The sequence below is a fragment of the Lysinibacillus sp. FSL W8-0992 genome (genome assembly GCF_038008685.1).
In the GTDB taxonomy this organism is placed as follows: Bacteria; Bacillota; Bacilli; order Bacillales_A; family Planococcaceae; genus Lysinibacillus.
This window is the reverse complement of record NZ_JBBOZQ010000001.1, coordinates 2,823,354-3,746,099: the sequence shown is the minus strand read 5'-3', so window position 1 is coordinate 3,746,099 and position 922,746 is coordinate 2,823,354. Positions and strand designations below refer to the sequence as shown.

940 protein-coding genes, 1 other RNA gene, 11 pseudogenes, 8 riboswitches and 2 other annotated features (2 of these 962 running past the window's edge) are annotated in these 922,746 nt (G+C 35.7%); of the genes and pseudogenes, 464 read left to right on the top strand and 488 right to left on the bottom strand.

The window, feature by feature from the left end:
* Window positions 1–881, top strand: the 3' portion of a protein-coding gene (locus tag NSQ74_RS18805) for a CamS family sex pheromone protein (protein WP_340825355.1). It extends 247 nt beyond the left edge of the window; the window shows 881 of its 1,128 coding nt (coding positions 248–1,128); its start codon lies off the left edge, out of view; its stop codon occupies window positions 879–881.
* A gap of 121 nt (window positions 882–1,002) precedes the next feature.
* Entirely contained in the window at window positions 1,003–1,293 is a 291-nt protein-coding gene (locus tag NSQ74_RS18800; RefSeq protein WP_340825353.1) for a hypothetical protein, read from the top strand.
* 48 nt (window positions 1,294–1,341) lie between these two features.
* On the opposite strand, the gene NSQ74_RS18795 is transcribed toward NSQ74_RS18800, so the two are convergent.
* The 3 genes from NSQ74_RS18795 to fdhF are packed head-to-tail and all read right to left on the bottom strand — an operon-like array spanning window position 1,342 to window position 5,821.
* Window positions 1,342–2,388, bottom strand: coding sequence for an Mrp/NBP35 family ATP-binding protein (locus NSQ74_RS18795; protein WP_340825351.1), 1,047 nt, complete (start codon window positions 2,386–2,388; stop codon window positions 1,342–1,344).
* Window positions 2,389–2,400: 12 nt separating this feature from the next.
* Window positions 2,401–2,880, bottom strand: coding sequence for a DUF1641 domain-containing protein (locus tag NSQ74_RS18790; RefSeq protein WP_340825349.1), 480 nt, complete (start codon window positions 2,878–2,880; stop codon window positions 2,401–2,403).
* A 4-nt stretch (window positions 2,881–2,884) separates the two neighbouring features.
* Window positions 2,885–5,821 (bottom strand): formate dehydrogenase subunit alpha, encoded by a 2,937-nt coding sequence (gene fdhF / locus NSQ74_RS18785; protein ID WP_340825348.1) that lies wholly within the window; start codon window positions 5,819–5,821, stop codon window positions 2,885–2,887.
* Between the two features lie 575 nt (window positions 5,822–6,396).
* On the opposite strand from fdhF, the gene NSQ74_RS18780 reads away from it, so the two are divergent.
* From NSQ74_RS18780 to moaA, 3 genes are read left to right on the top strand one after another with little or no spacing between them, the layout of a single operon-like run.
* Complete coding sequence (locus NSQ74_RS18780) at window positions 6,397–6,744, top strand: DUF2294 domain-containing protein (protein ID WP_173478387.1); 348 nt, start codon at window positions 6,397–6,399, stop codon at window positions 6,742–6,744.
* 12 nt (window positions 6,745–6,756) lie between these two features.
* Window positions 6,757–7,575, top strand: coding sequence for a formate dehydrogenase accessory sulfurtransferase FdhD (gene fdhD, locus NSQ74_RS18775; protein ID WP_340825345.1), 819 nt, complete (start codon window positions 6,757–6,759; stop codon window positions 7,573–7,575).
* Window positions 7,576–8,592: a GTP 3',8-cyclase MoaA gene (gene moaA / locus NSQ74_RS18770; RefSeq protein WP_340825343.1), complete on the top strand. Its 1,017-nt coding sequence runs from the start codon at window positions 7,576–7,578 to the stop codon at window positions 8,590–8,592.
* A 49-nt stretch (window positions 8,593–8,641) separates the two neighbouring features.
* On the opposite strand, the gene moaC is transcribed toward moaA, so the two are convergent.
* The 3 genes from moaC to NSQ74_RS18755 are packed head-to-tail and all read right to left on the bottom strand — an operon-like array spanning window position 8,642 to window position 10,204.
* Entirely contained in the window at window positions 8,642–9,124 is a 483-nt protein-coding gene (gene moaC, locus NSQ74_RS18765) for a cyclic pyranopterin monophosphate synthase MoaC (protein ID WP_173478390.1), read from the bottom strand.
* Window positions 9,117–9,713: a molybdenum cofactor guanylyltransferase gene (gene mobA / locus NSQ74_RS18760; protein ID WP_340825340.1), complete on the bottom strand. Its 597-nt coding sequence runs from the start codon at window positions 9,711–9,713 to the stop codon at window positions 9,117–9,119. The genes moaC and mobA overlap by 8 nt, the downstream gene beginning before the upstream one ends.
* On the bottom strand, window positions 9,710–10,204 hold the full coding sequence (locus NSQ74_RS18755; protein WP_340825338.1) for a MogA/MoaB family molybdenum cofactor biosynthesis protein: 495 nt from the start codon (window positions 10,202–10,204) through the stop codon (window positions 9,710–9,712). Before NSQ74_RS18755 ends, mobA begins: the two co-directional genes overlap by 4 nt.
* Before the next feature lie 107 nt (window positions 10,205–10,311).
* Between NSQ74_RS18755 and NSQ74_RS18750 the strand changes: the two genes are divergently transcribed.
* The 5 genes from NSQ74_RS18750 to moaD are packed head-to-tail and all read left to right on the top strand — an operon-like array spanning window position 10,312 to window position 13,824.
* On the top strand, window positions 10,312–11,328 hold the full coding sequence (locus tag NSQ74_RS18750) for a thiazole biosynthesis adenylyltransferase ThiF (RefSeq protein WP_340825336.1): 1,017 nt from the start codon (window positions 10,312–10,314) through the stop codon (window positions 11,326–11,328).
* Window positions 11,329–11,341: 13 nt separating this feature from the next.
* Window positions 11,342–12,631: a molybdopterin molybdotransferase MoeA gene (locus tag NSQ74_RS18745; protein WP_340825334.1), complete on the top strand. Its 1,290-nt coding sequence runs from the start codon at window positions 11,342–11,344 to the stop codon at window positions 12,629–12,631.
* Window positions 12,595–13,116 (top strand): molybdopterin-guanine dinucleotide biosynthesis protein B, encoded by a 522-nt coding sequence (gene mobB / locus NSQ74_RS18740; protein WP_340825332.1) that lies wholly within the window; start codon window positions 12,595–12,597, stop codon window positions 13,114–13,116. The genes NSQ74_RS18745 and mobB overlap by 37 nt, the downstream gene beginning before the upstream one ends.
* Entirely contained in the window at window positions 13,116–13,598 is a 483-nt protein-coding gene (locus NSQ74_RS18735) for a molybdenum cofactor biosynthesis protein MoaE (RefSeq protein WP_340826501.1), read from the top strand. The genes mobB and NSQ74_RS18735 overlap by 1 nt, the downstream gene beginning before the upstream one ends.
* Window positions 13,591–13,824, top strand: a complete 234-nt coding sequence (gene moaD, locus NSQ74_RS18730) for a molybdopterin converting factor subunit 1 (protein ID WP_340825331.1) — start codon at window positions 13,591–13,593, stop codon at window positions 13,822–13,824. The genes NSQ74_RS18735 and moaD overlap by 8 nt, the downstream gene beginning before the upstream one ends.
* Before the next feature lie 197 nt (window positions 13,825–14,021).
* On the opposite strand, the gene modB is transcribed toward moaD, so the two are convergent.
* Together modB and modA are read right to left on the bottom strand one after the other, a co-directional pair.
* Window positions 14,022–14,678 carry a molybdate ABC transporter permease subunit gene (modB, locus tag NSQ74_RS18725; RefSeq protein WP_340825329.1) on the bottom strand — a complete coding sequence of 219 codons (657 nt, stop codon included), beginning with the start codon at window positions 14,676–14,678 and terminating at the stop codon, window positions 14,022–14,024.
* Window positions 14,679–14,680: 2 nt separating this feature from the next.
* Window positions 14,681–15,466 (bottom strand): molybdate ABC transporter substrate-binding protein, encoded by a 786-nt coding sequence (modA, locus tag NSQ74_RS18720; protein ID WP_340825327.1) that lies wholly within the window; start codon window positions 15,464–15,466, stop codon window positions 14,681–14,683.
* Between the two features lie 160 nt (window positions 15,467–15,626).
* On the opposite strand from modA, the gene NSQ74_RS18715 reads away from it, so the two are divergent.
* Window positions 15,627–16,547 carry a helix-turn-helix transcriptional regulator gene (locus NSQ74_RS18715; protein ID WP_340825326.1) on the top strand — a complete coding sequence of 307 codons (921 nt, stop codon included), beginning with the start codon at window positions 15,627–15,629 and terminating at the stop codon, window positions 16,545–16,547.
* A gap of 238 nt (window positions 16,548–16,785) precedes the next feature.
* Window positions 16,786–17,364, top strand: coding sequence for a trimeric intracellular cation channel family protein (locus NSQ74_RS18710; protein WP_340825324.1), 579 nt, complete (start codon window positions 16,786–16,788; stop codon window positions 17,362–17,364).
* Window positions 17,365–17,437: 73 nt separating this feature from the next.
* Here the strand turns inward: NSQ74_RS18710 and NSQ74_RS18705 are convergent, their stop codons facing one another.
* The 4 genes from NSQ74_RS18705 to NSQ74_RS18690 all read right to left on the bottom strand — a co-directional run bounded on the left by NSQ74_RS18705 (window position 17,438) and on the right by NSQ74_RS18690 (window position 20,629).
* A complete protein-coding gene (locus NSQ74_RS18705; RefSeq protein ID WP_340825323.1) occupies window positions 17,438–18,706 on the bottom strand; it encodes a PTS ascorbate transporter subunit IIC in 1,269 nt (422 codons plus the stop codon).
* Between the two features lie 84 nt (window positions 18,707–18,790).
* Entirely contained in the window at window positions 18,791–19,054 is a 264-nt protein-coding gene (locus NSQ74_RS18700) for a PTS sugar transporter subunit IIB (RefSeq protein ID WP_340825322.1), read from the bottom strand.
* Window positions 19,055–19,056: 2 nt separating this feature from the next.
* Window positions 19,057–19,509: a PTS sugar transporter subunit IIA gene (locus NSQ74_RS18695; RefSeq protein WP_340825321.1), complete on the bottom strand. Its 453-nt coding sequence runs from the start codon at window positions 19,507–19,509 to the stop codon at window positions 19,057–19,059.
* Between the two features lie 223 nt (window positions 19,510–19,732).
* Window positions 19,733–20,629 (bottom strand): LysR family transcriptional regulator, encoded by an 897-nt coding sequence (locus NSQ74_RS18690; RefSeq protein WP_340825320.1) that lies wholly within the window; start codon window positions 20,627–20,629, stop codon window positions 19,733–19,735.
* A gap of 137 nt (window positions 20,630–20,766) precedes the next feature.
* On the opposite strand from NSQ74_RS18690, the gene NSQ74_RS18685 reads away from it, so the two are divergent.
* From NSQ74_RS18685 to NSQ74_RS18650, 8 genes are all read left to right on the top strand, one after another.
* Complete coding sequence (locus tag NSQ74_RS18685) at window positions 20,767–21,732, top strand: ABC transporter ATP-binding protein (RefSeq protein ID WP_340825319.1); 966 nt, start codon at window positions 20,767–20,769, stop codon at window positions 21,730–21,732.
* Window positions 21,729–22,760, top strand: a complete 1,032-nt coding sequence (locus NSQ74_RS18680; protein WP_340825317.1) for an ABC transporter substrate-binding protein — start codon at window positions 21,729–21,731, stop codon at window positions 22,758–22,760. The genes NSQ74_RS18685 and NSQ74_RS18680 overlap by 4 nt, the downstream gene beginning before the upstream one ends.
* 193 nt (window positions 22,761–22,953) lie before the next feature.
* Window positions 22,954–24,615 carry an ABC transporter permease gene (locus NSQ74_RS18675; RefSeq protein WP_340825316.1) on the top strand — a complete coding sequence of 554 codons (1,662 nt, stop codon included), beginning with the start codon at window positions 22,954–22,956 and terminating at the stop codon, window positions 24,613–24,615.
* Window positions 24,608–25,699, top strand: a complete 1,092-nt coding sequence (locus NSQ74_RS18670) for an MBL fold metallo-hydrolase (RefSeq protein ID WP_340825315.1) — start codon at window positions 24,608–24,610, stop codon at window positions 25,697–25,699. Before NSQ74_RS18675 ends, NSQ74_RS18670 begins: the two co-directional genes overlap by 8 nt.
* Entirely contained in the window at window positions 25,696–26,505 is an 810-nt protein-coding gene (locus NSQ74_RS18665; protein ID WP_340825313.1) for a hypothetical protein, read from the top strand. Before NSQ74_RS18670 ends, NSQ74_RS18665 begins: the two co-directional genes overlap by 4 nt.
* 324 nt (window positions 26,506–26,829) lie before the next feature.
* Window positions 26,830–28,131 carry a M48 family metallopeptidase gene (locus NSQ74_RS18660; protein ID WP_340826500.1) on the top strand — a complete coding sequence of 434 codons (1,302 nt, stop codon included), beginning with the start codon at window positions 26,830–26,832 and terminating at the stop codon, window positions 28,129–28,131.
* Window positions 28,132–28,245: 114 nt separating this feature from the next.
* On the top strand, window positions 28,246–29,061 hold the full coding sequence (locus NSQ74_RS18655; RefSeq protein WP_340825312.1) for a YitT family protein: 816 nt from the start codon (window positions 28,246–28,248) through the stop codon (window positions 29,059–29,061).
* Window positions 29,062–29,194: 133 nt separating this feature from the next.
* The gene (locus NSQ74_RS18650; RefSeq protein ID WP_340825311.1) at window positions 29,195–29,572 is read left to right on the top strand and encodes an MmcQ/YjbR family DNA-binding protein; all 378 of its coding nucleotides are present in this window, start codon (window positions 29,195–29,197) and stop codon (window positions 29,570–29,572) included.
* 135 nt (window positions 29,573–29,707) lie between these two features.
* On the opposite strand, the gene NSQ74_RS18645 is transcribed toward NSQ74_RS18650, so the two are convergent.
* The 6 genes from NSQ74_RS18645 to NSQ74_RS18620 form a co-directional block, all read right to left on the bottom strand.
* Window positions 29,708–30,052, bottom strand: coding sequence for a GIY-YIG nuclease family protein (locus tag NSQ74_RS18645; RefSeq protein ID WP_340825310.1), 345 nt, complete (start codon window positions 30,050–30,052; stop codon window positions 29,708–29,710).
* A 16-nt stretch (window positions 30,053–30,068) separates the two neighbouring features.
* On the bottom strand, window positions 30,069–30,824 hold the full coding sequence (locus NSQ74_RS18640; protein ID WP_340825308.1) for a DUF2087 domain-containing protein: 756 nt from the start codon (window positions 30,822–30,824) through the stop codon (window positions 30,069–30,071).
* 128 nt (window positions 30,825–30,952) lie between these two features.
* The gene (locus NSQ74_RS18635; protein WP_340825307.1) at window positions 30,953–31,828 is read right to left on the bottom strand and encodes an ABC transporter permease; all 876 of its coding nucleotides are present in this window, start codon (window positions 31,826–31,828) and stop codon (window positions 30,953–30,955) included.
* Window positions 31,828–32,748: an ABC transporter ATP-binding protein gene (locus NSQ74_RS18630; RefSeq protein ID WP_340825306.1), complete on the bottom strand. Its 921-nt coding sequence runs from the start codon at window positions 32,746–32,748 to the stop codon at window positions 31,828–31,830. Before NSQ74_RS18630 ends, NSQ74_RS18635 begins: the two co-directional genes overlap by 1 nt.
* A 6-nt stretch (window positions 32,749–32,754) precedes the next feature.
* Entirely contained in the window at window positions 32,755–33,159 is a 405-nt protein-coding gene (locus NSQ74_RS18625) for a DUF3021 domain-containing protein (RefSeq protein WP_340825304.1), read from the bottom strand.
* A 1-nt stretch (window position 33,160) separates the two neighbouring features.
* Window positions 33,161–33,610 (bottom strand): LytTR family DNA-binding domain-containing protein, encoded by a 450-nt coding sequence (locus tag NSQ74_RS18620; RefSeq protein ID WP_340825302.1) that lies wholly within the window; start codon window positions 33,608–33,610, stop codon window positions 33,161–33,163.
* Between the two features lie 324 nt (window positions 33,611–33,934).
* Between NSQ74_RS18620 and NSQ74_RS18615 the strand changes: the two genes are divergently transcribed.
* Entirely contained in the window at window positions 33,935–34,963 is a 1,029-nt protein-coding gene (locus tag NSQ74_RS18615) for an AbrB family transcriptional regulator (RefSeq protein ID WP_340825300.1), read from the top strand.
* 43 nt (window positions 34,964–35,006) lie between these two features.
* Here NSQ74_RS18615 and NSQ74_RS18610 read toward each other — a convergent pair whose 3' ends face one another.
* A complete protein-coding gene (locus NSQ74_RS18610) occupies window positions 35,007–36,701 on the bottom strand; it encodes a methyl-accepting chemotaxis protein (protein ID WP_340825299.1) in 1,695 nt (564 codons plus the stop codon).
* 363 nt (window positions 36,702–37,064) lie between these two features.
* Here NSQ74_RS18610 and NSQ74_RS18605 point away from each other — a divergent pair, with 363 nt between their 5' ends.
* The 4 genes from NSQ74_RS18605 (at window position 37,065) to NSQ74_RS18590 (ending at window position 40,736) form a co-directional block, all read left to right on the top strand.
* The gene (locus NSQ74_RS18605; protein ID WP_340825298.1) at window positions 37,065–37,205 is read left to right on the top strand and encodes an RAxF-45 family protein; all 141 of its coding nucleotides are present in this window, start codon (window positions 37,065–37,067) and stop codon (window positions 37,203–37,205) included.
* A 103-nt stretch (window positions 37,206–37,308) separates the two neighbouring features.
* Window positions 37,309–39,108 carry a ribosomal protection-like ABC-F family protein gene (gene abc-f / locus NSQ74_RS18600; RefSeq protein WP_340825296.1) on the top strand — a complete coding sequence of 600 codons (1,800 nt, stop codon included), beginning with the start codon at window positions 37,309–37,311 and terminating at the stop codon, window positions 39,106–39,108.
* Window positions 39,101–39,892, top strand: a complete 792-nt coding sequence (locus NSQ74_RS18595) for a GNAT family N-acetyltransferase (RefSeq protein WP_340825295.1) — start codon at window positions 39,101–39,103, stop codon at window positions 39,890–39,892. Before abc-f ends, NSQ74_RS18595 begins: the two co-directional genes overlap by 8 nt.
* Before the next feature lie 109 nt (window positions 39,893–40,001).
* Window positions 40,002–40,736 (top strand): hypothetical protein, encoded by a 735-nt coding sequence (locus NSQ74_RS18590; protein WP_340825293.1) that lies wholly within the window; start codon window positions 40,002–40,004, stop codon window positions 40,734–40,736.
* Window positions 40,737–40,793: 57 nt separating this feature from the next.
* Here the strand turns inward: NSQ74_RS18590 and NSQ74_RS18585 are convergent, their stop codons facing one another.
* The 27 genes and pseudogenes from NSQ74_RS18585 to NSQ74_RS18455 form a co-directional block, all read right to left on the bottom strand.
* Window positions 40,794–41,174, bottom strand: a complete 381-nt coding sequence (locus tag NSQ74_RS18585; protein WP_340825292.1) for a hypothetical protein — start codon at window positions 41,172–41,174, stop codon at window positions 40,794–40,796.
* 378 nt (window positions 41,175–41,552) lie between these two features.
* A pseudogene (locus tag NSQ74_RS18580) lies at window positions 41,553–42,053 on the bottom strand (peptidoglycan recognition protein family protein); the annotation flags it as partial.
* The gene (locus NSQ74_RS18575) at window positions 42,037–42,333 is read right to left on the bottom strand and encodes a phage holin (RefSeq protein ID WP_340825291.1); all 297 of its coding nucleotides are present in this window, start codon (window positions 42,331–42,333) and stop codon (window positions 42,037–42,039) included. The pseudogene NSQ74_RS18580 and the gene NSQ74_RS18575, both read right to left, overlap by 17 nt.
* 21 nt (window positions 42,334–42,354) lie before the next feature.
* A complete protein-coding gene (locus NSQ74_RS18570; RefSeq protein WP_340825290.1) occupies window positions 42,355–42,765 on the bottom strand; it encodes a hypothetical protein in 411 nt (136 codons plus the stop codon).
* Between the two features lie 78 nt (window positions 42,766–42,843).
* On the bottom strand, window positions 42,844–43,290 hold the full coding sequence (locus NSQ74_RS18565) for a hypothetical protein (RefSeq protein WP_340825288.1): 447 nt from the start codon (window positions 43,288–43,290) through the stop codon (window positions 42,844–42,846).
* A 26-nt stretch (window positions 43,291–43,316) separates the two neighbouring features.
* Window positions 43,317–45,239 carry a DNRLRE domain-containing protein gene (locus NSQ74_RS18560; protein ID WP_340825287.1) on the bottom strand — a complete coding sequence of 641 codons (1,923 nt, stop codon included), beginning with the start codon at window positions 45,237–45,239 and terminating at the stop codon, window positions 43,317–43,319.
* A 31-nt stretch (window positions 45,240–45,270) separates the two neighbouring features.
* The gene (locus NSQ74_RS18555; protein ID WP_340825286.1) at window positions 45,271–47,583 is read right to left on the bottom strand and encodes a LamG domain-containing protein; all 2,313 of its coding nucleotides are present in this window, start codon (window positions 47,581–47,583) and stop codon (window positions 45,271–45,273) included.
* Window positions 47,584–48,777: a discoidin domain-containing protein gene (locus tag NSQ74_RS18550; protein ID WP_340825285.1), complete on the bottom strand. Its 1,194-nt coding sequence runs from the start codon at window positions 48,775–48,777 to the stop codon at window positions 47,584–47,586.
* Between the two features lie 72 nt (window positions 48,778–48,849).
* Window positions 48,850–50,298: a discoidin domain-containing protein gene (locus NSQ74_RS18545; RefSeq protein WP_340825283.1), complete on the bottom strand. Its 1,449-nt coding sequence runs from the start codon at window positions 50,296–50,298 to the stop codon at window positions 48,850–48,852.
* On the bottom strand, window positions 50,299–51,444 hold the full coding sequence (locus NSQ74_RS18540; protein WP_340825281.1) for a discoidin domain-containing protein: 1,146 nt from the start codon (window positions 51,442–51,444) through the stop codon (window positions 50,299–50,301). It abuts the gene before it with no gap.
* A complete protein-coding gene (locus tag NSQ74_RS18535; RefSeq protein ID WP_340825279.1) occupies window positions 51,445–52,512 on the bottom strand; it encodes a hypothetical protein in 1,068 nt (355 codons plus the stop codon).
* A gap of 16 nt (window positions 52,513–52,528) precedes the next feature.
* Entirely contained in the window at window positions 52,529–52,858 is a 330-nt protein-coding gene (locus tag NSQ74_RS18530) for a hypothetical protein (RefSeq protein WP_340825277.1), read from the bottom strand.
* A 20-nt stretch (window positions 52,859–52,878) separates the two neighbouring features.
* Window positions 52,879–53,475: a hypothetical protein gene (locus NSQ74_RS18525; RefSeq protein ID WP_340825276.1), complete on the bottom strand. Its 597-nt coding sequence runs from the start codon at window positions 53,473–53,475 to the stop codon at window positions 52,879–52,881.
* A 94-nt stretch (window positions 53,476–53,569) separates the two neighbouring features.
* The gene (locus NSQ74_RS18520; RefSeq protein ID WP_340825274.1) at window positions 53,570–54,316 is read right to left on the bottom strand and encodes a hypothetical protein; all 747 of its coding nucleotides are present in this window, start codon (window positions 54,314–54,316) and stop codon (window positions 53,570–53,572) included.
* A 62-nt stretch (window positions 54,317–54,378) separates the two neighbouring features.
* Window positions 54,379–55,542: a hypothetical protein gene (locus tag NSQ74_RS18515; RefSeq protein WP_340825273.1), complete on the bottom strand. Its 1,164-nt coding sequence runs from the start codon at window positions 55,540–55,542 to the stop codon at window positions 54,379–54,381.
* Window positions 55,543–55,568: 26 nt separating this feature from the next.
* Window positions 55,569–55,982 carry a PAAR domain-containing protein gene (locus tag NSQ74_RS18510; RefSeq protein WP_340825271.1) on the bottom strand — a complete coding sequence of 138 codons (414 nt, stop codon included), beginning with the start codon at window positions 55,980–55,982 and terminating at the stop codon, window positions 55,569–55,571.
* 12 nt (window positions 55,983–55,994) lie between these two features.
* Window positions 55,995–59,759, bottom strand: coding sequence for a phage tail spike protein (locus tag NSQ74_RS18505; RefSeq protein ID WP_340825270.1), 3,765 nt, complete (start codon window positions 59,757–59,759; stop codon window positions 55,995–55,997).
* A gap of 23 nt (window positions 59,760–59,782) precedes the next feature.
* Window positions 59,783–60,424, bottom strand: a complete 642-nt coding sequence (locus NSQ74_RS18500; RefSeq protein ID WP_340825269.1) for a phage distal tail protein — start codon at window positions 60,422–60,424, stop codon at window positions 59,783–59,785.
* 10 nt (window positions 60,425–60,434) lie between these two features.
* The gene (locus tag NSQ74_RS18495; protein ID WP_340825267.1) at window positions 60,435–61,091 is read right to left on the bottom strand and encodes a hypothetical protein; all 657 of its coding nucleotides are present in this window, start codon (window positions 61,089–61,091) and stop codon (window positions 60,435–60,437) included.
* Window position 61,092: 1 nt separating this feature from the next.
* The gene (locus tag NSQ74_RS18490) at window positions 61,093–61,689 is read right to left on the bottom strand and encodes a distal tail protein Dit (RefSeq protein ID WP_340825266.1); all 597 of its coding nucleotides are present in this window, start codon (window positions 61,687–61,689) and stop codon (window positions 61,093–61,095) included.
* Complete coding sequence (locus tag NSQ74_RS18485) at window positions 61,689–68,048, bottom strand: peptidoglycan DD-metalloendopeptidase family protein (protein ID WP_340825265.1); 6,360 nt, start codon at window positions 68,046–68,048, stop codon at window positions 61,689–61,691. Before NSQ74_RS18485 ends, NSQ74_RS18490 begins: the two co-directional genes overlap by 1 nt.
* Window positions 68,049–68,211: 163 nt before the next feature.
* Window positions 68,212–68,703, bottom strand: a complete 492-nt coding sequence (locus NSQ74_RS18480; RefSeq protein WP_340825264.1) for a hypothetical protein — start codon at window positions 68,701–68,703, stop codon at window positions 68,212–68,214.
* A 67-nt stretch (window positions 68,704–68,770) separates the two neighbouring features.
* Complete coding sequence (locus tag NSQ74_RS18475; protein ID WP_340825263.1) at window positions 68,771–69,769, bottom strand: hypothetical protein; 999 nt, start codon at window positions 69,767–69,769, stop codon at window positions 68,771–68,773.
* Between the two features lie 22 nt (window positions 69,770–69,791).
* Entirely contained in the window at window positions 69,792–70,565 is a 774-nt protein-coding gene (locus tag NSQ74_RS18470; protein ID WP_340825262.1) for a hypothetical protein, read from the bottom strand.
* Entirely contained in the window at window positions 70,562–71,101 is a 540-nt protein-coding gene (locus tag NSQ74_RS18465; RefSeq protein ID WP_340825261.1) for a hypothetical protein, read from the bottom strand. The genes NSQ74_RS18470 and NSQ74_RS18465 overlap by 4 nt, the downstream gene beginning before the upstream one ends.
* A gap of 231 nt (window positions 71,102–71,332) precedes the next feature.
* Window positions 71,333–71,803, bottom strand: a complete 471-nt coding sequence (locus NSQ74_RS18460; protein ID WP_340825260.1) for a hypothetical protein — start codon at window positions 71,801–71,803, stop codon at window positions 71,333–71,335.
* Between the two features lie 75 nt (window positions 71,804–71,878).
* Window positions 71,879–72,388, bottom strand: a complete 510-nt coding sequence (locus NSQ74_RS18455; RefSeq protein WP_340825258.1) for a hypothetical protein — start codon at window positions 72,386–72,388, stop codon at window positions 71,879–71,881.
* A 285-nt stretch (window positions 72,389–72,673) separates the two neighbouring features.
* Here NSQ74_RS18455 and NSQ74_RS18450 point away from each other — a divergent pair, with 285 nt between their 5' ends.
* The 8 genes from NSQ74_RS18450 to NSQ74_RS18415 all read left to right on the top strand — a co-directional run bounded on the left by NSQ74_RS18450 (window position 72,674) and on the right by NSQ74_RS18415 (window position 79,350).
* On the top strand, window positions 72,674–73,987 hold the full coding sequence (locus tag NSQ74_RS18450; RefSeq protein WP_340825257.1) for a hypothetical protein: 1,314 nt from the start codon (window positions 72,674–72,676) through the stop codon (window positions 73,985–73,987).
* 15 nt (window positions 73,988–74,002) lie between these two features.
* Window positions 74,003–74,986 (top strand): phage lytic cycle repressor MrpR family protein, encoded by a 984-nt coding sequence (locus NSQ74_RS18445; RefSeq protein WP_340825256.1) that lies wholly within the window; start codon window positions 74,003–74,005, stop codon window positions 74,984–74,986.
* 290 nt (window positions 74,987–75,276) lie between these two features.
* Window positions 75,277–75,741 carry a hypothetical protein gene (locus NSQ74_RS18440; protein WP_340825255.1) on the top strand — a complete coding sequence of 155 codons (465 nt, stop codon included), beginning with the start codon at window positions 75,277–75,279 and terminating at the stop codon, window positions 75,739–75,741.
* Between the two features lie 76 nt (window positions 75,742–75,817).
* The gene (locus NSQ74_RS18435; protein ID WP_340825254.1) at window positions 75,818–76,096 is read left to right on the top strand and encodes a hypothetical protein; all 279 of its coding nucleotides are present in this window, start codon (window positions 75,818–75,820) and stop codon (window positions 76,094–76,096) included.
* A gap of 35 nt (window positions 76,097–76,131) precedes the next feature.
* Window positions 76,132–76,320, top strand: coding sequence for a hypothetical protein (locus NSQ74_RS18430; protein WP_340825253.1), 189 nt, complete (start codon window positions 76,132–76,134; stop codon window positions 76,318–76,320).
* A gap of 102 nt (window positions 76,321–76,422) precedes the next feature.
* Window positions 76,423–77,094 (top strand): 3D domain-containing protein, encoded by a 672-nt coding sequence (locus tag NSQ74_RS18425; RefSeq protein WP_340825252.1) that lies wholly within the window; start codon window positions 76,423–76,425, stop codon window positions 77,092–77,094.
* Between the two features lie 156 nt (window positions 77,095–77,250).
* Window positions 77,251–77,781 carry an NfeD family protein gene (locus NSQ74_RS18420; RefSeq protein ID WP_340825251.1) on the top strand — a complete coding sequence of 177 codons (531 nt, stop codon included), beginning with the start codon at window positions 77,251–77,253 and terminating at the stop codon, window positions 77,779–77,781.
* 15 nt (window positions 77,782–77,796) lie between these two features.
* On the top strand, window positions 77,797–79,350 hold the full coding sequence (locus NSQ74_RS18415) for a flotillin family protein (protein WP_340825250.1): 1,554 nt from the start codon (window positions 77,797–77,799) through the stop codon (window positions 79,348–79,350).
* Between the two features lie 257 nt (window positions 79,351–79,607).
* Here NSQ74_RS18415 and NSQ74_RS18410 read toward each other — a convergent pair whose 3' ends face one another.
* A complete protein-coding gene (locus tag NSQ74_RS18410; protein ID WP_340825249.1) occupies window positions 79,608–80,144 on the bottom strand; it encodes a GNAT family N-acetyltransferase in 537 nt (178 codons plus the stop codon).
* Window positions 80,145–80,169: 25 nt separating this feature from the next.
* The gene (locus NSQ74_RS18405) at window positions 80,170–80,994 is read right to left on the bottom strand and encodes a methyl-accepting chemotaxis protein (protein ID WP_340825248.1); all 825 of its coding nucleotides are present in this window, start codon (window positions 80,992–80,994) and stop codon (window positions 80,170–80,172) included.
* Between the two features lie 311 nt (window positions 80,995–81,305).
* Here NSQ74_RS18405 and NSQ74_RS18400 point away from each other — a divergent pair, with 311 nt between their 5' ends.
* From NSQ74_RS18400 to NSQ74_RS18385, 4 genes are all read left to right on the top strand, one after another.
* A complete protein-coding gene (locus NSQ74_RS18400; RefSeq protein ID WP_340825246.1) occupies window positions 81,306–82,517 on the top strand; it encodes an MFS transporter in 1,212 nt (403 codons plus the stop codon).
* Window positions 82,518–82,711: 194 nt separating this feature from the next.
* Window positions 82,712–83,347, top strand: coding sequence for a TetR/AcrR family transcriptional regulator (locus NSQ74_RS18395; RefSeq protein ID WP_340825245.1), 636 nt, complete (start codon window positions 82,712–82,714; stop codon window positions 83,345–83,347).
* 122 nt (window positions 83,348–83,469) lie between these two features.
* Window positions 83,470–85,788 (top strand): ABC transporter permease, encoded by a 2,319-nt coding sequence (locus tag NSQ74_RS18390; protein WP_340825243.1) that lies wholly within the window; start codon window positions 83,470–83,472, stop codon window positions 85,786–85,788.
* 3 nt (window positions 85,789–85,791) lie between these two features.
* Window positions 85,792–86,550: an ABC transporter ATP-binding protein gene (locus NSQ74_RS18385; RefSeq protein WP_340825242.1), complete on the top strand. Its 759-nt coding sequence runs from the start codon at window positions 85,792–85,794 to the stop codon at window positions 86,548–86,550.
* 464 nt (window positions 86,551–87,014) lie between these two features.
* Here the strand turns inward: NSQ74_RS18385 and NSQ74_RS18380 are convergent, their stop codons facing one another.
* Both NSQ74_RS18380 and NSQ74_RS18375 read right to left on the bottom strand, forming a co-directional pair.
* Complete coding sequence (locus tag NSQ74_RS18380; protein WP_340825241.1) at window positions 87,015–87,797, bottom strand: enoyl-ACP reductase FabI; 783 nt, start codon at window positions 87,795–87,797, stop codon at window positions 87,015–87,017.
* A gap of 216 nt (window positions 87,798–88,013) precedes the next feature.
* The gene (locus tag NSQ74_RS18375; protein WP_173478432.1) at window positions 88,014–88,262 is read right to left on the bottom strand and encodes a ferredoxin; all 249 of its coding nucleotides are present in this window, start codon (window positions 88,260–88,262) and stop codon (window positions 88,014–88,016) included.
* Between the two features lie 105 nt (window positions 88,263–88,367).
* Between NSQ74_RS18375 and NSQ74_RS18370 the strand changes: the two genes are divergently transcribed.
* From NSQ74_RS18370 to NSQ74_RS18340, 7 genes are all read left to right on the top strand, one after another.
* The gene (locus NSQ74_RS18370) at window positions 88,368–89,396 is read left to right on the top strand and encodes a helix-turn-helix domain-containing protein (protein WP_340825239.1); all 1,029 of its coding nucleotides are present in this window, start codon (window positions 88,368–88,370) and stop codon (window positions 89,394–89,396) included.
* The gene (locus tag NSQ74_RS18365; protein WP_340825237.1) at window positions 89,397–90,839 is read left to right on the top strand and encodes a RecQ family ATP-dependent DNA helicase; all 1,443 of its coding nucleotides are present in this window, start codon (window positions 89,397–89,399) and stop codon (window positions 90,837–90,839) included.
* Window positions 90,840–90,927: 88 nt separating this feature from the next.
* Window positions 90,928–91,644, top strand: a complete 717-nt coding sequence (locus NSQ74_RS18360; RefSeq protein WP_340825236.1) for a LysM peptidoglycan-binding domain-containing protein — start codon at window positions 90,928–90,930, stop codon at window positions 91,642–91,644.
* A gap of 159 nt (window positions 91,645–91,803) precedes the next feature.
* Complete coding sequence (locus tag NSQ74_RS18355; RefSeq protein ID WP_340825235.1) at window positions 91,804–92,559, top strand: metallophosphoesterase; 756 nt, start codon at window positions 91,804–91,806, stop codon at window positions 92,557–92,559.
* Window positions 92,560–92,704: 145 nt separating this feature from the next.
* Window positions 92,705–93,667 (top strand): YpdA family putative bacillithiol disulfide reductase, encoded by a 963-nt coding sequence (locus NSQ74_RS18350; protein ID WP_340825234.1) that lies wholly within the window; start codon window positions 92,705–92,707, stop codon window positions 93,665–93,667.
* Window positions 93,668–93,739: 72 nt separating this feature from the next.
* Window positions 93,740–94,300, top strand: coding sequence for a glycerol-3-phosphate acyltransferase (locus NSQ74_RS18345; RefSeq protein ID WP_340825232.1), 561 nt, complete (start codon window positions 93,740–93,742; stop codon window positions 94,298–94,300).
* Between the two features lie 4 nt (window positions 94,301–94,304).
* A complete protein-coding gene (locus NSQ74_RS18340) occupies window positions 94,305–95,846 on the top strand; it encodes an aminotransferase class V-fold PLP-dependent enzyme (RefSeq protein WP_340825231.1) in 1,542 nt (513 codons plus the stop codon).
* 141 nt (window positions 95,847–95,987) lie between these two features.
* On the opposite strand, the gene NSQ74_RS18335 is transcribed toward NSQ74_RS18340, so the two are convergent.
* Window positions 95,988–96,956, bottom strand: coding sequence for an asparaginase (locus NSQ74_RS18335; RefSeq protein WP_340825230.1), 969 nt, complete (start codon window positions 96,954–96,956; stop codon window positions 95,988–95,990).
* A gap of 81 nt (window positions 96,957–97,037) precedes the next feature.
* On the opposite strand from NSQ74_RS18335, the gene prsW reads away from it, so the two are divergent.
* The 37 genes from prsW to NSQ74_RS18150 all read left to right on the top strand — a co-directional run bounded on the left by prsW (window position 97,038) and on the right by NSQ74_RS18150 (window position 131,858).
* Complete coding sequence (gene prsW, locus NSQ74_RS18330) at window positions 97,038–97,712, top strand: glutamic-type intramembrane protease PrsW (protein WP_173478441.1); 675 nt, start codon at window positions 97,038–97,040, stop codon at window positions 97,710–97,712.
* A 98-nt stretch (window positions 97,713–97,810) separates the two neighbouring features.
* Window positions 97,811–98,662: a spore cortex-lytic enzyme gene (sleB, locus tag NSQ74_RS18325; protein ID WP_340825227.1), complete on the top strand. Its 852-nt coding sequence runs from the start codon at window positions 97,811–97,813 to the stop codon at window positions 98,660–98,662.
* 16 nt (window positions 98,663–98,678) lie between these two features.
* The gene (locus tag NSQ74_RS18320) at window positions 98,679–99,962 is read left to right on the top strand and encodes a PepSY1/2 domain-containing protein (RefSeq protein WP_340825226.1); all 1,284 of its coding nucleotides are present in this window, start codon (window positions 98,679–98,681) and stop codon (window positions 99,960–99,962) included.
* Window positions 99,963–100,047: 85 nt separating this feature from the next.
* A complete protein-coding gene (locus tag NSQ74_RS18315) occupies window positions 100,048–100,707 on the top strand; it encodes a flagellar brake protein (protein WP_340825225.1) in 660 nt (219 codons plus the stop codon).
* An 82-nt stretch (window positions 100,708–100,789) separates the two neighbouring features.
* Window positions 100,790–101,464 carry a (d)CMP kinase gene (cmk, locus tag NSQ74_RS18310; RefSeq protein WP_340825223.1) on the top strand — a complete coding sequence of 225 codons (675 nt, stop codon included), beginning with the start codon at window positions 100,790–100,792 and terminating at the stop codon, window positions 101,462–101,464.
* 102 nt (window positions 101,465–101,566) lie between these two features.
* The gene (gene rpsA, locus NSQ74_RS18305; RefSeq protein WP_340825221.1) at window positions 101,567–102,703 is read left to right on the top strand and encodes a 30S ribosomal protein S1; all 1,137 of its coding nucleotides are present in this window, start codon (window positions 101,567–101,569) and stop codon (window positions 102,701–102,703) included.
* A 291-nt stretch (window positions 102,704–102,994) separates the two neighbouring features.
* The gene (der, locus tag NSQ74_RS18300; protein ID WP_340825219.1) at window positions 102,995–104,305 is read left to right on the top strand and encodes a ribosome biogenesis GTPase Der; all 1,311 of its coding nucleotides are present in this window, start codon (window positions 102,995–102,997) and stop codon (window positions 104,303–104,305) included.
* Window positions 104,306–104,465: 160 nt separating this feature from the next.
* A complete protein-coding gene (locus tag NSQ74_RS18295) occupies window positions 104,466–105,482 on the top strand; it encodes an NAD(P)H-dependent glycerol-3-phosphate dehydrogenase (RefSeq protein WP_340825218.1) in 1,017 nt (338 codons plus the stop codon).
* Between the two features lie 401 nt (window positions 105,483–105,883).
* Window positions 105,884–106,096, top strand: coding sequence for a DUF2768 domain-containing protein (locus NSQ74_RS18290; protein ID WP_340825217.1), 213 nt, complete (start codon window positions 105,884–105,886; stop codon window positions 106,094–106,096).
* 18 nt (window positions 106,097–106,114) lie between these two features.
* Window positions 106,115–106,903, top strand: coding sequence for a hypothetical protein (locus NSQ74_RS18285; RefSeq protein WP_340825216.1), 789 nt, complete (start codon window positions 106,115–106,117; stop codon window positions 106,901–106,903).
* 333 nt (window positions 106,904–107,236) lie between these two features.
* Complete coding sequence (gene spoIVA / locus NSQ74_RS18280; protein ID WP_340825215.1) at window positions 107,237–108,715, top strand: stage IV sporulation protein A; 1,479 nt, start codon at window positions 107,237–107,239, stop codon at window positions 108,713–108,715.
* A gap of 199 nt (window positions 108,716–108,914) precedes the next feature.
* On the top strand, window positions 108,915–109,187 hold the full coding sequence (locus NSQ74_RS18275; RefSeq protein ID WP_004232618.1) for an HU family DNA-binding protein: 273 nt from the start codon (window positions 108,915–108,917) through the stop codon (window positions 109,185–109,187).
* Between the two features lie 289 nt (window positions 109,188–109,476).
* Window positions 109,477–110,046: a GTP cyclohydrolase I FolE gene (folE, locus tag NSQ74_RS18270; protein ID WP_173478452.1), complete on the top strand. Its 570-nt coding sequence runs from the start codon at window positions 109,477–109,479 to the stop codon at window positions 110,044–110,046.
* 63 nt (window positions 110,047–110,109) lie between these two features.
* Window positions 110,110–110,328, top strand: a complete 219-nt coding sequence (gene mtrB / locus NSQ74_RS18265) for a trp RNA-binding attenuation protein MtrB (protein WP_010858802.1) — start codon at window positions 110,110–110,112, stop codon at window positions 110,326–110,328.
* Between the two features lie 313 nt (window positions 110,329–110,641).
* Window positions 110,642–111,409: a heptaprenyl diphosphate synthase component 1 gene (locus NSQ74_RS18260; RefSeq protein ID WP_340825214.1), complete on the top strand. Its 768-nt coding sequence runs from the start codon at window positions 110,642–110,644 to the stop codon at window positions 111,407–111,409.
* 16 nt (window positions 111,410–111,425) lie between these two features.
* The gene (locus NSQ74_RS18255) at window positions 111,426–112,130 is read left to right on the top strand and encodes a demethylmenaquinone methyltransferase (RefSeq protein WP_340825212.1); all 705 of its coding nucleotides are present in this window, start codon (window positions 111,426–111,428) and stop codon (window positions 112,128–112,130) included.
* Between the two features lie 19 nt (window positions 112,131–112,149).
* Window positions 112,150–113,124, top strand: coding sequence for a heptaprenyl diphosphate synthase component II (gene hepT, locus NSQ74_RS18250; protein WP_340825211.1), 975 nt, complete (start codon window positions 112,150–112,152; stop codon window positions 113,122–113,124).
* 86 nt (window positions 113,125–113,210) lie between these two features.
* Entirely contained in the window at window positions 113,211–113,627 is a 417-nt protein-coding gene (gene ndk, locus NSQ74_RS18245) for a nucleoside-diphosphate kinase (protein WP_340825209.1), read from the top strand.
* 355 nt (window positions 113,628–113,982) lie between these two features.
* Window positions 113,983–115,131, top strand: coding sequence for a thiolase family protein (locus NSQ74_RS18240; RefSeq protein WP_340825208.1), 1,149 nt, complete (start codon window positions 113,983–113,985; stop codon window positions 115,129–115,131).
* Between the two features lie 14 nt (window positions 115,132–115,145).
* Window positions 115,146–115,913 (top strand): 3-hydroxyacyl-CoA dehydrogenase, encoded by a 768-nt coding sequence (locus tag NSQ74_RS18235; protein WP_340825207.1) that lies wholly within the window; start codon window positions 115,146–115,148, stop codon window positions 115,911–115,913.
* Between the two features lie 127 nt (window positions 115,914–116,040).
* Entirely contained in the window at window positions 116,041–117,666 is a 1,626-nt protein-coding gene (locus tag NSQ74_RS18230; protein ID WP_340825206.1) for a long-chain fatty acid--CoA ligase, read from the top strand.
* A 230-nt stretch (window positions 117,667–117,896) separates the two neighbouring features.
* Window positions 117,897–118,127 carry a hypothetical protein gene (locus NSQ74_RS18225; RefSeq protein ID WP_340825205.1) on the top strand — a complete coding sequence of 77 codons (231 nt, stop codon included), beginning with the start codon at window positions 117,897–117,899 and terminating at the stop codon, window positions 118,125–118,127.
* Between the two features lie 83 nt (window positions 118,128–118,210).
* Window positions 118,211–118,981, top strand: coding sequence for a CheR family methyltransferase (locus NSQ74_RS18220; RefSeq protein ID WP_340825204.1), 771 nt, complete (start codon window positions 118,211–118,213; stop codon window positions 118,979–118,981).
* 363 nt (window positions 118,982–119,344) lie between these two features.
* Entirely contained in the window at window positions 119,345–120,526 is a 1,182-nt protein-coding gene (gene aroC, locus NSQ74_RS18215) for a chorismate synthase (protein ID WP_340825203.1), read from the top strand.
* 3 nt (window positions 120,527–120,529) lie between these two features.
* Complete coding sequence (aroB, locus tag NSQ74_RS18210; protein WP_340825202.1) at window positions 120,530–121,621, top strand: 3-dehydroquinate synthase; 1,092 nt, start codon at window positions 120,530–120,532, stop codon at window positions 121,619–121,621.
* A complete protein-coding gene (gene aroH / locus NSQ74_RS18205; protein ID WP_340825201.1) occupies window positions 121,618–121,986 on the top strand; it encodes a chorismate mutase in 369 nt (122 codons plus the stop codon). Before aroB ends, aroH begins: the two co-directional genes overlap by 4 nt.
* Window positions 121,987–122,004: 18 nt before the next feature.
* Window positions 122,005–123,105 (top strand): histidinol-phosphate transaminase, encoded by a 1,101-nt coding sequence (hisC, locus tag NSQ74_RS18200; protein ID WP_340825200.1) that lies wholly within the window; start codon window positions 122,005–122,007, stop codon window positions 123,103–123,105.
* On the top strand, window positions 123,102–124,199 hold the full coding sequence (locus NSQ74_RS18195; protein ID WP_340825198.1) for a prephenate dehydrogenase: 1,098 nt from the start codon (window positions 123,102–123,104) through the stop codon (window positions 124,197–124,199). The genes hisC and NSQ74_RS18195 overlap by 4 nt, the downstream gene beginning before the upstream one ends.
* A gap of 105 nt (window positions 124,200–124,304) precedes the next feature.
* Complete coding sequence (aroA, locus tag NSQ74_RS18190; protein WP_340825196.1) at window positions 124,305–125,594, top strand: 3-phosphoshikimate 1-carboxyvinyltransferase; 1,290 nt, start codon at window positions 124,305–124,307, stop codon at window positions 125,592–125,594.
* 94 nt (window positions 125,595–125,688) lie between these two features.
* Complete coding sequence (locus tag NSQ74_RS18185) at window positions 125,689–126,957, top strand: tetratricopeptide repeat protein (RefSeq protein ID WP_340825194.1); 1,269 nt, start codon at window positions 125,689–125,691, stop codon at window positions 126,955–126,957.
* A gap of 14 nt (window positions 126,958–126,971) precedes the next feature.
* Window positions 126,972–127,529 (top strand): ReoY family proteolytic degradation factor, encoded by a 558-nt coding sequence (locus NSQ74_RS18180; protein WP_024364265.1) that lies wholly within the window; start codon window positions 126,972–126,974, stop codon window positions 127,527–127,529.
* Between the two features lie 150 nt (window positions 127,530–127,679).
* On the top strand, window positions 127,680–128,129 hold the full coding sequence (locus tag NSQ74_RS18175) for a DUF2487 family protein (RefSeq protein WP_340825193.1): 450 nt from the start codon (window positions 127,680–127,682) through the stop codon (window positions 128,127–128,129).
* Between the two features lie 155 nt (window positions 128,130–128,284).
* Window positions 128,285–128,788, top strand: coding sequence for a ubiquinol-cytochrome c reductase iron-sulfur subunit (locus NSQ74_RS18170; protein ID WP_340825192.1), 504 nt, complete (start codon window positions 128,285–128,287; stop codon window positions 128,786–128,788).
* Between the two features lie 22 nt (window positions 128,789–128,810).
* A complete protein-coding gene (gene qcrB / locus NSQ74_RS18165; RefSeq protein WP_024364262.1) occupies window positions 128,811–129,485 on the top strand; it encodes a menaquinol-cytochrome c reductase cytochrome b subunit in 675 nt (224 codons plus the stop codon).
* Between the two features lie 42 nt (window positions 129,486–129,527).
* Window positions 129,528–130,301: a menaquinol-cytochrome c reductase cytochrome b/c subunit gene (locus tag NSQ74_RS18160; RefSeq protein ID WP_340825191.1), complete on the top strand. Its 774-nt coding sequence runs from the start codon at window positions 129,528–129,530 to the stop codon at window positions 130,299–130,301.
* Window positions 130,302–130,526: 225 nt separating this feature from the next.
* The gene (locus NSQ74_RS18155) at window positions 130,527–131,123 is read left to right on the top strand and encodes a DUF1405 domain-containing protein (RefSeq protein ID WP_340825189.1); all 597 of its coding nucleotides are present in this window, start codon (window positions 130,527–130,529) and stop codon (window positions 131,121–131,123) included.
* Window positions 131,124–131,183: 60 nt separating this feature from the next.
* Window positions 131,184–131,858 carry a zinc metallopeptidase gene (locus tag NSQ74_RS18150; protein WP_340826499.1) on the top strand — a complete coding sequence of 225 codons (675 nt, stop codon included), beginning with the start codon at window positions 131,184–131,186 and terminating at the stop codon, window positions 131,856–131,858.
* Window positions 131,859–132,102: 244 nt separating this feature from the next.
* Here the strand turns inward: NSQ74_RS18150 and NSQ74_RS18145 are convergent, their stop codons facing one another.
* On the bottom strand, window positions 132,103–132,972 hold the full coding sequence (locus NSQ74_RS18145; protein WP_340825188.1) for a YitT family protein: 870 nt from the start codon (window positions 132,970–132,972) through the stop codon (window positions 132,103–132,105).
* A 114-nt stretch (window positions 132,973–133,086) separates the two neighbouring features.
* Between NSQ74_RS18145 and NSQ74_RS18140 the strand changes: the two genes are divergently transcribed.
* The 7 genes from NSQ74_RS18140 (at window position 133,087) to NSQ74_RS18110 (ending at window position 138,765) form a co-directional block, all read left to right on the top strand.
* Window positions 133,087–133,422, top strand: a complete 336-nt coding sequence (locus NSQ74_RS18140) for a nucleotide pyrophosphohydrolase (protein ID WP_024364257.1) — start codon at window positions 133,087–133,089, stop codon at window positions 133,420–133,422.
* The gene (gene dapB, locus NSQ74_RS18135; RefSeq protein ID WP_340825187.1) at window positions 133,422–134,219 is read left to right on the top strand and encodes a 4-hydroxy-tetrahydrodipicolinate reductase; all 798 of its coding nucleotides are present in this window, start codon (window positions 133,422–133,424) and stop codon (window positions 134,217–134,219) included. The genes NSQ74_RS18140 and dapB overlap by 1 nt, the downstream gene beginning before the upstream one ends.
* Before the next feature lie 18 nt (window positions 134,220–134,237).
* Window positions 134,238–134,642, top strand: a complete 405-nt coding sequence (gene mgsA, locus NSQ74_RS18130; RefSeq protein WP_340825186.1) for a methylglyoxal synthase — start codon at window positions 134,238–134,240, stop codon at window positions 134,640–134,642.
* Between the two features lie 31 nt (window positions 134,643–134,673).
* The gene (gene bshA, locus NSQ74_RS18125) at window positions 134,674–135,819 is read left to right on the top strand and encodes an N-acetyl-alpha-D-glucosaminyl L-malate synthase BshA (protein ID WP_340825185.1); all 1,146 of its coding nucleotides are present in this window, start codon (window positions 134,674–134,676) and stop codon (window positions 135,817–135,819) included.
* A complete protein-coding gene (locus tag NSQ74_RS18120) occupies window positions 135,806–136,981 on the top strand; it encodes a CCA tRNA nucleotidyltransferase (RefSeq protein ID WP_340825183.1) in 1,176 nt (391 codons plus the stop codon). Before bshA ends, NSQ74_RS18120 begins: the two co-directional genes overlap by 14 nt.
* A gap of 158 nt (window positions 136,982–137,139) precedes the next feature.
* Complete coding sequence (locus NSQ74_RS18115) at window positions 137,140–137,670, top strand: GNAT family N-acetyltransferase (protein ID WP_340826498.1); 531 nt, start codon at window positions 137,140–137,142, stop codon at window positions 137,668–137,670.
* Between the two features lie 111 nt (window positions 137,671–137,781).
* Complete coding sequence (locus tag NSQ74_RS18110; RefSeq protein WP_340825182.1) at window positions 137,782–138,765, top strand: biotin--[acetyl-CoA-carboxylase] ligase; 984 nt, start codon at window positions 137,782–137,784, stop codon at window positions 138,763–138,765.
* Window positions 138,766–138,927: 162 nt separating this feature from the next.
* Here the strand turns inward: NSQ74_RS18110 and NSQ74_RS18105 are convergent, their stop codons facing one another.
* Genes NSQ74_RS18105 through NSQ74_RS18095 form a run of 3 tightly spaced genes read right to left on the bottom strand, consistent with a single transcriptional unit; the run spans window position 138,928 to window position 140,674 of the window.
* On the bottom strand, window positions 138,928–139,761 hold the full coding sequence (locus NSQ74_RS18105) for a DUF4097 family beta strand repeat-containing protein (RefSeq protein ID WP_340825180.1): 834 nt from the start codon (window positions 139,759–139,761) through the stop codon (window positions 138,928–138,930).
* A complete protein-coding gene (locus NSQ74_RS18100; protein ID WP_340825178.1) occupies window positions 139,762–140,361 on the bottom strand; it encodes a DUF1700 domain-containing protein in 600 nt (199 codons plus the stop codon).
* Entirely contained in the window at window positions 140,354–140,674 is a 321-nt protein-coding gene (locus tag NSQ74_RS18095) for a PadR family transcriptional regulator (protein ID WP_173478483.1), read from the bottom strand. The genes NSQ74_RS18100 and NSQ74_RS18095 overlap by 8 nt, the downstream gene beginning before the upstream one ends.
* 544 nt (window positions 140,675–141,218) lie before the next feature.
* Here NSQ74_RS18095 and panB point away from each other — a divergent pair.
* The 9 genes from panB to NSQ74_RS18050 all read left to right on the top strand — a co-directional run bounded on the left by panB (window position 141,219) and on the right by NSQ74_RS18050 (window position 150,263).
* Window positions 141,219–142,055, top strand: a complete 837-nt coding sequence (panB, locus tag NSQ74_RS18090; protein ID WP_340825175.1) for a 3-methyl-2-oxobutanoate hydroxymethyltransferase — start codon at window positions 141,219–141,221, stop codon at window positions 142,053–142,055.
* Window positions 142,056–142,910, top strand: a complete 855-nt coding sequence (gene panC, locus NSQ74_RS18085; protein ID WP_340825173.1) for a pantoate--beta-alanine ligase — start codon at window positions 142,056–142,058, stop codon at window positions 142,908–142,910.
* 1 nt (window position 142,911) lies between these two features.
* Window positions 142,912–143,295 (top strand): aspartate 1-decarboxylase, encoded by a 384-nt coding sequence (gene panD / locus NSQ74_RS18080; protein WP_340825172.1) that lies wholly within the window; start codon window positions 142,912–142,914, stop codon window positions 143,293–143,295.
* 673 nt (window positions 143,296–143,968) lie between these two features.
* Window positions 143,969–146,740, top strand: a complete 2,772-nt coding sequence (gene dinG / locus NSQ74_RS18075; protein WP_340825171.1) for an ATP-dependent DNA helicase DinG — start codon at window positions 143,969–143,971, stop codon at window positions 146,738–146,740.
* A 172-nt stretch (window positions 146,741–146,912) separates the two neighbouring features.
* A complete protein-coding gene (locus NSQ74_RS18070; protein ID WP_340825170.1) occupies window positions 146,913–147,683 on the top strand; it encodes an isocitrate lyase/PEP mutase family protein in 771 nt (256 codons plus the stop codon).
* A 20-nt stretch (window positions 147,684–147,703) separates the two neighbouring features.
* On the top strand, window positions 147,704–148,273 hold the full coding sequence (locus tag NSQ74_RS18065) for a bifunctional transcriptional activator/DNA repair enzyme AdaA (protein WP_340825169.1): 570 nt from the start codon (window positions 147,704–147,706) through the stop codon (window positions 148,271–148,273).
* 2 nt (window positions 148,274–148,275) lie between these two features.
* Entirely contained in the window at window positions 148,276–149,190 is a 915-nt protein-coding gene (locus NSQ74_RS18060; RefSeq protein WP_340825168.1) for a DNA-3-methyladenine glycosylase family protein, read from the top strand.
* Window positions 149,177–149,659 carry a methylated-DNA--[protein]-cysteine S-methyltransferase gene (locus NSQ74_RS18055; protein WP_340825167.1) on the top strand — a complete coding sequence of 161 codons (483 nt, stop codon included), beginning with the start codon at window positions 149,177–149,179 and terminating at the stop codon, window positions 149,657–149,659. Before NSQ74_RS18060 ends, NSQ74_RS18055 begins: the two co-directional genes overlap by 14 nt.
* Window positions 149,660–149,936: 277 nt before the next feature.
* Window positions 149,937–150,263 carry a DUF378 domain-containing protein gene (locus NSQ74_RS18050; RefSeq protein WP_340825165.1) on the top strand — a complete coding sequence of 109 codons (327 nt, stop codon included), beginning with the start codon at window positions 149,937–149,939 and terminating at the stop codon, window positions 150,261–150,263.
* Between the two features lie 87 nt (window positions 150,264–150,350).
* On the opposite strand, the gene NSQ74_RS18045 is transcribed toward NSQ74_RS18050, so the two are convergent.
* On the bottom strand, window positions 150,351–151,871 hold the full coding sequence (locus NSQ74_RS18045; protein ID WP_340825164.1) for a CoA-acylating methylmalonate-semialdehyde dehydrogenase: 1,521 nt from the start codon (window positions 151,869–151,871) through the stop codon (window positions 150,351–150,353).
* A 220-nt stretch (window positions 151,872–152,091) separates the two neighbouring features.
* On the bottom strand, window positions 152,092–153,261 hold the full coding sequence (locus NSQ74_RS18040) for a PucR family transcriptional regulator (RefSeq protein ID WP_340825163.1): 1,170 nt from the start codon (window positions 153,259–153,261) through the stop codon (window positions 152,092–152,094).
* Window positions 153,262–153,400: 139 nt separating this feature from the next.
* Here NSQ74_RS18040 and NSQ74_RS18035 point away from each other — a divergent pair, with 139 nt between their 5' ends.
* From NSQ74_RS18035 to NSQ74_RS18010, 6 genes are all read left to right on the top strand, one after another.
* The gene (locus NSQ74_RS18035; RefSeq protein ID WP_340825161.1) at window positions 153,401–154,645 is read left to right on the top strand and encodes a Zn-dependent hydrolase; all 1,245 of its coding nucleotides are present in this window, start codon (window positions 153,401–153,403) and stop codon (window positions 154,643–154,645) included.
* 156 nt (window positions 154,646–154,801) lie between these two features.
* Complete coding sequence (gene hydA, locus NSQ74_RS18030) at window positions 154,802–156,205, top strand: dihydropyrimidinase (protein ID WP_340825160.1); 1,404 nt, start codon at window positions 154,802–154,804, stop codon at window positions 156,203–156,205.
* 206 nt (window positions 156,206–156,411) lie between these two features.
* Complete coding sequence (locus tag NSQ74_RS18025; protein ID WP_340825158.1) at window positions 156,412–157,779, top strand: NAD(P)-dependent oxidoreductase; 1,368 nt, start codon at window positions 156,412–156,414, stop codon at window positions 157,777–157,779.
* A gap of 13 nt (window positions 157,780–157,792) precedes the next feature.
* Window positions 157,793–159,055 (top strand): NAD-dependent dihydropyrimidine dehydrogenase subunit PreA, encoded by a 1,263-nt coding sequence (gene preA, locus NSQ74_RS18020; RefSeq protein WP_340825157.1) that lies wholly within the window; start codon window positions 157,793–157,795, stop codon window positions 159,053–159,055.
* 245 nt (window positions 159,056–159,300) lie between these two features.
* Window positions 159,301–160,821 (top strand): NCS1 family transporter, encoded by a 1,521-nt coding sequence (locus NSQ74_RS18015; RefSeq protein WP_340825155.1) that lies wholly within the window; start codon window positions 159,301–159,303, stop codon window positions 160,819–160,821.
* Between the two features lie 22 nt (window positions 160,822–160,843).
* Window positions 160,844–161,053, top strand: a complete 210-nt coding sequence (locus NSQ74_RS18010) for a hypothetical protein (RefSeq protein ID WP_340825154.1) — start codon at window positions 160,844–160,846, stop codon at window positions 161,051–161,053.
* Between the two features lie 217 nt (window positions 161,054–161,270).
* Here the strand turns inward: NSQ74_RS18010 and NSQ74_RS18005 are convergent, their stop codons facing one another.
* Complete coding sequence (locus NSQ74_RS18005; RefSeq protein WP_340825153.1) at window positions 161,271–162,656, bottom strand: APC family permease; 1,386 nt, start codon at window positions 162,654–162,656, stop codon at window positions 161,271–161,273.
* 502 nt (window positions 162,657–163,158) lie between these two features.
* On the opposite strand from NSQ74_RS18005, the gene NSQ74_RS18000 reads away from it, so the two are divergent.
* The 4 genes from NSQ74_RS18000 (at window position 163,159) to NSQ74_RS17985 (ending at window position 168,347) form a co-directional block, all read left to right on the top strand.
* On the top strand, window positions 163,159–164,532 hold the full coding sequence (locus tag NSQ74_RS18000; protein WP_340825152.1) for an amino acid permease: 1,374 nt from the start codon (window positions 163,159–163,161) through the stop codon (window positions 164,530–164,532).
* A 189-nt stretch (window positions 164,533–164,721) separates the two neighbouring features.
* Entirely contained in the window at window positions 164,722–166,116 is a 1,395-nt protein-coding gene (locus NSQ74_RS17995) for a spore germination protein (RefSeq protein WP_340825151.1), read from the top strand.
* Between the two features lie 30 nt (window positions 166,117–166,146).
* The gene (locus NSQ74_RS17990) at window positions 166,147–167,238 is read left to right on the top strand and encodes a GerAB/ArcD/ProY family transporter (protein WP_340825150.1); all 1,092 of its coding nucleotides are present in this window, start codon (window positions 166,147–166,149) and stop codon (window positions 167,236–167,238) included.
* Window positions 167,235–168,347: a Ger(x)C family spore germination protein gene (locus NSQ74_RS17985; RefSeq protein WP_340825148.1), complete on the top strand. Its 1,113-nt coding sequence runs from the start codon at window positions 167,235–167,237 to the stop codon at window positions 168,345–168,347. Before NSQ74_RS17990 ends, NSQ74_RS17985 begins: the two co-directional genes overlap by 4 nt.
* 30 nt (window positions 168,348–168,377) lie before the next feature.
* Here NSQ74_RS17985 and NSQ74_RS23455 read toward each other — a convergent pair whose 3' ends face one another.
* Together NSQ74_RS23455 and pgeF are read right to left on the bottom strand one after the other, a co-directional pair.
* Window positions 168,378–168,743, bottom strand: coding sequence for a DUF5658 family protein (locus tag NSQ74_RS23455; RefSeq protein WP_401019082.1), 366 nt, complete (start codon window positions 168,741–168,743; stop codon window positions 168,378–168,380).
* A 133-nt stretch (window positions 168,744–168,876) separates the two neighbouring features.
* On the bottom strand, window positions 168,877–169,638 hold the full coding sequence (gene pgeF / locus NSQ74_RS17980) for a peptidoglycan editing factor PgeF (RefSeq protein WP_340825146.1): 762 nt from the start codon (window positions 169,636–169,638) through the stop codon (window positions 168,877–168,879).
* 211 nt (window positions 169,639–169,849) lie between these two features.
* Between pgeF and NSQ74_RS17975 the strand changes: the two genes are divergently transcribed.
* The 5 genes from NSQ74_RS17975 (at window position 169,850) to NSQ74_RS17955 (ending at window position 175,131) form a co-directional block, all read left to right on the top strand.
* Entirely contained in the window at window positions 169,850–170,464 is a 615-nt protein-coding gene (locus tag NSQ74_RS17975; RefSeq protein WP_340825145.1) for a transmembrane-type terpene cyclase, read from the top strand.
* Window positions 170,465–170,685: 221 nt separating this feature from the next.
* Window positions 170,686–171,168, top strand: a complete 483-nt coding sequence (locus NSQ74_RS17970) for a DUF4358 domain-containing protein (protein ID WP_340825144.1) — start codon at window positions 170,686–170,688, stop codon at window positions 171,166–171,168.
* Between the two features lie 3 nt (window positions 171,169–171,171).
* Complete coding sequence (locus NSQ74_RS17965; RefSeq protein ID WP_340825143.1) at window positions 171,172–172,557, top strand: MBOAT family O-acyltransferase; 1,386 nt, start codon at window positions 171,172–171,174, stop codon at window positions 172,555–172,557.
* 14 nt (window positions 172,558–172,571) lie between these two features.
* Window positions 172,572–173,714, top strand: a complete 1,143-nt coding sequence (locus NSQ74_RS17960) for a DHHW family protein (RefSeq protein ID WP_340825141.1) — start codon at window positions 172,572–172,574, stop codon at window positions 173,712–173,714.
* An 808-nt stretch (window positions 173,715–174,522) separates the two neighbouring features.
* Window positions 174,523–175,131 carry a CAP domain-containing protein gene (locus tag NSQ74_RS17955; RefSeq protein WP_340825139.1) on the top strand — a complete coding sequence of 203 codons (609 nt, stop codon included), beginning with the start codon at window positions 174,523–174,525 and terminating at the stop codon, window positions 175,129–175,131.
* A gap of 306 nt (window positions 175,132–175,437) precedes the next feature.
* Here the strand turns inward: NSQ74_RS17955 and NSQ74_RS17950 are convergent, their stop codons facing one another.
* Entirely contained in the window at window positions 175,438–177,933 is a 2,496-nt protein-coding gene (locus NSQ74_RS17950) for a LuxR C-terminal-related transcriptional regulator (protein ID WP_340825138.1), read from the bottom strand.
* 431 nt (window positions 177,934–178,364) lie between these two features.
* On the opposite strand from NSQ74_RS17950, the gene NSQ74_RS17945 reads away from it, so the two are divergent.
* On the top strand, window positions 178,365–179,330 hold the full coding sequence (locus NSQ74_RS17945; protein ID WP_340826497.1) for a VanW family protein: 966 nt from the start codon (window positions 178,365–178,367) through the stop codon (window positions 179,328–179,330).
* A gap of 248 nt (window positions 179,331–179,578) precedes the next feature.
* Here the strand turns inward: NSQ74_RS17945 and NSQ74_RS17940 are convergent, their stop codons facing one another.
* Entirely contained in the window at window positions 179,579–180,196 is a 618-nt protein-coding gene (locus NSQ74_RS17940) for an HAD-IA family hydrolase (RefSeq protein WP_340825136.1), read from the bottom strand.
* Between the two features lie 199 nt (window positions 180,197–180,395).
* Window positions 180,396–180,776 carry a GntR family transcriptional regulator gene (locus NSQ74_RS17935; RefSeq protein WP_340825134.1) on the bottom strand — a complete coding sequence of 127 codons (381 nt, stop codon included), beginning with the start codon at window positions 180,774–180,776 and terminating at the stop codon, window positions 180,396–180,398.
* 234 nt (window positions 180,777–181,010) lie between these two features.
* Between NSQ74_RS17935 and NSQ74_RS17930 the strand changes: the two genes are divergently transcribed.
* The 3 genes from NSQ74_RS17930 to NSQ74_RS17920 are packed head-to-tail and all read left to right on the top strand — an operon-like array spanning window position 181,011 to window position 182,939.
* Complete coding sequence (locus tag NSQ74_RS17930; RefSeq protein ID WP_340825133.1) at window positions 181,011–181,262, top strand: PLD nuclease N-terminal domain-containing protein; 252 nt, start codon at window positions 181,011–181,013, stop codon at window positions 181,260–181,262.
* Window positions 181,246–182,154 (top strand): ABC transporter ATP-binding protein, encoded by a 909-nt coding sequence (locus NSQ74_RS17925; RefSeq protein ID WP_340825132.1) that lies wholly within the window; start codon window positions 181,246–181,248, stop codon window positions 182,152–182,154. The genes NSQ74_RS17930 and NSQ74_RS17925 overlap by 17 nt, the downstream gene beginning before the upstream one ends.
* The gene (locus NSQ74_RS17920) at window positions 182,151–182,939 is read left to right on the top strand and encodes an ABC transporter permease subunit (RefSeq protein ID WP_340825131.1); all 789 of its coding nucleotides are present in this window, start codon (window positions 182,151–182,153) and stop codon (window positions 182,937–182,939) included. Before NSQ74_RS17925 ends, NSQ74_RS17920 begins: the two co-directional genes overlap by 4 nt.
* A 107-nt stretch (window positions 182,940–183,046) precedes the next feature.
* Here the strand turns inward: NSQ74_RS17920 and NSQ74_RS17915 are convergent, their stop codons facing one another.
* The 3 genes from NSQ74_RS17915 to NSQ74_RS17905 all read right to left on the bottom strand — a co-directional run bounded on the left by NSQ74_RS17915 (window position 183,047) and on the right by NSQ74_RS17905 (window position 185,981).
* A complete protein-coding gene (locus tag NSQ74_RS17915) occupies window positions 183,047–183,841 on the bottom strand; it encodes a YibE/F family protein (RefSeq protein ID WP_340825130.1) in 795 nt (264 codons plus the stop codon).
* 1 nt (window position 183,842) lies between these two features.
* Window positions 183,843–184,964: a YibE/F family protein gene (locus tag NSQ74_RS17910; protein WP_340825127.1), complete on the bottom strand. Its 1,122-nt coding sequence runs from the start codon at window positions 184,962–184,964 to the stop codon at window positions 183,843–183,845.
* A gap of 534 nt (window positions 184,965–185,498) precedes the next feature.
* Window positions 185,499–185,981 carry a MarR family winged helix-turn-helix transcriptional regulator gene (locus NSQ74_RS17905; RefSeq protein ID WP_340826494.1) on the bottom strand — a complete coding sequence of 161 codons (483 nt, stop codon included), beginning with the start codon at window positions 185,979–185,981 and terminating at the stop codon, window positions 185,499–185,501.
* A 157-nt stretch (window positions 185,982–186,138) separates the two neighbouring features.
* On the opposite strand from NSQ74_RS17905, the gene NSQ74_RS17900 reads away from it, so the two are divergent.
* From NSQ74_RS17900 to NSQ74_RS17825, 16 genes are all read left to right on the top strand, one after another.
* Complete coding sequence (locus NSQ74_RS17900) at window positions 186,139–187,671, top strand: MDR family MFS transporter (RefSeq protein WP_340825126.1); 1,533 nt, start codon at window positions 186,139–186,141, stop codon at window positions 187,669–187,671.
* A 68-nt stretch (window positions 187,672–187,739) separates the two neighbouring features.
* On the top strand, window positions 187,740–190,244 hold the full coding sequence (gene uvrA / locus NSQ74_RS17895; RefSeq protein ID WP_340825124.1) for an excinuclease ABC subunit UvrA: 2,505 nt from the start codon (window positions 187,740–187,742) through the stop codon (window positions 190,242–190,244).
* Window positions 190,245–190,575: 331 nt separating this feature from the next.
* Window positions 190,576–190,701: riboswitch (FMN riboswitch) on the top strand.
* Between the two features lie 121 nt (window positions 190,702–190,822).
* Window positions 190,823–190,948, top strand: a riboswitch (FMN riboswitch).
* Between the two features lie 158 nt (window positions 190,949–191,106).
* Window positions 191,107–191,745, top strand: a complete 639-nt coding sequence (ribE, locus tag NSQ74_RS17890) for a riboflavin synthase (RefSeq protein WP_340825123.1) — start codon at window positions 191,107–191,109, stop codon at window positions 191,743–191,745.
* A 57-nt stretch (window positions 191,746–191,802) separates the two neighbouring features.
* Window positions 191,803–192,432, top strand: a complete 630-nt coding sequence (gene ribB, locus NSQ74_RS17885; protein WP_340825122.1) for a 3,4-dihydroxy-2-butanone-4-phosphate synthase — start codon at window positions 191,803–191,805, stop codon at window positions 192,430–192,432.
* Window positions 192,433–192,449: 17 nt separating this feature from the next.
* Window positions 192,450–192,917 (top strand): 6,7-dimethyl-8-ribityllumazine synthase, encoded by a 468-nt coding sequence (ribH, locus tag NSQ74_RS17880; protein ID WP_340825121.1) that lies wholly within the window; start codon window positions 192,450–192,452, stop codon window positions 192,915–192,917.
* A gap of 135 nt (window positions 192,918–193,052) precedes the next feature.
* Window positions 193,053–194,495 carry a spore germination protein gene (locus NSQ74_RS17875; RefSeq protein WP_340825120.1) on the top strand — a complete coding sequence of 481 codons (1,443 nt, stop codon included), beginning with the start codon at window positions 193,053–193,055 and terminating at the stop codon, window positions 194,493–194,495.
* A 140-nt stretch (window positions 194,496–194,635) separates the two neighbouring features.
* Window positions 194,636–194,863: a DUF1540 domain-containing protein gene (locus NSQ74_RS17870; RefSeq protein ID WP_340825119.1), complete on the top strand. Its 228-nt coding sequence runs from the start codon at window positions 194,636–194,638 to the stop codon at window positions 194,861–194,863.
* Between the two features lie 225 nt (window positions 194,864–195,088).
* Window positions 195,089–196,123, top strand: coding sequence for a C45 family peptidase (locus NSQ74_RS17865; protein WP_340825118.1), 1,035 nt, complete (start codon window positions 195,089–195,091; stop codon window positions 196,121–196,123).
* A gap of 321 nt (window positions 196,124–196,444) precedes the next feature.
* A complete protein-coding gene (locus tag NSQ74_RS17860; protein ID WP_340825116.1) occupies window positions 196,445–197,752 on the top strand; it encodes a Spo0B domain-containing protein in 1,308 nt (435 codons plus the stop codon).
* Window positions 197,753–198,017: 265 nt separating this feature from the next.
* The gene (locus NSQ74_RS17855; protein ID WP_340825114.1) at window positions 198,018–198,575 is read left to right on the top strand and encodes a histidine phosphatase family protein; all 558 of its coding nucleotides are present in this window, start codon (window positions 198,018–198,020) and stop codon (window positions 198,573–198,575) included.
* A 138-nt stretch (window positions 198,576–198,713) separates the two neighbouring features.
* Entirely contained in the window at window positions 198,714–198,959 is a 246-nt protein-coding gene (locus NSQ74_RS17850; protein WP_340825112.1) for a cold-shock protein, read from the top strand.
* A gap of 208 nt (window positions 198,960–199,167) precedes the next feature.
* The gene (locus NSQ74_RS17845; protein ID WP_340825111.1) at window positions 199,168–199,320 is read left to right on the top strand and encodes a hypothetical protein; all 153 of its coding nucleotides are present in this window, start codon (window positions 199,168–199,170) and stop codon (window positions 199,318–199,320) included.
* A 1,104-nt stretch (window positions 199,321–200,424) separates the two neighbouring features.
* A complete protein-coding gene (locus tag NSQ74_RS17840; protein ID WP_340825110.1) occupies window positions 200,425–201,912 on the top strand; it encodes a malate:quinone oxidoreductase in 1,488 nt (495 codons plus the stop codon).
* Between the two features lie 259 nt (window positions 201,913–202,171).
* The gene (locus NSQ74_RS17835; protein ID WP_340825109.1) at window positions 202,172–202,393 is read left to right on the top strand and encodes a DUF2829 domain-containing protein; all 222 of its coding nucleotides are present in this window, start codon (window positions 202,172–202,174) and stop codon (window positions 202,391–202,393) included.
* A 152-nt stretch (window positions 202,394–202,545) separates the two neighbouring features.
* Complete coding sequence (locus NSQ74_RS17830; protein ID WP_340825108.1) at window positions 202,546–203,301, top strand: 3-oxoacyl-ACP reductase; 756 nt, start codon at window positions 202,546–202,548, stop codon at window positions 203,299–203,301.
* Between the two features lie 152 nt (window positions 203,302–203,453).
* On the top strand, window positions 203,454–203,963 hold the full coding sequence (locus NSQ74_RS17825; RefSeq protein ID WP_340825106.1) for a QueT transporter family protein: 510 nt from the start codon (window positions 203,454–203,456) through the stop codon (window positions 203,961–203,963).
* Window positions 203,964–204,143: 180 nt separating this feature from the next.
* Here the strand turns inward: NSQ74_RS17825 and NSQ74_RS17820 are convergent, their stop codons facing one another.
* On the bottom strand, window positions 204,144–204,677 hold the full coding sequence (locus tag NSQ74_RS17820) for an ECF transporter S component (protein ID WP_340825105.1): 534 nt from the start codon (window positions 204,675–204,677) through the stop codon (window positions 204,144–204,146).
* Between the two features lie 586 nt (window positions 204,678–205,263).
* Between NSQ74_RS17820 and NSQ74_RS17815 the strand changes: the two genes are divergently transcribed.
* From NSQ74_RS17815 to NSQ74_RS17800, 4 genes are all read left to right on the top strand, one after another.
* Window positions 205,264–205,485 carry a transcriptional regulator SplA domain-containing protein gene (locus NSQ74_RS17815; protein WP_340825104.1) on the top strand — a complete coding sequence of 74 codons (222 nt, stop codon included), beginning with the start codon at window positions 205,264–205,266 and terminating at the stop codon, window positions 205,483–205,485.
* A 10-nt stretch (window positions 205,486–205,495) separates the two neighbouring features.
* Complete coding sequence (gene splB / locus NSQ74_RS17810) at window positions 205,496–206,524, top strand: spore photoproduct lyase (protein ID WP_340825103.1); 1,029 nt, start codon at window positions 205,496–205,498, stop codon at window positions 206,522–206,524.
* A 154-nt stretch (window positions 206,525–206,678) separates the two neighbouring features.
* Window positions 206,679–207,617 carry an arginine deiminase family protein gene (locus NSQ74_RS17805; RefSeq protein WP_340825101.1) on the top strand — a complete coding sequence of 313 codons (939 nt, stop codon included), beginning with the start codon at window positions 206,679–206,681 and terminating at the stop codon, window positions 207,615–207,617.
* Between the two features lie 14 nt (window positions 207,618–207,631).
* Window positions 207,632–208,957, top strand: a complete 1,326-nt coding sequence (locus tag NSQ74_RS17800) for an amino acid permease (RefSeq protein WP_340825099.1) — start codon at window positions 207,632–207,634, stop codon at window positions 208,955–208,957.
* Here the strand turns inward: NSQ74_RS17800 and NSQ74_RS17795 are convergent.
* The gene (locus NSQ74_RS17795) at window positions 208,954–209,727 is read right to left on the bottom strand and encodes a YqcI/YcgG family protein (protein ID WP_340825098.1); all 774 of its coding nucleotides are present in this window, start codon (window positions 209,725–209,727) and stop codon (window positions 208,954–208,956) included. The two genes, NSQ74_RS17800 and NSQ74_RS17795, sit on opposite strands and share 4 nt — an antisense overlap.
* A 465-nt stretch (window positions 209,728–210,192) precedes the next feature.
* On the opposite strand from NSQ74_RS17795, the gene NSQ74_RS17790 reads away from it, so the two are divergent.
* A complete protein-coding gene (locus NSQ74_RS17790) occupies window positions 210,193–210,321 on the top strand; it encodes a hypothetical protein (protein WP_340825097.1) in 129 nt (42 codons plus the stop codon).
* A gap of 72 nt (window positions 210,322–210,393) precedes the next feature.
* Here NSQ74_RS17790 and NSQ74_RS17785 read toward each other — a convergent pair whose 3' ends face one another.
* Window positions 210,394–210,837: a MarR family winged helix-turn-helix transcriptional regulator gene (locus tag NSQ74_RS17785; protein WP_340825095.1), complete on the bottom strand. Its 444-nt coding sequence runs from the start codon at window positions 210,835–210,837 to the stop codon at window positions 210,394–210,396.
* Window positions 210,838–210,955: 118 nt separating this feature from the next.
* Here NSQ74_RS17785 and NSQ74_RS17780 point away from each other — a divergent pair, with 118 nt between their 5' ends.
* On the top strand, window positions 210,956–211,543 hold the full coding sequence (locus tag NSQ74_RS17780; protein ID WP_340825094.1) for an NAD(P)H-dependent oxidoreductase: 588 nt from the start codon (window positions 210,956–210,958) through the stop codon (window positions 211,541–211,543).
* Window positions 211,544–211,590: 47 nt separating this feature from the next.
* On the opposite strand, the gene NSQ74_RS17775 is transcribed toward NSQ74_RS17780, so the two are convergent.
* The 3 genes from NSQ74_RS17775 to NSQ74_RS17765 are packed head-to-tail and all read right to left on the bottom strand — an operon-like array spanning window position 211,591 to window position 215,107.
* Window positions 211,591–212,661 carry a HAMP domain-containing sensor histidine kinase gene (locus tag NSQ74_RS17775; protein ID WP_340825092.1) on the bottom strand — a complete coding sequence of 357 codons (1,071 nt, stop codon included), beginning with the start codon at window positions 212,659–212,661 and terminating at the stop codon, window positions 211,591–211,593.
* Complete coding sequence (locus NSQ74_RS17770; RefSeq protein ID WP_340826492.1) at window positions 212,658–213,338, bottom strand: response regulator transcription factor; 681 nt, start codon at window positions 213,336–213,338, stop codon at window positions 212,658–212,660. The genes NSQ74_RS17775 and NSQ74_RS17770 overlap by 4 nt, the downstream gene beginning before the upstream one ends.
* Window positions 213,339–213,355: 17 nt before the next feature.
* On the bottom strand, window positions 213,356–215,107 hold the full coding sequence (locus NSQ74_RS17765) for an ABC transporter ATP-binding protein (RefSeq protein WP_340825090.1): 1,752 nt from the start codon (window positions 215,105–215,107) through the stop codon (window positions 213,356–213,358).
* Window positions 215,108–215,305: 198 nt separating this feature from the next.
* Between NSQ74_RS17765 and NSQ74_RS17760 the strand changes: the two genes are divergently transcribed.
* On the top strand, window positions 215,306–216,082 hold the full coding sequence (locus tag NSQ74_RS17760; RefSeq protein ID WP_340825088.1) for a MerR family transcriptional regulator: 777 nt from the start codon (window positions 215,306–215,308) through the stop codon (window positions 216,080–216,082).
* Between the two features lie 109 nt (window positions 216,083–216,191).
* Here NSQ74_RS17760 and NSQ74_RS17755 read toward each other — a convergent pair whose 3' ends face one another.
* The gene (locus tag NSQ74_RS17755) at window positions 216,192–218,060 is read right to left on the bottom strand and encodes a multicopper oxidase family protein (protein ID WP_340825087.1); all 1,869 of its coding nucleotides are present in this window, start codon (window positions 218,058–218,060) and stop codon (window positions 216,192–216,194) included.
* A 456-nt stretch (window positions 218,061–218,516) separates the two neighbouring features.
* On the opposite strand from NSQ74_RS17755, the gene NSQ74_RS17750 reads away from it, so the two are divergent.
* From NSQ74_RS17750 to NSQ74_RS17720, 7 genes are all read left to right on the top strand, one after another.
* Complete coding sequence (locus tag NSQ74_RS17750) at window positions 218,517–219,938, top strand: tetratricopeptide repeat-containing diguanylate cyclase (RefSeq protein WP_340825086.1); 1,422 nt, start codon at window positions 218,517–218,519, stop codon at window positions 219,936–219,938.
* 421 nt (window positions 219,939–220,359) lie between these two features.
* Window positions 220,360–220,842 carry a cell wall elongation regulator TseB-like domain-containing protein gene (locus NSQ74_RS17745; protein WP_340825084.1) on the top strand — a complete coding sequence of 161 codons (483 nt, stop codon included), beginning with the start codon at window positions 220,360–220,362 and terminating at the stop codon, window positions 220,840–220,842.
* Between the two features lie 16 nt (window positions 220,843–220,858).
* On the top strand, window positions 220,859–222,052 hold the full coding sequence (locus NSQ74_RS17740; RefSeq protein WP_340825083.1) for a pyridoxal phosphate-dependent aminotransferase: 1,194 nt from the start codon (window positions 220,859–220,861) through the stop codon (window positions 222,050–222,052).
* A gap of 28 nt (window positions 222,053–222,080) precedes the next feature.
* Window positions 222,081–223,376 carry an asparagine--tRNA ligase gene (gene asnS / locus NSQ74_RS17735; RefSeq protein WP_340825082.1) on the top strand — a complete coding sequence of 432 codons (1,296 nt, stop codon included), beginning with the start codon at window positions 222,081–222,083 and terminating at the stop codon, window positions 223,374–223,376.
* Between the two features lie 91 nt (window positions 223,377–223,467).
* A complete protein-coding gene (locus tag NSQ74_RS17730; protein ID WP_340825080.1) occupies window positions 223,468–224,196 on the top strand; it encodes a DnaD domain-containing protein in 729 nt (242 codons plus the stop codon).
* A gap of 14 nt (window positions 224,197–224,210) precedes the next feature.
* Window positions 224,211–224,873, top strand: coding sequence for an endonuclease III (gene nth / locus NSQ74_RS17725; protein WP_340825079.1), 663 nt, complete (start codon window positions 224,211–224,213; stop codon window positions 224,871–224,873).
* Window positions 224,870–225,184, top strand: a complete 315-nt coding sequence (locus NSQ74_RS17720; protein ID WP_340825077.1) for a YpoC family protein — start codon at window positions 224,870–224,872, stop codon at window positions 225,182–225,184. Before nth ends, NSQ74_RS17720 begins: the two co-directional genes overlap by 4 nt.
* Before the next feature lie 170 nt (window positions 225,185–225,354).
* Here the strand turns inward: NSQ74_RS17720 and NSQ74_RS17715 are convergent, their stop codons facing one another.
* Together NSQ74_RS17715 and recU are read right to left on the bottom strand one after the other, a co-directional pair.
* Window positions 225,355–228,015 (bottom strand): PBP1A family penicillin-binding protein, encoded by a 2,661-nt coding sequence (locus tag NSQ74_RS17715; RefSeq protein ID WP_340825076.1) that lies wholly within the window; start codon window positions 228,013–228,015, stop codon window positions 225,355–225,357.
* The gene (recU, locus tag NSQ74_RS17710) at window positions 228,012–228,662 is read right to left on the bottom strand and encodes a Holliday junction resolvase RecU (protein WP_340825074.1); all 651 of its coding nucleotides are present in this window, start codon (window positions 228,660–228,662) and stop codon (window positions 228,012–228,014) included. Before recU ends, NSQ74_RS17715 begins: the two co-directional genes overlap by 4 nt.
* Before the next feature lie 382 nt (window positions 228,663–229,044).
* Between recU and NSQ74_RS17705 the strand changes: the two genes are divergently transcribed.
* The 26 genes from NSQ74_RS17705 to NSQ74_RS17580 all read left to right on the top strand — a co-directional run bounded on the left by NSQ74_RS17705 (window position 229,045) and on the right by NSQ74_RS17580 (window position 256,206).
* On the top strand, window positions 229,045–229,242 hold the full coding sequence (locus tag NSQ74_RS17705; protein WP_340825073.1) for an endonuclease: 198 nt from the start codon (window positions 229,045–229,047) through the stop codon (window positions 229,240–229,242).
* A gap of 242 nt (window positions 229,243–229,484) precedes the next feature.
* The gene (locus NSQ74_RS17700) at window positions 229,485–229,868 is read left to right on the top strand and encodes a YppE family protein (RefSeq protein WP_340825072.1); all 384 of its coding nucleotides are present in this window, start codon (window positions 229,485–229,487) and stop codon (window positions 229,866–229,868) included.
* The gene (locus NSQ74_RS17695; protein WP_340825070.1) at window positions 229,843–232,116 is read left to right on the top strand and encodes a DEAD/DEAH box helicase; all 2,274 of its coding nucleotides are present in this window, start codon (window positions 229,843–229,845) and stop codon (window positions 232,114–232,116) included. The genes NSQ74_RS17700 and NSQ74_RS17695 overlap by 26 nt, the downstream gene beginning before the upstream one ends.
* A gap of 704 nt (window positions 232,117–232,820) precedes the next feature.
* Window positions 232,821–234,068, top strand: coding sequence for a ribonuclease H-like domain-containing protein (locus NSQ74_RS17690; RefSeq protein WP_340825068.1), 1,248 nt, complete (start codon window positions 232,821–232,823; stop codon window positions 234,066–234,068).
* A gap of 121 nt (window positions 234,069–234,189) precedes the next feature.
* On the top strand, window positions 234,190–234,489 hold the full coding sequence (gene gpsB / locus NSQ74_RS17685) for a cell division regulator GpsB (RefSeq protein ID WP_340825066.1): 300 nt from the start codon (window positions 234,190–234,192) through the stop codon (window positions 234,487–234,489).
* 59 nt (window positions 234,490–234,548) lie between these two features.
* An RNA gene (gene rnpB, locus NSQ74_RS17680) (RNase P RNA component class B) lies at window positions 234,549–234,927 on the top strand.
* A 281-nt stretch (window positions 234,928–235,208) separates the two neighbouring features.
* Window positions 235,209–236,948, top strand: a complete 1,740-nt coding sequence (locus tag NSQ74_RS17675; protein ID WP_340825064.1) for a sensor domain-containing protein — start codon at window positions 235,209–235,211, stop codon at window positions 236,946–236,948.
* Window positions 236,949–236,951: 3 nt separating this feature from the next.
* Window positions 236,952–238,088 carry a THUMP domain-containing class I SAM-dependent RNA methyltransferase gene (locus NSQ74_RS17670; protein WP_340825063.1) on the top strand — a complete coding sequence of 379 codons (1,137 nt, stop codon included), beginning with the start codon at window positions 236,952–236,954 and terminating at the stop codon, window positions 238,086–238,088.
* Between the two features lie 84 nt (window positions 238,089–238,172).
* A complete protein-coding gene (locus tag NSQ74_RS17665; RefSeq protein WP_340825062.1) occupies window positions 238,173–240,080 on the top strand; it encodes an ATP-dependent DNA helicase in 1,908 nt (635 codons plus the stop codon).
* Window positions 240,081–240,335: 255 nt separating this feature from the next.
* The gene (locus NSQ74_RS17660; protein ID WP_340825061.1) at window positions 240,336–241,766 is read left to right on the top strand and encodes a histidine kinase N-terminal domain-containing protein; all 1,431 of its coding nucleotides are present in this window, start codon (window positions 240,336–240,338) and stop codon (window positions 241,764–241,766) included.
* Window positions 241,759–242,337, top strand: a complete 579-nt coding sequence (locus NSQ74_RS17655) for an ANTAR domain-containing response regulator (RefSeq protein WP_340825060.1) — start codon at window positions 241,759–241,761, stop codon at window positions 242,335–242,337. Before NSQ74_RS17660 ends, NSQ74_RS17655 begins: the two co-directional genes overlap by 8 nt.
* An 83-nt stretch (window positions 242,338–242,420) precedes the next feature.
* Window positions 242,421–243,665, top strand: coding sequence for an ethanolamine utilization protein EutH (gene eutH / locus NSQ74_RS17650; RefSeq protein ID WP_340825058.1), 1,245 nt, complete (start codon window positions 242,421–242,423; stop codon window positions 243,663–243,665).
* A 19-nt stretch (window positions 243,666–243,684) separates the two neighbouring features.
* The gene (locus NSQ74_RS17645) at window positions 243,685–244,026 is read left to right on the top strand and encodes a BMC domain-containing protein (RefSeq protein WP_340825057.1); all 342 of its coding nucleotides are present in this window, start codon (window positions 243,685–243,687) and stop codon (window positions 244,024–244,026) included.
* A gap of 10 nt (window positions 244,027–244,036) precedes the next feature.
* Window positions 244,037–244,534: a EutP/PduV family microcompartment system protein gene (locus NSQ74_RS17640; protein ID WP_340825055.1), complete on the top strand. Its 498-nt coding sequence runs from the start codon at window positions 244,037–244,039 to the stop codon at window positions 244,532–244,534.
* Between the two features lie 21 nt (window positions 244,535–244,555).
* On the top strand, window positions 244,556–245,980 hold the full coding sequence (locus tag NSQ74_RS17635; protein ID WP_340825053.1) for an ethanolamine ammonia-lyase reactivating factor EutA: 1,425 nt from the start codon (window positions 244,556–244,558) through the stop codon (window positions 245,978–245,980).
* A gap of 5 nt (window positions 245,981–245,985) precedes the next feature.
* On the top strand, window positions 245,986–247,356 hold the full coding sequence (locus tag NSQ74_RS17630) for an ethanolamine ammonia-lyase subunit EutB (RefSeq protein ID WP_340825051.1): 1,371 nt from the start codon (window positions 245,986–245,988) through the stop codon (window positions 247,354–247,356).
* A gap of 9 nt (window positions 247,357–247,365) precedes the next feature.
* Window positions 247,366–248,382: an ethanolamine ammonia-lyase subunit EutC gene (gene eutC / locus NSQ74_RS17625; protein WP_340825050.1), complete on the top strand. Its 1,017-nt coding sequence runs from the start codon at window positions 247,366–247,368 to the stop codon at window positions 248,380–248,382.
* A 10-nt stretch (window positions 248,383–248,392) separates the two neighbouring features.
* A complete protein-coding gene (eutL, locus tag NSQ74_RS17620) occupies window positions 248,393–249,043 on the top strand; it encodes an ethanolamine utilization microcompartment protein EutL (protein WP_340825048.1) in 651 nt (216 codons plus the stop codon).
* A gap of 15 nt (window positions 249,044–249,058) precedes the next feature.
* Complete coding sequence (locus tag NSQ74_RS17615) at window positions 249,059–250,549, top strand: aldehyde dehydrogenase family protein (protein WP_340825046.1); 1,491 nt, start codon at window positions 249,059–249,061, stop codon at window positions 250,547–250,549.
* A gap of 16 nt (window positions 250,550–250,565) precedes the next feature.
* Window positions 250,566–250,844 carry a BMC domain-containing protein gene (locus NSQ74_RS17610; protein ID WP_024363388.1) on the top strand — a complete coding sequence of 93 codons (279 nt, stop codon included), beginning with the start codon at window positions 250,566–250,568 and terminating at the stop codon, window positions 250,842–250,844.
* Window positions 250,845–250,944: 100 nt separating this feature from the next.
* Window positions 250,945–251,532, top strand: coding sequence for a phosphate propanoyltransferase (locus tag NSQ74_RS17605; protein WP_402760019.1), 588 nt, complete (start codon window positions 250,945–250,947; stop codon window positions 251,530–251,532).
* Between the two features lie 15 nt (window positions 251,533–251,547).
* A complete protein-coding gene (gene pduL, locus NSQ74_RS17600) occupies window positions 251,548–252,417 on the top strand; it encodes a phosphate propanoyltransferase (RefSeq protein WP_340825039.1) in 870 nt (289 codons plus the stop codon).
* Window positions 252,418–252,453: 36 nt separating this feature from the next.
* Complete coding sequence (locus NSQ74_RS17595; protein ID WP_340825038.1) at window positions 252,454–252,738, top strand: EutN/CcmL family microcompartment protein; 285 nt, start codon at window positions 252,454–252,456, stop codon at window positions 252,736–252,738.
* Window positions 252,731–253,072 (top strand): BMC domain-containing protein, encoded by a 342-nt coding sequence (locus tag NSQ74_RS17590; RefSeq protein ID WP_340825036.1) that lies wholly within the window; start codon window positions 252,731–252,733, stop codon window positions 253,070–253,072. Before NSQ74_RS17595 ends, NSQ74_RS17590 begins: the two co-directional genes overlap by 8 nt.
* 11 nt (window positions 253,073–253,083) lie before the next feature.
* Entirely contained in the window at window positions 253,084–254,028 is a 945-nt protein-coding gene (mdh, locus tag NSQ74_RS17585) for a malate dehydrogenase (protein WP_340825035.1), read from the top strand.
* A gap of 681 nt (window positions 254,029–254,709) precedes the next feature.
* Window positions 254,710–256,206 (top strand): carboxypeptidase M32, encoded by a 1,497-nt coding sequence (locus tag NSQ74_RS17580; RefSeq protein ID WP_340825034.1) that lies wholly within the window; start codon window positions 254,710–254,712, stop codon window positions 256,204–256,206.
* 149 nt (window positions 256,207–256,355) lie between these two features.
* Here NSQ74_RS17580 and NSQ74_RS17575 read toward each other — a convergent pair whose 3' ends face one another.
* A complete protein-coding gene (locus NSQ74_RS17575) occupies window positions 256,356–256,892 on the bottom strand; it encodes a DUF4238 domain-containing protein (protein ID WP_340825033.1) in 537 nt (178 codons plus the stop codon).
* A 457-nt stretch (window positions 256,893–257,349) separates the two neighbouring features.
* On the opposite strand from NSQ74_RS17575, the gene NSQ74_RS17570 reads away from it, so the two are divergent.
* On the top strand, window positions 257,350–258,591 hold the full coding sequence (locus NSQ74_RS17570; RefSeq protein ID WP_340825032.1) for an S-layer homology domain-containing protein: 1,242 nt from the start codon (window positions 257,350–257,352) through the stop codon (window positions 258,589–258,591).
* 470 nt (window positions 258,592–259,061) lie between these two features.
* Here NSQ74_RS17570 and NSQ74_RS17565 read toward each other — a convergent pair whose 3' ends face one another.
* Complete coding sequence (locus tag NSQ74_RS17565) at window positions 259,062–259,598, bottom strand: hypothetical protein (RefSeq protein WP_340825030.1); 537 nt, start codon at window positions 259,596–259,598, stop codon at window positions 259,062–259,064.
* Window positions 259,599–260,200: 602 nt separating this feature from the next.
* Between NSQ74_RS17565 and NSQ74_RS17560 the strand changes: the two genes are divergently transcribed.
* Entirely contained in the window at window positions 260,201–261,148 is a 948-nt protein-coding gene (locus NSQ74_RS17560) for a hypothetical protein (RefSeq protein ID WP_340825028.1), read from the top strand.
* 267 nt (window positions 261,149–261,415) lie between these two features.
* Here NSQ74_RS17560 and NSQ74_RS17555 read toward each other — a convergent pair.
* The 3 genes and pseudogenes from NSQ74_RS17555 to NSQ74_RS17545 all read right to left on the bottom strand — a co-directional run.
* Window positions 261,416–261,685: pseudogene (locus NSQ74_RS17555) on the bottom strand (transposase); the annotation flags it as partial.
* 261 nt (window positions 261,686–261,946) lie between these two features.
* The gene (locus tag NSQ74_RS17550; protein WP_340825027.1) at window positions 261,947–263,437 is read right to left on the bottom strand and encodes a DUF6883 domain-containing protein; all 1,491 of its coding nucleotides are present in this window, start codon (window positions 263,435–263,437) and stop codon (window positions 261,947–261,949) included.
* 590 nt (window positions 263,438–264,027) lie between these two features.
* Window positions 264,028–264,381, bottom strand: a complete 354-nt coding sequence (locus NSQ74_RS17545) for a helix-turn-helix domain-containing protein (RefSeq protein WP_340825026.1) — start codon at window positions 264,379–264,381, stop codon at window positions 264,028–264,030.
* Window positions 264,382–264,846: 465 nt separating this feature from the next.
* Here NSQ74_RS17545 and NSQ74_RS17540 point away from each other — a divergent pair, with 465 nt between their 5' ends.
* Entirely contained in the window at window positions 264,847–264,996 is a 150-nt protein-coding gene (locus NSQ74_RS17540) for a hypothetical protein (RefSeq protein ID WP_340825025.1), read from the top strand.
* A gap of 104 nt (window positions 264,997–265,100) precedes the next feature.
* A pseudogene (locus NSQ74_RS17535) lies at window positions 265,101–265,919 on the top strand (carboxypeptidase M32); the annotation flags it as partial.
* A 312-nt stretch (window positions 265,920–266,231) separates the two neighbouring features.
* Here the strand turns inward: NSQ74_RS17535 and NSQ74_RS23450 are convergent.
* The 3 genes from NSQ74_RS23450 to NSQ74_RS17525 all read right to left on the bottom strand — a co-directional run bounded on the left by NSQ74_RS23450 (window position 266,232) and on the right by NSQ74_RS17525 (window position 268,268).
* On the bottom strand, window positions 266,232–266,327 hold the full coding sequence (locus NSQ74_RS23450) for a putative holin-like toxin (RefSeq protein WP_219818977.1): 96 nt from the start codon (window positions 266,325–266,327) through the stop codon (window positions 266,232–266,234).
* 148 nt (window positions 266,328–266,475) lie between these two features.
* The gene (locus NSQ74_RS17530) at window positions 266,476–267,306 is read right to left on the bottom strand and encodes an endonuclease I family protein (RefSeq protein ID WP_340825024.1); all 831 of its coding nucleotides are present in this window, start codon (window positions 267,304–267,306) and stop codon (window positions 266,476–266,478) included.
* Entirely contained in the window at window positions 267,306–268,268 is a 963-nt protein-coding gene (locus NSQ74_RS17525) for a S8 family peptidase (protein ID WP_340825023.1), read from the bottom strand. The genes NSQ74_RS17530 and NSQ74_RS17525 overlap by 1 nt, the downstream gene beginning before the upstream one ends.
* Window positions 268,269–268,456: 188 nt before the next feature.
* Here NSQ74_RS17525 and NSQ74_RS17520 point away from each other — a divergent pair, with 188 nt between their 5' ends.
* From NSQ74_RS17520 to NSQ74_RS17510, 3 genes are all read left to right on the top strand, one after another.
* A complete protein-coding gene (locus tag NSQ74_RS17520) occupies window positions 268,457–268,690 on the top strand; it encodes a hypothetical protein (RefSeq protein ID WP_340825022.1) in 234 nt (77 codons plus the stop codon).
* Window positions 268,691–268,966: 276 nt separating this feature from the next.
* Window positions 268,967–269,347 (top strand): iron chaperone, encoded by a 381-nt coding sequence (locus NSQ74_RS17515; protein WP_340825021.1) that lies wholly within the window; start codon window positions 268,967–268,969, stop codon window positions 269,345–269,347.
* A 223-nt stretch (window positions 269,348–269,570) separates the two neighbouring features.
* Complete coding sequence (locus tag NSQ74_RS17510; protein ID WP_167395904.1) at window positions 269,571–269,729, top strand: hypothetical protein; 159 nt, start codon at window positions 269,571–269,573, stop codon at window positions 269,727–269,729.
* Window positions 269,730–270,208: 479 nt separating this feature from the next.
* Here NSQ74_RS17510 and NSQ74_RS17505 read toward each other — a convergent pair whose 3' ends face one another.
* Window positions 270,209–270,697 carry a magnesium transporter gene (locus NSQ74_RS17505; protein ID WP_340825018.1) on the bottom strand — a complete coding sequence of 163 codons (489 nt, stop codon included), beginning with the start codon at window positions 270,695–270,697 and terminating at the stop codon, window positions 270,209–270,211.
* Between the two features lie 528 nt (window positions 270,698–271,225).
* Here NSQ74_RS17505 and NSQ74_RS17500 point away from each other — a divergent pair.
* Window positions 271,226–271,939: a UDP-N-acetylmuramyl pentapeptide phosphotransferase gene (locus tag NSQ74_RS17500; RefSeq protein WP_340825016.1), complete on the top strand. Its 714-nt coding sequence runs from the start codon at window positions 271,226–271,228 to the stop codon at window positions 271,937–271,939.
* A gap of 140 nt (window positions 271,940–272,079) precedes the next feature.
* Here NSQ74_RS17500 and NSQ74_RS17495 read toward each other — a convergent pair whose 3' ends face one another.
* The 4 genes from NSQ74_RS17495 to NSQ74_RS17480 all read right to left on the bottom strand — a co-directional run bounded on the left by NSQ74_RS17495 (window position 272,080) and on the right by NSQ74_RS17480 (window position 275,117).
* Entirely contained in the window at window positions 272,080–273,735 is a 1,656-nt protein-coding gene (locus tag NSQ74_RS17495; protein ID WP_340825015.1) for a b(o/a)3-type cytochrome-c oxidase subunit 1, read from the bottom strand.
* Window positions 273,722–274,213, bottom strand: a complete 492-nt coding sequence (locus tag NSQ74_RS17490; protein WP_172770986.1) for a cytochrome B5 — start codon at window positions 274,211–274,213, stop codon at window positions 273,722–273,724. Before NSQ74_RS17490 ends, NSQ74_RS17495 begins: the two co-directional genes overlap by 14 nt.
* A 70-nt stretch (window positions 274,214–274,283) precedes the next feature.
* Window positions 274,284–274,406, bottom strand: coding sequence for a hypothetical protein (locus NSQ74_RS17485; protein WP_340825014.1), 123 nt, complete (start codon window positions 274,404–274,406; stop codon window positions 274,284–274,286).
* Between the two features lie 243 nt (window positions 274,407–274,649).
* Window positions 274,650–275,117, bottom strand: coding sequence for a chemotaxis protein CheX (locus NSQ74_RS17480; RefSeq protein ID WP_340825013.1), 468 nt, complete (start codon window positions 275,115–275,117; stop codon window positions 274,650–274,652).
* 398 nt (window positions 275,118–275,515) lie between these two features.
* On the opposite strand from NSQ74_RS17480, the gene NSQ74_RS17475 reads away from it, so the two are divergent.
* The 6 genes from NSQ74_RS17475 to NSQ74_RS17450 all read left to right on the top strand — a co-directional run bounded on the left by NSQ74_RS17475 (window position 275,516) and on the right by NSQ74_RS17450 (window position 279,598).
* Window positions 275,516–275,845, top strand: a complete 330-nt coding sequence (locus tag NSQ74_RS17475) for a hypothetical protein (RefSeq protein ID WP_340825012.1) — start codon at window positions 275,516–275,518, stop codon at window positions 275,843–275,845.
* Between the two features lie 19 nt (window positions 275,846–275,864).
* Window positions 275,865–276,395, top strand: a complete 531-nt coding sequence (locus tag NSQ74_RS17470; protein WP_340825010.1) for a hypothetical protein — start codon at window positions 275,865–275,867, stop codon at window positions 276,393–276,395.
* Window positions 276,396–276,703: 308 nt separating this feature from the next.
* Window positions 276,704–277,321, top strand: coding sequence for a pyroglutamyl-peptidase I (locus tag NSQ74_RS17465; RefSeq protein ID WP_340825008.1), 618 nt, complete (start codon window positions 276,704–276,706; stop codon window positions 277,319–277,321).
* A complete protein-coding gene (gene pxpB, locus NSQ74_RS17460) occupies window positions 277,302–278,000 on the top strand; it encodes a 5-oxoprolinase subunit PxpB (RefSeq protein WP_340825007.1) in 699 nt (232 codons plus the stop codon). The genes NSQ74_RS17465 and pxpB overlap by 20 nt, the downstream gene beginning before the upstream one ends.
* Window positions 278,001–278,003: 3 nt before the next feature.
* The gene (locus tag NSQ74_RS17455) at window positions 278,004–278,861 is read left to right on the top strand and encodes a 5-oxoprolinase subunit C family protein (RefSeq protein WP_340825005.1); all 858 of its coding nucleotides are present in this window, start codon (window positions 278,004–278,006) and stop codon (window positions 278,859–278,861) included.
* A gap of 2 nt (window positions 278,862–278,863) precedes the next feature.
* On the top strand, window positions 278,864–279,598 hold the full coding sequence (locus NSQ74_RS17450; RefSeq protein WP_340825003.1) for a 5-oxoprolinase subunit PxpA: 735 nt from the start codon (window positions 278,864–278,866) through the stop codon (window positions 279,596–279,598).
* A 141-nt stretch (window positions 279,599–279,739) separates the two neighbouring features.
* Here NSQ74_RS17450 and NSQ74_RS17445 read toward each other — a convergent pair whose 3' ends face one another.
* Window positions 279,740–280,060, bottom strand: a complete 321-nt coding sequence (locus NSQ74_RS17445) for a DUF4183 domain-containing protein (protein ID WP_340825001.1) — start codon at window positions 280,058–280,060, stop codon at window positions 279,740–279,742.
* A 25-nt stretch (window positions 280,061–280,085) separates the two neighbouring features.
* Entirely contained in the window at window positions 280,086–280,511 is a 426-nt protein-coding gene (locus NSQ74_RS17440) for a DUF4183 domain-containing protein (protein ID WP_340825000.1), read from the bottom strand.
* A gap of 374 nt (window positions 280,512–280,885) precedes the next feature.
* Between NSQ74_RS17440 and NSQ74_RS17435 the strand changes: the two genes are divergently transcribed.
* The 4 genes from NSQ74_RS17435 to NSQ74_RS17420 all read left to right on the top strand — a co-directional run bounded on the left by NSQ74_RS17435 (window position 280,886) and on the right by NSQ74_RS17420 (window position 288,182).
* Window positions 280,886–284,497, top strand: coding sequence for a dynamin family protein (locus NSQ74_RS17435; RefSeq protein ID WP_340824999.1), 3,612 nt, complete (start codon window positions 280,886–280,888; stop codon window positions 284,495–284,497).
* 10 nt (window positions 284,498–284,507) lie between these two features.
* A complete protein-coding gene (locus NSQ74_RS17430; protein WP_340824997.1) occupies window positions 284,508–285,317 on the top strand; it encodes a sulfurtransferase in 810 nt (269 codons plus the stop codon).
* Window positions 285,318–285,472: 155 nt separating this feature from the next.
* Entirely contained in the window at window positions 285,473–286,303 is an 831-nt protein-coding gene (locus NSQ74_RS17425) for an MBL fold metallo-hydrolase (RefSeq protein WP_340824995.1), read from the top strand.
* Between the two features lie 676 nt (window positions 286,304–286,979).
* Window positions 286,980–288,182: an NAD(P)-dependent malic enzyme gene (locus NSQ74_RS17420; protein ID WP_340824993.1), complete on the top strand. Its 1,203-nt coding sequence runs from the start codon at window positions 286,980–286,982 to the stop codon at window positions 288,180–288,182.
* A gap of 61 nt (window positions 288,183–288,243) precedes the next feature.
* On the opposite strand, the gene NSQ74_RS17415 is transcribed toward NSQ74_RS17420, so the two are convergent.
* The 3 genes from NSQ74_RS17415 to gdhA form a co-directional block, all read right to left on the bottom strand.
* Window positions 288,244–288,897 (bottom strand): Yip1 family protein, encoded by a 654-nt coding sequence (locus tag NSQ74_RS17415; protein WP_340824992.1) that lies wholly within the window; start codon window positions 288,895–288,897, stop codon window positions 288,244–288,246.
* Between the two features lie 234 nt (window positions 288,898–289,131).
* Window positions 289,132–289,818, bottom strand: coding sequence for a phosphoribosylaminoimidazolesuccinocarboxamide synthase (locus NSQ74_RS17410; RefSeq protein ID WP_340824991.1), 687 nt, complete (start codon window positions 289,816–289,818; stop codon window positions 289,132–289,134).
* Window positions 289,819–290,061: 243 nt separating this feature from the next.
* Window positions 290,062–291,435, bottom strand: coding sequence for an NADP-specific glutamate dehydrogenase (gene gdhA / locus NSQ74_RS17405; RefSeq protein ID WP_340824989.1), 1,374 nt, complete (start codon window positions 291,433–291,435; stop codon window positions 290,062–290,064).
* A 187-nt stretch (window positions 291,436–291,622) separates the two neighbouring features.
* On the opposite strand from gdhA, the gene NSQ74_RS17400 reads away from it, so the two are divergent.
* Window positions 291,623–292,096 (top strand): YaiI/YqxD family protein, encoded by a 474-nt coding sequence (locus NSQ74_RS17400; protein WP_340824987.1) that lies wholly within the window; start codon window positions 291,623–291,625, stop codon window positions 292,094–292,096.
* Window positions 292,086–293,408: a D-serine ammonia-lyase gene (locus tag NSQ74_RS17395; protein ID WP_340824985.1), complete on the top strand. Its 1,323-nt coding sequence runs from the start codon at window positions 292,086–292,088 to the stop codon at window positions 293,406–293,408. Before NSQ74_RS17400 ends, NSQ74_RS17395 begins: the two co-directional genes overlap by 11 nt.
* A gap of 69 nt (window positions 293,409–293,477) precedes the next feature.
* Here NSQ74_RS17395 and NSQ74_RS17390 read toward each other — a convergent pair whose 3' ends face one another.
* On the bottom strand, window positions 293,478–294,635 hold the full coding sequence (locus NSQ74_RS17390) for a pyridoxal-phosphate-dependent aminotransferase family protein (protein WP_340824983.1): 1,158 nt from the start codon (window positions 294,633–294,635) through the stop codon (window positions 293,478–293,480).
* A 224-nt stretch (window positions 294,636–294,859) separates the two neighbouring features.
* Complete coding sequence (locus NSQ74_RS17385; protein ID WP_340824981.1) at window positions 294,860–295,348, bottom strand: hypothetical protein; 489 nt, start codon at window positions 295,346–295,348, stop codon at window positions 294,860–294,862.
* Window positions 295,349–295,800: 452 nt separating this feature from the next.
* Between NSQ74_RS17385 and NSQ74_RS17380 the strand changes: the two are divergent.
* Window positions 295,801–296,349 (top strand): annotated as a pseudogene (locus NSQ74_RS17380) (nuclease-related domain-containing protein); the annotation flags it as partial.
* A 256-nt stretch (window positions 296,350–296,605) separates the two neighbouring features.
* The gene (locus NSQ74_RS17375; protein ID WP_340824979.1) at window positions 296,606–297,811 is read left to right on the top strand and encodes an MFS transporter; all 1,206 of its coding nucleotides are present in this window, start codon (window positions 296,606–296,608) and stop codon (window positions 297,809–297,811) included.
* A 61-nt stretch (window positions 297,812–297,872) separates the two neighbouring features.
* On the opposite strand, the gene NSQ74_RS17370 is transcribed toward NSQ74_RS17375, so the two are convergent.
* Window positions 297,873–299,117, bottom strand: a complete 1,245-nt coding sequence (locus NSQ74_RS17370; protein ID WP_340824977.1) for a ferredoxin reductase family protein — start codon at window positions 299,115–299,117, stop codon at window positions 297,873–297,875.
* A gap of 205 nt (window positions 299,118–299,322) precedes the next feature.
* On the opposite strand from NSQ74_RS17370, the gene NSQ74_RS17365 reads away from it, so the two are divergent.
* Entirely contained in the window at window positions 299,323–299,811 is a 489-nt protein-coding gene (locus tag NSQ74_RS17365) for a metal-dependent hydrolase (RefSeq protein WP_340824976.1), read from the top strand.
* An 87-nt stretch (window positions 299,812–299,898) separates the two neighbouring features.
* Here NSQ74_RS17365 and NSQ74_RS17360 read toward each other — a convergent pair whose 3' ends face one another.
* Window positions 299,899–300,684: a squalene/phytoene synthase family protein gene (locus NSQ74_RS17360; RefSeq protein WP_401019080.1), complete on the bottom strand. Its 786-nt coding sequence runs from the start codon at window positions 300,682–300,684 to the stop codon at window positions 299,899–299,901.
* Window positions 300,685–300,984: 300 nt separating this feature from the next.
* On the opposite strand from NSQ74_RS17360, the gene NSQ74_RS17355 reads away from it, so the two are divergent.
* The 5 genes from NSQ74_RS17355 to NSQ74_RS17335 all read left to right on the top strand — a co-directional run bounded on the left by NSQ74_RS17355 (window position 300,985) and on the right by NSQ74_RS17335 (window position 304,067).
* The gene (locus NSQ74_RS17355) at window positions 300,985–301,719 is read left to right on the top strand and encodes an SDR family NAD(P)-dependent oxidoreductase (protein ID WP_172771011.1); all 735 of its coding nucleotides are present in this window, start codon (window positions 300,985–300,987) and stop codon (window positions 301,717–301,719) included.
* A 432-nt stretch (window positions 301,720–302,151) separates the two neighbouring features.
* Window positions 302,152–302,988 carry a type II pantothenate kinase gene (coaW, locus tag NSQ74_RS17350; protein WP_340824973.1) on the top strand — a complete coding sequence of 279 codons (837 nt, stop codon included), beginning with the start codon at window positions 302,152–302,154 and terminating at the stop codon, window positions 302,986–302,988.
* A 203-nt stretch (window positions 302,989–303,191) separates the two neighbouring features.
* Window positions 303,192–303,416 carry a hypothetical protein gene (locus NSQ74_RS17345; RefSeq protein ID WP_172771013.1) on the top strand — a complete coding sequence of 75 codons (225 nt, stop codon included), beginning with the start codon at window positions 303,192–303,194 and terminating at the stop codon, window positions 303,414–303,416.
* A gap of 17 nt (window positions 303,417–303,433) precedes the next feature.
* Complete coding sequence (locus NSQ74_RS17340; protein ID WP_340824972.1) at window positions 303,434–303,574, top strand: hypothetical protein; 141 nt, start codon at window positions 303,434–303,436, stop codon at window positions 303,572–303,574.
* 169 nt (window positions 303,575–303,743) lie between these two features.
* Window positions 303,744–304,067, top strand: coding sequence for a DUF3889 domain-containing protein (locus tag NSQ74_RS17335; RefSeq protein WP_340824971.1), 324 nt, complete (start codon window positions 303,744–303,746; stop codon window positions 304,065–304,067).
* A 30-nt stretch (window positions 304,068–304,097) separates the two neighbouring features.
* Here the strand turns inward: NSQ74_RS17335 and NSQ74_RS17330 are convergent, their stop codons facing one another.
* On the bottom strand, window positions 304,098–304,652 hold the full coding sequence (locus NSQ74_RS17330; protein WP_340824969.1) for a DJ-1/PfpI family protein: 555 nt from the start codon (window positions 304,650–304,652) through the stop codon (window positions 304,098–304,100).
* Between the two features lie 263 nt (window positions 304,653–304,915).
* Here NSQ74_RS17330 and NSQ74_RS17325 point away from each other — a divergent pair, with 263 nt between their 5' ends.
* Together NSQ74_RS17325 and NSQ74_RS17320 are read left to right on the top strand one after the other, a co-directional pair.
* Window positions 304,916–305,314 carry a MarR family winged helix-turn-helix transcriptional regulator gene (locus NSQ74_RS17325; RefSeq protein WP_340824968.1) on the top strand — a complete coding sequence of 133 codons (399 nt, stop codon included), beginning with the start codon at window positions 304,916–304,918 and terminating at the stop codon, window positions 305,312–305,314.
* Window positions 305,314–306,513: an MFS transporter gene (locus NSQ74_RS17320; RefSeq protein ID WP_340826490.1), complete on the top strand. Its 1,200-nt coding sequence runs from the start codon at window positions 305,314–305,316 to the stop codon at window positions 306,511–306,513. The genes NSQ74_RS17325 and NSQ74_RS17320 overlap by 1 nt, the downstream gene beginning before the upstream one ends.
* A 132-nt stretch (window positions 306,514–306,645) precedes the next feature.
* Here NSQ74_RS17320 and NSQ74_RS17315 read toward each other — a convergent pair whose 3' ends face one another.
* On the bottom strand, window positions 306,646–307,272 hold the full coding sequence (locus NSQ74_RS17315) for a C40 family peptidase (protein WP_340824967.1): 627 nt from the start codon (window positions 307,270–307,272) through the stop codon (window positions 306,646–306,648).
* Between the two features lie 194 nt (window positions 307,273–307,466).
* On the bottom strand, window positions 307,467–308,675 hold the full coding sequence (hmpA, locus tag NSQ74_RS17310; protein ID WP_340824966.1) for an NO-inducible flavohemoprotein: 1,209 nt from the start codon (window positions 308,673–308,675) through the stop codon (window positions 307,467–307,469).
* Between the two features lie 539 nt (window positions 308,676–309,214).
* On the opposite strand from hmpA, the gene NSQ74_RS17305 reads away from it, so the two are divergent.
* The 21 genes from NSQ74_RS17305 to tyrS all read left to right on the top strand — a co-directional run bounded on the left by NSQ74_RS17305 (window position 309,215) and on the right by tyrS (window position 327,929).
* Window positions 309,215–309,418, top strand: a complete 204-nt coding sequence (locus NSQ74_RS17305; protein WP_340824964.1) for a transcription initiation factor TFIIIB — start codon at window positions 309,215–309,217, stop codon at window positions 309,416–309,418.
* A gap of 204 nt (window positions 309,419–309,622) precedes the next feature.
* The gene (locus tag NSQ74_RS17300) at window positions 309,623–310,342 is read left to right on the top strand and encodes a metallophosphoesterase family protein (protein WP_340824962.1); all 720 of its coding nucleotides are present in this window, start codon (window positions 309,623–309,625) and stop codon (window positions 310,340–310,342) included.
* Window positions 310,343–310,632: 290 nt separating this feature from the next.
* Complete coding sequence (locus NSQ74_RS17295) at window positions 310,633–311,280, top strand: GntR family transcriptional regulator (protein ID WP_340824960.1); 648 nt, start codon at window positions 310,633–310,635, stop codon at window positions 311,278–311,280.
* 195 nt (window positions 311,281–311,475) lie between these two features.
* Window positions 311,476–312,588, top strand: a complete 1,113-nt coding sequence (locus tag NSQ74_RS17290) for a M20 metallopeptidase family protein (RefSeq protein ID WP_340824958.1) — start codon at window positions 311,476–311,478, stop codon at window positions 312,586–312,588.
* 29 nt (window positions 312,589–312,617) lie between these two features.
* Window positions 312,618–314,030, top strand: a complete 1,413-nt coding sequence (locus NSQ74_RS17285; protein WP_340824956.1) for a YfcC family protein — start codon at window positions 312,618–312,620, stop codon at window positions 314,028–314,030.
* Between the two features lie 64 nt (window positions 314,031–314,094).
* Window positions 314,095–315,318 carry a M20 metallopeptidase family protein gene (locus tag NSQ74_RS17280; RefSeq protein WP_340824954.1) on the top strand — a complete coding sequence of 408 codons (1,224 nt, stop codon included), beginning with the start codon at window positions 314,095–314,097 and terminating at the stop codon, window positions 315,316–315,318.
* Window positions 315,319–315,555: 237 nt separating this feature from the next.
* Window positions 315,556–316,362, top strand: coding sequence for an amino acid ABC transporter substrate-binding protein (locus NSQ74_RS17275; protein WP_340824952.1), 807 nt, complete (start codon window positions 315,556–315,558; stop codon window positions 316,360–316,362).
* A gap of 143 nt (window positions 316,363–316,505) precedes the next feature.
* A complete protein-coding gene (locus NSQ74_RS17270) occupies window positions 316,506–317,162 on the top strand; it encodes an amino acid ABC transporter permease (protein ID WP_340824951.1) in 657 nt (218 codons plus the stop codon).
* An 11-nt stretch (window positions 317,163–317,173) separates the two neighbouring features.
* A complete protein-coding gene (locus NSQ74_RS17265; protein WP_340824950.1) occupies window positions 317,174–317,920 on the top strand; it encodes an amino acid ABC transporter ATP-binding protein in 747 nt (248 codons plus the stop codon).
* A gap of 1,111 nt (window positions 317,921–319,031) precedes the next feature.
* The gene (locus NSQ74_RS17260; protein WP_340824948.1) at window positions 319,032–319,826 is read left to right on the top strand and encodes a S8 family peptidase; all 795 of its coding nucleotides are present in this window, start codon (window positions 319,032–319,034) and stop codon (window positions 319,824–319,826) included.
* Between the two features lie 18 nt (window positions 319,827–319,844).
* Window positions 319,845–320,798 (top strand): SAR2788 family putative toxin, encoded by a 954-nt coding sequence (locus NSQ74_RS17255; protein ID WP_340824947.1) that lies wholly within the window; start codon window positions 319,845–319,847, stop codon window positions 320,796–320,798.
* A gap of 21 nt (window positions 320,799–320,819) precedes the next feature.
* The gene (locus tag NSQ74_RS17250) at window positions 320,820–321,350 is read left to right on the top strand and encodes a hypothetical protein (RefSeq protein WP_340824945.1); all 531 of its coding nucleotides are present in this window, start codon (window positions 320,820–320,822) and stop codon (window positions 321,348–321,350) included.
* Between the two features lie 231 nt (window positions 321,351–321,581).
* On the top strand, window positions 321,582–322,154 hold the full coding sequence (locus tag NSQ74_RS17245; protein ID WP_340824943.1) for an SAR2788 family putative toxin: 573 nt from the start codon (window positions 321,582–321,584) through the stop codon (window positions 322,152–322,154).
* 77 nt (window positions 322,155–322,231) lie between these two features.
* A complete protein-coding gene (locus tag NSQ74_RS17240) occupies window positions 322,232–322,534 on the top strand; it encodes an EndoU domain-containing protein (protein ID WP_340824941.1) in 303 nt (100 codons plus the stop codon).
* Between the two features lie 20 nt (window positions 322,535–322,554).
* Window positions 322,555–323,076 carry a hypothetical protein gene (locus tag NSQ74_RS17235; RefSeq protein WP_340824940.1) on the top strand — a complete coding sequence of 174 codons (522 nt, stop codon included), beginning with the start codon at window positions 322,555–322,557 and terminating at the stop codon, window positions 323,074–323,076.
* A 111-nt stretch (window positions 323,077–323,187) separates the two neighbouring features.
* Complete coding sequence (locus NSQ74_RS17230; RefSeq protein ID WP_340824939.1) at window positions 323,188–323,712, top strand: hypothetical protein; 525 nt, start codon at window positions 323,188–323,190, stop codon at window positions 323,710–323,712.
* Window positions 323,713–323,801: 89 nt separating this feature from the next.
* Window positions 323,802–324,326 carry a hypothetical protein gene (locus NSQ74_RS17225; RefSeq protein ID WP_340824937.1) on the top strand — a complete coding sequence of 175 codons (525 nt, stop codon included), beginning with the start codon at window positions 323,802–323,804 and terminating at the stop codon, window positions 324,324–324,326.
* Entirely contained in the window at window positions 324,323–324,946 is a 624-nt protein-coding gene (locus NSQ74_RS17220) for a hypothetical protein (protein WP_340824935.1), read from the top strand. The genes NSQ74_RS17225 and NSQ74_RS17220 overlap by 4 nt, the downstream gene beginning before the upstream one ends.
* Before the next feature lie 89 nt (window positions 324,947–325,035).
* Window positions 325,036–325,557, top strand: coding sequence for a hypothetical protein (locus tag NSQ74_RS17215; protein WP_340824933.1), 522 nt, complete (start codon window positions 325,036–325,038; stop codon window positions 325,555–325,557).
* 111 nt (window positions 325,558–325,668) lie between these two features.
* Window positions 325,669–326,184, top strand: coding sequence for a hypothetical protein (locus NSQ74_RS17210; protein ID WP_340824932.1), 516 nt, complete (start codon window positions 325,669–325,671; stop codon window positions 326,182–326,184).
* A gap of 200 nt (window positions 326,185–326,384) precedes the next feature.
* Window positions 326,385–326,633: a binding site (T-box leader), on the top strand.
* 81 nt (window positions 326,634–326,714) lie between these two features.
* The gene (tyrS, locus tag NSQ74_RS17205; protein ID WP_340824931.1) at window positions 326,715–327,929 is read left to right on the top strand and encodes a tyrosine--tRNA ligase; all 1,215 of its coding nucleotides are present in this window, start codon (window positions 326,715–326,717) and stop codon (window positions 327,927–327,929) included.
* A 116-nt stretch (window positions 327,930–328,045) separates the two neighbouring features.
* Here the strand turns inward: tyrS and NSQ74_RS17200 are convergent, their stop codons facing one another.
* Window positions 328,046–328,438 carry a ribonuclease HI family protein gene (locus tag NSQ74_RS17200; RefSeq protein WP_340824929.1) on the bottom strand — a complete coding sequence of 131 codons (393 nt, stop codon included), beginning with the start codon at window positions 328,436–328,438 and terminating at the stop codon, window positions 328,046–328,048.
* A 184-nt stretch (window positions 328,439–328,622) separates the two neighbouring features.
* Between NSQ74_RS17200 and NSQ74_RS17195 the strand changes: the two genes are divergently transcribed.
* Window positions 328,623–328,814, top strand: a complete 192-nt coding sequence (locus NSQ74_RS17195; protein WP_340824928.1) for a zinc-finger domain-containing protein — start codon at window positions 328,623–328,625, stop codon at window positions 328,812–328,814.
* A gap of 403 nt (window positions 328,815–329,217) precedes the next feature.
* Here NSQ74_RS17195 and NSQ74_RS17190 read toward each other — a convergent pair whose 3' ends face one another.
* On the bottom strand, window positions 329,218–330,201 hold the full coding sequence (locus NSQ74_RS17190) for an SEC-C domain-containing protein (protein WP_340824926.1): 984 nt from the start codon (window positions 330,199–330,201) through the stop codon (window positions 329,218–329,220).
* 255 nt (window positions 330,202–330,456) lie between these two features.
* The gene (pepF, locus tag NSQ74_RS17185; RefSeq protein WP_340824924.1) at window positions 330,457–332,262 is read right to left on the bottom strand and encodes an oligoendopeptidase F; all 1,806 of its coding nucleotides are present in this window, start codon (window positions 332,260–332,262) and stop codon (window positions 330,457–330,459) included.
* Between the two features lie 261 nt (window positions 332,263–332,523).
* Between pepF and NSQ74_RS17180 the strand changes: the two genes are divergently transcribed.
* From NSQ74_RS17180 to NSQ74_RS17140, 9 genes are all read left to right on the top strand, one after another.
* Window positions 332,524–332,964, top strand: coding sequence for a Dps family protein (locus tag NSQ74_RS17180; protein WP_340824923.1), 441 nt, complete (start codon window positions 332,524–332,526; stop codon window positions 332,962–332,964).
* Window positions 332,965–333,070: 106 nt separating this feature from the next.
* Window positions 333,071–333,598 (top strand): general stress protein, encoded by a 528-nt coding sequence (locus tag NSQ74_RS17175; RefSeq protein ID WP_340824922.1) that lies wholly within the window; start codon window positions 333,071–333,073, stop codon window positions 333,596–333,598.
* Between the two features lie 129 nt (window positions 333,599–333,727).
* Window positions 333,728–334,054 (top strand): helix-turn-helix domain-containing protein, encoded by a 327-nt coding sequence (locus NSQ74_RS17170; protein ID WP_340824921.1) that lies wholly within the window; start codon window positions 333,728–333,730, stop codon window positions 334,052–334,054.
* Between the two features lie 8 nt (window positions 334,055–334,062).
* Entirely contained in the window at window positions 334,063–334,413 is a 351-nt protein-coding gene (locus NSQ74_RS17165) for an IS3 family transposase (RefSeq protein ID WP_340824919.1), read from the top strand.
* A gap of 324 nt (window positions 334,414–334,737) precedes the next feature.
* A complete protein-coding gene (locus NSQ74_RS17160; RefSeq protein WP_340824917.1) occupies window positions 334,738–335,646 on the top strand; it encodes a S8 family peptidase in 909 nt (302 codons plus the stop codon).
* Entirely contained in the window at window positions 335,643–336,518 is an 876-nt protein-coding gene (locus NSQ74_RS17155; RefSeq protein WP_172771044.1) for an SAR2788 family putative toxin, read from the top strand. Before NSQ74_RS17160 ends, NSQ74_RS17155 begins: the two co-directional genes overlap by 4 nt.
* A complete protein-coding gene (locus tag NSQ74_RS17150; RefSeq protein WP_172771045.1) occupies window positions 336,494–336,988 on the top strand; it encodes a DUF7878 domain-containing protein in 495 nt (164 codons plus the stop codon). Before NSQ74_RS17155 ends, NSQ74_RS17150 begins: the two co-directional genes overlap by 25 nt.
* A 408-nt stretch (window positions 336,989–337,396) precedes the next feature.
* Complete coding sequence (locus NSQ74_RS17145; RefSeq protein WP_340824915.1) at window positions 337,397–337,846, top strand: Dps family protein; 450 nt, start codon at window positions 337,397–337,399, stop codon at window positions 337,844–337,846.
* 198 nt (window positions 337,847–338,044) lie between these two features.
* Entirely contained in the window at window positions 338,045–338,551 is a 507-nt protein-coding gene (locus NSQ74_RS17140) for a general stress protein (protein WP_340824913.1), read from the top strand.
* A 142-nt stretch (window positions 338,552–338,693) separates the two neighbouring features.
* On the opposite strand, the gene NSQ74_RS17135 is transcribed toward NSQ74_RS17140, so the two are convergent.
* Window positions 338,694–339,593: a DMT family transporter gene (locus NSQ74_RS17135; protein ID WP_340824912.1), complete on the bottom strand. Its 900-nt coding sequence runs from the start codon at window positions 339,591–339,593 to the stop codon at window positions 338,694–338,696.
* Window positions 339,594–339,727: 134 nt separating this feature from the next.
* Between NSQ74_RS17135 and NSQ74_RS17130 the strand changes: the two genes are divergently transcribed.
* The 3 genes from NSQ74_RS17130 to NSQ74_RS17120 all read left to right on the top strand — a co-directional run bounded on the left by NSQ74_RS17130 (window position 339,728) and on the right by NSQ74_RS17120 (window position 341,916).
* Complete coding sequence (locus tag NSQ74_RS17130; RefSeq protein WP_340824911.1) at window positions 339,728–340,603, top strand: LysR family transcriptional regulator; 876 nt, start codon at window positions 339,728–339,730, stop codon at window positions 340,601–340,603.
* 97 nt (window positions 340,604–340,700) lie between these two features.
* A complete protein-coding gene (locus NSQ74_RS17125) occupies window positions 340,701–341,375 on the top strand; it encodes a phosphopantothenoylcysteine decarboxylase domain-containing protein (protein WP_340824910.1) in 675 nt (224 codons plus the stop codon).
* Window positions 341,376–341,589: 214 nt separating this feature from the next.
* A riboswitch (SAM riboswitch) is annotated at window positions 341,590–341,687 on the top strand.
* A 73-nt stretch (window positions 341,688–341,760) separates the two neighbouring features.
* Window positions 341,761–341,916 (top strand): YezD family protein, encoded by a 156-nt coding sequence (locus NSQ74_RS17120; protein ID WP_080653350.1) that lies wholly within the window; start codon window positions 341,761–341,763, stop codon window positions 341,914–341,916.
* A 213-nt stretch (window positions 341,917–342,129) separates the two neighbouring features.
* Here the strand turns inward: NSQ74_RS17120 and NSQ74_RS17115 are convergent, their stop codons facing one another.
* Window positions 342,130–342,618: a flavin reductase family protein gene (locus tag NSQ74_RS17115; RefSeq protein ID WP_340824909.1), complete on the bottom strand. Its 489-nt coding sequence runs from the start codon at window positions 342,616–342,618 to the stop codon at window positions 342,130–342,132.
* Between the two features lie 642 nt (window positions 342,619–343,260).
* On the opposite strand from NSQ74_RS17115, the gene NSQ74_RS17110 reads away from it, so the two are divergent.
* Window positions 343,261–343,800: a hypothetical protein gene (locus tag NSQ74_RS17110; RefSeq protein ID WP_340824908.1), complete on the top strand. Its 540-nt coding sequence runs from the start codon at window positions 343,261–343,263 to the stop codon at window positions 343,798–343,800.
* 199 nt (window positions 343,801–343,999) lie between these two features.
* Here the strand turns inward: NSQ74_RS17110 and NSQ74_RS17105 are convergent, their stop codons facing one another.
* The gene (locus NSQ74_RS17105; protein WP_340824907.1) at window positions 344,000–345,157 is read right to left on the bottom strand and encodes an ABC transporter ATP-binding protein; all 1,158 of its coding nucleotides are present in this window, start codon (window positions 345,155–345,157) and stop codon (window positions 344,000–344,002) included.
* A gap of 104 nt (window positions 345,158–345,261) precedes the next feature.
* Window positions 345,262–346,164 carry a PucR family transcriptional regulator gene (locus NSQ74_RS17100; RefSeq protein ID WP_340824906.1) on the bottom strand — a complete coding sequence of 301 codons (903 nt, stop codon included), beginning with the start codon at window positions 346,162–346,164 and terminating at the stop codon, window positions 345,262–345,264.
* Between the two features lie 359 nt (window positions 346,165–346,523).
* On the opposite strand from NSQ74_RS17100, the gene NSQ74_RS17095 reads away from it, so the two are divergent.
* From NSQ74_RS17095 to NSQ74_RS17055, 9 genes are all read left to right on the top strand, one after another.
* Entirely contained in the window at window positions 346,524–347,438 is a 915-nt protein-coding gene (locus tag NSQ74_RS17095) for a dihydrodipicolinate synthase family protein (RefSeq protein ID WP_340824905.1), read from the top strand.
* Between the two features lie 142 nt (window positions 347,439–347,580).
* A complete protein-coding gene (locus NSQ74_RS17090; RefSeq protein ID WP_340824904.1) occupies window positions 347,581–348,972 on the top strand; it encodes an ABC transporter substrate-binding protein in 1,392 nt (463 codons plus the stop codon).
* 78 nt (window positions 348,973–349,050) lie between these two features.
* A complete protein-coding gene (locus tag NSQ74_RS17085; protein WP_340824902.1) occupies window positions 349,051–349,923 on the top strand; it encodes a carbohydrate ABC transporter permease in 873 nt (290 codons plus the stop codon).
* 12 nt (window positions 349,924–349,935) lie between these two features.
* The gene (locus NSQ74_RS17080) at window positions 349,936–350,775 is read left to right on the top strand and encodes a carbohydrate ABC transporter permease (RefSeq protein WP_340824901.1); all 840 of its coding nucleotides are present in this window, start codon (window positions 349,936–349,938) and stop codon (window positions 350,773–350,775) included.
* A gap of 27 nt (window positions 350,776–350,802) precedes the next feature.
* The gene (locus tag NSQ74_RS17075; RefSeq protein ID WP_340824900.1) at window positions 350,803–351,498 is read left to right on the top strand and encodes an N-acetylmannosamine-6-phosphate 2-epimerase; all 696 of its coding nucleotides are present in this window, start codon (window positions 350,803–350,805) and stop codon (window positions 351,496–351,498) included.
* Window positions 351,499–351,527: 29 nt separating this feature from the next.
* Window positions 351,528–352,421 (top strand): ROK family protein, encoded by an 894-nt coding sequence (locus tag NSQ74_RS17070; RefSeq protein WP_340824899.1) that lies wholly within the window; start codon window positions 351,528–351,530, stop codon window positions 352,419–352,421.
* A gap of 16 nt (window positions 352,422–352,437) precedes the next feature.
* On the top strand, window positions 352,438–353,292 hold the full coding sequence (locus NSQ74_RS17065) for a MurR/RpiR family transcriptional regulator (protein WP_340824897.1): 855 nt from the start codon (window positions 352,438–352,440) through the stop codon (window positions 353,290–353,292).
* Between the two features lie 74 nt (window positions 353,293–353,366).
* Window positions 353,367–354,560 carry an N-acetylglucosamine-6-phosphate deacetylase gene (gene nagA / locus NSQ74_RS17060; RefSeq protein WP_340824896.1) on the top strand — a complete coding sequence of 398 codons (1,194 nt, stop codon included), beginning with the start codon at window positions 353,367–353,369 and terminating at the stop codon, window positions 354,558–354,560.
* Window positions 354,561–355,021: 461 nt separating this feature from the next.
* Window positions 355,022–356,167, top strand: coding sequence for a cyclically-permuted mutarotase family protein (locus NSQ74_RS17055; RefSeq protein ID WP_340824895.1), 1,146 nt, complete (start codon window positions 355,022–355,024; stop codon window positions 356,165–356,167).
* Window positions 356,168–356,345: 178 nt separating this feature from the next.
* Here NSQ74_RS17055 and NSQ74_RS17050 read toward each other — a convergent pair whose 3' ends face one another.
* Window positions 356,346–358,310, bottom strand: a complete 1,965-nt coding sequence (locus tag NSQ74_RS17050; RefSeq protein ID WP_340824893.1) for an alkaline phosphatase family protein — start codon at window positions 358,308–358,310, stop codon at window positions 356,346–356,348.
* Window positions 358,311–358,784: 474 nt separating this feature from the next.
* Here NSQ74_RS17050 and NSQ74_RS17045 point away from each other — a divergent pair, with 474 nt between their 5' ends.
* Window positions 358,785–359,210: a hypothetical protein gene (locus NSQ74_RS17045; protein ID WP_340824891.1), complete on the top strand. Its 426-nt coding sequence runs from the start codon at window positions 358,785–358,787 to the stop codon at window positions 359,208–359,210.
* Between the two features lie 154 nt (window positions 359,211–359,364).
* On the top strand, window positions 359,365–360,150 hold the full coding sequence (locus tag NSQ74_RS17040) for a VOC family protein (RefSeq protein ID WP_340824890.1): 786 nt from the start codon (window positions 359,365–359,367) through the stop codon (window positions 360,148–360,150).
* 52 nt (window positions 360,151–360,202) lie between these two features.
* On the opposite strand, the gene NSQ74_RS17035 is transcribed toward NSQ74_RS17040, so the two are convergent.
* A complete protein-coding gene (locus NSQ74_RS17035; RefSeq protein ID WP_004269397.1) occupies window positions 360,203–360,403 on the bottom strand; it encodes a cold-shock protein in 201 nt (66 codons plus the stop codon).
* A 212-nt stretch (window positions 360,404–360,615) separates the two neighbouring features.
* On the opposite strand from NSQ74_RS17035, the gene NSQ74_RS17030 reads away from it, so the two are divergent.
* The 10 genes from NSQ74_RS17030 to NSQ74_RS16985 all read left to right on the top strand — a co-directional run bounded on the left by NSQ74_RS17030 (window position 360,616) and on the right by NSQ74_RS16985 (window position 374,473).
* Window positions 360,616–362,295 carry a formate--tetrahydrofolate ligase gene (locus NSQ74_RS17030; RefSeq protein ID WP_340824889.1) on the top strand — a complete coding sequence of 560 codons (1,680 nt, stop codon included), beginning with the start codon at window positions 360,616–360,618 and terminating at the stop codon, window positions 362,293–362,295.
* Between the two features lie 410 nt (window positions 362,296–362,705).
* Window positions 362,706–364,742: a hydantoinase/oxoprolinase family protein gene (locus NSQ74_RS17025; protein WP_340824888.1), complete on the top strand. Its 2,037-nt coding sequence runs from the start codon at window positions 362,706–362,708 to the stop codon at window positions 364,740–364,742.
* Between the two features lie 3 nt (window positions 364,743–364,745).
* A complete protein-coding gene (locus NSQ74_RS17020) occupies window positions 364,746–366,425 on the top strand; it encodes a hydantoinase B/oxoprolinase family protein (protein ID WP_340824887.1) in 1,680 nt (559 codons plus the stop codon).
* A 16-nt stretch (window positions 366,426–366,441) separates the two neighbouring features.
* Window positions 366,442–367,194, top strand: coding sequence for an IclR family transcriptional regulator (locus NSQ74_RS17015; protein ID WP_340824885.1), 753 nt, complete (start codon window positions 366,442–366,444; stop codon window positions 367,192–367,194).
* A gap of 22 nt (window positions 367,195–367,216) precedes the next feature.
* The gene (locus tag NSQ74_RS17010; protein WP_340824883.1) at window positions 367,217–368,791 is read left to right on the top strand and encodes an OPT/YSL family transporter; all 1,575 of its coding nucleotides are present in this window, start codon (window positions 367,217–367,219) and stop codon (window positions 368,789–368,791) included.
* A 16-nt stretch (window positions 368,792–368,807) separates the two neighbouring features.
* On the top strand, window positions 368,808–369,851 hold the full coding sequence (locus NSQ74_RS17005) for an S-methyl thiohydantoin desulfurase domain-containing protein (protein ID WP_340824882.1): 1,044 nt from the start codon (window positions 368,808–368,810) through the stop codon (window positions 369,849–369,851).
* Between the two features lie 759 nt (window positions 369,852–370,610).
* Window positions 370,611–371,231 carry an HD domain-containing protein gene (locus NSQ74_RS17000; RefSeq protein ID WP_340824881.1) on the top strand — a complete coding sequence of 207 codons (621 nt, stop codon included), beginning with the start codon at window positions 370,611–370,613 and terminating at the stop codon, window positions 371,229–371,231.
* Entirely contained in the window at window positions 371,231–373,117 is a 1,887-nt protein-coding gene (locus tag NSQ74_RS16995; protein WP_340824880.1) for an ABC-F family ATP-binding cassette domain-containing protein, read from the top strand. Before NSQ74_RS17000 ends, NSQ74_RS16995 begins: the two co-directional genes overlap by 1 nt.
* 12 nt (window positions 373,118–373,129) lie before the next feature.
* Window positions 373,130–374,254, top strand: a complete 1,125-nt coding sequence (locus NSQ74_RS16990; RefSeq protein ID WP_340824879.1) for a conserved virulence factor C family protein — start codon at window positions 373,130–373,132, stop codon at window positions 374,252–374,254.
* 9 nt (window positions 374,255–374,263) lie between these two features.
* The gene (locus tag NSQ74_RS16985) at window positions 374,264–374,473 is read left to right on the top strand and encodes a hypothetical protein (RefSeq protein WP_340824878.1); all 210 of its coding nucleotides are present in this window, start codon (window positions 374,264–374,266) and stop codon (window positions 374,471–374,473) included.
* A 19-nt stretch (window positions 374,474–374,492) separates the two neighbouring features.
* Here the strand turns inward: NSQ74_RS16985 and NSQ74_RS16980 are convergent, their stop codons facing one another.
* Window positions 374,493–375,452, bottom strand: coding sequence for an alpha/beta hydrolase (locus NSQ74_RS16980; protein ID WP_340824876.1), 960 nt, complete (start codon window positions 375,450–375,452; stop codon window positions 374,493–374,495).
* Between the two features lie 126 nt (window positions 375,453–375,578).
* Between NSQ74_RS16980 and NSQ74_RS16975 the strand changes: the two genes are divergently transcribed.
* Both NSQ74_RS16975 and NSQ74_RS16970 read left to right on the top strand, forming a co-directional pair.
* Window positions 375,579–376,001: an RrF2 family transcriptional regulator gene (locus NSQ74_RS16975; protein ID WP_340824875.1), complete on the top strand. Its 423-nt coding sequence runs from the start codon at window positions 375,579–375,581 to the stop codon at window positions 375,999–376,001.
* A 297-nt stretch (window positions 376,002–376,298) separates the two neighbouring features.
* Complete coding sequence (locus tag NSQ74_RS16970; RefSeq protein ID WP_340824874.1) at window positions 376,299–376,760, top strand: DUF5626 family protein; 462 nt, start codon at window positions 376,299–376,301, stop codon at window positions 376,758–376,760.
* 1 nt (window position 376,761) lies between these two features.
* Here NSQ74_RS16970 and NSQ74_RS16965 read toward each other — a convergent pair whose 3' ends face one another.
* A complete protein-coding gene (locus tag NSQ74_RS16965) occupies window positions 376,762–377,229 on the bottom strand; it encodes a helix-turn-helix domain-containing protein (protein ID WP_340824873.1) in 468 nt (155 codons plus the stop codon).
* 308 nt (window positions 377,230–377,537) lie between these two features.
* Here NSQ74_RS16965 and NSQ74_RS16960 point away from each other — a divergent pair, with 308 nt between their 5' ends.
* From NSQ74_RS16960 to NSQ74_RS16890, 15 genes are all read left to right on the top strand, one after another.
* Complete coding sequence (locus NSQ74_RS16960) at window positions 377,538–378,236, top strand: S8 family serine peptidase (protein ID WP_340824872.1); 699 nt, start codon at window positions 377,538–377,540, stop codon at window positions 378,234–378,236.
* 16 nt (window positions 378,237–378,252) lie between these two features.
* Window positions 378,253–379,017 (top strand): SAR2788 family putative toxin, encoded by a 765-nt coding sequence (locus NSQ74_RS16955; RefSeq protein WP_340824871.1) that lies wholly within the window; start codon window positions 378,253–378,255, stop codon window positions 379,015–379,017.
* Between the two features lie 49 nt (window positions 379,018–379,066).
* Entirely contained in the window at window positions 379,067–379,834 is a 768-nt protein-coding gene (locus NSQ74_RS16950; protein ID WP_340824869.1) for a DUF7683 domain-containing protein, read from the top strand.
* A 209-nt stretch (window positions 379,835–380,043) separates the two neighbouring features.
* Window positions 380,044–380,691 carry a DUF3885 domain-containing protein gene (locus tag NSQ74_RS16945; RefSeq protein ID WP_340824868.1) on the top strand — a complete coding sequence of 216 codons (648 nt, stop codon included), beginning with the start codon at window positions 380,044–380,046 and terminating at the stop codon, window positions 380,689–380,691.
* Between the two features lie 264 nt (window positions 380,692–380,955).
* A complete protein-coding gene (locus NSQ74_RS16940; protein ID WP_340824867.1) occupies window positions 380,956–382,185 on the top strand; it encodes a M20 family metallopeptidase in 1,230 nt (409 codons plus the stop codon).
* Window positions 382,185–383,267 (top strand): tartrate dehydrogenase, encoded by a 1,083-nt coding sequence (locus NSQ74_RS16935; RefSeq protein WP_340824865.1) that lies wholly within the window; start codon window positions 382,185–382,187, stop codon window positions 383,265–383,267. Before NSQ74_RS16940 ends, NSQ74_RS16935 begins: the two co-directional genes overlap by 1 nt.
* Window position 383,268: 1 nt before the next feature.
* Window positions 383,269–384,015 (top strand): SDR family NAD(P)-dependent oxidoreductase, encoded by a 747-nt coding sequence (locus NSQ74_RS16930; RefSeq protein WP_340824863.1) that lies wholly within the window; start codon window positions 383,269–383,271, stop codon window positions 384,013–384,015.
* Window positions 384,016–384,025: 10 nt separating this feature from the next.
* Window positions 384,026–385,486 carry an aldehyde dehydrogenase family protein gene (locus tag NSQ74_RS16925; protein ID WP_340824862.1) on the top strand — a complete coding sequence of 487 codons (1,461 nt, stop codon included), beginning with the start codon at window positions 384,026–384,028 and terminating at the stop codon, window positions 385,484–385,486.
* Between the two features lie 11 nt (window positions 385,487–385,497).
* Complete coding sequence (locus NSQ74_RS16920) at window positions 385,498–386,526, top strand: ABC transporter ATP-binding protein (protein WP_340824861.1); 1,029 nt, start codon at window positions 385,498–385,500, stop codon at window positions 386,524–386,526.
* On the top strand, window positions 386,501–387,475 hold the full coding sequence (locus tag NSQ74_RS16915; protein ID WP_340824860.1) for an ABC transporter ATP-binding protein: 975 nt from the start codon (window positions 386,501–386,503) through the stop codon (window positions 387,473–387,475). Before NSQ74_RS16920 ends, NSQ74_RS16915 begins: the two co-directional genes overlap by 26 nt.
* A 68-nt stretch (window positions 387,476–387,543) precedes the next feature.
* Window positions 387,544–388,548 carry a P1 family peptidase gene (locus NSQ74_RS16910; RefSeq protein ID WP_340824859.1) on the top strand — a complete coding sequence of 335 codons (1,005 nt, stop codon included), beginning with the start codon at window positions 387,544–387,546 and terminating at the stop codon, window positions 388,546–388,548.
* Between the two features lie 16 nt (window positions 388,549–388,564).
* Entirely contained in the window at window positions 388,565–390,094 is a 1,530-nt protein-coding gene (locus tag NSQ74_RS16905) for an ABC transporter substrate-binding protein (RefSeq protein WP_340826489.1), read from the top strand.
* A 16-nt stretch (window positions 390,095–390,110) separates the two neighbouring features.
* A complete protein-coding gene (locus NSQ74_RS16900) occupies window positions 390,111–391,052 on the top strand; it encodes an ABC transporter permease (RefSeq protein ID WP_340824858.1) in 942 nt (313 codons plus the stop codon).
* A gap of 12 nt (window positions 391,053–391,064) precedes the next feature.
* Window positions 391,065–391,892, top strand: a complete 828-nt coding sequence (locus NSQ74_RS16895) for an ABC transporter permease (protein WP_340824857.1) — start codon at window positions 391,065–391,067, stop codon at window positions 391,890–391,892.
* Window positions 391,893–391,971: 79 nt separating this feature from the next.
* Window positions 391,972–392,412: a GNAT family N-acetyltransferase gene (locus NSQ74_RS16890; protein WP_340824855.1), complete on the top strand. Its 441-nt coding sequence runs from the start codon at window positions 391,972–391,974 to the stop codon at window positions 392,410–392,412.
* 292 nt (window positions 392,413–392,704) lie between these two features.
* On the opposite strand, the gene NSQ74_RS16885 is transcribed toward NSQ74_RS16890, so the two are convergent.
* Window positions 392,705–392,845 (bottom strand): RNA polymerase sigma factor, encoded by a 141-nt coding sequence (locus NSQ74_RS16885; protein WP_340824854.1) that lies wholly within the window; start codon window positions 392,843–392,845, stop codon window positions 392,705–392,707.
* Window positions 392,846–392,997: 152 nt separating this feature from the next.
* Here NSQ74_RS16885 and NSQ74_RS16880 point away from each other — a divergent pair, with 152 nt between their 5' ends.
* A complete protein-coding gene (locus NSQ74_RS16880) occupies window positions 392,998–393,303 on the top strand; it encodes a Dabb family protein (protein WP_340824853.1) in 306 nt (101 codons plus the stop codon).
* 42 nt (window positions 393,304–393,345) lie between these two features.
* On the opposite strand, the gene NSQ74_RS16875 is transcribed toward NSQ74_RS16880, so the two are convergent.
* From NSQ74_RS16875 to NSQ74_RS16855, 5 genes are all read right to left on the bottom strand, one after another.
* Window positions 393,346–394,308, bottom strand: coding sequence for a carbohydrate kinase family protein (locus tag NSQ74_RS16875; protein WP_340824852.1), 963 nt, complete (start codon window positions 394,306–394,308; stop codon window positions 393,346–393,348).
* A 27-nt stretch (window positions 394,309–394,335) separates the two neighbouring features.
* Entirely contained in the window at window positions 394,336–395,214 is an 879-nt protein-coding gene (locus NSQ74_RS16870) for a DMT family transporter (protein ID WP_340824850.1), read from the bottom strand.
* A 115-nt stretch (window positions 395,215–395,329) separates the two neighbouring features.
* A complete protein-coding gene (locus tag NSQ74_RS16865; protein ID WP_340824849.1) occupies window positions 395,330–396,580 on the bottom strand; it encodes a glutamate-5-semialdehyde dehydrogenase in 1,251 nt (416 codons plus the stop codon).
* Window positions 396,581–396,592: 12 nt separating this feature from the next.
* Complete coding sequence (gene proB, locus NSQ74_RS16860) at window positions 396,593–397,687, bottom strand: glutamate 5-kinase (protein WP_340824847.1); 1,095 nt, start codon at window positions 397,685–397,687, stop codon at window positions 396,593–396,595.
* Window positions 397,688–398,208: 521 nt separating this feature from the next.
* Window positions 398,209–398,592 carry a sodium:proton antiporter gene (locus NSQ74_RS16855; RefSeq protein ID WP_340824845.1) on the bottom strand — a complete coding sequence of 128 codons (384 nt, stop codon included), beginning with the start codon at window positions 398,590–398,592 and terminating at the stop codon, window positions 398,209–398,211.
* 242 nt (window positions 398,593–398,834) lie between these two features.
* Here NSQ74_RS16855 and NSQ74_RS16850 point away from each other — a divergent pair, with 242 nt between their 5' ends.
* Window positions 398,835–399,455 carry a LysE family translocator gene (locus NSQ74_RS16850; protein ID WP_340824844.1) on the top strand — a complete coding sequence of 207 codons (621 nt, stop codon included), beginning with the start codon at window positions 398,835–398,837 and terminating at the stop codon, window positions 399,453–399,455.
* Window positions 399,456–399,469: 14 nt separating this feature from the next.
* Window positions 399,470–400,267: a DUF1835 domain-containing protein gene (locus tag NSQ74_RS16845; protein ID WP_340824842.1), complete on the top strand. Its 798-nt coding sequence runs from the start codon at window positions 399,470–399,472 to the stop codon at window positions 400,265–400,267.
* A gap of 71 nt (window positions 400,268–400,338) precedes the next feature.
* Here the strand turns inward: NSQ74_RS16845 and NSQ74_RS16840 are convergent, their stop codons facing one another.
* Window positions 400,339–401,241, bottom strand: coding sequence for a LysR family transcriptional regulator (locus tag NSQ74_RS16840; RefSeq protein WP_340824840.1), 903 nt, complete (start codon window positions 401,239–401,241; stop codon window positions 400,339–400,341).
* Window positions 401,242–401,541: 300 nt separating this feature from the next.
* Between NSQ74_RS16840 and NSQ74_RS16835 the strand changes: the two genes are divergently transcribed.
* The 3 genes from NSQ74_RS16835 to NSQ74_RS16825 all read left to right on the top strand — a co-directional run bounded on the left by NSQ74_RS16835 (window position 401,542) and on the right by NSQ74_RS16825 (window position 404,763).
* Complete coding sequence (locus NSQ74_RS16835) at window positions 401,542–402,294, top strand: alpha/beta hydrolase (RefSeq protein WP_172771105.1); 753 nt, start codon at window positions 401,542–401,544, stop codon at window positions 402,292–402,294.
* Window positions 402,295–402,653: 359 nt separating this feature from the next.
* A complete protein-coding gene (gene brnQ / locus NSQ74_RS16830) occupies window positions 402,654–404,003 on the top strand; it encodes a branched-chain amino acid transport system II carrier protein (protein ID WP_340824839.1) in 1,350 nt (449 codons plus the stop codon).
* A 127-nt stretch (window positions 404,004–404,130) separates the two neighbouring features.
* Complete coding sequence (locus NSQ74_RS16825; protein WP_340824838.1) at window positions 404,131–404,763, top strand: LysE family translocator; 633 nt, start codon at window positions 404,131–404,133, stop codon at window positions 404,761–404,763.
* 53 nt (window positions 404,764–404,816) lie between these two features.
* On the opposite strand, the gene NSQ74_RS16820 is transcribed toward NSQ74_RS16825, so the two are convergent.
* Window positions 404,817–405,575 (bottom strand): SDR family oxidoreductase, encoded by a 759-nt coding sequence (locus NSQ74_RS16820; protein WP_340824837.1) that lies wholly within the window; start codon window positions 405,573–405,575, stop codon window positions 404,817–404,819.
* A 229-nt stretch (window positions 405,576–405,804) separates the two neighbouring features.
* Here NSQ74_RS16820 and NSQ74_RS16815 point away from each other — a divergent pair, with 229 nt between their 5' ends.
* Window positions 405,805–406,383: a TetR/AcrR family transcriptional regulator gene (locus NSQ74_RS16815; protein ID WP_340824836.1), complete on the top strand. Its 579-nt coding sequence runs from the start codon at window positions 405,805–405,807 to the stop codon at window positions 406,381–406,383.
* A gap of 154 nt (window positions 406,384–406,537) precedes the next feature.
* On the opposite strand, the gene NSQ74_RS16810 is transcribed toward NSQ74_RS16815, so the two are convergent.
* Together NSQ74_RS16810 and NSQ74_RS16805 are read right to left on the bottom strand one after the other, a co-directional pair.
* Window positions 406,538–407,737 carry a YhgE/Pip domain-containing protein gene (locus tag NSQ74_RS16810; RefSeq protein WP_340824834.1) on the bottom strand — a complete coding sequence of 400 codons (1,200 nt, stop codon included), beginning with the start codon at window positions 407,735–407,737 and terminating at the stop codon, window positions 406,538–406,540.
* A gap of 52 nt (window positions 407,738–407,789) precedes the next feature.
* The gene (locus NSQ74_RS16805) at window positions 407,790–408,371 is read right to left on the bottom strand and encodes a TetR/AcrR family transcriptional regulator (RefSeq protein ID WP_340824832.1); all 582 of its coding nucleotides are present in this window, start codon (window positions 408,369–408,371) and stop codon (window positions 407,790–407,792) included.
* 180 nt (window positions 408,372–408,551) lie between these two features.
* Between NSQ74_RS16805 and NSQ74_RS16800 the strand changes: the two genes are divergently transcribed.
* The 8 genes from NSQ74_RS16800 to NSQ74_RS16765 all read left to right on the top strand — a co-directional run bounded on the left by NSQ74_RS16800 (window position 408,552) and on the right by NSQ74_RS16765 (window position 417,524).
* Window positions 408,552–408,872: a PadR family transcriptional regulator gene (locus NSQ74_RS16800; protein WP_340824830.1), complete on the top strand. Its 321-nt coding sequence runs from the start codon at window positions 408,552–408,554 to the stop codon at window positions 408,870–408,872.
* Window positions 408,873–408,899: 27 nt separating this feature from the next.
* Window positions 408,900–409,430 carry a DUF2812 domain-containing protein gene (locus tag NSQ74_RS16795; protein ID WP_340824828.1) on the top strand — a complete coding sequence of 177 codons (531 nt, stop codon included), beginning with the start codon at window positions 408,900–408,902 and terminating at the stop codon, window positions 409,428–409,430.
* Window positions 409,431–409,441: 11 nt separating this feature from the next.
* On the top strand, window positions 409,442–410,347 hold the full coding sequence (locus tag NSQ74_RS16790) for an ABC transporter ATP-binding protein (protein WP_340824826.1): 906 nt from the start codon (window positions 409,442–409,444) through the stop codon (window positions 410,345–410,347).
* A complete protein-coding gene (locus tag NSQ74_RS16785) occupies window positions 410,334–411,575 on the top strand; it encodes an ABC transporter permease (protein WP_340824824.1) in 1,242 nt (413 codons plus the stop codon). The genes NSQ74_RS16790 and NSQ74_RS16785 overlap by 14 nt, the downstream gene beginning before the upstream one ends.
* 550 nt (window positions 411,576–412,125) lie before the next feature.
* A complete protein-coding gene (locus NSQ74_RS16780; RefSeq protein WP_340824823.1) occupies window positions 412,126–413,295 on the top strand; it encodes a toxic anion resistance protein in 1,170 nt (389 codons plus the stop codon).
* Window positions 413,296–413,635: 340 nt separating this feature from the next.
* Window positions 413,636–414,613: a LacI family DNA-binding transcriptional regulator gene (locus tag NSQ74_RS16775; protein ID WP_340824822.1), complete on the top strand. Its 978-nt coding sequence runs from the start codon at window positions 413,636–413,638 to the stop codon at window positions 414,611–414,613.
* A gap of 300 nt (window positions 414,614–414,913) precedes the next feature.
* Window positions 414,914–416,641 (top strand): amidohydrolase family protein, encoded by a 1,728-nt coding sequence (locus NSQ74_RS16770; RefSeq protein ID WP_340824821.1) that lies wholly within the window; start codon window positions 414,914–414,916, stop codon window positions 416,639–416,641.
* 184 nt (window positions 416,642–416,825) lie between these two features.
* Window positions 416,826–417,524 carry a YczE/YyaS/YitT family protein gene (locus NSQ74_RS16765; RefSeq protein ID WP_340824820.1) on the top strand — a complete coding sequence of 233 codons (699 nt, stop codon included), beginning with the start codon at window positions 416,826–416,828 and terminating at the stop codon, window positions 417,522–417,524.
* Window positions 417,525–417,720: 196 nt separating this feature from the next.
* Here the strand turns inward: NSQ74_RS16765 and NSQ74_RS16760 are convergent, their stop codons facing one another.
* Window positions 417,721–418,320 (bottom strand): TetR/AcrR family transcriptional regulator, encoded by a 600-nt coding sequence (locus NSQ74_RS16760; protein ID WP_340824818.1) that lies wholly within the window; start codon window positions 418,318–418,320, stop codon window positions 417,721–417,723.
* Window positions 418,321–418,425: 105 nt separating this feature from the next.
* Here NSQ74_RS16760 and NSQ74_RS16755 point away from each other — a divergent pair, with 105 nt between their 5' ends.
* From NSQ74_RS16755 to opp4C, 14 genes are all read left to right on the top strand, one after another.
* Window positions 418,426–419,112 (top strand): CoA transferase subunit A, encoded by a 687-nt coding sequence (locus NSQ74_RS16755; RefSeq protein WP_340824816.1) that lies wholly within the window; start codon window positions 418,426–418,428, stop codon window positions 419,110–419,112.
* Window positions 419,096–419,740, top strand: a complete 645-nt coding sequence (locus NSQ74_RS16750) for a CoA-transferase (RefSeq protein WP_340824815.1) — start codon at window positions 419,096–419,098, stop codon at window positions 419,738–419,740. The genes NSQ74_RS16755 and NSQ74_RS16750 overlap by 17 nt, the downstream gene beginning before the upstream one ends.
* A gap of 16 nt (window positions 419,741–419,756) precedes the next feature.
* On the top strand, window positions 419,757–421,067 hold the full coding sequence (locus NSQ74_RS16745; protein ID WP_340824814.1) for a GntP family permease: 1,311 nt from the start codon (window positions 419,757–419,759) through the stop codon (window positions 421,065–421,067).
* Window positions 421,068–421,086: 19 nt separating this feature from the next.
* Window positions 421,087–422,043: a 3-hydroxyacyl-CoA dehydrogenase family protein gene (locus NSQ74_RS16740; protein ID WP_340824813.1), complete on the top strand. Its 957-nt coding sequence runs from the start codon at window positions 421,087–421,089 to the stop codon at window positions 422,041–422,043.
* Window positions 422,036–422,782 (top strand): 3-hydroxybutyrate dehydrogenase, encoded by a 747-nt coding sequence (locus NSQ74_RS16735; protein ID WP_340824811.1) that lies wholly within the window; start codon window positions 422,036–422,038, stop codon window positions 422,780–422,782. The genes NSQ74_RS16740 and NSQ74_RS16735 overlap by 8 nt, the downstream gene beginning before the upstream one ends.
* A 19-nt stretch (window positions 422,783–422,801) precedes the next feature.
* Window positions 422,802–423,983, top strand: a complete 1,182-nt coding sequence (locus NSQ74_RS16730; RefSeq protein ID WP_340824809.1) for a thiolase family protein — start codon at window positions 422,802–422,804, stop codon at window positions 423,981–423,983.
* A gap of 519 nt (window positions 423,984–424,502) precedes the next feature.
* Window positions 424,503–425,468, top strand: a complete 966-nt coding sequence (locus NSQ74_RS16725; RefSeq protein ID WP_340824808.1) for an Rpn family recombination-promoting nuclease/putative transposase — start codon at window positions 424,503–424,505, stop codon at window positions 425,466–425,468.
* 361 nt (window positions 425,469–425,829) lie between these two features.
* Entirely contained in the window at window positions 425,830–426,687 is an 858-nt protein-coding gene (locus tag NSQ74_RS16720) for an alpha/beta fold hydrolase (RefSeq protein WP_340824806.1), read from the top strand.
* Window positions 426,688–426,693: 6 nt separating this feature from the next.
* Window positions 426,694–427,470, top strand: a complete 777-nt coding sequence (locus NSQ74_RS16715; RefSeq protein ID WP_340824805.1) for a DUF1684 domain-containing protein — start codon at window positions 426,694–426,696, stop codon at window positions 427,468–427,470.
* Between the two features lie 36 nt (window positions 427,471–427,506).
* The gene (locus NSQ74_RS16710) at window positions 427,507–429,117 is read left to right on the top strand and encodes an ABC transporter substrate-binding protein (RefSeq protein WP_340824804.1); all 1,611 of its coding nucleotides are present in this window, start codon (window positions 427,507–427,509) and stop codon (window positions 429,115–429,117) included.
* Window positions 429,118–429,140: 23 nt separating this feature from the next.
* Window positions 429,141–430,130 carry an ABC transporter ATP-binding protein gene (locus NSQ74_RS16705; protein WP_172771129.1) on the top strand — a complete coding sequence of 330 codons (990 nt, stop codon included), beginning with the start codon at window positions 429,141–429,143 and terminating at the stop codon, window positions 430,128–430,130.
* Entirely contained in the window at window positions 430,127–430,981 is an 855-nt protein-coding gene (locus NSQ74_RS16700) for an ABC transporter ATP-binding protein (protein ID WP_340824802.1), read from the top strand. The genes NSQ74_RS16705 and NSQ74_RS16700 overlap by 4 nt, the downstream gene beginning before the upstream one ends.
* On the top strand, window positions 430,975–431,949 hold the full coding sequence (locus tag NSQ74_RS16695; RefSeq protein ID WP_337981527.1) for an ABC transporter permease: 975 nt from the start codon (window positions 430,975–430,977) through the stop codon (window positions 431,947–431,949). The genes NSQ74_RS16700 and NSQ74_RS16695 overlap by 7 nt, the downstream gene beginning before the upstream one ends.
* Entirely contained in the window at window positions 431,946–432,869 is a 924-nt protein-coding gene (gene opp4C, locus NSQ74_RS16690; protein ID WP_340824801.1) for an oligopeptide ABC transporter permease, read from the top strand. Before NSQ74_RS16695 ends, opp4C begins: the two co-directional genes overlap by 4 nt.
* Window positions 432,870–433,035: 166 nt before the next feature.
* Here opp4C and NSQ74_RS16685 read toward each other — a convergent pair whose 3' ends face one another.
* The 5 genes and pseudogenes from NSQ74_RS16685 to NSQ74_RS16665 all read right to left on the bottom strand — a co-directional run.
* The gene (locus tag NSQ74_RS16685; protein ID WP_340824800.1) at window positions 433,036–434,217 is read right to left on the bottom strand and encodes a M20 metallopeptidase family protein; all 1,182 of its coding nucleotides are present in this window, start codon (window positions 434,215–434,217) and stop codon (window positions 433,036–433,038) included.
* 470 nt (window positions 434,218–434,687) lie between these two features.
* Window positions 434,688–435,218, bottom strand: coding sequence for a hypothetical protein (locus NSQ74_RS16680; RefSeq protein WP_340824799.1), 531 nt, complete (start codon window positions 435,216–435,218; stop codon window positions 434,688–434,690).
* Between the two features lie 295 nt (window positions 435,219–435,513).
* Entirely contained in the window at window positions 435,514–436,188 is a 675-nt protein-coding gene (locus tag NSQ74_RS16675; RefSeq protein ID WP_340824798.1) for a hypothetical protein, read from the bottom strand.
* On the bottom strand, window positions 436,182–436,490 hold the full coding sequence (locus NSQ74_RS16670) for a hypothetical protein (RefSeq protein ID WP_172771135.1): 309 nt from the start codon (window positions 436,488–436,490) through the stop codon (window positions 436,182–436,184). Before NSQ74_RS16670 ends, NSQ74_RS16675 begins: the two co-directional genes overlap by 7 nt.
* Window positions 436,491–437,274: 784 nt before the next feature.
* Window positions 437,275–437,568 (bottom strand): annotated as a pseudogene (locus tag NSQ74_RS16665) (PLP-dependent aminotransferase family protein); the annotation flags it as partial.
* 158 nt (window positions 437,569–437,726) lie between these two features.
* Here NSQ74_RS16665 and NSQ74_RS23445 point away from each other — a divergent pair.
* Window positions 437,727–437,948 carry a hypothetical protein gene (locus NSQ74_RS23445; protein ID WP_445669078.1) on the top strand — a complete coding sequence of 74 codons (222 nt, stop codon included), beginning with the start codon at window positions 437,727–437,729 and terminating at the stop codon, window positions 437,946–437,948.
* 61 nt (window positions 437,949–438,009) lie between these two features.
* Here the strand turns inward: NSQ74_RS23445 and NSQ74_RS16660 are convergent, their stop codons facing one another.
* Complete coding sequence (locus NSQ74_RS16660) at window positions 438,010–439,359, bottom strand: DUF3238 domain-containing protein (protein ID WP_340824793.1); 1,350 nt, start codon at window positions 439,357–439,359, stop codon at window positions 438,010–438,012.
* Window positions 439,360–439,619: 260 nt separating this feature from the next.
* On the opposite strand from NSQ74_RS16660, the gene NSQ74_RS16655 reads away from it, so the two are divergent.
* Together NSQ74_RS16655 and NSQ74_RS16650 are read left to right on the top strand one after the other, a co-directional pair.
* Entirely contained in the window at window positions 439,620–439,976 is a 357-nt protein-coding gene (locus tag NSQ74_RS16655) for a hypothetical protein (protein ID WP_340824791.1), read from the top strand.
* A 599-nt stretch (window positions 439,977–440,575) separates the two neighbouring features.
* The gene (locus tag NSQ74_RS16650) at window positions 440,576–441,250 is read left to right on the top strand and encodes an MBL fold metallo-hydrolase (protein ID WP_340824789.1); all 675 of its coding nucleotides are present in this window, start codon (window positions 440,576–440,578) and stop codon (window positions 441,248–441,250) included.
* A gap of 349 nt (window positions 441,251–441,599) precedes the next feature.
* Here the strand turns inward: NSQ74_RS16650 and NSQ74_RS16645 are convergent, their stop codons facing one another.
* The 7 genes from NSQ74_RS16645 to NSQ74_RS16620 all read right to left on the bottom strand — a co-directional run bounded on the left by NSQ74_RS16645 (window position 441,600) and on the right by NSQ74_RS16620 (window position 449,207).
* Window positions 441,600–443,405 (bottom strand): ABC transporter ATP-binding protein, encoded by a 1,806-nt coding sequence (locus NSQ74_RS16645; RefSeq protein ID WP_340824788.1) that lies wholly within the window; start codon window positions 443,403–443,405, stop codon window positions 441,600–441,602.
* Complete coding sequence (locus NSQ74_RS16640) at window positions 443,399–445,351, bottom strand: ABC transporter ATP-binding protein (protein ID WP_340824787.1); 1,953 nt, start codon at window positions 445,349–445,351, stop codon at window positions 443,399–443,401. Before NSQ74_RS16640 ends, NSQ74_RS16645 begins: the two co-directional genes overlap by 7 nt.
* 49 nt (window positions 445,352–445,400) lie before the next feature.
* Window positions 445,401–447,392, bottom strand: coding sequence for an asparagine synthetase B family protein (locus tag NSQ74_RS16635; protein WP_340824785.1), 1,992 nt, complete (start codon window positions 447,390–447,392; stop codon window positions 445,401–445,403).
* A complete protein-coding gene (locus NSQ74_RS16630) occupies window positions 447,389–447,832 on the bottom strand; it encodes a lasso peptide biosynthesis B2 protein (protein WP_340824784.1) in 444 nt (147 codons plus the stop codon). Before NSQ74_RS16630 ends, NSQ74_RS16635 begins: the two co-directional genes overlap by 4 nt.
* Before the next feature lie 17 nt (window positions 447,833–447,849).
* The gene (locus tag NSQ74_RS16625) at window positions 447,850–448,119 is read right to left on the bottom strand and encodes a hypothetical protein (RefSeq protein ID WP_340824783.1); all 270 of its coding nucleotides are present in this window, start codon (window positions 448,117–448,119) and stop codon (window positions 447,850–447,852) included.
* 88 nt (window positions 448,120–448,207) lie between these two features.
* Window positions 448,208–448,321 carry a lariocidin family lasso peptide gene (locus tag NSQ74_RS23440; protein ID WP_445669067.1) on the bottom strand — a complete coding sequence of 38 codons (114 nt, stop codon included), beginning with the start codon at window positions 448,319–448,321 and terminating at the stop codon, window positions 448,208–448,210.
* A gap of 238 nt (window positions 448,322–448,559) precedes the next feature.
* Entirely contained in the window at window positions 448,560–449,207 is a 648-nt protein-coding gene (locus NSQ74_RS16620; RefSeq protein ID WP_340824781.1) for a response regulator transcription factor, read from the bottom strand.
* A gap of 573 nt (window positions 449,208–449,780) precedes the next feature.
* Here NSQ74_RS16620 and NSQ74_RS16615 point away from each other — a divergent pair.
* Window positions 449,781–450,317, top strand: coding sequence for a hypothetical protein (locus NSQ74_RS16615; protein WP_340824780.1), 537 nt, complete (start codon window positions 449,781–449,783; stop codon window positions 450,315–450,317).
* A 170-nt stretch (window positions 450,318–450,487) separates the two neighbouring features.
* Window positions 450,488–451,393, top strand: a complete 906-nt coding sequence (gene rarD / locus NSQ74_RS16610) for an EamA family transporter RarD (protein WP_340824779.1) — start codon at window positions 450,488–450,490, stop codon at window positions 451,391–451,393.
* A 262-nt stretch (window positions 451,394–451,655) separates the two neighbouring features.
* Here the strand turns inward: rarD and NSQ74_RS16605 are convergent, their stop codons facing one another.
* Window positions 451,656–452,894 carry a helix-turn-helix domain-containing protein gene (locus NSQ74_RS16605; RefSeq protein ID WP_340824778.1) on the bottom strand — a complete coding sequence of 413 codons (1,239 nt, stop codon included), beginning with the start codon at window positions 452,892–452,894 and terminating at the stop codon, window positions 451,656–451,658.
* A 217-nt stretch (window positions 452,895–453,111) separates the two neighbouring features.
* Here NSQ74_RS16605 and NSQ74_RS16600 point away from each other — a divergent pair, with 217 nt between their 5' ends.
* A complete protein-coding gene (locus NSQ74_RS16600) occupies window positions 453,112–454,398 on the top strand; it encodes an MFS transporter (RefSeq protein WP_340824777.1) in 1,287 nt (428 codons plus the stop codon).
* 216 nt (window positions 454,399–454,614) lie between these two features.
* Here NSQ74_RS16600 and NSQ74_RS16595 read toward each other — a convergent pair whose 3' ends face one another.
* From NSQ74_RS16595 to NSQ74_RS16580, 4 genes are all read right to left on the bottom strand, one after another.
* The gene (locus NSQ74_RS16595) at window positions 454,615–455,331 is read right to left on the bottom strand and encodes a LutC/YkgG family protein (protein ID WP_340824776.1); all 717 of its coding nucleotides are present in this window, start codon (window positions 455,329–455,331) and stop codon (window positions 454,615–454,617) included.
* Window positions 455,331–456,758 (bottom strand): LutB/LldF family L-lactate oxidation iron-sulfur protein, encoded by a 1,428-nt coding sequence (locus tag NSQ74_RS16590; protein WP_340824775.1) that lies wholly within the window; start codon window positions 456,756–456,758, stop codon window positions 455,331–455,333. Before NSQ74_RS16590 ends, NSQ74_RS16595 begins: the two co-directional genes overlap by 1 nt.
* Window positions 456,759–456,783: 25 nt before the next feature.
* The gene (locus NSQ74_RS16585; RefSeq protein ID WP_340824774.1) at window positions 456,784–457,500 is read right to left on the bottom strand and encodes a (Fe-S)-binding protein; all 717 of its coding nucleotides are present in this window, start codon (window positions 457,498–457,500) and stop codon (window positions 456,784–456,786) included.
* A 180-nt stretch (window positions 457,501–457,680) separates the two neighbouring features.
* The gene (locus NSQ74_RS16580; RefSeq protein ID WP_340824773.1) at window positions 457,681–458,400 is read right to left on the bottom strand and encodes a FadR/GntR family transcriptional regulator; all 720 of its coding nucleotides are present in this window, start codon (window positions 458,398–458,400) and stop codon (window positions 457,681–457,683) included.
* A 445-nt stretch (window positions 458,401–458,845) separates the two neighbouring features.
* On the opposite strand from NSQ74_RS16580, the gene NSQ74_RS16575 reads away from it, so the two are divergent.
* The 5 genes from NSQ74_RS16575 to NSQ74_RS16555 all read left to right on the top strand — a co-directional run bounded on the left by NSQ74_RS16575 (window position 458,846) and on the right by NSQ74_RS16555 (window position 462,839).
* On the top strand, window positions 458,846–460,525 hold the full coding sequence (locus NSQ74_RS16575) for an L-lactate permease (RefSeq protein WP_340824772.1): 1,680 nt from the start codon (window positions 458,846–458,848) through the stop codon (window positions 460,523–460,525).
* A 327-nt stretch (window positions 460,526–460,852) separates the two neighbouring features.
* Window positions 460,853–461,563: a cytochrome c biogenesis CcdA family protein gene (locus NSQ74_RS16570; RefSeq protein WP_340824771.1), complete on the top strand. Its 711-nt coding sequence runs from the start codon at window positions 460,853–460,855 to the stop codon at window positions 461,561–461,563.
* A 33-nt stretch (window positions 461,564–461,596) separates the two neighbouring features.
* A complete protein-coding gene (locus tag NSQ74_RS16565) occupies window positions 461,597–461,983 on the top strand; it encodes a response regulator (protein ID WP_401007733.1) in 387 nt (128 codons plus the stop codon).
* Between the two features lie 24 nt (window positions 461,984–462,007).
* The gene (locus tag NSQ74_RS16560; protein WP_340824769.1) at window positions 462,008–462,505 is read left to right on the top strand and encodes a CcdC family protein; all 498 of its coding nucleotides are present in this window, start codon (window positions 462,008–462,010) and stop codon (window positions 462,503–462,505) included.
* Window positions 462,506–462,647: 142 nt separating this feature from the next.
* Window positions 462,648–462,839 carry a hypothetical protein gene (locus tag NSQ74_RS16555; protein WP_340824768.1) on the top strand — a complete coding sequence of 64 codons (192 nt, stop codon included), beginning with the start codon at window positions 462,648–462,650 and terminating at the stop codon, window positions 462,837–462,839.
* Window positions 462,840–463,099: 260 nt separating this feature from the next.
* Here the strand turns inward: NSQ74_RS16555 and NSQ74_RS16550 are convergent, their stop codons facing one another.
* Window positions 463,100–463,528, bottom strand: coding sequence for a DUF2621 domain-containing protein (locus tag NSQ74_RS16550; protein ID WP_172771918.1), 429 nt, complete (start codon window positions 463,526–463,528; stop codon window positions 463,100–463,102).
* Between the two features lie 326 nt (window positions 463,529–463,854).
* On the opposite strand from NSQ74_RS16550, the gene NSQ74_RS16545 reads away from it, so the two are divergent.
* A complete protein-coding gene (locus NSQ74_RS16545; RefSeq protein WP_340824767.1) occupies window positions 463,855–464,331 on the top strand; it encodes a hypothetical protein in 477 nt (158 codons plus the stop codon).
* A 141-nt stretch (window positions 464,332–464,472) separates the two neighbouring features.
* Here the strand turns inward: NSQ74_RS16545 and NSQ74_RS16540 are convergent, their stop codons facing one another.
* The 3 genes from NSQ74_RS16540 to NSQ74_RS16530 form a co-directional block, all read right to left on the bottom strand.
* Window positions 464,473–465,738 (bottom strand): MFS transporter, encoded by a 1,266-nt coding sequence (locus NSQ74_RS16540; protein ID WP_340824765.1) that lies wholly within the window; start codon window positions 465,736–465,738, stop codon window positions 464,473–464,475.
* Between the two features lie 87 nt (window positions 465,739–465,825).
* A complete protein-coding gene (locus NSQ74_RS16535) occupies window positions 465,826–466,968 on the bottom strand; it encodes a winged helix-turn-helix domain-containing protein (protein WP_340824763.1) in 1,143 nt (380 codons plus the stop codon).
* Between the two features lie 150 nt (window positions 466,969–467,118).
* On the bottom strand, window positions 467,119–467,739 hold the full coding sequence (locus NSQ74_RS16530; protein WP_340824762.1) for a YczE/YyaS/YitT family protein: 621 nt from the start codon (window positions 467,737–467,739) through the stop codon (window positions 467,119–467,121).
* A gap of 114 nt (window positions 467,740–467,853) precedes the next feature.
* On the opposite strand from NSQ74_RS16530, the gene NSQ74_RS16525 reads away from it, so the two are divergent.
* The 4 genes from NSQ74_RS16525 to NSQ74_RS16510 all read left to right on the top strand — a co-directional run bounded on the left by NSQ74_RS16525 (window position 467,854) and on the right by NSQ74_RS16510 (window position 469,925).
* Window positions 467,854–468,306, top strand: coding sequence for a MarR family winged helix-turn-helix transcriptional regulator (locus tag NSQ74_RS16525; protein ID WP_340824760.1), 453 nt, complete (start codon window positions 467,854–467,856; stop codon window positions 468,304–468,306).
* Between the two features lie 25 nt (window positions 468,307–468,331).
* Window positions 468,332–468,850, top strand: coding sequence for a GNAT family N-acetyltransferase (locus NSQ74_RS16520; protein WP_340824759.1), 519 nt, complete (start codon window positions 468,332–468,334; stop codon window positions 468,848–468,850).
* A gap of 19 nt (window positions 468,851–468,869) precedes the next feature.
* Window positions 468,870–469,493: an FMN-binding negative transcriptional regulator gene (locus tag NSQ74_RS16515; protein ID WP_340824757.1), complete on the top strand. Its 624-nt coding sequence runs from the start codon at window positions 468,870–468,872 to the stop codon at window positions 469,491–469,493.
* Window positions 469,494–469,607: 114 nt separating this feature from the next.
* Complete coding sequence (locus tag NSQ74_RS16510; protein ID WP_340824756.1) at window positions 469,608–469,925, top strand: thioredoxin family protein; 318 nt, start codon at window positions 469,608–469,610, stop codon at window positions 469,923–469,925.
* A gap of 117 nt (window positions 469,926–470,042) precedes the next feature.
* Here the strand turns inward: NSQ74_RS16510 and NSQ74_RS16505 are convergent, their stop codons facing one another.
* A complete protein-coding gene (locus tag NSQ74_RS16505) occupies window positions 470,043–470,768 on the bottom strand; it encodes a MerR family transcriptional regulator (protein WP_340824754.1) in 726 nt (241 codons plus the stop codon).
* 87 nt (window positions 470,769–470,855) lie between these two features.
* Here NSQ74_RS16505 and NSQ74_RS16500 point away from each other — a divergent pair, with 87 nt between their 5' ends.
* Both NSQ74_RS16500 and NSQ74_RS16495 read left to right on the top strand, forming a co-directional pair.
* A complete protein-coding gene (locus NSQ74_RS16500) occupies window positions 470,856–471,560 on the top strand; it encodes a CPBP family intramembrane glutamic endopeptidase (protein WP_340824753.1) in 705 nt (234 codons plus the stop codon).
* Window positions 471,561–471,609: 49 nt separating this feature from the next.
* Window positions 471,610–472,059 (top strand): annotated as a pseudogene (locus NSQ74_RS16495) (DUF1569 domain-containing protein).
* Between the two features lie 76 nt (window positions 472,060–472,135).
* Here the strand turns inward: NSQ74_RS16495 and NSQ74_RS16490 are convergent.
* Both NSQ74_RS16490 and NSQ74_RS16485 read right to left on the bottom strand, forming a co-directional pair.
* Window positions 472,136–473,038, bottom strand: coding sequence for a cation diffusion facilitator family transporter (locus NSQ74_RS16490; protein WP_340824751.1), 903 nt, complete (start codon window positions 473,036–473,038; stop codon window positions 472,136–472,138).
* A 380-nt stretch (window positions 473,039–473,418) separates the two neighbouring features.
* Complete coding sequence (locus tag NSQ74_RS16485; protein WP_340826488.1) at window positions 473,419–474,621, bottom strand: MFS transporter; 1,203 nt, start codon at window positions 474,619–474,621, stop codon at window positions 473,419–473,421.
* 441 nt (window positions 474,622–475,062) lie between these two features.
* On the opposite strand from NSQ74_RS16485, the gene NSQ74_RS16480 reads away from it, so the two are divergent.
* The gene (locus tag NSQ74_RS16480) at window positions 475,063–475,761 is read left to right on the top strand and encodes a Type 1 glutamine amidotransferase-like domain-containing protein (RefSeq protein ID WP_340824750.1); all 699 of its coding nucleotides are present in this window, start codon (window positions 475,063–475,065) and stop codon (window positions 475,759–475,761) included.
* Between the two features lie 157 nt (window positions 475,762–475,918).
* On the opposite strand, the gene NSQ74_RS16475 is transcribed toward NSQ74_RS16480, so the two are convergent.
* Genes NSQ74_RS16475 through NSQ74_RS16465 form a run of 3 tightly spaced genes read right to left on the bottom strand, consistent with a single transcriptional unit; the run spans window position 475,919 to window position 478,774 of the window.
* The gene (locus tag NSQ74_RS16475; protein WP_340824748.1) at window positions 475,919–477,397 is read right to left on the bottom strand and encodes a sodium:solute symporter family protein; all 1,479 of its coding nucleotides are present in this window, start codon (window positions 477,395–477,397) and stop codon (window positions 475,919–475,921) included.
* Window positions 477,394–477,591 (bottom strand): DUF3311 domain-containing protein, encoded by a 198-nt coding sequence (locus tag NSQ74_RS16470; protein WP_340824746.1) that lies wholly within the window; start codon window positions 477,589–477,591, stop codon window positions 477,394–477,396. The genes NSQ74_RS16475 and NSQ74_RS16470 overlap by 4 nt, the downstream gene beginning before the upstream one ends.
* A gap of 1 nt (window position 477,592) precedes the next feature.
* On the bottom strand, window positions 477,593–478,774 hold the full coding sequence (locus tag NSQ74_RS16465) for an aminotransferase A (protein ID WP_340824745.1): 1,182 nt from the start codon (window positions 478,772–478,774) through the stop codon (window positions 477,593–477,595).
* A 366-nt stretch (window positions 478,775–479,140) separates the two neighbouring features.
* Here NSQ74_RS16465 and NSQ74_RS16460 point away from each other — a divergent pair, with 366 nt between their 5' ends.
* From NSQ74_RS16460 to NSQ74_RS16440, 5 genes are all read left to right on the top strand, one after another.
* Window positions 479,141–480,580 (top strand): sigma-54 interaction domain-containing protein, encoded by a 1,440-nt coding sequence (locus NSQ74_RS16460; protein WP_340824744.1) that lies wholly within the window; start codon window positions 479,141–479,143, stop codon window positions 480,578–480,580.
* A gap of 310 nt (window positions 480,581–480,890) precedes the next feature.
* Window positions 480,891–481,319 (top strand): NUDIX hydrolase, encoded by a 429-nt coding sequence (locus NSQ74_RS16455; RefSeq protein WP_340824743.1) that lies wholly within the window; start codon window positions 480,891–480,893, stop codon window positions 481,317–481,319.
* 215 nt (window positions 481,320–481,534) lie between these two features.
* Window positions 481,535–481,750, top strand: a complete 216-nt coding sequence (locus NSQ74_RS16450; RefSeq protein WP_340824742.1) for a DUF1659 domain-containing protein — start codon at window positions 481,535–481,537, stop codon at window positions 481,748–481,750.
* A gap of 27 nt (window positions 481,751–481,777) precedes the next feature.
* Window positions 481,778–482,002, top strand: coding sequence for a DUF2922 domain-containing protein (locus NSQ74_RS16445; RefSeq protein WP_340824741.1), 225 nt, complete (start codon window positions 481,778–481,780; stop codon window positions 482,000–482,002).
* 74 nt (window positions 482,003–482,076) lie between these two features.
* Window positions 482,077–482,205 (top strand): YvrJ family protein, encoded by a 129-nt coding sequence (locus tag NSQ74_RS16440; protein WP_340824740.1) that lies wholly within the window; start codon window positions 482,077–482,079, stop codon window positions 482,203–482,205.
* A 231-nt stretch (window positions 482,206–482,436) separates the two neighbouring features.
* Here NSQ74_RS16440 and NSQ74_RS16435 read toward each other — a convergent pair whose 3' ends face one another.
* Both NSQ74_RS16435 and NSQ74_RS16430 read right to left on the bottom strand, forming a co-directional pair.
* The gene (locus NSQ74_RS16435; protein WP_340824739.1) at window positions 482,437–482,811 is read right to left on the bottom strand and encodes a type II toxin-antitoxin system RelE/ParE family toxin; all 375 of its coding nucleotides are present in this window, start codon (window positions 482,809–482,811) and stop codon (window positions 482,437–482,439) included.
* 2 nt (window positions 482,812–482,813) lie between these two features.
* Window positions 482,814–482,978 carry a hypothetical protein gene (locus NSQ74_RS16430; protein ID WP_340824738.1) on the bottom strand — a complete coding sequence of 55 codons (165 nt, stop codon included), beginning with the start codon at window positions 482,976–482,978 and terminating at the stop codon, window positions 482,814–482,816.
* Between the two features lie 419 nt (window positions 482,979–483,397).
* On the opposite strand from NSQ74_RS16430, the gene NSQ74_RS16425 reads away from it, so the two are divergent.
* Window positions 483,398–484,006, top strand: a complete 609-nt coding sequence (locus NSQ74_RS16425; protein ID WP_340824736.1) for an SCO family protein — start codon at window positions 483,398–483,400, stop codon at window positions 484,004–484,006.
* 51 nt (window positions 484,007–484,057) lie between these two features.
* Here NSQ74_RS16425 and NSQ74_RS16420 read toward each other — a convergent pair whose 3' ends face one another.
* On the bottom strand, window positions 484,058–485,818 hold the full coding sequence (locus NSQ74_RS16420) for a sensor histidine kinase (protein WP_340824734.1): 1,761 nt from the start codon (window positions 485,816–485,818) through the stop codon (window positions 484,058–484,060).
* The gene (locus tag NSQ74_RS16415) at window positions 485,811–486,548 is read right to left on the bottom strand and encodes a response regulator transcription factor (protein ID WP_340824733.1); all 738 of its coding nucleotides are present in this window, start codon (window positions 486,546–486,548) and stop codon (window positions 485,811–485,813) included. Before NSQ74_RS16415 ends, NSQ74_RS16420 begins: the two co-directional genes overlap by 8 nt.
* 401 nt (window positions 486,549–486,949) lie before the next feature.
* Between NSQ74_RS16415 and NSQ74_RS16410 the strand changes: the two genes are divergently transcribed.
* From NSQ74_RS16410 to NSQ74_RS16395, 4 genes are all read left to right on the top strand, one after another.
* Window positions 486,950–487,708 (top strand): amino acid ABC transporter ATP-binding protein, encoded by a 759-nt coding sequence (locus NSQ74_RS16410; RefSeq protein ID WP_340824731.1) that lies wholly within the window; start codon window positions 486,950–486,952, stop codon window positions 487,706–487,708.
* Window positions 487,689–488,498, top strand: a complete 810-nt coding sequence (locus tag NSQ74_RS16405) for a transporter substrate-binding domain-containing protein (protein WP_340824730.1) — start codon at window positions 487,689–487,691, stop codon at window positions 488,496–488,498. The genes NSQ74_RS16410 and NSQ74_RS16405 overlap by 20 nt, the downstream gene beginning before the upstream one ends.
* 62 nt (window positions 488,499–488,560) lie before the next feature.
* Window positions 488,561–489,211: an amino acid ABC transporter permease gene (locus NSQ74_RS16400; RefSeq protein WP_340824729.1), complete on the top strand. Its 651-nt coding sequence runs from the start codon at window positions 488,561–488,563 to the stop codon at window positions 489,209–489,211.
* 153 nt (window positions 489,212–489,364) lie between these two features.
* Window positions 489,365–489,895, top strand: coding sequence for a DUF1572 family protein (locus NSQ74_RS16395; protein WP_340824727.1), 531 nt, complete (start codon window positions 489,365–489,367; stop codon window positions 489,893–489,895).
* A 136-nt stretch (window positions 489,896–490,031) separates the two neighbouring features.
* Here NSQ74_RS16395 and NSQ74_RS16390 read toward each other — a convergent pair whose 3' ends face one another.
* Entirely contained in the window at window positions 490,032–491,429 is a 1,398-nt protein-coding gene (locus NSQ74_RS16390; RefSeq protein WP_340824725.1) for an alanine/glycine:cation symporter family protein, read from the bottom strand.
* A 402-nt stretch (window positions 491,430–491,831) separates the two neighbouring features.
* Here NSQ74_RS16390 and NSQ74_RS16385 point away from each other — a divergent pair, with 402 nt between their 5' ends.
* Window positions 491,832–492,521: an aspartate/glutamate racemase family protein gene (locus tag NSQ74_RS16385; RefSeq protein ID WP_340824724.1), complete on the top strand. Its 690-nt coding sequence runs from the start codon at window positions 491,832–491,834 to the stop codon at window positions 492,519–492,521.
* Between the two features lie 28 nt (window positions 492,522–492,549).
* Entirely contained in the window at window positions 492,550–493,608 is a 1,059-nt protein-coding gene (locus NSQ74_RS16380; RefSeq protein ID WP_340824722.1) for a DmpA family aminopeptidase, read from the top strand.
* A gap of 45 nt (window positions 493,609–493,653) precedes the next feature.
* On the opposite strand, the gene NSQ74_RS16375 is transcribed toward NSQ74_RS16380, so the two are convergent.
* Entirely contained in the window at window positions 493,654–494,109 is a 456-nt protein-coding gene (locus tag NSQ74_RS16375; protein ID WP_340824721.1) for a hypothetical protein, read from the bottom strand.
* Window positions 494,110–494,414: 305 nt separating this feature from the next.
* On the opposite strand from NSQ74_RS16375, the gene NSQ74_RS16370 reads away from it, so the two are divergent.
* From NSQ74_RS16370 to NSQ74_RS16320, 11 genes are all read left to right on the top strand, one after another.
* Window positions 494,415–495,158 carry a M15 family metallopeptidase gene (locus tag NSQ74_RS16370; protein WP_340824720.1) on the top strand — a complete coding sequence of 248 codons (744 nt, stop codon included), beginning with the start codon at window positions 494,415–494,417 and terminating at the stop codon, window positions 495,156–495,158.
* Window positions 495,155–495,949 carry a M55 family metallopeptidase gene (locus tag NSQ74_RS16365; RefSeq protein ID WP_340824719.1) on the top strand — a complete coding sequence of 265 codons (795 nt, stop codon included), beginning with the start codon at window positions 495,155–495,157 and terminating at the stop codon, window positions 495,947–495,949. Before NSQ74_RS16370 ends, NSQ74_RS16365 begins: the two co-directional genes overlap by 4 nt.
* Window positions 495,950–495,970: 21 nt before the next feature.
* Window positions 495,971–497,035 carry a dipeptide epimerase gene (locus NSQ74_RS16360; RefSeq protein WP_340824717.1) on the top strand — a complete coding sequence of 355 codons (1,065 nt, stop codon included), beginning with the start codon at window positions 495,971–495,973 and terminating at the stop codon, window positions 497,033–497,035.
* Window positions 497,036–497,058: 23 nt separating this feature from the next.
* Window positions 497,059–498,885: a peptide ABC transporter substrate-binding protein gene (locus NSQ74_RS16355; protein ID WP_402760258.1), complete on the top strand. Its 1,827-nt coding sequence runs from the start codon at window positions 497,059–497,061 to the stop codon at window positions 498,883–498,885.
* Window positions 498,886–499,026: 141 nt separating this feature from the next.
* Window positions 499,027–499,971: an ABC transporter permease gene (locus NSQ74_RS16350; protein WP_340824715.1), complete on the top strand. Its 945-nt coding sequence runs from the start codon at window positions 499,027–499,029 to the stop codon at window positions 499,969–499,971.
* Window positions 499,971–500,945: an ABC transporter permease gene (locus NSQ74_RS16345; RefSeq protein ID WP_340824713.1), complete on the top strand. Its 975-nt coding sequence runs from the start codon at window positions 499,971–499,973 to the stop codon at window positions 500,943–500,945. The genes NSQ74_RS16350 and NSQ74_RS16345 overlap by 1 nt, the downstream gene beginning before the upstream one ends.
* Window positions 500,946–500,956: 11 nt before the next feature.
* Window positions 500,957–502,018 carry an ABC transporter ATP-binding protein gene (locus NSQ74_RS16340; protein WP_340824712.1) on the top strand — a complete coding sequence of 354 codons (1,062 nt, stop codon included), beginning with the start codon at window positions 500,957–500,959 and terminating at the stop codon, window positions 502,016–502,018.
* Complete coding sequence (locus tag NSQ74_RS16335) at window positions 502,008–502,955, top strand: ATP-binding cassette domain-containing protein (RefSeq protein ID WP_340824711.1); 948 nt, start codon at window positions 502,008–502,010, stop codon at window positions 502,953–502,955. Before NSQ74_RS16340 ends, NSQ74_RS16335 begins: the two co-directional genes overlap by 11 nt.
* Window positions 502,952–503,881: a S66 peptidase family protein gene (locus NSQ74_RS16330; protein WP_340824710.1), complete on the top strand. Its 930-nt coding sequence runs from the start codon at window positions 502,952–502,954 to the stop codon at window positions 503,879–503,881. Before NSQ74_RS16335 ends, NSQ74_RS16330 begins: the two co-directional genes overlap by 4 nt.
* Before the next feature lie 7 nt (window positions 503,882–503,888).
* Window positions 503,889–504,674, top strand: coding sequence for a serine hydrolase (locus tag NSQ74_RS16325; RefSeq protein ID WP_340824709.1), 786 nt, complete (start codon window positions 503,889–503,891; stop codon window positions 504,672–504,674).
* A complete protein-coding gene (locus NSQ74_RS16320) occupies window positions 504,671–505,495 on the top strand; it encodes an SH3 domain-containing C40 family peptidase (protein ID WP_340824708.1) in 825 nt (274 codons plus the stop codon). Before NSQ74_RS16325 ends, NSQ74_RS16320 begins: the two co-directional genes overlap by 4 nt.
* Window positions 505,496–505,575: 80 nt before the next feature.
* Here the strand turns inward: NSQ74_RS16320 and NSQ74_RS16315 are convergent, their stop codons facing one another.
* A complete protein-coding gene (locus NSQ74_RS16315; RefSeq protein WP_340824706.1) occupies window positions 505,576–506,334 on the bottom strand; it encodes a glucosaminidase domain-containing protein in 759 nt (252 codons plus the stop codon).
* Window positions 506,335–506,764: 430 nt separating this feature from the next.
* On the opposite strand from NSQ74_RS16315, the gene NSQ74_RS16310 reads away from it, so the two are divergent.
* The 7 genes from NSQ74_RS16310 to NSQ74_RS16280 all read left to right on the top strand — a co-directional run bounded on the left by NSQ74_RS16310 (window position 506,765) and on the right by NSQ74_RS16280 (window position 513,722).
* Window positions 506,765–507,721: an ABC transporter ATP-binding protein gene (locus tag NSQ74_RS16310; RefSeq protein WP_340824705.1), complete on the top strand. Its 957-nt coding sequence runs from the start codon at window positions 506,765–506,767 to the stop codon at window positions 507,719–507,721.
* Window positions 507,714–509,228: an osmoprotectant update ABC transporter permease/substrate-binding subunit OpuFB gene (gene opuFB / locus NSQ74_RS16305; RefSeq protein ID WP_340824704.1), complete on the top strand. Its 1,515-nt coding sequence runs from the start codon at window positions 507,714–507,716 to the stop codon at window positions 509,226–509,228. Before NSQ74_RS16310 ends, opuFB begins: the two co-directional genes overlap by 8 nt.
* A gap of 136 nt (window positions 509,229–509,364) precedes the next feature.
* The gene (locus NSQ74_RS16300; RefSeq protein WP_340824703.1) at window positions 509,365–509,904 is read left to right on the top strand and encodes a TetR/AcrR family transcriptional regulator; all 540 of its coding nucleotides are present in this window, start codon (window positions 509,365–509,367) and stop codon (window positions 509,902–509,904) included.
* Window positions 509,901–510,227 carry a DMT family transporter gene (locus NSQ74_RS16295; RefSeq protein ID WP_340824701.1) on the top strand — a complete coding sequence of 109 codons (327 nt, stop codon included), beginning with the start codon at window positions 509,901–509,903 and terminating at the stop codon, window positions 510,225–510,227. Before NSQ74_RS16300 ends, NSQ74_RS16295 begins: the two co-directional genes overlap by 4 nt.
* A 12-nt stretch (window positions 510,228–510,239) precedes the next feature.
* Window positions 510,240–510,572, top strand: coding sequence for a DMT family transporter (locus tag NSQ74_RS16290; protein ID WP_340824700.1), 333 nt, complete (start codon window positions 510,240–510,242; stop codon window positions 510,570–510,572).
* A 345-nt stretch (window positions 510,573–510,917) separates the two neighbouring features.
* Window positions 510,918–511,349, top strand: coding sequence for a hypothetical protein (locus NSQ74_RS16285; RefSeq protein WP_340824698.1), 432 nt, complete (start codon window positions 510,918–510,920; stop codon window positions 511,347–511,349).
* A gap of 114 nt (window positions 511,350–511,463) precedes the next feature.
* Window positions 511,464–513,722, top strand: coding sequence for a YheC/YheD family protein (locus tag NSQ74_RS16280; RefSeq protein ID WP_340824696.1), 2,259 nt, complete (start codon window positions 511,464–511,466; stop codon window positions 513,720–513,722).
* A gap of 191 nt (window positions 513,723–513,913) precedes the next feature.
* Here NSQ74_RS16280 and NSQ74_RS16275 read toward each other — a convergent pair whose 3' ends face one another.
* A complete protein-coding gene (locus NSQ74_RS16275; protein ID WP_340826484.1) occupies window positions 513,914–515,119 on the bottom strand; it encodes an ATP-grasp domain-containing protein in 1,206 nt (401 codons plus the stop codon).
* 151 nt (window positions 515,120–515,270) lie between these two features.
* On the opposite strand from NSQ74_RS16275, the gene NSQ74_RS16270 reads away from it, so the two are divergent.
* Window positions 515,271–516,668, top strand: a complete 1,398-nt coding sequence (locus NSQ74_RS16270) for a Mur ligase family protein (RefSeq protein ID WP_340824695.1) — start codon at window positions 515,271–515,273, stop codon at window positions 516,666–516,668.
* A 213-nt stretch (window positions 516,669–516,881) separates the two neighbouring features.
* Entirely contained in the window at window positions 516,882–518,267 is a 1,386-nt protein-coding gene (locus tag NSQ74_RS16265; RefSeq protein ID WP_340824693.1) for a UDP-N-acetylmuramoyl-tripeptide--D-alanyl-D-alanine ligase, read from the top strand.
* 195 nt (window positions 518,268–518,462) lie between these two features.
* On the opposite strand, the gene NSQ74_RS16260 is transcribed toward NSQ74_RS16265, so the two are convergent.
* Both NSQ74_RS16260 and NSQ74_RS16255 read right to left on the bottom strand, forming a co-directional pair.
* Window positions 518,463–519,395 (bottom strand): C40 family peptidase, encoded by a 933-nt coding sequence (locus tag NSQ74_RS16260; RefSeq protein ID WP_340824691.1) that lies wholly within the window; start codon window positions 519,393–519,395, stop codon window positions 518,463–518,465.
* A gap of 441 nt (window positions 519,396–519,836) precedes the next feature.
* Window positions 519,837–520,199: a VOC family protein gene (locus tag NSQ74_RS16255; protein ID WP_340824690.1), complete on the bottom strand. Its 363-nt coding sequence runs from the start codon at window positions 520,197–520,199 to the stop codon at window positions 519,837–519,839.
* Between the two features lie 210 nt (window positions 520,200–520,409).
* A riboswitch (cobalamin riboswitch) is annotated at window positions 520,410–520,588 on the top strand.
* 185 nt (window positions 520,589–520,773) lie between these two features.
* Between NSQ74_RS16255 and metE the strand changes: the two genes are divergently transcribed.
* From metE to NSQ74_RS16235, 4 genes are all read left to right on the top strand, one after another.
* A complete protein-coding gene (metE, locus tag NSQ74_RS16250; RefSeq protein ID WP_340824688.1) occupies window positions 520,774–523,068 on the top strand; it encodes a 5-methyltetrahydropteroyltriglutamate--homocysteine S-methyltransferase in 2,295 nt (764 codons plus the stop codon).
* 356 nt (window positions 523,069–523,424) lie between these two features.
* On the top strand, window positions 523,425–523,574 hold the full coding sequence (locus tag NSQ74_RS16245) for a hypothetical protein (RefSeq protein WP_340824686.1): 150 nt from the start codon (window positions 523,425–523,427) through the stop codon (window positions 523,572–523,574).
* A 601-nt stretch (window positions 523,575–524,175) separates the two neighbouring features.
* Window positions 524,176–525,102: an alpha/beta hydrolase gene (locus tag NSQ74_RS16240; protein WP_340824685.1), complete on the top strand. Its 927-nt coding sequence runs from the start codon at window positions 524,176–524,178 to the stop codon at window positions 525,100–525,102.
* Between the two features lie 404 nt (window positions 525,103–525,506).
* Entirely contained in the window at window positions 525,507–526,400 is an 894-nt protein-coding gene (locus NSQ74_RS16235; protein WP_340824683.1) for an SDR family oxidoreductase, read from the top strand.
* Window positions 526,401–526,738: 338 nt separating this feature from the next.
* Here the strand turns inward: NSQ74_RS16235 and NSQ74_RS16230 are convergent, their stop codons facing one another.
* On the bottom strand, window positions 526,739–527,182 hold the full coding sequence (locus NSQ74_RS16230) for a hypothetical protein (protein ID WP_340824682.1): 444 nt from the start codon (window positions 527,180–527,182) through the stop codon (window positions 526,739–526,741).
* Between the two features lie 339 nt (window positions 527,183–527,521).
* Window positions 527,522–527,633, top strand: a riboswitch (TPP riboswitch).
* 194 nt (window positions 527,634–527,827) lie between these two features.
* On the opposite strand from NSQ74_RS16230, the gene NSQ74_RS16225 reads away from it, so the two are divergent.
* From NSQ74_RS16225 to NSQ74_RS16205, 5 genes are read left to right on the top strand one after another with little or no spacing between them, the layout of a single operon-like run.
* The gene (locus NSQ74_RS16225) at window positions 527,828–528,823 is read left to right on the top strand and encodes an ABC transporter substrate-binding protein (RefSeq protein WP_340824681.1); all 996 of its coding nucleotides are present in this window, start codon (window positions 527,828–527,830) and stop codon (window positions 528,821–528,823) included.
* Window positions 528,824–529,117, top strand: coding sequence for a thiamine-binding protein (locus NSQ74_RS16220; protein WP_340824680.1), 294 nt, complete (start codon window positions 528,824–528,826; stop codon window positions 529,115–529,117).
* On the top strand, window positions 529,114–529,887 hold the full coding sequence (locus NSQ74_RS16215) for an ABC transporter permease (RefSeq protein ID WP_340824679.1): 774 nt from the start codon (window positions 529,114–529,116) through the stop codon (window positions 529,885–529,887). The genes NSQ74_RS16220 and NSQ74_RS16215 overlap by 4 nt, the downstream gene beginning before the upstream one ends.
* The gene (locus NSQ74_RS16210) at window positions 529,862–530,611 is read left to right on the top strand and encodes an ABC transporter ATP-binding protein (RefSeq protein WP_340824677.1); all 750 of its coding nucleotides are present in this window, start codon (window positions 529,862–529,864) and stop codon (window positions 530,609–530,611) included. The genes NSQ74_RS16215 and NSQ74_RS16210 overlap by 26 nt, the downstream gene beginning before the upstream one ends.
* Window positions 530,601–531,350, top strand: coding sequence for a TatD family hydrolase (locus tag NSQ74_RS16205; RefSeq protein ID WP_340826481.1), 750 nt, complete (start codon window positions 530,601–530,603; stop codon window positions 531,348–531,350). Before NSQ74_RS16210 ends, NSQ74_RS16205 begins: the two co-directional genes overlap by 11 nt.
* Window positions 531,351–531,373: 23 nt before the next feature.
* On the opposite strand, the gene NSQ74_RS16200 is transcribed toward NSQ74_RS16205, so the two are convergent.
* The 5 genes from NSQ74_RS16200 to NSQ74_RS16180 all read right to left on the bottom strand — a co-directional run bounded on the left by NSQ74_RS16200 (window position 531,374) and on the right by NSQ74_RS16180 (window position 535,889).
* Entirely contained in the window at window positions 531,374–531,562 is a 189-nt protein-coding gene (locus NSQ74_RS16200; RefSeq protein WP_340824676.1) for a hypothetical protein, read from the bottom strand.
* Between the two features lie 97 nt (window positions 531,563–531,659).
* The gene (locus NSQ74_RS16195) at window positions 531,660–533,204 is read right to left on the bottom strand and encodes a solute symporter family protein (RefSeq protein WP_340824675.1); all 1,545 of its coding nucleotides are present in this window, start codon (window positions 533,202–533,204) and stop codon (window positions 531,660–531,662) included.
* Window positions 533,201–533,539 (bottom strand): DUF485 domain-containing protein, encoded by a 339-nt coding sequence (locus NSQ74_RS16190; RefSeq protein WP_340824673.1) that lies wholly within the window; start codon window positions 533,537–533,539, stop codon window positions 533,201–533,203. The genes NSQ74_RS16195 and NSQ74_RS16190 overlap by 4 nt, the downstream gene beginning before the upstream one ends.
* A gap of 460 nt (window positions 533,540–533,999) precedes the next feature.
* A complete protein-coding gene (locus NSQ74_RS16185; RefSeq protein ID WP_340824671.1) occupies window positions 534,000–535,553 on the bottom strand; it encodes a solute symporter family protein in 1,554 nt (517 codons plus the stop codon).
* Window positions 535,554–535,889: a DUF485 domain-containing protein gene (locus NSQ74_RS16180; protein WP_340824669.1), complete on the bottom strand. Its 336-nt coding sequence runs from the start codon at window positions 535,887–535,889 to the stop codon at window positions 535,554–535,556.
* Window positions 535,890–536,479: 590 nt separating this feature from the next.
* On the opposite strand from NSQ74_RS16180, the gene NSQ74_RS16175 reads away from it, so the two are divergent.
* Window positions 536,480–537,067, top strand: a complete 588-nt coding sequence (locus tag NSQ74_RS16175) for an SCO family protein (protein ID WP_340824668.1) — start codon at window positions 536,480–536,482, stop codon at window positions 537,065–537,067.
* A gap of 585 nt (window positions 537,068–537,652) precedes the next feature.
* On the opposite strand, the gene NSQ74_RS16170 is transcribed toward NSQ74_RS16175, so the two are convergent.
* From NSQ74_RS16170 to NSQ74_RS16150, 5 genes are all read right to left on the bottom strand, one after another.
* A complete protein-coding gene (locus NSQ74_RS16170) occupies window positions 537,653–538,609 on the bottom strand; it encodes an acetyl-CoA carboxylase carboxyltransferase subunit alpha (protein WP_340824666.1) in 957 nt (318 codons plus the stop codon).
* Window positions 538,602–539,450, bottom strand: coding sequence for an acetyl-CoA carboxylase, carboxyltransferase subunit beta (accD, locus tag NSQ74_RS16165; protein WP_340824665.1), 849 nt, complete (start codon window positions 539,448–539,450; stop codon window positions 538,602–538,604). Before accD ends, NSQ74_RS16170 begins: the two co-directional genes overlap by 8 nt.
* 366 nt (window positions 539,451–539,816) lie before the next feature.
* Window positions 539,817–540,011, bottom strand: coding sequence for a FadR/GntR family transcriptional regulator (locus NSQ74_RS23435; protein ID WP_445669066.1), 195 nt, complete (start codon window positions 540,009–540,011; stop codon window positions 539,817–539,819).
* 1,017 nt (window positions 540,012–541,028) lie between these two features.
* Window positions 541,029–541,934: an NAD(P)/FAD-dependent oxidoreductase gene (locus tag NSQ74_RS16155; RefSeq protein ID WP_340824663.1), complete on the bottom strand. Its 906-nt coding sequence runs from the start codon at window positions 541,932–541,934 to the stop codon at window positions 541,029–541,031.
* Window positions 541,935–542,600: 666 nt separating this feature from the next.
* Window positions 542,601–543,794, bottom strand: coding sequence for an MFS transporter (locus NSQ74_RS16150; RefSeq protein WP_340824661.1), 1,194 nt, complete (start codon window positions 543,792–543,794; stop codon window positions 542,601–542,603).
* Window positions 543,795–543,911: 117 nt separating this feature from the next.
* Between NSQ74_RS16150 and NSQ74_RS16145 the strand changes: the two genes are divergently transcribed.
* A complete protein-coding gene (locus NSQ74_RS16145) occupies window positions 543,912–544,808 on the top strand; it encodes a LysR family transcriptional regulator (RefSeq protein ID WP_340824659.1) in 897 nt (298 codons plus the stop codon).
* A gap of 158 nt (window positions 544,809–544,966) precedes the next feature.
* On the opposite strand, the gene NSQ74_RS16140 is transcribed toward NSQ74_RS16145, so the two are convergent.
* Both NSQ74_RS16140 and NSQ74_RS16135 read right to left on the bottom strand, forming a co-directional pair.
* Complete coding sequence (locus NSQ74_RS16140; RefSeq protein ID WP_340826480.1) at window positions 544,967–545,818, bottom strand: aldo/keto reductase; 852 nt, start codon at window positions 545,816–545,818, stop codon at window positions 544,967–544,969.
* A gap of 76 nt (window positions 545,819–545,894) precedes the next feature.
* Entirely contained in the window at window positions 545,895–546,317 is a 423-nt protein-coding gene (locus NSQ74_RS16135; RefSeq protein ID WP_340824658.1) for a MerR family transcriptional regulator, read from the bottom strand.
* Between the two features lie 559 nt (window positions 546,318–546,876).
* Between NSQ74_RS16135 and NSQ74_RS16130 the strand changes: the two genes are divergently transcribed.
* On the top strand, window positions 546,877–547,152 hold the full coding sequence (locus NSQ74_RS16130) for a YqhV family protein (RefSeq protein ID WP_340824655.1): 276 nt from the start codon (window positions 546,877–546,879) through the stop codon (window positions 547,150–547,152).
* Window positions 547,153–547,295: 143 nt separating this feature from the next.
* Here the strand turns inward: NSQ74_RS16130 and NSQ74_RS16125 are convergent, their stop codons facing one another.
* The gene (locus NSQ74_RS16125; RefSeq protein ID WP_340824653.1) at window positions 547,296–549,095 is read right to left on the bottom strand and encodes a S9 family peptidase; all 1,800 of its coding nucleotides are present in this window, start codon (window positions 549,093–549,095) and stop codon (window positions 547,296–547,298) included.
* A gap of 287 nt (window positions 549,096–549,382) precedes the next feature.
* On the opposite strand from NSQ74_RS16125, the gene NSQ74_RS16120 reads away from it, so the two are divergent.
* On the top strand, window positions 549,383–549,589 hold the full coding sequence (locus tag NSQ74_RS16120) for a hypothetical protein (RefSeq protein ID WP_340824651.1): 207 nt from the start codon (window positions 549,383–549,385) through the stop codon (window positions 549,587–549,589).
* Between the two features lie 133 nt (window positions 549,590–549,722).
* Here NSQ74_RS16120 and NSQ74_RS16115 read toward each other — a convergent pair whose 3' ends face one another.
* The 3 genes from NSQ74_RS16115 to NSQ74_RS16105 all read right to left on the bottom strand — a co-directional run bounded on the left by NSQ74_RS16115 (window position 549,723) and on the right by NSQ74_RS16105 (window position 552,132).
* On the bottom strand, window positions 549,723–550,070 hold the full coding sequence (locus NSQ74_RS16115; RefSeq protein WP_340824650.1) for a hypothetical protein: 348 nt from the start codon (window positions 550,068–550,070) through the stop codon (window positions 549,723–549,725).
* A 533-nt stretch (window positions 550,071–550,603) separates the two neighbouring features.
* Entirely contained in the window at window positions 550,604–551,617 is a 1,014-nt protein-coding gene (locus NSQ74_RS16110) for a DUF4179 domain-containing protein (protein ID WP_340824648.1), read from the bottom strand.
* Window positions 551,614–552,132, bottom strand: a complete 519-nt coding sequence (locus NSQ74_RS16105; RefSeq protein WP_340824647.1) for a sigma-70 family RNA polymerase sigma factor — start codon at window positions 552,130–552,132, stop codon at window positions 551,614–551,616. The genes NSQ74_RS16110 and NSQ74_RS16105 overlap by 4 nt, the downstream gene beginning before the upstream one ends.
* A gap of 384 nt (window positions 552,133–552,516) precedes the next feature.
* Between NSQ74_RS16105 and NSQ74_RS16100 the strand changes: the two genes are divergently transcribed.
* The 3 genes from NSQ74_RS16100 to NSQ74_RS16090 all read left to right on the top strand — a co-directional run bounded on the left by NSQ74_RS16100 (window position 552,517) and on the right by NSQ74_RS16090 (window position 553,852).
* Window positions 552,517–552,882, top strand: coding sequence for a hypothetical protein (locus NSQ74_RS16100; protein ID WP_340824646.1), 366 nt, complete (start codon window positions 552,517–552,519; stop codon window positions 552,880–552,882).
* A 35-nt stretch (window positions 552,883–552,917) separates the two neighbouring features.
* Window positions 552,918–553,274, top strand: a complete 357-nt coding sequence (locus NSQ74_RS16095; protein WP_340824644.1) for a hypothetical protein — start codon at window positions 552,918–552,920, stop codon at window positions 553,272–553,274.
* Between the two features lie 116 nt (window positions 553,275–553,390).
* Window positions 553,391–553,852 (top strand): DUF6241 domain-containing protein, encoded by a 462-nt coding sequence (locus NSQ74_RS16090; RefSeq protein ID WP_340824642.1) that lies wholly within the window; start codon window positions 553,391–553,393, stop codon window positions 553,850–553,852.
* Window positions 553,853–554,282: 430 nt separating this feature from the next.
* Here the strand turns inward: NSQ74_RS16090 and NSQ74_RS16085 are convergent, their stop codons facing one another.
* The 5 genes from NSQ74_RS16085 to NSQ74_RS16065 form a co-directional block, all read right to left on the bottom strand.
* Window positions 554,283–555,638, bottom strand: a complete 1,356-nt coding sequence (locus NSQ74_RS16085; protein WP_340824640.1) for an FAD-dependent oxidoreductase — start codon at window positions 555,636–555,638, stop codon at window positions 554,283–554,285.
* 92 nt (window positions 555,639–555,730) lie between these two features.
* Window positions 555,731–556,789: an ACR3 family arsenite efflux transporter gene (gene arsB, locus NSQ74_RS16080; protein WP_340824638.1), complete on the bottom strand. Its 1,059-nt coding sequence runs from the start codon at window positions 556,787–556,789 to the stop codon at window positions 555,731–555,733.
* Window positions 556,782–557,108, bottom strand: a complete 327-nt coding sequence (locus NSQ74_RS16075; protein ID WP_340824636.1) for an ArsR/SmtB family transcription factor — start codon at window positions 557,106–557,108, stop codon at window positions 556,782–556,784. The genes arsB and NSQ74_RS16075 overlap by 8 nt, the downstream gene beginning before the upstream one ends.
* A 214-nt stretch (window positions 557,109–557,322) precedes the next feature.
* Window positions 557,323–557,745: a hypothetical protein gene (locus NSQ74_RS16070; RefSeq protein WP_340824634.1), complete on the bottom strand. Its 423-nt coding sequence runs from the start codon at window positions 557,743–557,745 to the stop codon at window positions 557,323–557,325.
* A 43-nt stretch (window positions 557,746–557,788) separates the two neighbouring features.
* Entirely contained in the window at window positions 557,789–558,412 is a 624-nt protein-coding gene (locus NSQ74_RS16065; protein ID WP_340824632.1) for a flavin reductase family protein, read from the bottom strand.
* A gap of 170 nt (window positions 558,413–558,582) precedes the next feature.
* Here NSQ74_RS16065 and NSQ74_RS16060 point away from each other — a divergent pair, with 170 nt between their 5' ends.
* Window positions 558,583–558,918: a winged helix-turn-helix transcriptional regulator gene (locus NSQ74_RS16060; protein ID WP_340824630.1), complete on the top strand. Its 336-nt coding sequence runs from the start codon at window positions 558,583–558,585 to the stop codon at window positions 558,916–558,918.
* 344 nt (window positions 558,919–559,262) lie between these two features.
* Here the strand turns inward: NSQ74_RS16060 and NSQ74_RS16055 are convergent, their stop codons facing one another.
* The 3 genes from NSQ74_RS16055 to adhP form a co-directional block, all read right to left on the bottom strand.
* The gene (locus NSQ74_RS16055) at window positions 559,263–560,462 is read right to left on the bottom strand and encodes a DUF2812 domain-containing protein (RefSeq protein ID WP_340824629.1); all 1,200 of its coding nucleotides are present in this window, start codon (window positions 560,460–560,462) and stop codon (window positions 559,263–559,265) included.
* Entirely contained in the window at window positions 560,455–560,775 is a 321-nt protein-coding gene (locus tag NSQ74_RS16050; protein ID WP_340824627.1) for a PadR family transcriptional regulator, read from the bottom strand. Before NSQ74_RS16050 ends, NSQ74_RS16055 begins: the two co-directional genes overlap by 8 nt.
* Before the next feature lie 373 nt (window positions 560,776–561,148).
* Window positions 561,149–562,165: an alcohol dehydrogenase AdhP gene (gene adhP, locus NSQ74_RS16045; protein ID WP_340824626.1), complete on the bottom strand. Its 1,017-nt coding sequence runs from the start codon at window positions 562,163–562,165 to the stop codon at window positions 561,149–561,151.
* Window positions 562,166–562,478: 313 nt separating this feature from the next.
* On the opposite strand from adhP, the gene NSQ74_RS16040 reads away from it, so the two are divergent.
* The gene (locus NSQ74_RS16040) at window positions 562,479–562,709 is read left to right on the top strand and encodes a gamma-type small acid-soluble spore protein (protein ID WP_340824624.1); all 231 of its coding nucleotides are present in this window, start codon (window positions 562,479–562,481) and stop codon (window positions 562,707–562,709) included.
* Between the two features lie 434 nt (window positions 562,710–563,143).
* Here NSQ74_RS16040 and NSQ74_RS16035 read toward each other — a convergent pair whose 3' ends face one another.
* The 5 genes and pseudogenes from NSQ74_RS16035 to NSQ74_RS16015 all read right to left on the bottom strand — a co-directional run bounded on the left by NSQ74_RS16035 (window position 563,144) and on the right by NSQ74_RS16015 (window position 568,059).
* Window positions 563,144–563,353 (bottom strand): hypothetical protein, encoded by a 210-nt coding sequence (locus NSQ74_RS16035; protein ID WP_340824623.1) that lies wholly within the window; start codon window positions 563,351–563,353, stop codon window positions 563,144–563,146.
* A gap of 237 nt (window positions 563,354–563,590) precedes the next feature.
* A complete protein-coding gene (locus NSQ74_RS16030) occupies window positions 563,591–564,088 on the bottom strand; it encodes a DinB family protein (RefSeq protein WP_340824621.1) in 498 nt (165 codons plus the stop codon).
* Between the two features lie 140 nt (window positions 564,089–564,228).
* A pseudogene (locus tag NSQ74_RS16025) lies at window positions 564,229–564,363 on the bottom strand (glycosyl transferase family 2); the annotation flags it as partial.
* A 297-nt stretch (window positions 564,364–564,660) separates the two neighbouring features.
* Window positions 564,661–565,809 (bottom strand): MFS transporter, encoded by a 1,149-nt coding sequence (locus NSQ74_RS16020; RefSeq protein ID WP_340824619.1) that lies wholly within the window; start codon window positions 565,807–565,809, stop codon window positions 564,661–564,663.
* 270 nt (window positions 565,810–566,079) lie between these two features.
* Complete coding sequence (locus NSQ74_RS16015; protein WP_340824618.1) at window positions 566,080–568,059, bottom strand: Na+/H+ antiporter; 1,980 nt, start codon at window positions 568,057–568,059, stop codon at window positions 566,080–566,082.
* 666 nt (window positions 568,060–568,725) lie between these two features.
* Here NSQ74_RS16015 and NSQ74_RS16010 point away from each other — a divergent pair.
* The 3 genes from NSQ74_RS16010 (at window position 568,726) to NSQ74_RS16000 (ending at window position 571,812) form a co-directional block, all read left to right on the top strand.
* A complete protein-coding gene (locus NSQ74_RS16010; RefSeq protein ID WP_340824616.1) occupies window positions 568,726–569,943 on the top strand; it encodes a polysaccharide deacetylase family protein in 1,218 nt (405 codons plus the stop codon).
* Window positions 569,944–570,021: 78 nt separating this feature from the next.
* Window positions 570,022–571,470 carry a DUF4127 family protein gene (locus tag NSQ74_RS16005; protein ID WP_340824614.1) on the top strand — a complete coding sequence of 483 codons (1,449 nt, stop codon included), beginning with the start codon at window positions 570,022–570,024 and terminating at the stop codon, window positions 571,468–571,470.
* 78 nt (window positions 571,471–571,548) lie between these two features.
* Window positions 571,549–571,812, top strand: coding sequence for a hypothetical protein (locus NSQ74_RS16000; RefSeq protein ID WP_340824612.1), 264 nt, complete (start codon window positions 571,549–571,551; stop codon window positions 571,810–571,812).
* Window positions 571,813–571,885: 73 nt separating this feature from the next.
* Here the strand turns inward: NSQ74_RS16000 and NSQ74_RS15995 are convergent, their stop codons facing one another.
* From NSQ74_RS15995 to NSQ74_RS15970, 6 genes and pseudogenes are all read right to left on the bottom strand, one after another.
* Window positions 571,886–572,659 carry a CPBP family intramembrane glutamic endopeptidase gene (locus NSQ74_RS15995; protein ID WP_340824610.1) on the bottom strand — a complete coding sequence of 258 codons (774 nt, stop codon included), beginning with the start codon at window positions 572,657–572,659 and terminating at the stop codon, window positions 571,886–571,888.
* Between the two features lie 13 nt (window positions 572,660–572,672).
* Window positions 572,673–573,335: a TetR/AcrR family transcriptional regulator gene (locus tag NSQ74_RS15990; protein WP_340824608.1), complete on the bottom strand. Its 663-nt coding sequence runs from the start codon at window positions 573,333–573,335 to the stop codon at window positions 572,673–572,675.
* A 350-nt stretch (window positions 573,336–573,685) separates the two neighbouring features.
* Window positions 573,686–574,081: pseudogene (locus NSQ74_RS15985) on the bottom strand (SDR family NAD(P)-dependent oxidoreductase); the annotation flags it as partial.
* A 467-nt stretch (window positions 574,082–574,548) separates the two neighbouring features.
* Window positions 574,549–575,655: a Ger(x)C family spore germination protein gene (locus NSQ74_RS15980; protein WP_340824606.1), complete on the bottom strand. Its 1,107-nt coding sequence runs from the start codon at window positions 575,653–575,655 to the stop codon at window positions 574,549–574,551.
* Complete coding sequence (locus NSQ74_RS15975; protein ID WP_340824605.1) at window positions 575,655–576,749, bottom strand: GerAB/ArcD/ProY family transporter; 1,095 nt, start codon at window positions 576,747–576,749, stop codon at window positions 575,655–575,657. The genes NSQ74_RS15980 and NSQ74_RS15975 overlap by 1 nt, the downstream gene beginning before the upstream one ends.
* On the bottom strand, window positions 576,746–578,101 hold the full coding sequence (locus tag NSQ74_RS15970; RefSeq protein WP_340826479.1) for a spore germination protein: 1,356 nt from the start codon (window positions 578,099–578,101) through the stop codon (window positions 576,746–576,748). The genes NSQ74_RS15975 and NSQ74_RS15970 overlap by 4 nt, the downstream gene beginning before the upstream one ends.
* 277 nt (window positions 578,102–578,378) lie before the next feature.
* Between NSQ74_RS15970 and NSQ74_RS15965 the strand changes: the two genes are divergently transcribed.
* Complete coding sequence (locus tag NSQ74_RS15965) at window positions 578,379–579,326, top strand: LysR family transcriptional regulator (RefSeq protein WP_340824603.1); 948 nt, start codon at window positions 578,379–578,381, stop codon at window positions 579,324–579,326.
* A 106-nt stretch (window positions 579,327–579,432) separates the two neighbouring features.
* Here NSQ74_RS15965 and NSQ74_RS15960 read toward each other — a convergent pair whose 3' ends face one another.
* The 13 genes from NSQ74_RS15960 to NSQ74_RS15900 form a co-directional block, all read right to left on the bottom strand.
* Complete coding sequence (locus NSQ74_RS15960; RefSeq protein WP_340824601.1) at window positions 579,433–580,938, bottom strand: succinate CoA transferase; 1,506 nt, start codon at window positions 580,936–580,938, stop codon at window positions 579,433–579,435.
* 28 nt (window positions 580,939–580,966) lie between these two features.
* Window positions 580,967–581,605, bottom strand: a complete 639-nt coding sequence (locus tag NSQ74_RS15955; RefSeq protein ID WP_340826478.1) for an HD domain-containing protein — start codon at window positions 581,603–581,605, stop codon at window positions 580,967–580,969.
* Window positions 581,606–581,899: 294 nt separating this feature from the next.
* Window positions 581,900–583,180, bottom strand: a complete 1,281-nt coding sequence (locus tag NSQ74_RS15950; protein ID WP_340824600.1) for an MFS transporter — start codon at window positions 583,178–583,180, stop codon at window positions 581,900–581,902.
* 70 nt (window positions 583,181–583,250) lie between these two features.
* Entirely contained in the window at window positions 583,251–584,729 is a 1,479-nt protein-coding gene (locus tag NSQ74_RS15945) for an aldehyde dehydrogenase family protein (RefSeq protein ID WP_340824599.1), read from the bottom strand.
* A gap of 85 nt (window positions 584,730–584,814) precedes the next feature.
* Window positions 584,815–585,951 (bottom strand): acyl-CoA dehydrogenase family protein, encoded by a 1,137-nt coding sequence (locus tag NSQ74_RS15940; RefSeq protein WP_340824598.1) that lies wholly within the window; start codon window positions 585,949–585,951, stop codon window positions 584,815–584,817.
* Between the two features lie 18 nt (window positions 585,952–585,969).
* Complete coding sequence (locus NSQ74_RS15935; protein ID WP_340824596.1) at window positions 585,970–587,166, bottom strand: acyl-CoA dehydrogenase family protein; 1,197 nt, start codon at window positions 587,164–587,166, stop codon at window positions 585,970–585,972.
* A gap of 36 nt (window positions 587,167–587,202) precedes the next feature.
* Entirely contained in the window at window positions 587,203–587,619 is a 417-nt protein-coding gene (locus NSQ74_RS15930; RefSeq protein ID WP_340824595.1) for a Zn-ribbon domain-containing OB-fold protein, read from the bottom strand.
* 11 nt (window positions 587,620–587,630) lie between these two features.
* Window positions 587,631–588,794, bottom strand: coding sequence for a thiolase C-terminal domain-containing protein (locus NSQ74_RS15925; protein WP_340824594.1), 1,164 nt, complete (start codon window positions 588,792–588,794; stop codon window positions 587,631–587,633).
* Between the two features lie 26 nt (window positions 588,795–588,820).
* The gene (locus NSQ74_RS15920) at window positions 588,821–589,237 is read right to left on the bottom strand and encodes a MaoC/PaaZ C-terminal domain-containing protein (protein WP_340824593.1); all 417 of its coding nucleotides are present in this window, start codon (window positions 589,235–589,237) and stop codon (window positions 588,821–588,823) included.
* Between the two features lie 69 nt (window positions 589,238–589,306).
* On the bottom strand, window positions 589,307–589,762 hold the full coding sequence (locus NSQ74_RS15915) for a MaoC family dehydratase N-terminal domain-containing protein (protein ID WP_340824592.1): 456 nt from the start codon (window positions 589,760–589,762) through the stop codon (window positions 589,307–589,309).
* Window positions 589,763–589,766: 4 nt separating this feature from the next.
* The gene (locus tag NSQ74_RS15910) at window positions 589,767–591,935 is read right to left on the bottom strand and encodes an acetate--CoA ligase family protein (protein WP_340824591.1); all 2,169 of its coding nucleotides are present in this window, start codon (window positions 591,933–591,935) and stop codon (window positions 589,767–589,769) included.
* Window positions 591,936–592,346: 411 nt separating this feature from the next.
* The gene (locus tag NSQ74_RS15905; protein ID WP_340824590.1) at window positions 592,347–594,389 is read right to left on the bottom strand and encodes a helix-turn-helix domain-containing protein; all 2,043 of its coding nucleotides are present in this window, start codon (window positions 594,387–594,389) and stop codon (window positions 592,347–592,349) included.
* A 1,361-nt stretch (window positions 594,390–595,750) separates the two neighbouring features.
* Complete coding sequence (locus NSQ74_RS15900; RefSeq protein WP_340824589.1) at window positions 595,751–596,935, bottom strand: YhgE/Pip domain-containing protein; 1,185 nt, start codon at window positions 596,933–596,935, stop codon at window positions 595,751–595,753.
* A gap of 166 nt (window positions 596,936–597,101) precedes the next feature.
* Between NSQ74_RS15900 and NSQ74_RS15895 the strand changes: the two genes are divergently transcribed.
* Window positions 597,102–597,716 (top strand): TetR/AcrR family transcriptional regulator, encoded by a 615-nt coding sequence (locus NSQ74_RS15895; RefSeq protein WP_340824588.1) that lies wholly within the window; start codon window positions 597,102–597,104, stop codon window positions 597,714–597,716.
* Between the two features lie 62 nt (window positions 597,717–597,778).
* On the opposite strand, the gene NSQ74_RS15890 is transcribed toward NSQ74_RS15895, so the two are convergent.
* From NSQ74_RS15890 to NSQ74_RS15865, 6 genes are all read right to left on the bottom strand, one after another.
* Window positions 597,779–598,162 carry a RidA family protein gene (locus NSQ74_RS15890; protein WP_340824587.1) on the bottom strand — a complete coding sequence of 128 codons (384 nt, stop codon included), beginning with the start codon at window positions 598,160–598,162 and terminating at the stop codon, window positions 597,779–597,781.
* A 33-nt stretch (window positions 598,163–598,195) separates the two neighbouring features.
* Window positions 598,196–598,852 (bottom strand): carboxymuconolactone decarboxylase family protein, encoded by a 657-nt coding sequence (locus NSQ74_RS15885; protein ID WP_340824585.1) that lies wholly within the window; start codon window positions 598,850–598,852, stop codon window positions 598,196–598,198.
* Window positions 598,853–598,915: 63 nt separating this feature from the next.
* The gene (locus tag NSQ74_RS15880) at window positions 598,916–600,322 is read right to left on the bottom strand and encodes a sodium:solute symporter family protein (protein WP_340824584.1); all 1,407 of its coding nucleotides are present in this window, start codon (window positions 600,320–600,322) and stop codon (window positions 598,916–598,918) included.
* Between the two features lie 80 nt (window positions 600,323–600,402).
* Window positions 600,403–600,609 (bottom strand): DUF3311 domain-containing protein, encoded by a 207-nt coding sequence (locus tag NSQ74_RS15875; protein ID WP_340824582.1) that lies wholly within the window; start codon window positions 600,607–600,609, stop codon window positions 600,403–600,405.
* Between the two features lie 40 nt (window positions 600,610–600,649).
* Window positions 600,650–601,936 (bottom strand): amidohydrolase, encoded by a 1,287-nt coding sequence (locus NSQ74_RS15870; RefSeq protein WP_340824581.1) that lies wholly within the window; start codon window positions 601,934–601,936, stop codon window positions 600,650–600,652.
* 20 nt (window positions 601,937–601,956) lie between these two features.
* Complete coding sequence (locus NSQ74_RS15865) at window positions 601,957–603,156, bottom strand: MalY/PatB family protein (RefSeq protein ID WP_340824580.1); 1,200 nt, start codon at window positions 603,154–603,156, stop codon at window positions 601,957–601,959.
* Window positions 603,157–603,383: 227 nt separating this feature from the next.
* On the opposite strand from NSQ74_RS15865, the gene NSQ74_RS15860 reads away from it, so the two are divergent.
* Window positions 603,384–603,851: a MarR family winged helix-turn-helix transcriptional regulator gene (locus NSQ74_RS15860; RefSeq protein ID WP_340824578.1), complete on the top strand. Its 468-nt coding sequence runs from the start codon at window positions 603,384–603,386 to the stop codon at window positions 603,849–603,851.
* 205 nt (window positions 603,852–604,056) lie between these two features.
* On the opposite strand, the gene NSQ74_RS15855 is transcribed toward NSQ74_RS15860, so the two are convergent.
* The 11 genes and pseudogenes from NSQ74_RS15855 to NSQ74_RS15805 all read right to left on the bottom strand — a co-directional run bounded on the left by NSQ74_RS15855 (window position 604,057) and on the right by NSQ74_RS15805 (window position 612,000).
* The gene (locus NSQ74_RS15855) at window positions 604,057–604,560 is read right to left on the bottom strand and encodes a GNAT family N-acetyltransferase (RefSeq protein ID WP_340824577.1); all 504 of its coding nucleotides are present in this window, start codon (window positions 604,558–604,560) and stop codon (window positions 604,057–604,059) included.
* Between the two features lie 236 nt (window positions 604,561–604,796).
* Window positions 604,797–605,370: pseudogene (locus tag NSQ74_RS15850) on the bottom strand (GNAT family N-acetyltransferase).
* Window positions 605,371–605,384: 14 nt separating this feature from the next.
* Window positions 605,385–605,816: a GNAT family N-acetyltransferase gene (locus NSQ74_RS15845; protein WP_340824575.1), complete on the bottom strand. Its 432-nt coding sequence runs from the start codon at window positions 605,814–605,816 to the stop codon at window positions 605,385–605,387.
* A 125-nt stretch (window positions 605,817–605,941) separates the two neighbouring features.
* The gene (locus NSQ74_RS15840; RefSeq protein ID WP_340824573.1) at window positions 605,942–606,226 is read right to left on the bottom strand and encodes a CD3324 family protein; all 285 of its coding nucleotides are present in this window, start codon (window positions 606,224–606,226) and stop codon (window positions 605,942–605,944) included.
* Between the two features lie 233 nt (window positions 606,227–606,459).
* The gene (locus NSQ74_RS15835; RefSeq protein WP_340824571.1) at window positions 606,460–608,181 is read right to left on the bottom strand and encodes a sensor domain-containing protein; all 1,722 of its coding nucleotides are present in this window, start codon (window positions 608,179–608,181) and stop codon (window positions 606,460–606,462) included.
* Between the two features lie 359 nt (window positions 608,182–608,540).
* Window positions 608,541–608,711 carry a transcriptional regulator gene (locus tag NSQ74_RS15830; protein ID WP_340824569.1) on the bottom strand — a complete coding sequence of 57 codons (171 nt, stop codon included), beginning with the start codon at window positions 608,709–608,711 and terminating at the stop codon, window positions 608,541–608,543.
* Window positions 608,708–608,863 carry a transcriptional regulator gene (locus NSQ74_RS15825; RefSeq protein WP_340824568.1) on the bottom strand — a complete coding sequence of 52 codons (156 nt, stop codon included), beginning with the start codon at window positions 608,861–608,863 and terminating at the stop codon, window positions 608,708–608,710. The genes NSQ74_RS15830 and NSQ74_RS15825 overlap by 4 nt, the downstream gene beginning before the upstream one ends.
* A gap of 200 nt (window positions 608,864–609,063) precedes the next feature.
* Window positions 609,064–609,213, bottom strand: coding sequence for a transcriptional regulator (locus NSQ74_RS15820; protein WP_143998710.1), 150 nt, complete (start codon window positions 609,211–609,213; stop codon window positions 609,064–609,066).
* 323 nt (window positions 609,214–609,536) lie between these two features.
* Window positions 609,537–610,040 carry a DinB family protein gene (locus NSQ74_RS15815; RefSeq protein ID WP_340824565.1) on the bottom strand — a complete coding sequence of 168 codons (504 nt, stop codon included), beginning with the start codon at window positions 610,038–610,040 and terminating at the stop codon, window positions 609,537–609,539.
* 70 nt (window positions 610,041–610,110) lie between these two features.
* Complete coding sequence (locus NSQ74_RS15810) at window positions 610,111–611,073, bottom strand: tyrosine recombinase XerC (RefSeq protein ID WP_340824564.1); 963 nt, start codon at window positions 611,071–611,073, stop codon at window positions 610,111–610,113.
* 513 nt (window positions 611,074–611,586) lie between these two features.
* Window positions 611,587–612,000, bottom strand: a complete 414-nt coding sequence (locus NSQ74_RS15805) for a hypothetical protein (RefSeq protein ID WP_340824562.1) — start codon at window positions 611,998–612,000, stop codon at window positions 611,587–611,589.
* 76 nt (window positions 612,001–612,076) lie between these two features.
* On the opposite strand from NSQ74_RS15805, the gene NSQ74_RS15800 reads away from it, so the two are divergent.
* From NSQ74_RS15800 to NSQ74_RS15790, 3 genes are all read left to right on the top strand, one after another.
* Entirely contained in the window at window positions 612,077–613,567 is a 1,491-nt protein-coding gene (locus NSQ74_RS15800) for a circularly permuted type 2 ATP-grasp protein (RefSeq protein WP_340824561.1), read from the top strand.
* Window positions 613,521–614,486, top strand: a complete 966-nt coding sequence (locus NSQ74_RS15795; protein ID WP_340824560.1) for an alpha-E domain-containing protein — start codon at window positions 613,521–613,523, stop codon at window positions 614,484–614,486. The genes NSQ74_RS15800 and NSQ74_RS15795 overlap by 47 nt, the downstream gene beginning before the upstream one ends.
* A gap of 61 nt (window positions 614,487–614,547) precedes the next feature.
* Window positions 614,548–615,402 (top strand): transglutaminase family protein, encoded by an 855-nt coding sequence (locus tag NSQ74_RS15790; RefSeq protein WP_340824558.1) that lies wholly within the window; start codon window positions 614,548–614,550, stop codon window positions 615,400–615,402.
* A gap of 44 nt (window positions 615,403–615,446) precedes the next feature.
* On the opposite strand, the gene NSQ74_RS15785 is transcribed toward NSQ74_RS15790, so the two are convergent.
* Entirely contained in the window at window positions 615,447–616,322 is an 876-nt protein-coding gene (locus NSQ74_RS15785) for a tyrosine-type recombinase/integrase (protein ID WP_340824556.1), read from the bottom strand.
* Between the two features lie 358 nt (window positions 616,323–616,680).
* Between NSQ74_RS15785 and NSQ74_RS15780 the strand changes: the two genes are divergently transcribed.
* A complete protein-coding gene (locus NSQ74_RS15780) occupies window positions 616,681–617,475 on the top strand; it encodes an enoyl-CoA hydratase/isomerase family protein (RefSeq protein ID WP_340824554.1) in 795 nt (264 codons plus the stop codon).
* Between the two features lie 44 nt (window positions 617,476–617,519).
* Here NSQ74_RS15780 and NSQ74_RS15775 read toward each other — a convergent pair whose 3' ends face one another.
* Window positions 617,520–618,332 carry a hypothetical protein gene (locus NSQ74_RS15775; RefSeq protein ID WP_340824553.1) on the bottom strand — a complete coding sequence of 271 codons (813 nt, stop codon included), beginning with the start codon at window positions 618,330–618,332 and terminating at the stop codon, window positions 617,520–617,522.
* Between the two features lie 249 nt (window positions 618,333–618,581).
* On the opposite strand from NSQ74_RS15775, the gene NSQ74_RS15770 reads away from it, so the two are divergent.
* Window positions 618,582–619,745 carry an aminotransferase class I/II-fold pyridoxal phosphate-dependent enzyme gene (locus NSQ74_RS15770; protein WP_340824551.1) on the top strand — a complete coding sequence of 388 codons (1,164 nt, stop codon included), beginning with the start codon at window positions 618,582–618,584 and terminating at the stop codon, window positions 619,743–619,745.
* A 108-nt stretch (window positions 619,746–619,853) separates the two neighbouring features.
* Here NSQ74_RS15770 and NSQ74_RS15765 read toward each other — a convergent pair whose 3' ends face one another.
* On the bottom strand, window positions 619,854–621,053 hold the full coding sequence (locus tag NSQ74_RS15765; RefSeq protein WP_340824550.1) for an AI-2E family transporter: 1,200 nt from the start codon (window positions 621,051–621,053) through the stop codon (window positions 619,854–619,856).
* 63 nt (window positions 621,054–621,116) lie between these two features.
* Complete coding sequence (locus tag NSQ74_RS15760; protein WP_340824547.1) at window positions 621,117–622,067, bottom strand: LCP family protein; 951 nt, start codon at window positions 622,065–622,067, stop codon at window positions 621,117–621,119.
* 171 nt (window positions 622,068–622,238) lie between these two features.
* On the opposite strand from NSQ74_RS15760, the gene msrA (NSQ74_RS15755) reads away from it, so the two are divergent.
* The gene (msrA, locus tag NSQ74_RS15755; protein ID WP_340824546.1) at window positions 622,239–622,760 is read left to right on the top strand and encodes a peptide-methionine (S)-S-oxide reductase MsrA; all 522 of its coding nucleotides are present in this window, start codon (window positions 622,239–622,241) and stop codon (window positions 622,758–622,760) included.
* 84 nt (window positions 622,761–622,844) lie between these two features.
* On the opposite strand, the gene recQ is transcribed toward msrA (NSQ74_RS15755), so the two are convergent.
* The 4 genes from recQ to argS all read right to left on the bottom strand — a co-directional run bounded on the left by recQ (window position 622,845) and on the right by argS (window position 629,342).
* Window positions 622,845–624,623 (bottom strand): DNA helicase RecQ, encoded by a 1,779-nt coding sequence (gene recQ, locus NSQ74_RS15750; protein WP_340824545.1) that lies wholly within the window; start codon window positions 624,621–624,623, stop codon window positions 622,845–622,847.
* 7 nt (window positions 624,624–624,630) lie between these two features.
* Complete coding sequence (locus NSQ74_RS15745) at window positions 624,631–625,734, bottom strand: TcaA NTF2-like domain-containing protein (RefSeq protein ID WP_340824543.1); 1,104 nt, start codon at window positions 625,732–625,734, stop codon at window positions 624,631–624,633.
* A 555-nt stretch (window positions 625,735–626,289) separates the two neighbouring features.
* Complete coding sequence (locus NSQ74_RS15740) at window positions 626,290–627,471, bottom strand: MFS transporter (protein ID WP_340824542.1); 1,182 nt, start codon at window positions 627,469–627,471, stop codon at window positions 626,290–626,292.
* A 197-nt stretch (window positions 627,472–627,668) separates the two neighbouring features.
* Window positions 627,669–629,342 (bottom strand): arginine--tRNA ligase, encoded by a 1,674-nt coding sequence (gene argS, locus NSQ74_RS15735; RefSeq protein WP_340824541.1) that lies wholly within the window; start codon window positions 629,340–629,342, stop codon window positions 627,669–627,671.
* Between the two features lie 45 nt (window positions 629,343–629,387).
* Window positions 629,388–629,604, bottom strand: a binding site (T-box leader).
* A 237-nt stretch (window positions 629,605–629,841) separates the two neighbouring features.
* Between argS and NSQ74_RS15730 the strand changes: the two genes are divergently transcribed.
* Entirely contained in the window at window positions 629,842–631,446 is a 1,605-nt protein-coding gene (locus tag NSQ74_RS15730; protein ID WP_340824539.1) for an ABC-F family ATP-binding cassette domain-containing protein, read from the top strand.
* Window positions 631,447–631,545: 99 nt separating this feature from the next.
* Here the strand turns inward: NSQ74_RS15730 and NSQ74_RS15725 are convergent, their stop codons facing one another.
* Window positions 631,546–632,019 carry a DinB family protein gene (locus NSQ74_RS15725; protein ID WP_340824536.1) on the bottom strand — a complete coding sequence of 158 codons (474 nt, stop codon included), beginning with the start codon at window positions 632,017–632,019 and terminating at the stop codon, window positions 631,546–631,548.
* A 231-nt stretch (window positions 632,020–632,250) separates the two neighbouring features.
* Between NSQ74_RS15725 and NSQ74_RS15720 the strand changes: the two genes are divergently transcribed.
* From NSQ74_RS15720 to NSQ74_RS15710, 3 genes are read left to right on the top strand one after another with little or no spacing between them, the layout of a single operon-like run.
* Window positions 632,251–633,246 (top strand): S66 family peptidase, encoded by a 996-nt coding sequence (locus NSQ74_RS15720; protein ID WP_340824535.1) that lies wholly within the window; start codon window positions 632,251–632,253, stop codon window positions 633,244–633,246.
* Window positions 633,247–633,287: 41 nt separating this feature from the next.
* Window positions 633,288–633,959, top strand: coding sequence for a hypothetical protein (locus tag NSQ74_RS15715; protein WP_340824533.1), 672 nt, complete (start codon window positions 633,288–633,290; stop codon window positions 633,957–633,959).
* A 54-nt stretch (window positions 633,960–634,013) separates the two neighbouring features.
* A complete protein-coding gene (locus NSQ74_RS15710) occupies window positions 634,014–634,853 on the top strand; it encodes a S1C family serine protease (protein WP_340824531.1) in 840 nt (279 codons plus the stop codon).
* 140 nt (window positions 634,854–634,993) lie between these two features.
* Here NSQ74_RS15710 and NSQ74_RS15705 read toward each other — a convergent pair whose 3' ends face one another.
* The 3 genes from NSQ74_RS15705 to NSQ74_RS15695 form a co-directional block, all read right to left on the bottom strand.
* The gene (locus NSQ74_RS15705) at window positions 634,994–638,158 is read right to left on the bottom strand and encodes an ATP-binding cassette domain-containing protein (RefSeq protein ID WP_340824530.1); all 3,165 of its coding nucleotides are present in this window, start codon (window positions 638,156–638,158) and stop codon (window positions 634,994–634,996) included.
* A gap of 166 nt (window positions 638,159–638,324) precedes the next feature.
* Window positions 638,325–638,726, bottom strand: coding sequence for an SRPBCC family protein (locus NSQ74_RS15700; RefSeq protein ID WP_445669065.1), 402 nt, complete (start codon window positions 638,724–638,726; stop codon window positions 638,325–638,327).
* Window positions 638,723–639,046: an ArsR/SmtB family transcription factor gene (locus NSQ74_RS15695; RefSeq protein WP_340824526.1), complete on the bottom strand. Its 324-nt coding sequence runs from the start codon at window positions 639,044–639,046 to the stop codon at window positions 638,723–638,725. The genes NSQ74_RS15700 and NSQ74_RS15695 overlap by 4 nt, the downstream gene beginning before the upstream one ends.
* 277 nt (window positions 639,047–639,323) lie before the next feature.
* Between NSQ74_RS15695 and NSQ74_RS15690 the strand changes: the two genes are divergently transcribed.
* Genes NSQ74_RS15690 through NSQ74_RS15680 form a run of 3 tightly spaced genes read left to right on the top strand, consistent with a single transcriptional unit; the run spans window position 639,324 to window position 640,384 of the window.
* On the top strand, window positions 639,324–639,689 hold the full coding sequence (locus NSQ74_RS15690; protein ID WP_337981186.1) for a DUF2089 domain-containing protein: 366 nt from the start codon (window positions 639,324–639,326) through the stop codon (window positions 639,687–639,689).
* 13 nt (window positions 639,690–639,702) lie between these two features.
* A complete protein-coding gene (locus NSQ74_RS15685) occupies window positions 639,703–640,092 on the top strand; it encodes an SHOCT-like domain-containing protein (RefSeq protein ID WP_340824524.1) in 390 nt (129 codons plus the stop codon).
* A gap of 10 nt (window positions 640,093–640,102) precedes the next feature.
* The gene (locus tag NSQ74_RS15680) at window positions 640,103–640,384 is read left to right on the top strand and encodes a hypothetical protein (protein WP_340824522.1); all 282 of its coding nucleotides are present in this window, start codon (window positions 640,103–640,105) and stop codon (window positions 640,382–640,384) included.
* 135 nt (window positions 640,385–640,519) lie between these two features.
* On the opposite strand, the gene NSQ74_RS15675 is transcribed toward NSQ74_RS15680, so the two are convergent.
* The 3 genes from NSQ74_RS15675 to NSQ74_RS15665 all read right to left on the bottom strand — a co-directional run bounded on the left by NSQ74_RS15675 (window position 640,520) and on the right by NSQ74_RS15665 (window position 641,909).
* Window positions 640,520–640,999 carry a YkvA family protein gene (locus NSQ74_RS15675; protein WP_340824520.1) on the bottom strand — a complete coding sequence of 160 codons (480 nt, stop codon included), beginning with the start codon at window positions 640,997–640,999 and terminating at the stop codon, window positions 640,520–640,522.
* Between the two features lie 205 nt (window positions 641,000–641,204).
* Window positions 641,205–641,405, bottom strand: a complete 201-nt coding sequence (locus tag NSQ74_RS15670) for a cold-shock protein (protein WP_004230088.1) — start codon at window positions 641,403–641,405, stop codon at window positions 641,205–641,207.
* Between the two features lie 222 nt (window positions 641,406–641,627).
* Window positions 641,628–641,909: a DUF1033 family protein gene (locus tag NSQ74_RS15665; protein WP_340824518.1), complete on the bottom strand. Its 282-nt coding sequence runs from the start codon at window positions 641,907–641,909 to the stop codon at window positions 641,628–641,630.
* Between the two features lie 128 nt (window positions 641,910–642,037).
* On the opposite strand from NSQ74_RS15665, the gene NSQ74_RS15660 reads away from it, so the two are divergent.
* The 4 genes from NSQ74_RS15660 to NSQ74_RS15645 all read left to right on the top strand — a co-directional run bounded on the left by NSQ74_RS15660 (window position 642,038) and on the right by NSQ74_RS15645 (window position 646,080).
* Window positions 642,038–643,765, top strand: coding sequence for a globin-coupled sensor protein (locus NSQ74_RS15660; protein WP_340824516.1), 1,728 nt, complete (start codon window positions 642,038–642,040; stop codon window positions 643,763–643,765).
* Window positions 643,766–643,807: 42 nt separating this feature from the next.
* Window positions 643,808–644,089 carry an acylphosphatase gene (locus tag NSQ74_RS15655; protein ID WP_340824515.1) on the top strand — a complete coding sequence of 94 codons (282 nt, stop codon included), beginning with the start codon at window positions 643,808–643,810 and terminating at the stop codon, window positions 644,087–644,089.
* Window positions 644,090–644,359: 270 nt separating this feature from the next.
* Window positions 644,360–645,010, top strand: coding sequence for a 5-bromo-4-chloroindolyl phosphate hydrolysis family protein (locus tag NSQ74_RS15650; RefSeq protein ID WP_340824514.1), 651 nt, complete (start codon window positions 644,360–644,362; stop codon window positions 645,008–645,010).
* Window positions 645,007–646,080 carry a toxic anion resistance protein gene (locus NSQ74_RS15645; RefSeq protein WP_340824512.1) on the top strand — a complete coding sequence of 358 codons (1,074 nt, stop codon included), beginning with the start codon at window positions 645,007–645,009 and terminating at the stop codon, window positions 646,078–646,080. The genes NSQ74_RS15650 and NSQ74_RS15645 overlap by 4 nt, the downstream gene beginning before the upstream one ends.
* Window positions 646,081–646,146: 66 nt before the next feature.
* Here the strand turns inward: NSQ74_RS15645 and NSQ74_RS15640 are convergent, their stop codons facing one another.
* From NSQ74_RS15640 to NSQ74_RS15600, 9 genes are all read right to left on the bottom strand, one after another.
* A complete protein-coding gene (locus tag NSQ74_RS15640; protein ID WP_340824510.1) occupies window positions 646,147–646,344 on the bottom strand; it encodes a DUF6501 family protein in 198 nt (65 codons plus the stop codon).
* Between the two features lie 560 nt (window positions 646,345–646,904).
* Window positions 646,905–647,636 (bottom strand): amino acid ABC transporter ATP-binding protein, encoded by a 732-nt coding sequence (locus tag NSQ74_RS15635; RefSeq protein ID WP_340824508.1) that lies wholly within the window; start codon window positions 647,634–647,636, stop codon window positions 646,905–646,907.
* 13 nt (window positions 647,637–647,649) lie between these two features.
* The gene (locus NSQ74_RS15630) at window positions 647,650–648,375 is read right to left on the bottom strand and encodes an amino acid ABC transporter permease (protein WP_340824506.1); all 726 of its coding nucleotides are present in this window, start codon (window positions 648,373–648,375) and stop codon (window positions 647,650–647,652) included.
* A 321-nt stretch (window positions 648,376–648,696) separates the two neighbouring features.
* Window positions 648,697–649,548 carry a transporter substrate-binding domain-containing protein gene (locus NSQ74_RS15625; protein WP_340824504.1) on the bottom strand — a complete coding sequence of 284 codons (852 nt, stop codon included), beginning with the start codon at window positions 649,546–649,548 and terminating at the stop codon, window positions 648,697–648,699.
* A 119-nt stretch (window positions 649,549–649,667) separates the two neighbouring features.
* A riboswitch (Lysine riboswitch) is annotated at window positions 649,668–649,853 on the bottom strand.
* 335 nt (window positions 649,854–650,188) lie between these two features.
* Entirely contained in the window at window positions 650,189–651,427 is a 1,239-nt protein-coding gene (odhB, locus tag NSQ74_RS15620; protein WP_340824502.1) for a 2-oxoglutarate dehydrogenase complex dihydrolipoyllysine-residue succinyltransferase, read from the bottom strand.
* A 97-nt stretch (window positions 651,428–651,524) separates the two neighbouring features.
* Complete coding sequence (locus NSQ74_RS15615; protein ID WP_340824500.1) at window positions 651,525–654,347, bottom strand: 2-oxoglutarate dehydrogenase E1 component; 2,823 nt, start codon at window positions 654,345–654,347, stop codon at window positions 651,525–651,527.
* A 232-nt stretch (window positions 654,348–654,579) separates the two neighbouring features.
* Window positions 654,580–655,965: a sensor histidine kinase gene (locus NSQ74_RS15610; RefSeq protein WP_340824498.1), complete on the bottom strand. Its 1,386-nt coding sequence runs from the start codon at window positions 655,963–655,965 to the stop codon at window positions 654,580–654,582.
* The gene (locus NSQ74_RS15605; protein WP_340824497.1) at window positions 655,962–656,639 is read right to left on the bottom strand and encodes a response regulator transcription factor; all 678 of its coding nucleotides are present in this window, start codon (window positions 656,637–656,639) and stop codon (window positions 655,962–655,964) included. Before NSQ74_RS15605 ends, NSQ74_RS15610 begins: the two co-directional genes overlap by 4 nt.
* Before the next feature lie 110 nt (window positions 656,640–656,749).
* Window positions 656,750–658,777 (bottom strand): diguanylate cyclase domain-containing protein, encoded by a 2,028-nt coding sequence (locus NSQ74_RS15600; protein ID WP_340824495.1) that lies wholly within the window; start codon window positions 658,775–658,777, stop codon window positions 656,750–656,752.
* A gap of 550 nt (window positions 658,778–659,327) precedes the next feature.
* Between NSQ74_RS15600 and NSQ74_RS15595 the strand changes: the two genes are divergently transcribed.
* Entirely contained in the window at window positions 659,328–659,876 is a 549-nt protein-coding gene (locus tag NSQ74_RS15595) for a GNAT family N-acetyltransferase (protein WP_340824494.1), read from the top strand.
* Between the two features lie 56 nt (window positions 659,877–659,932).
* Here the strand turns inward: NSQ74_RS15595 and NSQ74_RS15590 are convergent, their stop codons facing one another.
* Window positions 659,933–661,009 carry an undecaprenyldiphospho-muramoylpentapeptide beta-N-acetylglucosaminyltransferase gene (locus tag NSQ74_RS15590; RefSeq protein WP_340824493.1) on the bottom strand — a complete coding sequence of 359 codons (1,077 nt, stop codon included), beginning with the start codon at window positions 661,007–661,009 and terminating at the stop codon, window positions 659,933–659,935.
* Window positions 661,010–661,184: 175 nt separating this feature from the next.
* Here NSQ74_RS15590 and NSQ74_RS15585 point away from each other — a divergent pair, with 175 nt between their 5' ends.
* Window positions 661,185–662,534, top strand: a complete 1,350-nt coding sequence (locus NSQ74_RS15585) for an MATE family efflux transporter (protein ID WP_340824491.1) — start codon at window positions 661,185–661,187, stop codon at window positions 662,532–662,534.
* A 68-nt stretch (window positions 662,535–662,602) separates the two neighbouring features.
* Here NSQ74_RS15585 and NSQ74_RS15580 read toward each other — a convergent pair whose 3' ends face one another.
* From NSQ74_RS15580 to NSQ74_RS15550, 7 genes are all read right to left on the bottom strand, one after another.
* Window positions 662,603–663,682, bottom strand: a complete 1,080-nt coding sequence (locus NSQ74_RS15580) for a Ger(x)C family spore germination protein (RefSeq protein WP_340824490.1) — start codon at window positions 663,680–663,682, stop codon at window positions 662,603–662,605.
* Entirely contained in the window at window positions 663,664–664,701 is a 1,038-nt protein-coding gene (locus NSQ74_RS15575; RefSeq protein ID WP_340824489.1) for a GerAB/ArcD/ProY family transporter, read from the bottom strand. The genes NSQ74_RS15580 and NSQ74_RS15575 overlap by 19 nt, the downstream gene beginning before the upstream one ends.
* Window positions 664,698–666,131, bottom strand: a complete 1,434-nt coding sequence (locus NSQ74_RS15570; RefSeq protein ID WP_340824488.1) for a spore germination protein — start codon at window positions 666,129–666,131, stop codon at window positions 664,698–664,700. The genes NSQ74_RS15575 and NSQ74_RS15570 overlap by 4 nt, the downstream gene beginning before the upstream one ends.
* Before the next feature lie 179 nt (window positions 666,132–666,310).
* On the bottom strand, window positions 666,311–666,970 hold the full coding sequence (locus NSQ74_RS15565) for a CAP domain-containing protein (RefSeq protein WP_340824487.1): 660 nt from the start codon (window positions 666,968–666,970) through the stop codon (window positions 666,311–666,313).
* 378 nt (window positions 666,971–667,348) lie between these two features.
* A complete protein-coding gene (locus NSQ74_RS15560) occupies window positions 667,349–668,251 on the bottom strand; it encodes a CobW family GTP-binding protein (protein ID WP_340824486.1) in 903 nt (300 codons plus the stop codon).
* Window positions 668,252–668,319: 68 nt separating this feature from the next.
* Complete coding sequence (locus tag NSQ74_RS15555) at window positions 668,320–669,837, bottom strand: lmo1851 family serine protease (RefSeq protein WP_340824485.1); 1,518 nt, start codon at window positions 669,835–669,837, stop codon at window positions 668,320–668,322.
* A gap of 365 nt (window positions 669,838–670,202) precedes the next feature.
* Complete coding sequence (locus NSQ74_RS15550) at window positions 670,203–670,943, bottom strand: N-acetylmuramoyl-L-alanine amidase (RefSeq protein WP_340824484.1); 741 nt, start codon at window positions 670,941–670,943, stop codon at window positions 670,203–670,205.
* A gap of 484 nt (window positions 670,944–671,427) precedes the next feature.
* On the opposite strand from NSQ74_RS15550, the gene NSQ74_RS15545 reads away from it, so the two are divergent.
* From NSQ74_RS15545 to NSQ74_RS15530, 4 genes are all read left to right on the top strand, one after another.
* The gene (locus NSQ74_RS15545; RefSeq protein ID WP_340824483.1) at window positions 671,428–671,694 is read left to right on the top strand and encodes a translation initiation factor 2; all 267 of its coding nucleotides are present in this window, start codon (window positions 671,428–671,430) and stop codon (window positions 671,692–671,694) included.
* Window positions 671,695–672,085: 391 nt separating this feature from the next.
* Window positions 672,086–672,385: a hypothetical protein gene (locus NSQ74_RS15540; RefSeq protein WP_340824481.1), complete on the top strand. Its 300-nt coding sequence runs from the start codon at window positions 672,086–672,088 to the stop codon at window positions 672,383–672,385.
* A gap of 88 nt (window positions 672,386–672,473) precedes the next feature.
* Complete coding sequence (locus tag NSQ74_RS15535; RefSeq protein WP_340824480.1) at window positions 672,474–672,674, top strand: hypothetical protein; 201 nt, start codon at window positions 672,474–672,476, stop codon at window positions 672,672–672,674.
* 199 nt (window positions 672,675–672,873) lie between these two features.
* Window positions 672,874–673,209: a DUF3139 domain-containing protein gene (locus tag NSQ74_RS15530; RefSeq protein ID WP_340824478.1), complete on the top strand. Its 336-nt coding sequence runs from the start codon at window positions 672,874–672,876 to the stop codon at window positions 673,207–673,209.
* Window positions 673,210–673,726: 517 nt separating this feature from the next.
* On the opposite strand, the gene NSQ74_RS15525 is transcribed toward NSQ74_RS15530, so the two are convergent.
* The 4 genes from NSQ74_RS15525 to NSQ74_RS15510 form a co-directional block, all read right to left on the bottom strand.
* Entirely contained in the window at window positions 673,727–674,569 is an 843-nt protein-coding gene (locus NSQ74_RS15525; protein ID WP_340824476.1) for a hypothetical protein, read from the bottom strand.
* Window positions 674,570–675,090: 521 nt separating this feature from the next.
* Window positions 675,091–675,363, bottom strand: coding sequence for a hypothetical protein (locus NSQ74_RS15520; protein ID WP_340824475.1), 273 nt, complete (start codon window positions 675,361–675,363; stop codon window positions 675,091–675,093).
* Window positions 675,364–676,132: 769 nt separating this feature from the next.
* Entirely contained in the window at window positions 676,133–676,453 is a 321-nt protein-coding gene (locus NSQ74_RS15515) for a hypothetical protein (protein WP_340824474.1), read from the bottom strand.
* Window positions 676,454–676,532: 79 nt separating this feature from the next.
* Entirely contained in the window at window positions 676,533–676,859 is a 327-nt protein-coding gene (locus tag NSQ74_RS15510) for a nucleoside triphosphate pyrophosphohydrolase (RefSeq protein ID WP_340824473.1), read from the bottom strand.
* A gap of 210 nt (window positions 676,860–677,069) precedes the next feature.
* Between NSQ74_RS15510 and NSQ74_RS15505 the strand changes: the two genes are divergently transcribed.
* Window positions 677,070–677,690: a flavin reductase family protein gene (locus NSQ74_RS15505; RefSeq protein ID WP_340824472.1), complete on the top strand. Its 621-nt coding sequence runs from the start codon at window positions 677,070–677,072 to the stop codon at window positions 677,688–677,690.
* A 228-nt stretch (window positions 677,691–677,918) separates the two neighbouring features.
* Here the strand turns inward: NSQ74_RS15505 and NSQ74_RS15500 are convergent, their stop codons facing one another.
* The 35 genes and pseudogenes from NSQ74_RS15500 to NSQ74_RS15330 form a co-directional block, all read right to left on the bottom strand.
* Window positions 677,919–679,409: an MFS transporter gene (locus tag NSQ74_RS15500; RefSeq protein WP_340824471.1), complete on the bottom strand. Its 1,491-nt coding sequence runs from the start codon at window positions 679,407–679,409 to the stop codon at window positions 677,919–677,921.
* A 345-nt stretch (window positions 679,410–679,754) separates the two neighbouring features.
* Window positions 679,755–679,916 (bottom strand): hypothetical protein, encoded by a 162-nt coding sequence (locus NSQ74_RS15495; protein ID WP_340824470.1) that lies wholly within the window; start codon window positions 679,914–679,916, stop codon window positions 679,755–679,757.
* Window positions 679,917–680,063: 147 nt separating this feature from the next.
* Window positions 680,064–681,302: a CynX/NimT family MFS transporter gene (locus NSQ74_RS15490; RefSeq protein ID WP_340824468.1), complete on the bottom strand. Its 1,239-nt coding sequence runs from the start codon at window positions 681,300–681,302 to the stop codon at window positions 680,064–680,066.
* Between the two features lie 4 nt (window positions 681,303–681,306).
* Window positions 681,307–681,996 (bottom strand): FadR/GntR family transcriptional regulator, encoded by a 690-nt coding sequence (locus tag NSQ74_RS15485; protein ID WP_340824466.1) that lies wholly within the window; start codon window positions 681,994–681,996, stop codon window positions 681,307–681,309.
* 619 nt (window positions 681,997–682,615) lie between these two features.
* Window positions 682,616–683,350 carry a metallophosphoesterase gene (locus NSQ74_RS15480; RefSeq protein ID WP_340824464.1) on the bottom strand — a complete coding sequence of 245 codons (735 nt, stop codon included), beginning with the start codon at window positions 683,348–683,350 and terminating at the stop codon, window positions 682,616–682,618.
* A 402-nt stretch (window positions 683,351–683,752) separates the two neighbouring features.
* Window positions 683,753–684,253 carry a hypothetical protein gene (locus NSQ74_RS15475; RefSeq protein ID WP_340824462.1) on the bottom strand — a complete coding sequence of 167 codons (501 nt, stop codon included), beginning with the start codon at window positions 684,251–684,253 and terminating at the stop codon, window positions 683,753–683,755.
* 19 nt (window positions 684,254–684,272) lie between these two features.
* On the bottom strand, window positions 684,273–685,205 hold the full coding sequence (locus NSQ74_RS15470; RefSeq protein WP_340824460.1) for an RHS repeat domain-containing protein: 933 nt from the start codon (window positions 685,203–685,205) through the stop codon (window positions 684,273–684,275).
* Window positions 685,206–686,613: 1,408 nt separating this feature from the next.
* Complete coding sequence (locus NSQ74_RS15465; RefSeq protein WP_340824459.1) at window positions 686,614–687,033, bottom strand: hypothetical protein; 420 nt, start codon at window positions 687,031–687,033, stop codon at window positions 686,614–686,616.
* 3 nt (window positions 687,034–687,036) lie between these two features.
* Window positions 687,037–688,131: an RHS repeat domain-containing protein gene (locus tag NSQ74_RS15460; protein WP_340824458.1), complete on the bottom strand. Its 1,095-nt coding sequence runs from the start codon at window positions 688,129–688,131 to the stop codon at window positions 687,037–687,039.
* A 24-nt stretch (window positions 688,132–688,155) separates the two neighbouring features.
* On the bottom strand, window positions 688,156–688,281 hold the full coding sequence (locus NSQ74_RS15455) for a hypothetical protein (protein ID WP_340824456.1): 126 nt from the start codon (window positions 688,279–688,281) through the stop codon (window positions 688,156–688,158).
* A gap of 636 nt (window positions 688,282–688,917) precedes the next feature.
* Window positions 688,918–693,813, bottom strand: coding sequence for a DNRLRE domain-containing protein (locus NSQ74_RS15450; protein ID WP_340824455.1), 4,896 nt, complete (start codon window positions 693,811–693,813; stop codon window positions 688,918–688,920).
* 744 nt (window positions 693,814–694,557) lie between these two features.
* Window positions 694,558–694,971 (bottom strand): cupin domain-containing protein, encoded by a 414-nt coding sequence (locus NSQ74_RS15445; RefSeq protein ID WP_340824453.1) that lies wholly within the window; start codon window positions 694,969–694,971, stop codon window positions 694,558–694,560.
* A gap of 46 nt (window positions 694,972–695,017) precedes the next feature.
* Window positions 695,018–695,953, bottom strand: a complete 936-nt coding sequence (gene arcC, locus NSQ74_RS15440) for a carbamate kinase (RefSeq protein ID WP_340824451.1) — start codon at window positions 695,951–695,953, stop codon at window positions 695,018–695,020.
* Window positions 695,946–697,379, bottom strand: a complete 1,434-nt coding sequence (locus NSQ74_RS15435; RefSeq protein ID WP_340824450.1) for a YlbE family protein — start codon at window positions 697,377–697,379, stop codon at window positions 695,946–695,948. Before NSQ74_RS15435 ends, arcC begins: the two co-directional genes overlap by 8 nt.
* 1 nt (window position 697,380) lies before the next feature.
* Window positions 697,381–698,934, bottom strand: coding sequence for an acyl-CoA synthetase FdrA (gene fdrA, locus NSQ74_RS15430; protein ID WP_340824448.1), 1,554 nt, complete (start codon window positions 698,932–698,934; stop codon window positions 697,381–697,383).
* Window positions 698,924–699,865 carry a DUF2877 domain-containing protein gene (locus NSQ74_RS15425; protein ID WP_340824446.1) on the bottom strand — a complete coding sequence of 314 codons (942 nt, stop codon included), beginning with the start codon at window positions 699,863–699,865 and terminating at the stop codon, window positions 698,924–698,926. Before NSQ74_RS15425 ends, fdrA begins: the two co-directional genes overlap by 11 nt.
* A 230-nt stretch (window positions 699,866–700,095) precedes the next feature.
* Window positions 700,096–700,773 (bottom strand): cysteine hydrolase family protein, encoded by a 678-nt coding sequence (locus NSQ74_RS15420; protein ID WP_340824444.1) that lies wholly within the window; start codon window positions 700,771–700,773, stop codon window positions 700,096–700,098.
* Window positions 700,774–700,986: 213 nt separating this feature from the next.
* Entirely contained in the window at window positions 700,987–701,148 is a 162-nt protein-coding gene (locus NSQ74_RS15415; protein ID WP_172771582.1) for a XapX domain-containing protein, read from the bottom strand.
* A gap of 72 nt (window positions 701,149–701,220) precedes the next feature.
* On the bottom strand, window positions 701,221–701,406 hold the full coding sequence (locus NSQ74_RS15410) for a XapX domain-containing protein (RefSeq protein ID WP_172771583.1): 186 nt from the start codon (window positions 701,404–701,406) through the stop codon (window positions 701,221–701,223).
* Window positions 701,407–701,667: 261 nt separating this feature from the next.
* Window positions 701,668–703,296, bottom strand: a complete 1,629-nt coding sequence (locus tag NSQ74_RS15405; RefSeq protein ID WP_340824441.1) for a PucR family transcriptional regulator — start codon at window positions 703,294–703,296, stop codon at window positions 701,668–701,670.
* Window positions 703,297–703,840: 544 nt separating this feature from the next.
* Window positions 703,841–704,389 carry a hypothetical protein gene (locus NSQ74_RS15400; protein ID WP_340824439.1) on the bottom strand — a complete coding sequence of 183 codons (549 nt, stop codon included), beginning with the start codon at window positions 704,387–704,389 and terminating at the stop codon, window positions 703,841–703,843.
* A 334-nt stretch (window positions 704,390–704,723) separates the two neighbouring features.
* A complete protein-coding gene (locus NSQ74_RS15395) occupies window positions 704,724–705,008 on the bottom strand; it encodes a hypothetical protein (RefSeq protein ID WP_340824438.1) in 285 nt (94 codons plus the stop codon).
* Between the two features lie 77 nt (window positions 705,009–705,085).
* A complete protein-coding gene (locus tag NSQ74_RS15390; RefSeq protein WP_340824437.1) occupies window positions 705,086–705,526 on the bottom strand; it encodes a hypothetical protein in 441 nt (146 codons plus the stop codon).
* A 567-nt stretch (window positions 705,527–706,093) separates the two neighbouring features.
* Complete coding sequence (locus NSQ74_RS15385; protein WP_340824435.1) at window positions 706,094–706,426, bottom strand: hypothetical protein; 333 nt, start codon at window positions 706,424–706,426, stop codon at window positions 706,094–706,096.
* Window positions 706,427–706,558: 132 nt separating this feature from the next.
* Window positions 706,559–707,050 carry a polymorphic toxin-type HINT domain-containing protein gene (locus tag NSQ74_RS15380; RefSeq protein ID WP_340824434.1) on the bottom strand — a complete coding sequence of 164 codons (492 nt, stop codon included), beginning with the start codon at window positions 707,048–707,050 and terminating at the stop codon, window positions 706,559–706,561.
* A gap of 92 nt (window positions 707,051–707,142) precedes the next feature.
* Window positions 707,143–707,370: pseudogene (locus tag NSQ74_RS15375) on the bottom strand (hypothetical protein); the annotation flags it as partial.
* Window positions 707,371–707,569: 199 nt separating this feature from the next.
* A complete protein-coding gene (locus tag NSQ74_RS15370) occupies window positions 707,570–707,788 on the bottom strand; it encodes a YxiF family protein (RefSeq protein WP_445669077.1) in 219 nt (72 codons plus the stop codon).
* Between the two features lie 284 nt (window positions 707,789–708,072).
* Window positions 708,073–708,312, bottom strand: coding sequence for a hypothetical protein (locus NSQ74_RS15365; RefSeq protein ID WP_340824431.1), 240 nt, complete (start codon window positions 708,310–708,312; stop codon window positions 708,073–708,075).
* 403 nt (window positions 708,313–708,715) lie between these two features.
* Complete coding sequence (locus tag NSQ74_RS15360; RefSeq protein ID WP_340824430.1) at window positions 708,716–709,336, bottom strand: hypothetical protein; 621 nt, start codon at window positions 709,334–709,336, stop codon at window positions 708,716–708,718.
* Window positions 709,320–710,534, bottom strand: coding sequence for a hypothetical protein (locus tag NSQ74_RS15355; RefSeq protein WP_340824428.1), 1,215 nt, complete (start codon window positions 710,532–710,534; stop codon window positions 709,320–709,322). The genes NSQ74_RS15360 and NSQ74_RS15355 overlap by 17 nt, the downstream gene beginning before the upstream one ends.
* Window positions 710,521–711,417, bottom strand: a complete 897-nt coding sequence (locus tag NSQ74_RS15350; protein ID WP_340824426.1) for an ABC transporter ATP-binding protein — start codon at window positions 711,415–711,417, stop codon at window positions 710,521–710,523. The genes NSQ74_RS15355 and NSQ74_RS15350 overlap by 14 nt, the downstream gene beginning before the upstream one ends.
* 94 nt (window positions 711,418–711,511) lie before the next feature.
* Window positions 711,512–712,672 carry a sensor histidine kinase gene (locus tag NSQ74_RS15345; RefSeq protein WP_340824425.1) on the bottom strand — a complete coding sequence of 387 codons (1,161 nt, stop codon included), beginning with the start codon at window positions 712,670–712,672 and terminating at the stop codon, window positions 711,512–711,514.
* A complete protein-coding gene (locus tag NSQ74_RS15340) occupies window positions 712,660–713,331 on the bottom strand; it encodes a response regulator transcription factor (RefSeq protein WP_340824423.1) in 672 nt (223 codons plus the stop codon). Before NSQ74_RS15340 ends, NSQ74_RS15345 begins: the two co-directional genes overlap by 13 nt.
* Before the next feature lie 215 nt (window positions 713,332–713,546).
* The gene (gene deoD / locus NSQ74_RS15335; RefSeq protein WP_172771600.1) at window positions 713,547–714,254 is read right to left on the bottom strand and encodes a purine-nucleoside phosphorylase; all 708 of its coding nucleotides are present in this window, start codon (window positions 714,252–714,254) and stop codon (window positions 713,547–713,549) included.
* Between the two features lie 116 nt (window positions 714,255–714,370).
* The gene (locus NSQ74_RS15330; RefSeq protein WP_340824422.1) at window positions 714,371–714,592 is read right to left on the bottom strand and encodes a YozE family protein; all 222 of its coding nucleotides are present in this window, start codon (window positions 714,590–714,592) and stop codon (window positions 714,371–714,373) included.
* Between the two features lie 274 nt (window positions 714,593–714,866).
* On the opposite strand from NSQ74_RS15330, the gene NSQ74_RS15325 reads away from it, so the two are divergent.
* The 3 genes from NSQ74_RS15325 (at window position 714,867) to NSQ74_RS15315 (ending at window position 717,669) form a co-directional block, all read left to right on the top strand.
* A complete protein-coding gene (locus NSQ74_RS15325; RefSeq protein WP_340824421.1) occupies window positions 714,867–716,708 on the top strand; it encodes a methyl-accepting chemotaxis protein in 1,842 nt (613 codons plus the stop codon).
* Between the two features lie 282 nt (window positions 716,709–716,990).
* Window positions 716,991–717,230 (top strand): hypothetical protein, encoded by a 240-nt coding sequence (locus NSQ74_RS15320; protein ID WP_340824419.1) that lies wholly within the window; start codon window positions 716,991–716,993, stop codon window positions 717,228–717,230.
* Window positions 717,196–717,669: a hypothetical protein gene (locus NSQ74_RS15315; RefSeq protein WP_340824418.1), complete on the top strand. Its 474-nt coding sequence runs from the start codon at window positions 717,196–717,198 to the stop codon at window positions 717,667–717,669. Before NSQ74_RS15320 ends, NSQ74_RS15315 begins: the two co-directional genes overlap by 35 nt.
* Before the next feature lie 87 nt (window positions 717,670–717,756).
* Here the strand turns inward: NSQ74_RS15315 and NSQ74_RS15310 are convergent.
* A pseudogene (locus tag NSQ74_RS15310) lies at window positions 717,757–718,106 on the bottom strand (cyclic-phosphate processing receiver domain-containing protein).
* 531 nt (window positions 718,107–718,637) lie between these two features.
* Here NSQ74_RS15310 and NSQ74_RS15305 point away from each other — a divergent pair.
* Window positions 718,638–718,991, top strand: a complete 354-nt coding sequence (locus NSQ74_RS15305) for a hypothetical protein (RefSeq protein WP_340824417.1) — start codon at window positions 718,638–718,640, stop codon at window positions 718,989–718,991.
* Window positions 718,992–719,228: 237 nt separating this feature from the next.
* Here the strand turns inward: NSQ74_RS15305 and NSQ74_RS15300 are convergent, their stop codons facing one another.
* The 6 genes from NSQ74_RS15300 to NSQ74_RS15275 all read right to left on the bottom strand — a co-directional run bounded on the left by NSQ74_RS15300 (window position 719,229) and on the right by NSQ74_RS15275 (window position 724,125).
* Window positions 719,229–720,209: a hypothetical protein gene (locus tag NSQ74_RS15300; protein WP_340824415.1), complete on the bottom strand. Its 981-nt coding sequence runs from the start codon at window positions 720,207–720,209 to the stop codon at window positions 719,229–719,231.
* A gap of 399 nt (window positions 720,210–720,608) precedes the next feature.
* The gene (msrB, locus tag NSQ74_RS15295; RefSeq protein WP_340824414.1) at window positions 720,609–721,037 is read right to left on the bottom strand and encodes a peptide-methionine (R)-S-oxide reductase MsrB; all 429 of its coding nucleotides are present in this window, start codon (window positions 721,035–721,037) and stop codon (window positions 720,609–720,611) included.
* On the bottom strand, window positions 721,034–721,564 hold the full coding sequence (msrA, locus tag NSQ74_RS15290) for a peptide-methionine (S)-S-oxide reductase MsrA (RefSeq protein WP_340824412.1): 531 nt from the start codon (window positions 721,562–721,564) through the stop codon (window positions 721,034–721,036). Before msrA (NSQ74_RS15290) ends, msrB begins: the two co-directional genes overlap by 4 nt.
* 13 nt (window positions 721,565–721,577) lie before the next feature.
* Complete coding sequence (locus NSQ74_RS15285; protein WP_340824411.1) at window positions 721,578–722,159, bottom strand: YpmS family protein; 582 nt, start codon at window positions 722,157–722,159, stop codon at window positions 721,578–721,580.
* Between the two features lie 4 nt (window positions 722,160–722,163).
* The gene (locus NSQ74_RS15280; RefSeq protein ID WP_340824408.1) at window positions 722,164–723,093 is read right to left on the bottom strand and encodes a GDSL-type esterase/lipase family protein; all 930 of its coding nucleotides are present in this window, start codon (window positions 723,091–723,093) and stop codon (window positions 722,164–722,166) included.
* A gap of 189 nt (window positions 723,094–723,282) precedes the next feature.
* On the bottom strand, window positions 723,283–724,125 hold the full coding sequence (locus NSQ74_RS15275) for a DegV family protein (RefSeq protein WP_340824407.1): 843 nt from the start codon (window positions 724,123–724,125) through the stop codon (window positions 723,283–723,285).
* Window positions 724,126–724,391: 266 nt separating this feature from the next.
* Here NSQ74_RS15275 and trhA point away from each other — a divergent pair, with 266 nt between their 5' ends.
* On the top strand, window positions 724,392–725,027 hold the full coding sequence (trhA, locus tag NSQ74_RS15270; RefSeq protein ID WP_340824405.1) for a PAQR family membrane homeostasis protein TrhA: 636 nt from the start codon (window positions 724,392–724,394) through the stop codon (window positions 725,025–725,027).
* Between the two features lie 140 nt (window positions 725,028–725,167).
* Here trhA and NSQ74_RS15265 read toward each other — a convergent pair whose 3' ends face one another.
* Window positions 725,168–725,647 carry a dihydrofolate reductase gene (locus NSQ74_RS15265; RefSeq protein ID WP_340824404.1) on the bottom strand — a complete coding sequence of 160 codons (480 nt, stop codon included), beginning with the start codon at window positions 725,645–725,647 and terminating at the stop codon, window positions 725,168–725,170.
* 173 nt (window positions 725,648–725,820) lie between these two features.
* On the opposite strand from NSQ74_RS15265, the gene NSQ74_RS15260 reads away from it, so the two are divergent.
* Together NSQ74_RS15260 and NSQ74_RS15255 are read left to right on the top strand one after the other, a co-directional pair.
* Window positions 725,821–726,738: an alpha/beta hydrolase gene (locus tag NSQ74_RS15260; RefSeq protein WP_340824403.1), complete on the top strand. Its 918-nt coding sequence runs from the start codon at window positions 725,821–725,823 to the stop codon at window positions 726,736–726,738.
* Window positions 726,739–726,800: 62 nt separating this feature from the next.
* The gene (locus NSQ74_RS15255; RefSeq protein ID WP_340824402.1) at window positions 726,801–727,997 is read left to right on the top strand and encodes a class I SAM-dependent rRNA methyltransferase; all 1,197 of its coding nucleotides are present in this window, start codon (window positions 726,801–726,803) and stop codon (window positions 727,995–727,997) included.
* A 90-nt stretch (window positions 727,998–728,087) separates the two neighbouring features.
* Here the strand turns inward: NSQ74_RS15255 and NSQ74_RS15250 are convergent, their stop codons facing one another.
* The 7 genes from NSQ74_RS15250 to NSQ74_RS15220 all read right to left on the bottom strand — a co-directional run bounded on the left by NSQ74_RS15250 (window position 728,088) and on the right by NSQ74_RS15220 (window position 733,774).
* Entirely contained in the window at window positions 728,088–728,324 is a 237-nt protein-coding gene (locus NSQ74_RS15250) for a hypothetical protein (protein ID WP_340824401.1), read from the bottom strand.
* A gap of 12 nt (window positions 728,325–728,336) precedes the next feature.
* Window positions 728,337–728,891 carry a hypothetical protein gene (locus NSQ74_RS15245; RefSeq protein WP_340824400.1) on the bottom strand — a complete coding sequence of 185 codons (555 nt, stop codon included), beginning with the start codon at window positions 728,889–728,891 and terminating at the stop codon, window positions 728,337–728,339.
* 567 nt (window positions 728,892–729,458) lie between these two features.
* On the bottom strand, window positions 729,459–730,316 hold the full coding sequence (locus tag NSQ74_RS15240; protein WP_340824399.1) for a PhzF family phenazine biosynthesis protein: 858 nt from the start codon (window positions 730,314–730,316) through the stop codon (window positions 729,459–729,461).
* Between the two features lie 172 nt (window positions 730,317–730,488).
* On the bottom strand, window positions 730,489–731,325 hold the full coding sequence (locus NSQ74_RS15235) for a cytochrome c oxidase assembly protein (protein ID WP_340824397.1): 837 nt from the start codon (window positions 731,323–731,325) through the stop codon (window positions 730,489–730,491).
* Window positions 731,315–731,809 (bottom strand): DUF2243 domain-containing protein, encoded by a 495-nt coding sequence (locus tag NSQ74_RS15230; RefSeq protein WP_340824395.1) that lies wholly within the window; start codon window positions 731,807–731,809, stop codon window positions 731,315–731,317. The genes NSQ74_RS15235 and NSQ74_RS15230 overlap by 11 nt, the downstream gene beginning before the upstream one ends.
* Window positions 731,810–732,050: 241 nt before the next feature.
* Window positions 732,051–732,722 carry a precorrin-3B methylase gene (locus NSQ74_RS15225; protein ID WP_340824393.1) on the bottom strand — a complete coding sequence of 224 codons (672 nt, stop codon included), beginning with the start codon at window positions 732,720–732,722 and terminating at the stop codon, window positions 732,051–732,053.
* Window positions 732,723–732,778: 56 nt separating this feature from the next.
* Complete coding sequence (locus NSQ74_RS15220; RefSeq protein ID WP_340824392.1) at window positions 732,779–733,774, bottom strand: ABC transporter substrate-binding protein; 996 nt, start codon at window positions 733,772–733,774, stop codon at window positions 732,779–732,781.
* A 251-nt stretch (window positions 733,775–734,025) separates the two neighbouring features.
* A riboswitch (cobalamin riboswitch) is annotated at window positions 734,026–734,213 on the bottom strand.
* Between the two features lie 180 nt (window positions 734,214–734,393).
* On the opposite strand from NSQ74_RS15220, the gene NSQ74_RS15215 reads away from it, so the two are divergent.
* Both NSQ74_RS15215 and NSQ74_RS15210 read left to right on the top strand, forming a co-directional pair.
* Window positions 734,394–736,331: a translation factor GTPase family protein gene (locus NSQ74_RS15215; RefSeq protein WP_340824390.1), complete on the top strand. Its 1,938-nt coding sequence runs from the start codon at window positions 734,394–734,396 to the stop codon at window positions 736,329–736,331.
* A gap of 81 nt (window positions 736,332–736,412) precedes the next feature.
* Entirely contained in the window at window positions 736,413–736,661 is a 249-nt protein-coding gene (locus NSQ74_RS15210; protein ID WP_340824389.1) for a hypothetical protein, read from the top strand.
* Between the two features lie 48 nt (window positions 736,662–736,709).
* Here NSQ74_RS15210 and NSQ74_RS15205 read toward each other — a convergent pair whose 3' ends face one another.
* The 18 genes from NSQ74_RS15205 to NSQ74_RS15120 all read right to left on the bottom strand — a co-directional run bounded on the left by NSQ74_RS15205 (window position 736,710) and on the right by NSQ74_RS15120 (window position 753,001).
* Window positions 736,710–737,483, bottom strand: coding sequence for a hypothetical protein (locus NSQ74_RS15205; RefSeq protein ID WP_340824388.1), 774 nt, complete (start codon window positions 737,481–737,483; stop codon window positions 736,710–736,712).
* Between the two features lie 261 nt (window positions 737,484–737,744).
* Window positions 737,745–737,928, bottom strand: a riboswitch (cobalamin riboswitch).
* Window positions 737,929–738,108: 180 nt separating this feature from the next.
* The gene (locus NSQ74_RS15200; RefSeq protein ID WP_340824386.1) at window positions 738,109–738,834 is read right to left on the bottom strand and encodes an ABC transporter ATP-binding protein; all 726 of its coding nucleotides are present in this window, start codon (window positions 738,832–738,834) and stop codon (window positions 738,109–738,111) included.
* Window positions 738,835–738,846: 12 nt separating this feature from the next.
* A complete protein-coding gene (locus tag NSQ74_RS15195; RefSeq protein ID WP_340824384.1) occupies window positions 738,847–739,596 on the bottom strand; it encodes an ABC transporter ATP-binding protein in 750 nt (249 codons plus the stop codon).
* The gene (locus NSQ74_RS15190) at window positions 739,589–740,401 is read right to left on the bottom strand and encodes an ABC transporter permease (RefSeq protein WP_340824383.1); all 813 of its coding nucleotides are present in this window, start codon (window positions 740,399–740,401) and stop codon (window positions 739,589–739,591) included. Before NSQ74_RS15190 ends, NSQ74_RS15195 begins: the two co-directional genes overlap by 8 nt.
* On the bottom strand, window positions 740,398–741,366 hold the full coding sequence (locus NSQ74_RS15185; RefSeq protein ID WP_340824382.1) for an ABC transporter permease: 969 nt from the start codon (window positions 741,364–741,366) through the stop codon (window positions 740,398–740,400). The genes NSQ74_RS15190 and NSQ74_RS15185 overlap by 4 nt, the downstream gene beginning before the upstream one ends.
* Window positions 741,356–742,942, bottom strand: a complete 1,587-nt coding sequence (locus NSQ74_RS15180) for an ABC transporter substrate-binding protein (protein WP_340824381.1) — start codon at window positions 742,940–742,942, stop codon at window positions 741,356–741,358. Before NSQ74_RS15180 ends, NSQ74_RS15185 begins: the two co-directional genes overlap by 11 nt.
* A gap of 29 nt (window positions 742,943–742,971) precedes the next feature.
* Window positions 742,972–743,778: an urease accessory protein UreD gene (locus tag NSQ74_RS15175; protein WP_340824380.1), complete on the bottom strand. Its 807-nt coding sequence runs from the start codon at window positions 743,776–743,778 to the stop codon at window positions 742,972–742,974.
* Window positions 743,771–744,400 (bottom strand): urease accessory protein UreG, encoded by a 630-nt coding sequence (gene ureG, locus NSQ74_RS15170; protein WP_340824379.1) that lies wholly within the window; start codon window positions 744,398–744,400, stop codon window positions 743,771–743,773. Before ureG ends, NSQ74_RS15175 begins: the two co-directional genes overlap by 8 nt.
* 17 nt (window positions 744,401–744,417) lie before the next feature.
* Window positions 744,418–745,158 carry an urease accessory protein UreF gene (locus tag NSQ74_RS15165; RefSeq protein WP_340824377.1) on the bottom strand — a complete coding sequence of 247 codons (741 nt, stop codon included), beginning with the start codon at window positions 745,156–745,158 and terminating at the stop codon, window positions 744,418–744,420.
* Window positions 745,100–745,546 carry an urease accessory protein UreE gene (locus NSQ74_RS15160; protein WP_340824375.1) on the bottom strand — a complete coding sequence of 149 codons (447 nt, stop codon included), beginning with the start codon at window positions 745,544–745,546 and terminating at the stop codon, window positions 745,100–745,102. The genes NSQ74_RS15165 and NSQ74_RS15160 overlap by 59 nt, the downstream gene beginning before the upstream one ends.
* A gap of 68 nt (window positions 745,547–745,614) precedes the next feature.
* Window positions 745,615–747,330 carry an urease subunit alpha gene (gene ureC / locus NSQ74_RS15155; protein ID WP_340824374.1) on the bottom strand — a complete coding sequence of 572 codons (1,716 nt, stop codon included), beginning with the start codon at window positions 747,328–747,330 and terminating at the stop codon, window positions 745,615–745,617.
* Window positions 747,327–747,695: an urease subunit beta gene (locus NSQ74_RS15150; RefSeq protein WP_340826475.1), complete on the bottom strand. Its 369-nt coding sequence runs from the start codon at window positions 747,693–747,695 to the stop codon at window positions 747,327–747,329. Before NSQ74_RS15150 ends, ureC begins: the two co-directional genes overlap by 4 nt.
* A gap of 14 nt (window positions 747,696–747,709) precedes the next feature.
* A complete protein-coding gene (gene ureA / locus NSQ74_RS15145; protein WP_340824373.1) occupies window positions 747,710–748,012 on the bottom strand; it encodes an urease subunit gamma in 303 nt (100 codons plus the stop codon).
* A 445-nt stretch (window positions 748,013–748,457) separates the two neighbouring features.
* Window positions 748,458–749,705 carry a methyl-accepting chemotaxis protein gene (locus NSQ74_RS15140; protein WP_340824371.1) on the bottom strand — a complete coding sequence of 416 codons (1,248 nt, stop codon included), beginning with the start codon at window positions 749,703–749,705 and terminating at the stop codon, window positions 748,458–748,460.
* Window positions 749,706–749,971: 266 nt separating this feature from the next.
* The gene (gene aspA / locus NSQ74_RS15135; protein WP_340824370.1) at window positions 749,972–751,390 is read right to left on the bottom strand and encodes an aspartate ammonia-lyase; all 1,419 of its coding nucleotides are present in this window, start codon (window positions 751,388–751,390) and stop codon (window positions 749,972–749,974) included.
* Between the two features lie 151 nt (window positions 751,391–751,541).
* Window positions 751,542–752,171, bottom strand: a complete 630-nt coding sequence (locus NSQ74_RS15130) for an NAD(P)-dependent oxidoreductase (protein ID WP_340824368.1) — start codon at window positions 752,169–752,171, stop codon at window positions 751,542–751,544.
* A gap of 74 nt (window positions 752,172–752,245) precedes the next feature.
* Window positions 752,246–752,656 carry an Rrf2 family transcriptional regulator gene (locus tag NSQ74_RS15125; protein ID WP_340824366.1) on the bottom strand — a complete coding sequence of 137 codons (411 nt, stop codon included), beginning with the start codon at window positions 752,654–752,656 and terminating at the stop codon, window positions 752,246–752,248.
* 138 nt (window positions 752,657–752,794) lie between these two features.
* A complete protein-coding gene (locus NSQ74_RS15120) occupies window positions 752,795–753,001 on the bottom strand; it encodes a thymidylate synthase (protein ID WP_172771652.1) in 207 nt (68 codons plus the stop codon).
* Window positions 753,002–753,210: 209 nt separating this feature from the next.
* Between NSQ74_RS15120 and NSQ74_RS15115 the strand changes: the two genes are divergently transcribed.
* Window positions 753,211–753,753, top strand: coding sequence for a hypothetical protein (locus NSQ74_RS15115; RefSeq protein WP_340824365.1), 543 nt, complete (start codon window positions 753,211–753,213; stop codon window positions 753,751–753,753).
* A 121-nt stretch (window positions 753,754–753,874) separates the two neighbouring features.
* Here NSQ74_RS15115 and NSQ74_RS15110 read toward each other — a convergent pair whose 3' ends face one another.
* The 3 genes from NSQ74_RS15110 to NSQ74_RS15100 all read right to left on the bottom strand — a co-directional run bounded on the left by NSQ74_RS15110 (window position 753,875) and on the right by NSQ74_RS15100 (window position 756,295).
* Window positions 753,875–754,075 (bottom strand): hypothetical protein, encoded by a 201-nt coding sequence (locus NSQ74_RS15110; RefSeq protein ID WP_340824364.1) that lies wholly within the window; start codon window positions 754,073–754,075, stop codon window positions 753,875–753,877.
* A gap of 175 nt (window positions 754,076–754,250) precedes the next feature.
* Window positions 754,251–755,228 carry a thymidylate synthase gene (locus NSQ74_RS15105; RefSeq protein WP_445669064.1) on the bottom strand — a complete coding sequence of 326 codons (978 nt, stop codon included), beginning with the start codon at window positions 755,226–755,228 and terminating at the stop codon, window positions 754,251–754,253.
* Window positions 755,229–755,374: 146 nt separating this feature from the next.
* Complete coding sequence (locus NSQ74_RS15100; RefSeq protein WP_340824362.1) at window positions 755,375–756,295, bottom strand: hypothetical protein; 921 nt, start codon at window positions 756,293–756,295, stop codon at window positions 755,375–755,377.
* 213 nt (window positions 756,296–756,508) lie between these two features.
* Between NSQ74_RS15100 and NSQ74_RS15095 the strand changes: the two genes are divergently transcribed.
* From NSQ74_RS15095 to NSQ74_RS15085, 3 genes are all read left to right on the top strand, one after another.
* Complete coding sequence (locus NSQ74_RS15095) at window positions 756,509–758,707, top strand: ATP-binding protein (protein ID WP_340824360.1); 2,199 nt, start codon at window positions 756,509–756,511, stop codon at window positions 758,705–758,707.
* Window positions 758,704–759,330 carry a response regulator transcription factor gene (locus NSQ74_RS15090; protein WP_340824359.1) on the top strand — a complete coding sequence of 209 codons (627 nt, stop codon included), beginning with the start codon at window positions 758,704–758,706 and terminating at the stop codon, window positions 759,328–759,330. The genes NSQ74_RS15095 and NSQ74_RS15090 overlap by 4 nt, the downstream gene beginning before the upstream one ends.
* 372 nt (window positions 759,331–759,702) lie before the next feature.
* The gene (locus NSQ74_RS15085; RefSeq protein WP_010859201.1) at window positions 759,703–759,903 is read left to right on the top strand and encodes a cold-shock protein; all 201 of its coding nucleotides are present in this window, start codon (window positions 759,703–759,705) and stop codon (window positions 759,901–759,903) included.
* A 77-nt stretch (window positions 759,904–759,980) separates the two neighbouring features.
* Here NSQ74_RS15085 and ccsB read toward each other — a convergent pair whose 3' ends face one another.
* Window positions 759,981–761,135: a c-type cytochrome biogenesis protein CcsB gene (gene ccsB / locus NSQ74_RS15080; protein WP_340826472.1), complete on the bottom strand. Its 1,155-nt coding sequence runs from the start codon at window positions 761,133–761,135 to the stop codon at window positions 759,981–759,983.
* Window positions 761,136–761,696: 561 nt separating this feature from the next.
* Between ccsB and NSQ74_RS15075 the strand changes: the two genes are divergently transcribed.
* The gene (locus NSQ74_RS15075) at window positions 761,697–762,434 is read left to right on the top strand and encodes a class I SAM-dependent DNA methyltransferase (protein ID WP_340824355.1); all 738 of its coding nucleotides are present in this window, start codon (window positions 761,697–761,699) and stop codon (window positions 762,432–762,434) included.
* A gap of 139 nt (window positions 762,435–762,573) precedes the next feature.
* On the opposite strand, the gene NSQ74_RS15070 is transcribed toward NSQ74_RS15075, so the two are convergent.
* Window positions 762,574–763,008 (bottom strand): GNAT family N-acetyltransferase, encoded by a 435-nt coding sequence (locus tag NSQ74_RS15070; protein WP_340824354.1) that lies wholly within the window; start codon window positions 763,006–763,008, stop codon window positions 762,574–762,576.
* Between the two features lie 28 nt (window positions 763,009–763,036).
* Window positions 763,037–763,504 (bottom strand): GNAT family N-acetyltransferase, encoded by a 468-nt coding sequence (locus NSQ74_RS15065; RefSeq protein ID WP_340824353.1) that lies wholly within the window; start codon window positions 763,502–763,504, stop codon window positions 763,037–763,039.
* A 272-nt stretch (window positions 763,505–763,776) separates the two neighbouring features.
* Between NSQ74_RS15065 and NSQ74_RS15060 the strand changes: the two genes are divergently transcribed.
* The 3 genes from NSQ74_RS15060 (at window position 763,777) to NSQ74_RS15050 (ending at window position 765,736) form a co-directional block, all read left to right on the top strand.
* Window positions 763,777–764,331 carry a GNAT family N-acetyltransferase gene (locus tag NSQ74_RS15060; RefSeq protein WP_340824352.1) on the top strand — a complete coding sequence of 185 codons (555 nt, stop codon included), beginning with the start codon at window positions 763,777–763,779 and terminating at the stop codon, window positions 764,329–764,331.
* A 530-nt stretch (window positions 764,332–764,861) separates the two neighbouring features.
* Window positions 764,862–765,026: an aspartyl-phosphate phosphatase Spo0E family protein gene (locus tag NSQ74_RS15055; protein ID WP_172771661.1), complete on the top strand. Its 165-nt coding sequence runs from the start codon at window positions 764,862–764,864 to the stop codon at window positions 765,024–765,026.
* 227 nt (window positions 765,027–765,253) lie between these two features.
* Window positions 765,254–765,736 carry a hypothetical protein gene (locus tag NSQ74_RS15050; protein WP_340824351.1) on the top strand — a complete coding sequence of 161 codons (483 nt, stop codon included), beginning with the start codon at window positions 765,254–765,256 and terminating at the stop codon, window positions 765,734–765,736.
* A gap of 143 nt (window positions 765,737–765,879) precedes the next feature.
* Here the strand turns inward: NSQ74_RS15050 and thrS are convergent, their stop codons facing one another.
* The 6 genes from thrS to NSQ74_RS15020 all read right to left on the bottom strand — a co-directional run bounded on the left by thrS (window position 765,880) and on the right by NSQ74_RS15020 (window position 770,764).
* On the bottom strand, window positions 765,880–767,802 hold the full coding sequence (thrS, locus tag NSQ74_RS15045; RefSeq protein WP_340824350.1) for a threonine--tRNA ligase: 1,923 nt from the start codon (window positions 767,800–767,802) through the stop codon (window positions 765,880–765,882).
* Between the two features lie 449 nt (window positions 767,803–768,251).
* Window positions 768,252–768,761: a hypothetical protein gene (locus tag NSQ74_RS15040; protein ID WP_340824349.1), complete on the bottom strand. Its 510-nt coding sequence runs from the start codon at window positions 768,759–768,761 to the stop codon at window positions 768,252–768,254.
* Between the two features lie 163 nt (window positions 768,762–768,924).
* Window positions 768,925–769,410, bottom strand: a complete 486-nt coding sequence (locus NSQ74_RS15035; protein WP_340824348.1) for a hypothetical protein — start codon at window positions 769,408–769,410, stop codon at window positions 768,925–768,927.
* Between the two features lie 107 nt (window positions 769,411–769,517).
* The gene (locus NSQ74_RS15030) at window positions 769,518–770,003 is read right to left on the bottom strand and encodes a GNAT family N-acetyltransferase (RefSeq protein ID WP_340824347.1); all 486 of its coding nucleotides are present in this window, start codon (window positions 770,001–770,003) and stop codon (window positions 769,518–769,520) included.
* Window positions 770,004–770,018: 15 nt separating this feature from the next.
* Complete coding sequence (locus tag NSQ74_RS15025; protein WP_340826471.1) at window positions 770,019–770,366, bottom strand: DUF3147 family protein; 348 nt, start codon at window positions 770,364–770,366, stop codon at window positions 770,019–770,021.
* A complete protein-coding gene (locus NSQ74_RS15020) occupies window positions 770,366–770,764 on the bottom strand; it encodes a MarR family winged helix-turn-helix transcriptional regulator (RefSeq protein ID WP_340824346.1) in 399 nt (132 codons plus the stop codon). Before NSQ74_RS15020 ends, NSQ74_RS15025 begins: the two co-directional genes overlap by 1 nt.
* 387 nt (window positions 770,765–771,151) lie before the next feature.
* Here NSQ74_RS15020 and NSQ74_RS15015 point away from each other — a divergent pair, with 387 nt between their 5' ends.
* Window positions 771,152–771,448 (top strand): hypothetical protein, encoded by a 297-nt coding sequence (locus NSQ74_RS15015; protein WP_340826469.1) that lies wholly within the window; start codon window positions 771,152–771,154, stop codon window positions 771,446–771,448.
* Between the two features lie 265 nt (window positions 771,449–771,713).
* Entirely contained in the window at window positions 771,714–772,361 is a 648-nt protein-coding gene (locus tag NSQ74_RS15010; RefSeq protein ID WP_340824344.1) for a FusB/FusC family EF-G-binding protein, read from the top strand.
* A gap of 134 nt (window positions 772,362–772,495) precedes the next feature.
* Here NSQ74_RS15010 and NSQ74_RS15005 read toward each other — a convergent pair whose 3' ends face one another.
* On the bottom strand, window positions 772,496–773,776 hold the full coding sequence (locus tag NSQ74_RS15005) for an oligosaccharide repeat unit polymerase (RefSeq protein WP_340824343.1): 1,281 nt from the start codon (window positions 773,774–773,776) through the stop codon (window positions 772,496–772,498).
* Between the two features lie 845 nt (window positions 773,777–774,621).
* The gene (locus NSQ74_RS15000; RefSeq protein WP_340824342.1) at window positions 774,622–775,488 is read right to left on the bottom strand and encodes a GNAT family N-acetyltransferase; all 867 of its coding nucleotides are present in this window, start codon (window positions 775,486–775,488) and stop codon (window positions 774,622–774,624) included.
* A gap of 667 nt (window positions 775,489–776,155) precedes the next feature.
* Here NSQ74_RS15000 and NSQ74_RS14995 point away from each other — a divergent pair.
* Window positions 776,156–776,491, top strand: coding sequence for a helix-turn-helix domain-containing protein (locus tag NSQ74_RS14995; RefSeq protein WP_340824340.1), 336 nt, complete (start codon window positions 776,156–776,158; stop codon window positions 776,489–776,491).
* 367 nt (window positions 776,492–776,858) lie between these two features.
* Here the strand turns inward: NSQ74_RS14995 and NSQ74_RS14990 are convergent, their stop codons facing one another.
* The 15 genes from NSQ74_RS14990 to NSQ74_RS14920 all read right to left on the bottom strand — a co-directional run bounded on the left by NSQ74_RS14990 (window position 776,859) and on the right by NSQ74_RS14920 (window position 789,034).
* Window positions 776,859–777,101, bottom strand: a complete 243-nt coding sequence (locus tag NSQ74_RS14990) for a hypothetical protein (protein WP_340824339.1) — start codon at window positions 777,099–777,101, stop codon at window positions 776,859–776,861.
* 598 nt (window positions 777,102–777,699) lie between these two features.
* Window positions 777,700–778,308 (bottom strand): YpjP family protein, encoded by a 609-nt coding sequence (locus NSQ74_RS14985; RefSeq protein WP_340824337.1) that lies wholly within the window; start codon window positions 778,306–778,308, stop codon window positions 777,700–777,702.
* A gap of 278 nt (window positions 778,309–778,586) precedes the next feature.
* Window positions 778,587–779,474 (bottom strand): nucleotidyl transferase AbiEii/AbiGii toxin family protein, encoded by an 888-nt coding sequence (locus NSQ74_RS14980; protein ID WP_340824335.1) that lies wholly within the window; start codon window positions 779,472–779,474, stop codon window positions 778,587–778,589.
* A gap of 615 nt (window positions 779,475–780,089) precedes the next feature.
* Window positions 780,090–780,401 (bottom strand): CHY zinc finger protein, encoded by a 312-nt coding sequence (locus NSQ74_RS14975; protein WP_340824334.1) that lies wholly within the window; start codon window positions 780,399–780,401, stop codon window positions 780,090–780,092.
* A 1-nt stretch (window position 780,402) separates the two neighbouring features.
* Window positions 780,403–781,206: an energy-coupling factor transporter transmembrane component T family protein gene (locus NSQ74_RS14970; RefSeq protein WP_340824332.1), complete on the bottom strand. Its 804-nt coding sequence runs from the start codon at window positions 781,204–781,206 to the stop codon at window positions 780,403–780,405.
* Window positions 781,199–782,053, bottom strand: a complete 855-nt coding sequence (locus NSQ74_RS14965) for an ATP-binding cassette domain-containing protein (protein ID WP_340824331.1) — start codon at window positions 782,051–782,053, stop codon at window positions 781,199–781,201. Before NSQ74_RS14965 ends, NSQ74_RS14970 begins: the two co-directional genes overlap by 8 nt.
* The gene (locus NSQ74_RS14960) at window positions 782,029–782,838 is read right to left on the bottom strand and encodes an ATP-binding cassette domain-containing protein (protein WP_340824330.1); all 810 of its coding nucleotides are present in this window, start codon (window positions 782,836–782,838) and stop codon (window positions 782,029–782,031) included. The genes NSQ74_RS14965 and NSQ74_RS14960 overlap by 25 nt, the downstream gene beginning before the upstream one ends.
* Window positions 782,839–783,660, bottom strand: coding sequence for an SDR family NAD(P)-dependent oxidoreductase (locus NSQ74_RS14955; protein WP_340824329.1), 822 nt, complete (start codon window positions 783,658–783,660; stop codon window positions 782,839–782,841). It abuts the gene before it with no gap.
* Complete coding sequence (locus NSQ74_RS14950) at window positions 783,660–784,001, bottom strand: MaoC family dehydratase (protein ID WP_340824327.1); 342 nt, start codon at window positions 783,999–784,001, stop codon at window positions 783,660–783,662. Before NSQ74_RS14950 ends, NSQ74_RS14955 begins: the two co-directional genes overlap by 1 nt.
* Entirely contained in the window at window positions 783,998–784,375 is a 378-nt protein-coding gene (locus tag NSQ74_RS14945) for an FAS1-like dehydratase domain-containing protein (protein ID WP_340824326.1), read from the bottom strand. The genes NSQ74_RS14950 and NSQ74_RS14945 overlap by 4 nt, the downstream gene beginning before the upstream one ends.
* Window positions 784,372–785,523, bottom strand: a complete 1,152-nt coding sequence (locus NSQ74_RS14940; RefSeq protein WP_340824325.1) for a thiolase family protein — start codon at window positions 785,521–785,523, stop codon at window positions 784,372–784,374. Before NSQ74_RS14940 ends, NSQ74_RS14945 begins: the two co-directional genes overlap by 4 nt.
* On the bottom strand, window positions 785,520–786,998 hold the full coding sequence (locus NSQ74_RS14935; protein WP_340824324.1) for an AMP-binding protein: 1,479 nt from the start codon (window positions 786,996–786,998) through the stop codon (window positions 785,520–785,522). The genes NSQ74_RS14940 and NSQ74_RS14935 overlap by 4 nt, the downstream gene beginning before the upstream one ends.
* 25 nt (window positions 786,999–787,023) lie before the next feature.
* Window positions 787,024–787,584, bottom strand: a complete 561-nt coding sequence (locus NSQ74_RS14930) for a biotin transporter BioY (protein ID WP_340824322.1) — start codon at window positions 787,582–787,584, stop codon at window positions 787,024–787,026.
* A 239-nt stretch (window positions 787,585–787,823) separates the two neighbouring features.
* Complete coding sequence (locus tag NSQ74_RS14925) at window positions 787,824–788,615, bottom strand: class I SAM-dependent methyltransferase (RefSeq protein ID WP_340824320.1); 792 nt, start codon at window positions 788,613–788,615, stop codon at window positions 787,824–787,826.
* Entirely contained in the window at window positions 788,603–789,034 is a 432-nt protein-coding gene (locus NSQ74_RS14920; protein ID WP_340824319.1) for a BrxA/BrxB family bacilliredoxin, read from the bottom strand. The genes NSQ74_RS14925 and NSQ74_RS14920 overlap by 13 nt, the downstream gene beginning before the upstream one ends.
* 326 nt (window positions 789,035–789,360) lie before the next feature.
* Between NSQ74_RS14920 and NSQ74_RS14915 the strand changes: the two genes are divergently transcribed.
* Complete coding sequence (locus NSQ74_RS14915; RefSeq protein ID WP_340824318.1) at window positions 789,361–790,413, top strand: Ig-like domain-containing protein; 1,053 nt, start codon at window positions 789,361–789,363, stop codon at window positions 790,411–790,413.
* A gap of 50 nt (window positions 790,414–790,463) precedes the next feature.
* Here the strand turns inward: NSQ74_RS14915 and NSQ74_RS14910 are convergent, their stop codons facing one another.
* The 3 genes from NSQ74_RS14910 to NSQ74_RS14900 form a co-directional block, all read right to left on the bottom strand.
* The gene (locus NSQ74_RS14910; RefSeq protein WP_340824317.1) at window positions 790,464–791,129 is read right to left on the bottom strand and encodes a M15 family metallopeptidase; all 666 of its coding nucleotides are present in this window, start codon (window positions 791,127–791,129) and stop codon (window positions 790,464–790,466) included.
* Window positions 791,126–791,542, bottom strand: coding sequence for a phage holin family protein (locus NSQ74_RS14905; protein ID WP_340824316.1), 417 nt, complete (start codon window positions 791,540–791,542; stop codon window positions 791,126–791,128). Before NSQ74_RS14905 ends, NSQ74_RS14910 begins: the two co-directional genes overlap by 4 nt.
* 222 nt (window positions 791,543–791,764) lie before the next feature.
* Window positions 791,765–792,121: a hypothetical protein gene (locus tag NSQ74_RS14900; protein ID WP_340824314.1), complete on the bottom strand. Its 357-nt coding sequence runs from the start codon at window positions 792,119–792,121 to the stop codon at window positions 791,765–791,767.
* Window positions 792,122–792,372: 251 nt separating this feature from the next.
* Here NSQ74_RS14900 and NSQ74_RS14895 point away from each other — a divergent pair, with 251 nt between their 5' ends.
* On the top strand, window positions 792,373–792,693 hold the full coding sequence (locus NSQ74_RS14895; RefSeq protein WP_340824313.1) for a hypothetical protein: 321 nt from the start codon (window positions 792,373–792,375) through the stop codon (window positions 792,691–792,693).
* Window positions 792,694–792,710: 17 nt separating this feature from the next.
* Here NSQ74_RS14895 and NSQ74_RS14890 read toward each other — a convergent pair whose 3' ends face one another.
* From NSQ74_RS14890 to NSQ74_RS14780, 23 genes are all read right to left on the bottom strand, one after another.
* Window positions 792,711–792,968: a hypothetical protein gene (locus NSQ74_RS14890; RefSeq protein ID WP_340824312.1), complete on the bottom strand. Its 258-nt coding sequence runs from the start codon at window positions 792,966–792,968 to the stop codon at window positions 792,711–792,713.
* Window positions 792,969–793,081: 113 nt separating this feature from the next.
* A complete protein-coding gene (locus NSQ74_RS14885) occupies window positions 793,082–793,330 on the bottom strand; it encodes a hypothetical protein (protein WP_340824311.1) in 249 nt (82 codons plus the stop codon).
* Window positions 793,331–793,708: 378 nt separating this feature from the next.
* Window positions 793,709–794,371: a hypothetical protein gene (locus NSQ74_RS14880; protein WP_340824310.1), complete on the bottom strand. Its 663-nt coding sequence runs from the start codon at window positions 794,369–794,371 to the stop codon at window positions 793,709–793,711.
* A 264-nt stretch (window positions 794,372–794,635) separates the two neighbouring features.
* Entirely contained in the window at window positions 794,636–795,079 is a 444-nt protein-coding gene (locus tag NSQ74_RS14875) for a hypothetical protein (protein WP_340824308.1), read from the bottom strand.
* 232 nt (window positions 795,080–795,311) lie between these two features.
* Complete coding sequence (locus tag NSQ74_RS14870) at window positions 795,312–795,881, bottom strand: tyrosine-type recombinase/integrase (RefSeq protein ID WP_340824306.1); 570 nt, start codon at window positions 795,879–795,881, stop codon at window positions 795,312–795,314.
* Window positions 795,878–796,312: an ArpU family phage packaging/lysis transcriptional regulator gene (locus NSQ74_RS14865; RefSeq protein WP_340824304.1), complete on the bottom strand. Its 435-nt coding sequence runs from the start codon at window positions 796,310–796,312 to the stop codon at window positions 795,878–795,880. The genes NSQ74_RS14870 and NSQ74_RS14865 overlap by 4 nt, the downstream gene beginning before the upstream one ends.
* 101 nt (window positions 796,313–796,413) lie before the next feature.
* Complete coding sequence (locus NSQ74_RS14860; RefSeq protein ID WP_340824302.1) at window positions 796,414–797,742, bottom strand: hypothetical protein; 1,329 nt, start codon at window positions 797,740–797,742, stop codon at window positions 796,414–796,416.
* Between the two features lie 14 nt (window positions 797,743–797,756).
* On the bottom strand, window positions 797,757–799,733 hold the full coding sequence (locus NSQ74_RS14855; RefSeq protein ID WP_340824301.1) for an ATP-binding protein: 1,977 nt from the start codon (window positions 799,731–799,733) through the stop codon (window positions 797,757–797,759).
* 27 nt (window positions 799,734–799,760) lie between these two features.
* Window positions 799,761–800,585 carry a DNA adenine methylase gene (locus NSQ74_RS14850; RefSeq protein ID WP_340824300.1) on the bottom strand — a complete coding sequence of 275 codons (825 nt, stop codon included), beginning with the start codon at window positions 800,583–800,585 and terminating at the stop codon, window positions 799,761–799,763.
* A gap of 109 nt (window positions 800,586–800,694) precedes the next feature.
* On the bottom strand, window positions 800,695–800,898 hold the full coding sequence (locus NSQ74_RS14845; RefSeq protein ID WP_340824299.1) for a hypothetical protein: 204 nt from the start codon (window positions 800,896–800,898) through the stop codon (window positions 800,695–800,697).
* 85 nt (window positions 800,899–800,983) lie between these two features.
* Window positions 800,984–801,202, bottom strand: coding sequence for a hypothetical protein (locus NSQ74_RS14840; protein ID WP_340824298.1), 219 nt, complete (start codon window positions 801,200–801,202; stop codon window positions 800,984–800,986).
* Window positions 801,203–801,241: 39 nt separating this feature from the next.
* Window positions 801,242–801,358, bottom strand: a complete 117-nt coding sequence (locus NSQ74_RS14835; protein ID WP_340824297.1) for a BH0509 family protein — start codon at window positions 801,356–801,358, stop codon at window positions 801,242–801,244.
* Window positions 801,351–801,845, bottom strand: a complete 495-nt coding sequence (locus NSQ74_RS14830) for a hypothetical protein (RefSeq protein ID WP_340824294.1) — start codon at window positions 801,843–801,845, stop codon at window positions 801,351–801,353. The genes NSQ74_RS14835 and NSQ74_RS14830 overlap by 8 nt, the downstream gene beginning before the upstream one ends.
* Entirely contained in the window at window positions 801,842–803,119 is a 1,278-nt protein-coding gene (locus NSQ74_RS14825) for a replicative DNA helicase (RefSeq protein WP_340824293.1), read from the bottom strand. Before NSQ74_RS14825 ends, NSQ74_RS14830 begins: the two co-directional genes overlap by 4 nt.
* The gene (locus NSQ74_RS14820; RefSeq protein ID WP_340824292.1) at window positions 803,119–803,925 is read right to left on the bottom strand and encodes a conserved phage C-terminal domain-containing protein; all 807 of its coding nucleotides are present in this window, start codon (window positions 803,923–803,925) and stop codon (window positions 803,119–803,121) included. The genes NSQ74_RS14825 and NSQ74_RS14820 overlap by 1 nt, the downstream gene beginning before the upstream one ends.
* Entirely contained in the window at window positions 803,922–804,572 is a 651-nt protein-coding gene (locus tag NSQ74_RS14815) for an ORF6N domain-containing protein (protein ID WP_340824291.1), read from the bottom strand. Before NSQ74_RS14815 ends, NSQ74_RS14820 begins: the two co-directional genes overlap by 4 nt.
* Before the next feature lie 103 nt (window positions 804,573–804,675).
* Window positions 804,676–804,885 (bottom strand): hypothetical protein, encoded by a 210-nt coding sequence (locus NSQ74_RS14810; RefSeq protein WP_340824290.1) that lies wholly within the window; start codon window positions 804,883–804,885, stop codon window positions 804,676–804,678.
* A 117-nt stretch (window positions 804,886–805,002) separates the two neighbouring features.
* Window positions 805,003–805,368, bottom strand: a complete 366-nt coding sequence (locus NSQ74_RS14805) for a hypothetical protein (RefSeq protein WP_340824289.1) — start codon at window positions 805,366–805,368, stop codon at window positions 805,003–805,005.
* Window positions 805,369–805,384: 16 nt separating this feature from the next.
* Window positions 805,385–806,158 (bottom strand): DUF2786 domain-containing protein, encoded by a 774-nt coding sequence (locus tag NSQ74_RS14800; protein ID WP_340824288.1) that lies wholly within the window; start codon window positions 806,156–806,158, stop codon window positions 805,385–805,387.
* Window positions 806,143–806,409: a helix-turn-helix domain-containing protein gene (locus tag NSQ74_RS14795; RefSeq protein WP_108030222.1), complete on the bottom strand. Its 267-nt coding sequence runs from the start codon at window positions 806,407–806,409 to the stop codon at window positions 806,143–806,145. The genes NSQ74_RS14800 and NSQ74_RS14795 overlap by 16 nt, the downstream gene beginning before the upstream one ends.
* A 75-nt stretch (window positions 806,410–806,484) precedes the next feature.
* Window positions 806,485–806,793 carry a DNA-binding protein gene (locus NSQ74_RS14790; protein WP_340824286.1) on the bottom strand — a complete coding sequence of 103 codons (309 nt, stop codon included), beginning with the start codon at window positions 806,791–806,793 and terminating at the stop codon, window positions 806,485–806,487.
* A gap of 21 nt (window positions 806,794–806,814) precedes the next feature.
* On the bottom strand, window positions 806,815–807,093 hold the full coding sequence (locus tag NSQ74_RS14785) for a helix-turn-helix transcriptional regulator (RefSeq protein ID WP_340824285.1): 279 nt from the start codon (window positions 807,091–807,093) through the stop codon (window positions 806,815–806,817).
* Window positions 807,062–807,286, bottom strand: coding sequence for a helix-turn-helix domain-containing protein (locus NSQ74_RS14780; RefSeq protein ID WP_340824284.1), 225 nt, complete (start codon window positions 807,284–807,286; stop codon window positions 807,062–807,064). Before NSQ74_RS14780 ends, NSQ74_RS14785 begins: the two co-directional genes overlap by 32 nt.
* Before the next feature lie 81 nt (window positions 807,287–807,367).
* On the opposite strand from NSQ74_RS14780, the gene NSQ74_RS14775 reads away from it, so the two are divergent.
* Window positions 807,368–807,604, top strand: coding sequence for a DUF1883 domain-containing protein (locus tag NSQ74_RS14775; protein WP_340824283.1), 237 nt, complete (start codon window positions 807,368–807,370; stop codon window positions 807,602–807,604).
* Window positions 807,605–807,717: 113 nt separating this feature from the next.
* The gene (locus tag NSQ74_RS14770) at window positions 807,718–808,200 is read left to right on the top strand and encodes a hypothetical protein (RefSeq protein WP_340824282.1); all 483 of its coding nucleotides are present in this window, start codon (window positions 807,718–807,720) and stop codon (window positions 808,198–808,200) included.
* 3 nt (window positions 808,201–808,203) lie between these two features.
* Here the strand turns inward: NSQ74_RS14770 and NSQ74_RS14765 are convergent, their stop codons facing one another.
* Window positions 808,204–808,443, bottom strand: a complete 240-nt coding sequence (locus NSQ74_RS14765; RefSeq protein WP_340824280.1) for a hypothetical protein — start codon at window positions 808,441–808,443, stop codon at window positions 808,204–808,206.
* 64 nt (window positions 808,444–808,507) lie between these two features.
* On the bottom strand, window positions 808,508–808,696 hold the full coding sequence (locus NSQ74_RS14760; protein WP_340824279.1) for a helix-turn-helix transcriptional regulator: 189 nt from the start codon (window positions 808,694–808,696) through the stop codon (window positions 808,508–808,510).
* 156 nt (window positions 808,697–808,852) lie between these two features.
* Here NSQ74_RS14760 and NSQ74_RS14755 point away from each other — a divergent pair, with 156 nt between their 5' ends.
* The 6 genes from NSQ74_RS14755 to NSQ74_RS14730 all read left to right on the top strand — a co-directional run bounded on the left by NSQ74_RS14755 (window position 808,853) and on the right by NSQ74_RS14730 (window position 814,247).
* On the top strand, window positions 808,853–809,212 hold the full coding sequence (locus NSQ74_RS14755) for a helix-turn-helix domain-containing protein (protein WP_340824278.1): 360 nt from the start codon (window positions 808,853–808,855) through the stop codon (window positions 809,210–809,212).
* Window positions 809,213–809,416: 204 nt separating this feature from the next.
* Window positions 809,417–810,679 carry a hypothetical protein gene (locus NSQ74_RS14750; RefSeq protein ID WP_340824277.1) on the top strand — a complete coding sequence of 421 codons (1,263 nt, stop codon included), beginning with the start codon at window positions 809,417–809,419 and terminating at the stop codon, window positions 810,677–810,679.
* A 19-nt stretch (window positions 810,680–810,698) separates the two neighbouring features.
* Window positions 810,699–812,099, top strand: a complete 1,401-nt coding sequence (locus tag NSQ74_RS14745) for a hypothetical protein (RefSeq protein WP_340824276.1) — start codon at window positions 810,699–810,701, stop codon at window positions 812,097–812,099.
* 78 nt (window positions 812,100–812,177) lie between these two features.
* Entirely contained in the window at window positions 812,178–812,675 is a 498-nt protein-coding gene (locus NSQ74_RS14740; RefSeq protein ID WP_340824275.1) for an ImmA/IrrE family metallo-endopeptidase, read from the top strand.
* Window positions 812,676–812,729: 54 nt separating this feature from the next.
* Window positions 812,730–813,086, top strand: coding sequence for a helix-turn-helix domain-containing protein (locus NSQ74_RS14735; protein WP_340824273.1), 357 nt, complete (start codon window positions 812,730–812,732; stop codon window positions 813,084–813,086).
* Between the two features lie 15 nt (window positions 813,087–813,101).
* A complete protein-coding gene (locus NSQ74_RS14730) occupies window positions 813,102–814,247 on the top strand; it encodes a tyrosine-type recombinase/integrase (RefSeq protein WP_340824272.1) in 1,146 nt (381 codons plus the stop codon).
* Window positions 814,248–814,319: 72 nt separating this feature from the next.
* On the opposite strand, the gene NSQ74_RS14725 is transcribed toward NSQ74_RS14730, so the two are convergent.
* From NSQ74_RS14725 to NSQ74_RS14710, 4 genes are all read right to left on the bottom strand, one after another.
* On the bottom strand, window positions 814,320–815,573 hold the full coding sequence (locus tag NSQ74_RS14725) for a hypothetical protein (RefSeq protein WP_340824271.1): 1,254 nt from the start codon (window positions 815,571–815,573) through the stop codon (window positions 814,320–814,322).
* A 709-nt stretch (window positions 815,574–816,282) separates the two neighbouring features.
* Complete coding sequence (locus NSQ74_RS14720; RefSeq protein WP_340824270.1) at window positions 816,283–817,500, bottom strand: translocation protein TolB; 1,218 nt, start codon at window positions 817,498–817,500, stop codon at window positions 816,283–816,285.
* Window positions 817,501–818,745: 1,245 nt separating this feature from the next.
* A complete protein-coding gene (locus tag NSQ74_RS14715; RefSeq protein WP_340824269.1) occupies window positions 818,746–818,979 on the bottom strand; it encodes a DUF4352 domain-containing protein in 234 nt (77 codons plus the stop codon).
* A 13-nt stretch (window positions 818,980–818,992) separates the two neighbouring features.
* Entirely contained in the window at window positions 818,993–819,202 is a 210-nt protein-coding gene (locus NSQ74_RS14710; protein WP_340824268.1) for a Bro-N domain-containing protein, read from the bottom strand.
* A 45-nt stretch (window positions 819,203–819,247) separates the two neighbouring features.
* On the opposite strand from NSQ74_RS14710, the gene NSQ74_RS14705 reads away from it, so the two are divergent.
* Window positions 819,248–819,595, top strand: coding sequence for a helix-turn-helix domain-containing protein (locus NSQ74_RS14705; protein WP_340824267.1), 348 nt, complete (start codon window positions 819,248–819,250; stop codon window positions 819,593–819,595).
* A gap of 282 nt (window positions 819,596–819,877) precedes the next feature.
* On the opposite strand, the gene NSQ74_RS14700 is transcribed toward NSQ74_RS14705, so the two are convergent.
* The 7 genes from NSQ74_RS14700 to NSQ74_RS14670 all read right to left on the bottom strand — a co-directional run bounded on the left by NSQ74_RS14700 (window position 819,878) and on the right by NSQ74_RS14670 (window position 824,897).
* A complete protein-coding gene (locus NSQ74_RS14700) occupies window positions 819,878–820,255 on the bottom strand; it encodes a VOC family protein (protein ID WP_340824266.1) in 378 nt (125 codons plus the stop codon).
* Between the two features lie 233 nt (window positions 820,256–820,488).
* A complete protein-coding gene (locus tag NSQ74_RS14695; protein ID WP_340824265.1) occupies window positions 820,489–820,776 on the bottom strand; it encodes a hypothetical protein in 288 nt (95 codons plus the stop codon).
* Window positions 820,777–820,934: 158 nt separating this feature from the next.
* The gene (locus tag NSQ74_RS14690) at window positions 820,935–821,204 is read right to left on the bottom strand and encodes a hypothetical protein (protein ID WP_340824264.1); all 270 of its coding nucleotides are present in this window, start codon (window positions 821,202–821,204) and stop codon (window positions 820,935–820,937) included.
* Window positions 821,205–822,254: 1,050 nt separating this feature from the next.
* Window positions 822,255–822,560, bottom strand: coding sequence for a hypothetical protein (locus NSQ74_RS14685; protein ID WP_340824263.1), 306 nt, complete (start codon window positions 822,558–822,560; stop codon window positions 822,255–822,257).
* A 361-nt stretch (window positions 822,561–822,921) separates the two neighbouring features.
* Window positions 822,922–823,845, bottom strand: a complete 924-nt coding sequence (locus tag NSQ74_RS14680; protein WP_340824262.1) for a hypothetical protein — start codon at window positions 823,843–823,845, stop codon at window positions 822,922–822,924.
* Between the two features lie 383 nt (window positions 823,846–824,228).
* Complete coding sequence (locus tag NSQ74_RS14675; RefSeq protein WP_340824260.1) at window positions 824,229–824,378, bottom strand: hypothetical protein; 150 nt, start codon at window positions 824,376–824,378, stop codon at window positions 824,229–824,231.
* Window positions 824,379–824,444: 66 nt separating this feature from the next.
* The gene (locus tag NSQ74_RS14670; protein WP_340824258.1) at window positions 824,445–824,897 is read right to left on the bottom strand and encodes a phage minor head protein; all 453 of its coding nucleotides are present in this window, start codon (window positions 824,895–824,897) and stop codon (window positions 824,445–824,447) included.
* 196 nt (window positions 824,898–825,093) lie between these two features.
* On the opposite strand from NSQ74_RS14670, the gene NSQ74_RS14665 reads away from it, so the two are divergent.
* Both NSQ74_RS14665 and NSQ74_RS14660 read left to right on the top strand, forming a co-directional pair.
* Entirely contained in the window at window positions 825,094–825,309 is a 216-nt protein-coding gene (locus tag NSQ74_RS14665) for a type II toxin-antitoxin system HicA family toxin (protein WP_340824257.1), read from the top strand.
* A gap of 111 nt (window positions 825,310–825,420) precedes the next feature.
* Window positions 825,421–825,855, top strand: coding sequence for a type II toxin-antitoxin system HicB family antitoxin (locus tag NSQ74_RS14660; protein WP_340824256.1), 435 nt, complete (start codon window positions 825,421–825,423; stop codon window positions 825,853–825,855).
* Here the strand turns inward: NSQ74_RS14660 and terS are convergent.
* The 6 genes from terS to NSQ74_RS14630 all read right to left on the bottom strand — a co-directional run bounded on the left by terS (window position 825,806) and on the right by NSQ74_RS14630 (window position 830,005).
* Window positions 825,806–826,636, bottom strand: a complete 831-nt coding sequence (gene terS, locus NSQ74_RS14655) for a phage terminase small subunit (RefSeq protein WP_340824255.1) — start codon at window positions 826,634–826,636, stop codon at window positions 825,806–825,808. The genes NSQ74_RS14660 and terS overlap by 50 nt on opposite strands.
* Before the next feature lie 66 nt (window positions 826,637–826,702).
* Window positions 826,703–826,930: a DUF4177 domain-containing protein gene (locus tag NSQ74_RS14650; RefSeq protein WP_340824254.1), complete on the bottom strand. Its 228-nt coding sequence runs from the start codon at window positions 826,928–826,930 to the stop codon at window positions 826,703–826,705.
* Window positions 826,931–827,112: 182 nt separating this feature from the next.
* Complete coding sequence (locus NSQ74_RS14645; protein WP_340824253.1) at window positions 827,113–827,292, bottom strand: hypothetical protein; 180 nt, start codon at window positions 827,290–827,292, stop codon at window positions 827,113–827,115.
* A gap of 294 nt (window positions 827,293–827,586) precedes the next feature.
* Complete coding sequence (locus NSQ74_RS14640) at window positions 827,587–827,817, bottom strand: hypothetical protein (RefSeq protein ID WP_340824252.1); 231 nt, start codon at window positions 827,815–827,817, stop codon at window positions 827,587–827,589.
* A gap of 386 nt (window positions 827,818–828,203) precedes the next feature.
* The gene (locus tag NSQ74_RS14635; RefSeq protein WP_340824251.1) at window positions 828,204–829,196 is read right to left on the bottom strand and encodes a serine hydrolase domain-containing protein; all 993 of its coding nucleotides are present in this window, start codon (window positions 829,194–829,196) and stop codon (window positions 828,204–828,206) included.
* A gap of 371 nt (window positions 829,197–829,567) precedes the next feature.
* Window positions 829,568–830,005: a LuxR C-terminal-related transcriptional regulator gene (locus tag NSQ74_RS14630; protein WP_340824250.1), complete on the bottom strand. Its 438-nt coding sequence runs from the start codon at window positions 830,003–830,005 to the stop codon at window positions 829,568–829,570.
* A gap of 793 nt (window positions 830,006–830,798) precedes the next feature.
* Between NSQ74_RS14630 and NSQ74_RS14625 the strand changes: the two genes are divergently transcribed.
* Entirely contained in the window at window positions 830,799–831,260 is a 462-nt protein-coding gene (locus NSQ74_RS14625) for a collagen-like protein (protein WP_340824249.1), read from the top strand.
* Window positions 831,261–831,524: 264 nt separating this feature from the next.
* Window positions 831,525–832,034, top strand: coding sequence for a DUF3231 family protein (locus NSQ74_RS14620; protein WP_340824248.1), 510 nt, complete (start codon window positions 831,525–831,527; stop codon window positions 832,032–832,034).
* An 811-nt stretch (window positions 832,035–832,845) separates the two neighbouring features.
* Here NSQ74_RS14620 and NSQ74_RS14615 read toward each other — a convergent pair.
* Window positions 832,846–833,118, bottom strand: coding sequence for a DUF1064 domain-containing protein (locus tag NSQ74_RS14615; protein WP_340824246.1), 273 nt, complete (start codon window positions 833,116–833,118; stop codon window positions 832,846–832,848).
* Between the two features lie 65 nt (window positions 833,119–833,183).
* Window positions 833,184–833,921: a DNA adenine methylase gene (locus NSQ74_RS14610; RefSeq protein ID WP_340824244.1), complete on the bottom strand. Its 738-nt coding sequence runs from the start codon at window positions 833,919–833,921 to the stop codon at window positions 833,184–833,186.
* Window positions 833,922–834,140: 219 nt separating this feature from the next.
* Here NSQ74_RS14610 and NSQ74_RS14605 point away from each other — a divergent pair, with 219 nt between their 5' ends.
* Window positions 834,141–834,311: a hypothetical protein gene (locus NSQ74_RS14605; protein ID WP_340824243.1), complete on the top strand. Its 171-nt coding sequence runs from the start codon at window positions 834,141–834,143 to the stop codon at window positions 834,309–834,311.
* Between the two features lie 57 nt (window positions 834,312–834,368).
* Here NSQ74_RS14605 and NSQ74_RS14600 read toward each other — a convergent pair whose 3' ends face one another.
* From NSQ74_RS14600 to NSQ74_RS14590, 3 genes are read right to left on the bottom strand one after another with little or no spacing between them, the layout of a single operon-like run.
* Window positions 834,369–834,554 carry a hypothetical protein gene (locus tag NSQ74_RS14600; protein WP_340824241.1) on the bottom strand — a complete coding sequence of 62 codons (186 nt, stop codon included), beginning with the start codon at window positions 834,552–834,554 and terminating at the stop codon, window positions 834,369–834,371.
* A complete protein-coding gene (locus NSQ74_RS14595; RefSeq protein WP_340824240.1) occupies window positions 834,536–834,760 on the bottom strand; it encodes a hypothetical protein in 225 nt (74 codons plus the stop codon). Before NSQ74_RS14595 ends, NSQ74_RS14600 begins: the two co-directional genes overlap by 19 nt.
* The gene (locus tag NSQ74_RS14590) at window positions 834,753–834,944 is read right to left on the bottom strand and encodes a hypothetical protein (protein ID WP_340824239.1); all 192 of its coding nucleotides are present in this window, start codon (window positions 834,942–834,944) and stop codon (window positions 834,753–834,755) included. The genes NSQ74_RS14595 and NSQ74_RS14590 overlap by 8 nt, the downstream gene beginning before the upstream one ends.
* A gap of 363 nt (window positions 834,945–835,307) precedes the next feature.
* Between NSQ74_RS14590 and NSQ74_RS14585 the strand changes: the two genes are divergently transcribed.
* Both NSQ74_RS14585 and NSQ74_RS14580 read left to right on the top strand, forming a co-directional pair.
* Window positions 835,308–835,931: a DUF3885 domain-containing protein gene (locus NSQ74_RS14585; RefSeq protein WP_340824238.1), complete on the top strand. Its 624-nt coding sequence runs from the start codon at window positions 835,308–835,310 to the stop codon at window positions 835,929–835,931.
* A 269-nt stretch (window positions 835,932–836,200) separates the two neighbouring features.
* The gene (locus tag NSQ74_RS14580) at window positions 836,201–837,073 is read left to right on the top strand and encodes a hypothetical protein (RefSeq protein ID WP_340824237.1); all 873 of its coding nucleotides are present in this window, start codon (window positions 836,201–836,203) and stop codon (window positions 837,071–837,073) included.
* 172 nt (window positions 837,074–837,245) lie between these two features.
* On the opposite strand, the gene NSQ74_RS14575 is transcribed toward NSQ74_RS14580, so the two are convergent.
* Entirely contained in the window at window positions 837,246–837,704 is a 459-nt protein-coding gene (locus tag NSQ74_RS14575; RefSeq protein ID WP_340824236.1) for a hypothetical protein, read from the bottom strand.
* Between the two features lie 1,046 nt (window positions 837,705–838,750).
* Complete coding sequence (locus NSQ74_RS14570) at window positions 838,751–839,062, bottom strand: hypothetical protein (protein WP_340824235.1); 312 nt, start codon at window positions 839,060–839,062, stop codon at window positions 838,751–838,753.
* A gap of 222 nt (window positions 839,063–839,284) precedes the next feature.
* Between NSQ74_RS14570 and NSQ74_RS14565 the strand changes: the two genes are divergently transcribed.
* On the top strand, window positions 839,285–839,449 hold the full coding sequence (locus NSQ74_RS14565; protein WP_340824233.1) for a hypothetical protein: 165 nt from the start codon (window positions 839,285–839,287) through the stop codon (window positions 839,447–839,449).
* 308 nt (window positions 839,450–839,757) lie between these two features.
* Here NSQ74_RS14565 and NSQ74_RS14560 read toward each other — a convergent pair whose 3' ends face one another.
* The 6 genes from NSQ74_RS14560 to NSQ74_RS14535 form a co-directional block, all read right to left on the bottom strand.
* A complete protein-coding gene (locus tag NSQ74_RS14560) occupies window positions 839,758–840,708 on the bottom strand; it encodes a DUF2268 domain-containing putative Zn-dependent protease (RefSeq protein ID WP_340824232.1) in 951 nt (316 codons plus the stop codon).
* Between the two features lie 418 nt (window positions 840,709–841,126).
* Window positions 841,127–841,276 (bottom strand): hypothetical protein, encoded by a 150-nt coding sequence (locus tag NSQ74_RS14555; RefSeq protein WP_340824231.1) that lies wholly within the window; start codon window positions 841,274–841,276, stop codon window positions 841,127–841,129.
* Window positions 841,277–841,395: 119 nt separating this feature from the next.
* Window positions 841,396–841,599, bottom strand: coding sequence for a hypothetical protein (locus NSQ74_RS14550; protein WP_340824229.1), 204 nt, complete (start codon window positions 841,597–841,599; stop codon window positions 841,396–841,398).
* A 445-nt stretch (window positions 841,600–842,044) separates the two neighbouring features.
* Window positions 842,045–842,209, bottom strand: a complete 165-nt coding sequence (locus NSQ74_RS14545) for a hypothetical protein (protein ID WP_340824228.1) — start codon at window positions 842,207–842,209, stop codon at window positions 842,045–842,047.
* Between the two features lie 150 nt (window positions 842,210–842,359).
* Window positions 842,360–842,524 carry a hypothetical protein gene (locus tag NSQ74_RS14540; RefSeq protein WP_340824226.1) on the bottom strand — a complete coding sequence of 55 codons (165 nt, stop codon included), beginning with the start codon at window positions 842,522–842,524 and terminating at the stop codon, window positions 842,360–842,362.
* A 101-nt stretch (window positions 842,525–842,625) separates the two neighbouring features.
* Window positions 842,626–842,976, bottom strand: coding sequence for a hypothetical protein (locus tag NSQ74_RS14535; RefSeq protein WP_340824225.1), 351 nt, complete (start codon window positions 842,974–842,976; stop codon window positions 842,626–842,628).
* A 331-nt stretch (window positions 842,977–843,307) separates the two neighbouring features.
* Here NSQ74_RS14535 and NSQ74_RS14530 point away from each other — a divergent pair, with 331 nt between their 5' ends.
* Window positions 843,308–844,402 (top strand): NADH-dependent flavin oxidoreductase, encoded by a 1,095-nt coding sequence (locus tag NSQ74_RS14530; protein WP_340824224.1) that lies wholly within the window; start codon window positions 843,308–843,310, stop codon window positions 844,400–844,402.
* Between the two features lie 612 nt (window positions 844,403–845,014).
* On the opposite strand, the gene NSQ74_RS23430 is transcribed toward NSQ74_RS14530, so the two are convergent.
* From NSQ74_RS23430 to NSQ74_RS14510, 5 genes are all read right to left on the bottom strand, one after another.
* Complete coding sequence (locus tag NSQ74_RS23430) at window positions 845,015–845,416, bottom strand: DUF4181 domain-containing protein (RefSeq protein WP_445669063.1); 402 nt, start codon at window positions 845,414–845,416, stop codon at window positions 845,015–845,017.
* Between the two features lie 228 nt (window positions 845,417–845,644).
* Window positions 845,645–845,869 (bottom strand): hypothetical protein, encoded by a 225-nt coding sequence (locus tag NSQ74_RS14525; RefSeq protein WP_340824223.1) that lies wholly within the window; start codon window positions 845,867–845,869, stop codon window positions 845,645–845,647.
* A gap of 413 nt (window positions 845,870–846,282) precedes the next feature.
* Window positions 846,283–846,507, bottom strand: coding sequence for a hypothetical protein (locus tag NSQ74_RS14520; RefSeq protein WP_340824222.1), 225 nt, complete (start codon window positions 846,505–846,507; stop codon window positions 846,283–846,285).
* 473 nt (window positions 846,508–846,980) lie between these two features.
* Window positions 846,981–847,703, bottom strand: a complete 723-nt coding sequence (locus NSQ74_RS14515; protein WP_340824221.1) for an SDR family NAD(P)-dependent oxidoreductase — start codon at window positions 847,701–847,703, stop codon at window positions 846,981–846,983.
* Window positions 847,704–848,066: 363 nt separating this feature from the next.
* Window positions 848,067–849,248, bottom strand: a complete 1,182-nt coding sequence (locus NSQ74_RS14510; RefSeq protein WP_340824219.1) for a multidrug effflux MFS transporter — start codon at window positions 849,246–849,248, stop codon at window positions 848,067–848,069.
* A 1,062-nt stretch (window positions 849,249–850,310) separates the two neighbouring features.
* Between NSQ74_RS14510 and NSQ74_RS14505 the strand changes: the two genes are divergently transcribed.
* Window positions 850,311–850,832: a GNAT family N-acetyltransferase gene (locus NSQ74_RS14505; protein WP_340824218.1), complete on the top strand. Its 522-nt coding sequence runs from the start codon at window positions 850,311–850,313 to the stop codon at window positions 850,830–850,832.
* Window positions 850,833–851,278: 446 nt separating this feature from the next.
* Here NSQ74_RS14505 and NSQ74_RS14500 read toward each other — a convergent pair whose 3' ends face one another.
* Window positions 851,279–851,410: a hypothetical protein gene (locus NSQ74_RS14500; RefSeq protein WP_340824217.1), complete on the bottom strand. Its 132-nt coding sequence runs from the start codon at window positions 851,408–851,410 to the stop codon at window positions 851,279–851,281.
* A gap of 179 nt (window positions 851,411–851,589) precedes the next feature.
* Between NSQ74_RS14500 and NSQ74_RS14495 the strand changes: the two genes are divergently transcribed.
* The gene (locus NSQ74_RS14495; RefSeq protein WP_340824216.1) at window positions 851,590–852,294 is read left to right on the top strand and encodes a DUF421 domain-containing protein; all 705 of its coding nucleotides are present in this window, start codon (window positions 851,590–851,592) and stop codon (window positions 852,292–852,294) included.
* Between the two features lie 533 nt (window positions 852,295–852,827).
* On the opposite strand, the gene NSQ74_RS14490 is transcribed toward NSQ74_RS14495, so the two are convergent.
* The gene (locus NSQ74_RS14490; RefSeq protein ID WP_340824215.1) at window positions 852,828–853,394 is read right to left on the bottom strand and encodes a hemoblobin-interacting domain-containing protein; all 567 of its coding nucleotides are present in this window, start codon (window positions 853,392–853,394) and stop codon (window positions 852,828–852,830) included.
* A 331-nt stretch (window positions 853,395–853,725) separates the two neighbouring features.
* Entirely contained in the window at window positions 853,726–854,163 is a 438-nt protein-coding gene (locus tag NSQ74_RS14485; protein WP_340824214.1) for a VOC family protein, read from the bottom strand.
* A 431-nt stretch (window positions 854,164–854,594) separates the two neighbouring features.
* Between NSQ74_RS14485 and NSQ74_RS14480 the strand changes: the two genes are divergently transcribed.
* Both NSQ74_RS14480 and NSQ74_RS14475 read left to right on the top strand, forming a co-directional pair.
* Window positions 854,595–854,783, top strand: coding sequence for a hypothetical protein (locus NSQ74_RS14480; RefSeq protein WP_340824213.1), 189 nt, complete (start codon window positions 854,595–854,597; stop codon window positions 854,781–854,783).
* Between the two features lie 156 nt (window positions 854,784–854,939).
* Entirely contained in the window at window positions 854,940–855,113 is a 174-nt protein-coding gene (locus NSQ74_RS14475; RefSeq protein WP_340824212.1) for a hypothetical protein, read from the top strand.
* 188 nt (window positions 855,114–855,301) lie between these two features.
* On the opposite strand, the gene NSQ74_RS14470 is transcribed toward NSQ74_RS14475, so the two are convergent.
* Together NSQ74_RS14470 and NSQ74_RS14465 are read right to left on the bottom strand one after the other, a co-directional pair.
* Window positions 855,302–855,667, bottom strand: a complete 366-nt coding sequence (locus NSQ74_RS14470; protein WP_340824210.1) for a hypothetical protein — start codon at window positions 855,665–855,667, stop codon at window positions 855,302–855,304.
* 154 nt (window positions 855,668–855,821) lie between these two features.
* Window positions 855,822–856,103: a hypothetical protein gene (locus NSQ74_RS14465; RefSeq protein WP_340824209.1), complete on the bottom strand. Its 282-nt coding sequence runs from the start codon at window positions 856,101–856,103 to the stop codon at window positions 855,822–855,824.
* 179 nt (window positions 856,104–856,282) lie between these two features.
* Between NSQ74_RS14465 and NSQ74_RS14460 the strand changes: the two genes are divergently transcribed.
* Window positions 856,283–856,855: a GNAT family N-acetyltransferase gene (locus NSQ74_RS14460; protein ID WP_340824208.1), complete on the top strand. Its 573-nt coding sequence runs from the start codon at window positions 856,283–856,285 to the stop codon at window positions 856,853–856,855.
* Window positions 856,856–857,236: 381 nt separating this feature from the next.
* On the opposite strand, the gene NSQ74_RS14455 is transcribed toward NSQ74_RS14460, so the two are convergent.
* Window positions 857,237–858,250, bottom strand: coding sequence for a S66 family peptidase (locus tag NSQ74_RS14455; RefSeq protein ID WP_340824207.1), 1,014 nt, complete (start codon window positions 858,248–858,250; stop codon window positions 857,237–857,239).
* Between the two features lie 251 nt (window positions 858,251–858,501).
* A complete protein-coding gene (locus NSQ74_RS14450; RefSeq protein ID WP_340824206.1) occupies window positions 858,502–858,831 on the bottom strand; it encodes a hypothetical protein in 330 nt (109 codons plus the stop codon).
* Between the two features lie 209 nt (window positions 858,832–859,040).
* On the opposite strand from NSQ74_RS14450, the gene NSQ74_RS14445 reads away from it, so the two are divergent.
* Together NSQ74_RS14445 and NSQ74_RS14440 are read left to right on the top strand one after the other, a co-directional pair.
* Window positions 859,041–859,571, top strand: coding sequence for a GNAT family N-acetyltransferase (locus tag NSQ74_RS14445; protein ID WP_340824204.1), 531 nt, complete (start codon window positions 859,041–859,043; stop codon window positions 859,569–859,571).
* Between the two features lie 445 nt (window positions 859,572–860,016).
* Complete coding sequence (locus tag NSQ74_RS14440) at window positions 860,017–860,451, top strand: hypothetical protein (RefSeq protein ID WP_340824202.1); 435 nt, start codon at window positions 860,017–860,019, stop codon at window positions 860,449–860,451.
* A 319-nt stretch (window positions 860,452–860,770) separates the two neighbouring features.
* Here the strand turns inward: NSQ74_RS14440 and NSQ74_RS14435 are convergent, their stop codons facing one another.
* The 4 genes from NSQ74_RS14435 to NSQ74_RS14420 form a co-directional block, all read right to left on the bottom strand.
* Window positions 860,771–860,929 (bottom strand): hypothetical protein, encoded by a 159-nt coding sequence (locus NSQ74_RS14435; protein WP_340824201.1) that lies wholly within the window; start codon window positions 860,927–860,929, stop codon window positions 860,771–860,773.
* Window positions 860,930–861,365: 436 nt separating this feature from the next.
* Window positions 861,366–861,911 (bottom strand): hypothetical protein, encoded by a 546-nt coding sequence (locus NSQ74_RS14430; RefSeq protein WP_340824199.1) that lies wholly within the window; start codon window positions 861,909–861,911, stop codon window positions 861,366–861,368.
* A gap of 22 nt (window positions 861,912–861,933) precedes the next feature.
* Window positions 861,934–862,851, bottom strand: a complete 918-nt coding sequence (locus NSQ74_RS14425) for a DUF4868 domain-containing protein (protein ID WP_340824198.1) — start codon at window positions 862,849–862,851, stop codon at window positions 861,934–861,936.
* Window positions 862,852–862,971: 120 nt separating this feature from the next.
* Window positions 862,972–863,190 (bottom strand): hypothetical protein, encoded by a 219-nt coding sequence (locus NSQ74_RS14420; RefSeq protein WP_340824197.1) that lies wholly within the window; start codon window positions 863,188–863,190, stop codon window positions 862,972–862,974.
* Window positions 863,191–863,458: 268 nt separating this feature from the next.
* Here NSQ74_RS14420 and NSQ74_RS14415 point away from each other — a divergent pair, with 268 nt between their 5' ends.
* Together NSQ74_RS14415 and NSQ74_RS14410 are read left to right on the top strand one after the other, a co-directional pair.
* Window positions 863,459–863,980, top strand: a complete 522-nt coding sequence (locus tag NSQ74_RS14415; protein WP_340824196.1) for a GNAT family N-acetyltransferase — start codon at window positions 863,459–863,461, stop codon at window positions 863,978–863,980.
* A gap of 201 nt (window positions 863,981–864,181) precedes the next feature.
* Window positions 864,182–865,222: a beta-propeller fold lactonase family protein gene (locus NSQ74_RS14410; RefSeq protein WP_340824195.1), complete on the top strand. Its 1,041-nt coding sequence runs from the start codon at window positions 864,182–864,184 to the stop codon at window positions 865,220–865,222.
* 119 nt (window positions 865,223–865,341) lie between these two features.
* Here the strand turns inward: NSQ74_RS14410 and NSQ74_RS14405 are convergent, their stop codons facing one another.
* The 6 genes from NSQ74_RS14405 to NSQ74_RS14380 form a co-directional block, all read right to left on the bottom strand.
* Window positions 865,342–865,974 carry a hypothetical protein gene (locus NSQ74_RS14405; RefSeq protein ID WP_340824193.1) on the bottom strand — a complete coding sequence of 211 codons (633 nt, stop codon included), beginning with the start codon at window positions 865,972–865,974 and terminating at the stop codon, window positions 865,342–865,344.
* 87 nt (window positions 865,975–866,061) lie between these two features.
* A complete protein-coding gene (locus NSQ74_RS14400) occupies window positions 866,062–866,424 on the bottom strand; it encodes a DUF6713 family protein (protein WP_340824192.1) in 363 nt (120 codons plus the stop codon).
* Between the two features lie 155 nt (window positions 866,425–866,579).
* Window positions 866,580–867,140 (bottom strand): GNAT family N-acetyltransferase, encoded by a 561-nt coding sequence (locus NSQ74_RS14395; RefSeq protein WP_340824191.1) that lies wholly within the window; start codon window positions 867,138–867,140, stop codon window positions 866,580–866,582.
* 211 nt (window positions 867,141–867,351) lie between these two features.
* Window positions 867,352–868,095: an amidohydrolase family protein gene (locus NSQ74_RS14390; RefSeq protein WP_340824190.1), complete on the bottom strand. Its 744-nt coding sequence runs from the start codon at window positions 868,093–868,095 to the stop codon at window positions 867,352–867,354.
* Window positions 868,096–868,345: 250 nt separating this feature from the next.
* Window positions 868,346–868,792, bottom strand: coding sequence for an NUDIX hydrolase (locus NSQ74_RS14385; RefSeq protein WP_340824189.1), 447 nt, complete (start codon window positions 868,790–868,792; stop codon window positions 868,346–868,348).
* 29 nt (window positions 868,793–868,821) lie between these two features.
* Entirely contained in the window at window positions 868,822–868,965 is a 144-nt protein-coding gene (locus tag NSQ74_RS14380; protein ID WP_340824187.1) for a hypothetical protein, read from the bottom strand.
* 143 nt (window positions 868,966–869,108) lie between these two features.
* Here NSQ74_RS14380 and NSQ74_RS14375 point away from each other — a divergent pair, with 143 nt between their 5' ends.
* Window positions 869,109–869,753 carry a pentapeptide repeat-containing protein gene (locus tag NSQ74_RS14375; protein WP_340824186.1) on the top strand — a complete coding sequence of 215 codons (645 nt, stop codon included), beginning with the start codon at window positions 869,109–869,111 and terminating at the stop codon, window positions 869,751–869,753.
* A 144-nt stretch (window positions 869,754–869,897) separates the two neighbouring features.
* On the opposite strand, the gene NSQ74_RS14370 is transcribed toward NSQ74_RS14375, so the two are convergent.
* From NSQ74_RS14370 to NSQ74_RS14345, 6 genes are all read right to left on the bottom strand, one after another.
* Complete coding sequence (locus NSQ74_RS14370) at window positions 869,898–870,227, bottom strand: hypothetical protein (RefSeq protein WP_340824185.1); 330 nt, start codon at window positions 870,225–870,227, stop codon at window positions 869,898–869,900.
* Between the two features lie 294 nt (window positions 870,228–870,521).
* The gene (locus NSQ74_RS14365) at window positions 870,522–870,965 is read right to left on the bottom strand and encodes a hypothetical protein (RefSeq protein ID WP_340824184.1); all 444 of its coding nucleotides are present in this window, start codon (window positions 870,963–870,965) and stop codon (window positions 870,522–870,524) included.
* Window positions 870,962–871,570, bottom strand: coding sequence for an ATP-binding cassette domain-containing protein (locus NSQ74_RS14360; protein ID WP_340824182.1), 609 nt, complete (start codon window positions 871,568–871,570; stop codon window positions 870,962–870,964). Before NSQ74_RS14360 ends, NSQ74_RS14365 begins: the two co-directional genes overlap by 4 nt.
* Window positions 871,567–873,495: a hypothetical protein gene (locus tag NSQ74_RS14355; protein ID WP_340824180.1), complete on the bottom strand. Its 1,929-nt coding sequence runs from the start codon at window positions 873,493–873,495 to the stop codon at window positions 871,567–871,569. The genes NSQ74_RS14360 and NSQ74_RS14355 overlap by 4 nt, the downstream gene beginning before the upstream one ends.
* Window positions 873,496–873,580: 85 nt before the next feature.
* Window positions 873,581–873,940, bottom strand: coding sequence for a mediterrocin family bacteriocin (locus NSQ74_RS14350; protein ID WP_340824178.1), 360 nt, complete (start codon window positions 873,938–873,940; stop codon window positions 873,581–873,583).
* A 171-nt stretch (window positions 873,941–874,111) separates the two neighbouring features.
* Complete coding sequence (locus tag NSQ74_RS14345; RefSeq protein ID WP_340824177.1) at window positions 874,112–874,636, bottom strand: GNAT family N-acetyltransferase; 525 nt, start codon at window positions 874,634–874,636, stop codon at window positions 874,112–874,114.
* Between the two features lie 265 nt (window positions 874,637–874,901).
* Between NSQ74_RS14345 and NSQ74_RS14340 the strand changes: the two genes are divergently transcribed.
* The gene (locus NSQ74_RS14340) at window positions 874,902–875,246 is read left to right on the top strand and encodes a hypothetical protein (protein ID WP_340824176.1); all 345 of its coding nucleotides are present in this window, start codon (window positions 874,902–874,904) and stop codon (window positions 875,244–875,246) included.
* Between the two features lie 157 nt (window positions 875,247–875,403).
* On the opposite strand, the gene NSQ74_RS14335 is transcribed toward NSQ74_RS14340, so the two are convergent.
* A complete protein-coding gene (locus NSQ74_RS14335; RefSeq protein WP_340824175.1) occupies window positions 875,404–875,565 on the bottom strand; it encodes a hypothetical protein in 162 nt (53 codons plus the stop codon).
* Between the two features lie 502 nt (window positions 875,566–876,067).
* Here NSQ74_RS14335 and NSQ74_RS14330 point away from each other — a divergent pair.
* A complete protein-coding gene (locus NSQ74_RS14330; RefSeq protein WP_340824174.1) occupies window positions 876,068–876,604 on the top strand; it encodes an HXXEE domain-containing protein in 537 nt (178 codons plus the stop codon).
* Window positions 876,605–876,758: 154 nt separating this feature from the next.
* On the opposite strand, the gene NSQ74_RS14325 is transcribed toward NSQ74_RS14330, so the two are convergent.
* Together NSQ74_RS14325 and NSQ74_RS14320 are read right to left on the bottom strand one after the other, a co-directional pair.
* A complete protein-coding gene (locus NSQ74_RS14325) occupies window positions 876,759–877,067 on the bottom strand; it encodes a hypothetical protein (protein WP_340824172.1) in 309 nt (102 codons plus the stop codon).
* Between the two features lie 499 nt (window positions 877,068–877,566).
* The gene (locus NSQ74_RS14320; RefSeq protein WP_340824171.1) at window positions 877,567–877,941 is read right to left on the bottom strand and encodes a phage holin family protein; all 375 of its coding nucleotides are present in this window, start codon (window positions 877,939–877,941) and stop codon (window positions 877,567–877,569) included.
* Window positions 877,942–878,343: 402 nt separating this feature from the next.
* Between NSQ74_RS14320 and NSQ74_RS14315 the strand changes: the two genes are divergently transcribed.
* The 3 genes from NSQ74_RS14315 (at window position 878,344) to NSQ74_RS14305 (ending at window position 879,885) form a co-directional block, all read left to right on the top strand.
* A complete protein-coding gene (locus tag NSQ74_RS14315; protein ID WP_340824170.1) occupies window positions 878,344–878,808 on the top strand; it encodes a GNAT family N-acetyltransferase in 465 nt (154 codons plus the stop codon).
* A gap of 409 nt (window positions 878,809–879,217) precedes the next feature.
* On the top strand, window positions 879,218–879,433 hold the full coding sequence (locus tag NSQ74_RS14310; protein ID WP_340824169.1) for a YjcZ family sporulation protein: 216 nt from the start codon (window positions 879,218–879,220) through the stop codon (window positions 879,431–879,433).
* A 275-nt stretch (window positions 879,434–879,708) separates the two neighbouring features.
* Entirely contained in the window at window positions 879,709–879,885 is a 177-nt protein-coding gene (locus NSQ74_RS14305; protein ID WP_172771828.1) for an asparagine synthase, read from the top strand.
* 52 nt (window positions 879,886–879,937) lie between these two features.
* Here NSQ74_RS14305 and NSQ74_RS14300 read toward each other — a convergent pair whose 3' ends face one another.
* The 7 genes from NSQ74_RS14300 to NSQ74_RS14270 form a co-directional block, all read right to left on the bottom strand.
* Window positions 879,938–880,507, bottom strand: a complete 570-nt coding sequence (locus NSQ74_RS14300; protein WP_340824168.1) for a cysteine hydrolase family protein — start codon at window positions 880,505–880,507, stop codon at window positions 879,938–879,940.
* Window positions 880,508–880,668: 161 nt separating this feature from the next.
* On the bottom strand, window positions 880,669–881,415 hold the full coding sequence (locus NSQ74_RS14295; RefSeq protein WP_340824167.1) for a polysaccharide deacetylase family protein: 747 nt from the start codon (window positions 881,413–881,415) through the stop codon (window positions 880,669–880,671).
* Between the two features lie 308 nt (window positions 881,416–881,723).
* Window positions 881,724–882,368: an O-methyltransferase gene (locus NSQ74_RS14290; RefSeq protein WP_340824166.1), complete on the bottom strand. Its 645-nt coding sequence runs from the start codon at window positions 882,366–882,368 to the stop codon at window positions 881,724–881,726.
* Window positions 882,355–882,729, bottom strand: coding sequence for a hypothetical protein (locus NSQ74_RS14285; RefSeq protein ID WP_340824165.1), 375 nt, complete (start codon window positions 882,727–882,729; stop codon window positions 882,355–882,357). Before NSQ74_RS14285 ends, NSQ74_RS14290 begins: the two co-directional genes overlap by 14 nt.
* Before the next feature lie 437 nt (window positions 882,730–883,166).
* Entirely contained in the window at window positions 883,167–883,787 is a 621-nt protein-coding gene (locus tag NSQ74_RS14280) for an NAD(P)-dependent oxidoreductase (RefSeq protein ID WP_340824164.1), read from the bottom strand.
* Between the two features lie 96 nt (window positions 883,788–883,883).
* Window positions 883,884–884,549: a hypothetical protein gene (locus NSQ74_RS14275; protein ID WP_340824163.1), complete on the bottom strand. Its 666-nt coding sequence runs from the start codon at window positions 884,547–884,549 to the stop codon at window positions 883,884–883,886.
* 154 nt (window positions 884,550–884,703) lie between these two features.
* Window positions 884,704–885,099, bottom strand: a complete 396-nt coding sequence (locus NSQ74_RS14270) for a hypothetical protein (RefSeq protein ID WP_340824162.1) — start codon at window positions 885,097–885,099, stop codon at window positions 884,704–884,706.
* 386 nt (window positions 885,100–885,485) lie between these two features.
* Here NSQ74_RS14270 and NSQ74_RS14265 point away from each other — a divergent pair, with 386 nt between their 5' ends.
* Complete coding sequence (locus NSQ74_RS14265) at window positions 885,486–885,914, top strand: hypothetical protein (protein ID WP_340824161.1); 429 nt, start codon at window positions 885,486–885,488, stop codon at window positions 885,912–885,914.
* Between the two features lie 180 nt (window positions 885,915–886,094).
* Here the strand turns inward: NSQ74_RS14265 and NSQ74_RS14260 are convergent, their stop codons facing one another.
* Window positions 886,095–886,397: a hypothetical protein gene (locus tag NSQ74_RS14260; protein ID WP_340824160.1), complete on the bottom strand. Its 303-nt coding sequence runs from the start codon at window positions 886,395–886,397 to the stop codon at window positions 886,095–886,097.
* 715 nt (window positions 886,398–887,112) lie between these two features.
* Here NSQ74_RS14260 and NSQ74_RS14255 point away from each other — a divergent pair.
* Window positions 887,113–887,412, top strand: coding sequence for a transposase (locus tag NSQ74_RS14255; RefSeq protein WP_340826467.1), 300 nt, complete (start codon window positions 887,113–887,115; stop codon window positions 887,410–887,412).
* A gap of 85 nt (window positions 887,413–887,497) precedes the next feature.
* Here NSQ74_RS14255 and NSQ74_RS14250 read toward each other — a convergent pair whose 3' ends face one another.
* The 16 genes from NSQ74_RS14250 to NSQ74_RS14175 all read right to left on the bottom strand — a co-directional run bounded on the left by NSQ74_RS14250 (window position 887,498) and on the right by NSQ74_RS14175 (window position 905,452).
* The gene (locus NSQ74_RS14250) at window positions 887,498–887,698 is read right to left on the bottom strand and encodes a cold-shock protein (RefSeq protein ID WP_024360941.1); all 201 of its coding nucleotides are present in this window, start codon (window positions 887,696–887,698) and stop codon (window positions 887,498–887,500) included.
* A 326-nt stretch (window positions 887,699–888,024) separates the two neighbouring features.
* Window positions 888,025–888,579 (bottom strand): DNA-3-methyladenine glycosylase I, encoded by a 555-nt coding sequence (locus NSQ74_RS14245; protein ID WP_340824157.1) that lies wholly within the window; start codon window positions 888,577–888,579, stop codon window positions 888,025–888,027.
* A 30-nt stretch (window positions 888,580–888,609) separates the two neighbouring features.
* Window positions 888,610–889,206 carry a class I SAM-dependent methyltransferase gene (locus tag NSQ74_RS14240; protein WP_340824155.1) on the bottom strand — a complete coding sequence of 199 codons (597 nt, stop codon included), beginning with the start codon at window positions 889,204–889,206 and terminating at the stop codon, window positions 888,610–888,612.
* A gap of 473 nt (window positions 889,207–889,679) precedes the next feature.
* A complete protein-coding gene (locus NSQ74_RS14235) occupies window positions 889,680–889,871 on the bottom strand; it encodes a hypothetical protein (protein ID WP_340824153.1) in 192 nt (63 codons plus the stop codon).
* A 533-nt stretch (window positions 889,872–890,404) separates the two neighbouring features.
* The gene (locus NSQ74_RS14230) at window positions 890,405–891,979 is read right to left on the bottom strand and encodes a right-handed parallel beta-helix repeat-containing protein (protein ID WP_340824152.1); all 1,575 of its coding nucleotides are present in this window, start codon (window positions 891,977–891,979) and stop codon (window positions 890,405–890,407) included.
* 269 nt (window positions 891,980–892,248) lie between these two features.
* Window positions 892,249–893,157, bottom strand: coding sequence for a hypothetical protein (locus tag NSQ74_RS14225; RefSeq protein WP_340824151.1), 909 nt, complete (start codon window positions 893,155–893,157; stop codon window positions 892,249–892,251).
* A gap of 77 nt (window positions 893,158–893,234) precedes the next feature.
* Entirely contained in the window at window positions 893,235–894,917 is a 1,683-nt protein-coding gene (locus NSQ74_RS14220) for a methyl-accepting chemotaxis protein (protein ID WP_340824150.1), read from the bottom strand.
* A gap of 371 nt (window positions 894,918–895,288) precedes the next feature.
* A complete protein-coding gene (locus NSQ74_RS14215) occupies window positions 895,289–896,842 on the bottom strand; it encodes a YndJ family protein (protein WP_340824149.1) in 1,554 nt (517 codons plus the stop codon).
* The gene (locus tag NSQ74_RS14210) at window positions 896,811–897,422 is read right to left on the bottom strand and encodes a DUF4166 domain-containing protein (RefSeq protein WP_340824148.1); all 612 of its coding nucleotides are present in this window, start codon (window positions 897,420–897,422) and stop codon (window positions 896,811–896,813) included. Before NSQ74_RS14210 ends, NSQ74_RS14215 begins: the two co-directional genes overlap by 32 nt.
* Window positions 897,419–898,366: a DoxX-like family protein gene (locus NSQ74_RS14205; protein ID WP_340824147.1), complete on the bottom strand. Its 948-nt coding sequence runs from the start codon at window positions 898,364–898,366 to the stop codon at window positions 897,419–897,421. Before NSQ74_RS14205 ends, NSQ74_RS14210 begins: the two co-directional genes overlap by 4 nt.
* A gap of 370 nt (window positions 898,367–898,736) precedes the next feature.
* Complete coding sequence (locus NSQ74_RS14200; RefSeq protein ID WP_340824146.1) at window positions 898,737–899,261, bottom strand: tubby C-terminal domain-like protein; 525 nt, start codon at window positions 899,259–899,261, stop codon at window positions 898,737–898,739.
* Between the two features lie 112 nt (window positions 899,262–899,373).
* Window positions 899,374–900,090: a toast rack family protein gene (locus NSQ74_RS14195; protein WP_340824145.1), complete on the bottom strand. Its 717-nt coding sequence runs from the start codon at window positions 900,088–900,090 to the stop codon at window positions 899,374–899,376.
* A gap of 216 nt (window positions 900,091–900,306) precedes the next feature.
* Window positions 900,307–901,209: a hypothetical protein gene (locus NSQ74_RS14190; RefSeq protein WP_340824144.1), complete on the bottom strand. Its 903-nt coding sequence runs from the start codon at window positions 901,207–901,209 to the stop codon at window positions 900,307–900,309.
* Window positions 901,193–901,726 (bottom strand): sigma-70 family RNA polymerase sigma factor, encoded by a 534-nt coding sequence (locus NSQ74_RS14185; protein ID WP_340824143.1) that lies wholly within the window; start codon window positions 901,724–901,726, stop codon window positions 901,193–901,195. The genes NSQ74_RS14190 and NSQ74_RS14185 overlap by 17 nt, the downstream gene beginning before the upstream one ends.
* Window positions 901,727–901,901: 175 nt before the next feature.
* Window positions 901,902–903,722 (bottom strand): ABC transporter ATP-binding protein, encoded by a 1,821-nt coding sequence (locus tag NSQ74_RS14180; protein ID WP_340824141.1) that lies wholly within the window; start codon window positions 903,720–903,722, stop codon window positions 901,902–901,904.
* A complete protein-coding gene (locus NSQ74_RS14175) occupies window positions 903,719–905,452 on the bottom strand; it encodes an ABC transporter ATP-binding protein (RefSeq protein ID WP_340824140.1) in 1,734 nt (577 codons plus the stop codon). Before NSQ74_RS14175 ends, NSQ74_RS14180 begins: the two co-directional genes overlap by 4 nt.
* A gap of 312 nt (window positions 905,453–905,764) precedes the next feature.
* Between NSQ74_RS14175 and NSQ74_RS14170 the strand changes: the two genes are divergently transcribed.
* Both NSQ74_RS14170 and NSQ74_RS14165 read left to right on the top strand, forming a co-directional pair.
* The gene (locus NSQ74_RS14170; protein ID WP_340826466.1) at window positions 905,765–906,778 is read left to right on the top strand and encodes an ATP-binding cassette domain-containing protein; all 1,014 of its coding nucleotides are present in this window, start codon (window positions 905,765–905,767) and stop codon (window positions 906,776–906,778) included.
* Window positions 906,775–907,590 carry an ABC transporter permease gene (locus NSQ74_RS14165; RefSeq protein ID WP_340824139.1) on the top strand — a complete coding sequence of 272 codons (816 nt, stop codon included), beginning with the start codon at window positions 906,775–906,777 and terminating at the stop codon, window positions 907,588–907,590. Before NSQ74_RS14170 ends, NSQ74_RS14165 begins: the two co-directional genes overlap by 4 nt.
* A 181-nt stretch (window positions 907,591–907,771) precedes the next feature.
* Here the strand turns inward: NSQ74_RS14165 and NSQ74_RS14160 are convergent, their stop codons facing one another.
* The 14 genes from NSQ74_RS14160 to topB all read right to left on the bottom strand — a co-directional run bounded on the left by NSQ74_RS14160 (window position 907,772) and on the right by topB (window position 920,606).
* On the bottom strand, window positions 907,772–908,458 hold the full coding sequence (locus NSQ74_RS14160; protein WP_340824137.1) for a hypothetical protein: 687 nt from the start codon (window positions 908,456–908,458) through the stop codon (window positions 907,772–907,774).
* Window positions 908,455–908,949, bottom strand: a complete 495-nt coding sequence (locus NSQ74_RS14155) for an ECF transporter S component (protein WP_340824136.1) — start codon at window positions 908,947–908,949, stop codon at window positions 908,455–908,457. The genes NSQ74_RS14160 and NSQ74_RS14155 overlap by 4 nt, the downstream gene beginning before the upstream one ends.
* A gap of 61 nt (window positions 908,950–909,010) precedes the next feature.
* On the bottom strand, window positions 909,011–909,403 hold the full coding sequence (locus NSQ74_RS14150) for a bifunctional adenosylcobinamide kinase/adenosylcobinamide-phosphate guanylyltransferase (protein WP_340824135.1): 393 nt from the start codon (window positions 909,401–909,403) through the stop codon (window positions 909,011–909,013).
* On the bottom strand, window positions 909,355–909,951 hold the full coding sequence (locus NSQ74_RS14145) for a histidine phosphatase family protein (protein WP_340824134.1): 597 nt from the start codon (window positions 909,949–909,951) through the stop codon (window positions 909,355–909,357). Before NSQ74_RS14145 ends, NSQ74_RS14150 begins: the two co-directional genes overlap by 49 nt.
* The gene (gene cobS / locus NSQ74_RS14140) at window positions 909,924–910,700 is read right to left on the bottom strand and encodes an adenosylcobinamide-GDP ribazoletransferase (protein ID WP_340824133.1); all 777 of its coding nucleotides are present in this window, start codon (window positions 910,698–910,700) and stop codon (window positions 909,924–909,926) included. The genes NSQ74_RS14145 and cobS overlap by 28 nt, the downstream gene beginning before the upstream one ends.
* Window positions 910,701–910,809: 109 nt before the next feature.
* Window positions 910,810–911,385, bottom strand: a complete 576-nt coding sequence (locus tag NSQ74_RS14135; RefSeq protein ID WP_340824131.1) for a bifunctional adenosylcobinamide kinase/adenosylcobinamide-phosphate guanylyltransferase — start codon at window positions 911,383–911,385, stop codon at window positions 910,810–910,812.
* A 13-nt stretch (window positions 911,386–911,398) separates the two neighbouring features.
* Complete coding sequence (locus tag NSQ74_RS14130) at window positions 911,399–912,007, bottom strand: histidine phosphatase family protein (RefSeq protein ID WP_340824129.1); 609 nt, start codon at window positions 912,005–912,007, stop codon at window positions 911,399–911,401.
* Window positions 912,008–912,012: 5 nt separating this feature from the next.
* Entirely contained in the window at window positions 912,013–913,098 is a 1,086-nt protein-coding gene (locus tag NSQ74_RS14125; protein ID WP_340824127.1) for a pyridoxal phosphate-dependent aminotransferase, read from the bottom strand.
* The gene (cbiB, locus tag NSQ74_RS14120; protein WP_340824126.1) at window positions 913,085–914,041 is read right to left on the bottom strand and encodes an adenosylcobinamide-phosphate synthase CbiB; all 957 of its coding nucleotides are present in this window, start codon (window positions 914,039–914,041) and stop codon (window positions 913,085–913,087) included. The genes NSQ74_RS14125 and cbiB overlap by 14 nt, the downstream gene beginning before the upstream one ends.
* Window positions 914,038–914,721, bottom strand: a complete 684-nt coding sequence (locus tag NSQ74_RS14115; RefSeq protein WP_340824125.1) for an adenosylcobinamide amidohydrolase — start codon at window positions 914,719–914,721, stop codon at window positions 914,038–914,040. Before NSQ74_RS14115 ends, cbiB begins: the two co-directional genes overlap by 4 nt.
* Before the next feature lie 299 nt (window positions 914,722–915,020).
* On the bottom strand, window positions 915,021–915,203 hold the full coding sequence (locus NSQ74_RS14110) for a hypothetical protein (RefSeq protein WP_172771863.1): 183 nt from the start codon (window positions 915,201–915,203) through the stop codon (window positions 915,021–915,023).
* Window positions 915,204–915,438: 235 nt separating this feature from the next.
* Entirely contained in the window at window positions 915,439–916,797 is a 1,359-nt protein-coding gene (locus NSQ74_RS14105; protein WP_340824124.1) for an aspartate kinase, read from the bottom strand.
* Between the two features lie 605 nt (window positions 916,798–917,402).
* Window positions 917,403–918,317, bottom strand: a complete 915-nt coding sequence (locus tag NSQ74_RS14100; protein ID WP_340824123.1) for a class I SAM-dependent methyltransferase — start codon at window positions 918,315–918,317, stop codon at window positions 917,403–917,405.
* Between the two features lie 156 nt (window positions 918,318–918,473).
* Window positions 918,474–920,606: a type IA DNA topoisomerase gene (gene topB, locus NSQ74_RS14095; protein ID WP_340824121.1), complete on the bottom strand. Its 2,133-nt coding sequence runs from the start codon at window positions 920,604–920,606 to the stop codon at window positions 918,474–918,476.
* Window positions 920,607–920,922: 316 nt separating this feature from the next.
* Here topB and NSQ74_RS14090 point away from each other — a divergent pair, with 316 nt between their 5' ends.
* Together NSQ74_RS14090 and NSQ74_RS14085 are read left to right on the top strand one after the other, a co-directional pair.
* Entirely contained in the window at window positions 920,923–921,189 is a 267-nt protein-coding gene (locus NSQ74_RS14090; RefSeq protein ID WP_340824120.1) for a hypothetical protein, read from the top strand.
* 255 nt (window positions 921,190–921,444) lie between these two features.
* Complete coding sequence (locus NSQ74_RS14085) at window positions 921,445–921,843, top strand: glucosamine 6-phosphate synthetase (RefSeq protein WP_340824119.1); 399 nt, start codon at window positions 921,445–921,447, stop codon at window positions 921,841–921,843.
* A 78-nt stretch (window positions 921,844–921,921) separates the two neighbouring features.
* On the opposite strand, the gene NSQ74_RS14080 is transcribed toward NSQ74_RS14085, so the two are convergent.
* Together NSQ74_RS14080 and NSQ74_RS14075 are read right to left on the bottom strand one after the other, a co-directional pair.
* On the bottom strand, window positions 921,922–922,452 hold the full coding sequence (locus NSQ74_RS14080) for a GNAT family N-acetyltransferase (protein ID WP_340824118.1): 531 nt from the start codon (window positions 922,450–922,452) through the stop codon (window positions 921,922–921,924).
* 202 nt (window positions 922,453–922,654) lie between these two features.
* Window positions 922,655–922,746 carry the 3' end of a hypothetical protein gene (locus NSQ74_RS14075; RefSeq protein ID WP_340824117.1) on the bottom strand. The gene runs 418 nt beyond the window's last position, so 92 of the gene's 510 nt are visible here — the last part of the coding sequence; its start codon lies off the right edge, out of view — the gene reads right to left on this strand; its stop codon occupies window positions 922,655–922,657.

Here is a 922,746-nt window from a genome sequence, read left to right as displayed (position 1 = left end):
TTTCGCCAAGTAGTTTTTATATGCAGGAAGGCCAATATTTAGATAAAAATATGATTAGGCAATGGTTAGCTAGGAAAACTGAAGAAGGCTTAGGTTTAAATCCACCAATAGAAAATAGTACTGGTAATGTTTTAGAGGATGAAAAAGCGAATCCGCTAATTTTATCACATGTGTTAGAACAAAATTACATTAACAAAAAAAGTGGGAAAATAGAAGGGATAGCATTAGCCATATCGTTAAATGAATATTATGACATACGAGTATCTGATGATAAAGGCTTGATTTATACAGACCAAGTGAAAGTTGATAATAATAACGATGATGTAAATGATGTAGGTAATTATGGTAAAAAAATAGCTGAAACAATAGTAAAAGATATCAGAAAAAATGAAGCAATGCCTAATGTTCCAATCTATTTAACGTTGTATCAAGAATCCAATAAAAATGATATACTTCCAGGCATTTTTTTAGCTGAAACCTTTATTGCAGAGAGCAAGGATAAAATAGATAAATGGACTGACATAGATAAGAAAGATTACACATTCCCTTCCGATGCCTTATATAGTTTGGATCAAGATACATATAATAAATTATTAAGTTTTAAAGAAGAAATACAAAAGAATTTCAAACATTTAAATCCTAAAGCATTTGGAAAGCTTCGATATGAAGATGGAAAATTAGCGGATATAAAAATAGAGGTACATGCACCTTTAATAAATGATACAGAATTAATTGGTCTTTTGCAGTTTATTAGTACAAAATTAAATTCTATTTTATTTGACTATGTTCCTGTTACGATTCGTATTGTCGATCAAAAACAAGATGTTGGAATTGTTTTATGGGACCCAGAAGAAAAACAAATTTTCGCAACCCCAATATAGTGCCAGTCACCCAAACAATTCTGATAATTCAATAAGCTAAGTTTTGTTCACTTTTCGGCTCCATAAAAAAAGAGTATTATTAAATAGGAAGAAACTCTATATAAAAGGATGACGTTCGGACATGAATGAGCAATTAGTGGATTGGATTGTTCGCTTTCAAAGGGATAAAGATATCGAAGCACTAGCGAATTTAAAAGACTATTGTTATGAGATGATTGAGCCTTTAATTGTGGAATTTACAGCGAAGTATGGTGAAGATGCAGGAGCGTTATTACGTTTAAAATGGGATAAACGGTTTTATTTTATTTTTACGAAATATCAGGTGAATGTAGGGCTTTCTTTAGAGACATTTGTGCAAAATACGTATCGTTTTTATTTCATGCAAGTATTAAAAAAGGCGGGCTATTTGTGACAGAAAAAATCCCTTGATTTGTGTAAAAGCAAATCAAGGGATTTATGTTTAATAATATAGTAAATCTTCTGCTAGCTGAGTAAATAATTCGCCGATAATTGTTTCTTCATCATATACAGAGGAGCCTGTATTTTCCTCAGGCTGGGCGAAAGGAATATGAGCTATTACTTGGGTTTGCAGTAAATCAGCCAATTGTTCGGCTCCACCTTGTCCAAATAGATAGTTTTTTTGACCATCTGCCCCTGCAAAATAAGCCATGTTTTCTACTACACCAAGTATAGTATGCTTCGTATGTTGTGCCATCAAGCCTGCACGGGATGCGACGTGAGACGCGGCAAGATGCGGTGTTGTCACGATGATTTCTTGTGCTTGTGGAATCATCGCTGCCATATCAATGGCCACATCCCCAGTTCCTGGAGGTAAATCAATCAAAAGATAGTCCAAATCGCCCCATAACGTATTGACAAGGAAATTACGAATCCATTTGTTAAGCATAGGACCACGCCACATAACAGGCTGGTTCCCATTTGTGAAAAAGCCCATCGACATCAATTTAACCCCATGACTTTCAATAGGAATCGCTGTTTGATCAAGCATAGTAGGCTTTTGGTCAATGTTCATCATAGCAGGAATACTAAAACCATAAATATCAGCATCAAGTATGCCTACACGTTTACCAAGACGGGCAAGAGCGACCGCTAAATTAATCGTAACAGTCGATTTCCCAACACCGCCTTTGCCACTTGTGATAGCAATGAATTGCACACCAGAATTAAGCTGCAACATGTGCGGCATGCCTTGTGCATCAACATTTTTCTCTTGTAAAGAGGCGGTTAATGCACGACGTTCCTGATCTGTCATAGCGCCAAAGGTAATGGCAACACTGGTTGCACCAATCGCTTGTAATGCTTCCTCCACATCTTGCTTAATTTTCGCTTTTAACGGACATCCTGGAATCGTTAAAATAATATCCAGTGATAGATGGGTGTCATGTATATGAATATTGCGCACCATATTCAATGTGACGATACTCTGATGAAGCTCAGGATCTTGAACTTGTTGTAATGCGTTGATTACATCTTCTTGTACTAACATAACAGAACCACCTTATTCTTTTAAACCTTTGCCAAGTCCCTTTAAGAAATGGACCCCAAAATTTAGCGCACGATTGACATCTGGATCATTTAACATTTTTACAAGCTTAAATGCACTTACTTTTTCATCGGATTCAAGTGCTTTGTTGGCTTCCTCTACACCTGAATTTAAGCCATCAATTAGCTTAGTCGTTGTTTCAGGACTTAGCTCCGTCAATGCTCCCGCAACACCCATTAAATTATTAATGATATTAGTTACAGGTTTACGTGTTAATTGTCCAAGTGCAACATGGGCGACTTCTTCTTTAGCTTCTAGTAGCTTCATTGCTGCTTCTAATGCACCGATATCATTTAATTCAGCCATAATAAGCAACACTTGATTGACCGCTTCTTCTTGATCAGAAAGCAGTTGTTTGAGATTTTCTAATTTTTGTTCCTTTAGCTGTTCTTCTGTTACTTGTTGTTTTTTTATATTTGTAATGGGTGCAGCCATGCTCTCACTCTCTTTCGTTTATGGTTGTTAAGTGAACGTAGCCAGGACGATTCCATTTTCGTTGTACCTCAACACCATTTTGAGGATGACGCTTTTTATAGCGAGGGTTAGTGCGAGGAAGTGGTGTTTTGCCTTTTGCTTTTAGCACTTCTACTCGTACTTTTGTTTGTTTATAAGCTGGTGTTGATGTATTAACATCTGCTGCAGGACCAGTTAAGAAGTTGATAGCTGAATCTTTGCTAACAGAGTTCATTGGTAAAAATAATTCATTTCCTTGTACGCGATCTGTAACAAGGGCATTTAACTTTAACGCGCCATATGGAGATACTAAACGGAGTAGGGCCCCATCTTCAATGCCTCGTTCTTTTGCCAATTCTGGTGAGACTTCAACGAAAATCTCAGGTACCTTTGATTGAATACCTTTCGATTTATTTGTTAAATTTCCTTCGTGGAAGTGTTCAAGCATACGACCATTGTTAATATGACAATCGTATTGTGCCTCAAATTCAACTGGTTGTACCCAATCATTTAAAGCAAAACGCGCTTTTTTATCAGGGAAGTTAAAGCCGTCTTCATACAATAACGGTGTATCTTTACCATCGTGGCTACCCCAACAGAAACTATCCCAGCCTTCTAAGACATCATAGTTAGCTTGTGAAAATAGAGGAGACAGGCTCGCCATTTCATCAAAAATATCACTTGGATGATCATAATGCCAATCTGCTCCTAATCGACGTGCTACGGCTTGAAGGATTTCCCAATCTGCTTTTGATTCACCAAGTGTTGGTAAAACTTGATACAGGCGCTGAACTCGACGTTCAGTATTTGTAAATGTACCTTCTTTTTCAAGGGAAGGGGCAGCTGGTAAAATAACATCTGCATATTGTGCTGTACGTGATAGGAAACAATCCTGTACTACAAAAAATTCTATTTGTGAAAGGACCTCATCTACATGGTTGGCATTACAGTCAACAAGCGCCATATCTTCGCCCACTAAATACATCGCTTTCATTTTACCTTCCATAATGGCATCTAACATTTGCATATTAGTACGACCTGGTTTGGACTGAATAGGAACACCATAAGCTTTTTCGAATTTTGCACGTGCCGCATCATCAGTCACTTTTTGATAGCCTGGTAATAGATTTGGTAATGTTCCCATATCACAAGCACCTTGAACATTGTTATGACCGCGAAGAGGGTAGGCCCCAGCACCGGGACGGCGATAGTTACCAGTTGATAATAGTAAATTTGAAATAGCTGCTGATGTGTATGAACCTCCAGTATTTTGTGTTACACCCATGCCCCAAAGAACGCATGTACCGTCTGCATCACGAATCATCTCAGCAACTTCAATCAATGTTTCTTTCGTAATACCAGTCATTTCTTGCGCATAATCAAGTGTATATGTTTCAAGTACTTGTTTGAAATCATCAAAATGAAGGACATTTTCTCGAATAAAGGCTTCATCATGCCATCCTTGATCTATGATATATTTGGTAACTGCCATTAACCAAACTTGGTCAGTACCTTGTTTTGGACGCATAAAGATATCGGAACGCTCAGCCATTTCATGTTTACGTATATCGGCAACGATTAATTTCTGACCATGTAATTTATGCGCACGTTTCACACGTGTTGCTAAAACGGGATGACCTTCAGCTGGGTTAGCACCAACAATAATGACAAGACCAGCTTTGGCAATATCTTTTATTGTACCAGCGTCACCGCCTAAGCCTACTGTACGTAATAAACCATCAGTAGCAGGAGATTGACAATAACGAGAACAGTTATCGACGTCATTTGTTCCAAATAACTGACGAGCCATTTTTTGAATTAAATAATTTTCTTCATTTGTAATTTTAGATGAAGAGATAAAGCCGACAGAACCAGGACCATATTGTTGTTGAATACCACCAAGTTTTGTTGCAATTAGATCCAGTGCTTCATCCCATGATGATTCAACAAACTCATCATTTTTACGTATAAGTGGTTTTGTAATTCGTTCTTCTGAATTGACGAAATCCCAGCCGAATTTCCCTTTGACACAAGTCGAAATTGCATTTACTGGACCATCGGAAGGCTGTACTTTTAAAATTTTTCGGTCTTTTGTCCATACTTCGAATGAACAACCTACACCACAGAACGTACAAACTGTTTTCGTTTTTTTAGTGCGTTTACTACGCATGGCTGCTTCCACTTCAGAAACGGCAAAAATACCGCTATATCCCGGTTCAACTTCCTTAATCAAACTGATCATTGGATCTAACATATCCTGTTTCAAACCAGTCATAAATCCAGCCTCTCCAAGCATGGATTTTTCCATTAAGGCGTTACATGGGCAAACGGTTACACATTGACCACAACTTACACAGGAAGAATCATTAATGGCAGCACCTTTATCCCAAATTACACGTGGTCGTTCTGCTTCCCAATCGAGTGATAATGTTTCGTTCACCTGTAAATTTTGGCAAACTTCTACACATTGCCCACATGCAATGCATTGGTTGGGATCATATCGGTAAAATGGATGCGACATGTCCACTTCATGTGGTTCAACTTTGGGCGTGTACGGATATTTTTGATGCTCGATTTCCATTAATTCGGCTGTGTTGTGTAATGTACAATTTCCATTGTTATTATCACATACTGTACAGTACAATAAATGGTTTTCGAGTAGACGGTCCATTGCTTCTGTTTGTGCAGCTTTTGCTTTGTCAGAAGTTAATAAAATATTCATGCCGTCTACTGCCTTTGTGGAGCAGGAACGAACTAATTGGCCATTCACCTCCACAATACAAGTATCACATGTTTCAATTGGGTCTACAGCTGGCACATGACAAATCTGAGGATGAGGAATGGCATGTTGATTAATGGTATCAAGGATTGTAGCTCCTTCTTTTACATCATATGGAGCGCCATTAATTTTAATTTGAGTCAAGGTAACTTCCTCCTATTCACTTTGAGACTTATAGGACAACTTGTTACGGCTAAAGACAAAAGGGAATAACAAATCGAGTTGGTTATTTTTGAAGCGATTGTCTTGTTATTATTGTAATTCCCTATTGTTCTTTAATCTACCTCGAAATAGGTTTAATTTCTAGATTATAACAAATTATTCATGTCTCGTTTTTTAGAAAAATAAAAAAATCCACCATGAAATTACATGTCCAAAACATGCTAATCATTCATGGCGGATAAAATTCTTAGCAGGTCTTGCTAAAAACTCAATCTACTTTTATTTTAAATAACAATAGAATTCAAATATTAAAAACACTATGCAACATCGTGAGATAGGGATTAAAATAAATCAATTCCATTTGTGATATGTATTATTATAGACGTATCCTTCAAAATGAACAATATTAATCATAAAATTTATTAAATGAGAATGATTATCAAAAAATATTATCTCTTTTAATTTTTTTCAAGTTGCTATATCATTAACAAACTGTAAGGGTGACCTCATATCAATTTGCATAAAAAAAGTTTATTTACGATGGGAGAATCGTTGCTATGTCTAAAAAAATACATGAATTTAATGATATGATTCGAAAGTTAAGAAAAGAAGTATTTGGAAAAGGACCAGAGCGTATTCATACTGTTTTTGTTGAGAATATGGCTGTATCGACTTTATACGGAAATATCACACCGACGGAAAAATTTATTGCCAGTACACCCGAGGGGCTAAAGATGGTACATGCTGCAAGGACGAGTATGATTCAGGATTTATATACACAATCACCACCCGAGGGAATGGAAGAATTGATAGGCAGCAAATTACTGCACTTATTTTCAGATATTAAAATTGAAGAGGATTTTGCGATTTCCGTCTTTGTTTTTGAAAAAAATATCAGTGTGTAAAGGGGATGCCTTATGGATCGAGCAATAACAAGGAAAATTACGCGTGTAGAAGGCCAGCAAGTAAAAGAAATAGATGATTTAATCGTCTCAGAATACGCTGTGACTGTAAAAATTAATCAGCAAGAGTTTGTTACGATGGTTTGTACACCAGAGTATGTGGAAGATATGGTTATCGGCTACTTAGCTTCTGAACGAGTGATACGTAGCTTTGAGGATATTGAGGAAATTTGGCACCAAGAGAAAGAGGGCTTTGTGCATATTAAAACAAAACATGTCAATCCCTATTACCAACAGACGCAAAATAAACGTTATATTACCTCTTGTTGTGGCATGAGTCGGCAAGGATTTGTTTTTACCAATGATGCATTAGTAGCGAAAAAAATGGAAGATGTTCATGTGCAAATGACGACCGAGGATTGTTTTCGTTTAATGCATGAGATGCAGGACGGTGCAAACATTTTTAAGAAAACGGGTGGTGTGCATAATGCCGCACTATGTAATGTCAATGGCATTGTCTTAAGTCGCATGGATATAGGACGTCATAATGCGTTAGATAAAATTTACGGCTATTGCCTCCGTAACAATATTAGTATGCAAGATAAAATCATCGTCTTTAGCGGACGGATATCGTCTGAAATTTTACTAAAAGTCTCCAAAATAGGCTGTGAAATTGTGCTATCTAAATCAGCACCAACTGAATTAGCATTGCAATTAGCAGAGCAACTTGGCATTACGACGGTAGGATTTATCCGACAACATACACTGAATATTTATACACATCCAAAACGTATCCTATTACCTGCTCACAATTCACTGAAAGAAGGAGATTAAATGCATGATCTACAAGACCAATTAAATAGACCTTTAAGAGATTTAAGAATATCCGTAACAGATCGTTGTAATTTTCGTTGCCGCTATTGTATGCCAGCTGAAGTATTTGGTCCAGATTACGCATTTTTACCGTCTAATAAAATATTAACTTTTGATGAGATTGAACGATTAGTAAAAATCTTTGTTTCTTTAAATGTGAAAAAGGTGCGGATTACAGGCGGAGAGCCCTTACTTCGTCGTAACTTACCTGAATTAATTGCGCGCATTCACCGCATAGAAGGTATAGAAGATATTGCATTAACTACAAATGGTTCTTTATTAAAAAAATTTGCACAACCATTAGCACAAGCTGGCTTATCTCGCGTTTCAATTAGTCTCGATTCACTGGATGATGAGCGTTTTTCTGAGATGAATGGTCGTCGTGGCAAAGTATTATCGGTGTTAGAAGGAATTGAAAAGGCTGCAGAAGCGGGTTTACAAGTGAAAATTAATATGGTTGTGCAAAAAGGAAAGAATGATCAAGATATCGTTACAATGGCACAATTTTTTAAAGAAAAACAGCATATTTTACGCTTTATTGAATATATGGATGTAGGAAATTCAAATGGTTGGCGCTTAGATGATGTTGTGTCCAAAAAGGACATTATTGAGCAAATTCATCAATTTTCACCGTTACAGCCAGCAGCGCCAAATTACAAAGGGGAAGTGGCAACACGTTATCAATATCAAGACGCACAAGGTGAGATTGGCGTAATTTCGTCTGTTACGGATTCTTTCTGTTCCAGTTGCTCACGTGCTCGTCTCTCGGCAGAAGGAACATTATACACTTGTTTATTTGCAACAGAAGGCACGGATTTAAGAGAGCTGTTACGATCAGGGCAAGATGATGCTGCCATTATCAAATGTATTACAAAAGTATGGGAAACAAGAGATGATCGTTATTCAGATGAACGTAATGAGCAAACAATGGCAAAAAGGAAAAATTCAAAAATTGAAATGTCTCATATTGGAGGGTAGCGTATAAAAAAACAGAAAAAATCGGCAAAATAATGCCGAATTTTTCTGTTTATTTATGCACAAAAGTGCCACTTTTCCCACCAGTTTTTTCAACAAGATAGGTTTCTTTAATGACCATTGTTTTATCAACTGCTTTACACATATCATAAAAAGTTAATGCAGCAATAGAAACAGCAGTGAGGGCTTCCATTTCAACACCAGTTTTCCCACTACATTTGACCGTAGCTTGGATATGGAGCTCATAGCCGTTCTCTGCCTTTTCGTAATTAAATTGAAAATCTGTGCCTTGTAGCATGATGGGATGGCACATGGGAATGATATCTGCGGTTTTTTTTGCACCCATAATCCCTGCAATTTGAGCAACTTGCGTTGGATCACCTTTTTTAATGTCACCTTGTTGGATGGCTTCATAGACAACATCAGATAAAGTTATGATACTACGAGCAATTGCAGTACGTGTCGTGATTTCCTTTTCTGAAATATCAACCATTTTTGGACGACCTTCGTCGTTCCAGTGTGTAAAATTATTCATTGTTAGACTCCTTTTTATTTGTTTTTGACCAATCTTGCTGTGCATTAATATTGATAAATGTTGAGTTATCATCATCAAAAGGGACATAACAAACCCGTAGTTGCGCTAACAGCACTTTCATACTTCGTTTGTTTTGTTCCGTTAATTGTTGTGCCTTGGATAAAGCTGTACGGCGATATAATGCAGCTAATGGTTGATCGCGTAGCGCTTGTAAAGGAATAATCGCATCATAATCGTCATTAATGAAGGTGACCATTTTTTGGATAAAATCAGCATTCATATAAGGCATATCGCTTGCTACGACAAAAAACCATTCCACATCAGGATAGGTTGTCATAATATGATGCAAGGCAAAAAGAGGTCCTTGATGTAGTTGCTTTTCGATGATCCAGTGGACGTTTTCCTCTTCAAACTGATATTGTAAGTGCGCATTTGTAGCAATGATGAGAGGGGATAGCTGATTTTTTTGCAACGCTATGAGACTATGCTTATATAAAGGTTGCCCAGCAAACATCTCAAACATTTTAGGTTTACCATACCGAGAGGATTGACCGCCAGCTAATACAATACCAGCAATTTTCATTTTCATAAGCGATTCAACTCACCAACAAAATGTTTGACAGTAGGTAATATGAGCTTCGTCATAGCCAGTGTCACCGCATTTGTGGAGCCTGGTAAAACGTAAATGGCTGTTTGTTGAAGACTCCCAGCAGTAGCACGACTAAACATCGCTCTTGGGCCAATTTCTTCATAGCTGAGTGTTCGAAATAATTCACCAAACCCCATCATTTCTTTTTCAAAAAGAGGCAAAATGGTGTCGTAAGTTTGGTCTCTTGGTGTAAAACCTGTTCCACCCGTGACGATAATGGTATTAATTGTTGAATCACTGCACCATTTTTTTACATGACTAGCGATATCCAGTGGCTCATCCTTTGTTAGTTGATAGTCCACAACGACAAATGTAGCTTCTTGAAGTAATGATTGAATACGCTGTCCAGCATGATCATCTGCCTTTGTGCGTGTGTCACTGACCGTTAAAATAGCAACTTGTATTGGTTGCTGATGATGTGTGGGATGCACAGTAAAGACCTCCTTCGAACGTGTTTTACTTAAAAACATTGCCTTTATTATAATGCTATAAATGAAAAGGTCAAACGAAAATTCATAGAAAGAAAGGCCATATACTTATGCAAAATAGATATTCTAGACAACAATTATTTAATCCTATCGGCCAAACAGGGCAAGCTTCTATCCAACAAAAACATGTCCTAATAATAGGTGCGGGTGCATTAGGGAGTGCTAGTGCTGAAGCGCTTGTGCGTGCGGGTATTGGCAAACTGACACTCATTGACCGTGATTATGTAGAGTGGAGTAATTTACAAAGACAACAATTGTATACAGAGCTAGATGCACAAGAGAAAATGCCGAAAGTCATTGCAGCTAAAAATCGTCTTCAACAAATTAATGCAGAAGTAGAAATCAATGCCGTCATTATGGATGCTTGTACAGAGTCGCTGCTACCATTGTTAAAAGATGTAGATGTGTTGGTCGATGCGACTGATAATTTTGATGTTCGTTTTTTTATGAATGACCTTGCTCAAAAATATAGTATTCCTTGGGTTTACGGCTCTTGTGTTGGAAGTTATGGTGCGACTTATACGATTGTACCTGGCAAAACACCTTGTTTGCATTGCTTATTAAAAGTAATGCCCCATACTGGGATGACTTGCGATACGGTAGGAATTATTAGCCCAACGGTCCAAATTGTTGCTGCCTATCAAGTGGCAGAAGTTTTAAAATTGCTTGTTGGTGATGAGAAAGCATTAAGAAAAAGCTACTTAACGTTTGATGTTTGGCAAAATCAACACTATGAAATCAATGTAGATAAAATAAGGCAGTCCGATTGTCCATCTTGTGGTAATCACCCAATATATCCTTATTTATCCTATGAAAATCAAACTAAATTACAAATACTTTGTGGACGGGATGCAATCCAAATTCGACCACCAAAGCCGATTCACTATCAATTCGAGCAGCTGGCAAACCAACTTCGCGCCTATGGTGAAATTCAGATGAATCCTTATTTGCTTTCTTGCCAAGCTGACGATTACCGAATCGTCATTTTCCAAGATGGGCGAGTTGTAATTCATGGTGTACAAGATATACAAAAAGCTAAAACCATTTACTATCGTTTATTAGGTTAAAGGAGTGTGTAAAATGCTAGAAAAAAGACAACCAATTCCAGTAGCAGAAGCTGTTCATCGTGTAATGGACTATGCTTTTCAAGCAAAAAAAGAGCTTGTGTCATTAACGCAAGCCCATGGTCGCTTTATTGCAGAAGCTATTAGGGCCGATCATGATGTACCAGCTTTTGACCGTTCACCATATGATGGCTATGCCATTCGTTCCGTCGATAGCAAAGAAGCTTCTTCGCAGCATCCAGTTCAATTTCAGGTTGTTGGGGAAATTGGCGCAGGCTATGTCTATGACGAAGTAGTAGGCGAACGACAAGCTGTCCGCATTATGACAGGGGCCCCTATACCACAAGGGTGTGATGCAGTGGTCATGCTAGAATTAACCCATACTTTTGAAGAAGATCATCAAAAGTATATGTCGATTAAACGATCTTTTGAAGCAGGGACAAACATTTCCTATAAAGGGGAAGATGTACAGCAAGGCACTATTCTCATTGAAAAAGGTCAATATATTAACCCAGGTGTAATGGCATTACTCGCTACTTTTGGCTATGAGCAAGTACCTGTTTATCGTAAAACGGTCATTGGTGTCATTGCAACTGGTAGCGAATTACTAGAGCCAGGCGAATCTTTACAGCCCGGTAAAATTCGAAATAGTAATGCCTATATGATGATGGCGCAAATTGAGCGGGCTGGAGCACAAGTAAAATATTACGGCAAGTTTAGCGATGACCTTGAGTTATGTATTAAAAACGTTGAAAACGCCTTACAGGAAGTAGATATTCTAATTACAACGGGAGGCGTTTCTGTAGGTGATTATGATTATTTACCAGCCATTTACGAAGCGATTCATGCAAACGTACTGTTTAATAAAGTGGCGATGCGTCCAGGTAGTGTGACAACGGTGGCTGTTCGCGACGACAAATTATTGTTTGGGCTTTCGGGGAATCCTTCAGCTTGCTACGTTGGCTTTGAACTTTTTGTACGCCCGATTATTCGCACTGCATATAGTAATGCTCAACCCCATTTACGTAGAGCGCAAGCGATTTTAGGGGCGGATTTTACAAAGCCAAATCCCTTTACACGTTTTGTACGCGCACAAGCCTATTATGAAGAAGGTAAGCTAGTAACAGTACCATCTGGCTTTGACAAATCGAGTGCAGTTTCTTCGTTGGCGTCAGCCAATGCTTTCATCGTCTTACCTGGTGGTTCACGAGGCTATGAAAAGGACATGTCAGTAGCAGTTTTATTGTTAGAAGATTTGCAAGGAAGTGAATGGCCTTGGGACAACATCGAAAAATCTTACAGATAGTTGGTTATCAAGATAGTGGAAAAACGACGCTGATGGAGCAATTGATTAAGCAAGCTACAAAGGAAGGGCTACGAGTAGGAACGATTAAGCATCACGGACATGGTGGTGTGCCAATGGTTGAAAATTCGAAAGATAGTAGCCGGCATGAGCAGGCGGGTGCGATGATCACAGCAGTGGAGGGTGAGGGTACTTTACGGATGAGTATTCACCAAAATAACTGGCAACTGGCTGAGATACTAGCGATTTATGCTTCTTTTCCAATGGATATCATTTTGATTGAAGGGTATAAATACGAACATTATCCAAAGGCTGTGCTTCTACGAACAGCACAGGATCATGTGCTACTACAGCAAGTAACCAATATTATTTGTGTAATCTATTGGCCAAGCTATCCACTCGATTCGTCCCTAACGATCCCAGCGTATTCGATACATGATGAAACACAATATATGGAATTTTTGTTGAAAGAAATGAGGGGGAAATGATGACGGCACCGTTGTTTGAAATTATTGATAAACCGATTGATGTAGAGCAAGTAAGACAAAAAGTACTTAGTCGAAATGCTGGAGCTATTACACTATTCATTGGCACAGTGCGTGAAATGACAAATGGTAAAAAAACATTGCATTTGGAATATCAAGCCTATCCTGCGATGGCGATAAAAATGTTTGAACAGATTGCGAAGGAAATACAAGAGCAATGGCCAGAAGTAAAAATAGCCATTTCCCATCGTGTAGGGCACTTAGCTATTTCTGATATTGCGGTCGTAATTGCGGTGTCATCACCACATCGTAAAATCGCATATTTGGCAAATGAATATGCGATTGACCGTATTAAGCAAATTGTTCCTATATGGAAAAAAGAACATTGGGAAGACGGGACAGAATGGATTGGTGATCAATTAGAAAATATCCCTTATCCGCAAGGGGAACCAGTTATTCAGGAGGAGGAGGAAAAGTGTGATTAACATCTTATTATTTGCACATCTACAGGAATTGGTTGGTGAATCAAAGCTAACTGTAGAGCTGTCAGATGTGACGGTTGCTCACTTGAAAGAGTGGATGGAAGAGCACTATCCACAGCTATCATTACAACAAATAATGACGGCAGTAAATGAGGAATTTGCAACGGATACTACAATCGTCAAATCGGGAGACACTATCGCCTTTATCCCACCCATCAGTGGGGGATGAAGACAAAAGAGCGGGATAAAACGTAAAATTTTAATCGTGTTAGTAAATTTCGCTATGTAACATGAAAGAAGCTATGCAGTAACGCATAACACACGTCTTACGGTGTGCTAAGTGAGGAAAGCATCCGCCGTAACGAACAACAACGGCACAGCAAAAAAAGTGTTAGATTGATTGCGGTCAATCTAACACTTTTTCTCTTATACTTTTAGCAAATGGATACTAAGAAGTAAAAGGAAGGAAATAGCGATCATACACAAAACCCATGTCCAGGCAAGGGTCATGTTTCCCGAATCAATCGCCATATAAATAGCTAGCGGTGTTGTTTGTGTTTTCCCTGGAATATTCCCCGCAAACATTAATGTCGCTCCAAACTCACCTAAAGCTCGTGTGAAGCTTAAAATCCCGCCAGATACAAGCGCTTTTAAAGCAAGGGGTATGGACACATAAAGAAAGACTTGCCATTCGTTAGCCCCATCTACACGTGCTGCATTTTCAATATCGCGATCAACAGAGGCAAAGCCCGTTTTAGCTGATTGATACATTAAAGGAAAGGCAACAATCGTAGAAGCGATAACAGCAGCCCACCATGTGAATATGACTGGCTGATCGAAAAGCCATACAATTAGATTTCCAAAAAAACTGTTTTTCCCAAAAATAACGATGAGCAGGAAACCTACTACAGTAGGAGGTAATACTAAAGGTAAGAGCAACACGGTTTCTAGCAATAGCTTCCCTTTAAAATGATGGGTTGCCATCCATTTCCCCAGTAAAATTCCTGCTATAATAGCGAGAATTCCCGCAACAAAGGCAATTTCAATTGAAAGTTTAAGTGGAGACCAAAAATCGGTACTCATTTTTAGTGAGCTCCTTTAAACCCATACTTTTTAAAAATATTCATTGCTTCGTCACTTTGTAAAAATTGATAAAAATCTTCCGCTTCTTGAGCATGCTTACTCGCTTTTAAGACACCTACAGGATAAATAATCGGTGCATGCATAGCTTTATCAGCAGTCGCAACGATATCAACTTTATCGGAGACAAGGGCATCTGTCTTATAAACCATTCCAGCATCTACGTTTTCTGTTTCTGTGTAAGTAAGTACTTGACGCACATCTTTTGTATACACCACTTTCAATTCAAGTGAATCCCAAAGTTGCATATTTTTTAATGTGTCGACGCCATACTGCCCAGCAGGAACCGTTTCGGGTGTACCAAGCGCGATTTTTCCTGCTAGTTGTAAATCTTCAAAGGATTTGATTTGTTTTTCATTATTTTTAGGAACGATTAATACTAATTCATTGGCTAAAAGATCCGTTCCTTGCTTTTGATCAATCATTTCTTTTTCTACAAGCGCATCGAATTTATCTTCCGCGGCTGAAAAGAAAAGATCTGCAGGAGCACCCTGTAAAATTTGTTGCTGTAATGCACCAGAACCACCAAAGTTATAGAGGATTTTGATCGTATCGTGTTGTTTTTCATAAGTTGTTTTAAGTTCTTCTAAGGCATCCTGTAAACTAGCTGCCGCAGAAATCGTTAATTCAACGGGTTCGTTTGCTGTCACCTCTTTTTCTTGGTTACCACAGGCTGCAAGTAGCCCAACTAGTAATGCTAGTGTCGCAAATAAACTATAAAATTTTTTCACTATGATAATACTCCTTTTATAACTCGTTATAACAAGACATAACAAATTATAAACAGTTATAAGTAAAAAAGAAAGATAGATTTGGTAGAAAATTTCAAGATGTTCATAAAGCTATAAATACGTTACCATGTAAATAGAGGTATATAGGAGGAGAAATTTTATGTCACAAGAACAATCCTATACGATTGAAGAGGTTGCACAATTATTAAAAGTTTCGAAATTGACGATTTATGATTTAGTGAAAAAGGAAGAATTGCCAGTCTTCCGTGTAGGAAGGCAAATGCGGGTAGATCGTGCTGACTTACAAGCCTATATACAAAAACGAAAAACAGGTAGTGCGTCATTGACATCCGTAGCAACTCAGACTAAAAATTATTCAAAAATAATTATAAGTGGACAAGATTTAGTATTAGATATTTTAGCCAAATATATTGAGAAAAGGCAGTCTACGAAAGTGTTGCGTTCACATGAAGGTAGTTTTAATGGTGTGATGGCGTTGTATAATGGAGACTGTGATATTGCGAGTTTACATATGTTTGATGGAGATACAGGAGATTATAATACGCCTTATGTAAAGAAAATCTTTGTGAGCCATCCGTTTGTCCTCATGAATGTAGTATCACGTAAAGCAGGTTTCTATGTTCAAAAAGGGAATCCATTGCAAATCCGCACATTTGAAGATTTTCAAACAAAGTCATTTAACTTCATTAACCGTGAGAAAGGCTCAGGTGCTCGCACTTTGTTAGATGAGCAATTGCGTGTTCATAATATTGTACCGACCACTATTGAAGGCTATTCCCGTGAAGAAATGAGCCATCTTGATGTTGCTTCTGCTGTCGCCAATGGACACGCTGATGTTGGGATAGGAATTGAAAAAATCGCCAAGCTCATTGATGTCGATTTTATTCCAGTTGTTAAAGAGCGTTATGATATTGTGTTATTAAAAACGCCTGAAAACCGACAACTAATTGATGCGGTGAAGGAGATTTTAAATGCACCTGATTTCCAATCTGAAGTGGCTGCATTAGGAGATTATGACGTCTCTCAAATGGGGCAAGTTATGTATGAAACGCTATCATAAAATTTCATATTGAGTTTATGATAAAAATCAATTACAATTTTAACTAGTAAATTTAATGGTCGTTGTGTCATTTGGATATTGCACAGCCTCTATAAAATTTTCACGATATATGGTGAGATGGATAAATTAGTAGGTATTACTGCTATGATATTAGCCCGCCATAAAATAGCTTGCGTTGTTAATGCGCAACTATTTTATGGGCGGGCTTTTTTGTATATAAAAAAGGGGGCTGGATTATGTGACCTGGACAGTATTACACATCATTGGCATGATTGCATACGCCATAAGTGGTGCATTTGTTGCGATACAGGCCAAATATTCTTTTATTGGTATATTTGTGCTCGGTCTTACTACGTCTTATGGTGGTTCCATTATCCGTAATGTTGTACTGGATATACCTGTGTCAGATATATGGGATCGTCATTCTTTATTAGTTGTTTTAGCTACGCTAACGACTATTTTATTTGTCAAAAAGAATTGGATTCATCACTGGAACCGCTGGGGCTATTTCTTTGATTCAATTGGCCTAGCTTCTTTTGCTATACAGGGCGGATTGTTAGCAAAAAGCTTACAGCACGACATCGGCATCATTATTATTGCTTCTATGTTTACGGGTGTTGGTGGTGGCATGATTCGTGATTTGTTAGCTGGGAGAACCCCACTTGCATTAAGAGAAGAAATTCATGCTGTACTAACAATAGTATGTGCACTCTGTATATGGGCAGGGTGGGACAGCCCGCTTGAATTATCAGTAATCGTGTTTTTCATAGTGATGATTCGAATGTTTTCTGTTTTGAAGTGCCAGGCACGCAAATAATTCTGACAATTAAACAGTTAAAAAAGCCTCGTTCTTATATTTAGAACGAGACTTTTAGTATAGAGAGGTACTATTACACTGCACCAAATAATTTTAAAATATTGATAATGACAATACCTACAATACCAAAGTCAGAATCACCAAATGTTGTTCCTTCATAGCCGATGTCACCCATGAAAATAAGTAGAATAGCAGGGATGAAGCTGATGATTAAACCGTTGGCAAAGGCACCTGCCATCGAGCCGATTCGACCACCTGTTGCATTTCCAAAAACGCCTGCGGCTGCACCAGTGAAAAAGTGAGGCACGAGACCTGGTATAATGACTTTTAGCCCAATAAGTGGGAGTGCGAACATGGACAATAAACCAGCTAAAAAACTAAAGAGGAAGCCGATGATAACTGCATTTGGTGCGAATGGGAAAATCGTCGGGCAATCTAATGCAGGCTTAGCATTTGGCACGAGCTTGTCGGCAATGCCTTTAAATGCCGGGATAATTTCAGCAATTAGCATGCGCACGCCTGCAAGGATAATATAAACACCAGCAGCAAAGGTAATCGCTTGAATAATTGCAAAAACAATGAAATTTGATCCACCTGATAATTGTGCTTCAATATAAGAGCGACCTGCAAATAATGCCACTACAATAAAAAATATGCTCATTGTTAAGGAAATGGCTACTGATGTATCTCTTAAAAATCCTAGTGACTTGGGTACTTGAATCGCTTCAGTTGTTTTAGCTTTGTTGCCAAATAGCTGCCCAATTTTAGCAGATACATAGTAACCTATACTTCCAAAATGTCCAACTGCGAAATCATCACTACCTGTAATTTGGCGCACTGTAGGCTGTAAAATGGCAGGGAAAATAACCATACAAATACCTAATAATATTGATCCGGTAATAATAAGCGGTATGCCACTCATACCACCAACCGAGAGCGAAGCCGCGATTAAACACGCCATAAATAATGTATGATGCCCAGTTAAAAAAATATATTTTAAAGGCGTAAATCGCGCTAGCAATAAGTTCATGATCATACCGAACACCATAATCATGGCAGTGGATGTCCCAAAAGTCGTTTGCGCCGCGGCTACAATGGCTTCATTGTTGGGGATAACCCCTTGAACCTGAAAGGCATGATCGAACATTTTACTAAAGTGAGTTAAAGAGCCAATTAAAACGGCTGCACCTGCACCTAAAATGACAAAGCCCATAATGGTTTTTAAAGTACCTGAAAGAACAGTTGAAGCGGACTTTTTTTGGATTAGTAAGCCGACAAGCGCAAATAGGCCGACTAGTATTGCTGGTGTACCTAAAATGTCATTCATCATAACATCTAACATACCAACACCTCATCCTATCCAATTTTAAAAACTAAACTTGAAAATATATAATCTCACGGACTATTAACGTAAAATGAATTTTTCCTAAAGCAGCGGCCCAAGCTTGAATGTTATTTCTGGAATACTCATCATATTGACGATACGAACGATTTTTCTCACACCATTATCTAATTGATCTACAATATCTCCTGCACCGATATAAATATCTGCCTTCTCTGCCGTTGCAGATGTTAAATCTGTATGCGTTACCTCTGCTTCTTTTCCGAGTTCAAGTAGTGCTTTTTTTACATTCAGTTCCATAATGAAGCTACTGCCTAAGCCGTTTCCGCAAACGACCAAAATTTTCATCATCATTGCTCCTCTGTAGCATATTTTTTTATTTTCTCCATAATGCATTCTGGACGCTGACATCCAATAATATTGTCGATTTGACTAGGTTCTTGTAACACTTGTGTTAAATCAACTAGAGCTTGTAAATGCGTTGTATGATCAGTAGCCGCTAAAACGATAATTAGTGATACAGGTTTATCTGCTCCAAATAGTACAGGGTTTTGTAGATTTAATAAGCTCATCGATAATTCATTTACTCCATCAGATGGACGAGCATGTGGTATTGCAACTTTAGGTGTAAGTACGACATATGGGCCGTGTTGTTCGATGGATTGTATCATGGCTTGGATATAGCGCTTTTCTATTTTGTTTTGCTGTATTAGTGGTGATGCTGCGACGTATATAGCCTCTTGCCAGTTAGCTACTTTGTTAACAATTTGAATTGTATCTATATTGAGTAACTCGGTAAGCAAGTTGTTATCCCTCCTTTCATTAGCAATCAACATGTCTTCTATCCATGTTATTAATGCATACTATGAAATTATGTCAGATTGCCGAATATTTTTAACGAATTTGTTGAAAAGGGAGAGAGTGTGGAATAAGCCGCTTCTGAAGCTATTTTGTGCATATAGGGGAGGGAGAGCTCACAGATGTTTTGTATCTGTGAGTCAAGTTGATTAATTAAAATGAAGGGTATTATGACTGGATTTTTCGTGCTAAATCGTAAATGGCTTTTTTGACAAATCCATCAATCTTATTGTCTAGTCTGGACTGAGGGTATATAAGCTGAATTTTCCGTTTAAGTGCTATATCATGTAAGTCTTTCTTCACTAATAAGCCTGATTGTAATTCTTCTTCAATAAGGGAAACAGACAGAAATGCAATTGTTTTACCAAATGTCAGCATTTTTTTAATCGTACTTACAGAATCGAGTTCAATTGTATTAAAAGATGGTTGAAATGGGTTTAGCCATTTTTCAATAAAATGGTTGGTTGAACTAGATGAAGTGTGTAATAATACTTTGTTTTTAAGGACATCTGATTGTGAGATGTCTTTTTTTGCTGCAAGTTCGTGACTAGGGCTTAAAGCCAAAACGAGCGAATCTTCACCAATCTTTTCATAGGAAAGTGTTGGGTTTTGTTGCTTTGTTTCCATTATTAAACCAAAGTCAAGCTCCTGCAAGGCTACCATTTTTTCGATTTCAGGTGCTGTTTTTACTTCTAAGGAAATTCGAATGTCTGGATAAGCCGTAGAGATTTGGTTAATAATTTCAGGCATAAAAATATGGGCAGGTAGTGCACTTGCACCTAAACGAATGGAACCAACGTTACCTGCTAATAGATTTTCAATGAAGCGATCCATATCGTTTTGTAATTGTACTATTTGGCGTGCATAGTGAAAAAGCCCTTCTCCCGCTTCAGTTAAACGATAGCCACCTGCATTTGTCCGAAACAAGCGTACACCGTATTCTTCTTCAATCGAGCGAATATGAAAGGAGACAGTGGGTGGGGTAATACCTAGCTCTTTAGCGACGGGAGCTAATTTTTTAAAATCGACGAGTAAGCAAAATGCCTGTAATTTAAGATGATTCATTTTAGCCTCCTAAAGTAAATTCGATAAACTATTGCATTAACTTTAGTTTATTAGATTTTTTTTAACGACATATTAATAGTAGGTTAATATTTTCTAAATATCTGGAAACTATAGTAGAGATAGATGAGGAGGATACAATGAAAATCTCAATTACAAATGTAGAGAAAAAATATGGACATGCGCAAGCGCTATGGCCCATTAATGTGGAATTAAACAGTAAGTTCATTACAATATTAGGACAATCGGGCTGTGGTAAAACGACATTATTAAAAATATTGGCTGGCCTTGAGAAACCAACAAATGGTGAAATTGCATTCGATGACAAAATCATTTATTCTTCTAAGCTTCGTAAAAATGTCAAACCAAATAAACGCAATATCGCCATGGTCTTTCAAGATTTCGCGCTATGGCCGCATATGACCATTTTCCAGAATATCGCATTTGGTTTAAAAGGAATTGTAACAAAGGCGGAAATACCAGAACGGGTAGCGGATGTTATGCGTTTGGTGAACATGGAGGGATATGAAAATCGCAAGCCCGGACAATTGTCGGGTGGTCAACAACAGCGGGTAGCACTTGCGAGGGCACTGGCAACGAATCCAAAGTTAATTTTATTTGATGAACCATTATCAGCACTAGACGCAGTGCTTAGAGAAAAAATGCAGGATGAAATTATGCATATTATCCATGAACTAGATTGCCAAGCGATTTTTGTAACACATGATCAAACGGAAGCAATGACTATGTCAGATCAAATTATTGTAATGGAGTCAGGTAGAATTGCACAGGTTGGGTCACCAGAGGAGATTTATCACGCACCAGCAACACCTTATGTAGCGGATTTTATAGGCAAGGTTAATTGGTTTGATAAAGGTAATTGTATTGTACGTCCAGAGGGTGTATCGAGAAAACAATATCCTGGAACTATTGCGAAACAAGCGATGATTGTGAAAAGTACTTTTGTTGGGGATCGATATTTAGTACAGGCACAAGTAGAAGGAAAGCAATGGAGCTTTTATGAAACCGTGCCACTGGAACAAGGCAAGCAACTTGAAGTTTTTGTAGATACAAAACAAATATATCAATTGGAGGGTTTAACGTGAAAAAACGTTTCAAATTACTAGCAACTGCTGGGGTTCTTGTAGCATTAACATTAGCGGGGTGCGGCAATAATAAATCAGCTGACAGTGTCAATAATGAGGCAGCAAGCGCAAAGCCGAAAGAAGTGCAAACATTAACGGTCTATTCAGCTGGTCCAGATGGGTTGGCTGCCAATATACAACAAGCTTTTGAAGAAAAAACGGGCATAAAAGTAGAAATGTTTCAAGGCACAACAGGCAAAATTTTATCTCGTTTAGAAGCGGAGAAAAATAATCCTGTGGCAGATATCGTTGTATTAGCTTCTGTGGCATCAATGGACGGACTAAAGGAATCAAATCAGCTACATAGCTATAAAGAGGCAGAAAATGCTACGAAAATGAATAGTGATTGGTCAGATGTAGAGGGCTATTACTATGGCTATAGCGCCTCAGCATTAGGTATTGCCTACAATACGAAAAATACAAAAGACATTCCAACTGAATGGACAGATTTAGCTAAACCAGAGTGGCAAGGAAAAATGAATATTCCTGATCCAAGTTTGTCAGGTTCTGCTGTCGATTTTATTTACGGCTATACTGAAGCTGAAAAAACTGCTTGGGATACAATCCAATTATGGAAAAACAATGGATTACAAGTGAATGGTGCAAATAAGGAAGCATTAGATGCAGTCATTACAGGTGATAAAAATGCAACAATCTCAGGCGTAGACTATATGGCTTATAAAGCAAAAGCGAGTGGGGAGCCAGTAGAAATTGTTTATCCGAAGAGTGGAACTGTTGTAAGTCCTCGAGCGGTAGGTATTATGAAAGATGCTAAAAATGTTGAAGGTGCAAAAGCATACGTCAATTTCCTACTTTCAGATGAAGGACAAAAGCTAGTTACAGATGCTTATTTACTGCCAGGTAATAACGAAATAGCTGTAAAAGATCGTGCTGCATTAGATGAAATTCCACAGTTACATGTGAACTGGAAAGGTTCAGAGTCAAAGCAGCTTGATATATTAACGAAGTTTAATGATATTTTCCGTTAAGAGGCCAGCGAAGGAATCAAAAAGCATCTTTCCTTTTAGATGATGCGATTAACTTGTTGAGCAAAAATTCGCTTTTAGTCAGTAATCAGTCTTTAAGAAACAGCACTGACTATTGCGGATTTTTTTCAAAATAACAATTATGTTCTATTTGGACTATCTATACTATGTTTTCTAAGAAAGGAATGATGCAACGATGATCATGGAAGGCAAACGCACTTTTGGCCTCTTATTGACGATTGTCGCAACGTTTGCTATCGCGCCATTAATAGCCATTGTTTATTATACATTTGTCCATGATGGTCATTTTGACGTTTCACAAATTAGTAGAATGTTTGACAATGATCGTTTATGGCGGACATTAGGCAATTCTTTATTGCTAGGTATATTCGTTATTTTAGGGACGACGATACTAGCATTGCCTATGGCATTAATTCGTACAAAAACAAGCTTACATAAATATGATTGGCTAGATATTATTTTAACGATTCCTTTTATGACACCGCCTTATATCGGTTCTATGGGATGGATATTGTTTATGCAAAATAATGGTTTTTTACAGCAGCTAGTACCGGGGACCGCTTGGTTATCAAATGCCTTTTTTTCTTTATTTGGTATGGTCATGGTTATGAGTCTGCACCTGTTTCCTTTTTTATATTTAATGCTGAAAAATACGTTGCTTCGAATTAATGGTTCATTTTTAGATGCTGCACTTATTTTTGGCCGCAGCTCTTTAAGAAATTGGCTGCGGGTTATATTGCCTTTACTCGTTTCAAGCTATGTTCTAGGAGTATTGCTGATTTTCATTAAAACGCTGGCGGAATTTGGGACGCCTGCAACGTTTGGAAGTCGCATCGGATTTCAAGTTTTTACGACAGAAATTCACTCTTATCTTTCAAGATGGCCAGTAGATATTCGTATGGCAACATCGCTCTCATTATTTTTACTTTCAGTGTGTCTCGTTGTTTGGTATGTTCAAAATCTTATCGGACGAAAGTTTACATATAGCGTGCTTTCAGGAAAAACACCCGCTGTTCGTGACATAAAAGATAAATGGTTTATTAAGCTTGGTGCATGGTTTTATGTAGGTTTTGTGTTATTGTTTGCAATCGGCATTCCATACTTTTCGATTATCGTGACTTCGTTACAAAAGGTTCGTGGAGATGGTTTAAGTGCCGGCAATTTCAGTTTTGCGTCTTATGAGGCTGTGTTTACTAGCGGAAGCGCTGGGTTAGCAGCATTTTTAAATAGCGTTGTTTTTTCAATTTTAACTGCCGTTATTACAGCGATCATTGGTTTTTTTATTGCACTATACATTAAAAAGGGTGAAACGAAAAAGCAACAAATGTTAGATTTCTTTAGCTTAATGCCAAATATTATTCCTGGAATTGTTTTTGTCGTCGGTTTAATTATGTTTTGGAATGCACCTTGGCTACCAGCGACGATTTACAATACAAAGACAATGGTAGTTGTGACGTATTGTGTGCTTTTCCTACCATACTCTGTGCAATATACAAAATCTACATTTTCACAGTTAGATCAATCTATTTTCCAATCAGCTGCTATTTTTGGACGAAATAGTTGGGACATGTATCGATATATTTTCATCCCACTGTTAATGCAGGGAATACTTGCTGGCATGATGATGACATTTATTATTTCAATGCGTGAGCTAGTCGCAGGTCTCCTTATTTTGCCACCGTCAGTTGAGACAGGAGCAACGTTTATCTACAGCCAATTTGAACAAGGCAATGTTGGGCTAGGAATGGCTGTTGCGGTTATTACAGTCGCTATGACCGTTGTTTTTATGTTCCTATTAGATTGGCTTCAAAAACGGGGAGGACACGTAGGTGCTTAATATAGAAATTTTAGGAGGAGTTGGGGAGTATGGTCGTAACTGCTTTTATCTCGAAAAAGATGGGCGTGCTATTTTACTAGATTGTGGTGTTATGAACAATAGTGAAAAAACAAAGCCAAATTTATCACCAGCTCATGTGGCAAAACTAGATGCAGTGTTTATTTCTCATTCCCATATTGATCATGTAGGTGCGCTTCCTTTACTTGTACAGTTGGGCTACGATGGTCAACTCATTATGAGTGAAATAACAGCGAAACAATTAAAGCAATCTTTTAAAAATATTCAAACGTTTGAACCAAAGTCGATTGGCAGTTGGATAAATATTAACGATAATCTTTCTTTTCAATGGGGCTATAGCGGACATTTAATAGGGAGCGTTTGGTACAGCATTCGATTTTTAGAGGAGGTGATATTTTTTTCAGGAGATTACGTGATGGATTCCTATCTATTAAAGGCGAATCTTCCGATGATGGGAAAGAATGATTATAACGTTGCGTTCATAGATAGCGGCCATTTTGAAAAGCACATTAACAACAAAGAAATATTGCATCAATTAGCGGATTTTATCGATGCCAACGATAGTAGACCAATTATTTTTCCTTCTTCCTATTCTGGCAAAACTGCTGATATTGCGTTTTACCTTTTTGAGCATACTACAAGAAAGGTGTCTATCGATAATGATTTTTTTCCTTTTTTTGAAGAGTATTACGATGCGCCCGAAAATGTTGTATCTACTAAGCTATTGCCGTCATTCAGAAGTCACTGTTTACAAAAGATGATAATGGAAGATAACGCTATTTATTTTGTTCCTGAGCGAGATGAAGGAACAATTACGAAGCTACTAACTAATTTACCATCAGCAATTGTAATCTTTACAGGGTACTTTAATAAAGGCAATTACATGCAACAATTAGCACCAAATCAAATAAAACATTTTTTCTACAAAACACATCCTGATTATCAGGATACTATCGTGCTGTCAAAGCACATAAATGCTCATAAAACCATCTATTTTCACAGTCAGTTAACAAATATAGAAACGACACTTTTAAAAATAATCGGAAATGAGGATGAAAATATATGAGAAATTATTTGAAAAAGCTTGCAATGAAACTAGGCGTAATGGGATTGGTATTATGTACTATTGGCATGTTGAATACTATACAGGCAAAAGCGGCCATTGAGCCCGAGCATGAGATTAAATATAATTTAAAATCAGAGCTGTTCAATGAGTCGGACATTTTGAAATTTTTTACAGCTACTAAAAAAGATGAAGTGAAAATTTATTACTTCGATACACAAAGTAAAGATTTTCTAAGTGCGGACTATAACAATCGTTTGCGTGTTTATAAAGATAGCAATAAAATTGACATTACGTATAAAAAGAGATTTCTCAATACACCACTTGAAGAAGCACTTGCGATAACTGAAAGTCACGGCTTTACAGGTGACGAGTCCAACTATAAATTTGAAATGGATATTAAGGGCGGTAATCGTACGTTTACAATTAGTCGAAAAGAGTCCTTGAAGGAAACTGCTAAAGTTAACTACGATGCTGTGGATTCAAGTGCTGCAAAAAAAATAATTTTAGACAATGTGCCAAAGAAAATTTTAAATTGGGACTCTGCTACTTGGTTTAATAACACGTTATCACAGGCGGTCGTGTATGGACCTGCCAAGGCAACAACATATAAAGGAAGCTATGCAGGATATGAGGCAGATATTGAAGTTTGGCATTATCAAGGTGAAATTATGATAGAGCTATCGACAAAAGAAAGCAATGCTGCAAAAGCTGCATCGATTGAAAAAGTATGGCGTGAACATCTAGAAGCAGCAGGTTTTCTAAGTGCGGATCAGCGTGGGAAAACGGCGTTTGTAATGGAAAAGTAATATTTCAATTAAGATTCAATAAGATTTCATAAAAAATTTCGTGATACTTCTACGGATAGCGACAAAGCAACCGGTAGAAGCATACGAAATTTTTTTATTTATCATTTTCTAGCCTTTAGTCAGTAAAATATTTGTACAGCATAGTAGGTAATTAATATGGTGTTACGGTAAAAGATAGTAGACATACATCTGTTTGTTCTATTGGTGAAAAATGGACAATCTCTTTTGAGATGAAATAAAAACACATAAAGTTTGTTCTAACTTTTTCAAATTAGCTTACACTTACTATAGGACGAACTTTGTGTGGAGTAAGGGGGAAATAACATAGCGAAAAAAATGGGAATTGTTGCGCTACTATTATTTGGTGCTTATGTTCTTTGCATGTACTGGTATATATTTCATAGTGGCGGTGGCACAATACCGCGGGCGTTTCAAGGAACCGCTGCGGACCCAGTCATGTTTATGTCTGAAAAAGAATTAAACTTAAGTGGTGAATATTCAAAAATACGAAATTTCCTATTCTTTGTAGTAACACCGTTTGAATGGCTCGTTTATATGGTCATTTTGTTAATGGGTGTGTCTCGTTATTTTGAAAAAGTTGCGACTTCCCAAACAAAATGGAAACTGCTACAAAATGCTGCCTATTTATTTTTGTTATCATTTTTGCTTTATGTAGTGCTTTTCCCAATTGAATACTATCGCTATCATTTAAGTAAAAGCTATGGAATAAGTACACAGGCCTTTGCCTCATGGATGCGAGATGGGATTATTGATTTTTGGATCAACTTTGGAATGACCTTTATTGTCGTATCAGTAATATATTGGCTGATTAAAAAGAGCGTGAAGAGATGGTGGCTATATGCATGGCTATTAACGATTCCCTTTACGATTTTTGTCATGTTTCTTCAGCCCGTTGTCATTGATCCGTTGTACAATGATTTTTATCCGTTAAAAAACAAAGAACTAGAAACGAAAATTTTAGCAATAGCTGATCAAGCTAATATTCCGGCAGAGCATGTCTATGAAGTCAATATGGCACAAAAGACAAATGCCCTAAATGCCTATGTTACGGGTATCGGTAGTAATTCAAGAATTGTACTTTGGGATACGACATTAAATCGCTTAACAGATAATGAAATTTTATTTATCATGGCACACGAGATGGGACATTATGTTGAGAAGCATATTTATTTTGGTATTGCGGGTTATTTAATATTGACCTTAATAGGGCTATGGATAACAGCGAAAAGTATGAGGTGGGCGATTGCTCGGTACGGACATGCATTGAAAATTACGAAAATGGGTGACATCAATTCTTTGCCACTATTTTTACTCATTACATCTTTTTTATTATTTGCTTCGAGTCCGTTATCTAACTATGTATCACGATATCAGGAAACGAGAGCGGATAATTATGCCATATCATTGATGGGTGATCGCACGGCAGCGGTAACGGCATTCCAAAAGCTTACGATATCAGGGTTAAGTGAAGTCAACCCACCACTTCTTGTTAAATGGTTCCGCTATACACATCCGACAATGCTTGATCGAATTATGAAAGTGGCGGAAACGGAAGAACCTAAAAATGAAAAGCCGCTAAAGGAAGAGCAGAAAAAAAGCAAATAGACTTGCTTGAAAGTCACAACAATACACGAAGGTCTAGGTTTTTTGGGCGAATAAGTTGGGTATTCTAAAGAGAAGATTATCAAAATTGTTCGTTGTAGAATGGTAGGGGATTTCATGCGCAACATTATTATTATTACGCTTGCTTCAATATTAATGGCCTTTGCATATAATTTTTTATTAATACCGCATGAGATTTTGAGTGGCGGATTAAGCGGGATTGCCATTATGCTTGGTATTGTTACACCTCTAAATACAGGTGTATTGAATCTTTTATTAAATTTACCGTTGTTAATTTTAGGTGTGATGAAGCTAGGGAAACGCTTTATTGCGTATACAATATTGTCAGTTGGGGTAATGTCCCTATCATTGTTAATCATTCCGATTTATAAGGCAACAGAGGAACCGATATTGGCATCATTATTTGGTGGGGTTATTGTTGGCCTGAGTGTCGGTCTAATTTTCCGTGCATCTGGTTCCTCAGGTGGCTTTGATATTATTGCTATGCTTTTAAGTCGCAAAAGAGATTTTCCTCTTGGTGCACTTATTTCAGCAATGAATGGGATAGTAGTGGCGATTTCAGGTTTTGTTTTTAGTTGGGATGCGGCATTGCTGACGCTCGTTTCAATTTATGCCACAGGGAAGGTTGTCGATACAATCCATACGAGTAATATTAAGCTAACGCTTATGATTATTACGAGCAATGGTGAGGATGTGAAACAACAACTGTTAACTAGACTGCATCGGGGCATTACGATGATGGATGCTAAAGGCGGATATTCAGGTGAAGGACGAAAAGTGCTAATTACCGTTATAACACGCTACCAGCTGGCGGAAGTGAAAAGTTTAATAAAAGAAGTAGATGCGAAAGCATTTGTAAATATTTTGCAAACGACCGAAGTAATCGGGGTGTTTGATCGTGGTTCTAAATAATAAAAACATGCATTGATGATTAACTTAAATATAGTTACTTTTGAAAAAAATGTATTTTAAAAGCACGCGTTATTGATTATAATGATAATCGAACGTGTGTTTTTATTTTCTAGGATAGAAGGATGGGGTAACGATGCAAAAAGATACGATCCATGCATTTTGTTTAAAGCTACGCGGAACGACTCATGATTACAAAGAAGAATGGCAGGCAGACCGCTATCATATAGGGGGGAAAATGTTTGCGATGATGGGCGGAGATGCTACAAGAAAGCCTATTATTACTTTAAAATGTGAACCTAGTCGAGCAGAAGAATTAAGAGAAACCTACGAAGGAATCATTCCAGGGTACTATATGAACAAAACTCATTGGAATTCGATTTATATGGATGCGAATATTTCAGAAGACTTACTTGAAAATTTAATCCAGCACTCTTATGACCTCGTGTTCGCAAAGTTAACAAAAAAAGCCCAATTAAGTGCCAGTCACTCAAACAATTCAGAATTTTTATAGTTGGTTGCGGGAACGCACGCAATGTAAGTCGCAACAGACCACGCGATAGCGAGGGTTGCGGCTTACGTCGTGCCGGAAGTGCCAGTCACCGAAACAATTCTGAATTCCGAAGTGCCAGTCACTCAAACAACTAAATTAAGAATTATAGCCCAGCTCACCATAAGGCTGAAGCTTTTCAAGCCACTGTTCTTCAAGCTTTTCAAGTTCCTTTTTTGCATCAAAATAGCCTTCTTCTTTTTCCTTCAAATACTCCACTACCTCGAGCTGAAAAGCATCTTTGCCAAATGTATTGTAGTCAGCTTGTAAAGCTTTATTCGTATAAGTATTTGTTTTTAACATAAACTGAAATCCGTTTAATCGTTTTAAGTTATTGAAGCTTCCAACAAACACTTTACCATTATGTTTGTTCGTCATTGTAAAAACGCCTGCTTCAATTTTCATTTCTTTATACATTTCTTTTAATTCTTTTTTATGATCCATTGTTAACCCTACTTTCTTATTTTTTTACCCAATAAGCACTGCCATCATCTTGACGATCCATAAAACCGTATTGAATTAAATAGCGACGAATTTGTACATAGTCCTCATATATTGGCTGAATTATTGCATTGAGCTCTTTTTCTGTATACTCTTTTGACTCATCAAAAAGCTTTGTAATAGCACGTAGCACAACGATTTTATGCTTTTCTCGTTTTGGGAAGCGGACGAGCTCTTGACCGATGCCATTAGGAAAATATTTCTCAAGCAACTGTTGTTCTTCAGTAAGGGTGATATTATAGCGATCGTCGACCATCGTAGCCGTTTTGTGAATTGGCACAAAAGAATCTTCCTTCTGATCTTGTTGTTTTAATAGTTCCATCATGGCAAGGAATGTTTTAGCTTGACGTTCTTTTTCCTTTAAAGCAAAACGATGATGTCGAATAGTTGTTGCGCTCCCAATTTCTAGCTCTTCTTTAATTTCCTGATCGGTTTTGCCTTCATAAAAAAGGCGCAAAATATGACTTTGATGTTCTGTTAAACCTGTCATTTTTTTATTTAAACCATTTAAGTAATGAAAAACTGATTGGTGTGTAGCAGTAATATGGTGTTGCATAAATTTTTCAGCCTCATATAGTACATCTTCATGTGGATAAATAATACCTTTTTCAATTTTCCCCCCACAAAGAAGGCAAGTGTAGTGTGTGGCTTCATTTGTATAGCCATGCGTAATGTCCTCAATCGAAGCCTGCCAAAATAATTGATTTACATCCATTGTGAAACCCCCTAAAAACAAACGATTATTTATTTTGTTTATTTATTTATATTTAAAATAACAAAATGTTTGTGAAAAATCAATGAAAAGACACATCGCGTTTGAAAGCGATGTGCCCATATTGACTATTAGTGATTTTTCTTTTTAAAAATAAAGACTGATAAAATAGCAAGCACAATGAAGGTTACAAGAATAACAATATAGCTTGTTGAGGTGCTAAGTGAATGCCCATTTAGCTCATAAACAATACCATAGTTTAGCTTATAGCTTTCCACTTGTGCAACAGGAACACCGTCAAAAACCTTCGTTATTGAACTTTCCATAAAAGCATTGCGCAAAAGTAATGTAGTATGACTGATTGGAAAATACATAATAAGCTGTTGGGCAAAGTTTGGTAGAACGCCAACAGGGACGTAGACACCACACAAAAAGCCTAGTACTGTGCCAACGATTGTACTCAGTGTTGAAAAAGCATTTTGTGTGCTAACAAATAGTACGAGAAAAACATTAAATACGCTCGCGAGTAATACGGATAATAATAGTATACCAATTACTTTAATTAGGGCACCAAAGCTAAGTAAATGACCGCCAGTGGCCACTAAGAAAATTTCACAGCCTACTAGGGCAATGAGGGAAAAGATACAGCCGATAATAAAGGCATTCATGACATAGCTCATCTGAATTGTTGCACGGGAAATAGGGGCAGTTAGGAAATCTGCTGTCGCCTTTGATTCAATATCACGAACGACAATAGCAAATGCTGCTAATGTTGTTGTAACAGCAATCATTGATAATAAGCCGGCCACTAACCATTCATTGACCATTGCAATCAATTCTGGTGTAGCCTCTGTCATTTGCTCGATTGCATCGACTTGCATTTTTTGAAGAAATACCGCGTATAGAACGATGACAATTATAACGGAAAGGAGGGAGAAAAAGACTTGGGTTTTATCTCTCCTGAAAACCTTGTTATTACGTTGAATTAAGCTAAACATTGCTTCCATTACGTAGCATCTCCTTGTGCCATAATATGAATAAAGACATCGTCCATTGTTCCTTTAATAACTTCAAACGAGGCTAAAAAGGGTTCTGCACTTTTTAAAAGTGTAAGTGCATGCATAGTAGAGTCCACTCGAACTGAGAAAACGCCTTGCTTTTCGGTGAAATGTAATGTGGTGTCTTGCAGCCATTCTAACCCTGAAGAACGATCATGAAATACAAGTGCCATTTGGTCGTATGCATATTTTGTTTTTAAGAAATCAGGTGTTCCTTCAGCGACAATGCGACCTTGATTTAACACAATGACCTGATCTGCAACTGCAGCTTCTTCCATATAGTGCGTTGTTAAAAATACCGTCATATTTGTTTCTTCCTGGAGTTGTTTAATCGTTTGCCAAACGAATTGGCGTGTTTGTGGATCGAGTCCAGTTGTTGGTTCATCTAAAAATAATATTTGTGGTCGATGAATGAGTGCACGTGCTATATCTGCGCGTCTTTTTTGACCACCAGACAATGTGCCATATTTTTGCTGTTCAATATCATCTAAATGTAAATAGGTAGAGACAAATTGATAGTTTTCAGCAAGCTGTGTTCTCGATAAACCATATGTTTTACCGCGGTGTACAATATTTTCACGAACCGTTAATCGTTCATCGAGTAGGCTTTGCTGGAATACAACGCCGATTGATTTTCGAATTTCTGCATTATGAGACCTCTCATCGAGCGTATAACCGTTAATCGTTACAGTACCACTTGATTTTTGTAATAATGTGCATAATATTTCAATGGTCGTCGATTTCCCAGCACCATTAGCACCTAAAAAGGCGAAGAGAGAGCCTTGTTCTACTTTAAAGGAAATTCCTTTTACTGCTAATTGTTCGCCATATTGCTTTTGTAAATGCTCGACTTGAATCGCAAACGTCATATTTGTCTATTCCTTTCTTTTTTTGATTTCATTATTGATTTCCTCAATATCGTTCTTTTGAAGTACATATAAAATGCACCATACAATGAAATAAATAATGATTTCCGCAATGAGCACATACAAAACTCCTGAATGTTCGAACCAACGGCCAAAATAGCCTGCTACCATTACGAACAACGTCACTGCAATAAAATGCAGAATAAGCTGAGTGGAAAATAGTAAACGTTCTATGTCAAAAATGATGGACAGAGGACCTATTGCTGCTCCGAGTATGGCTGCAATGATTATTTGTTCGAGTAATTCCGGTCCTGATGCCAATCCATGATTAGAAATGAGACTTAAGGTCACTAAAGTGTAGGATGAGCTAAGTGAGATGAGTAGACCAATAATCATCATGCGTAATACTCTCATATTATGAATCCCTCCCAATACCTAATTGGCGTTTTAATTCTTTTAAATACTTCCGGCTGACATGAATGGACACATCATTATCTAGCAATAATTCTGTTGCGCCAATTTTGCCCATCTGAATAGAAGCAATTTTATTAATGTTAACGAGGGTGGATTTACTCACTCGTGCAAAATCTTTCGCTAATTGCGCTTCGAGCTCATATAATTTGCGTTTTGATTCAAATTCTTGCTCCTCTGTCTGTAAAAAGACTTTAGCGCCTTCAGCATAAATTGAATAAATATCTGTAATTTTTATTAAATGAATTTCTTGCTGCAAATAACCATCGAGCATGGTCGTTTGGGCTGCTTGCAATTGCTTCATCAATTTTTCGATGTGCTCGTTATACTCCTTTGCATGTATGTGGATCTCGGTTTCTTCTAGCGCGCTATTAATCATTAAATGAATTTTCATTGGAGGCCTCCTCTGGTAATACGTATTACCTCATCTCCTATAAAAGGAAAGGCATTTATTTACTGAATCAGGTTAATATTAATGTAGCATAGAAATTTTTAGATAAGATAAATTGTTTAATAAGTGGTAAAAATTAATGATTAACAGGTAGGTTTTATTCAATAACTGCTGTTAATGTCCACTGCGTGTAGACGCAGGACTGTAAATATCTGAAAATTCATAATTGTTTTAGTGGCAGGCACTTTCTTTAAGAAGTTTGGAGGAGTAGCAAATTGACTAGGTTGCGGTCATAATAGAACTATCATTCTTGAGGGGTTGCTAGCAATGTATACATTTTATAAACAGATGTTCTTAACATTATGTATTGGGTTGTTAGGAGCGCTGTTATTTCAATTTTTACATATTCCGATGCCGTGGTTGCTTGGGGCAATAGCCGCTGTACTTTGTGTACAGTTATTTACAAAAGTACAATTACAATGGCATAAATATTTTCGAAATATTGGTTTAATCGTAGCGGGATATTCCATTGGCTTTGCCTTTACTAAAGAAGCGGTACAAGATATTCAACAGTTTTTAGGCAGTATCATTGTACTGAACTTGATTTTTATCCTGTTATTTTTTGTTATTAGTTTTATAGTAGCAAAACGTACTGAGTTAGATTTTCCGACCGCGCTAACATGTTGCGTCCCTGGAGGAATGACACAAATTGTTGCCTTTGCTGAGGAGCAAGGGAATATGAATATGGCTGTGATTACGTTTTATCAGGTGTTGCGAGTACTATTAATTGTTGGCTTTGTACCATTAATGGTGACAGGCATAGGCGAAAATATCGTCACTGTTGATGGAAGTCTTTCATTGCGATTATTCATTTTACTCCTTATTTGTGGAATGGCAGGGTGGCTTGCCCAAAAGGTGAGAATTCCAACAGGCTATATGTTAGGTCCAGTATTTTTATTAATGGGCTTGAATATAGCTGGTCTTGAAGTGCCCAAAATGCCATTATCGTTTCTTCATATTGCACAGCTCGTTATTGGTATTTATATCGGCCTGCTACTGAGAAAAGAGGATTTACATTTATCAAAGAAGCATGTTTTTTACGCATTTATTTCAGCGGGTCTTTTTATAGGTTCTGCATATGCTTTATCATTTGTTATGAAAAACTTGTACGGGCTTGATTTTCGCACAGGTTTTTTGAGTATCGTACCGGGTGGGCTAGACCAAATGGGGATTATCGCTGCATCTGTTCATGCAAATGTGACCATTGTGACTGCATTTCAGCTATTCCGTGTGTTGATTGTGTCCATATTCCTTGTACCGTTAGTGAAAGTATTTGTGAAAAAAGCGAACACGTAAAAAAGATTGCTCATAAGGTTTATCGATGAGCAATCTTGAGTTATTAATATTTAAACTGATGAATTAAATTTTGCAGGGTTTCTGCGTTTTTTGTAAGGGTAGTTGCTGCATCGTTAATATCCTCCATCGAATAGAGGTTTGTTTCAGCAATCTGTGAAACGACTTTTGACTGCTCTCGTGCATCGACGGCTATTTCAGCCATAATTTGAGTAGATGCATTGGCCTGTTCAATACGAGCATATAACTCTTCAGCAATCCCTGAAACTTCTTGAATTTTATTTGTGACAACAGCCACTTTTGTTGTAATGTTTTCAAATGCAAGATTTGTTGTACGAACAATTTCTACACTTGAAGCGGCTTCTTTTTCACTTTGTTCCATATGCGCACTCGCTTCTTGTGCAAGCTGCTGCATCGTATGAATGGTCTCGGTAATTTGAGCAGCAGATGTTTTAGATTGTTCAGCTAATTTACGAACTTCCTCTGCAACGACTGCAAAGCCCTTACCATGTTCTCCTGCACGTGCTGCCTCAATGGATGCATTTAAAGCAAGTAAGTTTGTTTGGTCAGCTATTGCATGAATGACCTCGACAATATTTCCGATTGTATTAGCATGAGCATCAAGTGCAACGATTGACTTGGCACTTTCTAAAACTGCTTCTGTCATAGCCTGCATCTGCGCTTGCATGGCCTGTGCTGTTTTCTCACCATGTTTCGCCGTATCAAAAGCTTCTGTAGCATGTGATGATACTTCCATATTTGTTTCCGTTACATGTTGAATACCGCCAGCAATATCATACATGGCTTCGGCGTTTTCATTAGCACTTTGTTTTTGCGTACTTGCACCACTTGCTAATTCTTGCATATTCGCTGTTAATTGTTCAGTTGTTCTCGTTGTGGAGCCTGCCGTTGCAGATAGCTCAGCGGATGAAGCAGATACTTGATTGGCTGTTTCATCTACTTGATGCATCATTTTACGAAGTGTTTCGAGCATGGCATTGAACGATTTGGCAAGATCTCCAATTTCATCTTTTGTGTTGACAACGAGTTGTTGTGTTAAATCGCCTTCTCCAGCAGAAATTGTTTCAAGCTGGGTATTTAAACGTTTTAAAGGTTTTACAATATTACGCACAAGTAATGTACCTGCAATTACAGCAATAATTGCAGCTATGAAGGCTACTACCCCCATTTTGAGCATCATTTTTTGTGCTACCGAACTAATTTCAGAGGAGGGAACACCGGCAAAAATCATACCAATTGTTTCTCCATTAGCATTTTTTATCGGTCCATATTGAGTGAAGTAAGGTTTACCAACTACATTAGCTGTTCCACTATATATGTTTCCTTGAGTAATAACGGCTTCTGTTACTTTCGGATCGGCAGTTGTGCCAATTGCACGCTGTCCATCTACCATAACATTTGTATTAACGCGTGTATCATTAGCAAAAATTGTAATAGCTGCTTCGGATAACTCTCCTAATTTATCAATTAATGCAGTTTCGTTCGCTATTTTTGCGTCTCCTTTGTAAAGTTCACCATTTTCCAAATGCCATTCACCTGGCAATGTTTGCTCCAAATTATAGACACTTAGATCATAGATTTGGCTAAGGCGTGTATTATTTTCTGATTCAAGGGTCGTTTTCATTTCACTAATATTTACAAGTCCAACAGCAATTAAAACAAATAAAATAATCGTCACAATTAGCAAGCTCATTTTCGTTTGCATACTTAAGTTTTTCATAGATCCCTCCACATTTTAATCCACATAAATAGACAGCAAGTTATTGCTAAAATACTTGCTGTTTTTGCATTCGTTTAAGGAAAACATTTCTATTTTTACTAGTATATAATTACTTAAGCTTTTTGTATATTTCTAAATTAAATATAATTAGTGAATTTTAGGCTGTGTTTTTTGAGAATATTGTACTAAAAGGGTTGATGTGAAAGACATTTTTTGCATTCTATTTTCCTATTTGAATGAATTGCAAGAAATCCTTTCGAAGTATCGCCTTACTACTTCGAGTAATCCATATAAAATATACATTCCCAATTTCTATGTAATATGGTATGATAACACTAATTATAAGAACGGAGGTGAAAAAGGATGAATCAAAACGCTACGAGAACAAGTGTAAAAGTGGATACCGCTATGTATTTTGCACGTGTTCTAACTTTCGATTTTGCTAACAACGGGATAGGTCTGTCTATTTTTAAGCAAAATCAAATACTACACGTAGCGGATTAGCCATTCTTTTTCACAAATAAAAAAGGAAAAGACTGCTTGTTAATCGAGCAGTCTTTTTTGTTGTCTAAAGATGTTTTTTCGCACGTTTTATGGAGGAAAAACAATGCAAATTAAGGCTGAACAAATTCAAAAGGTAATAGGTGGAAATATATTATTTGAAGGGCTTCAACTGGAAGTCAATAAAGGGGAACATGTAGCTATTGTAGGTGTAAATGGCAGTGGTAAAACGACTTTACTACAATTACTAGCAGGTATAGATGTACCTGATAGTGGTCGTATTATTAAAAGTAAAGGAACAACAATTGGCTATCTACATCAAATTCCTAGCTACCCTTTGCTTACAGTAAAAGAAGTGCTGGAGCAAGCATTTGCTGAAATCTATGCGCTAAAAGCAAAAATGACTACGCTGGAACAGGAAATGCAAGCGAACGTTTCAGACAAAGTATTACAACAATATGGTCATGTCCAAGAACAATTTATGTTGCAAGGGGGCTATGAAATTGATGCTCAACTAGCGACCATTGCAAATGGACTTGGTATTACGTCATTACTCCCATTGCCATTTGCCAGTATAAGTGGCGGTGAAAAAACAAAGGTCATGCTTGGTCAAATTTTGCTAAGTAACCCGTCTATTTTACTATTAGATGAACCAACAAATCATTTAGATATGCAAGCAATTGAATGGCTCGAAAACTATACTCGTAATTTTTCTGGCATTGTCATTGCCGTATCGCACGATCGTCAATTTATGAATCAAATGGCACAAAAAATCATCGAAATTGAGGATGGAGAGGCGTTTACGTACAAGGGGAATTATGACGATTTTATTGCGCAAAAAGAAGCGAAAGTTGAACAGCAGTTTGCTGAATATGAAGAACAACAAAAGAAAATAAAAAAAATGCAAGAAGCAATTAAGCGTTTAAGACAGTGGGCAAATGAAGCGAATCCACCGAATGCTGCATTGTATCGCCGTGCTAAAAGTATGGAAAAGGCATTAAACCGGATAGCGCGTGTCAAAAAGCCTATCACGAAAAAGAAAATGAATTTAGCATTAACGATGGCGGAACGAAGTGGCAAGGAAGTCGTACAAATGAAAGCGGTAAGTCATGCTTTTGATAAGCCATTATTGCAGGATAGTCATTTATCGATCTATTTCGGAGAACGGTTGGCGATTGTGGGCAATAACGGTAGTGGGAAATCTACATTATTAAAAATGATGTTAGGAGAAATTGTACCGAATCAAGGGACATGTAAAGTAGGGAATAGTGTAACGATTGGCTATTTGTCTCAACAATTTGAACATGAAAATCCGACCATTCGTTTAATTGATGCTTTTCGAGAGAGTGTATCCGTATCAGAGGCAGAGGCGCGTCATATGCTTGCACAATTTTTATTTTATGGATATGACGTATTCAAGAAAGTGAAGGACTTAAGTGGTGGTGAAAAGATGCGTCTGCGTCTAGCACAGCTGATGCATGAAGAGATTAATTTACTCATTTTAGATGAGCCGACTAATCATTTAGATATTGAGGCAAGAGAAGTATTAGAGGACACGCTTGAATCTTTTGAAGGTACAATCATCGGTGTATCGCATGACCGTTACTTTTTACAAAAGATCTTTACAAAGATTGCATGGATTGACCATCAAACAATTCATGTATATGAAGGCGACTATGAATGGGCGAGGACAAAGCACCTACCGATAGACCAAGTACTGGCAGTAGAAAAAATTACAAAGACAATTGTACAAAGTAATAAAGAGCTCCCAATTGATGAACAAATTGAAAAGCTAGAGTTTAAATTATCTGAACCAACACTTGTTAAGGAACAACGTCAAAAACTAGAGCAACAACTAGAAGCACTATATGATAAATGGCTGGAAGGGGGTTCGGACTATGCTTAAGCTAGAGCACATAATAAAACTAGACATTGACTATATCAATAGTTTTAGTGAGATGGAACGTTGTGCACAAGGTGTATTCTTTTACAATAAGGAAATGCCAACGTACTTTGACGCTAATCATGCGCATATTTGGAAAAAGATTGAGCAAGAGGAGAAGTTTTTAACAGACTTAAAACGTTTTTATACGTCAAAAGGACTTATACCGAGAATGTATTTATACAATTTAGAGGAAAATCATCATTGTATCGAGGCATTACAAGCACATGGCTTTCAATATGAATCTTTTACAGATGAGGTACAATGCTGGAATGGAGTAACTGTTCAATTACCGGTTAATCCAGCAATTCAAATTGAACGTGTAACAAATGATAATGTACAGGAAGCACTAGCAGTTGAAATGAGCATATCCACATTTGGTGAACCTGCTATAATAAAAGAGGCGTTCGATAAAACTTATCGTTCACAGCATTTTACCTATTATTTATTAAGGATGGACGGGGTAGCTTGCTGCACGGCAAATATATTTGTTTCTGGTAAACAAGGAAGAATAGAAAGTGTAGCTACTTTAGAAAACTATCGTGGAAAAGGTTTGATTGGTTATTTGTTACAACATATTCAAAAAGAATCTGTTATAAACAGGCTAAATTATTTATGGATTTTGCCTATTAGTGAGCAAGTCGCTAATGTCTATACAAAAGCGAATTTCCATTCATTAGGTAAAATAACATCTATCCATGCATTTACTGAAGGAAAAAGTATTCAAGAAATAAGGTCAGCAAAATAAACGTTTGTTAAAAAAACTTTAGAATCTTAAAAGTATATTACTTGAAAAAAAGTGGTATTCGATTTATTGTCTTTAGAGATACTTGTTTAATGGACTTGGAGGATATGAAATGCACGGAATTTATATACGCTACAATGTCTCAGAAAAAAACCAAGAAGCAACATGGCCACGTAAAGTGGATGCATTTGCATATGTTCAACGAGGTAAGCCACAACAAGGGAATGACAACATGCTTTCGATGGAGGAGCTACGAAGTCATGCGATTCGTTATATTAAAAGTTTAAAAGAAAATGCGAGTTTACATTTAGTGGAACAACATAATGGTGAAATTGAGCATTTCGGTCGACGATATGTGGAATCATTAAAGGTAAAAGAAAATATCGATTCGCAGCTTATTAATCTTGAAGAAATTCGCCTACTATTGCAATTAATGAATGTATTGAATTTATCGCATAGTTTTGGAGAAAATGCGGGGAAGATACTACGTCAAATTACGCCATATGCTAAAGATGTAGAGAATTCAACGTTCCAAACTACGCGTGTAGAGCGTCATTTTTATTCAGAGATAATTGAACAAATCGAAATGGTATACGCACGCATTTTGCGCCAACATAATCCGTCCACGACAGAAATGCAGCAATCGGAAAAATTATGGACTGCTGTTTGTGAGCAAGCAATTGACAAGGTCGAGGCACGTATTGAACGCTTATCTTCTATTAAATTAAAGCATGAAAAAAATTTATTAGAGTATAGTCAGTTGAAGCAACAAAATATCGAGGCGAAGGAACGCTTAGATCACGCTGTTCAGGAGCTAGATGCAATATTAAATGTATTAGAATCCTAATTGAAAGATAAAAGCATGTCGCCAATTGGTTTTTAAATCCAATCGGCTGACATGCTTTTATTTTACGTTATTTTTTTCTGCTTCTTCACGTTTCCATTGACGATAAACACGGAGTAAATCAAAGCCAAGTACTATCACAATAAGATAGAAAATAGGGCTATTATAAGATAAACCGATTTCTGATTCGCCGCCTAATAATGTGAGCACAATCCAAAGGCCAATTGTATAGAGCGTTAATCCAGCATACGCCTTTTTGGATATCTTTTTATATGTACCTTTTGAAGTTACCATTTGTATACATACAAGAACGATTAATATGACAAGGATAATTTTCTTCGACAATAGCTCTGCTAGCGTCGTGGCAGGGAAAAAATCATTGACAAATAGTAAAGTGAAAAATAAGAAAATACAAACATTTAAAACGGTGGATAGCTTCATGCAATATCTCCTTCGATGCCTTTATTCTTTTCTATTGTAACATGGTTTGAGTTTGCACAGTGGTTTATTCATGGTTCAGCTATGGAAGTGAAAAAAACTCTAATTATTCTATTTCGAGCAGTTAGAGGAAATAAAATAGAACTATTTTTTATTATTTAATCTATAAAGAACTGTTGAAAATTGCTCTCTTGTAAGTGGCTTTTGTGGGTTTTGCCCATTTAATAAACCTTGTTCTTGACACCATGTCCATCCTGCTTCATGCGATTTGTCAACAGGTCGTTCCACTAGCCCTAACATAGTATTAATGAATACTAATTGTTGAAATATTATTTGACAGTCAGCTTTTAATTCTTCATATTGTGACATGGTGAAGCCTCCTTTATCGCTAGTCAATTTATCAAGTTCTTTTTGAACTCTATTTAAGAATGATGCCCATCTTCCTTCATCAAGAATGCGATGCGGACAATATTTACCACTCCAATCTTGATGCTTTCTTACTCTGTCAATTTTCCAACCACGTTCTTGTAAAAGCTGTGCTATGAATTGAATAGCTATTTTTTCAGCATTTGCATAACGTTCACCACCTGATTTAGAATAACAAATTTCAATACCAATTGATTGCATGTTTCCATGACCTTTACCATCTCCACAATGCCACCCATTCCGGTTTAAAGGCAATCCCTGAATTACCTCCTGATCGTCTACCGCAAAATGGTAGGATACTTGATGGTTATTACTAATCATATAATTGATTTCATTTGCTGCTGATGCATCATTCGCTGTATTATGTATCGTTAAATATTGAGCATCCATGGTATATGGACATTTAAGATTATATTTTGAGGGTGTTACTAAAAGTTGTTTAATATTTATTGTCATTAAAATCATCTCTTTTCGGCTTTACATATGCCAATGCTCTTTGAGAGTCACTGAGATTGGCCGTTGTAGGATCTAAAACGGCGTTATAGATACTAACGCCCATTAAAGCAAGTACGTAGGGATTAGAAAGCGCGTTGACCATTAATGTCCATACACTTCCCCAAGTAGTCAAATCAGCTCCAGTGATGCCATAATAGGCGAATAAAGGGGTAATAATTGATAATCCGAATGTAATCCAAAATTGAGGGTTACAAATACGGACTTTCCAATTGATTTTCATGATATACCATTCCTTTCTTTATTAACCTAGCCACTTAATAATTTCTGCACCTATAATTGTAAGTGGGATAAGTATCCACCAATGTAGATATTGTTTGATTGTGTCACTAATTGAAAGGTTATCCTTTGCAGATTCATATTTTAAGTCTTCTTCAATGCTATCTACTCGTTTACCAATACCTTTTACATCATCTTGCAGCTCTACTTGTGACATATTTAGTTTAGTAAGATTAATGTTGATGTTATTGAAGGTTTTATCCATTCGATTTAATTGAATTTGTTGGTATTTATTCATTTCTTGTTGTTGTTCTGAAACGACTGTTAAACGCTGTAATAATTCATGATTACCTTCTAATTTTGAAATTCGTTTTTCATGATTCTTCATTTCTACTTCTACAGAAGCCAATCGTTCCCCATGTTTTTCGCTTTGCACATTCATCACCAACTTTAAAAAATTATAAAAGGATAGAGTGGATTGTATGTCCACAACTATCCTAAAAGAATGCTTCAATTAATTTTCAAGTAATTGTATGTCCTCGAAAATTTCACAAAACCTATTATATAAAGTTGCTTTTTTACCAGTGAACTCTAAATCTAAATTCAGCAGTATTTCTTGTAAAACCTGTAGCATTTCAATTTTATCTGCAGTCTCGTCAATAATAAAATCTTCCTGAAGTAACGTTAAAATTTGGCTTTGCACTTCTTTTTCAGCCTCTGGACTAAAAATAGGGACTTCAATTTCTTTTTCATCTACAAATTCCTTGGTATATAAAATTTCCTCATTTTCATCTTTTTCGGCATAATCAGCAACTAATTGCTGTCTTTCTTGATTTACAAGATTTAGCTGATCTTCTAATAGTTTGAGAAAGCGCGTGCGCATTCGTGACTCTTTCCCTTTTAAAATGAGGTTAAATAGAAAAGCATATAATTCACTAATTTCGTAATTTTTAATAATCATAGTTCTTTCTCCTTTTTCTCCATTGTTTACATAATAAATGCATAGCCTGAAACGCCGCCATTTACCCTAATGACAGTATAAATATTGTATACAGTTAATATTCTCGGTTTAATTGTCGTTAAAATATCTGATTCATCCCAAGTTGGAATTGTAATTTGAGTAGGGATATATGGCTTTGATACAGATATTTTTGTGTCAGTTTGACTAACAGCTTTAATATCAATATCTGTAGGTAATTGGCTGATTTTGCGAGCTATAATCTCAGTATTAATATCATTTACGTAAGAGACAAAAATTTCTGCATTTGAATCAAAATCTTTTTGTACTCTAATAGCAATACAACCTTCAACTTCAGGCTTAGATACAACAATCTCAGTTGTAAGATCACTAATAATATTGGGTTCAATTTCAACCCAAATATCGTCTCGATGTTTTACCACGATTTCCGCTTCAATCTTTGGTTTTGAAACAGCAATTTTTGTATATAAATTATGATCTTCAAGAGCTCGTGAAGAAATTTTTGTAGGAATTGTATCTTTACTTAGAAGAATTTCTGTATGTACATTACTCGAAAAAATAGTATTAATATCAATTTCAGTTATAATATCGCTATCCCTATGTGTAGGAATAGTGATTTCAGCTTCTATAAAAGGTTTATTAATAACTAATTCTGTTTCATGCTCGTCATCTTTTATTCGGGAGGCTATTATTTCGATAGGGATGCTTGGCTTATTAATAGTTATATCCGACCAAATGGTACGATCTTTTGATACTATAACGCTAATCTCAGTCAAAATATTACTTTCATCTGGAATTGCTACCACTAGCTCAGCAGGAATATTTGGTTTATTAACTTTGATTTCTACGAAAATATCTTCATCGAGAGGCACTTCAACGCGATGAACGTAAAGATATGTTGGGTACTCAGAATTATCAAATGTTGAACCAACGGTGATTTCTGTGTCTTTATCCGAGGGCAGGGACTTATAAATAAAGATTTCAGTAATGTGCTGACTTCTGCCAAAACTAAATATTGTAGAGTCAAAATACTCTACTACTAGTTCAGGAGGTAACTGTGATTCTCTTGTAAGGAAGGTCACATATCCATCGGTAATTTCATTCGAGACACGAATGATAAAACCATTATTCACTTGATGAAGCGCAACCCAGCTTTTTACAATATCGAAAACATTGAATTCTAAGTAGCCTGCTTGTTCATTAATAGTGAATTCTTTTGTAATTAACTGAATAGGCGTAGGGCGATTTAAGTGCGTAATACTATATTCAGACCATTTACTACCAGCGTTTAAAAGTTCAAGCGTAATTCCTTTTGGAATACTACCACTGTAGTACAGCCTTACATATGCACTTGTTAAAACATACGATGGATTGATTGAAGTCACATCAAATTGTATAAATGATCGCCAAATGTCATCACGACTTTGACCTGCCAACATAGATTTATACTCACCATAGTTAATGGTTTGATATTCTGTTTTTTCACGTGTAAAAGCGTCTTGAGTCGGGGTGAAACTATCTGTAATAATTGGTGGTTGTTGAACTTCATAGATGGCAGACATTCTATTATGTGGTGGAACTTCAATTTCAGCTAAAAGGTTGTTATATCCAATTGGTTGAATCTCAGTTAGCACTTCAGCATTACCCCGGTACATAATGTTGATGTGTATTTCTTTCGAAGTTTCATTATAGGCACGAGGGATAATTTCCGTATCAACATCTGCATTTTTTTCAGGTCTTGAAATAATTTCTGTATGAATATCAGCGTTGTCAACCGCAATTAAACTATACTTTGCCTTAAAACTATTGCTAAGGTTAGGAGCAGGTTCAGTTCCTAGCAAATGATCATGCAAGCTTCCGTTAACGATTTCATCGGTTTTTGGATGTAGTGGAAGATCCTTAACTATTTCATTATTACTGTCCTCATTCATATTTTCACTTCCTTATCACATTGTATTGTGATTAGGCTTTATCTGCTCTCACGATAATGTCAAACGATCCATTTGCGTCAGGCGTTGAACCTAATTTTGTTTTTAACCGAATAAAGAAGGGCATTTCAGCATTATTTGCAAGCACACCACTCAGCTTTAAATCTGGATGAGGTATAAAAGGTGACTGACTTTGACTGAATTCAACTGTCATTTCGGTTGGGAAATTAGCTGTATTTGCAAACAAATGCACGTTTTTAACATCATAGCCGTATTGATTTTTTAGGATTACCTCATGCTCGATTGTCGTTTGTCCTGCGATAATGACACCAAAATCAAGATACTTTAATACGTCTCCTATTTCATTAGAAAAGTATTCTCCATGGACATCTTTAAACATAAGTCCAGAGTAGGTACCCATAAAGTTTGTTGACCAATAATCTGTAGTACCAAAGTAGTCTTTAAACTCCACTTTTAAAGTATTCCAATCATCAATTTTAATGTCCTTACTTCGGATTACTAATTCAATGTTTTGAGGAGATTCACCTAGCTTTGTAAAGCTACCATCAGAAGGGTAGAAGTGGCGGTTGTTCAGCAATACCCGATATTGAACACGTGTTAAATCATCATCACTTAACACACCTTTAAGAACATTTCCGTTGAAAGCAATATCTATTTTTGCTGTTGTATTTAAAATATATAAACTTGTGTCTTGAATTGCTGTTGTATGGCGAGGAAGGTAATCTTCATATGAAATATTTTCAACAACAGAAACGATCGTATCACGAGGATTGTCTTTTAAGAAAATCCCGATATTTAAGTGCTGCTCATCCCAAGTCCGCCATTCTGTGTCAGAAATGTTATTTAAGTCTGTATGTTTCATGCCATTTGCAATAATAGCTTCTTCACTAGAAGCATCCGTAATGACAAATTTTTTAAACACCTTATCCCATACATACCACTTTGTAGTGTCTGTACCAGAAACAAAATAACGAGCTTCATCCCGATAGGATTGAGAGATATCATTAACTATAACATCATCCAAAGCACCATAAATCCGCTTCGGGTTGACCAGCTTAATGAACTGAGGTTTAGGTATAGCTTGCATTTCAAGCACTCTCTGTGCAGTCTCAGGTGCTTCATCAGTCCACGTCACAACTTCGAAATCGCCTTCTAATTCATCGAGAGGGGAGTAGTTTGCTTCTAAAATTAAGTCAGCATTTGTGACCTCTGTATCGTCTGTGTAGTAAAGCACCTCGACACTATCACCGAATTCATCGTAAATGTCGAATGGTTCGGTAGTTGTGGATACGATGATATCGTCGGTGGATTCTGTGTAGACTAAAATTTCAGGTTTTTCTGAGAGATAGTCATAAACAGAAAATGGTTCAACTTCTGTTTCAACAACTATTTGTGAGGCATCAGAATCTGTGTAATAGACAACTTGAGGCGTTACTCCTAACAAGTCTTTTGCAATTGTTGGGGGGATGGTGTTTACTATGCTAGTGCCGCTTGCGCTAATAGTCTCATAATTCACATATGTTCTAGTTAGGTCAAGAGGTAGTTTATCGGTAGCAAAGTCAATTTCCTTTAGAATTCCACCGTGATTTAACAGGGTGTTTTCATTTAAGTTGGGAATTTCCTTGATTCTATCATCTAGAAAAACGAGATTCTTGTTAGCAGCTGTTTTGAATGCTAAGCGTTTTTGAGTGAAATCGAAAGGGGAAAGTGCCTTATTATAGATTTGTAAATCATCAATTTGCCCATTTAACCATCTTCCTGCAGTTGCTAAAAAAGCATCACAATTAAGTAAAGACAAAGGTTTGGTATGGATGTATGTCGATACACTGTTTTGTAATCTTACGTTAAGCTCGCCATTAATATAGATTATAGTTTCTAATTCTGACTTAGACACTAATATATCAGTCCATATGTTCTGAGCAATGTTAATTGTTGATTTAATAACGTTTTCATGTGAACTTCCATTAAAAAATGTTACATATAGATAGCCTGCTGTATCAATATATAAGCTAACTCCTTTATCTGAGCTTCCAAAACTTCCTGCAGTAGAAAGGAAATAGCTATCAAGAGTGTTTGGCAAACATTTTATTTTAAATCTAATGGAAAAGTCTCTAGTTGGAATGATTGCACCATTAAATAAAACCCTCTGATTGATGGCACTTGATTTAATTGCATATCCTTTACCATTCCACCCGTCAACTCTTGTTGCGTTCGTAATTATTCCTAAATTACCTATACCTAGTAAATCCAAAGTATTGTTGCTTATCTCATCAAATCCAAACCATGCAACACCATGTTGTATCATTGTTTTTTCTATTGTTGTCATTTAGTTGTTCACCTCTTTTTTATAGCCAACCTTAATTTTCCCTATAGACACATAGGGGGCTCCGAACGATTCTTCTATATTTATGCGAAAAAATCTAAAGTTTTTAACTTCATCTAATATGAAAATTTTTTCTGTATTATAGGGCCATTCTTCTGTAAAGGTTATTTCATTAAAAATGGAAACAAAGTCTACACCATTATTTGAAGCCGTAATAGAAAATCTCTTAGGGGAAGAAGTACTATTAGGTTCATTCCATGTGGTAATGCTAAACATATTAATTTTCTTAATTTCATTGAAATCTAGTTGAATGTAGGCTTGAGGACTACTACTTGTCCATGAGTCTGACCAATTAACATTTGTACCATTAAAAACTTTATAATAATCATAGTTGGAGCTATATAGACTACTTCCACTAGCTATCAATGGTTCTGGTGAACTATTGGATGTCATGATAAAATCATACCAATAATAAACAGGCTCAAAATTTTTGTTTTCATTGTTTTCTTTAACTCTCAAGTTATTTATTTTGCTAATATTTTGTGTAAATATCTTGCAATTCACATTATTAATAGGTGAATTATTAATATAATAGTGTTTGTCAAAGGGAGCATCTAAAATGATTTCATTTTCTTCCCAAATTCCCAATTGAGCTATAGTTTTTTTTTCTGCGTTAGGTAAATGGATGATAGTTTTATCAGATAGAGAGAAGTGTTCATCAATGATTGAATTTTTGAGAATAAGTCTTTTAGGCTTATAGTTAATATCAGCAACAAATCCATCAGCATCTATATCAATTGCATCCCATATAAAATCGGGATCATAACCACCATTAGTTACTTTTTCAACTTCAACATAGTGTAAATTTAAAGGTAAGTTCAATTTTTCATAGACAAGGCTTATGTTCACTTGAGTACCTTGGAGAGAATAATATTCTTCAACTCCATCTATAGTAATTTTTACTTTTGGTGTGTATGTAGGATAGATAGATGTGATTATTCGTATTTTAGAACCAAAAAATTTAAACTTAATTTTGTTTCCAAGAATATTATTAGACTGAGTTTTTTGACTCCCACCGCTATAGGAAGAGTTTGACCTTGAACCCCATACACCTTCATAAGTGAAACAAGGATCAGTTTCTTCTATCCTCTTCCATCCTTTTTCAGGTAAATTCATTGTATCTCCGAAATTTGCCATTAATAATTGGTTCCTTTCTTATGTGTATTAAGAGAATAAACTTAGCTCCATAAAAATGCTGGATAATTCTACTTATCTTAACTTTATTGAAAGTGGTTTCTTTTCTAGTTGCAATAATATTAAATTAGTCGAGTTTTCAGATAGATCACCTTTTAGTAAATAAAGACTGCTTTCTATTGTTCCATCTAAAGGAAAGTTAGAAGGACTACCATAATTAATAAAGTTTTTTTCTGATAGCGAATCAAGTTGTAGAAGATTTATAGAACTGTGATTTTTCCAAAACTGCACTTCATTTATCGACAAGTTGTTTCCTCCGTTGCCAGGATAGATGTTTTTTATAACTAATCTATAAAATTTATATTTAAAGTTGTTTTTGAAACCATAATCTATAAAAAATACTGAAGATTCATTAGGATGAACACCTTCATACAAAATTTTTTGTTCTCCAGAGAAAGAACCAGTACGTGAAGCTTCAATTGTGAATTCTTTAATTGCTTCATATCCCGCATGATAGTATGAAAAAATGCCTATTTTATCAATGGATATTGGACTAATAAATTCATACTTTATCCAAGCACTAGGTGCATTATTTCCAAAGTACCAACCATAGGATGAAACGTTTCCTGTATATCCATCTATTGTTTTTTCAGGCGATGTACCACCACTAGCTGTAACATTTTTTATATATTTAGATAGATTTTCCGTACTACTTTTTTCAATAGTAATAGGTGCATAAGCTTTATTATTAGCTTTAATTAGAATTGAATTTAAAACCCATTTGGAGTACCAAGAAGAAATCCCGGTATATACACCTATATTTAGTTCTGTTTCATTATAGTTGGTAATATGGTAATTGGTATCAAAAGTAGCTTTAAATATGTTCTTTCTTGTTCCTTCCCCATAAAAAGCGAAGTTTGAAACACAGTTTTCAATAGTAAAGCCCGATCCTGAGTAGCTTTGCATAAAATTAACTTTTACATCAAAGACACAATTGATAAACTTAGTAACAGATGTTGCATTATTAGAATAGGTGAAATTAGGGAAAGTGCCATCTATTTTAAATAGGCAATTTATTACTTCTCCTTTGGTAGCATTACCACCAATACCACAAATTGAAGTTTGATAGTTATTGGTTCTGCCACTACCAACTTTAAAGTCAAAAGTGATATTGTAGGCCTTTGTTCCTGCGTTTTGAAACATAATACAATGTGTGTCTCTACCACTATGCTTCCTACCATCACACAAAAAGATAGTCTTATCATTTTCACCAAAAAAAGCTATTTCTTTGTTATCATCCCACAATCCACCTGAATCATATGCTCCCGCAATTCTTGTGACATCATGTGTTCCTGCCAATGCAAAAATTGCATCCCCTTTATTACCGCATTTTGTAACAGCATAATTAACTGATTGAAAAGGAGAGGTTTTAGAACCATTGTTTGAATCTGCCCCATTTATAGAATCAACATAGTAAATTTTGTCAAACATTAATTCTATTTGCTTGTTATTAAGAGTTGGCAATTATTTCACCTCACTTGTAATATTTCTAATATCAATATATTTTTTTAAATCTACAGTTTTACTAAACACTTTCCCAATCTCTCCTAAATCTAAAATATCATTTCTTTGAGTCATTTCAGTAGGTTCTAAAATTGTCACTTTCCTATCAAGTAGGGGAGATAGATACATGCCTTCCTCTTGGAAATGATTATGCTTTGGGAGAATATTAGATACTGTAGACCAATGCGCTGGGATATGAGGAATATATTCACCAAACATTTTAAATGAAGTTATTAGCATTTGATTTATACTATTGTAGCTATTTCCTTGTATTTTATACGATTTGTATTCTTTATTATTTGTTAAGTCATAGAATATTTCACTACCATTATTTGGGTGTGTACCTGTGTATAGTGTGTCATAAATTAAACCATCGTTTGATGCTAAGATAGTAAAGTTTTTAATACCATAATTACTTCCACTGACGGCTGTTGAGGTTAAAGAAAGTCTGATTACTTTAGTTTTTTCCTCAAATTCATACTGAAGCCAATTAGTACTCGCACTACTATTAGCATACCAAAAAGACCTAGATTTTGAACCATCATCAAATGCTCCCCAAGCAGGGTCGGATTCATATCCAGCTGTAACTTTACCTTTCGGCGTAATGTTACTTGTCATAATTGGGACAAGATTATCTGTAGTGGGACGTTCAGGTATTTTATCGTTAAATTTTTTATACTCGGAATTATGTAAAATAAAAGATTTGTCAGGTACAAAGAAAGTTTTGAACTCTATTTCTTTTATGTAAGTTGCGTATGTACCTCCACCTGATTGGTTGTTCCTTCCCATTATCGTTATCTTATCGTTTTTTCTAATCGTTAACATGGGTAGGGGTGAATCTATATTATCTTCAAAAGTACCTATTAGTTTATTATTTAATAATATTTGTTTATCAACAAAACCATAACTTGTTCTTATTACTTTAATACAATCTATAAATAGTTTCCCTTCTAGCCCACTAAAAATAATATCTATTTTAATTTGGCCTCCATTAGTGTAGGTTAAATAAGTATTTTCATTTCCATCCAACATCTCTGTTGCCCCACTAAGTATTTTTGTTCTATTACCTTTTCCTCCCCAATTATCATAACTTGTTATAATATCCACTTATTTCACCTCTAATCTATCAATTCTTAACCATTTATCTCGATATATTTTTACACTATGTAAGCTTCCAAAATCTGAGTATGTTGAATCTAATATTTTTTTAAATGCGTATTTCCGTTTTAAACTAAGAGATATTGTATCTTCTTCAAAAAAATCAAGTTCACCTATACCCGAATAAGATAAATCACCATTGTTTTCAGTCCAATTAATTCTATATGCATGATATTTTTTTTGATTTGTAAATTCAAATTCTTTGTCAGTGTTCACTATGTTCCATGTTTGATTAGATTGTGTATTTAAGTCCCACCAAGTTCCATTAATTCCATCTGAAGTATCATTACTTGCTTGGAGAATCCAACTTTTGGGCATATATTTTAATTGAGCGCTACCACTCGGGCTTGTGATTTTATATTTAGTTATTTTTTTATTGCTATTAAAATAAAATCCTAAAAATCCTGTTGTGTTACCTAAAACAGTAGAAAAGTAAGTTGATGGGGTTTTATCAAAAGCATGCCAAGAGCTATAGCTAGTACTAAAAATGCTAGAAGCAAAAGCAAAACCTTCCGAGGATGATGTATTTGATGTTAATTTGGGAACAATAAATCCCCCTGATTTATCTATCTTTTTTTCAACAAACTCATTATCCTCAAAATCCCCCTTAACAATAACAAATTCATCTGACACAAACCCTGCAAATAAATCGATTCTTACTTGAATGTACTGTTTCATATCAGACTGAATTGTTCCGTCCATTGCAAGTGGTAACCAATCTGACCAATTCGCACCGTTATCTGAAACTCTAGTTAATACTGCAAAAGAGCTTGAGCCAATCGTAGTATTTGTTGTAAATACTTTTTCGTAGCTGTTGAATATATCACCGAGATTGATTACATCTGAAGTCCAGCTGCCTTCTGCTGCATAGATTGGGTTTTCTGTACTATCCACATCGATTTGTGTTAATCGCAAATGTCCAGTTGTCTTGTCTATTTCAGTATTTTTATAAGTTCCAGATACACCGAGAGCTAGACCTATTTCTTTTTTCTCCAGATTACCGCCTATTAACGACATAGAGCATCCTCCTTTCTTAATGAATAATACTTTCTTCTTGTCTATCTCCTGCATCAATTGATTCTATTCCACCAATGAACGAAATAAAGTTTCCATTAACGTTCGTAAATGATGGATTTAAAAACAATACAAGAAATTTAGCTTTTTTCTCTGCATTTATCTGCCCAATTCTGGCAACTAAGCCTTCACGTGTAAACATTTCGATTAGCTTTTCTAATGTGTATTTTCCTACGGCTATTGTGTAGCTACGTTCAGTGGATGATTCAAATAATGAAAACTTATTGTTAGATGCCGTAATCTCCAAAACATCGCTTTTTTCAGGTAGTTGCAGCCAAAATCGTTTCATTACATTCTTCCTTTCGTGAATTATTTAATGATCCAGTTAATTTGCCCAACTCTATTAGCTGCCAATGGAGCGTAAAAGCGTCCCACTTCTGTTCCGTTTGATTGGAATAGCAAATAACCGTTCATTGGTTTATTCGAAGTGAGTTTTACTTCAATGAAAGCACGCTCGTTAAAGGGCAAAGCTACAGTAGGCTGGAAAAACAGTTGTATATCATCTTTTTTATAATTTGTTTTATAGCCAAAATGTATCGATTTGATATTCGAACGTTGAACACCTTGTTGACTACTAAAATCAGTAAAGGCTTCTTTATATGTGATAAGGTCTTTTTGTTCGAAGTTAGTTGTTAAAGGATAAGTTTTGCCATCTTCCTTTACGTAAGCAACTTCAATTTTTCTACCGTTTATGTTGAAGGAGCCATCTGACATTTCAAAATAAAATTTCATCCTTTGCCCAAACAAACCAAAACGAATGACCTGGTTTTTCTGAATTAAATAAAAATCATTTTTTTTATGCGTAAGTAAATCATACTCAGCGAAGTTTTTACCATTGGCGTAATCAGCGTTCCAATTAAAGGGAAGATTAATGGCTTGATAGTTTTCGGCAGTTGTGAATAACATGTTTTATCTATCTCCTTCATTGCATTGAAGTGTTTTTTATTGTATGAAAAAAGGGTAGGGGACTGGCCCTTACCCTGTTAAACTATTCTATTTTTTATACGTAACGATAAGATACACGTTGCATTAATTGGTTTTTACCTGCAGACGCATTCATCGGAACATCAGCATAAACAGAAATCTTAACGAAGTTACCACCTGCTAGGTCAGCGTTTGTTCCTGCATCATTGGTAACATTGGCTAAACCTAAAATTTCTTTAGCTTTTGGTGTTTTATCAATTTTAATTGCCAAATATTCTACTGTTCCATCCATAATAGCGTTGCCTTCTACAGTTGGCCATGAGGGCTGTGTTGCGCCTGTCGTTCCTGCTTTCGATACTTTATAAATATAATTATTATTTGACGTTGGTTGAACATAAGCATCTAGTGTCATTTCTGTTCCTGCAGACCAAACTTGTGCAGTTGCAGCGTGTATATTTGTTGTAGTACCGTTTGTGCCTAAATCCTTAGTACCAGAGGGATTAAGAGGATTTCCACCTTTACCAACAGGTAAGAAACGGGACTCTGATAGGCTATCAACACGGACATGGAACCAATTGTCTTTTACAGCTTCTACAATCTTTCCTTCTAAATCGCCTGTTCCACCACTTCGGTCACGTGTTGTAAATGTTACTTCTTCCATTTTAGGTGCATCGGTTGTTCCCCCTCGGTTGTTCCAAATATAGAATATCTTTGTATCTGATTGGGAAGCAGCATCAACAGTTTTGTAGTCTACTGTGTAGTTGACTTCTTTTGATTTTTCGTTTGTACCTTCATACCATGATACGATGGGTTGGTTAGACATAAATAAATTCCTTCTTTCTAGTTCATTTTGTTTTTTATATAATAAAAACTCTTTAAGCCTCACTAAGAGTTTAAAGAGTCGTTTAACATGATTTTGACATTGACTGATAAATTTTGGGCATCAACAGAGAAGGAGGGGATATATAATCTAAAAATATCACCTTTTTCCACGGTATTTGCTGTTAAAGTATGAGATTGATCATCAAGATTATTATTTTCTCTAATCATTATTGGGTTATCGGTTACATCGAACCAATCTGTGAAGTTAGCTGATTTTTGTACACGAATAGGGGTTGGTTCTAAGCCTATTGATGAAACGGAAGCTTTGATTTCGACAATTTCGCCAGCATAATCAAAAACAATATGAGGGTCTTGCACACCTTCTAAAATATCTTTCGGGATAACAAATACCATCGTTTTATCGTTAACAAATTCCGTAATACTTTTTAATTTAATATAATGTTCTTTACTCATTAAGCCGTTTAATAGTTCACTGGCTAAAGGAATATTTCCCCCTAATGCGTCAATGGGGATCCAATCTTTTCCGTTCCAACGATAACGTATACCTGTATCAAAAACTTGTGTTGTCCAGCCAACTTCAGGGTATGGATATTTTTTTGCAATATCGTTATATGTATTAACATAAGGCTGATAAATTAAAACAGTCGTTTCATACGCATCTTTGACTAATTCTGTGGCATCCTGCGCTTTTTGTGTTGCGATTAATGCCTGGTCTGTTGCACTATTAGCATCGTTAATGGCAATCACAAGACGCTTTAAATAATTTTCATAAGTATCTGTACGATCAATTAATTCCTGTACTTGTGATTTACTTTTTTCAATAATGTCATGCAATGATTCAGTCGCAGTTGTACCATCATAATGAATGATACGTGTGGAAGGGTAGAGGATAAGGCCTCTTCCTTTATAAATAATTGAAAGTGTCTCAGCTTCTTTTGATTGATGGAAATAAACAAAGCCATTCGTATAGTCAACATAAAACTCATTATGACTAAGGTTATGTTTAATAAATGCTTCGTAGTTTATTTCAAGCATATCTGCAATACGCACCTTAAACATTTCATCAGGAATTTCTAATAAGCACACACGTTGATTTACTACACGGGCAATATCCAGTCTATCGATAAAAGGGTCGCTAGGTGAACCTTTTCTCCAAACGATATGGATAGGGTTATTAAATTCTAAATAGTTAATAGGTAATGACAATGTATCACCTTCTTTCTTGCTTTTTTTTAATTAGCAAAGACGTTACTAGAACCGTCAGTAATGATTGCGCTTGAGCCTGCGTGCGTTTCAATCGAATCACTTTTTCTCGCTAATGGTTTCCCATTAATAAAAACAGTAGGGCTGCCATTTTTAACTGAACCATTCGTACTTGTATGAGCACCGCTATCATAAGACCAACCACCAGGAAGCTGATAATCATCTCTTTCGGTTGTTTTGGCGCCTGAGAACGCCACTTCTTTTCCATTGACAAATACATTGGTACTGCCTTCACTAATTTCTCCTTCAATGGTTGCGTTAATGTAATCATAATAATAGGAGGAGTAAGGGGGAATAGTATCAGGATTCAGTTTCTTTATTCGGATATGATTTGGAGCAATACTATTTTGTATTTTTGCGCCTTTTATTGCTACTTCAGGCATGTTATCGCCTCCTTAGTTTAAGTTGATTCGAGTACCATTCACTTTAACACCCTCACCATTTATGATGATTTTGTTTTCTCCTACGGCTAAAGTAATTGCAGTGGAAGCTTTGAAATTGATGTTTTTTCCATCAAAGTTCATAGAATGAGGTGTTTTCATTAAAATAGATTCATCGCCATTTTTAAGTGCAAATTCTCGTTTTTGGCCATCAGTGCCTACATAATCAAAATAAAAACCATCACTTTTTTTGTACTGGTAGGCAACATTATTCCCTGAGCCTGTATCACCGCCAGCACCCCAAGTCATATGTGGGTAAGCGGCATCTCCTGTTTCTTTTACTGTAATCGTAAGCTTATCTTTTTCGGCACCGCCATAATTAGTTTTAATTTTAAAGAAATTGTCCTTAATATGAATAAAGTCTTGTGGTTGATTGGAATTAAGAGTTTTTAATTTATTGACGGTTAAATCTGAAATATAGCTGCCATCCACATCTTTAATAATTTCATCGCTATCACTTCCCATAATTAGAAGCTTTTTCGCGTAAATAAGCCCATCTTTACCAATCCAAATACGCTTGTCACCTTTGACATCAATGGCGATTCCTTCATTAGCATTTAACCGTATTTGTTCTCCGTTATTCCCTTTGATTGTAATGCCTTCAGTTTGGTTGAAAATGATTTTCTCTCCTAAAGACCCGTCAACAATTTTAAGATTATGCGTGGTTATATCTTTTGCATAAAGTCTGCCATCAGTACCAACGTAAAATTTTTTATCATCCTTCACATAAATAGAAATGGCTTCATTGGCATTTAGTCGAATAATTTCATCGTTTTTTCCGAAAATCGTAATACCTTCATCCCAATCAAGTATGATGGCATCGCCTAAATTACCATCTACAATACGAAGATTTTTTGTGACCAATCCTTCTGCGTAAAGGGTACCGTCTTCCCAATTTTTGTCGCCGAGTGTAGCAAATAATTTACTTACCCATTGATTATTTTCCCACTTTTGCAGGGCAAGACCATTTGTCGCATTGAGGAAAGCACGGTATTTGCCATCATTTCGAACAGCGATAAACCCAAATTCATTCATGATTAAATTATTATTATAAGAACCCATATGAATGCCTGAATAAAACAGGGAGTCTTCGATTGCTTGTCGTAAACGTGTTGCCTCATCGTAATAGTCTTTAAACTTTTGCACAAAAAAGCCACGATCATCAATAGGGCTCGTGGATTCAGTAAGGGGGTCTGTCATATCAATTTCTAAGTTTTGAGACTCAAGATAACCGTTCTTTAAGATTTTGATGTAGCTAGCTATGTAGTTCATTAATGTCAAATATACTTCTTTAACTTTGCTTGTTGAGTATCGATCTGTTATCGAATAGACAGTAGGGAAGGTTTGGGTAGTTGTATCAAACGGGCCATTTACATCTGTCTCATTATCTCGTTCACTTCGTATATACTTTTGTGCTTGTTGAAGTAGTAGCTGGTAGTCGGAGTGAATTTTATATAATTCTTTAATAAGCTCCAATTTTTCAAGCGTCGTTAATTTTCCATCTGCAACAATTTTGTCAAATAAACCAATATCAAAATAATTATTTTCAGCATCTAAAATTAATTGGTCAAGGTTATTTACGATTTTAATATTTTCAGCTACCATGTTTCGAGAATATAATGTTCCGTCTGTATTCGCCCATAAAATTTTCTTCCATGCATCACCGTCTTTTTGACTAACTGAAAATCCTTCACAAGTTGTAATAGCAACCTTCGTAATATCATTCCATGAAGTTAATCCAAAGCATTCTGGGTCTGGCTCATCTGTCACTAGCCCCAAACGCATTACTTCATCACCGTTCCGATTATAAATTGTTGTACGTGAACCTTGTGTCAGCCAAATACCTGATTCATCCTCGATGATTAAATTCACACCAGAAATAATCTTACCGAAAATTCGCTCGCCAAATATACCATCTTTCGAAATAGCATGTTTCCATGAGTTGCCGTTATCATTTGTAATTGCTAAAAATCCATTTTGGATGACTAGCCAGCTTAAAGGATCCGTTAAATCTTTTACAGTAATACCACGTTCATTGATTTCAATTTGCTGATTATAGCCTGCCATCACTGCATTTTTTAATGAATCCCATTTATTATTAATGATGTCATTGATAGCCCCGTTGTTTTTTTCGGAAAGATTCCATTTCCATTTTTCCATTTGGACGAGGGTAGAGGTATTACCAGCTTTGCTAAGCTGCTCTAACCAAGTATTTTTTTCATCAATTTCGTTGGTGATAATAACCGAAATGCTTTCTCGTTCAAAGTCATATGTAATTTCCATTATTTTAGCTTTAATATCTACTTGTAATCGATCGTAACGGACAGAAACGATATCACCTAAATTGAGCTTATCCCAATCATTTTGACATTCTACGACTGTTAAAAAATCAATGATATTCATATCTAATTTAATTTTAGGCTCTAAGTATTGCCTAAAAATTTCTTGCGCTTCTTCTAATAAATCTTGATCATCGACAATTGAGTCATTCGTATATTCTTTTTCGATTTCAAAATTAGATAACTCAGCTAGCTGTTCATTAGAGAAATTATTTTCTCTTTGTAATTGATTTCTTAATTGATCCAACTCATCTTCGTAGTTTTTTAGTTGATAATTTAATTCTCGAATAAATGCTTCTTGATTGGAAATCTCATTTCTTTTTACTTCTAATCGACTAATAATATCCAAGTGTGCGGGGGAGTTGGATTGAAAATTGGCGTTAGATAAATCTAATTCATCCTCTATAATGACTTTTTGTGTAATTAAAGTGCTGAGTCGTTGATTTTCTGTTTGAATAATCCCTGTTTGTGTTGTGATTACTGTAGTTAAATACGTAAACTTTTCTGCTAATGAATCAACTAATGTATGGTAATCTTCTAATGCTATGCAAAGATCATCACTCAAATATTCTGAATGGCTAACGACGACTCCATTTTCTTGTTTAAAAGGATAAAGGTAGAATCTAAAATCTTCTAAATAAGACTGGCCTGTTGGATTTAAGCGATGAATAGTTAGACCTTCTTGACCATATACCTTTAATCGAGTGATTGTATCAATCGTATTGGTAGACAGATTAAAGCTTTCTAAATATTTGCCATCCCGAATGTAAAATCCTTTATTGTTACCAATATTATCAGGTCTATAGAAGTGTATTTCACATTTAATCGTATCCCACACAATAAGTGCATTCCATAGGTTTGCTAAATCATAAATTATTTCTAATATATTATTAGAGGATACTTCGTAGCTTCGATACGTTTCGAAAAAGCTATCGACATAACCAATCTTCCATTTCGTATTAGTAGAAGACAATATTTCTGTAGCTATTTGTGCAAGTGTTTTACTAACTACCTCGAAGTCTCTAATATTTTTGTCACTTAATTGTACACCTAACGATAGGGCAGAATACTGTATATATTCATCATCACTATACGATTTGTTCGATTCATTTAATAGAAAGTATTCAGTAATAGGACCAAATTTCAGTTTAAATAAATAACGGTTTTTAATCGCTTGTATATTTTTATTGTCCATTGGCACACCGTCTTGAAAAATAACAGTTGGAATCTTAAATGATAGTTCATTTAATACAGATAGTTTTGTACTATAGCTAATATCATAGGCTTCACTTAGTGGTGCGATTGTCTTTTTATCAGGGCGGCATAGGAAAACTCTAGGTTTAACTGTTTTTAAATCATAATTAATGTCACCTATATTCACTTTATCACCTCCTTTCACTGAAATTATTGTTGAATAAATTGATGCTGATATCTAATACGCATATCAAAATCACCGTTTGCTTTAATGTAGTTGTTTCCGACTAGTAATTCTAAAAATTCATCATTATGATCATCATAGCGATAGACACCTGAATTTTGTCTATCTGACACGATTTCTTCTTTCTGACAATGAATATAAACTTCTTCATTATCGATTAGATTTTCTAATTGCATTTTTTGATTTGTCTTCGTATTTATGATTTCGATTGATCCATTGCCGTTTGTTTTTGTAATCCAAAGCTTAGGCTTAATATTAAAATCACCTAAGTTTTCTACAACGGCACATGGGTCAAAATTAATAGAAAATGCCTGAATATATGGCTTTTGATATTCTTGCGTAGCACTCATAACAATTTTATAGCGAAATGCCAAACCTTGAAGTCCGTATTGATCTACTAAATCTGTACTATATAAATTTAATGGCTGCCATTTTGTCCAATTGACTGCATCGTATGAAACTGAATAATAAAATTCGACTTGTTGTGCATGGACATTTAAAATAGTTGTGGCAATCGTAGTAAAATATTTTTGGGCGTTATTTGTAATTGAATGAATTTTAGAGATATAAGAGCCCTTTACGTTTAAAATTGAACTCCATTTTTTCATGTAAGCACCTCTATTCTATTTTGCCAAACGGTCTAAATTCACAACTGCTGCCGATCCGTTTCCATTTAATTGTTTTTGCTTTACGCCAAACGACAGAGCCATCAATGGAAGTGACCCCATTTTGAATTGAAGCCCATTCAGGTTCAACTGTTGAAGATAATCCTGCTGTTTCGCAAATGTAGTAGTATTGTTTGCTACCATTGGTAGGGTAAACAATATCGCCCACTTCATAGTTAAACTCCCTGCGCCAATTGTTGCCGTTTGTATCATAGAACTCTTGATTTAATCCAGTAAGAAAAGTAGGGGAGTTAGTTGAACTTCTGCCATCCACTACACATTCATATAAACCACCATTGTCAGGTACAGCTTTTATTAACTCGCCAACAATATAATCCTTGTTCGTTTTCCTCGATTTTGCATGGATGCCTTCTCTTGTTGCAACCCACCCAATATGGCTACCGATTGCAGGTGTTTTATTCCATATTACATGACCGATTGAATAGAAAATATTTTCATTTAAATCCTCAATAGATTGTGTAGATGATTTTAAGTATTGTTCAAGCTTTGTAAAATTTCCACCATAGTTAATAATGGTCTCTTTAATATCATCCTGTTCAAAGGTAGTCTCAGTTACAATTTTTAAGTCTAATTTAGTTGTAGTTTCCAAGTTAAATGTCACTCCATTTTAAAGTATTGGCATACAAGATGCCCCATGTATTCGTTAGTTCATCAATAGTTAATCCGTTTGAAGTAATTTTCATATTATGACACTGTCCTTCCGCAAATGTAGTAATGTCATCCTGAAGTAAATAGCCCTTATTCGATTTTCTGAACTCGATTTTATCTAGTATTTGTTCATGCGAATAGCTGTAAGGTGAGTCGCACCGGATTGTTAACTCGACATAACCTTGTTTGAGGCCATTATGGATTAGTCTAGAATCTCCTTCTACAAGTGCATACATGACTCGATTAGGATTATGATCAAACACTAGTGGTTTATAATAGGGCTGAAAGAGCCAACGAGCAATTTTTCTTAAGTCATGCTCATTTACCCAATCATCAAGATAAAAAGACAATTTAAAAGAGAGTGGATCATGTTCCACTCTCTGAAAGTAAGGTGTTTCATTATTAGCGATTTTCTTTTCGATAATACGCCGTTGTGGTAAAAAATTCTCTTCGAATAAATTACCTGAAGACCATCCAATATAAACGCCCATATCTTTTGATGAAATATTATCATACATAAAATGAACTGATTCTAACACTAAGGTCTCATTCCTTTCTTACGTAGTAAGTTGTCGTTAATCATTTTGCTAAACTTATTGAGATCATTCATATCCCCATTCATTTTATCAATGTTAAATTCGATGTTGATGTTGCCGTATGTAGTCCCTTCAGAATGAAAAGATTTTAGCATGGATGTTGCAGGCTGAAGCAATGAAGAAGGGGAGAGGTTACTCAAAATTTTATCCATGATGTTGATTGAATTAAACAACCCTTTAGTATCTGCAGAATCTAACATAATTTCATTCGGATGTGCGATGATTGCCTTGCCACCTTTACCATCAATACCACTACCAGACCAATTCATATAGCCACCAGAATCTAATGATGCTATATGACTTCGAAAATAATCTTGTAATTTAGGGTTTTGAATAAATTCCACGTAATTTTGCATCATATTTTTTAATTGAGATATCTGCATTGAATTTAAAGTATTCGTTATCTCTTTGTAACCTGCATTCGTCTGTATTTTTGAGCCTTGATCTCTACCTGCTTTAGCCATATTATCAGCTGTATTGCGTAATATTTGTTGCTGTGTAGGATCACTAATTTGGTTGACTAACACATCTTTAAAGTATTTAGCAGTTAACACTCTAGAATCGCCTACGCTAAGTGAAGTACCAATACCATATTTAGAAGCATTGTTATAGGCATTTTCAGAATTTCCACCTATAGCTCCACCATTTACAAACTGATTAAAGTATTCAGTGTATGCGCCGCCGCTTATATTAGATTGTTCTTTAAAATATGCTTTTAAAGTTTCCATCTCCGCATTAGTTAGTCCTGATATTGCTGAGTCAAAACTAGTATTTTTAGAAATAGTAGCACCTTGGTTGTGACCTGCTTCTCCATAAATATTACCTTTATAATGAGCTTGTTCCTTTGCAGCACCTGTCAACATATTCGCAACATTATCAGTTAAAAATTTCCCTAGTAAAACTTTGAGGTTTGCTTCAGATAAATTACCTTTTGATGATGAACCATTTCCATAATTTTTATCAATCTCCGGATTATAGCCTTCTGGTGGAACATTTGATTCAATTTGGGAAGCATTAAATTTAGCAATTAAATTTAATGCTTCTTGTAGCTTGTCTATAACATTTTGACGAATAGATAAACCTACTGTTTTCATCGTGTCATTCAATGTATCTGCTAATCCTGGCATCGTTAATTTCATTTCATTAATATATCCTTGAAAATCCGCAGTAATTTTATCAAAGTTTTTATCCATAATGTCTTCTCTTAATTGTGCAAACTTTCGTTCATCATTAAGTAAATCATTATAATGTTTTTCCCAATATTCTTTTTCACGGTTAATATTATTGATGACATTTTCATGTTCTTTCTCTTGAAGCTTGGTTTTTTCGTCTATTTCTTCTTCTTTTGTTTCAAGCGCATCATTTAAAGACTCTTTACGTAATTCAATTTCTCGATCGTGTCTACGTTCGGCAATTTGTTTATCAAGTTCATCTAATTGCTCTTGCAGTTTTTTTCGCTTAGATTTTGCTTCATGTGAGTTATCAAGTAGTAATAGATTATATTGACTTTGGACATTATTTCTTTCTTTTTCCATATCGCCAATTTCCATTTCATAATCACGTTCAGATTCTTGTCTATCTAGAAGTTTTAATTTATCCTCTACATTCTTTCGAAATAAATCCATTTCATCTTGAAGATTATTCATGATTTTCTCATGTTTATTATTTTCTTGATTGATTTCATCTTCAATTAATTTCATATGTTCATCTCTACGTTCTTGAACATAATCTTTATATGCAGAAATTAAATCATTTGCAATTTTTTCTAACTTGGATTTATTCGCTTCTTCAAGCTGTTTTGTATAATCTTTTACAGCAAGTGTGGCATTAATATAAGCTAAAGTTTCCGCTTTTAATAAGTCTTCAATTTGTTTGGATTTTTCAATGGTTATATCTTTCTGTTTCAATTCTTCAGCTAACTTATTGCTTGTTTCTAAATGTTTCTCTGCAATCTTTTCTTGCTGCTTAAGCATGATATCAGTATATTTGGCATAGTCAGCAGAACCTTCTTCATACATTTTGCGAATTCCTTCTGCTCTGTCTTTCTCAAATTGCATATCTGCAATAGCTACATCAGATTGGGTTTTAATATTGACAATGATTTCATAATTATTATCTTGAATATCAAGCTGGAGTTGTTTAATATCCTTTTTTAATTCGGTCCCTCTGTCATTAGCTGTCGTTAATGCCTCGCCAAATAATTGTCCCGTATTCATTAGATTTTGAATATCACTTAATTCTTGACGATTAATATTTTGTTTTTCACGCATGGTTGTATTAATTTTTTCAAGTGATTGTTGATATTTGAGGGATGCAGTATCGAGTTCATTTAGAACCAAATATTCGTAATCAAGGGCGGAATCTTTCGTTTTACGTTTATCTTCAAAGGAATTGATTAAATCATTAACAAGACTTACATACGATTCTAATTTCGAGGTATCAACATCAACAATTGCAAAATCAATTTCGCTATTAATTTTACCTAATTCATGTAGTTTTTCAGTATACTCTGCAACGACAGCAGTTGATAGTTGGCCACTATTAATAAATTGTTTTAATTGCTCAATTTCAGCAACATTAATTTTCTTTTTTTCAATTAATGCTTGTGCTTGCTTATCTAATTCATTGCGGTATTCCTTTGATGATTCTTTATATTTCTTTAAGCGATTAGCGCTATTTTCTAGAAATTTATCATAATTTGATTTCTTATATTCAAACGGAAGTAAGTACGCATCAATAATTTCCTTTTCTAATTTGGCAATGGCTTCTTTTTGATTTAAAATATCCATTTGCAAATTGATTAGTTCAGATTTTGCTTGATCTATAGCTTGTTGTCCAGTTGCAACAACGTTAGAAGAATCAGGCATAGTGCCTGAGTTTGCATTATTATAATAAGCTGTTGGATCAATTTGTTGACCGTTTTTACGCGCTTCATAATGAAGGTGGGGACCTGTTGTCCTCCCTTCTTTTCCAGTGTCACCAATATAAGTTCCTGCTTGAATGTATTCTCCAACCTTTGCTACCGTTTTATCTAAATGAGCATAAAGGTGTTCAATACCCGAATCGTCTCTAATGACTACAATATTTCCATAGGATTCATGTTCTTTATTTTTTACTGCATTACCTGCTTTTACGACTGTACCAGATACGTTTGCCTCTAATCGTGTCCCTTTTTTAGCTGAAATGTCTATTCCTAAATGTTTATCTGGTTGACCAGTAATAGGATCTAGACGTCCTCCATAGGAACTTGTAATTTTACCCGACCATCCACTTATTTTTTTGGCAGTACTTGATGCCGATTCATTGCTTGTAATCATCCCGGTTTTATTGATTTTTGATGAAGAGACTTGGGATTGAATAGAGTTAGCTTGTTTTTCTATAATCGATAATTTATCTTTTTCTAGTTTTAATTGCTGTTCTAATGATTTTCGATATTCTTCAGAATGCTTCGGTAGGGTAGATTGAAGTTTTACTTGCTTTTCAATTTCAAGATTTAAATTTTCTAGTGACTGTTTATATGTATCTGTAATATAGGTGGATTCTTTTGCTTTATTATTTACAGCATTTGATGATTTTATTGAGGAATTATTTGATGTAATAAAACTATCGATTGTTGCTATATTGTTTTTCAATTGTTTATTAAAATTATTTAGCTCACTATTACCATTAACTATTTTTTCATTATTGGCTGCTTGAATCATTGAAGCTCTCATAGCTCCAAGTGCTTCACCATTTTTCATCTCAGTTCCCTTGTTTTGATTATCGATTACACTTTGTAAAGCCAGGTTTAATGTCATGAGTGACTGTATTTCAGTTTGTTTTAGTTCTATTCGCTTTTTAATAGCATTTGCAGAATCTAATGTCGTTTGTTGTTCAATGGTTAATTTTCCATCTCGTGCTAGTTTGTAAGCTTTTAATAGTGTGTCGTTTGCATGATTTTCTTCCTGAATAGCTTTAATTTTTTCTTGGTTTAAGATTATTGCTTTACCATCTTGATCAAGAAGAGTAGGATAAAGTTTGTTCAAGCTATTCATAATCATATCTCTTGAGTTTAATGTATTTACAAGTTGTTGTTCTTCAGCTGTTAAATTACTCTTTTGACTAAGATTTCTTAGTTCTTCTTCAGTATGTTCCTTCAATTGATTAGTTAACATTTTATATTGGAATAATAAATCCGAAGTATTATTTACTTTATTTTGTGATACACCCACTAGTTGCTCAGAAGTACTAATAAGGTTATCTACTTCGTCCTTATAGCCTAATACTTTTTCTTTAGCCTGCCCAAATGTTAAGTTATTCAACTTCATTTCAATTGATAGTTCTTTTTGAGTTTTAGTAGTTTCTTTGAATTGCTGATTTAAAGAATCCATAATACTACCAATTTCTTCTTCACTTAACCCTAAATTAGACAATTCACCTTTAATAGCAGATATCTTATCTTTAGTTTCATTAGCCATAGCATCAAAAGTTTCAGTAGTCGCATTCTCCATGTTTTGGAAGGCGGTTGTTATATCGGTTATGAATGAATCGGCATTTGGATTTGAAAATAAGGTTGTTAAAGATTCTTGTAAAGTATTTAAATTACTTGTATCTGTGGCAGCGATTAGTTGAGCTGCAAAACCTTCTGCATTACTTTTAACACTTTCCGTTAATTTATCGTTTTCACTTATGGTTTGGGCAATAGTAGCGATGTAATCCGATTTTTGTGCTAAAACTTCCTGATTAAGTTCTCTCTCATTTTTTACAATTTCTTCTTTATAGTGCTTCACTTGATTGTTTAAATTCTGATAGTAATCGGCTAGATTACCATCACCATTTTTCTCAGCATTTGATTGAAGCTTAGTTAATTCTTTAATTTTTTTATCAAAATCATCAGAGGTTTTAAGAGTAGATTTTCCTTTACTATCTCTAAAGTTCACTTGTTCATATATATTAGGGTTTATATCTGCGTAATTAGATAGCTTAGAAGTAACATCTTCCGCTAAATTTTTTTGTTTTGACTCAAGTTTAGTAATGGTTTTGTTTCGCGTTTTAATATTGTCATCACGATCATCATTAGCGGCTTGTTCAGCTAGCTGTGCGGCAATTACTTGTTGTTCTTTAAGAAGACCAATTTTTACTTTTAAGGCTTCTGAGGACCCAACAATTTTATTGCCAAATTCATCCTCACCATTAACTAAATTAGGTAAAAACTCTGCAAGTTGATTAGAAATATCTCGATATTCGGCAAGTACGGATACATCTGTATTTCCCAATGCCATAGCATCCTCTAACTGATCGTATCTTGATACCAGACCATCTATTTCAGTGGAATGTTCAGTATAGGAATTCAAAATTTCCTCTTGAGCTACCTTTAAGTCTTCTGCCTTTTGCTTTGCTTTTGCAATACTCTCACTGATTTTCCCTATAACAAAATCTACCGCCATAAAGCCTAAACCGATACCTGTTGCTGATAAAAGTGTTTTTCCAAATGCGGCTACACCTGATCCAGTATGCTCGAAAGTATCCTCCAAAGTGCTAGTTATATCTATTGCTTTTAAGAATGTGTCACCAAGAGAAGTAGAACTTTGTGAGGCCTCTTTCGTATTTTTGCTAAACTCCATAATACCTTGATTAATGTTTTCTAATTGGCTTGAGATTTCTGAAATGCCGGCGATATTGAAACCTTCACCGAATTGTATGTCATTGATCTGTGTATTTAAATCTGAGATTTGGGAAGCTAATTGTTCGAAGTCAGTGTTGTTTGCATAGGCATTATATAATGCATAAAAATTAGATAACGTTGTTTCGAGATTTTGCAGACTTTGTTGTGTTTCTTGTAAGCCGTTTAATTGAATTTGGTTGGAATTAACCTTTTCTACTTCTCTTTTAAGTTGCTTTAGTAGTTGTTCTAATGATTGTAGGTCACCAGTAGGAATATTTGCTAAACGTTTATAAAATGATTTCACAATTACATTGCTATCATCAATAGCTTCATTTAACTTGTCTATCGATTTTACTGTTGTGGTTATTTGTTGTTTGAATTCATTGAATTGTGAAAGGGTAGGGGATGATCCAGCTCCAACATTTTGCAGTTGTACGTTTAACGTATCTAAATGTTGTTGAAGGGCATTAATTTGCTGTTCATATTCCATAAATAAAGTCGTATTAAAACCTTTTACGTCAAAGTTTATCGTAAGCGTATTTATGTTTTTTAATCTCTTTATGTATGTATTAATATTCTTTCTTGAAACCTCATCATTGACTCCTAGTGCGACTAATAAATCCATTGGTTTATTTGATTGTGTACCGTTAGTACTCAATTGTTTTTCCCTCCTATTATGAGATAAACAAAAAATACAGCGCCTATAAAAGTTGCTGCATTCTTCCTTTATCAAATTTTCTATGAATATATAAATATCCTAAAATGTTCAAATACCCACCTAAAAAGGTAGGGGAGTAGTTCAAAATTTTAACTATTTAAATTCATTGAATTTTGTCATTGGGTTCTAATTTACTCATCAATTGTTTTTCAAGTTCCAAAAACTGAATACTGATATTTAATTGCTTATTAATTTCTTCGAGAACATTTGAGATTTCTTGTACTGAGAACATATCCAATAGGAATACGTCATACCAGCCAATTTCTACTAGATTATGCATAGTAGCAAAATGAGTTTCAATTGATTTATCTTTCAGTTCAGCTTTTAGTTCAGTAAAATGTTTGATAATTAAAAAGAGGATATAGTGTTGAAGCTCATGGTCATTTTTAAAGAAATCTAAGTTTTTTTGTTGAACATATTCAAATGTACTTGCTAAATCATTAATTAACATTGTTTTTTTACGTTTACTGAACTTTGGGTAGTAATAAATAAATTTCCCAAGATTTTTATCAATGTAAAACTTTTGTTTTTTATTTAATTCATCAGCATTCTTTTGAATATCTGCTAGTGTTAGTTTCGTTTCACGTTTAGCCATTTTTTCGACTCCTTCATTGAAATAAAAGGGTAGAGAACTATGCTCTACCCTTTTTTTATTAATTCACTTAAATTACATCAACAGTAATTGCTTCAAGATATGTACCATCTGTTACTTCAATAATTGTTTGATCATTCGTTGCCGCACTTGCGCCTAAAGTTACGATGCCATTTGTATCAACACTTGCAATTGTTGAATTTTTTGAAGTCCAAGTTAAATCACTGTTTTGTAACAGCACGTTACTGTAACCAGGACCACGAATACCTAGTACAGTGATTTGTTGTGAATCTCCTGGAACGGTTGAATCAAGAACTAGACGTGAAGGATTTGAAGCTAGTGCTGTTACTTGTACTTTTTCGTCCGTTAAATTGCGAAGTTTAATGTATGCGTAGTTTCCTTTTTTATCAGCCAGTGAGCTACCTGCTAGGGAAGAAGAAGCTACCCCTTCATGCGTCATTGAAATTTCAACTGCACCATTTGGTTTAAAGTTCGGCACTTCAATAATGACTTCACCTGTTTTCCCATTATTCGAACGAATATCAACATTTAACTCCATACGCACAGCTTTCGGGAATGAATCAGCAGAGATTTCAATCGTATCCATCATTTCCTGTACTGCATAGACAACTTGCACTTCTTTGCCAGCTAAAGCTGGAACAGAAATATCTTTACCCGTAGGAGCGTATTGTGTGAATGTCCCATTCAATTGTTCCACATGGACTTTGCCAATAGGCTTGTCAGCTAGTGTTCCTTTACCACTTTCATCAAGTAGAATAATTTCATCAGTATAGAATTCAGCTAATTGATGATTAATTTCTGTCCCGTTTTGTAAAGCAATATAAGCAGTATCGAATGCAGCGTCTTCAATAGAGAATGTTAATTCTTTTTGGTAATTAAGCTCATAAACTTTTTTAGAGCCTTTACCTGCATGAATTGCTTGTGTTTGAATTGCTTGCGTCATAGATGAATTTAACAATGTTTTCCCATTAAGAATTAATTCATCCGTTAAACGATCAAATAAACGTACATTTGCTACTGAAGTTAAAAATTGATTTTGTTGTGTCATAATAAATTACCATCCTTTTAGATTATTGTTTTTTATTTATACTAGGATCAAGTCCTAGCTGTTTCATTTGTTTATCGAATGCAGTCTTTGTCATAATGACATCTTCATTTTTCTTCGGTTCTTCTATATGTCCTAACCAATGAGGAAGGTCTTGCTCATTTTTAAATTCAACCATACCTGTATAACGAGCATTTAAAATTGCTTCGCTACTAACCATATAATCCATTCTTATTAACCCTTTATGAAATTGATAAAGTGTTAAGTTTTTTATTTCGTGGTAGGGGAGCCCAGATTTACAATGGTAGGCTACTATTTGCTGTTCTATATCTGCTTGTCTTGTTTTCCTTTTTGCCATGAATGCTCGAGCCTCTTGAATCGCTTTTTTAGTACCTGGATCGATAAATTCATCATCTAAATCGATAAGGTTTTGCTCGCTAATAATGGTCTTGATTTTATCAAAATCACGTTCGTGTAATGATATACCGTCGACAATAATAAATGCCATGCCTTTTTCATTGACGGTTAACTGTATGTTTTCTGTTTTAAAGATTAAGCGATATAGAGCAATTAGCTTGGATACTAAATCCTTACCATCATTATTTTGGGAGAGGGCGAGGAGAAACATGAAATAAGACATTCTAATTACTTCGGGTTCTTGAAAGTCGCTTTTAGGCAAGAGTAAACATTGCACGCAATCATAAAATTCATCAGCATCTACCATTCGAATAGGATGAAGATGGAGTCCCTTATAGGGGGTTGGCTTGCCAAATGCTTTTATTGTTGAAATGCTCATCATTTTAAACCTCGTGTTTTTTGGCTGGAAGGGATAGTAAAAATCCAACGATATCCTACAAAACCGTCAGGCATATTTAAAAGCGGCATCCCGCTGTAGAATCTTAACTCTTTAAACTCTATGAGATTCTCCTGAAAGAGTGCTTCATTCAAGGATTCGCCGAGCCAATCAAGTCGAAAATCTACATTATTAATAGTATTCGGTGTATAAATATCAAAAATATATTGCTGCGTGCTAGAATAGGGGTTTTCAGTAAAAAGATTTGTTGTTTTGAGATAATGTTTTTGAGGTGTTCGTGGACCAGTAAATAAACAAATACGACAAAACGCAGAATCTATTATTAAATCGCTTGTTTTATCCCCAATAACTAATATGTTGTTTATAATTAAATCTTTATTAGGTAATTGAGAGATTTCCAATTTTGACTCATCAAGCGGGTCGTCTAATGAATCTTTTGGCAAGTAATACAGTAAACGAAGTAATTTTTCATCATTTTTCAATTGTTGATAAAACTTAGATAAATTATTTACAATTTTCATTCTCCTTTGTCCTCACTTCCTAAAGAGGGTTTATTTCGAAGGTTTCAATTTGTATTTTATATTATTTCATTTAATTAACACCGCCTACTATATATTGTTAATTTCTAATTTTTCGATATGTACTAATGTGATAAACTTTTTTAATATGAAACCTTCATGATGTATCCATGCAAGTGCATAGATACATTTGAAAATTTCATTATGTATTTTGTATTAATTCATTTATCGGATTTAATCTTCCTCTGCTTCTTCGATTCCAAATGTGATTGCTTCTAAATAAGAAGTATTAGAAAATGTATTATGTCGAATTGATCCTTTTTTAATTTCTTTTTGTTTATAATGAGACAATACGTAATTATCTTGCAAACGATGCTGCGCTATTTGACCTTTAAATAACTTGGCAATTTCTCTACGCCTTTTATTGCGCTTTTTCGTCTCTTTAATAAATATTAAATTTTCTTCTTCTAATAATAATTCCTCTTTCGTAAAATATCCTTTAGTTATATAATAGCCTATCATGTCTAACAGAATTAACGTATTGTATGTATTTGCTGTGAGGCTAAAATATAACTCTAAAGAGATTTCTTCCCCTTTATAAATCAATTTTTCATTTTCTAACAAACAACTTACATACTGAACTCTTTCTTCTATCGGGAGATTTAAATTCAGTTCTACGGTAGCGTGAGGTAATTGTAGTTTCATATGATTGCTCCTTCTACTTATTAAGTTGACTAGTGTATCTTAAAAACTACTATTTTCGCCCAAATATATTTCGCATTACTTTTTGCATTTTTTACACTGTGAATGATATAAATCTTTGCTACTGTTGTTTATACTATAAAATTCATCCGTAGCAGGAAGAACTTCTTTGCATTTGCTACATCGTTTTGATTTTAAGTTTAATTTTTGCGTATATACGACTTTTCTCCATTGTCGATCGTTTTCTTGTTTTATTCGTGAACAAATTGTATTCAATCTTCGGCCAACTGTTTTAATAGGAATTTCTAAAAGCTGTCCTATTTTATGATAAGAGAAGTCTTTAGCTATGTATTTAAGTAATTCAATCTGTTCTTCGTCCAAACTTTTTTTTATTAATTTATCTAAATCGGCGAATAAACTGATAACATCTGTATTCATTTTTAAAGTGCTCGAAGTACATCCTACTTGATTTCCATTAAACATCGTATCATCTATCGAACCCCTAAACGTCAATAATTCCTTAATTACTGTTTCATCTGATAATACTAACTGATTGTATTTTGTATCTTTAGCTGTTTGGTGGGCCATACCTTCATCTCCTTTAATGTAATAAATTAGATATCACTTATTCATATTATAATAGCAGTAAATAATAATTCAACTTTTTTTTAATTAATTAATTTATTAGAATCCTATAATATATAATTTTATATTGTTTCTTCCTATATAATAGAGATATAAAAATAATAATTATTAAGGGTAATAAAAGTTTGCAAATTTAATTAATTCATTTATTGTAGTTACATTTTAATATCGCATATGGTACTATTGAAATAATTAGATAATTAATGGAAAAACAAGGGAGTGTAAAGTTTGAAAATTGGTAAAACCCGCGAATTATTAGTTGAAGAAATTAAAGCGAAAATTCCATTAATCGTTCAAAATGATGTATTTTTAGATGAGATTTCCATTCAACTTAATAGACATAACATTAATATAGGAAATATTTTAGAAATGATTAACGATGTAGATGTGCTAAGTGAAGCAAATTTATTTGAGTTATTATTATTAGGTGAACAATTTAATTTAAAACTTGAAGAATATAATTGTAATTGGCTTGAAGAATGGCTAAATCCTTCTGAAATCAAAGAATTAAGATTGTATATAAGAGAATCTCCATATGAAGATATTATTACGTTACCCTATTCATTTGAAAATGTAATAAAAACAGGACATAACGAATTTACTGTAGTTATTCCAAATGCAATTATCGGTAAGCTATGGATGAGTGGCATTACGATGTATAACCCCAATATCCAGCGGCAAGCAAAAAAGAAAAAGTTAAAAAACGAAATTATAGAAGTGATGAATCTAAATCCGAAATCATTACGTGAGATTGAAAAACAAACATTAAATGGAGATTTGATTACTTCTACTTTGAGATATAATGCAAAAGTTGGTACTGGAAATGAAGGACTAGAATTATTTTACGATGAAAAAGAAAAAACACTGACATTGTTAGAAGGAACTATATTGGATGTTTTAGATGGTGCACATCGAACTTTCTCTATCTATAATGCCTACATGAAAAAGACCGAGCTAGAAGGTAATATGATTGTCATCATTTCAAATATGACAGAAGCACAATGTAAAAGAGTTCAAGTAGATATGGCAAAAGCTAATCCGATTCCAAAACCAAGATTGCAAGAATTGGCTAAGGATAAGTTATCTGATGAAGTTGTGATTGAATTAAAGGTGGAAGGGGAATTGAAGGGAAGAATCACTTCTAATTCAAATATTAAATATTCATATGGTGAGGTAGTTACTTTTTCAGAGCTATCAAATGCAATCAATAATAGCTTTGAATTAGAAAGTCGTATAGAGGTAGTAAAGATAGCGAAAGTAATTAATGAATATATGATGTATCTTTTTGCTTATTATAAAGAGCATTTAAATGATAAAAGCTCTTTAATGTTTAAAAATCGAATGTTTAATGGACATATTGAATTAGCTGCACAAATGCATGCCAAAAATATCGCATTTGAAAGTTTGGCTAATTATTTAAATCAGCTAGACTTCTCTATACATAATCCGTTATGGGAAGAGCTTGGCATTCTCCAATATGGGGGACTAAGCGTTCAAAATAGAAAAAAACTTCAGAAAGTATTTGAGAATTTAATTCAATAATGAGGTGTATAACTGATGCTGAAAGATAATGTATTTAATAAGGATATTAAGGAATGGTATTTAACATCTTTAGATATAAAGGATAATAGTTTAACTACGTATTTCTCACTCTTCAATAAAGCAACTCAAATTGAAAATCAAAAAAATAAAGATATTTTTGATATGAATAAAGTAGAGTTAGAAGAGTTATTTTATAGTTTGAAATCTCCTAGCCCACAACCGTTAAGTGCGTCCATAGGTTTTATTTCTAGATATATAGATTGGGCAATAATGAACGGACATACAAAAAATCGTTCACAAAGGTTACCGAGCATCATTGATATGGAATACTGTAGTAGATTTGTTTTTAAAGCGTCGATTGTCAGATACACAAGAGAACAATTACTAACTTATATGCGTTTATTTGACGACCAAAGACATGCGGTATTTTTATTATGTTTATTTGAGGGAATAAAAGGAGAAGGGTATAGCGAAATATTAAATTTAAAAATGGAGGATTTAAGTAGTGAAAACGGAAATTATTTTGCTAAGTTGACGAGTAAAGGCTGTAGAAGAAAAATAAATATTACAGAAGATCTTTATTGGAAGCTTGAAAAACTGGACAAAGTATCGTCTACTAGTTTAATCCCTAAACAAGGCCAAAAATACTTCTCTGACAATACCTATATCTTTAAAAAAGCAAATGTAAATAGTAACGATATTCAACTGAGAGCTTCCTTCGGGAATAGAGCATTGGAATTAGCAAAAACAGTTTTTGATAATAATAATTTAATTGCCAGTACAATACAGATCTCAGGAATGATGTGGTATATATGGGACATGATAAAAGATAATGAAATAAAAATAGTAAATAAAGAACTACTTGATAAAGTCGCAATTAAATATGATACTGGTTTTGCGAACAAAGATAACAAGTATGTAAGTTATTCTGTTCTTAAACATAAATTAGATTTTGATTTTATGAGAAAAAACTATGGACACTTTAATATTGAGCTATAGAACTGGTGAATACCAGTTTTTTTTATTGCAGATTTTTAAGTAAACAATTATTAGTGGGTTGGATTGTGCTTACTAGGTTAAACGATTGGTAGCTCAATAAATACTAATGCTCTAGTCAAAAACAGCGTGCTGTTGTTTTTAGGCGCAATTTTTAAATTGAACATTAGATAAAATGTAAAAATTCTCTAAAATAAACTTGTAAACGAACATCTGTTCGTGATAAGATAAGGACAAATCTAATATGGTTGAGAAAAATATGTTAGTTTAGTGTAATACTAGGAGGTTTTATTATGAATGATTTACAAACAACAGCTATTTTAGAGTTAGTTCTTTTTAATGAAAGTAATATTTCAAACGAGTTATTGAAAGACTTTAACGGTGGAATTACAAATGTTATTTTGAGCGATGAGGGGGGAAATATTTTAGAATGTAAATGTATGGATAGTTCTGTATCGAGTTTAATACTAATGGATACATGGAATGAGGATGAACTAGAATTAATTAAAGATGTTGATGATACAAAATTTATCTATCAACAATCACAAAGTATAGATATTCAATATGATAGTTTAGTTCAATTGGATGATAATCAAGAAAATTTATTTTGTGTCGTGGAGCTTAAAAATATAATTTATTTATATAATGGCTTTTTAAGAAAGTCGATTATTGATGATAGTATTACATGTTTAAATAGTCTAAAGGAATATTTAAATAGCTACTATCCAGGACATATTATACTAGAGAAGATAAATTAATAACGCTTAATATAGAATCTATTGAAATAACGGAATTATTTAAATGAAATAATTTAAAATTAAAGAAGTGATACTAATGACAAAGGTTGGGGTTTATATGGATACGATAAATAAGTTATTAAAAGAATTGACGTTAGATTTTGGTTATATTTTTGGTGCTATTAATCAAGGAAGAGTGTTTGAAAGTGACAATAATATGAAAGACTTTTTGCATAAGAGTCAAGCATTTCAAATAAAGTTGGTAGATATTACAAAGCACATAGAACAATTACAAATTCAGTCAGAAAAAGAAAAAACATTGGAAAGGCTGAATAAGCTAATTGATTTTATAGAAAAACAGGTATATGTGGAATGATTTGAATTACTGCTAAGGTGAAGGGAAGGAGCAAAATGAAGGCTGCCAACAATAGAAATTTAAATAGAAATAAAGTTGATCGTTATGCAATGGCTTTAGCATACCAGGAAATGGGCAAATTAAATTTAATGATTTCAGCGGAAATGGAACATTTAGAAATAGAAACACTTAAAACTGTAGAAGCATTTTTAAAGACTATTAATATTTTAATCAAAAATAGTTAATACATAAGACTTAATAAATATAATACATAATAAGAACCGAAATAAAACTACCATATTAGATGAATTAATTGAAAAGGTTGGGATTATACGGTGGTTTTTCTGTTGAAGCATCTAGGTATTTTAATGAATGTATATAAAATAACGTTTATATTATTACTACTTTTTATTTTAATGAATTTTACCTTGGAAGATAAAAAACTACATAAAAGCAGTCATAATGGTGAAGAACTATTACAAAATTCCCCAAAGATCAAGTTAGAAACCTCTATGAAAATGATTCGTAGTAAAGCAATAACTTTAAGGCAAGAAAAATTACAAATAGAAAAGGAAAAGCAGAGGTTGAAACATGATGCTATGATTAGAAAAGAAAAAATCTTGCTAGTTGAACAAAGTAAGAATCCGTCTTCTAAAGAGAAAGTTCAAACAATCAGCAACCAAGAGAAACAAAAACAAAACACTAAAAAGTGGATGAAATTTAATGCATCATATTATGGTCCCGATTGCAAAGGTTGTAGTGGTATTACAGTAACGGGCATTAATGTTCGTGAAACTAATTATTATAATGGGTTCAGGATTGTAGCGGTGGATCCATCAGTACTTCCATTAGGAACTATTGTAGAAATAAAGACACCATATGAATCATTTAGAGCTATTTCAGCAGATAAAGGAGGAGCCATCAAAGGTTATAAGTTAGATATTCTAGTAGAATCTGAAGAAGTAGCAACAAAATACGGCAGACATAATGTGCAAGTACGTATTATTCATTATCCTTAAAGCTAATTCAGAAGGTGATACATAGTCTTTAATTCAAGCAAGTTGTCGTAAATCAAGATCATTACATAGAAATCTTTTTTATTTGTTAAAAAATTTTGAAACTTTTTTCTCAGTGCATCCGTATAGTAGGTAATACGTTGAAAAGGGGTGATCTATTTGACGCTATTTGGCTATACATTGGAGCAAATTTATTTAGTGGTATTAATTTTCGCGGGACTGGCAACGGTTTTGTTTATGTTTTTCGGTGATGCTGTCGAGGGCATAGGAGAGGGTCTACCGATTTTTAATCCAAGTGTCATTCTTTCTTTCATTACGTTAATGTCAGCAGCTGGATTTATTTTAGAAAAGTTAGCCTTTTTCCCTAGCGTTTGGAATATAGGTGTAGCTGCTGTAATTGGAGTTATTTTAAGTGCCCTATTTTATTTATTTATTCTCGTTCCACTAAAATCTGCTGATGTCTCATTAGCCTATACAGAAGAATCACTTGAAGGTCAGTTAGGTAAGGTAATTGTACCGATACCGTCTGATGGCTTTGGTGAAGTTGTCATTGAGACTACAAGCGGTATGATTGCAAAGCGTGCAACAGGCTTTGACAATGAGGTAATTGATTATGATACGACAGTCCTTGTAGTTGAAGTGAGGGCAGGCACTCTTTTTGTGAGAGCCTATGAAAAAAAATTTATTTAAAGGAGAGATACTATTATGTCGATGGATATTTTGATTGTTCTAGGAATTGTAGCATTTATTTTAATCGCTCTTGTAGCACTATATGTAACAAAGTATCGTACAGCGGGTCCTGATGAAGCACTGATTGTAACAGGTAGCTATCTTGGCTCAAAAAATGTACATAAAGATGAGTCAGGAAATCGAATTAAAATTATTCGTGGGGGCGGTACATTCGTCTTCCCGATTTTCCAGCAAGCTCAACCATTAAGCTTACTATCAAGTAAATTAGAAGTTACAACACCTGAAGTTTATACGGAACAGGGTGTTCCAGTAATGGCAGATGGTACAGCAATTATTAAAATTGGTGGTTCTATTTCAGAAATCGCTACAGCTGCTGAGCAGTTTTTAGGAAAGCAAAAGGCAGAACGTGAAGGTGAAGCACGTGAAGTATTGGAAGGACACTTACGTTCAATTTTAGGGTCGATGACGGTTGAGGAAATTTATAAAAACCGAGATAAATTCTCGCAAGAGGTACAACGTGTTGCTTCTCAAGATTTAGCGAAGATGGGTCTTGTTATTGTTTCCTTTACAATTAAAGATGTGCGCGATAAAAATGGTTATCTTGATTCACTTGGTAAGCCGAGAATTGCACAAGTTAAACGAGATGCAGATATTGCGACTGCAGTTGCAGAAAAAGAAACACGTATTAAGCGTGCAGAAGCATCAAAAGAAGCACAAAAGGCTGAAATAGAACGTGCAACAGAAATTGCGGAAGCTGAAAAAGAAAATCAATTAAAAGTGGCGGAATTCCGTCGTGAGCAAGATATTGCGAAAGCTCGTGCAGACCAAGCTTATGAATTAGAAACTGCACGTGCCAAACAGGAAGTAACTGAACAAGAAATGCAAATTCGCATTATTGAACGTCAAAAGCAAATTGAATTAGAAGAAAAAGAGATTTTACGTCGTGAAAAGCAATACGATTCAGAAGTGAAGAAAAAAGCAGATGCTGATCGTTATGCAGTTGAGCAAAATGCAGAAGCTGAAAAAATGCGTGAGCTTGCGCAAGCAGATGCTGAGAAATATCGTATTGAGTCGTTAGCAAAGGCAGAAGCGGAGAAGATTCGTTTAGATGGTATCGCGAAAGCGGATGCCGAACGTGCGCAAGGTGAAACAGAAGCAGATATTATTCGCCTACGAGGTCTTGCAGAAGCTGAAGCGAAACGTAAAATTGCAGAAGCCTTCGAGTACTACGGTCAAGCAGCTGTCCTTGATATGGTTGTACGCATGATGCCAGAGTATGCGAAAGAGCTTGCAAGTCCACTAGGCAATATCGATAAAATTACAGTTGTTGATACTGGTGGCGGAGAAGGCGGAAGTGGTGCCAATAAGGTGACTTCTTATGCAACGAACTTAATGTCAACACTACAGGAAACATTAAAAGAAACGTCAGGCATTGATGTGAAGGAATTAATCGAAAGCTACGCTGGTAAGCACACATTGAGACCAGAGCTTGAGCGTATTGCGACAGAGCTAGTGAAACAGCCAGAACCTGTTGCTACAGAAAAACAAAAAGAAACAGTTGAACAATAAACATTAGAAAAAGTGTTAGATTGACTGCGGTCAATCTAACACTTTTTTGTTTTGTCGTTAATGTTCGCTACGGCGCTTTGTTTCCACGGGCACACAGTAAGGCACAACCCTTGCTAACGCGCGGTTTGTTGTGTCTTACGTGGCGTGCGTTCCCATAGGAGTCAACGCTTCCGCTGCCATCAACTATCGGAAATTTACTAACATCTTTGCCAACACTCTATCAGTAATCTATCTTATTACATTGTAGGTATTGCCATTTATTTCCACTCGCTCGCAAGCATGCCGTAAACGACGTGGTCGACGTAGTGGTCGTATAGCCACTCTGCAGCACGAATTGTTCCTTCTGTTGTGAAATTAAGTCGTTCAGGGATAGCCCTGCTCTTTGTGTTGCCCACAGCAGCACGGATTTCAACTTTATTTAGTTGTAGTCCGTCAAACGCATATTGTAATAATGCTTGTACTGTTTTGGTCATTATGCCATGGCCTTGAGCGTCTTTACCGAGCCAATAGCCGATTGCTGCAATTTTATTACTATAATTAATAGTATTAAAGCCCGCGATTCCTACAATTTTATCGCGGAAAATAATAGCTAGCGACATGCTACTTTTTGCTTCATAGCCAGCAATACAGCCTTCGATATAGCTTTTTGTATCCGAAAGCTCTTTTGTGAAATCCAACCACGGTAACCATTCACGTAAATATTCTCTCGAATTATCTGTTAGCGCGAAAACAGCCTCTGCATCATCTAAAGTGATTGTTCGTAACGATAATTCATGATTGATAATAATTTCCATACTATTGCCGCCTCAATTCTATATTTTATTTCAAAGCATTATGCATAAAGCCCTTCATTTCTTGACTTAGCGTTGTTAGTTCTTCAATAATTTCACTAAAATCTTGCACAAGTTGGGCCTGTTCATTTGTTGCATCATTGATTTGTCCCATATTTTGTTTTAGATTATCAAGATTTCTATTAATATTGCGAAGAGAAGCTTCAATATTTTCCGTTGCACTAGAAGTTTCAAATGAAAGTTTTCTGACTTCCTGTGCAACGATATTAAAACCTGCTCCATGCTGACCTGCGCGAGCCGCTTCAATCGACGCATTTAAGCCAAGTAAATTCGTTTGACGAGAAATACTTTTTATTAAATCTGTAACATCATTTGTTTTTTCGGAATCCTCAAGCGCGTGTTGCGCCTGTTTGTTAATTTCCTCACTAGTTGCTGCTAACTCCTCTGAATGGGAGGCGATGGTATGTACTTTATCTTGAAGATTATTCACGATATTATCCATTGTATTCATATACTGTTCGAGTTTGAGCTCATTATCAATTGGTAATCCAAAGGCTAGTGCCCCAATAACTTTACCATTTTCTCGAATCGGAAATGCAAAAGCATTGATGGCAATACCGTATACGTCCTCGGGAATGATGACATCTGCATTTTTTCCAGCAAAGGCGATGAACACATTTTGATCATTCGCATTTACTTTTTGGCCATCCACATAACCTGTGTCTACACGTTTGCCTGCTAAATATTTTACAACTGTTTCACTTTCCTTCTCAATGACAGCTACAATCGCTTCCTCTTTTAATGCAAGATGGATATAGTGCGCTGATAGAGCTAAAGCTTCAATCATTTTCATGGGATACCTCCGAGTCTTTATAAAAACATTGATTTCTAGATTATTCCTTCACTGTAGCACACTAATTGCTAATTCAAAATAGTAAAAACATTCATTTAACAGAAAAAAGATATTTTTCTAGGGCATGTGTATTATTCGAAAAATTAATGACGCAGAATTATACTTTCTGTGAAATTGTCAAATAAAAATAGTGGAAACAAAAAGAAAAGTGCATATAGTTTGTCTAAATTTTGACAACCTTCCAGTGTTTTTTACAGAATGTTGTATTAGAATAATAGATAGATAGAACGCGTCACTGGAAGGAGATAGAGATGGACTATATAGAGAAGGGAACAAAAGCATTTAACAGAGCAAATTGGGCTTTATTTTTAGCAGGGTTTATTACCTTCGCGAACTTATATGTTTCGCAACCGTTACTACCGACGTTTGCCGAAGAGTTTCATGTCTCACCAGCAGTTGCAAGTTTGTCATTATCGGTAACTACATTGGCACTATCGATTAGTATGATAATTGTCGGCTCGTTATCTGAAGCTTGGGGAAGAAAGTCGTTAATGACAATATCTATATTTGCAGCATCGGCTTTAACGTTAGCACTAGCTTTTTCACCAAACTTTGAAACTATATTAGTATTGCGTGTTATTCAAGGAGTTGTGTTTGCTGGGCTACCAGCTATTGCTATGGCTTATTTAGGCGAGGAAATTGCTCCGACTAGTTTAGGCGTTGCGATGGGGCTCTACATAAGCGGCAATTCTGTAGGGGGGCTAAGTGGTCGTGTCATTATCGGTACATTGACAGACTTGTATAACTGGCAAGTTGGCATGATTGTGCTTGGCGTAATTAGTTTGATGATTAGTGTGTTATTTATATGGATGCTACCGAATTCCAAAAATTTTACGGCACGGCCGTTACAAATAAAGGCGCTAACAAAATCACTTATTCAGCATTTAAAGGATCCATCTATGCTTTGTTTATTTGGTATTAGCTTTGTGTTAATGGGAAGCTTTGTGACGCTTTACAACTATATTGGTTTTAAATTAATGGCACCACCATATAATTTAAGTGCCACAATTGTCGGGTGGATATTCGTTATTTATTTAGTAGGGACATTTAGCTCGGCATGGTTCGGCAGTTTGGCCGATCGGTTTGGGCGTCAAAAAATGTTATTGTTAGCAATTGCTATTATGCTTGCAGGTGCAATTATTACATTACAAAGTCTTCTTTTGTTAAAAATATTAGGTATTACAGTTTTCACATTTGGATTTTTTGCAGCCCATTCAATAGCGAGTGGCTGGGTAAGCAAACGTGCAACTCATGATAAGGCACAAGCATCATCACTGTATTTATTTTTCTATTATTTTGGCTCGAGTGTTGGTGGAACCGCAGGGGGTGTGTTTTGGATGCACTTCGGCTGGGTAGGCGTAATTGCAATGATAACAGTATTTTTAGTCATTGCTTGTATGCTAACATTTGTATTAAAAAGCGTCATTGCGAAACAACGGTTATTTACCGGCTTAGTAAAGTGAAGTATTAAGTTGATAGAACTCCTTTTATTTTTCACATGACGGAAAATTGAACAATCACCTCAGCTCTAACTGTTCGTAGAGAGGGGGTGATTTTTTATCCACTTGAAAACAATAGTTAGCATATATTATTGACAAAATGGAAAGTTGTACCATAAAATGGTATAGACAGACAGTCGGTCAGTAAGGGGGAAGAAATGCGAAAAGAAGCTGAAGAGCGTCGAAACGAAATACTGGATGTAGCTGATAAGCTTTTCGGTCAAAAAGGTTTTGATGGCACAAGTACAAACGAAATTCTAGAAAAAGTAGGTATTGCACGGGGTACGCTGTATTATCACTTTAAGTCGAAAGAGGATATTATGGATGCGTTGATTGAACGCTATACGGTGCAAATTTTAGAATCTGCCAAGAAAATTGCTGCTGATAAGAATGTATCCGTCTATGAGCGTATTATCGGCGTTGTCATGGCATTGAATATTAGTGACGGTAACGGCAAAGAAGTAATAGAGCATATGCATAAGCCACAAAATGCTCTTATGCATCAGAAAATACAAAAAGTTATAGTTAACGAAGTTCCGCCAGTATTAACGGGGGTTATTCGTGAAGGCATTGAGCAAGGACTATTTCATACGCCATATCCGTATGAATGTATGGAAATGATTGTGGCATATACCAATACTGTTTTTGATGATGCAATGGTCAATTTGACGAATGATGAGTTCGCGGGTCGAGTACAAGCATTAATTTTTAACGTCGAACGACTTTTAGGAGTTGAAAGTGGAAGTCTTATGCACATGATGAGGATGTTTGACAATGGAAAAGAAGGAAGCTGAGTTGAGAAAAATACTGATTAATTCGGCTATTTTTTAGGAAATCCTTTTTTTCTTAGGTCAGGAAGGCTAGTTGGTGGGGGTATGTTTTTCAATCTGTTAAAAATCTCGAACAGAGGTGACGTATGTATTACAGAATAATTCGCAATGATATTTCAAATAGCAAACTAATTTCGCTAACAACAATGATATTTGTTGCGGTCGCGGCTATGCTTGTTGCGCTATCAGCAATACTTGTTGTAAATCTTTCGGGGGCGTTAGATACACTTATGAAGCAGGCGAAAACCCCTCATTTTATGCAAATGCATGTAGGTGATATTAATACAGTGCGACTTAAAGGCTTTGCTGAACAGCATAGTAACGTCCAAGATTTTCAAGTGCTTGAGTTTCTTAATATTGACGGCTCGCAAATTATTTTAGGCAATAGTTCGTTTGCAAATAATGTTCAGGATAATGGTTTTAGCATTCAAAGTGAGAAATTCGATTACCTGTTGGATCTTGATGGTAATATTATTAACGCATCTGATGGTGAGCTTTATGTTCCATTACGTTATATGAAGGAAAACAACGTAAAGGTCGGGGACATTGCAGCGATAAGTGGGAAATCATTCACTGTTGCAGGATTTCTAAGAGATTCACAGATGAATTCCATGCTCTCCTCTTCGAAGAGATTTCTTATTAGTAAAAATGATTACGCAGACATAAAAGGTTTTGGGCGTACGGAATATTTAATTGAGTTCAGATTAAAGGATTTATCATCGCTCGGCGAATTTGAAAATGCCTATGCAACCGCAGGACTTGAAGCGAATGGACCGACGATAACATATCCACTGTTTAAAACAATTAATGCACTTTCAGATGGGATGATGATAGCAATCATACTACTTATAAGTGTACTAGTCGTTGCCATTGCATTTATGTGCATTCGTTTCACTCTCCTCGCAAAAATTGAAGTAGACTACCGCGAAATTGGTGTTATGAAGGCAATCGGATTACCAGTCTCAGACATAAAGAAGATATATCTTGCAAAATATGCAGCCATTGCGTTGGCAGGTAGTGTTATCGGCTATGTATGTTCATTCTTGTTCAAAAACATGCTTCTTGAAAATATTAGGCTTTATATGGGGGAAAGCGACAATTCTTCTCTTGCATCGCTTTTCGGAATAATTGGTATAGTTATTGTATTTTTTGCAATTATTGCTTATGTAAATGGAGTGTTGAAACGCTTTCGTAAAATTTCCGCTGCTGAAGCAATACGCCATGGCACTTCCCAAGAAAAAAACAGTGCTACAAGGAAGTTTTGCTTGAACAGCAACCGTCTCTTTAACATAAATATATTTCTTGGCATTAAAGATGTACTGTCAAGAAAAAGACTTTACGCCACAATGCTAACAGTGCTTGTAATATCGGCATTTATCATGATTGTTCCACTAAACCTTTACAACACGATTTCCTCAAATAACTTCATCAAGTATATGGGTATTGGCAACTACGATATGCGTATTGACATCCAGCAGACTGATCATATTTCTAAAAAAACGGAACAAATTTTATATACTATAAACAATGACAGTACCATTTCAAAGCATACTGTTCTTTCGACAAAAACATTTAAAGTAAAAATGGAAGATGGAACAGAGCGAAATATAAAAATCGAACTTGGTGACCATTCAATCTTCCCAATAAAATATTCGACTGGGAGGGCACCCGTTTCACAAAATGAAATTGCACTTTCAAAGTTAAACGCCGATGAGCTTAGTAAAAAAATAGGCGATAGTATAACCCTTATCATTGCAGGAAAGGAGCAAAATTTCATGATAAGCGGCATTTATTCCGATATTACAAACGGTGGAAAAACCGCAAAGGCTATTTTTAATGACAATTCTACAGACATGATGTGGAGTGTTATTAGCGTGGAATTTTCCGATAAAGCTGTGCTGGATAATAGAATGACTGAGTATACGAATCTATTTACCTATGCAAAAGTTTCAGACATTAATGATTACGTCTTACAAACTTTCGGCTCAACAATTGAGGCAGTTGGAAAGGCTTCTCGTGTCGCAATTGCCGTGGCGCTCTTTATTACTGTATTAGTTACGTTATTGTTTATGAAAATGCTTATCGCAAAGGATAGATACTCTATTGCTGTAATGAAAGCGTTAGGTTTTACAAATTCCGATATTATGTCACAGTATGCTGCCCGTTCCTTATTCGTACTAATGATTGGAATTGTTGTTGGTACACTTCTTGCTAACACGCTCGGAGGATTACTAGCAGGCGCGGTTATCTCTTCTTTTGGTGCTTCGTCGTTTACATTTTCGGTCAATCCGTTAGCGGCGTACTTACTTTGTCCGCTACTGATGGCATGCTCGGTACTAATTGCAACAATTATTAGTACTTCTGGGGCTGGGAAAATAAAAATATCCGAAAATATAAAGGAGTAGTTTATGAAGAAAATGATTATCGGTGACAATATTGTAAAATCTTTCGGTGCAGGAGAAAAAAAGCACAATGTTCTCAATGGTGTGTCCGTTGAAATAAACGAGGGGGAATTCGTTGCGATTATGGGTCCATCAGGCTCAGGGAAATCTACACTTATGTATGCAGTAAGTGGAATGGATAGCATTGACACTGGAAAGGTGTCTTTTGATGGAATGGATTTGTCAATGCTTAGTGAACAGGAGCTTGCCGATTTACGGAGAACAAAAATGGGGTTTGTTTTTCAGCAGCCAACTTTACTTAAAAACTTAAATATTATGGATAATATCATACTTCCTTCAATGCGAGATAACAGAAAAAGTGTTGATAAGATTACAAAAAGGGCAAGAGCGCTTATGAAAAAGGTAGGTATAAGCGATCTTGAAAAACGTGATATTACACAAGTTTCGGGAGGGCAGCTACAACGTGCAGGCATTTGCCGCGCACTAATAAGCAATCCTAAAATTATTTTTGGTGACGAGCCGACTGGTGCACTTAATTCAAAATCAGCACAGGAAATCATGGACATTATTACAGAAATTAATGCAGAAGGGACAGCGGTGCTGCTTGTAACACATGATCCAAAGATTGCCGCAAGGACTGATCGTATACTGTTTATGCGTGACGGAAAAATAGTCGATGAAATACAATTTAGCCGATTTACGGACATAAATATTGAAGACAAAATGGAAAAGATTATGGCGGAAATGCGAAAAAACGGAATATAATTTCTAAAGAAGGTGAGTCTCCCATCAAGGAAAATGAATAGAAGTAAAGCATTCGTTGATGGTAGCGGATGAGGCGACTCATGCACAAAACGTAAGACGTAACAAACAGTGCCATAGCAGGGTTGAAGCTTGCGGTATGCCCGCGGAAAGCATCCCTGTAGTGGACATCAACATTGCATCAATAAAGTGTTAGATTAATTGTATTTTTCTGCTATGTAAAATAAATGAAACCATAGCTGTTCTCTTATGCAGTGAATAAAAATAGAAAGAGAATACTAGTTGATGGTAGCGGAGGCGAGTGACTCCTGCAGGAACGCACAAAACGTAAGACGCAACAGGCGGCGCGTAAGCGTCGGTTGCGGCTTGCGATGTATCCGCGGAAAGCACTCGCCGTAACGAACATCAACGACGCAACAAAAAAGTGTTAGATTGATTGTAGTCAATCTAACACTTTTTGTCTTTTATTAACCCATAATATTGTAGCCAGCGTCGATGTAGATTGTTTCGCCAGTTACCCCACGTGATAGGTGAGATAGCATTACAATTGTCATATCAGCTACTTCATCTTGTTGAACATTGCGTTTTAACGGCGCTGTTTCTTCGATTTTGTGTAAAATCGTATTGAATGAAGGAACACCTTTTGCCGCAAGTGTACGAATAGCACCAGCAGAAATTGCATTTACACGGATATTGTCTTGCCCAATATCAGCAGCTAAGTAGCGCATTGACGCTTCTAATGCAGCTTTGGCAACACCCATTACGTTATAGCCATCAAGTACGCGTTCAGCGCCTAAATAACTCATCGTTACAATAGAGCCACCTTCTGTCATGTACGGGTGTGCTGCTTTAGCAGTTGAAATAAGAGAATACGCACTTGTATCTTGAGCGAATGCATAGCCATCGCGTGTTGTTTCTAAAAAGCGATTGTGTAAGTCTTCTGCATTGGCAAATGCTACAGAGTGAACAATACCGTGGATAACGCCAACTTTTGCACCGATTGTATCGAATGCTGCTTTTGTGCTTTCATCACTATTAACATCACATTGTACGACAAATGCATTTGCTTGGCCGTAGTTTTCAAGTTGCTTTTGTAATTTTTTTAATGAACGTTCTTGGCGATACGTGAAAATAACATTTGCACCTACGTCAAATAAACGTTTTGCAATACCCCAAGCAATACTGCGGTCGTTTGCAACACCCATTACGACAATGTTTTTATCTTTTAATTGTAATAAATTGTCCATCATTTATAAGAACCCCTTTACGAAATAATATCTGTTATTAGTACCAACTACTAAAATCTTATCATACATAATTTATCGTTGCAATAACAAGATGAAAAGAGCTTACAACTTCATTTGAAATGACATATACTCACTCTTTATCTTAATGTCAAAATACAAACCCAACTCAAACAAAAAGGCATCCATTGAAGGATGCCTTTATTTAGTAATGATGTTTACCTATTCGAATTTTAAAGAGTCGCCATCAAAAGGTTCTTCAGCCACTTTGATAGAATCTGTTGGGCAACCTTCAAAAGCGTCTTGCATGTCTTCTAGTAGATCTTCTGGAACTTCAGCAGTTCCCATGTTATCATCTAAAATAACGAAGGCAATTCCTTCATCATCATAATCATAAATATCGGGTGCTGCGGCTCCGCATGCGCCACAAGCGATGCATGTATCTTTATCAACAATTGTGTATTTAGCCATTTCTTTCTCTCCTTTTACGATGGTCCTACAAAGCTTCATACTCATTTTAAAGATGTTTAACTTACATTTCAACCTAATACTATTAAATTGGAGGAATTTGCTTCAATGTTTTATCAAATTTTATTGCAAATCTTTCAAAAACTTAATAATGAACGAACAGTTTCTGCTGCTTATCATATCCTTAGAGGAAAGCGTTCAGGTCAGACAATTCAAGATGTTGGACTGTTTCAGCTACATAACTTTTTTGGATTACTCCCAAAGCTACCACGCGCGACATTTGACGAGGCTGTAGCAACCTTTTTGCAATATAGTTGGTTAAGTATGCAGGAATCTGGTCATTATTCCATGAAAAAGCTCGGTTTACAGCGAGCAGAGCAAACATCTGCTTTTTTATTTGACGGCTGGCATTATCGAGGAAATGAGCATGTATTTTTTGCTCGTCTTTCTTTAGTCGTCCAAAGTCTGTCTTATCAAAAAGAGGGGATTCGTTCATTTTCTCCTATTAGTAAAGATGCCCAAGTTCAGTCATGGGTACGTAATTTTTTGCAGGACTATCAGTATCAATCGGGAAATTTGCAAAAACAACTACTTGAAGAGTGCCTTCGTGTATTAGCTACCTTACCTGTATCAGATAATAATAAACAACTCGTTCTTTATCGATTAAGTGGTCATAGTTTACCTGGGTGGACATGGCAGCAGCTATCTAGTGAACGAAAGGAAACTGTGCTTGATAGTCAATTAGCATTTATCGAATTACTACATACATTAATGAATGAAGTGCATGCAACAAATAATTACCCGTTACTTGGCCAAATGACTGAGGAACTTCGGGTTAAAGCATTGCTGACTGATTCTGCACAGCAAACTGCCGTTTTATATGAACAAGGATATTCAATTGAACAAATTGTGCAAATAAGAAAATTGAAACAAAGTACGATTGAAGATCATTTAGTGGAGTTAGCGATGAATGAACCGAACTTTTCGATCGGCCCATTCGTCTCATATGAAGAAGCGGAAAAAGTTTGGCACGCTTCCAAGCAATACCAAACAAAAAAATTAAAGGCATTGCATGAAGTAGTAAAAGATTTGAGTTATTTCCAGCTGAGACTTGTCCTCGCGAAAGGGGAAGTATAAATGGAACTAGAGCAAACATTAGCTAAGCACTTTGGCTATACAACATTCCGACCAGGTCAAAAGGAAGTAATTGAAGCAATTCTTGATGGAAAAGATGTAATTGCGTTATTGCCAACTGGCATGGGTAAATCACTGTGCTATCAATTGCCAGCATATATATTGCAAAAGCCAGTGTTAATCGTGTCACCTTTATTGTCTTTAATGCAGGACCAGGTAGAGCAACTTAAACGCTTTGGTGAAAAAAGAGTAGTAGCATTAAATTCTTTTTTAGCAGCAGATGAAAAACGATATGCACTCCATTTTTTAGAACAATATCGCTTTATTTTTACGTCACCAGAAATGCTTTTGCAACAACAGGTGCAGGAAAAACTCGCGAAAATGTCATTAAGTCTCATTGTAGTTGATGAAGCGCATTGTATATCGCAGTGGGGATTTGATTTTCGTCCAGATTATTTGCGAATTGGTGACTGGTTTTCGCGAAGCAATCGCCCGCCAGTGTTAGCTTTGTCAGCGACTGCGACGCAAAAAGTAGTAAAGGATATTCATACGACACTTTCGCTGAACGCCCCGTTTGAATTTATGTATAACGTCGATCGTCCTAATATTCATCTTGGGCGTGTTGGATTTGAGGATAGGGCTGATAAGGCACAATGGATTTTAGAACATGTCAAAAAAACAGCTGGACCAGGTATTTTGTATATGTCATCACGTAAGCGTGCAGAGCAATATTGTGAAACATTCATGCAAGCAGGTATTCGGGCAGCAGCTTATCATGCGGGTTATAGTGCAGAGGATCGTCAATTTATTCAGCAGCAATTTATTGATGGAGAGCTAGATTGGATTGTGGCGACAAATGCTTTTGGTATGGGCATCAATAAGGCAAATATTCGACAGGTGATCCATGAAACAATGCCCGCCAATGTCGCTAATTATATGCAAGAAATAGGACGCGCAGGTCGTGATGGAAAACCAGCTCTTGCAATTTTACTTTATAGTGATGGTGACGAAGAGCTTGCGAAATTTGTTGTAACAGGCGATTTGCCGTCAGCAAGTCATGTCGACCGTTATCAAGAGCTTGTAATACAGCATATCGAGCCATCGCAAATGTTGAAAAATGGTGAGTTGAGTGAAACGGCCTTTCGTGTGCTAGATTACTGGTATCATCAGGAATCTGTTCAGGAAGTGAAAGCGCGACTTAATTATTTTGCACTTGAAAAATATCAGGCGGTTGATGAAATGTTAAAAATTACTCAGACAAAAGGCTGTATTCGCGAGCAGCTTGTCGGGTATTTTGGGCAAAAATTGCAGAAAAAACCTGAAAACTGTTGTGAAAATTGTGGAATCCATTATGATGAAATCAATATAGTACGCGTTAAGGAAGAGAAAAAAGTAGAAATGATTGCATGGGAAAGTCGATTAAAACAGCTTTTATTAAGCGATTAGACTATAATTGACGGTCATTTACTTTTTTCGCAAAATTCGTCATAATAGAATGATAGAAGAATGCGTAGCAAGGTTGGAGGAAAGTCGAATGAGTAAAGAAGACTATCGTGATAAAATCGAAGAACATCGTCAGTCATTTGAAGAAGAACAACAAGAACAGCAAAATCTATCTAGAGTTTCAAGAATGAATAAAAATGGAAGCAATAACAAAAAGCCGAAAAATACAAAACGTAAATCACCGTTAATGACGATACTTTTTGTTACATTTATTTTAATTCCATTAACTATATTAATTTATTTCGTGCAATTCTATGATCCTGGTAAAACGATTGAAGAAGCCGAAAAGGATACGCTAGATTCTGTTGTAGAAATTGATAAGACTGGTAGTAAAGCGGAAGCATCCACATCATCTGATAAAGACAAAGATGCTAAAGCAAACGATCAAGCCAAAGAACAGGCACAAAAAGACGCTGAAAAGTTAGCTGAACAACAAAAGGCTGCTGAAGAAGCGAAAAAAGCTGAAGAGGCGAAAAAAGCCGAGGAAGCTAAATTGGCACAACAACAGGCTGAGGCAGCAAAAAAAGCAGAAGAAGCTAAAAAAGCTGAGCAAGCACGTAAAGCAGAACAAGAAAAGCAAAATGCTGCAAAAGCGAAAACACATACAGTTAAAGCAAATGAAAACCTATATCGTATTGCATTAAATTACTACGGTGATGGTAGTGAAGCTACATTAGCGAAAATCCGAGCGGCGAACGGTATGCCTAATGACACTGTATTTGTTGGGCAAGTCATTAAACTACCATAAGAAAAATGGTGTCATTCTTTGGCAATGTTGTTTTTCTAGTATAAAATAAAGGACAAACGTCAACACCAATGAATGGTTGAGGCAAACGTCTGATTAGCAGAAAGGCGATTCTACAGCATAATGAATCGCCTTTTTGCTGTCATAAGGAGAAGTGAGGGAATGATATATATTGGACTATTTCTTTTAATAGTTATCGCCTTCCTACTCTATATGTGGAAGGTCGCGCACGAAAATAATGTGTTGCATCATCAATTATCACTCAAAGGTGAACAAGAAAAGATTCGACTATTTTTTATTTCAGATACGCATTTACGAAAAATTAATCGTCCAATGATAGAACGATTAAAAGGTACATTTGATGCGGTAATAATCGGTGGAGATTTTGCAGATGGGCGCACACCTATTCAACGTATCCATGACAATCTCGATTTATTGACACCGTTAGGACCTACTTATTTTATCTGGGGGAATAATGATAGAGAAGTAGGCGAGGAGCAATTTCGGGCTATTTTACAACAACACAGGGTCGAAATTATTGCCAATGATGCTGTCTTATTACCTAAAAAGAATCGCTTATGGCTAAGTGCTATTGAAGATACTTCTACGATGAAATATAGTTTTGATGCTGCCTTTGAAAAAGTTGGCGAGGATGATTTAGTCGTTTTTATTTCACATAATCCTGGTGTCTTTGCCAGAGTGCGTGCGAAATTTCGAGCGGACTTAATGATCGGTGGACATTTGCACGGTGGTCAAATAAGAGTTGGACCGTATGGTGTTCATCCGCTTGGTTCTTATCGGGAACGTGACGGTGTGATGACACTTGTGAGTAATGGCTATGGCACTACACTATTGCCATTCCGTTTAGGAGCGAAACCTGAATGCCATATAATTGACATTGAAATTTCGGGTAAATAAACAACCAATAATGCGTAGAAGGCGTATAATGGAGACGAGAGTTATTTTTTAAAATGTAGATGCCCAATAGAGAGCATGTAATCTGCATGAAAGCGAAGCATCTGTGTTTAATACGCTGATGCCTATTTGATAGGAGTGTCAAACAATGCAACAAGTTGATGCAATAATTGTTGGAGGAGGCCCTTGTGGTTTAGCGGCAGCAATATCTTTACAAAAAATTGGTTTACGACCGATTGTTATTGAAAAAGGAAATATTGTAAATGCCATTTACAATTATCCAACACATCAAACTTTCTTTAGTACGAGTGAACGTTTAGCCATTGGTGACGTACCGTTCATTATTGAGGGGCGCAAGCCAAAGCGAAATCAAGCACTTGTTTATTATCGTGAGGTAGTGCGCTTGAAAAATATTCAAGTTAACCGTTTTGAAAAAGTCGGAAGTGTTGTGAAAAATGGAGAGATTTTTACGGTAACGACGGATAAGGATGTATATGAAACTCCATATGTTGTAGTAGCAACAGGTTACTACGACCATCCTAATTATATGGATATTCCTGGCGAGGAATTACCAAAGGTTTACCATTACTTTAAAGAAGGACATGAATTTTTTGATACGGATGTCCTTGTAATCGGTGGGAAAAATTCAGCTGTAGATGCAGCATTAGAATTGAACAAGGCTGGAGCCCGTGTCACAGTTGTGTATCGTGGCAGTGAATATTCTCCGAGCGTGAAGCCGTGGGTTTTACCTGAATTTGACGGGGTTGTACGTGGTGGGGAAGTCACAATGCACTTTAATACAAATGTAGTAGAAATTCGTGAGCATGAGGTTGTAGTAAATATTGACGGTCGTGAAGAAGTATTAAAAAATGACTTTGTTTTTGCTATGACTGGCTATCACCCAGATCATTCATTTATTCGAGCGATGGGTGTTACGATTGATGAGGAAACAGGTCGACCATTTTGTCAACCTGACACAATGGAAACAAATGTAGCAGGGCTATTTATTGCGGGGGTCATCGCAGCAGGCAATAATGCCAATGAAATTTTTATTGAAAATGGACGCTTCCATGGTGATTGTATCGCACAAACAATTGCAGAAAGAAGATAATATAAGAAGCTGTATAGGCGTGACTGCTTATACAGCTTCTTTTAGAATAGAGGCTATAAAAGGTGGGGGAAAATGACTTGGTTATATTGGATAATTAGCTATTTTATTGGAAACTTTTTGACTGCTTTTTTCGTTGGAAAAGTATATGGTGTCAATTTGCAGGAGGAACGCAGTAAAAACCTAGGTGCACGAAATGCAGGGAGTGTAATAGGTAAGGCTGCATTTATGTGGACATTTTTGGGGGATTCATTAAAAGGTGTTCTCGTTGTGTTACTAGGAAGTATTTGGAATCTGGAACAGTGGGCAATTATTGTAGGAGGCTGTCTCGTTATACTCGGTCATATGTATCCCATTTGGCTGAAATTTAATGGGGGCAAGGGCGTGGCAACATTTATCGGAGTTGGCCTTGCCTTATCACCGACTATATTTTCCTTTATGATTGTCGGCACAGCAATTGTGTTTAGTATCACAAGAAGCCTTACACTTGGCATGCTAGGTGGCTTCGTGTTTTACATTGGAGCAATTGTACTAACAGGTCAATTACCGCTATACATACCGATGCTAGTTGCAATTATTTGTATGTTGATTAAGCATACATCCAATATTAAGGAGTCTTTAAGAAGAGGGAAGTGATTTTATGTACTGGTGTAAAGTCGCACAGACAGAAAAGGAATTCGATGCGATCGCGCAGTTGAATTATGAAACCTTTGTTGAAGAAATTCCACAGCATGAACCAAATACGATGAAAAGAAAAGTAGACCGTTTCCATCAAGAAAATACGTATTTAGTTGTTTATAAAGGAACTGAGCTTATTGGCATGTTAGCCTTTCGAGATCAACGACCGTTTTCAATTGATGAAAAAATTGGTGAAGTGGAGCAGTATTTACCAAAGGAAATTTGTACAAAGCTTTGTGAAATTCGCTTACTTGCAGTGAAAAAGCAATATCGTACAGGACGTGTATTATTAAGATTGACACAGGCGTTGAATGCTTTTGCTTATGAAAAAGGCTACTCAGCGGCTGTCATTTCGGGTACTACGCGTGAGGAAAAATTGTATAAGCAAATGGGCTTTAACCAATTCGCACCAGCAGTAGGTACAGCTGAAGCTATGTTTTTACCAATGGTATTAACGAGGCAACAATTTGAACACTCCTTACAACAAAAACTTGCACAAGAAAGTTATACATTTTACCCAGGGCCTGTTAAACAGCAAGGAGCTATTTTGTATTCTGAGATGTCACACCGATCTCAAGCTTTTCAATCACTATATGAACGTATGCGCAGCAAGCTTCTCGAATTATCAAATGCCACCCATATCGCTACATTAGTAGGAACAGGGACATTAGCGAATGAAGTGATGCTCGGACAACTCAAAGCACAAAAAGTGGGGCATGGACTTATTTTAACGAATGGGGAATTTGGAGAACGTCTTCACAAGCATGCTGAGCGCTGGTCATTAGATTTTGACGTCGTTTCGCAAGCGTGGGGAAGCGCATTTGATTTACAGTCATTGGAAGCTTTATTACAAACGGGTTCCTATCAATGGCTACTAATGGTGCACGGGGAAACTTCAACAGGTACATGTAATGAATTAGAAGGCATTTTACAATTGGTTAAGCGCTATAATTTAAAGCTTTGCGTAGATTGTATTAGCTCATTTGGGGCAATGCCATTTTCATTAGCTGAATGCTACTTAGCTACAGCGGTGAGTGGTAAAGCGATTGGGGCACTTAGTGGCTTGTCATTTGTATTTTCACAACAACTTGTGGAGCCTTCCTCTACTATACCTGCTTACTTGGACTTAGCTAATTATCAGCAAGGTATGATTCCCTCTACGTTACCAGCCGTGCTTATTGGCAATGTAGTAAATGCTTTACAAGCATATCCAGCTCGCTATAGTCAGCTACAACAGCACTATGAAGCGCTGCTGCAGCTACCATTTATGGACTATCGCTTAGCAACTACAGCGTATCCAATGATTTTGACAATACAATGCCCAAAGGAACTCACTAATTTATCGACCGATTTAAAATTAAATGGATTATATGTCCATGGAGATAGTGAATATTTACGCAACCGAAATTTTATACAGTTGTCAGTAATCCAACCTGATTTTGAGTTAGCACTAGGTCGCTTACGTAATCTGTTAACTTATTATGAGCAAACAGTAGATGTATAAGTGCTTTATCGGAGAGCTGCCGTGTTATATGAGCGGTTTCTCTCGTGTTAATGGCGACTTAGCTTGCTTTATTGGCGCTATGACATGATTTAGTGGCGATTCACCTAGTTTTAGTGGCGGTTAACGAGAAATGCATAGGACTTACTGGAAAAATTCCTTTAAGTCCAATGGATTTCCTTCTTTATTTAAACCGATTAGCAATTTTAATCGTGCTTTTTGTCCGTTAATGCCTGTCGCAAAAATTGTGCCTAAATCTTCTAGCATTTTACCACCACCAACGTAACCATATACGCCTTCAGCAATGCCATTGAAGCAACGGGATACAAGCACAACAGGGATGCCGCGTTCCAATAAACTTTCAATGCCCTTTACAACGGTTGGTGGAACATTTCCTTGTCCAAGTCCTTCAAGTACAACCCCGTCATATTGACAGGCAAGGACAACGTCGAGTAAATCTACATCCATCCCTGCATACACTTTCAGCATGGCTACTCGTTTCCCTAAGCCCTGTATGTCTACATATTGACGGCGAATCGGGGCATGATGAAACAAAATGCGCGATTTTGTAATCAGTCCGATTGGACCGTATTGTGGCGATTGAAACGTATTGACAGAACTAGTGCTCGTTTTTGTAGTATTGACTGCTAGATGGACTTCATCGTTCATTACTACGAGCACTCCTTTGTCACGTGCTTCGTCATCTACAGCTACGCGAACTGCTTCAACTAAATTGTAAATGCCATCTGCACCTAACTCATTGGAGGAACGCATCGCACCTGTCAAGACAATGGGAATGGATAAATTGGTTGTTAGCTCTAAGAAATAAGCTGTTTCTTCTAATGTATCCGTACCGTGTGTAATAACGACACCATCAAATTGTTCAGTTGAAGTTTTTTCCATAATTAAATTACGTAAACTAAGCATTTCTTTTGGTGTTATATGTGGTGAAGGAAGATTAAATGCCTCCACTTCCTTAATAGAAGCAAGTGTATCTAGTTTTTTGCTTTCTTTTATTAGTGGATTTTCCTTGTTTGGCATGACCGCACCCTCTTCACTCATTGCCATGGAAATCGTTCCGCCAGTATGAATTAATAAAATTGTTTTTCTCATAAAAAATAAATCTCCTTTTAAAAAAAATTTGTCATTACATGGTATAATGATATCAGTCTACTGTTGAAAGGAGCCGGCAACATGATCATTCTTTTATCAGCTGCCATTGCTCCAGGTCTAGCGCTTTTTAGTTACTTCTATTTGCGCAATCAAATGGCAACGGAGCCACGAAAAACTTTACTTCAAACGTTTTTGTATGGTGCTTTTTTAACATTCCCTATCTTGTTTTTACAGTATGTATTAACAGAAGAAGGGGTTTTTCAATATCTTTATTTACAAGATGTCCTATTTTCAAGTGTCATTGAAGAGTTTTTTAAATGGTTTGTTCTGTTAATAGCTATCTACAATCATGTAGAATTTGATGATCCTTATGATGGCATATTGTACGGTGCAAGTATATCTCTTGGATTTGCTACGATTGAAAATGTATTGTATTTATTTTCTTTCGGTTTGAATACAGCATTCATGCGAGCGTTGTTACCCGTATCGAGTCACGCTCTATTTGGAGTAGTAATGGGCTATTATTATGGTCGTGCTAAGTTTTCAAAGCATGCAAAGACGAAAGAAATGATTGCGATGGCCATTTGCGCACCCGTAGTATTACACATTTTATACAATACAATATTATCATTTAAAGGACATTGGGTATATTTAATGATACCGTTTATGCTATTTTTATGGTGGTTTGGTTTACGTAAAGTAAAGCTTGCGCATTATCATCTTATCCAACATTTGCATATGCATAAAAAAATATAAAAGCGTAGAAATCTAAAACTGATTTCTACGTTTTTTCTATTTTATAAATGTATAAAAAGTGCTGTTTGTTTCAAGCTATAAAAAAAGGAGTGATGATTGTGCGTTTAATAAGTATACTTTTTGCTTTCCTACTTGCGATTAGTATAGTCTCAATACCACAAAACAACGCAACAGCGTTTAGCGATCAACAAATTACCCGTGGTGCATATGGAGATGACGTCATTGAGTTACAGGCTAGACTACAATACTTAGGATTTTATAAAAGTAAAATTGATGGGAAATTTGGCTACAACACTTACTGGGCATTACGAAATTTCCAAGAGAAATATGGAATACCAGTAGATGGAATAGCAGGCACAAAGACGAAGAAAGCGTTAGCAGGATATTCAGATTATGATGAAAACTGGGTGAAAGCGCAATTAAAAGCTGGCAATCAGTTTACCTATTATGGTGGCGTTCCACTTGATCAGCAGGTGAAAAGTACTGGTAATACAGGTAATACTGGTGGGAATTCTGGTGGTGGCGGTACAGCAAATAATGAAAGCACTGGTAGTAGTAATAATAATGGGACCGATACACAAATTCCACCAAAGTATACGGAACGTGATTTACAGCTAATCGCCAATGCAGTTTACGGAGAAGCTAGGGGAGAACCATATGAAGGCCAAGTAGCCGTAGCAGCTGTTATTTTAAATAGATTAGAAAGCCCTGATTTTCCTAATACGATTTCAGGTATTATTTTCCAACCTTTGGCGTTTACAGCAGTAGCGGATGGACAAATTTGGCTAGAGCCGAACCAGCGTGCAAAAGAAGCAGTTATCGATGCAATGAATGGTTGGGATCCATCAGAGAATGCATTGTATTACTTTAACCCTAAAACAGCAACAAGTAAGTGGATTTGGTCTCGTCCTCAAATAAAACAAATAGGTGAGCATATTTTCTGTTCATAAGAAAGGAGGAAAATAGATGAGAACAATGCTCGTTATTTTAACGATAGCAGTTATAGGTTTAGGAGCATACAGTATTGATTTACATGGAGATAAAGAAAGTTTACAACGTACAGTGCATGCGCAGTATACAGAAAAACTAACGGATGCCTCAGAGAAATTATCGTATTTACAAAGAGCCGTTTCGCAGTCTCTGTTATTTAAGGATGAACAGGCAATACACAGTGAGCTCGATTCTATTTGGCGACTAAGCTCTGAAGTGCGTTCATCTATTTCAAATATTCCAATTGGGCAAGAGCTTTCTAATCAGTGGCTAGGTTATTTAGGAAGACTTGGTGATGAAGCGAAAAAAACTGCGAAGTCCGGAGATTATGAAGCTTGGCGCGAAAAGATGCCGCAAATTTCTACGAATTTACAAGCATTATCTGACGAATGGACAACAGCAACTGTTGATTATTATAAGCAAGATGGAAATATGGATGTTTGGATGCGTCAAGTAGACAATAAAAATCCTAATACAGGATTTGATAATATTAAGAAGACATTAAAAGATTATGGCGAAAGTGATTTCCCGCTTACATTGAGTGAATCAGACTGGCAGAAAAAATTAGACTTAAAAGCATTACAAGATTCAGTCATTACGGAAAAAGAAGCTTTAGAAAAAGTAAAATATTTATTCCCAATTATTAAAGATGCTACGTTTACTGTCACAAAAAGCAGTGATACAGCACCATATCCGTTTTACCACATACAGTTCCACCAAGGTATTCGCTTAGGCTATGTTGACTTAACTGAAAAGGGAGGACATTTACTATCTTATTTAGTTGAACGTCCTGTTGATGAAGCCAAGCTGTCACAAGAGGAAATTATTAAAAAAGCGGAAGAACATTTAAAGAGACTTGAGATGAAAGATGTTGCATTTGTTGAGTCACGTGAAAACCATTTAGCTTGGCATGTTACTTTTGCACGCGTTAATCCTGGTGACAATGCATTAATTTATGCAGACGGCGTTCAGTTAAAAATTGCAAAAGATAATGGTGAGTTACTTGGTGCAAATGCCATGGAATATATACAAGAAGAAGCGATAAAACCACAAAAAGCCATTCCAATTGATTGGAAAACTTTCTTTGATGACAATGTACGTGTAGAGGAAGTAAGAAATATTTATACGGATAACGGACAATTCGAGCAACGACTTTGCTATGAAGTGATTGCAGTTCGAGACGAACAAGCGCAAGAAACATTCCGAATTGTAGTGGATGCGGAAAATCACAATGTGTTAAAAGTAGAATATTTAACTTAAGTATAGAAAAAGCTCCCAGTTCATATAGCCAAAATTTACATCCCATGCAATAATAGGGGTATATATATTGTTCGGGGAGATGCTCATGGAAATAAAAATTGGTACACTACTACAACTTGAACCTACTTATACAGAACGTATTGAAAAATTCCGCTGTAAAGTGGTTGAACAAAGAGACAATATAATTTATATTGACTATCCAACAAATGTAATAACTAAAAAAACAGCTTTTTTAATAGATGGTTCTGAATTTAGGGCAACCTTTCGAACAGAAGATAAACAATCCTACGCCTTCAATACAGAAGTAATTGGGCGCAAAGCTGGCAATATACCGATGATTATGTTGCATTGCCCACAACAGGATGAGTTTATCAAAATTCAACGCCGAGAATACGTTCGAGTTGAGACGCCTGTCGATGTGGCAGTTCAATTTAAAGATTATAAATACCAGCTAGTAACAACGGATATAAGTGCAGGTGGACTCGCACTTATCTTAAAAGGTGATGTAGCCTTTAAAGATGACGATGACATTAAGTTAACGATTGTCTTGCCATTTGCTAATGGCGATGTAAATTACGTCGTTACAGATGCAACAGTTGTTCGAATATTTGAAAAAGATGACAAGACAATTGCTACCATTCAATTAACCGATACGGATGATATTGATCAACAACATATCGTACGTTTTTGCTTTGAACGACAGCTGTTAAATCGCCGTAAAGAAATAAATCCATTCGATGATTAAATTCACAGTAGCCCTCTTGCTTGTAGAGGGCTTTTTTTTATTAGTATGTTACAATATGGTGTGAAGAAAGTAGGGAAGCATAATGAACAAAAACATTCAAATTGCGATTGATGGTCCTGCAGGTGCTGGCAAAAGTACAATCGCAAAAATCGTTGCAGAATCACTAGGATTCACGTATATCGATACGGGAGCAATGTATCGAGCAGTTACGTATAAAGCAATGCAACAAAACATACATTTAGATGATGAAGCAAAATTAGCAGAAATGTTAGCAGCTAGCTCAATTGAATTAAAGCCTTCTCCTCAAGGTCAACTTGTTTTTTTAGATGGCGAAAACGTATCTGATGCAATTCGCTCCAATGAAGTAACCTCTTCTGTTTCGCAAGTAGCAGCACATGCCAAAGTGCGTGAATTGTTAGTAGCACAGCAGCAAAAACTTGCCGCAAATGGTGGTGTTGTCATGGATGGACGTGATATTGCTACACATGTGTTAAAAAATGCAGAACTTAAAATCTTTATGTCTGCTACTGTAGAAGAACGTGCAAGACGCCGCTATATTGACAATGAAAAACGAGGGATAGCGTCTTCAATAGAAAAGCTCCAAGAAGATATTGCTTTACGCGATAAAATGGATAGTGAGCGTGAAGCTTCACCATTGATACAAGCAGCGGATGCTATTTATTTAGACACAACGGAGCTATCAATTGATGCCGCAGCGCAAGCCATTTTAAAATTAGCACAAGAAAAAATGGTATAAATCCTAAAATTTCAGACATTTTTTGAATTTAAAGGATTTATTTTTGTTTTTGTCTTCAATATCGAATAAAATAGTAAGGGAAGATGCGAAGGAGGGTTACATATGTCTGAAGAAATGAACTATGCAGAACAAACGTTTAACGAAGGTGATATCGTCAAAGGTATTGCAGAGCAGGTTGATGAAAAAGCGGTAACTGTTTCAATTCCGGGTGCACCGTTTGACGGTATTGTACCAATAAGTGAATTATCGAGCTTACACATTGAAAAAGCGTCTGACGCTATCTCCGTTGGGGATGAGTTAGAATTGATGATTACAAAGGTTGAAGAAGAAAACTATGTATTATCAAAACGTAAAGTAGATGCCTTAAAAGCATGGGATACACTAGAACAACAATTTGCTGCTGGAGAAGTTTTCGAAGCGGAAGTAAAGGATATTGTTAAAGGTGGTCTTGTTGTAGATTTAGGAGTACGTGGGTTCGTTCCAGCATCCCTAGTAGAAGATTATTTTGTCGATGATTTTGAAGATTATAAAGGGAAAGTATTAAGCTTTAAAATTGTCGAGCTTGATAAAGAAAAAAATCGCTTAATTCTATCACATCGAGCAGTAGTAGAATCTGAGAAAGCCTCTCAGAAGAAAAATGTTATTAATCAAATCAAAGCTGGCGATGTATTAGATGGTAAAGTACAGCGTATAGCATCATTTGGTGCATTTATTGATCTTGGTGGTATCGATGGACTTGTCCATATTTCACAAGTATCACATGAGCATGTGAGTGATGTCAGTGAGGTATTAACAGAAGGACAAGAAGTAAAAGTTAAGGTTCTTTCAGTAGACCCAGAGAATGAGCGTATTTCGTTATCGATTAAGGAAACAGTTCCTGGACCTTGGTCGAATATTGAAGAGCGTGCTGCGAAAGGCACTGTGCTTGTAGGTAAAGTAAAACGCCTGACGTCATTTGGTGCTTTTGTAGAAGTGTTCCCTGGAGTGGAAGGTTTAGTGCATATTTCACAAATTGCGCATAAGCATATTAATACACCTCATGAAGCGTTGAAAGAAGCGCAAGAGGTACAAGTGAAGGTGCTAGATGTCAACGTTGACGAAGGGCGCCTTGCATTAAGTATTAAAGATTTATTGGAAAATCCAGAGGCGGAAGAAGTAATCGATTATGAATTACCAGAAGAAAACACAGGCTTCTCTCTCGGTGATGTAATTGGCGACCAACTGAAAAACTTTAAATAATAACAAACAGCGAGGATATATTTGTATCCTCGCTTTATTTTGTCTAAAATTTTTGCATTTAGTTACAATTGATTTCTGCTGCAGGCGGCGCTTTTAGCTCAGCCTAACGTAAGCCACAACAGGATAACTAGTTGGAGCGAACCCTGCTAAAAAGGAAATGCTTGGAACGAAAAATAGCGGTTATGTAAAAGAGAAAGCTAAAAAGTACTCTCCTTGATGGATATGTTATGATATAATGGCATTTTTCGTGTATAATAGCGAAAGACAAGAAGTTGGAAGGATGAAGTACAGATGACGAAACCAGTAGTAGCCATCGTAGGTCGTCCGAACGTAGGTAAGTCGACGATTTTTAATCGTATCGTTGGAGAACGTGTCTCGATTGTGGAAGATATTCCGGGAGTAACACGTGACCGTATTTATAGTTCGGCAGAGTGGTTAACACATGATTTTAATATTATTGATACAGGTGGTATCGAAATTGGAGACGAGCCGTTTTTAGAACAAATTCGTCAACAAGCTGAAATCGCTATTGAAGAAGCAGATGTTATTATTTTTATGACGAATGGTCGTGAAGGCGTAACAGCAGCAGATGAGCAAGTTGCAAAAATTTTATACAAAACAAAAAAGCCGGTCGTTTTAGCAGTAAATAAAATTGATAATCCAGATATGCGTGAAATGATTTATGATTTCTATGCACTTGGATTTGGTGAACCTTGGCCAATTTCAGGCTCCCACGGATTAGGCTTAGGAGATTTATTAGACGAGTGTGCAAAGCACTTCCCACAAGAAGATGAAAATCAATACGGAGATGACGTTATTAAATTCTCTTTAATTGGTCGTCCAAATGTCGGGAAATCATCATTAGTGAATGCGTTCCTAGGTCAAGATCGTGTCATTGTAAGTAACATTGCGGGTACAACGCGAGATGCTATTGATACGCCTTACGAATACGATGGGCATGAATATGTAATTATTGATACTGCCGGTATGCGTAAAAAAGGAAAAGTGTACGAAACGACAGAGAAATATTCTGTTTTACGTGCGCTACGTGCTATTGAGCGTTCTGACGTTGTTTTAGTTGTTCTTAATGCTGAAGAAGGCATTCAAGAACAGGATAAAAAAATTGCAGGCTATGCACATGAGGCTGGAAAAGCTATTATCATTGTCGTTAATAAATGGGATACCATTGAAAAAGACGATAAAACAATGAATGTATTTACACAGCAAATCCGTGAACACTTTTTATTCTTAGACTATGCACCGATTATTTTCGTGTCAGCAAATACAAAACAACGAGTGCATCAAATTTTACCGATTGTACAGCGTGTAAGTGAAAATCACGCGATGCGTATCCAATCATCTATTCTAAATGAAGTGATTGAAGATTCGGTTGCACGTAATCCAGCGCCAACTGATAAAGGTCGTCGCTTACGTATCTACTATGCAACACAAGTGGCGATTCAACCACCAACATTTGTGGTATTTGTAAATGAAACGGAATTAATGCACTTCTCTTATGAGCGATTTTTAGAAAATAGAATTCGTGAAACATTTGATTTTGAAGGGACGCCAATTCGTTTAATTACACGTGCGCGTGCATAATCTAAAATATAACTTATTCAGTACGCCAACCCGACAATTGTTGTTGGGTGGCGTCTTTTTTCAAAGGACTAGGCTAAATCACAATTTGGTTAAAATTTGTTTGATAACATGCATTTTGCCCGTGAAGATTTACCTAAAGGAAATAGAAGGGGGAATTTGAATGGAACGAGTTTGTGTACTAGGAGCAGGCTCATGGGGATCAGCACTTGCAATGGTACTTGCGGAAAATGGACATGATACCCTTGTGTGGACACATAGAGCCGATCAGGCAGAAGAAATTAATACACAGCATACGAATAAAAAGTATTTACCAGAAACGGTACTACCAGAGAATTTACATGCTACAAATGATATTGCAGAGGCAGTAGCACATTCTAATACAATCGTTGTAGCTGTACCAACTAAGGCTATACGAGAAACTTGTGAAAAGATGATTGCTACATTAGACAGAAAAGTATTATTTGTCCATGTTTCAAAGGGAATTGAGCCAGATTCATTAAAACGTATATCTGAAATTTTGGCCGAAAGTTTGCCTTCTGAATTTGTAGAAGACATTGTAGTGCTCTCAGGGCCAAGTCATGCTGAGGAAGTAGTATTACATTCCCCAACTACGATTACAGCAGCCTGTGCCAATATAGAGGCGGCTGAGAAGGTACAGGACTTGTTTATGAACCAGTTTTTCCGCGTATATACGAATGAGGATGTTATAGGCGTGGAAATGGGCGGTGCATTAAAAAACGTTATAGCGTTAGCTGCAGGCATAACAGATGGCTTAAATTATGGTGATAATGCGAAGGCTGCACTTATTACACGTGGACTTGCTGAAATTACTCGTCTAGGTGTTAAAATGGGCGGAAATCCATTTACATTTGCAGGGCTGACAGGCATGGGAGATTTAATCGTAACGTGTACAAGCGTGCATTCTCGAAATTGGCGAGCAGGAAATATGTTAGGTAAAGGTATGAAGCTGCCAGAAGTACTCGATCAAATGGGGATGGTAGTAGAAGGCGTACGGACAACAAAAGCAGCCTATCAACTGGCCGAAAAATATGATGTTGCCATGCCAATTTCGACGGAACTTTATGGCGTATTGTTTAACGATGTAGAGCCGAAAGTGGCCGTCGATGCATTAATGATGCGAGTGAAAAAGCGTGAGATCGATGAACTGATGAACTAAATCATAATGGTTTGAACTAGTAAGCAATATATAACTTGTCATGAAATGGACACAAAAGAGGCATCTCAGAAGGATCTGAGGTGTCTCTTTTTTGAACAAATTGTAAAGTAATAGGTGGTAATAATACTTTTTTTGCCTTAAAAGTTATTTTTATAACGATACATTTCTCCACCTATAGTAAAAATATGATATGATTTCCACGGAGAGTTTTATGTTGTAGCGGTCACCTTAATTTATATGAGCTTGAAGGATTATTTTTTTCGTATATCAAAAAAATAACATGTTAAGCACCTTATAGCACTCCTTTTTTACTTTTGGGAAAGCGCCTTCTTTTTTAAGGATGCCCATAGTATAATAAACGTTGATTGTCTCGTGTCATTGAAGAAAGGTGGTAGACTTAAATGGGTCCGTTAGCACATATGCCAGCACTGGATATCATGTGGGTATCTTTTTATTGTATCGGCTTTATGATTATTTCAGTTGGTTTAATTTATCTAGGTCGCAATAAAATTTCAAATGGTTTATTACGTACAATCGTAAATTTATTAGCATACATACTGTTTGGACTTGGAACATTTTTAATGGTACTTATAATTGCCACATGGCCAGCTTAAAAAGGGGGAAAAACGTGAATGAAAAAACTAAATGCTTTTCTTTTGACAGTGGCAATAGCCGTTTTGCTAGGTGGTTGCGCATATCCTGAGGAGGAAAAGGCCGCAAACCAAGTGCCAGATGTCGATCAATTAGCATCTGTCCAACGTGCTGTCAATGAATATCGTGAAGCTACAGGGGGCCTAGTACCGATTAAAAACAGTGAATTGGATACGGATATCTATATAAAATATTTAATCGATTTTGAAAAACTTATGCCAAAATATATTACGCAAATTCCAGGAAATGCATATGAAAAAGGCGGTATTTATCAATATATTATTTGGGATCCAGAAAACAGCGCTGAAGTAAAATTAGTAGATTTAAACTCTGCGGAGCGTATGCGAGAGATTAATATTCGCAAATTGGGCACACAGTATATTCCGACAAAGGGTGCAATTGCTGATAATGTCTACCAAATTAACTTTGAAAAATTAGGCTACAAATCAGAAGTAACAGTCAAAAGTCCGTATTCGGGTGCAGAATTACCGATATTTATGACAGGCGATGGCGAAATGCATGTGGATTATTCAATCGATTTAGGTCAGCTATTAAAAGAGGACAAGCCAGATGTAAAGCCAGGCGAGGATATTCGTCAATTACTTGTCGATAAATATCCAGTTGTTCCAGCCTATTCAGTGCCATACACTGTAGATGAAAAAGGCGAGCCAACTTATATGATGGATGCCTATAAAGCGGATGCAAAAAAGGCGAAGGAAGAAGCGGAAGCAGCTCAAGAGAGCGAAAGTAAAGCTACCGAATCGAAATAAAGTTTTAATTACCTCAATCGTTAGAGAATATCTAATTGATTGAGGCTTTTTTTATGCTAAAATAGCTGTCGAAATTAGTGTCCGAAATTAGTGCCAGGCACTCAAACAATTCAGAATAATTGCATGACATCGCGGAAATATCACACTGGTTCGCGGAATTACTACCTGATTCCGCGGAAAAACTACCTTGCTCCGCGGAAAAACTACCTTGCTCCGCGGAATCAATTTTTCAACGGAAATATAAATTCTATTCATATTGCTACTAAGGAGCTTTTCATATTTATCTTCGTGGATGCATATAGTGAAAAAGCGTAGATAAAGGAGGCAGAAACCTTGAGTGAAGCAGTATTTAAAGAAATTGCAGAGCGCACAAATGGCGATGTTTATATTGGTGTTGTAGGTCCAGTTCGTGTAGGTAAATCAACATTTGTAAAAAAAGTAATGGAAGCTGTAGTGTTACCGAATATTGTGGATGATACAGAAAGAATGCGAGCACAGGACGAGCTGCCACAAAGCTCGCCAGGCCCAGTAATCATGACTGCTGAGCCGAAGTTTGTGCCTGCTCAAGCGACACGTATAGCGGTCGGCGAAGATGAAATGACATTCCAAATTCGTTTAGCTGATTGCGTAGGTTATGTCATTGATGGTACAAAGGGCTATGAGGATGAGAATGGTCCGAAATTTGTGCATACACCTTGGCATACAGAGCCAATTCCTTTCCAAGAAGCGGCGAAAATTGGCACGGATAAAGTGATTCGAGATCATGCTAATATCGGTATTGTTGTAACAACTGATGGAACTGTAAATGGTATTAGCCGTCGTGCCGCAGAAAAAGCGGAAGAAGAAATTGTTGCACAATTAAAGGAAATTGGAAAACCTTTTGTTATCGTGTTAAATTGTCAAATGCCAGCACGAGAAGAAACAGTACAGCTTCGAAATGAGCTGTTTGAACGTTATAACGTTCCAGTAATTGCGATTTCAATCGATCAAATGCGTGCTACTGATATTCAATATATTTTGCAAGAGGCGTTATTTGAGTTTCCAATTCGGACGATTGAGGTTGAGAAACCAGATTGGCTTGATGTACTAGATGCTACACATCCTCTAAACGTGGCATTAATTGATTCGATGGAAGAAGTACTGTCATCTGTCATGAAGATTCGAGACGTGCAACAAGCTTCTGATGCATTTAAAGAGATTGATTTTATTGATCAAAGTGAAGTGATTCATGTAGATTCGGGAATCGGTACAGCCGTCATTCGAGTGTCATTACAAGGAGAATTGTATAAGGCAGTTTGTAATGAATGGTTAGATGAACCAATTGAATCAAAGCGTGATTGGTTGCTATTTATTAAAGAGGCTGCTGAAGCAAAAGAAGCACAAAAACGCTTTAAAGATGCAATAACTGAAGCGGATAATAGTGGATATGGTGTGACTTTACCAATGATGCAAGAGTTCGAACCAACTGCTCCAGAACTTATTAAGCAAAATAATTTCTATGGAGTTCGTATGAAGGCAACAGCGCCATCCTATCATATTATTCGAGTTGATATGGAATCAGAATTTGCTCCACTTATTGGCTCTGAATTCCACAGTCAGCAACTTCTGAAAGATTTAAATCATGCTTATTTACATGATCGTGATGCACTTTGGCAAACACAACTTTTTGGTACACCATTGCATGAAGTGTTAAAAGAAGGAATTCGCTACAAAATGAGTGCAGTGCCTACTACAGCTAAAAAACGTATGCGTCAAACAATTGAGCGTATGGTTAATGAAGGCGACAGAGGATTGGTTACTTTTATTTTATAGAGATAAAATGGAAATTAGAGAGCAAAAAAATAGTGCAGGGCTATTCGTTTTTATGCGAAAAGTCCTGTTATTTTTATTTTTTGGGTGAAAAACGCATATTTTGGTTATAATCATGAATGAATACAGTTGCGTCGCGGTTTCCTATGTGTTACTCTTTTTACAGAATTGGTTCATGACCCTTTGAGAGGAGGTGAATGGTGTGAATAAAACAGAATTAGTAAACTCTGTTGCTGAAGCTGCAGGTCTTTCTAAAAAAGACGCTTCTAAAGCAGTTGAAGCTGTATTTGATACAATTCAAGATGCTCTTGCAAAGGGTGACAAAGTACAATTAATTGGTTTTGGTAACTTTGAAGTACGTGAACGTGCGGCTCGTAAAGGTCGTAACCCACAAACTGGTAAAGAAATCGAAATCGCTGCTAGCAAGGTACCTGCTTTCAAACCAGGTAAAGCGCTTAAAGATGCTGTAAAATAATACACGTCTAGTAGTTACATAGAGCAGTCTTCATGTAAACGAGCATGAAGGCTGCTCTTTTTAACTTATTTATTAAATATAATGAATGGCAGTAATTCTATAAAATACAAAATTTTAGTCACAAGATGACTTTGTTTTTTACTGTATACATAGCAAGAAGAACGAAAACTTTAAGAAGATATGTTGAATTTCTTTTAAATCAGGTAAGTCGTTTTGCGCTTAACTTTTGGATATGCTACGATGCATAGGGAAATGTGTAATGCTTTGATACGCAGGAGGGTTTTTACGAATGTCGAATGTTGATTTATTGAAAATAGAAGAAGCAGTAAAAATGATTTTAGAAGCTGTAGGCGAGGATGTTAATCGTGAAGGATTGCTTGATACGCCGAAACGTGTTGCTAAAATGTATGCTGAAATGTTTAGTGGCTTACATGAAGATGCAAAAGATTATTTTAAAACTGTTTTCCATGAGGATCATGAAGAATTAGTGCTTGTAAAGGATATCCCATTTTATTCAATGTGTGAGCATCATTTAGTGCCGTTTTATGGCAAAGCACATGTGGCTTACATACCAAACGATGGCATTGTAGCGGGACTAAGTAAATTAGGTCGCGCGGTTGAAACAATTGCACGTCGTCCACAATTACAAGAACGTATTACTTCATCAGTAGCGGATACGATTATGGAAATGCTGTCTCCAAAAGGTGTTTATGTTGTAATCGAGGCAGAGCATATGTGCATGACAATGCGTGGTCTGAAAAAACCAGGATCTAAAACCGTTACATCTGTGGCACGAGGCATTTATGAACAAGATGAGGTAAAACGTAGAGAAGTCTTGTCATTTATTCAAATGTCTTAAACTGCTTGTCTAATTATGTTATGATGGACTAAGAATTTGTCGGATTTAAGGAGTGTACAGACAATGGCGCAAGATTATATAGTAATTCAGGCAGAAGAAGATGGCGTACATGTAATAGGCTTAACACGTGGTACGGATACGAAATTCCATCATTCTGAAAAATTAGATGCAGGGGAAGTCATGATTGCTCAATTTACTGAGCACACATCTGCCATGAAAATTCGTGGCAAAGCGCAAATCCATACAGCACATGGTGTTATCCAAAGTGAAGGAAAAAAGTAACGTAGGTATTGTATTGTAGCTTTTATCGGTAAGGTCCATATACAGTGCCGATGATTGTTAGTTATATTGTGCACGGATGCATGACACATACGAGAACAATAAGTATGTGTTCTTGAAACTGGTTTTTACGGGCAAGTAGATTTCCTACCAATTTTTTCTGAGCATTTCTATGGTGGAATTCTACTGCCCGTTCATGTTGGTGAAAGTAAAAACTTTTTATTCCGAAACGATGCTTATGCTATAATGACTCAGTGAGCAAACGTTAAGTCATATAGATGATTAACGTATTTGAAAGTGAAATGGAGTAAGGTCTATGAATGCAACATACATTCAAAATTCAATTGCACAGTTAAAAACAGAGATTTTCATGGATGTTCGTCATAGAACTTTGCAAAAATACACAGGAGTCCCTGTGCTCGATGAAAATCAACTGTTTTACTTGTTAGTTCCCTTTTTGAATGGCGAAGAGTGGCAACAAGAGCAAAGGGAAGCTGCAATAACTGTTGGAATTGTATATGCAGCTCTAGCGGCACATGATCATATTAAAGAACTAGATGCCACTTCAAAAGAACAGCAGCTAACCGTTTTAGCTGGGGATTTTTATAGTGGACGATATTATGAAATTTTAGCAATGTCAGGAAATGTCGCATTGATTCGGAATTTGTCACAAGGAATCGTGACACGCTGCGAACATCAAATCAAAGTATATGAGGCAGAACAGCGTACATTTGAACAATGGTGTTCTTCAATAAGCAATATTGAATCAGGTTTAATTGCAAAGTTTTTTGAGCTTTATGCATTGCATCATTATATTCCATTAATGGAAAAGAGTTTATTATTGTTACGATTAGAAAGAGAATGGGCTATGTATCAGCGTGGACAAAAATCTTTAATGTGTAAAGCGCTTGAACAAAGTGCATTACAGGCAGGCACGACCTTCAATGGCGTCTTACAAGATAAAATTGCCCGCTTAAAAACAGAGCTGTTGCAGGTGATAGACCAAGCATCATTTTTACAAAGTGATGTGAAACAAGCTCTACAAGCACGTGTAGAGGCATCTATTGCTTCTACAAACGGATAAGAGAGGTTTTACTAAAATGGCTAAATCGAAAGAAGAGCACGTTCACGAAGTATTTGAAAGTATTTCGGAAAACTATGATAAATTGAATGGCGTTATTAGCTTCCAAATGCATGTTGGCTGGCGTAACGATACGATGAAGCGTATGGCTGTCAAGCCTGGATCGAAAGCGCTGGATGTTTGTTGTGGAACAGCTGACTGGACAATTGCGTTAGCTGAGGCAGTTGGAGAAAGTGGCGAAGTAAAGGGATTGGATTTCAGTAAAAACATGCTGAAAGTGGGCGAACAAAAAATAACGCCTTATCCGCAAATTGAGCTTATACAAGGGAATGCTATGGAATTGCCTTTCCCAGACGATACATTTGACTATGTGACGATTGGTTTTGGTCTACGTAATGTTCCTGATTATTTGCAAGTGTTAAAAGAAATGCATCGCGTCGTAAAACCTGGTGGCATGGTTGTATGTTTAGAAACGTCGCAATCAGAAATTCCTGGCTATCGACAACTATTCCGTTTTTATTTTAAATTTATCATGCCGATATTTGGTAAAATTTTTGCGAAAAGCTATAAAGAATATTCCTGGTTACAGGAATCGGCAAATAATTTCCCAGGTATGAAAAAGCTAGCGGCAATGTTTGAACAGGCAGGTTTAGAAAAAGTAACGTACAAAGCATACAGTGGCGGTGCTGCGGCAATGCATATGGGCTTTAAAAAGATACGTTAATGGGGGAAGGTTTTCAAGCGTGGAAAAGATGAAGTTAAAACTACTCTATTCCGATTTGAAGTCAGATATTGATATCATCGAACAAGAATTAGAAAAAGCGGTGAATTCGTCTTCGCATTTAATTAACGATGCTTCTCTCCATTTATTACAAGCTGGTGGCAAACGAATCCGACCAATTTTTGTGTTGCTTGGCGCAAAATTTGGCGATTATGATATCGAAAAGATGAAAAATGTGGCTGTGCCTTTAGAGCTCATTCACATGGCGTCGCTAGTGCATGATGATGTGATTGATGATTCCGATATGCGACGAGGACGTCCAACTGTCAAATCCCAATGGAATAACAGAGTAGCAATGTACACGGGCGATTTTATTTTTGCGCGTGCACTTGAATACATCACAAAAATCGAGGACCCACTTGTTCATCAAATTTTGGCACGAACAATGGTGGAAATTTGTAACGGTGAAGTTATTCAAATCGAAGACAAGTTTAGATTGGATCAGGGCTTAAAGGATTATTTCAGACGTATTAAACGTAAAACGGCATTACTTATTTCTTCTAGCTGTGAGATTGGTGCAGTCGCAGCAGGTGTAGATGCCAAAACTGTAAGCCATTTGAAACGCTTTGGTTACTTTGTGGGCATGAGCTTTCAAATAATCGATGATGTATTAGATATTATGGCGACAGATAAAGAATTAGGGAAGCCAGCAGGTAGTGACTTATTACAAGGGAATATTACTTTACCGATTTTGTTATTAAAAGATGATGAACAGATGCAGCCTTATTTAGCAAAAGTGTTTGCGGGAACATTAACAGAGCCCGAGCGCCAAAAAATGTTGCAATATGTGCGTAAATCTGATGCGATTACACAAGCTAATAAAATGAGCGACAAGTATTTAAAAAAAGCTTTACAAGAAATAGATGCTTTACCAAAACATCCAATTAAGAAAAAGCTTCGTGACATCGCTTTGTTTATGGGCAAGCGTAAATTCTAGCTTTTTGTTGTGCTAAAGCTCATTTTTTGTTAATATTTATCGGTAGGTGTAAAACCTGTTAGACGAATTTAAGGAGTGTTTTAAACATGGCAATCGAACAAACTTTTTTAATGGTTAAACCTGATGGCGTAGAACGACAAGTAGTAGGAGATATCGTTGATCGTTTTGAACGTCGCGGTTTCTTATTAAAAGGCGCTAAATTAATGGTAATCCCTCAAGAATTAGCAGAAAAACACTATGCTGAGCATGCTGAACGTCCATTCTTCGGTGAATTAGTAGACTTCATCACTTCTGGTCCAGTATTCGCTATGGTATGGGAAGGCGAAAACGTAATTAAACTTGCTCGTACAATGATGGGTGCTACTAAACCAGAAGAATCTAACCCAGGTACAATCCGTGGTGACTACGCAACAACTGTTTCTCACAACATCATCCACGGTTCTGACTCTCTTGCATCTGCAGAGCGTGAAATTGGCTTATTTTTCGGTGAAGATTTAGTTTAATTTTATAAAATATAGAGCGATATCCATTAACTTGGAGTCGCTCTTTTTTTATTGCTTAAAATAATTTTAAAACAGTAAGCAGTAAGTGTTATCACTTTGCCATTCGTGGGGGTGTAAAATGACGAATCTTGGTTACTGAAGAAGGACTTCGCCTTTAGTTTAATCTACTCTATTTAAATACATAAAGAATTGTTAATAACGACTTCGTCATGTAAAATAAATGATATAATATTCAGATAATTCGTAACTAGTAAATAGTTTCATAAAGCGGTATATATTTTCTACTAAGCAAATAAACTTAAACGTAAATGAATTAAGGGGTATGACAGAATCGTTTTAGAAAAGGGGGATTTATATGAGAGAAGTAGTGATTGTAGCAGCTGTTCGTACAGCGGTAGGGCGAAGCAAAGGCGCTTTAAAAGATGTACGTGCAGATGACTTAGCAGCAGATGTACTACAGGAAGTTATTAAGCGAGCAGGTATCGACAAAGGACAAGTAGAGGATGTTATTTTTGGTTGTGTTACACAAACAGGTGAACAAGGTGCAAATATTGCACGTACAGCTTTATTAATGGCAGGTTTCCCAGAGAAGGTTCCAGGTGTAACGATTGATCGACAATGCGGTTCTAGCCAGCAAGCTGTCCATTTTGGAGCACAAGCTATTTTAGCAGGGGATATGGATGTGGTGATTGCTGGTGGTGTTGAAAGTATGACAAGGGTGCCAATGTTTTCAAATATGCAAACTGCCCATAAAGGAAAACGCTTACAAGAAAATTATCATATTATTCATCAAGGGCTATCAGCTGAAAAAATGGCTGCAAAATGGCAGTTTTCAAAGGACATATTGAATAACTTTGCTTATGAAAGCCATAGACGAGCATTAGCAGCGATAGAGACAGGCCATTTTCAACAGGAAATTATGCCTGTCCATATAACACAAGAGGATGGAACCGTTACTACATTTGAAGTCGATGAAGGACCTCGCGCAGATACGACCATCGAACGATTACATGACTTGAAAACAGTTTTTCAAGAGCACGGAGTTATTACAGCTGGCAATGCAAGTCAAATGAGTGACGGTGCATCCGCTGTCGTGCTAATGTCGTTAGCAAAAGCACAGGAGCTAGGTATTCAACCGCTTGCAAAAATAGTGACACGCGTTGTAATAGGGTCAGATCCAACGCTTATGCTTACGGGCCCAATCGAGGCTACGAGACAAGCCTTAAAACGCTCAGGACTGTCAATTGAAGACATTGATACGTATGAGGTGAATGAAGCTTTTGCCCCTGTTCCTCTTGCTTGGTTACATGAAATTGGTGCAGACCAAGCAAAGCTAAATCCAGATGGCGGAGCAATTGCTTTAGGACACCCACTAGGTGCTACTGGTACAAAGTTGTTAACGACGATGTTATATCGGATGCAACGTGAAAACTTACGCTATGGCCTACTCGCTATTTGCGAAGGTATGGGGATGGCCAATGCCACAATTATTGAAAAAATGTAAAGGGGTTGGGTTCTATGAAATGTCATGACGTTGTCGCGATTGTAACAGGTGGTGCATCAGGCTTAGGAGAAGCGACTGTACGAAAAATTGTTAACGAAGGCGGCAAAGCGGTCATTTTCGATGTTAATGATGAAAGAGGGCATAAAATCACGCAGGAATTAGGCGAAAGTGTTCGCTACGCCCGCGTTGATGTGACACAGGAGGCAGATGTAGCTGCTGGGCTGGAGCATGCTATCGCAACATTTGGTCGAATTAATGTGGCGGTTAACTGTGCGGGGATTGCTGATGCAAGTAAAGTGATTTCAAAACGTGGAGTACATGCACTTGAGCTATTTTCTAAAGTAATTTCAGTTAATTTAATAGGCACATTTAATGTCATTCGACTTGCAGCCGAAAAAATGCAGCAAAACGAGCCCGACGAAGATGGACAACGAGGCGTTATTATTAATACAGCATCGGTTGCCGCTTTCGATGGTCAAATTGGACAAGCAGCTTATAGCGCTTCAAAGGGCGGAGTTGCTGCAATGACATTGCCGATTGCACGTGAGCTTGCAGATTTGGGAATACGCGTAATGACCATTGCGCCAGGGTTAATCGAAACGCCGATGTTTGCGTCATTAGCAGAGCCAGCTCGCACGGCACTAGCTAGTATGACGCCATTCCCCAAACGTCTTGGAAAACCATCTGAGTATGCGATGCTTGTGGAAAGTATTATTCATAATGTCATGCTCAACGGTGAGGTTATTCGCCTTGATGGTGCGATACGAATGCAGCCAAAATAATGTTTAAAAAGTTTTTAGTGCTTGTGAAGTAAATGGATTCATTCTTAAATGTAAATATCTTTTTTGTAGCAGCAGTCGGCTTTGGTGTTAAAGCAAATAAAATGTGAAAACGAAAGGGAGCGATATTATGCATATGATGGATACACCTTTACTATTAACAAGTTTTTTAAATCGAGCTGAGCGATATTTTCATGCGAAGAAAATATATTCGCGTACTAGCGCTACAACAATTCATGAGTTTACCTATAAAGAGTTTGCCAAGCGTACCCGTAAATTAGCGGATGCTCTTACGACACTTGGTATGGATCGTGGTGTAAAAGTTGGTACTTTTGCTTGGAATCATCATCGCCATTTAGAGGCATATTTTGCTGTACCGTGTGCAGGGGCTGTGCTGCATATGATAAATATTCGACTAGCGCCTGAACATATCGTGTATGTAATTAATCATGCAGAAGATGATATTTTACTCATTGATGAAAATTTAGTGCCTGTCATTGCACCCATTGTGTCACAGCTTAAAACGGTGAAGCATTTTATTATCATGGGGGATGATGTTGAGTTAGAAAATTCGCCATTACCGAATGCTCTTTCCTATGAAGAACTTCTTGCAGTGGCAAATGATGATTTTGTCTTCCCAGATGATATTGATGAAAATGCACCAGCTGGTATGTGTTATACGAGTGCAACAACAGGCATGCCAAAGGGGGTTGTCTATACACATCGCAGTATAGTCCTTCATAGTATTACAGCGGGACTTTCTGATAGCATAGCAATATGCGAGCGCGATGTAGTGTTACCAGTCGTACCAATGTTTCATGCCAATGCCTGGGGCTTACCGTTTGCTAGTGTGTTATTTGGAGCGACGCAAGTATTACCAGGACCGATGTTTACGCCACAGCTATTACTCGATTTGTTTGAGCAGTACAAAGTAACGTTGACAGCGGGGGTTCCAACTATTTGGTTAGGCGTTTTACAAGAACAACTCCAACAGCCACGAGATTTATCTTCCTTACGTTCGATTATTTGTGGAGGTTCTGCATCTCCAATTGGTCTTGTGCGCAGCTTTGAGGAGGAGCAAAACATTCCGTATTATACAGGCTACGGTATGACAGAGACATCACCGCTTGTTAGCTTATCAACATACTTATCACACATGCAAAACTATACGACAGACGAAAAAATGCACGTTCGAACAACGCAAGGGATAACGGTACCTCTTCTTGATATGCGCATTGTAAATGAACATGGTGAGGTACCTTGGGATGGCAAGACAATGGGCGAAATTACATTAAGAGGCCCTTGGATTGCTAATGAGTATTATAAGGATGAGCGCACAACAGAAGCCTTTAAAGATGGTTGGTTATACACAGGAGATATTGCGGTTATGACGCCTGATGGATATATTAAAATTACAGATCGTACAAAAGATTTAATTAAGAGTGGTGGCGAATGGATTTCGTCAGTGGAGCTTGAAAATGCTTTGATGTCACATCCGAAAGTATTTGAAGCGGCAGTGGTGGCAATACCACATGAAAAGTGGCTGGAACGACCATTGGCATGTGTTGTTCTGAAACCTGAGCATAAAGACTCGATTACAAAGGAGGAGCTGTTGGACAGTTTGCGGTCACAGTTCCATAAAACATGGATTCCTGATGATGTAGTCTTTTTAGATGAAGTACCGAAAACATCTGTCGGAAAATTTATGAAAGCAAAGCTAAGGGAAAATTTAAAAGACTATCGTGTAGAAATTTAACTATCAATGAAAGCGTAAATTGACCGTCTTCATTTTAGAGTAGCGATAGAAGGCATCAAGAAGTGAAAACTCGATGCCTTCTTTTCGTTTTTGGAACGGATGGTTGCGATTTCTGTACTGAAAAGCGAGCATTCTCCCATTAAAAAGAGAATTGATTGAAGAACTTTCAAAAAAGGAAACTATTTTTTAGTTTTATCGTATAATCTATATAGATAGGGGGAAGAGAAAAAATGGAAATTGCTATTGTTGCTATTATTGGCGGCATTATGGTCGCTTTAGCTGGAATATTTACCGATGCACGTACAAAAGGGCAAAAATTAAAATTAAAAACAATTGAACAAGAAGTTGAATTAGAAAAGCTAAGATTGGAATCATATACAAAAGAAACAGAAAAATTACGACTAGAATTAGAACATTCGAAAGTGCTACTACTAGAAGAAAAGAAAAATACGACAAAGTAACATTGAATACAAGGAAAGACTATTTCAGTAAAGGCATTTTTCCGCTATAATGGAAATACGACGCTAGAGGGGAAGATGACTGTATGTCTGATTATGAACAATTTGTTGAAGGTATTAAGCGCAAAACTGGAATTGATTTAGCGTTATATAAAGAAGCGCAAATGAAAAGACGATTGACCTCACTCTACGAGAAAAAGGGATATCGTAATTTTGTTGATTTTCTAAAAGCACTCGAGCAAGATCGTGATTTGATGAATGAGTTTTTAGATCGAATGACGATTAATGTGTCTGAGTTTTATCGAAATGGAAAGCGCTGGGAAGTATTACAAAAGAAAATTTTCCCGAAGTTACTACAATCCAACAAGCGTTTGAAAATTTGGAGTGCTGCATGTTCAACTGGAGAAGAGCCATATTCATTAGCAATGGTATTATCGCAATTAGTACCATTATCGCAAATTCAAATAATCGCCACTGATTTAGATGAAAATGTAATTCAAAAGGCAAAGCTAGGTGTTTATCCGGAGCGTTCTTTAGCAGAGGTGCCAAAAGATATTCAAGCAAAGTATTTTGAGCAAGAAGGAAACTTCTACCGAGTTAAAGATGAAATTAAGCGCTGTGTCACATTTAAAAAGCATAATCTGCTTAACGATCATTACGATTCTCATTATGATCTAATCGTATGTAGAAATGTTATGATATACTTTACGGAAGAAGCAAAGGATCAAATATATGCGAACTTCAGTAAAGCATTACGACAAGATGGCATATTATTTGTAGGATCAACGGAGCAAATTTTTAATCCATCTCGTTACGAATTTGAAGTAGAGGATACATTCTTCTATCGAAAAAAATAATTAATTAAATGATGAAAAGCTTTCGTACAGTAAATAAGATGACTGTCACGTACATAAATTGCCAAGACACTAGACATAGATGACCGTACGCTTTTCGCTTGCATAAGCAAAAAGCGTATTTTTTATTAAAGTAAATCGGTTTCACGTTAAAAAATCTTGGACTTATTGTGTGGCACTTAAGCTAGTTAAAAAAACCTCTTTTTTTAAATAAATCGTTCAGAATATTCGCATATAATGCTATGCTGTCTATCTTTATTGATTTATGAATACGTGCTATGACATTTGCAAAAGGACTGTTTTTTTAGAGAATATATGTTATAGTGAAAAATACATACTTTAGCGAGTTGAAGGGAGAAAGCGTTTATGCGTTACTTAACAGCAGGAGAATCACACGGACCGCAATTAACTACAATAATTGAGGGTTTACCGTCACTTTTACCAATTACAGCAGAAAAAATTAACCATGATTTAAAACGTCGCCAAGGAGGTCATGGCCGTGGTCGTCGTATGCAAATCGAAACGGATACAGTAGAAATAGTAGGTGGTGTTCGCCACGGACAAACACTTGGCTCTCCTGTCGCGTTAGTTGTCACAAATGATGACTGGAAGCATTGGACGAAAATTATGGGCGCGGAACCATTAGCAGATGATGTTAATCCTGATGATATTAAACGTCAAATTTCACGTCCACGTCCAGGACATGCTGATTTAGTAGGAGGCATGAAATATGGCCATCGAGATTTACGAAATGTTTTAGAACGTTCTTCTGCGCGTGAAACGACTGTCCGTGTTGCAGTTGGGGCTGTTGCGAAAGCATTATTAAATGAGCTAGGTATTTCAATTGTGTCACATGTAACGGAAATCGTAGGCATTAAAGCAGACACGTCTGTAATTGAAGGAAAGACTGTAGATGAAATTCGCACAATCGTCGAAGCAGATCCTTGCTACTGTGTAGATCCTGTTGCTTCAGCAAAAATGGTTGAGGCAATCGATGAAGCGAAAAAAGCAGGCGATTCTATTGGCGGTGTTGTTGAAGTAATCGTTGAAGGTATGCCAGCTGGTATTGGATCTTATGTTCATTACGACCGTAAACTAGATGCAAAATTAGCAGCAGCAATGTTGTCTATTAATGCTTTTAAAGGTGTTGAATTTGGTATTGGTTTTGAAATGGCTCGCCGTAAAGGTTCAGAAGTACATGACGAAATCATTTGGTCCCAAGAGCATGGCTATACTCGTGCTACGAATCGCCTTGGCGGCTTAGAAGGCGGAATGTCTACAGGCATGCCGATAGTTGTTCGAGGTGTTATGAAGCCAATTCCAACATTATATAAACCATTGCAAAGTATTGATATAGAGACAAAAGAACCGTTTAAAGCAAGCGTAGAACGTTCAGACAGCTGTGCAGTACCAGCAGCTTCAGTCGTAGCTGAACATGTTATTGCCTGGGAAATTGCCAACGCAATTATGGACCAATTTCATGGAGACCAACTACCACAATTAAAAGCACAAATTGAAGAACAACGCCGTTACGCAAAGGAGTTTTAATATATGCGTGTACCAGTAGCAACAAAATCACATCAATATGAGGTAGTGCTTGGGCATAATTTTTTAGCCGAAGCAGTGAAAACATTTGATGATAAACTGCAAAAAGCAGATAAGCTTATTGTTTTTACAGATGCCAATGTGTGGGCAGCCCAAGGGGAATATTTCAAGGGGAATTTCCCATATGCGTTTGAGGTATTTGTGCTACCAGGTGGTGAGGCTTGTAAAACATTTGAACAATACAATGCAGCACAAACTTTCTTGCTTGAACAAAAATGTTCACGTAAATCATTTATTTTTGCATTTGGTGGAGGCGCAGTTGGAGATTTAACAGGCTTTGTTGCAGCTACATATATGCGTGGAGTGCCCTTTATCCAAATACCAACGACGATTTTAGCGCATGACTCAGCAGTAGGCGGTAAAACAGCTATTAACCATCCACTAGGCAAAAATATGATTGGTGCTTTCTATCAACCAGAAGGGGTAATTTATGATACGGTCTTTACAGAAAGCTTACCTGAGCGTGAAGTGCGTTCAGGTACAGCAGAGGTCATTAAGCATGCGATGATATCAAATGCCATTTGGCTTCAAGAGCTAATGGCTGCAGATTCAGTTATCCATTTTAGTACATCTGAATTGGCCAAACATTTAAAAGCTGGCATTGAAGTAAAGGCGAAAATTGTATCTGAAGATGAAACAGAGCAGTCAGTGCGCAAATATTTAAATTTGGGTCATACATATGGCCATGCAATAGAAGCAGCTGCGGGTTATGGTAAAGTTGCACATGGTGAAGCGGTGATGATTGGTCTTGTGTATTGTCTATTATTAAGTGAACGATATGGTAAGTTGAATCGTGAATTCACAACAGCATTTTTACGTTTTGCGCTGAATAATGGCTATCCTTTTGATGCGGTGAATGATTATACATTTGAACAATTAACAGACTATTTATTAAAAGATAAAAAAGCGGAATACGGTGTCCTACAATTTGTGTTACTCGAAGAAATTGGGAAGCCTTTTGTGCGACCAATTGAGTTAGCAGAATGCAAAGAGGTAGATGCTGAATTCCGACAGCTATTAGCGGAGGTGCTTGTATGATTCGTGGACTTAGAGGTGCAATTACAATTGAATTGGACAAGCCAGAGCTTGTATGGGATGAGACAGCGAGATTAGTGCGTGAGGTTGTGGCAGCAAATCATGTGGAGATAGAAGATATTGCATCAATCGTTATTTCAACGACACCAGATATTACATCGGCGTTTCCAGCACGTGCTGTAAGGTTAATGGACGGCTGGCAGTATGTGCCTGTTATGTGTATGCATGAAATGGATGTGCCAGATGCCCTGCCATTATGTATTCGTGTTTTAATCCATGCGAATGTGGAAATGGCACAAAAAGATGTTCAGCATATTTATTTAAATGATGCTGTGAAATTAAGACCAGATTTAGCCCAAGCTAAATAATAAGAGGAGATGTTTGAGATGAAATGGAAACAACAATTGGACGGTATGCAAGCATATAAGCCAGGTAAACCAATTGAAGAAGTACAACGTGAATTTGGCTTACAAGAAGTCGTAAAGTTAGCATCAAATGAAAACCCATTTGGTTGCTCACCTAAGGTAACAGCATATTTACAAAATAGTGCAGTAAACTATGCAATCTATCCAGACGGCTATGCACAAAATTTACGTTCAGCTGTGGCAAAACATGTTGGTGTCAAAGAAACACAGCTTCTTTTTGGAAATGGTTCAGATGATATAATTGCAATTCTTACTCGTGCTCTGTTGTATCCAGGTGTGAATACAGTCATGGCAGATCCATCATTCTCACAATACATTCATAATGCTGAAATTGAAGGTGCGGAAGTTCGTAAAATTCCTTGTATTGAAGGTGCACACGACTTAGACGCAATGGCAGCAGCTATTGATGAACATACTTCTATTGTGTGGGTATGTAGTCCGAATAATCCAACAGGTGTAGTCATTGCAGATACAGATTTACGTGCATTTTTAGCGAAAGTACCAAGCGATGTGCTTGTAGTTTTAGATGAAGCGTATATCGAATATGTGACGCATCCAGGTCATAAAGAAACGCTACCTTTAATTGATGAGTATCCAAATGTGATATTAATGCGCACATTTTCTAAAGCATACGGTCTTGCCGCATTCCGAGTAGGCTATGCAATTGGTCAACCAGAAGTCATTTCAAAACTGGATCCAGTACGTGCACCGTTCAATAATACAATTTTAAGTCAAGCTGTAGCGGCGATTGCATTAAGTGATCAAGACTTTTTAAAAACTTGCTGTGCAGCAAATGAAATAGGTAAAAAACAATACGTTGATTTTTGTGAAAAGCATAATTTGAAATACTACCCATCTGATACAAACTTTATTTTCTTTAACACGAATGCTGATAGTGATGTTGTTTTCCAAGAGCTTATGAAGCGTGGTTTTATTATTCGTAGCGGTAATGCTCTAGGTGCGCCAGGTTTTATCCGTGTAACAATTGGTACGGAAGCACAAAATGCAGCATTATTAGAGCATCTTGAAGAAGTGTTAAAAGAACAAGGGGTTTTTGCATGACACGCAAAGTGCTCGTTATTGGTTTAGGCTTAATTGGGGGCTCGATTGCTCTTGCTTTACAAAAGGCACCTGAAACTAAAATTATTGGCTATGATATGGATGAAAAAACCCGTGAACATGCCAAAACATTAAACATTGTTCATGATATTGTGACAGATCCAAAAGACGTTGCAGCAGAGGTAGATATCATTATTTTTGGAACGCCTGTCAACGCTACGCTCGAGTGGATGGAACAATTAAAAACATGGCCGTTAAAAAATAAAGTTATTGTAACAGATACAGGTAGTACGAAAAAAATGATTATGCAAAAAGCCGGGGAGCTACGTGAGCTTGGTATTACGTTTATCGGTGGACACCCGATGGCAGGCTCTCATAAAAGTGGTGTATTAGCTGCCAAAGCGCATCTTTTCGAAAATGCGTATTATATGCTGACACCACTCGCAGGCGAAGAAATTATTAATATGGCTCAGCTAGAAAGCCTTTTAAAATTCACACATGCCAAAGTTGTTAGTGTATCCGCACGTGAGCACGATCATATGACGGCTGTAGTTAGTCACTTTCCGCATGTTATTGCTGCATCTCTTGTGCATCAATTAGGCGGGGAAAATGGTGAATACCCAATGACACGCTCACTTGCAGCAGGGGGGTTCAGAGATGTGACACGTATTGCATCCTCTAATCCGATTTTGTGGCGTGATATTACACTTCAAAATCGTGATGAATTAGTAGCACAGCTTGAAGGCTGGCAAACTGAAATGGATCGTGTCAAGGAACTGCTATTAAATGGTAGCTCAGCAGACATTGAAAGTTATTTCGCTATTGCTAAAGAGCTACGTGATGAATTGCCAATTAGTGCTGGAGCAATGTTTACTTCGTTTGACTTGTACGTAGATGTTCCTGACTATCCAGGGGTGATTTCTGAGGTAACAGGCCTACTAGCAGATGAAGCAATTAGCATTACAAATTTACGAATTGTAGAATCACGTGAAGATGTTTTCGGTATTCTTGTGATTAGCCTGCAAAGTGAAAGTGATCGTGAACGTGCCGCAGCATGTATTCAAAAGCGAGCAAACTTTGAAACGTATATTTCATAGATTAGTGCATTAACGTCTCATAAGAGGCGATGAATGGCTAAATACAATGAAGAAAGCGTCGATATATCGGCGCTTTCTATCTTCATATGGAGGCGAGAGATAATTATGAGTGAAAAAGTATTACAATATAATAAACCATCTTTACAAGGGCTATTAACAATCCCTGGTGATAAATCTGTTTCACATCGTTCTGTCATGTTTGGGGCGATTGCAACAGGGAAAACAACGGTTGACGGCTTTTTACTTGGTGAAGATTGTTTAAGCACTATTGATTGTTTCCGCAAGCTTGGTGTGAAGATTGATGTGGACGGTACAAATGTAACAATCGAAAGCGCTGGTATGGAAGCTTGGCAGGAACCTAGCGAGGTGCTTTACACAGGGAACTCTGGTACAACAACACGCTTAATGCTCGGGATTTTAGCTGGCTCCAATGTACATAGCGTGATGACAGGAGATGCATCTATCGGTAAACGTCCGATGCGACGTGTGATTGATCCATTACGTCAAATGGGTGCTCACATTACAGGTCGTGCGGATGGACAATATACACCACTTGCCATACAAGGTACAAAGCTACAAGCTATTGACTATCAAATGCCTGTTGCTAGTGCACAAGTAAAATCAGCTATTTTACTAGCAGCTTTACGTGCGCAAGGTACAACAATTGTACGTGAAACAGAGGTGTCCCGTGATCATACTGAGCGCATGCTACGTCAATTTGGGGCGCAAATAACTGTAGCAGATGGGGTAATTACTTTTGAAGGCGGACAAACACTTTCAGGTACACATGTGTCAGTGCCAGGCGATATTTCATCAGCAGCATTTTTCTTAGTAGCAGGTGCAATTTGTCATGATAGTAAAATTGTCTTAGAAAATGTTGGGGTGAATCCAACGCGTGACGGTATTATAGAAGTTCTTCAGAACATGGGAGCCTCTATAACAATAGTAGCTAATGAAGACGGTCAATCTGAGCCAACTGCAACAATTACTGTTGAAACGTCTACGTTAAACGGAACTATTATTCAAGGGAATATGATTCCGAGATTAATCGACGAAATTCCAATTCTTGCACTTTTAGCAACACAGGCTCACGGTAAAACAATTATCAAGGATGCTGAGGAGCTCAAAGTCAAAGAAACGGATCGCATTACTGCCGTGGTGGATGAGCTGAAAAAACTAGGTGCTCATATTGAAGCAACTGAGGATGGTATGATTATCGAAGGACCAACGCCATTATATGGGGCAAGCCTGAAAACATACGGGGATCACCGTATCGGTATGATGGGCGCTGTGGCAGCGTTAATAACGGATGGGGCAGTGACATTAGACGATGCAGAATGCATCGCTGTTTCCTATCCGTCGTTTTTCGAGCATGTTGAGTCTGTGAAGAAATAGTCAACACTTGACTCCCCAATCCGTTTGGGGAGTTTTTTCTTGTTTCAAAAGAAAATATTTTGTAGCATAAAGATATACATGAAAGAATAGGTGAATGACTGTGAATAATGCAATGACGGAAATGATGCAAGCACTTGAGCAAGGGGATTTAGCTTTAATAGATCAGCTTCTAGAATCTTTTTTAATGAAGGAATTACCTGAGGAAATATACGCACTAGCGGAAGTTTTTATGCAATATGGTTACATGAAAGAAGCGGACCGTGTACTGGAGCATCTGCAATTTTTATTCCCAGAGGAGGCACAACTAAAAATTGACCGTGCCAACGTCTTAATGGAGCTTGGTGATGAGGACGAGGCATTAGACATGTTGTTAGCAGTCGAAGATACAGCCCCAGAGTATCCGCAAGCATTACTAGTGCTAGCCGATTATTATCAAATGCAAGGTTTATTTGAAGTGGCAGAAAAGCGCATTAACGAGGCGTTAGCGATCTTACCTGATGAGCCACTACTACATTTTGCTAAAGCAGAGTTATTATTTGAGACAGGACGTTTTCTAGAGGCTGCGCGCCTTTACGAAGAATTACATGAGCAACAAGAGGAATTTGCAGGCATCAGTCTCGTTGAACGACTAGCTGAAGTATATCGTGCGGGCGCTGCCTATGAAACAGCTTTAGACTATTATTTAGCAGCTCTAGATGACGAAGTGAAGCCAGATACTTTATTTGGTGCTGCATATGCTGCGTTCCAATCGCAAAAATATGAATTGGCGATTAAGCAATTAGAGGACTTAAAAGAATTAGACCCTGACTATTTCTCAGCTTATTTATTGCTAGCGGAAAGCTATGCCATGACAGAGGACAATAAAAAAGCTTATGCAGCTATTAAAGAAGGCTTGAAGCGCGATGAGTACGATAAATCATTATTCTTATTTGCTGGTAAAATGGCATTAAAAAACGCTTTGCCAGAAGAAGCAGAAAATTATTTGCGAGAAGCAGTTGCGTTAGATCCTGAGTATATGGAAGCCGTGCTAACGCTTATTTCCGTATTTACGCAACAAGAACGCTATGAAGATGTCGTTGAATTATTTGAGACATTACAAAAAAATGATTTTGAATGGATAACTTTATATCCCTACGCTGCAGACGCATATGCAAATTTAGAATTGTACGACCGTGCATACGAATTTTACCGTTTGGCATATACTGATTTTAAGGAAGACGCAGCATTTTTAGAAAAATATGTTTATTTCTTATTAGAAGAAGGCAAGCGTTCAGAAGTTAAAGAAGTTCTCGGTCATTTAATCAAGCTTCAACCAGGTGAACCACAATGGCAAGAGATGTTAGAAGGCTTAGAATTAGAGTAAAGGAGGGAGTGGGTATGACTGCTTCTGTATCAGTTGTCGATAAAAAAGCATTTGTTCGCTGGTTTTTGAAAAATTACCAATTAAAACGTCGTGAGTGTGTATGGATTTTAAATTACTTATTAAGTAATGATGAGTTGTTAAAACGAATACGGTTTGTAGAAGAAGCGCACTATTGTCCTAGAGCTATGGTGATGTCTACAGTAGACTCAACAGGTGTACCATTTCGTTTTTATAAAGGCAATGTGATGACAGCAGATGCTGAAAAATCGTTCCATGACTTACGTTTACATGAACAAGAAGATATGTATATACAACTGAACTTTCCAAATATACCGCCAAGTGCACAATACTTAGCAGTTCTTGAAGAAAACCCTTATATGCCAGAAACATTAATTGTTAGTGAAAAAGACCGTTTACTGGCAGAAGAGTTACTTTCCAATAGTTTACTCGTATTCCAAGAAGAAAAATTACTTGCACAAATTGATGAAGCATTAGATAAAGGCGATGAAGAACGATTTTATGAATTGTCTAATTTGTTACAAGTTTTAAAAGAAACTGCTAATTTACAATAGTCTTAAGTCAATAGGTAAAAATTGAATGCCCTTTATCCACCTCTATATGGTAACATGACTAGTGAATGATTGTTTTCACTTTTTATTGGTTATCCTATAAAAGAGTGGAAAAGGGCATTTTTATATTTGTAACAGTAGGGGGGTTATTGGATGTATTTTAATGCTAACGATGTGACATCGTTTTTAGCGCAGAAGGATTTTATCGATACGGCAATTATTCCACTCGTAGGAATCGATTTTAGTGCTGAAAAATTGAAGCAAAGTGGTGCAGAATCAGATTTTTTGTTATCGCTTACAGCTTTTATCGAACAACAGTTTAAAGGCCGCTTACTAGTCATGCCACCATTTTCGTATAGTACTGCTTTAAAAAGCGAAGAAATGCCAGTGCAATTAGAAACACAATTACATACTGCTGGCTTTAAGCATGTGTTCTTCATTACTTGTGACCATTTTTGGACAAATATTGGAGATGTTGTAAATATTATTTGGTTACCGGCTATTCCACTAGAATCCATGGATATGAGCGTGAAAAATACCATTCTCGAAGATCAGTTACGTCAAGTAATACCTGCATTTTCGACCAAATGGTCACAAATTTAGCAATTTGTTTCAATAAATGTTCACATTCTCCAGGTTTCCACAGAATGCTATATTGACCAAGCTATGGACTTGATATATCATAGATATGTCCTAGTATTACTATTTGTAAAAGTATGTCCGTTGGACTGACCTTTAAAGTTAGAGGGGGGAAAAGGATGAGTAACAATCGAGTTTCACGTCGTCAATTTCTAAGCTACACACTTACTGGTGTTGGCGGATTTATGGCGGCAGGTATGTTGATGCCAATGGTTCGTTTTGCAATTGACCCAGTTTTACAAAAGCATGAGGGTGGGGATTTTATCAAAACGGAACATAAAGTCGCTGACATCAATGCAGAGCCAGTTAAAGTTGACTTCACATTTGAACAAGTTGACGCTTGGTACAAATCTAATGTTACAAACGTAGCTTGGGTTTACAAAGAAGGCGACCAAATAATTGCTCTATCACCTGTTTGTAAGCATTTAGGATGTATGGTGGACTGGAATGGCGATTCAGCACACCCAAATCAATTCTTCTGTCCTTGTCATGCAGGGCGTTACGAGAAAAACGGGAAAAACATTGCAGGTACACCGCCTCTAGGTCCGTTGGATGAATTTGAAGTACAAGAAAAAGATGGTTATTTAATGATTGGTCCAGCAAGAGCAAATACTCTAGTTTAATTTGTAAGGGGGTACGAATTCAGTGCTAAACAAAATTTATGATTGGGTCGATGAACGATTAGATATTACACCGATTTGGCGTGATATTGCCGACCACGAAGTGCCAGAGCACGTGAACCCTGCACACCATTTTTCAGCATTCGTTTACTGCTTCGGTGGATTAACATTTTTCATCACAGTAATTCAAATTCTATCTGGTATGTTCTTAACAATGTACTATGTACCAGACGTCGTGAATGCTTGGAAATCAGTTTATTATTTACAAAACGAAGTAGCATTTGGTGAAATCGTACGCGGTATGCACCACTGGGGAGCTTCATTAGTAATTGTAATGATGTTCTTACATACGCTTCGTGTATTCTTCACAGGTTCTTATAAGAAACCTCGTGAGTTAAACTGGATGGTTGGTGTAGGTATTTTTGGTGTAATGATGGGTCTTGGCTTTACAGGATACTTATTACCATGGGATATGAAAGCATTGTTCGCTACTAAAGTAGGTATCGAAATTGCGGCATCTGTACCATTTATTGGTTCGATGATTAAAGTATTATTAGCGGGTGACAGTACTATTCTTGGTGCTCAAACGTTAACACGATTCTTTGCGATTCATGTATTCTTCTTGCCTGCAGTATTGTTTGGGTTACTTGCAGCACACTTTATCATGATTCGACGTCAAGGAATTTCAGGGCCGTTGTAATAATTCTTGACGGTTCGATGATTTTTTAAAGGAGGGGACACTATGCATCGCGGAAAAGGAATGAAATTTGTCGGCGATTCTCGTATTAAAGCGAATCACAGAATGCCGAACGTTCCAAAGGATTATTCCGAATATCCAGGTAAAACTGAAGCTTTCTGGCCGAACTTCTTACTAAAAGAATGGATGGTAGGTGCTGTTTTCTTAATCGCTTATTTATTGTTAACAGTCGCTCACCCATCTCCACTTGAAGGGCCAGCTGATCCAACAAGAGCATACACGCCATTACCGGACTGGTACTTCTTATTCATGTACCAACTCTTAAAATACTCATTTGCTTCTGGTCCATATAATGTTATCGGAGCAATTGTCATTCCAGGTCTAGCATTTGGAGCGCTATTATTAATGCCATTTTTAGATAAGAGTCCAGAACGCCGTCCGTCTAAACGCCCGTTACCAACTGCGTTTATGTTATTAACATTGGCTGCTATGTTCTATTTAACTTGGGAGTCAGTTGTAAATCATGACTGGGAAGCTCAAAAAATTCAAGGTGCTATCGTGGAAACTGTAGAGTTCGATAAAGGCTCAGAAGGTTACCAAATCTATGCTGGCTCTGCATGTATTACATGTCATGGTGAAGGCTTAGAAGGTGGTGCTGGTGCGCCAACACTTATGAATACAGGCTTAACAGCTGATGAAATTAAAGACATTGCCCACAATGGTTCACCAAGTGGTAAAATGCCAGCAGGTTTATGGACAGGATCTGATGAAGATCTTCAAAAGCTAGCTGAATTTATCGAAAGCTTAAAAGCTGAATAATGTTAAAAAGAGTCGGGAAACTGACTCTTTTTTTCTAGCTTTTATTAAACATTTAGCACATAGGTTTGATATAATTAATTAGGAAAGTCTATGGATACAACTTTATTTTGCAATGAGCCACTTGTTGTAACTTAAAAGTGCCATAGAGGCTTAGCCGCCAAAAAATACATAAAAGTTAAAGAAAAAGACATCTTAGTATGGACGGATAGTAAAGGAGTTTTAATCATGCAAATGACACGTGCAAATATTTGGTACCTCCTTACGCATAAAACATTTTTAATAGTATTACTACTTATTAACTTATTAGGAACGATTTACGGCTATTATTGGTATGGCTGGCAATTAGCGATTACGAAGCCGATTTTTTATATTTTTGTACCAGATAGTCCGACTGCTAGTTTGTTTTTTTGTTTTGTGCTGTTGGCATGGATATTAGGAAAAAGATGGCCATTAATGGAAGTGTTAGCACTTGTCACATTAGTTAAATATGGTATTTGGGCAGATGTAATGAATCTCTGGACTCTCGTTGAAACAGGCTACATCGGCTGGCAAGGCTGGATGCTTATCGGCTCACATTTTGCGATGGCATTCCAAGGCGTCCTTTACATCGGTAAATATGTATTTTCATATTGGCATGTTGTGGTTGCAGCTGTATGGACATTGCATAATGATGTCATAGACTATGTATTTGGGCAAATGCCAATGTATCGTGATTTAGCTGAATATACAAGTGCCATTGGATATTTTACTTTTTGGTTATCAATTGCTTGTATTTTTATCGCTATTTTCTCAATTAGGTGGCGCAAATATTTGCCCAATTAGGGAAATCTCTATAGAATTATAGTATCGAGGTAGAAAGGGGTTAGAAAATTGTCAACAGGCATGTATATTGTTTATTTTGCGATTATTATGCTACTGCCATTGTACGCTCAAATGAAGGTAAAAGGTACGTATAATAAGTTTGCAAAGGAACGTACCATGAAGGGACAAACTGGTGCTGAGGTAGCAAGGGCGATCTTAGATGCGAACGGCTTGTACGATGTGCGAGTTGTGCCAACACAAGGTGTGTTATCTGATCACTACAACCCTGCGACAAAAACAGTCGCATTATCAGAAAGTAACTTTTATGAGGCAAGTGTAGCAGGTGCAGCAGTTGCTGCCCACGAAGTAGGCCATGCGATACAGCATAAAGAGGCATATTCAATGCTTACTTTACGTAGTAAGCTAGTTCCAGTTGCGAATATTTCATCAAACGCATCTTGGGTTTTCGTTATGATCGGGATTTTTTCAGGTTTATCTAATATGTTATTGTTAGGTATCGTCTTATTAGCAGCAGGCGTAGTGTTCCAATTAGTAACATTACCAGTTGAGTTCGACGCATCAAAGCGTGCCCTCGTGCAAATGAATTCACTTGGTATTATTACGAATGAAGAGGAACGTCCAGCACGTAAAGTGTTAAGTGCCGCTGCGTTAACTTATGTAGCTGCTGCAGCAGTAGCTGTTTTAGAATTATTACGATTAATTTTAATCTTTACAAATATGCGTAATGACGACTAAGAAAAACTTGTTATAGTGGGATGACCACTATAACAAGCTTTTTTATTTGTATGATAAATCGCCGGTAGGACAGGGGAAATCGCCGATAGAAGTCCATGAATCGCCGGTAGGACAGGGGAAATCGCCGATAGATATCCATGAACCTGTTGAAAGCAACCGCCGTAGCGTACAATATCGTGTTTAGCAATAAAAAGTGTTAGATTGAATTAGCATCAATCTAACACTTTTGCTCTTTTGCCTATTCTTAATGTAATGGTTGTTTTTGATCGTCGAGCGTGAAGCCTTCTCCAGCAACATCTCGAACTTCAGAAATAGAGACGAAGGCATGAGGATCGACCTCATGGATAATTGATTTTAAACGTACAACTTCATTGCGTCCAACAACGCAGTATATCACTTCTTTTTCCTGCTTAGTAAAGTGACCATGTCCTTCTAAAATCGTCACGCCTCTTTCCATACGTAACGAAATCAAATCTGCAATTGTGCTAGACTTCTCCGAAATAATGAGTGCTCCGCGCCCTGCATAGGCTCCGTCTTGAACAAAATCGATGACGCGTGCGCCTACGAACACTGCGACAAGCGTATACATCATAGAACGTGCATCTAAAAATGTTAGCCATGATAATAGTATAACAATAGCATCGAACATGAACATTGTTTTCCCCATACTCCAGCCTAGATATTTATGGCCTAGACGTGCTAATATATCCACACCGCCCGTAGTGCCACCATAGCGGAAAACAATACCGAGCCCTAGTCCAACGAAAACACCCGCAAACAATGCTACGAGGAATAAATCATCCTCTAAGTGAATTGTGAACTGATATTTCTGAAAGATTTTCAGGAAGATGGATACTGAAATTGTACCTATTAATGTGTAAATAAAAGATTTTTTACCAAGTAGACGCCAACCTAAAATAAACATTGGAATATTCAATATTAAATTAAGTAATGCAGGATCCCAACCTAGTGTAAAATAAAGAACAAGGGTAATCCCACTAAAACCACCTTCACCTAGCTGATTTTGCATGTTAAAGTGTACAAAACCAAAGCTAAAAATGGCTGCTCCGAGCATTATTGCGATAATATTACGAATTCTGATCTGTTTAAACATAAGACCTCCTGTAATTCCTAACTATGAAGTAGTGGTTTTATTATCTGTTATTTTATTGTTTTTGACAACAATGGTGTAAATTTTATACGATGGTAAATAGGAGTGTGATATTGGATGACAGAACAGATAACGATGCAAGCCTTGCAAAAACGTGTGGATGATTATATAGGGCAATTTAAGGAAGGTTATTTCCCTCCTTTTGAACTACTCGCACGTTTAACGGAGGAGCTTGGAGAATTGTCACGCGAAGTGCAAGACGTTTACGGACAGAAAAAGAAAAAAAGCACTGAAGAAACGAATAGTATTGAAGAAGAATTAGGTGACTTTTTCTTTGTTTTAGTATGCTTTGCTAATGCACAAGGTATAAAATTAGATGAGGCACTTTTACGCGTCATACATAAATTTGAAACGAGAGATAAGGATCGCTGGACAAGAAAGGAAGAGGAATAATGTCGATTCGTGTAGCAATTGCAGGGCCAAGAGGAAAAATGGGAGCTGAAGCTGTACATACAGTTATGAAACATGCCAAAATGGAGTTAGTAGCTGTACTAGATTATAAAGAGGTTGGCCAGACATTAGCTGATTTAGAAATGTTCCCAGCAAGCTATACAGCACCAATATTTACAGATATGAACGAGCTAGTAGAAGCGACTGCCCCTGACGTTTTAGTAGATTTAACGAATCCACATGCAGTATACAATCATACAAAAGAGGCTTTAAATTTAAATGTACGACCAGTTATTGGCACAACTGGTTTTACAGATGCTCAGCTTGAAGAATTATCAGCACTTGCTAATGAGAAGGAGTTAGGCTGCATTATCGCACCAAACTTTGCAATTGGGGCAATCCTGATGATGAAATTTGCTAAAGAAGCAGCAAAATACTTACCAGATGTAGAAATCATTGAAATGCACCATGACCAAAAGTTGGATGCGCCATCTGGTACTGGTGTCAAAACAGCACAACTAATCCAAGAGGTGCGAGCACAAAAAACGCAAGGTCATCCACAGGAAAAAGAAACGATTGAAGGAGCAAGAGGGGCTGATTTTGATGGTATGCGAATTCATTCTGTTCGCTTACCTGGTTTAGTGGCACATCAGCAAGTATTGTTTGGAGGAGACGGTCAACTATTAACAATCCGTCATGACTCATTAAATCGTAACTCCTTTATGTCCGGTGTTGCATTTTGTGTAGAAGAAGTTATGAAAATGGATCAGCTAGTTTATGGTTTAGAAAACATCATCTAAAGAACGGATGGAAAATTTATGAAAATCGCATTAATTGCACATGATCGCAAAAAAGATAATCTAGTACAGTTTGCTATCGCTTACCGTGATATTTTAAATGAACATACACTTTATGCAACAGGTACAACAGGGCAACGTGTTATGGAAGCTACAAGCTTAGAGGTTACACGTTTTCGCTCGGGTCCCCTTGGTGGGGATCAACAAATTGGCGCAATGATTGCCAATAATGATATGGATATGGTCATTTTTTTCCGTGACCCCTTAACAGCGCAACCACATGAGCCGGATGTTTCTGCACTTATCCGTCTTTGTGATGTTTACCAAGTGCCACTGGCAACAAATATGGGAACTGCAGAAATACTACTAAAAGGCCTACAAGAGGGCTTTGTGGATTGGAGACTGATTCAAGAAAGACGAGACTAAAAGACGTGAATTTAGAAAGGATGATTATCGAATGAGAAAGCTAAAAATCGGCATTACCTGTTATCCAACAGTTGGAGGCTCTGGTGTTATTGCAACAGAATTAGGAAAAATGCTTGCAGAGAGAGGGCACGAAATTCATTTCATCACCTCAAGCGTACCATTTCGATTGAATAAAATTTATCCGACCGTCTTTTTCCATGAAGTAGAAGTGAACAATTATTCAGTATTTCAGTATTCGCCGTATGATATTGCATTAGCGAGTAAAATGGCGGACGTGATTAAAGATGAAGGGTTAGACGTACTACATGTACATTATGCAATCCCACATGCCGTATGTGCGGTGCTAGCCCGAGAAATGAGTGGGCAAAATATTGGTATTGTGACAACACTCCATGGCACGGATATTTCCGTACTTGGACAGGATTCTACGCTGTCACAAGCTATCAAATATGGTATTGATAAGTCTGATATTGTAACTGCAGTTTCAGAGTCACTAAAAGAACAAACCTACGAACTTATTGATACTGTAAAGCCAATTGAAACGATTTATAACTTCGTGGATGAGCGTGTCTATCGTCCGCAAGATGCTGGTAATTTAAAAGAGCAGTTTGGCATTCAAGAAGATGAAAAAGTCATCATTCATGTTTCTAACTTCCGTAAAATTAAGAACCTCCCTCATATTATTGATGCGTTTATGAAAATCCGAGGAAATATAAAAGCGAAGCTATTGTTAGTAGGGGATGGACCCGAAAAGCATCGTGTGATGGATCAAGTAAAAGAAAGCCCGTATGTCAAGGACGTCTTATTTTTAGGTAAACAAGAAAATTTAGATGAATTGTACGCTATTAGTGATCTGAAGCTATTACTGTCACAACAGGAATCTTTTGGACTTGTATTGCTTGAAGCAATGGCTTGTGGTGTGCCATGTATTGGTACGACCGTTGGTGGAATACCAGAAGTCATTGATCATGGTGTAGATGGCTATTTAGTGGAATTAGGCGATACGGATGCTGTTGCTGACTATGCTGTACAGTTATTGAACGATGAAGATAAGCTACTTCGTTTCCGCGAAGCAGCGATGCGAGCAGTTAGTGAAAAATTCCACTCATCTAAAATTGTCGAGCAGTATGAACAACTGTATGAAAAGGTTGCTGAAAAAAACCATGCAAAACAATAAAGAATGGCAAGCTGCTTTCTCAGTTATTGAACAATTAGAGGAAGCAGGCTTTGAGGCAGTTGTCGTAGGCGGAGCTGTGCGAGACGCCCTATTAAATCGTCAAGCACATGATGTAGACGTAGCGACAAATGCATTGCCACAAGAAGTTAAAACTGTTTTTAATCGTACCGTTGATATTGGTATTCAACATGGCACCGTGCTAGTTCTTGAGCCAACAGCACCAGTTGAAGTTACAACGTATCGCACAGATGGAGAGTATACTGATCATCGAAGACCAGAGGAAGTCCATTTTGTAAGGTCCCTGAAAGAGGATTTACAGCGCCGTGATTTTACGATGAATGCAATAGCTATGCGTCGAGATGGCACGTTTGTAGATTATTATAATGGGCAGCGTGATATTGAGGCTGGCGTTATTCGAGCAGTAGGAGAAGCAAAAGTGCGTTTTGCTGAGGATGCCTTACGAATGCTAAGGGCTGTGCGTTTTTCAGCACAGCTTGGCTTTACGATCGAAGCTAAGACACTTCAGGCAATACAGGAAAAGGCTTCAGATATTGCCTGGGTTGCCAAAGAGCGCATTAAGGCTGAACTTGATAAGCTGTGGGTAGGGAAAGATGTTTATAATGGCATTAAAAAGCTTGAAGAAAGTGGATTAGTGTCCTATTTGCAAGGTGACTTCCAAGTCGAACAATGGAAAGGCTTTTCTGTACAAAATGCAACTTGCGGTTGGGCGTATTTTGCTCTTATACAAGGTGACCAATGGCAGGAAGTGTTGCGTGCCTATCGTTTATCGAATAAGGAAATGGCATTTGTTAAGGCTGTTTTAGGTGCATTCCATGCGTTACAAAAGGGCTGGACAAGTATGGACTATTTTACGTATTCGCTAGAGGAGCTCGAAGCGGCACAATACTTTGCACAGTTGAAAGAGCTAATGAACCACTCGCAGCAAAGCATACGGGAGGTTCAGGCAAGCTTACCAATAAGACATCGCCAAGAGCTTGTAGTGAATGGAATGGATTTATTGCAATGGTCAGGACAAAAACGGGGACCATGGTTAAAAGAAGCTTTACAATTAATTTTAACGGCCGTTGTGAATGGGGAACTTACTAATGAGCAAAACCACATTAAGGATTGGTTTGCGCGCGAGTATGACCTTAAAGAATAAATAGTTGATTATATAATGAAAATAGTGCAAGTGACAAAAAGTGACCATTGAAATTACGTCATTACAAGGTCACTTGCTTTATCTTTTTGTTAGCATTTTGAGTGAAAACTAGAAACGATTTATACATAAACAAAATTTCAATCAAGGTGGGGTGGATGATGATTGACCATCTAATAGGAGAGAGAGTTATACTGAGAGAGTTAGAGCAACACGATTGGAAAGCTGTACATGAATATGCATCTCAACCAATTGTTTGCCAATATCAACCATGGGGTCCTAATTCCGAAAAAGAGTCATATGAGTTTGTCACGCAAGTAATGTTGGAAGCTACAAACATGCCAAGAAGTCGCTTTGTTTTTGCTGTTATGGAAAAGGAACGGTTAATCGGTGCTGGGGAAATTAATATTCGAGATTTTACGAATAGACAAGGTGAGATTGGATATATTATTCACCCAGACTATTGGGCAAAGGGGTATGCTACAGAAGTATCGAAGCTACTAATTGAATTTGGATTTAGTACATTAAATTTACACCGTATTTTTGCAACTTGTGACCCGAGAAATTTAGGCTCTGCAAAAGTGTTAGAAAAAATCGGCATGACTCAAGAAGGTAAATTACGACAAGATTTGTTATTAAGAGATGGCTGGCGAGATTCCCTTTTATACAGTATTTTAAAGCATGAATGGTAAATCTTATTGCATCTCTTGCTAACGAGACAAGTTCGTTATAGATGATATATTTGAAATGCCACTGTTGTGATTAGGTGCAATGAAGAAAAATACTAAAGGATTGGTTTGAGTATGAGTATGTCCATGAAGGATGAAATTTTAAAAAGATTATTAGCAGCTAGCGGTGAGGCAGTTTCAGGACAAGACTTGGCAGATTCACTAGGGGTGTCACGTACTGCAATTTGGAAGCATATGCAGACGTTACAGGAGGAAGGCTACACTTTTGAAACGGTTAAGAAAAAAGGCTATGTGTTAACTGGTGTGCCGAATAGCTTAAGTCCAACACAATTAGAATTATTTTTAAAAACAGAGCGGTTAGGACGACAAATTCACTATTTTGATGTCGTGGATTCTACACAATCAATTGCGCATAAGCTAGCACAAGAAGGTGCCCCAGATGGAACGATTGTTATTGGTGAAGAACAAACGGCAGGGCGTGGTCGCATGTCTAGACCATGGGAATCAGCAAAAGGTACAGGTATTTGGATGACCATTATTTTACGACCTGATGTATCACCACAGCAAGCATCTTCATTTACACTTGTCGTTGCCGTTGCAGTTACAATGGCCATTAAAACATTATATAAACATGTAGAGCCTGCAATAAAATGGCCAAATGATTTACTTATAAACGGCAAAAAATGTACGGGGATTTTAACAGAAATGCAGGCAGAGGCAGACCTTGTACAAGCATTACTTGTCGGGATTGGTATCAATGCTAACCAGCAAGAAAAAGATTTTTCTCCTGACATCGCAAATATTGCCACATCGCTACGCATAGCTGCAGGAGAAGAAATTAATCGTGCTGCACTTGTCGCAACGATTTTACAATATTTAGAGCAGTTTACTGAGCTATTCGTAAAAGAGGGCTTCTCCAGTATTAAAGAGCTATGGGAGCAAATGTCATGCACAATAGGACAACGTATCGAAGTGACGACTTTACGAGAACGTTTTGAAGGCATTGCTAGCGGCATTACAGATGAAGGTGTGCTACAGCTAACATTAAATGATGGTACAATTCGAACAATTTATTCGGGGGATATTAAAATTTTATAAAAAATTAAATTACTCGACAATGCTTTTTGAAACAGGGGTAAAAGATAACTCTAGCGAAAAGCGACCGTTGTACCGGCCATGCCATCAACGGCATAGCAAAAAAGAGTTAGATTGATTGCAATCAATCTAACTCTTTTTCTATTTTATCCCAGCATCTTGTTATCATTTTAGAGATAATGCTATATCTCCATGTAAAAGTGAAACGCTTAGCTGATTTTCTCCTGCAAGGAGCTGAGAAACCTTACTATTTTGCGAACTATCATTTACTGAAATATCTCCGAAGCTTGTATTCAATTCGAAACCTACATCACTTTTTTTATTGTCTAAGTGTAGTAAAGTATCTCCAAAGCTAGAGGTGATGTTGGATTGACCGTTCAGTGTCCCATTAATAGTAATATCCCCATGTTCACTTTCAACAACAAGACCGCTACTTTTAAATTGCTTGAGTGTTAAATCACCGAAAGACTGAGTAATCTCGGTTTTTTCTCCTGCAATATTCTTCAGTAGAATATCTCCATAATCTTCATTAAGGCTTAATTGCTTGTAATCGAATCCTTTAAGCGTTGTATCGCCAAAATTACTGTCAATAACTATGGAATTTAATTTTGTATCTTTTGGAACAGTAATTTTTATGGAAGGTGATTTGAATGTCCCGATGCCAATCGTCATACCGCTTTTTCTTTTACTTTTCGTTTCAACTGTCAAAGTGCCATCTTTCATACTATAAGTTACGTCCGTATTTTTCATAACGTTTGTTTCTAATGTATAGCTATCTGACTGAAGTATTTCAACATCCCCGTAGTCATTGTTTATGTGTAGATCTGTAAATGCTTCAAGTGCATAAAAATTATTTTCGAGCCCATTTTTAGCTGGGACAGTGAAGCCGTTATCTTCTTTTATGATAAACCATCTTCCTCCAGAGGAAAAACCAATTACGGCAAGTAAAATACCTAAAGTAATCATACTAAGCGCAATGAGCTTAGATCTCGAAATCATCTAAAATCCCCCTTTACGCTTTTTTGTAATTTTACGGAATAAACTTGCCAATACTTCCACACAAACAAGACCAATTTTCTTAATCAAGCGTGCTACGGCAGGGAAAAGTAAAACACCCAATCCTGTAACAATTAGTCCTATTCCCATAAAGAGCAATGCTGTTGGCCAGTGCTCTGTTAAAACAAAGAAGCCTGCAATGAGTGCCACAACACCGCCTAAAAAGATGCTTAGAACTGTTGCAACAATCGCCACAACAACGCTAAAAATGACTGCTCCAACCGATATCATAAGTGCTACCGCAACTGCTAGTATTGGTAAAGATAATGGTGCCGACAATATTGCAAGAATAATGAGCCAAATAGCGGTCATATTTTTCTTTGTAGAAGCGGGTGTTGCATCTAAGTCCTTTAAAGCAAAGTCAGCCATTATTTGTGAAGCAACAACAGAGGGAGAACCTAGTTGTGAAATGACTTGCTGCTCATTTTCTGCGCCTGCTTCATCAAAATACTCTTCATAATAGACAAGCGCAGCATTTAGCTCATGCGCAGGAAGCCGACTTAATTTGCCTCGTAGCTTTTTTAAATAGCTTACTCTATCCATCTAATTTCCCTCCTAAAAGTACACAGTCAACTTTTTGCTTATACATTTGCCACTCCTGTAAAAGCTCTAGCAATCGTATACGCCCTTGCTCGGTTATTTGATAATACCGTCTATTTCTCCCTTGGTAGGGCTGGTCATATGTTGTTAGGTAGTTTGCTTTTTGTAAACGGCGTAAAACCGGATACAGCGTTGATTCGGATATATCCATCACAGATTGTACCTGCTGTGTTAATGAGTAGCCGTATGCATCTTCCTTATCAACAATCGCAAGTACACAAGCATCGAGTAATGCGGAGCCTAGCTGAAATGTCATCTTTCCACCTCACATTCAATTACCTATACAAGGTTTTATATTATATGCTGTATAGTATGCTGATAGTATATGACGTATAATATGTGTTTGTCAATTTTTGTGAAAAAAATGTTCGAACGAAATACTAGGGGACGTCCATTGCTAGAAAAAAATATTTGAAGATTAATTGGAATCTGTTATAGTAGTGCTGAAGGGCAGTATCCTTTGTGAACGGCACCTTCAAAAGCAATTTACAAATTACAACAAATATCTGCCTTGATCTTTATAGACAGGGACGGAAGAAAACGATGCGTTCAAAATTTAACTTGATTCAGTAGAAATAGCCTAACTATAAAAGTTGAAATGGCTGGTTTCTATTTGTTTAAATGAAGTTAAAACCTCATCGTCATATCACGGATTTTTAGTTGCATAGCAAACAAAATCCTGCTGGTATGTTAACAACAATGAGGTAAAACGGTTCTGAACGAACACATGACCTTTCTGTCCATTTTAAGGAATAGAAAGGTCTTTTTGTTTTTTTCCTTAAAAAAAGGAGGACTACACAATGAAGACGACATCAGATTTTTTAAAAATGAAAGCAGCAGGAGAGAAAATCGTTATGTTAACGGCGTACGATTACCCTTCCGCAACATTTGCAGAAGAAGCAGGCGTTGAAATGATTCTCGTAGGGGATTCGCTTGGAATGGTAGTGCTTGGTTATCCTTCAACGATGCCAGTTACCGTAGCGGATATGGTTCACCATGCAAAAGCTGTCCGTCGTGGGGCAAAAAATACGTTTGTTATCGTGGATATGCCATTTGGGTCTTATCAAGGTGATATTAACGACACTTTAAAAACTGCGGTATCTATGATGCAGGAGACTGGTGCAGATGCTCTTAAGCTAGAGGGTGCAGGGGATGTACTGCCGGTTATAAGTAAATTAACATCAGCAGGGATCCCAGTCGTTGCGCACTTAGGCTTGCAACCGCAATTAGCAGGAGTGCTTGGGGGCTATAAGGTACAAGGGAAGACAGCCGAACAGGCAAAACAACTTATTGAGGATGCCAAAAAGTGTGAAGCTGCTGGCGCTTGTGCAATTGTATTAGAATGTATTCCACACCAGCTAACAGAGCTAGTTTCCGCTGCACTAATTATTCCTACGATTGGCATTGGCGCTGGACTTGAAGCAGATGGACAAGTGTTAGTTTTCCATGACATGCTTAGCTATGGATCACATCATGTACCAAAATTTGTGGAACGCTATGCCGATATGGGAAGTGAAGCAAGTAGTGGTATTGCTAATTTTGTAAATGCAGTGAAGACTGGGACATTCCCTACATTAAACCACTCCTTCACGATGAAGGATGAAGCATTGGATCAGTTATACGGAGGCGTTAAATAAATGAAAGTCATCATGACAATCGAAGCACTAACTGCAGAAATTCAAACAGCTAAGAAAGCGCAAAAAACAATTGGTTTAGTGCCAACGATGGGTTATTTGCATGAAGGCCATTTAACATTAGCGTCAAAAGCACGTGTAGAAAATGACCTTGTTGTTATGAGTATTTTCGTTAATCCGACGCAATTTGGTCCAAACGAGGACTTTGAAAGTTATCCTCGTGATTTAGAACGAGACACGGCTTTAGCACGATCTGTAGGTGTAGATATTGTTTTTGCACCAAGTGTTGAAGAAATATATCCGCATAATGGTGGTATTCGCATCTATGCAGGCGAGCAGGCAACAATTTTATGTGGCGCAAGCCGACCAGGGCATTTTGATGGCGTATTACAGGTCGTATCAATTTTATTTCACTTAACTCAGCCAACCCGTGCGTATTTCGGTCAAAAGGATGCACAGCAAGCGGCTATTATCGCTACGATGATACGTGATTATCATTTCCCGTTAGAAATGCGTGTCGTGCCTATCGTACGTGAGGAGGATGGCTTAGCAAAATCTTCGCGCAATGTCTATTTGAATGCTAAAGATCGTAGTGAAGCACCGGCTATATATGAGGCTTTACAGCTTGCTAGAGATAGCTTTCTAGCAAATGGTGATGCAACTGGGGCACTGGCAAAAGCAAAGGCGCACATCACTGCACGCACACATGGAAAAATTGATTATATTGAATTATTGGCTTACCCAGACCTACTACCAGTAACAGCTCAAACGGAACAAGTCCTTTTAGCAGCTGCTGTCTATATCGGTCAAACGCGATTAATCGATAATTGTATCTTTAATGTGAAAGAAGGAAAATAACATGTTACGAATGATGATGAATAGCAAAATCCACCGTGCTACTGTAACGGAAGCGGATTTAAATTATGTAGGATCCATCACAATCGATGAGGATATTTTAGATGCAGTTGGTATGCTACCAAACGAAAAAGTGCATATCGTAAATAATAATAATGGTGCTCGCTTTGAAACTTATATTATTGCAGGTGAGCGTGGCTCAGGTGTTATTTGTGTAAATGGTGCAGCAGCGCGCCTTGTACAACGCGGAGACATCGTCATTATTATCTCTTATGTTTATGTGGATAATGCAGAGGCAAAAGAACATAAACCAACTGTAGCGATTATGGGAGAAGGTAATACAATAAAAGAAATGATTGCCTACGAGCCTGAAGCCACTATATTGTAGTGCCAGTCACTCACACAATTCTGGAACAATTCTGAAATCAAGCAGCACTGCAAGTAAGAAAATTTATTATAACTAAGTAAAAATCCACGAAGACTCCTGCGGAATAACACACAATGTAAGACGCAACAGGCGGCGCGATAGCGACGGTTGCGGCTTACATTGTGCCCGCCGGAAAGCGAAGTGGATTTTTACGCTTTTAGAAGCCTACGTTTTGCTAGTTGTCTATGTAAAAGTGCCAGTCACTCATACAATTCTGAAACAATTTTGAAATTAAGCAGCACTGCAAGTAGGAAAATTTATTATAACTAAGTAAAAATCCACGAAGACTCCTGCGGGAATAGCACGCAATGTAAGACGCAAAAGGCGGCGCGATAGCGACGGTTGCGGCTTACATTGTGCCCGCGGAAAGTGAAGTGGATTTTTACGCTTTTAGAAGCCTATGTTTTGCTAGTTGTCTATGTAAAAGTGTCAGGCACTCACACAATTCTGAAACAATTTTGGAATTATGTAAAAGTGCCAGTCACTCAAACAATTTTCAAACAATTTTAAGGAGTTTTATGGAAAAACATTAGCGAAAAAGCGTTTTCTTTCATCCAAGATGGTGGAAGGATGACCAGCGCGATGAATTTATGATAAAATTCATCTATCTAATGTGAACTGTGAGTTGAGATGTATGATGGAAAGTCAAAAGTATGCAATTGTTGATTTGGAGACGACAGGTCATTCTCCAGCAAATGGTGACCGTATGATTCAAATTGCCATTGTAATTATGAAGGATTGGGAAATAGAACGAACTTATACAAAATTTATTCATCCAGGTAAATCTATTCCGTCCTTTATTCAAGATTTAACGCATATTACGGACGAGGATGTCAAAGATGCCTTGCCGTTCGAGGCACATGCGGACTACATATATGAATTGATTGCCGATTGTGTTTTTGTCGCGCATAATACCGATTTTGACTTATCCTTTTTACAAGCAGAATTCAAACGAGCTGGTTTACCGAAATGGCATGGTAAGAAAATGGATACGGTAGAGCTAGCAAAAATTTTATTCCCTATGTCACTTAGTTTTAAGCTAGGTGATTTAGCAGCGGATTTAAATATTGAACTTGAAAATGCACATAGAGCGGACGATGACGCACTTGCAACAGCTGAGCTTTTTAAACGTAGTTGGAATGAGCTTCTAAACCTTCCGCAGCTAACGCTTGAACAAATGCATAAACGCTCGTTCCGTTTAAAATCTAATTTATCCCAGCTTTTCTTTGAGGCACTACAAATAAAACGCCATCAAAGTTCGACTGATGAACATATTACCTACTATCGCAATTTTGCGATTTGTGATGGTCGTCAAAAACAGGTTTTTAAACCGGAACTAGCACCTTATCCTCAAACGGCAAAAGACAAAGAAGCGATGATGACAAAGGCTATGCCTAACTTCGAGCAACGACCTGCTCAATTTGCAATGATGGATACGATTTGGCAAGCATTAAACAGGAAAGAAGAATGTATTATCGAGGCTTCTACAGGCATCGGTAAAACGGTTGGTTATCTTTTACCTTGTATTTTATATGCACGAGCGCACAATAAAAAGATAGCGATTAGTACGTATACAGCACATTTACAGGAGCAGCTTGTAGAAGAGGAACTACCAAAAATCGAAAAAATTCTTGGCACAAAAGTAAATGTTGCTGTACTTAAAGGCATGCAACATTATATTGACCTCGCACGCTTTGAGCAATGTATAGCATATGCAGATGAATCATATGACGATACCTTTACAATTTTACAATTGCTAGTATGGCTGACAAAAACCCAAACTGGTGTGTTAAGTGAACTTAATGTTTCTGGTGGAGGACAGCTATTTTTAGAAAAAATCCGCAAAATACCTGACGAAAAATCGACAAAAGGCTTTGATTTCTACGAGCAAGCATTAAAAAATAGTGCAACAGCGGATTGCATCGTGACGAATCACTCGATGGTAATTAGTGATTTAGTTCGTCAAACGCCAATTTTTACACAAATCGATGGTTGGATTATTGACGAAGCCCATCAAGTTATTCAAGCAGCTATGCAACAGGATGAAACGGTCTTTTCATATACACAATGGAAATATGTTTTTGGCCAAATTGGTACAATGGAAGAAACAGCTCTCTTTCAGCAATTTAGTCAGGCTGCAAAGAAGAAGCAGCGCATTCCGATGCAAAGCTTACAGCAACTAGATAAACAATTTATACGTCTACAGCGTGTGTTTGACGAAACAATCCAGCGTGTAGTACAAAAAGTACAACAGCAAATTAAAGGCAAACAAACAAGTAGCAAGTGTACACTGTTTTTAGAGGATGTATTACTTGCAAAAGAGCCACTTTTACAAGTAAGCAAACTATTACAGCAATGGCTAGACCTTGCAGTAGATGCTGGCAAAGCTTTTGAAAATAATATTGAGCAATTAGACAAAAATGAAGTATTTATATTATCCGAGTGGCATTATTGGATTCGTGAAATGAAGCTAAGAATTGCTGAATGGGAGGAAATTTTCCTTTTACCACAAGATGATAATTCAGTGTGGTTTGAGTTTGATTTGCGCAGTGTACCAGGGAGTCTACATGTTTATAAAAAGCCAGTAAATGTCACACCAATAATTGAAAAGGTACTTGCACCACTCCGTAACCAAGCAAGTATCGTCTGGACTTCAGGAACATTAACTGTACCAGGCAATGAACGTTTTATTACACGGCAGCTAGGTATTTCAGACAGTGTGCATGTCGTACAGTTACAGGCACCTCCTTCGTATTATGCAGGTGCAAAGGCGTTTATCGTCACAGATATGCCGGACATTCAAAAAGTTACACAGGCGGAATATATTGAGGCAGTTGCGCACGCCATTACACGTACAGTTCGCATGACAGAAGGCCGCTGCTTTGTCTTATTTACTGCACAAGATATGCTGCGAAAAACAGTTGAACTAATACAAGATAGTGAACTACTCGATGACTATATGCTCTTTGCACAAGGTGTTACAGGTGGTAGTCGGATGCGTATTCTCAAATCGTTTCAGAAATTTAGCCAGGCAGTGTTATTTGGAACAAATAGCTTTTGGGAAGGAGTAGATGTCCCAGGTGACGCACTATCTTCCGTAATCGTTGTACGCCTGCCATTCTCTTCTCCAGAGGAGCCAGTGTTCAAGGCACGTGCCAAACACCTTACAATGCAAGGGCGCAACTCCTTTACGGAGCTGTCTTTACCTGAAGCAATTATGCGTTTTAAGCAAGGTTTTGGCCGATTAATCCGTTCTTCGCAAGATAAGGGCGCATTTATTGTGTTAGATCGTCGTATTAGCTCAAAATCGTATGGAAAAGAATTTATTGATGCATTACCACCAATAGATGTGAGAAAACTACAATTACCAGAGCTTTTAAAAGAATTAAGTAATTGGCAAAAATAATAAAAGTCCCTTTTAGCATTATGCTAGAAGGGATTTTTAATAATTGGTGCAAAGAGGTGGCTTTTTCATTGTCATTAAAGTGCCTGCAATAGACCATAACAGCAAGAATGAGGACGAAATGACTGTTGAACCCCTGTTAAGATGATATCTATCACGTATAGGGGGATTAAATATGACGACAATAAAAACATTCAATGCATTACATGCCGCACAAGATTTATTATTATTAGGGAATGCCTGGGATTTACTATCTGCATTAACACTAGAAAAAGCAGGATTTAAAGCAATTGGTACTACAAGCTGGGGAATTGCGAATTCGCTCGGTTATGCAGATGGAGAATGTATAGATTTTAATAGACATTTAGCTATAATTAAAGCGATTACGGATAATGTAAATATCCCAGTTTCAGCAGATATTGAGGCAGGGTATGGAAGCGATACGAAAACAATTTTGGATAATGTATTAAGAACAGCAGATATTGGTGTAGCAGGTATCAATATTGAGGATTCACTAAAACAACAAAAAGGGCTAAGAAATATGAATGAACATTGCTCCCTGTTAGAAAAAATGAGAACAATGTTAGATCAGCATGGCTATAAAGACTTTTTTATTAATGCAAGGACAGATACATATTTTCAAACAGAGCAGCCATTTTTGGATACAATGACAAGAGCAAAGGCATATGTGGACAGTGGTGCTAGTGGAATTTTTATACCAGGGCTGATAGATCATGAAGAAATAAAAGAAATTACTTCAGCTATAGATGCTCCCATTAATTTAATGTCGTTACCAGGTTTAACGAATTGTCAGACGCTACAAGAATTAGGCGTTAAACGTTTTAGCTTTGGCAATGCATTATCAGATACAATCATTGCTTATTTGACAAAAAATGCGACACAGTTAGTCGAGACGAGAGATACGTCATTTTTATATGAAAAATAGCTGAAGCAAGGAGGCATTTAATGGACAGTACCGTAAATCTTTCATTTGATGAAATGTGGGAGAAAATAATGGCTTGTGATCGAACTTATGATGGATTATTTTTTACGGCAGTGAAAACGACAAAAATTTATTGTCGTCCCTCGTGCAGGTCAAGAAAACCGAAAAAAATAAATGTAGCATTTTACGATGATATAACAAAGGTTGAGCAAGCAGGCTTTCGTGCTTGCAAACGGTGTCAACCTGAAGTTGAGCACTCTCCACATGCGCAACTTATCAAAGCGGTTACATCATTTTTAATGAAAGAATACAAGCAATCGCTTACGTTGCAACATATTGCCAATCATGTTGGGATAAGCCCATTCCATCTTGAACGATTATTTAAACAAGCAACGGCTGAAACCCCACGAACTTATTTAGAAAAAATAAGAATTGATAAAGCAGCACATTTACTAAAGAGTACAAATTTAACCATTTTAGAAATTTGCTTTGAAACTGGATTTCGCAGTTCTTCTAATTTTTACAAAGTTTTTCGTCGCCAAAAAGATTGCTCTCCTACTGAATATCGAAGCCTTCAATATAAGGAGCTATGAATATGAAACAGTCAGATGAAAAATGCCACATCGAGCTAAGTACGCCAATGCTATTTAACTATGATGAATGCTTATTATTTTTAGCTAGATCCGATCAAGAAGTACTGCATACGATAAAAGATAAAATTTTATACAAATTACTAAAAATTAATAATGAATTCATCCTATGTAAAATTGGCTATAGCGCACAAAAGATTCAGGTTCACTTTCCACTCAAAACGCCTTCTAAAGCTGCTGTTGAACAAGTGATAGCTTATATAAGGGAATGGTTCGACTTAGATCGAAACTTGGCGCCTTTTTATAACATGGCACAACAAGATGCTATTTTGCAACAACCTGTAAAAAAATATTATGGATTACGGATAATAGGTATTCCTGATTTATTTGAAGCACTTGTATGGGCGATTATCGGACAACAAATAAATTTAACATTCGCCTATACACTAAAAAAACGATTTGTTGAACATTTTGGTGAAAGTGTGACGTATAAAGGGGAAACCTATTTAGTATTTCCAACATGTGAAAAAATCGCGTCTTTAGAAGTAGAAGATGTAAAAGCATTACAATTTACTGTTCGAAAAGCCGAATATATAATTACAATTGCACAAGCGATGGCAAGTGGTGAATTAAATAAAGAAAAATTGTTGAAGGAACAAAATCGTACGAGCATGAAGAAATTTCTTATGGCAATAAGAGGAGTCGGAGCATGGACTGCGGATTATGTCCTAATGAAATGTTTTCATGATCCAACCTCGTTTCCTATTGCAGATGTAGGGCTTCATAATGCCTTGAAAATGCAACTAGCATTAGATCGAAAACCGACAATAGATGAATTAAAAGAGTTTGAAGCACAATGGCAAGGGTGGCAAGCATATGCAACCTTTTATTTATGGAGGTCATTATATGACAAAGTATAAAGTGGATTACAATTCTCCTATCGGTATTATAGAAATTATAGGAAGTGATAAAGCTGTTTGTTCAATTATGTTTTCCGAGCGACAACAAATAATAAATATCCAAAATGATTCAACACCGAAAATTTTACTTGATTGCCTAAAGCAATTGGATGAATATTTTCAAGGACAACGTTTTACTTTTACTTTTCCATATAGCGTTGAAGGCACCAACTTTCAAAACCGAGTATGGCAAGCATTGACTAATATAGGATACGCTGAAATAGGGACTTATAAAACGATTGCCATGTCAATTGGCAATGAAAAAGCGATAAGAGCTGTTGGCAATGCAAATGGCAAAAATAAATTAAGCATTGTTATTCCTTGTCATCGTATTATTGGCTCAAATGGTACTTTAACTGGTTATGCTGGCGGTTTATGGCGGAAAGAATGGTTACTTCAGCATGAAAAGTCATTTCATAAAGGTAAATAACGAGTACTAAATATTAAGCGCTAATAGATTTATTAGTGCTTTTTGTATGCTCTTTTGCAGTTATGGACTAGCAAAGCGTACCTTTGTATAAAAAAACAGTTATTGCGAAAAATAAGACCGTCATTATGAGTGTTGTAAATAACTTACATGACACATTGGCCAATGGTCAGTTTGCCATTAGTCATAGCAAAGTGTTGCATTTTACAATGGTGAAGGTTTATCTTTGCCAGACATGTGATTTGCTTCGCCACACTATAGAAGAAAGGAGGTACTACGAATGGGTGTATTATATAGGATTGCCTTAGTTCTCGTAATTATTGGTGCAATTAACTGGGGACTAATAGGATTTTTTAGATTTGATTTAGTCGCCTATTTATTTGGTGGACAAACAGCGGTATTGTCTAGATGGGTATATGCGCTTGTCGGACTAGCTGGACTTGTATCAATTCCAATTCTCATGAAGCGTTTGGATGAGGATGCGGACTTCGATCCACATACTCGTATTAATAGCAATCCGAGTTATGGTATGGAGGCTGGGGAAGAAGCAGATTTCACAGATGTTCCAAAAACGAACAAAAAAGATATAAATAACAAGAAAAAGTAAGCACTAAAAAACTGATGGCCAAGTTGGTACATCAGTTTTTTAGTAACAAATAGCCGTCTCATATGCACAGTGAGACGGCTTGTATTTCTAGTCGTTATTACTAGGAAAAGCAAAGGATGATGCAGATTCTGTAGTATCTTCAAACCACTTTTCGGAAATTGTTTTAGCTTTCGTAAAGAAGCGGACTTGGTCTGGTCCAAACATATGACCTTCACCAAATTTTGAACGTTTCCAGCCCCCAAAATTATGGTAGCCGACAGGTATTGGGATAGGCACGTTTACGCCAACCATACCCACTTCAATTTCAGAAGTGAATTTACGAGCAGCTGCTCCATTATTTGTAAAGATAGTTACGCCGTTTCCTAACTCGTGATTATTAATTAAATCAATAGCTTCCTCCAATGTTTGCACACGTACGACATTACGAGCAGGTCCGAATACTTCTTGCTCATAAATTTCCATACCTGGTTTTACGTGATCCAATAATGTTGGGCCTAAATAAAAACCATTAGATTTTTTCGAAATTTCTGGTTGACGACCATCGCATACGATAGTAGCACCTTCTTTAAGACTGCGTTCAATAAAGCCTATGATAGCATCTTTCGATTGTTGAGTAATAACAGGACCAAAATCAACTTCTTTGTCAGTATAAGGTCCTACTTTTAAAGCTGAAATTTTATCAGCTAATATTTTTACAAGCTTTTCAGCTGTAGTTTCGCCAACTGGAATGATTGTAGAAATGGCCATACATCGTTGTGATGCAGCACCATAAGCTGCACCTAAAAAGGCATTGGCAACTTGTTCTAAATCTGCATCAGGCATAACAACCATATTGTTTTTGCCACCACCTAATGCTGTGACACGTTTCCCATGTTTAGAGCCTGTTGCATAAATATATTCAGCAACTGGTGTTGATCCGACAAATGAAATAGCCTCAATGGAAGGATTCGTTAAAAGCTCATTGACTGTATCCTTGTCACCATTAATGACTGTCCAAATCCCATCTGGTAAACCTGCTTCCTTCCAAAGCTCTGATAAAAAGAGTGCAGAGCAAGGAACACGCTCAGACGGTTTTAAAATAACGGCATTCCCTACAGCAACTGCCATACTTGTAATAGCAAGTGGAACCATCACGGGGAAATTAAAAGGGGAAATCGCTGCAACAACGCCAAGTGGTGCTTTTGCAGAATATGCATTAATATTCCCACCTACATTAACTGAATATTCGCCTTTTACTAAATGAGGGGCATTGATTGCCAAGTCAACTGACTCTAAGCCTCTTGTAATTTCACCTTTGGCATCTTCAATCGTTTTCCCGCTTTCTGTACAAATCAAGTCGATTAATTCATCCATGCGTGCTGTTAGTAATTGCCGAAACTTCAACACAATTTCAGCACGTTTCCCAACGGAAAGTCCGCGCCAAGCTGGAAATGCATTTTTAGCACTAACGATTGCCGCTTGCACTTCTTCTTTTGTTGCAAGAGGGACACGTGCAATTACTGCTCCTGTACTAGGGTTATATACATTAGAAAAGTTCCCACTTTTGCCAACGACAATTTCCCCATTAATAAAATGCCCTAATTCTTTTAAGCCTGTATTCGTTACCATCCTAAACATTCCTCCTTCAATTCTAGCAATGATGAACTATTCAATTTATAGCAATACTACTAAAACCTATTACCAGTTATTAAAGCTGCGCTTATTTGCAACAGATGGCGTTTACTCCATTATTACTTTATATGAATAGCTTAATTGTTTTAGAAGGACAATCTATTGATTGAAAATTCAGATATAAATATTGAAAGGAGTACCATACTACAAACTACAATTAATGATGTGTTAACACATCTTCTATTAAAAAAGCTAAGTAGAGATTTGTTTTTGTAAATGGATTTGTTAAATCCATATCTAAAAGCACTTCTATTTTTTTAATTTTGTAAAGGACGGTATTACGATGTATAAATTGTCGTTCGCTTATTTTACTCGTACTGCCATTTTCCTCAAGAAAAATGCGTAAAAATGCTACATAATCCGTGTTGTGTAGCTCATCGTAGCGATGTAATTGACCTAATATATCTTGGCTAAAGGATTGCATTAATGGTTGGTTTTGAACGGCCATAATAATTTGATAGGCGCCAATATCTTTATATTTGTATAGGAATCGGTTGTTATGAAGCTGAGCTAATTGGATTACAGTTAATGATTCTTCATAGCTTTTACGTATATTTTCGTGCTCTTTTTGATAGTTTCCTTTACCGATAATCATATCGAGGGTGCCATTTTTTTGTTTAATTTTATCATAGATTTCTTCAACAATTTTCGAGAAGGGGATGTTCGGTGTATTGATTTGTGCCCTATCAATTAAAAAAATGAGGTGATTTTTATACTTTAGTTTTAAAAACCGTTTATAGCGATGTTGAAATGCAAATTGGACCATGACCTCATATCTGTCAATGCTAGACTGGGAGCCTATCGTTGAGCAAGTGATGATGGCAAGCTCTCTACCTTGTGGGAATCCGAGTTGCGCTAGTTGTTCTTTTGTCGTGTCCATATGTTTTTTATAGTGAAAAAGTAAATTATAAAGGACCTTTTCTTCGATGGAATGCTCTTGATGATGGTTCGCAATAAATTGAAAAGTAGTTTTTAATAAATCAGCTATTCGACAATGCCAAGGCATTTGAAAAACAGGGAAATCATGCTCGTTAGCAAAAGTAATGATCGACTGTGGAATAGCAGAAATATAAGGGCCTATGTTAATAATAAAGCCTGCTACTTTTTTTGCGTAAGCTAACTTAACGAGTTGTTCTAAGGAATCTTCTTGCTGTGATAAGTTAATACCTGTAGTGACGACTAGTTCATTTGGTCGGCAAAACATAATTAAATCAATGCTTTCTACTACGTTAATACCGGTAACTCTGCGATGTGCTCCACTTTGTCCAGCTACTAATGTCAGCATAGGGAATTGAACTCCCTCCACAATTTTGCGAATCGTTCCCATAGTTTCCCCCCTTAATATGAACATAACTTACCATATATCATGTGCAGATGCACATATTTTTTTAGTTTTATATCCATATCTCGTAAATTTTATCTAATTTAGAATGTTTATTAACTACTGTGAAAGAGAGGACTTGCATATGTATAAATGTAATAGTAGACGATTGCAAGATTCAATTGAACAATTTAGTCAGTTTGGGGCTACTATAAACGGTGGCGTAACACGTTTGTCTCTTTCGAATGAGGATGTTTTAGCTAGGGATTATTTTTGCAAGTGTTGCGAGGAATTAGGTATGGAAATCAAGGTGGATGATATGGCCAATATCTATGCCCTTCTACCAGGAAAAAAAGAAGTTCCTCCAATTGTCATGGGATCACATTTAGATTCTGTTGAAAAGGGTGGCAAGTTTGATGGTGTTTTAGGTGTTTTAACAGCTTTAGAAGCGATTAGAACATTGAAGGACAACGATGTAGAGCTAGATGTACCATTAATGATTGTTAATTTTACAAATGAAGAAGGTGCTCGCTTTGATCCAGCGATGATGAGCTCAGGCGTAATTGCTTCAAAATTTGAGAAGGACAAAATGCTACAGTCGGTTGATAAAAATGGCATGTCCTTTCAAGAGGCATTAAAAGCTAGTGGTTATGAGGGTTACCCGCAGCATCGTTTAAAAGAAGCACTCGCTTATATCGAACTCCATATTGAACAAGGGCCAGTACTAGAAGCGAAGCAATTAGAAATTGGCGTTGTCCAAGGTGTACTTGGAATGGTATGTTATGAAATTACTATCACAGGTGAATCTAATCATGCTGGCACGACCCCTATGTCAATGCGCAAAGATCCGATGATTGTTGCAGCAAAAACAATGTTGTCTTTATATGAACAGCTTGGGGAAATTGACGAACAATTAGTGTTTACGTTTGGACGAATGAATGTTTTCCCTAATATTCATACCGTTATTCCAAATAAAGTGACATTTACAATTGATTCGCGTCATCAAAAGCCTGATGTAATGCAAAGAGTTGAAGAAATCTTGAATGCCTTACCGACAGAGGATATGGGTTGCCGCATACAGCCAGTTAAACTTTGGGGTAGAGATACGGTAATGTTTGATACACAAATTTGTGATGAAATCGAAATGTCATGCCAGCGCTTTGGTTATAGCGCTCATCGAATGTTTAGTGGTGCAGGACATGATGCGCAATATATAGCTAATATGATTCCTTCAGCAATGATTTTTGTACCGAGTATTCATGGTAAGAGTCATTGCGAGGAGGAGGAAACATCGTTTGAAGATTGCGCAAAAGGAGCAGATGTACTACTTGAAACGGTACTAACAATGCAAACGAAATTTAGTATAGGGGCATCGTATACGTTAAATTAATTTTACTAGAATATTAATAGATAAGTACATTTGACCATGACGGACTCAGCTGTGCTAAGTGCAAGTTAAATTTTTATGGTGATTTTGCAAACTATCAGGCTACTAGAATAGATTCAACATAATTTACTTGAATTGACACGAAAGGTGAGGGATAGCATGAAAAAAATCATTCAAGGTGGACGAGTAGCAACTGCTTCAGATGTGTACGAGGCAGATATTCTTATAGAAAATGGAAAGATTGTACAAATTGGCAAAAATTTATCCGTAGAAGGCGCAGAAATCATTGATGCTACAGGCAAATATGTTATGCCAGGAGGGATTGATCCGCATACACATTTAGATATGCCTTTTAACAATACAGTGACAGATGATGACTGGAAATCTGGTACGATTGCGGCGGCGTTTGGTGGCACAACAACCATTTTAGACTTTTGCTTAACGGCTGGTGAAAAGAAGCTTTCTACAGCTGTTGACAAGTGGCATGAAAAGGCAAAAGGGAAATCAGCGATTGATTATGGATTCCACTTAATGATTGGTGATTTAACGCCAGAGACAGAGGCGGAGTTACCGGTATTATTAGAGCAAGAAGGGATTACATCTGTAAAGGTCTTTATGGCTTATGCAAAAGAATTCCAAGCGACAGATCGCACGCTTTTTAAAGCTTTTAAAATTGCAAAAGATGTTGGCGCTACCGTTATGGTGCATTGTGAAAATGGCTCTGTAATCGACGAGCTTGTTGAAGAGGCGAGAAAAGCGGGACATAAAGAGCCTATTTACCACGCTCTTACTCGTCCAGCAGAGTTAGAAGGTGAAGCGACAAAACGTGCGATTGAACTAGCTCATTTAGCAGGCGCAACATTGTATGTTGTTCATGTTACTTGTAAAGAGGCGGTAGACGAAATTATATCAGCGCGTGAAAAAGGCTACGACGTGTATGGAGAAACATGTCCACCTTATTTAACTTTAGATCAGTCTGCATTAGCACAACCAGGCTTTGAAGGGGCGAAATACGTTTGGTCACCACCACTTCGTCCGAAATATCATCAGGAGCATCTATGGAATGCGCTAAAAGCAAAGCAATTACAAACAATTGGATCTGATCAATGCTCATTTAGCTTTAACGGTAAAAAACAATTAGGATTAAATGATTTTTCAAAAATTCCGAATGGTGGACCGTTTATTGAAGACCGCTTTAGCATCTTATATTCAGAAGGTGTCGCAAAGGGCAAAATATCAATTAATGAATTTGTCGATATGATTTCGACGAGTGCAGCAAAAATCTTCGGTCTATTCCCTCAAAAAGGGACAATAGCAATTGGCTCAGATGCTGATATTGTTATTTTCGATCCGGATGTAAAACGCGAAATTTCCGCTAAAACACATCATATGAATGTCGATTACAACGCGTATGAAGGCTGGGAAGTTACTGGTGAACCAATTTCTGTCCTTGTACGTGGTGAATACGTTATTAAAGAAAAAGAATTTGTCGGTGTATTAGGTAGTGGGCGTTTTATAAAACGAGAGTTGAAAACATCTGCTGCAGAAACGATAAAAATATAACTTGCTTCAGCAGATTTTCCATTTTATAAGTGGGGAAAGTATAGCAAATAGCTCTTCGATTTAGTGAAGTTCACTCACCGGCTAAATCAAATAAGACATAATTGAATAAAAGGCAATGCATGGCCGATTGTTTTGACTGGAGAACAAGACAATCGGCTATTAAACAATGGCGAGTCACATCAAGAACACATGAGGGGGATGTGGAAATGGTTCCGATTCAAGAACATGAAATGACGAAGCAACTTAAACGTAATTTTGTTGAGTTAACTAGCAGAATGACAAAAAATGAAGCAATTGAAGAAGCAAATCGTTGTCTCTATTGTTATGACGCACCTTGTATTAAAGCTTGTCCAACGAGTATTCAAATACCAAATTTCATAAAAAAAATTGCATCAGGTAATATGAAGGGCTCTGCTACTACTATATTAGAAGCAAACCCAATTGGTGCAAGTTGTGCAAGAGTTTGTCCAACAGAGGAGCTCTGTGAGGGGGCATGTGTATTAAATTCCTCAACGAAGCCAATCAAAATTGGTGAACTACAGCGTTATGCTACTGATTGGGCAATGGAGACAAATGCACAGCTATTTAAGAAAGGCGAAAGTAATGGACTAAAGGTCGCTATTATTGGAGCTGGTCCAGCGGGTCTTTCTGCGGCACGTGAGCTTAGTCGTTTTGGTTATAGTGTCACAATCTATGAAGCTGAATCGAAAGCAGGTGGGCTAGGAAGCTATGGCATCGTGTCATTCCGATTACCAAATGAGGTAGCTGATTGGGAAGTTGAACAAATTGTGAAGCTTGGTGTAAACATTCAAACAAATACTAGGGTTGGGATTGATATTTCCGCAGATGAAATTTTAGAACAATTTGACAGTGTTATTTTAGCAGTTGGTATGGGAGCAGTGCCGAATCTTGGGATCGAGGGAGAAGAACTTGTCGGCGTCCACGATGCAATTGAGTTTGTAAAGCAAACAAAAGTGGGAGCGCTTCCAACTGAGATGGTAGGGAAACGCGTAGCTGTTATTGGTGCTGGTAATACAGCAATTGATGGGGCTACTTGTGCTGTGCGATTAGGTGCAGACAATGTGAAAATTCTTTATAGAAGAACTCAAAAAGAAATGACTGCCTACAAATTTGAATTTGAATTTGCCAAGCAAGATGGTGTGGAGTTTAACTGGTTAACTGCGCCGAAAAAAATTATCGGCAATGAAGCTGGTGAAGTTGTTGGCATTGAATGCACGAAAATGAAGCTAGGTGCACCAGGAGCAGATGGCCGACAAAGACCAGAAGAAATAGCTGGGTCCAACTTTATAATAAGCGTCGATGCAGTCATTAAAGCGATTGGTCAAACACGTTTCGTATCATTAATTGAATCTTTTGGATTGCAGCATACACATGGGGTTGTCGATATTGATGAAACGACGATGCAAACATCCAATAAAAAAGTGTTTGCATGTGGTGATGTTGTGTTTGGAAACGGACAAGGTGAGGCAATGGTTGTAACAGCAGTTCAGCAAGGTAAAGATGCAGCTTATAAGATTCATGAGCGTTTAAGAAAACCAAGCGAGATTGCATAAGGGGGGAAGTGACATGGCAGATTTACGAATTGATTTAGCGGGGATCAAATCACCAAATCCATTTTGGCTTGCATCAGCACCGCCAACGAACTCAGGCTATCAAGTGCAACGTGCATTTGAAGCGGGGTGGGGTGGTGCTGTATGGAAAACATTAGGTGAACCGATTTTAAATGTTTCTTCACGATTTGCAGCGGTCAGTTATAACGGACAACGAGTGGCTGGCTTCAATAATATTGAATTAATTACAGATCGACCATTAGAAGTAAACTTAAAAGAAATCTATGAAACGAAAAAAAGGTTCCCTGACCATGCCATTATTGCTTCCCTTATGGTAGAACCGAAGCAGGAAAAGTGGCATGAAATTGTAAAACGAGTAGAAGATGTGGGGGTAGATGGACTTGAGCTTAATTTTGGTTGTCCACATGGGATGGCAGAACGAGGAATGGGCTCCGCCTCTGGTCAAGTACCTGAATTGGTGGAAAAGCAAACGTATTGGGTGAAAGAAGCAGCACGTACACCAGTCATTGTGAAGTTAACGCCTAACATAACGGATATAACTGTAACGGCTGAAGCGGCGACAAGAGGCGGGGCAGATGCTATTAGTATGATTAATACAATTAATAGCTTGGCAGGTGTCGATTTAGATACATGGAACACTGTGCCTCATGTTGCTGGTAAAGGAGCACATGGCGGCTATTGTGGTCCAGCTGTTAAGCCAATTGCATTAAATATGGTAGCAGAGTGCGCCCGTAATCCTCACATTAATGTTCCGATATCGGGTATAGGTGGTATTTCTAATTGGCAAGATGCCGCCGAGTTTATTTTAATGGGTGCAACAGGTGTGCAAGTATGTACAGCAGCGATGCACCACGGATTTAGTATTGTCGAAGATATGATTGATGGATTAAATAATTATTTAGATGATAAAGGAATTGCATCTGTGATGGACCTAGTCGGCCGCTCTGTTTCTCGCTATTCAGACTGGGGCAATTTAGATTTAAATTATAAAATAGTCGCTGAAATTAATAATGATGTATGTATTAACTGTAATAAGTGCCATATTGCATGCGAAGATACGTCTCATCAATGTATCGATTTATATACAGAAAATGGAGTGCCGATGTTAAAGGTTCGTGAGGAGGATTGCGTCGGTTGTAATTTATGCTCCATTGTGTGTCCAGTTGATGGCGCAATTACAATGGTTGAAAGAAAATCTGCTATTGCACCAATGACTTGGAATGAACGTCAATTAATTATGAGTAGTCTATCTAAATAAAACGTTCGACTGTTAAGTAGTAACTGTTATTCCACCTCCCTTTCCTGTAAAGGGAGGAAACCTCAAGTAGATGTCACGGAAAATTTCATTTAGTAGGGCAGTCATCCTTTGCCAGGTAATGATTCACTACTTGAATGAAAAATCATGCTAGCGGCTCATGTCACAAATGATGAGCGATATCGACTGTACCCATCATTGGGATTAACGGATGCCGATGCATAATCTAATAAAAAGGAGCGAAATGTATGGAACATGACGGGAATTATTTGAAATCCCCTGATTTACTTCCAGTGACACATCAACAAAGAAATATTGGAACATTCGGTTTTGCAGTTATTTGGATAGGAATGGCTATAGTATTAGCGGCTTTTGCCATTGGCGGTGCTGCTATTATTAGTTTACCTTTACCTATGGTAATTTTGGCTACGTTAATCGGTTCTTGTTTAATCGGTGTCTTTATGACGTTAATTGGTGATATCGGGATAGAGCATGGCTTGTCTTTTCCTGTATATATGCGTGCTCCTTTCGGTACGTTTGGAACACATATACCGTCGTTAGTTCGAGGCGTGACAGCAGCCTGTTGGTTTGGTATAAACACATATTTCGGAGCAATGGCTATTAACGGTATTTTAAATTTACTATTTGATTTTAATAATTGGTTTTTATGCTTTCTTGTCTTTGCAGCCCTTCAGTTATTTAATACTTCATTAGGTATTAAATCAATTGAGCGGTTTGCAGATTTAGCGGCGCCGATTATAATATTGATTTCCTGTTGGATGTATATAACATTAGCTGATGCTGCCACGACTCAAGGAAAAGATATTTGGTCTTGGGTTGAAACGCCAACTACAGGTGTAGCGGCTTTTACAGCATTTATGATTGTTATTATGGCGAATATGGGCTTCTGGGCTACATTAGCAGCCGATATGCCATCCCTTTCTCGCTTCTTTAAAGCACCAAAAAATGAGCGTAATTGGTTTAAGCGTAACAAAACGCAGCTAGTCGGTTCGTTAATTGTTATGCCTATTACGAATACGTTTATCGTTACAATTGGAGCGGTTTGTTATATGGCTGTCGCATCTGCTGATCCAATTAACGCATTACAACAGAGCGCGAGTGGCGTTATTTTAGGGATACTTTTATTAATGATCGTTTTAGCACAATGGTCAACGAATACATCTGCAAATGTAATACCGGCAGCTACTATATTTTCAAATATTGGCGGGCCAAAAGTTCCGTTCTGGGTAGGCGTTGTCATTGCAGGGGTTATCGGAATCCTTGCACAGCCGTGGAGCTTGTTTGATGTTTTAGTGAACGCGCTATTAATTATAGGCGGTATATTAACAGCAATAGTCGGTATTTTATTCGCAGATTATTATTTGATTCGTAAACGACGTGTGAACGTAAAAGATTTGTATGAGTTAAATGGCCAATTCAAATATTTGAATGGCTTTAATTTAGCAGGTTTAATCGCTTGGATTATCGGTGGTGCAGTGGCAAATGTTTTTTCTGCGTATTCATCATTAGTTGGATTCGGTGTAGGAGCGCTCGTTTACTATGTGTTAGCGAAGTATTGGTGGTTCAAAAAGTATCCACAAGCTGAAATAGAGGATCCAAGTGATGAAAAGTATTTAGGAATAACTGCTGGTCACAACTTGGATGAACTTTTTGGTAAAGAATTAGTGTCTCAGCCGGCAGCAAGTTCAGATGACGTTGAGACAGCAGATCAAGCTGATCCAATACTTGAAATAAAAGGTGCTGAGTAGAAAGCAAAAGAGGGGTGTGGGTATGTCAGATTTCTTACAAAGTACGGAAGAAATAAAAAAGGTTGACGACTTTTTAGATAATGGCTTTAAAATCAAATATGTGTATGAAAACTTAAGTGGTATGTTTGTGGAGTTTGCTCGGCAGGATGAGGTAGTGCATTTGCAAATTCTTACCGCAGATGCGCGCAAATATTTTGCGGCAAAGCTACAGGAACAAACATTGTTGCAATAATTCGATAAGACTTATAAATTGAAAAAATCCGCTGAACTTTCAGCGGATTTTATTTGTTGTAATCGGACAAAAAATTGTTTGAGTGCCTGTCACTTCCGTGGGCATTCTTATCCGGCAACTCACGCTTTTGCGATCTTGTTGCATCTTACATTTCGTGCGTTCCCACTGAAATCTACATGAGTAGACAAAATTCAGAATTGTTTGAGTGCCTGTCACTCTAATTCATCGTGCTATGCTTCAGCCCGTATACAAAGTATATAATTAAGCCTAATATAAACCACAGTCCGCAAGCAATCCAAGTATGTACGGATAGCTGTGAAATTAAAAATAAACACATGAAGAATGACAAAATAGGTAACACAGGGAAGAATGGTACTTTAAAACCACCTGAAGGAATGTTTTTATTTTTTCTTAAATAAATGACACCAATTGAGACGATTGTGAAAGCTACGAGTGTTCCCATATTAACAAGCTCAGTAAGCTTTGACAAAGGAACGAAACCAGCACAGAAAGCAACGAGCACTGCGAATACCCAAGTATTTTTCACGGGTGTTTTGAATTTTGGACTTAGCTCTGCCATGCTTTTTGGCAGTAAACCATCACGACCTAGTGCATATAGTAAGCGTGTCCCTCCATAGGACATAACAAGAATAACTGTCATCATTCCTACAACTGCACCTAATGAAATGATACCAGCAATCCAATCTTGATGAACGAGCTGCATGACATAGCTTACAGGATCACTGACGTTTAGCTGTGAGTACGGCACCATGCCTGTTAGCACTAGTGAAACAACGACATAAAGAACCGTACATATTAATAGTGAACCAATTATTCCAATGGGCATATTCCGCTGAGGATTTTTTACTTCTTCAGCTGCTGATGAAACAGCATCAAATCCTAGGTAAGCGAAGAATACAAGTGCTGCGCCACCCAATACGCCGCTTACGCCAAATGGTAGAAATGGCTGCCAGTTTGTTGGCTCGACGTAAAATATACCAACGCCAATAAATAGTAAAATCACTGCAACTTTCAAGAACACCATAATGGAATTTAATCTTGTTGATTCTTTTATGCCAAGTGTTAAGAAAAATGCAGTAGCGAAAATTATGACAATTGCGGGTAAGTTAATATACGTACCAGCGGAGGGATTGAATGAACCCGAGATTGCAGTTGGCATCGAAATTTGGAAGCCAGCAAGTAAAGCACTTAAATAAGATGACCACCCTGTTGCAACGGCTGCAACGGCTAAGCCATACTCTAAAAGCAGCGCCCAGCCAACTAACCAAGCAACAATTTCCCCAAATACAATATACCCATATGTGTAGGCACTCCCAGTGACAGGTACACTCGATGAAAACTCAGAATAGCACATGCCAGCTAATGCGCAAACGATAGCAGCTATGATAAATGAAAAAACAATTCCAGGTCCTGCGTGAGTGGCAGCAACTGTGCCAGGCAAGATGAAAATCCCTGTTCCAACAATAGCGCCAACGCCAAGCAATATAAGGTCAAAAGCGCCTAACGATTGTTTGAGCTGAATTGTTCCATCTTTTTTTAATAAATCCGCTATATTTTTTCTTCTAAATAATAAATTTCTCACATGTAAGCCTCTTTTTCATAGAAATATGTAAAAATATTATACTTTTTTGACTTTCAGGTCAATTGTTTTTGCTAATTTTCCGTTAAGTTGGTGGAATTTTAAGAAATATTAAAATTAAATGAAAAATAATGGAATTATTTATGTGGAATAATAATTAAGAATATTCTGAAATAATTATTTGTATACATAAAACAATTTTTATTATTTATTTTAAATTTTATATTTGTAATGTAGTACGTCTCTTTATTTTAACAATGAATGATAAATCTCACATGGAGTATTTTCGCTTATTCCTTGCTATAAGTGGACTTTAAGCGCCTTCAATTGTTTTGTATTAAAGCACATGACAACAAAGTTACAAGATAATACGCTTGCTGTTTTAATTCTACTATTAGCAAAAAATATGTTTTTCCTAAAAATACATTTGTATTTATCGGAAGAATTTATTATTATTTATAAAGTAAATTATCGAAGCAATATTAGTAGAAAGGGGCGTATACAAGTGGCAAAAAAAGAATTAAATAGAGGCTTGGAGGCACGACATATTCAAATGATTGCTCTTGGTGGTACCATAGGTGTAGGCCTATTTATGGGTTCTGCCAGTGCTATTCAATGGACTGGGCCATCCGTGCTCCTTGCATATGCTATATCAGGCATTTTTATATTTTTTATCATGCGTGCAATGGGTGAGATGCTTTATGTTGAGCCAAGTACGGGATCATTTGCAACATTCGGTTATAAATATATTCATCCATTAGCAGGTTATTTAACGGCATGGAGTAACTGGTTTCAGTGGGTTATCGTTGGGATGTCCGAAATTATCGCAGTCGGAACGTACATGCAGTATTGGTTCCCTGATTTGCCTGCGTGGATTCCTGGATTGATTGCCATGGTAATACTAGGTGTTGCCAACTTTGTTTCTGTTAAATCATTTGGGGAATTTGAGTTTTGGTTTGCGATGATAAAAATTGTCACGATTGTACTTATGATTGTGGCGGGCTTTGGCCTAATCTTCTTTGGTATTGGCAATGGAGGCATTGCAATTGGTCTATCAAATCTTTGGGCCCACGGAGGCTTCTTTACTGGAGGTTGGACAGGTTTCTTCTTTGCATTATCTTTAGTTGTTGCTGCTTACCAAGGAGTAGAGCTTATTGGGATTACAGCGGGAGAAGCAAAAAATCCTCAAACAACAATTACGAATGCGATACAAAGTATTATTTGGCGTATTTTAATTTTCTATATCGGTGCAATTTTCATTATTGTAACGGTTTATCCGTGGGATGAGTTAGGGACTATCGGCAGTCCGTTTGTTGCCACTTTCGCAAAAGTGGGTATTACTGCAGCGGCAGGTATCATTAACTTTGTCGTGATTACAGCAGCTATGAGTGGCTGTAATAGTGGAATTTATAGCGCTGGACGCATGCTTTACACTCTTGCTATGAATGGTCAGGCACCTAAGTTTTTTGCAAAGCTTTCAAATAATGGTGTACCAATTCTAGGTACAGCTGGTGTGCTAGTTGGTTTAGTGGTTGGTGTTATTTTAAGCTACATTGCTCCAAAAAACCTATTTGTCTATGTTTATAGTGCTAGTGTACTGCCAGGGATGATTCCGTGGTTTGTCATTTTGATTAGTCAGATTCGTTTTAGAAAAATTAAAAGGTCGCAATTGGAAAATCACCCATTTAAAACGCCTTTTGCTCCTGTAACAAATTATGCTACAATTGCGTTTTTAATAATGGTACTCATCGGTATGTGGTTTAATGAGGATACACGAGTTTCATTAATTGTAGGGATTATTTTCCTTATTCTTATTACATTTAGCTATTATGTGTTCGGTATTGGGAAAAGTCGATCTGAAAATAAGCATACAAAATAATAGAAAAGGATATATCTCTTACTCGAGATATATCCTTTTTTGTCATTACTAAAGAAACAATTAATACATATTTATTCAGAAAAAGGACAAACTACATGAATAATATGGTGATGGTTTATGCGAGGTACATATAAAGCGTTAAATAGGGTGTGCCAATTTTAATAAGTCTTATAAGAGGGGAGAAATGACATGGAAGAAAAAAAACAGCAAGCAATTGAAAAAATAAAGGAAAAGATACAAGAAATTGATGATGTTGTTATTAAAGAGATGGTTACAGATGCAGGGATTGTCACGATTTTTTATTTCTCCTCTCTTATCGAGAAAATGACATTACAATCGATGGTTTTCATTCCGCTTGTGAATCATGTTAATCAAATATTTCAAGTATCAGAATCAGTTGACTTAGAAGATATAGATGTAATTATACAAAAATTAAATGCTGGTCAAACTTTATTATTTTTCCACAAACCTGCTTTATTACAGGTAATTGATACGTATAGTGCCCCTACACGTTCGATAACGAATACGGAAACGGAGTCAACAGTTATAGGGCCTCAAGATGCTTTTACAGAATCATTAGAGACCAATATTTCATTAGTAAAAAGACGAATCCAAAATCCGATGTTAAAAAATGAAACCCGCACTGTAGGAACCGAAACAAATATTAAAATTTCAATTTTGTACATGGACAATATCGTAAATAAAGAAAATTTAGACAGGCTACGAGGGCGAATTGATAATTTACAATATCCTTTTTTTACAGATATATCAGAGCTCAAGCAGCTGATTGAAGATAATCCGTTATCTCCTTTCCCACAGCATTATATGAGCGTACGACCTGACAGTGTCAGTCAGTATCTTGTTGATGGAAGAATCGTTATTTTTATGGATAATAGCCAAGCAGCTATTGTTTGTCCGACATCCTTTTTCGAACTGTTTGTTTCTGTCGAAGATTATTATAACCGTTGGACAACGGCATCGTTGCTACGGATGCTTCGATTTTTTGGTTTTTTTATGACCATTATGATTACACCGATGTATATATCTGCTTTGACATTCCATCCTGAGATTTTACCATACGAGCTATTGTTAAACTTGCAGGAATCTAGAAGTAAAGTACCATTTCCACCACTAGTAGAAGTTTTGTTTATAGAGCTAATTATTGAAGTGCTCCGCGAAGCTGGGTCACGAATGCCTGCTAAAGTCGGGCAAACGATTGGTATCGTAGGAGGTATCGTTATTGGTACGGCGGCGGTTGAAGCTGGATTGCTTAGTAATATTTTAATTGTATTAGTTGCAACATCTGCCTTACTGTCATTTCTCCCACCGATCTTTTTATTGAGTAATACAAGTAGATTTATTCGTTATATTTTTATTTTATCAGCAGGGCTTTTTGGATTATACGGGTTAATGCTCGCGTTTGCATGGCTATTTGCCCATTTATTACGATTAAATTCTTTAGGTACACCATATATGACTCCAGTTGTTCCTCGTAAAGCGAGAGATTTATTCGATGGTATTATTCGCTTTCCAATAAAATATTTAAACGAAAAGAAAGGTATTTCTAGAGCGCAAAAAAAATAAAAGCTGTTACAGAATTTGAGGTGGTTTAAGTTGAGTACAGATAAGAGCAAGAGGAAGCTATTAAATCCATATCATGTAGTTTTTTTGGCACAAAGCGTAATGATCGGTACTGGCATTCTCTCACTACCTCAGCAACTTAGTTCTTTAGGATATAGCCAGGCATTTATGCCACTGCTTTTTGGCGTTATTGCGAGTGTTACACTTTACCCAATGATTTGGATTAATTCAAAATATCCAAACGAAAACCTTTTCCGTATAAATGAAATTCTACTAGGTAAATGGTTAGGGAAATTTATCAACCTTTTTTTCGTTATTCAATTTATTATTTTTATTGCTGGGATTATTAGTAATTATATGCATCTCATTCAAAGTACTGCGCTTCAAGAGCAAACAATTACTGGACCTGTTTTGTGTTTTTTATTATTGCTTGTTTACATTGTTAGTGGAGGCATTAAATCTATTGCGAGATTTTGTATATTGACCTTTTTTCTAACGATTGGAATGGTATATTTTACACATTGGGCATTTGAAAAGGGCGATTTTAGTCATTTTCTACCTTTATATAATTTTTTTAGTGTGCACGACTTTTATGAAGCGATAAAAAGAGGTTATTTATCGATTTTAGGCTACGAGTTAATCATGTTTTATTTTCCTTACATTGTCGATCAAAAAAAAGCATACCGGCATACGTTAATAGGCATTTGGATAAGTATCCTAATTTGTTTTATCACAACAGCGATTAGTGTGATGTACTATTCTGAATGGCAGTTGGAAAATGTTGAATTCTCAGTATTAAATTTATTTAAAGCTGGAGAGTTTTCTTTTATTGAAAGGATTGATATTTTCGGCATTACATTATGGGTATTTTTAATATTATCTACGGTGGCTGCTTATTTATGGTGTGCGAAAAAAGGTGTGGATTCTTTACTATCTAAAAAAAGTAATGCTTATTTATATATTTTAGCAATAATTATTTTCTTTGTTGTTAAAATGCCTTTTTCAAGAGATTTTCAAGAAAAATTATTTTATGGTGCAAACTATGTTGCCTATATGTTAATTTTATGGCCCATTTTATTAATTATGGTTTATGCACTTCGAAAAAAGAAGCAGGTGCAATTATGAGCAAAAAACTTCTTTGTCTTATGCTTTTTTTACAGCTTTTATTTTTGGTTGCTTGTTCAGAACGAGAAAAAAAAGTACCACTTGAAGATGTCGGTATGGTTGGTATTATCGCCTTTGATTATATAGATAAGGACAGTATGAAACTAACCGTCGCAATTCCTCAATATTCACCTGAAGCACAACGGAGTACACAGACTTTTACGGTCGTCACGGACCTCGTCTCAAATGGTATTGTCGAAATAGAAAAGCTTTCAGACAAAAAAATTGTTTTTAATCAATTACGTGTAGTGTTGTTTAATGAGGAGTTTGCACGTCAGGGTAATGTGCGAAAAGTAATTCAACATTTATACCGAAATGCCGAAGTCGGTAATAAAGTACTTATTGCGATTGTGAAGGAAAAGGGAGAAGAAATGCTGAAATATAATTATCCGGATAAACCGAATATTAATTTTTATTTAAATGATTTATTGCAACCAAGCATTAATACAGCATTTAATCCTAACACAAACATTCACGATTTTATGTATACGATTACTAATCCTGTGTATGATCCTATTATTCCGTTTGTTGATAAAAACAGCGATAAAATTGAAATAAAAGGAATTGCCGTCTTTAAAGGTAACCAAATGTTTGAATTAATAAATCCAAAAGAGGCACTTATTATTCAAGCAATACAAGGAAGAAAAAACCTTGCCCCATTGGATATTACTATGGAACAGGGACATGGCAAAGAAAAACTATTAATTGACTTAGTTGAAAATGATGTGCACATAAAGAGCAATAAAAGTATGACTTTACCCAAGCTCACTATATCAATCGAGATAAAAGGAACATTAAGTGAGTACAAAGGCGAAAGAGAAAATGATTTATTTACAACGGAAAGTTTAGCGGAATTAGAAAAAGATGTAAATAAGGAGCTAGAGCAAGATATTAAAAAGTTTTTAGATAAACTTAATGAATGGCAAGTAGATCCAAGTGGTATAAGTGAATATTTCCGAATGTACTATTACGGAAAATGGACAACTGAAAAGAAGAGGGAAATCGTTAGTAAAGTAGCAATCGATGTTCATGTGAAAACATCAATCATTAGTACAGGAACATTAAAGTAATCCTCTTTCCAAAAAGCAAGGAAATTAAGTTTAAAGCACTATTAGCCAATACAAATGAATGCTAAAAATAGCTAAGTAAAGGATGAGAATCCCCGATAAACAGATTGTGTATAGTTTTTGAAAACGAGTGCCGCTCAGTCTATAAACTAAATAGGATAGATAGGAAATGGATAATGACAGCATCATTTTCACTGTTAAAAACAACGCAGGGCTTGAAACCCATAAGAAGTTCATAATCGGGTTTAACTCTTCAATTTTATTGTGAAGTAACCCAAAGTGTGTCGCAATACCATCAAATATATTTAAAAACGAAATGACCAAGCTAAGTAAAATAATATATGAAATATGAATTATTATTCCTCCTATACAATAATGAACTTGAAAACCAAGGGACATGTTATATAGGATAGCCATTTTCTGTGCAGTTTAAAAAATGAGGATATGTGAAAATACCATATAGAAGGAAAGGCAATTTATCATGATTAAAATTGTGATAAATTGCCTTTTGCATGTTAGTGGTATGAGGTCCTTATGATTTTTGCATAATAAAGCTCAAATGTCTGCCACACTTTTTATCTTGACGGTAGGAGAAACCTTCGTCACTAAGAAATGTGCACGTATTATCAATTGTAATTTGATGTGACGGAATGCCTGCAAGCTCACACTGCTTTTTCACAGTTTGTTGGTTATCGATGTGATACTTATTTGTTTGAGCATTGTAATACATAAAATCATCCGCATAGCCTAGACGATTAAATTGTTCGTAGACATCGGCATCTACTTCAAATTTCTGTTGGCTAAGAGCCATGCCAATTTGCACGTGGAAATCTTGAGGGCTACATTGCTCTGTCTCTATTAAATGCTGGAAGAGTTTGACTGTCACTTCTTTGACTGTCCCTTGCCAGCCTGAATGAATAACACCGATAACACCATGACGATTATTATAAAAAATGACAGGTACACAATCAGCCGTAAAACTACAAAGCATTAAATCCTTTTCAAAAGTATAGAGCGCATCAGTGTTCGCAATGGCTGTATCTTGTCGCAGTGCCCCTAACCCTTTATCGGCTAACGTCGCTCGATGAAAATTAGCACTGTGTGTTTGTTGCGTACAAATAAAATCATTTACATCACAGTGTAAGGTTGCCGCTAAATTTTTTCGATTGATTACTACATCATCTGGGCTTGTGCAAACGTGTAGTGCCATATTGTTTTGTTCGAGTTCCGTACTATCTTTTAAGGTAGTTCCTGCTATGAACTGCTCATTGTTGTAATAAATTTTAGTTTTCATATCATCACCCCGTTTAACTATATCGAATTGAATTGCCAATGTATAGCTTATGCAACGTGCATCTTAACTTACAGGCTAATTGACTGGCGCGCTGTATTTTTACTTGTATAAAATTGTACCTCTTACAACTGACATAATAGATTCATTACTAGTCATACAGTAACAAAGAAGAGGTTGCATTCTATCAAGTAAATTTAAAAGGAGCGTGTTTATGAGTCAATATTATTTTCTATTTATTTGCCAATTAGGCATGGGACTATTTTGGATTTTGACATACATACTTATAATTAAACGAAGCTTTCAAGATGAGAAATATGGTATGCCAATGGTTGCAATATGTGCCAATATTTCATGGGAATTTATCTTTACATTTATTTATCCGCAAAATGATTTACAAGGTGTCATTTCGTTTATATGGTTTGTACTCGATCTTGTCATTATGTGGCAATATTTAATATACGGGCGCAATGAATATAAAAAAAAGATTTCATCAAAACTTTTTTATACTTCATTCCTATTTACACTTATCGTAAGCTTTTTAATAATTATTTCACTCTCGCAAGAACTACATGATATGGAAGGAAAATACACGGCGTTTGTGCAAAATTTAATGATGTCTGGACTATTTATCGGTTTATTGCTAGGGAGGGGAAGTTTAGCCGGGCAATCGATGTCCATTGCGGTTTGTAAAATGATTGGGACGTTATTTGCTGCCGTCGGTTTCTTTATATATTTTAGAACCCCATTCATTACGATCACCTCTATGGCAACCTTAATGTACGATTTACTGTATATCGCTTTAGTTTATCGGCTATCGAGAAAATGAATTTAAACATGAAAATGGTACATCGGAAACATCTCGATATACCATTTTTTTATGGATATTTTTACATAGATAACTGGGTAGAGATAAGTATTTCCTGTTAAAAAAAGTATAATTATTTTGCAAAACGCAAAAAATTATAAAAGAAAACAATTTTTTATGTAACGTAAGTAGATGATCCACGTCTACTCCCATTGAATCACAATAAAAAAGGAGTTTTTAACATGAAAAAAACAATAATGATACTATTAACGGCTATGCTTGCCATAGTAATTTCGGCTTGCTCTGGAGATAAAGGGTCAACAATTGAAGTAAAACAGTCTGCAAAGGAAATGGCAGACCAAATGTTAGAAAAAGTAGAGCAACCTGTTTTAATGGAATTATCTGCAGAAGAATTAAAGGATCTATACAATATTGATGCGGCAAAGCTTGAGGATTATTCAGTACGAATCCCAATGATGAATGTTAAATCAAATGAAATTGCTATATTCAAAGTAAAGGACGCTAAGGATATCCCAGACATCGAAGCGGCAGTAAAACAACGTGCAGAAAATGTCCAAAAACTATTTGAACAATATTTACCAGATCAATACGAAAATGCTAAAAACTACAAACTAATTACAAAAGGAAATTATGTACTACTAGTGATTTCTGATAGTGCCGACGAGCTGATAAAAGTTTACGATAGCTTCTTCGAAACAAAATAGCACATGGTATTTAGTAGCCTGCTCTTTCTATTCGTATTTTTGCCAATAGTGCTAACGCTTTATTATTGCTCGCCTCGAAAAATTAGAAATTTAATTTTATTTTTAATGAGCTTAATTTTTTATGCATGGGGTGAACCAGTTTATATCGTTATTATGCTAGTGTCTACGCTGACAGATTATAGTTTCGGTTTGTTATTAGATAAGCCAAATATGTCATTAGTCAAAAGAAAGGGCATTGTTGTATGCTCTATTATCGTCAATTTAATGCTGTTATCTTATTTTAAATATGCAGATTTTCTTATTCACAATGTGAATGCGTTACTTGGCACGGATATTCCGTTAACTGAACTACCTTTGCCAATCGGCATATCCTTTTATACGTTCCAATCCATGTCTTATATTATCGACGTCTACAGGGGAACAGCTAAAGCACAGCGGAACTGGATTGATTTCGGTACGTTTGTCGCACTGTTCCCACAATTAGTCGCTGGCCCAATCGTGACATATAATACGATTGCCCAACAACTCCAGCATCGTGCAGAAAGTATAAGTATGTTTGCAGAAGGTGTGCAGCGCTTTGTTATTGGTTTAGCGAAAAAGGTGCTACTTGCAAATAATATAGGCTTACTTTGGGACACGATTTCTAGCTCGAATGTAGAAACGATGCCAATGTTGACCGCTTGGTTAGGAATTATTGCTTTTGCCTTCCAAATCTATTTTGATTTTAGTGGGTATTCTGATATGGCGATTGGACTTGGCTTGATGTTTGGTTTTCGATTTAATGAAAATTTTAACAAGCCTTATATTGCCCAAAGCATTACTGACTTTTGGAGAAGGTGGCATATTTCACTGAGCAGCTGGTTCCGAGATTATGTATATATTCCACTTGGTGGCAATCGCAGAGGATTAGCTATACAAATGCGCAACATTTTAATCGTTTGGCTACTTACAGGCTTTTGGCATGGAGCGAGTTGGAATTTTATATGGTGGGGGCTGTATTTCGGCGTCATCCTTATTGTTGAAAAATGGTGGGGTCTATCATTACTTTCTCGCCTACCACGTTGGACAAGACATTTATACGCTATTTTCCTAATTTTAATTGGATGGGTATTGTTCGCTTTCGATCAACCATCTTTAATAGGAGCCTATTTGGCTGCCATGTTCGGATTCAATGGGCAATCACTTTGGAATAATGACACTGGGTACTATTTTTATACGAATTTAGTGTTACTACTCGTGTTAATCATTGCCTCAATACCGATGAAATTATGGAAGAAAACGAGTGAGTTATCATTAGTCCAAATTGCTTGGTACGGCTTATTGTATTTTCTTTCTGTAGCTTATTTAGTCGACGCTACGTTTAATCCATTTTTATATTTTCGTTTTTAAGGAGGTAGCCAAATTTGAAGCAAAATGCAGAGCGATTACTAGTTTTTGGTTTTGTCGGTACGATGCTGTTCTTTGCTCTACTATTTTTCATTTTGCCTCATCAGCGCTTCTCTGAACTGGAAAATAGATATTTACAAGCAGCACCACGTTTAACATGGGATGATGTATTGTCGAAAAAATATGCCGAGGAAGTGGAGCGTTTCGTCACAGACCATTTCCCATTTCGGGACAAATGGTTATGGTTGAAATCAGCCACAGAAAAAGGCCGCTTGCAACAAGAGAATAATGACATCTACCAAGGGAAAGACGGCTATTTATTCGACAAGTTTACAGAACCAGATAATACGAAAGTGCAACAAGATATAAATGCAGTAAAGCAATTCGCCTATAAGCATCCAAAAGTGAACATGACATTTTTGCTTGCACCGACATCAATTGGGCTTTATCCAGAGCGCTTACCGTGGTTAGCTCCAACGTATCCTCAAAAGAAAGTCAATCAATTAATAGAAGGGCAATTGCACAATGACTTAACGTTTATCAATGGTTTTGATTTTTTAGAGCCACATGCAACTGAAACCATTTACTACCGTACGGACCATCATTGGACGACATATGGAGCCTATTTAGCGTATGTTGCGTATGCAAAGCAAATGGGGTGGGAGCCTCTTTCACAGAGCGATTTTTTAATTAAAAACGTTAGCAATTCATTTCTTGGAAGCTATCATACTCGAAGTCAATTCACGAATGTAACGCCTGATCAAATTCAAGCTTATATTCCACGAAAGCAAGTAAAGACAGAGATGTATATCGCAGATTCTAATCAAACCTTCACTACAATGTACGATACAAGCTTTCTTAAGAAAAAGGATCAATATTCTTATTTCTTAGGAGGAGTACATGCGCTTATGAAGCTTACGACAAAGCTTGACCCACAGCAGATAGAACAACAGAAGCTTTTAGTCATCAAAGACTCTTATGCTCATAACGTCATTCCATTTTTGACAAATCATATCCCTGAAATACATGTTATCGACCTGCGCTACTATAACGGTAATATAACGCAGTATATGAATGAAAATGGTATTGAAGATGTTCTGCTGTTGTTTAATACAACAACCTTCGTTGAAGATACTGCCATTTCCAAAATAAATAAATAAATAAATAAGAAAAAGTGCCAGTCACTCAAACAATTCTGAATTTTCATGGGTACAGTCAGTAGGGTTTACCAACATGACTATGAAGTGTCAGGCACTCAAACAATTTTGAATAGCCAAGTAAAAATCCACGAAGACTCCTGGGGGAACGCACGAAATGTAAGCCGCAACAAACCGCGCATACGCGAGGGTTGCGGCTTACAATAATGTGCCCGCGGTAAGCGAAGTGGATTTTTACGTTTTAAGAAGCGGATATGATACTAGGTGCATGCCTATGCGAGTGTCAGGCACCCAAACAATTAGAAGATGGTGTCTTTGCAAAGTGTCAGGCACTCAAACAATTTTGAATAGCCAAGTAAAAATCCACGAAGACTCCTGTGGGAACACACGAAATGTAAGACGCAACAAACCGCGCGTACGCGAGGGTTGCGGCTTACAATAATGTGCCCGCGGAAAGCGAAGTGGATTTTTACGTTTTAAGAAGCGGATATGATGCTAGATGCATGCCTATGCGAGTGTCAGGCACTCAAACAATTAGGCATTCAAACAATTTATTTTCTATTTATTGGTTATTAAATGAATGAAAAGGTATTAATTCTACTAAAAATCTTGTAGTAATATATTCCTGTTACAACTATATTTCAAATTTATTACTAAAAAGTTGAGAGAAAAGACCGTTATTCTGGCAATCTATTCGTCAATTATTTCAGATGTAATACAACTGTAAAAATCCTTCCAAATATTTAGTGATGAATAATGTTGCAAAACTATTTACCATGAATATAGAGCAAAACAGGAAGGAATGAATTACATGTTTAAAAAAGTAAAAAAAGCCGCAATGGCATCCGTATTATCAGTATCATTATTAGTACCAATCAGCGCAATGGCAGCTGATTCATATACAGTAGTAGCAGGTGATTCTCTTTGGAAAATTGCCGTAAACACTCAAACAGGCGTACAGGAGCTAATTGATGCAAATCCTCAACTAGCAAATCCTGATCAAATTAACGTAGGACAAAAAATTAATATTCCAACAAATGAGCAAGCATCTGTAGAACAAGAAGTAGTTAAACTTGTCAATGCAGAACGAGCAAAAGCAGGACTTCCAGCATTAAAAGAAGATTGGGAGCTTTCAAGAGTAGCAAAATATAAATCTCAAGACATGCATGATAAAAACTACTTCGATCATACAAGCCCAACATATGGCATACCTTTTACAATGATGAAAAACTTCGGTATTACGTATAAATCAGCTGGAGAAAATATTGCCAAAGGTCAAAAATCAGCTACTGAAGTCGTAAATGCTTGGATGAATAGTGAAGGACACCGAGCAAATATTCTAAACAAAAGCTATACACATATCGGTGTAGGCTTTGTGAAAGATGGTAACTACTGGTCTCAAATGTTTATTCAAAAATAATATAATAGAACTGTTCCAACGTAATAGGAACAGTTCTTTTTTTGTACATTAACTAGTTGCTCAATCTTCGTTACATATTCATCTCTACAATTTTAGCACCCATACTATATAAAATGAATTCCATCTAATGTTAAATGGAGTCCGCGCTTTTTAAAAAGTTGATTAATGCGAGAAGCTTTTTTATAAAAAAGTACATCCTTTAAGGAAATTAAACAGAAATTTTCATTATTTCTCCAAAGATCCTTAAACAAAACTAAAAAGAGCAACTAACAACAATCAATAGCTGTCAGATGCTCATTTTCATATTTACTTTTTTGTGTGGAGGATTGCCTGTGTGCGGGATTTGACACCTAGTTTTTGATAAATAGTAGATAAATAAACGCGAACAGTTCCATCTGATAAATTCAGCATCTTCGCAATTTCTCGATTGGTGACACCATTGGCTAAAAGATCGAGCAATTCCATTTCACGTGGTGTCAATATTTCGTTACGAACGACACTTGTTGTGCAACTTTGAAGATAATTGAAATAATAATCTGGGTAAGGATTCCATTTTAATGCATACGACTCTAATTGAAAATATTGCTCTAGAAGGGGGAGTAGCTCCTTCTCATCTAATAATGTCCGAATATAATAATATTTTGCTGCTAATTGTAACATTTCATGTAAAATATCTAATGCGATAGAAGTATTTCCTAAACGATGCTGGCAAATAACCTCTAGCACTGTCGCTTCTATAATCGTTGCGATTTGCTCATCTTGCTGAGCCTTCGTTTTAACTTGAATGACAAAAGATAATGCATCGTTTAGCTCGCCCTTTAATAACAGTAAACGAGCATAAACTAGCTGCCAAAATGGTTGCTTCGTTTTTGTTGCCTGTAATAGCATCTCTGCATTTCGACTATCTCCATCAACTATAAAACAATAAGCTTGCATAATTTGAATGGAAGTTCGCCAATGTTTTTCCGAAACATCTTCTAATACTTGGGCTAGCATCGCACGGGCTGTATTTGCTTGTTGTTGATGTGTGTAAATTTTTGCTTTTAATAAATACATAGGAATAAATAAACCAGCATCTTGATGATGATGACCTAAACCAATGGCGATTTCAAGCTCCTTTTGAGCATATTCTATTAAACTTCGTTCGTATAAAGATTCAGCAGCGACCCCATAGCTAAATGCTGTAACATTTGCAGTTTGTAACGATGTTTCTCGAAAAAGTTTTCCAACAGCTTCGCCATCTTCCATTATTTGAAGTTTCCCTTTTGAGCCGATACTAGTGCGAGACAGTTTGTATTCGAAAATATTATAAGGAATCGGAACGTTATCCCAACGTGAAGGAGCAGGCCCTTTAGCAAGCAGATTGCGCATAATTTCTTCAACTAACTGTAAATTCCCACCAGAAGCGACAATAGCATATGCTTTAGCACTTTCATATATATACGCCATCGCAGCATGCTCTTCTTGCTCCATCCAATGTTCTACATGTTGTCGCATTTCAAGCTCCTCCATAAGGGAAGTAGCTATTTTTGTATCCATTGTTGTAATAGAAGTTAGGAAGCCGATAACAAGCATTTCATATGGAACGATATAGTGAGCACTCCGAAGTTGATGTAACCAGCGCATGTATGTTGTTGTTTGTCCGGAAGCGTAGAGCTGTACAAGATGTTCTGTTATCCATGAAGCTGCTTGTTCATATTGTTCATATTTAAGTGCTAGCTCAATGGCAGAATTATAATTTCCCTGCTTGTAAATAGAATGAGCAACTTCTTGGACAATCAATTGTACTTGCTGAACTGAATATTGTTTGTTTAGTTCTAATTGTAAAGCTTCAGCAAATAAATGATGGTAGCGGAAAACAGGCTTTTTTGATTGCAGACGAATGATAAATAGACCTTTTGCTTCTAAATTTTCTAACAATTCAAGGCTATTCGATTGCTTTGTGAGCTGGTCACATATAGCAGGTTCTAGCTCGTGCAGTAAAGATGTCTGTATGAGAAATTTTTGTGTTGTTGACGGAAGGTTTTGAATAATTTCTTGCCATAGAAACTCAGAAATAAACGGCTGCGCGATATGATCGAACGGGTCCACCTGTTGTTCATTCGCCAAGCGCGTTAACAATAATCCAGCTACCCATCCTTCCGTTTTGTCTAAAACATTTTGTAAATGTTGTTGATTTAGTGGAACTGCATGTTTGCAGGAAAAAAATTGCTTAGTTTCTTGCAACGTAAAGCGTAAATGATCCACATTGAATTCTTGTAGCCATTGTTTAACACGCCACTTAGCAGTAGGGAGTGCAAGTGCTGTCCGAGTCGCAATATATATATGTGCCTCAGAAGGTAAGTACTCTATGAACTGAGTCATAAGTTGATGAATTGCGGGATTATCAATTACATGATAATCATCTAATACAATATGTATTGGTTTTGCTAAAGCATTGAGTTCTTCCAAAAATGAATTAATAAAAAATTCAAGTGTTGCTAAGTCTTGAGCATGTAATAGTGGAGCAAGTATTTGATCTATATTGCATTGATAAGCTTTGGCAACGGCATGCACAGCATAAGTCCAATAACGAATCGGATCATTTTCAGCTGCATCAAGTGAAACCCAAGCCACAGCTTCCTTACTATTTTCAAACCAGCTGCTTAGTACAGTTGTTTTCCCATAGCCTGCTGGAGCACGTAAAATCGTTACTTTTTTATAAGTATGAAGTCGTAAAAGATCAAATAATTGTTTTCGCTCAATTAAATCAGGTGCGTTGAGAGGAATCGTTAATTTAGAAGACAATAGTGTAGTAGGCATCTTTTCTACCTCCTTTTCAAAATTTAGGATAATGATGTAATTAATTTTACTACAAGCTTCAGCATTATTACGAATGTTAATAGTCCTAACCATAACTTTGTTCGTTGACTTTTTCTATATATATATAGTAGAAACATGCGACTTTACGACACAGAAAATGACGAACATTTAATTTTGAACAATTCATCACTCTACAAAAGCGAGCATCTACTCAATTTTTATGGAAAGTTTTCTAATCGGTTAGATTATGTAAAATGAATAAAAATTACACCACTATAGATTGGTTAGTTACCTAGTTCTCCATAGTTTATATACAATTATTTAAGCAACTACCAATAAAAATGCATGAAAAGAAACACACTATCCTTACTAGTCGAATAAGATGTTGCTGTAAGTAAGTTAGAGGTAGGTGTTTGAACTTGAAGAGATGGATGGCTGTACTTTGTTTAGGATGTACTATTGCTTTGGCTGGTTGTCAAGAAAAATTAGAGAACGAACAAATTGAAACTGACGATGTAAAGCAGCCAGTGACGTACACGGAGGACAAGGAGCGGGAAGCTGGACCTGTCGTGGTTGAAATTGTTGATCCGCAATCTTTGGAAATCATCCACATCATATCACCACAGGAACTAGGCTATGAAACAGACCCTGAATCGTATAAAAAGAAAATTGAACAATTTGCACAGCAGTTAGCAAGAGGAACAGATACAGTAGTTGGTTTAGATAAGCGAATGGTACTCGACAAATTGGATGATAATGGTGGGATTATTAAAGGCAGTCCATTGATGATTTTAAAAGAAAGTGAATTGGTTGAAAGGGTGCTAGCTGCATCTGCAACGGGGGGCAAGGTAGAAATGCCATTGTATATTACAGAAAGTGGCTATTATCTTGAAGACATACCGTATTTAGAGGATGTTGTTGTGGCCTCTTATACAACATACTTTAATTCATCAGATGCAGGAAGAAACAAAAATATTGAACTTTCAGCAAAGGCCATCAATAATGTTATTGTTGGGAGCGGGGATACTTTTTCTTTTAATACTGTTGTTGGACCTAGAGATGAAGAAAACGGTTATCAGCCTGCACCTGAAATTATTAATAAAAAACTTGTCATGGGCATCGGTGGGGGGATATGCCAAACTTCCTCAACGTTGTTTAATGCAGTCGATCAATTACCTATAAAATTCGTCGAGCGACATCATCATTCATTAGATGTTGGCTACGTCCCAAAGGGTAGAGATGCAACGGTGTCGTACGGTGGATTAGATTTTAGGTTTCAAAACACGAGTGATGTACCATTTTTGATAAAGGCGACCTATGGAAAAGATTTTTTAACAGTAGAAGTGCGAACATCAGAAAAATACCAAGCGGTTTTAAAAAAGCTTACAACTCAATAGAAAGCTAATCACGTGGGTAGCTTTGACGACAGCAGGCATCAAGAAATTTAATCTTGCTGCCTGTTATTTAGTTATTGGAGTAGAGGACGGCGACTCCTTTACGCAAACAAATTGCAACGTACCATATGCTGAGCGGAAAACGCTAGCCCGTAGCGGAAATAACAAAATTAAATGAAAAAAGTATGTAGACACTTTTGAAGAGGTGTCTTTTTTGCGAGTGCAAGGATATCTGAAATTTGTTACTTGCTTCAAATGATATTTAATATTTCTGCTGGAGAAAATACTTTGTAATCAGGCTCTTCGGATTGAATAACCTCTATTGCGTCATATCCCCAATTAACCCAAATAATTGGAATACCAACTTTTTTGCATGCGATGATATCACGTTGCTCATCACCAACATATAACACGTCTGATCTTTTGATGTTCGATTCTTTTAAATATTTTTTAATTACTTTATCCTTTCCAAAAATACGGCTAGAGCACAGTACTTCGGAGACTTGGTCAATGCCATTCATGTTTAAAAATTCCAAAATATTGTCTTTTGAATTAGAGGAGATAATCGCGATTGTATAACCGTTGCTTTCAATTTCCTTTAAAACATCTTTCATACCATGAAATAGATGAACTTCTTTTAATGACTGTTGATATAATCGGTAAAATTGAGGAAGTATAATAGGTAGCTTGTGTAGGGGGAAGTTAAATAATTTACTTCGTTCAGTAATTGATATTTTTTTTAGCGAATCAATATCCTCTAACTGTACTTCCTTAAATTCATATTTTTTGGCGATTATGTTCCATACAGAGGCGAGAACTGCTGTGGAATCTGCAAGTGTTCCATCAAAATCAAATATTATATGTTTCATTGTATTTTTCTCCTTTAAGTTGTAGTTGGATTTATCATTATTATTTAGATGTATGTTTTAAATACATATAATCATTCGTTCATAATGACATGAATGCAGAAAAAAAGAAACAGATATTGAGTTTTCGTGTAGAGGACCTTGTGCATACATATTTGCAAATATTAAAAAACTTGTAAGAGAAGAAATGCAATACAATTATTTAATCCAATTCATCTAAAATTTTTGTGATAGATTGACTAATTTTTTTCTTATTAAATCCCATTACATAAGCTTCCATCATAACGTTTTTTATAGAAAGTTCAAAATTGTGTAGTTTAGATTCTTCTATTACCTGATTTGAGCTAGCGATAACTTTTGCTTTTACTCGATTCTCCATCTTTATAATCCCTTTTTTCTCAAGTTCATGATAGCTTTTTGAAACTGTATGTATGTTTATTCCTATATCTTTCGCCATATTTCGAACAGAAGGAAGACTATCATTGTGTTGAATTTGGCCTTTTGCAATGAGTTCAATAATTTGATTTACGACTTGTTTATAAATTTGCAATTGGCTATTCGTATCTATCTTCATTTGTAACATCGTAACCCCCTATAAAAATAATATCCCTTGCTTGGATTTCGTTTTTTTTTTGAAGAAAAATGTAGTTAAACATGTGTTAGGGTAAATAAATTATTCTTTTTGATAATATTATCATTATAGATAATAATGAATGGTAACATAAAATGAATGCAATAAAAAGATGCAATTCCAAAAAATGTGTGTTATTGTTATCATTATCAGTAATGATAATGTAAATGAAAAGGAGAATTTTTAATGAAACTTCACTATGGGTTAAATGAATTGAAGGATATCGATTGGTTGGCAGTACTACAGATTGCATTACCGTTTATGGTGGTTGGACTCATTCTTATTCTAATTGCACTGTTTGATTTGTATCGGCACCGTAAGACAAGGGCAAATGTTCTTTTATGGACAATAGTTATCTTATTTTTTAATACCATTGGACCCATTTTATATTTCACTATTGGACGAAAAGGAGAAAAAACTTATGAAGTTAGAAATTAAAGATGTCACAAAAAACTTTAAAACAAAGACAGCAGTCAATAACTTTACTATGGAAGTTGAAACTGGTCAGTGTGTGGGACTCATAGGGCCAAACGGCGCTGGAAAGTCTACGTTAATTAAAATCATTGCAGACATCTTATATGCAGATAAAGGCGAAGTACTTCTAAATGGGAAAAAAATTTCAAATATGAAAAAAGAAATAGGTTATCTTCCACAATACCCTGACTTTTTCCATTGGATGACAGCCAAAGAAACACTCTTCTTTATGGGACAGTTATCAGGTATAGCAAAAGAAAAACTTATTGAGGAAGTACCAGCAATATTAAAAAAAGTTGGATTATATAACGAACAAAATGAGAAAGTCCAAACATTTTCTGGGGGAATGAAGCAGAGATTAGGCATTGCCCAAACGCTTTTACATAAGCCATCTTTTATTGTCATGGATGAGCCTGTTTCGGCATTAGATCCAATAGGTAGGAGAGAGGTTTTAAATTTAATTCAAGAAATTAAACATGAAACGACTATTTTATTATCAACTCACATTTTAGGTGATGCAGAAGAAATCTGTGAACGATTTGTTATCATGAAACAAGGAAAGAAAATTGAAGATACGACATTAGATAAATTATTAACGCACAACAATGAATCGGTTGTTCATCTTGAAATAGCATCTGAAAACATGCTTTGGGTGCAATTAGTTGAAAAGCTTCCATATGTGAAAAATGTAGAAGTAATCGGAAAAAGAATGAAAGTTACCCTTGAAAATGTTCAGAAAAATAAAGATATGTTACTCCGTGATGCGCTGGAAAACAAGATTGATATTGTTCGATTTGAAGTTGGAAGCAGTGAGACGTTAGAAGAAATCTTTTTAAAACTGGTGGTGAGTGTATGACGCCTTTTTCTATTTTAACTAAAAAAGAATATGTACAAATGTTTCGTGACTTTAAAGTTATTTGGTTACCTCTTGCTTTTATGTTTTTAGGCGCAACGCAACCGGTTGTTACATACTATTTACCATCAATTTTAGCCTCGCTTGGAGGAAATCAAGGCATTACGATTGACCCTTTAATGATTCAGCAGGATGGAGCGCAGGTAATGGCCGCAACTCTTGGTTCGCAATTCGATCAGTTGGGCATTATGATTGTTGTCATTTCTATGATGGGCATCATTCAGTCAGATAAAGCAAATGGGATGCTTGATTTTATTCTAACAAGACCTGTAAAAGTAGGTTCATACATCGGTGGAAAGCTTTTTTCTAATTTCTCAGTTGTAGCTATTAGTGTGACATTTGGATATGTTGTATCTTACGTTTATGTAAATTTTTTGTTTAATAATATTTCATTTCTTGATATGATACTAGCCATTGTTTTTTATCAATTATGGGTTCTTTTTATGATTTCTTTTACTTCGATGGTGAGCACTATTTTTAATGGACAGGGCGTTATCGCTTTAATTAGTATCGTTTGCTTGTTTATTTTTAAAATAATTAGTGGCGTACATCCAATAATTGATTTATTAAATCCTGCAGGAATGAGTCAACATGCAATGATGGTATTAATAACGGGTTCAGTCGATTCGCATTTATACGGCAATATGTTAATTACTTTCATATGGATTTCTTTAACCGTAACGATTTCGCACTATTGGATTTCAGAAAAGAAATATCATAAAGATTAATATACAAGGAGAGGGAAACTACGAGTCCAATAATCCAAAAGCATTAGTTAGTTTGCTCTTAGTATCATAAAACAACGACATGAAAATTTCAGAAAAAATAGTGCCAGTCACTTTGAGTGACTGGCACTTTCTTGTGCACGTACTTTTTCCCGAGTTTTGACTAAATAATAGGCATTAACAGAAGATGCGATGGGGATAATGGCAGCTATGCCGATTCCCGCACAAAAAATTGTGATGAGCTCAGTGCTGAACACTTTAGAGTTGATGATTTCGCCAATCGAGTAGTTTAAATCTTTAAACCATATTAAAAGTCCTAAATAGCCACCGAAAAAAGCGAAAAATAGCGTATTTGTATCCGTTCCTAAAATATCTTTCCCAATGCTTAAGCCTGATGTGAACAATTTTTTTCTGCTAATGAGAGGGTTGTGGTGAAAAATTTCATGCATGGACGAAGCGATGGAAATGGCGACGTCTAAAATGGCTCCAATTGTACTCATAATAATTACAGAAGCGCCAATTTGAACAAAGTTAACACCAATATAAAGTGAAAAGATACTAATTTCCTCTGTAGATTCTTCTCCAAACCCTTGAATCATAGACTTCCCTGTGACAACCACAATAAAAAAGAGAAGTATGACAATGGTAATCATCGTCGAAATAAATGCGGTGATTGTTTTGCTATTCTTTTCATTAATATAAAATAGGCTAATCCAACTAATGATTGTGCAGGCAATAAATGTTAATACGATGGGGCTGTTTTTAGGATTAGTCATTAAAAAAATCGTTACAAAGAGCACCCCAAAATTTAAAAATAGAGAAAGAAAAGAGCGTACCCCTTTTTTTCCACCAATAACAATCATTAATATAAATAAAATAGCTGCTAGCCACACTAATACATTCATATCAATTTACCCTCTTTCGTTTAATGAAAAAAATAGAAGTATAAAGACTGATAGGGATTGTTAAGACAACGCCAATACCACCTGCTAGAGCACGAGCTAATTCTAATGAAAGATTCATGGAAAGTGTTAGCCCTAGCGTAGACGAATTTTTTAAATATAAAATAAGCATAGGAATGGAACCGCATATATACACAAAAAACAAAATACTCGTAATTGTGCCCATCACATCTTTCCCAATATCAAGCCCTGAAACTTTTAAAGCTTTGTCAGAAATGGATGGATCTTGTTCATACAAAGCAAACATGGAAGAAGCCATAGTAATTGAAACATCCATTACAGCCCCTAATGCCCCGATAAATAAACCAGCCATAAAAACCATGCGATAAGGACGCGTTAGAAATTGCATTTCCTCGTATCGAAGGCCATTTTCAGATGTAATCCACAATACGAAAAAGCTAATAAGTAATGAAATGAACGTTCCTAAAAGTGTTGCCAGCATTGCCGCATAGGTTTTTTCATTTAATCCATTTATGAGTATCAATGAAACACCGGTAAATAGCAGAACACATACACCGCTAACGAATAACAAGCTGACGTTAGCGTGCTTTACATATAAATCCAATGCAAATGATAATAAAAGTGCATTAACGATCAAACTGATTATTGAAAATAGCCCCTGTCTTTTGCCAACAATTAATAAGGCGAAAATAAAAATCCACGCAACGATTAATACGTATTGATCGCGCTTTGCGTCTAAAATCAAACCTGATAATTGCCCTTTTTGAGCGTTGTCTGCCTTTATAGAAACAAAAAGTTTGTTTCCGACCTTGTATTCGTGATCAAAAGCGCCAGAGGAAGAATACTCATTTGTTAAATGAATAAGTTGACCTTTGGCTTCTCCATTTTTCACTAATGCAGTTATTTGCTGCGTAAATAATTGATCATCATTACTATACATATCTGATATAGGTGTTGAATCTTCCAACTCTGTTTTTATCACTTCCGCAATTGGCCGCTCATAAAAGGATTCATTGTGAGAAACAAATAAAACGGAAGCCACAAAGCACAACGCTAATAGGATATAGAATAAAATCCGTTTTTTATGAGAAATAGTAGTAAACAATAAAAAACCTCCAATGAGGGGAATTTGACTATGTTCGTAGCAAGTGAAGTGTCCGTTGTACTGAAGCTGCGTTGAACAATGACTCACATTAACATTCCTATTTTTCTATGTCAAGGCTGGTCAAAAGTAGTCACGTAGGAAGGAACGCTCTTAACCATTTAAGGTTTCCCTTTTAAGATAAAGGAGCATGCCGTCTATGATGGTTTGACGGTGGCATCCGTTGAATATTTAGTTATATTGACTTGCACGTATCATTTTTAGTCATTCCACTGAATATGTAAAAACATTCAGATAAAATTACATTGAATGTCTGTCATGAAACTGGGAGGGGAGTGACAAGCTATACAAAAAATGTGACCGTGTTATAGGGATGGCGTACATTATACATTCATCATAATGCGGATACTAATAACATGGAATTGTTCTTCCACTGTTCCTTTTAAAAGGAGTGAGGTTGCCGAAGGAGGGTTTAGTAAAGAAAAAAGGACGATAACCACAATTATTTCACAATCGGCATATCGTCCTGTTTTAGTTTTAACGTATCGTTTTTGTTGAAGATTTGCTTTGTGTAGAAGAACTGAGAAGTTGTATTTGCTCTTCTAGTACTGTACTTGCGTTTTGTAAAAACTGTGAAATGAGAGCAAGCTCTTCTTGCTTGTAGGATGAAGCTAGTTGAAGCATGGCTTGGTGAAGCGACTCATACGTATGACGGATTTCTTCTTTCGATTCATATTCTGGGACTATAATGACCCTGCGACGATCATTAGGGTCATTTTCTCTACGCACATAACCGATTTTTTCAAGGCGATCAACTAATGCTGTAATACTACCTGTAGCAAGGCCCGTTTTTTTTGAAAGCTCTCCGGCAGTAATTGGACCAGTTTCACGCAAAATATCCAAAGAAATAAAATCATTATTGTATAGCCCAAGAGATGCGGCCACATTTTGCTGGTGTAATATTGTGCGAGTTCCTAGCCCGCGCATAAGTGAAGTGAAATGTTCACGTGGATCAGTCATTTGATTTTCTTGATTGCTTGACAAAAGATAAGCCTCCTTTTAGACTATTAATATCTTGATGGTCGAGATATTAGATGGTCAAGATATTTGATGAGTGTGTAATTGTTTACGTGTTCATTCTAGCGAAGGTATTAATAATTTGTAAAGGGGTTTCTAAATGGAAGCATCGAAAAGTAATAGTAATACAAAATTAGTAGTGGCAGGTTTACTTCTTGCCATTTTTATGTCAGCAATTGACAATACAATTGTTGCGACTGCAATGGGAACAATCGTATCGCAACTTGGAGGCATGGACAAATTTGTTTGGGTTACTTCTGCTTATATGGTAACAACAATGGCTGGTATGCCTATTTTCGGTAAGTTATCCGATATGTATGGAAGAAAAAGATTTTTTATTTTTGGTTTAGGTGTTTTTTTACTTGGTTCGGCTCTTTGCGGTTTCGCTCATACAATTGAGCAACTTAGCATTTTCCGCGCGATTCAAGGGATTGGTGCAGGTGCGCTAATGCCAATCGCATTTACAATTGTATTTGACATCTTTCCACCAGAAAAACGAGGGAAAATGGTAGGGCTACTTGGTGCTGTATTCGGTATCGCAAGTGTTGTAGGTCCACTTTTAGGAGCTTATATTACAGATCATTTTGGTTGGGAATGGGTTTTTTATATTAACTTGCCAATCGGTATCGTTTCATTAATGCTTATTATAAAAAATTATAAAGAATCCCCGGTTCTTACTAAACAGAAAATCGATTGGTGGGGAGCGGCTACACTTGTATTCGCTGTTATAAGTCTTATGTTCGCATTGGAGCTAGGTGGTAAACAGTTCGATTGGAGTTCTGCGCCGATAATTTCATTATTTATCAGTTTCGCTGTGTTCTTTATCGTGTTCTTTTTTGTAGAGCTGAAAGCAGAAGAACCAATACTTCCTTTCTTCTTATTTAAACGTCGATTATTTGCCTCTTCGCAAATGTTAGCGTTCTTATATGGTGGTACTTTTATTATTTTAACAGTATATATACCAATTTATGTGCAAGCTGTATATGGTGCTTCCGCTACGAATGCAGGGCTAATTTTGATGCCAATGATGTTGGGGTCTGTTGCAGGAAGTGCTTTTGGCGGTATTTTCTTAACGAAAATGAGCTATCGAAACTTAATGGTTATTTCAGTAATATCTTATTTTGCAGGTATGTTTTTACTAAGCACACTTACGCCAGATACGGCTCGAATACTTCTTACGCTGTATATGATTCTCGTAGGCTTTGGCATGGGCTTCTCTTTCTCATTATTACCGACAGCTTCACAGCATAATTTAGATGCTCGTTATCGCGGTACTGCAAATTCAACAAATTCGTTTCTTCGTACGCTAGGTATGACGATGGGCATTACAATCTTTGGCACAATTCAAAACAATGTATTTACTAGTAAGCTAACAGAAGGTTTCAAAAATATGGGGCAAGGATCAAATTCTGCAATGTTTGATGTTGGCGATATGAGAGAAATTTTTGAACCTAGTGTACGCGAAAATATCCCTGCAAACATTCTTGATATTATTGTGAATGCTATGTCTAACTCTGTGACACATGTGTTTCTTCTTGCACTCATTCCTATTGTTATTGCAGCCATTTTCGTTTTCATGATGGGGAACTCTCGAGTGATTGTTACAGCTGAAAAAGACAACAAGGAAAATTAAATAAAATATCGTAAGAATTTAAGCTATTGATGATACTAGTAAGTCGTACTATGTTCAGGAGGATAATGATGAAAGAGACCATTTTTATTAAAGGTGCTTGGGAAAATAATTTGAAGAAAGTGTCGCTTTCCATACCGAAATATAAGCTAGTAGTACTGACTGGACCTTCTGGCTCAGGGAAATCAACGTTAGCTATGGATACACTTCAGCGGGAATGCCAGAGACAGTATTTAGATTCTATGGGAATGATGGCTAATACGATTAGCAAGCCAAAGGTTGAGTTTATTCGTGGGCTGTCACCGTCAATTAGCGTCGGGCAGCATGTGACAAATCGAAATCCACGTTCAACGGTAGGAACAGTAACAGAAATTTATAAGTATATCCGATTTATCTTTGCCAGACTTGGGGAACAAGTTTGTACTTCATGTAATATGAGTATTCCTGCTTCTTTTGAACCAACAGAAGCGTTCGTAGAAGAAGATGAAGAAATAGACAATCAAATAATTAGTTGTCCTAATTGTCATGAACAGCAAGCGAAATTAGGCATGCTACATTTTTCTTTTAACAAGCCTGAAGGTGCTTGTGAAACTTGTAGTGGCCTTGGTCATGTGGCGAGTATAAATGAGGCGATGGTGTTTAATCCTGAGCTCAGCTTACGAGACGGTGGCGTAGCTTCACTAAAGGGGGTCCATCGTGACATTCAAATGCGTATTTTAGTGGCAGCAGGAAAGCATTATGGATTTGAATTTGATCTTGATCTACCATTAAAAGATTACGATGATGTTCAGCGAGATTTATTATATTATGGCGTCGAGAGCGAGGAATTTAAACTTCACTATCCAAATAGTAAACCGGTCTCAGGAACAAAGTTTGAAGGAGTCATACCGAGCTTATGGAGACGATATAAGGAGAAAGAGGGAGAATCAGGGGCTAAAGAAAAAGAAGGAAGTTTCTTTCATGAACAACTTTGCCCAGATTGCCTTGGTGCACGCTTAAAGAAAGAAGTTCGTCAAGTTAAGGTAGCGGATGCAACAATTTCGGACGTATCTGAGTGGTCGCTTGAAGATGTATTCAAATGGACGAATAGCTTGCAGACGGCGTTACCTGAAGCAAGTCATCATTTATTGGTGCCTATTATCGAGGATATGTTAACAACACTTCAGCGGCTTATCGATGTTGGACTTGGTTACCTTTCATTGAACCGTCAGACGGTATCATTGTCTGGTGGGGAAACACAACGTCTACGACTTGCTACCATATTAGGTTCAGCTTTAACTGGCGTTCTGTATATTTTGGATGAACCGACAACCGGTCTTCATGCAAAGGATACAGCAGGTCTCATTCGAGTGCTTCAGGAATTACGTGATTTAGGTAATACTGTACTAGTTATCGAGCATGATGTTGAGATGATGCGAGCGGCAGATCATATCATTGATATCGGTCCTGGTGCGGGAATACATGGTGGTACTGTTGTAGGTGAAGGCAGTCTGGATGATTTAATGTCAAATGAGCAATCAGTGACTGGAGCTTATTTGGTAGAAGAATGCTCCCCTTCTCCTGTTCGAGTTCGTAGGGAGGGAAATGGACAGCATATCACGATTCAACAAGCAAAACTTCGAAATGTCGACATCCCTACTGCTTTTATTCCATTGGGGTGTCTTGTGTCAGTAACAGGCGTTTCAGGTTCAGGGAAATCTACGCTTGTTTTTGACATTCTTGCACAAGGAAAATCGAAAAACCTTGCCCAAATAGGATGTAAGGAAATTAGTGGGTTAGAGCATATCGAAAATATCGTTATCTTTGACCAATCGCCAATGGGAAGAGTACAGCGTTCTAATGTCGCTACTTATACGGATGTCTTTACTCACCTCCGCAAATTGTTTGCAGGATTGCCAGAAGCAAAAGAAAGAGAATTAACTTCAAAGCATTTCTCATTTAACTCTGCGGGTGGACGATGTGAAACATGCCAAGGTTTAGGGGTATTATCAGTAGATATGGATTTCCTAGCAGATATAGAAGTGACATGTACAAACTGCAAAGGGAAAAGATTTACTGACGAAGTGTTGCAAGTTAAATATGAAGGATACTCCATTTCAGATTTGCTAAATATGTCTGTGGAGGAGAGCTTACCAATTTTGAAATCGGAAACAAAGATTTCTCGCATGATTGAAATGCTATGTGAGGTTGGGTTGGGTTATCTTCAATGGGGGCAATCGGTCAAAACTTTATCTGGCGGTGAAGGACAGCGTATTAGGCTGGCAAACGAATTAAGTAAAGCATCCAAAAACCACACGCTTTATTTATTGGACGAACCTACGACAGGTCTTCATCCATCTGATATTAAATTGTTACATGCTTTATTAAACAGACTTGTCTGTGCCGGAAATACCATTATCGTCGTCGAACATAGTCTGGAATTAATCCGTGAATCTGACTGGGTTATCGATATTGGACCTGAAGGAGGAGCCGCAGGTGGTAAGCTTGTAGCTGAAGGAACGCCAGAGCAAGTGGCAAAAGTATCGGATTCCTATACGGGGATGTTTCTGAAAGAAGTACTCGCCGAAGCGTTCTAATTACATTTAACAAACGGTACTTTAGGGAAATACCAAAAAATAGAAAATTAAAAAGAATACGCTCTTTTAGTTAAGATGAAGGTTACTGTACATCTTTCTACTAAAAGAGCGTATTTATTTATGAACCCTTCAAAAGTTCATGCAAACGTTTCTATTTTAAATTATCCCCAAAGTCACTTGCTCCTTATTCATACGCTCAATTATTAGCTGGTTGCTTTAATTTGCACATGTGGATTGTGCCAAGGCAATTAAACTGCACAAAATAGCCATTAAAAAATTTTAAGTGGATAATGTATTAAAATAATGTTATCGTATGAAGTAACTAAATAAACATATCCTTCAGGGTAGGGTGAAATTCCCAATCGGCGGTGATGAAGTAATTCAAAGTCCGTGAGCGCAAGCTGATTTGGTGCAAATCCAAAACCGACAGTTACAGTCTGGATGGGAGAAGGGTAGATGTGTAAGCTTTTTAAATTCATATGACTTTAAAAGGTCTATTTGGCTACGCTTATATTCAAAACTACTTCCCATCGCCTTCGTTGGGGAGTTTTTTTATTAAGTTAAAAATTTAATAGGTATCTGTTCTTCGGGGTAGGGTGAAATTCCCAATCGGCGGTGATGAAGCAATTCAAAGTCCGTGAGCGCAAGCTGATTTGGTGCAAATCCAAAACCGACAGTTATAGTCTGGATGGGAGAAGAACGATGAGATGGTAGCCTTTGGAAAATTTATTTCCATTAGGTTTATTTAGTGACGTCTTATGAATTAGAACTCCCAAACCTCATTTTTATATGGGGTTTTTTGTTTGTCTCGTTTAAGCAATTACAGGTCAAAATTTAAAAAGTAGAAAGTAGGTGGAAAAATGTGTTTACAGGTATTATTGAGGATGTTGGTACAGTAAAAACCTTGCAAAACGATAGACAAAGTATGAAAATAACTGTTATTTCGCCAAAGATAGTATCGGACGTGCAGCTAGGAGATAGTATAGCTGTCAATGGCGTGTGTTTGACAGTAACACAATATAATGAGCAGGAACTGACAATGGACGTAATGCCTGAAACAGTGAAAGCGACAAATTTGCAGCAACTCACGGTTGGTAATGCAGTAAATTTAGAGCGTGCAATGCCTGCGAATGGACGTTTTGGTGGTCATTTTGTTTCAGGGCATGTTGATGGAGTGGGAAAAATATTACGCAAACGTCCAATGGCCAATGCAGTATACATCGATATAGAACTTTCAGAGGAGTTAACTTGCTATTGTATTCCTAAAGGTTCAATCACAATTGATGGAACGAGTTTAACGCTCTTCCATGTGGCAAAAAACAGCGTCACCGTATCGCTTATTCCACACACATATAAGGAAACCGTATTAGGGACAAAAAATGTTGGATCACCAGTCAATATTGAGACCGATTTAGTTGGTAAATACATTATGCACCAGCTACAGCGTGGTCAGCAATCACCGACCATTACAAAAGATTACTTAGCGAAGCATGGGTTTTAACCTGTCTTTGAAAGTAAAGAACGTACAGTAAATTAAAGTTTATTAGGAGGTGGCAATTTGCTACATTCAATTGAAGAAGCAATTGCAGATTTAAAACAAGGCAAAATGATTGTTGTCGTGGATGATGAAGATCGTGAAAATGAAGGGGATTTACTTGCCCTTGCAGAGTTCATGTCACCAGAAACGATAAACTTTATGGCCACATATGGAAGAGGGCTTATTTGTACGCCGATTTCACAGGAGCTTGCACAACAATTAGCGTTGCATCCAATGGTCATAAATAATACAGATCATCACCAAACGGCATTTACTGTAAGTATTGATTACAAAGATACAAAAACAGGCATTAGCGCCTTTGAACGTGCGTTGACAATTCGAAAAATGCTAGAGTCACAAGCGCAAGCAACTGATTTTCGTAGACCTGGGCATGTATTTCCCCTTATAGCAAAGGAAAATGGTGTTTTAGAACGTAGAGGGCATACGGAGGCAACTATCGATTTAGCAAGGCTTTGCCGAAGCATACAAGCTGGTGTTATTTGTGAAATCATGGGGGATGATGGTGAAATGCTTCGCTTTGATGACTTAGTCAAATATGCGGAAAAACACAAATTAAAAATGATTTCGATTGATGCATTAGCAGCCTATCGTCGTCAACAAATACAAGGAAAAAATTCACTTACAGTGTAAAAGAGGAGAATCAATTTATGGGAAAAACATTTGAAGCACAATTAATTGGCAATGATTTAAAAATAGCGGTAGTAGTTGGTCGATTTAATGAATTTATTACTAGTAAATTATTAAGCGGTGCAATGGATGGGCTAAAACGTCATGGTGTAGACGAGGATTTAATTGATGTTGCGTGGGTACCAGGTGCATTTGAAATTCCATTTATTGCAAAACAGCTAGCGGAAACAAAAAAATATGATGCCATTATTGGTCTTGGCACAGTTATTCGTGGCTCTACAACACATTATGATTATGTTTGTAACGAATCAGCAAAAGGCATAGCTAACGTTTCTCTTACAACTAACATACCAGTTATTTTTGGTGTTGTCACAACTGAAAATATTGAGCAGGCAATTGAACGCGCTGGGACAAAATCTGGTAATAAAGGTTATGACGCAGCAATATCAGCTATTGAAATGGCGAATTTACAGAAAATGATTGGCTAAATTTCAATGACATAATGTATAGGTGAAAAGGATAACTGCATAATTTGCTGGACATTGGGAAAAATATTGTATGTGTATTTTAATACAATAATTTATTTGAATCGAGTTCAGTAGGAGATGAGGAATATTCAATCAATGAATCAAAATATCGAATTGAAAACGTTGAAAGAACTATTTCAACGCTCTGCTGACGTAATATTTCAATCTTATACCTTTCAACAGCATAATGTTCATTTTATTACATGTGAATCAATGTTCGATCAGTTATTATTGAATAAGGTCATTATAAATCGAGTCCAATCTTTGTGCGAAAATGTTTCAACACCATTATTAGCAGAGCAAATAATAAATGAATTACACATTCCAAATCTTCAAAAAATAACGAATTTAGAAGAGGCTACTACACGTGTATATACAGGATATGCTTTGCTGTACTTTGAAAAGGAGAAAATTTTATTCTCAAGTAAAATTTCAAATAAGCCGAATCGAAATCCTGAAGAAACAAAAAATGAACTGGTAATTAAAGGACCGAGAGATGATTTTATAGAAGATGTCTTTATTAACATTGCTCTAATTCGCAAGCGACTACCAACTAATTCATTGAGTGTAGAAACAATGGAAATTGGTAGGCGTTCTAAAACAACTGTAGCCGTTCTTTATATGGAGGATATTGCCAATAAAACGATGGTGGATGAAGTGAAAACGCAATTACGTAAAGTTGATACAGATGTCGTGATTAATGGCGATATATTGATGGATGGGGTGGGCAAAACATCTAAAATTCTTCCCCTACATGATTATACAGGTCGCCCAGATTTTGCAGTACAAACGTTAAGTAGAGGACGCATTCTTATTTTAGTTGATGGAGTGTCCTATGTCATCATTACACCACCTAATATCTTTTTACTCTTTAAATCAGGTGAAGACAATGATTATCCAGCTATTGTAGGTTCTATAGAACGACTGCTACGAATCGTAGGCATATTAATAAGTATGCTTGCACCAGGTTTTTGGCTTGCCTTATCGACCTATCATCAAGAACAAATGCCAATTCTACTTTTAGCAACAGTTGTACAATCAAGAACTGGCTTGCCTTTTCCTACCTTACTGGAAATATTGCTCATGTTATTTATGTTTGAATTATTTCGAGAGGCAAGTCTCCGCTTACCATCTCTTTTGAGCGGAACCATGAGTGTTGTGGGAGGTTTAATTGTCGGAGATGCGGCGATTAAGGCAGGCATAACGAGTCCTTCAATGATAGTAGTAATTGCTATTTCAAGTATTGCGGCATATACACTTGTAAATCAATCGTTTGTAACGGCCATGAGTATTTTCCGTCTATTTGTCGTCTTAATGGCTTCTTTTTTTGGCTTATTTGGTTTCTTTTTGTCCCTATTCTTTATTCTTATTTATGTTGCGAATATACGCGTGCTAGGTGTACCGTACGTAAGTCTTGGTGCAGATTTGAATTGGTCTGATATCAAAAAATCTTTAATACGTGCAGCTCCAAGTGGATATAATAAACGCCCAAAATTTTTACAGCCTCAAGATAAAACTCGGTCTTCCAGTAAAAATTAATGATAGCCATTTTAAATAAATAATAAAGTTATTTTCATGCTTTGCTTGTAAAAACGCTTGGATTGGACAAAATACTTAATGAAGAGTATGGATTAGACTTATCTATATTTTTCTAGACCAATCACAAGGGGTGGATAGTTATGCCGAATGTTCAAGTAAGCTGTGCTGTATCAAATTGTGTTTTCCATGCCAAAGGTAATTTTTGTGGTGCTGAAAAGATAGCAATCGATATGGATAAACGTATCGATAAGAAACATGATGCAGAGTTTGCTTCTGATTTTGAAATGCATATGTCCAAAGAGGCGGCAAGTCAATCATCAGATACGTGTTGTAAAACATTCAGATCTAAAGAAAAAGAAAAACTTTAGATGATAGGTATAGGTTGTTTAAATAATTGCAAATAGAGAATTAAGGGCAATATTTAAATAATTTATCTTTACCTTATAATTAATGATTTGGTCACTTTGAAAGTCGTCTTCCTATATGGAAGATGACTTCTTTTTTTAGCATTTTTTATAGTGCCTCTTGACCTTCCAGTTACTTGAAGGAATACGATAATATTATCATCCGATTGGAGTATAGGAGGTATGGAAATGGAAAAATACGAAGATTTAGTAGTAAGCGTAGTTTCGATAATGGGAGATGCTTATGACATGGGTTTTCAACAAAGTAAGGAAATACAATCATCTGCTCATTTAATACAAGATGAACTGTTTCTTGCCTTATCAGCTACTTGTAATGCTCAAAAGGCTCAAGAGGCATTACAGAATATTTCACCGAATCTTTTACAAGAGATAAAAGGGTTAGCTTCTGGTTTAGAACAGTCATATGAATCCCTTATAAAAATGTATAGTGGTTATAATATGACATTTCCAGATATGGGATGTACGTCGTTTGTGCATAATGGGCATTATGTGAGAAATTACGATTTTAGCCCTACTTTATATGATGCAAGGCTTGTTTTTTCTAATCCGTCAGAAGGGTATGCAAGTGTTGGATTTAGCCAGCAAATCATTGGTAGGCTAGATGGAATGAATGAAAAAGGATTAGTTGTAGGACTTCATTTCGTTAATAATGAATGGGAAGGAGATGGCTTTCTTGCGTCAACAATTGTTCGAATATTACTGGATAAATGTAAAAATATTGAAGAAGCCATTTTGCTATTAAAAAAAATCCCACATCGTTATTGCTACAACTACTCGATGATTGATCGAAGTGGGAAAGTGGTCGTGGTAGAGGCTACACCAATGGAGCAAATTGTTTTTGAACAACACTCATTTATGTGTACTAATCATTTTGAATCACAAGAATTGAAAGAGAAAAATAAAGCATCTATTGATAATTCAATACAACGCAAGCGCTATATAAATCATTTTGTTGCAAACGCATGTACGACTGCTATGTCTGCTTTTCAATATTTTAATGATGGAGATTCACCACTATTTTTTAAGCAATATAAAGAATACTTTGGTACATTTCACACAGTGCTATACTCACCAAATCAATTAGAAGTCATTGTGGGAATAGGGGAGAATAGTGAGCCACTTACGTTTTCCCTGCATCAATTTTTAAGGGGTGACCTTATTCTTCCGACAACCATAAAAGGAAAAATACTTCAGGCTATCTAATTCGTCATGCATAGTTTATAATTTAATAGATACTAGGGGGAATGGCATAACTTTTGTTGGGCTGTTCTCCTTTCCTTTTGTTGCTATTTCGCTTTTCGAAAGAAAATGAAATTATTTTATATAGTATAACAATTTAAAATTTTTATAAAAGATAAACTTGGATATAAGTTATATTTCAAAGGGATTTTTTTAAAACAAACATGAAAAAATGAAAATTACTATAGTATAATATTATTGCAGTTATCATAAATATTAAATGTTACAGTAGTAAATACACATAATTAAATATTTAATACAATAGATGAGGAAGTACCAGTTTGTATGAAAAAACGTAAAATTAAACTAATATTAGTATTAGCGACAGTATTATTGTCATTGTTCACAAGTTTAAATGTTGTCACTTCTTATGTGAAGATGAAAAAAACGGTGGAAGAGTCAATCGCTAACCAAAGTCTGGAAGCGGCTATATCCATTGCATCATCACTTGATGTCAAACAGTATCAGCAATTTTTAAATAATCCTGTGGAAAGTGAAGATTATTGGGAATTAAGAAGCTATTTAAATGATGCAAGAGAAAAACTGGGTGCCTTATTTGTGTATACATTAGAAATTGATAATCCTCAAGTATCAAAAGCGTTGATTGCTGGTGTACCTAATAGCTACACAGAAGGGTTTGAAATAGGACAAATTTGTACTGTGCCTGAGAAGCAAATCAAACTAGCTTATCGAGGGTTAACTTATGTTACGAATGTAATTGAGGATCCAGACCATGGCGATTATCTTTCTGTAGGAGCACCTATTAAGAATGAAAATGGACAAATTATTGGCTACCTTGGTATTGATATTGGTGCCGACAAAGTTAATGGCATTAAAGGAAAAGTTCTAGAAAATAATTTACTCATGTTTATTTATAATGGACTATTTATTTTAATCGTTATTGCTTCTTTCTTCTTTTTACAGAGATGGTATCAAAAAGAAGTGACGAAAGAAGTGGGGGTAACTGAAGATACATATCAAGCTGAAATTAAAGCGTTAATTACTTCTGTATCTTCATTAAGACATGATTTCACCAATCATATACAAGTATTGCATGGGCTACTGCAACTAGGGGAGCAAGAACAAGCAAAACAATATTTATCTTCATTATCTAAAGATGTGCAGGCAATTAAATCACTAAAATTAAATATAAATCACCCTGGGCTTTCAATCTTGTTGCAAACGAAAAAACTTGCAGCCCAAAACCATAATATTGAGATGGATATATCTGTTTCACAGGATGCTTTTATTAATATTAAAACAACAGATTTAATTAAGTTATTATCAAATTTAATTGATAACGCTATTGATGCCACAACTGAATTGCCGGAGAGCGAACGTAAAATGACAATTTGTTGTCATGCGGATGAAACGAAGTACGTCTTTGAAATTATTAATACAGGACCGACAATATCTGAGCCGGAACAAATATTTAAACAAGGGTTTACAACAAAAAAACCTGAATTCGGTAAAATAAGAGGGCAAGGATTATTTATCGTAAAAGAGGTTGTCAAAAAATATAATGGAAATATCTCTATTCAAACGACAGCCGAATTAGAAACGACAGCGACTGTAATCATTCCTCTAAAGTGAAATAGTGCAGGGCGATAAGTGCATGTATGTATTGCCATAACATTATAGGCTAAATCCAATTTGTTAGATTTAGCGACTCGATTTGTGTTTACAGGATTTAAAATTGTGATAAGGTTTCTATAAAAATAAGCAGAAAGCTCCCTATATTTTGTAGGGAGCTTTTGGTTTTGGAGTAAATTCACGTGTGATGCGCATCATTTTATGTACAAAGTAAGTCATATATTAACAGTAAATATTTAAGGTAGGTTAGGGGGCAAAGAAAGATTTGGAACAGTCAATTCTTGATTTACTGCGAGCTGGTGGCTTCATTTTATATGTTAGACATGGGGAGGCAACAGTTGGAAAGGATCAGCCATATTTTAATTTTCAATATTGCTATACACAACGTAATTTGTCTGACTACGGTCGAAGAGAGGCCGCTTACTATGGACAAATGCTTCGTTATTGGCAAATCCCGATTAATTCACCTATTATTGCAAGCCCGTTGTGTAGAACAATTGAGACAGCGCAGCTAGCATTCCCCACAATGTATATTCAAATCGACCCTTTTTGGTTTGAAATTAATAAACTAGGAGGGGACATATCAGCTATAGAACAACAGCATATTTTGAAAAATGTTCAATCTCAATTAGAAAAGACACCTCCCTTTGGGACAAATCAAGTAATTATAGCGCATAGTTTTCCAAATGGAATAGGGTTAGGTAAAATTCCTAATATGGGAACGGTCATTGTAAAGCCTAAAGGTGAAGGTAACGGTTATGAAATTATAAAACAGCTACCATTAACTGATTTAGCGACTTTAGGGAATCCTCTTTATAAATAGGTAGTGAAAGTTCAATGTATTCAACCTAATAAGCTTTTATTTCTAACCCTCTTATGAGTGTTCTGATTTTTGGAATAATGTTTTTACATGCTTATTATTTATTGTAAAATAAGAATCTATGAATAGGTGGTTAATAATATGAAACGAGAGGGAATTGTTAAATGGTATAAAGAAGAAAAGGGCTATGGCCGTATTATGCTGAATGGTGAGGATAAAAATCACGTTTTTGTCCATTTTAGCTCAGTTTTACCGAATAATGAAAAATTTCCGGATGGCTATAGATTTCTTAAACAAGGTCAAAAAGTGTCCTTTGATTTAATTGAGCAGCCACATTCTACTGATCAAAAGCAAGTTGCGGAAAATGTTGAAATCCTATCAGACTAAATAGGAAGAAGTGTAATCAATAGTGCTTTCTAATAGCTCAATTTTACGCTAAGGATACACACAATTTCTTTGATGTCTATAACACACATGATGAAGTCTATCGTTACACAAATAATTATTACTTAGTAGACAATGTGAAGATTTCCCATGGGAATGATGGCGGACCGAGCTATCATTCGCGAAATAAGTAGGATGTTACAATCGTAGAATGCTACACAATAAGTGCTTAAAGAAGGTTATTTTAGATGGTCGTTATACTATTCGAATTTCTAACAATTTGCCTGAAAAAGTAATGAAAGCGACAGAGCAAAAAGCAATTGAGAAAAAAATGATGGAATTAGCTACTATTTCAATGAAATAAAATTAGTAAAACAAGATGTTGCATTTTTGCTATAGATTTTGTATCTGTATTATATTGCGTTAACTAAATTATATAGGCTTGAAAAATTCGCTTAAAAACATTATTTCTAAAATTAAAAGGGTAGGTCACCTAATATCTTGGTGAGCTACCTTTTTGTAATTATAAGCACATCTGGTAACAAAAAAGATGATAGATTGATTTAAGTAGAATTTATTGGGTAATATACGTGTGCAATAAAAACTGCTCTTATTTTCTGAAAAATAAAATATTCTAATAATTTCAATTGTTGTATGGTAAAATTTATTTGGTACAGATGGTGTTATATAACAACATGAAGATAAATCAAATAGTTTTAATGTACAAAAAATCGCTTATAAAAAAGGAGGGAAAATATTAAATCGAAGCTTTAACTCTTGATAGATTTGATGAAAGCGTATACAGTAGCTAAGGAGGAAGGTGACTGAAAACCTTTTGATTTGTAAAACATAGGCTAGTTAGCAAAACTATAGAAGTCATAGTTTTTGCTATTTTGCTATGAATTAATTAAACGTAATTGTTTTGGTTAAAATTATGTGCCTTTGCGTACTATACATACTTTAGCGTATGAAACATTCTGTCGAAAAAGTGAAAATTAGTTTAAAGGTACCTTGTGAATGTTAGTGAATCATGTAAAATAGAGTCGATTGCGGGCTATTAGACTAAAAGTTCTAGGGCTTTTTAAATAAGCGAAGTTTATGAAGTGTCCATTATTTTAAATAAGCGATGGATAAATTATTTTAGTAGTAGCATACTAAAATTTATTCAGTTGATTTTATTTTAAACGCAATGCTTTTAGCAGAGTTGGTATATGTAATGGAAAACCACTGCAATACCCTGGCAATGGGGGCAAGGTCTTGGTTTTAGTATAGACAAATGACTTTATGGACTGACTTCGCATTTTTTACTACTTTTTGATTAGTTTATTACTATAATATTGTAGTAGATATTTTATTCTTTAATTAGTTGTGATAGACTATTGTAAGTTTATAGTTGATACAGAAAAGGTGTGTAACTAGTTTACACCGACATCATTTCTGCAAATCTTAAAATATAAGGATGGTAAAAATGAGTAACAGAGTAACTAAATCAGACGTCATCTTAATTGGTGCCGGAATTATGAGTGCGACTTTGGGGACGATGCTCAAAGAATTAGCACCGGACTGGAATATTACTGTGTTTGAAAAACTTTCAAACGCCGGTGAGGAAAGCTCTAATGAATGGAATAATGCAGGAACAGGGCACGCAGCACTGTGCGAGCTTAACTACACTTCTGAAAAACCAGACGGTACTATCGATATTAGCAAAGCAATTAATGTTAATGAACAGTTCCAGGTTTCGATGCAGTTTTGGTCTTATCTTGTAAAAAACAAGCTTATCCAAAATCCGCAAGACTTTATTATGCCATTACCACATATGAGTATGGTAAGAGGCGAAAAAAATGTTGAGTATTTGAAAAAACGTTATGAAACAATGTCAAATAATCCTCTTTTCAAAGGTATGGAATTTTCTGATGACCCAGAAAAACTAATGGAATGGATTCCTCTTATTATGCAAGACCGTCCAGCAAATGAGGCCATTGCTGCAACAAAAATTGACACTGGTACAGACGTAAACTTCGGTGCTCTAACACGTATTTTATTTGACCACCTAAAACAAAAAGATGTAGATATCAACTACAACCATAGTGTCGAAAGTATTAAACGTACGAAAGACGGTTTATGGGAATTAAAAGTGCATGACAAAGATGGTTGTAAAATGGAGTACCATACAGCAAAATTCGTCTTCCTTGGTGCTGGCGGAGGAAGCTTAGAGTTACTACAAAAAACAGGCATTCCTGAAGGAAAACACATTGGTGGATTCCCTATCAGTGGATTATTTATGGTATGTAAAAATCAAGAAATTGTTGAACAACACCATGCTAAAGTATACGGTAAAGCTGCGGTTGGTGCGCCACCAATGTCTGTTCCACATTTAGACACTCGCTTTATCGATAACAAAAAATCATTATTATTTGGACCATTCGCTGGTTTCTCACCAAAGTTCTTGAAAACAGGTTCAAACATGGATTTATTTGCTTCTGTAAAACCGCATAATATTACTACTTTATTAGCGGCAGGAGTTAAAGAAATGTCATTAACAAAATACCTAATCCAACAACTTCTATTATCAAAAGATCAACGTATGGAAGAGTTACGTGAGTTTATCCCAACTGCTAAGAGTGAGGATTGGGATATTGTAGTTGCTGGTCAACGTGTACAAGTTATTAAAGATACTGAAGCAGGCGGTAAAGGAACACTGCAATTTGGTACTGAAGTAGTAAGTGCTGCTGACGGTTCAATCGCTGCATTATTAGGTGCATCACCAGGTGCTTCTACTGCCGTTCACGTTATGCTAGAAGTTATCAAAAAATGCTTCCCACAACAAGCAAACGAGTGGGAGTCAAAATTAAAAGAAATGATCCCTTCATACGGTATCTCATTACTACAAAACCCTGAGCTTCTTGAGGAAGTCCATGCTTCAACAGCGCAGGCACTTCGTCTAAACAAAAACTAATCATTAAAAAATATGAACCTTTGATCCATTTTGGATTGAAGGTTCTTTTTTCGTTGGAAAGGTCTAGCATTGTGACCTAAAATGGGGTTAGCACACCCTTGGTTTTCGTTTTATATAGCAAGAGACTCACATTAAAGGCAAAAAAAGTAGTTAGAATGAAAAGTATAAATGAACTAGCTATAGTTGTAAACAAAATAATTATCCAGTATACTTTTTTGGAAGGAAAGTATGAAAAGATTGTGAAAAGGGATGAGTATAAATGACATTTGAAGAAGTATTACCGCGTTTAAAAGCAGGCGAGAAAGTAATCCGTGAAGGATGGGGCGGTGCTGAATTATATGTGAAGCTTGTTGGACAAAGCGAGCATGACGGAGTAAATTTAAATCCCTATTTTTTAATCAATGTACGCGGTGAGGGCTATACGATGTTCACACCAACTGTCTGTGATTTATTAGCGGAAGATTGGAAAATCGTAAACTAAATGACCGTGATTTAAGATGAAAATAGTATGCTAGGTGTTACTTAGTATGCTATTTTTTTGATGTCAAAGTAACCTTCTAATAGAACAAAGGGTAATCATAGCAACTGGATTTTTTACTATTAGTAGATTGCTTTTTATTGAGGAGAGATGTTATGAAGTTTGAAGAGTATATTGGCAAGACAGTTTTTATAACGGGTGCTGCCTCAGGTATTGGGCAAGCTCAAGCCGTTGCATTTTTAGAAAATGGGGCCAATGTTTTCGGTTTCGATATAGATGAGCAGGGGTTATTGAATTTACAAGAGCAATACCCAGAACGCTTTGGTTTTATGGTAGGTAGTGTAGATCGGAAAAGTGATGTAGAGCAATCATTTGAAAAAGTACTGGCGATGTTTAAGGAAGTGGATATTTTACTAAATACTGCTGGCGTTTTAGATGGCTTTGCAAAAACGCTTGATACTGATGAGGCGCTTTGGGACAAGATCATGAACACGAATGTAAAGGGCACTTTTTTTGTCACGAATACGATATTACCCCATATGTTAAAACGCAAAGCTGGTATCATTGTTAATATGGCGTCTATTGCAGGGCTAATTGCAGGTGGCGGTGGTGCGGCATATACCGCATCTAAACATGCAATTGTAGGCTATACGAAACAATTAGATTTAGACTATTGCCGTGAGGGGATACGTGCCAATGCCATTGCGCCAGGTGCTATTCAAACTCCGATGACCAAAGCTGATTTTGAAGGCGATGGTGCAATGGCAAAATGGGTTGCCGACGAAACACCTGCAGGTCGTTGGGCACAACCAAGTGAAGTTGCGAATTTAACGCTTTTTTTGGCAAGTCATTCAGCTGATTATATGCACGGAGCTGTTATCCCGATTGATGGTGGATGGATAGCGAAATAGTGTTGTTCAATGTATCATTCTTCTGCTATAATACGCAAGTAAGCAAAAAACAGCTTACACTACGGCACTTCAGTTAGGGCATCACGCTCTCTTCCTTTGGTCGTAGTTAGTACTAAAATAGCAGATTGCTATTTTACAAAGGAGAATGCAAATTGAATACATCTATTGTTAAAGATTCATCGCGAACTTCTGTAAGGGAACTTACAAAGGTAGCACTGGTCGCAGCCTTGTATGTGGCTGTAACTGTAGTATTGTCAGTTATTAGTTTTGGAGCTGTCCAATTACGTCTATCAGAGATGTTCAACTATTTGGCACTGTACAATAAACGGTATGTTGTAGCAGTAACACTAGGCGTAGTATTAGCGAATTTTATGTCACCGACTTGGATTCTCGATGTCCCTATCGGTGGTATAGCAACATTTCTAGTATTAATTCTTTGTCGATCAGTAACGAAAAATATTAAGAGTGATAGTCGGAAAATGGTCATCACAGCATTGATTTTTGCACTATCGATGTTCACTGTTGCAGGCCAGTTAACCATTCTATATGATTTGCCGTTTTGGGCGACTTGGTTTACGGTTGGCGTCGGAGAGTTATTATCAATGACTGTCGGTGGAGTGACGATTCACTTATTAAATAAAAAAATAGATTTATCAAAATAAAAAAACACAGTCGCGAAAGCGACTGTGTTTTTTTCGTAATGCGATAGTTAACCGCCGATAGAAGCCTGCGAATCGCCGATAGAAATGTTGTAATCGCCGATAGAAGCCTGCAAATCGCCGATAGAAGCTCACGAATCGCCGGTAAAACGATGCAATCCGCCGATAGATTAAGATCAAGAATTATTTAAATATAGGTGTTTTTTTCAATAAAACACAAACTGGTATGGCTACAATCATCCCGAGAATATTTTGAACTAAATCTCCAGGAATAGATGCCAATGGTGCAATCCAGTTAGCATATAAAATAGCTTCACCAACGTAATAAACAGCTATCATAAATGGAACAGAAATAATCATTGCGAAAAGATTGAAGGGAATGCTGTTTCCTTTACGTCCGTTCGACCAAGCGATTTTTCCTACGATATAGCCTTGTAAGCCACGAGCAACAAATGTAATAGGGGCCCACAACATCCAACCGGAAACGACGTCGAATAAACCCATGCCAATTGCACCTGCAATGGCTCCTTTTTTAGAACCAAAAAGAATAGATGCTGTAAAAAGCATGCCTGTTCCAAGATGTACTAATCCACCATTGGCTTTAATCGGTAGTTTAATATTTAATGTGAGTGTTGCCACGAAGACAAGTGCAATTAACATTGCCGATAGAATAAGATCAAAAGTTCTTGAATGTGAATAGCTTATTGTTTTTTGCATAGTTGAAAACCTTCCTTATTTTGCTTTATAGATATCAAAGCATAGTTGCGCAAAACCTTACTTTGTAAATCAATGTTGCATGCTAGGATAACCTTAGCAAAGGCTTGGCCTATTTAAAAGTATCAATTTTGCAAAAAAAATAGTGGTCAGTTTTTATGGAAATTCAAATAATAATTGTTGACATGGAGTAAACTCCATCTTTTAAAGTGAAAGGACAAAAAGAATGGAGTGATCCAATGATTATTATTACGTATGGATTAATCGGGGCATATGCACTATTATCAGAACTTGCAGGATTGCTGCAGTGGAAAGAGAAAGGATAGCAACTGAGATCATTACTCTTTGTCATATTATCCACTAGTATTCTCTTAACAATATGGATTCGGTACAAAGAGTGAATACTTCAATTACTAATTATGGAATTTATTGCACTTCATCTAGTAGCTATTATAGAAGGATTGTTAACAAATTAGATAAAAATTCTCTTCGTTTTGTGGTGAGGTTAGAACACAATCTAACAAACCTCTAACATAATTTCCTCCTTCTTAAGCCAAACTAATTGAAATGCTTTAGGAGGGTAACGTAAATGCAAACTTATAATGCAGGGGATATTGTTTATATTTTTTATCGCAATCCGCATATTCAAGATGTAGCGAATATACAGGAGGCGGCAGTCGTAAATAATCCAGAAAATCCAAATGAATTAGCGCTCTTTCTATATGAAACGTACTATCCGTTAACAAATGACTTTGTTATTTTTAGAAGTGAAATGGATGCTGAGCAAGCGTATAATCAGTATTTTCATTAGGAGGTAGAGGATGAGAAAACCATTTACACCTCAGCTAGTCTATTTTGAGCCTAATGCGCTCGATTATCCACTAGGACAGGAATTGAAAGAGAAATTTGAGAAGCTGGGTGTGGAAATCCGTTATACGACATCTCATAATCAGGTGCGGAATCTCCCAGGTGATAACGATTTGCAAAAGTATCGTATAGCAAAGTCAACGCTTGTCGTTGGTATTCGAAAAACGTTGAAATTTGATACATCGAAACCGTCAGCAGAATATGCCATTCCGTTTGCAACTGGATGTATGGGGCATTGTCATTATTGTTATTTGCAAACAACGATGGGCAGCAAGCCGTATATTCGTACGTATGTGAATGTCGATGAAATTCTTGAGGCTGCAGATCACTATATGGCAGAAAGAGCTCCTGAAATAACCCGATTTGAAGCATCTTGTACTTCAGATATTGTAGGAATTGATCATTTAACACATACGTTAAAGAAAGCTATTGAGCATTTTGGACAAAGTGAACATGGGTTGTTGCGATTCGTAACAAAATTCCATTATGTCGATCATTTATTAGATGCCAAACATAATGGTAGGACGAGGTTTCGTTTTAGTGTTAATGCGGATTATGTCATAAAAAACTTTGAGCCCGGTACATCACCTTTAGACTTGCGCATTGAAGCGGCTGGTAAAGTGGCGAGGGCGGGATATCCACTTGGCTTTATTGTTGCACCGATTTATCTTCATGAAGGTTGGGAGGAAGGCTATTATCATATGTTTGAGCGTCTTGATGCTGAATTACCACAAGATGTGCGGGATGATATTACCTTTGAATTTATTCAGCACCGCTTTACAAAGCCAGCGAAAAGAGTCATTGAAAAAAATTATCCAATGACGAAATTAGAATTGGATGAAACAGCTAGAAGGTACAAGTGGGGCAAATATGGGATTGGCAAATATATTTATCAAAAAGAGGAAGAGGAAGATATTAAAGAACATCTTTACGGTTACATGAAGAAATTTTTCCCCAATGCTAAATTAGAATATTTTACGTAAAGACATACTGTAGCAGTAGTTTAATACTATGAGTTTGCCTAATCTCGACACACCATTGTTTTTGGTGTGTTTTTTAAGTTAATGTTGCTTCGTATAATCTTAATGTTGATGGTAACGCTAACAGTGATAGCAAAGAAAAGGGGGAGAAAACACCATGTATTCATTTCAACCAAGTTGTTGGTCAGAACATGGAGAGCTTACGGCTGTAATGCTTTGTGCACCTTCCAGTTTAGATGTGCCGGATTTAAAAACAGCAGAAAATGTGCAATGGAGCGCACCTGTTTTACATGCACGAGCAATGGACAATTTTATGGAGCTGAAGGGCACTTTACAGCATGCAGGTGTGCAAGTAATTGATTACTCAACGGAACTATTAGCAGAAGCACAGCAGCTAAGCGAACAACTTCTAAATCGTTATTTTGTGCGTGATCTTGCATGTGTATTTGGCAAACAAATGCTGCCAGGTGAAGCAGGTAGTTCAATTAGACGTCCTGAATATGGACATGCCCATGCATTGCTTGAAAAGTGGTTTCCTCAAAACTTTAAGGCATCTATGGAAACTGGCGATGTATTGGAGTTTGGGGATGTGATGGTGTTGAATAAGGATGCAGTGCTGATCAATATTGGCGTACGGACAACTAGACAGGGTGTGGAACGTGCGAAGCAAAAAATATTTGAAGCAGGATTTTCTGAAATTGGCATTATCGACTTGCCTCGGAGCTCAGACACACTCCATTTAGATATGAATTGTAATGTTGCGAACGAAGATGTTGTAATAGCGAAAAGCTTTATGCGGTATTTTCCTATATATGTTTTGACTGCTAGTACAACTCGCTTTAATATGACGGAACAATTTTTTAATCGACATGGTTTCGATGTCTATTGGCTAGAAAAATATAATACGATTCCTGATATCAATTTTTTAAATTTAAATCCAGAGACATTGTTAGTCAGTAAAAAAGCAACAAAACAGCAATTTAAAAACCATCCAAAATTACAAAAGAAAAATATAGTAGAAATTGAAGTGACCGAACTTGAAAAAGGCGGTGGTGGTATTCGCTGTATGACGTTACCATTGGTGCGGAAATTGTAAGTGGGGTGATCGAAATGGAGTCAAAAACAAGCAAAGGTCAAATGTCTTGGTGGCAGTTGTCTCTATTAGGTGTAGGTTGTACATTAGGGACAGGTTTTTTTCTAGGTACAAGCATGGCAATTGCCAAAAGCGGGCCTGCTGTTTTAATTCCATTTTTATTAGCAGCCATTGGAACGTATCTTGTCTATGATGCACTTGTGAAAATGTCTGTTGCCAATCCAGATAAAGGATCTTTTCGTACTTATGCTAAACAAGCATTTGGAAATTGGGCTGGCTTTAGTAATGGATGGGTATATTTGATTTCGGAAATATTGATAATGGGTAGTCAATTAATGGCATTGGGGATTTTTATCCAGTTTTGGTTTCCTGCCTTACCGCTATGGATGACCGCATCTGGTTTCGGAGTACTCGGTTTGCTCATTATACTTACTGGAATGAAAGGCTTTGAAAAGTTTCAAAATATATTCGGGGCGATGAAGGCAGCTGCTGTCGTGATGTTCATCATAGTTGCTGTCATCCTTTTAATAAAGGGGATAAATAGTGAGCCAAAGCAAATAAATGCTTTTGTTACTAACTTTCAAGGTTTTTTTGCTGAAGGTGTAAAGGGCATTTGGCTTGGACTACTATATGCTTTTTTTGCTTTTGGTGGCATAGAAGTGATGGGACTTCTAGTAATTGACTTAAAAGACCCCAAGCAAGCACCGAAAGCTGGAAAAGTGATGATTATCATACTGACATCGATTTACGTAAGTGCTCTCGTATGTGCGCTTCTATTAGTAGGGTGGGAAACATTTACAATAAATGAAAGCCCGTTCATTACCGCCCTTACAGATTTTCACATACCATATGTAGCAGATATAATAACAGGCATTTTAATTATTGCCGGATTTTCCACGATGGTTGCTTCCTTGTACGCAGTGGTAACGATTTTAACGGCTTTAGCAGAAGATCATGATGCGCCATCAATATTAGCGAAAAAAGGGAAAATGAAAGTGCCGTTACCTGCATTTCTTTTTCTAACAGTTGGTTTAACCGTCACCATTGTGATAGGCTTTCTTATTCCAGAAAAGATTTTTGAATATTTAATAACGGCAGCTGGGTTAATGTTAATTTATAACTGGCTTTTTATATTAGTGACATATGCAAAGCTCATGACATTAACGAAGTGGCAACATGTAAAAAATGTTGTTGGGATGCTTTTAATAGCGGTAACCGTTTCCGGTACATTAGGTGACAAAACAAGCAGACTCGGTTTTTACATAAGCCTGCTTTTCATAGTCATCATTGCTGTTGCGACATTTATTGTTATGAAAAAGCGGAGCAACAATAGCTCCGCTTAATTATTTCTCTCTTTTGGAAAGGTTAATTGAAGATTTCCCCTTAAAAATGGACATGTTGAGGGACTATGCCCCTCATCGTCGCTTAAAAAATATTGTTTCCATTCATAATTGTCCTTTTGCCCATACCATTTTAAGTCTGGATGACCTGGAATTGCGTCATACAAATCGATGCGTTTTCTTATTAGCCTTTTTAATTTTTGGCCAAGCACAGTTGTATCATTAATGTCTTCAAACACCCAGCGTGGCTGAAAGGCCATAAGCAATGTTGAAAAATGGCGACTTTTTCGAAGTTGGTGGGCAGGTGTTGCACAAAATACAAAGTAAGGCTCTCCATCAAAACAAAATTCCCATGTATGAACAGAAGGGTCGGAGGGAATTTCTCTAGGCCATTCTTTTTCATCAAATACAGTAACGTTGTTTAGCAATGTCCAAAATAGGGCTCTATAATCCTCTACCTCATAATTTTCAAGCATATCCTTTGGCGTTTCGAAAAAAATAGCATGTGAAGTATATTTTCCAGCAGATCGTGCGCAGTATCCATATTCTTTTAAGCAAGTTGCTAACGCTTTCGCTGATTGTAGCTCTCGGGGGTCTCCGATAAAGCTGAAGCGTAGTTGATTCGATAAAAAACCTGTTCTAGCAGGAATACAGGGGAACGTATTTGCTTCATCTGCAATCATTAAAGAAAAGTCTTTAAAGGCGTTCTGTTGCCATAAAGGAAGGGATGGTAAATGTTGATCAAGCCAATTTTTTTCAAATACTACTCCCACATTAGTCACCTCCTTTATACATCATTAGACTATTAAAGGAGGGGCTAATCGGTGACGAATTATTAGGGATTATTTCTAACTAGTCTCCTTAGCACGGTATTTTGCCATTTACATAAATGTGATAAATCCAAGCAAACTCTTTCCTGTACAAGCAGAACAACGATAAGACGTTGTGAAACAATGAACTTTAGTGCATGGGCAGGTGAAAATTGGTGATATCTTTTATAAAATTTAAAGTATGTAAACCAATTGTTGAGTTACATTGTAAATAAACAGATATTCTATATTTAAATAATACGAACAATTTCTGAATTATTTAATTATTATATATTTTTAACTTTTGTTAATTTTAATGATTTGATAAGATAAAAGTAATATATAACATAAAAATATACGGGAGGTCTGTACTATAAAATTTCGGTATTCTTTGATATACAAAAGTTAAAAAAGGAGAGAATTTTAATAATGCCAAAATTACTTGTTGGAGATATATTTGCATTTTTTGCTACATTAGTCGCAATTTCAATTCCACTAACAATTATTGGTTTATTAATCTACATAGCTAAACTAATTAAAAACCTCGAAAAAAGGTGACCTCAAATCAAATTGCATTTGAGGTCACACTTATAGTCTGTCCTAACAATTAACGGAAGTAAATCATGCGTCTTAAAGCTTACCTTGTTGTTTAAAAACCTTCTGCTGCAAAATATCTAATGCGTGCTTAATTTCTTCTAAATCTTCTTCTGAAACATCTTGAATAAGGTGTTGAAAACGGACTTCAATACATCGAAAAGCCTCATCCATCATTTGTTCCCCATCTTCGGTGAGGCGCACATAATGTTTTCTACGATCCTCTGTATCACTAATTTTTTCAATTAAATTTTTCTCTTGTAGTTTCTTAAGCTCTCGACTTGTATTCGGTAACGACATTTGCTGACAATCACTAATTTCAGTAGTCGTAACAGGCTGGCTTACTTTTATATGTTCAAGAATTTTATATTGAACAGGAGTTATGGCGTCCGTTTTAACGTTTTGTGTTAACTCATTTGTTACTTGATGAACGGTTGCTGTAAATGTAACAAATTGATTGAATAATGCATGCTTGTCCAAATATCTCACCTCTTACTGACAAGATAACAAATAACTTATCTTAAAACAATTATCATTTGACAACTAAATAAGTATTGCGTATTATTTACTTATCAAATGATAAGTAATGGAGGCAGTTATGAAAACATTAATTATTTATACGTATCCAAATCATCAAAGTTTGAATTATTCTTTTTTGCAGGAAGTTGTTAAAGGATGCAATGAAAATCCGTACATAAATGAATTACAAGTGGTTGATTTATATGAAGAAAAATTTGATCCGATTTTACATTTTAATGAATATAGACGACGTCGTGATATGTATCTTGATCCAAAACTAGAGAAATATAGAGAACAAATAACTTGGGCAGATAAGATTGTTTTTGTTTATCCAATTTGGTGGGGAAGACCGCCAGCAATGCTTTTAGGCTATATTGATCAATTATTTGCATCCAATTTTGCCTATAGAGATAAAAAGGGATTGTTTCCTGATGGTCTCTTAAAAGGGAAGTCAGTCGTTTGTGTTTCGACTATGAAAGGCCCTACTAAATATCCGCTTTTATGGTTGAATAATGCTCACAAAGTATTAATGCGAAAAGCATTGTTTAATTTTGTTGGAATTAAGAAAGTGAAGTTTTTTGAATTTGGGAATATGGAAAGTAAAAAGGGAGGACAACAAAAAAAGTTAGCAAAAGTTTATCAGTATTTTAGACAAGTAGCGTATTAGAAGAAGCGAAAGAGCATAGGGGTGAACAACTTTCACATCCTATGCTCTTAATTATTTGTATCAACACTATCTAAAGGGAGTGTTATCAAAAATTTTGTATGTTCAGCAAGTTTGCTTTGGACAGTAATAGTACCTTTGTGCATATCAATAATTTTTTTTACAATGGATAATCCTAGTCCGCTACCTCCGTTTGCAGCGATTCTTGATTGATCTGCTTTATAAAAACGTTCAAAAATATGCTTTTGTTGCTCATCTGTTAAGCCGATGCCGTTATCACGAATGCTCACCATCACTGTGTCATTTTGGGCGGTCATCAAAATACGGATTTGGCCATTATTATGAGTAAATTTGATGCTGTTACTGAGTACATTCATCCACACTTGGTTCATTAAGTCCTCATCAGCCTTAATCGTTATGTGTTGTAATTGAATATCAATATCAATCTGCTTTTCTAACCAATTAGGCTCAAGAGCTAAAACAACATTACGCAACTGTTTATCTAGTCGATAGTACTTCGGTTCAAATGGATGGTGCTGTGATTCTAATGACGTTAGCTTTAACAAATTATCACTGATTTTTGATAGACGATGACTTTCCATTTCGATAATGGCTAAATAGTGCTGACGTTTCTCTTCAGTTAAATCCATATTTTTTAATGCCTTTGCAAAACCATTAATAGAGGTGAGGGGCGATTGAATTTCATGCGAAACATTTGAAATAAATTCTTGACGCATACGTTCTAATTCGCCTAATTCAACAGCCATATGATTAATCCCACTAATTAGTTGGCCAAAATGATCATTTTCATCATCAGACATTTTATCTAACTGTACATTGAAATCTCCTTTAGCCATTCGTCCAATGGCATCAACAATCGTATCCCAATAATTGTGCTGTCTTTTTAAACCGATTAAAAAAATGCAGGCGGCAGTGCAAGCAAATAGTACAAATACACCAAGAACTGTAGTTAATTGTCGCCAAAAACCTAGAAGATGTATGTCCACCCGCTGAAATAGCCAAGAAGTTACGTGGAAGGAAATAAAGGCAAATAATATATTCGCTAACAGAAACATGATAAAAATCATTAGGAGCTTAAAGAAAAATTTCCAATATTTCATAGTGCTAATTCCAAGCGATAGCCAAGTCCACGAATCGTACGGATAGAGAAGCCACTTTTTTCTTCAGGGAATCGTTCACGCAACCTTTTAATATGAACATCTACAGTACGTTCATCGCCTTCATAGTCAAATCCCCAAATTTCTTCAATTAGCTGCTCACGGGAAAATGTCTTTCCCGCATAACTTGCTAATGTAAATAATAGGTCGAATTCTTTTAGACGTAACGTAGTGCTTTCACCGTCATACAATAGTTCATATGTATGGCGATTCATTTTAACATTTCCAATTTCAATCGTTTGAGAGAGCGCAATACGATACCGTTTTAAAATGGATTTAACGCGAACAATTAATTCGACAGGCTCAAATGGTTTGACTAAATAATCGTCTGTCCCTAGGTTAAATCCTTTTACCTTCTGTGCTGTTTCACCTTTAGCGGTTAGCATCAAAATCGGTAAATCACTGTTAAATGTCCGGATTTCCTTACATAATTGCCAACCGTCCATTTTAGGCATCATAATGTCCATAATCACCATGTCGATTTTTTCTGTATCCAATTTGGACAGTGCATCTACACCGTCCAATGCTTCAATTACGTCAAAACCTTCATTTTGTAAAAATACTTTTACTAATTCTCTAATATGGTCATCATCATCCACAACTAATAGTTTTGTCATGATAACAAATCCTTTCGTCTTTAATCTTTAATGCGCAATTGTTGTTTAGCAAACTCTCTATACATATCGTGTGTTTCAAATAATGTATCATGTGTCCCACAGCCTGTGATATGGCCTTTCTCTATAAATAATATTTGGTCGGCATCTACGACAGTAGAAAGACGGTGGGCGATTACGAGTGTTGTTCGTCCTTGCATTAAATTATCCAGTGCTTTTTGTACGTAAATTTCTGAATTACTATCAAGGCTAGAAGTCGCTTCATCTAGCATTAAAATTTGAGGATTACGTAACAAGGCTCTCGCAATCGAAATTCGTTGTCGTTGTCCACCTGAAAGCTTTATTCCTCGTTCGCCGACCTCGGTGTTAAATTTATCTGGCAGTTCATTGATAAATTGATCGGCGTAGGCCATTTTTGCCACTCGTTCAAGTTCCTCGTCTGAAACAGCTCGGGCAATGCCGTAACAAATATTTTCACGAATCGTTCCTGATAGAAGCGCACTTTCTTGTGCGACATAGCCAATTTGATTTCTCCACGAATGAAGTGAAAATGTATCGATCGGTGTATCGCCAAGTGTAATCAAGCCATTTGTTGGTTGATAGTAGCGTTCTAACAGCGCAAAAGTCGTCGTCTTTCCTCCGCCACTCGGCCCGACAATGGCTGTGACTTTACCTGGCTCAATTGTAAAGTTGATGTTTGATAAAATTGGTTCCTCTCCATAAGCAAAATCTACATTTTGAACATGGATTGGTTCATGTACAGTATCTAATTGTCGTCCTTCATAAATGTTTTCTTCTTCATGCTCAAGTAATGCACTGATACGTTCTGTAGCGCCCATCGCTTTTTGGAGCTGGGTAAAGAACATCGTTAATTGCGTCATCGGCATAATGATTTGAATTAAATATAAAATAAAGGCAACCATATCACCAGCTGTAAGTTCACCAGATGAAACACGAACACCGCCATAGCCAATGATTGCTACAAGCACACTCATTAGTACGAATGAAATTAAAGGTGAAATAAGTGCATGGATTTTTGCTTCTTTCAGACCGAAATTAAATAGATTAGTAATGCCTTTTTTGCCACGTTCATATTCGATATTCTCAGCATTTGAAGCTTTTACTAAACGTGTCTCAGGCAACACTTGATTGAGAATAGCGGTAAATTTAGCGGTTTCGTCTTGCATACCTTTTGAAATGACAAACATACGCTTTCCTAATAGCATTAAAATAATCATCGCGAGAGGAACAGCAATGAGCATAACTAATGTCATTTTCCAATCTAAAAATAATAGAATGATGACAGAACCGACAATCGAAATAACACCTGTTAAACAATTTGCAAGATGTTCAGTTATTAGCTCTTTTACTACAGCTGTGTCATTTGTTACACGACTTAACGTCTCACCAGTATCGTTATCATCATAATAAGGGATTGGTAAATGGAGCAATTTGCGCCATAATTGATCTCTCAATTTTGCCACAACCTGATGACCAACGCGATTTAAAAAATAAATGGAAAGTCCACTGGCGATGGCTTGCACGATAAAAGCTATTCCTAGTAAAATAATTTGCCAATAATTAAGGGATTGTAACGAAAAGCCATCTACTAATTTTTTAGTGAACAGTGGCACGATAAATCCTACGCCAGTGGTCGCTATACTCATACATAAAGCTATTATTAACAAAAGCATCGGTGGTTGCGCCTGTTTTACAAGCCCCACAAAGCGCCGCCAATTTTTTATTGGTACTTCTTTAGTTGTAGTATTATTCATTAATAATTATCCTCCTTGATTACGGTAAACAATAGAATCATTGTTTGTGTGACTTTACTATAGCATGCATTTATGAACTGAATATGAAATGAAAATAGCGTGCTAAATTAGAGTGACAGGCACTCAAACAATTCAGAAAAATTCTTGACCTTCAAGTAACTAGAAGGTTTATTATGGAAATTGAAAGGTGTGTCGCTCTTGCATAACTATATGACCATTCAGGAATTTTCAAATAGAACAGGAATTTCAAAAAGTACGTTGCGTTTTTATGAATCGAAAAATTTATTGTTGCCAGTAGGACGGAGTGGAAATGGATATCGCGTATATGCAACGCATCAAATTGCAATAGTGAAATTGATTACCACTTTGCGTATAGCAGACGTACCTATTAAGGACATACAACATTATTTACTAGAAAATGACGAAGTAGCTCGTCAAACAATGATGGATAATTGGATTCGTACTTTAAGGAAAAAACGGGAGCTCATCGATGTTAGCTTAAGGTTTTTAGAAAGTGATTCCATTCGAGAGGATATCTATCTAATCGATAAAAACAAAGAAAAAATAATTTGGTTCATTGAGCAATCCACAATGGGGAAGTTTGGAGAGCATTTTGCGAAAAGAGCCAATGAATTAAAGCAAAACAATATTCAAATTAACAGCTATTATGTAAATTATTTATCAGGACAAGATGTGATAAAAGTACAAATCGGTTTTGGTGTAACAGAACATACAAATATAGATGGATTAGCGGACGTTGATTTTATCGAACATATGCCTGCTTGTATCTGTCTAGCGCTACCATTCAAAGAGCATCTGACGGAAATAAAAGAGGGGTATCAAAAATTACTACAATATGCCCTCGAACATAGTTGGGTGCCAACCCGTTCAATTCTCGAGTGGTACCGAGGGGAGGACTTTACACAATTAGATTTATTATTGCCTGTCATTCAATTGGAGCGAAGTGAGAGATGAGGAGTGAGGTAGCTAAACCTATCAAATTTTACAAACCGAGGTATTCGACAGTGTGAACGTCAAATACCTCGGTTTTTTATTTGGCATTATACAGGCAAGATGCAGATTACTACGACCGTCTTCTCCGCCATCTACTTGCCATATTAGGTTGTGCTTGGCTTCTTTTTGAAGGATAAATTGGTTGAGGTACAAACTGTGAGACATTTTGTGTATGAATGGCATCGTGTGGCAATGTCTCTTTAGTAACTGACAAATCATGCTTGTTAGCCACTGTAGGTGCATGCTGTGTTGGATCGGTTGTCGTAGCAATGCTATGAGTACTATTCAAAAGCGGGGCAGTGTTCTCATTATTAGTTGGAATTGCTGTTACTGTGGCACTATGGTTTGTTGGAGTATGCTCTATTTCGATATGTGGCTCCGATACGGGATGAACATCTTTCATCACTAGGATTGGTCGCATCATATCATGATCCTCGTGCTCAAGAAAATGGCAATGCCACATGTAATTTCCGATATGGTCTTTCCAATGCATAATAATCTTTGTAACCTTCCCTGCATCAGCTTTCACAGTATCTTTCCAGCCTCTCTCAAAGTCACGTGGTTCTTCAGCTGGACCAGTAAATTCAAGCCTTCCTTCATTTTGATAAAGCTCCACATCGAATGGCCGTCGTTCAAGTATTTTAAATTGGATTAAATGTAGATGGATAGGGTGTATAAATGGAGTGGCATTAATAAAATTCCAGACTTCTATACTATCAAGAGCTGGCTTTTCAGTTGCAGGATCATGGTACATACGGTCATTTAATAATAGCATTGGTCTTCCAAAATCATCTGTCGACGCACTTAAAGGTAAGTTGCGTTCAATATGTGCATGGTGCGGATGTAAATCCATTGAAACGGCAAGCCTTTCAGGAATTTCGCTCGTATCTTCACAGCGCAGTGGGCAATTCACTTTAAATTGCATAATTACGCTCGTATGCTCGTCAACAAAATCTGTATCCCCATTAATTAATGTTATTTCCTGGCCTTCACACTTTGAAAAGTCAATAATGACATCCGTTCTTTCAGCAGGCAATAATTCCACAGAGTAAATTTCGTTAGGGGTTGTTAAAAAACCACCATCTGTTCCAAGCTGGATCATAGGCTGCTCATTAGAAAGGCTGATGACATAGCCTCTTCTATTCGAGCCATTTAGAAAACGGAAACGATATTTCCGAGGCTCAACATTTAAATAAGGCCATACTTTACCATTCACAACAATTGTATTTCCCACAAAGCCTGGTGTAATCGATGGATGAACTGGCACGGGGAAAGGTGGTTCATCAGGATAGAAGAGAGAGCCATCTTCATTAAAGGATCTATCCGCAATTAATAGTGGATATTCATAATCACCGCACGGTAAGTTTGAGCGCTCCTCAATTGTATCTCGAAGCAAGTAGAAACCTGCAAGACCTGCGTAAACATTTAAGCGCGTTAATGCCATTGCGTGGTCATGATACCACAACGTTGTACCTGGCTGATGATTCGTGTATTCATGTATTTCTTTATTGAATTTCGGACCAGTATACACAAAGTCTCTTGTATACCAAGCTTCCGGATGACCATCACTTTCCCAATCAACGTTGGCTCCGTGAAGATGTGTTACCGTTCTAACCTCTTGTGAATCATTGGCTGCATGGAGAGTAAAATCTACAGGTAAAAAATGCTTTAAAGGTAATTGATTTTTGTATTTGACATAAATCGTTTTGTCTTTTGAGGCCTCAATGGTTGGTCCTGGGTAAAGTCCGTTATATCCCCAAATAGTGGATTTCGGAAAGTTTTTATGAAAACAATGTTCCGCTTCCATCATCTGCAACTCATAATATTCTTTCTTCGGCTGGCCGCTACTGTATTTTGGCTTTGCAGTAACAGGCTTCGGTAGTTCATCTACAAATTTAGGAATTGTTGCTGGATCTGATGGATTAATATTTTTATTCACAACATCACGTCCCTCACGTTTTTACAAAAAAATACTCAATCAACTACAATATATGGGTAAAAACAATGAGAAACGAGGACAATAATGGAATTATTTGTGCTAATATATATAAAAAAATATTGAATGTAAAAAATTCCTGCAAATAAGCTGTTATTCTAGCCCTGTATTAATTACACGTAAACGGAAGTAAGTTGATGGAGTAAAGATTAAAGGTAATCGCGAAGACAGGTGAAATGTCATTTCAATCAAATAAAATTGCTTCGTTTTTTGTGACTATAGAACATGGCGTGCACTCCATTCTAAAATATTATCATTCGATATATTTAGTAATTTATGGGATATGCTTGAAATGACGGACGAGGACATGGACTTCGCTTATAATTGATGTATAAGCTAACTGCTACATTAAAGTATTAAGGATAAGGAAAATTCCGAGCATAGAGAAGTGGTGATTATTTGGAGTTAACATTAGAAGAATTAAATAAAACAATCATGGAAATGCGGACGAAAGGGCGTTTAACAGAAGCTCTAAATCTTGCTGAACAGGGACTTTTAGTAGCATTAGAAAATGATAATCATAAGCATGGACTAGATTTATTCTTCCAAAAAATATTAATTCATCATGCTCTAGGCGATACATTAAGCATGGTGAGCCACATCCATGACTATGAGGCGTGCTGCCAAAAGTACGGCACGACAAAGGATTTTATGAATTATTATCTTGTTATGTCTTTAATATACGATTTAGTTGGTGTCAGAGAAAAAACAGTGGAAATGACCAAAAAATCGATTGAATTTGCTACACAGCTAAAAGATATTAAAATGCTTGTACGTTGCTATAGCAATCTGTGTTATCTTGAAGTTGAAAATGGCTGTTATCAGGAAGCGCTTAATGCTGCATTAATTGCAAGGAATTATAATAAGGAGCTTGAGAAAACACAGCCTGAATTGGCGAAGCTACAAGAAATCCGCATTAATAATAATATGGCTGATGTATATATTCTAGAGGGCGATTTTGTCACTGGTCAAGCATTATTGGATCATACATTGAATTCGGATATTATTCAAAATCATAAACGAGAAAAGGTAGCCGCCTTGTTTGGCTATGGCTTTTTATATGAACATCAACAAAAGCTAGAAGAAGCGGTGAAATATTATAAGCAAGCGATAGATTTAGCGCAATCATATGGCGATAATCCAATTACAAAAAGGGTCATGCGTATGCTGTTAAACGTTCTCTATCAATTGGATTACCGAAATGAGATTTTTGATGTGCAACGAGCTTATATAGAACTTACAGAAAAAATGAGTGCTGACAATCTGCTTCAGCAAGTGATGAACTTAGATTTTAATAGACAAAAAGAGAAACTGGAAAAAAGGGCACTCTATGACCCTTTAACTGGTGTCCTCAATCGTCATTTTCTTGATAGTGAGCTAAATGATTGGTTAAAGGAGGCACAAATTTCTCAGCAATATGTTTGCGTCATTGTCCTCGATATCGACTATTTTAAAGCATACAATGATAAGTATGGTCACTTGTTGGGTGACATGGTGCTACAGCTCCTTGCTACTGGATTAAGGGATTTTTTACGTAATGAAGATGCGGTCATTATACGTTATGGTGGAGATGAATTTATCGTTTGTCTTCGTCATGACAATCAATTGTTTATCAATGACTTTATTAAGGAGCTACATGCCTATATTTTAACTTTAAAAGTAGAACAAGACTTTGATAGTTATCCGTTAAAGATTAGTTTAGGCGCCTGTATGAATGACCAAGAAAATTATGATTACATTCAGCTTTTTAAGCAGGCAGACCGCAACTTATACAAAGCGAAAAATAATGGTCGTGCAAACTATGTCATCAGCTCACTATAAATAAGTCTATCAAATGATATAGCCTCGTTCCCACTGTCGACAAAAGGCAGTGGGAATATATTTATATATGACTTTTATCCTTTTGGGTATAGTAAAAAAGTTATTTTTTTACAAATATACACCTTTCTTTACTGTGAAAAAAATAGGAACTTTTGACGATAAAGTACAGTCTTTTTAAGTGGAAGAGTAAAAAATGAAAATCACTCCTCGAATCATTTGAAAACGCTGGTTTATCAACGTACAATAAATGAAATTAGCAAACACGACAAGAGAATTTTGGTGTATAATGTTGTGGTATGAGGAAAGAAAGCAGGTTGACAAAAATGGTAAGCAAAATGAAAGTGTGCGCAGTTATAGACACACAAAAATATCAGGCATTCTTAGCGAAAAAAAAGCTAGGTGTGAAACATAAGGTGAATATATGAAAAACTGGTTGATTTTCATTTCTGTCTTTATGGTTTCCTTGTCACTTGTCATTAGTATTTTAGTACTCTGGAAAGCCGAGGCTCCATTTAGTTCAATTGAAGAACAGGCTGAACAGTTGGCGCTTGATGCCAAAGCCCTAGCAATTGTCACGGAGTCATACACATATAATGGCAAACATTCGTATGTTACTGTGTTCGGGGTAGACGAATACGGTGACAAAAAGGCTGTCTTTGTTCCAACGAATCTAGAAGAGGATTCCATTCAGGAAGTATTTTTGAAAGATGGTATTACGGAAAAGCAAGCATTATCGGTTTTTAAAAATGAAGGAAATGTCCAAAAGGTGCTTCATATGAAGTTAGGCTATGAGGAGGTAGGGGCTGTTTGGGAAATTTCTTACCTAAATAATCACGATAAACTCAACTATGTCTATATTTTATTTAAGGACGGCGACTGGTGGAAGCGCATTAAGAATTTATAAGAGGAGTAGATCCCGAATGAAAAAATTATTAGCAGACCGAGTGAAAACTTTAACACCATCTTCAACATTAGCAATTACTGCAAAAGCAAAAGAATTAAAAGAGCAAGGTATTGACGTAATAGGATTAGGTGCTGGTGAACCCGACTTTAACACACCGCGCAATATTCTAGATGCGGCTATTGAATCTATGGAAAAAGGTTTAACTAAATATACCCCTGCTGGCGGTCTGCCAGTGCTTAAGAAAGCTATTATTGATAAACTTCAACGCGACAACAATCTTACATATAAACCGAACGAGGTTATCGTAGGCGTTGGGGCAAAGCATATTCTTTACACTTTATTCCAAGTAATTTTGAATGAAGGCGATGAAGTAATCATTCCTATCCCTTATTGGGTATCGTATCCAGAACAAGTGAAATTAGCAGGCGGTGTGCCAGTATATGTTGAAGGGACACGTGAACAAGGCTATAAAATTACTGCAGATCAATTACGTGCAGCTGTTACCGATAAAACAAAAGCAGTTATCATTAACTCGCCAAGCAATCCATCTGGTATGATTTATTCTCGCGACGAGCTAGCAGAACTTGCTGCTGTTGCAGAAGAAAAAGATATTTTAATCGTGTCAGATGAAATTTATGAGAAGCTTGTATACAATGGTATTGAGCATTTTTCAATTGCGCAACTTTCAGACGCAATGAAAGCACGTACAATCGTAGTAAATGGTGTAGCAAAATCTCACTCTATGACAGGCTGGCGTATCGGATATGCAGCAGGTGATGCAGACATTATTAAACCAATGACTGACCTTGCTTCACACTCTACTTCAAACGCAACAACAACTGCACAATATGCAACAGTGGAAGCGTATAATGGACCTCAGGACACAGTAGAAGAAATGCGCCAAGCATTCGAATCTCGTCTTGAGAAGATTTATCCACAAGTTAGTGCAATTCCTGGCTTCAATGTATTAAAACCGCAAGGCGCATTTTATTTATTACCAGATGTAGCAGAAGCAATGGCACATACTGGTTATGATTCAGTCGATGCATTTGCTGCGGATATTTTAACAGAAGCAAACGTAGCAGTGATTCCAGGCTCTGGCTTTGGTGCACCAACTACTATGCGATTATCTTATGCTACATCTTTAGAATTATTGGAAGAGGCAGTCCGTCGTATTGATGCATTTGTAAAATCAAAATGGCAAGACTAATCCTTCTAACCAACTTTGGAGGATTTCTATGAAAAAAATTATGATTCAAGATATGCCACAGCATATCGGAGAAACAGTCAAGCTAGGTGCTTGGTTAGCTAACAAACGTTCAAGTGGTAAAATTGCTTTCTTACAACTACGTGATGGTTCTGGCTTTGTACAGGGCGTTGTTGTGAAAGAAGAAGTAGGCGAAGAAATTTTTGCAATTGCAAAGGGTATGACGCAAGAAACTTCGATGTACGTTATTGGAGAGGTGAAAGCAGACGAACGTTCAAGTTTCGGCTGTGAGCTAGCAGTAACAGGAATTGAAGTGTTACATGCAGCAACAGATTTCCCAATTACACCAAAAGAGCATGGCCCTGAATTTTTAATGGATAACCGCCACTTATGGTTACGTTCTCGTAAACAACACGCGGTAATGAAAATTCGTAACGAAATTATTCGTGCAACTTACGAATTTTTCAACAACAATGGCTTTACAAAAATGGACCCACCAATTTTAACTGGATCAGCACCTGAAGGTACTTCTGAGCTATTCCACACAAAATATTTTGAAGAAGATGCCTACCTTTCTCAATCTGGTCAGCTTTATATGGAAGCGGCTGCGATGGCATTAGGAAAAGTTTTTTCATTCGGTCCAACGTTCCGTGCTGAAAAATCTAAAACACGCCGTCACTTAATCGAGTTTTGGATGATTGAGCCAGAAATGGCGTTTGTAGAATTCGAAGAAAACTTAGAAGTACAAGAACAATATGTGGAGCATATTGTGCAGTCTGTTCTGGCAAACTGTACTCTAGAATTAGAGCGACTTGGTCGTGATACATCGACGCTTCAAAATATTAAAGCGCCATTCCCGCGTATTTCATACGATGATGCCATTAAACTATTACATGAACAAGGTTTTGATGACATTGAATGGGGTGATGATTTCGGTGCGCCACATGAAACAGCAATTGCGAATTCATTTGACAAACCTGTATTCATTACGTGTTACCCAACAGGTATCAAACCATTCTACATGCAACCACATCCAGATCGTGATGATGTAGTATTATGTGCCGACTTAATTGCGCCAGAAGGCTACGGGGAAATTATCGGTGGTTCAGAGCGTATCCATGACTATGATTTATTAAAAACTCGTCTTGAGGAACATAATCTATCATTAGATGCTTACGCATGGTACTTAGAGCTTCGCAAGCAAGGATCAGTACCACATTCTGGCTTCGGTTTAGGGCTAGAACGTACAGTGGCTTGGATTTCTGGAACAGAGCATATTCGCGAAACTATTCCATTCCCACGTCTATTAAACCGTTTATACCCTTAATCGGTTAGCAACAAACGTAAACAATTTAAAAGTCGCGTAGTGAAATTTCTACGCGGCTTTTCTACTTACTAGAAAAAGGAGTCATGTCTACATGAATACAAAAAATAATCGACTCCGTACATGGACCGAGCAGAGAACTATACAAATTCCTCAGCTCTTTTTTCAGTTTTATAAGGAGTTAAATATTGAGGATGATGAGGCGCTGATTGTCATGCACTTACTTGCCTTTCATGTGGAAGGAAATGATTTTCCTACACCAACAGATTTGATGAATCGTCTTACGATGCCTAGTAATGATATTACCTCTCGCTTACAGCGTCTAATGCAAAAGGGCTTTCTTGAGATTACACGTGATGTCGATTCAAATGGCACGCTATACGAAAAATATTCGGTGTACCCCCTTTGGGAACGTATATTGCAGATGATCGAAATGAAAGAACAAAAAAATTCAGCAGCTACACTTCGTCAAGAAGAGGGTGAAGTATTCCGTTTATTTGAAGAGGAAATGGGGCGTCTTTTATCTCCTTTAGAGCTAGAAAAAATCGGTTTTTGGCTAGATGAGGATAAGCACAGTCCTGCGCTTATTAAAGAGGCGTTAAAGGAAGCTGTGTTTGCTGGTAAATTGAGCATTCGCTATATTGATCGGATATTATTGGAGTGGAAAAAGAAAAATATTACGACACCACAAGCTGCACATAAACAAGGCGAACAGTTCCGTGAGAAACAAAGCTTGAATAGACCGCCGGCACGTACGTTACAGCAAGAAACACAGTCGACAAACAGAGTACCATTTTATAACTGGTTAGAAGAAAGAGAATAGGGGGTTTATAGGGAATGTTAACAAAAAAACAGTGGGAGCATTGTCTAGCTGAAATGGACCGCATGTTTCCCAATGCGCATTGCGAACTTGTGCATGACAACCCGTTCGAGCTGACAATAGCCACGTTATTATCTGCACAATGTACGGATGTACTTGTCAATAAAGTAACAAAGACGTTGTTTCAAAAATATAAAAAGCCAGAAGATTATTTGGCAGTGAGCTTAGAAGAACTTCAACAGGATATTCGTTCAATAGGTCTTTATCGCAATAAGGCTAAAAATATTCAACTTCTATGTGCGCGACTTTTAACTGAATATAATGGGCAAATTCCCGCAAGTCGGGAAGAGCTCGTGACATTGCCAGGCGTTGGTCGTAAGACGGCGAATGTTGTATTATCAGTAGCTTTTGATATTCCAGCACTTGCTGTTGATACACATGTAGAACGCGTATCTAAACGATTAGGTTTATGTCGTTGGAAGGATTCCGTGCTTGAAGTGGAAGAAACCATAATGAAGAAAACACCAATGGACAAATGGTCGAAAACCCATCATCAGTTAATTTTCTTTGGACGCTATCATTGTAAGGCACAAAATCCGGGCTGCCAAACATGTCCGTTACTGGATGATTGCCGAGAAGGACAAAAGCGTTTAAAAAAAGGGTTGGTGAAGAACGCGTGAACATTGAGGCAATATCAAAAGAAAAAATAGATGAATGGTTTACAGAATGGACAATGCTGGAAGCTCAAATACATGCTGCCCATGATGCTCGTAACGGGGAAGCAAAGGGACTCATGGAAGAGGCTATCATGTTGTTTGAACGTTTAGTTATCGAAGCAGGTGAAGAGGTAATGCCGATTAATGGGGTTGAGCGTATGGCCTTTATTAAAACGAAACCAGGACAATATGCGTGTTATCGTCAATTAGATGAATTATTTAAAGAAACAAAAAAACGAACAGCACGCTTGCGTCTACAGGCAACCAAAAACTAAGGAAGAAAAAAGCACGTAGAAGATGCAAATCAAAAAATCATATGCTATTAATAGAAAATGGGTTGTCCTTTAAGTTATGTAGAGGACAACCTTTTTGTTATGAAAAAACAGGTGTAGAAAACATTTCGTTTTCTACACCTGTTTCATTTTAGTGAGAACCTTTTAAATCGTTACTCACCGTCATCATTGTCGTCCTCGTTTGGCACTACAGGATCGGTTGGCGTAACAGGAGGTTGGCTTCCGTTATTGTTGCCGTTGTTACCGCCATTCCCGTTATTGCCATTGTTTCCATTTCCGTTATTATTGCCATTGTGATTACCGTTGTTCCCATTGTTACCGTTATGATTGCCATTATTGCCTTGATCAGGCTGTGTTGGTTGTTCAATGTCCGGTTCATCTGGATCCTCAGTACCTACATCTTCATCAGGCATACTCGTTATCTGGAAGGATGTCGTTCCTGGTTCACTTCGCGTATCATCCACAATCGCTACGACAGAAATTGTGTAGTTACCGTCTTCTAATGTGTTGCTAACTGTTAAACCTTTACTTTCAGTTGTTCCAAGTACAACCGTTTCTCCACCTTCTTTTGTAGCAGATACTTCAAAGGTAGTCGGCATTGGTTCATCCGTTTCTGGGTCAAGAATCGCATCATGTTCCCAGCTAATGTTGATAGATTGCCCTGCCAAATCTAAACTTGCACTTACATTGTAAGGCGTAGAAAGTTCAGGAGCTTTGTATTCATTTGAAACTTCTGTAGGTTCTGTACCACGAACAAATAGCTCTGTTTGACGTAATTCACTTGGTGTATAGTCACTTGCTAATTTAAGTGGGCTAGAGCCTACTTCGATTGTAGCTTCTACAACCGAGCTTGGTTTTTTGAAACGTTCTGTTTCAATGTTCGCAGAAAGATCTTTCATAATATCTTTAAATAAATGTTGTGGTAATCGGCGTTCATCCCAAGTTGTAATTGGGTCAGAACGTTTTTCGTAACCGCTCCAAATAGCAATTGAATAGTTGGTAGTGTAACCAGCAAACCAAGAATCTGGCACACTTGTACTTGGTAAATTATATTTGTTAAACTCGTCGTTTGAATAGTTTGTTGTACCTGTTTTACCAGCAATATCTAATCCTGAAACATTTGCTGCAGTACCAGATGCATCTGGTTTATTGCTGACAACATCACGCAACATGTCTGTTACCATGTATGCTGTATATTCTTCCATAGCAACATTAGGCTTTGGTGTATAGTCTTTCGATGATTTACCATCGCGATAAACAATTTTTGTAATGGCGTAAGGGTCAGTGTAAACACCGTTATTCCCAAAAGCTGCATAAGATGCTGCCATTTGAATAGGGGACATTGTAATGGCACCACCACCAATGGCATCCGCCTCGTAAGCATTCTCTGTTTCAATGCCTAAACGGCCAATAAACTCTTTTGCTTTGTCTGCGCCAACTTCTTTAAATGTTCTAACGGCTGGCACGTTTCGAGAAGCGTATAGAGCTTTACGTGCTGTCATAGTACCAAAATATTTACCATCCCAGTTTGTAATCGTTTGATTTGTACCTGTATATTTCATTGGATCATCCACAAGTGTTTGACCTGTTGACCATTTTAAATATTCAATAGCAGGACCGTAATCAAGTAACGGCTTCATTGTAGAGCCTGGATGATTCATCACTAAGTCATCTGCATAGTTAAAGCCACGGTTCCCGTAGTTTCGTCCACCACCGACTGCTTGAATTTGACCTGTTTTTGTATCAACGACAGCAACACCAGATTCAATGTTTTCTGTAGGGAAATTACTGTCATCGTTCATGATGTTTTCTACAATTTGCTGCGCGTTTGGATCAAGTGTTGTGTAAACTTTAATGCCCTCTGCCATAGCAGTGCCATCACCATTTTTTTCAAGCTCATTAATAACGATATCTAGGAAAGCATCGTATTTAGAGCCAGCAAATGTTTGACGTGTAGCGTCGTCTGCAAGACCTGCTAGCACATCTACTTTCTTCGCTTCTTCCATTTCAGCTTTTGTAATTTTTCCATGCTGGTACATTAAGCCTAAAACTGTATTTCGTCGTTTTTCTGCCAGTTCAGGATTTTTTAATGGATTGTAAGCGTTCGGACGCTGTACTAAGCCTGCTAGTAGTGCTTCTTCATCCAATGTTAAATCTTTTAACTCTTTGCCATAGAAATATTGAGCGGCTGTGCCAAAGCCATAAATACGACCTGACATCAACATTTTATTAAAGTACATTTCAAATATTTCTTCTTTTGAATATTTACGTTCAAGTTGGAAGGCAAGCCATGCTTCTTGTGCTTTACGTTTTAATTTTTTCTCATTTTGTAAAAATGAGTTTTTGACAACTTGCTGCGTTAAAGTTGAAGCACCTTGTGCCCCGAAACCATCACGGAAGTTGGCAAGTATTGCACCACCTAGGCGATAAAAATCCATACCATGATGTTTAAAAAAGCGAACGTCTTCTGTTGCTAGAATGGCGTTAATCATATCTTCAGGGATTTCATCGTATGTTACGTATTTTCGGTTTTCAGCACCGATTGTGGCGAAAACTTCACCGTTTTTATCATAAAACTCAGATGAAACAGGGTCCTTTAGTAAATCTTCATTAAGCTCTGGTGCAGTGCTTGCATAATAAGCAAATACACCTGCTCCGCCGACTAAGCCAACAACTCCTATAATAAGTATCGTTAGGACAATGCGCTTCAACCACGTTTTGGTCGAAGATTTTGCTGCTTTCGGCGCTTTCTTTTTATTTTTTTGAGCGAGAGCCTTTTGATGCTCTCCGCGTGTTTGACGACGTTCACTCATTTTTTAATCTCCTCACTTTCAGAGCCATGACTTGTTGCTTCAATGAACTGCTGAAGAACGGGTAAATAATCGATACGTGGATAATAGCTTGTTGGAATTTCAAAAGCTTCCTTTTCGATGGTTGAAAAGGGAATCGATTTTCGCTCACCATTGTCCATTGCATGCCAGGCCTTTTGTAAAACTTCGTATGGCACTAAAAAATAGCGTTCAAATGCTGAAAAACGAACGATAATAAATGCCACACCATTGTGTTCCTTCACTTGCTGCATATGTTTCATTTGATGTCCATGTATATTTTTTAATGGAAAGCTCGTCTTGGATGCGGTTTCCTTAGCATCAAAATCAATATAATGCCCATTCCAAACGCCATTGTAGTCAGTTGTAGAGGGCGTTCGGAAATAAGCTTCACGAATTACAGCAGCACTTCGCGACGGATACTCTACTTTGACGATTTGTACGGGAACAGGTTTCTTATGAATAATAGCAAGTTGCCTTTCTAAATAAAAGTCGTTTGCTTCATTAATTTCATCCTCTAACGTCTTCCCTCGATTACTATAGGAAAAATCCTTTGTTTTCCCCTTTTTCTCAGCTTTTTGAATAGCTGGAGCAGGGGTGTAGACTTTCCCATTTGGATAACGAATTGTCACTTAGCTCACCTTCTATAATACTGCTATTATACACAATAGTTTACCATGATTCAGTATAACTTCACCACAGGCAGAACGTGGCGCTAAAGATTGTTTACTATTGCTGATAGATTTGCGTGATTCGCTGTTTAAAGTAGAAATTTCGCCAATAAAACAACTGCATTCGCCATTGAAATTGTTAAATGGATACACCCCTTTTTTCCTAGAACCGTTGGGAATCATTCTTTTTTAGCAATTTCATTAATAGTGCTCATTGGAAGTCGCTATTAAAAATTTATCGAAATTCTTCTTCTTTCAGCTAACTTACGCTTATTTTGTCACGCATGAAGGTTATTTTATACATGCGAGGAATACTTAAGTAAAGATAAAAGGGGGCGTTGTATTGAACAAATTAGGACAATTAGTTGCACAGTTGGATCTAGTCAATCAATTACTTTTAACGAGAGTGTCATTGGAAAACAATGCGCACAGCCTGCAATTTTTTATGCAGCTCAAATCTGTTAGCCAGAAAGTAAGCTTAGCAGAAAAGAACTGGCAAGTAAAGAATGCTTGTTCGCCTATTAGTAGTGAAAAACGATAGACTTTGGTACACTAATCTCATACAAATAAAAATGATTCATTTGATGCAATCATTTAAAGCCTTTAGCGGGTGTTAGCAATTATGCAAAGTAACTTTCAGGGTAGTCGGATATATGAGAGGTCGGTACACATTCCTGAAAGTCAGCACTTTTCTTTAATTCTAATACATGTTAATTGTTGTAAACGAAAAGTGCTTGCGACAATTATGCTAAAGGTACATTTGATACGAGATGAGGTGCGAAATTGTTACTAATACAGCAAACTTCCATATTAATAGATGAATGTGAAAAATGTGTTGCACGCTTTTGGCAAATGCGTGAGGAGGATCGTACGCCAGACTTTTTTGCAGAGGTCAAGCCACATGTTGATACGATTCATCAACTATTGAAAGAGTGGCAACAAGAAGCAAATGCTTGGATTCAAAAAAACAAACCGAAATATATGCATTCAGGACAAATTGCTTCAGCGGTTGAATCGATGGAGCAATTTGTTGTGCAATCATTTTATAAAGAAACAAGTAAAAAACGTTTTTTAGATGCAACTCATTCTACTTCCTACACGCTAAATAATTTTTATCGCTTAGTGAAGGAGGGGCAATCCGATGCTATCGAAAAAACGGACGATTAGTGCGTTATTAAATGAGTGGCGATATGATGAGGAACTTAAAGAGCGGATAATTCATTGGCAAACATTAGACGGACGCGATGCCAAACTTGCTCCTTTTCCACAAAATCTACATCCTTCACTTATCAAAGCATTACATGCACGTGGCATCGAACAATTATATACACATCAGCGAGAAGCGTTTGATTTGGCGACTAGCCACAAATCATTTACTGCAGTTACACCGACCGCCTCAGGTAAATCATATTGCTATCATTTACCTGTACTACAAAAGATTTTAGAAGATCGAAATGCACGTGCAATTTATCTTTTTCCGACAAAAGCGTTAGCGCAGGATCAGAAAAATGATTTAAATGAACTGATTGAACAGAGTGGGGAGGACATTTTAAGCTATACGTATGATGGTGATACAGCTCCTGGTATACGCCAAAAGGTTCGAAAAGCAGGTCATATCGTGATGACGAATCCAGATATGCTACACTCAGGTATTTTGCCGCATCATACAAAATGGGTGTCGCTTTTTGAAAATTTGCAGTATATCGTTATTGATGAATTGCATACATATAAGGGTGTATTTGGTTCACATGTAGCGCATGTTATTCGAAGACTGAAACGCATTTGTGAATTTTATGGCAGTAAACCTGTTTTTATTTGTACGTCTGCAACCATTAAAAATCCAAAAGAACTAGCGGAAAATTTAACGAACGAAACGCAAACGTTAATTGCAGATTCAGGAGCACCGGTTGGCAAAAAAACATTCCTATTTTATAATCCACCAATTATCCATAAAACTTTTGGTGTACGTCGAAGTGCAGTTTTAGAGGTAAGTGATTTGGCAAAAAGGCTGTATACAGCAGGAATTCAAACGATTATTTTTGCAAAAAGCCGAGTGCGTGTTGAGATGATAGTTACCTATTTAAAGGAACTGACTCGCAATAAATTACAAGACGAATCTGTACGTGGCTATCGAGGGGGGTATTTACCCTCAGAGCGACGTGTTATTGAACGTGGGCTTCGAAATGGAACAATTCAAACTGTAGTGAGTACGAATGCACTGGAGCTTGGCGTAGATATTGGTCAACTACAGGCATGCATTATGACGGGTTACCCGGGAAATATTGCGAGTGCATGGCAGCAAGCGGGACGTGCTGGGCGTCGTCAAGACGAAGCACTCATTATATATGTAGCACAATCGACTGCACTAGATCAGTACGTTGTAGATCATCCACTTTTTTTACTGGGAAGCGAACCTGAGGAGGCACGCATTTATCCTGAAAATATGTTGATTTTAATGGATCATTTAAAATGTGCAGCTTTTGAGTTACCTTTTTCAACAAATGATTCGTATGGAGAATTTGAAATACAAGAATTACTCGAGTATTTAGCAGAGGAAGGTGTTGTTTTCAAAACGAGTGAAAAGTGGCATTGGATGAATGATCGTTTTCCGGCACATGATATTAGCCTGCGTTCAGCATCTCAGGAAAATGTTGTTATCATCGATATGACTGTACCTGCTCGTACAAAGGTAATTGGAGAAATGGATCGTCATAGTGCAATGACACTATTACATGAGGAAGCTATCTATTTGCACCAGGGTATTCAATTCCAAGTAGAAAAACTTGATTGGGAAGAAAAAAAAGCTTTTGTGCGTGAAGTAGATGTAGATTATTACACGGATGCTAATTTAGCTGTGGAAATGAAAGTACTTGAAGAAGATCGAAGCCGAAACTACCAAGGTGGGACAATTAGTTTTGGTGACGTAGGATTAGTAGCACAAGCTACCATCTTTAAAAAAATTCGCTTTGGTACGCATGATAACATAGGCTCTGGCCCAATTCATCTCCCGCCAGATGAAATGCATACAAGTTCTTCATGGCTATCGTTTTTAGCGCCGGAAAAATGGACTGAAGAAGAGTTGACGGATGCTATGACGGGTGCAGCCTATGCGATGAATGCCTTTATCCCATTATTTATTCAATGTGATAGTAGTGATGTAGCGGTAGTGCCACAAGTGAAGGCGACGCACAACGAACAACCTACGTTTTTTGTCTATGATAAGTATCCAGGTGGTATTGGTTTAAGTGACAAAGTTTATGATTTATGGGAGGACTTAGTAATGAAGGCACAGCAGCATATTACAGCCTGTCCTTGTAAGTCTGGTTGCCCATCCTGCATTGGTCCACAAGAATCAATCATTAATTCAAAAAGTAAAGTTGTCAAACTTCTTCAATTGCTTAACGAAAATCATTAGTTTACAAAAGAAGGTTTGAAAGTAGTAATAAAAACGACTTTTTATTAAGTAATGTAACACTCTACGAAGGTGAATGCCGATGGAGCTATAACTATATGACCTTCTTAGAACAACAAGGAATTGCATTGTGGGATGATGGCTATTTTAAACTCGATGATCCTGTGTCATGTACACAATTTATTGCATTGATGTACCGTGCAATGAATTGATAACAAAAAAAGCACATCTTCTCTCTTTTTACATAAGGGAGAAGATGTGCTTTACTAATTATACAGACTTTTAAATTATAAACTTAGACAATCTATATGTTGAGGGAGATAGACGAGTAATTACTTTCATCTTCTAAATGATTATAATTAAACAATCTAATTGTTAAATATCTTATAATAAGCGCTTCGTAATTTTTGAAATCCTTTACATGGAGGCGCTATTCTTATAGAAATAATTAATAATGTTAATCTTACAAACTTATTCGCAAGCGACATATTTATAGAGAAATAAACGTTGCATAGATAAATCATTAAAATTCATTTTGGCACGTATGATAACATTGGCTTAAATCATGATTTCACACGATACACAATAAGACATGTATATCAAGTGACTCGAGGTTTAATCTATGAGACTAATTATTTGCAAAATGAAAGTAAAAGATAGCTTGCACAAGTATTAAAAATTTTACAGGCAGAAAATGAGTGAAGTTAATGTCTTACGAAAATAAAATACTACAAATGAAAAAAATGCTAGGAAAAAAAGTAGAAAAACAGGTAGCTAACGAAGAACAAATCTTTCAAAAGCCGAGTGCTCCTCACTATGCGGGTCAGTGGGAAAAGGCAGGTCTTACGCGCATCGAAAATGACTTTGGCATCGTTTTTAAACGACAAGTGCATTATCCATTCAATTATCAGCACGGTCACTATCAATTGCAGTCATTTTTTGACGCGCTAACAAAATGGCAAAGTGCTGATTTTGAACATCCTTATGCATTAAATATGGGTGAGCAAGTACTGTTTTTTGATACAGAAACGACTGGGTTAAAAGGTGTTGGGACACAAATTTTTCTTCTGGGCTTTTTAGAACTGACAGATCATGATTTTGTCTTAACGCAATATGTTTTAGCAGATCCAGGGCATGAAGCTGCCCTGTTATTTGAATCTAGGCTTTGGCAAAAAACAGCGACGATTATTACGTATAATGGTAAAAGTTTTGATTGGCCACAACTTGAAACACGTTGGACCCTCAACCAAAAAGTATTACCTAAATTACGAACACAGCGCCAAATAGATTTACTGCATAGCTCGAAGCGATTATGGAAAAATGATATGGAGCGCATGAAATTAAAATCAGTAGAAGAGGAGAAGCTTGGCTTTTCTCGTATAGGCGATATCCCTGGCTATTTAGCACCAATCATTTATCTTGATGCTGTGAAAAGTGGTGTGCCTGATGCACTTATGAAGGTCCTTATTCATAACGAATGGGATTTGCTATCGCTCATAACCTTGTATGTTCATTCTACTAACTTATTATTTGAAGAGGCGAGCGATGAATCAGCCAATACTTACACGAATATCGGGAAATGGTATGCTGATCTAAAGAAAAGCCCCCAAAGTGTTAACGTTTTAGAAAAGGTAACGACACAATTTGATGCGCGAGAAGCGGGCAATGCTCAATTTTATTTGGCAATTCAACTTAAAAAAAATAAGCAATTTAGCGATGCAATCGATGCTTTTGTTGCTTCACTCCACTTTATAGAGCCACGAAAAAAGTTGCATGCTTTAGAACAATTAGCTATGCTCTATGAGCATCAAATGAAAGATTACAAGCAGGCCATTAATTATACATTAGAAGGCATACAATTGATTACTTCGACTGAGGAATGGCGAATGGAACAAAAACAAAAATGGGCAATTTCTTGGGAAAAGAGGTTGCACAGATTAGGAAATAAGCAATAATTTCCCGGGTAAGCGCAAGAAACGACAAGTTTAGCCTTACAATTGATGGTTTCAGACGATATAATGTTAGGAAATATGCTATAATGAATTCGTGTATGTAGTGCGAGGAAGGGCGATGTGAATGGACATTAAATTAACTTCAAAAATGATTCTTGAAAAGGAATTTAAGAAAAACTTTAAAGGCTACAATGTAGAAGAGGTCGATTCTTTTCTTGATGAAATAATTCAAGATTACGAAACGTTTGAAAAAGTTGTTGCTCAACTGAAAGAAGAGAATAAACAGCTAAAAGAAGAAATAGAAAATACGCCAAAGAGACAACCGCAACCAGCTGTTTCAGCAGCAGGTACAACCAACTTTGATATTCTCAAACGACTTTCAAATTTAGAAAAACATGTATTTGGTAGCAAGCTTTACGAATAATTTTTATCATATACATTGTATTTATCATAAAACTCTAGTATAATCTTCGTATCATCATGAAATTCGAGTAATCGCTGCGACGCTAGACGTCGTAGAGGAAAGTCCATGCTCACACGGTTCTGCGATGGCCGTAGTGTTCGTGCTTACTGAAAAAATAAGGTAAGGCAGCTTAAAGCTGACGGCGGAAGGAAGACCTAAGTCTATTTGATATGGTTGACACTTCCTGAAAGTGCCACAGTGACGAAGCTTGTTTGGAAACATACAAGGTGGAACGAGGTAAACCCCACGAGTGAGAAACCCAAATTATGGTAGGGGCACTCTCTTGAAGGAATTGAACGGATAGAGGGACAGAGTTTGCTCTGTAGATAGATGATTACTGCCCGGTCGTACGAGGCGCAAGCTGTTTGAGTACTCGGGAACAAAACATGGCTTATTGAATTTTTTGATGCTTAACTATGAAATAACAAGCGCTCTCCAATTCGGTGGAGAGCTTTTCTTTTGAACTAATTAAAGTTGTATCTATTACTTATGATGTCTAGTCATGCGCGATATACGCCTAAGGTTAGGCTAACACCATGTTGGCCGCGCCTTTGTCGATACGCTTCGAAGTCATAACATCACCGTTATCGTATGGACGCGACATACATACCTACGCAAAAAGTAGGAACGCGCTTTTCTAAAAATAAGGGTAGTATCGATAGATAGGATGGAGCGGAAACATGGGCGGAGTAATTAATAATCTGGAGAAGATTAATTCGATTTCTAAATACCCCACTTCCTTACTGAAGAAAATTTTTGAAAATGTATCTGAAGGCATTATGATTACGGATAAACATAAGAAAATAGAGATGGTTAATCCAGCATTTGAATTCGTTACAGGCTATAAACGTGATGAAGTGATGGGGAAAACGCCCGCGGTGTTGCAGTCAGGTGTACATGAGTTATCCTTCTATTTGACAATGTGGGAAAAGATTCGACAAGAAGGAATATGGCAAGGTGAAATTTGGAATCGTCGTAAAACAGGAGACGTGTATCCTGAATGGTTAACAATTGTTAGCATCACAAATGATATGGGAGAAATCACAAATTATTGTGGTATTTTCACAGATCTCTCTGAAAGAAAAATAGTAGAAAATGAACTGGAAAAACGTTTGTTAACAGATTCCTTAACAGATGTATCAAATCGATTTGCTTATATTGAGAGAATGGATAGCCTACTAGAATCGTCTTCTACTATTTCTCATTCAGTACAGCATGCTGTCTATTTCCTTGATTTGGACAGATTTAAACAAATAAATGATACGTTAGGTCATGCAGTAGGTGATACGATTCTTGTAGAAGCAGCAAAACGTATTCAAACATTGCTAAAAAACAAAGATATCATTGCTAGGTACGGCGGAGATGAATTTATCGTTACATTAACGAAAGTAAAAAATGTTCGAGAAGCTGCGAAATTTGCTGAACAAATTATTGGAATTATAGAACAACCGATGAATATAAATGGACAAGATGTCTTTATCTCCACAAGTATTGGGATTAGTATGTATCCTGCTGATGGGGTGACGTCTGAGCAACTTATTACTTGTTCAGATAAAGCGATGACCTATTCTAAAAAGAATGGTCTTAATAGCTATTCATTTTATTTTGATGAATTGCAAACTGACAGTCAGCGTGTTCTATTGTTAGATTCAGAGTTACGTAGAGCAATTGAAAATCGCGAATTTGAGCTGCATTTCCAACCGAAAATTACGGTGGAAAATGAACATATTCAAGGACTTGAGGCACTCGTTCGCTGGAATAATGAAAGACTTGGATTTGTATCTCCAGCAGAATTTATTCCATATGCTGAGGAGACAGGTCTTATCATTCCTTTAAGCGAAGTTATTATTGAAATGGCTTGTGAAGCAGCAATTAAATTACAACAATTTGGTCGTAAAATTCCGATTGCAATTAATATTTCAAGCATTCATTTTAAGCAGCAAAACTTTTTAGAGTCGATTCAGACAATATTGGAACGATATAACACGTCAGCAAACAATTTTGAAATAGAAGTTACAGAGCGCACTGTCATGAATAGTGCTTCGGAAACGGTTAGCAAGCTCGTTCGACTAAAGCAACTAGGCTTTAAAATTTCGATTGATGATTTTGGTACAGGCTATTCATCGCTGAGCTATTTAGTTCGATTCCCTCTCGATTGTTTAAAAATTGATCGTAGCTTCATTCAACATATTAGTTCGCTCGATGAAAAACAGGCAGTTGTAGATGCCATTATTCAAATGTCACATCGTCTAAAAATGAAAGTTGTAGCAGAAGGTGTAGAACAAGCGCAACAAGTGGATATACTACGGAAAATGAACTGTGATATTATCCAAGGCTATTATTACAGCAAACCATTACCACTTCCCGAATTGCTGGAGTATATCGAGTTTTGGGAAATTGAACATCAAGGAAGGAAATAATGTATGGCAAACTATAAATTAGTAGCAACGGCTGCAATGGGCTTAGAAGCGATTGTAGCACAAGAAGTACAGGCTCTCGGTTACGAAACGACAGTCGAAAATGGCAAGGTTTATTTTGAAGGTGATGAAACGGCCATTGCCCGCACGAACTTATGGCTCCGTGTAGCAGATCGTGTGAAAATTGTTGTAGGACAATTTCCTGCAAAGTCTTTTGAGCAACTGTTTGAAAGTGTAAAGGCGTTACCATGGGAAAAATATTTACCAGTAGACGCATCATTTCCTGTGTCAGGAAAATCGGTAAAGTCTAAATTATTTAGTGTGCCAGATTGCCAAGCAATTACGAAAAAAGCAATTGTAGAACGCATGAAGCAGCATTACAAACGTCTTGGATTTTTAGATGAATCTGGTGCAACTTATAAAATTGAAGTTTCAATTTTAAAAGATGTGGCTACACTTACCATTGATACTTCTGGCGCTGGCTTACATAAGCGTGGCTACCGACAAGCTCAAGGGGAAGCACCGTTAAAAGAAACTTTAGCCGCTGCACTCGTTCAGATTTCAAAATGGAATCCGAATCGACCATTTGTAGATCCATTTTGTGGGTCAGGTACGATTGCTCTAGAAGCAGCAATGTTCGGACAAAATATCGCACCAGGCTATAACCGAGAATTTATTTCGGAGAGTTGGCCTTGGATGAAAGCGAAAATTTGGGAAGCGGTTCGAGATGAAGCAGATAGCATAGCCAATTATGATCAACCACTTGAGATTATTGGTTCAGATATTGATCATCGCATGGTGAGTATTGCGCAAGAAAATGCCCTCGAAGCAGGTTTTGGGGACATTATTACGTTCAAACAAATGCAAGCTCGTGATTTTACAACACTGCTTACAGATGGCGTTATGATTGGGAATCCACCATACGGTGAACGTATTGGTGATGTAGAAGTTGTGGAGCAGGTCATTCGTGATTTAGGTCAAGTCATGAAAAACTACCCAACTTGGTCAGTGTACATGCTGTCCTCCATGAAAAACTTTGAAGAATTGTACGGTCGTCAATCGACGAAAAGACGTAAGTTATTCAATGGTTTTATTGAAACGAATTATTATCAATACTGGGGACAAAAGTCTAAAAGAGACTAACTAGAGTAACGGAAGGTGAGATTTTTTCTTATCTTCCGTTTCGTCGCGTATAATAGGAACAGATTGTATGAGGGGGAACGTCAATTGCGTAAATCTTTACCATTTGCATTAACGAAGGATCGCTCGTTTTTCGAGTCATTAGGTGACTGGATGGGAGACGTCCTTTATGATGAATTACCAGAAAAGGGATTTGAATGCCGAGATGAGCAAATTTTTATGGCTTATCAAATTGAACAGGCTTTAAAAGAGAAAAATGTATTATTTGCTGAAGCGGGAGTAGGAACAGGGAAAACGATTGCCTATTTATTACCTGCTGTATCCTATGCACGCTATACAGGTAAACCAGCATTAATAGCCTGTGCAGATGAAACATTAATCGATCAGCTCGTTAAAGAGGGCGGCGATATTTATAAATTACAAAAAACACTCGGTTTAGAAATTGATGTACGTTTAGCGAAATCACGTGATCAATATTTATGCTTAAAGCGTTTCGAGGAAGCTGAAAAAGTCGAAACAGATGAGTGGATTGATGATATAGCATTTTCAATTCCTGACGGCGTATATGCCCAAGGCTCGATGATTGCTGTGCAACCATACGGTGACCGCAGTGATTATCCAACGGTTAGTGATGAAGATTGGCACAAAGTGAATTATAACGCGATTATGCAATGTTCGGTATGTGATCTACGTAATCGTTGCGGTCAAACCCTTCACCGTGCACATTACCGTAAATCAACGGATTTAATTATTTGCTCGCAAGACTTTTTAATGGAGCATTTAGCAACGAAAGAGTCGCGTGAACGTGAAGGACAGTTAGCGTTACTTCCAGAAGTATCAATGATGGTGCTAGATGAAGGACATTTATTAGAGTACGCTGCGCAGAAAGCAATGACGTACAAAGTTCAAGCAACGACGATTGTTCCACTATTAGAACGTTTAATGGTAGACGGTGTACGTGAACGAACTTTGTATGCAATGGAAAAATTACAAGACGATCACGAACTATTTTTTGATCAGCTGCGTGATGATATTGTAGCTTCTGAGGAAGAACGTAAGCGTATAAACAAATCTGCAACACTTTTAAAATACGGTAAACAACTTATTCAAGATGTCGAAATACTGCTTGAGGAATTTGTTTTTGAATCAGAAATGTATATGATTCCAGAGTATGAGTTAAATATGGCAGAAGAGTATTTGGAGCAATATCAAGCTTCACTTCGCATTTTTACAGCGCAAGGTGATGCAGTTGACTGGCTAGAGGAAACAGATGGTGAGGAAACGCTTGTCATTATGCCACGACTTATTACAGAAGTTTTAGAAGAAAAATTATTCTCGAAAAAGCTTCCTATTGTATTTTCTTCTGCAACACTATCTGTCAATAAGGATTTCTCATATATTGCTTATAGTCTTGGCATTCATAATTACCAATCATTCTCAGTTCCGTCACCTTTTGATTACGAAGCGGTGATGAGAATTTACTTGCATGAACTATCTCAAAATAATAAAACAGCTCGTGTCCAACAACTGTTGGGAGATGGTGAAAAAACATTAATATTATTTAAATCAAAACAAGCGATGTTAAACTTTAAAGCGGAATTGCCTCTTATGGAACGTATGCATGTTGCATTTGAGGGAGATCGTGAACTATCTGCAATTGTTCGTGATTTCCAAGAAGGTACTGTAAAAACGTTATGTTCCTATCATTTATGGGAAGGTTTAGATTTACCTGAAGAAGCACTGACACGTGTCATAATTTATGACTTGCCTTTCCCTCCACATGATCCATTGTTTGACGCAAAACGGACATTTGCTGAAAATCCGTATGAAGAAGTAGAATTACCTTTTATGCAATTACGTCTACAACAGGGAATGGGACGATTAATTCGTACATCTAACGATCATGGCGATATTCATATTTTGTTAAATGAGGAAGAAGCCAAACAGCGTGAAACATTTGAAAATATTTTAGCAGTAACACCAGAAATAAAATAGAAAAAAGCGAGTTTGCCATCGATGCAAACTCGCTTTTTTGATATATTGAAATAATAATAACGTCATGATATTTATATAATGTCGAAAAAAAGTGTTGAATATTTCTCTTTTAAACTATATAGTTCTTTGTAATGTGATGTAATTGATTGAAGCACAAAATTTTTCTTCTTGAAAATAATTTTGCAGAAGGTTTATAATGATGACAAGAAATTTAAGGAATAGTTACGATTACTGGTGAGTATTCTATGATAGGGGGTGGACCTGTCGAGCATTCAAACGCTGTGTAGTAAATATACAAACTTATCCGAAACAGATATCGAGAAGTTAGTAGAGCTTGAAACTACACTTTCCTATTATGCTGAATTGACAGATTGCTATATGTTTATAGATTGCATGGTGGAAAATTTACCACATGCAATTGTTGTGGCAGAGGCATTCCCTACAAAAGAAATTGGTTTATACGAAAAATCAGTGATTGGAAAAATCGTATTTGAAAGCTTTGAACCAGCAGTATTTGCAGCTTTTAAATATAAAGAAAAATCATCCATTTCTCGAGCAATCACACAGGAAGGTATAACCGTTGAACAAAATGTTGTTCCTGTCTTTAATGACGAGGGACAGGTTATTGCCATGTTGATTCAAGAAAAAAAGGTCAAAATGCAAACTGCACCAAAGGATGATTTTCAAAATATGCCTTTTGCTTTAATTGAGCATATCGTCGAGCCAAATTCGCAACCAATTCCTGTTGTGTCTGATTTATTAGTAGAGTCAATTATTCTCACAAATCATGAAAACAAAGTGATTTATAGCAATCCAGCAGGCTACCGTTTTATTACGGAGCTTTCAGGGCTAGAGCATTTTAACAATATTGCGTTGGATAAAATTTTACCTTTTTTACAAGAGGTCTATGATAAAGGCGACGATGTCTTTTTCTTAGAAATTACGATTGATCGTAAATCGTTTATAGTGAAAAAAATCCCAATTCGCAGTCAACATGATAAAGTGACACTTCTTATTATTCATGATCTGACAGAGTTAAAGCTGAAAGAAAATGAACTGATGATGAAGACATTTGCTATACGAGAAATTCATCATCGTGTGAAAAATAATTTACAAACGGTTACAAGCCTATTGCGATTGCAAATGCGAAATGACCTAGCAGCTTCAAATGCAAGTGCTTTTCAAGAGGCATTAAATCGAATATATAGTATTTCCACTGTCTATGAACTTATTTTAGAAAATGAGGATAATGCGGAAGAAAAAGTGGACGTTATCGCTTTGTCTAAAAAGATAGGGCATAAAATGATTGGTACTACCAATACACAATCCATTCAATTAGTCTTCCACGATGATGATATTCAGCTATATTGTCATTCGAAAAAAGCTGTTTCACTCGCATTAATTATTTGTGAGCTACTACAAAATGCATTAAAGTATGCTTTTATCGAGCGCGAGGAAGGAATAATCGATATTCAATTTCTTCAGGATGCTTCTTATATTTCACTTCATATTTCCGACAACGGCGTTGGCATGCACGAGGTGAAGGCATCATTTGGAATGGAGATTATTACAAGGCTTGTTGAATATGATTTAGCTGGCACATTTACAATTATCCCTAGTGAACAAGGTACACATACTCAAATTCAGTTTCCTGTAAGTGAGGAGGTATTTATCCTAAATGACTAGGAAAGTAATGATTGTCGAAGATGAATCACTTATCGCTATCGATTTGAAATTTATGCTAGAAGATAATGGCTATGAAGTCGTTGCTCAAGCAAATAATGGAGAATCAGCGATTGAGCTAGCTTTTACACATAAGCCACAGTTGATTTTAATGGACATCAAAATGCCGAAACTAGATGGTTTAAAAGCAAGTAAAATTATTGAACAGCAGTTAGGTATACCCGTACTGTTTATATCAGCTTACAGTGAAAAAGAATTGTTATTGTACATGAAACAGGATAATATTTTAGGTTATGTTATGAAACCGTTTTCTGAGAAAAATGTCTTGCCAGCGCTAGAAGTGGCATTTCATCAAATCGATAAATTCAACCGTCTGAACGGTGAAATATTGCATAAGCAAAGTGAATTAGAAAAGCGGAAACTAATCGAACGAGCGAAAGGGTTACTGATGCAATCAGAAAAACTTAGCGAGGACGAGGCTTATAAAAAAATTCGCAATGAGAGTATGCAAAGTCAGCAGGAAATGGTGACAATAGCAAAACGAATTATTCATACATTACAAGTTAATAGATGAAGCAAAGACGCTTAAAGAGAATTTTTCTTTAATGCGTCTTTTTTTCTATATATTTATCAAAATCAAAGGGGGGGATGAGTAAGATGGCAATGATAGGAACGATAATCGTTTATATTATTATGATTTGTGCCGTTTTAGGTGCGATCGGAGCAATTCGAGATGCAGAGTATGGGATTGGTAAAGAATTTATGAATGGTATCCATACTGTAGGGCATATTTTTGTACCCGCGGCAGGAATCATGGCAGCTATACCTTACTTAACGTGGTTTATTAGTCACTTTATTAGTCCGGTTTTTGAATGGATTGGAGCTGATCCAGCAATAGCCGCAACAACAATTTTAGCGTCGGACATGGGGGGATATCAATTAGCAAATGCCTTAAAGGAATCCTATGAAGGATGGGTGATGGCACTTGTTGTTGGTTTTATGTCAGGTGCAACAATTGTATTCTCAATTCCGATGGGTCTTGCGATGTTAGACAAGCGTGATCATAAGTATATGGCATTAGGAATTATGGCGGGCGTTTTAACAATTCCGATTGGTGCATTTATTTCATCAATCATGATTGTGATGTTTAACACGGAAGTTCGTGAAGTCATTAGTACTACATCTGCACCAACTTATGTTTTTGCCATTTCTGTTTTACAAATATTACTTAATTTATTGCCTTTATTTATTTTTGTAATCTTAATTGCGTTAGGGCTAAAGCTCATTCCAAATGGCATGATCAAAGGTTTTATGATTTTTGGACGTGTAATGGATGCGGCGATTAAGCTTGTACTTGTGTTCTCGATTGTTGAAATTTTTACGGGTCTTTTTACAAAGATTTTTGGGGCATGGGGCTTTGATCCAATCATGGCAGATAGTGTTGACCAATTCCGTGCATTAGAAACGGCTGGTTATATCGGTATTATGTTAGCGGGTGCATTCCCAATGGTCTACTTAATCCGAAAATATGCTTCTAAACCGCTAGAAACAGCAGGTAAAAAATTAGGTCTTTCATCGGTAGGAAGTGCAGGGATTTTAGCAACGAGTGCAAATATTTTAGCTATGTTTACACTCATTCGTCAGATGCCGCCAAAAGATAAAGTAATCAACATTGCCTTTGGAGTTTGTTCAGCATTCCTGTTAGGTGATCATTTATCATTTACTGCTAATTTCCAGCCAACAATTATTTTACCTGTAATGGCAGGGAAGCTTTTAGCAGGAATCATTGCCATTTTCTTTGCCTATAAGCTATCAGTACCTACAGCTTTAAAATTGGAACAAGAAGATCGCAAGGCAGGCATCATTAAAGAGGGAGAATATTTAACAGATCAAAAGTCTTGATAGAAAGAAGTGATGTCGTATGAGTGAAGAAAAGAAACGATTTATTCAGGAATTTGTGCCGGGTAAGCAACTAACGTTGAGTCATTTAATAGCAAATCCAGATCCTGAAATGTTTCAAAAACTTGGTATTCAAGAAGCGGGTGCACTTGGCATTATGACTTGTACACCGAGTGAAACAGTCATTATTGCTGGGGATATAGCTACAAAGGCAGCGAATGTAAAACTAGGGTTTTTAGATCGTTTTACGGGCAGTCTCGTTATTGTGGGTAGTGTCTCTGAAGTTGAAATGGCGATGTTAGAAATTAATCGTTTTCTTTCAGAAATGCTAGGTTATACGCCATCTAAAATAACGAAGTCATAGGATGTGCCATATGAAAAATCGAGTAATGATAATAGGCGGTGTGCAAGCTGGTAAGTCAACGCTAATGAATGCGTTATTAGGCAAAGATAGAAAAGCCAATAAAACGCAGGCACTCGTTTTTGATGACTGGATTGTTGATACACCTGGAGAATATATAGAAAATCCGATGTATTACAGAAATATTATGGCAACATCGCTCGAAGTGACGCATGTAATTTATTTACAGGATGCCACATCCTCAAGGAGTGTTTTTCCACCACAATTTAGCTTGGGCATTCCTAAAATACAAATTGGCGTCATTACCAAAATAGATGCACCTCTTGCAGATGTGGAAAGAGCAACAACTTTATTAAAAAACGTTATGACACACGGTCCAATCGTTCAAACATCTTCGTGGCAAATGCTTGGAATTGAGTATATTGCACCGCTAATTCAGCTCAATTCAGACGAGGAAATTCGCCAATTTGTTAAGGATCGTGATAGTCCCTATCTTATTTATTGTTCTTAGTGGCGTAGAGGGAGGCATAAGTTGAAAACAGAAAAAATTTATAGTGCAGGCATTGATATTGGGACAAGTACAACAAAGATGGTTGTTAGTAGTTTTCTGTTGAAAAACGTTGCTGGTGTGACACATGTGCCGCGGATAGAAATAATTGAAAAAACGGTGTTACATCAAAGTCCTATTATTAAAACACCGTTTCTCAATGATGACATTATCGATATGGAACAGATAGAACAATTTATATTTCAGCAATATCAACTTGCTCAAATTTCACCGGCAGATATATCAACAGGTGCCATTATTATTACGGGTGAATCTGCAACGAAGGAAAATGCCAGTGAGGTTGTCCATGCAATTGCTGACTCAGCAGGTCATTTTCTAGTTGCGACTGCAGGGCCTGATTTAGAGGGGATTATTGCCGCCAAAGGTGCAGGTACTGTCCAACTGTCAAAAAACACAGGCAAAGTCATTGCCAATATAGATATTGGTGGCGGTACGGCTAATATCGCAGTTATGCAGTACGGTGAAGTCATTGGCACATGTACATTGCATGTTGGTGGTAGATTAATTGAATTTTATAATGGCAAAATTCTTTCTATTTCTCCACCTATTAAGAAGCTCATGGAGAAGTGGCCAAAACCATTACAGCTAGGGGATTCGGCAGACGATGCTCGCGTTGGGCAGCTTATTCAAGAAATGGTGCGCTTCTTAGCTAAGACATTAAGTGGGCAAGAAATTGATGCCGAGCATCCATTGTTATTAGGACATTTGCCAAATTGGCATAAGCCAGTCGATGCAATCGTCTTTTCAGGAGGGGTAGCTTCCTGTATATATAACCATGATTGTACGCATCGTCAGTACGATGATATCGGCGATAAACTAGCAAATATGCTATTACAGCATGAGCAACTGCAAACATTTTTATGGCTACAGCCACAAGAAACTGCACGAGCAACAGTGACTGGGGCAGGTACACAAACAACTGAAATTAGTGGTGCCACCATTCAAGTGGATGCAGATGTTTTACCGTTAAAAAATGTCCCTGTATTTAATTGCCATATGAGTATCGCATCAAAAGCGTTTGATCATATGGTAAAGACAGCAGTGGATAGAGCAGATGCACTCTTTTCGATAGAGGATAAACACGCTCCATTTGCACTTTATTTTAGTGAGTTACCGTACTTAAGTTTTCAGGATGTCCATACATTATGCGAGGCCATTTTACAGCATTTAGGAACAAGAAGCTCCAAGGACATACCAATTATCATAGTCATTCAATCAGATTATGCAAAGGTTATAGGGCAAACGTTGCAAGCTATTAATCCAATGGTTCCTATACTATGTATCGATCAAATTAAAGTAGAAACAGGTGATTATATTGACATTGGGCAAGTGCTACCTTCTGGTGTTGTCCCTGTTGTTGTCAAAACACTAGCTTTCCACTCAAAGTAAGGAGGATGAATGTGAATCTATCGGTGATATTTGGTGGAGAAAAATATAATTTTCATTCATTAAAAGACGTAATGGCTAAGGCCAATGAAGAAAAATCGGGAGATCGGCTAGCGGGTATTGCTGCTGAAACCGTACAGCAACGAATTGCAGCAAAAGCTGTGCTAAGTGAATTACTAGTCAAGGATATACGAGAGAATCCTTTAGTTCCTCCAGAAAATGATGAGGTCACACGCATTATTGAAGGGGATATCAATGAACAAATTTACGGAGAAATAAAAAATTGGAGCATTGAACAACTTAGAGAATATATTTTATCGAATGATACAGGAGATCGAGAGTTAAAGCGCTTAAGTAAGGGCATGAATTCAGAAATTATTGCAGCTGTTACAAAGCTAATGTCTAACTTGGATCTTGTTCATGCGGCCAATAAGGTAGAAATACTTTCAACGTGCAATATTACGATTGGGCAAAAGGGTACGCTTTCCTCAAGACTACAGCCCAACCACCCAACAGATAATATTGACGGAATTATCGCTTCCTTAAAAGAAGGATTGTCTTATGGAATAGGCGATGCCGTTATTGGCATTAACCCTGTAGACGATTCTGTCGAAAGCGTTAAAAAAGTTTTACATGCTACAAAAGAATTTATTAATGATTGGTCGATTCCTACACAGAACTGTGTATTGGCTCATATTACAACACAAATGAAAGCTATCAAGCAAGGGGCGCCAGCCGATATGATTTTCCAAAGTATTGCTGGTACTGAAATTGCCAACCGCTCGTTTGGTATTTCTGCAGACTTAATTCGAGAAGCAGAGGAGCTTGTGAAAAAACAAGGAACGGGAACTGGCCCTAATTTATTTTACTTTGAAACAGGGCAAGGCTCGGAGCTTTCTGCAGAAGCACATATGGGCATTGACCAAGTAACATTGGAATCACGCAATTATGGATTCGCAAGACATTTTAATCCGTATATTGTCAACACAGTTGTTGGTTTCATCGGTCCTGAGTATTTGTATAACAACAAACAAGTTATTCGGGCAGGGCTAGAAGACCACTTTATGGGTAAAATGCACGGCATTCCAATGGGAGTAGATATTTGTTACACGAATCATATAAAGGCAGACCAAAATGATGTAGAAGATTTAAGTGTGTTACTAACCGCAGCAGGCGTGAACTTTATTATTGCAGCACCTATGGGAGACGATATTATGTTGAACTACCAGTCAATGAGTTTCCATGATGTTGCAACGTTGCTTCAAACATTTGGTAAAAAACCGGCGCCCGAATATTTAGCTTGGTTAGAAAAAATGGGCATTTACGAAAATGGGCGACTTTCAGCTAGAGCTGGCGATTTATCGATATTTGAAAGGTAGGTGAGACCATTGAATGAACAGCTAGTATCCATGATTACGCAGCTTGTTATGGAGAAAATGAGTAACGATACATCAAACAATTTATCTGAAGAAATAACTACACCGACTGTAGAACAGAGAGAACCACTTATTAAGTTCTATGAAACAGCAGTTAATCATTCTGAAGCGCTACCAAATCCAATTGCGACATCAGATCAACCATTAATTAAGCTTTACAATCATGCATCATCTACACAAGAATATTCGCACAGTGCAACGATTGAAGACCATCCTTCTACAGCGGAACCTGCTAAGGCATTTCAGTTTGAAGCGGAAACTATATCTGAAAGTGTACAAGCGGCAAAAAAACATACACCTGCAAGAATCGGTGTAGGTAGAGCAGGAACAAGGCCAAAAACAAAAACTTGGTTGAAGTTCCGCCTCGATCATGCAGCAGCAGTAGATGCCGTATATGGAGAAGTGACAGAAGAGCTATTGCAAAAATTGAATGTCTTTCAAGTAACAACACGAGTAACTGATAAAGAAGAATACATTACTAGACCGGATTTAGGTCGTCGCTTATCAGATGAATCGAAAGCACTTATTCAATCATCATGCAAAGCACGTCCAACAGTCCAAATCATTATTTCTAACGGCTTAAGTGCGAGTGCGATTGAAGAAAATGTACAGGATGTTTATTTAGCATTACAGCAAAGTCTTAGCAATTTAAATATCGAAATAGGCACTACTTTTTATATAGATAAAGGGCGTGTTGCCTTAATGGATGAGATTGGCGAACTATTGCAAGCAGAGGTCATTGTTTACTTAATTGGTGAACGTCCTGGGCTTGTGTCAGCTGAGTCGATGAGTGCGTATTTATGTTATCAGCCGAGAATGGGCACAGTCGAAGCGGATCGAATGGTTATATCAAACATTCATAAAGGTGGTATTCCGCCACTTGAGGCAGGTGCTTATTTAGGTACAGTAGTTCAAAAAATATTGCAATACAAGGCTAGTGGCGTAAATCTTGTCGCTAAAGAAGGTTAGGAGGGAAGTAATGAATCCTCAAAAAATAATGGCTGAAATTTTGGCAATGCAGATGATTCCTAGAGTGAATAGAGAATTAGCAGCACAGCTTGAGCTAAAGCCAAATCAGCATAGCATTGGGCTAGTCACACTAACGATTGATGATGTCGGATATGTGGCATTAGACGAAGCGACGAAAAAAGCTGATGTGGCTGTCGTTTATGCAAAAAGCTTTTATGCAGGTGCGGCACACGCGTCAGGCCCATTATCTGGTGAAATGATTGGCATTATTGCGGGAAGCTCACCAGACGAAATTCGCAGTGGGTTGGAAGCAATTGAACAAAAGATTCAATTCGATACTTATTTTGAAGCAATTAATGGCAATGAAAGCCATGCTCTTTTTGCGCATACTGTTGCAAGCTGTGGAACCTATTTGGCCGAGCTAGCAGATGTGAAGGTTGGCACTGCACTCGCTTACTTAATCGCACCACCAATTGAGGCGGTCGTTGGTTTAGATGCCGCTTTAAAAGCAGCGGACGTAGAGCTAAAACTATTTTTTGGACCACCTTCAGAAACTAACTTTGGTGGTGGCATAGTAAGTGGCAGTCAGTCTTCATGTCAAGCTGCTGCAGACGCTTTTAGAGAAGCAATAGAAAATGTTGCAAGAAATCCCGATATTTAGAAAGGAGGCGGCTTTATGGCTTCTTTAGATAAAGATTTATTAGCCATTCAGGAAATGAGAGATGCCGTTAGACAGGCAAATACAGCACAAGCAGCCTATATGCAATTTTCACAGCAACAAGTGGATACTATTGTAAAGGCTGTGGCGGATGCCGCATTTAAAGAGGCAGAACGATTAGGCAAAATGGCTGTACAAGAAACAGGGATGGGTATCCCAAATCATAAAAAAATGAAAAATGAAGTTGCTTCTAGAGATGTTTATGAAGATATAAAAGATTTAAAGACTGTTGGTGTAATAGGCTCTGATCGTATAAAGAAAGTTACAGAGATTGCTAGCCCGTTTGGTGTTATTGCAGGTATTGTGCCAACAACGAATCCTACTTCAACTGCCATCTTTAAAACACTTATTTCATTAAAGACGAGAAATGGTCTTGTTCTGAGCCCACATCCTTATGCTGTTAAATGTACAAAGGAAGCTTTAGATATTTGTAGAGTGGCGGCGGAAAAGGCTGGAGCACCAGAAGGGTTGTTGCAATGTTTAACAATGTCTTCAATGGAAGCGACGCAACAATTAATGAAGCATCCTAATATTCATTTAATTTTAGCAACGGGTGGCGGTGCATTGGTAAAAGCGGCATACAGCTCTGGAAAACCTGCGTATGGAGTAGGGCCAGGAAATGTGCCGGCTTATATCGAAAAATCAGCCAATATCCAAAAAGCTAGTCGTCAGCTTGTACAAAGCAAATCGTTTGATAATGGCACAATTTGTGCAACAGAGCAGGCCATTATCGTGGATAAAGCTATTGCAGAACAAGTTTTAGCAGAGTTAAAGAAACAACATGCGTATATTTTAAGTGCAGAAGAGAAGTTGAAGATGGAGAAGCTGATTTCTCCTGTGCCAGGAAAAGTAAACCCTCAAATTGTTGGGAAATCAGCAGTGAGCTTGGCCAATTTAGTCGGTATTGTCGTGCCAGAAGAGACGAAAGTACTTGTTGGGTTGGAGACGATGATCGGTAAAAATATTCCATTTTCACTGGAAAAGCTTTCACCGATATTTGCGTTCTACACAGTAGAGGACAGCACAGAGGCTAAACAAGTGATGATCGATCTACTGAACATAGGGGGACGAGGTCATTCATGCTCAATTCATACGGAAAATGCAGCGTTAGCAGAGCAGTTTTCGCTGGATTTACCAGTGTCGCGTATTGTCGTTAACACATTATCTTCGATTGGTGCAGTTGGCGGTACGACTGGATTAGCCCCATCCTTTACATTAGGCTGTGGTACATTTGGCGGCAATATTACGTCCGATAACATTACAGCTAGACATTTATTAAATATTAAGCGTATGGCATATGGCATTAAAGATGTTGATGTGCCAAAACCGGAATTCGATATAGAGCCGGTAGTAGAGAATATCAAGGCGCAAGCACCATCACTAGATACAGAAGTGGTGCAACAAATTGTCGATCAAGTATTAAAGCAAATCACATTACAAACTAAATAATTTGGAGGAATGACAAATGAGTACAGCATTAGGAATGGTAGAAACAAAAGGTCTTGTAGGAGCAATTGAAGCGGCGGATGCAATGGTGAAGGCTGCAAGTGTTAATTTAGTTGGAAAAGTACATGTTGGTGGCGGAATTGTCACTGTCTTAGTTCGAGGCGATGTAGGCGCAGTAAAAGCAGCAACGGATGCAGGTGCAGCAGCAGCTCAACGTGTTGGAGAACTTCTATCTGTGCATGTAATTCCACGCCCGCATAACGAATTAGAATTAATCTTGCCAAAAGCAGAAGCTTAATTACAGCTTTGAAAGGGAGGCATTCATCTCTTACTGTAGATGGAGATGAATGCCTGCCATCAGCAAAAAATAATTGTTACTAGATTTAGAGGTGGCTAACTTGAACATAAAATCAAAAGCTTTTCCAGTTGCCATTTCAGCTCGTCATATACATGTAAGTGAAGAGGATTTACAAGCACTATTTGGTCCAAACGCAACGTTGACGAAGGATTTCGATCTTTCTCAGCCAGGACAGTTTGCAGCAAAAGAGCGTGTTTCTATTGAAGGACCAAAAGGTGTTATTCACAATGTGCGTGTATTAGGACCTGTTAGAGCAGCAACGCAAGTGGAAATTAGTCGAACAGATGCAATGAAATTAGGTTTAACCCCTCCTGTAAGGCAATCGGGAGATATCGCAAATTCAGCTAGCATCAAACTAATTAATCAACGACAAGAAATTATGATAGAGCAGGGAGTCATTATTGCACAAGCACATATTCATATGACAGAAGAAGATGCGCGAGTATTTGAAGTCAACAATAATGAATTAGTCTCTGTAGAAGTTGACAGTGAAAGACCTGTAACATTCCGCGGCGTAGTCGTGCGTGTATCGAATGATTTTAGCTTAGAAATGCATATCGATACAGATGAAGCGAATGCAGGCTTTATTGAACAGCAAGCAAAGGGAAGAATTGTTAAATCATTTTAATAAGGAGGAGGTTTGATGCAGGAACAATTAGTGCAAAAAATCGTTGAAGAAGTTTTACAGCAAGTATTAAAAAATCAGCCTTCCCCACCAGATGACGGTAAAATTCCTATCGGTGTATCAGCTCGACATGTTCATCTTGCACAGGCAGAAGTGGAGCAACTTTTTGGCGAAAATTATCAATTAACGCCCAAATTTGAGCTGTCACAGCCAGGCCAATTTGCAGCTGAAGAAACGGTAGTTATTGCGGGACCTAAAGGCTCTATTGAAAGGGTTCGCATATTAGGTCCAGCACGCGCTTTAACACAAGTGGAAGTTAGCTGGACAGATGCGATGAAACTTGGCGTCAAGCCACCATTAAGAGTATCTGGAGATATTAAAGGCTCAAGCCCTGTTACGCTAATTGGACCAAAAGGTAGTGTCGTACTAACAGAAGGTCTCATTATTGCACAAGCTCATATTCATATGTCACCTGCAGATAGCGTGAGATTCCAAGTAGTGGATGGGCAGTCAGTGCAAATCAACGTTCAGGGAATACGGCCTATTATTTTATCCAATGTGATTATTCGCGTGTCTGAACGCTATCGCTTGGAAATGCATATTGATACAGATGAAGCAAATGCAGGCTTGATTCAACAAGGCGCTTTTGCTGAAATCGTCAATAGCCAAGCGATTGAACCGATGACTGCGAAAGAACGCTCTGTAGTCGTAAATCAAACGCCGGAAAAACAATCGATTTATCATTTTGAAAAAAAGCTCCTTTCACAGGTGGAAGTGCTTGAAATAGAAGCTCAAGAAATTGTTGTGCCGAAAAGAACCATCGTAACAGCGCTAGCTTATGACAAAATAAGAGAGTTGAATAAAAAATTAACGATTCGCTCTGAATAATAAGTATTATCCAGGCAACATAAAGAGGGTGAGTTCATGCAGATGGGAAGAGTGATTGGAAGCGTTTGGGCAACACGCAAGGAAGAAGGGTTGAATGGCTTAAAGCTATTAATTATTCAACCAATTGACTCTAATCAGCAGCCAATTCGCACGGAAATGGTTGCAGCTGATCGCATAGGGGCAGGCATTGGCGATAATGTGCTCATTACGAGTGGGGGATCATCCCGTTATATTATGAAAGATAATCCACTTCCTATTGATGCAGTTGTAATAGGTATTATAGATTCAACAGATGTTATGCGAGGTGAGGACAATGAGTAGTGCAATTGGCATGATAGAAACAAAGGGATTAGTAGGCTCTTACGAAGCAGCAGATGCGATGATTAAGGCATCTGATGTCACGATTGTCAAACAAGAATTTGTGGATGGTGGTATCGTGACCATCGTCGTAAAAGGTGATGTTGGATCGGTACAAGCAGCAGTCGATGCTGGCAAAGAGGCAGCTAAGCGCGTTGGAGAATTGTTAAGCGCTCATGTCATTCCTAGACCTGACGAAGAAGTATTCAACATGATTAAAGGACCAGAAACGCCAAAGAAAAAAATAGCACCAACCCCCGTGCGTGCTAAAAAAACGACAGAAGCTACGGACAATTGAGGTGAAGCATAATGGCATTTCGCAAAAATAAAATTGCTGTTATTGGAGCTGGTCACACTGGTGCAACATTAAGCTTATTCTTGGCACAAAAGGAATTAGGTGATGTAGTGTTGCTAGATATTCCAGAAGCCGAAAATCCAACAAAAGGAAAGGCACTGGATTTATTACAAACAGGACCGATTGAAAAGTTTAATGTATCTATACATGGAACGAGTAATTATGAGGATATTGCAGGTGCATCTATCGTTATTATTACGGCAGGTATCCCTCGGAAACCAGGAATGAGTCGAGATGATTTAGTTACAACAAATGCTAAAATCATTCAGCATGTTTCGAAACAAATAAAACAGTATGCCCCTAATAGCATTGTAGTCGTTTTAAGCAATCCTGTTGATGCAATGACTTATGTTTGCTATAAGGAAACAGGCTTTCCAAAAAATCGTATCATCGGTCAATCTGGTGTGTTAGATACCGCGCGATTTAATGCATTTATAGCGCAAGAGTTACAAATTGCTCCCGAAGATGTATCAGGGTTTGTATTAGGTGGACATGGTGATGAAATGGTGCCATTAATCCGCTATTCCTATGCAGGGGGCATCCCATTAGAAAAGCTTATTCCGCAAGATAAACTACAGCAAATCGTCGAACGTACACGTAAAGGTGGCGGCGAAATTGTTGGTTTATTAGGAAATGGCAGTGCTTATTATGCACCAGCAGCAGCCTGTGCTCAAATGGTCGAAATTATTATGAAGGATCAGCGAAAAATTATTCCTTCGATCGCCCTGTTAGAAGGGGAGTACGGCTACAATGATTTATTTTTAGGTGTACCGACGATTTTAGGCGGCAATGGCATTGAATCGGTCATTGAATTACACCTGACACATGAAGAAAAAACGGCACTCAATCAATCAGCAGAAGCCGTTAAGCAAGTATTACAAATTTGCCAAAACATTTAACTAGTAACTTTTAATTTATATAGCGTTTCCCCAACGATATATAAATTGTTTTAAAATATGTTTGATTGGAAACCGAACATGAACATGAAATCCCCAATTTAAAATAGAGGCTCCCTTCATATAGAAGGGAGCTACTTTTCATTTGATTTAAATAAGAGACTATTACCCATGTGGGGGAATCGCCGGAAGAACTGCGCGAACCGCCGATAGAATCATAGAAATCGCCGGTAAACCTATGAAAACCGCCGATTAACCTACCGAAATCGCTGGTAAGGTATGGGGAGATGCAATCTAGCGGGAGTCTCCGTGGATTATTACTTGGCTAGTCATTAATTACCAAACTGGCAGTCTATATAGATTTCAATTGTCAGAATTGTTTGGGTGACTGGCACAGAAGGCTATGACCGCTACAATGCCCAGGGTTAAAAAAGCCACTATCCATGATATTTCAGTCGCAATGTATGAAAGTAGTAATCCCAACAAACCTCCAAAAATAAAATACCAGAAATATTTCATTTGAAACCCTTTTTTCTTTTTTAGTAGTCTCTAGGTGATTTTTATTATACAAAGATTTCATTAAATTTTCAGGAGAGCTTTTCTTCAAAATTCAAAAGTCCAAAATATACAAAATATTCGAAAATATGCTAAACTAATAAGGTGAAAAAAGGGGGATGATTGGATTTGACTGTACAGCAATTTACAGACTATGTGAAAAAAATGCAGCACTATCAGGAAGCGCTAGGTGTGATGTATTGGGATATGCGCACTGGTGCTCCTAAGAAGGGATTAGCGCAGCGTTCAGAAGTAGTGGGCACATTATCGGCCTCCTTATTTGATATGCAAACGAGTGAACAATTAGGGGAACTACTAACTGCTTTAGAAGCTCAAAAAACAGACCTTGATTATGTTACACGACGTTTAGTGGAGGAAGTGCGCAAAAATTACGATCAAAATAAAAAGATTCCAGCTGAAGAGTATAAAGAATATGTTATTTTACAAGCGAAAGCAGAAACGGTTTGGGAAGAAGCAAAAGCAACGAATAATTTTGCGCAATTTTTACCTTATTTAGAGGAAATCATTCAATGGCAAAAGAAATTTATTCAATATTGGGGCATTAAAAACGGCTCTACATACAATACGTTACTCGATTTATATGAACCAGATATGACTACCGATGTGCTAGATCAAGTATTTGGTGAATTACGTGAAACGATAGTGTCACTTGTACAAAAAATCGCAGCTTCTCCGAATAAACCAGATACAAGTATGTTATTTAAACAATTTCCGAGAGAAGCACAGCGAGCATTATCATTAGAAATGCTTGCACATCTTGGCTATGATTTTGAAGCGGGTCGCTTAGATGAAAGTGTTCACCCTTTCATGATTGGCATCAATCATGGAGATGCGCGTATTACAACGAAATATGATGAGCATGATTTCCGTTCGGCCATCTTTGGCACAATTCATGAATGTGGGCATGCCATGTATGAGCAAAATATTGATGCCAAACTTGCAGGTACACCGTTAGCAATGGGAACATCGACGGGCATCCATGAATCGCAATCACTATTCTATGAAAATCTTGTCGGACGAAATGAAAAGTTTTGGGAGCATAACTATGAACGCTTGCAAAAGCATTCGCCAGAACAGTTTGGAGAAATCCCATTAGTTGATTTTCTTCGTGCCATTAATATGGTAGAACCATCACTTATTCGAATTGAAGCGGATGAGCTAACGTATCCACTGCATATTATGATTCGTTACGAAATTGAACGTGATTTGTTCAATGGAGACTTGCTAGCCAAAGACCTTCCAGAAGTGTGGAATGCTAAGTATGAAGAATATTTAGGCATCCGACCTGACAACGATGCCAAAGGCGTTTTACAAGACGTGCACTGGGCAGGGGGCATGTTTGGTTACTTCCCATCCTACGCACTAGGGATGATATATGCAGCGCAATGGAAGCATGCGATGGATAAAGATCTTCCAAACTTCGATGACTTACTTGCAAATGGCGAGCTCCTGCCAATACGTGAGTGGTTAACGGAGAAAGTACATCAATACGGTGCGCTGAAAAAACCGTTTGAGCTATTACAAGAGGCGACAGGTGAAGGCTTAAATGCCAAGTATCTTGCAAACTACTTACAAGAAAAATATACAAAGCTCTATCAGTTATAAAAAACAAGCGATTTCTCTACAATGAGAAATCGCTTGTTGCTTTACCAAAGCTTATAGCATTTTGAGACTGCAGGTGAGTTAGAGATAATGAAAAAAATCTGAGTCATCAGTGTTCTTTATAAAATGTACAAAAATTTAACAAGTTATTTTTAAAATGAGACAATAAAGTCAATAATCTTCTTTTTAAAGTCATAATTTAAATCAATTAGAGGATTACCTGCAACTGCTAGTTGAGATAGCTTTTCTATAATATTATTCCAATCACTCTCATAGTTTGTACTCCAAGTATTTTCTATATCTTTAATACGATTAGATTTTATTTTTTGAAAAATTTCATTTTTTAAGGCCTTTGAAATTTTTTTCCCGTTAGGATAATAAATATTCCATTTATCGTACTCATAAAAGTAGTGATTAAGTTCGTCATTAGTTTCAATTTTATATTCATCATACATAATTGTAAAATCTTTAAGTGGTTCAAATATAATATTACATTGTTCGGCATTTACATTTATCATACCTGCTATAATTGAGTGATAATGATTAATTCCACCAATATTATCAATATTTTTTTCTTTAATTGTTTTTAAATCTTTTTTGTAAATTATGTAAATTGAATTTTGAAAGTGTTTCCACGACCTCATATATGTGCGTGGTATTAAATGATGATATTTAGAGTTGTTAGACATATTATCCACCTCTTTCTATTAATAATGAAATAAGATTACCTCATTAAAGATATTATCCCTTAAAAAAGTTGAAATAGTAAATGAAATAATATAGTTATTGGAAAAATAATAAATGCAATTTAAAAATGCTAGTTACTTTATTCAACAAACGTGCGCGATTGTTGAACAACACCATTACGAAATAAACAGAACTTTTTAAAAACGAAACTAATAACTGCCGATAAAGATTCCATTTTGATCAATCCCTTTTCAAACTCATTCTTTATATTTATTGTAAAATACTGGTCGTCTGTGGTATTTTTATGACCAAACTTTATGTCAAAGCAACATTTAGTGAACGAATTATGCTTTTTTTTGACGTACAATCGTTTATTGAAATGAGCGTTTTTTGTGCTCTTTCAGAAAGGAGGTTACAATATAAGTAATAAAAGGGAATTACCGAAAGTGGGAATTGTAAATGAAAAATAAAAATATTATGTTTTTAGCAATGGCGTCTGCATTAGTAACACCTGCATTAGTTGCGCCTTTAAATGTAACAGCAGAAGTTGTTCAAACAGCTTCAGTTGGCGATTTTAAAGATGTAACGAAATCACATCCGTATTATAAAATAATCAATGAAATGCGTGATAAAAATATCATTACTGGTTACGATGATGGAACTTTTAAACCTGATGCAAAGATTAATCGTCAACATGCTGCGGTGCTAATCAAACGAGTAACATCATTAACACCAATAGTACCGGAAAAGGCTTATAACGATATCCCGTCATCACACATGTACCATGATGCTATTAAACAGCTTCAACAAGCAGGAGTTATAAAAGCAGATGCAAAAGGAAATTTCAACCCTACTAAAGATTTAACACGTGGGGAAATGGCGTTAATTTTAGCTAACGCTTTTAATTTAGAAGCAATGGCAGAGCATCCCTTCAAGGACGTAAGTAAGACTAGTGACGAGGGGAAAGCGATTGCGGCATTATATGAGGCAGACATCACAACTGGTTATGATGATGGAACATTTAAACCAAATGAATCATTATCTCGTGCGCATTACGCTGTTTTCTTGTATAGAGCATTAAACTACGAAAAAAACAATGGTAAGCCTGTTGAAGAAGGTCCAGTGGATATTCCGAAGTTAAGCATGGGGATGAGCTTAGAGGATTTTAAGAAAGTTGTGGCTAATGATAAATCACTTTATAGTGTTGATCCCAATTTTGAAGCTCATAAAGCTAAAGAAAATTCTTTTAATGACCCTCGCCATAAGAAATTATTAATTGAGGGAGTTGAAATTGTTAAAAAAACAAATTTCAAATATAAAGCGGTAGGTGCAAATATTCAATTAGAAGAGCCTAATTATGTAAGTACATTACCACCAGGGTTTATGTCTACTCAAATTAGCTTATTGTATAACAATAATACAAAAGACATTCGATTTAATTTCGATTTTACAAGCGAAGATACAGTTAATTTATCTAGAGAATTTTTTAAACTAGCATACCCAGAACTAGCATCATTAGATAGTAAGATTAATGAACTAGCTAAAGAAGCAAGGGAAGCTTATGCTGCAGAAAAAGATGTGCATTATTCAGAAAGAGAATTTACTGGAAATGTAATCATCGAGCATATCGGTGATTATAAAATCACATTAGGAGCAGGGCAAAGACTAGAGTACTTTAGAATTGACTTAGAAAAGGAATAACAGGAGTGATTAAACGAAATCATTTACTGGAAAAAGGGTATGGCTTACTTTCTTAGCTGTACTCGTTTTCTTCTCCTCAATGATACAAAGTGCCTTTGCTGCTATTAGTGTTCCATCTAATTATACGGATAGCTCAAATAACAGGGTGCTTTACTTTAATAACGATTTTCGACAATCGGGCGCGTTTGTTGAGCAACACCATTAGAAAATGATCAAACTTTTTTTAAAAACAAAACTAATATCTTCTGATAAAGAATCCATTTTGATTATTTGAGGGATTTTTTTGTTGGATTATGACAGAATCGGATATCTAATAAATCTTATTTATACATTAAAATTTGGCGGATAAATGATTTAGAGCTGATTATATTAATAATCAGCTCTTGGAAGTTTATTCGATTTTATGATATTCTGTTGTTGAAAGTATTTTGTTTCAACCGCTTTGATTCTGCGAAAATCAAAGCGGTTTTTTAGTTGAATGCGTCAAATAATGCCTCTTTAACTCGGTATAAACAGTTTTCATATTTTTGTTTGGATACTTTTGTTGTTAAATATTTTTGTTCATTGTTTGTTAGAACAAATAATGCTTTTAATAAATCAATTGCTTGATCATTATTTATTAGTATTTGGAAGTCTTGGGTAAAGATATAATTAAATTTTTCAGGTAGTAAAGGGAGACTATCAAAATCTTTTATTGTTGATGCGCGATAATAAGATGTTGTTAATAAATTTTTTGTACTACTGTATTTATCTATCCATCCATTATTTCTTAAAATATTGCTTAGGGCTGTAAAGTCGCGGCCGTCACCATAATTGTTTAATGTGTCCATAATAACGTCTAAAGAATCTTCTGTTACTGAAAGAATTTTTATTTGTTTCTGTTGCTTGTTGTTGTGACTTTCTAAATGTTGACGGATTTCTTTTAAAATAGGTGAAGAAGTAAAGTCAATATTTCTTCCTTCTTCATTTGGTGTAGCTAATCTGAGAGTTGCTTCGTAAAGTGCCATAAATGAACCTCCTAAAAATTTTTAATTATTGAATAAACTCATTAATATTTACTATATATTAGTTTCCAAAAAATATCAATGCTGAAAAATAGATTTTTGATACTGATTTAGAATTTTAGCTATATTAAGAAGACTAAAACTCTAAATTAGAATGAAAATTTACCATTTTAGATTTTTTAACTCTATTTCCGTTGGTTTAAATCATATTATTTCTATACGTCCGTGTCCAACTTCTCTGATCAGGTTGAAACGGATGCATACAAGCGATGTGACAGGTATTTAATTGGGAACAATGGGGTTTTTGTAACTTGGACTTAAGGGCATTAGTTACCTTCAAAGATCCTGGTGAGATAAAGGCTGATTGGGAAGATTGGTCGTGGAATACTTTAATATAATACTCAACAATCGGGCGCGATTCTGAAAAAAGTATCAACGCTCTTTTTCATTAAAGGGCCTTAGTATTGAATAACAATTTTTCTGAAATATTACCAAACGATGCTTAGGGTGCATAAATAATGAAACTTTTATTACTCAACTTCCGTATAATAGTTTAAATTAATTATTATATGATGAGTTAAAAGTGTTAAAAAGGAGGAGATTATATGCAGAATGGAACATCACCATTAAGTACATATGTTATTAAAAATCTTATGTTAGAAGCGTTGTCCTATACAGAAAGTGATATTGATCCAGAAGGGAATTATTTTAAACAATATGGATATGCAGGCACCCAAAATGATTTATTTAGATTGACTGAAGGTCTAGCTATAAAAAAAGGATTAATTCCAAATAATGTCCCTCTTAGTCATGAAGCTTGGGGATGTCATGGAAGTAATTTGTTTGAAGGATCTAATACAAATTTCAAAAGAATAGAAATTGAGCGTTTATTTGAGACATTTGGAATTTTACTTAATCAAAATATAATAGCTCAAGGGATGTATAGAAACAGTCCCTTTTTACCTTTTTTTCACGTAACGGATCATGGGCTAGATTGTATAGAGCAACAAGAAATTCTTCCATATGATTTTGATGGATATCTAAGTCAAATTCGAAATATACAGGACATTGATAGCTGGGTTATTTATTATATGAGTGAAGCTGTAAGATGTTTTAATTCTGGCTGCTATAACGCTGCTACAATTATGATAGGATTATCTGCTGAAAAAATTGTATTAGATTTAATTGAAGCATTTAAGAGTTATTTAAAGAATAATAAGACAACATTAACAACAAGAAGTAACTTTAATTATCAAGGAGACTTAGATATATCCTTCATATCAGAAGTAGATAATGTATTGCAAATATCCATCAAGTATACAAAATTTAATGAATACTTTAATGGAATTAATAATCATGAAGCATCAGTGTTTGGTGTACTTGATAAATCAGCCAGAAACACCTTTTTTGATTATATACGCTTGATTAGAAACGAAGTCTCGCACCCAAATGATATTGAAAAGAATGAAACTGAGACATTATTATTATTTGTTAGTTTCATTAAGTATATAAATTTACAAACTCAATTGACTTCTATACTTAAAGTGATATAGATTCACAATATCTAACACTGTTTTAACTATCAAAACAGTTAGAAGCATATTGTGTTGAGTGAAAAAAAGAGTTTCTAAGGGTGAAACAAGATATTCTAAATGCAACGCCAATTCAGGGGAATAGAATTGAACTGCACACATAGGTATCACCTAACGGTATGCTTTACTTTAACAAGCAAAAGACTAATCACCCACTTGATATTCAGCAATCGGGCGCTTTCCTTGAATGAATTGAAGTGACCCCAAAAAGTTAGACATTATTTTAAGTTAAGCTGCGGATTGGATTCCGTACTGTATCGGACTCAATCTTAATTTTCCTTTGATACGTTTGTGATTGTAGTATTCGATATACAGTTCAAGCTCACGCTTGAAGTGAACCATACTCCAAATTCTTGTAAATATAATAACTCAGATTTTAATAAACCAAAAAAGTTCTCAATTATTGCATTATCTAAACAGTTGCCTTTACGAGACAGGCTTTGGCTAATACCCTGCTGTTTTAAGGCGTTAGTATTGTTTCATTTGATAATGACAACCTAATCAGAGAGCCTTGAAATACACGTTTTAAAAGTTCTATTTATGAAGTAGTGTTAATCAAAATTAAAATACAAAGCATAAAAAATCACTTCTCATGATGAAAAATTATGCGGGTTGTTTTTTATGCTTTTAAAGGTCACAACAGGATAGACACAGGAAAGTATTAGGTAATGCCGAGCACCCTTACAAAAATCCCTTTTTACTCTAAAACATATAAGTCGATAAAAATAATATGTTTATGACCGATTTCCATGTTTAAAATTAGTCAAGATGTATTTGGCTCTCACTGTCTACGCCATTTGATCTTAAAACTCTTGAAAATTCTTGTGCGTATGCCAGTGCTCGCTCGGCAGACTGTGATTTATGACGTATTACGAATAAATATCCGTTTTTGTTAACACGGCCCTTATTACTTTTTTTAAGCCATTTAACAAAATCATGTTTTTTGTCTTTAAAATAGATTATTGCCCATCCTAATTTTCCTTCTAGATGGGGTTCAGAAATACCTGAGAAAATTATAGGTGTCGGAATATGTTTGTCACCTGCTATCTTACCCGCTTCATTTGCTAGACGGAACAGTTCACTCCATTTGTCGTTACCTTCTAAAATTTTTGGCAGAGCAATAATTGGTCGTTCTGATAAGCCATCATGCGGCAAATCCTTCGCAGGGTGAATAGTAACTAACTGCATTGATTCTTTTGGTCGAATAATCCAGGCAGTTCTTACAGTACGAATTGTTTCATTAAGACCGGTTATCTGGATATCTACATGATATTTTATACCGTACTCATCAACTCTTATTTCTCGTACTTCACCATCGTTTAACCCTAATTTTATTTGTTCCGCTAAATATCGCCAGTCCTCTTTCTCAATATTGAGTTCTTCCTTAAAAAATTTCGCTTTAGACCCACCCTCAGAATGTTGTAAATTTAACGCATAGTTAGCAAGTTTATTTTCTGGGATAATTATTTCTTCATCTCTATTACCTGTTGTTAAAACAGCATCTCGTTCTATGCTTTTGTCCCATAAAGCTTTTTGAAATGCTTCTGCTACCTTTTTATGATGACCGAATTTACCTTTGCTTTTAAAAATATTACTCGTTTTTTTGCCACTTTCAGAAAAAGAATTTGGCATTGGAATATTTGGGAAGTCAAAATCAAATTCATAAGGATCAATAGCCTGAGTTTTGAAAGATTTAAAATAAACGCTCCAGTCAAAATCTACCTGACCCTCTTTATAAAAAATCGTATTATCTTTGATAAAAGCATTGGAAATTAAAAATCGACTAAATAGTATTTGATGAAGTGGATTACCTGGATCAATCTCGGCTGCTCCTATATAAAAAGCTTGTTTCCGCAATGTAACATCCAATTGTAATGCCATATCGCTGCTAAGATTTGATGCTGTTATACAATAGATATTGTTTAAATTTATACCCATAATATTAAAGTCTTCTATATTATAGGTGTACCACGTTAAAGACATAGACTTAGTAAGATCGATAAGTAGAGATGTATATAAATATTTATCAAAAATGTATGTACTTGATATTTCTTTTCCTACTCTTTCGGAAGCAGCAAGTTGAGTTGAGACATTGCCTAACAGAAGGTCGCCAGATTGGATACTTACTGTCTCATTGGGGTTAAATTTTAATGTAGAGAGAGCAACGCTAAAGTAGTGGTTACATTTATTGCCGTAAAACCCTTTAAAGGGTGCATAATCGGCATTGCAAAAATAAACAAAGTTATTCATCCTAGCCTCCAAATATAAGTAATTTTTATACATCTAAGTTAACAAATATTATTGGATATTTGTTAGTAGGTTTGAAATTATCTTCAACAGCAACCGCTGTTCTAGTTTATTTAATCAGTATTCTTTATTCAAGGAAATTTTACTATGAATGTAAATTTAGAATTAATTAATCAAATAAAAATCTAAAACTTCTCCAGAATACGGTAATTACAGGAACAAAAGTAAAAAGTTCAGGTTTTGTTTTTTTAAGAAATAGAAAAACAATAATCGGGTGTAGTACCTTGTTGAATAAGCCTCTCTGCTCTTATTATTTTCACGTGTGCTTTTGTTGAAAAAATAGTTTAAAATAAGCCGTGTTAAAATTTTTAACACTTTTATGAAAAAGATAATCCCACTGAAAAGCCTATAAGTCAACTTTTCAGTGGGATTTTGTGTTGAGTGTTATCTAGGATTTATACTGTTAGTTCATATGACAAAATTAATTGCATATTTATGATTTAACAATGTAACTTATGAAGATATAAGGTAAACTTATCTATGGGTACTAATACATAAATCGGCAAATTTATTATTAAAAATTGTTGGTTTATCTAATTGTGCTTATCCCTGATTATTTCCCATATCGTTTTTAGTTTGCGAAGGTCATCTTCTGTATATTGGGGAAGTTCTTTATACCATAATTGAAGTTCTGGATCATGAATAATAGCAGTAATGTGACCTTTATTATATGTGGATTCCAAGATGTCTGTCCTGCCAAGTAGGTAATCGGTGCTAACATTTAAATAATCAGCAATAGACTGTAATGTGTCGTAATCAGGTTTTCTATCATCAGATTCATACCTAGATAATACAGTACTCGAAACACCAATTTGCTTAGCAAAATCTTTTTGAGAAATGTATTTTTTTTCACGCAAATATTTAATTCGATTACCTAAAGAACCCAAATTAATCACCACTTATTAAAGTAATTTATTAATTAAATGTTAGCATTTACTCCATTATTAAGTACTTTTGTTACCAAAAAGGTAAAAAAATATTTACATTACCATTTCGGTAATTTATACTGTGTTTAGGTACTATGTAACTTGGTATCTTTTATATGGAAATGAAGGACATAGATAGATGGGTAATCTAGTAAGTTAATTAATCCAATTCTTGCTCAAGAATATGATGGACAAATATTTGAAACTATGAGTAATCGAGGATCAGAAATTTATAGCAAATTCCTGTCTTATGTGGATAAGATTTATTGGCAATCATTTTGAAGAAAGCGATTGTTGCAGATACATATTTTCCCTACAATTGACTTGACTATTTCAGAGTAAGCAACATTGGGAGACATTTTAGCAAGAATCATGATTGCAATTAATTGTTCGTGACTTATGAAAAGCAAGAGGGGGAATGTTGATATGGAGGAACGTAAAATCAATAAGAAAAGAAGAATAAATTTTGAGGAATTTGTAAGTGTTGAAGTTACAAATGTAATTTTAATAAGAATGAATGAACCTAACATGAAATTAATGGCGCAAGCGTTTATAAATTTAATGAAAGAAGATTAATATAAAACCTATTCCTAACACTGGTGTGCTACTGTATTCGGTGTTATATTATGGTTATAACACATTTTGTGAATAACATATTTTAGGTGTATATAAAGTATTCAGATGAAAGTGTCCATCCATTTATGATTGGCATTAATCATGGGGATGCGCGTATTACAACGAAATATGATGAGCATGATTTCCGTTCGGCCATCTTTGGCACAATTCATGAATGTGGGCATGCCATGTATGAGCAAAATATTGATGCCAAACTTGCAGGTACACCGTTAGCAATGGGAACATCGACGGGCATCCATGAATCGCAATCACTATTCTATGAAAATCTTGTCGGACGAAATGAAAAGTTCTGGGAGCACAACTATGAACGCTTGCAAAAGCATTCGCCAGAACAGTTTGGAGATATCCCATTAGCTGATTTTCTACGTGCCATTAATATGGTAGAACCATCACTTATTCGAATTGAAGCGGATGAGCTAACGTATCCACTGCATATTATGATTCGTTACGAAATTGAACGTGATTTGTTCAATGGGGACTTGCAAGCCAAAGAACTTCCAGAAGTGTGGAATGCAAAGTACGAAGAATATTTAGGCATCCGACCAGACAACGATGCGAAGGGCGTTTTACAAGACGTGCACTGGGCAGGGGGCATGTTTGGTTACTTCCCATCTTACGCATTAGGGATGATTTATGCAGCGCAATGGAAGCATGCAATGGACAAAGATCTTCCAAACTTCGATGATTTACTTGCAAATGGCGAGCTCCTGCCAATACGTGAGTGGCTAACAGACAAAGTACATCAATACGGTGCGCTGAAAAAGCCGTTCGAGCTATTACAAGAGGCGACAGGGGAAGGCTTAAATGCCAAGTATCTTGCAAACTACTTACAAGAAAAATATACAAAGCTCTATCAGCTATAAAAAACAAGCGATTTCTCTACAATGAGAAATCGCTTGTTGCTTTACCAAAGCTTATAGCATTTTTTGAGACTGCTGGTGAGTTAGAGATAATAAAAAAAATGGAATTATTTAAGCGAATATAATTAACGCTATTAATTACAAGTCAAGATTTAAAGTATTATCCTTGGAGATTTAAAAATATGTAAAAAATACCAATATAGACCAGTGATAGTTTCTATTAAAGGTAATGAGATTGTTCGGATTTGGATGATTACATTAAAGGCGATTGGCATGCTAGTAATTCACCCTATCCTTTAAGATATAGAGGGTGATTTACTTTTTTTTTGAAAAAGTAAATGACAACGCAAGAATCGTTACAATAAGTGTAGCGAAACTAAACATGAGCGTTATAGACTCATAAACTGTCATTGGAACCATCTCCTTTATTTTCGTTTGAAACGAATTTTTGGAATAAAAGATGACCAATCACCCTTAATATCTCGATCTACTACATGTAGAAATTATACCTTTATTGGCGTTTAATATTAAAAAAGCGAACACTAATTCTTTTGTACGATTATAAGGGAATTAGTGTTTTTTCATTTGTTACGATACATTCTGCAATCCCTGGAAAATCAATAAATGGATTCCGATTGCCTTGAAGTTCATGGATAGCTAGGTTACGATGTTTTTCATAGATAGATACTGGAAAAGATTGATGCCATTTTAACAATAAGAAGATATTCTCTAGTTCTTTTTTTATTATGTTTGGATAGCGAATTAGGAAATAGAGTGTTGCTCTAGCAACGATTCCTTTGCCGTATTCTGGTTCGAATTTACTTTCTTCAGCTTTGCCGCAGCCATCTTTGATTCCTAAAATTAATCCTTCAGGGACATAATCATGGAAATCATAATAAGGGTAGTTGCTGCGACTACTATTGCAGGTAGGATTGCAGGCGAATAAATGATGCAAGTCTCCTCTCATTGGTTCTTTTTTATCGAACCATGATTGAGGCACTACATGTTCACAGTTAAATAGATTATCCGATAAGATGCTTATTAACCCTTTTGCCTGCATTTCGTGGAGCCGAACGTCCTCCTCTATGACAGAAAGGGGATCCATCCTTTGTCCAGAATAAAGACTTTTTAATGAACCGTTTTCCTGTAAATCAACCCATGGGTACACATAACGGTGCGGGCTGTAGTTTAACTGATCTGTATGTGTTTTTTTGAGCAATGTGTGAAGGCTGTCTAAAAGAGTAGTATTCGTGAATGAAATGCTATGATAGTATTGATTTCTGACTTCCTTATCTTTCTTTTCATCATAATAGGGTCGATTTTCCTGATAGTTTAAAAAGTTTGACTTGGCCGTTTCCCATTCACAGTATAGCAAATCTAGTTTTTCCATTATATTTTCAACGCCTGTCCAGATAATTTTTGGTTGAATACATCCGATAAGTATTCCTCTGTTGTTAAGTACAGCATTCCGTTGCCTTCGAGTTTTGGCGAGTTTCCTAAAGGAATCGTTCTTTTTATTAATTGTGCATACAGCTCAGCCTCTGTCAGATTTCGCTCAAAGTTTCTGTTGGCATTCTCTTTTATGAGTGCAAGTGCACCAGATATATGCGGTGTTGCCATCGAAGTTCCGCTTAGTTTTGCATAAGTTCCGTTTAAATACGTTGAAAGGATTTCTTCACCAGGGGCCACTAAGTCGACTTCATTATTCGAATTTGAAAAATAAGAAGATCTGCGTTGCAGGTTAATGGAACCGACGCTGATGACTTCATTGTAGCAGGCAGGATAGGCCAATTCATTTGAAGAACTCTGTCCATCTCCCTCGTTACCAGCAGCACAAACGACTAGTATTTGATTAGTGATTGCGTTTTGAATAGCTTGGTGTAACTCAGGTACATCGACAGATCCTCCGAGGCTCATGGAGATGATATCCACCCTTTGTTCAACTGCATAGTTAATACCATTTATGATCCAGTCGTATTGCCCTGATCCATTTTTATCAAGCACTTTTAAAATCAATAAACTTGCCTCAGGTGCAACACCAACTACTCCTGTGTAGTTATTGATTGCAGCAATTGTGCCAGCTACATGGGTTCCATGGCCATTATAATCGATGTATCGATCAGGTTGTCCATCATCATCATGAGTGAAATTCCACCCACCGATAATACGGCCACTCAAATCAGGATGGGTGACGTCGCAGCCTGTGTCCAATATCGCAACAGTAATCCCCTTCCCTTTAGAATTTTTCCAAACTTTTGGTGCTGCAATAAGTTCAATACCTTCTGGCACCACTTCGACCACTTCGACCACTTCATTCACTTGAAACGGAATTAAATGTAACTTTTGCTTCATTTGTATCCCTCCTGAAAGAAATTAGGTTTTAAGTGTATTATTGGTAATTACTAATATTCTAACAATTCTGAATTTTGATTAACAGTTACAATAGACGTGTTTTTATCTAAAATATCAGATTTTTAATAGTGAAAATAGTATTGGTATCTATTAGTCAATATTGCATGATAACATCTTAAAGATTGTGGATGTTTGTACTTAAAATAAACTGCATTGGAGAAGTTGAAGTTCATGGAACAGAAGATGCTTATAAAGGTATAATACGTTTACATAAACTTTCTAAAGATACAACATTAGCTGAAGTAGAAAATCTATTCTCTACGCTATTTCACGATGGTGAAAAGGGCTATAAAAACCCAAAACAATGCGTGGGTAAAATTACAATTCGAGCAAAAAAGAAAATGGTGAAATTGTATTTTTAGGATAGAAATTTTGTTGAAAGAAGGACACGATTGAGGGGGAAAATGGAATTTAAAGTTTTCAACAAACTGAGAAACATATTTTAAAGAATATTGTTAAGGGCAAAAGAAAATGTGAGAATTTTCATTTAAACAAAATGGACCAAAAATATTTAAATTAATTCATCAATAATAACTTTGAAAAAATTGGGGAGAGTGAGAAATAGATAAAGAATATTTACTTTAATATTAAAGTGTTTTAAAATTCTTTAAATACTTAAATTTACAAGGAGGCATATTATGGAACAAAACATTCCTGAATCAATTGATGAATATATTTTACAATATCCTCAAGAGATTCAAGAAATATTAAAAACAATAAGAAAGGTTATAAAGGAATCAGCACCAAATGCCGAGGAAAAAATAAGTTACCGAATGCCTACTTTTGTATTAAACGGAAATCTGGTACATTTTGCTGCATACAAAAATCATATAGGCTTCTACCCAACTTCAAGCGGGATTAATAATTTTCAGGATGAATTATCGGGATATAAAACCTCTAAAGGTGCAGTTCAATTCCCAATTGAAAAACCCATCCCTTATGGATTAATTAGTCAAATAGTAAAATTTAGGGTTGCTGAAAACCAAAGTAAAGTGGAAGGGAAAATAAAAAAGAAATAATTTGTAGATGGCAAATTTCCCTTTTTTTATGAATTGTAACAAAAATCATAATAACAGGATTTTTCAACAATCGGCGCGATTCTATAATATGGATCAGCGCTCGTTTTCATTAGAGGGTTAGATTATTGAATAACATGCTTTTGTAAACGTAACTAGACGATTCTTTGGGTGCTTTTTTCATCTAACATTGTAGTATAGTTAAATGTAAAAGGGGGGACAGAGGATGGATAACCAATATTTTGTAGGTTGGGGTACATTGGCATTGATAAATGCTGCCCTTGCACAAGGGAAAAATAGAACGGGGTTAAATTGGTTCTTACTTTCACTTGTATTAGGTCCATTGGCAACACTAATTTTGTTATTTGTTGAAAAGAGACAGTAACACGTCATATTAGTGCAGCAAGGATTTATAACGAATACATAAATAAACTTAATAACGTCCTAAATACAAGTTAATCTGATTTTCAACCATTGGGCGTTGTGAAAAGAATCAGTGCTCATTTTTATTAAAGGAACAGATTGTGGAGGATGAGTTCAAGAGGGTGAGCACAATGTCATGTAGCCAAGTGTCAATGAGCAGTTTATTATATACTTTTGTTTTTTGAAAGCGCGGCGTGAAGTCATTTGATTTCTAAGAAATAACACTCTTTAAGGTAACTGGCAAAGCAAATGACGCTTAGATGCTTGACCTGTTAATCTGCTTAAAAGGCAAATTAAAGTATTAAGAAATTTTAAAAGAGCTTTGCTTGCCCTTAAAATAAAGGATTGCGTAGCTCTTTCTAAGATTTTATGCAATTTAAAGAACATGCCCAACAAGTAGAAAAGCTACAATCGGGAAACGTTGCTTCCACAACAACAATTTTATTTTTCTAATACTATACAATATTGTTCTTTATAGTTTTCATTGTTCCAATTGTACATTTGTAACAGATGATTGAGAGATAATTCGTTATGATTAAACCTACTATACGGTATATTTAGTTCATTATCATCATGACCGATCCATACTCGCCATAGTTCAATTATCTGTCCTTCTCTAATATTGTCTTTTAAGTAATCCAATAATTGCTTTACTCTTAATTCTGAATAGCTAAAATTTACTTCATATATAAATGGATATCCAGTATATTCACTTACATTATAGTAACAGTCTTTATTAATGACTAACTCATTTAAATCCTCTTTATTTTCAACAAATAATACTTGGGTATTCGGATCCATCTTCTCCCAAGGTACCAATTCATGCGGTTTTATTTCTAATTCAATAGCTTCTTTGACCGTAATATACTTTGCTTTGGATTCTATTTCAGGCATTTCAAAATTTGTTGCTATAAATGAACAAGAGCTCATTTAAATACCTCCAAAACTTTATATTTTATAACATTAATTTACTTTTTAATTAAGTATAACATTCCCAACTCGTCGTTTGGTAACATCTTTTTACTTAACATTGTAAACTGATACCACCTTTGTGTAACAAACCCGCTTACAACGCTAATGGGCATATTCACGAAATAAATGTACTAAAATGGTTATTTTCTGTTTCACTATTTATACCAAAGCCGTACACATTTGTTTCATTCTTATTCCTCAATCAGGCCATTTTATTGCATAACATTTTTTAAGGTATGTTACAAAAGACGGTTTGTGGACTTTAATATGTAACTTTATCCCATAAAATTCGTTCTTAATTTAAATAAGAGCTTTTTTCCAATTTTAGTAATGGTAGAATTCTTTTATATATGTAGGTGGATAGATCCTTTTGATATTTTTAATGAAATTCAAATCACCTTAGTATTAGCTCTATTTTTTGAAAATAATGTATAATTTGGAATTAGGGGATTAAAATCTGAAAAAAATATTGTAGGAGGGGGAAATTTGTTATATTTCGCTTTATTTATTGGTGTTGTTTTAATTGTAATTATGAATAAGCTTACACATGCTTTTAAATCATCAAGCACGTTGGGGTTGCTTGGTCAAATCAGTGCATCACTTGTAATCATAATGGTCGGAAACCTCGAGGTTAGTTATATTAGTCTAGGTAAACACTTTGAATTAGGATATTTGGCGGTTCCATTTACTTTATTACTTCTTGTATGTTTTACAAATGTAATGAATATAGAAAAAGTGCAAAATCCTTCAATATTGCTGTTGCCATTCGTTTCTTTAGTTTTTTTCTCAATAGCAGCTTTCTTCATAGGTCATCCATTTGTTTTAATAACGGGGATTTGTTCCAGTTTAACGCTTATGTTTATTCTGCTATACGGCTATTTTACAGGTAAAGTATTTGTGGGGAGAATGCTTACTACGTCAATAGGCTTCATAATAGCTGTGCTTTCAATATCCCTCATTGAAACATCTATTGTAACAATTTATATTCCGTTATTTACTTTAGCACTACCATTCACTTTATATTATTTAATTCAAGATAAAATTACGAATGTACAATCTATTACAGTTAGCTTTTTAACAGCTATTTTATTTGGTTTATTAATGTATATAGTTCCTTTTAATACAATATGGTATTTCATTGTTGGGTTAACGAGTATTTTGGTGATCACTCAATTTTCACGTAAATATCGCTTTATTTAGAAACGAAACTTCTTATTCAACTAACGTGCTTTAGTGAAACAAATATTTATAAAGTATACAAAATAAATCTAAAAAAACGTTCCAAAAAACAAGCGATTTCTCTACAATGAGAAATCGCTTGTTGCTTTGAAAATAACCATTTACCAAAGCTTAAAGCCTTTTGAGCCAGCTGGTGAGTTAGAGATAATATCAAAGATTGGAATTGTATAAGCAAAAATGATTAATGCTACTAAAATTACAAGCCATACTTTAAAGTTTTCAAGGATTGGTGGTGTTGGACCACTGCTTTCATGGATTGGACCAATAGGGAATTCTTCTTCACCTTTTGGCGCAAACCAAACTAGTTTTATTACGATGTACGTAATGACTAAAATCGCAATGAATAAAATAGTACCGCCAACAGCTTGAGCAATTTGATATGGAATCCAATCATATGCTTGTTGAGCACCGCCATACTCTGAGTAGTCAGAGCGACGAGGAGCACCGATTAATCCTGCAATATGCATTGCACCGGACATAATGGTCATGCCGACGCCCCATAAAACACCCGAAACAATACCAAGTGAATTTAACGACTTCGTTAGTGTACGACCAGTTAAATGAGGTATTAACCAGAACGCTGCACCGAAGTATGTTAACACTACTGCACTAGCAAATGTCAAATGGAAGTGTCCAGTAACCCAAATTGTATTATGGATGAGTTGGTTCATTTGATAAGATGCATTAACAATACCGCCTGCACCACCAGGGATGAATGATAGCATACCGATGAACGGAACTACGAAGCGTGCATCTTTCCACGGTAATTTTTTAAACCAACCAAAAATACCTTTACCACCAAGTTCGCGACCACGTAATTCAAACGTTGCGAATAGGGAGAATGCTGTCATTAAGGAAGGGACAACAACTGCCATTGTTAAAACAACTTGAATGAATTTCCATGTTGTATCAATACCTGGCTCTGTTAATTGGTGATGTAAACCAACCGGTACAGAGAAGATTAAAAACAGCATAAATGATAAGCGAGCTAATGAGTCAGAGAAAACTTTCCCGCCAATGACTTTTGGAATAACAACATACCATACCATATAGGCAGGCAATAACCAGAAATAAACGAGTGCGTGACCGAAATACCAGAATAATGTTCGAGAAAGTAACACATCAACACGTTCAATGAGACCAAGAGACCAAGGTAACAGTTGGAATAAAACAGAAACTGCTACACCTAAAGAGGCCACGAACCATAGTAAATTATTGACTACTACCATAAAAGATAATAGTGGAGAAGTTTGGCCTTTATGTTCTTTACGCCACTGAACGTAACGTAAAATTTGTCCGGCTGCACCAATCCAAGAGCCGACTACTACGAGCGTTAAGCCGAGATAGAAAATCCAATGTGCTTGCAGTGGTGCGTAAAAAGTATAGAGAACAGTTGCTTTATTTAATAGCACCATGACTGCTGCTGCTGCTGTACCGATAGTCATTAACCAAAAACCGATCCAACCGAGTAATCGTTGTTTATCTGAAAGTGTACCAGATGTTCGGCTAACCCCAGCAATTTGGAAACCGAATATAAAGAACGTTGTTAAAATAAGACCGAGTAATACGCCGTGAACAGTTAATACTTGATAGTAACCAATACCTGCTGGTAATGTGAATTGTCCTGAACGTACAAAAACTTGTAATAAACCAGCTAGACCACCTAATAATAATGCGATAAATGCCACATAAATATGGGCAAGTGCTAGTTTCGCATCACGACGATCCACCTTTGTCAAATTATTATTTAGACTCATTTGGATCCACCACCTTTAGCATAGAATGCATAAGCGTATGTCCTGTACCGCAGTATTCATTACATACTATTAAAAATTCCCCAGCTTGATTGATTTCAGCTACATATTCAGATATATAACCAGGTTCAAGCATCATGTTAATATTTGTACCTGCGATTTCAAATCCATGTATAACGTCTTCACTTGTCGCGATAAATTTTACCTTTGAACCAAGTGGTACTTCAATTTCGGGTGGATTGTAAAAGAAAGCAGATGCTAAAATGACAACTTCGTAATCCCAATCCTTACCTTCTACTTTGTGTACACCTGGATTCGTAAACGGTGCAATTTCTTTCACTTTTTCATAATCGATGGTTTTCTTATTACTGTTTGGATGAGAGCCTTGGTGAAACGCACCAATACCAAGAATAATAAGAAATGCAACTAAAGTAGCTACTCCAAATACAAGCCAGTACTTCTCGTATTTATGTATATGCATATCTCTGTCGTCCTTCCTCTGTCGTATTACTTACATCTTGTTGACGAAATAGTTCTTTTTACTAATTAAATTAAAAACGCTCAATGAATAAATTGAAGCAGTAAATCCAAATTAAAATAATGATAATGCCGATTCCAAACACTCCATAAAGTGAGCCTTTTAGATTATCTTCTGACTTTTTTTTGTTGGCCATTTTTTACTCCCTCCTACGCTTTCATAGTGGCTTTCTTAAAGTCATGATATGGTAAATCAAATCTTTTTGATGTGAAAAAAATCACACAACAGAGTGGATTGTGTGAAAGAAATGTGAAATATAGTTGAAATACGAAAGGAGCTGACTCAAATATGAGCCAACTCCTTTTAATGCAGATAACGATTTCGTATTCATAAATACTAGCTATAATTGCATAGAATGTATAGTTTGAAAAAATCCAGATTATGCTCTTATTACTTCTTCCTCAATCGTTAGTAATACTGTTAATGCACCAACGTCTGGAATAGTAACGGGTAGTACAAATGCTTTTTCAAAACCGTATAATTTTGTGTTTCCTACCATTACTGTTGGCGGTGTAATATCTATATCTAGGCTTTCTTGTCCTACTGCTGTACATAGATTACCTGCAATCATGTTTCCGAATTCGCCAGTAAAAGACTCTAGCATTTCGCCTTCAAGTGGCATGCCGAACATAGAGCTGCCGATACCACTAAATATGTCAGGGGAGGAATCTATGATTACACGTCCCTTTACATCTCCAATAAGGCCTATTAGTACACCCATTTGCTGTTGTTGAAAGGGCTCCGAAATAATACTTGGTGATTTCACTTGAATATCCATAGGGAGAATCGTTTTTAATGCATGGATTGTCCCGTTTAAAATAGTTTGAAAGTACTTCGAATTACTCATCATTACCGCATCCTTTTTCCGACTTTTCTACATCTTACCATGTTAAAAGGGTAAGATGAAAGTATGTCTTGACGAAATAGGGCGAAATTTATATTATATTAATGAGAATGATTTTCAAAATCAGTTAATTCACGCTACGGCATTCGTTGCTTTAGCATACTATTTATAAGAAAAGGAGCGGTTAGCAATGACATTCGTATTTATCGGAGCAACAGTTGCTATTTATATTGGAGTGGGGAAATACGTCATGAAACAGGCGACTGCCCATTTAAAATAATAGCACTTTCGTTAGTGCTCTTGTTTTCAACATTTTTTACTATAAATGAATATATACCTAAAGAGTATGACCTGCGTCATACTCTTTAATTAGCGTAAAAATTTCAGGAGTGGAGTTATTTATGGATTCATTATGTAATTGTAAAGAACTTGTGCAAATAAAAGTGGAAGCAGATTTTGGTTCTGATCCGTTATGGTGTAAGGTTTGTGGCTTTAACTTGGATATGGATAAAATGGAAATTTATCCTTCTTTAAAGATACAGCTAAGATCATGGATAAATGATTATGGTGTTTGGGTAAAATGTGATTCTGATAGCTTAATTGTTGGAGGTGAAAATTTAGAAAAACAACATAATGAAGTAGGGCTTAAATTAACAGAAAAAGTGATAAATGAGTTGAAAAATATAAATATTGTATTTCAACCTTCTACTATGTATTTGGATAGTAATTAAATAGAAATGAATAATCTAAATGAAAAAAGTAATTGTTCATTTTATGGTTTTTACTCTTTTATTTGCTACTATTGGGACAACTGTAAGTTATGCTAATGATGAAGAAGTTTTTGATGAAGATGATTACATAGTTGATTACCATGAGGGTGTTGAAGGTTTTGATTGGGCGATATTTCTGGATGATTCGGATGATAATGAAGGTTCTGACAATGATTCGGTAGAATCTCAAATTCAAGCAAGGGCTCTTCCTTTTGTACCTATTGTTATTGGGGTCGTAATAAGATTAGTTGCCAAATGGGTAGGAAAACAGGCTGTAAAGAAAGTATCTAAGCATGCAGCTGAAAGAGCTGCTCAAAGAGGTATTACTGAGAGGCATTTTGCATCCGCAATGGCGTATGGAACAAAATATGTAGATAAAAATACGGGAGCGAAAATTCTTTATCATTCACCAACTCAAACTACTTTAGTACTTGATAAAGCTGGAGATGTAGTAGTGACTTCTTATAAGCAACAAGTTCCTAAAGAAGCTTGGATAAACAAAAATTGGTGAACTATCATTTATTACTTTAATCTATAGAATTCTTTTGTCTAAAATCTGAGAGTATGACTTGTGTCATACTCTTTTATTTATAGAATTTTACAATTTGCGGCTTCAATTTGGATATGAATAAAATGAGCCATCGATGGTTTAATAGATAAGAAGAAAATTCGGAAAAAAATTATTTCTTGGCAATAAGAGTAATTGTTGCCTTTGTTTGTTAGAATTGAAAGGAAAATTCCTCTTCAACTAGAAGCTATTTAATCAACAGTATCCACTAAGTAATAAAACAAAATTCTATAGAAATTTAGGTGAAGAAAATGACAAAAATATTATTAACTGGATTTGTACCATTTTTAGATTATAAAATTAATCCCACTATGCAAATTGTTGAATATTTAAACGGAAGTTTGATGGACGGCTATGAAATTGTGGGACGTACACTATCCGTAGATTTTCAGCAATCCGCACAGCAGTTGAAACAATATATTGCGGAAATAAAGCCTGAAATTATTATTTCATTAGGATTAGCTGGAGGTCGTTTCAAAATAACACCAGAGCGAATTGCGATTAACGTTAAAGATGGAGAGCCAGATAACAACGGCTATACACCTGTAGATGAAAGCATATATGATGGTGGTGAGGATGCCTATATTACAAATTTACCTATTCGAAGTATGGTTGATCGATTATGTAAAGAAGGATATCCTGCAGAAATTTCAAATACCGCGGGGACCTATTTATGCAATAACATCATGTATGAAGGGCTAGTTTATGCAACGCAACATGAAGGAATTCGTGCTGGATTTATTCATCTTCCTGCATCTTTCGAATTAGCTATACAGCATGGGAAAATACCGGGTTGGAACATTCAAGATTTAATAACTTGCATTAAGCTTTGTATCGAGGAAACAATTCATGCAACAACAAATAATTGAGTTTCCTCATACAATGTGGATTAGTCGACACACGATCCGTTTTGCCTTTAATGAAGTAATATCACAAGAAAATTTTCTTATTGTGCAAAAGTTTAATAGCTTTCTTAAAAAAGTACTACATTCAAATCTTATTGAAAGTGTAGCTAGCTATCATACTGTTACAGCATATGTTAAAGACAAAATTGATTTAGTTTTTTTACAAGAACAATGGCTTTTCATGCAAATTACCTCTCAAGTCGATGAAGGAACAAATCGTCAGCTACGAATTCCAGTTTGTTACGATGAGGAATTCGCTTTGGATATGTACCGTGTGATGGATTATACAGGTTTATCATTTGAGGACATAAAAAAAATGCACATGTCTAAATCATATAGTGTGTATTTAATCGGCTTTTTACCTGGGTTTCCATACTTAGGTGAGTTAGATAGCAAATTATTTGTACCTCGATTAAAAAAGCCACGGAATTTCGTGTCTGCAAGTTCTGTAGGAATTGGAGGGTTACAAACAGGGATTTATCCTCTCGATTCACCAGGTGGGTGGAATATTATTGGTAAGACGCCATTCAATTTATTTGATATTAATGGGAAAGACATTTTTATCTTTTCTCTTGGGGATCAAGTACAATTTTATGAAATTACCAAACCTGAGTTTTTAGAAATAAAAAGTAAAGGAGTGTAGCAATTGAAGCCACTTCTTATGGTTAAAAAACAAGGTGTTTATGGGAGCCTGCAAGATCAAGGGAGATACGGCTACCGTGCGTTTGGTATTCCTCTATCTGGGCCTATGGATAAAATATCATTTCGAGTTGCCCATAATATATTAAATAATGAGAAAGACCAGACGTCATTTGAAATGTTTATAGGTGGTTTTGAATTTCAAGCTTTAAATGAGGGAACGTATGTATTGACTGGCGCAACTTGTGATTGTTTAGTAAATGGTAGCCCCATCGAAATGTGGAAAACCTTTCAATTAGTAAAGGGAGATATTTTATCCATAAAAAGCGTTACCCATGGCTCTATTGTATATCTAACGCCTAAAGGTGGATTTCAAACAGATCCAATACTTGGCAGTAAGTCATGCTTACCAATCGTCGGTAATGCGATTAATGTAGGAAGTATCTTATATGGACAGAACGGAGAGACGTTACGATTTACAAGAGGGTTATATGCACCTTTTCGTCCTATAGTTAATACAGCTATTACAGTAAGAATTTTTAAAGGTCCTCATTTTGATTTATTTACAGAAGAGAGTAAACAACAATTTTTGAATAACTCATATCAGTTTACTGGTGGAAATCGTATGGGCTATTATTTCAAAGGTAACGTCCTACGTCTAAAAAACATAAAAGACATTCTTTCAGAAGCAACCCAATATGGGACAATTCAAGTACCACAAAGTGGTGAGCCTATTGTTTTAATGGCAGATGCCCAAACGGTTGGCGGCTATCCAATCATTGCAACAATACACGAAGATGATTTACATAAAGTTGCTCAAATGCGCATGTTTAACACAATAAGATTTGCATTAATGGAGGAATAGATATGCCAATTGATATTAATTGCGATATGGGTGAAAGTGTGGATGCTTTTACACTAGGCAAAGATGAAGAAATTTTAGACTATGTGACATCAATCAATATTGCCTGCGGCTATCATGCAGGGAATCATACAATGATGCATAAAACTGTACGAAATGCCATCCGTAAAAACGTTCTTATTGGAGCTCATCCGGGATATCCTGATCTTCAAGGATTTGGCCGACGGAATATGGATTTTAGTGCAGATGAAATATATAATATGATCGTTTATCAAGTAGGAGCTTTGCAAGCATTTGTTTCAGTGGAAAAAGGAACACTTCATCATGTGAAGCCACATGGAGCGCTCTATAATCAAAGTGCTAATAATATAGAAAAAGCAACAGCTATTGTCAATGCAGTATATGATCTAAATCCAACTTATGTTTTATATTGTTTAGCTGGTAGTGAAATGGTGAAAATTGCAAAGAAGAAGGGTTTACCAGTATACGAGGAAGTTTTTTCAGATCGTAATTACAATGAAGACGGTACGTTAGTAAGTCGAGAAGAAGCCAATGCGTTAATTCAAACTGAGGAAGAAATGTTCGTTCATGTCAAAAGTATTTTGACTTCGAATGAAGTAATGTCCGTGCAACAAAAGAAAATCAAGATTTCTGCGCAAACATTATGTATACATGGAGATGGCCCACATGCATTAGCCTATGCAAAAAAAATTTATGAATTAAGAAAACAATTCGGTTAAGTGAATAGGTAGTATGGATGCTCTAAAATAGGCATTAAATTAATTTAGAGCATCCATACAGATAACATAGCTAATAGTTATATCGCATACTTAATTGCTGTATTTAATAGCAAAATAAGCAGACTGAAATTCTACGATTAATTAAATAATAGTTGATAATTCAACAGCTTCAATAATTATTGGAGTTCCAGCGGCGATAGAAGCTGTAACTATGTTAAAAGTTAGTTCAGTTGAGGAAACTGAATAGGCATCACCTTCCTGTAGCACACCATTGATATATAAATTATAGTACCCATTAATTATGACTGGGAAAGCAGTTGCTGCAGTACCGCTGTCAGTTAAAAAAGTTGTTGCAGCAAGCGTTGTGCCATCTGTAATTGCGAGCGGGGTAGCTAAAATATTGAAAAACCTTGTGGATGTGCTAGAAACATTGACATTGATATTAATAATGGAAAGCGCCATGTACGTTCACCTCCTTTCAAAAGTTTTAGTTCACTTCAGTGAAAAAACCAATAGATTCGATAATAATTGGAGTCCCTCTATAAATGGTTGCGTTATCAGCATTTAAGCTTAGGGAAGTGGAAGATACGGAATAAATCCCACCTTCTTGCATGACGGCATTAATAAAGAGATTTACATAGCCATTTGGATGTTCTATGGAAAATTCTGTTACTGTGTCTCCTTTGTCATCTGTAAATAGATTAGCGGCAAGTGTGACCCCGTTCGTCAAATGAATATCTGTTGTCACTATATAAAAATATCTATTCACTTTAGGTATAATCCTTTCATCGGAAACAATGATTGGAGGAGGTGCAATAACAGGGACATTAAGAGCTGTTATACGTGGCCATATAAATCTATCTTCACAGTCACATAAATGAATAATTTGACGACAATCTTTTTCCTTTACCATATATATAATCACTCCTTTAATTTAATTGTGCCCCTTGCTCCTATCTTTTTGAAAACTTTTCTTATTTAAATATTAAAGGGAGTTAATAATTAAGTTGGTATTGTTATTCAGCTTTTCATAGTTCGCTATCCTTCTAAAATATGAAAAAAATCACAAGATACTTAGTTATGCATCCATTGTGAAGGTAAATGTAGTAGATTTTTTTAAAAGAATCTTGCAATGTCATTTTGGATAAACATGACTTTGTTGACGAATATTACGTCTGAAACCTTGATATATATGCTTTTTAAAGTAAATTAGTGTTATACTTTGCATATCTAATAAGGTAGAATACTAATTGTGAATAATTAAAAGGGTAAAGGGGTTTACGTTTTATGAAAGAATTTGAACAACAACTGGAAGGGCTTTTAAAGCAAGCTTCGTTACAATACATAATATATCACCATAACGGTGATACAGAGCGTATGGATAAGACATCCCTATTTGCACGTAAATTACAACAAAAAGAGTATGTCATTGGCTTTGCTGGCCATTTCTCTGCAGGTAAATCAAGTATGATTAACGCTTTATCTGGTGAGAATTTACTTGCTTCCAGTCCGATTCCGACGAGTGCGAATATCGTAAAAGTCCATAAATCCGAAGAGGATTTTGCCATTGTCTATATGCACAATGAAAAGCCAGTTAAGTTTGAAGCAGGGTATGATTTTAAAACCGTAAAAGAACTTAGTAAAAATGGGGATCTTGTATCGCAAATTGAAATTGGTCATAGTGCGTCTACATTACCAATGGGCGTAACGGTGATGGATACACCTGGTGTAGATTCAACAGATGATGCACATCGCATGTCTACAGAATCAGCACTCCATATTGCAGATATTGTATTCTATACAATGGACTATAATCATGTTCAATCTGAGTTGAACTTTCAATTTACTAAACAACTAATGAAATACAATCCAAATGTCTATTTAATCGTTAATATGATTGATAAACATAAGGAAAATGAATTAAGCTTCGAAGAATTTAAAGCAACTGTCCACAATTCGTTCTCTGCATGGGGCGTAGTGCCAAAGGGTGTATTTTTCACTTCTTTAAGAGAGCCAGAGCATCCAAATAATGATTTTGAAGCTGTTAAAAAAATCGTTATGGATAGCATGAACGATTGGCAAGATCAGCTTGTTCATACAGCGACAAATACGCTGCGTTTATTGCAAAGCGAGCATGACAATTATTTAATGGAAGAAAAGCAAGATCGTTTAGATATCGATGAGGACATATTGAGTGCTGATGATTGGGCACACCATCAAGATATTTTAGAGCAATATAATAAATTAAGTCGTCAAGTAGAATTATTCTCAGTGGAAGCGTGGAATGAAACTTTTGAAGAAGAACGTAAAGAATTACTTGCGAATGCGGCAATAATGCCAGCAGATGTACGTGATAAATTACGTCTTTACTTAGAAAGTAAGCAGGAAGGGTTTAAAGTAGGCGGTTTATTTTCAGCAAAGAAAAAAACCGAGGAGGAACGCAATCGCCGTAAAGATGATGCGTATAGTGCCTATCAAACAGTTGTCCATGCACAAATTACGGGTCACTTAAAAGCACTTATGAAAAAAGCATTAAAAGATGTCGGTGCTTTAAGTGAAGAGCGCGCACAAGCAGTGGATGCCTATGTGTTTGATTTACCATTTTCATTGATTGAACAACAAGTGCAAGTCGGGGCAATATTAACTGGAGATGCAGTTCTCAATTTTGCCAACCGTGTTGCCGAGGCAACAAAGCGTTATTTTATTCAAGAAACAGATGTGTGGAAAGATGCACAAGCAACAACGTTACAAGCTGTTGCAACTGAAACCGCTGCTCCATCTAAGTTGAAAATGGCTGGGATGCAAGCGAAAGTAGATGCTATTCAAGCAGTGCTAGAAATCGAAGGCTATCAGCAATATAGTGCAGGAGTAATGCATCAAGCAAGCAATGAAATTCGGAAAGAAGCGAATTATCAGCTCGAAGTTTGGGATAAAGCGTTTGAGCAGGACTTAGCTGATATTCGAATATTTGACGAATCCATGTTAAAGCCAAAGGAAGATGTCTTGCAGCAAGAGGAAGCACAGCAGGCGGTAAGTGCTGCGAGCTTGCCAATTGATGGTGTTATTAAGCGTGCATTGCATACAGCAAATGCAGTAAAAGAAGTACAAGGTTTTGCTGAAGTAGCAAGTTATTTAGAAAACAAAGTAGAGCGATTACAGAAAAAAGATTTTACGATTGCATTATTCGGTGCGTTTAGTGCTGGGAAATCTTCATTCTCTAATGCACTAATGGGTGCAAATGTGTTACCTGTATCACCTAACCCAACAACGGCGGCTATTAATAAAATTCGACCAGTGACACCAGAGCATCCTCATGAAACAGCAGATGTCCAGCTAAAAACTACTGCACAAATGCTTGAGGATATCCAAGGTTCATATGAGGCAATTGGTTTAACCGTTGCATCGTTAGAAGAAGCGTTTAACCGCGCAGATGAGGGACTTGCGGTACAGCTTACAGATGAGCGATTAAATGTGCATAAATCGTTTATCCGTGCATACAAAGAAGGCTACCCAACATTTAAATCAGAACTAGGTCAAGTTTTACGTGTAGAGCGAGAAGAATTTGAAATATTTGTCGCACAAGAAAATAAATCATGCTTCGTAGATAATATTGACTTCTACTATGATAGTCCGATAACACGTATGGGTGTAACACTTGTTGATACGCCAGGAGCAGATTCAATCAACGCACGTCACACTGGGGTTGCTTTTGAATATATTCGTAATGCAGATGCCATTTTATTTATTACGTACTATAATCATGCATTTGCGAAAGCTGACCGTGAGTTCTTAATCCAATTAGGACGTGTCAAAGATGCGTTTGAACTTGATAAAATGTTCTTTATCGTCAATGCAATTGATTTGGCGACGACAGAAGAAGAGCAAGAAGATGTCAAAGGCTATGTTCGTTCGGAATTACAACGATTTGGCATTCGCTTCCCTCGACTATACGGGGTATCAAGCTTAATGGCTTTAAAAGAAAAAGTAGAGGGCGGGTCATTTGCATCCGGTATGCCTCCGTTTGAAGATGCTTTCCATACATTCTTAAATGACGAACTAAGTGCATTAGCGGTGCAAGCACTTGCAGAAGAAGTTGATAAAACAGAGCAACGTTTAGGGGATTTAATTGCTCAAACAGAGGAAAACTTAAAACGTAAAGATGAACGTTTGGCGGAGCTAACAACGCTTGAACAGCACGTTAAATCTAAGTTTAATGCGTTAAATACTAGCATGATGGAAAGTGAAACAAAGCAAGAATTAGATGAGTTACTGTATTACGTCTTGCAGCGTGTTTATTATCGCTACCCTGAATTCTTTAAGGAAGGCTATAACCCGTCAACTTTTGCCGCTCTGCCTGCACAGCAAGCATTAGAGCATGCGTTGAAAGAAGTGTTACAAAGTTTACGTTTTGACTTTACACAGGAAATGCGCGTTACAAACTTCCGCTTATCACAATTTATTAGTAAGAAAATGCAACTGCGCTTTAAAGATGAAGTACGTGAGTTAAAAGAAATGAACCGTAGTTTCTCATTTTTAGCATTTGAATCATCAGAGCCAGATTTATTAGCATTTGAAGGTCCATTTGCCGATATTTCAAAATATGTAAGTGTGAAATCGCATTTCCGCAATCAAAAGGCATTCTTTGAGAAAAATGAAAAAATGAAGTTAAGTGAAGCGTTAGAAGCATTAACAAAACCAGATGCACAAAACTATTTAGATGGACAAAAAGTATCTCTAATGACTTGGGCAATTACCTTTATCATTGAGGAAGCAGAGAGATTACGTCTGCATATATACCATCAGGCATTAGAGCAAATTGCTACTGAACGACTTGCATTACAAGAAGAGAGTCGACTAGCATCGTGGAAATCAATTTACGCACAACTACAATACGCATGAGGTGATTCACGTGGGAAAAGTATTCAAAACAGTTGAGGAAATTCAAGTTGATAATGTCCGTTTTGTGGATGCTCGCTATGATTTACAGAACAAAGAATCAGGAAAACAAGCATTTGAAGCAGGTCATGCACCTGGTGCTGTGTATTTAGATTTAGAGCAGGATTTATCGGATATGACAAGTGAAAATGGCCGTCATCCGATGCCAAGTAAGGAAAAGCTAACGTCTGTATTTCAAGAATTAGGCCTCCGCTATGAAGATCAAATCGTCGTTTATGATCAGGGGGCATCACCGTTTGCACCGCGCGCTTGGTGGATGCTAACGTATGCAGGCTTCCCGAATGTCGTTATTGTCAACGGGGGAGTGGCAGCGCTTGAAAACAAAGTGACTTTCACAAAGGATATTGTCAAATATGCCCCAACGACAATCGACTTTAATTGGCAAGATCATCTTTATGCACCGCGTGAAGCAGTGAAAGCCATTGTGGATGGAGAGCAGACAGCAACGCTATTAGATGCACGTGCCGCTGCTCGCTACCGTGGTGAGGTTGAACCACTTGATAAAGTAGCTGGCCATATTCCAACTGCTAAAAACTTTGATTGGGAGCAATTAAAGGTAGAAAATACACTGCAAGCCAATGATGCGCTGCGTGCAAAAGTTGCACAAGATGAACATATTGTAGTGTATTGTGGTAGTGGTGTCACAGCATCACCACTCTATGCAGTACTTGCCGATGAAGGCTACGAAAATATTCAGCTCTATACAGGTAGCTTTAGTGACTGGATTACTGAATATGATGTAGAAACAGGAACAAATGAATAATTTATCGTAATAAAACGCTCACATAAAGTGGGCGTTTTTTCTTTCTTCAAAATAGAATTGCTAGTCCGTTTAATAAATGGTAACATGCGCCAAAAAATGACTCGCCATTCATTTTGTGCTACAATTTTTTTTACAAAGGGGAAGGGGGAGAAAATATGTTTAAACTAGAGAAAAGCATTGCTATTGAACAAAATGATGACGTGCACTGTGCACATGGTAAGGTAGCTGTTCAAGGTATTGGCATGAGTGTATATAGCTTTTATGTGGATGGCTTACTAATTGATACAGGTTCGAACTCACTTACAGAGGAGTTTCAATCTTTTTTTCGAGAGCTACCGATTGAACAAGTTGCCTTGACTCATTCGCATGAGGATCATTCAGGTAATGCTGCATGGATACAGCAACATATGGGTGTCCCTATTTATGTTCATCATGAGTCAGTTGCGGATTGTGCACAAGATGGAAACTATCAGTTGTATCGTCAAGCGCTATGGGGACAGCGACCAGCGTTTATTGCACAGCCGTTTCGTGACACGCTTGAAACAAAAACGGCTACATGGGATATTATTGCTACACCAGGACATACAACAGATCATTTGTCTTTTTATAATCGTGCAACAGGTGCCATGTTTACAGGTGATTTATATATTCAAACGAAAACAAAAGTTGTACTTGATGAGGAAAACGTTGTACATACTTTGGCATCGTTAAAAAAACTACTACACTATGATTTTGAAAAGATTTATTGCTGCCATGCAGGTTATCTCGCAGATGGTCGGGCAAAAATTATCGAAAAAATTGCCTATTTAGAAGAACTGGAGGGAGAAGTTCGGAAGCTCTATGAACGTGGCTACTCTGTAGATGATATAACGAAAGCAATCTTTCGTAGAGATTACCCGATTACAAAAGTATCGGGAGAACAATGGTCGTCCAAACATATTATTACGGCTTTTACGAATCAATTTATGCAAGAGTCCTTACGTTAAGGGCACTTCAATCTTTTTTCGTTTAAATGCCGTTGATTTCCGCTGTGATGATACGCTTTCCGCCGGCACACTGTAAGCCGCAACCTTTGCTAACGTATGGTCTGCTGCGTATTACATTTTGTGCTGTTCCCGCAGGAATCGCCGTCCTCCGCTCCAATCAACTGAATATAACGCATCAAGTTGTAATACTTGATGCGTTTTGTCGACACGCTGAGAGTCCTTATACTAAGGACTCTTTTTTTATGAATTTTAGGGTGAGATAGGTAAAGTTCTACATTCCTCTGTAAAAAAATGATAGTATGTAAGAAATTTTCGATTTAATAATAAAAATGTTTGTGAAAAAATGTGAAGAAAATGTGGCAAAGATAGTTGTAACAATGGATACGCTTACATAAGTTTGTGAAATTCTTCTCATTTACTGTAGAAAAATACTATGTGAAAAGTTGAACAGGCTTAGCGCCGATATAAGTGCATTTTGGTAATGGTGGAACAGGTTGTTTATTATTTTAATATAATTGATTGTGAAATTGATAACAAAACAAAATATTGTACTTATCGAAGAAGAATGTTGATTTATCAAAGAAAATTTTGCTTTTAGAGTTATTTTCGTTGACTGTTATTTCACAAAGTATTATGATTCTGACATACAATAAAAACATAAAAAGGGGCGGATAGAATGGATATTATGAAAAAAGCGTTAGATATGCATGCACATTATAGTGGAAAATTAGAGGTGATTTCAAAGGTTCCTGTACAAGACTCTTATGACCTTAGTCTTGCATATTCACCAGGTGTAGCGGCACCATGTATCGAAATTGAAAAAAATCCATCTCTTGTCTATGACTATACAATGAAGGGGAATATGGTTGCGATTGTTTCGGATGGTACTGCAGTGTTAGGTTTAGGGGATATTGGACCGAAGGCAGCACTACCTGTTATGGAAGGAAAGGCAATCTTATTAAAGCGTTTTGCCAATGTTGATGCTTTCCCAATTTGTTTAGATACAAAAAGCACAGATGAAATCGTCAGCATTGTGAAGGCGCTTGCGCCAACATTTGGTGCTGTTAATCTAGAAGATATTTCGGCACCGCGTTGCTTTGAAATTGAAGATCGTCTACGTCAAGAATGCGATATTCCAGTATTTCATGATGATCAACATGGCACAGCAATAGTTGTAGGAGCGGGCATGATTAATGCGAATCGAATCGTTAAAAAAGATGTTGCGACGATGAAAGTAGTCATTAATGGTGCGGGTGCAGCAGGCATCGCCATTTTACGTATTCTTGTGCAAATGGGGTATAAAAATATTTATATGTGCGATACAAAAGGGATTATTTATGAAGGTCGCGCGGAAGGTATGAACCCGATTAAAGAGGCAGTTGCACATTTAACTAATCCAGAAAAAATTCATGGTACGTTGGAAGACGCACTTGTAGGTGCAGATGTCTTTATCGGCGTGTCCGTTGCGAATTTATTAACAGAAGCACATATTACATCTATGAATGAAAATCCGGTTGTCTTTGCATTAGCAAACCCGAATCCAGAAATTACGTATGAAAATGCTAAAGCTTGGGGCGTTCGTATTATGGGTACTGGACGCTCAGACTATCCAAATCAAATCAATAATGTGCTAGCTTTCCCAGGAATTTTCCGTGGCGCACTAGATGTACGTGCAACAGATATTAATGAGGATATGAAGTTAGCAGCAGTAGAAGCTATTGCTTCCCTTGTTAGTGATGCAGAATTAACGGAGGAATATATCGTGCCGAAATCATTAGATGAGCGTGTTGTTGAAATTGTTTCACGTGCTGTCAGTGGGGCAGCTGTTGCATCTGGTGTATCTGAGTTATTCCAGCAACAAACTGTGCTTTCTGTTTAATTGCTATAAAGTCATTTTAAACGAAAAAATCTCCCGCTCTCAATTGAGAGGGGAGATTTTTTTACATCATGCCGATACCAATCAGGCCAATAAAGAGCACAACAATCAATACAAAGACAATGATTCCCCCAATGATAGAAGGAATAACTATTGTAAAAAATGCTTTCCAATTCGAGATTTGATGTGCTTCCGCTACAACAGCCACTGTCGTGACGAAGGACCAAATGCTAACAACAGCTGTCACTAACATCGTTATCCAAAAAATCCAAGGAACAGACCCTAATAAGTTAGTATCCATTAACGATTCAGGAGATGTAATTAGCCAAATTAAATAGAAAGGAATGGCTAAAATAAATGGTACAGCAGTTAAGCTTAGTGCTTTAAATAAGTCTGAATACGTTGCAGTACCTTTAAATAATTTACCAAACAACCAGAAAATAAGGGTAGAAAAGGCTGTGCCGATAATAGCCGCGATTGGCGCTAAAATTACACAAAATAGCACGATAATCCAAGGGGATACGTCAAGCAAGAAATTACTATCTATAAGGCCAGAAAGCAAAGAACCGATATAACCGATGGACATGACAAGAATTGCATAACCAATCGTTTTAGCATCAATCATGTAGCGTGCTGTTTGCTTTGGATGCATCCAAGTAGACAGAAACGGATTAACTTTTGGCCTTTCTTGTTGCGTTGTTTCATTATAGTTTTCCATTAAACTACCTCCTGTGATGATAATATTGTTTCTACTCAATATACGAGTGAAGTGGTGAAAGGTTTCAAAAATTGTCTTAAATGGGACTAAATTTTTTTGCCCAACGTATTTGAGCATAAATGAAAGACATACTTATAGCTACAGGGAATTATCGGTAATTTATAACAGTGAGGTGTTTTGCAAAAGAAGAAAAAACCTTCTAAGTAAATGGATTACTTAGAAGGGGATTAGTTATTAGTCTGCTAACATAATTTTTTCAAGTTCTAATGGCTCGATGTATTGTTCGCCTTTGTATGCACGCATATTACCGCCAGAAATTTCATCAATTAATAATATTTCATTTGTTTGTGCATCACGGCCGAATTCTAATTTAATATCGTAAAGCGTTAAGCCTTTTTTTGCTAGCTCTGCACCGACGAATTTAGAAATTTCAATTGTGCGTTGTTTTAAAATTGCATATTCTTCATGTGATAACAGGTTTAACATTGCTAAAGCATCTTCAGAAATTGGAGGATCTAGACGATCGTCATCTTTGATTGTTACCTCAACGAAAGAATCCAAAGGTTGTCCTTCTTGTACATAAGCGCCATAGCGTCGTAGGAAAGAGCCAACAGCTTTGAAGCGACAAATGACTTCTAATCCTTTGCCGAAAACTGTTGCGGGCTTTACAGTCATTGTAGCATCGTCGAAGTTTGCATCTACGTAGTGAGTAGGGACACCTTGTTCATTTAGTTTTGAGTAGAAATAAGAAGTTAAGCGAAGACCAGCTAGGCCAGCACCATCAATTGTTAAACCTACAGTATTTGCACCAGGGTCAAATACGCCGTTTTCTCCAGTTACATCATCTTTAAATTTTAATAAGTAATGACCATCTTCTAACTTGAACACATTTTTCGTTTTACCTGTATACAATAATTCCACAAAAAACCCTCCAATATTTCATAGTACCTTATAATTATAACACGAATGTTTAGAATGTTTAATATAAAAAACGTTCGTTATAATCTTATTTATGCTTATTTTTTTACATGGTTTATACAAAAAAATAAGATGATAACGAATATTCGTTATCATCTTAAGTGAAATTAAGAAAATTTAAAATTTTAATAAAGGATTCTAGTTACTAGATGGTAGAATAACCGAATAAATTGTATCAAAGGTTATTTAATAGATACCTTCAGAAAGCATTCCATCAGCAACTTTTACAAAGCCGGCGATGTTAGCCCCAACTACTAGGTTTCCTGGATAGCCATATTTATCAGCAGCAGCTTTACTATCTGCATAAATATTTTTCATAATTTGGTGTAACTTCGCATCTACTTCTTCAAATGACCAGAATATACGGCTAGAATCTTGTGCCATTTCTAGTGCTGATACCGCCACGCCACCAGCATTAGCTGCTTTAGCAGGCCCAAATAATACACCAGCGTTTAAAAATTCGTTAATTGCTTCAAGATCAGATGGCATATTGGCACCTTCACCGATTGCTTTTACACCATTTGAAATTAATGTACGAGCAGCGTCGCCGTTAATTTCGTTTTGTGTTGCACATGGTAGCGCAATATCACATGGAATAGACCAAATTCCTGTACAACCTTCTGTAAATGTAGCATTTGGACGGTAGTCGACGTAAGTTGATATACGGTCACTTTTTACTTCTTTAATTTCTTTAATGACATCAAGATCTAATCCATCTGCATCATAGATATAGCCTGAAGAATCAGAGCAAGCAACAACTTTTGCACCGTATGCCTGAGCTTTTTCAATTGCATAAGTTGATACATTCCCAGAACCAGAAATAACAACAGTTTTACCGTCAAATGAATCATTTACGTCTTTTAACATCTCTTCAACAAAGTATACTGTACCGTAACCAGTTGCTTCTTTACGAGCTAATGAACCACCGTAACCAGGCGTTTTACCTGTTAATACTCCAGATTCGTTTGCTTTTGTAAGGCGCTTGTATTGCCCCCATAAATAACCTACTTCACGAGCACCTACACCGATATCACCAGCAGGAACATCGACATCTGGACCAATATGACGGTATAATTCAGTCATGAATGCTTGGCAGAAACGCATGATTTCTGAATCGGATTTGCCTTTTGGATTAAAGTTAGATCCACCTTTACCACCACCGATTGGTTGACCAGTTAATGCGTTTTTAAAGATCTGCTCAAAGCCTAAAAACTTAATAATAGATTCGTTTACTGAAGGGTGGAAGCGAAGCCCGCCTTTATAAGGTCCCATGACGTTGCTGTACTGTACACGATAACCACGGTTTACTTGTACTTGGTTGTTATCATCTTGCCATGCTACACGGAATGAAATGATGCGATCTGGCTCAACGATACGAGAAAGAATATTTGCCTTAATATATTCAGGATGTTGTGCAAATACAGGCACTAATGAAATGAAAATTTCTTCAGCTGCTTGTAAAAACTCCGCTTGATGACTGTTTTGGTTTTTCAGTTGCTCGAACACGCCGTCAACGTATTCTTTTGCTAATTGATCGTTGCTTACAGTTGTTGTTGTCATATTGAAAACCTCCAATTTAATTGATAGGTGTATCGTATATCTATTTTTCACACTATTCAATAAAATACTTTTTCCAAGTCGAATAAGTTTGTGAAAAAATGAGCAATCGGGGTCTTGAAATTGTTATATTAAAATAATATAGAGGTGCTTGATTCATCTAATTATGAGAAAGGAATGATGCTTTATTGTGAAGGTATTAATTGACGCTGATGCCTGTCCAGTCGTGGATTTAGCGCTATCTATATCATCTGAGTTTGAGATTGAAACTATCTTGTTTTGCGATACATCACACCGTATCGAACGTGATAATGTAATAACAATTATTGTGCCGAAGGGGCCAGATTCGGTTGATTTCACGCTAGTGAATGCGCTTTCAAAACATGATATTGTGATTACGCAGGATTACGGTTTAGCAGCCATGGTTTTGGCAAGAGGAGGGTATCCAATCGATCAAAATGGTAGGGAAATGTCTAGTGAAAATATCGAACGTTTGCTCGATATGCGCCATGTTGGTCAGAAGATTAGACGTGCAGGCGGACGAACCAAGGGACCTAAAAAAAGAACGAAAGAAAACAATATGTTGTTTGAAATGAAATTTCGACAAATTTGTGAACGAGCAATTTTAGCACAAAAAATGGAGGGGTCTGCAGATGGAAAATAAACTAAAAAACGAATTATTTCACCTATATCCGAAACTAGAAAAGATTAAAAATAGGGATACTGTTTTTTGGGAAAACACAAAAAGGATGAAAAAAGCGAGTACAACTCTCTTTTCAATAGAAGAGGTTGACGATGCGGAAGAAACGCTAAAACGCTTTTCTTCCTATTTAATTAACGCATTTCCTGAGCTAGTAGAAAGCAAAGGACTGATTGAGTCTTCTATTCAACAGATTGATGAAATGAAGCTAGCACTTGAAAAAGAGTTCCGAATATCGGTTCCCGGTCAAATATTTTTGAAATGTGATCATGCGCTACCTATTTCGGGTTCAATCAAGGCGCGAGGTGGTATCTATGAAGTATTAAAGCATGCCGAGCGATTGGCAATTGCGAATGGTAAGTTGAAAGTAGACGATGATTATGCAGTGTTTGCCACAGAAGAACTACGAACGTTCTTCCAGCAATACACGATTGCGGTAGGCTCAACAGGAAATTTAGGTCTTAGTATCGGCATAATGGGCAAAAAACTAGGGTTCAATGTCGTTGTACATATGTCGAGTGACGCAAAGGAATGGAAGAAGGCATTATTAAGAGCAAAAGGGGCAACGGTCATTGAATATAAGGCAGATTATAGTGTAGCTGTAGAACAGGGAAGACAGGAAGCTTCGCAAAATCCAATGTGCCATTTTATTGATGATGAGAATTCAAAAGATTTATTTGCGGGTTATGCAGTGGCAGCGAAGCGCTTAAAAGTCCAATTACAAGAGGCAAATATTCAAGTGGATGATGCACATCCATTGTTCGTTTATTTACCATGTGGTGTTGGTGGTGGACCTGGTGGGGTTGCATATGGTTTACGAGAATTGTTTGGGGAACATGTTCATATTTTATTTGCTGAACCAACCGCTTCACCTTGTATGACCATTGGGCTCATGACTGGCTTACATGATGAAATCAGTGTAGAAGATATCGGCTTGGATAATAAAACAGAAGCGGATGGTCTAGCTGTCGGACGTGCTTCAAAATTCGTTGGGAAAGTGATGGAAACATATATTAGTGGCTGTTATACAGTGAAAGATGAAGAATTGTTTACTTCACTCGGTTTAGCCATGGAATCAGAAGATCTATTTTTAGAACCATCTGCACATGCGGGGATGTTCGGACCAATTCAGTTGATGACTAATGGGCGAGATTACTTAGAGAAGCATCATGTATTAGATAAAATGGAGCAAGCTACACATCTTGTCTGGGCAACAGGGGGCAGTATGGTGCCACAGGAGATGCGCGAGGAATATTTTAAAAAACTCGTTAGATAGTTTCATACAGTAAAAATAGACTGCTGATCGATTTTATCGTCAGGCAGTCTATTTTTTGTAAAGCATGTGTTATTTCAATTGAGCCTTTAAAAACACTTTATGCGCTGCGTTAACACCTGCACCTGGCTCAAAGTCGTAAGAAAAGTCTTGCAGTGCCGCCTCCATTAAAGAAACCGCTTGTAAAACATCACTAGGGAAGCAGTAGCCCATATGGCCAAATCTGAAAATTTCTCCTTGTAAATGACCTAATCCACCCGCAAAATCTAGATGGTATCTTTGTTTAAGATGTGTCAGAAACTCACCTAATGCAATCCCTTTAGGAGCCATAATTGCTGTAATTGTAGGCGAAGCGTATTCATCGGCTGTCAAAAGCTCAATATTAAGTGCTTTCATCGCACTGCGTACCATGTTTTTCATCAGTTCATGACGGGCAACAGTTTGAGAAAATCCACCTTCTTGTTCAATAAGTTTACACACTTCGTGTAGACCATAAATTAGTGTAATGGCAGGGGTATTCGGTGTCATACCTTTCTCTGCCCAATCGCGATAGCTTAATAAATTCAAGTAATAAGATGGTGCTTTATTTTCTTCAATGACCTTCCATGCCCTGTCGCTTACACTAACGAGAGAAAGGCCAGGTGGAAGCATCATCGCTTTTTGTGAGCCTGTTACGAGAATATCAATGCCCCATGCATCCATTTCAGCAGGAGCACCACCAATACAGCTTACGCCATCAACAATTACTAACGCATCACTTTCTTCACGAACAACCTGTGCTAATTCTGCAATTGGATTTAAAATACCTGTTGAAGTTTCATTATACGTAACAAAAACGGCTTTAATATTTTGCAAAGGTTGTAAAAAGGTACGTAACTCTTCAGCTGTGCATGCTTGTCCCCATTGTTTCGCAAGCTTATGTACGTTAAAGCCATATTTTTCACAAATCGAAACGAAGTAATCCCCAAAAGCGCCTACCGTAATGACGACAACATCTTCACCTGCACAAACTGTATTGACAGCTGCTGCTTCTAATGCTGCTGTACCACCAGATGGAAGCAATAAAATGTCCTGCTTAGTGCCGAAAATAGGTTTAATGAGCTCAGTTGTTTCACGATATAGCTCCACAAATTCATTGCTTCGATGGCTGAAGATATCTCGGTTCATCGCAAGCTGAACCTTTTTTGGAATAGGTGTCGGCCCTGGATGTCTTAAAATATTTTCATACATAATTAAAAATCCCCTTTGCTTTAAAAGTTAGAAAGTCTAAATTTTCTAACTATAATATAGCATATCCAACGTAATTTCTGACTTCTTTTTTAAAAAAATATTGGAAATATGAGGAAGAAGTGTTTGCTAAAATAAATTGTATAAAATAGGAATAGAAAAACTTACTTAAGCAAAAAAATCCTCTTTCATTCTTTTGAACGAAAGAGGACTATAAACGCTGAAATTTATACTATGAATGGGCGTTTCATTCGCATTAAGCCGTAAATGGCAAAGAATAAGCCGCCAGTAATAATTGATAAGATCATATAGAGAACAGCTTTGCCGGTATCTCCAGTCCAACGATATAAGAGACGATAGGAGTAATAAATCCAATAGCAAAACATAACGAGTGACGCGATTACACCAACAGCAGGAATAAACGAAACGATAAACAATCCTGCATAAATTAAGGTCGTTTTTTTCGCTGCAGCACGAATTGTCACATCATCATCACCGTTAGCCGTTAGTAGGAAAAGGCTGTAAATGTTTATAATAGGAATCCAAGCAATATAAGCTATATCGCTAAAGCCATTTGTTTTAGATGTCATAAAATAAATTAGTGCATTAACAATATACCCAATAATTAACATTGCAAAAAATATTAAAAGAAACACAACCATAAAGCCACCGAAGACTGCATCATAATCACTATAATACGGATCATAATAACTCATCAAAAAACCTCCCTTTCAACAAATTTAATAATTAACTTAAGATTTAAATCCATAACAATTCCCAAGAAATTTTTAGCAATATTCCGAGATATATAGACTAAATATTTCAGAGAACATTAAATCACTTTATGAATTCATCCCGTTTTTCATGCTATGTAAATAAAATACGTTTAATTTAGAAAATATTGGTATAATTGTGTGGTGAATGATTTGTGCTTTGACTTACCGAATTAGTTGGAGGACGGTAAGAAATAAAGATTATAACTTGAACCTAAAAACTTATTATAAGGAGGAAAGAATTTGTGTTATTAATTTTCTTGTTATTAGTCATTATAATGGCAATATCAATTATTTATTTTAAGCAAAAAAACTATCGAGCAAGTATTTACTATGGGTTAACCAATTACAACATGTTTAAGGTAATATTTGATAAATGAAGGTATGGAGAGTATTTAACATCACGTAAAATTGAAAAGTATGCTTTCAAAAGTCATAAGCAATTATTTAATGTGTATATTCAAAAAAAGAATTCAAATGACTGGACGGAAGTGGATTTAGTTTATATAGATCGGTCTGGTCTATATGTAATAGAGTCTAAAAACTATAGTGGATGGATTTTTGGCAATGAAAATCAAAGTCAATGGACACAAACAATGCCTAATAATAAAAAATTTAAATTTTATAACCCAATTCGTCAAAATGCCACCCATATAAGAGCAATTCAAAATTTTCTAGGACTACCAGATGAAGCTTTACATTCTGTCATTGTTTTCAGTGAGCGCTGTCAGTTGAAAAAAGTGGAGGTAACGTCTGAAAATGTACATGTGTTAAAGCGAGAAAATGTACGACGTTTTATAGAAATCCGTAATCAATCAGGTCCTTCATTTTTCTCGCAAAGTGATATTGAAGCCATCTATACGAAACTACTGCCACTAATGCAAGTATCAGAGGTAGTAAAAGCGCAACATCTTCAAACCATTCAACAAAAATATAAAAATTAGGACTGATTTTTGAATATACTAAGGCATAAGCTTTTCTACGGAAAATTTACATACAAAATTTTTGATAAATCTAATTCCCCCAAGATTTATCTACTAGACAAAAGGAGGGCAGTTTGCATGTGTAGTCCAATTTAAAAATCACCCATTTGAATGAATTTCATTTCGTGAAAAATGGGGGAGGAAAGTTTACATGAACAGTCCAATTTAAAAATCACCCATTTCGATAAATTTAATTTCTTGAAAATGGGGGTTTATTATGAAATTGGGTAGAAATTTTTCATTATTACTGATCGGTCAGTCACTGGCAAATATAGGTGATGTTTTATATATAGTGAGCATTATTCATTTAATTTACGTTGTAACGGAATCGGCTATTGCAGCATCATTTGTGCCATTTACAATTGCTTCATCAATGTTTGTATCAAGCATATTGACTCCGCTTTTGTTTGAAAAAGTGAATTTAAAATGGTTAATGGCAGGTTCGCAAATAGGAAAGACCTGTTTATTATTTTTATTAGGGCTACAGTTATATGTAACAACAGCGACTAACTTTTACTTGTTGTTTATTGTTATAAGTATGGTTGCATTTCTTGATGGTTGCGCGAATCCAATAAGACAGACATTGGTTCCACATTATGTGAAAGACGAACAATTATTGAAGGCAAATGGCATTGACGAAGCAGTCACTCAATTTATTCAAACCGTTATGTGGTTCGTAGGTAGCCTATTTTTACTTTTTCTAAGTTCCCAGCAAGTAGTTTGGGTAGTGGGCTGTTTGTTTACAGTGGCCAGTATTGTCTTATGCTTGTTAGAAAATGTTGACCATCAATCACTTGCACAACAAGGGAAAATAGAACAAGTTATCAAAGGCTGGAAATTACTTTGGCATACGCCACTGTTAAGAAAGATTGTTTGGATAGATTTTCTCGAATCGATTGCAGGTACGGTTTGGATTGCTGCAATTATATTGGTATTTGTCACGGATGCTTTACTAGTTGACGAGCAATGGTGGGGCTTTTTGAATGGCACATTTTTTGTAGGTTTAATAGCAGGAAGCGTTTATTGTGTTAAATATACATCTTTTATTGAGCGGCAATTAGCGAAAGTGATGTTTATTGGTTCTTTGTTTATGTTTATAGCAACCATTTTTTTTAGTGTTAATAGTATTCCAATTATCGCATTATTATTAACTTTTTGCGTTGGGTTTTTTGGCCAAATAAAGAGCATCCCACAACATACGGTTATTCAAACGAGTGTCCCAAAAGGAGAACTGTCCTCTGTATATACTTCTTTAAGTGCGATTTCTACGGGGGCATTTGGCATTTCCTCTCTTATGATGGGAATAATTGCAGATGTTATAGGCGTAAGACTAGTCTTTTTGATTTCGGGGCTATTACTTGCAGTCGTAAGTGTCATTATAGTGAAAAATAGGCATTTGTTTAGTCGTAAAATTATTAAATGATAATAAGCGAGAAAGAGGCTCACATTCCTACTATTGGATGTAGCCTCTTTTTTTGGATACGTTATTTAAATTTAAAGGTTTCATAGTTGATGTCGATATCGCTACTGTCGGATTTGAAATGCTTAATAAAGTACTTCACCATTTTCTCAGGGCCACACAAAAAGATGCTCGTATGCACTGGCACTGAATAATGATCGAAAGTAAGTCTGTCCATGGTGGTCGTATCGATAAAATTCACTTTAAAATGCTTATTGTTTTCTGCGTATTTTTGTAAAAAAATTTTATAGATAGCATCGTTTTCTCCACGGAACGTGTAAAATAATTCAATTTCGCGATCAGTAGGTTGCGATTGTAAATACGATATAAAAGGCGTAATACCTACACCACCAGCTATCCAAATTTGTTGTTGATAACCTTTGTCAAAGTTTAGATGACCGTAGGGGCCTTCAATGGATACTTGTGTTTGCAATTGTATTTGTGTATTTACCTTTTTAGTAAAATCGCCAAGTGCCTTAATCGATACAAAAATTTTATGACCATCTCCGCCTGAAATGGAGAAGGGGTGTGGTGCTTTTTCTAAACCATCTTGGAATATTTTTAAAAAGATATACTGACCATGACGATAGGGGAATTTTCGATCTAATGTTAATTCTAATTCAACTGCGCTAGCACCCATCTTTCGGATGCCTGTAACGTTACCTGTATGTTTAAATCGCATATCTTGATACATTGTAAGCATATATAAAGCGGACATTGTCCCTATAATGGCAGTTATTGCAGTAAAAATACCGAGGGGTGTCACTTGAAATAAATCATACTTGCTTGAAAAGTAGACATGGTAAAGGCCAATCGCATACGGTAAAAGCAATAAACGGTGAATATAGCGCCAATGCTCATATTTCAGAAATTTTGCTAATAGTGCAATGGCGATTAGCCCGATAAAGCCATATTGCGCAAGCTCACCAAATTTCTTTGCTAATTCATTGAGCGGAGTTTCTATCCCTTTATCCCCATGTGGCACTAAATCTTGCAATTGACTGTGTAAAATCACTAGCCCTAATGATAGAATCGCCAAATACTTATGATATTTATAGACATGTTCTAAGCCATGAAACCACCGTTCGAGAATTTTATTTCTTGTGGCAAGTAAAAAAACAAGAAAGAATCCTGTAATTGCCATGCCCCCAATAATATGGCTGAGCCTATTTAACTCATGTAAAGTTTCAATCGGCGTTGCACAATACCATAGTAACGCACTCCCAAGCATCGTGATGAAAATAAATAGCATTCCTTTATACGTTTTCATAGCTACCTCCCGTAGTCATTTTTCACGTTAGACCTACTAGATATACAATTTCATTACAAAAATTTTAGGCTCGCTTTGGAGAATTTCGAAAGTAGTCAACGTAAAGTAAAAAAATAAAACGTATGTTTGGAATGTATGTTCTCTTTTGGAGGAGAATATGTTACATTAGGAAAGTAAAATTACAGTACATAGAGAGGGAGTAATTATGCAAGGGAATACACACATCATTGGAGGCATCACAGCTAGCCTTGCCTTTGCTCAAATTTCAAATGATAATCCATTCGTATTAGTTGGAGCTGGTATTATCGGAGCATTAATTCCGGATATTTGCCATGGCGGAAGCAAAATTGGGCGGACATTTCCCATCATTTCAAAAATTGTTAACAAGCTATTTGGACATCGTTCCTTTACACATAGTTTACTGTTTTTGTTTCTTGTAGCGACACTGTTACACACAATAATCCCATATGAATCGATTATTGCGGGACTTTTAGTAGGCATGGTGAGTCATATTGTCCTCGATATGGGGACGAAACAAGGGGTGAAGCTATTTTTCCCGATAAACATGTCAGTGCGCTTTCCTTTAACAACGAAAACTGGCGGAAAAGTAGAAAAAGTTGTCTTTACATTATTATCGGTACTTTCTCTATATTTCGGCTATGAGCTAATTAGTCGATTCGTCAGCGTCATATGAACAATAAAGCCCTTGTGTGAGACCAATCTCAACACAAGGGCTTTTGAATTTTTATGAATTGTAGTGAATTGTGTGGGTGCCAGGCACCTATTTTTGAATCTCTTCTACAGTTTGCTCTACTTCAGCGCGCGTCATTTTTTCACGACCTTCTTGCATTGCTTTTAATGTTTTATGGGCTAAAGCAAGTGGAAGACGACAGAACAATAAAATCGTACGCTTATTGATTGCCTTCATATAAAGATCTGCTTTCGCTAGGTTTTCCTCGGCATAGGCAAACAAATCTTCTCGTGTCCAACCGTCCGGCACAAAGCTTACACCACGCTCGTCTAAATCCTCATGCTGATTACGTAAAATATTGACTGCTTGTAGTCCTCGACCGTAGCCAATTGCTAATTCGCGATCTGTTTGAACGTCTGCACCCCATGCCCATAACTCTGACAGCATTGTCCCAACGAGTCCTGCAACATAGTATGTATAGTCATCCAAATCTTCACGTGTATGCACTTGCCAATTTGCTTTTGCCCATTTTGCCATGCCATATGCCATTTCACTTGTAGATGCTTGGACAATTTCTCGAGAGCCGTCTGGGCAAAATGTTAGCCAATCCGCTAAACGAAGGGAAACTTCGGGTAATTGTTCAGCGTATGGAGCTAGTAAAGTATTATAGGCTACTTCATCGAACTCTTCTTTTAATAATTCACTTGTTGCGGAAAGTAAATCGAATTTCACATCATTCGAAAGTTCTTCATGGTCTTCGATTTCGTCAATGGCACGCATCGCTAAATATGCAGCAGCAACTGACATTTTTAAATCATTTTTTAAAAAAGTAATAGGTATATAAAATGTGCGACTCGTTTCTTTTAAAACTTGCATCGCTTCTTTATAAAGTGTTTTTTTATCTTTCACGTGTTTTTCCTCCGTTCAAATAGTCAAGCCTCAATGTATATCGTATCGCAAAATTGAGGAAAGTGAAAACAGATTGTTCAAATATCGGTCATATTCTTTGAAAACGCTTCAAAATTATGATAAAGTTTAATAGTAAACTATTTAAACATATACAGTTTGACAGAAAACTGCATTAGTTTTAAAGTGCTAGGCGACTGTTTGTAATTAAAGTTACATAACAACGCTAAATACGCTTAGGCGAAATAGAAGAGAGAGGAAGTTTTTTTAATGGGACGTTTAGACAACAAAATCGCAATTATTACAGGTGGCGCATCAGGAATGGGCGCTTCAATGGCAGAGCTATTCACTAAAGAGGGCGCAATCGTAATTGCTGCTGATATTAACGAAGAAAATTTAGCAAAAATTTCTGAATTAGAAAACGTAGAAGGCATGAAATTAGACGTTTCTTCTGATGAAAACTGGGCTGAATTTACAAAAGCAGTTGTTGAAAAATATGGTCGTATCGATATTTTAATCAACAATGCTGGTATTTCTTCACAAAAATCTCCACAAGATATTACAGACCAAGATTGGGCTATCATGCACAAAATTAACTCATTCGGTCCTTTCTTAGGAATTAAACATGTTTCTAAATACATGAAAGAAGCTGGAAAAGGCTCAATCGTTAATACATCATCATACACTGCTATTATCGGTTCTGGCTTAAACTCTTATACAGCTTCAAAAGGTTCTTTACGCGCAATCGCACGTGCAGCAGCTGCTGAATTAGGTAGATCTAACATTCGTGTAAACACAGTATTCCCTGGTGTAATTGAAACACCAATGACTGCTAACATCGGTCAATTCAAAGAAGCAATGGACATGTTAGTTCGTGCTACTCCAATGGGTCGTCTTGGACAACCAGAAGAAGTTGCAAACGCTATTTTATTCTTAGCATCTGATGAAGCTTCTTACATCACAGGTGGCGAGCTTGTAATTGATGGCGGATACTCTGCACAATAATTAGCTTTTTTAGAATGTTATAATAAAAAGAGTCGACTGTTTTAACAGCGGCTCTTTTTTTTGCATAAAATGTAAATATTTATTGCATTTATCTATTAATTTTGCTATTTTTCATGTTTTTTTTCATGAAAGTTTGCCAAGTTATTGCACAATCATTTCAACAGCGGTAAAGTTTAGGGAGGGCGAATATTCACTTGCGCCTCGGCTTAATTATCGCTGACGTTTCGCTTTCGCGCAGAACCAGTGTGTCAGGATTTTGAATTGTGCATACACAATAAACTCCTTTCGAAATCGTTGACAATCGCCGGAGGCATGAACTTTAATCAGTTAGCGTTTAGACACTCACTGAATAAAAGAGTAAACTAGTATTCATCTAACCATCTATTTAGGTAGGAAAAATTTTTCTGCTGAATAAAGTTAAAGGAGAATGGTATGCCAAAGGCTATAGGTATTGATGCAGGCGGCACATTGACGAAGGTTGCCTACTTAGACGAGCAAAACGAACTTATTTTAACAACTTTTCCGTCAAATGATTTGCAGACTGTAATGGAGTGGATTAAAAATAATCCAGATATTGAGGATATTGGTGTTACGGGGGGACGTACAGAACAATTACTTGATGTCATAAAAACAATGAAATCGATTCATTATATAGTAGAATTTGAAGCTACATTGAAGGGTGTTCGTTTTTTACTAAATAAAGAAGGATATTACTTTGAGCGTAGTATGATTACCAATATTGGAACGGGAACTTCCATTCATTATATGGAAGATAATACACATATTCGCGTTGGTGGTACAGGCGTAGGCGGTGGCACATTAATTGGATTGTCAGCGCTTACAACAGGAATTACAGATTACAATGAAATCCGTGAGCTGGCTACAAGAGGTAATCGTGAAGGTGTCGATTTACTTGTAAAAGATATTTATCAAGGAATGGATACGCCAATTGACGGGCATTTGACTGCAAGTAATTTTGGTAAAGTCGGTATTACGGAGGAAATGAAACATCCTCCAGAGGATATTATTGCGACTGTGCAAGGACTTGTTGGTGAGGTTATTACGACGCTAAGTATTCAATATGCCGAGGAAAAAAATGCGCAGCATATCGTTTATATTGGCTCAACTCTTAGTCATAATGACCACCTTACACATGTTATTGCCAATTATACACGGACGAAAAAACATACACCTATATTTATCAATGACCACGGTTTTTCAGGTGCAGTCGGTGCTTTACTTAATATAACTGAATATACAATTGTCTAAATGACAAATAAAAATGTACATTACTAATGATTATTGGTGATGTACATTTTTTCTATTTTAAACGGAATGGAGAAGGTTTTTTGTTTAAAATCCCCCATGTTTTTGATTGCAAATCTTGCCATTGTATCTTCTCCCATTGAAGTTTTCCCCAAAGCATAATTCCTTCACTCCTGAGCAAATTACAAGTAGGAGGTGAATAAGTTATGGGCAATAGAAATAACAAAAACAGCAAAAAAACAATGAATGCAAGGACACACAATCCTTTTGGAACTTACAAAAGTAAAGACCTTGATGACAGTAATAGTAATAACAATAACCCAAATGATAATCTAAATGAAGAATTCAGTGCGGAATTTGATGCCAAAGCGAAAAATAAAAACAATAAAACCAATCATGATAAAAATCAACAATCTAATAAAAAGAGCTAAATTGGAGGGAGTTAGCAATGGCAAAGAAAAGTAAAACAAGCTTTAAAAAGAAAAAAAAGGAAGATACACATAAAAGAAATGATCGGGAAGAATATTCAGCAGAATTTAATAAAGTAATTCATAATAACCCTCAACAACCAAGTACAAAAAGACCCTAAAATATTGGATGCTCCAAAGATAACATCTGGAGCATTTATTTTTTGTAGTTAAAGCAAAGCTATACCGAGAATTACATAATAAGAACAGTGCCATTTTCTTCAATAAAGCTGAGAAACATAATGATTTTTTATTTGTTGCACATTCTATAAAAAGAAAGGAGCTCAAAACATGCGCAAATTACTTGTAGCACTTGGAATTTTTATGATACCTCAAGCCGTGACACTACCGATGCTGGATGCACATGCCGAGGTAACGCCTGCCTATGCTAAATGGGGGAAACTTGCTATTGAAAAGACACAATCATCATACCCCAATTCAAAAATTATCGACTACTTACATGAGGGTAGTGAAGTGAATGAAGAGGCAACCATAGAAAAATTTAAGCTTTGGTTAAAAGAGGGAGACAAAGAATTCGGTGTTTATGTAAGAATTAAGTATACGACTGAAACACAAAAAGTGTTGGATGTTGAGCTTCAGGAAACAGCTAAATAGAGGATGCCCGATTCGGCATCCTCTTCATCTTTATCCTTCTACTTTTTGAATAAATTCACGCATTAATCCAGGTAAATCAGGCCAAGCGTGACCACTAACAAGGTTGCCATCTGTGTGTAAATTTGCTTCGATATACGTACCACCTGCTACTTGGACTTCTGGTTTGCAGGCAATATAGGCAGTAAGTTCACGTCCTTTAAGTACATCTGGAATTGTTGCAAAAATTTGTGCCGCGTGGCATACCGCTGCAATAGGTTTATTCGCCTCAAAGAAATGGCTCACAATCGCTGGGACATGCTCATTTAATCGAATGTATTCAGGCGCGCGACCACCAGGGATGATTAAGCCATCAAATTGTGTTGGGTCGATATCCGCAAAGGCTGCCGTTGCTTCTAAGCCATAAGCTGGACGCTCTATATAAGTGTCCACACCCTCAACAAAATCATGACAAACGGTTTGTAGTTTTTTTACTGACGGTGCAGCAATGGACACTTCGTAGCCAGCTTCTAAACAACGGTAATATGGATAATAAATCTCCAATGCCTCTACAGCATCGCCTGCGATGATTAGTATGTTTTTCCCCATGTTCCCATCTCCCTTTTTATAAGTCTAGTAGCTGTATTCGACATTTATTGTAAATTCCCTGCTAACACGGATAAAAGCATTGAATCGCCAATAAACTTCTCGGAATCGCCAAGAAATGCATGAAAAACGCCACAAAACCCGAAAGAAACGCTGATAAAATCCAATAAATCGCAGATTGCAGCAAAAACAACATACTTTACAACCTAAAAAATGAGGCGTATAGTATTTATTTAGCTAGGTAAATAATTAAGGAGAGTGATAATATGAATCCCGTTTTCCATGCTTTATTTCAAAAAAGTCGCTATTTAACAAATTGCTTGAATGAAGTATTGAAACAGCACCAGCTGTATAGCTCGCAATGGACAATTTTATATTGCTTACATACACATGGTCCAATGACATTGACACAAATTTGGAAATATTTGAATGTCGAAGCGCCAAGTATAACGAGAGCTATTTCCAGGCTAGAAACTTTAGGCTGGGTGGAACGAATTGATGGAGAGGATAAGCGCGAAAAAATTGTGACATTATCAGCGATGGCGGAGGAACAACTACCGAAGATTACTGAAACGATCTTAGCGTTTGAGGAGGAAATGGTAGGTTCACTTACTGTTGAAGAGCAGTCACAATTTATAAATCTATTGCAAAAAATGAAAGGTTGATTGATGTGCAGCAAGAGGGCAACACACAAATATGGACGAAGCGGTTCATTAGTTTATTTATAACAAATATATCGGTATTTTTTGTTTTTTATGGTTTGGTAACGACTTTGCCACTGTATGCGATCGGCGAGCTACACCAAACAGATAAGGAAGCGGGATTACTATTATCAGGTTTCTTATTATCAGCTATCATTGTACGTCCATTTTCAGGTAAATTATTGGATGTGTTCGGCAAGAAAAAGCTTTTAGTCATTGCGATTGTAGGTTATTTCTTATGTACGATATTATATTTATTTATTCATCCATTTGGTCTTTTATTAGCTTTACGTTTTGTACAAGGGATTTTCTTTAGTATTATTACGACAGCAGCAGGTTCTTTAGCAGCAGATATTGTACCGATCAGTCGCAAAGGCACAGGGTTAGGTTATTTTACAATGTCCACGAATTTAGCAGTTGTTATTGGTCCATTTATCGGTTTACTTCTTATTCAATATAGCAGTTTTAATGTATTATTTATTGTCATGAGTATTTGTGTTTTAGCGGGTGGTATTCTAGCTGTAACGATTAATACAGATGATTTACCGAAACCCGATCATCAAGGGAAACTAACTTTTAAATTTAATGATTTATTTGAACGAAAAGCGTTACCAGTAGCGGCTATTGCCAGCTTGGTTGCGTTTGCCTATGCTAGTGTATTATCATTTTTGTCAGTGTACGCACAGCAAAAGGATCTAATGTCTGTGGCAAGTTTCTTTTATGCAGTGTTTGCAGCGGCCATGCTAATTACACGACCTTATACTGGAAAGCTTTATGATACGAAAGGGCCGCAATTTGTAATTATCCCTGGTATTATTTCATTTGCAATTGGATTAATCCTTCTTGCGAATGTTTCAGGACCAGCGTTATTCTTATTTTCGGCAGTTTTTGTTGGATTTGGCTACGGAGCGGTAACAACAAGCTTACAAGCACTAGCTGTCCAATCAACAGCACATACTCGTAGTGGCTACGCAACAGCAACATACTTTACAATGTTTGACCTTGGTATTGCCCTTGGATCATATATTTTAGGGATGGTCGCAGTGCAAGTAGGGTATGCATCCGTCTATTTAACAGGTGCAGGTGTACTCGGCGTTGTCTTTATGATTTATTTACTGCGTTTAGCAAAGTTAAAATCAAAAAAGGTGGCACATATTCAATAGCAATAACCGCTGAAAATTGCCGGTAAAAAATAAAAATCGCCCATTACTATTGTAAAGGGCGATTTTATTTTGGCTTTACCGTTGAGTTTATAAGAAAAACAGTTAGGACATGCCTAACTGTTTTCATATAAATTATAAACGACCATAACCTACAAAGTATTTCTTCCAGTAGGTGCTGTTAATGTTAGCGATGCTAACGCCGCCGTCACTTGCATTAATCATTTGGTTATTTCCGATATAAATACCTGCGTGAGAAATACCTGCTTTATAAGTGTTAGCGAAAAATACTAAATCACCTACTTGTGGCGAACTTACCTTTTTCGCTGCATAATAAAAGCCTGCTGCTGATTTACGGCTCGTTGAAATACCGGCATTATTATATACATAAGTGATATAGCCTGAGCAATCAAAACCTGTGCTCGGTTTACTACCTCCAAATGTATATTTTACACCTAATTGCTGTTTCGCAATTTGGATAAGGTTTGCCGGTGTTTTAGCAGGGGTGCTAGGAGCCTTATTAGCTGTGCTATTTAGAGTTAATGTTTGTCCAACTCGAATATTTGATGAAGTTAGGTTATTCCAACTCATCAAAGTTTGATAAGAAATGCCGTTTTGAGTGGCAATCTTCCAAAGGGAATCCCCAGATTTAACTGTATATGTTGCAGCTGATGCTGTGTCAATTGTTGAAAAAAGTACAGAAGAGCCTAACGCTAATACTGCTAATTTCATCCCCCACTTATTTCGTTTATTCTTTTTCATAATATGTATCCTCCTAAAAACATTAAAACGTATTACTTGGTACAATAATGATATTAACACGCTTATATTACAGTTCTATGTCAACAAAATAACATTAAGGATACATTTAATATAATATTGAAGTGATTTTCAATGAGAGTAAGACTTAAGCATCAAAAAACTAGCCATGCGCATCGCAAAGCTAGTTCTTTTTTTTATTTTGTATTTAATTGGAGCGCAGGACCGAAGAATTCGTAATGAATTTGACCGTCAACGATATTGCATTCATGTAAAGCATTAATAGCAGCTTCCATAAATGGAGTTGGTCCGCAAATATACACTTGTGTATCTTTTGTTAAAAGAGGGCGTAATACGTTAGCGTTAATGTACTCATTTTTTTCAGAGTATAACACTTTATGATGTGCATTACTGTCTTTTTTGAATACACTGAACAGCTTGCTTAAACCAGTTGGGCCGTTTAATGCGTTCATTTTATTTTGAATGTCTTCATGGAAAGCAAGAACATTTTCATTACGTGCACATTGAATGAATGTAACGTTTTCTTTATTTTGAATTGTTTGTAACATCGCATTTAAAGGTGTTACGCCAATCCCACCACTAATGAATAGTACTGGTGCATTTGTTGGTTCATATGTGAAGACACCTGCTGGCGCACTAACGTCAATTGTTGTGCCCAGTGTAGCATCGTGTAAAAAGTTTGATACTTTTCCTTTAGGATTGTGCTGACTTTCACGTTTCACAGAAATACGGAATTCTTGTTCATTACTTGGTTGAGATAAAGTATATTGACGATTTAATAAATATTCTTCTCCTGAAGCAGTTACTCGAATAGAAACATATTGTCCTGGTTTATAAGCTGGTACTTTTGAGCCGTCTGTTGGCTGTAAGTAGAAAGATGTAACATCATCGCTTTCTTTTACAGTGCGAGCAATTTTGAACTGTTTAAATGCACGCCATCCATTATTTTGCTCAGCAGCTTTATATAAATCTTCTTCTACCGAAATAAAAATATCTGCAATTACACCATAAGCTTTACTCCATGCTTCAATGATTTCGTCAGTCGCCGCATCACCTAACACTTCTTTAATTGCTGCAAGCAGGTATTGACCTACAATCGGATAATGCTCAGGTAAAACCCCAAGACTAACGTGTTTATGTGCAATTTGTACGACTACAGGAACGATTGGTTCTAAGTTGTCGATATGCTGAGCCGCTGCATAAACTGTATTTGCTAAAGCGCCTTGTTGGCGACCTTGAGTTTGGTTTGTGTGATTAAAAATATTTAATAATGATGGATTATCTTTAAATAAGTTGCTATAGAATGTTTTTGTAATGGCTATGCCGTGCACCTCTAATACTGGTACTGTTGATTTAATAACGTTAATTGTGTGTTGATCTAACATGTTGAACACGTCCTTTCGTGATTTACTATATTCCTAAAGTATCTTTAAAGCAATATATAAAATACATCTTTAACAAAATGGACACAAACATGTATCTATAATACTTCTTTTAATTGAAATTCGTGAGAAGCTATTGTTATATTGTTTTGATATAAATAAAATGAGCGATAGAATATTAGATTTTATTGAACTTTTTATGTGATTTTAGTGCGAAGTTAATATTGTATACATAATTTAAACCGTAATGATTGTAGCGCTTGTCTACTGTTTTGATTTTTTAAAATAACAATATTAGATAGAAAAGCTAACGCAGTTATAAATATGGCGAAGTAAGTAAAACGCAGTAGCGCATATAGTATGAGCAAGGTTTCTTTAATCGGAAAACCATAGGAATAGAAGCATTTCAATTTAAGACACAATTTTTGATAAATAGGTTGAAGTCTATTAAGAACATGAAACCAAATGCCTGCTCGGCCGTAAATATATTATGCAATCCTTTGAAAGTGGTACATACATATATCTAATGAGGAGGTTTTCCAATGAATCAATCTAATGCAATAACGGAATGCCCAAAATGCGGTGGAGCAGAATTAGGGAAGGGCAAACACCATGGATATGCCGTGATGCACCCAACGAATAAGATGAGTTTTGGCTCAGAGGTTGAATATATTCTTTGTACTGATTGTGGGTATATCATTGAAAGCTATGTAAAAAAGCCAGAGAAATTTAAGGGGACGCTTTAGTTTCTATTTTAAAACGATTGATAAATATTTGCATTATTGCACTTTTTAATATGATTTTATAATAGGGTTGATGGACGTACAAAAAAGGAGCGCTTAACAAGCGCATCAGAATAATGTACGTCTTTTTTAGCTATTAAAGGAATAAAAAGTGATTTTGTCGAATAACAAATAGAGAATATATGGAATTTTTAAGGAGGAGCCTTTGTGACTAAGATTGCAATCATTTCAGATATCCATGGGAATAAAACGGCTTTGGAAGCTGTTTTAAAAGATATTCGATTAAGAAAGATTGAAAGAATTTTTTGTTTAGGAGATATAATCGGTAAAGGACCTCAAGGATCTGAATGTATAGAACTCATCCAAAAAAATTGCGAGCGAGTAGTTCGAGGCAATTGGGATGTCTTTATTCAATCACCTACGGATAATGAGTTTATCCAGTGGTACAAAGATCGATTAACAGAAAAAGATTTTGAGTATTTAAATTCGTTACCATTTCATATCGATTTGGAATTAAACGGACAACTAATAAGGTTTTTCCATGCCTCTCCAAGAAGTGAATTTGAACGTATTTTGGATAGTCATCCAATTGAAAAACGTTTATCGATGTTTGAGAATAATGAAATAACAAATTCAATCCATTTCAATAAACTTCCTGATATAGTATTCTACGGCGATATTCATACAACTTTTTTACATACATATACAAATGGTATTTTGTGTAACGTTGGGAGCGTCGGAAATTCACTTGACTTAACTTCAGCGTCATATGCAATTCTAGATGGAACACATTCAAATAATGCCATTCAATTTATTAGAGTAGATTATGATAGAGAAGCTGAGCTTAAGGTTGCTGAAGAGTTGGGTTTACCACAATTAGATAAATATTATGATGAAATTATGTTAGGGAGATATCGGGGTGCATAATTCATATCACCTATATATTCAAGGATAAAATGTACCAAGCAAAATCCATTGAGTTCAAACCATATAAACCATAGTTAAACTAACAGAGGGCGTTATTCCAAAAAGGGATAAACGCTTTTTTATTTAGGTTAGTATGTACAATGAACTTAACTGTCAGAGATGTTAGATTAATGTTTTATATTATTACTTCTAATGAATTGTAATTTGGCAATGGCTCTGGCTAAGATACTAGAAAAAAGTGTATAGTAGATAAAAAGGATTGTTAAAAAATTTAAAATTGAGGTTACTTTATGAATAATTATTTATCGCTAAAAGACCATGTTTATAATTATATCGTAGATCAAATTAATAATGGAAATCTGATTGCTGGAAAAAAGGTAAATGAAAGTGCTATTAGCGAAAGCCTAAATGTCAGTAGGACACCGGTTAGAGAGGCGTTAATACAACTTTCTTCCGAAGGGCTATTAGAAAATGTGCCAAGAAAAGGATTTGTAATTAAAAACCTTACGACGGAAGAAGCCAAAGAAACATATTTTATTATTGGGGCATTGGATGGCTTGGCTGCTGCTTTAGCGGCACCTTTTTTAACTGAGAAACATATGAATGAAATGGAGTTTTATATTCAAAGTATTGATTTGGCCATTAATACTGGCAATTTCTCTATGTATCATAAAATGCAGGAAGCTTTTCATGGCGTGTATTTATCGGTTTGCCCAAACAAAAGTCTTGTAAACCTGCTATTACAATTAGAAAAGAAGTTTTTGAAAAACTTTCATCATGCTGATGAGCCAGAAATTACAAAAAAACGACTGTCTCAAACAAACAATGAACATCGAAAAATGGTGGAACTATTTAAAAAAGGCGAGATAGTTGAATTAGAGAGATACATGAAAGAAGTACATTGGAATATTGATAAAGCAGAGCTTATACCACTTTAGGTGCTAATTTGCTCGCTTAAACACGAAAAGTAATTCTGTTTTTAAATAAACAGAATTATTTTTTTGTTGAAAAAATTTAAATATAATATACAATATACAATATACAGAAATGAATGATTCAGTTTACCCTTGAAATTTTAGAACAAGAGATTAGGGTGAAAATTAAAAAATCAGCTTTTTAGGAGGATATAAACAGTGAACAGTAAAAATTTTGATTTAGCTAAACAATTGCGTCACGAATTACATCAACATCCCGAACTTTCTAATGAAGAAGTATGGACAAAACAGCACTTAATTGAGTTTTTGAAAACGTATACAAAGTTAGTGATTGTTGATAAAGGAAATTGGTTTTATGCTATTTATCATGCAGAATCAGCTAAGCAAAATATTGCTTTTCGTGCTGATTATGATGCATTGCCAATGGATGAAGTGATTGATCTTCCATGGGCTTCTCAATTCCCAGGAAAAGCACATAAATGCGGTCATGATGGACATGCAGCGACATTAGCGGCATTTGCACTTGAAGTCGATCAACTAGGTGCAGACAAAAATATCTATTTCCTCTTCCAACCAGCGGAAGAAACAGGGGATGGGGCCATTCAATGTGTTGATTTCATTAAGGAACACAATATCGATGAAATTTTCGCCTACCATAATATGAGTGGTCTTCCTTACAAAACTGTAGGAATTATTGATGGTACAGCTTTATGTGCATCAAAAGGAATGACCATTCATATGAAAGGTTCACCTACACATGCTAGTCAGCCAGAAAAGGGCATCAATCCAGCGTTTGCCATTGCAAATATTGTGAATGCAATTCCTAAATTTATTTCCCCTAAATTAAATAATGGACTTGTTCTTTGTACAGTTGTACAAATCGATGTAGGTGAACACGCTTTTGGAATTGCTGCATCGACAGGTGATCTTCGTTTAACAATACGTGCCCTTTATGAAGATGAGCTGAATAGACTACAAGAAAATCTTGAAAATTTTGCAAAAGATCAAGCACAACAATACGGTTTGCAAGTAAGTTTTGATTATAATGATGAATTCCCTGAAACGTTCAATCATAAAGAAAGTGCAGACAAAATACGTGCCGTTGCGAAATCTGAAGGAATGACATTACTTGAACTAGATGAAGCTTTTCGTGGATCCGAAGATTTTGGCCATTTTACAAAGCTAACAAAGGGAGCTTACTGCTTCATTGGTAATGGAGAAGATTACCCGCATGTTCATACACATGAGTATGATTTCCGTGACGAATTGATTGAATCAGGTGTGAATCTATTTAAAGCATTAATTAAATAAACGAGTAAGAGAGATTTGGAGGATTTTTTATGTCAGCAAAGGAAAAACAAAAAGGCATTAATTTTCCACATGTTTACATAATGTTTATGCTAGTAATGCTACTAGTTGTGTTACTATCGTGGATTGTTCCGAGTGGGGAGTATGAACGGATAGTAAATCCAGATACGGGTATTACCGAACTAAACACTGACAATTTTTCATATGTGGAGCAAGCAAAGCCGATAGGATTCATGGATTTTTTCACAGCTTTACATAACGGGGTTGTGCAATCAGCAGATATCATTGTGATGTTGCTATTTGCAAGTGGAGCGCTATTTATTCTTGAAAAGTCTGGTGCGATTGCAGCAGGTATCCATAAATTATTAAGCGTCGCAGCAGGAAAAGAAAAACTAATTATCATCTCATTACTCGTACTGTTCTCCGTATTAGGAACAATTGGGTTCGGGGAAGGGGGTATTCCATTCATTCCGCTTGCGATGGCAGTCGTAATGGGATTGGGATATGACCGCATCACAGCTTTCGCTATCCCGACAGTTGGTTTAGCTATTGGTTTTACAGCTGGAGTTGTAAATTTCTATACGACAGGTGTAAGTCAAACGATTGTTGGCTTACCTATCTATTCTGGACTAGTATTCCGTATCGTTGCTTTAATCGTCTTTATTATTATTTCGATGATTTACATTGTGCGTTATGCGAATAAAACAAAAGCAGATCCAAGTAAAAGTATTGTTGCTGCTGAATATTTAGAAGAAATTGAGCATACAAAAACAGCTGAGTACGAAGAAGAAGAATTTACATTGTCAAGAAAGTTGGCATTATTAGGTTTAGTTGTCGTTTTAGTTGGTAGTGCATTCGGTGCTATTAAACTAGGATGGGGGATGCCTGAACTTTCTGCTGTTTATGCTATATACGCTGTCTTATTAGTCATCATTTTAAAACTTAAACCTAGTGAGGCCGCTGAAACGTTTGGTGTTGGCGCAGCTAGACTTTTACCTACAGGGCTTGCAATCGGGTTTGCTCGTTCGGTCATGATTTTAATGACGCAAGCACAAATAATTGATACAGCGGTACATTCATTATCGAATATATTAAACAATACGGGAACGATTATTACTTTATTAGTACTATTTATCGTTGTTATTTTCTTTAACTTCTTCGTTGTTTCGGGAAGCGGTAAGGCAATTATTTTAATGCCCATTATGGGACCTTTAGGGAAAATATTAGGGATTAATCAACAAGTAATGGTTGTAGTGTATCAATTCGGTGACGGCTTTACGAATTATTTATGGCCGACTTCTGGTGGGCTAATGGCAGCGCTTGGCATGTCGAATGTTAGCTATTCTGCCTGGGTTAAATTCTCAATGAAACTATTCCTTATACTACATTTTGCGGCATTTGTCTTAATATTAATCGCGCATTACATGGGGTTAGGTCCATTCTAATAGATTAGTTCATTCAAAACTTTGAAGTTCTACACAATGATTAAACGATAAAGGGGATTTCTACATGATGAATATTTTAGAACATTCTAAGAAATATGAAGAACAAATTATAAAAGATCGTCGCTATTTGCATCAGTATCCAGAAATTGGATTCGAACTACCGAACACACAAAAGTATATCCAACAACGCCTAGACGAAATGGGTATAGCCCATAAGCAATGTGGAGTAGTGCCACCTGAAATTAAAGAAAAATATGCAATAGCAGGATTTGGTTCACAAGATCAATGTACGGGTGTAGTTGCGACAATTGGACAGGGGGCTCCATGTATTCTTCTTCGCGCAGATATGGATGCATTACCAATTCAAGAAGAAGTTGAATGTGAATTTACATCCAAAAATCCAGGTGTAATGCATGCTTGTGGTCATGACTCACATGTTGCAATGCTTTTAGGCGCAGCACAAATTTTGAAGGACTATGAAGCGGAGTTACAGGGGACGGTTAAATTATTGTTCCAACCTGGGGAAGAGTGGGGGTATGGCTCAAAACTAATGATTGATGATGGTTTGCTGCAAAATCCAAAAGTAGATGCCGCATTTGGTATTCACATTATGCCAGATCAACAAGCAGGCACATTATCTGTCCATAAAGGTACGTTAACACAAGCAATGGATACGTATATCGTCAATATTCAAGGAAATGGTGGACATAGCTCACAGCCCCATAAAACAATTGATTCGAATATGATTATGAATCAACTGTATACAAGTTTAAACCTATTAATGACACGTGAAGCTGATCCAAATCATAGTGTTACATTTTCAGTAGGTGCTATGGCTGGTGGTACGGCGACAAATATTATTCCAGACAAAGCTGTTTTACAAGGAAATATGAGAAGCTATGATCAACAAACACGAGACCATTTATGTAAACGCATCCCAGAGATGATAGACCATACTGTAAAAGCATGGCGTGGAGAATATCATACAATCGAATTCCATACGCCAACAACATATAACAATCCAGAATTTATTGAAGCTATTACGCCATTTTTAGAAAATGTAGTAGGAGCCGAAAATGTGGTGGATAACGGATATCTCGGTGGTTCAGAAGACTTTTCTTACATCTCGCAAGAAGTACCTTCTGCATTTGTGGTGCTAGGAACAGGAAAAGAAGGCGAGGCACCTGTGCACAACCCTCGTATGCGTCAAAATGAGGACATTTTTAAATATGGTGCTGCCTTACATGCAAATGTGGCAATTGAATGGTTAAAACAACAGCATAAATAAGAATCTACTTTGAATACAGTTCAGCCGGAGCTTTCTGGTTGGGCTGTTTTTAATGAGCGCTTGCCGTTAACGCTCATATAGGGCTTGAATAATTCTAGTAAAGTATTCTAATAATTCAATTAAGATATTGACAACAATGCACCATTTTGATATTCTTTAACACGTTAGTAGTTTAGCAAGAGAAAGCGAAACTATTATTTCTATTAATTAATATAAAATGTTAGGGGATATTAGATAATGAAGCGCATTTTCACAATACTATGCATGCTTACAGCGGTACTAGCTTTAGCAGCTTGCGGTACTTCTGGAGAAAAATCGAGTTCAGCTGATGGCTCGAAGGATTCAGATAAATCAACAGAAAAAGTAATAATCGGAATTGATGATAAGTTTGCACCATTAGGATTCCGTGATGATAAAAACGAAATCGTTGGCTTTGATATTGACTTAGCACGTGCTGCTGCTGAACATATGGGAGTGGAAGCTGAATTCCAACCAATCGATTGGAAAACGAAAGAGGCTGAGTTAATTAGTGGCCGCATTGATTTAATATGGAATGGTTATACAATTACAGACGAGCGTAAAGAAAAGGTGTTATTTACAAAGCCTTATTTAGAAAATGCGCAAGCAGTAATGACATTAAAAAAATCTTCTATTAAAGCACTAAGCGATTTAGCAGGAAAAGAAGTCGGTCTTCAAGCGCAATCTTCGGCTGCAGAGGCATTAAATGCAAACCCAATTCACAAAGAAGTGAAAAACGTCACAGAGTTTGCAGATAATGTGTTAGCTTTAACAGATTTAAAAACAGGCCGTTTAGATGCTGTCATTATTGATGCAGTTGTAGCGGAATACTACATGACGCAAGAGCCTGAAACATTCAAACTATTAGATGAATCATTAGCACCTGAGCAATATGGAATTGGTGTCAAACCAGGAAACGAAGCATTATTAGAAAAGCTACAAGCCGCTTTAGATAAAATGAATGAAGATGGCACAGCTGCAGAAATTTCTACAAAGTGGTTTGGTGAAGATAAGGTATTGAAATAGAGTAAATGTCTCATGTACTGACGAGCTGGATTGCCACCTGTGCTTACTGGTCGTAATCCAGCTATTCGTACTAGATAATTGAATGTTATCAGTCGGCAAGAGTTTCCTCGTGAAACTCTTATCTTTTTGGAGGGAAAATAGTTATGGCGGATTACTGGCAAACAATGATTTTGCCGATGCTTGATGGCGCAAAAATGACGGTGCTGCTGTTCATTATAGCCATTCTTGTATCGATTCCATTTGGGTTCTTGCTTACATTAGCTGTGAAAAGTCGTATTAAACCATTGTCTTGGTTTGCTCATACGTATATTTATGTCATGCGCGGTACACCGCTGTTACTACAGTTATTATTAATTTGCTTCGGTTTACCGATGGTGCCAGTGATTGGTGAATATATGGTACTTGATCGCTTTGTTGCTGCCTGTCTTGGCTTTATTTTAAATTATGCTGCGTACTTTGCAGAAATATTCCGTGGTGGCTTATTGGCAATAGATAAAGGCCAATACGAAGCGGCACAAGTATTAGGCTTGTCAAAATGGCAAACAACGACACGCATTATTTTGCCACAAATGTTTCGTGTAGCATTACCTGCTTTATCGAATGAATCGGTCACATTAATTAAAGATACGGCACTTCTTTACGCTGTAGCTGTACCAGAATTGCTGCATTTTGCACAAACAGCTGTAAACCGTGACTTTACGATTGTGCCATTCTTTATTGCTGGCGCGATTTATTTAGTGATGACGCTTGTCTTAACGGTATTCTTTAAGTGGCTAGAAAAACGTTTTAAATTTGAATAGAGGTGACACAGATGGCACTGCTTGAAGTATCGAATTTGAAGAAATCCTTTGGCGAGTTAGAGGTGTTAAAGACGATCACCTTTAATATAGAAAAGAACGATGTTGTGGCTGTTATTGGTCCTTCTGGATCTGGTAAAAGCACAATGCTACGAAGCTTAATTCATTTAGAAGAAATTAATGGGGGAAGCATTTGTGTCGATGGTGACTACTTAGTACAAGACGGTGTATATGCCAAGCAACAAGATATTAAAAAAATGACAGCGAAAATGGGCATGGTATTTCAGCATTTTAACCTATTCCCACATTTAACAGTACAGCAAAACCTTGAAATAGCACCAGGCTTACTTAAAACGGAATCATCAGATGCCATTGCACGTCGCTGTCAAGATTTACTGCAAAAAATCGGGCTTGCTGACAAAGCGAATGCGTACCCAGCGAATTTATCTGGTGGGCAAAAACAGCGTGTAGCCATTGCGCGAGCGCTTATGATGAATCCACAAATTTTATTATTTGATGAGCCGACTTCGGCACTTGATCCAGAACTGACAGGCGAAGTATTAAAAGTAATGAAGGATTTAGCAGAAGAACATATGACAATGATTGTTGTGACGCACGAAATGGGCTTTGCACGTGAAGTCGCAAACAAAGTTGTCTTTATGGATGGTGGCGACATTATCGAAGCAAATCATCCAGAAGAATTCTTTACTAATCCACAGCATGAACGGACGAAAGCATTTTTACAAAGGAATTTAAAATAATTTAGAAGCTGTCTCATTTGAGATGGCTTTTCTTATGGATATCAATACTGGCGTTGATTTCCGCTACAGGTGGACGCTTTCCGCGGGCACACCGTAAGCCGCACCCCTCGCTACGCGCGGATCGTTGCGTCTTACGTTTTGTGCGTTCCCGCAGGAGTCGCCACCCTTCGCTCCAATCAACTCTGATAAACGTTAAGCTTCAAAAGAATACAAAAATAGAAGGCATCGAGTTACTTCACGATGTCTTTTATAGAAATAAATACTGCCGTTGATTTCCGCTACAGGTGGACGCTTTCCGTGGGCACACCGTAAGCCGCACCCCTCGCTACGCGCGGATTGTTGCGTCTTACGTTTTGTGCGTTCCCGCAGGAGTCGCCACCCTTCGCTCCAATCAACTCTGATAAACGTTAAGCTTCAAAAGAATACAAAAATAGAAGGCATCGAGTTACTTCACGATGTCTTTTTTATAGAAATAAATACTGGCGTTGATTTCCGCTACAGGTGGACGCTTTCCGCTGGCACACCGTAAGCCACAACCCTCGCTACGCGCGGATCGTTGCGTCTTACGTTTTGTGCGTTCCCGCAGGAGTCGCCACCCTTCGCTCCAATCAACTCTGATAAACGTTAAGCTTCATAAGAATACAAAAATAGAAGGCATCGAGTTACTTCACGATGTCTTTTTTTATAGCGATAAATACTGGCGTTGATTTCCGCGGGTACATATTAACACTAGGATGACCCTTTTAAAATCGCCAATAAAATTTAAGGTAACGCCACGAAAACCTTAGGAAACGCCACTAAACTAATAGCAATCGCCATTACGTAAAATTTGCAAGAAAATCTACATAAAATTTATTGACACTTTTTATAGTGAGAATTTAGAATAATCTTAAAAAAATCTTCTCTTGAAAAACTTTAATTGTCTTGTAGAGAACTAAAAGGATTTATATACATAAATCTATTTTAATTTTCCAACATGACCATCCCTTAACTTCGAAACAACCTACAGAATAACTCTCTTTACAATAAGAGAGCCCATCCATGTTGGAATTAATTTTTACAACTACATAGCAAGGAGGTGAACGCTATCAATAAAAAATTGGGAGTCTTTTTGTCACTGATTATTTTCTTCCTTTGTAATGTTGCCTTCGGACAATTGGTAATTAAAAGTGATAACCAATATGTAAAAGTAGCTGTACTGGATAGTGGTATTAATAAAGAGTTGGATTTCTTTCAAGGCGTTGCATTTGAAGAAGTCAATCTAATTCATCCTGGGGAAAAGATTGTTGATGATTTTAATCATGGTACGCCAGTCGCGGGAATTATTATAGGGGAAGGTGATGCTCCAATTGGTAGAAAGTTAAAAATATATGATATTAAATTGTTAGATGAAAATGGCAATGGTTCAATTGAGGATTTAATAGAAGCTATTAACTGGTGTGTAGATAAAAAGGTAGATTTTATGAATATTAGTTTTGGCTTTCAAACGCCAAATGCTGAACTTGAATCTATTATTGAAAAAGCAATAGAGCAAGGGATTACTATTGTCGCCGCCGCTGGCAATACATATGGCTTAGCAACCGACTACCCAGCAAAATTGGATGGTGTACTGTCCATCGGTTCAATGAATGAAAAAAATAAACGATCCTCTTTTTCGGCTATTGGAAAAATTGATTATGTTTTTAAGGGGGAAGATGTACAAAGTATTAATCATCATGGTCAAGCATCTGTCTTTACAGGAACCTCTTTTGCAGCTGCTTATGCAACACATCTATTCATTCAATTGAAAGAGACATATAAAGAAGTTGAGACAAAAGATTTTAACTCATTTATACAACAATATACTGTGACAAAAGATTTTTGGAATGAAGCTGAATATGGCAAAGGTACAATATTTATACAATAATATAGGAGAAATGAAACGATGAAATGGAAAAAACACTTCATATCTATTATTATTGCCCTCTTGCTATTTGCAAATATTGGGCCTAATTTGATTGCTGCACAGGAAGATGTTGTCGTGTCTGATGAGCCTATTGTGATGGTTTCTATAGATAATTTACATGACGTTAATCCAGAAGAATACCAACAAGAACTATACGATGAATTAAATAAAAATCTTATATATTCAGATGATAGTACGATAAATATTCGGAATATTGAAATATATAATAACGAATTACTTGTTCAAACAACTTTTGAGTCCGAGGATTTGAAGGCGGATTTAGACATCAAGTTTGATAGTGAAAGCGAAGAAATATTCATCGATAGTGTTATCGAAGAAAACAGCACTGTAGAGCAAAACCATTATCGTGTGACGATGCATCAACTGGAAGATGGCCATTACAGTACGATATTTACGGATTTAGAAACGCATGAAACATATGAAACTAATCCTGTAAGGTTACAGCCATACGTAATACCACCATTAGTATACATAATTGGTGGTGCGGTCGTTAGATATACAGTACAAAAATTCGGGTTTAAACAAGTCCTGAAAATTGGAAAACGTACATTTTACAGCAAGTCAAAAGATGCAGCGAAAAAAGCTGTAGCCAACTTTACAGATATCACGTTGGATGTAGGTGGTGGTAAGAAGGTTTATTTTACGAAAGCTAATATGAGACATATATTAGAAAGACATCATCCGGATTACTGGACTGGAAAAGAAAAAAAGACATTTTTTGATCCAGATTTATCTGTTAATGATATTAAAAATATTGTCACAACAGTAATCAATAATAATAAATCTGCGATATCTAGACAACTAAATAAACAAGAAGGGATAAAAGTACGAGCCAAAGTAAATAGAGTAGAATATGAAGTTTATATTAATAAACATGGTCATGTCAATTCGGCATACCCTCCTGCAAAATGACGAGAAAGTGTGGTGCTTTGTATGAATAACCTAAAGGTCGAAACATTTATTGGGGAAGAAGATATAAATGCCCCTGTTTACAAAATTGAAAGTTACCCCATTACCAATATTTTAGCAGTAGAAAAGGCACAGAAGATTTTAGAAGAAAACGAAGGTGATTACTTATGTGGCTTTGTGAGTTTGATTTATAATGAAGTGGTTATTTTTGGTGAAGAGCAAATAACGGAAAGTTTATTAGAAACGTGGAGTGATTTAATTTATATTTTTAATAAATACTATGATGGAAGAAATCATGGAATTGTTTTTTTAGATAATGCTTTCTATAATGATACGGTAATTCAAGAAATTGGTGAGTTTTATGAAATACAACTAGATTGTCACCAACGCTTTCTAGTTCCTATCGAACTTTTCAAAAATGAAGTGAAAAAGGGATTTTTTACATTTGTGGAATTCTGTAAAAATGAGAAATTACAGTTTTCTGAGGAGAGTTCTTATCGTGGACTTTTAGAGACATATGATGAATTACTTCAACTTGAAGATAGAAAAATTTAGACAGCAAAATTATAACAGGAGACTGCTTGATAAATTCAAGCAGTCCCCACATTATATTTTTCTTGGAATACCATAAATGTGAAGTGTCGTATGAATAAACTAAAAATCGAAACATTTATAGGGGAAGAAGATATCAATGCTTTTCTAGATTATACAATTGAAAGTAACTCTTTTATAAATCCATTAACTATCAACATGGCAAAGTTACAATAATAAAGCGGAAATGAAACGATGAAATGGAAAAAACACTTCATATCTATTATTATTGCCCTCTTGCTATTTGCAAATATTGTGCCCAATTTGATTGCTGCACAGGATTATGATGTAGTGTCTGATGAGCCTATTGTGATGATTTCTATAGATGATATACATGACGTTAATCCAGAAGAATACCAACAAGAACTATACGCTGAATTAAATAAAAATCTTGTTTATTCAGACGATAGTACGATAAATATTCGGAATATTGAAATATACGATAACGAATTACTTGTCCAAACAACTTTTACGTCCGAGGCTTTGAATGCAGATTTAGACATCAAGTTTAATAGTGAAAGCGAAGAAATATTCATCGATAGTGTTATCGAAGAAAACGGCACTGTAGAGCAAAACCATTATCGTGTGACGATGCAACAACTAGAAGATGACCATTACAGTACAATCTTTACGGATTTAGAAACGTATGAAACGTATGAAACTAATCCTGTAAGGTTACAGCCATACGTAATACCACCATTAGTATACATAATTGGTGGTGCGGTCGTTAGATATACAGTACAAAAATTCGGGTTTAAACAGTCCTGAAAATTGGCAAACGTACATTTTACAGCAAGTCAAAAGATGCAGCGAAAAAAGCTGTAGCCAACTTTACAGATATCACGTTGGATGTAGGTGGTGGTAAAAAGGTTTATTTTACTAAGGCTAAAATGAGACATATTCTAGAAAATCATCATCCCAATTATTGGACTGGAAATGAAGGGAAATCGTTTTTTGATCCAGATTTATCGCTTAATGATATTAAAAATATTGTCACAACAGTAATAAATAAGAATAAAGTTGCTATATCTAGACAGCTAAATAAAATGGAAGGGATAGAGGTGCGAGCCGAAGTAAATGGAATTGAATATAAAGTGAAGCTAAATAGGCATGGACATGTAAATTCAGCTTTTCCAGTAGGAAAATAAAAAATAGGCGGATGGTTTATATGAAAAATATAGAAATTAATACATTTATAGGAAGAAGATATTATAGCAATTTTCCAGAAGTAGTAACTGAAGCTATTCCTATTTCCAATCCATTAGCAGTTGAAAAGGCACAGAAGATATTAGAAGAAAACGAAGGTGATTACTTATGTGGCTTTGTCAGCTTGATTTATAATGATGTGATTATTTTTGGCGAAGAGCAATTAACGGAAAGTTTATTAGAAACGTGGAGTGATTTAATTTATATTTTTAATAATCACTACGATGGAAGAATTCATGGGATTGATTTTCTAGATAATTGTCAGTACCTTGATACTGCAATCCAAGTAATTGACCAGTATTATGAAATTCGTTTGGATAATACCCAGCGCTTTCTAGTGCCTATTGAGCTTTTCAAAAATGAAGTGAAGAAAGAATTTTTTAAATTTGTGGAGTTTTGCAAGAATAAAAAACTACAGTTTTCCGAAGAAAGTTCTTATCTGGGCCTTCTAGAAACGTATGATGAATTAATACAAAATGAATAAGATAAAAACTGGACGGCTAAAATCTAAAATTTATTAGGGTGACTGCTTGTTTTTAGCGAGCAGTCCCTACAACTTATTTTTCTTGGATTACTCATAAAAGTGAGGTGTCGTATGAATAAACTAAAGATCGAAACATTTATAGGCGAAGAAGATTTAACTGCTTCCGAATATAAAATCGAAAGTTTTCCTATTACCAATCCATTAGCTGTGGAAAAGGCCCAGAAGATTTTAGAAGAAAACGAGGGCGATTACTTATGTGGCTTTGTTAGCTTAATTTATAATAATGTGGTTATTTTTGGAGAAGAGCAATTAACGGAGGATTTATTAGATACGTGGTGTGATTTAAACTATATTTTAGATTACAGATATGACGGAAGAAGTAGTGATATTACTTTTTTAGATAATTACAGAGGAAATGCATTAGTTAAAGAAATTGACCAGTTTTATGAAATTAAACTAAATCACCAGTGTTTTCTCGTCCCTATAGAACCATTTCGAAATGAAGTGAAGAAAGGATTTCTAAAATTTGCGGAGTTTTGTAAAAATGAAAAACTACAGTTTGCGGAAGAAAGTTTATATCGGGGAATTTTAGAAACGTATGAAGAATTAATTCAAAATGAAGAAGAAAAAACCTAGATGGCAAAATATAGATAGGAAACTGCTTGAATTTATCAAGCAGTCCCACATTGTATTTTTCTTAGAATACCATAAATGTGAGGTGTCGTATGAACAATCTTAAGATTGAAACATTTATTGGTCGACAATATTATAGCTCTTTTCCAGAAGTAATAACTGAGGCAGTTTCTATTACGAATTCTTTAGCTTTTGAAAAGGCTCAAAGGATTTTGGAAGAAAATGAAGGGAATTACTTATGTGGGTTTGTAAGCTTAATATATAATGATGTAGTTATTTTTGGAGAAGAGCAATTAACGGAAAATTTATTGGATACGTGGAGTGATTTAGTTTATATTTTGGACCACAGATATGATGGTAGTATTCATAATATCATCTTTTTGGACAATGCAACTTATGATGCTGAAATTGAAATAATTGATCAACATTATCAAATTCACCTTGATAGTTCCCATAGCTTCCAATTGCCTATAGAGCCATTTAAAAATGTGGTCGAAAAAGGTTTTATTGAATTTATGGACTTTTGTAAAAATGGCAACTTTATATTCTCGGAGGAAAGTTTATATAAAAGTCATTTAAAAACATATAACGAATTACTTTATGATAAAGGTAAATGAAATTAGTGGAAAAGGGACTGCTTATCTCAAAGCAGTTCCCCAAATTTAAGGGATTTAACATGAGACTCATTTTCAAAGAAAGTATGGTGTTTTCCATGAATAACCTTAAGATTGCAACATTTATAGGTGAAGAAGATTTAACTGCTCCCGAATATAAAATCGAAAGTTTTCCTATTACCAATCCATTAGCAGTGGAAATGGCACAGAAGATATTAGAAGAAAACGAAGGTGATTACTTATGTGGCTTTTTAAGCTTGATTTATAATAATGTGGTGATTTTTGGAGAAGAGCAAATAACGGAAAGTTTATTAGATACATGGAGTAGTTTAAGTAATATTTTAGAAAGTAGATATGATGGGAGCAAAGAGGAGATAAATTTTTTGGATAATTATCCCTATTACTATACTACAATTCAAGAAATTGATCAATTTTATGAAATTCAACTTGATCGAAACCAGCGCTTTTTCGTGCCTATCGAGCCATTTCGAAATGAAGTGAAGAGAGAATTTTTCGCATTCATGGAGTTTTGTAAAAATCTTCAGTTTTCTGAGGAGAGTTCTTATCGTGGACTTTTAGAGACATACGAAGAATTAATTCAAAATGAAAAGGAAAAAACTTAGATGGCAAAATATAGACAGGAGACTGCTTGAATTTATCAAGCAGTCCTACAATGTATTTTTCTTAGAATACAATAAATGTGAGGTGTCGTATGAAAAATCTTAAGATTGAAACATTTATTGGTCGACAATATTATAGCAATTTTCCAGAAGTAATAACTAAAGCTATTCCTATTACCAATCCATTAGCGGTAGAAAAGGCACAGAAAATTTTAGAAGAGAACGAGGGCGATTATTTAAGTGGATTTGTTTACTTGATTTTTAATGATGAGATTATTTTTTGTGAAAAGCAATTAACTGAATGCTTATTAGATACTTGGAGTACTTTAAGTTATGTTTTAGAAAGTAGATATGATGGAAGCTGTCATCGAATAGTTTTTTTAGATAATGGTAAATATTTTGATACTGTAATTGAAAGTACGGGACGGTATTATCGAATTCAACTTGATTCTTCTCAGGAGTTCCTCTTGCCAAAAGAGGAATTCCTGAATGAACTGAAGAAGGAGTTTTTTAAATTTGTGGAGTTTTGCAAGAATAAAAAACTACAGTTTTCCGAAGAAAGTTCTTATCTGGGCCTTCTAGAAACGTATGATGAATTAATACAAAATGAATAAGATCAAAACTGGACGGCTAAAATCTAAAATTTATTAGGGAGACCGCTTGTTTTTAGCGAGCAGTCCCCACAACTTTGTTTTTGGGGATTACTCATAAGTGTGAGGTGTCGTATGAATAAACTAAAGATCGCAACATTTATAGGCGAAGAAGATTTAACTGCTCCCGAATATAAAATCGAAAGTTTTCCTATTACCAATCCATTAGCTGTGGAAAAGGCACAGAAGATTTTAGAAGAAAACGAGGGCGATTACTTAAGTGGCTTTGTGAGTTTGATTTATAATGATGTGGTGATTTTTGGCGAAGAGCAAATAACGGAAAGTTTATTAGAAACGTGGAGTGATTTAATTTATATTTTTAATAGTCACTATGATGGTAGAAGTCATGGAATTGTTTTTCTAGATAATGCTTCTTATAATGATACGGTAATTCAAGAAAGTGGTCAGTTTTATGAAATTCAATTGGATTGTTCACAGAGCTTTCTCGTACCTATAGAAATATTCAAAAATGAAGTGAAGAAAGAATTTTTTAGATTTGTGGAGTTTTGTAAAAATGAAAAACTTCAGTTTTCTGAAGAGAGTTCTTATTGTGGGCTATTAGAAACGTATGATGAATTACTTGGCACATAACATTTTATAGAAATTTTCTACTTAACTTAATACACATGCCCAAAGTTTTTTCTCAAAACAATTACATGAATGCTATGAACAATAATGATGAGCTTAATAATCCTATAAAATAGTCATATTGACAAATTAAATTAATTGAGTATAATGACAATTAATATCTGCATAACTAAGATTTGTGTCGCACATTTCGGAGTATAAGAATAAAGGCTATGATAAGAACTAGTAACAATCACGTAGACATACAGAAAGGTACCGGTTGCTGAGAGGTACATGTTGGACGATTGTGAATACATCTTGGAGCTGTGTACCGAAAAGCATTGTCTGAGTAGGCTACAACGGTTTAGCATCCGTAATCATGTGCTAAAGTATAGTGAGTTTGTACTTATTGAGGTAAGCAATGCGAGTTGTTTACATTTTAAAGGTGGTAACACGTGTTCAACGTCCTTTTCCGATTGGGAAAGGGCGTTTTTATTTTGCCTATTCTTATAGAACTTTCAATATTAGCAATAATATTACAAGGAGATGTTAAAATGTTTCAAAAACCAGAAGAACAGCTAAAAATTATTTTAAAAGGTGTACATGAGGTTGTAAATAAAGATGAGCTTTTAGCGAAGCTTGAAAAATCATTTAATCAACAGAAGCCACTGAACATTAAGCTCGGATTAGATCCATCAGCACCTGATATTCATTTAGGACATGCGGTTGTCCTGCGTAAAATGAAGCAATTACAAAATCTTGGTCACCAAATTATTATTTTAATCGGTGATTTCACAGGTCGAATCGGAGACCCAACAGGGAAAGCGAAAGGACGGAAAGCGTTGAGTGATGAGCAAGTACGATTGAATGCACAAACGTACTGTGATCAAATTTTCAAGATTTTAGATGCAGAAAAAACGATTATTAAATTTAATAGTGCATGGCTGTCTAAAATGACATTTGAAGAGGTCATTAAATTAGCAGCAACGACATCCGTTGCCCGTATTTTAGAGCGTGACGATTTCCAAAAACGCTACAACAATCAAACACCGATTGGCATCCATGAATTTTTCTATCCGCTCATGCAGGCATATGACTCGGTTCATCTAAATGCGGATATCGAGCTTGGCGGAACTGACCAAACCTTCAATATTTTAATGGGCCGTACTTTACAAAAGCATTTCGGACAAGAAAAACAAGTCGCGCTTTTTATGCCGTTACTTGAAGGACTAGATGGAGTCGAAAAAATGAGTAAAAGCTTAGGCAATTATATCGGTATTGATGAGTCGGCTAAAGTCATGTTTAAAAAAGTGATGGAAGTGCAAGATGATTTAATCGTGAAATACTATGAATTAGCCACGGATGAGCATCCAGACGTTGTCGAACAAGTAAAGAGTGAGTTAGCAAATGGCTTAAACCCACGTGATATTAAACTACAGCTCGCAAATATTATAACGACATTATACTGGGGCAAAGAAGAGACAAAACAAGCACTTGAGTACTTCACAACAGCCTTTACCAACAAGGATATTCCAGAAAATATCCCAGAATTATTAATAGAGATTGATGCAGAAACAATTGTAGATATCATTCCTCAACTCATAGATAGAGAATTTGTAAAAAGTAAAAGTGAATTTATGCGCTTAATTAAACAAAACGGTGTTCAAATCAATAAAGAAAAAATTAATACTGATGATTTAAATCGTGTATTAATAAATGGCGAAGTATTACAAATTGGGAAAAAGCGATTTATTCGTTTAATTAAATAATTTGTAAATCAGTAGATTTAAAAGTTCTTATCGCGGACTTTAAGAAACATACAATGAGTTCATTCATGAATGAAAGAGCTAACAGGGGATTGCTTGAGCAGTCCCCACTTATTGTTTTAATTTTTTTCTTTTTGAATTGCTTTACGCGCTAATGCGTCTGCTGCTTTATTTTGCGCATCTGGGATCCATTTGATGAAGAATAAATCAAAGTTGCTTGCAAGTTTTAATGCTTGCTCAAGATAGGGTTTAAATTCTTCATTTTTAACATATTCTTTTTCTATAGACGCAACGACAACCTTTGAATCGGAGCGAACGGAGACAATGCTCGTACCAAGCTTTTGTGCTTCCTCTAGACCGCGCACTAATGCGGTGAATTCGGCAATATGATTATTTGTATGACCGATATACTCACTAACTTGTACGTGATGGCCTTCTCCTTTAATAAAAATCCCAATGCCGCTAGGACCAGGATTACCTGCACTTGCAGCATCTATATAGACCTCTAACATGAAAATCCCTACTTTGCGATTAGACTTCAATTTTATTGTACAGCAATGGTGTTGTTTGACAACCTTCAATTTAAATCAAACATTTTTTACTAAATAAGGATGAACAAAATAGTTGCTTGAACACAACGTTCACTTCATAATAGAAAGACATGAAATTTGGACGTGAAAGGGGCGAACGTTCTTAATGGAAAAAGTGACGGTTATGAAAGATATTGATGAACTACATGATATGTACTGTGCTGATTGCTTAGTCATTAAGCAACTACGCAAAGAACGTGGGAAACCAGAAGCCCATCGTTTTTGTATTGAGGAATGTACAGTAGGGGAGCGTCTACAATTTCTTGGTGAAGAGCTAATGAAAGTTTATAGCAAATAAGAGCCAGAGATGTGGAATCTCTCACAAAAATACTTAAAAAGAAATATTTATGCATGTAATTAATCATATTTCCTTTCTTGCTTGCATAAATAACTATATGATCGGAAATAATAAAATTGGTTGGTTACCATAGAAAAAGCTACCTTGTGTTCTGCGATGCAGATTACAAACGTAGCTTTTTTCTATTTTTAGTGTAAATCGCTGGTAAACATAAAGAAATCGCCGATAGAAGCACGTGAATCGCCAGTAAACATAGAGAAATCGCCGATAAAAGTACGTGAATCGCCAGTAAACTCGTGAGAATCGCCACGAAAATCTAAGGAATCGCCACTAAACCTGTGAAAATACCGCCATAGCAAAAAGTGTTAGATTGACTGCAATCAATCTAACACTTTTTCTTGTTTTATTTAGTTGAAGCGTATTGACTTAAATCTTGATAGTATTTTGTTAAAGAGGAAGGGGAAATATCGAAAGTCGCTGCAATTTCTTTAACTGTTAAAGATAGCGATTCAAATAGTTCTTTTTCTTGACCGTAGCGAATGGCACCCGCTGCGATTGCTGCTTCTTTACGTGCAGATGGTTGTCCTTCGATTAAGTAATCCTCTAATAATTCTAGCATTGGTGCTGTTTCACGCTCATTTTGCTCAAGGAATTCCTTCACTTGCGCAATAACACCGTTTTCGAAGCTTGTAAATTCTTCACCCTTGTAGCCATTAGACACAAGTAGCTCCCAGAATGAAAGATGATCTTCTTTTAAGAATGACTGAGCTTTTTTGTTAGAAGCCTCGAAGTTTTCTTTTAACTTCACAAATACCTTTTCATGGTCTTGTGGGAAGAATATAAGAGTAGACACCGCTAAATAATGCGCTTCTTGCTTCGTGCCATCTGGTAAGATGAACGCAAAGACATGCATTCCCTCAGGAATTGGCTTATCATTTTCGCGACGAATATAAATATCTTCATTAGATAGAACATGACTAGCTTTGAAATATTTTTCCTCTACAACAGTCACTGTACCGATGAATAATGTTGGTTGTGACCAGCCTTCTAGCACTTTTAAAGTAGAAGGTCTAACCGTTTTTTTCTTCGTTTTCTTTAAGTAACCTTTCCAAATAGATGGCTCTTGATGGAAGAAGAAATCGTCTAAAGCGATTGCTTCAATAAGCTCACGTTGAAGTACGCTCTCTAATTTAGGCTGCCATGTGCCAACATGCTCGATATATGCACGAACATCTTTGCGTTCTGGATATTCTAGATAAAATGTTTGTAGTACACGCTCTAGTTCTTCGATTGCTACAGCTTCTACTGTAACTTGCTGTTTACCTTCACAACATTTTTTGTATTTTTTGCCGCTACCGCATGGGCATGGATCATTACGTTTTACCATAATTAGAAACACTTCCTTTGAAAATTGTTAGTCGATTTTTGCTAAATAAATTGCGTACTCTTAATAATAACGGTACTTTTGTACGAAGAAAAATGATTATCTATTTCGAAATATCAAAAAAGTTAATGGGGCGAGCCCTGATTCTAGTATATGTATATGTTTTCTCGCTTAGAACTAAAAAAATGAAAACCATCTACGCCCTAGAAGAGTGCGTAGATGGTAACGTTAAAAAGTTAAGAAAAAGAATAGCTTCTATTAAGCTTCAATCTCTTCTGTTAGGCTTTCTAGTTCATCGATTAAATGACCAATGTAAGCAATCGTCTCACGAAGCGGTTGATCTGTCGTTACATCAACGCCTGCCATTTGGGCAAGCTCTACAGGTGATTTTGTGCCACCCGCTTGAAGGACAGTTAGCCATTCGTCTACTGCAGTACTACCTTCTTTTAAAATACGTTGCGATACTTGTGTAGAGATTGTTAAGCCAGCACTATATGTGTACGGGTATAAGCCCATATAGTAATGAGGCTGACGCATCCAAGTAAGCTCTGCACCTTCTGCAATATTAACAGTATCTCCCCAGAATTCTTCTAAAACCGTACGTTTTAATTGGTTTAATACAGTTGCATTAACAGATTCACCTGCGTCTACTAATTCATATACTTTACGCTGATATGCTGCTTCTAATAAATGTGTAACGAAGTTATGATAATACGTTTTCGATACGATGTTTGAAATGACCCAACGTTTGAAACGTTTATCGTCATTATGAGTCAGTAAATAGTTTGCTAGAAGCATCTCATTCATTGTAGACGGAGCCTCAATAAAGTATAGAGATGGGCGACTATTTAAATAAGATTGATGTCCATGTGCATTAACAAAATGGCCTGCGTGACCCAGCTCATGGATAAGCGTAAATACTTCATTCATGCGTTCATTCCATGACATTAAAATGTATGGATGACTGCCGTACGGACTTGAACAAAATGCACCAGTAGATTTACCCTTATTTGGTGCGTAATCAATCCAGCGCTCGTTGAACGCTCTTTCAATCATTTGCTCATAATCTTTACCCATAACAGCCAATGATTTTTCAACATAATCTTTTGCTTCTGCCATTGTTAACTTTGGATCATAACTAGGATCAAGTGCTATTTTTAAATCAGCAAACGTCATTTCTTCTAATCCATGCGCTTTTTGCACAAGTTTTGCATAACGACGCATATGTGGGGCAAGCTCTTTCGTAATAAGGTCAATTTGACGATTATAAAGTGAACGATCTACATCTTGGTCAAACAATAAATAGTCAATGACAGAGTCGAAGCCCCGTAAATCAGCGATTGTTTTCTCTTGCTGAATATGTGTGTTATACACTTTTGCCGTTGTATGCTGATACTCACGAAGTTTGTTAGAAAATGCATTAAAAGCTGCATGGCGAATAGTTGTATCGGTTTCAAGCTCCCAATCATTTTCGAATAATACGTAGCTTAGCGGATGCTTCTTACCATTTGCCTCAAACTCGCCAAAATGCATATCTACGAGCTTTGTCGTGTTATAGATTTCATATGGCGCTTCAAACGTAGAGCTTAATGCAGCGAGCGTTTTTTCTACTTCTGGATGTAATTGATGAGGCTTTTGCTTTAATAGCTCTGTAATATAGCGCTTATAAAGCGGACTTGATGCTGCAGCTTCCTCTAAAATGGCTTTATCCAATGCAAGCAATTCACTGTGTACAAATGCGATGGAACTGCTAATTTTACCAACTGCGGTACCAAATTTTGCTGCACGCATTTGTGCAACTTCGTCCGTACGATCAGCCTGGATATTTAAGCTTGCATACGTTCCGATTGGGACAATGCCTACTTGTAATGCTTCATAAGCTGTAAGTACATCAATTACTTTTTGAGCATCAGTAATTGTACCTTTGTATGTGCTTTCGAATTTTACTGCCTCCTTAACAAACTGAGCTAAAGCAGGTTCAAAATCAGCATCATTTTCAAGTAAATCTTGTAAATTCCAAGTTTCCTCAACTGCAACATCTTTTCGTAATGGTAATACTTCCATGTAAGAACACCCCTTTTAACGTAAGTGATACCATTATAACGAAACTATTTCGAAAAGTGAAATAATTATAGAAAGAAGTTTGCAATATTAATAGCTCTTTTTTGCGATTGAACGTTCAAAGAAGACTTCAACTATAAATAATAATTGTTAACTATGCAATTAGATGTTTGAAAATGTGTCAGTAGGGAAAATATGAGGTATAGCCAATACACAATATAACGCATACTAAAGGCTAGTATATGAATTATTGGAGGAGATATTATGACACAAAATTTAAACAAACAATTGAACAAGCTAGTAGCAACATGGTCTGTACTGTATACAAAATTGCATAACTACCATTGGTATGTAACGGGCAGTTCCTTTTTCACACTCCATGCAAAATTTGAAGAGTTATATAATGAAACAACATTAAATTTAGATGAAATTGCAGAGCGTATTCTTTCAAAAGAGGGAAAACCAGTTGCCACTTTAAAAGAACATCTTGAGCTTTCTTATATCGAAGAAGCAACTGGTAAAGAAACGACAGAAGAGATGGTCGCAACAACGATTTCAGATTTCCAAACGCTCATGAAGGCTTTAAATTCCGCAATGGAGTTGGCGGCTGAAGAGGGAGACGATCGTACAGAAGACTTACTAAATGCGATGTATCAGTCACTTGAGAAACATGCTTGGATGTTAAAGGCATATCTTAACGAGTAGTCATGAAACGAGTACACTAAGCGATTAAAAAGAAATAGGTAAAGGCAATTCCTCTGATACGAACGTGTCTTGAGTGGGCCATAAAAATTAGGAGGACATAAACAGCATGATTGAACAAAATCCACATATTGAAGTGGCACACTCGAAAGAGGAAATGCTAGCAATATTAACAAATATGCATAGTCAAGGCTATCAAACAAATGATATTCATATTATTGCCAAAGACTCTACTCCATTTGAAGACATTAAATGGGAAACCGATGTGAAAACACATGAGGCAGGTAATTGGGTAGATCAATTTAAATCATGGTTTACAGGTGAATCGGCGATAAAGGAAGGCATCAAGCGTTTTCATTTAACTGATGGGCAAACAGCCTATTATGCACAGCTTGTTGAACATGGATCCATTGTTATATTTGCTGAGAAGGCAGATACGGACGGTCCGTTAGAAATAGCGGTCGACCAAGAGGGAAACCCATATCGTCATGATCCTCTTGAGCCTCGAATGACAGCACCCGAACCATTTATTGATACGATAGATAACGTCGAGACACCTCAGCAGCGGGAAAATCGCTTAAAGGCTGAAGAAAGCATGGAAGAAATGGAACATTTGAATAGAGACAAAACAGAGTGAAAATACCCCCTTCAAAGTGATGAAGGGGGTATTTTTTATATTTTAAGCATTAATGAATATGTTGTTCTCGTTCATTCCATTAACAATGATAATAGAAAAAATGACGGATAAACTGGAAGGAAAGCACTTATGCCAAAGGGAAGAAAAACGACCTTAGATGAACGAATTCAAATTGTTTTATTTTGTTTAAAGAACGACAACAATTATCAACTAACAGCAAATACGTATCAAGTATCGTACCAACAGGTTTACCAGTGGGTAAAAAAATATGAGGCGGGTGACGAACAATCGCTGAAAGATAAACGTGGGCGAAATAAAGAAGAACATGAGCGAACAACAGAAGAGAAATTCAAGGTAGAAATTAAACAACTTGAACATGAAAATGAGCGACTACGTACAGAAAATGCATTGTTAAAAAAGCTAGAGGAGCTCGAGGGGAGGCGGATAATGTCATAGATAAATATATGGCAATACAAGCATTACATCTTCATAATAAGTTCTCTATTTCTCTCCTCTGCGAATTCGCGGGAATATCACGCTCATCGTACTACAAATGGACAACGCGTGTACCAACGATAAGACAACAGGAAAATGACGAGATTTTAAAAGAAATAAGTGAGCTACATGAAAAGGGACAAGTGAACTATGGCTATCGCAAAATGCAGCAGCATATGAACCAGAAATTTAATAAACAATTTAATCATAAACGGATTTTGCGATTAATGAAGCAAGTAAGCTTTCAATTAATAAGTAGTGAAAATCAAATGAAGGCTGCCATGAAAAGGTCTAAGGAAAATATATTAGATGATGAGTAGACACAGTCGGAAATTTATGATTAAGGTTAATGCCAATAAAACTTTCATCATTTAAAGCTCAAAATGCTAGTATTCTAGCGTTTTGAGTATTTTTATTTTCCAGAGCATTATTGTTTAAAAATTATCTCTCAAAGTTTAGATGTAGCTCATATTTTATAAAAATAAAAATAATTCTTAAAAATGTAATGACTTTTAAAGGTGAAATAATTATAATGCGGTTAAAATATTTCCTAGTTTGAAAATAGAAGGTTCTTTTAAGAAATTCATAAAGACTATTGGTGTTTTTTGATTATATTTTTTTGCAGAGTTCATGTGTAGAAAGAGGTGAATGTTTTCAAATCTAAAAGAATAAAATTTGTTTTTTTAGGTTCTTTACCTATTTTATTTTGTATTTTTTTATTTGCCAAATTGGATAATAATAGTTCTGATTTAAGCTGGTCAGAAAAAATTGTTGGTTTTGATAAAAATGAATATGATATACCAGTAAAAATAGCTATTTTAGATAGTGGCATAAATAAAGAGCATTCTGATTTACAAGATGTAGATTTTATAGAATATAATGCGATTTCTAAAAAGAAAGAAAAAGTTCATGATGATTATGGACATGGTACAGCTATAGCTGGAATTATTGCAGCTAAAGGAGGGAAAGTAAAGGGGATTTTAGCTAATCCTATAATTTATGATGTTAAAGTAATTAATGAAAACGGAGAAGCTAAATTAGACACAGTGATAGAAGGGATTAATTGGAGTATTAAAAATGAAGTTGATATAATTAATATCAGTTTTGGCTTTATCAATGATCGTAAAGATTTAAAAATTGCTATTGAAGAGGCTATAAAAAGTGGGATTATAATTATTGCTGCAGCAGGGAATACTATGGGGATTTCAGTTGACTATCCGGCTAAATATGATGGGGTACTTTCTATAGCATCATTAGATGAAAACTTAAAGATTGATTCATATTCTGCTATTGATAAAGTGGATTATTCAGCTCCTGGTGTTGATATTTTATCAACAAATAAAGATGGGGATTATGAGTTGTTTTCAGGAACTTCTTTTGCGACTGCCTATGCAACTGGAATAATTGCTTCGATATTAAAACAAGAAAATATTGAAGAGAAAAAAGATTTATTAGATGTTATAGGCAATTATATTGTGAATGTAGGAAATGACAAAGGATATGGAAAAGGGCTATTGACGCTTAATAAAAATATTTTGGTGGAAAGGAAATGAAAAAATGTTTAATCCAATTATTAGTTGTAGCTTTAGTATTTAATATAACATATTCAGCGATGGGTCTTGCGAGCAATTTTAGTGATGATTCTATTGAAGCAAATGCGAGAAAAATTGATTTGGATGTAGACTATAGTGTTAATGAAATATCTTCAGAAGATAGTAAGTCTGTTTATCGTATCAATGTCGAAGACGACTTGGGCATTAGCAATAAAAATTTTGAAATGCAAGTAGAAGAGTTTTCAATGAATGAAATTGGAATAAGTTCGCATTTGATTTCAGAATATTTTGATTTTTATTCATATATGCATATAAACATTGATTCTGGTGAGATGTTTGTTAATTTAAAAGAAAATGGAAAAGACAGAGAGTATGATTTAATCTTTGTGGAAATCGAAGGAGAAAATTTCAAAGCACTTCTTGTAGATAAAGATACTGAAGAGGTATTCTTAATGAATACAATTGATGCAAATGCATCAGCAATTCCAGTTTTAGCTATTGTTATTCAACAAGGTGCAAGATGGGCCATTAAAAAGTATGGAGAAAAAGCACTTATAAGTGCTTTTGGAAAATATGCTTTAAGTAATGCAATAAAAAAATTGCCCAATTTCATTGTTAAAAATAAACATTTGAGTAGTAGTACTAGCAATTGGGCAAAATTTAATACTAACAGTCAGACAACTGCCAAAGGTTGGATAAAAGAAGCATTACAGAAAGCCTCGGTTTCAGATTTTGAAATAAATTATAATGATAAATTATCATTTAAGTTTGACGTAAATCTTAATAAAAAAATAGGTACAAAAGGTGAAACAAAAATAAGAATAGTGATAGGATATGATGGTAATATATGGACGGCATTTCCAGTAAAATAAAATTTGAATATGAATTTTTAAGTGAATCAGATGCCATTTCTAATAAAGATAAGAGAAATGTTTCGTTAATCTTGGGAGTAGAGGCTATCTTTAAAATTAAAATTAATGAAGCGTTATATTTTGAAGAAGAACTAGCTTTTTTAGAATTTTATAAGTCTCTGTATGTGTGGAAAGAACGTATCAAAGAAATTGAAAGGTTGGATTTCCATTATTATTCAGTAGAGTATGATGATTATAAAGATGGAGCGATTATTTCTTTGATACCTTTTTCTAATAAAGCTAGGTTAAAATCCATTTGGGCAAAATCTAATGTTTATAATGTTTTTGACTTAGATTATATTGTTAATGAATTTTTAGTTTTAGAGAAAAAACTTAAAGAAGATATTGAAAGCTATTTTAATATTGAATTAGGCAAGTTTATTAAACATATTCCATATAGTAAGCAGTTATACAAATTTGATATTGAGTGATTTGTCAATTCGATAACTTAAAAACAGTAGCCACCGATCAAATAAAATTGATAGGTGGTTTACTAGTTTAAAAATATCTTTTATTTATTGAATATTAAAACTAAACTAAATCATTTTCAGAAAGTTAATCGATAAAAGTTGCTTCCGAATCACTCCATTTATAATAAACCAATTTTAAATTATGTCCAATCATTTCAAATTCTTCATCACTAAAATAGGACGCTATTTTAAAATACTATTTGGCGTTCTGTTTATTAAATTCACCAAACTAATAGTGTATTGAGTATTAGGAGTTTAACTAGAAAATTTTTTTATTTTTTATTCTATTTAATCTGTCCAAACTTGACAGGTTTTATTAAGTTGTTGCATACTAAAAACCTAAAAATACTATAATTTGGAGGGGTAATTATGCCACAAGATTTAAACAAGGAATTGAATAAACTAGTAGCAACTTGGTCAGTACTGTATACGAAACTACATAACTATCATTGGTATGTAACCGGTAATGCCTTTTTTACACTCCATGCAAAATTTGAAGAATTATATAATGAAATTACAATAAACTTTGATGATACGGCAGAGCGTATACTGTCAAAAGGTGGAGAGCCGATTGCTACGTTAAAAGAATATCTCGAGCTATCACATGTTGAAGAAGCGACAGGTAAAGAAACTGCTGATGAAATGGTAGCAACGATTGTTTCAGACTTTGAAAAACAAATGCAAGCTATTCATCATGCTATGCAGCTAGCAGCAGAGGAAGGGGATGACCGTACTGAAGATTTATTAAATGGTATGTATTTATCCCTTGAAAAACATACTTGGATGTTGAAAGCCTTTCTTGATAAAAAATATGCATAATGAATATTGGCACTTGGAGTAAAGTTAATCGCTCCAAGTGCTTTTTTATACCGATTAATAAAATAAGACAAAAACGCAACAGAAAACAATATGATATGACAAATATTACAGTTATATAAAGGATGCATAAAAAGGGTTTTTTGTGAAAGGAGCAGGGTACATACATAGTAAGCCTTACAAAATTAGGAGGAATTGAACATGATGAATGAACAAAACCCAAAAATTGAAGTTGCACATACGAGAGAAGAGATGTTTCATATTTTAAAATGTATGCGCATGGAAGGTTATAACACAGATGAAATTCATATTATTTCTAGAGAAGCACACGAAATTGATGATGTAAAATCAAATGTTGATGTGAAAACACATGAGGCAGGTAACTGGTTTGACCAAATTAAATCATGGTTTACAGGTGAAACAGCTGTTACGGAAGGTTTAAAACGATTTGATCTGACAGAGGGGCAAACAGCTTATTACGCTCAGCTTGTTGAAGAAGGAGCCATCGTATTATATGCGGAGCATGATAATGTAAATCCTTCAACATCTACACTGATTGCAGATTCAAAACGCGCTCAACTTGACCCATTCGATACACATGTAACGCCACCTCAATCTATCGTTGATGAGACACCAGCACAACGCGAAGAGCGACTAAAAGCTGAAGAGCAAATGAATGAAGCTGAACAAATGAGAAGATATTTATAGAGGTAAAGAGGCTAGAATTTAACTAGCTTCAAAGAAGCAAAAAGTGAAATGGTATGCACTCCATTTCACTTTTTGCTGTTTTTCTATTAACAAAAAAGAAAAGACCCTGAAAATCTTATCAATTTTCAGAGCCTTAGTATTTTTAATGCATAACTTTTTCTTGTTCATGTTTTCTCATAAATCGTAGGATGTGAAGTTGTTCAAACTGAGCGACAAGATTACCAATTAAAATAAAGCTTCCGCCGATAAGTAGTTTAGCCGTTAGCCCTTCGCCGATGAACATCATCGCAAACATCGCTGCGAAAATAGGTTCTAATGAGAAAATTAGTCCTGTATGTGTAGCAGAAGTGTACTGTTGTGCAACAGTTTGGCCAACGAAGCAAAATGCACTACAGATAATACCAAGCCCTAAAATCGCAATCCATGAAGTAGTTGAATTCGGAAGTGTTGGTGCTTCAAAAAGTAGTGTTAAAACAAGCGCATAAATTCCAGCAAAACCGAGCTGGTAAATACCATAAGAAATCGATTCTACGCTACGTGTAAAATGACCGTTTAACAGTAAATAAATCGAATAACATAATGCCGCGATTGCAACTAATATATCGCCCATTTGAAATGTAAAAGAATGTTGAATAGTTAATACTGTAATACCAATCATCGTGCAAATAATTGCAAAACTTACTGCTTTTGATGGCAACTTTTTCTCGATAAAGCTACTGAAAATGGGCACTAAGACTACTGTAAGGCTTAAAATAAATCCTGCATTTGAAACAGAAGTTGTCTCTAATCCAAATAAGCTAAGTGCAAAGACAATGAATAACAGAAAACCTTGAATAGCTGCGTATTTCAATGTTTTGAAATTGACCTTTATCATACGTTTATAAAAAATAATGCCTGCTGCCAAAAATGCGATGATACAGCGTAACGCTACCACATTAAATACAGCTAATGTTTCAAGTCCCATTACCATAAACGTATAAGACAATCCCCAAAACATTGTAACTATGACCATTAATAAATTTGCTTTCCCTTGATTACTCATTATGCACCTTCTATCTCTGTGTACTAAAACAGTTTCATACTAAAATTTACTATATATCTTGTATTGTGATTAGTAAAACGAATGTTTATAATGATTAGTATTAAAAAAATTCATGTATATATGAGGGAATGTGAATGAGTTTAGTCAAATATGAGATTTTAAATAAAGTTGCAGAAGTTTCAAGCTTTACGAAAGCGGCTGACGCTCTTGGATTAACCCAATCGGCAGTTAGTCATGCTGTTTCCAGCTTAGAGAAAGAATGTGGATTTGCCCTTATTCATCGAAGTCGAACAGGTGTGACATTAACGAGCGAGGGACAAACAATGCTTCGGGCTATGCGAAATGTTCTTGATGCGGACGAATTATTACAACAAGAAGCGGCCCATATTCTTGGTGTAACCAGAGGGAAATTGCGAATAGGTGTTATTTCTAGTATTTCTTCCAACTGGATGCCAGAAATTATCCGTATTATGGACAATCAGTTTCCAGGTATACAAGTAGAGTTACGTGAAGGGGACTATTATGAAATTGAACAGTGGCTACAAAGTGGTGAAGTTGATGCTGGTTTTCTTAATGGTCAAAAATCGGAGCAATTTCAATTTATCGAATTGGTCCAAGACCCCCTTTTATGTATAGTTTCTGATCAAAGCTCTCTTTATAATCGTTCAGAAATTGATATTACTGAACTAGAAGACATGCCTTTTATAATGACATCGTATCGAGGAACTAATGATGTAAAAGTAATTTTAGAGCAGTACCATGTTAAACCGAATATTCGATTTGAGCTATCGGAGGAGGTTGGGATTATTTCGATGATTTCACACCATTTAGGCATTACAATTTTACCTCGATTAGTGATTAACCGATTACCGTCCTCATTAAGGGCTATCCCACTAAAGCAAGGTGGTTATCGTACGATAGGGCTAGCCATGAAACATCAAGCCTCACCAGTAACGAAAAAGTTTGCGGAAATTTTAAGTGTGTGGCTAAAAGAACAAAATAAGAAATAGGTTATTTAAGCTTTTTACGTTAAAATAGAACATGTAGATTGCTTATTAATTTGTTATTTTTCAAAAATGATAGTTTGAAAAGAAAAGGTGAGTGTGAGTGGGGACATTACAAGGAAAAACCGTACTCATTACAAGTGGGGGAACACTTGAAAAATGGGATCGTGTGCGAGGGCATACGAATTTATCGAAGGGGTCAATGGGCTGTTATTTGGCTGAAGCAGCTCTAGCCGCAGGTGCAGACGTCATCTATATGCATGGCTATTTTGCACAATTACCGATTAATCAAGATAAAATGCGTACAGTACGCTTTGAAGGTATTGAAGATTTAAGTGACAAGGTTCGTCATGCTGTACAAAATGAACAAGTAGACATCGTTATTATGGCAGCTGCAGGCTCTGATTGGGTCATTGATAAAGTATACGATCAATCGGGGAATTTAATGGAAGGTGCAGGGAAGATGCCGTCTGACGAGCCCCCAGTTATTCACTTTAAAAAAGCACCAAAAGTGTTAGGGCAAATAAAGGGTTGGCAGCCAAATGTCACTTTAGTAGGATTTAAGCTAGAGGCAACGGACGATGAGGAGTTTTTACTGTCCCGTGCACGTCTTCGTATGGAAACAGCCAATGCACAGTTGATGGTTGCCAATAGTTCACAATCTTTATATGGCGGACAAGAGCCACATTGGATTGTACCTGCACAAGGACAACCTATCAAAGTCATTGGTAAACAAGAAACGGCAAAAGTGTTAATGGAATTCTTACAAAACGAATAAAGAGCAGCTGTGTAGAATATATAATTCTGCACAGCTTTTTTATGTTTTGAACATTCATACTAATGCTTTCAAGATCTTAAGATTGGATTTTAAGAAAATTTAGAGCAATAAAAATGTACTTTTTTCTCTATTGCATAGTATTCAGCTAGGTTTTATAATATTTATATTGACAATAGGTTTTCTGAATTATAGAATTATTTCCAAGAAACGTAAACTCTTATCGCGAGAGGTCTGGAGGAATGAGGCATAATGAAGTCTCGGCAACTGAGTTAATCGGTGCCAACTCCAGCAAAGTTATCTGAGAGATAAGGGGAGGCATCAAATCGTCTTGATGCGTGGATCTCTTTTATACACAAAAGTATGAAAAAAAGAAGGGGTGTATCGTATGTCTCAACTGTCTAAGATTGATGATAAGAAATTAGAAGTTATTGCGAAGGCTATTCAAAATTTAGAATTTGGTGAAGTGCAAATTACAATTCAAGATGGAGTTATTGTCCAAATTAATCGACTGGAAAAACAAAGATTTCCTCAAAAAAAGTAAAGCTTTAAAAGAAGCATAGAAATTAACTCGGGACCAAATTTTAAGCTTATTGTCGCCACATAGTGTCCTGAGTTAATATGCAACATTCATGTACTTGATTCATGTTCCAATATTGTACGCATGTGCAGATTGTTCGTAATGAAAAAATATTATTAACGTACAAACAAAAAAAGTAGGCATCTCAAAATAAAATTTGAAATACCTACTTTTTTATTATTCGTAAAAACTCGTTGGGATTTGACCAATATGCCTACGATGATAAAGCAATGGCTCCTTCTGCGCATTATCAATTTCTAAAATATGACCAATGAAAATCGTATGGTCCCCTGCATCGATTTTTTTATACGTTTCGCATTGCAGCGTAGCTAAAGTATCATGTAATATTGGCAAACCATGTAAAGAATTAGACCATTTGACTTGCGCAAATCGGTCAGGGATTTTGCTTGAAAATACTGTACATAATTGTGTTTGATCGTTCGCTAAAATATTTACCGCAAATTTGTCCGTATTACTAAAAAGTGGATGCAGCTGCGATTTTTTGTCCAATGACCATAGGATAAGGAGCGGATCTATGGAAACAGATGCAAAGGAATTGACCGTTAAGCCAATCGGTTCATTAACATCGCTGTAAGCTGTGACAACTGTGACACCTGTTGGATAATTACCTAAAGCCTGTTTAAAAGCAGTTACTTTGTCCGTCATACAATCACCTCTTATTATTTTATGGAGAATACGGGTTGTTTGTTCTTGTAGCATTTTTTCTGGTGCTATTATGGATAGCCTACAAAATAATCCAGCAACTGTAAAGCTGATTAATAACGATTATTTTAAAAAAATCATCAATTGAAAGGATTTTTTTAATGCTTTTTAATGCTGATTATTACTTGGATATCCAGACTTCTACTTTATATTGTATCTTTAGTCATTAGTGTCAGTAGCAGTTATAGAGCCGGATGGAGATATTAAAGGGATAGATTATTTAGTTAAAATATCTAGTTTTTAAGAGGGGAATGACTTTAACGTTAAAATTTATTTAAAATTGATAGAGAAAAAATTGTATGGTAAAATCTAAGCAAAAATTTTTATCGTTAATATTCTGCATAACGGAACTATTTTTACTTTAATAAAAATAGCTTGATTTATTGATACTTTGCCTATTGAATGAGTTAAGTATTTTCAAATTACTTATGCCTAGGAGGTAGTTAGTGTTAATCGGTTGAAGGTTGTTAAATGTATTCCATCAGGACCATTATGAAATAAATGGTATACCAATACTCACGTACTAGGGATTAAAGATGGGCATATTAGACAACTATATCCAAAAAACTAATGTGAGGTGAATATATGATGGAAGTAGTAACAATTAATGAATTTGTTGTAAAAAGAATTATCGACGATTTGGAAGACGCAGTCAACAATCCTGATAAATATACGATAAGCATAAACGATAATTGGGATGAATTTGTTTCTTTTATCAATAACACTCAAAATAAATATATAGAAGAAGACGGTCTTCTTAGACTTGATGGTGGGTTATCGATTAAATGCTATAATAAAGAGATTTTAGGTGTTCGATATTGGGACTATCTCCCTGAGCTATGGGGATATATTGTCAATGTGATTGAAGATTACTTAGAGGACGGCATTGGGAAAAGTTATTTTCCTGATCAACCAGTTAAAATACAATTAAAGCAATTAAAAAATAAAAAAGTACAATTTTTATTTGATAACGACGATCATGTGTTAGAATTTGAACAAAAAATGCTATTAGGTATCTTTTTAAATCGTGCTGAAGTCTTTTTTACTGTTCTTGTAAAAGAACTTGATTTGACTAAATATAGCTACGAAATTGAAAAAATTCAAAAATTAAAAACCCAGATATGAATCAATTTATATTGAGTGCAACTAATCAAAAAGTGTTAGATTGATTGAATCAATCTAACACTTTTTCTATACCGTTGATGTCCGCTGCGGCGGTGTTTTCCGCTCAGCACAGTAAGCCATAACCCTCGCTATTGTGCAGAGTGCCTCCGCCTTTCATTGTGTGCTGTTATGAACAGAAGTCACCAACTTCGCTACCATCTTAGCCAACAACAACAGGCTTTTCAGTGCCTTCGTTGCCTTTGTTTTGTCCACTATTACCTGGAATAATACGTTCTTCAGTTTCTTTATCGAAGAAGTGTACTTTATTCATATCCAATGCCAGTGGCAATACTTGGCCTGGTTTAGCAGTGGCATTGGAATCTACACGTGCAATAAATTGATGACCTTCGATTTGTGAATAGAGCATAATCTCTGCGCCCATTAATTCAGCTACTTCAATTGTTACATCGACTCTTGAACCTGGAGTTGATTCGATAAATGCTTGTTCATCGTGGAAATCTTCAGGACGAATACCCATAATAACTTCTTTATTGTTATAGCCTTGCGCAAGTAAGTCTTTCATTCTTTCTTGTGGCACAGTAATGGACGTATTCCCAATGTGGAATTTGCCATCTGTAAGTGTACCCGTAAAGAAGTTCATAGCAGGGGAGCCGATAAAGCCGCCGACAAATACATTATTCGGTTGCTCATACACTTCTTTTGGTGCACCTACTTGTTGAATAATGCCATCTTTCATAACAACGAGGCGAGTAGCCATTGTCATGGCTTCTGTTTGGTCATGTGTCACGTAAATTGTCGTTGTTTGTAAACGTTGATGAAGTTTTGTGATTTCAGCACGCATTTGTACGCGAAGTTTCGCATCCAAGTTTGATAAAGGCTCATCCATTAAAAAGACTTTTGCATCACGAACAATGGCACGACCTAATGCAACACGTTGACGTTGCCCCCCAGAAAGGGCTTTCGGTTTACGATTTAAATATTCTTCCAGCCCTAAGATACGCGCTGCCTCGTTCACGCGGCGATTAATTTCATCTTTCGGTAATTTGCGCAGCTTTAAGCCAAATGCCATATTTTCAAATACGCTCATATGTGGGTATAAGGCATAGTTTTGGAATACCATGGCGATATCGCGATCTTTAGGCGCTACATCATTCATTCGCTTTCCATCAATGATTAAATCTCCCTCTGAGATTTCTTCTAAACCAGCAACCATACGCAATGTAGTAGATTTACCACAACCTGAAGGACCTACGAATACAATAAATTCCTTATCTTCAATATCAAGATTGAAATCCTTTACTGCTGTGACATTTTTGTCATAGATCTTAAAAATATGTTGTAATTTTAATTCAGCCAATTTCGCCATCTCCCTTATGTAAGTGTTTTTTTAGAGTATAAGAGAAAAATATGTAAAATGTATACGTATACATTACACAAAACATGTTTGGGCACATTGTACAACTATTGATAATTTTCTGATTTCAACAGTATCATTGCAAGAGAAACAAAAGCAGCGTTTGCAAAGGACCGAATATCTATACCAGTGTTTTCAATAAATTTGTCCAATCGATATTGCAGGCTATTGCGATGGATATAGAGCTTTTTTGCAGTTAAAGAAGCATTTAAATTACATTGCAAAAAAACTTGAATAGTATGAAGCATTTCTTGCCCTTCAATACTTTCTACAAAAAGATCGGACAGTATATCTTTTTTTACGAATGATGGTGAATGAATCATCAATAATGGAAAAGCTTCGTAAAATGTAATCGTCTTTTCACGATTTGCATAACGATGAATTGTGTTAAAGCATTGGAATTCATGGTCAAATTTTTCTTTCAATAAATAATTTGCTTGATGTAGTTGACCGATATAACTATAAATTTCAACAAAAAAATCACTAGTGAATGTATCACTTAGCTGATTAAACGACTCTTGATCGAAAACTACTTGTGGCTTTTCATCTATTATCATACCTTGTGTGTCATTGATCATTAAAATGATTGGTTGCTGAAATCCACCAGTAATCGCTTCTTTAAAGTTGTTAAAATCATCAATTGGTTGTTTCAGATAGAAATAAAAAAAGCGCAATGTTTTTACATCTTGTAAAAACGGTACCTCTTTTGCATCATTAAATAAAAAATCATACCACTTCTGCTGAATATTCGAATTATTTTGTTCGATAGTAAGATGCTCAACGGGAAGGAATAAAGTTTTTAATAGATTGTGTTCTGAATTGGAAAGGGCTGTTTTGCTAATCCCAAATTTCCTGCCATCTTCTGTTTGGAACCAATATCGATTATTATCTTGCGCATTATATGTAGTCGTAAAAGCTGTTTGAAAAAGATTTTCTAGTTTTTCAAGCATTTGTTTCTCCTTTTTAGACTGATTGTAAACAATTTTCAGCCTTACTGTAAAATAATATCGCCAATCATTATTTAATTGTTTTGATGAGAAGCGCTACATAACAGCTGTATTATGTTATTTAAAGTAGCAATTATAAGGTAATTCTTTTTTATGCATACAAAAGGTGAAATTTTTCTCCAAAAAATAAAAAAATAAAGAAAATTATTTACATTTTATTTTGAATTGTTATAATATTAATTGTAAGCGTTAACAGTTGGTGGTTTAGATTAAGGTCATGCATTGCTTACGAAGTACAGTAATTTTTTCGTGATGTTATGTCACATAAGGTTTTATTAAAATTAATTAGGTGGTGTTCAAAGTTGAATTTAGAAAAATATAAAGGTATCATTCCTGCTTTTTATGCTTGTTATGATGATCAAGGAGAAATATCTGAGAACCGCACAAAAGAACTTTGCGACTATTTATTCAACAAAGGCGTTAAAGGGCTTTATGTTGGTGGAAGTTCAGGGGAATGTATTTATCACAACCTTGAAGAAAGAAAAGCAACACTAAAATATGTGGCAGAACATGTAAAAGGGAAGCTCACGTTAATCGCTCATGTTGGGGCACCATCGACAAGGGATAGTGTGATTTTAGCAAAATATGCTGAGGAGTTAGGCTATGATGCTGTCTCTGCTATTCCACCTATTTACTTTAAGTTTTCTGAAAGTTCAGTTTATAAATACTGGACTGAAATTATGGATGCAACGAATATGCCATTTATTATTTACAATATCCCGCAAACAACAGGGTTTGATCTTTCAATTAATCTATTTAAGAAATTATTAGAAAATAAGAAAGTGATAGGCGTAAAAAATTCTTCGATGCCAGTTATGGATATTGAAAGATTTAAGTCTACTGCAGGTGAAGATTTTATTGTATTTAATGGACCTGATGAACAATATGTTTCAGGCAGAGTAATTGGTGCAGATAGTGGGATTGGTGGAACATATGGCGCGATGCCAGAACTTTTTATCAAGGCAGAGGAATTTGTATCAAATGGGGATTTCGCAAATGCGAGAAAAATTCAGCATGATATTAATGATATTATCGTTGCTTTATGTTCATTAAATGGTTCCATGTATTCGACGATTAAAGAAGTTTTAAAATTAAATGGGGTTACAATTGGCAGTGTCAGAGGCCCATTAGAGCCAGTATCTGGTGAGGATTTAAATAAAGTAGCAGGCATTAAGGCGTTAATCGATCAAACAATATTAAAGTACAAAGAGAGCTAATAAGAGATTCGAAGTTTTGAAATTCTCAAAGGAATGCGGGTATTGTTGCACATTAGGAGGGAGGACACAAGCCTATTACATGGCTTGTCTTTCATAAAGGTAATTTTAATTTGTAAATTAAATTATTAAGGGGGAGTAGTTTATGTTTAAAAGGCGTTATCTAACAACCGCAATAGCAATTTTGTTTGTACTCTCAGTGCTAGCAGGTTGTACAAGTAATTCTACAGATAGTTCTAAATCTAGTTCTTCTGATGAGGTAGAACTAAAAGTTTGGTTAACTCCACAGTGGAAAGGTGTTTTGGATTCTTCTGAGGATGGAGCAGATTATGATAGCTTTTTCAAACATGCAGGGGAGCGATTTGCTGCTGAGTATAAGGACCACAAAGTAAAGGTTAATGTAGAAGTTATTGCAGGTGATCAACGTGATGAGCTATTAAACGTAAGTCTTAATGGTGGAACACCTCCAGATGTATTTTTTGAAAGTGTGTTTGCAATGGGCGACTATGCTCATAGAGGTGCTTTAGTACCGTTAAACGATATCGTTGATGATGAATCGAAAAAAGATATTGCACAAGGTTATTGGGATAGCGTGACATTTGGTGATGATGTGTACTTCTTCCCATTCTCACATAACCCAGGTACTTTAACTTACAACGCAGATATGTTTAAAGCTGCTGGACTAGATGAGTATATTGGTGGAGAGCATGAAATCAAAACTTGGACTCTAGCAGACTATGAAAAAATTCTAAACAAGTTAAAAACAGATTTACCGAAAGATAAATATTCAAATGCGTATCCAATGGGATTATACGCGCTAAATAATCAAGGTGATACTTGGAATCTTGCTTATTTAAGAATGTTTGGCAATAAGTTCTTTGATAACAATGGAAATTTAATCATTGATGACGCAAGTGGTGTGAAAGCTGCAAATTGGTTAAAGAAAATTTATGATGAGGGCTTAACAAACCCAGGTGCAGAATCCGTTTCTTCAAACGATGTGAACGCGATGTTCCAAAATCAACAGCTTGCAATTAGTTTTACAAACGCAATTTTATTCAATAATGCAATGGCTGATATGGAAAGTGGAAAAGCGCCTAAGTTTGATATAAGACTGGCTAATATTCCTTCTGAGAGCGGGGACCCATTAACATTTACTTATGTAACAGGTGCAGCCGTTTTTGATACAAAAGATGAAACAAGAATTAAAATTAGTAAGGATTTCGTGAAATTTATTTCTACAGATCCTGAACTTGTGAAGGCATCTAAAAATGGCGTACCAGTTAGAACAACTGTTGCTGATGAGTTTAAATCAGAAAAACCTTACTTTGAGGCGTATTCTGCTAATGATCCGTACATGTTTAATTTCACTGGAAATGTACCTGGATACAGCCAATTAAGACAAGTTTTATATCCAGAATTACAAGCTTTATATACTGGTGGTAAAACGGCAGATGAGGCTGTGAAAAATTACCAAACGAATGGTAATAAAGTTATAGAGGAATCGAAAGTAGACTCTGTAATTTATAATAAATAGCTCTGCGCGTATATAACTTTACAACAATTTAAGCCCCTTTATTTTGGGGCTTAAATTGTAGAAAGGTAAATGATACCGATGAAAATCAATAAAAAATCTTTTAAAGAAAATATGACAGGATACTTGTTTATTGGACCTCAAATATTACTTTTTTTAGTATTTTTAGTTTACCCTATCATTGAAGGGATTCGTTTAAGTTTATTTAAGATTAACTATCAGAATGAAATATTTGTTGGGTTTGAAAACTATCGAAAATTATTTAGTGATCCTGTTTTCGTGCAATCTACAATCAACACCATTATTTTTGTTGTTTTCATTGTGGCATTAACAGTAATTTTCGCTCTGTTTGTTGCCTCTACTGTTTTTGATAAAAATGCAAAATATGTGTCCTTCATACAAGGAGCATATTATATTCCGGTAATGGTTTCGATGGTTGTTATGAGTATGATTTGGAGTTTTTTGCTAAATCCAGCAAATGGACTTATACCATTTTTAGCGAGAAAAATGGAAACCTCAGTCAATTTTTTAGGGGATACACATTGGGTACTGCCTGTAATTATTTTCGTAACCTTTGCGACAAATGTAGGGCAGGCAATCATTCTTTATATTGCCTCAATGATTGGAGTGCAAAAGGAACTTTTTGAAGCAGCAGAAGTCGATGGTGCAAGCCGAATGAAAATAATATTTAAGATTATTATCCCAATGGTAAAACCAACAACGATTTACATTATTATTATGAACATTATTGCTGTACTCAAAATATTTGTCGTAATACAGCTATTAACAGGTGGGGGTCCAAACAACGCCTCTACGACACTTATGTATTACTTATATAATAATGCATTTAAGTATAATCAGCTTGGTATTGCTTCTGCAGTAGGTGTAATTATGTTCCTCATTACATTAGTGTTATCTACTCCGCAGCTAAGAGCTATGTTTAAGAAGGATTAGAGGTGAATGAGTATGTTAAGAAATAAGAACAAGAGGAAAAGAGAAAAAATAGAAATTATAACAAACTGCATTGTTATATTTTTCGCTGTTTTAAGTCTTTTCCCATTATATTGGCTTGTGACGAGTTCTTTAAAGAACAGTGCTGATGTTGTGAAGATGCCACCAGATTGGTTTCCTAAAAGCTTAAACTTTAGTAACTATGTGGATGTGTTTAATAATCAGCCTGCTCTAACGTGGACGTATAATAGTTTATTTGTAGCGCTGATGTCTACATTTGCATTAATTGTTGTTAGTTCCCTTGCGGCTTATGCATTTTCACAGCTGAAATTTAAAGGGAAAAATGTTATTTTCATTATTTTTATTTCAAGTTTAATGATTCCAAAAGAAGTTATGATTGTTCCACTGTTTAGAATTATTCAAGACTTAAATATGGTAAATACGTTAAGTGGTATGATTTGGCCTAATGTAGCAACAGCATTTGGCGTTTTTTTACTAAAAGGATTTTTTGATACAATTCCTGATTCATTAAGAGAAGCCGCAAAAATCGATGGTGCCAGCGAATTTCGTATATTTTATAAAATCATGCTGCCACTAGTTAAACCGGGTATTGGTGCGTTATTTATTCTTAATTTTGTTCAGGTTTGGAATGATTACTTATGGCAACTCGTTGTAGGCCAAGATGTTAACTCAAAAACACTAATGGTAGGTATTGCAACTTTAATGCAAGACTTAAATCCAAACTTTGCTTATAAGATGGCGGGTGCTACTGTAGCAGCAATTCCTATGCTACTAATATTTATTTTCTTCCAGAAGTATTTTACAAAAGGAATTACGATTGGGGCAGATAAGTAATATGATTATCCATGGAGATGTATGCAAATGAATAAAAAACAGAAAGTTTTTGAAAATATTAAAAGACAACTGATTGTTTCATGTCAGGCACTTCCAGAAGAACCTCTACACAGCTCTTTTATTATGGGGAAAATGGCTTATGCAGCGATGCTTGGAGGGGCTAAGGGAATTAGAGCAAATAGTATTGAAGATATTAGAGAAATAAAGAGTATGGTTGACCTACCCATTATTGGCATTATTAAAAAGTCATCTGACGAATCGGATGTGTGTATTACACCGACTGCTAAAGAGGTCGAATTGCTTTACAAGGAGGGGGTAGATATTATCGCTCTTGATGCCACAAAAAGACTTAGACCTGACGGCACTACAATAAGTGAAATATTCCCTGAAATTAGACAGAAGTATAAAGATCAGATTTTTATGGCGGATTGCTCTACTTATGAAGAGGCTAAAGAGGCGTATGAATTAGGGTTTGATTGCTTAGGTACAACATTGAGCGGTTATACAGAATATACAAATGATAAAAAATTACCCGATTTAGAGTTGATTAAAAGACTAATCCAAAGTTTCCCTATTCCTGTCATTGCTGAAGGCGGCATTTGGACTCCCGACGAACTAAAGCGCGTTTTTGATCTCGGCGTTCATACAGCAGTTGTTGGTACTGCTATTACAAGACCGATGGAAATTACTAAAAGATTTGTTAGTGCGATTCAATCAGTATAAAGTAAATTAGAGATAGTCAGGCTAAAGGGATGATTGAAGTGAAGATATTAGCAGCTGATATTGGCGGTACATCGATAAAAGTTGGCATGTCTGATGAAAATGGGCAAATAGAAGTATTTAAAGAATATGATACAGAAAGTAAAAAAGGTGGAAAGTATTTAGTTGAAAAACTAATTAAGATAATAAATGAGTATCAGGGCTTTCATGCAATAGGTATTAGCACAGCAGGACAGGTAAATAGTACAGATGGATCTATAATTTATGCTAATGATAATATTCCAAATTATACTGGTACTCAACTAAAGGCTATCCTTGAAAAACAATTTAAAGTTCCTGTTAAAGTTGAAAATGATGTCAACGCAGCTGCATTAGGAGAAAAGTATTTTGGTGCTGCAAAGAACTATAAAGATTTTCTTTGTATAACATATGGTACGGGTATTGGGGGTGCCATAATAATAGACTCTAAAATATATAAAGGTCATAATGGATTGGCAGCAGAATTTGGGCATGTTATTACCCATCCATTCGGTGAAAATTGTAACTGTGGTAAGAATGGATGCTATGAATCGTATGCATCTACAACCTCTTTAATAAAAAGAGCACAGGAAGTAAACGCTGACTTTATAAATGGTAGAGTCATTTTCGAAAGAATGCTTCAAGGAGATAAAAGTTTAGAAAAAGTTCTTCAAGATTGGATTTTAGAAGTAGCATTTGGGTTAGCTTCCTTCATTCACATTTTTAATCCACAAGCGATTATTATAGGTGGTGGTGTAATGGAGCAAGAAAATCTCGTCAACAATATAGCGGATAAAGTTAAATTGTTAACGATGGAGAGTTTCTCGGATGTAAAAATCATGAAAGCCTCACTTGGAAATAAAGCTGGCATTCTTGGCGCAGTATCACTTCATTTAAGAGGCGATTAATAGAAGGAGTACTATTATGGGAAATCAAGATATATTTTCACTTATTCATTCGAGATACAACTCATTTACTAACACGGAAAAAAAGGTAGCAGATTATATTCTCGAAAATATAAAAGATGTCATTTACATGTCAATTACTGATTTAGCTGACGAATGTAACGTAGGCGAGTCAAGTGTGTTTCGATTCTGTAAAACGATGGATCTTAAAGGGTATCAAGAGTTTAAAATTATGCTTGCACATAGCATTACGCTAGATAATGAAACCCCGCAACTTTCCAGTGCGATTACGATGCAGGATACGATTGCAGAATTATCGTCAAAGGTTTTATCGTCCAATGTTCATGCGCTGACTGAAACCTATAATCTACTATCGGAAAGCGATATTGCGCACGCTGTCGAGTGCATGATAAATGCTCAAAGAATACACTTTTTCGGCGTAGGTTCTTCCTTAATGACAGCAATGGAAGCAAAAAATAAATTTATGAGAATTACCAATAAAACTGAGTGCTCAGTGGATTCTCATCTTCAAATTATGTCTGCTGCTTTAATGACTGAGCAAGATGTAGCTGTTCTAATATCCTATTCAGGTTCAACGAAAGATACGATTGAAGTAGCAAAAGTAGCAAAAGAAAGAGGCGCAAAAATTATTTCGATAACGAGATTTGCAAAATCTCCTTTGACAAGTTTCGCAGATATTACACTGCTTTGTGGTGCAAATGAAGGCCCACTGCAAGGGGGCAGTTTATCTGCAAAAATATCACAGCTTTATCTTTTAGATTTACTTTATCTTGAATACTTCAAAAAAACGAACAAAGAATCTGTTCATAACAAAGAACTAACTGCTCAAGCAGTTATTGAAAAGATGTTTTAGAGGGAAACTTGAGGTTGCTGAAAGCTCGTAATATGTGGAATGGCTAAGCTAAATGAATTGAGAGGTAAGATAGAATGGATCAATCAATTGTTTTAATCAATGCAAAAATTTATGCAGAAAATCAGATTATTTCCGATGGATTTATTAAAATTGATGGAATGAAAATTCAAGAAACAGGCTGGATGACCAACTATAAAGCAGATGATCAATTCTATGTTATCGACTTACAAGGACAATCAGTAATACCTGGCATGATTGATATTCACACGCACGGGACGTCTGGGGCTGATGTAATGGATGCAGAAATAGCATCTTTTGAAACAATTGTCCGAGCATTACCACAGGAAGGTACTACAAGCTTTCTAGCAACTACTATGACCCAATCTGATGAGAATATTTCAAAAGCATTGAAAAATGCAGCGAGCTTTATAAAAAGTTATCAAAAACCAGGACAGTCTGAGGTGCTTGGCGTTCATCTTGAAGGGCCCTTTGTTAATCCTAGCATGGCAGGAGCACAACCAGTTGATTTTATCATCCAGCCGGAAATCCCACTTTTTGAAAAGTGGCAAGAACTTGCTGAAGGAACAATTAAACTGGTTACGTTGGCTCCTGAGCAAAAGGGCGGATTGGAATTCATTCGCTATCTTAAAGAAAATGAAATTGTCATTTCAATTGGTCATTCTGATGCGACATTTGCAGATGTAAAAAAGGCAATTGGGGCTGGCGCTACGCAAGTTACTCATTTGTTTAATCAGATGAAAGGATTGCATCATCGAGAGCCTGGTGTTGTGGGCGCTGCTTTGCTTCTTGAAGAATTATATGCAGAGTTAATTGTTGATGGCATTCATGTATGTCCATCAATGATTCAGTTAGCTTATCAAAACAAAAAAAGCGAGAAACTAATTTTAATTACAGATTCCATGCGGGCAAAATGCTTAAAAAATGGCAACTACGATTTAGGCGGTCAAAAGGTCATTGTGAAAGATGGAATGGCTGTATTAGAGAATGGCACATTAGCAGGCAGTGTTTTAAAACTAAGTGATGCGCTAAAAAATATGCTGAAATATTGTGATGACTGTACGCTCGAGGATGTTATTAAAATGACATCAACGAATCCTGCAAAACAGTTAAATTTAAGTGATCGAAAAGGAATTATTAAAGTTGGCATGGATGCAGATTTAGTTGTGTTAAACAATGATTATGATGTGCAGATGACTTTTTGCCGAGGGATTTTATCTTATCAAAAAGAAAGCCTGATGGAGGACTAGCATTATTTATCTTCTAATCGTTTTTAGCTATGAGCTTTAAAAGCTAGAGATAAATAATTGTATTGTAAATCTCTTTGTTAATATACCCTAGCAAACTATATATAGGGGAATAGACAAAGGGAACGATTAACAAAGAACGCGAAAACTTTCTTGAAATTAGTCATTTACATAGTTTTGAAAATTGGCGCGTTCTTAAACGAATTATTGATAAACTTGCTTTTGCGATTTCCAGCGCAGACTATATACCACTAAGGTTGTCAATTCTACCTCATTTCTCTTTTAGTTTTCCTTTAAAAAACAAAGTAAAGATTTTTTTAACAATTAAATATTCGGAATATTAAGAATTTCAATAAGGTGATCTAGAAATAAATGCAATCCCCAAAGGAGGTGATTGGAGATATTTTGTCATTATCTATAAAAAGAAATTTGATGTAATTTCCATATTAAGAGGAGGAGAAATTATGAAAAAATTTTTGGTAGCAGCTATGACATCAATGTTGGTTTTGAGCGTAGGTATTGGAAGTAAAGTAGAAGCTTCTAAAGGCGGAGATTCAGTGGAAAGAATAACATGGGAACATGCAGGAGAACTCGAGGCACAAAAAGGATTTGAAAAGAATATTGGGACAGCTGGCGTGTTATCTGGCTCATATAAAGATTATTTAATTGTAGGAGGCGGCGCGAATTTCCCTTATGATACAGTACTAAATGGAGGCGCAAAGCAACATTACTCAGATATATATGTTTATAAAAAAGAGAAAGATCAATTAACATTGGTGGAACATACGAATCTTAACCATGAAATTGGCTATGGATCTTCCGTAACGACAGAAAAAGGAATCTATTATATTGGTGGCAGTCCTGACAAAGAATATGCAGACGATATTACTTTACTAACGATTGATAAAAATAAAAAATTGAAAGTAGAAAAAGTAGGAGATCTTCCATTTACTATTAGTGATGGAATAGCTGCTGAGAAAGATGGAAAATTGTATATTGGGCTAGGTAAGCAAAATGCAAAAGAAAGCAATAAGTTATACGAGTACGATTTAAAAACATCCAAAACTAGAGAGCTAGCTTCAATACCAGGAGAAAGTGTTAGAAATCAAAGCGTAGCTCAAATATTAGATGGAAATCTCTATGTATTTAGTGGTGGAGGATCGATTGCTTATACAGATGGCTACAAATACAATATCGAGAAAAACCAATGGTCAAAAGTTTCTTCTGTAAAAGTAAATGGGAAAGAAATTTCTTTACTTGGCGCAAATTCGGTCAAATTAAATAAAAATGAAATGTTGGTAATCGGCGGCTTTAATAAAGCAGTATATGATAATGCTGTTAAAAATTTAGGATCATTAAAAGATGAAGAATTATTGGCATTTAGAACAAAATACTTTACTGCTGATCCTTATGAGTTTAATTGGAATAAAGATGTACTAATCTATAATGCGCAAAAGGATACTTGGCGCTCTGTAGGAAAAGTTCCATTTGATGCACCTTGTGGAGAGGGCTTAGTGTTAATGGATAAAAATATTTACTCTATTAATGGAGAAATTAAACCAGGCGTAAGAACGAACGCAATTTATGCAGGAACATTACTTACAAATTAAGGACATGATGCTATTTTAGCAAGAATAACTTGTCTATGTGGTGGGAAAGCACGATATGTAAGCCGCAAAAACCGCACATTAGTGAGGGTTGCGGCTTACGTTGTGCTCGCGGAAAGCGTCCGCACGTAGCGGAAATTAAACGAATTGTATGATTCACTCCCCGAGTTCCTTCATTTTATTATCTATATATATCTTCAATGATTTCACCTTCTACAAATGAAGGTATTTCTAACCCTAGTAAATCGTAAATCGTCGGTGCTATATCTAAATTAGATGTGGTTTTAATTTCTTTCCCTTTTGAAAATTCTGCTCCAGTCGCGATAAAAATAGGTCTAAGCATGCTTCTGTTTGCATCTCCTCCATGTGTCCCTAATTCAATCGGAGGCGTTATATTTTCTTCAATGTCGCTACCAATAACATAACCAGGTGCACCAATTAATACGACATCGCCTGCATTTTGATGTTCCAAAAGCGTTATATTTTCATTTTTCAATACACTTTCATAAGGATGGACTCTTGGTTCTAACAGATGGCTCCAAATATTTTTGACATGCTGTTGAACAGTAGCGAACGAATAATTGTCCGTTTGTATGGCAGACTTCATTTTTTTCATTTCATATCGAATCATTGCTCCTTTGTTATATGTGACTTCGACCTCTTTAAAAGCTTGGATGATTTGGTCACGGACATGATTATATTCTTCTTGAGGAACAATTCCGCCTTTTTCACGGTTTTGCAGGTTAATGTATACATTTGCTGCTGATCCACTTGGAATGGCGTATGCTTTTGATTGTGCATAATTAATTTTATTTTTATCGTGTGGATCGACCGCTAATAACCCTGCATCTTGCAGTACTTTGTTAGGTGAAAGAGTAGAATGGGCAGGTTCCATTCCGTGATCTGAGACGACAAATAAATAATCATTGTCTTTTAGGGAATTTAATGTTTCACCAACTACTTCGTCGGCTAATTGATACGACCACTCGATATAGCTCATATATTTTTTTGACTTTTCATCTGAATAGTCTGGCTGACGAGGGTCTATTAATAAATACTTATGTTGTTCATGATCAATATGCGGTGTATAAAACATTAGCAAATCAGGATTATATTGCTGTTTTACATAAAGCGAAACTTTTGTGACCCACATGATATGTCGTTTACTAATCTCCTCATATTCCTTTCTCGTAATCCATCCTTTCTCAAGGGCACTATCATCATCTTGTGCTGGATAAAATCCAAATTCCTTCTCAATATCTTCGGCAAATCCTTTAGGACCACTAATTCGACTAGAAGTTACAGCTGTACGGTATAACTTTACAGGACTGCTAAGATCTTCGTTATCTACTCGCATTTTGAACCAAAAACCCGCAGATTGATGATCTTTTATTTGGATTGGAAGCGACTCCCATTTGTTTCCTTTTACAATAGCGTCCTCCGAATCTACTTTTTTATCTTCAGATAATATAAACGTGTCATAGTTTTCAGTTTGATCATCCGTTGAGTCAATCGCCAAAATGTGGAGGAGACGATCTTTTTCATTTTTCATTTTAATGGAGAATTTCGCTTCCTTTAAAGGACTGAAGCTTTTAGGGGATTGAACCCATTCAGTAGTTTTCTTAAAGGTTAACGATTCCAACTTACTTGGAGACCAAGTTTCTCCAAAATATATTGAATAATCGCCTTGTTTATCCACTTTGGGATTAGCACCAGGAAAAGCGATGGTGGCCGTTGTTTTCCCTTGTTTTCGAGCTTCTACCCATAAAGGAGGTACTTCGATTTCTGCCTGAAAACCGCTTTCTTCATTATCTAAAGCTGTGTTTGGTTCATGAAAATGATTACTTACGATGCCAGTTTGTTTCGGTGTAGCCCCTGTTGCAATTGCTGCATGGGAAGGCGCAGTAAGAGAAGGGGTAATCGTAATAGGCTTTTCCGCAGTTACGCCATTTTCTAGCAGCTGCTTGATATGAGGTAGTTTATTCTCTTGCACATATTTTTTAGTATAGTCATTTTTCATTCCGTCAAACGAGATAAGGATGACCTTTCGATCCATTTCGTGATTTTCCTTTGCCTCTACTTCCTTCATCATGGTAAATAGGCAAAAATTAAGGATGATTAGGCCTACATACAAAAATTTTTTCATTTTCTTATCCTTTCTGACCGCTAGCTCTTCTTAAAAAAATTGGTTTGTCCAAAAAAGGCACAATAACAAAAAACAAAATGAAGCATGTCTGTTATATCAATATTTTTGACTATGAAAAGGAGCATCTAAAAGTCGGAAAATTGACTACAGAAATCGCTCCTTATAAACTCTAGCTGATTTTGTTTAATTCATTTATTAATAAATTACCCTTTTTTTCTATGTATGAAACTTTTCTGTAGTTACGTGCTGCCCCTAAGGAAACGAGGAGGGGGTAAAGAGGCGAGGACGTAAATTGTTCGTAGTGTAAAAGACTTACTAAAGTCAAAAGGATAAAAATTAGCAATTCGAAATGTGATGATGTTCATTTTAAAAAGCAGATAATTATAATATATGGACTATTTTGGAACTATTTGAATTTTGGGACGTATTAATAATAATAAATTAAACTTCTAAGAGGCTAAGGAGGAGGTTTTTATGAAAAAATGGTCACCTTATTTATGGAAATTATTTTGGGTTATAGGTTTATTTTTATTAACAATTATCAGTTATGAGATTAAAAATGAAATTAAAGTTATGTCAGATTCAACATTTAGTATAGCTCCTGTTTTTTGGACTAATTTTATTACTCTCTTTATGTGGGGTGTCTATTTATCACTTCTTTTTATAAAAAAATGGACCATTAATATAAATTTGCCTTTACTTATTTGCGTGTTCACTCCGTGTTTTCTCATTTCAATATTTCTGCCAATCGCTACAATTTTGCCATTAGCTTTACCTATAGGCGGTGTATGGTTTAGTAAAGTCATAAGTTCCTATTTCATTGAAATAGTTGCAGGTTTAACATTCATGCTAAGCATTTTTAATAATTTAAAAAGTGATCGTGAATCAAATAGTTTATGACAATATACATAACGATCTATAGTTGTGATTAATCTCTACTCTTCCAAATATCCAATTAAATACCTTTAATTATTTGAATATTCCTAATTTTAATTTAAACCTAGAAAACTAACAGGTAAAGTATATAATGAAAGGACAAAAAGGGGGAAGAAGAATGACTTTGTATTTTGATCATATCGTTCATCAAGTTCAATCACCGGAAAATATGAAAGTCTTTTTAAATAAACGTCATATCCATACGGTAAATGGTGGTCAGCACACAATGTGGGGAACGTATAACACATTAAGCTATTTTGGGTTAAGCTATATTGAACAAATAGCGGTTTATGATTATGCGCTATTTGAGGAAGCGGCGAAATTACCGTATTCCTTACATTATACTTTTAAACAGGACAATGAGCGCTATGGTTTTTCTAGAATTGCTTTACGCACTACAAAAATAGAAGAAGAGGCACAGCGTTTACGTGCGCTTGGCTTAGAAGTTTATGGACCAGATGCTTGTAGTCGAACACGACCAGATGGATCAGTTGTTGAATGGAAACTATTACATTTCGGGAAACAAGAGCAAGTAATCGATTTTCCATTTTTTATAGAATGGGCTGATGGGGATGAGGAGCGTTACGCACAATTAGAGGCAAGTGGCGCACTAAAAACAACACAAAATATTTCGATGGAGTCAGTACAGTTTTATGTCCAAGATGCGAGGGCAACGGCAAAGATATGGCAAGAAGTATTACAATTATCAGAGCCTGAAGTTCACTCGGAATTTGTTTCATTACATTTGCCTAATATTCGTTTAGATTTTTACGAAGAAGCTGCCGCAACAAAAATGATGCTTGGTCGAAAATGTGAAGGGCCGTTCGGTGTTACGTTGAGAGATACAGATCGGACGAAGGAAACTTTAATTTCTCCAGGAGCATTTTATTGGCTTAACCCATAGTTACAAAAAAACAAAGAAGGAGCTGTTCATCAAATGAACAGCTCCTTGTCGCTTATAATTTCACAACATTTGACGCTTGAGGACCACGATTGCCTTCCACTACATCAAATGAAACCTTCTGTCCTTCTTCAAGTGTACGGAAGCCTTCCTCTTGTATGCCCGTAAAATGTACAAATACATCTTCTCCATCATCACATTCAATAAAGCCATAACCTTTTTCGTTATTGAACCACTTTACGATTCCTTGTTGCATAAGCATTCGCCTCCAATGCGCTCGAATGTAAAATACTATCAATTAACACGTGGCATAATTGATAAAAAATGAAAAAATTGCATTTTCTCTTAGAACATACATGAATTGATTACAGTTGTCAATTGATTGTCGAAATATTGCGTAACTAACTGTGTTTTCTTTCTCAATAAAGTCTATAATGGAGTTATATAATATAGAAAGTAGGGTGCCAAATGACAACGAGAAATCATCCTTTATCAGATTTAGAAATCGCTAGTCAAGCGGTTATGAAGCCTATTATAGATATAGCAAAAGCGGCAGGTATTCCAGAAGATGCACTAGAACAATATGGCCGCTACAAGGCAAAAATAGATCCTATAAAAATTACAGCACAGGGCGAGGATGCGAAGGTCGTGTTAGTGACAGCGATAAGTCCAACTCCAGCTGGTGAAGGAAAATCAACAGTAACGGTTGGGTTGGCAGATGCACTTCATCAATTAAAGAAAAATGTAGTAGTCGCATTGCGTGAGCCTTCCCTTGGCCCGGTAATGGGTGTAAAAGGAGGCGCGACAGGTGGAGGATATGCTCAAGTTGTACCAATGGAAGATATAAACTTGCATTTCACTGGCGACTTGCATGCCATCACAACAGCTAACAATGCGTTATCAGCCTTTATAGATAATCATATCCACCAAGGTAATGCATTAAACATCGATCCTCGCCGAATCATTTGGAAACGTGTAATGGACTTAAATGACCGTGCATTAAGAAAAGTGGTTATCGGTCTTGGTGGTCCTGTACAAGGTATGCCACGTGAGGATGGCTTTGATATAACAGTAGCCTCTGAAATAATGGCCGTATTCTGTTTAGCAACAAGCATAGACGATTTACGCGAGCGTTTAGCAAGCATCGTCATCGGTTATACGTATAATCGTGAGCCAGTATTTGTGCGTGATTTACAAGTAGAAGGCGCACTAACTTTACTACTAAAAGATGCCTTTAAACCAAACTTAGTGCAAACACTTGAAGGGACACCTGCTATTATTCATGGCGGCCCATTTGCTAATATTGCACATGGCTGTAACTCGATTATGGCAACACAAACAGCACGTAAGCTTGCTGATATCGTCGTAACAGAAGCTGGCTTCGGTTCGGATTTAGGTGCTGAAAAGTTCATGAACATTAAAGCTCGTAAGGCAGGATTTAAACCAAGTGCAGTAGTCATTGTGGCAACAATTCGTGCATTGAAAATGCATGGCGGTGTCGCGAAAACAGCACTCGTTGGAGAAAACGTGCCTGCCCTATTACAAGGCATTGAAAACTTAGCGAAACATGTTGAGACGATTCGTACATTCGGTGTTGAACCAATCATCGCGTTAAACCGTTTTATTACAGACACAGAAGCAGAACTACAAGCAGTGCTTGACTGGTGTCAAGAAAATGATGTCCGCATTGCCCGTACAAATGTCTGGGAAGAGGGCGGCAAAGGCGGATTAGCCCTAGCTGAGCAAGTATTATCAGTCCTTGATGAAGAAAATAATTTCTCACCTTTATATGATGTAACAGAATCGATTGAAGAAAAAGTTCGTACAATCGTACAAAAGGTCTATGGCGGTAAAGATGTCCAATTTACAGACCAAGCGAAAAAGCAAATTGCCCAAATCGAAAAATTCGGCTGGGACGTTCTGCCGATTTGTATGGCGAAAACACAATACTCATTATCTGACCAACCGAGTTTACTAGGGCGTCCAGAAGGCTTCACCGTAACGATTCGTGAAGTGATTCCAAAGCTTGGTGCAGGCTTCTTAGTTTGTCTGACAGGTGATATTATGACAATGCCAGGTTTACCAAAGCAGCCAGCTGCTTTACGTATGGATGTCGATAGTGAAGGACATGCGGTAGGCTTGTTCTAAATAATATACAATATTAAAGGCTGCTCCTTTTTAGTCAGAAAGGGCAGCTTTTATATTTTAAAAAAAGATAAGGTAGATATCGTTTATGAATTATCTATCGCCGTACTTCTTCTATGTTCTCTGTTTAGGATATGTATTTTTATAATTATGTAGTTTAAGGCTCTGGTGTATAACCAGGGTTTTTTTGTTTTTATAACTAATAAAAGTGAATTTATGAAATGTAATATTTGGTTGCTTTTATAAATGAAAACCTAAAAATGGTAAGAACAAGCGGGTTTTTACCATAATTTAATTGTCAAATGAATTTTTATTTATAAAATACATTGAATTTTCTTTTTCTTTTAAATATAATTTACTTAATTGTTAATCGGAACAGTGTTCCGATTATAGGAACAAGGAGGGATGAAGACTTGAAAATTGCAACAGATATCGGCGGTACATTTACTGACCTAGTTTACACAGATGAGATGGGAAATCTTCATTTTGACAAAGGACATACGACTCCAGGTCATTTTGAGGACGGTATTTTAAATGTATTAGGGCGACACGTTACGGAAGATTCATTGATTGAATCATTTATTCATGGTTCAACGGTCATTATTAATACATTGACGGAAAGAAAAGGGGGCGTAGTCGGGCTGATTACAACGAAAGGCTTCCGTGATGTATTAGAGATTGCTCGTGGTAATCGTCCAGACCTATATAATTTTAAATATAAAAAACCAGAACCTTTTGTAGAGCGTTACTTACGACAAGAAATTGATGAGCGCATCGATTTTAAAGGAAATATTATGAAAGCGCTTAATACCGATGAAGTTGGAGCAATTGTTAGGAAATTCAAGGAATTAGGTGTGGAGGCTATTGCTATTTCATTGATCCATGGCTATAAAAACCCAATTCATGAATTACAGCTAAAAGAAGAAATTGAAAAGCTTTGGCCAGAGGTGTACATCACACTTTCAAGCGAAACGATTAAAGAATACCGAGAATATGAAAGAACAAATACTACTGTTTTAAATTCATATGTAAAACCAATTGCACATGCTTATTTAAAAAACCTAAAAGAAAAATTAAGCTCGATTGGTATAACAGATCATTTGAAAATAATGCAATCAAACGGAGGAACGACAAGCTTTGATAAAGCGATGGAATTGCCAATTAATCTAGTTGAATCTGGACCTGTAGCGGGTATGTTTGGTGCTGCGAAACTAGGAGAGCTTTTAAATGAATCGAATATAATTGCATTTGATGTTGGCGGAACGACAGCAAAATGTTCACTCATTACGGAAGGAAAAGTAAATGTTACAACAGATTACTATATTGAAAGAAATGAAAAATTTGCAGGCTATCCGATTAAAACACCTGTTGTAGATATTGTTGAAATCGGTAATGGTGGTGGTTCCATCGCTCGTGTCGATCAATTCGGCTCCTTAAAAGTTGGTCCAGATTCTGCTGGAGCAAATCCAGGACCTGTTGCTTATGGCTTAGGAAATACGCAGCCAACAATTACAGATGCAAATGTCTATTTAGGTAGATTATCATTAGAAAACTTCGATAATCCAGTGTCTATTGACAAAGTGGAGGAAGCACTTACTGAAGCAATCGCGAAACCGTTTAATGTGACAGCAGAAGAAGCAGCACAAGGAATTTTAGATATTGCCAATTCTAATATGCTAAATGCTCTAAAGCTCATTTCTATTCGTAAAGGCTATGACCCTGAGGATTTTACAATGGTTGCCTTTGGTGGCGGTGGTCCACTACATGCGATTAATTTAGCTAAAGAACTGGGCATGAAGAAAGTTATTATTCCCTATGGCTCATCGGTCTTTTCAGCATTAGGGATGATGATGACAGAATATCGACAAGATTATATTCAAACCAGCTTAATGAATTTTGATAATCATCATTTAACAGCTATTCAAAAAAATATTGATGAGGCTATTGAAAATGCTTATGCGGAAGCACCTTTATCGAAGGAACATTATTATTTCGAGATTAATTATGATTTGCGCTATAAAGGTCAAGAGCATGCAGTTAAATTAAATGCATCAAATATTTCGATTCATGAAAAAGAGCTAGCTCAATTAGCAGAAGCTTTCCATATCAAACATAAACAGGAGTTTGCTTTCGACTTACCAGAGACTTCAATAGAGTTGGTAAATTTACATCTTACGATTTATGGAAAAGATGAAGCGGTCCAGTTTAAGGAGTTAGATTTCTCACATATTGAAGCTTCTACATGTATAAAAGCAAAACGAAAGTTATACGTCAAAGAAACAGGCTGGGTTGAGGTTAACGTATACGATCAACAAAAGTTAGTACCTGGCTATGTTATTGCTGGTCCTGCTATTGTGGAAAGTCTTACATCTACAGTTGTGATAAATGACAAGCAATCTATCGAAATAGATAAATATGGAAATCTAATTGTAGAGATGGAGGGGGAATAACACATGAAAAAAGATATTTTTGCTATAGAAATTATTCAAGATTCCTTGCTGGCCATTGGAGATGAGATGTTTGTTGCATTAGCACGCTCATCTATGAGCCCCGTTATCTATGAGGTTTTAGATTATGCCTGCGGTTTAACTGATGCTAAGGGGAATTTAATTAGCCAAGGTAATGGTGTGACAAGTTTTATTGGAATGTTGAGTCCAATGGTTCAACGAGTCATAGAAAAATTTGATAATGGGAGAAAATTAAACGAAGGTGATGTCATCATAATAAATGACCCTTATGTTGGGGGAGGCTCGCATTTATCAGATGTAGGATTAGTTTTACCAATTTTCTACAATGGAGAAATTATTGCTTATTCTGCAAATAAAGCACATTGGACCGAAGTAGGTGGGATGGACCCTGGTTCATTTACAAGTAATTCGAATGAAATCTATCAGGAAGGTCTTCAGTTACCAGGTGTAAAGCTTTATCAAAAGGGGGAGCTTAACGAAGGCATTTATGAAATCATATCTACAAATGTTCGTCTACCAGAGCTATCTATTGGAGATATGTTTGCACAAGTAGCAGCCTTGAAAACAGGTGAAAAACGGATTTCAGAGCTTTGTCGGAAATTTGGTGCTGAATCGGTGAAGTTGTCCATTCAAAAATTATTGGACAAGGGTGAAAAAATTGTAGAGCTTGAGCTTCAACATCTACCAAAAGGTGAATTTTATGCGGAAGACTTTATTGAAGGCGATCCATTAAAAGGTGGACCTTATCCAATCAAAGTGAAAGTAACAATTAGCGATGAAGAATTTATTTGTGACTTTAGAGGCTCGCACCCTGCTGTGAATGTGCCAGTAAACTGTTCACAATTTGGCTTAATGGCTAGTGTTCGTGTCATGTTCTTAGCATTACTTGGAGATATTGACGTGATTAATGAAGGTGTCTTTACACGCTTAACAATTCTTACAGATGATAATTCAATTGTATCAGCCAAGCGTCCACATCCTGTTTCGATGAACTTTGAGGCACGTATTGGGGCAGCAGACTTAATTTGGAAGGCACTTGCACCTCATTTACCTGAAAGATTATCAGCAGGGCATTTACAGTCTGTTTGTACATTTATTTTAACAGGCAAAAATCCTGAAAATAATGAATCATTCCTAATTGTTGAGCCTTCAGTAGGTGGCTGGGGAGCGTCAAATGATGACGATGGACAAAGTGGGCAATATTGTATGGGAGATGGAGAAACGTATAATCTTCCTGTTGAAATTGCAGAGACAAAATACGGTATTCAAATTGATGAATATAGCTTAAATTGCGATGGTGCGGGTGCAGGGCAATATAGAGGTGGTTTAGGTGTACGCCGAGTTTATACCGTTAATCATGATAGCCAAAAGGTTTCTGTTAACTTAGGTAGACATAAATTTGCACCATTTGGCTTAAATGATGGTGAGGAAGGCTCGCATAACTATCTAATTATTCATAAAAAAGATGGTACAAAGGTGGGACCAGTAGGAGTACTCGCCAATTATGAATTACAGAAAGGCGATCGTATTGAACTTGTCACAGCAACTGGGGGAGGCTATGGTAATCCACAAGAGAGAAGTACGAAAGCAATTGAAAAAGATCTATTAAATGGATATATTTCTTTAGAGGTAGCTGAAAAACGTTACGGTTACCAAAACGCATAAAAGGAGAAATATATAAATGACTGTCAAGACATTAAAAAACTCATTGGATATACTAGAATGCTTTGCAACTACAGAAAGCGCATTAGGTGTACGTGAAATTGCACGCATGACAAAATTGCATACAAGTGTTGTGCAAAGAACAATCAATACATTTACTGAAGCAGGGTATTTATTACAGGATGAAGCTACAAAAAAATATAAATTAGGTTATAAAATGTTTATATTTCATGACATGCTCTCCCATACAAATGACCCTCACTTTACAATTTATGAATTGATGCAAAGTCTTGCAAGTGAAATCAATGAATCAGTCTTTCTAACTTATATGGATAATGAGTATGGAGTCACAACAAAAATTGCTGAAAGTAGTAAGAATATAAAATATGCGGTGTCCTTAGGTACAAAAACACCGCTTTATATTGGTGCTTCCTGTAAAGTTATGTTTGCCTATTTAGACAAAGAAAGGCAGCTTGAATTGTTAGCGTATTTTCATGAGAAGCAGTCTGAAGAGGAGCATAAAAAGCTACTTGATAATTTACAAGAGGAGCTACAAGCCATACGACAAAATAAGTGGTGTGTTACTGTCGGGGAGTACAATGAACATGCTTTTGGTATAAGTGTACCATTATTCAATTATAAGAAAGAAATCATGGCATCTCTAACAATTTCTGGATTAGTATATGACATTGACGATCAAAGGGAGAAATACATGCTTGAACAGTTAGTGAAAATTGCGCATCAAATTCAATCTCACATATCTAAACTATAACAACAATAGGGGACCTGACACTATGAATAATAAAGTACTACATCCGCGGGCTTTGGAGCCCGTAACTTTACTAATGATTGTCTTAACATCTGTTGTAGGGGCAATTATTGGGATACAGCTAATTACGACTTTAGGAATTTCTGCTAATACATCCATCATTGGTGCGATATTTGCGATGATTTTAGGAAGAATTCCAATTGGAAAGCTAATTGCATTCAAATCCGTGCATAGACAAAATATTATACAGACTGCAATATCATCGGCTACTTTTAGTGCCGCGAGTAGTTTAATGTTGCCAATTGGAATTCCATATGTTTTAGGTTATGAAAATTTAGTTTTGCCATTGTTTATTGGTGTTATATTAGCGATGTTTGTGGATGCTTTATTATTATATAAATTTTTTGATACAAAGATTTTCCCAGCAACAGGTACCTGGCCACCAGGGATTGCAACAGCAGAGGCTATTAAAGCTGGTGATAAAGGTGGTAAAAATGCAAAGGTTTTAATTGGCGGAGTGTTAATCGGTATAGTGGGGTCCGTTCTTAAAATTCCAATGTCAGCTTTTGGGGTAGCATTTATCGGAAATATTTGGGCGCTTACTATGTTTGGAATTGGTCTTTTACTGAGAGCTTATTCTGTTCAATTATTTAATGTCGATTTGAATGAATATTATATTCCACATGGCGTTATGATTGGAGCGGGCATTGTAGCCCTTTTCCAGGTTGCTTTTAATTTGCTAAGTAAAAGAGCGACTAAAAAGTCAGAAGAATTAATCTATTCAAAAGACCAAAAAGAAATTCGACAAGGTTTTGGTGTAGGTTTTATTGCTTATTTAGCGATTGCATTATTAATTGCTTTAATAGGTGGTATGATTTCACATATGTCTTTTGGAATGCTCATTGGCTTTATCATTTTTGCAACCATTGCAGCATTTGTTCACGAACTTATCGTTGGGATTGCTGCAATGCATGCAGGCTGGTTCCCTGCATTTGCAGTAGCGTTTATCACACTAATTGTCGGAATATTAATTGGTTTCCCGGCACCTGCTCTTGCTTTGTTAGCTGGCTTTAGTGCGGCAACAGGGGTAGCATTTGCAGATATGGGTTATGACTTGAAAACAGGTTTTATTTTACGTGGAAATGGCAGTGATCCTGTATTAGAAAAAGAAGGACGTAAACAGCAAATGATTGCTGGTATGCTAGCATTTTCAATAGCTGCTGTTGTAGTTTTACTTTCCTATCAATCGTATTTTGAACAGGGTTTAGTAGCGCCTGTCAACCATGTATACGCAGCCACTATCCAATCAGGAGTGACTGGTGACGTAGCAAAACAGCTATTGATCTGGGCGATTCCTGGGGCATTGATTCAATTAATTGGCGGTTCAAAGAGACAAATGGGTATTCTGTTTGCGACTGGTTTATTACTAATCAATCCTATAGCTGGTTGGGCAGTGTTAGTAGGTATTTTACTTCGTGTTATTTTCACTTATATGACAAAAGGTAAGAGAGAATCTGAAATGACTGTTTTTGCAGCAGGTGTTATTGCTGGAGACGCTTTATATAGTTTCTTTTCTTCCATTCTGAAAATAGGAAAATAGAAAGGGGTAAGTGCAGATGGTAAAGGTGTTAACGTATGAGGATGGTTTAGCTGCTGTTTATGGAGGGGCGATCCTAGGAGGCGGCGGTGGCGGCCTCCTAGGGGAAGGCTTAAAGTTAGTGGAGGAAATTTTCGCTGCTGGAAACCCTCAACTTATCGATCTAAAGGCACTAAACCATGAAGATTTAGTAGCCTGTGTAGCGATGGTTGGAGCACCTTCAGCGGAAGAACAATATGTATCCAATGAACAGCTATGTTGGAGCTATCAACAGATGAATGCGTATATGGATCATCGATTAAAAGGAATTATTACGAATGAAAATGGTGCCATAACGACAATCAATGGTTGGTTACAATCGGTATTATTGAACGTACCAGTTGTTGATGCCCCTTGTAATGGACGGGCTCACCCGACTGCCATAATGGGTTCCTTAAACCTACATGAGCAACAAGATTATCAATCTGTTCAATTTTATGCAGGTGGAAAAGATGATTACACTATTCAAGGCTTAGCTGAAGGTAATTTACAAAACACAGCAAAAACAGTTCGTCATGCTTCTATTCTAGCTGGAGGAATGGTAGCGGTGACACGTAATCCTGTAACAATAGGCTATTTGAAGGAACATGGAGCACCAAATGCAATATCTGCCGCTATTGAGCTCGGATATAGCTTCCTAAATGGACGAACAATGGATGAAAAATTAGATAATATTATTCAACTGTTAAATGGCGAGCATATCGTATCTGGAGCAGTAAAGGATTTTTCTTTGATAAAGGAGAATGGCTTTGATGTCGGTAGCTTAACTGTGGAGGATGTTGAATTAACTTTCTGGAATGAATATATGACATTATCAAAGGCAGGGACCATTCAATCGAGATTTCCAGACTTAATAATGACATTTGATATTGAAGGGATGGTACCTGTTCCAAGTGCTAGCATTAAAGAAGGCATGCATATAGCTGTTATTCAAGTTGATCAAAGCCATTTAAATTTAAGCTCAACGATGAAAAATGCCAAGCTATTACAGGAAATTGATACGGTTATTGGTAAGGGTTTGTAAAAAGAAAAAATGCTAAAATAGCAAGAAAGCAACCTAATTCATAAAAGCTGCCAACATCTCATCGAGATGGGCAGCTTTTATTGTTCCTTCAGCGGGAGGGTATTACATACGATCAATTTCTTTCCTACTTCCTTCATAACGTATTTCTTACTTATGGCTTAAATGAACTTTCATTGTCTAAATGAATTATCGAATATTGTTAACGCGACTCTAATGAAGCGGCTTTTCGCAAAATGATCGCATAGTTGGTTATACATTAATCATTAAATGGAAAAGTTACGTTCAAACATATACGGTAAAAGCATTGTAGAAGGTAACATCGTTTAATAATAAATCCATAAAGCCTTGCTACATTTGGTCAAAGCCTTCGCGGACGCGAAAACAAAGCTAACTCGTTGTTCACATTTTTGTATTGTACTTCCACTATGCGGGTTAACAAACTTGAAATTTTAGGGAAAGTGTTCACTTTTATTGAAGATGATCGGTTACACTATACGCATTTCTTTGTAAAACAATATTTAATTGTATACCCGCTGAAGTTATTTAAAACTGTAAAAACACATAGCTTTTGTACATTACGCAAATTGTGAGCTTACAGAACAATAAAGTTTGTTCTGTATATTTATACTACAATATTCTGAATAATTAGTCAATTGATATGTGTTTTTTATTTGTTTTTCCTATATAAAAGGCGACATCGTTACCAACTTCCCATAGCAATACAGTATAATAGGCAAAGAGAAAGGACTGATTAATAATATGAATGAGTTAAAGAATAAGGTACGTAGCATATATGAGCAATTTGATGCGAGTCATGACTTTCAACATATTGAGCGCGTTTATCAAAATGCGTTAGCGATTTTACATACAGAGCCTAAAGCAGATGCAGACGTTGTGAAAATGGCGGTGCTTTTGCACGATGTAAGTGATAAAAAGTATACAGATAGTAAAGAGCAAGAAGACCAGTTGATTAATGAATTGAAAATAAGTGAAGCTAAAAAGCAACATATTCGTGATTGTATCGCACAAGTGTCATTTAATGGAGGAAATGAGTTAGAGGCAACTTCTATTGAAGCGAAAATTGTACGTGATGCTGATCGTTTAGATGCAATTGGAGCGATTGGAATTGCGCGGACATTTGCTTATGGTGGTGCCAAAGGTCGGAAATTATATGATGACACAGAGGAAGCAAGAACAACAATGTCTGAGGAAGATTATCGTAGTAAAAATACGTCGTCCGTTACCCATTTTTACGAAAAGCTATTATTATTAAAAGATTTAATGACGACTGATAAAGGCAAGCAAATGGCTAATGAACGCCATCGATTTATGGTATGCTTTTTAGAGCAATTACAAAATGAAAGAGATGGAAAAGCATAATGAGTCATTTAATCGTACAAAATTTAACGAAGACAGTGGGCGATAAAACGCTCTTTCAAAATATTGAATTTACAATATACGAAGGGGAACGTGCGGGTCTAATTGGCATAAACGGAACAGGGAAATCAACATTGCTATCAATTTTAGCCGGTCAAATCGAAGCGGATGCAATAGAGATTGATCGCCCAAATAAATATCGTGTTGCTTATTTACCGCAAGAACCTACATTTAATAGTGGCGAAACGGTACTACAGGCAGTGTTTGCCGGTGATTCTCCCGTTTTACAACTTAACCGTCAATATGAAGAAATTGTTGCAGCGCTCGCGTTAAATCCAACCTCAGAAAGCTTACAAAAAACATTGTTTAGCTTACAGCAGCGCATGGACGAGGAGCAAGCTTGGGACGTCAATGCACTTGCTAAAACTGCGCTGACAAAGCTAGGCATTGAAATGTTCGATAAGGAAGTGTTAACCCTTTCTGGTGGCCAACAAAAACGTGTCGCTTTAGCGAAAGTATTAATTGAACCAGCAGACCTTTATTTATTAGATGAGCCGACCAACCATTTAGATGTTCAGTCAACAGAATGGCTACAGGAAATGGTGTTACGCTTAAAGGGAGCTGTTATTTTCATTACCCATGATCGTTATTTCTTAGATGAATTGTCAACGCATATTTACGAAATAGCAGACCAAACGCTATATCGACATACAGGGAATTATGGAGACTTTTTAGAGGCTCGTGCAATTCGCGAGGAAATGGCTGCTGCATCAGCCCAAAAAGATCGCAATCGTTATCGTTCAGAGTTAAAATGGATTCGCCGTGGTGCGAAGGCACGCTCAACAAAGCAAAAGGCACGTATTCAGCGCTTCGAACAGCTAGAAGATAACTTAGAGCGCAAGTCAGATGATGTTTCACTTGAACTGGGCTTAGCAACAACGCGACTTGGACGAAAAGTATTAGAGGCTGAAAATATATCAAAGGCTTTCGGTTCGCAAAAAATAGTAGAGCATTTTACGTTTTTACTGCAACAGGGCGATCGAATCGGGATAATTGGTGCCAATGGCGTTGGGAAGTCAACTTTACTCAACATGCTTGCTGGTGAACTGTCGCCAGACAAAGGCGAAATTCATGTCGGTTCTACTGTGAAACTTGCACATTTTAAACAAACGTTACCGAAGATGAATGAAAATGAGCGCATGATTGAATATATTCGTGAAGCGTCAAATGATATTACAGATGCAGAAGGTGTACGCTATTCTGCTGCGCAAATGTTGGAGCGTTTTTTATTTCCGCTACATGCACACGGTACGCCGATTGGTAAGTTATCCGGTGGGGAACGCAAGCGTCTGCACTTATTAAAACTATTAATGGAGCAACCGAATGTGCTATTGCTGGATGAGCCAACCAATGACTTAGATATTGAAACACTTGGGGTATTAGAGGACTTTATCGAACATTTCCCAGGTGTCGTTATTACTATTTCTCACGATCGCTTCTTCCTTGATCGTATTGCCAAAAAACTATGGGTTTTAGACGGACAAGGCCATGTAGATGAGTCACTTGATATTTATAGTGATTATTTACAGAAGCGGGAGCAGGAAACGTCTGTGAAGGTGGAAGCACCGAAAGCTGACAAGCAGAAGGTCGAGAAGCCGAAATCAGATAAGAAAAAACTATCATTTAAAGAACAAAAAGAATGGGAAACCATTGCAGATGATATAGAAAAAACAGAGACTTCAATTATGGAAACTGAAGAAGGTATTGCAAACGCAGGCGCTGATTTTACTAAACTACAAGAGTTAACAGCTAAATTAGATGAGTTGAATGCCCATTATGAGCATCTGATCGAAAGATGGTCATACTTAGATGAAATCGTAAACGGATAAGGAGCGTATAACATGAAAATTATTACAATTGAGCCGACACCAAGTCCCAATTCTATGAAGATTATCGTCGATACGGAGTTACCGTTTGGCAAAAGCTTTAACTTTACTAAGGACAATAAAGACGAAGCTACTGGTGAAGCGGCAGCTATTTTAGCCATTGAGGGGGTTAAAGGTGTTTATCATGTAGCAGATTTCTTTGCAGTTGAGCGTAATGCAAAATACGCATGGGAAAGTATTTTATCGAGCATTCGACAAGTTTTAGGTGAGGATGTAACGGAAGCTAGTGATATACAAATTGCTAATGAATTTTACGGTGAAGTTTATGTCCATGTACAGTTTTACAAACAGGTGCCATTGCAAGTAAAGGTATTCGATAATCAACGCGAATACCGTGTAAGCTGTGGTGAACGCTTTGTCGATGCCTTCAATAAAATTATTGAAACAGATGTTGATGAAAACTATATCTTCCAACGTAAATGGATTGATTACGGTGTTCGTTATGGCGAGCTTGAGGAAATTGCTGAAGCGGTCAAACAGGAAATTGATGTAACTTATTCTGCACAACGTTTAGCTGACATTGTGGCAACGATTAATGATACAGAAAAGGTTTACCAAAAGCCTGCTAAACTAAAAATAACGGTGGAGCAGTTCCAACAGCCAGAATGGGAAAAACGGTTCCAATTACTTGACCAAATGGCGGATCCAGAGCTAGATGACCTGCCACTTTTAGATTTAGCGCTGCAAGATGAACAAATGTCTATTCGTCGCCTGGCAACAGTTTACTTAGGTATGATAGAAGATGTTGCAGTTGTACCGTATTTGGAAAAAGCATTACACGATAAAAGTGCAGCCGTGCGCCGTACTGCGGGAGACTGTATGAGTGACCTAGGCTTGGTGGAATTTGAAGAGGCGATGCAACAAGCATTGCAAGATAAAAATAAGCTTGTTCGTTGGCGCGCAGCGATGTATTTGTATGAAGTAGGGACAGAGCAATCATTACAAGCGTTAAAGGCAGCTGAAGAAGATAAAGAGTTTGAAGTGAAGCTTCAAGTAAAAATGGCCATCGCTCGTATTGAACAAGGTGAGGAAGCAAAAGGCTCTGTATGGAAGCAAATGACAGAATCACGTCAGCAATAGAAGCAAAAAATGCAAGAGCATCTAAACGTAGATGCTCTTGTTGTGCTTTGTAAAGAGAAGTTGATTTCCGAAATCGCCGATAAAACCTTGGGAATCGCCGATAAAACAGCTGGAATCGCCAATAGAACCTTGGAAATCGCCGGTAAAACTATTGAAATCGCCAATAGAACATCAGAAATCGCCGGTAAATTCTTCAGAATTACTTATAGGGTATGGTAAATATGATGAGCAATATTAGTTAAGTAGTAGGTGAAGCCGCTTTTTCAAAAGCTTTTTTAAAGGCATGCATATAATTTTCAATTGCACGTTGACTGATTTCTGCTTGAGGGACCATGTGTTCAAAGCCATGGAAGCAACCTGGATATAGATGGAATTCTGTCGGTACACCCGCCTTTGTCAGTCTCGCAATATATTCGATTGTTTCATCTCGGAATGGATCTAAATCTCCTATAAATGTATACGTAGGAGGAAGATTGCTATAATCCTCTGCATGGAGAGGAGCCGCATAAATAGGCGCATCCACAGCATAATTTGGGCCTAAATACATTTCCCATGCAAGGTGATTTTGTGGACCGTTCCATACTCGAGCATCTGTAATTTCGTCATTTGAAGGTAAAATACAACGATTATCAATCATTGGATATAGTGGCATTTGGAAAGCAATTTTAGGTCCTTTTCGATCCCGAGCCAAGAGTGAAACAGCAGCAGTTAATCCGCCTCCCGCGCTTGCACCATGGACAGCAAGACGTGTTACATCAATGCCTAATTCATCTGCATTTGCCGCTACCCATTCGAGTGCTGTATAGCAATCTTCTACACCAGCAGGGTAAGGGTGCTCTGGCGCTAAGCGATAGCCAACGGAAACGACCACACAATCTAATTGTGAAACAAGCATCTGACAACTTGCATCAAACATTTCAATAGACCCAATGATAAAACCGCCACCATGGATATACAAAATAGCAGGCAAAGTTCCGTATTTTTCAGTTGGTTCGTAAATTCGAATACGTACATCTGGTGCCCCGTTAGGACTAGTAATAAAGCGTTCTGTCGTTGTAACGTTTTCCATTTTTACTTCTTCGCTGCCAAGCGCTTCATTCATGACACTACGTGATTCAGCAATATTCTCTCTTGTTAAATTTAGTTCCTGCATAGCTGATAAGAACGTTGTTAACTCAGGATGTACTTGATTTTCCAATTGCATGCCCTCCTTATTTTTGAAAACGCTATCATTTTAATTGTGATTAAAATATCACAATTAAAATATAGTACAATGATTAAGAGAAGTCAAACGAAAAGATAGAGTATTTTGAAAATTGGGGGAATGACAATGCAGCTCCTTATCCAATCGGGTGATCTTGGCCCGAAATGGTTTCATGTAGCATTGCGAGCAATCGTCCTAATGGCGGAATCGAATGAACTACTAAAAAGTAATTATATTGCGGAGACGCTAGGGGAGGATGCGACCTTCGTCAGGAAAATTCTTGCGAAGCTCGCAGAACGGGACTATGTACAGGCACATAGTGGTCGCTACGGTGGCTATTGTCTAAATAAAACACCAGCGCAAATTACAATGCAAGATATATATAGTGTGCTAGGAAATGACAATGAAATACCCTATTGGTCAGTGCCATCTACTGGTTCAGAACGTTTTATCTCGATGATTATTGCGAAAGCAGAAAAAACGTTTCAATCTGTGCTGGCAGATTATACGATTCAGGATATTTTGGATAATAGAAGTAAATAGAGTGTAGGTGGCAGTTGCCAAACACTTTTTTGCTAAGGTAGAGTTTAATGCTACTATTGAGACATCAGAACATATAGGTGGAGCTGACGGCTACGACTCGAGTGGAAAAAACAAGCGAATTGACACCCTTGAAAAAATCGTCCACCTGTAGCATAATGTTGCGAAAGTTCATATTCCATAAAGGATATTGAATAGTTTGGGTATTTTCTGTTCTTTCATTACTGAAATAAATTTTGTATTTTCAGAAATTATAATAATCCTAGTTTAGTTGATTTTTAATTAAAAGGGTGTGTTGTAATGATGAAAAAAGTGATTTTATTTTTATTTTTCCTTATCGTTATGCCTATAGTACTTAAAAGTGATTTCATTTCTATTAATGAATCAAAAGGTAGTAATGTTTCATGGCAACTGGAAAATCAGGAAAGAAAATCTGCTATAAGTATTGTAAAAGATTTTGACTCTAATAGTGAAATACCATTGGGTTCATTGATTAATTTAAAGGGGGAAGGAACATATAAAATAATAACCTCTCTACCGGGGCAATGGAAAGTAACCTACTATGTAAGAATTGATAATAGTTTCAATATTACTAATGTAAATCGATTATCAATAGAACTTTATAAAGGAAGTATTAAAAGATATTCATTTACACATACAAAAACTCAAGCGACGTGTGTATTTGAAAGAAAAATAGGTTTATTAAGCTTTGAAACGACCGTAAATGTTAAAGTTTCAGGGAAGCAGTTAATTATTGAATAAATTATTTTTCAATGATTTTCTCAATTTCATAAATACGATTTTGTGGTGAATTAAATATCCATAAATCATATAAATCATTTAAATTCCTAACTAATGCAATTAATAAAAATATATAAATTAGCAGACGATAAAGATAATTGTCTGCTTTTTTTGTATAAAAAAAGATGAAGAGTAAGATAATTACACCTAAAGGTGACATAAAATAACCTGCTAAAATACCAATAAATAAAATATAATTTTTTTTGCTTTTTTCTTGGTTTTTTCTAATTTCGCTACAAAAAAAGTGATCTAGAGGCACATCATAGAACGTACTTAGCAATATTAAATTATCCAAATCAGGGTAGCTCTTCCCATTCTCCCATTTTGAAATAGCTTGTCTAGATATATTTAATTCACGCGCTATATCCTGCTGAGAATAACCTCTTGCTTTCCTCAATTCTCTTAAGCGATCCTTTAATTCTGTTTTCATATAATTCCCTCATTTCCTTGGAAAATATATATGCAACTAATAGTTTACACTATTTTGCAACCAATAGTTTCTTGAAAATCCGAAAATTCTAAATTATATATATTATTACTAACGTTGAAAGGAGTGGTGATGTTGTTTCACATAAAAAATTGTATTTTTGTTTAGCTGTTATGATCGTTTTATTACTGTGTCTGATTCGTGGCTATGATAATCCACACAATGCGTTTTCTAAGGAAGACTGTAAACAAAATTGGGCTATCTGTTTGATTTACAATGGTTCTTACGTAGAGAATACAAAAAGGCCAAATGTGAAAATAGCAATACTCGATAGTGGTATAAATAGTCAGCTTGATATATTAAAAGGAAAAGTAACAAAGTCATATAACGCTATTGATGATGCTATTTTTACCAAAGATGAATTTGGACATGGAACAATGATTGCAAGTATCATTGCATCCAATCCTAATCCGCATACAATTATAGGGGTTAATCCCAATGTGGAACTATTTGATGTTCAAGTGTTGAATAACAAAGGAACAGGGAAAATTGAACATATCGTCAAAGGAATAAAATGGTCTATTGAAAAAAACGTAGATATTATCAACTTAAGTTTTGGTTTTTCAAAAGATGATCCGCGATTAAGAAAAGTAATTAATTTAGCTTTATCTAAAAATATCATTATTGTAGCATCAGCAGGTAATACACTAGGTTTATCTACTGATTTTCCTGCAAAATATGATGGTGTATATTCAATATCTGCAATTGATAAAGACTTAAATAGATATAAATTAGCCGCAAAAGGAAAGATTGACTATGTTACACCAGGAGTGAATGTTCCTGTTATTAATCATATGGGTGAAAGAATTATAGAGAGTGGAACCTCATTTGCAACTGCCTATGCAACGGGTATCATGTCACTTGGCTTAGCAGACACAAATATTGAAATTACAACTAAAGACTTGCACAATAAGGATATTTTTGGGGAGGGTTTATTACAAATTCAATAATTAGGAGAGATAACTTATGAAAAAATCACTTATTTATAGTGTAGTGTTTATGTTGTTTATTTCATATGCTTTGCCTTCTTATGCCCAAACAAATAATGAACCTTTAGAGCAGTCTACACATAAAGTTAACGATGATATTACGATTTATGAAAAAGTATATATGAATGAAGCTGTGATAACAGCAACTTTAGAAAATGAAGAATTATTTGCAAAAAGTGAGTTAATTATCGATTTAGATACTAACGAGATTGTGCTTCAAAATTTATTAGATGATAAAACAAATAATATAGTTGAAAATCAATATGACGTTTATTTTCTTACAATTGAAGGGGAAGACTTTAGAGCTTTTTTCATAGATAAAGAAACAGGAGAAGAAATCTATATTAACTCTGAAAAAGTTCAAGCTTCTGTCGCTCCACTTGTAGTTGTGTTGGCTACTGTCGCTAGGTATTCTATTGCTAGAGCTATTGCAAAGCATGGTGCAGCTAGAGTTACACAAGCATTAGCAAGTAACGCAGCAAGAACAAAATTGCCCACAGATGGATTAGCAAAACAAGTGGCAAATGAATTAGGTTACAGGAAAACAAATTATTACTCTGATGGCGTAGCGGTATTTGAAAGGGCAGCAAGAGATGCGGTGAAAGGACCTAGGTATATAGCGCGTGATCGCACTAGCCACGGTGGTGGCGTTTGGAAAGGTGCTAATAAGATTGAAGACTTAGGTAGTCAAAATCGTCGATCAGGTACTTATGATGCAGTTCTGAAAAGAATTCGTGATTAGTTTTTGATAATATTTAATTAATATTTTAAAAATGGAGGTGCTTCTATCTGTGCATAGAGATATCGACTATCAATGGCGGATTACAAAATACAATCCTGCTTATCGAAATGCAGAAGGACATTATTTGAGGGATGAGTGGACAAGTGCTTCAGAAATTGGAAAATCTTTTCTTGGAGAAATATTAACGTTAGACGACTATTTACAGGTCGAGAAAGCATATGTCGATACGGTGATGAAATTTCTTGAGGTTTATCAAATTGAGAACGTACGACTGATTCATCTTGAGACGTATGGTTTGAGTAACGTTGATAAAACTTCGCCTTTATATGACCCATCGTTTGATACATTTCCATTGGCAGAAGATATGCTAGTAACGATTGATGAAATTCCTATTGTCTGTAAAATGGCGCTGAGAGATTATATTTATTGTCAACTGATTACCGAGGATTTCTTTGTCCAGTTCGGTGATGACTATTATCTATTTATTGGTGCTAATAGCATACAACAGGAAGCGATACAATTTGCGAGCGAGCAGAGACTTTTTGTAGAACAAATGATATCGCCGTATTATCTTTCTGAAAAAAATGTTATTCGAGAAGTGGCATGGAGCTTTCCTGGAGAAACAATAATAGAAGATAGTGAAATATTGAAAGATATGTCTTTAGAGGAGTTACAAACTATTTTTCAACTCTCTTCTATTCATCCAGTCACAGGCTCTTACAAAATTACAGAGGATAATGCGAAGTTTTTCCAAAAGAAAATCAAGCATAAAATGGACTTTAATAAGTATGAATACTATTTATTAGCTGGGAGTTAAGTAAATAGAGGTGTTCGAAGCCGTTTAATATAATATATGAACACAATCACTCGCCTAAAATGTTACATTTAAAGCGTTTTGGGCGAGTGTATGTTATTAGAAACCACTGTTTATTTGGTAAGGAGCTAATATACTAACATTTATAGTTATTGAAACATAGTAGTTTGTGTTTCCCCGAAATTCAAAATATTAAAGAGATAATAATTGAAATGCAATTAAATGACTTTATGCACGAAAATTACCCTAATTTACAACTTAGACCACCTTTATTTTATAGCTGGGATATAGGGATTCGCTTTAAACTAGGTGTTAATTGGAAATGGGAATTTGACTATCCAGATAACCCATATGTATTGGGGTGTTACAAAAGAGCCATTACGTTATTTGAAGCCCTGCATGCGCCAACAGAAAATATTTTTGTCGTGATGGATATCCATGATTTTAAAAATAATAGAAACTTAAAACGTAAATTTAAAAATTTTCCGCGCTATGTGAACAAGTCTTTAATGTTGAAATTAAGCCATGAGGCGTTACCATATATATTCCCTGAAGATGATGAAGAAGGGATATTTTTAACAAATAGATTTACTTTACAATGCAAAACATCCGATTTTAACTATAAACTATTGTTAAAAGCCATTTGCAATCAAGACTTGGAATTGAAACCGTATCTTGCCCATAGTGTTTACTTTATTAATAGTAATAGAAAAACCATTTTTCACGTCTATGATGACAGAGGTTGTGATTTGTTGGCAACTTCTCCCGCTGGAATAAAAGATATTTACGAGAGGCATAATGACTGGATTTTAGACTATGACAGAGCGGAAATTGATAAGGTATTTAAGAGAACTTCATAAATTAGTGTCTCCTATTTTTATAATAATCCACGAATAATAGACAAATAAAACACTCACCAGAAACGTTGCCGTAACAGCGTTTTTGGCGAGTGTTTTCTATTTATTTTACTTTCCACTAATATACATATATTTTATATCGAAAATATTAGCAAAAAAAGTTCCTGCGATTCTATGAATGATTATCATTTTGGCAAATATATTAGTAAATATACAATATGAAAATATGATTTGTAAATATTTTCTAATATAAAGGGGGCCTACTGAATGCAAGAACTAACTATAAAGAGAACGGAAACGTATAAACGAGATCGTGAAACGGTCATTGCGCTAACACAAAAGCTCGTTCGTATCGAAAGTGTCTATCGCGAAAATGATCCTCATGGTAATGAAGAGGAAGTAGCCAATTACGTCGCACAATATTTACGAGATATCGGTATTGAAACGTTTGTTGAGGAGGTTGTACCTGGAAGACCGAATGTCATTGGTATTATTGATTCGGGAAAGCCAGGGAAAACCCTACTATTTGAAGGGCATACAGATGTCGTAACCGAAGGCAATCGTGAGGCATGGACATATGATCCGTTCGATGCGGAAATTATTGATGGGCGTATGTATGGTCGTGGAACAAACGATACAAAAGGAAATCTTGCGTGTATGATTACCGCTTGTCAATCATTGCTACTAGATGGCGAGGAATTTACGGGCAAGATTATTTTATGCATTCCATGTGATGAAGAGGGTCTTATGCTTGGCATTAAGCATTTTATTCGCAATGGCTGGGCGGATGGCGTAGATGGGGCCATTATTTGTGAGCCGCAAGAAAACAATGTATGTATTGCACAACGTGGGGCCATTCGATTACAGGTCGATATTTTCGGCAAAATGGCACATGGCGCGATTTCTTGGAGTGGCATTAATCCGAATTGGCGTATGGCACGTTTGATCGTTGAGCTTGAAAAATTAGAAAAAGAAGAACAGGCACGTTTAGGACGTGACCCAATGCTCAACTGGCCATCGATTACACCTACGATTTTACGGGCTCCTGTAAAAGGGGATGCGCAAATTAATGTTATTCCTGATCATTGTATGACGACGCTAGATATTCGCACTGTACCAGCGCAAGATCATGATGAATTACTAGGGAAAATTGATGCGATTATTCAACGACTACAAGCAGATGATCCAGACTTTAAAGTGGCGCTTACGGTGCTTGATAATCGCCCTGCTACCGCTACTGCGAAAGAACAGCCAGTTGTACAGGCTATTTATGAAGCAGTGGCAGAAGTGACGCAAAAAGAGCCGATTTATAACGGTGTGCCAGGTGCAACGGATGGTACTTTCCTTCATGTACATGGTGTACCCATCGTCACGGTTGGGGCGGGTGATCGTGAAATTCCGCATCAAATTAATGAATATGTCGATATTGAAGAACTGGCGGAAACGACGGCCATTTACCGTTTAGCGGCATTAAAGTTTTTAGCAGGTGATGCGTAATGGTCAAAATTGCTGTTATTCCTGGAGATGGTATAGGCAAGGAAGTAATGGTGGAAGCGTTAAAAGTGCTCGAACAACTAAAGCAAGATGATCCAACTCTACAAATTGAAACGACCATTTTTCCATGGAGCTCGGATTACTACATGCAACATGGCACTATGATGCCAAAAGATGCACTTACAATATTAAGGAACTATGATGCAATTTTATTCGGTGCAATCGGTGATGCTCGTGTACCAGATGATGTTACAGTATGGGAATTCATTATGCCCATACGCAAACAATTCCAGCAATATGTAAATTTCAGGCCGGTCAAAACGCTACAAGGTATTGCGTCACCACTCGTAAATGGCAGGGAAATAGATATGGTTATTTTTCGTGAAAATACAGAAGGTGAATATTCCAATAGCGGTGGCCATATTTATCATAATCAGCCACAGGAAATGGCCATTCAAAATACAATTATGACACGGCTCGGCGTTGAAAAAATCGTACAAGCAGCCTGTGACTATGCATGTAAATATGGTAAGTCGAAAATTACAAGTGCTACAAAATCAAATGCCATTATTCATTCCATGAAATTTTGGGATGAGCATACGAAACATATTGTGGAAAAAGCCTCTCCAACATTAACGCTAGAATCTATTTATATTGATGCATTAGTCGCTTATTTTGTAGAGCGTCCTCAAGATTTTGAAGTTGTTGTGGCATCCAATTTATTTGGTGATATTTTATCGGATTTAGGGTCAGCAATTGTCGGAGGTCTTGGATTGTCTCCTTCGGCAAATTTAAATCCTGAAAAGGAGTTTCCATCGATGTTCGAGCCAGTGCATGGTTCTGCACCCAATATTGCAGGGAAAGGGATTGCCAATCCGATTGCACAAATTTGGTCTCTTGGATTATTGCTTGGGCATGTTGGTAGAGCAGACGCAGAAAAACGAGTTGTTTCAGCGATTGAAGCTGTACTTAAAGAGGGTGCCGTAAAAACAGCGGATATTGGAGGACAAGCGACAACCTCACAAATGGGCGATGCCATTTGTCAGGCGCTTGTAAACATAAGACAAACAGCAGGGGGTGTGTAACATGGCGGTGGCACAGCAAGTTATTATTGTGACAGGTGCTGGTGGAGGCATGGGGAAAGCAATTATTCAAGGGTTGCTTGAACAAGGGAATATTGTAATCGGTATTGATTTATCAGTTGCTTCACTGACTAACCTAGCGCATGAATCTTTACAAACGTACGAGGTAAATGTTCTACAAGAAGAAAGTATTCAGGCGATTACGAAAGAAGTTTTCGCGAAATATGGACAAATTGATGGACTCGTCAATGCACTAGGAATTGCACAAGCTGCAACACCGATTGAGCAAGTAACGATGGATGACTGGAATCGACTTATGGACGTAAATGTGAAAAGTTTATTTATTACGACAAAGGCAGTTGTTCCTTATATGAAGGAGCGAAAAAAAGGTTCGATTGTGACGATTGCATCTATTTCCGCAGTGCGTCCCCGTCCTGGTTTGCAGGCTTATATTGCTTCAAAAGGAGCAGCCGAAAGCTTTACACGCGGGTTGGCCATTGAGCTTGCATCTCATCAAATTCGTGTTAATACTATTCATCCAGGACCAGCAAATACGCAGATGCTAGCACAGTTTACAGCAGATGGTGCTGATACAGAGCAAACAAAGCACGATGTCTTTATACAATCAGTGCCACTAGGTCGTTTAGTCGATCCAACTGATATAGCAGGTGCAGTAAATTATTTACTATCAGACGCAGCAACAATGGTGACAGGCACAACGTTACATGTTGACGGTGGCCGTGGCTTATAGGAGGGGTACGATGCAAGTTATTCCGATGCTAATAAATGGTAAGTGGGTACAAGGGGATGGTAAGGGGTTAATAGATGTCGTAAATCCATCTACTGGTGAAGTACTCGCGCAACTAAAGAATGCTAGTAAGGAACAAGTAGACGATGCAGTACGTGCGGCTCGTCATGCATATGAAAGTGAAGAGTGGCGCCAAGTGAAAGCTTTTGAGCGTGGTCAGCTACTTATCCAATTAGCACAATATATACGTATGCATGCTGAAGAATGGAGTTTGCTAGAGTGTCGTGATGTTGGTAAGCCTTTGACACAGGCAAGGGCAGATGTTGAAGCGGCTGCTCGCTACTTTGAATTTTACGGCGGAGCGGCAGACAAAATTATGGGTGACACAATTCCTATCGAAGACGGTATTTTAAATGCGGTAGTTTTAGAACCAGTTGGGGTTACTGTCCATATTGTGCCATGGAACTATCCTTTACAAATTACAGCAAGAAGCGTTGCCGCAGCTATTGCAACAGGGAACGCAGTAATTGTTAAAAGTGCTGAGGATACTCCTTTGACGACGCATGCTTTGACGAAATGGTTTGCTGGAAAATTGCCGAAAGGAATTTTTCAGCATATAACAGGCTTAGGTCGAGATGTAGGACCATTTTTAACAACACATTCTGATATTGACCATATAACTTTTACAGGCTCTGTCCCTACGGGTATTGAAGTGATGAAGGCAGCAGCTCAAAATATTGTTCCTGTCACTTTAGAACTTGGTGGCAAATCGCCGAATATTGTCTTTGCAGATGCGCCGATGAAACAGGCATTAGAAGGGGTAGTCCGTGCTATTATCCAAAATGCTGGGCAAACATGTTCGGCGGGTGCGCGGTTACTTATTGAAAAAGATGTGAAAGAGGCGTTCGTCGCACAGCTAGTTACGAAATTTCAAGCATTGAAGGTCGGCCCAGGAGAAGCGGATGTTGATATGGGGCCACTTTTAAACAAACGGCAATACTTGAAGATTTCAACACTTCTGCAGCAGGCGAAAGAAAATGGCTATGTTATCTCTGGTGGCGAAACAATTACGATTAAAGGCTATGAAAAAGGCTATTATATTCAACCGACGATTCTCGATGGCGTAGATGCCAATGCTGCACTCGCACAGGAGGAGATTTTCGGACCAGTGTTAACTATATTGACGTTTACAACAATAGATGAAGCAATTGCATTAGCAAACGGAACCGATTATGGATTAGTAGCAGGTGTTTGGTCAAAAGATTTAGACACAGCACATTATGTGGCAAGTCGGGTGAAGGCTGGACAAGTGTTCGTCAATAATTATGGCGCAGCGGGTGGAATTCAAATGCCGTTTGGAGGTTATAAAAAGAGCGGTATTGGTCGTGAAAAGGGCTTTGTTGCATTAAGAAATTATACGCAAATGAAAAATATTGCAATACGCTATACGACACCCAATCTCGACCGTGAGTAGGAGGATAGGATGTGGAACAAGCAAAAGACAAGCAAGTATTGTTGGAGGTTAATCACTTAAATGTACAATTTCATTTAAAAAATGGTAAAAAGGCAAAAGTAGTTGATGATGTAAGCTTTGTTATTCATAAAGGTGAAACCGTTGCACTTGTTGGAGAATCGGGCAGTGGCAAGAGTATAACATCGCTGTCAATTATGCGTTTGCTTCCGATGCCACCTGGTGAAATTACTAAAGGTGATATCATTTTAAATGGAAAAAATCTATTACATTATAAAAATAAAGAGATGAGTATGATACGTGGCAATGAAGTGAGTATGATTTTTCAAGAGCCGATGACGTCACTTGATCCTGTTTTTACAATCGGCAATCAAATGATGGAAGCGATTCGAAGGCATCAAAAAGTCTCCAAAAAACAAGCAAAAGAAATGTCACTACACCTATTAAAAGAAGTGGGCATTGCAAATACGGAAAAAATTATAACAGAATATCCACATCAGTTATCAGGCGGGATGCGTCAGCGTGTAATGATTGCAATTGCAATGTCCAATAATCCACAGCTATTAATCGCAGATGAGCCTACAACAGCTTTAGATGTAACCGTGCAAGCGCAAATCTTAAAGCTAATGATGAAAATGAAAAAAGAACAGCACTCAGCCATTTTGTTTATTACACACGATATGAGTGTTGTTGCTGAAACGGCAGACCGTGTGATGGTCATGTATGCTGGACAAATTGTGGAAGAGGCGCCTGTCCGAGAGCTCTTTCTCCAGCCCAAACATCCTTACACAGTTGCTTTATTAAAAACGATGCCTAGTCTTGAAACAGACATGACTAGATTACCTTCTATCCCTGGCACTGTGCCACCAGCCTATGCACTGCCGGATGGCTGTCGTTTCGCACCACGTTGTCCATTTGTTATGGAGCATTGTCGTCAAATAACGCCACAGACTAGGCTTATCCAGCCTGACCATAGCGTACGGTGTCATTTATTCACGGAGGAAGGAGCACTTACACATGACGGAGAGAGAAGTTTTACTTGAAATTCATCATTTAAAAGCCTACTTTCCTGTGAAACGCAAGTCTATGAAGGAAGAGAAAAAAGTCGTCAAGGCTGTTGATGATGTTTCAATTGAAATCTTCCGTGGTGAGACCCTTGGGATTGTTGGAGAGTCAGGTTCAGGTAAGTCCACGTTTGGCCGTACAATTTTAAAGCTCGTTGAACCGACAGATGGAGAAATTTTATATAAAGGCCAACCTATTCAACATTTGAAGGGACGCCATTTACAAAAATATCGCAACCAAATGCAAATGATATTTCAAGATCCGTTCGCATCGTTAAATCCAAGGATGCGTATTGGCTCCATTATTGAGGAACCGATGGCATTACAATTAACGTTGTCAAAAGAACAACGTAAAAAAAGAGTTAGCGAGCTTTTACAAAAGGTTGGTTTACCTGATGATGCTATGCATAAATTTCCACATGAATTCTCGGGTGGGCAACGACAACGAATCGGTATTGCTCGTGCACTTGCCATCAATCCAGAGTTTATTATTGCAGATGAGCCTGTTTCTGCATTAGATGTTTCGATACAATCACAAGTATTAAATTTAATGATGGATTTACAGGATGAATTTCATTTAACGTATTTATTTATTTCACATGATTTAAGTGTTGTAAAACATATAAGTGATCGTGTTGCGGTGCTGTATTTAGGGAGAGTAGTAGAGCTAGGCTCGAAAAAAGAGTTGTATGCAAATCCCCTCCATCCATATACACAGGCATTACTATCTGCGATACCTACTGTCAATTTTGATGAACCAAAGCAATTAGTGCCATTACAAGGGGAGCTACCAAGCCCTATGAATCCACCGATTGGCTGTGTATTCCATACGCGCTGTCCATTTGTTATGGAGAAGTGTCGTCTGGAGCGACCTATACTGCAACAAATAGATGCACAGCAGCAAGTAGCATGTTTTTTACATGAATAAAAATCTGAATATTCAATTTATTATGCTGAGAAAGTCATTATATAACCATTTCTAAAGGGGGTGGATAGATGTTCGGCAATATTACCGACGTACCTGGCGTGAAAGTTGGTCATGTAGAAAATAAAGAGGGGATAACGGGATGCACTGTCATTCTAGTAGAAAATGGAGCAGTTTGTGGCGTCGATGTACGAGGCTCTGCACCAGGTACTCGTGAAACGGATGCTCTTGATCCAATCAATGAAATTCAGCAAGTGCATGGCATTTGCTTAGCTGGTGGGAGTGCATTTGGCTTAGACGCCGCAACAGGTGTCATGCATTATTTAGAGGAGCAAGATGTTGGAGTAGATGCTGGTATTGCAAAAATACCAATTGTACCTAGTGCTGTATTGTTTGACTTATTTATCGGTGATCCACATACAAGACCGACAGCTCAGATGGGCTATGAGGCAGCTGAAAATGCGACAATTGGACCTTTTGCAAACGGCAATATAGGTGCTGGATATGGCGCTACAGTAGGTAAGCTAGCAGGTCCGCAATATTGTATGAAAGGAGGATTGGGCAGCAGCTCGCTGGAAGGCAAAGAGGGGCTTGTAGTAGGAGCACTGGTAGCGGTAAATGCAGTAGGTGATATAAAGGATCCCAATACAAGAGCAACCATTGCGGGAGCACGTAACCGAGAAACGGGTCAATGGATGGATAGCTGTACGTATTTAGAAGAGCATGGACAATCACAGGCACTATCTGGCACAAATACGACAATTGGCGTTGTTGCTATGAATGCTATGTTTACAAAGTCAGAGGCGAAAAAAATTGCACAGCTTGCACAAAATGCGTTAGCACGCACGATTTATCCTGTCCATACAATGCTAGATGGCGATACGATTTTTGTTTTGGGCACTGGACATCAAACGTATCCAGTAGACTATCTTGGACACTTAGCAACTAAGGTCGTAGAGGAAGCAATTATTGCTGGGGTTAAATGTGCTGCTAAATTAGAGGATGTTGAAAGCTATACTAGTATTTCAAAACACGGACAAAGGGCAAAGGGGGAGAAACGATTTGAAGCAGATTAGAAATTGGTTTTTACTAATGCTGTTATTGCTAGTAGGGTTGATTATTAGTGCATGTTCAAATGATGAGGATAAGAAAAATACAAATCAAGTCAGTACAAATGCGCCAGTAACAACGGAAACACCACAAGAAATTGTTGTCCGTATTAATGATGACCCGGATTTTTTAGATCCTCATAAAGCGACAGCGTCCATTTCCTATCAAATGATTCTTAATATTTTTGAAGGGTTAATGGCTCCTGAAACAGATGGGTCATTAAAACAAGGGCTGGCGGAAAGCTATGATATTTCGGAGGATGGTTTAACTTATACATTTAAAATCCGTTCAGGCGTGAAATTTCATAACGGTGAGGATTTAACAATAGAAGATATTCAATATTCTTTTGATCGCTTAATGGGCAAAAATGGTGGAGAAAAAATGTCGAATAACTTTGATAATGTGGCGTCTACCGAAGCACCAGATGCTACGACCTTTGTTATTAAGTTAAAAGAACCAAATTCTAATTTCTTATATTCACTTACTGCTCGCCAATCAGCCATTATACCGAAAAATAATGATGGCAAACACAATGAAAATCCAATTGGGACTGGTCCGTTCTCCTATGTAAAATATGCTCCTGGTTCAAATTTAGTACTGAAAAAGAATGATAGCTATTGGAAGGAAGGCTTGCCTTACTTAGATAAAGTAACCTTCACTTTCCAATCAGATGATCAAGCAGCCATTATGAGCTTAATGGCAAATGAGGTTGACTTAACTAGTGTTCCTTGGCAACGCGTCAATGAAGTCGAGAGTAGTCATCATTTATCGCATCAAAACAATAACTCTTCCTTAATCGTGACGTTTAATGAAACGAAAGCGCCATTTGATAATGTGAAAGTGCGTCAGGCGATGAACTATGCGATTAGTAAATCGGATATTATCGACTCAGTATTTGCAGGCTATGCTGTACCACTTGGCTCGAACATGAGTCCAGCAATGGGGGACTATCAAAAGAAAGGTTTAGAGAACATTTATAAGCTTGATGTGGACAAGGCGAAAGCATTATTAGCAGAAGCGGGTTACCCAGACGGCTTTAAAACAAAAATTACAGTGTCCTCACATAACGATATTTATTCGAATATAGCGCAAATTGTTGCGGCTAACTTAAAGGAAATTGGTGTGGATGTAGAAATTGAAGTAGTGGAATGGGGTATTTGGCTTGATCGTGTGTACTTCGGCCGCGACTATAATATGACAACGATTGATTTAACAGGCCGAGCATCTGCCTATGAAATACTAAATGACTATATCTCTACAAATGATAGTGAAAACTTCTTCTTATTTAAGAATGATGAGTACGACAAAATCATGGCAGACGTGTTAAAAGAAACAGATACTGCAAAGCAAATCGACTACTACCAGCGTGCACAAGAAATTTTAGCAGAGCAGGCAGTGTCCGTTTATGTGGCGGATTACCAAATCGTGTGGGGATCTGATAAACAAGTGACAGGTCTGAAGAGCTATCCATTCTGGTTCCACGACATGTCGGAGGTAAAATTCTCAAACTAGAAAGAGATGATTGCAAATGATGTATATCATACGTCGATTCATCCTGTTAATAACAACGATTCTTCTAGTGTCGATCATTACATTTGGTGTTTTTCAAATTTTACCTGGGGATCCTGTTCGAACAATGTTAGGAACGGAAGCAGATCCTACACAAATTGAAAATTTGCGGTCTGAGCTTGGTTTGGACCGCCCCCTTTATGAACAATACGCTGATTGGATGAAGGGGTTATTGACAGGGGAATTAGGCAATTCAATTCGTTTCTCAATGCCTGTAAAAGATTTATTGTTTGATCGACTTCCTGTAACGATGTCATTAGCATTGCTCACACTAACCATTGTATTACTCGTTTCCTTGCCGCTTGGCATGTTTGCAGCGAGAAGACAAAATAAGCTGAGTGATGTGTCATTATCGACATTGACACAAATCGGAATGGCTGTACCTTCATTTTGGCTTGGTATGATGCTTATTTTATATGTCGGAATGAAATTTAGCTTCTTTAAAATTAGCGGCTATATCCCGTGGACACAAAGTGTATCTGGTGCGTTAAGTACGCTTGTACTCCCAGCGTTAACAATTGCTATACCCCAAATTGCTGTCAACTTCCGTTACGTGCGAACTGCAATTTTAGAACAAATGCAGCTGGATTATGTTCGAACAATACGCAGTAAAGGAATGTCGGAGCAAAATGTCATGTATAAGCATGTTTTAAAAAATGCGATGATACCGATATTAACGGTCTTTGGATTAATTATGGCAGAAGTGGTGGCAGGGACAATTATCGTCGAGCAAGTATTTTCATTGCCAGGTGTTGGTCAGTTACTCATTACTGCGATAAGTAATCGCGATTTCCCTTTAGTTCAAGGAATCGTTATGTATATTACTGTTGCAGTAGTTGTAATTAATTTTATCGTCGATATTTTATATTCCGTTTTAGATCCAAGAATCCGATTACGATGAGAGGTGGATGCAATGAAAACTGTACAGCGCTACATGAAAAATATAAATTTAATCATTGGTCTACTCGTCATAGTCGGATTTTTACTTGTAATGGTCATTAGCTTCTTTTATACACCGCATGATGTCAATACGATGAATATACCAGAAAAATTGCACAATCCGAGTAGTAAGTATCTCTTTGGGACAGACGAATTCGGACGTGATATTTTTAGTCGGATGATGAAAGGCACACAAACAGCATTTGCGGTCGGCTTATTAACGGTATTTATTGGCTCAACATTTGGTATTTTAATTGGTGGAATAGCCGGGTACATCGGTGGCTGGGTAGATGAAATTTTTATGCGTTTGATGGATGCTTTAATGGCATTTCCAGGGATTATTTTAGCTTTAATGCTAGTAGCTGTTTTCGGACCTGGCGTAGTCAATACGGCGATAGCACTGGGGGTTATCGCAATCCCAGCCATCGCTAGAATCGCACGCAGTGGTTTTGTCCAACATCGTGATGCCGAATACGTATTGGCTGCTAAATTAATTGGTGTAAAGCCTTATAAAATTATGTTCCGCCACATTTTGCCTAATATATCATCACAAATTATTGTGGCAGCAACGGTTACCTTTGCTACAGCAATGCTCGCTGAAGCAGCACTTAGTTATTTAGGGCTTGGCGTACAGCCACCAAATCCAAGCTGGGGACGTATGTTAAAAGATTCTCAGGCTTATTTAGTGAAAGCATCTTGGTATACATTTGCACCAGGAGGAGCCATTACGATGTTAGTACTAGGATTGTATATGCTGAGCAATGCCTTACGTGATTATCTGGATCCTCGTTCAAAATCATAAAAAAAGGCTATTGTCATGGCGATAAAAAACATTCTATACTATATAGATTACGCATGCTAAATACGAGGAGGCATTCTATATGAACACAACAATTATTACAACAGAAAATGACTTACAAACAGCTTTTGCTATTCGGAAAGCTGTCTTTATAGAAGAACAACAAATTCCAGCATCAGAAGAATACGATGAATTTGATGCGCTCGATGCAGCATGTGATCACATTCTTGTATATTACAATGCGCAGCCTGTTGGTACAGGTCGTTTACGTGTTGTAGATGGCTATGGGAAGCTTGAGCGAATTTGTATTTTAGAGGAATTTCGTAAATATGGGCTAGGAAAAGTAATTATTCAAACGCTAGAGGCATTAACACAAGAAAAGGGCTTAACGAAATCAAAATTAAGTGCGCAAGTATATGCAGAAGGCTTTTATGAGAAGCTCGGTTATACACGTACAGGTGAAGAATATATGGATGCAGGAATCCCACATATTTTAATGAAAAAGCAATTTATTAAAGCTTAATTTTAAAAGTCAATTAATACCGCGTATTACTGCTACAAAAAAGAGGTCTTCTCAAATGATTTTTGAGAAGACCTTACTAGTTATTAAAATTACTTAGTTGTAGGATGCCATACACCTTGTTCGTTTTTAACAAAATTAATTTTGAATGTAAAATCCTTAGATCGTAGAAGTATAGTTCCTTGCGTTTCACTTAGTTGTTCAAATTCTGCTTCCTCAATACCATTATAATTATAAGCACTTAAAAGCATCTGAATTTTCTTTGTATAATAATGTTCCTTTATTTTTTGATTATTTAAATACGAAAAGCGTCACCCTTTGTGGCAAATGTAAAAAATACATCCTGCGTAATTTCCTCAGCGAGTTGCCTGTCTTTCACATATAAATAGCTTAGATGGAATAGGTATTCACCGTATTCGTCCACTAGCTGCTCCATAAAACTACCACCTTACTTGTCTTTTAATGATTAGACGAAAAAATTTAACGAGATTGTTCAAAAAAATAAAAATTGTCAAAATTACTAGTATTGAAATTTAATAGACGGCTCTATATGATTATTAGAAAAGATGTGTAGGAGGGGATATGTACATGATTAGACATATTGTGATGTGGAATCATAAAGATGAATTTAACGAAGAACAACAAACACAGAATGCACAAATCGTCAAAACAGAGTTAGAAAGCCTGACAGATAAAATTAACGGGATTATCTCATTACATGTTATCACAAATCCATTAGCATCTAGTGATCGACAAATAGTATTGAATAGCCTATTTGAAAGCGATGAACATCTGCAACAATATCAAATTCATCCTGACCATGTTCGTGTTAGCCAGTTAGTAGGCTCATTAATGAAAGATAGAATATGTATTGATTTTGAAGAAAATCTATAAAACAAACTCCATTTTGATTTTTTCAAAATGGAGTTTGTTGTTTTAAAACGATAATGGCATTTCCTGAAGTGTTGGATAAGATGTGATGGCACCATGTTTTGTTGTGGATGCACCGGCATAATGATTAGCATAGGTAAGGAGGGGAGTAGCAAACGTTTCGCAAAATGCTTCGGCAGTCTCTGCTGTAATGTTTTTCTGCAATAAAACACTTAAGATAGCACCGATAAAGGCATCACCTGCACCAGTTGTATCAATCGCTTGTACATCATTAGCATCAGCTTTCACATGTTGTTGCCTCGTATAAAGACTAGCGCCTTGTGCACCATGGGTCACAAAAATAACTTGGACATTCCCTTGGAATAATGATTGAACGGCATGTTGTTCATCGTCTAGATGCGTTAAAAACGATAGTTCCTCGTCAGAAAGCTTCACGATATGCGCGTGCGGAATAAAATTTAAAATCGTTTGTCGACATAATTCAGCGTCATGCCAAAGAGGAAGTCGCACGTTTGGATCAAAGGATACGAGACTGCCTGTATGATGTGCTTGCCTAATGATAGCCTCATGTGTTTGCTTCATTGAACTGTCTACTAAGTTCACCGAGCAAAAGTGGAGAATGTCTTTCGCTGTAAGTAAATTATCTGGTAATTGTTCTGGTCGATATAGTAAATCAGCGGCATTTCTGCGGTAAAATAAAAAGTCACGGTCTCCATTGGCTGACAAAGAAACAAAGGCGAGGCTTGTTTCACCTTCAGTTGTTTGCGCAATATATTGGGTGTCCACGCCAGCTTGTTTTACTGTATTAATTAAAAAGTCACCAAATGCATCTTGCCCTACCTGTGAAAGTAAAGCAGCATGCTGTCCTAATTTTGCACAGACAGCGGCCACATTGGCAGGGGCACCTCCAGCATTTTTTGTGAATTGTTCTACTGAACAAAGCGAGTCACTTTGTTCAGTAGGGGTAAAGTCAATTAACAGCTCACCGATTGCATATAGTTTACGCATACAATTCCTCCTCTTACGATAGAAATTTCATTCCTTTAACTTAGCTTTTTGATTAGGGATGTAAATTGTATAAAAAATCCCTCCGAAAATTAAAACAATGCCAACAGTTTGCATAATGCTAGGCATGAAATCGAGCAATAGCATATCTAATAAAATAGCAACGACTGGATCTACGAATACTAAAACAGAAACTAGTATAGTAGATAGATTGCGAATACTATCGAAAAATAAATAATAAACGAATCCAGTATGAATAAAGCCTGTACCTAAAATATAAAGCCAATTCGTTGTAGTTAATCCTTCAAATAGTGAAAAGTCCACAAAAGGTAATAGTATGACGATACCAACAGTCGTTTGTATAAATGTTAATGCATAGGAACTTAAATTTTTAATCGTTCTGCTCGTTAACATTGTAAATGCATAAAACAAAGCAGAGAGTAGTGCCCAAACGAAGCCTGACTGCATAAATTCAGACAACGAAATAAAATTATGTAAACCAATAATAAAAATACTACCGATAAAACAAGTCAATGTTGCGACAAGCGCTTGTACAGTCATTTTTTCCTTTAACAACAAGGCCCCTAAAATAAGTACAAATATAGGTGCCAAATTATAAATTGAAATGGCAATCGAGATTGACATCTCTTCAAATGCTTTAAATAAAAATACCCAGTTTAAGACGATAAAGACACCGCATAGAAGTGTACGCGCTATTTCTTTTTTGTCCCATACTTCGATTTTATGGCCACCTGTCATTAGCCATAAGAAACAAAGAAAGAGGGTAGCACAAATACAACGGATAAAGACTAGCTCAATAGCTGGTACGCCAGTATGGATGGTGAAAAAGCCGATGGAGCCGAAAATGGCCATCGATACAGTAAGTTTTATTACTGCAGAAATATTCATTTCAAACCTTCTTTCTAGTAGATATACAATAGCTACTGTTTTTTTTAGTGTTATCATGTTAGTAAAGAAACCGACAGTGTAGTTTACTGTCGGCTCTTTATATTGGAAATAATCGTTACTCGCGGATTTGCCCATTCCCATGGATAAAATACTTTGTTGATGTTAATGCAGGTAAGCCCATTGGTCCACGTGCGTGTAATTTTTGTGTACTAATACCAATTTCGGCGCCATAGCCGAATTCAAAGCCATCTGTAAAGCGAGTAGAGGCATTATGGTAAACGGCTGCCGCATCTACATTATTTAAAAATGTATCTGCTACAAGTGGATCTTCCGTAATAATGGCTTCCGAGTGGTTTGTACCGTATTGATTAATGTGCTCGATGGCCTCAAATACGTTTTCGACAACTTTAACGCTTATTTTTAAATCTAAATATTCCGTAGCAAAATCTTCCTCTGTAGCGAGCTGTGCGAAATCTACCGCTTGGCAAACTGTTGCATCACCGATAATTGTTACGTCTGCTTCGTGCAAAGCGTTTAGCAGCTTTGTTCCGTATTCATTAAACCAATCCGGATGAATAAGTAAGCTTTCAGCAGCGTTACAAACAGAAGGACGTTGTGTTTTAGCATTTCGACAAATTCTTTCTGCTTTTATGTAATCAGCAGTTTGGTCAACATAAATATGACAATTGCCTGCTCCAGTTTCAAGCACTGGCACTGAAGCTTCACGAACGACTAAATCGATAAGTGCCTTACCACCACGAGGAATTAATACATCTAGGTATTCTTTTAAATGGAATAATTCCTTTGCTGTTTCACGACTTGTATCTTCGATTAGTTGAACTGCATCAACAGGGATAGCCGTTTTTTCAAGTGCTCGGTGAATACTCGCAACAAGCGCTATATTTGAAAATTTAGCTGAAGAGCTTCCTCGTAAAATAACGGCATTGCCTGTTTTCAACGATAATGTTGCTGCATCAACGGTCACATTTGGTCGTGCTTCATAAATCATGCCAATCACACCGATCGGTACCATACGCTTTTCAATATGCAAGCCGTTTTCTTTGTCAATGTGCTCAAGTACTGTGCCAACTGGGTCGTTTAACGTTACAAGTAAATGAATGGCATCTGTCATTGCTGTAATTCGGTCCTTGTTTAACATAATGCGATCAAGTGTTGAAGCGGGCATACCTTTTTCTTTGCCACTTGCTAAGTCCTTTAAGTTTTCTGCAATTAGCAAATCTTGATCGATGATTAATTGCTCAGCAATTTTAGTTAACGCATCATTTTTCTCGCAAGTTGTTTTAATATTTAATACATAGCTTGCTGCCTTTGCGCGTTGTCCTTTTTGATATACTTCACTCGTCATCTTTATGCCTCCCTAATTCGTTTGTATTTTTAACCATTTGTCTCGATGAATGACTTCTATTGGATAGTTTGTTAATTCATCGGTCCGTTTTCCCATCGCTTGTGCTAGCTCAAGTGATGAGTATAAAACTTCGCCACGTCCAATAAGCCTATTTTCACTATAAACCTCTACAACGTCACCTTGTTCAAAGTCTCCTTCAACACGGTAGACACCAGCTGGTAGTAAGCTTTTACCATTTTCTAATAAGGCAATTTCCGCACCGTTATCTACAAAGATTTTACCAGAAATTTCCGTAAGTGCAATCCACTGTTTATTATTTGTTAATATAGCGAGCGCCTCATGCTCTACATATGTCCCATCTCCATGACCATCCATAATATCGACGAGCTTATGCGCACCGTAGCCCGTGCCGATAAACACTTTAACACCAGCATTTAAAGCTGCCCGCGCTGCCAATAGTTTAGACTCCATACCACCTGTTCCGACTTTTGAGCCTGCACCATCAGCGAAGCCAAGCATTTCATCTGTTACTTCTGTTAACCGATCAATGCGCTTCGCTTGGGGATTTTTATTAGGATTTGCATCGTATAAGCCGTTGATGTCTGTAAGGATAATGAGCTGGTCTGCGTGAACAAGTCCACTTACAAGTGCGGATAGCATATCATTATCGCCAAATGTTAACTCACTGACAGATACAGTATCGTTTTCATTAATAATTGGGAGCATAGCCCGCTCTAACAATTCCTCAAATGTTGCATAGGCATTTTTATAGCGTTCTTTTTTCGAAAAATCAGTACGTGTAAGTAAGATCTGAGCAGGCATAATATCATAAATACTAAAAAGGGCATGATATGTTTGGATAAGCAAACTTTGGCCGACTGCAGCAGCCGCTTGTTTCCCTTTAACTGTCACTGGACGAGAAGGGTAGCCTAATTGTTTAAAGCCTGCTGCTACAGCACCTGAAGATACAAGTAAAACTTCATGGCCACATTTTTTTAATTCTGCAATAGCTTGCACATGATCCATTAAGCGTACTTTGTCAATTTCACCTTTTGCATTCGTTAAGGAGCTACTGCCAATTTTTACAACGATTCTTTTTCTTTCCATCACATTTCCTCCAGTTCATCAATCATGGTCGCCACTTGTCTTACTACATGAAAATGTTTGTTAAATAACAATAAAAAAACCTTTTCATCCTAAAAATTAGGACGAAAAGGTTTGCTTTCCGTGGTACCACCTACATTGAATATCTTGAGATATTCCACTTTCCTCATAACGCTTGAGACTGCGCCTAGTTTGGCTAGGACGTTTCACGAAGTAGGTTCAGTAGTCTTTTTTGTACAATGCCTTGCAGCCGGTGGGCATCGCTCTCTAAGCAATTAGTTTCTACGTACTAGTCTTCGTTCGCTTTGTTGGTATTGATTATTGTAGAGAGGTCCGTACCATATATTATGACCACAGGCTCTCGTTCGTACTAGTAATTGAATAAAGAATGCACTACTTCTGTGTGTCTGTCAAGCTGAATAGAAAAATTCTGTAAAAATGAGGACAAAATGCTGAATTTGCGAACATTCTACTAAAAAGGGGATGTCCTAAAACATACTTAAAGTGACAAATAGATAAACAAATTATTTAAACCACCAAATGGCGACAAATAAAGGTAACATCGCCAAAATCATCACAAAAAAACTCCACAATATTTGTTTTCCTGTTGTCATATTTTTTGGCTTAATGCTCATTTTTTCATAGAGTTGGTTGATGGCGCGTTGCTCTTTTGCGTAGAGCATTGATTGAAATTCATCATAATCTTGTATATAACTTGACGGGGTTCTGGGGCTGAAACGTAAATTTCGGATATCGTCCGTTATATCTTTCTCGCCAATCCGATAAGTAATAACTGGTGCCAAGCCAGAGGATTGCGTTGCTTGAACGTCGATATCATGTGTTTTCATTTTATAAAAGACATTCCCTTGCTCGTCCTCCAATTCTTGAACAATATCGCTTACTGCCATCGACGAATCACCTCTTTCTTCATACAATATGGACCAAAAATATAGTATTAATTTTCATTATAATGCATGGGCGAGGAAAAATGTTATGTGAACGAGCATTAATTGAAACAATAAATTTTTTGTAAAAATTCTATATATAGTCATAAACTCACAACTAAAGTAGCGAGTGTCGTGTAGTATAATGAAAATACAACCATTCTAATTATGGTTTTTTCTAAAGTTAGTGGAAAGAAGGAGAATAATTGGAATTTTCAACGTTACTAACGTTTTTAGGTGCAGCAATCATATTAACAGTAATGCCAGGGCCGGACAATTTATTTGTCCTTGCGCAAAGCATTACACAAGATAAAAAGGCAGGCATTGCGACTTCATTAGGTCTATGTTCAGGTTTGCTTGTTCATATCGGAGCTGCAGTTTTAGGAATTTCAGCTATTATTTATCAATCAACGGTTATCTTTTCCATTGTCAAATTTGCAGGTGCCGCCTATTTATTATATTTAGCATGGCAATCATTGCGAGCAAAAGATGATCCATTTACATTGAAGCAACAAAATATTCAAGCTTTTGGTTTGCTGTATCGCAAAGGAATCTTGATGAATGTGATAAATCCAAAGGTTTCTTTATTTTTCTTAGCACTATTGCCACAGTTTGTAAATCCAATACACCGCTATGTGGCGTTACAAATGCTTATTTTGGGTATGGTATTTTTAGTGCAGGCACTGATTTTATTCTCGTTATTTAGTATTTTTGCAGGGAAAGTTAAAAAAGGTATAGGGAAGCCAGCAATTGCTAAACGCTCGAATATGGTACAAGGCATTCTATTTACCTTTATCGGTATACAAATCGCACTAAGTAAACAATAAAAGGAGGAGGCTATATGGCAATTTTACATATTACCTTTAGCTTGTCTACACACGGTTCTATTAAACACGCGATACGACAACACCATTTACAGCGAGAAGAGTCGGTGATTTGTGTCAATGATGTTTTCTCAATCGGACCACTTGCAAGCTTGGAAAATCGAAAAAATTGGTTAGAATCTAATGTTTTTAAGGATATAGAAGAAAAAGAATTATACGAGGACATCCATAAGAAGTGGACGAAATCAATCGCCAGCATCCCTTGTGATTTGGATGTTTGGATTTGGTATAGCCAAAATTCACATGAAGAAATTGGTTTGCGTTATGTAATGAGCGAGTTTGTAACTAAATGCAGCATGGTATTTGGAATAGATACAACCGCAGCTTTAAACCGAATTCATCCAGATATGTCTATTCGCCATACTGGAGAACTATCATCGGACTTGCTTATGAAACTTCGATCGGATGCTAAACGGTTTACTCTCGAGGAGTGTCGGCGACTTGCTAAAGAATGGGAAGAGCTAAAGCAAAATCCAAGTACATTGCGAGTTTGGCAAAATGGTATTGTTCATGCAGAGGAGGACAGTTACGATGCAACTATTATTGAATGTGCAAAAGATTTACAAGCTAACAACGAGGAGCTATGGCTTTCACCAGTGAACGTCATTGGGCGAACTTTCAATAAAATCGAGGACTACATGAGCGAAGCCTTTTTAGAATATCGAATTTTCACCATGGCTAGGCAAGGGTTATTTGAAATTAGCGGTGACACGACGGATATGTTTTCTTATCAAATAAAATATATAGGGAAATAATTAGTTTCCTACAATAACTTTTAAATCATAAAATTAAAAGCGGACGAATGCTATAAAGCATCCTTCCGCTTTTAGTCGTTGTTCCTTGAAGGTCCCATTTTCTCATAATAATCAAAGACAAATTTCTGAAATTGTCGTGCGGAAGGGGAAAGGTAACGATTTTCAATCCAAGCCATTCCGATAATACGTTCACAGACCATATCTTCAACATGAATTTTTACGACTTTTTTTGGATTAAGATCTTCATCATCAGGTAGTAGTGATACGCCAAGGCCGGCGCCTACAAATCCCGCAACGGTCGAGACCTCATCTCCCTCATAAGTAATTTTAGGTTTAATGCCCGCTGCGTTTAATAATCGATCTGCAGTACGGCGCAATGCATAGCCTTTTTTCATAAGCACAAAGTTTTCATGCTCCAGTTCCTTCATTGTAATGCTTTTACGATTGGCAAGGTGGTGATCAATTGGCACCATAATGTAAAGCTCATCTCGCCACAGTTCCTTCCAGCATACAGGTGGTTCTGTGTTAATAGCTGCAAGTAGGCAAAGATCAAGCTCACCTGCAAGTAATTGCTTTAATTGTGAGTGTGAATAGTTTTGTGTGAAATGAAAGCGGATTTGCGGGTGTTGCTGACGAAAGGCGCGGATCAAATCAGGTACAATACTTGTTCCAAGTGTATGTAAAAAGCCCAGTGACACATCTCCAAGCTCAGGATTATTAAGCTCTTGTAATTCTAAAACAGCCTTTTCATATTCTTTGCGCATACGCTGCACTCGATATAAAAACTGTTCTCCATAACGATTTAGCATGATGGAACGTCCTTGGCGGTCAAATAAAGGAACACCTAATTCCTCCTCAAGCTTAGAGATTGAGCGACTAAGTGCAGGCTGTGAAATCGCTAATACATCCGCAGCACGTGTCATATGTTCAAGCTTTGCTACTGTTGCAAAATACTCCAATTGTTGCCATTCCATTTTTTTCACCTCCAATAATAGTATTACTATTAGTTACCTGCATTATAACGGTAAAAGTATAGGAAGTATAGGCAACGTGGAAAAATTTTATATAGTATAACAAAGGAATTTTAATAAAGTAATTTTTATTATTTTTAACCATCCCTAAATGGTGATTATACAAGGCTTCGACCTCACATCATTCATGCATGAAAGGTATCGAAACGATAAAAACTATAAATTGTACATTATGAATAAAGGGTGTTAAGATAGACACATAAAATACACAAATACAAATTTCCGTGAAGGGGATATTATAAAATGAAGTTATCAAAGCCGCAACCTCTAACAATTGAGGGAGGCAAAAAAGCCGTACTATTACTGCATGGATTTACAGGTAGCACAAAAGATGTGAAAAAGCTAGGGGAATTTTTATCAACACGTGGTTATACTGTTCATGCACCTATCTATAGTGGTCATGGGGTAGAACCAGAAGCCCTACTTGAAACAAAGCCTGAAGACTGGTGGAATGATGTAGTAGAAGGCTACAACTTCCTAAAAAATAAAGGCCATGAAGAAATCGCAGTAGTAGGAATTTCACTTGGCGGTGTCTTTTCGTTAAAAGTAGCAGAGCAATTTCCTGTTAAAGGAGTTGTTGCCATGTGTGCGCCGATAACACGCGATAGCTCAAAAGGATTATTTACACGTTTATATAACTACGCAAGACTATATAAACACTTTGAAAACAAATCAAAAGACCAAATTATCTCTGAATTACATGAATTGCGAATTACACCAAAAGATTCTTTAGATGGCGTTACACGCTTAACTGAAGAAACGCGTGAAGATTTACCAGCTATTAAAGCACCAACTTTAGTACTGCAAGGATTATTAGACGATGAGCTATATCAACAAAGCGCTCCGTTTATTTTAGATACAGTTAAAACAGATGATAAAGAAATTATTTGGTATGAAAATTCAGGTCATATTATCACATTAGATAAAGAACGTGAGAAAGTTTATGAAGACGTGTACAATTTTTTAAACCATATTGAATGGTCCGTTGCAAACTAAGAGCTGTCTTCTGACAGCTCTTTTCATTTTTTACTTTTCCTTATTAGCTAGTAACTGTACGATTAGCAATCAACTACGCAAAAACTATTGTTTTTATAATAAATGCCTGTTACCATAGTGAAATTGTAGTGAAAATTCATTCGATTTAACTTGTTTTAGCAACCCCTCTACTTCTATAAGTGGGACGAACCAATAGCCACTGAATTAAGTGAAAGCTTAAACTTGTCTGAATCAGGTTAAAGCCCCGGCTGCTATCACAGATTTTTACAAGTGCTTTTCGAGCAAGCTCGAAAAAATCTGGACGTAACTACGCCAAGGTAATTTGCTATAGTTAAACACATCTAAGGAGTACATCAATTATGCAAAAGAAAATACCTTTTTCTACTTATGCAGTCATAGGAACGATGTTATTTGGACTGTATTTTGGAGCGGGGAATCTTATTTTTCCAATTCAACTTGGACAACTTGCAGGAACAAACTTTTGGTTTGCACTGATCGGTTTTTTAGTTACCGCGATCGGTTTACCATTTTTGGGCATTTTAGCGATTGGTTTATCGGGCAGTAATGGTCTGCGTGATTTAGCGAGCCGTATTCATCCTTTATTTGGCGTTATTTTTTCACTAGCGCTATACTTAACAATCGGTCCCTTTTTTGCAATTCCTCGAACTGCTACAGTACCATTTGTCGTTGGTTTTGAACCGTATATCAATGCGGAATATACAACAATTTTACTAGCGCTGTTTAGCTTTATATTTTTTGCAATAGTTTATTATTTCTCGTTAAATCCGGCGAAGATTATGGACTATATAGGTAAGGTGTTAACACCAGCTTTTTTAGTTGTATTATTTATTTTAATTATTATTAGTATTGTGAAGCCGATGGGTCATTTCCAACAGCCAATCGGTGATTATATCCAGTCTTCCTTTATGACAGGCTTTAAAGAAGGCTACAATACGATGGATGCACTAGCGTCACTAGCATTTGGTATCGTCGTTATCAATGCTATTAAAAGTGCAGGTATTACAGATAGAAAAGAAATTGCCAAGGCAACATGGACATCAGGTATCTTTGCGATGGCATTGATGACACTAATTTACGGGCTCATTACGTATATGGGCGCATCGAGTATTGAGGCTGTCGGAACATTTGAAAATGGTGGATTAATTTTCGCAGCAGTAGCTGACCATTATTTTGGCTCATTTGGTGCGATTTTATTGGCTGTAATTATTGTGCTAGCTTGTTTAAAAACAAGTATTGGCTTAATTACTTCTTGTAGTGAATTTTTCCATGAAGTTTTCCCAAAAATAAGCTATAAATGGTTTGTTTTCATTTTGTGTGTTGTGTCATTTTCAATTGCCAACTTTGGTTTAAATAATATTATTCAATTTGCGATTCCAGTGTTGATGTTCTTATATCCACTTGCGATTGTCCTTATTTTACTTGCTTTAAGCTCTTCGCTATTTAACAATAAGCAAACAGTTTATGCATCTGCAATGTTCTTAACATTTTTCGTTAGCCTAATCGATGGCTACAATGCACTCGTTAATAGTATTCCAGGTGCAAAATTAAGCCTGTTGGATTCAGTAGCTGAGTTGTATTCAAATGTTTTACCTTTGTATAATATCGGTTTAGGCTGGATTTTACCGGCTGTAATTGGTGTCATTATTGGATTAGCAATGCCATCAAGAAAAGTATCAACAATTAACTAACATATAAGAAAGCACACACATAATAAATGATGGATGTGTGTGCTTTTATTTGTAAAAATATTATATGCAGAAAATTTATTCAATTTAATTTATAATGATACTTAGTATTGTTTTAAGGAGTGAGCATATGCATGAGATTTGGATGTTTACAGCAGTGGCATTGATGATTGTGATGGTGCCTGGAGTGGATTCGCTTCTAGTGTTAAAAAATACAATCATCCATGGAAAGAAAGCAGGTTTTTTTACAATGTTGGGGATTATTCTTGCTCTTGTAGTTTGGACAACCCTTGCTGTACTTGGCCTAGCTACGATTATCTCAAAATCAATGGTCGTATTTTTAGCGATAAAATATGCAGGTGCCGCGTATTTAATATATTTAGGCATACAATCTTGGCGTGCAAGGGCACAAAATATGATATTACAAGAAGAGCGACCTTTACAGGAAGATCCAGAAAAAAATGTATCGCTTAGCTGTATGACCCAAGGCATTACGACTGATCTATTAAACCCAAAAACATTGCTATTATATGTAACGTTAATGCCTCAATTTATTCAGCCAAATTTTAATATAAACTCTCAATTAATCGTGTTAGCAGGCATTTTAATCGCGTTATCAATTGTTTGGTTGGGCATTGTGATACTCGTTATGAATGTCATCCGAAAATGGTTTATGAAACAGACGGTGCAGGCAATATTTAATAAAATTACGGGTGTTATGTTAGTAGGAATTGGCATACGTATTGCAACTGAAAAAGTATAGAGCGAGAAAAATGCACGCAAAGGTATATTCCTTTGCGTGCATTTTGAATAGGCTTAGTAAGCAGTCCATCCACCATCAACGGCAATGATTTGTCCATTCACAAAGCTTGCTTCATCTGAGCCTAAGAAAATAGCAAGTTGTGCAATTTCTTCGGGTTGTCCAGCACGTGGATTGATTGCTAATCCTAGTGATTGACGAGCCGCACCAACTTCGCTCATATTAGTCATTGTTGCAGCGATATTTGTCATAACAGCACCTGGTGCAATACCATTACAACGAATGTTTTGGTTAGCATACATAAATGCTGTATTTTTTGTTAAACCAACTACGGCATGTTTAGATGCAGTATAGGCAGCACCAGCACGAGCACCGTATAATCCGCCAGCAGAAATATTATTAACGAAAACACCATGTCCTTGCTCAAGGAAAATCTTTGTTGCCATGCGCATTGAACGCATAACAGCAGTTGTATTTACGGCAAATACTTTATCCCAACGCTCGTCAGAAATCTCACCGACAGGCTCCATACCATCCATAATGCCCGCATTGTTAACTAAAATATCTAATTTACCATATGCATTTTTTGTTTCATCGAATAAGCGTTGCATGTCCTCAGTCGAAGCAACATTTGTTTGTATAGCAATAGCTGTGCCGCCATTTGCTTGAATACCATCAGCAACAGTCTGTGCACCGTCTAAATTTAAATCTGATACAACAACTTTAGCACCTTCTTTTGCATAACCTTCTGCAATTGCTTTTCCCATACCTGAAGCTGCACCTGTAACGATTGCTACTTTACCTTCTAATCTCATGTCAAAAGACCTCCTATTAGATCGAATTTTCCTGAGGACAAAGTTACTTTGTCCTAAAGCTTAACCAGAAATAAATAGATACTCGCATCTACTACTTCTGGTTATGTATTGAACATGTGTTCATTAAAATATTATAATACTCATGTAAGCGATTTCAATATGCAGAATTCGTAGAACTGTTCAGTAATCAACACATTTAAATTATTTGTTTAATATGGGGGTGAAAATTTTGACCGTTAACGATTTGCGAGTAGTAAAAACAAAGCAAGCGTTACATAATGCATTGCTTACTTTGTTAAGCGACAAACCGTTAGAAAATATCTCGATTGCGGAAATATGCCGTGTAGCAAAAGTGAATAGGGGCACATTTTATTTACATTATGAACAAAAAGAGAAGCTGTTTGAGGAATACTTTCAGGAAATTGTGGAGGATTTATATAATTCCTATGAGGAACCATACCGTGCTGCATCGACCATTATTAAAAATGAGCTGGATCCAAATACAATTCGAATTTTTCATCATATAGAACGGTTTAAACGATTTTATCGAATCGTCTTTTCAAAAAATGTACCACTAACCTATTATTATATGTTATTTAATGAAATTCAATCGCTTTTAAAAAGAGACTTAGCACAAAATAAAATAGGCAAAATAACAACTGACTTTTATAGTGCCTATCAAGCAAATGCAATTATCGGCATGATTATTGAGTGGTATCGGCATGATTTTGCCGAAAGTGCTTGTGAACTAAATCAGCAGTTTGCGGCAATTTTACGTTTTGAAGAAAGTTACGACAATCGCCGGTAATCCACGGTAAAACGCCGGTAAATCCAGGGGAATCGCCGGTAATCACGGAGAAATCGCCGATAAACTCATGCCAATCGCCGGTAAAACATAGTAAAAAGAGTTAGATTGATAGCAGTCAATCTAACTCTTTTTTTTCTTATAGCTTAGCCTTTTTTTATTGAGGTGTAGTTACGCTTAATTTTTGTTCCATTTTAGGTCTTTTTAGGGCAACCGCAACGGTAGCAACAACGAGTGTGACAGCAATGATAATAGCTAACGAACTACTATTATGAATTAGACTTTCAGAGCTACCTCCAAATATTATTGTATAATAGCCATCAGCCCCGTAAGTTGCTGGCAAAAGGGAAGCGACGCGATGATAAAAGTCTGAAAGCATAGCATTCGGAACGAGTACGCCAGATGTGACAAGTTGTAAGGAAAGTGCGCAAATATTAAAGACCATGCCGAGATTACCAAATACAATGACAAAGACCTGTGCTAAACATAGAAAAGCCCAAAACATGAAAGCTTGGAATAGATATATAGTGAAAAAGCTTTCGTTACTTGAAATTGTAAATAAATGCATCAATCCTATTGTTAGTAATGGAAGAATAAAAGCAACGGCAATATTTACAAGCTGTCTAGCAAAAAATAAAGACCATTTCGAAACAGTATGCTGTACGATTTCAGCTGCCTGCTGATGTTGCATAATCATCACCATTGCACCGACAAATGATGAAATAATAACCATTAACGGTACGAAATTTGCCGCAAAGCCTTTGACGTCATTCGTTTTAATAATAGTAGATTCAACTGTTCGGTCTTTTACACCCATAATGGTTGAAGCAACAGTATCTTGAATTTGAAGTGCTGTATTTTGTTCTAAAGGAAGCTGTGCAAACTGTTGTGAAAATGCCTTTATCATCTCTCCTTGCTGTACAGGGTACAGACTATGATTGACTTCCTCTGTAGCTTGCTTTGCTACGCTCTCCATCATTGTTTTGGCAAGGCTTGCGTTCGCTTGATTTATGGAATAAACAATTTTAGCTTCTTCTCCAGCCTGTAACTGGGCAGAAAAATCAGCAGGTATGTGAATAATCATATTTATATGTCGCTGATCCAAATCTTTTTCTGCCTTTTTAATCGAGGTGAACTCTTTCGTAGCAAAAGGCAATGATTCTTTCAATCCGCTAATGACTTCTTGACCAACAGCTGAATCTTCACTCATCAAGCCAATCGTTAAGTTATTTGCTCTATCACTTATGCCGTCGTATGCGGTCATCCAGATAGAAAAAAATATTAATTGAAATGCAATCGTAGCGGCAATACCAATATAAGTTTCGCGAATTTTAAATAAAGCTTGTAATCCTTTCATTATAAACCTCCTATAAGTAAGTACTTACTTGCACCTCTGAGAAAAATTTTTTCTAGGAAATTAATCCCCTAGAAAAAATTGCAACACTTGTGTTAATCAGTTCTTCAGTTGGAAGGGTAGAAACGGTCGTACCTAATCGAGCGCGTGAAATAAAGTGACCGAAATTAAGGGCAATAAGAGAAAGTGCAGCGGCTTCATAGTTGACCTCACGGATTTTCCCTTTATGGTGCATCTCCTCAAAATATTGAATTAACTCATTTTTGAAGATAAGGGGAACATTAGCTATTTCATTACTGATTTCTGGAAATTGCATTGATTCCTTAAAGCCAATCATCACAAGGTCCTTTATAGACATCATATATTCAAAATATTTCATTGAAAAATGATTTAAATCTGTTTCTAAATCCCATGTAACCTCTTCATGCATCATTTTTTGCAAAATAGGGTTGTAAGAAAATCTGTCCACAATGGTCTTTAAAATCCCTTGTTTATTGCCAAAGTGGCGAAAAATCGTTACTTCATTGACCTGTGCTAAGTCGGCAATTGCCTTCGTTGTCGCTGCGGTGTAGCCCTTTTCACTTATTAGCTGTATGGCTGCTTCAATAATTCGTTCTGCTGTTTCTTTCGTTGTCAATAAAATACATCCTCCAATGCAAGTGATTACTTACATATTAACATGAGTGATTTGTATTAGCAATAGCTCAAAAAGAATCATTCGCCAGTTTTGGCATTGACAACTATATCGGGCGCTGATATATTTTATTTATATCGTCAGTCGATATATTGTTTGGCGATATAGAGGGAGGTATTTTTTATGACACAAACACAGGAATATCCGCCTTTAACAGAGGGTGTTTATTATATTTTATTAGCATTATTCGAAGCTCGTCATGGCTATGGCATTATGCAATTAGTCGAGGAAATGAGTAAAGGTCGTGTTCGTCTTGGCGCAGGTACGATATATGGCGCTATTAAAACATTGTTGGAACGACAATGGATAGAAGCATTAGATGGTGATGGTCGTAAGAAGGAATATATAATTACGGAAAGTGGGAAAAATGTAATAGAATATGAAATTTTACGATTAAGGGAACTTTTTGACAATGGTATCCGTATAACAAATGGGAAAGCCTAAAACGCATTTTTTATAAGAGGTGTTGATATGAAAAAAATTAAATTTCGCTTTTTTCTGGACTATGAAAAAGAAGAGAAATGGGTCAATAAAATGGCCGAACAAGGATGGCATTTACGAAGAAATATAATCAGCTTCTTTGTATTTGAACAAGGCGAGCCTGGAAAATATATTTATCGTAATGAATTGGTAGTAGGTGAAAAGAAAGATTATTGTGAATTTTTAGAGTCGTTAAATATTGAATGTGTTTCTAAATTCGGTGTTTGGGCATATTATCGTAAAGAAGCAGCTGATGGAGCATTTGAATTATACTCAGATGCACCTTCTAAAATAAAATATTTAAAATCAATTAGTAGGCTGTTTATTCCAGTTGCCATTCTAAGTATTTTAATAGGATTTTTCAATATATTCACGGGGCTTACAGCATCTCCAACAACGTTTATATCTATTAATCTTGGTTTTTTAAATGTATTTTTAGGGGTTTTAATGTATGTACCAATTAGAAAAATTCAAAGACGCAAAAAGCATCTAGAACATGATTTACATATATTTGAGGGGTAAGGAGGATAAATATGACATTACAATTACAGCAGGTCACAAAAAAGTACAAAGATTTCACAGCGGTTGATAATTTAAATTTCACGATTGAAAAAGGGGAAATTTTTGGATTAATTGGTCAAAATGGTGCAGGAAAGACAACGACATTCCGCATGATTTTAGACTTGCAGGAAACTACAGCAGGCACGATATCATGGAATGGAAAGCCTGTGAATTCAATAAACCGTGACGTCCTTGGTTATTTACCAGAGGAACGTGGAATTTTCCCAACAATGAAGGTTGAGGAGCAGCTCTACTTTTTCGGAGAGCTACGAGGCATGAAAAAAGCAGAGCTTAAGATGGATATTGATTTCTGGATTAGCCGTTTTGATTTAGAAGAAAAACGCAAAGATAAAGCGGAGACGTTGTCTAAAGGAAATCAACAAAAGGTACAGTTAATTGCAAGCTTTATTCATAAACCACAATTTTTAATTTTAGATGAGCCTTTTAGTGGTCTTGACCCAGTGAATAAAGATTTACTGAAAGATGCCATTTTACTGCTAAAAGAACAAGGAACAACGATTTTATTTTCGAGTCACCAAATGGATAATGTCGAAGAACTTTGTGATCACTTATGTCTTCTGAAGCGGGGAGTATCACTTTTTTCCGGCAGTTTATTAGATTTAAAGAAACAGTATGGCAAAACGAAGCTGTCTGTACGAACTGATTATTCTACTACGGAGTTACTTCAGCTCGAAGGTGTTAAAGACATACGTGTGGAAAAAGAGCAAACAGTGTTAATGCTTGAGGATGAGCATTATGCAGAAAGTATTTTCCAACGTTTATCTGCTGGTAAGTACATCGAAAAATTTAGCTTAGACTATTTAACACTGGATGAAATTTTTAAAGATAAGGTAGGTGGCAGCATTGTCGAAGTTTAGTTTGTTAATGAAGCAATTATATAGATCAAAATTGAAATCAAAATCATTTATTTTAATGACGCTTCTATACGTGCTTGCAATGTCTGTTGCTATTTTTTGGTCAGATATTAAAGAGCTCTTCACAGGGAACGATGAAGCACAGCAAATCGCTATTGTTAATGATACGACAGCAGATTTAAGTGGAATCTTTGTGTCTAATAGTGATATGGCGTTTATTCAAGATGAGACAAATCTAGAGAAGTTAGAGCAAAAAGTAAAAGATGGGGAACTTGCTGCTATTGTTGAAGTGAGTGATCAGAACGGTCAGTTGCATGCAGAAATTTCAACGTTTAAACCTTTGAAATTAAATGATCAATCGACGATATCTTCTTTATTGCAATATGCTGGACAGCATTACGCTGTACAAAAACTATCCCTATCGTCAGAGCAGGCAGCTCAAATAATGGCTGCCAAAACGATTATTTCAAATAAAAATTTAAATGAAGAAACTACTGGTGGAAAAAGTGAGGAAGAGAAACAATCAGGGCTATGGGTATCCTATGCTGTCGGCATTTTAATTTACTTCTTTATTTCCACATTTTTATCGATGATTACAACTGAAATTGCTTCTGAAAAAGGCTCACGCGCTATGGAAATGCTATTAGTAAGTGTGAAACCTGCCACGCATTTTAAAGCAAAAATTGCAGGTGTCCTGCTACTTGCAATGACACAAATGGCGATTATTGCAGTTGTCTTCCTTTTCTATGCAAAGTTCGCGAAAGACGGCGTTATTTGGGAAATGGCAGCAAGTATTGTTAAGGAATTATCGCTTGGATATGTGCTTTATGCAATCCTGTTTTTACTGTTAACAATTGTTTTATACTTGATTGTTGGCGCATTATTTGGCTCATTGGTGTCTAAAGTAGAGGAAGCAGGTCAAGTGCTAATGCCTGCAATGATGATTACCTTAATTGGCTTTTATGTAATGCTTTCGGGAATTGGTAATCCCGATACAATTATTATTAAAGTTTTCTCTTATATTCCTTTCACATCGGGTATGGTAATGCCAATGCGTATTGGAGCGACAGATATAGGTATGATTGAGCCTTTACTATCACTTGGCATTTTAGTAGTGACAATTATTGTTGCATATTTATTTAGCTTATCATTCTACAAACGTAGCGTCTTAACATATAGTACAGGCGGCGTGATTCAAAAGTTCAAAACGGTATTAAAAGTAACAACATAATGATGGAAAGCAGCTATTTAAAAGTAGCTGCTTTTTTAAATAAAGAAAACGGTAATTCCCGTTCTAATCACTCCCTTAGCGCAGACACGGCTGCAACTAATTTTAAGCTTGTCTGTTCCTGCTGAAGTGACACGCTTTCCACGCTAATCAACGTGTATAATTAACTGAAATAATTGGTACTACTAACCTGCACACAAAGGAAACGGGGTAACTTTTATAAATGCAACATGGTTAAAGTAGATGAGTTCTCTAAGCTATTGCTTACAGTCTGACGGCTATTGGGATATAGCTGTTTTCGACATCAATATACTGATTTTTAGAAAAGATGTAAGGCGGATTGAAGATTCAGTCGAATTTTTAGTTCAAACAGGCTATAATTTGAGGAGAAGGAATGATGGACTGCTCTGTGAAAGAGCTAAATACTACGCATTTAAACTGCCCATTAGACCGAAACTTTAACTAAATCGAACGTGTATTGGTAAAACAGATGAAACTTTTTCATCTACTAATCGTATGTAATAGAAGAGATTAATCGCAGGGGGTATTACTTATGTCTGAAATGAACAATGACCTATTTAAATCAAAAGATCCATTCGCAACTGAAAAACCACTACTACAACCTAACCCATTAATGCAAGCTGAACCATTGCAAACACCGACATTGATTTCTGAGCAAGAACTATCACAAATTGCTCAAAATCAGCTTGCTTTAAAGAAGGATCCAGAGGTTCATGCACTTGCTCAAAAAATTGATGTAAAAGACCAAATCGCTATGTTAGAGCTAGGAAAAGAAACGGCGAATGGCATTTCTACATTTTCAGATAAAATGCTGGCAACAATGAGAGCTAGTAAGCTGGAAGAATCCAGTGTATTGTTAAATAATTTAAATAAAGTGATGGATAAATTCGATCCGCAAGATTTTGCAGAACAGAAAAAAGCGGGCTTTCTTACAAAGTTGTTTAGCAAAGGAAAAGAACAATTAGAAAGATTTTTATCTAAATATGACAGCATGAATAAAGAAGTTGATGTAATTTATCGTGAAATTCAAAAGTATGAAGTTGAAATGAAACGTAATACTATCGACTTGGAAAACTTATATGACCAAAACTTAGATTATTTCCAAACATTAAGTAAATTTGTTGCGGCGATTGAAGTAAAGGCAGATGAAGTTCGTGCTGCATTACCAATGTTAGAGCAAAAAGCGCAAACAGGTGACCAACTAGCTGCAATGGAATTTGAAACGATGCAACGTGCTTTAGAATTACTTGAGCAGCGACGTTATGATTTAGAAATGGCACAGCAAGTATCGTTCCAATCTGCACCACAAATTCGCTTAATGCAGCAAGGTAATAATCATCTAATCGGTAAAATAAACTCTGCATTTGTAACGACTATTCCAATTTTTAAACAAGGTTTAATCCATGCAGTAACATTAAAGCGCCAAAAGCTTATCTCAGATTCAATGAGTGAACTGGATCGCCGCACAAATGAAATGCTTGTGCGCAATGCAGAAAACATTAGCAAAAACAGTGTCAATATTGCACGCGCTGCTGGTAGCCCAAGCATTAAAATCGAAACTATTGAAACAACATGGCAAACAATTATGGCCGGTATTCAAGAAACAAAGCAAATTCAAGCAGAAACTGCGAGAAACCGCGAGGAAGGTCGCAAACGTATCGAAAAATTACAGCTTGAATATGAAAAATTAAAAAAAATGTAATGATTGCATAGACTGTCAACAAACTCGAAAACATATGGAGTTTGTTGACAGTCTTTTTTTATTAAATATTTGTTGAACTTGAGATGATTCCATTTCACTCAAAAAATCTTGCTATATTATGGGGAATACTACTACTTTAAAAGTTAATAAGTACAACATTATATTTTCATATAGTGAGTCCGACGAGTAACTTTAGGTGCAAAAAATGCATTCAAAGTTACAACTATTTTGGAATAATGTACAGAATTTTCTTGCAATTAAGTTATTAACATGATATTTTGTTTTTATAAAAGGTTAAACGATTTACTAAAACGTTTAACTAAAGGCAAGGAGATTTGATATGACAACTCTGAAAGATATTGCAGAACACGCTAATGTAAGTGCTTGTACCGTTTCTAGATATTTAAACCAAAATATTGTTGTGAAAAAAGAAACAGAGGAAAGAATCCAACTCGCTATTAAAGAACTGGGATATGTACCAAATGTAGTTGCAAAAGCATTAAAACGTAAGGAAACTACGAATGTTGCGGTAATCTTACCAAAGATTAATAGTCTTTATTATTCTGAGATCACTTCTGGAATCAGTCAAACTTTAGGAAAACATCATTATAATTTATTTATTTATGAAGTAGACAATTTAAATTTAAGTGAAAATGAAATACTACAACTTATGCGTGAAAATATGGTAGCTGGAATTATCATTATTGGGTTATTTTCGGACCTATCATTTAAAGATAATATTCCTAGTTTTTTAGAATGTGGTATTCCTGTTGTCTATGCAAATAGATGTATTCCGTACTCCGGTTTTCCATTAGTGTATCCGGATTTAACCAAAGCAGGTAGGATAGGGGCAGAATATCTATTTTCAAAAGGTAAAAATAAATTAGCTTTAGTTCATAAAAAGTTGCCTAACGATGTACTTGAATTATTCTTGGAAGGAATTAGTCAAGCAAGCAAGTATGAGCAAAAGCCTTTAATTATAGAAATCGACGATAATATGAATTTATCAAAAGATTGTGTGCCAATTCTTCTTGAAAACAATATTGATGGTGCATTTGTCCTGAATGAATTGAGTGCAGTTTATTTAACTAAGGCACTAGTTCATCGTGATGTTCGGATATGTGAGGATCTTGCTGTTTTGAGTTTGGGGAATTCTCTATTGTCCCAAATTTCTACACCTGAGCTAACTTGTGTGGATTTGCAGAATCAGGAATTAGGCATAAGAAGTGCTGAGATTATTCTGAGTGAAATTCAAAAAGAAAAGTTTGAGCCAGTAACTATTTTAGAACCGTTTATTGTTGAACGGAAATCTTCATGATTTTTGTAAAATAAATTTAAATAGAAGCAAATATAAGGAACTATTGGTTAAACGTTTAACTATTTTTCATTAATTTAAAAAGATATTCTAAATTAGTTAAACGTTTAACCAATTTAATCTGAAGTTAATGTACCAATGTGGTTAAACGATTAACAAAAGAAATACATCTATTTAGTTAATCGTTTAACCACTACTATTAAAACAATTAGTTAATCGTTTAACTAATAAGTTATTTTCGATAGGTTAAGAGCACTGCTCTTCTTATAAAACATCAATATATAACGAAAGGGAGAACGAACTATGAAACAAAAAGAGACGAATCATCTTGAGAAAGTCCGGGATATTTACGAGATTTTAAACGGTAGAATGGAAGCAGATCTGCTTATTAAAAATGTAAATATTTTGGATGTGCATGGGGAAACGGTCTATCAAGGGTCTTTACTAATCTATGATAAGCGTATTGTAGCTCTAAATCCAGATGAATCAATCGCTAAAGTAAAAGAAGTATTTGATGGACAAGGGCTATACGCTATTCCAGGATTAATAGATGCACATTTGCATTTCGAATCTCAGCTGGCTCATCCAGTAGCCTTGGGCGAAGCAATGGTCCCTAATGGAACAACGACAATATTTGCGGAAACCTTAGACCTTCTAAGTGCAGCTGGTGAGGATGGGGTAAGAGCGGCTCAAGGTCTATTCCGTGATTATGAAAAATTGCCCTACAGATTATATGCATTTGCCCCTGGAAAGAAAGTAGCAGCATCGGTAACGGAGGAAGTCTTAAATATGGAGCCAGTAATCGGGCTAGGCGAATTTGAACATTTTACTTATAGTAAGGGGGATGAGGATGACTTCCTGAAGGCTTCCTGGGTAAGAGAAAAAGGGGGATTTATGAACGGGCATTGGGGCTTGACTGCTCTTCCAGATATGATCTTAAATTATTTACCTGCCATTGGTACATCCAATAATCATGATGTTTGGAATGGGGACGATATTGAGAAAAGTATTCGTTACGGTTTTCCAACCCAAATTAAGTTTGGTGTAGGGAGCAGTGAAGTAATAAAAACATTGCTTCGTTCCATTGTAGACCGTAAATTTCCAACAGATAATTTTATGTTATGTACGGATAATATCTCAATTGAAAGGTTACTTAAGATGGGGCATATGGATTGGATTATCTCACTCTGTACGGAGATGGGGATCAGCCCGATAAAAGCTATTAAAATGGCAACATTAAATACAGCCAAATCCTACCACATGGAAGATCAAATTGGATCTTTAACACCTGGGCGTTTTGCAGACATTGTATTGACAGACAGCTTATCGAAAATAAATCCACTTTATGTATTTAAAGATGGTGAATTGATTGCACAGGGCAAAAAATTATTAAAGAAAATCGAGATAGACTACTCTTCCATGTGTACGGAGGGTGTACAGGGTTTAGAGGACTTAACACCGGCTGAGTTAGACATTGTACCTTTTGAAGTTTCCGAAGATGGGAAAAAAGCAAAAGTCTATTTATTTGATGTATATGGGCGAGGTCATGAAAAGTTTTACCAAGAAATTTGGGTGCCAATAGTAAATGGCAAGATTATTCCGGAATATCAAGGTGAGAAATTAAGCCGCCTGTCTGTTATCCAACGATATGCAGATGGAAAACGCCATGTTGTAAATGGATTATTTAAAGGTGTTTATATCGAACATGGTGCAGTAGCAACTTTCTGGTCAGCGCCATCACCGTATTTCGTTGTAGTTGGACAGGAAAGTGAAGAGATGTGCTTCTGTGCAAAAGAAGTTGATAAATATTCTGGAGCATGTATTGTATCAGACGATAAAGCGATTAAAAGTGTGATGCCTCTTGAAATTTATGGCGCCATGGCTAATATGACTGTGGATGAATTAACTAATAGTGCTGACGCCATTGATGCAGCTTTGGAAGAAATGGGTAACCGCAACGAAGGGGAGCCGGTAGTGAATAAACTTTTAAGTTTGTTTATTTCTCTGCATCGTTTCCGCATCATGAAATAAGACTCAATAAATCCTGTGCATATTACTTACACCTTATTTAGGCTGTTTAGAGAAACATTTTAATGATACATGTGCGGTGAGAAAATTATTTTCTACCAAGAGGCACTAGTGCTAAATGTTCCACTCAAGATTTACATGATTGGCAATACTATAAAATTTCACAAGGGGTAAAGGGAGGATTTTTATGCAAAATGAAAGCGTTTTAAAATCCGATAAAAACAGTTTAATAAAAAGATGGATTGTATATATCATTGGAATATATATATTGTCAATTGGTGTTAGTTTAGCAATAACAGCGGGGATTGGCATTTCACCTCAAAGTGCCTTTCAAAGAGTTTTTGTTGTGCATTTTGATTGGTTAACACAGGGAAAGGCAAATTTCATTTTAGAGTGTATCATGTTAGTGTTGGCATTTTTAGTCTACAGAAAGGGTTTTAAGTTATACCATATTATGGGGCTTGTTGCTTCGGCGATATTTGCAGTTTTTTTAGATTTCAATCTATCTCTTACATTTACTTACCTCAATCTTCCTGAGTATTGGACGAAATTTTTAACACTTGTTATTGGAGATGCATTTTTAGCTTTTGGTGTATTCCTTATGCTTCAATCTAAAGTTGTTCTAATGCCTATTGATAATTTCGTTAATGCTGTTCAACTAAGGACTGGATTTAAATGGGGGAATGTTAAAACGTGCTTTGATTTGACTTTACTTGCTTTAGCACTAATCTTCGGTCTTATTTTAGCAGGTAAAATTATGTTTATTCGAGAAGGCACAGTTTTAAACGCTATACTTGTTGGACAATATATTAAACTATTTACTTACATGTACAAAAGAAATAAGGAAAAAAAAGGATTTGAAATTACTCAACCGATAGCAAAATAATTCAATTGCAAAAATAATAAACATAAACTAACTCCCCAAAGCAGCTTAATTTTGAGGAGTTTTTTATTATGATCCAACGGCTTTACTGAAAATATTAGCAAATGCATGTCAATATCGGCATAACTATTTAAAAGCTAATGGATTTCTAATATAAGATTTATTTTTCTTCATAGGCTCTGTTTTTTTAATTTTTTAGCTAGTTTCGAAGACTTGTTATGAGCTGATTTATTAAGGGTTTTCCTAAATCCTCTAATTTTGCATTATCTAACTGCAAACCCCAATAATAAATGGCTCCCATCAAACTTTGTACAATCATCTGAAAAAATTTTTCCGTAGAATCAAAGTGTCGAATTGATTGATCTTCTTTTCCTTCTTCAATTATTTGGTGAAGAATGACATACAGTTTACGATTTTCATTTGTGAAAAAAGTATGCTCATTACTTATGATGGCTGCGGAGTAAATAACCCGCATTAAATCCTTTCCCATCTCTTCCTCAATACAACGGAATACAGCTAGACAGAAGGCTTCCAGTCGTTCTATTGCTAAAGTATATTGTTGCTTCAATTCCTCATAGATATGTACATAGCTTTTGTCCATTTCCATAAAACGCATCATGAAAATGCTTGATTTAGATGGGAAATGTTGATAAAAGGACCCCTTTGATGTTTTACTTTCCTTGACAATTCGATCCACAGAAACATTATCGTAGCCAAGTGTTTTAAATAATTCAAGTGCTACGGTCATGATATGAAGTTGTGTTTGAATGCCTTTTGTTGTTTTATTCTCTAAATCCATTATGTTTCGCTCCTTAAAGAAAGAATTTTCTAAAATGTTTGACTATTATTTATTCTCATTATATCATCAGACTATAGTCTAGTCTAATAAGGAGTGATAATAAAAATGGAAAAGCTGAGAAAAGCTGAAGAGCTAGAATTTTTGTTTAAGGATTCTATGCGTCTATTAGTAGGAGGGTTTGGCATTTCTGGTACACCGTTAACATTATTAGATGCTGTTGCGAAGTTTGAGGCAGGAAATTATGAAGTTGTCAGCAATAATCTTGGGGATGAAGGGAAAGGTCTTTATAAAGTGTTCGAGGCAGGAAAAATCGATAAAGCAATTGGTTCATTTTTCACGATTAACAAAGAAGCTATAATGGCTTGGTCAATGGGAAATTTAAAAATTGATTTAATGCCCCAAGGTACTTTAGCAGAGGCAATTCGTAGTGGGGGTGCTGGCATCGGTGGTTTTTATACGCCAACTGGTGTTGGAACGAGACTAGCAGAAGGAAAGGAAGTTCGAGAGATTGATGGTGTTCGTTATTTATTTGAGAAGGCAATCAAAGGGGATATTGCCCTCATTAAAGCCGCGAAAGCCGATAAAGCGGGCAATTTGGTTTATCACACAACTGCAAGAAACTTTAATCCGATAATGGCAACGGCTGCAGAAACAGTCATTGTGGAAGTCGATGAAATCGTTGAAATAGGGGAGCTAAATCCTGAGGAAATTATAACACCCCATATTTTTGTAGATTACGTTATTGAAAGTAAGTACATCAAACAAGGGGGGACCTATGTTGAAGCTAAGTAGTCGTGAAATAATTGCAATGCATATTGCAAATGAGCTAAAAGATGGCGATGTAGTCAACCTAGGCGTGGGAATTCCAACGCTAGTCTCAAAATATATTGATGATAAAAAGATATATTTCCAAACTGAAAATGGCTTAATTGGCATGGGGCCACCGCCTCATGAAAATGAGCAAGATATAGATTTAATAGATGCCGGGAAAGCTCCTGTCACAATTACGCCAGAAGCAGCTTTTTTTGATAGCGCTTTCTCATTTGCGATGATACGAGGGAAACATGTGGATGTAGCTGTTCTAGGCGCATTGGAGATTGATTGTTATGGCGAAATTGCGAACTGGTCTGTACCGAATCAACCCATTTTAGGTGTCGGTGGCGCAATGGATTTAGTCGCTGGTGCGAAGAAGGTAATTGTAGCAAGTACCCTTTTCACCAAAAATGGTTCTTCTAAACTTGTAGAAACTTTAACGTTGGATTCTAGCGGTGAGCGTCGTGTTAATCAACTTGTTACGGAGTATGCGAACTTTTTATTCCAAAATGGTGAGATTTTCATTAAGGATATTTATGGGGATTTAACATTTGAAGAATTAGAATCACGCATTGGATTACCATTAAAACGAAAAATTAGTATCTAATTGAAGGAGGAAGCCTATGTGGAGTTTAATTACGATTACAATTTCATTAATATTATTAATCGTATTAGCACTAAGAGGATTTAGTATTATCATTATTGCTCCAGTTGTAAGCTTATTCGTTATGGTGACGAATGGGTTTCCGATTTTAGAAACGTTCCAAGAAACGTACATGACTGGTTTTATCAATTACGTTCGAAATTATTTTCTAATTTTTTTATTTGCAGCAATGTTCGGTAAGCTAATGGATGATAGTGGAGCGGCTCGTCAAATCGCCAATCTTTTACTTCGAATTATCGGAAAAGATAGTAAATATAAAGTGTTAGTAGCAATTATGGTTATCTGTGCGTTCTTAACGTATGGTGGTATAAGTTTATTCGTAGTTATTTTCGCAGTATTACCAATAGCAAAGCCATTATTCAAAGAGTTAGATATTCCGTGGCATCTATTTATGGCAGCGTTTTTTACAGGGATTGGGACCTTTACAATGACGATGTTACCAGGAACCCCTTCTGTACAGAACATTATCCCAACAAACTACCTTGGTACAACGGTTACAGCAGCTCCATTATTAGGGATTATCGCAGCCGTTTTTGTTATTGCGATAAACCTATGGTATATGAAATTTGCGTTAAAACGTTCAGAACAACGCAAGGAAACTTATGCAGGTATGACAAACCCAGATAATAATGGCAAAGATGGTATTAAAGATATTTACGAGGGCCGTTCATTACCAAATGCATTTTTAAGTTTAATTCCGCCAATTGCCTTGTTAATCGCTCTGAATATCTTCAAAGTTGAAATCATTTACACGCTAATGGGCGTTGTATTATTAACAACGGTATTGTTCTGGAAATACATTGAAGTCAAGAAAAATACACTTAACGAAGGCGCTGTATCAGCGGTACTGCCAATTATTAATACGAGTGCGGATGTTGGGTATGGTTCGGTTATAGCGATTACTACTGGTTTCAGTATTTTTAATGAAGCAATGGCGCAAATTCCAGGTAGTCCGCTTATTTCACTTTTCCTAGCAACTACAGCACTTGCTGGAATTACTGGATCTTCAAGTGGTGGGCTAGGAATTGCAATGGAAGCGCTATCATCGACTTACTTGAAAATGGGGTTAAATCCTGATGCAATGCATAGAGTAGCCGCAATTGCTTCGGGCGGTCTAGACTCGCTACCACATAATGGGGCTGTTATTACAATTTTAGTAGCTTCAAAGTTAACCCATAAGGATGCTTATAAACATATCTTTGTCGTTTCGGTTATTGCACCATTAATTGCAAGTATTCCAATGCTAATAGCAGCAATTTTATTATATTAATACTTAAGGGGGAAGGAAGATGATTCAAAAAATTGGGGTTATAGGATCTGGAACAATGGGATTTGGTATTGCTTTTCAATTTATCACAAATGGAATATCTGTTGTTTTACAAGATATTAACGAAGAATCTCTACGATTAGCTAGTGAAAAACTGAATACGTATCTGACAATTTTCAGGGAAGAGGGGACAGTGTTCGAAGATTCGGATAAAACGATTGTTGATCGTTTAACATTTACTACAAAAATAGAAGAGCTTGCTGATTGTGATTTAGTCATAGAATCTGCCACGGAAAATCTTGAGCTTAAGCAGAAAATTTTTAAGCAGCTTGATGAGGTTTGTGCTGATCATACAATTTTAACATCAAATACTTCAAGCTTAAAACTTTCAGAAATCGTTCGTTATGTAGAGAAGCGAAAAGATAAAGTGATGTTAACACATTTTTTTAACCCTGCGCATATTGTACCGCTTGTGGAGCTGCTTAAAGGTCCTGATACTAAGCAAGAGACATACGATGAAGTTGACACATTAATGAAAAAAGTGGGCAAAGTGACAATTAAAGTTCGTGTTGAAGTACCAGGCTTAGTAGCAAATCGTATTCAAGTAGCGTTAGCACGTGAAGCATTAGCATTGTTAGAAGACGGTGTTGTGTCAGAACAGGATTTAGAAAAGGCAATATTCGCAGGTCCAGGTTTCCGATTTGCCTCCAGTGGTTTATTGAAAATTATCGATTTTGGTGGATTGGATGTTTGGGGCATAGTACTGGATCAATTACAGCCAGCAATTGAATCTAAGGTTCGCTCGTATAGTGTGATTAAGGATAAAACTGAACAAGGCTACCTAGGTGTCAAAGCTTCTAAAGGTTTCTTTGAATATCCTGGAAAAGGTTTAGATGAATACGTAATCGAGCGTGATCGGTCATTAATTCAACAACTAAAAACATTTACTACTATTCAAAGGGGGATTGAACATGCGTAATATTTTAGTGACTGGTGCAGGTGGAGGTCTAGGATCAGCAATGGTGGAGAAGTTTGTCACTGAAGGAGATTACGTATTCGCTGCCGATGTAAAGTTAGAAGCTGCACAGGCAGTAGCTGACTTATATCCAGGGAAGGTTGAAGCAGTTGAATTAGATGTTTCAAATACAAATTCAGTTCAGCAAGTAATAAATCGTATTTGTGAAAATCACGAACTCCATGTGCTAGTGAATAATGCGGGCTTACAATACCGTGCTAGAATTGAAGATTTTCCAGAAGATCAGTGGGATTTACTTCAAAGTGTCATGCTAAAAGGACCGTTCTTAATGACGAAATATGTATTCCCGTATATGAAAAAGCAAAAACATGGTCGGATAGTTAATATTTCTTCGGTTCATGGTGAACTAGCAACACCCGAAAAAGTGGCATATGTTGCAGCAAAGCACGGTGTAATTGGTTTAACACGTGTAGCATCACTTGAAGGTGCCGCGCATGGGATTACGGTAAATGCTATTCTACCTGGACCAGTGAAAACACCTTTACTTGTGAAACAATTAAAAGATCTTGAAGAAAGTAGAGGTATGACTGAAGCAGAGGCATTAACCGAAATTGTATATCCGAAGCAAGCAATGCAACGTTTTATTACAGCTGAAGAAATTGCAGATAGTGTATACTTCATTTCTTCAAAACATGCAACGGCTATAACTGGCGAAGCACTTAATGTTTCGGGTGGGATGTAAAAAAAAGGGGGGATTAACCATGTCAGCATATATTGTAAATGGTAGTAGAACAGCATTTGGTTCTTTTGGAGGTGCCTTTGCTAATACAACTGATATCGATCTCGGTGTTGTCGTTGTAAAAGAAGCATTAAAACGTTCAGGACTTATGGCAAATCAGATTGACGAAATTGTGTTTGGTAATATTATTCAAACAACAAGTTCTTCGGCATATTTAGCGCGACACATCGGATTAAAAAGTGGTTTATCGGAGGACAGTACTGCACTTACGGTTAATCGTTTATGTGGGTCGGGCTTACAAGCAATTGTTTCAGCAGCACAAGAAATTGAACTTGGAAATATTCAAGCGGCAATTGCTGGAGGTACAGAAAATATGAGCCAAGCACCCCAAGTATTACGAGGTACACGCTTTGGATCGCCCAATAAAGCACCAATCGTAGAAGATATGTTGTGGGCGACTTTATATGATGAGGTCGCAGGATGTGGTATGGGGATGACGGCTGAAAACTTAGCGGAGAAATATGAAATATCACGTGAAGAACAAGATGAGTTCTCCTACAACTCACATAAACGTGCAGCGGAAGCTCGTCGTTCAGGTCGTTTTGCACAGGAAATTGCACCAGTATTAGTAAAGACACGTAAAGGTATGATTGAGATAACTGAGGATGAACATATACGCGAGGAGATTTCGATGGAAGCCCTAGCAAAACTAAAACCGGCATTTAAAAAAGACGGCTCAGTATCAGCAGGGAACGCAAGTGGTATTAATGACGGTGCCGCAGCAATCGTTCTTGTATCGGAAGCTTACTTACAGGAGCATCAGTTAAAGCCATTAGCAAAAATCGTCATTTCCGCAACGGCAGGTGTTGATCCAACAATTATGGGAATTGGCCCAGCTCCAGCGATTCGTAAATTATTGAAAAAAGTAAATTTAACATTAGAAGAAATCGGATTGTTTGAACTAAATGAAGCATTCGCTGCACAGTCATTAGCAGTTTTAAAGGAGTTAGGTATTAATCAAGAAAAAGTGAATGTCAATGGCGGAGCAGTAGCACTTGGGCATCCAGTCGGTGCAAGTGGTGCGCGTATTACTTACTCGCTTGCATTAGAAATGCAAAAACGAGGTGTTAGATACGGCGTAGCAAGCTTATGCATTGGCGGCGGACAAGGCATTGCTATTTTACTAGAAAATCCAACAGTGTAGTAGTGCAATATGAATTCACACTGCTTGGGGGTTTCTAACATCTAAAAACTTATAGTGCGTATTAATAGAAGTAAAAAGATTTTATTTTACAGGAAAGTTTGTTTAAAAATCATCTTATCTCTTAGCATTTTAAGAGATAAGATGATTTTTTTGTAGATATTTTTGATAATAGAATCGCGATAATAGTATATTTCCAATATAGTCTATACTGCTATTTACTATTAAAATTTAGTGGTGTATTTAAGCTAGTGCTCCTTGCATATAAACAGGGTGTTTTTTATTTTGACAAGAATGGATTTTCTCATTACGATATAATAAATGAGAATAATTATCACATAACAAGGTGAAGATTTTAAACAAAGCAATCAGTGATGTGAGCAATCTTTTACTCGTTTGTGAATGAGAAGAACGATGAACAATAAAAAAATTGACGAATGTCACAGTTAAACAAAACTAAATAGACTAATAAAAATAGTATTAGAAGCAGGATATAATATTTAGGACAGGGGTTGATGAGTAATGGAGTATCAAGTTCTTAGTCGAATACCACTAAAAAACCTAATGGATTTAAAGATTGATTTTGCTTTTAAGCATCTTTTTGGTAGTGAACGAAATAAACAACTAACAATTGTTTTTCTGAATGCTATATTAAACTGGACAGGTAGCAACAAAATAAAAGAAATAACGTTTATCAACCATGAAGTAGGTGGGGAGTATAAAGAGGATAAACAATCCCGCTTAGATATTGTCGTAAAAACAGAAAAAGAAGATATAATTAATATAGAAATACAATTAGCGAATAAAAATGACATGTTCAAACGAACTTTATTTTATTGGTCAAGGCTGTATAATTTGCAGTTACAAAAAGGAAAAGGTTATTATACACTGAATCCAACCATTACTATAAATATTTGTGATTTTACATTGTTCAAAGATATTGCTCATTATCATAGTACGTATCATTTATATGAAGATAAGACTTTACAGCGTGTACAAAAATCAGATGATGTTTTAGAAATTCATTTTATAGAAATGAATAAATTTTTAAAGGCTTGGCTAATGGAAGAACTAAATCCTATTGAAGATATAATCGTAAAATGGTTGCTATTGCTTGTTATGGTAGATGGTCGCAAGCAGAAAGTATATGAAGATATTTATAAAGTATTGGAGGAATTAGCGATGAAAGACAGAAACTTACGTGAAGCGTTTGAAGCGTGGGAAGAACTAAGTCAAGATCCAGAATCCATTATAGCGTACGAATCACGAGTCAAATTTATGATTGACGAAGTGGCAACATTAGAAGATGCAAAATACCATGCAGAACAAGCAGGGATTGAAAAAGGAATGCAAGAAGGCATTCAAGAAGGTATAAAAGCCATTGCAAGAAAGATGATAGGAAAAGGAAATAGCAATGAAGAGATTATGGAGTTAACAAGTTTAACGTTTGAAGAAATTCAAGTGTTAAGACAGGATGTAGAAAGATAGATAGATTAAGCTCAAATAACTTACTAGTTATTTGAGCTTTTTTATAATTTTTTGAAAATCTTCATACTTATGCAGTTATATTATTTTATCTTTAGATAATATCTTTTAATCTCATGTTTTACCCTTCGAATTGTTACCAACGAGTGTAAAACTAATTCCACCTAAGTGAAAACATGTTATTTGAGCATAATCAGTAGTAATTTATGAAAAAATAACTATAATTTTATTCACTTTTACTCTATTATTTGTAATAGTATTTCTCTTAACAAAAAACTTGACTAAACAAATAGGAATTAAGATAATAACAAAGTAGTTTTAATAATTATATAAATAAAATTTATTTGATAAAGTGGGGAAAATAATGTTTGCTGCGATAAATGGAACGAAAATTTATTTTGACGTAGAAGGTTCAGGGTATATTCCGGTAGGACCAAAAATGGTGAAAAAACCAGTACTTATTGCCGTACATGGTGGACCAGGTAGTGATCACTCTGATTTCAAGCCATGGTTAACGCCACTATCAGAATTCTATCAGATTGTTTATTTAGATCAAAGATGCAATGGTCAATCAGAGCGTGTAGATGTAACGACAGCAACATTTGATCAGTTAGCAGATGATATCGAAGCTTTACGCAATTATTTAGGCTTAGAAAAAGTTGCTGTGCTAGGCCATTCTTTCGGTGGGATGATTGCCCAAGTATTTGCTACGCGCTACCCGCAATCAGTGAGTAAGCTCTTATTAATTAATACTGCACCAAGCTATGAATTCTATAAGGAAGCTAAAGAGTTTGCACAACGAATTGGAACGGAAAAACAAATTCAAACTATTCCAGAGTTATTTGAAGGTAACATCCGTGACGACGATCATTTAATTCAATGGTGGGATATTTGCTGGGATTTATACTGGTACAACTATCAGGAAGAACTAGGTGGCGATACAGGAAGTCGTCCAATCGGTTCCTTAGAAATTACAAACTATACGTTCAAACATTTAATGCCACAATACGATGTACGCTCACAAATTGTCAACCTTGAAGTGCCTACATTAATTGTAGCGGGCCGTCACGATTGGATTACACCGTTAACACAGTCAGAAGTAATGCATTCATTAATTAAAAATTCGCAATTAACTGTATTTGAAGAGAGTGGGCATATGCCATTCATCGAAGAGCATGAAGACTTCTTAATCGTAGTACGAGAATTTTTATTAAAGGACTGATTCAAGATGCATACCACATTACAAGCCTGGCATAAACAACGTCATTTAGAAGTAACGGGAGCACAAGGCGATTTAAGTTTAATCGCAATGCATGAGTTAACGAGTGAAACAACAGTTAAACAAATTGCTGGAAGTTGGAAGCCGACAAACCCATCTGTACCAGGTCTTACCTTAACGGCATTAGCTGAAGACCAATTATTTATAAACGGTGTGCTAATGGAAGGTATGGTGAATATTATTGCGGATAAAACTATCGTTCAAACTACTAACGGCATTTCTGCAATGGCTACAAGTCAGCCAGGCTCTATGCATTTACTAGCCATTTGGGATGAAAACAGCTCTGCACTTCAAACGTTTAGTCATATTGATTCGTACGAATTGAACGAACAAGCAATTTATAATGGAAATCTTATAAAAGATGATGCGATGATTGAGTTTTCTCACACGGGAGATGACAATCGTGCAGCGCGTAGTCATGAATCAATAGGTGTTATTGAAGTGGAAATTGGCGGAGCGCTATATAGATTACGACCTTTTCAATCTGGACTACACTCAATTATTATTTTCCAAGATGCAACAAGTGGTAACGAAACATACGGTATGGGTCGTATGTTAATCATCGAACTATTAGACGATGATACAGTGCTTCTTGATTTTAATAAAGCCTTTTTACCGCCATGCGCATTTTCACCTTACTTTAACTGTCCGATGCCACCTATGAGCAATCGCATTCAAAGTAAAGTGAAGGCAGGCGAAAAGCAAATCATTTCATTGGATTCATAATAAAGCATCTAAATTAGAGAAATAGGAGAAATAGCAATGTTCAAAAACTCAAAAAAGGTTATGTTAGCGTTATTAACAATGGTAGTACTAGTTGTTTTAGCAGCTTGTGGTAACGATAAATCTTCTTCTGAAGGGAAGAGCAGCGATAAAAATGTTATTAATATCGGTGTTACGTATCCAGCTAGCAACATTAATCCATTACAACCTAGTGGATTAGTTTCTACTTATGTTTCAAATTTATTATTTTTACCATTAGTTGATTTAGATTCAAAATTAAACTATCAGCCAATGCTAGCTGATTCAATTACAACAGAAAATAATCAAACATTTACAATTAATTTAAACAAAGAAGCTAAATGGACAGATGGCACAGATATTACAACGGATGACGTAATCTTTACATTGGAATTAATGGCAAACCCTGTTGTGGCGTCAAACTATGCTTATATGTTTGCAATTGTTGAAGGCTTAGATGATAGTGGTTACTTACCACAAGGTTCCACTTCTATTTCAGGCGTTACAAAAGTAGACGAAGATACAATTCAAATTAAAACTAAAAAACCAACGACATTATCCATCTTCCAAGATACAGTAGGTCGTTATTTACTAACATTACCGAAGGCACAACTTGAAACACTTGCAGTTGAAGAGCTAAATGCAAGTGATTTCATGCAAAACCCAACAGTAACTTCTGGTCCATTTATCATTTCAAAAATGGATCGTGCACATTTTGTAGAAATGGTACCAAATAAAGATTACTTCAAAGGTGCTTCTACATTAGATCAATTAAACTTTAAAGTATTACAAGGGAATCAAATTGCTGCTCAATTAAAGAGCGGTGAAATTGATATGAATATCCCTTCAGCAGGTGTTATTCCCGTTTCAGATTATGCAAATGTGCAAGGTTTAGATACATTAAACACGGCTTATGGTGAGCCATTAGCTACACAATATATGTATATTAATGAAAACGTTGTGCCAGATGTGAAGCAACGTCAAGCGATTTCATATGCTATGAACCGTCAGTTAATTATTGATAATTTATTAAAAGGTGCTGGTGAAGTAACGGATGGCTTCTTCCCAAGCAATAGCCCGTACTTAAATGAAGGTATGAAACCAGTTAAGTATGACCTAGAAAAAGCAAAACAATTATTAGCTGAGTCTAGATGGGATTCAAGCAAAAAGTTGAAATTAGCTGTATTATCAGGTGATGCAACGTTAGAGCAAGCTGCAAACATCATCGTAGAAAACCTACGAGAGGCAGGTATTACAGCTGAAATCCAAATGATGGATTTCGGTACAATTATCGATGAAATCGTAAGTCAGAAGTATGATTTAGCGATTTTAACAGTATCCATTACACCAATTAACCCACTTCCGGATATTGCTTACTTCTTAGGAGAAGGTAATCCAAACGCTTATAACAATGCACGTGTCAATGAAATTTTAGCTGCATTAGCGACTGAAGTAGATGAAGTGAAAATTAAAGCGTTATACGGTGAATTACAAGAAATAACACAACAAGAAGTACCAATGCCATCAATTTATGCTACAACAGCATTAGGCGCAGTTAATAAACGAGTTCAAGGCGCTACACCAAGCGACTTCGGTATGTTCATTAACGTACACGAGTGGACTGTTAAATAAAGAGAGAGATAGGACGTGTTTTAATGGAGAGTTTGCTAAGCGTAAAACAGCTGAAAACGGCATTCGAAACTGAATATGGAAAAGTAGTCAGTGTCGACGATGTTAGCTTTGATGTAAAAAAAGGTGAAACATTGGGGATTGTTGGTGAGTCGGGAAGCGGGAAAAGCGTAACAGCACTCTCTATTATGCGTCTATTAGGGAAACGCGGTTCAATTGAGCAAGGTGAGATTACATTAGAAGATAAAAACTTAACAGCTCTTTCTAATAAGGAATTTCAATCGTTACGAGGGAAAGAAATTTCAATGATTTTTCAAGAGCCAATGACCGCGTTAAATCCTGTTTTTACAATTGGTCATCAGCTAGTAGAGGCCATTTTACTCCATACAGATGTCGATAAAAAGGAAGCAAAAGCAATTGCTCAAAATATGTTAGATAAAGTTGGTATACCTAATGCTAAACGTGTGATGAAGCAATTCCCCTTCTCTTTATCAGGTGGAATGCGACAACGTGTCATGATTGCAATAGCTTTAGTATGTAAACCAAAGCTATTAATTGCGGACGAACCGACAACGGCGCTTGATGTAACGGTACAAGCACAAATCATGCGCTTAATGAATGAATTGTGTTATGAGCTGCAGACATCTGTTTTACTTATTACACATGATTTAGGTGTCGTTGCAGAAATGGCAGATCGTGTCATCGTTATGTATGCAGGGCAAGTTGTCGAAGAAGCAGATGTTTTTACATTGTTTGAACGACCATTACATCCATATACAATGGGCCTAATGGATTCAATTCCATCAATGGATTTTGACGGAAAACAATTAAAGGCAATACCAGGTACGATACCAGGGCGTTATCAAAATATTGTTGGCTGTCGTTTTGCAAACCGTTGCGCTTTTGCAACAGAGCATTGTAAAAAACAGCAACCACCATTAATTGAAGTTGAAAAAGGGCATAAAACGAGATGTTTTGAATGGCAAAAGGTCGCACAAGGAGGAGAGCAGAAATGAAAAAGGAAACAGAGCAAAACAACTCTCCGTTACTTGTATTAGAAGATGTTAAAACGTACTATCCGTTTAAAACAGGCTTTATGAATTTAAAAACCGATTATGTGAAAGCAGTAGATGGCGTTTCATTCGAAATTTACGAAGGGGAAACAGTTGGGCTTGTAGGAGAATCTGGCTGTGGGAAATCAACGTTAGGGCGCACGATTATCGGTCTAGAACCGAAAACAGGGGGACGTATTCTATTTAATGGTCAACAAATGGATTATCGAACAGACCGCGTTAGCTTAAGTCAACAAATCCAAATTGTTTTCCAAGATCCATATTCTTCTTTAAATCCAAGACAAACAATCGGATCATTACTTGCAGAACCGCTACGCGTACATAAAATAGTCCCGACGAATGAGATAGCGCAGGAAGTAGACCGATTACTTGCGTTAGTGGGGCTACCAACGACAGCAAAAGAGCGTTACCCACACGAGTTTTCGGGTGGTCAACGCCAACGTGTCGGCATTGCTCGTGCGTTATCATTACGACCAAGATTATTAATTTGTGATGAGCCTGTATCGGCATTAGATGTATCGATTCAAGCGCAAATTTTAAACTTGTTTAAACAGCTTCAAAATGAATTAGGGTTAACATACTTATTCATTGCGCACGGTTTAGGTGCAATGAAATATATTAGTGATCGTATTGCAGTAATGTATGCCGGCAAAATTGTGGAGATGGGTAAAACAGAACAAATTTTCTTAAACCCTCAACATGATTATACAAAAAAATTATTAAATGCTTATCCGAAGCCAGATCCGACAAAACGAAGTATTATTCGCCGTGAAAAGGGGACAGATGCATGCTAGGATATATTTTAAGACGATTATTAATCGCCGTCCCCGTTTTATTTGGTGTATCGGTTATTAACTTCATTATTATGCGAATGGCACCAGGTAATCCTGTCGATATGCTCGTGAGCCCTAAGTTACCAGAGGCCGCAAGACAGGCTAAAATGATAGAATTAGGACTAAATGATCCAGCCTACATTCAATATTGGAATTGGTTAAAAAACTTAGTGTTGCATGGCGATTTAGGCTATTCAATGATTACGTATGAGCCTGTAACCGAGTTAATTGCGAGCCGAATGGGTCCGACAATTATTTTAATGGGAACAGCGTTAATATTAGGGTTAATTATTGCGATTCCAATTGGCATTTATAGTGCAACGAAGCAATATTCGAAACTTGATTATACATTTGTAACGGGTTCATTTTTAGGAGTTTCCATACCTAACTTCTTCTTGGCTTTATTATTAGTATATATTTTCTCAATTCAATTAAATTGGTTACCTTCAGGCGGTATGAAAGAATTAGGTGCTGAAGGAAGCTTCGGATCACTTTTATGGCATATGATTTTACCTGTGACAGTGCTTGTCGCAAGCGTTGCTGGGAGAAACATCCGTTATGTGCGTTCGGGCATGCTTGAAATTATGGGACAAGATTTTTTACGTACAGCTCGTGCAAAAGGAGTAAAAGAATTTTTCGTTGTGAATAAACATGCGATGCGAAATGCTTTAATTCCAATTGTAACAATTATCGGATTAGAGATTTCGATTTTATTTGGTGGAGCAGTTGTAATTGAGCAAATTTTCTCCTGGCCAGGTATTGGTCAGCTTACGCTTTCTTCCATTATGAGCCGTGATTACTCTACCATTATGGGATTAAACTTAGTAGCTGCATTCATTGTTATTGCTTCAAATATTTTAACGGATATTGTATACGCATTTGTCGACCCACGTATTCGCAAAAGCTATGTTGGGGGTGGCAAACGATGAGATTATTTAAAAGGTATTTTAATAAAAAACAGTATGATACAGAACACACGGTCACTTGGAATGAAGAATTTGCTGTAGCAAATACGAAGAGCCTATTTTGGAAAAGATTCAAAAAGCATAAATTAGCTGTAATTGGACTATGGTTTTTAGCGATTGTAACGATTGCGGCCATTTTTGCACCGTTTATTGCACCGTTTGATCCAGCTGAAATTACAAGCGAATTTAGTGCACCACCTTCATGGCAGCACTTACTAGGTACAGATCAAGTAGGACGAGACGTGTTTAGTCGCGTCATTTATGCGGCACGTGTTTCGTTAGCTGTAGGTATTGGTGCGGTGGCAATTTCGGCGATTATTGGTACTGTATTAGGGTTAATTTCTGGTTATTTTGGTGGCATTATAGATGGGATTATTATGCGTATTACAGATATGTTTATGTCATTTCCATATATTTTGTTTATTTTAGTTGTTGCTAGTATTGTAGGACCAGGGTTAACGAATATCATTCTTATTTTAGGGGTGCTAGGCTGGCCAGGTATAGCACGACTTGTGCGCGGCAATGTTTTAGCGATTAAGCAATCGGACTATGTGAAAGCAAGTATTGCTCTAGGATATAAGACGCCACGTATTTTGTTTAAGCATATTTTACCGAATACCATTGCACCTATTTTGATTTTCGCTACTTCTGGTGTTGCAGGGGCAATATTAGATGAAGCAGCATTAAGCTTTTTAGGCTTAGGCGTACAGCCGCCAGATGCAAGTTGGGGGAATATGCTTTCAAATGCCCAATCGATTTCGATTTTAACGGATCAACCGTGGCTTTGGATTCCACCGGGTATTTTAATATTATGTACCGTTTTATCAATTAACTATATTGGGGATGCATTGCGAGACGCACTTGACCCACACAATTCAAAGTAGCAAAAGGGGCAGATCCGAAAAAAACATTATTTTTCGGATTTGGCTTTTTTGATTTTGGATCATACTTTAGCAATTGAAATTAAACGAATGTAATTTTGTGCTTACATTTTCCTAGAAAAGACAAAAACGGATTTGGAAAATTACACGTTTTCCAAATCCGTTTTATTTATTCGACTTTACCGTAATAATCAATAATTTTTAAGAATATTGTTGCGATATTTAGCAATGCACGCTCATCAAAATCGAATTTCGGATGGTGGTGAGGGAATTGTGTATTTGCATGTTCATTGGCAGAGCCAACGTGAATAAAGTTTCCTGGTACATGTTGTAAGTAATAGGCAAAATCTTCGGCACCCAAGACTGCAGTTTTAATTTCGAAAGCTTCTTCTGTGAATTGTTCTTTAATTAATTGTTCAACAATAACAGATTCCTTTTCTGTATTAATTAAAACAGGATAGCCTTTTAAATAATCGATTTCATAGTCTACATAATTTGAAACTTTTAAGCCATCTAAAATAGCGAAAATTTCTTTTTCAATTTGATTCCGTACATTTTGATTTAATGTACGAACAGTACCTTCTAATGTAGCAGTGTCTGCAATAACATTAAAGGCATTTCCTGCGTGTAAACTACCAACTGTTACAACCGCTGCCTCAGTTGGATTTACTCGACGGCTAACGATTTGCTGGAAGTTTTGAATAAGCTGAGTCGCTGCAATGATTGAATCCTTCGTCGTATGTGGGTAAGCTCCATGTCCACCTTTACCGAATAATTTAATCGTAAATGCGTCAACAGAGGCCATTATTGGACCAGCTGCAGTTGAAATTTTTCCTAAAGGTAAATCGGAAGCTAAATGAGCTCCAAATACAAAATCAACACCATCAAGCGCGCCATCCTCAATCATAAATTTTGCTCCACCTGGTGGTTTTTCTTCAGCAGGTTGGAAAATTAAACGGATAGAGCCTCTTAATTGATCTTTATTTTGCTGTACAATTTTTGCAAATGCAAGTAGTGCAGCAGTATGTCCATCATGACCACAAGCGTGCATAACGCCAGGTACTGTCGATTTATAGGGTACGTCTTTTTCATCATTGATTGGTAGGGCATCGAAATCGGCACGGAACGCGAGTGTTTTTCCTGGTAAAGCGCCATCAATGTTAGCGACGATTCCATTTTTGCCAACGCGTTCGCGGAATGGGATACCATATTCTTTTAATGTATTAGCAATAAAAATGGATGTTTTTTCTTCTTCAAATGATAATTCAGGGTGCATATGCATATAACGACGATTAGCTACAATTTCATCGAAAAGTGTATGTAATTGTTCTACTTGATTTTGAAAACTCACAAGATCACCTCTATCTAAATGTATGAAAATGATAATACGTTGATTAAACCAAGTTGTCAAGTATGATATAAAAATATAAACGCTTTATGAATAAGTTTTCTTAGGTCCAATCCAATCGCTCTTGTTTTTTAATGTAAGTGGAATCTTGCGAAAAAACATCATTCTTAGATAAGCACAAGAAGATAAAGGATAAAAAAAGGACGATTTTAACTGATTTTGTTGAAAAGGAATACTTATTTACGTTAAACAAGCATTCTAGCATTTGATTCTCGCTCCATGCGGATGCTTCCTCAGGTGCATCGAAAACTGCAACCCTCGCTAATGTGCCCCTTGTTGCATTTATATACTTTGTGTTTCTACAGGAGTTACCACCTCGGTTTTAATCATTTAAACACGCAGGTAGATAAATTCTATTTTATAAAAAGGGGAGGGCATAGTCCTTGATGGAGTTGAAGATATTGGCAGTGATTCTAATATACTAGCTTATTATCCTTATTGTATACTAATACATCATTTAGCATCGTGTCAGTTAAACTACGTGGAATAGTTTCCAGAGTAATATATAAATTTCTAAAGTTTTCGTTAATAAGTGCAACTTCAAATAAGTGCTTAGTATTGCCTTCATTTACAACTATATAATTTATTTTCTCATTATAGTTACCACTTAAAAGAATATAATTACCTCGATTTGTATGTATGATATTGATATTCTTATCTAAAATATTAGATTTTACAAAAATAATTTTTAATTTTTTGTTAACATAATTCACTTTGAAAACTGCATATCCCTTTTTATTACCATACTCAAATAAAACAATCTTTGAATTAGATTTTGAGATGTCATATTCTTCTATCGATGAAATTTCTATATCGTCCTCTAATTGTTGTTGAATACTAGTAGTCATTGCACTCTCGTTCGATTCAATAGAATAAGTTCTTTGTATAATTAAAAATACAGTAAATATAAGAAGAATAGAAATAATTATTATGTAATTTTTCAAGATATATCCCCCGTACATTGTATTTTGAATTTATTAACTTTTGTTGATAAAAACTTTTTGAATAGGGTTTTATATTATGCGATGCTATTATATGGAGGTATTTAACAATTAGAGTTATACAAGAAATTAGTGATGTACTATTCGCGCTTACGCCCATATCACTGGATTTTGCAAAAGAGTACAATCTTGTTTGGCCTGTTAAGCACAGTAGGTTAGGCGCGAATAGTATTTATTGTTTCGTCTTCACTGTTTACTCTAAAAATTTTTTACTTTACTAGATGAACAAAATAAAATTTTAATACCCTTTCGAGTTATATGGGTTTTTATATGTGACACTTTGAATATAAAAATTAAATTGAAAGTTTAATATGTTATTAACAAGTATTCTTACAATCCATTTTCCTGTTTGCATGGTATTTGAATCAATTCTAAGCCCATGCTTTATAGTAGATGAACTTTGAAAAAAATCTACAGGTAAATATTTATCAGTAATATAATATGTTCCTTCTGGTCCTATCCATTCAAAAGTTACGATAATACTATACTTAATTGTGTCAATAATTGTTCTATTAATATTCACTAAAAGGCCCATCACCTCATCTGTTAAAAAGAAATTTTTAGTAAACAAATAAGTGTCCGGATTGGAATTTTGAATTTTAAAAGATTGAACAGACAATATAAAATCCTCATAAATTTCTGTATTAATTAGATGCTGATCATAAACCGAATATATCATAGTGTTTTTATCTTTATAAATATTTAGGTTTAAAGGATCCAAAAAAAAGTTAGAATCATTTAAACAATAATAATACAAACAGTTTTGAATTAATACCAAATTATCGATTTCCCATTGACACGAAATTCTATTGTAATAAAGAGGTACATTGATTAATTCATTTCCTTCTAAATACTTCATTTCTAGCTTTTTGACAAAAGGAGATAAATTAATTTGAAATTTTCTATTTACCATACGCCTCGTTCTTGTCCTAAGCGATATACAAAATTTGTACCGAAAGAAATTACAGCACCTACCCCAGTTGTTTTAGCAGCTGTTGATATAGCAGCTTTAACAACGGATTGTTTTGCTTGTGAAGCACCTACTCCGACGGCAGCTTTATGTGCGTTTGCTTTGTTATTATTATAGGCTTCAACACCGACTTTATAACCATCTTTAGCACCTGTTATAGCAGCACCTACAGTAAAAACTGGCCAAATTTGATCTTTTACCGTTTGTTTTAAAGCATTATTGATACTAGTTGACCAACTTGCCATAAACATCACTCCTATAAAAAATATATGTACTTATAATAAAGAGGGAAAATTAAATTTCTTATAGATACCTGTAGATTTTTATAAAAAGATATTTCTTCGGAAGGGAGGAAATTTCACAAATATCTTTTCACCCAGAAAATTCAAATAAGTATACTCTTTAGCATTGAAAAAATAATTTCCCCAATAATTATATGTACATATTTAATTATATTAGAAGCCTAAAAAAATGAATATTCAAAATATAAAAAGTTCAAAAACATTTAAAAATTATTGGCTTCAAACTATCATTAAATAATAGGGGGAATGAGAAATGAAGAAGCAATTTTGGAATGTTTTTGAAATGAATTGTGTTGAGACAGATTAATCACGTAATCTGGAGAATACTTGGAATAAAAAATATTAATTACGAAGTCTTAAAATTGGACTAATCTAGTTATAACTGTAGAAGAAGTGAAATTTTATTCTCTTTTTAGCTGATGTAATTGAAGATATTAATATGTATTGGAGGAATTGGCGATGAAAGACAGAAACTTACGTGAAGCTTTTCAATCTTGGGAAGAATTGAAAATACTAAGCAGAACAAGCTAGGATTGAAAAAGGCATTCAAAAAAGTAAAAAGCAATGCGAGAAAGATGATAGTAAAAAGGGAATAGCAATGAAGCTCAAAGAACTCCGGGAGTTATTTGAGCTTTTTTATTTTAGCAACAATTTGCTTAGAACCAACCATACGATAGTTACAGTGATGCAAGGCTTGAAGAATACACTTCGAGTACGCCAAGCCTCCTCACTTAAGCGACTGCGCCAATGCAACCAAGCTTTTTACCCCTTCTCTTATTTGCTTTTCATTTGCATAAGAATAACTTAAACGTATCCAAGAAGATTGTTGTTTTAATGGATCGCATATTTGCCCTGGCACAAAGGATATAGATTTTTCGATACTTTTCGATAATAATAATTCAGTTGAAAGTTGATCAGGGAGCTGCACCCATAAATTCAGACCACCATTTGGACTGACCCATTGCCAACCTGTTACTGCTAGCTCTTCCTCCATAATTTCTTTTCGTATTTGTAGGGCGATTGCTCTCTAGGAAATGACTGGTGGGAATGGTATTACACGTAAGTCCATCGCCGCGAGCTCCTAAGTGCCAAAGAGGCGGATGAACTGGGTGTAAGTGTCAGCTCGGTCTAAAGAGAACGCATTGAGGAAGCGGAGCCGTATTGCCCCATTATCAGGAAGTGGCTGAAGTGATTATTACAAAAGGAAAAGTAAAACTCCTACAAAATGGTGATTGGAAATCCTATAAAGGAGGTGACACATTCGTAGTTCCCAAAGGGGTCGTTCACACTGTTACCAATTACGATATCGAACCTACTGAGCGAGTAAGTATCTTTATCCAGGTTCATGAAGGAATCCAAAACGAAAACTTCGCGTCACATATAGTAGAGTCGGAAAAATAAGTTGATATATGAGAAGGAGCAATCCGTTAATATTTTGGATTGCTCTTTGTATTTTGGTCAATTATTTCGTTATGTTAATTGTTTTATGTGAATATAAATTCCAAGGAGACCTTGACCCTTGATCATGTGTATAAATAGTCTTATATCCTGAACCATCACTTCTGAAAATACCGAGTGACGGGAATAAGGTGTGGTACCCTCTGATTTTTGTAGTCCCATCTTTATAAATTTCTGTACGGAACTCGTATTCTACATTTGGCGCTAAGGTGTAATAAGGGTGAGCTGCTTTGTGAATGAAATTAATATCAATCATTGAACTAGTTTTTTTAGTAGCTCCTAAATAAACATTATTACTAGATGCTTGTTTTCGGTCAACAAATGTATATGTTCCATTGGAGTTTTTTGTGTAACGATTTGTCCAACCAATTGATTTTGTTTCCTCAACTGCTAAAGTTGACCAATTGATTGATGCTTCTAGTGATGATCGAGTACTTCCTTGGGAAGTTATTGTAGTACGATTATCTGTTCCGTAATAGTAGCTTCCAATTGGTGCTGGAATATATCCAGGATATTTAGGAGTATTTAAAATCATTGTATTTATTTTTATCCATGTATTTGTTGATATTGCTAAAGGCATTATTTGGGGCTTTGCTCTATAATTTTGAAGAGAAATTTTTTGGACATTTTCCTCTAAAGTTTTAACTGGAGTAGAAATTTCTATTAAATCGAAAGGATTTTCCTCTATTTCTTTATATACTTGTGAGAATAAATTGTTAGCAGATGTATTCACATCATCTGTTAGCAAATAATTCAGGAAATCTATTTTTACTTGTTCGATTATTTGCTCAAATCGGGTATTAGTAAAAGGTATTTCACCAGTAATTGTATATTGATATTCGGTATTTGCTGATGGAGTATTATCTATGTAATGGCTTTCTTTTGTTACTCCTATGAATTGATTATCTCTATAAATATAATATTCAGTAATATTATCTACATCAGGCCAGTCTAAAATGATACTTGATGTTGTAGAAAATGTGTCTATTCCTATTTCTTCATTATTAGATGAAGTAGTATATATTTTTATATGTGAGTTTGAGAATACTTGGTCGTTATAATCAATAGCTGCTATTTCATATTCATTAAGGCTACCTTCAGAAAGATTTTTACTTTCGAATTGTGCTTCAGTTCCCTCGTACAATATTCCGTGGTTGTGTTTAACTATATATTTTTTTGCTTTAGGTATGGAGTTCCATTTTACAATCATCTCATTAGCATTTTTATTTACTTGGAAATCTGAAAAATTTTGATTGAAGGATTCATCTTCATAAGCGAAGACAGAAATAGATGGTATTAACAAAAATGATAAACAAATTGCAAATAGGTATAAAAAAAGTTTTTTGTTTTCCATATATATTCCTCCTTGTTTTTAGATTAATTAAATAATAACTAAATTCCGTATTAGATATCAAGGAACGAAGAAATAAAAAAAATTTATAGAATAAGAATATTATATAGCAACTTAAAATATTTGATTGAGCGTAGTGTATCAGTTAATCTTTTAGAAAAGAAGAAACACTTCGAGTTCTAGAGTATTTTCAGTAGGCGACATCTGAATGAAAACATAAAACATTATCGCTTATTACGAGATGTGAGTGAAGGAGTGAAAATATGTTTAACAGAAAATTGTTAGCAGCTTTTGTAACAACAGTCACATGTTACTTTATCGTACCTTTTTTCTTTAACGATTTTACGAACTCTTATTTCGCAATCGGGCTTGGCGTGAGTATTATTTCAGTTCCCATACTATTTACTATTGGAATTTTAGCTTCCTCGGTGATTGAATTACGAACTAAACATATCTTACTTGCTTATATGAAACATTTTGGCTGTGGATTAATTTGTGTTTGTGTGTTTTTGCTGTTAACTGACTGGGATATAGAATTATTTTTTATTTACACATTAATAGCATTTGTTTATGTTACCGTTTTCTTTATTTGTGATAAGTTAATTAAACGTAATCAATGAAGATATCTATAATGCATTTGAAGATTAATTTGAAAAATAGGCTGCTACTCAATCAAAAAGATAATTGATAATTTGGGGATTTTATTCTGTTCATAAATACTAGGCAATAAATTAATGGCTATTCTGAGTCTAATATTCATCGAAAAAAGGTAATTATAAGCTACAAATTAAATGAAATGGATATAGAATATAATAGCATAATAGTATAATTATGATAATTTTTAAGAGGAATTGTTGGTTATGTGGAAATTTACTAAATGTAACACCAGGTAATATTGCAGACAAAAATGTTCTAGAAAGCAAACAGATAAGAAAGTAGTCGTAATAATATTTTAAAAAGAGATGTTTTTAAGCTACATCTCTTTTTTATGCTAATCTTTCCAATCTTTATTTTCCTAAACACCTGTTATTGTGAGAGATGCCAACTTTAACCGAACAGCTATATCTGTAGTCTCATAATCCTATTAAATGCAATGCAAGTATGAAAATCCCCAAGACGCCAAGGGGACTGTTCTTAAGGATATAAAAAAATAACTTGGTTGTTTAAGAATTATTTCAACCTAATTTTTAAAATAGAATGATAAAGGAGAACTAAGTTTATGGAAGTTTCAAAGGGTGTAGAAATTCTGGAGCTCGAATTTAATGGAATCATCATTCATCCAACTCTTTTATGGGATCAGGAAATGGCTGTGTTAATAGATACTGGATTTCCGGGACAATTTGAAGATTTGCACGTTGTAATGGAGAAGGTAGGGGTATCGTTTGATAAACTAAAGGTTGTCATTTTAACGCATCAGGATATCGATCATATAGGCAGTCTCCCAGAAATATTGCAGGTTTGTGGAAGTAATATTAAAGTTTATGCGCACGTACTAGATAAGCCTTATATCGAGGGGGATTTGCCTCTTTTGAAAGACGGGCACATAGAAAACCCACCTAAAGGAATAGTGAACGACACTTTAAAAGATGGTCAAGAATTGCCGTATTGCGGAGGCATTCGTGTTATCCATACGCCAGGGCATACGCAGGGTCATGTCAGCCTATACTTCAAACAAAGTAAAACGCTTGTTGCTGGAGATTCGATGTATAGTGAGAACGGAGTATTGAGGGGAGTTCATGTTCCAACGACATTGGATATAAGGGAAGCTCAACAATCTTTAAAGAAATACTTAGAGTTAGACATTGAATCGGTAGTTTGTTACCACGGCGGATTGAGTAAGGGAAATATTAATGAGCAGATTTGGAACAACTTAAGAGCATCTCTAACTGATTAAAGGCCATTCTTTTATTGGAAAATGAAAAGTCGCCTTCCTGTATAAAAGCTAATTAAATAAAAAAGTTGATGAATAGTTTACGGTGTGCTTTCAAATGTAAGAAGGAACTATAATTTCTTCAATTAATTGATCAAATCGTTTAGTTACACGTATAAGGGGAGTGTCAATATTTTTGAGTAAATGACAATTCAATCTTTTCAAGTAAATCTACACATTATTATTTTTTATAACCCTGTTCGAATGATTATTTTTGGTTTTAGGAGGGTTTAACCCTTCCTAAAACCAAAATTTTTCGCTTCTCGTTCTCTTGCTTTTTAAAAACCTTAATCACAGTTATTTTATTCTTCTATCATTTATATTTTTGAGCTTGTAACTTATATAACTCTGCATAGTGTGCCTGGTTTTTTATTAATTCATCATGAGTACCGATCTCTACGACCTTTCCTTTTTCTAAAAAGATAATGTTATCAGCAAAGCGGGCGGTGCTTAGTCTATGCGAGACAATAATTACTGTTTTTCCATAAGCTAATTTACGTAATTTTTCGAAAATCTCTTCTTCAATAAAAACATCTAATGCAGATGTAGGCTCGTCAAATATAAGTAGATTTGCTGACTCATGTCTCATAAAAGCACGAGAAAGAGCAATACGTTGCCATTCCCCCCCAGATAGATTTTTTCCACCAAATAGTCTTCCAAGTTCAGTTTCATATTTCTTTTCAAGCTTATGTAAAAACTGATTGGCACCTCCAAGGGAAGCAGCCTTTTCAATACTCACTAAATCATTAAATTTAGAAATTTTACCTACACCAATATTTGATTTAAAGTCCATTTCGTATCGGAGAAAATCTTGAAAAACTGCTGTTGAATTTAACCTGAAATTCTCAATATCATAACAACTTAACGGTAAGGTATTGAAGTGAATTGTTCCTTCATTTGGATCAAAATATCGTAGAAGTAACTTAATAATAGTACTTTTACCCGATCCATTTTCACCAACTAATACTGTTATTTTTCCTTTTGGAATTTGCAATTCCTCAATCTTTAATACTTCCTTTTCGGCATTATAGCTAAATGTTATTTTGTTAAGTTCATAGCCTTTATCTATAGCATCATCAGGTAAAGTATTTCCAGATTTAATTTTATTTTCGCTTGTTAAGAAAGAAACTATTTTTCTTAAATGTCTAGTTTCTCTAGGTCCAATTGCAAATACTGCGAATAATTCATTTGTACCTTCATTGAATTGAATGATTGCTCCTATAAACAGCAGTATATCTCCAGAGGATAACTGACCTTGAAGAGCTTGCTGTACAATATAAATTAGAATACCACCAGCAACCATCGACTGTAGCAGGGACCAAAAAAACTGATGAAGGGTCAGCTTTTTTTGATCGTTTGAAATAGTTTGTAATAAATGTTTGGCAGTACTACTATAACGGGACTTGAAAAAGGGGACAAGATTAAATACTTTCATCTCGCCTGCTGTTTCATGCATAAGAGGAGTACATAGATAATATTCTGCACGTCTCCTTAACTCTTGTATCTCTTCACGTCCCTCAAAAGTCAAATTATTAATTTTTGCTTCCAAATACATTTTGGGAAAGGATAAGAAAAGAAATAAAATAGGAGCCCAAGGTGCAAACATTCCGATTAATGTACTTCCAGCAATAATCAAAGTAACACCGCTTAAGAGTTGAGTTACGATGGTAATCCACATATTAACAAAATACTCATTATAACGGACAATTTGAGTTCTAGAATGGAAAGATGCTTGTTCAAAAGGAGTAATATCTGGAAAGGAAATAGCTCTGGTAATGAGTAATGTATCAATATGAGCTTGAAGTTTAAAGGTAAACAGTCGCTTTTGCATCTCAACTACTGGTTGAAGAGCGTCTATTATTAATGTAAAAGTAAAATAGACTACAGCCATCCATATTAAAGTGTTCCAAGAGAATAAATTAAAGGAGGTAAGTGTAATTTCATCCAAAATCTTAGCGCTTAACCAGATAAGTAGCGGACCAAGTAAAGATTCTAATAATATCATGAAAAATAGGGAGCATGTTTTAAGTTTGTCACATTGCCAGAATAAGTTTAAACCATATAAAATTACAGAAGTTGTTTCGGGTAATTTTAAAATAGCTTGTTTAATTTTTAGCAAAAGACCTCATCCTTCCCTAGAAAAGATTTAGCTTGTAGGCGGAACATTTTTGCATATTCCCCATTCTTTTTGAGAAGAGTTTCATGGCTTCCTTCTTCTATAATCTTGCCATTCTTCAGTACAAGAATACGGTCAGCTATTCTCACAGTACTGAAGCGATGTGAAATCATAATAACGGTTTTGCCATGTGTAAGTTTCTTAAACTGTTGGAATATATCATATTCTGCTCTTATATCCAACGCAGCAGATGGTTCGTCCAAAATAACTAATCCTGCCTGTCTCATAAGCGCTCTAGCTAAAGCAATTCTTTGCCATTGTCCACCTGAAAAGTCAATACCTCCCCATTCAGGACCAACCATTGTGTCAAGGTTTTCGGGTAATTCAGCAATAGTTGTTTCCAATTTTGCTGAGTGTACTGCGTGTAAAATTTTATCATCATTATGCTGGGCGTTTAAATCACCAAGGGCAATGTTTTCTCTTATGGACATTTCATATCGCCCAAACTCTTGGAATACCACTGAGATTTGCTTTCTTAGCTCGTATAAATCGAGATTACGAATATCAATACCGTTCACCTTGATCTCGCCTTGATTAAATTCATAAAAACGGCAAAGCAATTTGATAAGTGTTGTTTTACCAGAGCCATTAGCACCCACAATTGCCACCTTTTCACCCGGAGAGACTGAGAAATTAATACGATCTAAAACATATCCAGTATTCTTAATAGAATCTTTATCAGTATCTATATAAGGGTCATCATAGAAATGTGCCTCTTCTGTTTCCTCTATGTCTTCCTTAGATGATTGATAGTGGCCTTCCTCTTGAACTGATTCCTGATATGGATAGCGAAAACACACATCTCTGAATTCGATTGATAGGGCACCTTCACTAGCAATAGGAACTGGTTTAGAAGAAATTTCAATATCCTTTTCAGCTTTCATAAAAAGAATAAAATCTTTTCCCATTCTCCATAAATCAATAGTATCCGCACCTTCTTTAGCAATATCTCTCATAGAAACAGATAATTGAAATACGGCACCTAAGTACAAAGCAAAATCTCCAATAGACATACTCCCTGAACCGGTCTTCATTAATATCCAAAAGTAACCAATTCCTGTTCCGATTCCTGATAAAAAACTTGTTAACACAGTGCAATTAGAACCTTTTATCTGAATTCTACTAAAGGTACTATATAAATGTTCAAAAGTTGATTTATACATGTTATAAAAGAAGCTTCCTAAACCAAACAAGCGGACTTCCATTGCCGAACGTCTGCCAAGTAATAAACTCCGGATGTAATCCATTTTCCTTCTTAACAGTGCATACTCTTTGGCATAATCCCATTCCATCTCGTTGTAACGGTTTTGTACAAAAGCAAATGGACCAGTAGACAGAACAAGTAGTAAAGCTAGCACTGGGGAAAAATAGACTATAACTAAAATGATTCCAATCGACGAAAGTATTGCAGTAATGAAATTTGCACTGATCATAATTAATTGGAAAGGTAACCAAGTAGCGTGATCCCGTAACGTTTCAAGCCTATCTCTATACTGGGGGTCTTCGAAGAAACGCATACCTGGAATACGTTCAAAGGCATCAAGTAAAAAACTATTAACGGTAATCATGGAGCGTTCCGCAAGTAATGTTTTTACCCATGATTCTATAGATTTTACTATATTTAGAATAATTAAACTGAGGGCATAAGCTATAGCCCATAACTCTGTATAATATAATTCATTTTGTTCAACAATACCGTCAATTATTTTTTTAGAAACGTATAATTGAATGATAGGGATGGTGGCATCCACTACAATAAAAATAACTATGCAAAGTGTTAGTAGGGGTCCGGATTTCCAAACCATATTAAGAAGTAGTGTAGAAGTTTCTCTGGCACTTTTCAGATAATTCCATTGTCCTTTACATCGCCATTTCTGTTTACGCACCATTTTTTCACCTTTATTGTAGTCATATTATTTAGCTATGGGAGTAAAAACGCTATTTTTCTCCCAAATTTAAAGTCTCGATATCACCTAATAGACGTGGTTTAATAGGACGGGAGCGTTCGAGCACATATTCTTTTCCTTTTTCCATTTCTTGTAGCCAAATCTCCAAATCAATAATGGCTCTCATATATTGATAGCCCATGCCTAAATCATTATTTGGATCTTCCGAACGAATAGCCATAGCAAGTAAATGTTTCCAAAATATATCTCTTTTAATAATACCAAGTTCTGCAACTTGTAAATTTTTCTTCTTTTTATCAAATAACTGCAGAATTTGTTTACGGTCATTAAAAAAACTTTTTCTTGCCATATGTGAATAGGTTGTTTTTGATGTGCGATTGTACATGTATGAAGGTAAAATATCAACATAAGCTTTACGTAAGAGCATTTTCGACCCAGCATACTTTTCAGATTTTCCTTGTATGATGTCGAAATGCTGTTCAGGAGGTACAGAGAAAGAAAATTCAATAATTCGTCTATCTAAAAAAGGATGATATGTAGGTAGCGTGATACCAACAGAGTCCATATATCTTGCACGTGGCCAAAGAAAATCATAATGATATCTTTTACCCCAAGACCTGAGAGCCTTACTTTTTCTATAATTTAAATATTCCTCTTTATTAATTTTTTTTTCTCGTTTCAAATGTTCAGCTGTAAAAAATTCTGGTAACTCGTATTCTTTATCTGACCATAATAAATTATAATAAAGTTTTTCGCCTAAATAAGGAATAAATGGAGAAATACCGTATTGTAAACCGAATTTAAACATTTGTTTAATATTTCCTCCAGACCATTTTTTTAATAGATAAAATAGTTCAGAAAAGCGTTTCTGTCGTATAAAAGAGTCAATTATAGCTTTTTCTCCACTAAAAATAAAATCGCCACCTTCACCTGTTAGAACAGATAAAGCATCATATTCTTCAGCAATTTTCGTGAAAGTTTCATTGACTAAGGCATTTGCTCTAGGTTCTGGTCCATCAATGAACCAAAGTGGGTCTCTTCCTAATTCTGCATTTGGTATTTTAGCCGTTGCGTCAGCTAAAATAATAACACCAGGAATGCCTAATTCGTTTATCATATTTTTTACAAGATCCTTATCGTGACTAAGAATCATGTCGTTCTCTGTAAAAGAAATATTGACAGCAAGTAATCGTTCCGTATTGCCATCTGTAAGCGCTGCTGCTGTAACAGTAGCCGAATCGAGCCCACCACTTAGCTCAATAATGTGCTTTTTTCCTCTTAAACGATTTGCTGTAACCTCTTGAAACACCTCACGAAAGTAAGGAATGGCATCCATTTTTATTTCCGGTTGCTCAAGCAATTGAGGCATACCCCAATATCTTTTAATTTGTAATGAATCGTGATTCCATGTAGCAATAGTAGCTGGTGGGATTTTTTTAATACCTTTAAAGAAAGTAAGTTCCTCGAAATCGTTCTCTCCAACAGCAAAACCTGATGTAGGAAAGATCTTACAAATTTCCTCGTCTATAAGAAAGGGTATCTCAGTTATTAATAAAAGAGCTCGTATATCATTTGCAATAAATAATTCCTTTTCTTTGCTTATCCAATAATAAACAGGGCGTGTTGCATAGATATCTGTGGCAACAATAAAACCTAGATTCGTCTCATTCCAACAAGCTATCGTAAATTCACCGTAAGAATTACATAATAGTTTTTCCGGTTCATACTGTAGGGCGGTGAATAAATCTTTTCTTTGGTAATCTGGTAATGAATCAACGCCATCCGAATATATATGGAATTTTCCATCTATCCAACCATCGATTACTACTGGATGGGAAAAATTTTGTTGTGAATCGGAATTGTTAAAATTTATATTTGTATATTCAACCTTTATTTCTGCCATATGCATCATTTCTTTGTCCATAACATGAATGACATTTGCACGTGCCCAATGTGTTAAGTTTTCTAACCAATCATTCCATCTTTTGTGGTTCTTTCCTTGCATTACAATCCATATTTTCATAACGAGGACAATACCCACCTTTCAGTAAATTTACTCATATCATAGATTTGCAAAACTTTTAAATCTTCGATTTTATTGTTAGGATCAATCTTTTTTCCGTTTTTCAATTGTACCCAAGCGTGAGAAAATAACTTCTGATCGATTTTTTTAACACCTATTAATAAGTCAGATTCATAACCTCCACTGAACAAAATAGCTTGAATAGTAACTGCTATTGATACACATGAAGTAACAAGGTGATCATCTTCATCCAGTCTATAAAGTAATTGACCTAATCTATATAATTCGTCTATATCAATTTCATTTACCTTTCTATCAGTTGCACTTGCATAAAGGGGATACATATGAACAGCGATTTTTTCATAAGCTTCTTCAAAGTCATATTCCAACAGTATAAACCTTACAAATCCATGTATTGTTGTAAAATAACACTCATTCATAATAGGAAATCTGCCTCTCAAATGTCTCTTATTTTGATTAGTTGCTTATCTGCAAGCTCTCGTATAGCTTCGTACAGAATTTGAGCCAACTCTTCTTCAGTTTGGTTAAAATGTTTTTTCCACTTAGTAAGTATTATTTTTGTATCTTTGTACTCGTGTTCAATTTCTAACCAAAGCTCTTTCAGAGCATTTTCTAATCCGAAATATTGACCTCTTTTTAAATCAAGTATTATACATTCTTGATCCAAAACTGTCGTAGCAATTTCTTCCTTACGAGCAATTTTCATAAAAATACCGACCTTTTCTTATGTTTTTTTAACTAGGTATAGTAGAAAGGGGAAGAGAGTCAAAAGACTCTCTCATAACGAAATTTCATTAACCTTTTTTTCCACGGCCAAATTTACCATCACCTGGCTTACTTTTCTTAGAAAGGGTAACTGTTAAGAAGTCGCCATACTTTTTTACCTGAGCAGATTGTAACTTTTTCATGTTCTTTCACTCCTTCTTATTTTATAGATTAATGATCGGAAAAATAAATAAACCAATTATAAGTATAGTAACTTACAATGATTAAATAATTTTGCCTGTCAATGTTACCTCTGCTAGAAGGTCTATTTATAGAGTAACTCATAAAAATAACTTTAAATACCGTAAAGAAACCTCAAAAAAACCGCAAATTAATTACGGTATTACCCGAATTGATTTGCGGTTTTTGTAAGATTATTTTCTATTTAGTCAGCTTGGCTATTTCCTCTATTTTTTTGATTGCGCTAATTCTAGAATTAACATTTAATTTCTTGAAGATATTTGTTAAACGGTATTCTACAGTTCGTAGGCTAATAAATAATTCTGCTGCTATTTCTTTATTTGTTTTTTCTGCCATAACAAGCTTAAGAGTTTCAACTTCATCTTTGCTGAGATTATATTTTTTTAATAAGTGGTAACCCTCTAAAATATTTATACTATTATCAGGGATTTTTAATTGCTGTAGTAAATTTATTGGCATCATTGAGTTACCTTCTAAACTTGCTCTAATTGCCGCTATAAGTATTTCTTTTGATGCAACTTTATCAACAAAACTTGAAACACCTGAAGAAACTAACTTATTGAAGTGTGGTTCAATATCATACCCAGTATAAATAATAATGCTAGATTTAGGGGAAATTTTTGAAACTTCTTTTGCAAGTTCTTGGCCGTTTAATTGTGGCATGTTTAAATCAAATATAAATACATCAAATGTATGTGTTAATAAAATATCTAGCGCTTTTTTACTAGAGTTAACAAAAGTAACATTAAAATCCTTTTCTTGCTCTAGAATTAATTTTGTGCCTTCACCTACTAAGTTATGATCATCTACAACTAAAATTTTAATCAACTTTAGCCCTCCTTAGGAAAAATATTAGAAATTATTTGTAGTATTTTGTATAAAATATCGTAAATATATTTCTTGTGGAGTATTTAGATAAATTTTATCTTTTGCGTTGTAAGGTTTATATTAAACTTTATCGTACCTTTAGGAATAGACTTAGAGTGAGTATGATAATTGTTCTAATACTATTTACAATTAGCGTTTTATCGTCCTTAGTGATTGCACTTCAGACTAAACATATGTTACTTGTTTTTCTCATGGATTTATTTGTGTATGTCTACTTTTGCTTTTAACAGAAGGGGGTGTTGAAATCTTTTTTATTTACACTTACATAGCAATTGTATATGTTACCATTTTCTTAGTTAGTGATGAGGTTATCAAATATTTAGGTAAAAATAAGGTTCGTTTTTTTAACTAGAGCTCCTTGTATGGATACAGGAAGCTTATTTATTTTGACAAAATGTGCTTTTCTCATTATGATAAGATAAATGAGAATGATTATCATATAAAAGGAAGCTGAAGGATGTTAAACAAAGCAATCCCATTACACGAACAATTTAGTAATGGAGTGAGAAAAAAATGACGAACAAAATGGATCTATCGGCATTAACATGTGAAAAAATGCAAGATGGCACACTTGCTGTCAAAACGACAGAAACACTTATGATGTTAACGCAAAGTCGCTATAAAGAATTAATGCATATTGAACAATTGTATAATGCCATGCATATTGATTTAGATGAAAAGCAAATTGTATTGGAACAAGAGCGAAAAAATTTAAAAAAACAAAATACTAAGCTTACTGAAGACATGCAAAAATTGACACAGCAAAATGCGGTGTTACAAAAAAAGCTAACGGAGTATAATTGTGCCGTCGACGAGCTGAAGGAGCTCCGCCGACAAAATACCAACTTGCTGATTGAGCTTAGTAAATACACGGCCTTGTCTAGGGAATCTCTCTCGGGTCCTTTAAAATCGATGATTCGAGATATGCGGGAGCAGGGGGTAGGCATAAAAGAAATTCATATTCGCATTAAGCGACAAATTAATCCTGATATTAGTTATAGTATGGTACGAAAATATATTTCTGAGCTTGAAAATGAAAATAAAGCGTAATGTCAGGTGTTTTAGCAATAAACAATATGTTCATAGTAAAATTGTGCATTTACAGTTGCCGGTCAAAGTCCTATAATTAGTCTATTCTTTCACATTATAAATAAACGTCAAACTTGTGAAATTACGAGAGTGTCGTAATTGATTTAAGAAGAGTAGGAGAATTAAAGACAATGTCAAATGAGAAAAAAGGGGTATTGGCAGCGTTTTTTGCCTATGCCATTTGGGGAGCATTCCCACTTTACTGGAAACTACTTGAGCATGTGCCAAGTATGGAAATTTTATTAGGGCGTGTAATATGGTCCTTCGTCTTTACAGTACTAGCAGTCATTATTTTCGGTATGCGCAAAGATTTATTAGCTGATTTAAAATATTTATGGACACACCAGAAGATTTTTTGGCAGTTAGCATGTGCATCTTTTGTCATTTCAATGAATTGGTACTTATATATTTGGGCTGTAACCCATGAACATTTGATTGAGACAAGCCTTGGCTATTATATTAATCCACTATTGTCGGTCATTTTTGGTGTTGTCTTCTTTAAAGAGACATTAAGTCGGGCACAATGGGTTGCTACAGCCATTGCGTTTATTGCGGTTATCATACTAACTGTAAATTATGGTACAGTACCTTGGGTGGCGATTTTAATTGCCCTAACGTTCGCTATTTATGGGGTACTGAAAAAGAAAATTACACTTGATGCAACAAGGGGCCTAGCCATTGAAACTATGTTTATTCTCCCATTTGCGTTAGGCTATTACGTCTATTTATTTTCAACAAGCCAAGCATCTTTCTTACATGTTAATACACAAACAGATGTATTAATGATTGTGAGCGGTATTGTGACAGCTGTGCCTTTAGTTTTATTTGCTAAAGGTGCTCAAAATATTCCGCTTTACCTATTAGGCTTTATACAATATGTAGCGCCAACAATTGTTTTAATTTTGGGCGTGGTACTGTATAAAGAACCATTCAGTCAAGTTGAACTACTGGCATTCAGCATTATTTGGGTAGCCTTAATATTGTTCTCAGGTTCGAAAATTATAGAAATAAGAAAAGCACATCATAAATCTGCGTAACGAAAAGGACTTGTAGAGTACTCTACAAGTCCTTTCAGCATTTAGACAAGCATCAAGTAGTTAACTCTTGATGCTTTGTCATTTTTTATCCTTATAATGAAAAACTTGCTCAGTTGATTGGTACGGAGGGCGGTGACTCCAGCGGAACGCACACAATGTAAAACGCAATAAACCGCGCCGCGCGTTAGGGAGGGTTGCGGTTTACATTGTGTCGGTGGAAAGCGTCCGCCTGTAGCGGAAATCAACAGCTTCTACGGTTCCTTTAAGAATCGATTTGTGCTTTAATCGTAAAATACGTTTCCTCAATTTTTTGCTTATAAGGTAGGTCGATTAAATCTTTCGAATCAAGGTATGCTTTTTTGGCAATTTCGTAAGCAGTTGTTAGCTTGCCAAACTGTGCGTAGCATAGCGCTTTATAGGAAAAACATTCATTCATACTTAGTAAATCATAAGGGTGTGAAACTGAAATGGGGATTTCTGTAAAATGGGTAAATGTTGCTAGTGATTCTGTATAACGACCAAGTAAATACAATGATTTTCCCTTTTCAGCATAATAAAAGTTTTTATTTAATTTTGTTGAATCTGTAAGGGCATTAAAATGTTCAATTTCAACTAATGCTTTTTCATACTCATGTGTATAATTGTTATAATAATGGGATTTTAAGACGTATATAAAGGCATCGACATCATCTTGTTCAACAAAAATACGATACTGCTCCAACTTCATCATCATTTGGTCAGCCTGCTCGAAATCACCATCAATCATGGCACAATAGGAACCAATACGGTACAAATCATCGATATGATAAAACAGTTGGTTTTGATGGGCATGTTCAATGGTTTCGTTAATTAATTTTTTACCTGCCTCATGCTCACCAATCGCTAGCTGAAAAATACTAATATAATAAGACAATTTCCCCGTATCACGTGAATCTAGCTGATAGTTTTCGCGGGCAACTTCCTCTTTCACTTGTAAAATACATCGATAAGCTTCTTCATATAAGCGATTTTCTGATAAAATGCCAAGCTGGAGCATATAGGTTTTGAACCAGTGACTCCACAAATTGATTTCTTTAAATATTTGGCGCGCTTGTTGAAGCGGTGGTTCCCATGTCGTTAAGCCTGCAACGTACTGCGCATTCGCATAAATATATAATAAACGCCCAGCTTCATAGCTAAGTGGTAAATCGTCTATGTATGGGTGAATGATATCAACGATTTGCTGATGGTTGTCCGCATCGTCAAACTTTACCTCAGCAAACATAATTTCTACTTGCTCCAAAAGATGACGAATATCAGATGATGTCACTTGTTCAAGTAATTCGCTTGCTTTCACACCAAGACGTTCCGCAATATAATCTAAGCTTTCCATAGATGGCTTCGCTTTATCATTTTCTATTTGACTTAGCATACCTTTTGTTAGACGATCAGCAGCAAGTGCCTCTAATGTTAATTTTCGTTCTTTTCGTAATTTGCGAATCCTCATGCCTAAAGAGTCCACTGCCTCGCCTCCTTTCTTCACTATTAACAATAATAACTATTCTTCGCAAAGTCTATACATTTACCCAAAACAGCCGAGAGTGCTAGGTACGACCTAGAATTTTTTGTTTGTTTAATTATATTAAACTTTTTGTTGCAAGAAAAGTAAATGATGTGGTATATTTTGTTTAATGAAATTAAACTTTTAAATTTAAATAAAATATGGAGGGATTTTTTCGATGGATGAAGCAGCAAAATATAAAAAGGCGACCTATCATTTGTGGACCTTTACGGCAAGTAAAATGATTGCAATGTTAGGGTCACATGTGTTGTCCTTTGGTATTAGTTTGTATATTTTAGCGATGACAGGTTCTGCCACAAGCTTTGCAACAAACATGATTTGTTCCATATTGCCTAGGGCTCTCGTTGCACCATTAGCCGGTTATGTTGCAGATAATTATTCTAAAAAACGAACGATTTTATTAGCGCAAGCTGGAACGATTTTGACGATGGCAGGTTTACTGCTGTATACAGAGATGTTTGGTATGTCGGTCAATGCGATTTATGTGACAACAGTTTTTTATACACTCTGTTCTGCATTTTCAGGTGTAACCTTTACTTCAGCTATTGCTACACTTGTAAATCCAGAACGTTTACAGCGCGCAATGTCATTTAATCAAATGTCAATGTCCGTTGCAGCCGTTGGAGGTCCAGTAATCGGTGGGATGATGTACGGATTTTTCTCGATGGAAGTTTTTTTAATTGTGCATATGATTGCCTATGCGATTGCTTTTTGCTTAGAGGCAACGATGAATTTTAATTTGTACAGTACAAGAGGGGACGATGTTAAAACTGAAAAGATATGGAAAGGACTTGTTAGCGGCTTTAGCTATATTAAGCAACACAAAGTTATTAAAGTTGTGATGTGGTTATCATTGTGGATTAATTTATTTTTCTCAGCAATCGTAGTCGGTGGAACGTATGTGGTTATCGAGTTACTCAAGGTCAAACCTACTCATTTTGGTTTTGTTGAAGCGGCAGGTGCGCTCGGCATGCTAGTAGCTTCCATCTATTTTGCAACACGTGGCGAGATTAAAGTGCCACTTCGTTTTTCTAAATTTTGTTTATTGTTGTTATCAAGTAGCTTAGCATTTGCGGTTATCCCGTTAGTTACGGATTTTTCATATTCCATGATTGTTGTCTTTTATATTATGCTCTACTTCATTTTTGCAATTTTTGAAATGGGCGTAAATATGCCTCTAGGCGTATTTATGCAAAAGCTTATATCTGAGGAATACCGCGGACGTGTATTTGGTCTCATGGAAACTATGGCTATGTCCATGATGCCAATTGGTATGCTCGTTTATGGTATTTTGTACGATATGTTACCAGCAACAGGTATTTTACTTGTTACAAGTGCGATTATAGTTGTAATGACACTTGTATTACTACGCACAGCTGTCTTAAAAGAAGCTCACCCAGAATTTTACGAAGAAACGACGATGGCAGAAAGAGTAGCAAATTAATTACCCAAAAGGATAAATTCTATCAATGGTAACGGGAGATTAATGTAGATTTCATGGGTTTTATGGGCGATAACAAAGGTTTTTCTGAGCGGTAGTGAGAGGTTTACACTGAATAGTAGAAGTGTTACTAGCAATAATGCTTGTTCTACCTACAATAATACAAATTTCACCATAGTAACAGGCATGCATAGTTTCCCGTGCATGCCTGTGCTACGTTTATTGATCCTCGATGACGATATATGTTGCTTTAATAGGGCCGTGGACACCAACGACAGGAATCATTTCGATATCTGCGGAATTACTTGGACCCGTAATAAAATTAATACAGGAAGCAATATGTTCACCATTTTGAACTTTTTTGCTAATCCATCGAGCTGCTTGGGTAATTCGTGGAACAATTGTACTTTTAGGAATTAAAATAATCGACTTTTCGGGTAAAAAGCTAACCGATCTCCCTTTATGCTTGTCGCTGAATAGCACGGCGGTACCTGATTCGGCTAATGTCATCTCACTAATGGTTATACCGATGTTTGCTTTTTCAGCTTGTAGGATATTTTCCTCTGGCTGTGTCTCATTCCATACATAAAGTTGAATATTTGTTTGTGGCCATTGTGTATGCATCATATGTGATAATCCATAGTGATCAAAGCGTTCGTCTTGCCATGTGATGACAGACCGACCACCGTAGATATCTACGACTGCTTGTAAATCAGCTGCTAGATTAGCTGTATTGGTTATGAGCATATTTGTATTAATATTTTTACATTGTTCCTCTAAGACGGCTACTAAATCATCCTTTGTAGCATCTTTTAAAACACGGTCCTGTGGCTGATATTGCCAAATCGGCTTAGTTAATTCTGTTTTTGGTGCTCGTCCGAGTTGATTGGCAATATTAGATAAAAATGCATCTCTATTTAGAATGCTTCCTGCCATTATTCAGACCCTCCTTTAGTACGGTTGTTAAACCAGCTTCGGAAGTTTTCCTTATTCGGGGCAGGGAAATCCCTAGCTTCGGTCCATGCTTTTAATGGCCCTGGACCGTTTGAAATTTTATTGTCCTTTGTAAATGGTGACATAGCTGGCGATGCCATTTTCGTTGCCATCTTATATAAAGTAGGGGAAGAAGCACCTAAGCCGAACGCTTTCATGAGAAGCTTTTCAGACACTGGAGCCTTCCCTTCATTTTCAACGATGACTTGACGGTGCCGGTGTATCAGTTGATGCAATGGGATTTTGACAGGGCAAGCATCTGTGCAAGCACCGCATAAAGTAGAAGCATATGGTAACTCTTTGAAATCATCATACCCTCCCAAAAGTGGTGATAGTACAACACCGACTGGCCCAGAGTAAATCGACCCATATGTATGGCCACCAACATGACGGTATACAGGGCACGCGTTGATACATGCTGCACAGCGAATGCATTGTAATATAGGCTGGAATTCACCACCTAAAATATTCGAACGGCCATTGTCGACGATAACTAAATGGAATTCTTCTGGCCCATCTGTATCGTTCTCATCTTTTATACCTGTTAACGTTGTAATATAACTTGTTAGCTTTTGCCCAACTGCACTTCTTGTTAATAAACTGACAAGCACTTCCATTTCCTCAAATGTAGGAACAATACGTTCCATTCCCATCACTGTAATTTGTGTTTTAGGTAAAGCAGTTACTAAGTCAGCATTACCTTCATTTGTAACGAGCGTAATTGAGCCACTTTCTGCGATAGCAAAGTTACAGCCTGTAATACCAATATCTGCTGTTAAGTATTCGTTTCGTAGTTTTTCACGAACATAAAGTGCCAGTTCTTCCGGTTTTTCTGTTTTGTCATAGCCTTGTTTTTCTTTAAAAATATCACGAATTTGTTCTTTATTTTTATGCAATGCTGGCACGACGATATGAGAGGGTGGTTCATGGTCACCAACTTGCAAAATATATTCACCAAGATCTGTTTCAATCACTTCACAGCCTAGTTGTTCGAGAGCAGGGTTTAAATTAATTTCTTCCGTTACCATTGATTTAGATTTAACAATTTTCTTTGCTTGTTTCTCTATTGCAATCTGTTGGATATAGGTAGTTGCTTCTTCAGCAGTTTTAGCGAAATACACATGTCCACCACGTTTTGCAACATTTTCACTAAGCTGGTATAAGTAATAATCTAAATTGGCAAGTACATGTTGTCGAATTTCCTCACCATGGGAACGCCATTCTTCCCAGTGTCCAAGCTCATTTGCTTGTTGTAAACGACGTGTTTGAAAGCGTTCTTGAGCACTTGATACTGCGCCGCGCATAAAAGTATTTTCTAGCTCTTTCGTTACTCGCTGGTTAAACCTATCATCGCTTGTTTTCATTGCCATTCGATTATCCTCCTCTAAATGCAATTTATCGGCAGTTTAGCACTTCCGCAATATGCATGACTTTTATTGGTTTCCCTTGCCGCTCAATTCTACCGCCGATATTGATTAAACAGCCAGCGTCCGCACCAATTAAAATATCTGCTTCAGTTTCTTCCACGTTTTGTACTTTTTCACTGACCATTTCTCCAGAAATATTCCCCATCTTTACCGAAAATGTGCCACCAAAACCGCAACAGCGTTCTTTTCCTGGGAGCTCCACGTATTGTAAGCCTTTAACATGCCCTAATAATTTAATAGGAGCTTCTTTCACACCAAGCAGTCTGGTCATATGGCAAGAAGTGTGAAAAGTTGCCTTACCTTCTAAATGGGCACCTACATCTTCAATTTGTAAAACATTCACAATAAATTCAGTGAATTCGTATGTTTTTTCTGCTAATGCCTGCGCTTTATGTTCCCATATAGGATCTCCTTTAAATACTTCAGGATATTCTTTAAACATATAGGCACAAGAGCCAGAAGGGGAGACGACATACTCTGCATGTTCAAAAGCTGTAATCATTTTTTTCATAGCATTTTTGGATTCTTGGACGTAGCCGCTATTGTAGGCAGGCTGTCCACAGCAAATTTGATTTTCTGGAAAGTCGATGTCACAGCCGAGTCTCTCTAATACTTCAACGACAGCTTTTCCTACATCACCTTGAAACATATCGACTAAACAAGTCGCAAAAAGTGTTACTTTCATGCTCATCACTCCTTATGTGATAATTTCCTATTCAAACGATTAATCAACTGGTCATCAGATGACTTGGTATGTAAATAGATTGTTTTAATAATACTACAACCTTCTGGATTGTTGAAAGTGTTAATTGCAAATTTTCAAAAAAATAGTAGCTACCCATCTTACATAGGCAGCTACATTTACTTAATGACTCGTTTCGAAGTATTGCATTAAAACTTCCTCGACGTTGCTTAAATGAGAGGACATCGCATGCTTCGCTAGCTCTTCGTTTTGTTGCTTAATAGCGAGGAAAATTTGCATATGCTCATCATATAATTTTTCACTAGTTGTCTTTTTCGAATACAGCCAAATACGGCGTGTTTCTTTCATCGTATCAATCATTAAACCAGATACTTGGTCTAAAATTGTTGCCAGCAGGGGATTTTGAGAGGCAGCTGAAATTGCTGCGTGAAATTGAAAGTCTGCTTTTTCGCCTAGCTCACCATCGCCTTGTGCAAGTTTCATGTCATCTAAAATACGAAGCATTGTTTGTAAATCTTCTTCAGTTCGATGGATGGCAGCGCTCGCAGCAGCACCCACTTCAATAATTTTCCGTACTTTTAATAAATGAGAGATATCTTTTTTATTTGTTAAAGTTAGTGTTGAAAATGGGAAATCAAGCTTTTGGGAAGGAGTGTTTTTAACAAAAGTCCCGGAACCTTGTTTGATTTCAATTAAGCCCATTGCTTTTAGGGCGGATAAGGCTTCCCTAATGGCAGATCTACTAACTTGTAATTGTTCAGCAAGTTGCTCTACTGAATCAAGACGATCTCCGGGCTTCAGTTCACCAGCCCGAATTTTTTCATAGAGCATTTCTGATACTTCCTCATATATTTTTTTTTGTTTAATTTTCTTTAATTCCAAGGAGCTACACCTCATTCATCTCGATCGATTGCTCTACATTATAACTTTATTATACATGATGAATAGAATTTTACTCACTGTTTAAAGTGAATAGTATAGATTGTCCATTCATGAAAGCTTTGCGGAAGTGTCTATTTCAATAAGTTAAAAAGAATTATGAAAAATTATTGAATTTTTAAAATATAGTTAATATAATTTTATCATATAGTCATCAGATGACCTAATCTATTATTGTTTGGAGGGCTTATGAAAATTAAAAGAATATGTTTGTAATAATTTGTAGGTGTTGCTAAAGGGATAACTTCATTTGTAGTTTCTACAATGACAATGCGTAAGTATGAGCATGTAGCCAATTGGTTTACAACTCAGGAAACGAATCAAAATGTGGTTTGTTGTTGCTTACAGTCATTAGTTTGGGAGAAATTTTTATTTGGGGGTATGTAATTTGACATTTACACAAAATTTTACAGCTGTTGGGGGTAGTTTGACATGGTCTGCAATTGTGGCAGTTATTCCTATTCTTTATTTTTTCTGGGCATTAGCGATTAAAAAAATGAAAGGCTATTTGGCAGGCGTAACGACTTTGCTTGTTTCTTTAATTTTGGCTACTATTGCTTTTAAAGTGCCAGTAGGGACTGCGATAATGTCCGCTACACAGGGGGCGGTTTATGGACTATTACCAATTGGGTGGATTATCATAACATCTGTTTTCTTATACAATATCACCGTAAAAACAGGGAATTTTAATATAATTCGACAATCTGTCTTATCCATTACGGAAGACCGACGTATTCAAGCATTACTCGTAGCGTTTTCATTTGGAGCCTTCTTAGAAGGAGCTGCCGGTTTTGGGGCACCGGTTGCTATTTCTGCTGCGTTATTAGTTGGGCTTGGCTTTAACCCGTTGTATGCTGCAGGCCTTTGTTTAATTGCCAATACTGCACCAGTTGCATTCGGAGCCATTGGTGTTCCGATTACTGCAATGGAAGGGCCGACGGGAATCGCAGCATTTGAGATTTCAAAAATGGTAGGACGTCAATTACCCTTTTTAGCAGTATTTATTCCATTCTTTTTAGTGTTAATAATGACTGGCTTTAAAAAAGCTTGGGAAGTAATGCCAGCCATTTTAGTGTCAGGTATATCATTTGCGGTGACACAGTTTTTGAGCTCGAATTTTTTAGGCCCTGAATTACCCGATGTTTTATCTGCATTAGTATCGCTCTTTGCACTAGCTATTTTCATGAAATTTTGGCAACCTAAAACGATTTATCGCTTTGCTTCAGAACGTGAAGCGACCGCTGATTCAATGGCAATAAAAGAGTCGTATAGAGGAGGAACAATATTAAAGTCTTGGTCACCATTTATCATTTTGACAGCTTTTATTTCTTGTTGGGGAATACCGATAGTCAAAAGTGCTTTAACGGGAAATTATGAAGGGACAAATATCATTTTAAAAGGCATCAATGTAGTAGGACAAGCGGTGACATTTACAGCAGAAGTACCGCTTTTACATAATCAAGTATTAAATGGCACTACAGGGGAACCAATAGCAGCATTTTATAAACTAGAATTGTTAGGCGCAGCGGGCACAGCAATATTATTAGCTGCAATCGTTTCTAAATTTATTTTTCACGTTTCTTGGCACGAATGGGGTAAAACTTTTTTTGAAACGTTAAATGAAATTAAGTTTCCACTAATTACGATTTGTAGTGTTGTAGCATATGCTTATGTCACAAATACTGCTGGGATGATGACAACACTTGCATTGGTGTTAGCTAAAACAGGCGTACTGTTCCCATTTTTCGCTCCTGTACTAGGCTGGCTAGGTGTATTTATTACGGGATCTGATACATCTTCCAATGTATTATTTGCCAAGTTACAGCAAGTTACAGCTGAATCTGTTGGTATGGAACCAGTGCTAGCGCTTGCTGCTAATGCCTCGGGGGGCGTGACAGGGAAAATGATTTCACCACAATCTATCGCAGTAGCAGCTGCCGCGGTTGGACTTGTCGGTAGAGAATCGGAATTGATTCGTTTTGCGTTAAAGTATAGTGTTATGCTGCTGTTATTTATTTGTTTACTAACATTCTTACAAAGTAATGTCCTAGCTTGGATGATTCCTTAAGGGGATTGAATAGTTTTAATGAAAGGCATTGAGAATGAATTTCTCAATGTCTTTTTTTATCGAATTGTCGTGCGGAGCGGAGGGTAGGGCACTGCTACAAAGCGTTCACTCGACATAAAAATACTGTTTTAACTTCTAATATTATAGTGAATTTCATTGACAGAAAAACGCTCCGAGAGCATAATTCAGAAGTACATTTGTAAACATATCAAAATTTCGCGTTTTTTGTCGCTTTTCGTCATGAAACGTTCACAAGCTAAAAGGGCGCAATTTCCATTGTTTTTTGGTACGATGGAGGCAGTAACTGTAAGGAGAGAATGAAAAAATATGGAAACTGATATTAACGTATTTTTAGCGTTTGGCGCAGGCTTTTTAAGCTTCATTTCACCGTGTACGCTCCCACTGTATCCTGCATTTTTATCATACATAACGGGAATGACATTAGATGAGCTAAAATCTGAACGGGGCATGATGCAAAAGCGTGCTATTTTGCATACGCTATTCTTTTTACTAGGTTTTTCAATTATTTTTATAATGATTGGCCTTGGCGCATCTTTAGCAAGAGAGTTTTTCCTTAATTATCAAACATTGTTACGTCAAATCGGCGCAATTTTAATTGTTATCTTTGGCTTAATGATTGTAGGATTACTTCAAATTGATTTTTTAATGAAAGATCGGAAATTCCAATTTAAAAATCGGCCATCCGGCTATTTAGGTTCGATTTTAATCGGTATTGCATTTGCAGCGGGTTGGACACCGTGTACAGGACCTATCTTAATGTCCATTATTACACTAGCTGGAGCAAATCCTTCTTCAGGGTTTAGCTATATGTTTGCTTATTATTTAGGATTTGCGATACCATTCTTTGTGCTATCATTCTTTATTTCACGTATGAATTGGATACGCAACCATAGTCAAAAAATCGTAAAAGTCGGCGGCTATATTATGATTGCTGTAGGGATATTGTTATTCTTCGACGGTTTAACGTACATCACACGATTATTACAGCCTATTTTTGGTGGATTTATTGGCTTCTAATCTGCTAAACTTAATGGCATACTGTACTTTAACGTGGAGGGAGATGAATACGTGCCTACAGTTTTAGTAGTGGATGATACACTATTTATGCGTGTTACAATCAGTAATATGTTTAATGAATGGGGTTACGAGGTAGTCGGCAATGCAGTGAATGGTAAGGAAGCTGTAGAGCTGTATCGAGAGTTACAACCAGATCTTGTAACAATGGATGTAACGATGCCCGTAATGACAGGTATTGCGGCTGTAAAAAGAATCGTCCCAGAATTTCCTAATGCAAAGATTGTTATGATTACTGCTTTAGGTCAACAAAAATTAATTGTAGAAGCGCTGGAAAGTGGTGCGAAAGATTTTATAACGAAGCCTTTCGAACCGGAAAGATTAAGGGCTATAGCAGACCAATTAGTTGGTCAAAATTGCTAATTTAACATCAGAGGAGGATTTTTTATGTTAAGCAATATCCCTTCTCACTATTATGTTATAGGTTCGACTATAATGGCCATTATAATGGGTAGCTTCGTTATGGTAATACGTATGCGAGCTTCCAAAAAACCTACAAATGAGAAGAAAATTATTATTCCACCGATTGCAATGTCTTCAGGTGCGTTAATGTTTTTATTTGCACAATTTCGAGTGCCACCTATGCAAATTATAGAAGCAGCTGCTGTAGGCGTAGTGTTCTCAACAATTTTAATTGCTACTTCTAAATTTGAAGTAAAAGGTCAGGATATTTATTTAAAACGTTCAAAAGCGTTTGTATTTATTTTAGTTGGACTGTTAATATTCCGTGTTGTGGCGAAAATGATATTAAGTAACTCAATAGATGTCGGCGAGTTAGCAGGCATGTTTTGGATATTAGCATTTGCTATGCTAGTCCCATGGCGAATTGCTATGCTTATTCAATTTAAAAAAATCAAAAAAACAATTCCGCTCAAAAATATGTAATGAGAAAAACTACACTTGCACTTGTGCTGTTGTAGTTTTTTTATGTCAAAGCGACTTCGAAGAAATAAGTTGTGCTTTTGCTACAAGCCAACAGTAATCATGGTATACTAGGAAGCATGTTAAAAAATGAGGAGTTTATTACATGAAATATTTTAAACCACAGATGCAGCAGCTAGTAAAAGAAAACCGTGAATTACATGATCGACTAAAAGAGCTGATGGCTGACATGGATTTGCAAAAAAATTACGCATTAAAGGCGCTATATCATGCAGAAGTAGCAGATGGTGGACGCTACCAACAAGATTATCAAGCGTTAGATCATTTATTTAAATAATCTATTCATCAATAGACTAGGGGGAAACCTAGTAAATCGCCGATAAAGGTGCAAGTATCGCCAGAAAAACGGTAGAAATCGCCGGTAAAAGTGCGAGAATCGCCAGAAAAACGGTAGAAATCGCCGGTAAAGGTGCGAGAATCACCAGTAAAACTCGCGAATCACCGGTAAACCTTCAGGAAGAAACCGCCATAGCGGACATCTACGCCATAGCAAAAAAGTGTTAGATTGATTGAAGTCAATCTAACACTTTTTCTCTTTTATTCAAACAGATGTTCATACGGGGAAACATCAATTTGCAGTTGATCTAATTTTTTGCGTAAAAACTTATGATCACGTTTAGGTGTAGCTTGAATATAGCCACGAATGATTAAGTCATTGTCAATAGCTTTAGCTTTCTCTTCTAATGCAAGCTCCCCAATTTTACCCGCAATTTTTTCTTTTGCGACTTGTCTAAATAACTCAGGTACTGGGCTCACAAGCTCATAAAGAAGCTCCTTCTCAGGTTGTCCCCATAGATGAATCGTTTTATCTAAATAAAATTCCTGCCAATCTAAATCCGATTTCCCATCCTGTTTTGGTAATGCCTTTAAAAATTTGCGGAACATGAAAAATCCGCCTATTGCCATTAGCGAGATAAGGACGACTACCCAAAATAAAATAAACCATAAAAACCAACCATCTAACAAATCGTTCACCTCTTTGTCTTCACTCACTCTATTATAAAAGCTTCTCCAAAAAAATTCATCCTTATTGTGCCTGTTTTTACAATAAGTTTGAGGTATTTAATAATATTGTTGCGGATTTTGCTAAATTAATTTGGCGATAATTGGAAAATAATAAAAGAAAGTGTGTTTTAATAAAGTGAATCTTTCTTTGGACAGGGAATTATTCGATAGATTTTTTCTTAGAAGTATCAAGTTTTTATTCTTTATTATATGGGATTTTTGTTTAGGAAATAAAGTTGATGAAAGCGGATGCTGTTTTCAAGATTCTAAACTAAGGAGGTAAAGATATGACTTTATATTCTGTACTTGTAGCGAATAGCGCTTTACAAACAGTTGATTGTACAGGGATTGCAGAAATTACAGTTAGAGAATTAAAAAAATTATATCCAATTACAGAAAGTACAGCAGCACAGCCTTGGCATTTGATGGATGATGATGCACTTATTTTACATGCGCCAGATGAATCGGCTTTTGGTCATTTGAATATTTTTGAATGGGGGAATCCTCCGTATGATTTGGAATGTTATAGTGAAAAAGCCTTTGTACACGGTATTGAAGGAAATTGGGGGTCTCAATTTTTAACGGACTTGTTAATCTATTTGAAACAACATATAAAACCTGAGCAAAACGCTGAAATTATTAGGTTTTGGGCAGGAGAAAACGACCGAAAACTAAAAAATCATAGTATCAATACTGAAGAAATCGAATTGCATCACCTTGAGATCATTCAAAGCGAACAATACATACGTGTTGCCTTTGAATAACGATACTTCACATAGTACAAGTAGGATTATTCTGCATTATTATAACGCCTCTTTTTACAAAAAAATCCCTCTTTCAAATGAAAGTAGGGATTTTGGTTTTTAGTTAAGGGTTTTTATAAAGCAATATTCTCCTAACCCGCTTCAACAAGATTCATTTCCCTCATTAACATTCATTTGTACGTTTGTCAGTTTGGGCTGCTTCCAGATGAGACGTTGCAGCAATATACCTGTCATGCCAATAATGGTTAGTCCAAGTCCAATTGTTTTAAATGTGGTTAATATCCCTAATTGTGTAATGAGTAGTCCGCCAAGAAGAGGGCCTGCAATAAAAAGGATACTCATTAAGGAATCGATTATACCTGTGACTCTTCCTATCGCTTCCTTAGGTGGTTCTGTTTGAATGAGATAATTTATGGCTGTAAACGTTAACCCGTTGCCGATTCCACCAACAATCGAAAGAATAATAGCAAGTGCTATGAAATTGTATTGCAATAGGAATCCAAACCCTCCAGTCATTACACCAATTAGAAGACTTCCGACACCGAAAAACCAACCAAATTTAGAGATTTTTTTAAATTTGGTTAGAAGGATGACAACAAGAAGGGAACCAATTCCGATAGCAGAAATTGCCCAGCCAGTAAATGCTGGCTTGTTGGGGAACACCTCACTAAACAAAGTAACAATTTGTGCGTCAATCATTTGTATTGTTAAGGTGCTGAATATCCCGAAAATTATGCTCGCTAAAAGGACTTTGCTTTTTAATACAATATGCCAACCTTCTTGCCAAGATTGTAGAAATCCAGATTGTAAATCTTCTATTTTTTTATTTGATTCGATTTCTTGTACCTTAATTTGTGTAAGCAGTATGCCAGAAATAATGAAAGCTATCGCATTAATTGCAATGGATACATTTGGAGAAAATATTCCTGCTACTGAACCCCCTATAAGTGGGCCAATGACCTTTACTAACTGAAACAGACTGCCATTAATAGTGATGGCTTGCATGATATTTTTTTCGTCCACAATACTTCTCATTAATCCTTGCTGTGCAGGAAGGCTTAATACCCCGGCAGTGTTTCGTAAAAATAGGATGGGCAAAGCTAACCAAGGTGTAGGCGTAAAGACAAGCAACAAAGTTAACGCTGCACGAAACCAGTCAGAATAGATAAGGATTTTTCGTTTATTTCTTCGATCTGCAAATACGCCCGCAAATTGTCCTAAAAGTATACTAGGTATGGCATACATAATAGGAATAAGTGCAATCAGCATCGGGTCAGCCTTCCATGTATACCTAAATAAAATAAGGACCCCAACAAAATCAAACCAGTTTCCTAAATTGGCTAAAGTATTGGCAGAAAAAAATTTAATGAAATTGCCATTGCGCCATATTGATATTTCTTTAGTCATAAATAATCCCTCCACGCTCGTGTCTCTACTAACGAGCATAACGAGCAATTATCAGAGGAATATCAGAGGAAATGAAATTTTTCATTATTATTTTAAGTTGTATTGTAACTGATGTTCGATTTTACTATGTATTTCATTTAATTTGTACTTGGATATGTACTGTTCTTTTAGATCTTTATAATCAGTTTGTAGTGTACCACTCACGCCAAAATCGTCTACGCAAAATAAAATCATATTGATGTTCATTAACACCCCAGGTATGAATTTAGCTTCCAAAAGTAGCTGAAACGCTTCATCAAAATAATCTTTAGCTTTTGATTCATTGTTTTTAAGAAGCCAATAGCAACCTTTAATAATTGATAAATTCGCATTTTCTCTTAGATAAGGAAAACTTGCAAGCTTATTTTCTGTTTCTTCCATCCTTTCCTCTATCTTTAGAATGTCCTTTTGAAGTAAGGTAAGCCATAGTTCGGAAAGCAAGATTAAGGGGATGAAACCTTCCAAGTTTTTCTCATAAATCTCATTTTTAGATCGATGAAGAAGGGTAGCGGCTTTATCTAGTTGTTTAGTAAATATCAATAATGATAGACGGTTTAACAACTTTATTTCTAAACGATGATATTCAGGTATTTCCTCTGCAGATAAAGCGCAAGTAAAGTAATCTAAGCATTTCTTCTTATCTGGTTCAATTAATGAATAGATATGCAATAGATAAAAGCATTTTTCCCAAAAGGTGATTTCTTGCGCATCAAGAAACCAACTGAAATCTCCTTTCATGAAATGGAGATACAGAAGGTTAGGCAAATCGATTTGGAAGCCAAACACATTCTGATTTTCTGCTAATAGTTTTAGGGCATCTCCCTGCCCGTAGCGATGATACTTGCGAAAAAGACTTTTAACTTGAGTAGATACTTCGTCGTCCTTTAATAATGGACTTTTCTGTACCTCTTTCATTGACAAAAGGTATCCTTGACCTCTAATTGTTTCAATTTCAACGACGGATGAAAGGGGTTGAATTTTCTTCCTAACCCTATAAATATGATCATCTACAGTTCTATCGACTGGATTTTCCATAGGCCACACAGCGTTTAACAGTTCCTCCCTTGAAAAAATGCGGGAAGGATTTTGATATAAATATTTAAATAGATGATATTCCCTCGGTAAAAATACTATTTTTTCGGAACGATATGTTACGTTATAATCGGTTTTGGAAAACTGAATCTTTTCCATTCCTTCACCTCAACTAAATGGGATATTTTTATAGCTCATTTTAACAGATAGATTATTTAAAGCCTAGTTACTATTTCAATAGAATGAACATACGATGCTTGTCAAAATTCCATTCAAGATGGAGAGTATGTTAAAGCCGAAATTTGAATACTATCCTTTTCTCAATGTAGTAGCTGGAGTTAAAATGCCGTCTATTAATCTTTTAGTAATTGGCATAAAGAAATTAAGTATGAGCCCTCCTAAGCTAACCGTTAATAAAGTGCCAACACCAATCGGTCCATTAAAAAGCATTGCTAAGAGTAAAAACAACAGATAAATGGATGTTCTCGCAATTAATATACTTTTCCCTGTTAATTGTTGTACGACTAATGTTAATCGATCCACTGGAATTGGTGCAAAATTTGTTTGTAAATAGGTGGCAGTTCCTAAGCCAATAATAATCAAACCAATTCCAAAGCAAATGGTTTTGCTAAACCACATTTCTGGTGTTAACAAATTGTGTAATAAAAATAACCACATATCAATCCCAATCCCTGTAATAAATGCAGTTATTAATCCTAAAAACTCTGGCCTTTGTTTTGCTAATATTGCATTACAACCGATCAATATTAAAGCTAAAATTACTTCCCAGCTCCCCACTGTTAGTCCTACATTAATAGATAGTCCTACCAAAAGTGCATCAAAAGGAGAAGTTCCAAGATTTGATTGAATAGTGAAAGAAATACCAAGGGTTAATAATAAAATTCCTAATACATATAAGCAATATTTCACTTTTTTGCGACCTCTCTACCATTGGTTTTTTGTTGCATTTGCAACAAAGTTAGGTTAGATTCAATATATATTCTTTTTGTTGCATTTGCAATAAAAAAACGGAGGAGTTAATTAATGGAGGAAATTCTTCGTGAAATTGGCATGATTTCAAGAGCGTTAGATTCAATAAGTAATATAGAGTTTAAAGAATATGACCTGACAAAAGGGCAGTATTTATATCTTGTACGAATTTGTGAAAATCCAGGCATCATACAAGAAAAGCTAGCAGAGATGATTAAAGTAGATCGAACAACAGCAGCTCGGGCTATAAAAAAACTAGAGATGAATGGCTTTATTGAAAAGAAAGAGGATGACCATAACAAAAAAATAAAAAAACTATTTCCAACAGAAAAAGGAAAAATGATTTTTCCAATTATCAAAAGGGAAAATGATTATTCCAACAGTGTCGCGTTAGCAGGGTTTTCCGAACGTGAAGCAGAAACGATTTTTCATCTTCTCCAAAAAGTTCGAAAAAATATAGAAGTAGACTGGGAATTTGTGAAAAAGGGAAATAAGCGAGATTATTGAATTTAAATATAGGGGCTGTATTAAAATGACTGTAAAAATAACGAAGTGCAACTTGGAAGATTTACATATACTCCGAGAAATAAGTATTGAAACGTTCAATGATACATTTAGCAATCAAAATTCGCCTGAAAATATGAAAGCGTATTTGGATAGCGCATTTACCTCTAAACAATTAGAGATGGAACTAGCCAATCGTTTTTCACAATTTTATTTCATTTGGTGCGATGAAGAAGTTGCGGGTTATTTAAAAGTCAATGTACATGATGCCCAATCAGAAAAAATGGGGGATGAGTACTTAGAAATTGAGAGAATTTATATAAGAAACAAGTTTCAAAGAAAAGGGCTCGGAAAATACCTAATCGATAAAGCGATAGAAATTGCTAAAGAACAACGTAAAAGCAACATCTGGCTAGGTGTTTGGGAAAAGAACGAAAATGCAATAAGCTTTTATAAAAATATAGGCTTTACTCAAACAGGAGCACACTCATTTTATATGGGTGATGAAGAACAAATTGATATTATCATGACTAAACCACTCATTTAATTGATTAAGGGGGACATATATGTATATTCCTAAATACTATAAAGTCACGGATGTTAATGAAATTGAAGAATTTATTCAAATGAACTCTTTTGCTACACTCGTAACAACAAAACAAGGAAAACCAATTGCGACGCACTTGCCTTTAATGTTCAATAAAAAGGGCGACAATTATTATCTTACTGGGCATATGGCATATGGAAACCCTCAGTGGAGAACATTTGAATCTAGTGACGATGTGCTCGTTATGTTTCAGGGCCCGAATGAGTATATTTCTTCTTCTTGGTATTCACATGAAAATGTTCCAACGTGGAATTATCAGGCTGTTCACATCTATGGCAAGGCTAATATTATAGAAAAAGAAGAATTAATCGACGATTTAACAATGCTGTTAGAAAAATATGAGAAGGATAGAGAGAAACCTATTTTGTGGGATAATCTTTCTCCTGAGCTTTTAGAAAAGGAAATGAAAGGTATTGTCGGTTTTAAAATAAAGATTGGCGAAGTTCAAGCTGCCTATAAATTAAGTCAGAACCGTAATGAAGATGATTATAAAAACATCATTGATCAATTAAAAAATGAAGAAGCCCCAAATTCGAAACAAATGGCATTATTAATGGAAAAGAGATGCAAAAAGCAAATATAGACGTATATTTAGAAATGGTGTTTATAAATTGCCTGCATTAATTGTTCTAAGAATATCTGGAAATGTAAATATGATATTATAAGAAAAAATAGCAGTTATAAAGGAGATTTTTAAGTGGAAAATTTACAATCGATTGAACAATTTGAAGAACTTAAAAAAGGAGAACGCACAATATTTGTTTTTTCAGCAGATTGGTGTGGAGATTGTCGATTCATTGATCCTATAATGCCTACAATTGAAGAAAACTATAGTCAATATAGTTTTGTAAAGATTGACCGTGATGATTTCATCGATTTATGTGTTGAATTAGATGTATTTGGTATTCCAAGCTTTGTAGCTTTCGATAAAGGCAATGAAGTTGGGCGATTTGTTAGCAAGGACCGTAAAACACAGGAAGAGATTGAAGCTTTTATTGATGGATTAGCATCATAATGTAAGAGGGGAATTCTCGACATTTGAAATTCCCGTAAGTATATTATTTAAATTTATTTGCAAAAGCTATAGGGGCGAAACTTCCTCCTATAGCTTTATTCGTATTTTTATCTTATTTCAAGTTGTTGCATATGTAATACAGCGTTCCACAAAGTCTAATACCTCTTCGGAAATCGGATATAGCCCAGTTTCCTCAACGGGTAGTTTTCTAACCTCCCAAAACTTCTCTATCAATTCTGTATCTCCTTGAAAAGTGTCATTTGATAGCGCTATTAATTTGGAACCAATTTGAAAACCTTCGTCTGTTTCGGCTTTAATATTGTGCTCTATACACCATTCAATTCGTCGTAGTAATGCAATATATTGCTGTGTTGTTTTATCATTGTTACTGAGGTTTGGGATTATTTCTTGTAAAAATGATTGTTCATCATCTTGGAAATAATCGATCCACTTTTTGGGGATGTTTTGTGAATTCTCAACAAGTTCAATAACATTCTCCCACGATAAAGACTCTTCCAAATCAATCATATTAATTAATGAAGTCGTATTAGAAATGCTTGTTTGTAGTTGGGACAGTTGTTCTTGTAAGTAATTATGATGCGAAATTAAAATTTGTTTATAGGAGAGTTTATCTAATAAATCACGTATAGTATCGAGTGGAAGTGAAAGTGATTTTAGAATGATGATTTTCTCTAATCTAAATAAATCCTTTTCTGAATAGTACCGTCGGCCATTCTCATCTTTAAAACTAGGTGTAAGGAGATTCACCTGATCATAATAACGAAGTGTACGAATAGATACATTCCGCTGTTTCGATACCTCTCCAGTAGTCCATTGTTTCATTTCATTCCTCCTGAAAAAAAGGTTGCAGGTGACGTAACGTCATCTAATACACTTGGATTATACCATAAAGAGGAAGAGGGATAATGGATGGTAATAAAGCAAATGAACTGGAAAGAACAAGACTGTTGGGGATGGAAAGAATTCATCTTTTTAATATTACTTGAATTTGTGTTTGTCATCGGTTGTATTAAATTTATTGTTAAACCGATTTATTTTCACTTATTTAATAATGAACTATATGCTGGAACGTTAACGGGGTTAACAATTGCGATTACACTTCTTTTCGGTGTTTATTTTATAGCCCTACGTCCTAAAAAACTTTCTTGGCGTGAAGTAGGGTTAAAATCAATCGCTCTGAAGGATTGGAAACTCATTCTTATATATTCTATTATGTTGTTAGTTGGTGCTGTAGTAATTGTCGTGCTTACTAGTTTTATAGGAATTTCCGTAGAGAACAGCAAAACAGATGCAATGCAGCAAAGCGTAACTTTTTTCACGGTTTTCATTGCTTTTATCTCAGCGGCTGTTATCTCACCAATATACGAAGAAATTTTTTATCGCGGTTTTTTATATCGTTGGTTTCGTACACGCGTAGGATTTACTGGTGCCATTTTAATTAGCTCGCTCATCTTTACAATTGTTCATATACCGACATATAATGTAATGCCAGTAAATTTCTTTAGTGGTGTCATTTTTGCTTTAGCATATGAACGCACTAATTCGATTTGGGCACCAATATGGATTCACGGAATTACGAATGGAATTATGGTTTTGCTAACAAGTATGGGATGAAAATTATTCAACTATAGGACAAATTGAAAAAGGTAGGGGATCTGCAATAATGAAAAATATTTTTAATCCTACGCATACAGCAGAAATTTTACAGCGGATAGATAAATTAAGTCCTAATTCACAACCCGAATAGGGAAAAATGGATGTTGCTCAAATGCTTGCACATTGCTCAGCTTTCCAAGACATTGCAATGGGAAATGCATTTCCGACAAGGAGTTGGTTAGGTGTAATCGTAGGGGGATTTGCAAAACCAATGATTTACAATGAAAAGACATTACCTCACAATATGTCTACAATTCCAACCATTTTGATTGCAGATGCTAGAGAATTTGCTACAGAAAAAGAAAAGCTTAAACAAAAAATTACGACCTTCCAACAGAACGGACCAGAGAAGTGTACAACGCATCCTCATCCCTTTTTTGGAAAACTCACTCCAGAGCAATGGGGAAAAGGAATATACAAGCACCTTGACCATCATTTAAAACAGTTTGAAGTGTAATCAATGTAAAGATTTTTCAGTCCAATAAAAAGCCTCCTAACTAATAAATGAGTTAGGAGGTTTTTGCTATTTCGACCTATTTATCATCCTCGTACCAAGGATTTAAGTGAATAAGAACTTCTTCTACATTAGGATGCTTTTCCATTATCGTTTTCTTTATTTTACGGATAATATCATGACCTTCTTGAACTGTTAAACCTCCAGGTACACTTACACGCAGATCCACCAATACATAATGGCCGTGCTCTCTAGCTCGTAGACGATCTATACGTTTTACTTCTGGAATTGTTAGAATTAATGTTTCGAAATTATCCAGTGTATCACGACTTACACTTTTCTCCATAAGTGTGTCTATAGCTTCTAATAACATCCCATAGGCAAGTTTGAAAACTAATATTGTCACTATGATACCAGCAATTGGATCCCCATATGTAAGGATATGAATATTAGTAAATTCCCCAACGAGCGCAAGCCCAATTCCCAATACAGCAGCTATTGAAGCATACACATCTGCAAGATGATCATATGCAGTGGCAATTAAGCCCTTACTATTTGTTCTTTTGCCAATTTTAATCGTATATACGTATAAAATGAGTTTCCAAACGAGTGAAATGATTGCAGTAATAAACGCAATTAGACTTGCTTTTTCTGGTTCATGAAAGAATGCTTTGATCGATTCATAAGCAATATACAATGCTGCTATTATTAAAATGATCCCTACAATAGCGGAACTGATTACTTCAGCCTTCCCATGTCCGTAAGGATGATCTTCGTCGGCAGGACGTTTAGAAATACGCATCGATGTTAAAGCGGCACCGCTTGCAATAACATCCCCGGCATTATGATAACCATCTGCTAGAAGCACTGGACTATGGAAGAGAGTACCAACTACAATTTTTAAAATTGTTAATACGATGTTACTTATTAAACTAATCCATCCAGCAACAATTGAAGCATCGGAATTTGTGCTTTGATTCATAAAAGTATACCTCCAATAAAATTCTTTCCTAAAAGCAACAAAAACCTTTGACTATTTTTAAGTCAAAGGTTTTGTTTAAAAAAATATAGTTTTCGTGAACTTGAAATTTGAATCATATTTCTCACTCCTATATAGGGGTCCACTGAGTGTAACACATTATATTCGTTGGTTCAATAATGGTTTGTCTCATTTTTTTCAATAATCCTGTCTTTAAAACAGGCTAAATCAATTTTAATAAATACAGCTTACTTTATCGGGTGAGATACCTCAGCCAGTTAGCGATATTTTCATTTTATAATACTCATTATGACTGCAGTAAGATCAAAAAAACCATGCCTCATTTTACTCGAGAACTTGGTCTCCTTAAAGCAAATGAATTATTATTTCACTTTACGATACCATATTATAACAGGAATTAGTAATAATGATAAAAGACCACCAATTAAAGATAATACTGCGTAACTTGAATTAGCTACAATTACCCCCGAAAGAGCTCCTCCTGTAGCACCAGCTAACGCGATAAAAACGTCAATTGTTCCTTGAATTTTAGCACGTGTTGATGGTTCTGTAGCATCAACAATTTGAGCAGTTCCACTAATTAAACCAAAGTTCCATCCTAATCCTAGTAAAGAAAGGGCCAATATGAGCATAAACATTGAATCATTTGGTGCATATGCAGCGACTAAACCTGCAAACAGTAACGTAACACCTGCAGCAATACTCATAGCTGTTCTACCAATCTTGTCTACAAGAATTCCAGTTACAAGGGAAGGGAGATACATCGATCCAACATGAAAACCAATCACGATACCTACAGCACTTAAACTATGTCCATGATGTTGCATATGAATTGGCGTCATTGTCATAATAGCTACCATAACGATTTGCGTGAGGACCATGACAACTGCGCCTACAATAATACCATTTTTATTCATTAAAGGACTAGAATGCGTGATAACGCCTTCAGCGTCTTGTTGTTTATAAGCTTCTATTGACTTTGCTAGCAGTAAGGGATCAGGACGAAGCATGATGAAAAGAACCAATCCTGCCATAATAAATGCTACTGCAGATAATATAAATGGGCCAGCTAATGAAGGAATACCGATAGAAAGGGCAAATTTCCCCATTACTTCAACTAAATTTGGTCCTGCTACAGCACCGAAAGTCGTCATAACCATCGTAGTACTAATAGCCTTTGCTCGTTGTTTTTTATCTGCTAAATCTGTCCCTGCATATCGAGCCTGTAAATTTGTTGCTGTTCCTGCCCCGTATACAAGTAGCGAAGCAAACAATAAGAAAACACTATTGAGTAAAGCTGCAATGACAACGCCAATCGCCCCAAGCCCACCCGTAATAAAACCTGTAGTTAGACCAATGCGACGTCCGTAGCGTTGAGAAAGTTTCCCAACTATAAAAGCTGATATCGCAGAACCTAATGTGAATAGGGCAGAGGGTAATCCAGCAACTGCGTCCGTCCCAAGCATCTGTTGCGCTAACAGTGCCCCTACAGTAATACCGGCTGCAAGACCTGCTCCACCAAAAATTTGTGATAAGCTCACTACAATTAAAACTCTTTTATACATTTTTTTCAGTTTTTCGGGGGAATTTACATAACGCCCGATTGAATTATTCGCACTAGCCAATTATATGTAACACCATCTTTCTAGCTATTTGATTAACTTAATTAAATAAGTTAGCACTTTATTAACCCATTTACCAAGCTTAACATAATCATACAATTGTAGAAATATTACATCTGGTAAAGTTTCTATCACTGTTGAAGCGTTTGCCAAATACCAAGAACATCTTATTTTCCTTATCTCAATTCTTAATCCAATAGAGAAAAAGAATCTATACCATTTAAAAAAAGGTAGACTTTTACATATACGTGCTTTTGGGGATATAATTGATATAAACATTTGAGGTATTACAAGCAGTTTAGATTCGAGATTACGACGCATTTTATTCATATAAAAAGCATTTCAGACCTTTAATAAAATTTAAAGTTGAAAGGATGTAGAATAATGAAGCAAATCATTGCACTTGGTGGTGGTGGATTTTCGATGGAGCCTGAAAATCCTTTGTTGGATAAATATATTCTTCATCAATCTAAGAAATCAAATCCGAAAATCTGTTTTATTGCAACAGCAAGTGGAGATTCAGAAAATTATATTTCTCGATTTTATCATTTCTTTGAAAAACAGGACTGTCAACCATCACATTTATCACTATTTAACCCACCTACAAGAGAATTAGAAAGTTTCTTACTGGAGAAAGACATTATTTATGTTGGTGGTGGTAATACAAAGAATTTATTAGTTTTATGGAAAGAGTGGGGATTGGACACCATTTTGAGGAAAGCTTGGGAGCAAGGAATAGTACTGGCTGGTATTAGTGCTGGTTCCATTTGTTGGTTTGAGGAAGGGGTTACAGATTCTTATGGAGATGGGCTTGAACCATTAAAGTGTTTAGGGCTCCTAAAAGGTAGTAATTGTCCTCACTACGACGGAGAAGCCGATAGAAGACCTTCGTATCAAAAGTTAATTGCTACTAATAGCATCAAACCTGGTATTGCAGCTGATGACGGTGTTGCTATTCATTTCATTGACCAAGAAATCAGTCATATTGTGAGCTCAAGACCAAACGCTAAGGCGTATAAAGTTTATAACAATAAGGAAATTACTGAGATTGAACTTGAAACAAATTATTTAGGTGCTATTTAAATAATTGCAAGAATATTTATCATAGTATCTGAAATTGTTTGAGTGCCTGGCACTAAGCCGCAACCCTCGCTAATGCACGGTTAGTTGCGGCTTACGTATTGTACGTTTTGAGCAGGCATTTAAGTGGGAAAATTGTTTGAGTGCCTGGCACTTTATATTAGATAATCCCACGTTCTAAACTGTTACTTTCTAAAGTTGATTTTTGAGGGAGAAGACTGACAACTATTGTTACGATTGCATTGATGATTAACATATATAAACCATTGTTAATATCTAAAATAAATGAAGGTAAATTAGGGAATAAAGTTGCCATCGTTGTGCCTGTGCCTGCTGAAAATAAAGCTATTGAAATACCAACGATTATACCAGCGATTGCACCTTGTTTTGTCACGAAGTTTTTCTTCAGTAAACTAAAAATTAGAGCAGGGAAAAGCTGTATGATAAAGTTATAGCTAATTAATTGTAGCAATACGAGCGCACCACTTGAATTTAATGATAAGTATAAACTAATAATCGCAGCAATAATTGCGAAAGATCGTGCAATATTCATTTGTTTACGTGCCGAAGTATTTGGTTTCAATTGAACATAAATATTAGAAGTTATCATTGAACCAATTGTAATAAGCATAACTGAACATGGTACTAATGAAGCCAGTAATCCAGCGGCTCCAATTAATCCTACAAACCATGGATCAAATGTTTGAAATACTAATTGAATTAATGCCAAATCACTTTCTGCGCCTGATAGATTTGGGATTGTTAATATCGCTGCTAATCCGATAAAGCATGAAAATAACTGCATTAATGAATACAGCGGCATCAAAATCGTATTTTTTCGAAGTGCCTTGTCACTTTTTGCTGCATATGCTGATAAAAATGTATGTGGCCAAATATATACTCCTAGCGCCATTAATATGATGGTAGAGATAAACCATACGAGACTTAAACCCGCATCTGGAAAGAACAATACTTGAGGTTTCACTTCAGAAATATTTTTTATCATGGATCCAACTCCATCATGATAATGGAATGGTAAGTACAAACCTAAAAATAAAAGTACGCCAAATGTTAAAATGTCCTTAATCAAAGCGACGCGAGAAGAACCGTGGAGCCCTGAAATTAATGTATAGATGACAACAATAATGCTTCCAACCCATATTGCTGTTGTAGACGATATAACCCCGTAGGATGCAACAGAAACAATCAGTCCTAACCCTTTTAATGCCATGACAATCATAGGGATAATTGCAACTACACCAACAATCGTAATGAGCTTTCCTAAAAATGGACTCGTATATTTCTTTTCAAAAAAGCCACCTTGCGATATTAAATTATGCTCTTTACTGTAACGTCTGATTTTTGGTAATAGGAAATAGCCTAGTACGCAACCAATTGAAATATAAGTCATAATATAAAGCGTTGCAATGCCACTATTATAAGCTAGTCCCACTAATCCAGTAAGGGAAAATGCGGTAAAAAATTCTCCTGCTAATAAGAAGAAAGTAACGATAGCACCCATGCCTCGTCCACCTAATGCCCATTCTTCCATATTCTCATTTTTACCTCTACCAGCTTTAATTGCCCAATACATACAGACAATGACAAAGGAAATCATAATTGTAATAGAAATATTCATTCTACACCCTCCTCATCATGCTGGTCGAACTTATACATAATCAAAGTAGTTAGTGAAGTTAGAACGACACAAAGAACAATCCAAAACATTGAAAAAGGGAGCCCTAATATATAAGGGTCAACCCGATTCGTTAAAGGTACACCAACAAGAAAACCTAGAACTGGAATAAACGCTAGATAATATAATGGTTTCAAATTAATCAACCTCCTCAAGTGCTTTTTCTAATAGGGGATGTACAAACTGTTGTATCCGCTTCATACCTTCTTCTAAATCATGCATTGAACATGCATACGAAATACGGATATACCCTTCGCCATATTCAGAAAATCCGTAGCCTGGTATGACTGCCACTTTCTCTTTTTCCACAAGCTGATGGACAAATTCATTTGAACTTAAGCCTGTTTTTTCAATAGAAACAAATAAATAAAACGCACCATCTGGTTCAATTGCTTCTAAGCCAATGTCCGTTATCCGTTGAAAAATAAAGTTACGTCGTATTTCATATTGTTGGCGCATTTCTTCGACTTCTGGTAAATCATGATTTAATGCGTTAATGGCAGCGTATTGACTAACAGAGTTTGCACATACACAGTTAAATGCATGAACTTTAAACATTTCTTCTGTTATATAAGCAGGGGCTAATGTGTAGCCAATTCGCCAACCTGTCATAGCGTGGGACTTTGATAAACCATTGATGACGATACATTGCTCTTTCATTGCTGGGAATGAAGCGATTGACGCATGTTTCAAACCATATGTTAGTTCACTGTATATTTCATCTGAAATGATAAAAATATCTTTACCTCTTAATAGATTTGCTATTTTTTCTAATTCATGAGCCTCTAACATAGTACCTGTAGGGTTTGATGGATATGGTAAAACGACACATTTTGTTTTTTCTGTTAAGTTTTCTTCGATTAATTTTGCAGAGATTTTACAATTATTTTTACGTGTATCAACAAATACAGGTGTTGCGTAGCACAAACGAATAAGTGGTTCATAACCAGGGTAAATAGGTGCTGGTAAAATGACTTCATCACCAGGCTCTAAAATCGTACGGAATGCAATATCTAACGCTTCGCTTGCACCCACAGTAATTAAAATCTCATCTTCTGGATTATAATGGAGTTGGTAGCGTCTTTTCACAAAGTTAGCAGCAGCCTGTCTAAGTTCAAGTACACCTGCGTTATGTGTATAACCAGTTTTATGTGCATCAATAGCTTGTTTTCCTGCTTCTAAAATAGAATGTGGTGTTACAAAATCTGGTTGTCCAATTGTAAGATTAATAATTGACGGGTCATTTGCCACCTTGTTTCCAATTTCACGTATTGCAGAAATTTTAATGTCTTTAATCGTTTTATTAAGTAAATATTTCACGTTGTTCTCCTTCTCCTATCTATTTATTTGGGGACAGTTTAGTAATATGCAAAAAGCATGCCAATTTGAAAGCATTGATAAATCAAGGTTTTCAATAAATAGCTCATTGAAATATTGGTTCGATTTTGACTCATTGATTCGTTTTCGATTCAATTTTGTATACCTCTCCAATATCAAATGCTATCGTTTGCTACATCAGGGTTTAAAAATGAGTCGTTTTCGAATCAAATACTGTTTTTCTTTACTATTGACCTGTAAATGGGCATTATTTTATTGATTAACAAATAATAGAACGGCTCATTTTTATAGATTATTTATTAAACTTTGGTAGAATTGAATGAAATAATATAGAATTTGGTGATTCGAATGGATAAATTAGCTCTTTTTCAAGATGAAAAGAATCAATTTTTTTTAGATATTATGAACACTATTAAAGATGGTATTTGGGTACTTGATAAAAATGGAACCGTCATTTGGGTAAATGATGCTGCAAAGCGGGGACTGTTTGATGTTGATGAAGTGGACTTAATCAATCAAAGTGTATTTGACATGGAAAAAAGGGGGTTATTTTCACCTTCAATTGCCCGTCTTGTATTGAAAAATAAGCAGTTTGTTAATACAGTCCAAGTTATAAAGAACAACCAGAAATTACTAGTATCTGGGGATTATATTACTGACGAAAATGGTGAAATTGAATTTATTGTTACTCATGCTCGCACGCTAAGTGAAGCATTTAATATGAATATGGAATTAGAAAAGGCAGAAGATCTTTTACAACGTTATAAAAACCAAATTCGGGAAATGATTAGGCATCAAAATAAAGAGCAAGAGCTAGAAACATTTGTTGGAAAAAGTAAAGCTTTTCACGCTGCTATTGAGTGGCTTGAAAAAGTGGCAGATGTGGATACAACCGTTTTAATTACAGGGGAAACAGGCGTAGGGAAGAGCGCTTTTGCCCAAAAAATGCACCAATTAAGTAACCGCAGTGACAAACCTTTTGTCCACTTAAATTGTGGTGCTATTCCTGAATCTTTAATTGAATCGGAGCTTTTCGGCTATAAGAAAGGTGCATTTACAGGAGCAAATAATAACGGAAAAATAGGGCTCATCGCTGCTGCGGAAAATGGCATATTATTTCTTGACGAAATTAGTGAACTCCCATTGCAAATACAGTCTAAATTACTTTTGTTCCTTCAAAATAAAACGTATACACCGATTGGAGATACACAAGTCCATCAAGCAGACGTTCGAGTCATTGCTGGCTCAAATGCTAATTTACTAGAAATGACGAAAGCTGGACAATTTCGGGCTGATTTATATTACCGCTTAAATATCTTGCCACTAACTATCCCTCCTTTGAGGGAACGCAGGGAAGATATCGTACCTCTTTTAGATTTTTTCTTAAAAAAATATAATAATAAATATCAAAAAGACCGTAGCTTATCTGGTAAACTAACTAATATTTTATATAACTACGATTGGCCAGGAAATATTAGAGAATTAGAAAATCTATTAGAACGATTGGTCATTACAGCTCCCAATAAAGTGATTAATGAACAGGACCTTCCGAGTGACTTTCGACATGAAGAGACAGCTAATATGCTGGATACCTTGCCTGAAGGTCAATCCTTAACCGAATACCTTAATCATATTGAAAAAGAGATTATTGAAAAAACGTATAATCAACTTCAAAGTACAAGAAAAACAGCTGCTAAACTAGGCGTCACCCAGGCGTATATTGCAAGAAGGTTCAAAAAATATAATTTAAACATTACAGAAACGAAAAATTTAACTAGTACGGAATAACGTTTAAAGAGGGGGAGTCAGAAAATCTCTATCGTTAAAAATGAAGGATAAAGGAAGTGGAAAATTTATTTGAAAAGAACATTTTTTTATAGTTTTTATAGTTTAGCTTTTATTTTAATGCTAGTTGTTCAACTATTTAACCGTAAATATCCTTTTCTTGAAGCATTGATGCATACATTTATATTTACATTTACGATTATGATTTGCCATATCATATCTGAGAAAATAAATAAGACCAATCCGTGATGAGCAGTACCTAATTGGTATTAAAAAGAAGTATTCACTGACGGTTGGCGTTTGGAGGTATAGAATGAGGGCTGAGCAAATTATAGCAAAAGCAATCTGTCTATTTAGAAATGACGATTTAATACTTGTCGCCGAAGGTTTTGATGAAGTAAAAGGGGAATTTTACTATCGGCCAATTGGTGGGAAAATTGAATTCGGAGAGACAAGTGCGCAAGCAATACAGAGAGAAGTACTTGAAGAAATAGAGGCAAATATACATAATTTAAACTATATAGGAACAATTGAAAACATATTTACATATAACGGTGACCTTGGACACGAAGTAGTATTTGTATATGATGCTGAATTTGTAGACAAGTCCTTTTATGCAAACCCTTCTTTTCTTGGAAAAGAAGATAATGGTGCAACGTTCAAATTGCTATGGAAGGCAATTAGTGATTTTACAAATAATAAATTAACTTTAGTTCCCGATGGATTATTCGATTTGCTTTGAATAGCTACTTGAGTTAGGAACCTTCTTACTCTAAAGAAATAAATAAATTATTGTAAAGTCGTTCGGATAGTCGGACGGCTTTTTTAGTAGTGTATTTTTCACGGTAGTTTATTTTGTGGTGGTAAACTGCTGCTTGTTTCAAAATAAAATTTCAAATTAATGTCCCTTTGCATAAGAAATAGACGTATATAGTGTGCAGAAAGGGGGTGTTACCGATGCAAAAAACGAATTTTTTAGGTGCTACGCTTCGCTTAAAGTATTTAGCAGGACACAATGAAAAAAATGAGCCGAAGTTCGCAATCAAAACATACCGTAATTTAAATGGTACGCATACAACAGCGGCGTTAGTAGCGGTAGCTAAAGCGATTGCAAGTCTTTCATCTCAGCCACTCGACAGTATTATGAAGCAAGAAACAACAGAATTATCGTAAATCCAGTAAAAACAAGGGGTGATTAAAATGGCAAAAGTGTTAGAGTTACAGTTTGAAACAGAGATGGGGAAGACGGCGACGATTGCGATTGATGCACCGAAGCCAAATGTTACACCTGCTGAAATTCAACAAGTAATGCAAACGATTATTACGAACAGTGTATTTGGTGGACAAGCTGGTGCTTTTGTTGGCATGAAAGGTGCACGAATAATTGATCGTCAAGTTTCAGAATTTGAACTAGGTATGAATTGATTGAAATGGTCTTTGCACTAAGCTGCAAAGACCATTTTTAAGACGTTAGCAAAATGTCGAAAGGAGGGTGCGGTATGGAACAGTGGCTGAATATGGTATCCAATATTGGCTTTCCGATTCTCATGTCGTTTTATTTATTGCACCGCGTTGAAGTAAAGCTAGATGCGATACATGATGTGCTTGTTTCGATTAAGGATAGGTGATTTCACAAAGAAGCATTATGCTAAAGTGATAGGCTAACTTTTTTTTGCATGCTACCACGACATTCCTCAATTAAATTGACAATATAGAGTGTGAAACACAATGAGAAAAAGTGTTAGATTATTTAATATCTAACACTTTTTCTGTAAAACTTGATGTCGCTATAGCGGACACTTATTGTGAGCGTCACGTTAATCTAGAAACGTCGCAGTTTTCTTTTTTTAAACTTAACATTATTTAAGTTGTGGTTCATTCTTTTTAATTAAGTTTATAATATCTTTTGTAGAAATATTTTCTTGTTCATTTTTCGAGTATATATCCAATAAATATAATAGATTATTACTTGTAATCAAATAAATAATAACTCGAAATCCACCAGACTTACCTTGCTTCGCACTTGTATTTGCCATTCTTTTTTTGAAAATTTTAAACCTTTTTTTACTATTTTCGAATTTTACACCTATACCCTGAATAGGTTCGCCTAATTCAGCACCTACTTCGATTTCATCAATTAATGCTTCAAAATCATCAACTATCTTTGGATACCGCTTTAGTAATCGCTTAAACTCCTTTTCAAATGTAGGAGTTGTGTTAACTCTATACTTCATTACTATTTCTCTTCACGTAAATCTTTTAAAAAAGAACGTGCTGACTTTTTAGGTAGTAAGCTTTGTTCAATTAAATCAACTTCTTGAATTGCATTTGATATTTGATGATTTCTAGTAGAGGGAATGGACTTGTTTGAGACTTTTTTTATAGTTTCAGTAGTTGTCATATCTTTTTTTTCCTCCTTATCACACATTAAACTCACCGCCTTATTTAAATACAACTATATATATTAAGCATAGACGGTGTGCAATCCTTTAAATAAATCATAGCAAATTGCGTCAATCTATCAAGCTTTTCAGTATATTCATTGAGATTTTACTATAATTCGATAGACTATTTTGTTAAATTTCAACACAACATGTCTAATTTTTTGATGTACTGGATTGAATTGGGTGGCGGCAGCATTTCTACTGTTATTTTGTTTTGCACCGCGTCGAAGTAAAGCTAGATGCGATACATGATGTGCTTGTTTCGATTAAGAATAGGTGATTTCACAAAGATGTAAGAAAGCTGTCACTACAGGTAGTTGTCAACGCTTACACCATTCGATAAGATGAGGGTAATGTTGGTAGGGAGTGTGTGAAGATGAAAAATAAGGTAATAGGATTCGTGTTACTATTAGCGTTAGTTACAGCACTTAGTGCATGTGGAAATGTGAAGTTTAAAGCTGATTATAGTTATGAAATACAAGATTTTGACCATGTCAATCAACGTGGAGAAAATATTTCACTTGAAAGTTTAAAAGGCAAACCTTGGTTAGGTATGTATATTTTTACGAATTGTAATTCAGTTTGTCCACCAATGACGTTTAACATGACGCAAATACAAGAAAAGCTTATGAAAAAAGGAATAGAGGATTATAATCTTGTCGCTTTTTCAGTAGATCCCGAAGTTGATACACCTGAAGTGCTAGCTGACTATTTAGCGAGATATACTGTGCCTGATGAATCGAAATGGAATCTCCTTACGGGGTATTCTCAGTCATATATTGAGCAATTTGCAGTGAAATCCACAAAATTACTAGTAAAAGATGACCCGAATTCAGATCAAGTTATCCACGGTATCCAATTTTTCTTAGTCGATAAAGATGGTATCCTTGTAAAGCAATATGACGGCTATGCGAAGGACGCATCAGATGTACCAATCGATACGATCGTGGGCGATTTAGAAACATATATAGAGGAAAACTTATAAAATGAAAGCTAGTGCTAAATGGATATAGCACTAGCTTTTTTGCGCAATCGTTTATATTTTCAACGGAATCTTCATCTTAACGACTGTTCCCCAACCTTTTTTGCTTAAAATCGTAAGCCCTCCATGCTCACCAAAGGCGACGAGGAGTCGCTTGTGTGTATTACTTAACCCAATATGGCTGTATTGCTCATTTTGCTGAAGACGCTCACGTACGATTTGTAGCTGACTTCTGTCCATGCCTTTTCCATTATCGATAACGACTAAGGTCATCAAATCGGCTTGAACGGTCATTTTAATTTTAATCTGACAAAGCTGCTTTTTTGGTTTCCCATGCTCGATGGCATTTTCAATTAATGGCTGAATCGTCAACTTTTTCACTTTAAATGGCACAATATCATCATCATATTCCCATAGAACGTGAAATTGATTTTGATGACGCGCTTTCAAAATATCAATATAATGCTTCGTGTATTTAATTTCCTCCATTATAGGAACCATACTTGATTCATCATCTAGTGAGTAGCGGAGAATCGTTGCTAAATTATCAATCATGTCGTTTAATTCATTTGGTTTCCCTGTCAACGATATCGCGCGCCAGTTCAATGTTTCCAGTGTGTTAAATAAAAAATGTGGGTTCAATTGGGATTGTAGGGCGGCTAGTTCTAACGTTTGCTCCTTGTATTTTTTCTCAGCTAGCTTTCTTTTCAAAGTATTTTGTTCCGTAAAATTCAATAAAACTTTATGTGTAATTAGACTATATACATCATTAACAGGGATTGAAATGTCAGGTAATGCACCGCCCTGTTCAGCAGATTGGAAAATAGCTAATATCTTTCGCATATGCACAGTTGCTTTTCTTGTTACCCAGTAGGCATAGATGACACTGCCGATGATGCAAATCGCGGAAAGAAATAATACAAGCTTCAACAGCTTCTTTGGTACTTGATAAAGACTCGTTTTAGGATTGATCGATAAAAATGTCCAGTCATATTTTGATGACTCCATTTTAGAAATAACGTATGGCTTGCCATCAATCGTCATATCAAAAAATGAATTAGGATTAGATGTTAGCCTTTGTATAATTCGGTTACCTAGCTCATAATTTTGCTCGTTAAAAATAATATTATTTTTATTGTCCACGATGACTAAATTGCGTCCAACTGTCGTTGACAATGACGCGAGCTGTTGCTGTAAATAGTCTGCCTTAATATTTAACACAAGCACGCCGTTATTTTTAGGAATGGTCCGATACATCGTAATAATATTTAAAGGTGTATCCATTTGGTTATTCGTTATACGTTTAATGGTCCTTGATTCAGCCCACGTTTCCTCATAGCCGAGATGGGTCACAAAGCTATGATACCAATTAAAATCGAGTGTATTTCTTAATTCGACCAAACCAGTTGTTGTCGTCGATAAATACTTTCCAGAATCGTTTTTTACATAGATGTATATCGAGTGGATATATTCTCTAGCTTCTTTTGGTGCATCAATAAAATTTTTTAATGTGACAAGGTCCTTATAGTCTTGGTGAGTAAGTGTTGGCTTATCCATAAGCTGCTGCAGGTTGTCAAATTGATTTGTACTAGAAATAATATAGCTATTTAACGAATCGAGCTCATAAAAAATAAGCTCGATATTTTCCTTTGTTTGCGTTAAAAGATCTGTATTGCGATCAATAATATCCTGTAATACATATTGTTGAATTAAAAAAATGGATAATGCCCCTAATACAATGAGTGGAATAAGCATTGGTATTAATAAGCTAATTAAGTTTTTTAAAAAATAGGTGCGTATGTAATGGTTAGTCAATGTGAAGACCACACTCCTCGTTTCGATATTCACGAGGTGTTTTACCATAATATTTACGGAATGTCCGAGTGAAATTTTTAGCATTGCTATAACCCGTTAATTCACTTATTTCGTAAATTTTATAGTCAGGGTTTTTTAAAAAAATCGCTGCCTTTTCCATTTTTACTTCTACGACAAAATCAGAGAAGTTGCGGCCTGTTTTTTCCTTGAAATATTTACTGATGTAGACTGGATTTAAATGAACTAGCTGTGATGCACCTTCAAGGGAAGCATGTTGGTAATGCTCGTTAACATATTTTAATATCGTTTCAATGACCTTATCTTGATTAAAGTCCGTTTTAAAAGTTACATATTTTTCGTCGAGCTGTGCTTTAATCTTTGTGAAAACTGTGACAAGCTCACTGTATTTTGTTGGTTTGGTTATATAGTTTTTGACACCATATTGGATAGCTTGCTGTGCATAATCAAAATCTTTGTAACCACTTAAAAATACGACATGGATTGGTGATTTTTGTTCATCGAGCTGTTTAGCAATTTCGATTCCTGTTAGCTCTGACATTCTTATATCCGTGAGTAACACGTCGACATGATGGTTATTAATAAAAGCTAAAGCCTCTATACCATTTTCAACTGCACCAACTATTTCAAAACCAATTTCTTCCCATGGAAAATAACTGCTTAAGCCATTACGAATTTCAAACTCATCGTCAGCAATTAATAGTTTATACATCGCAAATCATCACCTTTTAAATAATTAGAAATATTAAAATAATTACTTTTTATCATACTCTATTTATAAAGTTTATGAATCCTAAATGTTGAAAATTGATACTTTAAGTAAGTGTAAGGGACTAACATATTAAAAAAAGATACTATTTTGTCTAATAATAGCCCTTTTTTCAACAATATTATTACGGTTTAATTAAAAGTATATTAATTATTTAGCAATTTAGTGTTTTCAGATAATTGATATATTTAACAAATGTGCAAGGGGATTATGAATGAGGGGGAGTCTTTAACTTAGTAGAAAAATATCAAAATATATAATAGTAGACAAAAAAGTCGAGTAACACCAATTAAAACAGTGAAATGTCGAATGAGAACGAAGTGTTTGCAGGAAGGGTGACAGCAATGATTCAAGTCAACAATTTAAAAAAATCCTTTGGCCCCTTACAAGTTTTAAAGGGGGTAGATTTACAAGTACAGCAAGGGGATGTTGTTGTATTAATTGGAGCGAGTGGTTCAGGAAAAAGCACATTGTTACGTTGTTTAAACTTTTTAGAGTTATATGACGAAGGACAAATAAGTATTGAAGGACAGGCCATACAGGCTACAAAAACTGATTTAAATAAAATTCGAGCTGAGGTAGGTATGGTGTTCCAGCATTTTAATCTTTTCCCTCATCGGACAGTACTTGAAAACATAATAGAAGCACCAATCTTTGTAAAAAAGCAGTCAAAAGAAAAAGCAACTGCTTATGCATATGATTTACTTGAAAAAGTAGGGTTACGTGATAAGGCGGGAATGTACCCTGATAGTTTATCGGGCGGTCAAAAGCAACGGGTAGCCATTGCACGTGCATTAGCGATGGAGCCAAAAGTGATGTTATTTGATGAACCAACCTCTGCATTAGATCCAGAGTTAGTTGGGGAGGTACTACAAGTTATGAAGCAGCTTGCTAATGATGGTATGACGATGGTTATTGTGACGCATGAAATGGGCTTTGCGCGTGAAGTAGGGAATCATATCGTCTTTTTGGAAGGTGGACAAATTTTAGAAGAAGGTCATCCAGATACTTTCTTTGATAATCCAAAAAATGAACGAACGAAGCAATTTTTAAATAGAATTTTACACATAGGGGGTAGTAAACATGAAACGGTTCAAGCTTAAAGCATTATTAGCAACTTTAACATTAGGGGTAGGTCTTTTAGTAGGCTGTAGTTCAAATGAAGAACCAAAAAAAGCAGCATCTTCAGGTACTGAACAAGAGGAATTTGTTTATGCAATGAGTGGAATTTATAAGCCATTTAACTATAAGGAAAATGGTGAGTTAGTAGGGTTTGATGTAGAACTTGGAGAAGCGTTAGCTGAAAAAATGGGCATGAAACCTGTCCCTATGACTTTTACATTTGAATCTATTATACAAGGTCTTTTAGACGATAAATTTGATGCGATTTTAGGGAGTATGACAGTCACTGAGGAGCGCTTAAAGGTTGTTAGCTTCACAGATACTTACTATCGTTCAGGCTCACAACTATTTGTAGCTGAAAATAATACGACGATTAAATCAGGAGCAGATGCAGAGGGCAAAGTAATTGGTGCTGTACCTGCCACAAATTATGAAACAGATGCGTTAAAATTAACGGCTAAGGAAAATGTTATAACTTATCCGCAAGGTGATGTTGCAGCATTGATGGATATTAAGACAGGTCGGTTAGATGCTGTTGTGGCAGATAATATTTTTGCACAGCTTGCTATCGATGAAGCGAAAATACCAGTTAAAGCTGTTGGGGATTTATTAGCAGTAAATGAACAAGCAATTGCAGTTAATAAGAAAAATGTGGAATTAAAAGAAAAGTTAAATATAGCATTAGCACAACTAATTGCGGATGGAACATATGCAAAGATCAGTGAAAAATGGTTTGGCTTTAACTTAATGGACGAAAGAGTTAGTAAATGAATAACGGAGAAAACATTTCTCCGTTACCTTACAACAATGATGACAACAGAGTGGGTGAATAGATGTTAGAAATTTTTCAATCGAATTATAAAATGCTTTTTGATGCACTATGGGTAACACTTTCAGTAACGATTTGTTCATTAGTTTTAGGTAGTATTGTCGGGTTAATTATTGCCTTTTTTAATATGTCAAAAATAAAAGTGCTGAAATATTTTGCGGCAGTGTATTTAGCCATTATTCGTGGTACACCGATGATTGTTCAAATTTTTATTTTATATTTTGGTATTTCTTCGTTCCTAACGCTGCCTTCTTTTTGGGCGGGTGTATTAGCTTTAGCTGTCCATAACGGAGCGTATATTTCTGAAATTTTCCGAGGTGCAATTCAGTCAATCGATCGTGGTCAAATGGAGGCGGCTCGTTCGTTAGGGATGTCCCAGACGTTGGGGATGCGCAGAGTAATTTTACCTCAAGCTATGCGAAGAGCGATTCCACCACTAGGTAATCAATTCATTATATTATTGAAGGAATCTGCGCTTGTTGCTTATATCGGTATGTCAGATTTATGGAGTACTACATTAGCCATTGCGGGCGCAAACTATCGTCCATTAGAAACATACATGGTTACTGGTGCATTTTATTTAATACTAGTATTAGCATTTACATTTATTTTCAATAGAATGGAAAAGCGTTTGAATTTACAGACGCGTCATTAAAGGGACACTGTAGCAACGAGTACGTTTGCTACAGTTTTTTTTGAGTTGAGGTGCCTGACACTAAAAAGATTGGCAAAATTCAAAATTGTTCGGGTGACTGGCACTTGTTATAATATGAATATTCCAGCTTCAAATAAGGGGAGGTAGTTTTGTATGAGCATAGGCGAAACATATTTAAACGTTGTACTAGAGAGATTCAAATCTGTCAAAGCGGATGGCGATAAAACAATTGCACAATTAGACATTGAGCAATTGCACTGGGCTTTCAACGAGGAGTCTAATAGTATTGCTGTCATTGTCAAACATGTTAGCGGAAACATGATTTCAAGATGGACTGACTTTTTATTAACGGATGGCGAGAAAACGGCAAGGAATCGTGATGATGAATTTATTGATAGCATTGATACTAAAGAAGAGTTAATAGCTATTTGGGAAAAGGACTGGCAAGTATTTTTTAATGCTTTACATAGTTTAACAACAACAGATTTGTTGGCGAACATCACAATAAGAGGACAGCAGCATACAGTGATAGATGCTATTGAAAGACAGATGGCGCATTATGCTTCACATGTCGGGCAAATTGTCTACATAGGGAAGCAAATAAAAGGGGACGAGTGGAATACATTGAGTATTCCAAGAGGGCAATCGCAGGCGTTCACAGAAGCTATGATAAAAAAGGGGTAGCACAACTGGCAAAATTCAAAATTGTTTGAGTGCCTGACACTATTGGTGGAATATTCTAAATTGTTCGGGTGCCTGGCACATCAAACGGCACAAAAATGCCATCCATCAAGATTAAGCTTGATGAATGGCATTTATTTTATGATCGGTCATCTTCCCAGCATTCTGTATTTTTCAATTCTGGGATAGATTTTGCGTAAAAGACAGGGTTTTTTCCTTTTTTACGTTGCTGCGTGAAATCGTCTAAAACTCGGAATGCTATTTTACCGAGAATCATAATAACCGTAATATTGATTAGCGCCATAAGCCCCATAAATAGATCGGCTAAATTCCAAACAAGTTGCACTTGAGCTACTGAGCCGAACATTACCATGGCAAGTACTAAAATGCGATATACAGTCATCCAGCCTTTGTGCGCATTGATAAACTCAATATTTGATTCGCCGTAATAATAATTACCAATAACGGAGCTAAATGCGAAGAAAATAATACTAATCGCAATAAAATAAGGTGCCCAATCGCCAACATGTACAGCTAATGAGTTTTGCGTAAGGATAATCCCATCACTTTCACCTGTTTTGTATAAGCCTGCCAAAATAATAATAAAAGCAGTTGCTGAACAAATCATAATTGTATCAAAAAATACGCCTAAACTTTGCACGAGACCTTGCTTAGCAGGGTGTGAAGTATTGGCTGTTGCAGCTGCGTTTGGCACACTACCCATACCGGCTTCATTGGAAAATAATCCTCTACGAACACCTTGCATAATGGCAATTCCAATCGCCCCGCCAGCCGCTTCTTGAAGCCCAAAAGCTTGAGAGAATATGAGCTTGAACACTGTTGGAATTTCTCCTAAATTTGTTGCAACGACGTAAAGAGCAACGAGTAAATAAAATACGGCCATTACAGGTACAATTACTTGTGTAAATTTAACAATTCTATGTACACCACCGAAAATAATCATCGCCGTTAGCACAACTAATAGAATGCCAATAACAACTGGTTTAATATTAAATGCTTCACCTACAGAAGTAGCAATCGTATTTGACTGTACAGCGTTAAAAATAAAGCCAAAGCTCAATGTTAAGAGAATACTAAAAACGATTCCTAGCTTACGTTGTCCTAATGCCTTTTCTATATAATAGGCAGGACCACCACGAAAAGTATCACCGTCTTTTACTTTATAAACTTGAGCCAGTGTGCTTTCAATAAAAGCTGTAGCCATACCGAGAATGGCAATAATCCACATCCAAAATACCGCGCCCGGGCCACCAACACCGATGGCAAGTGCAACACCAGTTATATTACCAGTACCTACACGCGACGCTGCGCTAATCGTAAAAGCTTGAAACGGAGAAACACCAGATTCACCATCTCTTTTCTCAGCTATTAAACGAAACATTTCAGGGAAAAGACGTATTTGTACAAACTTAGAGCCAATTGAAAAATATAATCCAGCTGCTAATAATAATATAATTAAGAGGTACGTCCATAAAATATTATTCGTGTCATCTACAATATTTGAAATCCATTCCATTTATCTTCCTCCTTTTTTCAATAAGTTTTTATTTTACACTTTTTTTTAATTAAACATCAAATTATTAAAAATTCATAATAATAAAATGATATTTTGCTTTTGAACTGAATTGTTATTTTGTAAATATTTAGATGGTGGTAAAATAGTAGTAAAGGAAAAAAGCTGGTGTTGGCTACAGTGGTTGCGGCTCATTCTTTTCAACTTAGTATTCATCTTGGTTTTTGTTTTATACCTATAAATAGTAAAGAAGGAGTGATTGTTTTTAGTATAAAGAACTAAGGAAAACGCTGTTATTGACAAACGAAGTAGTCTTTTCCCTCCTGTTTTAATAAAAATTCACGATAAAATCACGGGAGAGGTTAATGACGCAAAGAGGATTTTTATAGAAAAGGAGTTGATGATTTGAAGACGATTGGATTAATTGGTGGTATGAGTTGGGAGTCTTCAGCTATGTATTACCGTCTTCTTAATGAGAAGGTACAGCAACAATTGGGTGGCTTACATTCAGCAAAATGTATTTTATATAGTGTTGATTTTCAAGAAATTGAACATTATCAAGCGAATGGACAATGGCAAAATGCGGGGGAAATATTAGGGGAAGCGGCATTATCATTAGAAAAAGCAGGTGCCGATTTTATTGTTATTTGTACAAACACAATGCATAAGGTAATGGATGTTATTGAGACGAATATTACAATTCCGATTTTACATATTGCCGATGCAACTGCCGTTCAAATTCAACAAGCTGGTTTACAAACTATTGCATTGTTAGGTACAAAATATACGATGGAACAAGATTTTTATAAAACTAGAATCGAACAGTTTGGCATTAACGTAATGGTGCCAAACGATGAAGAACGAACAGTCATCAATCGAATTATTTATGAAGAGTTATGTTTAGGTAAAATTGAACGGACTTCAAAAGAAGCCTATTTACAGATTATTGAAAGCCTTGTGAAATCTGGCGCGCAAGGAATTATTCTAGGCTGTACTGAGATCGGATTGTTAATTCAGCAAGAAGATGTTTCAGTCCCTGTTTTCGACACGACCATTATTCATGCGTTAGCCGCTGTAGATAAGGCACTAAAATAGAGAAAGGCCATTGATAAGGAGCGATAAAATGACAAAAAAAGTGCGGGAAATGGGAATTGCTATTGGCACGTTACCAATAGGTAAAAAAAATTGTATTACCGATGTACAAGGTGTGCAAGTAGGGCATGTCACTCTTGATGAAAAGTTAAATGAAGAAGGAGCATACGCTTGTACAGGGGTAACGGCCATTTTACCGCATGGTGGAAATTTATTTCAACAAAAAGTTACTGGTGCAAGTTATGTGTTAAATGGTTTTGGCAAGACAACAGGACTCGTTCAAGTAAATGAACTTGGTGTGATTGAATCGCCAATTATGCTGACAAATACTTTTGGTGTGCCTGCTGTAACACAAGGAACTTTGCAATATATGTTAGAGACGAATAAGGAAATTGGCGATAGCACAGGGACGATTAATCTTGTTGTTGGGGAATGTAATGATAGTTATTTAAATTCTATTCGGGCATGTCCAATCACACCAGGCCACGCATTAGAAGCGATTTATAACGCATCTGAAGATGTAGCAGAAGAAGGCGCTGTTGGGGCAGGAAAAGGGATGATTTGTTTCGGCTATAAAGGCGGGATAGGATCATCATCGCGCATTGTGACAATCGAAAATGGAGAAGAAATCAACTATACAGTTGGTTGTATGGTTCTAAGTAATTTTGGCCATAGCTCAGAGTTTTTAACTGAACACTACAACGTGCCAAATGCTCAAAGTAACACTGTATTATCACCAACGGATGGCTCGATTATCATTGTGTTGGCAACGGATGCACCCCTTAGTAGCCGCCAACTAACTCGTGTTATTAAACGCTGTGGAATCGGACTCGGACGAACAGGCAGTCATTATTCTCATGGAAGTGGCGATATAGTGATTGGCTTTACGACAGCAAGACTTATTTCACATAGTACAGATCAACTTTTGGAGACACGACAGCAGCTACGCGAAGATCACCCAATTATGAATCAGTTATTTACAGCCGCAGCAGAAGCAACAGAGGAAGCCATTTTAAATTCACTTTCACAGGCGCAAACAACTACTGGTCGAAACGGTCATGTAGTAGAAGCTTATAAATTTACAAATTAAACGAAAAGCTATTGAGCACTAAAGTGTTTCAATAGCTTCTTTATTTTAAACTAAAAATAACTGTAAAAATTTCTTTATGTCGTTTTCTACTGCTTGTAAATCACCGTATATTTTTTGCTCGGCTAAAAAATAAGCATCGGATAAATGCAGTATTTCTTTTAATATCCATTCAGCACGTTCCTCTAACTGAATATAGTCAATTAGTCTAAATAGCATTGACGCCACTTCACCTAGATTCTTTGAGTATGTATATTCACAACTGAGCATGCCAAGCAGAATTTGTAAAGGAGAATCGTTATAAGGGCTTCCATAAAAGGAATGTAATAATGAACAGATATCGTTCGGTTTTGCTTTTGATGATAAAGAAATATCAATTAATTCAACTGGTGGATGTTCAAGTTTTTCGATAATAGCGTCTGCCCAATTAATAACGTCTTTTATTGTAAAATATCCTATTGTAATTCCTAATCGATACACCTCTGCCATCACTTTTATTTCCATAGTAAACTCCTTTTAAAACTACAATTTTAGGCAAAATGACCACGATGCCATTATTTGATTTATTTCGGCTGGATTATACAACCTTCAATATAAAAATTCGCTAAATACTTATAAAATAGCTAAAATTTCTCCCCTTGTATTAATTTTTTCCCTATTTATAGCATAATTTGTGTAATCAGTAGAGAATAGCTAATATTTTGACATTATCCTTTTTTTATCTAGTCAACAATTATGTGGTATGTTAATATTCAATGAAAATACTGAATTATCTAATAATTTTACTTGTTTCCTACAAAGAGGTGGGTATGATGCAAGAAAAGATTTATCAGCCGATTGAAGTGAATTATACTCCGAAGAATCAACAACCAACTCCTATCATTCAAAAAAGCTTCGAGCCTTTGATTAAAATTGACAAACAACAATCTAGAATTTTTACTCAACCTGTTTATTACCTACAACAAATTGCTAACAGTTTACAATCCATTTATTTGCGTAAAGAAGCTTTTGAGCGATTACAGCAAGCTTTATTGCTATTGCCTGAAAATTATAGCTTTATTTTATATGACGGATACCGTCCATTCCAGGTGCAACAATTTTTATTTTCGCATTTTTCTGAAGAAATCCAACATCAACATCCAAATTTTACAAAAGAAGCTGTTTTTAAAGAGACGTTAAAGTATGTGGCTTTTCCATGCGAAGGTCAAGAGCATTTTGTTCCGCATGTAACAGGTGGAGCGATTGATTTAACTTTAGGCGATGATAAAGGTAATGCGTTAGATCTTGGTACAGCATTTGATGAAATTAGTGAAAAATCAGCAACCCGCTATTTTGAACTACATTCTGATGAAAATAAGGAAGCATGTGTTCATCGTCGGCTTCTGTATAACTGTATGACGGCGGTAGGATTTACGAATTATGCTGAGGAATGGTGGCATTATGACTTTCACAATATTGCTTGGGCGAGAAGGGTAAATGCTAAAGAAGCCCATTACGGTGCTATTGAAGCAAAGATTGAAAATTATTTAATAAAGGAGTATCGATATTTATGAAAGTTTATATAAGTGCAGATATTGAAGGCATTACAGGAACAACCTCGTGGAGCGAGACAGAACTGAATGGACCAGATTATCATTTTTTTCAGAAACAGATGACGAAGGAAGTTGAGGCAGCAATTGAAGGTGCGCTAGTTGGTGGTGCAACGGAAATTTTATTGAAGGATGCCCATGACTCAGCTCGAAATCTTGATATTGCAAACTTGCCTATCAATTGTAAAGTCATTCGTGGTTGGACATATGACCCGATGTGTATGGTAGCAGGACTTGATCGTAGCTTTGATCGTGCGATTTTCATCGGGTATCACAGTAAAGGAGGAAGCGAGCGCAATCCATTAGCACATACGCTTTGTGTATTTGCAGATATAAAAATAAACGGCGAATATGCAAGTGAATTTCTCATTAATACGTACGCTGCCTCCCTACATGGCGTTCCAGTATCTTTTGTCAGTGGGGATGTTGGGCTTACGGAAGAGATTCAATCATTCAATAGCAACATCGTAACATTTGCCACTAAAGAGGGGGTAGGCAATGCAACAATAAGTGTCAGTCCTCAATTGGCAATCGCCGAAACAAAGCGACTTGTAGAAGCATCAATGAAAATATCACGAAATGACTTACAAGTGACATTGCCTGACCGATTTGTAGTGGAAATTATTTACCGTGACCATACACGTGCCTACCGAAACTCATTTTATCCGAACGCAACGTTTAAGCCGCATAACACAGTCGAATATGTAACAAATGATTATTTTGAAGTGCTTCGAATATTACAGTTTTTAACATAAGAATAGACTGTAGGTGAATAAATGAAAATTAAAAATATAGTTGTAAGGAAGGTCGAAGCTCCGCTCATTGTGCCATTTAAAACGGCATTGCGAACCGTTCATAGCATTCAAAATATTGCTGTTTATGTCCATACAGAGGATGGCCAAATTGGCATAGGTGAAGCAGCACCAACTGCAGTCATTACAGGTGAAACAATTGGTTCGATCACACATGCGATCGAACACTATATTAAACCAGCAATTTTAGGGATGGATATAGAAGAAATGGCATCCATTATGGAGCGTTTAGATAAAAGTCTTTATCAAAATACGAGTGCTAAGGCAGCGGTTGATATGGCACTTTATGATTTACATGCACAGCACTACAAAACCCCATTGTATAAATTACTAGGGGGCTATCGAAAGGAATTAATAACGGATATTACAATCAGTGTGAATAATACTGAAGAAATGATAAAAGATAGCCTTGCTGCAGTAGAGCGTGGCTTTCAAATACTAAAGATTAAGGTTGGAAAGGATCCAGCAACAGATGCTAAGCGGGTGCTGGCAATACGGGATGCTGTAGGCCATGCGATAACATTACGAGTTGATGCAAATCAAGGATGGACGCCGAAGCAAGCAGTGCGAATTATAAGTGCACTTGAAGATGCGGACGCCAATATCGACTTAGTCGAGCAACCTGTTCACTATGATGACCTTGTCGGCATGCAATATGTGACAGCCAATACAATCACTAATATTTTGGCTGATGAAAGTGTATTTTCAGCAAAAGATGCCTTCACGATCATCGAACGACGTGCTGCCGATTTAATCAATATTAAGCTAATGAAAACAGGTGGCATTTTTCAGGCGCAAAAGATATGCAACATAGCAGAAGCTAATGGCATTCCTTGTATGATTGGTTGCATGCTTGAAACCAAAATAAGTGTCAGTGCGGCAGCGCATTTTGCTGCCTCACAGAAAAATATCACAATGGTAGATTTAGACGGACCGAGTTTATGTATGAATGATCCTATTGCAGGAGGTCCCATTTTTAACAATGATCGAATAACGATGACGGATGCAATTGGAATAGGATTTTCATGATAAAAAAGCTAAGGGGGATGCTTATGATGAAAAGGAAATGGTTTCTTTTAGTATGTCTGGTCGCCTTACTTTGTGCTGCCTGTAGTAATGATTCTTCGGACGAAAAAAAATCTGAGTACCGTGTCGTTTATTCAGGAGAGATTAAAACATTAAACTATTTAAAAACATCAGAAACAAATGAATTTGCTGTCGCTGCAAATTTAGTTGACGGGCTAATTGAATACGATAAGTACGGTGTCGTTCAACCAGGCATAGCGAAAGAATGGTCATCAAACGAAGATGCAACTGTTTGGACATTTAAGCTACGTGATGATGTGAAATGGGTTACGCATGAAGGTAAGGAGTATGCCGATGTTGTGGCCCAAGACTTTGTGGATGGCCTCAATTATGTGTTAGATGCAAAAAATGAATCTTCTACCGTATGGAGTGCGACCGTTGTAAAAAATGGTGAAGCGTTCTATAACGGTGAGCTAACTGATTTTTCGAAGGTGGGAATCAAGGCTATCGATAAATCGACGGTTGAATATACTTTAGAAGCTCCTACACCTTATTTCCTTTCGATGTTGAACTATGTATGCTTCTTCCCTGTAAATGGAAAGTTTTTAGCTGAAAAAAGTGATAAGTTTGGTACTACACGTGAAAACTTCCTTTATAACGGTGCATATATATTAGATAAATTTGAACCTCAAAATGAGCGTGTCCTTGTGAAAAATGACACTTATTGGGATAAGGATAATGTCCTGATTGATCGAATTCGCTATAAGTATAATAAAGAAGCGGCAACAGTTGCTCCAGAGCTATTTTTACGTGGCGAAATCGATTCAGCAGATATTCCAACATCCATTATTGACGAATGGTTCAATGATGACAAGAAAAAATCGCAAGTACGTCAAACGCAAAATAATTTTTATTCGTATTTCTATGCTTTAAACTTTAATCCGCAATTCGATGCGGAATATGAACCTGATAACTGGAAGGTCGCTGTCAATAATAAAGATTTCAGAAAATCATTATTCCATGCATTTGATCGTGTATCAGCGATGCTTACAGTCGAACCGTTTAATCCTCAAGATTTACTAAGTAATACCATTACACCGAAAAATTTTGTAGATGTTGAAGGAGTTGACTATACACAATTAGAACCATTAGCTGCGATAACAAGCAATGATTCCTTTAACAAAGATTTAGCATTAGAGTTTAAGGAAAAAGCAATGGCAGCGCTAGAAGGGAAAGCGACATTCCCAGTAAAGGTATTGATGCCATATAACTCTGGGATGCCAGATTGGGCAAATCGTACACAAGTTATTGAACAACAAATCGAAAAATTATTAGGTGTGGACTACGTTGATATTATCGTAGAAGCGGGTCCATCGACAGGCTTCTTATCAGAAGTTCGACGTCCTGGTAAATTTGCATTAATAGAAGCAAACTGGGGTCCAGATTATGCGGATCCGTCAACGTATACAGAGCCATTTAGTGTGGATGGCACTTACAATAAGCCGGAATTAGCGGAAGGGTATACAGAAGCAAACGGTCAAACAATCTACTTGAATTTATTGGATAAAGCGAAGGCAACAATTGAGACAGAAGAACGCTATAACCTATTTGCCAAAGCGGAAGCCTTCCTAATTGAAGAGGCGTTTGTAATTCCATACGCCGTTGGTGGGAGCGGTTATGTTGCTTCAAAATTAAATCCATTTGAAGCCCAATACTCACCATTTGGTGTGACAGCAGAGAAGTTTAAAGGGCAAAAGGTGTTAGAAAAACCAATGAGTAATGATGAGTTTAAGGCAGCTTTGGCACAGTGGGAGCAGGAACGTGCGAATGCATTAACGAATGCAACAAAATAACAGAGTGGATTAATCATTACCAAGATTCAATCAGTTAGCAATAAGTGGTGATTTTTCAATACAGAGGAGATGACCGAAAATGCTGATTCGGCATCTCCTTCATGCTTTGTAAAACTATTTAAATGGAGGGGAGAGCTTTGTATGTTGTGGTATGTAGGAAAGCGTTTGTTACAATCTGTTATCACGCTGTTTATTATTATCACGATTGTGTTCTCGTTATTACGATTAATGCCCGAAGAAGGATATTTAGGGGCAGCGGCAGAAAAAATGTCACCGGCTCAAAAAGAAACTTATTTAACAAGTTTAGGGTTACGTGATCCACTGCCTGTGCAATTGGGGAATTTTTATGCGGATTTATTTCAAGGTGATTTAGGCAAATCCGTTACATATCGTACGGATGTGCCTGTAGTCACAATTATTTCAGATAAAATAACGTATTCTTTGTTATTTGGATTAGGAGCTGTAGCTTTATCGCTTCTTATCGGTATGCCACTCGGCATTTTGATGGCTCAAATGAAGGGACGCTGGTTGGATCGACTAGGGACTGGCTACATTGTGTTTGTCGTAGCTGTACCAGCTGCAGTGTATTACTTAGTAATTCAAATGTATATTACGGACATTTTTCATTTGCCGATGCTTTTTGATGAATATAGGCCCATTACGTGGCTATTACCGCTTACGTCAATGGCGTTAGCACCGACCGCTTCCTACGCGATGTGGATGCGCCGTTACATGGTAGATGAACTAAACAAAGATTATATTAAGCTAGCACGTGCAAAAGGAGTGAAAGAGCGCACATTGATGTTTAGTCATGTACTGCGCAATGCATTTATCCCGATGGCGCAATATTTGCCAGCAACAATCCTCTTTACTATCACTGGCTCTATTTATATTGAATCATTGTACTCTATTCCAGGAATGGGAGGATTACTAGTTGATGCTATTCAACGGCAGGATAATACGATTGTACAAGGCTTAGTGCTTGTTTTTTCATCACTTGGTATTATCGGTTTGATTTTAGGAGATATTGCCATGGCACTCGTTGATCCACGCATTAAATTAGGGAAAGGGGAGAGTGTGCGCTAATGAGCATTTATACAGAAGAGATAGATAATATAGCAGACAAATCTCGTGCAGAACTATTTGAATTTTTTGAAGCTAGTGATCATCAGGCGGAAGAAACAGCCTACTCCAATTATTCCTATTGGCGTTCTACTTGGCAATCTTTTTTGAAAAACCGCATGGCTGTCTTTTTATTAGTAATTGTTTGTATCATTGTAGCTTTCACGATTTTTCAGCCATATTTACCCGCACAAAAATCACCAACTGAAATATACCTCGATGAACAAACGGGATTACAGGCACGTAATATTGCACCGAACGCTGAATTTTGGTTTGGCACTAATTCGATTGGGCAAGATTTATGGTCTCGTATTTGGGCTGGGACAAGGACATCGTTAATGATTGGCTGTGTTGTTGCATTAGTTGAAGCGGTTGTAGGAATTACAATCGGCACACTATGGGGCTTCTCTCGTAAATTAGAAATGCCGATTACTCAGCTTTATAACGTAGTAGATAATATTCCAACAACAATTGTCCTTATTTTAATGTCATATATATTACGGCCTAGCATTTCGACCATTATTATTGCAATGTGCATTACAGGTTGGGTGGAAATGGCACGTTTCATCCGTAATCAGATTGTTATTTTACGAGATCGAGAATATAATTTAGCATCAAAATGTTTGGGGACACCAGACTATCGAATTATTATTAAAAATCTACTACCGTATTTAATATCTGTCATTATGCTTCGGATGAGTTTGGCGATTCCATTTGCAATTGGAGCAGAAGTATTTTTAACGTATATCGGCTTAGGATTACCGATTAGCGAACCTTCATTAGGGAATTTAATTAACGAAGGTCGTGTTCTTATGATGTCACCAGATTTGAGGTATCAGTTAATTTTCCCAAGCATTGTACTAAGTATTATTACAATAGCATTTTATATTATTGGTAACTCATTTGCAGATGCAGCAGATCCTAAAAATCATGTATAGGGGGGATTGAAATGGTAGTGGAGCAAACAAAATCCCGTATTTTAACGATTCAAAACTTAGTCATCAAATTTACACTTCGTGGCCAAGTTCTCACAGCAATTCGAGATATTTCCCTTGAACTATATAAAGGTGAAAGCCTTGCCATTGTTGGCGAATCGGGTTCAGGTAAATCAGTGCTCATGAAATCAATCATGGGCTTACTCGATAAAAACGGTACTATCGAGCAAGGGCAAATTTTATACAACGATATGGATTTAGCGCAGTTTAAAACGGAACAACAGTGGTTGAATATCCGAGGTAAAGAAATAGCGATTGTTACACAGGATCCTATGACATCTTTAAATCCATTAAAAACAATCGGTAAGCAAATAGAGGAGTGTGTTGTGTTACACCAAGGGCTAAAAGGCAAAAGCGCATATGCAGAAACACTCCAATTATTAACGGATGTCGGTATTTATGATGTAGAGAAGCGCTATAAGCAATACCCTCACGAATTTTCAGGAGGAATGCGCCAACGTATTGTTATTGCCATTGCACTCGCATGCAAGCCGAAAATTTTAATATGTGATGAGCCAACAACAGCATTGGATGTAACCATCCAAGCACAAATTTTACAGCTTCTAAAAAATCTTCAGCAAAAATACGGACTGACAACTGTTTTTATTACACATGACTTAGGCGTTGTAGCAAAAGTCGCAGATCGTGTCGCCGTAATGTACGCAGGGGATGTTATCGAAGTTGGTGGCACACATGAAGTATTTTTTAATGGTAAGCATCCATATACATGGGCGCTTATTTCTTCTTTACCTCAGCTTGGGTCGAAAGGGGAACAGCTCTACGCCATTAAGGGGACCCCTCCAAACCTTTTTAAAGAAATTAAAGGAGATGCTTTTGCCCCGCGCAATCAATTTGCCTTAAAGATCGATTACGAAATACGTCCACCATTTTTTCAAGTAAGTGAGACACATTATGCCCGTACATGGCTATTAGATCCTCGTGCACCAAAAGTAGAGCCTCCCACAGCGCTACAAGCATTTTTTGAAGAAGGGAGACTGTATGCCAATGAGCAATAAAGAAGTATTAGTCGAAGTGAAAAACTTAAACATTGTGTTTGGTAAAGGGAAAAATAAGTTCGTGGCAATTGACAATGTTAGTTTTAATATTTATAAAGGCGAAACATTCGGCTTAGTAGGTGAATCGGGCTCAGGGAAAACGACCATTGGCCGTGCCATTATGCGTATCAATGAAGTAACGGGTGGTCAAATATTGTATCATGGCAAGAAAATAAACGGCAAAATCACAAAAGATTGGGACCGTGACATTACGCAAAAAATTCAAATGATTTTTCAAGACCCGATGGCATCGCTCAATGAACGGGCAAAGGTAGACTATATTATTTCAGAAGGTCTCATGAATACGAAAAATTTTAAAGATGAGGCTGACCGTCAGCAAAAAGTACAAAATGCGCTATTAAATGTTGGCCTATTGCCTGAATTCGCTAGTCGTTTTCCTCATGAATTTTCTGGCGGTCAGCGTCAACGCATTGGGATTGCACGTGCATTAGTGATGGAGCCTGAATTTATTATTGCGGATGAGCCAATTTCCGCACTAGACGTGTCCATTCGAGCGCAAGTGCTTAATTTGCTATCGAACATTCAAGAAAAAAATAATTTAACATACTTATTCATTGCCCACGATCTATCAATCGTACGATTTATTACGGATCGTACTGCTGTCATTTATAAAGGGAATATTGTTGAGTTAGCAGAGACAGAAAAGCTATTTACTAACCCAATTCATCCATATACGCGGGCATTGCTATCAGCAGTACCTGAGCCAAATCCATATAAGGAGCGGGCGAAAGTAGTAGAAGTTTATAATCCATTACAGCATCGATATGATTTGGCGCCACCTTCATTTGTGGAAATTGAGCAAGGGCATTTTGTTTTAGCAAACGAAGAGGAAATCGAAAATTACCGTACATCAAAAAAAGTGGAGGTAAGCGAATGATTCGACCTAAAGCTTTGACAAAAGGGGATACAATCGGACTTATCAGTGCTTCAGGTGCTACGCCACCAGAAAAGCTATACCCTGCAATCGACAGTATTGAGAAACTCGGTTTTAACGTAATAGTGGGGGAAACATGTCGAGCAAGACATGGTTATTTAGCTGGTTCAGATGAACTTCGTGCGCATGATGTAAATGAAATGTTCCGTAATCCTCATGTCGATGGGATTTTCTGTATACGAGGAGGATACGGGGCAACGAAGATTTTACCTAGACTTGATTTCGAGATGATTAAAGAAAATCCAAAGGTGTTTGCAGGTTATAGCGATGTGACTGCATTACATATCGCCTTTAATCAAAAATGTGGTTTTGTTACTTATCATACGCCAATGCCATCGACGGAATTTATTGCTCAAAACATGGATCAATTTACGTGGGATTCATTTATGAAGCAGGTGATGGCAACAGATAACAACTGCTTGCTGCTAAATCCTCCCCAACAACCAATGACAACACTCGTTACGGGTAAAGCGACAGGGCAACTTGTTGGTGGCAATTTAACATTGATAACGGCATCATTAGGCACGCCGTATGAAATTGATACAAAGGGTAAGATTTTATTTTTGGAAGATATAGATGAGAGCGAGCAACGTGTAGATCGCATGCTTACGCAATTAAAATTAGCTGGTAAGCTCGATGAAGCACAAGGGTTGTTACTAGGTGCTTGGACGAATTGTGGACCTGAAAATCCGAAGCAGCCAGAACGTAGCTTATCATTAAACACTATTTTTGAGGAGATTTTAAAACCGTTAAAGAAACCAATTTTAATGGACCTTACCTGTGGCCACTGTTTACCGACGATGTCACTTCCTTTAGGTCGGATAATTACAGTACACGCAGACACGCAAAAAATTAAAGTTATAGGATAGGTGAACTATGCAACAGACGATTCAACATATTATAGATGACGCTCCGTATAAAGTGCATATGTTTGTAAAAGAATTGAAGACGAATCAGTTCATTATTAAAGAACGCATAGATGAGCCTTTCTCTAGTGCAAGTTTAATTAAAGTGCCAATACTTATTGCCGTATTGGATTATTTAGATAACCACAATGTGCCAATAGAGCAAGTTATGACGATAAGTCGCGAGGACTGGGTCGATTATAGTGTAATTAGCGAACAAAAATTAACGACAAGTACAATTTATGAACTGTTAGTATGGATGATTACGACAAGTGACAATACAGCGACAAATGTATTAATTGATTTTATCGGGATGGATGCACTTAATAAGTTCTTTCGTAAAATTGGTTTATCGCATACACAAGTGCAACGAAAAATGATGGACTTCGAGCGACTTGCAAAAGGTGTTGACAATATTACCTCTGCACGTGATATGGCACATCTTTTTAGCGATATTTATGCAAAAAATCTCCTAAATCCTGTATTTAGTCAGCTTGTAATTGATATTTTGTGCCGCCAGCGATTTCATGAATCTTTAAGACGGTATATAGCCGATGATGTGGAAATAGCCCATAAAACAGGTGGTCTTGATAGCGTTGACCACGATGTAGGAATTGTTTACAGTGACGTTCAAGATTATTGTATTGGGGTATTTATTACAGAAGTTACTGAAAATGATATCGCTCGGCAAATAATAGGTCATCTATCAAAGGCCGTTTATGACAATCTGATTGGACTGAAAGGAGAGGCGATATGAATGCAATTGTCATTGCTATGATTGCGAATTTACATGCTAAACCAGATAGTGCTTCGGAGCTAATTGATGAAGTCCTCTATGGTATGCCTGTTCAAGTTATAGAGGAGCTAGCGAATGATTGGGTCCGTATTCAAACTGCCTACCGCTACGAAGGCTATTGTGAGAAAAGGGATTTGCTCATAGATGATCAGAACACAAGTACGTGGCTTCAAAAAGCCCAACATGTTATTAACCAGCGTTTTGCAGATGTTTTACAAGAACCGAAAATTCAAAGCTCGATAATAATGACATTCGTAAAAGGGTCAGTTGTGCATGTCGTTTCAGATGAGCCATTAAATAAGGAATGGGCAGCAATTCAATTGGCGACAGGAGAAATAGGTTATTTACGTCAACAATGGCTGCTCCAAAAAGTTGCAGAAAATAGCCTTACGGAGTATGTCTTCCGAGAAAATGTCGTGCAAACGGCACTTAGCTATTTAGCAACCCCGTATCGCTGGGGAGGAAAGTCACCGCTTGGCATTGATTGCTCTGGCTTGTGTTCAATAGCTTATATGCTAAATGGCGTAACGATTTTCCGTGATGCTAAAATCGCAGAAGGTTTTCCAATTAAAGAAATAACATTTGAACGCATGCAAAAAGGAGATTTATTATTTTTCCCAGGTCATGTTGCAATGTATATTGGTCAGACACTTTATGTACATTCATCGCTCGGTGGTAATGAGGTTAATATTAATAGTCTAGATGAACAGCATGCGTTATATCGTAAAGATTTAGCAACGACCATTACAGCAGTTGGGAGCTTATTTTATAAAGAACGATGAATCTTGAGAGAAAAAAGAGGTATTCAACGGTCAGGATGTTGAATACCTCGTAGTTTGCTATTTTTAGGTAGCTTTTTTTCTCAATATTGATAAATATTTAATTGTTGTCCAGCTTCAATAGTATCTGTGCGAAGCTGGTTCCATTGCTTAATAGATGTGACCTTAACATTATGAGCCTGTGCAATATGCATCAGAGAGTCACCATCTGCGACTGTAATGGTTTTTTTTATTTTTACGGGGCTGTCATATTGTTGTAGGTCGTACTTGGCAATTAGGTTATTTAGCTTTTCGTTGTATGTTGAATCCGTTGCGTAGGAGCCTGTCAAAAATTTTGTCGCATCTGTATAGGACTTTGTATTACTTTTAAAGACACCAGTATAAAAATTTTTGTTCCAGGATACACCGTTGCGAAGTAAATGGACATAATCCTTCATGGATTCTTCATAGGAAGGATATTTGCGGAATTCAGCCATCACAGTTGTTAGATTACCAGAGCCATCATCCTCAAATGTTTCAAGTGTCACGGAATCGTTTTGATATTTACCTTTCATGCCAAATAGATTGTTATTAGGAGATGAACCAAGACCACTTTCCCCTTGCTTGCTCTCTAAAATGGCTTGTGCAATCATCACAGATGCATAGAGGTCATTTTCTGCTCCAAGCTGCCTTGCAGTTTCTGCAATGGAGCCAATAAATTCTTCAACACTCGGACCTTCATCTACATATTCTTGTACGGGATTATTGGTAGACTTGAGTAGCTGGATCATCATATAAGTGGAAATACTGATTACGGATGCTATGACAACCATTCCGATTAATAGTTTTTTTAATAATCTCATGTAGTTTATAGATGTTGAATATTTGCAACACCTTCCTCCTTTCTTTTCGAAAAATAGATTACTCTCTTATTATTGTAAAACAATTAGATAATAAAAAGCATCGTTTTTTCATTAGAATTCATAATTAATAGAACGAACTTTAACAAGAAAAAGTTTCGTTATGTTAGCGTTTGTCTCTAAGAAGTGTATGAAAGTAGGTTATTGACATATCTTTATAAAACAAAAAGTTGAAATACTTTTTTGTGGTATTAATATAAAATTATGTAAAATAAAGTAGTGGGAATTGAGTGGTTATGATGGACAGTATTAGTACGGCAGCTTTTTGCAGTTTATCTTCTGGAGAATGTGGAAAGATATACTGGAGAGACGAGCGAAGCTAGCCAATTTATCAAAAAAAGTGAGAACTTTTCATTAACAAGGAGCTTAGAGTATGATCGCATTTGAGAATGTTACGAAAACATATGAAAACAACCAAGTTGCAGTGAATTCCATCAATCTTGAAATAAAGAAAGGAGAATTTTTTGTCATTATAGGCCCTAGTGGTTGTGGAAAAACGACACTACTAAAAATGATCAATCGATTAATTCATTTGACTGAAGGAACAATACGAATTAACGGTAAAAGAATTAGCGATTATAACATACATGAACTACGATGGAATATTGGTTATGTGCTCCAACAAATTGCTCTTTTTCCGCATATGACCATACAAGAGAATATTGCGGTTGTCCCTGAAATGAAAAAATGGAGTACGCCTGAAATTTCTCAACGAGTTCGTGAATTATTAGAAATGGTAGGGCTTGAACCAGACAAATATAGTGAGCGCAAGCCGAAGGAGCTTTCAGGTGGTGAACAGCAACGGGTTGGTGTTATTCGTGCATTGGCCGCAGATCCTGAAATTATATTAATGGATGAGCCATTTAGTGCACTAGATCCAATAAGTCGTACAAAATTGCAAGATGATCTTCTAGAGCTTCAACGAGCGATACAAAAAACAATCGTATTTGTTTCCCATGATATGCAAGAAGCGTTAAAGCTCGGGGATCGTATATGTGTGATGAAGGATGGGGAAATTGTCCAAATTGGTACACCACAAGACATTATACAAAATCCAGTAAATGATTTTGTACAAAAATTTATTGGGATAAAGGATGATCCGTTCAGTGTATTTACCATTCAACAAGTAATGGAACCATTTGCTGAAAAGGCGCATCAAAATTATGTTCATTCTAGTGTTGCAGTAGACGATTCCTTACAGCACATTCTTCAGCAATTGGCTCAACAAGAATGTGTTGTAGTTAAAAATGATACTGAAATAATTGGAATCATTACAAGGCAATCCATGCTACATTTTTTAGCCTCAAAACGAGGTGATGCAAATGATTAATTTTTTTGACGTTTTGAATGAACGTAAAGGTCAGCTAATTGCTTCATTAATAGAGCATGTTCAAATTTCTTTCATTGCCCTATTTTTTGCAGTAATTATTGCTATACCTCTTGGAATTTATTTAACGAATAAAAAGAAAATAGCAGAAAGCGTTATCGGTATTAGTGCAGCTTTACAAACAATTCCTTCATTAGCTCTATTAGGTTTGTTAATTCCGTTGCTTGGTATTGGGAAAACACCTGCTATTATTGCCCTTGTTGTCTATGCGCTTCTTCCCATTTTACGCAATACATTTACAGGCATAAATGAAGTAGACCCGTCTTTGAAGGAAGCGGCAATGGCGATGGGGATGAATACAACTAGAAGACTAGTGAAGGTAGAACTACCACTTGCGATGCCTGTAATAATGGCGGGCATACGGACAGCAATGGTCTTAATAGTCGGAACAGCCACACTAGCAGCATTAATTGGGGCCGGTGGGTTAGGAGATATTATTTTGCTTGGTATTGACCGCAATAATACATCACTTATTATCTTAGGTGCTGTACCAGCCGCTATTTTAGCATTAGTATTTGATTATTTATTGAAAAAGCTAGAATCACTGTCATTTAAAAGAACAGTTACGGCATTAAGTGCGATTTGTGTGGCGGCAATCGTGTTAATTGTGTTGCCATTCTTAAACTTCAATGACAAAGAGGATATTGTGATTGCGGGGAAACTTGGATCTGAGCCAGAAATACTGATTAATATGTACAAATTATTAATTGAAAATGACACAGATTTACATGTGCAATTAAAACCTGGACTTGGTAAAACTTCCTTTGTCTTTAATGCACTTAAATCAGGAAGCATCGATATTTATCCTGAATTTACAGGTACAGCAATAGCAGAGTTTTTAAAAGAGCAAGCGGTAAGTAATGACCAAGAGGATGTTTATAAACAAGCAAAAGAAGGCATGCTGGAAAAATTCGATATGGTCATGCTCAATCCAATGCAGTACAACAACACGTATGCATTGGCCGTTTCAAAACAAATGGCTGAAACCTATCAATTACAAACGATATCAGATATTAAAGCTATTCAAGACACAATTAAAGCAGGCTTTACGTTAGAATTTAATGATCGTGAAGATGGCTATTTAGGCATTCAAAAGCGCTATGGTATTAATATTGCTTCTATTACAACGATGGAACCAAAGCTTCGATATCAAGCTATTCAATCAGACAATATCGATTTATTAGATGCATATTCAACTGACAGTGAGTTACGACAATATGATTTGACTGTTTTAATAGATGATCAACAGCTATTCCCACCATATCAAGGTGCGCCATTGTTAAGAAAAGAAACACTCGAAAAGTATCCTGAGCTTGAAAAGGTATTAGGCAAGCTTGCCAATCAAATAACGGATGACGAAATGCGTGAAATGAATTATCAAGTAAACGTTGAAGGGAAAAATATAGAAGATGTAGCACGGACATTTTTAGAAAATGCAGGATTGCTGTAAATCTGAACGTGTAGAGAAAGTCCCAAATAATGCATACTATTTGGGACTTCCTTAGTTGACGATACTTCATGTGACGTTATACAATAAAAAAGACCGTCCAGACGGTTTTTATTACGAGTTTTTAAGGAGGGATACGATGTCATCGAAGGCAGATTTAAAACGTGCCCATATTATCCACACGGCGATTCAATATTTAAAGGAGCATGATTTACATACTTTAACGTTGGACAAAATTGCCCAAAAGGCGAATATCAGTAAGGGTGGTCTTCTGTATCATTTCAAATCAAAGGATGAGCTTTATTCGGCTATTGCACAAACCATTATGACTGAATTTGTCGACTCTTTTGAAGCTATAACTCAGCTGGAGCACGGCACTGGTAAAAGAACAAGGGGGTTCATCTTAGCTTCACAAAAAGATTATGAAGACGGAGCTTGGATTAATATTGCCATACAAATTATTCAGAATGATAATCACTCGATTTCCATTGCCTATGAGCAATTACTCGAAAGTCTGTTACATGATGGCCTTGAACCATCAATCGTTCATATGATTCGCTTAACGATTGATGGTTTGTATTATTCCAAGTTATTAAATATCGCACCAGTATCTAAGCAAGTAACTGAAACTGTTTTTGATCAATTATTGCAAATGACGAGAAAGGACGATCAAACATGAGTGCATTAGGTTTTTTATTCATTGCAATAGTTGCGGAGGTTTTTGCCAGTTCAATGTTGAAACTAACTGCAGGATTTAAACGGTTATTACCTTCACTAGGAGTTGTCATAGGGTATGGCGCAGCCTTTTATTTTTTATCATTAACATTGCAATCTTTACCGATTGGCACTGCCTACGCAGTATGGGCAGGATTAGGCACAGCGTTAACGGCTGTTGTTGGCGTTGTTTTTTATAAAGAATATTTTAATGTCAAAAAGCTTGCGGGCATTTTATTAATTATAATCGGTGTGGTAATTTTAAACCTCGCCGGCGGAAGCCATTAGGGGGATTTAAGAATGAAAGGTTATATATATTTAACGATATCTATTGTCTGTGAAGTGTTTGCGACAACGATGCTCAAGCTATCTGAAGGATTTACAGTACTTGGTCCATCAATCGCAGTTGCTTTTGGTTATGGCATTTCTTTTTATTGCTTATCTTTATGTTTAAAAACTTTACCATTAAGTTTAGCCTATGCGATTTGGTCAGGGGTTGGGACAGCCCTAACAGTCGTTCTAGGCATTGTCATTTGGGGAGAGATTTTTAATCTCTATACAGCAATTGGCATTTCATTAATCATCGGTGGTGTAATTCTGCTCAATCAAGGGAATCAACATCATGCACATTAGTTTTGCAGAAGAAACGCTTGGAACCGCGGAATTAAAGCATAGAATCGCGGGAAACCCGTAGCGAAGCGCGGAATTAATACATTGAATCGCGGAAAAACCGCACTAAACCGCGGAATTAATGCAATACTTCGCGGGAATTTTATATCAATATTGTGAAGGATGCTAGGTAAACTCCTAGCATTCTTTTTTTTATGTAAAACGCCGTTATTTTTTAGTGTCACCTTATAAATTATGTCGTCATATTTCGATAACGTACATATTATAACGAGAAAGGACAAATAAATTTTCTGCTACCGTTCGAGTAATGATACATTGCGAAAATGGAATAGGAAGGGGCTGGGGAAATTGGGTGTTGAAAAAGGAAGAAACCACTTTGTAAGTGAAGCGCTATACGATATAAAAGCACTTCAGGATATAATCACAGATTTTCATTCGAAATATTATGGTCAGCTTCTTGTAAAAATAGTTGGTAGTGATACCATTCCCTTTTTTTTAATAACGCACAATGGAGCACATTTACGATTAATAGATACTGTCAAACAATTTGAAACAGAGTATTTCCGTATAGAAGAAATTGATAAAGAGCGTTGTCGAGGAACTATTTCACTGTTACGAGCTTATGATTATGAAGGCAATGAAACGAACTCAATTGCTGATGTTGTACGACTAGAACGAACAACTACAGAAAAGTCTATTGAGTTAGGCAGTATTTCAGCTATACAGCTATTAAATCCTGATTTATTAAAAAAGAAATTCATCATTGAGCCTAAGTGGTAAGAAACGTTCTATGGTAAAACTACTAAAATAATTGAAAAACTAGAGCATCTGTCCATATGCAAGCTGCGTAATCTGAATTTAATAGAAAGAATCTATAGAAAGGAAGATTAACGCATGACAATTATAGGGATGTTGCATCATCGTCTAGATCCTAAAACTGTTCTCAAGTCATATGCATATGCAGCAGTTGCAAAAGCAGAAGGGGTAGAATTTTTTTACTTTACACCTAGAAAGGTAAACTTTGACAACCGTACTATCGATGGGAAGGTATTAGAAGATGGGCAATGGCATGAAAGAGTGATGCCCTTTCCAGATGTCATTTATAATGCTGGAAGTCCAGAAAAATTATCGGTGTCAAAAGATATTATAGAGAGATTGAAAAAGGAAATACCGTTTACTACACATTCTATAGGGAATAAATGGAATGTTATGGAGCGGTTAAAAGAAGCCAAAGAATTTGATAAATATATTATTCCTACAGAAATAGTAAAAAACATCGATGTATTTCATAGCTATATTGCCCATCATAAAAAAATAGTATTTAAACCGATTGATGGTCGGAAAGGTAAAGGAATTTACTTCATTATAAAAATAGGGGATACATTCGAGGTAAGGCAAAATAGCGATAACCGTATGTATTCAAAACCCCAGTTAAACGCATTAGTAAATGAACTACTTGCTACGGGAACATTTATTATGCAGCCTTATATTCAATCGAAAATGAAATCGGGTCAAGTATATGACTTTCGTCTTCATGTGCAAAAAAATGGTGAGGGAAAATGGGTTGTGACGACTGTTTATCCACGAATAGCGCCACATGGCTCAATTATTCCTAATATAAATAACGGGGGATATACAAATTATTTAGATCCATTTTTGGAGCAGGAATTTCAGGAAGAAGCTTTTAATATACGACGAATGTTAGAGCATTTTTCATTATCTTTGGCACGCCATTTAGATGACATTCAGATGACGAAGTTTGGAGAAGTCATTGATGAAATTGGAATCGATGTTGGGCTAGATTCACAGCAAAGAATTTGGGTTTATGAAGTAAACTGGCGTCCAGGCTGTCCACCAGCATTTTATTTAGAATTAGATGTCGTGATCCATTCAATTCGCTATGCAAAATACTTAGCAGAAAACCACCAACATGTAAAAAAAGCGAAGGTCAAACAAAAACCAAAACTTGTAGATGCTAAACCAAAACCAGTAGAGCAAAAGCCTAAGGTTGTAGAGCCTCAGCCTCAGCCTCAGCCGGTAGAGCCAAAGCCAAATTATGTAGAAGCAAAGACCGACAAACCGATTATTGCAATTACTGGAAGTGCAGGAAAGACAACATCGAAGGCATTTTTAGGATCTATATTATCTAAAAAATGGAATGTATTCGAATCTAAAGATTATTGGAATACGACTGAGCATACTAAAAAACATGCTGAAGAAATTAATGAATCCCACCAAGCCGTCGTTCTTGAATACGGAATGGCCTATCCAGGGATTATTACGAATCACTGTAGCATTATTCAACCGAATATTAGTATCGTTACGAATATCGGTCTTGCCCATGTTGGTAACTTCGATGGTGATGTGAGACTAGTGGCGAAAGCGAAATCAGAATTGATTCAAGGTATGGACCAACAAGGGTTACTTATTTTAAATAAAGATGATGATAACTCGAAATATTTATTGACTGATCAATTTAAAGGGAAAATACTGACAACTGGAGTGAAGACGGAAGCAGACTATCGAGCTTACGATATTCAATATAAAGAAAATGGCATGTCCTTTAAAATGAAACTCCAAGGGCAGGAAATCCAATTATTTATTCCAATATTAGGAGAACATCATGTATATAATGCGCTAAATGCAATCGCGGTTGCGGATTATTTAGGGTTTACGCCACAGGAAATAAAAGCCGGTTTACATTTCAAAAAACCTCCAAGAAGATTGACGGTTTATAACTGTCGTGAAAATATAACGGTTATAGATGACACTGTGCATTCCCATCCTCAAGGTGTAAGGGCTGCTCTTGAAGTACTGACAAATGTCGGTAAGAAAAGGCGGATTGCAATTATTGGTCAGATGCGAGAACTAGGAGATTTAAGAGAAGAAGAATATCGTAAATTAGGTGAATATATTGCTGACCAAAGTATTGATCTTTTAATTACTTATGGGTTCAGGACCGAAGAAATTGGTGCAGCAGCAAAGGCTAAAGGAATGAAACAAGAGAACATATATCATTACACGAACAAAGATCAATTGCATGCCTTGCTGGAGGAACTGATTAAGCCTGATGACACGATTTTAGTGAAGGGTGCAAGTAAAACTAATATGTTTGAAACGGTTAAATTTTTAGATAAAACATTTAAAGCATAAATAACATAACCCGAGCAGTTGCCAAATTGATAGGTCAACTACTCGGGTTGTTTATGTTTGTGCTGTATTTAAAATGATATGTACTAATTGAATGTCGTACTTGGATGTGTAATTTTAGAGCGGATGTAGCAGGACGAAGCTACATCCGCAAAACTGATTCATTTGTAATCCTTACAAGTGTATTGAAAAATTTATAAGGCTTTTATTAGAAATTTGATTTCCTTAGCGGCTGTTATGGCATTATTTTTAGCTTGAGCTAACGATTTGCCCTCAGCAATAACGTAGGCATAGCGATGCCCCATCGATAATGGCGGGGTTAAAATTGTTCCTTTTCTAGGTTTTACATAGACATCTACAACACCTGTTGATTTTGATGCCCTTGTTCTTCCAATTACTCTTTCTAACACACCTTTACTTTCTACAATCACATATTTTGTGAAAATGTACTTATTATGGCGTGGGTTTACATTAGGTTGTTCACCTAAAAATAACTTAAGTGTTTCTTCCACATAACTAAATCCGAATGCAGCATGTAGCATGTTATTCATAGCGCCCCCTGAAATTCTAGGGTTTATTTCAATGAGCTTCCAACCGTTCTCAGTTAAGCGAAGTTCTAAATGCAATGTTCCATTTTCAATATCAAATACATCAACGATCGAATGGAGCACCTCTTCAATTCCTTTTTGAATATGCGGAGGCACTTCTGCCAGTACACCATAGCCAGTAATAATAAATCGCTTTCCTTGTGTGATTTCTTGTTCAATAATGCCAATCGTATGAACTTGGCTCTTATAAACAAGAGCTTCAACTAAATATTGAGGGCCATCAATATATTCTTCAATCATGATGGTTTCCCCGGGATTTTTGTTTTGGAGAAATGTAAGGTGTGTATCGAGTTGGTCTTTATTTGTCGCGAACAGTACGTCTTTAGAACCTGTTGATTTAGGTGATTTAACGATAAGTGGAAATACCATATTATTTGTAAATGATTCATGTGGTTTTTTTAGAACAAACTTAGGGGAATAAGGTTGATCCTTTAAAATATTCCTAGTTTTTTCTTTATCCTCCATCATTTCAATAGCAGATGATGACGTATAGTTTTGACAAAATTCATCACATAAAATAGAGGCAATATGAACAAAGGGGTCTACAAAACTAACAATTGATTTTATCTCTAATCCGGCATCAAACAAATTGTGAATTTCTTCTATCATATCTTCTATATTAGAGGTGTCGATAAGAACCATTTTATGAATGTCTGGGTAGGCTTTTCTCTGTTCTAATTGTTTTGTATTGTTTGTGAAGAGTACCGTAAAGTAACCCAACTTTTCTGCTGCTTTTATCGCTTCACGACTAGATCCAGATTTGTTTGTACCTATAAATATAATTGCCTTCAGTATAATCACTCCTTCAGTTGGCACTTGGATTATTAATATACATTTTATATATATGCTGTGAAATAGTTTTCTTCTAGTTATGTATCATGTTTACATCCAAGCAACTTTTGTGTCCATTCATATAATAGAAATGAAAGGAGTGTGAATTGATATGAAGCCTCTATCGGTGAAGAATTTAACAGCGATTACTGCAGGTAAATTATTGCAAGGGTCGGATGAGGTGCTGATCCAGTATGGCGCATATCGACTAAAACAAGTTAAAAAACCGTATACTGCACTTTTTACAAACAAACGCATTATCAACTGGAAAAGTCTAGAGTCACTATCCCCACTAGTACTTGTAACAGATCGTTTGTATAGTCAGCATGAAATTCCTCAAAAAGTAATCATCATTCAAGTAGAGAATGCAGATGAGGCCTACTGGAAGTTTGTACATTATTATCGTAGTCAATTTGAAATCCCTGTTATTGCAATTACCGGTACCTCTGGAAAAACAACAACGAAGGAGATGATTAAGCATATTCTTTCTGCCGAAAAAGAAGTTGCTGCAACTACTTTAAGCAGTAATTCTAGAACAGCTTCTTTGCAATATTTACTTAGCATCGATGATGAAACAGAAGTTGCAGTTTTTGAAACAGCGGTTGGATCACCTGGGGATGTAAGGAACGCAGGGAAGTATTTCAAGCCGACTATCGGCATTATTACCAATATTGGAGCCCACCATTTAAACTATTGTAAAACGTTAGATGGTTATATACAGGCAAAAGGTGAAATGGCTGAAATTGTGAATCCAGCAGGGTCATTAATTCTCAATGCGGAAGATGCGAATATAAAAAAAATCGATTTGTCGAAATTCAAGGGAGATATTATTAAAATCGGGCAGCATGCATCATGTGATTTTAAAGCAAGCCACATTCGGTATGTTGAAAATGGCATGCAGTTTACAATGCATCACAATATGAAAAAATATGACGTTTTCGTCCCTGGATTTGGAGAGCATCAAGTATATAATGCATTAGCCGCAATTGCTGCTATTAATGAATTAAATGTACCGATTTCGCTAGCAATTAAACAATTAGCGTCATTCAAGAAAATGAAAAAGCAGCTACAACTTTTTGAAAGCATTAATAATTCACTGTTAATAGACGATACTTGGAGTTTAACAACGACTTCATTAGAAGCAGCTTTAAAAGTCTTAAATTCAATAGGAGATGGCAGGAAAAAGATAGCCGTTATTGGAACGATTACCGATTTAGGATCGTGGGGTTATGTCATCCATGAGCAAGCAGGAGAGTTAATCAATCGTATTGGTGTAGATGTGCTTATTACAATAGGAGAGCACGCCCGTATTATGGCTGATCATGCAGTGAAACTAGGATTTAGTGACCCTGTTTATACTTTTAAAAATAGTACACTCGTCTATAAGTTATTACATGAAATAGTAGATGAAAATACAATTGTCCTGATAAAGGGAGATATGTATAGTAAACAAATTTCCGATTTGGCAGCAGATTTAAAAATAAAAAAATCATTTAGAGATACAAGGTAATGATGGATGCAATGGCAACAGGATAAATACTGTGTCACATGAGATCATTTAATAATATTGTATAGTAATCTACTAGAAAGGAGCGCTCTGAATAAAAGATAAAGTAAATCAACAAATAATAGTCGTTGCTAGAAATAGTGAAGGATACGCTCCTTTACCCAAACTTCTAGCTATCAATTTTCATACTATAATGAGAGGGGGGACGGAGTTAACGTGCAAAATATAAGTGTGACTGTGATTAGAAAGTTACTACAAGGGGTTTTAGTAAGCGGTTCTGAGCACTGGTTTGTCAAACATGCTATTTATTATAACCGCCATGATTTGACACAGAAAAATACACTAATGTTCATTAATAAAAGTGAGTCAATTAATTGGAAGGAAATCGACCATAAGGGGCCATCCCTCGTCATTTCAGATAAACCTTTAAGTGAACTTAAAAACGCATTCGAGAATACAACCGTTATTCAAGTAAAAAGTACTTTGCAGGCATACTGGAAGTTTATTGAATACTATAGAGGCCTTTTTGATATACCAGTTGTCGCATTAACCGGAACATGTGGAAAAACAACAACAAAAGAAATGATTAAACATATTGCAAGTAAAGATTGGAATGTGCAGGCATCAGTTAGTAGCAAAAATGAGCCTCGCCAATCTTTACCGTATTTAACGGGCATCGATAAAACAACGAAAGCAGCTGTATTTGAGCTAGGTCTGGGGAATACAGGTAACATTAAACATCAATGTATGATCTACAAACCGACAATTGGAATTATTACCAATATTGGTGTGCATCATTTAGATGGGTGTAAAAATCTTGAGGGCTATATAAAAGCAAAGTCTGAAATTTTAGAAGGGTTGTCGGAGGATGGCACGTTAATCATCAATGGTGATGATGAAAATACAAAAAAAGTACCTTTGCATAAGTTTAAAGGGAAAATTATTACTATTGGCGTTCAGCAACATGCAGATTACAAAGCTTCTAACATTGAATTTACGAACAACGGCATGAAATTTATCCTGCAAGTATCTAATGAAAAGTATACTATCTTTGTACCTGGTTACGGAGAACATCAAGTGTATAATGCGCTAGCGGCTATCGCAGCTATAAAGGAGATGGGAGTGTCTATCCAAACTGCAATCTCGCGTTTAAAAACATTTAAACCGATGGCAAGGCACCTGGAATTTTCAACTGGTCTCGGTGAAAGTACCATTATAGATGATACATGGACGAATAACCCAACATCGGTTGAAGCTGCTTTAAAGGTTTTAGATACGATAGGAAAAGATAAAAAAATAATCCTTATATTAGGTGATATAAAGCGATTGGGTCTTTTCGAAGAAAAGTATCATCGTGAGATTGGTTCTATGGTGGCACAGAGAGATGTTCAAATGCTTATTACGATTGGAAAAAGAGCTGAAGATATAGCAGCTCAAGCAAAAAAAGATGGAACAACTGCGGAAGTTCATATATTTAAAGATGTCACAGGTGTACTAGAAATACTTAAACCAAAACTTGATAAAGATACTATTGTATTAATAAAGGGCCCTATGTCTAGTCGATCCATGATTGAATTTGCTAATCAATTAAAGGAAAAATAGCCTTTTGTAAGGCCGTACTAGCGACTACTCATAAGTAGTTACTTATGCGAAAGAATCCTTATGTTGTAAGGTTCCGCTTATTATATCAAAAACATAGCATACAAAGCGTGGTAATTACACTGCTTGTATGCTATGTTTTATTATTTTTATAGAGTGAAGATAATACGTCGTGCTGTCAAATAGCAGCTGATTATCTTAAAATACGCGTTTTGCTGTTAAATAATGCTCTTTATAGTAATCAACAAAGAGTACTCTAGTAGTAACACCACTTGAAGTTGGAACGATGATACGCTGATCTCCAGCATAGATACCTACAAGGGAAGGGTTTTTTGACCCTTTTACACTATTAAAGAACACTAAGTCGCCCTTTTTTAAATTGGCACGTGATACCGTAGTTCCTTTAGCCATTTGTTCTTTTAGAGTTGTTGCGCCAAGTTTTACACCGCTCTTACGATAAACATATTCAACGAAACCAGGGGCTGTAAATTGTAAGCTTTGTTCTTTATTTAATGAGCTTATTGTTACTTTATTTTTATAAGTAAATGCATTTTCAACAACTGTATCGCCTTTCGTCGCAGGGTTAGCCGATAGTAATGTTGGTAATACTCTTCGTGCAGATACGTAGTTGTCAGTATAATAAGGCTTACTACTCATATCCGAAATGACGATATTTTGCTTGGAATCAGCCATATGAATAATTTTGTTATTTCCAATGTACATACCTACATGATCGGGGTCTGTGCCCGTTTTTTTACTTTTAAAGAATACTAAGTCGCCTTTTTGCAATTGGCTTTTAGGAACAAATGTCCCTTGCTGGATCATATAATTTTCATTATAAGTCCCAATATCTACTCCATTCTGTTCAAAAATATACATAATAAATGAAGCACAAGAAAACTTGTAAGGATATGTAGACTTGTAAACTGAATTACTATATGTAGCCTTACCAATTAAACTTTTTCCTGTTTGAATAAGTTGTTCAGCCTTTGCTGCGACAGCTTTGTCATTATGTTGTGCATTTGTCGTTGCAGCCTCAACTTTGATTGGTTCAATGGATGCTTGAACGATTCCGAATGAGCTAAATCCAATCGATAATGCTAGTGTAGTTTTTAAAAATTGTTTTTTCATGCTGTTTTTACCTCCTGTAAGCGAGCAGTAAATTCATATCTGTTTGCTTGCTGTTGCAATAATCGTAGCATGAAAAAGTAGGGGTTCTGTGAGGTAAATGTTTCCACAGGGAGCCGCACTTTATGTAAAAACCTTGATATATAAGGCTTTACCGCTTGAATTTACAGTTTCATTACAAATGTTTCAGTTTGATAAATAGTGCATACAAAAAACGCTAGCAACTATGCATTGTTACTCATAGAAACAATGCTAGGCAATGTGCTAATAGAGAAATAAAATAAGGGTAAAGAATGATATAAAAATAACTTTATGAGTCGAAGAGTACTTATAAAAGCACGTAGGTATAGGAATTTTTTTCGATGGCAGAGAATTTAAACAAAGAGGTTCAACACTTTAAACTGTAAATAAAAAAGCTGCCATTGAAGGCTGCTTTTTGAAAATTTAAATCGGCTGAATAATTTCTACTCGATTACCAAAAGGGTCTCTAAATTCAAAGCGCTCATAATTAGGAATTGGAACAGAATCAAGGATTTCGATATGATGCTCTGTTAATACTTTTTTCCAATATGCTACATCCTCTACTTGATAGGCAATATGCGCTTTCGTTGTTAGTCGATCAAAGCCGTCTTCTGTGCCAACATGTACTTCGTGATGACCAACTTGTAGCCAAAATCCACCACGCCCTTTAAGAGATTGTGGTTTCTCTATTTCTTTGAGCCCTAACACATGGCAATAAAAAACTTTCCCTTGCTCCTCGGTACCTTTTGGAATCGTTAATTGTACGTGATGTAATCCGACAATCATAGTAATCCTCCTCACTCATTCTTCATATAACTATATATTTTTACAAATTACTTAAAATACCTTTTCTGATTAGTAGATTGTTTTATTATTATGTCGTCAATTAGTCCATTTGAAAATTACTCAAAGTGTAACTTTGTACAGAAAAACTACTATATCTTCACAAAAGTTATACTTTTCAGAAAAATATATGTTATAGTAGGAAACATAATTGAATATTGTGTAAGAGTTGGTGCCAAATGAAAGTTTGGCTTAAAAGGGAAGTCGGTGTAAATCCGACGCTGTCCCGCAACTGTAAATCGGAGCAAATCACATATGCCACTTGGGAACTGGGAAGGCTGTGAGGCGTGTTGATGAGAAGCCAGGAGACCTGCCAATGTCTAGTACACACCAAATAACCTACGTGGAAATAGGTGGTGAGATGTGACCGAATCGGCACTGTGCGACTAACGAATATATACGATAATTAATATATTATCGTATCGCCTCGTCATAGCTAATTTAGATAGACAATAACTACCATTTTCCTAAAAAGGAAGATGGTTTTTTTTATTTTAAACCAGAGGAGAGAAGGAATATGACGTATACAACGACTGTAATAGGCTACCCATACATAGGGGAAGACCGTGAATGGAAAAAGGCATTAGAGGCATTTTGGAGAAATGAACTTACAGAAGAAGATTTCTTACAAAAAATTAAAGAAATTCGTCTTGCACGTATCGACAAGCAGCTTCATAGCGGTATAGATATTGTCACAGTTGGGGATTTCACACTGTATGACAGAATGCTTGATACAGCGATGATGTTTGGCTTAGTGCCAAAGCGTTTCGGCTGGCAAGGTGGAAAGATTGACTTACAAACGTATTACGCGGTAGCACGTGGAAATAAAGAAGCTGTTGCGAGTGAAATGACAAAATGGTTTAATACAAATTATCATTACATTGTCCCTGAATATGAAGGTCAAGCTCTGCAACTAACAGACAATAAAATACTTGCAGATTTCCTTGAGGTTAAAGAAGTATATGGCATTACTGCAAAGCCAACGCTAATTGGGCCATATACATTTTGCAAGCTAACAAAAGGTTACGATAAAGTAACACAAGTTGCGTTTATTTTAGCACTACTACCACTGTATGCGCAGATTATTCAAGAGCTAGTAACAGCCGGTGCTGACTGGATTCAATTAGAGGAGCCTGCATTAGTCACATCATTAGATGAGGCAGAGGTAAAACTTGTGCAAGAAATATATACACAATTAGCAGCCGCTGTACCAGAGGCTAATATTATGTTACAAACCTATTTTGAATCGTTATCAGCTTATAACACACTAATTGAACTCCCTGTACAAGGATTTGGCTTAGATTTTGTTCATGGCTATACGAAAAATATGGAGGCGCTACGTCAATTTGGCTTTCCACATGATAAAGTATTGGCGGTAGGAATTGTTAATGGACGAGATATTTGGAGGGCAAATTTAGCAGAGGTAAGTACAACAGTTAGGGCAATTGAACAGCTGACTAGTGCACAAGAGCTGTGGGTTCAATCGTCATGTAGCTTACAGCATGTGCCAATTTCGACCGCACTTGAAACAAAATTAGAGCCTGTCTTAAAAAATGCGCTTGCATTTGCTGATGAAAAATTAGCAGAAATATCAGAGGTGGCTAAGTATTTAAAAGAAAAAAATCATACGTCCAATCATACTATCTCTGAGAGCATGAAGGCAATTGAAGCATTAAAAAAACACCCCGTACGAAATAATCAGGCTGTTCAACAAGAAATACAAACGGTGTCGACAGAGGATTTTGAACGTCAAAATGATTTTAATGCGCGTCAGATTATACAACAACGTTCACTGCAGCTACCACTATTTCCAACGACTACGATTGGTAGCTTCCCTCAATCTGATGAAGTGAAGCGCACACGTAATGCATGGCGTAAAAAACAGCTTTCAGATGAAGCATATGCTGAATTTGTCGCACAAGAAACGAAACGATGGATTGCCATTCAAGAAGATTTAGATATTGATGTACTCGTGCATGGTGAATTCGAGCGTACGGATATGGTGGAATACTTTGGTGAAAAGCTAACAGGCTTCGCTTTTACAGAAAAAGCTTGGGTCGTTTCGTACGGCTCTCGTTGTGTAAAACCACCGATTATTTACGGTGATGTTGCATGGGAAGCGCCGATGACAGTGAAAGAAACTGCCTATGCACAAAGTTTAACAAATCGATATGTGAAAGGGATGTTAACAGGTCCTGTTACGATTTTGAACTGGTCATTTGTACGTGACGATATCGCGCGAAAAGATGTGACCTATCAAATTGCACTTGCACTAAGGAAAGAGGTTGAAGCATTAGAAGCGGCTGGCATTTCTATTATTCAAGTCGATGAACCTGCATTGCGTGAAGGCTTGCCTTTACGCAAAGAACATTGGGGCGCATATTTAGATTGGACAGTGAATGCTTTTAAGCTCGCTACGGCAAGTGTAAAGGATGAAACACAAATTCATACACATATGTGTTACTGTGAGTTCAATGATTTTATTGAACCAATTAGTGCATTGGATGCCGACGTTATATCTATAGAGACGTCACGCAGTCATGGAGAGCTAATTGCATCACTGCAAATAAACCCATATAAAAAAGGGATTGGATTAGGTGTTTATGATATTCATAGTCCTCGTGTGCCGAGCGAACAAGAAATGTTAAGTATCATGCAAGATAGCCTACAAGTATTATCGACAAATCAATTTTGGATCAACCCAGATTGTGGTTTGAAAACGAGAAAAGAACCTGAAACAGTTGCAGCGCTCACTCATATGGTTGCTGCAGCCAAAACATTACGTCAACAAGTACAGCAATCCACCTATTGATTGTAAATAAAAAAATATAGGAATAGAAAACGTTGAGTTACTAAATCCCCTGAGAGACGAAAATTCTCAGGGGGTTTTGTCTGTATATAGGACAGGACGGTCTTGTTTAGAAAATTAATTAAAAGTAATCTTAGTAGGTTAACTGAAAATTTTAAAATGAATCAGCAAAATCAATGTTGTAAAGATAAGGATTATAAATGACCATTCGGCAATAAATCACTTTACGAAGTTTTGAATGTTTTTACGGATATATGCAAGGTTTATAGTACACTAATAAGGTTTACTTCAGTAAAATAAGGTATATTATATTTGGTGAATAGATTCTTCTTTAAGGATAAGAAAAGTAGGTGAACAAAGTGGGGAAATATCAATTGGATACTAAAGGTAAGGTAGCTGTGGCAAAGTATCATGAAAAAAACAAGCCTACCAAATTTGATAAAAAGCAGCAAATTGAAAAAATACGTGCAGAGTATTTAAAAAAGAAGCAAGATCAAACAGAAAAATAATAGAAATGAAAACATAGGGAGACTTAATCTATTTTAGGTAAACGGCGCTTGAAGTCTTTTCGAAAAAGGATTTAAGTTTTATTCTATAAACTAAAACCTATAGTAGGGATATCGTCAAAAAATGCGGATTTACAACATTCAGAAATATGTATAACCGTCGATAGTGCAACATCGTTCCAAATACAACGAAAGCATTGCTATGACTGACTTTTGGAGAATGTGCATAAAAACTTCTATAAACAAAGTAAAGCCACGAAACGTTGATATACAACATTCGTGGCTTTTTCATGTGCTCCAAACTTTCATCGGGGAACGTTATTTTGTATAGGTATTTCTGTAGATAATAAATAAAAATTAATCATATGTAATAAAGTCTGATAATTTGTAATAAAGTCCAATAATTAGTAAAAAAGGTGTGATACAATTACATTGACAAGATGGGTAATGAAACTTCAACTAATGGGCCATTGAATTGAATACCATCTACACAAGACCTTCGATCCAACAAAGACTTCAGATAAAGAAAACATGGTGATCTCAAATCATTTCGTGTTATGAAACAGGATGAAAACAATAAAAAGTTTAAAGGAGAGAAATAAAAATGAGTGTAGAAATTTATAATGGAGAACGTTCTGAAGAAAGTATTCAATTTGAAAAATGGATAACTTTGCAAGGTAATAAAAAAAGTTTTTCTAGTATTGAAAACACCGAAAATTTCCTTAAACAAAGGGGAACTGAAAATACTAAGCCCTATATTATTGGGGATGATGTTACATTTTTAAGTGATGTGCAGGAGCGAACATTCGAGGGCATGCAAGTCTTCACATTAAATGACCAAAAGTCCTCGAAACAAAAAGTTATTTTTTATATACACGGAGGTGCTTGGACGAGTCAACCTTTAAATTTACACTGGTTGTTCATGGATAATATGGCACAATCTTTAGATGCAAAAATTATTGCTCCTATTTATCCTAAAGTACCTCATTTTAACTATAAGGATACCTATCCGAAAATCCTCAACCTATATAAAGAAATTCTTGAAACTGTTGAAAGTATTAATCAATTGACTATCATGGGCGATTCGGCTGGCGGAAATATCTCACTTGGTCTAGCCCATCTTTTAAAGATGGAAAATCTACCTCAACCGAAAGATATTATTTTATTATCTGCATGTGTTGATATGAGTTTGGGCAATCCTCTTATACCTGAATATGATGAAAAGGATCCTCTGTTAGCTCGTGAAGGAATGGAAGTAATTACAAAGATATGGGCAGCTGATAAAAGTGTAACTGACCCATTAATTAGCCCAATTTACGGTGACTTTAAAGGACTTGGGAAGATCACTCATTTTATTGGAACACACGAGGCTTTATATCCAGATGGCATGATATTTGATGAAAAACTAACAGAACAAGGAATTGAAATCAATACTTTTGTTTATCCTCAAATGATTCATGTGTTTGTTGTTATGCCAACCCCTGAAGCCAAAGATGCACAACAGAAAATTATTAATATAATTAGTAACTAAGTGTTTTCTTTTAGTCATGGAACAGTTGTTTTATATTTAAATAGTGACAGGTTAGCAGGCAGTAGGTAGAAATCACAAACTTAATATTCAACATTCGAGCGCGATTACAAGAATCAGCGCTCTTTTTCATTAAAGGGCAATATACTTGAATAAGTTCTAAAACCATTATTGGATATTTATGTAATAGAGGTATTTGTAGAGTTTTTGGGAATGATGTGAATCACCGTATTTCATAGTTAATAGGTGGGTTTCAAGTAGGTAATAAATCTGAAGCTGTTTAAAGTAAATACCACGGGGTATTCAAAATATGTAACAGGATAAAGTTAGTGCAAGCTCGAAAAAGCCTTGTGGAACTTTTTTATCCTTGCGATTTACTAATTAAACAAAATAGGAGATGATTTTTGATGGGAAACTCACATCTAACCGACCCACGTAAGAAATTTCATACGGAAAAATTCCCGGATCAAGAACAGGATACTCCAGCGCTACAGAATGAAATGAAACCTAAACCTGACTGCGGTGAAGAATCATATAAAGGATACAATCGCCTGGAAGGGCGCAATGCCTTGATTACCGGAGGCGATTCTGGGATTGGCCGTGCCGTCGCCATTGCCTATGCACGCGAAGGAGCAAATGTGGCGATCCAATTCTTCCCTGGTGAAGAGAAGGATGCCAACGAAGTTAAAGAGTTAATAGAAAAAGCTGGAGGAAAAGCATTGCTGCTACCGTATGACTTGCGGGAAGATGGTACAGCGACAGAGATTGTTACAAAAACAGTGGAAGCTTTTGGCGGATTGGACCTGCTAGTATTGAATGCTGCGCAACAAATCGCACAGCCATCCTTAAGTGACTTAACAATCAAACAAGTGCAAGACACTTTCAAAGTAAACATTATCAGCATGTTTGAGTCCGTAAAAGCTGCCGAAGAACATCTGGAACCAGGAAGTGCGATTATTACCACTACATCGGTTCAATCTTTCGATCCATCCTCATCTTTAATGGATTATGCCGCTACAAAAGGTGCGATAAGCAACTTTATGGTATCCCTGTCCTCGTACTTTGCTTCTAAGGGTGTGCGTGTCAATGGTGTCGCGCCAGGTCCAATTTGGACGCCATTGCAGTTGGATAATGGAAAATTGGAAGGAGAAATTCCTGCGTTTGGCCAAAATACGCCACTCGGTCGTGCGGGACAGCCAGTAGAGCTTGCGCCGGTGTATGTTCTTCTGGCGTCTGATGAAGGAAGTTATATTACCGGTCAGATTTATGGGGTGACAGGTGGCAAGCCGATAGACTTGTAATCTTAAGTATGTGACAAATAGAAAAACTCCATCGAAATCAGTGATGTTTCACTGATTTCTCCTTTAAGACTGCATGGGAAAACATAATAGATAATGTCCTACAGTTGATGTTTTGCGTTTTAACTGTAGGAGACAACTAGATGCTTCAACAGTAGAAGAATGATAAGAAAAAAGGACTCGATTCCATTAAATAGGAATCGAGTCTTTTAATTATACCGATCAGCACCAATGTGTTGCCACATACAGTCGACATGCTGAGAGGCTGTCGCGTGATTAAAAATCGTTATATGAATCTTAGCCTCTCTGTTATTTTCATGTAATACTTTAAATGGCTAGTTTTATTTATTTAATTCCTTATATAAAACGTATTTTAAAGCAGAAATTTCATCTTCAGACAGTTTTCCTTCAATTTCGGATAATACTTCATCCTTATTAATTGAACCGTTTTGCGCTTGTTCCTGAATTTCAAGTAAACGATTAACGCCCACTTTTTTAATTAACACACGTGTCGCTTCTTCCTTAGTTTGGAACGGAAGTGTATCCGGATTTGTAGTTGCTGCCTCGCTTACAATTTCTTGAACCTTCGAATCGTTCTCGATATAAGATTTAACTTCTTCAAAATTTTCGTCATCTAAATTAGATTCCACTTTTTCAATTATTTTTTCGGAAGCGATATTTGTCCCTAAATGCCATACAGCATAGCCAGCTGCTCCGAGTAAAACAAGAAATACTACGGTAATTTTTAAAAGCTTTTTCCACTCCTGACACTTTGAATAAAGCACAAACTCTCAAAAATCACGAAGAAAAAATGTTTTCTATAATTAGTTTAATTTCAATTATAACTAAATGACACATAGCAACTATCTTTTCAAAGGGCGATGGAAGTTATATCGTGTTGTATGGAGAATAACTCTTTTTTAACTTGTTGGTTTTGCAAAAGATTAACTGTTTCGTATTGAAGAATTTTTGATGTTCCAAATTCCATGCATATTCTATTTGCAAAAGTCATGTTGCAGAATACTTGTATAGTCCAATAGAAGCTCATTTTTATCAATTACGAAAATACTAGCTTGTCATTTTACGATAGATATGGGTATAATAATCAACGAAAAGTTCATAAGTTAAGAATGTAGGGGGGCTGGAAGTTGCCAGCTGAGATTGCGTCCGTTTAGATGCTGACCCTTTGAACCTGATTTGGCTCGTACCAGCGTAGGGAACATCTATTCAAAAATATTCGTATACTATTTTTTGATACCGTTTGCAAACGTCTGGGATAACTCCTAGGCGTTTTTTTGTTTAGGATTCATTATTCCGCCTAAAACTAGGAGTAATCTATTAGAAGCGATGCAAATGGCCTAAGAATACCTTTTCTGGTGAAAACATTCAATCGTGAACACTTTCAAACTACTAGACTTGGAGGACACAGCATGAAAAAGTGGTTTTTCGTTCTTGTTGCTGCATTATTAACATTAGTTGGTTGTAGCGAAAAAGAGGACAAAGAGGAAACAAGCACATTGAAAAAGGTATCCGTTGTACTGGACTGGACACCTAATACAAATCATACAGGACTTTATGTTGCGAAAAAGCTCGGCTACTTTGAGGAGCAAGGCTTAGACGTAGACATTATATTACCTGGTGATGCGGGGGCAGATCAACTTGTTGCATCAGGCAAAGCTCAGTTTGGCGTTAGCTACCAGGAAGGTATAACGCAAGCACGTGTTCAAGACGTGCCTCTTGTATCGATTGCAGCAATTATTCAGCATAATACATCTGGCTTTGCATCAGATGCTTCAAAAGGCATTACATCACCAAAAGATTACGAAGACAAAACGTATGGTGGTTGGGGAAGCCCAATAGAACAAGCTGTTTTACAATCTCTAATGCAAAAAGAAAATGCTGATATAAAGAAATTAGATATCGTGAATGCAGGAGACTTAGACTTTTTCACAATGATGCAGAAGGATATTGATTTTGCTTGGATCTATTATGCTTGGACAGGTATTGAGGCGGAGCTTCGTGGAGAAAAATTAAATATGCAGTATTTAACAGACTATAGTGAGCAACTTGATTATTATACACCTGTACTTGCAACGAATGAAAAGATGATTAAGGATAATCCTGATGTGGTAAAGGCATTTGTTGCAGCTACTACAAAAGGTTATGAGTATGCCATTGAGCATCCTAGTGAAGCAGCGGATATATTGCTTGAAGCGGTACCTGATTTAGATAAAGCACTTGTGCATAAAAGTCAGGAATGGTTAGCAAACAAATATCAAGATGATGCAGCGCAATGGGGCGAACAAAAATTAGCAGTTTGGGAAAACTATGCGGACTGGATGACAAAGAACAACGTATTAGAAGGCGAATTTCATGCAGATCAAGCTTTTACAAATGATTTCTTACCAAAGAAAGGGGCAAAATAAATGGCTAATTCATTAATTAGTGTACAAATTATACCTAAAACAGAAAAATACGAGGATGTGATTCCATTCGTTGATGCGGCGATTGCGATCATTGATGCTTCAGGTGTGCGCTATGAAGTGCAACCACTAGAAACGACAATGGAAGGTGAACTGTCTACCTTACTCCAAATTATAGAAGAGATGAATAAAAAAATGATTGAATTGGGTGCTATTAATGTTATTACGCAAGTGAAAATTTTATATCAACCAACTGGCATTACAATGGGGACGTTGACGGAGAAGTATCGAGGATGAAACAAGTAGTAACGAAAGGAAGGTCGATTATTTTTATCGCCTTCCTGTTAGTTATTTGGGAAGTCGTTATCCGTTTGGCTGACATCCCACATTGGCTATTACCAGCGCCGAGTGCCATCGTTACTGAGGGTGTTCACTCTTATAAAACGTTCATGCCCCATGTGTTCGCTACTATACAGCTAGCGGTACTTGGCCTTGCTATTGGTATATTTTTCGGCTTGAGTGTTGCGATATTATTACACCGTTCAGCGACGGTACGGGCATTTGTGTATCCGATTTTAATTGTGTCACAAAATGTGCCTGTGCTTGTCCTTGCACCTTTATTAATTATTTGGTTTGGTTTTGGGCTGTTACCGAAGCTGATTATTATTTGTCTCGTTTGCTTTTTTCCTATCGTTATTGCGGCAATGGATGGATTTCGTCAAACGTCATCTGAGCTTAAGCATTATTTTGCAATGATAGGTGCTACAAAAGGTCAAACATTTTGGAAGTTAGAATGGCCATTTGCCTATCCGTCTATATTTTCTGGTATAAAAATTGCAGCGACATATAGTGTAATGGGGGCTGTCATCGCGGAATGGCTTGGTGCGAAAAAGGGGATTGGTGTTTATATGACACTTGCCCAATCATCGTTTCGGACGGATCGTGTATTTGTGGCGATATTTGCGATTGTATTGTTAAGTTTATTGTTGTTTGGCGTTATTCGTTTTGTTGAAAAGCTAGTTGTAAAGGGGAGGGGATCACATGCTGAACATTCAAGACATATCTAAATCCTTTGGCTCGCTTGAAGTAGTTAAAAACTTATCCTTTACAGTAAAGGAAGGAGAATTTGTGGCAATCATTGGTCCCTCTGGTAGTGGTAAAAGCACTCTCTTTCAATTAATAGGAGGTATAACGCCTTTGAATCATGGTGCTATTTTGTTAAATGGAGACGACATTCAGCAAAAAACAGGCACTATTGGTTACATGCCACAGCAACCCTGCTTATTACCGTGGCGGACAATTTTGGAAAATGTCACAATTGTAGAAGAATTGCAGCATCGACCTAATATAGAGCTTGCAAGAAAATGGTTAGAAAAGGTTGGCCTATCTTCTTTTGAAAATGCTTATCCTCATGCTTTATCAGGAGGCATGCAGCAACGTGTATCATTTCTGCGAGCCATCGTCAGTGAGAAACCAATTTTATGCTTAGATGAGCCGTTTTCAGCGCTTGATGAGTTTACAAGATTAGAAATGCAAGCATGGCTGTTATCGATTTGGGAGGAACATAAAAAATCTATCCTGTTTGTTACACATAGTATCGAAGAGGCGTTATTTTTAGCAGATCGCATTATTGTTTTAACAAAACGTCCAGCTACTATTAAGGAGGAAATAATTGTTCCGTTTGCACGACCACGATCTGAGGAAATTCGCCATAGTGCGCAATTTACACAATTAAAACAACAACTTTTCCATTACTTAAAAGAAGAAAAGGACGATGCATATGTTGATTGATGCACATATCCATTTAGATCAGTATAAGGAAGAAGAAGTGCCTCTGCTACTTGAAGAAGCACAATATGTCATTGCGGTGAGTATGGACTTGCAATCGAGTAAAAAAACGCTGAAGTTAACGACATCATACGATAAGGTTAAGGCAGCATATGGTTTTCATCCTGAACAATCTTTACCAAGTGACGAAGACAGACAAGCTTTATTTGATTGGATACGGCTTCATGCTAATGAGATGATTGCAGTTGGAGAGGTCGGGTTACCTTATTATCGCAGACAAGCTCAGAAGATTGATGAGCAGCCTTATATACATTTATTAGAACAATTTATTAAATTGGCTAAAGAGCTTCACAAACCGATTGTGTTACATGCTGTTTACGAAGACGCTTTAATCGCATGTGATTTACTTGAGCAACATGGTGTGACGAAAGCACATTTTCATTGGTTTAAGGGAAGCGAAGAGGCGATTGTGCGCATGATACATAATGGCTATTATATTTCAATTACACCTGATTGTGTTTATGAAGCAGAAATTCAAGCATTGATTAAAAGATATCCATTGGAACTCATGATGGTTGAAACGGATGGTCCTTGGCCTTTTGAAGGACCATTTGACAAAGCTCGTACTTCGCCGTATATGATGTCTAAAACCATTGAAGTTATTGCAACTATTAAAGGCTTAACAACACAAGAAGCGGCAAAAATTGTAACACGAAATACGAAGTTATTTTATAATTTATAAAGACACGACAAAAACAGCCACATCTAGTACGACGAATCGTCTACATGTGGCTGTTTCCTATGCTTTGTTCTATTTTGTTCTAATGTAGCACGCTTCGTTTTAGTAACGCGCTCATGTGTACTGAAAGGGGAAGTTTGACGCTTTTTCTCAACGTCTTTACCTTGTGTACGTTTTAAATGCAAACGCTTCTTTTTAGCCTTAGATTGTGCCATGATAATACCTCCATATAATATTACCAATATATTACCGAAAAAGGAGAGAAAAGTAAAACCTCGTAAGCCAATGCCTACGAGGTTTTTAGTCATAATATTAGTGAGATACGTCTTGCACTGAAATACCAGTGTTTGCTTTAACATCAACTTCGCGGTATTTCGCATCATCAGATTCTTTAGAAAGTAAAGTTCCGATGAATCCACCTAGGAAACCAAGTGGAACAGAGATAAGTGCTGGATTCGTTAACATAATTAACGGTTCACCAACGAAGATTGCTTTTCCTTCAACTGGATTCCAAATGTTTGGTGATACAGCTACAAGTACTAAAGCAGAAATTAAACCTGTTAACATCGCTGTCACTGCACCAGTAGTATTAAAGCGTTTCCAATAAATTGTGTAAATAATTACTGGTAAGTTTGCAGAACCTGCAATACAGAATGCTAGTGATACTAAGAACGCAACGTTTAGCGTTTGTGCACCAAGAGCAAGAAGGATTGATACTATAGAGATAGTAATAGAACCGATACGAGCAGCAAGTACTTGCTCTTTTTCTGTAATTTTACCTTTTTTAATGATTTGACCATAAATATCATGTGATAGGGCAGATGCACCAGAAAGTACAAGACCTGCTACTACCGCTAAGATTGTTGCGAATGCTACCGCACAAACGAATGAGAATAGAATGTCGCCACCAAGTGCTTCTGCAAGAAGTGGAGCAGCCATGTTACCAGCCGCGTTAGCAGCAATAATTTTATCTTTACCAACGAATGCAGCTGCACCGAATCCTAAGAAGATCGTTAATACATAGAAAATACCTACGATCCAAGTAGCCCAAATTACTGAAGAACGAGCTGTTTTTGCGTCTTTTACAGTGAAGAAACGCATTAAAATATGTGGAAGACCCGCAGTACCTAATACAAGTGCGATTAACATCGAAATTGTATCAATACCGTTTGTATACTTAAGACCAGGATTTAAGTATGCAGCACCGCTTTCAGTAGCAGTAGTCATTTCTGAGAACATATTTGTAATACTGAAGCCGAACTCTTTTAACACTAAAAACGAAATAATGACTGTACCTAACATTAATAGACAAGCTTTAATAATTTGTACCCAAGAAGTTGCAGTCATACCACCGAATAAAACGTAAGTCGTCATCATAACACCTACGATTAATACTGCAACCCAATAGTCGATTCCTAGAAGTAATTGAATAAGTGCGCCTGCACCAACTAGTTGTGCAATCATGTAGAATAAAACAATTGTAATTGTACTTAATGCTGCTGTACCACGAACTTTTGAACTGTTAAAACGTGCTGTAATCATGTCAGCTAATGTAAATTTACCAAGGTTACGTAATGGCTCAGCTACAATATAAAGAACCACTAAGTAAGCTACTAAATAACCGATAGAGAAGAAGAATCCATCAAATCCGAATAATGCAACTGCACCAGCGATACCTAGGAAAGAAGCTGCTGATAAGTAGTCACCAGCGATTGCTAGTCCATTTTGCCAGCCAGTTAAACCGCCACCTGCAGTGTAAAAGTCAGTCGCAGAAGAAGTACGTTTAGATGCCCACCATGTAATAATTAATGTAAGACCAACGATTGCTACGAAGAAGAATATTGCTATTGGGCTCATAGGCGGCCACCTCCGTTTTCATATTCAGCGATAATTGCTTTTGCTTCTTTGTCATAGCTATTTGCTTTCGCGACATATAAGTGACATAAGCACCAAGTCATAATGAATAATCCTGCTGCGTAAATCCATACCCAAGTAACTTCCCCAAAAGCTTTTTGGTGTAGGATTGTTGTGTAAGATGTAAGAATCGGAAGCAACAGGTAAGCTGCTAAGAAGAATACAGTGATTGACCAAAGAAATGCGTTCTTCTTTTTTACAAGTGCTTTAAACGATTCTTGTTTTGCAATTGCATCATAATCAATTACAATGCTTTTGCTTGCTTGATTGTTCGCCATAAACATTCCCCATTTTGTGTTTATTTTTACTGCTTAAATACTGAATTTTGCTACTTTTGTGAATTCACATCTTAATTTTATGAGACAGTTCACAAAATTGCAATACATTTCAGAAAAATTATGGAAAAAAAATTTCTTTAAAAATAGTCTTGAAACAGAAAATACATGACAAAGCCTAGAAATTAAAGGGTTTTAGAATATTCAGATAAATCAACGAAGTTAGGATATTACTAGCTTCTTGACAAAAATGAGGATGTAATAACCGAGAAAAAATGCGTTTTTTCCAGAAAAAATAAACACTATTTCTCTAGTGGAAAATGGATATTTTCTTAAATTTGGAAAATAAATAGTATTGTTCAATAAGTAAAATGTTTGAATTTTTATAGTAAAAAAATAAAAAAACCCGACCGAAGTCGAGTTTTTTTATTAATAATTGATGTTTGATTACGATAAAAGTCTATTAATGAGAAATATCTGAAACTGATACACCTGTATTCGCTTTCACACGAATTTCTTTGTAAATACGATCTGCTTCAGCTTGAGACACTTTACTTGCAGAAAGAACTGTACCTAAGTAACCAGCAATAAAGCCTAACGGAATCGTAATAATCGCAGGAACTGCCAGTGGCACTAATGGATTTCCAACAAAGAGTGCAGCGCCTTCTATTGGACTCCAAACATTCGGACCCATTGCGCCTAAAACTAAGCAGGAAACTAAACCTGTTACCATTGCAGTAACTGCACCAGTTGAATTGAACTTTTTCCAGTAAATTGTGTATAAAATAACTGGTAAGTTAGCAGAAGCTCCGATACAGAATGCAAAAGATACTAAGAATGAAACATTTAAGCTTTGAGCAAATAATGCAAGAATAATAGAAACAATGGCAATAGAAATAGAGCCTGTACGAGCAGCTACAACTTGTTGTTTCTCAGTTAATTTACCGTTTTTAATGATCTCACCATATATATCATGAGAAATAGCAGATGCACCTGTTAATACTAAACCAGAGACTACCGCTAAAATTGTCGCAAAAGCGACAGCGCAGATGAATGACATTAATACATCACCACCAAGGAATTCAGCTAATAGTGGAGCAGCAGTATTACCAGCCTTGCTTTCTGCGATGATTTTATCAAGACCGACAAAGTGCATTGCACCAAAGCCTAAGAAAATTGTTAACGAGAAGAAAATAGCGGTAATCCAAGTTGTCCAAGAAATAGAAGAACGAGCTGTTTTCGCATCTTTCACAGTAAAGAAGCGCATTAATATATGTGGCAAACCTGACGTACCTAAGACAAGTGCCATCATCATCGATACAGAGTCAATTGAGCTAGAGTATTTCATACCTGGTACTAAAAATTTATCGCCATGATCGGCAGAGATAGTATCAAACATCTTTACTAATGAGAAATCAAATTTCATTAGTACAAGTGTTGCTAATAGACCTGTCCCAAATAGTAAAAGTCCAGCTTTAATAATTTGTACCCAAGAAGTCGCCGTCATACCACCAAACAATACATAAGTTGTCATCATAACTCCTACGATTAGCACCGCAACCCAGTACTCAATGCCAAATAATAACTTAATAAGTGCTCCAGCACCGACTAATTGCGCAATCATATAGAGAATAACGATAATAATTGTTCCAGTAGCAGCTACACCACGAATACGCTTTTCATTAAAGCGAGCTGTTAACATATCTGCCAACGTATAGCGTCCTAGATTACGCATTGGTTCAGCTATTACATATAATAGAACTAAATTTGCAACGACATAACCTACAGAGAAAAAGAAGCCATCAAAACCAGTTAATGCAATAGCACCAGAAACGCCTAGAAATGCTGCTGCTGATAAGTAATCACCGGCAATTGCAAAACCATTTTGCCATCCTTTCAGACCACCGCCTGCTGTATAGAAATCGCTTGCAGAAGAAGTGCGTTTCGCTGCAATATACGTAACGATTAATGTTAAACCTACGATTCCTAAAAAGAAACCTACTGATACTAAATTCATTTATTTTCCACCTTTCGCTTGATACTCTGCAAGAACTGCAGCAGCAGCTTTATCGAATGAAGCAGCTTTTTTTACATATACTGTACAAAGAACAATTGTCATGATGAAAAGTCCTGCTGAGTAGATCCAAACGCCCGTTATACTGCCAATAATTTTTTGTTGTAGTACAGGCTGAAATGCAAGGATAGGCAATAGAATATAAAGTAATAAAAACCCTGCTGTAATCGAGAAAAGGAAGGTATTTTTCTTTTTCACGAAAATGTTGAACGATTCCATAGCTTCAATTGCATTATAGTCAACTGATTGCACGTTTTTGTTCCCAGTAATGTTAGCCATTATTATTCCCCCTAAAGTTATATATTTCTGTTTTAAACGACATATTTCTCTGTTGTTCGTCGTTATATTCACTTATTTTATGAGGTATAATCCTATAATGCAATACTAAATTTTTAGTTTTTTTAATTTTTAGTTAAATTTAGATAGTCGAAATAATATAGAAATAATAAGGATTTAATAGAAATTATCCGTAAGAAAGAGAACGTATTTTATTTGTAAAATAGTATTTTAGAAATAGTTAATTGATAATAATATTGAATGTGGGAGAAAAAATGAACACAAAAGAGAAATTTAGCGTTTTTCTTATTTTTGTATAAAATGTAAGTAATAAAAGAATGGCAAAAAAACATTGTTATATAACAACGTAATGCCGTATTGGGAAATAAGAAAATTAGTAAAAAAATGTTGTGAATTTTTTTTGAAAATTTTCTGAATAAAAGGTGTGGAATTAGCCTGCGAATACCAAAAACATACAGTTTAAGGGCATTTGACATAATGAAGGAAATGATTCAAGTTCATTATCTTGTATTTGTATTCTATTATTTATACAATAAAATACGATGATAAATTGGAGGGAAGTGTACATTTTGATGGGAAAGAAAAGGATCATGCTAGTTGGGTTACTAGTATTAAGCACCATATTGGCAGCTTGTGGCAGTTATAAATTTGAACCTGAAATGAGCATTGATGTAGAGGATTTTTCATTTACGAATCAAAACAATGAGCAAGTAAGCCTTGAGAGCTTAAAAGGACAGCCGTGGCTAGCCATGTTCATATTTACAAATTGCAACTCGATTTGTCCACCGATGACATATAATATGACGGATGTGCAGAAGTCATTAAAGGATGAAGGTGTAAAAGATTATCAAATAGTGGCATTTAGTGTAGATCCTGAAGTAGATGCACCAGATGTTTTAAAAGATTATTTAAAAACATATTCAGTAATTGATGATAGCAAATGGCAGCTACTAACTGGCTATAAGCAACAGTATATTGAGCAATTTGCCCGAAAATCATTTAATTCATTAGTAAAGAATGATCCGAATTCTGATCAAGTTGTACATATGTCGAGCTTTTATTTAGTAAATGCTGACGGAGTTGTCGTGAAAGATTATGACGGCGCTACAAATGTACCTGTTGAAACAATCGTAGCAGATATGAAGGCATTAACTAAATAAGATGAATAAACTCAGATGATTTAACGATTATCTGAGTTTATTTTAATTTCGTCTCACTATCCTAAGTATACTTTTCAATGAAACGTAACTTCCTATAATTTATATTATGTAAACTAAAATTATTTAGCGAGGAGGAGGGCTTGAATATATCCTCTAACTCCATGTACAAGGACATAAAGATGTCTCAGTTTGGGACACAAAGTGTACACTCTATTCATTTCGACATCTTTATACTTAGTATGAAGTCGCCTCTGTTTTACGGTAATATAAGGTGAATAAAAATGTATATAGTTTTAAATAAATATGCCTGATAAATGTCCTTTTACATCAAAGTTTAAACTTTAAAGACACCAAAGTCTAAACTTTACTTAATGTCAAATAAGTTTAGATTTTGGTGTCTTCTTATTTTTTTCCGCATATCCCGATTCAAAATAGACTTCCGTACTGCATTAACTATAAAAGGCTTTTTACGGTTGGAAGTTTGATCAAAATGAATGGGTTTTATTTAAATGCGAAATTATTTTTACCAAACTTTATTACAAATATTTTTTCTTCCATCACATGTCCAATAACCTAAAAATGAATTTAAACTTCTGTATATTGTCCAATCTTTCTGAATTTCTCATAGCGATCTTCAATTAATTGTTCGCCATTTAGAGAATTCAATGCTTTTAGTGTGACGCTTATACATTCTTTTATATAAGATGCTTGCTTCGCAACATTGCGGTGTGCTCCACCAGTTATTTCAGGGATTATTCCATCAATAACGTCGAGCTCTTTTAAGTCAGGTGCTGTTATACGCATTGCTTCTGCAGCTTGCTTCCCTAGGCTACCATCTCGCCACAAGATCGATGCAGCCCCTTCAGGCGAGATAACCGAATACGTTGAGTTCTCTAACATAAAGACACGATTAGCTACCCCTAATGCAATGGCACCCCCACTTCCGCCTTCACCAATAACAATACTAATAACTGGTACTGTTAGAATCGCCATTTCAGAGAGAGTTCTAGCAATGGCTTCACTTGGGCCGCGTTCCTCGGCTGCCTTACCCGGATAGGCTCCTTTTGTATCAATAAAACAAATAATTGGGCGCTTAAATTTCTCAGCTTGCTTCATTAAACGTAATGCCTTACGATATCCTTCAGGGTGTGGCATACCAAAATTTCGTCGAATATTTTCTTTCGTTGATTTTCCTCGTTGATGTCCAACAATTGTTACGGGCTGTTCTTCAAAGAGAGCAATTCCTCCAAGAATAGCTGCATCATCACCAAATGTACGATCTCCATGTAACTCAATAAAGTTTTCACATATAGCTTCTATATATTGTAAAGTAGTTGGTCGTTCTGGATGTCTAGCAATCTGTACACGATCCCATGGCTTCATATTGGCATAAATAGATTGTTCTACCTGTGTTAGACGTGTTTCAAGCTTTTCGATTTCTCTTGTCATATCTACATCTGCCTCTGTAGCAATCGTTTTTAATTCATCAATTTTTTCTCGTAATTGTACTACTGGTTCTTCAAAAGCAAAATTTTTAGACATGTTGCACACCGCCTTTTGTATGCATTTTTACAAGCATTGCTACTTGATTTCGTAAATCCTTCCGATGGAAAACTGCATCAAGCTGACCATGCGCTAGTAAAAACTCTGACTTTTGGAAATCATTTGGTAATTTTTCTCTTAATGTTTCTTCAATGACGCGGCGACCAGCAAAGCCAATCAATGCTTGCGGTTCTGCAATATTAATATCTCCAACAGAGGCAAAGCTTGCTGAAACGCCACCGTATGTGGGATGCGTCATAATCGAAATAAATAATAGTCCTTCTTCACTATGACGTTTTAATGCCACACTCGTTTTTACCATTTGCATTAATGATAGAATACCTTCTTGCATGCGCGCTCCACCACTAGCAGTAAAAATAATAATCGGTACACGTAAATCAATAGCTTTTTCAACGGCACGTGTGATTTTTTCTCCTACAACGGAGCCCATTGAGCCCATACGGAAATGAGAATCCATAATGGCTACAACAATTTCTTCTCCATCAAGAGTACCTAACCCAGTCAGTACAGCTTCGCTTAATCCCGTTTGTTGTTTAGCCACTGAAATTTTTTCTACATAATCAGGGAAATTAAGTGGATTACTTGTTTGTAAATGATCATCCATTGAAACAAATGAACCTTCATCTAAGAGATATGCTACGCGCTCCTGTGCAGTCATTTTGAAATGATGGTCGCATTTTGTACACACTTTATGATTTTTTTCTAATTCCTTTGTTAACTGAATGTGACGGCATTCTGGACATTTTGTCATAAGTCCTTCTGGAAATCTCTTTTCCTGTCCATCCTCTTTCTTTTTACTAAATAAGCTACGTATTACCATGTTTTACTCCCCCTTTGTTGTCTAAATGCCTTGTTCAGCATTCATCCACTGTTGGTAAGCTTTTATTGCTTCTTTTTCATAGCCACATAGTTTGAATGATTAATTTTTCTTCTTCTGTTGAGTTTCGATTTAAACGGTCACCGGCATAAACTACTAACTGAAACCAGACTTTTAGTGAAAGACGATTTCCTGACGCGATGATTATTTCTCGTAAAACATCCCGACAATTAATCGTACTTTCTATCTCTAGCTTTACAAAAAAACTGCCCCACACTGGTAGTGTTCGCAGAGGCTCTGTACAACTTATAACGCGAATGGCTTCCTTTTCATGAATTTGTCGCGTTAATTCGATATCCTTTTTGATTTTCATCTTCTAATATAAACATCGACAATATTTCTACGAGCTGATGCTTTTGTAGAAGTTAGAAACGTACCTTCCCCATGTCTCGTTTCAATAAGACCTAATAACTCTAAACTTTGCAATGCCTCTCTCACAGAGGATCGCCCGACACCTAGACGTTCTGAAAGGACTCTTTCGGAAGGTGACTTTTCACCAGCCACGAGCCTGTATTTTTTCTATTTTAATAAGTTGTCGTAATTGTTGGACGATATCTAAAAACACTTTCTTTTGTTCGGTTTTTTTATCCATACGATCAACTCCTCGGTCAATCTATTCGCCTTGGAATAATTATTACTGTCGCTTTCCTTTCGCGCAGATAAACAATGCATCCAAAGGCTTTATCTTCATTCAGTAGGTGTTTGGATACCTACTAAAAAGAAACAAAATCCACCATCTTCAGATGATGGCGTCTCTTACTGAATGAATTCAAAAGTGGTCTGGCCACTTTTGAAGTTGGCTTTATCTTACAAAATAATTATTTAAAAGTAAAGAGGAAACTGTATAAATATTTATGCAATTTCTAAAATTACTTCAATTTCATATTCTTTTCGTCGTTTGTGTATGTTTTACTTTCACTTGAGGTTTACCAAAGCGCTGTTCAAGCTTTCTCACACTTGAACTTCAAAGAAGTGCTAATTAAATAAGTGCTGTAGATTCAAATATACAGCACTTCAATTTAATCAGACAAGAGATATTATCCACCTCAAATATTAATTGGGATTTTCGAAAAAATTCATATATAAACAAATTTAGGACTTTAACCAAAAGCCATCGAGAATCACTCTCTCGATGGCTTATACTCTACTTAATGGTCAAATGATGTATCTAAAATAATCAAATTACTTTTTTCATACGTAGCAAAAACTTCACTCGCTATATTTAAAATTAACCGAACTTCAGATTCATTTTAATAGTTAAAGGATTATGATTGATTAATTCCAAGATTTTGTTTGAGCAATTTAAATCCAAATTCTTGCTCTCTGTACGATGGTTCAGGATTGTCTTTAAATTCGAAGAAAGTAAAGAAAAAACGAATTCTAAAATCAAAATCCGTTCTTCTTAATTTTTATAGTAACTCTAATACAATGTTTGAAGTATATGTGGCAACACATTGGCGATGATGTGTAATTATATTAGCTAAGTACCTATTTAGTTGAAGCAAAAGGGCTTATGACGTATCAGAAGCGTTCCATCGTTAAATCAGTATTTACTGAGACCGCAGCTTTATTACCTTTAGCAGCTGAAATCATTAAAGAGGATGGTTTAGATCTTTCGGTTTCTCCTGCAATATATACATTTTTCTGGGATGTTCTACCAACACCATCTGTTATAACTTTTCCATTTTCATGAATTTCACAGCCAAGCTTCTCAGCAAATTGATTTGGACGATAATAAGATGGGGCAACAAATCCACCCGATCTTATAATTGTTGCTCCTGATTCAAACTCTATTTTTTGTAAGTAACCGTCATTACCTATTAAGTCTTTTATCTTTTCCGATATAATTTTGATATTGTGTATTTGTAACTCCATTTTACCTTCATTAGATAATTGAACTCCATTCGTTAAGACAACTAAATCTTGCGACCAATTATAAATTAACTTAGTCAGATGCAGTACATGCTCTTCTTTTTCTGCAATAACCACTAATGGCTTATCTTTTTGCTCCCAGCCATCACAATACGGACAACTAAAAAGACTTTTCCCATAAAACTTTTTGATACTTGGTATCGTAAATATTTCTTGAATACCAGTGGCAAGTATTATTTTTTCTGAAACAAATTCCTGACTAGTAGATGTTTTGACAGTAAATCGCTCATTATCTATATCCTTAATGATTTCAGTAACTGTTGCAGTAAAATAAGATACGGACGGGTAATTCTCCACCTCTTTTAACGCGAGTTCATTAAACGCTTGTGGTTTTATCCCATCTCGAGTAATAAATCCATGTGACGATTGTGTCACTTTATTCCTATTTGTTCCATCATCAAATAATGCAATGTTTCTCCTGGCCCTTCCTAAAGTTAAGCTAGCACTTAAGCCAGAAGGACCTCCACCTATAATGATACAATCAAGGACATTCATATTTTACCTCCGTATTGATATGGTTTTATTTTGAATTGTATTTGCAACAGAGAACTACAGTATTCCCCCATCATGAATTTCCATTCTTTACACACTAATATTGGTTTTCTTGTTTTTATAAAGAAGAACTTATTTCACAATCCTGCCCATTAGCTTAAATACTTTTGTTAAAAAGTCGCATTCTTTATTAAAGAAATGCTTCCGATTGTGGAAGATTGAAAATCTTTCAGCTAAAGCTTTATATACTATTGGAAGCATCCAATAAGTAGAAAGTTATGACCAAGGTATCTATATTATGTAAACTAAAATTATTTGGTGAGGAGGAAGACTTGTCAATTACCTATAATATCTGTATATGGCTAAGAACTCTTGTCACCAGATCAAAAATTTTTGTTACCTATTACACTACCTAAATAACATCAACATAAAAACGTATCGAAATAAAAAATTCGATACGTTTATTGTTTGATTATTTATCAAGCTTTCATCAAATAAAGGTTCTAGCCATTCTGTTTCTCCAGTTACAAAACTACTACACCATGCTAGTTCTTTATATTTGGAGGGATATTTACAACGTCCTAGTCTTTAGTCGTTGGGCAAGCTTCCTTCTTGATACCGAACTTCCCCACCTGTAATTGCGAGCTCCAATGACGCGAAATTACTGTTTTAAATTTCTGTTTGAACCGATTGATGTTTTTTATCTGGGAAGTGATATAAAAACAAATAAATAACTAATGAAACTAATGAAATAACAGCCGCAAAGACATACATTATTCGATAACTGCTAATAGATGCTGTGAACCCCATGAAATAAGAGCCTAAACCATATCCAAGATCATTTAGTAAAAAGAAAGTAGCAGTAGCAGCCCCACTTCTAACAGCAGGCGATTGTTTGATTGCAAGACCTTGGAAGCAAGGGAACAGAATACCGTAGCTAAGCCCCATAAGAGTGCCTGCAATTAAAATAATCGTTACTGAATGAGCCTGACTTAACAAAAACATACCTATCGTAAAAACGATGATCGATGGATAAAATATATAATGTTCCTTAAAGCGATCAAATAATTTAGCAACTACTGGGCGAAATACAACAATCATTAAGGCAAAGACAATAAAAAACAAACCAGTTATAGAAGATTGATGAATTTCCTTCGTATAAGATGCTAAAAAGCCTGATAATGAACTATAGGAGAAAAATAAGAAAAAGGACACGAGAGAAATTGGCAACGCTCTGATTTCTATAATATCATTCCATTTTAATTTTTTCTTTATGGTTGGTACTGGTTTTACCATTTCTGGTAGTTTGACACGTGTTACTAAAAGTAATGCAATTGCAGAAAGAATAGAAACTACAATTAATAGCAAATAAATATTTTCACTTTCCCATAAAAGTAGACCAATTGATGGCCCAACAACCATGGCTAAACTAAGAAACATACTAAAGTAACCAATTCCTTCACCTTGACGAGAACGTGGTAAGACAGAAACTACTGCTGTGTTTGTTGCTGTTGAAGCAACTGCATAACTCATTCCGTGAATAAAACGGACAAATAAAAATAAAATGATCCCATTTATTACACCAAAATAGGATATCGTAGCAATAAAAAATATAGTAAATCCTATTATACTTATTTTCTTATTACCAAAGCGGTCCACCCATAAACCTGAAAAAATACGTGCTATTACACTACCAATTACATATATCGTAATAACTAAACCCATTTGTTGTTGGTTTCCATTCATTCCTGATTGCACATATAAAGGAAAAACTGTCGCCAGCATATAAAACATCAAACCAATTAAAAAATTACTACCGCAAAGATATAAGAAATTTTTTGTCCAAATTTTTGGTCGACCCAATTCTGCCTCCCCACTTTCTATTAAAATATAACGATATTTATTATAAAGTTAATTTAATTTAATGTATAATTAACTTTAATGATGTTTTGTATTAGTTTTACTAATGGGAGGACCCCGATGAATTTTGAACAGTTTGAGTATGTTAAAGCAATTGTCGAGAATAAATCGATGTCGATTGCATCACAACAATTGCATGTCACCCAATCAGCAATTAGTCAGTCCATTTCGATGCTTGAAAAGGAACTAGGTATTCAATTATTTCAACGTTCTCGAAATGGTACATTACCTACCGAAGATGGTCTGTGGATTATTCCAAAGTTAATGGATATATTGCAAAAATCTAATCAACTTAAAATGGAGATTCAATCCAAAAATGCAACCTTTTCAGGAAAAGTTGAAATCGCTACTATTCCAAGCATTTTTATGACCCTGTTGCCAGATGCATTGGTAAGTTTCAAAAAAGATTTTCCACTTGTACATTACTCGATTTCAGAAATGGAAAATCATAATGTGATTAAAGCGATCATGCAAAAAAAAGCAGATGTTGGATTTATCACATTAACAAACGAATCACAATCGTTAGACAATCAGCTGATTTTTCATCCATTAAAACTTCAAAGTAATTTTTATCTTCTTGTTTCAGCAAAATCAGTTCTTGCGATACACTCTGAGATTCAATTGCAAGATGTACTAAGTGAATCATTTATTTTATATGGAGAACATTATTATAGAAACTTAATGAAGGAATTTGAACAAAGATACAGTCAAATATCCACTATATTTCATTCTTATAACCCGGAAGTAATAAAAAAATCCGTAGCAGCTGGTCTAGGCGTTAGTATTGTCTCCAAAATGATGATTGAAGACGATCCATATATTGATAGTGGCAGAATTAAGGCTATACCGTTAATCGGATATCCATTTAATTTTTCCTTATCTTTTGGTGCCATCTACGATCGAAATCAGACGAATTATAAATTGATCCAACGAATGCTTGCTTATTTTAATGCATAAAATACTTCCTTTCTCCCCTGCCTCGGAATAAAGTTTAATTAAAAACTTCATGCAAAACGGCATTTATTGTAATCAAAAAGAACTCATTTTGAAAAAAAAGATTAATCAAAATGGGTTCTTTTTTTAGTTATTTGTGATGGCCAATATTGTAACGAATATTAAACATTGATTTTTCGGCTTGCCATCCAGCGAATCATTTCAGGATCAGCATGAGAGAAAAATTGGCTTTCTCCTTCGTTTAATGTCGCGATATCTTTCTTGTCTTCCTCAGTTAATTCAAAATCAAATACATTAATATTTTCTACCATTCGCTCTGGTTTCACCGATTTTGCTAAAACAATAATATCTTGTTCAACTAACCAGCGAGTGATTACTTGTGCAACTGATTTGCCATATTTTTCACCAATTTTAACTAAAATAGGATTATTGAAAATGTCGTTTTTCCCCTCAGCAAATGGCGCCCATGCTTCAGGCATGATGCCTTCTGCTTTTAACGCATCAATATTTTTCACTTGCTGCTGAAAAGGATTGATTTCAATTTGGTTGACTTGCGGAGTTACTTTGTTAAATTCAGCTAAATCAACAGCTCTATCTACCGCAAAATTTGAAATACCAATCGCACGAACTTTTCCTGTCTCCTGAAGTTCTTCCATTGCACGCCAGGCGCCATAAAAATCATTATATGGTTGGTGAATCAATAATAAATCAACATAGTCTAAGGCTAAACGATTCAAAGAACGCTCAAATGATGACTTGACACCATCATAGCTGACATTTTCTACCCATATTTTTGTAGTGATAAATAGTTCTTCACGCGAAACGCCAGAACTAGCAATTCCACGTCCTACAGCTTCTTCATTCATATAGCTTTGCGCGGTATCGATATGACGGTAGCCAGCCTTGATAGCTTCTTTTACCGAAGTTTCCGCTTGCATAGGGTCAGTAATTTGAAATGTCCCAAATCCTAAAATTGGTATCTCTACTCCATTGTTTAATTTAACAGTTTGCAGTCAAAATTCCTCCAAACAACTATTTTTGATTACATTGTTAACTATAAACTTTGGAGTTGACTCCATAGCAAGCGATTTAATCACTTTTTCTCTCCCATAGTTTTTCCAGGTTTTCGGAATTCATTTCCCCAGTCTTAAATTTAGCGATGTGTTCATCATAAGTTTCAATTTTATAGACCAGTAAATCTCGTACTTGATTCATTTTAGCTAATTTTTCGTCCAACTCTTTCAATTGATCCCTCAATATTTGTTTTTGAGCTTCTTCAACATTTTGCGTTTCTCGAAATTGAGCCAAAGTCGCAAACTCGATTAAAGACTCAATTGACAGCCCAGCATTACGCAGATTTTTAGCTAAATAAATCCAGTTCAAATCACTCGTAGTATAATCGCGATAGCCGTTCTCATTACGATGAACAGACGGAATAACGCCAACTCTTTCATAGTAACGTAAAGTATCCACTGTTAATTCAAACATTTCAGCAGCTTGTTTAATATTCATAACTATTCACCTCGTATAAATTGTATATTCAGTTTAAATTATAAACCTTGGAGTAAACACCAAGGAAAGATATATATACTCACAATTAGTAACATGGCTTGAAGTGAAAATTTTAGAACACGTTTTTTATGTAACATTTTGCACTATTGAAAGTAATAAATCGTATTATTAAGCCCCCAAACGTAAACCTTCAGATTTAACGTCACCACGAACGCCTTATGCTTTGCTAATAAGTTCGGTTTAAAACTTGCACTCGATAGATTGCAGACATGCCTGGCATACTAAAAAAGTTGTTGACAAAAATAGCTGAAAATAAAATTTTCGAAAACATATTTTTTGTTCAATTGATATACTTGTAGGTCTCCATATTTTAAAAATCCCCATAAATCTTTTGGTTTTATTATATGTATTTTTAAAAGCAGAATATGGATATATCAAACTGATTCTATTTGATTAGAATCATACATATATTGATGTTAATATTTCATTAAAACAGAAGTCTATAATTATTTCTAATGATGGAATTAAAATATAAGCGAAAATTACTTATAAAGATAGGATGATGGCGATTATTGAAAAATCTATTCTTGCTATGGTTATTTTACGCGTATTATCTGGGAGTATTGAAGTAAGTGCTGGATTTTTAATGCTAAAGTATAATAGTTTAGAAAAAGCTTTCTATATTAATACAATGCTTGCATTGGTTGGTCCAACAGTTTTAATCGTAACGACTGCAATTGCATTATTTGGACTAGCTGATAAAATTCCTGTGACGAGAATCATTTGCCTATTTACTGGAATTACACTTATTCTTATTAGCTCACATATTAAGTAATAATAAAGTTTCAATTGAGACTAGGTCCTACGATTGTAGAACCTAGTCTTTTTCATTAACTTCCAACCATTACTTAAAGAAAGATTTTTTAAATCTCATTGTATCTTCTCAGTTGGGGGTTCTTTTTTCCAACGAACGCATCATTACGCTTTCACTTTAGATTCAACGAATTGATTCAAAAATGAGAGGATTTTTTGATAAACAGCAATTTCATTTTCTTTTTTAGAGAACCCATGTCCTTCGTCTTCAAGAAGCATGTACTCGACATCACGACCTTTTTCTTTTAAGGCTTGCACGATTTGATCAGACTCCTCTTTCACAACACGGGGATCATTCGCTCCTTGGATAACTAGCATTGGTTTCACCATAGTTTCTAGATACGTAAATGGTGAGTATTCAATAAGTTTTTGCTTGTCTCTTTCAGGGTTTCCTACCCATTGATCCATAACTGGCTTCCAGTCTTCAGGAACCGAGTTGATAAATGAGAACAAATCAGATGGACCAAATATATCCACTACGGCTTTGAAATAATCAGCATGTCTACCGTGAAGCAATAAGGCCATGTAACCTCCATAACTTCCCCCCATCAATAAAATATTGCCTTTTTCCGCGTATCCATTTTCTATGAGCCAGTCGAGTCCAGCCACATTATCAAGACGTGGACCGTGTCCCCAATCTCCTTCTACCATTTTCATGAAAGCCAATCCATAGCCTGTAGAACCACGGAAATTTGGAGCAAAGATGCTATACCCATGATTTAAAAAGAATTGGAAGGAAGCTCTAAAAAATTTACGCTCTGCAGCTTGCGGACCACCATGTGGCCAAAAGATGATTTCACCATTATCATTTTCCTTTTTAGCTTTGAAAAATAAGGACTCTATTTCAAGTCCATCAAAGGAAGAATAAGTGATCACATCTGGTTCAACTAATTCGCTTTGATCTACACCTGGAACTGTGTATTCCGTTAAAGATGTCCAACCATTTTCCTTCAGTTGATAAATATTATGCGGCTTTGTAGCCCCTCTTCCTAATAAATACAAATTACCGGATTTTGTGACTATCAGTTTTTCAATGACACTGCATGGTGAATCTAGTTCTTCCCAATTATCCGAAAGCAAATCATGCATGTATAAATGATCTTCTACTCCTTTTTCACTGATTAAATACAGGCAATGCTTTTCTTTGTTATATTTCAACGTAGTAAAGCTTTCATTCTCTAAATCTTTCAATTTTACAAACTCATTTGTCTCTAAATTATACGAAGCCAAATACGTAAAATCAGCATCGTAATTCGTTAATAAATAGATGAGCTCATCGGATACAAAAACTGCGTCACTGACCGTATGTTGTTGATCTGTTAGCGGTGTTAGAAGAATATGTTCCTCTCCTCGTTTGGCGTATAGGAGTGTATACGTATTAGCAAAATGTTTATAGTAGAGGGCTACCTCTTCATTCGGGCTAAAATCGAGTAAAAAAGTGGGCGCATCTTTTCCCACAAGAACTGTTTCTTCCTTATCAGTCACCAAGTCATAGACATAAGCATTTAAATACGTTGGATTATCTTTCGAAGAAGTATAATATAGCTTGGTCCCATCTTCTGATAAAATTGGTCCAACATTGCGAGTTCCTTCTTCATAAATAATTTTCTTCATTGTCCCACCTTGAAGTGGAAGTCCATAAAATTGCGTATTTTCATCCCCATTATGGTCAAAACCAGCAATGATGAATCGCCCTTGTTTATCATAGAGAAGGCCATGACAGCTTTGGTCAATAAAAGTAAGCTGCGTCGGGAACGTATTTGGTAAATTCATGGCCCATAAATTATACTTGCCACTTAAATTTGTACTGAAAACTAGTTGTTTTTCATCTGGACTAACCGCAAAATCACCAATCGAAAATGTTCGTAAAAACTGTTCTACATCTGGTTTAGAAAAAGATATCATAATGAAACCTCCTACTTTTTTAATTGCGTGAAAAGTCTACCTATTTATAAAATACCATTATTACTCTTTAATGTATAATAAGATATAATTAATGCTCCTACATCTTCATATATGTATGTATCTTTTAAGTTATGAAACTTAAAAGATATACTTCGTTGTTTTACTCTTATGAAATTCTAATTTTTTTCGCCTTATTATTTATTATACGTTGTTAATATGAGGACATAAGCAAATTAGTTCAGGGAATACTAAAAATTCAACAAAAAAGAAGAAAGGAGATTGTCATTATGCTACAAAATTTTGAGGTAATTACACCGTTGTTTGAAGGTCACATTCACGAACGTTTTCAATTTAAAATAAACATTGAGGGGAATGACTATAGAGGAATCTTTCATGATAATGAAGTTCAATGGTTTCAACCACAACCTCATAGTAAAATTAACAAAGATCAACTTAAATCCATTGAAGCTCACGTTCACAATTTGATGAGTTAACGTTTATAACACTATCAAGCGTGGCTATCTATTAGCTGCGTTTTTTATGCAAATTTATTGCTATGCGGAGAGGATAAAAGAAATCAATAAATAGCAAAAAGCATAAGCATGTTACGCCTACGCTTTTTTAAAATTAATGTTCAGCCATCGATATTCTTTTACAAGCTATTTTTGCTGCGGTAGTTCCAACCCCAGCCTCAAGTGCTGCATCTACCGATTCTCCCCAAGAACCACTGCTAGCCTTTATTTCGTTCCCTGCTGTCAAAACTCCCTCTGCTACACTTTCAACACATTCATAATAGTCTGGATTAGGTTTATTATCAAGGTACTGTGCAGCTAGGTCGTCTGCTTTCTTTTGTATTGAAAGTCGTGCTTGTTCAGCTAATGAACTAAAAACACTCTCAGCTTGCCCACCAAAATGTACAATTCCGTCGTTAATGTCTCGAGCAGTACGAGGTATTTCTCCCATTTCAGATGACATATTTAGTCCTCCCAATCCTTGAAATTTGAACTTTTTAAGTTCACAAATATTTTATCCCACTGCGATTGTTCTTATCCATCAACTACTATTTCTTATTGAAATATAACAAGTTTGTCTCGTTTTTTTTGAATGTGAATTTGGACAAGAATTTAATGCCTTTTCGGTTGTCCGTAGATTCATGTCAGCGTTTATTTGCAGAATTTTAATTTCATGCTTAATTTTAACAATAATAACAACGCGATAAAACGCATCGAGATTCAGTTCTACGTACTCTTACCCATCTCAATCGCTCTCACAGCGCGAAATAATAGCCTTTTACTTATAACAATAAGCTACTATTCAAATGTAAAATTTACTGAGAGACTATTAAGTTCGTTAAATTATGATTATGGGCATGTTTTGTTTGTGAATATTACCTCTTTAATGTTAGGATTCGCAACCCTACTGACTATAAATAATTTGATAGACAGATGTATGATACCATTTATCCATTTCCAAATTTATAAGGCTTGATGAAGGATTTGAATACTAGCTTATTCTTTCTCCACTAATTTCAATTTTTCGTAACCATTTACAGATAACAAAAGAGTTTTTTGTTTTTTCCATATACTATAAGGAAATACTAAATTAATAATTGTATAATCGTTCGTGCGTTCAACATTTGCAGCATTTGCATAGAACGCTTCTTTACTGTCAGTTAATAGTTTTGTATCCATAATGTAATTTTCATCTTCAATATTTTGGCTGATTTTTAAGGATATATGCAACGAACCGTTAGTTAATGTAGCTTGCTGTAACTCAAGACCTGCCACCTCATTTTCTGCAACAAAGACTTGAGATTCAACTGTCGCAGGCTTTAAATCAAATGCCCATTCTCCGTCCACTGAAATGATACCCTCTTGTTTGGTTGAAAAATTGACCGTTTCAATGACTATTTTCGCACCATCTAAAGAAGGAACAGCTTTTGTACTAGACTCTATCAGCATTTCTAATGTTGCAGCATGTTTATTTACATTACTCAATTTAAACTCGCCACTACTAAAAATTCCTGGCCCTACTTTTGGTTTCGTATCGGATACGAAAGCATCTATTTCTTCACCTTGTTCGTTATAAAGGCGATATTCTATGTTCATATCGTACAAGTCGTCCATTTGTATATGATCCGATTTGATATTTAACTGCATAGCTAATCGATATGCATCAGCAAAAAAATGCTCCAGTGTAATAGTAACATCTTCTGATTGCTGTGATTGTGCCACATATTGCACATCGCCATGATCACTCGCTATCTCTATCCCAGGATCATTTAATCCGAAAAAGGATTGTAATTTTGCTAGAACTTTATCATTTGAAAACATTACAGCAGTAGCTAGTGCAATTGTTGCTACTGCGGCTGTTACAGGTTTAAGCCAAGAATTTTTAGTTTTTTTCTTTGATTGCTGACGAATCTGTTCATAGGATTGATCAAAAGCTATTCGCACTGATTGTGGTAACTCTTGCTCTTTATTCAATTCGTGCTGTAAGCGTTCCTCGATACTGTTTTTCATAGCAATTGCGCCTCCTCTAAATAATAGTCGTTTTTTAAAAACTGTTTTGCCCTCGAAATTCTGGATTTAATTGTACCTTCTGGTTCATGTAGTAATTCACTAATTTCCTTAGTTGTTAAACCGTTAACATAATAAAGTGTTAATGCAATACGATAATTTGCTTCTAAGCTGTTTAATGCATCTTCTAACTCAATGGGTAAACAATCATGATGAGCCAATTCATTTAATGTTTCTGTATCAAGTGACATTACCTGCTTATGCTGCTTCATAAAGCGATAACAATTGTTCAATAAGATGCGGCAAATCCATGTATTAAAATATTGCGCCTCTTTTAAAGTAGCTATTTTTTCAAATGCAGTTAATACGGTCTCTTGCAATAAATCTGCTATATCTTCATCTTGTAGACCGAATGCCTTTGCCGTACGATAAAGAATCATTTCGTATTGCTTTATTAACTGAATAAACGCCTCCCCATCTCCTTTTTGCGCTTTTGTAACTAGTAATGCATATTCCATTTTTAACACCTCTTCTCCCTTTACATATCGTTAGAGTATTTTAGATAGCAATTAGTTGCATAGCATGTGAATATTTTCTTAATTCTAAATTAACTAGTCGTACTCCAAAAGCGATGCACTGCAAATTTATCATGCTTTCACAGAAAACTTATTGTTTGTCAATAATAAATAAGCGCAACCAACGTTATGTTTACGCTTATTAAGCGTAATTTTGTAATTCAAAAAATTCAACTTGCCATATTTTATATCGTCCGACACTGAAGGTATTTCCTTTTACTAAAAAATTTTTGGTTCATAAGTTGTTTTTTTTAAACGAATGTACCTTTATAAATTGTTAGTTCGAACTACAAATCACAATATAACAATCTAGGAGGAGACAAAATAATGACATGTTATGAAAATAGCGTAAACACGTCACAGGGCAAAAGAGCAAAGCTTTTTGTTTGTGCAAGAAACAATGGAATCAATGTTGACGTATCACTAAGAGGTCAACCAGGAGAAGATGTAGTGATTCGAGGTTATGTTCAATTAGTTTTAGAAGAAGCGAATCAGTATGACGCTTGGGTTGAGGTTTCTTCCCAAAATGAAGGGTTATGGAAAGATTCTACTATTAAAGACAAAACCGCAAGGATTTTCCATCCTTACTATCCTGGAAAGAGCATAGTGCGAGTTATTGTAAAAATATATTCTGATGCAAATTACAAATATCTAATTGGTATAGCATCCACTAATGCTTTCGTTCGTCAATAAAGCAACAAAAATATTACATTTGGAGGAGATATATTTTGGTATGTTATGAAAATAGCGTAATCACATCACAGGGCAAAAGAGCAAAGCTTTTCGTTTGTGCAAGAAATAGTGGAAACTACGTTGCCGTATCACTAAGAGGTCAGCCAGGAGAAGATGTAATGATTCGAGGTTATGTTGAATTAATTTTAGAAGAAGCGAATCAGTATCAGGCTTGGGTTGAGGTTGCTGTCCATCGTCCTGGCTTCTGGGAAGATTCGAGGATTAGTGGCATGAACGGTCGTCTTTATCGTAATAAGAAAGGTATACTTGTACGAGTTATAGCAAAAATATATGCCGATGCAAACTACAAATACCTAATAGATATCGCATCGACAAATGCTTTCGAGCGTTAATAGAACTAAATAAAAACACCTTCGTCTCCTACGTAAGTAGGAGACTTTTCGCTTGTTTGACCACAATAAATTTGGGATAATTGTTATGAGAAACTTGTACATAGAGGTGATTAGAATTGAAAAAAAGCTATAAATGGATTCTTCTATTTGTAGTTGTAGTATTAAGTGTAAGTGTATTTTGGGTTATTAATAAAAATGATAAAGAGAAAGATTCAGACATTGCCGAAGATAATAGAGAAGAATCTATTACATCAAAGACTCGAGATTTATCTTGGGTAGATGGTGTTCATGCCGCAATGCTTGATGATTGGAAAAGTGGAGATAAAACGTTTAATGAGCGTCTAGTACAAGAAGTGATGCTAAAGATGACGTACCAAAAGCTCGATACACATGCAAATGAAGGTTCAATAGAGATAACAGCGCAAAGAATTGATAATTTAATACAGATAGCTGAAGAAGAGAAAGCCGTCTTTTTTCATAGTGAAACATATATAGATATATTAAAACGTTGGAAAGAAAATGATTTTTCAACAGTTGAAGATGATAATAAACTACTACATTCGCTCTTTGATAGATGAATGACAAGCTACACTACAACAATTTACTACTGCTTCGGTCACTAAATATTACATATAATAGCCTGCATAATTCAAATTGTAGACTGAAGTCAAAACCAAAGATATTTGACTTTGACTTCAGTCTTTTTTTCACTATATTAGTGGATGAATTGTACATACCTATCTCGTTAAGAATGTGCCCCCTATGTTATCCCCTATTCATTACAATGAACAAAAACTCATTTAACAATCTCCTGTATTTAATCCTTATTAAATTATCCAACAGCGATAGTGTGCAAACAAATAAATAGATCCAACAGCGCGTGTAGGGACTGGTGAAGGCAATCTAATCTACCCCTCTATTATTGCATGATGTCTTTCATCCCCTACCATCACATTTCCCTCTTGTTGTTCTAAAAAGCACTGTGAGCTTTTGCTAACAGTCGATTCATTAACAACATGTATTTGATTGATTGGCAAGATTAATACTACATACGCCTGTTTCCGGAAGATCCAATTCCACACGTTTAGATGCTTCCTCATCGCCAGATAAGTAAGATGTTATTGAACGGACTTGTTCATAGCCTGTTGCCATTAAAAATGTTGGTGCGCGGCCATAGCTTTTTGCACCGACAATATAGAAGCCTTTTTCTGGTTGTCTTAGTATTTCTTCTCCATGTGCTCTTACTGTTCCACAACTATGCTCATTAGGGTCAATTAGTGGTGCTAATGCTTGCACACTTTCAGTGGCTGAATCAATAGATAGGCGCAGTTCACTGTTTATTGAAAAATTAGGACGATTACCTGCATTGACAATAAGCTCATCGAATCCTGTTAATACGTTCTGTTTACCTTTTAAAGTACCAATAATATTAATTTTTTCTTCTTTTTTAACCTGAGAAATATAGAAAGGTATTACTACCTCAACTTTACCTGTATCTACTAATTCATGAATACGGAAACCGAGTGCGCCTCGTGCTGCTAATGCATCTTTCTCTTCGCCACCATAAGCGTCTTCTACAGAATTTTTTCGCAAAATCCATACTAACTTTGTTGAAGGATTTTCTTTTTGTAATTCTGCAAGTGACAATAACGTATTGATCGCTGAATGACCACCGCCAATAACAGCAATCTTCTTATTGGCATATCTCTTACAATTCGAATTTATATCTGGAATACTATACTCAATGTGATTTGCTAATGCTTTTTCATTTTGTAGCCATATTCCTGTAGAATTTGCTGGGTTTGGATTGCCCCAAGTACCTGTCGCATCTATGACAGCTCTCGCCTCTATGACCTTGATGTCGTCCTCTTTTTCAACATAAACATTAAAGGATTGATTTACTCGGTCTTTTGTCTTCATCTTGTCATTAAATTGTCGTGAAATCCCTATTACTTTTGCGTTTAATTGAATATTCGGCTTAATTTGTCCTAACTCTGCCAAAGGTTTTAAATACAGATCAATTAATTCATGTCCCGTAGGTAACTTATCTAAATTAGGTTGTACCCAATCAGAATGCTCTAATAAAGCTTTTGCAGCTTTATTGATGTTATATCGCCATGGAGAAAATAACGTAACATGCCCCCAACTACGAATATTATGTGCTATTTCCTGTCCTGCCTCTAATAAAATAAATGATTGCTTTTGTTCTACTAGATGAGCTGCTGTAGCTAAACCAATTGGGCCAGCGCCAATTATTACAATGGGTAAAATATTATTGGATTTATTTATGCCCTTTTGTACCTCCATATCGGTAGCAGGCGTACAACAAGATCCACTTTGTTTGATTACTTTTAGTGATTTCATAATTAACTTCTCCTCTTTCATTATTATATAAGCATTTCCTTATATAAATAGCATAGCTATACATTTATTTAAAAGTTTATAAGGATTGCTCCTTATAATTTATTAGTTTTAAAGTATTTTTGTTGCCAATGTAAGGCAACCCAAACAAGTCCTATAAGAACAGGTACTTCTACAAGTGGACCAATAACAGCAGCGAATGCCACCCCACTATGAAGGCCAAACACGCCAACTGCTACGGCGATAGCTAACTCAAAATTGTTACTAGCGGCTGTAAAAGACAAAGCTGCTGTAACAGGATAAGATGCGCCAGCTTTACGTGAAGAGAAAAATGAAACAGCAAACATCACAATAAAGTATATAAATAACGGAATTGCGATACGAACTACATCAAGTGGCAATTCGACTAATTGCTCACCCTTTAGGGCAAACATCATCACTATCGTGAACAGCAGTGCAATTAAAGTCAGTGGTGAAATCTTCGGTAAGAACTTTTCTTCATACCACTGTTTCCCTTTCGTTTTAATCCCTATCCAACGAGAGAGGAACCCTGCTGCAAATGGAATGCCTAAATAAATAAGTACGCTCTTTGTAATCTCCCACATGGAAATGGAGACATGGAAATTTTCTAAACCAAACCAACCAGGTAATACATTTAAGAAAAAGTAAGCAAATATTGAATATGTCAATATTTGAAAGATAGAGTTAAAGGCAACTAGACCAGCTACATATTCACGGTCTCCACGTGCTAAATCATTCCATACAATGACCATGGCAATACAACGAGCTAAACCAATCATAATGAGTCCAGCCATATATTCTGGATAATCATGAAGAAAGATAATGGCTAAAAAGAACATTAAGAAAGGTCCGAGCAACCAGTTTTGAAAAAGTGATAGTAAAAGCACCTTCCAATCCTTAAATACTCGCCACATTTCTTCATACTTAACTTTCGCTAAAGGCGGATACATCATGACAATTAACCCTATAGCAATGGGTACCGATGTTGTACCGATTGACATGGACTCTAGTGCTTCACCAATATTGGGCATCGTAATACTCAATAAAACACCAATACCCATCGCAACAAATATCCAAAGGGTAAGGTAACGATCTAGAAAAGAAAGCTGTTTGGTTAAAGATTCATTACTCATTATCAGTTCCCCCTACATGGCTACAATCTGTGCTACAGTTGCAGCCGTTTAAAGGCTGAATTTGTTCTAAAATGCCCTTCATTAGTGGCGTTTGTTCCTCTACTAAACGGTAATGTTTCCAAGTCCCTACTTTTCGTTCCGTAATAATGCCTGCCTCCTTTAATTTGCGTAAATGCTGACTAACTGCTGGCTGTGATATACCTAAAACATCCACAAAATCACATACACATACCTCCCCATTTTTCATACATGCAAGTAATTTAATACGGTTCAAATCAGCTGCTGCTTTTAATTGTTTTTCAATTAGTGTGTTTTCCATTTATCTACACCCCTTACATAAACATTTGCTTATATATTAGTTTAAATAAAATCACCTCGTTAAAAAAAGGTGATTTATCCGTATATAACTATATACTTATATTATGATTTAATGTTTTGATTTGCAATAGATATTTACTCAATTTGAAAATTTCTTTTGAGAACGCCTTTAGTTTAATAAGTTTGAAAAAGTAGTGGCAATTTTTTTAAAGTTGTTAGTTTTCTATTCTAATGAAGCATTTTTCTAAAATCTCTATTGTTTCAATTTGTAGATTGTTTAAATCAATTTTTAAATAATCCTCACGCTCTGCACCTTCTTCGCCCAACCAACAAATATAGATTTCACAATAATCACCTTGTGGAAGCAACTCTTTTAGGAAAAGACATAAATGTTGAAAAGTCTTTTTTGATTTTTCATAGTTATGTGTTGAATGAATCTTTTGATATTCATTTATTTGCCAAATAGGTTTGCTTTTTTCAAAAACTTCATAAATATAGGGCGTAGAAAAATGCTTCTGCTTAACTACATTCCGATGTTCTTCGTCTGAGAAAACATAATTAATTTCAACTTCATCCTCTTTATAAAACTCATAAAGTTTTACTGGAAAGTTTAACCCAATATAAGTTACCATACTCATTTTCAAAACTCCTTCTTTCTAATAGATATTAGCGAAAAAAGCATTACCGAAAGTTTTGTCCATATGAAAATGAAGGCATCAGTCCGGCAAAGTCTCCTGCCAAACTAGCAAGCGGCTTCCACTTATCGATAGCTATTTTATAGTTTCCTGCATAGATTGCTTCGTCTATTTGGACACATTCAACTTTTCCAAGCACTAAATAATCGCCACCGACAGGAATAATTTGGGCTAACTTAAGTTCTATCGAGATTGGGGCTTCTAGCACGGCCGGTACATTCAACACTTTACCATTCTGGACAGTTACACCAGCAAGCTCAAATTCATTTTTCTCTGGCTCTACACTAGCGGATGAACGATACATCGCTTCCCCAAGCTGCTCAGGTACCATATTAATTATATATTCCTTTACATCACGAATGTTCGTTAATGTATCCTTAATGCTTCCCTCTCGTTCATTTACACCTGGTCCTATTGAAATTAAAAGTGTTGGTGGATTTCGAGAAGCAACTGTAAAAAAGCTGAAAGGTGCTAAATTTAAAATACCATCCTTACTTTTGGATGAAACCCATGCAATCGGTCTTGGTATAACAGAGCCAATTAACAATTTATACATCTCATCCTCGCTCAAATCATTTGTATTAAATATAAGTTTCTGTTCTTTAGACATCTATTCATCCACCTTCAACTATATTTGATTGAGTAATATGTCGATTCTATAATAGAATTATTATAGACTTCAAAACTACTCATAATTCCATCTTAAATTATATACTCGAATACAAATAAAACTAGTATGCACTTTTTTGTTAGGTACTTACTTAAAGGAGAGTAATGTTTTTGCCAGAATTAAGTAATAATTTCACGAGACACAACAAACAAAAACCTTTTGACTTCACATTATCGTTAATCGGTGGCAAATGGAAAATGAAAATCATGTATGAATTATCCTCCGATACGATTTTACGTTATGGAGAGTTAAAGCGGAAAATTCCAGCTATCACTCACAAAATGTTGAGTTCTCAGTTAAGAGAACTAGAGGATTCTGGAATTGTTTACAGAGAGGAATACCCGCAAATTCCTCCAAAAGTAGAATACTCCTTAACGCCAAAAGGAAAGAGTTTAATGCCAATATTAGAGGAAATGTGCAAATGGGGCGTGGCAAATCAAATATGAAAAGTGCTATGTGGATTTAATTCAAGATTGCGGACAAACAAAGAGTGCTGAATTGGGCTATTCCTTATTTGATCTTGCCAAGCTAGAGGCGATCTATACTGAGTTAGTACTAACCAGTGCGAATGTAAGCGAACTTGCCGATTGAGGATGTTGTCCATGTATGAAATGCTTGAGAATATGGAAATGAAGCTAGAGAGTAATAAAAGGCTTAGAAAAATCTGCTAAGCCTTTTTGAAGATTTCATCAAACTAACTTGTTTGACGTTACTTTAGAACCGCATTTGCTATTGCTAGAGCTATGACCAGATTGAGTTTGAATCTGTCTACTACAGGTCGAATTAATTTTTATTCTGATATTAAATGAATCTTCTCTATTAGATTTTCTATTATTGAATTTATTTCTGCATATCCATAGTAACGAACATATATAACGGCTTTACCATTAGAAGCAAACACTTCTTTTGAAGCCCCTTCCTCATGAACAATCAATAGATCCAATTGTGGATGATTTATTTCAACAAAATTCTCATGACTATCCCCATACCTATATCTTTTTATTAAATCAGCGATCAGATTATCCGTTAGAGCCGATATGCTCAACTGATAAACCTTCGTATGAATACTTGGTGAATATTCACCACTCCCGTCTTCCCACATTTCTCCGGGAACGATCCCACTTTCATCTGTATCATATTGCACCGGTGCTAATGGACCCCAATTATATGTATATCGGTTTTCCCAATCAACACCATCTCTCATATATGAAGTTTCTCCTCGAATTAATGCAGGATTTTTCTCGATATCTGCTAATCTGACAATGGGTAAATCTACATTTTCTTTGGGCAATGTTTTCGTCTCCCCTTTTACAAGCTGTAACAATGGAAGTATTGCACTCAATCCAATAACTACTGTAATGAGGAAAGCTAAAGTTGAATTTAATCGGTAGTGCTTTTTCCAAGGGGCATGATGATCAATCGGTTTTCCTTCGATAAGATTTTTTCGCAAAGCACGAATGGAAAAAGCTGCTTGTAGCGCATTATAGGTCGTATATCCGATAAAGGCGGTTACAATAGTTTGTTGAATAGCCAATCCTTGAACCAAAATGAGCGTAGGCGTTCCATCAAGAAACCAAATAGCACACAACATACCGATCATTAAGATCATGGCACCAGTAGCTATACATGCATTCATCGCTAATTTCTTATCCAGTTCCTTTAATGTGTACGATTGCTCAGCGGGATCTGTATGTAGTTCTGGTGCATTGAGTTCAACGGGTGAAGAATATACGTGAAAAAAATTATAGCTTGTTACATAATCCCATCCACTTTCCTCATACATCTGTATTTGTTCTGGCGTAATCTTCTTATTTATGGATACATCTATTCTGAACCTCATTTTTTTCGGTTCACCTTTAACAAAATGGGCGAAATGTAACCCCATCTTTTTTAGATGGAACCCCATTGCTGCCATGTCTGAAAACCAAGATTCATGTTCACCGATGCGCCAATAATCACTAGGTCGAAGTTTACGGACGATTTTATTCATGCTCATCACCTTCCTCTAAAATGGTGCTATCTTTTATCAACGCTTTTAATCGACTGTACTCGAAACGCAGCGCTTGCTCTCCTTCTGTTGTAATTTGATAGGTCTTCCTTCTGCCATCATCTTCCGCTAATGAAATAAGACCGTCTTTTTGCATTCGGGAGAGTACACCGTAAAGTGTCCCTGGTCCCATTTTTAATCGGCCATTCGAAACTTCTGTAATGGAATGCATTAGCTGATACCCGTGGTTAGGACGCTTTAACGCTAGTAATACATAATACATTGCTTCTGTCATCGGTCCCCCATTATATGCCATCGGTTACAAACCTTCTTTCATTCTATAAACTATTATGTTATACGATATATCGTATAACATAATAGTACTTAATGGTATATCTAATGTAAATAAATATAAATAGTTTTTACGTGGTAAATTGTCGTGAAAAAATTACATGTTAGATAATTTGATAAAGAACTAACAGTTTAATGTATTTTTCTCGATTTCAACTAAACATAAAATATTAGTATCACGATTTTTATATGACAAAGGTATATATTTTAAGTAAACGACATTATTTGGCGTGTAGTGTTATCTGATTACAAGCTTACTTACCTTACATAAAATATCCATAACAATAAAAAGACAAGTGTAAATTTAATTTACACTTGTCTTGCAATGAACAATTCATTTATTTTGTAAAGTCAATAACCATACGGCCTGTAATTTTACCTTGTTCCATTTCTTCCATAATTTCATTAATTTCTTCGATTTTACGTAATGTTACTTTCGGTACTACTTTACCTTCTGCTGCAAATTGGAATGCTTCTTGTAAGTCTTGGCGTGTTCCAACTAATGTGCCAATTACTTGAATACCGTCTAGAACTAAACGTGGAATATTCAAATCCATAGTATCTACAGGTAAACCAACAGCGACAACGCGTGCGCCAGCTTTTACAACATCAATCGCTTGGTTGAATGGCGTTTTAGCTACAGCTGTAATTACTGAAGCATCTAAACCTCTACCATTTGTCAGCTCTTTCGCTTTTGCAATTGGGTCTTCATTTAATAAGTTTACGACAACGTCTGCACCTACTTCTTTAGCAAACGCTAACTTATCATCATTTATATCGAATGCAACTACTTTTGCACCGTAAACATTTTTAGCGTATTGGACAGCTAAGTTACCTAGACCGCCAATACCAAATACCCCGATCCATTGCCCAGGACGGATATTTGATACTTTCACAGCTTTGTAAGTTGTAACGCCTGCACAAGTTACAGAAGAAGCGGCTGCTGGATCTAAATTATCAGGGACTTTTACAGCATAATCAGCTGATACGATAACTTGCTCAGCCATAGCGCCATCTACTGTGTAACCTGCATTTTTTACGTCACGACATAGTGTTTCGCGACCTGTCGTGCAGTATTCACAGTGTCCGCAGCTTTCATACATCCAAGCGATTGATACACGGTCACCAACTTTTAGAGAAGTAACGCCTTCAGCTACTTCAATAACTTTACCAATACCTTCGTGTCCTAGAACGATTCCTGTTACATCACCAAAATCAGCATTTTTTACGTGTAAATCTGTATGACATACACCACAAAATTCTGTTTGCACTAATGCTTCACCATGTTTTAATGGTCTAAGTTGTTTCTCTTCCACACTTACACTTTTTTCTTTTGTTACGACTGCTGCTTTCATAATTAATATGCCTCCTTAAAAGTAAGAAATTCATGTTAATTAACAAATGTGCATGCACTTAAATGTGAATTCGCTTCCATTTTAAAAAAGATTTAAAATGAATACAATATATTTAGATAAATTCATAAAAAATAAGTCAAGTTTCCCAAAAAATTGCTATATTTTTATATAAAGTGAAATATCTTATATCTAGATGGTCGTCGTTTAGTTATCAAAGTTACTTTTCCTGAATGAGATTTGTTAATCTTTTCTAAAATAAATTAAGGATACTAAATCATCTTCTGTACAGACTAGTTGCAGGAGGTGATTTTCAATGGCTAACAATAATCAATATAAGACAGATGTAAATCATGTAAAACAACAAAATCAACAAGCAGAAGCGAAGAAAAAATATGCTTCTGGTTCAACGAACTCGATGAAATCAATGGATGTGGAATTTGGGACTGAAACGGATGTAAATCATGTGAAACAACAAAATCAACAAGCAGAAACGAACAAAAAATATGCTTCTGGTCGTTATGCAAACGAAAATAATTCAAAATAAGTTTAAGCTCCTAAAACCGGCAATTATTTTGCCGGTTTTTTTGAATTATTTCTTCGGTTATTCAAAGCTTTTGAACTAAAGGCTAAGTTAAAAGGACTGTTAGCATGCACTAACAGTCCTTTTTTAACAACATGTATTTGATTGACAAGATTAATACTACATACGTCTGTTTCTGGTAAATCCAATTTTACATGTTTTGATGCTTCCTCATTGCCTGATAAGTTAACAACCCGGTAAGTTAATTCTTATTATTGAACTAACTCAACTCATTAGTTTAATAAGGAATGACTTCTTCACAAATATTATCAAAATCTACTCAGTAATAAATATCCAAAAAATCACCTTATCTATAAAGTAACTATAGGAATAAGGTGATTTAAATCAAACTAATATAAATAACGCCAATTATTTTAAAATAAAAATCTGCACTACGTTTAGCGTGATTCTTTTATAGGTTGGCATTCTTCACATTTTGTTTGGTTTTTATTTTTAAATTTCGCAAATGTTTTTTCAAAGTTATTACCACATGCACATTTGAATAGTAACTTTTGAGAAAATCCGAGATACTCCGTCGTTAGCAACTTACTTTCCGAATTGTTTTCAACAAATTTTTTAATTTCACCAATCGTCCAACGTTTATTCATTCTCATACACCTCCATACTTTATCGTTCTGCGGAGGCTTCTTTTGGCATCCGTTCAAATAAAAAAGTCTTAATTATCTTAAGCTCCTCATTATAACATGAGCTGACACACAATAAAACAGATGAAAGGTATCTAATTATACTAAATTCAACGCTATTAACCCCCTTACTACATCAAGTAAGGGGGTGTATTTATTTTTATTTTTGACTACCTTTTATTGAATAGCTATTCTACAAGTTCATTGGGCTTCCTCGTCTGCTGAAGGGCCGTAGAAACCTGGCACCGGAATATCGAGTAGGCGTAAGTATACCCCAAGCTGCGCACGATGGTGGACCATATGGCTTATACCAAAGGTCCGGAACGCAATCGCTCTTGGCTCACGTTGGATGATATAATCTCCATGGCGCAGTGTCCACTCTTCGCCAAGCGTTTTTTCGTCGCATTCGGACATTAACTTTTCAAGCTTGCCGACGTTCATATCAAACTCATCCAGAATGTCAGAGCGTTTTTCTAAAGCCTCTCGCCGTAGCGGTACTGTAGCAAGATCAAAGTCCTGGTACTGAAATATTGCAATTTGCCAATTTAATAGGTTGATCAGGTGTGTGGCTAGCCCGCCGAGCGTCATCGATTTTTCGTGTGGCCGCCATGACATATGCTCCTCGGGCAAGCGTTCCAAAATGCGACGCGTAGAAGTTAGTTCTTGTGTTATGTCGCCGATAAATAAATGTTTAACCATTTATTCCTCTCCTCCTTTATCGTTAGGTATAACAATCTGCCAGACTTATTTCTTTTGATAACTTCAACAAAAAAAGCGTTAATCCTTCTTCGATTAACGTGCCAATTTATTTATATAGATTTTATACAAGCTGTTCCCTTTTATCTGTCTTGATTTTCATAATATGCTTCATCCGCATGTTTTTGGTCTGTTCCTTTAAGATAGGCTAGAATCATTTTCGGACGTCTAAGTAAAACCCAGTCGCTATGTTTATCAAACTTTCTGCTGGAAGTTAGGGCGGGTATGACGATGGAAATTTTTAAATCCTCTTTATTCTTAGCTTCTGAAGTGTTTATACAATCTCCCCCACAATTAAATATTAGCTTTCTAATTCAAAATATATTCAATTGTAAAAGTGAAAATGTCTGCTTGAACTAAAGTGCACAATTAGCTTATTCCATAAAAAATAAAACTAGCCTCCATTTTTAGGGAACTAGTTTTATTTTAACTTATTTATGATTGCATTCTTTTTTTCTTGCCAGTATTGTACAAAAAATTGACTGTATATAGTATTTTTGATTAACCTACTCCAATTACCCTAATTTTCTTTGCATTTTAAAGGTTATTATAGAGATGACTATTGCGATGCAAGTAATTGTACCACCGATTATTGCATTTAATTCAACATAATATGAGTCTATAATAGTTCCCCCGATTGTGGAGCCTATAGCCATCCCAATATGAGCACCAGAATTATTTAAGCTTTGATGGATATCGGATGTAGAAGATGCAGAAGAAACGATATAGCTTTGAATAGCAGGTTGCAGTGACCAACTTAGTAAACTCCATAATAATATTGCCCCAATGAATAGAACAACGGAAAATTTCAGTAGTGGTATCGCAATAATAGTTATTGTAAATAAGGACAATACTGAAATAATAGTCCGTTTTGCACTAATACGATCTGTAAAATAACCACCTAATAAACTCCCGAATATCGAGAATAAACCAATGATTAAATACATAAGGCTAAGAGATTTCTCTGATAGATTTAGTGTTGACTGTAGAAATGGTGTTAAATAAGCATATAGAGTCATGTGACCTGTGAAAAACACGATAGAGATTGAATGAATAAGTAAAATTTTTCTATCCTTTATCGCTTTTACTTGTGCTTTCAAAGGCAATTTCTTATTTGGCTCAATTTTTCCCAATGCGAAAAATACTATTAACATAAGCAACAATGTCAAAATGGCAATAAATAAAAATGGTGCTCTCCAACCTAATTCGCTTCCCAACCATAAACTAAACGGTACTCCAAAAACGAGAGATGCACTAACCCCCATTAATACAAGGCCAATTGCTCTTGCCGTATGCGAATCATCGCTTATTTGAGAAGCGATTGTGATGCACAACGAAACAAGGAGCGACGCACACATAGCAGATAAAATTCTTGCTGCCATAAGGAAAACATATAAATCACTCAACACAATTATCATATTCGTCACAAAGAAAATGAACAAGACAATTAGAAATAACCTTTTGCGCTCCATCTTTGAGGTTAAAGACAATAAAATGGGTCCTGATATTGCAAAACTTAACGAAAACATTGAGATTAACAATCCTACTTGGCCATATGAAATATTCAAATCTTCAGCTATAAGTGGAAGCAATCCTCCAATAACTAATTCAACTAGACCTACTATAAAAGTAATAATCGCAAGTAGGTAAATTCTTTTATCCATCTTCTCACTCCTAAATAAAATAAAAAAAATGCAGCGCTCCTAAGATGCTAGGAGGCGCTGCATTTAAACATTTTCTTTGTTAATTCGCTAACATGACGTCCATAGTCATGTCGCCTTATGCAATTATTTAATATAAATAATATAATCAATCATTTCACTTTACAAGCAAAAATTTTCACTTTCACAGTTTTTTGATTTTGATAATAGCTGGTGTTGTAACTTGAATACAACTATTTATTCCGAAGAAGAATGAACCTATGCATTCACGTTCTACTCTTCTTCTTCAAGTAAAATAACACTTTCTAGATTAATGACAAATCTTCTTAATTCTTTTGCCACTTCATTATTAATATTTCCAGCTTGATACCATTCATTTATAAGGCTGCGTTGTGTTTCAATTGCTATTAAAGCTAAGTATTCTTTTAGTTCCTCCTGTTTGGAAGAATCCAATTTATTAGTAGCATATTGAGGGTGACGATAGTACATCGCCACTTTTTGCGCAATATCTAAAGCATGTTCATTCGTTTCTTGCACATGCCTTACAATTGAAGATGATACATAATCCGTTAAATCTTTTTTTACATTATTTATTTGTTCTACAATATCGATAGGTAGTTTGCTCAACTTGCGTTCATGTGAAAAATTACGCAAGCGACGTTTTAATAAAGTAAATGAACGGTTATTCAACATATCTTTTCTTTCTTTAAGAATATAGTTTATTTCATGTTGGATTGTTTGATTAAATCCGTGCTCAGTCATATATTGATGTGTATAAAATATTTCTAATTCCATCCCAACTTTCCTAGCTTCTAGTATTTTTTGCTTGTAAGTTTGAAGTACTGCCTCAGACTGTTCTAGCTCAATATTTAATAGCATGGCGTTATATTGATTTATTAAACTTAAAGCAACTGGAGCATTTTCCTCATCTGTTTCAAGTTGAATACTTTGAATTGCATGTTCAATCATCTTTCGTTTTTCATTCATTAAATTGGATTGTTGTGATGCTTCCTGTTTGTTTAAAAAAGGTAAAAATAAAGTAGCCATTACCAAGGTAAATAAAATGACACCTGCTGCTAAGAAGAGAAGTAATTGCCGCTCAGGAAATAGTTCCCCTTGATTGGTTAGTAACGGTATCGATAAAATCCCTACCATCGTGATTGTTCCTCGAACCCCAACAAGTGTTGTCACGATATGATCTTTAAATGTTAAAGTATCTTCACTTTTAAATAGTTTTTTATCCAGTAGATCGAAAAACATCGTCCAAATAAAGCGGATACCTAACACCAGAAAACCAATAACCAATACATATAAAATGAGTACACTATTGTTAATTTCTTCACTGACAAGTATAAGTTTTGTTGCAGTAGGTAGCATCAATCCTAGTAAAATAAAAATAATTCCATTTAATGTAAATGTCAACATTGACCAAAAATGCTGTGTTACTAAATGTTCCTGTGCAATAATACTTACTGCTTTTTCTTTAATAATGGTTGCAATAATTCCCCCTGCAACGACAGCTATAACACCCGATGCGTGAAATACTTCTTCGGATAGAAAAAATAAAATAAAGGGTGCTAGTACTTGTAGCAGTACGTAAAATGTTACATCTACAATTCCTATTCGCCGTAATTGAAGGCGGATCCAAAACAGAAATAATGCACCGAATATCCCAATAAGTGCGCCTACAAAGAACATATACATAAAGTCAATTGTTGCTGATTTCATTGAAAAATACCCTGTTACAATTGCTGCAACAGCATATTTAAACGCAATTAACCCCGATGCATCGTTAATTAAAGATTCGCCACGAACCAAATTCATTATATGGTCTGGAATGTGGACTCTTTTGGCGATACCATTGACCGCGACTGGGTCAGTTGGCGATAAAATAGCCATTAAAGCAAATGCAGCAGCTAATGGTATTGAAGGAATCATCCAGTGCACAAATAAACCACCAACAATAGTAGTTAATAATACTAAAACAATTGCGTTACCTAAAATAGGTAACCTCATTTTCCATAATTGTTCACGAGGAAAATGTGCCCCATCATAATAAAGTAACGGAGCAATAAACAATAGTAAAAACCATTCTGATTCAATCTCAAAGGTGAAATCTTTTGTTACTAAAGCAACGACAATGCCAACTGCTATTTGAATAAGAGCAATTGGAATGAAAGGAATATAATGTGCGAGCACATTTGTAACTAATAATAAAACGAGTAGAAATAATATTGAGATTAAAATTTCCATTTACGGTCCCCTTTTTGTAAAGCATTCTGTATTATAATTTTTCAAATCCAAGCAAATTAGAATGGATTAATTTCCCCTTCACTTATAAACTACCCAAATTTGTTCTTCTCTACTGCAGTAAATGCTTTTTCAACAATTAGCTTTTGTTAAATGACTGTAATATACACTCATTTTTCCAATCACAAAGCGTTTATAGGCATCGATAAAGCCGTTTCCTTAAAGGGAAGCGGTTTTTTTGCAATAAACTGAACTTCAGCTTTGAAGAGGTTTGGACTTATGTACAATTTTGATATGCAAATATTTAGCGATTAATCCCTGCTCATTTCATTAGACGACAATTTATTAGTTGCATTCGAAATTACTGAATACAACTATATAAAGGAAAAATGGTAGTTTATTTAAAATGAGGTAATTTCTATAAGTAACAAAAAAATAGTGAAATATAAATTATAATATAATAATATTAATATAGTTCTTATTAACAGTAGTACTAATAACCCCCTTTCTTGGGTGTAATAGGAGTGAAGAAAAAGGATTTCGGTTTGGCTTTCACCTTTAACGGGTATATGCCAGCGAGATAGGAAATTATGGATAAAAAGGAGTGTACTACAAATAATGCCGAAAAATCTTTTGAAAACTAATGATTTTCAAAAAGGGATTAGAGGAATGAGTAAAAAAATCTTTTCTTCTTCTCTTGCTTTAGCGATTAGTTTTGGTGTTTTAGGATCTACAGAAAAAGCTTTTGCAGGAACTGCTTCTTCTCCAGATGTTTATGTTAATGGTAAACAAATTACTTTTACATCCGATTCTGCACCAGAGCTTTTAAATGGAACAACTATGGTTCCAATTTCGCAAATTATCCCCTCTATGGGGGCAACAGTTGTATATAACGGGACAACGAAGGAAAGTACAATTACAGATAATGATGGAACAGTTATTAAAGTAATTGTTGGAAGTAAAACAGCTTACAAAAATGGTGTTCCATTTACACTGCCACAAGCCCCTTATATAAAAGGTGGCAGAACAATGGTTCCAACTAGAACGTTCTCTCAAGGTTTTAATAATACAGAAGTGAATTGGGATGGTTCACCTAACTATGTTGTAGGTATTGTGCATGATACTTTTAAATTTCCGATTATTATGTATCACAGCATTAGTTCAACTGCACCTACTGGAACTGGTTCTGGAGCAGAGATGCCGACTTCACAATTTGCAGAGCAAATTGCTGCCTTAAAAAATGCAGGGTTTGATGGTATTTCGTTTGATGAGTATTTAACATATAAAACTACTGGCAATTTACCTTCAGGGGTTGATAAGCCAATTATTATTACATTTGATGATGGCTATGAAAATAACTACACAGAAGCTTTCCCAATACTTCAACAGTATGGGATGAAAGCAACAATGTTTGTCGTTTCAAGTCAAATGGGACAAACTCCTGGTTCTTTAAAGCATTTTGATTGGAATCAAGCTCAAATGATGAAAAATTCTGGTCTAATTGATATCCAAAGCCATACACATGATCTTCACAAAAAGCATGATGGAGTTACTGGTCCCGCTAGTCAAAGTTTACTTTCAGCACCGTACTACAATGAAACACAAACACAATATGAAGCTCGTATTAAAGCAGATTTACAAGCCTCCTATAATGCTATTAAAAACAACATAGGGATTGGAAATACGCAAACACTTGCTTATCCATACGGTCAGACTAATGCAACTGTTGAGAAAGTAGCTTTAGAAGTAGGGTTTGATTTAGCACCTACCGTTAAATTTGGCGTAGCCTTTAAAGATTCTCCTAGACACCAACTCGACCGAATCACAGCTAATGAAGGGCAATCAGGCTCATCTTTACTAGCTGAAATTGATCAATATTCATATTAAACTACTGGATTATAAAACTAGGGATTGGTTTATATCAGTCCTTTGTTTCTATAATAAAATAACTAAGGAGAGTTGATTTTGAAAAAAAATAAAATGAAAAAGATTATGGTTTCCGTTTTAGCAGCAGGACTCATATTGTCCAGTCTTCCTTTCTCAAAGGCTGAAGCAGCTATTCCAGAAATAGCTAATCCAAACAAAACAGTTATGCTTGTGCCTTTGGACGACAGACCTATGAACACAGATACCGTTAAAAAGGCAGCAGCCGCGGCTGGTATTAAATTAATCATGCCACCTAAAAACATTATTGCTACTAATTTACAAGAAGACTATACAGGTACAGGGTCACATGGCGGTGATGCTTCTGCTGTTATTCAATGGATTAAAGATAATGACCATTTAGCAGACGGATTTATCTTTTCGGCTGACATGATTCATTCTGGTGGTTTAGTTGAATCTAGAAGCTTTTCACCAGCGTACTCAACTGCTCAAGGGACTTCTAATTTAAATATTATTGATGAAATTGATAAAGCTTTCCCTAACAAGCCTATTTATGTTTTTGATTCTGTAATGCGTTTTGCGTCCACGCTAGAATACGAGGGTTTGACACAGAAAGATTATGACAATTTACGTATACTTGGGAAAATTCCTCGCAATCTTAATTCTTCAAGCCACGCCAATGTTAAAGCTAACTATGATATTGCTTATGTTAAAGATAACCCAGCTGGTGGTGGAAAAATTCAATTTACTAATCTTTCTGAAGCAACAAAATCTAAATATTATGCAGCTAGAGCGAGAAAGTTCGATTTAAACAAAGTAGTCGTTGACAAAACATCTGCTGGAAAAATTGATTATGCCGTTTTCGGTGTAGATGATTCAAATCCATTGGAAAATACAATTCAAACTAATGAGATTAATTGGCTTACATGGCAACAAAATAACGTCTTAGGGATTGCTAAATCAAGAATTGTATCTGATATTGACGGTATTTCTCTAAACTTATTAGCTCGTATGACGAAAGAGCTTTACAATCAGCCATCTTTAAAATACTATGTTGAATATTTTGGAACAGACGGCAAAACAACCGTCATTAAGGATGAATACGGTTATGAAAATGTACACGCTACTTTAAAGAAACAAATTGAAATTAGCGGTGGTACTTATGTAACCGATAAAAATTCAGCTGATGTCAGTCTTCTAGTTTTAAGTCCTGCATCAATTTATCGCGGTGCGTTAGTTTCTGCTTTTGAAAGCAATATGGTAAACAGTATACCTACAGTTGTGTTGGATTTTTATAGTGATCATGCTGATAGTTATATAATGAGCAACATATTAGCGGGAACAAATGCCTCTCGTATGCTTGCGTATTCTGCCTGGAATACATTAGGAAATCGTATGGGTATTGCTTTAGGTACTGCAGGCTCAAGGATGAATTTTATGAAATATGAAACAGATCCTACTAAACTGAGAGATGCTTCAAAAGCTTTTGCTTCTTTGTCAATTGATCGAATTATCGAAGATTATGGTTAAAAGGCGAATCGACAAGAAAATGTTAAAAAAGAAATTGTTAATACGTACAAAGGTAATGTTTGGAATATGAAAAGTGGTGTGCCTGAACAATCTAGTACAATGTCATCTTCTCAAATAAAAGCTATTGATAATTACCTGCTAACTCAAATGCAAGCTGCACAAAATGAGGTTGTTAAATCTTTTTCTGGCAGACGTGTTATCGAAAAAATGAATGGGCCTAGAAGCTTAGGTCTAGTATTCTTTAATTCTGCTCCTACATTAACTGATTCAGATGTAAGTCTTCCTTGGAACCGTTACTTTGAAGCCCAAATAGACACTGGAGCATCTAATTTATACGATTAAATACAATCAGAGCGTTACTACATTGTTGTGTAGTAACGCTCTTTTAAAATAAAATCATTTTCTTCATGGATTGTTATCCATGAAGAAAATGATGACGTTTTGCTATATTCTTCTTTTGATAGACTTCAAATGCAATAAAAATAATTAGTGCAAAGACAAGCGTAAGTAACCCGGACGAAACATTTGATTTTGGAATATACACTTCCCAAAATGAATTAATCAAAGCATGAAATATAATACAGAGAAAAATACTTTTCGTGTATTGATAAATGACTGTCATTAAAAATGATAATGCCAAAGCAATAAGTGTAAACCAAAGAAAATTCATGCTCGTTTGATTTGAACCAACTATAAACCATAATGGCAGATGCCATATTGCCCATATCCCTCCCACCATGAGAGTGCTAGTGAAAGATGACCATCTTTTCTGCAATGCAGGCTGTAAATAGCCCCGCCAGCCGATCTCTTCCAACCCCCCACCAATAATCATCATTGGCAAGTAAATAAATGCTAGATAAAGAGGTTTCTCCATAGTCGCTCCACCCCAAAGCGTTGGCAAAAAACAAGCTACAAACGCCAGACCAACCGTAAAAAGGTACCAGGCTAAAGGATGTCTAGGATTTTTTATATTGCTAATAAACAGCTTAAAGTCTTCTTTTGAACTATACTTCTTTTTTAGCCAAATCTCACTAATACCAGGTGCTATACCACCAAGAATAAATAATATTATTGATAATGTTGTTCCAAACTTAAGCAGATTGAATTGTGTTAAAAATGCTAAACTACCCCAAGGAATCCATGACAAAGAAAATGTATAGAATAGAAACCTTCCTATCGCTTTTCCCATGTATACTCCCCCCTCATTTACAACCTAATAATGATTGTACAGACTTGCATAAAGTATTCATTAGTCGAATCTCATCAAAAAGTGCTTGTTCTTCATGTTGGAACATATGGTAACATTTTTGTAAAACGACATCTCTAACAATTCCATCAATAGATGTCATTATAAATATTAATAAATCTTCTAGTGGTACAGCAGGATGAAAGTCTCCTAAAGTAATACCCTCATGAATTGTATTAAATATTCGTTCGACTAAGTATTGTCCACTTTCATTTTCGGTAATGTTAGGTAAAATCTTCATTTGTCTCTCAGGATTGTTGGCAAGCAAGATTGTAAGTTCAAAATGAATTTTGCCTACCGTTGATAAGTTTTCTTGAATGTACTTACCGAGAAAAGTAAACAGCTTTTCTAACGTCTCTTTAGGTGCACCACTATTTTCAATAATGACATCTACATTTTTCTTATAGTCGGCATTTGCATTCGCTTGATTAATTATTTCGACAAGTATTTCATCTAAATCTGAATAATAGCGATAAATTCCTCCTTGGCTTACCCCGGATGCTTTTATAATATCCCTCATCGTAACTTCATATAGTGGCTTCACTTTACACACCGATAAAGCTGCTTCTAATATGGCATTTTTCTTTCTTATAACATAATCGGCACTTACCTTTGGCATAGTTACCTCCTCCAACAATAAAAATGACACTGATGTCATTTTTATTGTATGTCTCGAATTACTTATCGTCAATAGTTAAATTACAATATTGTATTTTTTTAACAACAACTATTCTCACGATGGTTGATATAGAGAAAATCTCTTCGCTTAAAAGCTTAGAGATCAGAAATAAATATATAAATGGCAATAATATTGGCCATTAAATTTCACAAAATCTCTGAATTAAATGAGTTTTATTGTGCAATTTTAAACAACTTTTTAGTATCAAATTTAAAGATTATTTTATCGAATCAATACAAAAGAGCATGCTTTGAATAAAAGTTAATCAAAGCATGCTCTTTTTTTTACAATTAATTTTCAAGAATCCGCGCTTTTCTGCTGACTTTACAAACTAACCTCATTAGCCCTTTATGTGCTGGAGGAAAAAGTGTGAAAAAAATATCCATTGTCCGACGCATTGGCATTGGGCAAATAATAGGTTTGTTTCTGTGAATTCCTTTTAAAGCAATTTTAGCAATCTTTTCAGAAGACATCATTTTTTGTTTTTGAAATTGTTTTATTATTTCTGCCTTATTAATATTGATTGCTTTAGAAGATTCAAAAATAGGTGTTTCAACAAATGTCGGACATAGTGCACTTACTTTAATCCCAAATTCTTCAGCTTCATAATGGAGTGAGGTTGTTAAGCCAACAACTGCATGTTTTGTAGTGGCATATGCCGTGGAAATAGGAGAAGGCCCTAAACCAAAAATGTCTAATTCGCTATTTAACATTACCCTGACCCAAAAATATTAAATTTCATTCGTTCATACAATTAATACCGCTCCCACATTTCAATATCCATGTTAAGTATACATTCAATGTATTGTTCGTGTTTTAAACATTTAGCAAAGTGTCCAGCCGATGAACAATGCGCATTTTTAATTAATTTATACGAACATTAAAATGTGATTATCTTAAAAATGTTCGTTATTAACTCTTTTGTTTCTTATTCTTACTGGATGCTCGGCCACTTTTTCGATAGATGAAGAATTTTTCTTGTGATACACCTTTATTTCATCGGACTTTGAACGAATGTCTTATGCAAAGATACCTTAAATTGTTTTTCCACTTCTGTCACAAATACATGCTTTAATAAAATGTAAAAGCCTTTCTATTTAGAAAGGCCCTTTAAATTATTTAATCGTTCATGTTCTTAACAAGCGATAGGAAATTAATCAATTGTTCCTGTAGTTTTTAAATTGACGTCTACGGTTACATCAAATGGTAATGCAGGATAAGCATTTTCCCACTTTTTAATGGTACCCTTTTGATGTAATTGCATTGTTCGGTACCTCAGTCCAAATCCAAAAGGATCGAGGTCTTTTTCTTGAAAGGAAGTAAATATTTTTTCCAATTCCTGTTTTATTTCTCTCGAAGCTAATTTATTATAGTCTTCCAATTTATCCATTAATAACGTCTTATTTGACTGACTTATTGTACCAGACATTTCAACATTAACCTTTATAGATTTCGGTTGTCCATTTTCTTGTATGATGTTGTATTTCATTTTCGTTGTCGTCATATTTATTAATAATTTGTAACCTTCGCTGTCGAGTCTAAAACTATATCCAGGAACGCTATTTTTAAGCGCATTAAATGCTTGCGTATATTTAGACGTCAGTTCCAGTGGTTTCCCTTTATCGCCTACTACTAATAATTTATTTACGATTAATTGTGTACCTGATTTGTTGGTCTCAACGATAGGTAGTATTGCATCTATCCCTTTACTGTGAAAATCCCTTCGAATCTCATATAAATAGACAGAAACGACATAAGGACTATCATTCCCTGTTTCACCAAAAAACTTTGTTAATGGAGAAGCTACTACAGATTCCCCTTTTGGTAAAGTTCTTAACACCTCTTCAGCAGAATCTCTAGCGGCACCTATATATGCAATAGATTGGATATCCCCTCTTCTAAATAAATAATCCATAAAATTTTTTAAATTTTCTTCTAACAGTATTTCATTTATTAAAATAACTTTTGCATGTCCAAACTCTAAAACTTTATCTGTATGAGTCTCTAAAATTTGAATAATCTCGCCGATATTATCTCCCTCATGCACTAAAAACTGATAACTTGAACTAGTATTACTCTTTGATTTGATGGAAACAGGTATCGCTAATTTCAAAGTGACTCTATACGTCCCATCCTCATTCTCGGAAGGATCAATTCCAATTCCTGTAACAAATACTCGGTTATCAATATCTTTAAAACCACAGCCTGTAAGAAAGCTCATAACGACAACCATCATAGCAAAATATTTTAAATGTGCCATTATAATTTGAGCCTCCGTTTAGCAGTTAGTAAACTAACGATTAACACACCGTAAAATAACGGTAATAAATCATAAAAAAGCATTGATAATTTCACTAATTCAAATTCATTTATGACACGTGTCGTAGCTAATGCAATTAACCCAAATAGAAGAACAACTAAAAAAGGAGTGAGGTTTGTTTGTTTCCATTTCAATTTTTTAAAATGAAATATGCTTTCAAATAATTTTAACGACACATACCAATGTATTAATAAGCTAATAAAGGCAACCGCAATAAATACGATGACAAAAAGAAACGTAACGCGTTCAATAAGTGAATACTTCATACGTACTGAGTCACTTGTAGTAATCCATGGAAAAGTAAGATTTTCAATTTGTTCGAAGCCGTTAAATCCAATCGGTATAAAATAGGTTGTAAATAAAGTAAAGGCACCTACAATACCTAATATGGCAAATTGCTTTAATCCGGCTTTTTTCTTTATTTTAATATATTTATTAAAAATAATGATATTCACTGCGCCAATAAAAATATACGTAGATGCTGAAAAAGAATTATAGCTAGGATAATCATTGATGTACGTAAATGCAATTTTGACAAAGTCCCATTCTAATTTTGGTTCAGTATATATTTTTATGATTAAAAAGATAATGACTGGTAAAAAAATGATTAATATTAGCTCCGTCATATAAAGAACACTTTTTTCTTTTATAAACAGGCCAAAAGAAATGACCAATAAAAATGCAAGTGTCGTAATGGTTATAGAGGTTTCATAGGACAAAAATGTATTAAACATAAAGACATACGTTGTAAGTGTAATGAGCCCCGCTGCAAACCATGAACAGGCAAAGTAGAATAAGACGGGATAATAAAACCATTTAGGCGTACTCTTCTTCATTATTTCTGGAAAGCTTTTATTTGGAAAGTAACTAAATAAATTAATGACAATGATAGTAAGAATAGCCCCGAAAATGACTGCAATTATCATAGATAGTATGACGCCGTCTTTACTATCTCTCATTAAAATTCTGGGCACTGATGCAATAAGATTTGTAACCATTGTGACAAGTATAAAGTAATATAGATACCTGCTCATCTTTTTGATTGCACCTCTAATTCCTTCCTATCTGACCGCCAATACACTTTTAAATATGGCTCACCAAAACTCCGTTTATTTACTAAGAACATTAGCAGCCATATAGATCCTAAAATTAACCCCATCATACCGAACAGCGTAGTATAGATGACTAATAAATATCTACAAATTCGAATAGAAAAACTCATCTCACTAATCGGGATGACAAAGCTTGTAATTGCAACAGCTGAAACAATAATAATCATTATATTCGATGCTAATGTAGCTTCAGTAACCGCAGTCCCTAAAATTAGCCCACCAACTGTCGTAGCCGTTGCACTAATAGCCTTTGGCAATCGTATGCTTGCCTCTGTAAGAAACTCCATAAAAATAAGCATAAAGATTACTTCGATAAAGGACGGATATGGAACGCCTACTCGACTCCCAGCAACAGTAAGTGCCAATTCGGTTCTTGGTATGTCTGGCGTATAGGATGTTATCGCAACATACATAGCAGGTAATACAAAACAGACAAATAACCCAATATACCGGAGAATTAATGTAAAAGTAGTTATCCAGTAAGTATGGTAGTTATCTTCCATCGATGTCATAAAGTCAAAAAATACAACGGGAGCAATTAAAGCTTGAGGACTCCCATTTAACATAATTACCACTTTCCCTGCCGCCAAATTGTAAGAAATACGGTCAGGTCGCTCCGTCAAAATGGTAATGGGGAAAAGGGAAAATTTAGAGCCATTTAGGTGTAGTTGTAATTCTCCAGTAGATTGAATAAGCGGGACGTCTAAATTTTCTATTTTTTCTTGGATATTTTGAAGAACAGATTGCTTTACTGTTCTTTCATCATACATAATGATTAAAGTCTTGTGACTTTTTCCTTTTAAAGCATGCGTGTCAAACTTTAATGTTGGTTCATGATAACGCTGGCGAATGATGTTTAAATTCGTTTCAATATCCTCGCTTAATGCTGTTTGAGGTCCATATACAGTAGGCTCAATGAGTGTTTGTTGTAAAGCCATTGAATTGACTAATTTAATATCAATCAAATAAAAAGCATCATTAATCGCTAATAGAACATAGCCCTTCGTTATTTCGATTAGAAGGTATTCCCCACATTGCATTTTTGTTAAGTTCGGTAACGATTCAATATAGAATGTAAAACTTTTATTTGATTTCATTTCGAAAAAAGGCTTTATGAGCATTTCGTGCAATTTAGCACCATCTATTGCTGATTTTAAGTAAAAGATAAATACTGTATTATCTTCTATTTGTAAAGGCTTTAAGTTTGTGTCATCGGAAGGTGAAAACTTTTCTAATAGCTCAACCATTAACGGAGGAAAATTCAAATTAGCCATATTATCCAAGCATTACACACCTCCATTTAAGTATTTTTTAATACAATTAGGTTAACCGATAGCACTTTATACTAAACGTTCTATTCGCTCGTTTAATCTGGAATTTTAGGTTCACAAGATGGTTGTAGATGCGTGATTTGTAGGATTTCGAAGCTGAAAATAACTATCTTTACAAGCCTTTTGGCATTATCAAAACCAAGTTGTCATTCGCTAGATTGTAAGATTCTCTATTTGAAGCATGTTATAATATTAGAAAAAAATAAAGAAGGTACGAACTATGGAAATACGCCAGCTTGAATACTTTAAAGTACTATGTGATGAACTTCATTTTACAAAGGCTGCTGAAAAATTAAATATTTCTCAACCAACGCTAAGCCAACAAATTAAAGTACTGGAAATGGAGCTTGGCATTCCACTTTTTGATCGTATAGGGAAAAAAATCGCGATTACAGAAGCAGGTAAAATATTGCATGAGCAATGTATTCATATATTTCGTGCCATCGATAATACAAGCAATCAAATCATTGACTTGAAACAATTAAAAGCAGGTAAATTAGTAATTGGTACGTTACCTGGTGAATTAACAAATTTGGTGTCCAATTATTTAGTAGACTACCATCGTGATTACCCAGATTTAGAAGTATGTATTAATAGTTCAGATGATTTATTAAAACAGTTTAAAGACAATAAAATTGATTTTGCTATTTCCTATAAACAAGAGTATTTTGATTATGAAGAAGAGCAGCTTATCATGATTCCACTGTTTACAGAAGAACTGCTATTTGTAGCACATCGTGATTATCCTATAGAGTCTGAAGAAATCGCCTTTCAAGATGTATTAACGACACCACTTATCTTGTTTCCAGCAATCAATCAATGTAGGAAGTTGATTGATCGTGTAGCGCGTAAAGAAAAGCTTCATATCCACCCAAAAATAGAGACTGCGAGTGTTCAAGCCATTTTTAATTTAGTTGAACAAAATGTTGGCGCAACAATTATTTCAGAAACACTTTATGACCAATATTATTCCAATATGATTTGCAAGCGCACAATATTCAATCCTCCCTTAGAACGTGAAATCGTCCTATTATATAGAAAAGATAAATTCATTAATTTTGCAGCGAAAGCTTACATTCAATTAATGATTAATGGACTTAAAAAAGCTGGTTTTTCTATTTCAAAAGAGAGTCTAAATCTTATCCATCTATTAATAAAATCTTCTTAACAAAACAAATCCACAAAACTTCGCTGTAAATATGTGAAGTTCTGTGGATTTATATTATGGGCTAACGAAAAAAATGACTAAGTACTAAACTTAGCCATCTTTCGCTTTATTTTTTCATTGTCTTTGTTTTCGCAAGTTGCACATGCCATGAAAGTGCTTCTTCAAGTAAATGAGGTGTATGATGATTGCCTGTCTTCTCTACTGCAGCATGATAATACGCCCATAATTGCGGACGATAATCTGGATGTGCACAATGATTGATGATTAATGGTACACGTTCTTTTGGTGCTAAGCCCCGTAAATCCGCTACACCAAACTCTGTCACAATAACGTCAACGTCATGCTCGGTATGATCTACATGAGAGACCATCGGGACAATACTTGAAATAGTACCGCCCTTGGCATAGGACTTCGTTACAAATATACCTAAACGTGCATTGCGAGCGAAGTCGCCTGAACCTCCTATACCATTCATCATCTTCGTTCCAGAAACATGTGTAGAATTTACATTTCCATAAATATCAACTTCAAGTGCTGTGTTGACCGAAATCAAACCTAAACGGCGGATAATTTCAGGATGATTCGATATTTCTTGAGGTCGTAAAATCAAACAGTCTAAATAGTTTTCTAGTTGACTATATACTTGCTCACCACGTTCTTTTGACAATGTAATGGATGTCCCAGAAGCAGATTTCACTTTGCCTGCGTCGATTAACTCAAATACCGCATCCTGCAATACTTCCGAATAGATTTCTAAATCTTCGAATTCAGATTCTAAAAACCCATTTAACACGGCATTTGCTACCGATCCTACACCAGATTGGAGCGGTGCTAACGTTTTGGTTAAACGGCCAGCTTTCACTTCATCGCGTAGAAAATTAAGTAAATGCTCTGCCATATTAGCAGTTTCTTCATCTGGTTGTACAATTGTAGAAGGCGCATCGGCTTGTTCGGATAGCACGATACCACGCACCTTTGTCATATCTATTGGCATGCCGATTGTTCCGATTCGCTCCCCTGCATGCGTTAATGGGATTGGCTCCCTTTTCCCTTGTACATCTGGTATATAGATATCATGAATACCTTCCAGTGCATCCGGATGCGAAACGTTTAGTTCAATAATAATTTCTTTAGCCATTTGTAAAATAATTGGCGAATTTCCTACCGAAGTAGTCGGTATAAGCAAGCCATCCTCAGTAATCGCAGTAGCCTCAATAATCGCATAATCAATCGGCCCAACGATTCCTTGGCGAATTAATTCGGCATTATGCGATACATGGGCATCTGTATACAATACTTCTCCACTATTTATTAGTTGGCGAATAGCTGGATCACCTTGATAAGGTGCACGCTTACGAATAATCCCTGCTTCAGCCATCAGTTGATCCACCTCTGGACCAAGTGATGCTCCTGTATAAACGTCCACTTGGAATTTTTCCGTTTTTGCTTTTTCTACAAGTGCTAGTGGTACTATTTTTGCATCACCCGCCCGTGTAAAGCCACTCATTCCTAATAACATGCCATCTTTTATCCAAGATGCGGCCTCTTGAGCTGATACAATTTTATGTTGTAATGCTTCATGTCGAATTTTCTTTTGTGCAAGTTTTAACATCTATTTATCCCCCTTATCTACGCTTAATTTATTCAGTCCAAGGTGAGTGCAATACGCAATCACAAAAATTTTTAGGTTTATAGTCTGGAATATATAGTGCACAGACATCCGATTTTATATTGCCAAATGTTGTTTCAGGCTTATGTCTAAATCCTTCAAAAAAGGCTGGCAAAATTTCTTTTTTAAATTGATTCCGTGGAAATGCTTTTATAATGGCTTTGCGTTCTTCATCAGTCAAATTATAATAGCCTTCTCCCATCACATCGAGCCCTACCCCTGCATAGAGCAATGCCACTTCATTTTCTTTATGCTCAGCAACTCCGATTGTCGTATGGAGGGCGATGGCATCCCATACTAACTGAATAGCATTTTCATCAATTTGATAATGGGCTAAAAATTGACGTGCTGCATTGGCACCGTCCACCTCAAAGCGTTTGTCTTGGCTACTATAATGCTTTGTTAGGCCTAAATCATGAAACAAGGCACTTACATATAGAAGCTCTCCATCATATTTTTTCTTTGCTTTTTCGCCCTGTAGTGCACCGAACAAATACACTCGATTTGAATGATTCCACAGCAATTGTGAACCATGTTCCTTTAAAATATCCTGTGCGTCTAATGCCAATTGGCTGTCAGGTATATGAATACCAGCAATATTTGTCATCAGTAGTTCCTCCCCCATTCGCAATAATTAGTGCTTATATAAAATTATAAAAAACGACCACCTATCAATCAATTCTATAATTTCTATAATAATCATAGGTTTTTTCTATGATTCCTCTTTGCCGAATTGCTTAATCGATAGGTAGACAAGCTGTTTGAACGACATTTCTACCTTTTTCACTTAATTAGTTTTAACTAAATGCAGTAGGCTACAATCAGTCTCTTGACGTTGCTGATGAAGCCATAACAAAAAAAGAGCTTCCTGTTGGAGGAAACTCTCTTAAAAATACGAACGATATTAAATAACTTCAATACTTTCTTCCATAACAATCTCCTCAACATTTGAGCGCTTTTTCTTTGTCATACTATTTGCGATTAAAATACAAAGCATACTAAGAATAAATAAACCTAGAAAAATGATCCATGCCACTTTGTAGCTTTCTGTAAGGTCATAGATAAGACCAGAAACGATAACGCCTAGTGAGCTCGTTGCAACGAAGAATACCTGTACGAAGCCAAAAATGGCACCGAAATCTTTTTTGCCAAACAAATCATCTGTCATAAACGGAGGGCCGATTGTGGCAATGACAATACTAAATCCGTAAGCGATCGCGAATACAAACGCAAAGCTCTTAGCGTTTGCCATTAGCAATGACACCATCGCTATTGTCATACAAACACCTACAAATAGGATTCCGCCAGTTGTTCTAAATTTATCGAATATGGCTCCAAGAATTAGCTTTCCAACAGTATTTGATAAAGATAACAGACCGAAAATTGTTCCAGCAAATAACGCAGGATGGCCAATATCAATTAAATAAGCCGGTATATGCATTTGTACCCCGCCTGCAACAAGCGCAAAGCATACGACACCGAAAATAAATAGCCAAAACACGCCTGATTTCTTTGCCTCAGCCAGCGTTAAACCCGATTGAGCCGTATTCGCTTGCTCCTCTTGGACACGATCTGCACCAAGTGCCATCGTCCCTTTTTCAGCAGGGTTTTTCTTAGTGAAAAATAAAATTAATGGCAACGAAATAACGATAATTAGTACGCCTGCAATGACATAAGTTGTTCTCCAACCATAATTTGAAATTAACGTTGTTAAAATAGGGCTAAGTGCTGCCGTCCCGACACCTGATCCAGCGAATGCCAATCCCATTGCTAGCCCCTTTTTTTCATAAAACCAATTCGTTAGCATAATGGAGATAGGAATATTGGAAAATCCAGCAACACATACCCCTATAAAAAAAGCGATGATGGCAAAATAGATTGCCGACTGCGCAAAGGAATACAACATAAAGCCACAGCCTGCAAAAATAACACATACAGACATTATTAACTTCATATTGCCTTTAGCAAGGAGCTTTCCCATAAAAGGTGAAGCTATCGCAACACCAAGACCTCCAACGGAAAGTACAATTGAAAAAGTCGTTCTTGTCATGCCCAATTCGCTTGTTACCGGCACAAGAAATAAACTGTGTAGAGAATTTACAATGGAGAATGCCGAAAACATAATCAAGAAGCTTGTTAAAACAATATACCATCCATAAAATAGTCCATTTTTTGCTTGTGGCATACTATTCCCCGTTTCATGTTTACTTGTCCTAACGATTATATTTTCATACCTGTCTATCCGTCGTTAGACGTTAGCCAATTTGAATATAGCATGTTTTTTCACGTGTGAATTCGAGTACAGAGTCTGTACCAAAGCCACTCGCTTTTTGTCCACCGAATGGAAGTTCAGTTCCAACGATGCGATACGTATTTACCCACACATTTCCAGATTCGATAGAGCGAATCATTCGATGTGCACGATTTAAATCAGATGTCCAAACACCGGCACCTAATCCGTATTCTGTATCATTGGCAATGGCAAGTGCCTCTTCTTCTGTATCAAATGGTATCACGACAGCAACTGGTCCAAAAATTTCTTCTTGGCAAACTTGCAAGTTATTACTTTCTACTTTTAGTAAGGTCGGTTCGATCCAATAGCCATCCGCTAAATCATCTTGACCTGGTAACAAGTTGGCACCACCGAAGCGTCCGCCAACGATGATTTCTCCACCTTCTTGTTGCCCTAGCTCAATATAGGAGCAAACCTTTTTATATTGCATTTCATTGGCAACTGGTCCCATTGGCGTCTGCATGTCTAATGTGTTGCCCAATTGAATATGTGTTGTTATTTCTTCTTTCATTAGAGCAATCATTTTATCTAAGACAGATCGTTGAATTAGGATTCGTGAGCCGCCGACACAAAGCTGTCCTGCATTGCCTGTGAAAATACCATTTACTGTGACGCCATTTGCTGCTTTCGCTAAATCAGCATCTTCAAAAACAATATTCGGTGATTTGCCACCTAATTCTAATACCATTGATTTAGGATGTTGCGCAGTGGACTCGGCGATTGCTTTCGCAGTTTTCCCTGAACCGGTTAAGCTTACTTTATTGACGTTTGGATGACGAACGAGCGCATCGCCCACTTCAGCGCCTGTACCAGAAATAACATTTAAAACGCCTGGTGGTAAAATACTTTGAATAAGTTCTCCGTAACGGAGCGGTGCAGCTGCTGCTAATTCCGATGGTTTAATGATGACCGTGTTTCCACCAGCAAGTGCTGCCGCTGCTTTCACCGTAAATGTCCATAATGCTGAATTCCATGGAATAATGCCTACTACGACTCCATAAGGTTCACGCATTGTAAATCCTACAGTATTTGGCCCAAGTTGCACGGTTTCGCCTTTACTCCCAACATTAGTAGCTGCCGCTGCGGCATCATACCACATACTTGATAGGATAGGAATAAGTCCGAACTTTGTTTCACGAATAACCCAACCATTATCTTTCGTTTCTAGTTCAGCCAATTCATCGCCATATTGTGCAATCATATCGCCAATACGACGTAAATAATTTGCTCTTTCACTAGCAGGAAGTGCTGACCAACCTGGAAGGGCAGTACGAGCAGCCGTCACCGTTGCTTCAACATCTTCGACAGTGCTACAAGGAATGGTTGCCCACACCTTACCAGTTGCCGGATCATAGCTATCCATTTTATTACCTGAAGATGATGGAATTGCCTTCCCGTTAATGACATTTTGATAGTCTTTCAAATTATTCAATGTTTTCAATGTCTTTCCCACCCTTTCAAATATGAGATTTGCTTAAACATTGCAGCATAGTGCCTTTGCAATGTTTAAGACGTAAGATAATCTACTACCAACCTAAGGCAACTGCTGCCTGCTCATAATATTGCTGTGTGCTTCCTAGATAATTTTCATAGAAACGCGCTCTTTTCACATATAGATGGCAATCAATTTCTTCAGTAAAACCAATCCCACCATGAATTTGAATACTTTGAGATGCGACTTTTATAAATGCCTCGGTAGCAAATAAGCGAGCACTTGAAACCGCTTCAACTTTATCAGCAGCATCACTTTCAATCGCCCAGTTTGCATAATAGGCTAACGAACGAGCTGTTTCTAAATCCATTTTCATATCGACTAATCTGTGTTTAATTGCTTGGAATCTTCCAATCGGTTGATTAAACTGTTCACGAATATTCGCATATTCAACGGCTGTTTCAACGATTTTTTCCATACTTCCAACAATCGATGAGCAAAGGGCTGCATTAAATGATAATAGACCCTCTTGCAAAACATCCCACCCATGATCAATAGTGCCAAGAATTTGCTGACTTGAAACTTGGACATTATTAAAAGTCACTTCTGCAAGCAAACGGGTTTCATCCATGTTTTTTTGAGGTTGCACTTGTAGTGACACATCATCACAATCAACGATTACTAATGATATTCCTTCCGCACCTTGCCCTTCAGAAGTACGCACTAGAACGAGTAAGCTATTGGCAAGCTCAACGTCTGGTACTAATGATTTCACACCATTCAACGTTAGAACGTCATCCTGCAATGTGCCACTTAATTTCACATTTGAAGGCTTGTAGTTTCCGCTAGGCTCTAACCATGCAACAGTAAAGGTATGCTCACCACTAGCAATAGCTGATAAATATTTAGCTTTTTGTTCTTCAGTACCAAATCTCTCCAATAACGGTACCGCTAAAGCATTTGTTTCTAAATATAAGCCTGGAAGCAATGCTCGACCTGTCTCTTCTAAAATAGGTACTAAATCTAACTGACCTAGCCCCATACCACCATTTTCTTCTGACACATTCACACTTGCACAGCCAAGTTCCGCTAATCCAGCATACAGTGCTTGAAATGAGCTTGTATTGCCTTCTGTAAACTCACGGGCTACTTTTGTTTGTCCGACATCATCTAAATATTTACGTACATAGTTTCGAAACATTTCTTGTTCTTGATTTAAAGAGAAATCCATATCTTACACCCCCGCTTTTTATCGACCCATATCTTTTGGTAAACCTAGAATTCGTTCAGCAATGGTATTCTTTTGTATTTCGCTTGTTCCACCGCCAATTGTCTGACCAAAAGAGTACAAATAATTGTCCTGCCAATAGGACCGATCCATCAATGCGTTTTCTTTCCATAGGACGCCATGATGGCCTTGCATCGAAATCGCTTGCGCAAACAGTTCTTTTGTTAATTCACTAACAAGTAGTTTATCCATAGAGCTTTCTGCACCAGGATGGCCATTTTTCAATTGCTTTGTTAAATTTCGATAATAGTTTAATAGTGACCCACGTGAACGAGTGTATAAATCCACCATTGTTTTACGAATGAATGGATTTTTAATAAGCGGCTCATCTTCATCATTCAATTCCTTAGCTAACGCAACTAGATCATTGAATTGTTGCTCTAGCGTAAATACTTGACCACCAATTCCAGTTCGTTCATGCATTAGAAGAGCAATGATAACCTTCCAGCCCTCATCTACTTGACCGATAATTTCTGCATCATACGCAATGGCATCATTTAAATACACTTCATTAAAATCTTTTTGACCATCCATTGAGACGATTGGTCGTGTTTCCACCCCTGGCTGATGCATATCGAGAAGGAATACTGTAATACCTTTATGTTTTTTCTCTAGTCGGCTCGTTCTAGTTATTAAAAAGCAGCGATCCGCTACATGACCGAAACTCGTCCAAACCTTTTGCCCATTAATAATCCAACGGTCACCATCTTTTACAGCTGTCGTTTGAATAGCCGCTACATCTGATCCTGCATTCGGCTCTGAATAACCTTGGCACCAAACTTCTTCACCTGTAATAATTTTTTCGATATATTTTTCCTTTTGTTCTTCCGTACCAATTTGCATCAATGTCGGTGCAACCATATGCAGACCTACATAATTTATTAACGGTGGTGCTTTGACACGTACCATCTCTTGTTGATAGACAATTTCCTCCATAAGCGTTGCATTGCGCCCACCATATTGTTTAGGCCACGCAATCGCTGCCCAACCACCTTCATATAGTTTCTTTTGCCAATCTCGTAAAAATAACTCATATTCTTTTGATTCCTTATCTAATTGCACTTCGCCTTGTAACCATCCATCTGGTAAGTTCGCTTCTAGCCAAGTTCTTAACTCTTGACGAAATTGCTCTTCCTTTTTCGTAAATGAAAAATCCATGTAATCATTCCTTTCTTTTAAAACGATATTAATCTGTTATGCTTGTATCCATTGTGGAAGAGCTCGATCTTCCGTAATATCCTGCCATGTCATTTTTACAGGCATGCCGATTTTTACTTCCTCTGGTGGACATGCAAGCACATTGCCAATTATTTTTACTTCTTTTAAATTATCTAGTTGTACGACAACAATAATCGTTGGTAAATCATCTTGGAAACCCGGTAGGAACGGGCGATACGACACAACATACGAATAGATAGTTCCCGTAATAGCCGAACCTTGACTTTCCCAGCTAAGTTCTGTGGAACCGCATTTTGAACAAGCTGGGCCAGGTGGGTGATTATAAGAATTACATGTTTCGCATTTTTGTAGGACTAGCTCATGCCGATCAGCTGCATCCCAATATGGTTGATTGTCTTGTGTTTTAAGTGGAATTGGTTTTTGATAACTCATGATTTTCCCTCCTAGTTTCTTAAAATCATTGCACCCGCAATATCTGGGCCAGACCAGCCAGTACAAATGCCTATTTCGCAATTTTCGACTTGACGATCAGTACCTTTATACTCGTGACGAATTTGACGAACAATTTCAAGGACATTGTTCATGCCATGCGTATAACCTTCCGATAGCATGCCTCCTGCTGTATTCGTAGGAAGCTTGCCACCCATTTTTAAATTGCCACTTGCAACGAAATCACCTACTTCGCCACGTGCAGCAAAGCCATATGCTTCTAATTGGCGCAGTACTACCCAACTAAAGCAATCGTATATCGAAGCGACTTGAATATCTTGTGGTGTAACCCCTGCTTTTTTATAAAGGGAAGGTGCAACGAAGTCTGATGCTACTTCATCTAAATTTGTCCAGTAATGCGCATGTGATACAGTTCGTCTCGCTTCAATACCCATAATATAGACAGGTCTTGACTTGCAATCCTTTGCTTTCTCAGCGGATGTGACGATAATGGCATTCGCCTCGTCTGATTCTAGGCAAAAATCATGTTTATTAAATGGATAACTTAAAGATGGTGTCTTTAAATACTCTTCCATTGATAATGGCTTACCATAGAAGAACGCTTTTGGGTTTCGTTGTGCATGCTCATAAAAGCTCACACAGACGTGCCCTAAATGTTCGTGTGTAAGTCCTGTTTGTTGCATATGACGCGTAGCGAATAAGCCGAACCATTGACCTGGTCCACCTGCCCCATAAGGAATGAAAAAGCTTCCGCCATCCATTGCCCCTTGAAGCATATTTACATCCCAGCCACCACCGCCCATACGAACGCCAGAGCGGCCATTCATTGCACGATAAATTAGCACGGTATTGACTTGACCTGTTTCGATTAATCCGATGGCATCCGCAATTAACATTTCTGTACTGCTTCCGCCTCCCATAATGTCTTTAACATATTTCGGTCGCGCGCCTAAATAGGTCGCTAACTGATGGGATGTACAAGAATCATTTTCAGAGTAGCTCATAAAGCCATCGATTTCTCTCGCTTCTAAACCGGCATCTTTTAACGCAGCACGAGCAGCGTCTAATGCTAAATGTAAAGGTGTTCTACCTGAATTTTTCGAACGTTCACTTTCTCCTACGCCTACAATGGCATAGCGATCTTTAATAGTAGCCATATTGCCAACCTCCTTGTTTCCATTTGTTAAATCATTTGTAATGTCGCTTCTCCAAATCCAACTACTTTTCCTGGAGCTTTTTCCGCATATAGTTCTAAATCAACGAATTGTTTAGCTTCGTTTTCATAAATTTTTTTGACAATGGCAGAACATGTAATTTCATCACCAGGTCTTGTCATCGCACCAAAGCGCATTTTAAAATTAGTCGGTGCAGCTGAAGTACCTGCTAGGTCCATCATGTACTGACCAAGAAAGCCCATTACAAGCATGCCATGTGCAATAACACCCGGCATCCCTATACTTTGCGCAAATGCATCATCTGTATGTAACGGATTGAAATCCCCTGATGCACCGGCATATTTCACAAGCTGTACCTTTGTAACAGCAGGCTTCAAAAGTGGTTCGAGCTTTTGTCCTTCATGTAAATTTTTAAATTGAAGCATGTTTTTTCCCCCTTTAGTGATGGATTAAAAGTTGAACGAAGATTTCTGTATCTTCGTTCAACAGTTTATTTACGCTTTACTACTCGCTACAGCACGATAAATGATATTTGTACGACTAATTACAACTAGCTCGCCTTCTTCATCCTTCATTTCTGTATCCATTACTAAAAACTGCATTGGCCCATTTTTTCCTTCTTTTTCATATACGTCAGTCACTTTCATTTGACAGTGCAAACGATCACCTGGGCGAATTGGACGATGATAAATGAACTCTTGCTCTCCATGGAGCATGCGACTAAAATCTAACGGCAAATTAATTCCTTGCCCACTGTCAGCTCCTATCGCGACTGGGAAGCTTGGTGGTGCAATGATGCTGCCATAAATAGTTGATTTTGCATATTCTTCATCCACATATAATGGATTAGGATCACCAATTGATTCGGCAAATTGGCGAATGTGCCTTTTTTCTACTTCAAAAACATATTGTGGTCCTGTTAAACCAATTAAGCTTTGATCTAGCTCCATATCATTACCCCCTGACTACTGACTTTTCTAACACATCTTTCTGCACGACGATCATTGCATCTGCTGCTTTTACGCCGTCTTCATAGACGATTAAAGGATTAATATCTAATTCTTCTATTATCTCTTCATTTTCAGTGACAAGCTTCGATACCTTCAGTAACACGTCAATGATGGCTTCAATATCGCCATGCGCTTTTCCACGTGCCCCTGTCAGAAGCGCTTTGCCTTTTACTTCTTCAATCATTTCAACGGCATCAGCCCTTGTTAGTGGCGCCACTCTAAATGAAATATCTTTAAATACTTCAACAAAAATACCGCCTAAGCCAAACATGACTACTGGACCGAAATTCGGATCCTTTGTTGCGCCGATAATGACCTCTGTTCCTTCAGGAAGCATTTCCTGAACAGAAATACCGTTGATTTGAGCATCTGCTTTGTATTTTCTTGCATTTTGATAAATTTCAGTAAACGCTTTCATTACATCGTTCGCTGATTGAACATTTAGTCGAATTGCATCTGCCTCGGTTTTATGTGGAATATCCGCTGAATCGACTTTTAACACGACTGGGTAACCAATCCTATTCGCAAACTGAACAGCTTCATCAGCCGTCGTAGCGACAGTTCGTTTTGTTGTTGGAATCCCGTAAAGATCTAAAATGTCAGTTGCTTGGGCTTCACTTAATGTCGAACCAGTTACATGTGACATGTCTATACGTTTCTTAGCGGAATCCTCTTCTTGGACCGTTGCTTGTTGATGTTTCCTATAACTTTCGCTATATTCTACAAGCTTTGCTAAGCCTTTGATTGGATTTAAATTACCTGGAATGACAGGAATGCCATTCTTCTCAAGTTCATCCTTTCCTTTAGGGACAGACATGCCTTCTAATGGGAATGTCGTAATAAAGACGAATTTATCTGAGTTTTTACATATATCGATAAACTCCTGTAAGTATGGATTATCTGCTTCCCAGTACAACGGAAATTCAGTTAGGATAATATTATGAACTTCTGGATCAGCTACAAGTGCTCGAAGTGGCGCTATATATAATTCTGGATTCGTTACTGAAGCGGCAGCTGTTAAGTCAATTGGGTTGATTGCACTTGCGTAAGATGGAACATGCTTTTTAATTTCTGCCTTTGTCTTTTCACTTAGCGCAATAATATTTAACCCTAGCCCTTCGCATCGATCTGCTTCGTTAATACCTCGTCCACCCGAACTTGTAATTAACACTGTATTTTTCCCTTGTGGTAGTCTATTAGATAAAAATAACTTTGAAAACGTAATAATATCTTCATAATCATCGACTCTAACGATACCGCTCTGCCTGAAAAATGCATCGTAAACTAAATCTGATCCCGCAAGCGAGCCTGTATGTGAAGCAGCTGCTCTGCTGCCGGCTGAACTTTTGCCTGTTTTCATCAATGCAATTGGCTTGTTACGATTAAGTGCTTCCTTTGCTAAACGTCGAAGCTTCTTAGTATCTTTAGCCCCTTCTAAATAGCCTGTAATGACTTTCGTTTTTGGATCATGAATCATGTATTCTACTACATCTGAAAATTCTGTTTCCATTTCATTTCCAACACTTGCAAAATAATTAAAGCTTAAACCATTTTGCGCTGCAGCCATATACGTTAATACACCAAATGCGCCACTTTGCGAAACGTAGCCCACAGCTTTTTCTTCATGTAATGGTACTGCCAAAATAGCTGGTGAAAACGTGCCAATCATTCCATTCGTTGTATTAACTAACCCAACACAGTTTGGACCTATGATTCGGATGCCATTTTCCTTTGCAATGTTAGCTAACTCCTGTTGTAACAGTACACCCTCTTCCCCAGTTTCAGAGAATCCAGATGCGAAAATAATTGCTGCTTTTATATTCTTCTTCGCACATGCCTTAAGATTGTCCAGAATTTGTTCTGCACCGACACAAAATATTGCTAAATCTATATCCCCTGGGACAGCTGTGATTGAAGGATAGCAAGTTAGTCCCTCTATTTCACTAGCTTTCGGATTAATAGGATAAATGTCTCCAGCAAAACCGCCGTCTATAAGCGCTTTCAATTGAATGTATCCAATTTTATATGGATTTGTGGAAGCACCAAGTACTGCAACAGACTTTGGATTAAACAATGGTTCTAGCGATTCATAAGCTTTCAATTCTTTATTCATTATTTCACCTCGGTTTCGAATAATAGAAAAACAATTGATTATGTTGTCTATTGTAACGAACCCATTTTAAATATTCTGAAAATAAATACATGTAAAATGATTTAATTATTAGGGAGTAAAAAAAAGAAAAACATGTGAAAAACGTAGTTATAGCAAGGGTTTAAAAATTTGTGTTTTATTTCGTGTACACACTACTCACGACATCTACGCACGATAACCTCGACTTATGGGAAGGATAAAAGCTAAAAAACGAAATATACGCCATTTAAATGATTAGCAATGTACAAGATAAAAGCCGTAGAAATGGTGAAAGGAGCAAAAATGAAAATAGCAGATAGGTGGCGACAAATAAAAAAACTGCCCTTTTATATCGTATTTGCTCGATATATGAAGGCAGTTATAAATATTCTTTTAAATAAACTTTTGCAACCAGCGACTTATATTAGTTTGGATTTTGACGGAGGGGGTTTTAACCCCTCTTTCTATATTACTAATATAAGAAGGTGAAATTTCAAGTTCTTCTGAAACTTGTAAAAGAGACAAATTAAATTGCTTGCGTATCGCTCTTAATTGATTACCAATTGTGGCTCCTTTTGCTTTATGTTGGGCACTGTCTTGGAAATCTAGTGCATAATGAGTTGTACTTTTTGTTTTTTCAATAGACCGGTATTGTTCTTTTATAATTTCAGGTGGTTCAACAAGAATGGTTGCATCTAACCATAACCGAACCCAGCCTTTATTATTAGCAATTGTTTCATCCCATTTATGATAATGCCAAGCAGATAGTACGCCATCTTCCAGCAATTGATCCAATGCTTTTTCTAAGCGGTCTCTCGTACGGGATGGTGTGCGTTCATTTACATTTTCTCCAATTGCCTCTAGTAAAGTTCGAATTTTATTTGGCTGCAAGAAATCGCCCTTTCTTGCTTGTGTTCGCCATCGCCAACTAAAATATCTCGCCAATCGTTTTTCCCATTTTTGACTGTACGGATTGTAATGAAGCGTTTGAATAGGTAAAAGGGCAATTTGCCGTCCAGATCCATACAAATACTTTGTAAAAACTTTATCAACTGTAAATGTAAATGTTTTTTGATTATCTAATTGTGCGATATCATATTCTTTCCGATTATGATCGACAAAAAGGAATGTCCGTCCTTGGAGCTGCGTTTGAACAGCTTTTCCTTTTTCATAGACCGTTGCTTTATTTAATTCGAGCCATAAGCTCTGAATTTTTGTAAGCGATTGCAAAACTTTGTCCTTTTGTTGCTGCTCATAACCGCCTCTTCTCCCTTCACCACCTAACTTTGGTTTCAAGCCGCGAATCATCAATAAATCAGTAAAGTGTATTTCAATGATATCTTCTGTATACCGTGCTTTTGATAAAAAAATACTACATAATGCATCAAACATATCTACGTCTAAATCTGTTAAGTTTTGCGCTTGATTATGTGCTTTCTCTATCAACAATTGTGTAGCGAAGGAGTGCTCAGTAGTGTGATATGGACGTATTTGAATAATTCCTTCTAAATTACCTTTATATAAAGGTGTTGTGGGCCATGGTGTAGTTTCGATGTTTTGAAAACTGTTTTTATAAAGTGCTTCCCTCACATATTGATAAGGGGCATTATTCATGACATGTAGATGATGTTCTACGCCTAATGTAAAAGCGATAGTTTTACTAAGAGGCTGGGAATCCTGATTCTTAGATGCAGTTATTTGCAACATAGATTCAATTTCTTCTACTGTTAAAACTGCTAGCTTCATTGATGCAATAATGTTATGAAACCATTCTGTCATATAGTTGTTCACTATGTTTGTATATTTTGAAATAAACGTATCATTTGATGACAGGTTTTTCGTCATTTGTTGATAAAATACTTCATTTAATTCCTCATTGCTCATCTGATCCATCATTTCATAACCAATTAAACTTTCTAGCTCCTCAAGTACCCATTCTGTTAAATAGACTTGAAACCAAGAGCAAAACTCTTCCCATGCAGTATCTTCACCAAGAAACGTGTTTGCTTTGATAATATGCTCCATACGAAGGACATATTTTTCAAGCTGAAGTGCATTACGATGTGTTGATTTTCGCTTCTGTGATTCGTTTAGTTGGTCCTCGTATTTTTGCAGTAAAAATGAAACGATGTTTTTTGCTATTTCAATAATTACGCGATTTCTAGAAGAAATTCGTAAATTCATGAATAATTGTTCGCTCTCTTTATAGGTACGATCCCAAATAACAAAAGAATTGGAGATTACATTTTTAGTCAATGTAATAGCTTTGGTCGTGTTATCATTGCTGGCAATTTTCTGTTGTTCATAAATACAAAGTACATAATAGTTATCAATTTTATTGAATAAATTTCTATTCATTTTCGTTCTATTAATTTCATTTCGAAGCATTTCCAATTGGTTAAAGGCAACATTCTCGTAATCATTTTTATTTATCATGAATACCTCCTTGAAAAAAATACGAACAGTATGACTTTTAACTTGTACTATATGTTTATACTTGTAATTTTATCACCAGTTAACAGAATATTCTATATTTATCTTTTTGATAGTGTTTATTTATATGGCATCTACTTTAAAAGAAAACACTTCTGCAGTTGATTTCCGCCACAGGCTAGCGCTTTCCGCGGGCACATACGTAAGCCACAACCCTCGCTATACGCGCGGATTGTTGCGTCTTACGTTTTGTGCTTTCCCGCAGGAGTCGCTAGCCTTTCGCTTCAATCAACTTAATAGGCAATGGTCATAGGATGATGATAAAGAGAACAATGTGAGAAAAAGTATAAACATGATATATAGTCAATATAAAAATAGAAGACGTCTCCTGCAGTTGATACATGTTACGGGCTAGCGCTTTCCGCGGGCACAACGTAAGCCGCAACCCTCACTAACGCGCGGTTTGTTGCGTCTTACGTTTTGTGCTTTCCCGCAGGAGTCGCTAGCCTTTCGCTTCAATCAACTTAATAGGCAATGGTTATGAGATGATGGCAAAGAGACTAATGAGAGAAGAAGTATAAACATGAGATATAGTTAAAATAAAAATAGAAGACGTCTCCTGCAGTTGATTTCCGCTACAGGCTAGCGCTTTCCGCGGGCACATACGTAAGCCACAACCCTCGCTAACGCGCGGTCTGTTGCGTCTTACGTTTTGTGCTTTCCCGCAGGAGTCGCTAGCCTTTCGCTTCAATCAACTTAATAGGCAATGAAAAATTTGTGGTTATGGATTGATGGCAAAGAGACTAATGAGAGAAGAAGTATAAACATGAGATATAGTCAAAATAAAAATAGAAGACGTCTCCTGCAGTTGATTTCCGTTAAGGGCTAGCGCTTTCCGCGGGCACATACGTAAGCCACAACCCTCGCTAACGCGCGGTCTGTTGCGTCTTACGTTTTGTGCTTTCCCGCAGGAGTCGCCAGCCTTTCGCTTCAATCAACTTAATAGGCAATGGTCATAGGATGATGATAAAGAGAACAATGTGAGAAAAAGTATAAACATGAGATATAGTTAAAATAAAAATAGAAGACGTCTCCTGCAGTTGATACATGTTACGGGCTAGCGCTTTCCGCGGGCACAACGTAAGCCGCAACCCTCGCTATACGCGCGGTTTGTTGCGTCTTACATTATGTGCTTTCCCGCAGGAGTCGCTAGCCCTTCCCTCCAATCAACAGAACACATTGAAAAGAGATTCTAATTTATATCTATTAATTTTAAAAAATCGACAAACGGCATCAAGAAATTATACTTGATGCCGTTTGTCTACACTCTGAAACCCTATTTGACTTTTAAATATAATGATTATTCAATCTTGTACTCCTTGTTCCAAACGCACTGCTTTAGTTTTTAAAACGGATGCAAAAATAGCAATTAAACTAACTGCTCCAATCCATACAAGGGCTGATACGGCGTTGTTCCAAGAAAAACCTTTGTCAAAGAAAAAGAGTTCTCGTAAACCTTCAACCATAAACCGCATTGGCAACCATGGGTATATCCAATTTTGATAAAAAGAAGACATCATTTCAGGAGCTAATGCAAGCAGTGGTCCACCAAAGAATAGCATTAGTGCAAAAATAGCTATTCCTCGAATGCCAAGCCATGAAATTACGGCTGTTATTAATAAGAAAAAACTAAAGGAGGTAATAGTTAAAAATAAGGTAGTATCCATATATGAAGGAATTTCGATTCCTACCATACCGTCTACTATCCATGTAAGTCCGAAACCTACAACGAAAGCTACCATCGCCCCAATAATAATTTGACCTATCATTACAGAAAGCTTTTCTTTACGTGTAGTAATAGCTATTTTACTGATTGCAAGATAGACGATGGCTGCACTTACCATAATAGCCATCCATAATGGTTGAAACAAAGAAATAGGCGCATTGCCGTTTGCACTATGGTCTCCCGTTTCATTTACATTCGTAATGGTTTTTGAAATGGGTGTGACTAAATTCGAAGCCTGCTCTACCGTTAAAGTTCCTCCATGTGATGAAAATCCTGCAAAGAGTTGTGTACGTACATTATTGTTGATATTATCAACTACCCCATTTACAACTTGCCCTGCTATCGTTGAAGCTGCCATATTCATACCTTGATTAATATATATATGAACTTCGGGTAAAGTAGGCTCTGCAGTTTGTAAAGATGCTTGTTTTGCACTAAAATCTTTCGGAAATACAAGCGCTGCATAGTATTTTTGTTCATCTAATCCCTTTTGAACATCTTCATTACTTTTTACAATAACCCATTTAACTGCAGGTTCTTCATCTTTCCCCGCTTCTACTGAATTTTGAATCATTTCAATAATGCTTTCACCTAAATTTACATGTGGCTGATTCGGAATATCAACCCCTTGGTCTTCATTGACAATCGCTATCGGTAAATTTTTTGGTTTTGCTTGCACTGATGGAAATAAAGTGAGCGAAAAAACAAAAATAACGACTAATGCAAGAATGGGCGCAAACCAAACCAATTTATTTTTGAACATTTCATTACCTCTCCTCTTTTGAGTTATAATAATGAACAACCTGTTGTTTATTACAACTTGAATTATAAGTGCGACATCTTATGCATTCAATGATCAAAAATGGTCTTGATGTCGTTTACAGAACACATTCCAGCAATATGTCGGATAAAATTTAGGAGGAGTGAATGTGAAAGAAAATTACAATGATTTACGTGTAGTTCGTACAATTGAGTCCATTAAAGATGCATTTGTAGCATTAATTGAAGAAAAAGGCTTTGAGTCGATTACAGTTAAGGACATTACAACAAAAGCCAAAATTAATAGAGGGACATTTTACGCACATTATCAAGATAAGTACGATTTAATGAATCGCTACCAAGAAGAATTTATGCTAGAAATATCAAATATCGCAAAGCAAAATATTGCAAAATTAATGGCAAGCTTAAATGCGAAAAATTCAAGCTTACAACCACTTGAAATTGCCGTATTAATTTTTGAATTTTTGGAGCGCAATAGAAAATTTATGAAGGCGATTTTAGGCCCCAATGGAGATTTATCTTTTCAAACAAAATTAAAAAACTTTATGTGGAAAACGTTATTTGAAAGTACTGACAATCCAATAAAGCCCGCCAAATTACGAGTTCCAGGGGAATACTTAGTTTCTTATATTGCCTCAGCACATATCGGCGTTATTCAACAATGGTTGCTGGAAGATCGAAAAGAAACACCACAAGAAATGGCTCAAATATTATCCACCATTACGCTCAATGGTCCTTTTTTTGCAGCAGGCTTGAAAGAATAAAATGAAGAGAGACATTCCCTCAAATTGATAGGCAATGTCTCATCGTTTTAAAATAATTCCATTTAGTTTTTAAATGTTGCAATGACTTCGATTTCTACGAGGACATCTTTTGGAAGTCGACTTACCTCTACAGTGGATCTCGCAGGACGATGATTTCCCAAATGTCTGCTATATTCCTCGTTTACAAGTGAAAATTGTTGCATGTCTTTTAAAAAAATTGTCGTTTTAACAATATTCTTTACAGAAAGATGCTGAGATTCTAAAATAGCTGCTATATTTTTCATAACTTGATTTGTTTGTGTTATAATCTCGCTTTCTACTACTTCATTAGATGTTGGATCAACAGGAATTTGTCCTGATAAAAATAATAACTCTCCTACAATTACCCCTTGAGAATAGGGTCCAATCGCTTTCGGTGCCATGTCCGTATAAATGATTTGTGTCATTTGCTAATCCATCCTTATTCTAATTGTTTATTGTTACAAGTCATACGCATTAAGTGCATTCACACTATGAGCAAGCGCTGATCCTGCTTTTAACGCTGTAGCAACAAAAATAGCTTCTGCTAACTCTTCTCGGGAAACTTCTAACTTCTTCGCATTTTTGACGTGAATTTCAATACAATATGCACAACCAGTTATATGGGCAATCGCAACAGCGATTAACTCTTTGTCTTTCCTACTTAAAAGTCCTGGCTTCAATGCTTCTAAATCAAACTTATTAAATGCACGAAAAGCTTCAGGGCTTAATTGATTCAGTTCTTTAAAGCGAGCAAGATTTGATTTTTGATATAAATCTTCATTATTCTCTCCATCATATGCCTGTAATGCATTTAAGCTATGCGCTATAGCAGAGCCAGCTTTTAAAGCAGTGGCCACCATAATTGCTTCTGCTATTTCTTCTTTAGAAATTTCTAATCTTTTTGCATTCGTAACATGAGCATCGATGCAATAAGGACAACCAGTGACATGCGCAGCTGCAATCGCAATTAACTCCTTCGTTTTTTTAGGAATTATGCCATCAGAAAGCGCTAATTTATCGAATTCAGCAAATGCTTTAAATGTCTCAGGTGTTAGTTTTGCAAGCTCAGGTAATCTACGAATAGATGATTTTTGGTATAGACTATTATTCTCCATTAGAAATGCCTCCGTTTATCTTTTAATTTATAAATAATATTCATAATTTTCTGAAAATAATAGTTATGAAATACTTTCTACTGCACTTTCGTTGGAAGATTCATCATTCATAACGATTCCCTTTCTCGTAAACGCGCTAACTGTTAAACTTACAAATATATTAACACCTAATGCAAGGAAACCGATGTTGATGTCTTGCAAATAGGATGGCCAACTTGGGAACAGTTTACTTAAATTTGTGCTAGTAGCAGCCTGCCAACCAACTATCGCCACACCAACTATAATCCCTGCAAATACGCCTTGTACTGTGAATGGATTTTTCTTAAAAAAGCTAAAAACAACGGCAGGTGCAAATTGCGTAACGAGACCATAACCCATTAAGAATAATAATGTAATAGCTCCACCACCACTAAACGTAAAATACAATGCAATCAATGCCACCACAGGAACTGTATAACGTGCAATGATTCCAATTTGCTGATCAGTAGTTTGAGGTCGAAGCGGTTTTAAAATATTTTTTGCAAAGAGCGTTGCTGCAGACATTAAGATTAATGAACCTGGAACAATGGCAGTTAACAGCCCTGCTGCACCAATAAAGCCAACAATAACTGGATTAAATGTTTGTGTGGAAATTTTAAATAATGCTAAATCTACATTCCCACCTGAAAGATTTGGAACTTGTAAAATAGCTGCTGCTCCCGCAAAAAGAACAAATAAGATAAATAAAGCATAAATAGGGAGCATAATCGCATTTTTCCTTAAGGCATTCCCACTTTTCGCTGAAAATGTAGCAACAAATGTATGTGGCCACATATAAAACCCTAATGAAGTCAACATCATCGTTGATACATACCATGATGCACTCAAACCTGAGTCTGGCAGTGATAAAAACCCTGGATTAGCAACCTCTATTGCCTCCCACATTGGTTGAATGCCCCCATAATAATGGAAAGGTAAATAAATCCCTAAAAATAACACTACACCTAGAATAAGAAAATCTTTAATAACCGCTGTCCAAGCTGAGCCATGAATGCCGGAAACCATTACATAGACAATCATAGCAATTGTGCCAATCCAAATCGTAATTTTCGGATCAATTGCACCATAGGAAGCTTCAGAAACAATAATGCCTAGACCTTTTAGTTGGATAATTAAATAAGGGATTAAAGCCGCTAACCCTACAACAGCTACAAGCATGCCAAGCGCTTTACTTTTATAGGCTTTTTCAAAAAAGTCAGATTGCGATAGTAATTTATGTTTCTTTCCATAACCCCATATTTTAGGTGTTAACCAATATGCAATAACATAGTTGAGCATCATAATATTGTAAAATGCAGCGCCGCCTTTTCCGTACATCCAGCCACTAATACCTAAAAATGCACTAGTTGTATATATTTCGCCGGCCATTAATAGAAAAATGAAAATTGAGCCAAAGCCTCTGCCACCAACGCTCCATTGCTCTAGGCTCATATCTTTTCCTCTACTCGCTATAACACCTAAAAGTAAAGCAACATAAGAAAAATGCAATGATTCCTACTGAAATAATCATATTATTCTAACTCCTCTCTAGCATTAGGGTTTAATCGGTGCACTATTAGCATTAAGCCTGTCCCTAACAAAATCCATAAAACCATCCAGAATAACAGAAATGGAAGACCTAGAACGTAAGGTTCGGAACTTCTAATAAAGGGGATTCCTAAAGGCATTCCAAAATATGCAATGAACGATAGTAAGTAACAAAGTCTTTTTCGTGTCATTTTTCTATCTCCTTTTATTCAATCAATTTTTGAATGTAGCTTATTGTCTTACTAACTGCGCAAAACCGTTCTCAACAAATAAACTTTTAATATCTCTTTTGTCAGGAGTAAAGTCTATTTGATTTTCATTATCTAAAAAATTGATTGTGTATTGAACAGTAGCCGCTACACCAAGCTTTAATGCATCTTCATCGATATCAAAATAAACATTATGATGTTCTGCCCCTATTCCTTTTTCTATATTTTGTATCCCAACGAATGCAAAGACACCAGGAAAATACTTTTCGTAAAAGGCAAATGATTCGGAAGCCATCCACGCTGGTGTGGAATGTAAAGCATTTACCCCAACTGCACCTTCTACTGCAGCTATGGCTAGTTGAGCACAATCTTTTTGGTTGCTGACAATTAAATCACATTCCTTAGGCTCTGTAATAAATTCAAAAGTACAATGATGTAATTCACAAACCTTTTCTAGTATTCTCTTAAATTCATTTGCAGCATGAGCACCTTGTTCAAAATCTAAATATCTTGCAGTGCCTGAAAACTGTAAACTTTCTGGGATAATATTTATTGCAGTGCCCGAATTAATTGTTCCGATTGAATAAGTAATCGTTTTGTACGGATCTAAAGAGCTTAATCGCATCGCTTTCAAATTACTATAAAAGTCTGTAAAACAATCTAATGGCGCAACTGATAAATCTGGTCGTGAGCCATGACCACTTTTTCCTTTTATGACAACATTAAAACTAAACGAAGCTGCCATTCTCGGCCCTGCTTCAACAGATATCTTTCCTGTCGGCATATCAGATTTTAAATGGATGCCCCAAACACCGTCTGCCCCAATTTCGCATAATCGCTTTAAAAGGTTAAAAATGCCTCCGCCCATTTCTTCCCCTTGCTCAAAAGCGAGTAGCACGCTACCTTTCACTTTGTCTTTATGTTGACTTAAGATTTTCGCAGCACCTAATAGCATGGCGGTATGTGCATCATGACCACAAGTATGAGCAGCTTCATCGGTATTAGAAACGACTACTTTTTTCATTTTTAAATTAGTAGCTTCCTCTTTCATCGGTAGTGCATCTAAATCTGCCCTAAGTATTAAAGTTTTTCCAGCTTGATTTCCATTGATAAAGCCAATAATGCCACCGTCAGGGACAATCTCATAATCAATCCCAAGTTTGCGTAACTCTTCTGTTACTACTTTGATTGTTCTTACTTCGTGTAAACCAATCTCTGGGTGTCTATGAAGATCTCGTCTTATTCCAATTACATAGTCCTCTATTTCTTGTGCCCATTTTAACGTTTCAAGTTCATAGGAAGTTTTCATAATTATTCTCACCTTTCTAATTAAGTGTTTGTTTCGATATCCTGAAATTCCTTAGCAATTCTTTCAAGTGCTTCTTTAATAAGTGGTCTCGGTGATGGAATGCAAATTCGTTGGAATCCATCACCTTCTTTTCCAAACAAGTCTCCATCTTCAAGCAGTACATTCGCTTTGTTATAAATTCGATGATGAACTTCTTTTGCTGAAAGACCGTATCCGTTAAAGTCCATCCACATGACGTAAGTTCCTTCAGGTATAGTGACTTTCACCGTTGGCAGTTTTTCAGCTAGAAAACTTTTCACATAGATCATTGTGTCGTCAATATATTCGGTTAATTGTTCCAACCACTCCTCCCCTTCATTGTAAACTGCTATAAGAGCAGCAATTGTAAATGGAGATGGTAACTGCATGCCCATTTTTTCGCTAAAGGTCTTTCGAATTTCAGGATTTGAAATAATTACATTCGTACAATGTAGACCAGCGACATTAAACGTTTTGTTGATGGCCGTGCAAGTAATAATATGGTCTGTATTACTTGCAATTTTAGCTAATGGTGTAAAGGTTTGATTTTTTCTAATCAAGTCTCCATGAATTTCATCCGCAACAATGATGACATTGTTTTTTTCACAAATATGTGAAAGCCTTTTCAATTCTTCATTCGTAAAAATTCTACCTGACGGGTTATGTGGATTACAAAGAACAAACATTTTAGTGTTCTCTTCTTGAGCTTTCGCTTCAAAATCTTCAAAATCAATGGTGTAATCGCCATCACTGTTTCGAATCAATGCATTATTACGAACAACCCTGCCATTCCCTTCAATAGCAGCTGTGAATGGTGGGTAAACAGGACGTTGGATTATGATACCTTCACCGCGCTTAGTTAATGCTCTTACCGCGATATTTAATGCGTGAACAGTTCCAGGACTGAAAACAATTTCATCTTTTTCAATCGTCCAATTATGTCTTTTTTTAAACCAATGCTGTATCGCTTCATAATACTCGTTTGGAAAAATAGAGTATCCAAAAATACGATGATCGACGGTTTTATGAAGCGCCTCTATCAATGGTTGAGGTACTGGTAAATCCATATCAGCTGTAAACAGTGGAATCGTTTCATGATCATATCTCTCTGTATAACCAATTTGTTTGATTAACTCCTCACCGTCCCACTTTAAGGAATACGTATTTCGGCGCTGAACCACTTCATCAAAATTGTATTGCATACTTTCTCCCCCTCTAACATTTCACAAATAATTCTGTTTAAATACATTTTTTTAAACGTTTAAAATTAATTTTTCTCAGTTTAGCACCTTAACTGTGAAATGGTCAATATAAAAATTCAGATTTTTTTAAAAATTATTTGTTTTGCAAGTAACTTTCATTATAAGATTTTCTAATATGTTAGAATAAAATAATAATCCTCTATAAATTATTGAAAGGAGGCTGGGTGATGGATAAGGAGAAAGTTTTTTATGAACTAATGGAAACGCTTTACGAGACATCTAGGCTGATTAGTTCATACGAAAATATCCCAAGAAAATATGGTACTGATGATGAGCTTTACATGATAGAAGTACATACTCTGAACTTAATTGGCGATAAAGTAAAAACAAATACTTCTGAAATTGCGGAAATAACGAATCGCACAAAAAGTGCTGTTTCTCAAATGGTCGATAAACTTATCAAAAAGGATTTAGCAATTAAATATAGAAATCCTAACAATTATCGAGAATTGACTATCGAATTAACATCAAAAGGAAAGTTAGTGTATGAATATCATAAAAAGCTCGATGAAGAAGAGTACGGAAGCCATTTGAAGAATCTTGAGCAATTTACAGTGGAAGATTTTCAGAACTATATTACGATATTAAACGTAATTAATCGAAGGACACGAAATGTGCTTAATGATAGAGATTAATACAATGAAGCGTATAGTACGATTTCAGACTAAAATGTGCGTTTTTTTGACTTTTTCATAACAAAAAGAGCCATCGTAAATACGATGGCTCTTTAATTTTTCAGTTAAACTAATGTTAAAATATATTTTCAACCCTTATGGTAAAATATTTGCGTTCTCCCACCATAGAGCTAATTTAGGATTAGCAAGTAAGTAGAAATTATGTTCAGCCAAATCTCCAATACAATAATTCCGCAGTTTCTTTATAAAGTACAGCACCTGTTTTTTCTAATACTCTATGAGATGCGATATTATCTTTTTCAGTATCAGCAACAACAAATTTCACATTAGGCTTGCTTAACAACCAGTTTTTCATTGAATTAATCGTTTCTGTCATATAGCCATTTCCTTGATATTCAGGCAACGTGTAATACCCTACTACTACCTCACCATAGTCGTTTGGAAGCCCTTTTAACATGATTCCTCCTACACTACAGTTTTGACTTTTCGACACAATTAACCAATTGGTATACCACATATAGTTTTCCTTATCACATACCAACTTAGCATGTCGAATTTCCATTGCTTGTTGAAGTTCCGCATCTAAAAAGCTATCTGATTCCTTTAATGATAATTGAAGCTCCAACTTCTTTGGGTTATCAATGAGTAATCTTAGGCTTTCTGCATTTAGCGCAAGTATTCTTAATCTTTCTGTGTTCAATTCAATCATACTTATTCTCCTATTATCATTTTTGACGTAATTTTAAAGACAAAAATATTAAAATAGGTATATGTTATTGGCAGCTACTCCCATTATATTTTATCCAAATTAATAGTAGCATTACTTATTGTATTGTTATATTAATTGGTACATAAATAGTAGCATTAATTATAATTATTGTAAATTTGGTATGCGATTAGCTCTAATAAGTGGTGACTAAGAGCCACATGCACTATTAGATACAATTAATGAACTTTTCTATTTTTCCAATCCTCTATATGCAATGTGTAATGTCGATACATTAGAGCATCTATTTCTATATTTTCTTTGAAAACAAAGCCACATTTTTCAATCACCTTCAAAGAACTTACATTGCGGGGTTGAACGATAGCATTCAATTGTTCAATATTTGTCTGTTCAAATAGGAAATGTAGTAAACCTTTTACTGCTTTAGTTGTGTAGCCACGATTTCTGAAATGTTTTTGACATAGCATAGGCAATTTCTTGATTTGGTTCACTTAGCTCTTCTTTTGGCCCGGTATTGCAAAAACCAATGAATTCCCCAGTTTCCTTTAATATGATTGCTAATTTCAAATAATTTTGACCATTGATATTAGGAATAGCAGATAAAAATGCTTTATTGGAAGGTATTTCGTCATTTATTATCCAGTTTAATCGTTGTTCTCTCGTAGAACGCCAATCTGGCAAAAACTCATATACTTCTGGTTGTGAAGTAAGCTTATAAATTCCATCGACATCTTCACTTCTAAACTCTCTCAATAAAATTTCACCACAGTCGATTGTAAATAAATTGTGCATTGTTAAACCTCCATTTATTTCTTAGTTAAATCTTTTTTCAAATAGTAATGCTTAAAGTCTCTACCTACATTATCTAACGTCCCAAATATTTGATAACCGTGCTTTTCATAAAATTCTAACGCTTGAAAACTTAATGTATCTACCTTTATAAAATCGCACTGCTTTGCTAAAGCCATATGCTCGAGTTCTAGTAATAATTTTGTGCCAAATCCCGATTTTCGTATGTCCTCATCTATCATTAACGTGTGAATCTCTAGCCAATTCCAACATACTTCAGCAAGAATACCACCACGAACATTGTCATTTTCATCTTTAAGGAATACATTCATTTCTTCGTAATTTCCTCTTAAATCTACTGGAAAATGCTTTAAATTAAATTTGTAAAGCTCATTATTTACTATCTGTTTAGCTTGATCGTTTAATTCTTTCGTTATATACAAAGACATGATTTATTTCTCCTATCAGCTCATATTGTTAATTCGATTATAAATGACTGACATTCAATGAAAAAACCTCATATTCGTTTCATAAAAGAAAATAAGCCATGTGGTAAAAACCACATAGCTTCTTTTTATATGTTTGTTCTTTTTCTTTTTTCCTTTAGGATTATTCGTTGAATACTCTTTAAAGACAAATAATAGGTTGCACTTAAAGTCTCCATATCGGTGCCAGAGAGATATTCCTGATAAATATTATTGTTCCTTACATCTAATTCATTCCTTGTAGTAGTGCCAGCCCCCCAACTCTTTTTACTATCTTGTCTTCTCGGGATATAAATATATTCACCATCTACATAGTTTTGAATTAACGCGATTAACTCTGCTGGTAACAGATTATTTGCTTTCTTATAGCTCATGTTTGCACTCCTAAATGTATTATCGTTCGTTTAGGAAGAGCAAAGGCTATTTGATTTTAAAAATTATTTGCAATAGCCTTTGCTATGCAAAAATAGTATGCTTTCTCATACGACCAATCCTCCTTTTCCAGAGTTTTTATATACAAATTGTACCATGTATTTTTCAGAAAATGTAAATATATTTTTATAATTTTATTATGTAAACTAAAAAAGGATAAAAAAACTAGCCCCTCTTAGGAGCTAGATGTAATTGTTAGCGATTGATTTAAAATGTTAGTTGTAAAGTCTTCCACAGAAAGCGGCTTGCTAAAATAATAGCCTTGGACGAACTCACAGCCATGCTCACGAAGAACGTTTAATTCAGCTTCTTCTTCGACTCCTTCTGCTACTACTTTGAGGTTTAAAGCATGTGCCAATGAAATCATTGCAGAAATCATCGCTATCCCTGTTTTCTCAGGCACAATATCACGCACAAATGCCCGATCTATTTTTAATACGTCTACAGGGAATTTTTTTAAATAATTTAATGATGAATAGCCTGTTCCGAAATCATCTAATGCAATGGTAATGCCTAATGCCCGTAGCTGCTCAATCGTATTTATCAACTCTTCTGTATAATCAAGCATACTCATTTCGGTAATTTCAATTTCTAATGAATGCGGGTCAATTTTTGTTTTTTCAATTACATCGCGTACCATTTCAACAAAACCTGGTGTGCTAATATGGATAGGAGAAATATTGACAGCTACGCGTAAATTTGATTGAAATGTTTCGTTCCATGCACATACTTGCGCACAAGCTTTATGTAATACCCATATACCAATATCATTTATAAGACCACATTCTTCCGCAAACGGGATGAAACGATCTGGTGGCATCTGTCCTAATTCAGAATCATACCAACGAAGCAATGCTTCCATACCTACCACTTGATCTGTTTTTAAATCAATTTTGGGCTGATAATGTAGCTCTAATAAATCCTTTTTTAATGCCTGATGAAGTTTAGTTTCAAGTAATAACCATTTATCATTTGCCTCATCCATATTATGTCGATACAGCTTATATTGATTACCTCGTGTTGATTTTGCAGCATACATGGCGATATCAGCATTTTTTAATAAATCTTCAATTGAATTAGCATGATCAGGGAAAATGCTAATACCAATACTAATACTCGCATAAAATTCATATGCATCTACGATGAAACTTTCATCGAAAACAGCAATGATTTCTTTTGCCATTTCCTCGATACGTGAAACATCATTTAAGATCATGACGAATTCATCACTGTTATGACGATAAAATGAATTGGATGTGAAGTCTACATTGCGTAATCGATTTGCCATTTCCACTAGGAACATATCGCCTATGATGTGGCCAAGTCCATCGTTAATGTTTTTAAAACGATTCACATCAATGAAAAATAACGCAAACTTATCTCCTGTACGTCGAGATTGATGGAATTCATTTTCTAAACGTTGTTCTAATTTACGACGGTTTGGTAACCCTGTTAATTCATCATGATATGCAATATGTGTAATTTTTTTAATATCCTTTTGTGCGGTAATGTCTACTCTAATGGCAATATATTGATAAGGCTTATCATTATCATCGAGAAAAGGAATAATTGTTGTTTTCACCCAGTATAGACTACCATCTTTAGCACGGTTGCACACCTCACCATTCCACATGTCACCTTTTCCGATTGTTTTCCACATCTCTCTGAAAAATGATTTGGGATGGAAACCCGAGTTTAATAAACGATGATCTTGTCCAATTAAATCTTCACGCTTATATTTAGAAATTTTACAAAAATGATCATTAACAAAGGTAATTTTTCCTGTCCGATCTGTAATAGCGACTATGATCGAACTGTTCATTGCTGAAAAAATATCTTGTAATTCTTTCAGGCTGTAGTTAACTTGATTAATACTACTAGGCGTGATATTCATCATCTTCATTCTCCGTTCGTTAAAATAAGAGGGTTTAGTACTTATTCTTTATATTACAGTGAGGTATAAAGTTGTGGTAGATGGCCCTTTTTTATGTAATTATATTATAGTCTTAGAAAAGCAGTTAATTCAACCCAAATATACAATCTGCATATATCAAATTTAATAGTTTTCTATAAATTAGACAAAAAAGAATGACTTTAAACGCACGTGTTTCACCATTTTTCCATTTTCAATAATTACATTTGTACTACTGTTTAAACTATAGAAATACTATTTACCTTGTTAACGACAAAAGTCTAAATTTATTTATAAGTGAAAATGCCTTACTGTCGCAGCTGGGCAGTAAGGCATTTTACATGTTAAGAGATATCATATGCTATATGACCTCCTACAATTTTCGCTTGTTCATTATAAGCATCAAGTTGCTCTTGTGATAAGTTTAAAATATAGTAGTGAAAATTAATTGGCTCTAACTCGTGTTTGTCACATACTTGTCGGTAAAACTCATAGCCTTGTCGATAGTCTGTCATACGACTAACTTCCTTTCGTGTGCTGCTTCATTAAAATATTTTAATTGTTCTTGCGATAACTTATTAATATAGTAATAAATATTAACTGGCTCTAAATTAAATTGCTCGCATTTTTTACAATATAACTCGTAACCTTCTCTATACTGTGCCATTCCGTTCCCTCTTTTCTTTGTACTATAACAGTTGTTTATTTGTATAAATAATATATAACAGATATGTTTTCAAGTCAATAATAATTCTGAAATTTCTTTTATATCAATAAAAGCCCAGTCTACTAATTTAGTATGGCTGGGCTTTTCATAAACTATTCACATTGGCGTCCGTTTTAACCACATCCTTTGTAGCTAATGTTTTATATTCCAAGTTGTTTCGCTTGCATATTATAAGCGGAAAGCTGTTCTTGCGATAATTGGATAACATAATAACGGAATGAAATTGGCTCTAAACCATAACGTTCACACATTTCACAATAAAACTCATAACCATCACGATATTTCGACATCATAAATTCCTCCTGTACAAACTGTTTTATAACAGTTGTTTTTATTTTCATTTAATATATAACAGATTATGTCGTTCGTCAAGAGGATATTCATGTAGGATGATGAAAAAAAGCCCGATTTCTCAGTAAAATTCAAGTGTGAGAAGTCGGGCTTATAGTTGTTTGTATTACCATAGATGTTTCAATAACCGAATGACTAGTCTTGGAATCCATAAAATGATATTCCAGATTACTTCAAATAAAATAGTGTTTCTAAGTTCTGTTAAGATTTTTTTCGTATACAACTTGATCTTTCTTCTTTTCATGTTAACTCCTATTATACTTTAACTTACAATACCTTTCCTTTCATGGATTTGTTCAATATGTCGTTGTTCATGCAAATACACCTGCTCAATCCATTGGTCGAGTGGTAATTTACCAAAAGCAGGATGTTGAACGGCTTTTTTTGCTAGCAGAGATGGATCTTCAATCGCTTGCAGATAGGTAGTGAATTGTTCTCGCGTATCATCTAGTAATGTCAATATTTGCTGTATTTCAAATGGTTCATCTGAAGGTTCAACAATTTTTGGCGCTTTAAGCTTCCTCGTTCTATCTTTTATCAGCTGAACATTTAGACGTTTTGGTTCTGAATTTTCTTGTGAGGATAACCCCCAAGTAATTGCCTTGATAGTCGATGCTTCTACTAGCACTAAGTGATGACATATTTGTGCGATACTCCAACTGTTTTCATCAGGTTTTTGATTAAATTGTGTATTATTGTATATTGTAATTTCCTTTAGTAATTGCGCTCTTGTTGCACTTAGTTGTTCCAGCAATAATGCTATCATACGATATCCCCTTTCTAATTTAAGGTTCTACTTTTTATATATGCACTAATCTAGCAAGTATTCTCTTACATTAGTTATTCTCTACAATATTGAATGGGTTATTCTCTAGAACATGCTGTAATTGCTCATCCTCAATATGCGTATAGATTTGGGTTGTAGCGACACTAGAGTGCCCAAGTATATGTTGTAAGCTTCGAATATCTGCCCCAGCTTTATACATCATTGTTGCGGATGTATGACGCAATTTATGAGGCGTTAGCCGATCTTTTTGTAGCCCCGATTGTTTGTTTATTTGTTTGACGATTTTGGCTACTGTTTGCCGTGTAAAACGTGTTCCTTTTTGTGAAACGAAAAGGGGCTCTTCTCCTTCGCCTTTGTACGGCGCTTTTCCGCTTTGTTCATAATTTTTTAGTGCTTGGATGCAGCTATCATTCAAATAAACTGTCCGTTCTTTATTGCCTTTTCCGATAACAGTCAAATAGCGTCCTTGTATTGACGATGTATTTAGTTGGCAAAGCTCGGATACTCGTATACCTAGATTTAAGAAAAACATCATCATGCAATAATTGCGTGGAGATGCGCGATGTATTTGAATGCCCTCGATAAACTGTGTTGCCTCTTCCATATTCATATAAATTGGTTTTCTGCGCCCAATCTTCGGCGTTTCTAACTCTTCGGCTGGATTCTCTTCAATGAGACGGCGTTTTCCTTTAATGTATTTGAAAAACGATTTTAATGTAGCTACTTTCCGTGCTCTAGCAGAAGCGGAATTTTGACGTTGCACTTCGCAGTATTCCATAAATAAGTAGAGATCCTCCAAAGTAATATCACGGATTTCTTCTATTGTAATAGTAGCAATATTAATTTTTTCTAATTGCGCTATCTCAATATCGTTTTGCATTGCTAAGTGGAAACGAAAAAATAATGTGAGATCGTATTCGTATTCTTTTCTAGTGCGCTGCGATTTCCCTTTGATCGTCGTTAAGTAGACAAGGAAATCTTTCATTATTTTAGGTAGTTGAGTCTTCTGCATAAAATCACCTCTATTTTCTCTATTTTACCACGAAAAAACGTTCCCAAATATAAATTTGGGAACTTTATTGATAAAAAAGTGCCTATTTATAACAATCAGAACATATGTTCTTATTCGGAATAAAAAAAGATGACTTCTAAGTAATAGAAATCATCTCGGTTAGCCGCCAACTGTTTTTTATTATCGACATTAAAGAATCACTCGAATTGCGAACATTGCAGCTTAGGGTGTCCCCTTTTCTTCATAAAAAGAAGCTATTAATTTTCATAGGATGTTAAGCACTAACCCGAGGAAATTTATTAGCTAATGATGAAAATATTTTTCGTAATAAAAAATTAGCTTTTTCACTATTTTTTTATTAGGTTTCACTTTTTATGCATAAAGCGTTCGTTGAATGAATATTAAACTCTAGTATACTAGTATGCGCTGAGACGAATCGAAAAATCAAACGTCGGGTAACGATGCGAGTCGATTCGTCTCATAACGCGCGTGTCAATTTTTGGGTATTTGTATTTATTTGGCGAAAATACTATATGTACCATCATTTTGCTTTGTTAGCTTCCAGTTAGTAGATAACATATTTTGAATTTTCGAAATAGTTTTCTCGTCGCAAAATAAATTGTTAATTCCTGTATCTTCTAATTGGAAATTCTTTGTTTCTTCTAATTGAAAACGCAGATGTAGTAAACGCTGAATGCCCGGTAATGTTACATATTTAATTCGATAATTACCGTGATAGGCATCAAGAAATGTTTGTTCCCCTTCTTGATAAAGAGCCAACGTTTCGTTAAATTCATACTTTGGTTCTAGGTTACGCCATGATGACACATCCCCAGTTCGTAAAGTCTGTAAAATCTTCTCGTCAGATAAATTGAGTTTTGATAGCTTGTCTAACTCATAAGCTTGCATTAAGTTAATATTTGTCATTTTTACTAGCTCCTTTTATGTATTTCCTATTAGTGTAACACGTTTTTTCTACTACTTAAATTCGGAGGCGGTTCACATGATGAAATTGTATGATTCAGGTTCTTTTTTTGATGAAATGTTAGATGGTGATCAGCCGAAACCACATTATCGCTCTTTCCATCGTAAGCTTAGTGCTTTTTCACAAGATCAGCTAGAAGAAAAATACCAACAAGCTCAATCAAGCTTTCTTAGACAAGGTATAACATTTACTGTATATGGTGCACAGGGTGGGACGGAGCGGACAATGCCTTTTGATTTTGTCCCAATTATTATCCCACATGAACAATGGAACATCATTGAAACAGGTATGAAACAGCGTGTTAAAGCCTTAAACTGTTTTTTACATGATGTTTATAATAGACAGCTAATTGTTAAAGACGGGATTATTCCAAAAAGCCTTATCGAACAAAATCCATTTTATTATCCAGAAATGCTAGGTGTACAAGTGCCTATTAATAATCATATTTTTTTAGCTGGAATTGATTTAATTCGCGATGAAAATGGTGTTTATCGTGTACTGGAAGATAATTTACGTAATCCTTCTGGCATTTCGTACGTTTTTCAAAACCGATATGTTATGAAGGAAGTGTATCCTGAGTTCTTTTCAAAACATACAATCCAATCTCTTGAGAAACAGATGACAATTATGAAAAATGCCCTTCTTGCACATCGGCCAACAGCTTTAAAAGCAAATGTAGAACCGAAAGCAGTGCTTTTAACAGCGGGGATGTATAATTCTGCCTATTACGATCATGTATTTTTAGCGCAACAATTAAATATTCAGCTTGTGGAAGGACGAGATTTAATCGTTCAAGATCTTAAAGTTTATATGAAGACTATATATGGTCTTGAGCAAATAGATATTATTTATCGCCGAATTGATGATGATTTCCTAGATCCTACTGTCTTTCGAGAAGATTCTTTACTAGGAGTACCCTATTTAATAGAAGCCTATAAAGCGGGCAATATCGCAATTTTGAATGCGGTTGGCAATGGTGTTGCGGATGATAAAGCGATGTATGCCTATGTACCCGATATGATTCGTTATTATTTAAATGAGGAGCCGATTTTAGAAAATGTGACGACCTATCATCTTGAAGATGAAAGTCAACGAGCATGGGTTCTTGACCATTTAAAAGAATTAGTGATTAAAAATGTAAGTGCTTCAGGTGGCTACGATATGCTAATTGGACCACATGCAAGTGAAGAGGAAATCACAAGCTTTTATGAAAAAATAGTAAAACATCCAAATCAATACATTGCGCAACCGACTATTCAGCTATCACGTGCACCATCATATCAGCATGGCAAATTTTATCCTTGTCATGTCGATTTACGGGTTTATGTTATGAACGGCGGTGATATTTTTGTACTTCCCGGAGGTTTATCGCGTGTTGCACTTAAAGAAGGCTCGTTAATCGTTAATTCATCTCAAGGTGGTGGAGCAAAAGATACGTGGATATTAAAGGAGGAATTGCAACATGCTAAGTCGAGTAGCAGACGCACTATATTGGATGGCAAGATATAGTGAACGAACAGAAACTAATGCACATATATTACAAGTACAGCTGTTGAATATGTTGGAGCAATCAGGTAAGGAAAATGAATATCTTGATCACTGGGAAGCAATATTAGACATTTGTGCATCGAAAGAAGAGTTTATATCATACTATGAAGTCATTCGTGTCAATCCTCTTATTGAATACCTTTTATTTTCGGAGAACAATAGCAATGCTATACATGCAACATTAAGAGCTATTCGGGAAAATGCACGCATTACACGTGATAGTATCCCTATTGAGTTATGGGAATTACACAATGCCTTTTATTTATATATGCAGCAAGAGATCACAGTGCGAGAACGCCCTTTTCCGTTAATATCTTTAAACTATTTTTTACACAATGTTCGTAAGACATCTTTGACGGTTACTGGATTAATTGAGGGCTCGATGGAACGGGATTTGCCTTTTTATTTTATGCAAGTTGGCAAATGGCTTGAACGTGCAGAAAAAATGATTCGAATGATTTTAATTATGCTAGAGCAACAAAAACTAATGGCTAGCGATTTACAAGAAGCAGACGGAACATTTTTGCTCGATTTATCAAAAGCAACAGAACCCTACCTGCGTAAGCATCATCAAACACATTTACAAAATGTTATACAATATTTATTACATGATGATCATTTTCCTCGCTCAGTGATTGTTTGTCTCAAAAAACTAGAAGAGGCATTTACACATATCGAAGAAGACCATTTAACAGAACGATTTTTAGCACTTAACACGCCGTTAAGAGCTTTGTTAATTGCTATAAACAATATCGATTTATCGACATCTTCCTTAGAGGAAGCAATATTTTCAATGGAGGAAAGATTGTGTCAATGTATTGATTTTGGTCATACATTTTCGACAATTTATCACTTATATGAACCCAGCCTACAATCTTGAAAGGAACAATTCACAGCTCCTTTTCAACACGCAAGTCAGTAATCAAAAGGAAGCGGACACGATGAAATTTGAAATTCAACATACAAATATTTTTCAATATGAATCTGAAGTCGATCAAAGCTTGAATACAATCCGCTTAAAGCCTCGAAGTGATGAGCGTCAGCGCTTGCTGTCCTATCGCATTGCTATTTCGCCCTCATCATTGACGCGCGAGCATGCAGATATTTGGGGCAATACGGTCGGTACATTTTATATTCCTGAGCAACATCAAGAACTAGAAATAGAAACAACGTCTATCGTCAGTATTCAACGAGCACCATTTATTCATCGGATTCAATATTCACCAGAGATGCAGACGATTTTCCATTCCCAGCTATTTTATGAGCATTACTTGCCCTATTTAAAATCAACGAGCTTTACGTTTATGACTGATGCACAGATAGAAGATGTTTTTCATGCCATTGGTCACGCAGAAAATCCAGTACTGTTTTCGCTTAATTTAATGCAGTATTTATATTCGACATTTGAATATGATCCAACAGCAACAAATGTCACGACAACTGCAAGCCAGGCATTTGATTTAAAACGAGGTGTTTGCCAAGATTTCACACATGTTATGCTAGCGATTTTACGTGCTAAAGGAATACCTGCTCGCTATGTTAGTGGCTATTTATATGTCGATGAAAATTCAGCTCTCATCGGTGATAGTGCTACACATGCCTGGGTGGAAGTGATGATTCCTGGCATCGGTTGGATTGGTTTAGACCCAACAAATAATGTAGAAGTATTAGAAAATCACATTATTTTATGCATTGGCCGTGACTATACAGATATTAGTCCCGTCGAAGGTGTATATACAGGCGGCAAGCATGATTTGACAGTCAAAGTAAATGTTAAAGCTTTAACACATTTTTAATAGAACGTGCAGTGGAATGTGTGAAAACATCTTTTACTGCACGTCTATTTAAATCGTTCGCCTCGTTCCGTTAAGACCCATTTTCGAACATACCCCATGTTTTGCTGTATCGTTTCTATTGTTTTTTCGCTTTGTAACGCTTTTTGAAGCACAGTGTAACGTACATCCGTTGCTCGCACATTAGTGCCAATATCTTTAGATATCGTTTGGAAAATTCGTTCTATTGTTTTTGTCGTGATTGGTTTCGTTTGGCTTGCCTCACTTACCCAAAGCCATTCCCCCACACTTTTCTGATGTAATTCCTCCGTTACAGCTTGATAATGCAATAACATTTCCACTAAAACATTTGAAAGCATAATTTCTCTCTTACCGTTATGATTGGCAATAGAAATATGTAAATTATCAAGGTCAAGATGCGCCCATTTCATGCGAACAATTTCTGCTGGCTTACAACCTGTTTCGATAAACATTTGAACAATACAGCCATTTCTTCTTGCTAACCAAGCATGCTCTTGTGTTTTTGCGTATTGAAAATAAGTTGGCCATACTTCTGTAATGCTCATTAATTGCTCTTTCGTAAGCAATTTTAAGGAATCCTTACCTCTCTTTTTGGGCTGTAAAATGCTTTCATAATCGAACGGTTCTGCCCATTCTCTCAAAAAAATAAAGTCTACAAAACTCCGAAGTGAAGCGATTTTGTGATTGAATGAATTAACATTTGGATAGTTCTCTTTTAAATAATTACTATATATACATATTAATTCTTTGAATTCGTTGTCAACATGTTCAACGTTTTGCTCACTAGCAAAAGCTAAAAATTGCTGTCCATCAATATTGTATTGTTTTTTCGTAGCAGCACTTTTCTTTAATGAATCTAAAAGCAATAAATAGCTTTGCCATGCCTCCTTCAATGTCACCATTTTGCTTCCTCCTTATTAGATAGGGCGTAAGTTAATTTAATTTTATAATATTTTTTGCGCGTGCAGTGTTATTTTTTTTAATAACTTTAGTGTCGGATAATCTGTTATAAAGTGATAGATTACCGCTTCTTCTATGGAAAAGTCCCTTTTTTAATAAAGAAACAAATGTTCCTATAGTAGTTTCTCATATCTTTTGCTTTATTACAATAGCAATATTCTGTTGTAGTACAATCGCTTGAAAATGTTTGTAATTTTGTATAACAGGCTGAAAATACATGAAAATTCGTATTATTTAGTGTTTACCCTCCTTTGTGTTATATAATATAAGTACTATCTGAATATAGGGGGCTTTTCAATTATGCAAGTAAGAACGACTCGTCTTGAAGCTGAAGATGCCAAAATTATTTATCAGGAAACGGCTGGACTTGCGATCATTACGATTCACCGACCGCAGGCGAAAAATGCGCTAACAGCAAATATGTGGGATCAATTAGCTAACATTGCCCTAAAAGTGTTGGATAATCCGAAAAATAAAGTGCTTATTTTACGTGGATCAGGTGAAAACTTTACGGCAGGCTCTGATATTAAAGAATTTAACGCCATTTCACTTGAAAAAGCAGAGGAAGCATTTTTACATATGGAAAAAACGATTTCAACAATTGAACGTTTACCAATTCCAACTATTGGTGTTATTAACGGTCCGGCGATGGGTGCTGGTTTAGAGCTAGCATTAGCTTGTGATATTCGCATCGGCTCTGAAAAAGCGAAATTAGGTATTCCCGTAGGCAAGTTAGGCATTACATTAAACAACAAATTTGCTCAGCGCCTTGTCCAACTTGTCGGCCCTTCTACAACGAAGGATTTAGTATTTACTGGTCGAATGTTTAAAGCGGAAGAAGCATTTAAGCTTGGCATGCTCAACTACTTAGTTGCTGAAAAGGACATAAATAAATTTATGATTCGGATGGGTAAGCTTGTTGCTGGTATGTCACCAGAATCATTACTAGCTGTAAAAAAATCTGTACAAGAATGTATTGATAGTGTACCAGCACTTTGGCAAGGTTCTACACCATTTGTAGGCAATGATTTTACAGAAGGCTGTCGCGCCTTTGTCGAAAAACGTCAACCGCAATTTACACGACCATCAAAATAAAAATACAGGTACTCTCGCCTTTTCGCGTATGGAGTACCTGTATTTTATTTTCGTTTATGCAAAGCGGCATGAACATAAAGATTGATGACATCTAGTTCATAGCCAAAATGTTGAAAGAACGAACGTTGTATTTCTTCTTGTAATTGATATAAGCGACGTGGTAATAAATAATCAATCGGCATTTTTAATTGCAATGAAATGGTCGCCTTTGCCTGTTCTCCAAGACTAAACTGTATTTGCTCAACCTTTTGCACAATATCTTGCTGATTACAACAGTACGTAAGTAATTGAACGTACACTTGCTTTTCAATTTCAATATATTCTTGTTGGAAATCAGGTCGAACAATTGTTGTTTCACCGATTTTTTCGCGCTTCGGAGTGAAAATCTCTTTCCCCTTTTGAATGAGTCGTTTAAAGAAATTTTGCTCAACTTGGCGATATGGTATTGGCATAACATGCTTTCCTTGTGTCTGGCGAATAAATTTCGCTTTTTGAATTTCCTTTTGCGAACGAATATCCTCGACGTAATAATATGTTTCAATTGGTCCTAGCGCTAAACGCTGGGCAATATTTTTCGTCATTTTATCAGACGTGCCGATGATTAAAATAGATTGAACACTGTATGAATCGAGCGCTTTAATGACTTCCTCACGATGAGTTTCCTCTGTGAAAATCGCGCGTCGCACAGCTGTGATCGTATTTTTTTCAAATTTCGCGGATATGCCCGCTACTTTAACTCCATTGACAATTAGTAAACCATCATCAATTATTGCTTCTACCCCTATTTTATGTGCAAAAACTAGAGCACTAGTACTTTTCCCTGTTCCACTCGGTCCACTTAACGAACATACCTTCATCCACACACACACCTTCCTCGCTTAATAATAGCAGAATTATCACTCTATTTTTGCTGATATGGGCCAAACGCTATCATATGCGCGAGCTTTTCTCATATTAGCTTAAATTTTTCCGCTAGTCTATGCAAGCATCTTCTCCATTAATAGAATATATTCTTTTTTCAGAATAACTTTCCCTTTCTGTGCTTTAGTATGTTAAAATGTGAACTACTATTATTCTGTTATACAACTATAAGGAGTGTACTAGTTTTGAAAATCGTACCATCAAAAAAAATGTCATTATTCACCCCAGCAATTTTCGGAGATTTAAAGAGCTTCGCAAAGCAACAACAAGAAAAAGGAATGTCTTTAATCGATTTAAGCTTAGGTAGCCCAGATCTTCCACCTCATGCGAAAATTCGTGAGCATTTATCGTATCGAGCTAGCTTAGAAGAATCATATGGCTATACGCTATCAGGAACACAACGCTTTTACGATGCGGTAAGCCGTTACTATAAACGTCGTAGTAACGTCGATTTAGATCCTACTAATGAAATTATTCAAACGATAGGTTCTCAAGAAGGTTTAGTACATTTACCTATCGCCTTTTGTGATCCAGGAGACATCGTACTATCAACGAATCCAGCGTACGTCGCTTACGATGCTGGCATACATTTAGCTGGTGCAACACCTTACTATATGCCTCAAACAGCTGAAAACGATTATTTACCGGATTTAGACGCAGTGCCGGAAGAAATTGCACTTAAGGCTAAACTACTTATTTTAAATTTACCAGGAAATCCTGTACCTGCTATGCCTTCTCTTGCATATTTCGAAAAGGTAATTGCTTTTGCTAAAAAATATAACGTAATTGTGCTTCATGATGCAGCATACTCAGAGTTTTATTTTACAGGTGATGGTCCTATTAGCTTTTTAGCAACACCTGGTGCAAAAGAAGTTGGGATGGAAATTAATTCGCTTTCAAAAAGCTTCAGCTTAGCTGGAACGCGAATTGCTTATATTGCTGGTAATGCCGAAATGATTGCTGTCTTAAAGCAACTTAAATCGAATTTAGACTTCGGTATTTTTGAACCGATTCAAGATGCTGCTGTAGTAGCATTAGATAATGCAGAAGAAATTACAGCGAACTTGCGTGCAACTTTCTCAGAGCGTCATAAAACACTAATGAACGGCTTACATGAACTAGGTTGGGATGCAGCGCCTTCAGATGGTGGCATGTTCGTTTGGGCAAAATATCCGTACGATATTGACTGTACCGAATTAGCATTTAAGCTAATTGAGCAAATCGGTGTTGTCACAGTACCTGGAACTGTCTTTGGAACAGCAGGACAAGGTTACTTGCGACTTGCTCTTGTGCAGCCAAAGGACGTATTGCAAGAAGCAGTAGATCGTCTGAAAAACGTTTCAATTTAATAACAATACAAAAGCATGTGATACAGGGTACTCCCATTTCACATGCTTTTATTATTTCTCTTATTAACTAGCAAAACAGCTACCGCATGATTGCAGTAGCTGTTTCTTTTATACATCATATTTTTGTACTTCTTCATCCTCATATCGATTGTATCGCTTCTTAAATAATTTAAATAAATGTGTTACAAGGACTTTAAAGATTGCATAGCCTGGAATCCCTAAAATAACACCTGGTACACCAAATAGCGAACCTGCTGTTAATAATACGAAAATAATGGAAACTGGGTGGATGCTTAATGATTTCCCCATAATTTGTGGAGATATAAACTTCCCTTCAATCAACTGCACTACTGTCCAAACGATGGCAAGTTTCACTAGCATGAATGGAGAATTAACAAGCGCGATAATGGCTGCTGGTGTAATAGCTATAACCGGTCCTAAATATGGTACTACACTTGTAATCATCGCTAGGAAGCCAAGTAGCAATGCATATTTCATACCGATAATTAAGAAGCCAATCGTGACCATTGCTCCGATACACATTGAAACTAAAATTTGCCCTTGTATGTAAGAACTAATTTGCTTGTCCATATCGTGTAAAACATCATGTAAACCTGTGCGCATGCGCGGCGGGCAAATTTTCATGACGAATCTCGGCAGTTTTTCTCCATCTTTCAGTAAATAAAATAAAATAAAAGGTACTGTAACAAGCGACAAAATAATGCCCGTTAAGGTTGAAAGAAATCCTGTTATACCAGTAGCAACACCTTGTGCTAAATTTGCTGCTGTATCTTTTACTGTTTCGATAATGTCTGTAGTGAAATTCATCACTACTTTTTCATAGTTAAAATCCATATTGGCTAAATACTCATTTACGCGTGAGTTATTCAAGTATTCCACAATATTTTGGGTTAGTGCCATAAAATACACAGGGAATTCTTGTGCTAAATTCGTAAATTGATCACGTAAAAAAGGATAAACTAGCACGACAAGTAACGTAATGACGCCAATGACACCGATATACAAAATTAAGATGCCCCAAGCTCTAGGGATACGCCACTTTTCAAGTATTCCTAATAATGGTCGTAATAAATAATATCCTATTACGGCAAGCACCCCTGGTAAAATTACAACTTCGAATAATACTTGTAGCGGGGTAAATATGAAGGAAACTTTTCCAAACATAAAAATCACACATGCGAGTAATAATAAAATAATCAACGTAAATAATAAATTTTTACCACCTAAAAAGCGGATAAACTTCGTCGAAAAAAAGTTTGAATGCTCCTTTGGTCTTTGTTCTCTCATATTCACACCCCAATCCAAATGCTCACCTATATTTTACAGGATAATGTTGGCTTTTGCGAAACATCACTCTAAAGAAATACCTAAAAATTTACTTAAAAACTCTTTATTTTTCTGTTCATCAATAACAATCGCAGACCCTGCATGGCTAAAGTTTTGGAAATCATAGCTGCCTTCAATTGGGACTGTCGCTTTCTCTATTGATATTTTCCCTTTAGACACCATTTTTAAAACTTGTTGTATTTCGCCTGTAGATGAATAATCAGTTGTCACATAGCCTTGGGCTGCACCAATAAATTTTGGTAAGTTGAATACATTTTGGGGTGCTAATATTTCATTTTTTAATGCTTCAATTACTTTTTGCTGGCGGGCAACACGACCAAAATCTCCTTCCGCATCGTGACGGAACCTTGCATAGCCTAGTAATTCTTGCCCATTGAGGTTATGAGTACCTTTAGTAAGCGTAACGCCAATTTTTTCAGACATATCTTTTTCAACATCTATTTCCACACCATTTGGTGCTAAAATATCAACAAGTGATTCAAAATTTTTAAAATCTACAAGTGCGTAGTGATGAATTGGTAATCCAAACATATTAGTTAATGTATCTTTTAATAGCTGAACACCACCTAAATAGTATGCGGTATTTAGTTTATAGGATTGGTAGCCAGGAATGTCTGCATAAATATCACGCATAAATGAAACAAGCTTGACATCATTGGTTTTCTTATTCCAAGATAATACCATCATTGTATCAGTTCGTGATTTTTCTTCACCACGTGTATCAATTCCTAATAATAAATAGTTTTCAATATCACTATTGATTTTGTCCCCACTAAAATCTTCTTGTGCTACCTTTGTGTCAGTTGCTAATTGTAAACCACTACGATATTGCATAATGCTATATACCGCAATTACAATGACACAGAGTAATAAGAACGTAAACAATGCTCTCCCTTTACGCAATCGACGTTTTTTTGGACGTTGCGAGCGTCTTGTATAGTCTTGCTCTTCCATATCAAAATAACTCCTCTATTTTTTTATAGTAATGTAACGATTGCTAGTAAGGAAAGTTTCATTTTTCTTTCTAACCTCATCAACATCTCTCTATTCGTTATTTTACACCCTATTTGCCAGTTATGAGCAAAATAATGCTATAATATTTTCACGATAGAAAGGATGATGAACATGATTGAAAAAGCGACGTTTGCAGGTGGCTGTTTTTGGTGTATGGTTAAGCCATTTGTAGAGTGGGACGGCATACATAAGGTCACATCTGGCTATATGGGTGGCCATTTAGAAAATCCAACATATGAAGATGTTAAAAAGGGCAACTCCGGTCATTTAGAAGTAGTAGAAATCGAATTTGATTCGTCGATATTTAGCTATGAACAATTACTTGATATTTATTGGATGCAAATTGATCCAACAGATGCCTATGGTCAATTTCACGACAGAGGTGAGTCATACTCAACTGCAATTTTTACTTATTCAGAAGAACAAAAACGAATTGCAGAGGCATCGATAGAAAAACTTGCGAATAGTGGTCGCTTTGATAAACCTATTGTAACCATTATTCGTGATGCTCAACACTTTTATCCAGCTGAAGATTACCATCAAGATTATTATAAAAAAGAATCCGAACATTATAAGCAAGATCGCGCTATATCTGGGCGTGATGAATTTATTGCAGACCATTGGAAGAAATAAGCGGATTTAGTGTAGCGAGGCCCTTCTATTTCATTTCAACAAGAAAAGAATCCATTGTAAAAAACACAATGGATTCTTTTTCTTTTACTCATTAATTTTTGAGGTAAGGTTAAATGACTGCATTGCCTCAAAGAAACGCTTACCATATTTCTCAAATTTCACTTCACCTATACCACTAATCTGTCTTAGTCCCTCGAGCTCTAGCGGCTTTTTATCACATAACTCACGCAACGTTTTGTCAGAGAACACAACGAATGGTGGCACCTTTTCTTCATCCGCAATCTCTTTTCGTAATAATCGTAAGTGTTCAAATAACGGATCATTATCTGCAAGGACTCGAACAGTAACCGCTTCTTTTCGCATAACTATTCGACTGCCTAACAGGACAGATTTCCCTTCCTCTGAAACATAAATCGTTGGAAATGTCCCATGCTTCACAGCTAGTAATCCTTCCGCAATTAAAAACTCAATAAAATTTGAAACTTCCTTTGAAGATTGACCTTTTAAAATGCCATATGTTGAAAGTCTTGAAAACCCAAATTCAAGAACCTTTTGATTTTTAGAGCCGATTAATACTTGCGCAACCATCGTTTTACCGAATTTTTGCCCCATCCGTACGACGCAAGCCAAAACCTTTTGCGCATCTACAGTGACATCTTTCACTTCACGGCTGTCATTACAATTACTGCAACGATTACAAGGTTCGCCTGGTTCTTCACCAAAATACGTTAATATCGCATTTTGAAGGCAACCTTCTGTATGACAATAATCAACCATTGTTTGTAATTTTTCTAATTCCTGTGCAATTCGTGCTTCATCACGTGTTTGCTCTATTAAAAATCGTTGTGTTTGTACATCTCCTGAAGCATAAAGCAATATACAGGCACTTGGCAGTCCATCACGCCCTGCACGCCCCGCTTCTTGATAGTAGCTCTCCATATTGCGCGGCATTTGATAGTGAATAACAAAGCGAACATTACTTTTATCTATTCCCATCCCGAACGCATTCGTTGCGATCATAATACGAGCTTCATCCTTTAAAAAACGTTCCTGCTCAGACATGCGCATGTCCTCTGATAGCCCTGCATGATACTTTGCGACCGATACACCAGCACGAACAAATATGTCATACAAACTATCGACCGATTTACGTGTCGCTGCGTAAATAATACCTACTTCTGTTTTATTTTTTTCAATATAATTTTTAATATATCGTTCTTTATTTTCACCGATTAATACGGTAAAAGCTAAGTTTTCACGTTCAAAACCAGTTATAAGCGTTGCCTCTTCATCAATCGTTAATAATTGACGGATATCCTCGCAAACGGCAGGTGTCGCAGTAGCAGTTAATGCGAGAACAGTTGGTTTTTGTGGCCACAGTGTAAACAATTTTTGAATCGCACGATAACTTGGTCTAAAATCATGTCCCCATTGTGAAATACAGTGAGCCTCATCGACTGCTAGCAATGGCACGTATAATTGTGATAACGCCTGTAAAAAGGAGGCGCTTTCTAATCTTTCAGGGGCAATATATAGAAGCTTTAAATAGCCTGCACTCGCTAGCTGCATTGTTTCATCTACTTCTTGAGTAGATAACGTACTATTAATATAAGCAGCTGGTATATTTGCTGCTCGCAACGACTCTACCTGATCCTGCATGAGTGATATTAACGGTGAGATAACAATCGTTAAGCCATCAAGCATCAGGGCAGGAATTTGATAGCAAATCGATTTCCCCCCACCTGTTGGCATGACACATAGGCTCGACTGTCCACTTAACGTTTGCTCAATAATTTGGGCTTGTCCGGTGCGAAATGAATCGTACCCAAAGTGGTGCTGTAGCATTTGTTTTGCTTGCTCCATATTTTTCTCACTCCTCTGCTGTAAGACGAATTAACTTATACTCGCCCTGATCATTTTTAAAAATTTCATATGTCATGATGGAATTGGCCAGTGCCTCCTGCCCAGCAGAATTGGTCAGCACATATTCCGTTTTTGCGCGCACAACAATATTTTGCCCAACTTTCTCTATACGTTTAATTGTCGTATTCGAAAAATGAATTTTTGCTTGCTTAGACGCATAATAGGCAACCATGTCATTCAGCGTACTCTGTAAATCATCTGCTCCAGTGACAGTCTTCATTACACTTGCATCATTAATCGCAACAGCTGCTTTTAGATGTTCATGAAATGTGTCAATAAATATTTTTACTTCGTCCTCGTTATAAGCAAAAACATCCTTACCATATTTCTCGATAGCTTGTTGTACTGCTTCTTTGTCCCCGTCTTCACTATACGTGTATAGATTTTTTGATTGGGACAAACGATCTTTTGCCTTCATGCCGTCAGTAATCCATTCATCAAGTAATTGTACAATATCCTGCAGTGGCAATATGTATGGTTGTGAAACACCTTGTTGCTGCCGATTAAAATAAATACCCACGATTTGACCTTTCTCGGCCTCCATCACAGGGCTACCTGGTGGTAAGGCTTCCTCTCCATCAATATAATAAGCAGCTACTTTGTCATTATATTTTTTGATTGTGTGTGGTAAACCATCGACATACACAGCTAGGTTATCCAAATTCCCATTATAAACTGTTGGAACGTTAACCGAAGCGTTATATTTCACTTGTAGCACGGCTATATTATAAGCTGTCGACATATAGCGTACTTCAGCTTCTACAAGCTTATCGTTACTAAATTGCACAAGCGCTGTAGGCTTTGATGATACGAGTGCTCCATTCGTTACAATATAGAGCATCTTTGGCTCTTTTTTCACTATAATGCCTGCACCAATTCCGTTCTCTCCTACAACCTTCACCTCTGGAACAAGCTTTTCCTCCTGCTTCTCCACAGGCTTTTCCGATTTCACTTCAGCCTTTTCCTTGTTAAACATTTCTGCAACGGACTGATCACTACAGCCAGTTAATAGGAAGGTTGCCGCTCCAACGATTAGCATTTTGTTTCGCATACATTCACCAGTACTTTCTTTCTCATCTTCTTTCCTATTCTATCATAAACAAGGATTTCATTCGTTTCAAGTTTACATAATATTATTATTGATTTTTTTCTTTAGAACAAACGCTTCCTATTAAAAAAATAGAAAAAACCTATTTTAAATAATAGTAACAACTAACTGATTTTTTCACTTATTTTCCTTATACTCCATAAAAAAGAAAAACAGAATTTAATTCTGTTTTTCTACTGGAATACCAAAAAATCGAAATATGTAGTCTTGTTCTTTTGAAGCAGGATTTCAACACAAAACAGAATTCTTCCTCCTTCATTTAACTGCAATTGATTTCCGTTACGGGCGGACGCTTTTCGCGGGCACAATGTAAGCCGCAACCCTCGCTAACGCGCGGTCTGTTGTGTCTTACATTTTGTGCTGTTCCCGCAGGAGTCGCCTCCCTCCACTCTATTCAACTGAAAAATTTAGGCATCAAGAGAGAACTACTGGATGCATTTTGTAATATGATTTATTAAAAAAGACATGCCCTATTATTCAAGCATGCCCGTCATGTATTTATTTTTTCTTTAATGCGAGTGTTGTACCAATAATACCGAGCATTAAAACTAAAAATATTGTATAGGTGAACGAATGATTGCCCGTTAAATCATAGCAATAACCAATTAATGTCGGAATAACGGCGCTCATCATAAAACCCCCGGACAGCACCATTGATGACCAGCTATTGGCTTCTTCATTGTTACGTGCTTCATCCAATGGTAATAATAAACCGATTGGAAACAATCCACTAAGCACTATCCCAATAATTAGGACAGCTACCCATAACATTAATCCTGTTCCTATCCACAATAGTGCAAAACCGATGACCCCCATAATGCCTAATGATAGAAGCCAATGAATGCGACTTGACCATTTTTCCATTAGCAACGGTACGACAATATTCCCTATCATTTGTACGATAGATAAAAAAGTTAGCATGGAACTAGCAGCAACAAGTGAGAAGCCTTTATCTTGTAGCATTGGCGTTAGCCAAGACATCATTGAGAAAAATAGCGATGTTTGCAGACCAAAATAAAGTAAAATCGTCCACGCTCGACCGTTTTTCCACGGATTACGTGCTGCTTCCTTTGTAATATTTTCCTCTTGTACAGACAGTTGACCTTTCTTGTTTTGAATAACGAGCAACCAAATAATAAGAGCGAATACGGCAAGTACTGCCCAACTACCAAGTGCAATTGTCCAGTTGTTATGAAAGCCATTATAAAATGATACCGTTAATGCCGCACTTAATGTTGCACCTGTCCCGATGCCAAAAGAATATACTCCAACAACTGTAGTAAATCGACTAGGAAATTTTTCTTTAATAAATGCATTTAGCATCGGACCGATAATAGCAATTGCAAATCCTGCTACAAAACTTGTCACGACTAGCAATGCATAGCTTTCTTTTATCAATCGTAATCCATTAGCTAGGGCAAGCAGTGTTAAAAGCAGTGCAATAGCAGACTTCGTACCAAGACGTCTTTGTAGCGGGACAGCCAGTGGTGCAAATAGTCCCATACAGAACACCGGAATGGATGTCAGTAAACTCATTTGTGTATTGGATACTTGTAGCGACTTTATTAACACATTAAACAAGGGGCCAATCCCTGTTACAGCAGGTCGCATATTGAGGGCAACGAAAAATATACTGACAACAGCAAATACTATTGAAGTCGTCCATTGTTTATTATTCATGCGATTAATACCTTTCTTCACGCCAAATTCATTATTTCTCTTTCAACCAGCACTTGATTAACTTCCGTCGTTGTCAGACATCTGATTTCTTATATTATTTTTACCATTTTTTCTGCATATCGTCAATATTTCGGTAAATTACATATAAAATTGCTCAGTTCAAGGAAATAACGCTGTGCATTATAATACAAACAACATTACATATTTTTTGGTGCACTAATGCCTAAAAGTGCTAACGATTCTTCTAGCATGATTGCTACACAATAACATAAAGTTAAACGAGAACTTTGTAGATCATCATTCGATAAAATCTTATTATTAGCATAATATTTATTAAAGGCGCGTGCTAATTGTAATGCATATTTAGCAACTAATGACGGATCCGCTTGTTCATAAGCATTTGTAACAACTCGAGGAAATTGTTCTAGTAATAGAATGACTGACCATGCCTGGACACCTAATGATTGATAAGTCATTTCCTCAAGTTGAACATCAGCTTTATCTAAAATTGAGAAAATACGAGCATACGTGTATTGAATATATGGACCTGTCTCTCCTTCGAAGTGCAGCATTTGCTCAATTGAAAAATCAATATCATGTAAGCGATAATTTTTTAAATCATTGAAAATAACTGCACCGACACCTACTTGCTTAGCAACCAGTTCTTTATTTTGTAAATTTGGATTTTTCAATTGGATATTTTGTTTAGCCGCCTCTATAGCTTCAGTCAACACGTCATTGAGTAAAACAACCTTTCCTTTACGCGTTGACATTTTTTTGCCCTCTTTTAAGATCATCCCAAAAGCTACATGACTTAAATCTTTCGCCCATTCATAACCCATTTTCTCCACCACATTAAATAACTGTTTAAAATGCAGTGTTTGTTCATGTCCTACAATATAAAATATTTTTTTAGGATGATATTGTTGTATACGATAAAAGGCAGCTGCTAAATCACGTGTTGCATAAAGTGTCGCGCCGTCTGTTTTAGTAATAATACAAGGAGGCATTTCCTCTAATTCAACAACATAAGCACCTTCTGATAATGTCAGCAACCCTTTTGTTTGTAATTCATTTACTACATTTTGCATTTTATCATTATAGAAAGCTTCCCCATCGTAAGCATCAAATTTAATTCCAAGAAGCTGATAAAGTGTTATGAATTCTTCCAATGAAACATCTCTAAACCATTGCCAAAGCTTAAGTGCCTCATCATCCTTATCCTCTAACGATTTAAATGCAGCTCGCGCTTGCTCAATTAGAGTAGAATCTTTTTCCGCTTCTTCATGAAACTTCACATAAATTTTCAATAGTTCTTTAATAGGTGCAGCTTTAATTGTCTGTTGATTTCCCCAATGTCTATAAGCCACAATTAGTTTTCCAAACTGTGTTCCCCAGTCCCCCAAATGATTAATGCGAATGGCATTATAGCCATTTTTCTCAGCGATATTGGCGAGTGCATTACCAATGACCGTTGAGCGCAAATGACCCATAGAAAAAGGCTTCGCAATATTTGGAGAAGAAAAATCGAACACAACATTGCCTTTATTTATTGGGCTCGCTCCATATAATTTTTGTTCTTTCATTATTTTGCTTAGTATTTGTTGTGTAATGATATGTTGATTTAAAAATAAATTGATATATCCGCCAACTATTTCAATCGACTGAATCAAATCACACGTTAAATTTTTTTGAATTTCAGATGCAATTATTTGAGGAGATTTTCCAAGCTCTTTAGCCAGTTTAAAACATGGTAATGAAAAATCACCAAGGTCTACATGTTTAGGTTTTTCAAGTAATTTTTCAATCTCTTCTACTTTCACTTGATATTTGAGCGCTATAGCAATACTTTTCGCAATTTGTGAATTCATTTGTCCATTTCCCCCTTTTACAAAATAAAAAAAGCCCTCGTCTCAATAAGAGACGAGAGCATAGATTCCCGTGGTACCACTCTAGTTGCCATCATTATGACCACTTTCTATTGTTAACGAGGTGACTCCCCGATATTCTCTACTGACATTTCGAGAAACTTCTCCAAAGTGCGTTTCATTCATACGGTCTGCATTAGGCTTCCACCATCCCTAATTCGCTTAGCAGCACAAAATGAATTACTTTCTTTTTCACAGAATTTAGCAGCTATTGATTTTGGAATATTCTATATTATCCAATCTTGAAAGTCAACTTCAACATTATTTTTTCTTCTAAAATGAATATTTGTATCTTTATTCAGTGATAATCAACGACTTGTACTAGTGATTGCACTATTAGATACATTACTATTATCGGTAAACGTTGATGTCATAATGTTTATAGACTATGGAACATATTTCATGATATACTAAAGCCATTGTGAAAAAAGGAGGAACTTGCATGATTCAAGTAAGTAATGTAGGTCTTCGCTATGGCGATCGTAAACTATTTGAAGACGTAAATATAAAATTCAACCCTGGAAATTGCTACGGTTTAATCGGGGCAAATGGGGCAGGAAAATCAACATTCCTAAAAATTCTTTCTGGTGAAATTGAAGCACAAGAAGGAAATGTATCAATGGGTAAGGACGAACGTTTATCTGTCCTTAAACAAAATCACTTTGAATACGATGAGCATACAGTGCTTGATACTGTTATTATGGGTAACAAACGCCTATATGATGTAAAAAATGAAAAAGATGCTATTTATGCAAAAGAAGATTTCTCTGATGAAGATGGCATGCGTGCTGCTGAATTAGAAGGTGAATTTGCGGAGCTAAACGGTTGGGAAGCTGAATCAGAAGCAGCAACATTATTAAACGGTTTAGGCATCTCAGATGATCTTCACTATATGTTAATGGGTGATCTTGAAGGTTCTGACAAAGTCAAAGTATTATTAGCACAAGCATTATTCGGTCAACCAGATGTATTATTACTGGATGAGCCTACCAACCACCTTGACTTAAAAGCGATTCAATGGTTAGAAGAATTCCTAATTAACTTTGAAAATACAGTTATCGTCGTATCCCATGACCGTCACTTCTTAAACAAAGTATGTACACATATCGCGGATCTTGATTTCTCAAAAATCCAATTATATGTAGGTAACTATGATTTCTGGTATGAATCTTCTCAATTAGCACAAAAAATGGCGCAAGACCAAAATTCTAAAAAAGAAGAAAAAATTAAAGAATTACAAGCGTTTATCGCTCGTTTCTCTGCCAATGCGTCAAAGTCAAAACAAGCAACATCACGTAAAAAAATGTTGGATAAAATCGAGCTTGATGACATTAGACCTTCTAGCCGTAAATATCCATTCATCAACTTCCAAATCGGCCGCGAAATCGGTAATGATGTATTAACAGTTGATGGTCTTACAGCAAGTCAAGACGGTCAAACGTTATTTAAAGACATTCGTTTCTCAATGAATAAAGATGACAAAATCGTTTTACTTGGTAGCCCTATGGCTAAAACAGCTCTTCTTGATATTTTAATGGAAGATAAAGAAGCTGATGCTGGTACATTTAAATGGGGTGTTACAACATCTCAAAGCTATTTCGAAAACGATCATGATAAATACTTTGAAGGTTCAGAAAAATCATTAGTAGAATGGCTTCGTCAATATTCACCTGACGATGAAACAGAAAGCTTCCTACGTGGTTTCTTAGGTCGTATGCTATTCTCTGGTGAAGAAGTGAAAAAATCCCCTTCTGTATTATCAGGGGGAGAAAAAGTACGTTGTATGCTTTCAAAAATGATGCTAGCAACAGCCAATGTTATTTTACTAGATGAACCAACAAACCACCTTGACCTTGAATCAATCCAAGCACTAAATGAAGGCTTAATCCGCTTCAAAGGTGCCATGATTTTCACTTCTCATGACCATCAGTTCATTCAAACGATTGCAAACCGTGTCATTGAAATCCGTGAAGATGGTTCAATTTTAGACAAACAATTAACATATGATGAGTTTTTAGAGTGGAAAGATAGCCAAGGCTTAAACTAATCCATTCTTAAATAAAACCTCCCCCACTCGCTTGGGGGAGGTTTTTAATTATAAACATTAAAAAAAACGGCAAATACATCATGTATTTGCCGCCTGATACTATTTTTGCATTTCTTTCGTTGGTCCAAGTACACCTGGTACTGGTAAGCCAGCTTGACGTAATAATACAGTCATTTGGCCACGATGGTGTGTTTGGTGGTCAATTAGTTTGCGTAATAATACACCTCGAGGGATTGGTCCGTTAAAACCGTTCACTTCCTCCAGTAAGTCTTCATTTGAAAGCTTGGCAGCTTCCTCTTTAATACTATTAGCTGTCTTTTCATATGTCGCTACAATTTCAGCTGCTGTAGCTGGAACAGGATCTTCTTGGCGAATCATCGGCACCTTTAAACCTACTAAATAACTAAAATAGCCTGCCGCACCAACTAAATGCCAGCCTAACCAGCCAAGTGAATTATGACCTTCAACAATGCTTTGATCTAATGTTTCATCAGTCATTGCTTTCAGTACTTGAGCAGTTCCTTCTGTTGCAATTGTCCATTCACTTAGAAAATCGTCTACTTGTCGATACATATTATCGCCCCCCAAATTTTAACTCCTTATTATCATAGTAAAATCCTTATTGTATCGCAAGTTTCTATTATTAAGTTTACATAAAAATATTATTTATTCTCCCCTTTACTACGATTGTTCTAAATTTCAGTAGATTTTCACCTCTCTTTCCTCAAGTTAAAGACTTTGCCCATATTTTTGTTAAATCATGTATAATGGGCTACAACTTAAACTAATAGAAAGAGGTATTTTATGTTTTCCCCATTAAAAAAAGGCGATACAATTGGCATTTACTCGCCTTCAAAACCAGCTTCAGTTATTGCCCGCGCCCGATATGAGCGAGGAAAGGCACGGTTACAGGCACTTGGCTTTACAATTAAAGAAGGTTCATTAACTGGCATGAATGATATTTATCGTTCTGGCACACCTAAGGAGCGCGCCAAGGAGCTCAATGACCTATTACACGACCCTACAGTGAAAATGATTTTACCTACAATGGGTGGCACAAATGCAAATAGTATGTTGCCTTATATAGATTATAAAGCGATTCAACAATCCCCCAAAATACTAGTTGGTTTATCGGATGTGACAGCAATTCTCCTTGCCGTCTATGCTAAAACCGGCGTACCAGTATTTTACGGACCCTCTGTTGCATCTACATTTGGAGAATTCCCACCATTTGTGAATTACACAGAACAATATTTTATCGATCTCTTTATGCAAACTGTTTCAATTCCTTATGAAATGTCGACTCCTCCTATTTGGACAGATGATCGAATCAATTGGCTTGAAAAAACAGCAGAAAAAACGCAGCATGATAATTCTTGGATAACAGTTCAACAAGGTAGTGCCGAAGGTCGTTTAATCGGTGGGAATATCAATACGATGTATGGCTTTATTGGAACCCCCTACTTCCCTCAAATTAAGGAAGGCGATATTTTATTATTAGAGGATACATCCAAAACAATTGCTGTAGTGGAAAAAAACTTTGCAATGTTAAAGTTACATGGCTACTTCGACAAAATTGCAGCAATTATTTTAGGTAAGCATGAGCAGTATGATGATGAAGGCACAGGTCGAAAACCTTATGATGTTTTATTAGAACAGCTGGATGGGAATCCTATACCAATTTTAGCTGAGGTGGATTGTTGCCACACACATCCACTGCATCCATTGCCAATCGGCTTGCGTATTAAAGTAGATGCAACGAATAAACGTATTTTGTTGTTAGAAAGCTGGTTCTCTTAATATTCGTATATAGGAGCCCTTTCACGTATACTTAAAGAAAATTGCTAAAGGAGTTTGATAATATTCGAATCTTATTCTTATTTTCTCTAGCAATAATACTTGTCGGCTGTACAACTAATCCAAGTACAAATCCACAGCCTAGCCATCCGACTAATACTGATGAGCAAAACGATAAAGAACAAGCAACTAATCAACCATTCAGTAGTGTTCTCGCTTCCTATTTCCCACAGGATGGAACAACTGCTTATTTTCAAGGTGAAGGGAACGAGTTTGCTAGTTACACACTTCAAACGACCTACATCGATGAAAAGTCAATCGCTCAAGTGGAAAATAACGGTGGCGTCACATTGTTAAAAATCTATCGTATTACGAAATCTGCTATAGAACTTGTCTATATGGAAGCAGTAGATGAAACGCCAACATTGCCAACAGCACACGATATAGCAACTTTTCCAGTTATTGAAATCATTTTACAACAGCCTTTGGAAGTTGGAAGCCGTTTTAATGGGTGGGAAATACTTTCAACTACTGCTTCTATGCCCACGGGCTTAACCACTTTCCACGATGTTATTGAACTTATTAAAACAAAGGACAACATGACGACTTCTAAATATTTTGCCAAAGGTGTGGGACTAATCCGTACAAAAGACGAAATGGTAACAAATAACGGAGAATCATTTATCATTACGTCAACTTTGCAAAAAATTGAATAAAATGTCTGAACAGGCGTCTCGCATGGCGCCTTTTTCTGTAAGGAGGTAGCATTTATGAGCGACATACATAAGCACACTACTGAGGAAGAACTAACGGAAGAAGAGTTTATCGAACTTGTACTGGCAGAGCAACAAAAAGCGCTAGCTGAGGAAAGAGAACGACTTACCCATGGTAAAAAGGCTAAAAAACAAAAGCCAATTATGAAATGGATTATGTGGGTTATGGCGTTCGTACTATTTTTTAATACGTTTGCGCTTATTTTTCAAATTTACTCCATTCCTGCTATCGAATTTATAAAGGTATCAAGTCAATTATCGCAACAAGAAGATATTCAAACATATAAAAAGGCGATTGTAGAGGTTTCTACAGGCTCAAGTAAAGGTACAGGCTTTGTTATTTCTCCTGAAGGTCTTATTGTAACGAATGCCCATGTAGTAGAAAACGCCCTTACATTGTCCGTTGTATTTCCTGAACAAGGGCTTATGGAAGCTCAGTTACTACAAAGCTTTCCTGAAGTTGATTTAGCACTTTTGCAAGTTACTAGTACCAATCTACCCTCACTAACTCTTGCAAATAACCCTAGTTACCAAGAGAATGAGTCTGTTTATTTCATAGGTAATCCACTATCCTTCACTGGTATTGCTAATAAAGGTACATTACTTAAAGAAACTTACCTTGACGATTGGCAGGAACCCGTCATGATGATGCAAGCACCTGTGTACAAAGGCAATAGTGGTAGCCCTGTTTTAAATAGTGATGGTGAGGTAATCGGCATTATTTTTGCCACGATGAAAAAGGAACCTTATGGACGAGTAGGATTATTTATTCCTGTACATGTGTTAGAAGAGTACATCCTACAATATGGGCATACACAAAGTGAAAATTTTAAATAACCCACTCCTTCTATGGAAGTGTTGCTTCCTCTCTTTATCGGAATGATGAAGTAAAATTAGATTCACTACCGACAATGAAAGCCCAGCAGCTAGCGATGAACAACTAGTTGCTGGGCTTGCTGACATATAGCTAAAAAAGTTTAATTATTTTGCTCAAGGCACTCGTATATCGCCATCATATCTCGTTTGTTCAATTCTCGAATGCGATTAAAAATGGGGATATTTGCAACGGCATCTGTACTTTCCGCTACTACATCACTTACAATGCCAGTTAGCCATGTTTGCACATCTATGCCTTCAACGGCTTGCTGGCGCCCTTCATCATTGATGCCACTTGCATAACAACTCACACAAGGTACCGATAGTTTATATACGCCATCATGGAGACCATCTTCCGAAATTACTTTCTTCCCTTTACAAAATGGGCATGGATGACTTGCCTTTATTTTATTAATGGATGTCACAATTTTTTTGTAACCGAATGCTTCATAGACATAGGTTAGCTTTTTGTATTTGCCATTGGTGAAATACTTATCAATAATGGTTTCTCTCGTCTCGGTAATGTTGGCAAAATCACAAATAGTCATTCGATTTTGCATGCTGATAGTTTCAATATTTCCACGAATATTGTCCCAAAATGGCAGCGCGTTTTGTAAAACCATTTCATAATTTGCAAAGCTTGCGAGCTCTAATTCTAACATTTTCAATGCGACTTGAGTTTCTCTTGGGAAAAGAGATACATCTTCTGTCAATACCGTATTACCACCAACGATAGCTTTCATTTTTTCTAATGCGGGTAATTTCCCAACGATTTTCATCACTTCGTCTATTGGCAGTTGAATAATCTCCCGAATATCTGTATCGCCAAATTTTAGCTTTTTACGATGGTTTAGTACGGTTCCTTGACAAATTGGACATGTTATTTTTGTTTTCGACTCTTTAATTTGCTCTTTTATAATGGATTTTGAAATAACGATATAGTTACCAATTATATGATTAAAACCTTCCCATGTCCTTGATGCCTTGCCCGCTTTATCATAAAATGATTTTTCCCAATAACCATATAAAAAAGTATGCTTTTCTTCTTCCGACAAGTCGTTAAAACTTTTACTAATATCCTGACCAAGCTCATTATTAATTTCATTAAAGATGAATTGTAATTTATCGAATTTATAAAATTTCAAAATTGCCATCACATCAGGGTGCAATAAACCATCCCAAAATGATGCATTTTTATCTTGAATAACAATATCAAAATCAAATTTATCAATTACACGACGCCCCGAGCAACAAGGACAATGATTATGTTGCGAATAAAAATCGAAGCTACTTGTATCTTTGTTTGAAGGATGTGCTCCCACAATATAATTGATTAATCCACCAATTTCATAGAGAAACGTATATTGACTATATAAGTGTCGTTCTAAATCAATTGCGATCACAGGAGCTATTGTTTCAGAGTCATATTCACCATAAATTAAACGAGCCATTGAAGATAAACTTTTTAAAATACCACCTTTATAGATGTTTTCTGCATTTTTAAAATAAGCAATTGGATTCTCTTTTTCATAATTAATACCATTTTGTTGATTAATGGACGAAGCTATATGCAAATTGGTCTTTGTCTCTGCTTGGCTTTGTTTATGTTGATAGTCATCATAACTGACAACATCAAGATGCGTAACAGGCGCTAGCTGTCGTTTACCGAAATCAACGATAAAATCAGAGCTTTCTAGCATATATGGATTATGTTCAATCATGATAATGGAGACAGATGCATCTTGTAATATTCCCTTTATACTATCAATGAATTGGTTTAAAATATTTTGTGATAGTCCTTTTGAAGGCTCGTCAAAAATAAAGAGTGTATGAGGATTTCTTGTATTAGCAAATAGCTCCGAAACAAGATGGACACATTGAAATTCTCCTGTCGATAATGTTTGTGTTTTTCTCTCCAACGTCAAATAACCAAGTCCTAATTTAATCAATAAACTTAGGCGTTTAAAAGCGATATCCTCGGTAGGCAACTCTTCAATAATATCTTCAATTGAACGCTGAAAAATATCATCAATATCGTCACTATATTTTGTAAGCTTCCTTTTAATATCAAGAAATGTTGCAACAGTTGAACGACTCGTAATCGATTGGTTGCGATCTTGCCCCACCATGACTAACTTATCTTTAGGATATCGTTTTTGAAAATCACTGGCCAGACATACATTTACGAGTGTCGATTTACCACATCCAGACTCTCCAGTAAAGGTGACAAGTCTATTTTTAGGAATATCAATATGATCCATTTGAATATTACGACAGTAAAGATCATGAAATGAGTAGTATTCTTCAGGTATTGCATGATTTCGTTCCCAAATAATTGGTTTAGGGCGTGGAGATTGTTCAACAATTTTCCCTCCATATTTTCCACTACCTGGTCCAAAAAATAGTTGCTCATCCGTTATGTCAAGCACTGTATCCGAATGATCAATGAGCCAAATTTGATTTTTGCAGCCTAATTGCTCAATTTCTTTTAAAATTGTCAGAAGTGTTTGGTGATCTAGGCCAACAGAAATTTCATCGATAATAATAACGGTATTTTCACTAGTCGCCATAAATTCAGCCAAGTATAAGCGTGTTAACTCTCCACCTGACAATGTTCCCATTATTCGATTTAATGTTAAATAGCCTACATTCATATTGATAATATTTTGAAGGATTTGTTGCTTCCCTTCACTAATATTTAAAACTTCCGCTTGTGAGAGAATGGTTTCAATGCTTAAGTCATTGATATCGGAAATACTGAGCTCTGTATCCATTAAAGCCAATTTATATTGTTCAACTTCTTGATTAAAACGCTTGCCCTTACACTTTTTACATTCAACATTTTTAGTTGTCCCGCGTCCTTTACAATCAGGACACCATCCTAATACATTGTTAAAAGAAAAAACCTCTGGAGAAAGTTGATATTTTTCTGCTAGCGTTACACGGATTTCTGTAAACACGCCAGTATGAGTGCCAATAGTTGAACGTGGATTGGAGGAAATGGATGATCTACCTAGAAAAAGAACAAGAGGCAAGTCTTCCATATTAATCGCACTGAAGTTCGTTTCCATAATATTAGGAAATAAATACTGATATTCAGCCTTCGGCAATAAGGATACGAGTCGTTTTTTCGATTCTTCGCCAATTGTTTGACAAAATGTTGTTTTACCAGACCCAGACAAACCAGCAATACCTAACGATTGATTTACCGGTATTAGAGCATTTAAATTGTTAATATTATTTGCTATTAAATGATTTATTTTCATCGTAATATCCTCTCTATTTTTCAATTCAGCAACTTCAACTTGATGTTAGTGAAGGTAATGGTCAGCACAAAAAATTATTAAAAAAAGCAAACGGCTTTGTTCAATATTTAGCCGTTTGCTTTTTTATACATTAACTTCATATAATCAACAGGATTTGAGGTTAGGTTTATAATTCCTCTAACACTTTTTCAAAGCCGTTAAACCAATTTAACCAGCCATATCTTGCACCTTCTACTGCTTGAGCACTTGAAATACCCGTTTGCTCAAGATGAAGATTTACCTTCCCATCTTCTAATTCTTTTAATGTCCATGTTACCGTATGCTCATCACCGCTTGCGAACGTATAAGATAATTTGTATGGTTCTTCAACTATTAGCACTTCCCCATCAATAATACCATTCCACCATTCTGTCGGTTGTGTACGAAACTGGAAACGGTGTCCTACAACTGGTTTAAAATCATTTTCCATAATCCATTTTGCAAGTGTTTCTGAATCCGTTAATGCATTCCATACTTTCTCGATTGAACTTGTGAACTGAAAATCTAATGACAATTCTGCCATTTTCATTCCTCCTCTAATAAATTTTTTAAAAGTAACGCTTTTTCTTTCCAAAACTTTTCGTAATGGCTTACCCAATCCTTAATTTCACTTAAAGGAGCAGCATTTAATCGATATCTTGTTTCTCTACCAACTTTACGATCTGAAACTAAACCAGCTTCTTTTAGTATAGCCAAATGTTTAGAAACAGCAGTCCGACCCATTTGAAATTGTGCTGTTAATTCGTGAAGAGGTAATTCTTCTACTTCTGATAGCAAACGTAGCAATTTCCGTCTTGTTGGGTCAGCGACTGCTACATAAACATCACGTTCTTGACCTTTATCGTTCAAAATCATCCTCTCCTAAAATAGGACACCAATTGGTGACCTTAATTATAGGACACTACTTGGTGTCCAGTCAAACTTATTTTCTTCGCACTGGTCCCATATATAAAAGTTCCCTTCAATTTTTTAAGTAATAACTACACAATTATTTAAGTTATAATTAATTATCTTAAACTTAAAATTAAAATTATTAATAATAAAATTAAATAAATTAAATTTTATTATTTATTTCCTTAATACCTTGTTGTATAATCGAATTAAATTAAAGAAAGGAATTTTCAATATGGCTTATAAAGTAATTACGAATTGTCCTGTCTGTAATAAAACATTAAAAATTACCAAGCTCCATTGCTCTCATTGTCACACGACGATTGAAAATGAATTTGAATTATCAAAGCTTGCCTCTCTATCAAAAGACCAGCTTCATTTTGTGGAAGTGTTTTTAACATGTAGAGGGAATATTAAAGAAGTGGAAAAAGAATTAGGGATTTCGTACCCTACTGTTCGAGGTAAGTTAACAGAAATCATCTCATCGCTTGGATATGTACAAAAGAAGAAAAATGAAGTGGATGAGAAAAAAATTGTCACTATGTTGGAAAATGGCGAAATCACACCTGAAGAAGCCATAAAGCTCTTAAAAGAAGAATAAGGAGGAACTTATTATGAAAGAGGAAATTGCAAGAGTGTTAACAATGATACAAGAAGGAAAGCTAGATGCAGAGAAGGGATCAGAACTTATTCAAGCATTAAAAGACAAGGAAGATACAGGAAATAATTTTTTAGAAAAAACAACGAAATATTTAGATAAAACATTAAAAGTTCGTGTTGTATCATCCGAAAATGATAACGTCATGGTCAATTTACCAATAAAACTTGTCAAAGTAGTATTAATGGCTGGTCACAGCATCGCAGCTAGTATCCCCCAATCAGAAAAATACGTTAAAGATATAGATATCAACCTTATAATTGAAGCAATCGAAAATGAATTAGATGGCCAAATTGTTGATATTAAATCTGCAAACGGGGATACCGTTTCAGTCATTATTGAGTAGTGATTTGCTTATGATGCATGTAAAAGTGAAAACAAAAGGCTTTAATTTTACTATTCCAATTCCATATGCAATTTTAAATATCCTTATTTCTATCTTATTTTCAAAGTTTGTTCAGCAAATTGCAAACAAATGGACAAAAGAGCACTTCGATAGAAAAAAAATAGACTTTACTATCCCACTTATAGATAAAGAAACACTTAAACCTATTGTCAATGAACTGAAAAATTATAAAGGCATTATACTTGTAGATGTTAAAGCGCAAGACGGGACCGAGGTTAAGGTCAAACTATAATTTAATTTTATATCACAAAAAATCCACGATAGGTTCGAGTTTTGAAATGTTTATTTAAAAGCTCGATTATTACAATAAAACCCCCATTTTTTTTTGGGGGTCTTACATGTTAGTAGTCAAGTTTACATAATATTATTATTTAGATTTATTTTTAATATATTTAGTAAATATTGATTTTACAGGCATTTTACTTAAGTATTGATTGCTCGTTTCAGTGATTTTCTGTAATAGCTCAAGCAATTTTTCATCCCCTGTCCAATGTTTTTCGATTACTTCTGGCCCTAATTTATTGATTGTCATATTGAGGACAAAAGTGGCCAGCATAATATCATCGAGAAAGCCTCCAAAGCCAAATATACCTTCTGGTAGAAAATCCATTGGGAAAATAAAATATGCAATTGTAGCGCCAATTAATGACTTACTTTTCGAGTCGATAGCAGGGTCTGCTACTATCTTAACTAATAAATGAAAAATATCAGGAACGAACAACAAATAATCAGCATATTTGTGCTTCATCCCCGTCTTTGACACAAGAAATTGTTCCAATTTTTTTCGCAATTTTTGATAAAAATCTTTTTGCTCCTGCTCATTAGGAATGTTTTGATAGTCCACCATTGATCTTCCTCCTCCTGCTCTCTTTACCTATTACCCAAAATTCAAAAATTTAATCGAAACTGTAGGAAAAAAGGAGTTGTTATAATGTAAGTCAATAGTAATATACCAGCAATTGCTAAGTTGCAATTGCCGAAATGTATAGAAAAAAGCACCCTATATTTATAGGGTGCTTTTTTTTAACGAAAGTAATTTTAATTACTGAGAATTAAAGTTTAGTTACGTTAGCAGCTTGTGGTCCGCGGTTGCCATCTACAACTTCGAATTCCACTTTTTGACCTTCGTCAAGTGTTTTGAAACCTTCGCCTTGGATAGCTGAGAAGTGTACGAATACGTCGTTTTCGCCTTCAACTTCGATGAATCCAAAACCTTTTTCTGAGTTAAACCATTTTACTGTACCTTGTTTCATGTAAAAAAACCTCCAAAAAAATAAAAGTGAACAATATGTAATTTCTTCAACGAATTAAAAAAATTCACATATTACAAAGAGTACCGAACTAACGCGATCACTTTTTGTAATATGTGAATCCATGTTTCCGGTGAAGCAATTAAATTGTTAAGTTAAGTATACCACCATTCATAATTTTGTCAAATAAAGAAAATTGTTTTTTTAATTAATTTGAAAATTACTTTAACTTTGTTCTTCAAATACCATTATTCCATGATATACTTGTGCATCATCATCACATGCCTCGCAGTAAAAGCTTTCATCTTCAGACCAAAATGCCCAATATCCACCTTCCTTACTCGCCTCATGTTCATATGCTGATCGGAAATGATTTAATTTCCGTTGTAATGCTTGCTCAAATTGTTCTTTTGTTTCAAACGTTTCTTTCGTTTGAATAAAAGCTTCCCAGCCTTCAAATTTCCACCAAGGCTCATAATCAGCTTTCATGTAAAGTATTGTATACATATTTGCCACATTCCTTGCTGTAATAAGATATTCTAATTTTAGCAAACGCTCCTGAAATGTCTATTAAAACACCCTGCAATATGCTATTATTACCTTATTATTCATTATTTATTTTGGAGGTTTTTTTTATGTTTTCAAGTATTCGACCTAAGGCCGAACTAGATGAATTATTAAAACGTGGAACAAATTTAAGTGCAACAGGGCGATTCAATAAGACATTAGCTTTTAATCACTTTAATTCACAAGATGAAGAAAATTTAAAAGCACTCTTTTATAAATTGAAAGATATTACCCCTTCTATGAATGCAATATTTAATAATTATTTAAGTGAGATTTCACCTTCCTCCCAACAAACGATTAGCGAAGAAAATATAAATCAATATTTAACTCAATTCTTTTTAGCTACTCGTGATGATGAATATGTAGATGAAACAGTTAAGTTTTATAATTTGTTTCGAAAAAACCAATATGAACCTGGTAAATTAATCGTTGTTTTCAATCAATTTGCCTTTTATATTACGACATATATTTTACATAACTTTGGTTTAAAACCAAACAAAGCTTTTGAGTATATGAAATCTTTCCAATCAGCTGTCAATGTGGACCAAGAATTACTTGTAGAAGTATTAACAGAGCGTATTGTTGAAAACGTTGTCTCTGAAATTTCTTCACTAATGGATGTCAATGCGAAAATTATGTACATGAAAGATTTAGTATATAGCTTAGACAAACAAAATGAGGAAATCCAATCATCTACCGCTGCAACTGAGGAAATTGCCGCATCGATCAATGAAGTAGCCCGAATGTCTTCTCATATATCAGAGAAAACAACGGAATCAGTTGACCATGCCGTTAAAGGAAAAAATGCGATTGAACATGCTTTATCAGAAATTTTCAAAACAGAAGAAACGTTTACAACGATCGTTGACTCGTTTACTGAGTTGCAAAAACGTGTAAATGATATTGAACACGTTGTAACTTTAATAAACCAAATTGCAGATCAAACAAATTTACTAGCATTGAATGCTTCGATTGAAGCTGCTCGTGCTGGTGAACATGGTAAAGGGTTCGCAGTTGTTGCCCAAGAAGTACGTAAGCTGGCTGAAGGCACCGTTACTGCTCTTAGTGAGGTTTCTACAAATGTTCACCATTTAAAAAGTTATTCAAATGAAGTGTCGCATTCTATTACAGAAACAACTTCTATTATTAAAGAAGCAACAATTGAGGCAAAAGAATCGTTACCTTTGTTAAATGCCATTGTTTCTGCAATTGAAGGCATTAATCTTGATGTTACAAATACCGCTGCTATTTCGCAGGAGCAAGCTGCCGCAATTGATGAAGTATCTGCCCGAATGATTGAAATTTCTAACCTTCAAGATGATATTCGCAATTATAGTTCTAATACATCAAGCGATATTCACTTATTAGGAAAAGAGATTAATCGTTTCCGTAATGACATTATTTCGAATAATAATGTCCAACTTTCTTCAATTGCCCTATTACAGCTTTCGAAAGCTGATCATATTTTATGGAAATGGCGTATTTATAATATGTTCCTTGGTTTAGAAGAAGTACAGCCAAGTGATGTATCTTCACATACGGAATGTCGCCTAGGTAAATGGTATACTGCTTCTCGTACTGTTGAACGCTTTGGCCATTTACAGGATTATCGTGAATTAGATGGCTATCACTTACGAGTACACCAATCTGCCAAACTAGCTGCAGAAGCCTTTAAAGCTGGTCATATAAAAAAAGCTGAGGACCATTTAAAAGAGGTAGATGAAGCCTCAGAGCGAGTTCTATTCTTTATTAATAACCTAATTACTTATTTGGAAAAAGAACGTGTTATGCAGTAAGTTGGAGGGATTATCCCTCTACTACTTTTGGGAGGTTTTAGCGTGAACAAAAGAGCGCTGATTAAATTTTTCGGAGATGTTTATGGGACTGGCTATCGCTTTTTTATTAAACAAAAAGCAATTGAGCTTGGTTTAAAAGGGTATTGCAAGTTAAATGCACAAGAGCAAATTGAAGTAGAAGTAGAAGGTTCAAAAAAAGCAATTGACGAATTTCTACTATTTGTTCAAAAGGGTGTTAGCCCTCAGGCAGACTCTAACTCATTTACTTTAGAACTTTACGACGATTTAAAAGGTTATGTACGTATGGAGTCGGACATTGTTTAAGTCTGGCTTCTTTTTTTCTACTTCCCTTTAATCGCAAGAAAAACTTAAGATTAACGGACTATTGGTAATGGTCTTTTTATAAATCGAACATACTATAAAGGTTATAAGTACACCATTAGGCAAGTTTGGAGCTTTTGCGCAGGTGTATTCATTGAGAAACTTAGCAAACAGCAGTAAAATTAATATAAGTACAATTATTAATAATGAAACTTTATGTCGATTATTACGTATTAGAAGATAGACATACTGAAAAGCAAGGAGGAAGAAACTATGCTCAGTATAGGACAGTTTTTCTCTAGACATACCGCTAGCCTTTTAATTTCTCTATCAACTGTTTCTATTACAGCGTTTGCAGCAAATCCAGGATACTTCCTTGGTGGTTTATTGTTCGCTGGAACATATGCAACGAGTACAACGTTGCTAAAACATAATCAAAAAAGAAAAGTTATGCATATAGCAGGTATTTCGAAGGATGAGTACAAACATATAGAACTACAGCTTTCAACAGCAAACAAGCATATTCAAACATTAAGTCAAAACTATTTACGCGTACGTTCAGTTTCTGCTTTTAAACAATTACTCGAAATGACTCGTATTTCAAAAAATATCGTTAAAATTGTAAAAACTGATCCGCAAAAGTTTTACAATGTGGAGCCGTTTTTTTATGCGCACCTCCCTTCTGCAGTTGAATTAACTGATAAGTATACAATGCTATCAAAGCAACCTGTCAAAGATAAAGAAATCCAAGTGACATTATCAAAAACGCGCGAAACGTTATCGGATTTAAATTCTACATTTCAAATTGACTTGAAAGATGCACTTTCAAACGATATCGATCATCTTCAAATGGAAATTGAATTTGCAAACCGTTCCAACTTAAGAAGGAAAGAACAACTGGAATGGCGAGGCGATGAAAAATGACAGCTAACAGAGATTCTATCTCTCCATTAGAATCGTTGCCAGGAATCTCACCTCTTGTACAAACCTATTTAGGATCGTCAAATCAAGAGGCAATGACTACCTATGAAACGCTATCACCTCTTGCTCAAAGTCGAGCACTTTTATATGCAAGTCAAATTGACCTAACTAATTTTGAATCAGTGTTATCTTTAGGCCAAGACTCTCAACGCGCCGTCTCTCAATTTGCAGATCGCATGCTTGCACAAGTGAAGGATAAGGATGTCACTAAGATTGGACAGATGCTTGATTCATTAATGCAAACATTAGACCGTGTAGACCCTGCTGCACTAGAGCCAAAAAAACCTTCCTTCTTTAAAAAAATGTTCGGTAAAACAGAACCAACTGTAAAACAAACCCTTACTGAGTTTGAACGAATTAGTATTCAGGTTGAACGAATAGGTGTCCAGCTCGAACGTGCACAGCTACAGCTAATAAGAGACGTTGAATTACTGGAGCAATTATATACACATAATCGGGGATTTTTTGAAGAACTAGCAACTGCCATTGCAGCTGGACAGATGAAAAAACACCAAGCTATTGAAGTTGAGCTACCTTCAAAAGTCAGCATCGTACAAACGACTAAACAACCGCTCGCTATTCAACAGCTCAATGATTTCACGGCGCAACTTGAACGTCTTGATCAGCGTATATATGATTTACAAGTTTCACAACAGGTAGCATTACAAACAGCACCTCAAATACGCATGATTCAACAAGCCAATCAAACACTTGCTGAGAAGATCGAGTTTTCAATCGTCACACTTATACCTCTTTGGAAAAATCAATTAGCAATGATGCTTTCAATGAATATGGATCATCATTATGCGCAGCTAGAAGAACGATTAGCACGTACAAATGAACGATTTACAAGCCCATCTTTTGAACAACAAGTAACGAAATTTAAAGAAACACAGCATGAGCTTAAAATGGCCATTCAAGATGTTTTTGCTTTACATACAGCTACCGAAAAGGAAAAACAACATCTACAACAGGATGTAGCTGGCATGAAACAATCAAAAACGATGGAATAATATTATGGGGCGCTAAATTATATAAAGGGGTGTCTCAGCAATTATGTGAGACACCCCTTTATCTTATTATGCGAAATACTCTTTATAGTAACCACCAATATTACCAGTGTTGTCGATAATGAAAACGAACTCTTCTGTTTCATTTTTCACTTCATATTCTTTCCCAACTGTTAATACGTTTGATACTAAATATTTAGATGCGTTCGTATGTTTGCAAGTAACTGTACGAAGTGTTGGTGCATCTTTCCATTTTAAATGTAACATAAATTCTCTACCTCTCTTTACTAGCCATTAGCTAACATCTATTGTTTATTTTATACGATTTTGGCTCTTTTGTGGAGAAAAAACTATAGAAGTCTATATTTTGTCCTTAATAACGAATTGTTTGCATATTTCATACTATAAAATCTATACTCGAGGTGTTGTTATGAGTTTCGGTGGAGTCCCACAATGGTTTTTTATCATCGCGGTCGCATTTGCCATTTGCTTCATTTTATATGCAGAATGGAATTCTAGAAAATAAGTATAGTTGTCTATTGCCGTTGATTTCCGCTACGTGCGGACGCTTTCCGCGGGCACACCGTAAGCCGCAACCCTCGCTAGCGCGCGGATTGTTGCGTCTTACGTATTGTGCGTTCCCGCAGGAGTCGTCGCCCTCCGCTCCAATCAACTGAACACATCAATAAATAAATTCCATTTTATTAACATGATTGCAAAAGCTGTTGACTTCCGCTGCGTGCGGATACGATAAGCAAAAGTGAGTCCTTCGCTCTGGACTCACTTTTTTAGGCATTATTTTATACAAAATTGAAATACTATAAAACTTACTTCAGCGTTCGTTTTAAAAATTCTTTTGTACGTTCGTGTTCAGGGTCTACTAGCACCTTTGAAGGGGGCCCCTCCTCAACAATTACACCTTTATCCATAAACACAACACGGTCTGCAACTTCCTTCGCAAACTCCATTTCATGTGTAACGATCAGCATCGTATTTCCCGCATCTGCTAATTCACGCATTACTTTTAACACTTCCCCAACCATTTCTGGATCTAGAGCGGATGTTGGCTCATCGAAAAGCATTACATCTGGGTTCATAGATAATGCACGAGCAATGGCTACACGTTGCTTTTGACCGCCAGAAAGTTGACGAGGTTTTGCATTAACATATTGATCCATCCCGACGATTTTAAGATATTTTAAAGCTGTTTTTTCAGCTTCTTCTTTTGATCGCTTTAACACTTTTACCTGTCCAACTGTACAATTTTTTAGCACATTGTGATTGTTAAACAAATTAAACTGTTGGAAAACCATTCCTAAATGTGTACGATAAGCTTGAACGTTATGTTTTGCGTGTAAAATATTTTCCCCTTTATAAATAATTTCCCCACCATTTGGTGTTTCAAGTAAATTAATGCAACGAAGGAGTGTTGACTTGCCGGATCCTGATGAACCGATTAGACATACAACCTCTCCTTTTTCTACTTTAAAATTCACATCTTTTAATACTTGGTTACGACCAAATGATTTACTTAAATGTTCTATTTGAATGATTGCCATTTGTTCGTTCCCCCTAGTCAATTTCTTTCAGTTCTTTTTGATAAGCATCCGGACCGTCAAGACGTTTTTCTACATATAGCAAAATTCTTGAAGCCGTAAATGTCATAATGAAGTAAAGCACACAAGCGACAAAGAACGATTCGAAATAACGGAAGTTATTACCCGAAATCGATTTTGTTTGAAAGAATAATTCCGTTACACCAATTACACTTAAAACGGCAGTATCTTTAATATTCATAATGAGTTGGTTACCTGTTGCAGGTAAGATGTTACGAGCAACTTGCGGTAATACAACATGCATCATAATTTGCACATGCCCCATGCCAATCGCAGAAGCAGCTTCATATTGACCTTTATCGATAGAGACAATCCCACCACGGACGATTTCAGCCATATACGCTCCCGTATTCAGTGAAACGACTAAAATACCAGCAGTAATAAAGTGCATATCGATGCCAAAAGCAATATCTAGCCCGTAAAATACTACCATTGCCTGTACAATCATTGGTGTACCACGGAAAAATTCAACATAGCATGTCAGTATAAAATTAATACATTTTAATAAAAAATGTTTTATACTTTTTTTACGAACTGGAATGGTATGCATAATCCCAATAAAAAATCCGATGAATGCACCAATAATTGTACTGATTGTTGAAATGAGTAACGTATAATACGCTCCTCGTAAAAACATTTGCCAGTTGTTTTCTATAATAGAAATGATCCATTCTAAACTCATGATGTTCCTCCTAACAACGTGTTGTTGCTTTATATCAATTATGCCTTTTGTGAAATCATCTCTTCATTTGAATTCATTTGCTTTATTCAAAATATGTGACACACTTCTTAGACATGACTTTATTCAGAATGACTGCCTCTCTGAACAAACTAAATATGATAAAGGCTGTCCCAGTCGCTCTTAGCAAAATATCACGACTTTCAATTAGTAAAAATCAACTTCTCTATATGTTGTAAGTGAATTTTCACTTAGAGAAAACAGCATACTTGAAATTTCCGGTATGCTGTTTTTTCGTTAAGGACAACCCTATCTCTTTTTGTATTACTGAGCTGCAGGTTGTTGAAGAATAGCTTCTTCCATAATTTTTTGGCGATCATCTTCTGAAATACCTTTTAAGATTTCATTGATTTTATCTAGACTAGCATCACCTTTACGTAAACCAACTGCAATTGAAGTATTTGAAATATCTGTATCAAATCCTTCTTCAAAAGATACAAATGTGAATTTGTCATTAGCTGCTGCTGCCGAAATACCTTCTGGACGTTCAGCTACATAGCCATCAATTTTGCCAGCTTCTAGAGCTACACGCATTGCAGAGAAGTTTTCCATCGCTGTTTGCTTTTCTACACCTTTAATTTGATCGATAACATTATAGTTAGATGTATTTAGCTGAGATGTAACTTTTGCACCTGAAAAATCTTGAATTGATTTTGCATTTTCATATTTGCTACCTTTTTTAATTACCATTACGAAATCAGAAGTGTAGTAGTTTTCAGTGAAATCAATTGTTTGTTTACGTTCTTCTGTTGGAGACATCCCTGCTACAATCGCATCGATTTTTTTTGACTGAAGCGCAGGTACTAAGCCATCCCATTCCATTTTTACTACTACTAATTTTTTACCTAAGCCATCAGCGATTTTTTTCGCCATTTGTACATCATAACCGCCTGCATACTCTGCATTATCAGCAATTTTCACTGCTCCGTTTGCATCATCTTGCTGAGTCCAGTTAAATGGAGGATAACCTGCTTCCATCCCAATGCGGAACTCTCCACCAGTTTCTTCCTTTGAACCATCACCTGTTGTCTTTTCATCCTTGTCACCAGAACCACAAGCCGCTAACACGATTGCTGTCATTGCTGTTAACATAAATAACAACCATTTTCTTTTCATCTAAAACTCCCCTTTTCTGTAAAAAAAATAAAGCAACTGTACAAAAAAAGACCTAAGTTTTGAACTTAGGTCTTACCTTTTATTGACAGTTGCCCAAATCCTCACTATAATTTCCATGTTTCCGAGATAGCACAACCTAGTAAACTGGAATTGAATTTACTAGGACAGTCCTGCACTTATTCACTGCAGACCCAGCATAAAAGTACGAGCTCCTTTTATACTTCGGCGATATTTCCTTCTCCATTACGTCTTCGCTTGCTTATACTCAGCAATGGACTAATAAATACCGCGCCTCTACCTCACAAAAAACAAAAGTGAGGTTTGTTTATTTAATTGATATATAGATATTACTATAAAGCTAGCATAGTCGTCAAGATAGTTTTATCATTTTTCTGACTAATTACAAAATTAGCCTATAATCCTTTTAAAATCCATAAATAAAGTAGAATAACATTAACTATGATTGTCATCATTTCACAAATTTTTATTATAAAAAACAAGATTTATAAACCATAAGAATCGATTTCCCAGTCAAATAAAGGCCATTAAGACCATCAAGCAAATTTCATTATAGCGTAAATAAATGAAAAACCCTGCTAAACAGTTAAGTTTGCAGGGTTTGAATACTTAATTTATCGAATTAAGAATTTAATAATAAATCTTCTGGATTTTCAAGTAACTCTTTAACAGTTTTAAGGAAGCCTACAGAATCTTTACCATCGATAATACGGTGGTCGTAAGATAATGCTAAGTACATCATAGGACGAATTTCTACTTCGCCATTTACTTCTACAGGGCGTTTTTTAATTGAGTGCATTCCTAAAATAGCAGCTTGTGTACCGTTCATAATAGGTGTTGACATTAATGAACCGAATACACCACCATTTGTAATTGTGAATGAACCACCTTGAAGATCAGCTAAACCTAATTTTTTATCGCGTGCTTTTTTAGCTAAGTCTGCAATTGAATCTTCAATTTCAGCAAAGTTTTTGCGGTCAGCATCGCGTACAACTGGTACTACTAAACCTTCTTCAGTTGATACAGCTACACCAATATCAAAGAAGTTATTTAAGTGAATTTCATCGCCAACGATTTGAGCATTCACATAAGGGTATTTTTTAAGCGCCGCAACAACAGCTTTTGTGAAGAATGACATGAAACCAAGCTTAGAGCCAGTAGACTCAAAGAATTGATCTTTTTTACGAGAACGTAGTGCCATAACATTTGTCATATCTACTTCATTGAATGTTGTAAGCATAGCAGTCGATTGCTTAACTTCTAATAAACGTTTAGCAATTGTTTGACGACGACGGCTCATTTTTTCAACTGTAACACGTGACTCATCAACAGCTACTACTGCTTTTGGTGCTGCTGGTGTTGCTTGAGGTGCTGCTACAGGTGCTGTACCGTGAGCTGCAACGTCTTGTACACGTACGCGACCTTGTGGATCAACTGGAGATACAGCTGCAAGATCAATACCTTTTTCACGAGCAAGTTTACGTGCTGCAGGAGATGCAATTACACGCTCGCCAGAAGTTTCTTCCACAACTGGTGCTGCTGGTGTTGGTGCAGCTACTGCTTGAGGAGCCGCTGGTGTTGGAGCTTCCGCAACTGGTGCTGCTGCTGGTGCAGGTGCTGCCCCTTCGCCCGCTTCTACAACTGCGATTACTTGACCTACAAGAACAGTATCGCCTTCTTCAGCTAAAATTTGTGTTAACACCCCAGCTTCTTCAGAAATGATTTCAGCATTTACTTTATCTGTTTCAAGTTCAACGATGAATTCACCTTTTTCCACGCGGTCTCCCACTTTTTTAACCCACTGTGCAATACTACCTTCTGTAATCGATTCTGCTAATTCAGGGACTTTAATTTCAGCCACTTTCATTTCCTCCTTTGATTAACGTGCATGCGTATCATGCACATAAAAGGGCTACCGCCTTAGGCATGTAGCCCAGCTTCCAGTAATAATAATATATTTAGTTTACTTTTACCGTTTCAGCAACTGCTTCTTCAATTAGAGCTGATTGAGCTGCTTTATGAGAATCTGCATCACCTTCTGAAGTTGAGCTCATTGCAGGACGACCTACATAACGAAGCTTTTTACCTTCAGATAGTTCATATAATGTTTCCAATGCGTAATTCCAAGTACCTTGGTTTTTAGGTTCTTCTTGTACCCATACGATTTCTTTAGCGTTAGGATACTTAGCAATAATATCAGCAACTTGCGCTGTTGGGAATGGGTAAAGTTGCTCTACACGAACAATGTGTAAGTGATCGAAGCCTTCTCCATCTTTCACGCGGTCTGCTAAGTCAATCATTACTTTACCCGTACCTAATACAATTCGTTCAACAGATTTAGTTTTTGAACCTAAACCTGGTTGCTCGATTACTTCTTGGAATGAGCCATTTGCTAATTGTTCAGCATTTGCTGCAGCTAATGGATGACGAAGTAACGATTTTGGTGATACAACCACTAATGGACGCACACCTTCTGTTTCCAACAATGCTGCTTGACGACGTAATAAGTGGTAGTAGTTCCCTGCATTCGAGCAGTTTGCAACAAACCAGTTATTTTCAGCAGACATTTGTAAATAGCGCTCCATACGGCTTGAAGAGTGTTCAGGACCTTGCCCTTCATAACCGTGAGGTAAAAGAATGACGAAGCCAGATTTTTGACCCCACTTAGAACGTGCCCCTGAAATGAAGTTATCAAACATCACTTGAGCCATGTTCGCGAAGTCACCAAATTGCGCTTCCCAAACTGAAAGTACGTTACCTTTTTCTAAATTGTAACCGTATTCAAAGCCAACAACCCCAGCTTCTGTCAATGGTGAGTTGTGTACTGTAAATGAAGCGCTTGCACCAGAAATGTGGTGAAGTGGTGTAAATACGTTACCGTTATTTTTGTCATGTAACACTAAATGACGTTGTGAGAATGTACCACGTTGAGCATCTTGACCAGTAAATCGTACTGGAGTGCCATCTTGAATTATTGTTGCGTATGCTAATGTTTCAGCATGACCCCAATCAATTTTTGCAGATGCAAATGCATCACGACGTTTTTCTAAAATTTTGCCTAATTTCTTTTGTGGCTCGAAGTTTTGTTCAAACACAAGTAGTTCTTCGTTAATCGTTTCTAAACGCTCCGCACCTACTGCTGTATCGATTTGTGGGAAATTAATTTTTAATTCTTCTGGCATTTCTAAATGTTTATGTTCATCTTTTTCTGCCATTTCTTTAACGTGATCATAAGCAACCTGCATCTCAGCATAAATAGCTGAATCAAGTGCCGCAACTTCATCAGCAGTAACTAACCCTTCTGCTACTAACTGCGCTCCGTATAATGCACGAATTGTCTCATGTTTCGAAACAAGTTTGTATGTTTCTGGATTTGTTACAGTTGGGTCATCTGTTTCATTATGACCATGTCGACGGTAACCAATTAAGTCAACAACAATATCTTTACCGAATTTTTGACGGTAGCTTGCTGCAAAACGACCTACTTGAGAAACAGCTTCTGGGCTGTCTGCGTTCACATGAACAACTGGTACTTCATAACCTTTTGCTGGGTCAGAAGAATAGACAGATGAACGTGAGTCTTGAAGCTCTGTAGTGAAACCAATCATGTTATTTGCAATGATATGAATTGTCCCACCTGTTGAGAAACCTTCTGTTTTCGAATAGTTTAACACTTCTGTAACAATACCTTGACCAGGGAATGCAGCATCACCATGTACAAGAATACCTAAGCCTTTAGCTGGATTATGCACAGCTTGCCCTGGTTTTGATGTATCATCTTGTGTTGCACGAGTAGAACCTAATACAACTGGGTTTCCAACTTCTAAGTGAGAAGGGTTATAAGCTAGTTTTACGTTCATGCCTGATTCACGAGTATATGAAGCACCCATGTGGTATTTCACGTCGCCAGTCCAACCTTTTGTAATTTCAAGTCGACCATGCTCTGGCATAAATAAATCGTTTGAAACATGTGCAAAATCAGAGAACATCATGTCATATGGTTTATTTAAAATATGTGTTAGTACATTTAGACGGCCACGGTGCGCCATTCCTATACGAACATTTTCAACATTGTTTGCTTCTACTGTTTTTAAAATTTCATCAAAAAGGACAATTTGAGTATCTAAACCTTCTCCAGAGAAACGTTTTTGACCAACAAATGTTTTGTGAATAAATTTTTCAAAGTTTTCAACACGTGTTAAACGATCTAATAACGCTTTTTTCTCATCTGAAGTTAGTGCTTGTTTTAAAGAACCAGATTCGATTTGTGCTTGAATCCATTCACGTTCTTCAGTTGCTACAACATGCTCATATTCAAAAGCTACTTTATCTGTATAGACAGATTTCAAATAGTCAATAGCATCCTTACCATTTTTCACGCCCGCTGGCACATCTTTGAAGAAGATAGCAGCAGGTATTTCTGCTAAATCCGCAGGACTTAAGTTGAACGCACTTTCTTCAATTTGTGCTGTTTGAAGTGCACGATTTTTCAAAGGATAAATATCTGCAGCTAAATGCCCTTTAGAACGAATTGCATCAGCTAATTTAACAGCTGCCAATACCTTTTTATAATCGCCAGCAGGAGCTGCTGAACCACTTACTACAGCTACTTCACCTTCTACTTCTACTGGTGCACCAAATTGTTGGAATAATGATACTAACTCCGGTTCTACTTCTTCAGGAGACTGTAAGAATAAGTCGTATTGCTCCATCACATATCCTAAGTTAGGACCAGAGAAAGCTGACCATGGAGAACTTACAGTTGTAACGTTGTTCGACATGAAAAATGACCTCCAAATTTTGCCTATCGGCAGTTCCATTAATTAAATTACAATTAATTATATAATATTATCCCGTTCTTTTAAAGGATGTTTGACACAAGTTATCCATATTTTAAAGAACGTTTTTTCCATCTCAATCTTACTACTCTTCACAAAAAATACAACACTTTTTAGCAAATTAAGCAATTTTTTTCCCGAAGGCTAAAAATCTTAAATAAACCGCGCATTTTCTTTAATATTTTAGCGGTATCCTCAACAAGAAAACGGTTCCAACATTTTCTTCACTCTTGACTTCTATCGAAGCATTGTATTTTTCAAGTAACATTTTAGAGATACTGAGACCTAAGCCTGTACCGCCAATTTGGCGATTTCTTGCCTCATCAACACGATAAAAACGATCAAAAATATATGGTAAATTATTTTCAGCTATACCAATACCGTTATCAGCGATTTGAATTTGCATTTCATCTTCCTGTATCGAAAGGGAAATATTTACTTCCGGAACTTTTTCACAATAACGAATCGCATTTTCTACAATGTTGCGAACTATTTGACTAAGTGCATTAGATGTTATAAACACCGCCCCTATTTCACCATTTTTCGACAGCGTTATTTTTGCTGTTGGGTATAATAGCGCCATTTCTTCTATCACACTTTTAATTACATCTATTGGGTTTGCTTCACTCATCTCATCTTTTTCTTCCCGTCGTGCAAGCTCCAGTAACTCTTCAATCATTTTACGCATTCTTGTAATTTCCGTCAGTGATGTGTCTATTGACTCTTCAAGAATAGCAGGATCGTCTTTGCCCCAGCGTTTCAATAATGAGAGATGTCCCTCTATCGCCTGAATCGGTGTCCGTAATTCATGGGAAGCATCTGCGACAAATTGTTGCTGTTGAGCAAATGATATTTGCAGTTCATTCATCATTGCATTGTACATTTTTAACAAGTCGCCAATTTCATCATTTGATGTATAGGATAGCTGAATTGGTTCATTAAAACCTTGATCCATTACTGTTTTCATTGATGCACGTAATGCATGAAGTGGCTTCGTTAAATAATTTGCTAAATAATACCCAATGGAACCTGAAAGTAATAATGCGCCAACTCCTGCAATGAGCATAGCAGTCAACAAATAACGCATTAATGATTCAAAACGTGTTAACGGATGTATCACTTGAATATATACTTGAAAAAAACCAAGTTGTAACGGTTCGTTCACAACATACGCATCTTTTTTGTCAATAGTCGTCTGGACAATTGACCCCATCGAAGAAAGCGGTGCAGCTTGTGAGGCATTATTAATACGTAAAATTTCAATACCATCATTATTAAATAGTCGGACAGTTTGGTCACGATCGACAATTGATTTCAATAATCCCGTATTTTGCTGAATTTGTTGTATCGAGATGTTTGGCCCTTGTGACTCTAAGAATGAAACGACATCATCTCTTGTTCGTTTCACTTTACTTCCTTCATCATTTAATAGCCAAGTATGCAGTGATACATATACGACTATACAAATAATCGCATAGCTTATAAAAATAACTGCACTAGATGTTAACATCCATTTTCTTTGTAATGATAGATTACTTAAGTATTCCTTTATTTTTTTCATTCGCGCATCACGTACCCTACTCCACGAACAGTCTCAATATAGGCATTGGAATCACCGGGTAGTTTTGTCCGTAAATGGCGAATATATACATCAACGACATTTGTCTCGATATCAGCATCATATCCCCAAACAGAAGTTAGAATTAGCTCACGTGTACATACACGATTTTTTTGTTCTATTAATAGCTTTAACAAATCATATTCGGTTTTAGTCAGATCAAGTTTTTTACCTTGAACCAATACCTCGTATGCATCAATGTCAATTTCAATATCTCGAAATTGAAGTGTGTCCCCTCCTATTTTTTCGTTAGGCTCTACACGGCGCAAAATAGTTCGTATACGTGCAAGCAATTCTTCGATTGCAAATGGCTTCACTATGTAATCATCAGCCCCAGCATCTAAACCAGCAACTCTATCCATTACTGCGTCTCTAGCGGTAAGTAAAATTATCGGTACCTGGGATTGAGTACGAACCCTGCGACAAATTTCAATTCCATTAATACTAGGTAGCATCACATCGAGTAATAGCACATCATAATCTTCCGTTGTGGCAAATGCTAGCCCTTCTCGCCCATCAAAGGCAACGTTTACATTATAGCCCTCATGTTGTAACTCTAGTTCTACAAATCGGGCAATATGCTTCTCATCTTCTACTAAAAGTATTTTTTTAGGCATCTGATCACCTTCTAATTTCAAAATATAAACATCATCTTTATTATAGTACTAGCATAACATCAATTAAAAAGCCTGTACCACAAGTAAATACTCGTTTGTACAGACTTTTTTTATAGTGGTCCAGTAATAAATAAATTATTTTTTCCGCATTCCTTCGCTTTATATAAAGCTTGGTCTGCTAGATCCATTAGCGACTCAAGAGTTGTTGCGTGGTCAGGATAATAAGCAATCCCAATAGATGCAGTAGGTGCAAAGAAATACTTTTCTATAGTCCATCCATTTTTCAATTCATTGCGAATACGGTTAATAATATGCATTATCTGAACTTGTCTTTCTTCTGGATTCCGCGTTAAACCCGTTAAAATAATGATAAATTCATCTCCACCCATTCGGATGACTAAATCATGACTACGTACAGATGTTATTAGCACATTACCGAAATTACGGATAAAATCATCACCCATATCATGCCCATAACGATCATTTACATCCTTAAAGTCATCTCCATCAATATAAAGCATTGCGATACAAGTACCTTTTGCATGTGCGTCCGAAAGTAGTTTAGGGAATTCTTTCAATAAAAACCTTCGATTCGGTAACTGCGTTAGGCTATCGTGATAGGCTAAATATAGCAAATCATTTTCTCGTTCTTTTCGATGAGTAATTTCACGTGAAACCATTATTATTTGGGAAATTGTTTCGCGTTCTGTATCATGCACTACCGTTACATTTCCTTCAGTCCAAACAGGCGTACCATCCTTTGACTTAAGCAAAAGTTCAAACTGCGTGTCCGACTTAGCAGTAAAATCATTTAGAAATGCTTGCCACGCTGGCTTACTTTGCTCCTCGATTATACTATTGTAAAACTGTCCCTGTAACTCAACAATCTCATAGCCTAAATACATCCTATAGGACGGTGAAGCATAAATAATAATGCCATCCTCATTGATGATGACAATTAAATCATTTGTATTTTCAGTAATTAATCGGAAAGTACGCTCAATATTTTTCAATTCCGTTAACATTCTCTTCTTGTCCGTAATATCATAGTTAATGGATAAATATTGTTCCACTTTGCCAAATTCATTTTTCAATGGCACAATGGCTGCCTCTACCCAATAGTCTGCATGATATTTGGTGCGATAGCACAGCTCCCCTCTCCAAACCTCCCCCAATACAAGGGATTCGTTGATTGTTTGAAAAACTCCTTTTTTATTATTACGTGGCTCGATAAGATTATAAGGTTGACCAATTAGCTCTTCAGCTGTAAATTCAGAAGCATTTAAAAATAAATCATTAACTTCCATAATCGTGCCTTCGTTATCTAAAATAGCAATAGAAGTTGCGAAATTTAAAGCCGCCTTAAACACTTCGAGACCATGGGTTTTTGAACGCAGCTCTGCCTTTTGCTCGGTAAATTGTGTAAAATCTTGCATGATAAGAAAAATAGCAAAGGAGTTATCACCTTGCATTACTGGTGACAACGATACTAAATACATGCGCTCCTGTTTATCCAATGTATGAAGCTTAATCAGCTTTTCACCAATATTTTCGCCCATTGCAGCCCTTTGTAAATAGTTTTGTATTTTCTCAATTTCCTCATGAGGGATAATAGGTAAGTCAATGAACGGCTGATGTTTCACCATATCATTATCTAAATTAAAATCTTCTATGAAGCTTGTATTTACTTCATATATAGTACCTTCTGCAGATAAAATGACTGTTGAAAAATAAGCATGATCGAACATTGATCGCATAAATAAAAATTTATCTTCAATACTTCTGTCATATAGAATTTCTTTTGTAATAGCTAAAATATAATAATCATCCCCGTCTTTTATTGGCCGGACAGAGGTCTCATATTTTCTAACTTCTGATTTAACATAAGCATAATCCACATAATCGATTTGTTGATGCTGTTCAATAGCTCGGTGATAATTTTCTTGAATAATGACAAAATTCCGACGAGAAGTAACAGCAGACAGCATTTTCCCAAGGGCATTAGTAGATACCAGAACTTGGGCAGCCTGATTTAAGCGAACATATTGATAATCGTCTCCTACTTTTTTCATTAAATAGACGAAATCTTCTCCAATAAATAGTTGATTGAAAAGTTTTTCGCTTAAAAGATATTCCATAATGTCACTCTCCATTATAAAGTCACATATATATAAATTCGTTATAAATGGTATTTATTTATAACATAAAAATTACACTAATATTATACCATATATACATTCGTTTAACTTTCTTGAATTAAGAAAGATTCTATCCTTTTTGGAGAAAAATTTGATGAAATTTTACTAAAAAATCAAGAAAACGATACTAAGGTAATACCATTTTCGCCATTTTGATGTAATATAATACTATAATAGACTTTTTATCCATATATAACATAAGAAAGCAAAAGGTGTTTTTTCTCTATTATTCTGAATTAACTGACAATTAAACTTATTTTTTGTTTAAAAGAGCAAATTGATTGCACCAAGCAGTAGACTTGTTATATTATATCAATAAAACTAGCCATTTTTCGGTATGGTCGCAAAATCAGTAAGACTGCGGGAGATTATGGATATCATAGTTATAACGTCTAGTTCTTTGGGTTTTTAATTCCAGTACGAATTTTAGTTTTATTCTTTATGCTTTAACGGAATTGTTTTGACTACCCTTGTAAAGGAGGCGTTTCGTATGCTTAAACATCGAGACCTTCATGAATGTACAGAGCTTTATGAGCTATTATCGCATCCATCTGTTTTTCCCTTCGTCCGTCAAAAAGCCAAATCGGCGGATGAATACTGGTTTATGACCAAGCAACTAATCGAAGAAGAAGCGAGAGGGCTCGCTATCTCAAGGACAATTACCGATGATTGGGGGCAACCAATCGGCACCATTAGCATTCATGATGTTGAGGACGGTGCGGGCTTCCTCGGAACGTGGATAGGACTCCCCTATCAAGGGCAAGGTTACAACCAAAAGGCAAAAATGCTTTTTTTGAATGAATTATTTTTTGATTATAATTTCAATACGGTTTTCCTTCGTATTCGAGTAGAAAATATTAAATCACAGCGTGCCGCATTAAAGTTACCTTATGTTGTAGATGCAAATGATAGTCACCCTACATTATTAGCACAAGTTAATAGTGGAGAGGCACAATTTAATTTATATAAAATCCCACGTGACTTGTTCTATCTGACAACTGCCAATCAAACACAAGAAGGCGAAGAACAAGCAATGTAATAGAAACAATCAAAAAAGCAATGTGTACTGTTTATCATAACAGCACACATTGCTTTTTATTTTTTATATTGTAATATTAACTTCGCCATCTCATCTGGCGTTTTCGGTCTTTGGGTTTTTGCCATCGTAGCTGTCATTTCGGATTTTCGCTCGGTTAATGTATATACCGATTTTATGAAAGATTCCTTCGTTAGTTCCTCTTCTTGCAATACTTCGGCATATCCTTGTTTTTTGAATAAGTTTGCATTCAAAATTTGATCGCCACGACTTTTTTGTGCAGAAAGAGGAATTAATAACATTGGTTTATGAAGTGCTAAAAATTCAAAAATAGAATTAGATCCTGCACGTGAAACGACAAAATCGGCTGCATGCAGCAAATCAGGTAATTCAGTTGTCACGTAGTCAAATTGTTTGTAGCCAGGCATTGATTCGAAGCTTTCATCTTTATTCCCTTTTCCACATAAATGAATGACTTGGAATGTTTGAAGTAACTCAGGTAAATTATGGCGTAATGCGTCATTTAACACTACAGAGCCAAGGCTTCCACCCATAACTAAAAGAACGGGTTTAGCTGCTGTAAAACCACAGAACGAAAGGCCTTTAGCTTTGTCACCGTTAAATAATTCTTCACGAATAATGGAACCAGTACATGTTGCTTTTTCATTTGGTAAATGCTGTAGCGTTTCTTCAAAAATAGTGAAAATATGAGAAGCAAAAGGTAGGGCAATTTTATTTGCCAAGCCAGGCGTAACATCGGATTCATGTATAACGACAGGTACACCAGCCAATTTAGCTGCCATTACTACAGGTACAGAGACAAAACCACCTTTCGAAAAGATGACCTCTGGCTTCACTTTTTTTATAATACTAAACGCTTGCATAATCCCAGCAAGCACTTTAAAAGGATCTGTAAAGTTTTTCATAGAGAAATAACGACGCAATTTCCCGCTTGCTATCCCATAGAAAGGGACTTTAGGAAATGCCTCGCCTATTAATTCTTTTTCAATACCTTGCTCTGAACCAATATAGTGGACATCATAACCTAGTTCAAGTAAAGAAGGTAATATCGCTTGGTTAAGTGATACATGGCCTGCTGTCCCACCACCGGTTAAAATGATTGTAAGTTGTTTCACGTAAATTCTCCTATTCCTTAAAAGCCATTGTAGCCAACCGCTACTTTTTGTTTACAGTCTTTTATTTTACTATATGCGAAGGAAAAGATATAGATGAAGCTTTTAATTTTTCAGTCATATTATGTCTACTCTATGCTATACTAATTCATTATGCTTATAAAGGAAGTTACTCACTATGGATCAAACTAAAACGTTAAAACAAAAGTATGCTTTAATTTTAAAAATCATTGTGCCGATTTTAGTCACCCAAGTAGCTATTTATCTTATCTCTTTTTTCGATATTTTAATGTCTAGCCGCTACGGAACAGCCGATTTAGCTGGGGTTTCAATAGGCTCATCCATTTGGATGCCTATTTATACGGGACTTTCTGGTATTCTATTAGCGATCACGCCGATTGTGTCCCAACTCGTTGGAGCAAAGAAAGAACACGCTGCTAAAAAGGCTGTACAGCAAGGCTTATATGTTGCACTTGTTCTTTCTGCCATAATATTTATTTTATTATTTTTCGGGCTCGATTGGATACTTGGAAATATGCAATTAGAAGAAGCAGTACATAACATTGCCAAATCCTATATTCATGCAATGTGCGTTGGACTTATACCACTTTTTTTATTTTTTGTCCTACGTTGCTTTATCGATGCGTTAGGTCAAACACGTGTAACAATGATTATAACGCTACTTGCAACACCTATTAATATTTTATTAAATTACATTTTCATTTTCGGCAAATTCGGTGCGCCGGAGCTTGGCGGTGTTGGTGCTGGTGTCGCTACCGCTATTACTTACTGGTTACTTTTCTTTATTACCGTTTGGATAGTAGCCAAGCGGGTGCCTTTTGAACACTTTCATATATTCCGAGAATGGCCTAAGCTGGAATGGTTAAGCTGGAAAGAGATTTTAGTTATTGGTGTGCCAATCGGCATCTCCTTATTTGCGGAAACAAGTATATTTTCTGCCGTAACGATGATGATGAGTAGCTTTAGTACTGAAATTATTGCTGCACATCAAATCGCAATTAACTTTACATCGTTGTTATATATGGTTCCTCTTAGTATTTCAATGGGTGTTACGATTTTAGTAGGTTTCGAAATTGGCGCTGGTCGACTACGTGATGCAAAAATTTATAGTTATTTATGCGTTGGGACTGCCATTGTATTTAGCTTTTTTTCAGCTTGTATTCTTTACTTACTACGCGAACAAATCGCGACAATGTATTCAACGGATCAGTTAGTTTTAAAATATGCACAACAATTTTTAGTATTTGCTGCCATTTTCCAGCTATCAGATTCTATTCAGGCTCCAGTACAAGGAGCTTTAAGAGGATACAAAGATGTAACGATAACATTCATTATGGCGATTATTTCCTATTGGATTATCGGATTACCTACAGGTTATTTACTAGCTAACTATACTGACTTCGGGCCAGTTGGATATTGGCTTGGGCTTGTAGCTGGCCTATCTGCTGGAGCTATTACATTATTAATACGCCTACTGCTCGTACAAAAAAGATTCGTTTTACGATAAATACAACGCAAAAATGTTGAATATGAACATTTTTGCGTTGTTTTCTATATCAAAGACTAAAGTCCTTACTATCGGAGAATCCCTGTACGAATAATCGAAACTTTCACTTTCGGTTCTAATGTAAGTGATGCGAATTGTTCGTGCCAGTCATCCTTAAGCATTTTTGGATGATAGGCACGAATATATCGACCTATCGCTAACGTATCTGACTTCTGTTCTTGTAGTATTTGAAGCACTTCCTCAAAGTCAGCTTGAATTCTTTGTTGAAAATTATCTTCTAGCGCTTTTAACGTATCCTTCTTATACAAATGATTCTTTGAAAACTCATCAATTTCTAAATCGATCTTATAGTCCATCGTTATTTTTCCCATGGCTTCGTTGATTGTCCACTTTCTTTTTAAATGAATGACTTCTGAAGTGACAGGTATTTCCTTATCATTTAAATTCATCATATATTCAATACGTGCATGTTGACTTGCTTCATCCATTAATAAAAGCATACTTAACGATTGTTTAGGATTTAAGATTTTCCCTGTAAATACCTGACCAGAAAACAAAGCAACCCCTGCTGCATCTGCTATATTTTTTTCTTCATTCATTTTTATATAGGGGATTGATATATCTATTGCATCATCAAACAGCGTCGAGCCAATCATTTGTAAATCAAGTTTGGGGTAAATTGTATTTTTCTCAGTACTTTCAATAAAGCGCTGATAGTACCCCCCTGCATTGTCTGTTACTTCCTTAGTTAACTCAATAAAAGGCTTTACATCCCCTTCAGTCAACGCAACTTTAATAGATATCGGATTTTGAGGATCACGAAAATAAATATCTAAAATATCATAAAGAGGTTCTTTTACAGTATCACTTGAAATGAGAAGTGTCGCTAATTCAGACAAATCTAATGTTTGTTCCACTTTCATGTCGGCTTTATTACGGATATCGCGTGGAGAAATACCTTCCGCTTCTATTACCATTATTTTACTTTTGTTATCAATTAACTTAGGGTATGCGTAATATCCTTTATATTCTCCTACTTTCCCTTCAACTCCAACGAGTGACACAACTGACGAATTTTTATATAAACGCTCATCCCAACAACCAGCGAGGAATACAATCAACAGTAATATTATCCCTTTTCGATGCACTCTTTCCCCCTCCATTTATTCCAAAAAATAATGAGTATAGGCAATAGAAAGGTAAAAATTAAAAATATATAATGGAAGGAACTTTTCATAAATTCGATCACTCTAAATTTAACAAAAAAAAGCGGGACAATCGCTAGCAACACATGATAAACAATAATTTGCAACTTAGGTCGTTTTCTTTCTTTTACAAAATGAATGATTCTAAAGGTAAAATTCACAATCATTACAGTAACGATTGACCAAGATAACCAAATATACACAAAGAAAATATCAAGTCGCTTCACAAATGTCACTTCTTGCGATTTTAAAATATAAATAATCGGCTCTGGCACTAGTTTAATTTCCTCAATAGTAAAAAACATTTGAGAAAAAAGCACTGAGATTAAATAAAATACAAAAATCACAAGCTGATATATAAATATCGGCTTGCCCTTTAAAGTTAACTCCTTTTGTAAAAAGGGGCGAAATATTAAAAACATTTCTGCGCCCATAAATGCAAATGCTCCATGAATAAAGCCCTGAATGATTTCTTTTTTATTAGTAAAATCAAGCGGAAATAAATTTGTCCAAGTGAGATCTGGTACCGCTAGCATTAAAAAAATGATAAATATAAATACGAGCGGAATAAGCATCACACCAATATTGATTACTGTTTCTGGTCGACTTAAATTGGCATATAACGATAGTGCCACAATAAAAAAGATGACAATCCATTCGGGTGTTTGAGGTAAAACCCATGATGCTAATACAAATTCCATATAGGCTATAAATGACGCCAACATTAAAAACCAGTAAATTTTATAGACCCATTGAAAAAATGTATTCAAATAAAAATAACGATAATAACGTTCAAAAAATATTAATAAAAAATAATGCCATATTGCTGCTACGATAAATAGCACCCAAGCCATATTTCTACTTTCACTAATTAATGGCGTTTGAAAGGATATATAAATAAATCCTGTTTCAATAAAAAATAATAGTAAAAAAAATTGTCCTTTAGATAGGGAAAAATTCAAGGTGTATCACCATTCTTTACACTGTTATCCTTCGGTGGACTAAACGTTGTGACTTGGACAGTTGGTTTGAAATACGGCCCTCGTACAAACACTTTGTATAATTCCTTTGGCTGAAATGGCACAATTGGAGCAAAGTATGGTTGTTTTAAAGAACTTAAATTAATCAAGTGAATCAATAACACAACAACGCCAATGACAATACCGAAAAAACCAAATAATGAGGCGAGCAACATAAATGGGAATCGAAGCATACGAATTGATGTATTTAGCTCTACGGAAGGTACTACATAGCTTGAAATTGCGGTTAAAGCGACTACTATCACCATTAAATTTGATACTAAGCCAGCACTTACAATAGCATGCCCTATTACTAATCCTCCCACGATGCCTATTGTCTGACCTACTGATTGTGGCAATCGTATACTGGATTCTCGAATGAGCTCCATAATAATTTCTAAAATAAGAGCCTCGATTAACGGTCGATAAGGTATTTCATTTACATCACTCTTTACTTGATTACTCAACTCTAAAGGAAGTACTTCAAAGTGAAAACTGATAATAGCAATATAAAATGCAGGTAAGAAAACAGCTGCAAGAAAAGACATTAACCGGACTATCCGATAAAAGGAACCAACCAACACACGACCATTATAATCGTCAGGCGATTGATAAAAGGAAAAAAACGTTACAGGTGCTATTAAAGCAGTTGGAGAAATATTCGTTAACAATACGACTTTACCTTCTACTAAATTAGCCACAACGCGATCAGGTCTCTCCGTATTTAGCAATTGTGGAAAAGGCGACCAAACAGAATCCTCTAACTCATCACTTAATTGGCCAACACTATAAAAATATTCAATGTTAATGGCGTCAATACGTTTTTCAATCTCATCCAAAGTTTCAGGCTTTATGACCCCATCAATATATAAGTAATACGCTTTCGTATTTGTCTCTTTACCGATTGAAAAAGATTTAACTACAAGCGCTGGATTATGAATTCGTTTCCGTAATAATGCTAGATTTGTTTCGAGGCCCTCGACAAGACCCTCATGTGATCCTCGCAGAACATGCTCATTATTAGGCTCGTCAGGATTTCGTTGTACTTGGTTCACAACAGTAAGAGAAAGCATTTCACCAGATTCAGGTATAACAATTAGTGTTTCGCCATTACAAATGTGCTCAATAGCTAGTGGTAGAGAAAATGGCTCAAGTGTGGTTATTAACGTTTCACTCCAAAAGGGCTTGTTTGTATCTAAACGTGCATAAATAGTATCGAGTACTCTTTGCACTTCTTTTGCATCTACGAGCGAGGAATAAAAGCATAAAATAGCAGACGTTCCTTCTCGCCAGTCTACTTGTCTCACTGTAAAATCAGACGAATGATTAAATGCTTTTTGTAGGCTTTTCATCATTAATTCCACTTTATCCATAAAACGCCTCCTATACTTGGAAGTATAGGCAAAAAAGGCTTTTCTCAAACTGCTATGTCTTCTTTTTAATTGTTCAGTTTTCAGTTCTTTTCAACATAAAAAGACGCCCAAATAAGTCTTAAAGACTTATTGGACATCCCATTATTGCATTGTTTAGTTTCTCGTAAACATTGACATTATTATTTTTGAATAAATTGTTGTGTCCAGTAGTTTCCAGACTTCACATAACCAACACCAATATGTGTGTAATTAGCATTTAAAATATTAGCGCGGTGACCTGGTGAATCCATCCAAGCTTGTACTACCTCTTGAGGTGTACGTTGACCTTGAGCGATATTTTCACCGGCACTCTTATAAGTAATACCTAAAGCTTTCATACGATCAAATGGTGAACCGAAAGTTGGGCTAGTATGTGAGAAATACTTTTTCGATTGCATATCTTGAGATTTTTCTCGAGCAGCAGCCATTAATTTATCATCTGTTTGTAATGCTTTTAAACCAGCTTTTGTACGCTCAGCATTCGTTAATTTTACTACCTCTTGTTCAAAAGCACTCACATCCGATGTTGTTGTCGTCGGTGTAGTAGTAGTCGGTGGTGTCGTAGTTGTATTATTTTGTTGATTTGTTTGTTGATTTGTTTGAGTATCTTTAGATGGTGTTGTCGTATGTGGTTTAGTTACAACCCACTTGTGATTTGACCAATTATTATAATAGTAAACTTTACAGTTTGTAGTCTGATTTGCTGTGTTCCCCTCTGTAGTATTAGAAGCAGCAGAAGCCAACTGAATTGGAGCTGCTAAAAGAAATGTTGCACAAATTGCAGTAAGTGTTTTTTTCATTTTGCAATCTCTCCTCTCTGCAACCTATCGTAAAGTACGATTCTATTAAAAATGTTCCCAACATCTGCTAGCTTCTCCAATAGAAAAGTAGTTTACGTTAAACAGGGGTTTTTTTGTTATAATTTTTAGCAAGTTTCACCATGCTATGCAATACTTACGTTTTATATAGGGTTGACAATACTCAAAATGAAGCTATTTATAGACTATGTTTTTTTAAAAAGAACAGTATATTATTGTAGCAATCCATTAAATGTAGGAATAAAATTTTATAAAATCTGAGATAAAATAAAAAAATTCTGCTCGGACCTACTGGATAGCTTGACGCTATCTAGTAGGTGCACGCGCAGAAATACTCTTAAAACCTATTTTCAGCTTAATTTAATCAATACCAATTACATTAACACGCCCAATATTTTCACCTATTAAAACAAGCTTCGCTGGCATTTTAATGTATTCTGGAAGCCATTGCACCATTCCATAGGCATATTGGAACAGCATTGGATTTTTAACACCTTCGATTGGAACGTAGCCCTTCATCCGATAAACCGAATCTGGCAATGTTCTTACCCAATCCTCAAATTGCTCCTGTGTAAAGTGAACACCGTCGAACTCCACTAAACGAGAGCCTAAATGCATTGATGATATAGGTGCTTTAATAATATTTTGTTTATCGATTTGTACCGTAGCCGTTAAACTTTCAAGTAAATGTAATGGTACACGTCCATTAGTAGTTTGTAAAATAAAAGCATGTGGATTAAAACCTTGTAGCTCATAAACTACTTTAGCTTGCTCCGCTTCGCTTAGTAAATCCGTTTTGTTGGCCAGTAATAAATGCGCATGGCGAATTTGTTCCATAAATAATGTACGAACTTGTGGTGTTAATGTTTCACGATCTAACCATAGCTTAGAGTCTGCAACTGTGACAATACCCTTTACATTTAACTGCTCGGCAAAAATGGGAGAATAGACAGCATCCAATGCTTCTACAGGATGAGCAGCACCAGTAGTTTCGATAATTAGAACATCAAATTCACTATCTAATAGTAGAGATTGAATTTGAGCCTCTGTTTTTTCAGCACCTGAACAACAAATACAGCCTTCTAGCATCTCTTTAAGAGGAACATCCTCTTCCACTGCTTGTGAGTCAAATGGCAGCTTACCAAGCTCATTCATAATAACAGCTGGCTTTAATCCCTTTTCTTTTAGTTGACGAATTACATCTGTCAGCATCGAAGTCTTACCGCTTCCTAGAAACCCACTAAATAAATATACGTCCTTCACAATCATTCCTCCTATAAAAAAAGCCGTCGCATAGGCCGTACGAGACGACTTGTGCGACAGCTACTGTGTTAGTTAGTTTTTTTCTCAGTTTCATCTTTAGCATCAGAAATCAGTTCTTTTGCTTTTAAAAGTTGAGGATCTTCTGATTTCATTTTTGCACGTAACGCATCCATTAATGCATAAGTTGTTTCGTTCGATAAAATACCTGTTTCTTCAAGCTTATTGTCAGCTTGCAGTTTTTTCACCGCACGCTCTGTAAACTGGTCAAAGATACCGTCAGCTTTACCAGGCTCATATCCTAGCACCTCAAGCATTTCTTCAGCCACTTTAATTGAGTCTGATTGCAAGCCGTCTTTCATTTCAATCGTTGGATCTATAATTGGTAAAGAAGCATATGCAGGATAAGCAACTTTTACATCTGGTTCAATACCTTTTTCATTGATCCAGTTACCGTTTGGTGTTAACCATTTACCAGTAGTGAATTTTAAATTAGAACCATCTTTTAACGGCGTAACATTTTGTACTGTCCCTTTACCGAAAGAAGTTTCACCAACAATTTTAGCACCAACTGACTCTTTTAAAGCGGCAGCTAAAATTTCTGATGCCGAAGCACTTCCATTATCAACTAATACAGTTACAGGTAAATTGTATTTTTTTCCTGCTGCAGCATTCGTAATTTCAGGCTCTTCATCTTTTTGTTGCACTTGCACAATCGGTTTACCTTCTGGCACAAATAAATTAGAAATTTCAACTGCTGCATTTAAATACCCACCAGGATTTTGGCGTAAATCAAGGACAATCCCTTTCATGCCTTTTCCTTCGTATTCAGCAAGTATTTTTTCTAGCTCTTTTGCTGTTTCTTCACTAAACGATGTAATTTGAATATGCGCAATATCTCCATCTAGCATTTCACCATACACCGTTTCAACAGGAATATCATCCCGAACAATCGTCATTTGAATTGGCTCAGCATTTTCTCCGCGTTTCACAGTTAGTTTAACAGGAGTACCTTTTTCACCACGAATTAGTGCAACTGCTTCAGAAGCGCTAAATCCTTGTATACTTTTGCCGTCAACAGTTAAAATGATGTCTTTTGGCAATAATCCCGCTTTTTCAGCAGGTGAATTTTTAATAGGTGACACAACAGTAATAAAACCATTACGTTCTTGAATTTCAGCGCCAATTCCCTGGAAGCTTGAAGATAATCCAGAGTTAAACTGTTCTGCTTCATCTTTCACCATGAAATCAGAATATGGATCTTCTAACGCATCAAACATGCCGTTAATAGCACCATCCACTACTTTTTCATCATCAATATCTTTGTAGTATTTGTCTTTTAGCATATCAAATGCTTCGTATAATTTTGTAAATTCCGCACGTTCTATCGGAACTTTTACTTCTACTACTTTCTTTTCACCGAATGTTAACGCAAAAATTGTTAAGCCTGCGGTAATTAAGATTGTAAAGAACATCAGCATAATAAATTTAAACGGTTTCATCTGAATAAATTGTCCCGCTGGTTTTACCTCTACTTGCTGTGTTTGCTCTTGCTGTTGTTCTAAACCATCTTTTTTCTGTTCATCCATCTTGATTGTCACCACTCTCATATACACTAACTTGTTGTCACACTATTACCATCTTAACAGGTTATAGAGGAGACGAAAAGAAAAAGCGTGTCAAAATTTCATGACAGCTCTTGTCCCTCTATTAACTTCATAAAATTGCACCTTAAAAACGTCGTTTTTCTAGACAATTTTCTCTGAATAGAACAGCATCTCTAAAAAAGCTTTCTATTTGCAATTTATAAATAAAAAGCGCCTCAGATACCTTCCTGAGGCACATTTATGCTCTTAGCTGCTAAGTTTAAAGTATATAATAGTACTGCTTTTCTATTTTACTCATTTCCTATATGCAGTCAACTAAAATACTCATAGATTTTGTTTTATAGTAATTAAGCTTCTACAATATATGTTACTAGCGCTAATTTAGCTGTTTTTATTTTATTTTCTGCACTTTTGGCAGCAGATAGCCCTGTAAATGTTCCTGTTTTCACACGATATTGCGCGCCATCCTGTTCAATATAAGCAACCCAGCCAAAACGTTTCTGCATTATATCTACTACGCTGACAGCTGCATTACGATTACTATATGTTCCAGTGATAATACGGTACTTCATTGACTCGGTTGGTGGTTTTTCGGGCTGTGGCGTATCAATACTTGTAATCATTTTCAAAAAATTAGTCCAGGAGACTTTCCCCGCACGTATATTTCTCGGACAGTTTTTGCCACTGAAATAATGATGCTGAACGACATTTTGGATTGATATATTTTCATCTTTCATGATTTTTGCTATTAAAGCTGCTGCATTTTCTACAGCCTTATTAAAATTGCCATCACTATTTACACATATTTCAACCTGAATTCCTTGCGTATTTCCTGTATAAGTTCCCGCTCCCCAGCATTCCCAATAATGCTCAAAAGATTGTACTGCCTCATGATCATCTACTTGCCAATGCCAGCTTGCCGCTCTGCTATTACCATTAATTTGTAGTCTAGCATGGGCATCTGCATCTGCTCCTACGCTCGTATTATCGGTTTCATGGACAACAATATATTTTTTTGCATTGTTTTTCCCATTCGTAATCTTGGCTGCTTGATTTGCGGATACTAATTTTTGTCTTATTGATACCACGCGATTACCCCCCTCCTATTAAAATACATTTCATATCTTTATAGTGACTCATTAGAAAACCGACTACTTAAATTGTAATCGGTCCAAATAACGAGCATTATTGTTTAACTTACTGCTCTAGTCTCGTCACTTGCCATTAGTAACATCCATATGAAATGATGTTTAATTCTATAGTATGCGCTATTGCCAAGTTCAGTTGTGTTTTTATATCCACTCTATTACGTAAAACGCCTAAAGCTATTGCATCTCAACTTTTGATTTATTGTTGCGTCATTCAAAAGGTGGTTTTGTTACAGAAATCATTTTTTCCGAAATTGACATGAACGAAAATCATCTGCAAGTGTTGCTCTTTAAAATGCCCTTCAGCATACTGTTTAACAGAATGTCTCAAGAAAGCATGATATCCATTCCCCTTTTTTGTCTCGGGCGCATAAGATAGTCATAAGATAACCGAGAATTAAAAGGAATTAGGGAGGGCTTTACAATGAACAACAATCAAAACAATTCAAACCAATCTACGGATTCACTCGATATTTACGCTGCAAAGCTTGCCTATATAGGGACGTCCATTTCAACATTAGGAGATGGCATTCAAACCATTGCCGCGGGGCTCACTTTAGAATCATTAAAAAAAGCAAGCAACCAAAGTTCACAAGACTTACCGAACCAAACAAAACAGACAGAAAACATGCAAAAGCAAATCGATTATTTAATAGCTGAATTAAAACATATAAAAAAATATTTGAAATAAAATACAAGCATTGATCGTCAAATATCTTTAGCCATGCATCTAACCCATTTACATAATTAAAGCTCCCATAGTGAATTGTGAAAATCCGTATTGAAGCATTCATCCAAACCTCTATAGCTAGAGGTTTGGATTTTTTGTTGAATGAACAATAACTTGGTGCATTCTCATTAAATTCTCCAATTCATCATTATATACAGTTATATATTTCAGAAGAGGACAAAATAGAAATTTGGTCAATTAAGCAATGTGAAAAGGTGAAAATCAATCTTACAATCAGACAGATGACACATATTTCAATCACTACCATTTTTCCAATTAGCTTCCATACACGACTTTTTTATGTTACAATTTTTGTAAATATTTATTTGTAACAAAGTGAGGTGAACCTGGCATGTCCTATATGAACGATTTACAATACTACTTAGACAGTAATTCTATCGGTGTTATTGTAGAACTTTTATTGGTTACTTCTTGTATGGCAACAATCGTTTTTATTGCAACTAAAAATCAATATATCTCTTATTTATCATCGGCACCTATATTTTATTTCATTTCTAAATGGTTCTATCAAAATACGCATTTAATTTTTATCGTACTTGCGATGACTGTACAAGCACTAATTATTTTATGTATCCAAAAGAAACAAAATAGTAATGAAGAAGCCTTAAAGAGCGAAATGATAAAACAATGATTCTACTTTTTATACTGGACTTGCATATAGGACAGAATTAGCTAGAAGTAAGTCCAGTGTATTACATACATAATGGAGGATACTCAAAATGAGCCGAACAGTCACTTTTGCTGTAAATACTAAATATGAAGAAAGAATACAAGAGACATTTACTTTTGCACAATTAGGAATTGACGAAAAGATGAATAACGAAGAAACGAAAATGACCATAGAAAAAATCTTTGAATCGTGGGTTTATACAAAACTCAATATTTCTTACAGTATTGTTTTCAATATGGATAGTGAATAGCGTTTTGTATCCATGTATTATTCATCCAACGATAAGATGTGATGAATTTCTGACCGTCCTTCAATGCCGCTCTTCCCCAGTATTTATTGACTCCCCTAGTTAATAGCTCAGTATACCTTGCGTCTTTTCCGTAATATTCCATTTCACATGGTACAATGAATTAAAAAAAGTACTAGCTCGACTAGGTAGGTGAAGTTGTATGAAAAAATTTATTATTTTCACGATACTCTTCATTGTGCTATGTCCATATTGCCTTGTGCAAATTAAGAAACATTTTTATGAACATCAAGTTCACAACTATTTAATAGAACAAATCAAGTATACAGAAGGTGATATTCAATCCATTAAATGCCAATGGTATTTAGGAGGATTACCAAACTATTCGGTGGATGTTATTTTTACGGATGAGCCAGATGTTGTCTATATTTATTTTGTTCATCATAAAGAACACATAGGTCAGTTTGAACACTATACAATTTACGGCAAAACGCTGCCGCCAGAACAATTAAAACATTATAAGCCTTATGATTATTAGCTGACACCAAAACATGGATACAATACATCTATTTTTATAGTCGTGATTTTTTTGTTAGATCACTTGTTATGTATATAACTGTCTTTAATGAAACATTTAAAGGTTTGGATTTTCATTATAGTAGCTGTCCTTCTTAAATCGGGAAATTTGGGCATCAATAATTTTTTTGAAGAGGTGATTGCATGGAGAGGTTTGAAGTTTCATTTAAAAATAAAGCTGTAAGGGTTTGGTTTTACACGGTTTTCCCCGCAATAATCATTACCATAGCACTTTTTATAATTTTGCCTTATGAACAAAATCGATATGCTTCATTAGGTCTTTCAGCTGTTACCACTTTGTATTTTATTTGGTTCGCGTTTTATTCTAAAAAAAATCGCAATTAATGGCTATCGCTATCCCTCGCGCAAGATTGTCTTGCTTTAGTGCATAAAATTTTGAACTCCCCTTTGAACACTTTGATTCATTTGCAAAAAAAGAGGCGCGTTCCATCTATGGTACGCGCTTTAGAATGAATCGATTATTTTTTCTTGTTCCTTAACTTTTTTATTAAATCATCAAAGTATTGAACTGCTTCGTGCACAGCAGATTTTTTAGCTAATGCAATTCCCTTTTGGATAGAACGATTCGCCTCATCTAATTTTTTTGCCTTCATTTGGGCATCTGCGAGGCAATACCAATAATACCAAGCATCCATTTGTGAAATTTTATCCTGATAAAATTTTTCGATGTTCGGATAGTATTTCGAATAGGAAGCTTCATCATAAACTAACTTTTCGCCATTCCATTTTAGGACATCCACTAAATAGCTATCACCAATGTAAAGTTGCCAAATTGCTATAGCCACTTTTTGTTTTTCATTTACAACATCCATTTTATTATAAGGAATTTCTGCAATCTTTTTTAATGAATGATTACCCCATTGGAAAACTTCAAGTTCACTTCCGATTGCTGCACCGATTGTGACACTGAATAAATACTCTTTTATGCCATCACCTGTAATGTCTATCAAACCAGAAAAGTCCAAACTTACGCCTTCCGTTATTGTTTCCCACACCTTATGCCATCCGGTCTGGTCCTTTTTGAGAACAATTGCGCCAAAATGGGAAGGAGCAGGTTGATCTTTTGCTTTTATTTCAAACGTAAAAATGATTTCTTTCTGCCCATCGTTGTTAAAATCATAAAATTGAATGGACTTTGTGGAGACAGGCATATTGGGATTGATAAGTGAAGAGTTCGACGGCATAAATGCCTTAACAATTTGCATGAAATCTTCTTCTTGTTGCTCATTCGCGTGAACAACAAGCGATAAAGCATTCACAACCACGAGTGACAGCATCGAAATTAGCAATATTTTCTTCACCAACATATCTCCTATTCAAATAAAAACAATGATTATTTGTAGTATGGACGAATTTAGTGAAGTAATGCTTTAGCAAAAGATGGCATGAAAATAGCGATTGTATCTCCTTTTTTTAAACGTTTCAACTTTCATTCCTACCTTCTCGTTGTAACATATTATCTTACCAATCAATCTCCTTATAAATATCAGAAAGTATTTTACCCTCGATCGTTCCATCGTTAAAAATGTTCGGATGTACTAAATATTTGTGTATTAGTCCCTTTAACCTTTGTTAAATAAAAACCTTCTACATTTTGACTTATCCAGTATTCTTCTTTTTGATAAAAAAATTAAATTCTTCTCCCCTAGCTACACGCTGTTGGAGCTCTTGAAAATCAACCCAAGTCATGTTTTCCCCCTATAAACATATTAGAAAATTAAAACCATCACATCCAAGCATAGTACTAGCTATTAAATTTTAGGGTTTTTTCTACACCATATTCCTCAAATTGATTTAAATCAGAAATATTCTTTATAGTGAATTATACTTTACTAAAATAAGAATTAATAAATTCCATGACCGTGAATATGAACATAGCGAAGGTTAGTAGTACCCATAAACCGATTGATAAATAGTCGGGTTTTTTATCTTTTTTTAAATCTCGTATTTTAGTCACTAGAATCATTGTAATGGATATTGTCAAAACGATATTACTGAAATGATCATATTTAAAAATAAGTATTGCAAGCAATATAACTAAGACACCAAAAACAATAATTTTTATCTTTTCAAACTTCGTATAAGATTTTTTCATCGTATCTGATCCTTTCAATCAATTTCGCTTTGCGAAACCTTCATCTGGATTCAGTACATAAATGGCATTTATGCACCACTTATAGAAGTGCAAAACTTATGCTTAAGCAAATTAAAAAAGGCTACCATTCACGTCCTTAGTATATATGCTTAGATTTTTAAAAGTAGTGATTGACCATATTTGAACAATCGCTTTGCATTAAAAATCCACTTTTGTTTTAGCATAACTTGAATTAAAAATAACCCCTTCGCCCTCTACCCATTTGACATTATTTATTCCTAATACATCTAAATCGTCAGGAGTGGAACTACTTTATTGTGTTATTATTGTTACCTTATCTTTGTTTATCTTCTTTATCACTCCAGGAAAAGTGGTGTTGCGATAAAAGTTGTATATATGGGTAGTTTCCCCTAATGTGGCATTTCGATGTTCGATTGTCAATGTTTCTTTTCCGGATTGTGATGTAACAGAGTCAATAGTAAAATCCTTAATAGAATGAACGAAAATAATTACTACGAGGATTAGAAATGCAATAATAGATATCGCAATTAACTCAAAAGTACTAATATTAAAAGATCTAACAAACAAAAAAATTGCAATGACCGTTATCATTGCTGGAATTGGTATTCCTGAATATTTAAGAAATGCAAAATAATAATGATTTATACTTAATTGAAAAATAAGCAAATCGACTGCTAAAACAAAAATTAACAACAGTGTCGTAGGTTTTTTCAAGGTTTTTAACAATTAATCATACCCTTTCGCACTTCTAGTTAGCAGTTTGCAATCTTTTACGAAATACAATTAGCGTTAAAATATTCAAAATGACAGTTACCCCAAGAAGAACTGTTGCAGCAAAAATGACACCTCCTGTAGTGTCCATAAGTGCACTCCAATCCTCAATATTAACGAGATGGTATTGATAGTACATTTGAAAAATAAGAGAAATAGCACAAGTACTCAAACTCAAACTAGAAAGCAATCCCCATATTTTAAAGTCGTTCTTTTTAGATTGCATAAGTCCAACGACAGGGAGTAGCCATGCAATGAGACCAATCACTAAACTGCCAATATTAAGTAAACCAATCACTATAAAACCCCCTCTTCATGCTTACAATTTCCATTTAATTAGCATTTAGACGTTCGGGCTAGACAAATAGTTCCAATTTTCATCTATCCTCTACATCAATTAAATAAATTGCCTTTTCAAATCCCCCACGTTTAGCCTTCTTCTGCTCACGAATCGCTTCTAAATCTTCATAACTTACACCTAACGCATGGATAGCTGTATGTATTAGTTCTAAAAGATCGGCTAATTCTTCAACACTCTCCTGAACGTTATTTGCCTCACGAAACTCTTTCGCTTCTTCCAACATTTTTGCTTTTACTTCTACTAGAAGGTCCTGTGGTTCTAAAATTCTTGCATTATACTTTAAACCATCTGCTTCAATAATTTCTAAAATCTGATCTCGTACTAACTTATTATAAACAGGCATTGTCATTCTCCTTTATAGTGGCATATCACACTTTTATTGTAATATATTTCTAGTTAATTTTTAGCTCTATTCGATAGTTTATAAATAGGCACAACAACATCTCTAATGTTAAAGAAAATTTCATATGTAATCGACACTTCGATACATCTCGAAATATTAATATTTTACAATGAATTTTGAAAATAAGAATAATTTGTAGGAGGAATGAAAATGAAAATAATAAAGCAAAAACCCATCCAGCATACAAAAAATATTAATCCTAAAATTTTATATTATGGATTCCCTGTAATTTTACTAAGTACTTTGAATGAGGATGGAACAGTGAATATTAGCCCTTTATCATCTTCTTGGTCATTAGGAGACTATATTGTATTAGGTGTTGGCATTGGTGGGAAGGCAATTGAAAATTTAGAACGACATCCTGAATGTGTCATTAATATACCAGACCCCTCACTTTGGGAGAATGTTGAACAGTTAGCCCCTTTTACAGGGAAAAATCCAGTTCCTGAATATAAAAAGCAAAATGGCTATACTTATAAAAAAGAGAAATATGATATTAGTGGATTAACGCCTATTAAGGCTACTTTAGTAAAACCTACTCGGATTATGGAATGTCCCATTCAAATTGAGGCAAAGGTTAAACACATACGTATCCCAGACTATTCTCCTCATTTTGCCATTGTCGAAACACAAGCACTACACGTACATGCACATGAGGAAATTATTATTGAAGAAAATCATATTGATCCAAATAAATGGAGCCCACTTATTTATAATTTCCGTCATTACTTTGCTCTTGGTAACAAGTTAGGTAACAATTTTCGAGCATAGAAGACTTTATAGAAGAACTAATAAACAATTCCACCTAGACAATAAATTTTCTAATACTTAACCGAAAGATTAAATGTAAAGAAAAAGCAATCGACTTCTTCAATGCCATTTTATAAAATGGTCGCTTTTAGTCGGTTGCTTTTTTCTTATTTTAGCGTTTTTATAACCCTTGCTCTATTAGCTACTCTTGCATAGCAGCCTCTACAACCTCCAATATGTTGCCTAATTTCACTTTTCACCTTCCAAGCGATCCTCAATTCGCCCTTCAATCTCTTTCTTTTCTTCATGCCACCATAGTGCTTCTTCGGGATCTTCTAAAATCTCTTTTATTTCAGCTTTCTCTTCAACAGCTGGCGGGGAACCTCGAAGTGCCATGCCTGAAGTATCTTTTAGAAAGATGGAAACAACAATAATACCGACAACAGATGCAAATATAACATAGTAGGCAGGTACCATTTCATTCATCGTTTTGCTAATTAACCATGATACAAGTAAAGGTGTTGTACCACCGAACAATGACGCAGAAATATTAAATGTTATCGCCAATGCCCCATTCCTTACATTTGTAAAAAATAAGGAGGGCAATAGTGCTGGCATTGTTCCTTGAAAAGAAGCGGAAAATACTGCTAGAATCAATAACCCCCAAAATACATGTAATGTGTTTCCGCTACCAATCAAATTAAACGAAGGTATACTTAAAAAGATTAGTCCAATTAACCCCCCTTGAATAATCTTTTTCGCTCCTATGCGGTCACTAAAATACCCCATTAATAGAACAATTGGAATCATAATAACCATTACAATGACAATTAATAAAAGCCCTTCTGCTTCTCCATATCCAAGAACAGCCGTTAAATGAGATGGCATATAAGATAAAACGATATAGTTTACAACAATGTAAAAGAAAACAACAAACATTCCGACAACTATTGCTCTCCAATGAAATTGTAAAATATTTTTTACAGATATATGATTATCATCTTCTGATTTTTTTTCTTTCATTGCTTCAAAAGCAGGTGTTTCTTCTAAATTATTTCGCAAATAAAATCCAATTAAACCAATAGGGGCTGATAAGAAAAATGGAATTCGCCAACCCCAATCTAACATTGTTTGCTCACCTAAAATATAAGTAAGTAAAGTAACAAGACTAGCTCCTGCGATATAGCCAACTAAGGTTCCAACCTCAAGACCACTTGACATAAACCCTCTTTTCTTATCTGGCGTGGACTCGGCAATAAACGTCATAGCACCCGAATATTCTCCACCCGATGAAAATCCTTGAACTAAACGTGCAATGAGTAAAAGTACAGTGGCAGTATACCCTATGGATGAATGAGCTGGAATTAAGCCAATACTCAATGTCGCTAGTGCCATCATGACTAAGGTAATAGCTAAGACTTTTTTACGGCCTAAACGGTCCCCAAGCATCCCAAAGAAAATACCTCCAATAGGTCGAGCAATAAAGGCTACAGCAAACGTCGCAAAAGAAAATACTAATTGCATAGGACCACTTACTTCAGGAAAAAATACTTGTCCAATTGTAGCAGCTAAATAAGAGTAAATTCCAAAATCAAACCATTCCATTCCATTACCAACAGCAGTTGCTATAACAGCCTTTCGGGCGGAACTCGTGTCAACAACAGTAATTTCTTCTTTTTTCAACTTTGGTTTCGATTTTCTTTTAAATTTTGGGCTATTAAGGTTATTGTAATCAGCCAATCGAAATCCTCCTCGTTGTTAAAATTAATTGATACTATTGTTAAGCTATCCAATATGTGATTTATTATTAATTCCTTTAAAGTAAAAATCCAAAATCCCATCGAAAATGCCTTACTAATCAAAGTTATTTGAAAAAAGAATAAAAACGAATTCTTATAGGAGCATCAGGAAAACGAAATAATAATGGCCAAACCAGCCAACAAAATAAGCGACTAATACGATAATATGTCTGTTTGCCTTTCATTCCTTCCAATTTAAATAAGAAAAGCCCTCCACAGATTATGTGGAAGGCTTTTAAAACATTTGTAAATCAAATCCTACACCTTTTTAAGTTCACTATAAATATCATTGCAAATTTTTCTTTTTAGAAAAAAATCCTTCGAAAATCATATACAAAGCGAGTACAATCCAAAAGCTAAATAACCATGCGGTATTTTCTTTTAAATCAGTAATAATTACAATTGCACCAAATAGCGTAATAAGTATTTTAATGATTAATTTGACCAAAATACATACTCCTTTCTATCGATAGAATAATAATGATATACCCGAGTCAATTAAACTATTATTTTCAAATGGAAAAATCACTGTTCTTTAATTTATTTGCAATAATTTCACAGCTAATTCCAACACCAAATGTTCGTGTCAGGATTACTACTTCAACATAGTATGATGTTGATCTAAATCGTTTGTAACATATCCTTCTTTTCCTGCTCCTATACCAACAATTAACAGAACGAATGAAATACAAATGAGTAAAATAAGAGGGATTGACCATCCACCTGTTATATCATGCAGTGTGCCAACCAACACTGGTCCAACTGCCGCTAAAAGGTAACCGAAAGACTGAGCCATTCCTGACATTTCTGCTGCTTCTTTTCCATCACTTGTTCTTAGTGTGAAGAACATCATGGATAGGCTGAAGGCACTCCCCCCTGCAATTCCAAGAATGATAGCGCAGAAAGGAACTAGCACAGAACTTCCTTGCAGTAGCCCTGCAAATCCAATGATAAATAAGATTGTTGTTGTGATACTTAGACCAACTTGATTTTTCATTTTTTCCGCTAGTACTGGGACAATGAACGTTACAGGGATGAGTGCAAACTGCATTAGAAAAACCATCCAACCAGCAGTATTTGAGTTATACCCTTTCATATTTAAAATATCTGGTAACCATGTGATTAAAGTATAAAACATTAGTGATTGTCCACCCATAAATATTGTTATCTTCCAAGCAAGTGGAGAACGCCACAAACTACCTTTTTTGTTTTTTACATTGACTTGTACTTTCTCACCTTTTTGTCGTTTACTAAGTTGTGGTAGCCACAGCAATAAAGAGATGATTGTCAATACTCCCCATATGCCAAGCGCCCCTTGCCATCCAAAATTATCGATAGAAGCGATAGGGACACTTACACCTGAACCAAGCGCACCGAATAGATTCATGAATATAGCGTATATTCCAGTCATCAAACCTATTTTTTGTGGAAAATTCATTTTTACAATCCCTGGAATAAGTACATTACCCATTGCAATTGCAACCCCAATTAAAATAGTACCAGAAAATAAAGAGAAAATTCCTGAAAATGAGCGAATTACAATACCAATTATAAGTAATATAAGGGCTAAAGTAATCGTTAATTCCATGCCAATCCGATTTGCTATTTTTGGAGCAAACGGTGAAAGCAGTGCAAAGGCAAGTAAAGGTACTGTTGTAATCGTTCCTATAAGAGCATTACTGATACCAAGATCATCTCGTATCAAAGGTATAAGTGAGCCGGCAGAAGTTAAAGGCACTCTTAAATTAGACCCCACTAAGATTATACCAATCAGTAATAACCAACTATTTCTTGTATTTTTATTTAATGTGGATGATATGGCTTCCTTATTCATGTTGTTATTCCTCCATCAATTTAACAATTACTTTTCTTAATGCCTCCATATAGTTTTCAACATAGGTTGCAGCAGCTACTTTATCCTGACTACGAATGGCTGTATATAACTCAATGTGAAGTTCTTCTTCAAATTTAAAAGGCGCATTCATTGTCATTAAATCTTCCACAAACGAATAGATGATTTCTAACAGTGGCTCGTATAAATCAATTAAGAGCTGATTGTTAGAAGCCACTACAACCGCTTTATGAAAACTAATATCTAATTCTATAAAGTGTTCTCGATTACTCTTTTCAGCAGCTTGAAGCGATTCTTGAATATATGATTCAAGTTTTGCTAAATCCGCTTCTGTCCTATGTTCAGCAGCCAACTGGGCAGCCTGTTTTTCTAAAGCTAAGCGCACATCAAGGATTTCAAGCAATGCTGATTTTTTTACATAACGTTTAAGTGCTGCTCCAAGAGAATTGGCAGAGCGTACGGTTGTTCCACTGCCTTGTTTCGTTTCAAGTAATCCTGCATGTACTAAGGCACGAATTGCTTCGCGAAGTGTATTACGGCTGACATCAAACTTTTCCATCAATTCCATTTCAGGAGGTATTCTTTCCCCTACTTGCCAGCTTCCAGATTCAATTAACTGCTCTATTTGAGAAGCCACCTGTTCTACTAGGTTCATTCTGTTTGTTTTTTGAATCATAATTACGCCTCCTTAAATTTGTAGGATGATTGGTATGTTGGTAAAGTTAACATAAAGAAAAAGGATTGTCAATCCGATGTACATCCTTATTAACATTGCTGATATATATAGGTAAAGTGCGCATATGAATTTCTAACTTGACGGTAGGAATAAAATTTCGAATTGTAAATTAAAGGAGAATTAAATTAGTGAGGGAATCATCTGCTCTAAGTTTTGATAGTACCGAATTGAGAAAATGACTTAAATTTTGTAGAACGAATAACGCAAAATAAAGATGGACCTCGTTATGTTGGAAATCAACAAATTATAAAAGTAAATAAGATAGATACAAATCTAATTAAATCATAAATAAAAACCACCTATAAAAAACAGGTAGTTTTTTTATTGGCTTTGTGCGCCCATTGAAGGGCAGCGCTGTGCTTTGTAATTTCGATTTTCTCAACATTTAATTCTCTGTCTAAGTTTGTAGCTCAGTATAAGTCCATTAAACGTGTTGATTTTACTCACCCTAATTTTCAGAGTATCCAGAATGTATTTTATACAACAGCTTTGCTGAATAGCCACTTCCATGTTTATAAGTTAACTGTTATATAGGTAAAACCGAAAAAAATCCAACAAGTTATTCTAACCTTGTTGGATTTTTACTTTCAACAGATATAATTTGACGATTCGGCCATTCGAATGCGTGAAGTCGCCCTCCAAATACAGCACCGCCATCAATACCAATAATATTATTGTCACCAAAATAAACATCGTAATTTGTTGGGTCTTGATGTAACTCATATGTTTGTGTGTGCCCAAAAATCACCGTTTTCTCGCCTTTATAACCAGTATGAAATTCCTCTCGAACCCATAAAAGTCGTAAGGGGTCTGTGTCCGCTAACGCTACGCCCGGCACAACACCACCATGGACAAAAATTGCATCTTCTAACTCTATATACGTTTCAAAAGTTTCTATAAGCTGTAAATGTTCTTCGAGCTTCGGTAATGTTTGAATGTAACTAGGTAATGTATTAGTGAGAATAGCATCTTCAAAATCTTCCATATGATAGCCATAGCTAGCAAGTGTCGCATCCCCGCCATTGACTACAGCCCAATGATTCCAAGCTTTTGGAGTCCCTAAACGACATGCTTTTAGCATAAGTGCCTCATGATTTCCCAATAGCACACGTGCCCCAGAGGCTTGTAGCTCAGCAACTATATTCAACACACCACATGAAGCAGGTCCCCGATCAATATAATCCCCGAGCAAAAATAGTTTATCTTGTGTAGCATCAAACTTTACCTTTATTAATAATTCTTCTAAAAGTTCTAATTCCCCATGTATATCACTAATGGCTAAAATACGTGTCATAAAAAGCATCCTTTCTCGTTTAACAGGTGTTACTTTTCATTATAGAGAAGAATGTTACAAAATTCGACTTTTTTCGGTTATAAATGATTGCAAAGTTATCTGAGACGATAAATAGTAACGCAGGTCCTTGAACATATATTTCCCCATTTTTATATTCAGCCTTAAGCACAGAATCTGATGATAAGAAAAAACCTGTATCTGGATTATAGTAATATGCCATTAAGTAATACAGTTTTTTATCTTCATCATAACGATATGGGTTATAGAGTCCATGTCATCTGTACTGCTTTGCGTTAAAATGTTACCCCATGCGTCATAACAGTAGCATCCTAATTTTTAGTTTGAGAAGAAAAATATCTTTTTCATTTTAATACAAAATATTTAGTTAGAAAGATGCTTAACTTAACTATTATTTTGCAGCCATGTATCAAAAGCATTTTCTACGGCTGTTTTGAAGTCATCATCTTCTTTTATTGTGATATCAAAAAGGAATATTCCATAGTTTTTTAAACTACCGCTTTTACCACTAAATCCTTCGAGATTACCATCTTGATAATAAATTTCCCAATATCCCTGCTCTAGATTAACTGCAATAGATTCATGAACTATTTCATATTCTTCTGTATCAGAAATATCTCTATATCTTGTAAGATGGTAGTGTGGATACATAATATTAGTCATGTCAGAAAGAAAAATGCTATATAATTCATTTATCTCATTTTCCAGTATGGAGAAATTATCTTTAGTAGTAAAAAAATTAAAAAAGAACACTTCTCTATCATTTTGTTCGAGATAGTCAAATATTTTTTGCTTCTTAAGAAAATCTTTAATATAAGTTTTCAAAGCACTGTAGTTATTTTCTTTTTTATCTAGAATTACGCAAAATTCTAATTCTATGCCCATTTTATTATCCTTCTTTCTATTATTTCCACGGCAGTTTCGGGTAATTATTACCGAATTTCACATTAAATAATGGGTAATGTTTATCTAAATCAGGAGGAATATGATAATGTACATTCCCTACGTATCCCTGCCCCTTAAATCTATAGTCATCTATCCTCATATCAACACGTAAAAGTTGCTTTTTCTTATAGGAAAGTTTAAACAATGTATAATTGTATTTATTGTCTTTACTTCCTTTCGGGCCAGTAAATGTAAGATTCTTTCCATATTTTAAAACAGCATTAGTAATAATGGGTGTTAATTTCTTTATTGCTTGTTTTATAACATTTTTGGCAATCCAACTAGTAAGTACTACTAATCCGGTTTCAAGAGCACTCAATAACAATGGTAATAGGAAAGCTATATCTCCATCAGGATCCACATTCATCACTGGATTATTATTCGCATAACTATAACCATTCATTAATGAAGGATTCTCACTGTCTCCACCTACAGGATCTAATGAAGGAAAAACTCCTGTATTAGGATTATAGTATCGTACCATTAAATAATAGAGCTTTGTATCTTTATCATAACGATATCCTGCATAACGATATGGGTTGATAGAGTCCATATCATCTATACCACTCTGCGTTAAAATGTTACCCCATGCGTCATATGTGTAGGATGCTACAAGCTTGCCACTTGCATTTGTCATCCCAAGTACATCACCACGATAGTTTGTAAGGTAATGATAAGTTTCGCCTTTGTAAATCATTGTGAGTGGGTGACCGTTATCATCGTAAACATAACTTTTAACTGCGTAGGAGCTTTTATCCTTTTCATAAAGAACGCGATTGCTATCTCCATCATAAGCATAGTAAATAGGTCCATTACTATCTTTACTATAAATCCTTCTTCCTTTTTCATCGTAGCCATATTCAGCAATAACAGTACCTGCATTATTTTTCACTTTTGTTAACTGATCAAATGCATTCCATTCATACGTATACCTTTTTAAAGTTACAATAATGATGGACTCGAGTTTAATCTAATGAAATGTGAGCATATCTGTGGCGGAAACGGCGACAAAGGGCAACTAGATGAACTATGGAGAACCTGCTCCACTTTTGCTAAAGACCAATCGGTAGTGGAAGAATAGCAGTTATTCGGAAATTATGCACTTACTTTTTTTTACTGTAAAAAACGAGCACCTTATTTTATCCAAAGGGGTAAAACGGTGCAACTTTTTTACAAATGGTATAACATTATTTTAAATGGTACATTTTTTTATTTCTAATCAATAGTGACAATATTAATTATAATTTCCGCTGTAATATTCAGCTATTTATTTTAAGTATTCATTCTTAAAAACATTCTAAGGAAAAAATACAAACCCTGATACAGCAACGACTACACTGTACCAGGGTTATTTTCGATGTCACAATATCTTATATATTTATGACAAATATAATTATAAATTGTGAATGCATTAGTTATAACTCACATGTTGGTTTGGAATAAAGTTTGATCAAAAGTATCCTGCAAACGTTGTTTTTTTAATAGATGAAATCTCCACGTTTTAAATAAAGATTAATCAAAATGTGGAGATGAGATTTTGCCTTAATTAAAATTTTTATAAAAAAGATTAATTAAAACTTCTCGATATCTTATAAATTAATGTTGTGGCAGTTTTAAGTATGATGAATCATGGAGCTATACGTTCATTCTTCCAGTAGAATATTTATAGACACAAAAGTAATCCATCATATATAAAGGTTAGATAAACACATGAATAAATTTCCTAATCCTATCAATATAGATTTAACTATATACCACGGGGAATTTGATAGAATAAAACCAAATATGAAAAAGAGAGCCCCTAAAACTAGACTGTCATTAACGCTAGACGCGGAAGAACTTGACGAATATGATTTTGAAAAATTCTTCTCATGATATCTTTTCGAATAAAGTATACCGACTATTGTTATTATAATTCCTAGCAAAAGAATAATAATTTTCATTGTACCTTCACCTCACTAATTCATCTTAGATATCTTTGTAATGCCCGTTTCCCACCATATAATGCAGCCATTGCAATTAGTCTTGCTATTATACTTGCACCAGTACTAGCAATCGCTCTATATTAACCCTTTCCTATTAACCATGCCCCACTGTTTAACGTTGAGTGGGTATAGTTATGCCAATAATACTCCAGTCATGAATGTTGATTTTGACCCCAACCTCTACTGTAAAGATGGTAGTGTGAACATAATATTTATGATGACAACTTATTGCTTCTAAAGAAAAACACCTCCTAATGAATTTTTGAGTATATAAACCCAATTCATAGAAGATGTTTTTAATTATCTATATATTTTTCACTTTAAATTTGAATACAAATGATTTAACTTACTAAAATTTTTATCATAGATTTTTCTATTAGTAAGATTTTCTAGCCAGTATTTCGCTCTTTCTAATTCATCATTTTTAATAAATGTATTGATTATTTTAAAAAAATTGAAACTGTAAGGGAAATCTTGGCTTTCAACAATAGTTAACCCCAAATGGAAGTTTTCTGAAGCGCTTTTATAGTCTTTTAAATCTGAATATAACAGTCCTATATAAATATAAGCACTTGATTTTTCTCTATCAGTCAATGGTTGTTTCAAAGCAGTAATTATTGTATCAATAGCTTTTTTTTTCATGAAAAACATATCATACAAATTCGCTTTTCTTACAATTCGACTATATTTTCTTGTTGGTTTATCTTGAGATTTATTTATCTTAATTACCTCCATTACTTATCTTAATTTCCTTAATAAATATCGTTCTGCATTAAGTAGCCCTCTATCAATTATTTTTCCGAGTGATGTTCTATCAAACCAAGCTTCATATTTCCAAAGTTTACTTCCTATATATTGAACTACACCAGCTGTTTTTGTGATAAAGGAACCTGAAATATACGCACTAAATCCACCTACAATAAAAGCTTTAATTGCCTTTTTATTAGGTGCTCTATTTAACATGGTAAAACCTCTTAGCGCCATTTTTCTTGCTATAATCGCTGAAAGTCCACCACCACCTACTAACAGGGCAAAATTAGTTAATGTATTTTCACGAAAATCTGCAAAAATAACTTTTATAAGGTATTTTAATAAAGGTTTCAAACGATTTGCAATTGCAAATTCTCCATCGGGATCGACATTCATCACTGGGTTATTATTCGCATAGTTATATCCATTCATAGAAATTGGGTTCATTACATCTCCACTTACAGGATCTAGTGATAAGAACACACCGGTATCAGGATTATAGTACCTCGCCATTAAATAATATAATTTTGTATCTTCATCATATCGATAACCTGCATAACGATATGGGTTGATAGAGTCCATATCATCTATACCACTCTGCGTTAAAATGTTACCCCATGAGTCATATGTGTAGGATGCTACAAGCTTGCCACTTGCATTTGTCATCCCAAGTACATCACCACGATAGTTTGTAAGGTAATGATAAGTTTCGCCTTTGTAAATCATTGTGAGTGGGTGGCCGTTATCATCGTAAACATAACTTTTAACTGCGTAGGAGCTTTTATCCTTTTCATAAAGAACGCGATTGCTATCTCCATCATATGCATAGTAAATAGGCCCATTACTATCTTTACTATAGATTCTTCTACCTTTTTCATCATAACCATATTCAGCAATAACAGTACCTGCATTATTTTTCACTTTTGTTAGCTGATCAAATGCATTCCATTCATACGTATACGTTCCATCACTTGTTAAGTTTCCATCCGCATCGTACAAGTATTGCTGATTGTTTACATACGATAATTGATTCGCCTTATTATACTTATAGGTAGTTGATTCAGTTTTCCCTGAATTTTTCACGCTTTTTGTAAAAGGATTCCCAACTTAATCATACGTATAGTCCATTTGTGGACCATCAATATATGCTTCTTGCGTTAATTGATTTAAAGCATCATAAGTGTAATTTACTTTATTAATAATGCTTTTAATATTGTTGTTTGCATCATACACATATGCGAACTTATTCCATTCAGATAAACTATCTAGCGATAATGTCTCTTCTTGTAAACGACTAGATTGATAAACTTTTGATTTTCGAGAAGAATATCTTTAAAACACACTATTGATTAGCAATAGAACCTGAAAGTGGAATTAAAAAATTCATGCCTCTCAAAGAGACATGAATTTTCTAAAATAAATTGACTCATTTATTAAAAATAGGTTTATAACTTTTTGTAATTAAATCAAACATTTAACATTATAAGTATTTTAGTTATTAACTACTCATTGATTTTGATAAATAAATCGTATAATTGTTAATGCTATAAATGTTCCAATTAAAGTTATCACCCCAAATCTATTCAACTTATTGAATTTGAAATTAATCAGAACTATCATAATGTTTAGTAGAAACAGAACATTAATTTCTAAATAAATAATACTTAATTTTATATTTAAGGCACAAATTATTATAGAAAACATAATAATAATATAAGTATTTTTTAGTGTTCTATTGAGATCCTTTTTTATAAATTTTATTGTTCGTTTATTTCCGAAAATTAACAAAACTAATATGATTATTGAAACTACTATAATCGACTTTAAAAATACTATTTGGAAAAATTCGAGCATGTGTGTGCCTCTTTCTTATTTTCTTTTACCGAAGTCAATATATTCATATTTCACTAATGGTCCCCAACTACCATATCTCTTTGCTTTTTTATAATACGATTGGAAGAAATAGCGCTTTACTACCCATACCGCAATACCACCTACGGAAGTACTAAAAACAGTCATCAATCCATTTACAATTACTCCCGATAGAGCTATTGCTACATTCATTTTTGCACCTAATTGAGTAAAATATCTTTTCAATTTCAATTTAAGAGTATTCTGTTTCCCCTTTAACAAATTAAAAACCATTTTTTTAGGTTTTCCAGCTTTAATAAGTTTGTTTATCCCATATAATCCTGGTATTGTTGAAACCAATAAATCAATTGCAGTTATCAAGACTGATGTTCGAATACTGAACTCTCCATCTGGATCCATATTCATTACTGGGTTATTATTTGCATAACTATAACCATTTAATGTTATAGGATTTCCTGTATCCCCACGCACAGGATCTAATGATAAGAAAACACCAGTATCTGGATTATAGTAACGTGCCATTAAATAATATAACTTTGTATCTTCATCATAACGATAACCAGCATAGCGGTATGGGTTAATAGAGTCCATATCATCTGTACCACTTTGCGTTAAAATGTTACCCCAAGCGTCATATGTGTACGATGCTACAAGCTTACCACTTGCATCTGTCATCCCTAGTACATCACCACGATAGTTTGTAAGGTAATGATAAGTTTCGCCTTTGTAAATCATTGTGAGTGGGTGACCGTTATCATCGTAAACATAACTTTTAACTGCGTAGGAGCTTTTATCCTTTTCATAAAGAACGCGATTGCTATCTCCATCATAAGCATAGTAAATAGGTCCATTACTATCTTTACTATAGATTCTTCTTCCTTTTTCATCGTAGCCATATTCGGCAACAATAGTGCCAGTATTACTCTTTACTTTCGTCAGCTGATCAAATGCATTCCATTCATACGTATACTTTCCATCACTTGTTAAGTTTCCATCTAGATCGTACAAGTATTGCTGATTGTTTACATACGATATTTGATTCGCATCATTATATTGGTACGTAGTGGATTCCGTTTTCCCTGCATTTTTCACGCTTTTTGTAAGACGATTTCCAACCTCATCATACTTATAGTCCATTTGTGGACCATCAATATATGTCTCTTGCGTTAATTGGTTTAAGGCATCATAAGTGTAATTTACTTTATTAACAATGTTATTAATATTGTTGTTTGCATCATACTCATATGTGAACTTATTCCATTCAGATAAACTATCTAACGATAATGTCTCTTCTTGTAAACGGCCTTTTTGATAAACTTTTGATAATTTGCTACCGTTTGTGAAATTAGTTTCTTTTAATTGTCCGGTAACATTGTCATAAGTAAATGTTGCAAGTGGTTTGTCGTTTAACTTTATCTGCTTAGTATTATAAGCATCGTCTGGTTCATATTCTAATGTATTATATCGTTTAAACCCTGGGAATGACAGTTTTGATAAATATTCATTACCTAAATATTCGTAGCTAATATCCCCGTCAATATCCCCTTTATCGATTGATTTTAATAATCCATTTTCATAGTAGCTAATTCGTTTTAAAGTAGATTCATTTTCTCCATAAATTAGCTGATCGTCCCCATCTTTTGTATAACGCCACACTACTTTTCCATTAATAACAACTGTTGAACTAGGAGCTTCTTGGTCAATTTTATATTCAATACGATTTTTATTAGCTGTTTGAAGCAGGACTAACTCACCATTTTCATCATATTGATAAGAAGTTGTATTATTATTGGGATTTGTTTCTTTCGTAATTTGATTTTTACCATTAAATTCAAATGTTGTCGTAAAACCTTTTGCATTCGTTATCTTATTTAAATTGCCATTTCCATCATATTCAAAGGCAGTTTTCTGCTGATTTGCATCGGTTACGGTTTCTAGTTCATTTTTCAAATTATATTGATACTTTGTTTCATTTAGCTTGCCGTCTTTAGATGATAAAATGTTGCCAGACAAATCCTGCACAGTAGTTGTCATGTTAGTAAATGCATCCGTATGGGTAATGACTTTTTGGGAATCCTTATAATTTGTTGCGTAATTTTCCCTAACCCCATCGGATGTCTCCATCCATTCTAAATCACCAAAGTTGTCGTATTTATAATTAGTCGTAGCAATACCTGAAGTAGATGGTATTTCTGACTTTGTTAAATTCCCTTTATCATACCAATACTTACTTACCTTATTTCCCGAATCCGTATGCGTCTCAACATTTTGGAATGCAGTATACGTATACGATTGCTTGTTGTTTTCCGCATCCGTTGTATTTAATAGATTACCGTTAACATCATATTCATTCGTCTGCAAAACTTTAGAAACACCATCAATAGTCTCTGTTTCTTGCAAAAGGTTGTAGTTTTGATCGAGTTTATACGTTCTCTCCTCCCCAGAAGGAGAAATGATTTTTTCTACAACATAATTATTGTTAACAAAATATCTTGTTACACCTTGTTCTGGGTCGGTAATTGTTGCAACGCCCGTTGCTCGATCCAATGAATATTCTGTTTTCGGTTGATTTACAGTATCTTCAGTTGGTTCGTACACATATTTTAAATCTGCACCATTGTATTCGAATTTTGTTCGTTTTTCATTTGCATCAACAATTGTCGTTAGAAATTTATTCGTGTACATAAATTGTGTTGTAGTTTTTGAAATTTTGTTATCCTTGCGGTCTTTCAACACATCTACATATTGTAAATAGCCATCTGTAGTATATCGATACGTAATTTGTTGGTCACCATAAGTCATTGTGCTAATTAAGCCATCTTTATCATAACCAAACTGAAGTTTTTTATTTAAGACATCCTTACCTAAATCCGTTGCAATCTCTGTCAATTTATTACTACTATCATAAACATAATTAATTTTATTATTATTACGATCTATTTGAGTCGTAATATAAGCAACCTTTACATCTGTATCCGTTGTGGACTCACGAACTTTAAAAATTGTTTGGTTGCCGTATAAATCGTAAAGAGTAAATGTATCTTCTGTATTTTTCTTTATTTTGTCGTAATTACCGTAGTCACCTTTATACTGGTTTGTTGGAGTATCATAAGTGAAAACATGAATTGTACCATCGGCATCCTTATACTGCAGTTGATTACCTTGACTTCCTGTATTAATGAAAATCTTTTCATCACCAGTAAAGCTCCAGCCATAACCAAAAGCTGATTTTTCATAGTCCTTATTATTGTAAGTTCTAGTAAAAGTTAAGCTAGCATCAGCACGCCCTAAAATAAACATATCTTCATATTGTAAAATATTATTATTTGTTGTTAAGTTTACGTAATTTGTACCATTCACCAATGGTCGTGAATCATAATCCCAGTAATCTTCTAAACCTAGTCTTGCAGTTGTTTTATACGTGACTACTAGTTGTGGTTTGTATTTATTTAAAGTTGATTGTTCACTACTAGCAAACTTTTTATAAATTTGTGTGGCTTCATTATCACCCTTCAATAACAAACCGTAGTTTGTAGATGGATTATTAATCCATCCTTGTACAACATTAAGTGGAACCTTCCAGTTAACCATTGCGTCTGCTATAGATGTTGGTGGTGTGCCAATATCCTTTACCGTACCAAGTTTATTACTTGAGAAATCTCCACCTGCAGTTTTCCATGTTGTGTATGGAGTTGTTTTGGCATAGGTCCAAGAAGCTTGATTTTCTTCCCATGTGCTTGTTACATTGTGCAAATTAATGGCAATAGGTGAATTATTATTTGTCGATGAAAACCATAGATTTAGATCAGCAGATACGATTGTTGTACTTGAAGGTACAGCACTTAAATCAAATTTTAATAAGCTCCTAACCGTATTGCCCCCTACTGCAGTCCCTACACCTAGTTCAAAGTCATTTCCACCAGTTTGTGTAGGTGCAGCGCTACGGATTGTCGTATCTTCCATGTTTGCTGAAGTTTGTAGGCGAACAATCGCAGGATCAATCGTTATTGGGTATACACGATCCTCACTATCTAACCAAGTAGCATCTGGTGCTAAGTAAACAAATAAATCTTGTCCAATTACTTCATAACTTAATTTTAATAAATATGATTTTGCTTCTTCAGGAACTGATTGTATTTCATCAACACTTTGGTATCCTTCAGGTTTATAGCTATCATACATGTACGGTGCTTCAATTAAATATAAAGGAGTATTGGTAGTGGCATCCTTTAAATAAATGGTTTGGTTAACTTGTTCGACTGTTAATCCAGTCACATTTACTTTATAAGTTAGTTTCTGCGGAAAACCACCCGTAGGCTTTTCACGATAAACAATATCTTCTTTTACTCGATCAGAACCTACTGTGTAAATGACATCAGTATCCTCTAAAATATTCGGGTATTTTATTGTATTGTCTTGTACAAGACCTTCTGTATTTCGAACTGGTTCTGTTTTATTTAACTTCTTATGTTGGGCTGAAACTAGGCCAAAATCGATTTTACTCGTTTCATCAGTAATCGTGATGTTTTGTTGTGAAGAACTAGTAGCTTTATCAATCTCTATAGAGAAGTCATTCGCCTTATTCTTCACTGTTTGACCATTCTGTGTTTCAACTAAATCATTATCAATGTCTTCCCATTTACCTTGTTCATTTTGAAAGTGAATAGGCTCTTGTGCAATCTCTGCGGTATACGTCCCATCCATATTATCAAACGTTTTTGCATTCTCCGTTCGCAAATCAACTAATTCAGTTGGCTTTTTTTGTTCATGCTTATTTTCTTCTTTGTTGTTTTTTGCGTCTGCGTGTAGCGTAAAATTCCCAAATGGAATATACGCTATAAAGAGCGCAAGTATAACGCTAAAACTTAACCATTTTTTCCAAAATCCCTTCACTTACATTACTCTCCTAAAAAATTATATATTTTTGATATTCTGTCCATAAATATCAAGAATTTATTTTAACAATGATTAATACATAATAAAACGGTAATATATAGTTACAATTTTTTAGATTAATTATGGTTGTATTGCCTTATATGAGAAATTACAAATGTAATTAGAAATGCATACCTCAATTTCCAGTTGACCTTGTTTTGGCTCAAAGGATAAATTAGCCATTAAATTTGATAAGAACGTGTTAATTGAAGCTAGAAAAGCGTGACTATGAACGCTAGTAAAAGCATGGTAATGAGCGGTTTTTTCTTTAACAAAAGGATACCTTGGCTTGTAAAACCCTAATTAATGAGTTTTCTAATCCAAGGTTTTTACAGTTGTTGGTGAATCTATTTTAGAATAGATTATTATATATTTAGAGGCTTTCTAATAATGTAAGAAATGAGGAGTTTTATATGAAAGCGACTTTAGTTGACAAGGCAAAGAGTATTTTAGAAGGAATTGAAATTGGATTCTCCAGCGAACAAATGGATATGTAAATGGTTTTGTGAAATTCTATTGGCGAGAATATTTAATTACCGGATACGTGGGAACTATAAAATCAAACCTTTCAGATGCAAAAAATCCTTACTATTTTTTCTATTAATTTAATATTTTCACCGTTTAGCCAATCGCCATGCACGTTACAAGCAAAAGAGCAATCCCGACTATTTTTGGGGATTGCCCTTTTTGGTATTGATGAATTTAATTTTCTACATCTACCATATGTGATGTGAAATTTTCGTTATGGATTCCTTCATGAACCGGTATGAAGATGCTTATCTGTTCGGTAGGTTCGACATCGTCATTAGCAACAGAGTGAACGACTCCTTTTGGAACTAGGAATGTGTCACCTTCTTTATAGGACTTCCATTCACCGTTTTGTAGGAGTTTTACTTTTCCTTTTGTAATATGAATCACTTCAGCCACGTCGTGATAATGGGGCAGTACGGCTCCGCCCACCTCAATACGTTCTCTTAAGACAGAGCTGACACTTACACCTAGGTCATCCGCCTCTTTGGCACTTAGGAGCTCATGGTGATGGACTTTGCGGTGCTCTGTAAATGCATTCCACTTTAATTCATCACCAATTTTCACCTTCGTCTTTTTTTCGGTCATTCCAATCACTCCTTATATGATATTTTCATGTCCGTGCGATACTCGTTTAGTCGAAAATAACGGTACCTGTCCTTCCAAGGATTGCATCCTTTGCTTTATCTAGCGAGGTGATTATCGACTTTCTGCCTTGCTTGCCTCTGACGAATGAAATAGCTGCCTGGACTTTAGGAAGCATACTTCCAGGTGCAAAATGTCCTTCTCTAATCAATTTTTCAGCCTCGTCAACAGATAAATGATCAAGGTTTTGCTGATTCGGCTTACCAAAGTTGATCGCGATTTTTTCGACGGCTGTCAAAATGAACAAAAAGTCTGCATTCAACTCATCGGCTAAGCATCTACTTGCCAAATCTTTGTCAATGACCGCTTCCACGCCGATTAAGGAATGGTTGTTTTCCTCGACTACCGGAATACCTCCGCCACCAACAGCAATCACAATGCGGCCTGCATTCACCAAGTCGTTAATAATATCTTTTTCAACGATTTTAATAGGAACAGGCGATGGAATAACCCGGCGATAGCCGCGGCCAGAATCTTCAATATAAATGTCACCTGTTTCAGCCATTAATCTTTGTGCCTCTTCTTTTGAATAAAAGGAACCAATCTGTTTTGTAGGATTTTGAAAGGCGTGATCGTTCTTATCAACCACCACCTGACTGACAATCGTTGCGACTGATTTATTGATGGAGCGCTTTAACAGTTCTTCTTGGATTGCATTTTGCAAATGGTAGCCTATATACCCTTGGCTCATTGCCACGCACTCAGCAAATGGCATGCTGGAAATGCTTGCATGTTCCTTCGAGCTTTTTTCAAATGCAAGATTAATAGAACCGACTTGCGGCCCGTTTCCATGGGCAATAACTACATCATGGCCTTGTTCAATTAAATCGACAATCGGTTTTGCCGCACCGTGTACTAATTGCTGCTGTTCCTGGGGCGTAGAACCAAGAGCGTTTCCTCCAAGAGCTATTAAGATTCTACTCATTTACAGCGCCCTCTCCATAAACTTCATAGAAACGAAGGAAGCCTTTTTCGAAGCATGCCATAGGAGGATGGACGATACCCGCGCCAATTTGCCCGATTCCAGCTACTTTATGTGCTATACCTGTATTAATGACTGGAAGAATGTTCGTTTCAATTACTTTTTTAACATCAATTCCAAAGGCAGCTCCGCGAAAGTTTAAAGTTGGAATGGAATAATTGCTATTTTCACTTACCGTAATTTCATACATTTGCTCGCTATATTGAATTGCGTCTTTTACCTCGCCTCCAACAAATTGAACAATTGCAGGGGAACCGCCCATCGCAAACCCGCCAATTCCCATCGTCTCTGTAATGGCACTATCTCCTAAATCCCGAGTTGCCTCCTCCTCAGAATACCCTGGGAAAAATAAACCTTTGATAAAGTTTGCAGGTGCTGTAAACCATTCCTTTTCACTTAGCCCACTAATGCAAATGCCAAATTCCACACCATTTCTGGCCATTGTTGTGACAACAGTGGAATATGGAACACCATGTCCTGCATCAAGTGCAGCTTTACATGCTGGCATGGACAGATTTAAGAAATAGTGTTCATTGTTTTGGATAAAATGCAAGACCTCTCGTAATGTGTCAGTCTCGATTTCGATTTGCATGAAATAATCAGCAATCTCCCGGTAGAAAAGACTTGTTGCCGCCTTATTGCGGTTATGGCATTCATCCCCCATATGAAGAGCTTGAGCAGTAATGGATTTCAAATCAATTCCACCTGTTGGCACAAGCGCCTTTTTCAACGCAGGGGCAAAAACATCGCGCAGCCACTTTAGCCGATCAATTACTTCGCTGGAAAAAGCACCAAAACGCAATACCTTGCCTAGACCTTCATTAATCGAACAATATGCTCTGTTTCCATGTGTTCTGTTTTCAATGACATGTACTGGCATGGATGGGGAGACGATACCCGCCATTGGCCCAACTGTTAAATGCTCATTGCATGAGCCAAATTCAATTTCTCCAGCATTAATTAATGCTTTCGCTTCTTCCTCGTTCGCTGCCATTCCTTCGAAAATGAGCGCTCCGATAATTGCACCTTGCATTGGACCAGCCATGTTTTCCCAGGCGATAGGAGGTCCAGAGTGCAGTATTTTTTTGCTGTGCATACTTGGAATGACATCGATAGCCCGCTCAATATCGATTAAGAAAGGATGGGCATCCTTAATGCGTTGAATGGCTTCCTGGTTTGCCTTTTCCACCTTTTCATTGTCCTGAAAGAAATCTAATGCTTTGAGTAGTTGTATATTGCCTCCTGCTGGGGGCTGCCAGTCAACTTGTATTGTTTCGATGCCCTGCAGGTCTAAATCTTCTTTAAATTTGGACGTTCCGATGTTAATCACACGTAATGGCTGATTAAAAAGCTCATTTAGCGTACTCAATTTAATTGACCTCCTTTTGCACAAGCATTGCTGCAATTCTCGTTGCCATTTCATTGCTGTCAGCCACATAAACACCAACAGATTGAAGTTTTTTTTGCTGCTGCTGATAATCTTGCTTATCTTTGAAAGTTCCGCAAATATAGGCAACGACCGGCAAGTACCTTCCTGCCTGTGCGGCCTCATCCCTTGCCAATTTAATCGTATCTAGCGTCACACCTACTGGATCATCATGAGCTCCAAACCCCAATTCAAAGTCCAATAATAAGACAGCCGTTTTTGGGTCTTTTGCTTCTTGAAGAATCCGATCATTTCTAAGTGAGGGCTCTATCATCGGATGAGGTTTACCCTTTGTAAATTCGTCATCCCCCATATCTAGCAACGTATGGCCTACACTATAGGTAATATCGCTAAGTTTCTCTTCCACTTTCTTTGCTACATTGCTTTTGACAGTTTTTCCTGTAGATCGGATAATTGACAATGCTTCTGCCGTCAGCGTACCGCCGCAAAATAATCCGCGAATGTCCTGTTGAGAATCCTTTAATTTTGCTTTTTCTGCAGTGATCCATCTTTCCACACCATCCGTAATTTCAGTTTCAATTACTGATTGTGGATCAAGCAATTTAACAGACTTGCGGGCAGCATCAATTAATGTTGGTGAAAAAGTTGCTCCTGCTGCCTCTACTGCTTTTGCGTCTCCATCCAGGAAGCAGACCACTATTGGTTTATTACATTTTTTCACTGCTGCAAGAATTTTGTCCTGAACACTTGGGGCAGGCGGCTTGGAAATTAATGTGATGACCTTCGTATTCTCATCGTTCTCCAATGCTTTAAGCCCTTGAAGCATCATAATACCGCCGATTGATTCATCGAGATCGCGCCCCCCTGTGCCAATCGCTTGTGTAATGCCAAACCCGAGGCGGTCGATTTGCACTGTCACTTCTTGTAGCCCGGTACCGGAAGCAGCGACTAAACCAATGCCTCCTTCGCTTACTTTATTCGCAAAGCAAAGTCCGCTTCGATTAATAATTGCTGTACCGCAATCTGGCCCCATGACGAATAACCCATTGTCTCTACCTGTTTCCTTCAACACTTTTTCATCTTCGATACTAACATTGTCACTGAACAGCATGACGTGCATGCCTTTCTTTAATGCTTGATTCGCTTCGCGTGCAGCATATTTCCCAGGAACAGAGATAATTGCCATATTTGCTCCCGGCATTAGATTCAATGCTGAATTTATAGTTTTCGCTGTATGATTATTTTCTTTCCCTTTCTTTTCCTTCTTAGCTGTTAATTCCGTATAGATGAGCTCCATCACTTCCTCTGCACGCTTATCTGTATCTGTAATCAAGGCAATAATCAAATCATTTGCTGTTGCTACTTTTGCCTCATCTGTCAGCAGTCCAATGTTTGCCAGCAAATCTTTGTTCATTTGGGTCGCCATCGAGATAACTGCTTGTTCGACACCCTCGATACTATTCATTTTGCTGGACAGTGACATTAGCGTTACCGAATCATGATAGGCGTTCCTTTCTATCAATACTTTAGATGCCATTATGTATTTCCTCCTTATGGTCTATAAGCTGTTGGTATGCCACGCTGACACCAGTCAACATATCCGTCCCAGAGGTAGATCCAATTTTTAACACTCGCTGTAAATGAGGAATTGGATTACTATCCATGTTGTCCAATACATCTAGCAAGGCTTCATTAAGCTGCCCCTCCAAGCATTGCTTTAACATAAAATAGCTAACAGTGGTTGTTCTTCCTTTCAACTTCTGTAGCCACTCGGCGCTGCAACTTTCAACTTTCTTGTATAGAGGGGCTTCAAAATACTTCCAAGTTGCCAGCAGCCCTGTTAGAAAATCATCGCCTGCTGGCGTCAGCCCGATCCCAAGACCGGCAAACTTTAATAAAAACGTATCGAGCTTATCTGCCTTTATTTCCTGATTTAGCTGATTTAACCCATCCAAGAAAGAGGAAAAGTAGAAATCCTTCCGTGTGGCAGTAGGAACTTCCCAATCTGGATAAGTGAAACTTTTCCATGCCGGAAAAATCCCTGCCGTTGCTCCGTTGTTTAGAATGAAATGGTTCAATAGCGACAAGTGGTAACAAGTTGGCTCGTGCTTAGCTTGCCAGCGCGGCTTAATACCTCTGTTCCAAAGCGCAGCATTTGAAAAATCCCATTGCCAATCGCTAATATTCAAGAGATTATAATCTACTAAATAAATTTCTTTAGTCGACTTTAAAGTTGAACACATCTCAGAAAAAAGATCATTTTCTAAGGTTTTCATCATTCCTGGTGATTGAATCACCTCATTCTTCGCCAAAGAAAATAGCAAAGTGCCGTCATGGGTTATGAAATTGACCACCTTATCAAAAATACTGTGGATTGCTCCGATTTGTTCGCCAATCGGTTGGTGGCGTAACCATTCAAGCAGACGGCCGTCCATTTGATTGATTTTACTTGTATAAGTTCTAACCATTGATATCACCAAATTTTCAAGATTGACAATTTCAGCAAACGACCGAGAATTGTTCTCCCTATCTACAACAATAATAGATATTTTCGGACTTCTTACTTATCATCATGGGGCAGAATGAGTTTGAGAGGTATATAGGGGCATGCTATGGACATGGGAATAGAGCATGCCCTCAAAAAGCTTTATTCAACATTAGAAAATTTCATGGATTTATCTGGTGGAAAGTTCTTTCCTTATTTACCTAGTGAAGCAAGCAGATTCTGAGAAGATGCTGTCCACCCAAAGATGCCACCTTGCTGGTTGATCATGTGTATGGAATCTTCATGGTCTCTTGGATCAAATGCCGCAGAGCAATCTTCGAGCAGTAAGCATTCAAATCCACGGTCATTCGCTTCACGAATTGTTGTTTGAACACAGACATGTGTCGTTACGCCAGCGACAAGCAAATGTGTAATGCCTTTATTTTTCAAAATCACTTCAAGGTCTGTTTGATAGAAAGCGCCTTTCCCAGGTTTGTCAATAACAATCTCGCCTTCAACCGGCTTTAGCTCATCCACAATATCATGACCATATTCACCTCGGATAAGAATTCTTCCCATTGGGCCTTCATCACCGATGCCTGCACCTTGCTTGCTGCCGCGTTTCAGTTTGCTTGGTGGGCAATCCGATAAGTCTAGTCGATGCCCTTCGCGGGTATAAATCACCATCAAGCCTTTCTCACGTGCAACTTCCAGTACTGTCTGAGTGGTAGGAATGATGGCGCGTGTTAGCGTAATATCATTCCCCAGTTTCTCGCCAAATCCGCCAGGTGCACAAAAGTCACGCTGCATATCAATGATAATTAGGGCAGTTTTTTCTAACTCAAATTCAAAACTATAAGGTTTCGCATCTATTGCATATACTTTACTCATGTAAATCTCCCTCTCAAATGTAATTTAAAATAGATAGATCTTGGATACTACCCGCAATCCGCTTTTACAAAGATTCTTTTTGTTGAACTGAATAAAATACAGAAAAAACTATAGTTCATTATTTTGAGATATACACAAACTTCCATACGTTAATAACTGATACTATTCTTTTAACCGGTTATACAATAAAGGAAGGAGGATTTAATGTCTTCTTTAGAAAAGATGAAGGACAGCGTTTACTAACTCTGCGCCAAGAAAGATTCCTATTACTCCGACAATTCCGATAAGAGGAGGCGCCGGAACTGGCAGCTTAATGAATTTGAACAATATGCCTACTAGTAAACCTCCAATTAAAGACAGAACGATCTGTAACATCTTACTTGCTCCTTTTTATGTGGGATGTATTTATCAAAAAACATAGCGACCAATCATACACTTTTAATTTTTTTATGTACTCACCTTTCTCTTTTCTTTAAGAGCTTTGAAAAGAGAATCCATTAGTACACCTCCTAAAAATATACCTACCATTCCAAATATTCCAACTAACGGAGGGGCAGGTAACGGCAACTTAACTAATGAAAATAAAATGCCTACAATCAAACCACCTGCTAAAGACAAAAGATAGTCACGCATTTTAAACACTCCTTGTATCCCAAAGTGTAAACAGAAACCTATTACTTGAATCTTGTTTCTATGGCGGCTGAATATTGATTACCTCCATCCTTTAATACCTAAATAATAGCACTTGAAAGCGGTTTAATCATTGTAAGAAGTTGATATTTATTTCACTTTTAATTGGCAACTTTCTACGAAGTGGAACGTCTTTTTAACAAAAAAAAGACATTGTCTTGTAGACAATGTCTAAAGTAACGACCGTTGGGAGTTCCCCCACCCTTACCCTTTTTTCAGTTGCAAGTATTGATGCAATTGGTAGGCCAATGCAATTTCTGTTAATTCAAATCCGTCCTCACCGTCTATTCCAAGTTCTTTCAGCTTATTTATCCGATAGCGCATCGTATTATAATGAACAAACATATCCTCTGATGTTTTTTGCACATTTGTATTGTTTTTAATGTAGTACCTGAGGGTTTCTATAAGGTTAGTATTTTTCTTTTTGTCATATTCGAACACTTTACCTAATTTCTCCATTACGAAATCTTCTAGAATGAAAAGATTCTCAACGTAATGAAAAAGGCGGAACAAGCCGATATCACCATAAAAATGAACATAGGATTGTTTTTGTAAGTTTTCTTTATACACTTGAAATACTAATGTTGAATTGTCGTAATACTCTTTAATCTGGTTAAAACGGTGCACTGTATCGGAAATGCTGACTCCAAGATTACCGTACTTCTCAAACAGTGAAAGAATCACATCCCCTAGATTTTGGAGTTTTTGTCGAACATTATTTTCTGAAACGAGACTAATAAAACAAACTAACGAGTCATTAATATAAAGAACCTTGCAATTTTCTATTGGAACATCAACAATTTTTGAAGCAGACCTTTCAATCAAACCTGAATCGAGCATTTTGTGGAATATTGCTAATTTCTTTTCGCTTTCTTTCTCATTTGTTTTGATGCTCACCAAGACAAATGGGAATTGCAAGTTCCATTTAAACACTTTCGCTTTTTCGATCATTTCGGTTTGAGAGGAATATTGATTATGAAAAATGTCCCTGACAAAACTGCTTAAATGATTCCTTTCTTTTTGAAGCAATGTTTGCTCTGTTTGAAATAAAAAAGCAATTATAAAGGATGCCTGTTCGATGGCAATAATCATGTCCTCTGTCAGATTTTTTTCTTTATCCAATAAAACGACTAAAAAGCCATACTCGTTGCCTCCAGCGTAAATGCACTGAATAAAAATGTCATTTTTTTCATAAAAGGCATTACCCACTTGAACGGAAAACGCGCTGTAGCTCGAGTCCGAATTATATGGCTTACGATGAATTAATATTTCATTTTCTTTTTGTATAGAAGACCGAACATATTCAAAATCATGGTTTAGAAGCAAGATAGGGGCGTTAACGAGATTCGCAAGAGAAAGAACGAACTTGTTTACATCAGTGCCTTCCAATAATAGCTCTAGCAATTGCTGGTGCATCTTATTGCGGAATTCCAACAGAGATGTCTTTACATCTAAAAACTTTGTCAGTACCTGATTGGCAAGTGTTGATAAGTTTGCACCATCTGGGAGCTGCATTAACGGAATCCCGAGCTCATTAGCTTGCTCCACCATAATTTCGGGAATTTCAGCGACATATCTTCCTGGCTTAATTGCAATTCCTGCAAGATTCATTTCTGCCAATTTTGGAATCAATGTTTGAATATGCTCCGGTTTATCCGCAATAGGATACAATGTGGTAAGCAGTAATCCATTTTGATCGATATATGCGTAAATGTCGGGTACTTCCATAAAATACACGTTTTCAACTCTGCGGTTCAAACCGGAATCGCCAGCAATCACTTTTACGTCTTCATACCCCTCCATTTTTAATACATCACATATAGTAATAAACATAATATCACTCCAAACGAGGGAAGAATGTTCCCGTATTTTCGTTTTTTATGTCAAATGCTTTGTGTGACCGTTTTATTATGGATGGTTGCGGTGATTGAGAGGAAAATGAATTCACCGCCCGAAACTTTCATTAAAATACATCTTGCGAGAAACAAGATTTTTTTAATTATAACACGTATACAAGGACCGACCATTGCTCATCAATAACGGCTGTAGTCTTTAATTTTTTACAATATATCTTTATTAGTCGTTGTATTTTTAGCATAAAAAAGGCCAAGACGCCTATCAAATAAGCCCTCTTAGTCACTGATGATTCTATTTAAATTTTGTTTCAAATGCATTAAAAAGAGCAAATGAAGTAGTTATTGTTTTCCTCAACTGTTAAAAAATCATTTTCTTTCCAACGTTTTTATATAGTTCCGCTATGAAAAAAGACAGCTTTCTCTTCTTCTGCTTATCATATCGCTGCGATATTACCTCTATGTTAGCCATTCATTTGAGAACGAGAAAGGTTGTCATCTCCGCGGATGCGGATGACAGTTAATCAGGGTGCAAAGACCTCTGGATTATCGCCTCGCCATGCGCCTATGCAGCCAATTAGACAGACCGTGTAGCTTCTCATTACGCTACCGATTTCACTGTCCGCATATTCAATTACGAGATTTACGCCCTGCTTGCGCCATGCCAAAATTCGACCGGAAAATCCAGACCACCTACATTCTTCATCCATTTCAGGTTGACCATATGCCTTTATCGTCTGGTCTGGTGTTGAGCTCATCGTAATTCCCTTTGGAAGCTTTCCAGAAAACGGAGCTTTAATTCTATCATCCGACCCGGGCGCAAGAAAATGGAGTGCTCCAATGATCCATTCATCTTGATTTGTATATTTGAGTCCAGTCAGATCATTTATTTTTGGTGCACGATAAATATCGATGCGTATCGATGTTTTCACAGACCAAATAATATCGTCTTTAAAATAGCTGTTCGGGGATGGCATTCTCTTGACACCGAATGATTGCAGTAAAGCTTGAACATTCCTGGGATTATACGGATGGCCAAGCAGTTCAATGAGTAGTTCAGATGGTTCTTTCATTTATATATCCACTCCTTTCGCTTCTTTCAAGGGATACAACATGATGAAATCGTAGTGTCCCTTAAAAGGACTTTTTCTGATAATACCGTCCCCCGTCTCTATGTGCCGGGGTAAAACCATTGGCTCTGTATTAATCCTTATATTCTACATTGCTTCCAATTTCCCCTTCTTCTACTATGCTGCACAGTTAGATGCCCATGTCACATATAATCAACACTACATATCAGAAAATGAAAGTTTATTGAGATCTTTCAAGTGAGTGAAAGAAGGATTTTTTAACAACTTTATTATCTCTGTACAAATTGAGTTCAACAACATGCTTTAACCCTCACGCCTACATTGTATAAGCACTTTCTTTTTCCAAAATAACCTTTTCTATTGTAACTTTATTTATTTTAACACCATTTTCTGGAGTATCCATCAATGTCATATGGATTCTATCATAGGGAGCGCCACCATGATGTGCACTATAATTTATCGCACTTGCATGAGCGATATTTCTTCTTGTATCGCCATCTATTCCTTCAATTTTATCTATTTTTGGACACATGATTAAATCTGAATAAGCTTTTTCGAGATAGAAAAAATATCTGGTATATAAAGTTTCTTCAAGCACCACATTTTCTGGCACCTCTAGGTTAAATAGAATTCAAATTTAAAAAATCACAAATAAAAGAGTAGAGATTCCCTACTCTTTTACTTGTTTAGTAAAATATTTTCTAATGCCTGAGCATTTTCTTTATTTAAATTTCCATAGCCTTCTTTTTCATTATTGCTAATAATTGTTGCTGTATCATTATTTTGATCGAACCAAATCTGATATTCAAATAATCGTTCAGGCATATTTTTATCATACTTATAAAATAGTGTTGCCTTTACATCTTTTTCTCTAGCCATTTTAAATTCTACATTTGGTTCCCATTTAATTTGTTTAAATATTTTTCTTATGGTCTCCATTGTTTTTTCTTCAGTAATCATTACAGATTCTCCATAGCTTCCATCTGCCTTAACCTCTTCAATATCTATCCGAGTGAGTTGTTTTAAATCAAACTTATTCGGAACTTTATTTATACAGCCTATTAAAAGCATTACAAAAATAAAACAGATGCCAAACCGAACATTTATTTTTTTAGACAACAAACCAACTCCTATTCTCTAATTACGTAGCTCATTATACAATATTTTACATACAAATCACTTTAAACGTGCTATAACTCCTTTTCCATCTAATTTTTTTGATTCATTAGAACCTGATTCTACTTCATGTAAAAAGCCTTAGAAGAAATTATCTCCAAAGGCTAGTTTTTTTAGTTAATGTGAACCATTAAAGTCCATTTTTCTATCTATTTCATCGATATCAATATTGCTAATATCATCATCTTCGAAAATCACCAACTATTGCAATCACTCTTAAACATTTATTTGCATTTCCTAGAATAAATACAAAATATCAGAATCTACAGAAGCCGCCTTCTTCGGCAAAATACTCTGATAATATTTCTAAGATATTTTCTTCATTAAATTTAAAGATTTTTCTTTTTGAAGCCAATTCCTTTTTATCCATGTTACCACCCGCTATTATATTTTTATTACTCTGTTATTAAGCAGTGTATCCTTTTAAAATTTTTCTTCATAAAAGAATGCCCTTGACTAATTGTATAATCAAGGGCATAGTATATTAATTTCTTTCTAAAATTTATTAAACTAATACAAAATTAAATCAAAGTCAGAGATTTTTCCATCTAAATTAAAATATACCCTGAATTCTCCTACATTCTCACCCTTATACTCTATACTTAAATATGAAACCACTTGATTAACTAACTCAGGGAAGTTTCTTAATTCTAGTGAGATTTTTATAAAATAGTAATCCACATCACCTTGTATAAATTCACCAAAAATAGAACAAAATTCATCTTCTTGATCAAACCTATAAATATTAAATCCAATCCAAAATTGTTCTATAGTTTGTTTCTCAATATTCCAATGTTCTATTAAATTTCTAAATTGTTCTATGTTTAAAATAAACGCCTCCATATTAATGATCTTTTTTAAATGAAGTGAAGATTATATGACCTGTTCTTTTATCCATATTTCCATATGCTCTCGCTCCACCAAATTTACCCACAATTTTTATCTCATACTTGTAACCATTTACTCCGTTTCCTTCTAATTTTTTATCCCATTTGTACCTGATCCACTATTAACAAAACCTTTCTTGGCAGAATTTGCGAATTTCAGAGCAGCTTCTTTACCAACGGACTTATAAATTTTATTATAAGTACTCCTCTGTATCCACGCTCTTGTTGTACTGCATTGAGTATTATGCACCCAAACCCCAATATCTGTTACATAATACGTATGGTAGTCCTCTACAGTAAAGTTGTAAACTGTAACTGGCTCATCCATTCTAACGAACTCAACCTTGTCAATCTTAAGGTTGCTTCCATCAGCCTTTTGGAGTTTGTCGCCTATCTGTAGTTCATCTGCTAAGACCCATCCTTTACCTTCAACCCAGAACGGATGGTTGTCGGTCGTTTCGATTATCTGCTTTCCAACATACAGCTTTATTAAATCATCACGTTGGTTACGGTAAAGATTCGTTACTTTCTTGTACGCTGTTTGGCCGTCAGAATCGTTCTCATCCTTGGCAAGAACCATATCTCCGACTTCAATGTCTTCGATATTTTTCTCCCCTTCATCCGTTAAAACCTTTGTTCCAGCGACAAAGCAATTACATCTAGCTTTTTTGATTTACCGGCATACTTAGTAAACTTTGCTGCACGATAAACGCGCTTCACTTTTCCAATGCCAATAAAATTCGAAGCCACTGCCCAAGCAATTTGTTTTTTGTTTTTACCAGATTTATATGCTTTATATCCATCGTAAATTGCAAAGCCTGCGTTGATAGCAATCCATACCCATTTACCATCTGGGTCTGTTTTCATTATCGGATTATCGTCTCCATATGTGTCACCATTCATTGAAACAGGATCATCTTCATCTCCTATTTCATCATTTTCATGTGTAGCTAAACCTACAAGAATTATACAATGAATCTAATTGAATTCTACTACATCATTAAAAGCCCCTTTTATTAAGAATAGTGAAATAAAATGCTGTAGTACCATTATTAAGGGTAGCTACAGCATTTTTAGTCACCTATTCTATTTCAAAATATTACCAAACCGTTAATATATTTTCATACTCGAACCTTTCAATACATATACCAGCTACTAAGTTCTCATCAGAAAATAATAAATCCATTCGTCCTTCTGTAAATCCAACAAAATCAAGTATCTCTTGAATATTATTAATAAAAATATCTAGCGAGATGAAAATACCATCAACCTCATCATCATATTCGTAGAAAAGCACCATCTCTTTGTCTTTTGGAATTTTTGTTAAATTACAAATATCTAATCTTCGATTTTCTACTATCCATTATTTTGAAACGTGCAATACGAATCATTCGGAACAAGCTGAGGGTAAAAGTAAGACCTTGAGAATTGACGTCCCCAAGGTCTTCTAAATCAAATATCTTTTTTTAGTCTTCCCATAGCCTCATCAAGCGTTTCATATTGGATGTCATCATATTCCCAATGCAGGTGACGAGTAACATGGAGATACAGCCACTTAGAAATATTTTAATATATGTGTAACTTTTATTTAGACATATAAAACTATTTATTTATTATAAAAATGTCCCAACCCAGTTTTTTTATTTCTTCAAAATCAGGCACTATTACATTTACTTCATCTTCTTTAAAAATCCCCTCTGACAATTCATTTATGCCATCCCATTGTGACATGCATTCAGAGCATTGTAGTAACAGTTTATTGTTATCTTCATCTTTTACTATTTCTATCCATCCTTGATCACATACTTTACACCATTTTATTTTATATTCGTAATATCCCATTTTACTCTATCCCTCATCTACCATTTGAAGGAAATGCAGTGACTATACTCGTCGCCTCTGGTCACTTGCTCACATTTCACAATTAAATAAAAGTCTTTAAACCCTTGCGATATCAACTACTCTTGAATATCAGCCTCTAAAGCTACAACGATCATGTGATTTGAATTATGCGTACTTTTTATATTAACCGCATACTTTAATTGCCTTGATTTAACTACGTTTTGCATTTCCTTTTAATTGATAACTAATTTTACAATGTTGGTTGCTTTTTAGTCGCCCAAAGTCGCCTTTTATTTCTAGACCGCCATTCATGGAGTGGTTTCTTAACGAAGTAACAAATCTTATAGTTCTCTTCCCTATGGCGCTATTCTATCATTTAATTAATTCTTGTTAATGATCTTTCTTATTTCCTTTTGTTTGCCACTAAACAACTTATTGTAATGAGAATGATGCCAACGGTTAGTAATAACAGTTTGGAACGAAAATCTTCATTAACCAAAGTGAAGAAATAAAATGTTTTAAGATATTTGTCGCCAGTGAAAAGACAAATAATATAATAAGCTATCGGTGCAATTAAGCCTGTCACAGGTTGCATCGTTAGCGAAAATATTAGGCACATCAACCCTGCTAGGAAACATACATCTGCCACTCCGCCAAATAAAAATAGGCCAAATTTTATGTCTGAATTTTTCAATTGAAAGATGATTAGGCAGATAATGGTGAAGAATAGTAACGTAATCAAGATTTGCACTAAACGAATAACCAATATTTTCAAATATGAAGTTTTCTTGGTCTGAATTACCTCTAAAATATTTCGATCACAATCAGGCAAAAATAGCGGTATGAACAAAACCAAACCGATAATTGGAAAAATTCGTTCATAAACATTCGCACTTTCAACAAATGCCAAATTTTCTATTCCGAAAAACAACGGAAAAAGTAGGATTAATATAAGTGATATTACGAAAAAAGGAAGGAAATGAAACCTTAAGAAAACCTTAGATATTTTATCTACTCTTTCCAAAGATTTTACCCCCTTTACGTTTATAGTCGTAAACTATGACACTAACAAAGAAACACAGAATACCTATACATGCCCAAAGTATTCGGTTTACTACTAATTCTTGATAAATCCCTTCAAAAATTACCGTCGAACCAACGTTATTAAAACGTGGAATTAAGTTAAAGCCCACTTTCCCAACAATATTTGTAGATCCTACTGAGATAGAAATAAACCATATAGCTACTTGCACCATCACACTAGTTATACCACCAAAAAGTGTGGTGATTAAGAAGCTGATTCCAACTACCGCAATAATGGAAGGTAACGTCCAGCCCAAAATATATTGATAAAACAGCCAAATATCTCCTGATTGATTAAACTTCTGAGCGATTAGGTTGGCTTGTAATGCCGGCATAATACTAAATAATAAAACTGGAATAAAAATAAGAACCACTGTCGAGAGAAATCGCATAGTCTGTAATTTTACTGATGATATTGCTTTTGTATAAATGACTAACTGACTTTGGGCACGTTTGTCTCTTAAAATAACTGTTGCTGCTAGAAAAACAGGAACCAAAGCCAAAATGATGCCTAAATAATCACAAACTAACCTAGCATAAGCACCTGAGACTTTATCTCTTTTCAAAATCATTTCGAAATTTTCGTGTGCTTCTTCATATGATAGTGATTTGATAGCAGAAGCTTTATACTTAGCTTCTTCAAAATCAGAACCATGCCCAATTATTTTCACAACCTTCTTCATATCCTCTTGAAATTGTTGAAAGGAGTAATCCTGTGCAATAGGAAAATAATCAAAATCTTGGTGAGCGTACATTTGAAATTCGTTCGCAGACTTATTTTCTTTTTCCGAAATTTCACTTATTTCCTCAAGGGATATCCCTGTTGCCTTCTCGATAATTTTGCCGATTTCTTTTTGATCAGAGTTTGATGGAGTAACTACTTTTAGAAAGCCTAAAGGATACGTATTATATTGTCCAACGTCATATTGATAGAATAAATTACCCATCGTTTGTTTTTGAATAGATATTTTATCATTTGTCACACCAACACCATAATTATCCTCATTAGGTTGCGGTTCTTTAAACGAAGTTAAATCCGTTCCCAATTGACTAAAGATAAAAACTCCTATAAACACAACTACTAACCAATAGGTGAGGCTTTTTAGACTAATAAAGAACTCTTTTTTAAATAGCCCCACTTTCTTTCACACCTTTCTCTGAAAGAAGGTATAAGTAAGCATCTTCAAGTGTTGGCTTTTCTTGAAGGACTAGGGGATGATTCATAATACTTGAATGCTGATTGCCAATAAAACGAATCTTACTTAGTGTACCTTCTTGCTGTAAACTAATTACTTGAACCTGTTCCTTCATAGATTTTAGTTCTGTTCGTGGAACTTCCACTGTAAAAATCCTTCCTTCTGCTTGTGAAATTAATTTTTCAATTGATTCAGAAAAGATGATGTGCCCATTGTCCAAAATAGCGATATTCTCTGCTGTTGCCTCAATATCACTGGCAATGTGAGTAGAAAGGATAACTACTTTTTCCTCACTAATTTCTGAAAGCAGATTACGGAATCTTAATCTTTCTTCAGGATCAAGACCGGCTGTGGGTTCGTCGACTATTAAAACCTTTGGGTCATTTAACAATGCTTGGGCAATCCCTAATCTTCTTTTCATACCACCAGACATCGCTTTTACTTTGACATGTTTATGAATAGATAAATTCACTTGTTCCAAAAGTTCCTCGATCCTTTTTTTGCGAATAGTAGAATCAATTTCACTAAGAACACCTAGATAGTCCATTGCTTGATAGGCAGTCATATTTCCGTACATTGAAAAGTCTTGAGGCAAAAAGCCAACCATCGAACGGATTGCTTTTTTCTTTTGAATGGATATGCCATCCATACTAATTTCGCCAACTTTGACAGGTAAGAGCGTTACTAGCGTTTCCATTAAAGTTGTTTTACCAGCCCCATTTCTCCCCAACAAGCCAAACATTCCTGTTGAAATAGTCAAGTTAATATCATGAAGAACTTGTTTCTTACCGTAATATTGATTTAAATGTTTAATTTCAATTTGCATAGCTCATTCCTCCTTGTACTCATCATAAACAATAAATATCTACAAACTATCTACAAAAAAATCTGAAAGCAATGTTGCTCTCAGATACATGTGATTATTCAAGTGAAAAAATAGAAGTGACAATGGCACCGCCATCTACGCTGTTTGAAAGTTTTAAGGCTCCACCATGCTTTTTTGCCAGTATTTCAGAGATGGTTAAACCTAAGCCAAAATGACTTTCTTTATTGTGAGAGTAATATGGATCAGTAGCGATTTCCAATTCTTTTTTCGAAAAGCCTTTGCCATCATCTTTTACAAAAATACATAAGAATTTTTCATCTACCTGCATTGTTATTTCTATTTCCTTAACTGCAAAGCGCGACGCATTACTTAACAGATTTTCCATAACCTCATCAATTAAATGAATATCATAATTAACTTTCAATTCAGGATGATAATCTGTTTGAACGAAGAGCTTTTTCTCAGATAACGTTTTTCCCAATTCACGAAGATGGGCTTCTATATGAGTAAGTGACTGTTGTGTTTTTTTTAATGGCATCTCGTCAATCTTTTGAATTTCTTGCATGGTCTGAGAAAAATCAACCAGGCGGTTCACGCTACTTTGGATTTTAGTTACCGACTTATTAAAAAAAGCCTCTGTCATACGCCCCTGATGATACAGTTCTTCCATTAGTTCAATATTATTTTGGATGATTGCTAAAGGAGTACGTAAATCATGGGAAAAAGCGGCATTGATTTTTTTCTGCTCTTGGTGAAGCTCAGATAAATCTACTTCTTTTGATCTTAAAGTTTGACTAAGACTGTCTAGGCCCCGAACGGTACCTTCGAATTCATCGTAAGTATTGAAAAAAAATGGTTGATTGTAATTTCCCTTTTTAATTTGCTGAATACTGTGTTCAACGATTTTCAAAGGCTGTAAAATTCTTTGTTTATAAAAGAGTTTTGTAATCAAAAAAACAGCTAAAACACCATAGATTATAGGACTGAAACCTTTGATTATTTCCAGTATCATGATGTGAAATTCGATATTTTCCGGAATAACAGAAGGAACCTGCCAAGAAAAAATATTAAAGTAGCCTTCTAAAGGCTGAGTATCATCCAAAATAAGCCGTTCCCAACCAACACAAATAGAATAAGTTAGACTTGTTGCAATAACCGTAATAATAATCCCAATGAACAAGTACAAAAACAAGGTTCGATTAAGGTTTCGATTTTTGCTAAAAAGACGTGTAATAATCTCATCTAACCAATCCATTTATATCCTTGCCCCCAAACTGTATTGATTATCTCTCGATCAGTTTTATCCATAAACTTTCTCCTAATACGACGAATATGTTCAGTAATAATGTTTGAATCGCCATCTTTATCGTAACTCCACAAATAATCATAAATATCATTTTTTGAAAAAGTCGTGGGGGAATTTTTTGATAATAATTCAATTATTAAAAATTCAGTTTTGGTGAAAGGAATGTCCTGATTGTTCACTGATATTCTCTTCTCGTCATAATGAATGGCGATATTCCCAGAAAAAGCAACTTTAGATGGAAAAGTTTTACGCTGTTCTCTGCGAAGATGCGCTTCTACTCGATACGAAAGCTCTTTTAGGCTTACTGGTTTAATTAAATAATCGTCACCACCTACCTTAAGTCCTTCAACTTTACTTTCTTCATCCGTTTTGGCTGAAAGAAACACAATTGGCACGTTTATATGGTTACGAATTTCTTTGCAGAAGGAAAAACCATCCATCTCTGGCATAGAAACGTCTAAAATGATTAGATTAGGCTCATATTTGAGTTTTTTTAAGCCTTCACTTCCATTTTGTGCGGTATAAACAAGATAACCAAGTAGCTGAAAATAGTCTTTCAAGGTATCCAATAGATCTTTTTCATCGTCAATAATCAGAATTTTTTTCATTGTTATACTCCCAAATATAGGTTCTTAAGTATATTAACAATAACACAATAAAAAATGAAATTCTCAAATGGTCTCCTTTTTGTCCCCTATAGCACCCATCCATTTAAAGAAAAAAAGCAACCGACTTTTCGATTCCATTTTTAAAAATGGTCGGTTTTTGGTCGGTTGCTCTTATTCTTATTGTTTTATGCTTGCTTTAAACCTTGATTTATCAACTACTCTTGAATAGCAGCTTCTAAAGCAACAACGATCATGTCGTTGAATGTTGTTTGACGTTCTTCAGACGTTGTTACTTCGCCTGTAATAATGTGGTCACTTACTGTTAAGACAGAAAGAGCTTGGCGGCCAAATTTCGCTGCTAATGTGTAAAGTGCTGCAGATTCCATTTCAACTGCTAATACGCCGTATTTAGCTAGCTTTTCATTTTGGTGCTCATCTGAGTAGAACAGGTCAGCTGTGAAGATGTTACCAACTTGAAGGCTTAAACCTGCTTCTTTCCCAGCATTATACGCTTTTAATAATAAGTCAAAGTTTGCGATCGGTGCAAAGTCAATGTTGTTACCCCAAATAATTTGATTCATACGAGAATCAGTTGTTGCACCTTGAGCTAAAATAACGTCACGTACTTTTACATCTTTTTGAATTGCACCACAAGTACCTACACGAATTAATTTTTGTACATCATATTCTTGCATTAATTCTGTTGCGTAAATAGAAATGGAAGGCACACCCATACCAGTACCTTGTACAGAAATACGTTTACCTTTATACGTACCTGTATAACCAAACATATTGCGGACTTCGTTATAGCAAGTAACATCTTCTAAAAATGTTTCGGCAATGTATTTTGCACGTAGTGGATCTCCCGGAAGTAAAATAGTGTCAGCGATTTCGCCTTTTTTTGCATTAATATGAATACTCATACTGCAATCCCTCTTTTCTGTCAGTTATCATTATAAATAATACTTTGTTTCACGTATTTACGCAATGCTAGACGTCTAGCAACTCTAAAAGAAAGAATAATTAGAGTATTCCGATATTATCTACCTTGTTCAATATATAAATCCCATAATTCATCAAATACTTCTGTCCTTAAGTTATCTGTTGCATATGTTTCGATATATGTAGATAGCTCATCAAAATCTATGCTTTGTTTAGGAAAGTTATGTTCATTGAATACTTCTTCGGCAAAGCGAACTTTAGCATCCGACCAATCTCCTCCTCGAAATGTTAGTACATATAAATAAAAGCTCTTTTTCATAACTGAAAAGTGCCCTCCTCTTGTCATTTTTACTTTCCGCTAGTTTATCAAAAAAAATACATTTCGTCATAAAATGGCCCATATTTTTATTTAAGTAATTTTTCCTAGTAAGGAAAATGCGAAAAGTCTTTTTCACTTTATTAGACTTTTGTCATGCAAAAATATTACGCTTTTTTATCTGAAAAATGAAAATTTTGTGAATTTAAGATAGAAATTTTTAGTATTATGCGATAGAATTGTAGACAATACTGCAAAAATTAGGAAGGTGATGGCGATGAAAAACAAGAAAAAATCAAGTAAACCAACGAGAAAACGCCCGTCTCTCTTAGATTCTAGCTTTTTTAAAAGAAAGAAAGCTATTGATTCTAACGTTAGTAGGCATAATCTCCCTCCTACTACAGAAAAACGACAACGTTTTTATCATTTAATTCGCGGCAAAGTACTTATTATTTTCTCTCTTCTTATTTTTATTACCGCCGCAATGGGTATATTGTCGTACAACAATATAACGAATCTTCAACAGCAAATGAAAGATTTTACTGAGAAGAATGTACAGGAGCAACTTACCGTTAATCAGCTAGCCTATGAAATTGCTAGATTAACCAACTTAGAACAAGCCTATATAATTACGGGAAATGGTAGTTATTCTACTTCTTACAAAATGAAAATCGATTCTATCAATAAAAAAATAGCTGCTTTACAACAAAAATTTGCAGACCGCCAAGTTGAGCTTGGACATATACAAGCAATCGGTCAATATTATAAAAATTACCTTGAGTACTCGAAAAAGGTCATGACGATGCGTGATGAGCTTGGGCTTGAACAAGCTCGAAAGCTAATGATCGAAGGTACAGGCGAAACGATGAAATTGCATATTGATCAAAATATTGAATCCATCAACAATGTAATGGATAAATCCAATAAAGCTAAACTTAATACGTTGAATAAGCAGGTTACTTTGTCAAACAGTACGTTTTTAATTATTTCAATTATCGGTCTTATAGCAATCGTTATTTTTGGCATTATGTTATTTAAATCATTAAAAAACAATACACATGCTATTAACCACTCTATTCTTGATATTGCCCAAGCTGGTGGTGATTTAACAAGACGTGTCCATGTACGTAATAACGATGAATTTTCTATTATTGCTAACTCTACGAATACCCTTATCATTTCAATTTCAAACCTTATTAAACGTGTTAGCGAACTCGCTGATCACGTCTCAAGCAGTAGCCAGGAGTTGATGACATTAGCAGATGAGAATGCTCGTACAATCCAAAATATAGCGGATGCAAGTGCAGATATAGCAAGTGATAGTGAAAATACAATCAATAGTATGAATAGTGCCCAACAAAAAATGAGTGATTTAGATCATTCTATGCATCAATTAAATGAGCAGGCGAATGCTGTTCAACGGGCATCATTGGCCATGCAACAAGCCGCTGATGAAGGTAGTCGATCAGTTCATCAATCTACATTAGTTATGCAATCTATTGAAGAAACGATTGCTTCTACCTCTACAACAGTTGAGGCACTTGGTCGAAAATCAGCAGATATAACATCTATAATTGGTACCATTACAGCCATCTCAGAGCAAACAAATTTACTTGCATTGAATGCCGCAATTGAAGCTGCACGTGCTGGTGAGCACGGCCGTGGCTTTGCTGTTGTAGCAGATGAAGTGCGCAAACTCGCTGAGCAATCACAAACGGCTGCTAAAGAAGTAACAACGATTGTGACGTCCATCCAAGATGAAGTCGCATCAATTATTACACAAAATCATGAAGGTGTAACATCAGTTATTCGAGGAGTCGAAGTGACGAATGAAACAAACCAGTCATTGTCCAACATCCTAATGCAAACAAAAGAAACGACTACAATTATTGCTACAATGGTTGATAAAATAGCGCAAACACTTGATTATAGTAATGCTGTAGCAAATGATTTTGTGCATATTAACGCTTATGCTGAACAAACCGCTTCCAATACGGTGATGTCTGCTGCTGCTGCTACACAAGGTTCTGCATCCATGCAGGAAATTAATGCAGCCGCTACGGAACTAGCCCACCAAGCAGATAGTTTACGCAACGTCGTCGGTGCGTTTAAAATTTAACAAAAAAAAGAATGTCTTACTCTGTAAGATTAAGTACAAGTAATTGTACATTATGTCTTATTCAATAGTGTTTCTTTTATAATGTTACACATTAAATAAAAATGCACATTACTAAATGCAAATTTTAGTGATGTGCTTTTTATTTTCATTAACTTTCTCATGTACTTTTGTTAAAAGGTTAAACACTTTACAGTGACTAAAAAGAATTTGATGCCTATGCCGAAAAAGTTGGTGTATTGGCGGTACTTGTGTTACAGATCACATTTGCCCTACTAAAATGCAATGTTTAGGCGTAAAGCAAAAATACCCGAACCAGATCAAGAGGATGAATTATTAGAAGTCATTCAATTATCAAAAGATATGGAAAAACGATTTAAACAAATGGGATTAGAGGTCGAAGTTCGAAAAGCGAAAGAGATGGCAAAACAAGCGAAAATTGAATTGAAAGAGATTGATTTAATTAAGCAATATAGAGAGGAACGTAGCAATGAACCAATCACCAAAAGGAATACATTTAGATAAACATCAGTGGCTTGATAAAGTGCATCAGCAACGTAAAAAGCGTTCTGTTTCCATTGGCATACAAACTATTGATTTCCTTGTCGCACAAGGTATTCCAGTAACATATCACAACATTAGCGAGCATTCCAAATCTTTCGACGCCAACGGCAAAGGTATCCATATGAACCCAATTAAGCGTAATGAAGAACTACATGCCTATTATCAACAGCATAGCAGAACCTATAAAGTAAAGAACACTCGTAAAAAGTCAGTATTACCTTCTAAATTTGACGAGACAGCATTAAGAAGGATTTCTTCTGAACGTGATGTAAATAACGCTAAGAAGAAGTATATGCAGCTTTCAAAAGAGGAGTTAGTGAATCGCTTAATAGCAGTTGAACAATATGTGGCTGAAAATAATCAACGGTGGGTGGCAAATCATTTTGAACAGTTCAAATAAATTAAAAAATATGGACATTCGTAATAAGTGGTGGACAGCCCATTCTTTTTCTTACAAAACAATTTCCTCAAATTGTTTTGTATTACTTCATTCGGTATATTTATTTTCGATAATAGAATAGTGGTAAATTTCAATATCTGAATCAATGAAACCCCTTCGTTTCGCTCCATGCAGTGTTTGATACATATTCTCTCTACCAACAGGGTTGTCCGTATGAATATATATTTTATTTGCCCATAATCCTTTTTCGCAAATATATTTTACTAAGTCATAACCTGTTGGCAATAGTTTACCTTGTAGATCTTCTCCTAAATTATGGTCAAGAGAAAGTATATCTACTTCGTGAGTTTCAAGTAAGTGAATGGCTTCTTAAAACGTTCTTGCCACGACAAAACCGATCGGACAATCTCTTAATCATCCACATATACATTAATCATAATAGTAATTCCTTTCTCCACGATATGTTTCAAATACGCAGTGAAATATAATTTTTAAAAATTAGTTTCCACTACTTGTTACGAATAGCCAAAGATATTAACGCTCGGTCTAAAGACCTCACTACGCCTCCAGCTGTGGGCTACGTCCCCCTCAAGAAACAAACGTACGTTTCTGTTTATAGTATACATACTATACGATATTTTTAACAGATATTTCCAACATATAATTACCGAATATAATATGCATAGGAAAAGAGGATATATGCTCATATATTGAACATAATATCCTCTTATTAGTTTAGTCTATATAAATTTGTAATAAAGTTTAATTAATATCTTCCCTTCTCTGTAAATTTCTTAAAGGTTAGATGATTCTTTATTGGATATTTATGTTAATGTAACTATAAAGATTGTGATGAAATGTACTTAAACTAACGGTGCAGATTAGTCCAAGAAGTTATAAAGTAATATAGATTCATTTGTGGTAAAATATGTTATTGTTACAAACTAAAGAAAAATGGGGGTTTTTACATGAAAAGGAAGTTAGTCTTCACCTTTGGTTTAACAGGAGTTTTAGCATTAACAACTGGTTTTGCAAAAGACTTGCAAGGCACAAAGGTATCAGCAGAAGAACAAACAGACATTACTACGGTTATAACAAAAGAAGAACAAAATATGGTAGAAAATCTGTCAGCTAAAAAGGGATTTGTACCACAAGAAAATGGAACTGGCTTCATTTTTATAGAAGAGGAGCCAACTGAAAGGAAGGATATTACCACTGTTATTACAGCAGAGGAACAAAAAATGGTGGAAAAAATGCCCGTAATAGAAGGATTTGTACCACAAGAAAATGGAACAGGTTTCTTTTATATAAAAGAAAAATAATTGTTAAAATAAGATTGCATTTCTGTTATAAGCAGGAATGCTTTTTCACTAACGGGGGCTTTAATTGAAGATTCGAATCCAGAAATAATCAATCTTTATTATAAAAATCAAACTAGATAAATAAAGAACCAACTGTTTTGATCAAACTTTGTTTCAAAACAGTTGGTTTCTTTCTGTATAAAATCAGCGTTTGCAACTTACTTTTAATCGAACTTTATTCAAAAGCTACATTACGATTCAATCGTAAAGGGTTTTTTCTTTAACGTCATGTTCAATAATTGTTCGAATCTTATGTCCATCTATTATAGTAGATGAAGCTATTTGACCAAAAGTATGTGCATAATCTTCTATTATTTTCGAAATTAAATTTTTGAGGATAAATAAATTATTAAAGAATGTGTTATCGATTAACCCATCTTCATATTGCCATTCGGTATAACCAAAAAATTCTGCAATGTCACTTATTTCCCAAAAACGGTCAAAGGTTGAATGAATAGTGGAATTTACAAAGCAGACAATTGGAACATCGAACTCCAAAATGTAATACTTGCAGTTCTCTTTTTTAGCCCATGAATCCTGTAAATAAAATAAAGGGACATTATCAAGATATTTAACTATATTTTCAATCGTATTCAATATCTCTGGGGAATATCTAACTGAGTCATAATCGTATATTTTCTTTAAATCGCCATCTAAAAACACTTCTGTTTCGCAATCATCATAATACAATTTCAAATACAGTAAATCCATTGCTTTGTGATAATAATCATCTTTTAAAGTAGGATTAGTTTCGTATAAGTCATAACTATTACATCTCTTATATTCTTCTTCAATATTATTTTTTCGATAAGAATAAATAGGGAAAACTTGATTTTTGTAAATGAATTTCTTTTCACTTACGTTAATAGAAATTCCATATGAAAACAAGAATGTGCTTAAGGTCGTTTCTTCTTCTAACATTCTCTTAAGATTCAAAAGCCCCTTATTACGTATAGAATCTAAATTGTCGTTAGTAGTTGTTGCGTGTCTACAAGTCAAAAGGGTTTCTGGATGATATGTATAGTTTAAATCAATTTTTAAATCTTCTATTAGATCTATGAGGTTGTAATTCTTATCTATTCTATTAAGTACACTTTCTATATCCAAATCAAAATAATTAGCCAACCCTTTAGCTGCGTCCATTGAATTTTTCATTTCAAAAAAATTTAAAACAAACATAAAAATCCCCCTCTATATTAGTTACTTTAAATGTATTATATACATTTTTAAACAACTAATATAGAGGGATTAAAATGTGTAACATTCTATTGTCTTTGATTAATTACAATAAGAAACTAAAAGAACTTGACTTTTAATAAAACCGCAGAGGCATTCTTTTTTATTTGCAAAGTTTCTCTTCAAAACGAGGTTGGGACAAATAAGAAAAAGTGTTAGAATGACTACAATCAATCTAACACTTTTTTGCAGTGACCGTTGTCCGCTACGGCAAGCATTTCCGATAGTTTACCGGCGTTTCACAGACTTTTAACGGCGATTTTTTCTGTCTAACCGGCGATTTGCGAGCTTCTATCGGCGATTTACCTAAGTTTACCGTAACTTGCTTACGTACTTTTTTTATTATTTAAATAATGATAAATATTCAGCGTAGCCTTCTTTTTCTAAATCAGCTTTCGGGATAAAACGAAGTGATGCAGAGTTGATGCAATAACGTAAGCCACCTAACTCTGCTGGACCATCTGGGAAGACATGTCCTAAATGAGAATCCGCGTCCTTGCTTCGTACTTCAACACGGCGCATGCCATGGGATGTATCAAAATGCTCTATAACTTGTTCTTGTGCAATCGGCTTTGAGAAAGCTGGCCAACCACAGCCTGCGTTGAATTTATCGTGCGAGCTAAATAATGGCTTGCCTGAAACGATATCTACATAAATGCCTTCTTCAAAATGTTGATCATATTCATTGCGAAACGGTGGCTCAGTACCATTTTCCTGAGTTACATAGTACTGGATATCTGTTAGTTCTTTTAATCGTTGTTCTTTATTCATTTTCTATGCCCCCAGTGTAGTTCTTGAAATGCTTTTCGCCCAGATCCCACTGCATAGCGTTCATAATGCATTGGGTTTTTTTTATAATAAAATTGATGGTAGTCCTCAGCAGCGTAAAATGTACTTGCAGGTAAAATTTTTACAGCAATTGGCTTATCAAATTTACCTGATGCCTGTAAATCTGCCTTTGAACGTTCAGCTAATTCATGTTGTTCTTCATCATGATAGAAAATGGCAGTAGTGTAGGATTGTCCACGATCAAAAAATTGTCCACCTGCATCTGTTGGATCAATTAACGTCCAAAATGTAGCTAATAATTGCTCATATGAATAAATATCATCATCAAACGTAATTTGAACCGCTTCTACGTGGCCTGTCGTTTCCGAACAGACTTGTTCATAGGTTGGATTTTCAACATGTCCACCAGTGTAACCAGAAACTATAGCTTCAATGCCAGGTGTTTCATCGAATGGCTTGACCATACACCAAAAACAGCCACCTGCAAATGTTGCCTTTTTCATTGCCATTTATATTCACTCCTTATTCTCCAGGGACGATGATTTCTAATAAGATTTTATCGTTTGGTAAGTCTAATTCCTTCGCACGTACACGAGACCCTGATGCAATATTCACTCGCGATAAGTCAATATAAATTTCAGCCTTATTCGGATTAACAGTAATCCACGAAGGGAAATCCACCGAATCTCTCATAATTTTCATTGTCGTCTCCGGTGGAATATTTAATAACCCCACATTCATCCCTGTTTGCTTTAAAATAATATTACCCTTATCATCGACAATAGGCTCAAAATTCATTGAAATTGGAATTTCTGTATAAAAAACAGTTAATTTGCTACGTAACTCAATATCATCCCCAATGGAAAAATCTAATGGGAGTGGCGAGCCTTTTGCACTGTCTTTTAAATATTTCTTCGTAATTGACTCTAACTCTTTCGTAGTCGTTTGGACAACTAGTACATTTCCTGTTATTTCAGTATCACTGTCTGAGCTCTTTGCTAAATCATATCCATCTACTGGTTTCGTTGCTAAATAAACGACGAGGAGGATTGAAAGAAGAACCATACCTGCTAACGCAAAAAATGCGAATTTCCATTTATTCATTTAGTCACTCCTCGAAGCCTATTTCCTTATTAATTTTTTGTTCCATTTTACATTGCTCCATTGCTGCTAATATTCGCTCAGTCATTTTATCATAGCCTTTTGCATTAGGATGGAAAAAATCTGTATGATAGACCAGTTCTTGATTTGAATCGAACAAGTCTTCAACTGAGACATAGCAAGCATTTGAATCTTTACTTGCAATTTTTTTAATGACATTATTCCATTCTGTAATAATTGTATCAAATTCATTTGCCTCATTTGTGACAATCGAGAAAGGATTATAAAATCCAATGAGTAATAAAGGCACGGTTGGATTTTTTGCCCTTATATTATCAATAATTTTACCGTAACGATCCTCATAGGTTAATAATTCCTTATCAAACGCATCTCGTTTTAAATTAAACAGATCCTGTTTGACTACTTTCATTACATCATTTCCACCCATAGTTAATGAAATAAACTGTGCTTGTTGTAACTCTTCATCATAATGCCCTTTTTTGATTAATTTTAATAGCTGATCACTCCGTCTTCCCCTTTTTCCTCGATTATCAACATCCACTTCTGAAATCGAAGTCCAAGCTAGCATCGAATCTGCTAATCTTCCAACATAACCGTCTTGACCATACTCATCCCCGACACCATCTGTTAGTGAATCCCCAAGTGCCAAGTAATGTAGTTGTTTTGCGTTATCATCATCAATTTGCCGTAAATTCTCTTCTGAAGGTTCAAAAAAATGTTCAAAAATTTGCGTCAATACATTACTAGAAGGTTTTGCCTCCTCTTCTGCTTGTTGCTCATCCTGTCTCATATCTTGCTCCGTCTCTGCCTGCTCACTTTCTTTATCTGCAGGTGCATTCGGTTCATCTATTGATATTGCACAACCACTTAGTACTAAGACGATCAAACATGACAAAATAATTCGCCAGCTGCCCATTTGACCACCTTCCATCATTTACTGTTAGTTCTATTATAATTAGTTGTCGCTACAATGAAAAGTGACGATGCTTCAGTTTATCAAGAAAATGCAAGCATAATCATCACATTACCTGTATACGATTTTTACAACTAGCCACGTAAAGCGTTAAAAAGCTACTACAATTACTTATGTAGCAGCTCTTGTCAATTATTCTGAAAAATAGATAAAACCTATTGCACCTGGTCCAGTATGTGTAGAAATAATCGGTGACGTAAAAGCGATTTCAACATCATTAAAGCCTGTTCCTTCAACTAGCTCTTTTAATGGAGCGCCCATTGTTGTCAAACCGTCAGCATGTGAAATACCTACAGCCTTAACTGTTTTACCAGCAGTATCCGCTTGGAATTGTTTGAATAAGTAGTTCACTACCTGTTTATGACTACGAACTTTTGATACAGGGTTATATGCTCCACCTTCTAGGTTCGCAATGACTTTAATGTTTAGCAAAGAACCGATAAATCCTGTCCCTTTACCTATTCGACCGCCTTTAATTAAATTTTCAAGTGTGTCAACGATTACATATAAATGTGTATTGTCACGCACCTTGTCTAAACGTGTGACGATTTCTTCAACAGTCGCTCCAGCATCACGCATTTTAATAGCCTCTCTTAATTGAATAGCAAGGCCAATTGCGATAAAACGAGAATCAATGACCGTTACATCTGCATCTGTCATTTGTGCAGCTTGTCGAGCTGATTCAACTGTCCCACTCATTCCACCAGTCATATGAATAGAAAGTATTTGGTCGCCATCTTTGCCAAGCTCGTCATATAGTTCTTTAAACTTCCCTGGTGCAGGCTGCGAACTTTTCGGCAATTCTTTCGCATTTTTCATTAAGCCTAAAAAAGGTTGTGGATCTAAATCTACACCATCTATATATGTTTTCCCATCAATTTGAATTGTTAACGGTACTATATGTATACCGTGTTGCTCTACTTCTTCTTTTGTTAAATCACAAGTTGAGTCCGTTACAATATGAATTCGTCCCACTTCGACACATCCTTTAACATCATTGAAATTATTATATAGACTAATGTTTCCATATGTAAACATGACATTTGTCATCTCAAGTGTCTATTTCAAGTCTTTTTCATTTCCACTTCCTTCGCTACTATAGCCTTTTTTCAATAAATTTGTCTAACAATTCCCTCTAAAATTCGACATGACATTTTAGATAAGTAAATATGTGACAAATGTAAATAGTAAGACGCACATTATTGGGCTATAGTAAATAGACAACGAAGGGAGTGTTTATAATGGTGGATTCATTTGACTATAAAACATGGAAGGAAGAATTGTGGAATGCCATTACTCACGGTATAGGCTTACTTGCAAGTATTCCAGCACTTGTTATTTTAATATTAACTGCCGTCCAAAACGGAAGTGCATTGTATATTACAACTTTTAGTATTTTTGGTGCTTCTGTCATCATCTTGTTTCTTATGTCAACATTACTCCACAGCATGCCTGAAAAATACAAATATTTTTTCGCTATTCTTGACCATTCTTCTATATACATTTTAATTGCTGGGACCTATACACCTTTTTTATTGATTGCTATCGGCGGCACATTAGGAATTACTTTATTATGTATCATTTGGGCACTTGCCTTACTAGGCGTTGTATTTAAATGCTTTTTTATTAATCGTTTTGAAATACTATCACTTATTTTCTATATTGGTATGGGCTGGCTTATTATCTTTGCCATTAAGCCGATTTATTTTTTCTTAGGAAGTAACGGCTTTGCCTTTTTATTAGCTGGTGGTCTTTTCTATACATTTGGCGCTATTTTTTACGCTTGGCGCAGCCTCCCATATAATCATACAATTTGGCACCTCTTTGTGTTAGCTGGATGTGGCTCAATGTATGCCTGTGTATATCTTTATTTATAATAATGAAGTTTTTCAACTAAAAATATGTATCGTTAAACAAGAAAAGCACTACGGCATAAGCTAATCCGTGTGCTTTTTCTCATAATTTAGACTACAGCTTCTGAGAACGTCCACTAAGTGGCAAACGCCCCAAAATTCAATTAGTTTTTGCGTTCAAAAATTTGATATTGAAATGTGTAACCTTCTGGTGCAGTTACTGGTTGTTGTGACGAGACTAGCACAAAGTCATCTTCATATTGTGGGAAAAATGTATCCCCTTTAAAGGAATGATTAATTTTTGTAGCATATATTCGATCTGTTATGTCCATTGATAATCTAAAAATTTGTTCGCCACCGATGATCATGATTTCAGGTACATCACCCGCTAATGACAGTGCATCGTCGAGACTCGTCACTATTTCTGCCCCATCAGCACGATAATTGGCATCACGCGTAATGACAATGTTGCGTCGCCCTGGTAGCGGTCTACCAATCGACTCAAATGTTTTACGTCCCATTATCATTGGTTTACCCATCGTTTTTTCCTTAAAATATTGTAAATCCCCAGGTAAATGCCAAGGCATACCGTTTTCATATCCAATGACATTATTATTATCATGCGCTACTATTAATGAAATCATAATTACCCTCCAAGTTATATCATTCATCCTATTATAAACATAATTTTACTTTACTATCGGAATATTTCTGCTCATTATTAAAATAAATTACTTCTTCGACGTTAAATCATAGTAAATTTATAAGAATAGTTTATAATAAGAGATAACAATAAAAATTTCTAAAGGATGATGTTATGACACGTTTAACAAAAGAGGCCGTTTGCTATATTCAAGCTACGGATTTAAAACCACATTATTATGAAATGACACCACAGGAAGCAAGAGTTATGCGCGCAGTTCCAACTTGGCAATCTGTCCATACGCCTCACCTCGCATCGATGGAGGATCGAAAAATATCTATGCGAGATGGACAAGAGATTACTATTCGCCTTTACATTCCGGAACACGCAAAAAATTTACCGGTTATTATTTATTATCATGGTGGTGGATGGGTATTTGGCGATTTAGGGTCAGCGGATGCCGGTTGTCAGTTATTAGCTGATAGAGCGCATGCCATTGTCGTATCTGTAGATTATCGCTTGGCACCTGAATACCCCTTCCCTATCCCATTAAACGACGCATATGATGGGTTACTGTGGATATTTGACAATATTGCGGCGTTCGGTGGTGATAACACCCGAATAACGGTCGCTGGTGATAGTGCTGGTGGTAACCTCGCAACGGTAGTTTCTTACTTAGCAGCGATGTTTGATGGACCCACTATTACTTCACAAGCACTTATTTACCCTGTAGTAAATCTTGATTTTACGACTGCTTCTTATAGTGCTTACGGAGAACATTTTGGTTTAGATAAGCAAGGTATGCAATGGTTTGCTGAGCATTATACAAAGCCAAATCATTTTAAAAACCCACTCGTTTCACCTTTGCAAATTGAAAATTTTGGCGTACTTCCAAAAACAATAATTATCGCTGCTGAAGCAGATGTACTTTACGATGAAGGACTTGCTTACGCTAAAAAATTAGCGGATGCAGGCGTGTATGTGGAACATGTCCAAATGGCGGGTTTGATTCATAGTTATTTCAGTAAAATGGAGTTTTTCGAAGCTGCTACAATTGAAACAGCTGAAAAAATTGCGACATTCGTCAAATAAGTTTGTGTAATGCTACTAAACAATGCGATAATAGAGCAAAATGTTTTTTAAAGGATGACAACATGACACAAACGATTGCATTACAAATTAATAATCAATATGCAAGCCCATTAAAAAAAGGCTACCCACTAATCTTAAAGGAAGCAGTCGATACTCGAAAACTGCCTACTGAAGAAGGTGCAGTACTTCGTCTATTAGATATTCATAATCGCTTTATCGGCACTGGCTATTATGGTATCCAAAATAAAGGCATCGGCTGGCTGTTAACTACGGATGCTAATGAAGAAATTGACAAGGCGTTTTTTGCGAAAAAAATAAGCAAGGCGCTACAAAATCGTGAAGCATTTTTCAATAACCCTAATACTACGGCATTTCGTGCTTTTAACGGCGAAGGTGATGGAATTGGGGGCATGACAATCGATTTCTTTGAAGGTTACTATATGGTGAGCTGGTATAGTGCAGGTATTTATTCATTTAAAGAAGCCATTTATGAGGCACTTTCAGAAATAGTCAACTTTAAAGCAATTTATGAGAAAAAACGTTTTGATAGTAAAGGGCAATATATTGAACAGGACGATTTTGTTATGGGTACACCTGGTGAATTCCCACTTATCGTGAAGGAAAATGGTATGAATTATGCTGTTCATTTAAATGATGGTGCCATGACTGGTATTTTCCTCGACCAACGTGAAGTGCGACTTGCCATTCGTGAACGCTATTCTCAACATAAAACCGTGTTAAATACATTTTCTTATACAGGTGCTTTCTCAGTAGCAGCAGCACTTGGTGGCGCCACGAAAACTACAAGTGTCGATGTAGCCAAACGTAGTTTAGCCAAAACAATCGAGCAATTTAGTGTCAACAATATTGACTATGAAGCACAGGACATTAAAGTAATGGATGTATTTCATTATTTCAAATATGCACAGCGTCATCAGTTGAAATTCGACCTTGTCGTATTAGATCCGCCTAGCTTTGCGCGCACAAAGCAAATGACGTTTTCAACAGCAAAGGACTATCCTAAATTATTGATGGATACAATCGCTATTACTGAAAAGAATGGTATTATTGTTGCCTCTACAAACAATGCAAGCTTTGGCATGAAAAAGTTTAAAGGCTTTATTGACCAAGCGTTTAAAGAAACGAATACTCGCTATAAAATCGTTGAAGAATATGGTTTACCAAAAGATTTCCGTGTGCCGCGTGAGCATCCTGAATTCAATTACTTAAAGGTTGTTTTTATTGAAAAATTAAGCTAAAAAAGAGCGACTCTCAGAAAGTCACTCTCAGACTGTAGACAAAGTCGAATTTTCCAACTTTGTCTACTATTTTTTTGAATCAAGTTTCCATTACTTTGTTAAAAAAACGAAAATATAACCTAAAAACATGAGGATAAAAAAACTAAAGAATGTGATGATATTCCCTATAATTAAAATTTTAGATTTAGCGCATACGGCTAAGACAATACCTATGCCTGATAATACAAACGTGAAAATCCATAAAGTTGAAGCTTTTTGAAACACAATATTTGGTACCCAAAGTAATAAAGAAATAATAATCGTACTTACAGCTAAAGCTTTCACCATTTTAACCATTCCTTATTTCAACGGATTACATAAATTGTTATTAAAATATATTTTTATCGCAGAAGCAAATAGTTTTTCTTTGAGTCCCATTCTATGAAAATTTCTATCTATATAAGCAACAAGCTCCCAATCACATGAACAGCTAAAATACCCTTTATCTTCATAGCACATATCATGCATTTGACAACCCCTATCTAATACATCTTGTGGAGGGCCAGAACCATGTCCAGGGCCACACCAATTCCCCCAAATAGGTAACCCTTTTCTAGTACTCATTGTAGTGTTTGCTTGATAGTTAGCATAACTCTTACTAATGCGATTCACCATCAAACTAATTTCAATATATTCCTCTGCTAAGCCATCTAATTTTACTTTTTCAATATTAACAAACGGTTTTCCGTCCTCATAATAAATATAAGATTCTAACTGTTCACCAGCATTTAAAAGTTCTTTATCTGTCAAAGATGACTCTTCTCCTGTCGTTGCAAAAACTTTTGTACCTCCCCCAAAGAAGAGTGAAGAAACTAAAACTGACATTGCAACAAAAGTCGAACCTATTTTTTTCATCTAATCTTAGCTCCTTTCGATATTTTATTAGGTAAAATACCATTATTATGGCTCATCAAAAGGCTAGAATAACATTTTATAAAAAAGAAATTGGATTTTAGATTGTTAGCTGTTGGAGTGAAATCTGGATGCTCATGAAAACGCCCAGCGGAAATGGAGGACAACCCTAAGTTATGGTAATGAACCATTATGATAGTATTTAACCCGTCGTTTATATTTTTATTTTATTAAACGAACTGAAAATTCGCAATATAATAACCGATTTTTTGCGTAAGGTTATTAGTCAGTTAATATATACTAATATAAAAAAGGAATACGGTTTACCAAAGGATTTTCGCGTACCGCGTGACCATCTTGAATTCAATAACTTAAAAGTTGTTTTATTCAAAAGCTAAGCTAAAAAGAGTGACTATACACTACTAATTCATAGATAAAATAGACATCAACATACTTATCAATATCTCCTCCGTTTTACCAAGAAAAAGACAAAGTATCGAATAATCAGATACTTTGTCTACAGACTGAGGTTGAGAAATTATTTTCTCAACCTTTTTATTCGTTATTTTTTCACTCAATATTTTCTACATTTAAACACTTAGTTTCACAGTAATAGCCTTTGCCGCCAACATAAACTTTTTCTATATCATTCTTGCTATTGGTTTCTAATTTAACTAATATTTCTGAAGGCGAGTGTAAAACATAACCTTGTTCAAATACATAGACTTCTTTTTGCAAGTAGTGATGTTCATAAAGGTAGCAAGCTAATGCACCGTTGGAAGTTCCAGTCGCTGCTTCTTCATTGATGTCGTATAGTGGAGCAAAATTTCTGCATATAATTCGATTGTCATTAAAAGTAAACAGATGCATCCCGACAACATTATAATACTTGCTAATTTCTTTAATTTTTTCAAAATTAGGTTGCAGTGCATGTAATTGTGTTTCGCTTTTTATAGGAATTAAAATATCTTTTAAGCCCGTGGAGACAATTTGAATTGGGTATTTATTGTCTATAGCTTGAATGTCAAAACAGTCGATGAACTCGTTTGGAGATACAACATCATAGAATATCGGTTTGTTTTGTTCCATAAATATCATGTCATCTTTTATAGTTATAGCAAGAACACCGCTGTTTGTTTCAATCGTATAGCGATTCTTGAAAAGTTTATTTAAATGCATCAGAATCGCGAAAGAGCCAATTGTGGCATGACCACATAAATCAACTTCTTCTTTTGGTGTAAAATACTCAATTTTATAATCCGCAATTTCAGATTCTGCTATAAATGCAGTTTCCGCATAGCCCAGTTGTTTGGCTATTGCCATTTTTTGAGTAGTGGTCAATGTATTCTCCATAAATACTACTCCTGCTTTATTTCCACCTTTATGATCCTTGCTAAATGCGCTTGCAACATAAACGGATATTTTCATAAAACACCTTCCTTCCACACTTATAGGAAATTGTAGCATAGAAAACACGATGTATAAATGTTGTTGGAAAAATTCGCTATAAAGCAAGAAACAAACTATTTTTTAGCATCTGACCTCGCCAAAAATAGTTTGTTTACAGTCTGAGCGTGACTCTATATGTGTCACTCTTTCTTTAATTAATTTTTAATGTTCCCTTAGTTGTTTGCAGTTCACGGTCTCGTGGTCTTGCTGCCTTATACCATTGCAAGCAAAGTGTAAAAATTATTATGGCATCAATTATATCTCCACCATAGTACATAACCATACTTCCGATTTCTGCTTGTTCTATCGGAACACCTTTAGGAGGATGAGCATAAATATACTTCGATAATATTCCATGTCCTGCTAATGCAATAATTAAAACTATTGCTCTGTAAATAAAGGATTTCCTATGATATACAGGATCAAAATAAATGATAGAAACAGTAAACAAATAGCCTGCAATGAATACATGTAAATGGAAAATTACATGTATTAGACTATTGTCGTGCATTAATGTATATAGGTTAGTAGTGTACAATATCCAAAGTCCACCTATATTTAGAAAGCTAGTGACTAGTGGATGAATAAGTATACGTGCTAGCCAACTTCTTAAAATTCTTGAAAGCCCCCGAGCTAATGGGGTGCTTAAAGTTCTAAGTATTAATGTCATAGGCGCTGCAAGTACAATGAATAACGGTGCTAGCATACCCAAAAGTAAATGGCTAAACATGTGTGCTGTAAAATCTATAGAAGCACGATTGGCTAAAGGACCTACAACAGCACTAATCGCCAATAAAATTCCAAAAACAAAACTTACTATACGATAAAATGGCCATGTTTTATAATTACGATTTGTAATTACAGTAGCACTAATATACAAAATTAATATGGTAATAAACAAAATTAAAAAAACTAGTTGAGGATGAATGATTCCAAAACCATCCTGACTAGGACCACCCTCTAATATTTGGTGATGGTCAGCGTTCATTAGTGGTAGCCTCTACTTGAAGATTTTTATTGCTAGTACGAACAGCAAGATAAAGTCCGATTATGAGAATAATTGCAGCAAGTACATTCCAAATTACATCGTATACGATAACATTTTCTACATACCTAATCTGGTGTATTCGCATTAGCTTATGTTGAATGATGCCATCATATAATTGGAAACCTCCTGCACCTAGTAACATGCCACCAACCCATCTCTTCAACCAAAACCCACTTTTACGACGAATATCTGCAAGTAAAAATAATCCTGCAATAGTAGCAAACCAACTAATTGCATGGAATATCCCATCAGAAATTAAGCCAATATCCGTTGTAGACTTATCATAAAAATGATGCCAGCGAAATAATTGATGAAAAATAGTCTCATCTATAAAAGCTACTAGGCCTATCCCAAATAGAAACCCTGACAATAAATTCCGGCTTACATAAACTTGTGTACTGTTATGATTGTTTATGATGGTCATTCCATCCCCCCTACATTTAGTTTTTCGTCCTTATCATTCCCTAATTTTTAATATTTTAACCCAACTTCACCTAGCGTATCATGCTAAAACTTCTTCTTTAAAGATATTATTTTTAACATCTATACCCCTACCTAGTCATCTATTGTTTCCATTAAAAAAGAGCTAGCTCAAGCCAGCTCTTTACTTTTAATTAGTTGTTTAAAACGACACGACTCCAAAGGCAGAAATCAATGAAGGAGAATCACACTTTCTTTAATGCTTGCCAAAATTCAGCGCTATTTGTTCTACGATAAAATTTATGGAAAGGTTCATTTGGGCGAGCGTGTTTCTGATAATGCCTGATAATTTGTTGTAGAAAGCTTTCTATTTTTTGTACTGAAACTCTTTTAGCAAATAGTGTACCCGCCTTTGCATTAGCCCCCATCGGCACGGCACCTAAGTAAACATCGAAGCTATCCTTTTGATAAACAAGCCCAATATCATCATATACAGCATTATAGCAAGCCGATGCACAGCCATTAATATTTAACCGTAGTCTAGAAGGCACAGTTTCCTCATGTAATGCTTCGTATAGGTGTTCGGTTATTTCGGCAGCCTCCATTTTATCTCCATCACAAAAATCACATGCTTTTATCGCAACGATAGGACCTTGCTTTGCTATATATAAGCCTGCTTCTTGAAGCTCATTGATAATTTCCTTCACGTTTATAGTTGGGACGGACAAAAGGATACTATAGGAAGCCGAGTATTTAATTGCGCCGCTTTCACCTACAACCTCAGCAATTTTTTGAAATTGAGCTGGTGTATAATGCTTATTGATAATACCTGGACTTACTGCAAGGCGTGTAAAATTTCCATTTGTATTTAGTTTTTCAAATGTTCGATCTGGTGTATTTGAACGAAAGGCATTCATTGTTTGTTCTCCTTATGAAAAAGAGCTAGCAAGTAGCTAGCTCTTTCGATTGTTATTTAAAAGTTTTCAGGATAAAAACCTTTTGCTAAAATTTCAATAGCCTCTGCAGCACGAACCCCTTCAGAAGCTGCTGAAAGTGGTAAAATGACAAAGCGTTCATTTTTCACAGCATCTGTTTCTTTTAATGCCGGATCACTTTTTAGGAATTTAATTTTGTCTTCTGCTGTTTGGGAACCATAATCAATTACGACAATGACTTCAGGGTTACGTTCAACTGTTTCTTCTTTTGATACCGTTGTCCAGCCCGATTCAACATCGCCAAAAATGTTTTTACCACCAGCAACTGTGACAAGTTCATCCATAAAGTTTTGTGCCGCTGTAAAGACTTCCTTGTCCCCACTATCGAAAACTAGAACACGTAATTCTTCTTCACCTTGTGGTAACTTTGCGCGAACAGCATCAACATCCTTTGTCATCTGTTCAATTAATGCCTCTCCGCGGTCTTCAACACGGAAGATTTTTGCAATATTACGGATATCCGTAAATATATCCTCTAACGTTGGTTTTGTAATACTTGAAGAAGTATGTAAATATGTGTGAATACCAAGTGCTTCTAACTCTTCTGGTGTACCAACACCCTTTTCGCTAAAGCCACTTTTCCACCCAGCGTATAAAAAATCCGCTTCACTATCAATTACTTGTTCTTTTGTCGGATACTGCTCCGCTATCACTGGTACTTTATCGTAAGCTGCTTGTAAAGGTTCATAAATTTTATCATCTAAATAAGCAGTACCAACCATTGAATCTTCTAAACCTAATGCTAGCATTATTTCTGTAACGTGCTGATTTAAGCTAATCGCCTTTTTAGGAGCTTCTGTATAAACTTGTGTCGTATCGTTATTATCAATTGTTACTTCTTTTGCCTCTGCTTGTGCTGGTTCAATGTTTTCACTTTGTGCAGCTGATTCTGAATCATCTTTTGCACTACAAGCGCCTAAAATGCTCAATAGTGCCATCGCAAGAACTAGCCACATGCCTTTCCATTTGTTCATGTTTGTTTCTCCTTTAGTTTGTAATTTTTCATCTTTATAGTAAGAAATCAATGACTTCTTTGCTACTGATTACGAGCACTTCTTGACGCTTCATTTCCTGGTAAAAGCATGAATTGCTGTTTGCTACGGTTCCTGCTTAAACTACTGTACTTCAAAATGGACACAAAAAACCCTCTTGTTTCCAAGAGGGCGGCATAGTGAAAAAACAATGGTTATTCAACCAATCACTATTCCCATCCTCGTGGTGTTAAGTAAAATAATATATATTGGCAGGTATCCTGGCTTAGGTTCAACGTTTATACGTCTTCCCATAGTTAAACTACAGTGACTGTGTTGTATAAACTCCCCATTTACAGTTGCGGGACAGCATCGGATTTACACCGATTTCCCTTTTAAGCAAATGATAGAAACCATTTGCACCAATATATAGAAGTATTAAGTTATAAAAATAGCCTAGCAGAAGTAATTTTTGTTTTCAATCACACAAAAAAATCCATAACTAATAATTATGAATAATTGACTACTATTCAAACATAAACGAGAACTATTCTACTCGAAATGTTTTTTAGCACTATCTGTTACAATAGGAATATAGGAAAAATAGAAATGAGGATTTTTTATGTATAAAACGATTGGTGTGCTCGCACATGTCGATGCAGGAAAGACAACCTTTTGTGAACAACTACTATTCCATACGAACAGTATTCAAACGCGTGGAAGAGTCGATCACCAAGATACTTTTTTAGATAATCATACTATCGAACAAGCTCGTGGTATTACCATTTTTGCCGAACAAGGACGGATGCAAATTGGGGATGATACATACACACTAATTGATACACCTGGGCATGTCGACTTTTCACCAGAGATGGAACGCGCAATTCGTGTAATGGATTACGCCATTATTATCGTAAGCGCTGTAGAGGGTGTACAAGGACATACTGAAACCGTGTGGCAATTGCTACGTCAATACAACGTCCCAACCTTCTTCTTTATTAATAAGATAGATCGTGAAGGCGCTGATGTAGATGCCGTTATGAAGCAGCTTCGAAAGGAATGTTCGAAGGACGTACTTTTAATAGAAGACCCATTGCGTACAGATTATGTCCAGAGCCACATTGCTGAATGGCTAGCTGAACGTGATGAACAACTACTCGATGCCTATTTGACAGAAACTCTCGATGCACAAACATGCCTATTACAGTTGCAAAAGTTGATTAAACAAGAGCAAGCATTTCCTTGCTTTACTGGTGCGGCATTAAAGGATATTGGAATAAAAGAATTTTTATCACAGCTCCCTCTACTTACGGAGACTCGATTCGACCATCAAGCACCATTTCAAGGTGAGGTATTTAAAATCCGCCATGATGGAACTCAACGGTTAACGTTTATCAAAGCATTGCAAGGAACTTTACATACACGCCAAGACTTTACATTTGGTGATGTGACTGAAAAAATAACTGAAATTCGTTTATATAATGGTAGCCGTTTTGACACAACACAAGAAGTGCAAGCAGGAGAAATTTTCGCGGTTAAAGGGCTTAGTCTAGCAAAAGTCGGTGATATTTTAGGTAGTACAATACCTCCTCAGCCATATGAGCTTGTGCCTACGTTACAAGCTAAAGTACAGTATGATGGACAACAGCATATAAAAGAAGTTTTACAAGTATTCCGTTTACTAGAAGCGGAGGAACCATCGTTGCGAGTCGTTTGGCATGAGAAATTCCAAGAAATCCATGTACATATTATGGGGGTTATTCAACTTGAAGTACTTACTGAAGTGTTAAAAAATCGCTTTTCACTTTCTGTTACTTTTGGTGAGCCAAAAATCTTATATATGGAATCAATCGTAACAACTGTAACAGGATACGGTCATTTTGAGCCTTTAAAGCATTATGCTGAGGTACACCTGTTAATGGAGCCTAATATTCGTGGAACTGGTAACACTTTTGTTAACGCTTGTCATGCTGATGATTTATCAGTTGGAAACCAACGACTAATTGAAAAACATCTATTTGAACGAGAGCATCACGGTGTTTTAACTGGCTCCCCAGTGACAGATGTATGCTTCACCCTTTTGACAGGACGTGCTCATATCAAGCATACAGAGGGTGGCGATTTTCGCGAAGCAACTTTCCGTGCACTTCGACAAGGGCTGGAGCAAGCCGAAAATATATTGCTTGAACCATATTATCGCTTTAAATTGAAAGCATCGAATGATTTTATCGGTCGTATGATGAACGATATCCAGCAAGCAGATGGGACTTTTGATGACCCTCTATTAACAGAGGAACAAGTAACATTAACAGGACGTGTTCCTGTTGCAACATTTATGCATTATAGTACTACTTTCGCTGCTTATACAAACGGCAAAGGGTCAATATCGTTACAATTTGATGGCTATGATAAATGCCATAATAGTGAAGAAATAATTGCGCAAATCAATTACAATAAACAGGCAGATCCCGACTATACATCATCAAGTATTTTTTGTGCGAAAGGAAAGGGCTATTCAGTTCCTTGGTATGAGGCAAAAGAAGCCATGCATTGCTTGTAATTATCCGAGAAACCGCATTTTCGAAAGCATAACAGCGATTGGGGATGGTTTATCGGTTATTTAGCAAGTTTTATTGGCGATTTGAATGGTTTTATCGGCGATTCAGCGACTTTTATCGGCGATTTGAATGGTTTTATCGGCGATTCAGCGACTTTTATTGGCGATTTGAATGGTTTTATCGGCGATTTAGCGACTTTTATCGGCGATTTGAATGGTTTTATTGGCGATTCAGCGACTTTTATCGGCGATTTTAAAGGTTTTATCGGCGATTCAGCGACTTTTATCGGCGATTCAGCCAGTTTTTATAGCGATTTCAAAAATTATCCATAAAAAATGACAAAAGGCATCGAGAACATCTCGATGCCTTTTATATTAATCCTATAAAGCTTTTTTCGCTTTCGCAACAAAGTTATTCGCTGATTCCACAATTACGTAACCATTACTATTCGAAAAATCAACAAGAACCGAACCTGGTTTACTCTTTAAAATTTGTAATTGCTCAATTAATTGGAGCAATAATTGATGACCATTGCCTCTTGGATGCCAATTTAAATGATAGTCATTTAATTCTTTCACACTTTGAAGAAATTGAGCGTATTCGTACTCTACATACTTTATTAAGTGTACTATTTTATTACTATCTTGATTTGCATGAACGACTAACGACAACTCTTCTAAATAGGTGTGATAGAAACGCATAACCATCGAGCATAGTAAATCATTGACTCTTGCAGCACTTAAGATGGGCTTTGGCTCTAAATCAAGCCTATCTAAATTTGGTTTAGCTCGAATCGAATCAATACGTGTTATTAAATGATACGGCTCACCATTTACCTCATATACGATTGGATTTGTTGGCATGTACATCATAAAGGCATTCTTTTTTGTTTTCAGCTCATCCGCTACACTTGCTTTAGCAAAAAGGCACCCTTCATATACCTCATTTTGAATCCAAATGATGCCTTTGTTATAGAAAATTTGATTAAATAAACGTTCGTTCCGAATAAGTCCTGTTGCTAAAAACTGATCAACAAGTGCTTCAATGACCATTCTCGTTTTTGGCTGCTTGGCAACTTCAATGCGCGGCAGTTTACAAATCTTCATATCTCCATATTGCTTTTCCTGTGTTGTACAAACATGAATTTTCGTCATACGTGCACCTCTTTTCGTACATATTTTCAAAACAAATGTTTAGATCACATAAAAAGACGGATTTCCTGCTAAATAAGAGGAAATCCGTCATCCGGCTAATCATTATCATTCATCCAGCAACATCAAACATTGCACCAATGGGAGAGATTTGGCTCGATGCCGTATCCCTTTATATCCTTTGGTTTTTATCGTTTGACGTACTGTGACGAACAGAACATTCTGTTTTGTCAACATGCCACCTCCTATTCCTCGTAGGTTATTGGTGTGTACTTGTAACAGGCAGGTCTCCTGACTTATGGTCATTGCTTCTTTTCACCTTCCCATCATTTGACAGTGGTATTTGAAAAGACGCTCACATTTACAGTTGCGGGACAGTGTCGGACTTGCACCGACTTCCCTTTTCAGTAAATTGCACGCAATTTACACCTATTACTACACGCTATTCAGTTGTAATAAAATGTATAGTATCACTAGTATACTATTAAATCACATTGTAAAGTAATGGAATTTCAATGTCAATGAACAGTACAAGGTATCTATTTGGACATACAGATTAATATAGTTTTGAGTACATTCGTAAAAAAGATATTTTTCCATCCAGATCAAAGCTAATTATTTTCAAATATTATTCACTTTCCATCGCTTGAAATAGCTTTTGAGCATAGTTATCGGTGAAATTAAATGCACCTTGTTCCTTGTACTGTTCATCGACAATTTCGCCAGCTTTCATTACATAAATCCGTTCACTTAAATATGAAACTGCTTTTAAATCATGAGAAATAAATAAAATAGCCATGTTTCTTTCTTTATTTAACGTAATTAATAAATCGATAATTTCCCGCTGAATTAGACGATCTAGGCTAGAAACAATTTCATCACATACTATTAATTTTGGTTCAACTAGAATAGAGCGTAATAAATTTACTCTTTGCTTCTCCCCACCACTAAGTTCAGAGGGCAGAGATTGTAATACATCGTTTGATAACTTGACCTTCTCAAGCATCGTTTGTAAATAGGTGTCCGTCACGAATTTTTGGTGCTGCAATGGCTCCCTTAATAGTTCCTTAACCGTCCACATAGGGTTTAAAGCATTACTAGCATTTTGGAATATAATTTGGCACTTTTCATAAAAGGACTTCCGATTGTTCCTTGTGATTTGTTGATTTTGAAAATTTACGGTCCCTTTATCAGGTGATTCTAGCTGCATAATGACTTTGGCTAAAGTACTTTTACCGCTTCCACTTTCTCCTACAAGTCCGACGATTTCGCCTTCTCCTACAGTAAGGTTTATATTTGCTAACACTTGCTGTCCTGTTCGATAGCTTTTATTTACGTTTTCTACCCGAAGCAACTAAAACGCCTCCTAAAAATGATTTGTGACAAGCCGTTTTGTATACGGATGTTTTGGTTGCTCAAAAATTTCTGTCGCTTGCCCCTTCTCGACAATCTCTCCATTTTTCATCACAACAATCGTATCCGCTAGTGAAACTGCAACCCCTAAATCATGGGTAATCAATATAATAGTTGTTCCCAGTTGAGCATGTAGATTTTTTAGTAATGTAATAAAGTGTTGTTGATGCAACATATCTAGTGCAGAAGTTGGTTCATCAGCTATCAAAATGTCTGGCTTATTATACAATGCACAGGCAAGCATACAACGTTGCAGCATACCCCCTGACAACTCAAATGGATAGCAATCTAATACATCTTCGGTCAAATTTAATTCCTTTAAGATAGCGGTCATTTTTGGCAGAAACATCTCTTTCTCCTCGCCCATTCGTAAGGCAGTAAACATATACAATTGTTGTTTCATTTTTTGGGTAGGAGAAAAGCTATTTGTAGCATCTTGAAAAATAGTAAAGATATGCTTTGTCCGTAACAGTAACCTATCTTTTTTTGACATCGCCATTATATTTTTCCCATTAAAGTACACTGCCCCTGTCGTCTCAGCTTGTGGCGGGAGCATTCCTAAAATAGCTGATACGGTTGTGCTTTTCCCACTCCCACTTTCACCAATAACTGCTGTAATTTGGCCTTTTGGCACAGTTAACGAGATATTGTGGATGAGATTTTTATCGTTCACTCGAACAGTTAAATTGTCGATTTTAAACATGTGATCGTTCTCCCCCTTGTTTGAAAGTGCTCCCGATTGCTTGCACACATAATATCGTCACAAAAATCATAAACCCAGGAAAAAGGCCGATCCACCAAGCACCAACGAGTAAATCATTTTGCGCTGTGTACAGCATCGTTCCCCATGACGGGATGGCTGGTGGCACACCAATGCCTAAAAAGCTTAAAGACACTTCGGTAAAAATCGCACCCGCAAAATTAAATATCGTCACGACAAAGATGGCTGGCAAACTATTACGTAATAAATGACTAAATAATATTTTCCACAATGGGGTACGGAACATTTTAGCCATTTGAACAAATTCCATTTCCTTTAAACGAATAAACTCTGAGCGCACGATTCGAGCTGTGACAAACCAGCCTGTGAATCCGATAATCATGGCCATTCGCCAAACACTTCCTTGCATAATTGCTTGCAGGGCAAGCACAATGACCAAGGATGGAATCGTTAAAAATGCCTCCAAAATGCGCATCATTATTACATCGACGGCACCACCAACAAAACCGCTTATACCACCGTAAATAATGCCTACAATGCTAGAAATTACGACTGACACAATGGCGATGAAAAGTGTCACTTTTCCCCCCACAAGTATTCGTGATAAAACATCTCTGCCTAGCTGATCTGTACCGAGTAAATGTGTAAGATTAGGTGCTTCATAAATCTGATTCATATCCATTGCATTTGGTTCAAAAGGTGCCAACAGTGAGGAGAAGATGGTTGTTCCTAAAATTATGCAAAGAAGTGCAAGCCAAAATAGTGGCATCTTCCGTCGTTTACTCATACTATTTTCCCTCTTCTCAATCTAGGGTTGATGCAAATCATTAAAACGTCGATTACAAATAAGCAAATGACCACCACAACACCAATAATCAGAATGGCTCCCATAAGTACTGGGAAATCCTTTACCATCACTGATTTCACTAGCAGTGATCCTAAACCGGACCAGCCAAAGAGTGTTTCTACTACTATGGAACCACCAAAGAATGAAGGAATCGTCACACCAATATAATTGATATACGGAATAACAGAATTCCGTAGTATGAGGTTTCTTATTTGTCGGTCTGGTACTCCATTTGCACGCGCAACTTGGACATAATAACTACGATTCTCTGCCTTAACACTATCCTGTAAAAAACGTGCGAATATGCCCACATGAGAAATTACTAAAACGATTAAAGGGAGCACAATATGGTTTAAACGATCAAGCCAACCTCCATTGCCACGCACATCATTCATACCTGAAGAAGGAAACCAACCAAGCTGTAGCGAAAATATTATAATACAGACAATACCTAGCCAAAATGGAGGAATCGCAGAACTTGCAATACTAAAGATGGATAATCCTCGATCCAATAAAGAACCTTCTTTCATTCCTGCCCGTAATCCTAGCCAAGTAGAGACAATTATAACGATGAATAACGTGAGTGCCACCAGCTGTAATGTGTTAGGTAAACGCTCTAATAAAATCGTTATTACTGGTCTACCTTCTTTTGCAGAATAGCCTAAATTCCCTTTTACCGCTTCACCTAGCCAAGTGCCATATTGAAGAAGAATTGGCCTATCTAAACCAAACGCTTTTTCAATTCGTTCTTGCTCAGCTACTGTTAATGTTTGAGCATTGCCTCCATAATAAGCCGCCGCCGGATTGCCAGGTGCAGCATGCATAATGAAAAAAGAGAGGAAGCTCACGATAATGAGGACAATTGTCCCCATTATCACTCGCTTCCCGATCCACTTAGCGATCATTCCATTTCCACTCCTCGACATTCCATAAGAAGCCGGCGCCGTGATGACCTAAAATACGCTCTTTAACACCACTAATATTTTTATTAATGCCATAAACAGCATCAACATAGGCAAAATAAGCGAACGGTGGATCTTCTGCTAGCTCCTCTTGTAATGCCTTATAGACTTCCTTGCGTTTTTCAGGATCGACAGTTGTTCTTCCTTCTTCTAGCAAAGCATCTACTTTTGCATTTGCATAGCTACCATAATTGTAGCCAGCACTTGTTACGCTAGATTCGCCAGAATAGAATAAACTGTACGTATGGTGGTCGGCATCATATGGACTTCCCCAACCAACCATAAACGCTTGTGTATCTTCAATAACGATATTGCTCCAATCAAGTGCTGCTACTTCTACATCTGCTCCTATTTCTTTATAGCCTTGCGCGACATAATTGGCCATATTGACACGAACTGTATCTGTAATCGGTGCAGTAATAGTAAAGGCGAGCTTGTTACCGTCCTTATAGCGGAATCCATCATCTGCTAATATCCAGCCTGATTTTTCTAATAATTCATTTGCTTTTTCAACATCAAAAGTATAATGTTCAATATTTTCGTTTACATAGGCATGCTTTTGTAGCGGAGAATACGCTTCTGTACCATAACCATGTAAAATACCTTTGACGATGCCAGCTCGATCTGTACCGTAGCTTATCGCTTTTCGAACATTGACATCCTTCCAAAGTGGATACTTCATATTAAATAACACGCCACGATAATCTGCTGATTCAACTTCATACATTTTTAACTGCTCTACTTTTGAAAGTTCTTCAACCTGATTCGGATCAAGTAAGGCAATATCTACCTCACCCGATTTTAGTTGTAATGCACGAACATTACTATCCGGAATAAATTTAAAAATGACTTTTTCAATGGATGCTTTTGTTCCGAAGAAAGATGGATATGCTTTAAGCGTTAAGCTTGTCCCTTTATCCCATTGCTCTACCATATAAGGTCCAGCTCCAATAGGTTCTTGGTTAAACGTAGCCGTTCTCATCTCTTGACCTTCAAAGACATGCTTCGGCAAAATTGGCACTGTTAACTTATCTAACATCGGCGTAAATGGTTCATCCAATTCGATTGTCATCGTTGTGTCATTTACTTTTTGCATCGCTTTAACATGGATAAAATCTGACTTTAAATAAGACCCATTCGCATCATCAAGAATACTGTTAATAGTAAACATTACATCATCTACTGTTAACACTTGCCCATCATGAAATGTCACATCATCACGAATCATGATCGTATAAGTTAACAGGTCATCCGATATGTCAACGCTTTTGGCAATATCATATACTGGTACATTATGTTCATCAAAACGCATAAGACCTCTAAAAAGTAATGCATCTAAATTCGTTTCCTCTAAAATTGGATTTAACCCTGCAAATTCGGATTCAGATGCATAAATAAGCTCATTTGCTTTTGAAGAGGAAGCAGCGGATGGCTGTTTTTCCTCGCCTTGACTAGACTCATTACTACAGCCAGCAAGACTAAGTATGAATAATAAAATAAATACTGAAAACTTTTTCAATTCTCTATCTCCTTCATCACCACAGAAATTTAAAGTATTGTTGCCACATGTTCAAACATGCGATTGATTTCTTTGTGGAGTGTTCGCTGCTCTTTTGAAAGCCATCTACAATGGATTGCATGATCTGTTAGTTTTGTAACACTTGCCTGAATGGAACTCTCCCGTTGGATCATTTCCTGTAATTCTCGAATATTGAGATTCTCAACTTGTGGAGATACAATCCATAACGAACCGATATAATATGCCCTCTCTAACAGACCAATCGTAGATAGGTTCATTTCCTGAGGTTTAAAATGGAATGAATCAAATGCAATTAGAGCTTCCTCAACAAATATTTTGTATTTGGATTGGAAGGATTGATAGTCAAAGATTTCTCCTCGCATTTCTCGACCTGGTGCAATAATTTCACCCCATATTAATGTAGAGCTTTTTGCCATGCGAATCGTTGTATCCACTTGAAATCTCGCTCGTTCAAAAGGAATGGTCACCTCAGGTAGCCATTCTAATCTTGCCCCTTCTGCAATTTCCACCGTAATTTCCTGTGTGCATCGTTCACCATTGTGAGAAGGATAAATTTTTAGAGCGGATTGTTGTTTTAATTTTACTTGACTATCTGGTGCAAGCTTTACAGAGATTTCATTTCGATCACCAGCTACCATGCCACCAGATGATTCCATGATAAAAACTGTGGCAGTTGGCTTATTGTCAGCATACAATTCACGGCTTGCCTTCAATGGCGGCTGCTGGTATACATGAACAAGTCGTGTATAGCCCCTTCTTGGCTCAAATGCCATCTCTAATTTGCCATAATGATTTACTTTTCCTTGATTAAGCATTCACGTCAGCTGCTTCGGCGCCTTCAAGTAACATGTGATGCTGAATCCATTCAACAACCTTGTCGACATTTGTTTGTGAACGAACGTCTGCAAAAATATATGGACGTCCAGCACGCATTTTTTTCACATCCTGGTCCATGATCTCTAGGTCTACACCAACATGCGGTGCCAGTGACGTTTTGTTGATTAGCAGTAGATCCGAACGTGTTAATGCAGGTCCACCTTTACGAGGTATATCCTGTCCTTCAGCCACATCAATTACGTAAATATAGCCATGAACAAGTTCTGGGCTAAATGTAGCCGATAAATTATCCCCACCACTTTCAATGAAAATAATATCTAAATCTTCAAAGCGTTTGTTTAAGTCATCAATGGCAGAGAAGTTCATCGATGCATCCTCACGAATAGCTGTATGCGGGCATCCACCTGTTTCTACTCCGATAATACGATTCTCTTCTAGAACACCATTTGTAATTAAATACTGGGCATCCTCTCTTGTATAAATATCATTTGTGATTACTGCCACATTGTATTTTTCATGCATTGCACGTGTTAATTGATCTACTAAAGATGTTTTCCCAGAACCAACTGGGCCTCCTATACCAATTCGAATTGGCGTCATTTATATCCACTCTCTTTCTATGAAATAAATAATCTTGAAAATAAAAATTCATGTTTCATCGATGCTAGTTCAATACCTAAAGCATTATTAGAGAGGTCATCTATCGTTAAGGTCATGACCTTTTCCGAAGCTTCCTCTATAAAGACAAGAAGTTTATTTAATGCTTGTACACCTGTATTTTGACCGAACGGCACAGCGCGAACAGCATTTTGTACTAATCCGCTAATGGATGCATACATATAAGTCATCACTGCATGATAGACATCTACACCAAGTGCTTCACTATAAATCGCATAAAGTACTGCGTAATGGCCTTGCACTTCTTCTTTGGCTATCTTTTCTTGCCATTGCATTAATAAAGGGCTGTCCATCAAAGGTGCCACTGTTCGGATAAATTGCTTGCCAACATTGAGACTAGCATCTCTCGATTCTTTTGCTAGCTTGATAGCCCCGCAAAGTTCGTCTAACTCTGTAAGGCGAGCACAATCTCTTACTTTTGCTGCATGGAACGCATCCTGAATAATTAAGGCGTCACCATTCACTAAATTATAAAATAAATACGATTTACAATAATCTATTAATTGTTCCTTTGTGCGAATAACATCTTCCTGAATATACGTTTCCATCCCATATGAATGCGTATAAGAGCCTATTGGAAATGCAGAATCATGGATTTGTAATAGGCGCAATAACGAAAAATCAGTGAGCGTGTCCGCGGTATTTGAATGGTTGTTTAAAACGTCGTTCTGTCGTTTCATAGTTCACTCCTATTTCATCTAATAATGGGTTAATCGTATGATCAGCTCGTACGATAATTTCATTATGTTCAATTAAGCAAGGTGTATGGCGATTGCCTAATTCAAATGCAGATTTCCCCATCTCATACATATCTTTCGGTGAAATGACGATAACTGGTTCGAGTTTTGTACGAATCGCAATGCGACGGCTATCATCCTCAAATAATAAGTCACCATATTGTAATGGCTCGTCTCCTTCTAAACGTAAAGCAATATCCGTGCCTTTATCTGTCTCTGTTCGAAGGATACGTTTGCTTAATTCTTCCCACTCAAGCTCTATCCACTCTGTTGTTTTATGTGAATGTTCTTCTTCATTCGCAATATTGCCGATAATTTTTTCAATTAACATCTATGTTGCACCTCTTTATCGATTTTTTGACTGTACCTCTGTTACTGTTACACACTCTCTATTTTTTCTTAAAATAAGAAATATCGTTGTGCCATTGGCAAAACATCAACTGGCTCACATGTAGCTAATTCACCATCAATTTTCACTTCGTATGTTTCAGGATTAACATCAATTTTCGGTGTAGCACTATTAAGCTTCATATCAGCCTTACTAATATTTCGGCAATTTTTCACTGTCCCTATCATACGTTTTAAACCTAATTTTTCCGGTAACCCTTCCTCTACTGCAATGTTTGGTAAAAATGTCATGCCACAATTTTGAGGGCCTTGTCCATAAAAGCCAAACGTCCGACGTCCTTTCATAGGCTGCGGTGTAGGAATTGATGCGTTTGGATCACCAGTAATACCGTAAACTGCAATACCACTTTTTATAACAACTTCCGCTTTGACGCCAAAGAACGCTGGATCCCAAAGTACGATGTCCGCTAGCTTGCCTTCTTCTAGTGAGCCTACTTCATGGCTAATTCCATGTGCTATTGCTGGGTTAATATTGAGCTTAGCCATATAGCGCTTGACGCGGTAATTATCGTGATCTTTCCCTTCATCTTGCGGTAAAGCACCACGCTGTTTCTTCATTTTGTCTGCCGTTTGGAACGTTCGTATTGTCACTTCACCAACACGACCCATCGCTTGTGAATCGGATGACATAATACTTAAAATCCCTAAATCTTGCATAATATCTTCTGCAGCAATCGTTTCTGGACGAATTCGAGAATCGGCAAACGCCACGTCTTCTGGTACATCATGCTTCAAATGATGACAGACCATTAACATATCTAAATGCTCATCAATCGTATTCGTTGTAAACGGTTTTGTTGGATTAGTAGATGCTGGCAATATATTAGGTAATGATGCCATTACTAATTGGTCTGGTGCATGTCCACCACCTGCACCTTCCGTATGGAAAATGTGAATTACACGACCATCAATAGCATTAATCGTATCTTCTACGAACCCAGCTTCATTTAATGTATCTGAATGTAACGCCACCTGAATATCATACTCATCAGCAACTGTTAAACTTTGATCAAGTGCTGCGGGTGTTGCACCCCAGTCCTCATGTATTTTCATACCAATTGCCCCAGCACGAACTTGCTCAATAATTGGTTCAGGATCAGATGCACTACCTTTGCCAAGTAATCCAACGTTTATTGGAAAACCTTCTACAGCTTGTAGCATGCGATGTAGATGCCATTCACCAGCAGTTAAGCTTGTCGCCTTAGAACCAGCTGCAGGCCCTGTACCTCCACCAATAAAGGTTGTTGTCCCCGCTAATAATGCTGTTTCCACTTGATCTGGACTAATGAAATGAATATGCGTGTCGATAGCCCCAGCCGTAGCGATAAGACCTTCACCTGCATAAACCTCTGTGCCAACGCCAATAATCATATCTTGGTCGACGCCGTCCATACTGTTCGGATTGCCTGCTTTGCCAATACCAATAATACGCCCATCTTTTATACCGATATCCGCTTTCACAATACCCATATAATCAATGATAATGACGTTCGTTATTACGGTGTCCAGCACTCCTTCATTTCGCGTATTCTTTCCGTTTTGTCCCATAGAGACACGCAATGATTTACCACCACCAAATACGCCTTCATCCCCGTACGTTGTATAATCCTTCTCGATTTCAATCCATAAATCTGTATCGGCCAGCCGAACCTTATCTCCTACTGTTGGACCAAACATTTTCGCGTAAGCTTCATGTGTTACCTTCATTTTTCTTCCGCTCCTTTAAAGCCACCTTCAATTGCCTTATCTAATATTTCATCCTTATGATGAGTAGAGCCTTCCGTTAGCTTGTTCAATCCAAAAACATGCTGTTTGCCCCCGAACTCAACAAGCTCCACTTCTTTTTCTTCCCCAGGTTCAAATCGAACTGCTGTGCCTGATGGAATATGAAGATGCATTCCAATCGCATCTTCTCGGTTAAACTCTAGAAATCTATTGACTTCAATAAAATGAAAATGGGAGCCAACTTGTATCGGACGGTCTCCCGTATTCGAAACAAGTACTTTTTTTGTTGCTCTTCCTACATTTATTTCGATAACATCATTTTTTGGTCTGATTTCTCCAGGAATCATCATCAATTCCTCCTTTACTGAATTGGACGGTGTACGGTAACAAGCTTTGTTCCGTCTGGGAATGTACACTCTACTTGCACATCGGAAATCATGTCACCCACACCTTCCATAACATCCTCTGCAGTTAGAACATGTTTCGCTTCACTCATTAATTGTGCAACTGTTTTTCCATCTCTAGCACCTTCCATAATAAAACTACTAATAAGTGCTACAGCCTCTGGATAATTCAGTTTTAACCCACGCGCTTTTCTTTTCAGCGCAAGTTCTCCTGCCACATGGAGGAGTAGTTTTTCTTGTTCTACTTGTGATAGCTTCAATCCAATCTCTCTCTTTCCAAAATTCAGAATTATCTTTCTATAATGATTCTCGATATAATTCAGTCTTTCAATTTTCTTACAATTTAGTTTTACATACAGTTTGTTTTTTCATATAATTTATGATTTCGCTGGGATTTGCGAAGGTTATAGAAATGACTTGTTGACCCGGCGAATGCGGGTTGCAATAGTTGAAGTGTGTTAGAAGAGGTAACAGTTAGTCCATTATAAGAAACTATATTAAAAAATTCAACATTTTTATTTGTCTGTGAACTTACAAGTTTTCTGAATAAAAAGTAAAAAAAAGAGACTATTTCACAAAAATAAATTACTTTTGCGAAATAGCCTACTATGTTCGTATATAGAAACATTAAAAAATTATATTAAAAAAATTATTATTTTATTTTAAAGAAGCATTTACTGTCAGTATATATCCCTCTTGTTAAAGTTAAATTACTTGAAAACGATTTGTCACCTTTTGCAAGTCATCAGCCTGAATCGTTAACTCCTGAGAAACTTGATTGACTGCTTGCATAGAGGCCGTTTGCTCATCCATAGATTGTAACACAGCTTCCGTATAGTTAGATAATCTATCCATGCCACCCGCAATATTGGTTACTAATGTGGCTACCTCATTTGCACTTCCCGACAAATGTTTTGCAGTAGTCGAAATATCTTCGAGTTGATTAGTCATTTGGCTCACATGATTGGAAATGTTACCAAACGATTTTGTCGCCTCATCAATAACATAAACACCTTGTTGGACATTTTTTAAATCTTCCTCAACAGCTACTGCTACTTGCTTCGTATCACTTTCAATGCCAACTACTAGGTCAACAATTTGCGTAGCAGAATGTTTGGATTGCTCTGCTAAATGACGAACTTCCTCTGCAACTACAGCAAAGCCTTTACCATGCTCACCAGCACGTGCAGCTTCTATCGCAGCATTCAATGCAAGTAAATTCGTTTGATCGGTAATCGTTGTAATCATTTCTGTCATGGCTTTAATATCTGTCATTTTATTTGTTAATTGTTGCATTAATCCACTCGTTTTATCTGTAGAAGATGAAATAAATTCCATCTGTTTTTTTGCTACATGCAATATTTCTGCTCCGTTTCCTGCTATATCATTCGCTTCTTTAGCATGGTCGTAAACACCTTGTGTTGCAGTTGTAATATGTTCAATTCCGTCCACCGTTTGTTGCATGGCAATAGCACTTTCATTAGCAGATTGTGCAGCTTGTTTTAGTCCAGTTGACGTTTTCTCCATTTGATGGTCAACCTCTTTTACAGCTATCGTAATTTCATTTGTACTTGCTGAAAGTTCCTCTATGCTTGCAGATAAATCTGTCGAGCTGTTCGCAATTGTTTGCGTCATAGTATGAAGTTGTTCTTTCATCTCCAGAAAGGCTTTAGCTAACTCTGATATCTCACTATTATCATGTGTGGCAATTGTAATAGTATCAAATTCCCCTGCTGTAATCGCTTTCGCAGCATTTGACAATTGGTTAATCGGTAGAATTACTTTATATTTGACATAGAACATATAAGACAAAGTAATCGAGATACCAACGATTGTTAAAATTGTAGAAAGCCAAGCTAATGATGTTAAATTTGCCAAATCAATAATTAAAACAACAATCATAATTAAATTTAAAACAGAAAAACCGATAATACTTTTTCTTCGCAAACTCATACTAAATTCCCCCAACTATAATATTACTATAATACCATTATTATAGTTGATTTATCCTAATATTCACAGAAAAACGCCTACTTTTTATTTAGTGGAAAAGAATAAAAAAGACAAGGGCATTTAATTTCTACATACGCGTTTGTAAAAGACACTCTTTTTAATGCCTTTCAAAAGAATTAAAAAAGACAAAAAGCATTAAGAGTTTACTCCTAATGCCTTCTGTCGACAATCAAAGTACTAAACAATTGCAAAGTACTTTTAAAAAATTATTTTAATTTCATCATACTAGAACCAGCGATACCTGGGTGTGTCATTTCATATGGATCTAAAATTAAATCTAATTGTTCTTTCGTTAAAACACCCGATTCAATACAAAGCTCACGAATTGAACGTCCTGAAAGAATCGCTTCACGCGCAAGACGTGCTGCTACTTCATAGCCAATATGTGGGTTCACTGCAGTTAGGACACCAACACTTTTTTCTACATATTCTTTCATGCGCTCTTCATTTGCTTCAATATCTTTTAAGCAGTTTTCTGTAAATGCACGGAAAACATTATTCATAATGCTAATAGATTGAATTAAGTTAAAGACAAGCACAGGTTCCATAACGTTTAACTCTAATTGACCAGCTTCAGATGCTAAAGAAATCGTATGGTCATTACCAATTACTTGGAATGCTACTTGGTTAAGCACCTCTGGCATAACAGGGTTAACTTTACCAGGCATAATTGAAGACCCAGGTTGGCGTGCTGGTAAAATGATTTCACCTAAACCTGCACGTGGACCAGATGCCATTAAACGTAAGTCATTCGCAATTTTAGACATATTAATCATACTAATTTTAAGTGCACCAGACACTTCAGTATATGCATCTGTATTTTGCGTAGCATCTACTAAATGTGTAGCACCTTTTAATGGCAAGCCAGAAATGTCAGCAAGATGCTCATCTACAGATTTAATGTAATCTGGGAATGCATTTAACCCTGTACCAACAGCAGTTGCACCCATGTTTACATCATATAAGTTTGGACGTGTTTGTCGAATACGGACAATATCACGGTTAATTACACGGCAATATGCTTCAAACTCTTGTCCTAAGCGAATCGGTACCGCATCTTGTAAATGCGTACGTCCCATTTTAATGACATGGGCAAATTGCTCTGCTTTTTGATGGAATACAGCTTGCATATTTTCCATTGTAACAAGAAGTTCATCTATTAAATTTAAAACAGCAATATGAATAGCTGTTGGGAAGGCATCATTTGTTGATTGTGACATATTAACATGACTATTTGGGCTAATCGTTTGGTATTCACCTTTTACTTTACCCAAAATTTCAAGTGCACGGTTCGCAATAACTTCGTTAGCATTCATATTAATAGAAGTGCCTGCACCACCTTGGATTGGGTCTACAAGAAACTCTGCATCCCATTTACCATCGATGACTTCTTGTGCAGCCTCGACAATTGCCTCTCCAATCTCTTTTGATAATAGGTGTACTTCCATATTACCTAGTGCAGCAGCTTTCTTAACTATTCCCATTGCTTTTATAAGGGCTGGATGAATTGTGTAACCTGTAATCGGGAAGTTTTCTGTTGCGCGAAGCGTTTGAATCCCATAATAAGCTTCTGCTGGTAATACTCGTTCACCTAAAAAATCTTTTTCTATACGTTGTGTGGACATTATTGTCGTCTCCTTTGAAGTAATACTCACACTGATAGTAGCTAATAAATGCCGTCTTGTAAACAGTCAGTTCAACATAATTCCAAAGTTTTTTTCAATTTTGACGATAATCAACAAAAACCGAGCGCAATTCGCACGCTCGGTAGCATTATTATTTCGTTGAAGAAACAGTAAAACGTTTATTAATATTTTGTGGGTTTTCAATTTCATCTAAAACGGCAATGGCAAAATCACTGTAGCTGACGTAACTTTCACCCGACGCATTTACGAGTAGATGATCATTTCCTGTAGTATAGTGCCCTGTTCGTGGACCTTCTGGATCAAACATTGCAGAAGGACTTAAAAATGTCCACGTAATACTTGATGCTTGTAAATCCGTTAAGTTTTCACCTTGATTTTTTGCAGTAGCAAAGAACATTTCCGGAAAATCTGGTGTATCCATAACACGAACTGTTTTCTCTGGATCAACAAATAAACTTCCTGCGCCACCGACAACAAATAATTTTGTTGCAATGCCTTTGAAAATAGCAATCAAATGACGTCCTACTCTCACATGTAACTCCTCTTGTCCGAAAGGCGCTCCAAATGCATTAACAACAACATCAAAATCCTTCATGTCCTCTTGTGTTAATTCCAATACATCCTTCTCAATCACTTTAATGTCTTCTGTTACTTTAGAAGCTGAACGAACGATGGCAGTAACTTCATGGCCACGTTGCAATGCTTCCTCAACTATTTTTTGTCCCGCTTTCCCTGTTGCTCCAATAACGCCTATTTTCATTTTAAATTCCTCCTCAAATAATTGTAACCATTTTAGTTACAGGTTAATCACAGTAAGACCGACCTCGTTTTACATTAACGAAGTTGATCTAGCACATCTTGTAAAGTTTGTGCTTGTAACTGTTTTTCCATTGCATGCCAAACATCTATATAAACGGCTTCTAACGTGTGCTGAATTTTTCGACCAACCGCACATGCTGGATTTGGCTCATCATGAATTGCAAAAAGTTGCTCAGGCCCTTCAATCGCACGATAGATGGTCAATAAAGACAAATCCTTTGGTTCAATAACGAGCCCATAACCCGCAATTCCTGACTGCGATGTTAACAAACCAGCTCTTTTTAATACGCCAATCATACGTCGCACGACTACTGGATTTGTATTCACACTACCAGCAATATAATCCGATGTTAGCTGACTTTTATCAGATGTTGTTGCAATGAGCGAAAGTATATGGATTGCGACCGAAAATCGACTGTTCACCATATGAATCACCACCTGTTGTAACTATTATAGTTACAGGTCGAGATAATAACAAGTTTTTTGCTCTTACCTTAGCCTGTTCAATTTAAATGTACACAATACATGTTAAGAAATGCATTATGTGAACACACAACTTTAATCTTATATTTTGGACACATAAATAACGAGCTCTTGTTGGATTTGCCCATTTTCTTCATAAAAATCTAAGTTATGAAACTCATATTTAAAATGGCCAACAGGAAACGTTACGCTCTCCCCTTGCGCAGCTGCAAGTATGCCAGCGACATCATGTGACACTATATGTAAAAGTTCCATCCCTGAAATCGTTTCAATAAAAAACACATTCATATAAAAACACCTCCTTTGCCATTATAGCTTAGAAGGTGTTTATTTTTATAGCATTTATTTATTAATATTTAGTTGAATCCCTATACTAAAAAAGTGAAATTTTTAATTAAATCATAATGGTTTCCTCCTTGTTTTTTTTCTTAATTTAATGATAAATTTTAAAAAAAAATCAGTAAAAGTATTTTCTATAAAAAAGGAGGATATTTAGTATGAAAATCAAAATATTACCATTAATAATATGCTTATTTTCACCATTCCTATTATTAGGAGTGTTCATTTACGGAAATGCTTATTATAAAGACTATCATCTAAAATCATCCGAAACGACAGTGAAAGATTTTATAGAGGAATTTATCGACAGTAGCATACAAATAATGCATTTTGAACGAATAGAAGAAACAAATATGTGGTTAGTACAATTGAAAATTAACGATAGTAAATATGGTCATGCACGTTTTAATAAAGGTTGGAATGGTAAACTTAAATTTATTTATTTAGCAACAGATCCCTCAGAAACCTATCGACAATATAAAACAAATAAAGGCAATTATGGCACACTATATGTACACGAATTAGACAGCAATGTTGCCAAAATCAAATTAACAACAAACTGGAAGAATTTCGAAAAAGAAATTGAAGTTGATACATCCGCACCATTTATGAAAACATTTAAACTACCTCCTAATGCAGAAGATACGTTTCCTGCAATTTTTACTTTTTATGATAAAACCGGAGAAGTCATTTCTTATTAATTTAATACACTTTCTATCTATTACTAAATAGTTTTAGAAAAACAAGTTTTTTCATACTTGTCTACTTGAAATGTTATGTATATAACCTAGCGCATATAGAAAACGCTTACACTTTAACTGTTTATTTATAACCATGAAGCCGAATTTCCTCAACAATTTGCATCATTTTCACTATTTGTTCTTGCGATAATGTAGTTGATATATGTGGACTATCGTGTTGAACCTGTTGCTTTCTAAGCAACGAAGCTTCTCCTTGTATATTTTCCTTCAACCGAAGAAATTTCGCATTTCTTGGTGTTTGAAGCAACAATCTTTCTTTCAACACAGCCACCCCTAAACATTTTATTAGAAAATATTCCTATTAATACCATTAACACTATAATAGACGTGCCATTACTTAACCATCCGACTTCTTTCCTATTTCTTAAAAACAGATTGCTTATTTTAGTATTTCTAATCAAAAGAGCAGCAACCATTTTGGTTGCTGCTCTCTTCTTTTATACTGCAATTGGTGCTTTAATTGCTGGATGTGGATTGTAGCCCTCGATGGAAAGATCCTCAAGTTCTATTTCGAAAATTGACGTTTTATCTGAGTTTATTTTCAAGGTTGGTAGTTCCCGTGGCTCACGAGAGAGCTGTTCTTTCACTTGCTCTATGTGATTTGCATAAATATGCGCATCGCCAATACTGTGAATAAATTCGCCAACTTCAAGTCCACATTCATGGGCAATTAAATGTGTTAGTAATGCATAGGATGCAATATTGAATGGACACCCGAGCAACGTATCAAGGCTTCTTTGCATTAATTGACAGCTTAACTTACCTTCTGCTACATAAAATTGGAACATTACATGACAAGGTGGCAAAGCAGCTTTACTTCCCTTAGCACCTGCATTAATGACATCTTCTGGGTTCCAAGCATTCACAATAATGCGACGTGAATCTGGATTATGTTTAATTTGGTGGATAACGTCTTGTAATTGATCAAGACTTTCCCCATTCGATGTTGTCCAATTACGCCATTGCTTGCCATACACATTGCCAAGATCACCGTATTTCTTCGCAAAATCATCATCATTAACAATGCGGTCACAAAACGATGTCAGCTCAGCTTGATATAACGCATTAAACGCTTCGTCCGTTAGACAACGACGACCGAAATCCGTCATATCAGGGCCACGATATTCATCGGATTCTACCCATTTTTTAAAAGCCCATTCGTCCCATATATGATTATTATTTTGTAATAAGTAGCGAATATTAGTATCACCTTTAATAAACCAAAGAAGCTCACTTGCTACAAGTTTAAATGGTACTCGCTTTGTCGTTAAAAGTGGAAAACCCTTACTTAAATCAAAGCGCATTTGATAGCCAAAGACGCTATATGTACCTGTTCCGGTACGGTCGTCCCTTTTCACACCATTTTCTAATATATGTTGTAGTAAATTTAAATACGCAGTTTCTGGATGCGTCAATTTGTCACCAGCTCCTTCAAATATGCTGTTGAACATTATACCATCTAATGTTGGTAAATGGACGCCCAAATACAAAAACAAACTACAATTCAACATCTACATTAGAAACTGCTGTAATTTCGTTTTGTCCTTTTTTAAAAGGTCCATTACATGTTTGAACCCAACGTTTTATCGTGTAATTCTTTAGAAATTTCATTTTCTGTTGCAACGAAAAAAATCGGTAACAGTATAATTGATACAAGAATAGGCCCAACAATAAATAATAAATCAATGCCAGGGCTAAAAAAGAGTCCAAATGCTGTTAGTAATCCAGACATCACTAAAAAAGCAATTTGTGCAATGACAATTAATAACGGAATGAGTTGATATAAATAGTTTAGCTTTCTAAATTGATGCATATTTTCTGGATGCTGAATAATTCGCTTTTTTAAACGTTTAGATAAAATCAAGCATGTAAAAATTTGAACGATAATAAAGCTAAAATACATAATACTACGTAAGATCATTTGTTGTTTTGCAATTGCCCCATCGAAATGTGCAACTCGCTGCTGTAACAGTTCGTTAACTGCACCATTATAGATGTATTCTCGCTCACTCAAAAATGTTAGTGGCTGGTCAAATCCAAATGTTGACCATTCTTTAGCATTTACTTGCCAATTTGCTAATTTACTTGCCATAATACGCAATTGTATAGCCTCATCTTCACTAAACATCCCTACTAATGTGCGATAGGGGATTGATAATTTCAATTGACCATCTTGTTTCTCTTGAAATAAATCCCCGATAAAAAATGTATAAAATACATCAGATTGTTTTGTCTCAAAATGAGCACTTTCCACTTTCCAATGACTAGCTAAGGAGGCTTCAATATCATTTTTCATCTCATTATATTGCATATTGTTATGTAACTGTTTAGGTATCTTATAAACAAAATGATTGTCACTTCCTATGATGCAGATATCCACTTCAACAGGATTTTTAACAATAGTTTTAGCGATTGCTGTCATCGGATACATAGATATGGCGACTAGGAAAAATAGGATTAGTGTTAGCACACTTCTTTTCATGCAGGCTCCCCTTTCCTTCTCATAAGCTAGATTCACATTATCACAGCTTTTACCGAAAAGACTATTTCGTTATTCCGAAAAAATGATAGTGGTTTTCCGAAACACCTTGTTTCGGTATTCCAAAAAAACCTAAAATTATGGATAATATAGTAGATACTTATTGATGAAACGAGGCATTTTCATAATGATTATGAAAAATAAAGAGGATATATTATGCACAAATTGACTTCTAGTATTTTTATCACCTACTTACTTATTGGCATTTATGTACTTGTTATTGCAATTCGTGCCCCTTTTATTAACATTTTAGTCGATACGTCTAGTGAGCTCCCTGTCGTCATTGATCCTTATTATATAGGTTGGGCACAACAACAGAATATTGAACAAGGAGACACCATTCTGACCATCGATCAACATTCTACGAAAGGTTATGTATCGTCCCAACGAGATTCTTACGTCGCCAGTGCAAATGAGTTGTCGATATTAAAAGCAGACAGTACAGTACATACAATTGAAGTAAAACACCGTGATCTTCCTGAAGAGTTTTATACACATATTGTTTTTCCGATGTTTTATTTCATCCTTTGTTTTTGTGTTGCTTTCTACTTATGGAAACATAATAAAGATAATTTCATAACAAAATTACTAATACTTTTTCTTTTAACATGTTCGTTAGCTTACACAAGCACAGGTGCTTCAAGTCGAGGGAATGTAGTAGGCATGATTGTCAATGGAATTTGTATCGTCTTATGCTTAGTATTAATTATTCACTTTTTACAACAATATTTCCATTATTTACACATAAAATGGTCATACTTAGATACTAGGTGGCTCTATTTTATTCCTTTAGTCATCATTCCATCTTGTTATGTCATTGAATTATTTGTGCCACAATTTAAGGATATCACGCCTAATGTTACGCTTGGTTTATTTGCATTACTCATTTTATACGCTATTTTTATATTACTCACTACCTATTTACGAACACGGTTAGCGAAAATACGATTAATTGCCATTTCATGTATTATACCTTTTTTACCTTTTTTACTATTATTTGTTGTACCTGAAATTTTAGTTAACAAAGCAATCATTCAGCCTGAAATAAGTGTTTTATTTATTTTATTTATTCCTTTTTCCTTTATTTTCATTCAGTTAAATGAACGATTGTTTGATATTGAGTACCAATTATCTCGTTTTCGCTATTATTCATCACTTGCATTTTTTATCTCACTAATTATAACGACGTTTTTAGCAATATTGTTATTTGAACAACTTACAATTGCAATGCTAATTGTTGTTTTTATCGTTCTTTTCTTAGGCTTTATTACAAGCTTCTATGTAAAAGAGCAACTTGATTTTAAACATCGAAAAATTATATTTTCGTCATCTGGTGATTATGTACATAATTTATATGCGGCTGTTAATCGCATTGGAAATGCAAAAAATCAACAGGAATTACTTAATAAACTTAAAAATGAAATTACCGAAAAACTTGGTACTACAGCATTTACCCTTGAAACAATAACCGAGGATGTTCAATTTCCCCAAGGCGGCATCCAAATTGAGAACCAAATGACACAACTACTTATCCATGATACAGTGGATGAAAAGATTCTTATTCGGATAAGACATACATTACAAAAAGAAGAGTTACTTTGGTTGGAGTTACTTGCTTTATATGTCTCTATGTTTATCGACAATTTAAAGCATATTGAAGATTTAGTACGCGATATTCAGCACATGAAAGACACGAACAATACCCAACTTCCCTGGCTCGATAAATTATTATGGAATATTATTGAGAAAGAAAAAAGTATACTTGCACAGGAGTTACATGACACTATTTTACAGGAGCAGCTTCATTTGGCGAGGGAATTAGATGTTATAGCAAGCTCCCCTATTATTGAAGAAAAAAAAGTGTTAGACATTCGGGAGCAGCTTATTAATGCCACTAAAGATTTAAGGGAGTATTGTGAAAATCTAAGTCCCCCATTACTCGATACATTTGGTTTAGAAATGGCTTTAAAAAAACTTGTACAAAAAGTAAAAATTCGAGCTAACTTTCTATTGAATACTCAAATTGACCGAGTTCAGTTTCAAGATGTAACTTTACATTTAGTCGTCTATCGCCTAGTTCAAGAACTGCTCAATAATGCAATTAAACACGCTGATGCATCGAAGGTTTCACTAAAACTACTTGCGATTAACAATGGTTTTGTTCTCCAATACGACGATAATGGTATCGGCTGTAATATTGAAGATTTAATGCAATCATCCGCTTCTATGGGCATTAATGGAATTCGAGAACGTGTTCGAGCGTTTAACGGAGAAATGACCATTACCTCCAAACCAAATGATGGCATGCATGTTTTTATTCAAATTCAAGAGGAATGTGAGGAACCATACAAATGATTGATATATTGATTGTAGATGATCATCCTGTCGTTTTAGACGGAACGAAAACATTATTACAAGACTTAGAAAATGTCCATATTGAAACAGAGCAAGAAAGTGCTAATGTCGCTTCCAGAATGGAGACTCAAACTTTCCAGCTCTTTTTAATTGATATTAATATGAAACCGATAAATGGCATTCAACTTGCTGAAATGATTAAGAAAATACAACCTGAAGCATTGATAATACTTTATACAGGCTATGAGTTGTCCGATTATTACGAGCTACTCGTTGAAAAAAAAGTGGATGGACTTTTATCAAAGCTTGCTACGAAAGAACAAGTTATTCAAACAATCCAAGCTACTTTGCGCGGGGAAATTTTGTTATCGGCTGATTTTTTGGACTTTGTTAAACAGCACTCGAATCGTTCCAATGCAAAACAAGAAGTATTACTAAGTCATAAGGAACAAGAAATTTTGCAGCTCGTAGCACAAGGTTGTACAAATAAAGCCATCGCCTCTGCAATTGGGGTTACCCAACGTACAGTGGAAAATTATTTATCTAAACTCTTTGTAAGATTGCAAGTGGAATCACGTGCTGAGGCAGTAATTGTTGCAAAAGAAAAAGCATGGATTGACTAAAGTCATAAGCGCTACTTAAAAATTTTGTATAAGTTTACATAGTTTCATCAAATGTGATAATGGTATAAAATCAATTCAATTTATCGCTTTTTATTAACAAAATAGGTTGTTTATACCTCTTTTCTTTCAGTAAATGGGTCAATCATTATACTTAGAAACAATATTATGTAATTTTTTCTTACTAAAAAACGGCATTTGCTGGATAAATGTATGAATCTGTTATATAATGAAAGTAATAATTAAATTACTTCATCGTAAACAATGAAACCACGTATTCAATAGTAACGTGTTCTTGCGATCTTATGATTATGTGTTTATTTAATACAGAATGAAGGAATATGATTGTTGAATTTATTTTTGGAGGTTTTTTAAATGACTCAAGGTACAGTAAAATGGTTTAACGCAGAAAAAGGTTTTGGCTTCATCGAAGTAGAAGGTGGAAACGATGTATTCGTACACTTCTCTGCAATCCAATCTGAAGGTTTCAAAACACTTGAAGAAGGACAAAAAGTAGAATTCGGCGTTGAAGAAGGTAACCGTGGCCCTCAAGCTACAAACGTTGTAAAACTTTAATTCTTTTTCAAGAATTAACAGTTCAAACTCCAAGAGACATCCTTTATGGATGTCTCTTTTCATTTATCATTATTTCTCTACGCGTAAGAATGGAGACCTGCAATCACCAAGTTAACGAATACTTGATTAAAAACGATAATGCCAAAGCCAGTTATAGATAACCATGCAGTCTTCTCCCCTTCCCATCCCTTGGAAAGACGCAGATGTAAAAAAGCAGCATAAAATAAAAATGTAATAAGTGCCCAAACTTCTTTCGGATCCCAACCCCAATATCTTCCCCAGGCAATTTGTGCCCATATCATTGCAAACAATAAACCACCTAAAGCAAACAATGGGTAGCCTATCACAACGGCTCTATAAGAAATTTCGTCCATTAATGCAGGCTGAACACGTTTTGTCAGCGGCTTTAATAACACAATAATCGACTTTCTAAAGAGAATACGTATGATACCATATAAAATGGTTCCCACAATAAATGCCCAAACGATCGAATTTAACTTTTTTGCGTCTATAGTTTGAGGTACTTTCAATAATCCTGTAGAATCTCCATTTTCCTTTAACGCTCCGGCATTGACTATAAGTGGTGTCATCGTATAGACAACCTGTTCTTCCTTGCCTTGTGTATTTTCAAATTGAAGATGTACGTCATCCTTCATTATAGTAAAAGCAGTCGATACGCCGCTAAAGCCAATGACAACAAGCAAACAGTACATGACAAATTCTAACATAATCGTACTAAGTGATCGTTTTTGAACATCCAACGTTTTTAGTAAATAAATTATCCCCGTTGCAAATGAGATAGATAAAATAGCACTGGAAAAAGCAACTGTCATAACATGAATTGTTAACCAATTACTTTGTAATGAAGGTACAAGTGGTGTAACTTCATTTGTAAAAACGCTTCCATAGCCGAGAATCATTAATACTACAGGTATGACAAACAACCCTACAACAATTTGCTTATACAAATAATGAATAATGAGGAAGCTTGCCGTTAGCATAATGCCAAAAAACGTCATAAACTCGTACATATTACTAACAGGTGCGTGTTTTACTGCAAACCATCTTAAAATAAAATAGCATAATTGTAAGACAAAGGCGGAATATGTAAGTATAAGGCCAAGTCTCTTAAACGTATGTCCTGATGATTTTACTGCAAGTCCAAACGGTAAAATGGCAATTAACAGTAAAATAAAAGCTGCAAATAACGAATACCCACTCATACTTAATATCTTTTCAGTTCCCAACATAACGACCTCCAACATCCTTTTTTGGTAGAAGCTGTGAATGCCTCTCCATAAAAAGAACGTAACCCGTTACATTAAGTGCCTTCTTCTCTCTGTAAATTTTTACTATTAAAGGTATATGTTACAAAGATGTGACGATACAAGAAGAAGCAAAGGAATACAAACAGGATAACGAATATACAATAGGTAGACTAGCACCTATTTTTTGAATAAGAATTACTGAGAGGAGCGGGATAATCATTGTGAAGCCTATCAAACTTCGCCCATTTGAAAGCGTCAGTAAAAATAGATGAACAATAGTTGTAAGGAGGTATATGCATAACGGCACTAACTATTTTGCCAAAACAACATCTCCTTATTATGGGATTTCAAAAAAAAACCAACTTTTCACTTACGCAAAAAGTTGGTTTTTATGAAAGCAGACATGCCTCTATCTACATATTACCAAAAATTATATTATAAGTCTATTTCTTTCTTTGGCTGTATGAGAAAATAATCATGCGCAAATGAAACATAACGTTATGTAAAATAATTCGGAGGTTTTACATGCAACAGAATATTTATGATAATCCAAATTTCTTTAAGCAATACCGACAATTACGAACATCATCATTCAATTATAATCAATTACTTGAGCAGCCAGCATTTAAAGCATTACTACCCGATCTACATGATTTACAGTTACTTGATATCGGCTGTGGTATGGGGGAATTTGCAACTTATTGTATTGAGAACAAAGCGAGGCATGTAACAGCGATAGATGTGTCGAAAAATATGCTTGCTGTTGCTAAAACATTGCATGCGCACCCAAACATTTCTTATTGTTTACAATCATTTGAGGAATTTAATGCACCTGCAAATAGCTTTTATTGTATTACAAGCTCTCTCGCTCTACATTATATAGAAGATTTTAATGCAGTAATTGCTAAAGTATCGTCATTGCTTCGTAATGATGGTGTAGTCATTTTTTCAATAGAACACCCGATTGTCACAGCACGCAAAGATACGGATAATTGGATTTGCGATGAGGATGGTGATTTATGTCATTATGCAATTGATGATTATCAAGCGGAAGGCTTAAGGGAGCAAACCTGGTTAGTTGAAGGTGTTATAAAGTATCATCGAACGCTATCAACTATACTCAATACACTAATTGCGCATGGACTCACTATCGAGAAAATTGAAGAACCTATCCCTTCTAACGAAGCAATACAAGCTCTTCCAAAATTAAAAAAAGAATTAAGGAAACCTTCCTTTTTATTAGTAAAAGCAAAAAAGCATTAGAACGTGACAGGCACTCAAACAATTCTGAAATCTCCAAGTAAAAATCCACGTAGACTTCTGCGGCTTACACTGTGCCGCGGAAAGCAATGTGGATTTTTACTTATAATGTGTATATGGTAAGTGACAGGCACTCAAACAATTACTTCCCAATTTCAATCACTTTTGATTTAAAATAAATGATTTCAGGATCACCATCATCCAAGTTTTCAATAAAGCCACTTCTATTAAATCCAGCCACTTCAAATACTTTTTGCATTTGCAAATTTGATTGATTTGTAGAGGAGAAAATTTTGGGTGTTGGTGCCATACTGACAAAACTAGCTAGTAGTGATGAAGCCACCCCTTTTCTTCGTTCAGAAGGTTTTACAATGATCAATGAAATAAAACTACATTCAAAAAAATTAGTCGTAAAAATTAAAAATCCTGCAATACCGCTGTGCGTTCTTTGAATAAGGCATCGCTTTTCTTCAATTGCTTTTATTATCATATCCTTTCTTGAATATTCCCCTATCACTTCTTTATCCATTGTACATAGGTCATCAATATGCTCTGTACTTGCTATTACTGGCATCATTTCATTCACCCTTATTTCATTTGATAGATTATAAATAATAACTCATTACTTTCAACTCATCGTTAATCCCTGCTGCATTGACGCCTTCATCTACAAAGCCACATTTTTTATAAAGAGCCTGTGCTGCGATATTAGGAAAATTCACACCTAAAACTAGTTCATTTATAGTAGGAAAATGTTGTTGCACAAACGAGGGCAATAATTGTAATGCTTCAGTTGCATACCCCTTACCTTGTTCATTGACATCCGTTGAAAATGCACGAATTAATAAAGCTTGATTATTTCCAGTGTAAGGTTTTACCCCTTCCTTTTCATGAAGAACAAAAAAAGTAACGAGCTTCCCTTCTTTTATCGCTAACACCGCATGTCGACTTTTATCAGTTTTAACTAATTCAATACTTTCCTGAGGGGACATCGTATAGCGAAGCTGCTCTTTAGTTAACGTATATTGCTCAATTAATGAACGATCGGATGTATCATAAAATTTTAGTCGCATATTATCCCTTCTTCCATTTACTCACAAATAATTTTAACATATTTTAGAAATTAATAGCAGATTATCAAAGTTTAAAATTTACTAACTAATCACACACTATCATGTTATTTTTCATTTATTTACTTTAAATTCCAAACTATGCTATTATTATACTATTCAATTTAAAGGAGATGCGACTATGATTGCGCTAAAAGCAGTAGAAATGTTTGGAACAAACTAATTTCAAAGGGATGTTAACTTACACTGCAACCCTTAAACAAGGGAGAATTTACATGGAACAATATTTTAAAGATTTTCTTAATGGACAATCGATTATTTTGAAGCAAATGGCATCTTCTGATTTAGAAGAGTTTATAAAGGTAGAGAGTGAACAACATACTTTATTACTTGCTAATGATGAAATTCCATTCCCACATACAGTAGAAGACCATTCTTCTTTCTTTCAAAGTATTAGTGGAAAAAAGGAAGAATTTTTCTTTGGTATTTTTGAAAAGACGACGCAACAGTTTATTGGTTCATGTGGTGTATATTCTATTAACTGGATTAATAGTACATGTTTAGTAGGCATATCTTTGAGTGAAAAATGGCAAGGTAAAGGATTAGGAACTGATGCTATGCAGACGCTCATCACGTTCATCTTCGACTACATTGCAATAAACAAAATTAAACTACAAGTGTTCAGCTTTAATGTAGGCGCGATACGTTCCTATGAAAAATGTGGATTTACAAAAGAAGGCATCCTTCGTAATGAAATTTTCCGCTTCGGTAAATTTCACGATATTATCTTATTCGGCCTATTACGTGAAGAGTGGCCCCCACTTAGTTAAAAAAGCGCACACATTCAACATAATGAATGTGTGCGTTACTCATTTATAATGTACCGTATATTGACTTCGCTTTCTGATCATTTAGAAAAAAAGTCTATATATGTCAAGCAATTTTAAGAAAAAGAATTATTCCTAATAATTAAACAGCAAATAATAGAATTTGATAAATTGCGACAAGAAATGAAATATTGTAACGTTTCTCATTAACGATTCTAGTTAGATAGATTATTCTCTATAGTAAAAAAGACACAAACGTAAAAAGTTTTATTCTAACCATTTTTTTAAGAAAAAACACTGTCAATTCGCTAATACATAACTTATTAATCAAATAAAAGGGTAAAAAATTTTCACTAGAATTCACATTATTTTTATAGATACTTAGACTAATTTGTGACTAAATTACGAATTTCAATTTCGATACACAATGTGACATTTTTTTTGTTTTAAGTGATATACAATGAAAAAGCTGAATCAAAGTCATTGGAATTTAAAATCAAGAATATGCGGAAAAAAATTAGGAGGAGAATAAGTTGGTACATTTATTGCTTAAACAATTCTTGAAGTTTGAAATTGAGATTAAAAGGAGAATTATGTATAAAAAGGCAAAAGATTTAGGATTTACACACCCCGCCGTAGTAGATTATAGCCAAGAACTTGATGTTTTACTAAATAAATATTTAAAACAAGCATCCTAATATAAAGGAGGAGTATTTATAAATAAATTTTATAATATAATCCCATTTTCGATAAAACCAGTCAGAAATAATGTTTTGTTTACTTGGCTGGTTTTTCGCTCAGTCTAATTACTTGTTAAAATGTCCTTTCGATATTCCTTAGTTTTCAATATGTTACTGTAGTAAAACGTATACATAACAAAAAATTGGGAAATCTACCTATAACACTAATTATAGGAGGCCAAATTATGCAAGTACTGTTTTTAACCTTGGTCGTTATTTCTAATTTATTTTCACACACAGAGACTTTACCAAAAGAGTCGACAACTACTATATGTGAACCTATCACAACATCTGACACTACGCTTCAATACCCTAGTAATCACTTTCAATCATTTCTTGTTGAAGACGAATTTTATAAGCAATTAGATAAATCCATCTATGAAGAGTATAAAGATTCATCGTTTAACGTTCGCCAAAAAATTCTATTTAAAGAAGTGCCTGACACTCATAAAATGTTTACTATGCAAACAAATGACAACAGTAGAAAATTAGATCTCTCAGGTCACATTATGATTCATCCAAACAGACAAGTATATTTTTTAGCCTCATATCGCCAAAACGAACAAGAAGAATTTCATAAATATATAGTGGTCGATGCAGAAACGAATAATATACTATTAGGTAGTAGTACGTATTCACCAATACTAAAAGCTGATAAACCGCTTTGATCCTATAAAGTACATTTACTATATACTATGCTTGAATAACCATTACTAGAAGCATAATCTTTGCAATTTATAATAAATAATTTACTTTTATTTGTAATGAGAAAAAGCCTGATTGAAATATCCAACCAGGCTTTTCTCTATTATTAACTAGTAGGTAACGCTTTTTGTAAAATTTCTTGTTTGATTTCATCAACAAACTGCTGCAATGTTTTTTCATTTAACTCTTGATGACCAAATTTGCGTACAGTTACACTTTGATTATCGCGCTCTTTATCGCCCAATACTAGAATATATGGTGTTTTCTTCATCTGAGCATCTCTTATTTTTTTCCCGAGCTTCTCCTGACGGTCATCTACTCGCACTCGTATTTGTTCTTTTTCAAGTGCATGTACAACCTGTTGGACATATTCTTGATGGATAGTAGCAACCCCTATCACAATTACTTGTTGTGGTGCTAACCAAGTCGGAAATGCGCCGCCAAAATGTTCAATTAAAATGCCTAAAAAGCGGTCAATTGAGCCAAAAACAGCACGATGGATAACGACAGGTCTTACTTTTTCGTTTTGTTCGTTTAAATATGTTAAATCGAATTTCTCAGGCAGTTGGAAATCTAGTTGAATTGTTGCACATTGGTGACTGCGTTTAATAGCATCTTTTATGTGAATGTCAATTTTAGGTCCGTAAAATGCGCCGTCGCCTTCGTTTATTCTATAAGCATATCCTGCATTATTTAAAACATTTTCCAATGCTCTTTCTGCTTTATCCCAAAGCTGAACATCCCCCATAAAATCAGCAGGACGTGTCGATAATTCAATTTCATATTGGAAGCCAAATACTTGATACGTGTGATCAATGATCTTTAGCGCTAAATTAATTTCATCCTCTATTTGTTCTGGTGTGACAAAAATATGGGCATCGTCTTGGCAAAATGTTCGTACACGCAATAGACCAATTAATGCACCGCTAAATTCATGTCGATGAACTTGCCCAAATTCTGCCATACGAATCGGCAAATCACGGTATGAATGTCTTGCATTTTTGAAAATCAACATATGTCCAGGACAATTCATCGGCTTTAATGCGAAGCTTTGAGCATCTACTTGTGTAAAATACATATTGTCTTTATAGTGGTCCCAATGTCCCGATTGTTCCCATAGACGCTGGTTCATCATAAACGGTGTACGAACCTCTTGATAGTCATACTTCGTTTGAAGATTTCGTAAAAAGGATTCTAATTCATTTCGAATAATTTGACCATTTGCTAAATAGAACGGCATGCCTGGTGCTTCTTCGGAAAACATAAATAATTCAAGTTCTTTTCCTAATTTACGATGATTGCGTTTTTCTGCTTCTTCTAAAAATACAAAGTAATCTTGTAATTCTTCTTTTGTAGCAAATGAAACACCATAAATGCGCTGAAGCATTTTATTTTGGCTATCGCCACGCCAATACGCTCCAGAAACTTGCATTAATTGAAAGTGTTGCAATTTACCTGTTGACGATACATGCGGCCCGCGACATAAATCATAAAAATCACCTTGCTCATAAACTGTAATTATATCTTCTTCGGGAATATCAGCTAGTAATTCCAACTTTAATTTATCATGCTGAAACAACTGTTTAGCTTCTTCTCGCGATACTATCTTTCGATGTATTTCAATATTTTCTTGAACAATTCGTTTCATCATTTTTTCTATTTTTTGTAAGTCTGTTGGTACAAGGGATTGTGCTAAATCGATATCATAATAAAACCCATTTTCAATGACAGGCCCTACCCCAAACTGCACATCTGGAAATATTCGTTTAATAGCTTGTGCTAATAAATGAGCAGTTGAATGACGAATAACCTCGATTCCCTCGCGTGAGCTAGCATCAAATAGATTGATTTGGGCATCTGCCAATATAGGGCGCGTCAAATCAGTGATGGTTCCGTTCACACTTCCTACAATTGCTTTTTTGCGCAGTGCGGGGCTAATCGCCTGTGCAATGTCGGTTAGTGTAACACCTTTTGTAAATACTTGTTGTTTTCCATCTGGAAACTGAATGTTTAATACTTGATTTGACATGTTCTTTTCTCCTTTACTAGAAAATAAAAAAAACACATATCCGTCCCAAAATAGGGACGAGTATGTGTAATTTACCCGTGGTTCCACCCAAATTCCCACTAGCAGCTCATTGACTTTGCTGTAACGTCGCAATTACGGTGCATGTTTCCAAGCACTGCTCAAAGGTAGTAAAAAATGATGCGGCATTAGGAAGTTTTCAGCTAGGCTTCCCTCTCTGTGAATCGTTCATCAATTCTCTTGTCCCTGTCATAGCTATTTTCATTGTTTCATGAAATTGGTATTTACTATATCGGACATCTAAATACTTGTCAATATTTGAAAATTAATTTTCTCATTAACAACTATGCCCTTTTTATTGATATCACTAAGTGTAAAACGCATACATTTTTTCTGAAAAAATTTTTTTGTTATGGGATTGCGCATTTATCGTTAGTTCTATCCTCTATGAGTTAATAATGGTTGACCACTACTTCATTATGCCAGCTTATAGATTCTGACAATTGATAGGACACTAAGTTAGCCGTTACAACTAGCATAACACCTGCTCTAGACAGCATTGTATGCGTCGGATTTTCTAATACAAGTACAATATAGCCCTCACCACTACCTTGACTATCAATTGCATTCGTCGCATCTATATCAAAAGTAGTGTATTTGTCTTCTATCAATGTAGGGATTCGGTCTTCCCTATAGCTTCCATGTTCTTTCAAATTGTAGCTGACTGGCATCCATCCTTCTGACCAATCAATACTACCGATAATTTCTTTACTACGACTGGCAAGTTTTCCGATTGAAAACGTAAAGTATATCTTCATAACGGCCTGGTCCAATTCATTCTTTCCTTCACATATTGCTTCAACCTGGAGCATTACATCACCTTTAGACTGCTTCTTAACAACAACTAAAATGGTACCTAAAATACTAAGTACAAGCACGACACCAACTATTACTAATTCCATTAGACCCCTCCTATCATCGCGATAACTATTACCATTAGATTACCATGATTTAGGAAAAAAGGGATTTTTTCATCAAACAATCTTATGAAATGACATCGGCATAAACGATATGACAAATAATTTAGTTTTGCATAAATGAGGACTGTTTCGTTTTTTATCTATTTTAATTGGCATCATTTTTTTGCTCGTTATTTGGTTGAAGCACCGCTGTTAATGTAAATGGTATTTTCAAATAGTTATATTGAATTGTAACTTTTTGAATCGTTGTAGCATTTACTTGTATTGCATAATGTTGCGGTTGTTTACCAATCGCCTGTCTGTCTATGTATTGACTTGGAAAAATACTTACTTGCGTTAATTTATGAAATGTCATGTTTGGGTTGTTTTCAATTTTTGTATCTGTTTCAAATGGTTCTGATTTGCTGACAATAAGCTTCGCACTTTCCGGTAATTTTTCATCGACAAGAATCGTTTGTAACTGTAGCTCTCTTATACCTTTATTTTCAATTTCGATTAAACGGATAGTAGGGTTACCATCAGCGCTTGTATACCCATTGATAACAAGTGGCGGATTACTTTTCAAATAAATCACAAATGCCGCTCCCACTACTAGCACACTAAAGAATAGGATAAATAATATTTTTTTCATTGGATTCCTCACTTTCAATCTTCAACATAATTATAGCGAGAAATGATAGGCAGCGAAATATATTTCACCATAGTGGCAATCGATTCAAATGCAAAAAACCATCTGTCTCAAAACGAGGCAGATAGTTTTTGCAAACGTATTTCATCACGAATAGGAATTCCGTCATTGCCGATTAGTGGAATCTCAGGTTTCACTGCTCTTGCACGTTCTACTGCATTTTGTAAAATTTCTACGAGGTAATAGCCACGCTTTTGGTAAAATTTTAATGCATGTAAATTATCATTTGTTGTAATGAGTGAAACAACTGTACAGCGGTGTTGCCATGCATGCTCTTCTACTGCTTGTACAAGTAATGTCCCGATACCTTTTCCCTCTTCCATACTATCGAGAGAAATAATTTCACATTCATCCTCACGAATTACGTATGTTACTAGACCTGCGATTTTTTTATTATCGTTAATAAAAGCAAAGCCTTCTAACTTACTACAATCATAAATCCCACTGGAAATAACCATTTCTGTAGTTCCCCAATGCGCTTGAAAAAACTCGATGACATCCTTTTTATTCACTTGTGAAATATTGATAACTGACATTTAACTTCACCTACTTTAAATTGAAATATGAAATACTCCAGCAATTGCTTTCTGAATACCTAAACAGATTGTCCATGAGGCTACTCCTAGCGCTATAGCAAAAACAATATGGATAGATGATTTCATTGCCATATACATCACAAAAAGCATGACCATCGTTGCTGGAAGCCCAACGATAACCCCTACCATAAAGCGCTGAATATGCTCATTTGGTTCACTTTGAACTGTTAGCCAAATAATACTCAAAATACTGACAAGTGGTAGCGCGGCAATCACACCACCGTATGTAGGAAATCTTCTTGCAACTTCTGTCACTATAGCGATAATTGCTGCGGAACTAATAATTTTTACGAGTGTATACATCATTTCGACACCTCACTTAATAACCGAAATGCTTCCAAAACACTTTGTTGTTCTTTTTCGGTTAATAGGTTCAGTGCTTGCTTAAGCTTATTATCGTCTAATTCCGTATTTTTCTTTAAAACAATTCGCCCTGCATCCGTTAGATAGAGATTAACTTTGCGTTGATCTTCGGTTGCTCGAATCTTCTCAACCCAGCTAAGACGTTCAAGCTTTTTTATATGCTCTGAAGCTGTATTTTGTGAAATATTAAGCAACGTTGCAATATCGCGGACTGTCACTTCATCTTCCTTTTGAATCATCTGTAAAATACGCACACTTTGATGGGAAATCACATCTTCATGTGTTGTATGGAGATGATAAAAAATATTTGTGAAATAATGGTTAATATCTTGTATCATATATTTTATACTCCTTTAATATATCGTCGATAACGATTATATCGTACTTAGCGATACATTAAAAGAGAATACTATGAATATACGATAAATTTTAGCTATCGTTCTATTGTCGTTATTTATTGTTTTTAACGAAATTGGCATCGAACAACAATAATCATAAGAACCTTAAACGTAAGTAGTCGTAAAATCTTTTTCACCTCAGCGCTAAAAATCGCTAGTTATTTCAAATTGATTCCTTTATTTAATAACTTTTTTCTACTAACATTGATAGGCTCTTGTAAGCATGTACTATGTGCAGTATCATTACACTACTAAATCTAGAAGAGAATACGAAATTGAGGGTTACGCGTGTTATATTTGGTGTATTTTTTTGTCGGTGGAGCCATTATGGTGCTTGCATTGCTTTTAAGTCAGTCAAAATATTTATTTTTATCGGGCATTATTACTGCCTTGCCAATTCTGACGCTCATTAATATGGGTATGCAAATGAAAAATATGAAAGCAGACACCTTTCATAGCGTTTTACAAAATACAGTTTTTGGAGCAGTAGGCATGTTACTTTTCACTGTACTCGCCTTCCTATTAACAAACTGGTATAAGCCTAGCATTGCTGTTATAGGTGCATTACTCGTCTATGCAATTTTCATGCTTTCAGGGAAATTTATTATGTCTATGGTGTCATAAATCCAATAATGCACGGTTATAGGGCTGCTTAGCACAGTCCTTTTTTATTTTAGAAAAACGCCACCTCTTTCTTTATTTCATTGCCTTAAAATGTTAAAATAATAATAGTTCTCTTTACAAGGAGGAATCGAAATGGTCGCATTCTATTGTAATGCCTGCTCTAGACCCACCTATCTACAGGTCGAAGAGGTCTAGGTTAACTCCACAAATGGATGATCTCTTTAGGCCGCAAATACAAAAGCCTAATTTACAGGAGTGATTTCACATGGAAAAACAAGCAATTCAGCCGTTTTTAACGGTTGCAAACTATAATTTACTTGGTCAACAAATGAATAAAATTTTACAAACAATAGCTACTTCCAAAGACACAAATGTCGTTCAAACTGTGCGTGGCCTTGTCCAAAAAGAGATTTCTGAAAATGTTGTCATGACAAATTCAGAAGCCCAACTGATTGAGCCCATTTATTCAGTAACAGAGCGTGCAGCAGGTGAATCGTATTTACAAGACCTGAAGTTATATGTCATCCCATTTAAGCCAATTACAGCAAGCACTATAAAAAGCTTGTTTAAAAAAGAAAAAAAGCTAAAGTTGCCAAATCTAGAACGATTAGATTTTCAACAAATTTGTTATTTCGCGTGGGATGATCTTGGTACACATCGTAAATATGTCATTCTTGAGCAAGACGATAAGCTAAAAGCAATTAAAGGCACTTTTGCAAATAATACGGTTCGTGGTATATGCGCAATTTGTAATCGTCACGCTGATGTTGGACTATTTACAACTTCCATCAAAGGGAATGTCGTGGGCACTTATACGAACCATAGTAATTACATTTGTGCTGACAGCGATACGTGTAATCAACATGTAACAGATATGAATAAAACAATTACGTTTTTTGAGCGTATAACTTGATCATAAACAGCCTTCCCTACTATAGGGAAGGCTGTATTTTGTATGTTGTTAATACAATCTGGCAAACTTTCCCCACAAAAAAACAATCCTTAAAAGCAGTTGCCATTAACTTTAAAGGATAGTTTGCCTATATTTTATAAATCAAGCATGCGCTTATCGGTTGTTATAATGGAAGATGCGATAATAACGAAGCCAAGCATAAGAACAAAGATTAAATCGAGTAAACCTGTATGCATTGAAACGGTAAACACGGTAATTGTAAATGCGTAAACGACAGTGTGGAAACTGCGAATACCATTTTGCTTTACTTTATTATAAATTAAAGAAATTAAGACACCATATAATAGGAAGCCAATTGCAACTAATAAATAACCCCCATCTAAAAACAATTGACCTATAAATGTTGGGGTAGTTGTTCGCTGTTCACGTGTAACATTTACACCACGTTCGCTCGTAATCGAGTTGACGACCTCTGTAACCCTCATGCGAGGTGAAATTTGTTCACCAGGTAAAATTGTACTAAATATTCCTTTATGAATTTCACCTTTTAAGTAATCTTCTTCTTTTGTGTATTCAATTATCGTACTTAAAACGATGTGACTTGTGACAGCTTCAGCATTTAATGCTCGAACCCATTTCGGTACTAAGTTTACTTTTTGTTCAGCCGTTAATAGTTTATCTCTTTCCTCAGCAGTTAATTCTACATCGGGTTGCTCACGCTTATTGAATTCCTGTGACGTATCTTCTGTAAGGACACGTATAAATCCAAACAACGAGAATGCTACACCAATTACGACCAATGCGGTTAAAAACCATGTTAATTTCACTCTTTTTACAACATAGTGGAAAATAATGATGCCAGTAAATAACATAATGATAAGTGGCGTACGGTAGCCCATTAATAAAAATAAAAACATGACAACTGCAAAAATTGAACCATATACGATTGCCTTTTTCCATGTCATCGTCTTTTCCAAAATCATTTTATAGGACAAGAGCAATAACACACCAAACCATAATAATTGGCTAAAGAAGTTTAACTTTGGATCTAAATTACGGCGATTTGCTTCGTCCGTAATCCCTAAGTTGCCACTAAAAATCATCATTAAATAGGAGCCTAGCCCAAGCAATGTCAAGGCAACTATAAAATGGATCACATATTTCCCTAAGAACGACAGTCCGAACGATGGAATTGTCCACTCAAGTTTATCAATTATCAATACACCTATGTAATAACAAATAACAGCTAATATTACAGCTGGCCATATAGATACATGTATACCGAATTGTTCAAATTTATGCCAATCAAATAAACTGATAAAAAAATATAACAGTAAAATAAATGGCAAAAAGAAATACGGAGAAAACATATCAATTTTATTTAATTTTCCAAAACTTTGTTTCAATTTGCTCATACATATCACACCTTGTAGATGTTACTTCCCCTCCTCTTTTATTTTTGTAAAACAAAATCAGTATATCATATTTTTTGTAAATTTTATAGATAGTTTCCAATTTATACGAGGGATTTAAACAATTTTACAGTTTAGTGCCTATTCATTACATACAAGGATTTAATAGTACTGTTGCATTAGTGGTAAAAACAATCTTTATAAGAGTAAAAAGATGTAAATGTATAATCAAAAAATTATTGTTTTAAAAAATAATTAACAAGCGATCCGATAATCAATATAATGATAAAAATTAGGAATCCTTTGAAAGTAAATCCTTTCACTATATTTCTTTCTGGAATCCAATTATTATCATCATTGCGTACATTGCGTTTTTTGTTTTCCATGACTACACCTCTCTTAAATAATATGTTTTCCCCTTATAAAAATAATACAATAGAATTAGAGGAAACATAAAATTATTAAATGTCTAATTATATATAATATTAAGATAAGGTGAGAATTAGTTTTTATTAAAGGAGGAACTATCATATGAAATTACTTTTATCGTTCATTTCAAGTTTAATTTTAGTAGTGTTTCTAGCTTTTAGTTCAAGTGCCTTTGCAGAATCATCTCTAAAATAATCAAAAGTGCGGATTATCTTATTATTCACAATAGGATGCCGAGCTTCCGAACGATTGCTCCTGCCTTATTTATGTGTGGCAGCATCATACAGATTAGCAGTTGGACTTACTGCTACGTCCTACGCTAGACGACTTATATGGTTGCTGCCATGTGACAATTGAAATTGGTTGTGTCCGTCCATGCTCGAATAAGTAATTTTGACGATTATAATCGATCGAATATTTCAGAGGATTTTTGTCATAAAAACTTGTGATATAGAAGTATTTTCAAAACCACTTTCCATTAAAGAAGAAACTACACGGCCATTTCCTTTTAAGAAGTTATAAGTTGTACGATTGATAGCTTGGTCATATTCTAATGCGTATGCGAGGAGTTTATTTAGCGCATCTTCATTTCCATTTTCTTTCACCTGAAATAAAGTAATGTTTTCTGTCTTATTGCCAAACACACATTTTTTTCGAATAAGACAAGCTGCCTGCACTTCTCCATTCTTCGAAATTATCACAGCTTCTCCACCTAGTTTTGGCGTATTACTAGCATCCGTTTGCCAAGGGACGATTGTTGAAAATAAATCTGATCCAATAGTTTGGGTAGCTGGCATTCTTATAATTTCATAGCCGTCAAGATTTGGTACATTACTATTTAAAATTTTATTTGCACGTAAAAAGAATAAATCGTCCTCCACTTTGTAACCACACTTTTCATATAAAGATATAGCTGGCTTATTTTCTGACAGCGCCTCTAAAGTTGCTACTGAAACTTTATGTTCTTTTAAAATTTTTTCCGCTTCCTCCATCAAGGAATAGCCCAATTTCTTACCCCTGTATTCTGGAATAATACCTGTTCCACCATTCCAAGAAATCTTTTGACCTTTCACTTCTCTAATTCCTTGGAGCACAAAGCCGATTGGGTCTTTTCCATCATATGCAACGATAGATAATGCCGGAGAATATCCATCATTTGCAAATCGACTTAAGAATGTATCAAAAGATAAATTCATCGGCACTAAATAGCCTTCAAATCCACGATTAAATAGGACATGCGCTTCTTCAAAGCTTAATGAAGACATCAATTTATACGAAATATTCATGGCTTTCCCTCACTTTTTTATGAAATAAAGATATTTCCCCTTTGATTACTCCCCATTTTTTTCAAAGTAACTCTCCTTCAATACATTTTTTCGACATTCAAGTGGTTAAGACCTCTATTCTTCTTTCACTAAATTACGTCTTTAATATTTTTTGGATACAAATGGTACACTTCAACATCTACAACTTAGTAAAAACTAAATCAAACTCACCACAATCGTTAGGTAAAAAATGACTTTCGGTATTAATTGAACATTCATTTTGCTGTTTCTTAGCACGAATACTTGTCCTTCTAATTTGTAATCCTTTGCTAATACCTAATTAGTTTTCACTTTAAAGTTCATGCAATCCTACTACATACCCAATTACAACCCCATTTCAATTGATTTACGACATCTCCAATAGACTAATATACTAATATTTGTAATTATTTTGATTTTCAAGTCCTTACTAAAACCTTCTCGATTAATACGTTAGGTGGATGGTTTTACTTTATATTGTATATTATCCTAGTAAAGGATTCTTTCTCTGCTACACAAAGGGAGAAGTTTCCTTTTTAATTGAATATTTATTTCCAAAATGTGAATTCTATCTTTCATGTAGATTCCACAATATAATCATATAGTTTAAACCGCAAACTATATATGAAAAGAAGAATGAGGTGTAGAAGTGGAAAATTATTCACCAAGAATAATACCTAAAATTTTTATGCGGTATTATGAAATTATGGATCATACACTACTTTCTGAAGCAGAAAAACAGCTAACTAAATTAGCATTTAATTTGTTAAATATGAGAATAGAAAAAAATATTAGTCAAGATGAAGTGATAGCAAAAAGTGGTTTATCCAAAAGTGTTGTTTCGAAAATGGAAACCTTTAACTCAATTCCATCTTCTATAACCTTGGCTAAATATGCAAAAGCATTAGATATGGAATTAATCCTCGTAGACAGTGAGCTCTTTAATAAATGGAAAGAGAGAAGTAAGCACAACAATTATTTGTAAAATTAAATCACTACAATTTAGACTAGGTAAGAAAGTTTAATCTTTAATGGTATCTACTCTTAATTTGACCAAAAAAATAATACCTAAATCATTGCTTGTTGTTTGGTGGGTTACTGAATAATATGCGACGAATGTATAAAAAGGACCTCACCAAAATGGTGAGGTCTACATGTTTCTTCAGTACAATTAAATTAATTGTTACAGAAACTGATGGACTAGATTGAGTACCAACTCTATCAACATCCACAACAAGAGTTATTTGATAAGCTCCCTTAATTTAGCATTGTGATATTCATTAGAAAATCTCTCGTTTCTATAAATACTTTCGAAAAATTGTATATTCTTAACTGGAACTTTAACGTAAATTTTATTGAAAATTAAATGTCCAGGTCATTGTCCCAGTTGCTCCATTACTACCTGTATAGTCAAAAGTAATCTTAACTGGACCTGAACCAACTTTTTTCACATCTAAATATACATGTCCTGATGGATTTGGTCCTATAATTGTTGCAGTTGCTATACTTGTGTTATTACTTCTAGGGTTACTATAAGTAGCAACTGTACCGTTTTGCCCTGGTATCGCAACTGTCAAGTTCACATTTGTAGACATAATGAAATTACCAGGTATAGTTCCTCCATCATTATATGGTGCCGAAATACTTACATTTGGTTGGCTATTCTCGTCTTATATCTTTTCTCTATCTCAAGATTTTATAGCGAGCCTTCACCGTACAGGCGACTTTCATCGCATACGGCGATCTGTCAGCAATAGATTTTTAAAAAAATTATTTCCCCTCGTTAATTGTATATGAATTTAAGTAAGGTCAATACTGACGAATGTTAATACGAATGTTAACTCTCTATTTTATTCTCTACTGAAATATTTACGGAACTTTTTTTCATCTACATATGTAGTTAAAATATAATCTTCCACAGCAGTGCAGTATGCTTTGTTCGTATTTGATTGACCAAATAAAATCCAACTTACTTGCCTTGACTGTCTGTTTTTAACAGGAGAATGTCCTCTTTTAATTGGAAATTGAAAAATGATGTATTTAGGGTACTAATTGAGGTACATGCTTTTTACATCACTCCCTATCTGCAATAACATTAATAATTACTTCCATAAGAATTTACTAAAAATCTTGATATATCATGGTTTCCACGCAAAAAAAACACTCGTATTCAATACGAGTGTTTCGGGTATGCTATGACAACCACTTCGGTGGTGTGTTTTTTTCCCAATAAATATCACCAAGATTGTTATGAGCCATAAAGTTGTCTTCGGCACTGTGGTAGTGGAAGTTATAGTAATAGCCTTCTTGCGGACGCTTTTCAGTGCGTACGTGGAAGCGGATTAAATCATCTCCTGTTTCGTTATTAACGATGTTGAAGATTTTCTCTCCGTAGTTACCACTTGGTTTTTCTGTAATTGTGAGATTTGCCAGTGATCTGTCTTCTACATTTGCAATGGTCATCGCAATTGCTTCTTCCATTTTCGGGAAGATAATGGAGTCAAATTCATTGCTAATTTTAGGACCAATTTTTGTCCCAAACTTCACATATGACTGCTCTTTCGCTGCATCGACAAGTAACGCACCATAGTCAATCGCATCTTGCTGTATTTCGGTCGCTTCTTCTGCTATTGCTTCTGGTTCAGCTGCTAGTGCAGTGCTTGTCCCAGGTGATGGACCAATCGAAGCACGATTTGATGGATTATGATCGAATGCATCCCAAATTTCATGTGTTGGCGTAATTAATCCAAATGTTAAAAACGCAACCATAATTACGATACTTTTTTGAACCCACTTTTTCATTAATTAACACCTTCTTTTTTATGTACAAATTGGTAATTCTACTTATAATATAATACGTTCCAACCAATAAAAGGTTTCATATTTCTATATTTCATTGTACAATAATTTATGTATAAATGTGTCGTTTTTTAAAAGGAGGTACAAAGTATGTCAATTGTAATGGGTATTGGTCTTTTATTAATGTTAGGTTACTTAACTTCTTTATGCTTCACGGACTAATTCATATTTTTTCACAAAAATCCGCGAACTTTATTAGAGCTCGCGGATTTTTCATTTTCTTATTGCCAATCACCTAGTTTGTAATCCCAATTTTCAAAAAATTCATTCTCTACTATTACTTCCTCATAAATTGGCACTAACAATTGATGAACAAGTTTTTGTACTTTATCGAATGGTAACGTCTGTTGATTAACTAATTGTTGCCATCTCTTGTTGTTAGTAGCGTCTAAATAAAGTTGTTTAGAGAACATTGATGGATATTTTTCTAGTGTTGTTTTATGTCGGTCAAATGTATCTGATATAGCCTCTTGTAAAACTCGACCTTCAAAATTCTGTGTACTTGCTAATAAGTATACATCATAATATTCTTTCATTGCTTGTTCGCATGCTGGGTATTGATATAATAAGTTAAATTTATGTGCAATCATGAGCTCTGTTGGATAAGCCAATAACTCAATTGGCGAATTATCTAGTATCGTCTGAAGCGCCATCGTTTTTGGAGCCATTGCTATTCTATCAAAAAGGTTAATCTTTATTTCTATGTATGTTGTTATGTGTCCTAATTGTGCAGGCATTCTAATATGAATTTGATCTTCATCACTAGTTGTAATTTCTAATTCATCGCTAACAAATTCAATACCATCCTCTGGTACATTCACCGAGCAAATTTCTTTGAAAGCATGCTGTATGATGCTATCTTTGTTGGCCATTTTTTTGGCACACAATGTAATTCCTGTAGAAGACTTATCATAATTATTTGTTAATGCACCGATTAAACGATCTCCATACAGCCAATACTGATCCTCGTAGGAAGAAGCCGCTAAGCGCACTAATAACCTTTCGTGGGAATAGAGTGTTACAAATACCTCCAAGCTTTTCTGTTGTTGCTGAGCTACATCTGTTAATTGGTCCAATACAGGTATTGATACCTCATTTACTTGTTTCATATGCCACCCTCACTTCAATCATTTTTCAGAATTTTTCAATCAAAATAGCATATATTTGATTTTTTAAAAAACTCTGTACTTCATTATTACTTATTTTCCCACAATAGTAAACGGTAATATAATCCAGAGATAGTTTGTCGTTTTTTGTCGTTATTTAGGAAAATAAAGCGAAAAATGCACCTAACTTTTCTAAAAAAGCAGGTGCTAAATGGCAGATATTTATTATTACTGTTAATATTATCAAAAAAATTGGACAAGGGGTAGCTTCGCGTTTGCGAAGCTACCCCTTTAGTATTTAATAGGTAACATTTCTGTAAATTGTAAAGTCTCAACCCAATCATCTGGGGAATATTATTTGGAAACGTTTTCGTTTCATCACCGCGGTAAAATTCCACTGTGTGCCCTCTAACTTAAGCAACGCAAACCCAACCTTCTTTTGCGTCCTTGCAGCCCCAAAGCATGCGCCAGTGTGAATAAGTATCCTAAAAAACAAAAAGCAGAATGCCAGATTACTGAATGTTGCTACCCAAAATAGCACGAGTCTTATTATAACATAAAGTATTTAAAAAGTAAAACACTGTATCTATATCGCTTCTCACACTTAGTCTCTTCAACTTACATTTCAAAATAAATAGGATAATGATTGGCACAACGTGCATTAAAAGTCGACTTGCATTGCGGACAAGATGATGACTGCATATAATCATGAATCGTCATTTCATGTTTACAATGTCCACAAAGTATCGCCCTTGTATGAAATTGTGATTGCTGCCAGCGTTTTATGGTATGCTGGGCATGTTCCTCATGACACTTATAGCACGGATAATAGCGCTCGCAACATGCAAACTTTATCGCGATAATATCTTTTTCTGTATGATAATGTATGCATCTCGTTTCATCATCAATTATTGGACCGAAAATCTCCATTTTATATTCCACTCCATTTAATAAAAATTAATACAAATACGAACAAAACTGTTACGAGCATTGCTATTATATCTTTTTTCTCATAGTGGAGTTCAATATAGCTCGTGCGATTTTTACCATCGCCATATCCTCTAGCATCTATGGCATCACTTAATTGATCTGCCCGTTGTATAGTTGTAAACAGCAACGGTATAACAATTGGAATATACGCAAAAATACGCTTCATAAACGGTAATGATTTAATGTCAAACCCTCTTGATTTTTGTGCTAGTATAATTCGATTTAACTCCTCTAAAACAGTTGGAATAAATCGAATGGCAATAACAATCATTAGTGAAAATTGTTCAATCGGTACACGGAGCTTCGATAACGGTTTTAGCAATTTTTCTAAACCTTTAGCTAAAATAAGTGGCTTCGTTGTAAGGGTCAATAATGAAGCTAATAAAACAAGGAGCAAAATACGCCAGACAAACCGAATGCCCGCTTCAATTCCTTCAATCGTAAATGTGATGATTCCCATTGACCATAATACATGTCCTTTAGTAAAGAGCAGATGATAAACAAATGTAAAGGATAAGATAAAGAGTAATGGCTTCACACCTTTTAAAATCACAACAAACGGTACTTTAGAAACAATTAATAGTGTAAACACAAAAAAAGTGGCAATTACATAGCTCGTCGCTGTATCTAATAATAAGAAGCTTAACATCAGCATAAAAATACTGATAATTTTAATGCGAGGGTCTAATCGATGGAAAATGGACTGCTTGTCGACATACTGTCCAATTATAATAGAACTACGCATCAAGCTTCCCCCTAAACTGTAAATATGGCTTAACAGCATTGAAGATGGTTTGCTCCTTACAGTTCGCTACTGCTATTTTCTCCCCAAGTAATTGTTCCACAACTTTTAATAATTGTAGTTGTTCCGGCATTGTTAGTCCTGCTCTTGTTACTATATGGGCCTGCTGTAAAAACAATTGATTGGTATTTAAGTGTACTTGTATTTCTCCTTCATGTAGAACAATGACTTCATCAGCGTACTCAGCGACATCTTGCATTTGATGGGTAACAAACAGAACGGTATGATTCGTTTCTAATTGCCATTCCTTCAAAAAATCTAGTAACGTTGACTTACTAATCGGGTCAAGCCCAGCCGTAGGTTCATCCAAAATAAGTAACTTTGGCTGCATTAATATTATAGATGCTATCGCTACACGACGTTTTTGTCCCCCACTTAGTTGAAAAGGAGCAAGCGTCAAAATGGTTTCATCTAAACCTACTTTCGGAAGAATTGCAGAAATACTAGCTCGTATTTCTTTTTCGGATTGTCCTATTTGTTTTAGTCCAAACGCTAGTTCCTTATAAACTGTCGTTTCAAAAAACTGGTGCTCTGGATATTGAAAGACATAGCCAATTTCCTGTAAATCTTTTTTTTGCCCTTTTCCACTTAGCGTAATAAGGTTATTATGTAGTCTATATTCCCCTATAAAATCTACTAATCCCTTAAATAATTGAACAAAGGTTGACTTACCTGCTCCAGTTTTTCCAATAATCGCAACCCATTTACCATCTGCTATGGAACACGAAATATTTTTTAAAGCTGTTTGATTATCATATTCAACTGTTACGTTTTTGAGCTCGTATCCCATAGTAAACGAATTGCTCCTTCCCAGTCCGGTGTTAATGACCATGCTTCATTTGCTAATTGATGAATTTTGACAGCGATAGGCTCCACTAAGGAAAAATCTCTTACATTGATTGTTTCAAATAGAGCTATCGGATGTCCATCGAAGCAAATTTGACCGTTATCAAGTAAAAGCACACGATTTGTTTGCATTACTTCATCCATATGGTGTGTGATGTGGACAATCGTTAAACCAGCTTGATGCAGTGAGTGCATGAGGGTTAATACTTGTTCTCTTCCTATTGGATCTAACATTGACGTGGCCTCATCAAAAATAATGCATTGTGGACGCATAGCTAAAATTGCCGCAATCGCAACACGTTGCTTTTGCCCACCGGATAATTCATGTGGCATGCAATCTAAATAGGTTTCCATGTCAACTGCTTTGCTAGCCCATTGAACACGCTGATCCATTTCTTCCTTTGGTAAACAAATATTTTCAAGCCCAAAAATGATTTCATCTCGAACGCTCGTTGTAATAAATTGATCTTCAGGATTCTGAAAAATAAAACCTATTTTCTGTCGAATTTCTTTTAAATCTACAGCATTACTTGTCTCCAAATGTTGAAATCGTACAACCCCGTTTTTCGGAAGGTATAAGCCATTCATTAATTTTGCAAGTGTTGATTTGCCACATCCATTTTTGCCGACAATTGATACAAATTCACCAGCCTGTATGGTAAAATGAATATCTTTTAAAATGGGTGCACTCTTTTTGTGATAAAAATTGACATGCTCAAATACTAGCATTTAAACACTTCCCTTTTGCTCATCGTACATGGCGAAAAAACGCTCTGGACTACTGGCAGAAATGCTTTGCTGTGGTCTCGTCCATTTCGTAACCGTTGTACCATTTACCCCAAATATTTCTCCCGTTAGATTTGCATCTTGCTGCGCTAATAATGTACCGATAAAGTGGGCAATATCCTCTGGAGTCCCCACCTTCCAATAATCAGGAAACGGTTCATTGCGTTGGGCATATTTTTTTGATATAAAATCAATCACAGGCTTCGTCATATCCGTTAACGCAGCAGGTGAAATGGCATTTACACGAATATTAAATGGCTTCAACTCTTCCGCCAATGTCCAGGTCATTCCAAGGATGCCCGCTTTCGCCGCACTATAATTGAGTTGGCCTTTGGAACCCATTAGTCCAGCTGTTGACGTCATCAATAAAATATCGCCTCCTCTTTCGAGTAAATGAGGCAGTACGCGTGAAATACAGTAAAAAGCGCCATGTAAATGGACATTGATGACATCTTGCCATTGCTCAGTTGTCATTCGCATACATTTTTCATCTCGTAAATTGCCAGCATTATGAATGAAAACATCTATTTGTCCAAACTCTACCATCACAGCTTCAATCATCTTAGACACCGCTTCAACATCAGCAATATCCGCACAATACCCAACTGCCCTATTTCCTTCAGCACGGATTTGTTGGACGACTTCATCAATTAACTGCTGGTTCGTGCCATTTACAACGACACTGTATTGATTATTAGCTAGATGAATAGCCGTACTGCGACCAATCCCTCTTGTTGCCCCTGTAATAAGTGCGACCTTCTTCATTATCTCAACTCCTTCACAACAAAAAATCCTATAGCAATTAAGTCGTTGTTGTTGGTCAATAAGGATACTTCTATCGTATTGTGCTTTTCAATAAATCGAAACGTCACTTCTTCATCTATTAGAAGTGGTTTTTGGAACCGCATATCATAACGAACGACCCATTTTAACGGATGTTCTTTAATATACAATGATTGAGCAAGCCCCATTAAATACATACCGTGCACAATCGGGCGTTCGAAGCCCGCTTCCTTCGCTGCCTCAGCATTAACATGGATTGGGGCATCATCTTTCGATACTTGTGCATAATAGTAGACCTGTTTTGCAGTAACTGTTTTTTTCATATGTCAGCACCTACGTGGATCAAAACTGTTTTTAATTGCACAATTTCTGTTCCTTGTTCGAAACAGTTTAAAGTATAAGTATAAAAAGTCATTGGTCCTTGTTTTCCTTGTTTATGCTCTTTATGACTTAACGCTAATTCACAATGTAATACCATTCCTTCTTGAATTGGCAAATGATAAAAAAATTGCTGCGACCCGTGGAGAACTGGCTTTTGATTATTAAAAATTGCTCGATCAAATTGTTGCCAAAATACAATGGGCATGGTCGCAGGGGCAATGAGTTTGCCATGAAGATATTGTAACGGGGCCTCTATACTTTTAGCATAGCGCTGTATCCACTCAGCTGTTACGGTTATTTTTTTTGTTAATCTCATCGAACTGCCTCCACAAGCGTTGCAAGCCCCATTCCACCACCAATTCCTAGTGTTGCAAGCCCTCTTTTATATGGTTGATATTTCATTTCATAAAATAATCGGGTGATTAAAATAGCACCTGATGCGCCGTACGGATGACCAATGGCAATTGCCCCACCAGCTCGATTAACCTTGTCCTCAGGAATTTGTAATGTCTGGATTGAAGCGAGCACCTGTGAAGCAAAAGCTTCATTAAATTCAACAATGTCAATATCTTCTACGTTCAGTTGTTGCCTGTTCAATAGTTTTTGTACAGCTGGAACTGGACCAATCCCTAAATAATTTGGATCGACACCTGCAGCCTGTGTATCGACAATGCGGAGTATCGGCTGTAATTGTAATTGACGGCATTTTTCTAAAGACATGACTAAAACCAGTGCCGCACCATCATTTAGCGGGCATGCATTTCCTGCAGTGACCGTACCATTATCTAAAAATACAGGTCTTAATGATTGAAGCTTGTCAACACTTGTATTCTCTCTTGGACACTCATCTATAGTTACCCAGCCATCATTTACATGTAGAGGCACTATTTCTTCGTCAAAACGATTTAAATTCCTTGCTTGAATCGCTTTTTGATGGCTTTTGTATGCGTAATGGTCTTGTGCTTGTCGTGAAATCGAAAATTTCATTGCTACATTTTCAGCTGCTATACCCATGTCAGGATCGCCATAACGCTGTGGGGTAAACGGGGCACGTGAATAAACTTGGGGCATAGCCATTAATGTACTCGGCTTTTTCATTTTCCAAGGTGCACGACTTGTACTTTCTACACCACCAGCTAAATAAACGTCTCCTGCTCCACTTTGAACAAATCTGGCAGCCATATTAATTGCTTCTAGCCCTGAGCCACATTGACGGTCAATGGTAACCCCTGGAATAGAAAAAGGTAAATCTGCTTCTAAAGCAGCAAGTCTGGCCAAATTTCCTCCTGGCCCGACAACATTTCCTAAAATGACATCATCAATACAATCGCTTGGTAATGCAGTTTCTTTTATTATTTCTCTTATTAATGGGGCTACTAGATGCTCTGGTTCCAGTGTGGCTAGCTGCCCCCCCATTTTGCCAATTGGTGTTCGTTTTGCCATCACAATTACTGCGTCTCTCATGACAATTCCTCCATTAACCAATCTTTCATGGCTTTACGAGCTATTTTTCCGCTGCTTGTAAAGATGAACGTCTGCACTGTTACTAATTGTTTCGGTAGCTTATAACTTGCTAAAAACTGAGCGCCAAATTGCTGAATTTCTTCTAGTGAAAGCGTTCGATCATCTTGCCATTTAATACAGGCAACAAGCCGTTCCCCCCAGTAATCATCTGGCACACAAACTATTATCATGTCATCAATTACACTATGTCGTTTTAGCACCGTTTCCACTTCCTCTGGATACACATTTAAGCCACCAGTAATCAGCATGTTTTTGGCTCGACCAATTAAATACAACGCTCCGGAATCGTCTTGCCTCATATAATCTCCTGTTTTTAACCAGCCTTCATGAAATACTGCATTTGTTTCTTCGGGTAATAGAAAATAACGAGTGAACATCATTTCACTACGAACATAGAGTAATCCAACTTCGCCAATTGTCACTTCACGTTGTTCGTTATCTCGAATGGAAATCTCTACACCACGAAAAGGTTCTCCAACTATATGTTCTTGCATCGTTTGATGGACATCTAAATAACTAATATAACTCGCTTCAGAAGAGCCGTAGAATTCAAATAACTTTGTTGTGCCAAATACCTTTTTCGCCCGTGCTTTCGATTGTTCTGACCATTTAGCTCCGGAAGAAATGATTGCTTGTGCATGCATTTCTTGCAAGCTATCTAACCTAAGTAGCTTTTCAATCATTGTTGGCACAAGAAATAAAATCATATTAGGCACTTCCCTGCAATACTTAACTACCTTTTTTTCCTCAAAAGCGGTCATAATATAAAACGTTCCACCAAAATATAAGCTTTGCATTAGCGCAAATAATGACAGTGACTGCACGAATGGTCCTGGTGCTAGAAAATTTTCTAAAGTATTTAACAGGAATGCTTCTTTTGTCGCAATAAAACTTTTCATCCAAGAATTGTGTGTTCGTTCGTAACCCTTTGGCATGCCAGTTGTCCCAGAGGTAAAGCCGATAAATAACGGGTCTTTCGCTTTATTAACCGTAGCTTCTTCTGTTAAAGTAGAAAACCATTCATCATAAGAAGCTATTTGCTTGTCCGAAAATACATACGTGTCTATTTGTTCGAAAACATGCAAATTTTTCTCATACATACACTCAAGAAAAATCATCCTCGGCTGTGCTTGTTTCAGCACCAACCCAATTTCATGTAAACTCCACTTTGGATCAAGTAAAATCGGCACACAACCCGCATACATAATCCCTAAAAAAACTTCCACAAATTCGATTCGATTGCTAGATAAAATCGCAATTTTTTCGTGCTCAAGTCCATTACATTGAATGCCTTTTGCAATTTTTTTCATGGCACTTACTAATTGTTCGTATGTATAAGACCGTTCCTCATGAATTAGCGCAATTCCCTTTGGCTGACGAACTGCATGTTCGATAATGGGTTCGATGATGTTCATTTCTTCACACACCTTTAAAAATATCTTATTCTACTTCACTATTTAGCTTTTGTTCTATTGGACTAACTGCCCTTAATTGCAAGACAATAATGGCCGCGATAATTGCCTTTATACAATCACCTGGTAAATACACTAACGCTCCTACTAAACCAGCCCAAATAGACGTTTGTGTAATCAATGCCATAACTGGTGCTCCAATTAAACTAACTAGTAATACACCAAATACAAAATTAATAATTAATAATTTCCAAGTTTTAATAGAAGACCATATTTTTTCAGTTGCATAGCCAATTAGAAAAGCTGCAATCGGCCAGCTAAAAATATAGCCTGCTGATGGACCAACTAATACCGAAAAGCCCCCTCGTCCACCCGATAATAAAGGTAAACCTAAAGCTACTAAAACAATAAACAGTACGAGACTAATTGCCCCTGTTTTCTTTCCTAAAAAACCTCCTGCTAACATTACACCTAAAGTTTGTGCTGTTATCGGTACTGGAATAAAACCTACTGAAATTGGAGGAATTAATCCTAGTGCCGCTATTAATGCTGCAAAAAGTGCCGCATATACCATTTCTTTAGTTGTCATATAAAAAACCTCACCTTATAAAAAATTTATGCAAAAAAACCGGTTTCTTTGTATGTGAATTATAATAGCGCTAAAATTCATTTGTGTAAACTTATTTTTAGTTAAAAGTTAACTCAAATTATAATAATATTTTCAAGTGATTGTTTTTCTTTTGTAAAGATGTGATTTTTGTCAAGAAAAAAGGAACAGACATTAAAATCAGTCTGTTCCTGAAAGTATAACTTAAGCGAATTATGGACTTATTGCTTCAAAATAACGCCATAATGAAATTTTGAAGTTAAACGTGTCAATCTTGAAAAATGATATTTTTCAAACCATGTCGACCGAAAGTGAGCCTTTAAAACAACTCGTTTTTTTGCAACTCGTTTCGCTTCTGTTACCCATTCATCGGTTAATGTTATATGTGCTCCAGCCGTGCGAAGTGCTTGAAAATTATTCGATTCCTCTATAATTTCTTCGAACATCGGATCCATATAGACGACATCAAATGCATTGTCAGGCTGTAATTTTAAATATGCTATAGCTTCTGCCTGTACAACTTCGATTTGTCGCATACATGCGGTTAAAGGAAGCTCGGATGTATCATATGTGTCCATCCCGTGTGCCACAATAAACGCCACATTAGGATCTGCCTCTAGCCCAACTACTCGCCCTGATTTCCCAACAACGAAAGCAGCTAACATCGCATCTGCACCTAATCCTAGCGTGCAATCCAATACCGTGTCACTTTTTTCTAGCTGTACGGCCTCTAAAAACGGCTCAATTTCTCCGCGTGCCACTCGCTTTAAACGAAATGCTGCTGAATTGGGATGAAAGAAAAAAGGCTCTTCTGCCCCAAATGCATAATATTCATAGCGATTTTTTCCTGCAACAATAACATTTGCCTGCATTTCCTCGGAGATTTTGCGAATTGAACGCTTATTACGAGCCACAAACGGAACATGTAACGTGTCACACACAAAATCAGCGAGCACCATCGACAAGTCGTCTGGTCTGCCCGCTGTAGTCACAATCGTTTTTATTTCTCGCATGTTTGCTCTAAAACGCCTGTTAAATGCGCTGTAATTTGCTCCACTGGAAAACCTTCAATTTGTTCACGTGGAATAAAATAAGCCAATTCCCCATCTTTTAAAATAGCCATTGACGGCGAGCTTGGTGGCACATCCTCAAAGAAACCACGCATAGCAGCAGTAGCTTCAGGATCTTGCCCTGCAAATACTGTTACAAGATTATCCAGTTTTACCGTACCTACCGCTTCACGTGCTGCTGGGCGAGCCAACCCAGCCGCACATCCACATACCGAGTTGATAACAACTAAAGAAGTCCCCTTCGCCTCCGCCATAAATTCATTTACAGCATCAGCCGTTGTCAATTCACTAAATCCAGCCTCCACCAACTCTTCACGCATCGGCTTCACTACCTGTTTCATATATTCGTCGTAAGCGTTCATGCTTTTACCCTCTTTCATATGTAATCACAAAGCCCATTATAGCAAGGTTTCTTACGAATGTACAAAAACTTGTTTTCGCCAAAAATCACATGTTTTCGGGAGAAATGTGACTTTTTCGTGACTTTCGTGACTTTTTTTGTGTAACGACGTGGGGTTGGTTGGGGGTTGTTTTACACCTAAAAACTGGATGATTATTCGATTAGGACATTTTTTGTTATCAAAAATTGCCGATTTTTATTATGGTAAATTAATTTATATATGGTTAAAGTTGTTATTGCGGGGTGTTTGGATTAATGCCCTTAGATATATTGAAGGAGGATACATAAGTGATTAATTTGTTTAAAAAAGGTTTTATTTATCTCACATTAATGGTATTAGCATTAGTTAGTATTAGTGTCGAAAGTGCATTGGCAGCAGAAGTTGTGGATTATGAAGAAGGTGTCACAAATTTAAATAACACTTCTGAAAACAGCGCTAGAGTTGGAAGTGACTTAAGAAAACCTGAGATAGGTTGGAAGAGATATGATGATTCACATCCCAGTATAAAATATTTAGGGTCTGGTTGGTCGTTAAGTACATCATCTTCTTATTATAAAGGGAGTAGACATGCTTCATCCACAACTAAGATAGATGATGAAATTATGTTTGTATTTAACGGAACAAAGTTAAGACTTATTACTCAATATTACTCTGGTTATTCAAAAGATATACGAATATTAATTGATGGAAAAGAAGAAAGTTTTTCATTAGTTGGTGCTACTAACGGTCAAATAGTTGTGTACGAAAAAACAGGTTTATCTGATGGCATCCATAATGTAGAAATCAAAAAAAATGCTAAAGGTTCATGGGAAAATGACCTATATCTTGATGCAATCGATGTCTATGGATTTTTATTATCAGAAAACGATATTCCTACACTAGAATCAATTTCTTTAGATAAGAGTACACTTGAGTTATTAGAAGGAAGTCAAAATAAATTAATAGCAGCTGTTAGTCCAGACACTGCAAAAGTAATTTGGACAAGTAGTAATGAAAGTATAGCAACTGTTGATCAAGATGGAAATATTACTGCACTTCGCGAAGGTGAAACAATTATTTATGCCAAATTAGATAGTACTGATCTTATTGCTACTTGTACAGTAATTGTTAAAAAACCAATTAGTGAAACTTCTAGTGCTATCCTTAGTATCACACTAGTAAACGGCATTACAAAAGAATATGATGTTACTAATACAGTTTTAAATAATTACTTGAATTGGTTTGAAAGTGCTCAAGGTACGTCAACTTTCAAATTCACAAAAACTATCTCACCTTATAAAAAAGTAACTGAATATATTGTATTCGACAAGATTGCTTCATTTGAAGTAAGAGAGTATTAATCAAGAGACCGCCCTCCACAATGATTAAGTGGTAGAGCGGTCTTTCTATTTTATTTATTTCGTCTTTGTTGAATCGTAATATACAAACCAATCAAACGATCCGTCGTCATCACTCCATTCTGTAAGTCCCTCAAGTGTGAAGCCTGTATAATTCCATCCTTAACCGCTTGTGCAATATAGTTTTCTGTTTCAGTTTTCAAAGCTGGTGAACCTGGATTCCATGTTGTATCTGCCACCTTGATTTCCTCCTTCATGTCTTTCACTATTAATTGGACTTTCAATTTGCTATTACTTGGCACGATTATTTGTCCTTCTAATTTGTACCCTCTAGGCATCTTCCAATTCTGTTTCAATTCAAAATGTGGACGGTCAATTCTGCGTGCCCAATCACCGCCCCATGTAATACCTAACTTACGAGCTATTGATCCGACTTTTGTTAATGTATCTACATCATAGAGGGTTTTAGGGGGAGCGACGGCAATGTCCCAAGCTAATCGTGAAGTATGGTTACTCTTCAGTGTCCACGTCACAATTTTTCCTGGTCTTGTACGACCTTGTGCATATAGGTAATTTTGGCGTGCTTGCGATCGGTATGTTTCTGTGACGAAGATATTTTGAATGCCTACTTTATAGCACTGTTGAAAGAGCAATCTGCAAGCCGTTTGTGACACTGGTAGTAATTCACCTAAATCTCGACATGTAGTTGTGATACTCATTGTTTATCATCCTTTTTTTCATCGTTGTCGATTTGTAACTGCTTAAAAGCGTTCGTTAAAAACTTCGGTACTTTCAACCCTAGCTTTCCAAGATTCTCAATCATACTGATTCCTTCCATCCCGATTAGAAAAAGAATCATCGCATTGCGCATAAAGTTTCCACTCTCGGTTGCTAAGTCCAGTTGCACTGCAGCGATAACCATCAAAATCATCGCCAGTTTTTTAAACAGTCCTATTAAAGCTTTTCTGCTATCCACGTTTTTCACAACAAAGGCAACCATTATGCCTAAAATATAATCAATCGCCATAAAGATAACGAAGGCCTTAATTAAATGGTCAATGCCACCAACAAAATAAGTGACCCCTGCCATGGAGCCGCCTACGAGTGATATATATAATGTATCTGTTTTCATTGGACACCTTCCTTTTTTTCATAAAAAAAGCCCTCCACAGTTGGTTGTAAGGTTTAGTGTTTTTAATTTTACTGAGCTATATATCCACGTTCAACGCCCATTACACTTTAGAATACTAAGCTATCAAAATTGAATTGCTCTACGATATTCCATTGTTGTTTACCTAAATCATCACTATAATCATTACAATATTCAATAGTAAAACGAACATTTGAACATTCTTTACCTCCAAATAGATAAATTATATTGTTTTCTTACAACGTCCAAATCTTTATCTGAACTGTATAGTAAGTGACTAATACCGTGATATATTTTTATCAATGCCTTTTTGCGAATGATGTATATCATTGGCTGACTATAACTCATCTCACTTGCAATCTTAACTATTGACCACCCCTTAAAATACCTATATTTAACAAAAGCAACCTCCTTTTCAGGCATAATCTTTAATATTTCATCAATACATATCACAATCAGTTGATCTTTGGTTAAAGATCCTACTTTTTCTTTATTTATATATGGATACATTTTCAAATATTTTTCTACTAGTTTATCAAGTTCGCGTCTATTTTTCTTCATTCCAATTTCCCCTTTGTTTTATATTCAATATCCCTTTTATTTTTCATATTTTCACGAGGAGAAACGTGATACATCAGTTGAAAACTCTATATAAGTAATAATAAAATCGTTGTATTTCTCAGTGTTCCTGAATAGAAAAGCACATTCGATTTTCTTTTTTGACTGTACGAAATTCACACACCCTTTTATAATTATTAAAGGTAGTCCTTCATGAATTGAGTCATAAAACACTTAAAACACGAGGTGATGAAATGGAAATTAATACAGGTATTACTAAAATATTTGTAGAATTCGACACATATATGTCTATCTATTTTTTAGTTCTAGGAATTATTCTTTCACTAAAATGGATACTACCTCTCATTTTCAAAGAAAAAAAACAACTTATTGAAGTAATTGTAAATTTCCTTCTACTTTTGTTTATAAATAGTCTTGTAATCAACATTAAAGATATTTTATTTACTGAAATAAGTGTTTCAAGTTTAATGATAATATTAATTTTGCTTTTAGGTTATATAATGTTTTTTTATCAGCTTTATAAATATTTAAAAAGACCAAAAGCACATGAATAAACATGTGCTTTTGGTTTTTATCGAGGATATGACAAGTATTTTGCTATTAGTACTTTGTCAGGATATACTGCACCATTTTTTGCTTTGTACGACCATGTTGTCTTTACTCCATCAGCTACTGGTTCAAGTTTAGTAGTAATCCTATCCCCTGCCTTCGGAATTGGAAACGGCTCATACTTAGTATCATGTCCCCACACACTCCCAATCGAAGAACCGACTGAAAGTATCTTTGCTGTAACACTTACAGCTACAAAACTTACGTAACCCAATGCCAAAAAAGTTCCTATTGTAAATGTAGCATTTACCTTCCAATTAAGTACATCCCGTGCTGTATAAGTATATGTTGTAGATGCTGTTCTTGATAAATGCACATTAATATAAGCTATATCTAACCGTTATTTGCCTTTATATGAACTTTGTACTCTCCGAAATAAGGAGTTTCAACTGTAATTGAGTCTCTTGTGGTCGATTGATTATAAGTTTTTGTGAATATAACTTCCCCGTCTCCAGGTCGCTGTACTTGAATTGATCCATTGTAACCTATACCACCCCTTTTACTCCAAGAAATTCTTAAACTTTTGATTCCTGTTTTTGTGACCCTTAAACCAAAATCTGTATTCCCATTATTTATTGCCATTTATAATTCCCCCTTATGTTGTCGTTTGGATACAACTAATCATAAGATGTTTCTGGAATTCAAAACTCTTTTATTAGTATAAGAATTTTCACATTATCTCTATATGGAATTTCTATTTTTACTTTCAAATATTGAAAAAGAACAAGCCAACAATAATTGACTTGTACTATAAATGATTTACTTTCTTCCCTCCCTAGCTGTTTTATAAGTATATTTATCCACATAACCTTCAAGTGACAAATTAATAGTTTCTTTGCTACTTCAATAATATTCTATAAGACCACTGTACTGAGGTCTTAACAAATTTTTGGTGGATTATTTACTGCATCCATAGTCTCTCTTTGATATGGCGCACTCTCCGTATTCTATCGCCCGTGCTCAGCTGCCTATTCCTTTGATAACACAGGGTGCTTGTCCGCCCACTGAGATACCGTTAGCTATAGAGAGGATGATACTAAGCTTGCAATTTCTTAAAACAGTCACATTATCTGTTTTTGAACCATCTTCATCCCCTTCCACTTCTAATTCAACATTATCCTCTGTAAAATACTGTGCTGCATCATACTCAGCAAGCTCTGCTAATGCCTCATGAATATCTCTTTCAAGCAATGCTTCAATCATCTTTGGGTCATCCTTACTTGCTAAAAGTAATGCAGACTTTGAGGGGAGCGACAATATCTTTGAACGAAATGCCATCACCATATGATTTTGAATTTTCTCCACCTCATCCGCCTTATGCATTTCTCGTTTTAGATGCGCCAACTCAATTTCAGCCTTCTCCCGCTTCGCCTTCTCATGCAGCCATTTCTCATAGTCTATAGACTCCATCACTTTGTTCTCATCAATACCATCAAAGGACATTTTCAAAAAAGTAATGTAGCGACTGACGGTATCGATCAAATCATAGCGGCCATGAGCAACACGCGCAATCACACCTTCTTCGACTAAATAACGAACATTCCTTTCCGTCATATTAAACATTTTGGCAATCGTTTTTGTATTGACAATCGTTCGATCATCCAATTTCGTTTTCGCAGTCACACATGCACTCACCTCACAAAATTTAATGGATGGAAGGAACACCTTTTTCCGCACTATATCTAGCCCTTTTTCGGGCTTCGGAGACCCGCAGGCTGGCGTTCTTGGGTAGAAGAACCTAAGGCAAAAAAAGACGACACAGCATGTGCTGCATCGCCTATCGTTATGTTGTTTGATAAATATTGCATAGTATTATAATAGCATGTTCATTTTGAAAGAGTGTGCCAACATTCTGCCAAATTACTGCCAAAAGTCTGCCACTTATTTTTAATAATCTCTTTTAAATAATAACAAATAATATTTAGCATCAGCTTTTTCATATATTTCTATATTAAAAAACTTATATGTAACTATAATTAATATAAATATTATTAAAATCATTATGATTACTACCGCTTTATCTACACTAAGACCAGGAATTATTTCATCGAATTCTATCTTAACATTTAAAATGATAGTAATAAGTAAAATAATTAACGTTATTATTAAAGTATTACATGTTGCCGCAACCTTTGCTAATGAAGCTTTTTCATATATGCTCTCCAATCTTGCTATCAAAAACCTCCTATCATTTTCTTCCATATCATCAATTAATTTTAAGTTTTCAATAGAATTAGAGTGATCTTTTACATTTAGACTTTTTTTCAAAAAGAGCATTAATTCTACATCTTTATTGGAAAAAATAAGTTTCTTCAATTCAAGAATATCCATACAATCATCTCCCTCCATTAATTTACCACATTAACATATCTTACATTCTGTTAATGTGCAGATAGTATTAAAAAGCTAGATTTCTCAACACTTTACACGCCATTCAGATTGTGAGCTTTACATGTCCTTATTTTGTAAATGTCTTTAGTGTGTAAAAGTGTTTGTTATTTCAAGATGTTAAACCATTTCCTAAAATGGGCAAAATAAAAATAGCACCAACATCAGTGCTATTTTAAAATTTCAATCTTTTATTTAATTTTTGATAAGCTTGATCGATTGCATCTTGATTTATCCCAATATATTTCAATGTAATATAGGGAGCTGAATGATTAAAAATATCCTGCAGCAACGCCACATCTTTTTCTTCTTGATACACATGATAACCAAAGGTCTTACGTAGAGTATGTGTCCCTATTTCGTCTAAGCCATTAGTTAAAGCAGCTGCTCGTAATATAGCATATGCCCTCACTCTTGTGATTGGTTTATTTTTACCTTGTCGTGATTTGAATAAATATTCCCAGTCTTCCTTATTTTCAATGTACGGAATGAGCACTTTTTGCAATTCTTTTAAAATCGGAATGCGTTTCGTCTTATTCTGCTTCTTTTTCTGCACCTTTGACTCTTTTATAAACAACACTTGCTTATGACGAACATCTCCCACCTTTAAACGCAAAATGTCGCTTATTCTTAGCCCAGTATAAATACCAAAACAGAAGAGCAACTCATCACGTGGATTGTCTTGCAATGTTTTACGAACATCACGAATCATGTCTATATCACGTATTGGCTGGACAAAATTCATTGACTCTTCACCTCATATACCTCCACGCGCAATGCTAATGCCAATTTATACAATGCTTGTGCCTTTATGCGATAAAAAGTACGCTCACTAATATGAAGCTTTTTTGAAATTTGATAATTATACAAAGGTGTTTCCTCTAAACAAGCCATAACAATAATCTGTCGCTCTTTTTGCGTCAGCTTATAAAATGCACGATTAAATCGTTCAAAAAAGGCTTTCGCTTGCTTGTAATACTCTACATTTCGTATTGCTGCTTCTTCAACTTTTGATTGAAATCCTCCACTATAGGATGGCATGTTTAACGAATAATTTGCTGTAATCGTCGGCAACAAATCCTCAGGGGTTGTCAGTTGATACGTACGATATTGTCGTAAGATATTTTCAATGGCCTTTTGAGTAGCTTTTCCATCGATGTTTTTTAAGATATCCACTATCTATCACTCCTTTAGTAAAATAAAAAGAGGACAACATAAGAAAGTAGCGTCCGCTACAATCAAAAGTTGTCCTCCGGTATTTTCCGTAAAGGGTTTTTTTAAATACTAGAAAGAAATCTTTCTAATATTTTTGAAGATGGGTAACTTGATAATGAAGCTATCCCGTTTGCAAGTTCAATTGGATACAATCCTCCTGAATACCTGTGACTAATGATTTGAGGTAAAGTTGCTAAAATATTGTCTAAGCCTATTAAATCATTAACACCTGGTGCATCTTTTAAATCTAGATAAAATCCAGTTGGAATATTTAAAACTAAAAATGTAGTTGGATCATACTTAACAAATATCTTCTCTCCCCAGTTTGATCGTTTACCATAATTTATTTTAGTTGGTCTATCTTGAACATGAGTATTTACATACTCATGTGATAATACTAAATAGCTCATTGGTTCACCAAAATCTTTTGGTTTTATATGTTGGACAAAAGTCGATAGATGATCTACAAACTTCCCACTTTTCTCCTGTCCAATAATATTAATAGGGCGACTCTGATTTTTAGCATACTCCAAAAAATTTCGTATTGGATCCACTAATTTAACATATTGACTATTTAAACTAAGTGGGCCATCCTTAATAAAAAGAGTATCTTTTATCAGATTTTTATCATTATGATTCCAATGAACTCTTATTAGAGTGAATAACATAAGATGTTCCATTATTGACATATAAGCAGAAGCTAAACTATCAGGAGCCTTTTCTTCTGACATTTCAAGATGAAATCCAATCATATCTGTTAAAAAAAGCTTTTGATTACACATAGAATTTTCACAGTACTTGTTATTGCTATCAAAAGAAAAACTTTGTTCATGTTCACAGTAAGGACAATTGAAATTAGGTGAATTTTTATGAACAGACTGCCATTTTTCATACGATAACCATTTTAAGGTTTCGAAATAAGCCCCCTTCTCATCTTTCAAGAGGGATTCATAAATAATATGTCTAACTGCATCAAAATTTGTGCCTCTGCTCGTCTTAATATTTCTTAGAGGAAGTACTGTTGAATGAAACAAAGCGTTATCTTTCATTAATTTCTGTAAATCCATTGGGTGAGGATATTGTTTATCTATTTTTCCAAGTTGATAACTCGATAGATTAAGAATTGCAGTTTTAATAAATGCTACCTCTTTAGAGGGATAACTCCCAGACTTTACGGGTACAAAAGATCCATCCACTACCCAAATATTATTAAGAGCAGTACCTTCACTAGAATAGTTGTTCCAATTACTTAATAGACTTTTAGATGGTTCTGTTAAGACCGTATCAAAATCTGTTACTAATTGTTGAATCCATGGACTATTTACTAATGAAAGATGTCCTAACTTTGAAGCTGCTTCAAAAGGAAGACCGCTCCCTGCATTATAAGCCATTTTAACTTCTCCCCCTAAACTGTGAATTTTTTTACCTGTACAGGAATTACAAATCTATGAGAAGTAGTTAATATTCGCATATATCCTGGTGTTCGGGCTTTTTTTATATCCTCTTCCAACCCAGCAAATGTAGCCTGAACTTTAGCCAATGCATTTGCTTCATCAGTCGAGGCCAAGTGCCCCACAAAAAAGTTTTCAGTTTGAACTAAAAGTTCTTTGCTAATAGTGGATGGTGACTGGGTTGAGTAAATCATACCGATATGGAATTTTGCACCTTCCTTAGCAAAACGGTGATAAACAGTAGTGTTTTCTTTACTACTAGAAGGAAAAAGATTATGAGCTTCTTCAAAATATAATTGAATAAAATGATCTCCTAACGAATTTGAGACAAACTTTTTCTCCTGTTCCGTGAATATAGCATTAGATAATAGATCAGAAAAATATTGGCGAATTTCACCAGAAGCATTTCCTAAATCTAGAATTACAGTCATACCATCATTCAATAATTTGATTATTTCAGTAACAAAATCACCTGCATCAGGCGAATGATAGTTTCGGTAATTAGCTAAGATTTTTGGTCCAGATCCACTTAAAGGGTATAAGAAATTTAACAAAGCTTCATCTACTGAATCTAATAATGGTGATCCACTAGAACTTTTTAGTAATGGAGAAGTTGGATTTTGGTTTTTAAAATCAACTAGCATTTTTAATTCGTCTAGTAATTCATTAAGATTTGAGGGAGCTGATGGGGCAGGCGAAATATTATACATAGCTTCTCTTAAATCTTTTTTAAATCCTGGGTTAAATCCTGATGCATTTCTATCCCCCAATTGCAATGACAATAATTTTTTCTCATCTAATTTAAAGTTAGCTTTTTTTAATATTGCCCAGAAAAATAGAGTTTTACGTATTAGCCTTGTTTTATCCTTAGGTGATGCAGCTTTTATTTCTGGGATAGATGTGAGGCTAATATTCACAAAATCTCTAACATAGTGAGCTGTCTCGTTATCTCTTTCTAAAAATGATTTCAATATTGGTAATGCTGTATGAGGTTGCTCAGCAAAATTTAGTTTAAGTTCCTTTGATGGTGTAGTAGGTCTTGGTGTAATGGCATAAACATTACAAACTGAAGGATGAGCACTTGCCAATGATTTATTCCCATCTTGAGGATTATCATTCGCATATTCTCCATTAATATCAAAGATTAATTGACCAACTGTCCTATTACTTTGTGTAGTTCTAATCATTGAATCGGCAATAACTTTAACCACATTAGATTTACCTAATCGGGTTTTACCAAACATAGCAGTTCGGCGACCTTTAAAATCCTCCATAGAGATAAATACTTCAGGCAAAAGAGAAGTATTTAGCCCTAATTGACACTCTGTTGGCCTTAGATGACCTATTGAATGTTGGTTAATAGGATTAACAATTCCATTTACTATTAAAGTCAACAAAGATAAATCTGGTGAGTACACCTTATAGTTATGGGCACTTACAACATTGTTCACATCTCCTGAAAATTCTATTTTGCTAGAAATGTCAGGATTTGGGTAGAACATTCCTAGGACATCACATTCCAAAGCACCCCACTGCAATTCTCCCTGGGTCCATGCGTCTAATTCAGGCATTGATTTTTTATGAAGTTCAAAATATGTTTGTTGGACTTGATTCGATAAGGGTGTTGGCGAGACACTCTTTACTCTTAATAATGTAAAATGAGGAGGTAAATTTGAACTTTTGTTTTTATCATCAATAGCTAAAATTAAAAAACTTCCTCTTGGTATTCCACCAACTGATAATTTATATGGATCTGAAGTTATAATTTTTGCTTTATCATATCCTAACTCTAATACATACCCAACAAATCTTAGTCCATTTTTAATATTACTCTGCTGAAGATTAGTTTGCTCTTCTAAAAAGGTTTGTAAAATACTTAAAGGATTACTGCTTAAACTTGCTCTATCAACTAGATTTTGAACAGAATTCATTTACAAAACCATCCTTATTTATAAATTTCAAATATTTGCTTGAATAATCAGTTCTTCAAAATTACTACGACCCTTGTTATTAGATGATACTCCTGAAAATCTTGATAAAACTGAACAACTGAAACCAGCATTTTCATATAATTCTCTCACTGATTCATGATTAGCATTAGTTGCTAAAATTTTAGCTCCTCTTTCTCTTGCGCGGACTAGTGCATTACATAGTCTAACTTGATCTTCCCAAGAGAAAAGTTTCTCATTATATTGAATAAAACCATTATTATTGTGATTAACAGTGTATGGAGGATCAATGAATATAAAATCATTAGATTGTGCTCTATCTATTAAGTTTTCAAAATCAGAATAAACCAGTTCAGTATTTTGTAAGACGTTTGATATTCTTTGGAAGTCATCCGTATCGAGTAGAACATTTTTTTTCGAGCCAATCGGTACATTAAATTCACCATTCCTATTAACTCTATAGATACCATTGAAACAAGTCCTGTTTAAATATATAAATCTAGCTGCTTTATAAGCTAATTTACGAGGCTTATATTTTCTCATTTTATAGTAATACTCTTTATTATGGTGTCGATGATGGTATCTTAATTTATCCTGTACCTCGAAATAATTTGTTTTTAATGCTTGGTAAGCTAAAATAAGATCTGGATTTAAATCTCCTAAAATCGCTTCCTCTGGTTTAAGATAAAAGAAAACAGAACCTGAACCTAAAAAGGGTTCAATATATACATTGAACTTTTCCGGAAAAAGGCTATTATGACTATTAGTTAACCATCTCTTTCCACCAACCCAAGTCAAAAAAGGTGTAATTGGTGCATTCGGTATATTTGTCATATTATTAACTCCTCACCAATATACTACCACCTAGTAAAAAAAATTACATCGGATTTATTTGATAGAGAGTACGTAATTTTATTAATTTTTTTAGATTAATATTGTTACTTCATTTATTATTAGATGTCGAAAGCGTTATTTTTTTACCAATTCGTCTTCGTTTGCTTTCACATACCTCAAATACCTTGCCATGTTGCCATTGAATAGAATCCTGACCAAACTCCTTTGGCTTCAAAATTGCAATGATTGTCCCCTGTTGTATAATGTAAATCCCATCATTCATGCCATTCAAACTAGTAAGTTTATTGCTCACATTAACCCCTCCTGCTATAATTATTATAGTTTAATTGAGCAATGGAGCTTATATTTTAAAAGCTATGGTTGCCGCCATAGCTTTTTTAATTGAACATGACTAAATTGCTTAACACTTGATAGCAACGTTCTTTTTCTTTAAAGCATTCATGCAAGCAATCATTTTCAATCTCGTAAAATTCAGCTGTTATGCGAATGATATGTTTGCCGATAAGGATTTCTTCTTCATCATGAAGCTGATTAAGTGCCTGATAAATAGGATCCAGCGAAACGCCTATGATTTCATAAATATTCACATTATCCATGTTCATCCTTCTCATTTCTTCAAGCTAAAATCACTTTTATCATTCATCCAACGTCTTTACTAGCTCTTCATAAGACATATTGCGAAGCATTTCCTCAGCGTAGTTTTTACTTAGCATGATAATCGCAATGATTTCTTCACGTTCCTGCTTAGACAATCTCTCTCACCCCTTTGTGCAAATCTAGGCGATACAAGGTATATTGTCCTGCCTCTGCATGGCCAAGATATGCCGGATATTGGACAATAGATTTGCGGTATTCTAACAGTGAAGTTTGTAAATTCAAATCAGCAAAATACATCACCTTTGTTAACAATCGATGGGCTTCCGTAATGGCTCCTGGCACTTCACCAAATAACGCTCGATGCAGCATGTTGACTTCAAGTGGATCACTAGCAAAGTAAAACGCATATTGTCCAAAGCTTTTGACGACGTATAGCTTAATACGTCCAATGCCAAGGACATTTCGGTTTGTCATTTCACGTACTGCCGCGACATCATAGGCCACCTCTAGCAATTTATTAGAATCATCCTCCAACTGAATTTGATTTGTAGACACAGCCCAATAGACTTGGTGTGCAAACCAACTCAATTCAAACTCAGTCGCATACTCCAAAATCTCCTTTACCGTGATAAGGTAGCTCATCTGGCAACACTCCAGGCTAAATTGGACAGCCTTCCCGTGTCTTTTACATAGCTGGCGAACACTGTCCCTGTCGGTCCATTTCTGTGCTTGGCGATAATAAATTCCAACATATTTTGGCGTTCGGATTCTTTGGCGTAGTAATCATCGCGATATAAAAATGCGATGACATCAGCATCTTGTTCAATATTGCCTGAGTCTCGTAAGTCACTCATTACAGGGCGTTTGTCCTGACGTTGTTCGGCACTGCGATTGAGCTGAGCTAGGCAAATGACAGGGCAATTAAATTCTTTTGCCATTTGCTTTAAATCCCATGAAATTTGGCCAATTGCTTGTGTTTGATTATCGCGTGGATTGCTGACTCGAATGATTTGCAAGTAATCAATTAAGATTACCGGCTTTTTATCAGGGTTGGCTTTAATGATTTTTCGTGCAGTTGCTCGAATCTGTGGAACGGTCATCCCGGCTCGATCATCAATTTCGATATTGGCATTATCAAGCATGCCGAGCGTTGACATCCACCTTTCTTTTTGCCCGGCTGTAAAATACTCATAGGGGTTACGCATCTTTAAGCGATTAAAATTGCCTGTTGCGGCAATGAGCCGATCAATGAGCGTAGTACGACTCATTTCCAGTGAGAAGATGATTGGTAAATAGCCATCCCATCCAGCTTTTAGAGCAATATGGTTCATCGTGTCCGTTTTCCCCATCGAAGGTCTAGCCGCAATAATCGTAAGCTCAGCATCTTGAAAACCGTTTAGTAGCTTATCCAAATCAAGTAGCCCTGTAAGTACACCTGTCTTGCTGTTTTCTTGCTCGAAAGGTCGCTTTGCCATTTGCATTAATTCGGCTTTAATGCTCGTATTGGTAGTCGTATATTGCGTCATGAGCTTGTCCAGTGCATGTTGAATTTCTACTATGCCCCAATCTTCTTGCTGTGCTTGCTCCATCATTTGACGCTTGGATCGCTCTCGCCAATTTTCAAGCACAATGGTTTCGTACTCCTCAAATTTCGTTGCACTTGCAAAGCTCCCAAGCTCCGCTAAATAATTTGCACCACCAAGTTCTATCGGCTCTCGTGTTGTTAGCAATGTGATATAGTCAACGGCTTTACGTTCACTGACAAGCTGTAACATGCTCGTAAAAATATTTTGATGCACTTGTGAAATAAAATGGGCTGCCTCTAAGTTGCTATCTGCAATTAAATAATTTTCATGGAGCATCGTTCCCAGCAGACTTTTTTCAGCTAGCTCGATGCTAATGTTTTGGTATGTCATTACAGATCTTCTCCCTTGCTAAAATCTAAATCGAGTGATTCAGGTAAATAAGTTTGGTTTGTTGGTATGCTCTGTTTTTCGTTCAAGTAGCTTTCGAATTTCGTTGAGTTGAACAACGTATCGGGACGCAAGTATTTATTCATGTCGGGATTTTGCAGCCACTGTTTGACCTTCGTATCAATTACGCATTTGAAGTGCTCCAACGTATAGCCATCCTTCAGTCGAGCATGGATGAGTCGCTTGGTAGCAGCTGTTGTGGCTTTAAAGTTTTTCTGAGCTGATTTGTTTAAGTGAGCAATAATTTCATGCACAATGTCGAGTTGCTCGACATTATTATTATTTTTATTACTCTTAATATCTTTGGTTATTGGTGCGGTCAAAGTGTCCCCACTTGATGAGGTCAACTTGTCCCACTGTGTAGGGTCATGTTGTCCACATGTGTCTGGACATTTTGACTCGCTCGATAGGTCATGTTGTCCCATCGTTATATAACCAAGTTTTGTATAATTTAGCCGATACCATTTCGTCTTGTCGATTTTATATTTGTTGTATTGATCCGTTGAAATGATATAGCCATTCTCCTCAAGTTTTCTAATCGTACGCCTAATCGTTTTTTTAGACCAAAACGGAAACTCCTTTTTCCAGTGCTGATAGCTATTAAACACCCATTTATGCCCGTCATAGACATGTGCAGAAATCAGCAATTTATAATGCAATTGCTGTAATACAATCGCCTCATTCAAGCCCACCTTAGCAGCTAAACTAGGCAGCACTTGTAAAGGCGGTTCATTGATGAGTAGATTCATGTATCAGCCCCTCCTCTCCATGTGGAAATAAAGTGCAAAGCATCTTGTAGCTTGCACTGTGGAACATCTCGATACGACACCACTTGATAACGGCGTTTGATTTCACGATAAAGGGACGCGAAAAAGGCTGGACGGCGCGCTTGCACCATACATAATTGATTGACACGTTCAGTCACCGCTTGTCGTAAACGCTTTTGCTCGCCTGTATGTAGTGTGATTCCATGTAGCTGTTGTTCAATTTCCTGTACACGTTGCTCCAAGGCTAATAAGCGTTTCTCGTCATATGGCAATGCAACGGGTTGTACTTGCTGTAATTCGTTTGTCAGTTTGTAATACTGCGCAACAAGCAGATGGTATGCCTCCCACGCCTTGTCGCAATTGAGTGACTTCGCTAATAAAAACGCCCCTTCTTCGGTCCACAGGTATAGCAATGATACAAATTTGAGGGTGGCGTCATTTTGTCGCCCACCTTTAAATTGTTTCAGTGCCTCACCTGTAAGCGCAAAGTAATGCGTACCTTCTTGATAATGCTCCTTGTTTCGTTGAAAATTACGGATTAACGACTTACTGTCCACTTCGTACACCTCAGCAATTTGAGCCGTTGTTAACACCTTTTTATCTGCATGTTGAATCTCTGTTAAATCCATGTCACTTCTCCTTTCATAAGGGTGGCGACAAATTGTCGCCACCCTATGAGTGCAAGGTTGCAACATCAAATTCACTAGACAATTGATGAACCCTAAAAATAAATCAAACCATTTGTAATTGTTTCTCTAAATCTTCCACTAATTCAATAGCATCTCTTATAGCAGTAACTCGACCCTTTTGTGCCAAGTAATCCTTTTGATTGCTTACATACAAACAACTATCGTAAGCTTCCGCTACATCGACCGCATAATCCCGTAACAATTCTTCTTCCTGCGCCAGAAATGTATTTAGTTTCTCTAAAACTTCTTTCATATCGGTTCCTCCTTTATTGACTTCTATCCAGTTCTTGTCCATAATAAAAGGACAAGATTTTTATTAAATTTTTGAACTGTGACCCGCCAAAGCTACAGTTCAACCTTTATGCAGGTGCTATTGCGCTTGCATTTTTTCTTTTTCAATTGAACGAACAGTTACTAAATGAATGCCCTCTACTTCAGCATATAAATGCTCATTTTCAGACTCAGGAAACTGAGAAAACTCCATGCGAATGTCCTGAACACCTTTTGTTAAACGTTGAAAATCGTCGTATGACACTTGCACATTACAGATTCCATCATAAAAATCTATCCCTAAAATCCCTGCATTTTTTGCCATCGCATGTTTTTCCTTTAACAGGGATAGCAAATCCTTCATTTCATAATTTGAATAACATATATCTAAATTGGCATTCGCTAACCTATGCAATTTGTATTTAGTTGTCTCTTGATAAGCTAAAAACGCTTTGATTTTTTCCATTCAATCGTCACCTCATTCATAACAATGATTTATCTTTATCTAATGAAGATTTTGTATAATCCACTTGATTTCCATCACGGAATCCCCTTTGATATACTTCTATTTCTTCCACAGGAGGAATTTTATAAGTTAGACCTTTTCTGCTACCAAATCTTTTATCATACTCTTGTTTCACTTCTGTTGGGAGTAGTACTATTAGTCCGTATTCTTGCTCCATGGCTTTTACTTGTTCGTCAAATTTCTCTTCCATCCCCCTCAAAAAACCTCTTGTGTACGAGTTTTTTAATTCAGTAGTCATCCTTTTTGTTCTGTGTAATTGCGCACCATCATAGTAGTCGTCAACGAATTTCTGAACGTAAAAACTTAAAACATCGTAAGCTAGTACATACATTTCTTTAGCTAGAGCAACATCACTTTCAAATCCCATAAACACAATTGCTCTTTTCTTCTTACTTGCACCTTTAATAATTTTACTGTTGTAATACCAAGTAACTCTAAAATTACGTGTAATAATATTCGCTAATTGCCGTTCCCACCAATAAAGGGTTTTATAAGCAGTAGCCTGATTTTCTGAGATAGCTCTATTGTTGTAGTTTTCTACTAATTCCGACGAAGAAATATCATATTTAATCATTAACTTTTGAGCCATCATAAAGGCAGTCTGGCATTCTTCATCATTTTGATTGTCATTTGCAAGTGCCAACAACCCTTTGATTTTTTCAATAATTGATTCATTTCGATTCGTCATTTTTTCACTTCCTCTTGCAAAGTTAATCAAATAATCCAACATACAAATCCACCAACCATCGGAAGCAATGTTTGTAAAATTGTTAGCCCGTCCATCCCCATTAAAAACGCGACAGCGACCTCTTGCGTATTTGTTTGCTTAAACCATTCCATAAAGGTGATGGCATCTGGAATCTTTACGCTATTTTCGAATTTTGAGATACAAGATTGCGATCGATTCATGCGAAATGCCAGTTCTTCTTGTGACAACCCTGCTCGTTCGCGACAGGCTTGTAAAATGGCGCCAATTTTCATCGTCTCACCACCTTTCACATTCCAAACCGGAATACAATATTACGTTGTTGTGTTTTAAAATTTTCATATGAAACATTAACCGACGGATTGAAAATACTTGGTATGTGTTTGAACCCATTCGGTATGCTCATCAATCCATTGCAACAATGCTTTTGATGGAATTAAGACCCGACCCGCTTCATAAAATTTTGGGAAATCTTCGCGCCGCAATAACGCGGATGCTTTTGTACTTTTAATATTGAATAACTCCATCAACTGATTACGAGTCAATAAAATTGGTAACTCACAAATTAATGGCTTCCGTGTAAATGTCTTCTCCAACTCCTCTCGAAGCAACTTTCGAAATTCCTCTTTTATCTCCGTTTTAAACTCCTCGCTATACATCCCCCTCACCTCCTCTCAGTTTTATAGGTCAGGAAACAATTCAAAAAGTGATGTCTCAAGAACAACTTCCAACTGCAATGAAACCTCTAATCCTGGTTTAACTCGACCACTCTCAATAGCGCTTATCATTGCAGTTGAACAGCCAACCATTTTTCCTAACTGTGCTTGAGTGAGTTGTCTCGCTTTCCTTTCAGCAATCATTCGCTCACGCTTAACACCTTTTACATTTCGAAATTCATCCGAAGGGAATGGCTTTTTGCGCTTCTTCTTACGCTTCGGTTTTGTCATGCTCCATCCCAAACTTCTCACCTCCCCTTAAATCATCCAAACTCACTTCTAACGCATCTGCTAGTTTGCACATTATTTTGAATGTAGGATTTGGATTCTCGCTATTTTCAATCATTTGGATAGTAGAATCTTTCACACCTGATAGTTTCGCTAACTGATAACGTGATATTCCTTTTGTCTTTCTAATAGCTTTTAAACAAAACACAATATATACACTCCAATTCATTTGATTAACACAATATATTGTGTTATCTTAATGGTAATATTAAGTGAAGAGGTGATATATATGGTAAAAATCCCATATGCACAAAGTAATGGTTCATTAACTGCTGAAGTAAAACTCTCGTATGCTGCAGATGTCTTTCTTGTAAATGAAAGTAATTTCCGAAAATATCAATCTGGTCAGAGATTTGAATATTACGGAGGTCATTATACGAAAACACCTGTACGAATTAATGTTAGTGGTATTGGTCGTTGGTATTTAATTGTTGACGGAAGTGATTATCAATACCGATTTTTATAGTTGAAATGATTAGCACCGTATAAAGTGCCAATCTCCCTCTAATAAAACGTTTTTTAGCATTTGCCTTAATACCTCTGCGTTATTATCTAAAGACAACAAAAGGAGATGTAAACATGTACACAGTTCAACATTTGCAGATAGCTGAATATATATTAAAAAGTCAACTTGCAGACGAACCGTATTACGCTAAAGAAAATAAAACATTAAAAATTGTTATCGAAACTTTATCTAACTACTGGTATGGAGACTTTATTACTTTTGAAAGAGAGCAAATTACTCAGTATGAAATTACAAGTGGAATACGCAAAGAAGTTTATACTTATGCTAATAGTAATTTCATCAAAAAAATTTGGGATGAGTACTACTCTGTAGAAAATCGCTTAACTTATTACACTAATCCAAAATACTTAACGTTACTCTTTCATAAACTGTTAGAGATAATTAGCAAAATTAACATCCAACCAGATGACTCTCCAATCTACCCTTACCTATTGAACGCCAAGTCACTCGATGGTAGATTGGAGCTGCCATTCATCAACATAGGTAATGAAAAAGTTAAAGTCATTTCATTAATTGAAGTACCTAATCAAGACTAAATACTAAAACTTCACACGCTCCGAACGATAGTCTAAATCCATACGAATGAACCCAAGCATGGCGTATGCATCTGTGTACGTCATGTTTACTCCTTTAAAAAGCTCTATGACTTTATTAGACATATCTATCGCTTCTTCTAAAGTACAATTGTTCCAAACGTTACAAGAATATGCCTCTTCCAAACTCCTTACATTTGGTGGGTACTTTCGTAACAAGTGATCTTTGAAAGTTTGTTTACGCATCTTTCTCACCTCCTTTCAATTATGTATAGTTCCTTTCTACACTACAATTCTTCAATTCGAAGAATTATTTTTCAAAAAAAAGAATCCAATTGAATTCTAGAATCATCGCTATTTTTTTAGCATTCGTTACAGTTACACCCCTTTCACCAGATTCAATGTGCCCATATGCAGAACGACTAATACCCACCAGTTTTGCTACTTCTTCTTGAGTCATCCCCTTTTTCTCACGAAATATTTTAAGCCAATGGCGCACTTTTCTCCCACCTCTATTCTTCAAAATGTAGCGTAGTTTTACAATTAATATATTCTACAATTTGTAGCCTGTCAATAAATATTCTTCATTTCGAAGAAAATGTTTAATTCTACATTTTGTAGCGTTATAATTCCTTATAAGGAAGGAGGTACAAACATGGAATTCAGCACACGTTTAACTTCTTTAAGGAAAGAAAGAAAACTTTTACAAGCTGATGTAGCGAACAAGGTTGGTATTGCTCGTGCTACATATGGAGCTTATGAACAAGGAAGTAGACAACCTGACTTTGATACGTTAGAGAACCTCGCTGACTTCTTTGGAGTATCACTTGACTACCTTCTTGGACGTACTAACATCAATTCAATCACACCACAAGAAAAAGACGAAGCTGACTTTCAAGCCTTCGCCAATGATCCAGAATTAAATGTATTTTACAGGGAGCTTCCTGAATCAGATGAAGAAGCAGTACGTAAGCTTCGTAACATTTGGGAAATCATAAAAAATGAGAAAAATTAGGGCATGCTGCAACTGCATGCCCTTAAAAACACCCTAACGTGTAAATATTAAACAGTAATGGTATAACTTTATTTTTTAATATTTTTATAGTTATATTTACACAAGACAATATATCGAGACTTTTTTAAAATTGGTTCAAAAAATAAAGTTATTCATATTTAGTTATGTATTACTATAATTCAATAAAATATTTAGAGGTGTAAAATGGAAATCACAGAGATTAAATCAGAGCAGGAAACAAAATTACAGGATAAAGTCACAGAGGAAATTGGAAATTCTACTATCAAAATTTATAAATTAGTTATTGATGAAATACATCCAGTGGAAGAAACTTATATAAAAGGTCCAATAATAGATGGGGATAGTTTATCCGAAAAAATACACCTTTTCTTCGGGAATCATGTAGAAAATATTTATTCAAAACCTGGAACTCGTACTGCAAGATTTAATGAACCGAATTCCAGTGTCTTGAAATCAATAAAAAATATCCTAACAATATCTAATGATGTAATAGACCTCGATAAACAATCACAGTTAGTCGATTTACTATCAGAAAATAAATCTACTGTCACTGAAGAAGATGTGAAATTTCATCATTATTCAGAAAACATAACAAAGAATTTATTGGATAATATTAGTAAACAAGCTAAAAAAAGTTTTTTGTTTGTGATTCTACATTGTAATCACAATACATATGGTGATTTAATTGCATTAATGAAAATGGAAAAAGTGTTTGGTGTTCAATATTCTTCAAAACAAAAATTAACCGAGCAATTAGACCTACTCCCTGACAAATCGCAAGCTTTACAAAAAGGGGCACTTGTTTTTAAAAATAACCTAGAACAATACCCAGTGGAGCAAAGTTACAGAGCGAATCATGAAGAAACTATTTTCCATACAAAAATTCGTGATAGTCAAGACTCCACTATTTCAAAATATTTTATGAAAGGTTTTTTAGACAGCTCAATTGTTTATAGGGATAAGGAAAATACAACATCAGCTATTTCTAATATCAAAGTATTGTTATCGCCTTATTTAAAAATCGATAAGGAGCCAAGCCAAATTGTGGACTATATTAAAGAGAATTTCACATATGGTGCTCAGACTTCTGTAAAAGCGATTGTAGATTCTGTAATTGATAATTCCAAATTAATTGATAAAGGCAACTTGGAAAAAGCAAACCACGATAACGAATCAATTAGTAATGCAATTTACTCTAAAATGTTAGATTTAAATCCATCTTCATCAGATAGTTTTAAATTAGAGTTTTCTAGTATTGATAAAGTAACATTTTCTGATAAGACTAGTGATGGAAAAATGTTTAAATTGGTTGTTGCAAAAGTATCACTTGAAAAAAATCAAGTATTGTTAGATGTTGATATAGACAATGATGAATTAGATGATAATATGATATTAATAGCAGTATCTACAGACCTAATTAATAAAGAAGATTTAATTTTAGAGTAATAAAAAGGAGGGTAGACCAATGAAATCGATTTTCAAATATTTAAATGACAATAATGTTGACGTTTTAAGTGAGAAAATTAATTTCAATGGATCTACCAAAGAAGATATTGATTTTAAATATTTAATAGATTTCAAAATAGATTATAAATTAATTTTAGATTTGAATTTCCCTGAAGTATTTTTTAGTCATTCTTTTTTTGGTAATAATCAAACATTGAAAACCAATTCAGATTTACAAAATTTATTAGTACCATATGACGAACCTGAATTTATTGAATTTAACCTCATTATTAAGCAAAAATTGAACGATGCTATAAATCATTTGTTCTTTTATAGCAATATTGGTGTAGAGAAATTTATTATTGAATTCTCAAAAATAAAATCGAATAAACTCCCTGCTTTTTCCGAAAAAATTAATTTAGAAACATATATTACTAATGAAAATTGGCCTCTTAATCATAGCCATTCTTCTATTTTTCAAATTAATCAAACTGAAGATTCAAACTTAACTTCAAAGACATTGTCTTATTTAGAAACCTTGAAAAAAAAAGAATTAGTAATCGGTTTGTTACCTAAATTTATTCATGAAGATCATTTTAATCTTATACCATTACTTCCTTTAGTAAAATCGCTCCTATCTACAATAGCAAATGATACCAATAAAAATTGTTTTTATTTCAAAGGTAGATATAACCTCAAAGTAGATATTGACAAAGAGTATAACGATGAAACAATGATAAATCATTTTAAAGGGTTAAATAATTTATATTATTATATATACACAAATGATGTTAGTGCAGACCAAAAAAAGACATTTGTAAGAAAAGCTATATGTAATAATTTATCTAAAGATGATGAACAAAATATAAGTGAATTTGGTCCCACTTATTTTGATGATATTTTTAAAGATGCTAATTATCTTTTTGAAACCTTTGAAAATGGTGAAGTATCAGTATTTCTTAAGGAGAAAAAAGAAATCCTCAAGGAATATATGTCATTATCTAAAGATATTCTCACAAATATAAATGATAGTAAAAATAATTTACATAAAAGTTTTAGAACTCTAGTTACAATACTACTTGTAAATTTTGGATTACGTTTGTTACCAAGGTTTAATTCGGATAATTCTGATTTTGAAATTGTTAGTAAGATATTTTTTGTAATAGCTTTATTCTATATGGTATTTGCCTTAACTATATTCTTTTTCTCAGACTTTCCATTGTATAATTTGGTAAAAGAAAAAAGAGTTACATTTGAAAAACAATTTAATTTTGTTTCTTCTAAAACTGATGAATTAAAAAATGACTATAAAGAATTAATAATAAAAGACCTTACAAATTATAAGAATTTATTATGTTTGATATTAACTATTTATCTGTTAATATTAATTAGTTTAATCCTTTTATTATTTACTATTTAACCCTACTTCCAAATAGTAGGGTTTTATTGTACACTAAAACAGAACAAACGTTCTAATTAGTGATAGGAGATGATTTATATGCAATGTTCAACACATACTGAGGATTTTATTAAAAAGTTGTACACACTAATAGGTATACTTAAACCACAACAACTTCTATTTCATAAAATATCTATTCGACTTAGAATTCAAATTTTTTATTGGAGAGATAAGAGTCAAGCTTTATTCTCGAAAACTCATGTTTACATATTTTTAAATGAACAATTAACACCCCAGCAACAATGGCAAGATTTCTGCCATGAACTAGGTCACGTTCTCTTACATACAGGCAATCAACAACGCATGTATCCCCTATTCCGTGAATACCAAGAATATAAGGCCAACAACTTTATGTACCATGCCTGTGTCCCCTCTTTTATGCTGGATGAACTAGAGCCTACTGAACTGACTGTCGAGAATGTACAACGGCTATTTAATGTAGAATATGATTTTGCATTCAAACGATTGGAACAATACCGCAGTAAAAAGTTGCTTATGCTGAATTGGAATAGGCAGAACGATAACTCTATTTTATAGTTGGAAACAGAATGGTATATGCATTCAATACTAATGAAATGAAGGTGAACGATTTTGAGTTTAGGTGAGTTATTAAAGGAACTACGTGGTGATGAATCTTTACGTGATGCAGCAAAACGTATGGATATTACGTTTTCTTACTTGGCTATGCTTGAAAGAGGAACGGATCGTCGAACTGGCAATGCGATCAAACCAACACCTGAAACATTGCAACGCATTGCCACAGCCTATCATTATGATTACATAAAGCTAATTGACGTTGCAGGTTTGTCCGATGACCCTACTTATAATCCTGCATTAAAAGAACCTTTTCCCCACAATCCCTCATTACAGCAATGGTACAAGTCTCTTCCCAACTGTAATGAGAAAGATGTCGAGAAACTAAAAGTAATTTGGGAAGTACTTTCATAAAGGTGGTGACAGCTAATGCATTTCGTTCAAATTAATAAGACAACTTGGCGTTGCACTGGTGAAGGCCCTCGTAACCCTGCCACTGGCAAACGCCGTCAAATTACACGTCGTGGTAAAAGTAAAACGGAAGCACGTGAAAGAGTTGAAAAAGCTATAGCTGAATTAAACAAAGCATATTACTTCGATGCTAAGATAACGTTTGAAGAATTTAGCCAAGATTGGTTAAAGCTCTACCGTATGAAAGGCAATAAGGAAACGACAAACGAACATCGTACTTACTGCATCTCCCTACTCAATCGCTTCTTAGCGAAAAAGAAAATGACCGCTATTACTTCTATCGAATTACAAGGTTTGCTCAATCATTTATTTGCTAATGGAACAGCCTACAATACGCTACGAGGCACTCATAATACAGCCAAAATGTTATTTGCCTATGCTAAGGAATCTGATTTGATTGAAATGAACCCTGTTGAGGCTACTTTTGTGCCGAAGAAGAAAATGACGTTAGAGGAAGCAAGCAGTGAGGACACAGCGAAGCTTTATTTAGAAACCAATGAACTGAAGGAATTTTTAAGTTACGTGGACAAACATCGTAATATCATATATCGCACGCTGATCTACACAATCGCTTTTACAGGAATGCGACCAGGCGAAGCTGTTGCGTTAAAATATGAGGATGTGGATTTGGAGAAGAAGGTAATACACATCAACAAAACAGTGTATGCAAAGAAAAGTTTACGAGGCGACTTCGAGCTCACACCCCCAAAAACAGCTGGCAGCGTTCGCTCCGTCGATATTGATGATATTGTAGTGGAGAAATTAAAACAGCTTTACCAATGGCGCGAGTATCGCGAGTGGACTAAGTCCGACTTTGTATTCGGTGACAAGGAGGGCATCCCCCCTACCGTCAAAATGCTCAATCAAACCGTCCGACGCATCGGCGCCATAACCGACATCAACAAACAATTCCGCACCTACATCCTCCGCCATACACATATTAGTCTATTGGCAGAGGCTGGTGTTGATTTGAATTTTATTATGAATCGAGTGGGTCATAAGAATTCTGATACAACTACTAAGATTTATTTGCATGTTACTTCTGGGATGCGTGCTAATGCATCTGAGAAAATGCATGCTAAGTTTTCTGACTTAATGAGGTAAGTGATTGCTACTCCCTAATATTAGTCCGGTATTTTTTAATTTACTTAATTATTTTTAAAGTTACGTTTTTCATTACATTAAGTTAGAGGGTTCACTATGACTGTTATTACCTGAATCAAGAGAGTTTTCATTTATTTGATTTAAATAATTATACCAGCTTCTTAATGAGCTATAAGTTTTGGATAAATTAACGATTTCAAATATTAATAACGATAATATATACTTATATGAGTTCAAAAGAGTCGTATTTTCACCATCTGAAAAATTTTCCTTATAATCTTTAAAAGTCATTTTCCCTTCATGTACAAATGCAGATCGTTTATTATAAAACTTACCCACAGTTTGATTTATATTTTCTTGAATATTGTGGTTTTTTAATAGCTCCGTATATAAATTAATTAAACTCTTTTTCTTATTATTTTCTTTTTTTAATAATAAACATTCACTTGCAGCATTTAGCAATACAATCGAAGTGCTAATTCCAGTTAAATTATTATTTTCTTCTTCTAATAAAACTGCTTGCCTATATAATTTTAATGCTGTTATTACTTTTGAACGAACAGCATTTTTTTGGAAAAATTGATTCACAATATAATAATATAGCTCTTCGAACTGCTGAAGCTTTTCAGAAGATTGCAAGAAATTCAAATTAAACTCACATCGGGTATCAAAATTTGCTCTTACGGTAAATAAATCTCGCTCACCTTTACAAAGTATACTAGATATTCTACATTTAGATGCTTCTTTATAGTATGTTTTATTAAACATACTCTCTATTTTAAAATCCTTACTTGGTAATTTTTCTTTAGCAGCAAATATATAAAGTAATGCGTTTGCATACATCAAGCATGTAGAGCCGAAATCATTAATAAATTCAGATTGCGCACGTATTTTAATTGCTATTAGTGGATACTCAAACAACCTGTTTTTAAATTTCTTCGATAAATGTTCAATCTCGCTGTCTGAAAAGAATTCTTTTAACTTTTGTTTTATATTAGGTCCAGAAATGATTTTAATATTGCTGGTAATCATATCGGTTTCAACGTAACTACCATTTAGTTCTCCAATAATCCAAAAATCTTGTAAGTTTAAGTTTAGATGCTCCTTCAAATTTGAAAGGAATTCAGATACGTCATGTGTAGAAAAATCATTCTGAATATGTAATAGGTAATTCCTAATAAAATCTTCAACTAACGTCAGACTAAATGCCTTACTAAATGAAAGATCTTTTAATAATTCACTATAAAATTTTTCGACAATTTCAACTTCGAATAAATTATTTGGTATATTATTTTGTTGCTGTAATACTGATAACTCTTCTATCATATTAAAAGTTACTCTATGCAGCCTTAACATATCTAACCCCTTCCATTTCTATTCGATATTTAATTACTATTATAAAAATAATTTACATTATTGAAAATAACTTTCTGAGAAAGTTACAATATACACATCTATATTATTTCTCGTGTATATTAAAGGGAAAAAGCAAAAACTTTGATTAAGTATTAACTAATTCATTGAATGATGTTTCAAATACCATATTCTCTAGAAATAAATCCTTCCGAGAGAAAACAAGAATAAATGTTTAGATTTTGTGACTTTTTTAAAAAAACTCTCCTATTTATTACCTAAAAACGTTGATATATCAATGATTGCACAAAAAATGAACGCATACATTCGTCGTAAGCGTTCATGCTTTTACCCTCTTTCATATGTAATCACAAAGCCCATTATAGCAAGGTTTTTCACGAATGTACAAAAACTTGATTTTGCCCAAATTCACATGTTTTCGGGGGAAATGTGACTTTTTCGTGACTTTCGTGACTTTTTTTGTGTAACGAGGTGGGGTTGGTTGGGGGTTGTTTTACACCTAAAAATTGGGACGAGAGTTTTTCGTTTCAAGAAATATCAGAACAAAAAGACAGAATTTTTTCTACACGTTTTGTAGATTAAATCTGCCTTTTGGACCGAATATTCAATTAATGCTCTCTTTTACTAGAATAAAGAAGTGTAGAATCTGCGGATGTTTCAGTTACTTACTATAGAAAAAAGTTGGTGCAGTGTCTACGTTTTTTAACCAACGATATTCTAGACCATCTATTCTATCTTTAATCCATACATCTCCTTGGTTTTCTTTTTTAGCTGTTCGATACCAAGTAATCCTTGAACCAACTACTTGAGGAGTATTATCTATTTTATTGTTCTTTGGAAATGTAATCTGCCTTTGTTCTCCTGATTCAAGATTAATTACATATAGCGCTGTATACATAGTTGGAACTGGTCCCAATTTCCATGCTTTGTTTTCTTTTGCCCGAGCAACAATTATTTCATCTAGAGAAAGCCATTCCAAATCTAGGTCTACATATCCTTTAGGTGTATAGTCCTTTTGTTTATTCGCTGTAGGGATCTCGGTAACGGTTGTATCTTTGTTTTCAACAAAAAATCTTCCTTCACCCGATATGTAGGCTAGTTGATTTTTTGATGGAGCCCACTTTATCCAATTTTCATACCCAAGCATTTTTCCTATCACTTGAAATTGATCACCTACTGATGAAAGTACTGATAATGTATTGCTATCATTGGACCAAGACGCTGTGGGTGTTAATAGAAAGCTAATCCAGCTCCCATCAGGACTAAACGTTAAATAGTCAGCATCAATAGCGAATAAGTCCGTTGTATTTGTTTGAATGGTGTAAAAGGGCTTTATTTTATTCGTATCGAGATTGGCATCTAAGGGCACTTTAAAAAGACGAACAGGTTCCCATCCAGTAGGAAGTAAATTAGATTGAGATGAAACGATAAACGCTTTTCCATCGGGGAACCATTCAAAATCACTAACACCTAGAGATACATTTTCAAAACCTTGTGGTCGCCCATTTTCAGTTTTTGTAACGTTTAGGATACCTCCCGAATTGTAAGCTAGTTGATTGGATGTTGGCGACCATTTGATTTCATTTGCTTCAATTATAGGATACGGCTTATAACTTTCCTTTTTCTTCACATCATAAATATATAAATTCGTTTTTCCATCCTCTTCCTTACCTGCTAAATAGGCAATAAATTGACCGTCTTTTGACCACTTTGGAGAGGATACATACTGACCTGTCGTAAGCTGTAGTTCCTTATCACCCTCTTTTATCCAAAGCTGGTGGTCTCGTATGAAAGCAGCTTTAAGTGGGCCGTCAGCAGAAACACCTATTGAAAAATTAAAACTAATAAATAGTATTAATAATAAAACCCTAATTGCCATTAATCATCCCACCTTTTTATCATAGGATGTTCTATTGAAGGGATTAAATTCGTCCATCAATCATAACAAATGCTGGATTGTTGCTTTTCACCGCTACCACCTTCCATTACCTGCTCCGTTATTCGAATAACAACAATCAGAAAACAGCCAATATATAAAAGCCCAGACTCAGATTAAATGATTCTGGACTTTTTCCGTTTATTTTGTTGCTCTACGTTGCTGAATCGTAATATACAAACCAATCAAACGATCAGTTGTCATGGTTCCACTTTGTAAATCCTTCAAGTGTGAAGCATTAATAATACCCTCCGTCACAGCCTGTGCAATAAAGTTTTCAAAATTTAACTAAAGCCACCTGTTTAGCTTAGTAAACATCTGTTAGTCTTCATCCAAAAAAAGTTGCAGTGGATAAATTTAATAGTGGTACTACTATTATTGCTAAACCTAAACTTAATTCACAATTTACAATACAAACCATTTTTTCATTATATTCCAATTTTATTGATAACGCTTTCCGAGCGTGGTATTTTTATATAAAGGAGGTGATTATATGAGATATTTATTTGGATTCATTTTTTTATTAATAGGTATTTGGCAGCTAATAATAACCTGGCGAACATTCACAGGTCTCAAGAAAGACGGAGATAAAAGTACTTCTCCTTTTATTATGCTAGGCCTGTGGAATAGTTTAATATTTGCCATAATTTTTATTGCTGTTTCACTCGGATGTTTCTTCATCAATTTTTAAATATTTCTATTTAAAAATTATTTGGTTTGTTCATTACTTTACAAGTATGTGATAAGTCAATCTCGTTGTTGAGTCGTCTTAAGCAGTATATTAAGTATCGAACCAATACACATACAAACTAAAAATCCAAACAAAGCATAAATGAGTGATTCCATAAAATACCTCCAACCTTCTATTATGTAATATTTTACTATAAATTTTTATTCAACTAAACTGCCCCGTTAGTTTAATATAGTTCCTTGCCATTTATATCCTGACGTTAACTAATTCGAGCGAAAAAAGATTTTGTATTCGCATCGTTATAGAACTTTCTATAATGTAGCTTTATTAATGCGATTGGATATACCAATTCGCATGAAAATTGTTAAAAAACCGATTTATATCAATAAAAAAGAGGCATCTAAATCATTTCGATTTGATACCCCTTTTATAGTGTTTGTTAAAGTTTTGTACTCGAATCCAGAACCCGCTACTCAATAAGTGACTTTTATAAACGCTTAATTTAGATTTATTATTCCTGTTTCAGTACCCCAGAATCCGGTCTGTACTTGTAAATTGAGGCCCACTAATCCTGGTGGAACTTCAAACACTACATTACCAGTTAAAGCAAGCCCAGGATTGATTCCTTCATATGTAAAGTATTTATCATCAGCTACGATTACTGTTGAAGAAGAATATTCAGCTCCATTACTAGAAATTAATTTAAAGAAACTTGAATCAGTGTTAATCATTTCTGTTCCATCATTACGAACAGTCACATTGATAGTTAAAAACACAGATGACTGTATAACTTGTACACCCATCATTATCACAATGATTTTTCTCCGCATGTTCTGGTTGTTTGTATTCCAAAGCTCTAGCTACATCAGTAGCACCGAAGTATTCTTTTTCATCAACAATGATTACTGGTAAATCACCAAACATTGGATGATTAAATGTTTTCAATTCACTCATTAGACAACCTCCTAAAAATTTTTAGTTTTATTGGAGTGATTTCATTTGTTAGGTAAAAAATTAAAAAATTTAAGAGGTAAACGAACTCAAGAAGAAATCGCAAAAGCGGTAGGACTATCACGAGCTCGTTATGCCCATTATGAAAATGATATACGTGAACCTGATTTAGAAACCTTAGAAAGATTTGCTGATTTTTTTGATGTTTCAATTGATTACCTTCTTGGACGTACAGAAAAACAAAATCTTACTCATCAAGAACCTGAAGATGCAGACTTTCAAGCATTTGCTAACAATCCAGAACTACAGAAGTTTTACAAAGAACTTCCTTATTCAAAAGAAGAGGCAGTTAAAAGATTACGTGATATTTGGGAAATTTTAAAACATGAAAGTTAATAATACTTAGCCAGTCAAATTGCTCTCTGCATTAAAAGCTGAATAAATAATGCGCACAAGAAAAGTCACAAACGTTGATTTAACAACATTCGTGACTTTTTGGTGTACGTCCAAACTTTAAGTTGGGAACGTTATTTTGTTTAGACTTGAATAAATATCGCAACAAATGAAGTGAATTATGTACCGAGCTTGAAAGGTCAAAATTATTTCAAATCTAATATATTTTCATCTCTTAAAGCTCTTACGTTCTTCAAATAGTATATGCTCTGAATTTATTACGAATTAAATTTGTACTTCACACATTAAAGCATGTGTATTTCCTTCAGTATCTTTAAAGAATGTCATCCACGTTTCTGTATTTTCCATTTTTGCAACGACATGTGGTTGGTCGATAAAGGAAACTCCCTTTTCAATCAATTTTTCGACTGACTTTTTTATATCTTCTACCTGAAAATAAATAACTGAACTTGAATTTGCAAATTCATCTTTTTCAGGTATTGAAAGAAGAAGTCGTTGCCCGTTACAATCAAAGAATGCCATATTTTCTGTTTGGAAGAGAAGTGTTAACCCAAGTACTTCTTTATAAAATTCAATTGCACTTTCCACATTTTTTATTGGGACTGCTATTTGCCCAATTTTTTGAATTATACTAGATTCCATTATTATTCCTCCATTCATCTTTGAACAATTTATTTATAATGCTAATAGAAAAAACTACTTTCCTATTCTATTCTATTTAAAATGCACATTCCCTTTTTTAATAAACCTGCTGCTTATGTACAGATAGTTCTCAAAGCGTCGTTTGGGGACATTTCATAAAAGAAAGTTATTCAAGAATTTGGCCCTTTAATGAAAACGAGCGCTTATCCTTGTAATCGCGCACAATTATTGAATTAAAATGGGTTTTCTCCTTTAACAAACGGAATAAATACGGCATAAACAGAGCCGATAAAAAGAAGCCAAAAGATAATAGATGCTATACGTTTCTTTAACAAGTTGTGATTTTTATTAATAAAAATCACACGAATAATTGTATAAAGAAAAAACAGTAAGTAAGAGACACCGAACCAATTAACCCATACATTTCCAGAATAAATAATACCAAAGTTCTCATAAATCGTTCTTAATACATTGTCAGTTAGCGTAAAACCAATCACTAAAAAAACTAAGGTTTTAAACATTATAATAATGTACGATTTCCAAATGGACAGTTTTGTTCCCTCCCTTAATTTCCATTTCTCCAAATTTTAATATAATTATATAATTCTAGCTTTGAAGAGCATTATGCAAGCATATGGCCCGATTATTGAACACCAACCGCGACAGAATGTTGAATGTCCTAGCTATTGTTTTCGGAAAGTCTATAGACGGAGAAAAAAAGAAATGTTAATCCTAGAAACAATAGAATTCCACCTGCAATCATATTTGATATAATATATTTGGACTGAATGGAATGAAACTCAGCCGTATCCATACCACCCATCGAACCTAAATAAGCACTAGCTGCACCTGCTCCCAGATCAACACTAAACTTTAATACAAAAAAACCTGCTAATGTAATAACCATAGTAAATATTAAAAAGCCATATTTCTTAATAAATTGCATCATATCCCCCTGTCCACTATTTAAAAAATAGACCGTATTTTTAAAGAAGAAGTGCAATCTCAACTCTAAAATTGCGCCATATAATGGTTTGTTTCCGCGTACTGTTCATCATTTACTTGCTCCATAAGTTGAAGTAGAAAAATGTATACACATTATTAAGAATCCCTTCATTTCAGTTAGCAGAAAGATATTTATTGAAAGTTATTAAAATTTAATTGAAGAAAACCAAACATATTCGGTAATATAAAGATCAAAAATAGCCCTGTAAACGAGAAGGTTATAAATCTTTTTCTATCTAAACCAAGTCTTAATTCCCAGAGTCCCAAACACACTAAATATAAACCTAACAACATACTAATCATTGGTAACATCACTAAATAAATACTCATTTTATTTTCTCCTTTTAATGATTAAATTTTATATGTATATATTTGAACTGAGACAGTCCCTTAACTTTTATACGTCTGGCAATAATATAAGTTCCAATTTTAAGTAAATTACCCATTAATAATTAAAAGTTAAGAGATTCCTTGAAATTAGGGGAATTTTAAAACATGAAAAGTAATTATAATACTTAACCATTCAAACTGCTCTTTGCATAAAAAGCTGAATAAAAAATGTCACAAGAAAAGTCACAAACGCTGATTTAACAACATTCGTGACATTTTGGCGTACGTCCAAACTTTGATTTGGGAACGTTATTTTTAATTAATATGAATAAAAAGATAGCATTAAATTCGTTTTTTAATCCTAGGTCTAATAATTTTTCCGTAAATTTGCAAACCGATATAACCATCTATAAAAGCTATAATTATGCCAGTAATCAACATAAATAAACCTGTATTATCGAATAAAAGAATAGGTTTGGTTAATGCAAAAAACAATGAGAGAAGAATAGGTAAGGTAATACCCACCCAAGCAGACGTAAAAATAACTATAATCAAAACGTTACCTCAATTTTAAGATTCTTATTATTGATGAATAATAAATGTTTTAGGATTCTAATATAACATTCCCAAAGCGAGGTTTGGGGACTTTTTTACATTAGGTACCTTAAAAACAATCATAATAAATCAGATTTTGGTATTTGGGTAAATCTAAGAGCATGTCTCTGTCTTTACGTAGCCTTAAATTCAGTAACTGACATCCTTTACACGATACATATTCAACCGGATAAGAATCTACTGTTATTTCATTGAATTTGTTTTGTAGCGCATGTTCTAATATTTGTTCTAAAATTTCAGGGGTGAATACATTACTCTGAATCATATAATTTCCTTCAGCTTTATTCGGAGAACTTTCTAATTTCCAACTATTATTTTGAAGATGATATTGAGTGTGACAAACCATACAAATCATAATTCGCCTCCCACATTAAAGTAATAATGTATCAATAATTCATGACAGTTTAGTTAAGCATAAATCTGACTAGACCCCTTATTTAACAATATGGCCCTTTAATGAAAACGAGCGCTGATCCTTATTATAGAATCGCGTCCTATTGTTATAGTTTGGTCTTCTGTGTCCAAAACTTTTATTTGGGAAAGTTAATTTGAATGATTTTGTATACTTTATAAAGTTTTAATGAACTTAGACAGAAGTGCTTATTCAATAGTAGCTCACAAATGCGAAGAGCCAAGATAGTTGCACTGCTGTTTTTAAGCAATAAATCGTCTCTTTTACTGAGCGATACTAAATCTATATTCCTTATCACCTACCGTCACACACCGGATTTCACTTCATACATATACAGCTCATCCCCGTCCAAAAACAGCAACTTACTCTCACGGTTATTCACTAATTGCGGTTCGAAAGGCTTACCATCCGGCCTCAACAGCTCGATTTTACGGACAGTCTTATATTCATTACCTTCACGATGTAACTCAAAGAGTGTACGTTCTCCTCTGCCTCGGTATGCAACGATCGTCTCCCCGTTCACCGCAAACGCCTGAAAATAAATATCTTCGGGTGAATAATACGATGTGAGACCCTCTTTCCGTACGCCAATCTTCGAATCTAGGCTAAAGAAAAACCAAATTCCTCCATCTGCTACACCATTCAACGCCAAACACTCAAAAATAAAATATTCCTTATCTTCTTCAAGCGAATCCAATTTAGCACCCGAGGCGTCCCAGCCAACTAGCCCGCTGCGGCCAACCGGATCCTTCCAGCCGTAATTGCCGAAAACGCCTTCATCAAAGTACCCTGTCCAAATCTCTTGATTCTTTGTTACGTACACATGCCCAATACCATCCCCTAAACAAAATGATCGGATGAAACGCCCATTTTCATCATAGACACGTGCGTTTTCTTCAATGTTTTGCGCATCATGGTAATACGACCGTGCGCATACAAGCAGAAATTGTCCGTCATCAATCGGCTGTATGTAATGATAATTCCATGTCTCTTTCGGCAAATCTAGTACTTTCTTTTGTCCATCTTTTAGATGAATGACTTGATATCTATAGCTTTGTTCCGTAACGGTTGCAGGGAAACAACCATCGATTAGTGGAATTCGCTCTTCCTTCAGTAGGACAAATACATCGTTTTCATGTCCAAGTGCAATCGAAAGAGGCATCATTTGTTTCAACTCTTCGTTCAGATTAGCTATTGGATTCATAAGTATTTTGAGTATTGATTTCATTTTCTTTCAGCAACCTTTCCTCGATAGTTTGCATACGCAAAAAGAATTTAAGTAATAATGATTTTATTTCTTTTTCATTAAACCATTGATTAACTCTATCAAGAAAATTTTACCACTTTTTAAAATGCACCGAAATCGTCGTTAAGTAACATTTCTTAATAGATTGTTACTCCACAATCTGGCCCGATTGTTGAATAAAATTTAATCAAAACTTCCAAACAAATTCAATTTTAACACATATAACTAATAACAAAATCACCTCTAAGAAAAACTAACGAGGCGATTTTTATCATGCTTTAATTCAAGAACTAAATTAATGATGCTTATACAAACAAATGTATTCTATAAACCTCGTATACTAAATTAAAAAAGGGAAAAAATTCTCATTCTAAGTAATTTGCGATTTCTATCATTGAATTTGTCAATCGAGCTAGTTCCTCATCAAGCGCTGATTGAGAACGCTCCGCTAACAATACTAATTGTTGGTGGAGTATTTCATCAACTGACATTTCATTTATTGATTTATATTCCATTTTTCTGCTCCTTTAATAATTTTTTTAAAATTACATCTGCTTTTAGCACTAGATGTTCATAACATGCTACCTTTCGGCGCTAAACTTCTTTCTCCACTCGTTATAACTCACATAAGGTACTGTCACACTTGGTGGCTTCACTTCTTTGTAAGCTTTGTTAAACGCCTGTTTATACGGTAGTCCCAAGTCTTCCATGTAAGCATCTATACGAGCTGCTAAGTTCTTTTGGTACGTGTCATCCATATAGTCTCTGCCACGTCTATATTCAGGAAATTTACCGTTTACCAAGTAAATCGAATGACATCGACACTGAATATCCATGGATGCAACACCCCATAGCCTTGGCGCTTTTGATTTCCACTTTCCATAGTGATAGTAGCCGTCTTTATCAGCTTTCTGCCCGTCTAGCTTTCTATGTGATTTGCGAACTCTCGTATCAAGGGAGGACATCCATATCTTTGTTAGCCGAACGGTTTTACTAGCCTTTTCTTCTACGGCTAAATCGGCAAGTGATCGCACTCGGCTTCTGTACGTGCAACAAGGATGGCTTTCTTCTTGGTCCAACCCATCGCGTTTTCAATCCTGTGCGCCATTTCAGTATAGCTTTCTCCAGCTTGTAGGCTTTGTCATTTTACTCAACTCCCTTAATATTACACGCATAAAAGACACGCATTATTTATGCGTGTTATAATGATATTAGAAAGGAGGTAAGGTAATGGGAAAGCAAGTGACCATAAGAGAAGCACTAAAAAAACTTAAAAAAGAAGGATTCATCAAATCTCCTACTCATAAGGGTCCTGGCAGTCATCAAAGATACATACATAAAGATGACCCAACAAGATTTGCTGATATAAGCGTAAAAGCTGATGGTCGATTGATTCCGGTAGGCACACTTAAAAGTATTGAGCAGACTTCAGGGGTTAAATTTTAACCCCTCTCTGCTACATCTATTGCCTAGCCTTAACTTGCCTTTCTCTATATTGCCTTACCTCAAATGTTTAAAAGTAACATAATAATAATGAAAAGAAAGGAGGTTATTAAATTGAGCTACGCCAATCATTTTATTTACCCAGTCGTTGTTGAAACTGCAGCCGATGGTGGTTTAGGAATGTATTTCCCTGACTTTGCTGGAACAGCTATTTTAGCTGACCATATTAAAGAAGGTATCCAAGAAGCGAAAGATATGTTAGCTTTTCGTATCCTTGAATTAGAAGAAAATGAAACATCTCTGCCCAATCCATCAAATCCTGCAGATATCGTTTTGCATGCTGAATCAGATCGAATTATCTTTATTGACGTTTACATGCCCCCATTTCGTAATGAGTCTGTAAATAAAGCAGTAACAAAAAACTGTACGCTACCTCGCTGGTTACGAGATGCAGCTGAAGATGCCGGTTTAAACTTTTCACAGATACTTCAGGCATCCCTTAAAGAGGCTCTAGGTATTGACCAAAACGACAAAAAAGCAGCCAATTAAGGTTGCTTTTTTTGCTGACAATTTGAATTTCTATAGGTTCATTTTGTTGACCAGAACCAAGCTTTTCAACCTCCAATTTCGACTTATCAATATTCAACTGCATCTGCTCTAGCTTCAATCGACGCTCATCCTCAGCGTCAGCCATTTCCACAAATTGACGAATTGAAGAACGCAACTCCTCGATTGCTCTCGATTGAGCAGTGAGTAGTTGCGCCTGGCGTTCCCATGCAAATTGGAAGTTGTATTCAGTTTCGTGCGAAGGATTTTTACCCCCTTGCACCTTCTCTCTTTTGAGCTCTTTTATGATTTCGTCTTTTGATTCAACATGCATAATACGTTGAGCTCTAATAATAGCAGCATACTGGATTTGTATTTGATCCCATATTAAATCGGCTGGAGAACGTTCGTTCATTGCTTCCATGATTTCGAGTGTTTCTTCGGGTAGGAACTTTTGAAAGAAGCCATGCTTTAGTGCATTTGTGTTTCGTTTCGGAGGCGAAGCGTTTGTATTACCTTTATTTCCTTTTGCATTGTTGTTTCCTATTGGTGCACCACGGTTTCTACTTTCTGTCTCTATCTCGTTGTCGGTTGCATCCTCACTAGAAATAGTTGCAACCTTTTGTGTATTGGTTGCATCCTTTTCTGTTGCATCCCTCGACCATTTTTCACGACTCTTCCGGCTCTTTAATGTACCGAGCTTTATGTCATGCTTTTCAGCAAGATCAGCTAGTGTAATCTTTGTTGTTTCCCACTCTAGTTTAATTTCATCCCAATTAGGCATCTCTCATGACCACCACCTCCGTCTAACAAAACAAAAAAAGACACTCGAATGAGCATCTTTTTTAAATTACTTTTCTTGATATTCTCTTTTCATTATGAATATCAAAGAACTAGTTTTAACAGAAATAACTGCGTTTTTACCTGCATTCTTAGTGCTATCTATCTGATCTGTTATTGAAACAAGCTCCCATCCATCGCAACCATATCCACTCAACATATCTCCGATATAATCAGCTTCCCTTTGATCTTCAATTGCTGTTTCTCTGTATATTGTTTTATATTCCCATTTTTTCATTAAATCCACCTCCAGCACAATCATAAACCATAAGATAAAATATATGTAATAACTTTTTGCTTTCACAAGCAAGTACCGGTAGTTCAGCAGCAAGAGGAGGACTGCTCGATACTCAGTTTTCAGGGCAAAATAAAAACACCCCGAAGGATGTTAAACTAACATTAAATGAATCTATCTATGTATTATTCGTTTATTTTGATTTCATCTTTATCTTGGCTGTTCTTTTTTAAAAGTTCGATAATTTCTTTATTTTGTTCAACTTGAATATTGCTATTTACTTTTATGATTCTAATCCATATTGTTATTGCTATTATTAAAAATGGAAATATAAAAATAAATGCCGTAAAGAGATCTTCCTTCATTTTTCTATCCAGCTCCTTCTTATTTTAGGATCATTCTCATTATACACAAACCCTAAAAAAGATGGTAAAAAAGTAAATTTTTACAGCAAAAATCCTTACCATGCTAGGTGTAAGGCTTTTTTCGTCTATTATTCTATTGTGGTAAAAACTGTCGAGTTAGCTCACTTCTAGCAACCGTGGCAGAGCTTCTTCTCCACGTTATTAATGTAATTGTGTTCGTGCATTTCCGTGCACGTTTAGTAAGTTTGACTGTACAAAATGGAAGTGGACGAAGTTCACATGATAACCACTCCTTTATCGAAAGAAGATTTGAATTGAAACAATTACTGAAAACAAAAACACTCCCATATAGAACCAACCATAAACCTTTGTCTCGCTTTGAAATTTTTTAATCCCTAGAATTAACATCACTAAACCTATGAAGAATACCAATAAGAAATTCCAGTGGTAATCATGTGTAATAATTCCATACGTCGAGAGAGACAATATTATGACTGTAAAAACAATTTGAAAAATTGTCAGCATAACTTCCCACTCCTCTATTTCATTTTATTTCTCATACAACAAATAAATATTAGAGGGAATTAATTACAATTTAAGCCCTTTATATTAATTAAGATACCTAATCTCTTAAAAAATATAGGCCGGCCATGTATGTCTTGCTCCTAACTAGTCTATGGAGCGCGGGTCGGTCGTCGGTCTGTCTTCACTATATTTAGGTTTTTATAAATACCAAGTGAGGAAACCTTTACCGCACCGAACCTACCTCCGAGTTTACATCATATTTTTTCTATCACAAAACATGCTACATGTTTTACATTTGTTCTTTTTGTTTCATTCGTTACATTGGTTACATTTGTTCCACAATCGCGCTCGATAGTTTAAGTGAAATTTTTCACAATCTTCACATACTATTTGATTAAACCTTTGATATCTCTAAAAACCTTCCATACGTTACAACCAAAATTACTTACCAATATGATAAGCGAATCTTGTTGTTTATCATATGAACTATAAAAACTTATACCAGGATCGCAGCCTTCAAAGTGGTAATCAAACACGCCTTCTTCTTTTTTATCTAGCCAAATCCCATAACCATAGCATTCTTCTTTCACTTGGGGAGTTAACATTTCTTTTAACATTTTCTTCGATATCAAGTGACCATTCATCAGACTAGCCCAGAACTTTTCAATATCTATTACAGTAGTAAATGCTCCTCCTGCTCCTGTCCCTTTTACATCAACACTGTAGATATTGGTATAAAACTCTTGTCTGCTATCATCATATGCATACCCGTTTGCACATTTAGCAGGCAATCTGTCCAGCTCATAATACCCTGTATTCAACATTCCGCATGGAATAAAAATATGTTCTTTAAGATATATATCAAATGAAGAGCCTGTAATAGCCTCAACAATGAGACCAAGAACAACAAATCCTGTGTTATTGTATTGAAATCTATCTCCTGCAGGATACATCATTGGTTTATGAATAAATAAAGGGATGATATCCAATGATGTGCGAATTTTATAATTGGGGTAGTCAATCCACAGTTCATCATAATCTTCCATGATAGACTCATCAAAATAGTCGGGTATTCCCGATGTATGATTAAGCAACTGCCTGATAGTGATATGAGGATCAATATTGTTTAAATTAAAATTCAAGATGTCCCCAATACGACTATCAAAAAATAATCGACTTTGTTCAATCAATTGCAAAATAGCTATGGCAACAAATACTTTACCTGCTGAGGCTGTTGCAAACTTTGTATCAATCTCGTTTGATACTTTATTTGATAAATCTGCATATCCAAAAGCTTTACGGTATACATTATTACCATTTTGAGTGACCGATATGACCCCACTAAAATCCTCTTTTATACATTCATCAAATCCCATCATTTCAATCTCCTTTAAGCAAACTTATTTGAGTTCAATTATTATTTTTCTCATGTTTTATTAACGAAAACCATTTTAAATATCCCCCTTTCAAAAAATACAAATGACATGTAGTATCACACCTTATCACATGTATTTTTCGTATATAATCAACTTCGCCTCGCTTATGAACCCTCTTTTATTCAATAATTTGGCCATTTGCCCGAACCCAAATTAACAACACTCCTCAACTAAACTCCCCCGTTAGTTTAAGTACATTGATTCACAAATCTAATTACACTTTAACATAAATATCCAATTATTTCTTATTAAGAGTTACTCCACAATATGGCCCGTCTGTTGAACAATTGTTATTAAAAAAGTAGCCAAAAAGGCTACTTAATCATTTGACTCAAAATATTATTTCTTACTCTAAATATCGTTGTACTGGAAAGTTTCATATGCTTGCCAATTGCTCGCATGCTATCACCATCAAGCAATCTGTGAAGGACTTCAACCTCTCTATCACCATCTACAAATGGAATGCGTTTCTGTACTTCAGCAATCTTCTGCTCATATTCCTTAATGCGATAATTAAGTGCATAAACTCTGCGTTGTACTTCTGTAAACACCGGATCACTTATACCTCCACTAGCCTTCGGTAATGTTGCCTCAATACCATACCTAGCTGTTTTAGCTCCAATATAGCTGTTATTATCCATTTTCGCAACCGGTTGTCTTGCTTCCTCGATGGTTTCAACCATCCATCGATAATTCTTAATCCACTGCAGTAAATTCTCTTTCGTTACTTTCATTTGCCCTTGTTTGCCCATCAGGTTAGCCCCCTTAAGCTGTGGTATAATACTTTTGAAAAGGCTCAAGTGGAATAACCAATTTTTAGCTGTAGCGTGTGACGACGCTATAGTTTTTTATGTTTCCAAAGGCTATGAACTATACAAATATAGTTATCCAATCATATAAATAGTAGTGTTAAGCTATTTTCTTAGTTTGACACCTCTTGATTTGTTGGTTTAGGGTCACTCTGGTCCAGTGACCCTTAAATTTTATAATCTTGAACCATTGTGATTTCTAACATGATTGATTAATTATTTCTTACTTTCTTTTTTAGTCCGATCAAATAATTTAAATAACATAAAGCATAAAATCGCACAAATAGTAGAAAGAACTCCAATAAATACTACGAATCCAATGATATTGATTTTCTATCACCACCTATTATTTCGATTTTGCCCACGTTTTGTATAAAATTAATCAAGTTTGTTAATAATGAATTGTAACTGCTATGAATTCTTCTAACTTTTTGATGATTGAGAAGCCAATTTCAGTCATTGCAGTTATCTACATATTGTTATAGAAAAGCTGTAGCGTGTGACAACGTTGCGGCTTTTTCTTATCTCTATTTACTGACCATTTTACTCAAAATGTGCAATAAATTAATTTTTATAAATTAAATACAGCAGAGCCGATTGCCCTTAACTCCATTTTTCATACGAATAGAATACTTCAAATGGAGGTGGAAATATGGATAATTGTAGTAACTGTAATAAACATTCCTGTTTATGTGGACGACAAACAAGACCTTTTACTGCTGTGGAGCTCTGTGGAATGACTGGTATCACTCCGGTAACACCACCTTCACCCTGTAGCGGTTTATGTGAATATGGATATATTTACAATCTAAGTGCAGAAGTTGTAGCTATAGAGGCTGATATTCTTTTCGATTCAACAGGCTTAGTTACACCTGGAATTACGCATGTACCTGGAACCTCTCAAATTTTTGTTACCACACCAGGAGTCTACGAAGTTACTTTCATCGTATCAGGTGTGGAACCTAACCAATTCACACTGTTTTTAAATGGTGCACCTGTTACCCAAGCAGTCTATGGTTCAGGAGCAGGCACTCAACAAAACACTGGTCAGGCATTAGTTTTAATATCATCCGGAGGGATTCTTACACTTAGAAATCATTCGTCTGCCGCAGCAGTTACCCTACAAACTTTGGCTGGAGGCACACAAATAAACGTAAATGCTTCTATTATCCTTAAATTGTTAAGTCCAATTGTTTAAAGATAAAATACTTAGTAAAAATAGTCAGGAGTAAGTTTCCTTCGACAAGGGATTTACTCCTTTTTTCTATTCATATTTTTTCATTCATATCAGATAATTAATAACCCGTGTTCTCACTTGCTTACTGAACAATATCTTTCGAGTTTTTTGTTACCCATTTTCCTCAAATTGTTCAGTATACTTTTTTTATATGAATTATTTTTAAAATTCCATCCATACTATCCTTGTTTGAAAAATGGCGAAAACCAGAAAAGGAAGTGTAGTATGGGAATACTTAGCGGAAATCCAAAAGATGAACCATTGCATTACGGTGAAGTATTTAGTGTTTGGACAGGTTTAATGACAGACTACGGAATGATTGCTGGCTATCAAACGTTCTATAATCATGCAGGTGACGAAGATCTAAAAAAAATTATTGAAGATATAATCGAACTTTGTAGGGACGAAGTAAAACAATTAGAAAAAATACTAAAAACTAATGGTATTGGTTTACCTCCTGCTCCACCTGAAAGACCTGTAGCAAGAATGGAGGATATCCCTCCAGGAGCAAAATTTAGTGATCCAGAAATTAGTGCTGCACTGTCAGTAGACCTAGCTGCTGGATTAGTTGCATGCAGTCAGGCAATGGGTACTTCCACTCGTGAAGATATCGCATTAATGTATGGTCAATTCCATGCAGCAAAAGCTCTAATCGGTGCCAAACTACTACGTCTTAATAAAACTAAAGGTTGGTTAGTTCCACCACCATTACATGTAGATTATCCAGAAAAATAATATTTATTTACCTGACAAACCCTCTCCCCAGTATCAAACTGGGGAGAGGGTTTGTCGTACTCAATCGAACCTCCATAGCCTCCCTCTTTTTTAAACAATAACCTACCGCCTAAACTATTCACTTTTTAATACATAAAATAAAGTGTCCTGTAATTTGCTTGAGAGATATATCACTCTAACTAATCCTTTAGAAATTGGCACTTCCCGTTGATCACTTCCTTAATTGAAGTGATCCTTTTTTATTGCTAATGTATAAATTTCAACACAACTTGGAAAAAAATAGATCTGTCACTATCACACACTTTACTTGGGCTATGACGACCTCGCCGTTATAGCTTTTTTTATATCTTTTTTAAGGGCTATGAACTATACAAACATAGTTATCCAATCATATAAATAGTAGTGTTAAGCTAGTTTCTTAGTTTGACACCTCTTGATTTGTTGGTTTAGGGTCACTCTGGTCCAGTGGCCCTTTTAATATTCTTTTCTTACATACTTATAGTTAGAATAATATTTAACTCCAATACATAATTTAGTTCTGGGATGGCAATCATCGCCCCATGATGTTTAACAATGCTATCCCCTTACTTCAACTCTTCACTTAAGCCACCTACGCAAACGACTAATCTGCTCCAGCTCTTTCCCAATGCTCCTTAGTTCTCTATAAACCTTGCATCCTCTACATTTCTTACTAGAATCATAAGCCTTACGTTTTGAACACCCCTTGCATTTGAGAAAAGCTATGTGGTCCTGATGATTTATTAGGCGGGCTCTGCGTTGTTTAACTTACTTACGTACTGTGTTCACTTCATCACCCGACTTTAGCTTCTTTACGTGCTTTCCTAGCCTTTTTCAGTTCATCATGAGTTATCCAACCACCATCAATCTTTGAATACGTTAAAAACTTTAATTCATGCGGATAACGATATTCTAATAACTTCTTCCTCAATTCAAATTGCTTTGTAACCATCCCTTTGATGTCAACTCCTTCTGTATGACCATCTGCATAATGAACAGTGAAATCAGCGTTATAACCAATTTCACGATATTTCTTTCCGTTCTTTTCGAACTTTGGCAATAACACAAACCGCGGCTGTTATTCAAAGGAGATTACAATGCCTTGTGTTTGTTGGTGTTTCAAGTAATCGCCTACACAATTCCAAAAAGTGTTTCTTGTATATATCCACGCTCAATTATTTGAGGATTAAGCCACAGACTTTCACACTTTTCTTGTGCTGCTTCGGTTGTGGCCATCTTTGAAATCCTTGTCCATCCTCGTAAAATGTCATTGTATATATCGTTGTTGTAGCCACTAATCATGGCAAAACCCCGATGTTTATTTAAAGATCGCAATAAAGTTTCATGTTGTTCATCCGTCATTTCATAAGCATAGTGTCGTTTTGTACGTGTACTGAATAAATACGGTGGATCACTGTAAATCAAACAATTCTCTTTGTTATAACGACCTATCAATGTAGTAGCATCTAAGTTTTCAATTTGTACATGTTTTAATCGCTCCATTGCTTCTAAAACGATAGCTGGTAGTTTACGCCAATCAGGCAAGGCACTGAAAGTCGTTGAATCTACATTGTGACGCCACCCTGTTCTATCACTTGTTTTTCCTCCCCTAGACATCCAACAACGAACTAAGAATACCCTAGCTCTTTCTAACGAATTTAATTCACCCTTCAATGCTGTAAATGATTCATTGTATTCTTGTCTTGAATAGGGCGTAAGTTGAATTTGTTGAGCCAGTTGTTCAGGCTGGTCGCGTATGACTTTGAATAGATTGACGATATTGCCATCTAAATCATTTATTGTTTCGATACGTGCAGGTGGCTTATTGAATAAGACAGCACCACTACCGAAGAATGGCTCAAGATACACCTCATGCTAGGGCATTTGGTTTACTATCCATCTAGCCAGATTCCATTTAGAACCGACATAATTTAAAACTCGCTTCAAACACAATCACCTCCCGTTATTGCACATTTTTTCGCATAATCCTCAAATTGTGCAGTAAATGGATCAATACAATGTTCTATAAATATCCTAACTATGTTATTATTTTATAATCAGTAATCCCAAATGTTAGGAGGTTTTAGGATGACTCTAAAGATTGTTAAAACTCTATTATCAATCATCCTTGTTTTCCTGTATTATTTAGGCTTTTGGACGGCTAACCCTATTATGAAAATTGTATTTTTCTTTCTTATGGTCCTCTTTATTTTTGAAATAGGTGTTGATACTGGTAAGAAGCGAAAGAACAGAATTTAACCAGAAAATTCTGTACATATTCTTTAAGACACGAGTTATTCGTAACATTACACAATCTCATGTAGCCTTCAATCCTCCAGTAAATGCAATATAATTCAAAGCCTCGTCCTGTGTGTTAAGCCCCTTCAGCACGCGTAAAGCTTCAAGGTTCTGATAAAACCCTATCTCGTTTTCTTTGTACTGATATTTTTTGTAGAGGCTAGTGTGTAACACCATCTGATCAATTAAGTATTGTTCACCCATTCCGCACCCCTCGCTTTAATTTGATTCTCGCTATATGTCAAAATGCGTTTAGGCTTTCCATACTTTTTACCAACTTCATCTCTCGTCATGCCATGCACTAGCCAGCAATGCTTTTTCGTAATGATGGTCCCAATGTGATGACAGCCAGGCACAGGGCATTTCAGCAGCTCTGCATTTGGTGCATTCCATGTGAAATTTTTAGTCATTTGTTTCACACACCACCAATTTATTAAAAGCCCTGCGGTCACCAGTTTCCAAAGCGATATCGATAGCAGTAGCTTTGTAATTTTGCTTGTTGAATTCGTCAAGCTCATTCATGAGTTTGTTTAGTTCCCACTCACATCTCGCCTCACGAATCTTGGCTAAAATCTGTTTATAATCATTCTTCATCCATTCTCCCTCCAATCAAGGAGCTTGGCGCCCCTCACTTTAATCTGTAGTTCAACCCTAAATCCTTATCGATATGAATAAAAAACTGCTTACACATTTGATAAAAGCGTGTACCGAGACCTTCATCCATTTGAACAAGCATCTCGTCAAAAGTTAGTTCGCTGCTAATAAACACTGGCTTATTCATATAACGATAGTTCACAACAGAATAAAGCTGATACAGCAGGTCACATAGGCTATAATGGTGAGAAAAAGGCATGGAAAGTATGGAAAAAAGGTGCTAGTGAAAGAACAGCTTCACTAGATAAGAATGGTAACGTCATTGATGAATAATAAAATAATGTGGAAATAAGGTGACTTAATATGCAATTAAAAAAATTTATGGAAGAACATTATAATGGATTAGCATTATCGCCAGATTTTTATCATAATTGGGATACAGGTATTCATGTTGAGTTAGGTAATGATAATCATCAAAATTATGATAAACATAATTTACCTAGATTTCATATAGAGTATAAACAAGTATCTGAAATTGTGGGTTTGTTGTTTAAAAAAACTGATGATGTCATTGTTGTTGTAAATTCATACCCTGATGAAACAAAAAATACAGTAAATCCAAACTTTTTTAAAAGATATGTAAAGAATCAAAAGAAAAAGTATTCATTATTACTCCAAGAATATACTTGGCTATTCGATGAAGATAAGATTTCAGTTCAACAAATGGAATTATATTGTAAAGTCTTGGATTTAAAATTAGAATTACTGCTAAAAACATGTATTCATGAGGACTTTTTATCTCAAAATCCTCGACTAAAAAGAAAACATAGTATTTATGCTCCTGATGTTTTTTTAGTGAATACTAATACGAAATGTATTTTCCATCTTTATGATGATAATGGCTGTGAAATCTTAAATACAGATATGGAGTTTCATGCTGACCTTTTAGATTACTTTAAAGAGTGGAATACTCAATCCAAACCATAATATATTGCACGAACAAAAAAGAGTGTTAATCCAAAAGATTAATACTCTTTTTTTATTTAAACATCCCTCAATTTATTCTCTCTGAATGGATTGCTCCCGTTGCTTGGTAAGTAGTATATGGTGATCCGTTAAAGACTCCCCAATTACTCGTCTCTATAATTGTGGATTTTCGGTTGTGTGTTGATACATTAATTAAATATTCTAAAAAATGAAACTTTTACATTTTATTTCCGTATAAACTAGAAAATACTATTTTTATGGAGGTAAATATGATTAAGTTTAGAGGCTATATCCTTATATTAGTATTCCTATTAACAGCCTGTACTCAAGCTCCAGTTGTTCCTAAAGAACAAGAAAAAAGTGAAGAAAATATTGTCACTACACCGGATGGTAAAATAACCTTTGAGGTTATTAATAATATTCAGATTCCCCAAGAAAAGGTAGAAACAATTAAAGAAGAAATATTTGCTGCATATGAAGTAATAAAAAATTCAATCCATACTACATATGTTCCATCTGACAGAATTCAGATATTTTTTAATGAAGGAAATCAAAATTCATGGGGCTTTGCAAAGGAAATCCTGCTATATGACATTAAGGATGATCGATATCCACTTGTCCATGAAATGACACATTCTATACTCGGTTATGGAAATAATTTTGATACAAGTAGTGGTTATTTTACACAAGAAGGTTTTGCTGATTATATGGAACAAAAATACGGAAATACTACAATTCATTCTCATCAAATCATGAAGCATTTTATAGATTCAAATAAATTAATACCTATTAGCAAGTTAATAGATACGAATTATGCCCATTCCTATTTTCGTCCTAAATTTACAAATGAATATGAGAAGAATGCCCTTATGAAAATGAGCTATATTCATTCTTCTTCTTTTATTTCATATTTAATTGATACTTATGGAATAGAAAAATTTGAACAGATATACAATGATAAGGATTTGGCTAAAAAGATAGATGAGGTTTACGGTAAACATATTGATGAGTTAGAAAAAGAGTGGATAGCTCTTATCAATAACCAAACCGATCTAACAACAAATGAGAAATTAATAATGGATCTCTATAATTTTGTTTCAGTTATAGATAAAATTGACCCTAAATATTTTACAAAGGAATAATTTCTTAGAAATATTAATGGTCAAGGAGAACAGGTATAGCGATGCTTTGGACGAGCCCTAGCAATTTAGTTTACAACTTCCTTCTAAGTGGTTCGTCAACAAGAAGAAATTTGAAAACAAGAAGCTAGGGCTAGAAATTTGAAAAATGGAAAGTAGTAACTCACATATATTCTTAAATAATTACTTTATTTTTTTGAATCCATATATACAATAAACTTAAAATAAACTTGCCTAAAGGAACCGTTATCGGTAGGAGTACAATACTGTAAATGACACCCCATATCATCGATCCCTCAAGATTAAAATTATTTAAATTACCCCGTAATATCATCTCACTAATTATAATACCCAACGTGCCGGTAAATAAGCTGACAATAAAAGTTACAAAAAAGCTAATCCACCACATTTTTTTATTTTGGACATTATTTTGACTAGATAGATAATATCCCATTATGGCCATGGATAAAATCAAAGGAATAGACAAGGCTATATATAACCAACTATCTCCCCAGTAGCTTAAGCTTACATAACCTCCTGCTAAACCGTAAGCTATTCTATGAAAAAAGTAAGGGATAATAAGGGAGCCAACAATGCCTATAGTAATTCCTTTTAAAATACCTTTAGCTTTCAACGCAAATCTCTCCTTTACTGGAAATATAATTGTCAATTTTAATTATAAAATATTTTTAAATATAAAAAAATATTTAACATACTAGTCAATAAATAGACTTTTTGGTTCTTTAAAATTTAACTTTAGCCAAGGATTTAAGAGCCAATTCATACAAATGTTGCTTTAATTCATCTCTATACTTCTAACAATCCAGAACTATAGAAATTTTACAAAGAACTTCCTTATACGAAAGAAGAGGCAGTTAAGAGATTACGTGATATTTGGGAAATTTTAAAACATGAAAAGTAATATATACCTTGCCAGTCAAAATAGAGTTGCTTCTTTTCATAGAACCAGATGCTCTTTGCATAAAAAGCAGAATAAAAAATATACATAAGTAAAGTCACAAACGCTGATTTAACAACATTCGTGACTTTTTGGTATACGTCCAAACTTCGATTTGGAAACGTTATTTAATTTATTTTTTTGTATACTTTATAAATCCTAGTTGCACTAAAGTCCCTGTTACTACAATAAATTATAGATTGAAAGGAAAAGTAATAGTATCGCAATTACTATCAACAAATATGTAGAAATGGATTTTTTGTCTTTACTTAAATATCGTATCCCATTTACAAGCAAATTTATAGACATTAATATGAGTGCGATTTCTATTAAATTATCGTAAATAAACCCAAGCATTGCGAGTATCAACGCAATGATACCAATGACAATTTGTATCTTATCTAACTTACTAAAAGATTTTTTCATCGTTTCTCCTTCCCACCTTCATTTAAACAAATCTCACCACGTCAAACAGTTGCTTATTGAATTAAACTGCTTGGTAACGATTATTGCATAATGACTGTTAATCAGGATAAACTCTTATCGACTTCTGCTCAAATTAAAATTAATTTTTGATTTTCATATCCCACAATGATATATATAATATTTGTCCTTAGACAGTTGTTTGGACATAGAACTGAATTTTTCAAATTTTGCTACCGCATAGTCTCTATCGAAACGCACTAATTCATCCTCAGAGTAATTATGGTAATAAATCATTTTTAGGATTTCTTTTGGACCATTTTTAATAAATCACTCCAAGCAGTAAAAATAGAAATAAGCGAAGTGGCTGAATTTTCATCAAATAGGGTGACGCCAATGTTATTAAAGCCTATGTGTTTAGGCATTCCAGGTAAGCTTGGGTTCCTGCATGGAATCCATGTAAGTGAATCATAAATATATTCCACTATGTTATCTTCAAGTCCAATGTATTCAACAATTAAATCTTTGTAATCCTCTTTATCTCTCCAAAAATATTTTAAAAAATCTTCATCTTGTGTTTCGGTCTTTTTTATTAAATAAAAATCATGCATAAATACCCTCCATACGAATTAAAACCATTTAATGTAATTAATAACCATCTTATCATATAATTTTCGTTCATTTGTTCTAAATATTTACCTTCGCTTTAATAAAGTATTCTGCTTTGTTATTTGAATTATTAAAGCTCCCAAACATCTTTTGGTAACACATCTTAAAATAAAGGCTTTCCCTCCTCTCAGTCTAATATTTACAGTAGGAAGGAGGTGTAATTAATGAGTGATGTAAAACTAAGTTCATTCCATTCTAATAAAACTGCAGCTTTGACAATGCTTTATCTAGGGAAACAAGATTTATCTATCTTAACGAAGAAGTCTTTAATGGAATTACACAGAGAATGGAAAGAAAATAAGAAAGGTAAAAGATCTCTTTCTAAGTAATTTGCTTTTTATTTTTTCTTCACAGCCTCGGCTTCTTTCTCCAGCTCAATATCCAAACTGGCAATAATAAATACCCGCTCCTTGCGATTTCTATTCCTACTTTCTTTAGGTAAATTAAAAAGCCACTCAGAATGATTGGCTTTTTTAAATTATAAAAGTTTTTCAATTAGATGAGCGTTATTGTAATGTAGCCCCCTTTTTGAATATAGAAAAAAGAGAAAAGAGCTGCATACGCAACTCAATGATTTTTAACTAATCATTAACATATAATTACCCGAATAATACATGTTAATTCATTCATAGATTTGTTATTTATAGTTTTCAAGATAATTTCCTTCTTCTAAAATTTCTTTTGCACTTAGGGCAGTCCATTCCTCAGGGGTTACATTAGGGTGCAAATCAAGATAGGATTTAACCATTCTATAGCCCTCACCGTAACCATATAAACTAGGAAGGCCATTACCTCCCGCAAGAATTTCTGATGACCGATTCAAGTCAACCCTTTCGAGATCTAATACAATTTTTGACCAATAATATTTGTTGAATGTTGAATGAATTGGAGCACTATCAATATCAGGATAAACTAACTTATTAAACATAACCGCCTTTCCTTCAAATATTAGGTTATCCAAAACAGTAAAAGATGGAGCATTACGTAAGTACTTCTCTGTCCAAACACTATGATGATATTCGTGAGGCATGCTATACCTTATATCATCTTCGGTATAATCTTTATTGTAATGGACTATTATTTTCCCTGCCCCCAAAGTAGTCATTAGTTTATTTGTATTTGTAGCAGGAAAAACACATACAGTTATTTCATTTTCAGATGGTAGGAGTTCAGAAGATTTTAAAAGAGCTTCTTTAATAATATTTTCATTTTTTTTCCTATCAATTTTTTCGCTTAATATTTGATTTTCTGTTAAAAGGTCGGAAGCTACATTTAGAACTGAATCTGCCATATAAGGATATTCAACATTCTCAAAGCAAGCACTATGTATTGGTTTAATTACCTCTTTATTATAGATTTCCCATTGTGATTGTTTTGGGTTGCTTTCAACTTTATCTGCATAGTTTTGATAAAGTTTATAGGCATTGACTATTTTAAATTTTTGACCTGTTTGAGGGTGTTCGAATGATGTAACGATACTTTCAATATTTTGTTTTGTCTTCGATTTTTCTGATTGTGTACAGGATGTAAGTATTAGCAACGTAATTATTAGAAGAAATATGACAACTGTTTTTCGATATTTTCTCAAAAAAACCCTCCTATGTAAAAACCATACTATACCACTATTTATTTTACCATACTTTGGTATTTGTTCACCTATTCTTTGAAATTTCTTATTGAACTAATCTGCCCCGTTAGCAGACGCTACAGTTCACTACAAAGTTCTTCCTTCTTTTGAAAAAAATTATCCTGTAAGATAAATAAAAAATGTCTCCAAGCGTCCTTTGGTAAACTTTCATGAGAAGTTGTTATTCCACAATCTGGCCCAATTGTTGAACAAAATTGAAATAACATTTCAAAATATATTAATTTTCAACATAAATACCAAATAACAAAATCACCTCTAAGAAAAACTAATGAGGTGAATTTTATCAAGCTTTATTTCGAAAACTAAATTAATTATGCTTATTTAAATTTCACTCACCTTTCAGCACTAAACTGTTTCTCTAATCCTCGAAGCTCATGAATGGTACTGTCACACTTGATGCTACTTCTTTGTATGCTTTGTTAAATGCTTGTTTATACGTTAGTCCTAAATCCTCCATGTAAGAGTCTATATGAGCTGCTAATTTCTTTTGGTACGTGTCATCATCCATGTATAGTCTCTGCCACGTTTATATTCCGGTAGTTTTTCATTTACCAAGTAAATCGATTGACATCGACACTGAATATCCATGGATGCAACTCCCCCATGCCCCCATTAGTTGGGTAAAAGTTATTTCTTCTTTCTTGTTTGAATGTATTTTTCCGTCAATAATCCCGCATTAAACACCGATAAAATCATGATGAAGAAAAATATTACCCGAATGGTTGGATCCCTCTTGTCAGCAATAAACTCAATACTAGAAAAATTAATATAAACAAAGCCAATAGCCACAAATATAGATAAGATAAATTGCCCTTTTAAAGACTTAATCACAAAATGCCCCCTATAAATATTATTGAGCTGCCCTGCGTTAGTTTAAGAAAAAAGTGCCACCCCAGACTTGAAGTAAAGCACTCCTTCCCGTTCAATATTTTACATATATTAACTTATTCAACGCATTCGTAAAAAACCTCTTCTTCCACTAACCTGCCTCTTTAGTAAAATAAGTTCTACACAAAAAGGAGATCGATAGTTGTTTCCACATATAAAACCTGTCCCATAAGATTATGTGTTTTTTTCAACCCTTCTTGTTATTAAACCTTATAATCAATACCTGCGACATTTACTTACAGTGGAATGGCATTCGACTTCTACTTTCTTTAGGTAAATTAAAAAGCCACTCAGAATGATTGGCTTGTTTAGATATTTAATAAGTTATTATAAATGGTTTTTTAATAAGAAGACCGTAATTGATATAAAGCTCCCGTCAATTGAATCATTAATCCGTTTTATTCTCAATTTCCAATCTTTTTTGTTCCAAAGCTACTTTTTCTCTTTCTAACTTGATTTGTTCAAGCTTTATATCATTTTTCTTTTTCATTTCATATATAGCACCTGCAATAAGTGCGATAAGTAAAATAGCTAGCAATGAGAAATAATCCATTTGTGCTTAAGCCCCCTCTTTAAACATCTAAACCAAACGCTCATCAAGAGTCGCATATGCAACTCAATAATTTTCAATTAACGCTCTTACGAATTACATAACACGCAATATCTAGTTCTAAGCCCGGTATTCCCTATTCCGATTACACCACTAATGTTCATTCGTTCCCTTATCAGTCCATAATACTTTATATAAAAATGCGAGCTCAGCTTCTTCCAAGCCGGCGGGTAATTCACCATTTTTGCTTCCAACTGTACGCAGCTCGTTTTTTGTAGTGCCTAGCCATGCCACCAAATAAACCGGTTTGTTTTTCATTAACGTAACATTTTCGCTTATTAAATTACTAAAAAAAGAAGACGTCATGCTACTTGGATAAGTTGTCGAAGCAAGTCCAGAAGGTATGCCAGATAATAATTTTATTTTAAGGGACGATTAGAATCACTTACTCCAAATGAAATAAAGCTATCTTGATAGTTTTTTTCGATGGTACCCGAGCTCTTTAGCAATTCTTCTTCCAACTTACCTTTTTTATATACTTCTACTGAAAATTGCAAATCATCTTCTTCGGATAAAGTACCATTTAGTTTAAAAAATTCAATATTTTCTACCCCTGTTTTGCTAATTAGTAGACTTTCTTTTTCACTCATATTATATGACTCAATAGTTATCTTTGAATTTAGGGACGTTATATCTTTTTCTCCACCCGCACACCCTGATAACAAAAAGATAAGAATTACAAATGAGCAGTAACGTTTAAAGCCTTGCATTTTTATTCCTCCAGTCAATTTGTCAGGAATTATTTCATATAGATTTCAATACCATATATATATCAATATTAACATAAATATCCAATTAAAGTGCAATTACTGGGCAAAAAATCAAAAGGAGATACGTACAGGGGGTCTTTTATAAAAGTTTTATCTATAAGATGATCTTTATTGAACTAAAGCTTATGGCGTAGTTGATGGGGATGGTCCGTCCCCCTTATGTTCTATTGCTTTTTTTATAATTATCCTTCAAATAAAATATAGTAGTAAAGCGCAATCTTTGACTTTTAAATCCGATAAATTTACTCTTGTTTTAGAAGGAGTGAATAACATGACAACTTATTTAGCACCATTTACTTTTAATAACGGCGTCACAATTCGTAATCGTTACGTGATGGCGCCAATGACAACTTACTCAGCTAATGCTGATGATACCGTATCAGATGCGGAAATTACATATTACCGTGAGCGCTCTTCTGGCGTCGGTATGGTCATTACAGCATGTGCTTACGTAATTCCTAATGGGAAAGGCTTCCCAGGTCAAATCTCTGCGCATAGCGATGATTATATTCCGAGCTTAAAACGTATTGCTGATGCGATACATGATGGTGGCGCAAAAGCAATTTTACAAATTTATCATGGTGGACGCCAAGCAGTACGTGAACTTGTGCCAAATGGTGATGTCGTAAGCGCAAGTGAAACCATTGCAGCAGATGGCGGTATTGCTCGTGCATTAACGGTAGAAGAAATTGAGGAAATAGTCTTAGCATTTGGTGAAACGACACGTCGTGCAATTGAAGCAGGATTTGATGGTGTGGAAATTCACGGTGCCAATACGTATTTATTACAACAATTCTTCTCAGGCCTTACAAATAAACGTTCAGACCGTTACGGTGGAACTGTTGAAAAGCGTATGACATTCTTATTAAATATTATCGATAGTATAAACCGTGCAAAAGTGCAATATGCTGATGACCAATTTATCGTTGGTTATCGTTTTAGCCCAGAAGAGCCTGAAGAAGACGGTATCACTCTAGATGAAACCGTTCAACTTGTAGATCGTTTAGCAGATGAAAAGCTCAATTACTTACACATTTCATTAGGTGATTTCCGTGCAGAAGCGCGTCGATATAGCGGTGAAAAAGAAAATCGTATTAAAATTTTAAAACGCGTGATTGACGGTCGTGTACCGTTTATAGGCGTTGGTTCTATTTATTCACCAGAAGATGCGAAAGAAGCGATGGAAACAGGTGCTGATTTACTTGCACTTGGTCGCGAGCTATTAATTGAACCACACTGGGTAGAAAAAGTAGCGGCTGGTGAACCAGTTATTACTGAAATGGATATGAGTCGTGATAATAACATTCCAGAGCCGCTAATGAACATGATGAAACGTAATGTTGGTTGGGTGCCAGGCGTAAAATAATTGTAAAAAAAGGAAACTCTATAACGAACTGACCCAGACTATATATGTTTCGTACTTAGTTTGATTATGATTGAATCAGGCATTTTTATGTTTGTCGATGGTGACTTCCCAACTGACATGAAAACGAAACAGCATAATACTATATGAATACGATGGAGGCTACAGGTTATTTTGAACCAATGCTAACGATTGTCAAAATCAATTGTGTGCTCTCATTTATAACAAATAGTCTTATGCCATTTTCGTTAATTATTTTTATGTCACTATGGATTATCGCAGTTTATTACAGGCAAAAACAGTAGCTTAATATTCAGTATAGTTAGAGGTAAGAAAAGTTTGATCAATGAAACAGGTAGAACTAGTATTATTTATTGATACTGTCCTATCTGTTTTTTATTTTTCTTATCAACGAGATTTTATATAGGCTACCAAATCAAAATTAGGTAAAATTTCACAAAAGATTGATATCTAATAACCTGGGCCCGTTCATGAAAACGAACGCTAATTCTTATTACAGAATCGCGCCCGATCGTTGAATACTAAAGGAGTTTCTATAGCTGGTTTATTTCAATAACTTTAACAAAAGTCCCTGCTGTTTAATTAATAAATAGATTATAGAAAAATTTTCGTAGTATGATAGGCTATTATGAATATTATTGGAAACCACACCGCGAAGACGAAATGGATATAATATTCTCTCGAATCTTTATCTACTCTTTTTGCCATATATCCTCTAAATCCCAATAATACAAATAAATATAGTGAAAACCACAAATAAATAGGGATTGGATTGAATGGACGATAGATATTTTTTTCAAGAACAGTAATATTAGACATAAATAAACCAATAAAAAATATAATCAACATTAAATTTTCTATTAAAGTTTGATTTTTAGAGAACCTTTTATTATATTTAAGTTCCTTTGCAAGATTAAATTTCCGTTTCACTAATTTTTCGAGAATAAAAGAACTAATTATTAAAAGTATATAGATGGTGATTGCGACCCATAACATGGCTTTCTCCCTCCATACGGACTATTCACTTTTATTTTAACATTGAACATACAACATTTGTAAAATATTTCCTAAATGTATTTTTCACTAACCCCTCCCTCCAGTTCATTATCTCAATTCAGCCTTCAACAATATGACCATTTAATGAAAACGAGCGCTGATCCTTATTTCAGAATCGCGCCCGATTGTAGAATAATAACTTACAATGTTAATGCCACTCAAACATAATTAAAAACTAAAAAGAGCCATAACAATAATTAACAAAGATCCTATTATAAGAAGCAGTCCCCAACCATTTTTCCCTTTCAATTTATATTCTTCAATTCCCATAATTGCAAAGAGAACTCCAAGCAATAAAGATGATAGTGGACCATAAGAAAAATTCTTTGTCATTAATCCGTACATTGAAATCACTACTATAATTAAAGCAAGCATCACTTTAATAATTTTCAACTTAGTTCCCCCCTCAATTGAAGACAGATTTAAGTTTTAGTTCATTATCTCATTAATTTTATATTTTAACATCAATACCAAAATACGAAGTATATTGTTATTCAACAATCTGACCCGTTTTGTTAAACACACGTTAACTACTCTGTATAACTAACCTACAGTGCTAGTTTAAGTAAAATTTCCCATCATATAAACATAACATTCCCATCGGAAGCGAAATACTAGACTGCTTAACTTCTTTTTAAAGTTTGATAAACGACTTTTTATAAGTTAGACCTAAATCAACTATATAAGCGAAGAGAAAAGACATAATAAGAAGCCATTCAAAATGAATGGCTTCTGTAGATTTGTAATAAAGTATGAGTAAATTAATATGTAACAGGAAAAAGTACAATAGGCTAAACTAGTTTTAATTACCATCTGTCATTATTTTTATGATTCTTAAAATGAATGTACTCTGTATTTTTCATTCTCGACCAACTACTCATAGCATTCAAAATAATAATAAAGATTACAAATAAAATTGAACCGACCATGTAATGACCTAAGAAAAAAGTAACAAATGCCACAACTAATAGAGATATTATTAAAACTATTGCTAAGATTTGTAATTTCCCATTCTTCTTATTATCATTCATATACTCTACCTCCTATTAAATAATTTTTCGTGTCTTTTAACATGTTAATATGGTTTATTTTACCTCATTTTAAAGTATTACACAAAAAATCCCGACATATATACACAATAAAGATGATTAGCTCTAAGAAAACTAACGCTATTAATTTAAACTTTATTTTCTCTAAATCGTTTTCTCTAATCCTCGTAGTTCATGTATAGCACCGTTACGGGACTACCTCGTGGATACTCTAATAAACTTTCCATTCACCATGTAAATCGTATGTCAACTGCAGTGAATTCCTTTGAATCAATTCCCCAAAACCTTAGAGCTTTTGATTTCCAACGAAACAAGCGCCCTTGCATGGAGCCTCATACAAGTGTATCAGTTTTCATTGAACAGATCCCTTTTTGCCTAATAAAAGTCCTCCATAGACGATTGTAAAAGGCTTAAAATCTTTATATTTGTAATTAAATTTACTTATTTTGAAACGATTAAGCATTTAAGTCTGTTATTGAAGGGATAATAATTTCCTTAACACATGAAACTGGTGATAAATTAATCACACATTGCACAATAGAAACAATATCTTGTACAGGTATACGTGTACCTTCATATAAATCAATTGCCTTTTCTGCACCTTCTTCATAAGGTACTTCTGCAGCCAGCTCCCCTGGATTAATACAAGTGACAGGGATTTTATCTTTTCTCAAATGTTCACGTAGAGCATTTGTAATACCTCGTAAGCCGAATTTAGATGCAACAAATGAAACTTGTGAACTGTTTGTATGATCTAGGCCTGCCGTTGAACCAATTAAAATGACTTTTCCATTTTTAGCTTGTCTTAAGTTTGGTAGAAGCGCCTGAATATACGTAATGGTAGAAGTTAGATTTATATTGATTAAGTTAGAAATATCTTCTATTTCATCCTTATCAAATGTATAGTCATCCTCGAAACCATGCTTTTCCCATACTCCAACATTATAAATTAATACATCTATTGCAATGTCTTTTAATGTTTCCTTTAAAGCATAGATTTGTTGTTGACTTGATAAATCTATTGAGAGCCATTTGCGATTTACGCCATCATTAATATCCAAACTTTCTGGTCGTGTTCTTGACACCATCCATACTGTATCTCCCTCTGTGGGTAGACCTTTTACAAAGGCGTCGCCAAGCCCTTGACTTGCTCCAAAAATAATAAAGTCTTTACTCATCTAATCATCCTCTCCATGAACTATCTTTTTGATTATTTAGGATAGAAAACAACATAACAATATCTATTATATTTACAACATTATTAATTCACTTCATTCCTTTGACTGAAATTCATAACTGTTGCTTGAGTTTGACTATCAATTTCTTGTTCTAGTTTGCTATACTACACCATTTGGAGTGAAAATGCAGCTCTTACTTTTACCATAAAAAACCCCCGTAAAAGTTAGATTGGTGTCTAACTTTTACGGGGCAGTTCAAAAGAGAATACTTTTATATAATTGATAATTTTTTAATATAATGGAACGATTAGAGTAGCTTTAAAATAAAGTTCAAACGTGGTCCCTATAACGTAACGTGAGAATTCACAGCTTTTTATTAAGTAAGGGTACGCTTATTAAAAGCATAACAATTCCTATTACTAAAAAATATAGTGGCATCGCTAAAACTGTTCCATTATGGAAAATACTCATACCATAAATTATAGCGCTGACCAGTAAATAATAACCTAAGCTAAATATCGCACCCGCAGAACCAATGACGTCTTGAAAGTCAACGAGCGCTAAGCTTAAACAGTTTGGTAAAGCGGTACCTGTACCAAATAAAATAATGAACACACTAACAATCATAGTTGGCATTTGTAATACAATCGGTAAAAAATGCACCGATGTAGCGAGCAATGTACCGATGAGCATCATGACTAACCCTTGTACGATAATCTTCTCAGGTTTTGTGTGGCTAACAAGTCGTTTAGAAAGCATCGCACCTGCAATAGAAGCGAGCGCAACGATAATACCTAAAAAACCATATACCGCACTTGTTAGTGTAAAGTATTGCGTAAAAATAAATGGTGCTTCGGTATAATAGCTAAATAATACACCGTTAATACCGCCAATTAATACGCCGTAGCGCCATAGACGCGCATTTGTAATCATGCGCTTCACTATTGGTAGTATAGGCTTCATTTCGATTGTTGTTAGCGCTGTTTCAGGTAAGCGTATATACGCATAGCAAAAGACAATAATGCTCATAGCAACTAACACGAAAAATACGACTTTAAAGCCAAAATAATAATCGGTAAAACCACCGATTAATGGGCCAATGGCAGGTGTGAAGGCAAGGGCAGCTGAAATTTGAGCAAACAGTTTATGCCGCTCAACACCAGAAAAACTTTCGCGTAAAATCGTTTGTGTCACGACAGAGCCGACACTCGCACCAAACGCTTGAATAAAGCGTGCGATTAATAAAACTGCCATTTCATTTGCTACTAAACAAAGTACGTTACCAACAAAATATAAAAACAGCCCATAAAGCATTGCCTTCCGACGACCAATTTTGTCGGATAGACGGCCAAAGAAAAATACTCCGAAGGCAAATGCGATAAAGTACACACTCATCGTAAGCTGTGCATCACTCATAGAAGTTTCAAACACTTCTGCGATAGAAGGTAATGATGGGCTAAAAATTGTTTCACTAATTTGTGGGAAGCCTACTAAAACAATCAATAATAATAAGCTAGGTGTTTTGTTTCCGATGTTTTTCTTCAAAATAATCCTCTCCTAGATAATTATAGGTTTGAAAGAAAAACATCGTAGCTTGGGAAATGGTGGCTTCACGAGTTTGATTTTTTCTAAATCTCTCATGAATTCACTTCCTTCTAAATTAAATATACGTAAAATTATACCATCCAAATGGATAAACGATGTAACTTTTTTTATGGTTAGTCTATTTTCTTAATCGCATAACCTTCAATAGTTTTTAAATATAAGAAAAGTTTTGTATATTATCTACTGGGTATGTATAACTTCTCATCGTTTCACATTTATCATCTGAGCATTTCAATTACTCACCTAGCCCACATACGCAAAATAATTTCCCGGGTAAGCGCAAGAAACGACAAGTTTTACTTATAAGCAAAATTATTGTTCATCGACTAATTCCTCTTCAATCTGATCAATTACATTTAATCAGTTACATCGATAGCCTCACTCACCTTCTGCAATTTACTGCTTATTGTGCATCCATCATCAGCTTTAACGCTTCGCTGACTTTTTCGTTTTTGTTTATAGGTTTACATATTCGGGTTGTTTGTTTATAAACAATTGTTTCATCGCTTCCATATCACGATAATCACCTTGTACAATAATCGAAGAAGCACTTGCACAAATACCCGAAATTTCTGTAAATCAAGAGGTTCATTGTGTATTTGAAGAACGTTTCACTCATTTAATACCCAGGACATCTTTGAAATAGCGCGTCACTTTTCTCCGCTTCCTGAAGAAAATGGTAATAACCGGACTCATCTTCATATTCATTGTTCGATTGGAAATAAATTAAACCCTTTCCTTCTTTTACGCCAAGCGAGAATGATCAATTGTAACCAAAACCTATAATTTGTAATAAAACACTATAATTTGTAAATATATATATGATACAATTGCCTTAACACGATGGATTTTGACAGGAAAAAGGATGAGAAATCATAGTGGAAAAAGTTAGCATTATTTAATATTTTGTGTACCCTATTTAAGAATTATGGAAAGGTTATTTGAAATATTTTAGGTATGTATGGGAGTAGCTTGTCTTAGGAGAGGAGAGGAGATAAAAAAATGATTGAATTTCGAAAAATATCCGGGGATAACATAGATGAAGTAATTGCGCTTGAAGTTGAAGAAAACCAGAAAGACTTTATAGAAACTACTAACCTCAGAAGCTTTGCAGACGCTCATATGTTGAACGCAGATGGGATACCTGCGACTCCCATTGCCATTTATGCTGATGGAATTGCGGTCGGATTTTTGATGTATATTTACGATACGCTGGATCATGAATCATTTGAAAATGAAGGTTTTTACGGGAAGAAGTGCTATTTTATTTGGCATATTATGATTGAAAAGAGTTATCAGGGAAAAGGATATGGCAAAATTGCATTTGAAAAAATGTTGATGGATATTGAAACCATGCCATATGGGGAAGCAGAATATGTAGCCCTCTTTTATCGAACAAGTAATATCATAGCTAGATCATTATACGTTTCATTTGGTTTCGTAGATACAGGAATCATTCAGGAAAATTCGATGTTGATGATTAAAAATCTAGATGGGAAAATAGCAGATTTCATAGTAGAATAGGATCTCTGAAAGAAATATATAAGCTTTCAACGTCTTTGATGGCCATGGATAAAATATATAAATACGACTATCTCCTCAGTAGCTATAGCTTATATGACTTCCTGCTAATCTATTAGCTACACTAGAGATAAAAAGTGAGCTAACAATACCTATAGTAATTCTTTTTAAATCACCTTTAGCTTTCAACACTAACCTTTCTTTTACTAGAAATATAATTGTTATTATTTATCGAGTTCATTCGAAAATCTAATACTCACGATTGGTATTTATCTTTACTAACTTCGTACTATAATGTAACTAGGGAAAGTAGTATATAACTCTCCAACATCGGCCTCCGTTTAAAAGTACATATAATAATCCATAAAATAGCTGTTCTAACCCCATTGCTTTGCTTCCATATCGAAACAATGTTCTAAGTTCTTCTTTAACTAACCTGCATCGTTAGTTTAATAAAGAAAAAGAGCTACGTGTGCTACTGAATAATCTTTAATTAACACTACCTTCCTTAAATTATTATTTTTCTTTAATAAGAAACCTGTTCCATTTTCTTGTGGTACGAATCCTTCTTTAACGGACATTTCCCCCTCCATTGTTTATTCCTCTGCTGTAATTACAGTAACAATATCCTAGACTTTTTGTAATTATCTTTTCACACAGTTTTTTCTTCATATCAAGCCCGTGTTAGATGTAACAAACACATAATAATGATGTTAATGGAGATAATAAATAAAGATTTAACAGGAAAGGATGTATCAATGTGGATTTCTTTCATGGTCAAGAATCTCTTACAGCAATACAATGGATTCTCAGAGCAATTGTTACTTTTTTCTTTTTACTTTTTGCAACAAAAATTATGGGGCAACGTTCAATTTCTCAGTTAGGGTTACTCGATTTTGTTATGGCAATAACTCTTGGTAATATCATTGCTCATCCCTTGTCTGATGAAGGATTAGGATTAAAGGGTTCCATGATTACCATGTCGGTTTTAATTATTTTATATTTACTCGGGGTATTATTGAGTATGAAATGGATTTCGTTTCGACATTTTATGGATCCACCTCCAATTCCACTTATTCAAAATGGGAAAATTGTTTCCACAAACTTACGAAAGGCCAGGATTACTATTGATTTTCTATTATCAGAGTTACGAAAAGAAAAGATAGAAGATATTCAAAAAATTGCTCTTGCATTATGGGAACCAGACGGATCTATTTCAAGTTTTATTTATCCGCAACATCAAACTCCAACGCGAGCAGATTTAAAGGTAGTACCTGAACCTTTTTCCCTCCCTTCTATCCTCATTCAAGAAGGAAAAATTGATTACTATGAGTTAAAAAAATCTAAGTTTTCTGAAAATTGGCTAATAAACAATCTTACATCAACATATAACGTAGACATTAAAGATGTTATATTAGCGACAATCGACCAAAATGATAACTTGCAAGTTTTTCTGTACAAATAAAGGATTTACTTTGTTTATGAAGTGAATCCTAAAAAGTAAATACTTGAATAACCTGTTAGATTGAATGCTATCTCAATATCTAAATGTTTCTATATTAGAACCAATTTTCTCTCTTGTCCCACTCTCCCGTAACCCTATAACCATACTTTACATACACGTTGTTCTGACTGTATTCAGCCGCCTATTGCACCTTCCATTTTACACCCATCGCTTTCACTTGATTATTACTATATGTCAAAATACGCATAGGCGTCCCATGCGTTTCGTCAACCTCATCGCTCGTCATGCCATTTTCCTTATGTGATTTCAGGCAGGTACAGTGTTAGCAAAATAACTTGTCCAAGATTATAGGTCATTTTTGGCTCAATCATTCTCACATCTAATATATACTCCCCTCTAAAATAGTTCTATCGTTTAAATAATTAGTTTGTAACGACTTTCATTCCTTATTTCATGTATCAAGCTCTTCACTAAACAAACTGAAACAAATGTGCAAAAAGAAAAGAACGCCATAATGGACGTTCTCATTTTGTTCATTTAATAACATTTATTAAATATTGCCCTTTTGACGAACCATCTTCAGAGATAATGTCCAACCATGATACATAGATCTCTGATATCGTATTTGATTCTGTATAGTCGAAATTATCATCACCGATATTTTTTCTGAACATATAACTTTGTGCGGAGCCATTGTAAGATTCAATTGCTGCTTTAATTTCAGCGACTGTTGCTGTCGATTTAACTGTTATAAATCCAATTGAGTTGTCCACTTGTACAATTCTAGCGTCTTTTGTTTTTATTCTAACTTCGGCTAATGGTTTAAGTACAGTTTGACTAACAACAGCATCTTCATAGCCGGTAGCATGAAACTTGAAAATCAACAAACCTGAAGGCATACCTTTAGGAATTGTGATTTTTCCTGGACTAACCCATGAAGAAATAAAATTTAAAGGAATAAAATTTACTCCGCCGTCCGTACTAATTGATATGGAACTTAATTTAGATTCCCAAGCACTATTAGAAGAGAAGCTAATTTCCAATACATTGTCTAGGTAGTTATTTGTAGAATCCGTTATTAAAGTTGGTGCTGCTAACAAGCTATTCTCGTCTTATACCATTTCTTTTTAGGTTTTATAACGAGCCTTCACCGTACAGGTGATTTTCATCACATACGGCGATCCGTCAGTAATATTTCTACTTATTTCCCCAAAAGAATTATAACTTTAGTCATAGGCTTTTGTCACTATTATATATGATTGCTGACGATAATAATTACACTAAGTATCTACTTGCCTTTTATTATAGTTCACTTACCAATGTCTAATTTCTTGCTCTGAAGTGTTGCACCGCTTCAGGTTTAACATCTTAACAGTACAAACATCCACCACTAAGTAACAAAGAGTTACATCTTCATTTTAATTAACATGCTTACTTGATTTCCTCAGCCAACTCCAAAATAATTCCTTCTGGACCACGAACATAGCATAATTTATAACTTTCTTCATACTGCTGTATCTCACTAAAGATTTCGGACCCATTCTTTTTCAATTTGGCAACAACAGCTTCAATATCTTCAACAGTAAATGCTATATGGCGGATACCTAGTGTATTTGCAAAGGGTTGCTGAATATCTGTATCATCTGATGGCGAATAAAATTTGATTAGCTCTATCCATGTTGGACCGTCTGATGTTCCCAAACCAACACACGCTACTTTAGCGTCATTAAGCCCAACTGCATATCCCATTAACTCTCCTTCCATATCCCATTCTGCTTTCACCTCAAGCCCAAAATCGATAAAAAACTTTTTAGCGGCAGAGAGATCGTTTACGATTACACCTATATGATCTATTCGTTTGATATTCAAATTTCATACCTCCTATGTTCCTGTAATTATCCAATATACTGTATACAAATGCTAGTATTAACAAAGGGATTATTAATAAAGCGAAAATATATTATCATTACGTTACTATTTTATTTTAAGGTTTTTTATGTTTTTTTTACATAAATTACATTTAGAGGGACTTTATTTTAAAAAATTCGAAAAATACATTTATATTGCTTACTTCGGGACAATTTTCTGATTTTTATCCGTTTGGGATTATTTCAAAAATAATAACGAGTTCGCTGGAATACTTTCTCTTTTCCTTATGGCTATGGCTAACAATTTTTTTATTCATGGCATCATTGTTATTTCGTAAAACAAAAGATAAAAAGAAAAATCATATTGTGTAAACTTCTCTACTTCACTGTATTGTTAACAAATTAACAATCCCAATATTAGGAGGTGTTTTATTGACTGATAAGAGTAGAATATTACTTAGCCCAGTAAGTAGTTTGGCATTATTTGCTTTAGGGGCATATAGAATCTTTACAAACAACTTAGAAGCTATGTCAATATTAGTAGCGTATATTTTTTTGATTGGCGGTTTGATATCTTTTGTTTTTAGCATAGCAAAGTTGTCTGAAATCCATCGATCTTAGCGTTGCATATTGCAATGCTTTTTTTGTTATTGCACAATTTCTTTCATATATTCATTACGCAAAACTACCAATTATATTTTCTATTGATTAAATATTTATTGCTTTTAATTTATCCATACTAACCATATAATTAAATAACTAAAAGGAGGCTAAAAAATGAAACATAATCCTTTACATCAATGGCAAAAAGAACATAATAAACGGGTAAAAGAATTCCATAAAAATCACGCTTTAGCATTAGACAATGGTGAGAATGGAAATGGGCTATTAGCTAAGTGGGAAAGATTTATCTACAACAAAGGGAAGGCTTTTTTAAAGGCTGTCAAATAAATTTTTAAGTAGCTGTTCTTTTTGGGGCAGCTCTTTTTAATTTTAAATCATCTTCTCTAACAGTTCCTTCTTTCCACTAACCTCTTTCTTATGCCCTCCCCCAGTTACACTTGTAATGAGAGGGACAAGTTTGCTTTTTAAATAAAAAGACACTCCTACTATAAGGAATGTCAAAAGTGCGTATGAAATTATCTATACATATCTAACTGATTTAACAAATATCTTTCTAATTCATTTATTGATAATACCACTTCTTTATGAAGTTTATCTTCGATACTATCTTCAGTAATAAATACTAAATATTTATTTGCATCTACAAAAAACTTTTCAAATTCTTGTAAAAATGTTTCGATTTTTTGATCGCCAGGCGTTACAGATAAATAGATCGTTTTAAATAAATTAAAGTCACTATACGCATTACTTAAAAAATAGATAACTAGCGTTTTATCATTATTTACATTTGATTTTACAAAAGATAGGTTTTGTTTTAGCTTATTCAATGCATTTATAAGATTTGTAGTTTGCTTAAACATATTCGCTGTATTACTAAACATCTAATATCCCCTCCAACTTAATCATAAAAAAAAATCTATAAAATTGGAATATTTTCATCAAACTTTTCCTCTCAAAGCTAACACAATTGTTCCTAAAGTGCACAAAGACCTTTCACAACAATTTTTGAAGGACCTAAAATAAAATTTCCTATTATTAATTCTGTAGTACGAAGTTATATTTTTTATTTATTTTGTTTGCAATAGTTTCTAGGAACAATTCAACCGTCATATTTTCAACTTCTCTTGTATACCATGCGAGCTTTGCGCCATAATTTTTTTTATTATAATTTACTTCCAATGGCCAAAAATTTTTTGTAGCATAAGTATAATCAAACTTAACAAAAAGTTCCTTCCCATCTGGACATTCCATAACAACATTATACATAGGATTTTTTCTTTCTTTTTCAAACTTAACTTTTCTAATTTTGGTTAACAATAGTATCCCTCCATTTATGTACTAATTCGACATAAAGAATGGATCTCCTCTAAAATCAGACAAGTATAACACAAAGCTTCATTTTTTGAAGTAAAGTCCAGTTTACTTTTGACAATTTATGCATATATGTATGTTATTATAAAATTAGTGTTTTTATAGGCGATAAAGGGAGAATGATCATGATTCACAAAAGAGGAATAAGAGTTACGTTACGTACAGCTACAATTGCAGATTTAGAAGAAATTTATTATTGGAAATATGTTGATAAAACACAAGCCGCTAAGAAATGGAATGGACCGTATATTCCAGAAAAGCAAATGACTAAAACAGAATTTTTAAAGGAATGGGCCAATGAGGAAGAGTTATTTGAAGGTGTCCCAAATACATTAGTCATGGCAGTAAATGACCAATTTATAGGTGTTGTCGGAGCTTATTGGGTTGACAAAAATACGAATTGGCTTGAAACAGGGATTGTTACATATAATTCAGATTACTGGAATGGTGGCTACGGTTCTGAGGCTTATAGCTTATGGATTGACTATCTTTTTGAAAACACTACTCTTCATCGCTTAGGTATGTCTACTTGGTCCGGCAATGAAAGAATGATGCGAGTAGCAGATAAATTGGGGATGCAATTAGAGGCAAAAATTAGAGACGCACGAATGGTTGACGGAAAATACTATGATGCAATTAAAATGGGCATTTTACGTAGCGAGTGGGAATTACTAAAAGTTAGTCATCATTCAGTCTAAAAGATTAAAAGTTATATTTTCACACTTAAAACCAGCTCGGTATTTTTTACCTTGCTGGTTTTGTTAGCGAAAATGTACCTTGTAGTAGTAGGTACTTTGTTTGGGTAATACTATTGAAAGAAAGATTTCCCAAAATCTTTAAAGCTCTTTAATATTTTTTATTTTTCGAAAGGCAATTAACTATAAAATCCAAGTTAACATTGCATATAAATAATAGTGTTAAGCAAACTTCCTCCTGATTTGTTTCTAAAGGGTCGCTCCTATCCCAGGGTGACCCTTGTATAGATTACATTCCTAAAGTCAGTAAGGTATATTTAATTGATAATAGTATCCTTAACCGCATATTATATACGTTTTTAGATGTTGCTTTACATTTTATATTTAAATAAAGTGTTGCAAAATAGTTCCTTTACCGTTATACGTTTGCACTTCTGCAAATGCTCCGTTGATTAATGTTATTTGTGGCGGTAAATGACCACAATCGATGTCGTATATAATCGGAATTTCAAGCTCCTTAGCAAGCTCCTCATACACATCTTCGACTGTATAATTTTCAACAGAGGTTTCAGCATTACTTCTACCAAACATTATCCCTGAACAATTATTAAACCATCCAGCTAATCTCATTTGTACAAATGTCCTACGCAAATCGGTAGTAGATAACTCACAGTTTTCAAAGTACCATATAACAGATTCCCCTTTAATAAAAGTTTCTGAAAATTTCTGTATTTCACCAAATCTTGTTCCAATTAAATGTCTAATCGAATCAATACAACCCCCTAGTAAACGCCCATGTATTTTAACAGGTTTATCTGCAGTAGTTTTCCAGTTTGTTTTCTCAGTAAAATTAAAAACATATGGTGTAGGCTTATCAAAATGCCAATCCTTTTGATATTGGTCTGAAGAATGTTGTACGATTGATTCACCTTTTTTTAGAGCTAAAACCGACTGCCACATTGCTGTCGTGTCATCAGAATACTCTCCTCTTAAATCTATTAGATTCGTTCCATGTGCGGTAGCTATACCTGTTTCTAATGTAATAGCCAATAATAAAAGACTGATATCTGAGTAACCTAATACCCATTTAGTTGGAATATTTCCGAAATTAATATATTCGAGTGTCTCAATAAGTAATTCTCCTCCCCAAGGAGGAATAATAATATGGATTTCATCATTAATGATCATGTTATTAAACTCTTCGGCACGCTTCTTAGCTGAAGCAGATTTTGCTTTCTCTTGTGTCCAAGCAGTTTCTCCACAAAGGACTTTATATCCTTCCTTTTCCATACGAATGCATGCTGTTTTCAATAAATCATGCAGCTCACTGGGTACCCCCGATGAAGGTGCTGTAACGCCAATTGTTGCCCCCACTTCTAAAAATGGATATTTTATCATACGTATTCCCCTTTATAGTTCTAGTTCATTGTCATAAATTAAATAAATGCTTTTAAGATTCTTACAGTAATATCAACTTGCTATGTAATTATTTATGATAAGATCGCCTCTTAGCATATTCAACACATAATTAGAAAATTTTTGCTAATATTGATTTCAAATTTAGAAATAGTTTTAATTTTGATTTTTTACTATATACTGTTCTTTTATCCACCTTTTAATTTTGTAATTAAACCCATTATTTAAATAAATTATTTATACCCATTTTCATATAAATACACTTCGATATTGTAATCATTTAAACGATGGATATTTAGTTGTTGTTCAAAATATTTTTCTACATCTTGCTTGTATTCTTTATTAGATACACTCATACTTACAAGTAATAATTTATCATTCTGATCTACACCCATGCTATACACCCCATATTTTTTATGCGCTGTATCATAAATTTCTTCATTATTAAAAAATTGCTCTATATATTGTTGTGAAACATCACCTGAAACAATTATCTTATCTTTAAAATGATATACAGATAAAACTAATAGTAAAAGAATTATTAATGGAAAAATTCTCTTCAATTTTATTCCTCCTAAAATATTTAATATAAATTAATTAACTTAATTTACTACACTCTCTTTTTCATTAATCAAAAAGTGTTAAAGGTTTTAAGATTTCTTTATTTTGCTCCTCTTGGTATCATTAGACTATACAACTTTGAAGGGACTGAACTATGCGCAGATGGCAATATTTTTTATCTAACTGATTAAAAATATTGGAGGTACAAAAATTGATAAAAGAACTAAACACCCAAAGATTACATTTAAGAAGAATGGAAATTTCAGACTCATATAGCTTATTTAAAATTTGGTCTGATCCAGATGTCACGAAATATATGAACATTACTAGCTTTACACATGAAGCGCAAGCAAAAGAAATGATAGAACTTCTTGAGGAATTGGCTCAGGCAAATGAAGCAATTCGGTTCAGCATGATTGAAAGAAAATCCAACGAAATAATAGGAACGTGTGGATTCAATTTTATAGACTTTGAAAATAGCAAGGCAGAAATCGGTTATGATATTGCGAAAGCCTATTGGGGCATGGGATTTGCGCCAGAGGGTATAAAGGCACTACTGAATTACGCTTTCGAAAGTTTAAAATTAAATAAAATTGAAGCAAAAGTGGAGCCTGCAAATGTAAATTCTATTAGGGTATTACAAAAACTTAATTTCACGTTCGAAGACCAAGTTAGACAATACGAAAATTCTAATGAAAGTTTTATAGATATAAATATTTATTCACTTCTAAAAACAGAATAATTTTAAACTTCGCCTATATCAATCATTAAGATATAGGCATTCTTTTGTTTCAGACATATTAATTAGATCGCACCGTATAAACATTTTAGCCGCTTCCTTTTTGATTCTTCTCGACAAACACATTCGTGTAAATTTTTATATTTCATTTTGCTTTTCTATAAGGATTCATTTACATAATGGTAATTATATCAAAATAAACAATAAATAGGGGTAATTATCAACTAAATTAATATCATTTGCCCTCATGCTAATGAGTTAGACCTCATCAAAAATTGTCAAAGGTATTGATTTTCGAACAGCTATAGCAAACATCAAATATAAAAAGATATCCGAATTGGTCAATTATGCTCCATCATTAACACGTTGTTTTATTTGCTTAAAATTCCTATACATAAAACTTCTTTAATCTGCAAATAACAAGGGCAAATGCAGAAAGGAATTGAATATGAGAAAAAGAATAATCATTTCGTTAGTATTAATGTGTTTCTTAGTCACTAATTATGCTTTTGCTGAATCCGATACAGAATATTTCCCTCAAGATAAACCCCCGAGTGTAATAGAATTAGCCTTTTTGCGCGAATTAGGCCAATCAATACTTGAAACAATGACTTCATACGGTGATAATGAATTATTTACTGCTGGAAGAATCGAAAAAATTGAAAGAAATAGACAAAATGACTTTTATGACGTTACTTTAAGAGTTATTACTTTTGAAAATGCACATAATCCTCCGTATAAACTAATTAACATTACTTTTCGAATCCCCCCTGGTGAAGCTGCAACAAAACATAAAGTGATTTCAGATAAAGCAGTAATATCTTATAAGGTAAAACACATTACCCCAGAGGAATTTATAAAGTTATCTGAACACACGAATTAACTCTGAGCAATTTCCCGTTAATTAATAAATAATGGCTAAGAACATTGATATTAGAGCATCAGATTTGATGCTCTTTTTACAATTCAATATATAGAACAGCAAATAGAATCTATAATTAAATCAAAAATAATTTATAAGCGACAATAAAACCCCAGTACTACTGAACTGCACCCCCATTGTTAGACACATCTAACAATTGGAGGTGCAGTTTTTAGTCCAGTACAATACCGAACTCAGTTTACTCATACTGCCTAACTGAAATAACCGTGTCTAACTTTTAGGGGTCACCTCAATACCTGGGGTTTTATTCATTTAGTATTTACTGATTTTCTTCTTGTTTTTCATTCTTCTCATTCGCATTCTTAAATTGTTCTTTTGTAAGATCATTATCTTCACGAACATCTAAATCATCTGGACTTAAATCATTTCCAAATTCTTCTCTTTCTACATCCTTTTTATTTCTCTTATCTTTCGTCATCATCATCACCTCCAGTTAATACAATTTCCTTTTTTAAGAAATCTATACTTTCATCTCTTTTTTTCAATAAAATAATTTCCTATACCGTCCGATTTAGAGAAATCTACCTATTCCCTCTTTTTCTGTATGTACTGTCCTAATTCCTCTTCCCTAGAAAATGCTTTATGGCTGAAAATAATAGAGAGCCCAATGAAAATAAACTATTTTTCTTAAAAGCTTTTATAAATGATCAATTATTTCAATCACAACAATAATTAATAAATAAATCCAAACAACTATACAAAATCAGCCACTTCATTTAAATGGGGTGGCTTTTTCTGAGTTTCTATTTTATTTGCTCTCCAGTGGCAGCTTTCTGTTCTTTACCTCGTTGAATAATAAAAAACCGCCTTTTGCAGTGCAGCAATAGGCGTTTTATAAAGGTTTGTTTCAGAAATTAGGCTCTATGCAAATAAATATTGTTTGCCAATTTTCTAACATGTAAATTGTGTCCACTAATTTTCATTCTATTAAAATAGTCTGGATTCTCCTTCGAAATTAAGACTCGGCCAAGCTCATCCTCATAGGTATTCCATCCAAACAGTAAAAACGTTATATTAACATGTATTAAATTAGACTTAACATATAAATAGCCAATTAACATAAACAATATTCCGTTTGTAACCAATGTACTTTTTTCTGTGATGTCGATTGCCAATAAAGGTACTATATATGTCACTAAGTAACTTAAAATTTCTTCATTTTTTCTCGATACACGCTCACCTACAATTGTGCTGTTTAATTCACATTTCTTTATATACAAAATAGGTAAAAATGAAAGGATAAATAATACGATTAAAATAATATACACTGTAAGCGTTACTTTATCTTGAATAATTGAATTGATGCTAAAACGATCATAAGGGTATATTGAAAGAGCTACAATTAAATACAATGGAGAGTAGGACGATATGAATAAAAACAATTTAAAAAGATTTGTCAATTTTCCCCCACCCTTTCTTAAATTACCTTAGGTCATCGCTTCCTCTTTCTCCTGTTAATACAGTTTTATAATAAGCGTCGTTAAGTAACTTGACTATATCGTTTAATTGTTTTTTATCAGTATATTTTATTTTCGTTTTTTCTTCGTTTAATTCGATATTTAAGTCAAATTCCATAATGATTTCTTCTACTTTATCAAAATTGTCAACAAACCTCGTCATTCTTTCAGGCCTTGTCATCAATCTTGAAACTCTCTTTACAATATTACCATCCTCAATACTATCATTTTTAAACTGTTCAAATCCTTCTAACTTATTCGTTTCTTCAAAGACTGTTAATACAGAATTAGTATTCTGAACATACTTTGTTTTTAAATCGAAAATTCTTTGCATCGCTATATTATTAATTACAAGCACTTCGTCTTCAAAAATAAGTAAATCAAATCCAGGTTCAATTCCTATAAATGAATCTGAGACTTTTCTAAATGTAGAGTCCGCCAATGTTCCCCATAGACCTTTCGTAAACTTCTTAAGTTGAGGAATACGATTTAAAATATAAGCAAATTTCCCCATTTCTATTTCAATTTTTATACAGTATAAATCTTTTTGGGTACCTTCATTCAGCAATTCACCTGGTTTTTGTAAGCTTTTAAATAAATTATCATATGTAATCCCTATATATGAAGGCTCACAATATTCAACGACACCATTTGGTCGACCATTTTCATTAAATTCAACTTGCTCTTTTCCCACTAATTTATCAATAGTTGGTTGGATAACCTTTACAATATCTAATTGCAAAGACCGACTTAAAGATGGTTTAAATGAAAAATAATCTAAAGCATCATGAGTTTTAATCTTTTCAATTAAAAACAAACTTACTTCAGATGCACCACTTAATAAGTGTTCTGAAATCTTGCTGTTAATAAACTCGATATCCAATAATAATCCCCCTAACTATATGAAATCATTAATAAAATTATACAATATTTGGTTATTTCAGTAAATTAGAATGCAATCATATTATTACCTTAAAGCACTATACTCATAACCGTAGCTTTTTTATTTTGCCATGAGCAAATTGCTTAAAAATTGATAGCAATTTTCTTTTTCTTTGAAGCATTCATGCAAGTTTTTATTTTCAATTTCGAAAAATTTAGCTGTTTTTCGAATGGTATATTTTCCGATAAGGATTTCTTCATTTTCACTAAGCTGATTTAGTGCCTCATAAATAGGATCAATCGAAACGCCAATGATTTCATAAATATTCACATTTTCCATCTTCATCCCCCTTATTTCTCCAAGCTAAAAACTTTATAAAAGTAATTATTGTATGAATGACAGTCCTATAATAATTATTAGGTATCCAAAATAAAAAGAAAATCAATCATGTATTAATCTTCATTTTGACTGTCTATTTTGGAAAATTCAACCTATAATTTAAATCAACTTTTCACTTGTTCCTTGACTTACAAGCATTACCACGTTGTTATATTTGCGTAGTATAATACTTAAATTTTAATAAAAAATTTAAAGGAGGAAACAAATCTTGATTACAAACAAAATAAACATTAGGAAAATGACAGCTAATGATTATCGTTTAATGACTCATTGGTTAAGTACAAAAGAAGTATTAGAATTTTATGGAGATATTAATTCACCCTATACAATTGAAGAAGTGAGGAAAAAGTATGAACCAAGAGTACGTGGTGAAAGCACTGTTTCTCCTTTTATTGTTGAGTTAGACGATCTACCTATAGGATACATGCAACATTATCCAATACAAATACATGAGCAAAAAGATTTCGGTTATCTCGAAAATCAAGTGATTTATGGAATAGACCAATTTATTGGTATTCCTAATCTGTTTAATAAAGGCTATGGGACAATAATGGTTAGTAATTTTATTGATTTTATTTTGAAAACGACTGACGTCGAAATCATAATTTTAGACCCTGAAATATCGAATGAAAGAGCAATTCGATGTTATGAAAAATGTGGATTTTCAAAGGTGAAAAAAATTAATCATGAAAATAATTATTTAATGGAAATGACCATCAAAAAAATCTAATTTTTCTAAGCATCTTCCTATTCAGTTTAAATCCCCTCCATCTTCTCTTGAACGCCTAACGATTTAAAAATAAATCAATTTTAAAAACATAAGTAAATACAGACTTTCCACATATAAGAAATATTTTGTATAGGACAACATACAAAGGATATAGTTTAGTTGTACATATTCTAACCATATACGATTAGAAGGAGGTTCAGTGTGGAAAAGGAACCTAGTAATTTTAAAAAGTTCAAGTTTAAAACAAATCCTAGTTGTCATTGTCACTGCTGCGGTTTTTGTTGTAATTGTAGTTGTAAACCACCATATTTACCTGTACAACCAAGCTGTAACTATCTCGTATATGTTACAGACGCTGGTCAATTAGAAACTCCCGATAATAGAGTGTCAGTCATCGATACAGCAACTAATACTATTGTCGCTTCCATTCCAGTAGGAAGTGCTCCTCTCGAAGTCGCGATTTCACCAAATGGCGAATTTGGTTATGTTCCTGCACTCTTCTCAAATAATGTAACAGTTTTTGATACTGCAACAAATATGGTAGTTGCTACTATTCCGGTTGGAGTTAATCCGCTTGGTGTGGCGATTTCACCAAATGGAGCACTTGCATATGTATCCAATCACGGATCAAACACTGTATCTGTCATAAATACAGCGACTAATACTGTAACAGCGACGATTCCAGTAGGGCTTCAACCTCAAGGTATTGCGTTCACGCCAAATGGGGCTTTTGCCTACGTGGCAGATGAAAATTCGAATGCAGTTTCAGTTATTAATACCACTACAAATACTGTAGTTGCTACAATACCTGTTGGAATTCGCCCTAGATCAATCGTTTTCACACCTAATGGTCAATTTGCTTATGTCACAAATGAAAATAGTAGCACTGTTTCTGTAATTAATGCCGTGACTAATACTGTAGTTGATACAATCCCTGTTGGAACAGGGCCTGTTGGAACAGCAATAACTCCTGATGGCACACTTATTTACATTGTAAATAAAGGTATTAATACTGTATCAGTCATAAGTACCGCTACAAATCTAGTCATTGCAACAATCCCTGTTGGTTTATCTCCAGACCAAGTCACAATCTTGCCAGATGGAAAATTTGCATATGTTACAAATCAGGCTGACAATACCGTGTCAGTAATAGATATTGCAACAAATACGGTAGTTGATACAATACCAGGATTTAATGGACCTACTGGCATAAAAACAGGAACCATTTGTAATTCAAACTAAACTGTCCTTTTCTACAGTAATTAGAAAAGCATTTAGTTTAACAAAATAAAACCAGAATAATTCTACAAACGTAGAATTCATTCTGGTTTATATTTGGAGTGTTATTCTTTACCAATATATTAATTTTTCTCGTTTAAATCATCTGGATAAACAATTGTATTAATCACTTCACCATTCGATTCATCTTTGAAAATGACTGTCACCTTATATTTTTCTGGATCTACTCCATTAAATAACTGATAATACATACCTGTAATTGCGAGTCCGAAAGAAGCAATTGTATCAAGGCTATTTTCAAATTCTTCTTTGTTGACTGACAATGTAAATTCTGAAAATGTTTTATTATAACTTACATCTTTAATAGAGGTAAAATCTTCACTCGTTTTAATTTCTTCTACTGATTTAATAATCCCTTCTTCTAATTCCTTCATCATTTTTTTATGCTCTGCTTTAGACATTTTATAAGTAATAGAACCATCTTCATTTTTTATAACTTCCTTGATTCCATCATTTTTCGCTTCAGCTATAACTTTTTCTATATCTTGACCTTCAAAAAAAGTGCCTGGTATTGTTACTTCAACATTTAAAACTCCTTTATCAACTTTTAGTGGCTCTCCATCCGCTGTATTTTCAGTTGAGTTTACAGCAGCAACTTCTTTTTCAGCTCCACCCTCTTTTTCCTTATCTTGACTACATGCTGTTAGAAGCATACCTAGCAATAATAAAAATGGTACTATTAATTTTTTCTTCAATTTTTATTCCTCCTTTACATAAATATACATAATTTGGAGATGTACGACCAGATAAAAAAGCCACATCTTATTAGATATGACTTAAATCTAAATTAAAAATAATAAATGAATTATAGCAAGAATCCCCATAAAATAAATAATCGATCTTGAAAACGAATTTTTAAAGTCGTTTCGAGGGTGCCGTTCAAAAAATAAGTGCAAAATTCCATGAATGATAAAGAATGCATCAAGGACCCAAAAAGTAATTGTTTGATACTCACTGAAAAGTAAGGAAAGGATAATTACGTAAAGAAATAGGTGAATCAATGTAAATACTTTATAAGCCTTAGCATCTTCCATATCTTTTAGTACAATAAACAATCGCCATTCAGAGCGCCTTATAGCATCCATTTCATGCAAAAAAAATAAAGAAAGGTTAAATAAAAAAAGTACAAGCATTAAATCAGGCATATAAAACCTCCCACATTTTTATATACCTAATGTTACTATAAAGATTTGTTCTATATACGAAGTAATATTACCAAAATATGAAAGTTTCACTTTTTTGAAATATTTAAGAAATAAAAAAACAGTTTTATGCTAGGAAAACATTTTTAAACCGAATTTTACTCATATTCCCTTCTTAATATAGAAAAAATCGCAAGGTCAACATATTTTCCATTCTCAAATTCATGTTGTCTTAAAACACCTTCTTTAGAAAAATTTAATTTTTCTAACAATCTAATTGATGATTGATTTTCTGGTTCAACTTTCGCTTCAATTTTATTAATTTTCATCGTCAAAAAGGCAAAAGAAATAATACAACTTAACGCCTCTTTCATTACGCCCTTCCCCCAATAGCTAGGATGTAAATCATAGCCAATTTCAATACGATTATGTTCTTTTTCATAATTCAAAAATCCACAAGTACCAATTACTTTTTTAGACTCCGCATCTTCAATTACCCATCTAAAACCAGTCTGTTCTCGTAAAATCGTATCGTACCAATTCAACTCATCCTTCGCATCATCAATAGACTTAAATGGTGTTAGCGGAGTATATCTAGTCACTTGCTCATCTGAATACAAATCAAAAAGATCATGACAATCATTTTCTAGCGCTTGGCGTAAAATAAACCGTTCTGTTTCAAACATTGGAAAGTTAGTAAAGTTAAAATTGGAATTCATAATCATCACCCTTTTATTGTAAATTAAAGCGCACTCTTCCGATTATCGCAAAATTAAATTTAGAATATTTATAATATCAGCTATTTCAACAAAACAGTCCAACAGCTTGTAAGGAACAAGAAAACACCCTTCGCATTTCCATTTCTTTGCTCAAATTATTGCCAGCAACAGATTGCAAAATAGGTGTTTCATATATGTTATTTAAATTATATTATTTAAAATACCACTCTAACGCATTTTTATATAATATTTGTTCCGCAGCTGCTGGATCAAATAATTGCTGGATCAATTCTATATCAGAATACGCAAAGGGTCTTTTTGCTCGAGTTGAGGGCAAATCTGTACCGAACATTAAAGCATCTGGATTAACAGCATAAATGGATTTCAAAGCATTCTCAACATCAAGACTCACGCGACCAAAACCTGTCGCCTTTACCCGTACACCCTTTTCAACAAGTTGTAACAAATGAGGTAACCCTTCCTCGGATAAACCTAAATGATCAATCGATATAGCCGGTAATGCTTCAATTGTTGGTGCAATTTCTGGCAATTCTTTGGCATCTATATATAATTCACTATGCCAACCAGCTAAATCATAAACACGTCTTGCAAAGTAATCAAGCTTAGTTAAATCTTCGGAGCCGCCACGTTGCACATTAAATCGTAATGCGCGCACACCCTTTTTCTGCAAATCAATAATTTCATCATCAGTTACGGAAAATGGTAATTGTGTTACGCCACAAAATGTAGGGGCCATTTTCTCTAAAGCATCAATTAAGTAATTTTGATCAAAACCTTGGAAAGAGCCGGATACTATCGCCCCACCTACAATATTATAGGTTGTTGTTTCATTTTGATAATCTTCTACAACATAACTTGGTGGAACATATCCTTGGTTTTCAGTAATAGGGTAATTAAAATCTATAATATGAAAATGTGCATCAAAAATTTTCATCAGTCCGCCTCCTCTCTATTTACGCTATCATAGATAAGACATAAATAAAAATACTGATTTATTATTACATTTTTTTCTCAACATTTTTTCAATCAACCTTTAATCATTTTTAAAATTTCACATGGCCAAAGTCATACGATTTGATTGATGTATTAAAAATTCCATCAACTACTCTGGTAAAATTTTCAAATTATCTTTTTTTAATTCTCTGCACAAAACTGGTTCATTCTTCCAACCTTTTGCTTCCCCACTATAAAAAATGTTTGTTCATAATCAATTGAGCTCTTTCATCAATGTTCGCTGGTAATTCTTTTGATGAGAAGTATTTTAAATCTAAACTTTCCCCATCTGACATTGCTAATTCTCCATAGGGATCTTCTGCAAGATAAACACTAATGATGTTATAAACTTCGTCACCATTCGGATACTTAAAGTAAAGCTCTTGTCCTGATAGCAAATCAAGAAATTTGAAGTTTTTCACCGTTAAACCCGTTTCCTCAAATAATTCTCGTGCAGCCGTTTGCTCTAGGCTTTCCCCCAGTTCCATTGCACCACCTGGCAATCCCCATTCTTTTGTATCTGAACGAAGTTGTAGTAATATCTCATTATTGTTATTTAGAACGATGACAGTGGAACCAACTAATATCAATGGTTTTGTACCTATCAATTTTCTTATTTCTTTTATATATTCAGCCAAAAATCGAACACCACCTTAACATTCATTTATTAAATTTTACGAGCAGTCAATTTAGGTTGGTAATAACCTATATTCACGGGGAAATGCCCATCAACATCTACGAAACCAGTTGCTTTCACTACTTTTTTAATTTCTTCGCAACAATGCTCTATATTCCAAACGGAATCATTCAATATAACCCCCTTCATTGTATCTCTTGAACAAATCTAGGATGACAGATTTTCTTGTCCACACAATCACTAAAAAATAAAGTCTTATATAATAATGTATTTTTTATTATTCTATATAAATAATTACATTTGAAAGGTGTGCTATTGTGGCAAAAACATTTAAAATGGAATCACCAAAATTACCTTTAATTTTAGAAAAAGCAAATTTTCAAGATATTTTTTATGAAGAAGATCCGTTCTTATCAGATTGTGTAATCTCTAACACCGTCATTGATAATGAGTGTATTGAAAGACTTATACTTTCAAAAGTTCTCTTTAAAAATGTAAGATTCATAGATGTAACTTTTAGAAAAATTGATTTGACCGATGTCATTTTTGAAAGCTGTGATTTATCGAATGCGAGCTTTAGTGAAGGACTAATTCACAGAGTCAAATTTGAAAACTGTAAATTATTAGGTTTGAATTTAGCAGAAGCTAATGTAGGAAATGTATCTTTTGAAAATTGCATAGCAAATTTATGTGACTTTTCAGATACTCGTTTAAAACAGGTTACTTTTAATAATTCAACTCTACAAGGTGCCAATTATTTCGAATGCAAATTTAATAAGGTCTTGTTTAATCAATGTGATCTTAATGATGTTGATTTTTCTCAAACATCATTAAAAGGAATTGATATTAGCACATGTAGATTTGAAAGGTTAAATGTTACATTGGAAAGTTTGAAAGGTTGTGAAGTATCCTCAGAACAAGCAGTTGGGTTTGCTTCATTGTTAGGCATAAAAGTAGTATAAAATTGCTAAAATCTTGATTAATTAATCCAAGTAGGATTTGAATAGGTAATATGAAAACAACAAACATCATGCCCTTCTTCCGAGTTCAATTGCTGCTTGGATTCTCGTCGATGGGTACAACTAACACTATTACAGGTTTATATATTAGACTTTAATTTTATTTTCCATGTATCGACAGTTAGCACAAAGATAATCTTGATTAATAAAAATAGCACTATACATATTTGACCATGGCATTTGTTCAGAACAGCTATCACATTGATCAATATATTTATCACATAATATACCATTTCCTAGAAAGATAGCCCATTGTTCATCTGACAATTTATCAGATCCGTATTTAATGATTAGTATTGCAATTTCCAACACTTCACCATCATCAAATTTGTTTGTTTTAATTAGTTTTTCCAAATAAGAAATAAATGTAGATGGTTCACTTTTTATTCTCACTTTGAGCTCTTCTATTTGCATCATACTTCCCCTTCTGTCATTTTAAAATGAGATTTAAGGAAATTATATAGTAAATTAAAAATCCCTACTAGATATACATGTATAATTTTCCTTAAAAAAATAAATAATGCATAAGCTAAACTTTTCCTACTACAATGTTGCTAAAAAATGGCTTTATGATCCTACAAAGAAAAACTCGCATTTTGCCATCAAATAATCAAAATGCGAGTTTTACTATTATTTTGAAGCGCTCAGTCTCTGTAAGTTTATGTAACCTTGTTCTGCTACTAGCAAAGCCATCCCCTAATCTTATATAAATTATATTTCCCCCCACATATCTTGCGCTTTCTTAAATAATGTTTCAACCTGTTCTTTGTTATTATCAATTATTTCTTCATGAACATCATCGATAACGCTCAGATCCCTATTAATCATAATAGAGTAAGTTTGCTTATTTTCATCTGTAATTTGAATACCATATTTATTGTCTCCTATGAATGATGGCCATATGATTAATGCATATTTATTATCATCTGTTGAAACAGCTAAATTACCCACTAACGATAAATAATCTGGCAATTTCACATTATAAAGATAAGCATTTTGCGATAATATATAACTACGATTGGGTATAAATTCGTCTAAGTCTCCTGTATATTTAGAATACTTAACATTCATCCAGGCATACCACAATAGATTGTAGACAATAAACATAGAAAGTATAGTTGCTAAAACAATGATTATTTTTTTCTTTTTTCTCATATTTCAACAATCCGCTCTCCTCTTTTTTTAATGTCTTCATCGTGCGTAACTAAAATAATCGTCTTTCCATCTTTATTCATATTTTTTAATATATTGATTACTACATCCGCATTTGCTTTATCTAATGAGCCTGTCGGTTCATCTGCCAAAATAATATCGCATTTTTTTATCATTAACCGTGCTAGTGCAATTCTTTGCTGCTCCCCACCAGATAGCGTATAAATCTTATCATTTAGTTTATTTAATAACCCTACAGAGTTTAACGCTTCTTCAAGACTAATACTTGAACGATTTTTTTGTTTAATCATTTTCAAATTATAGCTTACGGTTTTATCTTCGATTAAAGCGAAGTTCTGAAAAAGAAATCCCACCTTATTGCCAAAATAATTTAATTGATTTTTTTTTTGACTAATATCCATCTTATCAACTAAAATTTTGCCACTATCTATCTGTTCAATCGCACCAATCATATTTAAAAGTGTTGTTTTACCACATCCACTTGGCCCTGAAATTACAATAAACTCTCCATCTTGAATAGTTAAACTAAAATCTTTAAATAATTCTCGATTTCCAAAAGATTTATTTAAATTCTTGATTTCGATCATTTAACGGATCCACCTTTAAGAATTGATTGTATGCTTCTATTTTCTGCTATTCGTATGTAATAGAAAACAAAGCAAAGTTCTAATAACACAACTGAAAACCCACCAGTGATTAAGTATAGTTCCGAACTCCACTCAAGGAAATGCCCAATTATAAAAGCAGCCTTTCCTGCAATACCGCCAAAAATAATGGTTGTTAAAAATAATTTTTTATATCTTTCAAATAAGCCATAACCCATTATTTTTTTCAATGCAATTTCAACTGCATTGATACTATATTCGTAGTTTAAAATGGTTTTAATAATGATGGCTTCTAAAATTAATAAAATAATGAGTAAAACGCAACCTATAACTATCCCTTTTTTATAAATATTCCATTGATGAATATAATGCTCATAAACATTTGTCTTGAAATTATTTGCCTTAGAAAGACTTAAATGGTTGTTTTCAATAAATTGTTCCCACTCGTAGTCTTGAATTTTATACATGGATGGTCCAAATATAAAAACATTCCAGTAAGGGTTAAGCGCATTTGTGTCCATATTGTTGAATAAAATGATTGGATTCTTTACTATCTTACTACTAATATTAAAACCTTTATCTATTGCTATAATGTCTATTTGTTTTTTATAGGCAATAATATTAAATTCATAAGGGTGTGGATAGTACGTTTCCCATATTTTTATCATTTCCGTTTGAACACTTTTAGAATTATATTTTTCTGGAACTAAAAAATACACTTTTTGTTCGAGCGAAGCAGTATTTAATTCGCTTATTTTATCATGTAAATATTCAAGGGTACCGCTATCAGCAAAAACATATGGAGAACCTAAGTCTCTAGTTTGTAAATCTACTAAAGAAAGGGTGTTATTCATTGCAAGATTCTCTTTATAAAAATCAAACCTTAATTGTTGTGTCACTTCACCGTCTTCAACATTTATATTTACATAAGAATAATCTTTAGCATTTTCAAAAAAAGGTTTTTGTTTATAAAATTTTAGCCCTTCATCAATTAGCGTTAGACATCCCGCAGCCAGTATCACCGTTATACAAATAGTAATAATTTTGTACACATAACTTAACTGCAAAACTTTTTTGACACTATCTTTTGATTTCATATCTTTTTTATAATCACCTAAAAAAAGTGTGAAAAAGGTACATGCGTTGAATACAACAAAAACCGCAAACATTAAAAGGGAAATACTAAAATGATAATTTGCATTTGTAAACTGTAAAAATAATAGTATTAGCACTGAATATGTACAAATAAAAAACAGTGTATCTGCGATAACATTTCGAAAAATAATATGTTGCAATCTTTCTCCAGAAATAACTCTTAACGCTACTTCTTTTCTCATTTGAGCCACTTCGTAGAAAGTTATTAAAAGTAAAAGACCTAATATAATAACCCAAGTAATGCTAATATTGAAGGCACTATATCCCTCCTGTGGAAACTTTCCTGCATACTTATCAATCAGGTTTTGCTTAAAACGAATCTGGTTTTCTTTATCCCCAATCAAATAATATTTTTCAAACTTATTGACATCTGGAATAGTGGTTATTGGTAATACCTCAAATTGGATATCCCCTAGAAAGATACTTTGATAATGACCAGGTTGTACTGAAGAACTTTCCTTTAAATAATTTGCGGTTCCTTCTGTCGCATATATATTTATATTTTCAGAATAAACAGTGGAAATTTTTCTATCCACAACAAAAACCTCTAAATTTTCTTCCTTAGCTGCTGTTGTAATATCCTTTAACATCACTTCTTGAGGAATATGGATAGACATTACTCCATTTTTATACATCGTAACGTAATCATATTTCGTTTCAAAGCTAACTAAATGCCATACGTATGTCTCCCCGATAAAAGTGAATCCTATACTAAATAGTATTAAACTAAGAATATACTTTGCTTTTTTCACCGCAATCACCCTGTTATGGAATAGATTACTTATAGTGCAAAAGCGAGTTAACCTAGTGTTAACCCGCTTTAGTAGTCAAACTAGATTACCAATTACAACGATATATATAAGTATCACTATCTCTATGACGTACTTCTACTTTTGATAGTCTTGAAGCAGGTTGACTTGAACCTGTATGCCATTCACCATTAAATAAAGACGCATAATGCTCATTTGACGCATGGTTTGCCCAAGCATAATCTTCATTAATAAACCGTGTGTTATAACCATATGTTATGGTAGATAACCCATCCGATCCTGTAGCATACCGTTCCCAAGCTGTTACAAAGTTTCCGCTATACGTAGCTTCTAATGTAGCAGCGGAAACAGGAACTACTGCTGAAAACGTTAAAGCACTGACCAGAACTAACCCTGCGGACAATTTTTTTACCTTTTTCTTACACATAAACTACGTCTCCTTTCTTTATTTTTTTGCGAACATTATATACTATCAAAATAAAAAAATCAATACAGTTAACTAAATTTTCAGATTTTTGATAGTACCTTAATAAAAATATAAAAGACCAGCTCGCTATATTCACTTCGCTGGTCGTTACATTGAGTTTTATAATCGTATTTACTTAATTAAAGAATAAATATTCGTATCATATGGCATATCATTTTGATGCATAAAGTTTCTTAAAACCCCTTCTTTTTCAAACCCTAATTTTTCTAATAGCTTGTTGGATGCATCATTTTCAGTAAACACTATGGCTCCGATACGCATTAAATCCATCTCTTGAAAACCATATGAAATAATTTTATCTACAGCTTCCTTGGCATAGCCCTTCCCCCAACTTTCGGGAAATAGTGCGTAACTAATATCCGCTTTTTTATGCTCTGTGGACCACTCTTGAAAGCCAATAGTTCCGATAATCCCCTCTTGCCCTTGCACTTCAATACCCCATTTAATGCCTCGTTTTTCCTTGAAATTATTAGCAAAATTTTGGATGATATGATTCACTTGTTCTATGCTTGTTAATGGCTTTTGTCCATAATGGCGTAAAACGTCTGGATTAGAGAAGCAGTTTAATATCGCTTGCGCATCTTTATCTGTCAATTCTCTTAACACTAAACGATCAGTATTTAATATTGGAAACATTTCTTCACGCTACTTTCGAAAATAGTATTTTTACCATTCTATAACAATAGCTTTATATTTACATTAATTATTTTATTTTGTAGTGCATAATCGAAATTCACTAAGTATTAACTTCTTTAAATAACAACAGCCAAGTCTTCCTTCTAAATCGTTAATTTGCAAAAATTTTGTCACTCAAATATGGTAATGTCATATTAATATGTACATTTAATGTTAACTTACCTAAAATAGTAAATAGATGTTAATAGGAAGGTGTGTATTAAGATTGCGCAATTGCCCAAATTGCTTGGCAAATAACTCTTTTAAAAAAATAATTGAAGATGGTTTAATTCTATATAAATGTGAGTATTGCAATACAATTAACGAAGAGGTAAATGAAGAGATTGTTTATCAAAATTCAACTTTTGTGACAGAAAGAGCATCTGATTTTGAAGAAGCACCAGTTTATAATGAACATAATGCAAAATTATTTAAAGTAATTTTAGCTTATATATTTATTTTAGGATTATTCGTTATTATACCCATAGTAATAGAAGGAAACTCTCGTAGTTTTCATCTGGAGAAATTTCTAGATGATTTATATGAAATTTTTAATATTGGAAACAAATAAATGAAAGGAATAGCGTGAATATAAAAATGCAATTTCTACTATAAAATTAAAAATAGTTATGCTATTGATGTAGAAAATTTTGTTGAATACGAAACAGTGATTTCCCACGTTTGTTCAAATAAATAAAGCACCTCACTCAAAGTGAGATGCTTTCTATTTATTGCGGTACTACTTCAGATATTTTTTCAAAGTCTAGAAGATATCCACCGATTTTCGCTTTTTCTAACTCTTCTTTATATTCTTCTTTACGCTCATTAAGTCTGTCATCAAGTGTGTTTTGATAGGCCGGAAATAGATTGTAATCTACTGGTTTCCCCATAAGTTCACCTCTTATTTTATATTTTTTATTTATTATATGCTATATTGATATTTTCTGACAATCATGAATGGTAAATTTGATTATTAAGTTCGACAATATTGCAAGAACATAGGCTTATTATACAACACCTACATTATACTATTTTCCTATCAAATGTACTTATTCATTTAAGTGACTCATATACTATATCGCTTCGAGTTTTAATTAAAGGAGTTTGTTGAAGGCTCTTTATATAAATCAAGCGGAAACATCCTTTAATTATTATAATTAGAAAGAATGAATTTATTAGGAAGAAGCTAAGAGGATATTTTTAAGAAAAACTTTTATTTTTTATCTAGTTTACAGGCTAATAGCTAGCTATCATAACTATTTCGACATAGTAATAGTAGTGTAAAGCTAATTTAGCTTTGCACCTCCTGATTTGTTGGTTAGGGTCACTCTGGTCCAGTGACCCTATTTAATTTATTAAAACAAATTTACAAGAAAGTAGTGGCGTTACAATATGGAATTTTGGCTAAACATTCAAACACTAATATGGTTATTTCCTATTTTTTTCATTGTTCACGATTTTGAAGAGATTATAATGGTTGAAAAATGGTTACATAACAATAAAAACAAGTTATATAAACGATTGCCACCAAAATTAGCTGATCGAATAGTAAAACAATTTTCAATGACTACAGCTCAATTTGCTGTAGCAGTCATCATTGTTTTTTTATTTGTAAGTGGAGCCACAATTGCTGCTAATCTATATTTATACAATGGCTTAACGATGAACCTTTATTTTTTCATCGTAGTTTCATCAGTATTTTTTATCCATGCATTTACACACATTGGGCAAACAATCTTTTTTCGGTCTATTACCCCTGGTACTGTTACATCGGTAATTATTATTATTCCATACAGCGTTCTTTTATACAGATCGTTGTTTTTTCAAGGGATCATTACTTGGAAAATGATTTTGATTAGTTTACCTTTTGGGCCTTTATTTTTCCCTATAGTTTTAACAGCTCACTGGATAGGTAGAAAGGTTATTTAAAATTTCAACTTATGCAAAGTCGTTACTCACTTTCTTTTTACCTTTTACTCCGATCGCTTGTACTTAGAATCTAGTAATCCCATTCTTTCAGGAACTGTAAGCGTCAACTAAACAGGACACAGCTGTTATTCTGTAGCATATTTAATGAATTTGTCTATTTTACATATTTCAAATGCTTTTTAACAAATGCAATAATGTATTGCACTTCCTCTTCCGTCATTTCTACTAAGCTACAAACTCTTCGTAGTTTGGCAGGTGACTTTAATTGTTCTCGCACTTTATCAATTAGCATGTATTTACACTTACGTGGATTCACATAGTCCCTTATTCGCTTATAGCGTAAGTATGCATAACGAGCAAATGCATTTAGCATCTCTCTCTCGTAACCTTCTCGTTCTAAGTTCATAACAGCTGCATCTATCTCTTCAGTTTCAAATATCCAGGAACCGTCAGTCAATTGCATAGTACCACCTCTTCCTTATAAGCTTGAGTAGGCTTGTTGATGTAAAAAATTAGGGCATCATCATAAAGCAGTTTTTTGGCAACTCCTCTTCCGTCATCAATGTCCCACGATTTAAATAAATAACCTTTTCGGATTTTCTACATCATCAACTTTCCTTCTTCTATAATCATTAAATGCATTACAAAAAGCCACACCTAGTTAGATGTGACTCTTTTTTTATTTTTATCAATATTTACTTGTCCATCATGCATTTTTCACTAATCTATTATTTAAAAGTAAATTGCCATAATGGTGTAAAGATAACCACAATGTCACTGATTTGAGGAATTATTTTCACCACATGTTAAAGTTGAGTCAAATTAATTCTTTCCAAAGGCTGAGAGGTGTTGACTATTATTTCTTTTGCTCTGGTCTTTTTTGGTAATTCGTTACCATTTCCTGTGTGGGTTATCTTTTTTTATTAATATTATTGTGGATTCGCAACTTTACTTTACAGTTACTATTCATCATCCTTTTTATCATCGTTATCCTTTTTTAACTGGGCAAAAGCATTAGCTAAAAACTTCGGAACACGAATTCCTAACTTACCTAAGTTTTCGATGATGCTAATGCCTTCCATTCCTATTAAAAATAAAATCATAGCATTTCGCATAAAATCTCCGCTTTCTGTAGCATTGTCCAATTGCACAGCTGCTATGACCATTAAAATCATGGCTGTTTTTTTCAAAAGCCCTTTAAACGTTTTACGAGAATCAATATCTTTTATTATCCAACCAACCATTACTCCTAATGTCAAATCGATAGCCATTAAGATTGTTAAAGATGTTACCAATTCATCTACACCGCCAATTAGATATGCAATTAATGCAGTCATACCACCTACCAACGATGACCAAAGCGTATTTGTTTCCAGAATATCACCTACTTCCCCATTATTTAAAACCCACACAGGTGATAGCTGAAGGCACAAAACATACTTTATTTTTCATAAAGTACATCGTTTGATTTCGTCAATAACAGCCTCCATTTCTAGCATATTCAATTGCGTAATCGATGAACGTTAACAAAAATACAGAAAAAACGAACATAAAAAAATATTTTATGATTAGTAATCTATCTTGTGAAAATCTCTCCGCTTCTATCCACTAGCGTTTTCTCCTCCCTCATTTTGTATTTAAAGCACTTACTACACGAGAAAACACAAACTATATATTAAAACTTTCTAATGTTGTAAAATATTAGAATAACCTAAAATAAACGTAATGGAGGCATTACAGTGCAAATAAAAATCGCTACATTAAATGAAATTGATGAAATTGAATGCTTATATCAAGAGCTATTTACTGAAATGTCCAACTTACAACCGAAGTATATAAAACCTGCAAAACAAGATGTGACATTTGTACAGAATACGATTAATAATAAAGATTCAGATATTTTAATAGCGGATATAGATAACCGAACAGTTGGCTTCTTGCTAATACAAGAAACTACGACTCCTCCATATTCATGTATAGTTGAACATCAATACGCATTTATCGTAGATATTATTGTTGGAAGCCACTATCAAAATCAAGGTATCGGTTCTACTTTGCTATCTGAAGCGAAAAAATGGGCAAAAAATCGGCAGTTAGATTACTTGGAGTTGAACGTTTTAACGGAAAATATAGGTCCAATTACTTTATACGAAAAACAAGGATTTCTAGATATGAACCATACAATGCGTTTGGAATTGGCGTAGCTTAGGATCTTACAGTTTATCCATCAACGATTTAAATTGTAACGCAGTAATTCCAATGTAGACGCAAGCTTTACATGAACATCATTTATTGCGAAAAAAAACAATATGCAATACAACTGAAGGCGAGTACTCTATACAGTTGTCCACTCTGCATAGCAATTCTATGCCATAATAAAAATGTGTGTTATAATACTTGTACTGACAAACCAAAATGGTAACCAATATTGAGCTGTAGCGTCTTTCTGAGCTACAGCTTTTTTTATTAGGCAAATCTTTTTTTACCTATTCAATACCAAACTTTTTTGTATTAATAAAAACATTTCTAAAACAGAATATGAAAATTGGGATAAATACCCCTCCGCATTTCTACAATGAACATATTATAAATTGAAGGAAGGAGGAATGTTTCATGGGATACTACGGAAATGCAGGTAATTGGAACAATAATTTTTATGGTGGATATAGCATGGGCGGTAGTTACGGCGGTGGCTGTAACTATGGCGGTGGTTGTAACTCCGGTGACAATTACTACGGCGGCGGCAACGGCAACGGATCAGCATTCGCGTTAATTGTTGTACTCTTTATTCTTTTAATTATTGTCGGTACTGCGTTTATTAATTACTAACATTCAAAGTAATGGAATGTGTGTTACCGTTTTAAACTCCTATTAACTCCAAGGGTCACTTCCCCCAAGTGACCCTTTTTATATGTTCTTTTTTAGATGATAAAGGAAATGAATGCGTAGCTTTATAATTGCATTGGTTGCTTATCAAAATTTCTTTACACATTTGCGAATGCGCTTTTCACTAAAACAACATTGGACAAGTATAGCATTATGCATATTCGTAAATAGTAATAATGGTGTCATTACGCCAATTAACTACGATGGAGGGATTGTTGATGAATAACATTCGAGAAGGTTTAATCCCAACTATTTTAGGTTCTGCTGTTACGGCTGCCGGCTATGCCTTAAAGCAAAAAAGTGGCTCTAACAAAATGATTGCAAACACAGTCTTTGGATTTGGTTTAGCACATATCGTGTTAGGAGCAATAGACCTTGTAGAACATCGTCGTTAGTAATTGGAGAGCACATTTTTGTGCTCTTCTTTATTTTTAGACATTCGAATGCCTAATTCTCTGCACGATATTGATTGTGGTTAGGTTTGAATACATAATCTTGGGCGTTTCTAACAACAGCAAAATTATCAACATTATAATGACCGTGCAGCGTTTCATTGTGATGCGCAATAATTTGCTCTGCGGAAAGTGACTTTGAATCAGTTGTTGAATGACCATCTGCAATTAGAGTGACATCGAACGATAGCACTGTAGCTGCCCTCACTGCTGTATCGATACAATGTTCTGTTTTACAGCCCATTATGACTAAATGATCCACTTTCTTATCTTTTAAATATTGAAGCAAGTCAGTTTGATAAAAAGCATTCGTCGCTTTTTTATCTATAAATATTGCTCTATTTGTTGGAATGTTAATTTCATTATGAACTTGAAACCCAGCCCCTTGTCCATTTGCAACATCTTTATCTCTAACAAAGATAATAAAAGCATTCTCTGTTAATGCTTCTTGAATAACGAAATTAATATTTTCAATTAATCTATCTTTCTTAAACACTTCTTGTTCTTCGTTATTACCATCAATTAATTCTTGTTGAGCATCGATAACTACTAAAGCTTGCTTCATTTATTTTCCCTCTTCCCTATAAAAAATTTTTATTTATTCCATTAATTACTATAATATATAATAATCACGCTTGAACAGTAAAACCTCGAAAAGTAGTCACTTGTATAGTGACACTAATCGAGGTGTTCGTTTTAGTTCTTACAATTTTGGAACTATATCTTTTATTTATTTTCTTCCAATTTTCTATTTGCCTTTTGCACTTCAAGTAATTCAGATACCGTGACAAATTTGTATCCTTGCTTTTCAAGTTCAGGTAGTATTTTTTCTAAAGCTTTAACGGTTTGTCCCCGATCTCCTCCGCCATCATGAAAAAGAACGATATTTCCTTCTTTAGCTCCTTTTAATACAGTATTTACAATTTTATTAACGCCAGGACTTTTCCAATCCATTGTATCTTGATGCCAAGACCACATTACAACTTTATATCCTTCTTTTGTAACAGCTTCGATCATTCCATCTGTATATTGTCCTTCTACAGGACGGAATAAAGTCGGCGTATATCCAGTAATACCGTATATCGTATCGTGTGTTTGTTTAATTTCCTTAAGTAAATTCGGAACAGTTGTTCTTAACGGATGAGTATATGTGTGAATGGCTAATTCATGCCCATCTTCATACATTCGTTGAACAACTTCTGAGTTCTTTTCTGCATTTTCTCCTACGATAAAAAATGTTGATTTTGCCTGATATTTAGCTAATATATCTAATATCTCTGGCGTGTATTTTTTATGAGGACCATCATCAAAGGTCAACGCTATAATTTTTTCATTCGTTTTAATTTCCCATAATATTTGCCCTGCTTCTTCATAATACTTCCTTCCTTTATCTGCAGAGAAACTTTTGCTCACAAAAAAAACAGATACCACCAAAATGCAAATAGGCATGATTAACAGCATAAACTTCTTCAAAAATCTTCACTTCCCAGAGAAAAATATTTAGTACTTTATTATTTGTTGATTTCTTTAAAAAATGCTTTTTAATTAGAATTATTAGCTGTCATATGAAGTATAAAATTACGACAACTGTGCAATAATAAAATTAAAGCCATGAATCTCCCTAAACAACATTTTTCTTTTAAGCTGTAGCATTGTACTTTTTGCTACAGCCTTTTTCTGTTTGAAAAGCGCATGATCTAGATAAAGATGCAACGATTAATTTCTAAAATGACAAAATACCTCGAGAGCTTAACTCTCGAGGCATTTTTTCCCTTTTATACTCATTCTTTTATTTTCACTTTTGAAATTGTGATGCCATCACCAATTGGAATTAGGATCGATTCTAATTGTGGGTGATTAGCCACTGTTTCATTAAATTTCTTCATAATTTCTGTATAACGTTTATTTTTTGCACTCGGGTCTGCTACACTGCCACCAGCAAGTACGTTATCTGTAACGATTAATGCCCCCTCTTCTGCAAGAGAAAGACAATAGTTCAAGTAGTTTTCATAATTATCTTTATCTGCATCAATAAAGAAAAAGTCGAATCGTTTTTTATCTTCTGCTAATGTTGCGAGACTTTGTAAAGCTGGTCCAGTCATATAGCTCACTTGCTGACTAAATCCTGCTTTAGATAAGTTACTCGCTGCTAACATTGCATATTTTTCTTCTAATTCAAGGGAAGTTAAATTCCCTGCACTACCAAAGCCCCTAGCTAGACATATTCCACTATACCCTCCAAGTGCACCTATTTCTAATATTTTTTTTGCACCGGAGATGGATACAAGCATGGATAAAAATTTACCGGAAGAGGGTGAAACTGAGATTGACGGCATGCCATTTTCTTCAATAGATGAAATAACATCCTCCAATAGTGGATCTTGATGATAAAAAGTTGAATCGATATAGTGATTAATTTGTTTCATTTATCTCTTTACCTTCCGCCTCATTCGGCATAGATTCTTTATTTTCAATATTTTCCTCTTCACTAATCATATCCATTGTTTCATTTTCTTGAATTTCAAATAATTGGATAAATTCATTAATGACCATATCCATTGCTTTTAATTCTCCAACTAAAATTTGTTGAATTGATTGATACTCAGGTTGTTCTAATTGCTGTTTAATCGTTGCACGCTTTACATTCATTGTCTCTAAAAAGGCTATAGCTCTGCCTCGACGGAATGTTTTCGGTCCTCGATGATGCGAAGAACTATCCTTTCCTCTGTATCGCTCACCACGATGATGTCCTTCTCTTTTATATTCTTTAAATTCTTCTCTTCTCATTTTACATCCTCCTTGCGTATACAAACGTATACATTTAACAACAACTTTATTGTATACATTTGTATACATATTGTCAACGATATACTTCCTCCATAAATTAAAGCCTTTTCAACAGGGAAAAACTCTTTAATTTATCTGTTGCTAGAGTTAAAAATATAATAATGGATAAAATAATTGTATTTTTATAGTTTTCAGGCGGACGGCTAATCAAAAATAGCTTCCATAGCATATGAATAGTAATGTAAAGCATAATCAGCTTTTACAAAAAACTCTCCTGTTTTGGGGCTACTTTCTATCGAAGGTAGCCTTTTTTATTTAACTTTTTAAATGTTAGTCAACTAATTTTGTAAAAAAACACACTAGCTTTAACAAATTATTGTTAAAACTAGTGTGTTTTAAATTTATACAGCCGCTTAGAAAGACATCTTATTTTTCTTTTAGTAAGCAATGCCTACCCGAGATTTCACAAATTTTGTACATTGAATTTGTTGGTAGGTAAATTCCGCAGTATCAGCTACTGAGATTTCAGTTCCACCCTCCGGTAAGAAATCTCGTTCTACGCGATAATTACCAGTATAATGTCCATCGGGTAAATATGTAGGACAAACAATCGTCCATTCCATATCAGATTGTTCTAATATCTTCAATACATTGTGGTGTTCTTGGGCTGCTCTTGTTGTCTTTCTTTTCGATTCACTGGATTGATATCGTAGTAAACTAGGCGTTAGATGGCTTTGTAATATTCCTGCTGTTCCAACAGTAATGATTCGATATAAATTTCTCTTTTTCATCTCTTGTATAATTAGAGGTAAACTTTCTGTCAATGTTTTTGTACCATCAGTATTTAGTGCACTAATGACAACATCTGCATTAGCCATAACAGATGCAATATCTTCAATGTTTAAGACATTCCCTTGCTTAACATGTAAATTTTCATCGGTTATGTTCATTTTACTTGGCGTACGAACTAATGCTATTACGTGATGGCCTTCTTTTAATGCCAATGAAACAATGTGACTACCTACACGACCGGTAGCCCCAAAAACTAATATATTCAATATAATCACCTCTTTCCTAGCGATTATAGCATAGGTCGTTTTAATTTACTTTCGCATAACAATGGGCACATCTCTAAGAGTGTGCCCAGTTGTTTACTATTCGATATAGGATGTTGCGATCGCTTGAGCTAACGTAGTGCCACCATCAATATTTTCATAATTATATGGACCTAATGGTAACCCCCAAATTTCAACAAAATCTCCCTCAAGGAATTCTGTTGAATGATAACCAATTGCAAATATAGCATTAAAATCCATATCTTCAATTAGAATGATTGATACAGGTGTTCCATCATCTAATGTCTCCTCTTGAATCTGAATGATATCGCCTGCAAAAGTTACCATTTGCTCTAAATACGGCTTTACATTTTTATTTAAATGCTTGGAAGTGATTTTATCATCTGCAAGCTTTTTCGTCTTTTGAATTGCATCTTTTGATAATGCAGGGAACAAATCTGCATTTGTTGAAATAAAATTATATGATTGCTTATCCAATGTTAATTGTTCTTCTGTAAGACTAGGAACATCTTCTAAATAGTTTCTAGCATAATTAACCGTAACAACCGGAGCAGCTGCTTCTTGTTCTATTTCATCCTTTTTAGCTTCGTCTTTGATTTCAGATTCTTTTTCAGGTGATGATTCTTCCTTCTTTGTTTCACTCGATGGTAAAGAGGTGTTACCGCTCTTACTTACTTCATTTCCACATGCTGCTGCCATAATTGCTACTAAAGATAGTACAGCCATTAATACAAACTTCTTCATCACAAAATCCTCCCAATATTTCTTTTAACATACTTAATATACCAATAAAGGGAAGTATAAACTATAATAATTTTACAATATTTTTCAAATTAAGATAGTTACAACTATCTATTTTGTCTTTTAGGATTAGACCGTCTTGCATATACAAAAAAATTCAATCTATATTTGTAAGTTGAACATCTACAATAAACAAATTAAAGTTATTTTTTTCGGCAATACCAGTTACTATTTTTTGAATTTTACTTTCTGTGCTACTATCTAATTTCTCTAAATCATGTAAATGTATAGTAATGATTTGATTGTCCGAAGAGTCAATTAAATATTCAATCGTACTATCAGGTTGATAGCCTTCAGCGCGTAACGCCATAATTATTTTTTTTGTTAATTGAGTACTTTGTAATTTTTGTGCTATGTCCTCAGCATTTGTTTGTGAAGAATTATATTGAGTAATTTGGACAGTTGAAGGCATTTGATTTTTTATATAAATTGCTAATAAGACGATCAAAACAATCATTATAAAAAAAATGCCTCTTTTTAGTCTTTTATGCACCCTCTCTAGCTCTCCTTTATCAATAAAATACGAAACCTTAAAGAAATCGCTTTTAAAGAAGAAATTTGATATATGAGGAATTAGCGGTCGTAGTAGTTATATGAAGTTAATTACTGAGGTATAACTTCATACTTCGTTCTCGTTTTGGTTTGTGTTAATGGAGCATACTTATCACCCATTTATTTTTAGACTATGTTATCTAACCTATTTTTTTATACCATCTATTTCTTTTAGGTATACATACCAATTTATTTTTTTGAAATAACATTTAATTTTAAATCTATTTGATGGACATTTTACCAAGTCAATTGCATTTCAATTCATAGTATATAAATGTAACGCTGGCGCTGCATTACACAACAAACTAACAAAAGGGAGATAATAGAATGGAAGATAATAGATATTTCAAACATATGAATTGGGATTATAGCAAATTTGAAAAGAAATGTTGCTGTGGTAAACATGACCAAGAACATAAGGAGAAAGCATGCTGTCATAAATATGATGAATGGAAACATAAGCAGCATCATTGTGATTGTAAAGAAGAGAAACATTGTTGGAAAGAAGAAAAAGATGAATGCAAAGATGATCACCATCACTGTAAAGGCTGCATTTGTCATTTATTAAAATGCTTTGAGTTAGGAACTACAGTTGATGTTTATTTATCTGGTGGGGGTAGCTTCCTTGGAGTTGTATTTTTAAAATTAGATAACAGAAATTGCTGTGCATATTTTGTTGAAAATGGAGCAGCATTCGAACCAATTATTATCGATTGCGAGAAAATTGACGCAATTAGACGTATTGCAACTGTGTAATCATAAACTAGCGATCAACTAACTCTTAATAAGCATCTGCTTGCAATCTAAAATACTTTTCAGTCTGCTCAGACAATGTCTGCTGCGTTAACCAATCATTAATTTATCCATTATTGTCAAGCAGATGCTTTCTATATAAACCATTTGACCATTTAATTTTATTACAGTTGCAAAGCTCCGTTATCCATTTACTATTACTTTTACAATTGGTTCTAGCTTTCCTATAAATACATCTCCTAAATAGTCTACATCAATTACAACTGCACGCGGTTCAAAACGTTGGATACTGTCAATAATACGTGCGGTATTTCGTCTCTTTGCTATTTGAAAGGGTACTTCCATCTCCTTTTTCTTATCTCTCACCCTTTTTTCTGGGTAAGACATGACAAATGTAGATAAAATATACGCTACATTTTGCAATACTTCATCAACACCAGTTGCACAAAAATCAATATTGCTCGTAGCAGTAACTTGATGTGTCATCCTATCAACCTTTCTACAATAATCCAATTTATTTTCATGTTGCGTATATGGATAGTATCATCCCTTTTTCTAATACTGATGCTTGAAGTTTCACTAGGTTCAAAGCAACACTTAGTTATGTATGCCAAAACGGCAAAGTATATGATTAGCTACAATATGCATAGTCTGTCATTTATATTTGTTTAAACGTACCTTATCTTGTTAAAGCATAATAAATTACATATAACCAACTAAAACAACCGTGTATAATAGCCCAAATTATTGAATGATTGACACTCCATGAAATTGTAATGGCTAGAACTGAGCCAAACCCTATTCCACTTTTTACAACTGATTTATTCTCCATTTTATACACCTTCCTCTTCGTGTGTAAAAAACGATTAACTTTTATTTTCATTTCTCCCCTTAATTTTCATTTACTTTCTCATATCATCAGGTTGATTGCTCATGTTTACCATGTTGGTACATAAATCATTCTATGTTTTGTAAGGCATAGCCATCCTATATTCGCATATAAATTTCTAATTTTACTTATACGGGTGATACCCCTTATACGCCTCTCACTTAATCTTTATTACCCCATTATCAATTATTTAACACTTCTTATTACTTAAATGCTGTTTTCCATGTAATAGAATGGGTATGTTTAATACAGCGAATGTTTATGTCTAAATGTCTGTGGTCATAATTAGGTAAAGGAAGTGATTGATTGAAAATGTTATTGGTAGTATCAAGCATAATTGTTCCTTTCGTAATGCTATTACTACAAAAGAAAAGCAAAATCGTACGCCTTTTGTTTAACGTTCTAGCAGTTTTTGCTATGCTCGTATTTGGAGGCATTGCATCTACCTCCATCTACCAAATCATTGTGGATAATGCAGTATTTATGACAACAATCCATGCCATTTTTTTAAATCCATTATTTTTAGTATCGGGTGCTTACATTGGCGTCTTCATTATTTACAGGCTGATGCTTTTAACATGGCATGAAAATAACATTAACCATCTTACATGAACATTTCTCTGTATAGCGGATGTTTCTACAGCACAAAAAAAGAGGCACTCCCGAAGGATGCCTCTTTTGCAATTGCAATTATTAATTAAAGTTTAACGATGTTTTTAGCTTGTGGTCCGCGGTTACCGTCTTCCACTTCAAATTCAACTTTTTGACCTTCGTCAAGTGATTTGAAACCTTCACCTTGAATCGCTGAGAAGTGAGCGAATACGTCTGCTTCACCTTCAACTTCGATAAATCCAAAACCTTTTTCTGCGTTAAACCATTTAACTGTACCTTGTTTCATATACGAAACCTCCAAAAAAATAAATTAATAAACAATTTCTTCAAAAAAAATTCACCTATTATAAAAAGTACCGAAAAACACGATTACTTTTTGTAATAGGTGAATTCAATATTTTAAATCAAGAAATCTTTTTATTAATTTTATTATATACGAAAACATACCAATTGTCTAGCTGTATTTCGTTATTTTTTTAAAGCAGACGAGCAATACACCTTCATTTAAGTCACTTTGCAAGTTCCATACTTCAGCTTTAGAGTTGTTGTTGAAGGCGCTTTCTTCTAGGACGATGATACACGCTTTTTTCTTTTACTAACACTCTGCAATTATCATTGACGACAACCGCAATCAACAATATGATCATTGACCATACCTACTGCTTGCATAAATGAATAACAAATTGTACTTCCAACGAATTTAAAACCATCTTTTTTTAACTGTTTGCTCATTCGTTCACTTAGCTCTGTTGTCGCGGGTACTTCAGCTATAGTTGCCCAATTGTTGACAATAGGCTGATGATCGACAAAGGACCATATGTAATCAGAAAATGATTTATGTTGTTGTTGTATTTTCAAAAAAGCTTGCGCGTTCGTTACGACACTGGCTATTTTAAGTTTATTGCGAACGATACGCTGATCTTCTTTAAGCTCAGCTAACTTATCTTCTGTATATGTGACGATTATGGAGGCATCAAATTTGTCAAAAGCCTCACGGTAGCCCTCTCTTTTTTGTAAAATCGTCCACCAGCTAAGTCCAGCCTGTGCTCCTTCTAGACAAAGCATCTCAAATAAGTGTTGATCGTCATAAACTGGTACTCCCCATTCCTTGTCATGATAATCTACATATAAAGGCTCGTCTAACTTCACCCATTCACATCTTTTCATCTATTCAACCTCCATATTAATTTTTTACGGTTATTTGGTGCCTACTATATAGAGCCAGCCATTTTTTGTATGTTCTTGTATGTTCACCGATTGAAAACCTACACTGTCGAATAGCTGCCTTAGCTCTATATTGGTTTTATAGTCCTTCCTATGATAATTGATTTTGTATATTTCTGAAATGATAATAAACTGACCACCTTGTTTTAAAACCCTAAATACTTCTTTAACATCGTTTGCTAAATCTCCCCAAAAATAATGTGTTTGGCATGCTGTTATTTTATCAAAAAAAGCTTCTGGATATGGGATATTAGAAACACTTGCCTGTTTTACAGTTACTTTACCACTAGCTACATCTAACTGATTTACTTTCATAGTATTTCTTATCGCTTGTTCAGAAAAGTCGATTCCATAAATCTTTCCATTGCGATTGATTTTGGATAATGCTTGGATCGTTCTTCCACCACCACATCCAATATCTAAAACAACATCTCCATTTTGAATTGCACCACTCTGGATTAACCAATTATTTATTCCACTATGAGCTACATTCATAATATGTAGCATTACTGAGCCTATCAACCCTCTTGGACGCTTCGCCTGTTCAATAAGTCTTTGTAAAATAGTCAATCTAAGTAAGCTCCTTTACTACGAAAGTTTTCCAACGACTTGACTAGTATCATTTATTTGTGAATTTGCGTGTAAATTAAAAAGAAATTGTCTAAGAAATGATTCATTTTTAATATAAATGATAGGTGTCTCTACGTTAAATAAGGAAATTAATTCTATCTAACAATAGTACAATTTGATTCTTTGACATAGACATTTACGATTGTTATTGAAAATAATCGTTTTGCATACCGAGCAAGAGCAATGCGGTTTTCATTATCACCTCCATCCCATGTATGTTTTCCTTCTTATCTTTACGTTTATCCATCATTAAAGTTTCAATATTTTCCATTTCTGAAAAAAGAAAAAATCACAGTTTTATACCACTGTGATTTTTTTTACTTAATATATATATGAGTTCACTTAATATTGACAAATTGTTCTAGGGATTTGTCAGGACATTTTTTGCATTCCTTCGACAAAATCACACTGCATTAATTTAAGTATGTATTGTTTGAAGTATTTCGTTCGCGCTCATCTATTACTAGATGGATAATAAATGCTAGCTGTTGCTCAATTAACAGATTATTTTGATGAAATATATCAGCTATTGCACTTTTTTGGTTATCTGCCAATTCAACCTTCTTAAGCATCAACATAATTTCTTCTTTCGAAAGCCCAAACATCTTTTCTCACCCCATTTCATATTCCAAAAATAATTCACTATTCCAAAAACATTATCCAAAGTTCTAGTACAGAAGACAAGCATTATTATTAATGAACCATTTTTACTAATTATAGGATATAACACACGAATTAATCAATCTAAAAACTAAATTTTCTAATAACATATTCTTCTATTAATGCACTCATTATTATATTGTATATAATATTACAAATACTTTATTCTTCAATTCCAATAAATTAACAAGGTTTTCTAACATAATACTCCATTGAGCAATAACAATGGAACATTATTCACACTTTTAAAAGAAATTTTTTTATGTCGAAATCCAGTAATCTTTGTCAATATTTTGCATGAATTAAAAGTAATCTTCAAGTATTTACACTCGTACCGTCCAAATAATTAAAGTGTTTTCTTCTTTTGTATTTTTGAAAGCTATAATAATCTATATTGCTCTATATGAAGGACTATTTTTGGGTATTCACATAAAAAAAGTAATTTCAAAATTTCGAAACTACTTGTGTTACACTTTTTTCATTGTTCCCCCTTGCTAATGTTGGATGTACTATACTTCTCAACGAGCCGCTGTATGTTTTCAGTCGTTACGGGCTGTAAATTTGGACGTGTGATTTTTGAGGAGCTATCTTTCTGACATTTGCCGTCGTTAAATTGCCCTCGTATATATAGCTGACTTTGTTCCTGAACAATTGCTGCTGTTTTGACATGAGGTAAACTTATGTTGACGATTTCAAGAAGGGATTGATTGGTCATTGCTAAAAATGTTCGTTCGGTTTCATCGATTGCGCAATTTTGAATACGTCCCATTGACTTATCAGACCAAAAAATTGAATAAGGGCTTTGCTGACAGTGCAAAAATTGACTGTCTACCACTTCAACAATTGCATCAATACATGTAATACCATTACCTATAATGTGTTTAAAAGTACAATTATTCGCAAAAAGACGTGCATTATTTATATAAATATGATGGCTTTCAAAATTCTGTATGTGTGAATTTTTCAGTGTAATCTTCGCATGGTCATTGCCATAAATTCCTCCCGTCTGTCCAGAATGTATAATGCATTGATCGACTACAAGTCCACTTGCGTCTACAATCACATGAAATTGTGTATGGTGATGTATATCACATTCCGTCATTATGACATCAGCTTCGTTAAAAATAGTGACACCTGTTGTACTACCTTTTCTCACATGACATTTTCGAACCTCAGCTTTACTATTTTCAATAAACAACTGTGGCTTTACATGTTCAAATAACAGACAATCATAGATGATAGCTTTTGATTTTTCACCTATATAAAATCCGTTACTTTGACCATTTGCAATGATACTATCTGTCGCAACAATTTCACTTTCATGGACAACTACATTTGTTCCTATATGATGTTTTATCTCACAATGATCCATTGTTAATTTAGAACCACTAAATACTTGAATTCCTAGATCTTTTCCTCCATGAATTACTGTATTTATCATATTAATTGTGCATGAAGCTGCAACAATTTGTGTTTTTTCGTGCCCGTGAATTTCACAATCCTCTATCGACATTTTGACATTCCGTATGGCAAAGATTCCATTCGTCGCACCCTCTAACAACAAACATTTTGTCATTGAAATTTCACTATTTTGTACGATGATTTGTGCCTTGGCATGTTGTTGTATCGAAGACTCCGAAAGCATTACGCTAGACCCATTATCAATTCGCAGTCCAAATTGATTGGAAGGGCTTGCTATAATATCGACATTTTTCATCATTAGACTTCCAAAGTTAACTGTTACTTGCGTACTCACCATTTGTTGCTCAATTACGCAGTTTTCAAGCTGTAAATCACCTTTAATATAAATTCCCTGTCCCTGACTAAAACGAAGATTCCGCATTTCTACATGTGTTTGATAGCGAATAAATACGCCGCCTTTAATCGTGACATCGCCCTTACCATAAAGTGTTAACCTTTTTGAAACCTCAATACTTTCTTCGTAAATGCCATCCCTTATTTCTATAAAGTCACCTACTTTAGCATCCTCTAACGCCTGGTTAATACTTTGATAACGGTGCATTAAACTTTTTTTTACAACAAGCGTTGCCATCCACTTACCACCTATCTTTTACAATTTTCCTTAGCTCACTACCTTTAATCAATCCTTTACATCCTATTTATATACCCATTGAACTTCCTGTTATACAATTTTGTACAAATAATTTACAATTCACTTAGTAGTGCCTAATGGATGCCTATTAATTTCATAAGAAGTAGTTACTGAATTAACCGATATTTCTAATGCTTCAAAAGTAAATTTTAAAAAATAAAAACCAGCAATAATGCGATTAATTCGCTTATTACTGGTTTTTCACTCAATTATTTTTTTCGTTTAATGAAGAAAATTGCTATGATTACTGCAACTAATGCAATGATTGCAACAATCCATATCGTGCTTGAGCTTGTTGAAGTTGTGTCATTTCCTTCATTCTTTTTCAGTTCTTCACGTGGTGTTGCAGTTCCTTCATACTTGTCTTTTGTATCTTCGGTTGTTTGTTGTGTTGTCGAAGCAATTTGAATATATTGTAATGTCGGTGTGTTTGATGACTGTTCTTCTTCATGTCCATGATGGTGACCACCACTCGTCGTCAAAATAGATTTTTCTAAGTTTTGACCAATCCAGCTTTCAGGGTCAGTTGAATCAGCAAAAATACGAGGATGACCTGATAGCATATACGTTTTGCCTTCAATGATAACGCCCATGTTATCTCCTGTTACGACATCTTCAATTGTTCCAGTTGGGCCATAAGAAAAACCACCCATTTGAAGTAAAGTATGGCCACCCATATCCATATCTAAGTTTTCAGATAAAAAGGTAATATACTCCTCTTTTGTCAACGTTGCATCTGGTTTTTCAAATTCATATTTATTATGCAATAATGCTGTATTAATTTCTTTATATGTAATGTCTCCTTCTAACGAAGATACATATTCTTCATTTTTCGCTGCTTGGGCAAGTTCTTCCACCGTTGAACCTTCAAGACCGAAAAATGCTCCTATCCAGGCTGCAAAATCTTTACGGGATAAGTTTTCAGATGGGTTCAATGCCATGTCGACACCGTTATAACCAATAAGCCCCATACTTTGAAGGACCATGATTTCTTCTATATTCGCTGAAGTTGCAGAAACATCTGTATAAAGCATACTTTTATCCATCGTATGCGCAGAGGCTACTGCAGGCGCCATAAGAAGTGCACTCATTAATATTAATAGTATATATTTTCTCAATTTTACTCCACCTTCCATTACAATAGTATATCGTCTAATTGTGATGAAAGTATGAAATCAGATAGGTTTAATAATTTTTATAATTTAAATTTACCAACTAGGTCATTTAAATTTTCTGCCATTACCGCTAAATTACTTGAACTATTTTTAATTTCGTCCATAGAGCTTGCGGCTTGTTCTATCGTCGCAGAAGTTTCTTGAATACCTGCTGCTGATTGCTCTGAAACAGCAGCAATTTCATCAACTGATTTATTAATATCCATCGTACTTTGTACAACCTCTTCTAGCTTAGAAGACATTTGAACGATGCTAGATGACATGGAGTAAACAGCATTTGCAATATCACTAAATGTCTCATTTGTGGAAACGATTTGTGTAGTACCTTTTGCAACCTCTCCATAACCTTTTTCTAATGATGTTGTTACAGTCATTGAATCATCTTGAATTATTTTTATAATATTAGTGATTTCATTAATTGATGCAGATACTTGTTCAGCAAGTTTTCGAACTTCATCCGCTACGACGGCAAAGCCCTTACCATGCTCCCCAGCACGTGCCGCTTCAATTGCAGCGTTTAGTGCCAATAAATTAGTTTGCGCAGCTATTTCTTGAATAACTGCTATAATTTTAGAGATTTCCTGCGTTTGTTTATTTAACTCATCTACCTTTTCAACCGAATCCTTCACAATAAAGTCAATGGTCATCATTTGCTGTGTAGAAGCTTCCATAAGCTCTTTACCCTCTTCTGTTAACCTCATCACGGATTCAGAGAACTGATAGACATCTTTACTACTTTGATTGACATCTGTTACTTTCGTTGAAAAGTCCGTCATACTTGTCGCAACATCAGAAGCATTACTCGCTTGCACTTCTGTTCCACTCGCTATTTCTGCAACCGTATCAACGATTTGCTCTGTACCATCTTTGACCTCTGTAGCTGATTGCATTAGTTCTTCACTATGTGTAGCAACTTCATTTGATACCGATTGAATATGTTTTAACAAATCATTTAAGATTTGAGACATAGTGTTTGTTGCTTCTGTTAATTGCCCTATTTCATCCTTTGTTTTTACAATTAGTGGAGGCTCACTTAAAACACCTTCTGTAATGCGCTGCATGCGTTTAGTAATCAAAATAATTGGTTTAGAAATAAGACGAGCACTAATGAGCGCTGTAATAATTGCAATGACGACTATAAGTATTCCAACGATAATACTTGCAGTTTGCTTCCGTTCCCCAGAAGTAATTAGTGAATCTCCAACTGTATTAATGGATTGTTTACGTTGTTCTGCTAAGCCTTCATATCCTTCACGAATTTCCGTAGCTTTCGTATCCATTGCCGCTAAATTATGTACTGCTAATTCCACATTTCCTTGATCATATACATCAAATACTTCTTTTTGGACATAGCTACTCCATTCTTTCGCCATTTCCGAATACTTGTTAAATTCCGACGATTCCGAAATAGATAATCGTATTTTTTCATTTTTAAGTGCTCTCTCTACGTTTTCACTATAAATATTTTTATATTTTTCATTACCAGACAACACATATCCACGTGCTGCCGCAATCCGTAATCCAATAGTTGATGCTAACTCATAATCTGTAATTAATAATTGTAATTCCTCATTTACAATTTGTTCAGTTGCATTATTACTTTGCGATATTTCGTAAAAATTAAAACTAATATAAAAAACAATTACTGCTACTACAATACTAAATGCAAAAACGATTCTTTTGCCAATAGATTTAAAGTGCATTATTCAATCTCCCCTTTTTTAAAGTCATATTTTAATCCCCTTCACTTTGCTAATGAAATATAATATAAAACTTTTTTAAACCGAAAAAAATCTTTGCTTACAATCAAGAAATTTTAACTCTATTGCACAATATTAGTAATCTACCATTTTTCATTTGTTTTAGGATGATTTTAGAATTTTTCTTATATAAAATTGAATAAATTAGTAGTTTCTTTGTGTTTTTCAGCATCCTTTTTACAAATTATTTTCCCTATTGGATTATAAATGAGGGATAATACTAAGACTTTTCACCCGTTTTCGATGGTATTATAGCTACAAAATAAAATCTCCCATTTCGTTTTCAAAATGAAATGGGAGATTTATGGGTCGTCTTATTTTTGTTCGATCTGATAATCTATACGTAAAAAAGGCAGTCCAAAAATGCGCATCGTATGAACAGCAGATAATGTTGTCTCATTTTTAGCACTAATAGTAAAATGCTCATTTAAAGGCAGTCTAAATACATAGTGTTTCATTGCTAAATAGATGCCTGCATCCCCTCCTCGGGAGCTTGTTATATGTAATTCCCCATCTTTTTCATATACATATAAAATACCTATCATTGTTGAAAAAGGAAGAGGTAATGCAATATTCATATACGTTGTTTGAGCTGTCGTATGTTGTGAGTATATGGCCACAAAAGTTGTTTGCTCATCGATTTTTCGAATCCATGCACGTGGGGCATGTCGACCATCTTGTCGTTCATCTACTTTGACAATAACGCCATTCATCTCTACTTGCTTGCTTGTCAAAGGTAAATTAAGCTGCTGCATCCAACGGCTTATGCCTTGATAGATAAACGCTAGTGGTTTAAACCATGCCCGCCATTGTACGGAAGCATTTAGTCGATAACAGTTCGTTTGTTCATAAAAATGAGGAATGACTTGAGGAAGCTTACGCGTATCTACAAAATCTTGAAGTGCATCAACTAAACCTGCATGGGCATCTCCTGTTGTATGTAATTTTCCCCGTATACGACTTACTGGAAAAGTAAATGGTTGATGGGTAGATTTCGGGACTTCTAAGCCCCATGCGATTACGCCGACTAATCCAAACAGCAAGCAATTCACTAAGCCATGAAATGTTAGCATATCAGGTATACTGACAAGAATTATGCCAGTAAAATTACCAAATGCGTAAAGTAAGGACCATAATATTGTCAAACATAATGAACCATAAGAAATCCGCAACAAGAGTCCCTGTCTTCTAGGCAAACTTGTCTTCAACGAAAGTGTAAACAGCCAATAGATAGCACCTATGTAAAGCGCAACTGACACAATTTCAATGATTGTTGAAAACGTAATTCCGAGTGCAACAAGCAGTGGACCTGTCAATAAAATCAAAACGACGATATTGTATCCTTTACTTTTATGTATCCTTCCAAACAAACCAATAGAAATAGCTAATAAACATGCAGAATAATGAAAGTGGATTGCAGTTAACCACGTAATTAACGGCGAAAATCCTGTATCAATCTCTGCAATATAAGCAAAAAACCATAGTCCTCCAATAAATATATATATGAGCCCAATATCTATAGCGATTTCAGCGGTATTCGTAAAACCTCGCTGTAAAAATCGTATCAAACCCTGTAGTGCAATAAACGCTGTATAAAGAACGTACACAACAGCTAAGTAAATTGCTAACTCACTATCTGCTAACCAATGTAATAGTGTTACTGCAAGCATCATCGCAATTATAATTACATGACCTTTTTTATCGAAAGCTACAACCATTTTTAGCATAGCAGGGACTAATACAAGTTGAGCAAATGTAAGCAAAATCAAATAATCGGGTTGCTTACTAAACAGGTAGCAGATGATTATGAGTACCCAACCAATTAATAACACAGGACTAAAGAGATGTTTGCGTAAATTCGCCAGCATACATCATTAACCTCCCTAAAAGTGGATTATGGATATATACATGAATTGTAAAAACATTTCTGTTATCATCATAGCCTTCCTCGACGATTACATGCCCTTCTAACATTTTAGGAATTTTACATTCTAGTTTAGACATAACAAAACGCTGTGCGCCAGACCGTATTACTAATTTTCCCTCTTGTGTTACAGAAAACAATAAGTCGGAATAGAAAAGAGCTGGTGAGCCCAAATAATCCTTTACAACTTTTTTGACCGGATCTACCGTCATTCTTGCATCAAAATGCCTTGTTTTTTTAGTCATAAAAAAAGTTCGTTCCCATTTTACTTCTAGTTCTCCATTAGGTAATTGGCGACAAGTATTGCTTATTGTAAATGGGATATGCTTTCCGGATTCGGGAAATAAAAACTTAAACCTTGCAGCAACCATATAAAAAGGACGCATCCATTTTGCACCTGATTCTATGCTATGCATAACACCTTTTGCATAAAAAGTTTGATTTAATGGTAATGCATAGCGTTGTTGCAGTTTCGGATGAAGTTTTTTAAAATCCTCACCTAATAATGTTTGGTAAATAGTCATCCATTTTCCCCTCGCTTTCGTTTACAACTTTTCGCACTAGGTAAATCTTTACTAAGAATAAACCCAACAATGGAGAGTACCCATAATGCGCCATTAAAGGTCACTGGATTAAATGGCGCCATCGCAATATTTGTATTTACAAGTACTGCGCCGAGCGTTAATAATGGAAACAAAATAATTTGTAACCGAAAGAGCATCCGCTTCCCTCTCGGTAATAACCAGCAAAGCGCAAAAATCATTTCTGCAATACCAATACAAAAAACTAGAAAAGTCTCATTATTTAGATTGGCGTCACTTCTTGTTGTTGTGGCACCATTCAAAATGGAAAGTGATTCCTTTACCATCATTACTTCTTCAGGATGCTGAATCATCACTTTTGGTACAAGGCCATGGTACAGCCAAACAATGCAAAAGGATATACTAATAAGCATGGTTAAAAAGAAGCGAACATATTGGGTACTTGGTTTTTCTCCCTTCTCTAACCATCTTTTTAATACGTCAAAGCTGAGTGCTGTTGCCCACCCCATTAGTGGACGAAACGTAACATCTAATAGTTTACCAAGTTTCCCATATCGCACCTCATAATCATATTGCGTTAAAAATGTTACACCTTGCTCTTTAGGGATATACCTCCAGTATCCTTTTCCCTCTGCGATTGGCGATATTTTCTGGGGAGTCCCAAAATGCAAAGAGGAAATTTTCGTACCATCTTTTTTCATATGCTCCCCTTTGCTTTCTCCCCAACCACTTACTGTTAAACCAGGCATAACCTTCGTTTCATAGGTAAAGCGTTGTGGTTCATTTGGAAACTTTTTATCTTCATATGTAATTTTAGTAAAACGCAAATCCCACTGCTCATGGAGCTTCGGATTTTGAGTATATTTCCATGCATCTTCAATTGATGCTTGCATATCAATCTCAACGTAAATCGGCTTTTTCTTCATTCCACTCTCTCCTCAAGAAAATTTACCTAAAACTCTTGTTCTTTCACACATTTGTTTGTATTCAACGTTTCAATTTAGAACCTCGAAACTAGCGAATACAGTTTATACTATATTTAACATTATAACAGTGAATTTCCTATGATTAACCCACACATTCAATAAAAAAACAGCTCCCATAATGAGAGCTGTACACAATATAGATAAAAGGCATCAAGTTCACCTTTGATGCAGTAGGTGCCACGGGTAAGTGCCAGGCACTCAAACAATTATACTGACTGGAGCGGTTTTCGACATACATTACAGATTGTGTGCTAAGTTGGAAAGCATGCGCCAGTAGCGAAAATCAACGGCAGTTTTATCATTTAACATACTATGCACCGACAAATAACACAGCCTGTCCTATTGCAATAAAAAAAGCTTCGTGCTGAATCGGGCTAGTTTCTTCAATTTGAAGCGTAATGTCAAAATGTGTTTCTTGATAAACTGCCTGCCATCGTGCAATCGGCTGTTCATTCAATGTAAACAGTGACCAGTCCTCCATTTCCTTATTCAGCATTATTTTATGTTGACCATCTGTTATGATTAAATCAGGAATCATAATTTGCCAGCCATCATAAGCAATCATATAATCTTTGCCTGTTACAATATCCTTCCCTTTAAAATGAACACGCCCCCGTCGGGATATTTTTTTACATGTGAAAAGACGTTGCCCATCCACTGCGCTTACATCGAATTGTACAAAATACCGATAATCCATCATACGGTCAAAAGCCTTTTTCAGCCCATTGGAGTAAATCCGTTGTACATTTGAAGATATGTTCCCTTCCTCATTCACTATTTGAACTAACTCTGTCGATTCAATCGATGCGGGTTGCTTATATGTAAAAGTTCTCAATACGTTCGCTCCTTCAATCTCTGTTGCTTCTTTTAAGCTAACACAAAATAAGCGTCAAATACAATTTACCTGATGTATTTGACGCACAATTTTAAAGAAATATAGAATGTACTTATTTATCCAATTTAAATGTAATATCGCCTACGCCAATTTCAGAATTTATGTCTAGTATAACGTCTGCTTGTTCATACGCTTCATTGACATAAACCCCTTTCCCTTTAGCAATAAAGCCCTCAAGATTGATGGAGCCAATTCCTTTTTCAGTTGTAATTTTTACGCCGACTTTTGAAGGTAAAATAACCGTAGTTTGACCAACACCCGTTTCAATATTCGTTTCAAAGCTTTCTTTCCATTCACCACCTAGATCCACGTATAGATCTCCTACACCCGTTTCAATATCTAAGTTTTCAAGCTTTAGACCTCTTAAATCCAGCCTTGCTTTTGATGCACCTGTCTCTACTGAAAGATCCATCGGTATATCTTCATTCAGTTCGATATCCCAAACGTTTTTTATATTGCCAATTCTAACTTTAGTAGATCCTTTATGCTCAATGACTAAATCACCGGTTTTCCCGCGTTGTTTGTAGTGTACTTTTGGCGCTAATTTTTTTATGTTATATTGAGCGCTTCCTTCCATCCATTCCGTTGCACCTTTTGCAACTGTCATTTCACCGACACCAAGATTAATTTCTACATTTAATTTCTTCGCATCATCCTTTTTAACCGAAAAAGTATCTTCTTTTTCTTTCTCGGGAACAAAAGAAGAACAACCAGTTAAAACTATTAACGAAGCGCTAACCATTAAAGCAAAGCATAAAAATTTTTTCACTTTTATTTCCTCCCACTATATATTCTTCCATTAAATCCATTTTATCTGAATTAGGAAATATAAAAACGACCTTTAGCTTTAACTTCGACTAAGACCTAAGACGTAGCTATCTGCTTTTACATTCCCATCCATCTATATGCTGCTACTTGCAAAAGTTGAACCCTTCATCTTGTCACTTTTGCAGTGTTCAAGAAGAAGGGTTCAGTAAATGTTTAGCTATTCACTGTCTGGAGCAATATAAATGTCTGTTTGTTCATATAAATCGTCAACAGTACCGTTTTGGTGAACAGCTCGTATTGTGACGGCTGATAAATCGACATTCGAGTGGTAAGGTACTGCAACTAGTTGTGCACGATTAGCATTTACAGCCAATTCAATCTGTTCGTCATTGATGTTTATGATTAACTTTTTAATGGTATTTTGCTTCACAAGCGGAATTACAATATGTTGAATGTTCGGTACCGCCATAACTTGCATTGTGTCGTCCGAGTTCAAAAAAAAGTGATCCAATTTATAACCTTTACTATCATGCTTGAAAAAAGCAATGCCTTGCATACTAGGTGTAGAAAAATAACTCATACGATATTGATTGATGGTAATCGTGTCAAATAGACGTAAATCATCGGTATTTCCTATGGGCCATACCCCTGATTGCAAAGTATTTACGATATCGGCTTCATTTGCTACATAATAGCGATAGCCAATGCGTTCAGACATATTTCCAACAATTGTTATTATAATGATTGCACAAAGCAACAACCACCATAGCCACTTTTTACGTAGCGCATAGAGTGCAAAGCAACCTGAAATAGCAATTGCTACTACCCCAGCCATCATCCAAGGTTGCTGAAGAACTGTATAGTCTTTTTCCTTACCAGATTTTTCGGAGTACAATGCAGAGCCAGATATTACAGGCATATCGGGTGATATTTGTTCGATTTTAAATAAAAGTACATCTAGTCCTATAACCAGACTTACTGTTAAGAATACAGTTAATAAAACAGGGGTTAGGGAGCTTTTTCTTTGCTGATGGATTTTTCGAAAGGTTTTTGTTTGATTGTCCATTGAAAACGTACCTTCTTTATAGACAGTATTAATAGCATTACGAATCTGATCCATATTCAAACCCCTCCTCTTGTAATGTCAGGCCAATTAATTGACGTGCCCTTCTTAACCTTGTCTTAACTGTATTTTCTTTCATCTTTAACGCTTCAGCAACTTCATTTAACGATAATTCTGCAAAGTGGAATAATAATAAGACATCCTTGTATTTTGTAGGTAGCTTTTCAATGGCAGCAATTAACATACTATCGGACTCATTTGCAAGCACTTGAATAACTGGATTCATTTCATTTCCAGTTAATTTATTCCAATAATCAATTACTTGTATTTTTTTATAACGCCAACTAGATAAATAATTATGACAATGATTAATAGCAATACGATATAAATACGTTTTTACAGATGCTTCTTCTCGAAACTGGTCCATTTTTTCATAATATTTTACAAATGTATCTTGCACTAAATCTTCGGCTACTGCCCAGTTTTGTACATATGTATAGCACACGCGCACTAAGTAATCGCCATACTGTGTCATCGCTTTTGATAAACAAGCATCCTTCTGCGCTTTTATCACTTTGCTCGCCCTCCATCCATGAAGCTTCGTGATTGCAATTGTGCAAACCTTATAACAGAAAAATATTTTTATTTTTTTCAAAATGTAACGTGCAACACAATTTGTAGTTAGACAATCAGACAATGGAAAAAGTTTCATGAAAAAATAAATATTTTCTCATGAAACTTTAAATGTTTTATAAGCTTAGCTCATCTTTTTCTAAAAGTAGCTTTTGCTGTAGGTTTCTGTATATTCCTTGTTTTTGCATTAGTTGCTGATGGTTACCTTGCTCAACAATTTCGCCTTGTTGAATAACTAAAATTTGATCGGCGTTTTCAATTGTTTTCAGACGGTGTGCAATCACAAAGCTAGTACGACCACGCATTAAATGCTGTAATCCTTTTTGAATATCGACCTCTGTTTGCGTATCTACGCTAGATGTCGCTTCATCCAATATTAAAATATCAGCATTTTCTAAAATGGCACGAGCAATAGCTATCAGCTGTCGCTGTCCTTGACTTAAATTAGCTCCACCCGCCTGTACAGCTGTATCATATTGCGCTGGTAAGTATTTAATAAAATTATGCGCATTTGCAATTTTAGCGGCTTCCTCCACCTCTGCATCAGAAGCATCTAGCTTACCAAAGCGAATATTTTCGCGAATAGTACCAGTGAATAAATAAGTATCTTGTAACACAACACCAACGCGCTTACGAATTGTTGCCATTTTATAGTCCTCGATATTATGACCATCAATAAGAATCTCACCTGCATCCACATCATAAAAACGTGTTAGTAAGTTAATAATCGTCGTTTTCCCTGAGCCAGTTGGACCAACAAGTGCAATGGTGTCTCCTGCCTTAGCATGAAAATTAATATTTTTTAGTATTGGCTGATTTGGCAAATAGCTAAAGGAGACGTTTTGAAATGCGACTTCCCCTTTTAAGCTTCGACTATCAATTGCATCCTTTTTATCCGCTACTTCCGATGGTTCGTCTAAAATTTCAAATACTCGTTCTGCCCCCGCAATCGCCGATTGGAAAGTATTCAATAAATTCGACAGCTGATTCAACGGACGGAAAAATTGACGCGTGTATGTGACAAATGCAGCGATTATCCCGACGGTCACTACCCCTTTCACCGCTAAAAATGCCCCAGTACCGATTACGACTGCTAGCCCTAAGTTATTCATAAAGTTATTGATTGGTCCTAATAAGCCTGAAGTAATTTCTGCGCGTTGTGCTGAGTCGCGTAGGTTGTTATTTTGTTTACGGAAAGATTCAATCGTTTGTTGTTCTTTACCGAAAAGTGTAAGTACTTCCGCTCCCGTAATCATTTCTTCAATCGTTCCATTCAGTTTTCCTAAATCACGTTGACGAGCCGCATAGTTTTTACTACTACGTTTGACAATTTGCTTTGTTGTGAAAACAATTAAAGGAATAATAATTAGTGTCACAATGGCTAACTGCCAGCTAAGTGAGAACATCGCAATGCTAACACCGATTACTGTTAAAATGGAAGATACGATTTGGGTCACACTTTGTGCTAATGCTGTATTTAAGTTATCAATATCATTCGTTACACGGCTCATTAAATCACCAAGTGCACGTTGATCGAAAAATTTCAGTGTTAATGTTTGAAGTTTTTTAAATAGGTCAAGGCGTAATGTACGTATTGTCTTCATCGCCACTTGAATCATGACATATGTTTGTAGCCAAGTGAAAATCGATGCTACCGTAAAAATACAGGCTAGCACAATACCAAGTCGAATCGTACCAGCGACTTGTTTTTTCATAATATAATCATCAACAATATGTCCGATCAAATAAGGTCCTGCCAAGCTTAAAAATGTAGAGGCGATGACGAAAAATATCGAAAAGAACAGCCCTACTTTTTGTTGGCTGACATATTGCCATACACGTAATATTGTGTTTTTTTGGTTTTTTGCCTTTTCAGCAGGTCCACCCATACGTGGCCCACGTCCAAAATTCATTTGCTTTGGTTGATTTTGACTCATTGTTGTTCACCAGCCTTTTGCTGTGAAGCGTAGATTGCTTGGTAAGGTTGGTTACTTTGTAATAATTGCTGATGCGTACCTTGACCAACAATTTGGCCATCCTCTAACACTAAAATAAGATTTGCCTGTTGAATAGAAGTAATTTTCGACGCGACGATAAATGTTGTTGTTTCTTGAAAATGTTCGCTAATTGCTTGCTGTACATGCTTTTCAGATGCACTATCAAGGGCGGAGGTTGTATCGTCTAAAACTAATATTGCTGGCTTTCTTACAAATGCCCGTGTCAGTGCTAATCGTTGCTTTTGGCCACCCGATAAATTCGTTGCACCCTGTGATAGCACATGCGCCAGTCCTTGTTCAAGCTTATCAACAAATTCAGATGCACAGGCTGCATCCAGTGCCTGCTGTAATTCATCATTTGTCGCTTCTTCCTTACCAAGGCGTATATTTTTTTCGATTGGTCCAGAAAAAAGTAAGGCTTTTTGAGAGGTAAAGCCGATATGTTCACGTAGCGTGTGTAATGCATATTGATTGAGCGGCTTGCCATCCAGCAGAATAGTACCACTAGTCGGGTCAAAAAGACGCGGTAATAGCTTTACAAGTGTCGATTTCCCACTACCCGTTTTACCAATTAGCCCTACGGTTTGACCCGCCTTTACAGAAAAAGTAATATTTTTCAGCACATCTTCTGACGTTTCATAGTAACGGTAGCTCACATTTTGAAAGTCGATTGTTCCTTGAATTGACGAAGTAATCGGCTGCGCTGCTTCTTGCACCGCTACTTCCTTGTTTAGAACGTCGACAATACGCTCGCCAGATGGAAGTGCACGAGCAATTTGCATTAAGACCATACTAGAAGACATAAGCCCATTTAAAATAATCGTTAAATAGTTAATAAAAGCAAGTATTACACCGACTTGCAACGTGCCTGCTTCAACTTTAATAGCACCAAGCCAAAGTGCAGCAACAATTCCGAGGTTCACTACAAACATTGTAAATGGTACGAGTACACCGACAATTTGTTCTGCTGTAATAAAACGTTTCGTAAGTGTGTCATTAAGTCCCGCGAATTGCTCTACTTGATGCTTTTCACGACGAAAAGCCTTTACTACACGAATACCTGCTAAATTCTCCTGTAGCTTAGTATTAACGCCGTCAATCGCCTCTTGTACTTTACGATATAAAACACCTGAATACTTAGTGAAAAAATACATTGCGATGATTAAAATCGGCACAATTACGAGCAATATTGAAAATAACTCGCGAGCCGTCACAAATACGATGACAACCGCACCAATAAATAATAACGGTCCACGTACAAAAATACGTAGCGTCATCATAAACGCACGTTGGATGCTTTCCACATCACTTGTTAAAATTGTAATTAGCTTTCCAGTAGTAAACGCATCCCTTTCCTTTGCCGAATACGTCATCATTTTCTCATATAATGACTGACGTACATCTGAGGCAAAGTGAATGGCTGCTTTGGAGCTATAAATTGAGCATCCAAGCCCCCCTACTAATCCAAGGACGGCACTCATAAGCATAAATAAAAACATTTTAAATACATACGGATTGTCATTATTCGCAATTCCCGTATCGATCATATGTTGCATAATGGTTGGCTGGATTAAATCCATCGTTACCTCAAGCACCATTAAAATTGGTGCAATCAATGTAAAAAATTTATAGGGCCCTAAAAAGTGCCCTAACTGTCTAACTGCCTGCATTCTTTCGTCTCCGTTCCTTGTAAATCACATTCGATATTCATTATAACTGAAAATCATTCCTAAGTGCCAGGCACTCAAACAATTTTGAATTTAATAGCTTTGCTAATATATTTTTTATGAAAATAGAAACAACAAAATTAATTCATCCTCAATATTATTTCTCAGTTAATATTCAGTTCATAAATTTATTGTATTATCCGTTTATGAACATTTTTCTAAAATGATAGCTAGAAAAGAAAGTCATTTGCTATGAAAATTCATTACAATGCAACATTTATGAAGAGCATGTAAGGAGGAATAATTTTGAAAGAAATGAACAACAGAGAAGGAATATTGCGCAATCCAGAATGGGCCATTGAGGCAAAGGGTTTAGTTAAAAATTTTGGCGATCATCGTGCTGTTGACAGTATAGATTTAAACGTACGCGCTGGCAGTATATACGGTGTGCTTGGTCCAAATGGGGCAGGCAAAACAACAACAATTAGAATGCTCGCAACCCTTTTACGCGCGGATGCTGGTTCAACACGCATCTTCGGCTATGATGTGGTGAAGGAACCACATATTGTTCGTCAATTGATCGGGGTGACAGGTCAATATGCTTCAGTAGATGAGTCGCTTAGTGCTACAGAAAATTTAATTATCTTCTCTCGATTACTTGGACTAGGGCGAGCTGATGCACGAAAAAAAGCTGCCGAACTATTAGAAGAATTTGGTTTAACAGATGCTGCAAAACGTCCACTAAAAAATTTCTCTGGAGGTATGCGTCGAAGATTAGATTTAGCTGCAAGTCTCATTGCTCAGCCTCCATTAATTTTCTTAGATGAACCGACGACTGGATTAGATCCACGAACACGTAATCAAATGTGGGATACCATTCGTCGATTGGTCGATATGGGCTCAACCGTACTTTTAACAACCCAGTACCTTCAAGAAGCCGATGAACTTGCGGACAGAATAGCTGTTATTGATCATGGTCGAGTAGTTGCTGAAGGAACGGTCGATGAACTAAAAGCGTCAGTCGGTACTTCATCACTGCATTTAAGTATTCAAAATCCAAACGATATTAGTGATGCTCGTCAAATAATTGAACATGTACTAAAAGTTCCTTCAACGATAACTTCTAATATTGGAAAGATAACCGCTCCGATGACGAATGCGGACCTCGTTACAGATTTACTTATTGCGCTCAGACAAAAAGGAATCTTGTTAGACGAAATGAGTGTGCAAAAGCCAACTTTAGATGAGGTATTTCTAACGATTACTGGCCATGGTGTTCAGGACAATGCTTTTTCAGAGGCTAATGAGGTAGGAGATGCAAAACGATGAAAAATTCAATAATAAAACAACATAGCGGACGCCAGCTGCCCAACAGAACGAGCTTACGTCAATCAATAAATAATTCATTAACAATGGCTTATCGCGGCATTTTGAAAATCAGACGCACACCTGAGCAATTGTTTGATGTAACACTACAGCCTATTATTTTCACTTTAATGTTTACGTATATTTTTGGTGGTGCCATCTCTGGTGACGTTCAAAGTTATTTACCAGTTATTATTCCTGGTATTCTAGTTCAAACAGTTATTACGACCTCAATCGTTACTGGTGTTCAATTACGAGAAGATATGGATAAAGGAGTTTTTGACAGGTTTAAATCTTTACCGATTGCACGTATTGCACCATTGGCTGGTGCGTTATTAGCTGATACGATTCGATATACAATCGCAACTGTCTTAACCTTTTCAATGGGTTATATCATGGGATATCGTCCAGAAGGTGGTTTAGGTTTTGTTGTGCTAGCAGGTCTTCTTGTCATTGTATGTGCTTGGGCTATGAGTTGGATTTTTGCCTTCTTTGGTGTAATTGCACGAACTGCTTCCAGTGTACAGGGGATTTCAATGCTCGTTTTATTTCCGCTGACGTTTCTGTCGAACGCTTTTGTACCAGCTGAAACATTACCGAACTTCTTGCAATGGTTTGTGAAGATCAATCCTATATCGCATCTAGTCACTGCAGTTAGAGAACTAACTAATAATGGAACAGTCGGTTGGGATTTAAGTGCGTCCCTTATCGGTGCTGCAGTTATTGTAGCAATTTTCGCACCAATAACGGTCCGCGCTTATATGCGCAGAACTTAAAAATATTTGTATAAAGTATACTCAAACAGGCTTCTGTAGCGTAAAAATCCACTTTACTTTACGCGAAGTACATTGCCGCAACCCTCCCTACTGTACGGGTTGCGGCTTTACATTTTGTGCTTACCCGCAGTAGACTTCATCGATTTTAACTTACAAATTAATACTAACCGACTACGAATTTTCAGAATTGTTTGAGTGACTGGCACCTCTCAAAATTTCGAGTAAACAATTTTTGCGCTAATTGCTCTTTTTCGGGGTTGATACCTAATAATATAACTGCACAAGGTCCTGCTGATTTTTCGATATCCAACGAACTTTTTACTTGGTGATGACCAAAAAGTCGTGAAAATTCTGCTTGTAGTCCTTGCGACCCTACCGGCCAAACTTGTTGCACAATTTCTTCACGCCATGCACGAAATATTGGCTGGAGCTGAGCAACATCTTCGGGTTGTTCAAGTATTTCTATGCCTACGAGTGGTAGTCCATATGTGTACCAACTCAGATGATCACGATCAAACGGTAATCTTTTTTGTACTTCACCTAGCATTGTAATAGATAATCCAGATTGCAATGTGGGCATATTGGATTCTGAACTCCCCTCTATTGGAGGACAGCGTAGCCCTACTTCTTCAAAAACTTGTCCAATTCCTGCGACATAGCGAGTCCATGATGTATCACCCGAAAAGTTAGCGAGAATTATGTGCATAGGTATCGCTCCTGCTGCAAGTTGCTCTAAAAAAGTAACACGCGCTGTTAAATATGCTGTTAACTTATCGGGGGCAAATACGATATCTTGTGATTTTTCACCAATCGCTGCTGCATTGTCGGTTGTGGCAATAAGTTCCCCTACTTTTACTGCATTTCTCAATTCACGCGCCCCTCCTTACGGACAAACACTTTCGAGAGAATCGGCATGACAACAGCGACAATAATAAGATTGATGACTGTTGCCATAAAAATACTGGCTAATGAACCCCAGAAAAACGCTGGGCTTATAATGAAATAAAAAGGGATTGGTGCAATGACACCATTTAGTAAAAGTGCTACTGGCCATTTCCAAAAATGCATGCCTCTTTTATGCATTACACCAAATATCCACACGACAATAAACATTTCAATAGCAATAATAATATGCAAGGGTCCATATGGAAAACCAGAAGTCATCGCTGTAATAACATGACCGATTAACCCTGCCACTCCTGCTAAAACAGGTGATAAGAACACAATACTCAAAAATGCTGGTGCTGAGTCTAATGCCGCCGTTGATACAAATGACGGGATTTTAATGACTGCACCAACAGCACAAATCGCCGCCACCATGGCAGTTAGTGTTATATTCATTAATTTTTGTCGATCCATTCCATTTCCCCTTTTCTAAAAATAGTGAATGCCCCTCTCGGGAATGTATCTAATCTTTTGATTATTTTATACGTTCTGCAATGCCATACCAAATGCGGTCAACTTGTTTTGCTTCTGCAAATAACGCCTGATACAAACGACCACAAGTGTCACGCAATAGCCGTGACTGTTTTTCCATTGGCACTACACCACGTCCCATATCGGTTACAATAATATATAACTGACAGCTTTCTTCAAGAATTTTAAGCTTCGCCATAATATTTTTGACAATCACTTCATCTTCCTCAAGATTTTGCTTTACCAGCCAGTGTTCAAGATTTTTAATAATTAACGCATCACATGCCGGTGCAACCTCTGGAATAACCCCATTCATCAACGCCACTTCCTGCTCCTCAAGCAATTGAGTCACATAGGCGGTTTTTCCGTTATAGGCCCCTCCGATAAAGACATGCATCTTGCTCCCTCCTTCCAAGCCGCTTTGGAAAATGTTAACGTAAATACCCGATCATGTGGAACTTGATACGACCAAAAAGACTTTTGCTGTGGCGCAAATGCTACAAGTAACGCTCGTACAACCCCACCGTGCACGACGAGATAGTAATCGCGTTCATCTTTTGGCAATGCTAAAAATCCAGCAATCACCCGATCACAAAACAAATCAAAATGTTCTCCGTTTGGTGGTGATATACTAGTCGGATCATCTAGCCACGTACAGTAACGTATGTCCGACTTTAATTCATCATATGTTTTACATTCAAAATCACCAAAATTTGACTCCCGAAATCTTGCATCTGCAATATAGCTAGCATGTGGAAAATAACGAGAAGCCGTTTCTTGACACCGACGCAAATCACTGCCATATACCTTTTTTATAGCTTCATTAAGTATAGGAAGCGCTGCAGCATTTGCTAATGGAGAATCTGTCCAGCCAATATAACGCTTTTCCAAGTTTTCTTTAGTTGGTGCATGCCTCATTAAGCGAACAGTAACAATGTCACCCATAGCACAACCTCCATTCCTTCAATTGATGCTCCAAGCAAGTCACCTGATACACCGCCAAAATTGCGCACTGTAAATTGACGAAACAATAAAAAGGCAGTGACAATAACAGCAATAAGCACGAATGGTAAACTTGAAAAGCCTACTACAAAAAATACGCAACAACTTGCAAATACAAGCGTCATTATCATTAAACTGGCCAATACACGATGGTTCAGTTGTGTTTTAAAAAAATAGGCTAAACCTTTTTCCTTTGAGCACTTTAAAGATAGAAAATAGAAGCTCATCCCCACACGTGTCAATAAAGGTATAAAAACGAGCATCCACAATGATAGTTTGTTCTGTACAAAAAGCTCATGAAGGACAACGAATTTTCCTAACACTAGAAATAAGACAGACAAAACACCGAATGCGCCTACCCGTGGGTCATCCAAAATTTCAAGACGCTTTTCACGATCTCGATACGAAAAGTAGGCATCACCCATATCGATAAAGCCGTCTAAATGCAAGCCCCCTGTAAAAAACGCAAACAGTCCGACAATCAAAAATGTTAATAGAACATCACTACTAGATGTCCATTCTGTTAAACTAAAGATTGTCGCTGCAACGACAGCTCCCATAAGCGCACCAATCCATGGTAAAAAGGAGAACATTCCCGTAATTGTTTTTTTAGATAGAGGAATCTCTTTATGTACAGGCAAAACCGTAAAAAATTGAAATGCGAGCAATATGCTATGCCAAATAGTTTTCATTGCCTTGCCTTCTTTCTTTTAAGTTATCTTCAATTATCTTGTAACAAATTAATATAGAAATTTCTTAACTAAGTTATTTGCTGCTTTATACTTCCATATAATAACTCACTTATTTCCATTTCTTTACGATACCATAATTTATCTCATATGCCTCATGTGCGACAGAAACGAACCATTGATGTAAGCTACCGAGCATTTGTCGGTACAATTCGACCTCTTCATTAACATATGGAGGCTCATCAAAAAGTTCATTGGAAACGACAAAAAGCGTCACCCTTTTGTCAAGTAACGTTTGCACTGAACTTTTCATAATTCTCAGCTTTTCTTCTAAACAACCTGGCTTTTCCACACAAGGTGTGCCACGATCAAACCCCTCATAAAAGGCATTTGTCAGCCAAGTCGTTACACAGTCCCAAAGTACGACATCGCCATCAACTAAATTATTGAAAACATTCTGTATTTCATATGGGGCTTCAATCGTATGCCACGCAATCGCTTGTTTTAGTCGATCAGACTGGTGTCGAGCTATCCGTTTTTCCATTTCAATGTCCATTGCAACACCAGAAGCTATATAAATAAGTCGTTTATTCAATAAATAATTATTTTGGTAGTGTAAAACAGCTGCTTTTTCGGCAAAGTGAGACTTACCACTGCGGACACCACCTGAAATAAAAATTAACGGCACTGTTCTCACCTCTCTATTGTAAATGTTGTGTACTACCAATTACCTTGATATGCCAACTTTCTTCTAATCGGTCTACAATCGTTACACTAGTTCCTTCGATGTATGGTGCAGACCATAGCTGATCAATGCCACGACCTAATATTGCATTTATAATGCATTTAATCGTAACAGCATGTGACACAATTAAAATATGTTCATGTGGATAGATTTTCGCAATATTTTTTAACGTATACATGGCGCGTTCTGTCACTGCACCAAAACTTTCAGTATGCGTCGCGACGAATTGTGCTGGATAATTCTTATACAGCTCATAGTCAAATCGATTTGTTTCCATAATATCCTCAATAGTTTGCCCTTGCCAATTTCCTAAAAAAATCTCACGTAAGTCGTCCTCGTAGTGAATCGCAAGCGTCCGACCAGCAGTTAAATAGCGCGCTGTTTCTTTCGCACGGTCACTGGTACTACTATACGCAACTGCAAACGGAATATCTTTTAATTGTTCTGCAAGTTTTTGGGCATGCAAAATGCCCATTTCTGACAAAGGTGAGTCTAACCACCCTTGTAATCGATGCTCTTTATTCCATACTGTTTCCCCATGTCGAACTAGATAAAAAGTCGTCACTTTTCTCACCCCTTATTTGCATTAAACCACGCTTGTAAACAGTTTTGTAAATAGGTCATCGCCGTTACATCCTTTATTCCGATGCGGAACCATGCCCCATTTAACCCCATAAAGTTCTTTGTATGACGCAGCACAACTCCTTCAGCTAAACAATAACTAAAAAATGTATCTGCTTGCATATTTTTCGGCAATGAAAAACAAACATAATTCGTAACACTATTCGTCACCAAGCATCCATTTTCTGTTAAAAACTGCTGTAACCATTCCCTTTGTTTTGTTGCATAATTAATTGCTTGTTGACAGTATTCATGTTCATCCAAACAACCTGCTCCAATAACGAGCGCAAATGCATTGAGATTCCAATGAGATAGCATTGCTTTTAACTCATAAATAATAGTTTTATTCGCTATTAAATAACCTAGTCTTAATCCAGGTATTGCATACATTTTCGTCATAGATCGAACGACAATTACATGCGCATTATTAGCAACATAGTCAATTAACGAATGTGTTTCACTGACCCAGTCGATAAATGCTTCATCAAAAACGAGCTCACAATCTACTTCCGCTCCATAAGCTATTAAGCGTAGTAGTTCCTCTTTCTTTGGTAATACACCTGTTGGATTATTAGGTGTACAAATATATAATGCATCTGCAGTGACCATTTCTTGATAAAGAAGCTCCATCGGTAATGTATATTGAACAAAGTCCTCGACAACAATCGACACGACGTCCGCCCCTGCTGCTTTTAATGTTCTTTCGTATTCAGAAAATGTCGGATGCACGACAAGTACACGCTTATTTGCATAGCGTCTTGCTAAAACACTGAATAACTCTGATGCCCCATTACCTAAAACGATAGAATCTTTTTCAATATGATGAAATTGAGCCACCTTTGTTAAAAAAGGCTCTCCATCTGGATCTGGATAACGCTGAATTAATGGATAAAATGTGCGCCAACGTGCCTCAACAAATGTAGGCGGCCCTGCAGCATTTACGTTTTCACTAAAATCATAAACTTCTGTAGGCATAGTTAGCCCGAGCTGTTGATAGACATTTTGCGGATTTGCTCCATGATTAGGTAATTGCAAAAATTAACACCTCCATTGCTAACATAACGAGCGTAAAGAGCAATGTAGCTACACGCATATGAATAATAGAAGTTGCAATATGCTCCTTCGTTAACGGTACTAATTTTTCACCCATTGTCGCTCTGTATGATGCAATTCCTTGATATGTATTTTTTCCACCTAGTTGAACCCCTAGCTGTACCGCTGTTGCTGCTTCCAAATAACCACTGTTTGGACTTGGATGTTTTTTTGCATCCTGTGCCCAACGTCTTAATCGTTTGCCAAGCGTTACAGATGTTTCATTTTTTGTTCCAAGTACCATCAATAATCCTGTTAAACGACTTGGAATAAAATTCAATACATCATCAAGCTTTGCTGCAAACATACCAAAATCTTTGTATTTTTCATTTTTATAGCCAATCATCGAGTCCAGTGTATTTACCGCCTTATACCCCCATAAGCCAATGGCACCAAATAAAAATGCATAAAAGAGCGGCGCAGTTACGCCATCACTTGTATTTTCAGACACGGTTTCTACAACGCCACGAACAATTTCATCCTCATCAAGTTGCTCGGTATCTCGTCCGACAATCCACGATAACTTCACACGTGCTTGTGCAAAATCTCCCTTTACGAGCGGTTCATAAACAGCTAATGCGGCTTCCTTTAAGCTGCGTTGAGCCAAACCAATACCTATTAATAATCCCTCTACTAGAATACCAAACACTATGCTCACTTGATAGCTGAGTATTAAAATAACTGTGACTACAAACATCGTCGTACCTACTACAGCAAGCGCCATGACCATGCCACGTACCTTTCGCATATTGCCCTTATTCCACAATGCGGTTTGCGCTTGAATAAGCTTACCTATCCAGCGTACAGGATGTGGCATTTTTGGAGGGTCCCCGACAACTAAATCAAATAGTATGCCAATAATACAGGCGATTACTAGTGAAATCATAGAGGATTCGCCTCCTTCTCTTTTTTATATTTTTGAATGGCCTCTCGCATCGTTTCATAAACACCATGGCCAATAATTTTCCCTAACATTGTAATAGGGCCAGCATATTGATGGAAATCGCCCTCTTCTGTAGACGCAATTAGCAAGCTATCAGTTGACGTACCAGTTGCTTGCGTACCCGTTGTAGGGTCCGTAATATTTTCATCTATAAGTGCCTTAACTTTTGCCTCTGTTGTTGAAATCATCGCTTGAAACAATGCCTCATCTGATAGTTTTCCATTAATCAGTACCCAAGTATTAATGGTTCCTGCGTGATACTGCTCTTGTCGATGAAATGCACGCGTAATATCGACTGCATTTCCTAGTCCCGCTGTAATCATCACGACAAGATGAATACCCTCATATGTAAATTCTCGTATCGTCGCAAAACGTGCATTAACTGCTGTCATCATCGCAACGGTATTGGTAATAGGATAGCCCTCTAATTGCAAAAAGCTTTGTAACTCTTGATGTGGTTTTCGTTCATCGTAAGTTATCGGCACTGAGCGATTTAGCAGATGCGTATAAAAGCCAAAGCCTGGATTATGCATTGCAGAGGATACGACTTTCATCGGTGTTGCTGTTTGAATTGCAACATACTGATCCATTATTTTAATATTGTCTTTACGTACTATCGTCATCTACTCACCTCCTAAAATATTTTATGGAATAGGTTGATTATCCACATCACCGCCTATACGTAGTAGCCCGAAGCTTCTATAAAAACCCTTTTTACGAATAGAGGCAAATAAAAAAACAAATTCTTACTAAGAAGAATTTGTACTGTTCATTCTTTAATTATGAATACACTGCAAATTTGAACCTTCTGAATTTTTTGTATAGTATAGAATAACAACTTCATCGTACTGAAATTATTTATTTTCTTTGAAATTGTATCATAACTTTGTAGTTTGCAACATTCATTTTCTTGATATTTTTCTTATTGCTTTTGTTTTAAATTTTTAAATCGAATAATTGATCCGGCAATAATAAAAACCCAACCAATACCGACAAAAACAACTTTCATTGATTTTGTTGATGCTGGTAATATGTCCATAATTGTTAAACAGACAAATAAAATCCCTATAACAGACAAAATCATCCCCATTGAAAAACTTTTCAAAATTATGCCCTCCTATCTATGTACGCACTCGATTTTACAGCATTACTGCATAAAAGAAAACTCTATTCCTTATAGTATTGTTAGAAAACATTAAAATCATCCATTGTGAAAGTCACACGATAAAATGAAAGAGCTGCCTCCTAAGCTATGAATTCATAGCTTAGTGGGACAGCTCCTTTTTATGTTTAGATAATTTTATAAATGGTTTTTGATAAAACTATCGTATATTGTCCACTCATGCTTGCACTTGTGCAAAAAATTCTCCATATAATGCTTGTAAAATTCGGTTTTCATATTCTTGTAGTACACCGAATACAAGACTTACTTCAGACGAACCTTGGTTTATCATTTCAATATTTGCTCCAGTTTTTGAAATCGCTGTTGCTGCACGTGCCGCAAGACCTGTATTATTACGCATACCTTCCCCAACAATAACAATCATTGAGAAACCATGACGCATTTGGACATCATCTGCTTGCAATTCATTTTTTACACGCGTCAATATACGCGCTTCATTTTCTGGTGTTAGTTGATTAGATCGCATAATAACAGAAATATCATCTAAACCAGATGGAGTATGCTCATAAGAAATATTCTCATCTTCTAAAATTTGTAGAAGTTTACGACCGAACCCTACTTCACGGTTCATTAAATATTTTGACACATATAACGTTGAAAAGCCACTGTCTGCCGAGATACCTGTTACCGGGCGACCTGTAGCTGGACGACTCGGTACAATTCGAGTACCTGGGGCTGATGGATTATTTGTATTTTTTATGTTAACTGGCACCCCAATCTTATAAACAGGCATTAATGCTTCATCATGGAAAACAGAAAAACCTGCATAGGATAATTCGCGCATTTCGCGATACGTAATTTCTTTAATTTCAACTGGATCATTCACGACTTTCGGATTCGCGGAAAATACACAATCCACATCCGTAAAGTTTTCATAAAGCTCCGCTTCAATAGCTGCTGCTAAAATAGAGCCTGTAATATCCGAGCCACCGCGATCAAACGTACGCAATATGCCCGCTTTAGTGTAACCGAAGAAACCCGGGAAAACAATAACTTCTTTTGTATCTTTTAAAGGCGCTAAATTTGAATATGCTTCAGGTAATGCGAACGTACGCTCAGGTAGATCATTGACAACCAAACCTTCTTTTGGACTTACATAACGTGCGGGCATACCGATAGAGTTAAAATATGCAGCGATAAGCTTGGCGTTGTTATCTTCTCCAGCTGCTTTTAAGCTATCAATAAATAATTCTTCGTTCGAAACATCACCAAGCACACGTTCACGTAGGTCTTCAGCAATTACGTCACAAATAGTATTATCCAGCTGTAAACCATCTGCTATTGACTTGAAACGGTTCACTACTGTCTGTAATTTTTCTTCTGTATTTTCATTTTTCAATGCCGCATTCGCTAAATCAATTAATAAATCAGTTACTTTTATATCATCACCAGAACGTTTTCCCGGTGCTGAAACGGCTACGATTTTGCGCGCCGGATTAGATTTTACAATGTTTGCTACTTTTTGAATTTGTTCTGCACTTGCTACAGATGTTCCACCAAATTTACATACGATCATATCTATCAAATCCTAACCTTTTAAAATAATGTATTCCTCCAAAAAACAATTGAATGTACACAGTGTACAAATTATCGTTCTCTACGTCAATACAATTTAAAAAATTCACGCAATTTATCAATAGAAAAATGGACAATTTTCGCACTGTTTGATTTATTATACGGATTTCGAAGGAAATAGTTAAGGTTTTTATTAAATTTTTTCGTATATATTACATAATCATAAAAAATTTCGCTTGAACTAGCTTAATTCAGCTAGTTCATCTGGTAGCTCTAGCTCGTCTCCTTCTTCAAATATAATTCTATAGCTTGCTCCCTTTGCACAGCTAACTGTACTTGATTACTTCTTTACAATGGAGAGAATACTTATTCCCATTATGATATGCGGCAAAAATCATTATGTTTGTGTTATTTGATAAAGAATTGGGTGGTAAATTGCAAAATGCCACCCTACAAAGGATGGCATTTTCAATGGTTCGCTCTGACTTATACCCACTGTCTCAAAATGTAGCTTGCTTTTCTTCTATATAATGAAGGAAACGCTTTCTTTTGATAATCCTTCCATAAAAATATACATAGGTAAGGATTTCAACGACTAGGTGGGAATTAGTTTTTTACTGCATGTATATAGTGAATCGTTTCAAACGCTTGTAAATGATCATCTCGATTAGCAAAATACTGATTTTGAATTTCTTGAGGTGATAAGTGTTCATAAACTAACAATTGTTCTTTCGAAAGTAATATTTCTAAATCTACTATGGAAGTTGCGTATTTCATTTGTTCTCCAGATGCTTTAGCCATTTGTATCATGTTTTGTACACGATTGAAAATGCCAGCCTCTGTAAACAATCGCTCATCGGCAAAATCAAATATAATCGAACTACCTTTAGGCAAGTTTTTAAAAAACAAGCTTAACAATTGCTGGAACACATCTTTTGTTAAATAATACGTGACACCAAGCAAACTAAATACCGTTTTCTTCGATGAATCAAATCCTGCTGCAACTAACTCTTCTAATGAAAGCTCCTTCATGAAATCCATTGCTACAAAATTTAAAAGTGGCGGAATTGTATGACCTGCTTGCTGTAAACGTTCTATTTTAAATCGTTGAGTAGATGGGTGATCCACTTCAAATATAGTAACGTTGGTCAATGAGTCGTGACGCCAAGCAAACGTATCTAAACCTGCACCTAAAATGACATATTGCTCCGCACCAAGTTGGCATTCATGCAATACAACATTTTCTGCATATGCGGCTCTCGCAAGTGGCGTTGGTGAGAGTTGAATTTGTGTAACCCACTTTAATATTGCATCTTGTTGATTTTTTAGCTTTTCAGCCATATTTGAACTAAAATAAGCAATGCCATTAGCCATATTTGTTGATATTGCTTGAAATTCTTCTGGTAATAGGAAATCTTGCGCGATATAATCATTGAAAATAATTGGACGATCTTCTTTCACGTGATACGCTCGGCTAAATGCAGAAACAAGAGAAGTTAGACTTGATTCATTATTTTTCACAGTAAACACTCCAATAAAAAAAGATTCCCCTGGCCAGGAGAATCTCATTCTATCACTTTAAATTACAGATGTAAATTATAGCATAAAAAGATTTTTTTGTCAAATATACAGTCCTATCATCTGCTCAAATTGATAATTTTGGCATCTAGATTGCCATTATTTATTTGTCTTAAATTCAAACTCAATTTTGCCTTCGACGAAACGAAGTGCGGCACTGAACTGTTTTCCACTTTTAGCTTTAAATCCTTTAATCTCTGTCGTTTGACCACTAGTACATAAATCTCTAATATTTTTCTCCGTAAGCTTTTTCCCTAATAATCTTTCTGGAAAAGTTTGTTTACAGCCACTTTTATACTCTGAGCAGCCATAAAATTTCTTACGTAAGCTGATTTTACCGACTTTGCATGTTGGACACGTTACGATATCTTTTGCAACAGGGTTTGTAAACTGCTCAGCTTCAATCGTTAACGTGTTAATTTTATTTGGCACTTCACCGATTAGCTGCTGAATAAATTTGCCAATATTATCGATAAAATGTTTTGCTGATCCTTCCCCACGCCCTATTTTTTTTAAATAAATCTCCCATTTAGCTGTCATAGAAGGACTAGAAAGCAATGTTCCTTCAATCGCTCTGCACAGTAGTTTTCCTTTAGGTGTGATGCTTACAATATTTTTCCTTACTTCAATAAATCCATGCTTTTTAATCGTCTCAATAATGCCACTTCGAGTTGCCTCTGTTCCAATACCTTCAACAGAATTTAAAATTTCAATTTCTGTCTCATCTTCAACCGATTTACCACATGTTTTCATCATGGTGATTAACTGCCCTTCCGTATAGGGCTTTGGTGGAGTTGTCGTGCCTTCTATAATTTCGACCTTGCTTTGTACAATTTCGCCTTGTGTCACAACAGGTAATACCTCATCGCGATTTTGCGGCTCCTTATCAGCAGTGAAAAGCGCTTTCCAACCCCTCACAAGCTCTGTTTTCCCCACCGATTTAAATTCTAAATTTTTCACAGTTGTTAAAATTGTTTTTTCATCATATTCATAATCTTGATGAAACATTGCAAGTGTTGTATTTAATATTTCAAAATAAATATTTCTTTCATCTACAGCCATCGATTGCAACGCTTTTTCTGTTGGTACCTTTTTCGTTGGAATAATGGCATAGTGTTCACCTACATTTGAACTGTCAACATAACGTTTATTTTGGGCTCTTACAACAGGTGCGAATGACTGTTGAATGAGTTGTTGGTATTTTTGCAACGAATCTTTTAAATAATCGTATTCATTGTGCGTAATAAGCTGGGAATCTGTACGAGGATAAGACACTAGCTTTTTCTCATACAATGACTGCGTAAGCTTCAACACATGTGCTGGACTATATTTCCAGCGTTTATTTGCTGTTGCTTGCAACGTTGATAACGCATGCAATTTTGGTGGCTGGATTCGCTTCGTCTTATTCGAGACATTTGCAATTTGACCACTATCAATTGGCTGAATACCGTGCTGCATCAACAATTGCTCTACTTCTTCTCTAACTTTTGATTTAATTTTCGCTTTGCCTTTATACATACCATTTTGGGCTTTAAATAGACCCTCAATTTCATAAAAGTTCTCAGGTTTAAAATTCTCAATTTCTTGTAATCTTTTATAAATCAAATAAACTGTAGGTGATTGTACACGCCCAATTGATATGCTACCTTTAAAGCCCTTCTTTTGAAGAAGTAGTGTATATAAACGACTACAGTTCATACCAACAAGCCAGTCACTAATTTGACGTGTTTTTGCTTCTTGATACATTAGCATATCCCGTTCGTTTGTTTGCATATTTTGGAAGCCTTTTCGAATCTCATCGACCTCTAAAGAGTTAATCCATAAACGTTTTACAGGCTTTTTTACTTTCGTCATTTTATAAATGGAATAAAAAATATTGGATCCTTCACGCTCCGCATCACACCCATTATAAATCATTGTCACTTGTGGATCGTGGAATATTTTTTTAATTGCATTAAACTGTGTGTCCATATTACTAACAACTTTATCTTCATATTTTTCTAGGATAATCGGCAGTGAATCTAATGACCACTTCTCCCATTCCTTTTTATATTCCTTAGGTTCCTTTAATTCGACGAGATGACCAATCCCCCAACTAATAACTGCTCCATCTGGAAATGTAGCACATGGCTCTAACTCTATAAACGTTTTCTCTTTATGTTTAATTTTAAATGCATCAGCATAAGCTCTTGCCTGCGATGGTTTTTCAGCTAAAATAGCAATTTTACCCATTAAATAATCACATCTTCTTTTAAATATTTGAATAGCGTTTTTATAAAAACGGAAAACTCAACTAATCGGATTAGTTGAGTTAATGAATACCCTACCACTATTTTACTTTAAACAATATAAAATATCTAATGTCTTCGTACTCGGAACACCATTCATCAAATATATAATTTTCACTAGCAAATTAATAGGATTCCCAACTATCGCTTTGTTTTATTAATTATCAAGAGGTACGCAACGTTTTCTACTCCAACTAACGAAACATGATTGCGGAAAAATAGTGGAAACATATGGTAGAATTATTAAAAGGGGGATAGTTATGTTTTTCTTTAATAAAGAAGATGTGTATATTGGATATTCAATGGAAGAATTATCAAAGGTAAGAGCCATCTTAAACAGTGAAGGCATAAAATATACCTATAAAGTAGTTGACCCCTCAACACAATGGATTGGACATGGTACTAGGAGAGGTAACTATGGAAGTTTTGGAATGAACAGTAATTATGACAATCAATATATTGTTTCTGTTAAGAAAAAAGACGCAGAGCATGCGAAATATTTTGTTCATCGTGCTTTGCATTCTTAAGTTTTATTTTTTAACAGGGTGCTAAAGAAAAAGGGTTCCATCTCATTTGAGATGGTCTTTTTATTTACAAGATGAAGCTAGTAAAAAACGGAAAAAACCTAATTGTCTGTTTAATTTCACTTTTGAGGAAAACATCTTCTCCCCCCACTTCAAGTTACAGTCAACAAGAAAAAAGGTTAACCTAGAAAATATTATATTGAGCTAGCAAATAAGAGTGCCGAGATGATAAAATATAGGTTATAAGGGGGATGAGAAATGGGGAAATTGAGTAAGCGTAATATTTTGTGGATAATTCCAATCGGCATTTTAGGGCTGTTTTGGTATTTTTACGGTCCACAAAAAGATATAACAGATAATGAATATATTACATATGTCAAAAACTATTCAATTGAAAATAGTAACAAATCATTAGAAACAGCTTTTGCATCATCTTGTCAAAATCCATATTGGCTATATTTTGAAACACAAAAGGGACAAGATGTTGTGGAATTCAAAGGGGATTGTCCTATCAACAACAAGGATGCTAAAGTAAATGTTCAATTTTTAGTAGATCCCAGCATGACAAATGTGAAATATGGTGCCATGTTAGTCGATAACAAAATGCAAGAAGAATCACATCGAGACAACTTTCTATTAGCTTTGACTAAAGACTAAATGAACAATAGACTCACTTGAGTCCAAGCTCACCTTGAAAAGGTGAATTTGGGCTCGTTTCTTTCATCTGGATAATTATTAATTATCTTTAAAAATCGCATATACGTATGTATCATGTGGTTTTCCTTGCTGATACATATAATCTTTTAAAATTCCTTCATTGTGAAAACCCATTGTCGTTAGTAATTGTTTCGATGCCACATTTTCGATAAAAACAATTGCCCCAATCCGATTTAGCTCCATCTTGTCAAATCCATAAGACAAAATTTCGGTAATAGCTTCTTTCGTATAGCCCTTTCTCCAGTAATCAGGATGAATTTCATAGCCAACTTCTGCCCGCTTATGATTAGGTGACCAAGCATTGAAGCCAATTGTGCCAATCATACCTTTCGCTTCTTTTCTTTCTATCCCCCATCGAATGCCTCTCTTTTCCTTGTAGCTTTGTGAAAAGGATTCAATTAGTTTTTCAGCTTGTTCTATTGTCTTAAATGTATCTATTCCATAATATTGTGTAACATGAGTATTTGAAAAACAGCGTAAAAGGTCCGAAGCATCTTCAGACGTTATTTCTCTTAATATTAATCTTTCTGTCTCTATAATCGGAAACATGTAACTCCTCCTTTATCCTAACCTTAATTCTTCAAATTTCGTAAAAATTCCTTCTTCCAGAACTTTTCTTTTAAAAAAATGAGGATGCGAAAACAAATGATAGTATTGATAGTAACACGTATGTACTGGTGAAAAATTAAAAATAGCATACTAGAACTACTCCTAGTATGCTAAATTCACTTATTAATTTTTACGTCCCGTATTATTTAAAATAATAGTTTATTGCCTCATCAGCAGAATGGAAAATATTATTTTGATTGTTTTTATAAATAAGCTTCGTGGCTCGACAAGCAT

Excerpts from the sequence above, each read along its gene's own strand:
- NSQ74_RS17515 (WP_340825021.1), top strand. The coding sequence starts at position 268,967 with ATGGAACAAAACATTCCTGAATCAATTGATGAATATATTTTACAATAT.
- NSQ74_RS16460 (WP_340824744.1), top strand. The coding sequence starts at position 479,141 with ATGGATAAATTAGCTCTTTTTCAAGATGAAAAGAATCAATTTTTTTTA.
- NSQ74_RS18095 (WP_173478483.1), bottom strand. The coding sequence starts at position 140,674 with ATGACATTTCAGCTAGGCTCCGCATTACTCGATGCTTGTGTACTTGCG.
- NSQ74_RS16115 (WP_340824650.1), bottom strand. The coding sequence starts at position 550,070 with ATGTCATCTGAAATGGGAGAAATACCTCGTACTGCTCGAGACATTAAC.
- NSQ74_RS17035 (WP_004269397.1), bottom strand. The coding sequence starts at position 360,403 with ATGCAACAAGGAATCGTAAAGTGGTTCAATAACGAAAAAGGTTATGGC.
- mobB (WP_340825332.1), top strand. The coding sequence starts at position 12,595 with ATGGCCTTGGGACAACATCGAAAAATCTTACAGATAGTTGGTTATCAA.
- NSQ74_RS14770 (WP_340824282.1), top strand. The coding sequence starts at position 807,718 with ATGTACACAGTTCAACATTTGCAGATAGCTGAATATATATTAAAAAGT.
- NSQ74_RS15585 (WP_340824491.1), top strand. The coding sequence starts at position 661,185 with ATGGATCAAACTAAAACGTTAAAACAAAAGTATGCTTTAATTTTAAAA.
- NSQ74_RS17805 (WP_340825101.1), top strand. The coding sequence starts at position 206,679 with ATGTATTCATTTCAACCAAGTTGTTGGTCAGAACATGGAGAGCTTACG.
- NSQ74_RS15745 (WP_340824543.1), bottom strand. The coding sequence starts at position 625,734 with ATGCGAAACAAAATGCTAATCGTTGGAGCGGCAACCTTCCTATTAACT.
- NSQ74_RS15490 (WP_340824468.1), bottom strand. The coding sequence starts at position 681,302 with ATGAATAAGGAAGCCATATCATCCACATTAAATAAAAATACAAGAAAT.
- NSQ74_RS14350 (WP_340824178.1), bottom strand. The coding sequence starts at position 873,940 with ATGTGTAAGAAAAAGGTAAAAAAATTGTCCGCAGGGTTAGTTCTGGTC.
- NSQ74_RS14600 (WP_340824241.1), bottom strand. The coding sequence starts at position 834,554 with ATGGGTGAACAATACTTAATTGATCAGATGGTGTTACACACTAGCCTC.
- NSQ74_RS18585 (WP_340825292.1), bottom strand. The coding sequence starts at position 41,174 with ATGAAGCTATCCACCGTTTTAAATGTTTGTATTTTCTTATTTTTCACT.
- NSQ74_RS14870 (WP_340824306.1), bottom strand. The coding sequence starts at position 795,881 with ATGAATTTTGTCCAGCCAATACGTGATATAGACATGATTCGTGATGTT.
- NSQ74_RS16725 (WP_340824808.1), top strand. The coding sequence starts at position 424,503 with ATGGAGTATCAAGTTCTTAGTCGAATACCACTAAAAAACCTAATGGAT.
- NSQ74_RS16490 (WP_340824751.1), bottom strand. The coding sequence starts at position 473,038 with ATGAATCAAAGCACAAATTCCGATGCTTCAATTGTTGCTGGATGGATT.
- NSQ74_RS16730 (WP_340824809.1), top strand. The coding sequence starts at position 422,802 with ATGTCAGCATATATTGTAAATGGTAGTAGAACAGCATTTGGTTCTTTT.
- NSQ74_RS18110 (WP_340825182.1), top strand. The coding sequence starts at position 137,782 with ATGAGTATGTCCATGAAGGATGAAATTTTAAAAAGATTATTAGCAGCT.
- NSQ74_RS14210 (WP_340824148.1), bottom strand. The coding sequence starts at position 897,422 with ATGACTATTTACCAAACATTATTAGGTGAGGATTTTAAAAAACTTCAT.
- NSQ74_RS18430 (WP_340825253.1), top strand. The coding sequence starts at position 76,132 with ATGAAGGCTGCCAACAATAGAAATTTAAATAGAAATAAAGTTGATCGT.
- NSQ74_RS17505 (WP_340825018.1), bottom strand. The coding sequence starts at position 270,697 with ATGAGCTCTTGTTCATTTATAGCAACAAATTTTGAAATGCCTGAAATA.
- NSQ74_RS18735 (WP_340826501.1), top strand. The coding sequence starts at position 13,116 with ATGACGGCACCGTTGTTTGAAATTATTGATAAACCGATTGATGTAGAG.
- rpsA (WP_340825221.1), top strand. The coding sequence starts at position 101,567 with ATGTCTGAAGAAATGAACTATGCAGAACAAACGTTTAACGAAGGTGAT.
- NSQ74_RS14265 (WP_340824161.1), top strand. The coding sequence starts at position 885,486 with ATGGAAGATAATAGATATTTCAAACATATGAATTGGGATTATAGCAAA.
- NSQ74_RS16905 (WP_340826489.1), top strand. The coding sequence starts at position 388,565 with ATGCTGTTATTGCTAGTAGGGTTGATTATTAGTGCATGTTCAAATGAT.
- NSQ74_RS15345 (WP_340824425.1), bottom strand. The coding sequence starts at position 712,672 with ATGGATTGGTTAGATGAGATTATTACACGTCTTTTTAGCAAAAATCGA.
- NSQ74_RS14960 (WP_340824330.1), bottom strand. The coding sequence starts at position 782,838 with ATGCTAGTATTTGAGCATGTCAATTTTTATCACAAAAAGAGTGCACCC.
- NSQ74_RS16475 (WP_340824748.1), bottom strand. The coding sequence starts at position 477,397 with ATGAATATTTCTATTACAATTATGATTTCCTTTGTCATTGTCTGTATG.
- rarD (WP_340824779.1), top strand. The coding sequence starts at position 450,488 with ATGTCAAATGAGAAAAAAGGGGTATTGGCAGCGTTTTTTGCCTATGCC.
- NSQ74_RS15220 (WP_340824392.1), bottom strand. The coding sequence starts at position 733,774 with ATGAACAAATGGAAAGGCATGTGGCTAGTTCTTGCGATGGCACTATTG.
- NSQ74_RS15425 (WP_340824446.1), bottom strand. The coding sequence starts at position 699,865 with ATGGTTAGAACTTATACAAGTAAAATCAATCAAATGGACGGCCGTCTG.
- NSQ74_RS16570 (WP_340824771.1), top strand. The coding sequence starts at position 460,853 with ATGGAAACTGATATTAACGTATTTTTAGCGTTTGGCGCAGGCTTTTTA.
- NSQ74_RS15165 (WP_340824377.1), bottom strand. The coding sequence starts at position 745,158 with ATGAAACGACAGAACGACGTTTTAAACAACCATTCAAATACCGCGGAC.
- NSQ74_RS14245 (WP_340824157.1), bottom strand. The coding sequence starts at position 888,579 with ATGAAAAGATGTGAATGGGTGAAGTTAGACGAGCCTTTATATGTAGAT.
- NSQ74_RS14895 (WP_340824313.1), top strand. The coding sequence starts at position 792,373 with ATGGAAATTAATACAGGTATTACTAAAATATTTGTAGAATTCGACACA.
- NSQ74_RS15920 (WP_340824593.1), bottom strand. The coding sequence starts at position 589,237 with ATGCTTCAATTTAAAAATTTACATGAAGGACAAAAGCTCGAACCACTT.
- NSQ74_RS16350 (WP_340824715.1), top strand. The coding sequence starts at position 499,027 with ATGTTGTGGTATGTAGGAAAGCGTTTGTTACAATCTGTTATCACGCTG.
- NSQ74_RS17225 (WP_340824937.1), top strand. The coding sequence starts at position 323,802 with ATGAACAATCTTAAGATTGAAACATTTATTGGTCGACAATATTATAGC.
- NSQ74_RS16840 (WP_340824840.1), bottom strand. The coding sequence starts at position 401,241 with ATGGAATGGCAACAATTGGAGTATTTTGCAACAGTAGCAAAGCTTGAA.
- NSQ74_RS16100 (WP_340824646.1), top strand. The coding sequence starts at position 552,517 with ATGACATGTTATGAAAATAGCGTAAACACGTCACAGGGCAAAAGAGCA.
- NSQ74_RS17940 (WP_340825136.1), bottom strand. The coding sequence starts at position 180,196 with ATGAAACATATAATATTTGATTTTGATGGAACACTTGCAGATTCCACA.
- NSQ74_RS18055 (WP_340825167.1), top strand. The coding sequence starts at position 149,177 with ATGACAAAGTATAAAGTGGATTACAATTCTCCTATCGGTATTATAGAA.
- NSQ74_RS15545 (WP_340824483.1), top strand. The coding sequence starts at position 671,428 with ATGAACAACAATCAAAACAATTCAAACCAATCTACGGATTCACTCGAT.
- NSQ74_RS16630 (WP_340824784.1), bottom strand. The coding sequence starts at position 447,832 with ATGAATGAGTGTTATTTTACAACAATACATGGATTTGTAAGGTTTATA.
- NSQ74_RS14360 (WP_340824182.1), bottom strand. The coding sequence starts at position 871,570 with ATGATCGAAATCAAGAATTTAAATAAATCTTTTGGAAATCGAGAATTA.
- NSQ74_RS14975 (WP_340824334.1), bottom strand. The coding sequence starts at position 780,401 with ATGGAGATTTTCGGTCCAATAATTGATGATGAAACGAGATGCATACAT.
- uvrA (WP_340825124.1), top strand. The coding sequence starts at position 187,740 with ATGAAAGAGACCATTTTTATTAAAGGTGCTTGGGAAAATAATTTGAAG.
- NSQ74_RS14105 (WP_340824124.1), bottom strand. The coding sequence starts at position 916,797 with ATGATCGTATGTAAATTTGGTGGAACATCTGTAGCAAGTGCAGAACAA.
- NSQ74_RS17145 (WP_340824915.1), top strand. The coding sequence starts at position 337,397 with ATGCCACAAGATTTAAACAAGGAATTGAATAAACTAGTAGCAACTTGG.
- NSQ74_RS14505 (WP_340824218.1), top strand. The coding sequence starts at position 850,311 with ATGATTGAATTTCGAAAAATATCCGGGGATAACATAGATGAAGTAATT.
- NSQ74_RS17655 (WP_340825060.1), top strand. The coding sequence starts at position 241,759 with ATGACTAGGAAAGTAATGATTGTCGAAGATGAATCACTTATCGCTATC.
- nagA (WP_340824896.1), top strand. The coding sequence starts at position 353,367 with ATGGATCAATCAATTGTTTTAATCAATGCAAAAATTTATGCAGAAAAT.
- NSQ74_RS15785 (WP_340824556.1), bottom strand. The coding sequence starts at position 616,322 with ATGGTGACATTGAAGGAGGCATGGCAAAGCTATTTATTGCTTTTAGAT.
- NSQ74_RS15030 (WP_340824347.1), bottom strand. The coding sequence starts at position 770,003 with ATGTCAGTTATCAATATTTCACAAGTGAATAAAAAGGATGTCATCGAG.
- NSQ74_RS17815 (WP_340825104.1), top strand. The coding sequence starts at position 205,264 with ATGCAAACTTATAATGCAGGGGATATTGTTTATATTTTTTATCGCAAT.
- NSQ74_RS17480 (WP_340825013.1), bottom strand. The coding sequence starts at position 275,117 with ATGAGTAATTCGAAGTACTTTCAAACTATTTTAAACGGGACAATCCAT.
- NSQ74_RS18225 (WP_340825205.1), top strand. The coding sequence starts at position 117,897 with ATGGAAATTGCTATTGTTGCTATTATTGGCGGCATTATGGTCGCTTTA.
- NSQ74_RS14695 (WP_340824265.1), bottom strand. The coding sequence starts at position 820,776 with ATGTTTAAAACCTTAGTTTTTTTAGTGATTGGTTTTACGCTAACTGAC.
- panB (WP_340825175.1), top strand. The coding sequence starts at position 141,219 with ATGAAGACGACATCAGATTTTTTAAAAATGAAAGCAGCAGGAGAGAAA.
- topB (WP_340824121.1), bottom strand. The coding sequence starts at position 920,606 with ATGGGTAAAATTGCTATTTTAGCTGAAAAACCATCGCAGGCAAGAGCT.
- NSQ74_RS14605 (WP_340824243.1), top strand. The coding sequence starts at position 834,141 with ATGACTCTAAAGATTGTTAAAACTCTATTATCAATCATCCTTGTTTTC.
- splB (WP_340825103.1), top strand. The coding sequence starts at position 205,496 with ATGAGAAAACCATTTACACCTCAGCTAGTCTATTTTGAGCCTAATGCG.
- NSQ74_RS17595 (WP_340825038.1), top strand. The coding sequence starts at position 252,454 with ATGCAGATGGGAAGAGTGATTGGAAGCGTTTGGGCAACACGCAAGGAA.
- NSQ74_RS18750 (WP_340825336.1), top strand. The coding sequence starts at position 10,312 with ATGCAAAATAGATATTCTAGACAACAATTATTTAATCCTATCGGCCAA.
- panC (WP_340825173.1), top strand. The coding sequence starts at position 142,056 with ATGAAAGTCATCATGACAATCGAAGCACTAACTGCAGAAATTCAAACA.
- arsB (WP_340824638.1), bottom strand. The coding sequence starts at position 556,789 with ATGAGTAATGAATCTTTAACCAAACAGCTTTCTTTTCTAGATCGTTAC.
- NSQ74_RS17995 (WP_340825151.1), top strand. The coding sequence starts at position 164,722 with ATGGAAGAAAAAAAACAGCAAGCAATTGAAAAAATAAAGGAAAAGATA.
- NSQ74_RS15900 (WP_340824589.1), bottom strand. The coding sequence starts at position 596,935 with ATGTTCAAAAATAAATTGGTTTGGTTTGCGCCCATTCTTGCATTAGTC.
- NSQ74_RS18150 (WP_340826499.1), top strand. The coding sequence starts at position 131,184 with ATGTATATTGTTTATTTTGCGATTATTATGCTACTGCCATTGTACGCT.
- NSQ74_RS16300 (WP_340824703.1), top strand. The coding sequence starts at position 509,365 with ATGTCATCGAAGGCAGATTTAAAACGTGCCCATATTATCCACACGGCG.
- NSQ74_RS18410 (WP_340825249.1), bottom strand. The coding sequence starts at position 80,144 with ATGGAAATTATTATCAATCATGAATTATCGTTACGAACAATCACTTTA.
- NSQ74_RS17195 (WP_340824928.1), top strand. The coding sequence starts at position 328,623 with ATGGAAAAAGTGACGGTTATGAAAGATATTGATGAACTACATGATATG.
- NSQ74_RS17215 (WP_340824933.1), top strand. The coding sequence starts at position 325,036 with ATGAAAAATCTTAAGATTGAAACATTTATTGGTCGACAATATTATAGC.
- NSQ74_RS18370 (WP_340825239.1), top strand. The coding sequence starts at position 88,368 with ATGTTTTATCAAATTTTATTGCAAATCTTTCAAAAACTTAATAATGAA.
- NSQ74_RS16705 (WP_172771129.1), top strand. The coding sequence starts at position 429,141 with ATGGAGAGTTTGCTAAGCGTAAAACAGCTGAAAACGGCATTCGAAACT.
- NSQ74_RS16010 (WP_340824616.1), top strand. The coding sequence starts at position 568,726 with ATGAGTAAAAAAATCTTTTCTTCTTCTCTTGCTTTAGCGATTAGTTTT.
- NSQ74_RS15150 (WP_340826475.1), bottom strand. The coding sequence starts at position 747,695 with ATGATTCCTGGAGAAATCAGACCAAAAAATGATGTTATCGAAATAAAT.
- NSQ74_RS14590 (WP_340824239.1), bottom strand. The coding sequence starts at position 834,944 with ATGAAGAATGATTATAAACAGATTTTAGCCAAGATTCGTGAGGCGAGA.
- NSQ74_RS18220 (WP_340825204.1), top strand. The coding sequence starts at position 118,211 with ATGTCTGATTATGAACAATTTGTTGAAGGTATTAAGCGCAAAACTGGA.
- NSQ74_RS15865 (WP_340824580.1), bottom strand. The coding sequence starts at position 603,156 with ATGCAATACAATTTTGATGAAGTGGTTCAGCGCCGAAATACGTATTCC.
- NSQ74_RS14595 (WP_340824240.1), bottom strand. The coding sequence starts at position 834,760 with ATGACTAAAAATTTCACATGGAATGCACCAAATGCAGAGCTGCTGAAA.
- NSQ74_RS16215 (WP_340824679.1), top strand. The coding sequence starts at position 529,114 with ATGAAACAAGTAGTAACGAAAGGAAGGTCGATTATTTTTATCGCCTTC.
- NSQ74_RS17540 (WP_340825025.1), top strand. The coding sequence starts at position 264,847 with ATGGAGGAACGTAAAATCAATAAGAAAAGAAGAATAAATTTTGAGGAA.
- NSQ74_RS18400 (WP_340825246.1), top strand. The coding sequence starts at position 81,306 with ATGGACTATATAGAGAAGGGAACAAAAGCATTTAACAGAGCAAATTGG.
- NSQ74_RS18070 (WP_340825170.1), top strand. The coding sequence starts at position 146,913 with ATGACGACAATAAAAACATTCAATGCATTACATGCCGCACAAGATTTA.
- NSQ74_RS15540 (WP_340824481.1), top strand. The coding sequence starts at position 672,086 with ATGTCCTATATGAACGATTTACAATACTACTTAGACAGTAATTCTATC.
- NSQ74_RS16555 (WP_340824768.1), top strand. The coding sequence starts at position 462,648 with ATGAAATATTTTAAACCACAGATGCAGCAGCTAGTAAAAGAAAACCGT.
- NSQ74_RS17925 (WP_340825132.1), top strand. The coding sequence starts at position 181,246 with ATGAAGTTAGAAATTAAAGATGTCACAAAAAACTTTAAAACAAAGACA.
- NSQ74_RS15970 (WP_340826479.1), bottom strand. The coding sequence starts at position 578,101 with ATGGCTAATTTGAATTTTCCTCCGTTAATGGTTGAGCTATTAGAAAAG.
- NSQ74_RS14965 (WP_340824331.1), bottom strand. The coding sequence starts at position 782,053 with ATGGGATACGAGCTCAAAAACGTAACAGTTGAATATGATAATCAAACA.
- NSQ74_RS17100 (WP_340824906.1), bottom strand. The coding sequence starts at position 346,164 with ATGCTTGAAAAACTAGAAAATCTTTTTCAAACAGCTTTTACGACTACA.
- NSQ74_RS14645 (WP_340824253.1), bottom strand. The coding sequence starts at position 827,292 with ATGAAGGAAGATCTCTTTACGGCATTTATTTTTATATTTCCATTTTTA.
- NSQ74_RS16325 (WP_340824709.1), top strand. The coding sequence starts at position 503,889 with ATGCAACAGACGATTCAACATATTATAGATGACGCTCCGTATAAAGTG.
- NSQ74_RS14500 (WP_340824217.1), bottom strand. The coding sequence starts at position 851,410 with ATGTCCGTTAAAGAAGGATTCGTACCACAAGAAAATGGAACAGGTTTC.
- NSQ74_RS16365 (WP_340824719.1), top strand. The coding sequence starts at position 495,155 with ATGAAAGTTTATATAAGTGCAGATATTGAAGGCATTACAGGAACAACC.
- NSQ74_RS15665 (WP_340824518.1), bottom strand. The coding sequence starts at position 641,909 with ATGTATACAATACTTTACATGAAAGCTGATTATGAGCCTTGGTGGAAA.
- NSQ74_RS14530 (WP_340824224.1), top strand. The coding sequence starts at position 843,308 with ATGACAACTTATTTAGCACCATTTACTTTTAATAACGGCGTCACAATT.
- tyrS (WP_340824931.1), top strand. The coding sequence starts at position 326,715 with ATGTTTCAAAAACCAGAAGAACAGCTAAAAATTATTTTAAAAGGTGTA.
- NSQ74_RS18145 (WP_340825188.1), bottom strand. The coding sequence starts at position 132,972 with ATGTTTAAACAGATCAGAATTCGTAATATTATCGCAATAATGCTCGGA.
- NSQ74_RS16125 (WP_340824653.1), bottom strand. The coding sequence starts at position 549,095 with ATGATATCTTTTTCTAAACCAGATGTAGAACAGTTTTTACGAACATTT.
- NSQ74_RS16635 (WP_340824785.1), bottom strand. The coding sequence starts at position 447,392 with ATGAAAATATGGATTGTAATGCAAGGAAAGAACCACAAAAGATGGAAT.
- NSQ74_RS16500 (WP_340824753.1), top strand. The coding sequence starts at position 470,856 with ATGGTAATAAAGCAAATGAACTGGAAAGAACAAGACTGTTGGGGATGG.
- NSQ74_RS14255 (WP_340826467.1), top strand. The coding sequence starts at position 887,113 with ATGTTATTGGTAGTATCAAGCATAATTGTTCCTTTCGTAATGCTATTA.
- NSQ74_RS18715 (WP_340825326.1), top strand. The coding sequence starts at position 15,627 with ATGTCACAAGAACAATCCTATACGATTGAAGAGGTTGCACAATTATTA.
- NSQ74_RS14535 (WP_340824225.1), bottom strand. The coding sequence starts at position 842,976 with ATGCAAGGCTTTAAACGTTACTGCTCATTTGTAATTCTTATCTTTTTG.
- NSQ74_RS16405 (WP_340824730.1), top strand. The coding sequence starts at position 487,689 with ATGAAACGGTTCAAGCTTAAAGCATTATTAGCAACTTTAACATTAGGG.
- NSQ74_RS16935 (WP_340824865.1), top strand. The coding sequence starts at position 382,185 with ATGGTCAAAATTGCTGTTATTCCTGGAGATGGTATAGGCAAGGAAGTA.
- NSQ74_RS16965 (WP_340824873.1), bottom strand. The coding sequence starts at position 377,229 with ATGAAAACAGAATTAAAGGATCGCTTAAGAGAATTGAGGAAAGCAAGA.
- NSQ74_RS16415 (WP_340824733.1), bottom strand. The coding sequence starts at position 486,548 with ATGTATAAACTATTAATTGCTGACGATGAGTTTGAAATTCGTAATGGC.
- modB (WP_340825329.1), bottom strand. The coding sequence starts at position 14,678 with ATGAGTACCGATTTTTGGTCTCCACTTAAACTTTCAATTGAAATTGCC.
- NSQ74_RS16660 (WP_340824793.1), bottom strand. The coding sequence starts at position 439,359 with ATGGAAAACAAAAAACTTTTTTTATACCTATTTGCAATTTGTTTATCA.
- NSQ74_RS14850 (WP_340824300.1), bottom strand. The coding sequence starts at position 800,585 with ATGACAAATATACCGAATGCACCAATTACACCTTTTTTGACTTGGGTT.
- NSQ74_RS18795 (WP_340825351.1), bottom strand. The coding sequence starts at position 2,388 with ATGTTAGTACAAGAAGATGTAATCAACGCATTACAACAAGTTCAAGAT.
- NSQ74_RS16345 (WP_340824713.1), top strand. The coding sequence starts at position 499,971 with ATGAGCATTTATACAGAAGAGATAGATAATATAGCAGACAAATCTCGT.
- NSQ74_RS15400 (WP_340824439.1), bottom strand. The coding sequence starts at position 704,389 with ATGAAAGAACCATCTGAACTACTCATTGAACTGCTTGGCCATCCGTAT.
- NSQ74_RS17020 (WP_340824887.1), top strand. The coding sequence starts at position 364,746 with ATGAAAAAAGATATTTTTGCTATAGAAATTATTCAAGATTCCTTGCTG.
- NSQ74_RS17340 (WP_340824972.1), top strand. The coding sequence starts at position 303,434 with ATGGCAAAGAAAAGTAAAACAAGCTTTAAAAAGAAAAAAAAGGAAGAT.
- NSQ74_RS15855 (WP_340824577.1), bottom strand. The coding sequence starts at position 604,560 with ATGATTGAATTGAACACAGAAAGATTAAGAATACTTGCGCTAAATGCA.
- NSQ74_RS17070 (WP_340824899.1), top strand. The coding sequence starts at position 351,528 with ATGATTGAAGTGAAGATATTAGCAGCTGATATTGGCGGTACATCGATA.
- NSQ74_RS18525 (WP_340825276.1), bottom strand. The coding sequence starts at position 53,475 with ATGTTATTCACAACTGCCGAAAACTATCAAGCCATTAATCTTCCCTTT.
- NSQ74_RS16370 (WP_340824720.1), top strand. The coding sequence starts at position 494,415 with ATGATGCAAGAAAAGATTTATCAGCCGATTGAAGTGAATTATACTCCG.
- NSQ74_RS16870 (WP_340824850.1), bottom strand. The coding sequence starts at position 395,214 with ATGAATATTTCTGCAGTAATAAAACTTACTGTATCGATGGCCATTTTC.
- NSQ74_RS14545 (WP_340824228.1), bottom strand. The coding sequence starts at position 842,209 with ATGGATTATTTCTCATTGCTAGCTATTTTACTTATCGCACTTATTGCA.
- NSQ74_RS18625 (WP_340825304.1), bottom strand. The coding sequence starts at position 33,159 with ATGAGAGTATTACGCATGATGATTATTGGTCTACTCATCTCACTTAGC.
- NSQ74_RS15415 (WP_172771582.1), bottom strand. The coding sequence starts at position 701,148 with ATGTTACAGATCGTTCTGTCTTTAATTGGAGGTTTACTAGTAGGCATA.
- NSQ74_RS16050 (WP_340824627.1), bottom strand. The coding sequence starts at position 560,775 with ATGGCATATAATGGGGGACCGATGACAGAAGCAATGTATTATGTATTA.
- NSQ74_RS17285 (WP_340824956.1), top strand. The coding sequence starts at position 312,618 with ATGTCAGCAAAGGAAAAACAAAAAGGCATTAATTTTCCACATGTTTAC.
- NSQ74_RS17955 (WP_340825139.1), top strand. The coding sequence starts at position 174,523 with ATGTTTAAAAAAGTAAAAAAAGCCGCAATGGCATCCGTATTATCAGTA.
- cbiB (WP_340824126.1), bottom strand. The coding sequence starts at position 914,041 with ATGATTTCACTAGTAATCGCCTGTATTATTGGCATACTATTTGATTTA.
- NSQ74_RS17045 (WP_340824891.1), top strand. The coding sequence starts at position 358,785 with ATGAAAAAATGGTCACCTTATTTATGGAAATTATTTTGGGTTATAGGT.
- NSQ74_RS17000 (WP_340824881.1), top strand. The coding sequence starts at position 370,611 with ATGAATGAGTTAAAGAATAAGGTACGTAGCATATATGAGCAATTTGAT.
- NSQ74_RS14795 (WP_108030222.1), bottom strand. The coding sequence starts at position 806,409 with ATGAAAATTGGCGCCATTTTACAAGCCTGTCGCGAACGAGCAGGGTTG.
- NSQ74_RS14275 (WP_340824163.1), bottom strand. The coding sequence starts at position 884,549 with ATGAAGAAGTTTGTATTAATGGCTGTACTATCTTTAGTAGCAATTATG.
- NSQ74_RS14675 (WP_340824260.1), bottom strand. The coding sequence starts at position 824,378 with ATGGAATATAAATCAATAAATGAAATGTCAGTTGATGAAATACTCCAC.
- hmpA (WP_340824966.1), bottom strand. The coding sequence starts at position 308,675 with ATGTTAGATCAACACACAATTAACGTTATTAAATCAACAGTACCAGTA.
- NSQ74_RS14310 (WP_340824169.1), top strand. The coding sequence starts at position 879,218 with ATGGGATACTACGGAAATGCAGGTAATTGGAACAATAATTTTTATGGT.
- NSQ74_RS17860 (WP_340825116.1), top strand. The coding sequence starts at position 196,445 with ATGAAAAAACGTAAAATTAAACTAATATTAGTATTAGCGACAGTATTA.
- pduL (WP_340825039.1), top strand. The coding sequence starts at position 251,548 with ATGCAGGAACAATTAGTGCAAAAAATCGTTGAAGAAGTTTTACAGCAA.
- NSQ74_RS15535 (WP_340824480.1), top strand. The coding sequence starts at position 672,474 with ATGAGCCGAACAGTCACTTTTGCTGTAAATACTAAATATGAAGAAAGA.
- NSQ74_RS14650 (WP_340824254.1), bottom strand. The coding sequence starts at position 826,930 with ATGAAAAAATGGGAATATAAAACAATATACAGAGAAACAGCAATTGAA.
- NSQ74_RS17280 (WP_340824954.1), top strand. The coding sequence starts at position 314,095 with ATGATGAATATTTTAGAACATTCTAAGAAATATGAAGAACAAATTATA.
- NSQ74_RS16910 (WP_340824859.1), top strand. The coding sequence starts at position 387,544 with ATGTTCGGCAATATTACCGACGTACCTGGCGTGAAAGTTGGTCATGTA.
- NSQ74_RS14115 (WP_340824125.1), bottom strand. The coding sequence starts at position 914,721 with ATGACGATAGTACGTAAAGACAATATTAAAATAATGGATCAGTATGTT.
- NSQ74_RS15710 (WP_340824531.1), top strand. The coding sequence starts at position 634,014 with ATGAGCGACATACATAAGCACACTACTGAGGAAGAACTAACGGAAGAA.
- NSQ74_RS14150 (WP_340824135.1), bottom strand. The coding sequence starts at position 909,403 with ATGCATGTCTTTATCGGAGGGGCCTATAACGGAAAAACCGCCTATGTG.
- NSQ74_RS14460 (WP_340824208.1), top strand. The coding sequence starts at position 856,283 with ATGATTCACAAAAGAGGAATAAGAGTTACGTTACGTACAGCTACAATT.
- NSQ74_RS16480 (WP_340824750.1), top strand. The coding sequence starts at position 475,063 with ATGAAGCAAATCATTGCACTTGGTGGTGGTGGATTTTCGATGGAGCCT.
- NSQ74_RS18745 (WP_340825334.1), top strand. The coding sequence starts at position 11,342 with ATGCTAGAAAAAAGACAACCAATTCCAGTAGCAGAAGCTGTTCATCGT.
- opp4C (WP_340824801.1), top strand. The coding sequence starts at position 431,946 with ATGAGATTATTTAAAAGGTATTTTAATAAAAAACAGTATGATACAGAA.
- NSQ74_RS17040 (WP_340824890.1), top strand. The coding sequence starts at position 359,365 with ATGACTTTGTATTTTGATCATATCGTTCATCAAGTTCAATCACCGGAA.
- NSQ74_RS17270 (WP_340824951.1), top strand. The coding sequence starts at position 316,506 with ATGGCGGATTACTGGCAAACAATGATTTTGCCGATGCTTGATGGCGCA.
- adhP (WP_340824626.1), bottom strand. The coding sequence starts at position 562,165 with ATGAAAGCAGCAGTCGTAACAAAAGAAAAAAGTGTAAGTGTGGAAGAG.
- NSQ74_RS16260 (WP_340824691.1), bottom strand. The coding sequence starts at position 519,395 with ATGAAAAAACAATTTTTAAAAACTACACTAGCATTATCGATTGGATTT.
- NSQ74_RS14875 (WP_340824308.1), bottom strand. The coding sequence starts at position 795,079 with ATGGATATTCTTGAATTGAAGAAACTTATTTTTTCCAATAAAGATGTA.
- NSQ74_RS17220 (WP_340824935.1), top strand. The coding sequence starts at position 324,323 with ATGAAATTAGTGGAAAAGGGACTGCTTATCTCAAAGCAGTTCCCCAAA.
- NSQ74_RS17175 (WP_340824922.1), top strand. The coding sequence starts at position 333,071 with ATGATTGAACAAAATCCACATATTGAAGTGGCACACTCGAAAGAGGAA.
- NSQ74_RS16740 (WP_340824813.1), top strand. The coding sequence starts at position 421,087 with ATGATTCAAAAAATTGGGGTTATAGGATCTGGAACAATGGGATTTGGT.
- NSQ74_RS18195 (WP_340825198.1), top strand. The coding sequence starts at position 123,102 with ATGACACGCAAAGTGCTCGTTATTGGTTTAGGCTTAATTGGGGGCTCG.
- asnS (WP_340825082.1), top strand. The coding sequence starts at position 222,081 with ATGAAAAAAATTATGATTCAAGATATGCCACAGCATATCGGAGAAACA.
- NSQ74_RS15725 (WP_340824536.1), bottom strand. The coding sequence starts at position 632,019 with ATGTATCGACAAGTAGACGATTTTCTAAGTGAATGGACAATTGCAACA.
- NSQ74_RS16795 (WP_340824828.1), top strand. The coding sequence starts at position 408,900 with ATGAAAAAAATTAAATTTCGCTTTTTTCTGGACTATGAAAAAGAAGAG.
- NSQ74_RS15765 (WP_340824550.1), bottom strand. The coding sequence starts at position 621,053 with ATGAGAGAACAAAGACCAAAGGAGCATTCAAACTTTTTTTCGACGAAG.
- NSQ74_RS15740 (WP_340824542.1), bottom strand. The coding sequence starts at position 627,471 with ATGAATAATAAACAATGGACGACTTCAATAGTATTTGCTGTTGTCAGT.
- moaC (WP_173478390.1), bottom strand. The coding sequence starts at position 9,124 with ATGAATAATTTTACACACTGGAACGACGAAGGTCGTCCAAAAATGGTT.
- NSQ74_RS15140 (WP_340824371.1), bottom strand. The coding sequence starts at position 749,705 with ATGAGTTTGCGAAGAAAAAGTATTATCGGTTTTTCTGTTTTAAATTTA.
- NSQ74_RS16380 (WP_340824722.1), top strand. The coding sequence starts at position 492,550 with ATGACAAAAAAAGTGCGGGAAATGGGAATTGCTATTGGCACGTTACCA.
- NSQ74_RS16180 (WP_340824669.1), bottom strand. The coding sequence starts at position 535,889 with ATGGCTAACATTACTGGGAACAAAAACGTGCAATCAGTTGACTATAAT.
- NSQ74_RS14325 (WP_340824172.1), bottom strand. The coding sequence starts at position 877,067 with ATGCAATTGACTGACGGTTCCTGGATATTTGAAACTGAAGAGATAGAT.
- msrA (WP_340824412.1), bottom strand. The coding sequence starts at position 721,564 with ATGGCAATGAAAAAGGCAACATTTGCAGGTGGCTGTTTTTGGTGTATG.
- NSQ74_RS16410 (WP_340824731.1), top strand. The coding sequence starts at position 486,950 with ATGATTCAAGTCAACAATTTAAAAAAATCCTTTGGCCCCTTACAAGTT.
- NSQ74_RS14955 (WP_340824329.1), bottom strand. The coding sequence starts at position 783,660 with ATGAAGAAGGTCGCACTTATTACAGGGGCAACAAGAGGGATTGGTCGC.
- NSQ74_RS18665 (WP_340825313.1), top strand. The coding sequence starts at position 25,696 with ATGAGAAATTATTTGAAAAAGCTTGCAATGAAACTAGGCGTAATGGGA.
- NSQ74_RS16155 (WP_340824663.1), bottom strand. The coding sequence starts at position 541,934 with ATGAATGTCCTTGATTGTATCATTATAGGTGGAGGTCCTTCTGGCTTA.
- NSQ74_RS15340 (WP_340824423.1), bottom strand. The coding sequence starts at position 713,331 with ATGAAAAAAATTCTGATTATTGACGATGAAAAAGATCTATTGGATACC.
- NSQ74_RS16650 (WP_340824789.1), top strand. The coding sequence starts at position 440,576 with ATGGAAGTTTCAAAGGGTGTAGAAATTCTGGAGCTCGAATTTAATGGA.
- mobA (WP_340825340.1), bottom strand. The coding sequence starts at position 9,713 with ATGAAAATGAAAATTGCTGGTATTGTATTAGCTGGCGGTCAATCCTCT.
- NSQ74_RS18575 (WP_340825291.1), bottom strand. The coding sequence starts at position 42,333 with ATGAAAATCAATTGGAAAGTCCGTATTTGTAACCCTCAATTTTGGATT.
- NSQ74_RS16070 (WP_340824634.1), bottom strand. The coding sequence starts at position 557,745 with ATGAGTATGGTAACTTATATTGGGTTAAACTTTCCAGTAAAACTTTAT.
- NSQ74_RS15060 (WP_340824352.1), top strand. The coding sequence starts at position 763,777 with ATGGAACAATATTTTAAAGATTTTCTTAATGGACAATCGATTATTTTG.
- NSQ74_RS15100 (WP_340824362.1), bottom strand. The coding sequence starts at position 756,295 with ATGAAAAGAAGTGTGCTAACACTAATCCTATTTTTCCTAGTCGCCATA.
- NSQ74_RS14620 (WP_340824248.1), top strand. The coding sequence starts at position 831,525 with ATGGGAATACTTAGCGGAAATCCAAAAGATGAACCATTGCATTACGGT.
- NSQ74_RS14570 (WP_340824235.1), bottom strand. The coding sequence starts at position 839,062 with ATGCATGATTTTTATTTAATAAAAAAGACCGAAACACAAGATGAAGAT.
- msrA (WP_340824546.1), top strand. The coding sequence starts at position 622,239 with ATGATTGAAAAAGCGACGTTTGCAGGTGGCTGTTTTTGGTGTATGGTT.
- NSQ74_RS18025 (WP_340825158.1), top strand. The coding sequence starts at position 156,412 with ATGGTTCCGATTCAAGAACATGAAATGACGAAGCAACTTAAACGTAAT.
- NSQ74_RS17745 (WP_340825084.1), top strand. The coding sequence starts at position 220,360 with ATGAAAAACTGGTTGATTTTCATTTCTGTCTTTATGGTTTCCTTGTCA.
- NSQ74_RS18630 (WP_340825306.1), bottom strand. The coding sequence starts at position 32,748 with ATGACGTTTGCGATTCAAGTCGAGCATTTACAAAAGCAATATGGCGAA.
- NSQ74_RS15610 (WP_340824498.1), bottom strand. The coding sequence starts at position 655,965 with ATGAAAAAAATAAAGGAATACTTAAGTAATCTATCATTACAAAGAAAA.
- NSQ74_RS14720 (WP_340824270.1), bottom strand. The coding sequence starts at position 817,500 with ATGGCAATTAGGGTTTTATTATTAATACTATTTATTAGTTTTAATTTT.
- thrS (WP_340824350.1), bottom strand. The coding sequence starts at position 767,802 with ATGTCAAATCAAGTATTAAACATTCAGTTTCCAGATGGAAAACAACAA.
- NSQ74_RS16440 (WP_340824740.1), top strand. The coding sequence starts at position 482,077 with ATGGAACAGTGGCTGAATATGGTATCCAATATTGGCTTTCCGATTCTC.
- NSQ74_RS16205 (WP_340826481.1), top strand. The coding sequence starts at position 530,601 with ATGTTGATTGATGCACATATCCATTTAGATCAGTATAAGGAAGAAGAA.
- NSQ74_RS17820 (WP_340825105.1), bottom strand. The coding sequence starts at position 204,677 with ATGCAAAAAACAATAAGCTATTCACATTCAAGAACTTTTGATCTTATT.
- NSQ74_RS16430 (WP_340824738.1), bottom strand. The coding sequence starts at position 482,978 with ATGACAACTACTGAAACTATAAAAAAAGTCTCAAACAAGTCCATTCCC.
- argS (WP_340824541.1), bottom strand. The coding sequence starts at position 629,342 with ATGAATTCACAAATTGCGAAAAGTATTGCTATAGCGCTCAAATATCAA.
- NSQ74_RS14455 (WP_340824207.1), bottom strand. The coding sequence starts at position 858,250 with ATGATAAAATATCCATTTTTAGAAGTGGGGGCAACAATTGGCGTTACA.
- NSQ74_RS17945 (WP_340826497.1), top strand. The coding sequence starts at position 178,365 with ATGGCTGTACTTTGTTTAGGATGTACTATTGCTTTGGCTGGTTGTCAA.
- NSQ74_RS15845 (WP_340824575.1), bottom strand. The coding sequence starts at position 605,816 with ATGTCTTTGTATATAACGAAAGAATTAAACGATCAAGCTAAACAGATA.
- fdhD (WP_340825345.1), top strand. The coding sequence starts at position 6,757 with ATGGATCGAGCAATAACAAGGAAAATTACGCGTGTAGAAGGCCAGCAA.
- NSQ74_RS14900 (WP_340824314.1), bottom strand. The coding sequence starts at position 792,121 with ATGAAGAAAAATAGACGCGAACTTGATAAACTAGTAGAAAAATATTTG.
- NSQ74_RS16335 (WP_340824711.1), top strand. The coding sequence starts at position 502,008 with ATGAGCAATAAAGAAGTATTAGTCGAAGTGAAAAACTTAAACATTGTG.
- NSQ74_RS17200 (WP_340824929.1), bottom strand. The coding sequence starts at position 328,438 with ATGTTAGAGGTCTATATAGATGCTGCAAGTGCAGGTAATCCTGGTCCT.
- NSQ74_RS15320 (WP_340824419.1), top strand. The coding sequence starts at position 716,991 with ATGTTTAGGCGTAAAGCAAAAATACCCGAACCAGATCAAGAGGATGAA.
- NSQ74_RS16505 (WP_340824754.1), bottom strand. The coding sequence starts at position 470,768 with ATGAAACAATGGACTACTGGAGAGGTATCGAAACAGCGGAATGTATCT.
- NSQ74_RS15780 (WP_340824554.1), top strand. The coding sequence starts at position 616,681 with ATGCAAGTAAGAACGACTCGTCTTGAAGCTGAAGATGCCAAAATTATT.
- dinG (WP_340825171.1), top strand. The coding sequence starts at position 143,969 with ATGATGGAAAGTCAAAAGTATGCAATTGTTGATTTGGAGACGACAGGT.
- NSQ74_RS14365 (WP_340824184.1), bottom strand. The coding sequence starts at position 870,965 with ATGAGAAAAAAGAAAAAAATAATCATTGTTTTAGCAACTATACTTTCT.
- aroH (WP_340825201.1), top strand. The coding sequence starts at position 121,618 with ATGATTCGTGGACTTAGAGGTGCAATTACAATTGAATTGGACAAGCCA.
- aroB (WP_340825202.1), top strand. The coding sequence starts at position 120,530 with ATGCGTGTACCAGTAGCAACAAAATCACATCAATATGAGGTAGTGCTT.
- NSQ74_RS17645 (WP_340825057.1), top strand. The coding sequence starts at position 243,685 with ATGAGTGAAGAAAAGAAACGATTTATTCAGGAATTTGTGCCGGGTAAG.
- NSQ74_RS18115 (WP_340826498.1), top strand. The coding sequence starts at position 137,140 with ATGATTGACCATCTAATAGGAGAGAGAGTTATACTGAGAGAGTTAGAG.
- NSQ74_RS15445 (WP_340824453.1), bottom strand. The coding sequence starts at position 694,971 with ATGACCGAAAAAAAGACGAAGGTGAAAATTGGTGATGAATTAAAGTGG.
- NSQ74_RS15510 (WP_340824473.1), bottom strand. The coding sequence starts at position 676,859 with ATGCCTGTTTATAATAAGTTAGTACGAGATCAGATTTTAGAAATTATT.
- NSQ74_RS14935 (WP_340824324.1), bottom strand. The coding sequence starts at position 786,998 with ATGAACATCATCGAACCCATTATCGAACATGCAGTTCGTCAGCCAAAG.
- NSQ74_RS15520 (WP_340824475.1), bottom strand. The coding sequence starts at position 675,363 with ATGAAAAAATCTTATACGAAGTTTGAAAAGATAAAAATTATTGTTTTT.
- NSQ74_RS16810 (WP_340824834.1), bottom strand. The coding sequence starts at position 407,737 with ATGAAAGGATTACAAGCTTTATTTAAAATTCGCGAAACTTATATTGGT.
- NSQ74_RS15650 (WP_340824514.1), top strand. The coding sequence starts at position 644,360 with ATGCTCAGTATAGGACAGTTTTTCTCTAGACATACCGCTAGCCTTTTA.
- NSQ74_RS17055 (WP_340824895.1), top strand. The coding sequence starts at position 355,022 with ATGAAAAAATTTTTGGTAGCAGCTATGACATCAATGTTGGTTTTGAGC.
- NSQ74_RS16185 (WP_340824671.1), bottom strand. The coding sequence starts at position 535,553 with ATGAATTTAGTATCAGTAGGTTTCTTTTTAGGAATCGTAGGTTTAACA.
- NSQ74_RS14390 (WP_340824190.1), bottom strand. The coding sequence starts at position 868,095 with ATGAAAATTTTTGATGCACATTTTCATATTATAGATTTTAATTACCCT.
- NSQ74_RS15405 (WP_340824441.1), bottom strand. The coding sequence starts at position 703,296 with ATGTTTATTACTATATGTGATGTATTAAAAATGGAGGGGTATGAAGAC.
- NSQ74_RS16320 (WP_340824708.1), top strand. The coding sequence starts at position 504,671 with ATGAATGCAATTGTCATTGCTATGATTGCGAATTTACATGCTAAACCA.
- NSQ74_RS15990 (WP_340824608.1), bottom strand. The coding sequence starts at position 573,335 with ATGCCAAAGGTAAGTGCCGATTATGTTATAAGAAAGAAAAATGCCATA.
- NSQ74_RS15950 (WP_340824600.1), bottom strand. The coding sequence starts at position 583,180 with ATGCCACAAGCAAAAAATGGACTATTTTATGGATGGTATATTGTTTTA.
- NSQ74_RS14145 (WP_340824134.1), bottom strand. The coding sequence starts at position 909,951 with ATGGGTGACATTGTTACTGTTCGCTTAATGAGGCATGCACCAACTAAA.
- NSQ74_RS14400 (WP_340824192.1), bottom strand. The coding sequence starts at position 866,424 with ATGCCTGATTTAATGCTTGTACTTTTTTTATTTAACCTTTCTTTATTT.
- NSQ74_RS14690 (WP_340824264.1), bottom strand. The coding sequence starts at position 821,204 with ATGATGCAATTTATTAAGAAATATGGCTTTTTAATATTTACTATGGTT.
- NSQ74_RS18415 (WP_340825250.1), top strand. The coding sequence starts at position 77,797 with ATGTCGATGGATATTTTGATTGTTCTAGGAATTGTAGCATTTATTTTA.
- NSQ74_RS16515 (WP_340824757.1), top strand. The coding sequence starts at position 468,870 with ATGTATATTCCTAAATACTATAAAGTCACGGATGTTAATGAAATTGAA.
- NSQ74_RS18455 (WP_340825258.1), bottom strand. The coding sequence starts at position 72,388 with ATGGCCCACCAAACAGCTAAAGATACAAAATACAATCAGTTAGTATTA.
- NSQ74_RS18035 (WP_340825161.1), top strand. The coding sequence starts at position 153,401 with ATGTATAAATGTAATAGTAGACGATTGCAAGATTCAATTGAACAATTT.
- NSQ74_RS17315 (WP_340824967.1), bottom strand. The coding sequence starts at position 307,272 with ATGAAAAAGAATAAACGAAATAAGTGGGGGATGAAATTAGCAGTATTA.
- NSQ74_RS15810 (WP_340824564.1), bottom strand. The coding sequence starts at position 611,073 with ATGCAGAAGACTCAACTACCTAAAATAATGAAAGATTTCCTTGTCTAC.
- NSQ74_RS18105 (WP_340825180.1), bottom strand. The coding sequence starts at position 139,761 with ATGATTTCGAGATCTAAGCTCATTGCGCTTAGTATGATTACTTTAGGT.
- NSQ74_RS16835 (WP_172771105.1), top strand. The coding sequence starts at position 401,542 with ATGAAGTTATCAAAGCCGCAACCTCTAACAATTGAGGGAGGCAAAAAA.
- NSQ74_RS15070 (WP_340824354.1), bottom strand. The coding sequence starts at position 763,008 with ATGATGCCAGTAATAGCAAGTACAGAGCATATTGATGACCTATGTACA.
- NSQ74_RS18380 (WP_340825241.1), bottom strand. The coding sequence starts at position 87,797 with ATGATGGACAATTTATTACAATTAAAAGATAAAAACATTGTCGTAATG.
- NSQ74_RS15475 (WP_340824462.1), bottom strand. The coding sequence starts at position 684,253 with ATGGGCATAGAATTAGAATTTTGCGTAATTCTAGATAAAAAAGAAAAT.
- NSQ74_RS16105 (WP_340824647.1), bottom strand. The coding sequence starts at position 552,132 with ATGGAATATGCATTACTAGTTACAAAAGCGCAAAAAGGAGATGGGGAG.
- NSQ74_RS14205 (WP_340824147.1), bottom strand. The coding sequence starts at position 898,366 with ATGAAGAAAAAGCCGATTTACGTTGAGATTGATATGCAAGCATCAATT.
- NSQ74_RS15940 (WP_340824598.1), bottom strand. The coding sequence starts at position 585,951 with ATGGATTTCTCTTTAAATCAAGAACAAGAAATGTTTCGAAACTATGTA.
- NSQ74_RS14260 (WP_340824160.1), bottom strand. The coding sequence starts at position 886,397 with ATGACACATCAAGTTACTGCTACGAGCAATATTGATTTTTGTGCAACT.
- NSQ74_RS15925 (WP_340824594.1), bottom strand. The coding sequence starts at position 588,794 with ATGGCTACTATTAAAGATCGCTATGCCATTGTAGGCGTAGGAGAAAGT.
- NSQ74_RS15350 (WP_340824426.1), bottom strand. The coding sequence starts at position 711,417 with ATGCAAATTGAAATTAAACATTTAAATCAATATTACGGTAAGAAACAA.
- NSQ74_RS17005 (WP_340824882.1), top strand. The coding sequence starts at position 368,808 with ATGGTAAAGGTGTTAACGTATGAGGATGGTTTAGCTGCTGTTTATGGA.
- NSQ74_RS16995 (WP_340824880.1), top strand. The coding sequence starts at position 371,231 with ATGAGTCATTTAATCGTACAAAATTTAACGAAGACAGTGGGCGATAAA.
- NSQ74_RS15595 (WP_340824494.1), top strand. The coding sequence starts at position 659,328 with ATGCTTAAACATCGAGACCTTCATGAATGTACAGAGCTTTATGAGCTA.
- NSQ74_RS14370 (WP_340824185.1), bottom strand. The coding sequence starts at position 870,227 with ATGATGCAAATAGAAGAGCTCAAAGTGAGAATAAAAAGTGAACCATCT.
- NSQ74_RS14740 (WP_340824275.1), top strand. The coding sequence starts at position 812,178 with ATGCAATGTTCAACACATACTGAGGATTTTATTAAAAAGTTGTACACA.
- NSQ74_RS17475 (WP_340825012.1), top strand. The coding sequence starts at position 275,516 with ATGGATTCATTATGTAATTGTAAAGAACTTGTGCAAATAAAAGTGGAA.
- NSQ74_RS15380 (WP_340824434.1), bottom strand. The coding sequence starts at position 707,050 with ATGGTTCTTGCCAAGGATGAGAACGATTCTGACGGCCAAACAGCGTAC.
- NSQ74_RS16745 (WP_340824814.1), top strand. The coding sequence starts at position 419,757 with ATGTGGAGTTTAATTACGATTACAATTTCATTAATATTATTAATCGTA.
- NSQ74_RS17835 (WP_340825109.1), top strand. The coding sequence starts at position 202,172 with ATGACATTTGAAGAAGTATTACCGCGTTTAAAAGCAGGCGAGAAAGTA.
- NSQ74_RS16240 (WP_340824685.1), top strand. The coding sequence starts at position 524,176 with ATGAGTGTAGAAATTTATAATGGAGAACGTTCTGAAGAAAGTATTCAA.
- NSQ74_RS14805 (WP_340824289.1), bottom strand. The coding sequence starts at position 805,368 with ATGGAAAAAATCAAAGCGTTTTTAGCTTATCAAGAGACAACTAAATAC.
- NSQ74_RS16310 (WP_340824705.1), top strand. The coding sequence starts at position 506,765 with ATGATCGCATTTGAGAATGTTACGAAAACATATGAAAACAACCAAGTT.
- NSQ74_RS16145 (WP_340824659.1), top strand. The coding sequence starts at position 543,912 with ATGAATTTTGAACAGTTTGAGTATGTTAAAGCAATTGTCGAGAATAAA.
- NSQ74_RS16255 (WP_340824690.1), bottom strand. The coding sequence starts at position 520,199 with ATGATTGTCGGATTACATCACGTACAATTAACGATTCCAAAAGGTACC.
- NSQ74_RS18040 (WP_340825163.1), bottom strand. The coding sequence starts at position 153,261 with ATGGGAACGATTCGCAAAATTGTGGAGGGAGTTCAATTCCCTATGCTG.
- NSQ74_RS15880 (WP_340824584.1), bottom strand. The coding sequence starts at position 600,322 with ATGAGCCTAGAGCAATGGAGCGTTGGTGGCAGAGGCTTTGGCTCAATT.
- NSQ74_RS14700 (WP_340824266.1), bottom strand. The coding sequence starts at position 820,255 with ATGGAATCTAGTATAATTCAAAAAATTGGGCAAATAGCAGTCCCAATA.
- NSQ74_RS14970 (WP_340824332.1), bottom strand. The coding sequence starts at position 781,206 with ATGCGTAGTTCTATTATAATTGGACAGTATGTCGACAAGCAGTCCATT.
- NSQ74_RS18175 (WP_340825193.1), top strand. The coding sequence starts at position 127,680 with ATGTATTTTAATGCTAACGATGTGACATCGTTTTTAGCGCAGAAGGAT.
- NSQ74_RS15015 (WP_340826469.1), top strand. The coding sequence starts at position 771,152 with ATGGTGCTTGCATTGCTTTTAAGTCAGTCAAAATATTTATTTTTATCG.
- NSQ74_RS15260 (WP_340824403.1), top strand. The coding sequence starts at position 725,821 with ATGACACGTTTAACAAAAGAGGCCGTTTGCTATATTCAAGCTACGGAT.
- NSQ74_RS15240 (WP_340824399.1), bottom strand. The coding sequence starts at position 730,316 with ATGAAAATATCCGTTTATGTTGCAAGCGCATTTAGCAAGGATCATAAA.
- NSQ74_RS15960 (WP_340824601.1), bottom strand. The coding sequence starts at position 580,938 with ATGTTAAAACTTGCACAAAAGAAAATTCGACATGAAGCATTACAACAT.
- NSQ74_RS18610 (WP_340825299.1), bottom strand. The coding sequence starts at position 36,701 with ATGAAAAACTTAAGTATGCAAACGAAAATGAGCTTGCTAATTGTGACG.
- NSQ74_RS14665 (WP_340824257.1), top strand. The coding sequence starts at position 825,094 with ATGGGAAAGCAAGTGACCATAAGAGAAGCACTAAAAAAACTTAAAAAA.
- NSQ74_RS14825 (WP_340824293.1), bottom strand. The coding sequence starts at position 803,119 with ATGACATACCAAAACATTAGCATCGAGCTAGCTGAAAAAAGTCTGCTG.
- NSQ74_RS17165 (WP_340824919.1), top strand. The coding sequence starts at position 334,063 with ATGGCAATACAAGCATTACATCTTCATAATAAGTTCTCTATTTCTCTC.
- NSQ74_RS17015 (WP_340824885.1), top strand. The coding sequence starts at position 366,442 with ATGACTGTCAAGACATTAAAAAACTCATTGGATATACTAGAATGCTTT.
- NSQ74_RS17930 (WP_340825133.1), top strand. The coding sequence starts at position 181,011 with ATGAAACTTCACTATGGGTTAAATGAATTGAAGGATATCGATTGGTTG.
- NSQ74_RS16280 (WP_340824696.1), top strand. The coding sequence starts at position 511,464 with ATGACAATTATAGGGATGTTGCATCATCGTCTAGATCCTAAAACTGTT.
- NSQ74_RS17490 (WP_172770986.1), bottom strand. The coding sequence starts at position 274,213 with ATGCATATACATAAATACGAGAAGTACTGGCTTGTATTTGGAGTAGCT.
- NSQ74_RS17155 (WP_172771044.1), top strand. The coding sequence starts at position 335,643 with ATGAAAAAATGTTTAATCCAATTATTAGTTGTAGCTTTAGTATTTAAT.
- NSQ74_RS17590 (WP_340825036.1), top strand. The coding sequence starts at position 252,731 with ATGAGTAGTGCAATTGGCATGATAGAAACAAAGGGATTAGTAGGCTCT.
- NSQ74_RS17355 (WP_172771011.1), top strand. The coding sequence starts at position 300,985 with ATGGGACGTTTAGACAACAAAATCGCAATTATTACAGGTGGCGCATCA.
- NSQ74_RS16700 (WP_340824802.1), top strand. The coding sequence starts at position 430,127 with ATGAAAAAGGAAACAGAGCAAAACAACTCTCCGTTACTTGTATTAGAA.
- NSQ74_RS14230 (WP_340824152.1), bottom strand. The coding sequence starts at position 891,979 with ATGGCAACGCTTGTTGTAAAAAAAAGTTTAATGCACCGTTATCAAAGT.
- NSQ74_RS14635 (WP_340824251.1), bottom strand. The coding sequence starts at position 829,196 with ATGATGGGATTTGATGAATGTATAAAAGAGGATTTTAGTGGGGTCATA.
- NSQ74_RS15040 (WP_340824349.1), bottom strand. The coding sequence starts at position 768,761 with ATGGAATTAGTAATAGTTGGTGTCGTGCTTGTACTTAGTATTTTAGGT.
- NSQ74_RS17090 (WP_340824904.1), top strand. The coding sequence starts at position 347,581 with ATGTTTAAAAGGCGTTATCTAACAACCGCAATAGCAATTTTGTTTGTA.
- NSQ74_RS17935 (WP_340825134.1), bottom strand. The coding sequence starts at position 180,776 with ATGTTACAAATGAAGATAGATACGAATAGCCAATTGCAAATTTATAAA.
- NSQ74_RS15065 (WP_340824353.1), bottom strand. The coding sequence starts at position 763,504 with ATGCGACTAAAATTTTATGATACATCCGATCGTTCATTAATTGAGCAA.
- NSQ74_RS16640 (WP_340824787.1), bottom strand. The coding sequence starts at position 445,351 with ATGGTGCGTAAACAGAAATGGCGATGTAAAGGACAATGGAATTATCTG.
- NSQ74_RS15280 (WP_340824408.1), bottom strand. The coding sequence starts at position 723,093 with ATGGGCAGCTGGCGAATTATTTTGTCATGTTTGATCGTCTTAGTACTA.
- NSQ74_RS17440 (WP_340825000.1), bottom strand. The coding sequence starts at position 280,511 with ATGGTAAAGGAAAAAGATTGTCGTCAAATTATTCATTTATGTGACTGT.
- NSQ74_RS15630 (WP_340824506.1), bottom strand. The coding sequence starts at position 648,375 with ATGAGTTTAGAATGGATCATTTCTATTATAGAAAACAACTGGCAAATG.
- NSQ74_RS16035 (WP_340824623.1), bottom strand. The coding sequence starts at position 563,353 with ATGAATAAACGTTGGACGATTGGTGAAATTAAAAAATTTGTTGAAAAC.
- NSQ74_RS15825 (WP_340824568.1), bottom strand. The coding sequence starts at position 608,863 with ATGGCACAGTATAGAGAAGGTTACGAGTTATATTGTAAAAAATGCGAG.
- NSQ74_RS16990 (WP_340824879.1), top strand. The coding sequence starts at position 373,130 with ATGAAAATTATTACAATTGAGCCGACACCAAGTCCCAATTCTATGAAG.
- NSQ74_RS16845 (WP_340824842.1), top strand. The coding sequence starts at position 399,470 with ATGGCAATTTTACATATTACCTTTAGCTTGTCTACACACGGTTCTATT.
- NSQ74_RS15230 (WP_340824395.1), bottom strand. The coding sequence starts at position 731,809 with ATGACCATCATAAACAATCATAACAGTACACAAGTTTATGTAAGCCGG.
- NSQ74_RS18510 (WP_340825271.1), bottom strand. The coding sequence starts at position 55,982 with ATGCCTGAAGTAGCAATAAAAGGCGCAAAAATACAAAATAGTATTGCT.
- NSQ74_RS14580 (WP_340824237.1), top strand. The coding sequence starts at position 836,201 with ATGATTAAGTTTAGAGGCTATATCCTTATATTAGTATTCCTATTAACA.
- metE (WP_340824688.1), top strand. The coding sequence starts at position 520,774 with ATGACGTATACAACGACTGTAATAGGCTACCCATACATAGGGGAAGAC.
- NSQ74_RS17965 (WP_340825143.1), top strand. The coding sequence starts at position 171,172 with ATGGTATTTAGTAGCCTGCTCTTTCTATTCGTATTTTTGCCAATAGTG.
- NSQ74_RS14085 (WP_340824119.1), top strand. The coding sequence starts at position 921,445 with ATGGGGAAATTGAGTAAGCGTAATATTTTGTGGATAATTCCAATCGGC.
- prsW (WP_173478441.1), top strand. The coding sequence starts at position 97,038 with ATGATCATTCTTTTATCAGCTGCCATTGCTCCAGGTCTAGCGCTTTTT.
- bshA (WP_340825185.1), top strand. The coding sequence starts at position 134,674 with ATGAGAAAGCTAAAAATCGGCATTACCTGTTATCCAACAGTTGGAGGC.
- NSQ74_RS17565 (WP_340825030.1), bottom strand. The coding sequence starts at position 259,598 with ATGGCACTTTACGAAGCAACTCTCAGATTAGCTACACCAAATGAAGAA.
- NSQ74_RS18655 (WP_340825312.1), top strand. The coding sequence starts at position 28,246 with ATGCGCAACATTATTATTATTACGCTTGCTTCAATATTAATGGCCTTT.
- NSQ74_RS14680 (WP_340824262.1), bottom strand. The coding sequence starts at position 823,845 with ATGAAATCAATACTCAAAATACTTATGAATCCAATAGCTAATCTGAAC.
- NSQ74_RS16900 (WP_340824858.1), top strand. The coding sequence starts at position 390,111 with ATGATGTATATCATACGTCGATTCATCCTGTTAATAACAACGATTCTT.
- NSQ74_RS18640 (WP_340825308.1), bottom strand. The coding sequence starts at position 30,824 with ATGGATGTAAATCAATTATTTTGGCAGGCTTCGATTGAGGACATTACG.
- hisC (WP_340825200.1), top strand. The coding sequence starts at position 122,005 with ATGAAATGGAAACAACAATTGGACGGTATGCAAGCATATAAGCCAGGT.
- NSQ74_RS18605 (WP_340825298.1), top strand. The coding sequence starts at position 37,065 with ATGAATCAAAACGCTACGAGAACAAGTGTAAAAGTGGATACCGCTATG.
- NSQ74_RS16445 (WP_340824741.1), top strand. The coding sequence starts at position 481,778 with ATGGCAAAAGTGTTAGAGTTACAGTTTGAAACAGAGATGGGGAAGACG.
- NSQ74_RS16330 (WP_340824710.1), top strand. The coding sequence starts at position 502,952 with ATGATTCGACCTAAAGCTTTGACAAAAGGGGATACAATCGGACTTATC.
- NSQ74_RS18685 (WP_340825319.1), top strand. The coding sequence starts at position 20,767 with ATGAAAATCTCAATTACAAATGTAGAGAAAAAATATGGACATGCGCAA.
- NSQ74_RS17865 (WP_340825118.1), top strand. The coding sequence starts at position 195,089 with ATGGAAAAATACGAAGATTTAGTAGTAAGCGTAGTTTCGATAATGGGA.
- NSQ74_RS16355 (WP_402760258.1), top strand. The coding sequence starts at position 497,059 with ATGATGAAAAGGAAATGGTTTCTTTTAGTATGTCTGGTCGCCTTACTT.
- NSQ74_RS16560 (WP_340824769.1), top strand. The coding sequence starts at position 462,008 with ATGTTAAGCAATATCCCTTCTCACTATTATGTTATAGGTTCGACTATA.
- aspA (WP_340824370.1), bottom strand. The coding sequence starts at position 751,390 with ATGTCCACACAACGTATAGAAAAAGATTTTTTAGGTGAACGAGTATTA.
- ureC (WP_340824374.1), bottom strand. The coding sequence starts at position 747,330 with ATGAAGGTAACACATGAAGCTTACGCGAAAATGTTTGGTCCAACAGTA.
- NSQ74_RS15090 (WP_340824359.1), top strand. The coding sequence starts at position 758,704 with ATGATTGATATATTGATTGTAGATGATCATCCTGTCGTTTTAGACGGA.
- NSQ74_RS15805 (WP_340824562.1), bottom strand. The coding sequence starts at position 612,000 with ATGACAAATATTAACTTAATGCAAGCTTATGAGTTAGACAAGCTATCA.
- NSQ74_RS17850 (WP_340825112.1), top strand. The coding sequence starts at position 198,714 with ATGAAACGAGAGGGAATTGTTAAATGGTATAAAGAAGAAAAGGGCTAT.
- NSQ74_RS17415 (WP_340824992.1), bottom strand. The coding sequence starts at position 288,897 with ATGGAAAACTATAATGAAACAACGCAACAAGAAAGGCCAAAAGTTAAT.
- NSQ74_RS17210 (WP_340824932.1), top strand. The coding sequence starts at position 325,669 with ATGAATAAACTAAAGATCGCAACATTTATAGGCGAAGAAGATTTAACT.
- NSQ74_RS14220 (WP_340824150.1), bottom strand. The coding sequence starts at position 894,917 with ATGCACTTTAAATCTATTGGCAAAAGAATCGTTTTTGCATTTAGTATT.
- NSQ74_RS17170 (WP_340824921.1), top strand. The coding sequence starts at position 333,728 with ATGCCAAAGGGAAGAAAAACGACCTTAGATGAACGAATTCAAATTGTT.
- NSQ74_RS15995 (WP_340824610.1), bottom strand. The coding sequence starts at position 572,659 with ATGGGAAAAGCGATAGGAAGGTTTCTATTCTATACATTTTCTTTGTCA.
- NSQ74_RS17335 (WP_340824971.1), top strand. The coding sequence starts at position 303,744 with ATGCGCAAATTACTTGTAGCACTTGGAATTTTTATGATACCTCAAGCC.
- NSQ74_RS15300 (WP_340824415.1), bottom strand. The coding sequence starts at position 720,209 with ATGTTTGTTTTAAATTTTTTTGAAATGAAAAATTCAATGGACGCAGCT.
- NSQ74_RS16820 (WP_340824837.1), bottom strand. The coding sequence starts at position 405,575 with ATGAGATTAGAAGGTAAAGTAGCAATCGTTACAGGTGCAGCTTCAGGT.
- NSQ74_RS16765 (WP_340824820.1), top strand. The coding sequence starts at position 416,826 with ATGCAAAATGAAAGCGTTTTAAAATCCGATAAAAACAGTTTAATAAAA.
- NSQ74_RS14470 (WP_340824210.1), bottom strand. The coding sequence starts at position 855,667 with ATGTTTAGTAATACAGCGAATATGTTTAAGCAAACTACAAATCTTATA.
- mgsA (WP_340825186.1), top strand. The coding sequence starts at position 134,238 with ATGAAAATCGCATTAATTGCACATGATCGCAAAAAAGATAATCTAGTA.
- proB (WP_340824847.1), bottom strand. The coding sequence starts at position 397,687 with ATGGAAAGAAAAAGAATCGTTGTAAAAATTGGCAGTAGCTCCTTAACG.
- NSQ74_RS14335 (WP_340824175.1), bottom strand. The coding sequence starts at position 875,565 with ATGGGGAAACCAGTAGATTACAATCTATTTCCGGCCTATCAAAACACA.
- NSQ74_RS15640 (WP_340824510.1), bottom strand. The coding sequence starts at position 646,344 with ATGTTACATTTAAAATGGAAAGATGCACCAACACTTCGTACAGTTACT.
- NSQ74_RS15245 (WP_340824400.1), bottom strand. The coding sequence starts at position 728,891 with ATGAAAAAAATAGGTTCGACTTTTGTTGCAATGTCAGTTTTAGTTTCT.
- recQ (WP_340824545.1), bottom strand. The coding sequence starts at position 624,623 with ATGGAGCAAGCAAAACAAATGCTACAGCACCACTTTGGGTACGATTCA.
- NSQ74_RS17915 (WP_340825130.1), bottom strand. The coding sequence starts at position 183,841 with ATGAATGTATTAGTGTGGCTAGCAGCTATTTTATTTATATTAATGATT.
- NSQ74_RS17330 (WP_340824969.1), bottom strand. The coding sequence starts at position 304,652 with ATGGGGAAAAACATACTAATCATCGCAGGCGATGCTGTAGAGGCATTG.
- NSQ74_RS15660 (WP_340824516.1), top strand. The coding sequence starts at position 642,038 with ATGTTTTCAAGTATTCGACCTAAGGCCGAACTAGATGAATTATTAAAA.
- NSQ74_RS15885 (WP_340824585.1), bottom strand. The coding sequence starts at position 598,852 with ATGGAGAATAATAGTCTATACCAAAAATCATCTATTCGTAGATTACCT.
- NSQ74_RS14475 (WP_340824212.1), top strand. The coding sequence starts at position 854,940 with ATGAAACATAATCCTTTACATCAATGGCAAAAAGAACATAATAAACGG.
- NSQ74_RS14630 (WP_340824250.1), bottom strand. The coding sequence starts at position 830,005 with ATGGGCAAACAAGGGCAAATGAAAGTAACGAAAGAGAATTTACTGCAG.
- NSQ74_RS16435 (WP_340824739.1), bottom strand. The coding sequence starts at position 482,811 with ATGAAGTATAGAGTTAACACAACTCCTACATTTGAAAAGGAGTTTAAG.
- NSQ74_RS18295 (WP_340825218.1), top strand. The coding sequence starts at position 104,466 with ATGGAACGAGTTTGTGTACTAGGAGCAGGCTCATGGGGATCAGCACTT.
- NSQ74_RS15840 (WP_340824573.1), bottom strand. The coding sequence starts at position 606,226 with ATGAGCTATAAGAAAGCAAATAATCTGTTACCAGCAGAGTTAATCGCG.
- eutL (WP_340825048.1), top strand. The coding sequence starts at position 248,393 with ATGAATCCTCAAAAAATAATGGCTGAAATTTTGGCAATGCAGATGATT.
- NSQ74_RS17875 (WP_340825120.1), top strand. The coding sequence starts at position 193,053 with ATGAATCAAAATATCGAATTGAAAACGTTGAAAGAACTATTTCAACGC.
- NSQ74_RS15605 (WP_340824497.1), bottom strand. The coding sequence starts at position 656,639 with ATGCCTAAAAAAATACTTTTAGTAGAAGATGAGAAGCATATTGCCCGA.
- NSQ74_RS15720 (WP_340824535.1), top strand. The coding sequence starts at position 632,251 with ATGTTTTCCCCATTAAAAAAAGGCGATACAATTGGCATTTACTCGCCT.
- NSQ74_RS14215 (WP_340824149.1), bottom strand. The coding sequence starts at position 896,842 with ATGCTGGCGAATTTACGCAAACATCTCTTTAGTCCTGTGTTATTAATT.
- NSQ74_RS16270 (WP_340824695.1), top strand. The coding sequence starts at position 515,271 with ATGAAGCCTCTATCGGTGAAGAATTTAACAGCGATTACTGCAGGTAAA.
- NSQ74_RS17435 (WP_340824999.1), top strand. The coding sequence starts at position 280,886 with ATGAAAGAATTTGAACAACAACTGGAAGGGCTTTTAAAGCAAGCTTCG.
- NSQ74_RS15000 (WP_340824342.1), bottom strand. The coding sequence starts at position 775,488 with ATGAATATTTCGTATAAATTGATGTCTTCATTAAGCTTTGAAGAAGCG.
- NSQ74_RS15485 (WP_340824466.1), bottom strand. The coding sequence starts at position 681,996 with ATGATTCAAAAAACAAACAGAATGAACCTAGTAGAACAGGTGGCTTCT.
- NSQ74_RS14685 (WP_340824263.1), bottom strand. The coding sequence starts at position 822,560 with ATGATTTGTATGGTTTGTCACACTCAATATCATCTTCAAAATAATAGT.
- NSQ74_RS18240 (WP_340825208.1), top strand. The coding sequence starts at position 113,983 with ATGAGAGAAGTAGTGATTGTAGCAGCTGTTCGTACAGCGGTAGGGCGA.
- NSQ74_RS18635 (WP_340825307.1), bottom strand. The coding sequence starts at position 31,828 with ATGGAAGCAATGTTTAGCTTAATTCAACGTAATAACAAGGTTTTCAGG.
- NSQ74_RS15420 (WP_340824444.1), bottom strand. The coding sequence starts at position 700,773 with ATGAGTAAAGTATATGCAATAGATGCGAAACCTTATAGTTTTGAATTT.
- NSQ74_RS17080 (WP_340824901.1), top strand. The coding sequence starts at position 349,936 with ATGTTAAGAAATAAGAACAAGAGGAAAAGAGAAAAAATAGAAATTATA.
- NSQ74_RS15075 (WP_340824355.1), top strand. The coding sequence starts at position 761,697 with ATGCAACAGAATATTTATGATAATCCAAATTTCTTTAAGCAATACCGA.
- NSQ74_RS15215 (WP_340824390.1), top strand. The coding sequence starts at position 734,394 with ATGTATAAAACGATTGGTGTGCTCGCACATGTCGATGCAGGAAAGACA.
- NSQ74_RS17830 (WP_340825108.1), top strand. The coding sequence starts at position 202,546 with ATGAAGTTTGAAGAGTATATTGGCAAGACAGTTTTTATAACGGGTGCT.
- NSQ74_RS17570 (WP_340825032.1), top strand. The coding sequence starts at position 257,350 with ATGAAAAATAAAAATATTATGTTTTTAGCAATGGCGTCTGCATTAGTA.
- NSQ74_RS18290 (WP_340825217.1), top strand. The coding sequence starts at position 105,884 with ATGGGTCCGTTAGCACATATGCCAGCACTGGATATCATGTGGGTATCT.
- NSQ74_RS15010 (WP_340824344.1), top strand. The coding sequence starts at position 771,714 with ATGGAAAAACAAGCAATTCAGCCGTTTTTAACGGTTGCAAACTATAAT.
- NSQ74_RS17845 (WP_340825111.1), top strand. The coding sequence starts at position 199,168 with ATGCTACACAATAAGTGCTTAAAGAAGGTTATTTTAGATGGTCGTTAT.
- NSQ74_RS18375 (WP_173478432.1), bottom strand. The coding sequence starts at position 88,262 with ATGGCTAAATACACAATTGTTGATAAAGATACATGCATCGCTTGTGGC.
- NSQ74_RS23430 (WP_445669063.1), bottom strand. The coding sequence starts at position 845,416 with ATGTTATGGGTCGCAATCACCATCTATATACTTTTAATAATTAGTTCT.
- NSQ74_RS18700 (WP_340825322.1), bottom strand. The coding sequence starts at position 19,054 with ATGAAAATTTTGGTCGTTTGCGGAAACGGCTTAGGCAGTAGCTTCATT.
- NSQ74_RS18780 (WP_173478387.1), top strand. The coding sequence starts at position 6,397 with ATGTCTAAAAAAATACATGAATTTAATGATATGATTCGAAAGTTAAGA.
- NSQ74_RS16855 (WP_340824845.1), bottom strand. The coding sequence starts at position 398,592 with ATGGCAGTAAGCGATATTGTTCAAGAATTGGAGGACGAGCAAGGGAAT.
- NSQ74_RS14555 (WP_340824231.1), bottom strand. The coding sequence starts at position 841,276 with ATGGATGATGACACGTACCAAAAGAAATTAGCAGCTCATATAGACTCT.
- NSQ74_RS15175 (WP_340824380.1), bottom strand. The coding sequence starts at position 743,778 with ATGCTTAATCAAGGAAAAGTAAATCATTATGGCAAATTAGAGATGGCA.
- NSQ74_RS18155 (WP_340825189.1), top strand. The coding sequence starts at position 130,527 with ATGCAAATGACACGTGCAAATATTTGGTACCTCCTTACGCATAAAACA.
- NSQ74_RS14285 (WP_340824165.1), bottom strand. The coding sequence starts at position 882,729 with ATGAGAAGAGAAGAATTTAAAGAATATAAAAGAGAAGGACATCATCGT.
- NSQ74_RS16655 (WP_340824791.1), top strand. The coding sequence starts at position 439,620 with ATGTTTAACAGAAAATTGTTAGCAGCTTTTGTAACAACAGTCACATGT.
- NSQ74_RS15670 (WP_004230088.1), bottom strand. The coding sequence starts at position 641,405 with ATGAAACAAGGTACAGTAAAATGGTTTAACTCAGAAAAAGGTTTTGGA.
- NSQ74_RS18230 (WP_340825206.1), top strand. The coding sequence starts at position 116,041 with ATGCATATGATGGATACACCTTTACTATTAACAAGTTTTTTAAATCGA.
- NSQ74_RS14920 (WP_340824319.1), bottom strand. The coding sequence starts at position 789,034 with ATGAACGCTTACGACGAATATATGAAACAGGTAGTGAAGCCGATGCGT.
- NSQ74_RS15185 (WP_340824382.1), bottom strand. The coding sequence starts at position 741,366 with ATGATCGCTAAGTGGATCGGGAAGCGAGTGATAATGGGGACAATTGTC.
- NSQ74_RS16290 (WP_340824700.1), top strand. The coding sequence starts at position 510,240 with ATGAAAGGTTATATATATTTAACGATATCTATTGTCTGTGAAGTGTTT.
- NSQ74_RS18590 (WP_340825293.1), top strand. The coding sequence starts at position 40,002 with ATGCACGGAATTTATATACGCTACAATGTCTCAGAAAAAAACCAAGAA.
- NSQ74_RS16315 (WP_340824706.1), bottom strand. The coding sequence starts at position 506,334 with ATGAGATTATTAAAAAAACTATTAATCGGAATGGTTGTCATAGCATCC.
- NSQ74_RS17510 (WP_167395904.1), top strand. The coding sequence starts at position 269,571 with ATGGATAACCAATATTTTGTAGGTTGGGGTACATTGGCATTGATAAAT.
- NSQ74_RS17670 (WP_340825063.1), top strand. The coding sequence starts at position 236,952 with ATGGCAAACTATAAATTAGTAGCAACGGCTGCAATGGGCTTAGAAGCG.
- NSQ74_RS14800 (WP_340824288.1), bottom strand. The coding sequence starts at position 806,158 with ATGTTGGATTATTTGATTAACTTTGCAAGAGGAAGTGAAAAAATGACG.
- NSQ74_RS16170 (WP_340824666.1), bottom strand. The coding sequence starts at position 538,609 with ATGTCTAAAAATTTTGCTTTTGAAGAACCAGTAGTACAATTACGAGAA.
- NSQ74_RS15410 (WP_172771583.1), bottom strand. The coding sequence starts at position 701,406 with ATGCGTGACTATCTTTTGTCTTTAGCAGGTGGTTTGATTGTAGGCATT.
- NSQ74_RS18555 (WP_340825286.1), bottom strand. The coding sequence starts at position 47,583 with ATGACAACAATAGAAAAAACAATGATACAACATGGTGTTGCATGGTTT.
- NSQ74_RS18345 (WP_340825232.1), top strand. The coding sequence starts at position 93,740 with ATGACTTGGTTATATTGGATAATTAGCTATTTTATTGGAAACTTTTTG.
- NSQ74_RS14815 (WP_340824291.1), bottom strand. The coding sequence starts at position 804,572 with ATGGATTTAACAGAGATTCAACATGCAGATAAAAAGGTGTTAACAACG.
- NSQ74_RS17985 (WP_340825148.1), top strand. The coding sequence starts at position 167,235 with ATGAGCAAAAAACTTCTTTGTCTTATGCTTTTTTTACAGCTTTTATTT.
- NSQ74_RS17730 (WP_340825080.1), top strand. The coding sequence starts at position 223,468 with ATGAATACAAAAAATAATCGACTCCGTACATGGACCGAGCAGAGAACT.
- NSQ74_RS18385 (WP_340825242.1), top strand. The coding sequence starts at position 85,792 with ATGAAGAAAATGATTATCGGTGACAATATTGTAAAATCTTTCGGTGCA.
- NSQ74_RS17250 (WP_340824945.1), top strand. The coding sequence starts at position 320,820 with ATGAATAACCTAAAGGTCGAAACATTTATTGGGGAAGAAGATATAAAT.
- NSQ74_RS16340 (WP_340824712.1), top strand. The coding sequence starts at position 500,957 with ATGGTAGTGGAGCAAACAAAATCCCGTATTTTAACGATTCAAAACTTA.
- NSQ74_RS17615 (WP_340825046.1), top strand. The coding sequence starts at position 249,059 with ATGGCTTCTTTAGATAAAGATTTATTAGCCATTCAGGAAATGAGAGAT.
- hydA (WP_340825160.1), top strand. The coding sequence starts at position 154,802 with ATGAAAAAAATCATTCAAGGTGGACGAGTAGCAACTGCTTCAGATGTG.
- preA (WP_340825157.1), top strand. The coding sequence starts at position 157,793 with ATGGCAGATTTACGAATTGATTTAGCGGGGATCAAATCACCAAATCCA.
- NSQ74_RS15860 (WP_340824578.1), top strand. The coding sequence starts at position 603,384 with ATGGATAAGGAGAAAGTTTTTTATGAACTAATGGAAACGCTTTACGAG.
- NSQ74_RS16895 (WP_340824857.1), top strand. The coding sequence starts at position 391,065 with ATGAAAACTGTACAGCGCTACATGAAAAATATAAATTTAATCATTGGT.
- NSQ74_RS17550 (WP_340825027.1), bottom strand. The coding sequence starts at position 263,437 with ATGAATAACTTTGTTTATTTTTGCAATGCCGATTATGCACCCTTTAAA.
- NSQ74_RS14080 (WP_340824118.1), bottom strand. The coding sequence starts at position 922,452 with ATGTTTCCGATTATAGAGACAGAAAGATTAATATTAAGAGAAATAACG.
- NSQ74_RS17235 (WP_340824940.1), top strand. The coding sequence starts at position 322,555 with ATGAAAAATATAGAAATTAATACATTTATAGGAAGAAGATATTATAGC.
- aroA (WP_340825196.1), top strand. The coding sequence starts at position 124,305 with ATGAGTGAAAAAGTATTACAATATAATAAACCATCTTTACAAGGGCTA.
- abc-f (WP_340825296.1), top strand. The coding sequence starts at position 37,309 with ATGCAAATTAAGGCTGAACAAATTCAAAAGGTAATAGGTGGAAATATA.
- NSQ74_RS18790 (WP_340825349.1), bottom strand. The coding sequence starts at position 2,880 with ATGGCTGCACCCATTACAAATATAAAAAAACAACAAGTAACAGAAGAA.
- NSQ74_RS18470 (WP_340825262.1), bottom strand. The coding sequence starts at position 70,565 with ATGATGAGCATTTCAACAATAAAAGCATTTGGCAAGCCAACCCCCTAT.
- NSQ74_RS16875 (WP_340824852.1), bottom strand. The coding sequence starts at position 394,308 with ATGCGTAAACTATATGCAATCGGTGAGCTGTTAATTGACTTTACCCCT.
- NSQ74_RS16395 (WP_340824727.1), top strand. The coding sequence starts at position 489,365 with ATGAGCATAGGCGAAACATATTTAAACGTTGTACTAGAGAGATTCAAA.
- NSQ74_RS15365 (WP_340824431.1), bottom strand. The coding sequence starts at position 708,312 with ATGGGATATTACGAATATAAAATAAAATGGTGTAAAGTATGTGATCAA.
- NSQ74_RS16985 (WP_340824878.1), top strand. The coding sequence starts at position 374,264 with ATGCAAGAGCATCTAAACGTAGATGCTCTTGTTGTGCTTTGTAAAGAG.
- NSQ74_RS14165 (WP_340824139.1), top strand. The coding sequence starts at position 906,775 with ATGAAAAATTCAATAATAAAACAACATAGCGGACGCCAGCTGCCCAAC.
- NSQ74_RS15125 (WP_340824366.1), bottom strand. The coding sequence starts at position 752,656 with ATGGTGAACAGTCGATTTTCGGTCGCAATCCATATACTTTCGCTCATT.
- NSQ74_RS15705 (WP_340824530.1), bottom strand. The coding sequence starts at position 638,158 with ATGAAAATAAATCATTTAATAGCAAATAATATTAACAATTTAAATGCT.
- NSQ74_RS14930 (WP_340824322.1), bottom strand. The coding sequence starts at position 787,584 with ATGACAACTAAAGAAATGGTATATGCGGCACTTTTTGCAGCATTAATA.
- NSQ74_RS17775 (WP_340825092.1), bottom strand. The coding sequence starts at position 212,661 with ATGAAATATTGGAAATTTTTCTTTAAGCTCCTAATGATTTTTATCATG.
- NSQ74_RS17425 (WP_340824995.1), top strand. The coding sequence starts at position 285,473 with ATGTTTAAACTAGAGAAAAGCATTGCTATTGAACAAAATGATGACGTG.
- opuFB (WP_340824704.1), top strand. The coding sequence starts at position 507,714 with ATGATTAATTTTTTTGACGTTTTGAATGAACGTAAAGGTCAGCTAATT.
- NSQ74_RS16455 (WP_340824743.1), top strand. The coding sequence starts at position 480,891 with ATGAGGGCTGAGCAAATTATAGCAAAAGCAATCTGTCTATTTAGAAAT.
- NSQ74_RS15645 (WP_340824512.1), top strand. The coding sequence starts at position 645,007 with ATGACAGCTAACAGAGATTCTATCTCTCCATTAGAATCGTTGCCAGGA.
- NSQ74_RS14155 (WP_340824136.1), bottom strand. The coding sequence starts at position 908,949 with ATGGATCGACAAAAATTAATGAATATAACACTAACTGCCATGGTGGCG.
- NSQ74_RS18285 (WP_340825216.1), top strand. The coding sequence starts at position 106,115 with ATGAAAAAACTAAATGCTTTTCTTTTGACAGTGGCAATAGCCGTTTTG.
- NSQ74_RS17525 (WP_340825023.1), bottom strand. The coding sequence starts at position 268,268 with ATGAAGCAAAAGTTACATTTAATTCCGTTTCAAGTGAATGAAGTGGTC.
- NSQ74_RS16755 (WP_340824816.1), top strand. The coding sequence starts at position 418,426 with ATGGAAAAGCTGAGAAAAGCTGAAGAGCTAGAATTTTTGTTTAAGGAT.
- NSQ74_RS17495 (WP_340825015.1), bottom strand. The coding sequence starts at position 273,735 with ATGAGTCTAAATAATAATTTGACAAAGGTGGATCGTCGTGATGCGAAA.
- NSQ74_RS18335 (WP_340825230.1), bottom strand. The coding sequence starts at position 96,956 with ATGAGAAAAACAATTTTATTAATTCATACTGGCGGAACGATTTCCATG.
- NSQ74_RS18390 (WP_340825243.1), top strand. The coding sequence starts at position 83,470 with ATGTATTACAGAATAATTCGCAATGATATTTCAAATAGCAAACTAATT.
- NSQ74_RS15255 (WP_340824402.1), top strand. The coding sequence starts at position 726,801 with ATGACACAAACGATTGCATTACAAATTAATAATCAATATGCAAGCCCA.
- NSQ74_RS16375 (WP_340824721.1), bottom strand. The coding sequence starts at position 494,109 with ATGGAAATAAAAGTGATGGCAGAGGTGTATCGATTAGGAATTACAATA.
- NSQ74_RS15680 (WP_340824522.1), top strand. The coding sequence starts at position 640,103 with ATGATGCATGTAAAAGTGAAAACAAAAGGCTTTAATTTTACTATTCCA.
- cobS (WP_340824133.1), bottom strand. The coding sequence starts at position 910,700 with ATGAAAACTATTTGGCATAGCATATTGCTCGCATTTCAATTTTTTACG.
- NSQ74_RS16295 (WP_340824701.1), top strand. The coding sequence starts at position 509,901 with ATGAGTGCATTAGGTTTTTTATTCATTGCAATAGTTGCGGAGGTTTTT.
- NSQ74_RS18615 (WP_340825300.1), top strand. The coding sequence starts at position 33,935 with ATGTATACATTTTATAAACAGATGTTCTTAACATTATGTATTGGGTTG.
- NSQ74_RS18480 (WP_340825264.1), bottom strand. The coding sequence starts at position 68,703 with ATGGCTAAACGTGAAACGAAACTAACACTAGCAGATATTCAAAAGAAT.
- der (WP_340825219.1), top strand. The coding sequence starts at position 102,995 with ATGACGAAACCAGTAGTAGCCATCGTAGGTCGTCCGAACGTAGGTAAG.
- gpsB (WP_340825066.1), top strand. The coding sequence starts at position 234,190 with ATGGACATTAAATTAACTTCAAAAATGATTCTTGAAAAGGAATTTAAG.
- NSQ74_RS14175 (WP_340824140.1), bottom strand. The coding sequence starts at position 905,452 with ATGCAGGCAGTTAGACAGTTAGGGCACTTTTTAGGGCCCTATAAATTT.
- accD (WP_340824665.1), bottom strand. The coding sequence starts at position 539,450 with ATGGTAATACGTAGCTTATTTAGTAAAAAGAAAGAGGATGGACAGGAA.
- NSQ74_RS14190 (WP_340824144.1), bottom strand. The coding sequence starts at position 901,209 with ATGGATCAGATTCGTAATGCTATTAATACTGTCTATAAAGAAGGTACG.
- NSQ74_RS14985 (WP_340824337.1), bottom strand. The coding sequence starts at position 778,308 with ATGAAAAAGTGGGTTCAAAAAAGTATCGTAATTATGGTTGCGTTTTTA.
- NSQ74_RS16130 (WP_340824655.1), top strand. The coding sequence starts at position 546,877 with ATGATGGCGATTATTGAAAAATCTATTCTTGCTATGGTTATTTTACGC.
- NSQ74_RS14435 (WP_340824201.1), bottom strand. The coding sequence starts at position 860,929 with ATGACGAAAGATAAGAGAAATAAAAAGGATGTAGAAAGAGAAGAATTT.
- NSQ74_RS16720 (WP_340824806.1), top strand. The coding sequence starts at position 425,830 with ATGTTTGCTGCGATAAATGGAACGAAAATTTATTTTGACGTAGAAGGT.
- NSQ74_RS14820 (WP_340824292.1), bottom strand. The coding sequence starts at position 803,925 with ATGAATCTACTCATCAATGAACCGCCTTTACAAGTGCTGCCTAGTTTA.
- NSQ74_RS17370 (WP_340824977.1), bottom strand. The coding sequence starts at position 299,117 with ATGAAAACGTATAAAGGAATGCTATTTATTTTCATCACGATGCTTGGG.
- NSQ74_RS14540 (WP_340824226.1), bottom strand. The coding sequence starts at position 842,524 with ATGAAAAACAAACCGGTTTATTTGGTGGCATGGCTAGGCACTACAAAA.
- NSQ74_RS17920 (WP_340825131.1), top strand. The coding sequence starts at position 182,151 with ATGACGCCTTTTTCTATTTTAACTAAAAAAGAATATGTACAAATGTTT.
- NSQ74_RS18535 (WP_340825279.1), bottom strand. The coding sequence starts at position 52,512 with ATGTCGTTAATAGGCGGTAATCTGGAGAAAAAAGAAATAGGTCTAGCT.
- NSQ74_RS16545 (WP_340824767.1), top strand. The coding sequence starts at position 463,855 with ATGACTTTATATTCTGTACTTGTAGCGAATAGCGCTTTACAAACAGTT.
- mdh (WP_340825035.1), top strand. The coding sequence starts at position 253,084 with ATGGCATTTCGCAAAAATAAAATTGCTGTTATTGGAGCTGGTCACACT.
- NSQ74_RS23455 (WP_401019082.1), bottom strand. The coding sequence starts at position 168,743 with ATGTCCCTTGGTTTTCAAGTTCATTATTGTATAGGAGGAATAATAATT.
- NSQ74_RS16590 (WP_340824775.1), bottom strand. The coding sequence starts at position 456,758 with ATGGCAATGAAAACAAGCGATGATAGGTTTAACCAGCGAGTAACGAAA.
- NSQ74_RS15815 (WP_340824565.1), bottom strand. The coding sequence starts at position 610,040 with ATGATAGCATTATTGCTGGAACAACTAAGTGCAACAAGAGCGCAATTA.
- NSQ74_RS15730 (WP_340824539.1), top strand. The coding sequence starts at position 629,842 with ATGATTCAAGTAAGTAATGTAGGTCTTCGCTATGGCGATCGTAAACTA.
- NSQ74_RS15555 (WP_340824485.1), bottom strand. The coding sequence starts at position 669,837 with ATGGATGAACAGAAAAAAGATGGTTTAGAACAACAGCAAGAGCAAACA.
- NSQ74_RS17530 (WP_340825024.1), bottom strand. The coding sequence starts at position 267,306 with ATGGAAAAACTAGATTTGCTATACTGTGAATGGGAAACGGCCAAGTCA.
- NSQ74_RS16930 (WP_340824863.1), top strand. The coding sequence starts at position 383,269 with ATGGCGGTGGCACAGCAAGTTATTATTGTGACAGGTGCTGGTGGAGGC.
- NSQ74_RS16955 (WP_340824871.1), top strand. The coding sequence starts at position 378,253 with ATGAAAAAATCACTTATTTATAGTGTAGTGTTTATGTTGTTTATTTCA.
- NSQ74_RS15820 (WP_143998710.1), bottom strand. The coding sequence starts at position 609,213 with ATGTCGAAATATCGTGATGGTTATGAGTTTTATTGTGAAATGTGTGAA.
- NSQ74_RS16210 (WP_340824677.1), top strand. The coding sequence starts at position 529,862 with ATGCTGAACATTCAAGACATATCTAAATCCTTTGGCTCGCTTGAAGTA.
- NSQ74_RS17970 (WP_340825144.1), top strand. The coding sequence starts at position 170,686 with ATGAAAAAAACAATAATGATACTATTAACGGCTATGCTTGCCATAGTA.
- NSQ74_RS15690 (WP_337981186.1), top strand. The coding sequence starts at position 639,324 with ATGGCTTATAAAGTAATTACGAATTGTCCTGTCTGTAATAAAACATTA.
- NSQ74_RS17715 (WP_340825076.1), bottom strand. The coding sequence starts at position 228,015 with ATGAGTGAACGTCGTCAAACACGCGGAGAGCATCAAAAGGCTCTCGCT.
- NSQ74_RS14520 (WP_340824222.1), bottom strand. The coding sequence starts at position 846,507 with ATGAATGATAATAAGAAGAATGGGAAATTACAAATCTTAGCAATAGTT.
- NSQ74_RS15120 (WP_172771652.1), bottom strand. The coding sequence starts at position 753,001 with ATGAATGTGTTTTTTATTGAAACGATTTCAGGGATGGAACTTTTACAT.
- NSQ74_RS18800 (WP_340825353.1), top strand. The coding sequence starts at position 1,003 with ATGAATGAGCAATTAGTGGATTGGATTGTTCGCTTTCAAAGGGATAAA.
- NSQ74_RS14715 (WP_340824269.1), bottom strand. The coding sequence starts at position 818,979 with ATGATTAACACTGATTCAAGTTTCTTTAAATTAATTTCTAGTAATGGA.
- NSQ74_RS15115 (WP_340824365.1), top strand. The coding sequence starts at position 753,211 with ATGAAAATCAAAATATTACCATTAATAATATGCTTATTTTCACCATTC.
- NSQ74_RS16200 (WP_340824676.1), bottom strand. The coding sequence starts at position 531,562 with ATGGCACAATCTAAGGCTAAAAAGAAGCGTTTGCATTTAAAACGTACA.
- NSQ74_RS16225 (WP_340824681.1), top strand. The coding sequence starts at position 527,828 with ATGAAAAAGTGGTTTTTCGTTCTTGTTGCTGCATTATTAACATTAGTT.
- NSQ74_RS14945 (WP_340824326.1), bottom strand. The coding sequence starts at position 784,375 with ATGAGATTAACAAAAAAAATAACCGTAACAGCTGAGTGGATACAGCGC.
- NSQ74_RS15285 (WP_340824411.1), bottom strand. The coding sequence starts at position 722,159 with ATGAATAAATGGAAATTCGCATTTTTTGCGTTAGCAGGTATGGTTCTT.
- NSQ74_RS16670 (WP_172771135.1), bottom strand. The coding sequence starts at position 436,490 with ATGGCAAGTTGGTCAACTAGTATCAATAATGCTTTAAAACAAACGGTA.
- NSQ74_RS17690 (WP_340825068.1), top strand. The coding sequence starts at position 232,821 with ATGTCTTACGAAAATAAAATACTACAAATGAAAAAAATGCTAGGAAAA.
- NSQ74_RS16030 (WP_340824621.1), bottom strand. The coding sequence starts at position 564,088 with ATGGTTAAACATTTATTTATCGGCGACATAACACAAGAACTAACTTCT.
- NSQ74_RS17485 (WP_340825014.1), bottom strand. The coding sequence starts at position 274,406 with ATGGCCAACAAAAAAAAGTCAGAAGATAATCTAAAAGGCTCACTTTAT.
- NSQ74_RS16625 (WP_340824783.1), bottom strand. The coding sequence starts at position 448,119 with ATGAAAATTGCTCGTAAGGAAGAAATTGCTACGACAGTTTTGGATCAA.
- NSQ74_RS17120 (WP_080653350.1), top strand. The coding sequence starts at position 341,761 with ATGTCTCAACTGTCTAAGATTGATGATAAGAAATTAGAAGTTATTGCG.
- NSQ74_RS17360 (WP_401019080.1), bottom strand. The coding sequence starts at position 300,684 with ATGCAAGTTTTAAAAGAAACGAGTCGCACATTTTATATACCTATTACT.
- NSQ74_RS17115 (WP_340824909.1), bottom strand. The coding sequence starts at position 342,618 with ATGACGGACAAAGTAACTGCTTTTAAACAGGCTTTAGGTAATTATCCA.
- NSQ74_RS15505 (WP_340824472.1), top strand. The coding sequence starts at position 677,070 with ATGAAAATAATAAAGCAAAAACCCATCCAGCATACAAAAAATATTAAT.
- NSQ74_RS15635 (WP_340824508.1), bottom strand. The coding sequence starts at position 647,636 with ATGGCAATCATTCAAATAGAACATTTAAGTAAATCATTTGGTCGTAAC.
- NSQ74_RS15025 (WP_340826471.1), bottom strand. The coding sequence starts at position 770,366 with ATGTATACACTCGTAAAAATTATTAGTTCCGCAGCAATTATCGCTATA.
- NSQ74_RS18395 (WP_340825245.1), top strand. The coding sequence starts at position 82,712 with ATGCGAAAAGAAGCTGAAGAGCGTCGAAACGAAATACTGGATGTAGCT.
- coaW (WP_340824973.1), top strand. The coding sequence starts at position 302,152 with ATGCCAAAGGCTATAGGTATTGATGCAGGCGGCACATTGACGAAGGTT.
- NSQ74_RS15005 (WP_340824343.1), bottom strand. The coding sequence starts at position 773,776 with ATGAGCAAATTGAAACAAAGTTTTGGAAAATTAAATAAAATTGATATG.
- NSQ74_RS18185 (WP_340825194.1), top strand. The coding sequence starts at position 125,689 with ATGACTGTGAATAATGCAATGACGGAAATGATGCAAGCACTTGAGCAA.
- NSQ74_RS15615 (WP_340824500.1), bottom strand. The coding sequence starts at position 654,347 with ATGTCGAACAACGTTACAACTGTAAGTTCTCCATGGTCAGCTTTCTCT.
- NSQ74_RS14565 (WP_340824233.1), top strand. The coding sequence starts at position 839,285 with ATGAGTGATGTAAAACTAAGTTCATTCCATTCTAATAAAACTGCAGCT.
- NSQ74_RS17975 (WP_340825145.1), top strand. The coding sequence starts at position 169,850 with ATGAGTCAATATTATTTTCTATTTATTTGCCAATTAGGCATGGGACTA.
- NSQ74_RS15980 (WP_340824606.1), bottom strand. The coding sequence starts at position 575,655 with ATGGCACATTTAAAATATTTTGCTATGATGGTTGTCGTTATGAGCTTT.
- NSQ74_RS17255 (WP_340824947.1), top strand. The coding sequence starts at position 319,845 with ATGAAATGGAAAAAACACTTCATATCTATTATTATTGCCCTCTTGCTA.
- NSQ74_RS16120 (WP_340824651.1), top strand. The coding sequence starts at position 549,383 with ATGCTACAAAATTTTGAGGTAATTACACCGTTGTTTGAAGGTCACATT.
- NSQ74_RS17265 (WP_340824950.1), top strand. The coding sequence starts at position 317,174 with ATGGCACTGCTTGAAGTATCGAATTTGAAGAAATCCTTTGGCGAGTTA.
- NSQ74_RS17465 (WP_340825008.1), top strand. The coding sequence starts at position 276,704 with ATGACAAAAATATTATTAACTGGATTTGTACCATTTTTAGATTATAAA.
- NSQ74_RS16585 (WP_340824774.1), bottom strand. The coding sequence starts at position 457,500 with ATGAAAGTAACACTTTTTGCGACTTGTTTAGTCGATATGTTTCAAGGT.
- NSQ74_RS14515 (WP_340824221.1), bottom strand. The coding sequence starts at position 847,703 with ATGAGTAAAGACTTTATTATTTTTGGAGCAAGTCAAGGGCTTGGCGAC.
- NSQ74_RS17190 (WP_340824926.1), bottom strand. The coding sequence starts at position 330,201 with ATGGTAAAACGTAATGATCCATGCCCATGCGGTAGCGGCAAAAAATAC.
- NSQ74_RS15235 (WP_340824397.1), bottom strand. The coding sequence starts at position 731,325 with ATGAACGCTGACCATCACCAAATATTAGAGGGTGGTCCTAGTCAGGAT.
- NSQ74_RS16485 (WP_340826488.1), bottom strand. The coding sequence starts at position 474,621 with ATGTATAAAAGAGTTTTAATTGTAGTGAGCTTATCACAAATTTTTGGT.
- NSQ74_RS18650 (WP_340825311.1), top strand. The coding sequence starts at position 29,195 with ATGCAAAAAGATACGATCCATGCATTTTGTTTAAAGCTACGCGGAACG.
- NSQ74_RS14290 (WP_340824166.1), bottom strand. The coding sequence starts at position 882,368 with ATGAAACAAATTAATCACTATATCGATTCAACTTTTTATCATCAAGAT.
- NSQ74_RS15875 (WP_340824582.1), bottom strand. The coding sequence starts at position 600,609 with ATGACACGAAAAAGACTTTGTTACTTACTATCGTTCATTGCATATTTT.
- NSQ74_RS17870 (WP_340825119.1), top strand. The coding sequence starts at position 194,636 with ATGCCGAATGTTCAAGTAAGCTGTGCTGTATCAAATTGTGTTTTCCAT.
- NSQ74_RS15160 (WP_340824375.1), bottom strand. The coding sequence starts at position 745,546 with ATGTTAATTGAAAAAATTATCGGCAATATTGCGAATGAAGAAGAACAT.
- NSQ74_RS15480 (WP_340824464.1), bottom strand. The coding sequence starts at position 683,350 with ATGACACGTATTTTAGCCATTAGTGATATACATGGGGAATTAGAACTT.
- NSQ74_RS14420 (WP_340824197.1), bottom strand. The coding sequence starts at position 863,190 with ATGGAAAATGTGAATATTTATGAAATCATTGGCGTTTCGATTGATCCT.
- NSQ74_RS17780 (WP_340825094.1), top strand. The coding sequence starts at position 210,956 with ATGAAAACATTAATTATTTATACGTATCCAAATCATCAAAGTTTGAAT.
- NSQ74_RS16595 (WP_340824776.1), bottom strand. The coding sequence starts at position 455,331 with ATGGCAGGAAGCATTCTAAATAGAGATGCATTTTTATCTAATATTGCC.
- NSQ74_RS15195 (WP_340824384.1), bottom strand. The coding sequence starts at position 739,596 with ATGTTTAAAATCGACAATTTAACTGTTCGAGTGAACGATAAAAATCTC.
- NSQ74_RS14775 (WP_340824283.1), top strand. The coding sequence starts at position 807,368 with ATGGTAAAAATCCCATATGCACAAAGTAATGGTTCATTAACTGCTGAA.
- NSQ74_RS17030 (WP_340824889.1), top strand. The coding sequence starts at position 360,616 with ATGACAACGAGAAATCATCCTTTATCAGATTTAGAAATCGCTAGTCAA.
- NSQ74_RS15625 (WP_340824504.1), bottom strand. The coding sequence starts at position 649,548 with ATGAAAAGAAAATGGTTGTTATTTATGTTAACAGCAATGACAGCAATC.
- NSQ74_RS15225 (WP_340824393.1), bottom strand. The coding sequence starts at position 732,722 with ATGAATGCCTTTCGTTCAAATACACCAGATCGAACATTTGAAAAACTA.
- NSQ74_RS14235 (WP_340824153.1), bottom strand. The coding sequence starts at position 889,871 with ATGTTTGGGCTTTCGAAAGAAGAAATTATGTTGATGCTTAAGAAGGTT.
- NSQ74_RS15530 (WP_340824478.1), top strand. The coding sequence starts at position 672,874 with ATGAAAAAATTTATTATTTTCACGATACTCTTCATTGTGCTATGTCCA.
- NSQ74_RS14765 (WP_340824280.1), bottom strand. The coding sequence starts at position 808,443 with ATGCGTAAACAAACTTTCAAAGATCACTTGTTACGAAAGTACCCACCA.
- NSQ74_RS14810 (WP_340824290.1), bottom strand. The coding sequence starts at position 804,885 with ATGAAAGAAGTTTTAGAGAAACTAAATACATTTCTGGCGCAGGAAGAA.
- NSQ74_RS16800 (WP_340824830.1), top strand. The coding sequence starts at position 408,552 with ATGACACAAACACAGGAATATCCGCCTTTAACAGAGGGTGTTTATTAT.
- NSQ74_RS14745 (WP_340824276.1), top strand. The coding sequence starts at position 810,699 with ATGAAATCGATTTTCAAATATTTAAATGACAATAATGTTGACGTTTTA.
- NSQ74_RS16360 (WP_340824717.1), top strand. The coding sequence starts at position 495,971 with ATGAAAATTAAAAATATAGTTGTAAGGAAGGTCGAAGCTCCGCTCATT.
- NSQ74_RS15800 (WP_340824561.1), top strand. The coding sequence starts at position 612,077 with ATGATGAAATTGTATGATTCAGGTTCTTTTTTTGATGAAATGTTAGAT.
- NSQ74_RS18100 (WP_340825178.1), bottom strand. The coding sequence starts at position 140,361 with ATGGATAGAGTAAGCTATTTAAAAAAGCTACGAGGCAAATTAAGTCGG.
- NSQ74_RS14345 (WP_340824177.1), bottom strand. The coding sequence starts at position 874,636 with ATGTTTCCAATATTAAATACTGATCGTTTAGTGTTAAGAGAATTGACA.
- NSQ74_RS14990 (WP_340824339.1), bottom strand. The coding sequence starts at position 777,101 with ATGTCTACAAATGTGAACTTGACAGTTGCGATACCAGGGCAAAACGGT.
- NSQ74_RS16750 (WP_340824815.1), top strand. The coding sequence starts at position 419,096 with ATGTTGAAGCTAAGTAGTCGTGAAATAATTGCAATGCATATTGCAAAT.
- NSQ74_RS16825 (WP_340824838.1), top strand. The coding sequence starts at position 404,131 with ATGCATGAGATTTGGATGTTTACAGCAGTGGCATTGATGATTGTGATG.
- NSQ74_RS18350 (WP_340825234.1), top strand. The coding sequence starts at position 92,705 with ATGCAACAAGTTGATGCAATAATTGTTGGAGGAGGCCCTTGTGGTTTA.
- NSQ74_RS14625 (WP_340824249.1), top strand. The coding sequence starts at position 830,799 with ATGACTGGTATCACTCCGGTAACACCACCTTCACCCTGTAGCGGTTTA.
- NSQ74_RS14860 (WP_340824302.1), bottom strand. The coding sequence starts at position 797,742 with ATGGCTTATAATGCAGGGAGCGGTCTTCCTTTTGAAGCAGCTTCAAAG.
- NSQ74_RS14830 (WP_340824294.1), bottom strand. The coding sequence starts at position 801,845 with ATGAGCTACCTTATCACGGTAAAGGAGATTTTGGAGTATGCGACTGAG.
- NSQ74_RS16970 (WP_340824874.1), top strand. The coding sequence starts at position 376,299 with ATGATGAAAAAAGTGATTTTATTTTTATTTTTCCTTATCGTTATGCCT.
- NSQ74_RS17765 (WP_340825090.1), bottom strand. The coding sequence starts at position 215,107 with ATGAATAATACTACAACTAAAGAAGTACCAATAAAAAATTGGCGGCGC.
- NSQ74_RS17790 (WP_340825097.1), top strand. The coding sequence starts at position 210,193 with ATGCCAAAATTACTTGTTGGAGATATATTTGCATTTTTTGCTACATTA.
- NSQ74_RS17325 (WP_340824968.1), top strand. The coding sequence starts at position 304,916 with ATGAATCCCGTTTTCCATGCTTTATTTCAAAAAAGTCGCTATTTAACA.
- NSQ74_RS14710 (WP_340824268.1), bottom strand. The coding sequence starts at position 819,202 with ATGAGTGAATTGAAAACATTTAATCATCCAATGTTTGGTGATTTACCA.
- NSQ74_RS18120 (WP_340825183.1), top strand. The coding sequence starts at position 135,806 with ATGCAAAACAATAAAGAATGGCAAGCTGCTTTCTCAGTTATTGAACAA.
- NSQ74_RS18365 (WP_340825237.1), top strand. The coding sequence starts at position 89,397 with ATGGAACTAGAGCAAACATTAGCTAAGCACTTTGGCTATACAACATTC.
- NSQ74_RS18235 (WP_340825207.1), top strand. The coding sequence starts at position 115,146 with ATGAAATGTCATGACGTTGTCGCGATTGTAACAGGTGGTGCATCAGGC.
- NSQ74_RS15965 (WP_340824603.1), top strand. The coding sequence starts at position 578,379 with ATGGAAATACGCCAGCTTGAATACTTTAAAGTACTATGTGATGAACTT.
- NSQ74_RS17245 (WP_340824943.1), top strand. The coding sequence starts at position 321,582 with ATGAAATGGAAAAAACACTTCATATCTATTATTATTGCCCTCTTGCTA.
- NSQ74_RS16525 (WP_340824760.1), top strand. The coding sequence starts at position 467,854 with ATGGAGGAAATTCTTCGTGAAATTGGCATGATTTCAAGAGCGTTAGAT.
- NSQ74_RS15760 (WP_340824547.1), bottom strand. The coding sequence starts at position 622,067 with ATGGAAGAGCAAGACTATACAAGACGCTCGCAACGTCCAAAAAAACGT.
- NSQ74_RS14750 (WP_340824277.1), top strand. The coding sequence starts at position 809,417 with ATGGAAATCACAGAGATTAAATCAGAGCAGGAAACAAAATTACAGGAT.
- NSQ74_RS17560 (WP_340825028.1), top strand. The coding sequence starts at position 260,201 with ATGCAGAATGGAACATCACCATTAAGTACATATGTTATTAAAAATCTT.
- NSQ74_RS16175 (WP_340824668.1), top strand. The coding sequence starts at position 536,480 with ATGGGAAAGAAAAGGATCATGCTAGTTGGGTTACTAGTATTAAGCACC.
- NSQ74_RS16715 (WP_340824805.1), top strand. The coding sequence starts at position 426,694 with ATGCATACCACATTACAAGCCTGGCATAAACAACGTCATTTAGAAGTA.
- NSQ74_RS14905 (WP_340824316.1), bottom strand. The coding sequence starts at position 791,542 with ATGAAAACAGATACATTATATATATCACTCGTAGGCGGCTCCATGGCA.
- NSQ74_RS16615 (WP_340824780.1), top strand. The coding sequence starts at position 449,781 with ATGACGAACAAAATGGATCTATCGGCATTAACATGTGAAAAAATGCAA.
- eutH (WP_340825058.1), top strand. The coding sequence starts at position 242,421 with ATGGCAATGATAGGAACGATAATCGTTTATATTATTATGATTTGTGCC.
- NSQ74_RS15130 (WP_340824368.1), bottom strand. The coding sequence starts at position 752,171 with ATGAAAATAGGCGTTATTGGAGCAACAGGGAAAGCGGGACAAAAAATA.
- NSQ74_RS16195 (WP_340824675.1), bottom strand. The coding sequence starts at position 533,204 with ATGAGCCCAATAGCAATATTCTTCTTCGTAGCAATCGTTGGTCTTACA.
- NSQ74_RS18595 (WP_340825295.1), top strand. The coding sequence starts at position 39,101 with ATGCTTAAGCTAGAGCACATAATAAAACTAGACATTGACTATATCAAT.
- NSQ74_RS18565 (WP_340825288.1), bottom strand. The coding sequence starts at position 43,290 with ATGATTATTAAAAATTACGAAATTAGTGAATTATATGCTTTTCTATTT.
- NSQ74_RS16890 (WP_340824855.1), top strand. The coding sequence starts at position 391,972 with ATGAACACAACAATTATTACAACAGAAAATGACTTACAAACAGCTTTT.
- NSQ74_RS14585 (WP_340824238.1), top strand. The coding sequence starts at position 835,308 with ATGCAATTAAAAAAATTTATGGAAGAACATTATAATGGATTAGCATTA.
- NSQ74_RS17295 (WP_340824960.1), top strand. The coding sequence starts at position 310,633 with ATGAATAATTATTTATCGCTAAAAGACCATGTTTATAATTATATCGTA.
- NSQ74_RS18465 (WP_340825261.1), bottom strand. The coding sequence starts at position 71,101 with ATGAAAATTGTAAATAATTTATCTAAGTTTTATCAACAATTGAAAAAT.
- NSQ74_RS17345 (WP_172771013.1), top strand. The coding sequence starts at position 303,192 with ATGGGCAATAGAAATAACAAAAACAGCAAAAAAACAATGAATGCAAGG.
- NSQ74_RS17385 (WP_340824981.1), bottom strand. The coding sequence starts at position 295,348 with ATGAGTTATTATGATCCGTATTATAGTGATTATGATGCAGTCTTCGGT.
- NSQ74_RS17420 (WP_340824993.1), top strand. The coding sequence starts at position 286,980 with ATGGATATTATGAAAAAAGCGTTAGATATGCATGCACATTATAGTGGA.
- NSQ74_RS14755 (WP_340824278.1), top strand. The coding sequence starts at position 808,853 with ATGGAATTCAGCACACGTTTAACTTCTTTAAGGAAAGAAAGAAAACTT.
- NSQ74_RS17375 (WP_340824979.1), top strand. The coding sequence starts at position 296,606 with ATGAAATTGGGTAGAAATTTTTCATTATTACTGATCGGTCAGTCACTG.
- NSQ74_RS15870 (WP_340824581.1), bottom strand. The coding sequence starts at position 601,936 with ATGAAAACTTCCTATGAACTTGAAACGTTAAAATGGGCACAAGAAATA.
- NSQ74_RS15570 (WP_340824488.1), bottom strand. The coding sequence starts at position 666,131 with ATGGATAAAGTGGAATTAATGATGAAAAGCCTACAAAAAGCATTTAAT.
- NSQ74_RS14725 (WP_340824271.1), bottom strand. The coding sequence starts at position 815,573 with ATGATAGAAGAGTTATCAGTATTACAGCAACAAAATAATATACCAAAT.
- NSQ74_RS16600 (WP_340824777.1), top strand. The coding sequence starts at position 453,112 with ATGGATGAAGCAGCAAAATATAAAAAGGCGACCTATCATTTGTGGACC.
- NSQ74_RS17140 (WP_340824913.1), top strand. The coding sequence starts at position 338,045 with ATGATGAATGAACAAAACCCAAAAATTGAAGTTGCACATACGAGAGAA.
- trhA (WP_340824405.1), top strand. The coding sequence starts at position 724,392 with ATGGTGGATTCATTTGACTATAAAACATGGAAGGAAGAATTGTGGAAT.
- NSQ74_RS16520 (WP_340824759.1), top strand. The coding sequence starts at position 468,332 with ATGACTGTAAAAATAACGAAGTGCAACTTGGAAGATTTACATATACTC.
- NSQ74_RS16710 (WP_340824804.1), top strand. The coding sequence starts at position 427,507 with ATGTTCAAAAACTCAAAAAAGGTTATGTTAGCGTTATTAACAATGGTA.
- NSQ74_RS17395 (WP_340824985.1), top strand. The coding sequence starts at position 292,086 with ATGGAAAATAAACTAAAAAACGAATTATTTCACCTATATCCGAAACTA.
- NSQ74_RS16400 (WP_340824729.1), top strand. The coding sequence starts at position 488,561 with ATGTTAGAAATTTTTCAATCGAATTATAAAATGCTTTTTGATGCACTA.
- NSQ74_RS18550 (WP_340825285.1), bottom strand. The coding sequence starts at position 48,777 with ATGGCAAATTTCGGAGATACAATGAATTTACCTGAAAAAGGATGGAAG.
- NSQ74_RS14170 (WP_340826466.1), top strand. The coding sequence starts at position 905,765 with ATGAACAACAGAGAAGGAATATTGCGCAATCCAGAATGGGCCATTGAG.
- NSQ74_RS15265 (WP_340824404.1), bottom strand. The coding sequence starts at position 725,647 with ATGATTTCATTAATAGTAGCGCATGATAATAATAATGTCATTGGATAT.
- NSQ74_RS23440 (WP_445669067.1), bottom strand. The coding sequence starts at position 448,321 with ATGAAAAAGTTACAATCTGCTCAGGTAAAAAAGTATGGCGACTTCTTA.
- NSQ74_RS15935 (WP_340824596.1), bottom strand. The coding sequence starts at position 587,166 with ATGGATTTTTCATTTACGAAAAAGGAAGAGCAATTTCGTCAAGAGTTA.
- NSQ74_RS18065 (WP_340825169.1), top strand. The coding sequence starts at position 147,704 with ATGGACAGTACCGTAAATCTTTCATTTGATGAAATGTGGGAGAAAATA.
- NSQ74_RS16940 (WP_340824867.1), top strand. The coding sequence starts at position 380,956 with ATGCAAGAACTAACTATAAAGAGAACGGAAACGTATAAACGAGATCGT.
- NSQ74_RS16220 (WP_340824680.1), top strand. The coding sequence starts at position 528,824 with ATGGCTAATTCATTAATTAGTGTACAAATTATACCTAAAACAGAAAAA.
- NSQ74_RS15035 (WP_340824348.1), bottom strand. The coding sequence starts at position 769,410 with ATGAAAAAAATATTATTTATCCTATTCTTTAGTGTGCTAGTAGTGGGA.
- NSQ74_RS17150 (WP_172771045.1), top strand. The coding sequence starts at position 336,494 with ATGGACGGCATTTCCAGTAAAATAAAATTTGAATATGAATTTTTAAGT.
- NSQ74_RS18705 (WP_340825323.1), bottom strand. The coding sequence starts at position 18,706 with ATGTTAGATGTTATGATGAATGACATTTTAGGTACACCAGCAATACTA.
- panD (WP_340825172.1), top strand. The coding sequence starts at position 142,912 with ATGTTACGAATGATGATGAATAGCAAAATCCACCGTGCTACTGTAACG.
- NSQ74_RS18405 (WP_340825248.1), bottom strand. The coding sequence starts at position 80,994 with ATGAAAATGATTGAAGCTTTAGCTCTATCAGCGCACTATATCCATCTT.
- fdrA (WP_340824448.1), bottom strand. The coding sequence starts at position 698,934 with ATGGCATCTAAAGTATTGATAGAAAGGAACGCCTATCATGATTCGGTA.
- deoD (WP_172771600.1), bottom strand. The coding sequence starts at position 714,254 with ATGAGTATTCATATTAATGCAAAAAAAGGCGAAATCGCTGACACTATT.
- NSQ74_RS15085 (WP_010859201.1), top strand. The coding sequence starts at position 759,703 with ATGACTCAAGGTACAGTAAAATGGTTTAACGCAGAAAAAGGTTTTGGC.
- NSQ74_RS18460 (WP_340825260.1), bottom strand. The coding sequence starts at position 71,803 with ATGAAACTACAATTACCTCACGCTACCGTAGAACTGAATTTAAATCTC.
- NSQ74_RS17445 (WP_340825001.1), bottom strand. The coding sequence starts at position 280,060 with ATGGCGCTTTCCATTATTAATATCAATGTCAATGTTTCTAGCACATCC.
- NSQ74_RS15830 (WP_340824569.1), bottom strand. The coding sequence starts at position 608,711 with ATGACAGACTATCGACAAGGCTATGAGTTTTACCGACAAGTATGTGAC.
- NSQ74_RS15020 (WP_340824346.1), bottom strand. The coding sequence starts at position 770,764 with ATGATACAAGATATTAACCATTATTTCACAAATATTTTTTATCATCTC.
- NSQ74_RS18360 (WP_340825236.1), top strand. The coding sequence starts at position 90,928 with ATGAGTAAAGAAGACTATCGTGATAAAATCGAAGAACATCGTCAGTCA.
- NSQ74_RS16235 (WP_340824683.1), top strand. The coding sequence starts at position 525,507 with ATGGGAAACTCACATCTAACCGACCCACGTAAGAAATTTCATACGGAA.
- NSQ74_RS18340 (WP_340825231.1), top strand. The coding sequence starts at position 94,305 with ATGTACTGGTGTAAAGTCGCACAGACAGAAAAGGAATTCGATGCGATC.
- NSQ74_RS18500 (WP_340825269.1), bottom strand. The coding sequence starts at position 60,424 with ATGAAAAAATGGAGTTCAATTTTAAACGTAAAGGGCTCTTATATCTCT.
- NSQ74_RS14090 (WP_340824120.1), top strand. The coding sequence starts at position 920,923 with ATGTTTTTCTTTAATAAAGAAGATGTGTATATTGGATATTCAATGGAA.
- NSQ74_RS14730 (WP_340824272.1), top strand. The coding sequence starts at position 813,102 with ATGCATTTCGTTCAAATTAATAAGACAACTTGGCGTTGCACTGGTGAA.
- NSQ74_RS17800 (WP_340825099.1), top strand. The coding sequence starts at position 207,632 with ATGGAGTCAAAAACAAGCAAAGGTCAAATGTCTTGGTGGCAGTTGTCT.
- NSQ74_RS14305 (WP_172771828.1), top strand. The coding sequence starts at position 879,709 with ATGAATAACATTCGAGAAGGTTTAATCCCAACTATTTTAGGTTCTGCT.
- NSQ74_RS15190 (WP_340824383.1), bottom strand. The coding sequence starts at position 740,401 with ATGAGTAAACGACGGAAGATGCCACTATTTTGGCTTGCACTTCTTTGC.
- NSQ74_RS17905 (WP_340826494.1), bottom strand. The coding sequence starts at position 185,981 with ATGACTGATCCACGTGAACATTTCACTTCACTTATGCGCGGGCTAGGA.
- NSQ74_RS15890 (WP_340824587.1), bottom strand. The coding sequence starts at position 598,162 with ATGACACAAATCATTTATACGGACATGGCACCGAAAGCGATTGGACCC.
- NSQ74_RS17520 (WP_340825022.1), top strand. The coding sequence starts at position 268,457 with ATGTTTGTACTTAAAATAAACTGCATTGGAGAAGTTGAAGTTCATGGA.
- gdhA (WP_340824989.1), bottom strand. The coding sequence starts at position 291,435 with ATGACAACAACAACTGTAAGCAACGATCAATTAGCAAAAGAATACGTT.
- NSQ74_RS17470 (WP_340825010.1), top strand. The coding sequence starts at position 275,865 with ATGAAAAAAGTAATTGTTCATTTTATGGTTTTTACTCTTTTATTTGCT.
- NSQ74_RS15775 (WP_340824553.1), bottom strand. The coding sequence starts at position 618,332 with ATGAAGGTATGTTCGTTAAGTGGACCGAGTGGAACAGGGAAAAGTACT.
- NSQ74_RS16775 (WP_340824822.1), top strand. The coding sequence starts at position 413,636 with ATGACAACTCTGAAAGATATTGCAGAACACGCTAATGTAAGTGCTTGT.
- NSQ74_RS17610 (WP_024363388.1), top strand. The coding sequence starts at position 250,566 with ATGAGTACAGCATTAGGAATGGTAGAAACAAAAGGTCTTGTAGGAGCA.
- NSQ74_RS16075 (WP_340824636.1), bottom strand. The coding sequence starts at position 557,108 with ATGGAAAACACACTAATTGAAAAACAATTAAAAGCAGCAGCTGATTTG.
- NSQ74_RS14395 (WP_340824191.1), bottom strand. The coding sequence starts at position 867,140 with ATGAATTCCAATTTTAACTTTACTAACTTTCCAATGTTTGAAACAGAA.
- NSQ74_RS15305 (WP_340824417.1), top strand. The coding sequence starts at position 718,638 with ATGAAAAGGAAGTTAGTCTTCACCTTTGGTTTAACAGGAGTTTTAGCA.
- pxpB (WP_340825007.1), top strand. The coding sequence starts at position 277,302 with ATGCAACAACAAATAATTGAGTTTCCTCATACAATGTGGATTAGTCGA.
- NSQ74_RS14910 (WP_340824317.1), bottom strand. The coding sequence starts at position 791,129 with ATGAGTATCACAACTACATGTCGAGATTTAGGTGAATTACTACCAGTG.
- NSQ74_RS15910 (WP_340824591.1), bottom strand. The coding sequence starts at position 591,935 with ATGAATAAAGAATTGAAAGCTTATGAATCGCTAGAACCATTGTTTAAT.
- NSQ74_RS15700 (WP_445669065.1), bottom strand. The coding sequence starts at position 638,726 with ATGAAAATGGCAGAATTGTCATTAGATTTTCAGTTCACAAGTTCAATC.
- NSQ74_RS16055 (WP_340824629.1), bottom strand. The coding sequence starts at position 560,462 with ATGAATAAAATCGTCCGTAAACTTCGACCTAGTGATTATTGGCGCATC.
- NSQ74_RS17180 (WP_340824923.1), top strand. The coding sequence starts at position 332,524 with ATGACACAAAATTTAAACAAACAATTGAACAAGCTAGTAGCAACATGG.
- NSQ74_RS17840 (WP_340825110.1), top strand. The coding sequence starts at position 200,425 with ATGAGTAACAGAGTAACTAAATCAGACGTCATCTTAATTGGTGCCGGA.
- NSQ74_RS15790 (WP_340824558.1), top strand. The coding sequence starts at position 614,548 with ATGAAATTTGAAATTCAACATACAAATATTTTTCAATATGAATCTGAA.
- NSQ74_RS16040 (WP_340824624.1), top strand. The coding sequence starts at position 562,479 with ATGGCTAACAATAATCAATATAAGACAGATGTAAATCATGTAAAACAA.
- NSQ74_RS16675 (WP_340824798.1), bottom strand. The coding sequence starts at position 436,188 with ATGGTAAATAGAAAATTTCAAATTAATTTATCTCCTTTTGTCAAAAAG.
- NSQ74_RS16865 (WP_340824849.1), bottom strand. The coding sequence starts at position 396,580 with ATGACGAGTGAAGTATATCAAAAAGGACAACGCGCAAAGGCAGCAAGC.
- NSQ74_RS18520 (WP_340825274.1), bottom strand. The coding sequence starts at position 54,316 with ATGTCTAACCAACCCATCGTATCATGGTATGAAGGTACAAACGAAAAA.
- NSQ74_RS18050 (WP_340825165.1), top strand. The coding sequence starts at position 149,937 with ATGGGTGTATTATATAGGATTGCCTTAGTTCTCGTAATTATTGGTGCA.
- NSQ74_RS15250 (WP_340824401.1), bottom strand. The coding sequence starts at position 728,324 with ATGGTGAAAGCTTTAGCTGTAAGTACGATTATTATTTCTTTATTACTT.
- NSQ74_RS16065 (WP_340824632.1), bottom strand. The coding sequence starts at position 558,412 with ATGTCTAAAGAACAGAAACTTATATTTAATACAAATGATTTGAGCGAG.
- NSQ74_RS17050 (WP_340824893.1), bottom strand. The coding sequence starts at position 358,310 with ATGAAAAAATTTTTGTATGTAGGCCTAATCATCCTTAATTTTTGCCTA.
- NSQ74_RS16790 (WP_340824826.1), top strand. The coding sequence starts at position 409,442 with ATGACATTACAATTACAGCAGGTCACAAAAAAGTACAAAGATTTCACA.
- NSQ74_RS14790 (WP_340824286.1), bottom strand. The coding sequence starts at position 806,793 with ATGTATAGCGAGGAGTTTAAAACGGAGATAAAAGAGGAATTTCGAAAG.
- NSQ74_RS15835 (WP_340824571.1), bottom strand. The coding sequence starts at position 608,181 with ATGATGAATATCACGCCTAGTAGTATTAATCAAGTTAACTACAGCCTG.
- dapB (WP_340825187.1), top strand. The coding sequence starts at position 133,422 with ATGTCGATTCGTGTAGCAATTGCAGGGCCAAGAGGAAAAATGGGAGCT.
- NSQ74_RS18475 (WP_340825263.1), bottom strand. The coding sequence starts at position 69,769 with ATGACACAACAAAATCAATTTTTAACTTCAGTAGCAAATGTACGTTTA.
- NSQ74_RS16110 (WP_340824648.1), bottom strand. The coding sequence starts at position 551,617 with ATGAAAAACAGTATCGAGGAACGCTTACAGCACGAATTGAATAAAGAG.
- NSQ74_RS15600 (WP_340824495.1), bottom strand. The coding sequence starts at position 658,777 with ATGGAATATCTTTTAAGCGAAAAACTTTTCAATCAACTATTTATTGGA.
- NSQ74_RS17275 (WP_340824952.1), top strand. The coding sequence starts at position 315,556 with ATGAAGCGCATTTTCACAATACTATGCATGCTTACAGCGGTACTAGCT.
- NSQ74_RS17575 (WP_340825033.1), bottom strand. The coding sequence starts at position 256,892 with ATGTCTAACAACTCTAAATATCATCATTTAATACCACGCACATATATG.
- moaA (WP_340825343.1), top strand. The coding sequence starts at position 7,576 with ATGCATGATCTACAAGACCAATTAAATAGACCTTTAAGAGATTTAAGA.
- NSQ74_RS18355 (WP_340825235.1), top strand. The coding sequence starts at position 91,804 with ATGATATATATTGGACTATTTCTTTTAATAGTTATCGCCTTCCTACTC.
- NSQ74_RS15330 (WP_340824422.1), bottom strand. The coding sequence starts at position 714,592 with ATGAAAAAGAGCTTTTATTTATATGTACTAACATTTCGAGGAGGAGAT.
- NSQ74_RS15795 (WP_340824560.1), top strand. The coding sequence starts at position 613,521 with ATGCTAAGTCGAGTAGCAGACGCACTATATTGGATGGCAAGATATAGT.
- mtrB (WP_010858802.1), top strand. The coding sequence starts at position 110,110 with ATGGCGCAAGATTATATAGTAATTCAGGCAGAAGAAGATGGCGTACAT.
- ribH (WP_340825121.1), top strand. The coding sequence starts at position 192,450 with ATGGGAAAAACATTTGAAGCACAATTAATTGGCAATGATTTAAAAATA.
- NSQ74_RS17075 (WP_340824900.1), top strand. The coding sequence starts at position 350,803 with ATGAATAAAAAACAGAAAGTTTTTGAAAATATTAAAAGACAACTGATT.
- NSQ74_RS17110 (WP_340824908.1), top strand. The coding sequence starts at position 343,261 with ATGATGGAAGTAGTAACAATTAATGAATTTGTTGTAAAAAGAATTATC.
- NSQ74_RS17230 (WP_340824939.1), top strand. The coding sequence starts at position 323,188 with ATGAATAAACTAAAGATCGAAACATTTATAGGCGAAGAAGATTTAACT.
- NSQ74_RS15675 (WP_340824520.1), bottom strand. The coding sequence starts at position 640,999 with ATGGTGGACTATCAAAACATTCCTAATGAGCAGGAGCAAAAAGATTTT.
- NSQ74_RS18320 (WP_340825226.1), top strand. The coding sequence starts at position 98,679 with ATGAGAACAATGCTCGTTATTTTAACGATAGCAGTTATAGGTTTAGGA.
- NSQ74_RS14950 (WP_340824327.1), bottom strand. The coding sequence starts at position 784,001 with ATGAAAAAAACAGTTACTGCAAAACAGGTCTACTATTATGCACAAGTA.
- NSQ74_RS15325 (WP_340824421.1), top strand. The coding sequence starts at position 714,867 with ATGAAAAACAAGAAAAAATCAAGTAAACCAACGAGAAAACGCCCGTCT.
- NSQ74_RS17305 (WP_340824964.1), top strand. The coding sequence starts at position 309,215 with ATGAATCAATCTAATGCAATAACGGAATGCCCAAAATGCGGTGGAGCA.
- NSQ74_RS15315 (WP_340824418.1), top strand. The coding sequence starts at position 717,196 with ATGAACCAATCACCAAAAGGAATACATTTAGATAAACATCAGTGGCTT.
- NSQ74_RS16425 (WP_340824736.1), top strand. The coding sequence starts at position 483,398 with ATGAAAAATAAGGTAATAGGATTCGTGTTACTATTAGCGTTAGTTACA.
- NSQ74_RS17065 (WP_340824897.1), top strand. The coding sequence starts at position 352,438 with ATGGGAAATCAAGATATATTTTCACTTATTCATTCGAGATACAACTCA.
- NSQ74_RS17695 (WP_340825070.1), top strand. The coding sequence starts at position 229,843 with ATGCTATCGAAAAAACGGACGATTAGTGCGTTATTAAATGAGTGGCGA.
- NSQ74_RS18140 (WP_024364257.1), top strand. The coding sequence starts at position 133,087 with ATGACAGAACAGATAACGATGCAAGCCTTGCAAAAACGTGTGGATGAT.
- NSQ74_RS18260 (WP_340825214.1), top strand. The coding sequence starts at position 110,642 with ATGAATGCAACATACATTCAAAATTCAATTGCACAGTTAAAAACAGAG.
- NSQ74_RS16735 (WP_340824811.1), top strand. The coding sequence starts at position 422,036 with ATGCGTAATATTTTAGTGACTGGTGCAGGTGGAGGTCTAGGATCAGCA.
- NSQ74_RS17130 (WP_340824911.1), top strand. The coding sequence starts at position 339,728 with ATGAGTTTAGTCAAATATGAGATTTTAAATAAAGTTGCAGAAGTTTCA.
- NSQ74_RS14300 (WP_340824168.1), bottom strand. The coding sequence starts at position 880,507 with ATGAAGCAAGCTTTAGTAGTTATCGATGCTCAACAAGAATTAATTGAT.
- pgeF (WP_340825146.1), bottom strand. The coding sequence starts at position 169,638 with ATGAAAACTAAAATTTATTACAACAATGAGCAGTTCATAGCAGGAACT.
- terS (WP_340824255.1), bottom strand. The coding sequence starts at position 826,636 with ATGCCTAATTGGGATGAAATTAAACTAGAGTGGGAAACAACAAAGATT.
- NSQ74_RS15385 (WP_340824435.1), bottom strand. The coding sequence starts at position 706,426 with ATGGAGGCGTTTATTTTAAACATAGAACAATTTAGAAATTTAATAGAA.
- NSQ74_RS17900 (WP_340825126.1), top strand. The coding sequence starts at position 186,139 with ATGGAAGCATCGAAAAGTAATAGTAATACAAAATTAGTAGTGGCAGGT.
- NSQ74_RS16975 (WP_340824875.1), top strand. The coding sequence starts at position 375,579 with ATGACAATGCAGCTCCTTATCCAATCGGGTGATCTTGGCCCGAAATGG.
- arcC (WP_340824451.1), bottom strand. The coding sequence starts at position 695,953 with ATGAGTAGAATCTTAATAGCTCTTGGAGGAAACGCTCTTGGTTCTACG.
- NSQ74_RS14885 (WP_340824311.1), bottom strand. The coding sequence starts at position 793,330 with ATGGCAATAAATAATGGGAATACAGATTTTGGTTTAAGGGTCACAAAA.
- NSQ74_RS15930 (WP_340824595.1), bottom strand. The coding sequence starts at position 587,619 with ATGAGTTATCAAAAACCAATTCCACTTAAAACACAAGACAATCAACCA.
- NSQ74_RS18170 (WP_340825192.1), top strand. The coding sequence starts at position 128,285 with ATGAGTAACAATCGAGTTTCACGTCGTCAATTTCTAAGCTACACACTT.
- NSQ74_RS15465 (WP_340824459.1), bottom strand. The coding sequence starts at position 687,033 with ATGGAGGTAATTAAGATAAATAAATCTCAAGATAAACCAACAAGAAAA.
- NSQ74_RS16535 (WP_340824763.1), bottom strand. The coding sequence starts at position 466,968 with ATGGAAAAGATTCAGTTTTCCAAAACCGATTATAACGTAACATATCGT.
- NSQ74_RS18530 (WP_340825277.1), bottom strand. The coding sequence starts at position 52,858 with ATGAAACGATTTTGGCTGCAACTACCTGAAAAAAGCGATGTTTTGGAG.
- nth (WP_340825079.1), top strand. The coding sequence starts at position 224,211 with ATGTTAACAAAAAAACAGTGGGAGCATTGTCTAGCTGAAATGGACCGC.
- NSQ74_RS18435 (WP_340825254.1), top strand. The coding sequence starts at position 75,818 with ATGACAAAGGTTGGGGTTTATATGGATACGATAAATAAGTTATTAAAA.
- NSQ74_RS18180 (WP_024364265.1), top strand. The coding sequence starts at position 126,972 with ATGACTGCTTCTGTATCAGTTGTCGATAAAAAAGCATTTGTTCGCTGG.
- NSQ74_RS15905 (WP_340824590.1), bottom strand. The coding sequence starts at position 594,389 with ATGATAAATAAAAATGATTACGAGAATGTTGCCTTTAACCAATTGGAA.
- NSQ74_RS15205 (WP_340824388.1), bottom strand. The coding sequence starts at position 737,483 with ATGACGAAAATTCATGTTTGTACAACACAGGAAAAGCAATATGGAGAT.
- NSQ74_RS15915 (WP_340824592.1), bottom strand. The coding sequence starts at position 589,762 with ATGGAGCTAGATCAAAGCTTAATTGGTTTAACAGGACCACAATATGTT.
- NSQ74_RS14980 (WP_340824335.1), bottom strand. The coding sequence starts at position 779,474 with ATGAAACAAGTAAATGAGGTATCAATACCTGTATTGGACCAATTAACA.
- msrB (WP_340824414.1), bottom strand. The coding sequence starts at position 721,037 with ATGAATAAAGAACAACGATTAAAAGAACTAACAGATATCCAGTACTAT.
- NSQ74_RS15975 (WP_340824605.1), bottom strand. The coding sequence starts at position 576,749 with ATGAGCAGGTATCTATATTACTTTATACTTGTCACAATGGTTACAAAT.
- NSQ74_RS16925 (WP_340824862.1), top strand. The coding sequence starts at position 384,026 with ATGCAAGTTATTCCGATGCTAATAAATGGTAAGTGGGTACAAGGGGAT.
- NSQ74_RS15050 (WP_340824351.1), top strand. The coding sequence starts at position 765,254 with ATGCAAGTACTGTTTTTAACCTTGGTCGTTATTTCTAATTTATTTTCA.
- NSQ74_RS17675 (WP_340825064.1), top strand. The coding sequence starts at position 235,209 with ATGGGCGGAGTAATTAATAATCTGGAGAAGATTAATTCGATTTCTAAA.
- NSQ74_RS16780 (WP_340824823.1), top strand. The coding sequence starts at position 412,126 with ATGTCTGAAATGAACAATGACCTATTTAAATCAAAAGATCCATTCGCA.
- NSQ74_RS14640 (WP_340824252.1), bottom strand. The coding sequence starts at position 827,817 with ATGCTGACAATTTTTCAAATTGTTTTTACAGTCATAATATTGTCTCTC.
- NSQ74_RS17010 (WP_340824883.1), top strand. The coding sequence starts at position 367,217 with ATGAATAATAAAGTACTACATCCGCGGGCTTTGGAGCCCGTAACTTTA.
- NSQ74_RS16085 (WP_340824640.1), bottom strand. The coding sequence starts at position 555,638 with ATGAAATCACTAAAAGTAATCAAACAAAGTGGATCTTGTTGTACGCCT.
- NSQ74_RS17390 (WP_340824983.1), bottom strand. The coding sequence starts at position 294,635 with ATGTATGAAAATATTTTAAGACATCCAGGGCCGACACCTATTCCAAAA.
- NSQ74_RS18255 (WP_340825212.1), top strand. The coding sequence starts at position 111,426 with ATGGCTAAATCGAAAGAAGAGCACGTTCACGAAGTATTTGAAAGTATT.
- NSQ74_RS16190 (WP_340824673.1), bottom strand. The coding sequence starts at position 533,539 with ATGGCGAACAATCAAGCAAGCAAAAGCATTGTAATTGATTATGATGCA.
- pepF (WP_340824924.1), bottom strand. The coding sequence starts at position 332,262 with ATGGAAGTATTACCATTACGAAAAGATGTTGCAGTTGAGGAAACTTGG.
- NSQ74_RS16390 (WP_340824725.1), bottom strand. The coding sequence starts at position 491,429 with ATGGAATGGATTTCAAATATTGTAGATGACACGAATAATATTTTATGG.
- NSQ74_RS14855 (WP_340824301.1), bottom strand. The coding sequence starts at position 799,733 with ATGAATTCTGTTCAAAATCTAGTTGATAGAGCAAGTTTAAGCAGTAAT.
- NSQ74_RS16540 (WP_340824765.1), bottom strand. The coding sequence starts at position 465,738 with ATGACTAAAGAAATATCAATATGGCGCAATGGCAATTTCATTAAATTT.
- brnQ (WP_340824839.1), top strand. The coding sequence starts at position 402,654 with ATGCAAAAGAAAATACCTTTTTCTACTTATGCAGTCATAGGAACGATG.
- NSQ74_RS16695 (WP_337981527.1), top strand. The coding sequence starts at position 430,975 with ATGCTAGGATATATTTTAAGACGATTATTAATCGCCGTCCCCGTTTTA.
- NSQ74_RS14925 (WP_340824320.1), bottom strand. The coding sequence starts at position 788,615 with ATGCGAGAAATAAAAACGATTGTGACTACAGCGGGCAGACCAGACGAC.
- NSQ74_RS16020 (WP_340824619.1), bottom strand. The coding sequence starts at position 565,809 with ATGGATAAAAGAATTTACCTACTTGCGATTATTACTTTTATAGTAGGT.
- NSQ74_RS18560 (WP_340825287.1), bottom strand. The coding sequence starts at position 45,239 with ATGAATGAGGACAGTAATAATGAAATAGTTAAGGATCTTCCACTACAT.
- NSQ74_RS18010 (WP_340825154.1), top strand. The coding sequence starts at position 160,844 with ATGTCAGATTTCTTACAAAGTACGGAAGAAATAAAAAAGGTTGACGAC.
- NSQ74_RS18445 (WP_340825256.1), top strand. The coding sequence starts at position 74,003 with ATGCTGAAAGATAATGTATTTAATAAGGATATTAAGGAATGGTATTTA.
- NSQ74_RS18675 (WP_340825316.1), top strand. The coding sequence starts at position 22,954 with ATGATCATGGAAGGCAAACGCACTTTTGGCCTCTTATTGACGATTGTC.
- ndk (WP_340825209.1), top strand. The coding sequence starts at position 113,211 with ATGGCAATCGAACAAACTTTTTTAATGGTTAAACCTGATGGCGTAGAA.
- NSQ74_RS18160 (WP_340825191.1), top strand. The coding sequence starts at position 129,528 with ATGCATCGCGGAAAAGGAATGAAATTTGTCGGCGATTCTCGTATTAAA.
- NSQ74_RS15095 (WP_340824360.1), top strand. The coding sequence starts at position 756,509 with ATGCACAAATTGACTTCTAGTATTTTTATCACCTACTTACTTATTGGC.
- NSQ74_RS18315 (WP_340825225.1), top strand. The coding sequence starts at position 100,048 with ATGGAAATAAAAATTGGTACACTACTACAACTTGAACCTACTTATACA.
- NSQ74_RS17450 (WP_340825003.1), top strand. The coding sequence starts at position 278,864 with ATGCCAATTGATATTAATTGCGATATGGGTGAAAGTGTGGATGCTTTT.
- NSQ74_RS18690 (WP_340825320.1), bottom strand. The coding sequence starts at position 20,629 with ATGAATCATCTTAAATTACAGGCATTTTGCTTACTCGTCGATTTTAAA.
- NSQ74_RS16885 (WP_340824854.1), bottom strand. The coding sequence starts at position 392,845 with ATGGAGCAGCTAGTGGACGAATACGGTGAATACCTATTCCATCTAAGC.
- NSQ74_RS17135 (WP_340824912.1), bottom strand. The coding sequence starts at position 339,593 with ATGAGTAATCAAGGGAAAGCAAATTTATTAATGGTCATAGTTACAATG.
- NSQ74_RS15565 (WP_340824487.1), bottom strand. The coding sequence starts at position 666,970 with ATGAAAAAAACACTTACTGCAATTTGTGCAACATTTCTTTTAGCAGCT.
- NSQ74_RS14180 (WP_340824141.1), bottom strand. The coding sequence starts at position 903,722 with ATGAGTCAAAATCAACCAAAGCAAATGAATTTTGGACGTGGGCCACGT.
- cmk (WP_340825223.1), top strand. The coding sequence starts at position 100,790 with ATGAACAAAAACATTCAAATTGCGATTGATGGTCCTGCAGGTGCTGGC.
- ureG (WP_340824379.1), bottom strand. The coding sequence starts at position 744,400 with ATGACGCCAATTCGAATTGGTATAGGAGGCCCAGTTGGTTCTGGGAAA.
- NSQ74_RS14320 (WP_340824171.1), bottom strand. The coding sequence starts at position 877,941 with ATGACTGCATTAATTGCATATCTAATTGGCGGTGTAGATGAATTGGTA.
- NSQ74_RS17640 (WP_340825055.1), top strand. The coding sequence starts at position 244,037 with ATGAAAAATCGAGTAATGATAATAGGCGGTGTGCAAGCTGGTAAGTCA.
- NSQ74_RS17365 (WP_340824976.1), top strand. The coding sequence starts at position 299,323 with ATGCAAGGGAATACACACATCATTGGAGGCATCACAGCTAGCCTTGCC.
- NSQ74_RS14330 (WP_340824174.1), top strand. The coding sequence starts at position 876,068 with ATGGAATTTTGGCTAAACATTCAAACACTAATATGGTTATTTCCTATT.
- NSQ74_RS16770 (WP_340824821.1), top strand. The coding sequence starts at position 414,914 with ATGAAACAAAAAGAGACGAATCATCTTGAGAAAGTCCGGGATATTTAC.
- folE (WP_173478452.1), top strand. The coding sequence starts at position 109,477 with ATGTCGAATGTTGATTTATTGAAAATAGAAGAAGCAGTAAAAATGATT.
- NSQ74_RS18015 (WP_340825155.1), top strand. The coding sequence starts at position 159,301 with ATGGAACATGACGGGAATTATTTGAAATCCCCTGATTTACTTCCAGTG.
- NSQ74_RS18645 (WP_340825310.1), bottom strand. The coding sequence starts at position 30,052 with ATGGATCATAAAAAAGAATTAAAAGAAATGTATAAAGAAATGAAAATT.
- NSQ74_RS16880 (WP_340824853.1), top strand. The coding sequence starts at position 392,998 with ATGATTAGACATATTGTGATGTGGAATCATAAAGATGAATTTAACGAA.
- NSQ74_RS14840 (WP_340824298.1), bottom strand. The coding sequence starts at position 801,202 with ATGGATAATGTGAATATTTATGAAATCATAGGCGTTTCGCTGGATCCT.
- NSQ74_RS17950 (WP_340825138.1), bottom strand. The coding sequence starts at position 177,933 with ATGCCTACTACACTATTGTCTTCTAAATTAACGATTCCTCTCAACGCA.
- NSQ74_RS14250 (WP_024360941.1), bottom strand. The coding sequence starts at position 887,698 with ATGAAACAAGGTACAGTTAAATGGTTTAACGCAGAAAAAGGTTTTGGA.
- NSQ74_RS15685 (WP_340824524.1), top strand. The coding sequence starts at position 639,703 with ATGAAAGAGGAAATTGCAAGAGTGTTAACAATGATACAAGAAGGAAAG.
- NSQ74_RS14440 (WP_340824202.1), top strand. The coding sequence starts at position 860,017 with ATGAGAAAAAGAATAATCATTTCGTTAGTATTAATGTGTTTCTTAGTC.
- NSQ74_RS16135 (WP_340824658.1), bottom strand. The coding sequence starts at position 546,317 with ATGAATATTAAACAAGCTGCTGAAATGTTTGAATTAACAGTGGATACT.
- NSQ74_RS16450 (WP_340824742.1), top strand. The coding sequence starts at position 481,535 with ATGCAAAAAACGAATTTTTTAGGTGCTACGCTTCGCTTAAAGTATTTA.
- NSQ74_RS16945 (WP_340824868.1), top strand. The coding sequence starts at position 380,044 with ATGCAATTAAATGACTTTATGCACGAAAATTACCCTAATTTACAACTT.
- NSQ74_RS16915 (WP_340824860.1), top strand. The coding sequence starts at position 386,501 with ATGACGGAGAGAGAAGTTTTACTTGAAATTCATCATTTAAAAGCCTAC.
- NSQ74_RS18440 (WP_340825255.1), top strand. The coding sequence starts at position 75,277 with ATGAATGATTTACAAACAACAGCTATTTTAGAGTTAGTTCTTTTTAAT.
- NSQ74_RS18620 (WP_340825302.1), bottom strand. The coding sequence starts at position 33,610 with ATGAAAATTCATTTAATGATTAATAGCGCGCTAGAAGAAACCGAGATC.
- NSQ74_RS14940 (WP_340824325.1), bottom strand. The coding sequence starts at position 785,523 with ATGAGAGACGCAGTAATTGTGATGGCAAAACGAACACCAATTGGCAAA.
- NSQ74_RS16760 (WP_340824818.1), bottom strand. The coding sequence starts at position 418,320 with ATGGATTTAGAGAATAAAACAACAAAAGGCATTCAAACACAACTTCAT.
- NSQ74_RS18045 (WP_340825164.1), bottom strand. The coding sequence starts at position 151,871 with ATGGTAACGAATACAGGCTTAAAAGAATTAGGGCATTTTATTAATGGG.
- aroC (WP_340825203.1), top strand. The coding sequence starts at position 119,345 with ATGCGTTACTTAACAGCAGGAGAATCACACGGACCGCAATTAACTACA.
- NSQ74_RS17740 (WP_340825083.1), top strand. The coding sequence starts at position 220,859 with ATGAAAAAATTATTAGCAGACCGAGTGAAAACTTTAACACCATCTTCA.
- NSQ74_RS16015 (WP_340824618.1), bottom strand. The coding sequence starts at position 568,059 with ATGGAAATTTTAATCTCAATATTATTTCTACTCGTTTTATTATTAGTT.
- NSQ74_RS17085 (WP_340824902.1), top strand. The coding sequence starts at position 349,051 with ATGAAAATCAATAAAAAATCTTTTAAAGAAAATATGACAGGATACTTG.
- NSQ74_RS18060 (WP_340825168.1), top strand. The coding sequence starts at position 148,276 with ATGAAACAGTCAGATGAAAAATGCCACATCGAGCTAAGTACGCCAATG.
- NSQ74_RS17630 (WP_340825051.1), top strand. The coding sequence starts at position 245,986 with ATGAATGTGAATCTATCGGTGATATTTGGTGGAGAAAAATATAATTTT.
- NSQ74_RS23450 (WP_219818977.1), bottom strand. The coding sequence starts at position 266,327 with ATGACAGTTTATGAGTCTATAACGCTCATGTTTAGTTTCGCTACACTT.